General features: G+C 47.5%; 855 protein-coding genes, 4 tRNA genes, 18 pseudogenes, 2 CRISPR repeat arrays, 7 riboswitches and 5 other annotated features (1 of these 891 cut by a window edge). Of the genes and pseudogenes, 617 read left to right on the top strand and 260 right to left on the bottom strand.

Going from position 1 to position 851211, the window contains the following annotated elements; all coding sequences use genetic code 11:
- From NYE37_RS11665 to NYE37_RS11640, 6 genes are all read left to right on the top strand, one after another.
- Positions 1–574 (top strand): hypothetical protein (locus tag NYE37_RS11665; protein WP_340712039.1); only part of this gene is annotated, 574 nt, incomplete at its 5' end.
- A gap of 214 nt (positions 575–788) precedes the next feature.
- Positions 789–1973 carry a hypothetical protein gene (locus tag NYE37_RS11660; protein ID WP_131470848.1) on the top strand — a complete coding sequence of 395 codons (1185 nt, stop codon included), beginning with the start codon at positions 789–791 and terminating at the stop codon, positions 1971–1973.
- 264 nt (positions 1974–2237) lie between these two features.
- A complete protein-coding gene (locus NYE37_RS11655) occupies positions 2238–3653 on the top strand; it encodes a hypothetical protein (protein WP_037994264.1) in 1416 nt (471 codons plus the stop codon).
- Between the two features lie 116 nt (positions 3654–3769).
- Positions 3770–4414 carry a hypothetical protein gene (locus NYE37_RS11650; protein ID WP_340712038.1) on the top strand — a complete coding sequence of 215 codons (645 nt, stop codon included), beginning with the start codon at positions 3770–3772 and terminating at the stop codon, positions 4412–4414.
- A gap of 122 nt (positions 4415–4536) precedes the next feature.
- Positions 4537–5268: a hypothetical protein gene (locus NYE37_RS11645; protein WP_049719725.1), complete on the top strand. Its 732-nt coding sequence runs from the start codon at positions 4537–4539 to the stop codon at positions 5266–5268.
- Between the two features lie 121 nt (positions 5269–5389).
- Entirely contained in the window at positions 5390–6121 is a 732-nt protein-coding gene (locus NYE37_RS11640; RefSeq protein ID WP_062842843.1) for a hypothetical protein, read from the top strand.
- 142 nt (positions 6122–6263) lie between these two features.
- On the opposite strand, the gene NYE37_RS11635 is transcribed toward NYE37_RS11640, so the two are convergent.
- On the bottom strand, positions 6264–6629 hold the full coding sequence (locus NYE37_RS11635) for a hypothetical protein (protein ID WP_037994271.1): 366 nt from the start codon (positions 6627–6629) through the stop codon (positions 6264–6266).
- Between the two features lie 206 nt (positions 6630–6835).
- On the opposite strand from NYE37_RS11635, the gene NYE37_RS11630 reads away from it, so the two are divergent.
- A complete protein-coding gene (locus NYE37_RS11630; RefSeq protein ID WP_131470847.1) occupies positions 6836–7120 on the top strand; it encodes a hypothetical protein in 285 nt (94 codons plus the stop codon).
- Positions 7121–7170: 50 nt separating this feature from the next.
- On the opposite strand, the gene NYE37_RS11625 is transcribed toward NYE37_RS11630, so the two are convergent.
- Positions 7171–8496, bottom strand: a complete 1326-nt coding sequence (locus tag NYE37_RS11625) for a 6-phospho-beta-glucosidase (protein ID WP_181732542.1) — start codon at positions 8494–8496, stop codon at positions 7171–7173.
- A gap of 250 nt (positions 8497–8746) precedes the next feature.
- Between NYE37_RS11625 and NYE37_RS11620 the strand changes: the two genes are divergently transcribed.
- Complete coding sequence (locus tag NYE37_RS11620) at positions 8747–9211, top strand: hypothetical protein (RefSeq protein ID WP_049719727.1); 465 nt, start codon at positions 8747–8749, stop codon at positions 9209–9211.
- A 31-nt stretch (positions 9212–9242) separates the two neighbouring features.
- Here NYE37_RS11620 and NYE37_RS11615 read toward each other — a convergent pair whose 3' ends face one another.
- Positions 9243–9845 (bottom strand): YczE/YyaS/YitT family protein, encoded by a 603-nt coding sequence (locus NYE37_RS11615; RefSeq protein WP_037994277.1) that lies wholly within the window; start codon positions 9843–9845, stop codon positions 9243–9245.
- A 108-nt stretch (positions 9846–9953) separates the two neighbouring features.
- Between NYE37_RS11615 and NYE37_RS11610 the strand changes: the two genes are divergently transcribed.
- Complete coding sequence (locus tag NYE37_RS11610; RefSeq protein WP_049719728.1) at positions 9954–10814, top strand: tyrosine-type recombinase/integrase; 861 nt, start codon at positions 9954–9956, stop codon at positions 10812–10814.
- 30 nt (positions 10815–10844) lie between these two features.
- Here NYE37_RS11610 and NYE37_RS11605 read toward each other — a convergent pair whose 3' ends face one another.
- Complete coding sequence (locus NYE37_RS11605; RefSeq protein WP_037994282.1) at positions 10845–11453, bottom strand: DedA family protein; 609 nt, start codon at positions 11451–11453, stop codon at positions 10845–10847.
- A gap of 331 nt (positions 11454–11784) precedes the next feature.
- Between NYE37_RS11605 and NYE37_RS11600 the strand changes: the two genes are divergently transcribed.
- The 4 genes from NYE37_RS11600 to NYE37_RS11585 all read left to right on the top strand — a co-directional run bounded on the left by NYE37_RS11600 (position 11785) and on the right by NYE37_RS11585 (position 16167).
- Positions 11785–13254, top strand: a complete 1470-nt coding sequence (locus NYE37_RS11600) for a catalase (protein WP_049719730.1) — start codon at positions 11785–11787, stop codon at positions 13252–13254.
- A gap of 153 nt (positions 13255–13407) precedes the next feature.
- Complete coding sequence (locus NYE37_RS11595) at positions 13408–13971, top strand: hypothetical protein (RefSeq protein WP_340712037.1); 564 nt, start codon at positions 13408–13410, stop codon at positions 13969–13971.
- Between the two features lie 486 nt (positions 13972–14457).
- Positions 14458–15204, top strand: coding sequence for a M15 family metallopeptidase (locus tag NYE37_RS11590; RefSeq protein WP_049719733.1), 747 nt, complete (start codon positions 14458–14460; stop codon positions 15202–15204).
- Between the two features lie 162 nt (positions 15205–15366).
- A complete protein-coding gene (locus NYE37_RS11585) occupies positions 15367–16167 on the top strand; it encodes a polysaccharide deacetylase family protein (RefSeq protein ID WP_049719734.1) in 801 nt (266 codons plus the stop codon).
- Between the two features lie 51 nt (positions 16168–16218).
- Here the strand turns inward: NYE37_RS11585 and NYE37_RS11580 are convergent, their stop codons facing one another.
- The 5 genes from NYE37_RS11580 to yunB all read right to left on the bottom strand — a co-directional run bounded on the left by NYE37_RS11580 (position 16219) and on the right by yunB (position 19403).
- The gene (locus NYE37_RS11580; protein WP_121873929.1) at positions 16219–17172 is read right to left on the bottom strand and encodes a class I SAM-dependent methyltransferase; all 954 of its coding nucleotides are present in this window, start codon (positions 17170–17172) and stop codon (positions 16219–16221) included.
- A 105-nt stretch (positions 17173–17277) separates the two neighbouring features.
- The gene (locus NYE37_RS11575; RefSeq protein ID WP_049719736.1) at positions 17278–17568 is read right to left on the bottom strand and encodes a hypothetical protein; all 291 of its coding nucleotides are present in this window, start codon (positions 17566–17568) and stop codon (positions 17278–17280) included.
- Positions 17569–17670: 102 nt separating this feature from the next.
- Positions 17671–17793, bottom strand: a complete 123-nt coding sequence (locus NYE37_RS11570) for a hypothetical protein (RefSeq protein ID WP_255347158.1) — start codon at positions 17791–17793, stop codon at positions 17671–17673.
- Between the two features lie 27 nt (positions 17794–17820).
- Positions 17821–18726 carry a cation diffusion facilitator family transporter gene (locus NYE37_RS11565; RefSeq protein ID WP_340712036.1) on the bottom strand — a complete coding sequence of 302 codons (906 nt, stop codon included), beginning with the start codon at positions 18724–18726 and terminating at the stop codon, positions 17821–17823.
- Between the two features lie 62 nt (positions 18727–18788).
- Positions 18789–19403 (bottom strand): sporulation protein YunB, encoded by a 615-nt coding sequence (gene yunB / locus NYE37_RS11560; protein WP_170151196.1) that lies wholly within the window; start codon positions 19401–19403, stop codon positions 18789–18791.
- A gap of 214 nt (positions 19404–19617) precedes the next feature.
- Here yunB and cls point away from each other — a divergent pair, with 214 nt between their 5' ends.
- From cls to NYE37_RS11545, 3 genes are all read left to right on the top strand, one after another.
- On the top strand, positions 19618–21075 hold the full coding sequence (gene cls, locus NYE37_RS11555) for a cardiolipin synthase (protein ID WP_052186660.1): 1458 nt from the start codon (positions 19618–19620) through the stop codon (positions 21073–21075).
- A gap of 150 nt (positions 21076–21225) precedes the next feature.
- Positions 21226–22050, top strand: coding sequence for an undecaprenyl-diphosphate phosphatase (locus NYE37_RS11550; RefSeq protein WP_037994327.1), 825 nt, complete (start codon positions 21226–21228; stop codon positions 22048–22050).
- A gap of 169 nt (positions 22051–22219) precedes the next feature.
- On the top strand, positions 22220–23575 hold the full coding sequence (locus NYE37_RS11545) for an alanine/glycine:cation symporter family protein (protein ID WP_037994295.1): 1356 nt from the start codon (positions 22220–22222) through the stop codon (positions 23573–23575).
- A 42-nt stretch (positions 23576–23617) separates the two neighbouring features.
- Here NYE37_RS11545 and NYE37_RS11540 read toward each other — a convergent pair whose 3' ends face one another.
- Together NYE37_RS11540 and NYE37_RS11535 are read right to left on the bottom strand one after the other, a co-directional pair.
- Positions 23618–24574: an L-threonine 3-dehydrogenase gene (locus NYE37_RS11540; protein WP_049719740.1), complete on the bottom strand. Its 957-nt coding sequence runs from the start codon at positions 24572–24574 to the stop codon at positions 23618–23620.
- Between the two features lie 33 nt (positions 24575–24607).
- Positions 24608–25798 carry a glycine C-acetyltransferase gene (locus NYE37_RS11535; RefSeq protein ID WP_037994332.1) on the bottom strand — a complete coding sequence of 397 codons (1191 nt, stop codon included), beginning with the start codon at positions 25796–25798 and terminating at the stop codon, positions 24608–24610.
- A 255-nt stretch (positions 25799–26053) separates the two neighbouring features.
- Between NYE37_RS11535 and NYE37_RS11530 the strand changes: the two genes are divergently transcribed.
- The 6 genes from NYE37_RS11530 to NYE37_RS11505 all read left to right on the top strand — a co-directional run bounded on the left by NYE37_RS11530 (position 26054) and on the right by NYE37_RS11505 (position 31536).
- Positions 26054–26542, top strand: coding sequence for an SRPBCC family protein (locus NYE37_RS11530; RefSeq protein WP_037994334.1), 489 nt, complete (start codon positions 26054–26056; stop codon positions 26540–26542).
- 176 nt (positions 26543–26718) lie between these two features.
- Positions 26719–27477 carry a hypothetical protein gene (locus NYE37_RS11525; protein ID WP_049719741.1) on the top strand — a complete coding sequence of 253 codons (759 nt, stop codon included), beginning with the start codon at positions 26719–26721 and terminating at the stop codon, positions 27475–27477.
- Between the two features lie 118 nt (positions 27478–27595).
- The gene (locus NYE37_RS11520; protein WP_049719742.1) at positions 27596–28804 is read left to right on the top strand and encodes a cell wall-binding repeat-containing protein; all 1209 of its coding nucleotides are present in this window, start codon (positions 27596–27598) and stop codon (positions 28802–28804) included.
- 82 nt (positions 28805–28886) lie between these two features.
- Positions 28887–29321 (top strand): BlaI/MecI/CopY family transcriptional regulator, encoded by a 435-nt coding sequence (locus NYE37_RS11515; RefSeq protein ID WP_231564581.1) that lies wholly within the window; start codon positions 28887–28889, stop codon positions 29319–29321.
- On the top strand, positions 29318–30109 hold the full coding sequence (locus NYE37_RS11510; RefSeq protein WP_049719743.1) for a M56 family metallopeptidase: 792 nt from the start codon (positions 29318–29320) through the stop codon (positions 30107–30109). The genes NYE37_RS11515 and NYE37_RS11510 overlap by 4 nt, the downstream gene beginning before the upstream one ends.
- A gap of 98 nt (positions 30110–30207) precedes the next feature.
- Entirely contained in the window at positions 30208–31536 is a 1329-nt protein-coding gene (locus NYE37_RS11505; RefSeq protein WP_309485139.1) for a hemolysin family protein, read from the top strand.
- Between the two features lie 31 nt (positions 31537–31567).
- On the opposite strand, the gene NYE37_RS11500 is transcribed toward NYE37_RS11505, so the two are convergent.
- Complete coding sequence (locus NYE37_RS11500; protein WP_165489709.1) at positions 31568–32398, bottom strand: sporulation protein; 831 nt, start codon at positions 32396–32398, stop codon at positions 31568–31570.
- Positions 32399–32686: 288 nt separating this feature from the next.
- Here NYE37_RS11500 and NYE37_RS11495 point away from each other — a divergent pair, with 288 nt between their 5' ends.
- The 4 genes from NYE37_RS11495 to NYE37_RS11480 all read left to right on the top strand — a co-directional run bounded on the left by NYE37_RS11495 (position 32687) and on the right by NYE37_RS11480 (position 37082).
- Positions 32687–33982 (top strand): homoserine dehydrogenase, encoded by a 1296-nt coding sequence (locus tag NYE37_RS11495; protein WP_037994340.1) that lies wholly within the window; start codon positions 32687–32689, stop codon positions 33980–33982.
- Positions 33983–34121: 139 nt separating this feature from the next.
- Positions 34122–35072, top strand: a complete 951-nt coding sequence (locus tag NYE37_RS11490; RefSeq protein ID WP_037994342.1) for an ABC transporter ATP-binding protein — start codon at positions 34122–34124, stop codon at positions 35070–35072.
- Entirely contained in the window at positions 35044–35817 is a 774-nt protein-coding gene (locus NYE37_RS11485) for an ABC transporter permease (RefSeq protein ID WP_037994344.1), read from the top strand. The genes NYE37_RS11490 and NYE37_RS11485 overlap by 29 nt, the downstream gene beginning before the upstream one ends.
- A gap of 239 nt (positions 35818–36056) precedes the next feature.
- A complete protein-coding gene (locus tag NYE37_RS11480; protein WP_037994347.1) occupies positions 36057–37082 on the top strand; it encodes an NADP-dependent oxidoreductase in 1026 nt (341 codons plus the stop codon).
- Between the two features lie 183 nt (positions 37083–37265).
- Here the strand turns inward: NYE37_RS11480 and NYE37_RS11475 are convergent, their stop codons facing one another.
- Together NYE37_RS11475 and NYE37_RS11470 are read right to left on the bottom strand one after the other, a co-directional pair.
- Positions 37266–37922 (bottom strand): hypothetical protein, encoded by a 657-nt coding sequence (locus NYE37_RS11475; protein ID WP_037994349.1) that lies wholly within the window; start codon positions 37920–37922, stop codon positions 37266–37268.
- Between the two features lie 479 nt (positions 37923–38401).
- Complete coding sequence (locus NYE37_RS11470; RefSeq protein ID WP_340712035.1) at positions 38402–39721, bottom strand: helix-turn-helix domain-containing protein; 1320 nt, start codon at positions 39719–39721, stop codon at positions 38402–38404.
- 267 nt (positions 39722–39988) lie between these two features.
- Between NYE37_RS11470 and NYE37_RS11465 the strand changes: the two genes are divergently transcribed.
- The 3 genes from NYE37_RS11465 (at position 39989) to NYE37_RS11455 (ending at position 42770) form a co-directional block, all read left to right on the top strand.
- Positions 39989–40282: a hypothetical protein gene (locus NYE37_RS11465; protein ID WP_037994354.1), complete on the top strand. Its 294-nt coding sequence runs from the start codon at positions 39989–39991 to the stop codon at positions 40280–40282.
- Between the two features lie 404 nt (positions 40283–40686).
- Entirely contained in the window at positions 40687–41172 is a 486-nt protein-coding gene (locus NYE37_RS11460) for a transglutaminase-like domain-containing protein (protein WP_037994357.1), read from the top strand.
- Positions 41169–42770 (top strand): asparagine synthase-related protein, encoded by a 1602-nt coding sequence (locus NYE37_RS11455; RefSeq protein WP_049719744.1) that lies wholly within the window; start codon positions 41169–41171, stop codon positions 42768–42770. Before NYE37_RS11460 ends, NYE37_RS11455 begins: the two co-directional genes overlap by 4 nt.
- Before the next feature lie 52 nt (positions 42771–42822).
- Here the strand turns inward: NYE37_RS11455 and dnaI are convergent, their stop codons facing one another.
- On the bottom strand, positions 42823–43746 hold the full coding sequence (gene dnaI / locus NYE37_RS11450) for a primosomal protein DnaI (protein WP_037994361.1): 924 nt from the start codon (positions 43744–43746) through the stop codon (positions 42823–42825).
- Positions 43747–43921: 175 nt separating this feature from the next.
- Between dnaI and NYE37_RS11445 the strand changes: the two genes are divergently transcribed.
- Complete coding sequence (locus NYE37_RS11445) at positions 43922–45814, top strand: terpene cyclase/mutase family protein (RefSeq protein ID WP_049719746.1); 1893 nt, start codon at positions 43922–43924, stop codon at positions 45812–45814.
- Between the two features lie 70 nt (positions 45815–45884).
- Here the strand turns inward: NYE37_RS11445 and NYE37_RS11440 are convergent, their stop codons facing one another.
- Positions 45885–46727 (bottom strand): DegV family protein, encoded by an 843-nt coding sequence (locus tag NYE37_RS11440; protein WP_037994364.1) that lies wholly within the window; start codon positions 46725–46727, stop codon positions 45885–45887.
- Positions 46728–46887: 160 nt separating this feature from the next.
- Positions 46888–47235: a DUF1904 family protein gene (locus NYE37_RS11435; RefSeq protein ID WP_037994365.1), complete on the bottom strand. Its 348-nt coding sequence runs from the start codon at positions 47233–47235 to the stop codon at positions 46888–46890.
- A 415-nt stretch (positions 47236–47650) separates the two neighbouring features.
- On the opposite strand from NYE37_RS11435, the gene holB reads away from it, so the two are divergent.
- On the top strand, positions 47651–48679 hold the full coding sequence (gene holB / locus NYE37_RS11430) for a DNA polymerase III subunit delta' (RefSeq protein WP_049719747.1): 1029 nt from the start codon (positions 47651–47653) through the stop codon (positions 48677–48679).
- Positions 48680–48775: 96 nt separating this feature from the next.
- On the opposite strand, the gene NYE37_RS11425 is transcribed toward holB, so the two are convergent.
- Positions 48776–50434, bottom strand: coding sequence for a PucR family transcriptional regulator (locus NYE37_RS11425; RefSeq protein ID WP_037994366.1), 1659 nt, complete (start codon positions 50432–50434; stop codon positions 48776–48778).
- Positions 50435–50569: 135 nt separating this feature from the next.
- Between NYE37_RS11425 and ald (NYE37_RS11420) the strand changes: the two genes are divergently transcribed.
- From ald (NYE37_RS11420) to NYE37_RS11380, 9 genes and pseudogenes are all read left to right on the top strand, one after another.
- On the top strand, positions 50570–51685 hold the full coding sequence (ald, locus tag NYE37_RS11420) for an alanine dehydrogenase (RefSeq protein WP_340712034.1): 1116 nt from the start codon (positions 50570–50572) through the stop codon (positions 51683–51685).
- Between the two features lie 158 nt (positions 51686–51843).
- Positions 51844–53052 carry an MFS transporter gene (locus tag NYE37_RS11415; RefSeq protein ID WP_037994371.1) on the top strand — a complete coding sequence of 403 codons (1209 nt, stop codon included), beginning with the start codon at positions 51844–51846 and terminating at the stop codon, positions 53050–53052.
- Between the two features lie 119 nt (positions 53053–53171).
- Positions 53172–54533, top strand: coding sequence for an aspartate aminotransferase family protein (locus NYE37_RS11410; protein ID WP_037994373.1), 1362 nt, complete (start codon positions 53172–53174; stop codon positions 54531–54533).
- Positions 54534–54545: 12 nt separating this feature from the next.
- Positions 54546–56072 carry a pyridoxal phosphate-dependent decarboxylase family protein gene (locus tag NYE37_RS11405; protein WP_121873934.1) on the top strand — a complete coding sequence of 509 codons (1527 nt, stop codon included), beginning with the start codon at positions 54546–54548 and terminating at the stop codon, positions 56070–56072.
- Entirely contained in the window at positions 56062–57897 is a 1836-nt protein-coding gene (locus NYE37_RS11400) for an IucA/IucC family protein (protein WP_037994375.1), read from the top strand. Before NYE37_RS11405 ends, NYE37_RS11400 begins: the two co-directional genes overlap by 11 nt.
- On the top strand, positions 57875–58462 hold the full coding sequence (locus NYE37_RS11395; protein WP_037994377.1) for a GNAT family N-acetyltransferase: 588 nt from the start codon (positions 57875–57877) through the stop codon (positions 58460–58462). Before NYE37_RS11400 ends, NYE37_RS11395 begins: the two co-directional genes overlap by 23 nt.
- The gene (locus tag NYE37_RS11390; RefSeq protein ID WP_049719749.1) at positions 58449–59819 is read left to right on the top strand and encodes a lysine N(6)-hydroxylase/L-ornithine N(5)-oxygenase family protein; all 1371 of its coding nucleotides are present in this window, start codon (positions 58449–58451) and stop codon (positions 59817–59819) included. Before NYE37_RS11395 ends, NYE37_RS11390 begins: the two co-directional genes overlap by 14 nt.
- A gap of 16 nt (positions 59820–59835) precedes the next feature.
- Positions 59836–61617 (top strand): IucA/IucC family protein, encoded by a 1782-nt coding sequence (locus NYE37_RS11385; protein ID WP_037994378.1) that lies wholly within the window; start codon positions 59836–59838, stop codon positions 61615–61617.
- 194 nt (positions 61618–61811) lie between these two features.
- Positions 61812–62238, top strand: a pseudogene (locus NYE37_RS11380) (GrpB family protein); the annotation flags it as partial.
- A gap of 30 nt (positions 62239–62268) precedes the next feature.
- On the opposite strand, the gene NYE37_RS11375 reads toward NYE37_RS11380, so the two are convergent.
- The 6 genes from NYE37_RS11375 to NYE37_RS11350 form a co-directional block, all read right to left on the bottom strand.
- Positions 62269–62640 carry an AMP-binding enzyme gene (locus NYE37_RS11375; RefSeq protein ID WP_175413206.1) on the bottom strand — a complete coding sequence of 124 codons (372 nt, stop codon included), beginning with the start codon at positions 62638–62640 and terminating at the stop codon, positions 62269–62271.
- A 17-nt stretch (positions 62641–62657) separates the two neighbouring features.
- Positions 62658–63197 carry an AMP-binding protein gene (locus NYE37_RS11370; RefSeq protein ID WP_170151198.1) on the bottom strand — a complete coding sequence of 180 codons (540 nt, stop codon included), beginning with the start codon at positions 63195–63197 and terminating at the stop codon, positions 62658–62660.
- Positions 63131–63706, bottom strand: coding sequence for an AMP-binding protein (locus tag NYE37_RS11365; protein ID WP_340712033.1), 576 nt, complete (start codon positions 63704–63706; stop codon positions 63131–63133). Before NYE37_RS11365 ends, NYE37_RS11370 begins: the two co-directional genes overlap by 67 nt.
- 232 nt (positions 63707–63938) lie before the next feature.
- Positions 63939–64490: a flavodoxin family protein gene (locus NYE37_RS11360; RefSeq protein WP_037994386.1), complete on the bottom strand. Its 552-nt coding sequence runs from the start codon at positions 64488–64490 to the stop codon at positions 63939–63941.
- A gap of 131 nt (positions 64491–64621) precedes the next feature.
- Complete coding sequence (locus tag NYE37_RS11355) at positions 64622–66325, bottom strand: pyruvate oxidase (protein ID WP_037994388.1); 1704 nt, start codon at positions 66323–66325, stop codon at positions 64622–64624.
- Positions 66326–66412: 87 nt separating this feature from the next.
- Complete coding sequence (locus NYE37_RS11350; protein ID WP_037994390.1) at positions 66413–66712, bottom strand: hypothetical protein; 300 nt, start codon at positions 66710–66712, stop codon at positions 66413–66415.
- Positions 66713–66862: 150 nt separating this feature from the next.
- Here NYE37_RS11350 and NYE37_RS11345 point away from each other — a divergent pair, with 150 nt between their 5' ends.
- From NYE37_RS11345 to kynB, 4 genes and pseudogenes are all read left to right on the top strand, one after another.
- Positions 66863–67354 (top strand): hypothetical protein, encoded by a 492-nt coding sequence (locus NYE37_RS11345; protein WP_037994393.1) that lies wholly within the window; start codon positions 66863–66865, stop codon positions 67352–67354.
- Positions 67355–67406: 52 nt separating this feature from the next.
- Positions 67407–68236: pseudogene (kynA, locus tag NYE37_RS11340) on the top strand (tryptophan 2,3-dioxygenase).
- Between the two features lie 5 nt (positions 68237–68241).
- Positions 68242–69525: a kynureninase gene (kynU, locus tag NYE37_RS11335; RefSeq protein ID WP_049719756.1), complete on the top strand. Its 1284-nt coding sequence runs from the start codon at positions 68242–68244 to the stop codon at positions 69523–69525.
- Positions 69525–70157, top strand: coding sequence for an arylformamidase (gene kynB / locus NYE37_RS11330; protein ID WP_037994396.1), 633 nt, complete (start codon positions 69525–69527; stop codon positions 70155–70157). The genes kynU and kynB overlap by 1 nt, the downstream gene beginning before the upstream one ends.
- 37 nt (positions 70158–70194) lie before the next feature.
- On the opposite strand, the gene NYE37_RS11325 is transcribed toward kynB, so the two are convergent.
- The 6 genes from NYE37_RS11325 to mgtE all read right to left on the bottom strand — a co-directional run bounded on the left by NYE37_RS11325 (position 70195) and on the right by mgtE (position 78290).
- Positions 70195–71199 carry a zinc-dependent alcohol dehydrogenase family protein gene (locus NYE37_RS11325; protein ID WP_236533523.1) on the bottom strand — a complete coding sequence of 335 codons (1005 nt, stop codon included), beginning with the start codon at positions 71197–71199 and terminating at the stop codon, positions 70195–70197.
- 60 nt (positions 71200–71259) lie between these two features.
- Entirely contained in the window at positions 71260–72435 is a 1176-nt protein-coding gene (locus tag NYE37_RS11320) for a Ger(x)C family spore germination protein (protein ID WP_049719758.1), read from the bottom strand.
- Between the two features lie 11 nt (positions 72436–72446).
- Positions 72447–73550 (bottom strand): GerAB/ArcD/ProY family transporter, encoded by a 1104-nt coding sequence (locus NYE37_RS11315; RefSeq protein WP_049719759.1) that lies wholly within the window; start codon positions 73548–73550, stop codon positions 72447–72449.
- Positions 73551–73563: 13 nt separating this feature from the next.
- Entirely contained in the window at positions 73564–75117 is a 1554-nt protein-coding gene (locus NYE37_RS11310) for a spore germination protein (RefSeq protein ID WP_340712032.1), read from the bottom strand.
- Between the two features lie 243 nt (positions 75118–75360).
- Entirely contained in the window at positions 75361–76662 is a 1302-nt protein-coding gene (locus NYE37_RS11305; RefSeq protein ID WP_037994406.1) for a M14 family metallopeptidase, read from the bottom strand.
- A gap of 275 nt (positions 76663–76937) precedes the next feature.
- Positions 76938–78290 carry a magnesium transporter gene (gene mgtE, locus NYE37_RS11300; RefSeq protein ID WP_037994408.1) on the bottom strand — a complete coding sequence of 451 codons (1353 nt, stop codon included), beginning with the start codon at positions 78288–78290 and terminating at the stop codon, positions 76938–76940.
- 91 nt (positions 78291–78381) lie between these two features.
- Positions 78382–78548: riboswitch (M-box (ykoK) riboswitch) on the bottom strand.
- A gap of 292 nt (positions 78549–78840) precedes the next feature.
- Between mgtE and NYE37_RS11295 the strand changes: the two genes are divergently transcribed.
- Positions 78841–80244, top strand: coding sequence for a SpoVR family protein (locus NYE37_RS11295; protein ID WP_340712031.1), 1404 nt, complete (start codon positions 78841–78843; stop codon positions 80242–80244).
- A 43-nt stretch (positions 80245–80287) separates the two neighbouring features.
- On the opposite strand, the gene NYE37_RS11290 is transcribed toward NYE37_RS11295, so the two are convergent.
- The gene (locus NYE37_RS11290) at positions 80288–83719 is read right to left on the bottom strand and encodes a WIAG-tail domain (protein ID WP_340712030.1); all 3432 of its coding nucleotides are present in this window, start codon (positions 83717–83719) and stop codon (positions 80288–80290) included.
- Positions 83720–83929: 210 nt separating this feature from the next.
- Between NYE37_RS11290 and NYE37_RS11285 the strand changes: the two genes are divergently transcribed.
- Positions 83930–84604, top strand: a complete 675-nt coding sequence (locus NYE37_RS11285; RefSeq protein ID WP_165489706.1) for a C40 family peptidase — start codon at positions 83930–83932, stop codon at positions 84602–84604.
- Between the two features lie 105 nt (positions 84605–84709).
- Here NYE37_RS11285 and NYE37_RS11280 read toward each other — a convergent pair whose 3' ends face one another.
- Genes NYE37_RS11280 through NYE37_RS11260 form a run of 5 tightly spaced genes read right to left on the bottom strand, consistent with a single transcriptional unit; the run spans position 84710 to position 90446 of the window.
- Positions 84710–85207 carry a GNAT family N-acetyltransferase gene (locus tag NYE37_RS11280; RefSeq protein WP_049719764.1) on the bottom strand — a complete coding sequence of 166 codons (498 nt, stop codon included), beginning with the start codon at positions 85205–85207 and terminating at the stop codon, positions 84710–84712.
- Positions 85204–86526 carry a YheC/YheD family endospore coat-associated protein gene (locus NYE37_RS11275; protein WP_049719765.1) on the bottom strand — a complete coding sequence of 441 codons (1323 nt, stop codon included), beginning with the start codon at positions 86524–86526 and terminating at the stop codon, positions 85204–85206. Before NYE37_RS11275 ends, NYE37_RS11280 begins: the two co-directional genes overlap by 4 nt.
- Positions 86527–86546: 20 nt before the next feature.
- The gene (locus NYE37_RS11270) at positions 86547–87914 is read right to left on the bottom strand and encodes a YheC/YheD family endospore coat-associated protein (RefSeq protein ID WP_049719766.1); all 1368 of its coding nucleotides are present in this window, start codon (positions 87912–87914) and stop codon (positions 86547–86549) included.
- 10 nt (positions 87915–87924) lie between these two features.
- Positions 87925–89025, bottom strand: coding sequence for a YheC/YheD family endospore coat-associated protein (locus NYE37_RS11265; RefSeq protein WP_049719767.1), 1101 nt, complete (start codon positions 89023–89025; stop codon positions 87925–87927).
- Positions 89022–90446: a YheC/YheD family endospore coat-associated protein gene (locus NYE37_RS11260; RefSeq protein WP_340712029.1), complete on the bottom strand. Its 1425-nt coding sequence runs from the start codon at positions 90444–90446 to the stop codon at positions 89022–89024. The genes NYE37_RS11265 and NYE37_RS11260 overlap by 4 nt, the downstream gene beginning before the upstream one ends.
- Positions 90447–90679: 233 nt before the next feature.
- Between NYE37_RS11260 and NYE37_RS11255 the strand changes: the two genes are divergently transcribed.
- The 3 genes from NYE37_RS11255 to NYE37_RS11245 all read left to right on the top strand — a co-directional run bounded on the left by NYE37_RS11255 (position 90680) and on the right by NYE37_RS11245 (position 93279).
- On the top strand, positions 90680–91369 hold the full coding sequence (locus NYE37_RS11255; RefSeq protein ID WP_037998109.1) for a metal-dependent hydrolase: 690 nt from the start codon (positions 90680–90682) through the stop codon (positions 91367–91369).
- Positions 91370–91563: 194 nt separating this feature from the next.
- Positions 91564–91830 (top strand): hypothetical protein, encoded by a 267-nt coding sequence (locus tag NYE37_RS11250; protein ID WP_062842867.1) that lies wholly within the window; start codon positions 91564–91566, stop codon positions 91828–91830.
- Positions 91831–91968: 138 nt separating this feature from the next.
- Positions 91969–93279 carry a DRTGG domain-containing protein gene (locus tag NYE37_RS11245; RefSeq protein WP_037997643.1) on the top strand — a complete coding sequence of 437 codons (1311 nt, stop codon included), beginning with the start codon at positions 91969–91971 and terminating at the stop codon, positions 93277–93279.
- A gap of 74 nt (positions 93280–93353) precedes the next feature.
- Here the strand turns inward: NYE37_RS11245 and NYE37_RS11240 are convergent, their stop codons facing one another.
- The 3 genes from NYE37_RS11240 to NYE37_RS11230 all read right to left on the bottom strand — a co-directional run bounded on the left by NYE37_RS11240 (position 93354) and on the right by NYE37_RS11230 (position 94661).
- A complete protein-coding gene (locus tag NYE37_RS11240) occupies positions 93354–93668 on the bottom strand; it encodes a YtpI family protein (RefSeq protein WP_037997641.1) in 315 nt (104 codons plus the stop codon).
- Positions 93669–93791: 123 nt separating this feature from the next.
- Positions 93792–94328, bottom strand: a complete 537-nt coding sequence (locus NYE37_RS11235) for a hypothetical protein (protein WP_037997638.1) — start codon at positions 94326–94328, stop codon at positions 93792–93794.
- A gap of 3 nt (positions 94329–94331) precedes the next feature.
- Complete coding sequence (locus NYE37_RS11230; RefSeq protein WP_037997636.1) at positions 94332–94661, bottom strand: YtrH family sporulation protein; 330 nt, start codon at positions 94659–94661, stop codon at positions 94332–94334.
- 104 nt (positions 94662–94765) lie between these two features.
- Here NYE37_RS11230 and NYE37_RS11225 point away from each other — a divergent pair, with 104 nt between their 5' ends.
- From NYE37_RS11225 to NYE37_RS11170, 12 genes are all read left to right on the top strand, one after another.
- Positions 94766–98239, top strand: coding sequence for a DNA polymerase III subunit alpha (locus NYE37_RS11225; RefSeq protein WP_198052632.1), 3474 nt, complete (start codon positions 94766–94768; stop codon positions 98237–98239).
- A 4-nt stretch (positions 98240–98243) separates the two neighbouring features.
- Positions 98244–98738 (top strand): phosphatidylglycerophosphatase A family protein, encoded by a 495-nt coding sequence (locus NYE37_RS11220; protein WP_037997633.1) that lies wholly within the window; start codon positions 98244–98246, stop codon positions 98736–98738.
- 181 nt (positions 98739–98919) lie between these two features.
- Positions 98920–99378 carry a hypothetical protein gene (locus NYE37_RS11215; protein ID WP_037997631.1) on the top strand — a complete coding sequence of 153 codons (459 nt, stop codon included), beginning with the start codon at positions 98920–98922 and terminating at the stop codon, positions 99376–99378.
- Positions 99379–99537: 159 nt separating this feature from the next.
- Complete coding sequence (locus NYE37_RS11210) at positions 99538–99927, top strand: hypothetical protein (protein WP_037997629.1); 390 nt, start codon at positions 99538–99540, stop codon at positions 99925–99927.
- Between the two features lie 204 nt (positions 99928–100131).
- Positions 100132–101370 (top strand): NAD(P)-dependent malic enzyme, encoded by a 1239-nt coding sequence (locus NYE37_RS11205; RefSeq protein ID WP_276319275.1) that lies wholly within the window; start codon positions 100132–100134, stop codon positions 101368–101370.
- 28 nt (positions 101371–101398) lie between these two features.
- A complete protein-coding gene (locus NYE37_RS11200) occupies positions 101399–102121 on the top strand; it encodes a FadR/GntR family transcriptional regulator (protein ID WP_052186870.1) in 723 nt (240 codons plus the stop codon).
- Positions 102122–102149: 28 nt separating this feature from the next.
- On the top strand, positions 102150–103007 hold the full coding sequence (accD, locus tag NYE37_RS11195) for an acetyl-CoA carboxylase, carboxyltransferase subunit beta (protein WP_037997623.1): 858 nt from the start codon (positions 102150–102152) through the stop codon (positions 103005–103007).
- Entirely contained in the window at positions 103007–103972 is a 966-nt protein-coding gene (locus tag NYE37_RS11190) for an acetyl-CoA carboxylase carboxyltransferase subunit alpha (RefSeq protein ID WP_037997620.1), read from the top strand. The genes accD and NYE37_RS11190 overlap by 1 nt, the downstream gene beginning before the upstream one ends.
- 93 nt (positions 103973–104065) lie before the next feature.
- A complete protein-coding gene (gene pfkA / locus NYE37_RS11185) occupies positions 104066–105025 on the top strand; it encodes a 6-phosphofructokinase (RefSeq protein WP_049719772.1) in 960 nt (319 codons plus the stop codon).
- 21 nt (positions 105026–105046) lie between these two features.
- A complete protein-coding gene (pyk, locus tag NYE37_RS11180; protein ID WP_340712028.1) occupies positions 105047–106801 on the top strand; it encodes a pyruvate kinase in 1755 nt (584 codons plus the stop codon).
- Between the two features lie 323 nt (positions 106802–107124).
- Positions 107125–107553 carry an acyl-CoA thioesterase gene (locus NYE37_RS11175; RefSeq protein WP_082240772.1) on the top strand — a complete coding sequence of 143 codons (429 nt, stop codon included), beginning with the start codon at positions 107125–107127 and terminating at the stop codon, positions 107551–107553.
- Complete coding sequence (locus tag NYE37_RS11170) at positions 107550–107954, top strand: FxsA family protein (protein ID WP_037997612.1); 405 nt, start codon at positions 107550–107552, stop codon at positions 107952–107954. The genes NYE37_RS11175 and NYE37_RS11170 overlap by 4 nt, the downstream gene beginning before the upstream one ends.
- A gap of 51 nt (positions 107955–108005) precedes the next feature.
- On the opposite strand, the gene ytvI is transcribed toward NYE37_RS11170, so the two are convergent.
- Positions 108006–109154: a sporulation integral membrane protein YtvI gene (ytvI, locus tag NYE37_RS11165; protein WP_037997610.1), complete on the bottom strand. Its 1149-nt coding sequence runs from the start codon at positions 109152–109154 to the stop codon at positions 108006–108008.
- Between the two features lie 436 nt (positions 109155–109590).
- Here ytvI and citZ point away from each other — a divergent pair, with 436 nt between their 5' ends.
- From citZ to thrS, 34 genes and pseudogenes are all read left to right on the top strand, one after another.
- Entirely contained in the window at positions 109591–110703 is a 1113-nt protein-coding gene (gene citZ / locus NYE37_RS11160; protein ID WP_198051009.1) for a citrate synthase, read from the top strand.
- A 239-nt stretch (positions 110704–110942) separates the two neighbouring features.
- Complete coding sequence (gene icd / locus NYE37_RS11155) at positions 110943–112238, top strand: NADP-dependent isocitrate dehydrogenase (protein ID WP_037993454.1); 1296 nt, start codon at positions 110943–110945, stop codon at positions 112236–112238.
- Between the two features lie 19 nt (positions 112239–112257).
- Positions 112258–113199, top strand: a complete 942-nt coding sequence (mdh, locus tag NYE37_RS11150) for a malate dehydrogenase (protein WP_037993452.1) — start codon at positions 112258–112260, stop codon at positions 113197–113199.
- Between the two features lie 221 nt (positions 113200–113420).
- Complete coding sequence (locus tag NYE37_RS11145; protein ID WP_340712027.1) at positions 113421–113894, top strand: MaoC/PaaZ C-terminal domain-containing protein; 474 nt, start codon at positions 113421–113423, stop codon at positions 113892–113894.
- 140 nt (positions 113895–114034) lie between these two features.
- Positions 114035–114748 carry a response regulator transcription factor gene (locus NYE37_RS11140; RefSeq protein WP_037993448.1) on the top strand — a complete coding sequence of 238 codons (714 nt, stop codon included), beginning with the start codon at positions 114035–114037 and terminating at the stop codon, positions 114746–114748.
- Positions 114745–116487 carry a two-component system histidine kinase PnpS gene (gene pnpS / locus NYE37_RS11135; RefSeq protein WP_037993447.1) on the top strand — a complete coding sequence of 581 codons (1743 nt, stop codon included), beginning with the start codon at positions 114745–114747 and terminating at the stop codon, positions 116485–116487. Before NYE37_RS11140 ends, pnpS begins: the two co-directional genes overlap by 4 nt.
- 130 nt (positions 116488–116617) lie before the next feature.
- Positions 116618–117520 carry a phosphate ABC transporter substrate-binding protein PstS family protein gene (locus NYE37_RS11130; RefSeq protein WP_131470842.1) on the top strand — a complete coding sequence of 301 codons (903 nt, stop codon included), beginning with the start codon at positions 116618–116620 and terminating at the stop codon, positions 117518–117520.
- A 75-nt stretch (positions 117521–117595) separates the two neighbouring features.
- On the top strand, positions 117596–118534 hold the full coding sequence (gene pstC, locus NYE37_RS11125; RefSeq protein WP_049719774.1) for a phosphate ABC transporter permease subunit PstC: 939 nt from the start codon (positions 117596–117598) through the stop codon (positions 118532–118534).
- A 1-nt stretch (position 118535) separates the two neighbouring features.
- Positions 118536–119426, top strand: coding sequence for a phosphate ABC transporter permease PstA (gene pstA, locus NYE37_RS11120; protein ID WP_049719775.1), 891 nt, complete (start codon positions 118536–118538; stop codon positions 119424–119426).
- A 13-nt stretch (positions 119427–119439) separates the two neighbouring features.
- Positions 119440–120261 (top strand): phosphate ABC transporter ATP-binding protein PstB, encoded by an 822-nt coding sequence (gene pstB / locus NYE37_RS11115; protein WP_082240562.1) that lies wholly within the window; start codon positions 119440–119442, stop codon positions 120259–120261.
- 36 nt (positions 120262–120297) lie between these two features.
- Positions 120298–121032 (top strand): annotated as a pseudogene (pstB, locus tag NYE37_RS11110) (phosphate ABC transporter ATP-binding protein PstB); the annotation flags it as partial.
- A gap of 350 nt (positions 121033–121382) precedes the next feature.
- Positions 121383–122516, top strand: a complete 1134-nt coding sequence (locus NYE37_RS11105; RefSeq protein WP_131470841.1) for a hypothetical protein — start codon at positions 121383–121385, stop codon at positions 122514–122516.
- On the top strand, positions 122498–122800 hold the full coding sequence (locus NYE37_RS11100) for a hypothetical protein (protein WP_049719778.1): 303 nt from the start codon (positions 122498–122500) through the stop codon (positions 122798–122800). Before NYE37_RS11105 ends, NYE37_RS11100 begins: the two co-directional genes overlap by 19 nt.
- A 10-nt stretch (positions 122801–122810) precedes the next feature.
- Positions 122811–123083, top strand: coding sequence for a hypothetical protein (locus NYE37_RS11095; RefSeq protein ID WP_037993437.1), 273 nt, complete (start codon positions 122811–122813; stop codon positions 123081–123083).
- A gap of 293 nt (positions 123084–123376) precedes the next feature.
- Positions 123377–123586 (top strand): hypothetical protein, encoded by a 210-nt coding sequence (locus NYE37_RS11090; RefSeq protein WP_037993436.1) that lies wholly within the window; start codon positions 123377–123379, stop codon positions 123584–123586.
- Between the two features lie 186 nt (positions 123587–123772).
- Positions 123773–124079: pseudogene (locus tag NYE37_RS11085) on the top strand (phosphate signaling complex PhoU family protein).
- Between the two features lie 204 nt (positions 124080–124283).
- Positions 124284–125216, top strand: a complete 933-nt coding sequence (locus tag NYE37_RS11080; protein WP_049719781.1) for a hypothetical protein — start codon at positions 124284–124286, stop codon at positions 125214–125216.
- Positions 125217–125263: 47 nt separating this feature from the next.
- Positions 125264–125461, top strand: coding sequence for a hypothetical protein (locus NYE37_RS11075; protein WP_062842872.1), 198 nt, complete (start codon positions 125264–125266; stop codon positions 125459–125461).
- A gap of 91 nt (positions 125462–125552) precedes the next feature.
- Entirely contained in the window at positions 125553–126431 is an 879-nt protein-coding gene (locus NYE37_RS11070) for a LacI family DNA-binding transcriptional regulator (RefSeq protein WP_062842873.1), read from the top strand.
- Positions 126432–126677: 246 nt separating this feature from the next.
- Positions 126678–129326, top strand: coding sequence for a DNA polymerase I (polA, locus tag NYE37_RS11065; RefSeq protein ID WP_037993431.1), 2649 nt, complete (start codon positions 126678–126680; stop codon positions 129324–129326).
- A gap of 12 nt (positions 129327–129338) precedes the next feature.
- The gene (gene mutM, locus NYE37_RS11060) at positions 129339–130163 is read left to right on the top strand and encodes a DNA-formamidopyrimidine glycosylase (protein ID WP_037993430.1); all 825 of its coding nucleotides are present in this window, start codon (positions 129339–129341) and stop codon (positions 130161–130163) included.
- A 63-nt stretch (positions 130164–130226) separates the two neighbouring features.
- Positions 130227–130889, top strand: coding sequence for a sporulation membrane protein YtaF (gene ytaF / locus NYE37_RS11055; protein WP_037993427.1), 663 nt, complete (start codon positions 130227–130229; stop codon positions 130887–130889).
- A gap of 23 nt (positions 130890–130912) precedes the next feature.
- Positions 130913–131509 (top strand): dephospho-CoA kinase, encoded by a 597-nt coding sequence (coaE, locus tag NYE37_RS11050; protein ID WP_309485138.1) that lies wholly within the window; start codon positions 130913–130915, stop codon positions 131507–131509.
- Positions 131479–132117, top strand: coding sequence for a lytic transglycosylase domain-containing protein (locus NYE37_RS11045; protein ID WP_049719793.1), 639 nt, complete (start codon positions 131479–131481; stop codon positions 132115–132117). Before coaE ends, NYE37_RS11045 begins: the two co-directional genes overlap by 31 nt.
- A gap of 126 nt (positions 132118–132243) precedes the next feature.
- Positions 132244–133266, top strand: a complete 1023-nt coding sequence (locus tag NYE37_RS11040; protein ID WP_037993424.1) for a glyceraldehyde-3-phosphate dehydrogenase — start codon at positions 132244–132246, stop codon at positions 133264–133266.
- Positions 133267–133484: 218 nt separating this feature from the next.
- The gene (locus NYE37_RS11035) at positions 133485–133967 is read left to right on the top strand and encodes a glutathione peroxidase (RefSeq protein WP_236533526.1); all 483 of its coding nucleotides are present in this window, start codon (positions 133485–133487) and stop codon (positions 133965–133967) included.
- 136 nt (positions 133968–134103) lie between these two features.
- Complete coding sequence (gene nrdR / locus NYE37_RS11030; RefSeq protein WP_037993421.1) at positions 134104–134598, top strand: transcriptional regulator NrdR; 495 nt, start codon at positions 134104–134106, stop codon at positions 134596–134598.
- Positions 134599–134694: 96 nt separating this feature from the next.
- Complete coding sequence (locus NYE37_RS11025; protein ID WP_037993419.1) at positions 134695–136149, top strand: replication initiation and membrane attachment family protein; 1455 nt, start codon at positions 134695–134697, stop codon at positions 136147–136149.
- Positions 136150–136260: 111 nt separating this feature from the next.
- Positions 136261–136336: transfer RNA gene (locus NYE37_RS11020), tRNA-Phe, on the top strand.
- A gap of 7 nt (positions 136337–136343) precedes the next feature.
- Positions 136344–136433: transfer RNA gene (locus tag NYE37_RS11015), tRNA-Leu, on the top strand.
- A gap of 159 nt (positions 136434–136592) precedes the next feature.
- Entirely contained in the window at positions 136593–137705 is a 1113-nt protein-coding gene (mqnC, locus tag NYE37_RS11010) for a cyclic dehypoxanthinyl futalosine synthase (protein WP_037993418.1), read from the top strand.
- Between the two features lie 170 nt (positions 137706–137875).
- A complete protein-coding gene (locus NYE37_RS11005; protein ID WP_049719795.1) occupies positions 137876–138508 on the top strand; it encodes a metal-dependent hydrolase in 633 nt (210 codons plus the stop codon).
- A gap of 138 nt (positions 138509–138646) precedes the next feature.
- Positions 138647–139531 carry a putative sporulation protein YtxC gene (ytxC, locus tag NYE37_RS11000; RefSeq protein WP_049719796.1) on the top strand — a complete coding sequence of 295 codons (885 nt, stop codon included), beginning with the start codon at positions 138647–138649 and terminating at the stop codon, positions 139529–139531.
- A gap of 333 nt (positions 139532–139864) precedes the next feature.
- Positions 139865–141772 (top strand): threonine--tRNA ligase, encoded by a 1908-nt coding sequence (gene thrS / locus NYE37_RS10995; RefSeq protein ID WP_175413204.1) that lies wholly within the window; start codon positions 139865–139867, stop codon positions 141770–141772.
- Between the two features lie 40 nt (positions 141773–141812).
- Here the strand turns inward: thrS and NYE37_RS10990 are convergent, their stop codons facing one another.
- Positions 141813–142361: a DUF420 domain-containing protein gene (locus NYE37_RS10990; protein ID WP_037993416.1), complete on the bottom strand. Its 549-nt coding sequence runs from the start codon at positions 142359–142361 to the stop codon at positions 141813–141815.
- Between the two features lie 208 nt (positions 142362–142569).
- Positions 142570–142699: a sequence feature (ribosomal protein L20 leader region), on the top strand.
- Between the two features lie 16 nt (positions 142700–142715).
- Between NYE37_RS10990 and infC the strand changes: the two genes are divergently transcribed.
- Genes infC through rplT form a run of 3 tightly spaced genes read left to right on the top strand, consistent with a single transcriptional unit; the run spans position 142716 to position 143845 of the window.
- A complete protein-coding gene (gene infC, locus NYE37_RS10985; RefSeq protein WP_181732024.1) occupies positions 142716–143240 on the top strand; it encodes a translation initiation factor IF-3 in 525 nt (174 codons plus the stop codon).
- 15 nt (positions 143241–143255) lie between these two features.
- Entirely contained in the window at positions 143256–143453 is a 198-nt protein-coding gene (rpmI, locus tag NYE37_RS10980) for a 50S ribosomal protein L35 (protein WP_037993415.1), read from the top strand.
- 38 nt (positions 143454–143491) lie between these two features.
- The gene (rplT, locus tag NYE37_RS10975; RefSeq protein ID WP_037993413.1) at positions 143492–143845 is read left to right on the top strand and encodes a 50S ribosomal protein L20; all 354 of its coding nucleotides are present in this window, start codon (positions 143492–143494) and stop codon (positions 143843–143845) included.
- A 42-nt stretch (positions 143846–143887) separates the two neighbouring features.
- On the opposite strand, the gene NYE37_RS10970 is transcribed toward rplT, so the two are convergent.
- Positions 143888–144298, bottom strand: coding sequence for a MarR family winged helix-turn-helix transcriptional regulator (locus NYE37_RS10970; protein ID WP_165489704.1), 411 nt, complete (start codon positions 144296–144298; stop codon positions 143888–143890).
- Positions 144299–144490: 192 nt separating this feature from the next.
- On the opposite strand from NYE37_RS10970, the gene ilvD reads away from it, so the two are divergent.
- The 6 genes from ilvD (at position 144491) to leuB (ending at position 152710) form a co-directional block, all read left to right on the top strand.
- The gene (gene ilvD, locus NYE37_RS10965; protein ID WP_340712024.1) at positions 144491–146161 is read left to right on the top strand and encodes a dihydroxy-acid dehydratase; all 1671 of its coding nucleotides are present in this window, start codon (positions 144491–144493) and stop codon (positions 146159–146161) included.
- 522 nt (positions 146162–146683) lie between these two features.
- Positions 146684–148489 carry a biosynthetic-type acetolactate synthase large subunit gene (gene ilvB / locus NYE37_RS10960; protein ID WP_082240557.1) on the top strand — a complete coding sequence of 602 codons (1806 nt, stop codon included), beginning with the start codon at positions 146684–146686 and terminating at the stop codon, positions 148487–148489.
- Entirely contained in the window at positions 148486–148989 is a 504-nt protein-coding gene (ilvN, locus tag NYE37_RS10955) for an acetolactate synthase small subunit (protein ID WP_037993408.1), read from the top strand. Before ilvB ends, ilvN begins: the two co-directional genes overlap by 4 nt.
- 18 nt (positions 148990–149007) lie before the next feature.
- Positions 149008–150012: a ketol-acid reductoisomerase gene (gene ilvC, locus NYE37_RS10950; RefSeq protein ID WP_062842877.1), complete on the top strand. Its 1005-nt coding sequence runs from the start codon at positions 149008–149010 to the stop codon at positions 150010–150012.
- A gap of 23 nt (positions 150013–150035) precedes the next feature.
- Positions 150036–151586, top strand: coding sequence for a 2-isopropylmalate synthase (locus NYE37_RS10945; RefSeq protein ID WP_037993404.1), 1551 nt, complete (start codon positions 150036–150038; stop codon positions 151584–151586).
- Between the two features lie 14 nt (positions 151587–151600).
- Positions 151601–152710: a 3-isopropylmalate dehydrogenase gene (leuB, locus tag NYE37_RS10940; RefSeq protein ID WP_037993402.1), complete on the top strand. Its 1110-nt coding sequence runs from the start codon at positions 151601–151603 to the stop codon at positions 152708–152710.
- A 55-nt stretch (positions 152711–152765) separates the two neighbouring features.
- On the opposite strand, the gene NYE37_RS10935 is transcribed toward leuB, so the two are convergent.
- The 5 genes from NYE37_RS10935 to thiD form a co-directional block, all read right to left on the bottom strand.
- On the bottom strand, positions 152766–153995 hold the full coding sequence (locus NYE37_RS10935) for a glycoside hydrolase family 10 protein (RefSeq protein ID WP_374057892.1): 1230 nt from the start codon (positions 153993–153995) through the stop codon (positions 152766–152768).
- A gap of 169 nt (positions 153996–154164) precedes the next feature.
- Positions 154165–154845 (bottom strand): hypothetical protein, encoded by a 681-nt coding sequence (locus NYE37_RS10930; RefSeq protein WP_037993398.1) that lies wholly within the window; start codon positions 154843–154845, stop codon positions 154165–154167.
- Positions 154846–154873: 28 nt separating this feature from the next.
- A complete protein-coding gene (locus NYE37_RS10925) occupies positions 154874–155398 on the bottom strand; it encodes a matrixin family metalloprotease (protein WP_037993397.1) in 525 nt (174 codons plus the stop codon).
- A gap of 381 nt (positions 155399–155779) precedes the next feature.
- Entirely contained in the window at positions 155780–156415 is a 636-nt protein-coding gene (gene thiE / locus NYE37_RS10920; protein ID WP_037993394.1) for a thiamine phosphate synthase, read from the bottom strand.
- On the bottom strand, positions 156412–157221 hold the full coding sequence (gene thiD / locus NYE37_RS10915) for a bifunctional hydroxymethylpyrimidine kinase/phosphomethylpyrimidine kinase (protein WP_049719799.1): 810 nt from the start codon (positions 157219–157221) through the stop codon (positions 156412–156414). Before thiD ends, thiE begins: the two co-directional genes overlap by 4 nt.
- 167 nt (positions 157222–157388) lie before the next feature.
- Between thiD and NYE37_RS10910 the strand changes: the two genes are divergently transcribed.
- The 3 genes from NYE37_RS10910 to NYE37_RS10900 all read left to right on the top strand — a co-directional run bounded on the left by NYE37_RS10910 (position 157389) and on the right by NYE37_RS10900 (position 158778).
- Entirely contained in the window at positions 157389–158093 is a 705-nt protein-coding gene (locus tag NYE37_RS10910) for a DsbA family protein (protein WP_082240556.1), read from the top strand.
- 3 nt (positions 158094–158096) lie between these two features.
- Positions 158097–158513: a disulfide oxidoreductase gene (locus tag NYE37_RS10905; protein ID WP_037993390.1), complete on the top strand. Its 417-nt coding sequence runs from the start codon at positions 158097–158099 to the stop codon at positions 158511–158513.
- A 91-nt stretch (positions 158514–158604) separates the two neighbouring features.
- Positions 158605–158778 carry a hypothetical protein gene (locus tag NYE37_RS10900; RefSeq protein ID WP_231564556.1) on the top strand — a complete coding sequence of 58 codons (174 nt, stop codon included), beginning with the start codon at positions 158605–158607 and terminating at the stop codon, positions 158776–158778.
- Positions 158779–158836: 58 nt separating this feature from the next.
- Here the strand turns inward: NYE37_RS10900 and sspI are convergent, their stop codons facing one another.
- Positions 158837–159049 carry a small acid-soluble spore protein SspI gene (gene sspI / locus NYE37_RS10895; protein ID WP_037993387.1) on the bottom strand — a complete coding sequence of 71 codons (213 nt, stop codon included), beginning with the start codon at positions 159047–159049 and terminating at the stop codon, positions 158837–158839.
- 61 nt (positions 159050–159110) lie between these two features.
- On the opposite strand from sspI, the gene NYE37_RS10890 reads away from it, so the two are divergent.
- The 9 genes from NYE37_RS10890 (at position 159111) to NYE37_RS10845 (ending at position 170720) form a co-directional block, all read left to right on the top strand.
- The gene (locus NYE37_RS10890; protein ID WP_049720019.1) at positions 159111–159821 is read left to right on the top strand and encodes a potassium channel family protein; all 711 of its coding nucleotides are present in this window, start codon (positions 159111–159113) and stop codon (positions 159819–159821) included.
- Positions 159818–160654, top strand: coding sequence for a TrmH family RNA methyltransferase (locus tag NYE37_RS10885; protein ID WP_052186612.1), 837 nt, complete (start codon positions 159818–159820; stop codon positions 160652–160654). The genes NYE37_RS10890 and NYE37_RS10885 overlap by 4 nt, the downstream gene beginning before the upstream one ends.
- 25 nt (positions 160655–160679) lie before the next feature.
- Positions 160680–160898: a binding site (T-box leader), on the top strand.
- A 106-nt stretch (positions 160899–161004) separates the two neighbouring features.
- The gene (gene pheS, locus NYE37_RS10880; protein WP_037993383.1) at positions 161005–162006 is read left to right on the top strand and encodes a phenylalanine--tRNA ligase subunit alpha; all 1002 of its coding nucleotides are present in this window, start codon (positions 161005–161007) and stop codon (positions 162004–162006) included.
- A gap of 17 nt (positions 162007–162023) precedes the next feature.
- Positions 162024–164441 carry a phenylalanine--tRNA ligase subunit beta gene (gene pheT, locus NYE37_RS10875; protein WP_340712023.1) on the top strand — a complete coding sequence of 806 codons (2418 nt, stop codon included), beginning with the start codon at positions 162024–162026 and terminating at the stop codon, positions 164439–164441.
- Between the two features lie 2 nt (positions 164442–164443).
- Positions 164444–164737, top strand: coding sequence for a cell division protein ZapA (zapA, locus tag NYE37_RS10870; protein ID WP_181732020.1), 294 nt, complete (start codon positions 164444–164446; stop codon positions 164735–164737).
- A 14-nt stretch (positions 164738–164751) separates the two neighbouring features.
- Entirely contained in the window at positions 164752–165285 is a 534-nt protein-coding gene (locus NYE37_RS10865; RefSeq protein ID WP_037993373.1) for a CvpA family protein, read from the top strand.
- An 82-nt stretch (positions 165286–165367) separates the two neighbouring features.
- The gene (gene polX / locus NYE37_RS10860) at positions 165368–167092 is read left to right on the top strand and encodes a DNA polymerase/3'-5' exonuclease PolX (RefSeq protein WP_340712022.1); all 1725 of its coding nucleotides are present in this window, start codon (positions 165368–165370) and stop codon (positions 167090–167092) included.
- A gap of 161 nt (positions 167093–167253) precedes the next feature.
- Entirely contained in the window at positions 167254–168267 is a 1014-nt protein-coding gene (gene sleB, locus NYE37_RS14035) for a spore cortex-lytic enzyme (protein WP_445330304.1), read from the top strand.
- 98 nt (positions 168268–168365) lie between these two features.
- Positions 168366–170720 (top strand): endonuclease MutS2, encoded by a 2355-nt coding sequence (locus NYE37_RS10845; protein ID WP_340712021.1) that lies wholly within the window; start codon positions 168366–168368, stop codon positions 170718–170720.
- A 135-nt stretch (positions 170721–170855) separates the two neighbouring features.
- Here the strand turns inward: NYE37_RS10845 and NYE37_RS10840 are convergent, their stop codons facing one another.
- Together NYE37_RS10840 and NYE37_RS10835 are read right to left on the bottom strand one after the other, a co-directional pair.
- The gene (locus NYE37_RS10840) at positions 170856–171944 is read right to left on the bottom strand and encodes a S8 family serine peptidase (protein ID WP_231564558.1); all 1089 of its coding nucleotides are present in this window, start codon (positions 171942–171944) and stop codon (positions 170856–170858) included.
- A gap of 282 nt (positions 171945–172226) precedes the next feature.
- Positions 172227–172448 carry a hypothetical protein gene (locus NYE37_RS10835; protein ID WP_037993367.1) on the bottom strand — a complete coding sequence of 74 codons (222 nt, stop codon included), beginning with the start codon at positions 172446–172448 and terminating at the stop codon, positions 172227–172229.
- Positions 172449–172781: 333 nt separating this feature from the next.
- On the opposite strand from NYE37_RS10835, the gene NYE37_RS10830 reads away from it, so the two are divergent.
- Positions 172782–173804, top strand: a complete 1023-nt coding sequence (locus NYE37_RS10830) for an aromatic acid exporter family protein (protein ID WP_340712020.1) — start codon at positions 172782–172784, stop codon at positions 173802–173804.
- On the opposite strand, the gene NYE37_RS10825 is transcribed toward NYE37_RS10830, so the two are convergent.
- From NYE37_RS10825 to NYE37_RS10810, 4 genes are all read right to left on the bottom strand, one after another.
- Positions 173801–173995 carry a hypothetical protein gene (locus tag NYE37_RS10825; RefSeq protein ID WP_037993365.1) on the bottom strand — a complete coding sequence of 65 codons (195 nt, stop codon included), beginning with the start codon at positions 173993–173995 and terminating at the stop codon, positions 173801–173803. The genes NYE37_RS10830 and NYE37_RS10825 overlap by 4 nt on opposite strands.
- Positions 173996–174115: 120 nt before the next feature.
- A complete protein-coding gene (locus tag NYE37_RS10820) occupies positions 174116–175507 on the bottom strand; it encodes an RsmB/NOP family class I SAM-dependent RNA methyltransferase (RefSeq protein WP_082813468.1) in 1392 nt (463 codons plus the stop codon).
- A 146-nt stretch (positions 175508–175653) separates the two neighbouring features.
- Positions 175654–176973, bottom strand: a complete 1320-nt coding sequence (locus NYE37_RS10815) for a helix-turn-helix domain-containing protein (protein ID WP_049719803.1) — start codon at positions 176971–176973, stop codon at positions 175654–175656.
- A gap of 229 nt (positions 176974–177202) precedes the next feature.
- Positions 177203–177391 (bottom strand): hypothetical protein, encoded by a 189-nt coding sequence (locus NYE37_RS10810; protein WP_037993363.1) that lies wholly within the window; start codon positions 177389–177391, stop codon positions 177203–177205.
- Between the two features lie 98 nt (positions 177392–177489).
- On the opposite strand from NYE37_RS10810, the gene NYE37_RS10805 reads away from it, so the two are divergent.
- From NYE37_RS10805 to trxA, 6 genes are all read left to right on the top strand, one after another.
- Positions 177490–178983 carry a spore germination protein gene (locus NYE37_RS10805; RefSeq protein WP_037993360.1) on the top strand — a complete coding sequence of 498 codons (1494 nt, stop codon included), beginning with the start codon at positions 177490–177492 and terminating at the stop codon, positions 178981–178983.
- Positions 178984–179198: 215 nt separating this feature from the next.
- Positions 179199–180902, top strand: coding sequence for an AMP-binding protein (locus NYE37_RS10800; RefSeq protein WP_037993359.1), 1704 nt, complete (start codon positions 179199–179201; stop codon positions 180900–180902).
- Positions 180903–181041: 139 nt separating this feature from the next.
- Positions 181042–181626: a TetR/AcrR family transcriptional regulator gene (locus tag NYE37_RS10795; protein ID WP_037993357.1), complete on the top strand. Its 585-nt coding sequence runs from the start codon at positions 181042–181044 to the stop codon at positions 181624–181626.
- Positions 181627–181656: 30 nt separating this feature from the next.
- Positions 181657–182436, top strand: coding sequence for an electron transfer flavoprotein subunit beta/FixA family protein (locus tag NYE37_RS10790; protein WP_037993355.1), 780 nt, complete (start codon positions 181657–181659; stop codon positions 182434–182436).
- A gap of 19 nt (positions 182437–182455) precedes the next feature.
- On the top strand, positions 182456–183442 hold the full coding sequence (locus NYE37_RS10785) for an electron transfer flavoprotein subunit alpha/FixB family protein (RefSeq protein ID WP_037993353.1): 987 nt from the start codon (positions 182456–182458) through the stop codon (positions 183440–183442).
- 170 nt (positions 183443–183612) lie between these two features.
- The gene (gene trxA, locus NYE37_RS10780) at positions 183613–183936 is read left to right on the top strand and encodes a thioredoxin (RefSeq protein WP_049719804.1); all 324 of its coding nucleotides are present in this window, start codon (positions 183613–183615) and stop codon (positions 183934–183936) included.
- A 63-nt stretch (positions 183937–183999) separates the two neighbouring features.
- Here the strand turns inward: trxA and NYE37_RS10775 are convergent, their stop codons facing one another.
- Positions 184000–184767 (bottom strand): hypothetical protein, encoded by a 768-nt coding sequence (locus NYE37_RS10775; protein ID WP_049719805.1) that lies wholly within the window; start codon positions 184765–184767, stop codon positions 184000–184002.
- 237 nt (positions 184768–185004) lie between these two features.
- On the opposite strand from NYE37_RS10775, the gene uvrC reads away from it, so the two are divergent.
- The 4 genes from uvrC (at position 185005) to NYE37_RS10755 (ending at position 189881) form a co-directional block, all read left to right on the top strand.
- Positions 185005–186771, top strand: a complete 1767-nt coding sequence (uvrC, locus tag NYE37_RS10770) for an excinuclease ABC subunit UvrC (RefSeq protein WP_255359646.1) — start codon at positions 185005–185007, stop codon at positions 186769–186771.
- Positions 186772–186843: 72 nt separating this feature from the next.
- Positions 186844–187341 (top strand): DnaD domain protein, encoded by a 498-nt coding sequence (locus tag NYE37_RS10765; protein WP_037993345.1) that lies wholly within the window; start codon positions 186844–186846, stop codon positions 187339–187341.
- A 204-nt stretch (positions 187342–187545) separates the two neighbouring features.
- The gene (locus tag NYE37_RS10760; protein ID WP_049719807.1) at positions 187546–188307 is read left to right on the top strand and encodes a lysophospholipid acyltransferase family protein; all 762 of its coding nucleotides are present in this window, start codon (positions 187546–187548) and stop codon (positions 188305–188307) included.
- 8 nt (positions 188308–188315) lie between these two features.
- The gene (locus tag NYE37_RS10755) at positions 188316–189881 is read left to right on the top strand and encodes a phytoene desaturase family protein (protein WP_049719808.1); all 1566 of its coding nucleotides are present in this window, start codon (positions 188316–188318) and stop codon (positions 189879–189881) included.
- Here the strand turns inward: NYE37_RS10755 and NYE37_RS10750 are convergent.
- Positions 189878–190051, bottom strand: coding sequence for a twin-arginine translocase TatA/TatE family subunit (locus NYE37_RS10750; protein ID WP_062842883.1), 174 nt, complete (start codon positions 190049–190051; stop codon positions 189878–189880). The two genes, NYE37_RS10755 and NYE37_RS10750, sit on opposite strands and share 4 nt — an antisense overlap.
- 195 nt (positions 190052–190246) lie before the next feature.
- A riboswitch (Lysine riboswitch) is annotated at positions 190247–190431 on the top strand.
- 112 nt (positions 190432–190543) lie between these two features.
- On the opposite strand from NYE37_RS10750, the gene NYE37_RS10745 reads away from it, so the two are divergent.
- From NYE37_RS10745 to sdhB, 8 genes are all read left to right on the top strand, one after another.
- Positions 190544–191803: an aspartate kinase gene (locus NYE37_RS10745; protein WP_037993341.1), complete on the top strand. Its 1260-nt coding sequence runs from the start codon at positions 190544–190546 to the stop codon at positions 191801–191803.
- Positions 191804–192031: 228 nt separating this feature from the next.
- Positions 192032–192964: an ABC transporter permease gene (locus NYE37_RS10740; RefSeq protein WP_165489703.1), complete on the top strand. Its 933-nt coding sequence runs from the start codon at positions 192032–192034 to the stop codon at positions 192962–192964.
- Position 192965: 1 nt separating this feature from the next.
- Positions 192966–193889, top strand: coding sequence for an ABC transporter permease (locus NYE37_RS10735; protein ID WP_340712019.1), 924 nt, complete (start codon positions 192966–192968; stop codon positions 193887–193889).
- A gap of 23 nt (positions 193890–193912) precedes the next feature.
- Positions 193913–194926 carry an ABC transporter ATP-binding protein gene (locus NYE37_RS10730; protein WP_340712018.1) on the top strand — a complete coding sequence of 338 codons (1014 nt, stop codon included), beginning with the start codon at positions 193913–193915 and terminating at the stop codon, positions 194924–194926.
- Between the two features lie 43 nt (positions 194927–194969).
- Positions 194970–195077: riboswitch (SAM riboswitch) on the top strand.
- 93 nt (positions 195078–195170) lie between these two features.
- The gene (gene metX, locus NYE37_RS10725; protein ID WP_181731940.1) at positions 195171–196235 is read left to right on the top strand and encodes a homoserine O-acetyltransferase MetX; all 1065 of its coding nucleotides are present in this window, start codon (positions 195171–195173) and stop codon (positions 196233–196235) included.
- 144 nt (positions 196236–196379) lie between these two features.
- Complete coding sequence (locus NYE37_RS10720; RefSeq protein WP_198050990.1) at positions 196380–197030, top strand: succinate dehydrogenase cytochrome b558 subunit; 651 nt, start codon at positions 196380–196382, stop codon at positions 197028–197030.
- 16 nt (positions 197031–197046) lie between these two features.
- The gene (gene sdhA, locus NYE37_RS10715) at positions 197047–198807 is read left to right on the top strand and encodes a succinate dehydrogenase flavoprotein subunit (RefSeq protein ID WP_340712017.1); all 1761 of its coding nucleotides are present in this window, start codon (positions 197047–197049) and stop codon (positions 198805–198807) included.
- Positions 198804–199556, top strand: coding sequence for a succinate dehydrogenase iron-sulfur subunit (gene sdhB, locus NYE37_RS10710; RefSeq protein ID WP_037993331.1), 753 nt, complete (start codon positions 198804–198806; stop codon positions 199554–199556). Before sdhA ends, sdhB begins: the two co-directional genes overlap by 4 nt.
- Before the next feature lie 47 nt (positions 199557–199603).
- Here the strand turns inward: sdhB and NYE37_RS10705 are convergent, their stop codons facing one another.
- The 6 genes from NYE37_RS10705 to NYE37_RS10680 all read right to left on the bottom strand — a co-directional run bounded on the left by NYE37_RS10705 (position 199604) and on the right by NYE37_RS10680 (position 205592).
- Complete coding sequence (locus tag NYE37_RS10705; RefSeq protein WP_037993329.1) at positions 199604–200515, bottom strand: DUF1002 domain-containing protein; 912 nt, start codon at positions 200513–200515, stop codon at positions 199604–199606.
- 261 nt (positions 200516–200776) lie between these two features.
- Positions 200777–202309 (bottom strand): fumarate hydratase, encoded by a 1533-nt coding sequence (locus tag NYE37_RS10700; protein ID WP_037993457.1) that lies wholly within the window; start codon positions 202307–202309, stop codon positions 200777–200779.
- A gap of 218 nt (positions 202310–202527) precedes the next feature.
- Positions 202528–202779 (bottom strand): hypothetical protein, encoded by a 252-nt coding sequence (locus NYE37_RS10695; RefSeq protein ID WP_037993328.1) that lies wholly within the window; start codon positions 202777–202779, stop codon positions 202528–202530.
- Positions 202780–202825: 46 nt separating this feature from the next.
- Positions 202826–203143: a winged helix-turn-helix transcriptional regulator gene (locus NYE37_RS10690; protein ID WP_037993325.1), complete on the bottom strand. Its 318-nt coding sequence runs from the start codon at positions 203141–203143 to the stop codon at positions 202826–202828.
- An 85-nt stretch (positions 203144–203228) separates the two neighbouring features.
- Entirely contained in the window at positions 203229–203939 is a 711-nt protein-coding gene (locus NYE37_RS10685; RefSeq protein WP_037993323.1) for a hypothetical protein, read from the bottom strand.
- Between the two features lie 72 nt (positions 203940–204011).
- Complete coding sequence (locus NYE37_RS10680; RefSeq protein ID WP_340712016.1) at positions 204012–205592, bottom strand: alkaline phosphatase family protein; 1581 nt, start codon at positions 205590–205592, stop codon at positions 204012–204014.
- 164 nt (positions 205593–205756) lie between these two features.
- Here NYE37_RS10680 and NYE37_RS10675 point away from each other — a divergent pair, with 164 nt between their 5' ends.
- The 15 genes and pseudogenes from NYE37_RS10675 to NYE37_RS10605 all read left to right on the top strand — a co-directional run bounded on the left by NYE37_RS10675 (position 205757) and on the right by NYE37_RS10605 (position 226185).
- Entirely contained in the window at positions 205757–206953 is a 1197-nt protein-coding gene (locus NYE37_RS10675) for a M24 family metallopeptidase (RefSeq protein ID WP_198241335.1), read from the top strand.
- 232 nt (positions 206954–207185) lie between these two features.
- A complete protein-coding gene (locus tag NYE37_RS10670; protein ID WP_340712015.1) occupies positions 207186–207377 on the top strand; it encodes a helix-turn-helix domain-containing protein in 192 nt (63 codons plus the stop codon).
- A gap of 477 nt (positions 207378–207854) precedes the next feature.
- Positions 207855–208352: direct repeats of the CRISPR family, unit length 30 nt; unit sequence GGTCTTGAAGTACCTATAAGGTATTGAAAC.
- A gap of 390 nt (positions 208353–208742) precedes the next feature.
- The gene (gene cas6 / locus NYE37_RS10665) at positions 208743–209486 is read left to right on the top strand and encodes a CRISPR-associated endoribonuclease Cas6 (protein ID WP_340712014.1); all 744 of its coding nucleotides are present in this window, start codon (positions 208743–208745) and stop codon (positions 209484–209486) included.
- A gap of 14 nt (positions 209487–209500) precedes the next feature.
- The gene (locus NYE37_RS10660; RefSeq protein WP_340712013.1) at positions 209501–211279 is read left to right on the top strand and encodes a TIGR02556 family CRISPR-associated protein; all 1779 of its coding nucleotides are present in this window, start codon (positions 209501–209503) and stop codon (positions 211277–211279) included.
- On the top strand, positions 211273–212232 hold the full coding sequence (gene cas7b / locus NYE37_RS10655; RefSeq protein ID WP_340712012.1) for a type I-B CRISPR-associated protein Cas7/Csh2: 960 nt from the start codon (positions 211273–211275) through the stop codon (positions 212230–212232). The genes NYE37_RS10660 and cas7b overlap by 7 nt, the downstream gene beginning before the upstream one ends.
- Before the next feature lie 11 nt (positions 212233–212243).
- The gene (gene cas5b / locus NYE37_RS10650; RefSeq protein ID WP_340712011.1) at positions 212244–212972 is read left to right on the top strand and encodes a type I-B CRISPR-associated protein Cas5b; all 729 of its coding nucleotides are present in this window, start codon (positions 212244–212246) and stop codon (positions 212970–212972) included.
- Positions 212973–212984: 12 nt separating this feature from the next.
- Complete coding sequence (cas3, locus tag NYE37_RS10645; protein ID WP_340712010.1) at positions 212985–215327, top strand: CRISPR-associated helicase Cas3'; 2343 nt, start codon at positions 212985–212987, stop codon at positions 215325–215327.
- On the top strand, positions 215321–215809 hold the full coding sequence (gene cas4, locus NYE37_RS10640) for a CRISPR-associated protein Cas4 (protein WP_340712009.1): 489 nt from the start codon (positions 215321–215323) through the stop codon (positions 215807–215809). Before cas3 ends, cas4 (NYE37_RS10640) begins: the two co-directional genes overlap by 7 nt.
- A gap of 11 nt (positions 215810–215820) precedes the next feature.
- Complete coding sequence (gene cas1b / locus NYE37_RS10635; protein WP_340712008.1) at positions 215821–216813, top strand: type I-B CRISPR-associated endonuclease Cas1b; 993 nt, start codon at positions 215821–215823, stop codon at positions 216811–216813.
- 13 nt (positions 216814–216826) lie between these two features.
- Entirely contained in the window at positions 216827–217090 is a 264-nt protein-coding gene (cas2, locus tag NYE37_RS10630) for a CRISPR-associated endonuclease Cas2 (protein WP_340712007.1), read from the top strand.
- Between the two features lie 145 nt (positions 217091–217235).
- A CRISPR array of direct repeats spans positions 217236–220663; the repeat unit is 30 nt; unit sequence GTTTAGGAACTACCTATAAGGTATTGAAAC.
- Positions 220664–220803: 140 nt separating this feature from the next.
- A pseudogene (locus tag NYE37_RS10625) lies at positions 220804–220935 on the top strand (IS21 family transposase); the annotation flags it as partial.
- Positions 220936–222876: 1941 nt separating this feature from the next.
- Complete coding sequence (locus NYE37_RS10620; RefSeq protein ID WP_340712006.1) at positions 222877–223722, top strand: replication-relaxation family protein; 846 nt, start codon at positions 222877–222879, stop codon at positions 223720–223722.
- A 146-nt stretch (positions 223723–223868) separates the two neighbouring features.
- A complete protein-coding gene (locus tag NYE37_RS10615) occupies positions 223869–224258 on the top strand; it encodes a hypothetical protein (protein WP_340712005.1) in 390 nt (129 codons plus the stop codon).
- An 87-nt stretch (positions 224259–224345) separates the two neighbouring features.
- Complete coding sequence (locus tag NYE37_RS10610; RefSeq protein WP_340712004.1) at positions 224346–224531, top strand: hypothetical protein; 186 nt, start codon at positions 224346–224348, stop codon at positions 224529–224531.
- A 181-nt stretch (positions 224532–224712) separates the two neighbouring features.
- On the top strand, positions 224713–226185 hold the full coding sequence (locus NYE37_RS10605) for a recombinase family protein (RefSeq protein WP_340712003.1): 1473 nt from the start codon (positions 224713–224715) through the stop codon (positions 226183–226185).
- 880 nt (positions 226186–227065) lie between these two features.
- On the opposite strand, the gene NYE37_RS14030 is transcribed toward NYE37_RS10605, so the two are convergent.
- The 3 genes from NYE37_RS14030 to NYE37_RS10595 form a co-directional block, all read right to left on the bottom strand.
- Positions 227066–227230: an IS3 family transposase gene (locus NYE37_RS14030; RefSeq protein WP_445330310.1), complete on the bottom strand. Its 165-nt coding sequence runs from the start codon at positions 227228–227230 to the stop codon at positions 227066–227068.
- Entirely contained in the window at positions 227227–227742 is a 516-nt protein-coding gene (locus NYE37_RS10600) for a DDE-type integrase/transposase/recombinase (protein ID WP_340712002.1), read from the bottom strand. The genes NYE37_RS14030 and NYE37_RS10600 overlap by 4 nt, the downstream gene beginning before the upstream one ends.
- A 169-nt stretch (positions 227743–227911) precedes the next feature.
- The gene (locus NYE37_RS10595) at positions 227912–228199 is read right to left on the bottom strand and encodes a transposase (RefSeq protein WP_340712001.1); all 288 of its coding nucleotides are present in this window, start codon (positions 228197–228199) and stop codon (positions 227912–227914) included.
- A 206-nt stretch (positions 228200–228405) separates the two neighbouring features.
- Between NYE37_RS10595 and NYE37_RS14025 the strand changes: the two genes are divergently transcribed.
- The 6 genes and pseudogenes from NYE37_RS14025 to NYE37_RS10575 all read left to right on the top strand — a co-directional run bounded on the left by NYE37_RS14025 (position 228406) and on the right by NYE37_RS10575 (position 233292).
- Positions 228406–228597 (top strand): Imm10 family immunity protein, encoded by a 192-nt coding sequence (locus tag NYE37_RS14025; protein ID WP_445330303.1) that lies wholly within the window; start codon positions 228406–228408, stop codon positions 228595–228597.
- A gap of 428 nt (positions 228598–229025) precedes the next feature.
- Positions 229026–229610: a hypothetical protein gene (locus NYE37_RS10590; protein WP_340712000.1), complete on the top strand. Its 585-nt coding sequence runs from the start codon at positions 229026–229028 to the stop codon at positions 229608–229610.
- 320 nt (positions 229611–229930) lie between these two features.
- On the top strand, positions 229931–230089 hold the full coding sequence (locus NYE37_RS14020; protein ID WP_445330309.1) for an RNA 2'-phosphotransferase: 159 nt from the start codon (positions 229931–229933) through the stop codon (positions 230087–230089).
- Positions 230090–230331: 242 nt separating this feature from the next.
- Positions 230332–230421: pseudogene (locus NYE37_RS10585) on the top strand (helix-turn-helix domain-containing protein); the annotation flags it as partial.
- 915 nt (positions 230422–231336) lie between these two features.
- Positions 231337–232899 (top strand): deaminase domain-containing protein, encoded by a 1563-nt coding sequence (locus NYE37_RS10580; protein ID WP_340711999.1) that lies wholly within the window; start codon positions 231337–231339, stop codon positions 232897–232899.
- A gap of 30 nt (positions 232900–232929) precedes the next feature.
- Positions 232930–233292, top strand: coding sequence for an Imm3 family immunity protein (locus tag NYE37_RS10575; protein ID WP_198056615.1), 363 nt, complete (start codon positions 232930–232932; stop codon positions 233290–233292).
- A 40-nt stretch (positions 233293–233332) separates the two neighbouring features.
- On the opposite strand, the gene NYE37_RS10570 is transcribed toward NYE37_RS10575, so the two are convergent.
- Together NYE37_RS10570 and NYE37_RS10565 are read right to left on the bottom strand one after the other, a co-directional pair.
- Positions 233333–234166: an IS3 family transposase gene (locus NYE37_RS10570; RefSeq protein WP_340712058.1), complete on the bottom strand. Its 834-nt coding sequence runs from the start codon at positions 234164–234166 to the stop codon at positions 233333–233335.
- Positions 234167–234189: 23 nt separating this feature from the next.
- Positions 234190–234477: a transposase gene (locus NYE37_RS10565; protein ID WP_340711998.1), complete on the bottom strand. Its 288-nt coding sequence runs from the start codon at positions 234475–234477 to the stop codon at positions 234190–234192.
- A gap of 542 nt (positions 234478–235019) precedes the next feature.
- Here NYE37_RS10565 and NYE37_RS10560 point away from each other — a divergent pair.
- The 13 genes and pseudogenes from NYE37_RS10560 to NYE37_RS10500 form a co-directional block, all read left to right on the top strand.
- Positions 235020–235490: a flavin reductase family protein gene (locus NYE37_RS10560; RefSeq protein ID WP_340711997.1), complete on the top strand. Its 471-nt coding sequence runs from the start codon at positions 235020–235022 to the stop codon at positions 235488–235490.
- Between the two features lie 13 nt (positions 235491–235503).
- Complete coding sequence (locus tag NYE37_RS10555; RefSeq protein ID WP_340711996.1) at positions 235504–237309, top strand: XylR N-terminal domain-containing protein; 1806 nt, start codon at positions 235504–235506, stop codon at positions 237307–237309.
- Positions 237310–237483: 174 nt separating this feature from the next.
- The gene (locus NYE37_RS10550) at positions 237484–239037 is read left to right on the top strand and encodes a 4-hydroxyphenylacetate 3-hydroxylase family protein (protein WP_340711995.1); all 1554 of its coding nucleotides are present in this window, start codon (positions 237484–237486) and stop codon (positions 239035–239037) included.
- Between the two features lie 161 nt (positions 239038–239198).
- Complete coding sequence (locus NYE37_RS10545; RefSeq protein ID WP_340711994.1) at positions 239199–240176, top strand: catechol 2,3-dioxygenase; 978 nt, start codon at positions 239199–239201, stop codon at positions 240174–240176.
- Positions 240177–240234: 58 nt separating this feature from the next.
- On the top strand, positions 240235–240756 hold the full coding sequence (locus NYE37_RS10540) for an FAD synthetase family protein (protein WP_340711993.1): 522 nt from the start codon (positions 240235–240237) through the stop codon (positions 240754–240756).
- 11 nt (positions 240757–240767) lie between these two features.
- A complete protein-coding gene (locus NYE37_RS10535; RefSeq protein WP_340711992.1) occupies positions 240768–242228 on the top strand; it encodes an aldehyde dehydrogenase in 1461 nt (486 codons plus the stop codon).
- Positions 242229–242247: 19 nt separating this feature from the next.
- A complete protein-coding gene (locus tag NYE37_RS10530; protein ID WP_340711991.1) occupies positions 242248–243129 on the top strand; it encodes an acetaldehyde dehydrogenase (acetylating) in 882 nt (293 codons plus the stop codon).
- 17 nt (positions 243130–243146) lie between these two features.
- Positions 243147–244178 carry a 4-hydroxy-2-oxovalerate aldolase gene (gene dmpG, locus NYE37_RS10525; protein WP_340711990.1) on the top strand — a complete coding sequence of 344 codons (1032 nt, stop codon included), beginning with the start codon at positions 243147–243149 and terminating at the stop codon, positions 244176–244178.
- A 67-nt stretch (positions 244179–244245) separates the two neighbouring features.
- Positions 244246–245028, top strand: coding sequence for a 2-keto-4-pentenoate hydratase (locus tag NYE37_RS10520; RefSeq protein ID WP_340711989.1), 783 nt, complete (start codon positions 244246–244248; stop codon positions 245026–245028).
- Between the two features lie 26 nt (positions 245029–245054).
- The gene (locus NYE37_RS10515; protein ID WP_340711988.1) at positions 245055–245834 is read left to right on the top strand and encodes a 2-keto-4-pentenoate hydratase; all 780 of its coding nucleotides are present in this window, start codon (positions 245055–245057) and stop codon (positions 245832–245834) included.
- 1 nt (position 245835) lies between these two features.
- The gene (locus NYE37_RS10510) at positions 245836–246045 is read left to right on the top strand and encodes a hypothetical protein (protein WP_340711987.1); all 210 of its coding nucleotides are present in this window, start codon (positions 245836–245838) and stop codon (positions 246043–246045) included.
- 366 nt (positions 246046–246411) lie between these two features.
- The gene (locus NYE37_RS10505) at positions 246412–246600 is read left to right on the top strand and encodes a 4-oxalocrotonate tautomerase (RefSeq protein ID WP_340711986.1); all 189 of its coding nucleotides are present in this window, start codon (positions 246412–246414) and stop codon (positions 246598–246600) included.
- Positions 246601–246809: 209 nt separating this feature from the next.
- A pseudogene (locus NYE37_RS10500) lies at positions 246810–246899 on the top strand (helix-turn-helix domain-containing protein); the annotation flags it as partial.
- A gap of 231 nt (positions 246900–247130) precedes the next feature.
- Here NYE37_RS10500 and NYE37_RS10495 read toward each other — a convergent pair.
- Together NYE37_RS10495 and ahlS are read right to left on the bottom strand one after the other, a co-directional pair.
- A complete protein-coding gene (locus tag NYE37_RS10495; RefSeq protein WP_181731930.1) occupies positions 247131–248255 on the bottom strand; it encodes a zinc-dependent alcohol dehydrogenase family protein in 1125 nt (374 codons plus the stop codon).
- Positions 248256–248297: 42 nt separating this feature from the next.
- Positions 248298–249146, bottom strand: a complete 849-nt coding sequence (gene ahlS, locus NYE37_RS10490; protein ID WP_037993759.1) for an AhlS family quorum-quenching N-acyl homoserine lactonase — start codon at positions 249144–249146, stop codon at positions 248298–248300.
- Between the two features lie 221 nt (positions 249147–249367).
- Here ahlS and NYE37_RS10485 point away from each other — a divergent pair, with 221 nt between their 5' ends.
- A complete protein-coding gene (locus NYE37_RS10485) occupies positions 249368–250792 on the top strand; it encodes a sigma-54 interaction domain-containing protein (RefSeq protein WP_220215015.1) in 1425 nt (474 codons plus the stop codon).
- A 226-nt stretch (positions 250793–251018) separates the two neighbouring features.
- On the opposite strand, the gene nfi is transcribed toward NYE37_RS10485, so the two are convergent.
- Entirely contained in the window at positions 251019–251702 is a 684-nt protein-coding gene (gene nfi, locus NYE37_RS10480; RefSeq protein WP_340711985.1) for a deoxyribonuclease V, read from the bottom strand.
- A 169-nt stretch (positions 251703–251871) separates the two neighbouring features.
- Between nfi and NYE37_RS10475 the strand changes: the two genes are divergently transcribed.
- The 5 genes from NYE37_RS10475 to NYE37_RS10455 all read left to right on the top strand — a co-directional run bounded on the left by NYE37_RS10475 (position 251872) and on the right by NYE37_RS10455 (position 256488).
- Positions 251872–252003, top strand: a complete 132-nt coding sequence (locus NYE37_RS10475) for a hypothetical protein (protein WP_340711984.1) — start codon at positions 251872–251874, stop codon at positions 252001–252003.
- On the top strand, positions 251991–252167 hold the full coding sequence (locus NYE37_RS10470) for a hypothetical protein (protein WP_340711983.1): 177 nt from the start codon (positions 251991–251993) through the stop codon (positions 252165–252167). Before NYE37_RS10475 ends, NYE37_RS10470 begins: the two co-directional genes overlap by 13 nt.
- Positions 252168–252593: 426 nt before the next feature.
- Positions 252594–254027, top strand: a complete 1434-nt coding sequence (gene proS / locus NYE37_RS10465) for a proline--tRNA ligase (RefSeq protein ID WP_340711982.1) — start codon at positions 252594–252596, stop codon at positions 254025–254027.
- A 77-nt stretch (positions 254028–254104) separates the two neighbouring features.
- The gene (locus NYE37_RS10460) at positions 254105–255502 is read left to right on the top strand and encodes a cobyrinate a,c-diamide synthase (RefSeq protein ID WP_340711981.1); all 1398 of its coding nucleotides are present in this window, start codon (positions 254105–254107) and stop codon (positions 255500–255502) included.
- Between the two features lie 227 nt (positions 255503–255729).
- On the top strand, positions 255730–256488 hold the full coding sequence (locus NYE37_RS10455) for a TauD/TfdA dioxygenase family protein (RefSeq protein ID WP_340711980.1): 759 nt from the start codon (positions 255730–255732) through the stop codon (positions 256486–256488).
- A 67-nt stretch (positions 256489–256555) separates the two neighbouring features.
- On the opposite strand, the gene NYE37_RS10450 is transcribed toward NYE37_RS10455, so the two are convergent.
- Positions 256556–257653 carry a GntR family transcriptional regulator gene (locus NYE37_RS10450; RefSeq protein ID WP_340711979.1) on the bottom strand — a complete coding sequence of 366 codons (1098 nt, stop codon included), beginning with the start codon at positions 257651–257653 and terminating at the stop codon, positions 256556–256558.
- 322 nt (positions 257654–257975) lie between these two features.
- Here NYE37_RS10450 and NYE37_RS10445 point away from each other — a divergent pair, with 322 nt between their 5' ends.
- The 20 genes and pseudogenes from NYE37_RS10445 (at position 257976) to NYE37_RS10355 (ending at position 275922) form a co-directional block, all read left to right on the top strand.
- Positions 257976–258671 (top strand): L-ribulose-5-phosphate 4-epimerase, encoded by a 696-nt coding sequence (locus tag NYE37_RS10445; protein ID WP_037993814.1) that lies wholly within the window; start codon positions 257976–257978, stop codon positions 258669–258671.
- Between the two features lie 26 nt (positions 258672–258697).
- Positions 258698–260122 carry an L-arabinose isomerase gene (araA, locus tag NYE37_RS10440; protein WP_037993750.1) on the top strand — a complete coding sequence of 475 codons (1425 nt, stop codon included), beginning with the start codon at positions 258698–258700 and terminating at the stop codon, positions 260120–260122.
- A 192-nt stretch (positions 260123–260314) separates the two neighbouring features.
- Complete coding sequence (locus NYE37_RS10435) at positions 260315–261700, top strand: sugar porter family MFS transporter (protein ID WP_037993748.1); 1386 nt, start codon at positions 260315–260317, stop codon at positions 261698–261700.
- Between the two features lie 5 nt (positions 261701–261705).
- Positions 261706–263307 (top strand): xylulokinase, encoded by a 1602-nt coding sequence (locus NYE37_RS10430; RefSeq protein ID WP_037993813.1) that lies wholly within the window; start codon positions 261706–261708, stop codon positions 263305–263307.
- A 253-nt stretch (positions 263308–263560) separates the two neighbouring features.
- A complete protein-coding gene (locus NYE37_RS10425) occupies positions 263561–265069 on the top strand; it encodes a cobyric acid synthase (RefSeq protein ID WP_340711978.1) in 1509 nt (502 codons plus the stop codon).
- 28 nt (positions 265070–265097) lie between these two features.
- Positions 265098–265619: an Imm6 family immunity protein gene (locus NYE37_RS10420; RefSeq protein WP_340711977.1), complete on the top strand. Its 522-nt coding sequence runs from the start codon at positions 265098–265100 to the stop codon at positions 265617–265619.
- A 71-nt stretch (positions 265620–265690) separates the two neighbouring features.
- Positions 265691–266200, top strand: a complete 510-nt coding sequence (locus tag NYE37_RS10415; protein WP_049719825.1) for an Imm6 family immunity protein — start codon at positions 265691–265693, stop codon at positions 266198–266200.
- A gap of 368 nt (positions 266201–266568) precedes the next feature.
- Positions 266569–268107: a hypothetical protein gene (locus NYE37_RS10410; RefSeq protein WP_340711976.1), complete on the top strand. Its 1539-nt coding sequence runs from the start codon at positions 266569–266571 to the stop codon at positions 268105–268107.
- Between the two features lie 20 nt (positions 268108–268127).
- A complete protein-coding gene (locus NYE37_RS10405; protein ID WP_340711975.1) occupies positions 268128–268643 on the top strand; it encodes an Imm6 family immunity protein in 516 nt (171 codons plus the stop codon).
- 457 nt (positions 268644–269100) lie between these two features.
- Positions 269101–269619, top strand: coding sequence for an Imm6 family immunity protein (locus NYE37_RS10400; protein WP_340711974.1), 519 nt, complete (start codon positions 269101–269103; stop codon positions 269617–269619).
- A gap of 335 nt (positions 269620–269954) precedes the next feature.
- A complete protein-coding gene (locus NYE37_RS10395; RefSeq protein ID WP_049719827.1) occupies positions 269955–270365 on the top strand; it encodes a hypothetical protein in 411 nt (136 codons plus the stop codon).
- 269 nt (positions 270366–270634) lie between these two features.
- A complete protein-coding gene (locus NYE37_RS10390; RefSeq protein ID WP_340711973.1) occupies positions 270635–271180 on the top strand; it encodes an Imm6 family immunity protein in 546 nt (181 codons plus the stop codon).
- Positions 271181–271428: 248 nt separating this feature from the next.
- A pseudogene (locus NYE37_RS14015) lies at positions 271429–271635 on the top strand (Imm6 family immunity protein); the annotation flags it as partial.
- A gap of 59 nt (positions 271636–271694) precedes the next feature.
- Positions 271695–271865 carry an Ish1 domain-containing protein gene (locus tag NYE37_RS10385; RefSeq protein WP_240790230.1) on the top strand — a complete coding sequence of 57 codons (171 nt, stop codon included), beginning with the start codon at positions 271695–271697 and terminating at the stop codon, positions 271863–271865.
- Between the two features lie 702 nt (positions 271866–272567).
- On the top strand, positions 272568–272882 hold the full coding sequence (locus NYE37_RS10380) for a hypothetical protein (protein ID WP_049719831.1): 315 nt from the start codon (positions 272568–272570) through the stop codon (positions 272880–272882).
- Positions 272883–272922: 40 nt separating this feature from the next.
- Entirely contained in the window at positions 272923–273597 is a 675-nt protein-coding gene (locus tag NYE37_RS10375; RefSeq protein ID WP_049719832.1) for an Imm6 family immunity protein, read from the top strand.
- A 174-nt stretch (positions 273598–273771) separates the two neighbouring features.
- On the top strand, positions 273772–274296 hold the full coding sequence (locus NYE37_RS10370; protein WP_037993721.1) for an Imm6 family immunity protein: 525 nt from the start codon (positions 273772–273774) through the stop codon (positions 274294–274296).
- A gap of 107 nt (positions 274297–274403) precedes the next feature.
- Positions 274404–274808 (top strand): hypothetical protein, encoded by a 405-nt coding sequence (locus NYE37_RS10365; protein WP_049719833.1) that lies wholly within the window; start codon positions 274404–274406, stop codon positions 274806–274808.
- Between the two features lie 12 nt (positions 274809–274820).
- On the top strand, positions 274821–275276 hold the full coding sequence (locus NYE37_RS10360; RefSeq protein ID WP_037993717.1) for a hypothetical protein: 456 nt from the start codon (positions 274821–274823) through the stop codon (positions 275274–275276).
- Between the two features lie 133 nt (positions 275277–275409).
- The gene (locus NYE37_RS10355) at positions 275410–275922 is read left to right on the top strand and encodes an Imm6 family immunity protein (protein WP_049719834.1); all 513 of its coding nucleotides are present in this window, start codon (positions 275410–275412) and stop codon (positions 275920–275922) included.
- Between the two features lie 64 nt (positions 275923–275986).
- Here NYE37_RS10355 and NYE37_RS10350 read toward each other — a convergent pair whose 3' ends face one another.
- The 7 genes from NYE37_RS10350 to NYE37_RS10320 all read right to left on the bottom strand — a co-directional run bounded on the left by NYE37_RS10350 (position 275987) and on the right by NYE37_RS10320 (position 285090).
- Complete coding sequence (locus NYE37_RS10350; RefSeq protein WP_445330302.1) at positions 275987–278647, bottom strand: phosphoenolpyruvate synthase; 2661 nt, start codon at positions 278645–278647, stop codon at positions 275987–275989.
- Positions 278648–278802: 155 nt separating this feature from the next.
- Positions 278803–278945, bottom strand: a riboswitch (cyclic di-AMP (ydaO/yuaA leader).
- Between the two features lie 213 nt (positions 278946–279158).
- Positions 279159–280496 (bottom strand): MFS transporter, encoded by a 1338-nt coding sequence (locus NYE37_RS10345; RefSeq protein WP_049719836.1) that lies wholly within the window; start codon positions 280494–280496, stop codon positions 279159–279161.
- Between the two features lie 29 nt (positions 280497–280525).
- On the bottom strand, positions 280526–281674 hold the full coding sequence (gene dgoD / locus NYE37_RS10340; protein WP_198248732.1) for a galactonate dehydratase: 1149 nt from the start codon (positions 281672–281674) through the stop codon (positions 280526–280528).
- Positions 281675–281688: 14 nt separating this feature from the next.
- The gene (locus NYE37_RS10335) at positions 281689–282324 is read right to left on the bottom strand and encodes a bifunctional 4-hydroxy-2-oxoglutarate aldolase/2-dehydro-3-deoxy-phosphogluconate aldolase (RefSeq protein WP_049719838.1); all 636 of its coding nucleotides are present in this window, start codon (positions 282322–282324) and stop codon (positions 281689–281691) included.
- Between the two features lie 21 nt (positions 282325–282345).
- A complete protein-coding gene (locus NYE37_RS10330; RefSeq protein WP_049719839.1) occupies positions 282346–283299 on the bottom strand; it encodes a sugar kinase in 954 nt (317 codons plus the stop codon).
- 14 nt (positions 283300–283313) lie between these two features.
- A complete protein-coding gene (locus NYE37_RS10325; RefSeq protein ID WP_049719840.1) occupies positions 283314–284075 on the bottom strand; it encodes an IclR family transcriptional regulator in 762 nt (253 codons plus the stop codon).
- A gap of 208 nt (positions 284076–284283) precedes the next feature.
- A complete protein-coding gene (locus NYE37_RS10320) occupies positions 284284–285090 on the bottom strand; it encodes an HNH endonuclease (RefSeq protein WP_062842915.1) in 807 nt (268 codons plus the stop codon).
- Positions 285091–285336: 246 nt separating this feature from the next.
- Here NYE37_RS10320 and NYE37_RS10315 point away from each other — a divergent pair, with 246 nt between their 5' ends.
- The gene (locus tag NYE37_RS10315) at positions 285337–285882 is read left to right on the top strand and encodes an RNA 2'-phosphotransferase (protein WP_445330301.1); all 546 of its coding nucleotides are present in this window, start codon (positions 285337–285339) and stop codon (positions 285880–285882) included.
- A gap of 27 nt (positions 285883–285909) precedes the next feature.
- Here the strand turns inward: NYE37_RS10315 and NYE37_RS10310 are convergent, their stop codons facing one another.
- From NYE37_RS10310 to NYE37_RS10300, 3 genes are all read right to left on the bottom strand, one after another.
- Positions 285910–286470 carry a GNAT family N-acetyltransferase gene (locus tag NYE37_RS10310; RefSeq protein WP_170151211.1) on the bottom strand — a complete coding sequence of 187 codons (561 nt, stop codon included), beginning with the start codon at positions 286468–286470 and terminating at the stop codon, positions 285910–285912.
- A 94-nt stretch (positions 286471–286564) separates the two neighbouring features.
- Positions 286565–288085, bottom strand: coding sequence for a hypothetical protein (locus tag NYE37_RS10305; protein WP_340711970.1), 1521 nt, complete (start codon positions 288083–288085; stop codon positions 286565–286567).
- Positions 288086–288099: 14 nt separating this feature from the next.
- Positions 288100–288471 carry a hypothetical protein gene (locus NYE37_RS10300; protein ID WP_037993692.1) on the bottom strand — a complete coding sequence of 124 codons (372 nt, stop codon included), beginning with the start codon at positions 288469–288471 and terminating at the stop codon, positions 288100–288102.
- Between the two features lie 454 nt (positions 288472–288925).
- Here NYE37_RS10300 and NYE37_RS10295 point away from each other — a divergent pair, with 454 nt between their 5' ends.
- From NYE37_RS10295 to cmr6, 3 genes are all read left to right on the top strand, one after another.
- Complete coding sequence (locus NYE37_RS10295) at positions 288926–289072, top strand: hypothetical protein (RefSeq protein ID WP_156097706.1); 147 nt, start codon at positions 288926–288928, stop codon at positions 289070–289072.
- 71 nt (positions 289073–289143) lie between these two features.
- A complete protein-coding gene (locus NYE37_RS10290) occupies positions 289144–289875 on the top strand; it encodes a hypothetical protein (RefSeq protein WP_049719844.1) in 732 nt (243 codons plus the stop codon).
- Between the two features lie 48 nt (positions 289876–289923).
- On the top strand, positions 289924–290970 hold the full coding sequence (gene cmr6, locus NYE37_RS10285; RefSeq protein WP_340712057.1) for a type III-B CRISPR module RAMP protein Cmr6: 1047 nt from the start codon (positions 289924–289926) through the stop codon (positions 290968–290970).
- Between the two features lie 50 nt (positions 290971–291020).
- Here the strand turns inward: cmr6 and def are convergent, their stop codons facing one another.
- Both def and NYE37_RS10275 read right to left on the bottom strand, forming a co-directional pair.
- The gene (gene def, locus NYE37_RS10280; RefSeq protein ID WP_037993687.1) at positions 291021–291596 is read right to left on the bottom strand and encodes a peptide deformylase; all 576 of its coding nucleotides are present in this window, start codon (positions 291594–291596) and stop codon (positions 291021–291023) included.
- A complete protein-coding gene (locus NYE37_RS10275; protein ID WP_037993685.1) occupies positions 291589–291780 on the bottom strand; it encodes a helix-turn-helix transcriptional regulator in 192 nt (63 codons plus the stop codon). Before NYE37_RS10275 ends, def begins: the two co-directional genes overlap by 8 nt.
- A 189-nt stretch (positions 291781–291969) precedes the next feature.
- On the opposite strand from NYE37_RS10275, the gene NYE37_RS10270 reads away from it, so the two are divergent.
- The 21 genes from NYE37_RS10270 to NYE37_RS10170 all read left to right on the top strand — a co-directional run bounded on the left by NYE37_RS10270 (position 291970) and on the right by NYE37_RS10170 (position 311246).
- Positions 291970–292431, top strand: coding sequence for an NADAR family protein (locus NYE37_RS10270; protein ID WP_340712056.1), 462 nt, complete (start codon positions 291970–291972; stop codon positions 292429–292431).
- A 65-nt stretch (positions 292432–292496) separates the two neighbouring features.
- Positions 292497–292931 (top strand): DUF350 domain-containing protein, encoded by a 435-nt coding sequence (locus NYE37_RS10265; RefSeq protein ID WP_049719848.1) that lies wholly within the window; start codon positions 292497–292499, stop codon positions 292929–292931.
- A 223-nt stretch (positions 292932–293154) separates the two neighbouring features.
- On the top strand, positions 293155–293808 hold the full coding sequence (locus tag NYE37_RS10260; protein WP_049719849.1) for a class I SAM-dependent methyltransferase: 654 nt from the start codon (positions 293155–293157) through the stop codon (positions 293806–293808).
- A 210-nt stretch (positions 293809–294018) separates the two neighbouring features.
- A complete protein-coding gene (locus NYE37_RS10255; protein ID WP_340711969.1) occupies positions 294019–294939 on the top strand; it encodes a CoA transferase subunit A in 921 nt (306 codons plus the stop codon).
- Positions 294940–294960: 21 nt separating this feature from the next.
- Positions 294961–295743, top strand: a complete 783-nt coding sequence (locus tag NYE37_RS10250) for a CoA-transferase subunit beta (protein WP_049719851.1) — start codon at positions 294961–294963, stop codon at positions 295741–295743.
- A gap of 169 nt (positions 295744–295912) precedes the next feature.
- Positions 295913–297394 (top strand): nucleic acid/nucleotide deaminase domain-containing protein, encoded by a 1482-nt coding sequence (locus tag NYE37_RS10245; protein WP_138615064.1) that lies wholly within the window; start codon positions 295913–295915, stop codon positions 297392–297394.
- A gap of 60 nt (positions 297395–297454) precedes the next feature.
- On the top strand, positions 297455–297994 hold the full coding sequence (locus NYE37_RS10240) for an SUKH-4 family immunity protein (protein WP_037993671.1): 540 nt from the start codon (positions 297455–297457) through the stop codon (positions 297992–297994).
- A 172-nt stretch (positions 297995–298166) separates the two neighbouring features.
- Complete coding sequence (locus NYE37_RS10235; RefSeq protein WP_138615063.1) at positions 298167–298388, top strand: Imm6 family immunity protein; 222 nt, start codon at positions 298167–298169, stop codon at positions 298386–298388.
- A gap of 184 nt (positions 298389–298572) precedes the next feature.
- Complete coding sequence (locus NYE37_RS10230; protein WP_049719855.1) at positions 298573–299811, top strand: MFS transporter; 1239 nt, start codon at positions 298573–298575, stop codon at positions 299809–299811.
- A 216-nt stretch (positions 299812–300027) separates the two neighbouring features.
- Positions 300028–300531: an Imm6 family immunity protein gene (locus NYE37_RS10225; RefSeq protein ID WP_138615062.1), complete on the top strand. Its 504-nt coding sequence runs from the start codon at positions 300028–300030 to the stop codon at positions 300529–300531.
- A 145-nt stretch (positions 300532–300676) separates the two neighbouring features.
- The gene (locus NYE37_RS10220) at positions 300677–301102 is read left to right on the top strand and encodes a DUF2935 domain-containing protein (protein WP_340711968.1); all 426 of its coding nucleotides are present in this window, start codon (positions 300677–300679) and stop codon (positions 301100–301102) included.
- Positions 301103–301349: 247 nt separating this feature from the next.
- Positions 301350–302093: an SDR family NAD(P)-dependent oxidoreductase gene (locus tag NYE37_RS10215; RefSeq protein WP_138615216.1), complete on the top strand. Its 744-nt coding sequence runs from the start codon at positions 301350–301352 to the stop codon at positions 302091–302093.
- Between the two features lie 28 nt (positions 302094–302121).
- Positions 302122–303300 carry an acyl-CoA dehydrogenase family protein gene (locus tag NYE37_RS10210; RefSeq protein ID WP_340712055.1) on the top strand — a complete coding sequence of 393 codons (1179 nt, stop codon included), beginning with the start codon at positions 302122–302124 and terminating at the stop codon, positions 303298–303300.
- Positions 303301–303321: 21 nt separating this feature from the next.
- Positions 303322–303768: a MaoC family dehydratase N-terminal domain-containing protein gene (locus NYE37_RS10205; protein WP_340711967.1), complete on the top strand. Its 447-nt coding sequence runs from the start codon at positions 303322–303324 to the stop codon at positions 303766–303768.
- Positions 303765–304184, top strand: coding sequence for a MaoC family dehydratase (locus NYE37_RS10200; RefSeq protein ID WP_340711966.1), 420 nt, complete (start codon positions 303765–303767; stop codon positions 304182–304184). The genes NYE37_RS10205 and NYE37_RS10200 overlap by 4 nt, the downstream gene beginning before the upstream one ends.
- Before the next feature lie 26 nt (positions 304185–304210).
- The gene (locus tag NYE37_RS10195) at positions 304211–304963 is read left to right on the top strand and encodes an SDR family NAD(P)-dependent oxidoreductase (RefSeq protein ID WP_138615059.1); all 753 of its coding nucleotides are present in this window, start codon (positions 304211–304213) and stop codon (positions 304961–304963) included.
- The gene (locus tag NYE37_RS10190; RefSeq protein ID WP_121873986.1) at positions 304964–305443 is read left to right on the top strand and encodes a PaaI family thioesterase; all 480 of its coding nucleotides are present in this window, start codon (positions 304964–304966) and stop codon (positions 305441–305443) included.
- A gap of 22 nt (positions 305444–305465) precedes the next feature.
- Complete coding sequence (locus NYE37_RS10185; protein ID WP_121873987.1) at positions 305466–307091, top strand: long-chain-fatty-acid--CoA ligase; 1626 nt, start codon at positions 305466–305468, stop codon at positions 307089–307091.
- Positions 307091–308284, top strand: coding sequence for an acyl-CoA dehydrogenase family protein (locus NYE37_RS10180; RefSeq protein WP_340712054.1), 1194 nt, complete (start codon positions 307091–307093; stop codon positions 308282–308284). Before NYE37_RS10185 ends, NYE37_RS10180 begins: the two co-directional genes overlap by 1 nt.
- An 18-nt stretch (positions 308285–308302) precedes the next feature.
- Positions 308303–309445 carry an acyl-CoA dehydrogenase family protein gene (locus NYE37_RS10175; RefSeq protein WP_138615213.1) on the top strand — a complete coding sequence of 381 codons (1143 nt, stop codon included), beginning with the start codon at positions 308303–308305 and terminating at the stop codon, positions 309443–309445.
- Between the two features lie 115 nt (positions 309446–309560).
- Positions 309561–311246 (top strand): sigma-54 interaction domain-containing protein, encoded by a 1686-nt coding sequence (locus NYE37_RS10170; RefSeq protein ID WP_138615056.1) that lies wholly within the window; start codon positions 309561–309563, stop codon positions 311244–311246.
- 58 nt (positions 311247–311304) lie between these two features.
- On the opposite strand, the gene NYE37_RS10165 is transcribed toward NYE37_RS10170, so the two are convergent.
- Positions 311305–312507, bottom strand: coding sequence for an ornithine--oxo-acid transaminase (locus NYE37_RS10165; RefSeq protein WP_037993658.1), 1203 nt, complete (start codon positions 312505–312507; stop codon positions 311305–311307).
- A gap of 264 nt (positions 312508–312771) precedes the next feature.
- Between NYE37_RS10165 and NYE37_RS10160 the strand changes: the two genes are divergently transcribed.
- Positions 312772–314208 carry a sigma-54 interaction domain-containing protein gene (locus NYE37_RS10160; protein WP_082240578.1) on the top strand — a complete coding sequence of 479 codons (1437 nt, stop codon included), beginning with the start codon at positions 312772–312774 and terminating at the stop codon, positions 314206–314208.
- A gap of 289 nt (positions 314209–314497) precedes the next feature.
- On the opposite strand, the gene NYE37_RS10155 is transcribed toward NYE37_RS10160, so the two are convergent.
- Positions 314498–315232 (bottom strand): arginase family protein, encoded by a 735-nt coding sequence (locus NYE37_RS10155; protein WP_062842924.1) that lies wholly within the window; start codon positions 315230–315232, stop codon positions 314498–314500.
- A gap of 124 nt (positions 315233–315356) precedes the next feature.
- Entirely contained in the window at positions 315357–316202 is an 846-nt protein-coding gene (locus tag NYE37_RS10150; RefSeq protein WP_340711965.1) for a DUF6612 family protein, read from the bottom strand.
- A gap of 224 nt (positions 316203–316426) precedes the next feature.
- Between NYE37_RS10150 and NYE37_RS10145 the strand changes: the two genes are divergently transcribed.
- The 3 genes from NYE37_RS10145 to NYE37_RS10135 all read left to right on the top strand — a co-directional run bounded on the left by NYE37_RS10145 (position 316427) and on the right by NYE37_RS10135 (position 319064).
- Complete coding sequence (locus NYE37_RS10145; protein ID WP_340711964.1) at positions 316427–317017, top strand: class I SAM-dependent methyltransferase; 591 nt, start codon at positions 316427–316429, stop codon at positions 317015–317017.
- 157 nt (positions 317018–317174) lie between these two features.
- A complete protein-coding gene (gene thiM / locus NYE37_RS10140; RefSeq protein WP_082240577.1) occupies positions 317175–317996 on the top strand; it encodes a hydroxyethylthiazole kinase in 822 nt (273 codons plus the stop codon).
- Positions 317997–318059: 63 nt separating this feature from the next.
- Positions 318060–319064: an LLM class flavin-dependent oxidoreductase gene (locus NYE37_RS10135; protein ID WP_198050931.1), complete on the top strand. Its 1005-nt coding sequence runs from the start codon at positions 318060–318062 to the stop codon at positions 319062–319064.
- A 34-nt stretch (positions 319065–319098) separates the two neighbouring features.
- On the opposite strand, the gene NYE37_RS10130 is transcribed toward NYE37_RS10135, so the two are convergent.
- On the bottom strand, positions 319099–319689 hold the full coding sequence (locus NYE37_RS10130) for a superoxide dismutase family protein (protein WP_181731875.1): 591 nt from the start codon (positions 319687–319689) through the stop codon (positions 319099–319101).
- Between the two features lie 141 nt (positions 319690–319830).
- Here NYE37_RS10130 and rraA point away from each other — a divergent pair, with 141 nt between their 5' ends.
- The 11 genes and pseudogenes from rraA (at position 319831) to NYE37_RS10075 (ending at position 330020) form a co-directional block, all read left to right on the top strand.
- Entirely contained in the window at positions 319831–320307 is a 477-nt protein-coding gene (gene rraA / locus NYE37_RS10125) for a ribonuclease E activity regulator RraA (protein WP_037993650.1), read from the top strand.
- A gap of 211 nt (positions 320308–320518) precedes the next feature.
- On the top strand, positions 320519–320881 hold the full coding sequence (locus NYE37_RS10120) for a hypothetical protein (RefSeq protein ID WP_198050929.1): 363 nt from the start codon (positions 320519–320521) through the stop codon (positions 320879–320881).
- 393 nt (positions 320882–321274) lie between these two features.
- Positions 321275–321487, top strand: a complete 213-nt coding sequence (locus NYE37_RS10115; RefSeq protein WP_165489699.1) for a hypothetical protein — start codon at positions 321275–321277, stop codon at positions 321485–321487.
- Positions 321447–322445: a protein-L-isoaspartate O-methyltransferase family protein gene (locus NYE37_RS10110; RefSeq protein WP_340711963.1), complete on the top strand. Its 999-nt coding sequence runs from the start codon at positions 321447–321449 to the stop codon at positions 322443–322445. Before NYE37_RS10115 ends, NYE37_RS10110 begins: the two co-directional genes overlap by 41 nt.
- A gap of 152 nt (positions 322446–322597) precedes the next feature.
- Positions 322598–323011, top strand: coding sequence for a GNAT family N-acetyltransferase (locus NYE37_RS10105; protein WP_037993642.1), 414 nt, complete (start codon positions 322598–322600; stop codon positions 323009–323011).
- Positions 323004–323997, top strand: a pseudogene (locus tag NYE37_RS10100) (RNA-guided endonuclease TnpB family protein). The gene NYE37_RS10105 and the pseudogene NYE37_RS10100 overlap by 8 nt, the downstream one beginning before the upstream one ends.
- A 449-nt stretch (positions 323998–324446) precedes the next feature.
- Positions 324447–326192 (top strand): B12-binding domain-containing radical SAM protein, encoded by a 1746-nt coding sequence (locus NYE37_RS10095; protein ID WP_340711962.1) that lies wholly within the window; start codon positions 324447–324449, stop codon positions 326190–326192.
- A 133-nt stretch (positions 326193–326325) separates the two neighbouring features.
- Positions 326326–327156 carry a YitT family protein gene (locus NYE37_RS10090; protein ID WP_049719868.1) on the top strand — a complete coding sequence of 277 codons (831 nt, stop codon included), beginning with the start codon at positions 326326–326328 and terminating at the stop codon, positions 327154–327156.
- An 80-nt stretch (positions 327157–327236) separates the two neighbouring features.
- Complete coding sequence (fni, locus tag NYE37_RS10085) at positions 327237–328280, top strand: type 2 isopentenyl-diphosphate Delta-isomerase (RefSeq protein WP_049719869.1); 1044 nt, start codon at positions 327237–327239, stop codon at positions 328278–328280.
- A gap of 113 nt (positions 328281–328393) precedes the next feature.
- Entirely contained in the window at positions 328394–328846 is a 453-nt protein-coding gene (locus tag NYE37_RS10080; RefSeq protein ID WP_037993632.1) for a MarR family winged helix-turn-helix transcriptional regulator, read from the top strand.
- A gap of 172 nt (positions 328847–329018) precedes the next feature.
- Positions 329019–330020 carry a hypothetical protein gene (locus tag NYE37_RS10075; RefSeq protein WP_037993631.1) on the top strand — a complete coding sequence of 334 codons (1002 nt, stop codon included), beginning with the start codon at positions 329019–329021 and terminating at the stop codon, positions 330018–330020.
- Positions 330021–330079: 59 nt separating this feature from the next.
- Here NYE37_RS10075 and speE read toward each other — a convergent pair whose 3' ends face one another.
- Entirely contained in the window at positions 330080–330925 is an 846-nt protein-coding gene (gene speE / locus NYE37_RS10070; protein WP_037993630.1) for a polyamine aminopropyltransferase, read from the bottom strand.
- 163 nt (positions 330926–331088) lie between these two features.
- Here speE and NYE37_RS10065 point away from each other — a divergent pair, with 163 nt between their 5' ends.
- From NYE37_RS10065 to NYE37_RS09970, 21 genes and pseudogenes are all read left to right on the top strand, one after another.
- On the top strand, positions 331089–331538 hold the full coding sequence (locus NYE37_RS10065; protein ID WP_037993629.1) for a MarR family winged helix-turn-helix transcriptional regulator: 450 nt from the start codon (positions 331089–331091) through the stop codon (positions 331536–331538).
- A 117-nt stretch (positions 331539–331655) separates the two neighbouring features.
- On the top strand, positions 331656–332477 hold the full coding sequence (gene racE, locus NYE37_RS10060; RefSeq protein WP_037993627.1) for a glutamate racemase: 822 nt from the start codon (positions 331656–331658) through the stop codon (positions 332475–332477).
- A gap of 81 nt (positions 332478–332558) precedes the next feature.
- Positions 332559–333605: a GerMN domain-containing protein gene (locus NYE37_RS10055; protein WP_037993624.1), complete on the top strand. Its 1047-nt coding sequence runs from the start codon at positions 332559–332561 to the stop codon at positions 333603–333605.
- Positions 333606–333716: 111 nt separating this feature from the next.
- The gene (gene rph / locus NYE37_RS10050) at positions 333717–334487 is read left to right on the top strand and encodes a ribonuclease PH (protein ID WP_049719870.1); all 771 of its coding nucleotides are present in this window, start codon (positions 333717–333719) and stop codon (positions 334485–334487) included.
- 75 nt (positions 334488–334562) lie between these two features.
- Entirely contained in the window at positions 334563–335186 is a 624-nt protein-coding gene (locus NYE37_RS10045; protein WP_037993622.1) for an XTP/dITP diphosphatase, read from the top strand.
- 14 nt (positions 335187–335200) lie between these two features.
- Positions 335201–335704 (top strand): metallophosphoesterase family protein, encoded by a 504-nt coding sequence (locus NYE37_RS10040; protein WP_037993619.1) that lies wholly within the window; start codon positions 335201–335203, stop codon positions 335702–335704.
- 112 nt (positions 335705–335816) lie between these two features.
- Positions 335817–335893 (top strand) — tRNA-Arg (locus tag NYE37_RS10035).
- A 648-nt stretch (positions 335894–336541) separates the two neighbouring features.
- Positions 336542–336919 (top strand): hypothetical protein, encoded by a 378-nt coding sequence (locus NYE37_RS10030; RefSeq protein ID WP_037993618.1) that lies wholly within the window; start codon positions 336542–336544, stop codon positions 336917–336919.
- A 436-nt stretch (positions 336920–337355) separates the two neighbouring features.
- Positions 337356–337766: a topology modulation protein gene (locus NYE37_RS10025; RefSeq protein WP_309485135.1), complete on the top strand. Its 411-nt coding sequence runs from the start codon at positions 337356–337358 to the stop codon at positions 337764–337766.
- 148 nt (positions 337767–337914) lie between these two features.
- Positions 337915–338289, top strand: coding sequence for an SMI1/KNR4 family protein (locus NYE37_RS10020; protein WP_037993617.1), 375 nt, complete (start codon positions 337915–337917; stop codon positions 338287–338289).
- Positions 338290–338319: 30 nt separating this feature from the next.
- Complete coding sequence (locus tag NYE37_RS10015) at positions 338320–338844, top strand: Imm6 family immunity protein (RefSeq protein WP_037993615.1); 525 nt, start codon at positions 338320–338322, stop codon at positions 338842–338844.
- 143 nt (positions 338845–338987) lie between these two features.
- On the top strand, positions 338988–339485 hold the full coding sequence (locus NYE37_RS10010; RefSeq protein ID WP_037993612.1) for an SMI1/KNR4 family protein: 498 nt from the start codon (positions 338988–338990) through the stop codon (positions 339483–339485).
- 131 nt (positions 339486–339616) lie between these two features.
- Positions 339617–340135: an Imm6 family immunity protein gene (locus tag NYE37_RS10005; RefSeq protein WP_037993611.1), complete on the top strand. Its 519-nt coding sequence runs from the start codon at positions 339617–339619 to the stop codon at positions 340133–340135.
- 144 nt (positions 340136–340279) lie between these two features.
- Positions 340280–340411: a hypothetical protein gene (locus tag NYE37_RS10000; RefSeq protein WP_255347150.1), complete on the top strand. Its 132-nt coding sequence runs from the start codon at positions 340280–340282 to the stop codon at positions 340409–340411.
- The gene (locus NYE37_RS09995; RefSeq protein WP_062842931.1) at positions 340412–341338 is read left to right on the top strand and encodes an Imm6 family immunity protein; all 927 of its coding nucleotides are present in this window, start codon (positions 340412–340414) and stop codon (positions 341336–341338) included. It begins immediately after the preceding gene.
- Between the two features lie 147 nt (positions 341339–341485).
- Entirely contained in the window at positions 341486–341731 is a 246-nt protein-coding gene (locus NYE37_RS14010; protein ID WP_445330300.1) for an SMI1/KNR4 family protein, read from the top strand.
- A gap of 94 nt (positions 341732–341825) precedes the next feature.
- On the top strand, positions 341826–341984 hold the full coding sequence (locus tag NYE37_RS09990; RefSeq protein ID WP_340711961.1) for a hypothetical protein: 159 nt from the start codon (positions 341826–341828) through the stop codon (positions 341982–341984).
- 146 nt (positions 341985–342130) lie between these two features.
- The gene (locus NYE37_RS09985) at positions 342131–342655 is read left to right on the top strand and encodes an Imm6 family immunity protein (protein WP_340711960.1); all 525 of its coding nucleotides are present in this window, start codon (positions 342131–342133) and stop codon (positions 342653–342655) included.
- Positions 342656–342714: 59 nt separating this feature from the next.
- Positions 342715–343239: pseudogene (locus NYE37_RS09980) on the top strand (Imm6 family immunity protein).
- A gap of 240 nt (positions 343240–343479) precedes the next feature.
- On the top strand, positions 343480–344127 hold the full coding sequence (locus NYE37_RS09975) for a DUF4272 domain-containing protein (RefSeq protein WP_198050579.1): 648 nt from the start codon (positions 343480–343482) through the stop codon (positions 344125–344127).
- A 93-nt stretch (positions 344128–344220) separates the two neighbouring features.
- Complete coding sequence (locus NYE37_RS09970) at positions 344221–344421, top strand: glycine zipper family protein (RefSeq protein WP_198050580.1); 201 nt, start codon at positions 344221–344223, stop codon at positions 344419–344421.
- Between the two features lie 64 nt (positions 344422–344485).
- Here NYE37_RS09970 and NYE37_RS09965 read toward each other — a convergent pair whose 3' ends face one another.
- Positions 344486–345154, bottom strand: coding sequence for an SOS response-associated peptidase (locus tag NYE37_RS09965; RefSeq protein WP_037993594.1), 669 nt, complete (start codon positions 345152–345154; stop codon positions 344486–344488).
- A gap of 195 nt (positions 345155–345349) precedes the next feature.
- Between NYE37_RS09965 and NYE37_RS09960 the strand changes: the two genes are divergently transcribed.
- A complete protein-coding gene (locus NYE37_RS09960) occupies positions 345350–346168 on the top strand; it encodes a class I SAM-dependent methyltransferase (protein WP_340711959.1) in 819 nt (272 codons plus the stop codon).
- Positions 346169–346209: 41 nt separating this feature from the next.
- Here the strand turns inward: NYE37_RS09960 and NYE37_RS09955 are convergent, their stop codons facing one another.
- The gene (locus NYE37_RS09955) at positions 346210–346779 is read right to left on the bottom strand and encodes a dihydrofolate reductase family protein (RefSeq protein WP_037993593.1); all 570 of its coding nucleotides are present in this window, start codon (positions 346777–346779) and stop codon (positions 346210–346212) included.
- A gap of 298 nt (positions 346780–347077) precedes the next feature.
- Here NYE37_RS09955 and NYE37_RS09950 point away from each other — a divergent pair, with 298 nt between their 5' ends.
- Positions 347078–347578 carry a snapalysin family zinc-dependent metalloprotease gene (locus tag NYE37_RS09950; protein ID WP_062842937.1) on the top strand — a complete coding sequence of 167 codons (501 nt, stop codon included), beginning with the start codon at positions 347078–347080 and terminating at the stop codon, positions 347576–347578.
- Position 347579: 1 nt separating this feature from the next.
- On the top strand, positions 347580–348152 hold the full coding sequence (locus tag NYE37_RS09945) for a hypothetical protein (protein ID WP_037993590.1): 573 nt from the start codon (positions 347580–347582) through the stop codon (positions 348150–348152).
- Between the two features lie 72 nt (positions 348153–348224).
- Here the strand turns inward: NYE37_RS09945 and NYE37_RS09940 are convergent, their stop codons facing one another.
- The gene (locus NYE37_RS09940; protein ID WP_037993588.1) at positions 348225–348470 is read right to left on the bottom strand and encodes a hypothetical protein; all 246 of its coding nucleotides are present in this window, start codon (positions 348468–348470) and stop codon (positions 348225–348227) included.
- 193 nt (positions 348471–348663) lie between these two features.
- On the opposite strand from NYE37_RS09940, the gene NYE37_RS09935 reads away from it, so the two are divergent.
- From NYE37_RS09935 to NYE37_RS09925, 3 genes and pseudogenes are all read left to right on the top strand, one after another.
- Positions 348664–349350 (top strand): response regulator transcription factor, encoded by a 687-nt coding sequence (locus NYE37_RS09935; protein ID WP_340711958.1) that lies wholly within the window; start codon positions 348664–348666, stop codon positions 349348–349350.
- Between the two features lie 3 nt (positions 349351–349353).
- Positions 349354–350679 (top strand): sensor histidine kinase, encoded by a 1326-nt coding sequence (locus NYE37_RS09930; RefSeq protein ID WP_340711957.1) that lies wholly within the window; start codon positions 349354–349356, stop codon positions 350677–350679.
- 92 nt (positions 350680–350771) lie between these two features.
- Positions 350772–350973, top strand: a pseudogene (locus NYE37_RS09925) (hemerythrin domain-containing protein); the annotation flags it as partial.
- Positions 350974–351023: 50 nt separating this feature from the next.
- On the opposite strand, the gene NYE37_RS09920 reads toward NYE37_RS09925, so the two are convergent.
- From NYE37_RS09920 to NYE37_RS09890, 7 genes are all read right to left on the bottom strand, one after another.
- A complete protein-coding gene (locus NYE37_RS09920) occupies positions 351024–352457 on the bottom strand; it encodes an MATE family efflux transporter (protein ID WP_138615049.1) in 1434 nt (477 codons plus the stop codon).
- 179 nt (positions 352458–352636) lie between these two features.
- Positions 352637–353479, bottom strand: coding sequence for an ATP-binding cassette domain-containing protein (locus NYE37_RS09915; protein ID WP_082240571.1), 843 nt, complete (start codon positions 353477–353479; stop codon positions 352637–352639).
- A 4-nt stretch (positions 353480–353483) separates the two neighbouring features.
- On the bottom strand, positions 353484–354257 hold the full coding sequence (locus NYE37_RS09910; protein ID WP_340711956.1) for an ABC transporter permease subunit: 774 nt from the start codon (positions 354255–354257) through the stop codon (positions 353484–353486).
- A complete protein-coding gene (gene ssuD, locus NYE37_RS09905; RefSeq protein ID WP_340711955.1) occupies positions 354254–355399 on the bottom strand; it encodes an FMNH2-dependent alkanesulfonate monooxygenase in 1146 nt (381 codons plus the stop codon). The genes NYE37_RS09910 and ssuD overlap by 4 nt, the downstream gene beginning before the upstream one ends.
- Before the next feature lie 18 nt (positions 355400–355417).
- Entirely contained in the window at positions 355418–356362 is a 945-nt protein-coding gene (locus NYE37_RS09900) for a sulfonate ABC transporter substrate-binding protein (protein WP_049719883.1), read from the bottom strand.
- 93 nt (positions 356363–356455) lie between these two features.
- Positions 356456–356653, bottom strand: coding sequence for a YezD family protein (locus tag NYE37_RS09895; RefSeq protein WP_037993776.1), 198 nt, complete (start codon positions 356651–356653; stop codon positions 356456–356458).
- 8 nt (positions 356654–356661) lie between these two features.
- Positions 356662–357087, bottom strand: coding sequence for an RrF2 family transcriptional regulator (locus tag NYE37_RS09890; protein ID WP_049719884.1), 426 nt, complete (start codon positions 357085–357087; stop codon positions 356662–356664).
- A 332-nt stretch (positions 357088–357419) separates the two neighbouring features.
- Here NYE37_RS09890 and NYE37_RS09885 point away from each other — a divergent pair, with 332 nt between their 5' ends.
- The 4 genes from NYE37_RS09885 (at position 357420) to NYE37_RS09870 (ending at position 363709) form a co-directional block, all read left to right on the top strand.
- A complete protein-coding gene (locus NYE37_RS09885) occupies positions 357420–359129 on the top strand; it encodes a sigma-54-dependent Fis family transcriptional regulator (protein WP_062842942.1) in 1710 nt (569 codons plus the stop codon).
- 201 nt (positions 359130–359330) lie between these two features.
- Complete coding sequence (locus NYE37_RS09880) at positions 359331–360935, top strand: long-chain fatty acid--CoA ligase (protein ID WP_340711953.1); 1605 nt, start codon at positions 359331–359333, stop codon at positions 360933–360935.
- Positions 360936–360965: 30 nt separating this feature from the next.
- Positions 360966–362519: a fatty acid--CoA ligase gene (locus NYE37_RS09875; RefSeq protein WP_049719888.1), complete on the top strand. Its 1554-nt coding sequence runs from the start codon at positions 360966–360968 to the stop codon at positions 362517–362519.
- A 35-nt stretch (positions 362520–362554) separates the two neighbouring features.
- A complete protein-coding gene (locus tag NYE37_RS09870; protein ID WP_340711951.1) occupies positions 362555–363709 on the top strand; it encodes a thiolase family protein in 1155 nt (384 codons plus the stop codon).
- Between the two features lie 51 nt (positions 363710–363760).
- Here NYE37_RS09870 and NYE37_RS09865 read toward each other — a convergent pair whose 3' ends face one another.
- Positions 363761–365233, bottom strand: coding sequence for a LuxR C-terminal-related transcriptional regulator (locus tag NYE37_RS09865; RefSeq protein WP_340711950.1), 1473 nt, complete (start codon positions 365231–365233; stop codon positions 363761–363763).
- 186 nt (positions 365234–365419) lie between these two features.
- Here NYE37_RS09865 and NYE37_RS09860 point away from each other — a divergent pair, with 186 nt between their 5' ends.
- The 12 genes from NYE37_RS09860 (at position 365420) to NYE37_RS09805 (ending at position 380380) form a co-directional block, all read left to right on the top strand.
- On the top strand, positions 365420–366316 hold the full coding sequence (locus NYE37_RS09860; RefSeq protein WP_037993567.1) for a R2-like ligand-binding oxidase: 897 nt from the start codon (positions 365420–365422) through the stop codon (positions 366314–366316).
- Between the two features lie 57 nt (positions 366317–366373).
- A complete protein-coding gene (locus NYE37_RS09855) occupies positions 366374–368110 on the top strand; it encodes an ABC1 kinase family protein (RefSeq protein ID WP_049719891.1) in 1737 nt (578 codons plus the stop codon).
- Positions 368111–368135: 25 nt separating this feature from the next.
- Positions 368136–368468, top strand: coding sequence for a hypothetical protein (locus NYE37_RS09850; RefSeq protein ID WP_231564560.1), 333 nt, complete (start codon positions 368136–368138; stop codon positions 368466–368468).
- A 52-nt stretch (positions 368469–368520) separates the two neighbouring features.
- The gene (locus tag NYE37_RS09845) at positions 368521–369453 is read left to right on the top strand and encodes an NAD(P)H-dependent flavin oxidoreductase (RefSeq protein WP_037993563.1); all 933 of its coding nucleotides are present in this window, start codon (positions 368521–368523) and stop codon (positions 369451–369453) included.
- 420 nt (positions 369454–369873) lie between these two features.
- Positions 369874–371172, top strand: coding sequence for a trigger factor (gene tig / locus NYE37_RS09840; RefSeq protein ID WP_037993561.1), 1299 nt, complete (start codon positions 369874–369876; stop codon positions 371170–371172).
- Positions 371173–371251: 79 nt separating this feature from the next.
- Complete coding sequence (clpP, locus tag NYE37_RS09835) at positions 371252–371836, top strand: ATP-dependent Clp endopeptidase proteolytic subunit ClpP (protein WP_037993559.1); 585 nt, start codon at positions 371252–371254, stop codon at positions 371834–371836.
- 17 nt (positions 371837–371853) lie between these two features.
- On the top strand, positions 371854–373119 hold the full coding sequence (gene clpX / locus NYE37_RS09830) for an ATP-dependent protease ATP-binding subunit ClpX (RefSeq protein ID WP_037993558.1): 1266 nt from the start codon (positions 371854–371856) through the stop codon (positions 373117–373119).
- Between the two features lie 172 nt (positions 373120–373291).
- Complete coding sequence (locus NYE37_RS09825) at positions 373292–374410, top strand: lipid II:glycine glycyltransferase FemX (protein ID WP_231564566.1); 1119 nt, start codon at positions 373292–373294, stop codon at positions 374408–374410.
- A 122-nt stretch (positions 374411–374532) separates the two neighbouring features.
- Entirely contained in the window at positions 374533–376194 is a 1662-nt protein-coding gene (gene lonB / locus NYE37_RS09820; protein ID WP_049719893.1) for an ATP-dependent protease LonB, read from the top strand.
- A gap of 142 nt (positions 376195–376336) precedes the next feature.
- A complete protein-coding gene (lon, locus tag NYE37_RS09815; RefSeq protein WP_037993552.1) occupies positions 376337–378685 on the top strand; it encodes an endopeptidase La in 2349 nt (782 codons plus the stop codon).
- Positions 378666–379262 (top strand): ribosome biogenesis GTP-binding protein YihA/YsxC, encoded by a 597-nt coding sequence (gene yihA / locus NYE37_RS09810; protein ID WP_037993550.1) that lies wholly within the window; start codon positions 378666–378668, stop codon positions 379260–379262. The genes lon and yihA overlap by 20 nt, the downstream gene beginning before the upstream one ends.
- Before the next feature lie 20 nt (positions 379263–379282).
- The gene (locus NYE37_RS09805; RefSeq protein WP_037993549.1) at positions 379283–380380 is read left to right on the top strand and encodes a D-alanine--D-alanine ligase; all 1098 of its coding nucleotides are present in this window, start codon (positions 379283–379285) and stop codon (positions 380378–380380) included.
- Positions 380381–380424: 44 nt separating this feature from the next.
- On the opposite strand, the gene map is transcribed toward NYE37_RS09805, so the two are convergent.
- From map to NYE37_RS09780, 5 genes are all read right to left on the bottom strand, one after another.
- Positions 380425–381192: a type I methionyl aminopeptidase gene (gene map, locus NYE37_RS09800; RefSeq protein WP_037993546.1), complete on the bottom strand. Its 768-nt coding sequence runs from the start codon at positions 381190–381192 to the stop codon at positions 380425–380427.
- A gap of 304 nt (positions 381193–381496) precedes the next feature.
- On the bottom strand, positions 381497–381967 hold the full coding sequence (locus NYE37_RS09795) for a hypothetical protein (RefSeq protein ID WP_037993544.1): 471 nt from the start codon (positions 381965–381967) through the stop codon (positions 381497–381499).
- 184 nt (positions 381968–382151) lie between these two features.
- Complete coding sequence (locus NYE37_RS09790; protein WP_049719894.1) at positions 382152–382997, bottom strand: ABC transporter permease; 846 nt, start codon at positions 382995–382997, stop codon at positions 382152–382154.
- On the bottom strand, positions 382994–383767 hold the full coding sequence (locus NYE37_RS09785) for an ABC transporter ATP-binding protein (protein ID WP_037993542.1): 774 nt from the start codon (positions 383765–383767) through the stop codon (positions 382994–382996). Before NYE37_RS09785 ends, NYE37_RS09790 begins: the two co-directional genes overlap by 4 nt.
- Positions 383764–384813: an ABC transporter substrate-binding protein gene (locus NYE37_RS09780; protein WP_198050590.1), complete on the bottom strand. Its 1050-nt coding sequence runs from the start codon at positions 384811–384813 to the stop codon at positions 383764–383766. The genes NYE37_RS09785 and NYE37_RS09780 overlap by 4 nt, the downstream gene beginning before the upstream one ends.
- A gap of 171 nt (positions 384814–384984) precedes the next feature.
- Here NYE37_RS09780 and hemA point away from each other — a divergent pair, with 171 nt between their 5' ends.
- From hemA to NYE37_RS09710, 14 genes are all read left to right on the top strand, one after another.
- A complete protein-coding gene (gene hemA / locus NYE37_RS09775) occupies positions 384985–386331 on the top strand; it encodes a glutamyl-tRNA reductase (protein ID WP_037993539.1) in 1347 nt (448 codons plus the stop codon).
- Positions 386332–386345: 14 nt separating this feature from the next.
- Positions 386346–387167 (top strand): cytochrome C assembly family protein, encoded by an 822-nt coding sequence (locus NYE37_RS09770; RefSeq protein WP_037993537.1) that lies wholly within the window; start codon positions 386346–386348, stop codon positions 387165–387167.
- A 22-nt stretch (positions 387168–387189) separates the two neighbouring features.
- Positions 387190–387921 (top strand): precorrin-2 dehydrogenase/sirohydrochlorin ferrochelatase family protein, encoded by a 732-nt coding sequence (locus NYE37_RS09765; protein ID WP_052186621.1) that lies wholly within the window; start codon positions 387190–387192, stop codon positions 387919–387921.
- On the top strand, positions 387858–388784 hold the full coding sequence (gene hemC / locus NYE37_RS09760) for a hydroxymethylbilane synthase (RefSeq protein ID WP_037993535.1): 927 nt from the start codon (positions 387858–387860) through the stop codon (positions 388782–388784). The genes NYE37_RS09765 and hemC overlap by 64 nt, the downstream gene beginning before the upstream one ends.
- Positions 388781–390298 (top strand): uroporphyrinogen-III C-methyltransferase, encoded by a 1518-nt coding sequence (gene cobA, locus NYE37_RS09755; protein ID WP_049719898.1) that lies wholly within the window; start codon positions 388781–388783, stop codon positions 390296–390298. The genes hemC and cobA overlap by 4 nt, the downstream gene beginning before the upstream one ends.
- Positions 390299–390314: 16 nt before the next feature.
- Positions 390315–391295 carry a porphobilinogen synthase gene (hemB, locus tag NYE37_RS09750; RefSeq protein ID WP_037993532.1) on the top strand — a complete coding sequence of 327 codons (981 nt, stop codon included), beginning with the start codon at positions 390315–390317 and terminating at the stop codon, positions 391293–391295.
- 129 nt (positions 391296–391424) lie between these two features.
- Positions 391425–392717, top strand: a complete 1293-nt coding sequence (gene hemL / locus NYE37_RS09745; protein WP_037993531.1) for a glutamate-1-semialdehyde 2,1-aminomutase — start codon at positions 391425–391427, stop codon at positions 392715–392717.
- Between the two features lie 235 nt (positions 392718–392952).
- On the top strand, positions 392953–394164 hold the full coding sequence (locus NYE37_RS09740) for a LysM peptidoglycan-binding domain-containing protein (RefSeq protein WP_037993528.1): 1212 nt from the start codon (positions 392953–392955) through the stop codon (positions 394162–394164).
- A 115-nt stretch (positions 394165–394279) separates the two neighbouring features.
- A complete protein-coding gene (locus NYE37_RS09735) occupies positions 394280–395299 on the top strand; it encodes a phosphotransferase (RefSeq protein ID WP_170151217.1) in 1020 nt (339 codons plus the stop codon).
- Positions 395300–395535: 236 nt separating this feature from the next.
- Complete coding sequence (locus tag NYE37_RS09730; protein ID WP_156097702.1) at positions 395536–395697, top strand: hypothetical protein; 162 nt, start codon at positions 395536–395538, stop codon at positions 395695–395697.
- A 120-nt stretch (positions 395698–395817) separates the two neighbouring features.
- Positions 395818–396049, top strand: a binding site (T-box leader).
- A gap of 52 nt (positions 396050–396101) precedes the next feature.
- Entirely contained in the window at positions 396102–398741 is a 2640-nt protein-coding gene (locus tag NYE37_RS09725) for a valine--tRNA ligase (RefSeq protein WP_049719900.1), read from the top strand.
- 159 nt (positions 398742–398900) lie between these two features.
- Positions 398901–400205: a bifunctional folylpolyglutamate synthase/dihydrofolate synthase gene (locus NYE37_RS09720; RefSeq protein ID WP_165489752.1), complete on the top strand. Its 1305-nt coding sequence runs from the start codon at positions 398901–398903 to the stop codon at positions 400203–400205.
- A 17-nt stretch (positions 400206–400222) separates the two neighbouring features.
- Positions 400223–401608, top strand: a complete 1386-nt coding sequence (murC, locus tag NYE37_RS09715) for a UDP-N-acetylmuramate--L-alanine ligase (RefSeq protein ID WP_037993770.1) — start codon at positions 400223–400225, stop codon at positions 401606–401608.
- A 99-nt stretch (positions 401609–401707) separates the two neighbouring features.
- Positions 401708–402349: an SCO family protein gene (locus NYE37_RS09710; RefSeq protein ID WP_037993522.1), complete on the top strand. Its 642-nt coding sequence runs from the start codon at positions 401708–401710 to the stop codon at positions 402347–402349.
- A gap of 30 nt (positions 402350–402379) precedes the next feature.
- Here NYE37_RS09710 and NYE37_RS09705 read toward each other — a convergent pair whose 3' ends face one another.
- Together NYE37_RS09705 and NYE37_RS09700 are read right to left on the bottom strand one after the other, a co-directional pair.
- On the bottom strand, positions 402380–403609 hold the full coding sequence (locus tag NYE37_RS09705) for an ABC transporter permease (protein ID WP_037993520.1): 1230 nt from the start codon (positions 403607–403609) through the stop codon (positions 402380–402382).
- Positions 403606–404340: an ABC transporter ATP-binding protein gene (locus NYE37_RS09700; protein ID WP_340711948.1), complete on the bottom strand. Its 735-nt coding sequence runs from the start codon at positions 404338–404340 to the stop codon at positions 403606–403608. The genes NYE37_RS09705 and NYE37_RS09700 overlap by 4 nt, the downstream gene beginning before the upstream one ends.
- Positions 404341–404505: 165 nt before the next feature.
- On the opposite strand from NYE37_RS09700, the gene NYE37_RS09695 reads away from it, so the two are divergent.
- The 17 genes from NYE37_RS09695 to obgE all read left to right on the top strand — a co-directional run bounded on the left by NYE37_RS09695 (position 404506) and on the right by obgE (position 418035).
- Entirely contained in the window at positions 404506–405477 is a 972-nt protein-coding gene (locus NYE37_RS09695; RefSeq protein WP_062842944.1) for a type IV pilus twitching motility protein PilT, read from the top strand.
- Positions 405470–406171: a prepilin peptidase gene (locus tag NYE37_RS09690; protein ID WP_037993517.1), complete on the top strand. Its 702-nt coding sequence runs from the start codon at positions 405470–405472 to the stop codon at positions 406169–406171. The genes NYE37_RS09695 and NYE37_RS09690 overlap by 8 nt, the downstream gene beginning before the upstream one ends.
- 47 nt (positions 406172–406218) lie before the next feature.
- Complete coding sequence (locus NYE37_RS09685; RefSeq protein WP_198241361.1) at positions 406219–407334, top strand: SPOR domain-containing protein; 1116 nt, start codon at positions 406219–406221, stop codon at positions 407332–407334.
- 196 nt (positions 407335–407530) lie between these two features.
- On the top strand, positions 407531–408130 hold the full coding sequence (locus NYE37_RS09680; protein WP_037993512.1) for a Maf family protein: 600 nt from the start codon (positions 407531–407533) through the stop codon (positions 408128–408130).
- Between the two features lie 89 nt (positions 408131–408219).
- Positions 408220–408927, top strand: coding sequence for a RadC family protein (gene radC, locus NYE37_RS09675; protein WP_037993511.1), 708 nt, complete (start codon positions 408220–408222; stop codon positions 408925–408927).
- 43 nt (positions 408928–408970) lie between these two features.
- Positions 408971–410029 (top strand): rod shape-determining protein, encoded by a 1059-nt coding sequence (locus NYE37_RS09670; RefSeq protein WP_037993509.1) that lies wholly within the window; start codon positions 408971–408973, stop codon positions 410027–410029.
- A 15-nt stretch (positions 410030–410044) separates the two neighbouring features.
- On the top strand, positions 410045–410860 hold the full coding sequence (mreC, locus tag NYE37_RS09665; RefSeq protein WP_198241362.1) for a rod shape-determining protein MreC: 816 nt from the start codon (positions 410045–410047) through the stop codon (positions 410858–410860).
- A 30-nt stretch (positions 410861–410890) separates the two neighbouring features.
- Positions 410891–411421, top strand: a complete 531-nt coding sequence (gene mreD / locus NYE37_RS09660) for a rod shape-determining protein MreD (RefSeq protein WP_037993505.1) — start codon at positions 410891–410893, stop codon at positions 411419–411421.
- A 76-nt stretch (positions 411422–411497) separates the two neighbouring features.
- A complete protein-coding gene (locus NYE37_RS09655) occupies positions 411498–412178 on the top strand; it encodes a septum site-determining protein MinC (RefSeq protein WP_037993502.1) in 681 nt (226 codons plus the stop codon).
- A 26-nt stretch (positions 412179–412204) separates the two neighbouring features.
- Complete coding sequence (minD, locus tag NYE37_RS09650) at positions 412205–412999, top strand: septum site-determining protein MinD (RefSeq protein ID WP_037993501.1); 795 nt, start codon at positions 412205–412207, stop codon at positions 412997–412999.
- A gap of 96 nt (positions 413000–413095) precedes the next feature.
- Positions 413096–413854: a M23 family metallopeptidase gene (locus tag NYE37_RS09645; RefSeq protein WP_121874009.1), complete on the top strand. Its 759-nt coding sequence runs from the start codon at positions 413096–413098 to the stop codon at positions 413852–413854.
- Positions 413855–413867: 13 nt separating this feature from the next.
- Complete coding sequence (locus tag NYE37_RS09640) at positions 413868–414713, top strand: M50 family metallopeptidase (protein ID WP_165489750.1); 846 nt, start codon at positions 413868–413870, stop codon at positions 414711–414713.
- Positions 414714–414781: 68 nt separating this feature from the next.
- Positions 414782–414854: a sequence feature (ribosomal protein L21 leader region), on the top strand.
- A 12-nt stretch (positions 414855–414866) separates the two neighbouring features.
- Positions 414867–415181: a 50S ribosomal protein L21 gene (gene rplU / locus NYE37_RS09635; RefSeq protein WP_037993499.1), complete on the top strand. Its 315-nt coding sequence runs from the start codon at positions 414867–414869 to the stop codon at positions 415179–415181.
- Positions 415182–415192: 11 nt separating this feature from the next.
- Positions 415193–415516, top strand: coding sequence for a ribosomal-processing cysteine protease Prp (locus NYE37_RS09630; RefSeq protein ID WP_309485331.1), 324 nt, complete (start codon positions 415193–415195; stop codon positions 415514–415516).
- Between the two features lie 22 nt (positions 415517–415538).
- Complete coding sequence (rpmA, locus tag NYE37_RS09625) at positions 415539–415847, top strand: 50S ribosomal protein L27 (protein ID WP_037993495.1); 309 nt, start codon at positions 415539–415541, stop codon at positions 415845–415847.
- Between the two features lie 156 nt (positions 415848–416003).
- The gene (locus NYE37_RS09620) at positions 416004–416723 is read left to right on the top strand and encodes a Spo0B domain-containing protein (RefSeq protein ID WP_198052580.1); all 720 of its coding nucleotides are present in this window, start codon (positions 416004–416006) and stop codon (positions 416721–416723) included.
- 7 nt (positions 416724–416730) lie between these two features.
- Positions 416731–418035: a GTPase ObgE gene (gene obgE / locus NYE37_RS09615; RefSeq protein WP_037993764.1), complete on the top strand. Its 1305-nt coding sequence runs from the start codon at positions 416731–416733 to the stop codon at positions 418033–418035.
- 28 nt (positions 418036–418063) lie between these two features.
- Here obgE and NYE37_RS09610 read toward each other — a convergent pair whose 3' ends face one another.
- Positions 418064–418444: a hypothetical protein gene (locus NYE37_RS09610; RefSeq protein WP_049719907.1), complete on the bottom strand. Its 381-nt coding sequence runs from the start codon at positions 418442–418444 to the stop codon at positions 418064–418066.
- A 79-nt stretch (positions 418445–418523) separates the two neighbouring features.
- On the bottom strand, positions 418524–418994 hold the full coding sequence (locus NYE37_RS09605) for a low molecular weight protein-tyrosine-phosphatase (protein ID WP_037993998.1): 471 nt from the start codon (positions 418992–418994) through the stop codon (positions 418524–418526).
- Positions 418995–419142: 148 nt separating this feature from the next.
- Here NYE37_RS09605 and NYE37_RS09600 point away from each other — a divergent pair, with 148 nt between their 5' ends.
- From NYE37_RS09600 to ilvE, 5 genes are all read left to right on the top strand, one after another.
- Positions 419143–419586: an ACT domain-containing protein gene (locus tag NYE37_RS09600; RefSeq protein WP_037993997.1), complete on the top strand. Its 444-nt coding sequence runs from the start codon at positions 419143–419145 to the stop codon at positions 419584–419586.
- Between the two features lie 25 nt (positions 419587–419611).
- Positions 419612–420703 carry a threonine synthase gene (gene thrC, locus NYE37_RS09595; RefSeq protein ID WP_037993994.1) on the top strand — a complete coding sequence of 364 codons (1092 nt, stop codon included), beginning with the start codon at positions 419612–419614 and terminating at the stop codon, positions 420701–420703.
- Complete coding sequence (gene thrB, locus NYE37_RS09590) at positions 420684–421613, top strand: homoserine kinase (protein WP_037993992.1); 930 nt, start codon at positions 420684–420686, stop codon at positions 421611–421613. The genes thrC and thrB overlap by 20 nt, the downstream gene beginning before the upstream one ends.
- Before the next feature lie 20 nt (positions 421614–421633).
- Positions 421634–422527, top strand: a complete 894-nt coding sequence (gene pheA, locus NYE37_RS09585) for a prephenate dehydratase (protein ID WP_121874010.1) — start codon at positions 421634–421636, stop codon at positions 422525–422527.
- Between the two features lie 254 nt (positions 422528–422781).
- Entirely contained in the window at positions 422782–423693 is a 912-nt protein-coding gene (ilvE, locus tag NYE37_RS09580) for a branched-chain-amino-acid transaminase (protein WP_255347156.1), read from the top strand.
- Between the two features lie 66 nt (positions 423694–423759).
- Here ilvE and NYE37_RS09575 read toward each other — a convergent pair whose 3' ends face one another.
- The 3 genes from NYE37_RS09575 to NYE37_RS09565 are packed head-to-tail and all read right to left on the bottom strand — an operon-like array spanning position 423760 to position 426468.
- Complete coding sequence (locus NYE37_RS09575) at positions 423760–424743, bottom strand: ABC transporter permease (protein ID WP_037993988.1); 984 nt, start codon at positions 424741–424743, stop codon at positions 423760–423762.
- Positions 424740–425669, bottom strand: coding sequence for an ABC transporter ATP-binding protein (locus tag NYE37_RS09570; RefSeq protein WP_037993986.1), 930 nt, complete (start codon positions 425667–425669; stop codon positions 424740–424742). Before NYE37_RS09570 ends, NYE37_RS09575 begins: the two co-directional genes overlap by 4 nt.
- Positions 425647–426468 (bottom strand): GDSL-type esterase/lipase family protein, encoded by an 822-nt coding sequence (locus NYE37_RS09565; RefSeq protein WP_049719910.1) that lies wholly within the window; start codon positions 426466–426468, stop codon positions 425647–425649. The genes NYE37_RS09570 and NYE37_RS09565 overlap by 23 nt, the downstream gene beginning before the upstream one ends.
- A 125-nt stretch (positions 426469–426593) precedes the next feature.
- Between NYE37_RS09565 and NYE37_RS09560 the strand changes: the two genes are divergently transcribed.
- The 13 genes from NYE37_RS09560 to yajC all read left to right on the top strand — a co-directional run bounded on the left by NYE37_RS09560 (position 426594) and on the right by yajC (position 436339).
- Complete coding sequence (locus tag NYE37_RS09560; protein WP_049719911.1) at positions 426594–427238, top strand: LysM peptidoglycan-binding domain-containing protein; 645 nt, start codon at positions 426594–426596, stop codon at positions 427236–427238.
- Positions 427239–427354: 116 nt separating this feature from the next.
- On the top strand, positions 427355–428203 hold the full coding sequence (locus NYE37_RS09555) for a phosphotransferase (RefSeq protein ID WP_037993980.1): 849 nt from the start codon (positions 427355–427357) through the stop codon (positions 428201–428203).
- A 71-nt stretch (positions 428204–428274) separates the two neighbouring features.
- Entirely contained in the window at positions 428275–429126 is an 852-nt protein-coding gene (locus NYE37_RS09550; protein WP_037993979.1) for a nitrilase-related carbon-nitrogen hydrolase, read from the top strand.
- 2 nt (positions 429127–429128) lie between these two features.
- A complete protein-coding gene (locus tag NYE37_RS09545) occupies positions 429129–429980 on the top strand; it encodes an NAD+ synthase (protein ID WP_231564571.1) in 852 nt (283 codons plus the stop codon).
- 22 nt (positions 429981–430002) lie between these two features.
- Entirely contained in the window at positions 430003–430761 is a 759-nt protein-coding gene (locus tag NYE37_RS09540) for a YebC/PmpR family DNA-binding transcriptional regulator (protein ID WP_037993976.1), read from the top strand.
- 261 nt (positions 430762–431022) lie between these two features.
- On the top strand, positions 431023–431196 hold the full coding sequence (locus NYE37_RS09535) for a hypothetical protein (RefSeq protein WP_156097712.1): 174 nt from the start codon (positions 431023–431025) through the stop codon (positions 431194–431196).
- 147 nt (positions 431197–431343) lie between these two features.
- Positions 431344–431853 carry a crossover junction endodeoxyribonuclease RuvC gene (ruvC, locus tag NYE37_RS09530; protein WP_037993975.1) on the top strand — a complete coding sequence of 170 codons (510 nt, stop codon included), beginning with the start codon at positions 431344–431346 and terminating at the stop codon, positions 431851–431853.
- Positions 431850–432452: a Holliday junction branch migration protein RuvA gene (gene ruvA, locus NYE37_RS09525; RefSeq protein ID WP_037993974.1), complete on the top strand. Its 603-nt coding sequence runs from the start codon at positions 431850–431852 to the stop codon at positions 432450–432452. Before ruvC ends, ruvA begins: the two co-directional genes overlap by 4 nt.
- Positions 432453–432463: 11 nt before the next feature.
- Positions 432464–433462, top strand: coding sequence for a Holliday junction branch migration DNA helicase RuvB (gene ruvB, locus NYE37_RS09520; RefSeq protein WP_037993972.1), 999 nt, complete (start codon positions 432464–432466; stop codon positions 433460–433462).
- Positions 433459–433677, top strand: coding sequence for a DUF2905 domain-containing protein (locus NYE37_RS09515; RefSeq protein WP_037993971.1), 219 nt, complete (start codon positions 433459–433461; stop codon positions 433675–433677). The genes ruvB and NYE37_RS09515 overlap by 4 nt, the downstream gene beginning before the upstream one ends.
- Positions 433678–433728: 51 nt before the next feature.
- Positions 433729–434763 carry a tRNA preQ1(34) S-adenosylmethionine ribosyltransferase-isomerase QueA gene (gene queA / locus NYE37_RS09510; protein WP_037993969.1) on the top strand — a complete coding sequence of 345 codons (1035 nt, stop codon included), beginning with the start codon at positions 433729–433731 and terminating at the stop codon, positions 434761–434763.
- A 104-nt stretch (positions 434764–434867) separates the two neighbouring features.
- Positions 434868–436004, top strand: a complete 1137-nt coding sequence (tgt, locus tag NYE37_RS09505) for a tRNA guanosine(34) transglycosylase Tgt (protein WP_340711947.1) — start codon at positions 434868–434870, stop codon at positions 436002–436004.
- Positions 436005–436018: 14 nt separating this feature from the next.
- Positions 436019–436339, top strand: coding sequence for a preprotein translocase subunit YajC (gene yajC, locus NYE37_RS09500; protein WP_037993966.1), 321 nt, complete (start codon positions 436019–436021; stop codon positions 436337–436339).
- A gap of 54 nt (positions 436340–436393) precedes the next feature.
- Here yajC and NYE37_RS09495 read toward each other — a convergent pair whose 3' ends face one another.
- Complete coding sequence (locus NYE37_RS09495; protein ID WP_340711946.1) at positions 436394–436789, bottom strand: TIGR04086 family membrane protein; 396 nt, start codon at positions 436787–436789, stop codon at positions 436394–436396.
- Between the two features lie 168 nt (positions 436790–436957).
- Between NYE37_RS09495 and NYE37_RS09490 the strand changes: the two genes are divergently transcribed.
- Positions 436958–437569 carry a DUF421 domain-containing protein gene (locus NYE37_RS09490; RefSeq protein WP_084712885.1) on the top strand — a complete coding sequence of 204 codons (612 nt, stop codon included), beginning with the start codon at positions 436958–436960 and terminating at the stop codon, positions 437567–437569.
- Positions 437570–437574: 5 nt separating this feature from the next.
- Here NYE37_RS09490 and spoVB read toward each other — a convergent pair whose 3' ends face one another.
- Positions 437575–439143, bottom strand: coding sequence for a stage V sporulation protein B (spoVB, locus tag NYE37_RS09485; protein WP_232356921.1), 1569 nt, complete (start codon positions 439141–439143; stop codon positions 437575–437577).
- 187 nt (positions 439144–439330) lie between these two features.
- Between spoVB and NYE37_RS09480 the strand changes: the two genes are divergently transcribed.
- The 10 genes from NYE37_RS09480 (at position 439331) to NYE37_RS09435 (ending at position 448966) form a co-directional block, all read left to right on the top strand.
- Positions 439331–439645 carry a post-transcriptional regulator gene (locus NYE37_RS09480; RefSeq protein ID WP_231564570.1) on the top strand — a complete coding sequence of 105 codons (315 nt, stop codon included), beginning with the start codon at positions 439331–439333 and terminating at the stop codon, positions 439643–439645.
- Between the two features lie 107 nt (positions 439646–439752).
- Positions 439753–440982, top strand: coding sequence for a protein translocase subunit SecD (gene secD / locus NYE37_RS09475; protein ID WP_309485127.1), 1230 nt, complete (start codon positions 439753–439755; stop codon positions 440980–440982).
- A complete protein-coding gene (gene secF / locus NYE37_RS09470; RefSeq protein ID WP_340711943.1) occupies positions 440963–441883 on the top strand; it encodes a protein translocase subunit SecF in 921 nt (306 codons plus the stop codon). The genes secD and secF overlap by 20 nt, the downstream gene beginning before the upstream one ends.
- Positions 441884–442000: 117 nt before the next feature.
- Positions 442001–444421 (top strand): single-stranded-DNA-specific exonuclease RecJ, encoded by a 2421-nt coding sequence (gene recJ, locus NYE37_RS09465; RefSeq protein ID WP_049719916.1) that lies wholly within the window; start codon positions 442001–442003, stop codon positions 444419–444421.
- Positions 444360–444875: an adenine phosphoribosyltransferase gene (locus tag NYE37_RS09460; RefSeq protein ID WP_037993958.1), complete on the top strand. Its 516-nt coding sequence runs from the start codon at positions 444360–444362 to the stop codon at positions 444873–444875. Before recJ ends, NYE37_RS09460 begins: the two co-directional genes overlap by 62 nt.
- A gap of 209 nt (positions 444876–445084) precedes the next feature.
- Complete coding sequence (locus NYE37_RS09455) at positions 445085–445213, top strand: hypothetical protein (protein WP_255347154.1); 129 nt, start codon at positions 445085–445087, stop codon at positions 445211–445213.
- 147 nt (positions 445214–445360) lie between these two features.
- Positions 445361–446011, top strand: a complete 651-nt coding sequence (locus NYE37_RS09450) for an FMN-dependent NADH-azoreductase (protein WP_037993956.1) — start codon at positions 445361–445363, stop codon at positions 446009–446011.
- Between the two features lie 90 nt (positions 446012–446101).
- On the top strand, positions 446102–446734 hold the full coding sequence (locus NYE37_RS09445; RefSeq protein ID WP_037993953.1) for an FMN-dependent NADH-azoreductase: 633 nt from the start codon (positions 446102–446104) through the stop codon (positions 446732–446734).
- A 397-nt stretch (positions 446735–447131) separates the two neighbouring features.
- Positions 447132–448304, top strand: a complete 1173-nt coding sequence (locus NYE37_RS09440) for a homogentisate 1,2-dioxygenase (protein WP_049719917.1) — start codon at positions 447132–447134, stop codon at positions 448302–448304.
- Entirely contained in the window at positions 448304–448966 is a 663-nt protein-coding gene (locus NYE37_RS09435; protein WP_049719918.1) for a flavin reductase family protein, read from the top strand. The genes NYE37_RS09440 and NYE37_RS09435 overlap by 1 nt, the downstream gene beginning before the upstream one ends.
- A 37-nt stretch (positions 448967–449003) precedes the next feature.
- Here the strand turns inward: NYE37_RS09435 and typA are convergent, their stop codons facing one another.
- A complete protein-coding gene (typA, locus tag NYE37_RS09430; RefSeq protein WP_037993947.1) occupies positions 449004–450821 on the bottom strand; it encodes a translational GTPase TypA in 1818 nt (605 codons plus the stop codon).
- Positions 450822–450943: 122 nt separating this feature from the next.
- On the opposite strand from typA, the gene NYE37_RS09425 reads away from it, so the two are divergent.
- The gene (locus tag NYE37_RS09425) at positions 450944–452677 is read left to right on the top strand and encodes an ABC transporter ATP-binding protein (protein WP_049720036.1); all 1734 of its coding nucleotides are present in this window, start codon (positions 450944–450946) and stop codon (positions 452675–452677) included.
- The gene (locus tag NYE37_RS09420; protein ID WP_445330308.1) at positions 452671–454446 is read left to right on the top strand and encodes an ABC transporter ATP-binding protein; all 1776 of its coding nucleotides are present in this window, start codon (positions 452671–452673) and stop codon (positions 454444–454446) included. Before NYE37_RS09425 ends, NYE37_RS09420 begins: the two co-directional genes overlap by 7 nt.
- A 1-nt stretch (position 454447) precedes the next feature.
- On the opposite strand, the gene NYE37_RS09415 is transcribed toward NYE37_RS09420, so the two are convergent.
- Positions 454448–454639: an H-type small acid-soluble spore protein gene (locus NYE37_RS09415; RefSeq protein WP_037993944.1), complete on the bottom strand. Its 192-nt coding sequence runs from the start codon at positions 454637–454639 to the stop codon at positions 454448–454450.
- 158 nt (positions 454640–454797) lie between these two features.
- Between NYE37_RS09415 and NYE37_RS09410 the strand changes: the two genes are divergently transcribed.
- From NYE37_RS09410 to NYE37_RS09375, 8 genes are all read left to right on the top strand, one after another.
- Positions 454798–456120: an anti-phage deoxyguanosine triphosphatase gene (locus NYE37_RS09410; RefSeq protein WP_340712053.1), complete on the top strand. Its 1323-nt coding sequence runs from the start codon at positions 454798–454800 to the stop codon at positions 456118–456120.
- 104 nt (positions 456121–456224) lie between these two features.
- Complete coding sequence (locus NYE37_RS09405) at positions 456225–456596, top strand: hypothetical protein (protein WP_037993943.1); 372 nt, start codon at positions 456225–456227, stop codon at positions 456594–456596.
- A gap of 128 nt (positions 456597–456724) precedes the next feature.
- On the top strand, positions 456725–457513 hold the full coding sequence (locus NYE37_RS09400) for an amino acid ABC transporter substrate-binding protein (RefSeq protein ID WP_037993940.1): 789 nt from the start codon (positions 456725–456727) through the stop codon (positions 457511–457513).
- Between the two features lie 413 nt (positions 457514–457926).
- Positions 457927–459465, top strand: a complete 1539-nt coding sequence (gene zwf, locus NYE37_RS09395; RefSeq protein ID WP_049719920.1) for a glucose-6-phosphate dehydrogenase — start codon at positions 457927–457929, stop codon at positions 459463–459465.
- Positions 459466–459481: 16 nt separating this feature from the next.
- Positions 459482–460111 carry a cyclase family protein gene (locus NYE37_RS09390; RefSeq protein ID WP_037993939.1) on the top strand — a complete coding sequence of 210 codons (630 nt, stop codon included), beginning with the start codon at positions 459482–459484 and terminating at the stop codon, positions 460109–460111.
- A gap of 143 nt (positions 460112–460254) precedes the next feature.
- Complete coding sequence (locus NYE37_RS09385; protein ID WP_231564574.1) at positions 460255–460938, top strand: amino acid ABC transporter permease; 684 nt, start codon at positions 460255–460257, stop codon at positions 460936–460938.
- A gap of 15 nt (positions 460939–460953) precedes the next feature.
- The gene (locus NYE37_RS09380; RefSeq protein ID WP_037993933.1) at positions 460954–461697 is read left to right on the top strand and encodes an amino acid ABC transporter ATP-binding protein; all 744 of its coding nucleotides are present in this window, start codon (positions 460954–460956) and stop codon (positions 461695–461697) included.
- A gap of 75 nt (positions 461698–461772) precedes the next feature.
- A complete protein-coding gene (locus NYE37_RS09375) occupies positions 461773–462384 on the top strand; it encodes a class I SAM-dependent methyltransferase (RefSeq protein ID WP_052186641.1) in 612 nt (203 codons plus the stop codon).
- A 61-nt stretch (positions 462385–462445) separates the two neighbouring features.
- Here the strand turns inward: NYE37_RS09375 and NYE37_RS09370 are convergent, their stop codons facing one another.
- Together NYE37_RS09370 and NYE37_RS09365 are read right to left on the bottom strand one after the other, a co-directional pair.
- The gene (locus tag NYE37_RS09370; RefSeq protein ID WP_037993930.1) at positions 462446–463249 is read right to left on the bottom strand and encodes a YqhG family protein; all 804 of its coding nucleotides are present in this window, start codon (positions 463247–463249) and stop codon (positions 462446–462448) included.
- A complete protein-coding gene (locus NYE37_RS09365; RefSeq protein WP_037993928.1) occupies positions 463230–464957 on the bottom strand; it encodes a DEAD/DEAH box helicase in 1728 nt (575 codons plus the stop codon). The genes NYE37_RS09370 and NYE37_RS09365 overlap by 20 nt, the downstream gene beginning before the upstream one ends.
- Before the next feature lie 165 nt (positions 464958–465122).
- Positions 465123–465215, top strand: a riboswitch (glycine riboswitch).
- Between the two features lie 162 nt (positions 465216–465377).
- Between NYE37_RS09365 and gcvT the strand changes: the two genes are divergently transcribed.
- The 10 genes and pseudogenes from gcvT (at position 465378) to NYE37_RS09315 (ending at position 478486) form a co-directional block, all read left to right on the top strand.
- Complete coding sequence (gene gcvT / locus NYE37_RS09360) at positions 465378–466475, top strand: glycine cleavage system aminomethyltransferase GcvT (protein WP_037993926.1); 1098 nt, start codon at positions 465378–465380, stop codon at positions 466473–466475.
- A 22-nt stretch (positions 466476–466497) separates the two neighbouring features.
- Complete coding sequence (gene gcvPA / locus NYE37_RS09355; protein WP_340711941.1) at positions 466498–467847, top strand: aminomethyl-transferring glycine dehydrogenase subunit GcvPA; 1350 nt, start codon at positions 466498–466500, stop codon at positions 467845–467847.
- Entirely contained in the window at positions 467844–469304 is a 1461-nt protein-coding gene (gene gcvPB / locus NYE37_RS09350; protein ID WP_049719923.1) for an aminomethyl-transferring glycine dehydrogenase subunit GcvPB, read from the top strand. Before gcvPA ends, gcvPB begins: the two co-directional genes overlap by 4 nt.
- A 183-nt stretch (positions 469305–469487) precedes the next feature.
- The gene (locus NYE37_RS09345) at positions 469488–469643 is read left to right on the top strand and encodes a hypothetical protein (RefSeq protein ID WP_156097710.1); all 156 of its coding nucleotides are present in this window, start codon (positions 469488–469490) and stop codon (positions 469641–469643) included.
- Between the two features lie 148 nt (positions 469644–469791).
- Positions 469792–471266 (top strand): annotated as a pseudogene (locus NYE37_RS09340) (MFS transporter).
- Between the two features lie 176 nt (positions 471267–471442).
- Positions 471443–472288 carry a glucose PTS transporter transcription antiterminator GlcT gene (gene glcT / locus NYE37_RS09335; RefSeq protein WP_131470941.1) on the top strand — a complete coding sequence of 282 codons (846 nt, stop codon included), beginning with the start codon at positions 471443–471445 and terminating at the stop codon, positions 472286–472288.
- Between the two features lie 169 nt (positions 472289–472457).
- Entirely contained in the window at positions 472458–474404 is a 1947-nt protein-coding gene (gene ptsG / locus NYE37_RS09330; protein ID WP_198241365.1) for a glucose-specific PTS transporter subunit IIBC, read from the top strand.
- Between the two features lie 118 nt (positions 474405–474522).
- On the top strand, positions 474523–475500 hold the full coding sequence (locus NYE37_RS09325; RefSeq protein ID WP_198050602.1) for an NAD-dependent epimerase/dehydratase family protein: 978 nt from the start codon (positions 474523–474525) through the stop codon (positions 475498–475500).
- A gap of 50 nt (positions 475501–475550) precedes the next feature.
- Positions 475551–476366, top strand: a complete 816-nt coding sequence (locus NYE37_RS09320) for a lipoate--protein ligase family protein (RefSeq protein WP_138615030.1) — start codon at positions 475551–475553, stop codon at positions 476364–476366.
- Between the two features lie 311 nt (positions 476367–476677).
- On the top strand, positions 476678–478486 hold the full coding sequence (locus NYE37_RS09315) for a hypothetical protein (RefSeq protein WP_156097709.1): 1809 nt from the start codon (positions 476678–476680) through the stop codon (positions 478484–478486).
- 133 nt (positions 478487–478619) lie between these two features.
- On the opposite strand, the gene dat is transcribed toward NYE37_RS09315, so the two are convergent.
- On the bottom strand, positions 478620–479465 hold the full coding sequence (gene dat / locus NYE37_RS09310; RefSeq protein ID WP_049719927.1) for a D-amino-acid transaminase: 846 nt from the start codon (positions 479463–479465) through the stop codon (positions 478620–478622).
- Between the two features lie 159 nt (positions 479466–479624).
- On the opposite strand from dat, the pseudogene NYE37_RS14005 reads away from it, so the two are divergent.
- The 3 genes and pseudogenes from NYE37_RS14005 to NYE37_RS09300 form a co-directional block, all read left to right on the top strand.
- Positions 479625–481652, top strand: a pseudogene (locus NYE37_RS14005) (vitamin B12-dependent ribonucleotide reductase); the annotation flags it as partial.
- 231 nt (positions 481653–481883) lie between these two features.
- On the top strand, positions 481884–482915 hold the full coding sequence (locus tag NYE37_RS14000; RefSeq protein WP_386090490.1) for a TSCPD domain-containing protein: 1032 nt from the start codon (positions 481884–481886) through the stop codon (positions 482913–482915).
- A gap of 136 nt (positions 482916–483051) precedes the next feature.
- Positions 483052–483783 (top strand): metallophosphoesterase, encoded by a 732-nt coding sequence (locus NYE37_RS09300; RefSeq protein WP_037993900.1) that lies wholly within the window; start codon positions 483052–483054, stop codon positions 483781–483783.
- 50 nt (positions 483784–483833) lie between these two features.
- Here NYE37_RS09300 and hutH read toward each other — a convergent pair whose 3' ends face one another.
- The gene (gene hutH / locus NYE37_RS09295) at positions 483834–485366 is read right to left on the bottom strand and encodes a histidine ammonia-lyase (RefSeq protein ID WP_037993899.1); all 1533 of its coding nucleotides are present in this window, start codon (positions 485364–485366) and stop codon (positions 483834–483836) included.
- A 185-nt stretch (positions 485367–485551) separates the two neighbouring features.
- Here hutH and NYE37_RS09290 point away from each other — a divergent pair, with 185 nt between their 5' ends.
- The 4 genes from NYE37_RS09290 to NYE37_RS09275 all read left to right on the top strand — a co-directional run bounded on the left by NYE37_RS09290 (position 485552) and on the right by NYE37_RS09275 (position 488254).
- Positions 485552–486019 carry a hypothetical protein gene (locus NYE37_RS09290; RefSeq protein WP_049719929.1) on the top strand — a complete coding sequence of 156 codons (468 nt, stop codon included), beginning with the start codon at positions 485552–485554 and terminating at the stop codon, positions 486017–486019.
- 192 nt (positions 486020–486211) lie between these two features.
- Positions 486212–486775, top strand: a complete 564-nt coding sequence (locus NYE37_RS09285) for an NADPH-dependent FMN reductase (protein ID WP_206759950.1) — start codon at positions 486212–486214, stop codon at positions 486773–486775.
- Positions 486776–486786: 11 nt separating this feature from the next.
- Complete coding sequence (gene mntR / locus NYE37_RS09280) at positions 486787–487218, top strand: transcriptional regulator MntR (RefSeq protein WP_037993892.1); 432 nt, start codon at positions 486787–486789, stop codon at positions 487216–487218.
- Between the two features lie 82 nt (positions 487219–487300).
- A complete protein-coding gene (locus NYE37_RS09275; RefSeq protein ID WP_037993891.1) occupies positions 487301–488254 on the top strand; it encodes a patatin-like phospholipase family protein in 954 nt (317 codons plus the stop codon).
- 67 nt (positions 488255–488321) lie between these two features.
- Here NYE37_RS09275 and NYE37_RS09270 read toward each other — a convergent pair whose 3' ends face one another.
- From NYE37_RS09270 to NYE37_RS09260, 3 genes are all read right to left on the bottom strand, one after another.
- Entirely contained in the window at positions 488322–488582 is a 261-nt protein-coding gene (locus tag NYE37_RS09270) for a hypothetical protein (protein WP_037993889.1), read from the bottom strand.
- Between the two features lie 14 nt (positions 488583–488596).
- Positions 488597–489532 carry a DUF1385 domain-containing protein gene (locus NYE37_RS09265; protein WP_049720039.1) on the bottom strand — a complete coding sequence of 312 codons (936 nt, stop codon included), beginning with the start codon at positions 489530–489532 and terminating at the stop codon, positions 488597–488599.
- A gap of 207 nt (positions 489533–489739) precedes the next feature.
- Positions 489740–490912, bottom strand: coding sequence for a C39 family peptidase (locus NYE37_RS09260; protein ID WP_165489749.1), 1173 nt, complete (start codon positions 490910–490912; stop codon positions 489740–489742).
- A gap of 208 nt (positions 490913–491120) precedes the next feature.
- On the opposite strand from NYE37_RS09260, the gene NYE37_RS09255 reads away from it, so the two are divergent.
- The 3 genes from NYE37_RS09255 to NYE37_RS09245 all read left to right on the top strand — a co-directional run bounded on the left by NYE37_RS09255 (position 491121) and on the right by NYE37_RS09245 (position 493992).
- Positions 491121–492188 carry a M24 family metallopeptidase gene (locus NYE37_RS09255; protein WP_037994022.1) on the top strand — a complete coding sequence of 356 codons (1068 nt, stop codon included), beginning with the start codon at positions 491121–491123 and terminating at the stop codon, positions 492186–492188.
- A gap of 20 nt (positions 492189–492208) precedes the next feature.
- Positions 492209–492766 carry an elongation factor P gene (gene efp / locus NYE37_RS09250; RefSeq protein WP_049719931.1) on the top strand — a complete coding sequence of 186 codons (558 nt, stop codon included), beginning with the start codon at positions 492209–492211 and terminating at the stop codon, positions 492764–492766.
- Between the two features lie 83 nt (positions 492767–492849).
- Positions 492850–493992, top strand: a complete 1143-nt coding sequence (locus NYE37_RS09245; protein ID WP_049719932.1) for a conserved virulence factor C family protein — start codon at positions 492850–492852, stop codon at positions 493990–493992.
- 128 nt (positions 493993–494120) lie between these two features.
- Here NYE37_RS09245 and NYE37_RS09240 read toward each other — a convergent pair whose 3' ends face one another.
- The 4 genes from NYE37_RS09240 to NYE37_RS09225 form a co-directional block, all read right to left on the bottom strand.
- Positions 494121–495425, bottom strand: coding sequence for an MDR family MFS transporter (locus NYE37_RS09240; protein WP_049719933.1), 1305 nt, complete (start codon positions 495423–495425; stop codon positions 494121–494123).
- Positions 495426–495726: 301 nt separating this feature from the next.
- A complete protein-coding gene (locus tag NYE37_RS09235) occupies positions 495727–496179 on the bottom strand; it encodes a DUF441 domain-containing protein (protein WP_037993879.1) in 453 nt (150 codons plus the stop codon).
- 66 nt (positions 496180–496245) lie between these two features.
- A complete protein-coding gene (locus tag NYE37_RS09230; protein ID WP_049719934.1) occupies positions 496246–497037 on the bottom strand; it encodes a phosphosulfolactate synthase in 792 nt (263 codons plus the stop codon).
- Between the two features lie 64 nt (positions 497038–497101).
- Positions 497102–498382, bottom strand: a complete 1281-nt coding sequence (locus NYE37_RS09225; RefSeq protein WP_049719935.1) for an MFS transporter — start codon at positions 498380–498382, stop codon at positions 497102–497104.
- Positions 498383–498521: 139 nt separating this feature from the next.
- On the opposite strand from NYE37_RS09225, the gene NYE37_RS09220 reads away from it, so the two are divergent.
- The 24 genes from NYE37_RS09220 (at position 498522) to spoIVB (ending at position 519590) form a co-directional block, all read left to right on the top strand.
- On the top strand, positions 498522–498941 hold the full coding sequence (locus NYE37_RS09220; RefSeq protein ID WP_049719936.1) for a CD1247 N-terminal domain-containing protein: 420 nt from the start codon (positions 498522–498524) through the stop codon (positions 498939–498941).
- A 127-nt stretch (positions 498942–499068) separates the two neighbouring features.
- A complete protein-coding gene (gene spoIIIAA, locus NYE37_RS09215) occupies positions 499069–500049 on the top strand; it encodes a stage III sporulation protein AA (protein ID WP_340711940.1) in 981 nt (326 codons plus the stop codon).
- Complete coding sequence (gene spoIIIAB / locus NYE37_RS09210) at positions 500043–500558, top strand: stage III sporulation protein SpoIIIAB (protein ID WP_340711939.1); 516 nt, start codon at positions 500043–500045, stop codon at positions 500556–500558. The genes spoIIIAA and spoIIIAB overlap by 7 nt, the downstream gene beginning before the upstream one ends.
- A 28-nt stretch (positions 500559–500586) precedes the next feature.
- A complete protein-coding gene (spoIIIAC, locus tag NYE37_RS09205; RefSeq protein WP_037993870.1) occupies positions 500587–500793 on the top strand; it encodes a stage III sporulation protein AC in 207 nt (68 codons plus the stop codon).
- A gap of 15 nt (positions 500794–500808) precedes the next feature.
- Entirely contained in the window at positions 500809–501198 is a 390-nt protein-coding gene (spoIIIAD, locus tag NYE37_RS09200) for a stage III sporulation protein AD (protein ID WP_049719938.1), read from the top strand.
- A gap of 12 nt (positions 501199–501210) precedes the next feature.
- Complete coding sequence (spoIIIAE, locus tag NYE37_RS09195; protein ID WP_049719939.1) at positions 501211–502395, top strand: stage III sporulation protein AE; 1185 nt, start codon at positions 501211–501213, stop codon at positions 502393–502395.
- 21 nt (positions 502396–502416) lie between these two features.
- Positions 502417–503037 carry a stage III sporulation protein AF gene (gene spoIIIAF / locus NYE37_RS09190; protein WP_165489748.1) on the top strand — a complete coding sequence of 207 codons (621 nt, stop codon included), beginning with the start codon at positions 502417–502419 and terminating at the stop codon, positions 503035–503037.
- A gap of 68 nt (positions 503038–503105) precedes the next feature.
- Entirely contained in the window at positions 503106–503726 is a 621-nt protein-coding gene (gene spoIIIAG, locus NYE37_RS09185; RefSeq protein ID WP_049719941.1) for a stage III sporulation protein AG, read from the top strand.
- Between the two features lie 17 nt (positions 503727–503743).
- Positions 503744–504304, top strand: a complete 561-nt coding sequence (locus tag NYE37_RS09180) for a SpoIIIAH-like family protein (protein WP_049719942.1) — start codon at positions 503744–503746, stop codon at positions 504302–504304.
- 188 nt (positions 504305–504492) lie between these two features.
- Complete coding sequence (gene accB / locus NYE37_RS09175) at positions 504493–505017, top strand: acetyl-CoA carboxylase biotin carboxyl carrier protein (protein WP_049719943.1); 525 nt, start codon at positions 504493–504495, stop codon at positions 505015–505017.
- Between the two features lie 22 nt (positions 505018–505039).
- Positions 505040–506401 (top strand): acetyl-CoA carboxylase biotin carboxylase subunit, encoded by a 1362-nt coding sequence (gene accC, locus NYE37_RS09170; RefSeq protein WP_049719944.1) that lies wholly within the window; start codon positions 505040–505042, stop codon positions 506399–506401.
- On the top strand, positions 506398–506805 hold the full coding sequence (locus NYE37_RS09165) for an Asp23/Gls24 family envelope stress response protein (protein WP_037993857.1): 408 nt from the start codon (positions 506398–506400) through the stop codon (positions 506803–506805). Before accC ends, NYE37_RS09165 begins: the two co-directional genes overlap by 4 nt.
- 89 nt (positions 506806–506894) lie before the next feature.
- Positions 506895–507311 (top strand): transcription antitermination factor NusB, encoded by a 417-nt coding sequence (gene nusB, locus NYE37_RS09160; protein WP_037993855.1) that lies wholly within the window; start codon positions 506895–506897, stop codon positions 507309–507311.
- Between the two features lie 159 nt (positions 507312–507470).
- On the top strand, positions 507471–508331 hold the full coding sequence (gene folD, locus NYE37_RS09155) for a bifunctional methylenetetrahydrofolate dehydrogenase/methenyltetrahydrofolate cyclohydrolase FolD (protein ID WP_037993853.1): 861 nt from the start codon (positions 507471–507473) through the stop codon (positions 508329–508331).
- A gap of 95 nt (positions 508332–508426) precedes the next feature.
- Positions 508427–509791, top strand: a complete 1365-nt coding sequence (gene xseA, locus NYE37_RS09150) for an exodeoxyribonuclease VII large subunit (protein ID WP_037993851.1) — start codon at positions 508427–508429, stop codon at positions 509789–509791.
- Complete coding sequence (gene xseB, locus NYE37_RS09145; RefSeq protein WP_037993848.1) at positions 509784–510044, top strand: exodeoxyribonuclease VII small subunit; 261 nt, start codon at positions 509784–509786, stop codon at positions 510042–510044. Before xseA ends, xseB begins: the two co-directional genes overlap by 8 nt.
- Positions 510045–510941, top strand: a complete 897-nt coding sequence (locus tag NYE37_RS09140) for a polyprenyl synthetase family protein (RefSeq protein WP_049719945.1) — start codon at positions 510045–510047, stop codon at positions 510939–510941.
- 560 nt (positions 510942–511501) lie between these two features.
- A complete protein-coding gene (dxs, locus tag NYE37_RS09135; RefSeq protein ID WP_340711938.1) occupies positions 511502–513391 on the top strand; it encodes a 1-deoxy-D-xylulose-5-phosphate synthase in 1890 nt (629 codons plus the stop codon).
- A 9-nt stretch (positions 513392–513400) separates the two neighbouring features.
- The gene (locus NYE37_RS09130; RefSeq protein WP_037993838.1) at positions 513401–514213 is read left to right on the top strand and encodes a TlyA family RNA methyltransferase; all 813 of its coding nucleotides are present in this window, start codon (positions 513401–513403) and stop codon (positions 514211–514213) included.
- A 59-nt stretch (positions 514214–514272) separates the two neighbouring features.
- Entirely contained in the window at positions 514273–514788 is a 516-nt protein-coding gene (locus tag NYE37_RS09125; protein WP_049719946.1) for a hypothetical protein, read from the top strand.
- A 29-nt stretch (positions 514789–514817) separates the two neighbouring features.
- Positions 514818–515720 carry an NAD(+)/NADH kinase gene (locus NYE37_RS09120; protein ID WP_049719947.1) on the top strand — a complete coding sequence of 301 codons (903 nt, stop codon included), beginning with the start codon at positions 514818–514820 and terminating at the stop codon, positions 515718–515720.
- Positions 515698–516147: a transcriptional regulator AhrC/ArgR gene (ahrC, locus tag NYE37_RS09115; protein ID WP_049719948.1), complete on the top strand. Its 450-nt coding sequence runs from the start codon at positions 515698–515700 to the stop codon at positions 516145–516147. The genes NYE37_RS09120 and ahrC overlap by 23 nt, the downstream gene beginning before the upstream one ends.
- 13 nt (positions 516148–516160) lie before the next feature.
- Positions 516161–517867, top strand: coding sequence for a DNA repair protein RecN (gene recN / locus NYE37_RS09110; protein ID WP_049719949.1), 1707 nt, complete (start codon positions 516161–516163; stop codon positions 517865–517867).
- A 181-nt stretch (positions 517868–518048) separates the two neighbouring features.
- Positions 518049–519590: a SpoIVB peptidase gene (gene spoIVB, locus NYE37_RS09105; RefSeq protein ID WP_386089823.1), complete on the top strand. Its 1542-nt coding sequence runs from the start codon at positions 518049–518051 to the stop codon at positions 519588–519590.
- 371 nt (positions 519591–519961) lie between these two features.
- On the opposite strand, the gene NYE37_RS09100 is transcribed toward spoIVB, so the two are convergent.
- The 6 genes from NYE37_RS09100 to NYE37_RS09075 all read right to left on the bottom strand — a co-directional run bounded on the left by NYE37_RS09100 (position 519962) and on the right by NYE37_RS09075 (position 525404).
- Positions 519962–520474, bottom strand: coding sequence for a M57 family metalloprotease (locus NYE37_RS09100; RefSeq protein ID WP_049719950.1), 513 nt, complete (start codon positions 520472–520474; stop codon positions 519962–519964).
- A 175-nt stretch (positions 520475–520649) separates the two neighbouring features.
- Positions 520650–521330, bottom strand: coding sequence for a hypothetical protein (locus NYE37_RS09095; RefSeq protein WP_049719951.1), 681 nt, complete (start codon positions 521328–521330; stop codon positions 520650–520652).
- Between the two features lie 18 nt (positions 521331–521348).
- Positions 521349–522176, bottom strand: a complete 828-nt coding sequence (locus tag NYE37_RS09090; RefSeq protein ID WP_037993828.1) for a hypothetical protein — start codon at positions 522174–522176, stop codon at positions 521349–521351.
- Between the two features lie 19 nt (positions 522177–522195).
- Positions 522196–523272, bottom strand: a complete 1077-nt coding sequence (locus NYE37_RS09085) for a hypothetical protein (protein WP_340711937.1) — start codon at positions 523270–523272, stop codon at positions 522196–522198.
- A 499-nt stretch (positions 523273–523771) separates the two neighbouring features.
- Complete coding sequence (gene gltP, locus NYE37_RS09080; RefSeq protein ID WP_340711936.1) at positions 523772–525043, bottom strand: glutamate/aspartate:proton symporter GltP; 1272 nt, start codon at positions 525041–525043, stop codon at positions 523772–523774.
- A gap of 223 nt (positions 525044–525266) precedes the next feature.
- On the bottom strand, positions 525267–525404 hold the full coding sequence (locus NYE37_RS09075; protein WP_156473318.1) for a hypothetical protein: 138 nt from the start codon (positions 525402–525404) through the stop codon (positions 525267–525269).
- Between the two features lie 190 nt (positions 525405–525594).
- Here NYE37_RS09075 and spo0A point away from each other — a divergent pair, with 190 nt between their 5' ends.
- The gene (spo0A, locus tag NYE37_RS09070) at positions 525595–526395 is read left to right on the top strand and encodes a sporulation transcription factor Spo0A (RefSeq protein WP_037993823.1); all 801 of its coding nucleotides are present in this window, start codon (positions 525595–525597) and stop codon (positions 526393–526395) included.
- A 30-nt stretch (positions 526396–526425) separates the two neighbouring features.
- On the opposite strand, the gene NYE37_RS09065 is transcribed toward spo0A, so the two are convergent.
- Both NYE37_RS09065 and NYE37_RS09060 read right to left on the bottom strand, forming a co-directional pair.
- A complete protein-coding gene (locus NYE37_RS09065) occupies positions 526426–526665 on the bottom strand; it encodes a hypothetical protein (protein ID WP_340711935.1) in 240 nt (79 codons plus the stop codon).
- A 17-nt stretch (positions 526666–526682) separates the two neighbouring features.
- The gene (locus NYE37_RS09060; protein ID WP_231564569.1) at positions 526683–527624 is read right to left on the bottom strand and encodes a superoxide dismutase; all 942 of its coding nucleotides are present in this window, start codon (positions 527622–527624) and stop codon (positions 526683–526685) included.
- 175 nt (positions 527625–527799) lie between these two features.
- Here NYE37_RS09060 and NYE37_RS09055 point away from each other — a divergent pair, with 175 nt between their 5' ends.
- Both NYE37_RS09055 and NYE37_RS09050 read left to right on the top strand, forming a co-directional pair.
- Positions 527800–528366: a TetR/AcrR family transcriptional regulator gene (locus tag NYE37_RS09055; protein WP_340711934.1), complete on the top strand. Its 567-nt coding sequence runs from the start codon at positions 527800–527802 to the stop codon at positions 528364–528366.
- A 131-nt stretch (positions 528367–528497) separates the two neighbouring features.
- Positions 528498–530636: an MMPL family transporter gene (locus NYE37_RS09050; RefSeq protein ID WP_340711933.1), complete on the top strand. Its 2139-nt coding sequence runs from the start codon at positions 528498–528500 to the stop codon at positions 530634–530636.
- Between the two features lie 75 nt (positions 530637–530711).
- Here NYE37_RS09050 and NYE37_RS09045 read toward each other — a convergent pair whose 3' ends face one another.
- Entirely contained in the window at positions 530712–530972 is a 261-nt protein-coding gene (locus NYE37_RS09045) for a DUF2627 domain-containing protein (protein WP_037997453.1), read from the bottom strand.
- Positions 530973–531096: 124 nt separating this feature from the next.
- Here NYE37_RS09045 and NYE37_RS09040 point away from each other — a divergent pair, with 124 nt between their 5' ends.
- The 8 genes from NYE37_RS09040 (at position 531097) to NYE37_RS09005 (ending at position 541320) form a co-directional block, all read left to right on the top strand.
- Entirely contained in the window at positions 531097–533157 is a 2061-nt protein-coding gene (locus NYE37_RS09040) for a sigma-54-dependent Fis family transcriptional regulator (protein WP_340711932.1), read from the top strand.
- Between the two features lie 108 nt (positions 533158–533265).
- Complete coding sequence (gene ptb, locus NYE37_RS09035) at positions 533266–534291, top strand: phosphate butyryltransferase (protein ID WP_255347206.1); 1026 nt, start codon at positions 533266–533268, stop codon at positions 534289–534291.
- Between the two features lie 22 nt (positions 534292–534313).
- Positions 534314–535414: a Leu/Phe/Val dehydrogenase gene (locus NYE37_RS09030; RefSeq protein ID WP_037997456.1), complete on the top strand. Its 1101-nt coding sequence runs from the start codon at positions 534314–534316 to the stop codon at positions 535412–535414.
- Between the two features lie 35 nt (positions 535415–535449).
- Complete coding sequence (gene buk, locus NYE37_RS09025) at positions 535450–536562, top strand: butyrate kinase (RefSeq protein ID WP_049720041.1); 1113 nt, start codon at positions 535450–535452, stop codon at positions 536560–536562.
- Positions 536555–537982, top strand: coding sequence for a dihydrolipoyl dehydrogenase (lpdA, locus tag NYE37_RS09020; RefSeq protein WP_049719958.1), 1428 nt, complete (start codon positions 536555–536557; stop codon positions 537980–537982). The genes buk and lpdA overlap by 8 nt, the downstream gene beginning before the upstream one ends.
- 18 nt (positions 537983–538000) lie before the next feature.
- The gene (locus tag NYE37_RS09015; RefSeq protein WP_037997459.1) at positions 538001–538990 is read left to right on the top strand and encodes a thiamine pyrophosphate-dependent dehydrogenase E1 component subunit alpha; all 990 of its coding nucleotides are present in this window, start codon (positions 538001–538003) and stop codon (positions 538988–538990) included.
- Between the two features lie 20 nt (positions 538991–539010).
- Entirely contained in the window at positions 539011–539997 is a 987-nt protein-coding gene (locus NYE37_RS09010; protein WP_037997460.1) for an alpha-ketoacid dehydrogenase subunit beta, read from the top strand.
- A 24-nt stretch (positions 539998–540021) separates the two neighbouring features.
- Positions 540022–541320, top strand: coding sequence for a dihydrolipoamide acetyltransferase family protein (locus tag NYE37_RS09005; protein WP_049719959.1), 1299 nt, complete (start codon positions 540022–540024; stop codon positions 541318–541320).
- Between the two features lie 97 nt (positions 541321–541417).
- On the opposite strand, the gene NYE37_RS09000 is transcribed toward NYE37_RS09005, so the two are convergent.
- Positions 541418–541594: a hypothetical protein gene (locus NYE37_RS09000; protein WP_156097763.1), complete on the bottom strand. Its 177-nt coding sequence runs from the start codon at positions 541592–541594 to the stop codon at positions 541418–541420.
- 316 nt (positions 541595–541910) lie between these two features.
- Here NYE37_RS09000 and NYE37_RS08995 point away from each other — a divergent pair, with 316 nt between their 5' ends.
- The 5 genes from NYE37_RS08995 to NYE37_RS08975 all read left to right on the top strand — a co-directional run bounded on the left by NYE37_RS08995 (position 541911) and on the right by NYE37_RS08975 (position 547344).
- On the top strand, positions 541911–543551 hold the full coding sequence (locus NYE37_RS08995) for an acyl-CoA mutase large subunit family protein (RefSeq protein WP_037997464.1): 1641 nt from the start codon (positions 541911–541913) through the stop codon (positions 543549–543551).
- A 16-nt stretch (positions 543552–543567) separates the two neighbouring features.
- The gene (locus tag NYE37_RS08990; protein WP_197052016.1) at positions 543568–543984 is read left to right on the top strand and encodes a cobalamin B12-binding domain-containing protein; all 417 of its coding nucleotides are present in this window, start codon (positions 543568–543570) and stop codon (positions 543982–543984) included.
- Entirely contained in the window at positions 543977–544402 is a 426-nt protein-coding gene (mce, locus tag NYE37_RS08985) for a methylmalonyl-CoA epimerase (protein WP_049719960.1), read from the top strand. Before NYE37_RS08990 ends, mce begins: the two co-directional genes overlap by 8 nt.
- A gap of 12 nt (positions 544403–544414) precedes the next feature.
- Positions 544415–545956 (top strand): acyl-CoA carboxylase subunit beta, encoded by a 1542-nt coding sequence (locus tag NYE37_RS08980; protein ID WP_340712052.1) that lies wholly within the window; start codon positions 544415–544417, stop codon positions 545954–545956.
- 248 nt (positions 545957–546204) lie between these two features.
- The gene (locus tag NYE37_RS08975) at positions 546205–547344 is read left to right on the top strand and encodes a M20/M25/M40 family metallo-hydrolase (RefSeq protein WP_049719961.1); all 1140 of its coding nucleotides are present in this window, start codon (positions 546205–546207) and stop codon (positions 547342–547344) included.
- A gap of 108 nt (positions 547345–547452) precedes the next feature.
- On the opposite strand, the gene NYE37_RS08970 is transcribed toward NYE37_RS08975, so the two are convergent.
- From NYE37_RS08970 to NYE37_RS08960, 3 genes are read right to left on the bottom strand one after another with little or no spacing between them, the layout of a single operon-like run.
- Positions 547453–548298 carry an EcsC family protein gene (locus tag NYE37_RS08970; protein ID WP_049719962.1) on the bottom strand — a complete coding sequence of 282 codons (846 nt, stop codon included), beginning with the start codon at positions 548296–548298 and terminating at the stop codon, positions 547453–547455.
- A gap of 32 nt (positions 548299–548330) precedes the next feature.
- Positions 548331–549200: a fructosamine kinase family protein gene (locus NYE37_RS08965; protein WP_198050612.1), complete on the bottom strand. Its 870-nt coding sequence runs from the start codon at positions 549198–549200 to the stop codon at positions 548331–548333.
- A 45-nt stretch (positions 549201–549245) separates the two neighbouring features.
- The gene (locus NYE37_RS08960) at positions 549246–549401 is read right to left on the bottom strand and encodes a Z-ring formation inhibitor MciZ (RefSeq protein WP_131470937.1); all 156 of its coding nucleotides are present in this window, start codon (positions 549399–549401) and stop codon (positions 549246–549248) included.
- 278 nt (positions 549402–549679) lie between these two features.
- Between NYE37_RS08960 and NYE37_RS08955 the strand changes: the two genes are divergently transcribed.
- From NYE37_RS08955 to NYE37_RS08775, 37 genes are all read left to right on the top strand, one after another.
- Positions 549680–549934 carry a DUF2642 domain-containing protein gene (locus tag NYE37_RS08955; protein ID WP_231855173.1) on the top strand — a complete coding sequence of 85 codons (255 nt, stop codon included), beginning with the start codon at positions 549680–549682 and terminating at the stop codon, positions 549932–549934.
- A gap of 55 nt (positions 549935–549989) precedes the next feature.
- On the top strand, positions 549990–550880 hold the full coding sequence (locus tag NYE37_RS08950) for a manganese catalase family protein (protein ID WP_049719965.1): 891 nt from the start codon (positions 549990–549992) through the stop codon (positions 550878–550880).
- A gap of 120 nt (positions 550881–551000) precedes the next feature.
- A complete protein-coding gene (locus NYE37_RS08945; RefSeq protein WP_049719966.1) occupies positions 551001–551552 on the top strand; it encodes an NUDIX hydrolase in 552 nt (183 codons plus the stop codon).
- Complete coding sequence (locus NYE37_RS08940; protein ID WP_340711929.1) at positions 551545–552720, top strand: endonuclease Q family protein; 1176 nt, start codon at positions 551545–551547, stop codon at positions 552718–552720. Before NYE37_RS08945 ends, NYE37_RS08940 begins: the two co-directional genes overlap by 8 nt.
- A gap of 158 nt (positions 552721–552878) precedes the next feature.
- Positions 552879–553334 (top strand): hypothetical protein, encoded by a 456-nt coding sequence (locus NYE37_RS08935; RefSeq protein WP_198050613.1) that lies wholly within the window; start codon positions 552879–552881, stop codon positions 553332–553334.
- A gap of 90 nt (positions 553335–553424) precedes the next feature.
- Positions 553425–554087, top strand: a complete 663-nt coding sequence (gene spoIIM / locus NYE37_RS08930) for a stage II sporulation protein M (RefSeq protein ID WP_198050614.1) — start codon at positions 553425–553427, stop codon at positions 554085–554087.
- A 97-nt stretch (positions 554088–554184) separates the two neighbouring features.
- A complete protein-coding gene (gene fur, locus NYE37_RS08925) occupies positions 554185–554664 on the top strand; it encodes a ferric iron uptake transcriptional regulator (RefSeq protein ID WP_037997491.1) in 480 nt (159 codons plus the stop codon).
- Between the two features lie 92 nt (positions 554665–554756).
- On the top strand, positions 554757–555878 hold the full coding sequence (gene ald, locus NYE37_RS08920; protein WP_049719970.1) for an alanine dehydrogenase: 1122 nt from the start codon (positions 554757–554759) through the stop codon (positions 555876–555878).
- 49 nt (positions 555879–555927) lie between these two features.
- Positions 555928–556209 carry a DUF4227 family protein gene (locus NYE37_RS08915; protein WP_082240766.1) on the top strand — a complete coding sequence of 94 codons (282 nt, stop codon included), beginning with the start codon at positions 555928–555930 and terminating at the stop codon, positions 556207–556209.
- Positions 556210–556275: 66 nt separating this feature from the next.
- Positions 556276–557457: a phosphopentomutase gene (gene deoB / locus NYE37_RS08910; protein WP_049719971.1), complete on the top strand. Its 1182-nt coding sequence runs from the start codon at positions 556276–556278 to the stop codon at positions 557455–557457.
- 23 nt (positions 557458–557480) lie between these two features.
- Positions 557481–558299: a purine-nucleoside phosphorylase gene (locus NYE37_RS08905; RefSeq protein ID WP_370526884.1), complete on the top strand. Its 819-nt coding sequence runs from the start codon at positions 557481–557483 to the stop codon at positions 558297–558299.
- A gap of 156 nt (positions 558300–558455) precedes the next feature.
- Positions 558456–560723 carry an immune inhibitor A domain-containing protein gene (locus NYE37_RS08900; protein ID WP_138615015.1) on the top strand — a complete coding sequence of 756 codons (2268 nt, stop codon included), beginning with the start codon at positions 558456–558458 and terminating at the stop codon, positions 560721–560723.
- 117 nt (positions 560724–560840) lie between these two features.
- Positions 560841–562031, top strand: a complete 1191-nt coding sequence (locus tag NYE37_RS08895; protein WP_049719973.1) for a D-alanyl-D-alanine carboxypeptidase family protein — start codon at positions 560841–560843, stop codon at positions 562029–562031.
- Positions 562032–562153: 122 nt separating this feature from the next.
- Entirely contained in the window at positions 562154–562507 is a 354-nt protein-coding gene (spoIIAA, locus tag NYE37_RS08890; protein WP_037997504.1) for an anti-sigma F factor antagonist, read from the top strand.
- Positions 562504–562959 carry an anti-sigma F factor gene (gene spoIIAB, locus NYE37_RS08885; protein ID WP_037997507.1) on the top strand — a complete coding sequence of 152 codons (456 nt, stop codon included), beginning with the start codon at positions 562504–562506 and terminating at the stop codon, positions 562957–562959. The genes spoIIAA and spoIIAB overlap by 4 nt, the downstream gene beginning before the upstream one ends.
- Before the next feature lie 9 nt (positions 562960–562968).
- On the top strand, positions 562969–563739 hold the full coding sequence (gene sigF / locus NYE37_RS08880) for an RNA polymerase sporulation sigma factor SigF (RefSeq protein WP_037997510.1): 771 nt from the start codon (positions 562969–562971) through the stop codon (positions 563737–563739).
- Between the two features lie 100 nt (positions 563740–563839).
- Positions 563840–564469, top strand: coding sequence for a stage V sporulation protein AA (locus NYE37_RS08875; RefSeq protein WP_037997511.1), 630 nt, complete (start codon positions 563840–563842; stop codon positions 564467–564469).
- Entirely contained in the window at positions 564453–564869 is a 417-nt protein-coding gene (locus NYE37_RS08870) for a stage V sporulation protein AB (protein ID WP_198050618.1), read from the top strand. The genes NYE37_RS08875 and NYE37_RS08870 overlap by 17 nt, the downstream gene beginning before the upstream one ends.
- Positions 564870–564900: 31 nt before the next feature.
- Complete coding sequence (gene spoVAE, locus NYE37_RS08865; protein ID WP_037997515.1) at positions 564901–565254, top strand: stage V sporulation protein AE; 354 nt, start codon at positions 564901–564903, stop codon at positions 565252–565254.
- Between the two features lie 185 nt (positions 565255–565439).
- Positions 565440–566408, top strand: coding sequence for a COX15/CtaA family protein (locus NYE37_RS08860; RefSeq protein ID WP_049719975.1), 969 nt, complete (start codon positions 565440–565442; stop codon positions 566406–566408).
- 117 nt (positions 566409–566525) lie between these two features.
- A riboswitch (FMN riboswitch) is annotated at positions 566526–566659 on the top strand.
- A 169-nt stretch (positions 566660–566828) separates the two neighbouring features.
- Positions 566829–567944, top strand: coding sequence for a bifunctional diaminohydroxyphosphoribosylaminopyrimidine deaminase/5-amino-6-(5-phosphoribosylamino)uracil reductase RibD (gene ribD / locus NYE37_RS08855; RefSeq protein ID WP_037997516.1), 1116 nt, complete (start codon positions 566829–566831; stop codon positions 567942–567944).
- A gap of 15 nt (positions 567945–567959) precedes the next feature.
- Positions 567960–568607, top strand: coding sequence for a riboflavin synthase (ribE, locus tag NYE37_RS08850; protein WP_049719976.1), 648 nt, complete (start codon positions 567960–567962; stop codon positions 568605–568607).
- A gap of 11 nt (positions 568608–568618) precedes the next feature.
- Positions 568619–569815, top strand: coding sequence for a bifunctional 3,4-dihydroxy-2-butanone-4-phosphate synthase/GTP cyclohydrolase II (locus NYE37_RS08845; protein ID WP_037997522.1), 1197 nt, complete (start codon positions 568619–568621; stop codon positions 569813–569815).
- Positions 569816–569833: 18 nt separating this feature from the next.
- Positions 569834–570304: a 6,7-dimethyl-8-ribityllumazine synthase gene (gene ribH, locus NYE37_RS08840; RefSeq protein WP_037997524.1), complete on the top strand. Its 471-nt coding sequence runs from the start codon at positions 569834–569836 to the stop codon at positions 570302–570304.
- Between the two features lie 18 nt (positions 570305–570322).
- Positions 570323–571078 (top strand): segregation and condensation protein A, encoded by a 756-nt coding sequence (locus tag NYE37_RS08835; RefSeq protein ID WP_198050620.1) that lies wholly within the window; start codon positions 570323–570325, stop codon positions 571076–571078.
- Positions 571078–571689 carry an SMC-Scp complex subunit ScpB gene (gene scpB / locus NYE37_RS08830; RefSeq protein WP_037997528.1) on the top strand — a complete coding sequence of 204 codons (612 nt, stop codon included), beginning with the start codon at positions 571078–571080 and terminating at the stop codon, positions 571687–571689. Before NYE37_RS08835 ends, scpB begins: the two co-directional genes overlap by 1 nt.
- Before the next feature lie 115 nt (positions 571690–571804).
- Positions 571805–572260, top strand: coding sequence for a PTS sugar transporter subunit IIA (locus NYE37_RS08825; protein WP_037997530.1), 456 nt, complete (start codon positions 571805–571807; stop codon positions 572258–572260).
- 116 nt (positions 572261–572376) lie between these two features.
- Positions 572377–573027 carry a DUF2953 domain-containing protein gene (locus NYE37_RS08820; protein ID WP_037997533.1) on the top strand — a complete coding sequence of 217 codons (651 nt, stop codon included), beginning with the start codon at positions 572377–572379 and terminating at the stop codon, positions 573025–573027.
- Positions 573028–573474, top strand: a complete 447-nt coding sequence (gene ytfJ / locus NYE37_RS08815) for a GerW family sporulation protein (RefSeq protein WP_037997536.1) — start codon at positions 573028–573030, stop codon at positions 573472–573474. It begins immediately after the preceding gene.
- 105 nt (positions 573475–573579) lie between these two features.
- Complete coding sequence (locus NYE37_RS08810; RefSeq protein ID WP_369792463.1) at positions 573580–574728, top strand: D-alanyl-D-alanine carboxypeptidase family protein; 1149 nt, start codon at positions 573580–573582, stop codon at positions 574726–574728.
- Positions 574729–574735: 7 nt separating this feature from the next.
- On the top strand, positions 574736–575338 hold the full coding sequence (locus NYE37_RS08805; protein ID WP_037997539.1) for a nucleoside recognition domain-containing protein: 603 nt from the start codon (positions 574736–574738) through the stop codon (positions 575336–575338).
- 25 nt (positions 575339–575363) lie between these two features.
- Positions 575364–575903: a spore maturation protein gene (locus tag NYE37_RS08800; protein ID WP_037997541.1), complete on the top strand. Its 540-nt coding sequence runs from the start codon at positions 575364–575366 to the stop codon at positions 575901–575903.
- Between the two features lie 119 nt (positions 575904–576022).
- Positions 576023–576742: a pseudouridine synthase gene (locus tag NYE37_RS08795; RefSeq protein WP_037997544.1), complete on the top strand. Its 720-nt coding sequence runs from the start codon at positions 576023–576025 to the stop codon at positions 576740–576742.
- Between the two features lie 113 nt (positions 576743–576855).
- On the top strand, positions 576856–578430 hold the full coding sequence (locus NYE37_RS08790; protein ID WP_231564643.1) for a cytochrome c biogenesis protein ResB: 1575 nt from the start codon (positions 576856–576858) through the stop codon (positions 578428–578430).
- Positions 578431–578442: 12 nt separating this feature from the next.
- Positions 578443–579645 carry a c-type cytochrome biogenesis protein CcsB gene (gene ccsB, locus NYE37_RS08785; RefSeq protein ID WP_037997546.1) on the top strand — a complete coding sequence of 401 codons (1203 nt, stop codon included), beginning with the start codon at positions 578443–578445 and terminating at the stop codon, positions 579643–579645.
- Positions 579646–579670: 25 nt separating this feature from the next.
- Positions 579671–580387, top strand: a complete 717-nt coding sequence (locus tag NYE37_RS08780; RefSeq protein WP_037997548.1) for a response regulator transcription factor — start codon at positions 579671–579673, stop codon at positions 580385–580387.
- Positions 580384–582198 (top strand): ATP-binding protein, encoded by a 1815-nt coding sequence (locus tag NYE37_RS08775; protein WP_049719978.1) that lies wholly within the window; start codon positions 580384–580386, stop codon positions 582196–582198. Before NYE37_RS08780 ends, NYE37_RS08775 begins: the two co-directional genes overlap by 4 nt.
- A gap of 49 nt (positions 582199–582247) precedes the next feature.
- Here NYE37_RS08775 and NYE37_RS08770 read toward each other — a convergent pair whose 3' ends face one another.
- Genes NYE37_RS08770 through NYE37_RS08760 form a run of 3 tightly spaced genes read right to left on the bottom strand, consistent with a single transcriptional unit; the run spans position 582248 to position 585716 of the window.
- Positions 582248–582943: an SDR family oxidoreductase gene (locus NYE37_RS08770; protein ID WP_340711928.1), complete on the bottom strand. Its 696-nt coding sequence runs from the start codon at positions 582941–582943 to the stop codon at positions 582248–582250.
- A 42-nt stretch (positions 582944–582985) separates the two neighbouring features.
- A complete protein-coding gene (serA, locus tag NYE37_RS08765) occupies positions 582986–584566 on the bottom strand; it encodes a phosphoglycerate dehydrogenase (RefSeq protein ID WP_049719979.1) in 1581 nt (526 codons plus the stop codon).
- Positions 584559–585716 carry a pyridoxal-phosphate-dependent aminotransferase family protein gene (locus NYE37_RS08760; protein WP_340711927.1) on the bottom strand — a complete coding sequence of 386 codons (1158 nt, stop codon included), beginning with the start codon at positions 585714–585716 and terminating at the stop codon, positions 584559–584561. The genes serA and NYE37_RS08760 overlap by 8 nt, the downstream gene beginning before the upstream one ends.
- 69 nt (positions 585717–585785) lie before the next feature.
- Positions 585786–586014: a binding site (T-box leader), on the bottom strand.
- A gap of 99 nt (positions 586015–586113) precedes the next feature.
- Between NYE37_RS08760 and NYE37_RS08755 the strand changes: the two genes are divergently transcribed.
- Entirely contained in the window at positions 586114–588300 is a 2187-nt protein-coding gene (locus NYE37_RS08755; RefSeq protein WP_131470934.1) for an ATP-dependent helicase, read from the top strand.
- Between the two features lie 34 nt (positions 588301–588334).
- Here the strand turns inward: NYE37_RS08755 and NYE37_RS08750 are convergent, their stop codons facing one another.
- From NYE37_RS08750 to NYE37_RS08740, 3 genes are all read right to left on the bottom strand, one after another.
- Positions 588335–589438: a DUF1648 domain-containing protein gene (locus NYE37_RS08750; RefSeq protein WP_037997661.1), complete on the bottom strand. Its 1104-nt coding sequence runs from the start codon at positions 589436–589438 to the stop codon at positions 588335–588337.
- Positions 589435–589833, bottom strand: coding sequence for a GntR family transcriptional regulator (locus NYE37_RS08745; RefSeq protein ID WP_037997663.1), 399 nt, complete (start codon positions 589831–589833; stop codon positions 589435–589437). The genes NYE37_RS08750 and NYE37_RS08745 overlap by 4 nt, the downstream gene beginning before the upstream one ends.
- Before the next feature lie 119 nt (positions 589834–589952).
- Entirely contained in the window at positions 589953–590447 is a 495-nt protein-coding gene (locus NYE37_RS08740; protein ID WP_037997666.1) for an inorganic diphosphatase, read from the bottom strand.
- Positions 590448–590561: 114 nt separating this feature from the next.
- Between NYE37_RS08740 and NYE37_RS08735 the strand changes: the two genes are divergently transcribed.
- On the top strand, positions 590562–590888 hold the full coding sequence (locus NYE37_RS08735) for a rhodanese-like domain-containing protein (protein ID WP_037997669.1): 327 nt from the start codon (positions 590562–590564) through the stop codon (positions 590886–590888).
- Between the two features lie 38 nt (positions 590889–590926).
- Here the strand turns inward: NYE37_RS08735 and NYE37_RS08730 are convergent, their stop codons facing one another.
- Positions 590927–591136, bottom strand: coding sequence for a ferredoxin (locus NYE37_RS08730; RefSeq protein WP_037997672.1), 210 nt, complete (start codon positions 591134–591136; stop codon positions 590927–590929).
- 110 nt (positions 591137–591246) lie between these two features.
- Here NYE37_RS08730 and NYE37_RS08725 point away from each other — a divergent pair, with 110 nt between their 5' ends.
- The gene (locus NYE37_RS08725; RefSeq protein WP_049719982.1) at positions 591247–591831 is read left to right on the top strand and encodes a CPBP family intramembrane glutamic endopeptidase; all 585 of its coding nucleotides are present in this window, start codon (positions 591247–591249) and stop codon (positions 591829–591831) included.
- A 160-nt stretch (positions 591832–591991) separates the two neighbouring features.
- Positions 591992–592582: a genetic competence negative regulator gene (locus NYE37_RS08720; protein WP_037997674.1), complete on the top strand. Its 591-nt coding sequence runs from the start codon at positions 591992–591994 to the stop codon at positions 592580–592582.
- A 36-nt stretch (positions 592583–592618) separates the two neighbouring features.
- Here the strand turns inward: NYE37_RS08720 and NYE37_RS08715 are convergent, their stop codons facing one another.
- Positions 592619–593299 carry a PIG-L deacetylase family protein gene (locus tag NYE37_RS08715; protein WP_049719983.1) on the bottom strand — a complete coding sequence of 227 codons (681 nt, stop codon included), beginning with the start codon at positions 593297–593299 and terminating at the stop codon, positions 592619–592621.
- A 134-nt stretch (positions 593300–593433) separates the two neighbouring features.
- On the opposite strand from NYE37_RS08715, the gene NYE37_RS08710 reads away from it, so the two are divergent.
- On the top strand, positions 593434–594714 hold the full coding sequence (locus NYE37_RS08710; RefSeq protein ID WP_049719984.1) for a Glu/Leu/Phe/Val family dehydrogenase: 1281 nt from the start codon (positions 593434–593436) through the stop codon (positions 594712–594714).
- Positions 594715–594776: 62 nt separating this feature from the next.
- A complete protein-coding gene (locus NYE37_RS08705; RefSeq protein ID WP_329605866.1) occupies positions 594777–595757 on the top strand; it encodes a YpdA family putative bacillithiol disulfide reductase in 981 nt (326 codons plus the stop codon).
- Positions 595758–595828: 71 nt separating this feature from the next.
- Here the strand turns inward: NYE37_RS08705 and NYE37_RS08700 are convergent, their stop codons facing one another.
- Positions 595829–596803, bottom strand: a complete 975-nt coding sequence (locus tag NYE37_RS08700; protein ID WP_049719986.1) for an asparaginase — start codon at positions 596801–596803, stop codon at positions 595829–595831.
- Between the two features lie 503 nt (positions 596804–597306).
- Between NYE37_RS08700 and NYE37_RS08695 the strand changes: the two are divergent.
- From NYE37_RS08695 to NYE37_RS08655, 9 genes and pseudogenes are all read left to right on the top strand, one after another.
- Positions 597307–597669: pseudogene (locus NYE37_RS08695) on the top strand (cell wall hydrolase); the annotation flags it as partial.
- Positions 597670–597684: 15 nt separating this feature from the next.
- Positions 597685–599031: a germination protein YpeB gene (gene ypeB / locus NYE37_RS08690; RefSeq protein ID WP_049719987.1), complete on the top strand. Its 1347-nt coding sequence runs from the start codon at positions 597685–597687 to the stop codon at positions 599029–599031.
- 307 nt (positions 599032–599338) lie between these two features.
- Positions 599339–600007 carry a (d)CMP kinase gene (gene cmk, locus NYE37_RS08685; protein WP_049719988.1) on the top strand — a complete coding sequence of 223 codons (669 nt, stop codon included), beginning with the start codon at positions 599339–599341 and terminating at the stop codon, positions 600005–600007.
- A gap of 3 nt (positions 600008–600010) precedes the next feature.
- Entirely contained in the window at positions 600011–600601 is a 591-nt protein-coding gene (locus tag NYE37_RS08680) for a lysophospholipid acyltransferase family protein (protein ID WP_037995299.1), read from the top strand.
- 108 nt (positions 600602–600709) lie between these two features.
- Positions 600710–601867, top strand: a complete 1158-nt coding sequence (gene rpsA, locus NYE37_RS08675; protein WP_049719989.1) for a 30S ribosomal protein S1 — start codon at positions 600710–600712, stop codon at positions 601865–601867.
- A gap of 98 nt (positions 601868–601965) precedes the next feature.
- Positions 601966–602583 (top strand): hypothetical protein, encoded by a 618-nt coding sequence (locus tag NYE37_RS08670; RefSeq protein WP_131470933.1) that lies wholly within the window; start codon positions 601966–601968, stop codon positions 602581–602583.
- 107 nt (positions 602584–602690) lie between these two features.
- Positions 602691–604004 carry a ribosome biogenesis GTPase Der gene (der, locus tag NYE37_RS08665; RefSeq protein ID WP_037995291.1) on the top strand — a complete coding sequence of 438 codons (1314 nt, stop codon included), beginning with the start codon at positions 602691–602693 and terminating at the stop codon, positions 604002–604004.
- Positions 604005–604033: 29 nt separating this feature from the next.
- Positions 604034–604642 carry a glycerol-3-phosphate 1-O-acyltransferase PlsY gene (plsY, locus tag NYE37_RS08660; RefSeq protein ID WP_037995289.1) on the top strand — a complete coding sequence of 203 codons (609 nt, stop codon included), beginning with the start codon at positions 604034–604036 and terminating at the stop codon, positions 604640–604642.
- Entirely contained in the window at positions 604639–605664 is a 1026-nt protein-coding gene (locus NYE37_RS08655; protein WP_340711925.1) for an NAD(P)H-dependent glycerol-3-phosphate dehydrogenase, read from the top strand. Before plsY ends, NYE37_RS08655 begins: the two co-directional genes overlap by 4 nt.
- A 163-nt stretch (positions 605665–605827) precedes the next feature.
- Here NYE37_RS08655 and NYE37_RS08650 read toward each other — a convergent pair whose 3' ends face one another.
- Positions 605828–606367, bottom strand: coding sequence for a hypothetical protein (locus NYE37_RS08650; protein ID WP_131470932.1), 540 nt, complete (start codon positions 606365–606367; stop codon positions 605828–605830).
- A 77-nt stretch (positions 606368–606444) separates the two neighbouring features.
- Here NYE37_RS08650 and NYE37_RS08645 point away from each other — a divergent pair, with 77 nt between their 5' ends.
- The 36 genes and pseudogenes from NYE37_RS08645 (at position 606445) to NYE37_RS08470 (ending at position 637055) form a co-directional block, all read left to right on the top strand.
- Positions 606445–606669 (top strand): hypothetical protein, encoded by a 225-nt coding sequence (locus tag NYE37_RS08645; RefSeq protein WP_037995285.1) that lies wholly within the window; start codon positions 606445–606447, stop codon positions 606667–606669.
- Between the two features lie 12 nt (positions 606670–606681).
- A complete protein-coding gene (locus NYE37_RS08640; protein ID WP_037995283.1) occupies positions 606682–607413 on the top strand; it encodes a hypothetical protein in 732 nt (243 codons plus the stop codon).
- Positions 607414–607482: 69 nt separating this feature from the next.
- Positions 607483–607626 (top strand): hypothetical protein, encoded by a 144-nt coding sequence (locus NYE37_RS08635; protein ID WP_156097728.1) that lies wholly within the window; start codon positions 607483–607485, stop codon positions 607624–607626.
- A gap of 164 nt (positions 607627–607790) precedes the next feature.
- A complete protein-coding gene (gene spoIVA / locus NYE37_RS08630) occupies positions 607791–609269 on the top strand; it encodes a stage IV sporulation protein A (RefSeq protein WP_198050624.1) in 1479 nt (492 codons plus the stop codon).
- Between the two features lie 170 nt (positions 609270–609439).
- Positions 609440–609715 (top strand): HU family DNA-binding protein, encoded by a 276-nt coding sequence (locus tag NYE37_RS08625; protein WP_037995279.1) that lies wholly within the window; start codon positions 609440–609442, stop codon positions 609713–609715.
- Positions 609716–609859: 144 nt separating this feature from the next.
- Positions 609860–610423: a GTP cyclohydrolase I FolE gene (gene folE / locus NYE37_RS08620; RefSeq protein ID WP_037995277.1), complete on the top strand. Its 564-nt coding sequence runs from the start codon at positions 609860–609862 to the stop codon at positions 610421–610423.
- Between the two features lie 78 nt (positions 610424–610501).
- Positions 610502–610578: transfer RNA gene (locus NYE37_RS08615), tRNA-Pro, on the top strand.
- A 98-nt stretch (positions 610579–610676) separates the two neighbouring features.
- Entirely contained in the window at positions 610677–610898 is a 222-nt protein-coding gene (gene mtrB, locus NYE37_RS08610; protein WP_037995275.1) for a trp RNA-binding attenuation protein MtrB, read from the top strand.
- A 77-nt stretch (positions 610899–610975) separates the two neighbouring features.
- Complete coding sequence (locus tag NYE37_RS08605) at positions 610976–611536, top strand: hypothetical protein (protein WP_037995273.1); 561 nt, start codon at positions 610976–610978, stop codon at positions 611534–611536.
- Positions 611537–611562: 26 nt separating this feature from the next.
- On the top strand, positions 611563–612300 hold the full coding sequence (locus NYE37_RS08600) for a heptaprenyl diphosphate synthase component 1 (protein ID WP_049719994.1): 738 nt from the start codon (positions 611563–611565) through the stop codon (positions 612298–612300).
- Entirely contained in the window at positions 612297–613022 is a 726-nt protein-coding gene (locus NYE37_RS08595) for a demethylmenaquinone methyltransferase (RefSeq protein WP_037995270.1), read from the top strand. Before NYE37_RS08600 ends, NYE37_RS08595 begins: the two co-directional genes overlap by 4 nt.
- Positions 613023–613044: 22 nt before the next feature.
- Entirely contained in the window at positions 613045–613914 is an 870-nt protein-coding gene (locus NYE37_RS08590) for a UbiA-like polyprenyltransferase (protein ID WP_037995267.1), read from the top strand.
- Positions 613915–614010: 96 nt separating this feature from the next.
- Positions 614011–614982, top strand: a complete 972-nt coding sequence (locus tag NYE37_RS08585; protein WP_049720044.1) for a polyprenyl synthetase family protein — start codon at positions 614011–614013, stop codon at positions 614980–614982.
- 91 nt (positions 614983–615073) lie between these two features.
- Positions 615074–615517, top strand: a complete 444-nt coding sequence (gene ndk / locus NYE37_RS08580; RefSeq protein WP_037995265.1) for a nucleoside-diphosphate kinase — start codon at positions 615074–615076, stop codon at positions 615515–615517.
- Between the two features lie 197 nt (positions 615518–615714).
- Positions 615715–616875, top strand: a complete 1161-nt coding sequence (gene aroC, locus NYE37_RS08575) for a chorismate synthase (RefSeq protein ID WP_049719995.1) — start codon at positions 615715–615717, stop codon at positions 616873–616875.
- Positions 616875–617984: a 3-dehydroquinate synthase gene (aroB, locus tag NYE37_RS08570; protein WP_175413184.1), complete on the top strand. Its 1110-nt coding sequence runs from the start codon at positions 616875–616877 to the stop codon at positions 617982–617984. The genes aroC and aroB overlap by 1 nt, the downstream gene beginning before the upstream one ends.
- Positions 617985–618214: 230 nt before the next feature.
- Positions 618215–619729: an anthranilate synthase component I gene (gene trpE / locus NYE37_RS08565; RefSeq protein ID WP_049719996.1), complete on the top strand. Its 1515-nt coding sequence runs from the start codon at positions 618215–618217 to the stop codon at positions 619727–619729.
- A complete protein-coding gene (gene trpD, locus NYE37_RS08560; RefSeq protein WP_198050627.1) occupies positions 619726–620748 on the top strand; it encodes an anthranilate phosphoribosyltransferase in 1023 nt (340 codons plus the stop codon). Before trpE ends, trpD begins: the two co-directional genes overlap by 4 nt.
- Positions 620738–621517, top strand: coding sequence for an indole-3-glycerol phosphate synthase TrpC (trpC, locus tag NYE37_RS08555; protein ID WP_037995254.1), 780 nt, complete (start codon positions 620738–620740; stop codon positions 621515–621517). The genes trpD and trpC overlap by 11 nt, the downstream gene beginning before the upstream one ends.
- Positions 621514–622182: a phosphoribosylanthranilate isomerase gene (locus tag NYE37_RS08550; protein ID WP_198050628.1), complete on the top strand. Its 669-nt coding sequence runs from the start codon at positions 621514–621516 to the stop codon at positions 622180–622182. The genes trpC and NYE37_RS08550 overlap by 4 nt, the downstream gene beginning before the upstream one ends.
- A complete protein-coding gene (gene trpB, locus NYE37_RS08545) occupies positions 622166–623365 on the top strand; it encodes a tryptophan synthase subunit beta (RefSeq protein WP_340711923.1) in 1200 nt (399 codons plus the stop codon). Before NYE37_RS08550 ends, trpB begins: the two co-directional genes overlap by 17 nt.
- On the top strand, positions 623365–624162 hold the full coding sequence (gene trpA / locus NYE37_RS08540) for a tryptophan synthase subunit alpha (protein WP_049720000.1): 798 nt from the start codon (positions 623365–623367) through the stop codon (positions 624160–624162). The genes trpB and trpA overlap by 1 nt, the downstream gene beginning before the upstream one ends.
- A 31-nt stretch (positions 624163–624193) precedes the next feature.
- Positions 624194–625285: a histidinol-phosphate transaminase gene (hisC, locus tag NYE37_RS08535; protein WP_049720001.1), complete on the top strand. Its 1092-nt coding sequence runs from the start codon at positions 624194–624196 to the stop codon at positions 625283–625285.
- A gap of 9 nt (positions 625286–625294) precedes the next feature.
- The gene (locus NYE37_RS08530) at positions 625295–626425 is read left to right on the top strand and encodes a prephenate dehydrogenase (protein WP_069201541.1); all 1131 of its coding nucleotides are present in this window, start codon (positions 625295–625297) and stop codon (positions 626423–626425) included.
- The gene (aroA, locus tag NYE37_RS08525; protein ID WP_049720002.1) at positions 626422–627714 is read left to right on the top strand and encodes a 3-phosphoshikimate 1-carboxyvinyltransferase; all 1293 of its coding nucleotides are present in this window, start codon (positions 626422–626424) and stop codon (positions 627712–627714) included. Before NYE37_RS08530 ends, aroA begins: the two co-directional genes overlap by 4 nt.
- Positions 627715–627882: 168 nt before the next feature.
- On the top strand, positions 627883–628380 hold the full coding sequence (locus NYE37_RS08520) for a hypothetical protein (protein ID WP_340711922.1): 498 nt from the start codon (positions 627883–627885) through the stop codon (positions 628378–628380).
- 81 nt (positions 628381–628461) lie between these two features.
- Entirely contained in the window at positions 628462–629592 is a 1131-nt protein-coding gene (locus NYE37_RS08515; protein WP_049720004.1) for a hypothetical protein, read from the top strand.
- A 113-nt stretch (positions 629593–629705) separates the two neighbouring features.
- Positions 629706–630254, top strand: coding sequence for a YpiB family protein (locus NYE37_RS08510; RefSeq protein WP_049720005.1), 549 nt, complete (start codon positions 629706–629708; stop codon positions 630252–630254).
- Between the two features lie 60 nt (positions 630255–630314).
- Positions 630315–630770, top strand: a complete 456-nt coding sequence (locus tag NYE37_RS08505; RefSeq protein ID WP_049720006.1) for a DUF2487 family protein — start codon at positions 630315–630317, stop codon at positions 630768–630770.
- A 166-nt stretch (positions 630771–630936) separates the two neighbouring features.
- On the top strand, positions 630937–631434 hold the full coding sequence (locus tag NYE37_RS08500; RefSeq protein WP_037995233.1) for a ubiquinol-cytochrome c reductase iron-sulfur subunit: 498 nt from the start codon (positions 630937–630939) through the stop codon (positions 631432–631434).
- Between the two features lie 27 nt (positions 631435–631461).
- Positions 631462–632133 (top strand): menaquinol-cytochrome c reductase cytochrome b subunit, encoded by a 672-nt coding sequence (qcrB, locus tag NYE37_RS08495; protein ID WP_037995230.1) that lies wholly within the window; start codon positions 631462–631464, stop codon positions 632131–632133.
- A gap of 26 nt (positions 632134–632159) precedes the next feature.
- Complete coding sequence (locus tag NYE37_RS08490) at positions 632160–632948, top strand: menaquinol-cytochrome c reductase cytochrome b/c subunit (RefSeq protein ID WP_037995228.1); 789 nt, start codon at positions 632160–632162, stop codon at positions 632946–632948.
- A gap of 57 nt (positions 632949–633005) precedes the next feature.
- Positions 633006–633662 (top strand): DUF1405 domain-containing protein, encoded by a 657-nt coding sequence (locus tag NYE37_RS08485; protein WP_181729117.1) that lies wholly within the window; start codon positions 633006–633008, stop codon positions 633660–633662.
- 85 nt (positions 633663–633747) lie between these two features.
- The gene (locus NYE37_RS08480; RefSeq protein WP_049720007.1) at positions 633748–634536 is read left to right on the top strand and encodes a sporulation protein YpjB; all 789 of its coding nucleotides are present in this window, start codon (positions 633748–633750) and stop codon (positions 634534–634536) included.
- Positions 634537–634806: 270 nt separating this feature from the next.
- Positions 634807–635835: pseudogene (locus NYE37_RS08475) on the top strand (HsdM family class I SAM-dependent methyltransferase); the annotation flags it as partial.
- The gene (locus NYE37_RS08470) at positions 635832–637055 is read left to right on the top strand and encodes a restriction endonuclease subunit S (RefSeq protein ID WP_049720008.1); all 1224 of its coding nucleotides are present in this window, start codon (positions 635832–635834) and stop codon (positions 637053–637055) included. The pseudogene NYE37_RS08475 and the gene NYE37_RS08470, both read left to right, overlap by 4 nt.
- A gap of 576 nt (positions 637056–637631) precedes the next feature.
- On the opposite strand, the gene NYE37_RS08465 is transcribed toward NYE37_RS08470, so the two are convergent.
- Positions 637632–638522, bottom strand: coding sequence for a YitT family protein (locus NYE37_RS08465; protein WP_049720009.1), 891 nt, complete (start codon positions 638520–638522; stop codon positions 637632–637634).
- 150 nt (positions 638523–638672) lie between these two features.
- On the opposite strand from NYE37_RS08465, the gene NYE37_RS08460 reads away from it, so the two are divergent.
- The 20 genes from NYE37_RS08460 to ku all read left to right on the top strand — a co-directional run bounded on the left by NYE37_RS08460 (position 638673) and on the right by ku (position 654787).
- Positions 638673–639005 (top strand): nucleotide pyrophosphohydrolase, encoded by a 333-nt coding sequence (locus NYE37_RS08460; protein WP_037995465.1) that lies wholly within the window; start codon positions 638673–638675, stop codon positions 639003–639005.
- A 32-nt stretch (positions 639006–639037) separates the two neighbouring features.
- The gene (dapB, locus tag NYE37_RS08455) at positions 639038–639838 is read left to right on the top strand and encodes a 4-hydroxy-tetrahydrodipicolinate reductase (RefSeq protein WP_049720010.1); all 801 of its coding nucleotides are present in this window, start codon (positions 639038–639040) and stop codon (positions 639836–639838) included.
- A gap of 18 nt (positions 639839–639856) precedes the next feature.
- Positions 639857–640852: a 1-aminocyclopropane-1-carboxylate deaminase/D-cysteine desulfhydrase gene (locus NYE37_RS08450; protein ID WP_049720011.1), complete on the top strand. Its 996-nt coding sequence runs from the start codon at positions 639857–639859 to the stop codon at positions 640850–640852.
- 61 nt (positions 640853–640913) lie between these two features.
- The gene (gene bshB1, locus NYE37_RS08445; protein ID WP_037995464.1) at positions 640914–641615 is read left to right on the top strand and encodes a bacillithiol biosynthesis deacetylase BshB1; all 702 of its coding nucleotides are present in this window, start codon (positions 640914–640916) and stop codon (positions 641613–641615) included.
- 18 nt (positions 641616–641633) lie between these two features.
- Positions 641634–642758 (top strand): N-acetyl-alpha-D-glucosaminyl L-malate synthase BshA, encoded by a 1125-nt coding sequence (bshA, locus tag NYE37_RS08440; RefSeq protein ID WP_049720012.1) that lies wholly within the window; start codon positions 641634–641636, stop codon positions 642756–642758.
- A 14-nt stretch (positions 642759–642772) separates the two neighbouring features.
- The gene (locus tag NYE37_RS08435) at positions 642773–644008 is read left to right on the top strand and encodes a CCA tRNA nucleotidyltransferase (RefSeq protein WP_049720013.1); all 1236 of its coding nucleotides are present in this window, start codon (positions 642773–642775) and stop codon (positions 644006–644008) included.
- Positions 643986–644963, top strand: a complete 978-nt coding sequence (locus tag NYE37_RS08430; RefSeq protein ID WP_198050631.1) for a biotin--[acetyl-CoA-carboxylase] ligase — start codon at positions 643986–643988, stop codon at positions 644961–644963. The genes NYE37_RS08435 and NYE37_RS08430 overlap by 23 nt, the downstream gene beginning before the upstream one ends.
- A 163-nt stretch (positions 644964–645126) precedes the next feature.
- Positions 645127–645765, top strand: a complete 639-nt coding sequence (locus tag NYE37_RS08425; RefSeq protein ID WP_198050632.1) for a TetR/AcrR family transcriptional regulator — start codon at positions 645127–645129, stop codon at positions 645763–645765.
- A gap of 5 nt (positions 645766–645770) precedes the next feature.
- Positions 645771–646313: a hypothetical protein gene (locus tag NYE37_RS08420; protein WP_049720045.1), complete on the top strand. Its 543-nt coding sequence runs from the start codon at positions 645771–645773 to the stop codon at positions 646311–646313.
- A gap of 12 nt (positions 646314–646325) precedes the next feature.
- On the top strand, positions 646326–646829 hold the full coding sequence (locus NYE37_RS08415) for a hypothetical protein (protein ID WP_198050633.1): 504 nt from the start codon (positions 646326–646328) through the stop codon (positions 646827–646829).
- Between the two features lie 2 nt (positions 646830–646831).
- Positions 646832–647365 carry a hypothetical protein gene (locus tag NYE37_RS08410; RefSeq protein ID WP_037995452.1) on the top strand — a complete coding sequence of 178 codons (534 nt, stop codon included), beginning with the start codon at positions 646832–646834 and terminating at the stop codon, positions 647363–647365.
- A complete protein-coding gene (locus NYE37_RS08405; protein ID WP_049720047.1) occupies positions 647362–648036 on the top strand; it encodes a hypothetical protein in 675 nt (224 codons plus the stop codon). Before NYE37_RS08410 ends, NYE37_RS08405 begins: the two co-directional genes overlap by 4 nt.
- On the top strand, positions 648011–648523 hold the full coding sequence (locus tag NYE37_RS08400; protein ID WP_049720048.1) for a hypothetical protein: 513 nt from the start codon (positions 648011–648013) through the stop codon (positions 648521–648523). The genes NYE37_RS08405 and NYE37_RS08400 overlap by 26 nt, the downstream gene beginning before the upstream one ends.
- Before the next feature lie 19 nt (positions 648524–648542).
- Complete coding sequence (locus tag NYE37_RS08395; RefSeq protein WP_165489747.1) at positions 648543–648710, top strand: hypothetical protein; 168 nt, start codon at positions 648543–648545, stop codon at positions 648708–648710.
- Positions 648711–648871: 161 nt separating this feature from the next.
- Positions 648872–650056 carry a NupC/NupG family nucleoside CNT transporter gene (locus NYE37_RS08390; RefSeq protein WP_049720049.1) on the top strand — a complete coding sequence of 395 codons (1185 nt, stop codon included), beginning with the start codon at positions 648872–648874 and terminating at the stop codon, positions 650054–650056.
- Between the two features lie 290 nt (positions 650057–650346).
- Positions 650347–651210, top strand: coding sequence for a 3-methyl-2-oxobutanoate hydroxymethyltransferase (gene panB / locus NYE37_RS08385; RefSeq protein WP_049720050.1), 864 nt, complete (start codon positions 650347–650349; stop codon positions 651208–651210).
- On the top strand, positions 651207–652058 hold the full coding sequence (gene panC, locus NYE37_RS08380) for a pantoate--beta-alanine ligase (protein WP_049720051.1): 852 nt from the start codon (positions 651207–651209) through the stop codon (positions 652056–652058). The genes panB and panC overlap by 4 nt, the downstream gene beginning before the upstream one ends.
- A 3-nt stretch (positions 652059–652061) precedes the next feature.
- Positions 652062–652445 (top strand): aspartate 1-decarboxylase, encoded by a 384-nt coding sequence (panD, locus tag NYE37_RS08375; RefSeq protein ID WP_049720052.1) that lies wholly within the window; start codon positions 652062–652064, stop codon positions 652443–652445.
- 152 nt (positions 652446–652597) lie between these two features.
- Positions 652598–653980 carry a tetratricopeptide repeat protein gene (locus NYE37_RS08370; RefSeq protein ID WP_340711921.1) on the top strand — a complete coding sequence of 461 codons (1383 nt, stop codon included), beginning with the start codon at positions 652598–652600 and terminating at the stop codon, positions 653978–653980.
- A 3-nt stretch (positions 653981–653983) separates the two neighbouring features.
- Complete coding sequence (ku, locus tag NYE37_RS08365) at positions 653984–654787, top strand: non-homologous end joining protein Ku (protein WP_340711920.1); 804 nt, start codon at positions 653984–653986, stop codon at positions 654785–654787.
- Here ku and NYE37_RS08360 read toward each other — a convergent pair.
- Positions 654784–655137, bottom strand: coding sequence for a hypothetical protein (locus tag NYE37_RS08360; protein WP_340711919.1), 354 nt, complete (start codon positions 655135–655137; stop codon positions 654784–654786). The two genes, ku and NYE37_RS08360, sit on opposite strands and share 4 nt — an antisense overlap.
- 124 nt (positions 655138–655261) lie before the next feature.
- Here NYE37_RS08360 and NYE37_RS08355 point away from each other — a divergent pair, with 124 nt between their 5' ends.
- Positions 655262–655537 (top strand): Mpo1-like protein, encoded by a 276-nt coding sequence (locus tag NYE37_RS08355; RefSeq protein ID WP_037995438.1) that lies wholly within the window; start codon positions 655262–655264, stop codon positions 655535–655537.
- Between the two features lie 71 nt (positions 655538–655608).
- Here the strand turns inward: NYE37_RS08355 and NYE37_RS08350 are convergent, their stop codons facing one another.
- Both NYE37_RS08350 and NYE37_RS08345 read right to left on the bottom strand, forming a co-directional pair.
- A complete protein-coding gene (locus NYE37_RS08350) occupies positions 655609–656853 on the bottom strand; it encodes a YeeE/YedE family protein (protein ID WP_198050635.1) in 1245 nt (414 codons plus the stop codon).
- A 170-nt stretch (positions 656854–657023) separates the two neighbouring features.
- Entirely contained in the window at positions 657024–658034 is a 1011-nt protein-coding gene (locus tag NYE37_RS08345; RefSeq protein WP_340711918.1) for a hypothetical protein, read from the bottom strand.
- A gap of 274 nt (positions 658035–658308) precedes the next feature.
- On the opposite strand from NYE37_RS08345, the gene NYE37_RS08340 reads away from it, so the two are divergent.
- Positions 658309–658731, top strand: a complete 423-nt coding sequence (locus NYE37_RS08340; RefSeq protein ID WP_037995434.1) for a helix-turn-helix transcriptional regulator — start codon at positions 658309–658311, stop codon at positions 658729–658731.
- Positions 658732–659181: 450 nt separating this feature from the next.
- On the opposite strand, the gene NYE37_RS08335 is transcribed toward NYE37_RS08340, so the two are convergent.
- Positions 659182–660546: an amino acid permease gene (locus tag NYE37_RS08335; RefSeq protein WP_037995431.1), complete on the bottom strand. Its 1365-nt coding sequence runs from the start codon at positions 660544–660546 to the stop codon at positions 659182–659184.
- 168 nt (positions 660547–660714) lie between these two features.
- Entirely contained in the window at positions 660715–661437 is a 723-nt protein-coding gene (locus NYE37_RS08330; protein ID WP_049720137.1) for a pseudouridine synthase, read from the bottom strand.
- Positions 661438–661591: 154 nt separating this feature from the next.
- On the opposite strand from NYE37_RS08330, the gene NYE37_RS08325 reads away from it, so the two are divergent.
- The 8 genes from NYE37_RS08325 (at position 661592) to NYE37_RS08290 (ending at position 669780) form a co-directional block, all read left to right on the top strand.
- A complete protein-coding gene (locus tag NYE37_RS08325; protein WP_049720060.1) occupies positions 661592–662224 on the top strand; it encodes a DsbA family oxidoreductase in 633 nt (210 codons plus the stop codon).
- Between the two features lie 141 nt (positions 662225–662365).
- Positions 662366–663316, top strand: a complete 951-nt coding sequence (gene trxB, locus NYE37_RS08320; RefSeq protein ID WP_049720061.1) for a thioredoxin-disulfide reductase — start codon at positions 662366–662368, stop codon at positions 663314–663316.
- 127 nt (positions 663317–663443) lie between these two features.
- On the top strand, positions 663444–663713 hold the full coding sequence (locus NYE37_RS08315) for a hypothetical protein (RefSeq protein ID WP_049720062.1): 270 nt from the start codon (positions 663444–663446) through the stop codon (positions 663711–663713).
- Positions 663713–664195 (top strand): CRISPR-associated protein Cas4, encoded by a 483-nt coding sequence (gene cas4 / locus NYE37_RS08310; RefSeq protein WP_049720063.1) that lies wholly within the window; start codon positions 663713–663715, stop codon positions 664193–664195. Before NYE37_RS08315 ends, cas4 (NYE37_RS08310) begins: the two co-directional genes overlap by 1 nt.
- Positions 664196–664613: 418 nt before the next feature.
- Positions 664614–666779, top strand: a complete 2166-nt coding sequence (locus NYE37_RS08305) for a ribonucleoside-diphosphate reductase subunit alpha (protein WP_445330307.1) — start codon at positions 664614–664616, stop codon at positions 666777–666779.
- 12 nt (positions 666780–666791) lie between these two features.
- Positions 666792–667835 (top strand): ribonucleotide-diphosphate reductase subunit beta, encoded by a 1044-nt coding sequence (locus NYE37_RS08300; RefSeq protein WP_240790227.1) that lies wholly within the window; start codon positions 666792–666794, stop codon positions 667833–667835.
- Between the two features lie 23 nt (positions 667836–667858).
- Positions 667859–668296, top strand: a complete 438-nt coding sequence (locus tag NYE37_RS08295) for an HAD family hydrolase (protein ID WP_049720065.1) — start codon at positions 667859–667861, stop codon at positions 668294–668296.
- A gap of 155 nt (positions 668297–668451) precedes the next feature.
- Positions 668452–669780, top strand: coding sequence for an APC family permease (locus NYE37_RS08290; protein WP_049720066.1), 1329 nt, complete (start codon positions 668452–668454; stop codon positions 669778–669780).
- Positions 669781–669834: 54 nt separating this feature from the next.
- On the opposite strand, the gene NYE37_RS08285 is transcribed toward NYE37_RS08290, so the two are convergent.
- Positions 669835–671019: a CynX/NimT family MFS transporter gene (locus NYE37_RS08285; RefSeq protein ID WP_049720067.1), complete on the bottom strand. Its 1185-nt coding sequence runs from the start codon at positions 671017–671019 to the stop codon at positions 669835–669837.
- A 282-nt stretch (positions 671020–671301) separates the two neighbouring features.
- Between NYE37_RS08285 and nagA the strand changes: the two genes are divergently transcribed.
- Positions 671302–672489, top strand: a complete 1188-nt coding sequence (gene nagA / locus NYE37_RS08280; protein ID WP_340711916.1) for an N-acetylglucosamine-6-phosphate deacetylase — start codon at positions 671302–671304, stop codon at positions 672487–672489.
- A 3-nt stretch (positions 672490–672492) separates the two neighbouring features.
- Positions 672493–673230, top strand: a complete 738-nt coding sequence (nagB, locus tag NYE37_RS08275; RefSeq protein WP_340711915.1) for a glucosamine-6-phosphate deaminase — start codon at positions 672493–672495, stop codon at positions 673228–673230.
- A gap of 55 nt (positions 673231–673285) precedes the next feature.
- On the opposite strand, the gene NYE37_RS08270 is transcribed toward nagB, so the two are convergent.
- The 3 genes from NYE37_RS08270 to NYE37_RS08260 all read right to left on the bottom strand — a co-directional run bounded on the left by NYE37_RS08270 (position 673286) and on the right by NYE37_RS08260 (position 674739).
- A complete protein-coding gene (locus tag NYE37_RS08270; protein ID WP_049720069.1) occupies positions 673286–674227 on the bottom strand; it encodes an ATP-dependent DNA ligase in 942 nt (313 codons plus the stop codon).
- 77 nt (positions 674228–674304) lie between these two features.
- Complete coding sequence (locus NYE37_RS08265) at positions 674305–674511, bottom strand: hypothetical protein (RefSeq protein WP_049720070.1); 207 nt, start codon at positions 674509–674511, stop codon at positions 674305–674307.
- Between the two features lie 30 nt (positions 674512–674541).
- Entirely contained in the window at positions 674542–674739 is a 198-nt protein-coding gene (locus tag NYE37_RS08260) for a hypothetical protein (protein ID WP_049720071.1), read from the bottom strand.
- A gap of 109 nt (positions 674740–674848) precedes the next feature.
- Between NYE37_RS08260 and ligD the strand changes: the two genes are divergently transcribed.
- Positions 674849–675751, top strand: coding sequence for a non-homologous end-joining DNA ligase (gene ligD, locus NYE37_RS08255; RefSeq protein WP_049720072.1), 903 nt, complete (start codon positions 674849–674851; stop codon positions 675749–675751).
- Positions 675752–675819: 68 nt separating this feature from the next.
- Complete coding sequence (locus NYE37_RS08250) at positions 675820–677118, top strand: amidohydrolase (protein ID WP_049720073.1); 1299 nt, start codon at positions 675820–675822, stop codon at positions 677116–677118.
- Between the two features lie 92 nt (positions 677119–677210).
- Here NYE37_RS08250 and NYE37_RS08245 read toward each other — a convergent pair whose 3' ends face one another.
- Positions 677211–677408 (bottom strand): hypothetical protein, encoded by a 198-nt coding sequence (locus NYE37_RS08245; RefSeq protein ID WP_037995397.1) that lies wholly within the window; start codon positions 677406–677408, stop codon positions 677211–677213.
- Between the two features lie 198 nt (positions 677409–677606).
- On the opposite strand from NYE37_RS08245, the gene NYE37_RS08240 reads away from it, so the two are divergent.
- From NYE37_RS08240 to NYE37_RS08215, 6 genes are all read left to right on the top strand, one after another.
- Positions 677607–678245: a hypothetical protein gene (locus tag NYE37_RS08240; protein ID WP_049720074.1), complete on the top strand. Its 639-nt coding sequence runs from the start codon at positions 677607–677609 to the stop codon at positions 678243–678245.
- Between the two features lie 121 nt (positions 678246–678366).
- Entirely contained in the window at positions 678367–678900 is a 534-nt protein-coding gene (locus NYE37_RS08235) for a hypothetical protein (RefSeq protein WP_037995393.1), read from the top strand.
- Positions 678893–680401 carry an AAA family ATPase gene (locus tag NYE37_RS08230; RefSeq protein WP_049720075.1) on the top strand — a complete coding sequence of 503 codons (1509 nt, stop codon included), beginning with the start codon at positions 678893–678895 and terminating at the stop codon, positions 680399–680401. The genes NYE37_RS08235 and NYE37_RS08230 overlap by 8 nt, the downstream gene beginning before the upstream one ends.
- Positions 680402–680422: 21 nt before the next feature.
- Complete coding sequence (locus NYE37_RS08225) at positions 680423–681313, top strand: 3-hydroxyacyl-CoA dehydrogenase family protein (protein WP_276319273.1); 891 nt, start codon at positions 680423–680425, stop codon at positions 681311–681313.
- Positions 681310–682506 (top strand): acetate/propionate family kinase, encoded by a 1197-nt coding sequence (locus tag NYE37_RS08220; RefSeq protein WP_049720077.1) that lies wholly within the window; start codon positions 681310–681312, stop codon positions 682504–682506. Before NYE37_RS08225 ends, NYE37_RS08220 begins: the two co-directional genes overlap by 4 nt.
- Before the next feature lie 71 nt (positions 682507–682577).
- Positions 682578–683771, top strand: coding sequence for a pyridoxal phosphate-dependent aminotransferase (locus tag NYE37_RS08215; RefSeq protein ID WP_340711914.1), 1194 nt, complete (start codon positions 682578–682580; stop codon positions 683769–683771).
- A gap of 89 nt (positions 683772–683860) precedes the next feature.
- Here the strand turns inward: NYE37_RS08215 and lexA are convergent, their stop codons facing one another.
- Positions 683861–684481, bottom strand: a complete 621-nt coding sequence (gene lexA / locus NYE37_RS08210) for a transcriptional repressor LexA (RefSeq protein WP_049720079.1) — start codon at positions 684479–684481, stop codon at positions 683861–683863.
- A 117-nt stretch (positions 684482–684598) separates the two neighbouring features.
- On the bottom strand, positions 684599–685684 hold the full coding sequence (locus NYE37_RS08205) for a tyrosine-type recombinase/integrase (RefSeq protein WP_037995373.1): 1086 nt from the start codon (positions 685682–685684) through the stop codon (positions 684599–684601).
- Positions 685685–685921: 237 nt separating this feature from the next.
- Between NYE37_RS08205 and NYE37_RS08200 the strand changes: the two genes are divergently transcribed.
- The 9 genes from NYE37_RS08200 (at position 685922) to NYE37_RS08160 (ending at position 696031) form a co-directional block, all read left to right on the top strand.
- Positions 685922–687172 (top strand): NCS2 family permease, encoded by a 1251-nt coding sequence (locus tag NYE37_RS08200; RefSeq protein WP_037995366.1) that lies wholly within the window; start codon positions 685922–685924, stop codon positions 687170–687172.
- Positions 687173–687918: 746 nt separating this feature from the next.
- Complete coding sequence (locus NYE37_RS08195; RefSeq protein ID WP_037995359.1) at positions 687919–688548, top strand: TetR/AcrR family transcriptional regulator; 630 nt, start codon at positions 687919–687921, stop codon at positions 688546–688548.
- Between the two features lie 58 nt (positions 688549–688606).
- Positions 688607–689779, top strand: coding sequence for an acyl-CoA dehydrogenase family protein (locus NYE37_RS08190; protein WP_037995357.1), 1173 nt, complete (start codon positions 688607–688609; stop codon positions 689777–689779).
- A 29-nt stretch (positions 689780–689808) separates the two neighbouring features.
- A complete protein-coding gene (locus NYE37_RS08185; protein WP_231564595.1) occupies positions 689809–690162 on the top strand; it encodes an SCP2 sterol-binding domain-containing protein in 354 nt (117 codons plus the stop codon).
- A 66-nt stretch (positions 690163–690228) separates the two neighbouring features.
- A complete protein-coding gene (locus NYE37_RS08180) occupies positions 690229–692085 on the top strand; it encodes an AMP-dependent synthetase/ligase (RefSeq protein ID WP_069201542.1) in 1857 nt (618 codons plus the stop codon).
- A complete protein-coding gene (locus NYE37_RS08175; RefSeq protein WP_049720083.1) occupies positions 692082–692915 on the top strand; it encodes an SDR family NAD(P)-dependent oxidoreductase in 834 nt (277 codons plus the stop codon). The genes NYE37_RS08180 and NYE37_RS08175 overlap by 4 nt, the downstream gene beginning before the upstream one ends.
- Before the next feature lie 20 nt (positions 692916–692935).
- Positions 692936–694090: a thiolase family protein gene (locus NYE37_RS08170; RefSeq protein ID WP_049720084.1), complete on the top strand. Its 1155-nt coding sequence runs from the start codon at positions 692936–692938 to the stop codon at positions 694088–694090.
- A complete protein-coding gene (locus tag NYE37_RS08165) occupies positions 694090–694872 on the top strand; it encodes an enoyl-CoA hydratase/isomerase family protein (protein WP_049720085.1) in 783 nt (260 codons plus the stop codon). Before NYE37_RS08170 ends, NYE37_RS08165 begins: the two co-directional genes overlap by 1 nt.
- A 64-nt stretch (positions 694873–694936) precedes the next feature.
- Positions 694937–696031, top strand: a complete 1095-nt coding sequence (locus NYE37_RS08160; protein ID WP_340711913.1) for an SDR family oxidoreductase — start codon at positions 694937–694939, stop codon at positions 696029–696031.
- A 57-nt stretch (positions 696032–696088) separates the two neighbouring features.
- Here the strand turns inward: NYE37_RS08160 and trhO are convergent, their stop codons facing one another.
- Positions 696089–697006: an oxygen-dependent tRNA uridine(34) hydroxylase TrhO gene (trhO, locus tag NYE37_RS08155; protein ID WP_049720086.1), complete on the bottom strand. Its 918-nt coding sequence runs from the start codon at positions 697004–697006 to the stop codon at positions 696089–696091.
- Between the two features lie 162 nt (positions 697007–697168).
- Here trhO and NYE37_RS08150 point away from each other — a divergent pair, with 162 nt between their 5' ends.
- Positions 697169–697684 carry a D-glycero-alpha-D-manno-heptose-1,7-bisphosphate 7-phosphatase gene (locus tag NYE37_RS08150; protein WP_037995342.1) on the top strand — a complete coding sequence of 172 codons (516 nt, stop codon included), beginning with the start codon at positions 697169–697171 and terminating at the stop codon, positions 697682–697684.
- A gap of 109 nt (positions 697685–697793) precedes the next feature.
- A complete protein-coding gene (locus NYE37_RS08145) occupies positions 697794–698375 on the top strand; it encodes a hypothetical protein (RefSeq protein WP_340711912.1) in 582 nt (193 codons plus the stop codon).
- 38 nt (positions 698376–698413) lie between these two features.
- Here the strand turns inward: NYE37_RS08145 and NYE37_RS08140 are convergent, their stop codons facing one another.
- On the bottom strand, positions 698414–699238 hold the full coding sequence (locus NYE37_RS08140; protein ID WP_037995341.1) for a phosphoenolpyruvate hydrolase family protein: 825 nt from the start codon (positions 699236–699238) through the stop codon (positions 698414–698416).
- A 15-nt stretch (positions 699239–699253) separates the two neighbouring features.
- On the bottom strand, positions 699254–700471 hold the full coding sequence (locus NYE37_RS08135) for a Tm-1-like ATP-binding domain-containing protein (RefSeq protein WP_340711911.1): 1218 nt from the start codon (positions 700469–700471) through the stop codon (positions 699254–699256).
- Positions 700472–700777: 306 nt separating this feature from the next.
- On the opposite strand from NYE37_RS08135, the gene NYE37_RS08130 reads away from it, so the two are divergent.
- The 4 genes from NYE37_RS08130 (at position 700778) to NYE37_RS08115 (ending at position 704975) form a co-directional block, all read left to right on the top strand.
- Entirely contained in the window at positions 700778–701968 is a 1191-nt protein-coding gene (locus tag NYE37_RS08130; protein WP_231564594.1) for an MFS transporter, read from the top strand.
- 153 nt (positions 701969–702121) lie between these two features.
- Positions 702122–702856 (top strand): SDR family NAD(P)-dependent oxidoreductase, encoded by a 735-nt coding sequence (locus NYE37_RS08125; protein WP_340711910.1) that lies wholly within the window; start codon positions 702122–702124, stop codon positions 702854–702856.
- Between the two features lie 155 nt (positions 702857–703011).
- Entirely contained in the window at positions 703012–703944 is a 933-nt protein-coding gene (locus NYE37_RS08120; protein ID WP_049720089.1) for a cation diffusion facilitator family transporter, read from the top strand.
- A gap of 77 nt (positions 703945–704021) precedes the next feature.
- Entirely contained in the window at positions 704022–704975 is a 954-nt protein-coding gene (locus NYE37_RS08115) for an aromatic ring-hydroxylating oxygenase subunit alpha (RefSeq protein WP_049720090.1), read from the top strand.
- A 230-nt stretch (positions 704976–705205) separates the two neighbouring features.
- Here NYE37_RS08115 and NYE37_RS08110 read toward each other — a convergent pair whose 3' ends face one another.
- Positions 705206–705379: a hypothetical protein gene (locus NYE37_RS08110; protein ID WP_165489746.1), complete on the bottom strand. Its 174-nt coding sequence runs from the start codon at positions 705377–705379 to the stop codon at positions 705206–705208.
- A 116-nt stretch (positions 705380–705495) separates the two neighbouring features.
- On the opposite strand from NYE37_RS08110, the gene NYE37_RS08105 reads away from it, so the two are divergent.
- Positions 705496–705822, top strand: a complete 327-nt coding sequence (locus tag NYE37_RS08105; RefSeq protein ID WP_049720091.1) for a hypothetical protein — start codon at positions 705496–705498, stop codon at positions 705820–705822.
- A gap of 98 nt (positions 705823–705920) precedes the next feature.
- Positions 705921–706238: a hypothetical protein gene (locus NYE37_RS08100; protein ID WP_049720092.1), complete on the top strand. Its 318-nt coding sequence runs from the start codon at positions 705921–705923 to the stop codon at positions 706236–706238.
- Positions 706239–706910: 672 nt separating this feature from the next.
- On the opposite strand, the gene NYE37_RS08095 is transcribed toward NYE37_RS08100, so the two are convergent.
- From NYE37_RS08095 to NYE37_RS08080, 4 genes are all read right to left on the bottom strand, one after another.
- Positions 706911–707186: a TSUP family transporter gene (locus NYE37_RS08095; protein WP_049720093.1), complete on the bottom strand. Its 276-nt coding sequence runs from the start codon at positions 707184–707186 to the stop codon at positions 706911–706913.
- Complete coding sequence (locus NYE37_RS08090; RefSeq protein WP_268983084.1) at positions 707176–707604, bottom strand: sulfite exporter TauE/SafE family protein; 429 nt, start codon at positions 707602–707604, stop codon at positions 707176–707178. The genes NYE37_RS08095 and NYE37_RS08090 overlap by 11 nt, the downstream gene beginning before the upstream one ends.
- 83 nt (positions 707605–707687) lie before the next feature.
- The gene (locus NYE37_RS08085) at positions 707688–707873 is read right to left on the bottom strand and encodes a hypothetical protein (RefSeq protein WP_049720095.1); all 186 of its coding nucleotides are present in this window, start codon (positions 707871–707873) and stop codon (positions 707688–707690) included.
- Positions 707870–708829 carry a GAF domain-containing protein gene (locus NYE37_RS08080; protein ID WP_049720096.1) on the bottom strand — a complete coding sequence of 320 codons (960 nt, stop codon included), beginning with the start codon at positions 708827–708829 and terminating at the stop codon, positions 707870–707872. Before NYE37_RS08080 ends, NYE37_RS08085 begins: the two co-directional genes overlap by 4 nt.
- 236 nt (positions 708830–709065) lie before the next feature.
- Between NYE37_RS08080 and NYE37_RS08075 the strand changes: the two genes are divergently transcribed.
- Both NYE37_RS08075 and NYE37_RS08070 read left to right on the top strand, forming a co-directional pair.
- Entirely contained in the window at positions 709066–709896 is an 831-nt protein-coding gene (locus tag NYE37_RS08075; protein WP_049720097.1) for a serine hydrolase, read from the top strand.
- Positions 709897–710004: 108 nt separating this feature from the next.
- On the top strand, positions 710005–710619 hold the full coding sequence (locus tag NYE37_RS08070; protein ID WP_049720098.1) for a PH domain-containing protein: 615 nt from the start codon (positions 710005–710007) through the stop codon (positions 710617–710619).
- Positions 710620–710709: 90 nt separating this feature from the next.
- On the opposite strand, the gene NYE37_RS08065 is transcribed toward NYE37_RS08070, so the two are convergent.
- Positions 710710–711705, bottom strand: a complete 996-nt coding sequence (locus NYE37_RS08065) for an MDR family oxidoreductase (protein WP_049720099.1) — start codon at positions 711703–711705, stop codon at positions 710710–710712.
- Between the two features lie 99 nt (positions 711706–711804).
- On the opposite strand from NYE37_RS08065, the gene NYE37_RS08060 reads away from it, so the two are divergent.
- Complete coding sequence (locus NYE37_RS08060; RefSeq protein ID WP_049720100.1) at positions 711805–712575, top strand: arylamine N-acetyltransferase family protein; 771 nt, start codon at positions 711805–711807, stop codon at positions 712573–712575.
- Here NYE37_RS08060 and NYE37_RS08055 read toward each other — a convergent pair.
- The 3 genes from NYE37_RS08055 to NYE37_RS08045 form a co-directional block, all read right to left on the bottom strand.
- Positions 712547–713473, bottom strand: a complete 927-nt coding sequence (locus NYE37_RS08055) for a S66 peptidase family protein (protein ID WP_340712051.1) — start codon at positions 713471–713473, stop codon at positions 712547–712549. The two genes, NYE37_RS08060 and NYE37_RS08055, sit on opposite strands and share 29 nt — an antisense overlap.
- A gap of 28 nt (positions 713474–713501) precedes the next feature.
- Positions 713502–713708, bottom strand: a complete 207-nt coding sequence (locus NYE37_RS08050) for a hypothetical protein (protein WP_165489744.1) — start codon at positions 713706–713708, stop codon at positions 713502–713504.
- Positions 713709–713852: 144 nt separating this feature from the next.
- Positions 713853–715073, bottom strand: a complete 1221-nt coding sequence (locus NYE37_RS08045) for a cytochrome P450 (RefSeq protein ID WP_037994450.1) — start codon at positions 715071–715073, stop codon at positions 713853–713855.
- A 96-nt stretch (positions 715074–715169) separates the two neighbouring features.
- Between NYE37_RS08045 and NYE37_RS08040 the strand changes: the two genes are divergently transcribed.
- Entirely contained in the window at positions 715170–715679 is a 510-nt protein-coding gene (locus tag NYE37_RS08040) for a PadR family transcriptional regulator (RefSeq protein ID WP_340711909.1), read from the top strand.
- A gap of 27 nt (positions 715680–715706) precedes the next feature.
- On the opposite strand, the gene NYE37_RS08035 is transcribed toward NYE37_RS08040, so the two are convergent.
- Genes NYE37_RS08035 through NYE37_RS08025 form a run of 3 tightly spaced genes read right to left on the bottom strand, consistent with a single transcriptional unit; the run spans position 715707 to position 717913 of the window.
- Complete coding sequence (locus NYE37_RS08035) at positions 715707–716171, bottom strand: pyridoxamine 5'-phosphate oxidase family protein (RefSeq protein WP_037994446.1); 465 nt, start codon at positions 716169–716171, stop codon at positions 715707–715709.
- Between the two features lie 12 nt (positions 716172–716183).
- On the bottom strand, positions 716184–717254 hold the full coding sequence (locus NYE37_RS08030) for a M42 family metallopeptidase (RefSeq protein ID WP_037994444.1): 1071 nt from the start codon (positions 717252–717254) through the stop codon (positions 716184–716186).
- A gap of 2 nt (positions 717255–717256) precedes the next feature.
- Positions 717257–717913: a YneB family resolvase-like protein gene (locus tag NYE37_RS08025; RefSeq protein WP_049720104.1), complete on the bottom strand. Its 657-nt coding sequence runs from the start codon at positions 717911–717913 to the stop codon at positions 717257–717259.
- 81 nt (positions 717914–717994) lie between these two features.
- On the opposite strand from NYE37_RS08025, the gene NYE37_RS08020 reads away from it, so the two are divergent.
- Positions 717995–718177 carry a DUF896 domain-containing protein gene (locus tag NYE37_RS08020; protein WP_037994442.1) on the top strand — a complete coding sequence of 61 codons (183 nt, stop codon included), beginning with the start codon at positions 717995–717997 and terminating at the stop codon, positions 718175–718177.
- A gap of 95 nt (positions 718178–718272) precedes the next feature.
- Positions 718273–719175, top strand: a complete 903-nt coding sequence (locus NYE37_RS08015) for a DMT family transporter (RefSeq protein ID WP_049720105.1) — start codon at positions 718273–718275, stop codon at positions 719173–719175.
- Positions 719176–719279: 104 nt separating this feature from the next.
- On the opposite strand, the gene NYE37_RS08010 is transcribed toward NYE37_RS08015, so the two are convergent.
- The 3 genes from NYE37_RS08010 to NYE37_RS08000 form a co-directional block, all read right to left on the bottom strand.
- Positions 719280–721409 (bottom strand): Piwi domain-containing protein, encoded by a 2130-nt coding sequence (locus NYE37_RS08010; RefSeq protein WP_121874085.1) that lies wholly within the window; start codon positions 721407–721409, stop codon positions 719280–719282.
- A 353-nt stretch (positions 721410–721762) separates the two neighbouring features.
- The gene (locus tag NYE37_RS08005; protein WP_049720107.1) at positions 721763–722029 is read right to left on the bottom strand and encodes a hypothetical protein; all 267 of its coding nucleotides are present in this window, start codon (positions 722027–722029) and stop codon (positions 721763–721765) included.
- A gap of 171 nt (positions 722030–722200) precedes the next feature.
- Positions 722201–723103, bottom strand: a complete 903-nt coding sequence (locus NYE37_RS08000; RefSeq protein ID WP_049720108.1) for a cation diffusion facilitator family transporter — start codon at positions 723101–723103, stop codon at positions 722201–722203.
- Between the two features lie 181 nt (positions 723104–723284).
- Positions 723285–723476, top strand: a riboswitch (Lysine riboswitch).
- A 102-nt stretch (positions 723477–723578) separates the two neighbouring features.
- On the opposite strand from NYE37_RS08000, the gene lysA reads away from it, so the two are divergent.
- The gene (gene lysA / locus NYE37_RS07995; protein ID WP_049720109.1) at positions 723579–724895 is read left to right on the top strand and encodes a diaminopimelate decarboxylase; all 1317 of its coding nucleotides are present in this window, start codon (positions 723579–723581) and stop codon (positions 724893–724895) included.
- Positions 724896–724972: 77 nt separating this feature from the next.
- Here the strand turns inward: lysA and NYE37_RS07990 are convergent, their stop codons facing one another.
- The 3 genes from NYE37_RS07990 to NYE37_RS07980 all read right to left on the bottom strand — a co-directional run bounded on the left by NYE37_RS07990 (position 724973) and on the right by NYE37_RS07980 (position 727204).
- Positions 724973–725737, bottom strand: coding sequence for a MerR family transcriptional regulator (locus NYE37_RS07990; protein ID WP_340711908.1), 765 nt, complete (start codon positions 725735–725737; stop codon positions 724973–724975).
- Between the two features lie 76 nt (positions 725738–725813).
- A complete protein-coding gene (locus tag NYE37_RS07985; protein ID WP_340712050.1) occupies positions 725814–726719 on the bottom strand; it encodes an aminotransferase-like domain-containing protein in 906 nt (301 codons plus the stop codon).
- Entirely contained in the window at positions 726716–727204 is a 489-nt protein-coding gene (locus NYE37_RS07980; RefSeq protein WP_340711907.1) for a GntR family transcriptional regulator, read from the bottom strand. Before NYE37_RS07980 ends, NYE37_RS07985 begins: the two co-directional genes overlap by 4 nt.
- 105 nt (positions 727205–727309) lie before the next feature.
- Here NYE37_RS07980 and NYE37_RS07975 point away from each other — a divergent pair, with 105 nt between their 5' ends.
- The gene (locus tag NYE37_RS07975) at positions 727310–727726 is read left to right on the top strand and encodes a GNAT family N-acetyltransferase (RefSeq protein ID WP_049720111.1); all 417 of its coding nucleotides are present in this window, start codon (positions 727310–727312) and stop codon (positions 727724–727726) included.
- A gap of 34 nt (positions 727727–727760) precedes the next feature.
- Here the strand turns inward: NYE37_RS07975 and NYE37_RS07970 are convergent, their stop codons facing one another.
- The 3 genes from NYE37_RS07970 to NYE37_RS07960 all read right to left on the bottom strand — a co-directional run bounded on the left by NYE37_RS07970 (position 727761) and on the right by NYE37_RS07960 (position 729959).
- Positions 727761–728312 carry a GDYXXLXY domain-containing protein gene (locus NYE37_RS07970; protein WP_062843014.1) on the bottom strand — a complete coding sequence of 184 codons (552 nt, stop codon included), beginning with the start codon at positions 728310–728312 and terminating at the stop codon, positions 727761–727763.
- Positions 728309–729394: a DUF2157 domain-containing protein gene (locus NYE37_RS07965; RefSeq protein WP_340711906.1), complete on the bottom strand. Its 1086-nt coding sequence runs from the start codon at positions 729392–729394 to the stop codon at positions 728309–728311. The genes NYE37_RS07970 and NYE37_RS07965 overlap by 4 nt, the downstream gene beginning before the upstream one ends.
- A 91-nt stretch (positions 729395–729485) precedes the next feature.
- The gene (locus NYE37_RS07960; protein ID WP_181733375.1) at positions 729486–729959 is read right to left on the bottom strand and encodes a thermonuclease family protein; all 474 of its coding nucleotides are present in this window, start codon (positions 729957–729959) and stop codon (positions 729486–729488) included.
- A gap of 143 nt (positions 729960–730102) precedes the next feature.
- On the opposite strand from NYE37_RS07960, the gene NYE37_RS07955 reads away from it, so the two are divergent.
- Positions 730103–730663, top strand: a complete 561-nt coding sequence (locus tag NYE37_RS07955) for a thioredoxin family protein (RefSeq protein WP_037996327.1) — start codon at positions 730103–730105, stop codon at positions 730661–730663.
- 34 nt (positions 730664–730697) lie between these two features.
- Here NYE37_RS07955 and NYE37_RS07950 read toward each other — a convergent pair whose 3' ends face one another.
- Together NYE37_RS07950 and NYE37_RS07945 are read right to left on the bottom strand one after the other, a co-directional pair.
- A complete protein-coding gene (locus NYE37_RS07950; RefSeq protein ID WP_052186772.1) occupies positions 730698–731405 on the bottom strand; it encodes a polymer-forming cytoskeletal protein in 708 nt (235 codons plus the stop codon).
- Positions 731398–732048: a YhbD family protein gene (locus NYE37_RS07945; protein ID WP_037996332.1), complete on the bottom strand. Its 651-nt coding sequence runs from the start codon at positions 732046–732048 to the stop codon at positions 731398–731400. The genes NYE37_RS07950 and NYE37_RS07945 overlap by 8 nt, the downstream gene beginning before the upstream one ends.
- A 425-nt stretch (positions 732049–732473) precedes the next feature.
- On the opposite strand from NYE37_RS07945, the gene asnB reads away from it, so the two are divergent.
- Positions 732474–734297, top strand: coding sequence for an asparagine synthase (glutamine-hydrolyzing) (gene asnB, locus NYE37_RS07940; protein WP_340711905.1), 1824 nt, complete (start codon positions 732474–732476; stop codon positions 734295–734297).
- 67 nt (positions 734298–734364) lie between these two features.
- Here the strand turns inward: asnB and NYE37_RS07935 are convergent, their stop codons facing one another.
- A complete protein-coding gene (locus NYE37_RS07935) occupies positions 734365–734748 on the bottom strand; it encodes a hypothetical protein (protein ID WP_198052526.1) in 384 nt (127 codons plus the stop codon).
- Positions 734749–735482: 734 nt separating this feature from the next.
- Between NYE37_RS07935 and NYE37_RS07930 the strand changes: the two genes are divergently transcribed.
- Positions 735483–735656: an AraC family transcriptional regulator gene (locus NYE37_RS07930; protein WP_340711904.1), complete on the top strand. Its 174-nt coding sequence runs from the start codon at positions 735483–735485 to the stop codon at positions 735654–735656.
- A gap of 126 nt (positions 735657–735782) precedes the next feature.
- Here the strand turns inward: NYE37_RS07930 and NYE37_RS07925 are convergent, their stop codons facing one another.
- Both NYE37_RS07925 and NYE37_RS07920 read right to left on the bottom strand, forming a co-directional pair.
- Positions 735783–736355: an MFS transporter gene (locus NYE37_RS07925; protein WP_340711903.1), complete on the bottom strand. Its 573-nt coding sequence runs from the start codon at positions 736353–736355 to the stop codon at positions 735783–735785.
- A 270-nt stretch (positions 736356–736625) separates the two neighbouring features.
- Positions 736626–737012 (bottom strand): MFS transporter, encoded by a 387-nt coding sequence (locus tag NYE37_RS07920; protein WP_198241392.1) that lies wholly within the window; start codon positions 737010–737012, stop codon positions 736626–736628.
- Positions 737013–737261: 249 nt separating this feature from the next.
- On the opposite strand from NYE37_RS07920, the gene NYE37_RS07915 reads away from it, so the two are divergent.
- Positions 737262–737627, top strand: coding sequence for a helix-turn-helix domain-containing protein (locus tag NYE37_RS07915; RefSeq protein WP_198052522.1), 366 nt, complete (start codon positions 737262–737264; stop codon positions 737625–737627).
- Between the two features lie 357 nt (positions 737628–737984).
- Here NYE37_RS07915 and NYE37_RS07910 read toward each other — a convergent pair whose 3' ends face one another.
- Together NYE37_RS07910 and erm are read right to left on the bottom strand one after the other, a co-directional pair.
- Positions 737985–738608: a LysE family translocator gene (locus NYE37_RS07910; protein WP_198248767.1), complete on the bottom strand. Its 624-nt coding sequence runs from the start codon at positions 738606–738608 to the stop codon at positions 737985–737987.
- An 86-nt stretch (positions 738609–738694) separates the two neighbouring features.
- Entirely contained in the window at positions 738695–739498 is an 804-nt protein-coding gene (erm, locus tag NYE37_RS07905; protein ID WP_049720121.1) for a 23S ribosomal RNA methyltransferase Erm, read from the bottom strand.
- Positions 739499–740008: 510 nt separating this feature from the next.
- Between erm and NYE37_RS07900 the strand changes: the two genes are divergently transcribed.
- Complete coding sequence (locus NYE37_RS07900) at positions 740009–740461, top strand: hypothetical protein (protein WP_340712059.1); 453 nt, start codon at positions 740009–740011, stop codon at positions 740459–740461.
- An 81-nt stretch (positions 740462–740542) separates the two neighbouring features.
- On the opposite strand, the pseudogene NYE37_RS07895 reads toward NYE37_RS07900, so the two are convergent.
- Both NYE37_RS07895 and NYE37_RS07890 read right to left on the bottom strand, forming a co-directional pair.
- A pseudogene (locus tag NYE37_RS07895) lies at positions 740543–740704 on the bottom strand (DUF4083 family protein); the annotation flags it as partial.
- A gap of 219 nt (positions 740705–740923) precedes the next feature.
- Complete coding sequence (locus tag NYE37_RS07890) at positions 740924–741097, bottom strand: hypothetical protein (RefSeq protein ID WP_340711902.1); 174 nt, start codon at positions 741095–741097, stop codon at positions 740924–740926.
- Between the two features lie 61 nt (positions 741098–741158).
- Here NYE37_RS07890 and NYE37_RS07885 point away from each other — a divergent pair, with 61 nt between their 5' ends.
- The 7 genes from NYE37_RS07885 to NYE37_RS07855 all read left to right on the top strand — a co-directional run bounded on the left by NYE37_RS07885 (position 741159) and on the right by NYE37_RS07855 (position 745726).
- Complete coding sequence (locus NYE37_RS07885; protein ID WP_340711901.1) at positions 741159–741740, top strand: ABC transporter ATP-binding protein; 582 nt, start codon at positions 741159–741161, stop codon at positions 741738–741740.
- Between the two features lie 14 nt (positions 741741–741754).
- Positions 741755–742072 carry a hypothetical protein gene (locus tag NYE37_RS07880; protein ID WP_304650729.1) on the top strand — a complete coding sequence of 106 codons (318 nt, stop codon included), beginning with the start codon at positions 741755–741757 and terminating at the stop codon, positions 742070–742072.
- Between the two features lie 2 nt (positions 742073–742074).
- Positions 742075–742629: an ABC transporter permease gene (locus tag NYE37_RS07875; RefSeq protein ID WP_198241393.1), complete on the top strand. Its 555-nt coding sequence runs from the start codon at positions 742075–742077 to the stop codon at positions 742627–742629.
- Between the two features lie 229 nt (positions 742630–742858).
- Positions 742859–743584, top strand: coding sequence for an ABC transporter permease (locus NYE37_RS07870; RefSeq protein ID WP_198241394.1), 726 nt, complete (start codon positions 742859–742861; stop codon positions 743582–743584).
- Between the two features lie 229 nt (positions 743585–743813).
- Complete coding sequence (locus tag NYE37_RS07865; RefSeq protein ID WP_037995954.1) at positions 743814–744197, top strand: GntR family transcriptional regulator; 384 nt, start codon at positions 743814–743816, stop codon at positions 744195–744197.
- Entirely contained in the window at positions 744187–745086 is a 900-nt protein-coding gene (locus NYE37_RS07860) for an ATP-binding cassette domain-containing protein (RefSeq protein ID WP_236533575.1), read from the top strand. Before NYE37_RS07865 ends, NYE37_RS07860 begins: the two co-directional genes overlap by 11 nt.
- Positions 745061–745726, top strand: coding sequence for a hypothetical protein (locus NYE37_RS07855; RefSeq protein ID WP_198241396.1), 666 nt, complete (start codon positions 745061–745063; stop codon positions 745724–745726). Before NYE37_RS07860 ends, NYE37_RS07855 begins: the two co-directional genes overlap by 26 nt.
- Positions 745727–745776: 50 nt before the next feature.
- Here NYE37_RS07855 and NYE37_RS07850 read toward each other — a convergent pair whose 3' ends face one another.
- A complete protein-coding gene (locus NYE37_RS07850; RefSeq protein ID WP_037995961.1) occupies positions 745777–746004 on the bottom strand; it encodes a hypothetical protein in 228 nt (75 codons plus the stop codon).
- Between the two features lie 399 nt (positions 746005–746403).
- On the opposite strand from NYE37_RS07850, the gene NYE37_RS07845 reads away from it, so the two are divergent.
- Both NYE37_RS07845 and NYE37_RS07840 read left to right on the top strand, forming a co-directional pair.
- On the top strand, positions 746404–747900 hold the full coding sequence (locus tag NYE37_RS07845; protein ID WP_198241397.1) for a carboxylesterase/lipase family protein: 1497 nt from the start codon (positions 746404–746406) through the stop codon (positions 747898–747900).
- Positions 747901–748169: 269 nt separating this feature from the next.
- Positions 748170–748490 carry a transcriptional regulator gene (locus NYE37_RS07840; protein ID WP_037995972.1) on the top strand — a complete coding sequence of 107 codons (321 nt, stop codon included), beginning with the start codon at positions 748170–748172 and terminating at the stop codon, positions 748488–748490.
- 499 nt (positions 748491–748989) lie between these two features.
- Here the strand turns inward: NYE37_RS07840 and NYE37_RS07835 are convergent, their stop codons facing one another.
- Both NYE37_RS07835 and NYE37_RS07830 read right to left on the bottom strand, forming a co-directional pair.
- The gene (locus tag NYE37_RS07835) at positions 748990–749859 is read right to left on the bottom strand and encodes a GNAT family N-acetyltransferase (RefSeq protein WP_340711900.1); all 870 of its coding nucleotides are present in this window, start codon (positions 749857–749859) and stop codon (positions 748990–748992) included.
- A gap of 54 nt (positions 749860–749913) precedes the next feature.
- Positions 749914–750291, bottom strand: a complete 378-nt coding sequence (locus NYE37_RS07830; RefSeq protein WP_340711899.1) for a hypothetical protein — start codon at positions 750289–750291, stop codon at positions 749914–749916.
- A 116-nt stretch (positions 750292–750407) separates the two neighbouring features.
- Here NYE37_RS07830 and NYE37_RS07825 point away from each other — a divergent pair, with 116 nt between their 5' ends.
- Positions 750408–751439 carry a DUF2332 domain-containing protein gene (locus NYE37_RS07825; RefSeq protein WP_340712049.1) on the top strand — a complete coding sequence of 344 codons (1032 nt, stop codon included), beginning with the start codon at positions 750408–750410 and terminating at the stop codon, positions 751437–751439.
- 35 nt (positions 751440–751474) lie between these two features.
- Here NYE37_RS07825 and NYE37_RS07820 read toward each other — a convergent pair whose 3' ends face one another.
- The 4 genes from NYE37_RS07820 to NYE37_RS07805 all read right to left on the bottom strand — a co-directional run bounded on the left by NYE37_RS07820 (position 751475) and on the right by NYE37_RS07805 (position 756092).
- On the bottom strand, positions 751475–754090 hold the full coding sequence (locus NYE37_RS07820; protein ID WP_340711898.1) for a phosphoenolpyruvate synthase: 2616 nt from the start codon (positions 754088–754090) through the stop codon (positions 751475–751477).
- 33 nt (positions 754091–754123) lie between these two features.
- Positions 754124–754615 carry an NUDIX hydrolase gene (locus tag NYE37_RS07815; protein ID WP_049720129.1) on the bottom strand — a complete coding sequence of 164 codons (492 nt, stop codon included), beginning with the start codon at positions 754613–754615 and terminating at the stop codon, positions 754124–754126.
- 104 nt (positions 754616–754719) lie between these two features.
- Positions 754720–755337 (bottom strand): NAD(P)H:quinone oxidoreductase, encoded by a 618-nt coding sequence (gene wrbA, locus NYE37_RS07810; protein ID WP_049720130.1) that lies wholly within the window; start codon positions 755335–755337, stop codon positions 754720–754722.
- A gap of 50 nt (positions 755338–755387) precedes the next feature.
- The gene (locus NYE37_RS07805) at positions 755388–756092 is read right to left on the bottom strand and encodes a pirin family protein (RefSeq protein ID WP_049720131.1); all 705 of its coding nucleotides are present in this window, start codon (positions 756090–756092) and stop codon (positions 755388–755390) included.
- Between the two features lie 261 nt (positions 756093–756353).
- Between NYE37_RS07805 and NYE37_RS07800 the strand changes: the two genes are divergently transcribed.
- From NYE37_RS07800 to NYE37_RS07780, 5 genes and pseudogenes are all read left to right on the top strand, one after another.
- Complete coding sequence (locus NYE37_RS07800; RefSeq protein WP_084712902.1) at positions 756354–756803, top strand: SMI1/KNR4 family protein; 450 nt, start codon at positions 756354–756356, stop codon at positions 756801–756803.
- Positions 756804–757232: 429 nt separating this feature from the next.
- Complete coding sequence (locus NYE37_RS07795) at positions 757233–757766, top strand: superoxide dismutase family protein (protein WP_121874100.1); 534 nt, start codon at positions 757233–757235, stop codon at positions 757764–757766.
- A 96-nt stretch (positions 757767–757862) separates the two neighbouring features.
- The gene (locus NYE37_RS07790) at positions 757863–758462 is read left to right on the top strand and encodes a competence protein CoiA family protein (RefSeq protein ID WP_037995988.1); all 600 of its coding nucleotides are present in this window, start codon (positions 757863–757865) and stop codon (positions 758460–758462) included.
- Between the two features lie 360 nt (positions 758463–758822).
- Positions 758823–759545 (top strand): annotated as a pseudogene (locus NYE37_RS07785) (MFS transporter); the annotation flags it as partial.
- Positions 759533–759766: a hypothetical protein gene (locus tag NYE37_RS07780; protein ID WP_037995993.1), complete on the top strand. Its 234-nt coding sequence runs from the start codon at positions 759533–759535 to the stop codon at positions 759764–759766. The pseudogene NYE37_RS07785 and the gene NYE37_RS07780, both read left to right, overlap by 13 nt.
- Positions 759767–760068: 302 nt before the next feature.
- Here the strand turns inward: NYE37_RS07780 and NYE37_RS07775 are convergent, their stop codons facing one another.
- A complete protein-coding gene (locus NYE37_RS07775) occupies positions 760069–760452 on the bottom strand; it encodes a VOC family protein (protein WP_037995994.1) in 384 nt (127 codons plus the stop codon).
- A gap of 379 nt (positions 760453–760831) precedes the next feature.
- Here NYE37_RS07775 and NYE37_RS07770 point away from each other — a divergent pair, with 379 nt between their 5' ends.
- From NYE37_RS07770 to NYE37_RS07755, 4 genes are all read left to right on the top strand, one after another.
- Complete coding sequence (locus NYE37_RS07770; protein WP_231564609.1) at positions 760832–761374, top strand: GNAT family N-acetyltransferase; 543 nt, start codon at positions 760832–760834, stop codon at positions 761372–761374.
- 70 nt (positions 761375–761444) lie between these two features.
- Complete coding sequence (locus NYE37_RS07765; RefSeq protein WP_049720135.1) at positions 761445–761804, top strand: SMI1/KNR4 family protein; 360 nt, start codon at positions 761445–761447, stop codon at positions 761802–761804.
- A 180-nt stretch (positions 761805–761984) separates the two neighbouring features.
- Positions 761985–762287 carry a hypothetical protein gene (locus NYE37_RS07760; RefSeq protein WP_049720136.1) on the top strand — a complete coding sequence of 101 codons (303 nt, stop codon included), beginning with the start codon at positions 761985–761987 and terminating at the stop codon, positions 762285–762287.
- 12 nt (positions 762288–762299) lie between these two features.
- Positions 762300–762644 carry a DUF4064 domain-containing protein gene (locus NYE37_RS07755; RefSeq protein WP_037995997.1) on the top strand — a complete coding sequence of 115 codons (345 nt, stop codon included), beginning with the start codon at positions 762300–762302 and terminating at the stop codon, positions 762642–762644.
- A 1228-nt stretch (positions 762645–763872) separates the two neighbouring features.
- On the opposite strand, the gene NYE37_RS07750 is transcribed toward NYE37_RS07755, so the two are convergent.
- The 3 genes from NYE37_RS07750 to NYE37_RS07740 form a co-directional block, all read right to left on the bottom strand.
- A complete protein-coding gene (locus tag NYE37_RS07750) occupies positions 763873–764397 on the bottom strand; it encodes an Imm6 family immunity protein (RefSeq protein ID WP_037996000.1) in 525 nt (174 codons plus the stop codon).
- Between the two features lie 184 nt (positions 764398–764581).
- Complete coding sequence (locus NYE37_RS07745) at positions 764582–765568, bottom strand: hypothetical protein (RefSeq protein ID WP_049720140.1); 987 nt, start codon at positions 765566–765568, stop codon at positions 764582–764584.
- Positions 765569–766870: 1302 nt separating this feature from the next.
- Entirely contained in the window at positions 766871–767248 is a 378-nt protein-coding gene (locus tag NYE37_RS07740) for an immunity 22 family protein (protein ID WP_340711897.1), read from the bottom strand.
- Between the two features lie 1109 nt (positions 767249–768357).
- Between NYE37_RS07740 and NYE37_RS07735 the strand changes: the two genes are divergently transcribed.
- Positions 768358–768825 carry a VOC family protein gene (locus tag NYE37_RS07735; RefSeq protein ID WP_062843043.1) on the top strand — a complete coding sequence of 156 codons (468 nt, stop codon included), beginning with the start codon at positions 768358–768360 and terminating at the stop codon, positions 768823–768825.
- A 315-nt stretch (positions 768826–769140) separates the two neighbouring features.
- The gene (locus tag NYE37_RS07730; RefSeq protein WP_049720142.1) at positions 769141–769581 is read left to right on the top strand and encodes a hypothetical protein; all 441 of its coding nucleotides are present in this window, start codon (positions 769141–769143) and stop codon (positions 769579–769581) included.
- Positions 769582–770199: 618 nt separating this feature from the next.
- Here NYE37_RS07730 and NYE37_RS07725 read toward each other — a convergent pair.
- Genes NYE37_RS07725 through NYE37_RS07715 form a run of 3 tightly spaced genes read right to left on the bottom strand, consistent with a single transcriptional unit; the run spans position 770200 to position 770883 of the window.
- On the bottom strand, positions 770200–770448 hold the full coding sequence (locus NYE37_RS07725) for a hypothetical protein (RefSeq protein ID WP_037996011.1): 249 nt from the start codon (positions 770446–770448) through the stop codon (positions 770200–770202).
- Positions 770423–770746: a class I SAM-dependent methyltransferase gene (locus NYE37_RS07720; RefSeq protein ID WP_082813494.1), complete on the bottom strand. Its 324-nt coding sequence runs from the start codon at positions 770744–770746 to the stop codon at positions 770423–770425. The genes NYE37_RS07725 and NYE37_RS07720 overlap by 26 nt, the downstream gene beginning before the upstream one ends.
- Positions 770747–770757: 11 nt before the next feature.
- The gene (locus tag NYE37_RS07715) at positions 770758–770883 is read right to left on the bottom strand and encodes a hypothetical protein (protein ID WP_255347193.1); all 126 of its coding nucleotides are present in this window, start codon (positions 770881–770883) and stop codon (positions 770758–770760) included.
- A 170-nt stretch (positions 770884–771053) separates the two neighbouring features.
- On the opposite strand from NYE37_RS07715, the gene NYE37_RS07710 reads away from it, so the two are divergent.
- Positions 771054–771812: a glucose 1-dehydrogenase gene (locus NYE37_RS07710; RefSeq protein ID WP_049720144.1), complete on the top strand. Its 759-nt coding sequence runs from the start codon at positions 771054–771056 to the stop codon at positions 771810–771812.
- A gap of 157 nt (positions 771813–771969) precedes the next feature.
- Here the strand turns inward: NYE37_RS07710 and fabI are convergent, their stop codons facing one another.
- Positions 771970–772746 carry an enoyl-ACP reductase FabI gene (fabI, locus tag NYE37_RS07705; protein WP_037996020.1) on the bottom strand — a complete coding sequence of 259 codons (777 nt, stop codon included), beginning with the start codon at positions 772744–772746 and terminating at the stop codon, positions 771970–771972.
- 251 nt (positions 772747–772997) lie between these two features.
- Here fabI and NYE37_RS07700 point away from each other — a divergent pair, with 251 nt between their 5' ends.
- Positions 772998–773417, top strand: a complete 420-nt coding sequence (locus NYE37_RS07700) for a hypothetical protein (RefSeq protein WP_049720145.1) — start codon at positions 772998–773000, stop codon at positions 773415–773417.
- A gap of 276 nt (positions 773418–773693) precedes the next feature.
- Here the strand turns inward: NYE37_RS07700 and NYE37_RS07695 are convergent, their stop codons facing one another.
- From NYE37_RS07695 to NYE37_RS07675, 5 genes are all read right to left on the bottom strand, one after another.
- On the bottom strand, positions 773694–774095 hold the full coding sequence (locus NYE37_RS07695; protein ID WP_062843046.1) for a rhodanese-like domain-containing protein: 402 nt from the start codon (positions 774093–774095) through the stop codon (positions 773694–773696).
- Between the two features lie 113 nt (positions 774096–774208).
- Positions 774209–774970, bottom strand: a complete 762-nt coding sequence (locus tag NYE37_RS07690; RefSeq protein ID WP_049720147.1) for a glycosyltransferase family 2 protein — start codon at positions 774968–774970, stop codon at positions 774209–774211.
- On the bottom strand, positions 774967–775905 hold the full coding sequence (locus NYE37_RS07685; protein ID WP_131470927.1) for a hypothetical protein: 939 nt from the start codon (positions 775903–775905) through the stop codon (positions 774967–774969). The genes NYE37_RS07690 and NYE37_RS07685 overlap by 4 nt, the downstream gene beginning before the upstream one ends.
- Positions 775906–775969: 64 nt before the next feature.
- Positions 775970–776287, bottom strand: coding sequence for a c-type cytochrome (locus NYE37_RS07680; protein WP_037996028.1), 318 nt, complete (start codon positions 776285–776287; stop codon positions 775970–775972).
- Between the two features lie 11 nt (positions 776288–776298).
- Complete coding sequence (locus tag NYE37_RS07675) at positions 776299–777171, bottom strand: cytochrome c oxidase assembly protein (protein ID WP_049720148.1); 873 nt, start codon at positions 777169–777171, stop codon at positions 776299–776301.
- A 318-nt stretch (positions 777172–777489) separates the two neighbouring features.
- Between NYE37_RS07675 and NYE37_RS07670 the strand changes: the two genes are divergently transcribed.
- The 3 genes from NYE37_RS07670 to NYE37_RS07660 are packed head-to-tail and all read left to right on the top strand — an operon-like array spanning position 777490 to position 779864.
- The gene (locus tag NYE37_RS07670; RefSeq protein ID WP_037996031.1) at positions 777490–777741 is read left to right on the top strand and encodes a FeoA family protein; all 252 of its coding nucleotides are present in this window, start codon (positions 777490–777492) and stop codon (positions 777739–777741) included.
- Positions 777734–778447, top strand: coding sequence for a FeoB small GTPase domain-containing protein (locus tag NYE37_RS07665; RefSeq protein WP_037996032.1), 714 nt, complete (start codon positions 777734–777736; stop codon positions 778445–778447). The genes NYE37_RS07670 and NYE37_RS07665 overlap by 8 nt, the downstream gene beginning before the upstream one ends.
- A gap of 19 nt (positions 778448–778466) precedes the next feature.
- Complete coding sequence (locus NYE37_RS07660) at positions 778467–779864, top strand: nucleoside recognition domain-containing protein (RefSeq protein ID WP_049720149.1); 1398 nt, start codon at positions 778467–778469, stop codon at positions 779862–779864.
- Positions 779865–779904: 40 nt separating this feature from the next.
- Here the strand turns inward: NYE37_RS07660 and NYE37_RS07655 are convergent, their stop codons facing one another.
- On the bottom strand, positions 779905–780516 hold the full coding sequence (locus NYE37_RS07655; protein WP_049720150.1) for a DUF47 domain-containing protein: 612 nt from the start codon (positions 780514–780516) through the stop codon (positions 779905–779907).
- 161 nt (positions 780517–780677) lie between these two features.
- Between NYE37_RS07655 and NYE37_RS07650 the strand changes: the two genes are divergently transcribed.
- The 4 genes from NYE37_RS07650 to NYE37_RS07635 all read left to right on the top strand — a co-directional run bounded on the left by NYE37_RS07650 (position 780678) and on the right by NYE37_RS07635 (position 783545).
- The gene (locus NYE37_RS07650; protein ID WP_049720151.1) at positions 780678–781574 is read left to right on the top strand and encodes a CPBP family intramembrane glutamic endopeptidase; all 897 of its coding nucleotides are present in this window, start codon (positions 780678–780680) and stop codon (positions 781572–781574) included.
- Positions 781514–781825 (top strand): hypothetical protein, encoded by a 312-nt coding sequence (locus NYE37_RS07645; RefSeq protein WP_121874424.1) that lies wholly within the window; start codon positions 781514–781516, stop codon positions 781823–781825. Before NYE37_RS07650 ends, NYE37_RS07645 begins: the two co-directional genes overlap by 61 nt.
- Positions 781826–782289: 464 nt before the next feature.
- A complete protein-coding gene (locus tag NYE37_RS07640) occupies positions 782290–782724 on the top strand; it encodes a transglutaminase domain-containing protein (RefSeq protein ID WP_049720152.1) in 435 nt (144 codons plus the stop codon).
- 329 nt (positions 782725–783053) lie between these two features.
- Positions 783054–783545, top strand: coding sequence for a GNAT family N-acetyltransferase (locus tag NYE37_RS07635; protein WP_037996039.1), 492 nt, complete (start codon positions 783054–783056; stop codon positions 783543–783545).
- A gap of 38 nt (positions 783546–783583) precedes the next feature.
- Here the strand turns inward: NYE37_RS07635 and nfsA are convergent, their stop codons facing one another.
- The gene (nfsA, locus tag NYE37_RS07630; RefSeq protein WP_037996041.1) at positions 783584–784333 is read right to left on the bottom strand and encodes an oxygen-insensitive NADPH nitroreductase; all 750 of its coding nucleotides are present in this window, start codon (positions 784331–784333) and stop codon (positions 783584–783586) included.
- A gap of 288 nt (positions 784334–784621) precedes the next feature.
- On the opposite strand from nfsA, the gene deoD reads away from it, so the two are divergent.
- Together deoD and NYE37_RS07620 are read left to right on the top strand one after the other, a co-directional pair.
- Positions 784622–785329: a purine-nucleoside phosphorylase gene (deoD, locus tag NYE37_RS07625; RefSeq protein WP_037996043.1), complete on the top strand. Its 708-nt coding sequence runs from the start codon at positions 784622–784624 to the stop codon at positions 785327–785329.
- A gap of 473 nt (positions 785330–785802) precedes the next feature.
- Positions 785803–786237, top strand: coding sequence for a helix-turn-helix domain-containing protein (locus NYE37_RS07620; RefSeq protein WP_049720153.1), 435 nt, complete (start codon positions 785803–785805; stop codon positions 786235–786237).
- Between the two features lie 46 nt (positions 786238–786283).
- Here NYE37_RS07620 and NYE37_RS07615 read toward each other — a convergent pair whose 3' ends face one another.
- Both NYE37_RS07615 and betB read right to left on the bottom strand, forming a co-directional pair.
- On the bottom strand, positions 786284–787483 hold the full coding sequence (locus tag NYE37_RS07615) for an iron-containing alcohol dehydrogenase (protein WP_049720154.1): 1200 nt from the start codon (positions 787481–787483) through the stop codon (positions 786284–786286).
- Positions 787484–787504: 21 nt separating this feature from the next.
- Positions 787505–788974 (bottom strand): betaine-aldehyde dehydrogenase, encoded by a 1470-nt coding sequence (gene betB / locus NYE37_RS07610; RefSeq protein ID WP_049720155.1) that lies wholly within the window; start codon positions 788972–788974, stop codon positions 787505–787507.
- A 203-nt stretch (positions 788975–789177) separates the two neighbouring features.
- On the opposite strand from betB, the gene cudC reads away from it, so the two are divergent.
- Both cudC and NYE37_RS07600 read left to right on the top strand, forming a co-directional pair.
- Entirely contained in the window at positions 789178–789717 is a 540-nt protein-coding gene (gene cudC / locus NYE37_RS07605; RefSeq protein ID WP_037996046.1) for a choline uptake/conversion transcriptional regulator CudC, read from the top strand.
- 145 nt (positions 789718–789862) lie between these two features.
- Positions 789863–790747, top strand: a complete 885-nt coding sequence (locus NYE37_RS07600) for an alpha/beta fold hydrolase (protein ID WP_340711896.1) — start codon at positions 789863–789865, stop codon at positions 790745–790747.
- A 48-nt stretch (positions 790748–790795) separates the two neighbouring features.
- On the opposite strand, the gene NYE37_RS07595 is transcribed toward NYE37_RS07600, so the two are convergent.
- Positions 790796–791422, bottom strand: a complete 627-nt coding sequence (locus NYE37_RS07595) for a fumarylacetoacetate hydrolase family protein (RefSeq protein WP_049720157.1) — start codon at positions 791420–791422, stop codon at positions 790796–790798.
- Positions 791423–791588: 166 nt separating this feature from the next.
- On the opposite strand from NYE37_RS07595, the gene NYE37_RS07590 reads away from it, so the two are divergent.
- From NYE37_RS07590 to NYE37_RS07580, 3 genes are read left to right on the top strand one after another with little or no spacing between them, the layout of a single operon-like run.
- Entirely contained in the window at positions 791589–792677 is a 1089-nt protein-coding gene (locus NYE37_RS07590) for a class II aldolase/adducin family protein (RefSeq protein ID WP_037996050.1), read from the top strand.
- A 14-nt stretch (positions 792678–792691) separates the two neighbouring features.
- Positions 792692–793498 (top strand): SDR family NAD(P)-dependent oxidoreductase, encoded by an 807-nt coding sequence (locus NYE37_RS07585; RefSeq protein ID WP_049720158.1) that lies wholly within the window; start codon positions 792692–792694, stop codon positions 793496–793498.
- A gap of 14 nt (positions 793499–793512) precedes the next feature.
- Positions 793513–794388 carry a diacylglycerol/lipid kinase family protein gene (locus tag NYE37_RS07580; protein ID WP_037996051.1) on the top strand — a complete coding sequence of 292 codons (876 nt, stop codon included), beginning with the start codon at positions 793513–793515 and terminating at the stop codon, positions 794386–794388.
- 57 nt (positions 794389–794445) lie between these two features.
- Here NYE37_RS07580 and NYE37_RS07575 read toward each other — a convergent pair whose 3' ends face one another.
- The 4 genes from NYE37_RS07575 to NYE37_RS07560 all read right to left on the bottom strand — a co-directional run bounded on the left by NYE37_RS07575 (position 794446) and on the right by NYE37_RS07560 (position 799412).
- Complete coding sequence (locus tag NYE37_RS07575) at positions 794446–795240, bottom strand: enoyl-CoA hydratase/isomerase family protein (RefSeq protein WP_037996052.1); 795 nt, start codon at positions 795238–795240, stop codon at positions 794446–794448.
- A 130-nt stretch (positions 795241–795370) separates the two neighbouring features.
- Positions 795371–797785 (bottom strand): heavy metal translocating P-type ATPase, encoded by a 2415-nt coding sequence (locus NYE37_RS07570; RefSeq protein WP_340711895.1) that lies wholly within the window; start codon positions 797783–797785, stop codon positions 795371–795373.
- Between the two features lie 27 nt (positions 797786–797812).
- Positions 797813–798013, bottom strand: a complete 201-nt coding sequence (locus NYE37_RS07565; protein WP_062843051.1) for a copper ion binding protein — start codon at positions 798011–798013, stop codon at positions 797813–797815.
- Positions 798014–798233: 220 nt separating this feature from the next.
- Positions 798234–799412: a glycosyl hydrolase family 18 protein gene (locus NYE37_RS07560; RefSeq protein WP_037996055.1), complete on the bottom strand. Its 1179-nt coding sequence runs from the start codon at positions 799410–799412 to the stop codon at positions 798234–798236.
- 330 nt (positions 799413–799742) lie between these two features.
- Between NYE37_RS07560 and NYE37_RS07555 the strand changes: the two genes are divergently transcribed.
- The 3 genes from NYE37_RS07555 (at position 799743) to murF (ending at position 803476) form a co-directional block, all read left to right on the top strand.
- Positions 799743–800072, top strand: a complete 330-nt coding sequence (locus tag NYE37_RS07555) for a hypothetical protein (RefSeq protein WP_037996056.1) — start codon at positions 799743–799745, stop codon at positions 800070–800072.
- A gap of 323 nt (positions 800073–800395) precedes the next feature.
- The gene (locus tag NYE37_RS07550) at positions 800396–801916 is read left to right on the top strand and encodes an MDR family MFS transporter (RefSeq protein ID WP_340711894.1); all 1521 of its coding nucleotides are present in this window, start codon (positions 800396–800398) and stop codon (positions 801914–801916) included.
- A gap of 174 nt (positions 801917–802090) precedes the next feature.
- On the top strand, positions 802091–803476 hold the full coding sequence (murF, locus tag NYE37_RS07545; protein WP_049720161.1) for a UDP-N-acetylmuramoyl-tripeptide--D-alanyl-D-alanine ligase: 1386 nt from the start codon (positions 802091–802093) through the stop codon (positions 803474–803476).
- Positions 803477–803497: 21 nt separating this feature from the next.
- Here the strand turns inward: murF and brnQ are convergent, their stop codons facing one another.
- The 9 genes from brnQ to NYE37_RS07500 all read right to left on the bottom strand — a co-directional run bounded on the left by brnQ (position 803498) and on the right by NYE37_RS07500 (position 813823).
- Positions 803498–804805, bottom strand: a complete 1308-nt coding sequence (gene brnQ, locus NYE37_RS07540) for a branched-chain amino acid transport system II carrier protein (RefSeq protein WP_037996060.1) — start codon at positions 804803–804805, stop codon at positions 803498–803500.
- Positions 804806–805059: 254 nt separating this feature from the next.
- Positions 805060–806223 (bottom strand): iron-containing alcohol dehydrogenase, encoded by a 1164-nt coding sequence (locus tag NYE37_RS07535; protein ID WP_037996061.1) that lies wholly within the window; start codon positions 806221–806223, stop codon positions 805060–805062.
- A gap of 74 nt (positions 806224–806297) precedes the next feature.
- A complete protein-coding gene (locus NYE37_RS07530; RefSeq protein WP_062843053.1) occupies positions 806298–807167 on the bottom strand; it encodes a DUF421 domain-containing protein in 870 nt (289 codons plus the stop codon).
- A 123-nt stretch (positions 807168–807290) separates the two neighbouring features.
- The gene (locus NYE37_RS07525) at positions 807291–808652 is read right to left on the bottom strand and encodes a PTS transporter subunit EIIC (protein WP_049720164.1); all 1362 of its coding nucleotides are present in this window, start codon (positions 808650–808652) and stop codon (positions 807291–807293) included.
- A gap of 19 nt (positions 808653–808671) precedes the next feature.
- Positions 808672–809523 (bottom strand): MurR/RpiR family transcriptional regulator, encoded by an 852-nt coding sequence (locus NYE37_RS07520; protein ID WP_049720165.1) that lies wholly within the window; start codon positions 809521–809523, stop codon positions 808672–808674.
- 15 nt (positions 809524–809538) lie between these two features.
- Positions 809539–810453 (bottom strand): N-acetylmuramic acid 6-phosphate etherase, encoded by a 915-nt coding sequence (gene murQ / locus NYE37_RS07515; protein WP_037996066.1) that lies wholly within the window; start codon positions 810451–810453, stop codon positions 809539–809541.
- 140 nt (positions 810454–810593) lie between these two features.
- Positions 810594–811319 carry a DnaD domain-containing protein gene (locus tag NYE37_RS07510; RefSeq protein WP_037996068.1) on the bottom strand — a complete coding sequence of 242 codons (726 nt, stop codon included), beginning with the start codon at positions 811317–811319 and terminating at the stop codon, positions 810594–810596.
- Positions 811320–811429: 110 nt separating this feature from the next.
- The gene (gene asnS / locus NYE37_RS07505; RefSeq protein ID WP_037996111.1) at positions 811430–812737 is read right to left on the bottom strand and encodes an asparagine--tRNA ligase; all 1308 of its coding nucleotides are present in this window, start codon (positions 812735–812737) and stop codon (positions 811430–811432) included.
- A 135-nt stretch (positions 812738–812872) separates the two neighbouring features.
- A complete protein-coding gene (locus NYE37_RS07500; protein WP_037996070.1) occupies positions 812873–813823 on the bottom strand; it encodes a helix-turn-helix transcriptional regulator in 951 nt (316 codons plus the stop codon).
- A gap of 110 nt (positions 813824–813933) precedes the next feature.
- Between NYE37_RS07500 and NYE37_RS07495 the strand changes: the two genes are divergently transcribed.
- Positions 813934–814437, top strand: coding sequence for a DinB family protein (locus NYE37_RS07495; RefSeq protein WP_340711893.1), 504 nt, complete (start codon positions 813934–813936; stop codon positions 814435–814437).
- 33 nt (positions 814438–814470) lie between these two features.
- On the opposite strand, the pseudogene catA reads toward NYE37_RS07495, so the two are convergent.
- From catA to hemE, 5 genes and pseudogenes are all read right to left on the bottom strand, one after another.
- Positions 814471–815161 (bottom strand): annotated as a pseudogene (gene catA, locus NYE37_RS07490) (type A chloramphenicol O-acetyltransferase); the annotation flags it as partial.
- A 200-nt stretch (positions 815162–815361) separates the two neighbouring features.
- A complete protein-coding gene (gene hemQ / locus NYE37_RS07485; RefSeq protein ID WP_037996078.1) occupies positions 815362–816120 on the bottom strand; it encodes a hydrogen peroxide-dependent heme synthase in 759 nt (252 codons plus the stop codon).
- A 21-nt stretch (positions 816121–816141) separates the two neighbouring features.
- The gene (gene hemY, locus NYE37_RS07480; RefSeq protein ID WP_062843336.1) at positions 816142–817548 is read right to left on the bottom strand and encodes a protoporphyrinogen oxidase; all 1407 of its coding nucleotides are present in this window, start codon (positions 817546–817548) and stop codon (positions 816142–816144) included.
- Positions 817549–817562: 14 nt separating this feature from the next.
- Positions 817563–818498, bottom strand: coding sequence for a ferrochelatase (hemH, locus tag NYE37_RS07475; protein ID WP_037996081.1), 936 nt, complete (start codon positions 818496–818498; stop codon positions 817563–817565).
- A complete protein-coding gene (gene hemE / locus NYE37_RS07470; protein WP_198050700.1) occupies positions 818498–819529 on the bottom strand; it encodes a uroporphyrinogen decarboxylase in 1032 nt (343 codons plus the stop codon). The genes hemH and hemE overlap by 1 nt, the downstream gene beginning before the upstream one ends.
- 339 nt (positions 819530–819868) lie before the next feature.
- Here hemE and NYE37_RS07465 point away from each other — a divergent pair, with 339 nt between their 5' ends.
- The 3 genes from NYE37_RS07465 (at position 819869) to NYE37_RS07455 (ending at position 823614) form a co-directional block, all read left to right on the top strand.
- Positions 819869–820561: a hypothetical protein gene (locus tag NYE37_RS07465; protein WP_232335025.1), complete on the top strand. Its 693-nt coding sequence runs from the start codon at positions 819869–819871 to the stop codon at positions 820559–820561.
- Positions 820562–820564: 3 nt separating this feature from the next.
- The gene (locus tag NYE37_RS07460) at positions 820565–822151 is read left to right on the top strand and encodes a cbb3-type cytochrome c oxidase subunit I (RefSeq protein ID WP_340711892.1); all 1587 of its coding nucleotides are present in this window, start codon (positions 820565–820567) and stop codon (positions 822149–822151) included.
- 173 nt (positions 822152–822324) lie between these two features.
- Positions 822325–823614 carry a hypothetical protein gene (locus NYE37_RS07455; RefSeq protein ID WP_049720171.1) on the top strand — a complete coding sequence of 430 codons (1290 nt, stop codon included), beginning with the start codon at positions 822325–822327 and terminating at the stop codon, positions 823612–823614.
- A 67-nt stretch (positions 823615–823681) separates the two neighbouring features.
- On the opposite strand, the gene NYE37_RS07450 is transcribed toward NYE37_RS07455, so the two are convergent.
- The gene (locus NYE37_RS07450) at positions 823682–823921 is read right to left on the bottom strand and encodes a DUF2249 domain-containing protein (RefSeq protein WP_037996800.1); all 240 of its coding nucleotides are present in this window, start codon (positions 823919–823921) and stop codon (positions 823682–823684) included.
- 178 nt (positions 823922–824099) lie between these two features.
- Between NYE37_RS07450 and NYE37_RS07445 the strand changes: the two genes are divergently transcribed.
- The 4 genes from NYE37_RS07445 (at position 824100) to NYE37_RS07430 (ending at position 827329) form a co-directional block, all read left to right on the top strand.
- Positions 824100–824630, top strand: coding sequence for a DUF2249 domain-containing protein (locus NYE37_RS07445; protein WP_049720172.1), 531 nt, complete (start codon positions 824100–824102; stop codon positions 824628–824630).
- A gap of 5 nt (positions 824631–824635) precedes the next feature.
- The gene (locus NYE37_RS07440) at positions 824636–825904 is read left to right on the top strand and encodes a hypothetical protein (protein WP_049720173.1); all 1269 of its coding nucleotides are present in this window, start codon (positions 824636–824638) and stop codon (positions 825902–825904) included.
- Positions 825895–826194: a metal-sulfur cluster assembly factor gene (locus NYE37_RS07435; RefSeq protein WP_049720174.1), complete on the top strand. Its 300-nt coding sequence runs from the start codon at positions 825895–825897 to the stop codon at positions 826192–826194. Before NYE37_RS07440 ends, NYE37_RS07435 begins: the two co-directional genes overlap by 10 nt.
- A gap of 184 nt (positions 826195–826378) precedes the next feature.
- Positions 826379–827329 (top strand): multicopper oxidase domain-containing protein, encoded by a 951-nt coding sequence (locus NYE37_RS07430; protein WP_049720175.1) that lies wholly within the window; start codon positions 826379–826381, stop codon positions 827327–827329.
- Positions 827330–827377: 48 nt separating this feature from the next.
- Here the strand turns inward: NYE37_RS07430 and NYE37_RS07425 are convergent, their stop codons facing one another.
- Together NYE37_RS07425 and NYE37_RS07420 are read right to left on the bottom strand one after the other, a co-directional pair.
- Positions 827378–828475 (bottom strand): TIGR04053 family radical SAM/SPASM domain-containing protein, encoded by a 1098-nt coding sequence (locus NYE37_RS07425; protein WP_049720176.1) that lies wholly within the window; start codon positions 828473–828475, stop codon positions 827378–827380.
- Between the two features lie 116 nt (positions 828476–828591).
- Complete coding sequence (locus NYE37_RS07420; RefSeq protein ID WP_049720177.1) at positions 828592–829362, bottom strand: class I SAM-dependent methyltransferase; 771 nt, start codon at positions 829360–829362, stop codon at positions 828592–828594.
- A 702-nt stretch (positions 829363–830064) separates the two neighbouring features.
- On the opposite strand from NYE37_RS07420, the gene NYE37_RS07415 reads away from it, so the two are divergent.
- Positions 830065–830502 (top strand): cupin domain-containing protein, encoded by a 438-nt coding sequence (locus NYE37_RS07415; RefSeq protein ID WP_049720202.1) that lies wholly within the window; start codon positions 830065–830067, stop codon positions 830500–830502.
- 58 nt (positions 830503–830560) lie between these two features.
- Here the strand turns inward: NYE37_RS07415 and NYE37_RS07410 are convergent, their stop codons facing one another.
- The 7 genes from NYE37_RS07410 to hmpA all read right to left on the bottom strand — a co-directional run bounded on the left by NYE37_RS07410 (position 830561) and on the right by hmpA (position 837810).
- Positions 830561–831499 (bottom strand): COX15/CtaA family protein, encoded by a 939-nt coding sequence (locus tag NYE37_RS07410; RefSeq protein ID WP_049720178.1) that lies wholly within the window; start codon positions 831497–831499, stop codon positions 830561–830563.
- A gap of 35 nt (positions 831500–831534) precedes the next feature.
- Positions 831535–832455 (bottom strand): heme o synthase, encoded by a 921-nt coding sequence (locus NYE37_RS07405; protein WP_340711891.1) that lies wholly within the window; start codon positions 832453–832455, stop codon positions 831535–831537.
- A 15-nt stretch (positions 832456–832470) separates the two neighbouring features.
- On the bottom strand, positions 832471–832764 hold the full coding sequence (locus NYE37_RS07400) for a cytochrome C oxidase subunit IV family protein (protein WP_037996817.1): 294 nt from the start codon (positions 832762–832764) through the stop codon (positions 832471–832473).
- Positions 832761–833381: a cytochrome (ubi)quinol oxidase subunit III gene (locus tag NYE37_RS07395; protein ID WP_049720179.1), complete on the bottom strand. Its 621-nt coding sequence runs from the start codon at positions 833379–833381 to the stop codon at positions 832761–832763. Before NYE37_RS07395 ends, NYE37_RS07400 begins: the two co-directional genes overlap by 4 nt.
- Positions 833382–835286 (bottom strand): cbb3-type cytochrome c oxidase subunit I, encoded by a 1905-nt coding sequence (locus NYE37_RS07390; protein ID WP_049720204.1) that lies wholly within the window; start codon positions 835284–835286, stop codon positions 833382–833384.
- 62 nt (positions 835287–835348) lie between these two features.
- Positions 835349–836251 (bottom strand): ubiquinol oxidase subunit II, encoded by a 903-nt coding sequence (locus NYE37_RS07385; protein ID WP_037996822.1) that lies wholly within the window; start codon positions 836249–836251, stop codon positions 835349–835351.
- Between the two features lie 332 nt (positions 836252–836583).
- Positions 836584–837810 carry an NO-inducible flavohemoprotein gene (hmpA, locus tag NYE37_RS07380; protein ID WP_340711890.1) on the bottom strand — a complete coding sequence of 409 codons (1227 nt, stop codon included), beginning with the start codon at positions 837808–837810 and terminating at the stop codon, positions 836584–836586.
- Between the two features lie 292 nt (positions 837811–838102).
- On the opposite strand from hmpA, the gene NYE37_RS07375 reads away from it, so the two are divergent.
- Complete coding sequence (locus NYE37_RS07375; RefSeq protein WP_340711889.1) at positions 838103–838786, top strand: Crp/Fnr family transcriptional regulator; 684 nt, start codon at positions 838103–838105, stop codon at positions 838784–838786.
- A gap of 83 nt (positions 838787–838869) precedes the next feature.
- Positions 838870–839190 (top strand): cupin domain-containing protein, encoded by a 321-nt coding sequence (locus NYE37_RS07370; protein ID WP_049720180.1) that lies wholly within the window; start codon positions 838870–838872, stop codon positions 839188–839190.
- 116 nt (positions 839191–839306) lie between these two features.
- Here the strand turns inward: NYE37_RS07370 and NYE37_RS07365 are convergent, their stop codons facing one another.
- The 12 genes from NYE37_RS07365 to hfq all read right to left on the bottom strand — a co-directional run.
- Entirely contained in the window at positions 839307–840173 is an 867-nt protein-coding gene (locus NYE37_RS07365; RefSeq protein WP_037996830.1) for an HAD family hydrolase, read from the bottom strand.
- Positions 840174–840489: 316 nt separating this feature from the next.
- Positions 840490–841821, bottom strand: coding sequence for a 6-phospho-alpha-glucosidase (locus NYE37_RS07360; protein WP_340712048.1), 1332 nt, complete (start codon positions 841819–841821; stop codon positions 840490–840492).
- Positions 841822–841838: 17 nt separating this feature from the next.
- Positions 841839–843440, bottom strand: coding sequence for a PTS transporter subunit EIIC (locus NYE37_RS07355; protein WP_340711888.1), 1602 nt, complete (start codon positions 843438–843440; stop codon positions 841839–841841).
- A 112-nt stretch (positions 843441–843552) separates the two neighbouring features.
- Positions 843553–844317: a MurR/RpiR family transcriptional regulator gene (locus tag NYE37_RS07350; RefSeq protein WP_121874405.1), complete on the bottom strand. Its 765-nt coding sequence runs from the start codon at positions 844315–844317 to the stop codon at positions 843553–843555.
- A 126-nt stretch (positions 844318–844443) separates the two neighbouring features.
- A complete protein-coding gene (locus NYE37_RS07345) occupies positions 844444–844731 on the bottom strand; it encodes a hypothetical protein (protein ID WP_121874404.1) in 288 nt (95 codons plus the stop codon).
- A 101-nt stretch (positions 844732–844832) separates the two neighbouring features.
- Positions 844833–846173 (bottom strand): type I glutamate--ammonia ligase, encoded by a 1341-nt coding sequence (gene glnA, locus NYE37_RS07340; RefSeq protein ID WP_198050703.1) that lies wholly within the window; start codon positions 846171–846173, stop codon positions 844833–844835.
- 27 nt (positions 846174–846200) lie between these two features.
- Complete coding sequence (locus NYE37_RS07335) at positions 846201–846605, bottom strand: MerR family transcriptional regulator (RefSeq protein WP_121874403.1); 405 nt, start codon at positions 846603–846605, stop codon at positions 846201–846203.
- 149 nt (positions 846606–846754) lie between these two features.
- Positions 846755–847237 carry a DUF456 domain-containing protein gene (locus NYE37_RS07330; RefSeq protein WP_037996851.1) on the bottom strand — a complete coding sequence of 161 codons (483 nt, stop codon included), beginning with the start codon at positions 847235–847237 and terminating at the stop codon, positions 846755–846757.
- A 16-nt stretch (positions 847238–847253) separates the two neighbouring features.
- Positions 847254–848534 carry a methionine gamma-lyase family protein gene (locus NYE37_RS07325; protein ID WP_037996853.1) on the bottom strand — a complete coding sequence of 427 codons (1281 nt, stop codon included), beginning with the start codon at positions 848532–848534 and terminating at the stop codon, positions 847254–847256.
- 22 nt (positions 848535–848556) lie between these two features.
- Positions 848557–849825: a GTPase HflX gene (gene hflX, locus NYE37_RS07320; protein WP_231564629.1), complete on the bottom strand. Its 1269-nt coding sequence runs from the start codon at positions 849823–849825 to the stop codon at positions 848557–848559.
- A gap of 11 nt (positions 849826–849836) precedes the next feature.
- Complete coding sequence (gene spoVK, locus NYE37_RS07315; RefSeq protein ID WP_037996854.1) at positions 849837–850829, bottom strand: stage V sporulation protein K; 993 nt, start codon at positions 850827–850829, stop codon at positions 849837–849839.
- A gap of 202 nt (positions 850830–851031) precedes the next feature.
- A protein-coding gene (gene hfq / locus NYE37_RS07310) for an RNA chaperone Hfq (protein ID WP_037996856.1) crosses the window boundary here: on the bottom strand, positions 851032–851211 show its 3' portion. Its footprint extends 63 nt past the window's final position; only the last 180 of its 243 coding nucleotides appear in the window; its start codon lies off the right edge, out of view; the stop codon is at positions 851032–851034.

Here is an 851211-nt window from a genome sequence, read left to right as displayed (position 1 = left end):
ATTTGAAGTGAGTGAAGTGAACAAGGGACATGCTGCCGGACTCATCCGTGTACGGGGATTTGTGAAAGACGGAAAAGATACGGAAGCGACGGTTTTTTGGAAAAAAGAAGAGGAAATGGATGACACCTATCTCACGGAATTATGGACGAAAGAATTGACCCCGAGAATCAAAGATATGTTGAACAAACATATGAGTGTGAGAAGCGTTGACCATGTTTCCTATAATGACGGAACTGCCAAAGACACGAGATATACCGGAAATATTCCTTCCATCTTTGACGTGTTGAAGAATGGAGGGAATGAAAAGTATATCTTGGAGGTGACCGGTGAAATATATGAAAACGGCGGACAGACTCCCGAAAATATCAAGTCATTTCTAAAAGAATTAAGGGATATGAATTTTCATGAGATCGGATTCGAATTCCATGTTTACGATGACCGGTTAAACGCTGATCTTGCCAAAGATGAAAATAAATATTTGTTATATCGCTATAACATTCACATCCCAAACATCCAAAAAGTGAATATCGAAAACCTTGATTTGGATCAATATAAAACTGTGATCCAACATTAAAAAAGATGGGCAGAAAATTTGTTCTGTCCATCTTTTTGCCTTATCGCAAGTCGACAAAGGATAATTTATCAAGTTATTCCTTCATTTTTTAACTCAAATATGGAATTTTTTATTATAATTATTAATATTGGCAAAAGAAAAAGGAAGAAAATCCATCGATTTCAAAGTCTTTAATGAAACGGACTCACAGGTAAAGAGGTGAATGGTTGCCAAGATGAAAAGATTACGTGACGGGAGCCTTTTGTTCTTGTTTCTTTTCGCTTCCATGGTTATTTTTCCGGTTTCAGCCCATGCCGTCGGCGGAGGGTTTGAGGTTCCCGAAATCAATGAGGATTTCCGTGAGATCAAAGAAGGACCGGCTCCCGACAAAGGGACACCGACGGCGGAAACCGGGGAAGGGAAAGGTTTTCCGGATCGTGCGGCGGACGGGATTTCCGGCTTTTTCAACCAATTAAAAAGCGGGGTCCAAAAGGCATGGGATTCCGCCATCATGGCCACCAAAAATGTGGCCCGGCAAGCATGGGACTGGGTGACATCCACTGCCGGGAAAATAACGGGAGGAATGATGCTGGTGGTCACAGCCCTCGCCGGATTGTTCGGCAAGTTCGGCCGGCAGATCCAAAGCACCGTCCAAAGAGCATACAGCAGTCTGAAGCAGAGGATGCAGAACCGGCTGTATCCGAACGGCACATTGAAAGACCGGAAAGTGACTGACCGGGAGTTGGCGATCGCCGCCATGGCATCCAAGGGGGGAACTGTCGGGCAGAAAACCGTGGACAAGCCGGGAAAAGATTGGGAGGCTGTTTCCGGTTTAAGGGAAGAGCTTCCGAACGGCTTGCAAGCCGATGTGTTTGTCAACCCCCGCACCAACGAGATGATGATTGCTTTCCGGGACACGGAGACTTTCCCGGGAAAAACGGGCAAAGGTGCTGCGGGATTTGATCAGGATGCCGTCAATGCGCAAGTGATTGCGGCCCGTAAATATTTGCAAGAAAAGATCTTCAGTGAAGAAAAATACCGCCATTATGACAAGATCCTGACGGGACATGCCTTGGGAGGATATGTCGCTGCGGACTGTGCCGCCAGATACAAGATCCCGGCCGTGACGTTTAATGTTCCAAAGTTGCCAAACGTAAGTGAGAAAACATTGTTGGGGGCATTGGGCGGGTCCAAAGGAGCCGTGGGAATGGCTCCCATGGGCAATTATGCGGTCAAAATCACAGAGGGTTCCCGTGCGGCAAAAGTCGTCAAAGAATCAACCGGTGCATACGACAAACTGATCCGCAACTATCGTTTTCCGGAAACAAGCGGGAATGATTCCGGCGGACGGTTCGGGAAAAAGGGCACACCCCTTTTTGAATTTTTCGGAAAAGTGAAGGGGAATCTTGTTCCAAGATAACTTTTGTCTTATGGGGCGGTTGGAAAGATGCATTTTCAAGGGGAAAACAAGGCGCATGTCACGCCCTTTGTTTTTTTACTTGATAAAATTTCAATATCCCCATTTGAAATTGATGAGATAAATCGGTTAAACAATTTGTGAATAGATTATGAAAAAGAAAGGAGTATTGAAAATAATGTCATATATTATATAATTTCATAGGATTTTCAGAATTCCCCTTCAGCAAGGGGACGCATCATGCAAAAGAGGTGAAAGGTTGCCAAAATGAAAACGATACATCATGGGAAACTCTTCTTATGCTTCATTTTTGTTGCATGTGTACTGGCCACACCAACTGCCTATGCAACCGGTGGCGGGAGTTTCGATGTTCCGCAGATCCATGAGGATTTCAACCAAGGAAAACCGGCTCCGGCTCCCAAGCCGACGGAGGAGCTGAACGTTACCCCGTCCAAGCAGGAGAAAGGCTTCTTCAGCCAAGTGGGAGACTTTGTCTCCGGTTCTTGGAACAAATTAAAAAACGGGGTCTCCAACACTTGGAACAACCTGAAAAACGGCGCGAAAAAGGCTTGGGACACCGCCGCATCCGCCACCAAGAAAGCGGCCCAAAAAGCCTGGGATTGGATGACCTCCACAGCAGGCAAAATTACTGGGGGAATTGTGCTTGGAATCACAGCCCTTACCGGATTGTTGAGTAAATTCGGACAACCCCTCGCCAGAGGAATCCAATCGGCCTATACGAGTTTGAAAAATCTTTTTGCGAGAAAGGGATTGGAAGGACAAAATCTGACCGCCAGTCTGGGGAATGCCGGAATGGCAGGGGGGAACAGCCAATATCCTTATGGAAAGCTGAGTGATATCAATATTTCAGATAAACAGTTGGCTGAGTTATCTGATTTAGTTTATGCTGATGAAACTGTTATAAAAGATGATTTGGATATAGTTTTAGGTGAAGAGTGGGAGATAGATTCAAATTTAAACCTTGATTTAAAAAATGGATTACAAATGTATGTATTCAAAAATATATATTCTAAGGAAATGGTGATTGCTTTTCGAGGAACTGAGCCAGACCGATGGGAAGATATTGTAATTGGTGATGGTCCGATTGCTTTAGGGAATGATATAAATCCACAAGCAATCGAAGCAAGAAAAATGATTTCAAATATAGTTAATAGTGAAGAATATAAAGGATACAAAATGGTATTGACTGGACATTCTCTTGGAGGATATTTGGCATTAGATTCAGCAACTAAATATGGAATTCCAGCAGTAACATTTAATGCTCCTGGAAAAAATTTGTTTCCTAATGTTAATGCCAGCACTATCCTAGGAGGTATTGGGGGAACATTAAGAAGTTATTTTACAAACCTGTTAAATCCCGAAGTTCGTGAAATAGCTGCTAAGGAAATAGCAGGTGCTTATGATGATCTAATTAGAAATTATCGTTATGATGATGACCTTGTTGGTTCATTAGGATATCGTCCGGGTGAAACTTATGAGATAGAATCTGATGGAAGTGTGAAAAGGGTGGACGAGTTAACCGGATTGGATAATCAAATCGGACTTGGATTATCCAGTCACGGGATTTCCAACTTTACCGGATATGACAGAGGTGAAAAAAAACCTGTAGATACACCTATTCCCGATGTATATGATGAAGATGGAAACATTGTAAAAAGGTGAGGTGTAAATTAAAGGTGTTTAGAAAAAGATGGTTTCTTGTAATATTTATGTTTGCTTTGTTGTTAACTGGTTGTCAGACAAATTCGATAGAAACAATACAGGAAGAGGGAAAGCAAATGAGTCAAGAAGAAGAGAAACAGCTCAAAGAAAAGGCAATTAAATATATTAAAGAAAAATATAATAAAGATTTTGAAGTGAGTGAAGTGAGCAAGGGACAAGCTGCCGGACTCATCCGTGTACGGGGAAAAGTGAAAGATGGAAAGGATACGGAAGTGACGGTGATTTGGGAGAAGGACAATGAAATCAAAGATACTTATGTAATAGCGTTATGGAGGCAAGAATTGAGTCCCAAAATAACAGCAATGATAAACAAATATATGGATGTAAGGCGGATTGAAAGTATTTCATACAGCAATGGGAAGAGGCCCCATAAATATAGCGGAGAAGTTCCATCTGTATTTGAAGTGTTGAAAAATGGTGGAGATAAGGACTTTACTTTAGTGATTACTGCACGAATTTATAACGATAATGGGCTGTATGAATCAGGTCTGAAAAACTTTTTGAAAGAAGCCCAATCAATGAATTTTAATAAAGTTATGATGGAAGTATTTGTTGCAGATGATGAATTGAAATCGGCCCCTGAAGACGTTAAGGAAAGCAGCTATACTCTGTATCGCTACAATATTGTTATCGATGACATTCAAAAATTAGATATTGATAATCTTGATCTGGATCAATATAAAACGGTAATCAAAGAATAGAGAAACAGGGATGGGCAAGAAAGATATTGGCCCATCCCTAAATTTATGGCTAAGTCAATGGGACAGCGGAATTTATATAATGATCTTAACAATTGATTGATGATAGGAAGGGAGTAAAAAAGATGAATTTCAAAAGAAGCTGGATTGTTTTCATCCTGTTGTTTGTATACTTGCTGGCAGGATGCACAGGCACGGGAGGAGTGGGAGATATGGATAAAGCTGAAGAAAAAGAGATCAAAGAAAAAGCGATTCGGTATATCAAGGATACGTATAATAAGGAATATGAAGTTTCTGATGTGACGAAAGATTTTTTAAGCGGACAGATATATACAGTTGAAGGAAATATAAAAGATGATAAAAACACTTATGTAGCAATCATTATGGAACAGAATGAAATCAGGGATACTTATGTGGAAACATTATGGACCGAAGAACTCAAACCAAAGATCACGTCATTGGTTCAAAAACATTTTGATGAGAGAAAGATTGAGCACATTGCTTATTCAAATGGCCCGAAAAAAGATAAGTATACCGGAGAGATTCCATCGGTGTTTGAAGTCTTGAAAAATGAAGGGGCTCCGGATTATGAGCTAATCGTAAAATTGAGAGTCTATGAACAAAATGGCCAATATGAAAAAGGAATCAAGAGCTTTTTAGAAGAACTAAAAAAGCTGAACTTTAACCACGTTGGAGTAACAATTTTTGTTGCAGATGATGAATTAAAATCAGCACCGAAGGAAGCCGAAGAAAGTCAATATACCTTATACCGCTATAATATATCATTTGAAGATATCCAAAACATAGACATTGATCATCATGATCTGGATCAATATAAAACAGTAATCAAAGAATAAAGAAACGGGGACGGGCAGAAAGAAATTTGCCCATCCCTAAATTTATGGCTAAGTTAATGGGACAGAGAAATTTATATAATGACCTTAGGAATTGATTGATGATAGGAAGGAAGTGGAAAAGGTGAATATCCAAAGAAGCTGGATGGTTTTCATTCTGTTGTTTGTATTCCTTGTGGCTGGATGCACAGGAACGGGAGGCATGGGAGATATGAATCGAGCAGAAGAGAAAGAGATCAAAGAAAAAGCGATCCAGTATATCAAAGATACATATAATAAAGATTATGAAGTATCCGAGGTCAGGAAAGATCTTTTTACTGGCAAGACTTATACCGTTGAAGGGAATATAAAAGATGGTCAAAACACTTATGTGGCAATCATTATGGAACCGAATGAAATCAGGGATACCTATGTGGCAACATTATGGACGGAAGAATTAAAACCCAAAATCACGTCTTTAGTTGAAAAAAATTTTGATGTAAGAGAAATCGAAAATATTGGTTTTTCAAACGGAACCAAAAAAGATAAGTATACCGGAGAGATTCCATCTGTGTTTGAAGTCTTGAAAAATGGAGGGGATCCAGAATATAAGCTAAATGTGACCTTAAGGGTTTATGAGCAAAATGGTCAATATGAACAAGGAATCAAAAACTTTCTAAAAGAATTAAAAAGGTTAAACTTTAACCAAGTTGGAGTAACAATTTTTGTTGCAGATGATGAATTAAAATCAGCACCAAAGGAAGCTGAAGAAAGTCAATATACCTTATACCGCTATAATATTCATTTTGAAGATATCCAAAACATAGACATTGATCATCATGATCTGAATCAATATAAGACAGTCATTAAAGAATAGAGAAACGGGGATGGGCAGAAAGAAATCGGCCCATCCCTAAATTTATGGCTGAGCCACTTAGACAGTATATATATAATGATCTTAACAATTGCAACATTAAATACGAAAGGGCAGGAAGACCGCACGGCGGCCGGCCTGTCCTTTACTTTTTCGCTGAATCGTCAATTGCTTGAACGGCCAGGTTGAACGCTTGGATTCTTCTTTCCAAAAGCGTTTTTTGCGGACTTCCTTCTTTTGACTTTGCGTAAATCTTTTCAATGGAAGGGAGCAAACCGGTGAGAATTTGGCGGGCTTCGGTCAGCTCTTCCGATGTGAAAGGATGAGGCCTTTGATACCAGGCGTATTCCAGCATGGCCAAGCCGATGTGAAAGGCTTTGAGCCTTTTCCGGATGAGGGAGGTGTTTGCGCCTTTTTGCGTCATCTGATCCAAGGCATTCTCCGATTTGCGGATGGTGGATTGAAAGGATTGGATGGATTCGGTTATCACGCTGGCAGGTACATTCTCCATGTTTTGTCTCCTCTCCCTGTTTTTTCTTCGCACGGTCATGATGATCCTTTTGTTTCAGAGTGTCAAGAGCAATTTTGCATCTGCATGCAAAGCAAATGACAGGGGGAATCAAGAAGAAGTTTAATTTCATGAAATTTGGTTCTTGGTTTAGACCAATTGCAGGGAAATTCATAGAATAATTTAGCTTTGTAAAAAGGAGGGATAGGATGACAGAGTTTGGAATCCACCTTGGCCAAGATCATGGGGTCACTGCGGCACAGGCAAGGAGAATTTTCGTTCTCCGCCGGGGAGAGAGAAGAATTGTGCGCTGCGGAAGAAGAGTGGTGCGCATTCGCCGCTTTTTTTTGCGCCCCGGTGAAGTTTTGGTGGTCATCTGCGGCCGGGGCCGGCACAGACAAACCTTTATTTTTGTCTGCAGAGGGCGGCGCATCCGGAGAACGATTGTCCGGAGAGTTCGCCGAAATACGCTGATTTCGGTGCGTTGTGTTTAATCCGGTTCTCTAATTTTATGGTTGGGACGGGGAATGAATCCCCGCCTTTTTTATTGTTGAAATTGCGGCAGATATTTTTGGTGGGCTTTCAGCATTTCATCCAGGATTTTTTTGGCGGCGGAGTCGGAAGGGACGAGCGGATTGATGGTCATGGCAAGCAGGGCGGTATGGTAGTTGCCGGTTACGGCGGCTTCGGCGGCAACCCGTTCGAAGGATTTAATCTGTTGGACGAGGCCTCTGACGGGGATGGGCAGGTCTCCGATGGCGATGGGTTTGGGGCCGCTTGCGGTGATGACGCAGTTGATTTCGACGGCGGAATCGTGGGGGATGCTGGCGATGGCGCCTTGATTTTTTACATTGACGGTTTGGATGTCTTTGCGGTCATGATAAATGGAGTCGATCAGGTTGCAGGCGGCATCACTGTAGTAAGCGCCGCCGCGTTGTTCCAGTTCGGGCGGTTTGGCGGCGAGCTTTGGGTCTTTGTATTTTTCAAACAGTTCAGCTTCCACTTTTTGCACCACTTCGGCGCGGGTTCCGGTTTTTCGCGCTTGCTCTTGTTCTTCGGCCAGCATTTTTTCCGTTTGGAAGTAGTACCGGTGATACGGACAAGGAAGGATGCCCAACGCTTTGATAAACTCTTTTTCCCAGCCCAAGTCAATAATGTTTTTGGCACGGATGCCGGAGGTGTCTCCTTGGGCGATCCGGTCAATGATTTGTCCGGTGATGTTTTGCCCGTCGAGATAAACGTTGAGCCCGAAGACCATGTGGTTTAATCCGGCAAAGTCGATATGAATCCGCTCCGGCTCGACCTGAAGCATTTGGGCCACGCTCATTTTCATTCCGACGGGAATGTTGCAAAGGCCGGCCACTTTGGTAAGCGGGCTGTATCGGAGGATGGCTTCCGTGACCATGCCGGCCGGATTGGTGAAATTGATCAGCCAGGCATCGGGACAAAGGGTTTCCATCTCTTTGCAGATATCCAGGATGACGGGGATGGTGCGAAGTCCTTTGAAAAGGCCGCCCGGCCCGTTGGTTTCCTGTCCGATCACACCGTATCGAAGAGGGATCTTTTCATCCAATGCCCGGGCGCGAAGGCCTCCGACCCGGAACTGGGTGATGACGAAATCCGCACCTTGAAGCGCTTGCTGCCGGTCTAACGTGAGATGAATGCGGATGGGCAGTCCGGCTTTGTTCACCATGCGTTTGGCCAGATTCCCGACAATGTTTAATTTTTCTTTTCCCTCGGGAATATCGACCAGCCACAATTCCCGGACAGGCAGATGGTCGTATCTTTTGATGAATCCTTCGACCAGTTCCGGCGTATAGCTGGACCCGCCGCCGATGGCGACAATTTTTAATCCATGTTTTCGGGTCATGGAAACGACACCTCCGGATGAATTCGGTTGGATATTTATAAAAACATTCCTATTATTCATTATATAGGATCTGAAGGTCGGGAACCAAAAGAGTGATCCGGATGGCAAAGATATTGGTCAGGCTTTGATGGCGGGCATACCAACTTTCGCTTGGCAAATGGCGCTTATAAAAAGGGATGGATCCGTCCATATTAAAAATTGAAAACATGTGTTGATTCCGGAAATTGTTTTGCCATAAAGGAGGAAACCGATGCGCTTTTGGATTGTGATGTTCAGTTTGATTTGGCTGGTCACGGGATGTTCGGCAAGCGGGGAAAACCAGAGTGCTGATTTCAGCAAAGGGGCCGTTTTTTATTTGGACAAGACGTTTGCCGAAAGGGCCAGGTTTTTCCGAAATGCTTTCCGGACTACCAAGATCCATGTTTGCACCCTCGACCGGGCCAATGCCGAAGCACGGAGGGAAGCCGCTTTTAAAAACCATCCCGTAAAAGATGGTTATGACCGGGTGGAGTGGCCGCTTCATGTCTGCAAGGAGGGCGGAGCCGGTTCGTATGTGGATTATGTTCCCAGTGACAACAACCGGGTGGTGGAAAACTGGATCCAAGAACAATTGAGCCAATATCCGGATGGGACCCGCCTGATATTCCGAATTGGGAAAAACCTGGAGATCAAGGCGTTGGCGCCTCCGGGCAATGATCCATCCCTGGCTTCGTAGGGATGGCCGTTTTTTTGCCGAAGAGGATGGATTATTTTACCCGTTCCAACAACCCATCGATTTTGGGGGCAAAAAACTGCACCAAAGGGCCGCTTAAAAAGGTGAAGATGACAGTTCCGACCGAAATCGGCCCGTGAAGCATCAATGCGAAAACAAGCGCGAAGCCGTCCATGAGGGTTTTGGATACAGCCAGGCTCAGCCTGAACCGCCGGCACAGGACATACATCAGATCATCACATGGTGTCAGCGCAAATTTTCCTTGTACATAGACCGAAATGCCAAAACAGGTGCAAAGCAGTCCGGCCCAAAACGTGAGCATTTGCTCCAAGCGATTGACCGGATAAAAGGAAAGGATGTTCAGCCAAAAATCGATGCAGGTTCCGAGAATGAGCACCGTCAGCAATGAAAAAAGATCCGGCCTGCTCTTTTTTAAACCGGCATTGAGCAAAATGATCAGCATTCCGATGAGAATCACCCATGTCCCGACGGTGAATCCAAACTGATTACTCATTCCCACATATAATCCGTTCCAGGCATCGGTTCCCGCCCGGGAGACGATCATCAGCGTGATTCCCAGTGATTTGATGATCAAACCGGCGGGGTAGCACAGCATGCGCATGATAAGCTTGTACATCAGCGAAACCAACCTTGTCCGTTTTTGATTATTTATATGTTTCAACTTCCAACAATTTGCCAACTGATCCGGATGTTATAATGGGAGACACCAAGGGAGGTGTGATTTGTGGATTTCAGCAGTTTTTCGGATTTTGTGGATGAGTTTGTGAAGTGGTTGGTTGACACAGGAAGAAGGCAGCGGACGATTGATGAATATGTGATGACGGTGTTGATGTTCGCGGCATGGTTTCAGCAAAAATATCCTTCATTGGCCTTGCCTACCCAGGTATTGAGCTCTCATATCATTGCTTTTCAACAGGAATTGTTAACGCAGAGAAAGCTTTCGATCGCCACGGTTCATAAATATATGGCTTCATTAAAATCTTTTTGGGACTTTTTGATCGAAAAAAATCTGGCGGGAACCAATCCATTGCTGGAGATTGATTGGAAAACACCTTCTTCCCCAACCGTTTTGCCTCCCCACTCCTGGTTGAGTAAAGAGGAAGAGAAGCGGTTGCTGAACCGGGTGGAGCTGGAGAAAAATGATTGGAAACGATCAAGGAACCGGTGCCTGTTGTTGTTGATGCTGGACGCGGGTTGCACGGTTTCTGAGCTGATTACGATGGATTGGGAGCAAATATTGTGGGAAGATCACGAAATTTTAGTGAAAAACGAACAGGGAGAACGAAGGATTCCGGTCACGCAACGTCTTTACCGGGCGCTGAATGACTGGCGGAGAGAAGGGGGAAACAAAGGGACGGTGGTTTGCACCCAAAACGGGGAAAAAATGTCCAGGCAGGGGGTTCATTACCTGGTGAAAAAATATTTGAAGGAGGTCGGGTTAAAAGAGTATTCGCCCCATACCTTAAGGCACACCTTTTGCCGCCGGTTAATCGAAGCCGGAGCCGATTTAAAAACCGTTTGCCGTTTGGCCGGACACCAAAGCATGGAGACGACCAAAAGATATTTGGCAACAAACAAAAGGTAGGGAAGTTCCCTTTCCCTACCTTTTGTTTGTTTAATAAGCTTTGCGTTTTTTGACATACCAAGCGATCACCAAAATGAACAAAACGGCAAAAATGACGTAGAAAACGTTGGAGTAAACGCTCATATAATCCAACACCGTGGTCCAAGCTTCACCGAAAGCAGCTCCCAGCATGACCAAAATGGTGTTCCAGATCAGGGTTCCGATGGTGGTGAAAACCAAAAATATAACCATGTTCATGCGGGCCATGCCGGCCGGAACAGAAATCAGGCTGCGCACAATGGGAACCATGCGGCAAAAGAAAACAGTCCATACGCCATAACGTTCAAACCAACGATCTGCCTTATGGATATCTTCTTTCTTAATTTTCAGGATATGTCCCCAACGGTCAATGATCTTTTCCAGTTGGTTCACATTCAACAAAAACCCGATCAGATACAGGATGACGGCTCCGACAACGGCTCCTAATGTAGCTGCAACCACCACGCCGAAAACGGATAGTTCCGATTTGGTGGTCATAAATCCGCCAAAGGTGAGAACCACTTCCGAAGGGATGGGAGGGAAGATGTTTTCCAAAGCAATCATTAAAAAGACGCCAAAATATCCGAATTTTTCCATGAATTCAATAATCCAGTTCTCCATTTGCGTGTTTCAACTCCTCATCTATTTCCATGATTATTCCCACATAAGTATAGCGTGTTCATTGCTATTTTTATAGCTGATTATTAAAAGAAATGAAACAGATTCATGATTTTTTTGTTTCGGAGACCGTAAACGCAGGTCCGTTTGCGAATAATATTATCAGAGAGAAAGAAGAGATGTTCCCCGGATTTATGAAAGCGGTCCTGGACGGGATCGCTTTTTTTTTATGTCAAATCTTTTTCCGGAAAACCCATTGCATTTTTTCTAGATTATAATTATTATTAATAAAGAATGATAATAATAATCACCTTGAAAAGGGGTCGATAGACAGATGGATCAATCCAAAAAACGTTTAACCACGAACCAGGGGGCTCCTGTTGGCGACAACCAAAATTCCCGCACCGCAGGCCGGCGTGGTCCCACCCTGTTGGAAGATTATCATTTGATCGAAAAACTGGCGCACTTTGACCGTGAACGCATTCCGGAAAGGGTGGTTCACCCGAGGGGTGCCGGCGCACACGGTGTGTTTCGTGTGATCAACAGCATGAAAGAATATACGAAAGCGGCTTTCTTGCAAGAAGTGGGGAAAGAGACACCGGTATTTGTCCGTTTCTCAACCGTGATCAATTCCAAAGGTTCGCCGGAAACGGCCCGGGATCCGCGCGGTTTTGCAACGAAGTTTTATACTGAGGAAGGAAACTATGATTTGGTGGGGAACCATTTGCCGGTATTCTTTATTCGCGATGCCATCAAATTTCCGGATATGGTTCATTCGCTGAAACCGGCTCCCGATACCAATATCCAGTCGCCGGACCGGTATTGGGATTTCATGACACTGAGTCCGGAATCCACACATATGATGACATGGCTGTTTTCCGATTACGGCATTCCCGCGAACTACCGGCAAATGGAAGGGTTTAGTGTACATGCGTTTAAATGGGTAAATCATGAAGGTAAAGTCGTATATGTTAAATATTACTGGAAACCCCTCCAGGGTGTCAAAAATTTGACCGCGGAAGAAGCAATGGAAATCCAAGGAAAAGACGCAAACCATGCCACACGCGATCTGTTTGAAAATATTGCAAAAGGAAATTATCCCGAATGGGATCTTTACGTCCAAATCATGCCGCCGGAAGATATGGATAAATTTGATTTTGATCCGCTGGATGCAACCAAAATCTGGCCGGAAGACGAGTATCCGTGGCAATTGGTCGGCCGCATGACTTTGAACCGGAACCCGCAAAACTTCTTTGCCGAAGTCGAGCAAGCGGCATTTTCCCCGAGTGCGCTGGTTCCGGGAATTGAGCCGTCGGAAGACAAATTGTTGCAAGGACGGTTGTTTTCTTATCCGGATACGCAACGTCACCGTTTGGGGGCAAACTACCTGCACCTCCCGATCAACCGGCCGATTGCTCCGGTGAATAACTATCAAACGGACGGACCCATGCAAATGAAGCAAGATGTCCCGACCGTTAACTATGAACCCAACCGCTATGACGACCGTCCGAAAGAAGATCCGGCATACTTGGAAAGCGAAACCCCGCTGGAAGGAAACGCCGGACGGAATAAAATCTATAAAACCCTCGACTTTAAGCAGGCAGGCGAACGTTACCGTTCGTTTACAAAAGAAGAGCAGGACAATTTGATCAAAAACCTGACAAATGATTTGAAAGAAGTGCATGAAGAGACGAAACAACGGGCCATCTACAACTTCTACCGTGCGGATGAAGAATACGGCACTCGTTTGGCGGATGCTTTGGGAGTCAATATCGCTGACGTCCTCGGGAAATTTCAATCATAATCCCGTATGAAGGCAGACTGAAAGGCTGTTGGCTTATTAAAAGTCAACAGCCTTTTTTAATGTTTTATTCCGGGGGTTGCGATAATTCTTGTGAAACAGTTTTATGATAAGATAAATGAATAGAATTATAATTTCCGAAAAGGAGATTTTAATTTGGAAGCCATTGGTCATGCCGGACTGAAAAAAACATACCGGGCAGCCGGATTTAAAAAAATTCCGGTAGTGGCAATGATTCTTTTGCAAGTGGTGACATGGCGGTTTTATGGTTATTACTGGTATTTGGGCAGAAAAAAAGCGATTCAGCAATTAAACACCCAAAAGCGTTTCCCGTTTTGGTATATCTGGATCGCCGCATTGCTTGATTTTGCCATGAGTTTTGTATGGTTGTTTGCGGGATTGGCAGGACTTGAGTTTTCCTACGAATTTTTAGATTTCTATCTTGAATTTGTTGCTTTGGTGATTTTCCCGGTTTTGTTTGTTCTAAACCGGATCATTCCCGTTTATTTACGGGGCATGTTTTTGGAGCATGAGGGGAAAGGCACCGACCTCGCCAATCAAATCGTCACCTATCTGTTGGCCTTTTTTCTGGGGGCTTTCTATCTGCAGTATCTGATCAATCAACAGAAGGCAGGAGATGAAGTTCTGGAAGAAGACACTCTCCCGGGGGAAGAAGAAGGCTGGAAAAAAGTACTGAAAAAATCAATGGTTATAATGTGATGGCAGCCGTGACGCTCCTTGTCAAATTTGTGGTGACATATAACATAATCCTTTTGCTGCCCGATCTCAGTTCGAGGATTACGGTGGTTATCCTTTTTGTGTTTCTTTGGTCACCTTTCGGCATTGCTTCTCTTTTGTGGGCCGTTGTATCGCTGATGTTGAGAAAGATTGGATCTTGATCGGACTCAATGTCCTGGATACCATCGTGTTGTTTGCAAAAGGTTATTTCCATTCATAATACATAGAAAAATGAGGCGGGATACCGATTGCGCCTTGAACCGGGAGAAGGGGGAAGAGTAATTCTTTCTTCTGCTTTCATGTTACAAAATGGTTAAAAACGGCAAAAAAGGCTGATATTTTTTCGAACAACGAAGAGTTCCCCCGCACATACCGTTGGATTAGCGATATAATGATATGAGGAAGTTCAATGGTTTATCCGTTGACACGTTCGCTTGGACGGATATGCACACTGGAGGCAGGACAGATATGAAAAAAATGTTTTTCAAATCCATTTCGATTCCACTGATTGCAGGCACAGTGCTATTGGCCGGCTGTACTCAGACGGATGTGCCGGCTGATGCCAAAAATATAGAACCCAAACAGGAAAAGGTGACACAGGAGAAACCCAAACCGGTACCGCCGCAGGAAAAATGGGATATTGATACGCCGGATTCGATCACGGTGGTGGTGAATAAAAAGAGAGAAATTCCGGCGGATTATGTTCCCCCGGATTTGGTTGAACCGGATGTGACCTTTTCTTTTGCCGGCACCGCTGAAAAGAAATTGATGCGAAAGGAAGCGGCAGAAGCCTTGGCGGAATTGTTCAAGGCGGCTGAAAAAGACGGGGTTGATCTGGTTGCCGTATCCGGTTACCGTTCATATAAGCGGCAACAAGCGACGTATCAGTCTGCTTTGCAACGCAAGGGGATGGCCGATACGTCGAAGTATAATGCCCGGCCGGGACACAGCGAACATCAGACCGGACTGGCGATGGACGTTTCCAGTTCCATCGTTAATTATCAGTTGATTGAATCATTCGGAGAAACCAAAGCCGGACGTTGGCTTGCCGATCATGCGGCGGAGCATGGCTTTATTATCCGGTATCCCAAAGGAAAAGAAGACGTGACCGGTTATGCTTATGAGCCGTGGCATATTCGGTATGTGGGCAAAGAATTGGCCAAAGAGCTGAATGAAAAAGGACTGGTCATGGAAGAATATTTTTCTTTAAAATGACATAAGGATCAACGATCGCAGATGTGGTGTCATTGTAATGCAAAAGGTTCACATGATCATCAAAAATTTCCACGGATCATCGCTTGAATTTAGATTCATAGATGGCATAGATTTAATATAGGATCGCTTACTATATAGAAGAATAGAGTAGGAAGTTCATCGATGAGAAAGTTAATCTTACTGTTGTCGTGTTGTTTTTTGCTCAGCGGTTGTGCAGGCACGCCTTTGTTTGCAGCAAATCCGGAAGAGCAGCCGGATGCATTGAACGAAAAAACGCTTGCCATGCCGGATAAACTTGCGGAGAGGGCTTCTGTCCCTTCTTTTTATTATCACGCGAAACCAGCTGCAACTTATTACCAGAGCGCGACCAAAGAGAAAAAAATTGCACTCACTTTTGATGACGGACCGGATGCTACATATACCAGTCAGGTTCTGGACATTTTAAAGCAACAGCAGGTGCCTGCCACATTTTTCGTGATCGGCAATCAAGTGCCGCGCCATCCAGACGTGGTCAAAAGGATTGTGGATGAAGGACATGTGATTGCCAGTCATACCTGGAGCCATCCGAATTTGGTGAAGGAGAATGATGCGAAAGTACGGCAGGAAATCACCAAAACCTATCAAATCGTGGAAAAACTGACAGGCAAAAAAATGGCGATGCTGCGACCGCCATACGGGGCTGTCAAAGGAAAAGAAAAATTGATCCATCAAATGGGGATTTCCGTCATTCAATGGGATATCGACACATTGGACTGGGAACCGGGACAGACACCGGACCGGATTTTTCAAAATGTGGTCCAACATGCATCACCCGGCAGCATTGTCTTACAGCACAGCGGAGGAGGCAATCGTTCGGCAACGGTTCAAGCCCTCCCCCGGCTGATTCAACAGTTAAAACAAGAAGGCTACCAGTTTGTCACCGTGAATGAACTTTTGGATATTCCTGCGTACCATCAGGATTAAACGGGAAACCAGTGCCTCTTTAAGGTTCATTGTAGGCATTGGTTTCTTTTTTTATTCCATTTGGCGAAAAAAAGATCGAAAGAATCGGATCCGGGGTTGTTCTTCGCTTTTAACGCGGGCCAGAGCCGCCCGGTAAAACCGGTATTCTTCGATATGGGGACTTCGTGGATTCATATAACGCTGCCGGAACGTTTTGGAATCCACATCTTCCACCAATTCCAGCCCATAACGGTACAAGTAATCCGGGAGCTCTTTGGGATCAAAACCAAAGATCCACGGTTCCCCCATTTGCTTGACCCAACGGCGGATCCAGTTAGCTTTTGGCCCGTTCAACCACTGTTCAATCGCTTTTTTATGGACATAGGTGAAAAGCAGAAAGCTGCCGGGGGCCGTCCCGCTGATAAAATCCATGGTTTGGTCCACTGCGCGGCGGGTCAGATATTGGGTGACACCTTCCCAGATAAAAAAAGCGGGCTTGTTTTTGTTGAACCCGTGTTGCCGCAATGTTTCGTTGATCTTTTCAATGTTCAGATCGGTTTTAACAAAAGAGACATTCCCGGGGAACCGGTGAAGAAGGCGATCCAGTTTTGTCCTTTTCAAACGCAAGATTCCTGCTTGATCCACTTCAAACACCCGGGTTTTCCGGCATTCCGGGATGCGGTAAGGGCGGGAATCGTATCCGGAACCGAGGATCACCACTTGTGATATTCCCCGGGACAAAGCATAGATCAAATGGTCGTCAATGAGGCGGGTTCGGGCCACGCCGGAAGCCCTGGCTCCGGGTTCAACGCGATCAATCAGTCCGGGAATCCACCAGCCGGCAACCGGAATGCGGGCCAATGCTGCAATTAATTTCAATGGCCGGCTTAAAAAATGAAATGCAAACGGATCTTCCACCAAACGCCGTTCTTTGGGAAAAGAGTATTCCAACGTGCGGAACAAAGCGGCAAACTCGGCCGTTTTACTGGCACGCTTGAATTGCCGGATATCGATTTTTTCATTCATTTACGTCGCTCCCCAAAACGGATGGATTTGCTGAATGTTATTCTTAAAAAGGCGGATTCATGCTTGAATGGGGAGTAAAAAAACAGACAGGTCATTCACACCTGTCTAATCCCAAAGGGCTTTGATAAACTTTTCAATATTATCCCATGCTACTTTTAGATCCTTCGGAATAGGCTGTACATTGGGATTGTGTACATATGAATTAAGAGTATTTGTAGAAGCTAAGGAATCTTGAGAGGAAACTATTAAATGTACAGGCTTTAAATCGTCTTTTTCTAATATTTCGTTGCTTTTCATAAACTCTGATACTGACTGGATTTTTCGGCTTAGTTTTGCATCCCTACTACAGCTTTTGATATTTTTTTCCTCGATATAATTCTCAATACTCAACTCCAATTTTATACCCCATAAGCCGGGTGCAATCCGGGTTTTGGGGACAGCTTTTCAATCGGGAAAATGGATAGAATAAAAGCCCCGCCACATCGGCCGGGGCTTTTGTTATGAAGTGATGGAAATGGCAAAAATCAAGATGAGAAGTGCAATCAAAAAGGCGGAGGAAACGATGGTAAATAATATTTTTTTCTCTTGTTTTGCGTTTTCTTTGTGTTCTTCGTTTTGCATCATGAATGCTCCTTTCTGTCAAGTTGGTCAGTGAAGAAGGTGTCCGGCTTGATGCTGAAAATCAGTGGTTTCGATTTGAATGGTGGTGTGTTGGATGGCAAATTGTTGTTCGATCACCTCGATGGCGGTTTTTAAGATTTGTTGCGGGTCTGTATCCTTTTCCACCAGCAAGTGGCAAGATAAGGAATCGATGCCCGACGTGATGGTCCAGATGTGAAGATCATGGACATTGATGACACCGGGAATCTGTTTTAATGCTTGTTCCACTTTTTCGCGATCCACCGTGACAGGTGTGCCTTCCATCAAGATATGGACCGAATGGGTGATCACTCCCCATGCATTTTTTAGGATGATGACGGCAACGATGATGCTGAGAAGCGGATCGGCCAGGTAAAAAGAAAACAGACTGATCATGAGGCCGGCGATGATGGCGCCCAGTGAACCCAAGGCGTCACCCAATACATGCAGGTAGGCGCTTTTGACATTCAGGTTTTCTTTCACATCCCCTTTTTTAAAGAGAATCCAGGCGCTCATCACATTGGCGATCAGTCCGATGGTTGCAATGGCCATCATCATGTTCCCTTGGATCTCGGGCGGGGCAAAAAAACGTTGGATGGCTTCCCACACGATGAACCCGGCGATGATGAACAAGGTGACGCCGTTAAAAAGCGCCGCCAAGATTTCAAACCGGTAATAGCCGTATGTTTTGCGGGCTGATGGCGGCCGGGCGGCAAACCATAAGGCCGCCAGGCTCAGGGCGAGTGAGGTGCAATCGCTTAGCATGTGCCCGGAGTCCGATATCAAAGCCAGACTTTTTGTCCATAATCCGCCTGCAAACTCCAAAACCATTATACTTGCAGTGATTGCAAGTGCCATGGTCAGGCTTTGGCGGTTACGGGTGGAAGGGGTATGATGATGGTGATGCGAATGCATAAACAGTCCTCCTGTCATGATGGGTGCAGGCGGAAAAAAGCCGTTTCTTTCATTATAACAGTCTAATCATTTTGGGGGATTGGATTCAGGCCAAAAGGATAAAAATCCGGCACTTCCCCCACGATCACTTGCCGGGCAATGGGCTGGTTGAATTTTAGGGTATAATGTTCATTGGTTAAAGGCAATAACGACTGCATTTCGATGACAGCCTGCAGGTTTACGGTAATCAAGGTGGTATTGATTCCTTTTCCTTCGATACTGGATGTAAAGGTGACATGCGGGGTTCCTTCGACCCAGATATGAACCGGGATATTGGGGCCCATATCGGCAAATATGCTGCTCTGCAAGATTTTCCCAAAAGAAATGTGTTTCAGCCGGTTCTCTTCTTTACTCAATTCTTTCAGAATCCGTTGCGTCACCACCTGATAGGCTTTGGCTTCCATCTGGCTGTTGAACTGGACCCCGGTGATCCGGTTTTGTTTGTCGACTTGCAAGGTGGCCACCGGGTTCACCTTTTGCTGCATTTCTTCAATGCCTTTTAAAAATGCTTTTTGTGCCGTTTTTTTGGCTTCTTCTTCAGCGAGAGCGACCAATACGGGTTTCAATTGGTGGTTCACAAAGGTATAACCAAGGTAACCGGTCAATACAGTGAATCCGAGAAAGACAAGAAAAATCATTGAAGATGGCTTCAAAAACGTATTGGAAGTTCTGAAAGACGAGCGGGCAAACCTCGGTCTTCTTTTGTGTGTTTTAAAGCGTCTTCTCGCAAACAAACGAATGCGTCGGGAAAAACGGGGACCGAATGACATGGCTATTTCTCTCCTTTTCATATGTTTTATATGGCTTGTTTGGAGAGTTTATGAAAAATATGGGAAAAGCGGAGGAAGTGGGATGAATTTCGTGGACATGGGTGTACATTCGCTTTCATTGTTAACCATGGTGAATATTCTGTTGGCGATCGTCATTATATTTTTAGAGAGGCGGAACGTGGCCACAACCTGGGCCTGGATTTTGATCCTGCTGTTTCTGCCTGTTGTCGGCTTTATGCTGTATATTATTTTTGGACAAAATCTGAGCAAACGGAAAATCTTCCAGCTCAATGCCGAGCACACCGAAGAGTTTGTCCGTAAATTATCCGTACAAGCCAAGGAGTTGGAGGAGCGGCGGTTTCAATTCCGGGATCCGGAGATTGAACAATACCAGCCCATTATTTACATGAATCTGGTCAGCGGATACGGGCTGCTCACCCAGGACAACGAAGTGAAAATATTCACAGACGGGAAGGAAAAATTCCATGCTCTTTTAAAGGATATTGATCAGGCCAAAGATCATATTCATCTGCTTTATTTCATCATTAAAAACGACGGGATCGGCAATCAAATTGTGCAAGCTTTGACCCGAAAAGCCAAAGAGGGGGTCAAGGTGCGCGTCCTGTATGATGATATGGGATCGGCCTGGCTGCCGCCCCGCTTTTTTAAACCGCTCATCGAAGCCGGGGGAGAAGTAGCTGCCTTTTTTCCTTCCAAATGGATTCCGTATTTAAACTTCCGGGTGAATTACCGGAATCACCGCAAAGTCGTTGTCATTGACGGGAAAATCGGCTATGTCGGCGGTTTCAACATCGGCGACGAGTATTTGGGATTAAGCCCGAAGTTTGGTTATTGGCGGGACACTCATCTCCGGATCAAGGGAAGTTCCGTGGATGCTTTGCAATCCCGGTTTTTCCTGGATTGGAACAATGCTTCGGAAAAGGAGCTCCGTTATGAAAAACGTTACTTTCCGGAAAAATCATCCCAAGGGACTTCGGCGCTTCAGATTGTGTCCAGCGGTCCGGATTCCGAGTGGGAACAAATCAAAAACGGGATGATAAAAATGATTTATTCCGCCAAGGAACGCATAGATATTCAAACACCTTATTTCGTTCCCGACGACAGCTTGATGCATGCCTTAAAGATTGCTGCGCTGTCCGGAGTGGAAATCCGCCTGATGATCCCGAACCAACCGGATCACATGTTTGTTTACTGGGCGACGTATTCTTATATCGGGGAACTGTTGAAAGTGGGCGTGAAGTGTTTCATCTATGAAAAAGGATTTATCCATGCCAAAACCATCGTGGTCGACGGCAAAATTGCATCGGTGGGGACAGCGAATTTTGATGTGCGCAGTTTTAAATTAAACTTTGAGGTCAATGCCTTTTTATTTGATGTTCAGGTGGCCGGACGTCTGCAAACCATTTTTGAGCAAGATCTCAAAAACTCGCGGGAGTTGACGAAAGAGGTGTATAACCGGCGTTCCAACTGGATTCGATTTAAAGAATCGATTTCCCGGTTGCTCTCTCCGATTTTATAAAAAATAGTTATGAACATTTAAAAAATCTGTTGGACTTTTCATTGTCAAGAAAAAAGGAATTGTGCCATTATAGGAGATAGATTTTCTTTTTCCGAAGTCTTCACAGGAAATACATCACTAAGTCTGAAGGAAAAGGTGAGCGCATTGAACTTGTGGGAAATTTTTGTCGGGATCATCTTGGGGATGGTCGAAGGATTGACCGAATTTGCTCCTGTATCTTCAACAGGGCACATGATCTTGGTTGATGACATTCTTTTTAAAACGAAAGAGATTTTTTCCGAGCCGGTTGCCAATACATTCAAAGTGTGCATCCAGTTGGGTTCGATTTTGGCGGTGGTGATCGTCTTTAAAGACCGGATTCTGGATCTGTTGGGCTTGAAAAGAAAAGGCTCCGAAGAAGGCGAAAAGAAAGACCGCCTGACCTTGGGGCAAATCTTTGTCGGGTTGCTGCCGGCTGCCGTGTTGGGCTTTTTATTTGAGGACTTGATCGATGAACATCTCTTTGGCATGTCCACGGTACTCGTCGGTTTGGTGGCCGGGGCGATCCTGATGATTGTCGCAGACTGGTTCCGTCCGACCAGACCGAGAGTGGAAACGTTGGATCAAATCAGTTACAAAGACGCATTTCTCGTCGGGTTGTTTCAATGTATTGCCTTGTGGCCCGGTTTTTCCCGTTCCGGTTCCACCATCTCCGGCGGGGTTTTGATCGGTTTGAGCCACCGGACTGCTTCCGATTTTACCTTTATTATGGCCGTTCCCATCATGGCCGGGGCGAGCAGTCTGTCTCTGATTAAAAACTGGGAGTATTTTACGGCGGATGCTCTTCCTTTCTTTATCGCCGGTTTCATCAGTGCATTTCTTTTTGCGTTGTTGTCGATTCGCTACTTTTTGAAACTGATTAACAAAGTCAAGTTGGTGCCGTTTGCCGTATACCGGATTGTCTTGGCGGTAATCATTTATTTCTTGGTATTTTGATCCATTTTCTTGAAAGAAAGCTGCTCGATGGCGGGCAGCTTTTTTATTTGGCGGTTTCGGAAATTGTGAACATCTGTTGAAAAAAATGAAGGGGCCGTGATATTATCTTTTTAAATAAAATTATAAAAAAATTCATTCGATATGTGTTAGACAAAAAGGAGAAAACGGTATGGAATCATTTACTCAATGGTTGGATCAAATTTCGAATGTGGTTTGGGGTCCTCCCTTGCTGGTTTTATTGGTGGGGACAGGCATTTATTTATCGATTCGTTTGTCATTTTTGCAATTTTCCCAACTTCCTTACGCTTTGAAAACCGCCTTTTCCTTGAAACAGGATCATGAGTCGCAAGGGGATATTTCCCATTTTCAATCGTTGATGACCGCCCTTTCTGCGACGATTGGGACGGGAAATATTGCGGGGGTTGCCACGGCCGTGGTTGCCGGGGGGCCGGGAGCGGTGTTTTGGATGTGGATTACCGCGATTTTTGGCATGGCGACAAAGTATGCAGAGGCGATTTTGGCCGTGAAGTACCGGGTGGTTGGCGAGCGGAACGAGATGGCCGGCGGACCGATGTATTACATCGAACGGGGTCTGGGATGGAAATGGCTGGCGGTTCTGTTTGCCTTGTTTGGATCGATTGCCGCGTTTGGTATTGGCAGTATGGTGCAATCCAATTCCGTGGCGGAGTCGATGAAGGCCAGTTTTGGTGTGAATCCCTGGATTACCGGCGTTGTATTGACGGTGATCACCGGGATGGTGATTATCGGGGGCATCAAATCGATTGGCCGGGTGACCAGCTTTTTGGTTCCGTTGATGGCGATCTTCTATGTTTTGGGGGGGCTCCTCATCATTGTGCTTCATGTGGATCAACTGCCTTCCACCCTCGCCTTGATTTTTACGGATGCGTTTACGGGACAAGCGGTTGCCGGCGGAGCGATCGGGACGGTGATCCGCTATGGAGTGGCCCGGGGGGTATTCTCGAATGAAGCCGGGATGGGATCGGCTCCGATTGCTGCAGCCGCAGCCAAGACGGACCATCCGGGACGGCAGGCGCTGGTGTCGATGACGGGAACCTTTTTGGACACCATTGTTGTTTGTTCCATCACGGGAATCGGTCTGGTGATGGGCGGCTACTATGTCGGCAGCGATTTGACGGGAGCGGCATTGACGACCGAAACTTTTAACCGTTTGTTGCCGGGCCCGGGCGGATGGATCGTTACGATCGGCTTGATTTTCTTTGCTTATTCCACCGTGTTGGGATGGTCCTATTACGGCGAGAAATGTTTTGAATATTTGTTCGGTTCCCGGTCGGTCACGGGTTACCGGGTGGTCTTCACTTGTTCGGTGTTGTTGGGCTCGGGACTGAATTTGGCGTTGGTGTGGTCCATTGCGGATGTTTTCAACGGATTGATGGCCATTCCCAACTTGATCGGCCTGATCGGTTTGTCCGGCGTCGTGGTGGCGGAGTCCAAAGCGTTCACCCAAATCATCCGGCAAGAAAAAGAGAGATCTGAGAAAGAATGACAAAAGCCGTCTTCCCCGGAATCAGAGGGAAGACGGCTTTTTTTACGACAACACCGCAAATTTTTCTTGCAAACGGGTGAGCATGTCTTGGGTCATCTTTTCCAAGTCATATTCGGCATGAAAGCCCCACTCTTCTTTGGCGGCAGTGGCATCAATGGAGTCGGGCCAACTGTCGGCGATGGATTGCCGGACCGGATCCACCTGATAATCCAGTTGAAATTCCGGAATATGTTTGCGGATCTCCGCCGCAATTTCTTCCGGTTCGAAGCTCATGGCGGTCACATTGAAAGCATTGCGGTGTTTCAATTTGGCTGCGTCCGCTTCCATGAGCGTGATGATGGCATTCAAGGCATCCGGCATATACATCATGTCCATGTAAGTGCCCGGGGCAATATAGGAAGTGTATGCTTTCTTTTTCAGTGCTTCATAGTAAATTTCGACGGCGTAATCTGTGGTTCCGCCTCCGGGGGGAGCCACATATGAGATCAACCCCGGAAAACGCACACTCCGTGTATCCACGCCAAACTTGTGATAGTAATAATCACACAGCAACTCACCGGAAACTTTGTTTACCCCGTACATGGTGGTGGGGCGTTGAATCGTATCTTGCGGCGTATGTTTCTTGGGAGTAGACGGGCCGAAAGCACCGATGGAACTCGGGGTGAAAAATTGGCAACGAAGTTCCCGTGCCACTTCCAGTGCGTTGATCAGTCCACCCATATTGAGATTCCAGGCCATGAGCGGACGGTTTTCCGCGGTGGCAGACAATAATGCCGCCAAATGGATCAGGGTGTCAATTTGGTATTTTTTGGAAATATTGTACATGGCTTTGCCATCGGTCACATCCAGAATCTCAAACGGTCCGGAATGGACGACCGTACTGTCGGTTTCTCGGATATCCGTTGCAATGACATTGTGGTCTCCATAAATTTCCCTTAACTTTATTACCAGTTCCGAACCGATTTGTCCCAAAGCACCGGTAACCAATATTTTCTTCATGCAAAACGCCTCCTGCTGTCACAACTCGTCAAATTAAATGACGCCCATTTCTTTTCCCACTTTTTCATAAATCGCGAGCACGCGATCCAGCATCTCCCGGGTATGGGCCGCCGTCGGCATGTTCCGGACACGCCCGGTTCCTCTTGGAACAGTGGGGAAGACGATGGCTTTGGCATAAACGCCTTCTTCATTCAAGCGCCGGCTGAATTTCTGGGTGAGCACTTCATCGCCAATGATGCAAGGGGTGATCGGGGTTTCACTTTCACCGATATCAAAGCCCAGTTCCTTCAAGCCATTTTTCAGATAGCGCCCGTTGCTCCACAATTTGTCATGCAGTTCCGTACTGCTCATCAAAATCTCGATGGCTTTGATGCATGCAGCCACATCGGCCGGTGGCAGGGCGGTGGAGAACAAGAACGGACGGCTGCGGACTTTTAACCAGTCAATCAACAGCTTTTTGCCCGCGACATAACCACCGACGACGCCGATCGCCTTGGACAAGGTTCCGATTTGGAAATCCACTTGATCGGACAGTCCGAAGTGTTTCACCGTGCCGGCCCCTTTACCCAGGACACCCGAGCCGTGTGCATCGTCGACATAAGTGATCAGGTCAAAACGGTTGGCGATTTCCACAATCTCCGGCAACTTGGCGACATCGCCGTCCATGGAGAAAACGCCGTCTGTGATGACCATGATTTTTTTGTATTGTCCCGATTCTTTGGCTTCTTTTGCCTTGGCATACAAATCATCCATGTCGGAGTGATTGAAGCGGATGATTTTTGCTTTGGAAAGGCGGCAACCGTCAATAATGGATGCATGGTTCAGTTCGTCGGACAAGATGGCATCATTTTTATCCATCACGGCAGAAATTGCGGCCATATTGCAATTAAAGCCGGATTGATAAGCGATTGCCGCTTCTGTATTCTTAAATTCAGCAAGTTTTTCTTCCAACTGTACATGAAGACTCAGGGTTCCGTTGATGGTGCGAACGGCACCGGCACCGACGCCGTATTTTTGAACCGCTTCCAATGCCGCTTCTTTCAGGCGTTCGTCTGTTGCCAAACCCAAATAGTTGTTGGAAGAAAGATTGATCAATTCCCGGCCGTCGATTTCGATCACGGGTCCGTTGGGGCTTTCCAGCGGATCAATCACGTTGTAAAGGCCCCGGCTTTTTAAATCCTCCAAGTTGTCATGTAAAAACTGGTCTAATGTTTTGCTTGCCATGGCAACTCCTCCTTGCGCCATCCGTGTTTTCTTGAGCACAAACACATATGTCCGCATGACGAGGACATATTAAGGTGCGTCGGTCTTTTTATATCAACGTTTCTGATACTAATTTATCATATTTTCACAAAAATGTTTACTCACAGTGGACAAAAACAAACAGAGAGAAGCAGGCAGAAATCAAACATATTTTCTCCATCGACAGTGGAAAAATTCCAGTAAAATAAGAATAGATCAGGAATAAGGGGAAACATCATGAAACCACTGAAACAAAAGAATAAAGACACCATCTGCATTGAACATGTGTCCGTTTTTTATGTTCAGGCACCGCCGGAGTTTTGCTTTTCCAAATTAACGAATGAAAGAATCCGCCGCCGGGCCCATCAGGATGTGTTAGAGGTGGAGATGGAGCCGGAAGTGGGGGGAGTGTTCAGGATCACGTACGAAAAACCGGCCGGAACGGAAACCATCCAAATGAAAATTGCCGAATATGCTCCTCCTTCCTTATTAAAGACAACCGTTTCCACGGAAGAGGAAAACCTGACGCATACTTACCGGCTCAAACGGGTGGAAGCAGGAACCCGGCTCACGGTCATTACACAAAGAACCAGGAAATGGAATTGGTTGAACGGCATTCTTTATACCTTATTCAAAAGAAGAATGGATCAAAAAATGAATCATTATTGGAGTCGGTTGGCAGTGGAGATCGAAAAAGAATTTCAAGAGCGGCATTTATTCTCCTAAAGAATTCGGAAGCGTTTACCGGAGATGCCTTGTGTAAAGGGAAGTTTTCCGGTGAACGCTTTCGTTTGGCAACCCGCTGTGTTCATCGTTTGTTCATATTCGCGGGGGCAAAAGAGGTTTATTCCGTGGGCGAAACGAGAAATACTCAGGTAGAAAACATGGAGGAGGAAATGTAGGTGATCCAAAAACAGAATTTTGCAACGGATAAAGGAGCCATCCGCCATTTGGAGGCGTTGATTGAAAGCGGGAAAATCGGGGAGTATCCCCTGCTTGGGGAAGGGTTGAGCGGAAAAGTATATGATTATGACGGATTTGCAGTCAAAGTGTATAAAGAAAATTACAGCGAGAATGATGATTACAAAACATTGAGCGGTTTAAACGGCCATCCCGCATTTCCGGCATTTCATTACATCGATCAAAGAAAGCGGTGGATGGTGGTCGAGAAAGTGGACGGATTCACACTGGCGGAGGCCGTCCGGTCCGGAGAAAAGCTGGACAGCCGGACTTATGCGCAGATCGAGGAAATTGTGGAGGATTGTTATGACGAAGGAATCATCCCGTCTGATCTCCATCTGAACAATTTGATGTTGGACAAGGACACCAACCGGATCCGGGTGATTGATACAGGGCGTTTCTTTTTTACAGAGGACAAAGAGGCTTACCGGTCCCGCATCGGGGAGGAACTGGAATGTTTGCAATATCACTGCGGATTGTTCGGCAGCCTCTTTTCCTCATCCCGGCACAAGCACCGCCGCCGGCGTAAATATTCCAGCTCTTACCCGCGCCGTTACAAGTATTCGAGTTCTTACCCGCGCCACCACAAGTATTCAAGTTCATATCCGCGCCGTCGCCGTTATTCGTCTCCGTTTTTTTCATCATCGGACCGTTACCGCCATCGCAAATATAAAAAATATTTTTCGTTTTCCAGTTCCTGACCGAAGATGTCCCGAAGGGGGCGTCTTTTTTGTTGAATCATCCCCGTCAAACTACTACAATGATGTAGTATAAAATGTTTCGACTGTAAAAAGGGGAGAGAAAATGAGGAGAAGACGGATGGTATGGATGGCGATCCTGGCCGTGGCGATGCTGATGGCCGGTTGCGGTTCCCGGGGGCAGGAACCGGACCGGCCGGAAGGCGCCGGACAATGGGTGCTGCAAACCAAGAATGTGACGCGGGTGAATGAGGATGATCCGGTCAAGGCTGCGGTTCTGATTTCCCGGATGATTTGGCCGTCCACGGATGCGCAAAACCGGCCGGGAACGGTATTGATTGCAGAAGCCGGCAAAACCAAACTCAATTTGCCGTCGGTCACTCTGGTGCATCATCCGAATAACGGGCCGCTGTTGTATGCCAAAAAAGATCAGATCCCGCAAGAGACGCTGGATGAAATCAAGCGGCTTCAGCCGGCCGGAAGTTCGATGAATCAGGGAACCCAAGTGATCATGATCGGTTCTTTTGCTCCCAAGGCCAAAAAACAAATCACGGATGCAGGGTACAAAGTGGATGTCATTCACGGGGAAGATCCTGCTGAAATGGTCCGGCAGCTGGACGCTTACTATGCAAAAGTAAACGGGGGAGAGTATCCTAAAAACGTGATTGTCGGTTCGGTCGACCGGCTTGACTACACTTTGCCGGCAGCCGGCTGGATCGCCCATATGCCCGAGCCGTTGCTTTATGTCAGCAAAGATGCGGTTCCGGAAGCCACCCGGCAGGCACTTCAACAACGGAAGGGGCAAGCAAAAATATATTTGCTGGGGCCGGAACAAGTGATTTCCCCCAAAGTGGAAAAAGAATTGCAGTCCTATGGGGAAGTGGTCCGGATTGCAGGAGATGTTCCGGAAGAAAATGCGATTGCCTTTGCCAAATTCAAAGATGAAAAAACCGGATTTGGCTGGGGAGTGACCGAACCCGGGCATGGCTTGACCTTTGTCAAGAGCGGTTCATTGGACACCGCCATTGCTTCGGCTTCGTTTGCCCATCTTGGAAAACATGCCCCCATGCTTGTTTTGGAGGGGAACGATTTATCCGCGGCGCTGCAACAATATTTAACATCACTTCAGCCCGGGTATGAGAAGGAGCCGACCGAAGGCCCTTACAATCACGCCTATCTGATCGGTTCCGAAAAATCGGTTCCGTTTGCGGTTCAAGGGAAAATCGACCGTTTGCTGGAGATTGTGCCCAAAAGCGGCGGGTCCGGACATGAGGAGCATATGCCCATGCAGGGAAACAACGGGCATGGCGAACATATGGGACATCATTAACGAACATGGTTGAAAGAACTCCGGTAGCCGGAGTTCTTTTTTCGATGGAATTTTTCCACCGAAAGGTTCGGAGGCTGATACAATGAAGAAAGAAGGAGAGGAAACGACGATGATGACAGAAGAACAACACAAGATGTTAAGCAAATTATTCGGTCCTTTGGAGCTGGAAGTCCTGAAAATCATTTGGCAAAAAGATTGGCAAACCGTGCAAGAGGTGTTGGATCAATTGCCGGCGCACAAGCATTACGCTTATACAACCATTATGACGGTGATGAACCGCCTCCACCAAAAAAGCGTGTTGAGCCGGAAGAAAAAGGGAAAGAGATATCTTTACAAAGCACGTTATCAACCGGAAGATTTGATCCGTCATTTTTCCTCTCATACGATCCAAGGTATCTTGGATGATTTCGGGGATATTGCGATTGCCCAATTTGTCGATGCGGTGGGCAACGCACCGGACGGACTGAGAAAGTTGAAACAGTTGTTAAATGAGTTAGAGGAAGGGGAACGAAAATGAGTTCGTTCCAAAAGCTTTTTGCCTTTACCGTGGGATGGGGTGTTTTCAACTGGTTTGCGGCCGGATGGATGGATCACTGTTGTGACAGGTTTTTTGGGGAGTCCCGGTGGATCCATCATGATCTTGTGCAGGGGATTTTCATCCTCAGTCTGATGATTTTTTCCGTCCGTTCGGCAACGATTCTGATCCGAACAAAACGAAAGATCAACCAACTGTTAAAATGGCAATCCGATGCCTTTTTCCCGTTGGTTCACCAGATGCAAAAGAAGACCTCAATCCCGTTTAAGGTGGTGAAACATCCTCAGCCTTTTGCCTTTGCGTACGGATGGTTCCGCCCGCAAATTTTGGTGAGTGAAGGAATGATGGAAGCGCTTCATGAGGAAGAGCTGAAAGCCGTGTTGGAACATGAGGTTTATCACTGCAAACAAAGGGATCCGTTAAAAATATGGTTTGCCAAAAGTGCATCTGCCGGGTTTTTTTATTTTCCATTAATCAGAACCTGGTCAAAACAATATGATTTAGAAAAGGAACTGGCTGCCGACCGGCATGCCATCGGGCAATGCGGTTTAAAACCGTTGGCTTCCGCTCTTTTGAAGATTTTGGAACAATCTTCCCCCGTGTCTTCCATTCATGGGTCGGCCGGCTTTTCCTCTGCATGGATGGATGTCAGGATCGACGGTTTCATGAAGAAGACACCAGTGATGAAACAGCAGAAGCGGGATTACTACCTGACCTTGTTGGTACTGGTGATCTTGACGATTTGCCCGGTTTATGATTTCATCAAATGATCAACGCCCATGAGAAAAAATGCGTTATAATAAGATTTGATTTCTTTTTACTTCATGATTTTTGCGGTGTTTAATAGGGGGAAAAAGATTTGGACGAAGTGATAAGTATTATATTGAAATTAATCCTGGTGCTTTTTCTCGTATTTTTAAACGGCTTTTTTGTTGCTGCAGAATTTGCCATTGTCAAGGTAAGAGCGACGCAACTTGCCAATATGAAAGGACGCCGTGCTCAGGTAGCCAAAAAAGTTGTAAAGAACTTGGATGCATACTTGTCAGGAACGCAGTTGGGAATCACCTTGGCTTCGCTTGGATTGGGATGGGTTGGTGAGCCAGCCATTGCAAGAATGATTGAACCGGTGCTTGCTTACTTCGGCATGCCCGGCTGGGTCATTCATACCATTTCCGCGGTGATCGGATTTTTGATCATCACATTTTTGCATATTGTTTTGGGGGAAATGGCTCCAAAATCCCTGGCCATCCGCCAGTCGGAGCAAACAACCTTATGGACGGCAACACCGCTCAATTGGTTTTACAATTTGTTTAAGCCTTTCATCTTTATTTTGAACTCTTCAGCCAATTTGGCGTTGAAAATAATCGGTGTCGATGGAAAAGCGGATCAGCAAGCGCATACGGAAGAAGAAATCCGGATGCTGATCGCGCAAAGCCATAAAAGCGGAGTGATTGACAAAACCGAATTGACGTTGTTTGATAACGTTTTTGACTTTACGGAAAGAATCGCCAGGGAAGTTATGGTACCAAGGGTGAAAATGGTTTGCCTTTTTGAAGGAAATTCGTTTGAAGAAAATTTTGAAATCATAAAAGAAAACCATCATACCCGCTTCCCGGTTTGCGGTCAGGATAAAGACGATATCAAAGGGATAGTGCACATCCGTGATATTTATAAATACATTGCGGAAGGGGAAAAGCCGGATATTTCCCAAATCATCCGCCCGGTGGTGGTGGTGCCGGAAACCATGGAGTTAAAGGATATTTTCCATAACTTGCAAAAGAATCGCGTGGAAATGGCGATTGTTGTGGATGAATACGGCGGAACCTCAGGATTGTTGACAACCGAAGATATCATTGAAGAGATCTTTGGAGAAATCCAAGATGAATTTGATAACGAACTGCCGTTGATCCAAAAAGTCGGAGAAGACACATTGATCGATGCCAGCTTGTTGATCGAGGATGTCAATGAACATTTCAACATTTCGATCGAGGATCCGGATAATGACACCATCGGCGGTTGGCTTTTCTCCGAGCTGGATAAAGTGCCGGAGGAAGGGGATCAAGTATCGTTTGACAAGTGGGTGTTTACCGTCAAAGAGATGGATCAGTTGCGTATTTCCCGGATCATTGTCTCTCCGCTGGATTCAAAGGAACCACATCAAGAAGATGCCATGGAGAAAGCTCCATTGGAATCATGATTGCAAAAAAGGCTTGGCGATGGATTCGTCGTCAAGCCTTTTTCTGATTGATCACCCAGTCCGGGTGTTCATAATGCTCCGACCACTCTCCGGCAAAAGCGCCGATGGACCCGGGGAGAGAACAGTATTTTTTATAAAACATTTCTTTGCTTTGTTGACAGTGCTCCGGATAATACACCATTTCCCATAAAGATGCCTGCAAAAAGTTTTTCAGCCGTTCCGGTTGATTGAACCATTCGCGTTTCAACTTGATTTCCCGGCAAGCCGCCAGAGATGGCAGTTGTACCAACATATAAACCGTTTCCTTTCCGATGGCAACAGCCATTTCTAATTCACGGACTTTCTTTTTCAAAAAAGCAGTGGGATTAAATTCAAACGTTTGCATTTTTCCATCATAGCTGCGGGAGCCGTATTTTTCATGGAACCCCAATTGCTCCAAAGCATTTAACAAAGGTTGAAAAGAACGGGGCGGGGTGATAATGACCGGATCGGTTTTTGTGTATTTCTCACCGGTACCCACTTCCAGCCGGGTGACAAATTGATAGGAGACGGTATAACCGGAAACGAGCAGGTTTGCAGGCAGTCGAAAAGAAAAAGGAAACGTGATTTCTTCCGAGGGACGAACAGAGCATGGAGAATGAAACGGGAATGATGCAATGGAATAGGAATGCACTTGTTGTTCCATCCGGATATGAATCATCAGATCGGTCGCGATCTGGTGGATTTCTTGATCAATGATGCCTCCGCGAACCAATAATTTTCCCTTCACTTGATCTCCCAAATGCACTCGATCCTTTTCCAGAATCAAGTCTGTCTGTGCTCCGCCCTTCCCCATTTTGGCCAATAAGGTTTTAAACATCATAAGCGAAAGAACCCCCTTATTGAAATAGACAAGGACTTCGCCGGTTTTTTTCTCTTTATGCCAAAAAAACGCGCTTTCATGATCTTGTATATAGTAATCTTATCAAATTTATAAGAGAAAAAAATGACAATATTAAGAAGAAACCATCATCTCCTGTTTTTTCTTTTTCATATCGGTTGCTAATTTTTTTTGAATTCGTTATACTGTCTCCATACGGAAAACATATGTATTTCTACGGAGGACAAAACCTTCTTTTGTCCATTGTTTACATCAAGCGGGAGGGAGAATATGGTAAGACAAGCCGTCAAAGTGGGTCTATTGGGATTGGGAACTGTCGGACAAGGGGTCGTGCGGATTATTTCGGATCATCAACAGGATCTGTATAAAGAGACCGGGCTGTATGTGGAAATTCATAAAGTCCTTGTGCAAGACCTGCACAAAAAAAGGGAAACCGATGTGAATCCGGATCAAATGACCCTTCATCCGGGGGAAGTGATTGAAAATCCGGAAATTGATGTGGTGATTGAAGTGATGGGGGGCATTGAACCGGCAAAGGAATATATTCTGACGGCTCTGAAAAGGAAAAAACATGTGGTTACTGCGAACAAGGATTTGATGGCTCTTTATGGGGCGGAGATTTTGCGGGTGGCACAGGAAAATCAATGCGATGTTTATTACGAGGCCAGTGTGGCCGGCGGGATTCCCATTTTGCGGGCTTTAATGGACAGCTTTTCCTCCGACCGGATCCACAAGATCATGGGAGTGGTCAACGGGACGACCAATTACATTTTATCCAAGATGAGCCAAAACAAAGCAAGCTTTGAGAACACTCTTTCAGAGGCGCAAAAGCTGGGGTATGCGGAAGCCGATCCTTCTTCCGACGTGAACGGGTGGGATGCGGCATATAAAATGTCCATCTTGTCCACGCTGGGTTTCCACATCGCTGTCCATCCGGATGAAGTGGATGTGCGGGGGATTACAAAAGTTTCCATGGAGGATATCGAGTTGGGCAAAGATCTGGGCTATGAATTAAAACTGCTGGGTTTGGCCAAACGGGACCACGATAAGGTCGAAGTGAGCGTTCAACCGACATTCCTGTCCCAAAAACATCCGCTCGCTTCCATCGACGGGGTGAATAATGCCATTTTGATCGAAGGGGAAGCGGTCGGGGAAACCATGTTTTACGGCCCGGGGGCAGGTTCATTGCCGACGGCGACATCCGTGGTGTCTGATCTTGTGACGATTATCCGGAATATGAAACTGGGCGTCAACGGGCAAAGAATGGTGGCGCCTTATGAAACCAAACGATTAAAAACCGACCAAGAGAAAGGATCAAAATATTTCTTGCGGCTGGTGGTGGCCGATGAGCGGGGAGTGCTGGCCCGGCTGACTCAACTGTTTGCGGAAAACCACATTTCCATGGAGCAAGTGATTCAAAAACCTTATAACGGAGGTTACCGTGCGGAAATTATTTTGGTGACACATGAAGCGGTCAAAGCCGATTTAAACCGGGTACTTGCCTCCATCCATCAACAGGATGGCATTTCTGAGCTGAAAAGCTGTTACCCGGTGTTGGAAAGATAAGCGGCAAAATTTTTTATCCGGCACCGTTCCTTTGAGAGCGGTGTTTTTGTTTGGTTCGTTCATCAAACGTTTCCTTGTCACTCTGTGCGGTTTTGTTACAATTTGAAAGACAAGGCCGTTGGATGAAGGAGAGAAAAACATGGACCGGCAACCGATACTTGAGATCAAAAATATATCCAAATCGATTGCAAAACAAAAGGTGATTGACCAAGTTTCTTTTGATGTTTACCCGGGAGAGGTGTTTGGCTTGCTTGGCCCGAACGGTGCGGGAAAAACAACGTTGATCCGGTTGATTGTCGGTTTGATGAAGTTGGATCAGGGAGATGTGTTCATTGACGGATATTCAGTCCGCACCCAATTTCAAAAGGCGATCCGGCCGGTCGGCGCCATTGTGGAACGTCCCAAGTGGTATCCCTTTTTAACCGGGTATCAAAATTTACGCCTTTTTGCGCGGATGATGCCGGATGTCGAAAAAGAGCGGATCGATGAAGTAATCGCTTTCCTGGATCTTGGCGATTCCGTTCATGATCCGGTGCATACCTTTTCCCCGGGCATGCAACAACGTTTGGGATTGGCACAGGCGATTCTTTCCAAGCCCCGCCTGTTGATATTGGATGAGCCCGTCAACGGTCTCGATCCCATAGGAATCCGCCGGTTGCGCGATTTATTGGGCAAGCTGGCAAGGGAACAAAAAACGGCCGTGCTCATATCCGGACACTTGTTGTCGGAAATGCAGAGGATGTGTGACCGGTTTGCGGTGATGAATGCGGGAAAATGCGTGGCGGTCCGCTCGCTAAAGAGAGAACCGGACAAGGAAGCGGAGGCAGGTTGGGTCCGTTTTGAAGTGGATTCGCTGGAAAACGTGAAAACCGCCTTACAAGAATTGAATTGGGAAAAGGAATTTGTGCCTGTCCCCAAGGGATTTGAAATCATGTTAAAAAAAGGACAAATTCCGGAGTTCACTGCCGAATTAATGAAACAAGGAGTCAAAGTTTACGGAATCGGGGTGGTTCATCAGACCATGGAAGATCAGTATTTGGAAATGATTGAAGGTGAAGCGGATGGTCCACTGGAACCGGCTTGTACATAATGAGTTGATGAAAATTTTTCTGAGGACCCGTACATCGGTTTTCTTTATAATTCTTTTGCTTGCCGGATTTGTCATGGCGTTTGTCTGTTTGTTTTTGCAATCCGTAAGCGGCATCAAGGAAGATGTCTGGGGATTTTTTCTTACGAACACTTTTCTTTTGCCGGTGGTGGAATTGTTTGCTTTGATCATTGCCGCGGATGCCGTCAGCAGTGAATATGCCTGGGGGACGATGACGTATCTTTGGATTCGCCCGGTTTCCCGTTTGAAAATCTTGTTGTCCAAGTATGCCTCGGTTTTACTCTTGTTGCTGGCAGGGGTTTTGTTGCTGGCGGGGACTTCCGCCTTGTACGGATGGGTTTTTTTCGGTTCACCTGTCCGGGGAGATTCGGGGATGCTTTTGGCGCGTGCCCTGGTGATCTACGGATGCAAGTGGGTGGAAATGGTGATGATGGTGACCATGGCTTTTGCGATTTCGGCCTTGACAACCAAAAATTCGCTGTCCATCGGACTTACCCTGTTTCTGTATTTCACCGGGTATTTTTGGGTGGAATTGCTCCGGGGGTTCGATGTCCAATGGGGAAAATATCTTCTCTTTGCGAATGTGGATTTGGCGAATTATATTTTTGGAGGATTCCCGGCATTTGACGGGATGACCTTGGGCTTCTCATTGGTGATGCTTGCGGTTCACTATGTCTTGTTTATTTTCTTGGCTTGGTGGGGATTTGCGAGAAGAGAGGTGATCTGATTCAACAGGTTGCTTCTCTTCTTTCGGCAAATACCATCCGTCTCCCAATGCTTGATACTTGTCGCGGTTTTTCCGGTGCAGCGGGCAAAAGTCACAACGGCCGCCCGGACGCTGTTTGTAGCACTCAAGGCAACGAATCGGCTGCATCGCGGTCATCACATCCCTTCTCATTTTCATTTTATTTGAAAAGCCGTTTGAATGAAACAGGTTGCGGGAATAATATCGTTATTAAATGTCGAATGAAGGGGGAGTTATCCGTGGGGAAAGAGAGAAACCAAAAAATTTTGCTGGCCAGACGTCCTCAAGGAATGCCGGTGCCTGAAGATTTTGCATGGGTGGAAGAGGAGATTCCTCAACCGTCAAGCGGTGAGGTTCTGGTCAAGACGTTATATCTGTCCGTCGATCCTTACATGCGCGGGAGAATGAACGACCAAAAATCGTATGTACCGCCTTACCGGCTGAATGAAGTGATTACCGGCGGAGTGGTCGGTGAGGTGATTGCATCGGAATCCAAACTGTTTGATGAAGGAGAGATTGTCCTCGGCAATTACGGTTGGCAGAAATTTGCCGTGGCCGGGGAAGATGAATTGACCAAGGTGAATCCGGATCTGGCTCCGATTTCCACCGCTCTCGGCGTTTTGGGCATGCCGGGGCTTACCGCTTATTTTGGACTGATGGAAATCGGACAGCCCAAGGAAGGGGAAACGGTGGTGGTCTCCGGTGCCGCTGGAGCCGTCGGCATGACCGTGGGACAAATTGCCAAAATCAAGGGTTGCCGAGTGGTCGGGATTGCCGGTTCCGGGACGAAAGTGGAATTTTTGAAGAACGAATTGGGTTTTGATGCCGCGATTAACTATAAAAAGACGGACTCCATCCGGGAAGAACTGAAAAAAGCTTGTCCCGACGGGGTGGACATCTATTTTGACAACGTGGGTGGGAACATTTCCGATGCAGTCCTTTCATTATTAAATCATCAGGCCCGGATTCCGCTCTGTGGACAAATCTCCCTGTACAATCTGGAAAAACCGGATATCGGACCGAGAATCCAGCCGCAATTGTTGATTAAAAGCGCTTTGATGAAAGGATTTATCGTTTCCGATTACGCCGACAAATTTGATGAAGGGTTAAAGCAGTTGGCAGAATGGGTAAATGCCGGCCGGCTGAAATATAAAGAAAACATTGTGGAAGGATTCGAAAACACCGTCGATGCCTTTTTGGGGCTGTTTCACGGAGAGAACCTGGGAAAACAGATTGTCAAAGTTTAAAAACCGGTTTGCTTATTATGATCAAAGGGACCGTCGCAGCCGACCGGTCCCTTCCGCTGTGTCAAAAGGGAGTGGCCGAAAGCGGCGTCTCCCTCTTTTTTGGAAGGATTTGAAAAATATGATCATCTGCATACAAAAAAGCCTTTTCTCTGCATCGTGGAGAGAAAAGGCAGGCAAAACGGATTATAAGGATGGATTGCTGTTGCTTTTATTCAAAGGCTGTCCTGTGACTTCCTCGCTGAAGCGGCCCCAAGACTGATTAAATTTTTGAATGAGCGTTTCCGTTTCTTTCTCCAATTTCTTTCTTTCCTGATTTAACGATTCAAATTGGTCTTTGGGAGGCGTATTTTTCTTGGCGATGGCGGTGTAGTAATTTTTATTCGCCGTCAAAATCCCGATATTCACTTCGGCCAGTCTGGATTCACGCTGAACCAGCTGTTTAAACAAATTTAAGGTGTCCTTTGCCATCTGACCTTTGTCACCGGACATTTCTTCCGCTTTTTTCATCAATTGGTCCAGTTGCTTCAGGGCTTTTTCTTCTTCTGTTTGATAGTTGCGAAGTTCAGCGATCACTTGGTCCATATCGCTTAAGAGCGCTTTTAACTCATTGGGATCGGCTTTTCCCGTTTCTTGAATGCTGCGTTGAAATTGGTTCATGCTTTTTTCCATGTTTTTATAATACGTTTCCATCTTGTTCCGGGTATGTTCAGTGTCATTGTGTTGCACGACCAACTGTTCGATCGACTCAACCAGTTGGTGTGAAAGCTGGTAATCGGCGAAGACTGAACAACCGGATGCAAGAAGGAGTGTGCAAACAATCAGCAGAGTTTTTTTCAACATGGTACTTCCCTTCCCTATGATCAAGCAATGATTTTATCATACTGAATGCCTGTGGTGAATTCAATTGAAAAGACTATGGCAAATTTCTCAAAAAAAGTGGAAGAGAAGGGATGCAAATTCGAACCGGGTTACGAATAATATAGTGACCGGTACTTTTCCAATCCGGTCTGGGAAAGGGTAGAGAACATTGACAATTCTGTAAAATTAATATAAACTTTCTATAAAGATCAAATAAAAAAAGCAGCCATTCCCCCAAATGGCTGCGCGAATTTTGTGATCATTCAGGCAAAAAGAAAAGTTGGCTTGGTTTGGAATTATACGGCAGGCGGTTCTCCGTCAAAGAGAAAAGTCATTGTGTTAAACTCCCTTCCTTAAGATTAAGATTGGATTGGAAAAGTACGATCAAACAGCGGGCGGTTCTCCGCCGAAAAGGCGTTTCATCCGGATCCCTCCTTTCCAGGAAAAGGAAGGGAAAGGGGTTACAATTTTCCCTCGCCTTTTTCAAGTAATTGGCAGTAAGTTTGAAAAAATCTGTTTTTATATTTTTCATAAGTGACAGGATCTTCCTCTTCGCAACATTTTGCAAGTTTGACGAGGATTTCCGGTTCAAGGATTTTGAGTGCATGTTTTTCGGAGATCGTGAGTGCTTTTTGCAGGCATTTGCGTGCATCGCCGTTTTTGTTTTGGCGCATGTAGCAATCGCCCAGAGCAATGAGAGCATTGCAGTATTTTAAAGCATCGTTTGTTTTTTGTCCTGTTTGTACGGCATTCTGCAAAGCTTTTTGTGCGAAGGGGATTTTTTTTGTTTTTAAGTATAGCATACCTAGTTTCGTATAGGTAGATACCAACATATTTTTTTTTCCGATTTTTTTTTCTAGTTTTAATGCTGTGCGAAATGCAACTTCTGCTTTGTAATAATCCCCCATGTTTTGATAACAATCCCCGAGCGCCGTCCAGAGCTCAAACGCGCGGTCCACATTTTGGTCCACACGGGCCAGATGCAGGCCTTTGGTGGCATATTCGATAGCCTTTTCATGCAGTTCCTGTTTGCTGAGCAAGGTGGCGTGCACTTCATACATACTGCTGCGGATCTCGATGCTCTCGATATTGTCGACTTCTTTCCACATATCTTCCAAGGTGCGGAAAGCATCTTCATTCCGGTTTAATTTTTCAAGGTAAATCACTTTGCTCATTTTTAAATGGTACACGACATATTCGCGTTCACCGGAGGGGTCATAGGATTCCAACCCTTTTTCAATATAATGGAGGGCTTGATCGATATTGTTCAAATAATAACAACAACGGCCCAGTTCATTGTAGGTTGCGGCTTGCACGTTGGTTGATTTCCAATCGGGATACTGTTTCAGTGTGCTCAACGTTTTCAAAAATTGGGCCTGTGCTTTTTTCCAATGTTTTTTCCGGGCAATGCATTTTCCTTTTAAAAAGAGGTATGTGGGAAGCAAGGGGGAGTTTTTGTCAATCTCGGTTTTCCTGAGTTCTTCCAAACCTTTGTCCGGACCCGCCATGTCGATGTCATGCTCGATCGCGAATAATTTGAATTTCAATTGTTCTTCGCGTTCCTTCTCGTCATCATAAGACTTGGATAACTGCTTGATGTCCAGATCCAGCTTGTTGCATATGTGCAGATATATATCCTCATTCACCACTTCGCCTTTTTCGACTTTGCGGATGGTATGGAGTTTGATCATGTTATCCACCAAATCGCTTTGCCTGAGCCCCAAATCCTTCCGCCTTTTCCGAATGACACGCCCCGCATTCTCATGGTCAAGAGGGAGCAACGAACTCACCTCCGCAAATAAAAAAATTTTTGTTTATTTTCGGTTGTTTTTTTGTTGCTTTTCATGCAAATATGCAAAATCTGAGTGAACATTTTTGCTTTATTTTTATTTATTTATCTAGTTTGGCACAAATCTGCAAAATTCCTTCTATTATTAGTAATTTTGTATCGATTTGCAATGTAAGAAATAGATTTATAAACTATAGTCAGGAAGATGCCGATTGGTTTCAGTGGTTGAAACACCGCAAAATTTTGGGAGGAGTTGCTTATGTTGAAGGTGCAGGTTGAAGGCCAAAAGGAAAAGGTCGGACCATTTTTGTCGGAATTGAGACAACGTTCGCAAATCGAATATTTGCGAGATGAAACCAATTTTCAGGAAAAAGAAGAAATCCGTGTGATTTGTTACGTGGAGCACAAACCGGAGCACCGCATCAAAATGGTGAAATTGTCGACGGGTGACGGGTTGGAAATTCAACTTCCGTTGATCGATGTCATCCAGGTGGAGATGGAAGACGGCAAAAAAATCATTACCGGACGCTCCTTTGACATTTTTGGAACGTAATGATTTTATCATATTGATGGAATGTAAAATTTCTCGTGCTTGTGCGATGGCACGTCATTTCATAGAACCATCAAAAACAAGGATGCACGGCGGAAAAAATGAGAGAGAACCTGTTTACACCTCAACAAAGCTGAAGCGTTGCCCTGGAAAGGACTTTCACGTCCTCCCGGAGGCAACGCTTTCATTCTTCCGCCTTTTTTAACATCCATGGCTGCAAGCGTCCGCTGAAAGGAGTTGTTTATTGAAAGATGTAAAAATTTGCATTAAAATGGAATTAACCGGGGGATTTTTCTTGATGGCTGAATCATGCCAAACCGTTGACAGATAGAGTGATAAGTGAGAGGAAAAGTACAGTAGGGGTTCGGGAATACTGTGCTTTTTTTATGGATTGGAGGCTTTCTTGGGTGAATCTGTATTTTGTTCTTTTGTTTGCCAAGGACCGGGCGGCCAAAGTTCCTCCATTACCGTTCAAGCGGTTGCTCCGGGTGATCGTGATTTCGGTTTGGATGCTTTTGATTTACCGGATTTACGGTTTAAACAAAGCCATGGACCGGCTCAAGTCGATCCGATGCAAAGATCCCGTGCGCATTAAAAATCCGTTGGCGGAATTTTTGTTCGCCAGGCGGGTGATGGTCTGGTCGCAATTTGTGGTGTCCCTGTTGAATGCGGGAAAAATTGATTCTTTCCTCCGTTCCCTGTCATTGTGTGCGTCTCTTAAAAAGTTGGGGATTCCGGCGCAAATGGTGTTGGGGGAAAAAAGTGACGACCATGTGATTGAAAATTTGCATGTCTGGGTTGAACTCCGGCAGATTCCCCTGAATGAATCATGGGAGGTTGAATGGCACTTTCGAGAAATTAAGCGTATTCCGGAAAGGTTTGACGTCCATTGAGAAAATTTGATCCGATCCAGGGATTCATTGATTTCGGTTTTTTTCAGAGTTTTTTCCAATTTTACGGTGAGGTCTGGGGTTATCCGCCCCGGTTGGAACCTTTGATGAAGCTGATCCAAAACAACAACTGGCATGAGGCCAAAAAAGAATTCAAAACATTGTTGAAAGAAGGGCCCGGTTTTTTAAAACAAATCGACGGTGCTTTTATTGTCGTTTATTTTGAAAGGAAAGAAAGAACCGGATTGATTTACCGAAGTTTGTTGTGTAAATATTCCCTTTATCTGCGCCGGACCAGGCGGCAGATCTTTTGGTCCACCCGGATTGAACAGGTACTGGGAGAAGACCGTCCCTATTTGTCCAAAGTGAAAAAGGAAGAACTGGTGGGGTCCTGTTTTGCGGAAGTCCAGGAGCCATCCCAGACCTATTTTCGGGATATCAAAAAGCTGCCGGCCGGGCACATGATCCGCGTCCACCGGGAGAATGAAGAGATGACCCTGTTTGACCAATTGCGTCCCCGGCCGGATTATGCCAAGTTAAAATGGGACCAAGCGGCGGATTTGGTGATCGAAATCCTGACCCAAACGATCCAGGACCGGATTGAACCGGCCGACCGGGTGGGGGTTTTGCTGAGCGGAGGCATTGATTCCTCGGCGATTCTCATGATGTTAAAATCCTGCCAGATCCCGGTCGTTGCGTATCATTGGGGATGGCGCGGCGAAAAGTCCAAGGTCCGTTTCAGCGCGGAAAAGGTGACACGATTGGCGAATGTCCCGCTCATTATCCTTGAACCGGGGGATTTGAAGGCGTTAACAAAAGATGCCAACCAATTTTATTTGCCGTATCCCGGCTTGGATTACCTGATGATCAAAGAAGCCCGCAGGCAAAGCCAAAAGGACGGGATCAACCTGCTTGCTTCCGGGTATTTTGGCGACTATATTTTCGGCTATGACGGAACCGGACGCTTTTCCAAGCGGATATGGAACAAAACGTTATCCAGACGGCTGATGGAAAAGCTGGGAATGCTTCGCCCGACGTGGGCCAATCATCCGGAAGACATCCCGATTCCGCTTTTTTTTACCGACAAGGCGGCAAAAGAAGCCAAAAATTATCTAGGCTCGCTGAAAGAAAAAACCAGTGCCCGGCAAGCGATGGGGTATTCATTAAACCGGGACAAGGAGTCCCTTATTCAGTTGCATCAATTGTCCCCGCATCAAATGAACATGTTGTTTCCCTTTGTCAGCAGAAAACTGATGGAAATCGCCATTTCCCTGCCTTCTGAAATGAAAGTGCTGTTTCGCGGGGGGCAATGGATCGAAAAACCGGTGTTGAGACAGGCGTTTTTTGATTGGCTGCCGGGTGAAGTGATTGCCTATGTGCCCCGGCAGTACCGGGTGTTGCCGATGGAGGCCCGTTTTTTGCTGAAGCACCGGGAACAAGTCAAAGAATTGCTGGATGAAGACTCGATCTTGGCGGATTGGGGAATCATCCATTGTGAACGGCTGAAAGAATGCCTGGAACACCAGCGGTTGCTGATGTTGTCGACCAAAGGGCTGATTTGGGCATTCATGACAGAAATATGGCTCCGCTCTTTGTTGTGACCTTCATCAGAAAGCTCCTTCTCACGGGAAAGGGGTTTTTGATGAAGGTTTTTCATTCAGCGGGATAGCGCCGGTTTCGTCCCTGAACCAACACCGGTTGCACAAAAGGACGAATTCGTTCCATCAACCGCTTGGCTTTTAAAATTTCCCATCCGCCTTTTGCCGTATAGCTGAAGTGTTCTTCCAACTCATCCAATGTCATGTTGGATGTATAGATGGTCGGCCGTTGGTCCGTCATCCGTCTTTGTAAAATGACGGAAAGCACTTCGTCCCTCAGCCAGGGGGTCAAGGACTCGGCGCCGATATCGTCCAGGATCAGGACTTGCGTGGTTTTTAACGCCTCGATTTTCCGGCTGATTTGATTATCGGCAATGGATGCTTTCAATTCTTCGACCAAGGCGGGGAAATGAACCATGATCGAAGAGATGTTGTGTTTGGCCAATTCATTGGTGATCGCACCGGCAATGTAGCTTTTGCCCACCCCAAACGCCCCGTATAAATACAGGCCGTAAGAAAGAGGGGATTCTTTGAAACTGATGCAGTAATCCATGGCGGTCAAAATGGCTTTGTTCCGTTCCGGGTGGTCGTAGTCAATCTGCTCAAACGTCGATTGTTGAATTTCTTTGGCGATGTAATGGCTTTGAATCAGCGATTTTTGTTTTTCCGATTTCCATTTGCTGCATTCATGCATGGTCAGGTCCAGATAACCGCCATACTCTTCCAGTTCCGGGTAATGTCCCTTCATCATGTTGGGGCATCGGTCCAGCCCCGGACATTGTTGGCAATTGGAACGTTCCATCACAAATTGCTGAAGGAAGGAGAAAGAACGCTGATAAACTTCTGTCGGAAGTTCAGGATGTTGCTTCCTGAATTCTTCGACCAGCGGAAATTGAAGCAGGAGCTTTAACTGCCGTTCTTTGTCGACCGCTTTTACGTTTTTGCCCACCGGAACCATCACATTGTTGATCCGTTTCATCACGAACCTTCCTCCTGCAATCGATGTTGATCGTAATCTCTATTCTATCAGGAAACGGAATAGATTTTTACTCTAAAATCAGGAAAATATCATGGAAAATTCCATTCTCAAATTTTAGTCATTTGTCATCGCGCCCTGAATATGTTTTAACTAGCAGGAATGAAGGAGCAGTGCGATGCAAAGTCAATGGATTCTTCATGTTCAAGCGATGATTCACCGGTTGAAAAAAGAGTTGATCCAAAAACAGAACCCGGATGGAACGTGGCCGTTTTGCTTTGAAAATGGAATTGGGACCGACGCGTATTATGTCCTGTTGCATCAAGTGTTAAAGCGTCCTGACCCCGGCACCTTGGCGCCGGTTTTGGAACGCATTCTGGACAAACAAACCGGTGATGGAACCTGGAAAGCGTTTCCGGATGAGAAGGAAGGGAATGTTTCCGCCACTTTGGATGCCTCCCTTGCGCTTTTGTATTCCGGGGTGAAAACGCCCGATGATCCTTCGCTCAAAAGAGCGCGCGACTTCCTGCTTTCCCGCGGCATGGAAACGAAAGCGGGCTCCTTGACGCAAGTGGTTCTGGCATTGCTTGGGCACCGGAGTTGGTCGCGCATCACCAAACTGCCGGTTGAGTTTTTTCTGTTGCCGGCCGCAAGCCCTGTCAATTTTTTTGATTTCGTGGGATATGCGCGTGTTCACATCGCTCCCGTCATGTTGGCGTCCGATCAGGATTTTTACATTCATCTCAAAGGTTATCGGGAAGTGGAAGACTGGTTGCCTTCTTCTTTTCGGACGTATATGGAACGCATGCACCCGGATTATTTTTGGACCAAAGAGGATTTGCTTCCCGCGGTGGAAACAACGGCTTATTCCACGTTTTTTAAGAAGAATGTCCATCAGCGGGCCCTTTACTGGGGAGAGAACTTTTTGCTTTCCCGCATTGAAGAAGACGGGACGCTGTACAGTTATATGACCAGTACCTTTTTGATGATTTTTGCTTTGTTGTCTCTCGACTATCCGCCTGATCATCCGTTGATCCAAAAGGCAATGGAAGGATTGGACCGGATGATTTTTCCTCTTCAAGAGGGCGCTCATTTGCAGGAGGCAACTTCGACGGTTTGGGACACTTCCCTGGTGATGACGGCATTGCAAAATGCGGGCCTTTCGCCCGGGCATGGTGTGATACAGAAAGGAAGAAATTATCTTTTGTTAAAACAGCATACATCGTGCGGAGACTGGTGTTTAAAGAATCGTTATGCGATTCCGGGCGGATGGGGATTTTCCGACACCAATACGATCAATCCGGATGTGGATGATACGGTTCAATGTTTGCATGCAATTGCTCCGGCTGTCCGGGAAGGCTGGGCGCAGGATGAATGGAAACGGGGATTGCAATGGTTGTTGAGCATGCAAAACCGGGATGGCGGATGGCCTGCTTTTGAACGAAACACGAACAAGATGTGGCTCAAGTTGTTGCCTGCCCGCAATGAAAAAAGAGTTTGGGGCGACCCGTCCACTGCGGATCTGACCGGACGCGTTTTGCATTTTTTGGGATCGGAGCTTGGCTGGACCATCGACCGCCCCGAAGTCAGGCGGGCATGGAGTTGGCTTTATCATCACCAGAATTCCGACGGTTCTTGGTTTGGCCGATGGGGCGTTTCCTATATTTATGGAACTTGGGCGGCGCTGAAAGGACTGGCTGCGGTGGGAGTGCCCGAAACCCATGTTTCCGTGCAAAAAGGGATTCGGTTTTTACTCTCCAAGCAACGTCCCGACGGGGGATGGGGAGAATCTTGTTACAGTGATGCGGAGGACCGGTTTGTTCCCCTTTCGTTTTCGACTCCGGTGCAAACGGCTTGGGCATTGGATGCTTTGATCGCCTACCATGACCATCCGACACCGGCGATTGAAAAGGGGATGGCTTGTTTGTTGGAAATGATGGAGAAACGTGGGGAAGAATGGTCTTATCCGGCGGGAGCGGGTCTTTCCGGGCAGTTTTATGTGTATTACCACAGCTATCCGTATGTTTGGCCTTTAATGGCGATGACACATTATCTGCAAAAATATAGTTGAGAGGGGACCCGCCCTTTTTTTGTGCAAAAAACATCCACTCCTGAAAACACAGAAAGTGGATGAGGTCATGTCAATCCTGGGGATGGATGACGATGCCCAGCAAACCGGGGCCGGCGTGGACAGCCAGAGTGGGGCTGATCCATCCCAGATAAGTTTCGGAAACATTTCCGGCGTTTTTCACTTGATTCAACAGCGCTTCGGCTTCCTTTTCAGCTTGGGTGTGCAACACGGCAATCCGGGCGCGTGTGGAAGACAGATGCTCGTAAACGGGGGCCATCAGCTTTTTGAGGGCTTGTTTTTTTCCGCGTGCCACCGAGTGCGTGTGCAGTTTTCCTTCCGAATCAAAAGTGATGACGGGTTTGATGGAAAGCATCGATCCGAGAGACTTGGCCACTTTCCCGATTCGCCCGCCTTTTTGCACGTATTGGAGCGTGTCCAGGATAAAATAGGCCTTAATTTTTTCTTTGGTTTCGTGGATCTTCCGGATGATTTCCTCATAATTCTTTGTTTTTTGGATCAGCCGGGCCGTTTCCAGCACCAAAAATCCCAGTATCCAAGAAACCCCTTTGGAATCAATGACATCGATCTTCATGCCGGAAATCTCTTGTGCACACAAACGGAAGGTGTTGTGGGTGCCACTGAGGGAAGCGGAGACTGTCAGAACGATGCAGTGGGTATATCCCTGCTCTTGTAAAGAGTGATAGATCCGGGTGATATCTTCGGGGGAAGGCATGGATGTTTTGGGGACTTCGTGTTCGAGGCGGTTTATGATATCCCGGGAAGTGATATCGATTCCATCGCGGAATTCTCCGCCGGAATAATGGATGCGAAGCGGGACAACGTGAATGTTGAGTTTTTCAACCATTTCACAGGGTAAATCACAGGTGCTGTCTGTGACCAATGCAATTTTCATTCAATAACCTCCTTAAAGTACTTTCAGTATACGGGGTTCGGCTTTCTGTTTGCAAGAAAAATAATATTAGATATAAAAAGAAATTTATATTTTATATGAATATATGGGCAAAAAATCAGCTCACCTGTGATACCAGGTGAGCTGACCGGATCGATGCTCCTCAGTATGAATGCAGGAAGGGGGGAGAAGGAATGTTCTCCAGAGGTTGTCCGTTCTTGTAATAGAGGGAGGGAGAGAGGAGAATGAAAAAAATGTGTGTATTTGAAAAACCTTTTTCTTCCAATAATTGATGGAGTTTGGCAACCAATTGGTCATGCACTTTTTTGTCCCGGGGAAACATCAGGATTTCCAGTGAACGCGGTGACTGGATAATCGGTTCGACCTGAAGCAATTCAATTTTTACTTTTTCTTCAGGGACTTGTGCCATTTTGGCAAAGTCGGTGACAATTTGCGGGGCCAATTGCTTCAGGGTTTCCTTCGGAAAACCTTTAAAACGTAAAAAAGGCATAATTCATTTCCTTTCTATGTTGTTTAATCAGGTCCCATTGTAGTTTTATCATAAATTTGCATGGATTGTTGCGGTTTGTTTTGGGTGGAATTTAGCTGTGCAGGCCGCTAATTAGATTGTACCGATCGTCTTTTCCGCGAATCAAGGTTTCTTTGCTCCGCTGGTTCCGGCTTAAGCAATAATATTTCGGGTTACTAAAATTTATCAATACAAAACAAAAAAGTGCTTGGTTTTTATCGGAAACAAAGAGAATTCTGCCAAATGCCAACGGGTTTTGTCGATCCGGGAACGGGCGGGTTCAATGGATGGTTGTCTCCCGGAGGCCATGTGCGGATCTTTTTAATGATCGCTTGATTTTTGTGCGTGGAAAATGCAAAGATGAATGAAGAGAATGTTCGCGCGGGGAGGCGTTGCCATGTCTTTTGAAAATTCCCTGCAACCTCATCTGGCAGAGGTGCTGAAAAACGCGATCCAACGAAACCGGTTGGCGCATGCATATATTTTTTACGGCCCCAAAAACACGGGGAAAAGAGAAATGGCTTTGGAACTGGCCAAAGCCGCCAATTGTGAACGGAATGAAGCGGATGCCTGCGACCGGTGTCCTTCTTGCATTCAAATTGCGCAAGGCAATCATCCGGAAGTGTTGAAGATCCTTCCGGAGGGAAATGTAATCAAAATTGCGCAGTTGAGACAGTTGCAATCGCGTTTTCGTTACAGCGCCCCGGAAGGCGTGACCCGGTTCGCCATCATCGAGGAAGCCGAAAAAATGAGGGATGAAGCCGCCAACAGCTTGTTGAAATTTTTGGAAGAACCGCAATCCGCCATGGTGGTCATTCTCATCACCAGGCATTTGTCCGATGTGATTCCAACCATCAAATCCCGTTGCCAATTGGTCCGTTTTTCCGAGATTCCGCCATCGGTCAAAAAAGAACAGCTTTTGAAAAAGGGGATTCCGGAGGAACTTGCCGGCGTCTTTGCCCGACTTTCCGGTTCATTGGAAACGGATGGCGAAGCGTATGACGACCGGAAAATCAAACACTATGCGTCCGTGGTGCATCAGGTGAAAGAGTGGGGGGGCCGGATTTTGTCAGGCAGTCCTGATGCATTGCTCACCCTTTCCGAATCGTGGCTGTTGGATGAAGTGAAGGAAGAGAGAGCTTGGTTTTTGTTGGATGTGTTGCTTTTGTATTACCGGGACATTTTGATGAATTCATTGAAAGGGGAGACGGAAATTTTTCGCGATTCCGGGATCGAACGTTTGAGCATGAGGCATTCTCCCGGGAAAATCATGCTGGCGATGGATAATGTCCTGATTGCCCGCCGTCTTTTGGTCAGACCGCAGCTAAACTGGCAAGGCATCTTTGAACAAATGATCGTGGCCGTGTCGGAGGAACGGTTGAGTATGAAAAACGGCTGGGAACTCATTCCGTTGTCCAAAGTTTAACAACGGACAAGCAGTTTCCGATCATCCGGAGAAAAACGGACGCGTTTTTTGGATTCCACAGGGGACCAAAGGACGCGTCCGGTTGTTTTCGGGAAGCTATTTTTTCGTGTTTTCGCCACGGCTTGTCAGTAATTCCGGATAGATCAACTGGCATGCTTTCAACGCGGTCTGCAGCGTCAGCTGATTTTCTGTGGTCAAAAAGCCGTCCCCCAATAATTCTTGAAGTTTCTCTAACCGGTAATAGAGCGATTGGCGTGCGATGTACAGATGGTCGGCGGCTGCTTTTTTGGATCCGTTGTGATCCAGGTAAACTTTGAGCGTGTAGAGCAAATGGCTGTTTCTTTTCTGGTCGTGTTCGATGACCGGTCCCAAATGTTGATGGATAAAGTTTTTTAATTGCTGGTCTTTATCTTTTAAATTCATGATCAGCTGGAAAACGCCCAATTCATCATAAAAGGTGAATTCACTGCTTTGGCGGGCGTTCAGATCCAAAACCTGGCGGGCTTCCTGATAACTTTGGCTGATGGAAGCAAACCCGTTGTAACGTTGTCCCACCCCGGCTTTGAACAGGAAACCGGACTGTTTTTTTAATTGTTTCAACAGCTTTGAAACGCGGGATTTCCAAGAGAAATCAGATTCCAGATCGAATGCGATGATGGCGATCTTTTGGTTGCTCCGGGTGATCAGCGGATAAAAGTGATGTTGCTCAAAAATGGCGCGGATGATGATCGGAAAATCGTATTGCAGATATTCCTCCACTTCCCGCCGTTCTTGTTTGGTTTCGGCGCGGGGAAGCCACTCGATCAGGCAGACAAAGCTTTTTTTATGGTTCAGTCCGTAAAAATCGGCCCCCAAATGATGGTGGATTTGGGATTCGTCGAGCCGGTTGTGAAGCAGATCATCCACCCATACATTTTCAGAGTGCAACCGTCTTTCTTCCATATACCGTTTGCGCAAAAGATCTTGAGCAATCGCCAAGGAGGTCCAATCCAAAATCAAAAATTCGTAACGGGTTGGCTTTTGTTTCAAAATCATGCCGATGTGTGCCCAGGTTTGTCCCATGGCACTTACCGGCTGCAGCAGGATATATTGATTTTGAAACGGCCAATACCGGGCCGACCGGTGTTCTGATGTTTCCATGCCGGGAGCCGTCCGTTTATCTTTTAAAAACTGAATGAGTTCGGTTTCTTTTTCGGGTTCCATTTTTGGAAATACAGAAGGCTGATCTTTAAAAGGCAGATAGAGAATGGGTGAATGGGTTTTGTGATACAGCATTTTTAAAATTTTGTTGGTGCCGTTGGGTTCCAGGCTCAAGCGGTGCAACTCACGGGACAGGGCTTCCAGGTTTTTCAGTATCTGAAAATGTTTGTTGATGAGAACGGAATGCAAATCTTGTGTGATATCCACAAAGCGGATGTCGTTGGGAAACACGATCAACGGAAAGTCATGCCGGTTGGCAATTTGAATCAGGTCATCCGGGATCGTGTGAAAGTAGTATCCCAGTTCCAAGCATAAACAGGAAGCATTGAGCCGGATCAATTTTTCCAGATAACGGGCGGGAGAAGCCGAAGAAGATTGAAAATGGATGCCTGTGGCCAGAATCATTTCTTCGCCGTTGATCAACGTGTCAAACTCGGAAACTTCCAAAATATGAACCCACCGGACCCGCCGGTTCAACCCGTTATGGCCTGCAACCACCTTGGCCTCGGCAAATGTCGGACGTTTCAGGATATCTTGCAAAATGAGTGATGCCAATGTGATTCACCTTCTGTGGATAGAGTGTAAGAAAAGGGCGGACAGATTTATGACATGGTGTCTATTGGAACCGCTTTAATAAATAATTTATACTGGAGGCGTACGAATTACAAACGGAAATTAAAGGTGATATTCATGATTATCGGTGTACCCAAGGAAATAAAAAATAATGAAAACCGGGTGGGTTTGACCCCTGCGGCGGTTGCTTCTTATATCAATCACGGGCATGAAGTGTTGATAGAAACCACGGCCGGTGAAGGAAGCGGATTCACGGATCAGGATTATGTGGATGCCGGCGCCAAAATCGTTGGCTCCGCCAAAGAGGCGTGGGCGGCAGATATGGTTGTGAAGGTAAAAGAACCATTGCCGGAAGAGTACCAATATTTCAGAGAAGGATTAATCTTGTACACTTATTTGCATCTGGCCGCCGCTCCCGAACTGACGGAAGCATTGGTGAAAAACAAAGTCGTGGCCATCGCTTATGAAACCATCCAATTGGAAAACCGTTCCCTGCCTTTGTTAACCCCGATGAGTGAAGTGGCGGGAAGAATGTCCGTTCAAATCGGAGCGCAATATCTTGAAAAAGTAAAAGGCGGAAAAGGAATTCTTTTGGGCGGCGTTCCTGGCGTATTGCCCGGTGAAGTGGTCATTATCGGCGGCGGCGTCGTCGGAACCAACGCAGCCAAAATGGCAGTTGGTATGGGAGCCAATGTGACATTGCTGGACATCAATGCCAACCGTTTGCGGGAATTGGATGATCTGTTCCAAGGCAAAGTGAACACCCTGATGTCCAACCCGTACAACATTGCCGAAGCAGTGAAAAAAGCAGACCTGCTGATCGGAGCGGTTCTCATTCCGGGAGCCCGTGCACCGCGCTTGGTGACCGAAGAAATGGTGAAACAAATGAAACCGGGATCGGTCATTGTGGACGTTGCCGTAGACCAAGGCGGATCAATTGAAACCGTGGACCGGATCACCAACCATGATGAACCGACCTATGTCAAACACGGAGTCCTTCATTATGCCGTGCCCAATATTCCGGGGTCGGTACCGCGTACCGCCACCATGGCTTTGTCCAATGTCACCGTCAATTACGGATTGCAAATTGCGGATAAAGGATATCGCCAAGCGGCCTTGGACAACCCGGCACTGGCCAAAGGATTGAATACGTTGGAAGGAAAAGTCACCTGCCTTCCGGTGGCCCGTGATCTCGGCTACGAGTTTGTTGATGTGATGAATTTGTTGAAATAAAGTGAAAAAGAGTGAAAAAAGCTGTGCAGATCTTCTGCACAGCTTTTTTTGACGGAGGAAAGAGGGATGGCGTGTATTGACCCATACTTTGGGACAAGCTATGATGATAATAATTCTCATTATCAATATCACGATTGCGGTTATTAAGGTGGTAAACCATGAGACATCATTATTTATTATTTTTCACACTGTTTAGTACATATTTTGGCTTGTCGATGGTCAATCCCCTTATTGCTCCCATGTTGAGGGAATTGCGTTTGGATGAGACACAGATCAGCATGGTTTTTGCCATTGCTGCGGTGTCTTTGTTTGTATCCAGCCTGGTGTGGGGGGATTATTGTGAAAAACATGGACGGAGAAAGCTTTTGGTACATGGCGTTTTTCATTTTTCCTTTGCTTATCTGCTGTTTGCGTTTGTCATTCAATTGGGGTTTGCAAACTGGATTTCCTTTTCGCTTTTGTTTGCGTTTCTCTTGTTGATCCGGTTGTATGGCGGTGTGGTTTTTGGTGCGGTTTTAACCGGGGCCCAGGCATTGATGGCTGATCTGACCCATGTAAAAGAAAGAACTTCCGGAATGGCGCTTCTCGGAGCTGCCAATGGGTTGGGGATGATATTGGGCCCGGCATTTGCAAGTATCCTTGTTTTGTGGGACTGGACGGTTCCGGTTTATTTTGCCGCGCTTTTCCCTCTGGTCATGGGATGGATATGGATGAGAAAGGAACCTGACGAGCCTGTCAGAAGAAAAGAATCCCGACCGCATACAGAAAAACTCAGCCCGTTTGACCGCAGCATTTTTCCTTATTTGTTGATGACGGTTTTGGTCCATTTGGTCATTGTCATCTTGCAAGTTACCGCAGGTCTGTATTTCACGGACCAGTTGGGTGTCAATGTGAAAACAGCTGCTCAATGGATCAGTCTTTCCATGTTTGCCATGGGAACGGCGGCATTTTTGGGACAAATGGTGATTGTACGTTTATGGAACCCTTCAAATACCTGGTTGCTTCGACTGGGAGCGCCGGTCATGTTTTTGGGATTTTTCGGTTTTTTGCAAAGTGTGTCGATGTCCGGTATGCTTCTTTCCTTTGCGGGAATCGGATTGGGGGTAAGCCTGATGCTGCCCGGGTGCTTAAGTGCCATTTCATTAAATGCAGGGGAGGAGTCGCAAGGGGCGGCGGCCGGATTGAGCGGGGTCGCCAATGGCATCGGGGCGATGGCCGGTCCCGTTGCCGGATCGTTTTTATATGAAATTCATCCGGTTGTACCTTTCGAATGTTGCCTGTGGGTTTTGTCGGGAATGATTGTGATGGCTTGTCTGATCAAACCGCAAACCAAGGAGCACACGCAACCAGTCTTTCATAAAAGATAAAAAATTTACGGAAATTCGTTTACAGAAAAACAAACTTCATGTTAATATAGTCGATGGATAAATGATAATGATAATCATTATCATTATCAATATTAAGCTGAGCCCAAGGGGGATCACCAATGAGCATCACACATGCACAAACCAATCGGTATTATCTCGCGCATCAGGAACAAACAGAATCCAATGCGCGTTCTTATCCCCGGAGAATCCCGATTGCCATCCGGGAAGCATACGGCATTTATGTCACGGATGTAGAGGGGAAAAAATACGTTGACTGTCTGGCGGGAGCCGGGACGTTGGCATTGGGGCACAATCACCCGGTTGTGACCGAAGCCATTGAGCAGACGCTCAAAGACCGGTTGCCTTTACATACATTGGATCTGACCACTCCGGTAAAAGATGAGTTTGTGGAGGAGCTGTTTGACAGCTTGCCCCGCGAGTTCAGGGAAAGAGCGAAAATTCAGTTTTGCGGTCCGGCCGGTGCCGATGCGGTGGAAGCGGCGCTCAAAATCGTGAAAACTGCCACCGGAAGGCGTAGTGTTCTGGCATTTCAGGGCGGTTACCACGGTATGACCCACGGGGCGCTCAGTCTGATGGGGAATAAAGGGCCGAAAGATCCGATTCCGGGATTGATGCCGGATGTTCACTTTTTGCCTTATCCGTATTCTTATCGTTGCCCGTTTGGACAAGGCGGGGAAAAAGGAGCTTCAATTGGCAGTCAGTTTATCCGGAGGACACTGGAAGATCCGGAAAGCGGCATTCCCGCCCCGGCGGCGATGATCATGGAAATTATCCAAGGCGAAGGCGGTGTGATCCCGGCGCCGGATGAATGGGTGCGCGAAATCCGGTCCATCACCCGGAAGCATCAAATTCCGTTGATTGTGGATGAAATTCAAACCGGTCTCGGACGTACCGGAAAACTGTTTGCTTTCGAACATGCGGGCATCATACCGGATGTGATCACCTTGTCCAAAGCGATTGGCGGTTCGCTGCCGCTCGCGGTGGTGGTGTATGATGAGGCGTTGGACCGATGGGCTCCCGGGGCGCATGCGGGTACGTTCCGCGGAAACCAATTGGCCATGGCTGCCGGACTGGCAACGATCCGCTATATCCGCCAAAATCAAATTGAACAACATGCCCGTGAAATGGGAGAAAAATTGATGAGCAGGTTGAAAAAGGTTCAAAAAGAATCCCATGTGATCGGCGAGGTGCGCGGCCGCGGCCTGATGATCGGTGTTGAGGTGGTGGATCCTCAACAAGAACCGGATCATTTGGGAAGTTATCTAACCGACCCGGCGATGGCCCGGCTCATTCAAAAAGAGTGTTTTGACCGCGGACTCATTTTGGAGTTGGGAGGTCGTCATGGAAGTGTGGTCCGTTTCCTGCCTCCGCTGATCATTACATCGGAGCAGATCGACTGCATTGTTGAAATTTTTGCGGAAGCAGTACAAGCTGCCGAACAATCAAAAGGCCTGGCTTAAGGGGGAAGGCAATTGAAGAGCAACATGATGACAAAGTTGCCGGTAAAAGACTTGTTTTTGGGACATACACCGGAAGCGTGGTCTTCATACCAACTAGCGATATCAGCTGCACAAACGGTATTGTATGAACATTACGCATCGTTGAACCAACCGTTCAGCGGAACCGGGATTGACGAGCTGGTTTCGTTATTCAAGGACATGCCGGTTTGTCCGGAAGAGGGTCGGGATTTGGGTGAAGTGCTGGAGGATGTCGGAAATCACATTTTAAGACACTCCGTCCGGGTGCATGATCCCGCTTGTTCCGCACATCTTCATTGTCCCCCGCTGACACCGGCCCTGGCTGCGGAGCTTTTGATCAGCGCAACCAACCAATCGATGGATTCCTGGGATCAAAGTCCTGCCGCCACTATCCTGGAAGAAAAAATGGTTTCCTGGCTGTGTTCCGTTTTTTACGGAAACAGTCAGGGGAACGGCGTCTTTACCAGCGGAGGGACCCAGTCCAATTTAATGGGACTTCTGTTGGCAAGGGATCACTTCTTGAAACAGAAGCTGAATATAAACGGGATGCATCAAGGATTGCCGCCGGCGGCGGGAAAAATGAAGGTTCTCTGTTCGGACATCGCGCATTTTACGATCAAACAATCGGCCGCCTTGCTCGGATTGGGAGAAAATGCAGTGGTGCCGGTGAAAACGGATGCCAAGTATCAGATGAGTTTAACGGACTTGGATGAAAAGATCAGCCGGTTGAAAAAGGATGGTTATCATTTGTTTGCCATCGTGGCGACGGCCGGAACCACCGATTTTGGAAGCATCGATCCGCTGCAAGGGATTGCGGACAGGGCGGAAGCGGAAAGTGCATGGTTTCATGTCGATGCCGCTTACGGCGGAGCGTTGGCCTTGAGTGAAAAACACCGGCACCGTCTGGACGGAATCGGGCGGGCGGATTCACTGGCCGTTGATTTTCATAAACTGTTTTATCAGCCGATCAGTTGCGGAGCCTTTTTGTTAAAAGACGGGTCCCGTTTTCAACTGATCAAGCGGCATGCAGATTATTTAAATTCAGAAGAAGATGAAAGGTCGGGAATTCCTCATCTGGTTCATAAATCGGTGCAAACCACCCGCCGGTTCGATGCATTAAAACTGTTTGTTTCTTTGCAAGCAGTCGGAAAAAAACGATTTGCCGGGATGATTGACCATACGATAGAGGTGACCAAAAAGGCGGCGGACTGGATTCGGCGGACCGGACACTTGCAACTGGTCAATGATCCGCCCCAAATGAATGCCCTGGTTTTTCGTTATGTCCCCCGTGATCAAACCGTGGATATTCATCGGATCAACCGGGATATTCGCCAAACGTTGTTGCAACGGGGGAAAGCGGTGATGGCTTTGACCAAAGTGGACGGGCTGACTTCGCTGAAACTGACGATCATTAATCCCCGGATCACGCTTCCCGTTTTGACGGAAATACTGGAGGAAGTCAGGAAAACCGGATTGGAACTGGAAGAAGAGAGGAGAGAGAAAGACTCGTATGGAGGCTAAAAAAATTGCGGAACAAGCCAGCATGCTGGCCTTTTTCAACTGTTACCTCAGAGAAACCCGGCAATTCAAACGGTATGCCAAGGATGAGTGGGAAAAACACCGGATTCACAACCAAAAAACGGTCGATTCGCCGGCAAAAGAATTTTTGGTTGTTTCCTTACAGCACCATCAGATGGAGATTATCGCCCCGCTGAAATACTGGTCCTTGACCGGCCGGCATCTCTTTTACTTCCCGTTCTTTTACCGGATCGGAGAAGGCGGGAAACTGAGGGAGCTGGATTATGTGACGCTGGTGACGATGCTGACCAAAGAATTGACCGTTGAACGAAAATTGAATGTCTTTCCGGATGAGCTGGTTCTTCGCGTGATCCAAAGCTGCCATGAAATGGAAACGTTTGTGGCGCAGAGATATCAAGATGCAGAAGAACTGTACCGCACGCACTTTGATTATTTGGATGCCGAACAATCCCTCATTTTCGGACATTTGCTGCATCCGACGCCGAAAAGTCGGCAAGGCATTCCGGAGCAGGAGCAAAAGACTTATTCTCCTGAATTGAAGGGACGTTTTTCCCTGCGTTATTTCCGTGCTCACCGTTCCATTGTCAAAGAAGGGAGCAACTTGCCGGAGTCTGCGACGGATTGGATCAAAAAAGAGCTTTGGAACGACCGAGAAGTGGATCCGTCCTTTAAAGAAAAGTATCTGAAAGAGGATGAATATTCCCTTTTGCCCGTCCATCCGTTGCAAGCCAAACATTTGCTGGAGGATGAACGGGTCCGGTCGTTGATGGACAAGGGGTTATTGGAAGATCTGGGGGTCCTGGGAAAAGCTTATTATCCGACCGCTTCCATCCGCACGGTCTACCATCCGGAATCTTCCTTTATGTTGAAATTTTCTGTCCGGATCAAGATCACCAACTCCGTCCGGCAAAATCTGTATAAGGAGTTGGAGAGGGGAGTGGAAGTGACCCGCCTGTTGGACAGTGAGATCGGGTACCGTATGAAGCAAAAATATCCCGGATTTCATGTGGTCAAAGACCCTGCCTTTATCACGATTGAGATTCCCGGTGCGGATGAGTCGGGGTTTGAAGTGGTTTTGCGTGAAAACCCGTTTCAGGGAGGTGGTAAAGAAGACGTGACATTGCTTGCCGGGCTTTGTCAAGATGCCCTGCCCGGATTTGAACCCCGCCTGGCCGCAGTGATCAAAGAGGTGGCAGAAAGGGAAGGCAGAGATCCCGGACAAGTGAGCATCGACTGGTTCAAGAAATACCTGGCGATTTCGTTTGAACCGCTGATGTGGTTGTATTCGGAGTACGGCATTGCACTGGAGGCCCATCAGCAAAACAGCCTGGTAAAGCTGAAAAACGGATATCCGGACCAATTTTTCTACCGGGATAACCAGGGCTATTACTACTGTGAATCGACTTTTGCCAAACTGCAAGGAATCCTTCCGGGCATTAATGAAAAAAGCCATACCCTGTGTGCCGATGCCGTGGCCGATGAGCGTTTCCGCTACTACTTTTTTATCAATCATTTATTCGGGCTGATCAATGCTTTCGGGGCATGTGGCCTGGCGAACGAAAAGGTGCTGTTGGAGGAGCTTGCCGGAGCGCTTCGAAAATGGTTGCCCAAGAACCGAAAACCTTCCCGTTTGATTGAAAGCCTTCTGGAAGATGAATGGCTTCCGGGGAAAGCCAATCTGCTCACCCGTCTTCATGATATGGACGAGCTGGTGGGGCCGATGGAAAGCCAGTCGGTTTATGTTCAAATTCAAAATCCCTTGCGGCAAGGAGAGAAGGTTTGCGATGAAATACCCAGTCATGTCTGAAACGTTTGCGATCAAGGATCCCGATATCGGCAAAGTGATATCGTTTCGCCGGGTGGAGATGGAAAAAGATTTGGACAGGCTGCATGAGTGGATGCACCAACCGCATGTCATTCCGTTTTGGAATTTAAACATTCCCTTTGATCAATACCGGGAGCATTTGCGCAAATTCCTGGCGGATCCACACCAAACCCTTCATATCGGTTCCCTTGACGGCACCCCCATGAGTTATTGGGAAACCTATTGGGTCCGGGGTGATATTCTCGGAAAATATTATGACTATGATCCCGAAGACCAGGGGATTCATCTTTTGATCGGTCCGCCCTCGTTTTTGGGGAAAGGATATGCTTTACCCCTGTTAAGGGCCATGACGTACCGGTTATTTCAGCATCAACCGACGCAAAAAGTGGTTGCAGAGCCGGATATCCGAAATGAAAAAATGATCCATATCTTTGAAAAATGCGGATTTGAATTTCAACGGGAGATTGATCTGCCGGATAAGCGGGCGGCTTTGATGTTTTGTTGCCGGGACACTTTTCAAAGGAGATGGAACCATGGTGAAGCATGAGTCGAATGAGATGTTTGATTTGATCGGAGTCGGGCTTGGCCCCTTTAATTTGGGGCTGGCGGCATTGCTTGATCCCGTGACGGAAGTCAAAGCGGTGTTTTTTGAGCAGAAACCCCGCTTTGACTGGCATCCGGGTCTGTTAATGGAAGGAACCACATTGCAAGTACCTTTTTTTGCCGACCTGGTGACGATGGCGGATCCGACCAGCCGCTATACGTTCTTGAATTATCTGAAGGAACAGCGAAGACTTTATCATTTCTACTTTTTGGAGCGCTTTCTGATTCCGCGCCGGGAATACAACGAATATTGCCGTTGGGTGTCACAAAGCCTGAAAACCTGCCGGTTCGGGCAAAAAGTGACGAAAATCGATTGGGTGAAAGACCGTGAAACGTACTTCCGCGTGGAAGTCACATCGCCTTTGACCGGACAAACTTCGGTTTATCACGCAAAACACCTGGTCCTCGGCGTCGGCAGTGTTCCGTCTGTTCCTCCATCGTTCCAAGGGTTGCCGGAAGAAGATATTTTTCACTCGGCCCACTTTTTGGAGCGGCTTAACCGGTTAAAAGAAGCGGAATCGATTACCGTGGTCGGATCGGGGCAAAGTGCGGCGGAAGTCTTTTACACCTTGCTTCAGGAACAAAAAAATCACGGCTACCGGCTGGATTGGCTGACCCGTTCCACCGGATTTTTCCCGATGGAATATTCCAAACTGGGGCTGGAACATTTTTCACCGGACTACATTCACTACTTTTATTCCCTGCCGCCAAAGGTGAAAGAAGCGCGGCTGAAAACCCAGGATTTGTGGTACAAGGGCATCAGTGCCGCCACCATCGCCGATATTTATGAACTTCTTTACGAACGGACGGTGGGAAATCAACATGTGCCGGTGCGGATGCTGGCCCAAACGGAAATCCAAAAAATCGAGCCGGTGCCGGGAGAAAAGAAATATCGCCTGACTTGTCACCACCGTGAGCAAAACAAAACCTTCACGCATGAAAGTGAAGTGGTGGTTCTGGCAACGGGTTATCAGCATCAGATCCCATCCTGTGTCAAGAATTTGTCCGGCCTGATCGCCTGGGATGAGAAGCAACGTTATCAGGTGTCATTGGATTACCGGCTCAAAAAGACCCAAGAGGCCGAAAATGAGATTTTTGTGCAGAATGCGGAGCTTCATACCCACGGGGTGGGGGCACCGGATCTGGGTCTCGGGGCATACCGGAACTCCGTGATTATCAATACACTGACCGGAAGGGAGATTTACCCGGTTCAAAAGCGGAATGTTTTTCAGCAATTCGGAGTCCCGGAAGAAATCAACACCACAGAGGATGCACATCAAACGTCCTCTTTACCGGTATAAAAGGGAGGGATGCATCATGAATACACTGAAAAGTTTTCAACCGGAAACATGGGAGACCGTTTCCCGGAATTTGTTAACCAAGATGATTGCCGAGTTTATGTATGAAGACATCATTCATCCGGATATGGAAAAGGCGGACGGGGAGAATCAACGTTGCCGTTTGGAGCTGAAAAGCGGTGTCACGTACACTTTCGAAGTGAAAAAACGGTTGTTTGACAGTTACCGGGTTCATGGCGACACCATTTACCGACAGGAAAACGGGGAGGTGAAACCGGCCGACAATCCGATTCAATTTTTGCTGGACATCCAAAGCACCATCGGCATGAATTCAATGACGGCGGGGCATTTGATTCGGGAATACACCCACACCCTGGTGGCGGATGCATATATCCTTGAAAAAAAGAAAAACCAACAGCTGGATTTGACCGAATTGGATTATGCCGAGCTGGAAGGGGAAATGGAAGGGCATCCGTGGATCACTTACAACAAGGGGAGAATCGGGTTTAGCCATGAAGATTACCTGAACTATGCCCCCGAACAGAAAAATAAGGCTAAACTGTCCTGGATTGCCGTGCATAAAGAAAGAGCCGATTTTCATTCGGTCACCGGTGTTGAATACGAGGAGCTGGTGAAAAAAGAACTGGGAGAACAGCAGGTGGAATCCTTCCGGCAAGTCCTCATCCAAAACGGTTTGGATGACAAAGATTATTACTTCATGCCGGTGCATCCCTGGCAGTGGGATCATTATATTGTGCCGTTTTTTGCGGAAGAACTCGCGCAAAACCGGATCATCCTGCTGGGAACCGGGGAAGATGAATATCTGCCGCAACAATCGATTCGCACCTTTGTCAATACAAGTTCCAAAGAGAAGCATCACGTCAAGTTGCCGATGAGCATTTTAAACACCTTGGTTTACCGTGGATTGCCCGGCGAAAGAACCGTGTTGGCTCCCAAAATCACGGAATACATCTGGAACATATGGAAAAATGATCCGTATTTGCACAAGGAGTGCCGGTTGATCTTACCGGGGGAAGTGGCCAGCATCAACTATGATCATCCCTATTATGCCAAGCTTAAAGGAGCCCCGTATCAATATTTGGAGATGTTGGGTTGCATTTGGCGGGAAAGCATTTACAACTTTATGGAAGAAGGGGAAAAACCGATCACCTTGGCGGCTCTGGTGCATGTGGACGGGGAAGGCAAACCGTTTGTCTCCCGGTTGGTGGAAAAATCGGGACTCAGCTTGGATGAATGGCTGGATCGTTTGTTTGAAGCCATTTTGCCGCCGTTGCTCCATTACTTGTATCGCTATGGGGTGGTTTTCTCCCCGCACGGGCAAAACACCATTTTGGTGTTGAAAGATTCCGTTCCGATCCGCCTGGCCATGAAAGACTTTGTCGATGATGTCAACGTGAGCCGGGAACCGCTGGAGGAATTGAAAGATTTGCCGGAAGATCTGAAACAGGTGTTGCGCAGTGAAGAGCCGGAAGGGCTTTGCCAATTTATTTTCACCGGATTGTTTATCTGCCATATGCGCTATCTGTCGGATCTGTTGGAACAATATCATCAGTATCCGGAAGAAGTCTTCTGGAAAAAAGTACGGGACACCATCCTGGCTTACCAAAAGCGGTTCCCCGAACTCCAAGAACGTTTCCGGTTGTTTGATTTGCTCCGGCCGAAATTCACCAAACTTTGTCTCAACCGCAACCGGATGCTGGATTACGGATATGAAGACGATGTGGACCGTCCGCACGCTTCCGAATATGGAAAAGTGACCAACGCACTGGCTTTGTCATAAAAAGACAAACCCCGGGGTTGCCGCTCCGGGGTTTTTTGCACTCAAAAAAGGTTTCATGCAGATTGATTGTGATCAGTGGTACCATGGAATGCCCGGCAAAAATTGAATATCCATAGCAAAGAAGAGAATTGATGGGATCATGGACATTCTTCCTGTAATCGGTGTCAAGATGCTTGGAAAAGGAGTGAATCATCATGGTTGAGGGAAATGGACAGGATCAAAAAAGCAAGCCCATGAGTGACGAAGAGCTTCAGAAAGTTACCGTGGGGGAGTTGAAACCCACAATGCGACCATCCATCTCGAGGAGTATGATCCGCGCTGGCCGGAGTTGTTTGAACGGGAAGCCAAACGAATCCGCTTGGCACTTGGCGACAAGATGTTGCGTTTGGAGCATGTCGGATCCACCTCCGTGCCGGGACTGTGTGCAAAGCCTGTCATCGACATCCAGCTGGTGGTGAAAGATTCACAGATGAATCGGCTTATGTCCCGGCGTTGGAGGAAGCCGGTTATCTCTTGCGGATCCGGGAGCCGGAGTGGTATGAGCATCGTCTGTTCAAAGGACCGGATACGGATATCAATCCGCATGTCTTCAGTTCGGGCGCGGAGGAAGTTGACCGGATATAGCAGCCGGTCAGGTTTCAACAAAGATAGTTATTCTTCCGAAGCGTTTACAAGTTGCTGATACATCCGGCGCAACTGTGATTTGTCCACTTTTCCGTTGGCATTGCGGGGAAGCGGTTGCCTGCAGAAGAAAACATCCTTGAGTTTGTGGGGACCGAGTTTTTGGTGTACGTATTGGAGAATCTCTGTTTTTGTAAGTGAAGCCCCTTGGACGGGTTTTACAAAAGCGCAGGGAATTTCCGAACATTGTGGATGAAGGACCCCGGTGACGCTGACATCTTCCACGCCGGGGAGTTCCCGGATCACTTGTTCCACTTCAGCGGGGAAAATCCCGCCGATTTCGGGGGAATAAATTACATCTTTATAACGGTCCACGATTTCCAGAAACCCGTCCTCATCCATTCTCCCGGCGTCTCCTGTCAAGAACCATCCTTGATGAAAAGCTTTTTGGTTTCCTCCGGCTTTTTCCAATACCCGGTGAAAAGTTGCGGGCCCCGAATGGCAACCTCCCCGGTTTCACCCGGTGGAAGCTCTTTTTTGGTTTCGGGGTCCAGGATTTTGATTTCCGGGAATAAATGCGTTTTTCCGACGGTATGGATTTTATCAAGACCCATTTTCGGATTCCATATGGAGATGATCCCGTTTAATTCGGTGGCTCCATAAGCTTGAACCTCCTCAAAGTCCGGTGATTCGCCACTTTTGATCACATTTTCGGGCACTCTGGTCCCTTCGGAGAGGAAACGTTTGAGAGAGGAAAAAGCAGAATCGCTTTGACGAATAAGGGATTGTAAAATGCCGAGTGCATGAGGCGGCAACAAGACGGTGTTCACATTCTCTTTGCCGATGGTCTGTAACAAGGATTCAGCAGTGAGTTCCGGCGGGAAAACAAGGGTTACACCCAAAAAGGATTGTAAACAGACCGGTGCAATCGCTGAAATGTGGAAGGAAGGAGTCGCCACCAGATGACGTGAATACCTGTCCAGAACAAGGGAAGTGCAACTGATTCCACTGGCGAAGTGTCCGGATATTTTTGTAACGCCCTCAAAAGGCCTGGACTTACTTTGTTCTGTTCACAAACGATGGTGTGGCGGATTTTTCCGGTTTCGGCTTCCGTTTGAATCAAGGGATAAAATTGATCTCCCATCAGGAGAAAGTCCGTTTCCAGATCATCGATGGCCCACCGGATCATTTCCGGTTTCCAGTAATGGTTCAGGGGAACCGCGACGGCTCCGATCTTGGCCAAGGCCATCAAACTGAGGGCGAACGAAGCATTGGTTCCGGTCAAAAGGGGAACCCGGTCTCCTTTTTTGACCCCTTGCCCGGATAAATAACGGGCAAATTGGTTGGTTCGTTCCTCGTACTCCCGGTAGCGGATGCGAAAACCGGGAGAAACCAGCGCCTCTTGATCCGGATGGAATTGGGCATAAGATCTCAAAGCATTCCCAAGCGTGCTGGCAATCTGGATCAAGATATCACCTCATGAAAAAATGGATGCTAATGATTTTCAATCCAAAGGCCCTTTCAATTTTCTTCCATGCAAAGGAATCCTGTCGCTAATAATATAAAATAATTAGGTTATATTTTATTGAAAATTACTAAAAATCAGCCGCCTGTGGCCGCAAGTTAAAAGGAGAAGAAACATGGCCGTGGAATACACGCAAGCCCCGGGCAGAGGAACCGGGGCTTGCGAATGAAAAATGTTATCCGGCATGGATTCGTTTCAGTTGTTGATTCAGTTGTTTGGCTTCTTCCAATGCTCTTTCATCATGCAGGATTCCGTCGGGTTTGCCTCCGTAACCGATCAGATACCCTTTGAAATCCATCGACATAAACTTGAAGATCAAATCAAACTGTTGTACGAGCGGGAGAGCGAACAACCGGGCATTTTCCCCGCCGGTGATCACAACGTAAGCTTGTTTTCCGCGCATGGCTTCTTTGAAATCATACCGGGAATCGCGTAAGCTTTGGGACCAGCGGTCAATAAAATTTTTCATGTGTCCGCTCATCCCGTACCAATATAAAGGCGTTCCGAAGACAATGGCGTCATGCTCCATGACCTGTTGAATGAGGCGGTCATAATCATCATCCACCGGATCAAAGCCGTCGGGGTCATGGCGCTGATCCAAAATCGGACGGATGGAGTATTCCCGGAGATAAAGATGCGTTGCCGGTATATCTTCCAGTACAAAGTGTGTCAGTTTTTCCGTGTTTCCATTTTTCCGTGAACTTCCGTGAATGGCCATCCATTTCATGGGTTTCTTCCTTCCTCTCCAGCGTAAAAGTAGGTTGTAACTATAAAACTTTCTACTCCTACCTTGTCTGTTCCTTCTTTTTTCAGATTTTTTGTGGCTTTGGATTGAAACCAGGCTTTCAATGCCTGGACTTAAACCAGAGGAGGAACATCGGTTTTTCCCTGAGCGAACAGTTCTTTGACCATGTGCTTGGCGTAGCCGGCAGCTTGGGCAAAGGTGATCTTGGCCGGCATGGGCGCTTCGTCGGCATCGACCACCACGTCGATGATGCAAGGCTTTTTCTGCCTGACCGCTTGCTCAAAGGCCGGGAGCAGTTGATCGGGGGTTTCCACCCGGTAGCCGATCCCCCCGCAGATTTCGGCATAGCGGGCAAAATTCGGGTTGGTCAGATCGGTTCCAAACTCAACATTGCCCATCACTTCCTGTTCAAACTTAATCATGGCGATTTTGTGGTTGTTCAAGACCACCACCACGATGGGAAGCCCATATTTGACAGCGGTGACAAAGTCGTTCATCGTCATGCCGAAGCCCCCGTCCCCGCAGATGGCAAACACTTGTTTATCCGGATGTGCGATTTTGGATGCAATGGCTCCGGGAAGCCCGCAACCCAGAGTGGCCAGCCATGCGGAGGTGAGAAATTGTTGCCGGATCATACGGAAATGCCGTGCCACCCATACCGTCACATTGCCGACATCCACCGATAAAATGGCATCATCATCGGCGACTTGTTGCAAAGCTTTCAGCACCCGTTGCGGTTTGATCGGAACCTCATCGGCTTCTTCGTGTTTCGCAAGATGGTCCCACCAGTCTTTCATCATTTTTTGATGGGTCTCCAAATGGCTGCGGTCTGTTTGATAAGGAACCTGATCAATGAGCCAGCCCAATGTGTAATCGGCGTCGCCGGCCAGTCCGATATCCACGGGCATGCGTTTTCCGATTTGGGTGGGATCCGTGTCGATTTGAATGGTTTTCGCTTCCCGGGGCAGAAAGCCGGTAAACGGGAACGACGTGCCTGCCAGAATCAGGGTGTCCGCGTTTTGCATGGCTTCATAGGCCGGGCGGGTTCCGATCAGTCCCAGACCGCCGAGACAAAGGGGATGTTCATCGGGGATCACGCCTTTGGCCGGCAAACTGAGAATGATGGGAGCGGCCATTTTTTCCGCAAGGCGGATCAGATTTTCTTTCGCATGTTTCGTTCCTTTTCCGGCCAGGATGACGGGCCGTTTCGCTTTTAACAGGATTTCTTTGGCCTGGAGAAGATCGTTTTTATCGGGGCGGATTTCTTGTTTGCAATAAAACGAAGTGGTGGTGCGCACTTCCCGTTCCACTTCAAAGCGGGGAATGTCGTCCGGAATGGTTAAAACGGCAACCCCTTTTTTGGTGTAGGCGGTCCGGATGGCCTGATTAACCACCGCCGGCAGTTGTTCGGCCGACATGATCCGCTGGTTATAAACGGCCACATCGTCAAACAGGCGATCCAGATTGACTTCCTGGAAATAGTCAATTCCGATCAAATCGGATTCAACTTGGCCGGTTATGGCCAAAACGGGAGCGTGATCCAACTTGGCGTCATACAATCCGTTCAACAGATGAATGGCCCCCGGCCCGGCAATGGCGGTACAAACGCCCAATTTTCCGGTTAATTTGGCGTAGGCGGCTGCGGCCAACGCACCGGCTTCTTCATGCCGGACCTGTATAAATTTGATTTTGTCTTTGGCTTTCCGGATTGGCTCGATCAAAGAGTTGATCGAATCCCCGGGCATTCCGTATATATGATCCACTCCCCAATCGATCAGCAGATCAACCAAGTATTCACCGGCTTTTTTTCGGAACATCGAAAAATCCTCCTTCTCGTTCATTCGGTTGTTTTTTATTGTGCGCAAGCGGTGATAAAAACATCCTTTGAAACAGAGAAAGAAGGATCATTGCCACGTGTTCCGGCTTTTTCCCTCGCGACGCGCCTGATCTTCCTGAAAACGGTGAAGATGTTCTTCTTCCACCGCCTTGGCCAAGGCTTGTTCCGTGTGGATGAATGCGCGGGTGGCTTCGCGAAGCTTGCGTTCCCATTTCAATTGTTCCAGCCGGTGATGGCGTTCCACCTCTTTGTTCCCTTGGTGTTTGGCGCGCTGCATTTCATCAAGATGATAAAACATTTGTTTTTCGCATTCTTCGATATCCCGTTTGATTTCATCGATCAATAAGTGGTATCTGCGGACTGACATACGATACTCCTTTTTGGAATGGTTTTCCAATGACTTCTCTTTTGGAAGGAGTGATCCCTGCACGGATTTTCCGGTTCCGGGTTGGTGCTTAAAAGCCAAAGCCCGTTGGTTTATAATAAAATTAAGTACAGAGGGAGAATGAGAGCCATTATGAAAGAAAGTTATTTGTTGCGCAAAATTGTAATATCCCGTACAGAAATCCCGTTTTTGCACGGGCAATTGATTTATGATTATGAAGAGTGTTCCGGACATATCGAGCTGATCGTGGAATCGGTTTCGGATGAGGTGCAAGAAGTCTTGAAATCAGAACCCAAGTTTAAGATTCCCGTTTCTTGCATGACGCAGGAATTTTACCGGATGGAAGGATTGACCCGGTGTTTCCAAGTTTATGAAAACCGGTTTCAATTGCAATTTCCGTTGGATACCAAACTGAACAAAGAGGCGTTCTCCATGACTGAACTGTTGCAGCCGTATGAACTGGTGGAGTTGGAGTATAAGGGGCAAACGTATTGCGGATATTTAGCCAATTGGTCCCGTGACGGAAATATGGTTGCGCTCAAAGACCGGGAAACCATGCAAATCCGGCTTTTCCCGTTATCCGGCGTGAAAATCACCTTATTGGACAGCGGGTTAAAAGGATGAATCATTTCTGTTAATCAAGTCGTCTCTCATCCTGCATGAAAGGGGAGCCGAGATGAATCCGGAAGAAGGCATCCATACCGATTTTCGTGAACAAATGACTTACGGGGATTATCTCCGGTTACATTTGCTGTTGGATTGCCAAAAACTGTTGTCCGGCCATCATGATGAGATGTTGTTTGTGATTATTCATCAGACGAGTGAATTGTGATGAAGTTGATGATTCACGAGTTGGAAGCGGCGATGGAGTCGATCCGGACAGGGGATTTGCCGGCCGCTTTTAAAATGCTGTCCCGGTTTTCCAAAATCCAATCCCAAATCATCCAATCTTGGGATGTGTTGTCCACGTTGACACCGTCCGAATATATGAAGTTTCGCGGTTATTTGGGACATGCTTCCGGTTTTCAATCCTATCAATACCGGATGATTGAATTTTATCTGGGCAAAAAGAGTACACACATTTTAAAAATTTATGAAAACGATCCGGTTTTGCTTGAAAAATTGAAGCAAGCTTATGAAGCCCGCAGCATATATGATGTTTCCATCGAAGCATTGCATAAGGCCGGTTTCTCCATTGACGAAAAAGTATTGAACCGGGATGTCCGAAAGCCTTATCAATATGAGGAAAGTGTGGAACAAGCGTGGCTTCAGGTATATCAAAACGTGGAAAAATACTGGGATTTGTATGAATTGGCAGAGAAGCTGGTCGATTTGGAAGACTGGTTTCAGCAGTGGCGGTTCCGGCACATGAAAACCGTGGAGCGGATCATCGGTTACAAAAAAGGAACCGGCGGCTCGTCCGGGGTTTCTTATTTGAAAAAAGGGTTGGACCAATCCTTTTTTCCGGAGCTTTGGCATGTGCGCACAAAACTACAGGCGAGGTGAATCCGGTGCCGTCCTTCTCCTCTTTTTTTGAAGAAGCATGGGAGCTGGATCAAAACGATCCGCTCGGGAAGTATCGCGGGGAATTTTATTTGCCGGACGGGAAAATCTACTTGGACGGGAATTCATTGGGGTTGCTTTCCAAACGTTCGGAGCTGGCCTTGACGGAAGTTTTGGACAGTTGGAAAAAACTCGGGATTGACGGCTGGGTTCAGGGAAAAAGGCCCTGGTTTTATTTGGCGGAGGATTTGGGGCAAAAGATGGCGCCTTTGGTGGGGGCGCGGCCGGAGGAAGTGGTGGTGACCGGTTCGACGACGGTGAATATCCACCAATTGGTTGCCACTTTTTACCGCCCGCAAGGTTCCCGCCGCAAGATCTTGGCGGATGTACTCAATTTTCCCTCCGATCTTTATGCTTTAAAAAGCCAGTTGATTCTTCACGGATATTCTGCGGAAGAAGACTTGATCTGTGTGCCGTCCGACCCGTCGGGGAGATATTTGGATGAGGATGAAATCATTGCAATGATGAATGAGGAGGTGGCGCTGGCCTGGTTGCCGGCCGTTTTATACAAAAGCGGACAATTGTTGGATATGGAAAAGTTGACCAAAGCGGCTCATGAGCGCGGCATCCTCATCGGCTGGGATGCATGCCATTCCGTCGGGGCGGTTCCCCACCGGTTTGCGGAGTGGGGGGTTGATTTTGCCGCTTGGTGCACGTATAAATATTTGAACAGCGGTCCTGGTGGGGTGGCCGGTCTCTATGTCCACAAAAAACATCACGGAACCAAACCGGGGCTTGCCGGTTGGTTTGGTTCGGACAAAGAGCGCCAATTTGAAATGGCACCGGAGATGATCCCCGGAAGCGACGCCGGGGCTTATCAGATCGGAACGCCGCATTTGCTCAGTATGGCTCCGCTCATTGGATCGCTGTCCATCTTTGCTGAAGCGGGGATGGAAGCCATACGCAAAAAATCGTTAATGTTAACGGACTTTCTTTTCAAAATGGTGGATCAGATTTTTTCTTCTTACGGATTTGAAACCGGAACCCCGCGGAATCCCAAGCAGCGTGGAGGGCATCTTGCTTTGGAACATCCCGATGCCCTTCAAATCAGCAAGGCATTAAAGGCAGAGGGCGTCATCCCTGACTTTCGCCCTCCCAATGTGATACGATTGGCTCCGGTGGCTTTATACAACTCGTTCATCGATGTTTGTGAAGCCATGAAACGATTGAAGCAGATTATGGATGAGAAAAAGTATCAACATTACCCCACTGAATCGAAAGAGGTGACTTGATGACCTGGATTGATATTTCCCAGCCCCTTCACTCCGGAATCCCGGTTTGGCCGGGAGATGCCCCGTTTCAATATGAATTCACTTACACCAAAGAAGAAAGCGGATCGGTCAATGTCGGTCAGGTGCAAATGAGCACCCATACCGGAACCCATATTGATGCCCCTTTTCACTTTGACGAGGCGGGGAGCAAGGTGAACGAATTGGATGTGAATCTTTATATCGGCAAAGCCAGGGTCATTCATTTGCCGGGAAGAGAAAAAATCAAGGCGGAGGACCTGATGGAAAAAGAATGGGGCGGGATAAGCCGCCTTCTGATCCGGACCGATTCGTGGCGGGATCGGAACGTGTTTCCCGAAGAAATTTGTCATCTTGATCCGGATGCGGTCCCGTATCTGAAAAAACAGGGGATCCGCCTGATCGGGCTGGATGTTCCGTCCGTGGATCCGATCGACAGCAAGACGTTGCCGGCACACCATGCTTTATGGGATGCAGGCATCCACATTTTGGAGGGGGCGGTTTTGGACAATGTGGAAGAAGGGATTTATGAATTGATCGCTTTGCCGCTTCCCATTCTCGGAGGGGACGGGAGCCCGGTCAGGGCCGTGATTCGCCCGGTGGCAGAATCCCTTTGAAGCGGTAAAAAGAGGCGGAGCATTTCCGCCTCTTTTTTCAGGAGAAGTTTTCGTTGACCAGAGTGACTTTTCCAACCGCCTGGCCCGATTCGAGCCGTCGATGGGCTTCAGCCGCTTCTGCAAAAGCGTAAGTTTTTTCATCCAACAAGGGCTTGATTTTTCCTTCATCCACCCACCGGCTGATTTGTCTCAAGATTTCACCATGGCGTTGCAGGCCTTTGCCGGTGAGAATCGGGAGGATCATAAAGACGGCATGCAGGGTCAATCCTTTGTTGTGCATGAGGGATAAATCATGCGTGGAACGGGCTGCGATGGTGACGACATTGCCGTGGATTTTGACTGCTTGCAGAGAGCGGTCGATATTGGCTCCGCCGACGGTGTCGATCACCACGTCAAAGCCTTCGCCGCCGGTATATTGTTTGACATAGTCATCCACTTCGCTTTGCCGGTAAAAAATGGGGTGATCGGCTCCCAACCTTTTGGCGATTTCTGCTTTCCGGTCTGTGGAGACGGTGGTATGTACCGTGGCACCGGTGAGTTTGGCCAGTTGCAGGGCGATATGGCCGACGCCCCCGGTTCCGGCATGAACCAACACGTTTTGTCCTTCCTGAATCCGTCCCCGCTCAAAAACGGCTTCCCAGGCGGTAATCGACACCAGGGGAAGGGCGGCGGCTTCTTGGAAGGAGAGTGTGCGGGGTTTTGGTGCCACCAACTCTTCGCGGACGAGCAGGTAATCGGCCAGAGCCCCGCCATGCGTGTTTTTAAAGCCTCCGGCACAGGCAAAAACCTCATCCCCGACTTGAAAAGAGGTGATCCCTTCCCCGGTTTCTTCAATGACACCGGTCACATCGCCGTGTAAAACGGCCGGCAGTTCGGGGGCAACATTCGGCACGGCTCCGCTTCGGATTTTTGTATCAATCGGATTGACACTGGTGGCAGCAACACGGATCAGGACATGTCCGGGCAACACCGCCGGTCGTTGGAGGGTTGCCGGTTCAAACACATCCGGGGAACCAAATTGGCGGATGATTTGTGCATGCATGGTTTTCTCCTCCTTATTTTTTAACAATATAACATATCTTTGGCGTGAGAAGGAGGAGGATCACTCGTCTTTGGCTTTGACACCGTAGTCCAGCAAATTGAGATCGACTTTAATGCGAATCGGAACGTCGGCAAACCATTTGACTTCCCATTCATTCTTGATGCGTTGCCACAATTTGTTGTCATGGATGCGGAGAGCGTCTCCGAAACCGGCCACATCGGCCTGATAAATTTTTTGCATTTTATACAATGCCGAACGCATTTGATGGACGATTTTTTCTTCTGCCTTTTGTTCCAAGCGTTCAAGATACTTCGGATCCGTGGCGTCTTCTTCTTCAATCCAGTCTTCCGTCAAATAACCTCCGGTTTTCACGTGGACATCAAAAGAAATTTTGTCACCATCCACACGGGGTTTGATTTTGCTGGACATGTTAAAAATCCTGACGGCGAAAATGGCTTGATCCTCATCATAAACGTTTAACACGCCACCTCCCTTTTTTCCGGTGATCCAGTTGACCCCGGCGATGTCTTCGGAATTCATGAAACCGATCATTTTCTTGTTTCTCCCGCTGATGACAGCGGCATCTTCCAGTACGATTTTATCATTTTTTTTGGCGATGCAGGGGAGCAAAAAGCTTTGGTTGCTGGCCAAAAATCTCCCTGCTCTTCCATACGTCACCGGTTCCAATATTCGAAGCGAATATTTGGTGTTGTCTGCGATACTGAGAATTTTAAGAGCCGGCAATTCATTGCCTTTGCTTTTTTCCTCGCTCTCCAGAAACTCTCCCGCTTTTCCTTTCGTGCACAGGATGGTGCTGCTTAATCGGATGTACGGGCCACGAAACAGATAGCCAAGCATGTTTCGAAAATTCATGCGCTTGGCCAATTCTTCCCCGATCAAAGTGATCTTCAGGTGTTGTCCAATGAGCGGCCCCCGGTTGAATAAAGCGACTTCCACAGCCATCTTGCCTAAGGTGTTTCCGGTGATCGTTGTATTTTGATAATCGACTTCTCCTTCCCCGCCGGAAGTTTGGTTCGGATCCATGATTTGAAGGGTGGCGTTGATCACCGGTTTTTCCCCTTCAATCCGGACTTCACCGGTCTCTGTGTCACCCAGATCAAGGGCCAGTCCGATATTGGTTGAAGTTTCTTCAATATCCCGGTAGTCCCAACAGCCTGTGAGCATGATCAGGCTTACGAGAATCAAACTGACAAACAGTCGCCTTTTTCCGTTCATGTTGACCTCCGTTAATCATGATGTCTTGAACGCCGGTTGCGGATCCAGGCAATCACCAGTGCGATCGGCACAATGATGAAGACCACGACGAGCTCGATGTGCACCAAAATGGTGCCCAGCTCAAAAAATTCATTGATATCCGCCGGCAGGAATGCGATCAAAAAGATCAAGGGAGACACTCCGTAGATAAAAAAACGGATGTTTTTTCCGGTGATTTGGGAAATCCCCAGACAAAAGATGTATTGCATGCTCACATAGGTGGCGAAGATTTGCAAGATCCAGACGGCCAGCAAAAACACTTCATATCGTTCGAAAAATATGCCTGTTAGTTCGTAGGAGCGGATTAATTCAATGGTCGGAAAAGTGAGGGTGATCGTCTGATCCGGTCCCAATCCGCCCACCACGACAATCACAATGACAACGTAAAAGAGTGCGGGAACCAAAATCCCGGCGGAAATCGCTTTCCATGCTTCTTTTTTTCGTTGCATGAATGCGTTTAACACCAACATGAATTCATAACCTGAAAACGTCAGGGATGAACCGTGAATCCCTTTGATCACCGGTTCCACCCCCATTCCCATGACCGGCAGAATGTTTCGCCATTCAAACACTTTAAAACTGGTGGCCAACACGACAAAGAAAAAGAAGAGGGTGATGGGAAGCAAAACTTCAAACATCCGGGCGACGGCAATGATTCCGCCGGTCATCAGATAAATCCCGACAAACACCATGAGCGATATGGATACAGCCGGCGGAGTGTTGGGAAGCAAATAGAATTGTGTCACCTCGGCCATGCCTCTCAATTCATATCCGGCAGTGATAAAAAGATATGAGAGAAAGATCAAATTGGCCAAATTGCCGATCCATTTGCCAAAAATCTGTGTGCTGTATTGAAAAAAAGTTTGATCCGGATAATACCGGTTCAACCGGATAATCAACCATCCCATCAACAGAAGAATCAGGGTTGCAAGAATGACCGAAATCCAACCGTCCTGCCCTTGTGTGTCTTCCGTCACATTCCGGGGAAGGGTCAAGACGCCCATTCCCAGAATGACCGAGGCGATGAAAATCGATGTTTGAATGGTGGTGATCTCTTTCCGATTGCTGTCTAGCATCACGACACATCCTTCATTGTTTTTGCCGGACCGGGTCTTGGGTTTTTAAGGTGACCGGACGGCGGTTTGTGCGACTCAGCGGCGCCCGGAACAAAATGTCTTTCCAATCTTGGGTTCGTATGGGGGCAATCGGTGCCAAGTAAGGGAATCCGAAGCTTTCCAAGCGGACGAGATGAGTCATTGTTAACAAGAAAAAGATGATGATCCCGTACAAACCGAAAAAGGCGGCAAGTATCATGACCACAAAGCGCAAATACCGGAGTGCGACCCCGGCGTTATATTGGGGGATGGCAAAGGATGAAATCGCTGTGATCGCCACGACGATCAACATGATGGGACTGACAACACCGGCTTGTGCGGCGGATTCCCCGATCACCAATCCGCCGACGATACCCACGGTCTGGCCGACCGATTTGGGGAGACGGAGCCCGGCTTCCCGCAACACTTCAATCGCCACTTCCATAAACAACGCCTCCAAAACCGACGGGAAAGGCACGCCTTCCCGGGTGGCGGCAATGCTCATCGCCAGCCTTGTCGGGATCAGCCCTTGATGGAAGGAGGTAAAGGCGATATAGAAAGCCGGCAGGGAAATCGACAGAAAAGCAGACATGTACCGCAAGTAACGTAGCAGGATCCCCGGAATCCAACGGGTGTAGTAGTCTTCCGGCGATTGCAAAAACATCCAAAACGTGACAGGTACAATCAGGGCAAAGGAGGTCCCGTCCAGAAGAATCGCCACCCGTCCTTCTGTCAGCGCCCCCGCCACCCGGTCGGGCCGTTCGGTGTCTTGCACTTGCGGAAATGGGGAAAAGGTGTTGTCTTCGATCAAATGCTCAATATAACTGGTGTCCAATACTTCATCGATGTCGATCTCTTTTATGCGTTGATCCACCGTTTTGACCAATTCCGGGTCTGCGAGGTCCTGGATGTAGACGACGGATGCTTTGCGCTGTGTCCGCCTTCCGAGAACATAGGACTTATAAGTAAGATTCGGCGTGGCCAAACTTTGCCGGAGCAGCGCCAAATTGACTTCCAGCGAGTTGGTGAAACCGATTTGGGGTCCCCGGACAATTGCTTCGGTTTCGGAGGGGCCCAAACTGGTTGTCAACTTTTTGCTTGTGGCCATTACAATTGCTTGGTCGCATCCGTCCACTAACACCGCCGTGGATCCCCGGATCAAATGCGTGAAAATCTCCGAATAGCTTTGGATTACTTTGAGATTATAGAAACTTAAAACGTGATTCTGGATAAAGTGGATGATTTCATCTGACTGGATGAATCCGGTCTCCCGGGTGGAAAATTCATCCCAGTTGTGCATCAACCGGTCAAGAATTTGTTCGTTGATGGTTTTCTCATCCACCATTTCTTTCATAAACAAACAGGCCGCCTGGATGTTGGTCCCGCCGATTCGAAAGGAACGGATGGTCAAGTCCGGATGTTGTTCTGTCAGTTTGTTGAAATAATTCACATTGGTTTCAAGGTTGTTTTTCAAACGATCCGTATCGGCAGATTGTTTGTTTTCATGCGTGTCTTTTTTCCGTTTCCGGTAGAAATGGCGCTTGATCAATGTCAGTCATCCTTTCATGAACGAATCCATTGAAAGAGGCGGGTCACGGCACAAGGAATCACGAGAATCAATATGGCAAAAATGAATATTTTCTTATCCGGAATATGCTCCACGATAAATTCCCACATGGTATCACCTTCATGGTTAGTGTGTTTCAATGTTTTGTTTTTCATGCGCAAAAAAAAGACGGCCGGACATGGGCCGTCACAGATTTTGTGAGAAAGGATCTTAAATCTTATATTGTTAATCCTTAGCTTGGCAATATTGTGCCTCTTTTCCGATGACCCGATAGGGACAATCGGCTTGTTCCGCCAGATAAAGAGCCGCTTCCCGGTTCCGTTCCGTTTCGCGTTCAATGACTTCATCCGGTGGATAAAAGCCTCCGCCGGAGGTTCCTTTCGGATACATTTCAAACGTGAAGGCGAAGATGTTATGTTCGCCGTATGCCCAGTCGGTCATGTCTCCATCCGTGATGTACAAGTCGCTGGATTGTTGGGGGGTGTAACCGTTGGTTTCAGCCATGGCTTCCCCCATGGTTTTAAATACCTGATAATCATCAGCGCTCATGTCATCCGGGGTGTTTTCGTAGGTGTATCCGTAGGGCCACAAGATCAATTCGCTGTAGGTGTGAAAACTGATGGCCGTTTTGATTTGCTGTTCCCCGTTGATCACCCGGCTGTTGACGAAATCGCGGAGAGCAGCAGTTTCCGGTGCGGAAAAAGGAGCTTGTCCGCGATAGGTTTCACTGGACGGATTGCTGCTGGAACCTCCGCAACAACCCCACTGGTAACCGTAGTTCCGGTTCAAGTCGGTGCCGATGGAGGAAGATCCGCTGTTGGGCTGGCGATTTTTGCGCCAGTATTGGTATTTGCCGGTGGAGATGTCGTACTCTCCCCCGTCGGGGTTCATATTAAAGAGGATGTAGATTTCCCGGGAATCGACAATCTCTTTGATTCTCGGATCGGTGGCATAATTGTCGGTGTACAGGTGGAGCAGATAAAGAGCCATTTCAACGGTTAAATGTTCGCGGGCATGATGCAGGGAGGCGTAGAGAACTTCCGGCTCGTCTTCATCCTCTTGAACGTTGTCGCTGATCTTCACCGCCCACAGGTCACGGTTTTCATATGATTTTCCAATGCTGAATTTGCGGACGATGTCGCCGTGATCGGAAACGGCTTGATCAATCTCTTTAACCATTTCGTCATAGTTGTGGTAGCGGGAGTCGGCATCGGGGAAATCGAGGGTTCCCAACACCGGCTCGGCTTTGGGTTGAAAGCCTTTTTCTTTCAGGCTTTTCAGTTCCGTGTCGGTTGCAAGCACTCTCACATAATCCGCTCCGACCTCTTCGATGGATGCACCGGTCCGGGCAATTTCGGTTCGTTGTTCTTTGCTTTTGACTTCAGGGATGTGGTAGAATCCGGTGGTGGAAAAACGGTTTTCATCCAAGGATTCTGTTGCGCTGTTGACAAAGCCGGTCATCGGAAAGGCCGCCAAAAGCATCAGGGAGACAGTCAGGGAAAACCACCGTTTTTTACGGGAAAGCATGGGAACAAAGGCACTCCTTTCAAAAATATAATGAATTGGATAAAGATTGAAACTATTCAATTGATAAAAGAAGGCAATCTTTATCCATATGAATAATTCTATGTAAAAATATCAAAACCTTCTGAAATTCTTTTTTCTTGCATACTAAAAGGCAGGTGCTTTTGGTTTGGTCCTGGTGTTGTTTCACAGAGGATTAACCAAAGGCACCTGCCTTCATCTCCTGATCAGAACTTTGATCGGTACTCAAAGTTTCATCAACCTCGATTCATCAGATTTTAAAGTTCCAATATCATTTTGGCAATCGTCATGTAAATGATCAATCCGGTTCCATCCACCAAGGTGCTGATCAATGGTCCGGAAACGACCGCCGGGTCTGCTTTCAGCCGGCTCAGGATCAGCGGCAATGCTGCGGAAACCACGGACGACCAGATGACAATAAACATCGCAGCCAACGCGACCACATAAGCCACGTCAAAGGTGACGCCCATGATCCAAGCCCGGATAAAGCCGATCAGTCCCAGCGACATGCCGAGAAACATTCCGGTGAGGAGTTCTTTTTTGATGACACGGAACAAATCTTGAAACTTGACTTCCCCGACACCGAGGGCCCGGATCAGTGTGGTGACAATTTGCGAACCGGTGTTTCCGCCTGTCCCGATTAACAAAGGGATAAAAAAGGATAGGGCAACCACTTGATCCAGCGTGCTCTGGTAACTTTCCAAAACTGTTGCGGTATAAGCACCTCCGACAAACAAAATGAAGAGCCAGACAATCCGTTTCCGGTATAAACTCCAGATGGAGGTTTTGAAGTAAGGTTCGGTCAACGGTTGGCTTCCTCCGATTTTTTGGATGTCTTCGGTTGCTTCTTCCTGAATGACCTCGACCACATCATCGTAGGTGACGATTCCGATCAACCGGTGTTGCCGGTCCACGACGGGTACGGCATAAAAACCGTAACGGGACAAAACCGATGCGACCTCTTCCTGTCCGGTTTCGGCCGGAACGGAAATGATATCGGTTTTGGCGATGTCGGAAAGCGGGGTTTTCGGATCGGCCAAAATGATTTCTTTGAGTGAAGCCACGCCAAAAAGTTTGCCACGTTGGTCGGTGACATAGATGTAGGAGACAATCTCCGCTTCATAACCCACTTTCCGGATGTGCCGGATGGTTTGTTCCCCCGTCCAATAGGCCCGGGCCGATACATAATCCACTGTCATCAAGCCGCCGGCCGTATCCTCCGGATAAGTCATTAGCTGTTTGATCTTTTTCCGGTAATCCGCCGGGAGCAGCCGTTGCAACTTTTCGGCTTGCAGCGGGTGGATGGCGAGCAGGAGGTCCACCACCATGTCACTGGACATTTGCTTGATCAATAACGAGGTGACCGTTTCGTCCATGCGGCTCAGCAACTCATAGGTTCTTTCCGGCTCGAGATATTCCAAAACTTCCGCGGCATGAGCCAAAGATAAATGGGTGATGAGTTCCCGTTGGAGATCCACATCCAAATCTCGGAAAATCTCGGCCAAATCGTATGGTTGCATTTGGCGCAAAAGCTCCAACAAGCGCGTTTCTTTTTTTTCGGAGCAGAACAGGTTTTGCAACTCTTCCTTGACGAAAGCTGCTTGACTCATCTCGTTTCCCCCCTTTTATAAAATAAAAAACTCCCACTGACGATGAGAGCGGGAGACAGAGCAAAACAAGCCCATTGAAGCATGAGCCGGCCTTTATCTCCCTCATCGAGCTTTGGCACTGCACGGCATAGGTTGTAACAACCAGCTACATTAGAAAAGACCTTCGTTCCGATCTTTTCTGCTGACCCATTGGCGTCTCTCGACATTTTTGGGCAGTAGCGTATCTCCGAACAGGAACCTCACCTAACAGAGATAAAACCATGACAATATAAGGTTTTGAACGTTGTCAAGTATAACGCTTGGCAGAAAGGGTTGTCAATTGATCTTGTGTTGAAATTTCTTAAAGGACATATTGTCATTATATTTTATTAAACAAGGGCGGGGAGGGTGCCATCCTGCAACCGGAAAGATTGAATTTTTACGGAAAATTTAGTAAAATATACTTATATATTAATATAAATTTCGTTCTTCCATGAAAGCAGTCGTTCCAGTTCTATGTGGGTCTGAATCAGATATAGAAAGGAATTCCTTTTCGGGAAGGAGATGCGAGATGAGTGTGGACCACAAGGCGTTGGAACGGGCGATTGCCGAAATCACAGAGATAGCCAAGGGTTTCGGGCTTGATTTTTATCCGATGAGATACGAAATTTGTCCGGCAGACATTATATATACTTTTGGTGCCTATGGCATGCCGACGCGGTTTTCGCATTGGAGCTTCGGCAAAGCTTTTCACAAAATGAAACTGCAATACGATTTAAATTTAAGCAAAATTTATGAATTGGTCATTAACTCTAATCCTTGCTATGCTTTTTTGCTCAAGGGAAACAGCTTGACGCAAAACAAAATGATCGTGGCTCATGTCCTGGCGCATTGCGACTTTTTTAAGAACAACGTCCGTTTTTCGGCAACTTCCAGAGACATGGTGGAGACAATGGCCGCCAGCGCGGAGCGGATCCGCCAATATGAAATGAAGTACGGGAAAGAAGTGGTGGAGGAATTTTTGGATCATGCCCTCGCCATTCAAGAGCACATCAATCCGAGCCTGTTGGATTTAAAAGCCAACCGGAAGAAAGCGAATCCGTCAACCCCTTCCAAACCTTCCACTCCTTATGATGACTTGTGGGAATTGGATCAACCGGAAAAACCTCCGAAGCCTTCTCCAAAAAAGAAACAATTCCCTGAACAGCCGGAAAAAGATTTGGTTCTGTTTTTGATGAAACACAGCCGGGTGCTGGAAGATTGGCATCAGGACATTTTGACCATTTTGCGCAATGAGATGTTGTATTTCTGGCCGCAGCTGGAAACCAAAATCATGAATGAAGGTTGGGCCTCCTACTGGCACATCCGCATCATGCGCGAGTTGGATTTGAATGAAGAAGAGGCGATTGAATTTGCCAGTTTGAATGCCTCTGTCTTGCAACCTTCCAAAACATCCATCAATCCGTATTACCTGGGATTGAAGATGTTTGAAGACATTGAACGCCGGTGGGATCATCCAACCGAAAAAGAGCAGAGGGAGTTGGGGATGAAGCCCGGGCAAGGGCGGAAAAAAATCTTTGAAGTCCGTGAGTTGGATTCCGATATTTCCTTTTTGCGGAATTACCTGACCGAAGAGTTGGTGGAAAAACTGGATTTGTATGTATTCCAACGCAAAGGCGACGAGTGGAAAATCACGGACAAAAACTGGGAGTCGGTCCGGGATGAGCTGGTGATGAGCCGGATCAACGGGGGACATCCGTTCATTGTGGTGAAAGACGGGGATTATGCGGAAAACGGAGGGTTGTATTTGCTCCACCGGTATGAAGGCGTTGAGTTGGATACGAAATATCTGGAAAAAACGTTGCCGCATGTTTATGTATTATGGGGCCGCCCGGTCTATTTGGAGACAGTGATTGAAGAGAGAAAAGTGGTTTTTTGTTATAACGGGAAAAAATGCACACGGCGCTATTTGTGAAAAAATGTCCGCTTCAATTCGGGGTTGAAGCGGACATTTTTGTTTATTCACCGGAACGCGGCTCCTCCTGTTGAGCATCTTCTGTTCCGGCTTCCGATCCGGTTTCCGGCTCCTCTTTACCCCGGGTTTTCATTTCCTCTTTATCCGGCGTTTCCGTTTCTTCTTCTTCCAGCTGTTTTTCTTCCCCGGTTGTTTCGGTTTCCGCGATGTCCGTTGCAGAGGAAATGGTTAACGGGAGAAAGGGTTGGACCGGGTCATCCGTTAATGGGTTGTGGTTTTGTTCATCTTCTTCTTCCAGTTTCACCGTTTTTGGATGATGGTCGGAATTGGCGTTTTCCGGTTTTTTCTCTTCGCTTGCGACATTGTCTGTGTCCGGAACCGGGATGGCGGCAGGAATGTCATCCACCGGGGTTTGTCGGGCGAACCAGTGAAGCAATCCTTCGATGGAGGTCGTGGATTCATGATTGCGGTCGATTTGGATGACAAAGTGGTCGGCGTGATTTTCTTTCAGTGTCACCAGGCATTCCGGATGATTGGTGATGGCCACGACGGCATAGGGCGATTTAATCGGAGTGGCCAACGGGATTTGAAACGTCCGTCCGGACATATTTTCTTCCAGTTGGAAGCGGGCAATGCCTGAAACCGTGGCAGGTTGTTCATCCGCAAGGAGCGGACGGAAATTCAATTTCTCCAAGCCGATGCTTTGATCAGCGATTTTTTCGGTGGTCACTGCTTGGTCCGTCAGATGTTCCGCAGAAATGGCGCCGGATTCAATGTGTGTTCCCTGGATTTGTTTTTTGGCGATGTGGCAGGACAAAATCGCATCATCGTTGATATGGCGGGGGAAGATGGACTGGGATGCCAACTTGTCGGAATGAACGGCTTGATCTTGAAGCAGATCGGTTGAAATGGCTCCTTGCTCAATGTGCATTTCCTGGATTTGCCGTTGGGCAATGTGCCAGGAGCGCACGGAATCATCTGCGATATGGCGCGGCAAGATGGAATGCGAAGCCAGTTTGCCGGCATCGACCGCGTCATCTTGAAGATGGGCTTTGGTGATGGCTTCTTCTTGGATGTGCCGGCCGGAGACGGCCGTATCTTTAATATGGTGGCCTTGGATCTGTTCTTTTCTGATATGACGTGACAAAACGGCACCGGCTGAGATGTGCAATGACCCGACAGCTTCCTCGTTCAGATGATGTTCGCAAATCGAGTTTTCATCCAGGTGTCCGCTTTGGATCTGTTGTTCCCCGATGTGGTGAGACAAAACGGATGCGGCGGACAGATGCCGGGACGATATGGAGTCGGATGTCAAATGCCGGGAAGAAACTGTTTCATCACAGAGCAGCTCCCCGGAAATGGATTGTTCCTGAATGTGCCGGGCGCTGATTTGCTTATCCTGAATATGCTCGGCGTTGACGGCTTTATCTTGAATATGACGGGATTTGATCTGGTGATTGGCGATTTTTTCGCTGACGATGGCATGGTCTTTTAAATGGTCCGTGTGAATTTCGCCGTGTTTCAGATGTTTTGCGTTGATTGCCCCGTCCTCAATGTGATTTTCGCCGATGGATTGGTCTTGCAGATGGTGGCTTTGGATCTGCTTTTCCCCGATATGCCGGGATAATACGGCTTCAGCGTCAAGATGTCGGGATTCGACCGATTTTTCTCCAAGGTTGCGGGCATGGATCGCTTCATTTTGGATCAGTTCGTTGGAAATGGACTGGTCTTTGATGTGCTCCGGACCAATTTGTTTTTCCCGGATGTGGCGGGAGGTGACGGATTCGCTGTGGAGATGGCGGGAATCGATTTCGCCTTCTCCGATTTTTTCTGCGGTCACTGCTTGATCTTTCAAATGCCGTGTGTGAATTTGCCCGTTTTTGATGTGATGGTCCTCAATGGACTGATCCGCAATATGTTGGTTTTCGATGACGGAGTGGTCCAGTTTTTCTTTGGTGATGGCTCCGTCGACGATGTGGGTGGACTGGACGGAAAAAGGTGCGATGTGATGGCCGCTGATGGTGGCGGATCCGATGTGTTTTCCCTGAATGCTTTCATTGGCCAGTTTATCCCCGTAGACGGATTCGTCCGCCAGATGTTTGTGTTGGATTTGCCCCCGGTCAATGTGTCTGGACTGGATGATCTGTTCTCCCAGATGTTCCCGCAAAATGGTGTGGTGTCCGATTTTTTCGGACGTGACGCATCCGTTGGCCAGTTTGTTCGAAGTGATGGCAAAGTCGTTGATTTTGTCGGTGGATACCGATTCCGGAGCCAGTTTGGAAGTGGAAATCGAATGGTCGATCAACTTGGAACCGGAAATGGAATGATTGGCCAAATGTTGCTCATTGATGCTTGCTTCCTGGATGTGGCGTTTGTTGATGCTGTTTTCTTGCAGGTGTTCTTCGCTGATGATTTTCCTGTTCAGATGTTTTTCCTGAATGGCGCCTTCGGCAATGGCTTCGGCATGGACACTGTTTGGGGCGATGTGTTGTTCTTTGACGGAATCCGGGGTCAAATGTTCATGGGTGATGATGCCCGGCTGCAAATGATCTTTGTGAATGGATTGATTTCGGATTTGTTGTCCGGTGATGGATTGATGGGTGATTTTTTCCCCCGGGATGGATTGTTCCCCGAAATGGTGGGGGCTGATGGCTTTTTCCTGAATGTGGGAACCTTGAATGGAGCCGGGTTGAATGTGTTGGGATTCGATGGATTGAGATGCGATTTTGTCGCTGGTGACAGCGCCGTTTTGCAATTTGCTTTCGGAGACGGATTCATCGGCCAGTTTTGCTTGGTTCACGACTTCGTTTTCCAAATGAATGGTGCGGATGGAACCGCTTTTTAATTTTTCGCCGCTGATGGACTGATCGGCCAAATGCTCATTTAAAATATGGCCCAGTGACAAATGTTTGCTTTGGATCGAGCGTTCTTTGAGTTTGCTTTCATTGATGCTGCCGTCTGATAATTTGCTGCCGGGAATTTCATTGTCTTTAATGTGTTTGGCTTGAATGGAATCTTTTTTGATGTGGCTTCCTTCAATGGAATCATGATCCAGATGGAAGGAGCGGACTGCATTTTTGGCAATTTTTTGTGAGGTGACGGCTTCATTTTTCAATTTGGATTCGGTTACGGCCGCCTGTTCAAGGTGATCGGTGCCAATGCTGTCCGGTTTGATCTTTTTCCCGCTGATCGACTGGTTGGCGATTTTTTCCTCCGTGACGGCGGCGTCGGCGATGTCATTGGTGTAAATCGGCGAATGGCTTTGCCGGGTCTGGGTGGATGAAGTTTTTAAAGGTTTGGATAAATCGGACATTTCCGCGGTGTTTTCCATGTCTTCCAACAGACCGGTTTTGTTCCGTTTCTTTTTCAATTCTGCTTGCTCCAATTGAATGAGTTCCTCCAAAATTCGTTCATCGGCCATGTAAGGAGAGGGACGTTCCCTTTTTTTGGCTGAATGAGACTTTCTCTTCTTCAAAGGTCGTACTCCTTTCTATCGGGCATTTTCCACTCTCTTTTAGGTATATGCATCAAAATGAAAAATGGAAACATGTCAAATCAAAATCGCACAACGCCAGTATTCATCGGGTTTCCTAAGAATAACCATTTATTACATATTAAAGGAGCGTGGATTTATGTTAGTATGAACCTAGCTTTGGGAGCGGCAAAAATGGAAGAGGAGGATTTGATGCAAAACAGTAAAAAATTTATTAAATTGGGAATTACTGTCGCAGCATCTCTTGTGATTTCTACAGGACTTCCGGCAGGCATCACACATGCCGCCACTTTGGAAACGGCCAACCATTCCTTGATTTCCCAGATTTTCAAACAGTTTGGTTGGGCGTTCAAGGGAAAAACGGCAAATGCACAGCCTGAAAATCCGGAAGCTTCAGAACCGTCCGGACAAACCACGGTTCCTGAAAACCAAACTGGACAAGCACCGTCCGATAACGGGCAAACGGATACAGAACAAACAGCTACGACCAAAGCAGACCAGATTATTGCAACAGGAGAAAAATATTTGGGAACACCTTACCAGTTTGGCGCTAAATCAGGACAAACCAAAACCTTTGATTGTTCTTCTTTCGTCCAACATGTGTTTAAAGAAAATGGCATTGATTTGCCGCGTAACTCCCGTCAACAATCAACGGTTGGACAAACGGTTCCTTTCAGTGAAATCCAAAAGGGGGATTTGTTGTTCTTTGAGCTGAGCAGCAATCCGGGCCGGATCGGCCATGTGGGCATTTATGCCGGGAACAACAAAATCTTGCATACCTGGGGACCGGGTGGTGTCCGGTATGACGATTTGTCCGACCGCTGGTTGAAAGAAGGGTTTGTCAAAGCCCAACGTGTGATTCAGTAAACGTGTGATTCGGTAAATTCGGAAAAAACATCCGTTGAAAATATTCGTTGTCGCTCCAACGAATGAAAATGACTGCTCAGATCTTGTTTCTGAGCAGTCATTTGTTTAATTTTCCGGAACCGGGATTCTGACAGACGGTTCGGATTTCTTCAACACGTCCGCCGGATCGAAATTTCCCCCGCCCAGCCAGAGGGTGTCTTTTCCGGTCGGGCCTTTACATAGCGAAAAAGCCATCAATCCGCATGAAAAACACAGTTTTAAGCTGGGGATGTTGTCGGAAGCGACCCGGGCATATACTTTCCCCAAGGATTGGATCGCTTGCTTCAAAAGTTGTTCCCCCACCCGTTTCCGGCGGTAATCCGGATGGACCGCGATGAAAGATTCTTCAATTCCGTAGTTTCCAAAGACAATGATTCCCGCCACTTTTTTTTCGTCATAAGCGGCGGCGATATAAGTTCCTTCCTTCAATTCTCCAGGCGTCAACCGGTGGAACCACCGCATCGCCTGATGGGTGATTCTCCCGTCTCCGTATCGTCTCAAAAAGCGGAGCAGGGGTTTTCGGATCCGCTCCAACGATTGCGGCGGAAATGCATGAATTTTCATGTCGCCGTCCCCTCCGATGTATGTGAAAATCCGCTCAGGTACAATGAGTATTCAATCAAACGGCGCAAAGACCGTCTCCGGATGTTGGGTTCGTCAAATTTCATCGGCTTGGAATTGGCCTCAAAGATCCAAAGGCTTCCGTCTTTTTCAATGCCGAGATCCATCGACATTTCCCCCAGGAGGGCGTTTTGTTGGTTTTCAATCCACCGGGCGGTCCGGATGCCGACTTGTTCGATCCGTTCTTTGATACGATCTGTTTCGCTGCCAAACACGGATTGAAGTACCGTGTCGATTTTTTCGATGTGCCCTCCCATGGGAACATGGGTGGAAATTGCCCGTTCGCCGGCCACCCGGACCCCCATCCCTGATAACCCCCATCGGCCGGTGCCGTTTTTCTGGAGCAAAATGCGGATGTCAAACGGATGGCCGTGAAAGGTGGCCAACGGGATGCCTTGTTGCAAAATATAGGCGGTTTTTTGTTTCAGCCGGTTGTACAAATCCCAAACTTCTTTCAGGGTCCGCACCCGGTATTTCTTTTTTTCCCTAGTGGTCTGGTAGGAGAGTTCATAGTGCTGCTTTTTTTTGTCAAGGCGCATCATTTTGATGCCGGCTTTTCCTTCGACCGGTTTAAAATAAAGAACCGGATGTTTGGCGGCCATGCTCTCCAATTGTTCCATGTGGTGAAGCCGGACGGTTTCCGGTAACAGCCGGTGTAAGTCGGGAGAAGCGGCAAGCTGTTGGTACAGCGTCCATTTGTCAAAAAAGCCGGGGTTAAACAGGTAAACGCCCGGCATTTGCTGCAGTTGCCGGATGGTTTGCCGGACTTCCGGGGTTTTTTCAATCATCCGGTTGGGGATGCGATTGTACACGACATTCGGGAAGGGCAGCCGGGCCGCTTTCCACCGCGGTTTCACCGAATGAGGATCCAGCAGATATCCGTTGACGGTGGAATGGTTGCCGATGCCTTGGGGCGTAAGGACAAACACGGTGACGCCCATTTCTCTTCCCGTCCGGATCAAGTCGGCGAAATTTTGGTGATTTCCTCCAAACGGCTTTTTATTGTTTGAGGTTAATATGGCGACAAAAGGACCGGCTTGATAATGATTCTTCCGGGACAAATGCCTGAGGCGGGCGGGCGTGTGATGGGATTGGCTGGGCCTGCCGTGGGGGTTGAATCTGATTTTCGCTTTCGTGTGACGGCCGATAATGGCAGAAACCATGCCGGGAAACTGTTTTTTTGGATATCGTCTGAGCGGAACAAATTCCAGGGTGTTTTTGTTTGGTACGATGGACAGCCAGCCGGCTTTGGGTAATTTCATAAGATGGCGCTCCCCCTTTGTTAAATGAAGTTGGTCAGATTTAAACAATAATCGGTTATATATTTTGCAGACATGCGCCCGGCTTCGCGCAAACTCGGATGCAAGAAGATGTGCCTGCCCGGTTTGGCATTCACTTCAAAAAGCCAAACGCGGCCGTTGCGGTCTACCCCGATGTCCAGCCCCAACTCTCCCAGGGTTCCGTCAATCTGTTCTTCCAATGTTTCGGCAATGGTGATGGCGGAGCGGATGATCATTTTTTTCACTTCAGAGGCATGCTGATGGAATGTTTTAAGAAGCAGTTCATCCGTCCGGATGATGGAGCCTCCGGTCCTGACATGTGTTGTGACGCAACCGAAACCGGCTGCCTTGGAGCCGATGGCAACCACTTTCCAGTGCCCTTTGCTGTCTTTGTGCATGTGAACACGGAAATCGACAGGTCGGTGGTTATTCCGGATCAACCGGATCCCCTGCTGAACGAGATATTTTTTGAACCGGGGAGAGTGGATGCTGCCAAAATAATGGCTGATTAACGCTTTTAAAGACCGGAACAGGTGAAGGACGTTTTTGTTCCCTTTGTGGAACCGGCAATAGTAACCTTTTCCCGGGTGGTAAGTGATGCGGAAAATCCCCAGCCCCAAACTGCCGCCACTGGGCTTTAAATAGACCATCCGATGCTCTTTCAGCATTCTTTCCATGATCTCCAGAGTGGGGGGCATGTAAGTTTCGGGCATGAAAGTGGATGTTGCCGGATGGTGGTTCAGCATCTGATGGATGGACCATTTGTTGAAAAAGCCTTGGTTGAAGATTTTGCAAGCGGTGTTTTTTTTGAAGCGGTTTAAACAGGACTGAACCTGGGCCATGGATTCAGCCCGGCGATTGGGAATCCGTTCATAAATGACATCGGGAAACGGTGAGAGCAAGGGATGCCAACGATTTTGGAAGAAGTACCATCCCCGGACGGTTTGATTCTGCCAATTCACCATTTCCGGAGTAAAGACATAGATGAATGGTTTTTCGTCAAAACCCGCTTGAATGAAACTACGAAATAACTGGGTCCGGTTGCCGAAAGGTTGTTCCGGGTGGTGGCGGAAACCGGTGGTGAGGATGCCGATCACGGGTCCGAATTTCAACGTTTTGTCGGTAAACAGGGCCCGGATGGTTCCCGTGTAAGGGAAGAGCAACTGTCTGGCGACCGCCGGGGAAAGGAAAATCTTGTTTCCGGCCAGTGGAGCGATGATCACCCGGGTGATCATCGTTTTGTTTCCAAGTTGAATTTTAATGGATTGCCCGCTTTGGCATCCCCATAAATTCCCTAATGCCTGGCTGATCACAATGGCTTTGGCCGGAGTTTTGGAGTGAATTCGTATTTGGCAAAGGATTGATTTCATACTGACCCTCCTAGCTGTTCAATAAGGCATTCGCATATTGAATGGGAAACTGGATGGCACGCCGCCGCACTTCCAGTTCTCCGGTTTTTAAGAAAACGGACCGCCCGGGTTTTGAGTTGACTTCAATAATCCAGACATCTTTGTTTTCATCGATGCCGATATCGATTCCCAGCTCTACCAGAGGACCGTGACGGCTTTCGATAAAAGGGGGCACGATTTCACTCAGATAGTTGATGGTCGAGGAAATTTTGGCTGCTTCTTGCGGGGTGTAATGCTGCTTTAAAAAAGGTTGGAACGGTAAAGCTTGCCCGCCGCCGTGCAAATTGGAGGTGATGGAATCGGGTTGGCCGGTCCGGATGGCATGCCCCGTTGTTTCCCATCTTTTTTGTCCGTTTTTTTGGACCAGAATCCTGACATCAAACGGGCGTCCATCCGGTGTGTTCAGCGACAAAAGAGGTTGAAGGATGTAACGGGTGTCCCGGATGGTTTGTTCCACCCAATGGCTGAGTTGGACCAGGGTTTCAAATTGAACGGAAAAAGGCCGGTTGAATTTCGTCCGCCCTTTCAGCAAGAAAGAGGAGGGGGGGATTTGTTCGATGGCGACCACTCCTCTTCCGTGACTGCCGCCATTGGGTTTGATCAAAACACGGTTATGTTTCCGGAGGAAAGAGAACAGCTCTTGTGCATGGGTCAACCGCTTGGTTTCCGGGAGATAAGTCCGGATTTCCGGATGCTCTTTCAAGATGAGATAGGTTTGGTATTTCCCGCCCAAAGCTCTTCCAAGCAACCGGATTTGCGGGTCTTGGGTGATTTTTTGAACATGGGGTTTATACTTCATATAATGCCGGGCGTTGACATAATAACAACGGTCATAGATCAAATACGGCAGCGGAACCGTCTGTTGTTTCCAACGCTGATTGTGATAATGCCAAGCCGGAACCGTTCTGGTTTTCCAATGAATCCGGCCCGGATTGAATATAAAGACTTCCAGCCCCTGCTTTTTTCCTTCGAGTGTCAGTTGTTCAAAGAATGTGTGCTCTTTAAACGGAGGGTGTTTTTGGTTGTTTCCGTAGCAAACCATTATGCCAAGCCTGTTTTTTTGATCGGTCATCGCCGTTGCCTCCTCATGATCCCGGAAGTCGTCGAAGGAGAAGGGGCGGGAGGATGTTTTCCTTGCTTGGAAAGGTATAGCACGTAGTCGATCAACCGCAACACGGACGGGCGAAAATGGATGTTTGGATTAATCACGGTGTCATCGGTTTTGGATGGTTTGGAATTGATTTCAATCAGCCAGATTTTTCCGTGCACATCAATGGCCAGATCGATTCCGAGTTCGGCGAAATGACCGTCGGCCAAACGTTCAAACGTTTTGGCGATGTCAAGTGCGGCGGCCCGAAGTTGGTGGATGGACGGTTTGTTTGGATAGGACAATTCCTTCAAAACATCACTTGCTTTGCGGATTGTACCTCCACGGGCCAGATTGGATACAATATGTTGAATGTTGGCAATCCGCGCAACGGAAGAAGTGATTTTCCAAACCCCTTCCTTGGTTTTTTGTGCCAAAATGCGAAAGTCTACCGGCCGGTAGTCAAATTTCATCAGCCTGAGTCCCTGTTGGGCGATGTAAGGCTGGCTTCTGATTTTTTGTTTTAACAATTTCATCAGGCTGGAATGGTTCTTCAAGGTTCGGCGAACCGTTCCCCCTGGAGTGGACAGTTGATAAATCCACCTGTTTTTGGAATGGGTTATCTTGATGATCCCGCTTCCCAGACTGCCGTTGGTCGGTTTGAGATAAACGGTGGAGTATCGTTTAAAGAGGGATAAGGCCCTCGGATCGCGGAATGAATAGGTTTCCGGCAATCGCGAACGGATTGCTTCATCTTGGACCAGGATTTGATAAACCTGTAATTTATCCAAAAACCTCTCATTAAAGATGGGGATCCGGAAAAGGTTTTTTAACAGGGACATTTTTTTCTGCAAAGATTCTTGTTGCTCGATGCGGCGTGAGTTGATGCGGTTGTAAATTACATCCGGGAGCGGGTATTTTGTACATTGCCACCGGTTTTTCTGTTTGATCCAGACGGTCGTTTCATTCCGGTTTAAATCGATGTGTTCCGGCGTGATAACAGCGACCCGGATTCCTCTCATCTGACCGGCAGTGATGCATTCATCCAGAAATTTGGTCATCAGGCCAAAAGGTTGAGCACGCTTTTCCTGTGGATGGGCATTGATCAAAATGCCAAAAACAGGTCCAAATCGCAAGCGGAGAGAATGTGCGTCAAAATGGGCCCGAATCCATGGCTGAGGGTTCATTTTCAATTGCTCGGCAAGCTCAGAGCTGATGCAAATCAGTTTATGGTTCATGCGACTGAAAGCGACTCGTCCTTTTGCGATGGCTGAACCAAATGCGACTGAGAAAACCGGGGTTTTTATCTCCAATTTTTTGGCCAAAGCCTGACTCATCACCAGATCAATGTGGTGAGGAAGCTGATGTTGCGACAAGATTTGAATTTGTACTTGTGCCAGCCCCATGACAATCCCCTTCCGCCTGTAAAATACTAATGTATGGTATGTGGGCGTCAACCGCATGGTGAATAAAACAGGCTTGGCTTCGGCGGAAGGGATGGAAAAAAAGCGGGAAAATCGTTAGGATGAAAAAGAGGGGGGGCTGAAGCCGGACGGGTGGAAGGATGACCTTGTCCACGGTCACGGTTTCCCGGGATGGTCAGACAGGTTGAAAGGATTGCAAAGAAGGAGGATGACGGATGAACATTACATATCACGGACATTCTTGTTTTGAAATTGAAACCCCGAAACACCGCATTGTCATTGACCCGTTTTTAAGCGGCAATCCGCTGGCGAAAGCGAAACCGGAAGAGATCAAGGCAGATTGGATTTTATTGACGCACGGTCATGACGACCACGTCGGGGATACGGTGGACATTGCCAAGCGGAATCAAGCGACCGTGATCGCCCCCCATGAATTGGCCGTCTGGCTCGGTTTCCAAGGGGTGAATGCCCATGGCATGTCCATTGGCGGAGGCTATTCGTTTGATTTTGGCCATGTCAAAATGGTGAATGCGCTGCATGGTTCCGGATTTGTCAAAAATGAAGAACAACAAATCATTTATTTGGGACCACCATCCGGTTTTGTGCTGACCTTGGAAGGTAAAACCATTTACCATGCAGGGGACACTGCGCTTTACTCTGATATGAAACTGATTGGAAGAGGAAAAGAAATCGATTTGGCCCTTCTCCCCATCGGGGACAATTTCACCATGGGGCCGGAAGATGCGCTGACGGCTGCGGAATGGATCGGGGCCAAGCATGTGATTCCGATGCATTACAACACGTTCCCGCCGATCCGGCAAGATGCCGGCGCTTTTGTGGAGAAACTGAATGCCAAAGGTATGAGCGGCAGTGTGCTTGGCGTCGGCGAAACATTCACCCTCTAAGATAACGATTTGTAAATTTACTGTAATTGACTCGTAATCTTTTTCCACTACAATAGACGAAGATGAAAACCCCCTTTGGTAGAGACGGTTTTAAAGCCGTCTCTTTTTTTGTTTGCTCATAAGGCTGATAAGCCGGTGCTATATAAAAAGACAAAAGAATATATTGTTGGTAAATGGTGAGGGGGGGAAGGGAATTGAAAGGTAAACGGATGATTGAACTTGGAATCAGTGTGGCCCTTTTGATCATTGCCGTCCCCAAGCTTCCCTTTGATCTCCATGGAGGGGGAGGAACGTTTTTTTCCCTGATGTGGTTGACGGGGTTATCCCTGAATATCGCGGCCAATATTTTGGAGATGAAACGGTTGTTGAAAAAAGAACGCAAAGAAAAAATGATCCGGCAATATTTCAGAATGTTGGAACTGAAGAAAACCCTAAAACACCGTCAGATCACCGGGTATTGATCTGTTTCTTTCTATTTGGCAAGACTGTTTCTATTGCAAACAGGAAGGAGTTTTCTTGGAAAGCTCCTTTTTATTTTTTCTGTCTCCCGTTTTGTAATATAATAGGTGTAACAGTAACGGCGAAGGAAGGGAAGGCAATTGGCGACAAAGCATGAGCAAATTCTCAAATACATTGAGAGCTTGGAAGTGGGACATAAAATATCTGTACGGCAAATTGCCAAAGAATTGAACGTGAGCGATGGAACCGCTTACAGAGCGATTAAAGACGCAGAGCTCAAGGGGCTTGTCCATGCCATTGAACGGGTGGGAACGGTGCGTATTGAGAAAAAGCAACGTTCCGATATTGAAAAATTGACATATGCCGAAGTGGTCAACATTGTGGACGGAAGTGTTCTTGGCGGCCGGGCCGGTTTGCACAAGACGTTGAACCGCATGGTGATCGGAGCCATGAAATTGGAAGCCATGATGCGTTACGTGGAACCGGGGAACCTTCTCATCGTCGGAAATCGGGATAATGTGCACAGGGTTTCGCTGGAAAGAGGATCCGCCGTGCTGATTACAGGCGGGTTTGATGCAACCGATGAAGTGAAGCAGCTGGCGGACAAGCTGGAGTTGCCGGTGATCTCCAGCAGTTATGACACCTTTACGGTGGCGACGATGATCAACCGGGCGATTTATGACCGGCTGATCAAAAAAGAGATCTTGATGGTGGAAGATGTGATCAAAACATCCAATCGTCCCGTTTATCTGCGGGCGGATGACACCATTTCCCGTTTTCACGAGTTGTTGCGGGAAACCTCGCACAGCCGGTATCCGGTCACCGATGACAAAGACCGCGTGGTCGGGATGGTGACAGCGAAAGACGTGATGGGATTTCCCCCGGATGAGAAAATTGAAAAAGTGATGACCAAAAATCCGATCACGGTGAATTTAAAGACATCCCTCGCTTCCGCCGCCCATGAAATGGTGTGGGAAGGCATTGAATTGTTGCCGGTCGTGGATGATTACCGGAAAATCATCGGGGTGATCAGCCGCGAAGATGTGATCAAATCGTTGCACTATATGCAAAAACAGCCGCAAGTCGGCGAAACGATCCAGGAATTGAGTTTTCGCGGGTTCTCGGAAGAGGGAACCAATGGAGAAACCGTATTCAGCGGTCAAATCACCCCGCAAATGACGGATTCTTTGGGGATGTTAAGCACGGGGGTGTGCACCACGTTGATGACAGAGGCCGCCATTCGTGCCCTTCGCCGGAAACGGCGCGGGGATCTCACCATCCAAAATGTGACGCTTTATTTTTTAAAACCGGTTCAAATCGAAAGCAACGTAAAAATCCAACCCAAAATTTTGGATCTGGGGCGGAAACAGGCGAAAATGGATGTGGAAATGATATTGGATCAACAAGTTGTGGCCAAAGCGCTCATCACAGCGCACGCCATCGACCGTTAAAAAAAGCATGGACTTCATTGCCCATGCCGTCATGGTAAGCTCAAATCTCTTCAGGTTTGAGCCTTTTTGTTTTTTCAGGACTGTGAGGCTTCTTGTTTTTCTTGTCTCAGTTGTTTGAAATAGTGATGGTTTTTGATTCCGTAATATCCGTTTATCAGGCCCAGCACAAAAATGATGGCGATGAACACTCCCTGTATCGTTGTCGTTTGGATAGTGACAAATTGCAACAGGGCGATGGAGACAAACATGACCCCCATATGGATATTCATCCGGGCCCGGTGAAGATGTTTGGATATTCCTTGTTGGCGACGCGATAAAATGCTGTTGAAAAAAGTTCCAAAAATGCTGATGCATATCAATGAAATCAACAGGATGACAAGGGCTTCCACTGATAATACCTCCTGAAACCGCATGCGGCGTTTGGTCATGTCCAAGATGGAACAAGGCGTTTTGCCTTTACGGCTAAAATGCCGGTTTCCTTTACATCATATCGTATATCTTAAAGCATTGCATCAACCGTTCGTGTTTGCCACGTCATTGTTGAGGCTTTTGGCTTCCAGCCAGATTTTCAGCGTTTCATTGTACAACGAGACATATTTTAAGTGAACTTCCACTTTGGTGCGTTGGGTGTCATCAATGGTGACTTGTTCTTTTTCGAGGATCAGTTCAATGATATCCGGATTGTTGCTGATCCATTGCATGGATTTGTCCAGAAAGGGGGATAATTTTTTCTCGATCCGCGTTTTGACGGCGTCCGAGATAAAAGGCTGTTCGGCATCCACCTCCACAACGATTTTTTTGATTCGTTCTTCCTCGTCTTGCCGCCGGTTTCCTTTTTTGGTCAGTTGCTCAATTTCTTTCTCCAATTTCAGGATTTCTTTGTATTTTTGGTTGTTTGCATAATAGATGGTGTTTCTCTCGGAAAGCAAACCGTCCAGTTTTTGTCCGTAGACAATCAGAAAAATACTGCTGCCCGTGACAACGCCCAACAGGAACATTACAAAAGAACGGCGGTTTTTTTTCAGCATTTGCCAAACGCCATTGGACATTTTTTAAAATTCCCCTTGGATCAACCAACGAACCAGGATGGTTCCTGTGTGGGCGCCCAAAAAAGCACTGACGATAAAAATCAATTGTTGGAATGCTAAATTCAATTGTCCTCCCAAAATGGTGATTTCAAAATTTTTGATGGTGTCAAACGTTCCCCCGATGGCGGCAACCATGGCCCAGATTTTCAGCTGTTCGGACAACCGCAACATTTTGTACATCGGGTAATCATCCGCCACAAAAGCACCCAGTCCTCCCAACATGACTCCGCCCAACACAACGCCCAATGCAATCAGAAAATCCAAAATGGCTGTGGTCCAAAATTCCTGTTCCATCGCTTAACCGTCCTCCATTCGGTTTCTTCTATTCACCCTATGAGCGCTTCTTGTAAAATATGAGGACGACCTTCTTTGATATAATGGGAGAAAGATGGGAGGTGATGGCTGTGGAACCGGATGATTTTGTCCACTTGCATCTTCACACGGAATACAGTTTGTTGGACGGGGCGGTCCGGATCAAAGAGGTGGTTGCCAAAGCAAAACAACTGGGGATGAAGGCATTGGCCATCAGTGATCACGGTGTGATGTACGGTGTGATCCCTTTTTACCGGGCCTGTCTGGAAGAAGGAATCAAACCCATCATTGGTTGTGAAATGTACTTGACGGACGATTACACGAAAAAACCGCCCCTCAAGGAGCAAAAAACATACCATTTGCTGCTCCTTGCCGAGTCCAATGAAGGATACCAAAATTTGATCCGCTTATGTACCGAAGCCCATCTGCGGGGATTTCACCATAAACCGCGAATCGACCGGAATTTGCTTCGAAAACACGCGGCCGGTTTGATCGCAACCAGTTCTTGTCTGAAGGGGGAGATTCCGCAGGCGATTTTAAACGGCCAATATGAAAAAGCCCGGCGTTTGATCCGGGAATATTTGGATATTTTTGGGAGAGATTGTTTTTATCTGGAACTGCAGGATCATGCATTGCCGGAACAACAGCAGGTGAACCGGGTGCTGATCAAGTGGGCGGAAGAATTCAAGATTCCACTCATTGCCACCAACGATGTCCATTACGTGGAAAAAAATGATCATGAAATTCATGATTGTTTATTATGTATAGGAACAGGCAGTAAATTGGATGATGAGAATCGGTTTCGTTTCGGTTCGGATCAATTTTATTTAAAGTCGAAAGATGAGATGAAGGAGCGCTTTCGGCATGTGCCGGAAGCCATCCGGAATACAGCCGAAATTGCCGAGCGTTGTCATGTGACGATTCCGCTCGGGCAAAAATGGTTCCCCCGCTTCCCTGTCCCGGACGGGATGAGCGCGAAAGATTTCTTGAAAAAACTATGTTTAAAGGGAGCGGAGGAAAGGTATGAAAAAATCACCGACGAAATTTTCAACCGACTTCACTATGAATTGGAAACCATTGATCAAATGGATTTGAACGATTATTTTCTGGTGGTTTGGGATTTTGTCCGTTTTGCGCATGAAAACGGGATTGCTGTCGGTCCCGGACGCGGTTCGGCTGCCGGAAGCCTTGTGGCCTATCTGCTGAACATCACCCAGATCGATCCTATCCGGTACGGACTGTTGTTTGAACGGTTTTTAAATCCGGAAAGGATCAGCATGCCGGACATCGATATTGACTTTAACTATGAGCGGCGGGATGAAGTGATTCGTTATGTTGTCAAAAAATATGGCGAGGATCACGTTGCGCACATCATCACCTTCGGAACCATGGCCCCCAGGGCGGCGGTCCGGGATCTGGGGCGTGTGATGGATTATCCTTATCCGTCGGTGGACCGGCTGGCAAAAATGATTCCGGCAAGCCCCGGGATGACCATGCAGAAGGCCTATCAATCCGAACCACGGTTAAAACAGCAAACCTTGGATCCGGCGATGGGCAAATTGTTGAAAGCGGCGGAAAAAGTGGAGGGGATGCCGCGGCATGTATCCACTCATGCCGCCGGAGTGGTCATCTCCAGCGAACCCCTGACCCGCTTCGTTCCGTTACAGGAAGGAAGTGAAGGGATTCCGCTGACGCAATATCCGATGGAAGTCTTGGAGAAGATCGGCCTTCTCAAAGTGGATTTTTTGGGGCTTCGCAATTTGACCATTATTGAAAATGCGCTTCGTCTCATCAAAGAAACCCACGGACAGACACCGGATTTTTCGCAAATGGAATATGACGATCCGGCCACCTACCGGATGTTGTCCCGGGGTGAGACCGTCGGTGTTTTCCAGTTGGAGTCTTTCGGGATGCGGCAAGTACTCAAAGAATTAAAGCCGACCCATTTTGAGGACCTGATCGCGGTGCTCGCCTTATACCGTCCGGGTCCCATGGAACAGATTCCGCGGTTTATCCGCGCCAAACACGGGTTGGAAAAGGTGGATTATCTGCATCCGGATCTTGAAGAGATCCTGGAAAGCACGTACGGGATTATTGTCTATCAGGAGCAAATCATGAAAATCGCCGCCAAAATGGCCGGCTTTTCGCTGGGGCAGGCCGATATCTTGCGCCGGGCGGTCAGCAAAAAGGAAAAAAGCTTGTTGCTGGAACAGCGGCAGGCGTTTGTCAAAGGTTGCATCGGACAAGGCTATGATAAATCGACAGCAGAACAAATCTATGATTTGATTGTCCGGTTTGCCGATTACGGGTTTAACCGGAGCCATTCGGCGGCCTATGGCGTGCTGGCTTATCAAACGGCTTATTTGAAAGCCAATTATCCGCTTGAATTCATGACGGCGCTTTTGGCCACCGTGATGGAAAATCATGACAAAATGGCCGAATATATTGAGGAAGCGAAAAGGATGAATTTGCCGGTTCTGCCTCCTGACATTCAAAAGAGCCAACTGACGTTTACGATGGAAGGCCGGGCAATCCGGTTCGGGCTGTTGGCCGTCAAAAATGTCGGCGCTGCAGCCATCCGCAATATCATTGAAGCCCGGGAAGATGGTCCGTTTAAGGATCTGTTGGATTTGTGCCGGCGTGTGGACTTGCGAATCTGCAACCGGCGCGTCTTGGAATCGTTGATCGAATGCGGGGCGATGGATTCGTTTCCGGGGCATCGGGCGCAAAATTTATCCGTTCTCGACGATGTCATGGAACAGGCGTTGTTGGAAAAACAACTGGCCGACAAAGACCAGTTAAGCTTTGCTTTTTCCGGTTCAAACGGGGAGGACATTCAATTTCACCTGTCCCAAAGCCGGGTGACCCCTTACTCACGGGAAGAAAAATTGGAAAAGGAAAAAGAGCTTTTGGGATTGTATTTGTCGGGCCACCCGTTGGACGTTTATCAAGAAGAGATCCGAAAAACCACCACCCATACGATTCAGGAATTAAGGGGCCTGCCGAACAAAAGCCGGGTTTGGATTGCCGGACAAGTCACCAGATTGAAAGTTATTCAAACCAAAAGAGGGGAACCCATGGGCTTTATGACGCTTGCCGACCGGCACGGCGAAGTGGAAACGATCTTGTTTCCCAAAGCTTTCTCCCGATACCGGGATGATGTGCAAGACGGAGCGATGGTTCTGGTCAAAGGAAGTGTCCAAACCGACCCGGATGACCGGGTTCAAGTGGTTGTGGATGCATTGATGGATTTGAAAGCGGTGAAAGCACGCCGATCGGACACTCCGCGGGGGTTGTATCTGCGCATCACTCCGGAGTTGGAACAAGCGGAAAGATTAAACCGGTTAAAAGCAGTCATTCTTCAAAACCGGGGGCGGATTCCCGTTTATCTTTATTATGAGCGGTTGAAAAAAGTGCGTGCGTTGCCGGTTGAACAATACGGGATCGCATTGACGGAGGCATGTGTCAACCAACTGAAACAAATTGTCGGAGAAGAAGGGCTGCGGGTCAAAAGAGAGACGGAAGGCACAAACAGGCGGCAAGCCGCTAAGAGAAGGTGAGATTTTGTTTTATGAACATTCCTTGAAGTTGCTGAAAAAGCGCGGGGTTACCGTCGAAGGAATCGCAGAGATCGTTTATCAGTTGCAATCACCGTACAACAAGGATTTGTCACTTCAAACCTGCGTTGAAAATGTGAAAGCCGTATTGAAAAAAAGGGAAGTGCAACATGCCATTATCACGGGTGTGTCCTTGGATATGCTCGCAGAACAAAAGAAGTTGCCCGAGCCTTTTCAAACCATCATGGAAGTGGATGAACCGCTGTACGGAATTGATGAAATTCTGGCACTCAGTATTACGAATGTCTATGGAACCATCGGTCTGACCAGTTTTGGTTATTTGGATAAAAACAAAGTCGGGATCATGGAGAAATTAAATAACCACGGGAAACAGATTCATGTGTTTTTGGATGATATTGTCGCCGGCGTGGCGGCGGCGGCATCCGCGCGGATTGCTCATCAACATCCCGATACAAATCCATATATGAAAAATCAACCTTGATCTTTTTAAAGAAGTGTTTGCCGGGAGGCGGACACTTCTTTTTGCATGTTTGTTCACAAGTTTTTCTTTTTATTTACTTTCTTTAATGAAAAATTCCCCTGATTGTTTATAATAAAAGTAGACGAAATCATTCACAAATTGTTTTTAGAATATTTTTTTATATTTGACAAGGAGGATGGGGATGAAAAAGGCCATTCGCAGGTTGTGGAAACAGCAAGAGACCCGTGAACTGATGGATCCTGTGTATCATGAGCGATACTGTATCCATTTCGAAAAAGAAAAGATTTTTTTCGTTTCACTTATAAATGAAATAAAAAAAGAAGAAGTTTTCACGAGTGGAAAATTGGTTGCGCAAAAACTGGAGCCTGTGTACGAACGGTTTGAATCCGGGATAGATGATTATTTGGAAAGTGTGTTTGCATCAAAAAAAGTTTGGCGTTTTTTTGATGTGAATTACGGGTTGGATATCAGGGTGAACCGTCAGGCGGAAGAACCCGGATGGGAAGTGTGGATGGGCGAAGATTTGAGTTTTTTGACTTTGCAGCGTCGGGAAGTGAGGGAATATGTTTTGGGATTGATCACCAAGGGGGAATGTTGGTTTCATAGAGAAGCCAAAAAAGAAATGGGTTTGGTGTTGTGACAGGAAGTCCGGAAAAGCTCGGATGCGGGCTTTTCTCCTGCGGAAGATCATAGATTTTGTTTATATAAATGTATAAAAACATAAATATAAAAAATGATCAGCGGGATGAAAAGCTGATTGGATACATAGGAAAAGATGGTTCAGAAAGGTGGAGTGCAGATGAAAAACATCCGGTTTCCGGTCATTCTTTCTCTTTTGGCCGGTTTGATTTTGATGTCGGCTTGTGCCCATCCGGAAGCGACAGACCGTTTATCCGGAAAAACGAAACACTGGGAAGCGGCGGTGGAATACCATCAAAGCGAAAACACCAGCGAAGAAAAACTGATGATCCGGTATATCGGCGGAGAAGCGGCTTTTGTGGGGCCGGTTCACTATCAGTTGAAATCCGGGCAAAAGGTTTTAAGCGAGGAGAAAACGTTTTTGGATGGCAATGGCCAGGCGGTCATGAATTCGGTTTTGAAAGACATTTCCCCGGTGGAGGAGACGGATCGGTTGACGCTGGAAATCCGGTGGGATCAACAAAAGGAGGAGGTTTTGTTGACAAAATAATGGTTTTCGGGGGAAGCATCCGGAACGATGGATAAAAGTCTGAAAATAAAGAAAAATAACCGTGCGCATCCGATGAGACAAGCACAGGCTTTGTGAGGGGTTATACAAAGTAACAACAGCCATTTTCACTTCCCCGGCTGTTCTGGTATAATGTGACTTATTAGTGGTCAGACCACTTATTCGGAGAAAAGGAGCGAATCGGTATTGGCTAATTTGCGCGAAGAAGCATTGCGGTTGCATCGGGAAAAGCGCGGAAAGCTCACGATGCAATCAAAGGTTCCTGTCGAGTCGGCGTATGATCTCAGTTTGGCTTACTCACCGGGTGTTGCCGAACCTTGCCGGGAAATTCACAAGGATCCGGGCGTCATTTATGATTATACGATGAAAGGAAATCTGGTTGCTGTCGTTACTGACGGCACCGCCGTGTTGGGATTGGGGAATATTGGTCCGGGAGCTGCCCTGCCGGTGATGGAAGGAAAAGCGGTCCTGTTCAAATCGTTTGCAGGTGTCGATGCAATTCCGATTTGCCTTGATACGACGGAAATCGATAAAATTGTAGAGACGGTCAAATTTATGTCCCCCACATTTGGCGGGGTCAACCTGGAGGATATCGCCGCTCCCAATTGTTTCATCATTGAAGAGCGGTTGAAAAAAGAACTGGACATCCCGGTCTTTCACGATGATCAGCACGGCACCGCCATTGTCACTTTGGCCGGGTTGATCAACGCTTTGAAAGTGGTTGGCAAAAAGATGGAAGAAATCCGGGTTGTCGCCAATGGTGCCGGAGCCGCGGGTATTGCCATTATTCAAATGTTACTCAATATGGGCGTCCGCGATGTGGTGATGTGTGACAGCAAAGGTGCCATTTACAAAGGGCGTCCCTACGGGATGAATCCCGTGAAGGAAAAAGTGGCTGAAATGACCAACCACCGGATGCTGCGCGGGGAATTGGCCGATGTGATGAAAGGCGCCGATGTGTTTATCGGTGTTTCGGTAGCCGGTGCGGTGACGCCGGAAATGGTTCGATCCATGAACAAAGACCCGATTATTTTTGCCATGGCCAATCCCGTTCCGGAAATCATGCCGGAAGAAGCGAAACAAGCCGGGGCGAAAGTGGTGGGAACGGGACGGTCCGATTTCCCCAATCAGGTGAACAATGTTTTGGCCTTTCCGGGGATTTTCCGGGGAGCCTTGGATGTGAGGGCCAAAGCGATCAACGAGGAAATGAAGATTGCCGCTACGCATGGCATCGCAAGTCTGATTGAGGAACATGAGTTGAGTCCGGATTATGTGATTCCCGCTCCTTTTGATCCGCGTGTGGCCCCGAAAGTGGCCATGGAAGTTGCCAAAGCGGCGATGGAAACCGGTGAGGCGCGAATTCAAGTCGATCCGGAGGAAATTCGCCAAAAAACAATCCAATGGACCAAAGTATATGTACCGTGACAGAAATAAGGCGTGATGGATGAAAACGATGAGTGGATCCAGTAAATTTGAAGCAATTTTTAAAGGAATACACAAACTGATAGAAGAAGACGGGCTCAGGCCGGGTGACCGCCTCCCTTCCGAGAGAGAATTGTCCGAGCGGTTAAATGCCGGACGATCGTCGGTTCGGGAGGTTTTGCGCTCACTCGAACTGTTGGGATTGATCAGTACCCGGAGAGGGGAAGGAACTTTCCTGGAGCCTGTCTATGCCCATCAATTTGTCGATCTGTTGGCAGGATTCATTTTAAAAAACGAAAATGCCAAGAAAGACGTCATGGAAATGCGGATGATCCTGGAGATCGGAGCGGTTCGTCTCATTCAAAAACACCCGGTGACAAAAGAGCAGACGGCTCATTTGGAGTATCTGGTGGAGAAAATGAAAAGGCTGGTTTATGATCATCAAAATCCAAAAAAAGTGATGATGGATTTTCATGCTTATTTGATCAAGTTAACAGACAACTATCTGTTAACCCGTGTTTGGCATCCCGTTGTTTGTTTTGAAAAGGCGATCAGCAAAGAGAAGGACGATGAGGAGAAGATTTACCGGAAGATGATCGCGTGCTACGAGGAAATTGTGGATGCAATCAAGGAGAAACGGGAGTGGTCCGCCATCTCTTGCTTGGAACGGCTCTTTGCCGCCTGGCGATCGATTCGGACCGGAATCAGTCATCATGAATCGACAAGTGGAATGGAATTGGACTTGACAGATTGAAAAGAAGACTTTCAGAGAAGGTGTTAACGTGTTACGAGATTTATTCAGGAAACAGAAAAAGTACGCAACCATTCCTTCAGAACAGGTCAAAAAAGAGATTCCCGAAGGGATTATGCAAAAATGCCCGAAATGCCGGACAATCTTGATTACAAAAGAGCTGGAAAAAAACCTGAAAGTGTGCAAGGCGTGCGGTTATCATTTTCCCATGACCGCATGGGAGCGCATTGAGTCATTGGTGGATAGCGGATGTTTTATCGAATATGACGCGGATTTGCGGTCAGCCGACCCTTTGGAATTTCCGGGTTATCAGGGGAAACTGAAAAAAGATATGGAAAAAAGCAATCTGAATGAAGCGATTATAACCGGTGAAGGTAACATGGGAGGCTATCCGGTTGTGTTGGGTGTGATGGACTCCCGTTTTCGCATGGGGAGCATGGGGTCGGTCGTCGGGGAAAAAATTGCCCGTGCGGCGGAAAAAGCGGTTCTGAAAAAGTACCCGTTTATTCTGTTTTGTGCTTCCGGAGGGGCACGGATGCAGGAAGGGATTTTATCCTTGATGCAAATGGCCAAGACCAGTGCGGCTCTGGAAAAATTGCACCGGAATCGTGTATTGTTTGTTTCTGTCTTGACCCATCCGACCACGGGCGGAGTCTCTGCGAGCTTTGCCTCCCTCGGGGATATCAACATCGCGGAACCGGGGGCTTTGATCGGCTTTGCAGGACGCCGGGTCATCGAGCAAACGGTTCGCCAAAAATTGCCGGATGATTTTCAGACAGCGGAGTTTTTGTTGAAACACGGCCAGTTGGATCAAGTGGTTCCCCGTTCAGATATGCGTGAAACCCTGATACGGATTTTGGATTTTCACGCCGATAGGAGGGAAGCTTGATGAAAAATGCATTGCCATTTGAAAAACCACTGATTGAATTAAGAAAAAGAATTGAGGAACTTGAGAATTTTTCGCAGGAAAAAAATCTCGATCTGTCGGATGAAATCGCAAAGCTGGAAGACAGAGCCGCCCGTTTGGAAAATGAGATATACGGGAATTTGACAACCTGGCAAAAGATCCAGATTGCCCGGCATGCGAACCGTCCGACGACCCTGCATTACATCCGGACCATTTTTACTGATTTTATGGAATTGCATGGGGACCGGCTCTACGGGGATGATCCGGCGATTGTCGGAGGCATTGCCAAGTTGGACGGGCGTCCGGTGACGGTGATCGGACATGAACGGGGCACGGACACGAAAGATAAAATTGCCCGCAATTTCGGCCTTCCCCATCCGGAAGGGTACCGAAAAGCGCTTCGTTTGATGCAACAAGCCGACAAGTTCGGCCGACCGATCATTTGCTTCATTGATACACAAGGGGCCCATCCGGGAATTGAAGCGGAAGAACGGGGACAGAGTGAAGCGATCGCCAGGAATTTGCGGGAAATGGCCGGTTTTTCGGTCCCGATCATCTGTGTCACCACCGGTGAAGGGGGAAGCGGAGGCGCACTCGGCATCGGTGTCGGCAACCGCTTGTTGATGCTGGAGCATGCTTATTATTCGGTGATTTCGCCGGAAGGGGCCGCAGCCATTTTGTGGCGGGATGCGGCAAAAGCCCAGGAAGCAGCCGAAGCTTTGAAGATAACCTCAGCAGATTTGAAAAAATTAGGAGTCATTGACGAAATTATTTCAGAACCAAAAGGTGGAGCTCACCAAGATCCCATGTTACAATCAAAATATATTAAACAAGCAATAAACAAACATCTGTCATCTTTGCTTTTGCTCTCAGGAGACGAACTGATTGAGGATCGGTATCAAAAATTTTCCAAGATCGGAGAATTTACTTCAATGGTCACAAAGTAGAAGCCGTTTTGACGGTTTCTCTTTTTGTCCCGGTTGGACGTTTTTTGTCCCTGGGGGCTGGGATATACTGAATCTGATGAGGTGATTTGAACAATGAAGCGTATAGCTGTACTTACAAGCGGTGGTGATGCTCCGGGCATGAACGCCGCCATTCGTGCCGTTGTGCGCAGCGGACATTATCATGGCCTGGAAGTGTATGGAGTGATCCGCGGTTATTCTGGTTTGATCAACGGGGATATCCGCCCGTTGAGTTTAAGATCGGTCGGGGATATCATTCATCGCGGCGGTACCATTTTATATAGTGCTCGTTGCAAAGAGTTTCAAACAGAGGAAGGCCGGAAAAAAGCGGTCGAGCAATTGAGAAAGCATGAAATCGACGGATTGGTGGTCATTGGCGGAGACGGCAGTTTCCGGGGAGCCCAAAAATTGACGGCATTGGGTTTCCCTGCTGTGGGGGTTCCCGGAACCATTGATAATGACATTCCGGGTACGGATTTCACGATCGGGTTTGACACAGCAGTCAACACCGTCATCGACTGCATTGACAAGATTCGGGATACCGCCACTTCCCATGAGCGCACTTATGTAATCGAAGTGATGGGAAGAAATGCGGGGGACATTGCCCTCTGGTCCGGATTGGCCGACGGGGCCGAATCCATCTTGATTCCGGAATCGCCGTATGATCTGGATGATGTGGTTAACCGGTTGAAACAAGCAGCGGAAAGCGGGAAGAAACACAGCATCATCATTGTTGCCGAGGGAGTGGGCAGCGGCGTCGAATTTGCAGAGAAAATCAAAGAAAAACTCAGCGTTGAGACAAGAGTGACCGTGTTGGGACATGTGCAGCGCGGAGGATCTCCTACTGCTTTCGACCGTGTTTTAGCCAGCCGGATGGGAGCTAAAGCGGTCGATCTTTTGCGTGCAGGAGAAAAGGATAAAATGGTGGCGATTCAAAATAATAAATTGGTCGGAATTGACTTTGATGAGGCTTTTTCCATGAAGCATCAACCCGATATGGAATTATATGACTTGGCAAAGATATTATCGATTTAACATGAGGAGATGAGTAGCAGGATGCTTCGTAAAACAAAGATTGTCTGTACGATTGGTCCGGCGAGTGAAAAGATCCCGGTGCTAAAAAAGCTGATTCAAAGCGGCATGGATGTGGCCCGCTTGAATTTTTCCCACGGCTCTCATGAAGAACATAAACAGCGGATTGAAAATATCCGGCAAGCGGCGAAAGAAGAAGGAAAAAATATTGCGATTTTGCTGGATACCAAAGGCCCGGAAATCCGCACCGGCGATTTGGAAAAGCCGGAGATTGAATTGGTTGCCGGAAACAAGGTCACACTAACAACCGAACCGGTATTGGGGAATGAAAAACGGATTTCCGTCTCCTACCAAGGGTTGCCGCAGGATGTCCAACCGGGCGCCACGATTTTGATTGATGACGGTTTGATCGGATTAACCGTGGAACGGGTTCATGGCTCCGAGATCGAATGCATCATTGACAATGGCGGTGTTTTAAAAAGCCGCAAAGGGGTGAATATCCCGGGGGTCAAAATAAACCTTCCGGGCATCACGGAGAAAGATGCCAAAGATATTCTTTTCGGAATTGAACAGGGAGTCGATTTTATCGCGGCCTCTTTTGTGAGAAAGCCCCAGGATGTTTTGGAAATCCGGGAAATTTTGGAGGAGCACCAAGCCAATATCCCGATCATCTCCAAAATTGAAAACCAGGAAGGAATTGACAACCTGGACAGCATCTTGGATGTCAGTGACGGTTTGATGGTGGCCCGTGGCGATTTGGGAGTGGAGATTCCCGTTGAAGAAGTGCCGATTGTCCAAAAAGAAATGATCAAAAAATGCAACCATCTGGGCAAACCGGTGATCACGGCGACGCAAATGCTGGATTCCATGCAACGCAATCCAAGGCCCACCCGGGCGGAAGCCAGCGACGTGGCCAATGCGATTTTGGACGGAACCGATGCCATCATGTTGTCCGGGGAAACGGCAGCCGGGAAATATCCGGTTGAATCCGTCAGTACCATGGCACGCATTGCCGTTCGCACGGAAACATCGCTTCGGTATCAAGAACGTTTTCAACAAAAAATCAGAGAGATCAGCCACACGATTACCGAGTCCATCAGCCAGGCCGTGGTGCATACCTCTTACAAATTGGAATGTTCGGCGATCGTGACCCCGACCGAAACCGGATATACCGCACGCATGGTGTCCAAATACCGCCCGAAAACACCCGTGATTGCCGTGACGCCCAATGAATCGACCTTGCGAAGATTATTGCTGGTGTGGGGAGTTTATCCCATCAAGGGAATCAATGCGGAAACAACGGATGAAATGTTCACTTATGCCATTTCCACGGCATTGGAAAACCAATACGTGAAACAAGGGGATCTGGTCGTCATTACGGCCGGGGTGCCAGTCGGAAAATCAGGAACCACCAATTTGATGAAAGTGCATGTGATTGGCGGCGTGTTGGCTCAAGGACAGGGAATCGGCAAGCGAGTCGTGACTGGTCCGGTGGTCGTGGCAAGAAATGCGGATGAGTTGAATCGCAAGATGGTCAAAGGCGGCGTCATTGTGACACACAGCACGGATAAAGACATGATGGAAGCATTTGAAAAGGCTTCGGCTGTCATTACCGAAGAAGGCGGTTTGACTTCGCATGCTGCGGTGGTTGGTGTCAGCTTGGGCATTCCGGTGGTTGTGGGAGTGAAAGACGCCGTGAAACTGTTGGCAAACGAAAGTGAAGTGACTGTCGATGGGGAACACGGACAAATTTACTCAGGAAGGGCAAACGTTCTGTAGAAAAAGCGCTGGATCAGCCAGCGCTTTTTCTTTAAGACGGTTATGATTAAAATGAAAATGGAACCAGACCCAAACGCGGAAAGACCCACCAGCGAAGTTTCCTGCGCAACTTTTTCTTCTTTTTGCGGCTCATTGATTTCCCTCCTTGTTTGTATATGAGTTGGATGAAGAGGGTGGTTACTCACATTATGTGAGAGGAAGATTTAAAATATGTGTAAAGAAAGCTCCCGTTTGATTTATGCTAAGGCTATTATAAAAAAAGGTTGACAAATAAAACAATATGTCAAAAGTCACCGGTGCAATTCGAAGGGGGAATCCGTATGATGAAAAAGACGGCCGAAACGAAGCTGCGTGTCCGTTATCAGGAAACGGACCAAATGGGCGTGGTCTATCATGCCAATTATCTGGTTTGGTTTGAGTCGGGGCGTACCGAATTCATGAGGGAACACGGATTTTCATATAAAAAATTGGAAGAGAAAGGCATTTTGCTGCCGGTTGTGGATATTCACTGCAAATATCTGTATTCTGCCAAATATGATGATTTGGTGGTTGTGCGGACAAGTATCAAAGACTGGAACAAGTGGAAAATCATTTTTTCTTATGAAGTGGTAAACCATGAGACCGGCCAATGTCTGGCAAAAGGGGAATCCTCTCATTTATGGGTGGACCGGAACATGAAGCGGGTGAATTTGAAGAAAGCGGTTCCGGAGCTTTATGATTGGTTCATCCGTTTCACGGAGGAAGGAAAATGAGAAATCTGTTTTTGTTTCTTCTCGGTGCGATCATCGTCATCCCGGCATTAGAAATCTGGCTGTTCATTGAAATCGGAGGATGGATCGGGGCCCTGCCGACCATCATGCTCGTTTTTTTGAGCGCAGTGCTGGGAGCCTATTTTGCCAGACGGGAAGGTTGGAATACGTACCGGTTGGCCATGATCCAAATGCAAAACGGGGAATTGCCCGGCGAAGCTTTGCTTGACGGGGCTTGTATTTTGAGCGGAGGCATTTTGCTCATCACGCCCGGATTTTTTACGGATGCGGCCGGTTTTCTTTTGGTCTTTCCTTATACCCGTGCGATTGTCAAGCATTGGATCATCCGATGGTTGAAGAAGAAAATCGAACGCGGGGAAATCATATGGTACCGGAGATATTGAAAAGGAGTCCGATTCGGACTCCTTGTTTGCTTGGGGATGGGGTTTTTTCTGTCAATCCTTTTTCTGCCGGAGAACCGGCGGTTGATGACCGAGGATGTATTTCCAGACATCTTGGAAGACACGAGCCCGGTGAAGAGCCATTAAAATCACCACCGTAACCGGTCCCAGGATCAGCCCGATCATGCCAAACAGCTTTAAGCCGACAAACAACGAGATCAGGGTGAGCAGCGGATCAATGCCGATGCTGCTTGCCACCAATTTGGGTTCAAGGAATTGACGGACGGTGATAATGATTCCGTAAGTGATGGAAAGACCGATCGCCCATTGAAGGTTTCCGGTCAAAAACAAATAAATGATCCAGGGAACCAAAACGGCGCCGACACCCAGATAAGGCAGTAAGTCCACCAGCCCGATGATAAATGCGATGGTAAAGGCATACGGAACTTTTAATATCGTGAGCCCGATCAACATGATCACGGCAGTGATGGTGACCAGTGCAAGTTGTGCACGGACAAATCCGAGTAACGCTTTTTTTAAATCCGTTAAAATGGTACGGATTGTTTTTTGTATGTCAACGGGGATCACCCATAATATTTTTTTTCGTAAGCGCGGCCAGTCCCAACCGATAAACAGTGCGGCGAGCGTGATAAAGACAAGGACCGTGATTAAATAAGGCAGATTGCTGATAAACTGTCCGATGGCCACAAGGATTCCGGTGATGAATTCGCTTCCTTTATCGGCAATCACCCCGATATTTTCCTGGATGCTTTGGGAGATGCGTTGTTCATGTTCGGGATTTTTTTCCAGGTACGTTTGCACTGTATCAATGATCCGGCGAACATCAGTGTTTTCTTTCGTGAATGTCTGAACAAAAGTTTGGCCGACCTTATCGAAAATCACCGGCAGGAAGTCCGCCAGTTTCGTTAATTCAACCACGATTTCGGCTACCAAAAAAATAATCAGCGTCAACAACAAGCTCAGAAGCAATAACAGGATCAATGTCACTCCTGCCCAACGGGGGATTTTGGCCTTTTTGTTCAGCCAGCGGACCATCGGCTCGATAAGCATGGCGATCAACCAGCCGATCACAAAGGGATACACCAGCGGCATGGTGAATGAAACCAATAAATATGTACCCAGCAGTGCGCCGATCACCAGAAGGGACCGGAGAATAATTCCCATCCACTTAGGATAAACCATCTGACGCGGACCTCCCAGTTACAACGTTCTTTGCGGTTTTATTATACCATGGAAAAAGACAGTCCATGGAGAAAATCAAAGCAAAATATTCGTTGAATTTGTTCAATTATAAACAATGGTGAATAACTGATGTGATAATTTGTTCAATTTATGATAAAATGAAAATCGATATAAAAAGCCGGGCACTACCAAAATTACAAAATGTATAAATTTAAATAATAATATTTATTATGATTTAGCTAAATATTATTATTTGATAAACAAGGATAATAGAAAAGTCCAAAATTTGTGTAAATACGAACAAATGATGTTTTATTGAAAAAGATGTTTTATAATTAGTAAAGAGAATGATGGTTCATTCATTAAAAAATTTTAACCGTTTTCAATAAAGGTAGTGTCCCACATGGCATAGATCTTTGAGTAAAGGAGCGATCATATGACGGTTGCAAAAGGTCTTGAAGGTATCGTGGCGTGTTCTTCCGAGATCAGTTCGATTATTGATGGGGTTTTAACATACCGTGGATATAACATTGATGACCTGGCCGATAATGCAACGTTTGAAGAAGTGGCTTTCTTATTGTGGAAAGGCCATCTTCCGACCCGGTCGGAATTGGACGAGTTAAAGGAAAATTTTGAGGATTATGCGGAAATCCCGGATGTCATTTATGAACAATTGAAAGCGTATCCGAAAGATGTACACCCCATGGGAGTGTTGCGCACGGCTGTTTCCACATTGGCCCTGTATGATGAGGAAGCCGATGACAACAGTCTGGAAGCAAATCAAAGAAAAGCGATCAAATTAACGGCAAAAATCCCGACCATCATTACAGCCTTTGCCAGAATCCGCCAAGGATTGGAGCCGGTTGCTCCCAAAAAAGGATTGAGCTTTGCGGCAAACTTCCTGTACATGTTAACGGGCGAAGAGCCTTCCGACGTATCTGTGAAAGCGTTTGATAAAGCGCTTGTGCTCCATGCCGACCATGAGCTGAATGCTTCCACGTTTGCCGCCCGGGTGACCACGGGAACGCTTTCCGATATCTATTCGGCGGTGACGACAGCGGTCGGGACCTTGAAAGGGCCGTTGCATGGCGGAGCCAATGAACGGGTCATGGCCATGTTGGAAGAAATCGGGAGCCCGGATCGCATCGAAACGGTGATCCAAGACAAATTGGACCGGAAAGAAAAAATCATGGGCTTTGGTCATCGTGTCTACAAAAACGGGGATCCGCGCGCCAAACATTTGCGGGAAATGTCCCGTCAATTGTCAGCTCAACACGGGGATACCAAATGGTACGACATGTCCACCTCCATCGAGAAACTGGTGACCGAGAAGAAAGGGCTCAAGCCCAATGTCGATTTCTATTCCGCTTCGGTTTACACTTATTTGGGCATTCCGCGGGATCTTTTCACGCCAATTTTTGCCATGAGCCGTGTAACCGGATGGACCGCTCACATCTTGGAGCAATATCGGGACAACCGTCTCATTCGTCCCCGTGCGGAGTATGTGGGGCCGACCAACCAACGTTATGTTCCGGTTGAAAACAGGTAAAAGGCAATTCTCTTTCATTCAGGCATCATCCCCATCCCGTTGATGCGGTGGCGGGATGGGGCAGAACTCCCCCACCTCGCAAGATCCACTGAATTTTGTTAAAATAAAATGGTGAAGGTGGACGGGTGGCCGGCTTTTCATTGAATCGATGCCTGCCAGCACCTGTTCAGTGAGATGTTCGGGCAGGACGGGCCATTTTCTCCTGTCCCTTTTCGGATTATTGTAAAGGAGTGTGAAAGATGGCATTGTTTAAACAGTTAGAAGCGCCAACAAAAGGTGAACCCATTACAGTACAAAACGGAAAGCTTCAAGTCCCCGACAATCCGATTATTCCTTTCATCGAAGGCGACGGAACCGGTCCCGATATCTGGGCGGCGGCCAAACGGGTTTTGGATGCCGCTGTTGAAAAAGCATATCAAGGGAAAAAAGAAATTGCCTGGTATGAAGTGTATGCCGGCGAAAAAGCTTACAACCAATGGGGAGAATGGTTGCCGGAAGACACCTTGACAGCCATTCGTGAATATCTCGTTGCCATTAAAGGCCCGTTGACCACACCCGTGGGTGGCGGCATCCGTTCATTGAATGTCGCGTTGCGGCAAGAATTGGATTTGTATGTATGCTTGCGTCCGGTTCGTTATTTTGAAGGTGTTCCTTCTCCCGTGAAAAAACCGCAGGATGTGGATATGGTCATCTTCCGGGAAAATTCCGAGGATATTTATGCCGGAATCGAGTGGGAAGCCGGAAGCGAAGAAGTGAAGAAAGTCATCCAATTTTTACAAGAAGAAATGGGCGTGAAAAAAATCCGCTTCCCGGAAACGGCCGGAATCGGGGTCAAACCGGTTTCTTCGGAAGGAACCGAGCGGTTGGTGAAAGCGGCCATCGATTATGCCATTGAACATGGACGGAAAAGTGTCACTTTGGTACATAAAGGAAACATTATGAAGTTTACCGAAGGGGCCTTTAAAAATTGGGGTTATGAAGTAGCTGAGCGCGATTACAAAGATCAGGTGTTCACCTGGGCCGAATATGACCGCATCAAAGAAGAAAAAGGAACGGAAGCTGCCAACGAAGCGCAAGCCAAAGCCGAAGCAGAAGGAAAAATCATCGTAAAAGATGTGATTGCAGATGCCTTCTTGCAACAAATCCTGACACGTCCTGCCGAATATGATGTCATCGCCACCTTAAACCTGAACGGGGATTACATTTCCGACGCATTGGCGGCACAAGTTGGCGGAATCGGAATTGCGCCGGGAGCCAACATCAACTACAAAACCGGTCACGCCATTTTCGAAGCGACACACGGCACGGCTCCCAAATATGCCGGAATGGATAAAGTAAACCCGGGTTCGGTGATCTTGTCCGGCGTCTTGATGCTGGAACATCTGGGATGGCAAGAAGCGGCGGACCTCATTTACCAATCCATGAGCAAAACCATCAGCAACAAAACCGTTACGTATGACTTTGCCCGCTTAATGGATGGAGCAACAGAAGTCAAATGTTCTGAGTTTGCAGACCACCTGATTCAAAACTTGTAATATTTGAGGAGGATGCCAAATGGCCATTCGACGCAGAAAAATTTCTGTCATCGGTGCGGGATTTACCGGCAGTACAACAGCATTAATGCTTGCACAAAAAGAATTGGGTGACGTTGTACTTGTGGATATCCCAAAAGCGGAAAACCCCACGAAAGGAAAAGCGTTGGACATGTTGGAAGCCAGTCCTGTCCAAGGATTTGACGCCAACATCATCGGAACCAGCAACTATGAAGATACCAAAGATTCCGACTTGGTGATCATCACGGCCGGAGTGGCGCGCAAACCGGGAATGAGCCGGGATGACCTGGTCAACATTAACGCCGGAGTCGTCCGTTCCGTGACGGAACAAGTGGTTAAATATTCCCCGGATTGCATCATCATTGTGTTGACGAACCCGGTTGATGCCATGACCTATGAGGTTTACCGTACCTCCGGTTTCCCGAAACACCGTGTGATCGGCCAATCCGGCGTGTTGGATACGGCACGTTTCCGCACTTTTGTTGCCCAGGAATTGAACGTGTCTGTGGAAGACGTCAGCGGATTTGTTTTGGGAGGCCACGGGGATGACATGGTGCCTTTGGTGCGTTACTCCTATGCAGGCGGCATCCCGTTGGAGAAACTGATTCCCCAAGACCGTCTGGATGCCATTGTGGAACGGACACGCAAAGGCGGCGGAGAGATCGTCAACTTGTTGGGGAACGGAAGCGCATATTATGCGCCGGCCGCTTCGCTGGTTCAAATGGCCGAAGCGATTTTGAAAGACAAAAAACGCATTTTGCCGGCGGTTGCTTATCTGGAGGGCGAATACGGATACAACGATTTGTATCTCGGGGTGCCGACCATTTTGGGCGGAAGCGGTTTGGAAAAAGTGATCGTCCTCGATTTGACGGAAGAGGAAAAGAAAGCCCTGGACAAATCGGCGGAATCTGTGAAAAGCGTGATGAAAGTTTTACAGCAATAACAAGCGCCTTTGCCCGGAGTCGGACGATGCTCCGGGCATTTTCTTTACCAAAAAACGGCGGTGGGATGCATGAAAAAACGATGCGGAAGGGAAAACTAGGCATAAACCGGATTGATCAAGCTGCCCGCCGGCATAAAAAGGCCTTTTAAGTCTTTTTGCTTTTCTATGAATTTTCATTCAAGTATGCTAAAATGAAAGCGGATACATAGGGAGGGGTTCGCTTGGACTTTGGAAAATTAGTGACCACAGGAAAAGGTTGGAACGAAATTCAAGTGGGGGACGGGATTCAAGTCAAGAAAAAGGTGATTTTGCGCGATATTTTTGCTTATTTGGGAGCGGCAGACGACTGCAATCCCATTTACCTGAAAGAAAGCTACGCTGCTCAGACAAGATACCGCCAGGTGATCGTTCCGTCCGGACTCATTTTCAGTTGGATTTCAGCATTGATTTCTTCAGAGCTGCCGGGACCCGGAAGCGTTGTGAAAGAGATGCGTTTGTCTTTTCCTGAAACCTTTCATCCGGAAAATGAAATTTCTTTTTCACTGACGGTGAAGGACAAGAATCCCGCGGACCGGAACATTACTTTACAAGTGTTGGTCACCGGCGATGCGCGTACCATTGCGGAAGGAGAAATTGATGTATTGCCGCCGCAACCCTTAAATCCCATGATGGACAATCTGTTGGATAATTTTTGACAAAGGACGAAAGCACCTTCTTAAGGGAAGGTGCTTTTTTTACTTTTTCTTAACTTTGTTATGTTATGATTTGCTTTGTAAATAAAAGATGAAAGAATTTGGAATAATTCATGGCGAGAATAAAAGGGGGGCGAACGGCGATGAGCAAAAAAATCTTGGTGGTGGATGATGAACCGTCCATTGTGAAGTTAGTGCAATTCAACCTGAAGAAAGAAGGGTATCAGGTTGAGGTGGCGTATGACGGGGAAATGGCGTTGGAGATGGCGGATCAATTCCATCCGGACTTGGTGGTGTTGGACTTGATGTTGCCCAAAATGGACGGGTTGGAAGTCTGTCGCAGGCTCAGACAGGAGAAAAGGCATATTCCCATTTTGATGCTGACAGCCAAAACGGATGAACTGGATAAAGTGCTGGGGCTTGAGCTCGGTGCTGACGATTATATGACCAAACCATTCAGCCCGCGGGAGCTTTTGGCGCGTGTCAAAGCCATTTTCCGCCGGATTGAGGTGTTGAGAAGGGAAGCGCAGGAACGCGGGAACCCGTCGGTGATGCGGATCGGGAATTTGCAAATCGACCCGGAAGGGTATGTGGTTTTAAGGGATCACCAGGAGGTCGATTTAACCCCGAAAGAATTTGAGTTGCTCTTATACTTGGCCTGCCACCGCGGAAAAGTGCTGTCAAGGGATCAATTGCTCAATGCGGTCTGGAATTATGATTATGTTGGCGATTCCCGGATTGTGGATGTTCATGTCAGCCATTTGCGCGATAAGATCGAGGCGGATTCGCGCAACCCCGTTTATATCAAAACCGTTCGCGGAATCGGATATAAATTTGAAGGGCCCAAAGAAAGATGAGATCACTGAGAGCGAAAATCACTTGGTCTTTTTTGATTTTGATCGGGTGCTCCGTGCTGGGAACCGGGGTTTTTGTGGCTTTGCTGCTCAGATCTTCCTATTTGGATTCATTAACCGACCGCTTGGAGAAAGAAAGCAAAGTGTTGGCTGAAACCGTGCAGTGGACGGATCAGCAAGCTTTGAAGAAGCAAAAAGAGTTGTATGAGCGGACGTTGGGCGTGCACGTCAATTTCTTTGACGTACATGGCAAGCCGTTTGGCAACGCAACATTGGATTCAAAAACGGGACTGCAACTTCCGGAAGTGAAAAATGCACTGGCAAGCGGGAAAGAAGGGGGTGTGCGAACCGCGATCCGGGATGATTATTTGCATGCTGCCGTTCCCGTTCAAAAAGGAAAAGAAGTGGTCGGAGCGATCCGGCTGTCTTTGGATATCAAAGAAGTGAATCAGTCGTTGCACCAAGTGTGGGTTTCCCTGGTGCTGGGACTTTTGATTGCTTATGCTTTGGCCGCATTTTTCAGTTCCCGCATTGCCGGCGGAGTCACTCGTCCGTTGGAAGAAATCACCCAGGTGGCAGTTGACATTGCCCGCAAGAATTTTCATCGCCGGATCCGGCATGAAAGCGGGGATGAGATGGCGCATTTGGGGCAGGCGATCAACCGGATGTCCCACAGTTTGCAAAAACAGATGGAAATGATCCGGAAAAACGAACGCCGGTTAAACAGCATCATCGAATCGATGGAAAGCGGCCTGATCATGATTGATGCCACCGGAAAAGTGAGTTTGGCCAACCGGGCGTTTGAGCGGATGTTCGGGATACCCGAAAGTGATTTGATCGGCCGTTCTTTTAAGCAATTAACTTATCCTTACGACATTCGCTCCCTGATTACCGAGTGTGCCGAAAAAAACATGCGAATCCGTAAAGAAATCCATTTGTACTATCCGGAAGAAAAAATGCTGGAAGCCAATCTGGCGCCGATGTGGGTGGAAAAAAACGGAGTCGGCGTGGTGGTGGTCTTTCATGATTTGACTGCCATCCGGCGTCTGGAACAATTGCGCAAAGATTTTGTGGCCAATGTGTCCCATGAATTGAAAACGCCGATCACTTCCATCCGGGGATTTGCCGAAACGTTGTTGGATGGAGCGATGTCCGATCAAGAAACATGCCGGGAATTTCTTGACATTATTCATGGAGAGAGTTTGCGGTTGGAACGGCTGATTGGCGATTTGCTGGAATTGACGCAAATCGAATCCAAAAAGATGCCTTTGAAATTGGAACGGGTTCCGGTTGAAACCCTGCTTGAAAATGTGAGCAAGACGGTCAAAGACCGGATCTTCAGCAAAGGGCTTTCCTTTTCCATGGAGATTCCGGAACCTTTTGAGGTGGAAATCGATCAAGACCGGTTCCGGCAAATTTTGTTGAATCTGCTTTCCAATGCCATGAACTACACCCCTCCAGGCGGGTGCATCACGGTCCGGGCCACCGGCGATGACAAAGAATGGACGCTTGTAGTTCGAGATACGGGAATCGGCATACCGGCCGAGGATTTGCCGCGCATTTTTGAACGCTTTTACCGGGTGGACAAAGCCAGATCCCGCGATTCAGGGGGCACCGGTCTGGGATTGGCCATTGTGAAACATTTGGTGGAAGTGCACCAAGGCAAGATTGATGTGGAAAGCCGGGTGGGGCAAGGCACGTCATTCCGGTTGACTTTTCCCCTGCACCTGAAGGATGACTAAATCGTGTGAATCTGAACAGCTGTGAGAGATTAACAGAATCTTTACAGCTGTTTTATTTGTATATAAAAGAAAAAGATTAAAGTTCAAAGTGTTGAACGGAATCATTCCTGACAGTAGGGGGACTTTTACCATGCTGAAAAAAGGTTTTTTGCTTGCCGGGGTTTTGTTTTTCGCCCTCGGAACTTTGACAGGTTGTGGAGGCAACGGCCAAGGCGCAGGCAACGGGAAATTGTCCGGCACGTTGACCGTGGTGGGTTCCACCGCCATGCAACCGCTCGTCGATGAAGTGGGCAATGCTTTTACCGCCACAAATCCCGGCGTGCAAGTCAATGTTCAGGGAGGTGGAAGCGGAGCGGGATTAAGTGCGGTCATGAATGATACGGCCGATATCGGAAATTCCGATGTTTACGCTGAAGAAAAAGAAAAAATCGATCCCAATCAAGTCGTTGACCATAAAGTGTTTGTTGTCGGAATTGCGCCGGTTGTCCATCCGGATACCGGGGTCGGGGATGTGACCCGGCAACAGCTGATTGATATTTTCACAGGCAAAATCAAAAACTGGAAAGAGATTGGCGGAAAAGATCAGCCGATAGTCTTGGTGAACCGCCCGGCCAGCTCCGGGACACGGGCGGCCTTCACCAAATACGGATTAAACGAAAATCAGGAATTCCGCGGTGAAGGCGGCATTGAGGAAGAATCATCCGGAACGGTTCTCAAAATCGTCTCAGAAACGCCCGGAGCCATCGGATATCTTGCCTTCTCTTACGTGGATGATTCGGTGCAGGCATTGAAAGTGGATGGTGTCGAGCCAACCAATGAAAATGTGTACACCAATCAATGGAAAATCTGGGCGTATGAACACATGTACACCCATAAAAACGGCAAAAACAAAGAGTTGGAAGAAGCTTTCATCCAATATATCCAGTCCGATGAAGTGCAAAACGGATTGGTGAAAAAACTGGGGTATATCCCCATCAGCGAAATGAAGGTGGAGCGGGACGTTGAAGGCAAGGTGACCCCGATCCAATCATAATTTCCGGCATCCTGAAGGGACAGGGGTTTGCAAATTCTGTCCCTTTCATTGGACAGGACAGGAAGGAGATGGAAGATGGAACAAGTTGCTTCCGCAAAACGTTCGCTGAAAGAAGAACTGATTCAGCCCGAACGGAAAATGTTGAGAATTGAAAAACAAGGAAAAATCATCACGTTTCTTTGTGCGTGGATTTTAATCGTGACCTTATTTTCGCTCATCTGGTTTATTGCTTCCAAAGGAATTGCCCCGTTTTTCCGAAACAAAATCACCTTGTCTGAATTTTTTTCATTGCAGTGGGGTCCCGCCATTTCACCGGAGCAAGGCGGCCCTTTTTACGGAGTGCTTGCTTTTGTGTCCGGTTCGCTGGCGGTTGCCGCGGGTGCGGTGATCATCAGTGCCCCGCTCGGGATCGGTGCAGCCATCTTTATGACGGAAATTGCGCCGGGTTGGGGGAGGAAAATTTTGCAGCCGGTCACTGAAATGTTGGTGGGAATTCCGTCTGTCGTTTACGGATTCATCGGCCTGACAGTCATTGTTCCATGGATACGCAGCGTGGCCGGCGGTTTCGGATTCGGCTTGTTATCCGGAATGCTGGTTTTGGCCGTGATGATTTTGCCCACCATCATCAGTGTCGGGGCAGATGCCATTCAAGCCGTCCCCAAAACGGTTCGGGAAGGCTCTTATGCACTGGGGGCAACCCGCTGGCAAACCATTTCCCGGCTGGTGGTTCGTTCGGCGATGCCCGGATTGATGACCGGAGTGGTTTTGGGAATGGCCCGGGCGTTCGGGGAAGCCTTGGCGGTCCAAATGGTGATCGGAAATGCCCCCAATTTGCCGGTCAGCTTCACCACCCCTATCAGCACCCTGACCAGTGTGATCACTTTAAACATGGGAAATACCGTCCAAGGAACAACCGAACAGGATGTGCTGTGGTCGATGGCACTGATTTTGCTACTCATGACCCTGATTTTTATTTTTTTGATCCGTTTTATTTCCCGAAGGAGAGAAGATTGACATGAACGCAAAAGTTATCGACCGGATTGCAACCGCGATCTTTTATGCGATCGCCGTTTTGATCGTCGGAATATTGCTCGGACTGATCGGTTTTATTTTGATGCGCGGTTTGAAAGTGGTGGATTGGGCGTTTATCACCGAAGCGCCGGGTTCGGTTTTGACCGGTGGCGGAGGTGTCGGGCCGCAGTTGTTCAATTCCTTTTATCTTCTGGTGTTGACGATGTTGATCACCATCCCGTTGGGGCTGGGTGGCGGCATTTACATGGCGGAGTATGCCAAACCCGGCAAGCTGACCGGCTTCATCCGCTTGAGTATCGAAGTGTTGTCTTCCCTTCCTTCGATTGTGGTCGGTCTGTTCGGCCTGTTGGTGTTTGTCCAATACACCGGATGGGGATATTCGCTTCTGGCGGGGGCACTGGCTTTGTCCGTCTTTAACCTGCCTTTGATGGTGCGGATTGTGGAACAGTCTTTGTCCTCGGTTCCCCGGGAGCAGAAGGAAGCCAGTCTGGCTCTCGGAGTGACGCATTGGCAAACGATTTGCAGAGTGTTGCTTCCGGCTGCATTGCCGGGGATTATCACCGGGACCATTTTGGCCTCGGGCCGTGTGTTTGGGGAAGCCGCCGCCTTGTTGTTTACAGCGGGAATGACTTCGCCTCCGCTGGACTTTACCCATTGGGATGTTACCTCACCGGCTTCACCGTTCAATCCGTTCCGCCCGGCATCGACATTGGCGGTTCACATTTGGAAAGTCAATGCCGAAGGGATCATTCCCGATGCCAAGGAAGTGGCTGCCGGGGCTTCTGCTTTGCTGGTGATCGCTGTTTTGATTTTCAATCTGCTTGCCCGTTGGTTGGGGCGGTGGATTCATGCACGCCTTACATCCAATCGATAAGGGGGAATGCGGGATGTTACAAACGGTCGGGTTGCCTGTGAAGGGAAAGGTAAAACAGGGCCGGCAACTGGAAACGAAAAATCGGGTGGTCCAGTTGGAAACCGTCGGTTTAAACGTTTATTACGGCGAAAATCATGCGGTGAAAGATGTGAATCTCCCTTTCCATCAACATCATGTCACGGCTTTGATCGGCCCCTCCGGGTGTGGGAAGTCCACTTTTTTGCGATGCTTAAACCGGATGAATGACACGATTTCGGGCGCCCGTGTGGAAGGAAAAATTTTGGTGGAGGGCATTGACATCAACGACCCCGGGATTCATGCCAATGCCTTGCGGCGCCGGATCGGAATGGTGTTTCAACGCCCCAACCCGTTTCACAAATCGATTTATGAAAACATTGCTTTTGCTCCCCGGATTTACGGAGCCAAGAAAAAAGAGCTGAACGGACTTGTTGAGGATAGCTTGAAGAAAGTCGGGTTGTGGGAGGAAGTCAAGGATCGTTTGCATCAGTCTGCCTTGACGCTTTCCGGCGGACAGCAACAACGGTTGTGCATTGCCAGAGCCATTGCCGTGAAACCGAAAATCCTCTTGCTGGATGAGCCTACCTCCGCGCTGGACCCGGTATCCACTGCCAAAATCGAGGAGTTGGTCCGGGAATTAAAAGAAGAGTTCACCATTGTCATGGTGACCCACAACATGCAGCAGGCTGCCCGGGTTTCCGATTATACGGCTTATTTTTACATGGGGCGTTTGATTGAATGGAATGAGACCCGGGAGCTGTTTACCCGGCCCGGGAAGAAAGAGACCGGGGATTATTTGACCGGACGATTTGGTTGAAGGAAGGGGAGTCAAATGGCGGACAAAATCTCCATTAAACAATTCAATCTCTTTTATGGGGAGAAGCAAGCGTTGAAAAACATTCAATTCAATATCAGGAAAAACAAAGTCACAGCATTGATCGGTCCCTCCGGGTGCGGGAAGTCCACCTTGCTCCGGAGCATCAACCGGATGAACGACATGATTCCGGGGGTGAAGACTTACGGCCGGATTTTGATTGACGGGAAAAACATTTATGAACCGGAAGTGGACTTGGTGCAACTCCGGAAAAAAGTGGGGATGGTTTTTCAACAACCCAACCCTTTCCCCGTTTCCATTTACGATAATGTGGCGTACGGGCCCCGTGTTCACGGGGTGAAAGAAAAAAAGAAGCTGGATGAGATTGTGGAACGGACATTGACGCAAGCCCATTTATGGGAGGAAGTGAAGAACCGGCTTCACCAGTCGGCCATGGGGTTGTCGGGAGGACAGAAACAGCGTTTGGTGATTGCACGCGTGTTGGCGGTGGAGCCGGAAATCATTCTGATGGATGAACCGGCTTCCGCCCTGGATCCGGTTTCCACCGAACGCTTGGAAGAATTGGTTGTCCAGTTAAAGGAAAATTACACTGTTGTGATGGTCACTCACAATATGCAACAAGCCGCCCGGGTGTCGGATCAAACCGTGTTTTTCTTAAACGGAGAAGTGTTGGAAGAAAATGACACCTGGCAACTGTTTACCCGGCCCCGGGACCGCCGGACGGAAGAATATATTCAAGGCCGGTTTGGTTGAGGAAAGGAGAGGGTCCTTCTTGGCCCGTCCGTTGGATCATTCATTAAAAGAATTCCACTTCAGTAAAGCTTGTGCCCAACCTAACTTTAATTTCTTCTGGGATTATATGGATCTTGAAAAACTCGAACACCTGAAAATTTAATATACACAAAAACTGAAGCATATTGCTTGACCTGCAAAAGAGCAGGTTTATTTTTTTTGTTAAAAATTAGTTAGAAATTCAATTGTCTGTTACCGAATCATTGTCAAAGGTTGGAGATTGGTTCGGGGACAAAATTTCAGGGGCATGGGAATGGACCAAAGAGAAAGCGGCTGCCTTTTGGGATTGGCTCACCAAGATTTGCTCCAAAATGGCAGAAGTCGTGATTGATACGATGTCAACGGCTTGGGAATGGGTGAAAAAATATAAAGAATATATAGCTTTTGCCGGTGTTTTGATTTTGGGGATCGTCTTGTGCATCTTTGCCACACCGTTAGGGAGAGCCGTACTTAGTGGTATGTTGTCATTTGTGATCAGTATGGCCCTGAATGGTTGGGAAATTAACAAAATGACCTTCTTGGAAGTAGCCATTGGCGGCATCTTGGGATTGGTCGGCGGAGGCATCACGGCAGGAGCTTCCCGGGGATTGGCGAGCGGTATCGGACAAAAACTGATCATGGGTGCCAAGAATTCCAAAGTCTTGGGGCCTGTTCTTCGCGGAGGACAAAAACTGGTTTCCAAATTGCCGGCACCTCTTCAGAAAATGTTTGGTAAAGGCGGAGCCATCGGAGCCGTCGAGGGTGCCGGCACCAGTGTGGCAGACGATATTTTGCATGGACGGAAGATCAATTGGAAAAATGCCATTTTGGCAGGAATTTTTGGAGCCGGCTCCGTCGCCGTGGTTCACTTTGCCCAACCAGCGATTAATAAAGCCGTTGCATCACTGGAACCGGTACTGGCCAAAACCCCGATTGTCAAAAATGTTTTCAACAAAGTTGGCGATTGTGTTGCGGTTCGGCAAACGGGGAGATATCACGCTTTAATTGATATTCCATTTTCTAATTGTTTTCATGCTCCAGATGGAGTAACTTCAGGTGGAAATTCTTCATCTGCAAAGCCACTCTCTCTGGAACAAAGACGAGAAAATGTAAAACATATAGCAGAATATACAGATTTAAGTAAAGAAGGGTTAAAAGGAAAAGGATATAAACTAAAAAACGGTGCAATTATTAAAGGACAGAAAATAGTGAAGGTAAATTCAATAGAAAAATATAGAAAAGCGGAAGGAAAACTAAGCTTAGAATATGTTGCTAAATTAAGAAAAGAATTAGGAATCCCGTTTTTAAAAGAGGATAACTTGTTAATAGAAAATGATATATTGAAGAGTGGAAATACCGTCGCAGTACTTGAATCGGATGGAGTACAAATTTGGGGAAGAAGTGGATGGGGAATTGATGTAGGAGGGTATTCAGAATTGAGGAAGGAATGGGCAAAAGAAAAATAGGAAAACTAGGTACCCCCCGGGAGAAATTTGCTACAAATGGACAAACCTATACTCATGCAGAAGGCGATGTATTTTGGCATTTATATAAGTATAGAAAGAGCAAAAAGATACTAGGTGGGAAAGCCACATTAGTGGTAGACCGTCCATTTTGCGGACCATGTGGTGATGGTAGAGGTGTTCAAAATCTAGTTGAAGAAGTGGGACTAGATGAATTGATTGTTAAAACACCTGATGGAAAGGAAATAATTCGTCCAAGACCGGGATATAAAAGACAAAGTTGGTAGGTGGTATATATTGAAAAATTATGAATTAAGTATTCAAAATAAATCAAAAGTAATTTCAAATCCTACTTGGGAAAAAGTTTATGAAGTCTTGGAAAGTCTGGATGGCAAGAAAGTGAGTCAAGCAAGTCTAAAAATAGAAGATGTTGGATTTATGACAGTAGTGGGTGGAGAGTTTATTGAAGAGAAAGGACAAAGAGTATATATTGTTGAGTTCTTTGATGAAAATGGTGATTTTAATACCTTGCTTAACCCAAATGGAGACCCTGATGAATACTTTTTTTAGCTACAGGTCAAATTGCAACAGATATAGCAGATATTCATCTGGTGGGTTTTCAAGAAGTAGTCCATGCGATGAAGTATTTTTACCAAACGAGAGAGCTTTCCAATGATCTGGATTGGGAATGATTTTTAAATGAAAGCATCACTTATTGAATCTTAATTATGGGATTGATAAAAAACTTTAAGCTGGGAATACGCCTGCTTAAGCCATTATGTATATGGAAGAAAGCAGGCGTATGATTTATAAATAGAACAATTCAATGGATTATTAAGAAATTAGTGCTTGGGATGTGATCCATGGCGATGCCAATAGCTGGGCAAAATGGTGTGGTTATGCTTTCTATTGAGATTGTTGATGATGAAATGATAAACGCGTTTACACAAGAAATTAAAAAAGTAGACGGATACCAAGAAGAATGTCGTTTAAAACAATACCTATTGGAAAATTATCCGGCAGGCAGTGATAGGAAAATTAGGAGAGAAGAATTGTTGAACTTGATTGCATAAAGATTATGAAGTGGAACATTTCCGCTATATTTGGTGTATTATCTGAAGGGGATTTTCCCCTTTTAATCGTAGAAGCAATTGAGTAAATGACTTTTTGATGATTTCCAAAGCCGATACACTGAAGTTTCAAAGCCGAAGTTGATTGAATGAAGAATTTTTATTTTAACTCTTTTCTCTCTGGAGTCCATGTTGTTGAAGATGGGGGAGCAGGTGGAAGTTTCGATTCACAAAGCGCTCAAGGCTTTTGAGAAAAGAGAAGTTACGGTTGCGCAAGGAGTGATCCGGGAAGACCACCATGTCGATGAGATGGAAGAAAAAATCGATGATACCGTGGTCAAACTGATTGCAACCCAACAACCTGGCCACCGATCTCAGAAAGATATTCAAGGCGATGAAGATTGCATCCGACTTGGAAAGAATAGCGGACCATGTCACCAATATTGCCGAAAGTGTTGTATATATGGAAACCGGTAAACAAATGGATTTGAATTAACAGGATTTTGTCCGGACCCTTTGGGGGATTTTTTGGAGGCTGAAGGGACCTGGGAAAAGCAAGAAGGACAGGCAGGGGACGGTGATGTTCCCTGTTTTTTCATTTGTGTTTTGCTCCCGTTGTCCCAAAAATGGTTCAAGGGGGATGTTTTGGAACATTTTGCAGTTTATAATGTCTCATGTCAACGATGATTGGAGGTCATGCATGATGCTGTTTTTAGACATCCCCGAGCCGATGGACGGGAAATTGAGGCAGAAGATTTTGAGAAGGCAAAAATGGAAAAGAGCCGTGAAATGGGGGATCGCCGCTTTTGTTGTCGTGCTCTTATTCATCAATTTCAAATTTTTTATTTCCCCCCATACCAAGGATTTTTTCAAATCCCTCGGGCTGGATCCGGAGGCTTTGAACAGTCCGGAGGTATATGGAGGAGCTATTCAGAGTTTGGTGACAGCGCTCACGGTGGTCACAACCTTTTATATTTACAACCGGTCGAAAACGGCTGTCATGAGCCAGAAAGTGTATGATCAAAAGTTTGAGGCATACAGCCGGATTTGGGAGAAGGTGCAGAAGATTGAACAGGAGTTTGAGCGAACGGCCGTCCGGCCGGATTATCATGATGCACTGGCAAATTTGAAAAAGGAAATCGAGCATTTTTACCAGTTTTGCAGAAGCAAATACCTGGTCGTCTCCCCCACGGTGATGGACCTGTTGGGAAATTGGACGGCAAGTTGCTATTTGGAAGTGACAAGCAAAATCAATATGGGCAGGAGACACTATGGAAATGTCCCTTTGGAGCAGATCACGGAGTGGCATGAATACAGGAAAGCTTCCAAAGCAAGGAAAGTCAGCTTGGAACAGCTGGTGATTGCCATGAAAATGGATTTGGGCTTGTTGGTCTTGGAAGAGGAGATCGATGAGTCGTTTGGCAAGGTTTCCGAAGAAATTAAGGGAACGATCGATGAAATCGAGAAATTCTACCGGAAAACCGGACTGATCGATCCTGAGGAAACCAATCTTTTTGAGCTCAAAAACAAAGTGAAAGAGAAGAACCAAAGGCTTCTCAGGCAACGATTGATGGATGTGTTGAATCCCAGAAAGAGGGCGGAAAGAGGGGCCGGTGAGCGGATGAAAGAGTAGCCGCCGGTTTCAAAAGCATAAACTTGGCGAGGAGGAGATGGACGGATATGGATAAGAAAAAACAGATCGGAGTACTGGTGGACGGTTGTGTTTTTGCCAATGACCAAAATCAAAACGTGGATCTGGATGAGTTTGTGGACGCTTTTCTTGAATGGGTGGAGTCAAACGGATGGCATTTTGGAGGGGGCGTGAGGCAGGTGGATGAGGACGGGGAGCCTGCAAGCTGCGGGAAAAGAGAGAGCTGAAAAGCCCTCTCTTTTTTTATGAGCCGTCAAGCCAATGATGCAAAATAGTCTAAAAATACATTGATTTCAAATATAAAAAGCGATGGAAGAGTTGAATTATCATCCGAACATCATGGCTTCGGCACTCATGGGAAAAGGGACGAAAACAGTGGGGTTGTTGGTGCCGGATATATCCAATCCCTTTTTCTCGGAAATCGCCGGAATCATTGAAAACCGGGCGCATGAACGGGGCTACAGTGTGATTTTGTGCAGTACCGGTGAAAATGAAGAAAAAGAAAAGAAGTATGTGGAACTGTTACAAAACAAACTGATCGATGGTTTTATCATCGGTTCCACATTCCAAAATAAAAAAATCCTGGCCGAATTGATCCAAAACCGGTTGCCGGTGGTGTTGCTGACGCAGGATGACCCGTCCATCGATGCACCGAAAGTGATTGTGGATGATTTTAAAGGCGGCTATGAAGCAACCATGCACCATTTGCAAAACGGGCACCGGAAAATTGCCATCATCAGTGAGCAATGGGCCCTTTCCAGCGTGAAACGGACGGAAGGATATTTGCAAGCCCTTAAAACTTACGGCATTGAACCGAAACCGAAGTATATGATCAAAACCAGGGGTTCGATTCCCAACGGGATGAAAGCCTTGGACGACTTCTTCCGCTTGCCGGATCCGCCGACCGCCATTTTTGCCTGCAATGATCAGTTGGCCATCGGCGTGATTTTGGGGGCCAAAGAAAAAGGAATACGAATTCCTGATCAGCTGTCTTTGGTCGGCTTTGATGACACCATTCTGGCAAGGGCCACCTATCCGTGTCTGACCACGGTGGTCCAACCGATCTCCGAACTGGGAAATTCGGCGGTGGATTTGTTGATCGACAAAATCCAAACAGGCCGGTTTCAAAGCCAACGCATTTTGTATAACCCGGAATTGATCATCCGGGAAACAACGGGCAAAATCCCGGCGATGTGAAGCCGCCGGAGCCGGATCAGCACGGGGGCGTTGCCGGGCGGAATAGTTGATTAAAAGGGAAAAAGCCGGACAAACAAACGGAAAGGGGTGTTGCCGACCCTTCTTTTTTGTGGAATCCTTTCCCAAAAGGCGCAGATCCAGATCGTTTGTTCGCATATTGTTACCAATTGACTGGAAGGAGGAATTTTGGACATGTTACAATAGGTTTATGTTTGAAAACGTGATGGGAAAAGGTGTGAAGATAGCGTGGGTAAATTGATTTTGATCGACGGCAACAGCATCGCGTACCGGGCTTACTATGCGTTGCCGCTTTTATCCAATGCCAGCGGGCAATATACCAATGCGGTGTACGGCTTTACCATGATGCTCATGAAAATCCTGGAAGACGAAAAGCCGACCCACATGCTGGTGGCGTTTGATGCCGGGAAAACCACATTCCGGCACAAAGATTTTCAGGAATACAAAGGAACGCGAAAAGAAACGCCGAACGAGCTGAGGGAGCAATTTCCCCTCATTAAAGAGGTTTTGGATGCTTTTCAAATTCCTTACTTCGAGGAAAGCGGCTATGAAGCGGATGACATTATCGGGACGCTTTCCAAAACGTGTGACCGCAAAGACCTGGATATCCGGATTGTCAGCGGGGATAAAGATTTGCTGCAACTGGTGAATGACCGGGTGCATGTGTTGTTGACCCGAAAAGGCATCACGGAAGTGGAGCACTATGACAGAAAGGCGATCGACGGGAAATACGGATTAAAACCGGAACAAATCATCGACCTCAAAGGCTTGATGGGGGATACTTCGGACAATATCCCGGGAATTCCGGGGGTCGGGGAAAAGACAGCTCTCAAATTGCTCCGTCTCTATCCGTCGGTGGAAGAAGTGATCGAACACGCCGATGAGTTGCCGGGGAAAAAATTGCGCGAAAAAGTGAAAGAACATCAAGCGCAGGCGCTGTTGAGCAAGAAGCTGGCGACCATCTTTACCGATGTTCCCTTGTCCCTGGAATTGGATGATCTGGCTTTGAAAGAGCGGGATGAAGAAAAAATCGTTTCGTTATTTAAGAAGCTGTCGTTTAACACGTTGCTTTCCCGCTTGTCCCCGCAAGAAGGACGGAAGGATGACCGGGATTTGAAAAGCATTTCTTATCACCGGATTGAAACTGGTGAAGCGCTCGGCCCGTGGGAGTCCTTTTTTTCCAAAGGGGATAAGGCGCTCGTGGTTGAAATGACCGAACCGCATCCGATCAAAGGGGAATTTCTGGCCATGGCGGTTTCCGACGGTGAAACCCAGCTGGTTTTGCCGGCCGGGTTGGTGAGGGAAAATCAAATGGTTCGCGATTGGCTTTCCGATTCAAAAAAGACGAAATTTGTCTACGATGCCAAAACGATTCAAACCGCCTTTCAACAACATGCCGGACTTCAGGTGGACGGGATGGCTTTTGATGTGCTGTTGGCGGCTTATTTGCTCGATCCGTCTGATTCGCATCCGGCTTTGTCTGATATCGTTGAGCGGCGTGGGGAAGGGTATTTGCCGCCGGATGAAGAGGTGTATGGAAAAGGAGTCAAACGCCGTCAATTGGAAGGGGATGAGCTGGCAGAACACCTATCGCGGAAAGCCCGGTTTGTTCACAGACTCACCCCGTTGTTGAAAGAGCAAGTGCAAGAAGCCAAATTGGATGCGCTTATGTATGAAATGGAACTGCCGCTTTCCTCCATTTTGTCTGACATGGAACAAAGGGGCGTCCGGGTGGACCATGAACGGTTGGATGAGCTGGGCCGGGAATTGAAGGCGTCAATGGACCGGTTGCAGGAAGAAATCCATGACATTGCAGGTGTGCCGTTTAATATCAATTCTCCCAAACAGCTGGGGGAAATCTTGTTTGAAAAATTGGGGCTTCCCGTGATCAAAAAAACGAAAACCGGCTATTCAACCAGTGCGGATGTTTTGGAAAAATTGGCTCCGCAACATGAAATTGTCGAGAAAATTTTACATTATCGCCAGGTTGGAAAATTGTATTCTACTTATATAGAAGGATTAAAAAAAGAGATTGGGCCGGATGGAAAAATCCATACCCAATTTCAACAAACGGTTACGGCCACCGGCCGGTTGAGTTCGACCGAGCCGAACCTGCAAAACATCCCGATCCGGATGGAGGAAGGCAGAAAAATCCGCCAGGTCTTTGTCCCTTCTCAAACAGGATGGTACATGCTGTCTGCGGATTATTCCCAGATTGAACTGAGAGTCCTTGCCCATTTGTCAGAAGACCAAAATTTGCAAAAAGCATTCAAAGAAGATAAAGATGTGCACGCCCAAACAGCCATGGATGTTTTCGGGGTCAGGGAAGATGAAGTGACGGATCAAATGCGGAGACAAGCCAAAGCCGTCAACTTTGGCATTGTGTACGGCATCAGCGGATACGGCCTGGCTCAAGGGCTGGATATTCCGCAAAAAGAGGCCAAGTTGTTTATTGAGCGTTATTTTGAAACGTATCCCGGTATCAAGCAGTATATGGACAGCACGATTGAAAAGGCCAAAAAAGAAGGTTATGTCACCACCATGTTGGGCCGGCGCCGTTATTTGCCCAAAATCAATGCCCGCAACTTCGGGGAAAGAAGTTTTGCCGAACGGACGGCCATGAACACTCCGATTCAGGGAACGGCGGCGGATATCATCAAGCATGCGATGGTGAAAGTGGACCGGTTGATGCGTGAAAAAGGGTTGAAAAGCCGGTTGCTTTTGCAAGTGCATGACGAATTGATCTTTGAAGTTCCCGAAGAAGAATTGACGGTCATGAAAGAGTTGGTTCAGAATACGATGGAACAAGCTGTCCGGTTATCGGTTCCACTGAAAGTGCAAGTGAGTGTCGGGAGCAACTGGTACGAAGCAAAATAGGAGGAGAAACGATTGCCGGAATTACCTGAGGTTGAAACAGTCAGAAAAACTTTGCAAAAATTGGTCATCGGCAAACAGATCGAAGATGTGACGGTCCGTTTGCCCAGAATTATCAAACGTCCGGATGACACAGAGGCCTTTCGGCGCATGTTGGCCGGGACAACCATCATCGGGATCGGCCGGCGGGGAAAGTTTTTGAAAATCGTCTGCGATCCGCTGGTGCTGGTTTCTCATCTGCGCATGGAAGGAAAGTATCGTCTGGCGGAACAAGGGGAGCCTTGCGAGAAGCATACCCATGTCATCTTTCACTTTACGGACGGTACCGAGCTCCGCTACCGGGATGTGCGGCAATTTGGCACCATGCACTTGTTTCCATACGGGGAAGAAGATGAGCAGTTGCCGTTGAAGAAACTGGGGCCGGAGCCGCTTACGGATGAGTTTCAGCTTTCCTGGTTTCAGGCGTTGCTCGCCAAACGGAAAACCAATATCAAAGCGGTTCTTTTAAATCAGGAATATATCGCGGGGCTTGGAAATATTTATGTGGACGAGTCTTTGTTCCGGGCGGCGATTCATCCGACCCGGACGGCTTCGTCATTAAAGGAAGAAGAAGTGGAACGTTTGTACCACAGCATTCAACAAACCCTGAAAGAAGCCATTGAACTGGGAGGGTCTTCCGTCCGTTCTTATTTGAACGGGGAAGGCGAAATGGGAATGTTCCAGTTGAGAATCCAGGTTTATGGCCGGAAACATGAACCTTGTCCCAAATGCGGAAGGCCGATTGAACGGATGGTTGTGGCCGGGCGGGGAACGCATGTGTGTTCCCATTGCCAACGGTGACCTCATGGATGGTTCCTTCATAAGATAGGGTAACAAATGCCTATCTTATGAGGGGGATCAGTGATGTTGCATGGTTGGTTGATCATCGCGTTGGCTTTTGCGGTCAGTTTGGACAGTTTTGGAGTGGGAACAACCTATGGGCTGAGAAAAATTCGTATCCCCCTGGTATCTACCGTCATCATTGCCGGATGCTCAGGCGCCGTGCTATACATGGGGATGTGCATGGGGAAATTTTTTTCTGCTTTGTTTTCCCCCGTATTTACCCAAGCACTCGGAGCCGTTTTATTGATCGTCCTCGGCTTGTGGATCATTTTGCAGGGGGAAAAGAATTTAAAAGAAACGAATGAGGATGAAATCCGTTCGCAGAGTCCATCCTGTTTATCGATAAAAACCTGGACCTTTCAAATCAAACGCCTTGGCTTGGTGGTCAAGGTGTTAAAAACCCCCGTGATGGCAGATATGGATAATTCCGGATCGATTTCTTCCGCCGAAGCGTTTTTGTTGGGAACGGCTTTGTCCCTGGATGCTTTTGGCGCCGGCATCGGGGCGGCGATGATGGGGTTCCCGCCTGTTCCCACAGCCTTTTTGATTGCTTTGATGAGTGCCTTGTTTTTACGGTTGGGGATGTGGATCGGGTTTTCCTGTGCCAAGAACTTAAAAAATCGTTTCTGGGCATATATGCCGGGGGTTATTTTGATTTTGCTCGGAGTGATGCGATTCATGTGAAAAGGCGGTGAAGGACGTTGTTGGTGGGATTGACGGGAAGCATCGCAACCGGAAAAAGCACGGTTTCAGAGATGTTTCGCCGAAAGGGAGCGGAAATCATCGATGCAGACCAAATTGCCCGCGAAGTGGTTGAGCCGGGAACCGAAGGGTTGGAGCGGATTGCCCGGGAATTCGGCCCCGGAATACTGGATGATGAAGGGAAACTGAATCGCGAACGGTTGGGAGCAAGAATTTTTCATAACCCTGCCGAACGGGAAAAGTTGAATCGGTTGTTGCATCCGTTGATCGTGGATTCCATGCGTGACAAAACGGAAAAAATAAAAAAAGAGAAAGATCCGGATTTGTTGATTTGGGATGTCCCGTTGCTGATTGAAGGGAATTTGACGCAATGGGTGGAAGCCGTTATTTTAGTATATACACCGAAAGAAATCCAATTGGAACGATTAATGAAACGAAACGCACTTTCCAGAGAGGAAGCGGAAAAACGGATTCTCGCACAGATGGATATCGAAGAGAAAAAGAAGCATGCCGATTATGTGATTGACAATCGGGGAACTTTGTCAGAGACGGAAAGACAGGTTGATCAGTTATGGAAACAACTAATCTCAAAAAGTGGGTAAAGCCGGCAGTGGATGCACTGCCTCCCAAGCGCACGATCATGATCGCCTTAATCCTGTTGCTGGTGTTTGTCATCGTGGCCATCCCGCTTTTTAACATGATGATCTATCCGTTGAAATATGAAGAATATATTTTTAACAGTGCGATTGAAACCAACGCCGATCCCTTTTTGATCATGGCGATTATCCGGGTGGAAACCAAGTTTCAACCGAAAAGGGAATCGCATGTCGGGGCACAGGGTTTGATGCAAATTATGCCGGATACTGCGGATTTTATCATCAAAAACGGAAACTTTTCACCAGCGTTGAAAGATTACGTGTATGACCCGGCTATCAACATACAATTGGGAAGCTGGTATATTGCTTACTTGACCGAACGGTATAAAGGAAATAAAGTGGCGGTCATGGCCGCTTACAATGCCGGTCATGGCCGTGTCGACAAATGGTTGGAGCAAGGGGTTTGGGACGGCACACGGCAAAATGTCACACAAATTCCGGAGAATTTCGGGGAGACCCGCCATTATGTGACCAGGGTCAGTTATTATTATGAGAAGTACAAACAATTGTACCAAGGGGAATTCGAGGAATACAAAAGAAAACAAGAAAAATGAATACGGTTTGAAACCTGTTCCTGTACGGGAACAGGTTTTTTTGTTTCTGCTGGTTGCAAAATGTGACATACTTATTATAATAAAAGTGAATATTAGCGTGTGACAAATGGGAAGGGGTATACCATTATGGCAGTTCGTATCGCAATTAACGGATTTGGGCGCATTGGAAGAATGGTTTTCCGCAAAGCTATGGAAGTTCCGGGAATCGAAGTGGTTGCCGTGAATGCGAGCTATCCGGCTGAAACCTTGGCGCATTTGATTAAGTATGACACAATTCACGGGTTATATCATAAAGATGTGACGGTATCCGATCACGGTTTTCGTGTCGATGGACATGAAGTCCGTCTGGTTTCCAACCGCAATCCCGAAGAGTTGCCCTGGCGCGAATTGGATATTGACATTGTAGTAGAAGCGACGGGAAAATTCCGGGACCGCGAAGGGGCGCAAAAACATTTGAACGCCGGCGCCAAAAAAGTGGTGATCACCGCTCCCGGAAAAGATGAGGATATCACGGTTGTCATGGGAGTTAATGAAAGCGATTACGATCCGGACCGGCATCACATTATTTCGAATGCATCCTGCACCACCAACGGCTTGGCACCGGTGGCCAAAGTGTTGCATGAATCGTTCGGGATTGTCCACGGGTTGATGACCACGGTTCACGCGTACACCAATGACCAGAAGAACCTGGATAATCCGCATAAAGATTTGCGCAGGGCCCGTGCTTGTGCGCAATCCATCATTCCGACCAAAACCGGGGCGGCCAAAGCATTGGGGTTGGTGATTCCCGAACTGCAAGGGAAGTTGAACGGATTTGCCCTTCGGGTTCCCACGCCGAACGTTTCGGTCATTGATTTGGTGGTGGATACGGAAAAACCGGTGACCAAAGAAGAGGTCAACCAAGCGTTGAAACATGCAGCCCAAACCCGTTTCAAAGGGATTTTGGATGTTTGTGAAGCGCCGCTGGTTTCTTCCGATTTCAACGGAAACGAACATTCATCCATTGTGGATGCCTTGTCGACCATGGTCATGGGCAACCGGCAAGTGAAAATCCTGGCCTGGTATGACAATGAGTGGGGATATTCCTGCCGTGTCGTCGACTTGGCCAAATATGTCGGGGAAAAAATGAACACGAAAGTGACAGTGTGACGGGATGAAAAGCTTGTGGAAAATGATTCTGCAAGCTTTTTCCTTTTATAGGATGTTTTTGCCGGGCGTTCGACGGATTGTTTATTTAATGAAACAAATAGAATGTATGTTCTCTATTTAGGGTTTTTCACTTTTGGGAAAATAAATTTGTAACAGCTTACAAGGTCTGATGAACGCCGCTGAAGCTGTGACATGATCCTTGAAAGGAAGGTTGAACCATGAGTGTTTATGAATATACCGCTGTAACCAATCAAGGGAAGGAACAATCTCTTGGAGAATATGAAGGGAACGTCCTGTTGATCGTCAATACGGCGAGCCGGTGCGGATTTGCCCCGCAATTCAAAGAGTTGCAAGAACTGTATGAAAAATACCACGGCCGCGGCTTCTATGTGCTGGGCTTCCCGTGCAACCAATTTGGAAACCAAGAACCGGGAACGGACGAAGAAATCCGCAATTTTTGCGAAATAAACTACCGCGTCACCTTTCCCTTGTTTCAAAAAGTGGATGTGAAGGGGGAAAATCAACATCCGCTTTTCAAATACCTGACCCAATCGGCACAAGGATTGTTAAACAAAGAGATCAAATGGAACTTCACCAAATTCCTGGTTGACCGGCAAGGAAATGTGGTCAAACGCTTTGCTCCGACCACCTCGCCCAAGAAGATTGCCCCCCGGATCGAAGCCTTGTTGGATCAGAAGTGAGTCCGGACCGGTGACAAATATGGGTTGAATCCTGTCAACAAATATTTAAAATGGAAATATGACATTTGCGCTCAGAATGAGGGTGGTTCGCACAGAGACGCAAAAGCAGACGAAGTCAGGAGGAGATGATGAAACGTTGAGATGCCCGTTTTGCGGAAATCATGGCAGCCGTGTCCTGGACTCCCGCCCGGTTCATGAAGGAAGGGCGATTCGCCGGCGCAGGGAATGCGAAAAGTGCGAACAGCGCTTCACCACTTTTGAAATGATTGAAGAACAACCGCTCATCGTGATCAAAAAAGACGGGAGCCGCGAAGAATTCAGCCGGGAAAAGCTGCTTCGCGGCCTGATTCGTGCCTGCGAAAAAAGGCCGGTTCCGTTGGCCAAGCTGGAAGACCTTGTCGTGGATATTGAAAGAAAGTTGCGTCAAGGCGGAGCGGCAGAAGTTCCGTCCAAAGAAATCGGTGAAATGGTGATGGAGCGGCTGGTTGACATTGATGAAGTTTCGTATGTGCGGTTTGCCTCGGTCTACCGGCAATTTAAAGACATCAACGTTTTTGTCAATGAATTGGAAGAACTGCTGCAACGGTCGCAAATGGCCTTTGATAAAGAAAAAAAACAAGGGTCTGAGTAAGAATTGGTGGTAAATGGGATTTGATGATCCGGCAGGCTCTTATGTTACAATGATATTCCAATGCTAGCGAATGCGAAGTGCAGAGGAGGCCAAACCATGGCTATGTTTTGGAAAGACGCGGGTTGGCGTTGCCGCACCCATCGTCCGATCCATCAAGCAGATCTCATTGGGCTGATTCATCTGTATCAACCCATTGTCGGAGCTTCTGCCATCTCATTATACATGACGCTGGCCTGTCAAGTTCCCCTTCACCGTGCCGGTGTTTCCAAGTTGTATGCTCATTCGTATTTATTGCAATTATGTTCTTTTACGTTTGATCAACTGTTGGAAGCCAGACATTTGCTGGAAGGTGTCGGACTGATCAATACGTATGAGATCGAAGAGGAAGAAGATCATGTTTATTATGAATACGAAATGCTTCCCCCACTGACGCCGGCAAAGTTTTTTCAAAGTGATATTTTAAGTGTCACGCTTTACAACTCATTGGGCAAAGAAAGGTACATTGCATTAAAAGACTGGCTGACCGGGGACACCCGTTTTCAACCTGGCCGGAAGGAAGAAAAAAAGAAAAACATCACCCGCTCGTTTCAGGATGTGTTTGACAGCATTTCGCCGGCAGAACTGGCCAAACAAGCTGAACGGGAAAAAGAAATGACCGTGCCGGTGGCCAAAATCGACGAAAGCCTGCATCAGGGAAAAAGGCCGGATTTTAAGCAGGACATTGATTTTTCCATGCTGGAGTTGCGCTTGGCGCATTTATTGGGAAAAGATGTTTGGACGGAGGATTTAAAACAAGAAATCAGAGAGCTTGGTTTTTTGTATCAGCTGGATGAATGGGCGATTTTAAAAGCGTTGCAGAATCCTTATGTGACCAGTCACGGGCAAATCCGTCTGGACCGCTTGCGTTCTTTTGTCCGAAGTGAATATTGCATGCAGTTTGGCAGCACGCCCGTGGTGGCCAAGAAGGCGGATGCGGAACAGGCAAAAGAGGAGAAAAAGATGCCGACGGATCCGGATAAGCCGCTTTCCGAAGAAGAAAAGCACATTCGGCAGTTGGCGCAAATTTCCCCCATGCAACTTTTGGCATTTTACCAGAAAGGCGGGCGAATCCCGGCCAGCGATGTGGAAATCGTGGAGTCGTTGATTCGCCATTACGGATTGCCGCCGGGGGTTGTCAATGTGCTCTTGGAATATGTCTTGTTGAAATATGATTATAAACTGCCGCGGAATTTGGTGGAAAAAATTGCGGGCCATTGGAAGCGGCTGGGGATTTCCACGGTGGAAGAGGCCGTGGAGCAGGCGAAAAAAGAAGAATGGGAAACGAAAAGGAAAAAGCAGCAGCCGCGTTCTTTCCATCCGAAAAGTCCCCGCAACAAGCCGGAAGCATTGCCCCGGACGTTGCAAATGCAAATGGAACAATCCAAACGGTCAAAATCCGAACAAGAGGCAAAAGATGAATGGGCTGACCAGCAGGAACAGATTCGCGCGAAACTTCGGTTGATGAATGAGCGCTTTGTGGCCGGCAACAAGGAGAAAAAAAACACCCCCTGAATCAACGAATGGTTGCAGGGGGTGTCAGAAGAAAAAAATTTCCTGATTCATCTTGCATGTTTGATGCTTGCATGATATAATATCATTTGTCGCCAACAATTTGTTACATAAGGTTCGGTAGCTCAGTCGGTAGAGCAGAGGACTGAAAATCCTCGTGTCGGCGGTTCGATTCCGTCCCGAACCACCATTTTTTTGCCGGGGTGGCGGAATTGGCAGACGCACAGGACTTAAAATCCTGCGGTGGGTGTACCACCGTGTCGGTTCGAGTCCGACCCTCGGCACCACAACAAAAAAAATCCTCCTGTTTTCAATGGGTGAATTCACATCGCCTGAAAACAGGAGGATTTTTTGTGCAGTATTCCCGCCCCATCCGTTTTGATTTGTGATACGATGGACATGATTGGGTTGGCGGTCGATCTGACTCTTTAGGAGGTTGAATAGATATGTCGAAGATTGATTCCATAATCGAAAGGGCGCTTGCCGGAGAACGCCTGGGGTTTGAAGACGGGCTGGCTCTGTGGGAAAGTGATGAGATAGAAAAAATGGGATGGGCAGCGGACCAGATCATGAAAAAATGGCATCCGGAGCCGATCACAACGTTTGTCATCGGTCGCAATATCAATTATACCAATATCTGTGATACGTATTGCCGGTTTTGTGCGTTTTACCGCCGGCCGGGGTCGGAAGAAGGATATGTCCTGCCGAATGAAGTGATCTTCCAAAAAATCCAGGAAACCGTGGATGTGGGCGGGACGGAAATTCTGATGCAAGGCGGCACCAATCCGGATTTGCCGTTTGAATATTATACGAATCTGTTACGGGAAATTAAAAAACGCTTTCCCGATATCACCATGCATTCTTTTTCGCCCGCTGAAATCCTGAAAATGAAAGAAGTTTCCGGCCTTTCCCTGGAAGAGGTGGTCCGCCGGTTGCATGAAGCGGGGTTGGATTCCCTGCCTGGTGGCGGAGCGGAAATCCTGGATGATGAAATTCGCCGGAAAATCAGCCGGTTGAAAGGTTCTTGGCGGGACTGGATGGATGTCATGCAAACGGCCCATCGCGTGGGGATGCATACCACGGCAACCATGGTGATCGGTTTTGGCGAAACGAATGAACACCGGGTGAATCATTTGCTCCGGATCCGGCAGGCCCAAGACGAGACGAAAGGTTTCCTCGCTTTCATCGTATGGACGTTCCAGCCGGACAACACCAATTTGAAACGGGAAAAATTGCCGCCTGAAGAATATTTGAAAGCGGTGGCGATCGCCCGTTTGATGCTGGATAATATCCCCAATCTCCAATCCTCCTGGGTAACCATGGGACCGGAAATCGGGAAAAAATCACTGCACTTCGGCTGCAATGACTTTGGAAGCACCATGATCGAAGAAAATGTGGTTTCGGCTGCCGGCACCACTCATAAAGTAAACAACCATCTCATTTTGCGCCTGATCCGGGAAGCCGGGAAAATTCCGGCGCAACGGAACACGAAATATGAGATCTTGCGTGTTTTTCAAGAGGGAGAGTATACCGAAAAGGATTTCGTGATGCAAAACTGATTGGGGTTTTGGATGCAATGGCACTCCGGTACCGGGGTGTCATTTTATAATTTAAGAAAATAAATAGATTTTACTTTATATATTTGCTATTTTAAATATGTGATCAAAAAGGTTTTCTTATGGCAAATCCTTCATTTGCCCTCAGATACAGAGAGATAGGAGGAGAGGGTTTGACAGGAAAAACACATTTTGCCATCGGCGTGGCATCGGGTGTCGGACTGGCCGTGGCCTCCGGAAATACGGATGATGTAGGAGAACTTGCTTTAACCATTGTTTTGGCGGGAATTGCTTCTTTGCTCCCGGACATCGATGAAGACGGCAGCCTGATCAACAACTTTTTGTTTCCTTCGCTGAGCAGGACCTACCGGTCATTTGCGCTGGCGGCTTTGGGATTGGTCATGATTCTGTTGTTTTTCATCAAAAGCCTGCCTCTTTGGGTGTTACTGATGGGGGTTTTTGCCGCCGGCGTCGCTTATGCCCCTCACCGGTCGGTTACCCATTCGATTCTTACCTGCGCTTATGTTACTTGGATGTTTTACACGATTCAACCGTGGATGTCCGTACCGGTGTTGGTCGGTTATTTGTCCCATCTTTTTGCAGATACGTTAACCAGTGCGGGTGTTCCTTATTTGTGGCCTTATAAAAAGAAATTTTCAATGAAAGCTTTTGGAATCAAAGTGAAAACGGGCGGGAGCGAAGAAAAATTGATCGGAAGGCTGTCCATTTTGTTGGCTGCGCTGGGGTTTGTTTATTTGATCGGACTGATTCTTTATAACGAAGTAAAAATGGCCGGATGGTTCTGAAGAGAAGGCTTGGTTTTTTGACCAAGTCTTTTTTATTTCTTGTGGGTCCTTTTGTTTTTTTGTATACCGTTATTGGTTGCAACATATATTGGTATGGAAAGTGGTTCTGAGAATATCCGTGGATGGGAGGGGAGACGGTTGAAATATCTGATTTCGTTTGATCAGAGAGATGAGCCATTTCGTTCCTGTTTGCAAGACTTGCGGGAGGGCATCCGCTCCGTCTGCCCGGTTTTTGACATGAAAGAGATGGGGATGGGAGAACGTTTTGTCATCCTCATCCGGTTGAGAAAGTGGATGGATGAGAAACAAAGGGATCGGATTGTATGGCAAGTGGGCAAAATCCTGACCCGTTACATTTGTGACCATCTGGAACCGAAATGGATCAGCAAAATGATTCAATCCAGTCACCATTATTTCACAAAGCAGGAAATCAGGAAGATTCAGCAGCAGGTGTTGGAGCAATTGGAGACCAGCGCATGGGAATGCCAACAGGTGATATACCGCAGCCGGCGGGAAAAATTGGAGAAACAAATCACCGGATTTTTGAAAGAAAATCATCACATTGCTTTGGACGGTTTTGTTTCCTTTCGCTTGAAGGCATACCGGAAAACGCTGATGGCTTGTGTGGAGGAAGCCATTCAAGCTTACCGTTTGAAAAGGCAATACCATGAATTTATTGAATTGTTGCGCATGTTCATCGAGTCCCGGCCCCCGAAAATCGGGCTGGTGCATGTCATCCATGACAACCAACAATTTCATGTGCTGAAATCGGACGGCACCCCGGTTTTGGACAAAGACCTGGAGCCGGTTTTTATGGAAATGGCCGATCAAACGGCATCCCAAAAAGATCACCTGATGAGCATTTTGTTAAGCATGACGCCGGAGCGAATCATCATTCATACCACCTGTCCGGATGAAAATGTGATCAAGACCCTGATGCAAATTTTTGAAGGAAGAGTGATGACTTGTGACGGCTGCAGCCAATGTCAGCCTTCCGCCCGGCCGTTTTTGGAAGATGCTTGACGAACCCGTGACGGAATGAGTATAATACATAACAAATTTTATCCGAAAGCAATGATGAGGACACGGGCATCTCCGACGGTTTCAGAGAGTGGGGGTCAGCGGCTGGAAGCCTCCATAACCCAATCGGAAAATGCTTACCACCTCAGAGCTGCAACAAGGAACGCATCTTGGATGCCAGTAATTGTTGCCGGGACTCGCCGTTATTGAGATGAGAGAACCTTGAACAGCCTGGTCCGGCTGTTTCAGGTTGAAAAAGGGTGGAACCGCGACGACCAGCTCGTCCCTTTATGGGAGGGGCTTTTTTTATTGAAGATGAAAAAAGGAGAGATGGAAATGAGCATCAGTGTCAAATTCCCGGACGGTTCCGTTCGTGAGTATGAATCGTCCGTCACGGTTGGGGAGATTGCCGACTCCATCAGCCGGAGCTTGTCCAAAAAGGCTGTTGCCGGCAAAATCAACGGCCAAGTGGTGGATTTGTCCAGAGAAGTGCCGGACGGTGCCGAAATCCAAGTTCTGACTTTGGAAGATGAGGAAGGCTTGGAAGTTTACCGCCACAGCACCGCTCACTTGATGGCGCAGGCGTTGAAACGATTGTATCCGGATGTGAAACTGGGGATCGGCCCGGTGATTGAAGACGGATTTTATTATGACGTGGATTTGCCGGTTCGTTTGACGCCGGAGGACCTGCCCAAGATCGAAGAAGAGATGAGAAAAATCGTCAAAGAAAATTTGCCGATTGAGCGAAAAGTCGTTTCCCGGGAGGAAGCCATCCGGATTTATGAAGAAACCGGGGATCATCTGAAATTGGAGATCATTCGTGACCTGCCGGAAGATGCAGTGATCACCATGTATCATCAAGGCGAGTTTTTTGATCTGTGCCGCGGTCCCCATTTGCCGTCCACCGGAAAGATTAAAGCGTTTAAATTATTAAGCATTGCCGGAGCTTATTGGCGCGGGGATTCGGACAACCAGATGTTGCAGAGGATTTACGGGACGGCCTGGCCGAAACAATCCCAGTTGGAGGAACATCTGAACTTCCTGGAAGAAGCGAAAAAGCGGGATCACCGGAAACTGGGAAGAGAACTCGGCTTATACATGTTCTCGGAGGAAGCCCCCGGCATGCCGTTTTATTTGCCGAACGGGATGATTTTGCGCAATGAATTGGAACAATACTCGCGTGATTTGCAAATCAAAGCCGGTTACAAAGAAGTCCGCACTCCGCTCATCATGAACCAGCGCTTGTGGGAACAATCGGGACACTGGGACCATTACAAGGAAAACATGTACTTCACCAATGTGGATGAATCCGCTTTTGCCGTCAAACCGATGAACTGTCCCGGACATATGCTGATATTTAAACATGATATCCGCTCATACCGGGATTTGCCGCTTCGCCTGGCTGAATTCGGGCAAGTGCATCGCCACGAGTTGTCGGGAGCCTTAAACGGCATGCTCCGGGTCCGGACTTTCACCCAGGATGATGCACATATCTTTGTGCGGCCGGATCAGATCGAAGAAGAAGTGACCGCCGCGCTTCAACTGGTGGATCAGATTTACAGCACTTTTGGTTTCCCCTATTCCATCGAGCTTTCCACCCGTCCCGAAGATTCAATGGGTTCGGACGAACTGTGGGAAAAAGCCGAATCCGCGCTGCAGAACGTGTTGGATAAGTCCGGCATCAAATACCGGATCAATGAGGGGGACGGTGCGTTTTACGGTCCGAAGATCGATTTCCATATCCGGGATGCTTTGAAGCGGAGCCATCAATGCGCCACCATCCAATTGGATTTCCAAATGCCCGAGAAATTTGATCTCTCCTATGTCGGGGAAGACAATGAGCGGCATCGCCCGGTGGTGATTCACCGAGCCATTTACGGATCAATTGACCGCTTTATCGGGATATTGGTCGAGCACTATGGCGGTGCTTTCCCGTTATGGCTGGCTCCGGTTCAAGCCAAGGTGATTCCGATTTCCCGCGCGTTCAATGACTACGCTGAACAAGTGACGGCCCGGTTACGGGATGCGGGAATTCGCGCGGAACTGGACGGCCGTGATGAAAAAGTGGGTTATAAAATCCGGGAAGCCCAGGTGCAAAAAGTTCCCTACATGCTGGTGATCGGTGAAAAAGAAATGAATGCCGACGCCGTGGCTGTCCGGAAGCGGACCGAAGGAGACCTCGGGGCCAAGCTGCTGGATGAAGTGATAGAACAATTGGTGTCCGAAATCAAAGAGAAAAAATGACAATGAAAAAAGCACCCCGTTTGGTGAAGGGGTGCTTTTTTTAATAATAAGGGGAAATCATCAAATACACCAGCACGCCGGTGATGCTGACATACAGCCAAATCGGCATGGTCCAGCGTGCGATTTTCCGGTGCCTTTCCACCTGCATCTTCAGGCCGCGAACCATCGTGAAAAGGGCCAGAAACACGGTGGGGGCGGCCAGAACGATATGGGTGATCAAGATGAAGTAATATATGATTTTGATCCACCCTTCGCCGCCGTAAGAAGTGGAAGGCGCCAACGAATGATAAACCAGATAAGTGATCAAAAAAAGAGCAGTCGAACCAAAGGCGGCAAAGATAAAACGACGGTGCATGCGTATATTTTTTTTCTTGATGAAATATAATGCGGTAATGAGGAACACCGTCGTAAAGCTGTTGAAAATCGCGTTTAACATGGGCAAAAACGTTAAATCCACATGATCGAACCCTTGGTATTTCGGCATGAAAAAGAGGACGACGATGATGGCATTGATGATGATGGTCAATGCGACGATCCATGCTGTGGTCTTCTTTTCGTCCGCCGGAATTTGCCTGGTTTGGTCAGCCATGGTTTCACCCTTTCATTGCAATGAACTCAACTTCAGTATACATTTTTTTACTGACAAACTCCTGTAAAAAAGGTGACAAAACGGACAAAACTTTTCCCTTTATTTTCCGTTTGACGGATCCCGGAGAAAAGAATATATTCAAAGTGGCCGTTTTGAAATCGTGCGTCACGTTTGACACGGGTTTTATTTCTGTGATAGTATATTTTTGTCATGCAAGAAGAAGCGCCCGCTTCTCACCTGGTCAACGCGGAGTTGGCAGGTTCTGATGCAACTGATTTTCCTGTTGGATATTGGAAGCAAAGTGTGGGCGTTTTCTGCGCTTACACTTTTTTATTTTTCAATTTTTTTCCGGAGGTGGCAGGTATCAGCAAGGAACATCAGCACCAAGTCAATGAGTCGATTCGTGCTCGGGAAGTTCGCCTGATCGGTGTTGACGGTACGCAATTGGGAATCAAACCCATCCGTGAGGCTTTGCAGCTTGCACAAGAAGCCAATCTCGATCTCGTGAATGTTGCCCCGCAGGCAAAACCGCCGGTTTGCCGTATCATGGATTACGGAAAGTACCGTTACGAACAAAGCAAACGCGAAAAAGAAGCACGCAAGAATCAAAAAACGATTCAAATCAAAGAGGTGCGCCTCAGCCCGACGATTGAAGAGAACGACATCAAAACCAAATTAAGCAATGTGAAAAAATTCCTTAAAAAAGGAAACAAAGTGAAGTTGACCATTCGATTCCGCGGCCGGGAAATCACTCACCAGGAATTGGGACGCAGTATTTTGGACCGGATGGCAAAGGAAGTGGAAGACCTTTCGGAAATCGAACGGGCTCCGAAATTGGAAGGCCGTCAGATGATCATGATTTTAGCACCGAAACAGTAGAAGGAGGACAATGTTATGCCAAAAATGAAAACCAAAAAAGCTGCGGCAAAGCGCTTTAAGAAAACCGGAACCGGCAAAGTGAAACGCTCCCATGCGTATACAAGCCACTTGTTTGAGGCAAAAAGCCCGAAGCGCAAACGCAAATTGCGTAAAAGTGCAATCATGCACTCCGGTGATGAAAAACGGATCAGACAGTTGATTTCCTATCTGTAAGAAACGCCTAAAGAAAGAGACTTCAGGAGGGATTTATTGTGGCAAGAGTGAAAGGTGGTACCGTGACGCGTGCACGTCGCAAAAAGGTACTGAAATTGGCTAGAGGTTATTTTGGTTCCAAACATGCGTTGTTCCGTACGGCAAAACAACAAGTCATGAAATCGTTGATGTATGCATACCGTGACCGCCGTCAACGTAAGCGTGACTTCCGTAAATTGTGGATTACACGCATTAATGCGGCCGCACGCATGAACGGCATTTCTTATAACAAATTTATCCATGGCCTGAAAGTGGCAGGCGTGGACATCAACCGAAAAGTTCTTGCGGAATTGGCCGTGACAGACCAAAAAGCGTTTGCTGAATTGGTTAATGTTGCCAAAAACGCAAAATAACGGACTGATCGATGGAGAAACCCCCGGATGCCGGGGGTTTTTTTAAATGACTTTATGCAACAGGGAAAGCAAGGTTTTCAACTCTTCCGTGGACAAGTTTTCAAACTTTTTCCGAAAGTATTCTGATTTTTGGTCGGCAAGTTTTTGAATCATCTCCTTGCCTTGATCCGTCAGGTGAAGTTCGACCACGCGTTTGTCCAATTGCGACCGTTGCCGGTACACCAGATTTTTTTTCTCCAACTGATCCGCCACATGGGTGATGTGGCTGACGGACACATCAAATTCCTGGGCCAGTGCTGTGATGATTTGAGGGCTTTTATGGAGCTTTTTGAGCACGCCGAATTCAGCCCCGTTAATTTGATCTCCCCAAATTTCCGTTAAATCTTTACGGATTTGTCGTAAAATGAGGCGAAACACTTGTTCCAATTCCATTGACATTTCAATTCTGTCCAACATCACTTTCTCCTTCATGGGATTCCCCATTTTGTTTTATGAAGTGAAATATTAGTCATGATTATAAACCATTCTCTTTCAATTTTACAACATAAATTTCTGTTGTTTTTGTTTTTTGGTCCCTTTTTTAGTCGTGACATCCGTCCCGTTTTGTTATAAACTGATATGAAAAATCAAAAAAGGGGGAGAACAATGCGAAGTGACAAAATTAAAAAAGGGATCGACCGGGCGCCGCACCGCGCATTGTTGCGGGCAGCCGGATTGAAAGATGAAGATTTTGACAAGCCTTTTATCGGCATATGCAATTCATTTGTTGAAATCATTCCGGGGCATATGCATTTAAATAGATTTGCCGAAGTGGTGAAAGAAGCCGTCCGGGAGGCGGGCGGAGTTCCTTTTGAATTTAATGCGATCGGTGTGGACGATGGTATTGCCATGGGGCATATCGGCATGCGCTATTCGTTGCCCAGCCGGGAGATCATTGCCGATTCGGTGGAGACGGTGGCGTTGGCCCATTGGTTTGACGGGCTTATTTGTATTCCCAATTGTGACAAAATTACGCCCGGCATGATGATGGGGGCTTTGAGGGTGAATATCCCGACCATTTTCGTCAGCGGCGGACCGATGCGGGCCGGGGTGACACCGCAGGGAGAAAAAGTGGATCTGGTTTCGGTTTTTGAAGGAGTAGGGGCTTATCACGCCGGGAAAATGGACGAACGGGAATTGCAAACGTTGGAACAGTTTGGGTGTCCAAGCTGCGGGTCTTGTTCCGGTATGTTTACGGCCAATTCGATGAACTGTCTGGCGGAAGCACTGGGATTGGCTTTGCCGGGAAACGGAAGCATCCTTGCCGGTACGGAGGAACGAAATGAATTGGCGAGAAAAGCGGCCCGCCAAATTCTCCGTTTAATCGAAGCGGACCTGAAGCCGCGGGATATTGTTACCAAGGAATCGGTGGATAATGCACTGGTGTTGGATATGGCCATGGGAGGTTCCACCAATACGATTCTTCACACCATGGCGATTGCATACGAAGCAGGAATCGATTATCCACTGAAGTCCATCAATGAACTTTCGAAAAAAGTCCCATACTTATGTAAAGTCAGCCCGGCGGGAAATTGGCACATGGAAGATGTGGACCGGGCGGGAGGCATTTCGGCCATTCTCCATGAGTTGAGTAAAATCGGGGGGTTGCTGAATCTGGATCGACCGACGGTGACCTTGAAAACACTGGGTGAAAATATTGCAGAAACGGAAGTGAAAGACCGCGCGGTCATCAAATCGGTTGACAAGCCATACAGTGAAACGGGAGGACTGCAGATTTTATACGGGAACCTCGCCCCCGACGGTGCAGTGATTAAAACCGGGGCGGTGGATCCTTCGATTCGCCGGTTTAAGGGAAAAGCCATTGTGTTTGATTCCCAGGATTCGGCCATTGCCGGAATTGCCATGGGAAAAGTGAAGTCCGGACATGTTGTCGTCATCCGGTATGAAGGCCCCAAAGGCGGCCCGGGAATGCCGGAAATGTTGTCGCCGACTTCCGCCATCATGGGAATGGGGCTCGGAAAAGAGGTGGCGTTGATCACCGACGGCCGTTTTTCCGGGGCGACGAGGGGAATTTGCATCGGTCATATTTCTCCCGAGGCGGCAGAAGGAGGCCCCATTGGATGGGTCGAGCCGGGAGACGAAATTGAAATCGATTTGGATAAGGGAACGCTTCAGCTTTTGGTTTCCGATGAGGAGATGAAAAAAAGGAAAGCGGCATGGAAAGCACCTTCCATCGAAGTGGAGGGACGTTTTTTAAGACGTTACGCCCATATGGTGACTTCCGCCAATACCGGGGCTGTTTTAAAAAAAGTATAGGAATTTTTAACGGTTGAATCACTTTCTGAAAAAAGAGGTGATTCAACTTATTTAAAAAATTTGCAAACGATTACAAATTTGTAATGAATTTTCCCGGAAAAACCGGTTGACACCCTGTGAAGAGGGTGATTATAATAGCATCTAAATAGTCGAAATTGTAATTCTTAAAAAACTTCACCGCTGATGTCTCCTAAATTTCTGCCGTTTTTCAAGCGGCTGTTTTAAAACAACAACAAGCCTGATAATTCAGTATATTGAGACGATGAAGAGGAATGAACATAAGCGAGTGCGTTACAGAGAGTCCGGATTTTGCTGAGACCGGAACCATGAGCTTATGATTCTCTCACCTCGGAGTCGGGTGGCCAAAGATGCAATGTGCTTGCATCGAGTAGTACATTCCCGGTTGTCCCGTTATCGACAGGGTACAGGCCATGGTGTTTTGTCTGTACCCATTGAGACCGGCTTTGCGAAAAGTCGGTAAAATTGGGTGGTACCACGAACCTGATTCGTCCCAATGACGGCATGCACTTGTCGTGTGGGGTGAATCGGGTTTTTTTATTTACATCCGAAAAGGAGGAACAAGCGTTGGCTCCCCAAGTGGAAACCAGAACGACGGAGGCAGTTGAGTCAGAAGCAGAGAAGAGGGAGGAACTGACTGGATCCGAGATTTTGCTTCGCAGTTTGATCCGGGAAGGAGTAGAGGTGATATTCGGTTATCCGGGCGGAGCAGTACTGCCGATCTATGACACGTTATATCACGAAAAAGTTCAACATCTGCTCGCTCGCCACGAGCAAGGAGCCATTCATGCCGCGGACGGATACGCGCGAGCAACCGGAAAGCCCGGGGTGGTCATTGCCACTTCGGGACCGGGAGCAACCAACCTTGTCACAGGCATTGCAACAGCCATGATGGATTCCGTCCCTTTGGTTTGTATCACAGGGAATGTGGCCCAGGATTTGCTGGGGACGGATGCTTTCCAAGAAGCAGACATCACGGGAATCACGATGCCGATCACCAAGCATAACTATTTGGTCCGGGATGTTTCCCAGTTGCCGAGGATTGTGAAAGAGGCGTTCAAAATTGCCACAACGGGGCGTCCCGGACCGGTGTTGATTGACATTCCGAAGGATGTTTCCAATGCGAAAACAACGCTTTCCTATCCGGAAGAAGTCCACATCCCCGGGTTAAAAATTCCGGAAGAGCCTGAGCAAGCCCGGATTGAACAACTTTACGACGCCATTTCCAAAGCCGAAAAACCATTGATTTTGGCAGGAGGAGGCGTGGTCACATCCGGTGCGGCCGACGAGCTGAGGGAGTTAGCCGAGCAATCGGAGATCCCGGTGACCACAACCTTGATGGGAATCGGGGGATTTCCCGGCACCCATCCGTATTGGCTGGGGATGCCGGGGATGCATGGAACGTACACCGCCAATCACGCTTTGTTGGAGTGTGATTTGCTGATCGGCATCGGCGTCCGTTTTGATGACCGGGTCACCATGGGGCGCATCGACACATTTGCAAAACGGGCCAAAATCGTGCATATCGACATCGATCCGGCGGAGATCGGAAAAAATGTGGAGACTTGGATCCCGCTGGTCGGAGATGTCAAAACCGTTTTGCAAAAGGTGAACCGAAACGTGCCGCGGAGCAATTCAAAAGCGTGGATGGAGAAGTTGGATTTTTGGAAGAAAGAATATCCGTTAACTTACCGCGACGACGGCTGTTCATTAAAGCCCCAGTGGGTGATTGAAGAAATCTACCGCTCGACCAAAGGGGAAGCGATCATAACCACGGATGTGGGACAACACCAAATGTGGGTCGCACAGTTTTACCGGTTCCACCATCCCCGCTCGCTGTTAAGTTCCGGCGGTCTTGGCACGATGGGATTCGGTTTTCCGGCAGCCATCGGGGCCCAATTGGGAGTGCCGGACCGCCCGGTGATCGCCGTGACAGGGGACGGGGGATTTCAAATGACCGCCCAAGAACTGGCGCTTCTTCCTCTTTTGAATCTTCCGGTGAAAATCGCCATCATCAACAACCAGTGTTTGGGGATGGTCCGGCAATGGCAGGAAGTGTTTTATGAGCAACGTTATTGTGACGTTGATCTTTCAGGCGGTCCGGATTTTGTCAAACTGGCGGATGCCTACGGAGTCAAGGCCTGGCGGGCTAAAAACAGGGAAGAAGCCGTCTCCGCCTGGAATGAGGCCCTGAATCATCCCGGACCGGCGTTGGTCGATTTCTGGGTCGAACCGGATGAAAATGTTTATCCGATGGTGGCTCCGGGATCGAGTCTGGATGAGATGGTGATGGGAGATGAGTTGAGATGAGAAGAGTTTTATCCGTGTTGGTCAACAATCAACCCAGGGTCTTGGCGCGGGTGGCCAGTATGATCGGGCAGAGGAACTTCAACATTGAAAGCATCAGTGTGGGGGAGACTGAGAATCCGGCCTACTCCCGCATGGTGATCGTCACCAGGGGAAACCCGTCGACCATCGCGCAAATTTCAAAACAATTAAACAAATTGATCGACGTGATCCAGGTGGAACAGTTGGAAAAAGACCAGTCGGTTGAACGGGAGCTTCTCCTGATCAAGGTGGCGGCACCGCCGTCGGTCAGAGCCGAGATCACCGGAGTGATCGAACCCTTTCGGGCAAACATCGTGGATGTCGGTCAAAAATCGCTGGTGATCCAGGTGACGGGTGACCCGCTCAAACTGGAAGCCATGATTGAACTGCTTCGTCCCTACGGGATTCAGGAAGTGGCCCGAACCGGAGTGACGGCGATTTCCAGAGGCAGTGTGTCTGAAAACAAAATGGTTTCACTTTAATTAAGGAGGAATGGAACAATGGCGAAAATGTATTATGAGCAAGATGCGGATTTGTCTTTGTTGCAAGGGAAAACGGTTGCGGTGATTGGATACGGAAGCCAAGGGCATGCCCAGGCACAAAACTTGCGGGACAGCGGAGTGAACGTGGTGATCGGACTCCGGAAGGGGAAATCTTGGGAACAGGCGGCCGCGGACGGATTTGAAGTGCTGGAGGTGGATGAAGCCGTCAAACGTGCCGATGTTGTGCAAGTGCTGATTCCCGACGAGCTTCAGAAAAAGGTGTATGAAGAACAGATTGCCCCTTATTTGCAACCGGGAAATGTATTGATGTTCTCACACGGATTCAATATTCATTTTAAACAAATTGTTCCGCCCGAAAAGGTGGATGTCATCCTGGTTGCCCCCAAATCGCCGGGCCATCTGTTAAGAAGAGTTTTTGAAGAAGGATTTGGTGTTCCGTCCCTGATCGCGGTTTATCAGGATGCAAGCGGAAGAGCCAAAGACATGGCCTTGGCTTACTGTAAAGGCATCGGTTCCACCAAAGCCGGCGTGATTGAAACCACCTTCAAGGAAGAAACCGAAACCGACCTGTTCGGGGAACAAGCCGTTTTGTGCGGCGGGGTCAGCCGCCTGGTCCAAAGCGGGTTCGAAACCCTGGTGGAAGCCGGATACCAACCGGAAATCGCCTATTTCGAATGTTTGCATGAATTGAAATTGATTGTCGATTTGATGTATGAAGGCGGCTTGAGCCAGATGCGCTACTCGGTCAGTGACACGGCTGAGTTCGGCGATTATGTCAGCGGAAAACGGGTGGTTGCAGAACCCAGCCGGGAAGCCATGAAAGAAATTTTAAAAGAAATTCAAGACGGTACCTTTGCCCGCCGGTGGATCCAAGAGAACGAGAATGGACGAAAAGAGTTTGCAGAGTTGAGAAGAGCCGGGAAAGAGCATCCGATTGAGCAAGTGGGGAGTCAGTTGAGAAAGTTGATGGTCTGGACGAAAGCTGAGCCTGTGAAACAATAGAGTTTAAAGGAGAGGAAGCGGGTATGCGTACAGTCATGATTTTTGACACGACATTGCGCGATGGAGAACAGTCACCGGGTGTCAATTTGAGCACCCGGGAGAAAGTGGAGATTGCGATTCAGTTGGAAAAGTTAGGGGTGAATGTGATTGAAGCCGGATTTGCCGCTTCCTCCAAAGGAGATCTGAATGCTGTCAAAGAAGTGGCACAAGTGGTGAAAAATGCGTCTGTCTGCAGTTTGTCCCGGGCGGTGAAAAGGGACATCGACTTTGCAAAGGAAGCGTTACAAGCGGCGGAATCCCCATATCTCCATCTATTTCTGGCAACCTCTCCAATCCATCGGGAATACAAGTTGCAGATGGATAAAGAACAGGTGAAAACCAGGATCCGTGAAGCGATCACCTATGCAAAAAAGTATTTTTCACAGATTGAGTTCTCGGCAGAAGATGCGGGAAGAACCGAAATCGACTTTTTGTGCGAAGTGGTTGACACTGCCATCTCAGCCGGGGCCACGGTGATTAACCTGCCGGACACGGTCGGTTATCTGACGCCGCAAGAATATGCGGATATGTTCCGCGAAGTGATCAACCGGGTGCCGCGGGTGGATCAAGTGCGGTTGAGCGCGCACTGCCATGATGATTTGGGGATGGCGGTGGCCAACAGTCTGGCAGCGATTGAGGCCGGTGTGTCCCAAGTGGAATGCACCATCAACGGGATCGGTGAAAGGGCGGGAAATGCAGCTTTGGAGGAAATCGCCATGGCTGTGAAAACAAGAGAAGATTATTACCGCGTGCAAACGACACTCAATTTAAAAGAAATTCACCGCACCAGCCGGATGGTAAGCAAATTGACCGGCATGCCGGTTCCGGGAAACAAAGCGGTGGTGGGAACCAATGCGTTTGCCCATGAGTCGGGCATTCATCAGGATGGCATGCTGAAACACCGCGAAACTTATGAAATCATGACTCCGGAAAGCGTCGGGTTAAATGAAAGCCGTCTGGTGTTGGGCAAACATTCCGGCCGCCATGCCTTCAAAACGAAGATGGTGGAATTGGGGTTTGAGCTGAAAGAGGAGCAAGTCAATCCGTTGTTTGAACGCTTTAAAGAGTTGGCCGACCGCAAAAAAGAAATCACCGATGATGATTTGATTGCATTGGTGGAAGAAAAACTGGTGCATGCACAGGACTTTTATGTGATGGAATCATTGCAGGTCACCTGCGGCAATCCGTCTCTTCCGACGGCAAGCATTAAGATCAAAAGAGAAAGTGATGGCAAAACCTTCTTTGAAGCGGCCTGCGGGAACGGGTCGGTGGATGCCATCTTTAAAGCCATTGACCGGGTTGCACAGGAGAGAGTGTCTTTGGAGGATTATCGGATCCATTCAGTGACGCAAGGAAAAGATGCGCTGGGTGAAGTGAGTGTTCAGTTGAGACAAGGCGAGCTTTATGTCAGAGGCAGAGGTGTGAGCACAGACGTGCTGGAGGCCAGTGCCCGGGCGTACCTGGATGCGATCAACCGTCTGATTCGTCGCAAAGGAGATTATCCTGCCGAGAAAACAGCAGTGACGACAGTATAAAGGAGTGGACAGAGATGAGCGGAGCAAAGAAAAAAGTGGCTGTATTGCCGGGAGACGGAATCGGTCCGGAGATTGTGGAAGAGGCTGTGAAGGTTTTGTATCAAGTGGAACGGATGTATGGTTGCGCCTTTGAATTTCAATACAGCTTGGTGGGGGGGACGGCCATCGACCGGGTGGGCACTCCCCTCCCCGATGAAACGTTGCAATTATGCAAAGCATCAGATGCGGTTTTGCTCGGGGCGGTCGGGGGACCCCAATGGGACCGGTATCCGGCTGAACTGCGTCCGGAAAAGGCTTTGCTGGCACTGAGAAAAGAACTCGGTTTGTTTTCCAATTTGCGTCCGGTCATGGCGTTTGAAGGATTAAACACAAATTCCTCTTTGCGGTTCGATGTGGTGAAAGACGTGGATCTCATTGTGGTTCGCGAATTGACCGGCGGCATTTATTTTGGAGAGAAGACCCGTTCGCAAACGTTACAGGGCGAAGTGGCCACTGACCTGCTGGTGTATCATGAATACGAAATTGAACGAATTGTACGGCAAGCATTTGAAATTGCCAGAAAGCGGGGGAAAAAAGTGACATCCGTGGATAAAGCCAATGTGTTGGAAAGTTCCCGGTTATGGCGGGAGGTGACCGAAAAAGTGGCGGAAGAATACCCGGATGTCACCTTGGAACACATGCTGGTGGACAATTGCGCCATGCAATTAATTCTGCGCCCGTCTTCTTTTGATGTGCTGGTGACTGAAAACATGTTTGGCGATATTTTAAGTGATGAATCCGCCATTCTTTCCGGTTCCATCGGTTTGTTGCCGTCGGCCAGCCTGGGTGAAGATTCCTTTGGTTTGTATGAACCGGTTCATGGTTCCGCCCCCGACATTGCCGGACAGGGAGTGGCCAATCCGGCGGCGACGATATTGTCTGCTGCATTGATGTTGAAATTTTCATTTGGTTTCCACCAAGCGGCTGAGGCAGTGGAGCAGGCCGTGCGAACGGTTCTTGCTAACGGGTACCTGACGCCGGATTTGGCAAAACCGGATACGATGGCGGTGGATACGGAGGAATTTGGAGATTTGGTCGTGGAAGAACTGAAGCGGTGTTCTCCGGTGTTGTCCCAAGCGAATTAAAGAAGATGAAAGTGAAAAAAGCCGGCATTGCCGGCTTTTTTGAATGGAATTTAAATCATTTCGATGTGCTGTCCAACCAGGGCATGGACGGGATCCCGGCTGGTTCCCGGTACAGATCGTTTGCCAGGCGGTCCTTGATGCCGAGACGATTGGCATTTAAGTCTTTGTAACTGAAAAAAATGCTTCCTTTTGCAAACGCGTTTTGCCGGATCATTTTGATCTGGTTGGGGATTTCTTCCGGGTTGTCCCAGGCTTCGTTATCATTGCCGATCTTGTAGGCGGCATGTCCAATATATAAATGAGTGTTTCTTCCCGCCACTTCACCGGACCACCATGCAAGCAACTTGGCATAGTCGGCGGCCGGATGGCCGATGTTCCAGTAAATTTGCGGGGCGATGTAATCAAGCCATCCTTGCCGGATCCATGTGCGCGAATCGGCATAAACCGTGAAATAGCTTTCGGATCCGTTCGTGTCGGAGCCGGTCGGATCACTTGATTTGTTTTTCCAGATGCCAAACGGAGAGATGCCGAACTTCACACCCGGTTTTTCGCTTTTGATGGCCTGGCTGACGCGCTGGACGAGGGTGTTGACATTATGCCGCCGCCAGTCTCCTTTGTCCGGAAAATTTTGTCCGTAAGTTTGGTAGGTTTCATCATCCGGGAAGTCTTGTCCTTGCACAGGATACGGGTAAAAATAATCATCGAAATGAACGGCATCAATGTCATAATTGCGGACCACTTCCATGATGCTGTCCACAATATGATCTTGGACAGCGGGGATACCCGGATCGAACCAAAGTTTTCCCCCGTAAGAAACCACCCAATTCGGGTTTTTTCGCGCCGGGTGATCCGGAACCAGTTGATCCAGTCGGGTGTCCATGCTCACCCGGTAGGGATTGAACCAGGCATGAAACTCCAGATTTCGTGCATGGGCCTCTTCAATCATAAAGGCCAGCGGGTCATAGCCGGGGGATTTTCCTTGTTCCCCGGTCAGATATTTTGACCACGGATTCCATTGGGAGGGATAAAAAGCGTCCGCTGTCGGACGGATTTGCACCACCACCGCGTTTAACCCCATTTTTTTGGACTCTTCCAGAATCGTGATGAACTCGTTCTTTTGTTCTTCCGCACTCAGATATGGATTGGACGGCCAGTCGATGTTTGTGACACTGGCGATCCAAACCCCCCGGAATTCACTTTGACTGGAAGTGCGGGCTTCAGCCATCGGATACCATGTGAAAGCGATCATCAAAGATGAAAGCAATAACAGAACCAATCGCTTCACAATCCATCTCCTCTCAATTGTTTGATAATGTTTCGCAAATTTATTATATCAAAATATTTCGACGTCTCGTCTTGAAATCTCTGAAAGACAAAATAAAAAAAACAAGCGAGTGTCACGTTCGCTTGTCCAAAATCAATCCAATAAGCCTTTTTGCCCTCAGGGTGCTTATTTATTTCGGGTTTGATTCCAAACGGATCAAATCAAAGAGGGAAGATAAAGGTTTACCTGTGATTTGATCATGATAATCGGACGGAAAACCGTCAATGTTGATATGGAAGATTTGATCTTGCGTTTCCACTCGTTGTTTTTGCAGTTTCATGGAAGGCATGACCAAATGGGCAATATTTTTTTTGTCCAATTTAATGGAATGCGGTGTAAACCGAAACGTGTGGTACCGGGTGTACGTGTCCGGGTGATTCAGAAATAAAATGTATTTTTGGTTATTCTCCGGTTGGGTGTAAAGAGGATGGATGATTTCAATTTTTTGGTCATCATTGGTTTGCAGTTGAAGCTTGTGGGCAATGCCGACTTCGATGTTCTTTTGCTCCAGTTTTCCTTTGAGCACCCGATCGACTTGAAATTTGTACACTTGCACTTCATGATAGGTGTTTTCGGAAGGGAGTGCCGGATTTTTCGGATTCCGTGCCCCGTTTTCCACCCGGTCCATTCCCTTGTACTCGCCGAGGACGATGACGGGGGCTTGATCAATCATGGCCGGCAAATTGTTTGCCATAGCCAAATCGACATGCATGCCCATGTTCACTTCTTCTTTTTTGTCACCGGGCATACAGCCGGCAGCCAAGAGAAGAAAGACGGTTGTAAACAGAAAAGAGATTTTTTTCCACTTCAATGAAAATCCTCCTTTAAGCCAGGAAGTTTCACTCATATAAATTGTTTACCCCGTTGATGTCGTCGGTCTGCGGGGTATATGTATGAAACCGGTCACGTTCCGTATTCATCAGGGATGTCCAATTGGTATGCGCCAAACCGAGAATGTGCCCGATTTCATGGCCCAGGACGCTTTGCCCAAATTGGGAGTCGTTATTGGACTCATAGTATGTATTCATTTTTGCCACCCAGGAATTGATGCAGGAACCCACGCCGGTTTGCCAGTAAGAATAGCCAAAATAACCATCTGTGCTGGAGTAATAAGAATCGACCACTCCGGTTGCGGAGGAATCGCCTTGCACAAAACGGCGTTTGTCCTGTGCTTCATTCCAGCTTTGAATCGCTTTTTTGGAAGCTTCCTGATGTTCATTCGTGATGTGTCCGCCCCAGCGATAGTATACATAATAATAATCACATAATTTGTCACCCGTAAAGCTGTATGCGAAAGTCATGGAAGGAAATATCCACACACATAAAGGGGTGATGAGGAAGAGAATGAGTGCTTTCTTTTTCAACTTGTTTCCCTCCTAATGTGGAATGCCCAGCTGCTGTAATCATCTACTAAGTTATAATACTTTTATATTTTTGTCTAACGCATGTATTTTTTATCAAAAGTATTTCTATTAAAAGAAAACCCAGCCCTGAAGGACTGGCCATGGGAGGATTTGTTATTTTTTACAGTCGCAATCCGGGCATTTGCAATCCGGAGTTCCGCATTTGTCGCATTTCGAGAGGATGAGCGAAGGCATTGGCGCACCTCCTTCACGGAAAGTGGAAGTGAGATTGGAAGAGATTTGAGCGTTCTCTACCCAATTATATAATAATATTATTATATGTGTAAATATAATTTTTAGAAATATAAGAATAATATCTTGTGTTTTTTTAATATTGTTGGTTTATCCGTTTTTCAAGTCTTCCGCGGCCTGTTGGGGTGACCGGCTTTGTGCAATGGCGGAGATGACGGCGACCCCGTCTGCTCCTGCTTCCCGGACCTGCCGCGCATTTTGCCGGTTAATGCCGCCGATTCCCACAATGGGAAAGGTTTTCCCGACGACACGGCGGATGCGGGTAATCGTTTCAGGCCCGACGGGATGTCCGGCATCGGATTTGCTTTTTGTGGCAAACATGGGCCCGACGCCGATATAATCGGCTCCGTTTTGTACAGCTTCCAGTGCTTCGGTTTCGGTTTTGGCGGAAACCCCGAGAATCCGCTCTTTGCCGATCAACTTTCTGACATGGAAAGCAGGCAGGTCTTCCTGGCCGATGTGCACTCCGTCCGCTTCCAGGATGAGGGCCAAATCGACACGGTCATTAACAATAAAAGGAATTTGGTGTTTTTGGCAAATGGCGCGCAGGCGAAATCCCAAATCCACGACTTGGTGCATGTGAAGATCCGGATGTTTTTCCCGGAACTGAAAGCAAGTGATGCCGCCTTGAATAGCCTCCTCCAGAATGCTTTCCGGTGAACGGCCGGAGCAATCCTGGCTGCCCATGATGAAATAAACCGACAGAACGTCGCCAGACCATTTCATTGGTATTCCTCCTTCAGGCGGTGTGCAAAGTGGTTGGTTGGGCCGTTTCCTTTTCCGAGCATCAAAGGATTTCCGACTGCAGCAGTGATAAAATTCTTGGCTTGACGGACGGCTTCATGCAAAGACTCTCCTTTTGCCAAATAAGCGGTGATGGCTGCCGAAAAGGTGCAACCCGTTCCATGGGTGTTATTGGTCTTGAAGCGAGGCGATGAAAAGGAGACAAAGTCTTTTCCGTCATACAACAAATCGATCGCCTCTTCTTCTTTGCCGTGTCCACCCTTGATGATCACTGCTTTGGCGCCTTCATCCACCAATTTCCGGGCTGCTTGTTTCCGGTCTTCCCAGCCGGTGATCCGTTGGCCTGCAAGAATTTCCGCTTCATGCAAATTGGGAGTGACAAGGGTTGCCAGCGGCAATAATTTTTTCTTCATCGCCACCCGGGCGTCTTCGGTGAGCAGTTGGTGTCCGCTGGTGGAAACCATCACGGGGTCGATGACCAAGGGACCGATTTGGTGTTCTTTGACTTTGGCCGCAACCACTTCGATGATTTCCGCATTGGCGAGCATGCCAGTCTTGGCTGCATCCACTCCGAGGTCTGTGACAACGGAGTCGATCTGTTTGGCAACCAGATCGGGATCCACCACACCCACCTTTTGAACCCCGAGGGTGTTTTGGGCTGTGATGGCCGTAATTGAGCTCATCCCAAATACATAAAGCTCTTGAAATGTTTTTAAATCTGCTTGAATTCCGGCGCCCCCGCCGCTGTCGGAGCCGGCGATGGTGAGTGCGCGTGCAATCTGTTTCATGGTGCTTCTCCTTCTGTCCTGATCTTTCCCATCGCATTGTAACACAAGGGAAACAAAAGAATAAAGCTGCAAAACCTGCCGGAAAGAGGGAGGGTTGCCCGTCCAAGAAAACGGAATGAACTTTCTTTCTTTTTATTGTAAAATCGATGAGGGAGGTGACTTGATTTATGGCCAATGCGCATAAAAAAAAGAAAAAGACCCGGATGAGCACCATTACCATGGTGACGGTTTTGGTTGTTTTTATCGGATTGGGTGTTTTTGCCATCATCAATTCTTTCGCGGGGAAGGATAATCCCGGCGAAGAGACGGCCCGTGTGCTTCCGGTTGAATACGACGGCCAGCCGGCGATTGGCGATGACAATGCCCCTGTCAAGTTGATGGAGTTTGGCGATTATAAGTGCCCGGTGTGCAAAGTGTTTCATGACACCGTTTATCCCAAATTGAAAAAAGAATATATCGATACCGGCAAAGTGCAGATGTATTTCACCAATTACCAGTTTATCGGGGAAGATTCGATCACAGCGGGAATGGCCGGAGAAGCCGTCTATCAACAAGATCCCGCAGCTTATTGGAAGTTTTATGACGCCATTTACAACCATCAGAAAGATGAATCCGTGAAATGGGCCACTCCGGACTTTTTGGAACAATTGATTGAACAAAACATTCCCGAAGTGGATGCAAAAAAAGTGCGGGAAGACTTGGATAACAAAACGTATTTAAATGAAGTGACGGCAGACAACAACAAAGCAAAAAAATTAAACATTGAATCGGTGCCGGCGGTTTTCGTCAACGGAAAAAAAGTGGAAAATGCACTGGATTATGAAGCCCTCAAAAAAATGATCGACAGCGAGCTGGCAAACAAGGAGAAGTGAAGGATGCGTCTGGTGAGAACGTACGGGATTTATTTTGCTTGGCTCGTTTCACTCATCGCGACATTGGGAAGCCTCTATTTCAGTGAAATATTGGGATTTATTCCCTGTACGTTGTGTTGGGTGCAACGGATTTTGATGTATCCGCTGGTGATCCTTCTCGGCATTGCCTCCTACCGGAATGACCGGGGCATCATTCCTTATGTGTTGCCGCTTACCGTATTGGGGGCGGGCATTTCGCTTTTCCATTATCTCAAACAAAAAGTTCCGTTTCTCTCCGAAGTTGCTGCTTGTCGGGTTGGCGTTCCCTGTGAGCAAATGTATATCAATTGGTTTGGTTTCGTCACCATTCCATTTTTGGCCTTGGTGGCTTTTCTGCTCATCACCGGGTTCCTGTGGGGGGCACGGAACCATTTTGAGTAAATTAGGCTGTTTTTTTAGGGATTTGTCCATTTCTTTCCTGTCTTTTGATACATAAAGTAGTGAGAGATAGGCAAATGAAAGGAGACAGCCTATGAAACGGAAATTGGCGAGTGGTCCCTACGATCACTATGACGGTTTGGGATCGAAGTGGTTTTTGATCGCGATCCTGGTGATTCTGTTCATCCTCTTTGTTTGCTTTTGGGGATTCTACGGATTCGGCGGTTTTGGCGGATTCGGCGGATATGGCGGCGGTTTCTTCTGGTGAGGAACAATGCAGAAGCCTGCTCTTTTTTTAAAGAACAGGCTTTTTTTATTTTGGGGCATTATTGTTTGGAAAGGGATTCACGCAGGGTTTCAATCATTTCCTGGCGTTCTTCTTCCGTGCTGTTTTTCCAGATGACTTCAAATAAAACCCCCAGACCCGGAAGCAACTTTTCTTCACGTTGTTGAATGGAGTCAACAACCAATTCTTGCAGTTCTTCTTCATTCATGTTATGAATGTTGTGAATCACTGCACCACGGATGTCAAAATTCATGTGTATAATCCTCCTTTTTGAATATAGATTGTGCGGATTATGGAACATTATCCAACAATGGATGAAAAAGTTGCGGCGCCAGCTTTTATGGGAGAAAGAGGTGGACAAACGATTGGAAATCAAAACTTTTGCTGTCATCGGGCTGGGGAGGTTTGGAGGGACGATGGCGCGCACTTTGCACGAGATGGGATACGAAGTTTTGGCCATCGATAAAGATGCTTCCCGTGTCCAAGAGATGTCGCAAATCGTCACCCATGCCGTCGAGGCGGACACCACCGATGAAAATGCACTCAAATCCTTGGGGATTCGCAATTTTGACGTGGTCATCGTGGCCATTGGAAACGATATTCAGTCAAGCATCTTAACGACTTTGCTGCTCAAAGAAATCGGCTGTAAACAGGTGGTGGTCAAAGCCATCAACGAATTGCATTGGAAGGTGTTGGACAAAATCGGGGCCGACCGGGTGGTCTTTCCGGAGAGAGACATGGGCGTTCGGGTGGTGCACAGTTTAATCTCCCCGAATATCCTGGATTATATTGAGTTATCCAATGACTACAGCATCATTGAAATTATCGCCCGGGACTTTTTTTCCGGGAAGACGTTGCAAGAATTGGATATCCGGGCCCGGTTTGGTTGCAACGTGATGGCCATCAAAAAGGGAAACACCTTTAACATTGCGCCTTCGGCCACCGATGCGATTCATGAAGGAGACGTTCTGGTCGTGATCGGACACAACAAAGATTTGCAAAAATTACAGGAGCATGCCAAATGAAAAAGATGGAACGGATTACATCTTCGGAAAACCGACAGTGGAAACAATGGAAAAAGCTGAAAACCAAAAAAGGAAGAAAGCAGCAAGACGCATTACTGATCGAAGGGGAACATTTGCTTGAAGAAGCGTTGCGGGCAAAAATGGCTTTTCAAGCCGTGATTTTTTCCGAAGCTGCGAAGGACAAAACGGCAGATTGGTTGAAAAAGATCCCTGAGAATGTTCCGGTGTTTGAATTGCCTTCGTCTTTGTTTCAACAGCTGGCAGAGACCACGACTCCCCAGGGAATCATGGCGGTGGTCCGTTGCCCCCGTTGGTCGCTGGATGAAGTGTGGAAACAAACCAAAGGCGGGAACACTTTCTTGCTTTTGGATTCCATTCAGGATCCGGGAAACTTGGGCACATTGATCCGGACTGCCAAAGCAACGGGCATGGACGGGATCTTTTTGGGCAAAGGGACCGTGGATCCTTTCAATGGCAAAGTGATCCGGGCTTCGATGGGGGCCATTTTCAAAGTGCCGTTATGGCAGGAAGATTTAAGTGCGGTCATCCCCGTTTTAAAGGATCGGAACGTGACGGTTGTGAACGCTTCTCCGCATGCAACCCGCTCTTATTTTCATTATCCGTTTCCGTCCCGGGTTGCCATCTTGTTGGGAAATGAAGGGCGGGGGGTGGATCGCCGCTTGGAGGAATTTGTGGATGACCATGTGACCATCCCCATGCCCGGCGGAACGGAATCACTGAATGTTTCCGTCACCGGCGCTTTACTCATGTATGAACGAATTCGCGAAGGCTCCTTGCGGGGAAATGGAGAGTTCGATTATAATATAAAATAATTTTTCCGCAGAAAAATCATATCCATAAACGGCTGTGAAGGAGACAAGTAGGCAGTACGACCTTTCAGGGAGGAAATGCCGTGACTGAAAGCATTTCTAAGGAACCGGCTGTTGAAATTCACTCCGGAGCTGACCCCTGAACGATGGAGTAGGGGGGACCGGTTGATGACCGTTATTGCAAAGAAGCGGAGAAGGATGTTTCCTTCTCAAAAAAGGGTGGTACCGCGGATCTCTCGTCCCTTTGGGCGTGAGGTCTTTTTTGTTTATGGAATAATTTTCTATTTTATCTTTTCATTTGATACCATTTGTGGTGCCATTGACGACAGTTTTTACCGAAAGGAGATCGAACAATGCGTGAGCGATTGGAAGTCTTGAAAGAAGAGGCGACTTCGGTCATTCATCAGGCGCAAAGCTTGGATGAATTACGTGAATTGAAAGTGAGGTATCTCGGAAAAAAGGGCGAATTGACCGGAGTGCTCCGGGGCATGAAAGATCTTCCCCCCGAAGAGCGTCCGGTGATTGGAAGCATGGCCAATGAAGTCCGTGGATATCTGGAAGAGTTGATTGCGGGAAAAGAGAAAGAATTGGAAGAAGCGGTTCTTCAGGAACAAATCAACCGGGAAGTGATTGATGTTTCTTTGCCCGGGATCAAACCCGAACCGGGGACGTTGCATCCTTTGCAACTGATCATTGAACAAATGGAAGACATTTTTGTCGGAATGGGCTTTGAAATTGCGGAGGGCCCTGAAGTGGAAACTGATCAATTTAACTTTGAAATGTTGAACTTGCCGAAAGGGCATCCGGCCCGGGACATGCAGGACTCTTTTTACATCACTCCGGAAATTCTGCTTCGGACCCATACATCCGCGGTACAGGTTCGAACCCTTTTGGAAAAAGAAGGACGGGTTCCGGTGCGGATTATTGCTCCTGGAAAGGTGTACCGGCGCGATGACGACGATGCCACGCATTCGCATCAGTTTACGCAAATAGAGGGGCTTGTGGTGGACAGCGGGGTGTCCATGAGCGAATTAAACGGCGTGCTGTTGACCATTATCGAGAAAATGTTTGGCGAGGAAACCGAGATCCGTTTGCGTCCCAGCTACTTCCCGTTCACCGAACCGAGTGTCGAAGTGGACATTTATCATCCTGAAAAAGGGTGGGTTGAAATTTTGGGGGCCGGAATGGTTCATCCCTACGTGCTGGAAAAAGCGGGTTACAATCCGGAACGTTATTCCGGCTTTGCGTTTGGGATCGGTGTGGAACGGATTGCGATGTTGAAATATGACATTGACGACATTCGCCATTTCTACAACAACGATTTGCGTTTTTTGCGGCAATTTAAGAACGTCTGAAGAGGTGAATTGGAAGGATGTTAGTATCTTATGAATGGTTGTCTCAATATGTTGACCTGGAAGGAATTTCGCCGGAAGATATCGCGGAGGAGATGAACCGGACCGGGATTGAGGTGGAAGTCATTTACACCCGGGATCCGGGAGTAAACGGCGTGGTTGTCGGTGAAGTGTTGGCGGTGGAGCCCCATCCGGAAGCAGACCGGTTGAATATTTGCACGGTGAATGTGGGGAAAGGGCAACTGTTGCAAATTGTTTGCGGGGCCAAAAACGTGGCGGCAGGCCAACGGGTTCCGGTTGCTTTGATCGGTGCCAAACTGCCGGGCGGAGTCCATATTAAAAAAGCCAAACTGCGCGGCGTGGAATCGCACGGGATGATTTGCTCGGCCAAAGAACTGGGATTTCCCGACAAAGTGCTGATGAAGGAGCAAACCGAAGGGATTTTTGTATTGGAACCGGATGCTCCGGTCGGGATGGATATTAAAGAATACTTGAGCATGGATGACCAAGTGATTGAATTGCAGTTGACCCCGAACCGTTCCGATTGTTTGGGAATGTGGGGAGTGGCCCATGAAGTGGCGGCGATTTTTGACCGGGAATTGCGCCTGCCGGTCATCTCCGAACAAGTTCCGAGCGAAGCAGGAACCGGGGTGGAAGTTGTCGTAGAATCTGTTGAGGACTGTCCTTTTTATGCCGCGCAAGTGGTGGGCAATCTGGAAGTGGGACCCTCCCCGCAATGGATGCAAAACCGCTTGATTTCCGCCGGGATCCGGCCGATCAATAACATTGTCGACATTACCAACTATGTGATGTTGGAGACGGGACAGCCTTTGCATGCTTTTGATTTTGACAAAATCGCAAACGGCCAAATCCTGGTCCGTCGCGCCAACGATGGGGAAAAGATTGTGACGTTGGACGATGTGGAGCGTGAATGTGACCCCGAAATGTTGTTGGTGACGGACGGACAAGAGCCGCTGGCGGTTGCGGGCGTGATGGGGGGAGCTTCTTCGGAGGTAACGAAAGAAACCAAAACCGTATTGCTGGAGGCTGCGTTCTTCAACCCGCTGACCGTCCGCCAAACTTCCAAAAATCTGGGGCTCCGGTCGGAAGCGAGCACCCGTTTCGAAAAAGGGGTGGATCCGGAACAAATTCTTCCCGCGCTTTACCGGGCGGTACAATTGTTGCGCCAACTTTGCGGAGGGGTCGTTTCTTCGGATGCGTCTGTGCATAAGGCGGGAGATGTTGAAGAAGTCACTATTTCCCTGCGCCATGAACGACTTGTCAATTTGTTGGGCGTGCAAATCAGTCCGGATGAAGTCATGGACATCTTCCGTCGGCTGAGATTGCCGGCTGCATTTGAAAACGATGTTTACCAGGTGCAAATTCCGACGCGGCGGCCCGATCTCATGATGGAAGTGGATTTGGTCGAAGAAGTGGCCCGATTGTACGGCTATGACCGGATTCCCGCGACATTGCCCTGGGGCCAGCAATTGCCGGGCGCCCTGACAAAGGAACAAAAACTGCGCCGCGATGCCCGGCATATGTTGCGGGAACTCGGGTTAAACGAAGTGGTGACTTACAGTTTGACATCGGATGAGGCCGAGCAGGAAATCGCTTCGTTGTATGATCTTCAACCCATCCGTGTGGCCATGCCGATGAGTAAGGAACATGCGGTGCTGAGGACGACATTGTTGCCCCAATTGATCAAAGTGGCGGCATACAACGTCCATCGTGGAAATGAACGGGTTCAACTGTTTGAAGTGGGGAAAGTTTATTTGACGCAAGAAGAAACATTGACCGATTTGCCGGAAGAACGGCTGCAACTGACCGCGCTCATTGCCGGGCCGAAAGCCGCGTCCATCTGGAAAACCCCGCAAGTGGATGCGCAGAATTTTTATGAACTGAAAGGAATTTTGGAAAGCGTATTGGAACGGTTCGGAGTGCGGGATGCCGAGTATCAAGCGGCCGATTTGAACGGATTCCACCCGGGACGGACCGCACTGTGTGTGGTGGAGGATGAAGTGATCGGCGTATTGGGGCAACTGCATCCGAAATTGTCCAAGGAATATGATTTAAGTGAACCGGTTGTGCTCCAGCTGGATCTTGAAAAACTTCTTAAAAAGGATCTGCAAGTGATTTATGAACCGATTCCCCGCTATCCGGCCGTAACCCGTGACCTGGCCGTGACGGTGGATGAAAATGTGCCGGCCGGCCGGATCGAAGCAGGGATCCGGAAAGTGGCCGGAGAATTGCTTGAATCTGTAACCCTGTTTGATGTGTTTACCGGGGAGCAGATTGGGGAAGGTAAAAAAAGTGTGGCGTATTCTTTGGTTTTCCGGACGAATGAACGGACCTTGACCGATGAAGAAGTTCATCAAATCCATGAGCGAATTGTCCATTATCTGACCGAGCAATTTGGCGCACAGCTCAGACAATGAGCATGGATCAACGAGGAAACCTTCACAGTGTGAAGGAGGACGGTGCAGTGAGAAATAAATTAAGTGTGGAAATCTACGGAACCCAATATCAGCTGACGGGAAAAGCCAGTCCCAGCCATATGCGTCAGGTGGCAAGCCACGTCGATGAAAAAATGCGGCAAATCGCCGACAATAACCCGCGTTTGGACGTGGCCCGCCTGGCCGTCTTGTCGGCGGTCAATATTGCGGATGATTATTTAAAACTGAAACAGGAATACGATGAGATCATGCACTTGATTGAAGACGAAGAGCCATGAGGTGAAAAAACAGCATGAATGGTTTTGACATGATTGTCCTTCTTCTTCTTGCCGGTGCATTGATCCAAGGATACCGGCAGGGGTTTGTCATGCAAGTGACTTCGTTGCTCAGTTACATTTTGTCCCTCTGGATTGCTTTTCATTTTACCGATGAGCTCGCGCCGGTGCTGAGCAACTTGTGGAAACTGCCGGATTCCACGCAACAAGGATGGATGACATTGGTGCCGGTGGATAAAATGATCTACTCGGCAATGGCTTTCTTCATCCTGTTGATCGGTGCACGCTGGGTATTGTCCATCTTCGCATCCCTTTTGAATCAGGTGGCCAGCTTTCCCGTTCTTCATTCCATCAATAAAGCGGGAGGGGCCATCCTCGGGCTGGCCAAGGTGATGCTGATCACGTTTATTATGGTCAACGTGCTTGCGGTTCTTCCCTGGAGCACCGGGCAGGAAGCGGTGGAGGGGTCGAAAGTGGCTCATGCGATCACCGGCTGGACGCCGGATTTGACCCGGGAACTGGATCGGTTGTTTCAAGGAAAGGCATTATAATATGTTTAGTATGCAACAGCTGTCGGGGAGGGACGCCTGACAGCTGCTTTTTTTGAAAGAAGGCAGAACGGGAGGGAATGCTTTGAACAATAAACAGATTGCCGGCACCTTGCATGCGTTGGCTGATTACATGGAGATCAAAGGGGAAAATGTTTTTAAGGTAAACGCCTTCCGCCGGGCAGCGCGAACGATTGAAAACAGCCGTTTTCAGATTGCGGAGGCGTTGGATCGTTTGCCTGAACTTCCCGGAATCGGCAAAGGAACGGCGGAAGTGATCCGTGAAATTGTCGCCACCGGCACTTCCCGTTATCTGGAAGAATTAAAAGCCGAATTGCCCCCGGAATTGCCGTTGTTGCTGAAATTGCCCGGATTGGGGCCGAAATCCATCCATACGTTGTATCACAAACTTTCGGTTACCAATTTGGACGAGTTGAAACAAGCGGCAGAGAAAAAACAAATCCAAACCCTTGCGGGATTCGGATCCAAAAAAGAAAAAAAGATCCTGGAAGCCATCGAACAATTTCAAAAGCGGCCCGAGCGTTTTCTGCTGCATGAAGCCATGGCGGTGGCCGCCGTCATCCAACAACGTTTGCAAGCCATTCCCGGGGTGGAGAAGGTGGAATTGGCCGGCAGCATCCGACGGTTTAAGGAAACGATCAAAGACATTGATTTTGTTTTGGCGACGAACCAACCCGCCGAAGTGGCGGAGCGGATTGCACAATTGCCTGAAGTGACACAAGTTGTCGGGCAAGGGGAAACCAAAGTCAGTATTGTCGTGGATACAGAAGGCCTGGTGATGGGAGTCGACGTGCGCCTGGTGTCCCCGGACCAATTTGGCAGTGCCCTCAGTCACTTCACCGGATCGAAAGAATTTAACATCCGCATCCGTCAGCGGGCGAAACAATATGGTTGGAAAGTGAGCGAATACGGCATTTATGATGCCGAAACCGGCCAAACGGCAAAATTTGAAAAGGAATCCGATTTTTTTACCCACCTGCATCTTCCTTTCATTCCGCCGGAGTTGCGCGAAGATCGCGGGGAAATGGAAAGAGCGGATCAGTCCTTGCTCCCTTCGCTCATCCGATTGGAGGATTATCGCGGGGATTTACATGCGCACACCCTGTACAGCGACGGGGCGCATTCCATTAAAGACATGGCACTGGCTGCCAAAGCCAAAGGGTACGAATACATGGCGGTGACGGATCATTCCCGGTCTTTGAAGGTTGCCGGCGGTTTGACAGTGGATGAAGTGTATGAGCAATGGGAGGAAATCGACCGGCTGAACCGGGAGGGATTGGGAATTCAGATTTTAAAAGGGGCGGAAGTCGACATCCTGGCAGACGGAACCCTGGATTATCCGGATGATTTGCTGAAACAGATGGATCTGGTGATTGCATCGGTGCACACACAATTCCGGCAGGATGAAGCGACCATGACCCGCCGCATCATCCAGGCGATGGAAAATCCTTATGTCAATATCATTGCGCATCCGACCGGACGGTTGTTACTGCGGAGGGATGCTTATGACGTGGATGTGGACCGGTTGTTTCAAGCCGCCCGGGAGACCGGCACCATTTTGGAGTTAAACGCCAATCCGCATCGCTTGGATTTAAATGACCGGTTGTTAAAGAAAGCCAAAGAAGAATACGGATTAAAATTTACGATCAACACTGATGCGCACGCCACCGCGGAGTATGATTCCATCATTTACGGAATTGCCACCGCCCGCCGGGGTTGGTTGGAAAAAGAAGATGTCATCAATGCATACCCGTTGGACCGGTTGAAAGCCGTGCTTAACAAGAATTAACGGCCGGACGTGATTCGTCAACCGGATTTTTTCGTTGAAAGCCGGACGGAAAAGATCCGGCTTTTTTTGTTTTGTGGATGTGGATGGAATCTGCATGATTTTGAACGGGACTTGGCATAATAACCAGTAAATATCAACCAGAAAAAGGGTTGTGAGCTTGTATGGTCAATCGTGTAACTTTGAAATGGTTTGCGTCTTGCTTGATCGTCAGTCTCTGTGTGAGTGCATGGTTGGCTCCGGTTTTTGCGGCGGATCAACAAAAGATTTCAGCGTCGTCGGTAACAGCATTTGGTGACACCATTCTCAAAAAAGGTGCCAGAGGCGGCGATGTTTATGAATTGCAGGGACGTTTAAAACTTTTGGGGTTTTACACCGGAGATGTGGATGGAGTATTTGGCCATCGCACTTATTTGGCCGTCCGGTTGTTCCAATATGAATTCGGCTTGAAGATTGACGGAGTGGTCGGTCCGAAGACAAAATTGAAACTTTGGCAATCGACAAAGCATTGGCGACCGGAAATGACCAATAAGAAAGGACCGGTGCTAAAACGCGGGAACCGGGGCGGCGGTGTCTGGGAGTTGCAGGGACGTCTCAAGCATATCGGTTTTTACACCGGAAAATGGGATGGCAATTTTGGAGAAAGAACGTATCGCGCCGTCCGGTTGTTCCAATATGAATTCGGCCTGAAAGTGGATGGCGTGGCGGGACCGAAGACAATGCAAAAACTCAGGAAAGCAACCAAAAATTACGCCCCCGAAACCAAGTGGCAACAGCCGCAAGAGAGCAAGCAGGTTTCCATTCCAAAAAGCAGTTACGGTTTGTCAGAAAATGATATTCATCTGTTGGCGCAAGCCGTTTATGCGGAAGGGCGGGGCGAATCTTACATCGGACAGGTTGCCATTGCCGCGGTGATCTTGAACCGGCTGGAAAGCAGAGAATTTCCGGATACCATTTCCGGGATTATCTTTCAACCTTTGGCATTTGAAGCGGTGGCCGACGGGCAAATCTGGATGCAGCCGGATGAAACGGCCAAAAAAGCAGTCAGGGATGCTTTAAATGGTTGGGATCCGACCGGAGGCGCATTGTATTACTTCAACCCGGAACGGGCAACTTCCAAATGGATTTGGAACCGTCCGCAAATCAAAAAAATCGGGAAACATATTTTCACACGCTGAAAAACCATCGGGCTGATTTCGATCGGCTCGATGGTTTTTCGTTAACAGGAAATGCTATAATAAAGAATGATTTTGAAAAGAAAGAGGAGTTGTCCGGCGTGGAGCAGTGGACGCTGAAATCGTTGGAATATGACCAAGTTAAAGAGATGGTGAAAAGCGAGGCCGCAACGGTCTTGGGAAAAGAGAAAGTCAGCCAATTAACCCCTTCCGGCCAAAGGGATCAGGTGAAACACCGCCTGCAAGCCACACAAGAAGGCATGGACTTGATCCGGCTGAAAGGGGACCTTCCGCTGGGAGGGGTCCGGGATATACGCGCAGCGGTCCGGCGGGCTGAAAAGAGCGGTGTCTTGACCGAATCGGAATGTCTGGACATCGCCGGTACCATTTCGGCCGGACGCAAGGTGAAGTCCTTTTTGCGGCAAGTGGAAGATGAAGAGGCGCCGCTTCCCATTCTGCGTGGTTTGACCGAGCAGGTTGAAAGTTTGGAATGGGTCGAAGAAGAAATCCTGAAAAGCATTGATGAACAGGGAGTTGTCAAAGACCAGGCCAGTCCCGGATTGGGGAAAATCCGGAGCCGCATCGGGGAAGCGAAAAAGCAAATTCAACAAACATTACAAGAAATCTTGCGCAATCCGCATTATACGAAGATGATGCAGGAAGCCATCATCACCCAGCGGTTCGACCGGTATGTCATCCCCGTCAAGCAGGAGTACCGTTCCCGGTTCCCGGGAATTGTCCATGACCAATCCTCATCGGGGGCGACGTTATTTATCGAACCGGAAGCGGTGGTGTCATGGAACAACCGGTTGCGTCAGCTCGAGTTGCAAGAGAAACAGGAAGTTGAAAAAGTATTGAAAAAGCTGACGGAGAAAATTGCCCCCGAAGTGGAGAGCTTAAAAAGAAATCTGGAAATTTTGGCCAGCCTGGATTGTATCATGGCTTGTGCCCGGTTCGGATATCGGGTGAAGGGAATTTGCCCGGAGATTTCCGAATCGTTACTGCACCTGAAAAAAGCCCGCCATCCCTTGATTAAAGGAGAAGATGTGGTTCCCATCGAAGTTTCGATCGGGGATGATTACCATGCCATTATTATTACCGGCCCCAACACCGGAGGAAAAACGGTGACACTGAAAACGGTCGGTTTGTTTGCTTTAATGACACAATCCGGAATTCCCGTTCCCGCTGAAGAAGACAGCATCATGCCGGTGTTTGGCGGGGTGTATGCCGATATCGGGGATGAACAGAGCATTGAACAAAATTTGAGTACCTTTTCCGGACACCTCACCAAGATTATCCGCATTTTAAAACAGGTGGATGAAAAAAGCCTTGTATTGTTCGATGAATTGGGCGCAGGAACCGACCCGACAGAAGGGGCGGCGCTGGCCATTTCCATTTTGGAATATGTGATCCAAAAAGGGTCGTTTGTCATGGCGACCACCCACTACAGTGAATTAAAACTGTTTGCCCATCATCATCCGAAAACCGTCAATGCCAGCATGGAATTTGATGTGGAGACATTGAAACCGACCTACCGCTTGTTGATCGGGGTTCCCGGCCGCAGCAACGCGTTTAACATCTCCCGCCGTTTGGGATTGCCGGAAGAAATCATTGAGCGGGCCAAAGCACATCTGTCCAGTGATGAAAAAAGCTTGGAAGAAATGATTTCTTCTTTGACCACTGAGCAGAAGCTGGCTCGGGAAAAGCACAAGGAAGCGGATGCATTGCAGAAAGAAGCAGAAGCTTTGTATGCGGATATCCGGGAAAAATGGGAACAGTTTGAGGAAGAAAAAGCCGCTCTCAAGGAAAAAGCGCGTCGAGAGGCGCAAAGGATCATTGCCGATGCCGAGCGAGAAGCGGAAGAGGTCTTGAAGCAATTGCGGGCATGGGCCAAAGCCCGGCCGGGGGATTTAAAAGAGCATGAATTGAATGAAGCAAAAGCCAGGCTGAAAAATGCCATGCCGGATTGGGAATTGCCGCAAAAGCCGAGGAAAAACACCGGCAAAGCCGAGAAACTGAACGTGGGGGATGAAGTTCGCGTTTTGTCTGTGAATCAGAACGGAACCATCACCGAGGATATGGGCGACGGATATTATCAAGTGCAAGTCGGCTTTTTGAAGATGAAAATGCATCGAGACCAGCTGGAAAAGCGTTCTTCGCCAAAACCGGCTGACGTGAAAATAAAGCCGACGGTCAACCGGATGTCTGCCAATGTGAAACCCGAGTGCGATTTGCGGGGCAAGCTGGTGGAAGAGGCATTGCTGGAAATCGACAATTATTTGGATAAAGCCCTGTTGGCGGGCTATAAAGAAATTCATCTCATTCACGGCAAGGGGACAGGTGCACTTCGCCAAGGAGTGCAAAAGTTTTTGCGCAGCCACCGGCATGTGAAAAGTTTTCGTTTGGGCAACCATAATGAAGGCGGATCCGGCGTGACGGTGGTCGAATTGAAGTAAAGATTGCATATGGAGGAAACCGATGAAACACTTGCCATGGATCTTGGGAACCATTTCTTTGCTTTTTTTCATAGCAGGGGTTATTTTCTTTATGTTTTATGCATGAAAAGAAGGAGGGAATCCCCTCCTTCTTTATTAATAATTGACGGCTTTGTAAGCATTGATTCTTCCGTGTTGGAAGTAAGTTCCGGTGCCGCTGATTTTATCGGCTGTATTTTCAATGGCAGCCCGGATTTGCGAGTTGCTGCGGCCCTGGCTGGCCAACAAAGCGGCAAGTCCTGCCACATGCGGTGTGGCCATGGAGGTTCCGCTCAAGGATGCATAACTGCTGTTGAGGTAGGTGGAGTAGATGTTGGAACCCGGAGCGGCTACATCCACCCAGCTTCCGTAGTTGGAGAAGTAAGACAGGCTGTCATTGGAATCGGTGGAAGCGACAGCAATGGCTTGAGAGTAATAAGCCGGATAGTTGGGAGTGGAGCTGCTGCTGTTTCCTGCAGCGGCAACGACGACAGCTCCGCTGTTCCAAGCTTGTTGAACGGCGCTTTGCAAGGCCGAGCTTCCGGAAGTGCCACCCAAGCTCAAGCTGATGACATCTGCCCCGTTTTGGGCGGCATAAGCGATTCCGTTGGCAACGGCTGCCATGGTTCCGCTTCCGCTGTTATTCAGCACGCGAACCGGCATGATGGAGGCGTTGGGAGCCATTCCTGCAATTCCCGTTCCGTTATTGGTCACGGCAGCGGCAATTCCTGCGCAGTGGGTTCCATGTCCGTTCCCGTCTTGGGGATTGCTGTCGTTATCGACAAAGTCATACCCTTGGACGATTTTTCCCTGCAAATCCGGATGATTGGTTTGGACTCCGGTGTCCACGATGGCAATCACCGTGCTGCTGCTGCTGCGGGTGACATCCCAAGCTTGGGGAGCTTGGACTTTTTGCGGTCCCCATTGGCGACTGGTAAGGTCATTGGGTGTCCACATGATGTGAACGTAATGGTTGGGTTCAACATATTCCACATTGGGATTGTTTTTGTATTTTTCGATCATTTTTTCAACCGAACCATCAAACTTAACCACTTCAAAACCCAAATATTTGGATTTTTCGATCGACTTGGCCCCGTATTGTGCGTGAATCGATTGGGTGGATTGGGCGGAGATGCCATCTTTAAACTTCACAATCAACTCACCCGGCACATAGTCATCGGTTGAGGCAGGGCTGGCGGCAAACATGGTTCCGGGCACTGCAAGAAGGACAACCAATAACAGTGCCGTGGCAACACTCAGGAAACGTTTCATTTTTTCTCCTCCTGTTTCTTGATGAGATCCCCTTATCTGATTTTTCAGCAAAACAACAAAACAAAAAGGTAAGTGGTGGCAACCCTCCTTTTTATTTTATCCATAAATAATTTTCTACAAAAAAGTAATATATCCTCCTTTAATTTTTAACAATTTGGAATTTAAAAAAAGAGCTGACCATCATCGCATCATCAGCTCCTGAAACGGGTTGTCGGTTCACGGCTCCCTTCCGGGATGGCTGGTTACCGCTTTTTCGTGATCTTCCGCAAACTGTTGTATCTCTTTTTGTAATTGATGTAAATACGCCATGGTATCCCGTTGTCTCACCGGATCTGTTTCCGTTTGGGAAAGCAGATGTAAAGCCCGTTGGTAACTGGATGCCAATAAGTGATAATAAGTTTTTTTGGGTGAAATGTTTTTGATGACGGATGTATTCATTGAAACCTTCTCCTTGCCGTAAAATCCCCGACATTCATATCATACCAGATTTGAAAATGAACCACTGATTTCCTGGGAAATTACAAAATTGAAAAAAGATCGGTTTCCCCGAACCGAAAAAAGTGATTTTCTCCTGCATGTATTTATCCAGACAGTTGAGTTTTCCGGAGAAACATGGTCCGTATCGTTGATGTTTTTGTCACAAAGTGGCGTCTGCCGGCTTCGAACTGTTCAGCGCATTTTTGATTGCCGGTTTTGCTTGCACCTTGGGCACTGCCGTCATATGATGGTATATAGTGATTCAAGATCAGAAAAATAAAAGAGTGAGTGTGCATGATAATCGGATACCGAACCATTAAAACGGCGATCGGCATTGCGTTATCCATTTCCATTGCGCAATGGATGGGACTGCAATATTATACGGCAGCCGGAATCATTACGATGATTTGCATTAAAACGACAAAGAAGCAATCTTATCAAACGGCATGGGAACGTTTTTTCGGCTCTTTGGCGGGATTGGGGATTTCAGCCGTCTTTTTTGAATGGATTGGTTATCATACCTGGACGTTGACCTTATTGTTGCTCGTGTTGATTCCGATGAATGTTTATTTAAATATTAAAGACGGGATTGTATCCAGTGCGGTGGTTATCCTGCATCTTTATTTGTTGAAAGATGTCAATGTGGAGATCATCGTCAATGAAATCATGTTATTGGTGATCGGAATCGGCATGGCGGTTCTGCTCAATGCATACATTCCCAGTGCGGAAAAAGAGCTGAAAGCGTACCGGCACAAAATCGAAGAAAATTTTAAGATTATCTTGCGGGAATTTGCCGCTTATCTCCGTGAACCCGAGCGGTATTGGGACGGGAAACAAATCACGGAGACGGCGCAATGGTTAAAGGAAGCCAAAGAGCTGGCTGTCAGGGATATCGAAAATCAATTCAACGGATCAGCTCTTGATTATTACCAGTATTTTGAAATGAGAGAGCGACAGTTTGAAGTTTTGGAACGGATTGCGCTGACCGTTTCCACTTTAAACAACAGCAGTGAACAGGGGCAAATGATTGCCGGATTTCTGGAGGATGTAGCGGATGCCATTCATTACGGCGATTCCTCACAAGTGTTCCTAGACCGGTTGCAAGAGATCAGGGAAAGTTTTCATAATTCTCCTTTGCCTGCGACAAAAAAAGAATTTGAAACACATGCCGCTTATCTGTATTTTATCAATGAAATGCGCCGCTACTTGATGATTAAGAAGAAATTATGGAAGGAAAAAGGAGAGAAAAAACAAAAAGAAAAAAGGCCTTTTCGCCTGTTCCCGGTGGTCAGGTGGAAGAAAAAGTCACAAGGCTAGCGTCTGCGGGGACGGATATTGATCCGGATGTTGCGGGGTTTGACAGCCGGAGGTGGCGGTTCTTGCTCTTCCTCTTCTTCCGGGTCCTCAAAAAAATGTGACATAAACAACCATTCAGGTTGAATCATTCCCATGGCCACCTGGGTGTAGGGAAGATATTTCGGCCAGGTATCGGACGGCTTTTTTTCCACCGGGCAACCCCTCCCTGGGTTTTGTCTCTTTAAAATGATTCATCTACCGTAACCTATGTGAGACAAAAGGGGATTTATGATTAAAAATAAAAAAAGACGGGGGGTATCTCCCGTCTTTTTTTATTTCAATGTGCGATCCCAGCGTAACCATTTGGGATAATGGTTTTTCAATAAACGGCCGGAAACTTTTCCCCAGCCCAGCGGATATCCGTCCACCGTGACCAGCGTCCAGCCTTTGGCCAGATCGCTCGGCAAGGCTTCTCCCTGCAAATACAGAAGAAGATCGGGATCATCCGCTTGAAAATCACAGGTTTGTTTCACCTGTTCCGGAAGGCTGGAGAGTGCCAAGGCGTGGGAAGGCACAAAATGGCTGCGTTTGGCCTGCCCCAGGTATCTGCCGGGCCTTTCCACCCGCAAACCTTTTAATGAAGGGAGATCCGGGTGTACTTGATAAAGATGATCGCCGTACATGGTGAAAGTCCCTTCTGAAAGATCCGTTTGGTTGTAAGTTTCCTGAATGAAGGATTTCCACACTTTTGCCGCCGGTTGTGGAACGGGCGGGTATTTGCCGGGCCGGGCTTTTCTGCTTTCCTGATCTTCTTTTTTTTCCAAAAGCACGACAAAGTGGCCTTCTCCTTTCAAGTGATGAGGCCAAAGGCGGCATGCTTGATTTAATGCGGGCACCCGGTTGCCTGCCCAATCGGGACGTGCCGGTTGATAGTGGGGAGCCGCTTGGATCGATTTGATCTCAAAACCTGGATGATTTTCTAAAAAGGATGCGATGACTTGCTCATTCTCCGTCGGGTTGAACGTACATGTCGAATAGACCAACCGGCCGCCCGGACGCAACATCGGGGCAGCGGCAGTGAGAATTTCATATTGTAATTCCGCGCATTTCTCAACCGCTTTCAGGCTCCAGCGGGTGGCGGTTTCAGGGTCTTTCCGGAACATGCCTTCTCCAGAACAAGGGGCATCAATCAAAATGCCGTCGAAATATTGGGGGAAACGGGCTGCCAGATGGGCGGGGGTTTCATTCAGAATGACGGCATTGGTAACTCCGCAGCGTTCCAGGTTTTCCACCAAGGCTTTGATCCGTTTGCCGTCAATTTCATTGGCAACCAGGACCCCTTCTCCTTGCATCTGGGAGGCCAGCTGTGTGGTTTTTCCTCCCGGAGCGGCGCACAAATCCAAAATTTTTTCTCCCGGCTTGGCGGAAAGGGCTTCTGCCGGAGCCATCGCGCTGGCATCTTGAATGTAGTATAAACCGGCTGCATGGTAAACGTGTTTCCCCGGACGGTCCCGTTCGTGGTCATAATAAAAAGCCGGCGGGCACCATGGAACCGGTTCCAGCCGGAAAGGAACTTTTTCCGGGAAGGAGAGGTGTCCGGTTTTCAACGTGTTGACACGTAAACTGCGAACCGGAGCTGATTCATAAGTTTTGAGGAATGCCGGATATTCATCGTCCAACAGGGATTTCATCAGTTCCAAGAAGTCTTGCGGAAGAGATTGCACAGTATTTCCTCCTTAAAGTTATGCTCCATCCAAAAAATCAGGCACTATTATACCACAGATGAAAAATCCGGTGATGAAAATAGCATCCCCCGGTAAAGGAAACTCATTCTTCCAAAGGGGGGATGCCGCAGTGAAGGAAATTGCATTTACACTTCCATGACTTCCAGATCCCGTAACCGGAGTTGTTGCAATTCACCCAGCATTTTTATGTATTTTTCTTTTTCTCCTAATTTATTCCAGCATTCGGATAAATTGAGCAAGGCCTTTTCCATGAGCCGGGTAAAGTTGCAGGAACTGGCGATGTGCAAGGCTTCTTCGTAAGGATCGACGGCTTTCGGATATTGTCCGTTTTCAATGTAATAATCGCCCAAAGCCATTAACGATTCACAGTAGCGATGGGAGTCATTATATTTTTTTCCGCGTTCCACAGCCGTTGACAAGCTGAGGTATGCTTCGCGGCTTTTGTTCATCTTGCTGTATAATTTCCCGAGCCGGGTCAGGGTTGACACGAGTAAAACTTTTTTGTCTTTCAGCTTGTTTTCCAAGCGGAGAGCCAGTTGATAACAATTTTCGGCAGTCTGATAGTCATTGGCGTTTTGCAGGATGTTTCCCCAAACAGTCAACAATTCGACCGCCTGTTCGTGTGCGCCGTTTGTACGCGCGATATGTAGTCCTTCCCGGGCGTATTTTAAGGCTTCATCATATTTTTTCTTTTTATTTAACAAAGCAGCTTTTAATTCATACATATATAGTTTGACTTTCAGGCTGTTGATTTGTCCGATTCTTTCCCATAATTCATTCAATATTTGCAAAGCTTCATCAGTCCGGTACAGTTTTTCCAGATATGTGGCTTTGGCAATCATTAAATAATCATAAAGATCGGAAGGGTTTTCTCCCGGTTGAAAGGCGTTCAGCCCTTGTTCGTTATAATCCAGCGCTTTATATAAATGATCCCGGAGGTAATATATTTGCCCCAGTTCATACAGGCAAGCCGATTTGATATGGGAGTCGGAGGCGTGATTTTTCTTTTCGATGGCATGGATGGATTGGAGAAAAAAATGTTCCGCTTTTTTTAGTTTATTTTTCTTCACATAGCACAAGCCTTTTAAATAATAAATCTTGTCTAAATAATATTCTTTTCCTTGGGATTGCAATTTGCGGAGCTGTTCCAAAGCTGCATCGCAATCCAAACGTATACAGGTTTCAATTAAAAAGAGCAAGTTTTCCGTTTTATTGCGCTCGCCGTTTTCCTGATGAATCAGGGAGGGAAGTTGGGAAACGTCAAATCCGAGTTTTTGGCAATAATAAAGCCGGTTCTGCGGTTTGACGGTGGGAACGCCGCGCTCAATGCTGGAGATGGTGGCGAATGAAATTTGATCATCCTCCAAATCCACCAGTCTGAGTCCCCGCTTTTTGCGGACTTTTCGCAAAGCTTCTCCCAAAACTTTTAAATCAAGTTCGTTCAAAAAGATCACCTCTTGCCTCTATCATATTTTGAAATATCATATTTGTCTATATATTTTCTTCGCAGGGGTATAAATTTTTAAGGTTTAATCAATGGCTTTTTTATTCGATGGAGGAGTTCATGCGGTTTTTGCGGGATGGCACTCATTTAAAAATCATGGAACTTTAATGAAATAAACGATGTTGTAACGAATCCGGGCTTCATCCGTGATGTGCCGGAAAGACCGCTTGTCACCCGGACAGATGAAAGCCCCGCAAGATGGAATCCTTGGTTTCCTCGCTCAGGAGGTAATGTTGGACTTCCCCTTCGGAGATCCACTGATAAGCTGAATGAGCTTCGCTTAATCGGATGCGGGACGGATCATCGTGCAGCTCAAACGCTCCGTATCGGTTGATTTTTAGATCCGGGAATCCAGTCATCCGGGTTAAAAAATCTTTGGATTCCGCCGGGGTCTAACTCTTTCGGAGCCGGGCAATAATGGAGACTGGATGCAGACAATCGAAAAGGTGGATTTCGGATGAGTGAGCTCAAAACCCAGTGGTGGGAGCATGCATCGCTTCATAAGGATTTGGAACGAAACACCGAAATGTTGAATGAGATTTTGGGAGTCGGTCAAAGTTTTGATATGATTTGCCGTCCGATGACTTATGGAAAAAAAGCATGCGCCTTCTATTTTGTGGACGGTTTTGTGAAGGATGAAATCATGAATTACATCATGGACCGCCTCGCCGATTTGAGGGCGGAAGATTTGAAGACCGATGCTTTGCAACGGCTGTTGAAGAGGGAAATCGCCTATGTGGAAGCGGAATTGACCGATCAGGTGAAGCAAATCGTCACTTCGGTGTTGTCCGGTGCCACCGCCATGTTGATTGAAGGCGAATCGTCAGCCGTCATCATTGATGCCCGGACTTATCCGGCACGCGGTCCCGAGGAGCCGGATATTGAGAGAGTGGTCAGGGGCGCCAGAGACGGGTTTGTCGAAACGCTGATTTTTAACACGGCTTTGACACGCCGGCATGTGCGGGATCCCGGATTGCGGATGGAACACATGCAAGTCGGGCGACGGTCAAAAACCGATGTCTGCCTTTCGTATGTGGAAGATTTGGCGGATCCCCGCGTGGTGAATGAGTTGCGGGAGGCGATTCAAAAGATTGATACAGACAGTTTGCACATGGCGGAAAAAACATTGGAAGAGCATTTGTTTAAACGTTATTGGAATCCTTATCCGATGGTGCGCTTTACGGAGCGCCCCGATGTGGCGGCGGTTCACCTGATGGAAGGGCATGTGCTGATTTATGTGGATACGTCTCCCAGTGTGATGATCACCCCATCCACATTTTTTCATCATCTGCAGCATGCAGAGGAGTACCGGCAACAACCGGTGGTCGGTGCATTTTTACGCTTGATCCGGTTTCTGGCGATGGGTGTTTCGATTTTTTTGTTGCCGCTTTGGTATTTGCTTTCCACGCGTCCCGAATCCCTTCCTTCTTTTCTTCAATTTCTTGCCGTGCAAAACACCGCGGACATTCCGCTTTTTGTTCAAATTCTCATTGCGGAGACCGGGGTGGAAATTTTGCGGATGGCTTCCATCCACACCCCTTCTCCGCTGGCGACGGCGATGGGATTGATAGCCGGCGTTTTATTGGGAGAGATCGGGATCAAAATCGGATGGTTCATTCCGGAAGTGGTTCTGTATGTTTCATTGGCAGTGATCGGAACGTTTGCGTCCCCCAGTTATGAGATGGGGATGGCAAACAAAATGGTCCGCTTCGGATTGTTGGTCGCAGCGGCACTCTTTGGATGGGCCGGATTTATCATTGCCTGCATCGCCTGGATTGTCTGGCTGGCACGGATTGAAGTATTGGTAACCCCTTATTTATGGCCGTTGATTCCGTTTAACGGAAAGGCCATGCTGGATATTTTGATCCGGACACCCATGCCCAACAAAACGAAAAGACCCAGCGGCATTGCTCCGCAAGATCCGGATCGGCAGGCAAAGCCGGAAACATGACGGGGGTTTTGGCTCAAACACAAAGAAATTTTGCAAGGCAGGGAGACGCCTTGCCTTTTTTATGGCAAAAAAACACACAGATATCGAATATTTCCAAAAAACTAATCTTTAAAAATAACGTGAAATTAGATAAAATAACTTTTAGTTAATTATTTTTTATTATAAAAATATATAAAATTATGAATGACTATTCAGTCGAAAAAGGAGGAGTTCAGATGGCTGAAAAAGAAAAAATATGGCTTCGTCATTATCCTCCGGAAGTTCCAGCAACTTTGGACTATCCTGAAGTTCCGTTAACACAGTTTCTGCTTGATGCCGCAAAAGATTATCCAGAGCGGGATGCCTTTGATTTTATGGGGAAAAGTATGACGTTTCGGGAGTTGTTGGATGAAGTTTATCGGTTTGCCGCCGCTTTGAAAGAATTGGGAGTGCAAAAAGGGGAATGTGTGGGCATCATGCTCCCAAACACGCCTCAGGGAATCATTGCTTATTATGCGGTCTTGATGGTCGGCGGCATTGTGGTTCAAATTAATCCGTTATATATGAAAACAGAACTGAAGCACCAATTGGCTGACTCCGGGGCCACAACGATTGTCTGCCTGGATTTGGTGTGGCCGAGGGTGCAGGAAGTAAAACCGGAAACAAAACTGAAACGGGTGATCGTAACCCGGTTGTGCGATTATCTGCCTGTTCCGAAAAACTGGCTGTTTCAGCTTAAATCCAAACTTGCGGGCGAAAGTGTAAGCGTTAACTATGGCGGGGACACGTATTCTTTTGTTTCTCTTTTGAAAAAGTCGGATCCCGAGCCGATGGAGCCGGTTTTTGAGTCAGTGGATGACATTGCGTTGCTCCAATATACCGGAGGGACGACAGGGTTTGCGAAAGGGGCGATGTTGACCCATCGCAATCTGGTGGCAAACTGTTGCCAGGCCGAAGCGTGGTTGTATAAGACCAAACGAACCGAGCCGCAATCCTTTGTCGGGGCTTTGCCGTTTTTTCATGTGTATGGCATGACCACCGTGATGAACCTGGGAATGAAAATGGCAGCAAAAATCATTTTGATTCCTAAGTTTGACACGGATCTCGTGTTGAAAAAGATTCAAGAACACAAACCCACCTTTTTCCCCGGGGCTCCCACGATGTATGTGGGGCTGATCAATCATCCCAAGATCAGTCAATACGATTTGTCCTCGGTGGATGCTTGCTTGAGCGGTTCGGCACCGCTTCCGCTGGAGGTTCAGGAAAAGTTTGAAGAGTTGTCCGGTGGCTTGTTGGTGGAAGGATACGGAATGACGGAAACTTCCCCGGTAACCCATGCCAATTTGTTGTGGGACCGCAAAAAAAGCGGAACCATCGGTTTGCCTTGGCCGGATACCGATGCGAGAATTGTTGACATTGAAACAGGAGAAGTGCTTCCTCCCGGACATGAGGGGGAATTGCAAGTCAAAGGTCCGCAAGTGATGAAAGGGTATTGGAACCGTCCGGATGAAACGGAGAAAGTGTTGAAAGACGGATGGATGTGTACAGGGGATATTGCCAAAATGGATGAAGACGGTTATTTCTATATTCTTGACCGGAAGAAAGATGTCATCATTGCAGGCGGGTTTAACATTTATCCCCGGGAAGTCGAAGATATCCTGTACGAACATGAAGCGGTCAAAGAAGCAGCGGTCATCGGCGTGAAAGATGATTACCGGGGCGAGACGGTGAAAGCATTCATCGTTTTAAAAGAAGGGTATTCGGTGACCGAAAAGGAATTGGACCGGTTCTGCCGCGAACGGCTGGCCAAATTTAAAGTCCCCCGCTTGTATGAGTTCCGCAAGGAATTGCCCAAAAGCTCCATCGGAAAAGTGTTGCGGCGGGTGTTGATGGATGAAGAAAAAGAACGGTCTTCCCAATTAACCAAGAAAAATGCATAAATTTATCTTGAAAATTTCTATAATAGGATTAATTTGATATAATAAAATCTGTTCAAATCAATTGACAATTGAAAGCGGTTATCCTAAACTAAAAATTGAATGAATAGTCATTCATAAAAGCCGGAGAGGATATGGAAAGATGGCAAAAAGAACCGGGGAAAAATATGAAGCAATCATTGATGCTGCAGTAAGAGTGATTGCCGAATATGGTTATCATAATGCCCAGATATCTAAAATTGCCCGTGAAGCCAAGGTGGCTGACGGTACCATCTATCTTTATTTTGAAAACAAGGATGATGTCTTGGTTTCACTGTTTGATGAAAAAATGGGTTCTTTTATCAGCCAGGCCGAAAAAGAATTGAGCCAAATCACATCCCCTGAAGAGCAACTGTACCATTTGATCAAACTCCATTTCGAAAACTTGGAAAAAGACCGCAAATTGGCACTGGTTACCCAAATCGAACTGAGGCAGTCCAATCCGGAAGTGCGAAAAGGAATCAACAATATTTTAAAAAGGTACTTGGATATCATTGACAATGTCATTTTAAACGGTAAAAAGACAGGTGTGTTTCACGAAGATCTGGATGTGCGGATTGCCCGCAGAATGGTGTTTGGAACCTTGGATGAAACGGTGACATCTTGGATTATGAATGGTTTTAAATACAGCCTGTTGGACCAGATCAACGAGATTCACCGTTTATTCATTCATGGGATGAAGAAATAAAAAACAGCCGACAACAAGGGGGAGTGGAAGATGAACATTCTCGTTTGTCTCAAGCAGACGTTTGACACCGAAGAAAAAATCACGATTGAAAATGGTCAGATCAGTGAGGATGGCGTCGAGTTTGTGATCAACCCTTATGATGAATATGCGGTGGAAGAAGCCGTCCGCCTGAAAGAAGAACACGGCGGGGAAGTGACGGTCATCACCATTGGTCCGGAACGGGCTGAACAAGCACTTCGCACCGCCATGGCCATGGGGGCGGACAAAGGAGTCATTGTCGATACCGAAGATCTGGATGTAGAACTGGATGAACATTCCGTTGCTCAAATCCTGGCTGCGACGATCGAAGAAGAAGACCTGGAATATGACCTTATTTTGTGTGGATACATGGCTGTGGATGACGGGTCTGCCCAAGTGGGGCCCAGACTGGCTGAATTGCTCGGGATTCCCCATATTTCCACCATTACCAAATTGGAAATTGAGGGCGAAAAAGTTTCAGTGGAAAAAGACGTGGAAGGGGATGTTGAATACATCGAATCAACCCTCCCGATTTTGGTGACGGCACAGCAAGGATTGAATGATCCTCGTTATCCTTCGCTTCCCGGAATCATGAAAGCCAAAAAGAAACCGCTTTCCCGTTTGGATTTGGATGATTTGGACCTGGAAGAAGAAGAAATTCAGGCCAAAACCGAAACGACGGAAGTATTCCTGCCGCCCAAAAAACAAGCAGGAAAAATTTTGGAAGGCGAGTTGGAAGATCAGGTAAAAGAATTGGTTCAATTGTTGCACTCTGAAGCAAAGGTGATTTAACAGCGAGGAGGAGCGAATCATGAGCAAACATGTATTGGTTCTTGCAGACGTGCGTGAGGGGAAACTCAGAAATGTGACATTTGAATCGCTGGCAGCGGCAAAACAGGTGGCAGAAGGCGGGACGGTAACCGCCACGGTATTCGGAAGTTTTGCCAAAGATTTGGCCGAACCGCTGGCTCATCATGGCGCCGATAAAGTGATCGTTGTGGAAAACGGCGAATTGGATCAATATACTACAGATGCATATTTCCAAGCCTTTAAAAAAGTGATTGAGCATGTCAACCCGGATGTGATTTTTACCGGCCACACGGCGGTGGGAAAAGATTTGTGCCCGCGGATTGCGGCCCGTTTGGGTTACGGGTTGATCAGCGATTGCACCAATATTGAGGTGGAAGATGGAAACATTGTCTTCACCCGCCCCATCTACGCTGGGAAAGCGTTTGTGAAAAAAGTGGTGAAAGACGGCGTGATCTTTGCAACATTCCGTCCCAACAATATTCCTCAGGAAGAGCCGGATACCAGCCGCACGCCGGATGTTGAGGCGCTCAGCGTGGATCTGGATAAAGATTTATTGCGGACCATTGTTAAAAATGTGGTTAAAAAAGCTTCGGATGGCGTGGATTTGACCGAAGCACGCGTGGTCGTCTCCGGCGGTCGCGGGGTGAAAAGCGAGGAAGGATTCAAACCCTTGTACGAGCTGGCGGATGTATTGGGAGGAGCCGTCGGCGCTTCCCGGGGGGCTTGCGATTCCGGATATTGTGACTATGCGTTGCAAATCGGCCAAACCGGTAAAGTGGTGACCCCCGATTTGTACATTGCCTGCGGAATTTCAGGAGCGATCCAGCACCTGGCAGGGATGTCCAACTCCAAAGTCATCGTTGCAATCAACAAAGACCCGGAAGCTCCGATTTTCCAAGTGGCGGATTACGGCATCGTCGGCGACTTGTTTGAAGTGGTTCCGATGCTGACGGAAGAGTTTAAAAAGTTGTTGGGTGAACAACAATAAGAAAAGATTGGTTTTAAAAAGAAGAGCACACGGGTGGTGCTCTTCTTTTTTGGTTTACTTACAAAATGACTTGGTACTTTTTTTTCTAAAGTGGTATACTACACTGTGAAAGCCAAAGATATTTTTGGTTTGGATCATGATGCGCAAGCAAAATAAGGAGGCAGTAACTTATGGCAATCGTGGAAATTACCGATGAAAATTTTGATAAAGAAGTACAAAGCAAAGAAGCCGGGACCGTTTTGGTTGACTTTTGGGCTCCGTGGTGCGGTCCGTGCCGCATGTTGGCACCCGAATTGGAAAAAGTGGATGAAGAAATGGGCGACCAATTGAAAATTGCCAAAGTGAATGTGGACAACAGCCCTGAAACGGCCGGGAAGTTTGGAGTCATGAGTGTGCCGACTTTGATGGTGTTCAAAGACGGGGAAATGGTTTCCAAAATGGTCGGGGCTCAACCGAAAGAACAATTGGTAGCCTGGTTGAAAGAATATGTTTGATGGATGTTCATCAGGCGATGCCGGTTGGCATCGCCTTTTGTTTTTATGATCTTAAACGGCCTCTCAATCAGCCGGATTGAATTCCGGTTCAATTTTGTCTTTGTATCTTTTGACATAAACGGATAAAGCAAACAGTGACGGGAAGGTGATTGTAAGTTGTGCTACCAAACTTGCAATCCATAAGATAACAGGATGTGAGTCCGAAAATCCAAACACCATGTAAATGGCGATGATGAGCAAAGATCCCGCCAACCAGAAAATAATTGAAAGAGCAAGGTAGGACCCAAATGCAGTCAGAAGAGAAAGAAAAATTTTTGTGAAAGCTTTTTTCAGCATAACAAAGGCATGTTTAATCGATTGCCAGCTCTTTATTCCGTCTTTTAAAACCAGAACCGAAGATTGAACAGACAAATAAGACAACAAAGCAATCAAGCCAATTGAAAGCAATATGGCTGCCAAAACTGCCAACGGAGGAAAAAATAAAAAGAGAAAAACCGCTAAAAAAGTAACCAGCACAGCCGGAATGGACAATAAATAAATACATAAACCGAGTCTTAAAATTTTCCAGTAATTCGGCAACATTTCCTGAAGCAAAACTTGGACGGAAGCTTCACTTTTATAGTGAGCGGAAATGGTCACCGACATAATTCCCCCGCTAAGGGCAGGAGTTAATATGATTAAAATGATGATAAATACAAAGGCCCAGGCTGTTGGTTCTTTGGTTACCGGATCGATATTCACATTGATAAAAAATGTAAAGACCGCTAAGAGCAAGGAGACAATCAGATAAGACAGATAAAGGTTTTTTTGGACTTGGTCTTTTAAAAACATATCAAATCACCTACATAAATTTATGTATTTATTGAGACAGTACAGATCTTTATACTAAAATATGTTGTGTATTTTTTCAAGTTTTATTTCGAATTTTATGAATGATCTGTGCGGAAGATGCGCAATCTTTTTTCGTGAGGAGCGAATGGTAATATGCTAAACTATAAATAGTTAACTTGGCAAACAGAAAAATGTTTATGGATATAAATGAAATTAAATCCAGGAGGGGGGACTTGTTTGGAGATAAAAGACAAACTGTCTCTGTTGCCGGAAAAACCCGGTTGTTACTTGATGTTAAATCAAGACCAGGAAGTGATTTACGTCGGCAAGGCGAAAAATTTGCGAAACCGGGTTCGTTCTTATTTTACGGGGAGCCATGACGGAAAAACCCAACGCTTGGTGATGGATATCGCCGATTTTGAGTACATTGTCACGTCCAATCACGTGGAGGCTTTGATTCTGGAGTTGAATTTGATCAAAAAACACCGCCCGAAATATAACGTGATGTTAAAAGATGACAAATCGTACCCTTACATCCGGCTGACCAAAGAAAAACATCCCCGCCTGGAAGTGACCCGGAACTTAAAAAAGGATGGTTCCAAATACTTCGGACCTTATCCCCATGCCGGAGCGGCTCAACACACCAAAAAGTTATTGGACCGCTTGTTTCCGCTGCGCAAGTGCAAAACAATCCCCAAACGGGTATGCCTGTATTACCATATGGGACAATGTCTGGCTCCTTGTGAAATGGATGTGGATCCGGACGATTACGAGAAAATAACGAAGGAAATCGTCCGCTTTTTAAACGGGGGAGTTACGGAACTGAAAAAAGAATTGCAAAGAAAAATGGAAGAAGCAGCGGAAAACTTGGAGTTCGAACAAGCCAAAGAGTACCGGGACCTGCTCTTGGATATTGACTCAACCATTGAAAAACAAAACATTGTCCTTCCCGCTCAACAGAATTTGGACATCTTCGGCTATGCGGCGGAAAAGGGCTGGATGTGTGTCCAGGTGTTTTTTGTGCGCCAGGGAAAATTGATTGAACGGGAAGTATCGGTGTTTCCGCACTACCACGAGGCAGAAGAAGATTTTGTTTCTTTTGTCGCCCAGTTTTATCACGAAATGCCTACACTCCCGAAAGAAATTCATTTACCCCGAGGAGTGGATCCGGATATTCTCACAAAAATGCTTCCGGAAGTTCACATTCATGTTCCCCGGCGCGGCAACAAAAAGAATCTGGTGAACATGGCCACCGAAAATGCGGAGATTGCCTTGAAAGAACGTTTCCAATTGTTGGAGCGGGACGAGCAAAAAACGTGGAATGCGTTGGAAGGTTTGAGCCGGGCGCTTGGCATCGGGTTGCCCCGCCGGATTGAAGCATTTGACAACTCCAATATCCAAGGGACCGATCCGGTGTCGGCGATGGTATGTTTTATCGATGGAAAACCGGCCAAAAAAGAATACCGCAAATACCGGATCCGGACCGTTTCCGGCCCCAATGACGTGGAAACCATGCGGGAAGTGATCCGGCGCCGTTATACGCGCGTTTTGAAAGAAAACCGTCCGTTGCCGGATTTGGTCTTGGTGGACGGCGGAAAAGCGCAAATCCATGCGGCCGTGGATGTGTTGGAAAACGAATTGGGATTGTTTATCCCGGTCGGCGGCATGGTGAAAGATGACAAACACCAAACAGCCAAACTGATGGCCGGGGATCCGGTGGAGGAAGTGAAGCTGGAGCGGGGAAGCGACACTTTTTTCCTGATCCAGCGCATTCAGGAAGAAGTACACCGCTTTGCCATCACGTTTCACCGGCAGGTTCGCGGCAAAAGCATGTTCCAATCCGAATTGGATAAAATCCAGGGAGTCGGGCCGAAACGAAAGCAACTGCTTTATCAACATTTTGGATCCATTGAAAACATGAAAAAAGCTTCCATTGAAGAGTTTCGGAAGGCGGGTATTGGCGATCAGCTGGCCCGGACCATTCTGAAGGAGTTAAACCAATAAGATCCTCGCCGTCGGGAGGGTGAGGATCTTTTTTACCAATCGATCATTTGATGATGTAAGGGGGACTTCTTGGTGCGTGACATTCATGAGAAAATTGAAGCCATGGATCCTGTTTATTTTCTTCGTCAATATTCAAGGGGACAAGCTGTTTCGAAACAAATGGTGCAGTTGATTTATGAATTAAAAGAAAGGTATTCTTTTTCCAACGGGGTCATCAACGTTTTACTCGAATTTTGCATGTTGGAAAATAACTATAAGATCATCCGTGCCGATGTGCTCAACCTGGCTGAAGACTTATTCCGGAGAAACATTTCCACGGGAAAAGAAGCATTGCATTATTTGAAAAGTTTGCAAAAGCGGAAACACCCGTCTTCATCCCCTGATGTTTCGCGCACCTCCAACCCGGAAAGCCGGGAATACAATATGGAATATGTGGAGACCAATATTGCTTTGCTTGCCAGACAGCTGCATGAGTTGCGGAAGGAAATCAAAGAATCCTTTTTGAACATGGATCAACAATTGGATCAAATTGAATCACATCTGAAACGATTGTCTAATCTGATGAAATAAAAAGGAAAAAGATGAAAAAGGCCTGCAGGGGTCTTTTTTCTTTTTGGGGTGAATCGGTTATAATCCTTGATTGGTCTGGTGCTTGGCAGGAAGTCTTCCCGGCCGAAAAGAACAAGAATTTACGAAGAAAGTATACAGGGCGTCATTTTCGATACAGATCCTTATGTTTGTTTCAGAAGAAAATCGGGGAAAGGAGAAATGCGTATGAGGGAAAAATCCGGGGAACAAAACCTCGTGGCCGATTGGGTTTGGCAGGTTTATTTGACAAGGAAATTAAAAAAACACTTTGCCCGTGTGTATGTCCGATGCAGCGAACAAATCAACGTTTCGATTCCTACATTATATATGGCCAATCATGCAAGCTGGTGGGATCTTTACCTGGCCATGTGGATCAGCCGGAATTACTTGCGGCAAAATGCTTATTTTTTGCTCAATGAACAGGAAACCGACACGTATGGATGGCTGGGGCAGGAAGAGGTGCTCTCTTTTGACGGGGATTCCTATCAACAAATTCAAGAAGCTTTGGAACACGGTGCAGAGATCCTGGATGGAAGATTTGGCTCGCTTTGGGTTTTCGGGCAGGGAGAAGTGAAACATCCGGATTTTCGCCCGCTTCGTTTTTTGCCGGGACTGGGCTCATTGCTTGAAAAGGTGAAACATGTGCAAGTGGTGCCGGTTGCGTTTTATTATTCCATGACCGGACCCTCTCCGGAAGCTTGCATCCAATTGTCTGCACCGATTGTGCCTTCCACTTTTGAACAGGGAAACCGCCGGGCATGGATTGCCGCCTGCAGCAAGGAACTCACCTATCATCTGGATATGGTCAAGGAACAGGTGATTTCCGAAAATCTTGGCGATTTTGAGTGTGTACTGGCAGGAACCATGGCCGGGGACCATCCGTGGCCGCCGGTAGAAGATTGGAAAAAGCAAATTGAACAATGGATACAGAAAATAAAGAAAGGGTGACACACTCCATGAAAAAGGGAATTGTCATTGGAGGCGGGATTGCCGGACTGGTGGCCGCGATCCGGCTGGCGGCATATGGCTATGAAATCACCTTGCTGGAAAAGCAAAAAGAGTTGGGAGGGCGATGTCGTTCTTTTCAGCTGAATTCTTACTTTTTTGATGGGGAATTCGTGCCGGTCATGATGCCGGAAGTGATCGGGGAAGTTTACCGGGAAGCAGGAGAGGAAATGGATCCCGACTTGCGTTTTATTCCGCTTCCGGTCAACAGCCGCCATTTTTTTTATAATAAAACGGTCATTGATTTGTCGGCCGATCCGGATTATATGATGGAACAATTGACAGCTTTTTCCCAGGAAGAGCAAAACCGTTTTTTTGATTATTTGTCCGAAGTGCAGCAGATGTATGAAGTGATTGAAGATTATGTGATACGAAAACCCAACCGCAGTTGGACCGATTTTTTCCGGAACAAAGCGATTTGGCGTGGTTTGAAAGCCCGCCCGTTTGAATCGCTGGATGCTTTTCACCGCCGCTACTTCAAGGACCACCGGCTGATCGCCATGATGAACCGGTATGCACTGTACGTGGGTTCTTCTCCTTATCAGGCGCCTGCAGCGTTGGCGATCTTAAGTTATCTGGAGATGGTGCACGGGTTAAGCTATGTCGAAGGCGGGAACCGGCGTTTGGTGGAAGCGTTGGTCCGGTTGGCCGAAAAGGTGGGGGTGATGATACATACCTCTTGCGAGGTGGAAGAGATCCTGGTCAAAGAAGGACAAGCGTCAGGGGTCAAGGCGGGCGGAGAAAAATGGGAAGCGGATTTTGTCATCAGCAATGTGGACGTGCAAGTAACGAAAAAATACTTCCTGGGAAGGAAAGAAGACAAACCGGAGCGGATGAGCAGTTCCGGGATTTTGTGGTTGCTCGGGGTAAAGCAAAGCTATCCGCAATTGTTGCACCACAACTATTTTTATCCGGATGATGTCGGCCGGCAGTATATCGATATTTTTGAACAACAAAGATGGCCGGAGTCTCCTCTTATCTATGTCGGAAATTCCAGTGTGTCCGAACCGGACCGCGCACCGGAAGGAGCCAGCAATCTCACGGTGATGGTGCCGGTGCCCTCAGGAAGCCGGGAGAATATGGAAACCTACCGGGAACGATTGTTGTTTTTGCTGGATAAAGTATGGGGATTGAAAGATTTGAAAGATCACATCGAAACGGAGCAAATCATGGGGCCGGCTGAGCTGGAGGAATTAACCGGTGCCAAGGGCGGAGCCTTAAACGGCCGGGCTTTTCACGGTTTCCGGTCTTTGATCCGTCCGCCCATGAAAGATAAAAAAGTGCAATGCCTGTATTACACGGGATCCACGACCTATCCGGGCCACGGAGGTGTTTCCGCCTCGGCTTTAAGCGGGCTCCATGTGGCACGGATTCTTCGCGATGATCATGAATACCTCATGGGATTGGAAGAAAAGCGGAAAGCAAAGCAATTAAAGAAAGAAGCCCGTCATGCTTCCAAAATAAAAACTGCTGACAAGGCACCGGTTTCCAGTCAGCAGAAAGGAATGAACGATTAATCCTTTTGAGAGTTTTTTTCTTCTTCTTTTTCCTTGCCGTTTAAGGCATCGCGGAAAGATTTCAATGTTTGTCCGGTGGCCCGTCCCAGCTCGGGCAGCTTTTTGGGCCCGAACAATAACAAGGCAACGACCAGAATAATGATCAGTCCGGGTAATCCGATGTTTGCCATGAAATTTCACCCCTTTATGTTGTTTATTATAATCTTTCAATCCGGTTTGTACCAGTGATGCTTTTTGTCAGTCGTTTCCCGTGAAGATTTTTCTTTGATTTAAAGAAAAAAAGTGTTTGAATGGATTGAATCCGGAACCCGGTTATGGTAAGATCGTAAAAAATCAGGACAATGAATAAATATTGCTCGCTGATCATGTGGACTAGAGGCGCGGCTTTTATGAGTACTTGTCCGGAGTGTCGGGACACGAGGATGGACAAGGAAAGGAAAATGCCGCCGAAGCTTGTGGGAAATCCCGATTGAACACAAGCTGGTGTTGTGCTCGAACAGGGGCAACACTGTCACAGAAGCCACGGCTTTTGTGGAGAGCTAATCCGCAGGGAATATGCGGGCTGGAGCGTTGGAAACCAAGGCGACAGCAAGCTATCTCTGCTGTGGCCTTCTGTTTTTTCTGAGCGAGTTTAGTCCAGCTGAGGAAAGAGGAGAGGAACCATGGGGATCGTTGTGCAAAAGTTTGGCGGTACTTCGGTGGGCGATGTCGCCAGGATTCATAAAGTGGCAGACCGGATCGCTGAAACCGCAAGGCAGGGACATCAGTGTGTCATCGTGGTGTCAGCGATGGGAAAATCCACAGATGAGCTGGTTCATCTGGCCAATGAGATCAGTCCGCATCCGGAACCGAGAGAGATGGATATGCTCTTGGCCACTGGAGAACAAGTCAGCATCGCTTTGTTGACGATGGCGCTCAAAGAACGGGGATTGAAAGCAAGATCCATGACGGGGTGGCAAGCCGGAATCCAAACCGATCATGCGCATGGAAAAGCAAGGGTGACAAAAGTCCGCACCGAAGCCGTGCTTGAATGCCTGAAACAGGGTGAAGTCGTTGTGGTTGCAGGATTTCAGGGGATTTCCCCGGAGAATGAGATCACCACTTTGGGACGCGGAGGTTCCGATACAACGGCGGTTGTTTTGGCGGCAGCCCTGGGGGCGGATTGTTGTGAAATTTACACGGATGTGACCGGGGTCTTTACAGCTGACCCGCGCGTGGTGCCCGCCGCCCGGAAAATGGATGAAATCACTTATGAAGAAATGCTCGAACTGGCACACTTGGGAGCCGGCGTTCTTCATCCGCGTTCGGTGGAAACGGCGCTCCATCATCAAGTCCGGTTGGTGGTCCGTTCCAGCTTTGTGGATGAACCCGGAACATGGGTGAAAGGGGAGAAAACCGTGGAAAACGAATTAAACGTACGGGGCATCGCTCATGATCTCGATGTAGCAAGAATCAAAGTGCTGGGCCTGCCCAACCGCGAAAATATGTTGTCGCAATTATTCGGACTCATCGGTGAAGCGAATATCAATGTAGATATTATTGTGCAAAGTGAACATGACCATAAGGAGATCGATGTGGCTTTCAGTGTGCAAGAATCTGAAAAGGATGCAACGATTGAATTATTAGAATCGGCAAAAGATTCCCTGGGTTATGCCCAGTTGATTTCCGAGTCCGGTCTTGCCAAGGTGTCTGCAGTGGGGATGGGCATGATGACGAAGCCGGGGGTGGCCGCGAAAATGTTTGCCACGCTGAGTGAAGCCGGAATCCGGGTGAAAATGGTTTCGACATCTGAAATCAAAATTTCTTGTGTGGTGGACAGGGAAGTGGCATTAAAAGCCGTGCGCCGGCTTCATACGGCTTTCGGGTTGGATCAAACCGAAGGGAAAGAACCCGTTCTGCAGGGAGTGGCCAAAGAGAGCTGATCTTGATCGGCTCTCTTTTTTCATGAACGGATGACCCGTGCAAAGGGTTACTCTGTTTTTTATAGAATAATATTTAATATGCAGTTTTTTCTTCATCATGAAATAAGAACACAGCGGAAGAGGATAGGTTTGCGCTGTGACCGGAAATTGACTTTGTTTTCCGAAAAATAGCAATTGAAAAAGAGATGAAAATGTTTCAGTTTTATGCAGGTTGGGGGGGGGAGAGGATTGCTGAAATACATCCTTCAGCGCTTCATCCAGATGATCATTACGCTATGGGTGATTGCAACGGTTACCTTTTTTATGATGAAAGCAATTCCCGGAGATCCGTTTTCGGATGAAAAGAAACTGCCGGAGCAGGTATTGGCCAATTTGCGCGCCCATTACCAGTTGGATGACCCCATTCCGGTTCAATATTTGAACTATATGAAGCGATTATTGCAATTGGACTTGGGCCCTTCCATCAAATTTGAAACCCGTTCGGTCAATGACATGATCCAAGAAGGGTTTCCGGTATCCTTCCAATTGGGAATCCAGGCATTGGTTTGCGCAATCATTGCCGGTTTGTTGCTGGGGGTTGTTGCCGCACTCAAACAGAACCGGACGGCAGACTATCTGGCCATGGTGCTTGCCGTGCTCGGCATTTCCATCCCGAGTTTTGTGTTGGGGCCTTTATTGCAAAAGTATCTTGCCGTGGAGTGGGAACTGTTGCCGGTGGCCACCTGGGAAGGGTTTGCCTCGACGATCATGCCGACACTGGCACTGGCGGCTTTGCCGCTTGCCACCATTACGAGGTTGATGCGCTCCAGCATGGTGGAAGTGTTGACGCAAGATTATATACGCACGGCCCGGGCCAAGGGATTGCCACCCGTTTATGTGATTTCCCGCCACACGATCCGAAATGCCATTTTGCCCGTGGTGACCGTGATTGGTCCTCTTGCGGTCGGCATTTTGACGGGAAGTTTTGTGATTGAAAATATCTTTTCCATTCCGGGGATCGGCAAATATTTTGTGGAAAGCATTCATAATCGCGATTATCCGTTGATCATGGGGGTTACGTTGTTTTATTCCGTTTTGCTGGTGGGAATCAATTTTCTTGTGGATTTGGCCTACGGACTGATTGATCCGCGTATCCAACTGGGCAAAAAGGAGGGGAAATGACATGCAACCATCAGTGAATCCCCGGTTTCAACCTGCCCGGCGCCATCCAGCGTCCATCGAAAAAATCCGTCGTCCCACCCAAACTTATTGGCAGGATGTATGGGGGCGGCTCCGTAAAAATTATCTGGCCATCACCGGACTGGCCGCCATCTTGCTGATTGCGCTGATTGCCGTCATCGGTCCGGTCGTTTCCCCTTATGATGTTCACCAACAGAATTTGGAACACGGGCGGAACCTTCCTCCTTCCAAAGAACACTGGTTTGGAACCGATGATTTGGGACGGGATGTGTTTGTGCGGGTGTGTGAAGGAGGAAAAATCTCCCTCACCATCGGCTTGGCCGCGGCACTCATTGATTTGGTGATCGGTGTGATTTACGGAGGAATTGCCGGTTATCGCGGGGGACGCACGGATGAAATCATGATGCGGGTGGTGGATGTTTTATGGGGACTGCCCCATCTGTTGACGGTGATTTTATTGATGGTGGTGATGCCGCCGGGTGTGACAACCATCATTATTGCATTGACGGTGACCGGCTGGCTCAATATGGCGCGTCTGGTGCGGGGGCAGATTTTACAGTTGAAGGAGCAGGAATTTGTGCTTGCCGCCAAAACCCTGGGGGCCAACACGCCGAGACTGCTTTTTAAGCATCTGATCCCCAATGCGCTCGGCCCCATCATCATCATGTTGACCTTAACGGTTCCTTCTGCCATTTTTTCAGAAGCATTTTTGAGTTTCCTCGGTTTGGGGGTCCAATCTCCCGTTGCCAGCTGGGGGACGATGATTGATGACTCGCTGATTACGATTCTGTCCGGAGAATGGTGGCGCCTTTTGTTCCCGGCAGTGTTTCTTTGTTTGACCATGCTGGCTTTTAATGTTTTCGGAGACGGTTTGCGTGATGCCCTTGATCCGAAAATGAGGAAGTAGCAAAGGACAAAGGAGGGTTTGAGTTGGAAACCATCTTGAAAGTCGAGGATCTCCATGTATCTTTCCGGATTCCCGGAGGGGAAGTGCAGGCCGTCAGGGGCGTGAGTTTTTCGTTAAATCAAAAAGAAACGCTGGCCATCGTCGGTGAATCCGGAAGCGGAAAAAGCGTGACGGCCTTATCCATCATGCGGCTGATCCCGTCTCCTCCCGGAAGGATCAAACAGGGAAAAATCTTTTTGGGGCCGAAGGAATTGACGAATTTGCCGGAGGAAGAATGGTATCAGATTCGCGGCTCCCGGATTGCGATGATTTTTCAGGATCCGATGACCTCATTGAATCCGACCATGACCATCGGGTATCAGATCATGGAAGGCATTCGCTGGCATGAGCAGTGCGGTTATCACGAAGCCCGTCAGAAAGCCTTGGAAATTTTGGAGTGGGTGGGGATTTCCCATCCGGAAAGAAGAATGAAGCAATATCCGCACGAATTCAGCGGCGGGATGCGGCAGCGGGTCATGATTGCCATCGCCCTGTCCTGTTCTCCGGAAATATTGATTGCCGATGAACCGACCACGGCGTTGGATGTCACCATTCAGGCGCAAATATTGGATTTGATGAAAAACATCCAGCAACAGACCGGCACCTCCATTTTGTTGATTACCCATGATTTGGGGATTGTTGCGGAAACGGCGGACCGGGTTGCGGTGATGTACGGGGGACAGATCGTGGAGACCGGAACTGTGCGGGAAATATTCCATCAACCGCATCATCCGTATACCTGGGGACTCATTCAATCCATGCCCCGGTTAGACCGGTCCAAAGAACAAGCACTCCGGCCGGTTCCCGGGTCCCCTCCGGATTTGTTCCTTCCTCCCCAGGGATGTCCGTTTGCGGATCGTTGCCTGTATGCGATGAATATCTGTTTTGAAGAAATGCCGGAAGTCACTCCGGTCACCCATACGCACCAAGTGCGCTGTTGGTTGGAAGACCCCCAGGCTCCGGCGGCAGATTTTTCCAAATCGGTTGACAATTTATAGAATTATCTTTATAATTGATTAGAAAAATTATATAAGAAACTGCTTCTTATCCAGAGTGGTGGAGGGACTGGCCCGATGAAACCCGGCAACCTCGCTAGTTATTAGCGGTTGGTGCCAATTCCTGCAGGATTTGAATCCTGAGAGATGAGAAGAGGTTGACGGAACGTGCGACGGATCGTGAAGCCCTCTTCGCTCAAGGAGAGGGCTTCCTGTTTTTATTCAGGAGCTTTTGGGGGAATGAAAAATGACATTACAGTTGGTCGAGATAAAAGATACGGTCTCGATCGGATCTTTTGAATTGGAATGCGGGGAGATTTTGCCGGATGTGACACTGGCTTATGAGAAAGTGGGCCGGGTCGGCACAGACCAGGTGATTTTGGTTTGCCATGCATTGACCGGGGATGCCCATGCAGTGGGTAATGAGTCGGATCCGGGATGGTGGGACGGACTGATTGGCGCAGGCAAATATATTGACTTGAGCCAATACACCGTAATCACGATGAATGTGCTCGGAGGATGTGGAGGAAGCACCGGTCCCGCTTCGACGGACCCGCGCACCGGAAAACCATATGGAAGCCGGTTTCCCAAGGTGACCATTCGCGACATGGTGCGGGCGCAATATGAAGCACTTTTGAAGCTGGGCATCCACCGCTTGAAAGCAGTGATCGGGGGATCGATGGGCGGGATGCTGGCTTTGGAGTTTGCCGTGATGTACCCGGATTTCATGGAAAAGTGCATCCCGATTGCAACCGCCGCCTCGTTGTCGGCCATGTCCATGGCTTATAACACGATCGGGCGCAGAGCGATTGTCAGTGATCCGGATTGGCAGGGAGGGGATTATTATCCGTCAAAAGGCCCGGTTCGGGGATTGTCCATCGCCCGGATGATCGGAATGGTGACATACCGTACGGATCTTTTGTTTGAAGAACGTTTTTCCCGGCAGAATCCGGAAAATGCGCGGGAAATGGTGGACAGTTATTTGCATTATCAAGGCCGCAAGCTGGTCAACCGGTTTGATGCCAATACGTATCTCAGGTTTCTCGATGCCATGGATCATCATGATTTGGGACGCGGACGGGGCGGTGTGGAAGAAGCGGTCAGGAAGATTCATGCCGAAGTTTTGACCATCGGAATTGAGGAAGACATTTATTTTCCCGTCTGGCAACAGCGCGATTTCCACCAAATTTGTCTGAAAAAAGGGGTCAAGTCGGTTTATCATGAGTTTTCTTCTGATTACGGGCATGATGCTTTCCTTGTCGAGTTCAACCGGTTCGGTCCGCAGATTCACCGGTTTTTAAACGGAGGATAAAATTTGACCGTTCCTTGACGGCGGAAACAATATGGGAGTAAAATATATAGCGAGTTGAAACCCTTTTCTATTTTCTTAAAAATTATTGATAGACTTTTCAATTCATTCACTGATCGCGATTATGTCCTAGATTGGAGGCAAATGATGAGCACACAACGCAGCTTTTTCAACCGTCGGATTCACTCGTTGTTGGGCGTAATACCGGTGGGCTTTTTTTTAGTTGAGCATTTATTCACCAACTACTACGCCACACGAGGGGCAGATGCGTTTGTGGAAAAAGTCGAATGGCTTTGGGGTTTACCGTTTTTGCTTGTACTTGAAATTTTCTTTATTTTTCTGCCTCTCTTATATCACGGTATTTACGGATTGTACATTGCGTTCCAGGCGAAAAACAACGTGGGAAATTTCGGTACTTTCCGTAACTGGATGTTCGTTTTGCAACGGGTAACCGGTGTTGTGACATTGGTTTATGTCATCTGGCATGTGTGGGAAACCAGGGTACAGGTTGCTTTGTATGACCTGACGTCGGAACAATTGGCTCAGCTCATGGCAGACACTGTGCAAAATCCGGTTGTTTTCGCTCTGTATATCATCGGGGTCCTTTGTGCCGTTTTCCATTTCAGCAATGGAATGTGGTCATTCCTTGTCAGCTGGGGTGTGACGGTGGGACCGCGTGCCCAGCTTGTTTCCACATGGGTGTGGAGCGCGGTTTTTGTGATTGTTTCTTATTTGGGAATTTCAGCACTATTCGCGTTTGCCAGACCTGAATTTATTCAACAATTGGCACAGCATTAGAAGGGAGCACTTGCCAATGAATGAAAAAATAATCGTTGTGGGCGGTGGTTTGGCTGGTTTGATGGCAACCATCAAAGCGGCTGAAGCCGGTGCCGATGTACAACTCTTTTCGCTTGTTCCTGTGAAACGCTCTCACTCTGTATGTGCACAAGGCGGTATCAACGGTGCTGTCAATACCAAGGGTGAAGGAGATTCCCCGTGGGAACATTTTGACGACACGGTTTACGGCGGAGACTTCTTGGCCAACCAGCCGCCGGTAAAAGCAATGTGTGAAGCAGCCCCGGGAATTATTTATATGATGGATCGCATGGGTGTCCCGTTTAACCGGACCCCGGAAGGATTGATCGATTTCCGCCGGTTCGGGGGGACCAAACATCACCGGACGGCATATGCCGGAGCCACCACCGGACAACAGTTGCTTTATGCGCTGGATGAGCAAGTCCGCCGGTTTGAGGTGGAAGGGAAAGTCACCAAATTCGAGCATTGGGAATTTGTCCGGATTGTTCAAGATGATGAAGGGCGTTGCCGGGGGATTGTCGCCCAAAACCTGAGGAGCAGCGAATTTGTCACTTTCTTGGCCGATGCAGTGATCCTGGCAACCGGTGGCCCGGGAATCATCTTCGGGAAATCGACCAACTCGATGATCAATACCGGAACGGCTGCCAGTGCGGTGTATCAACAAGGGGCTTATTATGCCAACGGTGAATTTATTCAAATTCATCCCACGGCCATTCCGGGAGATGACAAGTTGCGTTTGATGTCGGAATCGGCAAGGGGTGAAGGCGGACGCGTCTGGACCTATAAAGACGGGAAGCCGTGGTATTTCCTGGAAGAATGGTATCCCGCATACGGAAACCTGGTTCCGAGGGATATCGCAACACGCGCCATTTTTAAAGTTTGTGTTGATATGAAATTGGGAATCAACGGCGAAAACATGGTTTACCTGGATCTGTCTCACAAAGATCCGCACGAATTGGATATCAAACTCGGTGGAATCATTGAGATCTACGAAAAATTCGTCGGAGAAGACCCGAGAAAAGTCCCCATGAAAATTTTCCCTGCCGTACACTACTCCATGGGAGGCTTGTGGGTTGATTTTGATCAAATGACCAATATTCCCGGACTGTTTGCCGCCGGAGAGTGTGATTACCAATATCACGGAGCCAACCGCCTGGGGGCGAACTCCTTGCTCTCCAGTATCTATGGTGGAATGGTGGCCGGGCCGAAAGCCATTGAGTATGTGCGCGGACTGAATCACAGCGTTGAAGACATGTCCGTGGATCAGTTCGAATCGCAACGCAAAGCGGAAGAAGAAAAATATGAAAGCATCCTGAAAATGGACAGCGGCAATGAAAATGCCTATCTCTTGCACAAAGAGTTGGGTGAATGGATGACGGATAATGTCACGGTAGTCCGGTACAATGACCGTCTGAAGAAAACCGACGAGAAAATCCAGGAGCTGATGGAACGTTATCAAAACATCAATATGGTGGATACCAGCAAATGGAGCAACCAGGCCGGACCGTTCACCCGCCATTTGTGGAACATGTTGCAATTGGCCCGTGTGATCACGCTGGGTGCTTACAACCGGAATGAGAGCCGCGGTGCCCATTTTAAACCGGAATTCCCCGACCGGAACGACGAAGAATGGTTGAAAACCACCAAAGCGAAATTTACACCGGAAGGCCCTGTGTTTGAATATGAACCGGTTGATGTTTCTTTGATTAAGCCTCGCCCGCGTCGTTATGATGTGGATAAAGGAGGTGCGAAAAAATGAGTGAACAAAAAACAGTGCACCTCATCATAACACGCCAAGACGGACCTGATGATAAACCTTATGAAGAAGAGTTTAAAATTCCTTATCGCAAAAACATGAATATCATTTCCGCATTGATGGAAATCCAACGAAATCCTGTAAACAGCGAAGGAAAAGCCGTTTCTCCGGTTCAATGGGAGTCCAACTGTCTGGAGGAAGTGTGCGGAGCTTGTTCGATGGTAATTAACGGAAAGCCACGCCAAGCTTGTACCGCACTCATTGACAAATTGGAGCAACCCATCCGGGTTCAACCGATGAAAACATTCCCGGTGATTCGGGACTTGATTGTGGACCGCAGCCGGATGTTTAATGCCTTGAAAAAGGTGAAAGCATGGATTCCGATTGACGGAACTCACGATCTCGGCCCGGGACCGCGGATGAGCGAAAATGAACAGCAATGGCGTTATGAATTGTCAAAATGCATGACCTGCGGGGTTTGTCTGGAAGCCTGCCCGAATGTTAACAGCCAATCGGATTTCATGGGACCCTTTGTGGTGGGACAAGTGCAATTATTTAACTCACATCCGACAGGGGCCATGAACAAGGAAGAACGTCTCGAAGCCCTCTTGGACAAAGGCGGCTTGCAAGAGTGCGGAAACTCGCAAAACTGCGTGCAAGCTTGTCCGAAAGGCATCCCGCTGACAACAGCGATTGCCAAATCAAACCGCGATGCGACAAAATATTTGTTTAAAAAGTGGTTGTCCATTTAAACAAAAAAGAACCGCTGGAAAGATTCCAGCGGTTCTTTTTTTAAAAATTATTGCCGTGAAGAGGCAGAGGTGAAGAATTCACCAATTGCTTTAAAGAGATTGCCCAACCATTCAAAAATGGTGTCGATGATTCCTTGCGTGGTTTCCGAGTTTAAAATGTCTTTGATATCTCCACGCAAGCTTTCAAATTGCTGGCTCAATTGATCCCAGTCGATGCCCAATTTATCGAAGTTTTGGGCGTATTGAACCAGATTGTTGATGGTTTGCTGATTCAAGTTGATATCAAAATCATTGGAAACGTTGATAATGATATCCCGGAATTCTTCCGGAGTTTTTGGTTTTTCTTCAGAGACTTGCTTTTTCACTTCGTTGATGAATTGAACAGCTTTGTTCGGATCGCCGATCTCTTGGGAGAGCTCTTGCGTCCGGACAATTTCTTCGTTAGCCACTTGTTTTTTATTTTCATCAATTTTTTCTCCGGTTGCTGCTTCAAAAGCTTTGATAATCCCGGTCAAACCTGCGGTGCCGGAAACTTCAAACGGAGCGGTGACATAAATGTCCGCATCTTTGATTCCGGCTGTAATGGCAGCATTGGCATACATGCTGGGGGTAATGGTGGTGATTTTGTTGGTTTTCACCGAGATACCTTCCCCGGAAGAAGTAAGTACAATTTTTGCCGAGGAGATGGCCCGGCGTCCGATGACATCCGCCCCCAAATATTTTCCAAGGTATTGATGTTCTTCTTCGTTGGTTACATCAATGATGGTGACAGTATCCGCGTTTTCACTGACACCCATTTCTTTCAAAATTTGATCCCGTTGGGTTCCGGTCAAATCTTTCCCCAAGGTGACGACGGTTTCTCCTTTAATGGCATCGGCGGAAGCCGGTTGCGGTACAATCAAGGAGAAAGCCGTCATTGCCACAAGGGCAAGGATGCTCCACAATTTAATATTTTTCATCCGTAATGAAATCCCCCTTTTCATGAAAAGAAACATGTGACAATCCAGATGTTTCCTTCATTTTCCATTGAGGTAAAGTGGCTCAAGCTTATTTTAACTTGTTCCGTGGATTCTGTGAACAGTAAAAAGCAGGCAGGAAATCAAAATTTATCATTTATTTTGCTGAAAAATCAGAAAAATAATGCAGGATTGGGAAGAAGCGTTTGCCGGCAGGACGGACATATTTTCAAACGGCAAACGCTTCCTGTGTCATACATCCGGTTAAAAGACCGGATCTTTCAGTTCAGCCAGTTTTTCCAGAGAAGTTTTATCCACGTCTTCATGCAAACTGTTGCCATGGGCATCCATGGTGACGATGGCGGCAAAGCCTTTCACCTGGAGATGCCACATTGCTTCCGGAACGCCAAATTCCATAAAGTCGACGCCGTCCACGCTGGTGATGCAGTCGGCATAATATTGGGCCGCTCCGCCGATGGCGTTGAGGTAAACCGCCCCGTGTTCTTTTAAGGCTTGCAAGGTTTTCTTGCCCATGCCGCCTTTTCCGATGATGGCGCGAATGCCGAATTTCTTGATGATATCCCCTTGATACGGTTCTTCGCGGATGCTGGTGGTGGGACCGGCGGCTTTGACATGCCAGTTGCCGTCCTGATCTTTGAGCATGACCGGACCGCAGTGGTAAATGACGCTGCCGTTTAAATCGACCGGAGCGTCGTGATCCATCAAGTGTTTGTGGATGGCGTCACGGCCGGTGTAGATCGGACCGTTGATGATGACGATGTCCCCCACTTTCAGCTGACGGACTTGTTCTTCGGTGATCGGGGTGTGAAGTTCCACGGTGCGTGTGTTTTCAGAAGAAACGGCATGGTTTTCTTCTTTCACTTGGAGATCCACTTTTTCATCGGATTGGTACAGCCAGCGGGTGATTTTTCCGGTTTTGGGATCGATGGTGACACCCTGGCGACGGAAAGCCCAACAGTTATATGCGACCGATACATAAAAGCTGGCAGGAATCCGGTGCATGGCGCCGATTTTACAGCCCAATAAAGTCACCTCTCCGCCGAAGCCCATGGTTCCGATGGACAACGTGTTGGCTTTTTCGAGAATATATTCTTCCAATTCAGCCAGTTTTGGATTCGGGTTGGTGTCATCCAAATGACGGAACAATTGTTTTTTGGCCAATTCATAGCCGGTGGTCCGGTCGCCGCCAATCCCGACGCCGATAAAGCCAGCACTGCATCCTTGCCCTTGGGCTTGGTAAACCGAATGCAAAATACACTTGCGGATTCCGTCCAAATCGCGTCCGGCCCGTCCCAAGCCTTCCAATTCACAAGGCAAACTATATTGAATATTCTTGTTTTCGCAGCCGCCGCCTTTTAATATCAGGCGTACTTCCACTTCGTCTTTTTCCCATTGTTCATAGTGAATGACCGGAACGCCTTCTCCCAGGTTGTTTCCGCTGTTTTCCCCGGTGAGGGAGTCCACGGAGTTCGGACGCAAAATCCCTTTTTGCGTGGCTTCGACAATCGCTACCCGGATGGCTTTGCTCATTTCAATCTGATTGGCGCCGACGGGAACTTTGATTTTAAAAGTCGGCATGCCGGTGTCCTGGCAAATCGGGGAAACGTTTTCTTCAGCCATTTGAATGTTGTCGCAAATGGTGGATAAAGCCAAAGCGGAACGCGTCCCCGCATTTTCCAGTTCTCTGGATTTTTTAATGGCTTTGCGCACATCTGCCGGAAGATTGGTGGATGTTTCGGTGATCAGTTGTAATATGGACTCTTTGAACGCTTGCATGTAAACCCCTTCTTCTTTTATGAATTGGTAACGCATGATCTGAATGATGAAAGCGCTGTGAGAACAAAGCGCAGAATCATAAGGCATAAGAACAGAATCTTCTATTCAATATCTATTATAACGATATTTAAAACATTTCTCAGCATGATAAAAAGAGAGGGTTTTTCTCCATAAATAAAGCCGAGGGGAAGTCCCTTCGGCATTCGTAAACAGAAAATTCAGTTTGCCGGATCCAATGCGTTTTGCGCTGATTTGACAAACCGTTCTTCTTTGTCAATCATTCCGCAGACACCGCATTGGACACGGTATTTTTCGCCGCGGTACCGAATTTGAAAAGGATCGTCTTCTGGCACGGTCTCAATGATTTCACCGGTCAGCCGATCCTTTTTGACGGAATGCACCACTTGTTCAATGATATTAAAACGACTCCGGTTTGTGCCGCAAGCCGGACATCGATATGGAAATGACATCGTTGGACACCTCCGGTGCCATTAATGTCCCCTGCTTTTTTAAAAATTATTCGTCACAGTCGATCCATTCGTCCGCCCATTTTTGAATGGCGTCAATGACAGGGGTGAGTGCTTTTCCTTTCTCGGTCAAAGCATACTCGATCCGCACCGGCGTTTCCGCATAAACTCTCCGTTCCACCAATCCTTTGGCCTCAAGTTCTTTCAATCGTTCGGCAAGCATCCGCTCGCTCATCAAAGGAATTTGCTCGCGAATATCCCGAAAGCGGCTTGTTTTTTCAATCAAAACACGAATGATAAGGCCTGTCCATTTTTTGGAAATAATTTCAACAGCCATTTCAAATTTCGGACAAATACAGCGGTCCATAGCTTTTCACCTCTCTTATTATCTTAGCAAATGATCCGGATGTTGGCACCTTTCTCAAGAAAATAGATTGGTCTTGTCGACCAATCTATGTGCCGCCCAAATGATAAACCGATTGAATTCTTTCTTTTTCTTTTTGGAAAGATTCGCGGATTTGCCCAAAGCTCCATCCTTTTTCTTTGAAATAAAGCAAATAATCCAGTAACAGAGGGGACCAGTTGAGGTCAAACACTTGTTGGACAAACGCATGGGCGGCGATTTCCCGCAACCGGCTCAATCGTTTGCGAATGGCGAAAGGGCCTTTCTGCTTGATGGTAACACGGGGCAATTCATCATCGGTCCGCCCGATTTTGGTTTCTTCCAAGTGATGAAACCATTCATGGTATAAATGCAGCAAGAAAAGATCTTCTTCCGTTACCGGGATGTTGAGTTCTTCGAAGAACCGCTGGATTTGATGCATGGATTTGCGGTAAATGCGGATGGTTTTGGTTTTCTTGTTATATTCGGCGCGAATGGCGGGTTTTTCCGGATGCCGGTCCAAAAAGCGCACGGTGATTCCTTGTCTTATGAGCAGATTGATCATATCCTTGAGCGATTGTTTTTGTTCCGCCCATTTGCCGGATGCAAGGATTCCTTTTTGAATGGCCTGGTCAATCAACAAAGGAACTTCGGATGGAGACAGATGGGGAAAATACTCATCTTGCTCCAGTTCCAAAACAAATAAACATTTCGGAGGCAGTGTCGGACACCGCTCATCCAAATTCATCAAGGTTTTGTCCGGATTCGCTACGCGGCTCATATTGGTTTCTCCCCGATATTTTTATTTTACAGTTACTTTTATGCGATACCGGGCTTGACTCATTCCAACCTGTCAGAGATTTGTTTCGTCTGAAGAGATTAATTGAAGAATCCAGTCTTTGATGTCGATCAAGCGCAGCGTTTCGGGCTTGGAGTTTGTGCCGCAAATAATCATCGGCACTTCCGAATCCAGATAATGCAGGGAACCGTGAGATCCGCCTTTATGTGTCGGAGAGCCTTCCCCCGTCAACTCATATCCCGGCGAAGCAGTGACTATGATCACCCGGTCCCAAGTATTCATGACACCGGATAAACGGAATAACACATCAGGAAAAATGCCGTAGCGGATCCGGTTTGATTCATCCGGTTTCAGGTCCAGGACGGACAGGTCTCCCTCCAGCTTCCAGGTTTGGCCGTATTCGTCCGCATACGGGCCTTCTTTTTGAAACCGGCAACGGGCTTCCGGGACATTACCGCTGATGACGTGAATCCAATCTTTTTCTTGCCAGGCAATCAGGTCCAGTTTGGGTTCCTTTTTCAATGCCTGAACCACTTCGTTCATCTTAAGATCAGGGTCTGTTAAATAAATGTAAGCCATCCGTTCATTGACGCATAACACCAGTTGGTCTTCTTTTCGCGGCGTTTTTTGCCGGATGGGCATGATTTTGTAGTCACTGAGAAGTTTTCGCAAATCGATGTAAGCGGCTTGATGATTGGGAAGAATCGGGGTTTGTCCGCTGTCGCCCATGACAATCCAAGTGACTTGCCGGATGGCTTCTTCCCAGGAACCGAAGGCATCCAAAACCTTTTGCAGTTCTTTGTCCGCTTTTTCAATCCCCTTGATTTGCGACGGGCCTTCCCGATGAACCGCATCGTCATTGGTGGGGAAATAGGCAATGGTAAACGCCGGCAAATGGCCTTTTTTAATCAGCGAAGCCAGTTCCTTTCGCGAAAAGGAGTCATTAAACCCGAAACGTCTCCAAAGCGAATCATATTTACCAGACCTTGAGATTTTGGACATGGCACCAAATGAAAAAAGAAACGGGGCTTTGGTCTGAATGCGCTTGGGCAAAAGGGCGGTCCATCGCGCCAACAAAGGAGGAAACAACGTTCTTTGATAATTACCCCGGTAAATCAATCCGTTGATGGATGCGGTGGGCAAGTCCGTTTCTTCATGAATGGTTTTCACCTTTTGGCTGATGTATTTTTGGTTCAGATTCAAGAGGCTGTCTTGCAACACGGTTTTCAAGCCGAAAATAAACGTTTCTTTGAAACCCGTGCCAAAGTTGACGATGCGGTTTTCTTTTTTGTGAAAATAAACCAGGCCGTAAATATGATGTTCATTGGGGGTTGCTCCCGTGAGCAAGGTTGTGTCGATGCTCACGGACATGGTTGGAAAGCTGGTCACCACCTTGGGATGATATTGCCCGTTTTCCACCAAATATTTCATTGCCGGTGCTTTGCCAAAATCCAGCACTTCTTTCAATGGAATGTGCATCAAAGAATCAATGATGATCAAAACCACCGGCTTTTGCGCCGGGGAATATTTCAAGGATTGCATTTCCTGCTGTTGCTTACGACGCTCTTTGGAACCGGAAAGCCCCGATCCGACAGCCAGGATGACAATGAAAAGTGCAATGAGGATTATTCCCATGAGGATCATTCCGTGGTTTCCTTTCTCTTGGTTGTTTGCAAGTAGTTTGGCTCGGACTCGGGGCAATTATGCCCGGGTTTGACGGTGGGGAAAAAAACATTGTACCTTAAAAGAGTGAGGATTTTAACATTTCAGGCGTAAGTCAGAAAGGGGATCGCGCAAAAATGCATACGCTTTCAAAAGTGCCGGAAACGGAAATCAGGGAACGGATTGCCCGTTTTCAATCCATGCTTCAAGAGAAGGAAACAGACGGTGCTTTGATCACCCAGAACATCGATCTTTATTACTTGACCGGGACGATGCAAAACGGGGTCTTGTATGTGCCACAAAAAGGAGAACCCTGTTTTTATGTAAAAAAAAGTGTAACCCGAGCCGAATTTGAGACGGTTCTTCCTGTGCAACCTTTGGGAAGATTACGCGAGTTGGGCGGGAAAATCGAATCGGCCTTCGGGCCGGTCAAACGGTTGGGGCTGGAATGGGATGTACTTCCTTACGGCCTCGCCCAAAGATATATCGGTTTGTTTCCCGGGGCCGAACCGGTGGACATCTCCTTTGATTTAAGGCTCCAAAGAGCGGTCAAGTCCGAATATGAACTCCGGCAAATGCGCCAGGCGGCCTCCCATGTCAAAGAAATCGTGGAATCCCTTCCCCGTTTGATCCGGGAAGGCAAAACCGAATTGGAACTGTCGGCAGAAATTGAATACACCTTGCGGTTAAAAGGAAGCATCGGATTGTTCCGGATGCGGGGATACAACCAGGAACTTTGCCTGGGAATGGTGGCTTCCGGTTCCGCTGCGGCCACGCCCACTTATTTTGACGGACCTGCCGGCGGATTGGGTGCGCAACTGGCCAGTCCGCAAGGGGCGAGTGCCAAACCGATTAAAGCCAATGAACCGATTCTGGTGGACATTGCCACGACAGTGGAAGGTTATCTGATTGACCAAACACGGCTGGCAGTGATCGGGGATTTGGATGATGATTTAAAGCAGGCTTATAAGGTGGCCGTTTCCATCATCAGAGAAGCCGAAGAGATGGGAAAACCCGGCGTTTCCTGGAAGTCATTGTATCTCCGTTCGCTGGAAATGGCAAAGGAAGCCGGTTTGGCGGAGCATTTCATGGGATTCGGGCCCGATCAGGCCAAGTTCCTGGGGCATGGCGTCGGTTTGGAGATGGACGAGCTTCCCGTTTTGGCAAGGGGATTTGACCAGCCGCTGCAAGAAGGAATGGTGATCGCCATTGAACCGAAGTTTACCTTCCCGGGACGCGGGGTCGTCGGCATTGAAAACACATACTTGGTGACTAAAAACGGACTGGAATCGTTGACCACCGCTCCGGAAGACATCATCCGAATCCCGGAATAAAATTTTTTCTTTTCTATCCCGTTTTTCACCCTTCCTTCCGAAGTTTCCGGAACCGTTACAGTGGATGTTGAATATGATGATGGAGAAAAGTGACGCAGCGATTCGAAAATAACAGGATATGCGCCTAAATAGCGGATAAAAACTCACCATTAGCGGAGCCCCGACATAATATAACTTGACTGGTCCCTGACCCTTGTAAATCAAGTGCTCGAGCAAGGAAGGGTGGCATCATTTGAGTAACCGAAGAGGCAACTCCTTGTTGACCAACCGGGAGAGGGAAGTGTTTGAGCTTTTGGTGCAAGACAAGACAACCAAAGAAATCGCCCAACAACTGTTTATCAGCGAAAAAACCGTTCGTAACCATATCAGCAATGTGCTGCGGACCATTTGCGGAAAGGGGGACGGGTTAGACGGAAATGATTAGCGCGAATTTTAAACGATAAATTTATCGTCGATCGGGAGTAGTCAAAAAACCTAGGGATTGACGACACTTTTCTTTGTTTATTGATGAATGAGTAACAAGAATGTGCTAAAATAATGAAAGATTCTAAGCGGATTTTTGGGGATTTATGTAGTATCTATAAGGTATTGAAATTTCTTTTTCGGTCACTAAGCCGAAGACTTCTGCAACATTTATGTAGTATCTATAAGGTATTGAAATTTGGTCGGTTGCATTTGTGTACCGATAATTTTATAGGTGTTTACCTAAAAGGTTTCGAAACTACTTATTTTTGTAATTGACAGTATATATCGAAACAAATTACTGTCGTCGATCGGGAGTGATGCAAAAAACTCCGGAGATCGACGACTTTTTTCTTTTATTTTTCAAGGTTTTTAATTTATTGATGAATGAGTTATAAGAATGTGCTAAAATAATGAAAGGTTTTATGCGGGTTTTTGGGGTCTTGAAGTACCTATAAGGTATTGAAACGCAGTTCGATCATTAGACCAGATCGACAAAACCAAAGGTCTTGAAGTACCTATAAGGTATTGAAACCGCAATGGTGTAACCGTGGAAAGTTTAAGCCAGGTGAGGTCTTGAAGTACCTATAAGGTATTGAAACTTATACTAACGTTATCGTTAACTGTCAAGAGGTTTCGGTCTTGAAGTACCTATAAGGTATTGAAACTTTTCTTCGCGCAATCTTTTCACCTCAGGATAAAGCGGTCTTGAAGTACCTATAAGGTATTGAAACCCTAGACGTGCATCGGATCTGGCATTGGCCGCAGGAGGGTCTTGAAGTACCTATAAGGTATTGAAACTCGCCTGCTGACCCGACAAACCCGCGCATTGACCGAGGTATATGAAGTACCTATAAGGTATTGAAACTTTGATATTGCAATACAACAGAAGACGCCGCCGGATCAGGTATATGAAGTACCTATAAGGTATTGAAACTCAAAATATTTGCATGGGTTTACTTTCGTTCTGTCTCGTCTATGAAGTCACAAAAGATCACCTCAACAAAAAGTATTCGATCGGTTTACTTTCGTTCTGTCTCGTCTATGAAGTACCTATAAGATAACAATGTTTTGTGATTATACATGTTTGTACTAGTTTGGAGCTGAGATAGCTCCTTTTTTAGTTGTCTGTTCAATTTGGCGACAAAAGAGAGCTCTTCTGTAAGGGGCGGAAAATGGTTCTAATCATTCTATTCTAGTGATTCTAGTTATATAGATTTTTTTATGTTTATTTTTAAAAATAGGAAGGAGAAAAAATATAGAAGTAGAATATAGAAAAATGTAAATTATATAAAATACAACCAACCAATAATAAGGATGAAAAGAGATGAGGCTAAAAATCATTATGAATTCGGATGAACCCATACCGCTTCCGAAATATTACCAACATATCCTCCAAGCGGTCATTTATGAGCTGATTGGGGATCCAACTGTGAAGGAGTTCCTTCACAACCAAGGGTTTCTGTGGGAAAAACGGTCATTCAAGCCACTTTCCTTCTCATGGCTGCAAGGACGGTATGAAGTGAACCGGGCACAAATCGTTTTTCACTCTCCAGTTGCTTTATATCTTAGCTCTCCTTGGGAGCGGTTAATCCGGTTGCTCTTGGAAAATTTGTTTAAACGGGATGGTATTCAGTTGGGCAAGACTCAAGTGTCCATCTCAGATGTAGAGATGTTGCCAGATCCTGTCTTTGGGAAACAAACCCTCATTCGGACACTTTCTCCTATCACTATGTATTCCACTTTAACCGCGCCAGACGGAAGAAAAGTGACCCATTATTATGATGCAAGGGATCCGCAATTTTCGGAGTTGTTGCGCCGGAATCTAGTAAAAAAAGCGCTGGCGTTTCACAACTTGAATTTGAGCGATGCTCCTTTTTCAATACGGTCAGTCGGTAGAGCAGAGGAAGGATTGCGGCAACACACTATCCGTTACAAGTCCTTGATTATCAAAGGGTGGATGGGGATTTTTTGCATGGAAGGGGATGCCAGACTGAAGAAAATCGCCTATGACATGGGACTTGGGGGGAAGAATGGCATAGGTATGGGATTTATCGCTGTAAATGATTGAAGGAGGTGAACTTGTTGATTCAAGCAATTGCCAAGTTGGGGAGAAGAAGTATTCAAAAATCAGGAAAAAGTTTGGTTGCGATCCAAACCCAATCCATTCATCCTCAAAAATATCCCCACTTGATAGTTCTCGACGTGAAGGGGGACTTCGTTTATGTCCGTGTTGAAGAAACCTCCTATGAAAAAATGTCTTTATTGTTATATAGAAAAGGACCCGGTGCCAATAGTGCCAACTATTCCCCAGTGGCACTAGTCACCGATTGGGAAAAAACGTTTCAAAACAAGATTTTGCGTTGGTTCGAGTGGGTAGAGAGGCAAAAAGAATATGTGAACCCAGAATGTGTCGCCTTTACGAAGCGAATCCATCAGGTCCTGTTGAACCACCAGAATAAATTGCTGCCGGAAATGATGGGGAAAGAAGTCGATCCCAAAAAGGGGATCGTGTTAGCGGTTGCTGTTGACGGTAAATACCCCGCAGAAATCCCAGAATTGGTGACGATCTTTCAAACCTTAATCGGACTGAAGGAAAACGAGATTACTTCGGAGTCCAAAACTTGTTCCGTATGCGGATGTGTGAAACCGTTGGTGATGGCGGGTTCGTCTGCTTTCAAATTTTACACGATTGACAAGCCTGGATTCATCGCCGGAGGGTTTCAGGAACAAGGTTCTTGGCGAAATTATCCTGTCTGTTCGGAATGCAATTTGCACTTGCAAGAAGGACGGCGTGTCTTGGAACAAGAGATGCGTTTCAGTTTTTGTGGCATTCCTTACTTGTTAATTCCGGAATTTTTGTTCGATAACAATGAAACCCAAGAGGATATCATGGAAATCATTACTGAGCGGAAAAAGCGGTTGGGGCTTGATGATCATTCGAAAGATGATTACCTGATCAGCGAAGACGAAATCCTGTGTTCTCTTCAAGATTCCTCGGATCACGTCATGTTCCATCTGTTGTTCTTGAAACAAGTCCAGTCTGCTGAAAGAATTCTGCTGTTGGTGGACGATGTGGTTCCTTCCCGCCTGCGAACCCTGTACGAAGCAAAGGAAAAGGTGGAAGTCCGTTTTCCGAAAAAGGACGATCCCGATGATTATCTGCGGTTCCATTTCGGGCGGATTCGGCCTTTCTTCTTCAAATCCGATAAAAACAAGCGGGAAGCGGATTTGGATGGCTATTTTCTGCAAATCGTAGAATCCGTGTTTCATGGAAAAACGCTGGATGCGGGCTTTGTCATCGGCTTTGTCATGAAGAAACTTAGAAATTTACTGATCACGGATTCATCGGATTTTTCCAAGATCGTGACCAATGCCATGATGAGTCTTCAATTTTTTTGTGAGCTTGGATTAATCAAGTCAAAAGGAGTTGGAAACGTGGAGAGTCAATTTCACGACTTTTTCGGGAAATACCCCTATTACGACACTCCAGAAAAACAAGGGTTATTTTTGTTGGGAGTGTTGACGCAACAGCTTTTGAACTTGCAACAAGATATTCGCAAAGCCCAGCCGTTCAAAAAACAATTGAAGGGATACAAAATGCTGGAGGGGGATTTTCGCGGCTTGTTCTCGGATGTGTCAGAGAAATTCGATCAATATGAGGGAACATCCGAATACGCTAAATACGCCAAAAGCAGAAAACGGCTTACGGAGGAAATTGGTCATCTACTGGGTTCTGTTCCGGGAGGATGGAAACTTTCCATCGATGAGATGAACTACTGCTTCGTCACTGGAATGAGCATGGTATATCGGGTTGTATCTTTTCTCAAAAGCTTGGAAAACAAGGAGGAAATTTCATGTTGAACCGTTCCGAAATCCTGTTTCTATATGACACAACGTGGTCCAATCCAAATGGAGACCCGGTGGACGAAAACAAACCGCGCATCGATAAGGAAACATCCAAAAACATCGTCACCGACGTTCGTTTAAAGCGGACGATTCGCGATTATTTGTACGAGCACAAACAAATGGAAATTTTTGTGAGAGAAATCAAAAACGACCAAGGAAACATTCAGGATGCCAAACAAAGGGCGGAAGATTTTTTGGTGCAAAACGGGGAAAAGATCTCCAAATCGAAATTGTCGTTACAAGAGATGAAGCAAATTATTTACGAAAACATGGTTCAACAGTGCATTGACGTGCGTTTGTTCGGCGGAACCATTCCAATCGAAAAATCGACAAAAGAAAAAGGAAGTATTACTCTGACTGGACCTGTTCAGTTTCAAATGGGTAGCTCCATGCACAAGGTTAAGCTTCATTATGTCAAAGGGACGGGTGGATTCGCATCCAAAGACAACCAGACGCAAAAAACGTTCCGTGAAGAATATGTCTTGCCCTACTCTTTGATCACTTTTTACGGTGTCGTCAATGAAAAAGCCGCATTTAACACGAAACTTCGGGAAGAAGATATCGAATTGCTTTTGGAAGCCATGTGGAACGGGACAAAGAGCCTGATTTCCCGAAGCAAAATCGGCCAGCAACCGCGACTCCTTCTCAACGTGGTGTACAAGAAAGGTTGTTTTCAAATTGGCGAGTTGAATCGACTGGTCTCCTTTAAAAGTGAGAAATTGGATGAAGAGATTCGGCATGTCTCGGAAGGGATCCTGTATCTCGATTCATTGGTTAGAATGCTAGGCAAATATCACGATCGGATCCAGCGCATCGATTGGATAAAGGACGAAGCGGTTGCCACTTCCCATTCCCTTACGGACGTTTGCTCGGCCTTGGGGATCGAAGTGAGAGAATTGTCATTTTAGGGGAGATAAGGATGAGGACACTCATATTCGATCTCTGGGGGGAGTGGGGACACTTCCGGAAGTATTATTCGACCAGTTCCCCGCTTACTTTCGCCGTAATCACACCCACCGCCGCATTAGGTGTGATCGGGGCGATTCTGGGGTTGGCCAAGGAAGATAATGAATACTTGAAAATCCTCAATCAAGCGGGAACTAAGATCGGCATCGGTGTGAACCGGCCGGTGAAAAAAACGTCGATGGGGATCAACTACATCAACACTAAAGGAAATGTCTGGGTTCCGAAACAGCGAAAGGAAGGGGCGAGGAGCCCAATTTGCGTCGAATATTTGCGGGATCCCCATTATCGATTGTACGTGGCCATGGGAGACGGGGTTTTGTATCAACAGCTTGTGGATCGTGTGCGAAACCATGAAACTCATTATACTCTCTCACTTGGACTCAGCGAGTTGCTTGCCAATTTTCGTTTTGTCGATGAGTGCGATTCACAATTGGTTCATAATCCAGAACAACCTGTGGAACTACATTCCATCGTTCCTTTGTCGATGATTCGCCCAAAGGGAGTTCCTTTCAAACCGGGGAAGAAGTACAAAAAAGAGATGCTTCCTATTTGTATAGACGAGCATCGGGTGGTCCAACGTTATGAAGAATGCTTAATCGAAACGCAAGGAAAGGACATATTTGCCCTCATTCATTCGTATTGGGAAGGAAACGGCCATCGCTTCATTTTTTGCAATGGATAGGAGTAGGGAGACATGACGGAGTTGTATTCACATCCGGACCAAATGTTGTTGGATCACATCCAAGGCGTGATCCGGGTTGCCAAAGCTTTGTGCGAACAACGCAACTTCATCGGCGGAGGGGATCCGCATTTTCCTGATCTTATTGGCATCGCCTCCGCTTTTCACGATTTTGGCAAGGCTACTTCTTATTTTCAAGATTATCTTTTGCGAACAAAAAGAAAAACGGTAATGAGCCGCCACTCCTTGCTTTCTTCCATCGTCGGTTACCAATTGGCGAAAATGATGCTGATGAAGAGGGGAGTGTCCCCTCTTCCCGATTCATTTTTTCTATGGGTAACAATCAAAAGGCATCATGGAGACCTCCTTTCTTTCAAGGACGAATTAAACTCGTTTCGAAGTGAAAAGGAGAACTTGCTTCGGCAAGCCAGAGCGGTAAACTATGACGAGTGGAACAGGATTTGTTCGCACTTGCTTCCGGAGTTACCGGGAGAATTGGATTCCATCTTGCCCTTAACGGAAGAAGTAATAGTTACATGGATCCGGGGATTTGAGAAAGAAATGGCGGAACTCAGAAGGTGGCTAAGAAAACGAGATTTTACCTTGGAGGACTATTTTCGTTTCTGCAATCTGTATTCGGTGCTGCTGGACGCCGACAAAAACCAAGCCGCGCTCAGGGAAAATGTTGTGTTGGACAGAAGGGATTTAGCTGCTGACCTCGTCCTCCGTTTCAAACAAAAAGAAACGTGGTTTCCATCCCCACTTAATGAATGGAGGGATAAGGCATTCAATGAGGTGGATCGCAATATCTGCGAGAAAGAAGGTCGGATCTTTTCTATTCATCTGCCCACGGGAATGGGAAAAACACTAATCTCTTTTCACGCTGCGCTTCAATTGCGGGAGAAGCGTAAAAAAGAAACCGGTTATGCCCCGAGAATCATTTACGTTCTTCCATTTTTGAGTGTCATTGACCAAAATTTCGATGTGCTAGAACGGGTCATTCAGATGGAAGAAGGGAGTGTGGATCATTCTGTATTAATGAAACATCATTCCCTCGTGGAGCCCATCTATGATAATGCCGATCCAGAACATGTTTTTGGTGTGAACGAGTCCAACTTACTGATCGAAGGATGGAATTCCGAGATTGTTTGCACCACGTTCGTTCAACTGTTCCAAACCCTTCTAAGCAATCGGAATCGGGTTCTGCGCCGGTTCCACCGTATGTCTCACTCCATTATCCTAATCGACGAGATTCAAGCCGTTCCCCATAAATACTGGAGACTGGTACGGGAACTCTTGTTGCGATTGTCGGAAGAAAGCGACATTCTGTTATTGACGGCGACAGAACCGAGAATTTTCGAGCCGGGGGATCCCGTTCTTCGCCTTTGTGATCCTCTTCCTTATTTTCAAGCAATGAACCGGGTAAAAATAGTTTCGAAACTCGACTCCTTTCAAACTGTGGAGGAGTTTGTCGCCGGTTTGAAGGTGGACAAGGATCATTCTTATTTGTTTATTTTTAATACTATCGGTTCGTGTAAGAAAGCCCATGAATTATTGAAAGAAAAGTTGGATGAACCAATCGGATTTTTAAGCACCCATCTTCCCCCAAAAGAACGTTTGAAACGGATCCAGGAGATCAAGCGGGGAAAATATCGGATCGTCGTCAGCACACAATTGGTTGAAGCAGGGGTAGATATCAGCTTTGACGTTGTGTATCGGGATCTGGCCCCCCTTGATTCAATTATTCAATCTGCCGGCCGTGGGAACCGGAACGGTATCAAACCGGGAGTCGTTTATGTGGTTTCTTTGTGGGATGAAAGGAGAAGTTATGCTTCTTACATTTACGAACCAGTCAAATTGGATGCAACCAAAGTGTTATTGTCCAGTCGGGAGTGGGATGAGTCTGATTTGTTCTCCATGATGGAAGAATATTTTGCTTTGCTGAAGGGAAGCACCGCGCAAGATGAATCGGAATATTTCCTTAACGCTATGAAAAATTTCTTTTTTAGCGGGGACGACTTGGAGGGAGACAAACGGCCGGTCAGCCAATTTCGCTTGGTGGAAGAAACCTGCGAGAAAATCGATGTATTTGTAGAAATGGACGAAGAAGCGCAAAGGGTTTGGGCGAAATATAGGGAGGTCAAAAAAATACAAGATCCGTTGGCTAAGCGTGAAGCGTTTTTGCGGTTGAAGAAATCGCTGATGGAATACGTCATCTCGATCCCTGCAAATGTCGACAATCGGCCGCCCAAATTGGAGGAAGATGATCTTTTCTATTTTGTTGGTTCACTTCAGTTAAGCGATTACTATAACTCCGAGACGGGATTTATAACAAAAGGAGTGATTCCCGTTTGGTAAACGGAACGCTTATCTGGTATTTCTACATTTGTGAGAGGGAAGTTTGGCTAATGTCCAGGAGGATTGAACCTGATCAGGATAAAGACGCTCTGGTCATCGGCCGTTACTTGCATGAGAACAGCTACAACCGGAAGAAGAAAGAAGTTGACTTGGGGCATATCAAACTGGATGTGTTGCGGAAGGAAGGAAAACGGCTCATCATTGGTGAGGTGAAAAAGAGTTCTCGTTTTCAAAAAAGTGCGGAGATGCAGTTGGCTTTCTATCTGCGCGAGCTGAAGCGACTGGGGATCGAGGCGGAAGGGGAGATCTTGTTTCCGGATGAGAAGAAGAAATGCATTGTTCAATTATCACCAGACATAGAAAAGGAATTGGAAACGGCAATCGATAAGATTGAAACCTTGATCCGTCAAGATATTCCGCCGCAGGCTAAAACCAATCCCTTTTGCAAACGGTGCGCTTACCAGGAATTTTGTTGGGCATAGGGGGAGATCGAGTGAAAAAGCCCATTTACATTACCAGCCATGGAGAACTAAAACGAAAAGACAATACCCTGTTTTTTGAAACGGAGGAGGGAGTCAGGTATATTCCCGTCGAAGACACGAAGGAAATCCATGTGTTGGGCGAGGTTACGATAACCAAAAAGTTTTTGGAATTTTGTGCCCAAAAGGGGATTCTTTTGCACTTCTACAACTTTCACGAATATTACACAGGTTCCTTTTATCCAAAGGAACACCTTAATTCGGGTTATATGATCGTAAAACAAACTGAATACTATCTCGACGGGGAAAAGAGATTGGACTTGTCCAAAAGGTTTGTGTCCGGTTCGCTCCTTAATCTTGAACAGGTTTTGAAATACTATGTGAACCGGGGAAAGCCGGTTGAGCCTATTTTGGAGAGAATCGGGAAGGAACGGGAAAATGTGGATGGAGTAGGGGACATCCCAGCATTGATGGGTATCGAAGGAAGGGCGCGGGAAGCTTATTATTCTGCCTTTGACCTGATCCTGGAAAATAAAGACTTTGTTTTTGAGAAAAGAAGCCGACGTCCTCCTTTGAATAGAATGAATGCCTTGATCAGTTTGGGCAACCAATTGCTGTACAATATCGTTTTGAGTGAAATATATAAAACGCATCTGGACCCAAGGATCGGTTTCTTACATTCTTCCAACTTTCGCCGATTCTCGTTGAACTTAGACGTTGCAGAGATATTCAAGCCAATTATCGTCGATCGCGTGATCTTAAGCCTGATTGGGAAAAAGGAACTTCAAGCAAAAGATTTCAGCAAGGAATTTCAAGGCGTGGTTCTGAAGGACAAAGCCTATTCATTGTTTTTGAGAAAATTCGATGAAAGGCTCCAAGCCACTATCAAACATCGAAAATTACGGAGAAATGTTTCCTATCGGTCATTAATCCGCATGGAACTTTACAAAGTCCAAAAACATTTGATTGGGGAAGAAGAGTACGAGCCTTATAAATCGTTGTGGTAGGAGGAACAATGTCTTGTTCGTCATATTGGTCTATGACGTGAATCAGAAGAGGGTCGCCAAGGTGTTGAAAAAATGTCGTGCCTATCTCCATTGGGTACAAAACTCCGTGTTTGAGGGGGAAATTACTCCAAGCAATCTTTATAAGCTGAAACACGAACTTAACCGATTGATCGATAAGAACGAAGACTCCGTTATAATTTACACATTTAGGACCTTAACCTATTCCAAACGTGAAGTGTTAGGGTTGGAAAAGCGTCCATTGGACAACTTCTTATGACACTTTCGTCGTCGATCGGGAGTGGTGCAAAAAACCCCGTGGATCGACGACATTTTTTCTTTTATTTTTCAATGAATTTGTTTTTTGAGTGAATAAGAGAAAAGAATGTGCTAAAATAAAGGCAGATTTTATGCGGGGTTTTGGGGTTTAGGAACTACCTATAAGGTATTGAAACAAATAAAGAAGAACAAAAAAGAGCCGATCCAATCGGAGTTTAGGAACTACCTATAAGGTATTGAAACTAAAATTGTTTCCTCGTGTTTTTCATGGACCGTTTGTTTAGGAACTACCTATAAGGTATTGAAACAAGATCGGGTTTTTCGGGGGCGGGAATGGTTTCAAATGTTTAGGAACTACCTATAAGGTATTGAAACACGTACTCCATTCGTTTTTTAGCGGCCGTGCGATACGGTTTAGGAACTACCTATAAGGTATTGAAACTCGACCCAGAACTCAGCAAAAGTTCCCCTGGCGCTCCCGGTTTAGGAACTACCTATAAGGTATTGAAACTTGCTATCCTTGCATAGTGATCTGTTACTCCTTCAGTTTAGGAACTACCTATAAGGTATTGAAACTTGACACGCCTCCATCCCTCGGGTTGATCGCCGGAAAGTTTAGGAACTACCTATAAGGTATTGAAACTACATTGCAAAGCAATGTCCGTGCGAGAGCTCGAAAGTTTAGGAACTACCTATAAGGTATTGAAACTGGTGATGTTGCTATTTGCGTAACGTTTTTACTTTGTTTAGGAACTACCTATAAGGTATTGAAACATCCGTTCGACAAGGAATGCGCCCGATACAATCCAAGTTTAGGAACTACCTATAAGGTATTGAAACTAAAACAAACAAAACTCTAAACCGAAGCAACGTCTTAGGGTTTAGGAACTACCTATAAGGTATTGAAACTCTAATGACACAACAACATTCTGTTGTTGTTTAACGTTTAGGAACTACCTATAAGGTATTGAAACATGCTATTAACACAACAGTGAAGAGAGAAAACCGTTTGGTTTAGGAACTACCTATAAGGTATTGAAACTATTTTAACAAAGCACTTGATCACCTCATTCAGAGGTTTAGGAACTACCTATAAGGTATTGAAACTTGATGTACTTTTTCGAAACCAAAGGAAGCCGATGCGTTTAGGAACTACCTATAAGGTATTGAAACTCCTTGTAATACTCCCAGCCAACCCAAGCACATGGGTTTAGGAACTACCTATAAGGTATTGAAACCCTTTATAGCACCGTTGCTGCGTTAGCAATGAAGGGTTTAGGAACTACCTATAAGGTATTGAAACTCGAGTATGACACGGGAAAAGATGATTTCCGCAGAAAGTTTAGGAACTACCTATAAGGTATTGAAACATAGCTCACTTAGATTAGACTGCATATCCATATCAAGTTTAGGAACTACCTATAAGGTATTGAAACCTACGGCCATGCCCACATCTCATCCTTAGGCTGGAGGTTTAGGAACTACCTATAAGGTATTGAAACATCTCTAACTCGTGGATATTCTCCGGTGGGACGTGTTTAGGAACTACCTATAAGGTATTGAAACCACTTGAACTTGAACGAACTGAACCGAAAGTGGTCGGTTTAGGAACTACCTATAAGGTATTGAAACAAACTAATAAAACAAGCACGGAAAGCAGAAGAAAAAAGGTTTAGGAACTACCTATAAGGTATTGAAACACGGCTGAAATCACACTGAAAATTGACTGTTTATGAGTTTAGGAACTACCTATAAGGTATTGAAACCATTATACTGGTCATTCTCGGGATTCCGGTTGATGCTTTGGGTTTAGGAACTACCTATAAGGTATTGAAACATCATTAAGTCGTCATTTGTCGCCGGGCCGTCATAAATCGTTTAGGAACTACCTATAAGGTATTGAAACATAATCTTAGCAGCCCGTCCAAGCATGGGGAAAACGTTTAGGAACTACCTATAAGGTATTGAAACTATATATACACTTCATTTTTTCGGCCCTTTTTCAGGTTTAGGAACTACCTATAAGGTATTGAAACACAGACAAAAGACTCCGAAGTAACCAATATGGAGAAGCAGTTTAGGAACTACCTATAAGGTATTGAAACACAGACAAAAGACTCCGAAGTAACCAATATGGAGAAGGTTTAGGAACTACCTATAAGGTATTGAAACAAAGCGATGTAAACCTTGATAAGAAACAAAAAGCAAGTTTAGGAACTACCTATAAGGTATTGAAACCCATGCCGCCGATCGTTCATGCCTGCAAGCGTGGTCGGTTTAGGAACTACCTATAAGGTATTGAAACATTCTTGCTTCAACATCTCGTTCTGTTCCAAAATCGGGTTTAGGAACTACCTATAAGGTATTGAAACTTAATAATCGGTCTCGCTTCGCGCCCAAAAAAGAAGTTTAGGAACTACCTATAAGGTATTGAAACTACTTTACGCCCGGCTCATCCTCCCTCTCTCTCCAGGTTTAGGAACTACCTATAAGGTATTGAAACCTTGGTGGGAAAACAGAAATAAAAAAGGACAGTCAAGTTTAGGAACTACCTATAAGGTATTGAAACTCCCCGTCTAGGAAGGATTGGTCACCTTTCTTCTGAGTTTAGGAACTACCTATAAGGTATTGAAACTTCGATCTGGCCAAAACCGTTACACTTGTCACAGGTTTAGGAACTACCTATAAGGTATTGAAACCGTCATCCCCTCGTTGTGGCGGTGGAAAGACGCTGTCGTTTAGGAACTACCTATAAGGTATTGAAACTTCCTTGCGCAAATTTACGATTCATATCGCCTATACTCGTTTAGGAACTACCTATAAGGTATTGAAACTGTATGAAAGAGCTTTTTGGGCGCGGGAAGTGGCGGAGTTTAGGAACTACCTATAAGGTATTGAAACACTCCCAGTTCATCCATCTTCCGATATCTTCTATCCATGTTTAGGAACTACCTATAAGGTATTGAAACCTGGCTCTAACAACTTTGCGATAAAGTCAAACATCAGTTTAGGAACTACCTATAAGGTATTGAAACTTTGCCACAGCCAAACTAAGAAAACCTCCTGGTATGATGTTTAGGAACTACCTATAAGGTATTGAAACAAAGGTGCCCAAATGGAGTTAACTACGGCTCTGCGGGTTTAGGAACTACCTATAAGGTATTGAAACTGAAGCACTAGCTAAAGAATACTTTGAAAAAAACAGTTTAGGAACTACCTATAAGGTATTGAAACTTTCGATCTTGCTTCTCAAACTCATCCGATTGGATTGGGTTTAGGAACTACCTATAAGGTATTGAAACAAGCAAGAATTAAACGAGTTGAAAGGCCGGCTGGCCAGAGTTTAGGAACTACCTATAAGGTATTGAAACTCTAAAACCTCCAACCCTTTTCCGTCTTCATCAAAAGCGTTTAGGAACTACCTATAAGGTATTGAAACTCAACAATAACAATATTGTCACCCGTTTTCTTCCTCAAGTTTAGGAACTACCTATAAGGTATTGAAACTTATACGGAGGGTGTTGTTGTAGATAAGGAAGAGCAGGTTTAGGAACTACCTATAAGGTATTGAAACTCCTCCAAACGGAACCAACCCTCACAGCCTGTTACCGCCGGTCTATAATTGACCCAGGATCGCCGAAAAAGAATTGACCCACTCCCCGTCGAATAAATCCCCTTCGAATAATACCGCCAAATTTCTTCGGAGGGGGATCTATGTTAGGGAGTGGGACTGTGATTAAATTACACGAATTGAAGGCGATTGGCAAGAGTATTCGGGCTATTTCGAGAGAAACTGGACATGCCCGCAATACCGTTCGACGGTATCTTCGCACTCAGGGGCTTCCCCTTAAATCTGTCTTATGGCATCATACCAAAAACGGTATCATTTGGCTGGGCGATTTATTGCTTGAGGAAGAAACGAAACAGAAATATAAACCATGGCTCAATAAATTGCGTAAAAAACAAAGTGAAAGCTTCCCTTGTTCCAGAAGAAAGTCGCAATCAGAAGCAAATCGCTATCTGGAAACCGAAGTTCTTTGGTTGTTGTGGACGGATAAGAAAGAGCGTGCGCAACAGTTTCAAAGTCGGTTCCAGGATGCACTAACACGAATCCAAGGGGAAAATCAGCTTGAGCCAGTCGAAGTCGTTCCTGATCTGCGAAAGGTTGAAAAAGGTTATCTCCAATATGATCTCCCTCATCTTTGCTTATATCAAAAGGAGTTGAATCAACTTTTGTATCTGCCTGCAGCCGAAGAATTGGACGAATCTTTTTACTTTGAACGGAAACAAAAAACAAGCATTCCACAAGAAATGTTTTCCGTCGAACCGGGGGCGATTCCATTTGCCCGCTGCTTGAGCACAAACAAGGTGATCTCATTACCCCCACCAAAAAGTAAGCAGGATCTGGATGACCGTGTGAAAGCAACTTTGCTTGTTGGAGAGCAAGGGGGTGGGAAAACGACCGCGCTTGTAAACATGATCCTCGAAACGTTTTATGTTCGGGCCAAGAATCGGGAAGAGTGGAAAAAGCATGCTCGCTCGGTAATCAGCTTTGATGTAGCCGATGGGGCTATTATGGCTGAAACACTGCAGCATATCCCTGATTGGCTGCTTGATCGGGTGATCATATTAAATCATGCGGATACTAGGAATCCGATCCCGGTTAACTTCCACGATATCCTGAAACTGACGAAAAATCCTACACAGATTGCTGAACTTGAGACCCGCATTTTACTGGACTGCCTCAAAGATGATACCAAGACCATTGCGATTGAACGGTACTTTAAAAATGCCCTGAAAGCTAGTTATGTGGCCGGAAAAGGAAATATCCTGGATGCGATGAGGATCCTGATCAATCAGGAATATCGCAACCAGATTACACAAGAGTTAGAGAAAACCAATGGTTACCTGTATGTAGAGCTTTTACAGATGGAACAGGAGTTTGAGGATGATAAAAACATCCTGAAAACCATTGAAAATCGAGTTTCTGCTTATCGTACCGACCCATCCTTAATGGAAGTGATTGCCCAAGAGCCATCCGAAGCGATTGATTTTTGGAAATGGATGAATGGGGATGAGGATGGGCCTTTTCTTGTTCTCATTTATCTGCCAAAGAGCAACGATTCCATTTCCGAAGCGTGCCGCAACTTCTTATTTACCCATTATTTCATTAAGATTTGGCGGATGATGTTGGTTCGTGAAATTCTTGCTCCGTATCAACGACCGGAAACACTCGTGATTGTAGACGAGATTCATCAAGTGTTGGGTCAGCGAGCCGTTCAAGCGGTTTTTGGAGATGTTTTTAAGGAACCGCGTAAATATCGGGTTCGATATGTATTTACTTTCCATGGCTGGTCATCGCTTGAACAGGCGGGGAAGAAAAAAGAGTCCATTATGAAATCGATGAAAGAAGCAGGGTGCAATCTCTTTTTGCTCAAAGGGGGAGATGAGTTTTTCAAATCCTTTTCAGCGATGCTTTATCCGTACACTGTCGATGATTTTAATGAATTGATGAAGATGCGCTATTGTGGAATTTTTCGGGTTGCAGTGAATAAGCAAAGCCATGTCATTCAAGCCAAACTATTGGAGCCGGCGGAGCAGCGCCTGCCAAAAGTCCGGAGTGTCAAGTTGGAGGAAGTTCGCCGGACTCCAAACAAATTGGGGCGCTCCGGCGAGATTGTTCAAAAGAGGATCACCAATGAGCTGAAAGAGATGTATCGAGGCTCGGCCAAAAAAGAGAAAAAAATGAAAAAGCATGTGGAGATCGATTTTTAGGGAGGGGAGAGCGTGGTTATTGACATTTTGCGAAATGAAGACTTGGAAACACAGGAGAAACTGATGCTTCTCCTTTTTTATTTGGGCATGGCCGACCGTTATCAGCTGGCAACATTGTTGGCCAAATCCGTTCACACCATTGATAAGACGATCAAACGGCTAAATAAGAAGAGCAGAGAAGAGAAACATATTATTTCCTTAACCGCTCCTTTTAACAAAGGTCCGCGCATGTATCAGTTGGGACCCGCTGGTTGGAAATGGGTGATGGGATGGATCGAGGAAGATCGCAAATATTATGAGCGTAGTGAGTCACAGAAACGGCATTACCGGGGAATGACGGAGATTTTGATCCGCATCATTGAAACGATCGGGAGAGACCAAGCGTTAAAGTGCGTTAGTTATTACAACACATACGAAGCCACAGTCATGTTTCGTTATCCGTGGGAAGTGGTCCGTTGGCAGGAATGGCAAGACCCAAAAGTCAGGCAAGAAGAGGAAAAAGAATTGCCAAGGCCGGATCTTTGTTTGGAAATCGGTGAAAACTCATTCTGGATTGAGTACGATACCGCCAATGAAAGCCCAAATAAAATCAAGGCAAAATATCGAAGGTATTACCGGGCTTTTAATCAATTGGCAGAAACATCAAGCTCACGAAAACCAATCATTTGGGTGACCACGAGTCAAGGGCGTGTCAAAAGGATGAGGCATTGGTTGCAGATGGTGAAACGGGAGCTGGAGTTCCGAGAGATGAAGAATCCTCCGCCAGAAATGTTCTTTTTTGTTGAAGGGGAGGAAACAAAATATCTTCTCAATCCTCAATGGTTGTGTGCCATCTTATCCCTGTTCGTGTCCCGGTAGGGTTCCCTGGTGATCGGTTGCTTGATGTACCGATCGATGAAAACGAAAACCAAGGATTAAATAAAGGAATTTTGATGTTTTTTCTTGGCGACTAATCTTATCTTTTTTTTCATTTTTTATTGATTTTGTCGAAAGGAGGGGGGAATATGCCTTCATTTGAATTGATGGTAACAAAGACATCAACCATTTCATCTGCGCTTCTCATTGGAACCACTTGTATTTTGATTCTTTATTTGCTGCTGCAAATGAGTGTTTTACTCGAGATCCTTTTGTCTGGAAAAGGAATGGAGACGGTAACGAGTGTGATCTCAAAGCTGGAGTCGGAAAATGGCGAGATCGAGCTAAAGCCATTTTTAGTCAGCACAAAAGGAAGGGGCTATCACAAATGGGTTTGGAGTGTGATCGGAATCGGTTATGGATTGGGAGGATTATTCATGTTGTTACCGGTTCTACTGATTATTTTGGGTTTCTATGTCGTATCCAAGTACTTTGTTTTCAAGATATTAGGGAGACTCCAAGTTGGCAGAAGCAAATGAAGTAGCATTCCTGTTAGCAAAAGGAGTGTTTTTTTTAGGCTCGTACACCAGAACTTCATGCATATTGTAAAGAGAGGGGGGATGAGTGTGAAGAAAATCTCTTTGCGTCTCGGGAAAGAAACCTACGGAAACAAGGACATTCATGCAGCTTTTCATGAAGCATTTGCACCTTATTTTGCGGTTGAAGAAAAAACGAATCAAGTAAATCTGCTGAAAACATGGAAAACTCTCTCTAGCAAAAGTGGATCAATGGAGACCGCTGTGAATCAATAAGGAAGAGCTTGGCACATCGCCAAGCGTGGACAGACAAGCTTTCTGAGAGGAAGTGAAGTTTTTGCGACTAATTCCATATCACGTTTAGAGCGCCTTCATTCTAATAACAGATGAGGCGCTTCTTATTTTTCATCAGAAGTTCCATATACATTACATAAGAGACTTGATCGTGGAGGAGAAAATGGAGAAAAACAAATATGCGGTATATGTACGGGTTTCTACAGACAAAGATGAGCAAATTTCATCGGTAGAGAACCAAATTGATATTTGCCGGAACTGGCTGGAACGGAATGGATTTGAATGGGATGAGAAGTGTATTTTTAAAGACCAAGGGATCAGTGGAACCGTATTTTTGGAACGGCCAGCGATCCAATTAATTTTAGAAAAAGCGAAACGGAAAGAAATTGAAATGGTCGTGTTTAAATCGATCAGCCGCTTGGCGCGGGATCTTAAGGATTCGTTGGAAATCCGGGAAGTGTTGATTGCCCACAATGTACGGATTATCTCGATTGAAGAGGGATACGATTCGCACAAGGCGGGCAAAAACGATATGGCCTTTGAATTGTGGTCATTATTCTCGGCACAATACAGCCGAACCCTTTCCTCCAGTGTATCTGCTGCTTTGGCAGCGAAGGTAAGGCGGGGAGAACATATTGGCAAAATTCCCTATGGCTATGACCGGGTAGACGGGTTTTTGCAAATCAATGAAGAGGAAGCCCAGGTCGTGCGGCAGATCTTCGACTGGTACACAAAGGACGGGTGGGGTTTTAAGCGGATCACCAGTGAATTAAACCGGCGGAATATCAAACCGAGGGAAAGAAAGAAGTGGCAAATCACCTCGGTGCAGCGCTTGATTCAAAACCCTATTTATTGCGGGGACTTTATCTTAAATCAATATATCAAAATCAAGATCGGCGGGCGTAAGAAACAAATCCGTAACCCCCGAGAGAAATGGCTGGTATTTAAAAATCATCATGTGCCGATTGTCTCCCGGGAAACCTGGGAAAAAGCTAATCCAAAAGAAGGGAATAAAGAGAAAGTAAATATTACACCATGGAATGATTTGCGGGGAATCTGTAAGTGCAGTGAATGCGGGTCCAATATGATCGTAGTCCAAACGACCAAAAAGCGTTCGGACGGTTCCAAGCGGACCTACCGCTATCTGAAATGTTCCAATTACCGTCGATCCGGAACGCATGGCTGTGTCAACCATTGGCCGATATTGCACGAAGATGTAAGAGAATTTGTTATCCAACGTCTTAAAGAAAAAGGAAAATCAATTGCTTTCAACTTTGTGAGCGAAGTGGAACAGGAAAGGGAAAACCAGCTCAAAGCAATTCAAAAGCAAGTGCAACAATGGGAAGAGAAAAAGAAAAGCCTGGTGGATCTGTATTTGGACCAACTAATTGGGAAACAAGAATTTGAAGAAAAACGAAACGAGCTGGAGGAGCAAATTCACCAGCTTGAGGAAGAAATATTGGTTTTGGGGCAAAAAGAATACACCCATAAGAAGGTGCAAAACATCCGGCAAGCGTTTGATGTGCTGGAAGAGGAGAATGAGGATCTATTGCAGGTGTTTCGCACGTTGTTGGATGAAGTGGTGATTTATCCAGATGGAAAGATTGACATGGCTTATTCGTTTGAGAAGGTTTGAATGATGATGTTCATTATGAGCTCCCTTTTTTTGACAGTACAAAGCTATAAGACCATGTCTATTCTGGAAATTTGATGATACTACGACGTTACTCCCGGAGAAGTACCGGAAATGCTTCGAACCACCAATAGACGAGGATATTTCTGCTGTTTGCCTATCAGGAGCCCTTACTGATGGATCGATAAAAGATGTTTGGAGACGAAGGTGGATATTTTTAAAAGTAAATAAGCAGGAAAAAGTTCCGACTTTCCTTTTATAAAGGGGGTCGGAATTTAAATTATAAAGGATATTTTGATTTAGAATAATCCTAGTCTCAGTATCCCTATGAATAAACGGTGTATAGAAGAGATAAATTTTGAGTTACAGACTATACAAGTTCTATAATTTCGCTTTAAATCAGGGAAACCTCATCAACAATCAAAAGGACAAGGAAGCCATCCATGATAATTGTAGTTAAATACCAGTACCTAGTACTATTTCGGACAAAATATGTTCCAAAAGTTTTCGAAGAGTACGCATACGTTTGTCAAACAAAAGATTGCAGTCAAAATTCGCACTCAGGCCGTAGTAGAGTTGGTAAGATTGGGCAATTCAAGATACAATCTTTATGTGACCCTGCCGCATTAGTAAAAGAAGGCAGGCTTTTTTGTGTAGAGAAAATGCCAACTAGATTAATGAACCAGTATAACGTTTTATTAGGTTGAATGTTTACAAATAAATGAAGAGGAAACGCAGGGCATCTGATAGATCTTCTACTGGTACAAAGGATGGATGGAGTTTTAAATAGATTACCAGCGAAACCATAAAAAAACTACTTACTACGAATAACTTTATTGTAGAGCAAAGATCTAGCTTAATGAACCCCAAAAGTCCAGACATTTTAAGCCGCATTTGAGGTAAAACGTTGACGGAACTCCTTTGGAGACAGGTACCCCAACGCAGAGTGTGGCCGTTCTGCATTGTAGAACCGGATGTAGCGGTCGATGTCATTTTTGGCTTCCAGGAAGGTGGTGTATTCCTGGAGCCATACGGTTTCCTCTTTCAGAGTCCGGAACCAGCGCTCGATGTACGCATCGGCATCGGGGTTGTTGTAGCCTGTACGCTCTTCTTGATTCCGGCGTCTTGTAAAGCTTTGACATAACGGCGGCTGGTCATTTGGCATCCATTGTCACTGCGGATCGTCAGGCCACGGCCTTTGACCCCATGAGGAAAACGGTTTTCCAACGCCTGGTTGACAGCAGAAAGAAGCTCATCGGTTCTGCAGAACCGTGAGAAGGAATAGCCTACGATTTCTTTATCATAAGCATCGATTACGGCAAACAGGTAGCCCCATCCGTCACGCCCACACCATATCTTCGTCATGTCGACTTGAAAATGATGATTAGAGCCGGTGACCGGGATCCGGCCCGATTGCTTTTTTCTATTCGCCGTTCCTCCTTTGGAACGGGTTAACAACCCCTGGTCTTTCATGATGCGGTACACGCGCTTGTGGTTGACACGAAGCTGATGCGTTGTACCCGGATTCGGCGATACCCGTTGGTCGGAAACTCTCCGCAAAGCTCCTGGATCTTCTGACGAAGCGCCGCTTCGTCAGAGCGCTCACGCTTTTTGGGCTCATACTCCTTGAGCAGAGCATACCCATAAGTGCGATTGATGTGAAGGGCAGCTGTGATTTGTGGGACCTAATACCCATAGCCGTGCAGGATCCGTACAAAATCCCTGGTCTTTACCTTCGGCCCCAATTCGTCTTTTTTCGGAGAATCTCAATCTGGATCTCCTTTTCACCAATGAGTGCTTTGGCCTTTTCCAGTTCCTTTTCCAACTCTTGCTCACGATTGGAGATCTCGGTTTTCAAGGCGCTTAGTCCACCTTGAATAAAGGCCTCCCGCCACTTGTAATACTTAGTTTGCACAATTCCGTATTCTCTGCATATTGCGGAGATATTAGCCCCTGATGCCATCCCAGCCAATACAATTTCCATTTTTTGCTCAGCAGTCCATTTTCGCCGTCCCATAAAAAAATGACCCCTTTCTTGCTTCCTTTCATTATACTCTATCTTTCGTCTAGAAGCGCATGGGGTCATTATACATTTTCAAGCAAGCTTTTTATACATGCAAATTGAAGAAGAAATTATGATGTTTGGTCTTTCAGATGATGAGATCGACTCAAAAGAATATATTTTATTAACTAAATCGTTGGTGTCCAATTATAAAGTTAGGATTGGACAAGGTGTATATCGAGTATTGTGATCAAATAAATTCAGCTTATGAAGGCATTGAAGAAATTTTAATAACTAATAACACTATAAATATAAGGGTTAATACCGACACGGCATCTAAACTTGTCACTGAGGAAAATATAGAAGTGTTAATTCCACAGAGTATGATCCCAAAAATGTATTTGATTTTTTAGTTAAACTATTTTCGACAGAAGATAGAGTTGTTATTAAGAAAAAATAACTAACTAGTTCAAGTAAAAAGGCAATTGGAGCAAAAATCCGATTGCCTTTTTATTATGTTATACTGCTCAATAGCGAGCACCGTGAAATCTGTCGTCAAAAAACGTACAACACCGCCAAAACCGTGGTGCACTAAGCGGTACACACGGTGACGACGGCGGCGCGGGAAGCCGTGAAACATATCGTGTCCGGCGTGAGACACGTCTACCACAAGGCTAAAGCGCTGGGCAGGAGAGCGGCGTACCATTTCGTCAAGTCGAAATACCACTTTAAAGGTAGGTAAGATTATAAAGAATTTAATAAGGTGAATACGAAAACAAGAAGAAAACAATTTCCAAAGCTTGTTTCCGCTTTGGACCTTGATAGGAGTAAGTGAAGATCAATGGGTGCTCTTTTTGAATTTGTTATATATAGCCTTAAACCTATTTTGTTTGATTTTCTATTAAATAGAGTGAAAAATAGATGTGAGGTTGAAGTTTTAGAAATTGAGATATCCCAAGACTGGGATAGTATAAATACTAAAACAACTAATCAATATAATAAATCTTTATTCGAAAGGTGTTTGATTGAAGGGAAAAGGATGACAGTAAGGTGTAAAATCAATAATAAATTTAATAGTGGATATAGCTTTTCCCAAGTAAGTAAATTTGTCTTTGAAACGTCTCTTTGGGTTGATACAGAAATATTCCCGTCTTTAGATGCTGATTTCATTACGAATTTGACTAAAAATGTTTATGATGAATTGACAAGAGAAATTATCTTCAGTTTTAAAGACAAAGATTTATTAATTGTTGCCGTGGGATCGGAGATTAATGTAGAATTTATTGATAATATTAAGAAAATGATAGATGTCAGTTATAATGTAAATAGATGGATTGTTCCTAGCGAGTTAGATTTGTCGATGGATTTTAAGTACGTTGTTTCATTTATAGATGGTTATAAAATATACTCTAACGAAAAACAGTAATAAAGGCTTAAGGATCAAGTGTAGTACGCCCCTATTGGTCCAACAGAATTGGGTTTGATGATTTGTTTATAAATTAATGCCCACCTCGCACAAAATTGCAAGGCACGCCAAAGCGGCGTACGCGAACATCAAGAAGACGGTTAAACATGCAGTGAAGGAAGCGATGGAACATCGTTAAAACAGCCACTACAGTAGCCGTCTTCGTCGTAGTGAGCGTTTTGACGGATGGAGTCGGCTTTGGTTGCACCTGTTGGAAGGAGCGGAAGGCGCCGCGGTTGCGGGCGAAGTTGGAGAAGTTGAAGAAACGGTTACTTATTTTCGTGTCCGTGGAAACGAATGAAAAGCAGCGATTTTCCTTCAGCGAAGATGGCCAAAAAATTTGGGCGAATCAAGGACATCCTTTACCCATTGACTTGAATTTGGAGCCCATGGAGCCGACGGATCGACTGTATCACATGACGGCCAGTCGCTTTCTTTAAAGGGAGTCGGCATCATGTGCATCTGTCTGGAGATCCCGTTACTGCCCGCCAAGTTGAAAAAAGATATGGGTCCCCAATCATACTGCAGGTTCTGGCTAGAGAAATGCATCGGGATGGGTATAAATGGGGTCTGGTTAACAGAGTTTGTTCCAGCACGATATTTGAGAGAAAAGTGGGAACCCATTAAATAAGGATGAAACATCGTTCACAATGAAATTTCGTCCCAAAGTTTGCAAAAGGTACGCATCAGTAACGTCATGCAAAAGTTAAACGTGAAAGGACGATCCCAAGCTGTAGTGGAGTTGGTAAGATTGGGCGAATTAAAGATATAGTCTGCATGTGACCCTGCCGCATTTGCAAAGAAGGCAGGGGTTTTTATTATATTGATCATTTGGAAAAAGGGGAATGGGAGCCCCTTTTCTCCGTTTCCTAATTTTGCACTACAATGGGTATTCTCTTAAGAAAAGCATTGTTCCAACGGTAATAGAGGGTTTAGATGATGTTGTGCTGACGGCATAATTCAGCGATTGAAATGTTCCTTTAACCTGGCTAAGACGATATCTATTTTTTCCTCCGGGGTCCATCTGCGACACTTCATACCGATTTCCTCTTTGATTCTATTAATTTGGAGAACCTTACACAGTAAACGGTCGTGTTTTAAAATGGAGTACTATAGTTTTTGAATATGAAATATTACCTATTTGGACAAAAATAAAACAAATGATATGATAAATAAATTGGATATTTGCATATAATTTTAAAGTAAATCAATTTAGTAGATTGGAGAGGGGTTTTAAGATTTCACTGATTTTGATTAGTCCGATGAAGTGGATGCCGTAGCAAAAGAGTCAGGCTAAACGTGAACAAACGAGAACAAGCCAATAAATCACACATAGTCTTGGTCAAAGAATCCATAGCTTGAAGGTTACTGGGGTGGGATGAAGAAGCAACGTTTTTTCCAAGACTTCAAGGAAGTCCAAGAAAAATATGGATAACTTCGTGCAGCTTTTGGATCACATTTTGCAAGCATGGACCCAAATGGTTATGAAATTTCGCCAAACGGACCAAGTTTAACCAAGAGTTCTTGTCAAAGAAACCTGACTTTCCGATTGAATCTTCCTCCTTATTGGACTTAGTTGACCTAAGGTTGAGTCTGTCTTTTTTGCTCTGATCTTGAATCATTTTTAAGTAGAGAGGGGTGAACCCGTTACGGAGAGACGATTTCCTAATTTTCCGTAACGGTACATATGAGCAAGTATTTTTATCGCTTCATGATCATCGTTCTCTTCGCTTTTCTTGGCATAAGTATTTTGGGAAGTGGTCAAGTTTTTGCGAGTGGGAGCAGCTTTAACGTCCCCCATGTAAATGATCACTTTGAAAAGGTTCAACAAGGTCCGGCGCCGACGAAGGAAGCGCCAGTCACCCCAACTCCACAAAAAGAAAAAGAGCATGGAGATGGGAATTGGCTTTCGAAAGCATGGAATTGGACGAAGGAAACCGTCTCCAGTGCCTGGAATAAAACAAAGGAAGTTTGTTCCGAAGCATGGGACTGGATTTGTAATGTCTGTGATCAGATTACGAAAGTCGTTGTAGATGGGTTGTCTTCTGCATGGGACTGGATTAAGGAGAATATCGTCACCATTGGAGTAACGATTGGGCTTATCGTGTTGGTCATTGTCGCTGTGGTTTTGATAGTTGCGGGTGGCGAGTTCGTGCTTGGTGCGGTCGTAATCTCGGGAGCTTCCCTGGCTGAAGGGATTCTGACTGGTATTGTCATCAGTGGCCTGTTTTCTTGGCTTACAGGAAATGACTTTCTTGGACCAGAAATGCTCTCAGATATGCTATTTGGAGGCCTGTCTGGAGGCATTGGAGGGGTGGTCGGCTCCTATGCAACCTCAAGCATTGCCGGTTCGGGCTTTGTTTCTTGGCTGGGTTCGAAGATTTCCTGGTTAGGTGAAGCCTTTCCTAAAATCTTTGGCGGGGCAGTAGGGAGCGGAACGGGTCAAACTTTTTTTGATTGGTTTAAGACCGGGAAGGTGAATTTCAGGAATACGGTTGTTGCGACAATCTTTGGTGGACTCTTTGCATTTACGAGTTGGTCCATATCAGAGCATTCGGGTTCGATCCTTTCCAAAATAACGGATATTCCGATCCCGACACTTGAGGTTCGAGTTTTGGAAGCATCGGGATCAGGATATAAAATACCATCCATAAGTTTTGGTAAAATAACTGTTGGAGATACTGAATTCGGTACGTGGTTGCAGAAGTTTGCTTCTAATGGTGACGATATAACTGGAACGAATAAAGACAGTGTTACGGGAAAAGTTTTTAAAACTAGACCACTTGATTCAAAGGTTGATGCAGATATCATTAACAGAGTTAAGGAATTAAGAGCAGCTTTACCAAGTAAATATAAAAAATCAGGTAACTTTGCTATAGCGGAAGTTCATGTTAGTGGAATTAGTAAGACTGAGTTTTATGCACATAGTAGTATTGACGAACTGACAGGAACATTATCAGAAAGAGTCCCTGATATTTCCTTAAAGCCCAAAAATCCAATTTTTAAAGCTTATCCAGCACCCAACAAGAATGGAGATATATTTCTTAGGGATTCAGATACAGAATATAAAATCCTTAATGATATTGCAGCTAGACTAGGTGATAATACAAAAGCTACTGGGGAGATTAAGTTATTCACAGAATTAGACACCTGTGCGAGTTGTAGTAGAGTAATAGCAGAGTTTGCTAAAAAATATCCAAACATTAAATTAGATATTGTCCATAATAATGGTAATAGGATAATAAAATAATCTTTATTCTTAATACTGGAGGGTTATTTGTTGAAGGATTGGGAATATCATGAGTTGCTTGAGGCTGTGAAAGAAACTTACGAAGATTTCTTGAGAAAAAATATAGGTTATAGGTATGCTGTTGCAAGAACCTTTTATGAGTTTGAAACAGTTTGTAATGAGGGGAAAACAGAGAGTTTGCTAGTTCATATTGCATTAGGTGAGATCGTATTAACCCACGAAAAGGTATTTGTTGGTAATATTGAAGCGATTAAAAAAGAGCTAACGAGCGTTAATCTGAGTCAACTAGAAAATGAATTAACCTCTGAAGAAATTGAAGATCTTTCAAAAAGAATTACTAATGTTCTAAAGGGGCTTGAATTTGTTCATATAGACTATAATCCAAGAACTTAATTAGATTTTTATGAAAAAAGAACCCCAAAAGTCCAGACATTTAAGCCGCATTTGAAGATAAAAGTTGACGAAATTCTTTTGGAGACAGATATCCTAATGCAGAATGCGGTCGCTCCGCATTGTAGAATCGGATGTAGCGGTCGATATCTTTTTTGGCTTCCAGGAAAGAGGAGTATTCCTGAAGCCAAACCGTTTCCTCTTTCAGCGTCCGGAACCAACGCTCAATGTAAGCATCGGTGTCAGGGTTGTTGTAACCCGTTCGCTCCTGCTTAATTCCGGCATCTTGAAGAGCTTTGACGTATCGTCTGCTGGTCATTTGGCAACCATTGTCACTACGAATTGTCAGGCCACGGCCTTTGACTCCTTGAGGGAAACGTTTTTCCAGTGCTTGATTGACAGCAGAAAGAAGCTCATCGGTTCGGCAGAACCGTGAGAAGGAATAGCCCACGATTTCTTTGTCATAGGCATCAATCACAGCAAACAAGTAGCCCCAGCCATCACGTCCACACCAAATCTTCGTCATATCCACTTGAAAATGCTGATTAGAGCCGGTGACCGGGATCCGGCCCGATTGCTTTTTTCTTTTCGCCGTTCCTCCTTTGGAACGGGTTAGCAAACCTAACTCTTTCATAATTCGGTAAACACGCTTGTGGTTAACACGAAGCTGATAGCGCTTGTACAGCCACACTCGGATTCGGCGGTACCCATTGGTCGGAAATTCTCCGCAAAGCTCTTGGATCTTCTGACGAAGCCCTGCTTCGTCAGAGCGTTCGTGCTTCTTGGGCTCATACTCCTTGAGCAGAGCATATCCGTAGGTGCGATTGATGCGAAGGGCAACCGTGATTTGCGGGACCGAATACCCCTCGCTATGCAGGATCCGTACCAGATCCCAGGTTTTTACCTTCGGCCCCAGTTCGTCTTTTTTCGGAGAATCTCAATCTGGATTTCCTTTTCGCCAATGAGTGCTTTTGCCTTTTCCAATTCCTTTTCCAACTCTTGTTCACGATGAGTGATTCCTGTTTTTAATGCACTCAGACCTCCTTGGATGAAGGCCTCCCGCCATTTGTAGTACTGAGTTTGTACAATTCCATATTCTCTGCAAACAGCGGAGATATTGGCACCTGGTGCCATCCCTGCCAAAACAATCTCCATTTTTTGCTCAGCAGTCCATTTTCGCCGTCCCATAAAAAAGACCCCTTTCTTGCTTCCTATTATACTCTCTCTTTTGTCTGGAAGCGTATGGGGTCATTATAAATGTCATGACTACGCTTATTCGTTTAGGAAGGCTTGAATGATGATGATCATTATTATTTGGATTGATGCCAGTTCGTGAGGAAATGTGGCTATAGGTAGTTTTGACGTTGTCCAAAATGTAAAACTAGTCCACTGATCATAGAGCGAAAGCCATTCAATGGCATTAGATAGATATTGAGGGGTTGCCGTGTGCAGCCCTTTTTATGTTTTTGGTGTCATAGCCGATTTTATTCGGTCTCGTCTTATCACTCCTTTAGTTTGATGGCGATATTGTCCTGCTCCAAGAAGACTGTTGGTCTCCATTATTCCTGATACCAAAGAGTCTGTTTCATATACCGGTGTTTAATAATCAATTAAACCAAAAATATGTGACTACTAAACAAAAATATTAGACAAACCATATTATACTATACTTTTTTGCAGTTAATATACCTACGGAAATTTGCTACCATAAAAATTGGAGGAGATATTTAATGAATACACGAGACTTTCGGAATTGTCTGGGTTCTTTTGCAACGGGTGTAACGGTGGTCACCTGTAAAACAAAGAATGGAATTCATGGATTTACAGCAAATTCTTTCACTTCTGTTTCACTGGACCCACCACTGATCTTGGTATCGGTAGACCGGAAAATAAAAGCTTGCGGCTATATGAAGGACAATTCGTTTGCGGTGAATATTTTACACAGTCATCAAGAAGCGGTGGCCCTCCATTTTGCTGGACGGCCTCAAGAGAAACTTGATCTTCAATGGGAAGAAGGGGAGTTTGCACCTTACCTTGCCAATTGCCTTGCAACCATCGAATGTGTACCGTGGAGAACCTACGACGGAGGTGACCATGTCCTATATTTGGGGGAAGTGAAGAACTATAGGTATAAAGAAGGCAATGCCTTAGGGTTCTACACGGGTCAATTCTTCACTGTACTAGGATCTAATCCCCAATAGATGGGGTGAAACCGTGAAAGCACATCAACTGTTATTCCAAAACTTGATCGACATTAATCCTCGTGTAGGGATCATCAAGTTACATTCTCGAAGGATGGCCCTCATATCAACAGCAGCAATGGGGATCTTACGTAGGGACTTAGTAAGCACCCTCGGTATGGAACGGGCCAAAGGATTTTTAATGAGATACGGTTGGGCCTGCGGCTATCATGACGGGGAAGCGATTCAGAAGATGTTCGATTGGGATTCAAAGGAAGAATTAATTCTTTCAGGGCCATCTTTACACACATTGGAGGGGATCGTTACAGTTGAACCTGATGAATTGCAATTTGACAGCGAAAAATTGTACTTCACAGGTTATTGGTCTAATTCCTATGAAGTTGAGGAGCATATTCGTCATTTTGGTACTAGCGATACTCCAGTGTGTTGGACCCTTGTAGGTTATGCAAGTGGTTTTCTGACGAAGGTGTTTGGGAAGGAAGTGCTGGTAAAAGAGCAGCAATGTGTAGGAAAAAAAGATAACCGTTGCTTTTATGTTGCTAAGACGATCGATCAGTGGGAGGAAGAGGAGCGGGAGGACCTACGGTATTACCAAGCGGAGAACTTGTTCTCCGAGTTGGATCGAGTGTATAAAGAGATCCAAAAGTTGAATCAAAATATTCTTTATGCCGAAGAGATCCACAAAAAATTAACCAATTTTATGCTGGAAGGAAGAAGTTTATCATATATCTTGAGTTTCCTCGCCGATGTCCTTAACCGGAGTGTCGTGATTGAAAAAGGTAACTTAGGAGAAATTTTAGAGGCTTGCTTCAAAGCTGATACCCACGAAAATGATTATAAAATGTGGAAATTGTCAAAATCACTGCACCAAAATGTGAAGTTAGATACCTTTGAACTAAAAGCCAATGGGATTCTGTTGGGCAAAATGCTCGTAATCGGAAGCGAATATCTGAGCAAACAACAACAGATGATTATCGAGCGAGCGATTAATGTATGTATTATTCAGATGTTTCATCAACGAGCCATTGCGCAATCAATCTGGAAGATGAAAGAGGACTTTTTAGAGGATATACTGGACGGAAAATACGACGAAGATCTCTTAAGAAGAAGAGCCAATGACCTTGATATTCGCATTGACGGGCATTCTAGGGTATTGGCTATTAAGCTGTCGCTAAAAGAGGAATTGGAGAATGTTTTGAGCTTTATTGTTTTAAAACACCCCCATATTAATGCTTTTTTAAAAAGAGATTCCATTATCCTCATCTTGCAAGGCGAATCAGAAAAAGCCGGGCCCAATGTATATGAGTTCCTGGTTAGTTTAAAGGTATTAATCGAGGAAAAATTCAAAATCCTTAAAGTATATATTAGCTCCGGGAGAGTGGTTCAATCTTTAGCTGAACTAGGGAAGAGTTATGAGGATGCTCTTCGGATTACAAGGTTTTTGCAACTGGCTTATCCTTCTTACAACGCAGTAGCCACTTTTGAGCAGCTTGAACCTATTATGCTTTTTCTGAAGTGTGCTGACCCAGAAGAACTGATTTCTTTCTGCAAAAAAACCATCGGCAAATTGATTGAATATGATCAGACGAATCAAAACAACTTGCTTCTTACTTTGAAAACGTACTTAGACCTTAACGGCAATCTTCATAAAACATCACAAAAACTTCACCTCTCCATCGCAGGCTTGCGCTATCGGATTAAAAGAATAGAGGAGCTATGCGGGGTTAATTTAAAAGATGGTGCCATTTCGTTTAACTTCCAAATGGCTATACAGATATACTTTGCCCTCAAACTGATCAATCAAAAGCCTTTTTTGTAAGCGCTCTTTTGTAAACGGTAACAATTAAAGTGATTTTTTGCCGAACACCAATTAGGTATGCACCGGATCGAATTCTAGACTACTTATACTGAATTACTTTAAGGGGGGTGATAGCCAAACGTTAAAATGCACTTTGATTATTTTGACAGAATAACCATTTAAAGGAGGGTTAATATGGGGACAAAACAAGACACCCGAAAGCCTCTAACAGGGGAGGAGTATTTGGAGAGTATTAAGGACGGTCGAGAAATCTGGCTACATGGTGAACGGGTGAAGAATCCAGTAGAACATCCCGCGTTTCGCAACTCGGCTCGTTCTATTGCCCGCCTGTACGATGCTTTACATGAACCCCAATACAAGGATGTTCTGACGACAGAAACAGATACTGGTTCTGGAACCTATACCCACAAATTTTTCCGTGCAAGCCGGAGTGTAGATGAACTGGTTGGCGCCCGGGATGCAATTGCCACTTGGTCTCGTCTTACCTATGGTCAAATGGGCCGTTCCCCTGACTATAAAGCATCGTTCTTAGCTACTTTGGGTGGCAATCCAGAGTATTACGCTCCTTTTGAAGAAAATGCCCGCAGGTGGTACAAGGAAGCACAGGAGAAAGTGTGGTTTTTTAATCACGCTATAATTAACCCACCGGTGGATCGGAATAAACCCATCCATGAGGTAGGGGACGTGTTTGTTCGAGTGGAGAAAGAGACGGACCAAGGAATTGTAGTTAGTGGAGCGAAGATGGTAGCAACAGGGTCGGCGAACTGCCATTATAACTTTGTGGCTCACTACGGTCCACTTCCGATTCAAAAAGAGGATTTTGCTTTGGTTTTTATCGCTCCAATGAATACACCAGGTGTAAAGCTCATTTGTCGGCCTTCTTACGAAATGAATGCTGCCGTGATGGGCAGCCCATTTGATTACCCGTTGAGCAGCCGTTTTGATGAGAACGACACAGTGCTTATTTTTGATAAGGCCCTAATTCCATGGGAAAACGTGCTGATTTATCGCAACATCGAGAAAGCCAATGGTTTCTTCCCAGTCAGTGGCTTTCTGCATCGATTTACTTTCCATGGCGTCACGCGTCTCGCTGTTAAGCTGGACTTTATTGTGGGATTGATGTTGAAGGCAATCAAATTGGCTGGCACTGACCAGTTCCGGGGTGTACAGGCCAACGTTGGTGAAATCATCGCCTGGCGTCATCTGTTTTGGTCTATCAGTGATGCGATGGCGAGAAATCCCATGAAGGGAGCAAACTGTACTGTCCTTCCCAACTTGAACTATGGTTTGGCCTACCGTGTCTTTATGACCTATGGTTGGCCAAAAGTAAAAGAGATCATCGAGAACGTGGTCGCCGGCGGCCTCATCGTGCAACCATCCAGTGTAGAAGATTTCAAAAATGAAGAATTACGTCCATACCTAGATAAGTTATACCGTGGTTCCAACGGATATGACGCAGAAAGCAAGATGAAGGTAATCAAACTCTTGTGGGATGCCATTGGGTCTGAATATGGCGGCCGGCATGAGCTATACGAACGGAATTACTCGGGTAATCATGAAAATATTCGTTTAGAAAACTTGTTCAGTGCAAAAGAATCCGGGGAAGCAGAAGAGTATGAAAAGTTTGCTGAACAATGCCTGAACGACTACGATTTGAACGGATGGACCAATTCCACGTGGATCAATCCTGACGATGTCAGTCGTGTAATTAAAAAAGTAGCGCTGTGAATCACCTTGAAATGACACCGATTAGAAAGGTCTGGGATTCACAACGCCTATAAAAAAGTAACCCTATACAATCAATTATACGTGATTCCTCTTTTTTTCTCTAGTGTTGCAAGAGTTCTTGCCTATTCCAAAATCATTTGGAAGTAAAAGGAGGAAGTAAAGTGGAAAAAGAGCCAATTTTCGATGTGGCGCAGCTCGCTCATGTAGAAATTTACACGCCGAAACCTGATAAAACGCTGTGGTTTTTTAAAGAGCTCCTCGGAATGGAGGAATCGGGAAGGGAAGGACAATCGGTATACCTAAGAGCCTATGAAGATTTCTACCACCATACCTTGAAAGTGACGGAAGGGAAGGAGCCAGGACTGGGACATGTCGCCTGGCGTACCACTTCACAGCAGGCACTTGAGCGACGTGTCAAAGCCATTGAAGTAAAGGGGCTCGGACAGGGGTGGTCTGACGGTGAAATGGGTCAAGGTGCGGCGTACCGCTTTGTTACCCCGGACGGACATCCGATGGAGCTTCTGTGGGAAGTAGAATACTACAAAGCTTCGGAAGAAAAGAAAACTCCACTCCTTAACCGTCCTCAAAAAAGGCCCAGCCGCGGAATTCCGGTTCGGCGTCTGGATCATGTCAATTTGATGGCAAATGATGTGACATCAAATAAAGAGTTCATGATGGAACAACTTGGGTTTAAATTACGTGAGCATATTATCCTTAAAGACGGAACCGAAGCAGGTAGTTGGTTGAGCGTTAGTCCCTTGGTTCACGAAATTGCCTTTATGAAAGACCAGTTGGGAGGTAAGGGGCGTTTCCACCATGTGTGCTATTGGTATGGCTATCCGCAGCACTTGGCTGATATCGCTGATCTGTTTGCCGAAAATGGTATTGAGATCGAAGCAGGACCTGGAAAGCATGGGATTAGCCAAGCCTATTTCATGTATGTCTTTGAGCCCGGAGGAAACCGGGTGGAGCTGTTCGGTGACGCCGGGTACCTGATCTTCGACCCCGACTGGAAACCGGTTACCTGGCGAGAGGAAAACCTGGATAAGGGAATCATCTGGTTCGGCTCTCCTTTACCGGCGGAGTACTTCATCTACGGAACACCGGACATTCGAAAACAGTCGGAAGTGGCGAAATAAGAAAGGAGGGGGGCTTTTTGCTCCCCTCTCTTCATCGATGAAAAAAGGAGGGGTATTGATGCGGATTCATATGGTGGATACTCTGGCTTTGCCAGCGTCGGTGGTGGCCATTGGAGCCTTTGACGGCGTGCATCGGGGACACCAGAAGGTGATCGGTGAGGTGGTGAAAAAGAGCAAGTCCCTGGGAGTGCCCAGTGTGGTCTACACCTTCGACCCGCCACCCCGCTCCTATTTTGAAGGGGCCAGCATCCTCACCCCAATTCATGAAAAGCTTCGCCGCCTGTGTGAACTCCAAGTAGATCACGTCGTAGTGGCCAACTTTGACGCCGCCTATCTCGAGCGGAGCGCCAAAGATTTTATTCGGGAACTTTCCAACCTCCATCCCGTTGAAGTGATGGTAGGGAAAGATTTTCGCTTCGGACGAGGGAGGGAAGGAGGACTTGAGGATCTGGCGGAGCATTTTCCCGTCTGGGTGATTGATGCAGTCTGCTGTTCCTGTGGGGAGGTGATCTCCTCCACCCGCATCCGCCAGCTGATCGCTCAGGGGGAAATGGTTGAGGCTTTATCTTTACTAAATTAGGAGGGAATAACATGCAGATGTCTATAGAAAAGAGGATGATGGATTGCCTGCACTTTATCGATGGTCAGTATATGGAATCTTCAAATGGAAAAACCTTTGTCAACATCAACCCGGCTACCGAGGAAGTGTTAGGCACCGTCGCCGAAGGCGGAAAAGAAGAGATTGACCGGGCGGTGGCAGCAGCAAAGAAAGCGTCCAAGGGTCCTTGGAAAAAGATGACCACCCAGGAGCGGATCACCGTTTTACGGCGGATCGGGGACATCATCTTGGAACGGAAAGAGGAACTGGCCCGCTTGGAGTCTCTAGATACCGGGAAACCCTATTCTCTGTCCAGCACCCTAGATATTCCGCGGGCGGCGTACAATTTTCACTTCTTCGCCGACTATCTGCGTTCTGTTGGAACGGAAGCCTACCAAATGGACGCTGTAGCCCTTAACTATGCCATCCGACGCCCTGTTGGTGTGGTGGGACTCATTAACCCCTGGAACCTTCCCTTGCTCTTGTTGACCTGGAAGCTGGCTCCTTGTCTGGCCGCCGGGAATACAGCGGTAATTAAGCCGGCAGAGTGGACCCCGATGACGGCCACAGTGTTGGGAGAGATCTGCCAAGAGGCAGGCGTTCCTGATGGGGTAGTCAACATCGTCCACGGTTTCGGTCCCGACTCCGCAGGGTCAGCTCTGACGGAGCACCCTGATGTGAACGCCATCTCTTTTACCGGAGAGACGACCACGGGGAAGGTAATCATGGCCGCCGCCTCCAAAACCTTGAAGCGCCTCTCCTATGAATTGGGCGGAAAAAACCCCAATATCATCTTTGCTGATGCGGATTTAGACGAAGTGATCGAGACAACTCTGAAGTCCAGCTTTTCCAACCAGGGAGAAGTCTGCCTAGCGGGATCCAGGATCTATGTGCAAAAGCCGATCTATGAGGAGTTTTTAGACAAATTTGTCGCTAGAACTAAAGAGTTAGTCGTGGGGGATCCCTTTGATCCCAAGACCAATGTAGGGGCTTTGATCAGTAAGGAGCATTATGAGCGGGTGAAGGGCTATTTGGAAGTAGCTAAAGAGGAAGGGGAGATTCTCGTTGGCGGCGGTCGCCCCGCAGGGTTGGATCGAGGGTATTACCTGGAGCCCACCATTATCACAGGGGTAAATGACCAATGCCGGGTGGTTCGGGAGGAGATCTTTGGACCGGTGGTCTCTGTACTCCCTTTTGAGAAGGAAGAAGAAGTGATCGCCCTGGCTAATGACACACACTATGGGTTGAGCGCCACGCTTTGGACCAATGACCTGCGCAGGGCGCACCGGGTGGCCGGGAGCATCGAAGCGGGGATTGTCTGGGTAAACACTTGGTTTCTGCGGGATTTGAGAACCCCTTTCGGCGGCATGAAGCAGAGCGGGATCGGCCGGGAAGGGGGCATGCACAGCTTCGAGTTCTTCTCGGAACTGACCAATATCTGCATTAAACTTTGATGGAGAGGAGTTTGGTTTGATGAGCAAAATGAAGGCTGCCATCCTAGGCTCCGGCAACATCGGAACCGATTTAATGTATAAACTGCTGCGCAGCGAATGGATCGAGCCTGCTTGGATGATCGGGATAGACCCCTCCTCTGACGGATTGAAACGGGCCAGGGAGAACGGCATGACCACCTTTGATCAGGGGCTGAAGGCGGCTCTGGAGGAGATTTCCCCGGATATCGTCTTTGATGCTACTAGCGCCAAGGCTCATATCCGCCACGCCAAGTTGTTGAAGGAAAAGGGGATTCAAGCGGTGGATTTAACGCCCGCTGCCCGGGGTCCCTTGGTGATTGCCGCGGTTAACCTGGATGAGCATATGGATGCTCCCAACGTCAACATGGTCACCTGCGGCGGCCAGGCCACCGTGCCTATGGTGTACGCGGTGAGTAGGGTGGTAGGGGTTTCTTATGCGGAGATTATAGCGACGATTTCAAGCCGAAGTGCTGGCCCTGGAACACGGCAAAATATTGACGAGTTTACGGTGACGACGGCGCGGGCCTTGGAAGCTATCGGGGGAGCCAAAAAGGGGAAGGCGATTATCATTCTTAATCCAGCGGAACCTCCTATTCTGATGCGGGACACGATTTATTGTCGCATCGATAAAGCCGATGAGGAAACCTGTGAAAAGATTGACCGATCCATCCGTGAAATGGTGAAACACGTGCAGACCTATGTGCCGGGTTACCGCCTCAACCGGGATCCTATCTTCCGAGATGATGTGGTCAGCATCTCTATCGAAGTGGAGGGATTGGGGGATTATCTCCCGGTGTATGCTGGCAATTTGGACATCATGACGGCGGCGGCGGTGAAGGTCGGGGAAGAAATTATCAAAAACCGGATATCGGCGGGGAAATAAAGGGAGGGAGCATTTATATGGTGGAAGAGAGGAAAATCAGCATCACCGATGTTACCTTGCGGGATGGGATGCATGCGGTACGGCACCAGTTCAGCGTCAAGGATGTCAAAGAGATTGCCTCTGCTTTGGACCGAATGGGCGTCAGCCACATTGAGGCCACCCACGGCGACGGGCTGGGAGGCAGCTCCCTCCAATATGGCCTTAGCAAGGAGACAGAGGAGGATTTCCTGAAGGCAGCCTGTGGCGTGATTCAAAACGCTAAGCCTACTGCCCTGCTCCTCCCGGGGATCGGCACCGTGGATCATATGAAGCGGGCGGCGGAATATGGCATCAAAGCTGTGCGCGTGGCGACCCATTGCACTGAAGCGGACATCTCCGAGCAGCACATCGGGGAAGCACGCAAAATGGGGTTGGAGACGGTGGGCTTTTTAATGATGTCCCATATGGTCTCCCCCGCCACTCTGGTGGAGGAAGCGAAGAAGATGGCTTCCTACGGAGCTCAGACGGTCTACATTGTCGACTCGGCAGGGGCCATGTTGATGGAGGAGGTCCGGGAGCGTATCTCCGCCTTGGTAAACGCCTTGGATGACGATGTAGAAGTAGGCTTCCACGCCCATAACAACTTGGGGATTTCCATCGCCAACTCTCTGGCCGCTGTGGAGGAAGGGGCCACCCGTATTGACTGCAGCTTGGCTGGCCTCGGAGCCGGCGCTGGAAACACGCCCTTGGAGGTGTTTGCGGCGGTAACGGAAAAACAGGGCATCGCCACGGGCCTAGACCTCTATCTGGCGATGGATGCCGCGGATGATATCGTACGTCCCAAGATGCACCGGCCAATTCAGATCGACCGCTTAAGCCTGACCATAGGTTATGCCGGGGTGTACTCCAGCTTCCTGCTCCATGCCTTCAGAGCTGCAGAACAGTTCAAGGTGGATCCCCGAGATGTCTTGGTGGAGCTGGGGAAAAGAAAGGTGGTCGGTGGTCAGGAGGATATGATCGTCGACGTGGCGGTGGAGCTGGAACAGAAACAGGCAGCGATGCAAAGGTAAAACGGTGAAGGGAATGGTCCATGGAAGTGCCCATTCCCTCATCTTCATGTGATAGGAGGGGAAACTCTTGTCGGAAGGGAAAGACTTGAAGGCATTGGCTGATATTTTGTGGGAGGCGGAGGAAAAGGGCCGCGGAGGAATTCCGCTTACCCAATTTCAGCCAGATCTGACACCAGAAGAGGCCTATCGTGTGCAATTGATCAATATTCAACGGAAGCTGGAACAAGGACAAAAAGTCGTCGGGAAAAAGATCGGCCTCACCTCTTTAGCCATGCAGCAGCTTTTAGGAGTGGATCAGCCGGACTACGGCCATCTCCTCGATGGCATGGTGGTGGAAAATGGTCAGAAGATCCCCCGGGAGCGGGTGATGCAGCCAAAGGTGGAGGCAGAGATCGCTTTTGTGTTAAAGAAGGATCTCGTGGGTCCGAAGGTTACCCTGATGGATGTGATGCTAGCCACGGACTATATCGTGCCGGCCTTGGAGATCGTAGATAGCCGGATAAAGGACTGGAAGATAAAACTGGCCGACACCATCGCCGACAATGCCTCTTCGGGGCTGTATACACTAGGGGGGAGTCCAATTTCCGTGGATCGGGTGAACCTGACGCAGATCGGCATGGTCCTCTATAAGAATGGCCGGATCGTCAATACCGGGGTTGGCGCCGCGGCGTTAGGTAACCCGGCCGCCTGCGTCGCCTGGTTGGCCAACAAGTTATTCGAGTTTGATATAACCTTAAAGGCCGGAGAAGTAATCCTTTCCGGAGCCCTGTCCGCCGCGGTGGATGCGAAACCGGGAGACCATTTCTGCGCTCGGTTTGCCCATATCGGCGAAGTAAGCCTCGAGTTTTAAACATCATCTGTGTGGAGGAGCTGAAAATGGGGATCGATATTAAGGGAATAGCTCAATTTTTGCACCTGGCGGAAACGGAGAAGCGGGCGGTGGAGCGGATCACCGCAAAATACCCGGAGCTGACTGTTGAAGAAGCTTACCGAATCCAGGATGAGCTGGCTGCTATCAAACGAGCACAGGGCCATCAAGTGATCGCTCGTAAGATGGGTCTTACCAGCCAAGCGAAGATGAAGCAGATGAATGTGGAGGAACCCATCTACGGCCTTTTGTTTGACTATATGGTGATTGATGACGGTGGCGTATTGGTCTATGATGAGCTGATCCATCCACGGGTGGAAGCGGAGATCGCCTTTGTCCTAGGTGAAGACCTGGAGGGACCGGCGGTAACCGGAGCCCAGGTTCTCAAAGCCACCAAATACGTGTTGCCGGCTATTGAGTTTGTCGACAGTCGCTATGAAAACTTCAAGTTTACTCTGGCCGATGTTGTCGCAGACAACACATCTTCCTCCCGCTTTGTTCTGGGGAGTAAATTGACCTCTCCCAGGGGCCTCGATTTGGATCTTATCGGAGTCTCCCTGCGCATAAATGGGGAGATCAAAGGTTTGGGCGCCGGAGCTGCTGTGTTGGGTCATCCGGCCAACTCCGTTGCCATGTTAGTCAATATGCTTGCTCGCAAAGGAGAGAAGCTCCGAGCCGGTGAAGTGGTGTTGACCGGGGGAATTACCGAAGCAATTGAAGTGGAACCCGGGGATGTGGTGACGGCCAAGCTGGATCAGCTGGGCGATGTGAGTGTTGTGGTGAGATGAAATGATGCAATACCGGGAGTTGGCCGAAGCGCTGTGGTCCACCGAAAAGAACAGCAGGGAAATCCGGAGAATAACCTTGGATCACCCCTCTTTGAGCATAGAGGACGCCTATGGGATCCTTGATCAACTGATTTTGTTGAAACAAGGGCCCGGCATCATGGTGAATGGGTGTTGGAAGCAACTGATTGCGTCTTGCCCGCTTTGGAAGTAGTGGACAGTAGGTATATCAATTATACATTCAGCGGTTTAGACATTATGCAGATAATAACTCTGCTGCCCGAGTGATCCTGGAGGAGCACGGCGGAGAAGATCTGATGGCAGTCAGGTGTATCTTTTTGAAATAGGAAATTTATGGAAGCGAGTAAGGGAGCTGACGTCCTCGGTCACCCCGGCAATGCCGTGGCCTGGTTGGCCGATTTTTTGGTCAGGAGGAGAAAATATAATGATGCAAGGTCAGATCATCATTTTCCGGCGGGATGACAAAAGCTGTGGATTTTGAACGTGGAGATGAAATATGCGCTCGGTTGGGCTCACTTGGTGAAGGTAAAATTTTCAGTGATTTAAGGAGGGATTTGTAATGCCACTTGCGCAAATTCATATCCTGGAAGGACGGACTCCGGAGCAAAAGAAAAAGATGATTACAGAAGTGACAACTGCCTTGGTCAACAGCCTAGATGTCCGACCAGAAAATGTGCGGGTCATTATATATGAACTACCGAAGAGTCATTGGAGCGTTGGCGGGGTGACAATGGAGGAACGTGAGTGATCCCTTCTTATTTCATCGCTTATGTCGCCCCCTTCCTTGGCTATTGGGATGGGTATACGTTTTTCCAACCGGCCAATGGGGATTGGTAACGGAGTTTGTTCCGGTCCAATATTTGAGAGAAAAGTGGGAACCCAATAAATAAGGATCTATAACCGATTGTCTGAGACACCGTTCATAAAAAAATCTTGTCCCAAAGTTTGCAAAAGGTACGCATCAGTAATGTGATGCAGAAATTAAATGTAAAAGGGCGTTCCCAAGCTGTCGTCGAGTTGGTCCGGTTGGGCGAATTGAAAATTTAATGGGATGATCCCTGCCTTTATGCATGTGGCAGGGGTTTTTATTATATAAATCATTATGGAAAAAGGGAAAACGAGCTTCTTCCACTGTTTCCCAACGTCAGACTTTTGCCGGAACGCATCTTTGGTAATTTCATGAAATCCCGAGAGACTGATACTTAATGTCTAAGTATAAAGAGTGAGTACCGACCTGGTACTGAATTCAATTATCATCTCTTCTTCAACCTTGCATACTCACATCGTGACAACCAGACGCGAAACGTTACCGCGATCCAAGCGGTCAAATCCTTCATTAATGTCTTCGAGACGCAAGCGGTCAGTCAGCAACCGATTGACCGGTAAGCGCCCTTTTTTATAAAGCTCGATAAAACGAGGAATGTCGCGTGCCGGAACGCAACTTCCAACGTAAGACCCCTTAATGGTTCGTTCTTCAGCTGCGAGCAAGACTTGCGGGAAAGAGAGATGGTGTTTCGGATGGGGGAGTCCTGCCGTGACGGTTGTGCCACCGCGACGCGTGATGTTGATTGCAGTCTGCATAGCGAGAACTGCACCAGCGGTTTCAAATGCAAATTCCACACCGCCGTCGGTTGCCGCACGTATTTGTTCGGCCACTTCCGGATCACGTGCGTCAAATGCTGCGGTAGCCCCCAGTTCCAGTGCCGTCTTGAGCTTTGCGGGATTTATATCCACAGCTATAATGGTTCTTGCTCCTGCTACAAGGGCTCCCAGTATGGCGCACAGGCCGACTCCACCCAAGCCAACAACAGCTACACTGCTACCCGCTGGGACGCGGGCAGAATTCACCACAGCTCCAACTCCGGTCATCACTGCACACCCGAAGAGTGCGACTTCATCAAATGGTATTTCGGGATCGACCTTAATCAAGGAGTTCCTCGATACGACCGCATACTCCGCAAACCCCGATATGCCCAGATGGTGATGAATGTCCGTTCCGTCTTTGTGTAACCTTCTCTCCCCGGACAGGAGAGTTCCCACACTGTTAGCATTGGCGCCCGGTTCACAGAGTGCTGGCCGACCTTCTTGGCAGGGAAGGCAGTGTCCGCAACTGGGTACAAAGGCGCAGACAACATGATCGCCGGGCCGGATGTCGTTTACACCAGGTCCGACTTCAACGACCTCCCCTGCCGCCTCGTGACCAAGGACCATCGGGATGGGACGGGGCCGGCTGCCGTTAATGACAGAAAGGTCGGAGTGGCACAAACCAGTGGCACGAATGCGAATAAGTACTTCGCCCATTTGGGGCGGGTCAAGGTCGAGAGTTTCTATTCGAAGTGGCCGGCTGTCCTTGTAAGGAGCCGGCAGGTTCATTTCATACAAAACGGCGGCGCGTATTTTCATCTGACAATGCCTCCTTTATACGAAAACATGGCGATTGGGATCTTATTCGTAATATCCTTCCGTGGACTTTCGGAACGACTTAAATTGCTCTGAATCATGACCAAACCAGATTTCCGACTGGGTTTCTTGCGCAATCCGGCGGATGCGCTCCACCGTTTTTACATATCCAAGTGAATCGTAGATAATCCCCGGTGGTTTTACGGGAGGCCCAAAGTTTTCAGAGCTGTAAATCGCATCGGAAGCCAAGATGATGTTGCCCTTTTCCGGGAGTTTAACGTGCAGTCCAAGCATCCCCCATGCGTGTCCGCTGCCAAAGTTGAGGATTCGTACTCCTTCAGCCAGCGGGACGTTATCTTCGTCGCGCTTAATGGTGCGCCACTGCAAGTTGTTCTTGATCCAAGCGTCAATGTCGGCCCAAACGTACGCTCCTTCAGAGCGGTTACGAGCGTAAACTTGCAGGGTCCCGTTGAATTCGTCTTCATGGACGATCACAGTTGCATTGGTAAACATTTCGAGGCAGCCAGCGTGATCGAGATGGAGATGAGAAGCAATTACGAATTTAATGTCTTCCGGACGCACTTTTAGCTGTTCCAAGCGATTGTGCAGATAACACTCCTCGCTAGCGATCCAGGGGAACATCGACTGGGTGGATTCTGACCAGCGACCTTGAGGCCCCATGGAATCAGGGTTACATGAGGTGTCAAAAAGAATTTTTCCTTCCGGGTGATCAATCAAGACAGAATAAATTGGGAATTCGATCATTTCCGCAGGTGCGTTGGGATTGTCAACAGTAGCAGGATTGTGCATGGCGATCATCCAGTTTTTGTCCATTCTCATCCGTCCGTTGTCCAAGACGTACAGCTTCGGGCGTGCTTTCACAATGTTGGCCATGCTCATACCTCCTTTATCACAAATATGATTTTCGTATATATTTCAAAAGCAAGAATTGGGCCAACATAAAAAACACACAACATATATCATGAAATGGTACAAAGCGAACAGTGATTGGTGAATTTTTTCACTGATTATAGATTGATTTTTTTGATTATTTAGATTATCGTTGTTATAATAAAGTGGTGACGAAATTCACCGTTCAATGATAAATTTCACCATTGAAGAAATTGATTATTTTTTCGCATGGGGTGGTTATTATACCGAAAGCAAAGTGCTTTGACCCGGAACAGTTGGAACAAATTGCAGAAATTATCGAGTGGATTCCGGATGGCGTATATGTTACCAATGGTTCCGGAGTTACACTCCTTGTGAATTCCGCATATGAGAAGCTGTCGGACACCCGGCGGGAAGAGCTTATTGGCCGTCACATGAATGATTTGATTAAAGAAGGCTACATCAATCATTCGGTTTCCCTTCTCGTGATCGAACATAAGCGTTCTATGTCGCTGATGCAAAACTTGAGGAATGGTAAGGAGGTAATTGTTACCGGGAATCCCGTTTTCGATGAAGCTGGAGAAATCCAACTGGTTGTCACGAGTGTTCGTGATATTACGCGTTTGAACCGGCTGACGGAAGAGTTGGAGAAAGTGGTCGGACTTTCCGAACTGAACCGACATCAGTATCACCTGATGACGGATGGAGACAACACTTTTGTTTCCGAAAGCAAATGTATGAAAGAGATTATCGGAAAAGTGAAACAGGTGGCTCCGTATCCAACTAACGTACTGTTGCTTGGCCCATCCGGCGTTGGCAAAGAAGTGATCGCGAACCTCATCCATCATTTGAGTGATCGCAGGAATAAACCATTTATCAAAGTGAATTGTGCTGCGATACCGGAGGCACTGCTTAAGTCGGAGCTGTTTGGATATGAACCCGGTGCTTTTACAGGAGCTCGCAAAGGGGGAAAAAAAGGATTATTTGAATTGGCGGATGGTGGAACGATCTTGCTTGATGAAATTGGTGAAATGCCGCTTGCTTTGCAGACGAAGCTGTTACGGGTGCTGCAAGATCCCTTGGTTTATCGGATCGGTGGTATAAAAGCCCGACCTGTGAACGTCCGTGTGATTTCCTCAACCAACCGGGATTTGCGTAGTCTGGTAAAAGAACGACGCTTTCGTCAGGATTTGTTTTATCGTCTGCAGGTTGTTGAGATTCATATCCCCCCTTTGTCGGAGAGGCCTGAAGATGTTCCTGCTCTTATTGATTTTTATTTTATGCATTACTCAAAAAAATTCCGCGTTCAAAAACGTCTCAGTCTCGACGCCAAGGAACAGTTGTGCCGTTATCATTGGCCGGGGAATGTAAGGGAAATTAAAAATCTGATGGAGAATCTGATTGTCTCCGTTCCATCCCTTGTCATCGAGCTTCATCACCTTCCTGCTCATATTCAAAATGCACAAGTGAATCATCCACTCACATTAAAGAAGAGAGTGGAGAGGTATGAACAGCAGTTGGTTTTAGCGACGATAAAGTCGCAACCGTCCCTTCGTCAAGCCGCAAAGGTTCTCGGGATTGACCATTCAACATTAATCAAAAAACTACAAAGATGGAACCGAAATGGTTCGGTCCAAAATATAAACTGATAAAATACGGTTGAAGAACGGAAACGGGGAACTATTGTCAGGAGAATCAGGAGGAAATCTGATTTGAATCACACACTCATAGTGGAAACAGGTTAACAAATTACAACCATGTGTTGTTTCTTACAGAGTATGTCGTCGAGTTGGTCCGGTTGGGCGAATTAAAAATTTAATGGAATGATCCCTGCCTGCATGCACGTGGCAGGGGTTTGTTTTTGTTTGAATAATTTCAGAAGGAAAGGCGGTCTTTTAAGGCCCTGCGGACGGTTTGGTCAGCTTTCCGTGTTGTTTCCGGCAGGCGGTAATGCGGAGAAAGCTTTAAAATCCAGTCGCAGGCTGTCGATAAGGAGATTCGGTGACCAATGGAAACATAGATCGGTTTTACATTGTCCTGAGTCCGCAATACGTTGCCAATCACCTCACCGTGATCGGTCAGGGGAGCATGGCTGCCCCGTCGGGTTCCCGGCTGTCCGGCTTCACCCGTCAATCTTGTTTTGGCACAGCCGATGGTGGGGACATCAAATAAAACGCCTAAGTGGCTTGCGATCCCAAATCGTCTCGGATGGGCAATCCCTTGCCCGTCACAAACAATTAAATCCGGTGCGATGGTTAATTTTTTTAATGCTTTGGCAAGGGGAGGGATTTCCCTGAATGAAAATAAACCCGGAATATAAGGGAAGCGGGCAATGTCTTCGGCAATCGCTGTTTCCACGACATCCAGGGATCCGGCATCCATCACCACGGCAGCGGCAACCAGCTTCCCGGATTTTTCATCATATGCGACATCCACACCGGCAACATACCGGACGGCATCCAGTTGGTCTTTATTTATCACCTTGGAGGCCAAATGCTTTTGAATTCGTAATGCTTCGGATTCGTCTAAATCCCAGGAATGGATCATGCGGGGTTCCAATCTTTTCACCCTTTGTGTTTGTGGTATAGACCATAAATTTTAATAGTTTTGTGACAAAAAGTACAGACCGGCGATCCATATGAAGAAACGAAAGAACCTGCCATGTGCGTGTAATCCGGTACATATGTGATATATATCGTGGTTGAATGGTCGAGGAGAAAATAAGCAAGTGAACAGTTGGCAAAATGGCCACGGAAGTACCAGTTTGGCCGGTTCCATTTATACCTTGACCGTCAGCTGGTATGTGGTGAAGGAAACCGGTGCCGGGCAGATCTTGGGGGGGCGGACATGGGGTTCATGACCATGTTCTCGATCGGTTTGACGCCGGTATCCCACGGGGTGTTCACCATTTTTTTGAATCAGGGCTTGCCCGTTTCCTTGATGCTGATCATTTGCGGAAGTTGCATTGTGCTCTTTCAAGGGCTGATTATCGCTGTCATAAAAGGGATTCGTGCAGTGGATTAATGGGTCTTTAACGTTTTATGCCCGCAAGAACTGGGGCCGGCGCGAACCCATTCCCTGTAATGAGAAAACGATATCGAATGAGGAAGATACAATGCCGATTTCAGAAATGATCAAAAACTTTACTGGATCAGTTTGCTTGGCGGTTCCCTGTTCGCAAGAAAGAGAGTTTGGCAAAGGATGAAGCCGGTTTGGAAGCTGAAAGAAGCGTTGAGAAAGCAGAAGTTCAATCTTGAGCAGATAAAGAAAGACCCTTGCTGCACAGGAAGTGGCAGGGGTCTTTCTTGCAGGATGCGTGGAATTTTTAATTCTCAGGAATGAAAGAATGGAAATAAAACAAACGCGTTGAAGAAAGAAATGAAATATAGTAACATGAATCCACTCGGGCAGAAAATTATGAATTGAAGTACCGGAAGGGGATGATGTCGGATGAGTTCCAAGAAGACTGTGTCGCAGAGCGAAGATTTTTCGGGATGGTACATAGAGACGATCAAAAAAGCGGATTTAATGGATTATTCGCCGGTCCGGGGGTGCATTGTTTTTAAACCGGCCGGATATGCGCTTTGGGAAGCGATTCAAAAAGAACTGGATGCCCGGCTGAAAGAAACGGGCCATGAAAATGCCTACTTCCCCTTGTTTATCCCGCAAAGTTTTTTCGAGAAAGAAAAGGAGCATGTGGAAGGGTTTAATCCGGAATTGCCTTGGGTGACGGAAGCCGGGGGTGATCCGCTGGAGGAAAAGTTGGCGATCCGCCCGACCTCGGAAACCATGATCGGACACATGTTTTCCAAATGGGTGAAATCGTACCGGGACTTGCCTTTGCTCATGAATCAGTGGTGCAACGTGGTCCGTTGGGAAAAACGTACGTTGCCGTTTTTGAGGACGAGCGAGTTTTTGTGGCAGGAAGGGCATACCGCTCATGCCACCGAACAGGAAGCCAAAGAAGAAACGTTTAAAATTTTGGATTTGTACGCGGAGTTTATTGAAAGCGGTTTGGCGATTCCCGTTGTCCGCGGAGAGAAAACACCTTCGGAAAAGTTTGCCGGGGCGGTTCACACCTATTCCGTGGAAGCTATGATGAAAGACGGAAAGGCGCTCCAGGCCGGAACTTCCCATTATATGGGGCAACGCTTTGCGAAAAGTTTCGATATCCAATTTACGGATGCAAACAACCAATTGGCGTATGCATACACCACTTCCTGGGGAGTGAGCACCCGCTTGATCGGGGCATTGATCATGGTTCACGGCGATGATCAAGGGTTGGTGCTGCCGCCGCGCATTGCCCCGACACAGGTCATCATCATCCCGATCGGTGCACAAGGCGAACGGGAGCGTGTGCTGTCTTATGCCGCACCAATCCTGGACCAATTGAAAGCGAAGGGAATCCGGGCGAAACTGGACGACCGGGATAATTACAGTCCCGGATGGAAATTTAACGAATATGAAGCGAAAGGCATCCCGCTTCGCATGGAAATCGGGCCCCGGGATGTCAATCAGGATCAGGTTGTGCTCGCCCGCCGGGACACATTGGAAAAAATCACGGTTCCGACCGCGGAAGTTTTGGAGACGGTCGATCGTCTGTTCAATGAGATTCAGGAGAACTTGTATCAACAAGCGAAAGCCAATTTTGACCGGAACACCCACATGGCGGAAACCCTTGAAGCATTGACGGATATTATCCAAGCCAAGCGCGGTTTTGTCTTGTCCGGCTGGTGCGGCGATGACCGTTGTGAAGCCAAAGTGAAAGAAGAAAGCGGTGCCGTCAGCCGCAACATTCCTTTTGATCCCCCGGAAACCATGAAAACATGTGTCGCATGCGGAGAGAAAGCCAAATACACCGTCTGGTTTGCCAAGTCTTATTAATGAACGGAATGCACCCTGCTGCAAATAAAGTGGCAGGGGATTTCTTATGAAATGGGAAGGAACGGGGGAGATGTGCCATGAACGAAAAAAGACCGAGGCTCGTCATTGCCGGAACGGGGAGCGGAGTGGGCAAAACGACGGTGACCCTTGGTTTGATGGCGGCGTTTCAAAAGCGGGGGCTCAAGGTGCAGGGATTTAAGGCCGGGCCGGATTATATTGATCCGGGTTACCATACGGCGATCACCGGGCGCCCTTCCCGCAATCTGGATACTTGGATGGTGCCGGCGGAGGACATGGTGGAGATTTTTCTCAATGGCAGCCGGGATGCCGATCTTTCCATCGTAGAAGGGGTCATGGGACTGTATGACGGCAAAGATCCTTTGAACGACAAGGGGAGCACGGCGGAGATAGCCATTTTGTTGCAAAGCCCGGTGATCCTGGTGGTGGATGTTTACAGTTTGGCGCGCAGTGCGGCGGCGGTGGTGAAGGGTTATCAGGGGTTGAATCCGTCTGTGCCCGTGGCCGGAGTGATTGCCAACCGGGCCGGAGGGGAAGGACATTTTCAGCTTGTCAAATCTGCAATTGAAAAAGAGTGCGGCATTCCGGTTTTCGGTTGGCTTCCCCCGGATCCGTCCGTTGACATCCCGGAACGCCATTTGGGTTTAATCCCTGCCCTTGAACGGGGGGAAATGGTTCCCCTGTTTGACCGGTTGGCAGAGCTCATGGAAAAAGGAGTGGATTTGGACGGTTTAAAGAAGGTTGCCGGGAATGCCCCTTTGCTTGCCGGGCCCGGGCGTCGGCTTTTTTCGCAAAAACGGATGGAACCACATCCCGTCACCATCGCGGTGGCAAAAGATGCGGCTTTTCATTTTTATTACCCGGAAAATCTGGAGTTGCTGAAGCAGTACGGAGCCCGGCTGCAGTTTTTCAGCCCGCTCAAAGGCGAACCGGTGCCGGAAGAAGCCGATGGATTGATCGTGGGTGGCGGGTTCCCGGAAGAGTTTGTGCGGGAATTATCCGCAAATGAGGAAGTGAAACGTTCTTTCCGGGAAAACATCACTAGAGGCATGCCGACATATGCCGAGTGTGGCGGATACATGTACTTGACCGAGGCGATCGTGGATCGGGAAGGGAAGAAACATCCGATGACGGGCGTGATCCCGGCCGTGGTCCGGATGAATGACCGATTGACGGCGCTGGGGTACCGGGAAGTGGAAGCCGTGACAGACAACCTGTTGCTCAAGCAAGGGGAGAAAGCGCGTGGACATGAATTTCACTATTCCACGCTGGCGATGCAGAAAGAGCAGGATGCTTGGGCTTATAAAATCCGCGGGCATGCCGGCAACAAGCGGGAAGGATATGCACGGGGAAATCTTTTGGCCGGGTATACCCATCTCCATTTTGCTTCCAACCCTTCTGTGGCCAAACGTTTCATTGTGGCTTGCCGAAACTACCGGGACAGCAAGAAGGGGTAAGCGCATCATGGTGTGTTGCTTGCCCCGTCTTCTTTTCCAGGGTGAACCCTGAAGAACCATCACTGATTGACATCATAAGTAATTTTTGGTATCATTATTTCCGAGTAAACAGATGTGAAATATATAATTATCCGACCAGATCACTGGAGGTTCCTGTATCCCGGCTTTTACGGCCGGATTGGGACCTCCTTTTTTGTTTGGAAATCCCGTTGAAAGGAGCAGGTGCCATGTCTGGATTCATTTCCGGAGATTCCCGTCCGCTCAAGTTTGAAAACCGGGAAGATCATGTCGGTCCGCGCCATTTACGCCGTTTGCCGGAAGGAACAAAGGAGCGCCCTTATACCCTGTTCAAAGTGAAGCCGCTCACGCCGGTAATCGGTGCTGAAATTGCCGGGGTCAACTTGAGCGGGCCTGTCACACCGGAGCTGCAAGCCGAATTGAACCGGGCGCTGCTTGAGTGGAAGGTGCTTTTCTTCCGAAATCAAAACGTCACCAGTGAACAACTGAAAGTTTTTGCACGGTTATGGGGAGAACTGGAGGTTCACCCTTTTTTGCCGCAAGGCGAGTCCAAGGAATTTGTCCGGTTTGCCAGGGATCAAAAGCAAGCCGGATACGAAAATATCTGGCATACCGATGTGACTTTCCGGCCCCGTCCGGCAAAAGCTTGCCTGTTGAAAATGATCAAGGTTCCGCCGGTTGGGGGCGATACACTGTGGGCAGACATGGGAGCCGCCTATGACAATTTACCCGACAAGATCAAGGAGAGCATCGACGGGCTGACCGCCATTCACGACTTTACCCCGGCTTTCAGCGATTTCATGACAAAAGAAGAATTGGAGAAAAAACAAGCCGAACTGTTGGCGACCGGCCGTATTAAAAGAGGGAACATCCCCTCTTTTTTATTTGTCCATGTCACGGTTGGAGAGGATCCATTTAGCTGTATGGATTGTTGCCAAATCTGGCAAGGTGTGTGCACTGAAACATAACAGACCCGCTTAATTTACCGGACTCAGTGAAGTTTCGAGCGGGGTTGTTTTATGTTTATGGAAATTATCAGGGGTTCTCTTTATTCAATTCTTTCACTGTTTCACCTTCGATTAATCTGGGTTGATAATAGGTTTGGTAAGGTAAATCCTTTTTACCCTGTAATTTCTTAATAATCCAATTGGCAGCATCATAACCCATTTGTTCTTGCGGGTGTGTCAATGTCGTCAGCTTAATAAAAGAGGTTTTGGCGAGAAAAGAATTGTCCTGACCAATAATTGACAATTTGTCCGGAACCGGGATGTCAAGTTGTCTGCATACATTTACCAATTCAAATGCGACCTCGTCATTGTAGCAGACAATGGCCGTCAATTCATTCAGATGTTTGTTCAGGAAATCTTTTAAGTTCATGCCCAAAGCCGGCTTTGTCTCTGTATTGAATGATAAGACCAACTCCGGCTGAAAAGGGAGTCGGGCTTCCTCGAGCGCTTTGATATACCCTTTCATTCTGTGCTTACCCTGTAAATCATCCATTTTTGCAATGAGTCCGATTTGCGTGTGTCCTTTGGAAATCAATTCATTGGTTGCAAGATAACTGGACTGTACATCATCCAGACAAAGAAAAGGGACATCCAATTCATTGTAATAAGCATTGATCATAATAAACGGAACGTTTTGTTTCTTTAATGACAAGTAGTATGAAATATTGGGATTGTACAAGTTGCTTTTGGTGGGTTCGACGATCAATCCGTCGATGCCGGAAGACAACATCATTTCCAAAGCCTTTTTTTCTTGTTCGATCTCATTATTGGTGCTGGCCAACAGCAATGAATAGTTATCCTCATTCAGTCTTCTTTCAATGCCCCGAATGATGGAAGGAAAAATATAATCCGAAATATAGGTTGTGATCACCCCGATGGTTTTTTGGTTTGAGTGGGCCCCCGACTTTATTTGGAACTGATTGCTGACATAGGTTCCGGACCCCTTGTTGCTTCTTAAAAAGCCTTCCTTTGACAGTTCCAAAATGGCTTTTCGCACGGTGTGCCGGCTGACTTTGTATATTTCCTGCAAGGCTGACTCCGTGGGGATTTGTTCTCCAACACTGTATTCCCCGGAAAGAATTTTACTTTTGATGTCATCGATGATTGCTTGATACTTTGGTTTCATATTACCACTGCTCCTGACAGTTGTTTGTTCTTTGCTTCCGTTTTAAAAATTTGTATGGACATATCTTAACATGATGTGAAATGAATCGAAAGCGGTTAAACAATTGGTGCGAACAAATTTCCAATAATCGTAATCGGCGTCATTCATTTCGTTTGTTAATACATAAATATAAATGAGATTTTCATTTATTTTGTAGAAGATGTATGCACATATTTTGTTTAAGATTGACATATGTACGTATAAAAAATATACTTACCTTAAAAGCGCTCCCCGGTGGTTGTTTTTAACCATTGATTTTAAGTCGGAAACCGGAGGGATGAAATTGTTGGAACAGCTGAAAGAAGAAGTGTTTCAAGCCAATTTGCAATTGGTTGAACACGGGCTGGTGAAATATACCTGGGGGAATGCAAGTGCGATTGATCGTGAAAGCGGTTTATTTGTGATTAAACCCAGTGGTGTTGATTATGCAACGATGAAGCCCGGTGACATGGTGGTGGTTGATTTGGAAGGCAATGTGGTTGAAGGTAAGCTGAAGCCTTCATCGGACACACCCACTCACGCGGTGCTCTATAAGCATTATGAGGAAATTGGCGGGATTGTGCATACGCATTCGACATGGGCAACCATCTGGGCTCAGGCAGGTTTGGATGTTCCCGCGATGGGAACCACGCATGCAGATACATTCCACGGTTCCATTCCATGCGCCCGTTATCTGACGCCAAAAGAAATTGAACGCGGATATGAAACAGAAACGGGAAACGTGATTATTGAAACATTCGAAGAACGGGGATTGGATATCTTGGCCGTTCCCGGGATTTTGTTAAAAGGACATGGTCCGTTTACATGGGGGAAAGATGTAAGATCGGCGGTCATGCATAGTGTCGTGCTTGAAGAAATTTCAAAAATGAATTTCTTTACACAAGAATTAAATCACTTTGCAAAAGAATTGCCGAAACATATTTTAGATAAGCACTATTATAGAAAACACGGAAAAAATGCCTATTACGGACAAAATTAAAAGAAAATAAAGAAAAGAGGGGTACGATGTCAACGCCGAAAAGACGGGAATTTTGGTTTGTCGTGGGTTCGCAACATCTCTATGGGGAAGAAACGTTGGCCAGGGTGAAAGCGCATGCACAAACCATAACGGATGAATTAAATGAAAGCGGTTTATTGCCGTACCCGATTGTGTTGCAAGACTTGGCCGTGAGTGCCGACAAAATCACGAACATCATGAAAGAAGTCAATTATCGGGACGAAGTTTGCGGAGTCATCACATGGATGCATACGTTTTCGCCCGCAAAAATGTGGATTCGCGGGACAAAATTATTGCAAAAACCATTGCTTCATTTAGCAACACAATTCAATGAAAGCATTCCTTGGGAAACGATTGACATGGATTTTATGAACCTGAATCAGGCGGCGCATGGCGACCGTGAATATGGTTTCATTAATGCCCGCTTGAAAAAACAAAATAAAGTGGTTGTCGGATACTGGAAACGCGAGGAAGTACAGAAGCAAATTGCGGAATGGATGGATGTGGCAGTTGCTTATAACGAAAGCTTCCAGATTAAAGTAGCCCGTTTTGGCGACAACATGCGCAATGTTGCGGTAACCGAAGGGGATAAAATCGAAGCGCAGATTCAATTTGGATGGACTGTTGATTACTATGGCATCGGCGATCTTGTTCAAGAGGTGAATGCCGTCAAAGATGAGGAAGTTGATGCCTTATTTGAAGAGTATGCAAACCTTTATGAATTTGATTACGGGACGTACAGTAAGGAAGATTGGGAGAAAAGCGTGAAAGTTCAGGCGCGTTATGAAATCGCCATCAAGCGCTTTTTGGATGAGCGGGGTTACAATGCTTTCACAACAAATTTCGAAGATTTGCACGGCATGAAACAACTCCCGGGGCTTGCCGTGCAGCGTTTGACAGCCCAAGGATACGGCTTTGCCGCCGAAGGGGATTGGAAGACGGCGGCACTCAACCGGTTGCTCAAAATCATGAGCCGCAACGGTTCAACCGGTTTCATGGAAGATTACACGTATGAATTGGCGAGTGGTCAAGAGTATGTGCTTCAATCCCATATGCTGGAAGTGGATCCCGCGCTGGCAAAGAACAAACCGAAAATTGTTGTATCTCCCTTGGGGATAGGCAATCGTGAGGATCCGGCCCGATTGGTGTTTGACGGAAAGGCGGGGGATGGCGTTGTTGTTTCAATGGCGGACTTCGGTACGCATTTCAAATTGTTGATCAATGAAGTTTCCGCATTTGAGCCGACCGTTCCTGCGCCAAAACTTCCGGTGGCCCGTGTGCTTTGGCGCGTCAAGCCGAATTTTCATGACGGGGTTCAGGCCTGGATTGAGAACGGAGGCGGTCATCATACCGTGGTTTCATTGGATTTGTCAACGGATCAGATCGTCACTTACGCAAAACTTGTCGGTGCAGAATACGTGGTGATCAAGTAATCACAGCTTCCGGGGAATCGGATTCCCCGGAAGGGATCCTTCTTGGAAAAGGGGATCTTGGTCACTTTCCCGTTCATGGTTTCAGGGAAAACAAGGCCAAACACATTTTTGAAAACGTTTTATTTGTTTGTCCGATATTGTTACATGAAAGAAGGGCAAGTCAGTAAGCTGTCAACACGAGGAGGGACAGGAATGGCGAATGATAAGAAAATTCCCAGTGGATTTATCTATTTTTTCGGGGCTTTTGGCGGTATCCTCTTTGGCTATGATATCGGTGTGATGACGGGGGCATTGCCTTTTTTGGAACATGATTGGAATCTGCAGAACAATGCCGGTGCAATTGGTTGGATCACTTCTTCTCTGATGTTTGGGGCGATTTTCGGAGGGGCTTTGGCCGGACAACTTTCAGACCGTTTGGGACGACGAAAAATGATTTTAATTGCTTCCCTGATTTTTGTTGTTGGTTCTGTTTTGTCAGGGATTGCCCCGCACAATGGAATCTATTTTTTGGCCGGTGTCCGGATTTTATTGGGACTGGCTGTCGGAGCCGCTTCAGCGCTGGTCCCGGCTTATATGTCGGAAATGGCACCGGCAAAATTGCGCGGCCGTTTGTCAGGAATTAACCAAACCATGATCGTTTCCGGAATGTTGCTATCATATATTGTTGATTATTTATTGAAAGATTTATCCGTAACCATGGCTTGGCGTATGATGTTGGGAATGGCCGCCCTGCCCGCTTTGATTCTGTTTATCGGTGTTTTGCGGCTGCCGGAGTCTCCCCGTTTTCTGATAAAAAACAACAAACTGAATGAAGCCCGCAAAGTATTGGGCTATATTCGTCAGGACCCGGAACAAATCGAATCCGAAATAAAACAAATTCAAGAAACCGTGATCGAGGAAAAAAAGGCAAATCAAAAAGCATCATGGAGTACGCTTTTTCAGAGCAAATATCGCTATTTGGTCATTGCCGGTGTCGGGATTGCCGCTTTTCAACAATTTCAGGGAGCGAACGCCATTTTCTATTACATTCCCTTGATTGTGGAAAAAGCAACAGGGCATGCGGCAAAATCCGCATTGATGTGGCCGATAATTCAAGGGATCATTCTGGTGTTGGGTTCCCTTGTGTTCCTGTTGATTGCGGATAGATTTAACCGCCGGGCTTTATTGACCATAGGCGGAACCATCATGGGATTGTCTTTTATTTTCCCGGCTGTGATGAATGTGTTGATTCCAGATGCAAACCCGATGATGATCGTTGTTTTTTTGAGTATTTATGTCGCTTTTTATTCATTTACTTGGGCTCCGTTGACCTGGGTAATCGTAGGGGAAATTTTCCCGCTGTTAATCCGTGGGCGGGCGTCCGGATTGGCTTCGTCTTTTAACTGGATCGGTTCTTTTTTGGTGGGACTGTTGTTCCCGATTATGACGGCTTCAATGTCTCAAGAAGCAGTATTTGCAATCTTCGGTATTATTTGTTTACTCGGTGTTTTGTTTATCCGCACACGCGTTCCGGAAACACGTGGCCATACTTTGGAAGAAATTGAGAAATTTGAGAAGGGTACGAATAGATTGGGGTGAATGAAGTGGATTTGGTTAAAGTTTCAGAGGCCGTTAAACAGGGGGATGTCACGTTAGGCATTGAATTGGGATCGACGCGTATCAAAGCTGTATTGGTAACAGATGATTTTCATACAATTGCGACGGGAAGTTATGTCTGGGAGAATAAATTTGAAAATGGAATATGGACGTATGCATTGGATGAAGTATGGGAAGGGATTCAAAGCAGTTATGCGCAACTTGCCAAAGAAGTCCGAAGCAAGTACCAGGTCCCTCTCACCAAGATCGGCGCCATCGGTGTCAGTGCCATGATGCACGGATATTTGGCTTTTTCGAAAAACGGAGATTTGTTAACCCCGTTTCGAACCTGGCGTAATAACATCACAGAACGAGCCGCCAGCCAATTAACCGACTTGTTTCAATTTAATATTCCGGAACGATGGAGCATTGCCCATCTGTATCAAGCCATCTTAAACCAAGAGCCCCATGTAAAAGACATTCATTTTATTACCACCTTGGCTGGTTATGTTCACTGGAGGCTGTCCGGAAAAAAGGTGTTGGGAATCGGAGATGCTTCAGGGGTTTTCCCCATCGACGAAGTGACCGGAACTTATTCTGCCGGCCTTTTAAAACGGTTTGAGAGTCTGGAAAATGTGGCGTCTTATCCATGGAAGATAAAAGAGATTTTGCCGGAAGTTTTAAAAGCAGGTGAGTGCGCAGGGAGATTGACCAAGGAAGGGGCCCGGTTGCTGGATGCCGGCGGCAAGCTTCAAGAAGGCAGCTTGATGGTTCCTCCGGAGGGGGATGCCGGAACCGGGATGGTCAGCACCAACAGTGTTCGTAAACGGACAGGAAATATATCAGTCGGAACCTCTGCTTTTTCCATGATTGTATTGAATAAACCATTGAAAAAAGTTTACAGAGATGTCGACATCGTCATGACACCCGATGGCACCCCTGTGGCGATGGTCCATACGAACAATTGCTCATCGGATATTGATGCTTGGGCCAATCTGTTTAAAGAGTTTGCAGAATGCTTGGGTGTGGATATAAATACGGATAAATTATATGAAACATTGTTTCAGGCTGCAGCCAAGGCGGATTGCGATGCAGGGGGATTGGTCAATTACAGTTATTTGTCCGGGGAGAATATTACCAGAATGCCTGCCGGACGCCCGCTTTTTGTCAGGAATCCCGACAGCACGTTTACCTTGCCAAATTTTGTTCTGGCTCAGTTGTATGCAGCCTTGGCCCCGTTAAAAATCGGGATGGATATCCTGAAAAAGGAAGAGCAAATCGAAACAGAATTCTTTATTGCCCAAGGAGGTCTGTTTAAAACGCCGGGCATTGCCCAGCAAGTTCTGGCCAACGCCTTAAATACACCTATTGCGGTAATGAGTACAGCGGGGGAAGGCGGAGCTTGGGGGATGGCTTTGCTGGCGATTTACGCCAAACGAAAAGATCAGTATCAAAATTTGGAGGACTTTTTGGACCGGGAAGTTTTTGCGAACCTTGAAAGCACCATCTTATCTCCGGAGCCTGAAGGAGTTTCCGGATATGAAGCCTTTATCGAACGATATCAAAAGGGCTTGCCCGTTGAATCCATGGCAATCAAATGCCTTCCATAGCAATAACAATGAAAAGCATTTCTTCAACAGGGTTGAGGAAATGCTTTTTTTCTGCAGCCGGTTTTCTCGGCCGATTACGGATTTTCGGATCAATATGCCGGCTTGCGTTGGGGGACTTTTTTTCTTTGCACATTCAGTGCCGTCACAGTTTTCATTGGCGGGAGCGAAGAGAGCATCGTTTTATAAAAGGGAAAAAGAATGAAAATGTGCAATAATGAAACGAAACATGATCGCAAAAGAGAGGTGTAACAAGATGAAGGCCATCATGCTGCAAGGAACGGCTTCCGATGTCGGAAAAAGTGTGATATGCACGGCTTTTTGCCGTTATTTTTTTGAAGAAGGTTTTCGGGTGGCTCCGTTTAAGTCGCAAAACATGGCTTTAAATTCGTATGTGACACGGGATGGAGGGGAAATCGGCCGGGCACAGGGCATTCAGGCGGAGGCGGCGGGAATTGAACCCACGGTCGATATGAACCCGGTACTTCTGAAGCCCACAGGAGAAATGGTGTCGGAAGTGATTTTGCACGGGCGCCGTTTTGCCGAACTCCGTGCCGGTTCGTTCCATCATGAACTGGATTCGATTCTGGCTTCCGTTCAACAGTCGTTGAACCGGTTATCCCGGGATTATGACGTTCTGGTGATGGAAGGAGCAGGGAGTCCGGCGGAGATTAATTTGAAAGAGCGGGATATCGCGAACATGTGGACGGCCCGGATGGCGGATGCGCCGGTTTTGCTGATCGCCGACATTGACCGCGGGGGCATGTTCGCTTCGGTTGTGGGCACCTTGGAATTGCTGGAGCCGGACGAGCGGCGGCGGGTGAAAGGCATCATCATCAATAAATTCCGTGGAGACAAATCATTATTGGAACCGGGAATCCGATGGCTGGAACAGCGAACCGGGATCCCGGTTTTGGGTGTCCTTCCTTATGTGGAGGTTGGCATCGATCCGGAAGATTCCCTGTCGCTCACCGAACTGGCGTTAAAAGGAAACCAAAAAGAAACGGCCGATCTGGATGTGGCCGTGATCCGTTTTCCCCGTATTGCCAACTTCACGGATTTTTCCCCGCTCATGGATCATCCGGATTTGTCTGTCCGGTTTGTAAAAGCGGCCCGGGAACTGGGAAGACCAGATGTCATCATTCTGCCCGGGACGGAAAATCCGAAAGAAGATTTTGCCTGGCTGAAAAAGACCGGACTGGAAGAAAAAATCCGGGTGTTAAAAATACAAGGAAGTTCGGTTATCGGGATCGGCGGAGGCTTTCCCATGTTGGGGACGAAATGGGTTTATCCTGATTGTGAGTCCGAACGCGAAGAGGCCGGTTTGGGGCTTCTTCCCATGGAAATACAATGGAATTTCAACACACCAACCAGCCGGAGCCAAGCAAAACCTTTGGCCGCTTGGGGAGGACCGGACCCGGTGGAAGGATATGAGATTCATTCCGCCCGCCCCCGGAAATCCGCGGGAGTTTCTCCACTGTTTGAGCTGTCCGACGGCCGGTTCGACGGCGCGGTTTCCGAAGACGGAGAAGTGTGGGGAACCGGACTTCACGGCGTTTTTGACAATCCTTCCTTTACCGTGCATTGGATCTGCCATCTCCACTTGAAAAAAGGGTTGCCAAAACGGAAACAAACGATGAAACGAAGAAGGGAAGAAAGGGAAAAGATTTACTCTTTGCTGGCGCAATGGATCCGTGAACACATGGACATGGAACAAGTGAAAAAGATCATGGGACTTTGCAGGGACAAAGACGACAGGGAGTGACGGGATTTTAATAAATCGGAGGATTAAGATGGAGAAATGGTATAAGAAAGTAAATATGGATGCGAAAGCGGCTTATTATTTGGCCTTATCTGAGAAGGTCCTCGATAAATTAGCCGGATATGACTGGTTTTCCACTGTGAGAAAATCCATGGATATGTGTTGGGAGTGGACAGAGAATAAAAAGGGTGATTCCTATCTCATGTACTTGGAATTGGCTGATGAAGATAAGGGATTTTATATTATTGGACTGGAATATGACGATTTCGAAGAAGGCTCGCAGGAAGAATTTATCTATTGGTGCCTTTTTTTGGCTGTTTCTTATACCGTAAAGCAAGCACTCCTCTTTGAAAAAAGAGAACATGAAGCCCCTCAGGAAATACAACCCATTGATGATGAATATATGGAGAAAGCGTTTATGCAAAATATCCGAAAAGTAAACGGCTGCCAAGAAGAATGGTTCAAACGCTTAAAAGAGTACCTGCTGAAAAATCACCCGGCCGGAAGTGACAAAGAGAACCAAAGAGAAGAATTGTTGAGGTTGATTGTATAAATGAAAAGAATTCCGCTCTCTTAACCGGAGCGGAATTTGTTTTTATAATCCTGGTTGAGGAGGGGCTCATGATGATTTGGTATGAAAACATAACTGACGATGCCAAAGTGGCTTATGTATTGTCTTTGACAGAAGAGATTGCGGAACAAACAAAAGATTATGAATGGTACAGACTTATTCGGAGATTATTGAAGATGTGTTGGGAATGGGTGGAGGAGAAAAAACATAGTGCCGATGATATCTATTATGAATTTGACGATGAAGATGATGCGATGGTTTACATAGAGTGTTACCCGGAAGTTAAATCCAATCCACAATTAAAATATCTTTGTTTCTGTATATTTGACGGTTTTTGTTATGCCATTTGGAAAGCGTATCAATACGAAGGGGAGAAATCAGTGCCACAGTATTTTGAAAGCGAAAGTGATTTGTCGATTCAGGAGTTTACAGAAAAGATAACAAAAATAGACGGCTGCCAAGAAGAATGGGCCGAACGTTTAAAAGAGTACCTGCTGAAAAATCACCCGGCGGGCAGTGACAAGAAGATCCAAAGAGAAGAGTTGTTGAAGTTGATTGCATAAATGAAAAGAATCCCGCTCCTTCTTCAACAGAGTGGGATTTATTTTTTTCCATGGTTTTTAATTGACGGATCTTTGCTATACAGAAGTGACCTTTAAACCGTGCAACAGCAATTTAGTCCAATGATTGAACCTTCCTGCAATAAGCAGGTTTATTTCGGCTTATTTTTTATCGCAATTGTCATCAACAAATTCATGCACTATTTATAAAAATTTATATATAAATATAATTGCCAAGGAGAATAATACTTTTTAAAATTATTAATTGTTTCCTGTACAATGTATTTAGAGAAATAAGAAAGGAGGAAACGGGGTTACGGATTTTCGTACCCGTCGAAGATATGGGAAAATATTTTGTACGGTTTCTCCTTTTGTTGCTGATCGTCTCGGTGGGAACAGCCTTCTGGGTTCATGACCTTGTACATGCTGACGGGGGAATTAATATTCCTGAAATTAACGAAGATTTCGATCAATTCGAACAAAAAGACCCGGTTCAGAAGGAACAACCGGTCTCATCCCCTCCGGTTGAAAAAAAGAAAGGAATTGTGGATAAGTTTACCGAATCATTGTCAAAGGTTGGAGATTGGTTCAAGGGCAAAATTTCAGGAGCATGGGAATGGACCAAAGAGAAAGCGGCTGCCTTTTGGGATTGGTTCACCAAGATTTGCTCCAAAATGGCAGAAGTTGTGATTGATACGCTGTCATCGGCTTGGGAATGGGTGAAAAAATATAAAGAATATATTGCTTTTGCCGTCGTTTTAGTGGTTGGTGTTGTATTATGTCTTTTTCCGCTCACGTCTGGATTGGGTGCGGCCATTCTGTGGGGAATGGGTATATCCTTCTTAGTCAGTGCCGTTTTAAATGGCGGGATTAATAAGAACACTTTCTTGGAGGCGGCCATTGGCGGCATTTTGGGATTGGTTGGAGGAGGTATCACGGCAGGAGCTTCCCGGGCATTGACGAGCGGCATCGGGCAAAAGCTGGTCATGGGTGCTAAGAATTCCAAAGTATTGGGGTCTGTTCTGCAAGGAGGACAGAAACTGGTCTCCAAATTGCCGGCACCTCTGCAAAAAGTGTTTGGCAAAGGCGGATTCCTCGGATCGGTTGAGGGTGCCGGAACCAGTGTGACAGACGATATCCTGCATGGGCGGAAGATCAATTGGAAAAATGCCATTTTGGCAGGAGTTTTTGGAGCCGGCTCCGTCGCCGTGGTTCACTTTGCCCAACCAGCGATCAATAAAGCTGTTCAGCAATTGGAACCGGTTCTGGCCAAAACCCCGATTGTCAAAAATATTTTCAACAAAGTTGACGATTGTTTTGCTGTACAGCCAACCAGAGGGTACCATGCTTTGTTCTTGGCGACAAATATTAAATGTGATTATTCAGGCATAACAGACATTCTGAAAGAAGACTTGAAAAATTTGAGAGGAAAAGTAGGTCATAATAAACATACCCTTGCTGTTGCCAGAACAGATGTTAAAGGATTGGAAGATCGATTGTTTAAAGGTGCTTCGCCTGGTGCCATAAAAAAAGCATCAAAAGAAGCCGGGTTAGTTCCTTTGGATGAAAAATATCCAAACAGATCAATTAAGTCACCGTTTGATAGTCCGCAAATGTCTAGACATGCTGAAGAATATGTCATGGCTGAATTTGAAGCTGCAGTAAAAGAGGCTAAATTAAATCCAAAAGAAGTATCTGGAAAGCTATATATCCATCAATCAAACCCTAGAGGAGCATGTCCGGCATGTATTGCGGGAATTACAAACCCTGATGCAAAGAGCGGTATATTCTTGGAATTTAGCAAGATGTATCCTAAGCTTGAAATAGTAGTTACATCGGAAATAGTAGAAGGAAAAAAAGCTGTTGGAAGACAATTCTTTAGATTGAAAAATGGTAAATATATTGAATGAAAATCAGGAGGTTTCCTGGGATGGAATGGATTGAGAATGTGAGTTCAGAAGCAAAAGTGGCTTTTCTGCTGACATTAACAGAGAAAATCATGCATAAAATAGAAAATTATAAATGGTATGGCTTGACCAGAAGAACCATGGATATGTGTTGGGAATGGCTGGAAGAGAAAAAGCATAGTGGAGATGAACTTTATTTGAAAATAGACAATGATGTGGATGGATTAGCACATATCAAAGGGGTGGCGTTTGTCGATGATCAACCGGACCCTCAAGAAAAGGCGCTGTGGTTTTGTGTAACACAGGCGGCGTTTTATGTTACATGGCAGGCTTATGAATATGAAGAGGAAGAATATGTTCCACAGGCGATAGAAATGACAGATGATGAAGTAATTGATTGGTTCATGGAAAAAATAGTGAAAGTAGACGGCTATCAGGAAGAATGGGCGGAACGCTTAAGAGAGTACCTGCTTAAAAACCACCCGGCAGGCAGTGACAAGAAGATCAAAAGAGAAGAATTGTTGAACTTGATTGCATAATTCCGTGGAGGTAAAAAGACCCGCTCCAGAAAAAAGAAAAGGGAGCGGGTTATTAGTTTTGTTAAAGATAACAGTTGGGCTTTGTTTCTAATGAATTATATTTCCAAAAGTGTTAAGGGAATTTTACTTACAAATTGGATATGGCTTTTTGTGTATTAACTAGGTTAGTTTTATGAAATCGGATCATGGATCCTCATTCCATCGCAGATTTGATCTTGGGAGAAGATATCTGGGAAGATTATGATTTGGTGGATGAAATTGCGGAGCAACCATACCGGTTCCCCTTATTGAATTAGGCGATGACTTGATTTGAGCCAAGAGAGAAAAGAAGAAATTCATCTGTTTGACTATGCTTGGATAATTATTGAGGATTCCACTAAAGATTTTGTGCGTAAGAAGTTGAGGAAATTATAAATTATCTATCAAGACATAAAATCACAAAAGGAGTTTTTTCAGGATGGAATGGCTTGAAAATGTCAGTTCAGACGCAAAAGTGGCTTATCTCTTGACCTTGACAGAGAAAATGATGCATCAAACCGAAAAATACCATTGGTATGGTTTGGCAAGAAGAGCCATGGATATGTGTTGGGAATGGCTGGAAGAGAAAAAGCATCATGCAGATGAGCTTTATTTGAGATTGGATAATGAAGATGGTGATGGGTTAATTCATATCGAAGGGGTAGATTTTGTAGATGATCAACCTGATCCTCAAGAAGAAGCAATGTGGTTTTGTGTAACGACGGCTTTGGCTTATGTTACATCTCAGGCTTATGAATACGAAGGGGAAGAATATGTTCCACAGACTGTAGAATTGGTTGATGAGGAAGGGATAGATTGGTTCATGGAAAAAATAGTGAAAGTAGACGGCTATCAGGAAGAATGGGCGGAACGCTTAAGAGAGTACCTGCTTAAAAACCACCCGGCAGGCAGTGGAAAGAAGATCAAGAAAGAAGAATTGTTGAAATTGATTTCATAATTCTGTTTTGGTGATCATAAAAAGACCCGCACCGTTAAAATGGAGCGGGTTTTCGTTTTTGAATTGATCAGCGGTATTGGAAGTGGATGGGAAACGAATTTGGCGGCGAAATGGTTGGGGAGATGATAATCCAAAAAAATATCAAGAAAGGGATTAGGAATGAATGGATTCAAGGCTGCCTAAACAAAAAGGAACCAACTGGGCTGCTAAATATCATGCAAAAGAAATGTACGTCAAATGATGGTCGAAGTTGGTTTGGAAGAACTGGAAGTTATCATCCCGAGCGGGTCTGAAATCTTAAAAGTAGATAAAGAAAAATTAAGAAAGTCTTGGTGATGAAAATGAACAATATTCAACTCCATATTTATAACGAAACAGGCTCAACATTAATGGAAAATCCATCTTGGGATCAAGTAAAAAAAGTGATGAAACAAGTTGATGGAATAAACATTGATTTAATTGGATTAAAGGTGGTTGGCAAAGGGGAGTTAACTTTAATGGGAGGAAATGAGATAAAAGGCCGACGCCTTTATGCTGTTCAATACAGTCCGGAGAACAATTCCATTCATTTGGTAGTGGAAAATATGAGGGTGAAAAATATAGATGAGTATGAATATATTAGCTGCCAACAAACAGGCATTGATTTTCCACAGCGTTTGCTTGTTCCTTTAAACACGGCTATTATTGCATTTGAAGAATTTTATAATTCCGGAAATCTAACGGATAAATTGAAGTGGGTTGACTAGTAAATATTGCGACGAAATAAAGAACTTTATATTTTGAAAGAATTTAAAAACTTATTCCGTTGCAGATTTTATCTTGGGAGAAGATATCTGGGAAGAATGATCAACCGGAATTTTTATAAGCAGAGTTTGGCACATTCCCCGAAAGAGAATCACAAGGAAGTTCATCGAGAAAGCATGATATCTGCCATGAATCAACGGTTTGAGGAATGATACTCCATATCACCTTTTAAATAGCTTGAATGACATACTCTGTTTATAATGCAAATGCAATGGAGGGATATTTAATGAAATGGATAGAATGGGTGAATAATGTCAGGTCAGATGCAAAGGCAGCTTATGCTTTGGCTTTGGTGGAAAAACATATGAGTGAGATTGAAAACTATGATTGGTTTAAGATGGTCAGAGAGGCGGTTGATAAGTGTTGGAAGTGGGTGGAAGAAAAACAGTACAGTGGCGATGATCTTTATGAAACAGCAGATAATGAGGAGGAAGATGGATTGATTTATATTGAAGGAATGTCTTTTGCAGCTGATAATGCATACGGTCCTCAAGCAGAACTGATTTGGTCGTGTGCGGTTGATGCTGTGTTATATACTGCCCGCCAGGCGTATGAAATGAAAGGGGAAGCATTTCCACAACCCGTTGGAATTAATGATGATGAATTTATGGATGAAGAGTTTAACCAGAAAATAAAAAAGGTAAATGGGTATAAAGAAGAATGGTCCGAACGCTTAAAAGAGTACCTGTTGGAAAATCACCCGACCGGAAGTGACAAGAAGATCAAAAGAGATGAATTGTTGAAGTTGATTTCATAAATCCATGGACGTTGTTTCGATGATAAAACGGCCCGCACCGGTAAAAAAGAGCGGGTTTTCGTTTTGGCTTGATCACCTTGAAGGGGAATCCTGTCATAAGTTATATATCCAATAAGGAAATAATCAGAGTGATGTGAGACTTTTCTTCGAGAATTTAAAAAGTTGGAAAGGCGGGATTTGCCATCGCATGGTAAAAACATCTCAGTGAGGATGCAAAAGCGGCTTATGTATTGTGCTTATCAGAAAAGATGTTGGTTTTGACAAGAAATTACTCATGGCATCGCCTGATTCGGAACGTGATGGATATGTGCTGGGAATGGGTTGAACATCGTAAATACAGTGCGGTGGAGATTTATGACGTGTTTGCTGATGAAGATGATGCACTGGTTTTCATTGAGCACTATCCGGGAGTGGTTGATAATCCTGCACTAAAATCTCTGTTTTTCTGCATATTTGACGGCATTTGTTATGTGATATGGAAAGCTTATCAAACAGAGCAAGATTATTTTCCCCCATGCTGGAAAGCGAAAGTGATCAATCCATCGAGCTCTTTATGGAAAAAATCAGAGAAGTGGATGGCTGCCAGGAAGAATGGTCCGAACGTTTAAAGGAATATTTGCTTAAAAACCACCCAGTCGGAAGCGGCAAGAAGATTAAAAGAGAAGAGTTGTTGAAACTGATCTGAAAAAAATTTGATATTTCTAATTTGGAAGAATCTGTATCGATTGTGCTGCCTGGGTTGTTCCACCTTGCTCTTAAATTCCTTCTTTGGGCAAACACAATGTTCATCATGAGGTCCGGTTGATTTTCCAAATCCTTCTGCTCCTACTTATCTCGATTTGATTAGCACTTGTCGAAGACCAGAAAGTCTTTCATAAACATCCCTATTTACTTCCGCTTTTCCGCCTCTTCTTTTAATTGAATAGTCGCAGGCGGATTTCTTTTTGGCGTTGAGTTTACTCAATCTTCAGTTCAATCATGAAACCAATTCTTTGTTCGCTTTATTCATTTATCTCCACGCTTTGAAAAAGGTTTTTATATTGCTTTGCCAAGGGGATCGTCAAAGTATTCAAAAAATGGCACTTCCGCAACTTCATGATGGTTCGTATACTCAACCCTTCAACCAGTGGTTCATCAGAGACGGCTTGATGATCCAGCCATTCATTAAAAGGCTTTTGAAGCCGATCCGTCACCTTGTCTAAAAGAGATATCATCGCTTTAATTTCATGATTATGCCATCCTTCTCTTTAAAACTCTGATTAATTTTCTCTCATTGAATTCAAGCATTTGTTTACCTCCTGATTTTTTAAACTATAATTAATTATACTTATATTTTGGATGATTTTTTATTTTATTATCTTGAAAGTTAGCTTAGGAGGGAGAACTTTTGCTGAGTTTTGATGAAAATCAACTTAAATCTGTTTTGATTGAAGAAGAAGGAATTGAGGAATCGAAAACATCCTTTATCATAGAAAACCTGAAAAAATTGGACGATCTGCTTCAGGAAACGATGGATCAGTGGATGAAGGATCGGAGCATATCTAATTTTAATGTTGAAGGTGTTGATTTAAAGTTCATCATGGAAAAAGGGAAAGTAAATTTTCATAACGCGTTGACCATCATGAACACTTTTTTGTATGATCCGAATTTGGCGGAAACTTATAGAAAAAATCCATACACTTTTTCAGGTCCTATGCGATGAAAAAAGGTTGGCTCATCTCTTTCTTTGATTTTCTTAGCGCATGCCCATCGGAAAATTTGGAAGGGAAGGGTGGTTATTCTTTTCGGATCACTCTCCGAACAACTTCTCTTCCCACGATTCCGCCAGCTTTCATCGTCCCTCCGATGATCGCTTGACCGGTATCATGTTTGGAATTCTAAAAGTTGGAAAGGCGGGACTTGCCATCGCTTGGTATGAACATCTCAGTGAGGATGCAAAAGCAGCTTATGTATTGTGCTTATCGGAAAAGATATTGGTTTTGACAAGAAGTTACCCGTGGCATCAATTGATTCGGAACATGATGGATATGTGTTGGGAATGGGTTGAAGGGAAAAAGTATGGTGCAGATGATCTGTATTATCAGTTTGATGACGAAGAAGACGGACTCATTTTTATTGAAGGAGAGAAGGAAGTGGCGGAAAGCCCGCAATTCATGCTCATTCTCCATACGATTCTGGAAGCAATTTGTTACATAATGTGGCAAGCTTATAAGTATGAAAAGAAAGATTATCTTCCGCAAATCCTTGACTTGGTGAGTGATGAATCGATTGAAATGGATTTTATGGCAAAAATAAAGCGAATTCATGGTTATCAAGAAGAATGGTCTGAACGCTTAAAAGAATACTTGCTAAAAAATTACCCTGCCAGAAGTGATAAGCAAATCAAAAGAGAAGAATTGTTGAAGTTAATTTCATAAAGACGATGGAGGATTAAGCATTCAAGATAAATTCAAAGTTTTTTCCAATCCAACTTGGGAAACCGTTTATGAATTTTTGGAAATCATGGATGGATTTGACCGAATCCTTTAAAATCAGATTGGCTTTCTGGAGAATGTGGATTTTGAAAATTATCAATGTGACGGGGGATCTTGATGGGGAAATGGTATCAGAAAGTAAACATGGATGCAAAAGCCGCTTATTATTTAACGTTGTCAGAAAAAATATCGGAACCATTGGATTTTGGTGATGATTGGGATGCGGTTATCAGAAAATCCATCAATCTTTGTTGGGAATGGGTTGAGGCGAAGATGCATGATTCTTATGCCATGTATGATGGACTGACGGATGAAGACGAGGGTTTTTATGTTCTTTCAACTTTGGACGGTGTCTTCCAAGATGATTTGCAAGCGGAATCGGCGTATTGGTGTTTGTTCTTTGCCGTATCTTATACCTTAAAGCAAGCATTAATATTTGAAAACAAGGAACATCATGGTCCGCAAGAACTCGAATCCGTCAATGACGATTCCACCTATATTCAGTTTATGGAAGAAATCAAAAAAACAGAAGGCTACCAAGAAGAGTGGTCCCGGCGTTTAAAAGAGCACTTGCTTAAAAATTACCCAGCCGGAAGTGACGAGCAAATCAAAAGAGAAGAATTGTTGGCTTTGATTGTATAAATGTATGATTGAATAGAAGTATAAGTGAGGCTTGTTCTTTTTCACCGAAGCAGGCCTTTGGCTTGGTTAAAAATGCAAGCGGATTTGTAAATGGGGGAAAATAATAGATGAACTGTCTGTACACCCGATTAAAAAGACTGCTGGAAATCACTGAATCTGAAGAATATGACATTGATTTGAGAAAATATCCACTGTTGGAGAAAAAATGTGAGGCATTGATTGGCGAAATCAGGGGGTATTTGGAAACATCGGCATCCAAGGATGAAATCGAAGACATTATTAAATCATATCCAGCAATTGTGTATTTATTGCGAGTTGATTTGGCATTTGACTTATTTCACCAAGCATTCATGCTAGGATCTCTGGACAAAGATGTAATCATCGCATTTGCCCGTTTCATTTATGCGTATGGCCCGGATTGGGATGAAGAATCGAAGCGAATTGAGGAATTTGTAGCTGAAAATAAACTTGAAGAGGCCGTAAAAATCGCCTTATCGGTAAAGTATGATTGAACAGGTGATCGAATGAGTAAATGGGAACTAACTATTTTCAAGCCAGGTGGCGGGAAAGAAAAGATTAAAAATCCGGATTGGAAACAAATCAAAAGTTACTTGGATCAAGTGGATGGGGACCAAGTGGGTTGTGATTACTTTGATACTTTATATTTAACCAACCCGGATTTTGGCGACATGACCGTCACCGGGGGAAATGAAATCGATGGTCGCCGACTGTACGCAGTATCATTTTTCCCGATAGAATTTGATTATCGCATACAATATTGTTTGGCAAATCCTGAGGTTCAAACACGAGATGAAGAATTTGAAATGATCACAACCCAAGGAGTGGGAGCGGATTATAACAAGGAATGGTTGGTGGAATATGATCCGATGATTCAAGCTTTTAAACATTTCTTTGAAACAGGAAAACTTGACGATGCACTAATTTGGGAAGATTTAGCACACAGAGTCCTTAAAAAATGAAAAAATCGTTCCGATGTGTTTAAAAGTCATGTCAACGATCCATCAAGGGTGAAGTGGCATGAAAAGGTAAATGAAGAGGCCGAAGCTGCATATTTGCAGATTCATACTCCCGGGAAAGGGTGAAAGAGGTGCCATGAGTTGGTACACCCAAATCAATGAAGAGGCTCGGGTGGCTTATTTATTGAGTTTAACAGAGAAAATCTTGGATCAAGTAACCAAAGGTCCCGCTGATGCCCGAAAAGCCGTTGATATGTGCTGGGCATGGGTCGAAGAGAAGAAATATGATGGCGGTGATCTTTACCTTGTATTTGACAATGAAGAAGATGGCGGAGTCTCCATGTTTTATGAAGATGCAGTGGATGAGGAAAATTCTCAGCAGGCAGGTATGTGGTTATGCATCAATTATGCATTGGAGTACACCATCTGGCAGGCGTATAAATTTGAGTATGGTGATGATTGTTTTGTCCCACAACCCATTGAAATCGTTGATGATGAAATAATTGATGAATTTACAAAAGAAATAGCAAAAACAGAAGGCTACCAAGAAGAGTGGGCCAAGTGTTTAAAGGAATACCTGCTGAAACATTATCCGGCAGGAAGTGAAAAGAAGATTAAAAGAGAACAATTGTTGGACTTGATTGCATAATTGTTGTAAAGAAGCCCGCACCGGTGAAGAAGGAGCGGGCTTTGGCTTGGTTGAAACCTTATTTTTATTCCTTTATATCCTCCAGAATTTCGACATAGCCGTTGGTTCCGTCAACACGGATGTATTGGCCATCTTTTAAGATATGGGTTGCGTTTTCCACGCTGACGACCGCGGGGATGCCGTATTCCCGGGCAACGACGGATCCGTGGGTCATTAATCCCCCGACTTCGGTGATGAGCGCTTTGGCGGAATGGAACAAGGGGGTCCAACCAGGATCGGTGTAGGGAGCGACCAGGATCTCTCCTTTGTTTAATGTTCCTTCTTCCAACCGGCGGATGACTTTGACATACCCTTCCACCACCCCGGCTGATGCCGGAATGCCCACCAGAGCGCCCGGCGGGGCATCTTTGTTTTCCATCCCTCCATGGAAGGTTTCCCCTTCGCTGGTGATGATCCGGGGAGGCGTGAAATTCCGGTATACTTTTTCCTCTTCTTTGCGCCTGTCGATACGTCTGATAGCTTCGTCCCCGGCCAACCGGTTTTCCAACAGTTGGATCAGTTCGTCAAGTGTGAGGTAAAAGACATCCTCTTTTTGTTTCAGGATACCTTTTTCACTCAGTTTTTGCGCTTCTTCCAAAATCGCTTCCCGGTACAGCTCAAAATAGCGGATCATAATATATTTGGGCAATTCACGGATGCCCACCGTGTTCCGGAAGATGGCGATCCACCGGGAAAGTTTCCTGGCTTTCCGGGCTCCGCCGCGTGTTGCTTTGATTTTTTCCAGCAAAGACCGGATGGCTTCCTGTGCTTCTTTTTCCCCTTGTTTAAATTTTTCGCGGTGCTCCCCGGGGGCATTGTTTTTCATATGGCTGAGAATGGATGGAATGAGCATGGCGGGCGCTTCTTTGTAGCGGACCCGGGTGATGTCGATCTCACCGGGTGCCCGCATCCCGAACTTTTTCATGAACCGGTCCAGTTCGGCTTGGAAAGCTTTACCGCCTTCCACTTGGTTTAGCCCTTCATAAAAGTTGTGGTCTTCTGCTTGCTCCAGATAGCGGACCACGTCGGGATAACGTCTGGCTGCATCCGCCAAATCCCCGATCATCAGCCCCATTTCGCTGGTGATATTGCCGGGGGGAGACTTTTCGATGGCGTGATCCCAAGCCTCTTCGCCCAGCCATTTTTTGATTTTGCTTTTGATTACCGCAAGAGCGATCATTCCGGTGTAGGTATAGGCCAACGGATCGGGAATGGTTTGGAACAAGGTATGATCCCGGATCAACCGGATGCGTACGGCCCCGGTGTATTTGGACAATTCTTTTTTGAAGCGGGCCAGATCTTGTTCAAAAGTGGAGTAGGCCCGCTTCACAATCCGGTTTGCATCTTCAAAATACCAGGTCCGGATGATTCTGGGGATGGCGTTTCTGTAGATCCCCATAATCGCTTTGGTCGGACGCAAAGCGTGCTTTAAGATTCCCCGTTTGGGCGCGAGCCGCTTGAAATCTTTGCTTTGGATCACTTTTTTCAGCACCAGGATGTTGTCATCGGCAAGGGTGCTTTGCAGAATCTTCCGCTGCACGGGCTTTAAGAACAGATAACCGGAACAATCCCAGAAAAGGCGCCCTCCGGCTTCCATAAGCGTCGTTTCGTTATCCAAGGGAATGAGTGACTGAAAAACCGAGATCCCGAGCGGTTTCATGTAATCGGTCATCATTTGCGAATGGCCGATGGACAGATAAACCCGGTAGTTTTCATTTTTTCCGGCGGCAGGGACGGGATAAAGGGAAGTGACCGGCCGGCTCTGAAGCAGGTAAAGGTTATCGCCTTCCAAACACCATTCTATATCTTGTTCCGAGCCGAAATGTTTTTCCACTTTTTTCCCCAACGCTGCCAAGGCAAGAATTTTTTCATCCGGGAGCACCTGTTTTTGGCGAAGTTCCGGAGAAAGTTCCCGGACTTCGGTACCGCCTTCCGGGAGAGGAAAAACCCCTTTTTCTTTCTTGGCAATTTGTTTTTGGATGATTTCATTGTCCCGCACTTTGTACAAATCGGCGGTTACAATCCCGGAAACCAGTGCTTCCCCCAACCCGAAACCGGCATCGATGGAGACCGTGCGCCGGTGTCCCGTGACCGGGTCAGCGGTGAACAGGATGCCTGAAACGTCCGGAAAGACCATCCGTTGGACGACAATGGCCAAGGAAACGGAGTGATGATCAAAACCGTTTTTGAGGCGGTAGACAATGGCCCGGTCGGTAAAAAGGGAGGCCCAGCATTTTTTGACGGCCTTTAAAAGCGGTTCTTCCCCCTTGATGTTTAAGTAGGATTCCTGCTGGCCGGCAAAAGAGGCATGGGGCAAGTCTTCCGCCGTTGCGCTGGAGCGGACGGCATAGGCATGCTCCGTTCCCGATTCCTCCCAAGCCTTGATAATTTCAGATTTTATCGCAGCGGGAAATTCCAGGGACTCAAAAAATTCCCGCACTTTTTGTCCGATTGAACGAATGGTGTCCAACTGATCGGGTTGCAGCTCATTCAAGTGATCCAACCAATCTTTGAGTTCATCCCGTTCGTCAATGATCCGGCGGTAAGCGCCGGTGGTGATGCAAAACCCGGGGGGTACCGGAAATCCGGCGTTGGCCAATTCTCCCAGATTGGCCCCTTTTCCCCCGGCCATCGGCAAGCTGTGGCGATCCATTTCCTCAAAACGCAAAACATAATTCAAAGCCATTCACTTCCTTTTATTAAGATGATTATGGGATCTTGGAATCACGTAAGGAAATATATTGATAACCACCTTGCCTTATACAATAAGCCGCAAGAAGGAAGACTTCCTGCGGCTTTTTTTGCACCACAAAAGAAACCGTGGCTTCAACACGATGTCACTCCTCCTCTCAGAACGCTTGCGAGGTTAGCTGACGGATTCGGGTGTTGAGAGTCACCCTACCCGGACAAAACAGCTTGCCCGGGATTCACCCCGGAATAGGTGGTTCCCCCGCTCCCATCATGGGATTCAGCGATTTTTATGAAGAGATTTATTGAAGATTGAGATCATCTTACTCCCCGGTATAAGGGTTGTAAAACAGAATCACAGGCGGTTGGTTTTCATTTCCGGCGGTTTGATCCTTCTCATGCTGTTTTTGTTTTGTTTTCTCATTATCGTGAAGGATTTCGGGAGAAAATGTGTGTACTAGAAAATGAAAGAAAAAGAGGCTGATTAGACAGCCTCTTTAAGAAAGAACTTATAAAGATGAAGCAGAAGAGCTTGCTGGATTCTCCTCATGGACAGCAATCCGTTCCACTTTTCCAACCAGAAAAATATAAGATAATGCACCGATTAAAGCCATGGTACCAATAAAGATCAGCGCTGGAGCGAAATTGCCATCTTTGATTAAGAATCCAATGACCAGAGGGACCACAATGGAAGAAAGGTTACCAATAAAGTTGAAAACACCACCGGTTAACCCAATCAGGTTTTTGGGGGCAAGGGAAGAGACGAGCACCCAGGTGATGGATGCGAGTCCATTTCCAAAGAAAGCGATGGTCATAAAGAAAATGATGAGAGCAGCACTGTTTACAAAGTTGGCTCCTATAATGGAAATGGAAAGGAACAGCCCGACAATGATTGGTGTCTTGCGAGCAACCCCCATGGAAATGCCTCGTTTCACCAAATAATCAGACAAGAATCCAGAAATCAATACACCTACAAAAGCTGCTAAAAAGGGAATAGAAGCTAAAAAACCAGATTGAATAAAGCCCAGTCCCCGATATTCGACGAGGTATGTGGGAAACCAAGTCAAGAAGAACCATAAGGTGGAAGTGACTGCAAATTGTCCAAGATAAATCCCCCAAAGCTTGCGATGGGTAAAGACTTCTTTTAAATCACTCCATTGAAATTTCTTTTTATCTTTGTTGGTTAGGTAATCTTTTGTATCGATTAATCCGCCTCCTTCTTTGATATAGTCCAGTTCGTCCTGGTTAACTTTTCGACTATCGGAAGGATTGCGGTAAATCAAATACCAAATGGCAGACCAAATGATCCCGATCAGACCGGTTACAATCAATAATCCTCGCCAACCTAAGAAGTGTTGGATCGTCACAAGCAATGGAGTTAAAAATGCCAAACCAACAAATTGACCCGAGGTGTACATTCCAATGGCCGAAGCTCTTTCACGATCCGGAAACCAACTGGTCACAATTTTGTTATTGGTCGGAAAGGATGGGGCTTCAAATGCCCCAATTGCAAAACGAAGCCCAAATAAAGAAGCAAACCCTCTGGTAAAGCCTTGAAAAAGGGTCGCTAACGACCAAGTAAACAAAGAAAGACTATAGATGATTCGGGGACCAAGTCGGTCTACCAACCATCCACCTGGAATTTGGAGAGCGGCATACGCCCAACCAAAGGCAGAAAAGATGAGTCCCAATTGGACCGAATTCAATTGCAAATCTTGACTGATCGCCGTGGCGGCCACGGAGATATTGCTTCGATCCATATAGTTGATGACAACGTTTACAAAAATGAGTGCCAAAATGGCGTAACGTACCCGTGTCGGTTTGTTTCGATTTTTCCGTTGATTCATGTCTGGTCTTGCTCCTTTCTCCTTTCGTTTTACCATTCGGCAATGCTACCATCTCGATGTCGCCAGACGGGATTGCGCCAGTTGTGTTCGATCTTTGCCATTTTTCTGACGTGTTCTTCATCAATCTCGATACCAAGTCCGGGATCGTTTGGAATCTGAACATATCCGTCTTTATATGCAAAAACCTGTTTGTCAACAAGGTAATCAAGCAAATCACTACCTTGGTTATAATGAATGCCTAAGCTTTGTTCTTGGATAAAGGCGTTATAGCAGGTCGCATCTACATGCAAGCAAGCTGCCAAAGCAATGGGGCCCAATGGACAGTGGGGGGCAGCGGCTACATCAAATGCTTCAGCCATGGAAATAATTTTTTTGCATTCGGTGATTCCCCCGGCATGAGAAAGGTCTGGTTGGATAATGTCTACATAACCATCAATTAAAAGATTTTTAAAATGCCAGCGCGAGAACATTCGCTCACCCGTAGCAATCGGGATATGGGTAGACTGTGCAATTTCTTTTAATGCTTCATTATTTTCTGGCAATACGGGTTCTTCGATAAACATGGGACGATACGGTTCGAGCTCTTTGGCTAAAATTTTGGCCATCGGCTTATGGACGCGACCATGAAAATCAATGCCAATACCGACGGATGGGCCAACAGCTTCTCGAACTGCAGCGATCCTTTCGACGGCTTGGTCAATCTTTTCATAAGAATCAATGATTTGCAGTTCCTCAGTACCATTCATTTTGACAGCGGTAAAACCGGATTCGACCGCTTTTTTGGCTGCATCTGCTACATTGGATGGACGATCGCCACCAATCCAAGAATAAATACGGATAGAATCCCGGCAAGCGCCACCTAGCAATTGATAAACGGGAATGCCAAAATATTTCCCTTTCAGATCCCACAGGGCTTGATCAATGCCAGCAATGGCACTCATTAATATTGGTCCCCCTCGGTAAAAACTAGAGCGGTACATAAGGTTCCAATGGTCTTCAATCCGAAGAGGGTCTTGTCCAATTAAATACTCCATTAGTTCTTTAACGGCAGTTTTGACGGTTTCTGCCCGGCCTTCAATCACTGGTTCTCCCCAACCGATGAGTCCCTCATCGGTTTCTACTTTTAAAAACAGCCAGCGGGGTGGAACTTGAAACAATTTATAACCTGTTATTTTCATTAAACTTCGCTCCTTTATCTATGAATATGGTTTACAGCTGAGACAAATTGTTTTGCCTTGGACGTGATCGCTTTTAGTGATTCCTCATTAATTTCCTGTCTGGGATTGACGAGCGAACTCCCGATGCCACAACCGACGGCGCCTGCTTCGATAAATTGAGCGATGTTATCTAGATCAATTCCGCCTGTAGGAAGGAGAGGAATCTGAGGAAGGGGACCACGCAGGTCCTTGATATATCGAGGTCCCAACGTAGCTGGGAAAACCTTGATAATATCTCCACCATATTCATAAGCCCGAAGGATTTCCGTTGGTGTCAAAGCACCAGGAATGCTAATTATCCCATATCGTTTGGTCATTTTAATGGTTTCCTCATCAGTTGTGGGAGATAAAATGAATTTGGCACCAGCCAGGATCGCAGCACGAGCGGTTTCTGCATCCAAGACCGTACCCGCTCCAATCACAACTTGGTCACCAAAGGTGTCTGTAGCCGCTTCCAAAACAGATAACACTTTGGGGGAGTTCATCGTGATTTCGACGACATGAATCCCGCCATCCCTTAGCGCATGGATGATTTGAATGACATCGGAGGGATGAGCCCCGCGGATGATCGCGACAATTTTGTTCTCAACAATGCGAGCGTAAGTGTTCACTCCATCAGCTCCTTCCTTTATTTAGCGTTCAATATCTTCTTGGTCCACGGATTTTAAAAACGCTTCCAATGTTTCGCGATCTGGAAGCCCTTCGATATCTCCAGGAACAGTAGTCACCATGGCTCCAATGGCGCAACCTCTTTCAACCGACTGGGAAATAGAGAGTCCATCCAACAAGCCTGAGAGCACACCCGCTGCGAAACCATCTCCGGCCCCAACGGGATCGATCACTTTTTTCACTGGAAAACTGTGAATAAATCCCGATTGATTGTGAAGGGAATAGTAGGCGCCTTTTTCTCCACATTTTATGATCACGATTTCATTTCCGAGTTGATGGAAAACATCGGCCATTTCTTTGATATCTGTGGTTTCCGTTAGAAATATTCCTTCCTGATAACCGGGGAGGACCAGATCTGCCATTTCTGCCATCGATAAAAGCGTTTTTCTTGCTTCCTTCTTACTCCAAAGCTTAAGACGCAAATTAGGATCAAAAACAATTTTCACGCCATGTTTTTTTGCCACGTCCATGCTATAGAATATCGCTTTCCGACAGGATTCACTTAATGCAGGGGTGATCCCGGTAAGATAGAGGAAACGTGCGCTGGCGATGTAGTCTTCGTCAATTTGCTCATGATGGATGCGGCTAGCTGCTGAATGCTTCCGGTAATAGGTGATACGAACATCTTTTTCATTTCGAATTTCTTTAAAAAAGATGCCCGTCAAAGCTTGATCATCCACAGTGACACGACTTGTATCGACACCTTCTCCGCGAATTGAATGGAGTAGAAAGGCGCCAAATTCATCTTTTCCAACCCGACTGATCCAACCCGTCTTGTGCCCTAGCTTGGCTAACCCGATCAATGTATTGGTTTCAGCTCCAGCCATTTTTAATGAAAAATTTCGGGCGTATCTCATAGGCCCTCGTTGATCGGGAGTAAACAGTGCCATTGTTTCTCCAATACTGACAACATCCATTCAAAAGCCTCCAATTATTTGTGAAGTGCATGGGAATATCCAATGTTTTTTGAAATGATCAATGCAGTTTGTGAAAGTTTCTCTATGATTTGTTCTTTACGGTGAAGCATTCGCTCTCTCGGCCCTGCAACACTGATAGCTGCTTGTATCTTGTGGTCAACGCCAAAGATAGGAGCAGCCAGGCAGAACAAGCCTTCTTCATTCTCCTCATCATCCACGGCGTATCCTTGTTCTGCAAAGGTTTCGAGTTGTGTTTCCAATGTTTCCCTGTCTGTGATCGTCTTGGGTGTGATCGGAGTCAGTTTGATTTCGTCCAACAATGCTTTTCGATCTGGTTCTGGCAAAAATGCTAAGAAAGTTTTGCCTAAACCCGTGCAATATAAAGGTTTCCGATAACCTGGTTGCGCGGTGGTACGAATCGAACGATCACTGTCAATTTTGGCAACATAGACCAGTTCTTTCCCAGAGAGGACGGCCATAAAAACCGTTTCTTCCACTTCTTCCATCAATTTTTTAAGATACGGCCTTCCCTGTGATGAGATATCCAACGAATCCATAGCAACGGTTCCAATTTGGATCAGCTTGGGGCCTAATTGATAACGTTTGAGCGAATCTTGAGTGAGGTACCCTGCCTGAAGAAGAGTACGAACCAAATTGGAAGTGCTACTTTGTGGGATGGTGAGTTTCTCACTAATCTCTTTAATGGTCAGGCCTTCAGTGTTATTTGCCAGTAGCTCAAAAATGAGTAACACTCGTTCTGCAGATTTAACAGACATTTTCCACCTCGCTAAATCACATATGTGATTTAATATTCCATATATGATATTTATAATCTGATCTTATCATAAGGCATCAAAATAAAAAACCCTGTTTATTCAAAAAACAGGGTGTGACAAGATCAAGGTTGTTTATATGGTTGTTCTTTGGAATATTTTTTCTTTGTGGCCTTAGATCAAGAGGGATATTTGCTGTTTTTTCTTATAACTAACAGTTGATGTTTAACCTTTTTTCTTTTTGATGGATCTTTTGGATTAACTTCTCGTTATAATCTTTGCCATCGATCCCATTATGTACGCGTCGATGGCAGTTTGGACAAATGGCTGCGACATGTTCGGGATGGTCATATCCACCATCGGATAAGCGTCTTAAATGATGAACCTCAAGAAAGGGCTCATTCTTTTTATTGATAAAAGGAGCCGGTTGGCCGCATGCTTCGCATTTCCCTTTCGATCTGGCGAGTGCGTATTTTTTGACCGCGAGTGTTCTTTTTCGGTAAATCACTTTCCCCTCAGAGATGGTGCTACTTTGTGTTTTTATTTGCTGATCAAGTGCTATCTTTTTTAAGGTATGAAGGTCGTTGGTTTTGAAATCTTCGGATTCTATCGGGGTTTCATCCCATTGATTGACGAGATCCGAAATTGCGAGGTGAAAAACAATAATCTCACGTTGGCCATCGTTTTCAAAATGATGTCCGATGTAAGTTAACTGATTGACAAACGCGACGACTCCTTTTCGAACATACTGGAATAAATAAAGGTCTTTGCCGTTTTCATTATGTTCTCGAATGGCTTTATTACCTTTCGTAAATTGCATCGGACCTTTTTGTCCTTCGCCTGTATAATAAAAAACACCGTCTTCCCAATAATCTTTATAGCCGTAGTTTTGTCCAGACTCTCCTGTGAAAAGCATGATAAATGGGTAATTTTTTGGAGTAGAAATGCCTCCATAACGTTGTCCACCATAGAGTTCGTGAAGTTTTCTGCGCTGGTATTCTTTTCCGATGATAAACATAGATGAGGAAACCTCCTAATATTATCTAAAAATATATATTCGGACGAATAAATATTTTTTATTAATTATAAATTAAATTATACAATTCGATTTATTAGAACGAATGATTGCCCAAAAATAAAACCCCCGTCTGTACAAGACGGAGGCTTTCCAATATATCTGTCGGGTTCTTTTTTAGGATTGTCCCAGCTCGTAAAATTGTTTATATTCAACTTGTCATTTTTCGTTCAAAGGAGCTTGATGGTTTTGTTAAAATCAGATGTCCGTCTGAGTAAGTTTCTGAGCAAAGTTTTACGTCATAAGCCGGAGATGATCGGTCTTGAGTTGGATCAAAATGGATGGGTGGATGTGGAGCAGCTTTTGACGGCATGCCGCAACCATGGGGTTCCGATGGATCGGACGGTGTTGGAGCGGATTGTGGCGACGAATGAGAAGCAGCGTTTTGCTTTGAGTGAAGATGGACAAAAGATCCGCGCGAATCAAGGGCATTCCATCGCGGTCAATTTAAATCTCAAGCCGGTGCAACCGCCGGATCGGTTGTATCATGGAACGGCGGAACGTTTTCTTCATTCCATCCGTCAAAAGGGACTGGTGAAAGGAAAACGGCATCATGTGCATTTATCCGGGGATCCGGATGTGGCCCGTAAGGTGGGAAGCAGACACGGAAAACCTGTCATTTTGGTTGTTCTGGCAAAGGAGATGCATAAGGAAGGATATGTCTTTTTTCGTTCTGCCAATGGGGTTTGGTTGACAGATCATGTTCCGGTCCGCTATTTAAAGGAAAGGAAATAAACGATTTGCGGTCATTGTTTTCAGCATTTAGTTATTCAATGATTTCTCCTGCCACGTTTCCTGCGTGATGGCATAGATGTGATGGTCTTCCCAGACACCGTTGATTTGTAAATAGTATTTGGAGAGACCGACATAAAGAAAGCCCACTTTTTCGACCACCCGGATGGAAGCGGTGTTTCGAGGCATGATCGCGGCTTCAACGCGATGTAAACCGGCTTGGTTGAAAGCGAAGTCCAAAGCCAAAGTGACGGCTTCTGTTGTATATCCTTTTCTTTGCATCGAATGATCCATCAAATAACCGATGGTGGCATTTTGAAAAGCTGCGCGAACAATATGGCTCAGATTGACTTGGCCGATCAATTGATCCGTGGAGGCCAGGAAAATACCGAAACTGTATCCCGAGTCGTTTTCCCACTTCCGAAGGTTTTTTTCGATTTTTTCTTTTTGCCCTTCCAACGTGTAATAAGCGTCGGGCCGGATGGGTTCAAACGGCTGGAAATATTTCAGATTGCGGGTTCTCAATTCATACAACGCTTCGGCATCGGAAAGTTCTAACTTTCTGATATAAATTCGATTGGTTGAAAGCATAATTTTTGCTCCTTTATGAAAAAATAATGAATTGACAAATTGTTTCTTTATTTTAGTGCAAAACCTCCGTCTGAACAAGACGGAGGTCTGTTATTTAACGCAGATGGTTTGCAAACTGCTTTTTCGTCGAGATTTCCATTTCTCCATCCTTTTTATCTGCATCTTCTTCCTCTTCATCTCTAAAGTCATCATCCACACGCATTTTTGCACGAATGGTTGCAAGATCCGAGGCAATATTCAGGTGGCTTCGGTTCAGGTTGAAAATGACTTGTTCCATTTTTTCTTTGGGAATTTGCTTTTGCAATTCAGATTCAATGGTTTGGATCAACCGGTTCATGACGGTGTTGAAAAAGGAGCGGATGGTTTGATCACTGTGGGTTCGGTGATCGTACCATTTGGTGAAACCATAAGCCCCCGCCAAATCTTCCATGGTTTTTTGCTTGAAGCTGCGCCCTTTATAAGCAATATATTGGAGCAGTTGGTAAGCTAAGGACAATTCGTCTTTTTTGCTTAATGTGGTGTTAAATAATCGGGTTTTGTGGAACGCGGCTGTTTCAATTAACTCTTCGATGTCAAAGGAACGACTGGAAGTGCAGTGCTTTTGGATGATTTTTTGAATGGACGCAGAGGATTGGATGACGTTGAACAGTTCTTTTGCATCGTTTTGCCAGTGTTTTTTGGAGGTGGAAAGCAATTTGGAGGCAGTTTCGACGAATTGTTCATAAGTTTTTTCCACTGCTTCATTCGGAGAGGTTCTGGCTTTTGGATAGATAGTGCAGGATTGACATTCGGACTGAATGGGGCATTGCGCACAGCGAAAGGGCAAAGGTTTTGAGTTTTTGTGCAGGCCGCCTTCCACTTGATGAACAATCTCATTGACTCCACTTAATAAAGTGTTCATTTTTTTCGTCAGCTTTTTTTCTTTTTTCCAAAGAATTGTTTTGGTTTCGTTTTGATATTTAATTTGGCCGATGATGTGATCTGTGAAAAAATGTGAATGGAAGATTTTCATTTGGGCGGCCAATTCAATGAGATCACTTTTTTTGCTGTACCGGAGATAGCCGGGGATTTTATCATTGGAACGATCCAAGTGGATATAAAATTTGTTTCCTTCATAAGTCACCTCCAGTTTGGTACCAAGGGGAGGTTTTGATGAAAAATCATAGAGAACCAATGAAGGGTTGATTTTTAATTCTTTCAAAAGCAGCCGGTATGGATCCAATTGTTTCTCCAGGATGCGGACCGTCCACTGTTTCCAGTTCTTATGGAGCCACCAGAGCACCCCGATTACTAATCCGGTCAGAAAGATATATAACACATACGATTTGAGGACCAACATAGCCAGGAGTAAGGAACCTAGGAAAATGATTGGCTCATTTGGTCTTTTCTTTTTGGTGTGACGTTTACGCTTTTTCGTCTTTGCTCTTTTCTTGGCGTAAAAGAGGTCCTTTTTTAGCTTTTGATAATGCTCATAACGCTTTTTTCGTTTTTCATATCGCCTTCGTTGAGCAGATATATCAATATTCCATTGATATTCATTATCCGTCTTTCGTTTGAACCAGTATTCCGGACAATACAAATAATCCTTTAATTCTTTGGTATTGATTTTCCCCATGTTCATCACTCTTTCTATGTATTTGTGATCGTTTGAATTACATCACTGGCGGTGCTGATGGCTGCAAGCAAAGTGGAACCCAATTGAAGCTCTGGATGGATGTTTTCAATTTTTTCCCGGAAGCGTGTCAGTTTGCTCTTGGAGACTTCATCGTTTTTCATTTCTTCCAAGAGGTCCTCCGTCGTGGCACTCAGTTTTACCAATTCTTTGTCAGGGTTGGGCACGTTTACCAATGCTTCGTGCAACTTTTGAAGAGCGATCCATAATTTTTCCATGAGGTCTTCTTGGGATGATTGGGAATAAGAGGCGTGAATGGTTGCCTGATCACTGGCAATATTGACTTGGCTTTTGGAGCTGTTAAAAGTGGCGTTGCCTTGGATTTTCATTGGACTTCCCCCTTCTTTTTGATTCCCGTAAGCCATAAAACGATTATATTATGAAAATATAATATATACAAAAATTTTCATCAAAATTCGATTGCTATGATTCTTGATCCAAAAGGATTTAACCATTTTTTCTCCGTATTCTTCAAATTCTTGCGGGGAATGACATCGATCCGGTATCTTTTTGGTTTATTAATTTTTATGTGAGGATTTGAAACAGTGACAAATCGGATGTTGTGAAATATTTATGTGGTTGCAAAGTGGCAACAAGCTTATAAACGATGAAATCCGGCTTTTTTCGCTAAAGAGAAGGAATTTAATTTTATCAAATTCATTTTGATTTTGACTGATTTGTAAAGAAAAGAGGGTTTTTTACAAAAAGCGTTGGATAATTTTTAAATGTTTATGTTTTATTATATTAAAACAAAATTTTTGTCGATGTGAGAGGAGGAGAAAGATGCGAAAACACTTTCTGCTTTTACTGACAGTCCTGATGCTTTCCGGAGTTTTCCTGATTCCGGCAGAAGGACAAGCTCAAGAATCTCAGGATGTGGAAGCGTTAAGAAAAGAAGTGGAAAGCCTTCGCTCTAAGTCGAAAAGCTGAAAACCAAAAATGATGAGTACAACTTTTTAAAAGAGCAGATCAAGGAATTTAAAAAATCAGCAGATAAGGACATGGACGATTACCGTGCGTTTGTAGAAAGAGAATGGGATAAGGTTTTTATGTTTTTATCTCTTATGGGAGGAGTTTTAAGCTTTGCTATTGGTACTGAAATTTATACATTTCCCAAAAATTTACGTCAGAAAATGGAACAAGCTTTTGCAGAATTAAAGGAAACTGCTATTAAAAAATTTGAGAAGCAACGATTAGAAATAGAAACAGAACTCAATAAGAAATGGAATCAATTTGTGCAAGAAAATAAATTAAACCAAAGAGTGGATGATTTAGAGCGGTTAATACAAAACGAACGGCGATATAAAGAAGTGAAGGTGATGGTGCTCGGCTCAGAGGAAGACTTGAAAAATATGAAAAAATATCTGGATCCTGCGATGACTAAACGTGGGGTAAGGAAACCTGAATATATTTCATTAGGGGAAAATCCAGAACAAATTCCTAAAGGGGAAATTAAAAATAGATTGAGAGATATTGATATACTTGTTTTCTATTACAACAATGAAAATCAAAGTGATGATTTAAGAATCAGAGAAGTAACTCAATTACTTACTAAAGAGAAATCGGATATTCCGATTATTGTTTATACTGATGATCCGAAAAAAAAGATTTCAAATGATGATATAAAATCACTTAACAAATATGGATGGTTTACCCCTTCCAACTCCTCAGTGACCTTATTAGGCCATATCTTTACATATATCCATGCACTCCCTGAAAAAAAGGAGGGCTGAGCACATGAAGCATCCCAGGATTACAGCCAGGTTTCGTGTGATGACTCCATTAAAGGAGAGCTTCGGTATTGGTACCGGGCTGCCAATCCGCATTATAAGAAAAAGGTGAAACCACTCGGGATCACTCAAGAAGAGTATCTGTTTGGCGGTGCCAATGGAAAAGCCGGACAATCGGCTTTTTTGATGCGGTTTATAGAAAAAACCAAGGGAAAAGGAAACTCAGATTTTTATAAGGATAAAAGTTTTGAAATCGAATTTCTTTTACGACCTCATTTAAAACAAGGTAAAAAACCGGATCCAGATTGGCGGGGACTTCTGGCCAGCATTTGGCTGCTCGGCCATTTTGGAGGTGTGGGAGCAAAAGTCCGTCGCGGATACGGGACGATTGCTTTGGAAAAATGTGAAGCGAAAAATTGTGAAAAGCTTCAATCCATGATCGATAATGATTTCCCGATTTTACATAACGCCAAATCACTTGAAGATTGGGAAGAGAATTTAACAAGATGCTGGAATAATTTCGTGGTGAACCATGATCCGAACGATGAACAAAGCCATACCATCCTGGATCATCATTCTTCACTATTTGTATCAGTTGTCAATGACAAATGTGCCGATAAAGTATGGGAGACCGCACTGGGGGTTCCCTATTTTCCGGGTTCTTCGGTCAAAGGTGTTGTCCGGACTTGGGCGGAGTTTTATGAGGAGAATGATCCAAAAGATATTCAACAGATCTTTGGGAGTGACCGGACTGGTTCGGAACAAAACGAAAATAACCGCCAAGCAGGAAGTGTCATCTTTTTTGATGCCATTCCGGCAACTCCAATCCAGTTGGTGGAAGATGTGATGACCCCACACTTTTCAAAATACTACACGGATCCGGGAAATATTTCTCCGAGAGAATGGGAGAACCCCATTCCCATTCCTTTTTTGGCCGTGGACGAAAATCAGCCATTTCTCTTTGCGGTTGCTCCCCGTGAGGAAAAAAACATAAAAGACGTGGACAAAGTGGTTCATTGGTTGAAAGAAGCGATGAGTTGGACCGGGGCCGGGGCCAAGACGGCTGTGGGTTACGGTCGTTTTGAAGAAATCCGATAAAAAATTGCCGGTTGAAGTGTTTCAACCGGCAATTTCTTTTTGAACAGATGTTAAAAAAGGCTCCGGCAGTCGTCCGGCACTTGAAAAGGGTTTTCTTTATTGATTCGATCATAAAACATGATTCCGTTCAGGTGATCGATCTCATGTTGAATGACAATGGAAGCATAACCTTTCAATTTCAAGGTGACTTCTTTGCCTTCTAAATTAAATGCTTTGACCTTGACCCATTCGTAACGGGGGACAAAGCCCTTTACATCCCGGTCGACGGAGAGGCAGCCTTCCCCTTGCGGCAAATACACCATCATAATGGAATGGCTGATGATCTTTGGATTGACGAGGGCATATTCGTGTTCCGTCCCTTCCTCATCCGCGAAGTAAGCCGTAAACATGCGTTTGTTCAAGCCGATTTGATTGGCGGACAAGCCGACACCTGCCCGCAGTTGATACTTTTTGGACAACACGGGGTCTTGGCTGTTTTTCAAGAAGTTCATCATACAGATCAATGTTTCTTGATCCTCTTTGGACAAAGGCACGTTCACTTCCCGCGTGCGTTTGCGAAGGATCGGATGGCCTTCTCTTACAATGTCTTTCATGGTAATGGTATAACCTGCGTGAAATTTACTCATAGATAAATAACTCATCCACCTTTACCTTTAAAACTTTGGATAATTTGAATGCCAATTCCAGCGTGGGGTCGTATTTATCATTTTCGATGCAATTGATTGTTTGTCTCGCCACTCCGCAAGCCTTGGCAAGTTGCTCTTGAGTGAGCCCCAGCTTTTTGCGGATTTCTTTGATTTTGTTTTTCAACCGTATCACCCGTGTCAAAAGAATTGGACATTTACAGTTTAACAATTCATCACAGGATGTCAATTACTTTGGACATTTTCGGTTTTATATTTCTGGCAAATCATATGATCAGAGATCATAAAGCTAATCCTTATTCGTATCTGCATGATATAATTTGAGTGGTCTATTTTTTGCTCAAGGGCAGGTGGCATCATGACGATTTATTTTTACCGGGTAAATGAACCATATGGCTGTTTTTCCAATTTTTCTCCGCACGGCTTCAGGTTGGATGGGAAATGGTGGCCGACAAGTGAGCATTATTTTCAGGCGCAAAAATTTGCCGGGACGCCATATGAAGAAAAAGTCCGGTTGGCCAAAAGTCCGATGGAAGCGGCCAATACCGGACGGGATCGAAGGTTGCCTTTGCGGGATGATTGGGAAGAAGTAAAAGATGACATCATGCGGAAAGCCGTTCTCAAAAAGTTTCAAACCCACAAGAAGATCCGGGAAATCTTGTTGTCCACCGGAGATGAACGGATTGTTGAAAAGACACCGGTGGATCGTTATTGGGGATGTGGCCCCGACGGAAAAGGAAAAAACCGGTTGGGGGAAATTTTGATGGAAGTCCGGGGAATCCTGCGCGGGGAAAAGGAAAGCGGAAACGAATCTTAAACAGGCAGGCCCGGGAACGAAAAATTTGTATAATGGAAAGAAGCCTGAAGAGAGGAGGAACAACAGTGGCTCAATGGGGATATTTTTTGAATTTTATTTATTATCTCGGCGTTTCCATTCCGCTTGTGCTTTTGGGTTATTTGTTGTTTTTGTGGTCAACGCCTTATCGTGAAATCGGGTTGATCCGCGCCGGAGCGGATACGGAGGATGACACCAAAGTGCGGGCGGCTAAAGCGGCGGCCCATGATTTGGGCGGAAAAGTGTTGGGGTTGGTCATTGTGGTGGCTTCTGCCATTTTTAATTCCGTGAACTTGGTGGATCTGATCATCTGGGGAGTCGTGGGGATTTTGTTTCATTTGGCGATCTTTTTCCTGTTCCACTGGTTTGCGCCGTTTAGTGTGTTGAAGGAAATCCCCAAAGGCAATGTGGCCGTGGCGATTTTCTCATCCAGACTCCATATTGCAGCCGGAATTTTGATGGCCGCACTGATCAGTTATTAAACCGGAGGATCTCCTGATACATAGCAGAGCCGTTTTGTCGCAAAGATGAAATGGCTCTTTTTTTGGGCAGATAGCGGGAGTCCGGAAAGACACGGGGACCGGCAAATATGCATAGGAATATCATCAAAGAAAGGGATTGTATCCAAAGGTATATTCTGTTAATATCAAATAAAAACACACTATTTTGATGAGATTTATTGGCGTTTGCCCGGGAGGCATGGATATGACAGAAGCATTATTTAATGATTTGTTTGATGAATGGGCCGACCATTATGATGAAACCGTTTTCGGCGGCCATGAGGAATATAAAGAGGTGTTTGAAGGATATTCCGACATTTTGAAAGCGGTAGTGGATGCTCTTCAACTTCCGGAACAAAGTCTGGTGTTGGAGTTTGGTGTCGGCACCGGAAATTTGTCCCGTTTGCTCTTAAATTCCGGTTACCGGGTGATCGGTATCGAGCCATCGGAAGCGATGCGGAAAAAGGCAAAAGAAAAAGTGCCGGATTTAAAGCTGTATGAAGGACACTTTTTGGATGTCCCGGAGGAAATCCCCTCGGTTGACGCGATTGTGAGCACTTATGCCTTTCATCATCTGCCGGATGAAATGAAAGACCGGGCACTCCGCGAGTTGGCCGGCCGGTTGAATCCGGGAGGCAAAATCGTGTTTGCCGATACTGTTTTCCGGGATGAAGAAGCGAAGCGAAACATGCAACAAGAAGCGGAAGAACGCGGTTTCCACGAGCTGGCATCGGATTTGAAACGGGAGTTTTATCCGGTGGTGAGCCGTTTGGAAAACGCTTTCCAACAGGCTGGGTTGACCGTGGCCTTCAAACAGCTGAACCGTTTTGTATGGCTGATGACGGCGCAAAAAGCCTGAAGAGAAAACCGGTTTTTCAGACGGTTGCAAGCGATCGGGAGAGAAATCCTGATCGCTTTTTTGTGTTCTGGTCTTACGGACAATCTGATGATATGCTTAAAGTTGGGCGGGATCCGTTGGATGCGCGGATTCAGCCGTTGATGTGGTGAAGCAAACGGCAAGAGTTTACGTTTGAAACGGATGACTCAGGTGACGGGTGGTGAAAGATGAATGCGTCAGACCAAACGCATGAGTTTGGAACAAGCCATGGCAGACTTGGTGAAAGATGGCGAATCGGTTATGATGGGCGCCTGTCTGGAGGCGATGATTCCGTTTGCGGCCGCTTATGAGTTGATTCGTCAGAAAAAAGAAAATTTAACGTTAATTGCGCCCATCTCCGATATTTTGTTTGATGTGATGATTGGCGCCGGTGTGGTGGACCGCCTGATTGCCGCGTGGTCCGGCAATGTGAGTGCGGGCCTTGGTTACAATTACCGCCGGGCGATGGAAAAAGGGATTCCCCGCCCCCTCAAAGTGGAGGATCACAGCAATTTTACCATCGGTTTGGCCCTGTTGGCCGGAGCAATGGGAGTTCCGTTTTTGCCGACCCGGTCGTTGCTGGGATCGGATCTTCTCAAAACCAATCCGAAGCTTCAGGTCGGCACTTCTCCGCTCGGGGAGGAAAAACTGGTGTATGTACCCGCCCTGACGCCGGATGTCGCCATTTTGGGCGTACAGCGCGCGGATGAATTTGGGAATGCGCACCTCTGGGGAAATCTCGGCGTGGCGCAAGAAGCCGCCCTGGCGAGCAAAAAAGTGATTTTGCTGGCGGAAGAAATCGTGCCGGGCGACGTGATTACCAGCGACCCCAACCGATTGCTGGTTCCCGGCTTCAAAGTGTCGGCCGTGGTGCATTGTCCGGGATTTTGCCATCCCTCCCCCATGCCGGGATATTATCAACGGGATCATTCCTTCTTTCACGATTACCATCAAGAGAGCAGGGATGAAGAAGGTTTTCGGAAGTGGCTGAACCAATGGGTCTTGTCGGTTTCTTCCCATGAGGAATACCTCCGGTTGCTCGGAAGCCGTTGGGAGAGGCTGAAGATAACGAAAAAAGCGTTGGCGGCAGAAGTGAACTATGCTTACGAATAATGCCGGAGAGGGAGTGGGGAAATGGATTATACCACCGAAGAACTGATGGTGATTGCCGCAGCGAGGGAAATCCGGGACAAAGATGTCGTCTTTGTCGGGATGAGGCTCCCGATGCTGGCTTTTGCCGTGGCCAAAAAACTGCATGCTCCCGACGCCATCGGATTTTTCGAATGCGGTATCGTCCGGGACGAGCCTTCCGATGAACTGTTATACACGATGGGGGATCCTCCCAATGTGACAGGAGCCCAGTGGTGTACCTCCACCAATCACTTGATGTTTCTCATGCAACAAGGATGTGTCGATGTCGGGTTCATCGGCGGGGCGCAAATCGACCGTTACGGAAATATCAATACCTCCTATCTCGGAGGGACCACAACTCCCAAGGTGAAACTGCCCGGAAGCGGGGGAGCGGCGGATATCGCCTCGCTTTCCAACCGGTTGTTGGCCATCATGAACCATGAAAAGCGGAGACTCACCGACCGTGTGGACTACATCACTTCCCCCGGGTTCGGCAATGGGAGCGGATGGCGGGAATCCGTGGGATTGCCCTGGGGAGGATTATCCGCTTTAATCACCAATTTGGGGGTCTTAAAGCCGGATCCTGAAACCAAAGAATTGATGCTTGCAACCATTCATCCCGGCGTCGCTTTTGAACAAGTGCAAGAAAACACCGACTGGCCGTTAAAGCGGTTTGACTCGCTTACCGAAACCCCGCCACCTTCCGGAAAAGAACTGAAAACCCTCCGCTCGATCGATCCGGAAGGTTTTTGGACAGGACGCCGGGGTATTCGGACAGGTGGTTGATAAACAGTTTGTGGATTAAAGCACCTGCTTGTTGCAGGTGCTTTTGTATGGGGGATAATGAAATAATCTTGTAATAAGGACAGAAATTTCATAAAATTAATAATCATCCATTTCTTCGGTTGAAAGGAAAAGGAGGAATGGGGTTACGGGTTTTCGTAACCAAAGGACAATGGCGAAGAGACTGATTCAATATCTTTTAATTAGTTTGATGGCATTGTCAGGTATTGGTTTTTGGCATCAAGGTGTGGTGCTGGCAGACGGCATTCAAGTTCCCACTGTCAATGACGAGTTTGACCAATTTGAACAGAAAGAACCGATTCAACAGGAACAGCCTGTTTCGTCCCCTCCGGTCGATGAACAGAAAGGAATTGTGGATCAGATTACCGAACCATTGTCAGAGATCGTGGACTGGTTGGGGGACAAAATTTCCGGATCATGGGAATGGCTCAAAGCGAAAGCCGCTGCCTTTTGGGATTGGTTAACTGAGATTTGTTCCAAAATGGCGGAAGTTGTTGTGGATGCGCTGTCAACAGTTTGGGAATGGGTGAAAAAATATAAAGAATATATTGCTTGTGCTGTTGTTTTGGTCATTGGCATTGTCTTATGTTTTTTTCCGCTCACGTCCGGATTGGGAGCTTCCATTCTGTGGGGAATGGGGATTTCCTTTCTGGTTAGTGCCGGTCTGAATGGCGGAATTAATAAGGACACTTTCATGGAGGCGGCCATCGGTGGAGTGCTTGGGGTTTTGGGATTTGGCATTGCCGGAGGTCTTGCCAAAGGACTGGCATCCGGCATTGGTCAAAAGTTGATCATGGGTTTGAAAAATACCCCGGGCTTGGGTGCTGTTCTCCGGGGAGGACAACAACTGCTTCCTAAGTTGCCTGGTCCGTTTCAAAAAATGTTTTCCAGAACCGGGCTTATCGGAGCCGTCGAGGGTGCCGGAACCAGTGTGGCAGATGATATCCTTCATAACCGGAATATCAATGTGCTTAATGCCATTATGGCCGGCGTTTTTGGAGCTGGTGCCGTTGCAGTGGTTCATTTTGCCACTCCGGCGGTCTATAAAGCTTTCACTTCACTGGAACCGATTCTGGGCAAAACCCCGATTGTCAAAAACATCATCATGAAAGTGGACGGGTGTGTGGGAAACCGTACATCGGCAGGTTATCTTGCCTCTATTGAAATCCCCGGTTCATGTTTAAAAGTATTGGATTCCAAAACCATTCCGGATGAGATGCGGAGTCCTCATGTCAATCTCACTGGAAAAATACAGTACGGAGAATCCGATTTAAGTCAAATTGTCCAAGCTTACCGGAAAAAGAACAATCTAAGCTCAGGAAGAAACGTAGCCGTCTTTGAATATATCCAAAATGGCGAATACAAAATCATCATAAAAGAAAGTGGTTATGGACATTCTGAGAGAAAAATCGCCAGAGAATTGGAACAAGAAGGAATACATCCTGAGCAGGTAACCCGAATCTATTCGGAACTGGAGCCTTGCGTGATCCCGGGTGGAATGTGCCAACCGTTTATCGATAAAAATTTTCCAAATGCCAAAGTTACTTATAGTTTTGAATACGGAAACACCAGAGAGTCAAGGAGGAAAGGAGTCAATGAACTTAAAAAATCAGTCAAAGAAATAATGAAATAACAGACTGGGACATCCAGATGTTCAAAAGTGTTGGAATGCATAAACAGGGAGGCTGGATCCATGGCTGAGTTGACTAAAGAATTAAAAGCGTTTTGGAAAGACCAACTGGTTCCGTTTCATCATGAACAGCTGCCCCAATCCGGTTTGTCCGATTCAACTCTGACGTTCTTATCATCGGTCGGGTTGCCGCTGGATTCTGAGAAGGTGAAAGGAAGCCCTTTTTATCTTCATTTTTATGATCAGCCCAAAATGAAAAGGGATCATGAGGGTGAGGACTATTTGATGATCGCTGAGAATGAAGGAAATGAAATCGGGATCCATTGCCAGACGGATTGTTTGTATTATTTGGATTCCTTCTTTGCCAAAGGAAAAAGGTGGATGAACGCGGACCTTTCCACATTTCTGATGTTTCTCAAAATTTATCTGCGTCACCAGCCGCAACTGATCGATTCGATGGAGACGGGGGATGAAGAAAGAATTCGGGGGATCGTCGGGGAGATCAAACGACAATTTCATCAATTCGATCCAAAAGCTTTGGGAGAGGAAGAAACCTATTGGGCGGTGATTCTTGAGCAAGTGGAAGATGGTTTGATTTGCTGATATGCATATCATCGGAAAGCCGGGAGCTGAGAAATTCAGCTCTCGATTTTTTATTGAGCGTGAAAATCGGAGAGGGGATGATTTGCGGACTTATCTGATTTAAAATATAAATATAAATTTTTTGTTTTTAAAGGCGGAGGCCGGTTGGATGACACAGGGAGGGCAACAGAAAGTGAAGTGGTATAAAAAAGTAAACACCGATGCAAAAGCGGCTTATTTATTGGCTTTGTCCGAAAAGATCGTGTACAAAATATCCGGCCGTGAATGGTTTCAAGAAGCAAGGGAAGCGATGGACAGGTGTTGGGAGTTGGAAAGTGATGAAATGATTGATCAGTTTACGGACAAAGTGAATAAAATTAACGGATACCAAGAGCAATGGGCGGAACGTTTGTAACAATATCTTTTGCAAAATTATCCGTCCGGAAGTAACAATAAGATCCGGCAGGAAACATGCGGAGCAGGGAAGAGCTGGAGGCGGAAAACGGGACTTTCGGGATGTACCGGACTTTCTTTCTTGCGGTGGGTCCGATGTGAATCTTTTATTTTTGTCTCATCAAAAAACAAGGGGGCGAACCAAAATGAACACCCGTTTGCCTTTGCAACGGGAAACGATGGGATCTCAACAACCGGCTTATTATCGGTGGTTGATTTTGACGATTGCAACTTGGTCTCAAGCTTCTGCAACGTTGGTCACTTACGGAGTCGGGCCGCTGGCCGCGATTTGGCAGGAACAATGGGGATGGACCACTTTCCAGGCGGGGTTGTTGGTTTCTGCCGTCCAAATCGGCCCTTTATTGTCGATGCTCTTTATTGGTCATGCATTGGATCAATACGGGGAACGCTGGCTGATCAGTTTGGGTTCGGTTTTGTTGGGGCTTTCGTTTTTCTTTGTATCGTTTACGGAGAATTACTTCTTGTTGTTGGGATTGCTCGGGATTGTCGGGATTTGGTATGGAACGGCCCAACCCGGGGGAAGCAAGGTGATTTTGCGCTGGTTCTCAGAAAGGGAAAGAGGCTTGGCCATGGGCATCCGGCAGGCTGGCATTCCCATCGGAGGGGCCATCGGCGGAATGTTGCTTCCGTTCTTGTCTTTTCATTTCGGATGGAAAACGGCGGTATATACCCAGGCGTCCCTTGCCATCTTCGGTGGCTTGTTGTTCTTGGTTTTATACCGTGATCCGCCTCTTCCGCGCCAAAGCCAAAACAACCGCAATGCACAATTCAAAGAAAAGATCCAAGAGATTGCCGAAAATAAAAAAATGTTTCCGGTTTTATGCACCGGGATCATCATGGTTTCCCTTCAAATGGTTTTGGTGGGCCATTTGATGATCTTCTTCAGCAATGAGACCAATGTGGAACTGGTTCACGCGGGACAGCTGTTATCCACGGCTTTGCTGAGCGGAATGGCAGGGAGGATTGTGCTGGCTTACATCAGTGACAAGTGGTGGGGCGGAAACAGGAAATATCCGCTTCATCTTTCCATCTGGGCATCCGTGTTGGGCGTCTCTGTTTTGATTTTCCTTCCCGCGTCTCTGCCTGTGTGGGTTCTCTTTCTCTTGTCGGCATGGCTGGGCTTTTTTGGCATCGGATGGTTCAGTTCCTTTCTTTTGGCAGTGGCCGAGAACGCCCCGCCTCAGGCAGACGGATTGATGGTCAGCTATGCGCTCACACTCAACCAAGTGGCCATCATCCTGGCTCCGGCTGTTTTCGGGTTTATCGTGGATATGCAATCTTATTCCGTGGCTTGGTTGCTCATGGATTTGTTGCTGATCGGTAATGGATTGTTACTTTTAAAGAAAAGGACATTTGAAGGATAATTTGGTGCATGCCACTCAGATCAAAGCGGCTTTTTTATGACCATAAGTGGAGAGGGATCGTTTGCAACAATATCTGCTTCACAACCATCCGGCGGGAAGCAGGAAGAATCAAAAGGGAAGCACTGAGTGAAGTTGATGAATTGATTTTTGATATATTGATTCCTGCCCGCAGGTTTTTGCATAAATCAGAAATGAAAAGATAAACAGGTGATACCCATGAAATGGATTTCAAACGTTCATGATGACGCCGGGCCGGCTTATTTATTGGCTTTAACAGAAAAACTGATCAACCGGTTGAAAGGAACAAAGGGTTATCCGCAGTTGAAAAAGACGATTGGCATGTGTTGGGAATGGGTGGAGAAGAAAAAACACAGTGCGGATGATATTTATTTCGAGTTTGACAATGAAAATGACACGGGGGTGTCGATCTATCTTGAGCTGACCGATGATCCGCAAGAAGAGCAGATTTGGGTGTGTGCAATGTACGCCATTTGTTATACCATATGGCGGGCATATGATCACGCAAATGAAAAATACATTCCCCAACCCATTGAAATGGTTGATCATGACACGATTGATGAATTTATGAAGCAGATCAGACAAATCGACGGATACCAAGCGAAATGGACTGAGCGTTTGCAACAATATCTGCTTCACAACCATCCGGCGGGAAGTAACAAGAAAATCAAGAGAAATGAACTATTGAAGCACATCGATTAATACGAAACCGGGACAGTCTTTCCGGATAACGGGAAGGCTTTATTGATTTGAACGGGTCCGGGTTTGTGAGTGGTTTCAAAGCATATCTTTCTTTTTTCGGCATATATATTTACTTGCGACGGGGAGGAAAAAAGGAGGAGGTTTTGTGCAATTTTATTACGGGGAAAAAATGCCGCTTCGCATTCTGGATGAAGCCGAATTTTGGAAGCAGCAGGAGGCGGAACACACCGTTGTGATCAAGGAACTGGTCAAAAATTTGGAATCCCGGTATGTGGAGGCATTGAATGAGTGGGAAAAAGCTTTGACGGACACCCATCAGCTCGTTGTTCGCTGGATTGAGACGAAGATCCGGTTGCCCTGCAAAAAAAATCCGGAGTTGGAATACCGGGTGAAGCATTTGGTCCGGTTTTGCCTCCACCAAAGTGAGCAGTTTATCAAATTGTGCAGGATGATTCGCGACCAAAGCGCGGCTTTTCAAGGGAACAGGACGGCGCAAGTGGTGATGAATCATATTATTCGTGAATCCGAATATTTTATCGGGATCGCGCAAACAATCCTCTATCGATGTTGAATGGCTGAAGACTCCTGTCCCGGTGGGGGAACAGGGGTTTTTTTGTCGCGGAAAATAAGTCATTTTTGCTCATGCATAAATGACTGAACCAATGCAAAAACGACTTACGACATGAACCGGGTGGATCCACATGATTCCCAAACTCCCTGTCAACAAGCGGTTTCATGCCGGCGGATTGTACATTTATATTTGGCATAAAATTTGCAATTTAAAAAATAACGAGACATGGGACAAGGAGGGGGTTTTTTTGCGCTTTGCCGGAAAAGTGGCGGTTGTCACCGGTGCAGGAAGCGGGATAGGCGAAGCGATTGCCAAACGGTTGGCACAGGAAGAAGCATACGTGGTTCTGGTCGGCCGGACATTGAGCAAGTTGGAAAGGGTTGCCGGCGAAATCGGGGAGTCGCATGCGACCACGTACTCGGCTGATGTGACAAGTGAACAGGAAGTGAAGCGGCTTTCGGATTTTATTGAAGAAAAGTTTGGCCAGATCGATATACTCGTCAATAACGCCGGCAGTTCAAAACTGAATTTGTTGGAAAATATTTCGGTTGAAGAATGGGAAGAAGTGCAGGCAGCCAACCTGCGCAGTGTGTTTCTGGTCACCAAAGAATTGTCCAAACGGATGAAGGGCGGACAAAACCGGGCCATTGTCAATATTGCCTCCATTTCGGGAATGAAACCGGGGACGCTGTTTGCCCATTACTCCGCGGCCAAAGCCGGAGTGATCAATCTGACCCGTGCGTTTGCTTATGAGCTTTCCTCATACGGCATTCGTGTCAACTCGGTCAGCCCCGGATTTATTGAAACCCCGCTGATCGAAGACAGTTTGAATAACCCTGGTTTTGTCAAAACCATTGAGCGCCACACTGTTTTGAAACGGGTTGGGAAACCGGAGGAAGTGGCGGGGACCGTCGCCTTTTTGGTTTCCGATGATGCTTCGTACATCACCGGGGCGGACATTGTGGTCGACGGCGGCTGGCTGATTAAATAAGCGGTTGATTTGAAGGAGGCGGAACATGATCGATTTTGAGCTGACCCCGGAGCAGAAGGAAATCCGACGGCTGGCACATGATTTTGCCGAAAAAGAAATCCGTCCTCATGCGGCTTACCATGATGAGACCGAGGAGTTTCCCTGGGAGATTGTCAAAAAGGCACACAAGCTGGGATTGACGACCTTTTCGTATCCCGAGGAATACGGCGGCGGAGGCATCGATGATCCGGTGACCAGCCTGCTGGTTTCCGAAGAACTGGCTTGGGGATGCGCCGGCATCGCGGTGGCCATCAACGGGTCGCATCTGCCCGCTGCCGCCATCATGGCCATGGGAACCACCGAACAGAAGAAAAAATGGATCCCGATGCTGTGTGATCCCGATCGTTGCTTGATCGGCGCCATGGGGCTGACGGAACCCGGAGCCGGTTCGGATGTTTCTTCCATTCAAACCACGGCCCGGCGGGAAGGCGATGTGTATGTATTAAACGGGACCAAACAGTTTATCACCAACGGGGGCATCGCGGACATCCACGTGGTGTTTGCCACTTTGGACCGGAGCAAAGGCTGGAAGGGCATCGCGGCGTTTCTCATTGATGACAAAAACACGCCGGGTTTTTCCATGGGACGCAAAGAAAAGAAGATGGGGGTCCGGGCGTCGCATACTTCCCAGATCATCCTGGAAGATGTGCGGGTTCCGGTTGAAAACCGGCTGGGCGGGGAACCGGGGGATCCGGAATATGTCCCGGGGTATGTCGGGGCTTTGAAAATGTTGGAGCACACCCGGCCGGGAGTGGCTGCCTCCGCCATCGGCATTGCCCGGGCGGCCTATGAATATGCCCTGCAGTACGCCAAGGAGCGAATCCAATTTAAAAAACCGATTATTGAGCATCAAGCCGTTGCCTTTAAACTGGCTGACATGGCGACCCGGATTGATGCCGCCCGGCTTTTGACCTGGAGGGCCGGTTGGATGCGGCATCGAAAGATTCCTTTTCACCGGGGCGAAGGCAGTATGGCGAAGTTGTTTGCCGGGGATGTCGCCGTGCAAACCACGATGGATGCCATTCAAATCCTCGGCGGCTATGGATACATCAAGGAGTATCCGGTGGAAAAATGGGCCCGGGACGCCAAGATCTATCAAATTTGGGAAGGAACGGCCGAAATCCAAAGACTCGTGATCTCCCGGGCCATTGCCAAACACGGGAAATGACGGTAAGGGAGGAAACGAAAAGTGGATGTGAATGCATTCCGGAAATGGGTGGGCAAAGAATCCTCCCCGGTCAAAAATGAAGTGGAAAAAGGCGCCATCCGCAAATTTGCCGAAGCAATCGGGGATCCCAACCCGCTGTATCATGATGAGGCGTATGCCCAAACCACACGCCACGGCCGGATCGTCGCACCGCCGACGTTTTGCCGGACGTTTGATTATGGCATGATTCCGGGGTTTTCTCTCAAGACGGACGGTCTCATTCACGGGGAACAACAGTTTGAATACTTCCGTCCTGTTTATGCAGGGGATGTGATTTACTGCTCGACGAAATTGGCGGATGTTTATGAAAAGCAAGGGAAATTGGGGAAGATGATCTTTTTGCTGTATGAGCAAAAAGGCGTGGATGAAGCGGGAGAGACGGTCTTTATTGCCCGGTCCAATGTGATTTACCGGGGACAGGAGGGATGAAGTTGCGGACATTTCAACCGGGGGATCCGATCGGCCCGTTCAAAAAAACGCCGGTCACCCGTACCCAGTTGGTGATGTATGCGGGAGCGTCGGGAGATTTCAACCCCATTCATTATGATGACGATTATGCCCGAAAATCCGGATTGGGCGGAGTGATTGCCCACGGCATGCTGACCATGGCCTTTGTCGGGCAAATGCTGACCAACCTGATCGGGACGGACGGGGATTTGAGAACATTCGGGGTCCGGTTTACGGGAATGGTTCGTCCGGGCGATGAGATCACCTGTGAAGGACGGGTGAAAGAAACGAGATGGGAAGAAGGAAAACAAGTGGTTTTATGCGACATTTGGGCATCGACGCAAAATGGGGACCGGGTTGTCACCGGCAAGGCGGAATTTTCCGTCCCGGCAGCGTGATTTTTTCAATAAGGAGTGGATGAAATATGAGATTGAAAGACCGTGTGGGGATTGTCACCGGATCGGGAAGAGGAATTGGTGCTGCAACGGCGATATGCCTGGCGGAAGAAGGAGCCAAGATCACCGTGACGGATGTGAATGCCGAAACCTGTGAAGAAACGGCGCAAAAAATTCGCGAAGCCGGAGGAGAAGCCATTGCGGTCCCTTGCGACATCACGAAACGGCAAGAAGTGGAAGACATGGTGCAAAAAACCGTGGACACGTTTGGCCGGTTGGACATCCTGGTGAATAATGCCGGGGTGATCCGCGATAATCTGGTCCATAAAATGACCGACGAAGATTGGGATATCGTCATGGATGTGCATCTGAAAGGAACCTTTTATGCATCCAGGGCGGCCCAACGGTTCATGGTGCCAAACCGCTACGGGAAAATTGTCAATTTCAGTTCCACTTCGGCGCTCGGCAACCGGGGACAATTGAATTACTCGACGGCTAAAGCGGGGATTCAAGGGTTCACCAAAACGCTGGCCATTGAACTTGGCAAATTTAACATCAATGTCAATGCCGTGGCCCCCGGTTTTATCGAAACGGACATGACCCGGCAAACGGCGGAAAGGATCGGGGTTCCCTTTGAAGATTTTAAAAAAGCGGCAGCACAAACCATTCCGCTGGGGAGAACAGGCAAACCCATTGACGTGGCCAATGCGGTCTTGTTCCTGGTGTCGGATGAAGCCAGTTTCATCACAGGGCAAGTGCTTTATGTCCGGGGCGGGGTTTGATTGAAGCCGTCCATTTGGGAAGAGGTGCAAAAAAACGGCACCGAGATGGAAAAGTTGCTGCTTGAGCGGGTGGAACAGGCGATTGTAAACGTCCGGGAAAATGTCTCAACGCATCTTCATGAAATGATTGGTTTCAAAGGGAAGTGGACATCCGAAAAAACGTTTCAATTTGAAACCGAAGTGACTCCGTTTTTGTGGAACTTGAACCAAGCCGTCCATGGCGGCGTGATTGCCTACATTGCGGATACGACGATGGGATCGTTGGTCTACTCCCGACTGCCGCCGTGTAAAATGTCGGTGACTTCTGAAATGAAAATCAATTACATCCGTGCTGTGCACAAAGGGAGATTGAAGACACAGGCAGAGTTGTTGCATCTGGGCAAGCGGACGGCGGTGGCAGAGTGCAGGCTTTATGACGGGGATGATCAGCTGGTTGCCGTCGCCAGCGCCTCTTTTGCCATCCTGGATCAGAAAATCTGATGCGAAAAAGGGGGAAACTTTGGTGGACAAGGTAACCGTGGTGGGCGGGGTGAGTCATGCCAAAGGACAACCGTTTGCATACGAAACGCTGTCTCTGCCGCAAATGTTTGACCGCACAGTGGAACGACACCCGGACCGGACCGCCGTTTATTTTTATGACCGGGAGATTTCCTACAAAACGTTGCAAGACATGTCCAAGCGGGTTTCCGGCGCATTGCGGGCCTGCGGGGTGAAAAAAGGGGACCGGATCGGGATCATGTTGCCAAACTGTCCGCCTTATGTGGTTTCTTTTTTTGGTGTCTTGCGGCGGGGAGCGGTCGTGGTTCAGATCAACCCGATGTATACCCGGCGGGAGTTGGAAGCCATTTTAACCGATTCCGGAGCGGACGTGTTGATCGTTTTCGGGGAGTTGTATCCGCGTGTCCAAAAAATAAAATCTTTTTCCCGGTTGAGAAAAGTGATCATCGTGGAGACGGATTCGTTCCGGTTGGAAAATCCGCTTTCGCATGAGGTTTCTTGGAAAGCGTTTCTCCATGAGGCGGCACCGGTTCCCGATGAACCTGTGGATCCTAAGTGCGACGTGGCGGTGTTTCAATATACCGGAGGAACCACGGGACGTTCGAAAGGCGCCATGCTGACCCATCAAAATCTGGTGGTGAATGTCCAGCAAATTCATGCGCATGCCAGCGAAAACCCCCTGACGGAGCAGGACAAAATTTTGACCGTGATCCCGCTCTTTCATGTGTATGGCATGACTTGCGCCATGAATTTCGGCTTTTTTCTCGGCAGTTCCCTGATTTTGCTGCCCCGGTTCGAATCGCTGGAAGTGCTGAAAACCATTCAAAAGCACCGCCCCGCTTATTTTCCCGGGGTGCCCACGATGTATGTCGCTTTAAACGCATATCCGGGAGCGGAAAAATACGGTGTGGATGCCATCCGGATCATCAACAGCGGATCGGCATCCCTGCCGGTTGAATTGATTCAGTCGTTTGAGAAAAAGACCGGTGCCGTGATGTATGAAGGTTACGGTTTGTCGGAAGCCTCCCCCACCACGCACAGCAACCCTCGCTCCGGGCAGAGAAAGCCGGGAAGTGTGGGCATTCCCCTTCCGGGAACGGAAGCCAAAATTGTGGATCTGGAAACCGGAACCCGGACGGTAAAGATCGGGGAAACCGGGGAACTTGTGATCCGCGGGCCGCAAGTGATGAAAGGGTATTGGAACATGCCGGATGAAACCAAACAAACCCTTCGAAACGGCTGGCTATATACCGGGGATATCGCCCGCATGGACGAAGACGGCTATTTTTACATCGTGGACCGGAAAAAAGATTTGATCATTGCCGGCGGATACAACATTTATCCGCGGGAAGTGGAAGAAGTGCTGTACACCCATCCGGCTGTTCTGGAAGCAGCGGTGGTCGGGGTGCCGGATCCGTACCGCGGCGAAACGGTCAAAGCGTATTTGGTGTTCAAACCGGGGGCCAAAGCAACGAGTCAAGAGTTGGAAGCGTTTTGCCGCGGGCATCTGGCACCGTTTAAAGTGCCGAAACAGTTTGAAATCCGTTCCTCCCTTCCCAAAAATGCCGTCGGGAAAATATTACGCCGGGTGTTGAGGGATGAAGCGAAAAAAGGAGGGGACAACCCGTGATGAACTTTGCTTTGTCCGGGGAACAAAAGGCGGTTGCCGATTTGGTCCGGCGCTTTGTGGACCGGGAAATCCGGCCGTATATCCAAAAATGGGATGCCGAAGGGCATTTTGAGCCAAAGATTTTGCAACGGCTGGCTGAATTGCAACTCATGGGGGTATGCATCCCGGAAAAGTACGGCGGTGCCGGAATGGATTACAATACGCTGGCCATCGTGTGTGAAGAGTTGGAACGGGGAGACATTGCTTTTCGCACTGCGGTTTCGGTTCACACCGGCTTAAACAGCCTGACGTTGTTGCAGTGGGGCAATGAGGAGCAGAAAGAAAAGTATTTGACGCCCCAAGCCCGTGGCGGGAAGATTGGCGCTTTCGGGCTCACCGAGCCGGATGCCGGATCCGATGTGGCGGCAATTTCCACGACCGCCGTGAGAGACGGGGATGTTTACCGGTTGAACGGGCAAAAGACATGGATTTCCTTATGCGATGTGGCGGATCATTTTCTGATTTTTGCCAAAACGGATCCTTCAAAAAAACACAAGGGCATCAGTTGTTTTATCGTGGAACGCACTTTTGAGGGCGTCACGGCCCGGGCCATTCAGGGAAAATTGGGAATTCGCGCCGGCAATACCGGAGAAGTGTTTCTGGATGATGTCCGGGTTCCGGCGGAAAATCGTGTGGGGGAAGAGGGAGAAGGATTTAAGATTGCCATGTCGGCCCTGGACAACGGACGCTTCACGGTGGCCGCCGGAGCCTGCGGTTTGATCCGGGCGTGTCTGGAAGCCAGTGTCAAGTACTGCCATGAACGCAAAACCTTTGGCAAGGAAATCGGCCGCCATCAATTGGTCCAGCAAATGATCGCCAAAATGTCCCGGAACCTGGACATTTCCCGCTTGCTGGTCTACCGGGCCGGATGGTTGAAAAACGAAGGAAAACGGAACACAAGGGAAACTTCGATGGCCAAGTGGTTTGCCTGTGACGCCGCTTTTGAGGCGGCCAATGATGCGGTCCAAATTCACGGGGCATACGGTTATTCCAATGAATATCCGGTGGAACGTTATCTCCGCAATGCCAAAGCGCCGGTGATTTATGAAGGAACCCGTGAAATCCATACCATCATGCAAGGGGAATATGCGCTTGGTTACCGGGTGGACCGGCCGTTAAACCGGAATTTGCCGGCTTGGCCTTTTGAAGACTGAGGAGGAGAGATGGTTCCCATGATCACCTTTCCGGATGAATTGCGACAGATTGCCAAAACAGTAAAGGATTTTGTGGAGAATGAAGTGGAGCCGTATGCCAACCGGATTGAGGAAGAGGATCAGGTTCCCGGCCATTTGCTGGAAAAAGCCAAACAGTTGGGGCTTTTCGGTCTGGGGATTCCCGAGGAATACGGCGGATTGGGGCTCGGGGTGACAGGCAAATGCCTGGTGTTGGAAAATCTGGGGCGCACCCATAACGGATTTGTTTCCATCATCGGTGCCCACACCGGCATTGGCAGTACCGGCATTGTCCGGTTGGGCAGCCGGCATTTGAAAGAAAAATATTTGCCGGATCTGGCCGCCGGGAACAAGTTGGCCGCCTTTGCCTTGACCGAACCGGAAGCCGGATCGGATGCCGCGTCCATCAAAACCCGGGCGGAGAAAAAAGGAGACCGGTGGATCTTAAACGGGATGAAACATTTTATCACTAACGGGCCCGATGCCGATCTTTTCACAGTGATTGCTGTGACCGATCCCGGCAAAGGGGTGAAGGGAGGTTTTACTGCTTTCGCGGTGGAAAAAAGCTTCCCCGGCTTGAAAGTCGGAGCGGTCGACAAAAAAATGGGGCTTCGGGGTTCACACACGGCACAAATCTTCTTTGAAGATTGTGAGGTGCCGGAGGAAAATGTGATTGGCGAAGTGGGAAACGGTTATGTATCCGCCTTGAAAATTTTGACGGAAGGGCGGTGCACCCTGGCGGCACGGGCTTACGGCTCCTGCCAAAAATTGATTGAGTTGGCCACGGAGTATATGAAACAAAGGGTGCAATTCGGCAGGCCCATCGCCGAAAACCAGGGGTTGCAATGGATGCTGGCAGAGATGGCCACGGAAACCGAAGTGGGGCGGGCATTCAACTACCACGTTGCAAAGAAATTGGAAAACGGGGAAAAAGCGATCAAGGAAGCAGCCATGACCAAGTATTATGCCACTGAGACCTATAACCGGGTGGCGGATCGTGCCCTGCAAATTTTCGGCGGCGCCGGTTACATGAAGGAAACCGCTGTGGAACGGTATTACAGGGATGCGAGAATCACCAAAATTTATGAAGGGACCAATGAAATCCAAAAGAATATTATTGCGTCCCAACTGCTTGGGAAGTAGATTCGTTTGGGCTTACCGGCCGGATGTTCGGCACGGTAAGCCTTTTTTATGGAGGAATATTCAAATTTAACAAATAATTATTAATAGATGACCTTTTTTTGGAAGGGGCGTCAAGATGGAAAAAGTCGGGGAGATTCAAGAAATGAAGAAGTTGGAAACGGGAATCGCCGTTTTTGACCGTGAGGGAAAAGCTTTGTATACGGACAAAAAGATTTTGCGGTGGTTGGAGGGGACCGGACAAACCGGTTTAAAACAATTGGTTTTTGAGAAAAAAACGTCTTTGCCTGCCAGCTGGATCATCAAGCACCAAGAGCGGTATTTGCAAATGAATCTGTATTCCTGCCAGGGGATGGTCATCTTGGTTGTGGTTAATCTGACCGCACTCAAAGAGATGGAAGAGCAATTGGAGGAAGCTAAAGCCGTGCGGGATGAATTGGATGCCACGATTCAAAATTCCTATGATGCCATTTATATTGTGGATGCCAACGGCATTACCCGCAAAACCAATGATGCGATCGAACGGTTGACCGGCATCCCGAAGGAGTATTATATCGGCAAGGATATGCGCTATCTGGAGAAACGGGGGATTGTGAAAAAATCGGTTTCCTTTGAGGTGATGAAAAAGAAAAAGCCGGTCACCATGGTTCAGGAAACGGCCACGGGAAAAGTGTTGTTGATGACCGGAAGCCCGGTGTTTAATGAGGAAGGTGAAGTGATCCGGGTGGTGACCAATCTCCGCGATATCTCCGAATTAAACCGGCTGAAAGAAGAGTTGTCGCAGCTTCGCAAATTCCACGCCGGCGATGAACCGGTGGTTGTTGAAAGCCCCGAGATGAAGCAAGTGATGGAGCTGGCCGGACGCGTCGCCGAAACCGACACGACGGTGTTATTGCTCGGAGAATCCGGCGTGGGGAAAGAAGTGATTGCCCGCATGATTCACAAAAACAGCAAACGCTATGAAAAAGGTGCGTTTATTAAAGTCAATTGCGGGGCCATCCCGGAAGAACTTTTGGAATCAGAGCTTTTCGGTTATGAATCCGGAGCGTTTACGGGAGCGAAAAAAGAAGGGAAAGCCGGTTTGTTTGAACTGGCCCATGAGGGAACTCTTTTTTTGGACGAGATCGGGGAAATGCCGGTTCGGTTGCAGGTCAAACTGCTCCGGGTTTTGCAAGATCAGGAATACCGCCGGCTGGGCGGGGTGAAAACGATCAAAGTGAATACAAGGATCATTGCCGCCACCAATCGTGACTTGAGAAAAATGGTGGCGGAGGGGAAATTCCGGGAAGATTTGTATTACCGTTTGTGCGTGGTGCCGATTGAGATTCCTCCGCTCAGGAAACGGCCGCAGGATATTGTGCCGATGATCCGTTTTTACATGGAGAAATATAACCGCAAATACCAAACCCATAAGCAAATGGCCTGGGAAACCATGCAGGTGTTGCAAAACTATCATTGGCCGGGAAATATCCGGGAATTGGCCAATCTGATTGAACGATTGCTGGTGACAACGCCATCGGATGTGATCCTTCCGGAACATTTGCCTTTTTTATCCGGTGGCAAGCGGACGGCCCAAAATGAGTTCGCGGAAGCTGTCGAATACTTGGATGCCGAAAAACTCGGCGGATTGAAAAAGGTCATGAAACAGATGGAACGGCAGATCATTTCTTCTGCCTTTCAGAAATACAACAGTTCTTATGAAGTGGCAAAAGCACTGAAAATCAGCCAGTCCACCGCGATCCGCAAAGCGTACCAATACGGGATCCGAAGCAAAAACAAAAACATCAGGAAGAAACGTTTATAATGAAAAAACTGCATGGAAGAAAACCGGTTCCATGCAGTTTTTGTGTTGGAAAAAATGATCAGCGGGCAAATACCGATTTGATTTTTTCGATCGCCCAGTCCAGCTCCTCTTTTTTGATCACCAGCGGTGGGGCGAAGCGAATCACATTTTCATGGGTTTCTTTGCAGAGCAATCCTTCTTCTTTTAATTTTTCACAATAAGGACGGGCCGCTTCATGCAGTTCAACACCGATGAAAAGGCCTCTGCCCCGGACTTCTTTGATCGCCGGATGGTCAATTTCTTTTAATTTGGATTGGAAATAGTCGCCGAGTTCCAATGAACGATCGGCCAATTTTTCCTCTGTAATCACATCAAGGGAAGCGATCGATACGGCGCAGGCAAGAGGGTTTCCGCCAAATGTGGAACCATGGGAACCCGGTTCAAAGACCCCCAGAATCTCCTCGTTGGCAACCACGCAAGAAATGGGCATCACGCCGCCGCCCAAGGCTTTCCCGAGGATGTAAACATCCGGAACCACGCCTTCCCAATCGCAGGCGAACATTTTGCCGGTCCGCCCGAGCCCGGTTTGGATCTCATCGGCCATAAATAAAACACGATGCGCTTTACAGACTTCATACGCTTCCTTTAAAAATCCGTCCGGCGGGATGTTGATGCCGGCTTCTCCTTGGATCGGTTCAAACAGGAAGGCCGCCGTGTTTTCATGGATCGCTTCTTTTAACGCATCGATGTCGCCGTAGGGGATAAGCCGGATTCCGGGCAACATCGGGCCGAAACCGCGCTGATAATCGGCTTCGGAAGACAACGAAACGGCGAGCATGGTCCGTCCGTGGAAGTTTCCGGTGCAGGCAATCACTTCCGCTTTGTCCGGTTCCACGCCTTTTTTCTCATAAGCCCATCTCCGGGCGGCTTTAAAGGCGGTTTCCACTGCTTCGGCTCCGGTGTTCATGGGCAGGGCCATGTCTTTTCCCGTCAGCTTGCAGATTTTTTCCAGCCACGGTCCCAGTTGGTCATTGTGAAACGCACGGGAAGTCAGGGTGACCCGGTCTGCCTGTTCTTTCAAAGCTTGAATGATTTTCGGGTGCCGGTGTCCTTGGTTGACGGCGGAGTAAGCACTGAGCATATCCAAATATTTATTTCCATCCGGATCTTTCACCCAAACGCCTTCCGCTTCGGAGACAACGACCGGAAGCGGATGATAGTTGCGTGCTCCATAGCGGTTGGTTTGGTCAATGATTTGACCGGACCGGTTTGTCGTGGTCATGATGATCCCTCCAGTTTTCAACTTGATTTTTCATGGGTGAGGAAAGTTTGATGGGATAAAACTGTTCGGTAAGAGTACAGAGCAAATTTCATGCCAGTCAGTTCGTTGCCCGGATGGCGCGGTTTTATGTAAGAACGGGTGCAAATAAATTTTGCGTATGACAAGTATTGACCCAAAAATGTGCCAAGATATTTTGCATCGGCGAAAATCCGTTTATAATCAAAGTATATACTCCATGACCGACGGATGCGGGAGGCAAGGAAGATGAACAGTTCGCAAGGAAAGAAGGGTCTGTCTCCCAGGCAGATGGATGCAATTTTTAAGCAATTGATCGATGATGTGGAGATCGGCATTCATATGATCGACCGCAGCGGAAAGACCATCATTTACAATCAAAAAATGGCGGAAATCGAATCGATGAAGCGTGAAGATGTTCTCCATAAAAATGTTTTGGAGGTGTTTTCCTTTTCCCGTGATCAAGGAAGCACCTTGTTGGAAGCGGTCCGGACGGGAAAAGAAACCCGGCGGGTGAAACAGACGTATTACAACAATAAAGGAAAAGAGATCACCACCATCAATGATACGTATCCGATCCGGGTTGACGGTGAAATCATCGCGGCGGTGGAAATGGCCAAAGACATCACCAAACTGGAACATGTCATGAAAGACAATGCGTGGCGGAACAAAAACACCACTTACACGTTTGACCAAATTATCGGGCAAAGCGAAGCTATCCGTTTTGTCATCAAAGAAGCCCAAAGGGCGACCCGCACTTCTTCTTCGGTGCTGTTGGCGGGGGAAACCGGAACCGGAAAGGAACTGTTTGCGCAAAGCATCCACAATGGCAGTCCCCGCATGAAAGGGCCGTTCATTGCGCAAAATTGCGCGGCGATCCCGCACAGCCTGGCGGAAAGCATTCTGTTTGGCACCAAAAAAGGAGCGTTTACCGGAGCGGTGGATCAGCCGGGCTTGTTTGAACAGGCCGATGGCGGAACCCTGCTGCTGGATGAGATCCATGCGTTGAATCCTTTGGTGCAAGCAAAATTGCTCCGGGCCATACAGGAAAAAACCATCCGCAGGGTCGGGGATACCCGGGATAAAAAGGTGGATGTGCGCATTCTTGCCACCATCAATGAAGATCCGGTCGATGCGGTGCACCGCAACCGGTTGCGAAAAGACCTGTATTATCGCCTCAGTGTGGTGACGCTGTACATTCCGCCCTTGCGTGAACGCAAAGAAGACCTGGAACCGTTGGCACATCATTTTATCGACAAATACAATAAATGGTTCCATTTAAATGTCCGGGCGGTCAGCCCGGAAGCCTGGAAGATTTTTGTTCAGCATGACTGGCCGGGAAATGTGCGGGAATTGGAACATGTGATTGAAGGAGCGATGAACCGGATTGTGGATGAAGCGGTGATGGATGTTTGCCATCTTCCGTTGCGGTTGAGAAAAAAATACGAGCATGACTCCGGCGCGGCCGGATCGGTTCCGACACAATCCACCGGTTGGATTCCGGAATGGTTCCGCGGCCAAACCTTGCAGGAAAAAATGGAAGAGGCGGAAAAAAGGCTGATTCAAGAAGCCTTGAAAGAAAATGACGGGAATATCACCCGGACTGCAAAATCTCTTGGCATCTCCCGGCAGAGTTTGCAGTATCGGATGAAAAAGTACCATCTGGCAACCGGAGAGACGCGTTAAACAAAACCATTCCAAACCTTGCAGGCAGACGGGCCATTGCCTGATCGTTGCAAGGTTTTTCAAGTACAAAAAAATTGTGATTGACACGTGTGAAGAAGGAACCGCCAAAGTGATGGAATAAATGGAATTCCACTTGTCCCCATGACCACAAGAAACAACCACTGATCACGCCTTCCGATTGGCCGTTGCCGAAACCGTTGGCCAAAATGCAGAAAGCAGCTTGAGCGGGGATGATGAGGAATCAATAAAAAAAGCGCCCGGCCATCAATGGTCCGGGCGCTTTTCAGCTTTAAGAGGACAAGATTTGCTGAAGGATGGATAAATTGGCTGTTTCATTTCGTTTCAGTTCGTTGCGGTGAGACCAAACTTCAGCCGGGGAAACGGGAAGTTCACCACAGACATCCACACCGAGTACTTTTTTCCGGCGGATGAGGCGGCCAAGAGCCTCGAGCAAATCCGACAACCGCATGTTTCCCTGGTCCCAGTTCGTAATTGCGTCGGCACGGTCCAGGACATCTTTGTCAATACTGATATAGATATCCTCGGTTGGAATGGCCGATACGAGTTGATCCCATTGCCGGTTCAGCCACAAAACGATTTTGTTTTTCAACCGGGACGGAAACGCTTTGGACTTTGAACAGGTCCCTACCAAAAAAACCTTTTGGAGAAAAGGCAAATTTCCGAGCGCTTCCGCGACCCAGGAACCACAAGAAAGCAACTTGCTTCCTGTAAGCGGCTGGCTGTCGGTATGGTTGTCAAAAAGGACAAGAGTAAACGGTTGACGGAATTTTTGTAAAAACAAATAGGTGACATAGTGATGATTCCCGTTCCCGATAAAGGTGATGCCCCGGCCGGTTTTTTCAGGAATCCGTTCCGTTAACTTTTGCCATGCTTGTCCGGAACAATAGAGGTTGGTTCCGGGGATATCTTGAAGTTCAATCCATTCATTGGCGACACGGGAAAGTTGAGGTTGTTCCTGATACGTATTGTCAAAATTTAAAAGCGTGACTTCTCTCAGTTCCATCAATATCATTTCCTTTCTGAATAAAAAAGAAATGAAGTACAGAACCAAGTGAAAGTTGTATACCCTTCCGGACGGGGATCCAAACATCAATGACGAAAAAACCAACCGCAAAGCGGTTGGTTTTTTAAATTTGTCTGGCGCTGTTTTTTATATCAGCGGGCACTTCGATTTTACCGTTGTACTCACCTTTTAAATTCATTTCCATTTGTTGTTCCAGTTTCAAGGTATCTTGGTCATTGGTAACCAGGATATGCATTTCTTGCAGGGTCTTGGTTTGTTTGAAGTTGTTTTTGTCGATATAAATCTTTTGATTCAATTTCTCAAACTTCATATTTTGCAATTTGGACGGGTCGAAGCCCGAGCTTTGCAGGCCTCGGATGACTTGATCTTTCATCATGCTCTCAAAGGTTTGACCGTCTTGTTTCAAGGCCGTAAAATCAATGGACAGAACGTATTGGTTGCCTTCTTCATTTAAGGAAACGCCGGCGGGAAGAGCATTTCCACCCAATTTTTCAAACAGTTGCTCCACCTGTTTGATGCCTGACATCGGATCCTGGGAGGCATCCATGGCGGAGGTGTCCACGGTGGTTTTCACCCAACCCATTTGCGGGATTTTGTTGTAAAGGGAGTTGTCGGCAAGGAACATCTCAATTTCTTCCGACGCACCGCTGGATTCGGTTTTTCCTTTTAAGTGTAAGGCCACCGGATTCATGGTGACATCAATGGTGGAAGTGTTGCGGGTTTTGATGGCTTGCGACACATCGCCGGAGGCTACCGTAATGGTTTGATTCGTTTTGACATCGTATGTATGCCCGCCTTTTTCCATGGTTTGCATGGATTTATCAATCACTTGGGTGGGAGTGAGTTTGGGTTGATCTGCGGCCGTTTCGTTTTCTTTGCCGCCGCAACCCGTCAAGAGAAGGGCCCCCGAAAGGGTCATGACTGAAAATAATTTCCACAAACTTCGCATAACACTTTGACTCCTTTGCTTCCGTAATCTGTGTAATATTTTAGCATAAATTAAATTTTTTAGATATAATAATTATGTCTGAAACGTAAAATTTAAAAAATATTTGCAATAAAATGAAATATTTCGTGATGGAAAAAGAAGCAAAAATTGACGCATTTTTTATTTTACCCGGATAAGGCGAAAATTGCAAACAATTGTTCGTTTGCGAAGAAAGGGGAATGAAGATGCCGGATCATGACGTGATTTATCAAGAACAAGCTTCCATGTATGACCGGTTGATTTCCAAACAAAAAAGCGTGATCCCTTTTCTTGAAAAAATCCATTCAGGAAAAGGAGCCGATATTGTGGACATAGAGGCCGGGACCGGAAGGCTGACCGTGCCGCTGGCAAAAGTTGCCCGCAGTATCGTGGCCTTGGATGAATCAGCCGGGATGCTGGCTGTGACGGCAGAAAAGCTGAAAGCGGAGGGCCTAGATCATTGGCAGGTGCAGGTGGCCGATCATCGCCGCCTTCCGATGGAAGATGACCAAGCCGATTTGGTGGTGGCCGGATGGAGCATCTGTTATCTGGCCAGTTCCAATCATCCGACATGGAGAAAAAATTTAAGCCAAATCATCGGGGAGATCCGGCGTGTCTTGAAACCGGGGGGGGGACCGTCGTCATTTTTGAAACGATGGGAACCGCCACGGAAGAACCGGATCCTCCGGATTTTTTACGCCGGTATTACCGGGCTCTGGAAGAAGAATACGGTTTTTCCCATTCGGTCAACCGCACTGATTACACATTCCGGGATCTGGACGAAGCGGAAGAATTGACACGCTTTTTCTTTGGCGGTGAAGTGGCGGACAAAGTGAGAAAAAACGGCTGGGTGCAAGTGCCCGAATGGGCGGGCGTATGGTGGCGGTCATGGTGAGCCGGTGATACGGAATCAAGGGTTTCGTGATAAAATAAACATAGTCTGTTCATGAAGGGATGAGTTGCATGGAAATGATCGACGCAGATCTGTTAAACAGGATCCGCAGCCAAAAACCCTTGATTCACAATATCACCAACGTGGTGGTGACGGCATTTACAGCTAACGGGTTGCTTGCATTGGGAGCGTCCCCTGTCATGGCTTATGCCAAGGAAGAGGTGGCTGACATGGCCAAGCTCTCGCAAGCGCTCGTTTTAAATATCGGCACGCTTCAAACCGACGTGGTGGAAGCCATGATCATTGCCGGCAAATCAGCCAACCGGCACGGGGTTCCGGTCATCTTTGACCCCGTTGGCGTGGGCAGCACCCCCTACCGGCTGGAAATGGCGCAAAAAATTTTGTCGGAAGTAAACGTTTCGGTGATCCGGGGAAACGCCGGGGAGATTTCCGGATTGACCGGTCAGACCGGATTGACCAAAGGCGTGGATGCGCAGGAGGAAGAAACCGCCGGTTTGGTGGAAAATGCAGCCGCATGTGCAAAATCCTTCAAAGCGGTGGTGGCAATGACCGGCAAGGAAGATCTCATCACGGACGGATCCACTCATTATTTGGTGCAAAACGGCCATCCTTTATTGATGAAAGTAACCGGCACGGGTTGCCTGCTTTCTTCTGTATTGGGAGCCTTTACCGCAGTGGGGGCAAACCATTTACAGGCCGTCGTCACCGGTGTCGCCGCCTATGGGGTGGCAGGCGAATTGGCGGCTGAAGAAACAGGAGAAAAGGGCCCCGGATCTTTCCAAACGGCCTTTTTGGATCAACTGCATTGGGTTACTGACAAAGATTTGCAATCAATGGCCCGGGTGCAAAAGGTCAATCCGTAGCAGAACACACCCTGCAACAGTCTCCGTCCGGAGATGAACCACCAATGGAAAGGATGTCCGTTTATGTTATTAAGTGTTTTGGACCAATCCCCGATCCCTGAGGGGAAAAATGCCGTGGAAGCTTTGGCGGATACGACCCGGTTTGCCCAAGAAACCGAAAAAATGGGTTATCATCGCTTTTGGGTGTCCGAACACCACTTTACCCAAAGCTTGGCCGGATCGAGCCCGGAAGTTTTGATCAGCCATTTGGCGGCCAAAACTTCCCGCATGCGGATCGGTTCCGGAGGCGTGATGCTTCCGCACTACAGCCCGTATAAAGTGGCAGAAAATTTCAAGGTGTTGGAGGCACTTTATCCCAACCGGATTGACTTGGGGGTGGGAAGAGCACCGGGTGGCATGCCGCTGGCGACCCGCGCCCTGCAGGAAGGCAAGGAAACGTTGGGACATGACACATATCCGGAGCAATTGAAAGACCTGATCATTTATCTGTATGATTTGGCGGAGGAAAATGAAAAGTTCCCCGGCCTGTTGGCCACCCCGCAAATCGAAACGGCTCCGGAACTGTGGTTGTTGGGCTCCAGCGGGGGCAGTGCGTCGCTGGCTGCCGAATACGGGGCAGGTTATTCGTTTGCCCAGTTTATCAACGGAGCCGGCGGGGAAGAAGTGACCCGCTATTACCGCGAGCATTTCCGACCTTCCCGGATCAACCAAAAACCGCGGACAATGGTCTCCATTTTTGCGGTGTGCGGCGAAACGGAGGAAGAAGCGGAAAAACTGGCTAGCTCGCTCGATTTGTCCTTGCTCTTGATTGAGAAAGGAGAAGCCCGGGGCGGAATTCCTTCTGTGGAAACGGCATTAAATTATCCCTATGACGCGTTTGACCGGTTCCGCATCAAAGAAAACCGCAAACGGGTGGTTGTTGGCGATCCCGCTCATGTCAAGGAAAAAATTCTCCGGCTGAGCGAAGCGTATCAAGCCGATGAGGTGATGCTGGTTTCCATCATGCATGACTTTGAAGCCAAGCTGAAATCTTACCGGTTGATCGCCGAAGCGTTTGGCATGATCTGAAAAACAGAAGGCAGGGCACTCACCGCCCTGCCTGTTATTTTGTTTCTTCGATGACACCGCAAGCGATCCGGTCCCCGGCATTTCCGGCAGGATCCGACTTCAGGTCATCGGCTTTTTCATGAATCACCAGGGCGGTTCCCCCGCTTTTCAGCAGCGAATGGGATGCTTCCGGATTCAGCGTCACGCCGTCCACAGTCAAGGTGACATCCACTTTTCCGTCCGGATTCACGGTGATGTTGTCCAAATCCCCGGCATGGGCTCCTTCCGGGTTTTCTTTTCCGTGTTTTTTGCCTTTCGGATTAAAATGTCCGCCGGCCGATTCGAAATCCGGCGCTTCGCATTGGCCGGTTTCATGGATATGGAAGCCATGTTCGCCGGGAGCCAGGTGATTTGCCGTGAGATGAATTCGCACGCCATGTTCATCCTCTGTGATTCTCGCTTGTCCCACGGAATGGCCCTCACCATTGGTCAGATTGGCCACCGCTTTAAGCAGAGGGGTTCCTTCCGGCGTTTTTTCTTTCGTTGCATGGGGATCCCCGGGAGCCGTGGCATCTTCGCTCGGGGAGCATCCCAAGCTTCCCGCCGTCAGCAACACGAGCATGGAAAAAAGAGACAAGAAGCGCATGGTGGCATTCCTCCTGAAAGCTGAATTTCCCTCATTATTTAAACAATTTATATATTTGTCAAGGATTTCCGGGAAAGAAAGGGAAGGGGACTCGTTTGGATCGGATATTTTTATATAATAGAACTGAAAGGAGGATAAGTGGTGAAAACAGCGGATTTATGCGATCATTATTCGTCACTGGGTGTGTGCGAAAACATTTTTTTGAATTTTGGAAAGAAAAAGCGGTTTAACGGCCCGATTCATACGGTGAAAGTGTTTGAAGACAATGTGCTGGTCAAAGAAGCTTTACAAACTGTTCCCTCCGGCGCCGTGTTGGTCGTCGACGGCGGAGGTTCCAACCGCTGTGCATTGATGGGGGACCGGCTGGCAACGATCGCCGTGGAACGGAATCTGGCCGGCGTCATCATCAACGGTTGCATTCGCGATTCAGCCGAAATCAATGAAATGGATCTCGGCGTGCGGGCCCTAGGCACCTGCCCCGTCAAAAGCAAGAAAGAAGGAAAAGGCAAGCGGGACATCACCGTCTCCTTCGCCGGCGTTCACTGGAAACCAGGCTGGTATGCTTACGCCGATGAAGATGGCATTGTGCTCTCGGACAAGCCCTTGACCTTGGACTGAAAAATGGTCGTCGACCCCCGGCGGAAAAGAAATCCCGGGGGTCAAATGATACGGAATATTCCTTCAATATTCTCAAGGTGATTGAAAAAACTTAATATGTCTTCCTTGTCATTTCAGAAGGATTGACCGCAAAAAACAAAGGATCCGGTTGCCTTGGGGCTTCCTTTCAGTTTTTGATTGCGGAAAAATGGTCTCAGAGGAGGGAGAAATCATGCAAGGGAAACGATCCGATCGTCTTTGGCTGGGAATTTGCGCTGTCATCATTATCTTTTCAGGTGTTTTGAAAGCAATGAACAACGGGATGGATGCTCTTTTGCCCTTGTCATTGGGGGTGTCTGTTGTTCTTTATGTATTTTCTAATCTGGATATCAGAAAGAATGATGAAAGAACTCAGTTGATCAAAGGCAAGAGTGGATTTTTGGCTTATGCAATCGGTCTGATCAGTGTCGGGGTTGTGTATGCTTCTTCAAGAGCGAATCTTATTGATACCGAATCCGGTGTTTTGATTGCATTGTCCATTTTTATGATTTCTTATCCCTTGTGTTTGTTTGTGTACAGCCGCTTGAATGAATGAGTGGCAAAGATACCTCTGGTTCAATTCTGAAATCCATCGGCTTTTCTTTTCCTGTGTTCTTTAAATTCAAACAGTTTGACGAAAATGTAGACCAGCAAAGCGGAGATCGTTGAGTAATAAAAAGGAAGAAAATTCGGGCTGTCCTCCATTTGCAAATTTACTTTAAACATCCATTGGTCAGCAATAAAACCGAAGAAGAGATATGACAGCAATGCGATTCCATGTTTCCACGGGTTCTGAACTGAATGCAAAAGCCGGTCGGTTACATAAGAGACTGCCAGTCCGTAAGTAAAGATTCCGCAACCGCCATATATAAAAGAGAAAACGAACATTGTTTCAACCGTCGAACTGTCTAAAGCAGGATCATCGATGATACCGAGAAACATATAATATATGGCAAATAACAAAGTGGCAAAAAATAATGCCAACAACCTTTTTCCGAAACTGATCATGGGAATCTCCTTTGTATTTTATACAAAAATTATATTAAAAATATATAATATTAACAATATAAATGAAAAGGCTCTTCCTGATCTTGGACGTGAAAAGGAGGAAGAAGAAGATTATGCCGACGATCCCGGAAGTGTTTCAGCGCGTAAATCGTGAAAAGTTTATACGCAAGGAGGACGGGAGCCTGATCCCGCAGATTTCATCTGATGGCGCGATCCGTGGCAGTCTTGAATTATTGGATGTCCAAAAAGGACAGCGGGTGCTGGAGATCGGTACGGGTTCCGCGTACAGCACGGCATTGATCGCCTTACTTGCCGGGCCCGACGGCAAGGTTGTCTCTTTGGATATTGAGCCGAAACTCACCCGACGTGCACGCCGGATGTTTGAAGACCAAAATTTGCATCAGGTGCAATTTGAAACCCGGGACGGGCGCAACGGTTGGGAAGCGGGTTCCCCATATGACCGGATTGTGGCTTGGACAACCCCGGATCTTCTTCCTGAAGCGTGGAAACATCAATTGAAAGAAGGCGGTTGGGTGGTAACGCCATTTAAAGTGCTTCCAATTGCGGACACCAATGTTGTGGTTCGACTGATCAAAAGAAACGGGAAACTGAAAGGGGAAAATGTCATTCCGGGTTCGTACATTGCCATGACGGAAAGAACACCGGAAGAGTTTTTCGGACCTTGGATTCATGCCCATTGGTCGGGAGAAGGAGAGAATCCGTGGTGGGTCAGTTCCTCTTGGATGGAAAGACCGGTTGATTCTGACTGGGTCTGTCACTTCCTCTATCTCAATCCAACAACTCCTCCTTTTCCGGAAGTTGGCGACGAGCTTCGGGCATTCTTGCTGGCAGTAAATCCCGATGGTCTGACAACGGCAGAGCGATCGGATGGAAGCTATATCGGATACAGCAGTCCGGAAGGATTTGCATTGCTTTCCCTCCGGGATTCTCAATGGATCACAACGGACGAAAGGCATGCACATGTTCTAATCCGTTGGAGGGAATCGTGGATCCGGAAAAAACGTCCATCCTACAGCCGGATCAAAGCCCGGGTGGTTGGAAAACGAGTCCGGGTTGAACTGAAAAAGGAACCGGAGCCAAAGGAAATTTAGGCTATTCAATTTTGCCGTTCTTGTGCTTCTGAACGTGTAAACCAAACATTAAAATACTGTTTTTTCCATGGAGTCATAAAGCCTTATGAACTAACAAAAATAATTGATGTCATAACTATATTCGGAATTTAGTAAAGAGAGGGAATTTAACAATGTTAATTACATTAAAAGATGATTTGCCAAACAGTAAGCAATTTTTTGACCTGTACCAAACGACGGGATGGAAACATCCATTTACTAAAGAGCGTTTATTTCAGGCAATATCAAACAGCTGGTATTCTGTTTCAGCTTACAAAGAAGACGAGCTGGTCGGATTTGGAAGAGTGATATCTGATGGAGTTTATCAAGCCCTGATCTGCGACTTGATTGTAAGTTCAAAATATCAAGGAAAAGGGATCGGAACCCGTATTCTATGCAGGCTTTTAGATCAGTGTAAAGAAAATGACATCCTTTTGGTGATGCTATTTAGTGCCAAAGGAAAGTTCAGCTATTATGAAAGATTTGGTTTTGTTCAACACAGTCCTGACGCACCAGGAATGATATGGGATAAAACAAAATATGTCTGATACGTCTCCGTATAAACACCAAACCAAGAATATCGGGCTACTTGTTCACCCAGAGGTGAGCAAAGCAACCAGTAAGATTTTCAAAGAGTTTTCTCATGGGAAATTTCCGTCTGCTGTAGTGAACCAGACGATTCGGGAAGTCAAGTCAAAAAAGAAAAAGCAAAACGCGAAATCATTCAAAAAGCTATGGTGTTGCTTCAACAATCAGAACCTCAAGATGGAAAAGGTTGGAGACTTCTATACGGTTTCCTTTCCAACTTTGGAAAAGCGGATCGGTGTACCCGTTGTAGCCCGTCCTTATCAGCAAGCATGGTTAGAGAGAATCCTAAACGGAACCGTCAAACAGGGTGCCAGCGAGCTATACAGGAAAAAAGGAATGGTATATCGCCATTCCAATCACTTTTGAAGTAGAACAACGGAAACTAAAGTCATGGGAGTTGATCTGGGACTGAGATACATAGCTGTCGCCAGTGTTGGAACAAAATCATTATTCTTCAAAGGAAATCAAGTTGCTTTTGTTCGTAGACTTTTTGCGGCTAGACGAAGAAAGCTAGGTAAACTGAAAAAACTTTCCGCCATCAAAAAATCAAAAGATAAAGAGTCTCGTTGGATGAAAGATCAGAACCATAAAATCAGCCGTCAAATCGTAGATTTCGCATTGACCAACGGTGTTGGTATCATTCGAATGGAAGATTTGACGGAGATTTGAAATCGGGCAAAGTCTAAAAAAGAAGCTGGTAGAAACCTTCATTCATGGGCTTTCTATCAGCTACAGAAAATGATTAAGTACAAAGCAGAAATGGTAGGGTATCTGCTTTGAATTAGTTAAACCGGACTACACCAGTCAAACTTGTAAATGTGGTCATCGTGAAAAAGCGAATCGAATTGGCATCCAGTTCAGATGCAAAAAGTGTGGTTATACCTGCCATGCTGATCTGAATGGAGCAATTAATATAGCTAAAGCCCATTCTGGGTTAGTAGCCTAGCGTACTGGTAACAGGTACGCCGCCCATGTGGGTACACTCTAACCACATGGGACGGGGTGATGACACACCCCTGAACTTGGGCGTTGTCCAAAACGGAAACGGACTACGGACGCTAACGACCCAAGAATCCCACGGCTTCAGCCGTGTGGAGTGTCAATATGGGAGAATCATTTGTTGGACTTGGACGAAAACGGTATATTGATATAGAAAAACCCCCTGGATGGGCCGGTTGTTTGGGGAAAGGGCATTGATTTGAGAAAATGGAAGATTTGCAGAATCGGGGTTTGGTCATACAATCCGCTTCCGGACATCAAGCCGGTTGGCGGTTTTTTTGTTTGGCGGGAAAGGAACGCGGCGGGAGGGCTTTTTGTCTGTTTCTGTGGTATTCTGTTTAGGATAGAGAAGATGAAATGGAAAACAGAATATGAATTCAGAAGAGGTTGATGAAGATGAAAGTGGTATTGGCGACGTTAAATGCAAAGTACATTCATACATCTTTGGCGTTGCGGTATTTAAAAGCGTACAGCGGCCGGGAATTTGATGTGGAGATCGCGGAGTATACGATCAAGGATCCGGCGATGAATGTGGTTTCGGATCTGTTTCAACGCCGGCCGGATGTGATCGGTTTTTCATGTTACATATGGAATATTGAAGAGACCATCCCGATTTTGGATATGATAAAAAAGATCATGCCTCAGACAAAGATTGTGCTGGGCGGTCCGGAAGTGTCGTATGACACCCGTGAATGGATGGACCGGTTGCCGCAAGTGGATTTTATTGTGATGGGGGAAGGGGAAGCGACGTTTCATCACTTGCTGAAGGAGATCAGCGCAGAAGAGCGGTATGATCAGGTGTTGGGCGTGGCTTACCGCCAAGGGGAAGAAGTGATTCTCAATCCGCCGCGGCCCAAGTTGGACTTGAATGAGATCCCGACTCCGCACCGGTTTCCGGAAGATCTGCCCGATTTGTCCAAACGGGTGATTTATTTCGAGACGAGCCGGGGATGTCCGTTTAATTGCCAGTTTTGCTTGTCCAGCATTGAAGTGGGGGTCCGGTATTTTGATATCGAACGGACGAAGGCGGACCTCATGTACTTGATTGAAAACGGGGCAAAGCTGATCAAATTTGTGGACCGGACGTTTAATATCAAGCGGGATTATGCGCTGGAGATTTTCCGGTTTCTCATTGACCATCACCAAGGGTGTGTGTTCCAGTTCGAGATCACGGCAGATATCATGCGGCCGGAAGTGTTGCAATTTTTGACGGAAAATGCGCCTCCGGGGATTTTCCGCTTTGAAATCGGGGTTCAATCGACGAACGACCCGACCAACTTGGCGGTGAAACGGAGACAAAACTTCTCCAAACTGTCGCGCACGGTGAACATGATCAAAGAAAGCGGCAAGATTGCCCAGCACCTGGATTTGATCGCCGGATTGCCCCATGAAGATTATGACACGTTTAAAAAGACATTTAATGATGTATTTGCCCTGCGGCCGGAAGAATTGCAACTGGGCTTTTTGAAAATGTTGAGGGGAACGGGACTTCGCATCCAGGCTGATCAGTATGAGTATGTTTACATGGAGCGGGCACCTTATGAGATCTTGGGCAACAAGGACCTTTCCTTTGCCGACATTGTCCGCATCAAGCGCGTGGAGGATGTGTTGGAAAAGTATTGGAATGCGCATCGCATGGACCACACCTTGAACTATTTGATTGAGCACGAGTTTCCTTCTGCCTTTGACTTTTTCCAGGAGTTTGGCGACTACTGGGAGGAGCAGGGATGGCAACGAATCGGGCATCAGTTGGAAGATCTCTTTTTGCGTCTGGTTTCCTTTCTGAAAAGCAGGGGCACTTCACAGCCGGATGTGATTTTGGGGTTGATGAAGTATGACTATTATCTCAATCATCGTCACCGTCCGCGCAAAGTATGGTGGGACTGGACACTGAGCAAGGAGGAACAAGCCGCTTATTTGAAAATGGCGTTGAAATCGCCGGAGAAAGTCTCGGGAGATTTCGGGGAGCAACCGGTGAGCGAAAGGCAGTTGTTCAAGCATGCGGTGATCGAGTCGGTGCCGTTTGATTTGGAAAGATACCGTAAGACCGGCGAAATCCTCTTGAAAAAACAATTGATGATCGCTTATTATGAACCGGGAAAACCGGTGAAGATTTATACCATGGATCCGGACAATGACTAAGCCCTTTCTCCTCTTTGGAGAAAAGGGTTTGTTTTTATCAGGAAAATTGAAGAATAGGATATCTTCCGGAGAAAGATGATGTTATACTAGATGGCTGTGAATATCAGAAAACAGAAAGTGAAAGTGATGCGAAATGGTTTTGCGAATGGTGATTATTGTCCTTTCTTCCATCTTGATTGCCTTTGCATGGAATGTGTTTTTGTTGCCGCATAAGATTTTAAGCAGCGGCGTTTCCGGGATCGCCATGATTATCAGTTTGTTGACGCCGATCAACACCGGGGTCATCAACTTTGCGTTGAATCTTCCTTTGCTTCTGCTCGGATACATGAAGCTGGGGAAAAAGTTCATCATCAATACGATTCTTTCGGTTGTCGTCACCTCGGTGGCCTTGTGGTTGATTCCCGTTGAACCAATTTCCAGCGACCCGATCATGTCCTCGCTGTTCGGGGGCGTGCTCGCCGGCATCGGTACCGGATTTATCTTTCGTTCATCCGGTTCCACCGGGGGATTGGATATCATTGTCTTTTTGCTGACCCGAAAAAAAGAGATTTCTTTGGGGACGCTCACCTTTACCATGAATGCGGTGATCGTGTTTGTTTCAGGGTTTCTGTTTGACTGGGACACGGCTCTTTACACCATGTTGTCCATTTTTGCCACCGGTAAAGTGATTGACATGATTCATACCAAACATTTGAAAGTCACCTTGATGATTATCACTAGCAAAGGTGAGGAAATCCGGAAAAGCCTGATTTCCAGATTGGTGCGGGGAATCACGATTGTCGACGGGGAGGGAGCCTACACCCGGGAAAAACGGAAAGTCTTGTTCATGATTATTTCCCGCTACCAACTGGCGGAAGTGAAAAGGGTGATTATGGAAAACGATCCCAAAGCGTTTGTCAATATCATGGAAACCGTGGAAGTGATGGGATATTTCCACCGGGATTTCAATGAAGAAAATGGTTAAAAAACGTTGAACTTTGCATGAAGCCAGTAAGACTTGCGTTAAACTATAGTTGGAATTGCCTGTGAGGAAAGGATTGCGTTATGAAGTCGAAGTCTCGGGTGCAGAAACGAAAGAACGAACATATCGAAATCGTGCTGAATGAAAATGTGACCAGCCGGCAAGTGACCACCGGATTGGAACATTACCGCTTTGTTCATCAGGCGTTGCCGGAGCTGGATTTTCGTGAAATTGATCTTTCCTGTACCTTTTTGGGGAAACCTTTGAAGGCCCCGCTTTTCATCAGTTCGATGACCGGCGGGACCGAAGAAACGGGGGAGATTAACCGCATGTTGGCCATTGCGGCCCAGGAGTGCGGGTGGGCGATGGCGCTGGGATCAATGCGTGTGATTCTGGATCGGCCGGCGGTGGAACACACCTTTCAAGTCCGGCGCCATGCCCCGGATATTCCGGTGATTGCCAATATCGGAGCCGTGCAATTGAATCACGGGGTCGGGGAAGAAGAATGTTACCGTTTTGTGGAGACAGCGGAAGCCGATGCGCTGGTTTTGCACTTGAATTCGATGCAAGAAGTGTTTCAGCCGGAGGGGGACGTCAATTTCAAAGGCATCCTCCGGAAAATTGAAAAGCTGTGCCGGCGCGTTTCATTTCCCATCGGTGTCAAGGAAGTGGGTTGGGGAATCAACGGCGAATTGGTCAAAACCCTGTTTGATTGCGGTGTACAGTTTGTGGATGTGGCCGGAGCGGGAGGCACTTCGTGGAGTCAGGTGGAAAAACACCGGACCACCCCCTTGTTGAAAAATGCGGCGCAAGCTTTTGAAAATTGGGGAATTCCGACGGCGGAATGTGTGATCGAAGCGCGGAGTGCGGCTCCTTCCGGAACGATCCTTGCCAGCGGCGGATTGAAAAACGGGGTGGATGCCGCGAAGGCGATCGCGTTGGGAGCAGATCTGGCCGGATTTGGACGTTCGCTTTTGCCCTATGCGGCCGATAACCGGCAGGATATGTTGATCGACCGGCTCCGGCAGGTGATGATGGAAATGAAAATCGCCATGTTTGGAGCAGGCATCGGTTCCGTTAAGGAACTTTCCCGGACCGACCGGCTGTTATTTCATGCATGGCAGTGATCGCGGTGTAATCGCTTCCGTTCAGGTTGACAACGGGCCGGTGGTTAATATTTAATAAAATTAAATATTAACTTTCCTAACCAATGGGAATGAGATGGAAAGCGGGGAGACGGATGACATTTGATCACGAGAACATTATTACCAACATTCAAATGAAACAATATGCCATTACCCGGAGAATCGGACAGCATATCACCACGGCGTTATCCGAAATCGGTTTGACCCGGGCGCAGTTTCATATATTGAATTATATCGGATCGAGCGACCGATGCCGGGCGACCGACATTGCAAACATGATGGAGGTCAAGCCCAGTGCGGTGACGTTGATGATAGACCGTTTGGAAGCCCACCAGTGGGTAAGGCGCTCCCAGGATGCTTTTGACCGTCGTGTGGTTGTCATTGAACTGACGGAAGAAGGAAAAAATATATTGTCCAAAGCGAAAAAAATCAGTGAAGAAGTGGTGAAACATTATTTGTCCAATTTGTCCCAAGACGATTTGATCCGCTTGTTGGAAATTTATGAAAAACTGGAGAGAATTGTAAACGACGAAAAACGGGCGGAATAAATTTTTTCGGAAAATGTTGAAGGGTCTATCACTGCAAAAAGACGCCAAAATGCCAGTAAAAAAAGAGAAAAATCCCCCTTAAAAAAGATCAGAAATGGAGGGCGGATTTGTCAAATGGCGAAAGTTGTGTATTCAATACAATTCAAGGATATTGATAAAAAGGATGATCTTTATGCAGCTACCCGGCTGGTTGCAAAGCTGGAAATGGGATCAGCGTTGGCAGGAAACGGGATTTGAGTTTTTGGATGAAGCTGCTTTTTTGGATGAGCTGGCACAGTTCATGGATCGGGAAGCTGATTTGATCGTTTTTGCCGAAGCAAAGGATCTGAGTATTCCCCGCGGTATTGTGCTTGCCTATCAACCTTTGGTGGAACATCAAATTTTTGCAATCTTTCAAGGATGTGTTTCACATCCGTTGGCCATTCCGGCCGATTTGGATGAAGTCCGTCGCTTTTCAGATTATTATTTGTCGCCGGGTTGGCAAATGGAGCAAATGCGCTTGCCTCATCACACGATCCCGCGAGTTTGGAGAGGAACCAGCCAGCGGCAGTTGACACCGCTGACGGAGGAGCGTTTGAAATGGTCTTCTTTTTACATAGGCGTCGGCCATTACGAACATGAAATGGTTGACTTGGAAAACAGCGCGGCGTTCAATCCTTTTTTGCGCACCGACCGGATGGTGACGGCCACTGCGGACGGAGGGCAGTGGTCGCAATGGTACACGAATTACTCCGGTTCCATTTTCTCCTTGTACCGCATCCCGATGGAGGATCAATGGGGCATTTTTTATCTGTTTGTCCACTACAGGCCGTGCCCATACCTGGAAGGGAAGAGGCAAATTTTAAACGAACTGGTGTCGGAGGAGAAACCTGCCGGCAAATTGCCGGTGGATGTTCCCTTTGATGTAGTTCTGGCCCTGAATCATTTCCCTTTTTATCAGCTCTTTACCATTGAAGAGTTAAAAGAAGAGGCATTAAACGGCAATTATGAATGGTTTATTCATTTGCTCGGATACTTGGATTGCCCCTTGGTCAAACGGGAAATCGGGGATCTGGAGCAAGTGTTTGCCGATTTTGCCGATTGCCGCCACGAAAAAATCCGGCGCGAAGTGACGGCACTTGCGCACCTTCACGGTTGGCGCAATTTATTGAATCAATTGCAGGAAAACGATTAAGCAAAATCCCTCCTTTAAACAGGAGGGATTTTTTTATCTCTGAAGAAGTGCATTTTACTTTAATCGTGTTTTAAAAAGGCCGGCACGTCAAAACAGGTTGTCAGAATTGAATGATTGACGTATTTGGTGTCTTTTTCGAAGCGGTTCACAAACACTTGATCATATTTTTTGGAGCCCAGGGTGAAGCTCCAGAAGCCGCCCGGATAGGTGGGAACCGTTGCCGTGTATACTTTGACCGCCGGATACAGATCCCGGATGTGGCGGATGGTTTGGTTCATGACGGAGCGGTGAAACAGCGGGGACTGGCTTTGGCACACCATCAATCCGTCTTCTTTTAAAGCCCGGTGAATGTTTTCATAAAAGCTCTTTTCAAAAAGCGCTTTGGCGGGGCCCACGGGGTCGGAGGAGTCCACGATGATCACATCGTAGTGATCCTGGATGTTTTCCACATGTTTGATCCCGTCATTAAAAATAAAGTTCACCCGGCGATCGGAAAGGTTTCCGGAAACCGCCGGCAGGTATTTTTTGCAGGCATCCACCACCAGCTCGTCAATTTCCACCATGTCAATTTCTTTGACATTTTCATATTTGCATACTTCCCTGGCGGCTCCGCAGTCCCCGCCCCCGATGATCAACACGCGCTCGGGATTCGGGTGGATGGAAAGCGGAATGTGGGTGATCATTTCATTATAAATGTGGCCGTCCAGGGAAGTGGTTTGCACCACGCCGTCCAAAACGAGCATGCGCCCGAAATCATATGAATCCAAAATCATGACATGTTGAAAAGGGGATTTCTCCGAAAATACAACTTCTTTAATCCGGTAACTTACCTTCATGTTTTCCCGTTCATCTTCGATCAGCCATAAATCCCCGTTTTTTTCTTGCAGAAATGGTGTTTGGTTCAACCGTCCAACCTCCTTGAAACATATGTTACCGAGACACCATTTTATCAGATGTGTCATTGTTTTGCAGTTTTTTGTTTACTGGATTTGGTTTGTCAAGGAGTATAATTTTATATATACTTTTTTGATAAGGGTATGATGAAAGTTTGGAATAAAGGAGAGACTTATGGAAAAGAAAAAACCGGTCTCTTACGAGCGATTTGCAGAAATAGAATTTTTATTGCGGGAAATCAGTGTGATTGTCAAAAGAAAAGGAAGGGAAATCCTGGACCGGTTTCCGGTGACCCCTCCCCAGTTTTCCGCTTTGTTGTTGCTTCAGGAAAACGGGGATTTAACCATCGGGGAATTGAGCCAAAAAATGTTTTTGGCTTGCAGTACGATGACCGATTTGATTGACCGGATGGAGAAAAACAAAGTGGTGGAACGGATAAGGGATGAACGTGATCGGCGCGTGGTGCGGATCCGTTTATTGGATAAAGGGAGCAAAATCATTGAAGAAGTATTGGCAGCCCGTCGGCAGTACTTGTCTGACATTCTCTCGCATTTGTCATCCGAAGAGACAGAGCAAATTCAGAAACATTTATCCGTTTTGTATCATGAAATGAAAAAAGATTGAGGTTTTCCTCCATTCATGCACCGAATGGAGGTTTTTGTTGCCCGTGTTCCAATTCTTGGAAAAAACAATATGATAACATATCCGGTTGAGACAGAGGGATAGGAGTTGGATTTTTGTATGATGCAGCAAACCAGAGACCGGGCCATCGGCATCCTTGACTCCGGAGTCGGCGGGTTGACCGTTGCCCGTGAAGTGATGCGGCAGTTGCCCCGGGAAACCATTTATTATGTGGGGGATACCAAACGCTGTCCATATGGCCCCCGAAGCAAAGAAGAAGTCCGGAGATTTACCATGGGCATTGTCCGGTTTTTGATGAGTCATCCGATCAAAGCGATTTTGATCGCGTGCAACACCGCAACCGCCGCAGCGCTGGATTTGGTGAGAGAACAGGTGGACATTCCGGTTCTGGGAGTGATTGATCCCGGGGCGCGGGCGGCCATTAAAGCGACGAAAAACCAAACGATTGGCGTGATCGGCACGCAGGGAACGATTCAAAGCGGGGCTTATGAACAGGCTCTGCGCAAAATCCATCCCGACTTGACCATTCACAGTCTGGCTTGTCCGGCCTTTGTGCCGTTGGTGGAAAGCGGGTATCGCCATACCGCTTTGGCCGATGACATTGTTGCCGACACGTTGTCCCCGCTCAGAAATACTTCGATGGATACCCTGATTCTCGGATGCACGCATTATCCCCTTTTGGCGGATTCCATCCGAAAAGCAGTGAGCGAATCGGTTTCCATCATCAGTTCGGCGGAAGAGACCGCGGTGGAGTTAAGCACAATTTTGCAGCATCAACAATTGCTGTCGGATCAGCATTCCCCCGAACACCGTTTCTTTACGACGGGGTCGACGGAAAGCTTTTCGAAGATCGCCGAAGACTGGTTCGGTTTTCCGGTCAAGGTGGAACAAGTGGAGCTTTATTTCCCTTCAGTGGGATAAAATTTTGTCCCGGAAAGTGCTAAATTCCCCCCATGCCCGTATACATGTAATAAATGACTTGTCCTTGGGGGGAGATTGTTCATGGATCAAAGATTCATACGCTCAGCCGTCTTTCTATTATTCATTCCTTTGCTGGTGACCGGATGCATGTTCGGACCGGGAAAAGAATCCACCAAGCCCATAGACCCGCCCCCGGCCAATGCCAATTTGGACAACGCGACGCCGGTGGGGGCCGGCCAGGAAAAGAAAGATGACAAACAGGAAAAGACGACCGGAGTCGAACTTTATTTCAAAACGAATAACGGCCACGTCGCGCCTTATACCTTGAATCTTCCGGCTTCCACAGGGATTGCCAAAGAAGTGTTAAAGTTCATGGTGAAGGAAGGGCCGGGAGTATCCATGTTGCCGGAAGGGTTGACTCCGATTTTGCCCAAAGGTACGCAGGTGAAGGCGTTAAATATTTCAGACGGGGTTGCAACCATTGACTTTTCAAAGGAATTTTTGAACTACAAAGAGGATGAAGAAGAAGATTTGTTAAGTGCCGTGACTTGGACGTTGACGGGTTTTTCCACCATTGATGAGGTGAATATCTGGGTCGATGGGAAACCGCTTGCGGTCATGCCGAAGAAAAAGACACCGGCTCAAGGTTTGACCCGCAAAGACGGGATCAATCTGGAGGTGGCCGAAGGAACGGACCTGACACGGAGCATGCCGGTCATCCTGTATTTCATGGGGCAATTGCCCAATAACGAGATTTACTATGTACCGGTGACCCGGATGGTCAGTCCATCAGACCAAATCGGCGAAACGGTGATGAATGAGCTGATCAAAGGGCCGCAATATGATTCCGGTTTGAGTGCGGCGCTGGACAACACCCTGGCGGTGAATAAAGTTCAGGTCAAAGGCAAGGTGGTTTCGGCGGACCTGGGAGAGCAACTGTTACAGTACGGAAAAAACACCGCTTCCAAAGACGCCATCCAAACGATCGTGTTGTCCTTGACGGAAAACACCGATGCGGATAAAGTGCAATTGACCGTGAACGGAAAACAAAGCGTTGCCGTGGAAGGGGAAGGAACCGTCAGCCAGCCCGTGGCCCGGCCGGTCTTTGTCAATCCAAATAAATCCTGATGCAGGTGCAAAAGGAATGAGTCAAATTTCATTCCTTTTTTCTTTTCTCATTCGGAATTTGGGATAAGGGTATGCTATACTAAAGGAACTTGGCACAGGAGGGAAGCATCATTGAGAACCGATGGACGCGCAAATCATGAACTAAGAAAAGTGGAAATGCAGCGAGGCTTTATCAAGACGGCGGAAGGTTCCGTTTACATAACTGTGGGGGATACCCGGGTCATTTGCACGGCGACGGTGGAAGAAAGAGTCCCCCCTTTTTTGAGAAATTCCGGTAAAGGGTGGATTACCGCGGAGTATTCGATGTTGCCGAGAGCAACCCATCAACGGACCGTTCGCGAATCCAGCCGGGGGAAAGTCAGCGGCCGGACGATGGAAATCCAGCGCCTGATTGGAAGGGCGCTCCGTTCCGTTGTGGATTTATCCGCCATCGGTGAAAGAACCCTGTGGATCGACTGCGACGTGATCCAGGCGGATGGCGGAACCCGTACCGCGGCGATTACCGGAGCGTTTGTTGCCATGGTGGATGCACTGGCTCCCATGGTGAAAAACGGTGTTTTAAAAGAGATGCCGGTCAAAGACTTTTTGGCTGCGACCAGTGTGGGGATCGTCGGGGAAGAAGTGCTCTTGGATCTTTGTTATGAAGAAGACTCCTCCGCCATTGTGGATATGAATATAGTCATGACGGGTCTCGGCAAATATGTGGAAATCCAGGGAACCGGCGAAGAATCTCCTTTTTCGGGCGACCAGCTTTTCCAACTCTTAGAGCTGGCCAAAAAAGGAACGTCTGAATTGATTCGCATGCAAAAAGAAATCTTGGGCAGCGACGCCGAACTGGTGGGGGAAACCGCTTCGGCGGAAAGTTCTTCGGCAACCAAATAATCAAAACGGGCCCATGAGCTTTTTTATTGTTCATGGGCTTTCCCATGAACCACTGAGAGGGAAAGGAAGAGAAAAATGAAAAGAAACTGGCCTTTTCCGTATATCATCATTGCGACGGGAAACCGAAACAAACTGGAACAATTCCGGGAACTGTTTTTGGAGCATTTGAACCTGGATGTCAAAGGGTTGAAAGACTTTCAAGATTTGCCCGGCATTGTGGAGGATCAGGATACTTTTGAAGGCAATGCCGTCAAAAAAGCGGAAACAATTTCCCGGCATTTGAATGCCCCGGTGGTTTCAGATGATTCCGGGCTGGTGGTTCCGGCGCTAAACGGGGAGCCTGGCGTTTATTCGGCCCGCTATGCGGGAGAAAATGCCACAGATGAAGAGAACAACCGGAAATTGCTGAAGCAAATGGAATCCATCCCGCAAGAGAAACGCCAGGCTTACTACGTTTGCGTCATGGCGCTGGCCGTGCCCGGTGAACCGACCAAAACCGTGGAAGGAACGTGCCACGGGGAGATCACCCGGGAGCCGAGAGGCGATCAAGGTTTCGGCTATGATCCGCTTTTTTATGTGCCTTCGCTTCACAAAACAATGGCGGAGCTGAGCAATCAAGAAAAATTCGCCATCAGTCACCGCGGGAAAGCCACTCGTCTGTTGATCGAAGAGATGAAGAACATGTATCATTTTTCATAAGGGGAGGAATGATGATGAAAGTGTTGATCATCAGCGATTCACACGGCCGGGCGAAACGGTTGAATGAAATCGTGGACCGGGTGAAAGCCGATCATGTGATCCATTGCGGAGATTTTTGCACCGGCCGATCGGAACTTCCCTCTGTGCCGTTGACTGTGGTGAGAGGCAATTGCGATTGGGAAGAAGTTTCCGAGGAAGAGGTCTTTGAAGCGGATTCCCTTCGCTTTTTTGTCACGCACGGCCACCGGTACCGGGTGAAAGAATCTTTGCTTCCCGTCAAATACCGGGCGCAGGAGGCGGGAGCGCAAATTGCTTGTTTCGGCCACTCCCACTTCCCGGTGTGTGAAGAAGAAGACGGCGTCTTGCTGATCAATCCCGGAAGCATCACGCAACCCCGGGGCTTTACTGTGCCGACCTATGCTGTTTTGGAGAAAAAAGACGGGAAGATCAAAGTGGTATTCTACCAAACCGATGGAACTCCGATTACCGAGCGGGGATTTGAAGGGGAATTGTCGTAACGATAATTCCTTTTCCTTTTGCCTGTTTTTTTCGCTGAAATAAAAAAAGTGGTTGACGGAAAGAATAATCTGTTGTAAAATATTTTGTGTCGTCACAGCGAATTAGAAAAATGTCCCAGTAGCTCAGCTGGATAGAGCAGCGGCCTTCTAAGCCGTCGGTCGGGAGTTCGAATCTCTCCTGGGACGCCAAAATGATCAAGGGAATACGTTTGCCCCTTCCCTATATGGACGGGGCAAACGTTTTTTTGTGTCTGTGAAGGGGAACCTGCCAACACGAAGCACAGACTTCTCCACTGTGATGAAAAACGGGCCCGGCTGACATTTCCAGGTTTTTAATATCCGGTATTGAATGGGTTATAATAAAAATATAAAGAAAATTATTAATTTTATTCACAATGCCGATCCGAGACCCGCCACAAACGGAAGGAGGCTTGAAAGATGGCGCCCCTTTGCCTTCGCTGTGGTGAACAAACATTGGGAAAGTCCCGGGACGGCTACGTGTATTGCAGCAACTGCGGATACGAAGAATACGACGGATGCGGGGAAGACGACGGTTGAACGGTTGGCGCCCGTCACGGGCGTTTTTTTATGCAGGAATCATAGCGGCTATAACGAATAAAATACCCGCACAATTGTAAGCGGGGGAGCGATGAACTTGCGTGCGGTGGATGCGTTCTTATAAGGGTACAAACCGGCCTTCTTGGAAATTCCCCTTGAAAGATGGAAAACGGGACACATGGAGTATTTGCTGGACAATTACCCGTATGTCGGGGATAAAGATTATGATTTGACCTTTTTACTTGTTCTTTCAAAACGAGCTGATTATTCCACGCAGAAGTGAAACGCAGCGGAACGCTATCCGCGAAAGAAGCCGACCGGATTTTGGGGACGATTTTGGGCTTCCCGCCGAAAGCCGTGGATTTTTACGTACGGATGATGGAAGAAGAGAGAAAAGGAAACATTGAAGAATATCGGCGGATGAGAGGACGGAAAATCGGGTTGATTTATTGCGGATGCAGCTTTGTCACCGATATAGAAGACTTCGAAATCAATGCACTCTGGTTGCTGGACAAATATCCGTATGAAGAAGCGAAAGAAGATGGAATGTACATACGGTTGGATGGAGAGAGAATACGGGTGCCAACCGAAAGCTGCCGCCAATTGGCGGAGTTTCACGAATCCATACGGAAAAAACGCGGTGCGGTGCTGGTATAACTGCCTTTTCAGGCTGTTATTTTTTTGTGTGCATGCAAAGCAAAGCCTGGCTGTTGTCAGCCGGATTCAGATGGTCTGTGCGTAAAACAGCGTTGTTTGCCGAATCATCTTTACAAAATGTGCGTTTTGTAACCTTTTATGCACATAAAAAACGAAAAGAAGCGCCGAAAAGAGCGAATCATTTTTGTTAGAGAGGTTTTTCGACGATCAAAGCGGAGGGAAGTGGCGCTGTCGTGTATCTTGCAAAGTGTGGTCTTGAACCGGAATGGCCGGTTCTGTGGCCGGAAACGGGAAAAGGGGGTGGCATGTGGTGAACCGCATTATGGTGATCGGGGTTTCATCCGGAGTTGGGAAATCGACGTTTGCGCGGAAATTAGGGCAAATCTTAAAGATCCGTGTTTATCATTTGGATGCTTTCTATTGAAAACCGGGCTGGGTGGAGTCTTCCCCGGAGGAGTTCGTCGCAGCTCAGCAAGAAATTGTGAACCAATGCCAATGGATTGTGGAAGGGAATTACAGTCGTACGTTTGAGATCCGGGCAGAACATGCGGATACAATAATCTATTTGGAACTGCCCCGATATCTGTGCCTGTTGCGTGTGATCAGGCGCTTTTTGGTGAACATGGGGAAAGCGCGGCGTATGGGAGAAGGGTGTCCGGAAAGATGGAATAAGGATTTCATAAAGTATGTATTTACCACTTATGATTCCCGCCGGAGAAAAATGATGGAGCGATTAGAAGCTTTTCAAAAATCCGGTGCTGGCAAAACGGTTGTCATCTTAAAGAGCAAACAAGCAATGCATCGTTTTCTGGAAAATATCAAAAGGCAGGAAGAGAGAAATAAGTAAGAAAAAATTGCACGGGAAATCCGAACTGAAAAAAGGGACAAAGAAAGGTCAAACAGTTATTTTAACAAAACAGTGTAAACAGCTTGCTATTCAGATTTCTGCAGAACCTCTGATCCAAATTTGAAAGCTTAGAGATGCACATTATGAAATGCAGAAAAGCAAGGTGCCTGCTGATAAGCAATCAATTGATCAGATAGAAAAAAATTTTGGGATTCAACTCCCTTCCGATTTCCGACAAATTGCAATTATTTCTCATGGAACCCAACCAAGTCCTGATACGATTGACTTTGGAGATCTAAAAAATCATCTTCTTCAAACCAAACAGAAAAACGAACCTCACGAATCGTTTTATTCAAAATTTCTCACTCTGTTAAAGTGGGATGTCAGTAAACGTCGTTTAAAAATATCTCTTGATGATTGTATCATCAGCAATGAAAGAAAGACAAAAGAGGACTATGAGATATTTCTTTACAACAAAAGATGGATTATCCTGGGGATGGTATATATATTCATAATCCTTTGAATATCATCCGGATTGGATCGAGGGGTCGTTATGAAATGGTATGATCATGTTAGTGAAGATGCAAAGGCGGCTTTTTATTTATCTTTAACAGAAAAAGTATTGGATAAAATCAGTCATTATGAATGGTTTCCTCATGTAAAAGAAACCATGAACATGTGTTGGGATTGGATTGAGGAAAAAGGATGGAGTGGACATGATCTTTATGAAAGGCTTGATGATGAAGAATCAGAAACAGGGTTATTTTCAATTCACATAAATGAAGTCGATGCTGGTTTAGATGACGATGAAGATGAACTTGCGTTTTTCTGTGTAATCGATGCAGTGGCCTACACGGTTTGGCAAGCCTGTAAGTATGAAGAGAAAGGCTATGTTCCGCAAGCAATTGAAGTTGTAAATGATGAATTTACAGACGGCGAATTTATGAGAAAAATTTGCCAGATTCATGATTACCAAGAAAAATGGGCTGAGCGGTTAAAACAATACCTGATAAAAAACCACCCGGCAGGCAGTGACAAGAAGATCCAAAGAGAAGAATTGTTGAGCTTGATTGCGTAAAAATCGGTTTCATGGATTTCTTTGAAAGCCCGCCCGGTCAAAAGGTGCGGGTTTTGTTTTTGTTAAAGGTGAAAGAAAAGTAACGTGTTTCCATAGGTTATCATTGAATGATTCGATTTCATTTTTTGGAGGTGATCAGAGCAATGAGCGACTTTTCTTTTTTGAAAAAATATGTCCTTCCATCCGTAAACGTTCAAGCACCACCAGAGTATAAACATGTATTTTATCCTCTGGATATATGTGAAGTGGAAGAAGCGGAACATAGACTCAATCGAACGTTTCCAAAAGAGTTAAGGGAATTTTATTTGCAAATTGGATATGGCTTTATGTGTATTCATCAGAAGACTTTTGATAACCGTATCATGGATTCCGATTCCCTTGCAGATTTGATCTTGGGTGAAGACATTTGGGAAGATTATGATCTGATGGAAGAGATCGGAGAACCGCATTTATTCCCGTTTTTTTTCTTGGGTAATGATGACTTGATTTTTTTCGATTTGAGTCAAGAGACAAGAGAAGGAATTCATCCGGCTGACTATGGAAGGGTGATCATTGCGGAATCCCTTGAAGATTTTTTACGTAAGTTAGATGCTAAAGAAAATTATTATATCAATGTTGTTGATGATAAATCGGGTTTTTGAAAGATTTTCCCCCATTATAAAAAATATAGTGGCACCTGATTGAACGATAGAATATCAAATGCTGAAAAGTTGATTCCGATTTTGCGGCCGATATTATGGAACAATGTAACGAACTTGGGAGGCAATAGAGTGTGGAGTGGTACAAAAAGGTAAATATGGATGCGAGAGCGGCTTATTTTTTAGCTTTATCTGAGAAAGTTTTAGATAAATTAACTAAATTTGATTGGTTTCCGGCAATAAGAAAGTCCATGGATTTGTGTTGGAAATGGATCGAGGAAAAAAAGTTAAGTGGACTCGACATGTATTTGGAGATAGACGATGAAGACGAGGGATTGTTTGTTGTCACGACTTTAACAGATCCGTTTTCAGGAAATTCTCAAGCAGAGTCAGCTTTTTGGTGTGTTCTGGATGCCGTATCATACACCATAAAACAAGCATATATCCTTGCTGGTGAGCAAAATGAAGTTCCGCAACCTATTGAACCGGTCAATGATGAAAATACGCCAAATGAATTTATGGAAGAAATAAAAAAAGTAAACAGCTACCAAGAAGAGTGGGCTGAGCGTTTAAAGGAATACCTGCTGAAACATTATCCGTCAGGCAGTGACAAGAAGATCCAAAGAGAAGAGTTGTTGAACTTGATTACATAAAAAGTTGTTTGGAAGTCCGTTTCCGTTGAAACAGGAGCGGGCTTTGGTTTTGTAAAAGATGGCAGCAGGGGTAACATGTTTCAATGGGTTATCTAATGATGCGGTGAAATCATTGATCTCATATCTTGAAAGGTGATCAGAGCAATGAGCGACTTTTCTTTTTTGAAAAAATATGTCCTTCCATCCGAAAAGGTTCAAGCACCACCAGAGTATAAACATAAATTTTATCCTCTTGATATAAGTGAAGTGGAAGAAGCGGAAAAAAGACTCAATTGAATGTTCCCAAAAGAGTTAAGGGAATTTTATTTGCAGATTGGTTACGGCTTTATGTGGACAATCAAAGATCGGATGTCCATCAATCGGATTATGGATCCGGGTTCCGTGGCGGATCTGCTTTTGGGTATAAATGTCTATGAAGATTATTATCTGTCAGATGAATTCGCAGAGGAATCACACTTATTTCCTTTTTTTGAGGTTGGCGATGATATCATGATTTCCTTGGATTTGAGTCTGGAAACAGATAACAGAAATCACTCCGTAGATTATACAGGTCTGAAGGTTGCAAATTCATTGGAAGAGTTTTTAAGAAAGTTAGATGCCGAACAAGATTATTATGTACGATTTACTTATAAGAGGTTGAGGATTAATTCTATTCCGTTATTTATGGAGCGCGGGATTTTTGAGGAATTACTTGGAGGAAGATTTATGCAATGGTATATGAATATTAATAGTGAGGCTGGAGTGGCATATTTACTCTGTTTAACTGAAAAAATCATTAATCAGGTAGCTGAAGGGAAAAAAGATGTAAGAAAGGCAATCAGCATGTGCTGGGGATGGGTGGAAGAAAAAAAGCATCATGCCGATGATATTTATGAAGTTTTTGTAAATGATGAAGCTCAGGGAGTCGCCATGTATTATGAGTTTGCAGAAGATCCTCAGCAAGAGGTGATTTGGTTATGTTTTAATTATGCGATGGAATATACGATTTGGCAGGCTTATGAATATGAAAATGCGATAGCTGTTCCACAACCAATTGAAACCGTTGATGATGAAATAATTGATGAATTTACAAAAGAGATAGCAAAAGTAGATGGATATCAAGAAGAATGGGCTGAGCGTTTAAAGGAATACCTGCTGAAACATTATCCGCCAGACAGTGACAAGAAGATTAAAAGAGAAGAGTTGTTGAACATAATTTCATAAAAAGTTGTTTGGATGTCCGTTTCCGGTGAGACAGGAGCGGGCTTTGGTTTTGTTAAAGATGACAGCAGGGGTACCATGTTTTTATGGGTTATATAATGATGCGGTGAAATCATGATTGATCTCATATTTTGAAAGGTGATCAGAACAATGTGTGATTTCTCTTTTTTGAAAAAATATGTCCTTCCATCCGAAAAGGTTCAAGCACCACCAGAGTATAAACATAAATTTTATCCTCTTGATAGAAGTGAAGTTGAAGAAGCAGAAAAAAAACTGAATCGAACATTTCCAAAAGAGTTACGGGAATTTTACTCGCAGATTGGATATGGCTTTATGTGCTTTCATCAGAAGACTTTTGATAACCTGATTATGGGTCCCCATTCATCGCAGATTTGATCTTGGGTGAAGATATTTGGGAAGATTACTTTTTGGTTGAGGAAATTGCAGAGGATCCACATTTGTTCCCGTTTTTTTCTTGGGTAATGATGACTTGATTTTTTTTGATTTGAGTCAAGAGACTAGAGAAGGAATCCATCCGATTGACTGTGCAGGGGTGATCATTGCGGAATCCCTTGAAGACTTTTTACGAAAGCTGGATGCCAAAGAAAATTATTATATCAATGTTGTTAAAGATGAATGCGGCTTTTAAAAGATTTTTCCCCACTATAAATAATATGGCGAGGTCTTTATTGAAGGGGAAACTTGACGATACATTGAGATGGGAAGGGAACGGAAGAATATGAAATACTCAGGATTCGGAAAAAATTTACATAAAGAAAATGGGAAATGGTTCAGATGAAGGAGCAACCCGGTATGTTCACCAAAGTAACTCAATTGCGTTCTGATGCTCAAGTCGCTTATTTACTGACCTTATCAGAAACAATTATCCAAAAGCTGTCTGGTTCTGACGGGTATGAAAAAGCTTCGGAAGCTTTAAAAGCATGTTGGGATTGGGTGGAGACCAAAAGGGTTTCAGGAGATTGTCTCTATGAATTTTTGGATAACATTGATGAAACCGGGCTTTTTATCTTGATGCAGTTAGAAAAAGATGCTGTAAAGCAGAGGGTTTGGATTTGTGTGGTCAGTGCGATTTCATATACGACTTGGAAAGTTTATCAGGAGCGCGGTGAAAAATATCTTCCGGCACCTATAGAAGAAGTTGACGAAGATTTCATTTTGTATTTTATTGAGCAATTTCATTCCATCGGAGCCCGGTATAAAGAGATCTCAGAGAAACTCCTTCAGTTTTTAATGGTGAATCACAAGGTGGTTCATCGAGAAAGCATGATATCTGTCATAAAAAACAAAAAGCTCAATTGACCGCAGAAAAGTTGATGGCAAATCCGGTTTGCTGATCTGCATTTGAGGAGGCAACAGGGATGAAGTGGTATAAGAAAGTAAAAATGGATGCGAAAGCGGCTTATTATTTAGCACTGTCAGAAAAAATATTGAATAACTTAACTCCTTATAATGATTGGTATCAGATTGTGAAAGAGACGATGGATCTGTGTTGGATGTGGGTCGAGGAAAAAAAGGTGAGTGGATGTGATCTTTATATGGAAGTGGATGATGAAGATGAAGGGTTATTTGTTATCGGGATAATATAAACAGATCCATTTCAGGGAGATTTACAGGCAGAGTCAGCTTTTTGGTGTGTTTTTGATGCAGTATGTTACACGATATGGTCAGGGTTTAAATTTGATAAGATGGAAAATGAACTTCCTCAACCGATTGAAAGTATAAATGATGAGATGATTGATCACCGGTTTATGGAAGAAATAAGAAAAGTAAACGGCTACCAAGAAGAATGGGCTGAGCGATTAAAAAAATACCTGCTTAAAAATTATCCGCCAGGCAGTGACAAGAAGATCCAAAGAGAAGAATTATTGAATTTGATTGCGTAAAAAGGATTCAATGAGATATTTGCTGTATTATTTTTTGTCTTGTTTAAAGAAACCCGCTTTGGTTGACAGGAGCGGGCTGTTTTCTTGGGTTTCTATCGATTGATGTATTTCCGCCATGGTGAGGATGATGTATTAATTGATATGTCTTTGTTATTCAAGGATAATGAAATCAATAGAAAATAAAATGTTTTTGGTTAAAATGGCACAGGTGAATTTTTAGAACATAAGAGGTGTTGGCCGATGGCGGAGATGCAGAAACAAGTCGTGATGGATCCCGGCGGGGAGCGTGTGGTGATGATCTTCGGTTTTCCGGTTGAGCCGAAGAGAAGGGAAGTGAGCGTGCGTCCGGCGGAGGATGTGGCCTGGCGGGCTTTGGCGCTCCATTTGTTGCAGGGGGTGATTTTTCATCCTGCGCCGGAAGAGGTGGTGAAATGGGCACACGAAGAGGGGTTGTGGGAACATTTGAGCCAGCAGGAGAAAGAGATTTTCCGGATTCCGGTTTCAGGTCTCTCCCCGGAAGAAATCCGGTGGAAGCAACAAGCCCTGCAATCGCATCTTTTGACGTGGCGTATCGAAGGTTTGCTTGCGATGTTATGGAGCCTCGATTTGGTTGAATCCCTGGAACCGCCGGTCGACCGGTGTGACGGCACCGTGATGCAGGATGTGTTGCCGATGCCGGGAGATTCCCTGGAAGCCTTTATCAGGAAAGCCCGTTTGCGCCCGGTGGAAGAGATTGTACAAATGCTGGAGCGGCATTTGCAAATTTACCACCAACAGGCCGAAGCTTATGAAAAAGGAGAAACGCTTCCATTTGACCTGTTGGTCGCTTATGAACGCATCCATGCGTGGAATTGGGTTTGCGGATGGGTGGATGAATGGGATGATTAAGGGTATGGATGCTTATATGGTTCAAGTTCTTATTTTTCGGGTATATACATAGCGGTATGATGGTTTGGTATATTTTCCATTGGAGGTAACAACATGACCAAAGATCAAAAGGACCAAGAGAACAAAATGGGAAAGTCAATGGGTTTCGGCATGGCGATTGGCGTTGCCATCGGCGTCGGCATTGGGTTGGCCATGGATAACCTGGGGCTTTGGATGGCGATCGGGGTTGCCATTGGCGCCGGCTTGGGCGGAGCCGGTTATGCATTCAGCAACGACAAAGAAGAGAAAGAATAATGTTTGCTTGCAAAGCGAACGAAAACCAGGGAAACCATCCCTGGTTTTTTATGTTTGCTGGGGCTTATCCCTGAACAGCCGGTTCGATGAGGGACGGATCATCGTTTTTGGGGGAGTTGACCCGTTGTGACACGGGATAGGATTCCATTTGTTCTTCCGGATAAGGTTCAAGCAGTGACTGCAAAACAACGGGGTTGTTCATTTCCGGATCCAGCCAGGTTTCGTAGTCGTCTTCCCTCAGGATGACTGGCATCCGGTTGTGCACCTCTTTGACGAGGGCATTGGGCCGGGTGGTGATAATGGTGCAGGTATACAAAAAGTCTGTTCCTTGTTTCCATTGGTCCCACAGCCCGGCAAAAGCAAACGGTTCCCCGCCCTTGATTTGAAACCGGTAAGGCTGTTTGGTTTTTCCGCTTCTTTTCCATTCATAAAAGCCGTCCGCCGGGATCAAGCAGCGTTGTTTGCGGAAAGGATGCTTGTAAGCAGGCCTTTCGTCCAAGGTTTCCGCGCGGGCATTGATCATTTTGTAGCCGATTTTGGGATCCTTGGCCCAAAAGGGAACCAGCCCCCATCGCATGGGTTGTCCGACACGGCGGTTTCCCTGTCGGGTCACTGTGAGGACGGGTTGGCTGGGAGCAATGTTGTATCGCGGGTTCCACTCATCGGGAAACGTGAACCCGAATTTTTCTTGTAAAAGGTTGAAATCCATGGCCAGCGAAAAGCGTCCGCACATAAGATCACACCATCCCAAGCGGGAGTTTTTCTTTTTCCCCATCATAGAGAAAGCGGGTCTTCGGGTCAACCCGGACGGAGGAATCCCGGGAAGACAAGTGTGATGGATTTAACGGAAGGGCACAATCCATTTAATTAAGATAAAGGCAAAGGACACCTCCTGATCAAGGTTCAGGAAATAAAACGAGGTGAAAAAATGCCGGCACCAACAGCAAAATTGCCCGGGCATCTGTTTCTGGCAAGTCTGGGGAAAACGGTTCTCCGGCCCGGGGGAAGAAAAGGAACGCAGAAAATCATTGATCATCTGCAACCGAATGAACATTCCTGTCTTTTGGAAGTCGCGGGAAACATGGGGACCACGGCGGTGCATCTGGCCAAAACATACGGTTGCCGCATTGTGTGCGTGGACCTGCATCAAGACAGTTTGAAAAAGGCGGAAAAGAATATCAAACAGGCGGGGGTGGAGCATTTAATCACCCTGCAAAGGGCCGATGCCAGAGATTTGCCGTTTGCGGATGAAACGTTTGATGGTGTGATCAATGAGGCCATGCTGACAATGCTGCCTGATCAGGATAAAATCAAAGCTTTGAATGAGTATTACCGGGTTTTGAAAAAAGGCGGCAAACTGGGAACCCACGATTTGTTGATCAAACGGCAGCCGACCGAAGAAATGTTGAAAATGGTGAAACATATCATGGATGTTCCCTTGCCGGACAACCCGGTTGTGGTCAAGCTGTTGCATCATGCATTGAATTTGATCGTCAGACCATTGGACCGGAAAAAATGGGAGGGCATCTATGCCCAAACCCCCTTTTCCAAGGTGGAATTCAAAGAAGGGGAGATGACCCTGTTAACCCTGGATGGTCTCCTGTATGACGAGGGGTGGGACCGAACCATTGAGATTTTGCAAAATGCGGCGAAGTCCGGGGAGGCCAAAGAAAGGCTCTCTTTTATGATTAAATTGTTTAACCAAACCGAAACGTTCGGGCATATCACCATTCACGCGGAAAAATGACAAAACCCAATCCAAACCATACGCTTTTAAGCGTATGGTTTTTATTTGTCTTTTGGATGATAGATCAGTTGCACCACACCGGAAGAAAACGTCCGGGTTTGCACCAGTTTTAAATTCAGCCGCTTTTTCAAATCGGTAAATAACGGTTTTCCTTCTCCCAAAACAACAGGGTGAACGGACAACCGGAATTCATCCACCAGCCCCAAATCGATGAACGAGGCGATGAGATCGGCGCCGCCATACAGCCAAATGTCTTTGCCGGGCTGGTTTTTGATTTTCATGACTTCTTTATAAAGAGGGCCATGGATGAACGTTGCTTGCGGGCCGGTTTTCGTCCGTGTCCGGGAGAAGACAACTTTCTTTTTGCGTTGAATCTGTTGCCAAATTTCTTTTTCCATCTCCGGTGCTTCGGCGTGCGGGCGGTATTGTTCCCATATTTCATAACTTTTTCTGCCAAACAGAATCGTGTCGATTTGATTCAGGAAGGAAATGAAGTCCATATCCGGTTCCATGATGCACCAATCAATTTCTCCATTTTTCCCTTCAATAAAACCATCCAACGTCACGGCCAAATCCAAAAGGATTCTTCTAGGGTTGGTGTGATCGGACATCCTTGTTCTCCCTTTCTGCCAAGATTTGATTGGAATACATGTATGATACATGAAGAGCCGTCGGAGTCAAGACGATGTTTATTGGTGGACGGACTGTTTAAAGGAAAATGGGGAGCGTTTGCGGAAGATCATGAAATGGAGCTATAGGAAGAAAAATGAACCATGAGCCGGAAACAGCCGGATTTTGAACAGGAAAAGGAACACATCATTGAAGGTGGATATATTTTTATTTATATTTAGAATATTTTTATGATAAAATCACATTAGATCATCGATGGACAAGCAGGAGGTTCATGGATTGAAAAAAATCACCTTTCTTTTGCTTCTGGCTTTGGCGGTGTTTTTCGGCTTGTTTCCGAGCGGATATGCAGCTCATTACATTGACTCGGATTCGGTGAAAAATGGAGCGATTCGATATAAAAATTCTTCCCGGTATCTGAAGGCGGTCGACCATGCGGATTATGCCTGGAACCAGCTGACGACGATATCCATTTATCCGGCAAGTTCACCGGATTTGATCTTTTACGATGCCAATTACTCCACGGCAAGCTGGGACGGGCTGTACACGCCGAAATCCGGAGCGGATACCATTCATTTGAATATCTATTACATGGACAAGTATACGACACCCGTTCAAGCCCGCGTGGCCGCCCATGAAATGGGGCATGCTCTGGGTTTGGGGGATCATGAAGAATACAGCTACCGGAAAATCTTAATGTATAAATGTTCCACCTGTAACCCCTATAACACACCGACTCACCATGACCGGCAAGATTATTATGCCAAATGGAGGGACTAAGATGAAAAAGCGCTATGTCTTCGTGGCGGCGTCACTGCTGTTTCTTTTCACCGGTGTGATCGTCGCGTATCAACATTTTTCCAAACAGGAGCCCGAAGTGATCAATGCGGCCGCTTCTTATGTGACGGATATCGATGACCCGCGAAAGCTTTCCGGGTTTACCAGCGATATTTTCATCGGCAAGGTGGTTGAAAAATCCGGGAGCAACCCAACGGGCGCCATTCCTGAAACCCGGTTTGACGTGCAAGTGATCGAAACCCTCAAAGGAAAAGCGGTGGGCCAAGTAACGGTGAACCAACAAGCCGGATATGATGAGAACGGGGATTTCTTTACTATTGACGGGGACCGGATGTTGATCCCCGGGAAAATCTACCTGTTTGCCACAGTTTACGATTCGGTTCACGATTGGTACACCCTTGTTCCCAATGCCGGGGATGTTCCCTTGACCGTCAAGGAAGAGGTTTCAGCCTCCGGTGACGGGGATATTGTCTTTGATGAATCATCACAAAAAGCCATTGAAGAGATGAAACGGGGCATTGAAAATGAAATTCCGTTTGAACCGGGGAACCGGTAGCATGGTTTCTCTGATGAGAAAAGGAGTCAGGGCAAGTTTCCTGACTCCTTTTTTGTTCTGCCGGCCGGTCGGTTATTTCCTCAGCAGTTCTTTCATTTTCAGGTATTCTTCTTCGCTGATTTCATGATTGATCAAGCGGAGTTTTAAAATTTCTTCGGCTTCCAGATGGATGCCGGTGGAATGAGAGCGGCAACCGGAACGGCGGTTCATGAACCGGAAGATCAAAATCGCCGCGATCAGCAGGCAGAAGAATGCAATGGGAAAAATGAAAAAAGGAAAAAAGGGAGCATGGGTTGCCGGGTGTACGGTTAAAAACATAAGATCACCTCTCTGATTGAAATGGTCAGATAAACTACCTTGCACGGGTATAAGATACATTTTTTTCATCACAAATAAATTTGTGAAAAAGTCACAGACCGGTCACGAATCCATCAGGAATTGCTTGTCTTTTCAAACGGGCAGAGTGGCTGTGTTAAGATGAAGTTGATTTTTGGATGCATGGAGGTTCGCCATGGACAGGAAAGAGACCATATTGGTAGTGGATGACGATAAAGAAATCGTGGAATTGATGCAGGATTTTCTGGAAGATGAGGGTTATCGGGTGGAAAAGGCTTTCGATGCGGGACAAGCGCTTAAACTGTTGAATCAGGTGCCGGTGGATTGCATCCTTTTGGATGTGATGATGCCCGGGCAGGACGGCTTTGAACTGTGCCGCGAAATCCGGAGAAACAATGATGTTCCCATTTTGTTTTTAAGCGCCCGCAACGGAGACATGGATAAAATCAGGGGGCTCGGGATTGGCGGGGACGATTACATTGTCAAGTCAGCCACGCCGGTGGAAGTGGTGGCCCGGGTCAAAGTGGTTCTTCGCCGTTACCGGAAACAAGCTTCCCCGCAAAAAGCGGTTCTCCGGTATGGCCCGCTCCGCTTGGATGTCCGGGCGCATGAGGTTTTCGTAAATGGCAAACCCGTTTCCCTGACGCCGAAAGAGTTTGACATTCTCCTCTTGTTTGCCGAACATCCCCGCCAAGTGTTCACCTACGATCAATTGCTTGAGAAATTTTGGGACGGGGTGGGGGACAAACATACGGTGGTTGTGCATATCAGCCGAATCCGTGAAAAAATCGAAGAAGATCCCAATCATCCCAAATGGATTGTCAATGTTTGGGGAGTCGGGTACCGTTTTGAAGGGGCATAAGCCATGAAAACATTGCGAATCCGCCAGTTTCTTTTTGCCGGTTTGTTGGCCATGGTGCTGTTGCCGAGATTGTTTTACATCCTCACGGGCTATGTGCTTGAGCCGGTCGTGACACATCAAACCGAGTCCAAAAGGGCTTTGGCTGACCAAATGATGCGGGACATCACGCAGCATGCGGATGAGTGGAAAGATCCCGGGTGGCAACAAGCCTTCCAAAAACAGTATGCATCTTCCGGGATTCCCGTTTTCATCACCGATCCGTCCGGCCAAAAAATCTTTCAAACGGGCCGTCCGCATCCCAACCCATGGAACAGCCGGCAAATGACCGTGATCGAAAACGGAGAAGTCCGGGGAGTGGTTCATCTGTATTTGAACAACCACCAGCAGGTATTTGCGGTTTTATCCGCTGTTTTTGGGGTCATTGCCACGATTTTTCTCATTGGATGGCTGATGGGGAAATATGTGCTGAAGCCCCTTTCGGGCATGAGTGCAGCTGCCAAACAAATTGCAAAAGGGAATTTGGATTTCCGGCTGCCTGCCTCCCGGTTGACGGAAGTGGCCGAGGTCCGGACGGCATTTGAGAAGATGGGGGACAGCCTCCGGGAGTCGCTGAACCGACAGGCAAAATTGGAAGAGGAACGCCGCTTTTTTATCTCCTCCATCGCCCATGACCTGCGCACGCCGCTGTTTGTTTTGCGGGGCAGTTTATGGAGGATGGAGCAAGGGTTGGTCCGGTCCCCGGAGAAAATGGAAAGGTATATCCATGTGTGCAGGCAAAAAGCCGAACAGCTGGAGCGGTTGATATCCGATCTGTTTGCTTATGCAAAGACGGAATTTCAGGAACCGTCGTCCGCGGTTCGGAGCGAGACGTTTGATTTTGGAGATTGGATGGAAGAAATCGTGGATCAATTCCGGCTGGTCGCACAAACCAAAAACATTGAGATTTGCGTGCAGCGGCAAACGGAAAAATGTTTGGTGCGGGGGGACAAACACTTACTGGAACGGGCCGTGCTCAATCTGATGGACAATGCGTTTTATTACACGCCTTCCGGGGGCGAAATCTGCGTGCAATGGCGCAAGGAAGGAAATCAAGTCGTTTTTGCGGTTGCCGATACCGGACCGGGGATTCCGGAGCAGGATTTGCCCCATGTCTTTGAGCCCTTCTACCGGGCGGAAAAATCAAGAAATCCCAAAACCGGGGGAACCGGCTTGGGACTGACGATTGCAAAACGGATCCTTCATGCCCACCAAGGGGATCTGTTTGCCGGAAATCAGCCTGGAAAAGGGGCTGTCTTTACCGGGCGGCTTCCGCTTCACGGATGTTCTTGAAAACAGCTTATGGTTTATCCGATGGAAACCATTCTTTCAATGACCCGTTTGGCCTTTTCGGAAATGTCCTTCGGCACGGTGATCACATGTTTGTTTTGGAATCGGAGTACAGTGAGGCCGGGGAGCTCCTCAAGAAAATGAGAGGTTACCAATGGGTACACACTGCCGGAAGGGGCGTGCCGGACATATGCACTGACCTTTCACATGCTTGAGAGGTTGGAAGCGGATTTGTTCGAGCACATTCATTTGGAAAACAACATTTTGTTCCCGCGTTTTAAAAGCGAAATGAAATAAAAACAAAGAGCCCGTGAATCTTGAATTCACGGGCTCTTCTTTGGCAGAAGTCATCCGTTGGCCGGTTCCGGCTGTTCGAAGAATTGTTGATGTCTTTTCCCTTTCCAATACTTCCGGTAGTAGATGTATTGTCCGAGGAGTGTGGCGAAATAGGAAACGGGATAAGCCATCCAGACCCCGTATAAGCCAAACAGCCGGGAGAAGACAAACGCACATGGAATTTCCACCAAAATGATGGTTGCGATAATGATGGTGGTGGGCCAGAAAACGGTGCCGCTGGAGCGCATCAATCCGGATAAAATCACCGCATGGCCGAGCACGGTGAACGCCCACAAGGTGAAGAACAGAGATTTTTGCGTGATGTCAATGGTGGACGGGTCCGTCAAGAACATGGACAGGATCGGGCGGCTGAACACATAGATGAGAATGGTCAAAAAGCCGCCGACCACATAGTTCAACCATACGGTGGTTTTGATTAATTCCGTCAGTTTTTCTTGAAGATTGGCCCCGATGAGTTGGGCGCCGAAGATTCCCACGGCGATCGACAAGCTCATGGACGGAATGTGCACATAGTTGATGACTTGGTTAATGACTCCGTAGGCAGCCGTGGCTTTTGCCCCGAAATGGTTGACAAACGTGACAATGGCCAATTCCGAAACGGAGATGACAACCATTTGGATACTGGTCGGCAACCCGATTTTTACCATCAATCGCAAAATTTGCGGGTTCAATTTCAGCATTTTCAATGTATCTCTGTCCAAGGCAAGCGGGTGTCGCACTTTGAACAAATAAAGGATCAACAGGATAAACGTCACCAGGCTGGCGATGATTTGAGCCAGCGCCGCTCCTTCCAACCCCATCTGCGGAACGCCCCATCCGAACAAAAACAGGGGGGTGAGCAAAATGGTCAGGGATGTGCTGACGATCAAAAAATAAAAGGGCGTTTTCGAATCGCCGGTTCCCCGCAACAAGGTGGTGTAAATCACATAAGGAAACAAAAAGGGCAATCCGAGAAAAAGAACATGCATGAATTTGGAAGAATCGTTTTTAATCTCCTCCGAGATTCCCATGAGGGAGAGCAATTGGTCCGAAAATAACCAACCAATGATTAAAGATATGACTCCCAAAATAAAACTAAAAGTGAGTGAAGTGCCGACAGTTTCTTTCATTTTCTCCGTGTTCCCGCTTCCGAAAGCTTGCCCGATGAGCACGGAGCTGGCACTTCCCAGGCCAATCACAAAGGAGATCAAAAAGAAGGTCAGCGGAAATACCGTACTGGCGGCTGCCAGAGCATTTTCGCCCAACTGTTTTCCGATCAGAACGGAGCTGACCGTTCCGCCTAAAGATTGCAATGCATTGCTAAAAATTAACGGGATCAAAAACGGGATCATCGTCTTCCAAATCGGTAAAGAAAAATCTATGGAATGCTCTTTTTTGGTTTCAGGGATTTTCTTGGCGGATATGGCTTGTTCTTGTTGAGACATGTTGATCCTCCTTTCTTTCAGGTCATTTTATGAAGGGATTCTCAAAAAACCCTTTAGCATCATAACATATTGTTAAAAGAAAATCTTTATGAAAATGATAATCTAATTTTATTTTTATTGTTAATAAAAGTAAATGATTGGCAAATAAAATATGCCAGACGCTGTGTCTGGCATATTTATTATAAGCGCGAAGGCTCGGGAAGCTTGTTTGCGGGATTCACAGGGGAGTGGGAAGATGCGGATGATTCGTTCCGGCAGGGTTGGGCAGTGTCCATGACTTCCTTCAGGATACGGCCCGTCAGGGAAGAGAAACGCGCATCGTCCCTTTGGCGGGGTCTGGGAAGAGTCACCGGAATGTCCGTTGCGACTTTGCCGTCTTTCAGCAAGATGACCCGGTCTGCCAGAGTCACCGCTTCTTCGACGTCGTGCGTCACCAACAGAGCAGTAAATTTTTGTTCTTGCCACAGTTCTTCAATCAATTTTTGCATTTCGATCCGGGTGAAAGCATCCAAAGCGCCCAAGGGTTCATCCAACAACAAAAGGCGGGGGCGGCTGACCAGGGCACGGGCCAGCGCCACCCGTTGCCGTTGTCCCCCGGAGAGAATACGGGGCCATTCATCTTTATACTGATCGAGTCCCACTTTTTCCAACATCAATTCGGTTTTTTCTTTTCGATGGCGCTTGTCCCGGATGCCGAGGGCAACATTTTGGAAAACTTTTTTCCAAGGCAACAGGCGGGATTCCTGAAACATCATGCGGGCCGCTGAATTGATTCCGGTCAGGAATTCTCCGTCTTGAATGATTTTTCCCCCGCTGGTTTTTTCGATTCCGGCAATCAATCGGAGCAATGTGCTTTTTCCGGTGCCGGAGCGGCCAACCACGGCGATGAATTCTCCCGGGGTGATTTGAAGGTTGATGTGATCCAGAATCAAACGGCCGTCGTATTGTTTTTGCAAGTCTTTCAAGTTGAGCCGGGTTCCGAAAGGTTGACGGTTCAGGTGAAACACCTCCTGCGATTGCATATGGTTATTGGGTTTCCCGCCACTTCAGGCAACGGTTCTCCAACATTTTCGCCAAAAGGTCTGCCGCTTTTCCGAGCAGAGCATAGAGCAGAATGCTTAACACCACGACATCCATTTGCATAAATTCCCGGGCATTCATGGCCATGTAGCCGATGCCGGAATCAAAGGAGATGGTTTCGGCCACGATCAGGGTCAGCCACATGATTCCCAGGGCATAGCGGAGCCCGATGAGGATGGAAGGCAACGCATTGGGCAAAAGAATGTGCCAGAAAAAATACCCGGGGGTGAGTTGATAGATTTTGCCCACTTCAATCAATCCGGGATCAATGTGGCGGATGCCGTGAAACGTGTTTAAATAGACGGGGAAGAAGACCCCGAGGGCAACCAGAAATAATTTGGATTCTTCCCCGATGCCAAACCACATGATGGCAAGCGGAATCAAAGCGAGATGAGGAATGTTGCGCAACATTTGCACCGTGGAATCCAGAAGCTTTTCAGCCACCCGGGAGATTCCGTTTAAAAATCCCAGCAGCAGCCCGATTCCGCCGCCGATACCCAATCCCAAAAGAGCGCGGACCGTGCTGTCGGCAATGTGCTGCAGCAATTCCCCGGACCGGGTTAAGCGGACAGCCGCTTCAATCACCGTGAGGGGTGCCGGCAAGGTCCGGTCGGAAATCCAGCCGATGCTGCTGAATAGTTGCCAGAGCACAATCAGCAGGGCCGGAACCAGCCAAGACAGGAGAAAATGAAATTTGCGTGCATAATGCCGGATGTTCATTTCACCCCTTCTTTCCTTTGCGGAAGATGATGATTGGCCACAATTTCCCCGAACGGGCTCACGGCGTGCGGCCGGGAGTAAAGAGAACCGGCCGGAAGGGACAGTTCCGGGAACAGCCATTCCGCAACCCGGTAGGCCTCTTCCAGATGGGGGTAGCCGGACAAAATAAAGGTTTCGATTCCCAAATCGGCGTATTCCCGGATCCTCTTGGCAACCGTTTGCGGGTCCCCGACCAGCGCTGTGCCGGCGCCGCCCCGGACCAGTCCGATTCCGGCCCACAAATTGGGGCTGATTTCCAAATTGGATTTTTTGCCATGATGAAGCCGGGTCATGCGTTGTTGGCCGACGGAATCATAGCGGGAAAAAATACGTTGGGCATTGCGGATGGTCTTTTCATCCAAATGGCGGATCATTTCTTCGGCCGCTTTCCACGCCTCTTTTTCGGTTTCGCGGATGATGACATGCAAGCGAATGCCAAACGTTACGGTTCTTCCTTGTTGAGCGGCAAGCTTGCGGACTTGCTCAATTTTGGAAGCAACTTGGGACGGGGGTTCTCCCCATGTGAGATAAACATCCGCGTGTTTTGCGGCCACTTGCATTCCCGCGGCAGAGGAGCCGCCGAAATACAAAGGCGGATGCGGATTTTGAACCGGGGGAAACAGCAGGCTTCCGCCTTTGATATGGAGATGGCGCCCGTGAAAATCCACTTTTTCCCCTTGCATGATCCGGCGAAAGACCGTTAAAAATTCGTCGGTCAATTCATAGCGGGTGTCATGGTCGAGATGAATGCCGTCCCCGGCCAGTTCCACCGGATCCCCCCCGGTGACGACATTTAAGAGCAACCGTCCGTTGGACAAACGGTCAAAAGTGGCGGCCATGCGCGCAGAAGCTGAAGGGGAAATGATGCCCGGACGAACCGCGACCAAAAATTTCATCCGTTTGGTGACAGACAGCAGAGAGGACGCCACAATCCATGCATCCTCACAGGATCGTCCGGTGGGGACGAGCGCCCCGCTGAATCCGAGATGATCCACGGCTTGAGCCACTTGGAGCAAATAAGGATACTCGGTGGCGCGCCCTCCGATCGATGTTCCCAAATAACGTCCGTCTCCATGGGTCGGGAGAAACCAAAAAAGTTTCATCAATCTCATCCTTCCATTTTATTTAGGTGACCAAATCACATCGCGGACTTGGACGGATTGGGGGATCAGGCCGGTTTCATGGAAAGCCCGGGCAATTTGTTGCTGGTCCTGAACAATGTCCGGGCTGACGGGTTCAATCCCGTATTTCGCCCGCCGGATGGCGATATCGACCGGCTTCAAGTCCATCCCGATTTGTTCGGCGAGCAATTTGGCGGTTTGATCGGGGTTTTGGTTAAACCATTCGGCTGATTTTTGCAATTCATCCAAAAGGATTTGGATCTTGTCCGGATTCTCTTGTGCAAAGTCTTTGGACGAGAAATAGTAGGAGCGGTTGGATGTGTATCCCTTTGCGTCCGTGAGGATCCGGACATTCAAATCCGTCTGGGCATCGGCAAAATAAGGATCCCAAATGACCCATGCATCCACGCTTTTTCTGATAAAAGCCGCTTTGGCATCCGCTGGCGGCAAATAGACCGGCTGGATATCCGAATACGAAAGCCCGGCTTTTTCCAATACTTTAAGCAACAGATAGTGAACATTGGATCCCTTGTTCAAAGCGATTTTCTTCCCTTTCAATTGCCCGATGTCATGAATGGGTGAGTCATGATGGACGACAATCGCTTCAGCCTCGGGCCGCGGCTTACCGGCTCCGATATACACCAGTGGGGTGCCCGCCGCTTGGGCAAAGATGGGAGGGGTGTTTCCCGTCTCCCCGATGTCAATGCTTCCGGCATGAAGGGCTTCCAGAAGTTGGGGTCCGGCCGGGAATTGGACCCACTTTACCCGGACCCCTTGGGATTCGAAGCGTTTTTCCAAGGATCCGCGGGCTTTCAAGATGCTTAAAACCCCGAATTTTTGATAACCGATTCGGATTTCGTTTTTGTTTGCTTCACCGGGACGGCAACCGGCGGTCAGAAAGAGTAATGTGATGAGTAGAGCAACAGGAATCAATCGCAGACGCATGAAACGTTTCACCTCTTGCTTAAAAAATGAAAAAAAGCCCCGACATCCCTGAGTCCAAACAGGGTGTGGGGCCTCCAGTTTTCTGGTCGGCTGTTAAACGCTTTTTTGGTTGTGATTTGCCCGGTCCGGGGAGGGACGGGATTTTTTCAACGAGAAACGGTGTTTTTCCGTGCGGTCGATCTGCACAATGTTGGAATCATGGACTGTGATGACGACGGTCCCGTATTCGAGCCCTTCCAATGATTTTTGAATGCGCAGCATTTGTTCATCCGAAACAGCAGACGGTCTCATCTTGGTTTTCACGCCCCTTTGACATTCGGAATTTGACCTTCCAGCAAGTCTTTTAAAGTGGTCTGTTCCAAACACCGGGCAACGGTGTCCCGGATGAAGGCCCATAAAGGTTTCAACAAACAACCTTCCTCCAGTGGACAGGGATCATAAGCGGTCACGCTGACACATCCCATGGGGGCCAACGGCCCTTCCAGCTGCCGGATCACTTCTCCAATGATGATTTGCTCGGGCGGTTTATGCAAAAAATAACCGCCCCGGACTCCCCGCTTGCTCTGGACATAACCAAGGTTTTTCAGCTGAAGCAGGATCTGTTCCAGATAATTGAGAGGCACCCGGGTTTTTTCGGAAATTTCGGCACCGGGGATGACCGTGGAATGCTGTGCGAGAAGAATGAGGGTGCGCAAGGCGTATTCGCCACGGGTTGAAACTTTCATTGTTCAATCCCCTTTGCAGCTGAAAACAAGCCAAAGAATTCTTGACAATCTTGAGTGAATTTGTCGACTATTCGGCAAAGGCATGGAAATGGGTGAAACAATCCGTTTTTGAAAGAATTGTTCGTCTTATTATATTCTTTTGAAATTAATGTATTACAAATCTTGATCCGGGTCAATTGTTATTTTCATAATTTCTCATCGATTTACTATGATTTTATTTTCTGTGATCCGGACAAAATTCATTTTATGAAGCAGATCAGCCGATTTCACAGCCTGGAGCGGTTTTTTGTTAAAATGAAATTAGTATTTTCTGAATTTACCGGGAGGAGAGTATGATTCGACTGCAGGAAATCTTAAAGAAGGTGGATGTTTTTCTTTATCCGGAGGATAGCGTATTGGATGCTGCCGAAAAATTGCTCTGTTCCCCATCAGAGGCCATCCCCGTGGTGGATCCCCGCGGAACCTTCCTGGGCGCCGTCACCCGGGACCATTTGCTTCAAATGGTTTTGCGAAAGCTGCCGCTTCATGCCCCGATCCAAGATCATTTTCCGCAGGATGACTCGTTTGCTGTTTACAATCCCGCTTGGGAAGAAATCTTGGAAAAAATGGTTCACAGTCAGGTGGAAACGGTTTTTGTGTTGAACCGGGAAGGACAAGTCACCGGTTCGCTTTCCCGGTCGGACCTTCTCAGGAGGGCGTTTTCCTGGTGCCGGATGATGGAGAGGATCCTGGAACAAGGAAGTGACGGCTGGTTTTTGGTGAATGAAGAGGAGAAAATGGTTTTTGCCAACCAAAGCCTGCTCGAACTCATGGCTTGTTCCGGGGAAGAATGGCTGGGAAAACCGATCGGCCAAATGCTTCCCGGATTGAAGCTGACAAACACGATGAAAACGGGAAAGGAGGAGGTGTCCGGATGGTTGGAAGCCAACGGCATCCGGTATCTGGTTCACTGTTACCCGGTTTTTGAAAGCGGGAAGGTGGCGGGGGTGGCCGGGAAAGTGATATACCGGCATTGGAATCAAATCAAAAAGCGGTTGGAACAGCTGGACGAGGGGCAAAACGCGGAAACCGGAAGAAAGTGGCAGGCCAATCCGTCCCTTTTTACTTGGAAACAGGTGATTGGAAGCGATCCGGAAGTGAAGCGGTTAAAGCGGTGTGCCCGAAAAGCGGCCGCCGGGGATTCAACCATCCTGATCCGCGGGGAAAGCGGAACCGGGAAAGAGCTGGTGGCCCATGCCATTCATGGTGACAGTCCGCGCAGAAACGGACCGTTTGTCACCGTCAACTGTGCAGCCGTTCCCGAACATTTAATGGAAGCGGAATTTTTCGGATACGATGAGGGGGCATTTACCGGAGCCGGAAAGAAAGGAAAGCCCGGAAAATTGGAATTGGCGGATGGCGGAACGTTGTTTTTGGATGAAATTGGCGACATGTCCTTGAAACTGCAAGCCAAACTGCTTCGGGTGCTGGAGGAAAAATCATTTTACCGGGTCGGCGGCACCAGACGGATTGAAACCGATGTACGGATCATCGCCGCGACCAATCAAAGCCTGGAAGAGATGATCCGAAAGGGAACGTTCCGGGAGGATCTTTTTTACCGGTTGAACGTCATTGCACTACACATCCCGCCGCTAAGGAAACGGAAGCAGGATATTTTGCCGTTGTGCCGGCACTTTGTCAAAGAACTGAATCAAAAGCTGATGACCGCCATCACCGGAATCGATCCCGAAGCAGAACAAATTTTGTTGAATTATCATTGGCCCGGCAATGTCCGTGAATTAAAAAACACTTTGGAACGGGCGATGATTTTTGCCGGGCACGGTTGCATCCGGTGGCAGGATCTCCCCTCTCCCCTGCGGGACCTGAAAAAAACCGCATGCCAAAAGGAGGATGGTTTGCTGAAACAAGCAGAAAAAAATGCAATTTGCCAGGCGCTTTTGGAGACGGGAGGCAATAAAGTGAAAGCGGCCCGTTTGTTGGGAATCAGCCGCTCCGTCTTATACGAAAAATTAAAAAAATACCAACTGCCGAATGCGTTTTGAACGAACGGTCCCGGGGGAACCATCCTGCTGTCCGGAAACCGGACACCGACCTTTGACAAGTGTCCGGTTTTTCGGAATCATCCCGTTTCGGGAGAAAGGGAGTAAAGGATTTTCCGGCCCTTTTTTCCGCACACCGTTGGCATTGGATTTGCTTATTGTTTGGATGATGGATTACAAGGAATCTGGGGGGGATTTTAAGGAATGCGTGCCACCATGATGATTTTTCCGCTGACGCTTTCGCATTTATTGGAAAGGGCTAACGATTTGTATGGTTCTGTTGAAATCGTCTCCCGAATGCCGGACCGATCATTGCATCGATATACTTACGCGGATTTTTACCGGCGTGCCCGGATGTTGGCAGGAGCATTGGAAAAAGCCGGCTTGAAAAAAGGGGATCGTGTGGCCACTTTGATGTGGAATCATTATGTTCATTTGGAAGCGTACCTTGGCGTTCCGGTTGCCGGCGGGGTTTTGCACACGCTGAATTTGCGCCTTCATCCCACGGAAGTTGCTTATATCATCCGGCATGCGGGGGACCGGTTTCTGATCGTCGATGATATCCTCTTGCCCCTTCTGGAAAAATTTCGGGATCAAATTGACGTGGAAAAAATCATTGTTGTCCCGCTCACCGGCCAACCGGTTCCTTCTTTCGGTGAAGATTACGAACAGTTCCTCGGGAGCGCCGGCGACACCTTTTCTTATGCCGGGCTGGACGAAAATGACGCCGCGGTGATGTGCTATACTTCCGGAACGACCGGAAAGCCGAAAGGCGTGGTTTATTCCCACCGGGCTTTGGTGCTGCATTCCTTTATGTTGGGGCTCAAAGACGGGTTGGGGATTTCAAGTGAGGATGCCGGGATGCCCATTGTTCCCATGTTTCATGTCAATGCCTGGGGGCTTCCTTTTGTTTCGGTGATGTTGGGCGCCAAGCAAGTTTTTCCCGGTCCGTTCCTGGATGCCGAAAACCTTCTGGACTTGATGGAAAAAGAAAGAGTGACTTTTGCGGCCGGGGTTCCCACCATTTGGTTTGATGTGTTGAACAAGCTGGACGAAAAGCCGGACCGGTGGGATCTGGATCCGGATCTCAAGCTTTTGATCGGAGGGGCTGCCCCGCCTGAATCGTTGATCCGGGGATTGGAACGGCATCGCCTGCAGGCGGTGCACGGATGGGGAATGACCGAGACCACGCCGGTGGCAACTGTATCCCATTTGAAGCCCCATTTAAAAGAAAGGACTGCCGAGGAGCAATTGGCATACAAATTGAAACAGGGAACTCCTGTTCCGTTTGTCGAGATCCGGGTGATGGACGGGGACCGGGAAGTTCCTTGGGATGGGAAAACGATGGGAGAGCTCCAAATCCGGGGGCCTTGGGTGACGGCCGGTTATTATAACCGTCCGGATGCCAAAGAGGTGTTGACAGACGATGGCTGGTTTCAAACCGGGGATGTTGCAACGATTGATCCCGAAGGTTACATGAAGATTACCGACCGGACGAAAGATCTGATTAAATCCGGGGGAGAGTGGATCAGTTCGGTGGATTTGGAAAATGAACTGATGGCCCATCCTTCGGTCAAGGAAGCCGCGGTGATTGCCATGCCGCATCCCAAATGGCAGGAGCGCCCGCTGGCGGTCGTCGTGCTGAAAGAAGGAAAAAAAGCCGGCAAAGAGGAATTGCGTGCGTTTTTGGCTTCGAAGTTCAGCAAATGGTGGCTGCCGGATGAGTTTGTTTTCACGGACTCTATTCCGCGCACCTCGGCAGGGAAATTTTCCAAAATGGAATTGCGGAAGAAATATATCAAAGGTTGATTCACTTTTTTAAAGGGGTCCGCTTCGTTCATGTACCCAACCATCGGGAAGATCCTGGAGCAAACGGTTCAAAAGTATCCGGAAAAGGAAGCGCTGTTTGATGTGGAGAAGAACCGGCGCTGGACTTACCGGATGTGGGACCGGGAAGTGAACCGGCTGGCCCGGGCTTTCTTGGCAGCCGGGGTGAAAAAGGGGGACCGGGTTTCCACATACCTATACAACTCCGTGGAGTTGGCCACTGCTTTTTTTGCCTGCGCCAAAATCGGCGCGGTCTTCAACCCGGTCAATTTCCGTTTGACGGCCGAAGAAGTGGCTTATATTTTGCATGATGCCGAACCCAAAATCGTTTTATTTGAAAAAGAGCTGGAAAGTCATATCGCAAAGATTCACGGGAGATTCCCCCGGATCTCGTTTTGGATGACGGACGGGGACCCTCCTTGTTATGCGGAAAGCTACCAAAAACGGATCCGGATGGCTCCGGATACCCGGCCGGAAGCGGAGGTGTCGGAAGAGGACCTTTGCGGCATCATGTACACCAGCGGGACCACCGGCCGGCCCAAAGGCGTGATGCACCGGCACCGCGACATGATTGAGCAAAGTCTGATCATTTTGGCGATGATGCGTTTGACCCCGAAAGACCGGGGGCTGGTGACCGCTCCCATGTTTCACTGTGCCGAACTGCATTGTGCGTTTTTGCCGAGAGTGCATATCGGAGCCGGCCAGGTGATCATGCGCCAATTTGATCCGAAACGGGTTTTAAAACTGGTGCAGGAGGAGAAGGTCACCGTTTTCTTTGCCGCTCCCACCATGTGGAACATGTTGTTGCAGGAAGATTTGTCCCGGTACCGTTTGTCGTCGTTGCGGCTGGGATTCTATGGCGGGGCTCCCATGGCTCCGGCATTGATTCTACGTTGCCGGGAGAAGCTCGGCATCGGTTTGGTTCAAGCCTACGGAATGACGGAAATGGGGCCGGCGGTCACCTTCTTGTTGGAAGTGGAACAGATCACCAAAGCCGGTTCCGCCGGAAAGCCTTGTTTAAACCATGAAGTCCGGGTGGTGCGTGTGAAGGAAGGAGTGCCGTCGGATCCGGAGGACGTGCTCAAACCCGGTGAGACCGGGGAGATTCTCGTCCGGGGATCTTGCATGATGAAAGGATATTACCGGAAAGAAGAGGAGACCGGCAAAGCGCTGCATCAAGGGTGGTATCATACAGGGGATCTGGGTTATCTGGACGAAGACGGATATTTGTGGGTGGCCGACCGTTTGGATGATATGATTATCAGTGGCGGGGAAAATATTTATCCGCGGGAAGTGGAGGACGTGCTGTATGAGCATCCCGGGGTGTTGGATGTGGCGGTGTTGGGGGAACCGGATGAAACTTGGGGGGAGCGGGTGGTGGCGTATGTCGTTAAAAAAGATCCGGGGGTGACGGCGGATGAACTGGAACGGTTTTGCCGGCAAAGCGAAAAACTGGCCCGTTACAAACGGCCGAGAGAATACCGGTTTGTCAAGCAGCTTCCCCGCAACGCCAGCGGGAAAATTCAGAAGTTTCTTTTGCGAAACCAACACAAAAACCAAGCCTGATGAAACGTGAAAAAAGAACAAAGGAGAGATAGACCATGCGGGAGGCAGTTATCATCGAAGCAGTTCGTACGCCGATTGGGCGGCGGAACGGCACTTTAAGCGGAATCCGCCCGGACGATTTGGCGGCCATGGTGTTGAAAGAGGTGGTCCGGCGGGCCGGAATCCCTCCGGAACTGGTGGAAGATGTGTTGATGGGGTGTGTGACGCAAACCGGCGAACAAGCAAGAGATATCGGGAGATTGGCCGCATTGATCGCCGGATTTCCGGTGGAAGTGCCCGGGGTCACCATCGACCGGCAATGCGGTTCCAGCCAGCAAGCCGTCCATTTTGCGGCCCAGGCGATTTTGAGCGGGGATATGGATGTGGTCGTGGCGGCTGGCGTGGAAAGCATGTCCCGCGTGCCGATGTCTTCCAATTTTCAAGGCGCCGTCTTCAGTGAAAAGCTTACTTCCCGGTATGAGATGATCCATCAGGGCATTTCGGCGGAGCGCATTGCCGACAAATGGGGGTTTTCGCGGGAGCAGCTGGACGAATTTTCCCTCCGCAGCCATGAAAAAGCGGTACAAGCACGCAAAGAAGGGCGTTTCAAGCAAGAGATCATGCCGGTTGCCGTCCGGTTGCCCGACGGAAGCGAACAGGTGATTGATCAGGACGAAGGGCCGCGGGAAGACACTTCCATGGAAAAACTGGCCGCTTTGTCTCCTTCCTTTGTGGAGAACGGAAAAATTCATGCCGGCAACTCCAGCCAAATCAGTGACGGCGCGGCGGCTATTTTGTTGATGTCCCGCGAAAAAGCGGAAAAGCTGGGGTTAAAGCCCCGCTTTCGCATCTTGTCCCGTGTGGTGACCGGGTCCGATCCGACCCTGATGCTGACCGGACCCATTCCTGCAACGGAAAAGGTGCTGAAAAAAGCGGGATTGCAATTGGAAGAGATCGATCTTTTTGAAGTGAATGAAGCCTTTGCGCCGGTGCCGCTTGCTTGGCTTTGTGAAACGGGCGCTGATCCGGAAAAGCTGAATCCCAACGGCGGGGCGATTGCACTTGGACATCCGCTTGGAGCTTCGGGAGCCCGGTTGATGACGACCCTGGTGCATGAATTGGAACGAAGCGGCGGCCGGTACGGACTGCAAACCATGTGCGAGGGATACGGCATGGCCAATGCAACCATTATTGAAAGGCTGGATGAATAAAAGGGTGAATATGAGAAAAGGACGGTTGAACCCGCAGCTCAACCGTCCTTTTTATTTGATCAACCGTTGGCGCAGGGCTTTGGCAACCGCTTCGGCCCGGTTTTTGGCGTGCAACTTTTTAAAGACCGACCGGATATATTCGTTTACGGTGTGTTCGCTGATTTTCAGTCTGGCGGCGATCTGTTTGGTGCTTAATCCGTTGGCGCTGAACCGGAGAATTTGTTTTTCCCGGTGGGTGAGCGGGGAGGAGAGTTGAAGGGGAGACGCGTTGGCATAAAGTTTGGTGCGTAAATTCCGGGACACGCGGGTCAACAGGGAGCGGATGATTTCGATGGTGGTTTGTGAAACGTCAAATGGTTGTCCGTTCTGGTCCAACAAAAGCACGCCGGTGACATGATGGTGTTCTTCATATAAAGGAGCGACCAAAAGGGAAGTCAAACGGAAATGCCGGATGTGATGTTTTGGCAGCAGATGGTGTACCTGCCGGAAATACACGGGGCGTTTGACATCGAACAATTTGGAAATCCCGGGCACATTTTGTTCGGACTCATGAATCCGTTGGATTTCTTCCAATGGCACATTATACGAGCAGATGCCTTCCACCTTTTTTAATAAGGGATAGTACCAAAAAAAGGCGCTGCGTTGAAAGCCGGTCAGGCGGCAGATTTGTTTCATGCTGGTGAGCAAGGTTTCCTTGACGCCGCTGGTGGAAAGCAACGTGTCATCAAATTCCAGAATCGCTTCATATTGCCGGAGGGTGTCATATAACGGGCCGCTGGTATATTGTCGGGAAAACCGCAGGGCGTGCCGGATCCAACCCGCAATTTCCCGGGCATAAGACCGGGACAAAGCATTTTTGCTGCCCGAAATGGCCAGTGAGAGATGTTGGTTGACGGGTTCGGTGAATCCCCGGGCTTTTCCTTGGAGGATGCGGCGGACAAATAAAGTTTGTCTGTCCGTGGGGTATGCCGCAACCCAACGGTTGTTCCGCGGGTGGTGAACGGCCAGGTCCAGGACTTTTCCTTCGGAAGTGAGCACCGCTATTTTGTTCCACCGGACATCCGGCCGGATTTTTAATCCTTGCAGCAGTTCAACCAATGGGGAATAAGACCGGATGCGGGGAGAATCGAAAGCGCGGAGTGTCAAAAACGGCCATTGCATCAGGGCTTGGTTGATGTTCATGCACAGTGTGTGGATCTTGTGAAAGGCCTGTTGGACAAACGAAGAATCTTGCGATTCCATGACGAATTCCATGAGGATTTGTTCCAGGGATCCGACGGCAAAAAACCAATGTTTCGGATCAGCGACCGGCGTTTCATCCATCATCCATTGTTGCAACCGGCTCATCAAAGCGCTTTCGTCGGAAAGTGCGAGATCCAGGTGATCAAGCAGGAAAGAGAAAAGACGGGACAGAGCGGCTTTTTCTTCATCCGGGCCATTCCACTTGGATAATTTCAAATGCCAACGTGCCAAACCTTCCGGATATCTGCCGGAGATCAGATCGAGCAGTTGCTCTTTTTTCATGGCCAACCCCCTAAAAACCTTGGTTTTAGGGGTATTATAACCCAGAATATCAGGGATTGTCTAAATATTTCAAATAAAATAACATTTAATTGAAATGGTTGGATGCGATAAGGAGGGGCGCGAAGGCGTTTTGCTGTTGTTGTAAGCGGTGACATCTTGTTTGACTCATTGAGGGGGGGATCGATCATGCGGGAACTGAAAACAACCGGTGAAAAGGGATTGGATCATTCGCTTTTGCCCATGCGGTTATACCACAAAGCGAAGAAGCTGGGGGTGTGGGATCCGAAAGACATTGATTTTACCCAAGATAAGGAAACATGGCAAACTTTCACGGATGAAGAAAAAGAAGCGAGTCTGCGCTTGGGGGCGATGTTTCAGGCGGGGGAAGAAGCAGTAACCCGGGATTTGCTTCCGCTCATCCGGGTGATTTCCATGGAAGGACGTTTGGAAGAGGAATTGTATTTGACGACATTTCTGTTTGAAGAAGCGAAGCATACCGAGGTATTCCGGAGGTTTTTGGATGAAGTGGTCGGCGGGGCCGGGGATTTGACGATTTATCATCAGAGCCACTTTAAGAAAATTTTTTACGAGTACCTGCCGCAGGCGATGGAACGTTTGATTGATGATCCGTCACCGGAAGCGCAGGCGGAAGCTTCGGTTACTTATAACATGGTGGTGGAAGGAATCCTGGCCGAATCCGGTTATCATGCATTTTATACCGCTCTCCAGGGACAACTGGCCATGCCCGGGATGTTTGAAGCCGTTACGAATTTGAAACGAGACGAAGCCCGGCATATCAGTTACGGGAGCTATCTTTTGCAGCGGCTCATTTCAGAGCATGATCACATATGGGATGTGGTTGTCAAACGGATGGAGTTGCTGCTTCCGCATGCAATTGGTGTGGTGGATGAAATCTTCGGCACGATGGATCCGTTTCCGTTTGATCTCAAAAAAGATGACATTGTTGCTTTTGCAATGAAACAGTTTCAAACACGCATGGAAGTGCTCCGGCGGGCACGCGGAAAAACGCCGGATGAAATTTATTCCATCAGCGAAAAAGATGTCGGCTTGACGGATGAATAATTTTGCATTGGATCAGGCGGACCCGGTGTCCGCCTGTCTTAATCTTTGGAAGGGGGGATGGGTGTGTCCGTCGTGTCGGCGAAAGAGGTTTCGGATTTGGAGTTGGATCAGGCGAGGCGGGAAATTCTTGAAATGCGTTTGAAAATCACGAGAAGTCAACGGTATCGCACCATTGCCGGAATCTTTGCCAAGCACGGGTTGCTTCACTTGTTGGAAGACCGCGGGTTGTTCCGGCTGTTTTTTAAAAAGCGGACCCGGGAAGAAGAAGAAAAACTGCGCCGGTTCGGACGCCGGCTGCGGATGGTTTTTGAGGAACTGGGTCCCACTTTTATCAAACTGGGACAAGTTCTTGTTTCCCGGCAGGAAATCATTCCCGAGCCGGTGACGACGGAACTTTCGGAGTTGTTAAACGAAGTTCCTCCCATGCCTTTCCGCTATATGGCCGCGGTGATGGAAGACGGGCTTCCGGAAGGATTAAAGGAGTTTGAGTGGATTGACCCGGAACCGGTCGGATCCGCTTCATTGGCCCAAGTGTACCGTGCACAATTAAAGGATGGACGGGTTTGTGCCGTCAAAGTGGTCCGCCCCATCGTGGACAAACTGTTTGAAATCGATATTTCCATCATCCAAAAATTTGCCGGCCGGTTGCAAAAAAGGCTCCCTCCCCCATACGCAGCTTCAGTGGATTTAAACGGGTTGGTCCGTGATTATTACAGCAGTTCGACCAACGAACTGGACATGCTGGCCGAAGCCCGGACCATGAAAGAGCACCGGGAGATGATGAAGGATTTTGAGACCATTTCCGTCCCCGAAGTGTACAAGGTTTCAAAAAATGTCCTGGTGATGGAGTATGTGGACGGTTGGAATCTCAAAGAATTTCCGGTGGATTTTCTCACGTTTGAAGAACGGTTTATGCGGATGGTCGATTTGGCCCATTATTATGTCAAAACGTTTTCCGAAGGATATTATCATGGTGATCCGCACGGTTCCAACATCATGATCGATAAGCACACGAAAAAGGCGTATGTGATTGACTGGGGAATGGTTGGGCGGGTGGATTCCCTCCATACCGAAGCCATTTTCCGCATGTTGCTTCACACCCGCTTGAATCAGGCGGAAGATGCGGCGGAAGCCGTTTTGGATATTATCCAACCGACGCCTTACACCGATCCGATCCGCTTAAAAGATCAGTTGCGTTCCCATTTTGTGCACTATGTGAACAGTGATCAGGCGGGCAAATACAATTGGGGGAATCTCTTGATCCAGGCGATTGTGATCGGGGTGAAAAACCATTGCCGCATTCCCAATGCCATGGCTTTGTGGGCAAAAGGATTCACGGCCGCAGAAGGGACGGCACGGTGGTTGTGCCCGGAAATCAGTTACCACACGGTTGTGGAATCGGCCGATGTGCAAATCTTGAAAAGCTGGTTGTCGCGGAGGTTTAACTACCGGGCCAATGCCAGTTGGATCAGTGAAGTGGCGAAGCTGACCGGCACTTTGCCGCGCAGGCTGAACAAAATCCTGGAGCGGCTTGCGTGGAATGACTGGAAAGTGGTGGTGGAAAACCGGACCGATGATCATTTGGTCCGGCAAATGAACAAGATGGTCAACCGGATGGCGTTGGCTTGGCTGGCAAGCGGCTTATTCGTGGGATCGGCAGTTTTTCTTGCTTTTGGAAATGAATGGATGCAGTCAGTCCAGTCGATCAAATGGTTGATGCAAGGAATGCTGTGGGGGGCATCGGCGCTGAGTGTTTACCTGTTATGGAGAGTGTTCCGTTCCAAAAGAGCTTGACGGGATGACGGGAAGGGGGATGGCGTTGAAAGAGCGCAAAATGACCATGGAAGAGCGAATCGAAGCTTTCTTCCGGCAATCCGGCGGCCCAAACAACAGCAAAATCGAAAAGCTCTTGGATGAACATTTGCGAAACGGAAAAGACCACGGAATGCCGGGAAGGAAAGAAACGTTTGAGGATGCGGTCATCTGGACGGTTATGCATGATCCCAGCCTGTTGCTCTTGTTTGAGCGGATTCAAAAGTGGAGGACGGGGCGTTCAGAAAAGCAACAACAGCTTTTACAGTTGGAAGAAAAGATCAAAAACTTGGAAACGGAAATTAAAAAATTGACAGAAAAAATAAAACCTTACGTTTAGGCTGAAAATATTTTCAGATTCGGGTAAGATGTAGAAGAGGAGGCGATGAAACATGCCAAACTTGGAACAATTAACTTTGCCTGTGGTTGCAGCGCCGATGTTTCTGGTATCCGGCCCGGAATTGGTGATCGAGTGTTGCAAAGCCGGAATCGTCGGTTCATTTCCTTTGTTAAATGCAAGGACGTCCGAAGATTTGGATGTTTGGATGAAAAAAATTACGGAATCCATCGAAGAATTGGAAAAAAACCAAACCGTGGCCCCTTGGGCGGTCAACCTGGTGGTGCACCGGACCAACCGGAGATATGAGGAAGATTTGAAAGCGATCCAAAAATACAAGCCGCCCATTGTGATCACGTCCCTCGGCAATCCGGCGCCCGTGGTGGATGTTGTGCACGAATACGGCGGATTGGTGTTTTCGGATGTGAGCACTTTGCCTCATGCCAAAAAAGCCGCGTCTGCCGGTGTTGACGGATTGATTCTGGTTTGTTCCGGCGCAGGGGGGCATGGCGGGACGATCAACCCGTTTGCGTTCATTGGTGAAGTGCGCAAATTTTGGAACGGAAAGACGATTCTGGCCGGAAGTATTTCCAACGGCCGCGATATCCTGGCAGCCAAAGTAATGGGAGCGGATCTCGCTTACATGGGGACGCGTTTCATTCCGACGGTTGAAAGTTTGGCCAGTGAAGATTACAAAAACATGCTGATTGAGTCAGACTTGGATGATATCATCTACACCGACGCATTCAGCGGTGTCAATGCCAACTATTTGAAACCGAGCATCGAAAGAGCCGGTTTGGATCCGGAGCACTTGGAGAAAAAGGGAACCGTCGATTTCTCCAAAATGAATGAAACCGGTCCCAAAGCATGGAAAGACATTTGGTCGGCCGGCCACGGAGTGGGTCAGATCCGGAAAGTCCAAACCGTTCAGGAAGTGGTGGCGGAGCTGAAGCGGGAATACGAGGAAGCGGTTGGAAAAATCTCTTAAAAAGAAAGGGAATGTGGCTCTTTTCACAAGAGCCACCTGATGTATTTTATGTCCGGGCCGACCCGGATAACCGCGGGGGTTGTCGTTCATTCGATGCCATCCGGGCTGTCCGGCATTTTTTGTCCCGGGATCACGGATAAAAAGAGGAAATGGAAAAGATGAAACGAATATTTATAGTTAATTGTTGATCTTCTTTACAAGATGAGATCACATGGTTTAACATAGTGGCTGTTGGTATGGGATACATAATGATGAATAGTAAGTTCCCCGGGTTCATAGGGGCTTTTTTCCTGTTCATGGATGTTTATTGAAAAGTTGCTTTACTGTGTTATAATGAAGTGGTTATTGCGGGGAGCGATACTAGTGAATCGGACTGATCATACCATATGATAGATTTGTGATGCAGGAGGTAACTGTGTAATGAAGGCAAGCTGGGAAAAAACAGAAAAAAACAAAGGTATCCTTACGGTCGAAACAGATGAGCAATCGGTTCAAGACGCACTGGATCAAGCGTTTAAAAAAGTGGTCAAACAAGTGAATGTCCCCGGATTCCGCAAAGGGAAAGTGCCGCGTGCCATTTTCGAAAAGCGGTTTGGTGTCGAAGTGTTGTATCAGGACGCCCTCGATATCCTGCTGCCCAAAGCTTATGAAGAAGCTGTGGAAGAAACGGGAATCGTGCCGGTGGACCGTCCGGAAATCGACATTGAGCAACTGGAAAAAGGCAAATCGTTGATCTTCAAGGCGACGGTGACCGTAAAGCCGGAAGTGGAACTCGGCGAGTATAAAGGGTTGGAAGTGGAAGTGGACGAAGAAAAATTCGCCGTGAAACCCGAAGATGTGGAAAAAGAACTCGAACGCATGCAAAAACAACAAGGTCAATTGGAACCGGTGGAAGAAGGAGCCGTGGAAAAAGGCGACCGTGTGATCATTGACTTTGAAGGATTTGTCGACGGAGAACCTTTTGAAGGCGGTAAAGCGGAACAATACACGCTGGAAGTCGGTTCCGGAACGTTTATCCCCGGTTTTGAAGACCAGCTGATCGGCATGAAAGCCGGAGAAGAAAAAGAAATTCAAGTCACCTTCCCGGAAGAATACCATGTTGAAGATTTGAAAGGAAAACCGGCTACATTCAAAGTGAAACTTCATGAAATCAAACGCATGAACCTGCCGGAGCTGGATGACGAATTTGCTCAAGATGTCAGCGAGTTTGACACGCTGGAAGAATTGAAAGCCGACATCGAGAAAAACATGAAAGAAAAAGCGGAAAAAGACAAAGAAAACTTCATCCGCAATGAGCTGGTGGAAAAAGCGGCGCAAAATGCAACGGTGGAAATTCCGGAAGTGATGATTGAAAACGAAACGGAAAACATGTTGCGCCAATTTGAACAACGCTTGATGTATCAAGGCTTGAACTTGGAAACCTATGCGCAATTCACCGGCCAGGATCAAGAAGCGTTAAAAGACCAGTTCAAAGAAGATGCGGAAAAACGCGTTCGCGCTGATCTCGTTTTGGAAGCCATTGCCAAAGAAGAGCAAATTGAAGTCAAAGATGAAGAAGTAGAAGAAGAAATCAAACAAATGGCTGAGGAAATGGGCCGCGAAGCGGATGAAGTTCGCCGCATTCTGGAAAATCAAGGTGCCCTTGATTCCGTGAAGGATCAACTTCGCATGAAGAAAACGATCGATCTACTTGTATCGAACAGTAAAAATAAGGCATAATGATGATAGGAGATGAAGTGAGGCACGTGAAAACGTGCCTTGTTTTTCAAATTTTTCACTCCGAAATGAGGTGTTTTTAATGCCTTTGGTGCCAATGGTGGTAGAACAGACCAATCGGGGAGAGCGCTCCTACGATATCTATTCCAGACTGTTGAAAGACCGCATTATCTTTTTGGGAGGCCCCATCGATGATAATGTGGCCAATTTGGTTGTTGCCCAATTGCTGTTTTTGAGTGCGGAAGACCCGGAAAAAGACATTTATTTGTACATAAATTCACCAGGTGGTTCCGTAACCGCCGGAATGGCGATTTACGACACCATGAATCATGTTCAGCCGCAAGTCTCCACCATTTGCGTCGGCCTTGCCGCCAGCATGGGAGCCTTTTTGCTGGCCGCCGGTGCGAAAGGGAAACGCTTGGCGCTGCCAAACAGCGAAGTGATGATTCACCAACCGTTGGGAGGCGCCCGGGGACAAGCGACAGACATAAAAATTCATGCAGACTGGATCCTGAAGACCAAAGAGAGAATCAACCGGATCTTGTCTGAAAGAACGGGGCAACCGATTGACAAGATCGCCCGGGACACGGACCGCGATTATTTCATGAGTGCCGAAGAGGCCAAGGAATACGGCATCGTGGATCAGGTGATGGCCACCAATCGTTGAAAGGGGTGAGAGAGAAGATGTTCAAGTTCAATGAAGAAAAAGGACAATTGAAATGTTCTTTCTGTGGAAAATCCCAGGATCAGGTGCGCAAGCTGGTCGCCGGACCTGGTGTATATATCTGTGACGAATGCATTGAATTGTGCAATGAAATCGTGGAAGAAGAATTGGGCAATGAAGAAGAAATTGATTTGCAAAACTTGCCCAAACCACAGGAGATCTGCTCCATTCTGGAGGAATACGTCATTGGTCAGGAAGAAGCGAAGAAAGCATTGTCCGTTGCGGTTTACAACCACTACAAACGGATCAATTCTTCGCAGAAATCCGATGATGTTGAACTGCAAAAAAGCAACATCATGATGGTGGGGCCGACGGGGAGCGGGAAAACCCTCCTTGCCCAAACATTGGCCCGCATCCTGAATGTCCCGTTTGCGATTGCGGACGCGACGTCGCTGACGGAAGCGGGTTATGTCGGGGAAGACGTGGAAAACATCCTGCTCAAATTGATCCAAGCGGCGGATTACGATATTGAAAAAGCGGAACGCGGAATCATCTACATTGATGAAATCGACAAAGTTGCCCGCAAATCTGAAAATCCGTCGATCACCCGTGACGTGTCCGGTGAGGGTGTCCAACAGGCGTTGCTGAAGATTTTGGAAGGAACCGTTGCCAGTGTGCCACCGCAAGGAGGGCGCAAACACCCGCATCAGGAGTTCATCCAAATTGACACCAGCAACATCTTGTTTATATGCGGGGGCGCTTTTGACGGATTGGAAACGATCATTAAACGGCGGATCGGCAAGAAAGTGATCGGTTTTGGAATGGATCAGCAAAACGTCAACATGAAACCGGGCGAATATCTGAAGCTGGTGTTGCCTGAAGACCTCTTGAAGTTTGGTCTCATTCCGGAATTTGTGGGAAGGCTTCCGGTCATTTCTACATTGGAACCGCTCGATGAGCAAGCGCTAGTGCGCATCTTGCTCGAGCCCAAAAATGCACTGGTGAAACAGTACAAAAAACTGTTGGAAATGGACAATGTCGAATTGTCCTTTGAACAAGACGCGCTGGAGGCCATTGCCAAAGAGGCCATCAAGCGCAAAACGGGTGCCCGGGGACTCAGGGCGATCATCGAGTCCATCATGTTGGATGTCATGTTTGAATTGCCTTCGCGCGATGATATCGTCAAATGTGTCATCACCAAGGACACGGTGGTGCAAGGAGGAAGCCCGAAACTCTATACCCGTGAAGGGCGCGTCATTACGACAAAAAAAGAAGAATCTGCTTGAGGAACAATGGGATTTGGGCATCTGCTGAAGAAATAGCAGATGCTTTTTTCTATGGTTCATGATATGTTAAAATGTAGTAGTTTCTGATCGAATTAGAAGCAGTTCTACGTTGCGGGTAGAGCTGCTTTTTCGATTAACAAAGGGGTGAGGAAATTTGTTACAAATCGTTTCAGTGGAGCGAGAAAAATTTCTGGATTTCGTTGAGACACAACCTTACAGAAATTTCTTACAGTACCCGTCTTGGGCGGACTTGAAATCCGAATGGAAATGGATACATGAATTTTTGGGATGGGTGACAAAAGACGGCAAATTGGTGGGCGGAGCTGTTGTATTATACAGGAAGGTACCCGGATTAAATAAATATTTGGCATACATACCCCGAGGACCGATGATCGATTGGTTTTCAAGTTATTCCCTGACCGACTGGTTCCATCCTTTGTTTCACCATTTGAAAAACCGTAATGTATTCTCCGTGAAAATGGATCCGCCGCTTGTCAGCAAAAAGTGGTCTGCGAACCGGATTTCCCAAGCTGTTCAGGAATTTAAATCCCATGGATTGAAAAATAAACGTTTGACCGACATTTTGCCGGATCAGGTCTTTAATGCGGTGGAGTATGTAAAACAGGAACTGGTGGAGATGGGATGGAGACAAAACGGCGGAGAAGACAGTTTCGACACCGTGCAACCACAGTTTGTCTTTCGCCTGAACATGAAAGGAAAATCGTTGGAACAGATTTTTTCGGGTTTCCATCCGGACTGGCAACAAAGGATCCGGGAAGCGGAAAACAGCGGAGTGCATGTCAACTTGGGAACTGAAAACGATTTGCCGGAGTTTCACAAGTTGCTCTCGTTGACGGCCAAAAGGGAACAATCCAATGTCCGCGATGTTTCTTATTTTGAAAAAATGTTTGAAACATTGATATTGGAAAATCCTTACCGGATCCGGCTTTATTTGGCACGAAAAGACAATCAGTTGTTAAGCGCCTCGCTGGCTGTGAGAGTGGACGGGCATACATGGGATTTGTACAATGCACGGCGCAGTGATTCGTACGAGGATCCGTCCGCGTACTTGTTGCGTTGGAAGATGATTCAGGATGCTTACCGGCATGGCGACACCATTTTTGATTTCCGGGGAATTTCCACGGTTTTGGATGAAAACAACCGGTTATTTGAGTTGCTGCAATTTAAAATGGGCTTTGGCGGAGAAGCCTGTCAATTTATGGGAGAGTGGGATTACCCGGTCATCCCGATGCTGCACTGGGCTTTTGACATGTACATGAAAAGTCGTTGATGCAAAGGTTTTGGTGCTTTTTGGCTATTGCAAAAGCATGAGTATCCCTTTCCTCCTGCGGTCATAATACAGAAAAAGCAGACGATGTCTGTCCAAATTGCAGGGAGGAAAGGAAGGGGCCTATGAGCTGGACTTCTTTACTTATGTTTTTACAAGTGTTTTTCTCCATCATTATCGGGATTTATTTCTGGAGTTTGTTAAAAAGCCAACAATCCAGCCGCAGTGCGGTGAATAAAGAATCACGCAAAGAATTGGAAAGGCTCCGGTCGATGCGCGAGGTCTCTTTGACCGAACCCCTGGCGGAAAAAACCAGGCCGGCCAAACTGGAGGACATTGTCGGACAAGAAGAGGGCATTCGTTCGTTAAAGGCGGCGTTGTGCGGGCCGAATCCACAGCATGTCCTGATTTACGGGCCGCCCGGAGTCGGGAAAACCGCGGCTGCGCGCTTGATTTTAGAGGAGGCGAAAAAGAACCGTTTCTCTCCCTTTAATGAAAAATCCAAGTTCATTGAAATCGATGCGACCACGGCCCGCTTTGATGAACGGGGCATTGCCGATCCTTTGATCGGCTCCGTGCATGATCCGATTTATCAGGGAGCCGGAGCCATGGGAGTCGCCGGGGTTCCCCAACCCAAACCGGGAGCGGTGACCAAGGCGCATGGCGGGGTGTTGTTTATCGATGAAATCGGGGAATTGCATCCCGTGCAAATGAACAAACTGTTAAAAGTGTTGGAAGACCGCAAGGTGTTTTTGGAAAGTGCCTACTACAATGAAGAAGACACCAATACCCCCCGGCATATTCATGACATTTTCCAAAACGGTTTGCCGGCTGATTTTCGCCTCATTGGTGCAACCACACGACCTCCTGAAGAAATTCCTCCGGCCATCCGGTCACGCTGCATGGAGATTTTTTTTCGACCGCTGTTGGCGCATGAAATCGAGAAAATTGCCACCGACGCCTTGAAGAGGATTCATTTTGATTACAGCCCGGATGCCGTTCAGGTGATCATGCGTTATGCGATGAACGGGCGCGATGCGGTGAATATTGTCCAAACCGCAGTGGGCGTGGCATTGAGTGAACAGCGCAACCGGGTGGAAGCCCGTGACGTGGAATGGGTTGTAAACAGCAGCCAGTTAAATCCGCGGCCGGAATTGAAAATGCCGGAAAAAGCACAAGTGGGGCTCGTCACCGGATTGGCCGTTCTCGGACCGCACATGGGGGCGACTTTGGAAATTGAAGTGTCGGCAGCCCGCGCAGCAAAAGATCAAGGAACCGTCCGGATTACAGGAGTGGTTGAAGAAGAGGAAATGGCCAACCGGCAGCGGACACTGCGGCGGAAAAGCATGGCCCGGGGTTCGGTGGAAAATGTGATGACGGTTCTGCGAAAAATGAGGTTGCAACCGGATGATTACCATTTGCACATCAATTTTCCCGGTGGTGTGCCGGTGGATGGCCCTTCAGCGGGAATCGCCATGGCAACGGCAATTTATTCCGCCATTCAAGGCATTCCGATGGACCCCAAAATGGCCATGACCGGAGAATTAAGCATTCACGGATATGTGAAGCCCGTGGGAGGCATCATTGCCAAAGTGGAAGCCGCCAAGCAGGCAGGAGCCGAGAGAGTGTTGATTCCCAAAGAAAACATGCAGTCGATTTTTATGCAGTTGGAAGGGATTGAAGTCATTCCTGTTGAACGCATTGAGACGGTTTTTGAACTTGCTTTTGGCCGGGAAAAATCCGTGGAGATGCCGGTTCTCTTTTCACCCACTTCTGCTCCGGTATAATAAGGAATGCAGAATGTTTTTGTCCGGCTGCGGGCGGCTTCCGGCGGTTGCCCTCGTGTCGTAGACAAAAGAGAATGAATAAGATAAAATCGTACAAAGCTGGCATCCTGTTCCTTGTGTTGACAGCAACGGAGGTGCATGTATGGCTGTAAAAGAAGGGGAACAACATGTATTGCCTCTTTTGCCATTGAGAGGTTTGGTTGTATTTCCCACCATGGTTTTACATTTGGATGTAGGAAGAGAAAAGTCGGTTCAAGCATTGGAAAAGGCAATGGTGGACGACCAAAATTTGATTTTGCTTGCAACGCAAAAGGAGCTTCAAATAGAGGAACCCACCGAAGACGATATCTACCGGACCGGTACGATTGCAAAGGTTCGTCAAATGTTGAAGCTGCCAAACGGCACCATCCGGGTGCTTGTGGAAGGTTTGAAAAGGGCAAGCATCATTGAATACATGGATGATGAAGATTGTTACATCGTCCGGTATGAAGAATTGGCAGAAGAAGAAGAAGACGGCCTGGATACGGAGGCTCTGATGCGCGCTGTGTTGGAGCATTTTGAACAATACCTGCGCTTGTCCAAAAAGCTTTCGCCGGAAACGTATTCGGTCGTGGCGGATATTGATGAACCGGGACGGCTGGCGGATATCATCGCATCGCATCTTCCGCTGAAGATTGCAGATAAGCAAACGATTGTGGAAACGTTGAACGTTCAAGCACGTCTCGAGAAATTGTTGTCACTCATCCATAATGAAAAAGAAGTTCTGGAGTTGGAGAAAAAGATCAACTCCCGGGTCAAAAAACAGATGGAAAAAACGCAGAAAGAATATTATCTGCGTGAGCAAATGAAAGCCATTCAAAAGGAACTGGGAGAAAAAGAAGGGCGCATGGGCGAAGTGGAAGAATTGAGGCAAAAACTGTCCGAGCTAAAAGCGCCTGAAGAGATCAAAGAAAAGATTGACAAGGAAATTGACCGTTTGGAAAAAATCCCGACCAGTTCCGCTGAAGGCGGTGTGGTTCGCAATTATATTGATTGGTTATTGGATTTGCCGTGGCTTCATGAAACCGAAGACGATCTCAGCCTGGAGAAAGCAGAAAAAGTGCTGGACGAGGACCATTACGGATTGGAAAAAGTAAAGGAACGGGTGCTTGAGTACCTGGCTGTGCAGCAAATTGTCAAGAAAATGAAAGGCCCCATTCTTTGTCTGGCCGGCCCGCCGGGAGTCGGAAAAACTTCCTTGGCACGTTCCATTGCCCGTGCGCTGGGACGGAATTTTGTCCGTGTCTCATTGGGAGGCGTGCGGGATGAGGCGGAGATTCGCGGACATCGCCGCACTTATGTCGGTGCCATGCCGGGCAGGATCATTCAGGGAATGAAACAAGCACAAAGCACCAATCCGGTCTTTTTGCTGGATGAGATTGACAAGATGTCCATGGATTTCAGAGGTGATCCGGCTTCCGCGCTCTTGGAAGTCTTGGATCCGAACCAAAACCAGGCATTCAGCGATCACTACATCGAGATTCCGTATGATTTGTCCAAAGTGATGTTTATCACCACGGCCAATGTGATCCACAATATTCCCCGTCCGTTGCTTGACCGGATGGAGGTCTTATACATTTCGGGCTATACAGAAATTGAAAAAGAGCATATCGCCAAAGACCATCTGTTCCCCAAACAGTTAAAAGAACACGGATTGACCAAAGAAAACATGCAAATCCAGTCGGGGGCATTGTTGAAATTGATCCGCAACTACACGCGGGAAGCCGGCGTCCGGAATCTGGAAAGAACGATCGGAACCTTGTGTCGGAAAGCGGCCAAACAAATTGTCTCCGGCAAGAAAAAGAAAGTGGTCATTACATCCAATAATTTGGAAAAATATTTGGGACCGGAGCGTTTCCGTTACGGACGGGCGGAAGAAAAGGATCAGGTCGGGATTGCGACCGGCCTGGCTTGGACGGAAGCGGGCGGGGACACGTTGTCCGTGGAAGTCTCCTTGTTGCCCGGAAACGGAAAGCTCACATTGACGGGGAAATTGGGAGACGTGATGAAAGAATCGGCCCAAGCCGCATTCAGTTACATCCGTTCCCGCGCCAAGGAATTGAACATTGATCCGTCTTTCCATGAGAAACATGACATTCATATCCACGTTCCGGAAGGAGCCATTCCCAAAGACGGCCCTTCAGCCGGAATTACCATGGCCACCGCTTTGGTTTCCGCATTGACCGGAATTCCGGTTTCCCGTTTTGTGGCGATGACCGGGGAAATCACCTTGCGCGGACGGGTGCTGCCCATTGGCGGATTGAAGGAAAAGTCGTTAAGTGCCCACCGGGCGGGCATCAAACATGTGTTGATCCCCAAGGACAATGAAAAAGATCTCCAAGACATTCCCAAAAGCGTGCGGAAAGAATTGGAGTTTACCGCGGTGGAGCACATGGATGAAGTGTTGCGGTTGGCGTTAGTGAGGGATCCTTATGCTGGTGAAGAAAGCTGAGTTTGTGATCAGTGCGGTGAAACCGGATCAATACCCCGATGACGCCCTGCCGGAGATTGCTCTGGCCGGGCGTTCCAATGTGGGTAAATCATCGCTCATCAATTGTCTGATCAGAAGAAAAAATCTGGCGCGTACCAGTTCGAAACCTGGGAAAACCCAAACCATCAATTTTTACCGGATCAATGACCTTTTTTATTTTGCGGATGTTCCCGGATACGGATTTGCGCGCGTTCCGAAAGCGATGAAAAAACAGTGGGGAAAAATGATGGAAACTTATTTGCTGAAACGGGAACCGCTCAAGGCGGTGATCCAAGTGGTTGATTTGCGACACCCACCCTCGAAAGATGATCAGAATATGTACGAGTTTTTAACGTATTATTCCATCCCGACATGGGTCGTGGCCACCAAGGCAGATAAAGTTCCGAAGGGAAAATGGCAAAAGCATGCCAAGATCATCAGGGAAACTTTGAATATGGAAAAAGAAGATCCGTTCCTTCTCTTTTCCGCGCAAACTGCATATGGTAAAGAGCGGTTGTGGAACTTGATTGAGGAACAAGTGAACGCAAATCAGGATTAGACGGAAGAAAGGGTGGGAGAATGGAGAAAAAAGTTCGTGTTGCGGTTTTGTTCGGAGGAAGATCCGGGGAGCATGAAGTCTCTTTAAATTCGGCCGCATCCGTGATCCAGGCGATTGACCGGGACAAATACGAAGTGATTCCCGTTTGGATTTCGCATGAAGGACAATGGCATTTCGGGGAAAAAGCGATTCCCGCCATTGCCGGCACGCTTGAAAAAGAAGTTTGCGAGCAATTGCAAAACCATCTGCCGGCGCTTGTGTCCAAAGGAAGCGGAACCTTGCCTGCGTTTGCCCCGCATGAAGTGGATGTGGTGTTTCCTGTTTTGCACGGCACATACGGTGAAGACGGGACCATTCAGGGCATGTTGGAAGTGGCACAGATTCCTTATGTCGGAGCTGGGGTGTTGGCATCGGCTGTCGGCATGGATAAAGTGTTGGCGAAGAAAGTGTTTGAACAAGAGGGTCTTCCGCAAGGCAAATATGTTTATTTCTTGAAGTCAGAGCTTGAGAAAGACATCGAGAGCGTGATCGAAAAAGTGGAACAAGCGCTTGGCTATCCCTGCTTTGTCAAACCGGCCAATCTGGGTTCCAGTGTGGGGATTTCCAAGGCAAAAGACCGTGAAGCATTGACGGAGGCTTTGCAGTTGGCTGCCCAATATGACCGGAAGGTGATTGTGGAAGAGTTTATTCCCGCGCATGAGGTGGAAGTGGCCGTGTTGGGAAATGATGAACCGCAAGCTTCCATGCCGGGGGAAATCGTATCTTCCAATGAATTTTATGATTATAAAGCCAAGTATATTGACGGGAAATCCGTGATGCGGATTCCGGCCGAACTTCCGGAAGAGACAACCGGCAAGGTCCGGCAACTGGCGATTCAGGCATACAAAGCCATTGATTGCAGCGGCCTGGCGCGGGTGGACTTTTTCATCCGCAAAGACAACGGCCGAGTGTTGATCAATGAGATTAACACCATGCCGGGCTTTACGCCTTACAGCATGTATCCGAAATTGTGGGAGCATTCGGGGGTTTCTTATCCGGAATTAATTTCCAAACTGATTGAGTTGGCACTTCAGCGTTATGAGGAAAAATCCAATTTGAAAACTGTTTTTGACCTTTAAGCAAAAAAGGGCTGTCGCGATCCGCACAGCCCTTTTTCTTTCGCTTAAAAATCAAAGGTTTCATCCGGTTGCCGGGTCAGGATGAGCGGCCCGTCTTTGGTGATTGCCACGGTGTGTTCGTATTGCGCCGACAAACTTCCGTCCACTGTTTTGGCCGTCCATCCGTCCTCCATGATTTTGACCAAATGGTTACCCAAGTTCAGCATGGGTTCAATCGTGATCACCATTCCTTCTTTTAATTCGGCCCCCTGGCCGGGCGGGCCGAAATGGGGAACTTCGGGGAGTTCATGAATGCGCCGGCCGATCCCGTGTCCGATAAACGAACGGACCACCGACATTCCGTTTTCCTCGGCATAAGACTGGATGGCATGGGAAATGTCCCCGATCCGGTTGCCGGGTTTGGCTTGTTCAATGCCTTTATATAATGCGGCTTTGGTGACGGTTAATAAGTTTCGGGCCGCTTCGGAAATCTCCCCCACTGCATAAGACCAAGCCGAGTCGGCCAACCAGCCGTCCAGGTTGACGACCATATCAATGCAAACAATGTCTCCTTCTTTCAGCGGTGTTTTCCGGGGAAAACCGTGGCACACCTCATCGTTGACCGAAGCACAGGTGGCATAAGGATAGCCCATGTATCCTTTTTGTTCCGGGGTGGCCCCGTGTTGCTTCAAAAACTGTTCCACCCATTCGTCAATCTCAAGTGTTGTCACTCCCGGCTGAATCCGTTTCTTCAAGTGCTGATGACATTGGGCAAGAAGTTTTCCCGCTTCATGCATTTTACGGATTTCCCGGGGGCTTTTTAATGAAATCATCCCGCGATCTCTCCCTTGTTTTCTTCATCGGAATGTGTACCGTTTTTCACCATTAAGTTATTCACAAACCATTGAGGGATTGCAATTCCCATAAGAAAGGGGCGGTTTCACAGACCGGTTTCAGCAAGAAAACCACCGGCATCCCCGGTTGTCCCATCCTCATGCACCGGGGCCGGTGGATTTGGCCGGCGATGATTCATCATGCCCTTCCCATTTCCGGTAAACGGTCCGCCGGGAATCTCCGGTTGACCTGATGAAGACCGGGTTTCCGGAACGTTTGTCCAACGTCGCTTGCATGACCGGATTATTTTTTGGAGATAAAAACCAGTCCCAAGATCACGATCAAGACGGGCCAATAAGCATGAAAGACCGAAGTGATCGGGGAAACCAAAGGAAGTTCGGTGATGCCCGGGTATGCAAAAATTCCCGTCAATATCAAAATCACCCCGACCAAAGCCGTGATTTTGCTTTTATTAATGGTAAATTGCAACAAAACGACCAATCCGAAAAGAGCAACCAATATGCTCCAATGTTTGGGCCAGCCGTTGACGTATTTCAATCCCCAGGCCGTGACACTGATGGTGGCGGCGAAACCGGCCCATAAGGTCAACGTGCTGATTTTCTTCAAGATTCCGACATAAAGCAAAAGGACACTGAACAAGAATATGAGAAACGGCCAAGTGATCAAGGAAGCAAGAGAAGTGAGATCGGTTTGGACAAGCAGAAGGATGATTCCGACCAGTGTGATGATAAAACCGATAATCTTTGTTTGCATAACCCCTTCTCCCTTTGTCAATAAGTAGAATTTTCCTTTTACATCTTATCACAATTTCAGCAGGAGCAAGGTACAGATTTATCGATCCGGCCGGTTTTATCCTGCCGGCCGTGAAGAAAAAATGAAGAAAGGGTTGGGAAGCAGAAAACGGCTGAATAAAAGCGGGACAAAACATACGCTTTGGTTAGCCGTTTTGCTGCTGTCCTTTAGAAACGAGCCGTTTTTCAATGATCGCGATCAACTGATACATGATGGTGGCGATGACCGCCACGATCATCAGGCTTAACATCACAAGATGCAGATTAAACACTTGGAAACCGTAAATCATCAAGTAACCGAGTCCCTGTTTGGAGACCAAAAACTCGCCGACGATGACCCCCACCCATGACAACCCGACATTGACCTTCAAGGCGGCAATCATATCGGGAATGGCGGCGGGAAAGATGATCTTCCAAAAGATTTGGCTGCGGCTGGCCCCAAACGAACGGGCCAAAATGAGATAACTGGAATCCACACTTTGAAAACTGGTGTAAATGACGATGGTCGTAATGATCACGGTGATGGCGATTCCCATGGCCAGAATGGAGATGAAGCCGGAACCAAACGAAACAATGAACAGGGGGCCGAGCGACACTTTCGGCATGCTGTTTAAAACGACCAGATAGGGGTCCAGAACACGGGATAAAAACGGCGAAGCCCATATAATGGTGGCCAGGATGACCCCGGATAGGGTGCCGATCAAAAAGCCGGCGATGGTTTCCATCGATGTGATTGCGATATGGGCATATAATTCCCCGGAACGGGCCAATTCGGCCGCTTGCTTCATCATGAGCGAAGGACTGCTGAATAAAAAGGAGTCAATCCAACCGGCCCGGGCCCCCCATTCCCATGCAAAGACAAAACCGACCAGGATCAGGAAGCGCAAGAACCAAACCCCGATTTGCCGGAGCCGCAACCGGCGCAGGAAATCGGCATGTGAGGGGCTCTTGGCCCCCTTGGTCAACCACTTTTTCCATGAAAAGAAGCTCATGGTTGTTCCACCTCCTGCCACAACTGTTCAAACAGCCGGCGAAAAACAGGATGGCTGCGGGATTTGAGCGCAGACAAAGCGCGGATTTCTTCCGGAACGACCATCGTTTTTTGAATGGTTCCGGGACGTCCGCCCATCACCAATATCCGGTCGCCCACCGCCAGGGCTTCTTCCAGGTCATGGGTCACAAGGACAGCAGTTTTCTTGTGTCGTTTCATGACATCCATCAACAAGTCTTCCAAAGCGATTTTGTTTTGAATATCCAGAGCCGAAAAGGGTTCATCCAACAGCAGGATTTCCGGATTGACGGCTAATGTGCGGACCAGCGCCACCCGTTGCCGCATGCCGCCGGACAATTGGGACGGATATTGATGGGATGTATGTTCCAGACCCATTTGTTTGAGCAGATGAAGGGCGTACTCAATGCGCTCGGGCGTGTTTTGTTTCCGGAATTCCAAGCCCAAAATCATGTTTTTGAGGACGGTGCGCCATTCCAGCAATCCGTCCTTTTGCAGCATGTAACCGGTGTATTTGGCTGCATGGGTTTTCCCTTCTTTGCCGAACAACCGAATTTGCCCCGACGTCTGTTTGTAAATGCCGGCCAGAAGCGAGAGGATAGTGCTTTTTCCGCACCCGCTGGGACCGACTAAAACCAGGGTTTCTCCTTGTTCGACGGTGAAATTGATGTCCCGGATGGCGGTGACTTCTTCTTCTTTGCTGAAGAAGGTATGCGTCACGTTCTGAAACTGGATGGCCGGTGTGGGTTTCATGGTGTCCCCCCTTTGAGTTCATCCACAATTTTTTGGCTGATGTGAGGATCGATCAGTTGTTCATAAGGGACGTTTTTGGGCAATTCGCCGGCTTGGGACATAATCCGGAGGAAATGCCCGTATTCATCCGGATCGATGACGGGATTGTCTGCATAAGAATCCTGATCTTTATAGCGTTTGATTACACGAATCAAGATGGAGCGGTCGGTATCGGGAAAATAACTTTGGATGGCGGAGGCAATTTCTTCGGGGGAGTGGTTCTTCACCCAGATTTGTCCTTTGTACACGGCCCGGACAAATTTTTGGGCAATATCCGGATTTTCGCGGAGCCACTTCTCTTTCGCCAAGTAACAGGTGTAGGGGAGACGGCCGCTTTCTTTTCCAAACGATGCGACGATGTATCCTTTGCCTTCGGCTTCGATTTTGGAAGCAACGGGTTCAAACAGTTGGGCAAAATCGCCGGTTCCGGCCAAAAACGCATTTCCTAAATTTTGATAATCGACATTTTGGATGATTCGCACATCTTGATGGGGGATCAATTGATTTTTCCGTTGTACATATTCACTGACCATTTCCGGCATGCCGCCCCGCCGTTGCCCCAACAACGATTGGCCTTTTAACATTTGCCAATCAAATTGCGGGACGGGTTTGCGGGATACCAAAAACGATCCGTCGGTTTGGGTGAGTTGTGCAAAGGCTTTGACCGTATCGGAACGGGAACGGGCGGTGACATAGATGCCGGCTTCCACGCCGACCAGAACGATATCGGATTCCCCGGCCAGGAGGGTGGTCATGGTTTTGTCCCCGCCGTTTCCGTTGACCAGTTCAACCGACAATCCTTCTTGTTCGAAAAAGCCTTGGCTTAAGGCCACATACTGCGGTGCGTAAAAGATGGAATGCGTCACCTCGACCAGCCGGATGTTGGATTTATCGTCAGAGGAAGATGTGCATGCCGTTGACAAAAAGACCAGAGAAAGAACGAGCAGGATACTAGGAAGCCGCTTGACAGACCTTTTCAAGTCGATCACCTCATTTAAATTAGGCATGGATCTATATTTCCATTATATAATAAGATTGCCAATATTTGTTCAATGGGATTCCGGTGGCTTCAAAATGTGTTCACACCCGTTTTTCCGGGGATTACAACAGTATGTTATAATGAAGTTTGATTCATCGCAGATTTGTGCCCAGTGTTGGGATTCGAGGTGAAGAGCAACATGCATATACTGACCATTGGACTGAATCACGAGACAGCTCCGGTTGAATTGAGGGAAAGGCTTGCCTTTTCGGAAGACCGCTTGGATTATGCTTTAAGAACGTTGCGGGATATGAAAAGCATTATGGAATGCGTGATCTTGAGCACTTGTAACCGTATGGAGCTTTATGTGGTTTGTGACCAGCTCCATACCGGTGAATATTACGCCAAAACTTTTATTGAGAACTGGTTTCGTATCCCCAAAGAAGAGTTTTGCGATTACCTTTATGTGAAAAAGAACGAAGATGCCGTCCGGCATTTGTTTCATGTCGTTTGCGGCATGAATTCCTTGGTGCTGGGCGAAACCCAAATCCTGGGACAGGTGAAACAAGCCTTTTTCACAGCGATGGAAAGCAAAACAACCGGAACGTTATTCAATACATTGTTTAAACAGGCCGTCACGTTTGGAAAACGCGTTCATTCAGAAACCGAGATCGGACAAAATGCCGTATCCGTCAGTTATGTTGCTGTGGAATTGGGCAAGAAAATGTTTGACTCCTTTGAGGATAAAACGATTCTTTTGGTCGGTGCGGGGGAAATGAGTGAATTGACGGCGAAACATTTTTATTCCAACGGGGCAAAGCGTGTACAAGTTGTCAACCGGACCTTTTCGAAAGCGGAGGAGCTGGCCGGAAAGTTTCACGGGGAAGCAAGGCCATGGGAAGATTTGATTGCTTGCCTGAAAGAAGCGGATATCGTGGTCAGTTCCACCGGAGCCAAGGAGCCGGTCTTGACCCGTTCCATGGTGGAACCGGTTTTAAAAAGCCGCCGGTCCCCGCTTTTCTTGATCGATATCGCCGTGCCCCGGGACATCGAACCGTCCATTGCCGGGCTGGAGTCCGTGTTTTTATATGACATTGATGATTTACGTGAAATTGCTGAATCCAACATGTCCCTCAGGCAGAAAGAAGCCGAAAAAATCAAGGGCTGGATTGAGGAAGAGGTTCGGGAATTTAACACATGGCTGGACACTTTGGGTGTGGTTCCCCTGATCTCGGCGCTCAGGGAAAAAGCGCTGTCCATTCAGGAAGATGCCGTGAACAAAATCGAACGGAAGTTGCCGGAGATGACCGAGCGGGAAAAACGGGTCATTCGCAAACATACCAAGAGCATTGTGAACCAAATGATGCGTGATCCGATTGTCCGCCTGAAGGAACTGGCCACCACGCCACAAAAAGAAGCAGCACAGGAAATGTTTGTTTATTTGTTTGCTTTGGAAGAGCTTTTAAAACAGGAAGATGAGGAAGAACCGGCCAAAGTGGAAGTGAAAAATCCAGCGCTTGGTCAAGAGGCTTGGGCCCGCATTTAAAGGAGGAAACCTTGATGTTTGCGGAGCGTTGGATTTATGACTTCATCATTTATTTATATGCGTTCAGCATCTTGTTTTCTTTTGCTGATCTGTTGCACCGAAACAGGCGCTCCGAGAAGATATCGTATTTGTTCTTGGGGATTGTATGGTTGATCCAAACGGCAGTTTTCATCCTGGTGGTTCTTAACTGGTGGCCCAAACAACTGCCGTTTTGGATTGATGCTTTTTTTATTTACTCATGGATTTTGGTCAGTTTTACACTGGTCATGCATCTGGTCTATCGCATGCCGGTTTATTATTTCCTGGCCAATCTGATGGGGTTTGTCGTTTTGGTGTTGAATCTGTTTTTTGTTCGTCATCCATCCGCAGCTTTTGAATATTTGTTGTTGACGGAGCTGGTTTTCATTCATGTGACCATCGCAATGATGTCCTATGCCGCATTTTCGCTGGCCTGTATCAGCGGAGGGCTTTATCTGGTCAGCAATCATTTGCTGAAAGAGAAAAAGTGGAATCGTTTGTTGCGCATCTTGCCCAGCTTGGACCGGTTGGAGTCCTTTTCCGTTTGGTCGGTTGTCGCCGGTGCCGTTTTCTTGCTAATTTCCGTGTTATTAGGTATCATTTATGGTTACCAAACGGTTGGCAACCGGCTTTGGTTGGATCCGAAATTATGGGGAACGTTTTGGGTAATGATTTTGTACGGCTGGATCATCTGGCAATGGACGCGCACCCGGTTGACCGGCCGGCGCCTGGCTTGGTGGAGTTCGCTTTCTTTTTTATCCATCTTGCTGAATTATTTCATTACCCGGACAGGTGTTTCCTTTCATCAATGGTTCTGAGAGCGGAAGGAGCACGACAAAGATGAGACAACCCTATGCCATGATGATTGATCTGAGAGGAAAGCCCTGTTTGGTGGTGGGAGGAGGAAAAGTGGCCGGGCGCAAAGTGAAGACGTTGATCGATGCCGGGGCTCATGTCAAAGTGGTGAGTCCGGCAATCACGCCCATGATCAAATATTGGGCGCTTTCCAGAAAAGTGGAATGGTTCGCCCGGCCTTACCAACAAGAGGATGGTGCAGGCCAATTTTTGGTGGTTGCCGCCACCGATGATCCGGGTGTCAACCGGACTGTTTATTGTCATGCAAAGATGCGCGATCAATGGATTAACGTTGTTGATCAGCCCGGGCTTTGCAATTTTACGATCCCTGCGGTATTGACACGGGGGAAACTGCAAATCGCCATTTCCACGCAAGGGGCAAGCCCGTCCGTGGCCAAGAAAATCCGCCGCGAACTGGAAGATGCCTATGGCGAGGAATATGAGCTTTATTTGGACCTGGTGCAAGAGATGCGGCAGAAAATTCAAGTCCAAGTCACGGAGAAACGGATCCGGTACCAGCTGTACAAAGAATTGGCATCGGACCGGTGGATTGAAGCTTGCCGCCGAAATCCGGACGGGGTTCACCGTGAAATGGCGGAATGGTTGGAAAACATGATTTTAAGCGGAGCGAAGGAGAAAGGAGGGTCTGTGGCATGCGGACGCTTGTGGCAGGAACAAGACGAAGTGAGTTGGCACTTACCCAAACCCATTGGGTGATGGAACACTTGAAGGAATTGGAACCGGGATTGGATATCCGGGTGAAAAAAATTGTAACTAAAGGCGATCGCATTTTAAATGTCACCTTGTCCAAAGTGGGCGGCAAAGGATTGTTTGTAAAAGAAATTGAACAAGCTTTGTTGGATGGGAAAATTGATTTTGCCGTACACAGCATGAAAGACATGCCTTCTGAAATGCCTCCGGGATTGGTGATCGGGGCGGTTCCGGTAAGGGAAACACCGACGGATGCCCTGTTATCCATCGACGGAAGAACATTGGATGAACTCCCGTCCGGAGCGGTGGTGGGAACCAGCAGTTTGAGGCGCCAGGCGCAAATTCTGGCTTATCGTCCGGATTTGAAAGTGGAACCGGTGCGGGGCAATTTGCAAACGCGAATCCGCAAGATGCAAGAAGGCCAGTTTGATGCCATTATTTTGGCGACTTCCGGATTGAAAAGGATGGACTGGGAAAACAAAATTTGCCAGGAGTTAACCGCGGATGTCATGCTGCCGGCGGTCGGGCAAGGGGCTTTGGCTGTCCAGTGCCGTGCGGATGATGAAGAGCTTTTGTCTGTTTTACAGCGGTTGAATCATGAGGAAACGAACAAAGCCGTTTCTGCCGAACGGTCTTTTTTGCATGCTTTTCAAGGCGGATGCCATTTGCCGATTGCGGCTCATGCTGTATTGGATCAAGATGAAATTCATTTGACCGGTCTGGTTGCCGATCCCGGGGGACAAGACGTGATCAAAAAAAGCATCCGTGGGAAAGATCCCGAAAAGCTCGGAAAAGATTTGGCGGCATCTTTAAAAGAAGAAGGGGCCGGTCGTCTGTTGGAAACCGTGCGGGAGGGGCTTAAGATATGACCGGTATGGTTTATCTGGTTGGAGCGGGTCCCTGGGATCCGGGCCTGATCACCGTCAAGGGATTAAAGGCGCTGAAAAAAGCGGATGTGATCATTTATGACCGGTTGGCCAACCCCCAGCTTTTGAATCATGCAAAAGAGAATGTCGAACGGATTTATGTGGGAAAATCATCCGACCATCATACACACACCCAGGAAGAGATCAATGATCTGCTGGTTGAAAAGGCCAAACAAGGATTGACGGTGGTCCGGCTGAAAGGCGGGGATCCTTTTGTTTTCGGACGCGGCGGGGAAGAGGCCGAACGTTGCGTGGAAGAAGGCATTCCTTTTGAAGTGATCCCCGGCATCACCTCTGCCATTGCCGTTCCGGCTTATGCAGGGATTCCGGTCACCCATCGGGATATGAATGCATCGTTTTCGGTAGTCACCGGGTATGAACGGAAAGAAAAAAATGAACCCTCCGTTTCTTTTGCTTCCCTGGCCAAAGCAACCGAAACCCAGGTTTTTTTGATGGGGGTCAAAAATCTTCCCTATATCGTTGAACGGTTGAGAAAATACGGAAGATCCGGCGATACGCCGGTGGCTTTGATCCGTTGGGGAACCAAAATGGAACAGGAAACTTTGACCGGCACGCTGGAGGATATTGTTGAAAAGGCGGAAGAACGAAAATTCCGCCCGCCGGCGGTGATTGTGGTCGGGGAAGTGGTCCGCCTGCGTGAAAAGCTGGCATGGTTTGAACAAAAACCATTGTTTGGCAAACGGGTTTTAGTTACCCGGGCGCGTGAGCAAAGCCAAAGCTTGTCGGAGAAGATTCATGAATTGGGAGGAGAATCGCTGGAGTTTCCGGTGATCAAAATCACCCGCCCGAAACGCCAGGACTTTCTTGATCAATCCCTCCGCCGCCTTCATGAGTATGATTGGATTATCTTTACCAGTGTCAACGGGGTGAAATTTTTCTTTTCGCGACTGCGCGAGTTAAAGATCGATATCCGTCAAATGGGCAAAGCGAAGATCGCCGCCATCGGCCCGAAAACGGCAGAAGCCTTGTGGGAAAAAGGGTTGCTCGTTGACGTGATTCCCGAAGAATACCAGGCGGAAGGGTTGATTGAAAGTCTTCGCCACCAAGTCAAAGCGGGAGAAAAAATCTTATTGCCCCGTGCCAACATCGCCCGCAAAATTTTAGCGGTCAAGCTGGCTGAGATGGGTTGTGAAGTGACCGATGCCGATGCATATGACACGGAGACAGAAACTGGAAATGTGAGTGAAATCGTTGAGGGGTTACGGGAAGGAACGATTCATGTGATTACTTTCACAAGTCCTTCCACGGTCCGGAACTTTGTCCGGTCCCTGCAAACGGTGGAAAAAGATGTGCCTTCATTACTAAAAGGGGTGCACATTGTCTGCATCGGCCCGATTACGGCTCAAACGGCCGGGGAATTGGGATTGAAAGTGGACGGCATTGCCAAAGAGTACACCATTGAAGGATTGGTGGAAGTATTGAAGCAGTTGCCATAAGGTTGTTAGAAGGAGGATGAAATCAGTGGCTTCATTTATTCGTCATCGCCGTTTGCGCATGAATGAAAACATCCGGTCTCTGGTGAGAGAAACACATTTAAAAATCGATGATTTGATTTATCCGTTTTTTGTTATCGAAGGAACGGGGATCAAACAGGAAGTCCCCTCCATGCCGGGCGTTTATCAATATTCTTTGGACCGTCTTCACGAGGAAATGGATGAAGTGGTGAAACTTGGAATCCGTTCGGTTTTGGTTTTTGGCATTCCGGCACATAAGGATGAATGCGGATCTCAAGCTGATGATGAGCACGGGATTGTCCAGGAAGCGATCCGGTATCTGAAAAAAGAATACCCGTCCCTGTATGTGATTGCAGATACCTGCTTGTGTGAATATACTTCCCACGGCCATTGCGGAGTGGTGGAAAACGGGCAGGTGCTAAACGATCCGTCCCTGGAACGGTTGGTTTCCACGGCCGTTTCGCAAGCCGAGGCGGGAGCGGATATGATTGCTCCTTCCAATATGATGGACGGGTTTGTTTATGCCATTCGTGAAGGGCTGGACAAAGCCGGATTTGAAAACGTGCCAATCATGTCCTATGCCGTCAAGTATGCTTCCGGTTACTACGGACCGTTCCGTGATGCGGCACAATCGGCTCCGGGATTCGGGGACCGGCGTTCTTACCAGATGGATCCGGCCAATATTCGGGAAGCTATGCGTGAAGCCGCATCCGACGTGGCAGAAGGCGCCGATCTGCTCATTGTAAAACCGGGATTGGCTTATTTGGATGTGCTGCAACGGGTTCGTGAACGTTTTGATCTGCCGGTGGTGGCTTATAATGTAAGCGGGGAGTATTCCATGGTCAAAGCGGCGGCCATCAACGGTTGGATCAATGAAAAAGAAGTGGTGATGGAAAGCATGCTGGCATTTAAACGTGCCGGTGCGGATTTGATCATTACTTATCATGCCAAAGATTTGGCCCGTTGGCTGAAAGAATGATTTTTCGCATGCCGGGTTTCAACCAGCCGGTCCATCCGGCTGGTTGATTTGCCGGATGCGGGTTTTGCGTTACAATACAGACAGCGCGTTTACATATCGCTCAAGAACATGAAAAAAGGTGGGTCCGTTATGCGTCTTTCTTTTGAACGATCCGTTGCCGACTACCAGGAAGCGGTGAAAGTGATCCCAGGCGGTGTCAACAGCCCGGTTCGCGCTTTTAAATCGGTGGATATGAACCCGATTTTTATTGAACAAGGGCAAGGTTCCGTGGTGACGGATGTCGACGGGAACCGGTACATCGACTATATTTGTTCCTGGGGGCCGCTCATCTTGGGACATGCCCATCCCGATGTTGTCAGGAAAGTGAAAGAAACGGCAGAAAAAGGAACCAGTTTCGGGGCGCCGACGGAACTGGAAACGAAAATGGCCAAGATGGTTACCGAGCGGATGCCTTCCGTGGATATCGTGCGCATGGTCAATTCCGGAACCGAAGCCACGATGAGCGCCATCCGCTTGGCACGCGCTTATACCAAAAGGACGAAAATCTTGAAGTTTGAAGGAAGTTATCACGGGCACTCGGACAGTTTGTTGATTAAAGCAGGTTCCGGGGTGGCCACGCTCGGGCTTCCGGACAGCCCCGGTGTTCCGATGGATTTGGCCCAATCGACGTTAACCGTTCCGTATAATGATTTGGACAGTGTCCGGCTGGCTTTTGAAAAATTCGGCGAAGAGATTGCCGCGGTGATTGTCGAACCGGTTGCGGGCAATATGGGCGTGGTTCCGCCTCAGCCCGGCTTTTTGGAAGGAATCCGGGAAATCACCGAACAATATGGAACCGTCCTGATTTTTGACGAAGTGATGACCGGCTTCCGCGTGGATTATTACTCCGCCCAAGGACGTTACAACGTCATGCCCGATCTGACCACCATGGGGAAAGTGATCGGCGGCGGTTTGCCGGTGGGGGCTTTCGGCGGCAAACGCGAGATCATGGAGATGATTGCTCCGGTCGGCCCGGTTTACCAAGCCGGCACTTTGTCCGGAAACCCGTTGGCCATGGCAGCCGGTACGGCCACCTTGGAAGCCATGACCCCGCAAGCTTATGAGGAGCTGGAGAAGAAAGGGGCCATGTTGGAAGAAGGAATGAAACAAAATGCTGAAGAAGCCGGCGTGCCGCATCATATCAACCGGGTCGGTTCCATGGTTTGTCTCTTCTTTACCGATGAAAAAGTGACCAGCTATGAACAGGCCAAATCGTCCGATACCGGTTTGTTTGCTTCGTACTACAAAAACATGCTGGAAGAAGGGATTTTGTTGGCGCCTTCCCAATTCGAGGGCATGTTTGTCTCGATGGCCCACAGCGAATCGGACATTGAGCGCACCATCGAAGCAAACCGGCGTGCACTGAAAAAACTGTCCAAATGAATATGATCCCAAGGCTGCCGGCCTCATTCCGGCAGCCTTTGTTTTTGAAAAAACATTGAACCGTGAAGAGACGGCAGTTGCAGAAGAATTGACGTCTCTTTTTTTGTTTTTTCAACCTCCTGTCCAAAAGAACCGGTTATAACCGGAAAGGAATTGCATATAGTTTACTAATATCCCAAACGACGGGCACTGTGATGTCGTTTGGTGAAGAAAATCCTCAAAAGGAGGGAATCAAATGGAAGATCAATTCACTCAGCTTCGCTTCGACATTTCGGAGAAGGTGCGTTTACATCCGCAACAACCGGGAATCGATACCCTCCTGGAACTGGACTTATATCCGGACGTAGAGATAAAAGACGAGGGTCAACATTTAAAAATCCAAGGTTATTTGCGTTTAAACGGCGTTTATGTAGGGGAAGAACAAACCGCTGAAGAGGAAAGCGGGGCCTTACATAACAGGAGAGTGGAGGAAGAAACCAATGAACTGGCTTATGTGATTCCGGTGGAAATCACGCTTCCTGCCGACAGGGCAGAGCAGTCCCGGATTTCCGCGGAAGTGGAGACATTTGATTATGAAGTCCTGTCTCCATTTGAATTGAAGATTGAAGCGATTTTAATGATTGACGGTTTGCTTCCCGAAAGCAGCCATGAGGAAGAAGAGCAAAGCGGGGAAAATGTGCAAAAATATCCGGTTTTCTCCGGATCGACGGCTCAACCTTTAACCATTGCCGGGGAAGACGGGAACAAGGAGGCGGCAGAGAAAGAGGAGGATCCTTCGGAGGCTGTTGCACAGCGGCAAGCACAGGAAGAGGAACCGGCCCGTGAAACCGGCGAAAGAAAGGCTGAGGATGTAAGAGAAGAAAAAGCCAAGGAGGAAGTAAAGGAGACGAAAGAAGTTTCGGAACCGGCTTTGCACGAGCTGGCACAACCGGAAAAAGAACCGGAAGAGAAAGAAAGCAAAGAGGTTGTACAGGAAATTAAACTGTCACCCAAAGATTTCTGGTATGAAAGACAAAAATCCAAGCAAATGGAATTGAAACCGGAGGAAGATTTGATCCCCGCTGAAACAGCGGAAGAGGAACACCCTGTCCAAGAGAAGGTGGAGGTGCCGAAACAGGAAGATGACACACCGGAATCGGTTCTTGCCGAAGAGGAAGGCACTACGGAAGATTCTGCTGACGGGGAAGAAAGGGATGAATCTGGTGAAGCCCGGAGCAAGGCCGAGTGGATCCGCTGGTTGGTTCATGGAAAGGAAGAACATTTTGTTCCGATCAAAATGGTGATCGTGCAAGAAGATGAGACCATTGACCAGGTGGCTGGCAAGTACGAGGTGTCTGCCGACGAGATTGTGAATAAAAACCGGTTGACAACGGACCGGCTGGAGCCCGGGCAAATCTTGCAAGTCCCCGTAAAACCGACCGAATCGCACGAAAAAAGGGAAGCTTAGTGCCGGAAAAAACAAGAAAACCCGAAAAGCCCGGGAAATTCATTTTCTTGTGCCGATGAAGAATTTCCAAACCGGTTTTCGGTATTCGTTTGGAGTGGGGAGAGGAGGATGTGGATTGGATTTCACCCGTAATGATGAATGGAAAATGGCTTGTGACCAGTATGGTTGGCAACCGGTCCGGGTGGAAGGAGACGGGCGGGTCTTCAAAGTGACGTTGCCGGACCGGGAATTGGGGCTGAAAAGATCGGGGGCCTCATATGAAAAATTGATGCTGCTTCACCGGATTTTGGAAAAAATGAACCATCAGGGGTTTGTGCACACGTTGCCTTGGGAGTTGACCCCGGAAGGTGAGCCCGTCGTACGCACCCGTACAAGCTGTTGGTATGCGGTTCCGTGGAAAGAAAAAGGGGCGGACGAAGTATCCGCACAGGATGTGGTCATGGGATTGGCGCATTTGCATCGCTTTTCGGAGCCGGTCTTGAAAGATTATCCGGAATTGGCGGGAAAAACGGACGAACGGTTGATCGACGAGTGGGAGGAGAAACGGCGGGATTTGAAAAGTTACCAGGAACAAATCCGCGCAAGGGAATTTCCGTCCCCCTTTGATCAGTCGGCAGAGCAAATCTTCAAACAGCTGGACCAATCGCTCTCGTTTGCGATCCGGGGCATGAAGCGCTATCTGGAATCGGAAGATGGTGCTCCCCCGCGTTACGCCCTTTGCCACATCCGCATTCATCCAAGCAACATTGTCGCGGATCAAGAAAACTTTTATTTTATTGATTTTGACCATGCCGGGGTGGATTCGCCGGTGCGTGACCTGGCACTGGCGGTGGAACGCCTCAGTGATCCGTCCGATCCGAAAAATTCGCCTTCGGCACTGATTCAGGCCTATGAAGAGATTTGCCCCCTCCGGCCCAAGGAAAAAAAGCTGCTCGGATTATATTTGTCCTATCCGGAACGGCTTCTAAAGACTCTCCGGATTTATTATCATGATCCCAAGCTTTTAAATGATGAGCCCGAAGCAGTTTCACGCTTGGAAAAAGAGATGGCCCGGTATGAAAAAAACAAGGTTTTGGTTCGCCGGTTGTGGACGAACAGAAAAAAAGGAAAGGCAAATAAAGAAATACGCAGATAAACGAAGAATAAATCCGGGATCTCCCGGTTTTTTGTTTTTTGTCACTATTCAAGCGCTCTTTTGATGATAAACTTATTATCAGTCATTTGCATCTCATGGAAGACCGATTTAAGATACAATCGTTTAAAAGCGAAGGAATTTGTTTCGGATGCTGGACAGATACGTACAAAATGTGGAGAATAGGAATATGTTACAATGAAAAGACTTCGGATGCTGACAGGAAGGGGTTTATTCACTTGAGAGCAGTTAAAATGATCGTGAAAAAAACTTACAAAGGTGTGTTGTTCTTAACTTTTCTCAGTATCCTGTTGTTGTGCACAGTGTTGCTTTTGGCTTTTTTGGCTGATCCCCAGGCGATGTATGAATTTATTAAACAAACGTTTGGCGTCCGTTCATAAAAGGGAATCATGGATTTGTCTTTTTGAAACGGCGGTATCGCCGTTTTTTATTCAAATGGGGTATAGTTTGACGCAAAGTTGGAAAACGTGTAATATAATAGTCAATATCTGATGTGAATGGGAAATGCGAAGACGGAGAAGAGTAGACGGATTAAAGCAGTCAGAGAGAGAAACCCTTGGCTGAAAGGTTTCTTCTGCATTTAACCGTTGAACGTCGCTCTTGAGCAGGTTGTCTGAAAGGTTGACGAAACCGTGTAAGATAACCCGGTTCCAGCCGTTATCTGGTCAGAGTGCACTAATTTTTTAATTAGTGAATAAAGGTGGTACCGCGAAAAGACCTTTCGTCCTTTGTTGGCGAAGGTTTTTTTTATTTTCGGAAGAAAGGCGAGCAGGAGGTTGATAAAATGTCGACGATGCCAAAAACGTATGACCCGAAACAGGCAGAATCCAAATGGTATGATTATTGGATGAAAGGCGGGTATTTTCAAGCGGGAGAAGACCCGGATAAAGAACCGTTCACCATTGTGATTCCGCCGCCGAACGTAACGGGGAATTTGCACATCGGCCATGCCTTGAACAACACCTTACAAGATATTTTGATCCGTTTTAAACGGATGCAGGGATATGATGCATTGTGGTTGCCGGGGATGGATCACGCGGGAATTGCCACTCAATCCCGTGTGGAAGCGAAACTCCGGGAAGAAGGAGTCAGCCGCCATGAGCTGGGACGGGAAAAGTTTTTGGACGTTGTATGGCGGTGGAAGGATGAGTATTCCAAAAACATCGCCAATCAATGGCGGAAAATGGGGTTGTCGCTGGACTACAGCCGGGAGCGCTTTACGCTGGATGAAGGGCTTTCGGAAGCGGTCAAAGAAGTGTTTGTCAAGTTGTACGAAAAAGGCCTGATTTACCGCGGGGAATACATTATCAACTGGGATCCGGTTGCCAAGACGGCCCTGTCGGACATTGAAGTGATTCACAAAGAGGTGCAAGGCGCCTTGTATCACATCCGGTATCCGCTGGCAGACGGTTCCGGATCGGTGCAAGTGGCCACCACCCGGCCGGAAACGATGCTCGGGGACACGGCATTGGCGGTTCACCCGGATGACGAGCGCTACCAACATTTGATCGGCAAGGAAGTGGTTCTGCCGCTTACCGGACGCAAAATTCCGGTGATTGCCGATGAATATGTGGATCAGGAATTTGGGACCGGGGTTGTCAAAATCACGCCGGCCCATGACCCAAATGACTTTGAAGTGGGCAATCGCCACGAACTGCCACGGATTTTGGTGATGGATGAATCCGGGAAAATGAACGAAAATGCCGGCAAGTACCAAGGCATGGACCGGTTTGACTGCCGCAAACAAGTCGTCAAAGATCTGGAGAACGAAGGGTACCTGATCCGGGTGGAAGAACATGTGCATTCGGTCGGGCACAGCGAACGTTCGGGCGCGGTGGTGGAACCGTATCTTTCCACCCAATGGTTTGTGGCCATGAAGCCGCTCGCAGAGCGGGCGATTCAGGCCCAGAAAAAAGGAGAAGGCGTCCGTTTTGTTCCGGAACGTTTTGAAAAGATCTATTTCAACTGGATCGAAAATGTGCGGGATTGGTGCATTTCGCGGCAACTGTGGTGGGGACACCGGATTCCGGCATGGTACTGCGGCCAATGTGATGAGATGACGGTGGCCCGTGAGGAACCGAAGACTTGCCCGCATTGCGGAAGCGATCAGTTAAAGCAGGATGAAGACGTCCTGGATACTTGGTTCAGTTCCGGACTCTGGCCGTTTTCCACATTGGGGTGGCCGGAAGAAACCGCGGACTTAAAACGGTACTATCCGACGGATGTTTTATTGACGGGATATGATATCATTTACTTCTGGGTTGCCCGCATGATCTTTTTGGCACTGGAATTCACCGATGACATTCCGTTTAAAAATGTCCTGTTCACCGGCTTGGTCCGGGATGCGGAAGGCCGGAAAATGTCCAAGTCGCTCGGAAACGGGATCGATCCGATGGAAGTGATCGACCAATACGGTGCCGATGCCATGCGGTACATGTTGTCGACCGGTTGCACCCCGGGAAATGATCAGCGTTTCCGCTTTGAACGCGTGGAAGCGGCAAGAAACTTTGCGAACAAAATCTGGAATGCTTCCCGTTTCGCCCTGATGCACTTGGAGGGAGTCGAAAAAGAAGATCTTTCCTTGGCAGGACCCTTTTCAACGGCCGACCAGTGGATCCTGCATCGCCTGAACGAAACGGTCCGGGATGTGACCAGGCTCTTGAACCGCTTTGATTTCGGAGAAGCGGGACGGGTGCTGTACAACTTCATTTGGGATGAGTTTTGCGATTGGTATATCGAGTTTGCCAAACTTCCTCTTTACGGTGAAGATGAAGAAGCGAAAAAAGTCACCCGGTCCGTGTTGGTTCATGTCCTGGACCAATCCCTCAAATTGTTGCATCCCATGATGCCGTTCATCACGGAAGAAATTTGGCAGCATTTGCCGGTGAAAGGCGAAAGCATCATGATCGCCCCGTGGCCGGTGGAAGATGAACAGTTCGAATCCGCGCAAGCGGTTCGGCAGATGCGGGTGTTGATTGAAATCATCCGGTCGGTGCGCAATATCCGGGCGGAAATGGACGTTCCGGCCAAACGGCAAATCGAGCTTTTGATCCGTCCGGACGGTGACATGGAAGAAACCATCCGGAAGCACGAATCGGCGATTAAAAAATTGTGCGGTGTCGACCGGTTAACGATTGATTCCGGTCTCAAACGGCCGCAAAAATCCATGACGGATGTGGTGACCGGCGCCGAGATATTCTTGCCGCTTGCCGGAATGGTGGATGTGGAACAAACCATTGCCCGTCTGAAAGCCGAATTGAAAAAATTAAATGCCGAAGTGGAAAGAGTGGAGAAAAAACTGGCAAACCCCGGCTTTGTTTCCAAAGCACCCGCTGAAGTGGTCGGGAAAGAACGGAAAAAAGGTGAAGAGTATAAAGAAAAACGAGAGAAAGTGCTCGCCCGTTTGAAGGAAATGGAAGGATGACAAAGGGGAGGGTTCTCCCCTCCCCGTTTCATATTGACGGATGGCCGGATAACAGGCAAAATGGACAAAGTGAATGTATTCTTATTAATTAAAATAGTTTTGGAAAGAAGCTGAGGGAGAATGACTCAATTCGAAACAGCTCAAGAAGTATTTGCTTGGATGGAACAAACATGTGCCAAAACCATTCAACCGGGACTGGAACGCATGGAATGGATGCTGGAGCGGTTGGATCATCCTGAACGTAGGTTGAAATTTATTCATATTGCAGGTACCAACGGGAAAGGTTCAACTGCTGCCATGATTGCATCGGTACTAAAAGAAGCCGGTTTTTCGGTGGGGATGTATGTTTCTCCTTATGTCCTTTCTTGGCATGAACGAATTCAATTCGACGGACAACCGATGGATGAATCTTCTTTTGTTCGCTGGGTCAATGAATTAAAGCCGCTGATCGAAAAAATGGCGGAAGAAGGGCCGGGGGCCCCGTCTCATTTTGAATTTTGGACTTTGTTATCATTATGTTATTTTGCAAAAGAAGCCTGCCCTTGGTTTGTGGTGTGGGAAACCGGGATGGGAGGACGATTTGACTCCACCAATGTGGTGTACCCGTTGGTATCCGTGATCACCGAAATCGGTTATGACCACAAAAAGTGGCTGGGCGAAACGTTGGAAGAGATCGCAACGGAAAAAGCGGGGATTATCAAACCCGGAGTGCCTGTGATATGCGGCAGCGAAAAAGAAGAAGCACTGTCCGTCATCAAACGTGTTGCCAAAGACAAACATTCCCGATTATATATGTATAATGAAGATTTTTCTGTCATCGCACATCATCAGGATCTGGATGAACAAATATTCACGTTTCAAAATGTGTATCGCGAGCTGGAAAATCTTTCGCTCCCGCTGGCCGGGGATCATCAGTTGCAAAATGCGGCAACGGCATTGATGACGTTGGAAATTTTGCGCCAAAATTATGCAACGGTCATCGAGCCGGAGCATTACATCAACGGATTGAAAAAAACAGCGTGGCCGGGCCGGTTGGAAAAAGCGGGTGACCAGCCGCACATCCGACTGGACGGCGCTCACAATACAGAGGGGATCAAGGCGCTGGTTCAAACCATAAAAAAATATGGATCCCGTTATCGCCGAATCGGTTTTATGATTGCCATGATGAAAGACAAACCGGTCAGGGAAATGTTGGAGCACCTTGCGCAAACAGCTGACTTTGTTGTGACAACCTCGCTTGAGGAGCATGCTCGTTCCCTTGAGGCGGAGGAACTGGCTCGCATGTTGAAAGAAATCAATCCGGATTTAAATGTGGTGCCCGTCCAAGGAGAACAAGATGCACTTCACGTATTCCTGAACCAATTGGATGATGATGATTTAGGCATTGTGGCCGGATCGCTGTATTTGGTTTCTGCAGTGCGGCCGTTATTGATGAACCATGGGGGAAGACAGGGACTTACATGAAGGTTGGTGATTTCACGATGAATAGTCAAAAAAGGGTTCACTTTGTAGGAATTGGCGGATATGGCATGAGTGCCATTGCACGGGTTCTTTTGGACTTGGGTTATCAGGTGTCCGGTTCGGATGTGGCCGAAAACGCATTGGTGAAAAACCTGATGGAGCGCGGAGCCGAGGTTTCGATCGGGCACTCGGCTGAGCATGTTCACGGGGCGGACATCGTTGTCTATTCTTCAAGCATTTCTCCGGACAATGTGGAACGGGTGGCGGCCAAAGAACAAGGGATTGAAGTGCTTCACCGTTCTCAAATGTTGGCTCGCCTTTTAAATGACAAAAAAGGGATCGCTGTTGCAGGGGCTCATGGAAAAACAACCACTTCCTCCATGGTTGCCCAGACGCTGGAATTGTGCGGAGTGGATCCGACCTATATCATCGGTGGAGAGATTGTTGCCTTGAAAGGAAATGCCAAAGCCGGCCGGAGCGATTATGTCGTCGCCGAAGCGGACGAAAGCGACGGGTCTTTCCTGGAGTATTATCCGCATCTGGCTGTCGTGACCAATATTGAAGCGGATCATCTTGAAAATTATGGCGGCGATTTTGAAAACTTGAAAAAGGCGTACCGTTCCTTCCTCAATCAGGTAAGGCCGGACGGTGCGGCAGTGCTGTTTTGGGACGATGGATATGTCCGGGAAATGGCGGATGATGTAAATGGCCGTATCATCACGTATGCCATTGAACGCGATGCGGATTACCGGGCGGTGAACATCCGCGAAAATTTGCGTCAGATTCAGTTTACCGTTGTGCGCGGGGAGGAAGTTTTGGGGGATGTGCTGTTAAACATCCCGGGACGCCACAATGTGGCCAATGCTTTGGCGGCCGTCATTGTCTGCTTGGAAGCCGGGGTGCCGTTTGAGCAAATTGTGAAAGCGTTGTTCCGTTTTCAGGGAGCCAAACGCCGCTTCCAAGTGATTGGCGAAGAACAAGACATCTTGATTGTGGATGATTATGCCCATCATCCGACCGAAATCCAAGCCACATTAAAAGGGGCAAAGGCGCTCGACCGCCGGATGGTTGTGGTCTTCCAGCCGCAGCGGTATTCACGCACGCATTTATTGATGAATGAATTCAGCCAGGCTTTTTACGATGCAGATGAAGTGATCATCAATACAATTTATGCACCGCCCGGCGAGCAACCGATTCCCGGCGTCACCGCCGAGCGTTTGGCCGAACTGATCAAGCAAAACAGCAATGCCAATACACGGTTTTTGGCCACCAAAGAAGAAGTGGTTGAATATCTGGTTCAACATCTGAAGCCCAACGATTTGGTGATGACCATGGGAGCCGGCGATATTTGGCGGGTGGCTCACATGCTGAAAGATGAATTGCAAAAAGAACGGGTGAATGAGTAACAATTCATAGCGGAGTCGGAAAAGAGCCGGTATTTCATCGGCTCTTTTTCTGCAGGAAGGATTTATGCTATGCTTTGCATGAGGAAGGAGGAGAGACCGATGAAGTCAGGAAAATGGCTTACGTTGATTTTGATCGGCATGTTGGCCGTTTTGGCCGGATGCAGTGCCGGCGATCGTCCGGCAGAAGAAACCCAAACCGGACAAAGTGCCGCATCCGATAATGATGTGTCCGATCTGAATTGGAGGGTCCCTTCATTTACATATACCAATCAAAACAACGAAACCGTCGGGTTGGATGATTTGAAGGGAAAAGTATGGCTGGCCGACCTTATCTTCACGCGTTGTCCCAATGTTTGTCCGCCGATGACAGCAAACATGTCCAAAGTTCAAGAAGCTCTGAAACAAGCCGGGGTGGAAGCGGAAATCGTATCTTTCACGGTGGACCCGGAACATGATCAACCGGAACAGTTGCGGGAGTTTGCCGAAAAGCACCATGCCGATTTGAATTCATGGCACTTTTTGACCGGTTATTCCCTGGAGGAGATCCAAAAGCTGACCCGGGAGGCTTTTAAGGGTTCCATCTCTCAGCAGGAAGGGCCGTCCCCCGATGTTCCGCTTTTGATCAATCACCCGACACAATTTTATCTGATTGACCAAAACGGGAAAGTCGTGAAATTTTATGACGGATTGAAGCCGGACGCTGACCGGATCATTCAGGATATTAAAAACTTGCAAAAATAAAAGGCTTGAGATGATTCTCAAGCCTTTTTTTTAACGGGAGTTGATGAGACGTTCCCCTTGGCGGGGCAAATAAAGAAAACTGAGCGCCGAGCTGAACAAGGCACCGGCGATGATCCACAACAAGCATTCCAGGGTTGACAATGCATCAACCCCCCAAGCGAATAACGCAATCCATAAGGTTTGGATTCCCAGGTTTACCCATCCGATGAACGTCAACCCTTTTGCCCATTGAGCGGCTGAGAGGGGATATAACCGGCGAATGCCCGGGTATTGTTTCGGATCTGCCAATTGCGGCAATTGCTTGATGAACATCCAGACACAGGCGACATAGACGCCCGCGCTCACCCATCGGTTTGGAAAGATCCCGATCAAGATCATGGCCCAGATGAGCAGGCGGATCTGAATGGAAAACAGCTCGCTTTTCCGAAAAAAGGTGCGCCAATACAAATAAGAAGATGCTTTTTGCCAAGACCAACTGGGAAGGAGCCGGATCAGCCATGTCCGTTTCTTGACAGGGGTTTTGAGCCGCGGCATGTCCATAAACAGGCCGGCCAGCGAATGATAACGGGCTAACGTTTTTGTTTCCGTTTTCTGCATCAACCGCCAGGGATAGGGATAGGCGGGAGCCTTTCGGTAAATGGCAAAGGCTAAAAGCACAAGGCCGATGAGCATGCCTGACGCGAGGATTCCCTGCTGATGCAAAAAAGCATAAGCGGCCCCGCCGTTGAAAAGAAAGCGGATTCCGGTCACCAGACGCACTTGATGCACGGGAAGCAAAACGGTTAACCGCATTTGCCACCATTCGGCGAAGATGTTTGCCACTTGGATGACGGCAAAAAAGATAAAGGAGGCAAAAAAGAACCCATGGCTTTTCCAAACCGCGAGATAAACCGGATAAACCAGCAGGGTGAAAATGGCCAGGTGAATCAGATGGATGGCTGTGCTGTAGATCAATCCGGCCCGAAAATATGGCTTCATCCGGGTTTCCAGAGGCAGAAGAAAAACGGAATCCGCCGGTTGAATCCATGTGCGGATCCGGCTGGATGTCAAGAGCAAGGCATAAGGAAGGGTTAACAAAAGTTCGATCGGAAAATCGGGGGGCAGCCAGATCAGGAATTGTTCGTAAGCAAAATACACAGCAATGAATAAGATTCCCAGAAAAAGGGGCGTCCCCCCGCCGCTGGCCACCATCCGGATGCGTTGCATGGCAGCCAACCAGGAATTTTTCATTCGGTCATAAAAAAGTTTACCGGTATTCATGATCGCTTCCCTTCTATCGCCAACATAAACAATTCATCCAATGCCTTGTTTCGGGTTCCTGCCTGCCGGTTCATCTCGGACAAGGTTCCGGAGAAGCGCACTTCGCCTTCATGAAGCAATACAAAGCGCTCACAATGTTTTTCGGCCGTTTCCAAAATGTGTGTGGACATTAAAATGCCCATCCCCTCTTTTTTTTCTTCTTCCAACAATTGGAGCAAAGAACGGATGGCCAGCGGATCCAACCCGACAAAGGGTTCGTCAATGATCAAAAAACGGGGGCGGACCAAGAAAGCGCACAAGATCATGATTTTTTGCTGCATTCCTTTGGAAAAATTGTCCGGAAACCAGTTTTTCACTTTGTTCATCCGAAAACGTTCCAGCAAGGCCCCTGCGCGCTGTTTAAACTCTTCCCGAGACAATTGATAAGCACCGGCTGTCAGTTCCAGGTGCTCCCATAAAGTGAGTTCTTCATAAAATTGCGGGGTTTCCGGGATATAAGCGAGTTGGGACCGGAACGATTTCGGATTTTCTGACAACGTGTGCCCGTTGATGGTGACGGTGCCGGAAAAAGGGGTGACAAGGCCCAGGATATTTTTGATGGTGGTGCTCTTTCCGGCGCCGTTCAATCCGATGAGGCCCACCATTTCACCGGGTTTCACCGAAAAATTGACATTTTTGATGACCGGATGTTGACGGGCATATCCACCGTAAAGTTGTTTGACTGAAAGCATAAAATACTCCTTTATGCATTGAAAAATGGATATGGTTTACCATTAGTTTGCGTGAAAAAAGAAAGGATTGCAAGCAGGGAAATGATCCGCGGATGGAAAGGAAATTTCAAAATAAAGTAGAATTGGTAAAAATTGTTGATGTTTTTTGCGGGAGGAGGGAAGCGGATGCTTTTGGAGGAAGCCGTTCATCTTGCCTTGAAAGAAGGCGCGACCGATTTGCATTACATTGAGGGGGAGCATCCTTGTGTGCGGGTGAACGGGAAGGTCTTTGTTTTGTGTGCCGGCCGGGGAAAAAGAGAAGAAATTGAAAAGTGCATGGCATCCGGGGCCGATCCGGCGAGGGAGTCGGATTTCACATGGTATTCAGGTCATCACCGGGCGAGGGTCCATTGTTATCAAAAACAAGAACGGCTGGCGCTGGCCATCCGCTTTTTGCCGGATCGCATTCCGACTCCGAAAGAGCTTCATCTTCCCCCGGTGCTGTATCAAAAAGTGATGTTTCAAACCGGTTTGCTGTTGGTCACGGGCCCGACCGGAAGCGGAAAAACGACAACGCTGGCTTCCTTGATCCAGGAATTGAATCGTACGGAAGCCTTACATATCCTGACTTTGGAAGATCCGATCGAGTATCTCCATGCGTCAAAAAAGTCGCTGGTCATCCAACGGGAAATCGGGAAAGACACCGAAAGTTATGTAAGCGGCATGTTGTCCGCTTTGCGGCAAGGTCCGGATGTGATCATGGTCGGGGAGTTAAGAGACACTGAAAGCATCATGGCCGCCCTTCACCTTGCCGAAACGGGGAAACGGGTCATGGCCACTTTCCATGCCGGGAATGTGGAAAAAGCGATTTACCGGGTCATTGACAGTTTTCCCGCGGATCGGCAAAGATGGGTGCGGTCACAACTGGCTGCTTCGCTGTCGGCAGTGGTGGCACAAAAGATGGCCGGACCAAACGGCAGGCAGAAGCGGCCAGTGTTTGAAGTTTTGTTGAACCATCGTTCTGTTGCCCATCTGATTCGAAATGGCGAGATCCACCAGCTCCCTTCCGTGATGCAGGCTCATCAGGCTTCAGGCATGCAGACCATGGAAATGGAATTGAGAAAATTGCAAGAGGAAGGAATCAGTTGCATTGAATGAATTTGGATGGATGACGGCGGTCTTGAGCGGCATTGTTGCTTATTGGATTCCCGGGCTGGCTTATTGGATCGGATCGGGAAAAGTCGGGGAGCCAGTGCGTTATTCATTCCGTTTGAAACCATTGTACCGGGTTTTCTTCGCCATCTTTTCCGCCGGCTTGTCATGGGTGGTTCAATGGAAGCTGGGGACCGGTTGGGAAAGTTGGATGGCGACGGTGCTGGTTTGGTTGTTATTGGTGATAGCATTGACCGACATCTGGTTTTTTCTGATTCCCGATGTGGTCACTTACAGCGGGTTTTTCCTTTTTATGTCGTGGCGTTTCTTTATGGATGGAACCCATGTGCCCGTTTATTTGGCCGGAGGATTTTTCATCACGTCGGGGTTGTCTCTGGTAAGCTGGATCAGCCGCGGGCTGGGTTGGGGCGATGTCAAGCTGGTCGCCATGGCATCCTGGGTGATTGAATGGCCGCAACTTTTGTTGTCCATCTGGTTAGCTACACTGAGTTCCATGCTTCATGTGACCGGACGTCTCCAAACCCGGGGGAGGGCGGCCATCCGTGAACCGCTTCCTTTCGGTCCTCATTTGGCCGTCGGAATGATCCTTTCTTTATTGTGCGGGGATATGCTCCGGGATTGGTACGGGGAACAGTTTTTGCAATTTTCCTGCCCTGTTTTGGTTCTATCGTTCCTATGAATTCATAAACTATATTAACAGGATGATAGAGAGGGGGCAGTCAATCCATGGAAAAACTGAGAAAATCTCAAGTGCAAGTGCATAAAACCGGATTAAAGGTAAGGCTCCAAACCAGACCGGTAGCTGCAAAGCCGAAGCATGACTGTTCCGTCACAGCGGAAACCAAACCGCTGAACAAGCCGAAAACAAAAACGCAAAAGCCGTTTTTGGAACCATGGCTGAAAATGAAAAATTTGACGGCAGGAAGCGTGTGGCCGTGGGAAAAGGCAAAGAATGAAAAACGGGTGATTCAGTGGGCTTCCCCGAACAATCCGTTTCATCATAAAAGAACCGGGAAAAAAAGGCGGTTCAGCCCTGCCTGGCAAATGATATGTTCGGCCGGGGCCGCGCTGGTGATCGGCACCGTCATGGGACTTTCCGTGTTGAATTTGTTTTTTAACGAAAATGCCACGTTTTCCAACCGAACCATTGATTCTCATCTCAATCCGCCGGCGGATGCGGGGAGGAAAGAAACGCCGGTACCGGAACCAACCGGCCGTTCCCAGTCTCTTCCCCCGCTTCAGACCGTGATGTTGCAGGCGGGAAGTTATGAAGAAAAAGCTGGAGCGGAAAAAGCGATGAATCAATTCCGGGTGCAAGGGTTGGCCGCCGTGATGTCGGAACAAGCTCCGTACCGGATTTATCTGGGGATGGCGCCTGACCGGGATTTGGCGTTAAAATTGTCGGCGATTTATCAGGAACAGGATGTCTCCGTCTATTTGAAGGAAGTCCAATTACAAGGAGAAGCGGCATTGGATCCGGAAGTGAACCAAGTACTTCTGGATACATTGAAACAAGGAAACAACCTGGTGCAACAACTAAGCAGCCTGTCAGCCGATGCCATCCGGGGGAAGGCACAGCAGGAAACACCGCTGAAGGTGCCGGGGGGGTTATCTGAACAATTCCAAAACTTCGTCGTCCGGATGCAATCGGTGAAAGGAAAACTCCCGGGTGACGCCAAGGAATCGGCAGACAAGATGATCCGAGCGTTGGATCAGGCCGTGCAAAGCGGGTTGGCTGCACAAAAAAATCCCGGACAGGCGCTTCTGTGGCAGATGCAAGAGGGGTTGATCCGGTATACGGTTGGTTACGAGAAATTGATTCAATCCTTAAAAGAACAATGAAATTTTTTGGTCGAATGGCTCCAAGGGCATTTGGAATCTTGTTGTAGAGCTTGCCATCTGATAAACTAAAAAATGATATATGAATTGACGGCACCCCGCGAAAGCGGGTGCTTTTTTCCTTGATAAGACAATCTGTAAATTTTTGGAAATTGATTATAACGTTGGCTGGTTTTTGTTTTCAGGCAGGTGTTCATGGATGGATATGAAACGCGAAATCGTTTTGGCTTCCGGATCTCCTCGCAGAAGAGAATTGCTTGCTCGTTTTGGAGTTCCGTTTCGTGTTCAAACAAGCCACATTGATGAGAACAAGGATTTACCCGGTTTGCCGGAAAGAGTTGTGGAAGAACTGGCAAGGCGCAAAGGGAAGGCGGTTGCCGCCGGATGCCGGGATGCATTGGTTATCGGAGCAGATACAGTGGTTGTGTTTAACGGAAACATTTTGGGAAAGCCGAAAGATGAACAGGATGCCGCTTCCATGTTGAGGATGTTGTCAGGAAAAGAGCATCAGGTTTATTCCGGTCTTTCTGTGATCACCGTTGATCAGGGAGAAATCACGAGAGAGGTTGTATCGCACCGGATGACGCGTGTTTGGATGCGACCGCTTTCCGATGAGAAAATCAAATGGTATGTGAACACGAAAGAGCCTTTAGATAAAGCTGGAGCTTACGGAATCCAAGGGTTGGGAGCTTGTTTGGTGGACCGGATTGAAGGATGCTTTTTTAATGTGGTCGGCATGTCTTTGTCCCTCTTGGATGAAATGCTGACCGAAACCGGTTATACCCTTGCACAGGATTAACGTCGGAGATTCATCTCTGCTGCCCTTTGACAACTTGGTTCAATCCTCCGGGAGGAAGGAGTGGAGCGGCCGGCAGAGGAGGATGGAAGATGAAGGAACCGAAAAATTCTTTGCCGATGTTAAAAGATGTTCCGGAGGAAGAAAGACCCCGTGAGCGGATGTTGCGCTTCGGGCCGGAGAAGTTGTCCAATGCGGAGTTGTTGGCTCTTTTGCTTCGGACGGGAAGCACGGGAGAATCGGTCATGGTGCTGGCGCAACGTGTGTTGAGCAAAACGGGGGGTCTGAAAGCCCTCACACAAATCTCACTCCAAGAATTGATGCAAATTCATGGCATCGGCCTTGCCAAAGCCGTGCAAATCATGGCAGGGGTTGAACTCGGGCAACGGATTTCAAGGTTGCTGCCTGAGGAACGGTATGCCATACATTCCCCGCAAGATGCTGCCCGCTACGTCATGGAAGAGCTTCGTTTTCTGAAACAGGAACATTTCGTTTGCCTTTTTTTAAACACCAAGTATCAAGTCATCGGAAAACAGTGCATTTTTAAAGGGAGTTTAAATGCCTCTGTTGTACATCCCCGGGAAATCTTCCATGAAGCGATCCGTTTCAGTGCTGCGGCAATCGTTTGTGTACATAATCATCCCAGCGGGGACCCGACCCCCAGCCCGGAAGATCTCGAAGTGACGGAGAGGTTGGTGGAAGCAGGGAAATTAATGGGGATTGAAATTCTGGATCACCTGATTATCGGGGATCAATTGTATATGAGCATGCGTGAGCACGGCATGATTCCGGAGGAATGACCGGCGATGAATCAGATCAGGTATCATGGGGAGGAGGAATTTTATGTTTGGCGGTTTTGTCAAAGATTTGGGAATTGATTTGGGGACGGCCAACACCTTGGTATATGTCAAAGGGGAAGGAATCGTGGTCCGGGAGCCGTCCGTGGTGGCCATGGAATCGGGAACCGGAGAAATCAAAGCGGTGGGAAATGCAGCCAAACTCATGATCGGGCGCACCCCCGGTAACATTGTTGCGATCCGCCCGATGAAAGATGGTGTGATTGCGGATTACACCACCACGGCAACCATGATGGAGTATTTTATCAAAAAAGCGATGGATCAAAAGATGATCATTCCCCGTAAGCCGAATGTGATGGTCTGCATTCCGTCAGGGGTGACCCCCGTTGAAAAGCGGGCGGTGGAACAAGCATCGACGCGGGCCGGAGCCAAAGAGGCTTACACGATTGAAGAACCCTTTGCGGCGGCCATCGGGGCCGGTCTGCCCGTATGGGAGCCGACCGGGAGCATGGTGGTGGATATCGGCGGCGGCACCACCGAAGTGGCGGTCATTTCCCTCGGGGGAATCGTGACGTGCCAGTCGTTGCGGGTGGCCGGCGACAAAATGGATGAAGCGATCATCCAATATATCCGCCGGAAGCATAACTTATTGATTGGCGAGCGGACGGCGGAGATGCTGAAATTGGAGATTGGCTCGGCGATTCCGACCGATGATGATTCCGGCAAGGAAGAACGGGAAATCAAAGGAAGGGATTTGCTCACCGGTCTTCCCAGAAAAATTTCCATCACTTCGAGAGAAATTGCGGAAGCCTTGTCCGAAACGGTCAGAGAGATTATCAATGCCGTGAAATTGACTTTGGAAGAAACCCCGCCGGAGCTTGCGGCCGATATTTTGGAACGCGGGATTACGTTAACCGGGGGAGGGGCTTTGCTTCGCAATATCGATGAATGTTTGCATCAGGAGACCCACATGCCCGTGATGATCGCGGAAAACCCGCTGGATTGCGTGGCGATTGGGACGGGTGCTTCTTTGGAGCATCTTGATAAATTGAATCCGAAAAATCAATCCGGTTATCTGGAGTCGTTTCGGAAACGTTTTTATTAAAGGGTTGTGAAATGGATGAGGCGCAGTACCAATCGGTTTCTAATTGTGATGGCCCTTGTTGTTGCGATCTTTCTGACCGTCAATGTGACACGGGGGGAAAGGGGAACGCTTACGGCACCGGAAAGCTGGTTTATCAACGGCTTCGGATGGATCCAATCCTTGATTCATCTCCCTGTCCAACCCCTTCTTGCGGCGGGAAATGAAGAAGAAAGCCCCGAAACCGCCATGATGAAATTGAAAGTTCAAGCGCAAAACCTGGAAAAGGAAAATGAGGAGCTGAAAAAGCTTCTCGGCTACAAAAAAGAGCATCCGATGGATACCATTACGGCCCGGGTGGCTTACCGCAATCCGGACCGTTGGAATAACCGGCTGGTGATTAACCGGGGCTCGGAAGACGGTGTCGAGCCCAAAATGCCGGTCATCACTTCCGAGGGATTGATCGGACGGGTGGAAAATGTGACAAAGTACATGTCCGAAATTCAGCTGTTGACGGATTCCGAAGGAGGCCCCGGGGTTGCAGCGGTGATTCAGACCGGTTCGGAGGAAGTGTTGGGAATTGTCGAGGGGTATGATCCCCGGAAAAAATGTTTGATTTTAAATAAAGTCTCCGTCACTGCCCGGCCGAAGAAAGGACAAATGGTGGTGACTTCCCGGTTATCGGATGTTTATCCGGGGGGGATTTTGATCGGTACCGTCGACGATGTGAAAATGAGTGAAGGAAAAGTTGAACAGGTGGTTTACGTCAAACCGTCCGCATCGTTTGAGAATCTGGATTTTGTCATGGTGGTGAAAGATCCGGAGAAATTACAATTAAATCAGCTTCAGAAATAAAAACATACCGGGAACAGGAGGGGAAAATCGATGAAAAAATACTTCGTCGCTTTTCTCTCCTTCCTATTTATATTGGAAGGATCCAAATTGCAGTTATTGCTCCCTCAATCTTGGGGGAGCACTTTTGTCATGATTCCGGCATTGGTGGTAAGTGGTTTGATTTCTATTTCTTTCTATTTGCCGCGCCGTTATGTATTATTGATCAGTTTTATCTTCGGATTGTTCCATGATATTGTTTACGGGCCGGCCATCGGGATCAAAGCGTTCACGTTCCCTCTTGTCGCATACGGCACTTATCTGTTATCCGGCGCTTTCTCGTTGTATCAATGGATCGCAGGGATCACCTTCTTTTTGGGGCAATCCGCATATTTCATCATCCTCTATGGATGGTATTGGTTGTTTGGTTTTGCAAAGATGGATTTTTCTTATGCCTTTTGGCTCCATATCGTTCCGTCCATCCTGTTGAATTTGTTGCTGGCCTATCTCATTCATCAGCCGATCCGCTGGATCTATCAGAAAAAACGAAATCGCTCCATTATCTTTGACACGATTTTGCGTTAAGCCTTTAAAGCGCGACACGGATGGAAGGAAAATAAAGGGAGAAAGCGAAATCAATAGTGAGGCGGGTGACGTCAAGATGGGTAAAGTGTTAAAACCGGGCGTAACGATCAAAGGCACCAAAGACGGCCTTCTCTTCTATCTCGATGATTCGCGTCCCTTTTCAGCTGTATTGGAAGAGTTAAAACATAAGCTGGAAAACACGCAAGCCGCAAATATTTGGGATGGTCCTGACATGAAAGTCATCATCAAACTGGGGGAGCGGCAGATTACCCGGACGGAAGAAAAGTCGATACGCGCATTGTTCTCCAAGCGAAAGAACTTGATTATTCACGAATTCCAGTCGGAAGGAAAGCATTATCTGCAAAGGGAAGAAGATGAGATTGAAGTCAAATCGGGGACGGTGCGTTCCGGTCAAGTGTTGGTACATAGCGGAAATCTCCTTTTTCTGGGGGATGTGAATCCGGGCGGAACGATTCAATGCACGGGAAGCATTTATGTATTGGGGGCGTTGAGGGGGCTGGCCCATGCCGGATGTGAGGGAGATGAAAATGCCATCATCGTCGCATCGGTTTTGCGTCCCACACAGCTTCGCATTGCAGATGTGATTTCCCGCCCGCCGGATCGTTGGGACGAGGCCGAAGTGGGAATGCGTTTTGCTTATTTGTCGGATCATCAAATTGCTGTGGAGAAAATTCATCTTCTGGGGCAGTTGCGTCCGGAATTCGAGTGGAAAACAAACAGACGGCGTTTTTTATAGATGACAGATGGTTTGGAGGGTGAGCATTGGGAGAGAGTGTTCTTGTAACCTCGGGCAAAGGGGGCGTGGGGAAATCGACGACTTCGGTCAATATTGGAACCGCCCTTGCTTTGTCCGGGAAAAAAGTGTGTTTGGTCGATGCAGATATTGGTCTTCGAAATCTGGATGTATTGATGGGATTGGAGAACCGGATCATTTATGACCTGATTGACGTGTTGGAGAAGAAATGCCGGATTGAACAGGCTTTGATCAAGGATAAGCGTTGTGATGAGCTTTATTTGATGCCGGCCGCCCAAACGCGGGATAAAACCGCCGTTTCCAGAAAACAAATGCGTTGGTTGATTGCCGAATTAAAAGAGCAATTTGATTATGTGTTCATTGACTGCCCGGCGGGCATTGATGTCGGTTTTAAAAACGCCGTATCCGGTGCGGATGCGGCAATTGTCGTCACCACACCCGAAAATGCGGCCATCCGGGATGCGGACCGGGTGATCGGTTTATTGGAAAAAGAGGAAGTGGCGGCACCGAAATTGGTGGTAAACCGGTTGCGCAAGCAAATGGCCAGAGACGGAAGCATGATGGATGTTGATGAAGTCGTGGCGGTCCTGGCCGTGGATCTTCTGGGGGTGGTTCCCGATGATGAGCAGGTGATCCGGGCCGGGCACACGGGCGAACCGATCGTTTATGACCATCGGAATCCAGCCGGAAAAGCATACCGGAATATCGCGCGCCGGATTCAGGGGGAAATGGTTCCCCTCATGGTTTTGGAAAAAGAAGCCGGCGTGTTCACCAAAATGAAAAAATGGTTGGGATTTGCTTGATGCGACAAACGAAGCAGGCCGGGACGGTCTGCTTTTTTCATATTCCGGATGGGTTGGACATATATTGATGAAAAATGGACAAACGGGTGATAACCTATGGCCAGTGAACATGAGTGGGTTCGGCAAATTCGAAAAAGACGGGAGCAACAATGGCGTCAGATGAATAAGATCAGAGAACGGAATCTTGCCGGAAACCGCTTGGAATCCGGTTCGGTCCCGTGGTATCAGGCATCCGTGAAACAGCCGGAGGAAAACAAAGCCAAACGCAAACCGCTCCAATCATTTTTGAATCAGTGGATCATTGTGATGATTTTGTTTTTGGCAACCGCCGCGGTTTATTCGTTGCCGTCTGCCCGGACCGCTCCTGTAAAACATTGGATATCCCGGTCGCTCACAGAGGAATTTCAATTCGCAACCGTGTTGGACTGGTATCAAAAATATGCCGCCGGATCCCCGGCGTTGTTGCCTGCCTTTTCGGGGAACCATCAAGAAAAAAAAGAGGAGCAGTGGACTGCCCCGGTGGCGGGGAAAATAGCCTTGCCGTTTGATGAGAAACGAAAAGGAGTGGTTCTCGTCACCCCGGAGTCGGCCAAAGTGGTGGCTGCGGGAGAGGGAAGGGTTCAATTTACAGGGTATAAAGAAGGACTTGGCAACACCATCATTATTCAGCATGCCAACGGGACCGAAACATGGTACGGCTGGTTGGAAGATATGAAAGTAAAAGAAAAAGACTGGGTTCAAAAAGGAAAAGAGATTGGTACGGTCAAAAAGATGGAGAATCAATCCTTTTTCTATTTTGCCATCCGGAAAAATAAAGCATTCATCAATCCGGTGAGCGTGATTCCGTTTGATTAAGCGGATGGTTCCGGTGCCCGTTCGAATTCATCCTTTGTTTTGGCTCATTGTCTGTTCAGCGGTATGGACAGGCTATTTTATTGAGATCATCACTTTGTTTGTGCTGGTGTTGATTCATGAATTGGGCCATGCCGCCGCTGCCGGTGCATTCGGCTGGAGGGTGGATTCCATTGAGCTGTTGCCGTTTGGCGGTGTGGTGAAAACCGATGAATGGGGAACGGTGCCGTCCCGGGAAGAGATGACCGTCGCTTTGGCCGGACCGTTTCAACATATCCTGATGATCCTCATCAGTTTGTTTTTCTTCCGGCAAGGATGGTGGACAAAGGAGTGGACAGAATATTTTATCCAAGGGAATCTCATGATCGCCGGGTTTAACCTGTTGCCTGTCTATCCTTTGGACGGGGGGCGTGTTTTTCTTTCGGCGCTCAGTTATTTTTTCCCGTACCGGTTTTGCCTTCACTTTACACTGTGGACGGGAATGGCCGGGTCGCTGGCATTGTGCGTGCTGGCCCTTTTTTGGTCACCCGGGGGGATTTTGGTTCACTTGCTGATCCTCGGCATCTTTTTGTTTTATTCCAATTTGCGGATGTTCAGGCAGAAAAATATCCATTTTGTCCGTTTTCTTCTCTTTCGGCGTCATCATCCCGATCTGTCCCGCCCGGTCAAAAAGTTGCGCATGAAACCCGACACCCGTTTGAATGAGGTGATTTTAAAGCTCTGTAAAGAAAAATACCATGTTTTGGAGATTGTGGATCAAAACGGGGAACTGGTAAGTATTTTGCCCGAAGAATGGCTGCTCGATGCTTACATGTCTTGTCCGTACGGCAAAACAACCATCAAGGAATGGTTTGCGTCATGAAATTGGGTGGAGTTGGAAGCGAAAACACTTTGACAATTTCCATTGGAATGTGCTAAGATAAGCGTTGTTGTTATCACCGCTCACAACAGGATTCCAAAAGGCTTGATGCCTTTCCTGCTGGTGGCGAGTCTCTATTTAAGAGGAGGATTGGAAATGTACGCTGTAATCGAAACAGGTGGCAAACAATATCGCGTGGAGAAAGACAGTGTTCTCTACATTGAAAAACTGGATGCACAAGAAGGGGAAACCGTCACCTTTGATAAAGTTTTGCTGGTGAATGACGGTGAACAAGTCAAAGTGGGAACCCCTCTGGTGGAAGGTGCAAAAGTAACCGGTAAAGTATTGAAACATGGAAAAGGAAAAAAAATCACCGTGTTTAAATATAAACCGAAAAAGAATTACAAACGGAAAAAAGGGCATCGTCAGCCGTTTACCAAAGTGGTCATCAGCGGCATTGAAGCCCAATGATCCAGGTTCGGGTGAAGCGTGATGGCCAAAACCGTGTGAAACGGGTGTTGATTACCGGGCATGCCGATTATGGCGAGTATGGAAAAGATATTGTGTGTGCCGCTGTTTCCGGCATTTCCATCGGCATGGTGAATGCCATTGAACAAATGTTTGGTGTCCAGGTTCATCGTGATGATGATGGAGACGGGAAAATTGATTGTTTTTTGCCGGATCAGGTGAAAGATCCTGATACTCGTGAAAAAATCGGCTTGTTGCTGGAAGCGATGGTCGTCTCACTCGAAAACGTGGCGGAAGCCTATTCTTCTTATGTTAGAATAAGTGATTGGAAATCATAATGAACAGAAAGAGGTGGACATGATGCTGAAACTTAACCTGCAATGCTTTGCTTCGAAAAAAGGTGTGGGTTCCACAAAAAACGGTCGGGACAGCATTTCCAAACGTCTGGGTGTAAAACGCGGAGACGGCCAATTCGTATTGGCTGGAAATATTTTGGTTCGTCAACGCGGAACCAAAATTTACCCGGGTTTGAATGTCGGCCGTGGCGGAGACGACACCTTGTTTGCGAAAGCTGACGGAATCGTACGTTTCGAGCGTATGGGACGCAACAAAAAACGCGTCAGCATCATTCCGGTTGCAGAAAAAGAAGCAGCCGCTGCACGTGCGTAAGATTGAATTTCAAATAGCATTCCAATGAAAGGTAAGCATTGTTCGTCGTCGGGCAAGTGCTTACCTTTTATTTATGGGTTTTTCTTTCAGGGGCAATCTTGTACAATAAATGGCAAAGCAAAATTTCGGATATACATAAGATGGGAGAGGTTTATTTTGAAGCGGGGGTTTATGCTCAGTAAGCCGTTTGTTCCGTTGATGTTGGTGATGACCGGGTGGCTTGTGCATCCGTTTGGAAAATCGGGGGATGTTTTCTTTTTCCTCGCTTCATGGTGTGCTCTTTTGGGAGGGATCTTTTATTGGCAACGCCAAAATGAAATCCGGGAAGCCGGCCGGATCAAGAAAATGTTGTCCGATTTGCGGCATGAATGGATGAATCATATTCAGGTTTTGATGGGATATTTGATGATGAAAAAAGAAGAGGCCATGAAAGATTACTTCAACCGGCTGGTGAAACAAGCCCAAAACGAGCGCATCATCTCGAATCTGTCTTATGCTCCGCTGGCGGTTGCTTTGCTTGACATTCGCCATCGTCTGAAAGAGTGGGAGCTGTCTTTGGATGTTTCGGATCAGTTCCGGTTTGAATCGGTGGAAGAAGAAAAGAAATTTTTAAAAATTTGGCAGCAGTTGATGACGATGATCGAAAACAGGCATCAACAAACGGATGCGTATACCGGGGTCTCTTTTTCTTTGGAAAAAGAGGAAAACCAGGTGCGGGTCGGGGTCCGGTCAAACGAGGCTTCCCTTTGTTCCGGAAAATGGTTGCCGTTATTGGAAGAACGTCTGAAAACGGTGGAACCATCGATCGCGATCCAAAACCTGGAGAATGCATTCGTGTTGACATATCAACTGAAGCCGAATGGACTGGGAAGGTGACGAAGCAATGTTTGTGGATAAGGTCAAGGTTTATGTAAAAGGCGGGGATGGTGGAAACGGCATGGTGGCATTCCGCCGGGAAAAGTATGTACCCAAAGGCGGGCCGGCAGGCGGAGACGGAGGCCGTGGCGGAGATGTCGTTTTTATCGTGGATGAAGGCTTGCGGACGTTGATGGACTTTCGGTACCAAAAGCATTTTAAGGCCAAACGGGGAGAAAACGGGCGTTCCAAATCACAACACGGTGCCAATGCAGAAGATTTGGTGGTGAAAGTTCCTCCGGGAACGGTGGTTCGTGATGCTGATACCGGTGAATTGATTGCGGATCTGACGGAAAGCGGCCAGAAAGCAGTCGTTGCCCGTGGAGGCCGTGGCGGCCGCGGAAACATCCGGTTTGCCACCCCCGTCAATCCGGCGCCGCAAATTGCAGAAAACGGGGAACCGGGTGAAGAACGTTGGATTGAGCTTGAATTGAAATTATTGGCGGATGTCGGCCTTGTCGGGTATCCGAGCGTTGGAAAATCAACTTTGTTATCTGTTGTTTCTGCAGCCAAACCCAAAGTGGCCGCCTACCACTTCACGACGTTGGTTCCCAACCTGGGAGTGGTTCATGTCGAAAGCGGACGCAGCTTTGTGATGGCGGACCTTCCCGGATTGATTGAAGGCGCACATCAGGGAGTCGGCTTGGGGCATCAATTTTTGCGCCATGTTGAACGGACCCGGGTGATCGTCCATGTCATTGACATGGCAGGCTCCGAAGGACGGGATCCTTATCAGGATTATTTGCAGATCAATGAAGAGTTGAAGCAATATCGCCAGGAATTGGAGAAGCGCCCGCAAATTGTGGCGGCTAACAAAATGGATTTGCCGGATGCCGAAGAAAACCTTGCATTGTTTAAAGAGCAAGTGGGAGAAGAAGTGCCGGTTTATCCGATTTCCGCAGCGACCGGCGAAGGGGTCAAAGAGTTGATTTATGCGGTTGTTCAGCTGTTGGAGAAAGTGGAAAAAGAGATGCCGGCTTACGGGAAATCGATGGAACTGCCTGCACAGAGGAAGGTCTACCGGAACAAAGAAGAGGATGAACCGGCATTTACCATTCGCAAAGAAAATGAAGTTTACGTGGTGGAAGGGGAGCGGATCCAAGCGTTGGTTCAGCGGACGAACTTTTCCTATCATGACAGCATCATGCGCTTTGCAAAAATCATCCGGAATATGGGAGTGGAAGAAGCGCTCCGCAAACGCGGGGCAAAAGATGGAGATACGGTACGGATCGGGGACATGGAATTTGAATTGAATGATGCCGTGGATTATTAAAAAAGCAACCGGTGATCCGGTTGCTTTTTTATTGGCGGATGATCCCGGTGGCATGGGAAGGACGGGCGTTTTCGTCCGAGGTCTGATCCAGTTTGAACATGAATTTACCTTCATCATGCGCAATCTTTTGTATTTTCTTTGTGCCCGGCGGGACCTCTCCCTCGGCGATGGTCGGACATTCCAAATGGTCACAGTAGGTAAATACATAGAAATAGATCGGAGAAGGGCCGTCATTTTGTATTTCCATGGTCATGGTTCCTTTTTCAAGGTGAAACCAATCGGTCCAGGATGAGGGCTGGGACTGGTTCGGGGTTAATGTCAAAGAATGTTCAACCGGAAATGAAAAGCCTACTGAAAAACAAACGAGTAAGAGGATGGAGAAAATTTTTGTTTTCCAGAGTTGTTGCATTTCATCACCACCTTGCTCTATTTAGTATAAGCAGGATTGGATGGAATATGAAAGGGAAACCGGACAGTTTCCCGAAAATTTAGTGAAGGTTATGTTCCTTTTTGATGAAATTAAGTAAATTTTTACATCCTTCGCTGACTAAATCATAGGTTTCTTGAAAATTGCCGGTGTACCACGGATCGGGCACTTCGGTGTAAGAAGTCCCGGGAATAAAGTCGACAAACCGGTAAATTTTGTGATCCGGGTCCGGAGCCAAACGCTTCAAATCGCGCACGTTATGGTTATCCATGCCGATGATATAGGTGAAAGCGGAAAAGTCGTCCCGCTTTACTTGACGAGCTGAGATGCCTTCAAAGGAGATCCCGGCTTCGGTTAATTTTTTTTGCGTTCCACGGTGAGGGGGTTCTCCGGTATGCCAGTCCCCGGTGCCGGCTGAGTCTGTCTGGATTTCCTGATCCAGCCCTTCTTCTTTGACCAGATGGCGGAACACGGCCTCGGCCATGGGGGAACGGCAAATGTTGCCCAGGCAGACAAACAGTACTGAAATCATTGACAAATCGCTCCTTTTGGTTGCAAATGATCGCAGATTTTATCATAACACGAAAAAATATATGAAAAAAGCTTGCTTGAAAACGTTCTCAAAGATTAAAATGTCCGTATATAGAAAACATTTGTTTTTTAATGGGGGACAGTTGGGTATGTCAGAAGATATATTCGCATTGGTTCGTGTGGATATGCTTCCTGAAGCCATCCAGAAAACATTGGAAGTGAAAAAATTGCTTGAAACCAAAGAAGTGACCAAGGTGCAGGAAGCAGTGGAAAAAGTGGGCTTGAGCCGCAGTTCGTTCTACAAATATAAAAACGGTGTTTTTCCGTTTAACGCGATGGTGAAAGAAAAGATTGTCACCATTGCCTTGACGCTGGAACACCGGGCAGGGGTTTTGTCCCAAGTGCTCCAATATATGGCCGGTATGAACACCAGTGTCCTGACCATCAACCAGACCATTCCCTTGCAAGGGGAAGCCACGGTGTCGATGTCCGTGGATACCACGCAGATGGAAGCCGATATCCAAACCGTTTTGCACGGGCTTTCCCGTTTGGATGGTGTGCGGCGGGCCGCCGTTGTCGGATCCGGCGAGTAAAAAGTGAGTGAGGAGAGGAGCAAAGATGAGAACAGGAATTTTGGAAAAGTACAGAGAGGATCTGCCGATCAACCCGGAGACGCCAAAGTTGACTTTGTACGAAGGAGAGACCCCGCTTTATTATGCTGAAACATTATCCAAGGAATGGGGAGTCCGGTTGTATTTGAAATTTGAAGGCGCAAACCCGACCGGTTCCTTCAAAGACCGTGGCATGGTTTTGGCCATTGCCAAAGCAAAAGAAGAGGGAAGCAGGGCTGTGATTTGTGCATCGACGGGAAACACGGCCGCATCGGCAGCAGCCTATGCCGCCAAAATGGGCATTCAATGTTTTGTAGTGGTGCCGGACGGGCATGTGGCCATGGGCAAGCTATCGCAGGCGGTCATGTACGGGGCCACGGTTTTGTCCGTGAAAGGAAATTTTGACCAAGCGCTGAAAGTGGTGCGTGACATCACGGAAACCCACCCCGTCACCTTGGTTAATTCGGTCAATCCGTACCGGATCGAAGGACAAAAAACCGCGGCATTTGAAATTGCGGAACAGTTGGGGAAAGCCCCGGATGTGTTGGCGATTCCGGTCGGAAATGCCGGCAATATCACGGCGTATTGGAAAGGATTCAAAGAGTATCACCAAAAAGGAATCATCCAAAACCTCCCGCAAATGTGGGGATTTGAAGCAGAAGGGGCAGCCGCCATTGTCCGAGGGGAACCGGTTGCCGAGCCGGAAACGGTGGCGACCGCAATCCGGATCGGAAATCCGGCCAGCTGGAAACAGGCGGTTCAAGCTGCGGATGAATCCAAAGGGTTGATTTCGGCCGTTACAGACCGTGAAATGTTGTTTGCCTATCAAGAGATCGCCAAAAAAGAAGGAGTGTTTTGTGAACCGGCATCTGCCGCTTCCGTGGCCGGCGTGATGAAAATGCTCCGTTCGGGAAAAGGGAAACAAAAAACAGTGGTGTGCGTGTTGACGGGAAACGGCCTCAAGGATCCGCACACCGCCTTGGACACGGTTCAAGTAAAGCCGCGAGTCATCGCTTGTGAAAAGGAAGCGATTTTGGATTGTCTGTTTGAAAAAAACAAAAATCAGGGAGTTTTCCGTCATGAGTTTCTCTCCGTTTAGGGTGAAAGTTCCGGGCAGCTCGGCCAATCTGGGTCCGGGATTTGATTCGATCGGGATGGCTCTGAATTGTTATCTGACGCTTTATTTTGAACCGTCACCCTGTTGGGAGATCACAGTCGGGGGAAAGCATGCCGGTCAAGTTTCCCGGGATGAGGATAACCTGATTGTCCGTGTCATCCGGGATGTCTCCCGGGAACAGGGCGTCTTTCTTCCGACTTTTAAGTTGCATATTGAAAATGACATTCCGGTGGCCAGAGGTTTGGGAAGCAGTGCAGCGGCGATTGTGGCCGGCCTCATGGCGGCCGATCATCTGCTAGGCATGAACTGGAGCCGCAAAGAATTGTTGAGAAGGGCCACGCTGTTGGAAGGGCATCCGGATAATGTCGGGGCTTCCCTTTTCGGAGGGGTGGTGATTGCCTCCTGGGATGGCCGGCGGGTGGAGGCGGTGGCATGCGAACCACCGGATATGCCCGTGATGACGATCATTCCGGAACAATCCCTGTTGACCCAAACGGCCCGCCGGGCGCTGCCGGATCAATATCCCCGGGATGATGCGGTGTTGGCAAGCAGCCGGGCCAATTTGCTGGTGGCGGCTCTGTTTTTGAAGCAGTGGGACTTGCTGAAAACGGCCATGCAGGATGCTTTTCATCAGCCCTACCGTGAAACGTTGATTCCCGGTTTGAAAGAAAGTTTAGACCAAGCAACTTCCCACGGTGCTTATGGGATTGCTTTAAGCGGGGCGGGACCGACCATGGTGGCTTTCGTGAATGACTGGATGGAGCTGGAACGGTTTTTCCGCCGGTTGTTTTATGATCTGAATGTGCCAGTCCGGATGGAAAAGATGTTTCCGGCTGGTCAAGGGGCGGCAGTGGAGTTGACAGCCAAAGAAAAACATAGTAAATTCATTTGAAAAATATAAGGAGTTTGTGCATGGATAAACGTGTTGCCTATCTTGGACCTGTCGGAACGTTTAGTTATATGGCTGCAAAAGCTTTGTTCGCGCATGAAAAAGACATTCAATTCATGCCTTATGCTTCGATTCCCGATTGCCTGAAGGCCGCTCAAGAAAAAGAAGCCCGGTGGGCTGTCGTTCCGATTGAAAATACCATTGAAGGATCGGTGAATTCCACACTGGATTGGCTGATTCACCATGTGGATCTGCCGGTTTGCGCTGAATTGGTTTATCCGATCACCCAGTGTATCATGGGGCATCCGTCTGTCATCAACCGGGATCCGCATGAGATCAAGCGCATCTATTCCCATCCGCAGGGAATCGCCCAATGCGAGTTGACCCTCAGAAAACGGTATCCTTGTGCCGGGTACAAGATGATGGAAAGCACGGCGCAAGCGGCGGAAATGGTTGCGGGGCATCCCGGGGAACCGTGGCTTGCCGTCGGTCCGGAAGCTGCCGCCCGAGAGTACGGGTTGCAAATCATACAGGAACATGCAGAAGATCATCCGAACAATTTTACCCGCTTTTTTGTTGTCAGCCGTGAAGAATCCTCTTCGTTCCCGGATTCCGACACCCGCAAAACCAGCTTGCAGGTCATCTTGCCTTCCGACTATCCGGGGGCGCTGTATCAAGTGTTGGCGGCTTTTTCCTGGCGCAAAGTGAATTTGACGCATATTGAGTCCAGGCCGACCAAAACGGGGCTGGGAAATTACTTCTTCTGGATCGATGCCGAGTTGCCGGTTGAACATGTCTTGATGCAGGGAGCCATCAAAGAGATTGAAGCGTTGGGATGCCAGGTTCGTGTTCTGGGGTCGTTCCCTTGTTTTTTCAAGGGAGTCGGAAAAACATTAGCGATCCACAAGAGAAGTTGAGAAATTGTTTGACATCTGTAAACCGGCAAGGTATAATGATTAAAAATTTATCGATAATGAATTTTCAGTTTAATCAGAAGGGTGCCTAGGGTTCCGTTCTTCGGTTGAAGAAGTCTGGACCGAGCGGCACCAACACCAACCGGTGTACACCGTGGGGATAAAAGCCTCCAGCGGCAGGTTCTGATTCTCAAGGATTGGAATTTGCCTCTGAGGGGCTTTTTATCATAACATCCATTCCATAAGGAGTGTTTATTTTGACGGGGACTGAACGATGGATTTTCATGAATGGGGAATACAAACGAAAAGAAGAAGCATTCATTTCCGTTTTTGATCACGGTTTTTTGTATGGTGATGGTGTTTTTGAGGGGATCCGCGCTTATGACGGAAAAGTTTTTAAGTTGAAAGAACATATTGACCGTTTATATGATTCAGCCAAATCCATTTTGTTGACGATTCCATATTCGAAGGAAGAAATGAGCCGCTTGGTTTGTGACACCGTGCGCCGGAACCAGCTCCGGGATGCTTATATCCGTTTGGTGGTGTCACGGGGAGTGGGGGATTTGGGGCTGGATCCGAATAAATGCTCCCAATCGAGCGTCATCATTATCGCCGATCAGGTCCGGTTATTTCCCAATGAATATTATGAACAGGGAATTTCCATCATCACTGTTCCCACGAGGCGAAACATTCCCGATGCCCTGGATCCCAAGATCAAATCGCTCAATTACCTCAATAACATTCTGGTGAAAATTGAGGCCAATTTGGCCGGGGTTTCCGAAGCTTTGATGTTGAATTCTGAAGGGTATGTCGCGGAAGGATCCGGAGACAACATTTTCATCGTCAAAAACAACGTTTTATATACACCGCCCAGTTATATCGGGGCGCTTGAAGGGATCACCCGTGCCACCATTATGGATTTGGCCCGGCAAAAAGGGTATGAGGTCAAAGAACAGCCGTTTACAAGACATGATGTGTATGTGGCGGATGAAGTGTTCCTGACCGGAACGGCTGCCGAAGTCATCGGGGTTGTGGAAGTGGACGGACGAACCATTGGGGAAGGGGTTCCCGGAAAGGTGACGAAAGAACTAAAAGAAGCGTTTGCGCAATATGCCCGCCAGGAAGGGGTTCCCGTCTACGAAAACAAAAAATTCGGAGTCGTGGGATAATATCCCCTGCTCAATCAATGCCGGACATAAGCAAAGCCATGCTCTTTTGAGCATGGCTTTGCTTTTTCAAGACAAAATGTCTTTTTGCACAAAGGTGATCCATGAGATGAACAAAGCGGCCAAAGCCCAGATGCTTAAAATGAACAGGGAAAAGGGGAAACTCATGTCTTCCATCATCATCGGTTTTCCGGCCAAATAATCCGTCAGGCTTAAATGCGTGAATGCGAAGTATTTGAGGATATTCCACGACGGAGCCATTTGCATCAGCAGGTTGCCGGAGATGATGCCGGCCAACAAAATGCCGATGCCGGCCGCTGTACTTCTTACCAAAACGGAGACCATAAAAGATAGGGTGCCAACCACGATGCTGGAAAACCAAACGAGCCCGAAAGCCATAAAAATGTATTTCCATTGCGGAATGAGACGGACATGTTCGGTCAGCAGCTGATCCCCCTGGATTTGAAAACCGGTTAAAACCGGCAGGGACCATCCCCGGTAGCCAAAGGCGATGCCGGAGATGACGTATCCGATGACCGCCGTCAGCAATAACAAAAGCGAAATCCCTAGTAACAGAGCAATATATTTGCTGAGTAAAATTTTCCACCGCGGAACCGGCCGGGTTAAAAGCAGTTTGATGGTTCCCCGCACATATTCCCCGGAAACGATGTCAGAAGCCAATACGACCACCAATAACGGCAGGAACAGGGAAGAGGACTGTTCGATGAATTTTCTGAGGAATGTGGGGGCACCCGGAGCTGCCGGATTGATGTTGTGTTCCAAATAATATTGTTGCTGTTCAATATTGATTTTGGCCCATGTTTTCCACTCTTCCGGAATTCTGCTGGATGCCAGGCGGTTTTGCTGATCCACGATTTGTTGTTGTAATAACAAGCGCCAGTCGTCGGTTCCCGATTGTTTGATCTGTTCCGCTGTATTTCGGTATTGCGCGTAAGTGAAAAGAGGGATTAAAATAAGCAAAATCAGCAAAATCACCAAAATCCGTTTGTTTTTTATCATTTTCACGACTTCATTGTAAATCAAACGGTTCAAGAGGCATCCCCCTTTGTCAGGTTCATGTAAAGATCCTCCAATGTTTGTTTTCGGGGCGTGATTTCCCACACTTGAATCTGGTGGTTTAATAAATATTGGTTGGTTTCGCTGATTTTCCCGGCAGGCATTTCCACCGACAAACGGGGACCGGGTTTTTTCTCGATGTTTGTAACATAGGGAAGTTGTTTCAAACAATGCATCCCTAGGTCACAAGGGGTCACTTTCCACTCCACCCGTTCAAGGTCGCCGGCGGGGGGATGGACCGGACCGGTGTAAATGAATTGTCCGTTTTGGATAATGGCCACCCGGTCACAGAGGGCTTGGATTTCATGCAAAATGTGGCTGGAAAGAAATACGCCGATTCCTTCTTCATGGGCGAGCCGCCGGATGAAAGACCGCAAGTCGTGAATGCCGGACGGGTCGAGCCCGTTGGTCGGCTCATCCAGAATTAACAGCTTTGGCCGGTTTAACAAAGCCTGGGCAATCCCCAGCCGTTGTTTCATTCCCAGCGAGTAGGTTTTGACCGGATCGTGAATCCGTCCGGAAAGCCGCACTTGTTCGATCACTTCATCAATCCGTTTTTTTGGAAGGCCGGCCATGCGCGCGAAAAATTCCAGATTCTCATACCCGGTTAAAGATGGGTACAATTCGGGATTTTCCACGATACACCCGACATGGGAAATGGCTTTGGTAAACGATTTTTTCAGGTCGTGGCCGGCAATGTGGATGCTTCCTTCACTCGGGCGGACGAGTCCGACCAGCATACGGATGGTTGTGGTTTTTCCGGCGCCGTTCGGGCCTAAAAAACCGAATATTTCTCCCGCACGGACTTCAAAGGAAAGATTTTGGACAATGTGCCGGCCGCGGATGATTTTGCCCAATCCTTGGACCGACAGCACCGTCTCATGAGTCAGCTTGTTCTGCATGGGATTTTCCCACCTCCGGGGATTCAAGGGTCATCACTTGCCACAACCGATCGGCAATTTGTCTGTATCCTTGTTGGTTTGGATGGAAATGATCGCTGTAAAGATACGTTTCAGGATGTTTCCAGAACAAATCATACACCGGAATGACAGTGACTTGCGGAAAAGATTGGGCGGTGGCCGTCAGGGTATCATTCCAATCTGCCACGATTTTGGATGTCAGTTCATTCCCTTTTAAATCGGCAAACGGATTGTAGAGGCTGAGAAGATAAACGGAACCGTCCGGATTCAACTGCTGAATGTCTGACAAGATGGACACGAGATTTTTCCGGAAACGGTTTTCCCTTTCCGAAATGGCTTGGGGGTCGGTTTTTTCCAAGTCTTCGCTTCCGTGGAACAAATCATTGCCGCCGATGGTGATCACCAGCGCATCCGCTTCTTTGACAAATTCCCGGATGTGTGCTCTTTTTAATTGATCCCGCAAATGTTGGGAAGTTTGTCCCCGGACGCTTAAATTGATGGATTGGGAACGGGGAAAATGGTGTTGCCACTTTTTTTGGATGATCCCGAAGTAACCTTGTCCGCTGTGGTCGCCGACTCCGCGGGTCAAGGAATCGCCGAGGCCTAGCAAAAGCTTTTTGCCCGGTTCCAGAGAAAGGGAGGCCGTTTCCGGCAGGGGTTGTTTTTTTTCAGGCGGTTTTACCATCTCGCGGATGGCCCATCCAAAACCGGCCAGCATGAGACACAGGGACCCCCAGGTGAGGATATAGATGGACTTCAACCAAATGGACATGGATTTCATTCCGGGCTCCTCCTTATTGGTGATTGCAAAAGACTTTTTATGAAACGCCTTATTTCTTTAAGCAAGAAAGTGTTTGTTCATGCATAGGATGATATTGATTCAGCCTTTATGAAGGGGGTTGTCCAATGAAAATCCATATTGCCCGTGAAGGGGAGACATTGTGGGATATTGCTCAAAAGTATAATATACCGCTGGAACGGTTACAAGAATGGAATTCGGATTTGGCGGATACGGAGAAATTGCAAAGAGGTGAGAAAATTCGGATTCCCACCGGCAAGATTCCCCTGGCCGTTTCCAGACAGGACACCCGGGAAACCGCCGGACCGTCGGAAGTGAAGGAATTACCCAAGGGGGAGCAGAAAGAACCGCATATCCAAGAGGAAGAAGATCCGCCTTTCCAAAAGGAGTCCGCCGAAAGTAGCGGTGTTGTGACAGAAGAATTACCCAAGCCGCCGTCTGTCGGTGAATTTTCGGAGTGGTCGCCGACGGTGTTGGACGATTCTTCCTCGTTTGTGACGGATTCGTCGTATTATGATGCTGAACCGAATCTTTCCTATTTGGATGCGCCGGCCCCTTATCCTGCTTATTGGCAAGGTTTTGCCCCGATGCTCCCGGTTCCGGTGTTTCAAGATCCCTTTATGATAAGCAGCGCATGGCCTTTGCAACCTTTTTATCCGCCGCCTGTCCCGATGAACCATCCCGATGCCTATGGCAACCATATCGCCATGGAATACCGGGAATGGAAAGAAAGTTCTTCAAGTGTTGGATAAAGAATGAGGGAGAGCCGATGATTCAACCCCATCCACTTCATATACAAAAGTTATTACATACACCAGTGCGGCGCATCAGTCCTTATCGTAATAATTGGTGTATTGAGACCGATTTTATGTGGTGGATTGCAAAGCCTTTTGACGGCTTGAAAGCCAGTTGGCTGATACAAGTGGATCGTGAACTGAGAGAGCGCGGCTTTCAGTCGATGCTTCCGATGATAACCGATGGTGAAAGTTGGATTCTTACCCCGTTTATTCAGGGAAAAACATGCAATTATAACAATGTCAGTGAAGTCATCCGGATGATTCATACTTTGGCGTTTTTCCATCAGGCGGGCCGATATCTGAAAACGCCGCCGCCGTCAGGGGCGGCGTTTCTTTTCACTCACCGGTTGCAAAGGCGGTTGCAAAAATTTTATCAAATCCTCACACGAATGGATCAAATCGAAGACAAACGGTTGCGGGATCTTTTAACCGAAGCCGGAACGGATTTTTATTTGGACGGCATCAAAGCTTGGGAGCGGCTGGAGCAAATCCCCTTTCAGGAATGGGTGGAACATGAGCGGATGCAACACATGCTGGCCCACCGCGATTTGGCCAGCCATAATTGGATGATGGACCAAGCGGGAAGATTGTGGTTGATCGACTTTGAAACGGCGGATTATGATGCGCAAGTGGGGGATCTCTGGCAAATGACGATGCGAATCCTGGCTGCAAACCAATTTCCGGATCAAGGATTGGCGACGGTTCTTCAGGCTTACCAGTCTGTTCGCCCTTTAAAGGCCATGGAAAAAGAGATTCTGGCCTGTTTATTTTTGTTTCCAAATGAATTTTTTCGGGAAATGATCGGGTTGGTGGAAAGAAAAAGAGGATATGAAATCAAGGCTTCTTATCCATACCTCAAACAAATCGCAGTCAATAGAAAGAAATGGAAAAAACAAATTGCCGAATTCTTGTATTGGTAGTCCGATCGCGCTTATGTTATGATGTAGAGTGATTTTATCGAAGCCTTGTTCTTGCTTGAGGAGGCAAAAGAATGAGAGTAGGACTTGCACAAATCAGACCACGCTTGGGGCGAGTGGATTTAAATCTGGAATTGCATGAGGAAATGATCCATCGGGCCCGGGAGGAACAGGTGGATCTTCTTATTTTTCCGGAACTCAGTCTGACAGGATACCAGTTGTTGGATCTGACATACGAAATGGCCAGAGATCCTTTTAGTCCTGAAATACAAGGGCTGATCCAATCCGCCGGTGATATGGATCTGGTGTTTGGTTTCGTGGAGCACAGCCCTGAACATATTTTGTATAACTCTGCAATTTATGCGACGGCCGGAAATTTGCATTATTTGTATCGAAAAGTGTATTTGCCTACATACGGAATGTTTGATGAAGCTCGTTATTTTGGAAAAGGCGAATGGATTCGCAGCTTCCCGACCCGGTTTGGACAATTCGGCTTGTTGATTTGTGAAGATGTTTGGCACAGCTCTGCCCCTTATCTGCTGGCTCAGGACGGGGCGCAGGTAATGATTGTGTTGTCCAATGCTCCGGTGCGGGATGTCAGCAGCCCGGTACCGGGTTCCCAAAAATCATGGGATTTGATGCTGAGAAACAACGCTGTTTGCCACGGAAGTTACATGATTTATTGCAATCGCGTGGGAACCGAGGACGGAGTCACTTTCTTCGGCGGTTCTCAAGTGGTGGATCCGTTTGGGGAAGTGGAAGCGCAAGCGGAACTGTTTACAGAGGATCTCATGATTGTTGACTTGGATCTGGACAAGATCCGGAAAGCCCGTTTTCAACTTCCCGTGTTGCGGGATGAAAATTTGGACTTGACCATTCGTGAATTAAATCGCATCAGGCAAAAGCGGACTGGAGGGGGAAGCTGATCATGCAAATGATTGATGAGATGTTGGAAAAAGCGCCTTTTTTGCGCTTGGATGAAGAAGTGGCGACCCGTCTCTTGACAACCGCTTTGCGTGAAGAAGTGAACAAGGCTGGATTCGATAAAGTCATTGTCGGCTTGTCGGGGGGAATCGACTCTGCTTTGTCCTTGTATTTGTGTGTCAAAGCTTTCGGAGCGGAAAACGTGATCGCCGTGCGGATGCCGTATAAGACAAGCAGTCCGGCGAGTTTGGAAGATGCGCAACTGGCTATTGACGATACCGGTGTGGAAAGCTTGACCATTGATATCACCCCGCAGATTGATGCGTATTTTGAACGCGTTCCGGATGCGACGCCTTTGCGGCGCGGCAATAAGATGGCCCGGGAACGCATGTCCATTTTATATGACTTATCCGCTCAATACGAAGCACTGGTGATCGGCACAAGCAACCGGACGGAATTGTTGTTGGGTTACGGCACCCAATACGGAGATTCGGCCTCGGCCGTCAACCCGCTCGGGGACTTGTACAAAACCCAAGTCCGCCAGCTGGCGGCTTACCTGGGCGTGCCGGAGCCGATCATCGTCAAGCCGCCGAGTGCTGATTTATGGGAAGACCAAACCGACGAAGACGAACTCGGGTTTAACTATTTGGACGTTGACCGGCTCTTGTATTACATGATTGACCGGCAATATACCCTGGAGCAATTGCAAGCCCTCCAGTTTGATGATGCATTTATTCGTCAGGTGAGTAAACGGATCATCCGCAATCAGTATAAACGGACGATGCCGGTGATTATCAAATTGAGCGAACGGACGGTCGGCATCGATTTCCGTTATTTACGGGATTGGGGATCGTAATTTGCAAGGGGAGTGATGGAGGATGGCAGGGCATTCCAAATGGAAAAATATTCAACATCGCAAAGGGCGTCAAGATGCGCTGAAAGGGAAAATTTTTGCCAAACTGGCACGTGAGATTTATGTGGCGGCCCGAAGCGGGGATAAAGATCCCGAGAACAATCACCAATTGCGGATTGCAATCGCCAAAGCCAAAGCCAAAAACATGCCCAATGAAAACATCGAACGTGCGATTAAAAAAGCCGCAGGCGGCGGAACAGGCAAAAATTATGAAGCGATTACTTATGAAGGTTACGGTCCGGGCGGAACGGCCATCATGGTGGAAGCTTTGACGGACAACCGGAACCGGACCGCTGCCGATTTACGCCACATCTTTTCCAAAAACGGCGGAAACCTGGGTGAGTCCGGGTGTGTTTCGTGGATGTTTGAACGGAAAGGATTGCTGGTGATTGACCGGGATCAAACCGATCTGGATGAAGAAGAACTGATGCTGACCGTTTTGGAATGCGGTGCCGAGGATATCGAATCCACCGGGAAAAGCTATGAGGTGACCACTGCACCGGAAGAGTTTGAAACGGTCAAAGAAGCGTTGGAGAAAGAAGGGTTTTCTTTTTCCACGGCGGAAGTCACCTTTGTCCCGTCCAACAAAACAGAAATCCACGGAGACATCATCAAAAACGTGATTTCGCTCATTGATGCGTTGGAAGATCATGATGATGTGCAAAATGTTTATGCCAATTTTGAAGTGGACGATGAGGAATTGGCTGAATACATCCAGGATTGAAGCCGTGTATATGCACACGGCCGTTTAGGAGGAGACCATCTGCCAATCGATGGTCTCTTTTTTGTGCGGGAGGGCGGCCGCGCACGTTTTTGCCGGAGGCTAGGAAGTAGACGGTTTCCCGCCTGTGGAGGTGTGAGGCCGTTGGTTTGGGGGCTGATAAAACGTTGGTCGTTGGAGAAAATAAAAAGAAACAAAGTTCATGTCTTGTCATCTGTTCCATAAAATATACTGTAAGCCAATTTTGGAACAGGGGTTTTCTGGATGGGAAGGATCTATTGGAACTTTGTGCTAGACAAGGCGATTCAAGAAGCTTTGGAGATACAAAGCGGTCAAGGAACCTGGGAAGAGTGGGAAAGCAGATGGCCGAAAGAGGTGAGAGAACAGGCCAAAAGGGAATTAAAAATTTTTGACATGTTGGGATGGAAGAAACGCTGACCGCTTCGGGAAGCGTTTTTTTATTGGGCTTTTTGCCGGAGGGAATCGGCGGTGGAAATCCTTGGCCAATTTGTACGGAGACTTGTGATATAATTAGTCATGGTTTAAGAATAAATGTTCGCTTTGTTCTGGGGAGGAACCACTGAGATGCGTATTATGGGCATAGATCCGGGGATCGCCATCGTGGGATACGGCATCCTTGACAAGCAGGGGAGCACCCGGCTGGTGGATGTCGATTACGGCAGTATCCAAACGCCGGCCGGGATGCCGGTTCCCGCGCGTTTGAAGGAAATTTATGATGCTTGTACATTGCTTTTTTCCAAATACCGGCCCGACGTCGTGGCCATTGAAAAATTGTATTTCAACCGGAATGTGACGACGGCATTTACCGTCGGACAAGCAAGGGGCGTGATGATGCTGGCTGCGGAAGAGGCCGGGATCCCGATCACGGAGTATACCCCTTTGCAAGTGAAAATGGCTGTGGTGGGTTACGGAAAAGCAGACAAGAAGCAAGTGCAGGAAATGGTGAAATTGTTGCTTCATTTGCCGTCCGTGCCAAAACCGGACGATGTGGCGGATGCGCTAGCGATTGCCATTTGTGAAGCGCATTCTTCCGGAACGGTGCAAAAATACAAAAAGTGGGGATTGAAGCGATGATCGATTTTGTGAAAGGGATAGTTCATTATCTGGAAGAGGATTATTTGGCGGTGGAAACAGGCGGAATCGGTTACCAGGTTTATGTGACGAAACCGTATGCCTATGAGCAGGAGGCGGAAGTGTTTTTGTACACCCATTTTGTGGTGCGGGAAGATGCCCAACTGTTATACGGATTTGACACCAAACAAGAACGGGATTTGTTCCGCCTGCTGTTGGAAGTCTCCGGCATCGGCCCGAAAGCGGCGATGGGCATGCTTTCCGGAATGAAGCCGGATCAGTTGGTGCGGGCGATCCAAATGGAGGATGTCAAACAATTGACCCGGTTGCCGGGAGTGGGGAAAAAAACGGCTCAACGCCTGGTGTTGGATTTAAAAGACAAGTTGAAAAAGATTCATCTTCCGGATCTTGCGGTTGCATCCCCGATGCCCCGGTCCGTGCCGGCTGCAAAAGAAAGGGATGTGATTGAAGCATTAAAGGTCCTTGGCTATAATGAAGAAGAAGCAAAATGGGCTGTACAGGAAGTGTTGAAAGGATCGGAAGAAGAGTTGGACACCGAAACATGGATTAAACAGGCATTGAAGATCATGATGAACAGGTAGGAGGGTCGGACATGGAAGAGAGGATCATCTCTGCCAAGGCGAACCATGACGATGAGATGGTCGAATACAGTCTGCGCCCTCGGTATTTTCACGAATATATAGGGCAAAAGCAGGTAAAAGAGAATCTGAAAGTATACATAGAAGCGGCCAAGATGCGCGGCGAGTCATTGGATCATGTGCTGCTGTACGGTCCGCCGGGACTCGGGAAAACCACGCTTTCCCAAATCATTGCCAATGAAATGGGCGTAAACATCCGGGTCACCTCCGGCCCGGCCATTGAACGTCCGGGGGACTTGGCGGCGATTTTAACCAATCTGGAACCCAATGACTTGTTGTTTATCGATGAGATTCATCGTCTGAATCGCTCGGTGGAAGAAGTTTTATATCCGGCGATGGAGGATTTTGCTTTGGACATTATGATCGGAAAAGGCCCCAGCGCCCGTTCGGTAAGGCTGGATCTTCCCCCGTTCACCTTGGTCGGGGCCACCACCCGGGCCGGTTCCCTGTCTTCGCCGTTGCGGGACCGGTTTGGGGTGATGAGCCGTCTGGAATTTTATTCGGTGGAAGAGTTGGCCTTAATTGTGGAGCGGGCGGCCGATTTGTTAAATGTCCGGGTGGTTGGAAACGGAGCCAGAGAGATTGCTTCCCGGGCGCGGGGAACGCCGCGGATAGCCAACCGGCTGTTAAAAAGGGTCCGGGATTTTGTCCAGGTTGAAGGTGACGGATTGATTACGGAAGAAGCCGCCCGGGATGCATTGGATCGCATTCAAGTGGACAAAATGGGGTTAGACCATGTGGACCACCGGCTCTTAATGACCATCATCGAAAAGTTCCGGGGCGGTCCCGTCGGCTTGGACACGCTGGCGGCCACGATCGGGGAAGAAGCGCACACGATTGAAGACGTATATGAACCGTATTTGATGCAAATCGGTTATTTGGAGCGCACCCCGAGGGGCCGGATGGTTACCAAACGATGTTACGAGCATTTTAACATGGAGTGGCCGAAATGAATCCTTTTGCAAAGACGTTGATTGTCATGGGCTTGGTTCTTGTGGTGATCGGGCTTCTCTGGCAAGTGGGAGGGAAGTATTTGCAGTTGGGCAAACTTCCCGGTGACATTGTGATCGAAAAAGGAAATACGCGGTTTTATTTCCCGATTGTCACTTGCATTGTAATCAGCATTGTCTTATCGTTATTAAGCTATTTGTTTCGCCTGTTTCGATAGGAACGGGCTTTTTTCTTTGAGCTTGGATGGAAGAAGGAAGGGAACGACGAAATGGATGTATCCTTGTACGATTATCATTTGCCGAAAGAATTGATCGCACAAACTCCGGCCGAAAGGAGGGATGCCTCCCGGCTAATGGTGGTGGACCGGAAAACATCACAAATCCGCCACGCGAAGTTTACAAATATCCTCGATTATCTCAATCCCGGGGATGTGCTTGTCTTAAATGACAGCCGTGTCCGCCCGGCCCGGTTAATCGGTGTGAAAGAAGAAACCGGTGCGAAGATTGAGCTGCTCTTGTTAAATCCGCTCGGAAATGACCGGTGGGAAGCATTGGTCCGCCCGGCAAAAAGGGTCAAACAGGGAACCGTGATACAATTCGGGGAAGGCCGGTTGAAAGCTGTCGCCCAAGAGCAGACGGAAGTGGCGGGCGGAAGGGTGTTTGCGTTGCAGTACGAAGAGGAGGATCTCGAAAAGTTGTTTGAACAACTGGGGCAAATGCCTCTTCCCCCGTATATCCATGAACAGCTGGACGACCCGGAACGGTACCAGACCGTTTTTTCCAGAGTGGTCGGATCGGCAGCGGCCCCGACGGCAGGACTCCATTTCACGGAGGAGTTATTGGCCCAAATCCGTGAAAAAGGAGTCAAAGTGGTTTTCATCACGTTGCATGTGGGGCTTGGAACTTTTCGTCCTGTGACGTCCAAGCGGATTGAGGACCATCAGATGCATGCGGAATACTATGAGATAAGCGGGGAGACCGCAAGAGAAATCAATGCCGCCAAACAGAGGGGAAATAAAGTGGTTGCTGTGGGAACCACCTGTGTGCGCACTTTGGAGACCGTGTACCGGAAATTAAACGGGGAAATCAAAAAAGATCAGGGCTGGACGGATATCTTCATTTATCCCGGGTTTCAGTTCGGTGTGGTGGACGGTCTTTTGACGAATTTCCATCTACCGCAGTCCACCTTGCTGATGCTGGTGAGCGCTTTTGCCTCCCGTGAATTGATTTTGTCGGCTTATGAAGAAGCAGTGAACCAACGATACCGGTTTTTCAGTTTCGGGGACGCGATGCTGATTCTTTAAAAAGAGTTTACGAAAAGCTTGTTCTTGTTCATGGTGTTCTCTATAATGTTTAGAAGGAGTATGACATTTTTGTCAGAATGGTTAGTTCAATAGGAGGAAACACCTTGGCTGTAAAATATGAACTCATTAAAACGTGCAAACAGTCCGGCGCCCGGTTGGGTCGCTTACATACACCACACGGAACCATCGATACTCCTATTTTTATGCCGGTGGGAACGCAAGCAACCGTGAAGACAATGAGCCCGGAAGAACTCAAAGAAATGAATGCGCAAATTATTTTAAGCAATACCTACCATCTGTTTTTGCGTCCGGGACATGATATTGTCCGGGAAGCAGGGGGATTGCACGCATTCATGAACTGGGATCGTCCGATATTGACGGACAGTGGCGGGTTTCAGGTGTTCAGTCTGAGCAAGTTGCGCGACATCACGGAAGAAGGAGTGACGTTCCGTTCCCATATCAGCGGGGAAAAGCTGTTTATCGGTCCGGAGAAGGCAATGGAGATCCAAAACGCATTGGGAGCAGACATTATCATGGCGTTTGACGAATGTCCGCCATACCCCGCTGACCGTGAGTATGTCAAAGCTTCAACCGAACGTACATACCGGTGGTTGAAACGATGTATGAAAGCGCATCAGCGTCCGGCCGAGCAAGCCCTGTTTGGCATCGTCCAAGGCGGGATGTATCAGAATTTGCGGGAGGAAAGTGCCCGTCAGCTCGTTGATTTGGACTTGCCCGGTTATGCCGTGGGCGGGCTCAGTGTGGGTGAATCCAAGGAGCTGATGTATGAAGTGCTTGACTATACCACTCCTTTGTTGCCCGGGCACAAACCGCGCTATCTGATGGGGGTCGGATCACCCGATGCGCTCATTGAAGGATCCATCCGGGGGATCGACATGTTTGACTGTGTATTGCCGACAAGAATTGCCCGCAACGGGACGGCAATGACCAGCCAAGGGCGTGTTGTGGTGCGCAATGCCAAATATGCTCGAGACTTCACCGCACTGGATCCGGAATGTGATTGCTATACTTGCCGAAACTATACCAAAGCATATCTGCGGCATTTGATCAAAGCGGATGAAACCTTCGGCTTGCGTCTGATCACATACCACAATCTTTATTTTCTGCTTGAATTGATGAAACACGTTCGCCAAGCGATCCTGGAAGACCGGCTGCTTGATTTCCGTGATGCATTTATGATGAAGTATTACGGAAGTTTGCATCCGGAAAAACCTTTTTGAAGGAGGACCAATTTATGGGACAATGGGGTACGTTGATACCGCTTATTCTGATGTTTGTCGTGTTTTATTTTCTGTTGATCCGCCCACAGCAAAAACGGCAAAAAGAACGGATGACTATGTTGAATGCTTTGAAAAAAGGTGACAAAGTGATCACCATCGGCGGGATTCACGGAACGATTGTGGATTTGACGGAAGACCGGGTGACGTTAAAAGTCAGTGACAATACCCGTTTGGTTTTTGAACGCTCTTCGGTGAATTCGGTGGTAACCGATGAGGATACAACCTCAGAGAAAGAAGAGAAGAAAAAAGAAGAAGCCAAAGAGGAATCCAAATAAGGCCAAAAAGCTTCTGATCTTGTGATCAGAAGCTTTTTTGGTTTTACCGGGCATTTAATCTTTTTTGGTTTGTACCCCCATAACTCCTCCCAGTGCGCCTCCACCGAAGGAAAACAAGGAAAGCCAAATCGGATGAATGGACGTCAGGCTGTCAAAAGCCAAAAAGGCGATGAGCAAGATGATCAGGGCATAGATGATTCCTTGAATCCCGCCGGCCATCCAACCGCGATGCTCCGATTTGCGGGCGGTGACAAAGCCTCCGCTTAACAAGGCGGCGAAATTCAACACATAGGCAATCATCGGGAGGCGGTGGGAGGACAAGGTGGAGTATTGCAAAAACAAGGTTACCATCAGCGAGCCCAAAAGGACAATTCCCCAGATGACGCATTGCCCGATGAGCCAGGGAGACCGGACGCCTTTTTTGGCGGAGTCGAAAAAAGCTTCTTTCATTGCTTTTCCTCTCCTTTCTTTATTAATACATCCTTATGCCTGGTATTTTTTGAGCATTCATAAAGAGGGGGCATTTGGTCAAACTATGTTTTGAAAAGGAGGTGACCAAGGTTGATATGGACCATCATTTTACGCACGGTATTTATCTATTTTTTCCTGCTTGTGATTATGAGATTGATGGGAAAAAGGGAGATCGGCAAACTGTCGGTGTTTGATCTGATTGTTTCGTTCATGATTGCCGATCTTTCCGCAATGGCGATCGATTCGGAAAAGCCCCTGTATATCGGCATTATCTCCATATTGACCTTGGCGATCTTTCAAGTGTTCATTTCCTATCTTTCTTTAAAAAGCAAAAAAATCAGAGAATGGGCGGACGGAAAGCCGGTGGTCATTGTGGAAAAGGGAAAAATCCTGGATGATCAGATGGCCAAAGCCCGCTACAACATGGATGATCTGATGGTTCAACTGAGAGAGAAAAACATTGCCGATATTTCCGATGTGGAATTTGCGATCTTGGAAACCACCGGGAAGTTAAGTGTTTTTCCAAAAGAAAAAAAGACTTCCGAAGAAAGCGTACATAAGTCCTTGCGTCCGTTTCAAATGCCGGTTCCACTCATTATTGACGGGAAGGTCCAGGATGACGGGTTGAGACAAATCGGAAAAACCCGTTTCTGGCTGAAAAATGAGATTCAAAAACAAGGGTACCGGGATTTCAAAGAAATCTTTTATGCTTCTATAAACAACAATGGAAAACTGTTCATCGACCGGAAAGATTCTTAAACTCCTTACTTAGGCAGGATCCGGGCAACCCACTTTCCGATCAAAGGAATACGCAAGACATCGTTTTTTTGGATGAGTGAAAAAAGAATCAAGCAGATTCCATAGGACAACAGGGTGACTCCGGCTTGGATGACGGTTTGGATCAGCATCGAATCCGAACCGCTGAAATTGCTGAAACGAAAAACCACAGCGGCGATGAAAATGGTTAAGGCCAGCTTTCCCCATTCCTTTATTTTCAGGTGAAATGGAACCAGCTTGACGATATCGATGAAATGCAACGTCGTAACGATCAAAATGCCGCAGTTGATGGCAAGCGCCACTCCGTCGATGCCAAGTTCCGGCCGGGATGCGAGCATGAGAATGAGAATGGTTTTGAAAACGGCCCCGATGATGGAGTTGCGCATGGGTGCTTGTGCTTTGTCCAATCCCTGCAAGACCGAAGCGAACGGACCTTGCAAAGCATGAATCATGGTGAAAGGGGCCATGATCCGGATCAAGCGGGCGACATCCGGCTGGCGATACAACAGAATGGAAAGCGGTTCAGCCAAGAGATACAAAATCAGGGCACAAGGCGCGGTGACAATAAAAGATAACCGGATCGCTTGTTGCAAACGGTGCTCGATCAGCCGGTCATTCTTTTTTGCGGCCGCTTCACTGACAGCCGGAACCAATGACACGGACAAGGCGTAAGTGATGAACGCGGGAAAGAAGGTCAACGGGACGGCCATTCCTTCCAGTTGCCCGTATAAAGCGGTCGCTGTTGTTGTGGCAAATCCGGCCATGGCCAAACTTTGCGCTACGACGATCGGTTCGATGGCGTAAGAGAAAGAACCGATCATGCGGCTGGCTGTCACCGGAGCAGCTAAACGAAAAAGATCGCGGAAAGTTTGCCGGAAAGGTTTCCAACCCGGTTTCAAAAAGGTTTTGTCCAACTTTGGGCGGGTCGGATCTTTTTTGAAGGAACGGATCAAAAACATCATGCCGGCGAATTCACCGACCACCATTCCGAGCATGGCTCCGGCCGCGGCATATTCCACGCCGAATTTCAATAAATAACCGGCGATGAGAAGGACGGTGAAGATGCGGACGAATTGTTCGACAATGGTTGAAATGGCATAAGGGCTCATATTTTGCCGCCCTTGAAAATAACCGCGGAATATGGATGAAATGGCAATGATCGGAATAATCGGGGCGATTCCGAGCAAGGTGTAAATGGCCCGTTCATCCGTGAGGAGCATCCGTGCAATCCATGGGGCTGCTATGAGAACGCCTCCGGTGACGATGGTGCTGGTTATGATGACGATAAATATCGAAATAATGAGAATGGAACGAATCCTTCCTTCTTGCTGTTTTGCTTCCGCTTCGGAGACGAGTTTGGAGATGGCCACCGGCAGTCCGGCGGTGGTGATCACGATGGTGAAGGACAAGATCGGAAACGCCATTTGAAACAGGCCCATTCCCTCATCGCCGATGATTCTGGACAGGGCAATCCGATAGATAAAACCGAGAATTTTGGTGATAAACCCGGCGCTGACCAAAACAAAAGTGCCGTATAAAAATCCTTTGCGCACCATCACGCCCCTCCTTCGCTGATTCCTATTTAAACGTATGAGTTGCTGGGACAACTCATGACAAAAATGTTTAACAGCAAAATTTTTCAACAGGGCTTGCATGAATGCCCACAGAGTTGTTAACTAAAATAAGTAGGATTTTTGGGAAACCTTTCAGAATAATACCTTTAAAACGGGATGTGAATGAGAAGTGAGAAAGAAACAAGGTCCTTTGAAACCGGTGGGAAGTTATCAGAAGGATTCTGTCGAACTGATGCCTGAGCATGAGCTGATGCAATGCATTGAAGAGTTGTGCAACAGCAAAGCCAGGGAATTTCGGATGTATGGTTATGAAAATGTGACGGGTGAGCAGGTTTGGGCTTGTGTCTCTGAAAATTACCGCAGGGGATGGCCCCGGCTGAACCGGCTGGTGAATGACATCATTTCTTTGAAAGCAAACCGCTTTATGAACTGGTTGATGTTATCGGTATACAAGGATGATGATGACAAGAATGAAAAGAAATAAACGACAGCCGCGATCCCGCTGTCGTCTTTTTTTGCAAAATTGACATGGCTTTTGGATGCAGGGATAATTAAAATTACGGTGTTTTATACATAAAAGGAGGACAAGGAATGAGGGTGCGAAAAGTCAATATCGTCGTATTTATCCTCCTGGTGGTTGCAATTTTCGGCTTGGCGGCCACAACTACCGGTTATATATGGAAACATGTCACATTGGGCTTGGATTTGCAAGGCGGATTTGAAGTGTTATATGAGGCGGAGCCCGGACAAAAAGTGAATACGGAGATTTTGAAAGACACCGCCGCGGCCTTAAACAGCCGGATCAATGTCCTGGGCGTGTCGGAACCGGATATCACCATTGAACCGCCCAATCGCATCCGGGTGCAACTGGCCGGAGTCAAAGACCAAAACAAAGCACGGGAATTGCTGGGGAAACAGGCGAAGCTCACCTTCCGCGATGCTTCGGGGAAAGTGTTGCTGGAGGGAAGCGATTTGAAGGAAAAAGGGGCAAAAGTCGATTATGACCAGATGGGACAGCCGGTTGTCACGTTGCAACTGAAAAATGCGGATAAATTCGCCAAGATCACCCGTGAACATCTGGGACAACCGATTGCCATTTATTTGGACGAGCAGCAGCTCAGCGCACCGGTGGTTCAGCAAGTGATCACCGGGGGAACGGCACAAATCACCGGCCAAAAGGATACGGAGGAAGCACAACAACTGGCCGATCTGTTGAATGCCGGTGCCATTCCGTTGAAAATGAAGGAAATTCAAAGCCATTCCGTGGATGCCAGCCTTGGGGAAGACTCCTTGAGGGACAGTCTCATCGCCGGGGCTTATGCCGTGGTTGCGATCTTTATTTTCATGATCGGTTTTTACCGGTTGCCGGGATTTGTGGCGGTTACGACCCTGGTGGCTTATTCGTATTTGCTGCTGTTGACTTTCATGGTGATGGGCGTGACCTTAACCCTGCCGGGGATTGCCGCGTTTATTCTGGGGATCGGAATGGCGGTGGATGCCAATATCATTATGAATGAGCGGATTCGTGAGGAAATGCGTGTCGGCAAAAGCATGAAAGCATCCGTCCGTGCCGGTTCCAAACGTTCTTTCTTGACCATTTTCGATGCGAACATTACCACCATCATTGCCGGAGCGGTGTTGTTTATCTTCGGAAGTGCCGGTGTCAAAGGGTTCTCGGTGACACTGATTGCCGGTATTCTCGTCAGCTTTGTGACGGCGGTGGCGCTTTCCCGGATCATGATGAATTTGCTGGTCCGGTCCAACTTGCTGAAAAGCCCGGTTTGGTTCAGGGTGAGAGAGGATGAGATCAGTGATCTATAAGTTTGATATTGTGAAGCATCGAAAAAAGATTTTTATCCTGACGCTGTTGATCGTGGCGGTTTCCATCATTTCGCTGTTCGTTCGGGGGCTCAACCTGGGAGTCGATTTTGTCAGCGGAACCCGGCTGGACATTCATGTGAAGCCAAATGTGGATCTGGAAAAAGCACGGACCGTTTTGACCGGACTCGGGTATCACGATCCGGATGTCCGCACGGGTGGATCGGAAAATGAGTTTGTTTTTTTCCGGGTCAGCCATAGCATGGAGCGAAACCAGATCAATCAGATTGAAGCGGCTTTTGAAAAGGCCTTTCAAACCGACGTGAATATTCAGGCCCAGACCGTGAGCCCGGTGGTCGGGCGGGAAACGGCCATGAACGCCATCAAAGCGGTTCTCATCGCCTCCATTTTCATCATGATTTATGTGGCGATTCGCTTTGAATTCCGGTTTGCTGTTTCCGCCGTGTTGGCATTGCTGTATGATGTCATGTTTGTGGTCGGAACCTTTTCCCTCTTTCAGATCGAGGTGGATTTGGTTTTCATCGCCGCGGTGCTGACCATTGTGGGATATTCGATCAACGATACGATTGTGATATTTGACCGGATCCGCGAAAACATGAAACAGGAAAATCCCGCCAAATGGGATGACTTGGCGGCGATTGTGAATAACAGCATCATGCAAACGCTGGTCCGTTCCATCAACACCGTGTTAACGGTGGTGTTTGCCGCTCTTCTTTTGTGGTTGTTGGGCGGAGAAAGCATCCGGAATTTCTCGCTGGCCCTTCTCTTGGGATTGATTTCGGGTGCCTATTCTTCCATCTTTGTGGCCAGCCCGCTCTGGGTCACTTGGAAATGGAAATCGATGCAAAAAAAGCATCCTTCCAAAAAAGCCGTGACGGAATAAAAATGCACCGGAGAAGCCATGTCCTTTCCATGGCTTCTTTTTTGGGGCTTTTTTTCTGTCTTCTGACCGTTTTTCTTTGTGCTATAATGGTTAGCGCGAAGAGAGAGGTGTTCGGTCATGTTGCATGCAAGAGCAAGGTGGGATGTGGAGCCGGTGGATGAGGATTTAAGCGAAGCGATGTCTAAAGAACTGGACATTCATCCCATCATTTCAAAAATGCTGATTCGCCGGGGGGTCAAAGAGATCCCGGAGGCCCGCCGTTTTTTAAATCCTTCCCTTGCCGACCTGAATGATCCTTTCCTGCTGGATGGAATGGAAACCGCTGTCCAAAGAATTCGCCAGGCCCTCAGGGACAAAGAGCCGATACTGGTTTACGGGGATTATGATGTGGACGGCGTCAGCAGCACCTGTTTGATGCTGAAAACGCTCCGGCGGTTGGGGGCAACCGTGGATTACTATATTCCCCATCGTTTCCGGGAAGGATACGGGATCAATCAAGAGGCCTTAAAACAAGCCAAGGAGCGCGGTTTCCGTCTCGTTCTTTCAGTGGATACGGGGATTGCCGCGGTCAAGGAGGCGGCTTATGCCAAAGAGTTGGGATTGGATCTCATTATTACTGATCACCATGAACCCCAGGAAACGCTGCCGGATGCATTGGCGGTGATCAATCCGAAGAAGCCGGGATGCCCCTATCCTTTTAAAATGCTTGCCGGGGTCGGTGTCGCTTTCAAACTGGCCACAGCTTTGTTGCAAGAGGTGCCGGAAGAGTGGCTGGACATCGCTGCATTGGGAACCATTGCCGATCTGGTTCCGCTGGTTGAGGAAAATCGCATTTTGGCCTGTTACGGATTGAAGAGAATGAGCCAGACGGTTCATATTGGATTGAAGGCTTTGATTCAGGCTTGCGATATTGATCATGACGTGTCGGCTAGTCATGTGGGATACCTGCTCGGTCCCCGGATCAATGCATGCGGACGGTTGGACACAGCGGACACGGCGGTCCGTTTGCTGATGACGGAGGACCCGGAAGAAGCGGAATCCCTTGCGGGAGAACTGGATGCGCTCAATCGAAAACGGCAACAATTGGTGGATGAGATGACCCTGGAAGCAGTGGAAGAGATTGAGAAGAATCCGGACAAGCACAAGTATGTGATTGTCGTCGCCCGCCCGGGATGGAATGTGGGCGTGGTCGGCATTGTCGCGTCCCGGTTGGTCGAAAAATATTACCGGCCGGTTGTGGTGTTGGGAATCGACGAAGAAAAACAAACGGCCAAGGGATCGGCGAGAAGCATTCAAGGATTTCATTTGTTTCAAGCTTTGTCCGAGTGTAAAGAATGGTTGCCCGAATTTGGCGGACACGAAATGGCTGCGGGAATGACGCTGGAGGCCCGCAACATTTCCAAACTGCATGAGCGGCTTTCGTTGTTGGCGAAAGAACGGATCCGCCCGGAAGATTACGTGCCGCTCAAATGGGCGGAAGGAGAATTGGATGCCGAGCAAATCGGGGCAGACCTCATTGAACAGCTGGAGATCCTGGCTCCGTTTGGAGTGGGAAATCCACAGCCGCTGTTTATTGTAAAAGAAATGCCTGTCGCGCGGATTCAGCGCATGGGAAGGGAACAAGAACATGTCAAATTGTATTTGAACCGGAAGAACGGGATCTTAAGCGCGGTCGGTTTTCGCATGGGGGATCAGGCTGACGGGCTCACTCCCCACGGCCGGATCCGTTTGCTCGGTGAGCTGGAGATGAATGAATGGAACGGCCACAGAGCTCCCCAAATCATTATCCGGGATATGGAGGTCCGCCATCTGCAAGTGTTTGATTTCAGAAGCAACCGGAAAGAATGGTCGCAGCTTGCCGGATTGAACCCGGAAGAAATATGTTTTATCTGTTCCAACGGCTCAACGCTGTTTAAACAATTGTCCCAATCGACGAATCGAATCGTGGTGACATGGGAAGAGCTGATGGATAAAAAGCAACAGGAAAGCATGAAGCAAGCCAAACATCTGGTCTTGGCGGAATCGCCCCCGACATTGGAGGTGTTTCGTAACCGCTTGAAAGACGGACGGGAAGCGGAACGGATTTATGTCATGTTCGGGGATAAAGAGTTTGATCATTTGTTGCCGAAAACCCCTTCCCGTGAAGATTTTTCAAAGTTGTACCGGGTGATTGCAGGGAAAGGGAAGATCTCCCTGCGCAAATATATGTCTTCGCTGATGCGGGTGACAGGATTGCAAAAGCGTGTCATTTCTTTTATGATTCAAGTGTTTGAAGAATTAGGGTTTGTCAGCTTGGATCAGGAAGATTTGATCGTCCATGAAAACCCGGCCAAGAGGTCGCTGATGGAATCCAAAACATATCAACACCAAAGAGAACGGGAACGGGTTTTGGAGACACTGGTTTATTCAAGCTATAAAGATTTGTGCCGTTATTTGTTTGAAACGATTTCTTTTACACACATGGGAGGATATACAGATGGATTTCAAAGAAAAGATTCGAGTGATTCCAGACTTTCCGCAACCGGGGGTGCGGTTTAAAGATATCACCACGCTGTTAAAAGATGGAAAAGCTTACAAAGAAGCCATTGATCAGATTGCCCGCCAACTGGAAGGAAAAGAAATTGATCTCATTGTCGGGCCGGAGGCGAGGGGGTTTGTCATCGGTGCTCCTTTGGCATATGCCTTGGGAGTGGGATTTGTACCGGTGCGCAAGTCTGGAAAGTTGCCGTATGAAACGGTGGAAACCACATACAGCTTGGAATACGGAAAAGATGCGTTGGCAATGCACAAAGATGCCATTGTTCCAGGGCAAAAAGTATTGGTTGCCGATGATTTGCTGGCAACGGGCGGAACCATTTCCGCCACATTGGAATTGATTCAGCAATTGGGCGGAGATCCGGTGGGAGCGGCCTTTTTTGTGGAACTGGGTTATCTTGGCGGAAGAGATAAATTGAAAGGATTGGATATCATTTCATTGGTTCGCTATGACTAAAGCCGGTGGATCCCCCCCCGGTTAGACCCGGCCGTTTTTGCATGGCCATTTCACGCACATAGCAGATTTTGTCTGCATGTGCGTTTTTTTGTGCTTGTTTTGCAAGATTTAATAAAAAAACAGAATAATGTATTATAACAAACTGTTGCACAACAGAAACTGTTGTAATATAATATGTTCAAACACAACATTCGGATGGAGGGGTTTTCGTGGAGTCCCAACACGCTCCTGAACAACAAGAAGTCCGTTGCGAACAGTGCGGGGCCGTTTTGAAGCAGGAAGAGGAAGCCAGTCCGGAAGAACAGGTTCATTACTACTTGTTAAAATATTACGAATAAAACCAAAAAGCATTCACTTTTGATAAAAAAACCGGCGTTTTGCCGGCTTTTTTTATTTTTGTTGATGGTTTTATTCTAAAAGAATGGTATATTTGATGAGTACAGAAATGTTCCGTGCATTTTTTTAAGATTTGGGGGTTGTCATCCATGGCTACTCTGCTTTATATTACATCAAACCCGAAACAAGAATCGGAATCAGTGAGCTTGCAAATAGGCAGGGCGTTTTTGAATGCCTATGAGCTTTCCAATCCTTTTGATGAAATCATTAAATTGGATGTTTACCGGGATGAGATCCCGCTTTTGGATGTGGAAGTGTTTGATGCGTGGGCCAAAATGAAAGAGAGTGTTCCGCTTTCTTTGTCAGAAAGAAAAAAGCTGGCCAGAATCAATGAATTGGCCGACCAGTTTGTCATGGCCGACAAATATGTGTTTGTCACCCCGATGTGGAATTTCGGGGTGCCTCCCATGTTGAAAGCTTATATTGACCTCATTTGCATGGCCGGCAAAACCTTTCGTTATACCGAAGAAGGATCTGTCGGCTTGTTGGTGGGAAAAAAAGCGGTACATATCCAGGCGCGAGGGGGGATTTATTCACACGGGGCGATGAAAGCGATGGAATATGGAGACAGTTATTTGCGCATGGTGCTCGGTTTTATGGGGATTTATGATGTGAAATCGATCATTGCGGAAGGTACGGCCGATCCGTCTCAATACCAGGAGATTATCAATCAGGCCAAGCAATTGGCAAAGCGAACGGCAGTGGAATTCGCCAAACCAGTGGGCGAAGGCATGACCTGAGGAAGGAAATTTTTTTAAGTTGACTTGATTAATTATATATATTAAGCTTCTTACTAAAGGTTAGTTTATACAGAAGCAGGAGGAACAGCAGTGGCTAAAATTTTATACATCACAGCAAATCCGAAACCGGAAAACGAAGCCTTCAGCTTGCGCTTGGGAAAAGCGTTCTTGGAAAAAGTAAAAGAAATCAGTCCGGAAGATGAAATCATTGAATTGGATTTATACAAGGCTGACATTCCGTTTCTGGATGAGGATGTCTTTAGCGGATGGGGAAAATTGGCTCAAAATCAAAGCCTGACCCCCGAAGAAGAACAAAAAGTCAACCGGCTCAACGAATTGGTTGACCAATTTGTGGATGCGGACAAGTATGTGTTTGTCACCCCGATGTGGAACTTGTCCTTCCCACCGCGCTTGAAACTATATATTGATGCCATTTGCATGGCCGGAAAAACATTCAAATACACGGAAAACGGCTCGGTTGGTCTCCTTGAAGGGAGAAAAGCCGTTCATTTGCATGCACGCGGCGGCGTTTATTCCGAAGGTCCCGCCCGGGAATTGGAGTTTGCGGATCGCTACCTCCGTGCGATTTTGGGCTTTATCGGAATCACCGATGTTCAGTCTGTTGTTGCTGAAGGGATGGCAGCCAATCCGCAAGAAGCTGAGTCCATTTTTGCAAAAGCTGTGGAACAAGTGCCACAAGCAGCTGCTCGGTTTGTTGAGTGAGCCATTTGATTTTTGCGCCTTAAAAAGGCGCATTTTTTTTATGGAATGGTTGTTTCGCTTGTGGCAGGAACTTCGATCTGATCGGCGGTAAAAGGTTTTGTCGGATTTGAAAGAAAAATCATGCAACAGGCGATAAAAAACAAAAATCCCAACGACAAACCGGAAATAATCAGATCTTTATTCACATTTGAAAACCTGCCTTTAAAATGGTTTCTGTTTTATTTAGACTGATTTTACCCTGGCCGGGTTGCAACAAATATGAAAAAATTGTTGCGGTCCGTGTGTCCGCCGGAGGAGAATGAATTATCAGAATCATTGATTTAGACAAAAAACTAAATATTTTGTTAAAATAGAAATTGGATCTGACTATTATGCGAATGAATGGGGAGGCGAGGCCATGCCCTTTTATCATCATTTGGGACAATTGCCCCCAAAGCGGCATATTCAATTCCGCCAGCCTGACGGCAGTCTTTACCGGGAACAGGTGATGGGGACCAAAGGATTTTCCGGGATCCAATCCATTTTGTATCATATTCATCCTCCGACACAGGTGAGTGAAGCCAAGTGGATCCGCCCGTGGTCGATTCCGGTGGAGGAAGAAGGTGCCCAACGGCACCGGCATTTTATCACTTTTCAAACCAAAGCGGGAAAAGACCCCGTGGAAGGGCGCGTGTATTGGCTGGTCAATGAGGATGTGGCGATTGCCACGGTTCGGCCAGTGGAAGAGATGAATTATTTTTTTCGCAACAGTGACGGCGATGAAATCCTTTTTGTGCATGAAGGTGAAGGGGTGCTGGAGACGGTTTTCGGCGACCTTCCGTATTCCCCGGGGGATTACCTGGTCATTCCGGTCGGCACCACCTGGCGACTCAACATGAAAGATCAAAACCAGCGTTTTTTGGTGATCGAATCCACCGGGGAAATCACGACCCCCCGCCGCTATCGGAATGAGTTTGGCCAATTGTTGGAACACAGTCCGTTTTGCGAAAGGGACATACGGGTGCCGGAGACGTTGAACCCCCGGGATGAAAAAGGGGAATTTGAAGTCCGGGTCAAGGTGCGCGGCGGGCTTCATGCCTATATTTATGATTTTCACCCGTTTGACGTGATCGGATGGGACGGCTATTTGTATCCATGGGCCTTCAGTATTCATGATTTTGAGCCGATCACCGGCTCCATCCATCAGCCGCCGCCGGTCCATCAAACGTTTGCCGGCACCAACTTTGTGGTTTGTTCCTTTGTCCCGCGCATGTATGATTATCATCCGCTGGCGATCCCGGCTCCTTATTATCACAGCAATGTCCACAGCGATGAGGTGCTGTATTATGTGAAAGGAAATTTCATGAGCCGGCGCGGCATCCATGAAGGTTCCCTGACGTTGCATCCTTGCGGTTTGCCTCACGGTCCGCATCCCAATAAAGCCGAGGAAAGCATCGGAAAAGATAGAACGGAAGAGTTGGCGGTGATGATTGACACATTCCGGCCGCTGAAAGTAACCAAGGCAGCCTTGGACATGGAAGACCGGCAATATATGTACAGTTGGCTGCCGGAATCAAAAGGGGGAGAATGATGCAGCTGGATCCTGGGCGGTTGAGTCAAAAGGAAAATTATAAATGGTTGATCGGAACGGTGTTGCCCCGTCCCATCGCCTTTGTGACGTCCATCAGTGCCTCCGGGGTTGTGAATGCGGCCCCGTTCAGTTTTTTTAATGTGGTGGCCACCGAACCTCCGATGGTGGGGTTTGCTTGTATGCGCAAGCCGGACGGGGAAATGAAAGACACGGCGAAAAATATCATCGGTCAACGGGAGTTTGTTGTTCACACCGTAAGCGAGGAAAATGTGGCTTTGGTGAATGAAACCGCAGTAGACTTTCCGCCGGATCAAAGTGAAGCGGAAAAAGTCGGGCTTCATTTGCTCCCGGCGACCGTGGTTCGCGTTCCCCGGATTCAAGAGGCAAAAATTCACATGGAATGCAGATTGCACTGCCATTTGCCGATCGGGGGAAACGGGCGGCATCCCAATGCGGATTTTCTGATCGGGGAAGTGGTTTGGGTGCATCTGGATGAAGGGCTGTATGATCAAGGGAAAGTGGACACCGGTGCACTGAAACCGGTGGGGCGGATGGCAGGAAGGACATACGTGAAAGGGGGAGACATGTTTTCCATGCCCCGGCTTTCCTATGATCAGTGGCTGTTAAAACACAAAAAAGCCGGGGCGAATAACCCCGGCTGACTGCGAACGGATTGGGCCGGACAGTTATGGTCCGGATTCATTTCTTGTGTTTGCGGGCCCGGTCCCGTTCGTTTTTCTTCAATAATTTTTTGCGCAAGCGGAATGTTTTGGGAGTGATCTCCAAAAGTTCATCCTCTTTCATGATTTCAAGTGCATCATCGATGGAGAGTTGGCGCGGCGTGTCCAGACGGAGCGCTTCTTCCGCGGTGGCGCGCCGGATGCTGGTCAAATGTTTTTTCTTGCATACATTGACTTCCAGATCTGTTTCGCGGATATGTTGCCCCACAACCATTCCTTCATAAACTTCCGTGCCGGGAGTGATGTAAAGCTGTCCGCGTTCCTGGGCGGCATGAAGGGCATAGGTGGTGGCTGTTCCCGATTCCCAGGCGATCAGGGAGCCGTGATCATATGCCTCGATGTCTCCGGCATAAGGTTCATAACCATGAAACATCGTATTGATCATCGCTTCCCCGTGCGTCGCCGTTAAAAGTTGCAACCGGAAGCCGAGCAGTCCCCGTGACGGGACTTTGTATGTGAAACGGATGTTTCTGCTGTCCAACACCACCATATCCTGCAATTGTCCTTTTCGTTTACCGAGCAATTCCACGACGGCTCCTTGTTGCTCCGAGCTGGTTTCAATTTCTACGATCTCATAAGGTTCCAGCTTGATTCCGTTCTCTTCTTTCAGGATCACTTCCGGCTTGCTCACTTGGAATTCATAACCTTCCCGGCGCATGTTTTCGATCAAAATGCTTAAATGAAGTTCACCTCTGCCGGATACCAGGAAGTGATCCGCCGAATCCGTCTCTTCAACACGTAATGCCACATCTCTTTCCGTTTCACGCATCAGGCGCTCACGAATTTTTCGCGATGTGAGAAATTCACCGTCTTGTCCGGCGAAGGGACTGGTGTTGATCCCGATCATCATGCGCAAAGTGGGTTCCTCCACTTTGATGGGGGAAAGCGGTTCCGGATGATCCGGATCGGTGAGCGTGTCCCCGATTCCGACTTCACCAAGGCCGGTGATGGCAATGATGTCTCCGGCACTGGCCCGTTGGACTTCCATGCGGTTTAATCCTTGGTGTGTGAAAACTTGTCCTGCTTTCACGGTGCGTTTTTCGCCGTTTTGCGGAAGCAAGGCAAGGGTTTGGTTCTTTTGTATGGTTCCCCGGTTTAAGCGGCCGATGACAATCTGCCCTTTGTAATCGTCATAATCCAGCAAAGTGGCTTGTATCTGTGCAGGCCCGTCCGGATCGGCCACAGGAGCCGGAAGTTGCTCGATGATGGTGTCCAGAAGCGGCTCCATGGTCGGTTTCAGTTCCTCCGGAGAAAAACCGGAGGAACCGGTCAGGCCGCTCGCGTACACAATGGGGAAATCACATTGTTCTTCCGAGGCCCCCAAGTCGATAAACAGGTCAAATGTCTGGTTGATCACTTCTTCCGGTCGGGCGCTTGGACGATCGATTTTATTGACGACCACAATGGCTTTGTGTCCGCGTTCCAGCGCTTTTTTTAACACAAACTTGGTTTGCGGCATGGGTCCTTCAGTGGCATCCACAAGCAGCAGAACGCCGTCGACCATATTCATCACCCGTTCCACTTCTCCACCGAAGTCGGCGTGGCCGGGGGTGTCGACAATATTGATTTTGATGTCTTTATAATGAATGGCTGTATTTTTAGACAAGATGGTGATTCCGCGTTCCCGTTCCAAGTCGTTGGAGTCCATGACCCGTTCTTCGACTTGTTCGTTTTCCCGGAAGATATGGCTTTGTCTTAACATGGCATCCACAAGCGTTGTTTTTCCATGATCCACATGAGCAATGATCGCGATGTTTCGAATGTTTTCCGGTTTCATTCTGTTGTGGGGTCACACGGACCCCAACCCCCTTTTCCTTTAACTTGAAAAATATTTACAAACGAAATCGTATCACAGGATATGATTTCGCGCCAGCAGGATGATGGAGGGTGTGGAGAGGATTGGATCGGTATCAATACTTGAAATGGTTTTTTCTAAGGGAAAAAAAGAGCTATTTGCTGGGAATTGTCGCACTGCTTTTGATTGCGTTGATACAATTATTCCCGCCATATGCCGTGAAGGAAGTCGTGGACTTGATGGCAAGCCGCACACTGACTGTCCGGGATTTGTGGTTTTGGACGGGATTGTGCCTTCTGGCCGCGCTCATCCGGTATGTGCTCGGATATGTATGGCGGATCGCGTTGTATGGCGCGGCAAACCGGCTGGGGAAATGGCTCCGGAATCAAATTTTTGTCCATTACACCCGGATGTCGCCGTCGTTTTTTCACCGGTGGCGAACAGGGGATTTGATGGCCCATGCCACCAATGATATTCAAGCCATTGTCGCAACCGCCGGGGATGGGGTTTTAACACTGGTTGATTCATTGATCACCGGCGGACTGGTGGTCTTGACGATGTTTTTCTTTATTGATGAGTCGTTGACGGTAGTGGCGTTATTGCCGATGCCGGTGATTGCCTGGACGACACGGAAATACGGGAAAATGATGAACCGCCGGTTCCGGGACGCGCAGGAGGCCTTTTCAAGGATGAATGGCAAGGCGCAGGAAAACATTTCCGGTGTGCGGATGGTCAAAGCGTTTGGCATGGAGGAAGCGGAGAAAGAAGCGTTCAGCCGGATTACCGGTGAAGTGGCAGACAAAAACATCGCTGTGGCGAGAGTGCATGCTTTGTTTGATCCGACCATCATGTTGTCCACAGGTTTTTCTTTTTTGTTCAGTATAGCTTACGGGTCTTATCTGGTTGCCGGAGAAAGCCTCACGATCGGCCAGCTCACTCAATTCACCATCTATCTGGGGCAATTGGTCTGGCCGATGCTGGCTTTTGGCTTTCTCATCAATATGGTGGAGCGGGGAAGAGCTTCTTATGACCGTGTGATAAAGCTTTTGGAGGAAGAATCGGATGTAAAAGACGGACCGGAGCCCGAGCGGGAGATTCCGGACGGAGACATCATCATCCGGGTAAACCGGTTCCATTATCCCAGACAAAAAACGCCGGCTTTAAAAGATATTCATCTTTCCATCGGCTGCGGGCAAACGATCGGAATCACAGGGAAGACCGGGAGCGGGAAAACCACCCTCATCCGGTTGTTGTTGCGGGAATTTGATGTGACCGATGGGGAAATCTTGTTTGGTTCCTTCCCGGTCGAGCGGGTGTCGCCGGCATCGCTGAGGAAAAAAATGGGTTATGTTCCGCAAGAACATATTTTGTTTACCGGAACCGTTTATGAAAATATTGCTTTTGCCAAACCGGACGCGAAGCCGGAGGAAGTGGAAAAGGCGGCCAAAATCGCGTCCATTCATCAGGATGTTTTGAATTTTCCCGATGGTTATGAAACGATCGTCGGCGAACGGGGCGTTGCTTTGTCAGGGGGGCAAAAACAGCGGATTTCCCTGGCCCGGGCACTGATCACCGACCCGGATGTCTTGATTTTGGATGACGCTTTGTCAGCCGTGGATGCACGGACGGAATACAACATCTTGAAACAGCTTGCCGAAAACCGGAAGAACAAAACCACGTTGATCATTGCCCATCGGATCAGTGCGATCGAATCCGCCGATTGGATTATCGTGTTGGATCAGGGGCAAATCATCGAACGGGGAGATCACACGTCTTTGATGAGAAAAAACGGTTGGTACCGGCATATGTACGAGCGGCAACAACTGGAATTGTGGTGAATGTGGGGAGGAATGAATGGATTGTGGTGTTCCAACGCCTTTTGCGATATTTGAAACCTTATCAAAAGCGGTTTTGGCTGGCATTTGCGGCCTTGTTGGCCGGGTCGGGCGCCGAAGTGACCGTGCCGCTTCTGGTCAGCCATTATCTTAACGAATACCTGGTTCCCGGGCGGTTTGACCTTGCCGTCTTAAGTGTTTACGGATTGGGAATCCTTGTCTTGCAAAGTGTTGCGGCAGGACTCAACTACTACCAGATGCTTTCTTTTCATACTGTGGCACAATGGGTGGTAAGATCGTTGCGTGAGGATGTGTTTTTGCATGTCCAGCGATTGGGGCTCCGGTTTTTTGATCAGGTGCCGGGAGGGTCTCTGGTTTCCCGGATCACCAATGACACGGAGGCCGTGAAAGATTTTTATGTGCATGTTTTGTCTTCTTTTTTGCAAAACACGGTGTTTATTCTTTTTGTTTTTGCCGGGATGTTCTGGCTCGATGTCACCTTGGCTTCATGGTTGATGATCGTGCTTCCCGTTGTTTTTTGGCTGATGAAAAAATATCGTGATTTCAGTTTGCCGGCTTACCGCGATTTAAGACATCAGCTGAGCCGGATGAATGCCAAATTGAATGATTCCATCACGGGGATGAACATCATCCAGGCTTTTTTGCAAGAGCGGCGTTTTATCAAGGAATTTTCCCGGGTCAATGATTTGCATTACCGGTCCGGAATGAGAAACATCCGGTTCTTCGCTTTGATGTTGCGGCCTGCGACACAGTTTTTGTCCATCGCCGCAACGGTTGCCGTGTTGTTGTATTTCGGCTTTGTCTCCCGGGACGGAGCGGTTCAATTGGGGATCTTATATGGATTCCTTAATTTGATTGAAAGAATCTTCGAACCGGTCAATGAAATCATGATGCGTTTGTCCCCTTTGCAGCAATCGCTCACGGCGGCGGAAAGAGTTTTTGAATTGATGGATCAGAAAGAATTTGCCCCGGGAAAAGAGGGGGATCACTCACCCGAAATCAAAAAAGGGCACATCCGGTTTGAAAATGTTTCCTTCTCTTACGATGGAAAGACGGATGTGCTGAAAAATATCACTTTTGAAGTCAAACCCGGGCAAACCGTCGCGTTGGTGGGGCATACAGGAAGCGGAAAAAGTTCGATCATTCATTTGCTGATGCGTTTTTATCCGGTGAAACGCGGAGAGATTTTTATTGACGGGGTGCCGCTTCGCTTTTATGACAACGGGGAATTGCGCCAAAAGATCGGTTTGGTGATGCAGGAGCCGTTTTTGTTTGCGGGGGATGTGACCGGCAACATCCGCCTGCATCATCCGATGAATGAAGAGCAAGTGAAAAAAGCTGCCCGGTTTGTCCAAGCGGATGCCTTTATTGAAAAATTGCCACGGGCCTGGGAAGAGCCGGTTGTCGAGCGGGGAGCCACTCTGTCCGGCGGACAGCGGCAGTTGATTTCTTTTGCCCGTACCATGGCGATCGAACCGAAAATCCTGTTGCTGGATGAAGCCACCGCCCATGTGGATACTGAGACGGAAGAAGCGATTCAAACGGCGCTGAAAAATATGCGCCGGGACCGGACGACACTGGTCATTGCGCACCGGTTGTCGACCGTCCAGGACGCGGATTTGATTTTGGTTTTACATCAGGGGGAAATTGTGGAGCGGGGAACACATCAGGAATTAATGGAAAGGAAGGGGTTATACCGGAAAATGTACCGCTTGCAGAAGGGAGGCTCCTCTTTCTTACGGCCCCGGTAGATCAGTGCACTTCTTTTTTCTCTTCCAGATCCCAAACCGGGATCTTTTTTACATCATCGGGATTGGTTTCGGAATGAACCTGTGCTTTTTCAGCGCTTTCGTCCACCATGTCAATCCAGACCGGTTCTCCTTGGTACAAGACCGTGATTTTCTCCGGTGATTGCAAAATCTGTTTTGCGCGTTCGATTTCCATGTCCATCGCTCCTTTTTTAAGGTTCTGCTTTTATCATGTTTGGAAAAATGGAAAACTATACAAAAAGAAAATTGATGACGCGCGAAGGGATTTGGCAAAAAACCAAGAAATGTTAAAAGCGTTTGTAAAGAAAGAACGGATGGATAAGGGTGGAGCGTATGTTGATTGTTCGTCCGAAAGAAAACCAATTGTATCTGCCTGAAGACATGGAGCGGCGGAAAGCTTCCAGCCCAAGAAATTTCAAAGATGTACGGGATGATTTTGAGAAAGATTACGGACGGATTGTGCACAGTGCGGCGTTTCGCCGTCTTCAGTCCAAAACCCAGGTGTTTTGGCAAAGTGCAGGGGATTTTCACCGGACCCGTTTGACGCATTCCATGGAAGTCGCCCAAATCGCCCGGGGCATAGGCATTTATCTGAACAAGCACTCCCCTTTTTTTTCGGAAAATCAGGCGCTGGATATTTCATTGTTGGAAGCGGCGGCATTGGCCCATGATTTGGGACATCCCCCCTTCGGCCATCGCGGGGAAGAAGTGTTGCATGAATGTATGTCGGACTATGGCGGGTTTGAAGGCAATGCGCAGACATTCCGGATTTTAACGAGGCTGGAAGGGGAATCGCATGCCGGCGGATTAAATTTGACACGCGCGTTGCTGTTGTCCGTGATGAAATACCCGATCTTTCTGGATACCGCCATGAAGCAAAAACGGGATCGGGATGAGCCGTCTCTTCCACCGAAAGCCAGCATGTTTCGCTGTGATCAGGAAGCGTTTGAATGGGTTGTGTCGTCCCTGAGCGAAGAAGAAAAGGCTTATCTGATGAAGACCGGAGATGCCAACCGCCGCCTGACCGTTCATCAAACGCTGGAGTGCTCGATCATCGACTTGGCGGATGATATAGCTTACGGCACGCACGATGCAGAAGATGCCGTTCATCTGGGATTTATCCGGTTGGCACAGTTGAAAGAGCTGTTGATGCCTTTTGGTGAAAACCCTGTTTATCAAGAGTTGCAAAAAGCATGTATGATTCTGGACCGGACGGATCCGGAAGATCCCCAGTTGAAATACCGGTTAAAAAAAGTGTTTTCCGGATTGATTTCCACGCTGATCACCCACGTCAAAGTGAAAAAGAACGATCTGAATGTCCGGTCGCCGCGATTGAAATATTCGGTGATGTTGCCGGATGATTTGCGGGATTTGTTGGACCGGTTAAAAGAATTGGTATCCGAGAAGGTGATTTTCTCCCAACGGGTTCAAACCATTGCATGGAAGGGGCAACAAATCATCCGTTCTTTGTTTCAGGCATTATTGTCGGAAGAGCGGTTGTTGACCGAACATGACCGGATGCTGTTAAACCAGGCTTCCACGGAAGCAGAGCGGGCTCGCGTAATCTGTGATTATATTGCCGGAATGACAGATTCGTTTGCGATGCGGATGTATGGCCGGTTGTACGGGTTGAGTCGCAATTTTTTTGATTTTTGATCATCCGTCATTGCAGGATGGTGAAAATTGGTGATATAGTAGACGTGATTTTGTCTGGCTGTCCAGGCTCTTCAACGGTTTCTGCAAGAAACAGGGGTGGTGACATGATCTTTAACGTGAAACCGTGCTCCCGTGAATGCAATCCATCCAATGAATTGGGAGAAATTTTGATCGGCATTGATGAGAGTGTCCGCCAGTTGAATGAAGTTTCGGAGTTGTACCGGAAAACGGCACAAATACGCAAGGTTCAACGGAAAGTGGAATGGATGTTGGACCAAGTTCAAAAAAGAGAATGGGAAGGCATTCATCCCCAATTGGAAGAGTTGGTGTATTACTTGGAACTATGTTGTTTCAGCTGGCTGAACATGACGGGTGAATCCTTCCAAACTTACTTGGAAGAAGTGAATCAGCGGTACCGCAAGTTGCTGTGGAGACTGATGACGTTTCACCGGCAACAGAAGAAAAACGATGATTGACAGGAAAATTTTATGTTGTTTCGTTGTATAATCACTCCTTGACAAGGGGATCGATAGTAAGTAGCATAAAATTGCTTTATCCGTTAAAATAGATCGAAAAACTTGTGTTTTGATAGGAGAGACGCTCTGTGAAGTGGTTCAGACATGGTTTGGTTTACTTGCTTGGATTGATGGTTCTTGTGCAACTGACCGGGTGCAGTGTGCAAACCGACAGGGACATGCTGAGTCAGATTAAAGAGAGGGGATCCATCCGGATAGGAACGGAAGGGACTTATAAGCCTTTTAGTTTTCATGATCCTAAAACCAATCAGTTAACCGGTTTTGATGTGGAAGTGGCACAGGAAGTGGCCAAAAGGCTCGGTGTGAAAGCGGAATTTGTGGAAATTCCGTGGGACGGGCTGTTGACCAGTCTGCAAACCGGAAAAATCGATATGGTGGCCAACCAAGTGGGGATTAAACCCGAGCGGCAGGAGAAATTTGATTTCAGCAAACCGTATACCGTTTCATATGCACAGCTGGTGGTGCATCAGGATAATCAAACCATCCGCACGATTGAAGATATCAAAGGAAAAAAAGCCGGGCAAACCCCGACAAGCAACTATGGAAAGATGGCGGAAGAGCATGGCGCTCAAATCGTGGCTTATGAAGATATGATGGGGGCGATGCAGGATGTGGCCGCCAAGCGCATCGATCTCTCCCTCAATGATAAACTGGCGATTGCGGAAATGTTGAAAACGAATGATCTGCCATTGAAAGTCATTGACATCCAAAGTGACCGGGCCGAATCGGCATTCCCGGTGCAAAAAGGCAATGAAGAATTGGTAAAGGCCATCAACAAATCTTTGGATGAAATGGAAAAAGACGGAACGCTGGCGAAAATATCCGAAAAATGGTTTGGCACCGATGTGACCAAATAATGAGAAGAAAGCCCTTTCCTGATAAAGGAAAGGGCTTTTTGTGAAGCGAAACGCCGTCCCGGCAGAAAAAGGGAAACAGGATTATTAAAAAGAGTCAAATGAAGAAAAATTTAAATGAAAAAAGAAAAAACACGCGCATCATGGATCGTACAGGACGGTTGCATTCAGGGGGGCATGCAAGGGAGGTGAAGGATGACGGGGTGAAAACAGGAAAGAAGGATTCTTTTATATATTTTTTCTGTAATCAAAAAAACAAGGAGAAAGAATGTTGAGAATTATATGCTTTTCGTTCTTTGAATCCATTGGTTGATGACATTTGTTAGAATTTAAGATACGTGTTTCAGAATGACTTGATCACATGAAACACATATTAAGGATGAATGTTGGTTTCTGGTTGAAAGGAAGGGAGTAGAATGACTTCAAATAGATCTGTCGGTTCTTTTTCTTTGGTGATTTTCGGAGCGACGGGTGATTTGGCGAAACGGAAATTGTTTCCGGCATTATTCAGCTTATATAAAAGAGAGCAATTGCCGGAGGACTTTCAGGTGATCGGAATCGGCCGTTCGATCCGAAACGTCGGGGATTTTCACCAAGCGGTAAAAGATTCGGTTCATTCGTTTGGAAGAATCAAAGCCGAAAATGAAGAGGAATGGTCCCGTTTTATAAGGCACTTCCAATTTGTCACTTCCAGTGTCGACGATCCGGCTGGCTATCAACAAATGAAGGCATTGATTGATGAAAAGGAAAAAGCTTGGCAAGGGGCCGGAAATGGAAATCGCTTGTTCTATCTGGCGATTGCACCGGATTTATACGGTACGGTTTCCTCTCATTTGAAGGAATCCGGATTGACCCGGACCAACGGATGGAAACGAATCATCATCGAAAAGCCGATCGGGCACGATTATGAATCGGCAAAACAGTTGAATGAGCAGATCAAAAAAGCCTTTACCGAAGAGGAAATTTACCGGATTGACCATTACTTGGGCAAGGAAATGGTGCAAAACATCGAAGTGTTGCGGTTTGCCAATTCTTTGTTTGAACCGATCTGGAATCATCAATACATTGAATCCGTACAAATCACGGCCAGTGAAACGGTGGGCGTTGAGCAGCGGGCCGGTTATTACGATCAAGCCGGTGCGTTGAGGGACATGGTGCAAAATCATATGCTGCAGATGCTGATGATGGTCTGCATGGAACCGCCCAGCCGGTTGAAAACGGAAGCGATTCATGATGAGAAAATCAAAGTGTTGCGCTCGCTCAGACGTTACGATCAAGAGGAAGTGGGAAAATATTTTGTGCGGGCTCAATACCAAGAAGGGGCCATGGGGGAAAAACCGGTGCCCGCGTACCGGGATGAAAAAGACATCGATCCCCGTTCCATGACGGAAACATTTGTCGCTGCCAAACTTTTTGTGGATAATTTACGTTGGGCCGGTGTTCCTTTTTATATCCGGACCGGCAAGCGCATGACGGAAAAAGTGACGCAAATTGTGATTCAATTTAAGGAAATGCCCCGGATTTATTTCAACAGGCAAAATAATTTGCGTCCCAATCTGCTTGTCATCAGCATCCATCCCGAAGAAAGCGTCAAATTGGTGCTAAACGCCAAAAAAGCCGGATCCGACCATCAAATTGTGCCCGTTGCATTGGATTTTTGCCATAACTGTGAACAGCGTACGCCGGAAGCATACGAATCATTGATCTATGATGCGATTGTCGGGGATCAGACCTTCTTTACGCATTGGGAAGAAGTGGCGCTGTCATGGAAGTTTATTGATCCGGTGCAACAAGCCTGGACACAGGAACAAGATTCCCTCCATTTTTACAAAAGTGGGACCTGGGGCCCGCAAGCAGCGCATGATTTGTTGGCGGAAGAAGGACACCATTGGTGGCCGCCCATCCTTCAAAACGATCCTCAGGTGGTCACGGCCGATGAATTGAAAACTACATAACAAGGGAGAGTGTGCCATGAAAATTTATGATGTTTCCATGCCGATTGTACCGGACATGCCTGTTTACAAAAACAAAGAAACGAAGAAGCCGTTGATCCAAGTCGTGCAGGATTTTGACACGGCCGCAGCCAGAGAATCAAAAATCACGATGGATGTGCATTGTGGCACCCATGTCGATTCGCCGCTTCACATGCTTCCGGATGGAGGAACGATGGAAACCGTTCCCCTGGAACATTTGGTCGGTAAAGCAAGGGTGTTGGATTTTTCCGATGTGGAAGGAGCCATCGGCAAAGAGGATCTCGAAGCCAAAGACATCCAGCCCGGCGAGTTTTTGTTGCTGAAAACCAAAAACTCCGGGAAAGACGAATTTGATTTTGAATTTGTTTATTTAAAAGAAGATGGAGCCAAGTTTCTGGCAGAGAAGAAAGTAAGAGGCGTGGGGATTGATGCGCTCGGGATCGAACGTTCGCAACCGGGGCATCCCACTCACAAATCTTTGTTTCAAGCCGGTGTGATCATCATGGAAGGATTGCGGTTGAAAGAAGTACCGGAAGGAACTTATTTTATGGTGGCTCTACCGATTAAATTGATGGAAACGGAAGCCGCTCCGGCGCGGGTGATCCTGATGGAAGGGATTCAGGCATAATGAAAGGGAAAGAGGCGACTTCGTGTCGCCTTTTTTGCTTTGACATGGAGTCAGGGGCTGATTATGATAGAAACATCCACCTTTAAATAAAAGTAAATTGATAGACTTATAATATATTTGCGATGGAGTGTAAAAAAATGGATGTGTTAACGCAAATTCGCTGGGAACAATTATTTGACCTTGAATTGGCGGTCGAAAGCGCGCCTTACATTTTGGAAGGGTTGGCAGCCACGATCTGGATGAGCCTGGTGTCCATGGCAATCGGGCTTTTGCTCGGCTTAATCACCGCCGTCGGCCGCATGTCCAAAAACTTTTTGTTTCAGTGGATCGCCCGCGCCTACATCTCCATTATCCGCGGGACGCCTTTGTTGGTGCAATTATTTATTTTGTACTTCGGTCTGCCGGTGATCGGCATCAAGTTAACGGCCACGCTGGCAGGGATCATTGGTTTGTCCCTCAATGTCGGGGGATACTCCGCGGAAACGATCCGGGGATCTATCCTTTCCATTCCCAAAGGCCAGTGGGAAGCCGCATCCTCCCTCAACATGACTTATTGGCAAACGATGCGTCGGGTGATTATTCCGCAGGCGGCCCGTGTGGCTCTCCCGTCTTTGGCGAACACTTTTTTAAGTTTGGTGAAGGATACTTCTTTGTTGGCGATGATCACGGTGAATGAAATGTTTTATCATGCCAAAATTGTCGGAGCCCGTGCTTTTGATTACATGACGGTGTACATTTTGGTCGCATTTTTCTATTGGGTGATTTGTACATTGCTGAACATTGTCCAGGAAAAACTGGAAAAACGATATGGACGTTATGCGGCATAGAAAGGGGGAGCAACTGTGATCGGGATCAGAGATCTTTATAAATCGTTTGGCGATGTGGAAGTGTTGAAAGGGATTCATTTGGAAGTCCGCCAGGGGGAAGTGGTCTGCATCATCGGACCGAGCGGATCGGGAAAATCGACCCTGTTGCGTTGCTTGAACCTGCTTGAAACCCCGGACCGGGGGCAACTGACCATTTCCGATGTCACGCTGTCGTTTGGAGACCGGCAAATTGCGCCGGCGGAAGTCCGGAAGTTGCGCGAAAAAACCGGGATGGTGTTTCAGGGATTTCATTTGTTTCCGCATCGCACGGTGCTGGAAAATGTGATGGAAGGGCCGGTGGTGGTCAAAAAGGAATCAAAACAAAAAGCAAGGGAAAAAGCTAAACAATTGCTTGAAAAAGTGGGGTTGTCCGACAAAAAGCATGTTTTTCCGAGCCAGCTTTCCGGGGGACAGCAACAGCGCGTGGCCATTGCCCGGGCGTTGGCGCTGGAACCGGAGGTGCTGCTCTTTGATGAACCGACTTCGGCGCTGGATCCGGAGCTGGTCGGGGAAGTGCTGAAAACGATGAAAGAGCTGGCCCGGGAGCAACAAACGATGCTGATTGTCACCCATGAGATGTCCTTTGCCCGTGACGTGGCGGACCAAATCATCTTTATGGATCACGGACAGGTGATCGAATCGGGATCGCCGGATGAAATTTTTGTCAATCCCCGGGAGGAACGCACCCGTCAATTTCTGTCCAAATTGCTGAATCCGTGACGTGGTTTCTTTTTTAAAAGAAAAGGGAATATAATAATTTCATCATTTCATTACTCACCAAAATGGGGGATGGAGATGGACTGGAATCAAGCTTATGAAACCGGCGACTTTAAAAATTGGGATTTTGGAACAGCTTCATCGGAACTGGTTGCGTTATTTGCCGTCAAAGGTTTGCCGCCTGAAGGAAAGCGTGCGGTGGACATCGGTTGCGGCGGCGGATGGGAATCGATTTTTCTGGCGAAATGCGGATTTGATGTCACCGGGATCGACTTTTCGTCCAATGCCATTCAATTGGCGAAAAAACGGGCGGAAGACGCAAAGGTTCAAGTCGATTTCAAACAAGGAAATGCTTTGGCGCTTCCCGTTGAGGATGAATCGATTGATTTTGCCAATGACCGGGGTTGCCTGCATGTGATTCCGGAAGAAGACCGTTCCCGGTATGTAAAAGAGATTCTGCGCATTTTAAAACCGGGCGGACAACTGTTATTGCGGGGTTGCCGCGAATTGACCGATGAGCTGAAAGCAGCAGCCGGCGAAAGGAAAATTGCCATCAAACCGTTGGCAAAGGAAACGATTGAGTCGCTGTTTTCACCCGATCATTTCACCCTCGGCCCCATTCTTCCCTTGCGCCTGATGGGAGAGACCAACGGGATTCCGGGGAATATCGTGTTGATCACAAAACGTTAAAGTTACATAAGGACAAACGGAAACAGGGGGTGTGCCGGGGTTCAAGCCACACCCTGTTTTTTCATGATTCCATGTAAAACAGTCCGGCATTGATCACTTCCGCTTCGATGCGGGGATGAAATTGCCAAACCAATTCTTGTTCCCGGTTTTTCTTTTCCTTCCGGATTTCATCGTCTTGTTTCTCCTCCCCCGGATAAAAGGCATTTAATTGCTCCAGTTCCATGTTCAATCGTTCTTTCGCTTCCTTTGCCCATGTCTGGTCTTCTTCTTTCAGCTGCTCTTCCAGATAATATTCCAATTCGCCGACGGCTTCGGTCAAAGACATTCCGTGCGCGGGGAGATAGCGGTGGGGAGGCAGGCGGTTTACCCATTTTCGTTTTTTCAGACAGTCATAAAATGACTCGGCAATTTCCCCGTTCAACAGGTTGATACCAAGCGAACTCAAGCGATTCTTTTTCTGGTCACAAACATAGGAAAGCTGATAATTCACCAACAGCCAGGGAGTGTACGGCTTGGATGGCGAATGGCTAGGTTGCCAACCGGGATCCTCGTACAAACGGACAAATTTTCCGTGTTTTTGCGCGGATTGGAGCATTTTTTGGAAACGGGGGGACCCATAATGCAAAATTTCCCCCCGGATGTCAGGAGGATGGTTCTCCGGATCGAAAATAAAGCAAAGTTGGACCGGTTTGGGCGGAATGTTCATTTTTTCAACGTACATCCAATAGAAGGGGCGGTTGAGCAAATCTTTATCGGCTTCGATCGATAATTGCGTGATCAGATAAGAAGGGCCCGATTCAATGACCGGGCATTGATAAAGCTTCAGGTATTTCTCTGTCCACTCTCTAACTTGGGCTGGATCCATAAAGCAACACATCCTCTTTGTCTTTCTGATCTTTCAGGACCGCTTTTTTCGTTTCGAAAAAGGCATCTCCCCATTTGCTCAGTTGCTTGCGGACTTCCTCGTCATCTTTTGCTTCCAGCCAAACCCGCATGATGTTTTGTTCCACGTCTTTTTCCCAATCCATTTTTTCCAAAATGACTTCCAGCTCGCCGATGACGGACCGGAACAGATCGATTTTTTCATGCAGCAACCAAATGATATGCTCCTCGATGGTGTTTAAGGTGGCAAAATTATAGATATGCACATCGCTTTTTTGCCCCAACCGGTGAATCCGGCCGATTCGTTGTTCCACCCGCATGGGGTTCCAGGGCATGTCATAGTTGATCATATGGCGGCAAAATTGGAGATTGATGCCTTCGCCGCCTGCCTCCGTCGCGACAAGGACCTGGGCCCTTTTTTGGAACAGCTCCATCATCCAGTCTTTTTTATTCCGGTTAAATCCGCCGCGAAAGGGAACGGCCTGAATCCCGGCATTGAGTAATTCACGCATCAGCATTTCCTGGGTTGCGCGGTATTCCGTAAACAACACCACTTTTTCCGGGGACAGGCGGCGGATTAATTCAACGGCGGCTTTGGCTTTGGAAGAGTATTTTATGCTTCTTAAAAGCGTGATCAGATTGGAAATCTCCGGTGAAATTTCGGATTGACCTTTTGCCTCTTTTTGCAGTAGTTTAAATAAAGTATGAAACACTGCATCCCGGCTGCTGCAAATTTCTTTTTGCAAAACCAGAAGGGAAAGCGTGTTTTGCATATCGGATGATTTGTGGTATCTTTGGCGTACGAAGTTTGTCATGCCGTCATACAGAGCCCGCTCGGCAGCGGAAAGTTCGATGGAAATGGTCTGAACATGCCGTTTGGTCAACGGCAATTGTTGATCGGACCGGCGGTTTCGGATCAACACGCGTTGAATTTCCTCTTTCAGTTGGGCCTCATTTTTGGCTTTTCGTTTTCCTGCGACATAATCACTTTTGAAATCGGATTGTTTTCCCAGGTGTCCCGGTTTTAAAAGGGTCACCAGGTTATATAATTCTTGTATCTCATTTTGAATGGGCGTTGCCGTCAGCAACAGACAATATTTCTTTTGCAACTGGTTAATAAATTGCCAGTTTTTTGTGCGCCGGTTTTTCAGTTTGTGGGCTTCATCGATAATGACAAGATCATAATGTTTCTTCAATACATGTTCGCGGTGGGGATCCCGTTTGGCGGTGTCGATGGAAGCGACTAAAAAGTCATATTTGTCCCACATCCAGACTTTTTTTTGGGCCATGACCGGGATGTCAAATTTTTGATTTAATTCCCGGGTCCATTGCAATACTAAAGAAGAAGGCACCAAAACCAAAGCCCGTTTGACCAGTCCGCGAATCAGATATTCTTTGAAAATCAAACCGGCCTCAATGGTTTTTCCGAGTCCCACTTCATCCGCCAAAATGGCGCGGCCGCGCATTTCGTTGATGACGCGCCTTGCGACTTCAATTTGGTGCGGAAGCGGTTCAAACCCTTGAATTTGTTTCAGACATTGGATAGATTCAAAAGAGGGGATGATCTTTTTTTCGGTCGCTTCCACCGCCAATTGGAAGCGTTCCCATGTGGACCAGTTTTGGTCCGTTTCCGCTTGGGTCAGAAAGGATTGAAGCCACGTTCGGTCAAAACGAATCGGGGGTGAATGCATCCGTCGATCCACCTTTCTGATAGTCATTGATCCTGTTATAGTATGGTTCAAACGAAAAAAATGGATGCATAGAAAAATAAAAAACGAACTTTTTTTATAATCATATCGAAAATAATCGTGGATTATGGCAAAATGAGGGGTAGATAACCAAATATTGTTCGGCGGTTGAAGGCGGGAGGAGAGACCACATCCGTGGCGCCGAAGGAGCAAGCCTTGGAAGAAGGCGAATCTCTCAGGCAAAAGGAGGCCCGCTGGACGCACCTCTGGAGAGTGCTGGTCTTTTGGATCACAGCCACCAAAGGGGCAACTTTGCGTTCATTTCGCAAAGCAACTCTCAGGTCGTAAGGACAGAGTGTTTTTCCCGTGACAGGGGGCATTCTGTCTTTTTTTCATGACCCATGATGTAAGGAGGAACCAGACATGAGTGAGCTGAAAAAAACTCCGTTGTATGAAGTTTACAAGGATGATGCCAAGATGGTTGCTTTTGGCGGTTGGGAAATGCCTGTCCAGTTTTCCGGCATCAAACAGGAGCACGAAACGGTTCGCACCAAAGCCGGATTGTTTGATGTTTCCCATATGGGAGAAATCATGGTCAGCGGGCCGGATGCTTTGGATCTGCTGCAAAAGCTGACCACCAATGATGTTTCCAAGCTGAAAACGGGAGCCGCACAATATACCATCATGTGCAATGAGGATGGCGGAACCATTGACGATCTGTTGATTTACCGGACAGGAGAACAAACATTCATGCTGGTGGTGAATGCTTCAAATATTGATAAAGATTACGAATGGATCAAACAACATGCATCCGGACAAGTGGTTGTGGAAAACATTTCCTGGAACGTGGCGCTTCTCGCTTTGCAGGGCCCGCTGGCGGAACAGGTGCTGCAACGCTTGACGGAAACGGACTTATCAACGATTTCATTTTTTAAATTCCAACAGGAAACCGAGATTGCCGGAGTCAAAGGATGTCTGGTTTCACGAACCGGTTACACCGGGGAAGACGGTTTTGAGATCTATTTTGCCGCTGAGGATGCTCCCGGGTTGTGGAAGGCGATTCTGGAGGAAGGAAAGCCGGAAGGAGTTTTGCCTTGCGGTTTGGGAGCACGGGATACCCTGCGCTTTGAGGCCAAGCTCCCGTTATACGGGCAAGAACTGTCCGAAACGATTACCCCGGTCGAAGCGGGATTGGGCTTTGCCGTCAAACCGGATAAAGGGGAGTTCATCGGGCGGGAAGTCCTGGCTTTGCAAAAGAAGGAAGGCGCTCCCCGCAAACTGGTCGGACTGGAAATGACGGAGCGGGGAATCCCGCGCACCGGCTACCCTGTCTATCGGGGAGAAGAAAAAATCGGGGAAGTCACCACGGGAACACAGTCTCCCACGTTAAAAAAGAATATCGGGCTGGCATTGATCCGTTCGGAATATGCCAAAACCGGTGAAGAGGTTGAAGTGGAAATCCGCAAGAAAAAACTGAAAGCGAAAATCGTCAAAACCCCTTTTTATAAGCGCGAGAAGTAAAAGAGAAAGGCGGAGGTCGGATATGACAAAGTTTCGTTATTTGCCGATGACGGATCAGGATCGGAAAGAAATGTTGAAAACCATTGGAGTCGGATCGGTTGAGGAATTGTTTGCAGAGATTCCCGAAGAGGTGCGCTTTCAAGGTGAATTAAACCTTCCCGAAGCGATGAGTGAGCCGGTTTTGGTGAGGCATATGGCCCGTATGGCGGGAAAAAATGCTTCGCTGGACCAATATGTTTCTTTTTTGGGAGCCGGCGTGTATGAACACCATATTCCCAGTGTGGTGAATCATGTCATCTCGCGGTCTGAATTTTATACCGCTTATACTCCTTACCAGCCGGAAATCAGCCAAGGGGAACTGCAAGCCATTTTTGAATTCCAAACCATGATTTGTGAACTGACCGGCATGGAAGTGGCCAACTCATCCATGTATGACGGATTTACCGCCTTGTCGGAAGCAGCCAGTGTGGCAGCGGGGGCATCCCGTCAGAAAAAAATGATCGTTTCCGAAACCATCCATCCGGAGGCCGTCCAGATTCTTCAAACCAATGCCAAAGGATTCGGATGGGAGATCGTCATGGTGCCGGCCAAAGACGGGGTCACCGACATCGAAGCCCTGCGGCAGCTGGCGGATGAAAAAACGGCGGCCGTCCTTGTCCAATCCCCGAATTTCTTTGGGAATATTGAAGACTTAAAGGGGATTGAAGAAATTGCCCATGCGCATAAAGGTTTGTTGATTGTCAGCACCAATCCGTTGTCTCTCGGCATTTTGAAACCGCCCGGCCATTATAAAGCGGACATTGTTGTCGGGGATGCACAGCCTTTGGGAATCCCGGCTTCCTTCGGAGGTCCCCACTGCGGGTTTTTTGCGACGACGAAAAAGTTGATGCGCAAGATTCCCGGACGGATTGTGGGACAAACCGTGGATGAGGACGGAGTGCGCGGATTTGTTCTCACCTTGCAGGCCAGGGAACAACACATCCGCCGCGACAAAGCGACATCCAATATTTGTTCCAATCAGGCGCTGATGGCCCTGGCGGCGAGTGTTTACATGTCGGCATTGGGGAAAAAAGGCATGCAGGAAGTGGCCTGGTTAAACACCAAAAAGGCTCATTACGCGCAAAAACGCCTGTCGCGAGTTCCGGGGGTTCGCCCGGTTTATCAGCAACCTTTCTTCAATGAATTTGTGATTGAACTCAGCCGCCCGGCCGGAGAAGTCAATCAAGCCCTCCTTCGCCACGGAATGATCGGTGGATATGATCTTGGCAAGTTAAACCCGGCTTGGGAGAAACAGATGCTGATGGCAGTGACCGAAGTGCGGACCAAAGAAGAAATCGACCAGTTGGCAGAAAGATTGGAGGAAATCTTATGAAGAGCAAAGAGAAAGCCTTGATTTTTGAAATGAGCCGCCCGGGGCGTGTGGCATACAGTTTGCCGGAGTCCGATGTGCCCGACGTGGATGATCTGCCAGCAGAGTTGCTTCGGGAAGAACCGGCGGAACTCCCGGAAGTGTCCGAACTGGATTTGATGCGTCACTATACGGAATTGTCCAGACGCAACCATGGTGTGGACAACGGCTTTTATCCCCTGGGATCTTGCACCATGAAATATAATCCGAAAGTGCATGAGGACGTGGCCCGTTATCCCGGATTTGCCAAAATTCATCCTTATCAGCCGGAAGAAACGGTTCAAGGCGCTTTGCAACTCTTGTATGAATTGCAAAACGACTTGGCCGAGATTACCGGAATGGATGCTGTGACGTTGCAATCGGCCGCCGGAGCGCAAGGGGAATGGACCGGCTTGATGATGATTCGCGCTTACCATGAATCGCGGGGGGAAAACGGGAGAAACAAAGTGATTGTTCCGGATTCGGCACACGGAACCAACCCGGCCAGTGCTTCCGTTGCCGGATTTCAAACCATCACCATCCCTTCCAACGAAAAAGGCCTGGTGGATGTGGAAGAATTGAAAAAAGTTTTGGGGGAAGATACGGCAGCCCTGATGTTGACCAATCCCAACACCTTGGGCTTGTTTGAAGAACAGATTCAGGAGATTGCCGATTTGGTCCATGAAGCGGGCGGGTTGCTGTATTATGACGGAGCCAATGCCAATGCGATTTTGGGGATTGCCCGTCCCGGGGACATGGGATTTGACGTGGTGCACTTAAACTTGCACAAAACGTTTACAACCCCGCATGGCGGTGGCGGCCCGGGAGCCGGACCAGTCGGGGTGCGCAAGGAATTGACGCCGTTTTTGCCCACCCCGGTCGTTAAAAAGGATGACGAGGGAACTTATTATCTCGATGAAAATATTCCCGGCTCCATCGGCCGCATCAAAGGGTTTTACGGAAACTTCGGGATTTTGGTCCGTGCGTATGCCTATATCCGGACGATGGGGCCCGCCGGTTTGCGCCGGGTGTCGGAAGATGCCGTATTAAATGCCAATTATCTGATGCGCCGGCTCGAGCCTTATTTCGACCTGCCATATCCGCAACATTGTAAACATGAATTTGTCCTGTCCGGCAAAAAACAGAAGAAATTGGGGGTACGGACCCTGGATATGGCCAAACGATTGCTCGACTTCGGCATGCATCCGCCGACGATTTATTTCCCGCTGATCGTGGATGAGTGCCTGATGATCGAACCGACCGAAACGGAAAGCAAAGAAACATTGGATGCCTTTGTGGAGGTCATGATTCAGATTGCCAAAGAAGCAGAAGAAAATCCGGAGATCGTGCAAGAAGCCCCGCACCATACCGTATTGAAAAGATTGGATGAAGTGCAGGCGGCAAGAAAGCCGGTCGTACGTTGGACGAAACCGGATCAATGAACAAAATGAAAAAGCACAAACGGGGGAGTGCCCTTCGTTTGTGCTTCTTTTTTAATTTAAAAAAACAAAGATTAATAATAATTAAATTAATACCGAAATCCTGATTTTCCAGAGTCTCCGCAATTTCACGTTTATTTGTTGTAAAAAGAGGTATATAAATGGTTGGGAAGGTGAACGGGATGAATGTACCAGCACAAAGAAAATCAACAGGGTTTGGATGCAGGGACACTGGATCGATGGTTGGATCGCAAGGCGGAAAGTCGTTTCAGGCGCAAGTGGCAATCCGTTTCCCGGGGGATCTTTGGCGGTGGCGATTTGCTGAAGAGTCAAATTGGATAAACCAATCAGGTTTTGAGGACGGAAGAGCCCTTTCCAATCGGAAAGGACTGTTTTTTTTGACCGGGGTTTGCCGGTTAATTCTTTTGAAATGCGGATACATTAAGATTAACTGACTGCCAAAAGGAGGAATTGCCGGTTGGAAGAAAAAATGGAGCAAAGAAACCGATTGAGAAAAAAGTTAAAGATGAAGCTGAAAAAAGACGACATTACCGTGGTGGATGCCAAGGAATCCAAGCGTGCGGTCATGGCCACTTCCGCCGGGAATGCGATGGAATGGTTTGACTTCGGGATTTATTCCTACCTGGCAGCCACCATCGGACAAGTATTCTTTCCGGAGGCAAGCGGGGTCATGCAATTGGTCTATTCGTTTGCCACATTTGCCATCGCTTTTCTCGTGCGGCCCGTCGGCGGGATCTTTTTCGGGATACTGGGAGACCGGTTCGGAAGAAAAAATATTTTGTCGGCCACTTAGATTATCATGGCTGTTTCGACATTGAGCATCGGTTTGATTCCTGGCTATGCATCCATCGGATCCACCGCAACGATTTTGTTGCTGTTGGCGCGTTTGGCCCAAGGTTTTTCCACCGGCGGAGAATATGCCAGTGCCATGACGTATATCGCCGAGTCCACGCCGGATAAAAAAAGAGGGTTTATGTCCAGCGGTTTGGAAGTGGGAACCCTCGTCGGATATATTGCCGGGGCCGGATTGGTCACGGCGCTGACTTATCTTTTGGGGGAAGAGACCATGTTGGCGTGGGGATGGAGAATTCCGTTTTTTGTTGCCGCGCCGATCGGACTGATTGGATTTTATCTTCGGAACAAGTTGGATGAAGCGCCGGTTTACGAGGCGATGGAAAGTGACAAACCGGAGGAAGAAAATGATGAACATGCATCTGTCAAAGAGATTCTCCGGCTTCATTGGCGCCCGATTCTCATTGGGTTGTTTGTGGTGTTCTCCTATAATGTCATCAATTATACGGTTTTATCCTACATGCCGTCGCATTTGACCGCCGTGCTTGGATACGGGGAAGCCGAAGGGCTGCTGTTGATTGTGGTTGTGATGCTGATCATGATTCCGATTGTATTGTTGATGGGATATGCCAGTGACCGGATCGGAGCCAAAAAAATCGTACAAGGCGGTCTGGTCGGGTTGATTCTCTTGTCCGTTCCGGCATTTTTGTTAGAAGCGGCAATGCCATCCTTGTATTTGCAGGATTGATGCTGTTGGCGGTCTTTTCTTACACATTTCAGGGAACCATGCCGTCGGTCTTGCCTTCTTTGTTTTTTACCAATGTACGCAACGGGGCATTGGCCATCACTTATAACATTTCGACCTCCTTGTTCGGAGGGACGACACCGCTTGTTGTTTCCTGGCTCATCAGTCAGACCAATAACCGGATGGTTCCGGCGTATTACCTTATTTTCGCCTCGGTGGTGGGAATTCTGGTGGTCACTTGGTTTGTGAAGGAAACATCCGGAAAAGCGCTCCGGGGATCGTTGCCGGTTGTGGAAGAACATCATGAAATCAAGGAAATTCTGGAAAATCCTGAAGAAGCATTATGGTGGCAGGAAGAAGCCCGTCAAATCCATGAAAAGAAAGAAGAACTGACCGAACAACCATAACGTTTTCCTTGAATTCATCTTGTTCATTTTCCCGTTTGGAAAAAGTTCCTTTCAGGGTGGTTTCCTTGAAAGGAACTTTTTTTATTATCGAGTATGGTTACACTGTTATTGAAAAGAAAATCATGTTCACGTATACTCAAAGCACATAGGCAACGAGTAAAGTGAGGATGGAAAGAGTGAGCGGATTGTTTCGTATAAAAAAAATATTGAATAACAATGTGGTCATTGCCGTTCACCCGGTCTTTGGAGAAACAGTTTTAATCGGGAAAGGCTTGGGATTCCATAAAAGAGCCGGCGCCGTGATCGATGAAAAAACAGTGGAGAAATGTTTTGTCTTATATGATCCGAAGGAACAAGAACAATACAAGCAATTGCTGAACCAAGTGGATGATCGGTTGGTGGAAGTGATGAATGAAGTGGTTCAGCATATTCAGGACCGGTTTCAATCCCCTTTGAATGAGCATATTCATGTCGCTTTAATGGACCACATTGCTTTTGCGATCAAGAGAACCGAGCAGGGGCTTTCTTTTCACAACCCTTTTCTGATCGAAACGCGAACGTTATATCAAAAAGAATATCAGGTTGCCGAAGAGATTGTCCGGTGGATCAACCGGCGGCTGGATGTGCATCTGCCGGAAGAAGAAATCGGTTTCATTGCCCTTCACATTCACAGCGCTTTGACGAGGCGGCATTTGGCGGAACTTCAGAAATATTCCAAATTAATCTTAAAATTGATTCGATTTGTCGAAAATACGCTGGGTCAAAAACTGGACAAGCAAAGTTTATCCTATATGCGCTTGGTCACACACTTGCGTTATGCCATTGAACGGACGGAAAAAGGGGAAAGCATTTCCGAACCCGAAGGGATGAATGAAATGTTGCGAACTCAGTATCCTTTGTGTTACACTATGGCTTGGAAACTAGCCAAAGTGATGGAAAAGGAACTGAATAAACCGGTCTATCCTGCAGAGATCAGTTATTTGACCTTGCATCTGCAACAACTTTGGTCTGATAAAAAGTAAATCTTCCTGTTTTTGTTCTTTTACCACGTGTTACTGATTCGATCAGGCATGAGTGGAAAAAGCCGAGAGGGCGGTTTGCACCTTGTGCAAGCGCTTTCCGTCTGCTTTTTTTGCTCATGCCTTTTTGCGTGGAAAGGGCAAAATAGGAGAATCAGAGGAGGTAATTTGCATGTTTAAAAATTTGTTTGGCGTCCTGCAACGAATCGGAAAAGCATTGATGCTGCCCGTTGCGATTTTGCCGGCTGCCGGATTGCTTTTGGCATTTGGGAATAAGCTGGACATCAGCATTTTGGAAAGTGCAGGAGACATCATTTTTCAAAACCTTGCATTGATTTTTGCCATCGGTGTGGCGATCGGTTTGTCCGGCGGGGAAGGGACAGCCGGGTTGGCTGCCGTCGTCGGGTATTTGGTGATGAACACCACTCTGGGGGAAATGGCAAAGTTAAATCAAGTGGAAACTGTCAGTGTGCTGGGGATCCCCACTTTGCAGATGGGTGTGTTCGGAGGAATTATCATCGGGGCGGTTGCCGCCTATTTGTATAACCGTTTTCACGATATCGAACTGCCTTCGTTCCTCGGCTTTTTCGGAGGAAAACGTTTTGTTCCGATTGTAACGGCTGTTTCGGCGTTTTTGCTTGGACTGATCTTCTTCTTTGTATGGCCGCCGATTCAGGAGCAAATTGACAACCTGTCCAGAATCGTGACAACCCAAAATACGGCGGTTGCGGCTTTCATCTTCGGTTTGATCGAGCGTTCTCTCATTCCGTTTGGACTGCACCATATTTTCTATTCGCCGTTCTGGTTTGAGTTTGGACAATTTGTCACCGATTCCGGCGAAGTGATCAAAGGGGATTTGAACCGTTTCATGGCCGGAGACCCGACGGCCGGAACGTTCATGTCCGGGAAATTCCCGTTCATGATTTTCGGTTTGCCGGCAGCTGCGTTGGCAATTTACCACACGGCCCGCAAAGAAAAGAAAAAATTGGTCGGCGGGATCATGTTATCGGCCGGTTTGACTTCATTTTTGACCGGGATTACCGAACCGATTGAGTTTTCGTTCTTGTTTGTGGCTCCGGTTCTTTATGCCATCCACTGTGTGTTTGCAGGTTTGTCCTTCATGATGATGGATATTTTGGGTGTCAAAGCCGGAATGACCTTCTCCGGCGGTGTGATCGATTTGATCATGTTCTGGGAACAGGATACCAAACCGTGGTTAATCATTCCGGTCGGGCTGGTCTTTGCGGTGATCTATTACTTTGGATTCCGCTTTGCCATCCAGTTCTGGAATCTGAAAACACTGGGCCGGGAAGATGATACGGAAAGTGCGGATGCAACGGATGCGGCACCGACCGGGGAACTTGCAGCCAATGTCTTGGAAGCGTTGGGCGGAAAAGAAAACATCGCTAACCTGGATGCATGCATCACCCGACTCCGGATTTCGGTCCATGATGCCGGTCAGGTGGACAAAGATCGCCTCAAAAAACTGGGAGCTTCCGGTGTTTTGGAGATGGGAAACCACTTCCAGATCATCTTCGGGCCGAAGTCGGATAACATCAAAGAACAAATGAAGCGCATCATGATGGGGAAAAAACCGCAAGAAGCGAAGAAAGACAAAGAAACAGACACCAAGAAAGAAGAAACGGCACCGGTTCAGAACGACCAAGAGGAGACGTTGGTTTCTCCCATGACCGGGAAACTTCTGCCGATAGAAAAAGTTCCGGATGAAGTGTTCTCGCAAAAAATGATGGGAGACGGATTTGCCGTCGATCCGGCTGAAGGAGTGGTTGTTTCCCCCGTTGACGGTGAAATTATCAATCTTTTCCCGACCAAGCACGCCATCGGCATCCGGACTCCGAACGGCCGTGAAGTGCTGATTCATATCGGAATTGACACCGTGAAGTTGGAAGGAAAAGGGTTTGAAAGCTTTGTTCAGGAAGGCGATTCCGTCAAAGCAGGTCAAAAATTGCTGGAGTTTGATCTCGATTTTGTGAAGGAAAATGCGCCATCGCTTATTTCTCCAATCGTATTTACCAACCTGGAAGAAGGAAAAACCGTTCACATCGAAAAAGAAAATGTAAACCGGGGGGACAAAGAGATCATCTCCTTCAAGGGTTAAGGAAAGGCAAAGCGCTGCATGCACAGGCATGCGGCGCTTTGTTTATTGTCGCTTGTTTTTTGCACGGGACGAATATGAAATAATGGATCTTGGAATATCTTGAATGGGAGGGGTTTGGATGAAAGTGTTGGTCACGGGCGGCACCGGTTTTGTGGGGAGGAATCTAGTGCATTATTTATGTGAACAAGGTTATGATGTAACCGTCCTGCATCGGGAAACATCCCGTTTGCGAGATCTCCCGGAAAAGATTTCGCTTCGCACCGGGGACTTGACCCGTCCGGATACGATTGCCGGTTGTTGTGAAGGGATGGATTGGGTTTTTCATGTTGCGGGGGAAGTGGCGTGGGGAAAAGCCGGGAAAAAGCACATGTTCAAGATTAATGTCAACGGGACACAACATATTGTGGAAGAAGCACTGAAAAGCGGTGTGAAAAAGTTTATCCACACCAGTTCGGCGGCTGCGGTGGGGCTGCCTTTCAATGAAATTGCCGATGAATCCTACCTGTTTAACGGGGACCGCCTGAAGGTCGGGTATTCCATGGCGAAAAGAGCAGGCGAAGAGGTCGTGCTTCAGTATGTCAAAAAAGGGCTCTGTGCGACAATTGTCAATCCCACGGTTATCCTTGGCAGAAGGAATTATGCTTCGAATTTTGTCCGTTCCGTGTTGCAAGGGCGTTTGTTTGTCGCACCGGAAGGCGGCATGAATGTTTGTGATGTGGATGATGTGGCAAAAGGCCATCTTTTGGCAGCATTGCATGGCAAAAAGGGAGAGAGGTATCTTTTGGGAGGAACCAATCTTCCCCTGCGGGAGCTTTTTCAGAGGATCGCCGGCCTCGCAGGAAGCAACCGGACGATTTATACGGTTCCGGCCCCGTTGGTGAAGGGAATTTCGTGGCTGGGTGAAGGTTTTTCCTGGCTGATTGGAAAGGAGCCGCCTTTTGCTTGGGATTTGGCCAAACTGACCGGGAGAAACATTTATTATTCCTCCCAAAAAGCGGTTCAAGAGCTGGGCTATCGCATGACACCGCTGGATGAAATGCTGCAAAAGGTGTTGGAATGGGAGAAGCGGCACCGGTCGCATGCAGATTTCGCATAAGTGTTGTATCATGAAAAGTAAACGGATTTGATGACAAAGGTGTGATGGAAATGACAACATGGCGATTTTTACCTTATCAAGCGTATTCCGCCGCGGAAAATATGGCGATTGATCAAGCGGTCATGGAGCTTGTCTCCGAGAAGAAGGTTCCACCGACTTTGCGTTTTTACGGTTGGCGGGTTCCGACCTTGTCGATCGGCTACTTCCAAAAAGCCAAAAAAGAAGTCAACCTGTCTTACATAAAGGAAAAAAATCTGGGCTTTGTCCGGCGGATGACCGGGGGACGGGCAGTTCTCCATGACAAGGAGTTGACCTACAGCGTGATCGTGCCGGAAGAGGATCCGATCATGCCCAAAACCGTCAGCGAGTCCTACCGGGTCATCAGCCAGGGGCTGTTGGAAGGATTTAAAGCGCTGGGATTGGATGCTTATCTGTCCGATCCGCAAAAGACCAAAAAAGAACACATGTCGGCAGCTTGTTTTGATTCCCCCTCGGATTATGAATTGGTGATCGACGGAAAAAAAGTGGCGGGAAGTGCACAAACCCGGCAACACGGAGTGGTTCTTCAGCATGGTTCGATTTTGATGGACTTCGATGAAGATCTGTTGTTTACCTTGTTGGTATTTCCTTCCGAACGGGTCCGGCAAAGGCTGAAAGAGCAATTTTTGCAAAAAGCGGTGGCCATCAACCGGATTTTGTCTTATCCGGTTTCTTTGGATGAAGTCATCCAGGCTTTTTACGAAGGATTCCAAAAAGGAATCGGCGTCGAATTGCAACCGGGAGAATTGACACCGGAAGAAAAAGAACGGGTCCAAGCCCGTATCCGGGAACGCTATGATTCCGATGATTGGAACCTCCGCAGATAAGAGAGGATGTACGTTTTCGGCTTTCCAACAGAAACGGTTGGAAAGCTTTTTTGTGCGAATATGAAATTTTCATGAAATTTATGTTGCTATTTCTTCTTATTTCGATATATGAATTGATTTATTTTTTTGGACAGAGTATCATCATAATCGTAAGTTTTTTTCTGAATTTTCCTTTGAGATTAATTGGGACAGGCGATATCATCCTGCTTGATTTTTCGAGTTCTTATGATAGCATATAGATTGCTGATTATAATTGCTCTAATTCATTTTTTGATCATAATAAAACTTATATAAGTTAGGGGAAAATGCTGTTGAAACAGGGAAGTCGATTAAATCGTCGTTATTACGAGAGATTTCAAGTAGAAGACGTGATTAATTTCTTTTCCGGACAACTTCTACAAGCAAAATCCCCAGATGGTGCTCAGGTATTCCTGCAATCCATCAAAATCACCCGTCGACCTTTACCGTCCGGTTATCGCGAATCCTTTCGCCGTTTGCAGCATCCTAACTTGGCACCAATTCTGGATGTCATGGAAGAAAAGGACCAAATCATTTTGGTTCATCCGCCGTTTTCTGGGGATCCTTTGCCCTTGATCGTGAATAAAGAGCGGGCGATGGAGCCGGAAGTTGCCGTTCGTGTGGTGAACCGGTGCTTTAAAACGTTGCTTGATTTGTCCCGTTTGCCACTTCCGTTAAGCGCAACGCTGGATCCGAAAAACATTTTGCTCAACGGGCAAAAACCGCTGTTATTGTTCTACTACATGAAAGATCCGGAAAAGCCAAGATATGATGAGAAATGGCGTGAATTGTTATTCTATTTGTTGACCGGCCAGTCACCGATTGGGGGACATAAGTCCGCTGAAAAGATATTAAACGAAAAGAAAATTCCGCAGAAAATTGCGAAATTAGCTTTGTTTGCCTTGAACCGGCAACGTAATTTTGAAGAAGTTGCCGAAAGCATCGAGAATTATCTTCAGCATCATGCGGATGAGGCCGGATTGTCCCGCGCAAGAAAAGAAAAGAATAACCGGAAGAAAGTTTATGCTACCGTGACGGTGGCTGCGGCGGCTTTGGTTCTGGTATCCTTGGCGGTGGCCCAATGGCAGCCGAAGGAAAGCTATTCATCCGACAATCCTTTGGCCGGTTTGTTTGCGACAAGCGGGGAGAAAGCAAATCAGGCAAAAGGGGAAAATCAGGTGATCCAGTTCACGAAAGAAAAGGATCAGTATACCATGTCCGAAAGCATCCAGGGCAACTCCGTTTTAAAAGGGGATTTCATCCTGAAAGAAACCAACACGTTCCTGGGGTATCTGGAAGCGGAAGACAAGTCTTCCATTTACGGTCTGTATATTGATGAAAAAGGGGAAATCGGTCTGTTCCATCAGGTTGGCGGAGATAAAGTCACGACGATTGCAAATTCCGGCAATCAATATCGTATTTCACCCAACAAGAAATATCATTTCGAGATCTATTATCTCTCCGGAAATCCTGTACATATCTCGCTTCAGGAAGAAGGGAAAAAAGAGAAATGGATCGCGGTCGGAATCACTCCGATGCGTGGGGAAATGAAGCTCAAATTCCGTGGCGATGAAGGGGCCCGGCTGAATGCGCCGAAAGTGGATGGCATCAGCGATAAATCATCCGCATTGCGTAACTGGTTGAACCATCAGCCTTGGATCATTGATTTCGGTCAGGCCATTTTGTCGGTGGATGAGCAAAACCGCAATTACCTGGATGTGTTCCCGAAATCCCAGGTCCGGTTGGATGCGGGTGCAGCTTCCGGCTTTTTGATCCAGCCTCCGCCAAATGATTCGTTTGCCATGGATATTCAGTCTGTGGGGGATGAGCGGTTCCGGTTGGTGTGGTCGGATAAAAAAGATCAGGTGGAGCTTTTTGATGTTAACGGGAATATGAAAAAAGTGGCCGAACAGCGGTTGGACAATTATGATGGCAAAACTCCCCTTGAGGTGGCCGTCACAACGACGCTGAATATTTTGAACATCCAGTTGACTCATGGTTCGAATGTCACCGAGCTCAACCATACGGCGGAAAATCCTGTATTGATCAAAGATGTCACGCTCCGGAATACCGGGTTTAAAATCATTGAGGCGAAAAAATAAAAATGATCCAGAAACAGCCAAGGAAGACCCATAAAATCCGGTCTTCCTTGGCTGTTTCTGGAGAAAGTGTGATTTTTCATCTTTTTTGTCATTTGCGGAGCCTCATGAGAAACCGGGCAGGGAAAGCGGGCATTCAAGCTTCGGTTTTTGACGGGATCAGCCGCTTAAAAGCTTCTTGCAATTGTCGGGTAAGCGGACCGGGGCGCCCGTCGCCGATGGTTTTTCCGTCCACTTCCACCACCGGGCAGATTTCCATGGTGGTACTGGTGATAAAGATTTCATCGGCATCAAAAAGGGATTCTTTGCCAAATTTCTTTTCGCTGACAGGAATTTGCAATTGATCCGCTAATTGTAAAGTGATCTTTCGGGTGATTCCGTGTAAAATGAAATGGTCGGCCGGATGTGTGAGGAGCATGCCGTCTTTTACCATAAAGAGATTGGTGGAGCTTCCTTCCGTGACGATGCCGTCCCGGATAAAGATGGCTTCCTTGCAGTGCTTGTCATAAGCTTCTTGCTTGGCCAATACGGCTCCGAGCAGGTTTAAGCTTTTGACGTCACACCAAAGCCAGCGGATGTCTTCCGCCGTGATGGCACGGATTCCTTCCGTTTGTTCTTTGACGGGGCGTTCGGCCGGTTGGGTGTATGCGATGAGAAGAGGGGCGCTGTTTTTCGGGAAAGCGTGGTTTCTCGGAGCGGTTCCCCGGCTTACTTGTAAATAAAGATTTCCTTGTGTAAAATCGTTTTGTTTGATTAATTGATTTAACCGATCCTCCAGCTCATCCAGGGAATAAGGGAGATTTAATCTTATTTTTTTGGCACTTTTTTCCAGTCTTTCTAAATGTTCGTTCAAATAAAAAGGTTTTCCATCATACACCCGGATCACTTCATAAATTCCATCGCCGAATTGATAGGCACGGTCCTCAATGTCAATACGGACATCTTCGCGTTTTTTGAATTGATCATTGTACAAGATCATCATGAGGTTTCATCCTTTCGCGTGTTATATGTATAGTTTGCAAGACAGAAAAAAAAAGAACAAGATATTTCACTATTTTTTTATTTGATGTCTTTTGATTTTCAATATATAGTAGTATTATACTGTTTTTGATACTACATATAGTAGAAAGAAGAGAGGGAAACAATGAAGATCACAAGGTACTTCACCAAAAAAGGCCAAAACCCATATGACACGATTGAATATACAAAACGGGACAGCCGCATCACCAATCCGGACGGAACGGTTGTTTATGAGATGAAGGGTGCCGAAGTTCCGAAGGATTGGTCGCAGGTTGCCACCGATATTTTGGTTTCCAAATACTTCCGCAAAGCGGGAGTTCCCCAAACGGATGAAGAGGGAAATGAAATCCTCGATGAAAATGGAAACAAAGTTCTCGGACCGGAAAGAAGCGTCAAACAAGTTGTGCACCGTTTGGCCGGATGCTGGCGGAAATGGGGGGAAGATCACGGATACTTCGATACGAAGGAAGATGCCCAGGCCTTTTATGATGAATTGGTGTACATGCTGTTGCACCAAATGGCCGCGCCAAACTCCCCCCAATGGTTTAACACGGGTTTAAGTTATGCTTATGGCATTACCGGAAAACCGCAAGGCCATTATTATGTGGATCCCAAAACGGAAGAATTGAAGAAATCGAAAAGTGCATATGAACGTCCACAACCGCATGCCTGCTTTATTCTTTCGGTGGAAGACGATCTGGTCAATGAAAATGGAATCATGGATTTGTGGGTGCGGGAAGCACGGTTGTTTAAATATGGAAGCGGTACGGGGAGCAACTTCTCCAATATCCGCGGGAAAGGGGAAACCTTGTCAGGCGGAGGCACTTCATCCGGACTGCTTTCTTTCCTTAAAATCGGGGACCGCGCAGCCGGGGCGATCAAATCGGGAGGCACTACCCGGCGGGCGGCGAAAATGGTGTGCCTGGATATTGATCACCCGGATATTGAAGAGTTTATCAATTGGAAATTGGTCGAGGAGAAAAAAGCCAGAGCATTGATTCAAGCCGGATATGATTCCTCATTCAACGGAGAAGCTTATGAAACCATTTCCGGGCAAAATTCCAACAACTCGGTCCGGGTTCCCCATTCGTTCTTCATGAAACTGAAAAACAATGAAGACTGGGAGCTGACGTACCGGACGACCGGTGAAGTGTGCAAAAAAATCCCGGCCCGTTCCTTGTGGGAACAAATCGGAAAAGCCGCTTGGGAATGTGCGGATCCGGGAATCCAATATGACACCACCATCAATGAGTGGCATACCACTCCCGCCGGAATGGACGGAAAACTCGGGGCAAGGCACAACCGGATTAATGCTTCCAATCCTTGTTCCGAATACATGTTTTTGGATAATACCGCTTGTAACCTGGCTTCATTGAACCTGGTGAAATTTTTTGATGCCGAAACCGGCAAGTTCGATATTCCCGCTTTCCGTCATGCTTGCCGTTTGTGGACCATTGTTCTGGAAATCTCTGTGTTGATGGCACAATATCCGTCCAAAGAAATCGCCAAGCTTTCTTATTTGTATCGCACCTTGGGGCTTGGATATGCCAACATCGGAACGTTGCTGATGATTTCCGGCATTCCCTATGATTCCAAAGAAGCCTTGGCGATTACGGGAGCAATCACTGCCATCATGACCGGGGTGGCTTATTCCACATCGGCGGAAATGGCCAAAGAGTTGGGGACATTCAAAGCATTCCCGCAAAACCGGGAGCATATGCTCAGGGTGATTCGCAACCATCGCCGTGCGGCATACAATGCACCGGAAGAGGAATATGAAAACCTGGAAGTCAAGCCGATGGGCATTGATGAAAAAGTTTGCCCGGAATATCTGTTGAAAGCGGCCCGGGTTGCTTGGGACGAAGCCCTTGCCATGGGAGAAAAATACGGTTATCGCAATGCGCAAACAACCCTCTTGGCTCCGACCGGAACCATCGGTCTGTTGATGGATTGCGACACAACGGGAATTGAACCGGATTTTGCGTTGGTGAAATTTAAAAAGCTGGCCGGCGGCGGATACTTTAAAATTGCCAACCATTCCATCCGCCCGGCCTTGAAAAAGCTGGGTTACAGCAAAGAACAAATCGACGACATTCTCACTTATGTAACGGGCACGTTATCGCTTGACAATGCGCCTCACATCAACCGTGAAACTTTGAAACAAAAAGGGTTTACCGATGAAGATCTGAACCGGGTGGAAGAAATCCTGCCGACGGTGTTTGAGCTTTCATTTGCTTTCAACCGTTATACATTGACGGATGATTGCTTAAAACGTTTGGGCTTTTCACCCGAGCAGTATGAAAAACCGGATTTTGACGTTTTAAGGTCGTTGGGCTTCACCAAGAAACAGATCGATGAAGCCAATGATGTGATTTGCGGCATGATGACGATTGAAGGAGCGCCACATCTGCGTGAAGAGCATTACCCGGTTTTTGACACGGCCAACCCATGCGGAAAACATGGCACCCGCTTTATCCACTACATGGGACATCTGCGGATGATGGCCGCGGCACAGCCTTTCTTGAGCGGAGCCATTTCAAAAACCATTAACATGCCGAACAGTGCCACCGTTGAGGACATCCTCCATGCTTATGAAGAAGGATGGAAACTGGGCTTGAAGGCCGTGGCCTTGTACCGGGACGGATCCAAAAGCTCCCAGCCGCTCAATACCAAAGGGGACGATCAAAACGATGAGGAAGCCGCGGAAGAAGAGGCGCTGTCTGCCGGCCATGAGTCAAGACAAGCGGTTTCCCAAGACCGTGTGTCCGGTGTCCGTCGCCAGTTGCCGCGGAAACGGGACGGATTCACTCAAGAGGCAAGAATCAACGGGCAGAAGATCTATGTGCGCACCGGGGAATATGAAGACGGCTCGCTGGGAGAAATCTTTATTGATATGCACAAAGCGGGAAGCACGATGCGGGGCATGCTGGATGCATTTGCCGTTGCCGTTTCTCTCGGCTTGCAATACGGGGTGCCGCTTGAAAAATATGTCAATTCGTTGACGTTTACCCGGTTTGAACCGGCCGGAATGGTGGACCATCCCAATATCAAAATGGCCACTTCGGTGATTGATTACGTCTTCCGTTTATTGGGCATGGAATATCTGGGAAAAACGGATTTTGTTCAAGTCCCGCCGAAGAAAGAAGAATTGCGCTGTTACCTGAACAAGGAGAAGAAAGAAACGGCCGCTGATGCAGCGGAAGCGGAAGCGAAGGAAGTGAAGGAAGCGAAGGCAGATGAGGAACGGAAAGAATCATCCCAACTGTCGGCCGCGTCCGTGGAAAACAGCAATCTCGATGCCATCCGTGCCAGCAGTGGAGCCCCCTTGTGCATTGAATGTGGCGGAATGACCAAACGGAACGGATCCTGTTATGTTTGCCTGGATTGCGGTGCCACCACCGGTTGCTCCTGATCACCAAAAAAACACCTCCCGATGCGGGAGGTGTTTTTCTTCCGTTTGTTGTGAAAAATTGCTCAAGTGACCGGGTTTTTGTATTATACAATCATAACCGACAAACCGTTACAAGAAGAAAAAGGTGTGAAGATGATTGGCCATTTACGCATTAAGTGATTTGCATTTATCTTTTAACAGGGAAGTCAGTTTGTATGACATTGATCCGGAAAAAGACATCGATAAACCGATGGATGTGTTTGGATGGGATCGGCACTATCATCAAATTCGCGATCATTGGTTAAATACTGTCAATCCGGAAGATACCGTTTTGATTCCCGGGGATATCAGCTGGGCGATGAAACTGGAAGTGGCCCGTTACGATTTTGGCTGGATCCATCAGCTTCCCGGCAAAAAAGTGCTGTCGCCGGGAAATCATTGTTATTACGCCCAGAGCAAAAAGAAAGTCCGCCAGATGCTCCCGGAAGGCATGGAGTGGATTGATGCCGATTATACGCTGGTGGAAGGAAAAGTGGTTGCCGGCACGAGAGGCTGGACGCTGCCGGGAGATAAGTTTTACAACGAAGAAGAAGACCGGAAAATTTATGAGCGCCAAGTGGGAAGGCTGGAGATCGCTTTGGGCATGGCGGAGCGTGAACATCCGGATAAAGAAAAAATCGTGATGCTTCATTATCCTCCGGTCACGCCGATGGCCAGCGAATCGGGATTTATGGATCTCATGAAGAAATATGGCGTGAAACTGTGCGTTTATGGTCATTTGCACGGCAGGGCGCAAGAAGACGCGATGGAAGGAAATGTCGACGGAATCGAATTGCGCTTGGTTTCATGCGATGCCGTCGGGTTTTGCCCGGTGAAGATTTGGGATTGATGACGCAAAAGCAACGGAACAGGAAAGTCCGTTGCTTTTTTATTTGCAGATCAAACTTCCAGCCTGATCCGGCTTTGGATCAAATCGGTCAGTTGTCCGCTTTGGATGAGGCGGTCGGCCCATTCAATTTCCCGGTAACCTTCCCGGTCTTTTTCCAAGGGAGGGATCGATTGGCGCAGCAGATCGTAAGCCAGCTGAGTGCTTCTGCCCGGTTTTTTCGACTGAAATTCCAAGGCTTGGGCGGCACACAGATATTCGATGGCCAGCACTTTGCGGGTGTTTTCGATCACATGCCGGCATTTTCGGGCACTGATCGATCCCATGCTGACGTGGTCCTCCTGATTGCCGGAGGAGGGGATGGAATCGACGGAGGCCGGATGCGCCAAGGTTTTGTTTTCCGAAACCAGGGAAGCGGCGACATATTGAAAAATCATGTAACCGGAGTTTAAGCCCCCGTTCGGGACCAAAAACGCAGGGAGACCGCTGAGTTGCGGATTGACGAGCCTTTCCGTGCGGCGTTCGGAGATGTTGGCGATCTCGGCCATTGCCATGGTTAAGAAATCCAAAGCCAAAGCAAGGGGCTGCCCGTGAAAATTCCCTCCGGAGACGACTTCTTCTTCATCAGCGAAAAGAAGCGGATTGTCGGTTGCGGCATTCATTTCCCGGAGCACAATCTTTTCGACATAATGGAAGGCGTCTTTGGAAGCGCCGTGCACTTGCGGGATGCAACGAAGACTGTAGGCATCCTGAACCCGTTTTTTCCCGGGCTTGCTGATGCATTCGCTGTCTTGAAGCAGTTTGCGCAAGTTATCCGCGGTGACCATTTGGCCGGATTGCCCGCGCACTTGTTGCAAGCGGGGATGAAAGGCATGCGGGATGCCTTCCAATGCTTCCAAAGTCATGCAAGAAATAATGTCTGCAGCCAGCAAAAGTTTTTTGGCTTCCATTACGGCCAAGGCTCCGAGGCTGCACATCATTTGCGTTCCATTGATGAAGGCCAGCCCCTCCTTGGCTTCCAGTTTGAGCGGCGACAGGCCGATTTCTTTCAATACATCCGACGCGGGCCTTCGTTTTCCCTGATACATGACTTCCCCCTTTCCCAAAAGCGGAAGGCACATGTGGGCGAGAGGGACCAGATCTCCGCTGGCACCGAGCGACCCTTGCGAAGGGATGACCGGATACACTTCCCGGTTCAACAACGTCACCAGAGCTTGCACCGTGGAAGGGCGGATTCCGGAATAACCTTTGGCCAAAGCGTTGATCCGAAGTAGCATCATTCCGCGAACCACCGGCTCCGAAAGCGGTTCACCCGTCCCGCAGGCATGGCTTTGGATTAAATGGTGTTGAAGCCGGGAAGCCTGGCCGGGATCGATGAAACGGCTGCATAACCGGCCAAATCCGGTGGTGATCCCGTAAACCGCTTCTCTTTTTTGAATCAACCGCTTGACAAAATCCCGGGAAGCTTGCATCCGTTTGATGGCTTCATTGTCCAATGTAACCGGGGTTTTTTTAAAAACAACAGCTGAAAATTGAGAAAAATTCAATCCATCCCCTTTAATTTTTACTGTTTGGCTCGCTGTCATTTTATCGCTTTCTCCTTTCATTGTATTATAGTGATCAAGAGAAAGGAGGGTTGGGGAGAATCCCAACCCTCCTTTCATTTGAAGTATTTTTATTATATTTCTATAAAGAAAAGAATGAGCCTGCACCATCTTGGAGAAAGGAGAATACAATGAATTGATCTGAAACAGAAAAGAGGCTGGCAAAGATGGCATGTTCCGGACGGAATATTTTAATCAACGGAGGCTTTCAAAAAGGAAGTGCTCCATGGACGGGAAAACGGATACGCCGGATGAAAAACCCTCTTCGCGCCGGGGATTATTCCATGTGGATGGGGGCAACGAGGGCAGGGGGCGATTCCATCTTGAAACAGACCATTCGCGGTCCTTTCGAAAGAGGTTGTGCTTATTATCTGTACTTTCGCCTGCTGAACGTGACCCCTCCGCAAAGCAAAGCAGAGTTGTATGCCGCGGTTGCTTATTTAGACGAAAAGCGGCAGATAATCCGATCCACTCCGCTTCTCATTCGTCCTCCTTACTTGGGAAACAAATGGTATTCGTATTTTACCATTGTCCCGTCTCCTCCTTTAAACGCCCGGTATGTTTCGGTGGTGTTCTTGCTCAGAAAAGGCTTGTTGTTTGTGGATTATATCCGTTTGGCTTCGCATGACATTTGACGGAAAGGTTCCATGACAGGTATAATGTTTTCGCTTTTCAGAAAAAGCTACTCTTTAAGAGATAGCTTTTTGTTTTTGTAGAAAAGATCGGATGAATTAGGTATACTGAAACGTGCTAAAATGAAACAATACAGGTCTTTTTCAAGGGACATCAATGGCAAGAGGATACATAGAAATGACGGGGGTGCTGATATGGTGAAAATCTTGGCTGTTCCCGGCAGCTTGACGGAAGATTCGACCACCCACAAAGCAGTGGCGATTGTGGCTGAAGCTGCAAGGCAAACCGGAGCCGAAGTGGAAATCTTTGATTTGCGAAAGTATCCGCTTCCCATTTATGATGCCCGCTCCGATGAATCGACGTATCCGGAAAATGTTCACCGGTTTAAACAAAAGATGTTGGAAGCTGAAGGATATATCCTGGCTTCCCCTGAATATCACGGTTCGGTCTCGGGTGTGTTGAAAAATGCACTGGATTTTATCGGAGCGAGAGAATTGGAAGGAAAATTTGTTGCACTGTTGGGAACTTCGGGAGGAGCCTTGGGAGCCACCAATACCTTAAACACCTTAAACATCATCTGCCGGACATTGCATGCCTGGCCGTTGCCATCCATGCCGTCTGTTCCTCAGGCTTACCAGGCATTTCATCCGGATGGCTCGTTGAAAGACGAAAAGCTGGAAAGGCGTCTGAAGAGTTTGGGTGTTGAGCTGGTCAAAACGATCGAGCGGCATTGTGCGTGTATGAATAAGGATAGATAGGGGGCCTCTTCATGCCTACACCAAGCATGGAAGATTATTTGGAAAACATTTATAAGTTGATTGAACAAAAAGGTTATGCACGGGTTTCGGATATCGCCGAGGCTTTAGAGGTTCACCCTTCTTCTGTAACTAAGATGGTGCAAAAACTGGACCAAAATAAATATTTGGTTTATGAGAAATATCGTGGTTTGATTCTCACGCCGAAAGGGAAAAAGATTGGAAAGCGCTTAATGGACCGGCATGATCTCTTGGAACAATTCTTGCGATTGATCGGAGTCAGTGAAGATAAAATTTATCAGGATGTCGAGGGCATTGAACATCACTTGAGCTGGGACTCGATCACATGCATCGAAAACCTTGTGGAGTACCTGGAAAAGAATCCGGAATTGGTCAAGTTTCTCCATTCGTTGAAAAAAGAAGAGCAAGTGGATTCAAAACCCTAAAAACCTTGGACATGTTTCCAGGGTTTTTTTCTACTGAGAGACATATTTATGGGAAAAGGAGAATTTTTTCAGGAGGGATCGTATGTGGGCTGATGCTGTGTTTGAAGGCGGCGGTGTCAAAGGAATCGGGCTGGTGGGGGCTTTGTCTGTCGCTGAAAGCAACGGTTATCGCTGGAAAAAAGTTGCCGGTTCTTCGGCTGGTTCGATCATCGCCACGTTGATTGCTTCCGGCTACACCGCCCAAGAAATGGCTGAAATCATGATGGAAAAAGATTTCAGTGATTTTTTGACCCCGAAATGGCCGGAATATTTGCCGTATGTGGGATCCGCCATCCGGTTGTGGTTTAAAAAAGGATTGTTTTCCGGGAATGAATTAGAGAAATGGATTGCCCGGCTCCTCGAGCAAAAAGGGGTATATACGTTTAAAGACTTATCCCGGGAAACGGAGCTTCACATCATTGCTTCAGACATCACGCGGGGACAACTGTTGGTCTTGCCACGGGATTTGGAGGATTATGGCTATCAGGCGGAATATTTTTCGGTGGCCAGAGTGGTTCGCATGAGTTGCAGCATTCCGTTCTTTTTTGATCCGGTGAAATTAACGTACAAACCGACAGGGGAGACTTGCTACATCGTCGACGGAGGCGTGTTGAGCAACTTTCCGGTCTGGCTGTTTGACAAGGAGAATCCCCGTTGGCCCACTTTCGGTTTCCGGTTGTTTTCGGAAAAAGATCATGAGTTTAACAAGATTTCCGGTCCGTTTTCCATGTTGCTTTCCCTGTTTTTTACCATGTTGGAGGCCCATGACAACCGTTATATTGAGGAATTGGAGCAAGTGCGTTCAATCCAGGTTCCTTCCTTGGATGTCAAATTGACTGATTTTTCATTATCGAAAGAAAAAAAGAGGGAATTGTTCTTGTCTGGGGTCAAAGCGGCCGAACTCTTTTTCAACCATTGGACATTCGACGAATATTTGAAAGCAAGGGGCAAGCGAAACAGTCTCCGGAAAAAACGCACGGATCAAGCGGGAAGCTGACAAAAACAAGTCTGAATATTTTAAAATCCACCCCGGAGTCAAGGCCCCCGGCGGATGAGGGCCTGACTTATTTTTTATTTCCGTTGATGACTTGAAACCGGTGTTTTTTACGCTTTTTTTTCGGCGGCTTTTTAGAGGCGCGGGGGCGGGAAGGGCTGACGAGGCGGATGAACCAGCGGGGAGGCGCCTTGTAAAAATACCAGACCAACCCGATGACAAGCACCGGGATGATAAAAGATGTGGGAGAATGGACAAGTCTAGAGATCAAACCGATGGCGGCAAGCCCCAAAATCAGATAATACCATGGAAATTGCGTTCGCCTTGGCACTTTGTAGCCTCCTTTTAATGTATTGGAGAGTTCACCGGGGGTTTCAACGGGGAAGCGGGTGTTTTCTGTTTTTCCAAAAGCGCATCCATTTCCCGCATGCGTTCAAAGGCTTTGATGGCCACTTCCACCTGATCATCGGTCGGTTCTTTGGTCGTCAGTTTTTGCAGCCATAGTCCCGGATAGCCCAAATATTTGAGAACCGGCAAATGGCGCAGAGAATTGGTGAATCTTAACCATTCATAAGATAATCCGATCACCACCGGAATCAAAAGAATCCGGATTCCGATTCTTTCCCATACATTGTCATAACTGAAAAATGAATAGACAATGACTCCGATGATAATGGTGAAAACCAAAAAGCTGCTTCCGCACCGGTAATGAAGCGTGGAATATTTTTGCACGTTTTCCACGGTTAAATTCTCTCCATGTTCAAAGGCGCTGATCACTTTGTGTTCCGCCCCGTGATATTGAAAAACGCGTTTGACAAGCGGAGTTTGGGAAACGGCCCAGAGATAGCCCAACAGCAAAAAGGTTTTGATGGCACCTTCGATCAAGTTTTGCACGATGAGATTTTGGGTGAAACGGTCAAACAGGATGCTTGCCAGATAAGCGGGCAAAGCGGTGAAGATGACCTTCCCGATCAGAAAAGACAAAATCCCGATGAGGGTGATGCTCACGATCATTTCCCATTTGGATCCGGATTTCGGCTCTTCTTCTGTTTCTTCCAGTTCTTCGGGATCCAGATGATCCAGATCATACTTTTCGGAGGCATATTGCATATGTTTGGCCCCCAGTGCGCTGGATTCAATCAGCGAAACCAGCCCGCGGATGAATGGAAGATGTTTCAGCGGCTTCAGCCAAGCGATTTCATTTTTTTCTATTTCAAAGCACTCAATTTCTCCGTTTTTCCGCCGGATTGCCGTGACTTGTGCATAACGGCCGCCGAACATGACGCCTTCGATGACGGCTTGTCCGCCATAAGCGATTTTGTTTTCGGACACGAAAGGTTGCACCACCTTGTTTTTATGGAATGTTCACAGAAACAGAACGAATGCCGGACGAAGAGGCGGACACGCCACCGGACGGTCCGCTTCTTGCCGTTTGGAGTCCATTCTAACTTGAATTGGGCAAATGAGTAAATAGACAGAGAATGAATCTTACCAACGGTCCCCCTGCGGAATGTCCCAACCTTTGGGGTAAATGAGGTAGACGGTGCCGTTGGAGTGGTTGAGAAAAGCTTTTTCAAATGCTTCGCGCGGATAGGTGATGCGGACTTCCCCGTCGCTGGGGCCGGCCGGGTCATTGGTCAGGACATCCCCTTTTTCGTCAAAACCGCGAATCACCAGCAGATGCCCGTTGGAAGAGGGGATCGGGCTCCCGGGCAGTTCCCCTTTGCCATAAGCAATGCTGGCGATGACGGGGACACGGTGTGCGATCCATTGTTCCGCATCCGCCAGGCTTTTCAGCCGCACCACTTTGGCTTCCAGCCCTGCAGAAGCGGCATAGGCCGTGTTAAAAGCCCAGTTTCCCCCTCCGTCATAAACATAATCCCACACTTTTGTGACAACCTGTGGTACGGGTTGATCCCAACCGGGTTGATTCATCACTTTTGCCCAATAAGCCATCACCATGGAAACAGAGGTGGGGGAACACCAGACTTCTCCGCCGTCCGGATAAACCATTTGGGAACGCATGGGAACATCCAATGCGCTGGTCAAGCCGGTTCCGGGCACTTGGCCGGGCTCATCTTTGCCGGAGGCAACCGAGAGGCCCAAGGAAGTCAGGACGGGGCTTCGGCCGGGCTCGGTCGTAAAGAGGGTGACCCGGGCTTGAACGGCTGAAGCCGTCTGATTTAAAACCAGCGTGTCAACAGAAACCCGTCCGAATTCATCTGATTGGCCGCTGACCGAATGGCGCCGGAAAGGAAGGTCGTTTTCATGCCAAACCCCCATGCTGTACCACGAACTCCAGCGGTTTCCGCTTTGGACGCGAAGCTCCACTTCGATCCAAGTGTTTAAAGGGGTGTTGGCTTCCCATGAGGCGATCGATTCAAGAAAATTCTCATTAATCACAGGAGAAGTCCATGTACCGTAATAGTAAGTGCCGGAATGGTATTTTCCGGATGTGTCCGTTCCTTGTTTGAGATGAGCGGGATGTAAACGAAGCGCAACACCGTCGTAAAAAGTGCCGTCAAAGTTTCCATGGTGAAGTCCGGATGCAAGGGAAATGAACCGTTTGTGGCTGACGGAGGCGCTTGCGGCAAAGACAGCGGAAGGTATAAAGGACAAGACAAGTAAAACAATAAAAAGGGTGGAAAAAAAACGGAGCAAAATGAGGATCCCTCCCAGAATTTTTTGATTAAACAATTCGATTTTTAAAGGGGTTTTCCTCTTCTCCGGGAAGAAACGTAGACAAAAAAACGGGATCATGGGAAAATATAATATTGCGAAGAAATGACTTCTCCTCTGTGGTACAATACGAATATCTACATAACACCAATTGCGGGGCGTTTATCCGTTAAAAAGGGGGAACAGGATGATACGGCGAATTCAACGTTTGCGCGAAGAGATGGCGGCAAAAGGCCTGGAAGCCATTCTGATCAGCCATCCAATCAACCGGCGCTATATGACAGGTTTCACGGGAACGGCGGGAGTTGCTTTGCTGACGGAGAAAGAAGCTATGTTCATTACCGACTTCCGGTATGTGGCCCAAGTCAAAGAACAATGTCCGGATTATACATTGGTCCGGCACGAAGGAAACATTTTCGATGAGGTGGCGGCTTGCTGCAAAAAACTGGGGATTCAACAGCTGGCTTTTGAACAGGATCATTTGACCTATGCCCAAGTGTCCAAGCTGAAGGCACGGTTGAATTCCATCCGCCTGGAGCCGGTCAGCGGACTGATCGAAAAGCTTCGTCTGGTCAAAGAACCCGAGGAGCTTTTGCTGATCAAAGAAGCGGCCAAAATTGCGGATCGTGCTTTTGAACAGATCTTGCAACAGATCCGCCCCGGTATGACGGAAAAGGAAGTGGCTCTGCGTTTGGAAGTGATCATGAGGGAACACGGGGCAACTTCTTCCTCCTTTGACACCATTGTCGCATCCGGTTGGCGCTCGGCTCTCCCCCACGGGGTTGCCAGTGACAAAGTGATTGAAAAAGGGGATCTTGTCACATTGGATTTCGGAGCTTATTATCAAGGATATGCGTCCGATATCACCCGCACCGTCATGATGGGCAAACCCACCGAGAAACAAAAAGAAATTTATCAAATTGTCCTGGAAGCGAACAAAAAGGCGATTGCCGGGGTTCAACCCGGCAAAACCGGGAAAGAAGTGGATGCCATCGCCCGCAATTACATTAATGAGCATGGTTATGGAGATTATTTCGGACACAGCACCGGCCATGGCTTGGGAATGGAAGTCCATGAGGAGCCGCTCGTTTCCACGAGGGGAGAAGAAGCACTGGTTCCGGGAATGGTGATCACCATTGAACCGGGTATTTACATTCCTGATTTGGGTGGCGTTCGGATTGAAGACGATCTGATTGTTACCGAATCCGGATATGAAAACATCACAAACGTTTCCAAAGAAATCATCATGATTCATTAAAGTTTGGGAGGAAAAGAAGGATGATCAGTGTCAACGATTTTCGTACAGGATTAACCATTGAACTGGACAACGATGTTTGGCAAGTGATGGAATTTCAACATGTGAAGCCGGGTAAAGGCGCGGCGTTTGTCCGTTCCAAATTGCGCAATTTGCGAAATGGAAACATCCAGGAACGCACCTTCCGGGCTGGTGAGAAAGTTCCCCGCGCGATGGTGGAAACACGTGAAATGCAGTACTTGTATGAAAGCGGCGGCGAATATACCTTTATGGATAACGAAACCTATGAGCAAATCACCTTGCCGAAGGAACGGCTGGAGTATGAACTCAACTTTTTGCAAGAAAACATGAACATCCAAATCATGGTTTACAAAGGGGAAACCATCGGAATCCAATTGCCCAACACCGTGGAGTTGGAAGTGGTGGAAACCGAACCAGGAATCAAGGGAGACACGGCCACCGGCGGAAGCAAACCGGCAAAATTGTCCACCGGGTTTACCGTGCAGGTTCCCTTGTTCATCAATGAGGGAGACCGTCTCATCATTGATACGCGCAGTGGTGAGTATGTATCCCGTGCCTGAGGGGAAGATGAGACCTCTGTAGCTTTGCTATGGGGGTTTTATCCGTTTTTTAAAGGATTATTTGAAGCAAAGGATGGGATAACATGAGGATCGTATCCATTGAACCGACCCCCAGTCCCAACGTGATGAAGTTAAATATGGATGAGGCGCTTCCGGACGGAGTCAGTTACAATTTTTCCAAGAAGAAAGCGGATGAAGCGCCGGACCACATCCGGGAGCTGCTGGCGATTGACGGAGTGACAAGCGTTTTTCAGGTATCGGACTTTTTGTCTTTGGAACGGCATCCCAAAGCGGATTGGCCGGCGGTTTTGGCCGAAGCGCGCAAAATCCTCGGGGAGGCCGAAGGCAAAAGTGAAGGACAGAGTGAACAAACGGTGGAGGAAGAATCGTCTTCTTTCGGGGAAATCACGGTTTTAATTCAAAAGTTGAAAGAGATCCCCATGCAAGTGAAACTGTTGAAAGACGGGGAAGAGTATCGTTTTGGATTGCCGGATCGCTTTAAAGAAGCAGTGATGAAAGTCCAGGGAACGACCTCCAATTTGATTTTTGAACGGCAATGGGTTGAACAAAAGCCGCGATACGGGGAGATTGAAGAAGTCGGAAACCAAATCGTGGAAGAAATTTCTGCCGCCTATGACAAAGAGCGGCTGGAAAATCTGGTGAAACGGGCGTTTTCCGGGGAGACGGAGACAAAAGATAAAGGAATCAGCCGGGAAGAAGTGGAAAAAGCATTCACTTCTCCAAAGTGGGAAAAACGGTATGCCGCTTTGGAACAATTTGAACCGGAACTCGGGGATCTTGATTTGCTGGAAAAAGCGCTGAAAGACGAAAAGCCGGCAATTCGCCGCCTGGCCGTGGTGTATCTCGGGTTTTTGGAAGATGAGCGGGTGCTTCCGTATCTGGAAGAAGCCCTGAAGGACCGATCGGCCATTGTCCGCCGCACAGCCGGCGATACGATGTCGGATCTGGGGAATCCCAAAGCCATTCCGGCGATGTGTGAAGCGTTGAAAGATCCGAACAAACTGGTGCGCTGGCGTGCCGCCCGGTTTTTGTTTGAGGTCGGCGATGAAAGCGCGATTCCTGCTTTGGAAGAAGCTGTGAATGACGCCGAATTCGAAGTGCGGTTACAAGCCCAAATGGCTTTGGAACGCATTAAGCGGGGAGAAGAAGCCAGCGGAACGGTTTGGCAGCAAATGATGAAGCGGATGGAAGAAGAAAAAAAATAAAACACGGCGCGGATTTTTTTCCTGAAGAAGGCAGAAAGCGGATGGATGCTCAGAGTATGAACATCTCATCCGCTTTTTTTATCTTCATGGCGTTTCTAATCTCCGCCCGGACACCGGTTCTTTCCGGACTACACCGCTTTTTGGGATCCCCGTTTTTTTAGATGGCCGGACGGAAGCGGACGATGCCGTAAGTTCCGGAACATAAGATGATACATAAATGCCCCGGTAAAAGCAATCAAACCCAAAATGGCAAAGGTCCACGGATATCCCACCCATGCCGACAGGGGAATGGCGGCGGGAGCAATGGTTTTTCCGATGGAAAACCGGAGACTGGCCGCGGCAAAATATTGTCCGCGCATGGACTCCGGAGCCAGTTTCGAAATAAAGCTGTCCTGCAATCCGACCACCAGGATTTCAGCGATGGTGAAAATAAAAATGGCCAAAAAGGCGAGCCACCACAGATGTGTCATGCCAAGTAAAATCATGGAAAGGCCGTACAGCAGAGACGAGGTGACAAAAACGTTCTTTTCGTGAAAAGAGCGGATCATTTTGGTGATCCAAACCGTAAAAAGAACCACCATCAAACCGTTTTCCGTAATCAGCCAACTGAAAAATCCAGCGCCTCCCGTTTCGACTTTGAAAGAACCCCATTGAAGCAGGGTTTGAACCGGAATGGATTCTGTGACATAAACGGCAATGATCAAATCCAGTTGCATGAAGGTTTGGGAAACCAGGATGCCTGCCAGGATAAAAAGCATGAAGTTAAAGTCGGAAAAAATAATCCGGTAGTCCCGCAAATTTTGTTTGGCAAATGCAATCCATCTCCCGTTTCCGGACGCAGGGGCGTTTCCTTCCCGGAGCCGGGCCGTTTCCCGGACATATTTTTGGATCAAAACAGATAAAAACAGAGTGGCCAGGCCCGATGCCAGCAACAATTCAAACCGGTGTTGAAAAAAGAAAAATCCGCCCAAGACCGGTCCGACGACCACGGCCAGATTGGACGCGGTGTAAAAGGTGGCAAAAACTTGGTTCCGGTCCTCTTCGGCCACCACATCCGCAATCATGGCGTGACTTGCCGGCCAATAAATGGATTGAAACGCCCCTAAAACGGTAAAGCAGACAAATGACCAACCCGGTGAGGAAAACCAGGGCGAATTGGCCAGTGCAAAGGAGAAAAAGGTGACGGCTTCCCCGACGGAGGCGATAACCATCATTTTTTTCCGTCCGTAGCGATCGGCACAATAACCTCCGGCCAGATTGGCCAGGACACTGACCAATTGCGACAGAATCAACGAGATCCCGGCGGTTTTTTTCCCGTAAGCGTCGGCGAAGAATATGGACATAAACGGGATATACATCCAAAAAAGGATGTGAATCAGCCCTTCTCCGAAGAGCCGGACTTTTAAATTTTGGTCCCAATCTCGAATTCGCACAGCACTCCCCCTTATAAAAAGAAAAAGAAGCCACAGGCAAGAAAATCCTTACCCATGGCTTCTTTTGGAGATAAAAGTCCCAGCAAAAGAAGAATTTATCCGTCATCGGGGCGGAAAGGATTTAATTTGCCTACAGGGGCCTTGCCTTGATGGATCTGTTTGATCACCGGTTTTTTCAGGGGAAACACGTCCGCAATTTGCAGATTTTTCATAATCCTTTCCGCCTCCTTGATTTTTTTGAAAATGATGTACTTTTATTTTAGTGAAAGATCAAACCGGTTGCAATCTTTTTTTACCGGATTCAAAAAAGCCATTTCAAAAGCCGGAGCAAAAAAGCCGTGATTCCTGCGGCCATCAAAGGGCCGACCGGAATGCCGCGCATAAACAAAATGCCGAAGATGGAGCCGATCACAAGCCCCACGATGAGTTGCGGATCCACTTTTAAAAGGTCCAATCCTTTTCCGTTCATATATGTAGCCAAGGCCCCGCCAATGAGTGCCAAAATCCCGGGAAGCGTGATAAAAACGGATAGAACATCTTTGCTTTGGATTCGTCCGGAAGCAAAAGGGACCAAAACGGAAATGGTTAAAAATAACAATCCGAATTCCAGCCCTCTTCGTTCCAAAGCAGGGAAGTACCGCTCCAAATGAATCAATTTAAGAATGAGCAACAAACTGGATGCCGTTGCGATCAACGGCGATCGTCCGATGACGCCAATGATGATAAGGGTCACTAAAAGAAGATCGGGATTCATTCGGTTAACCCCTGTCCTGTCAAGTTTGTACTAAAAATATGTGGGACAGGGTTGATTTATGAATGTTTAAGTGCGGGGGTCGCCCGGCCGGAAGGTATCGGCCCGAAGGCCTCTGCGCAAGCATTCCAGTGACAGGATGTCATGGGGTGAAATGTTTCCCAGATTGGCATTCGGGCCGAGGAGATGAAGAAGTTGGATTTGCTGATGGGTTTGGGGAGCTTCCCATAAAATGGTGTCGGGATCGGTTTGGTTCCGGATGTATTCCAGAATGGACCGCCGGATTTGCCCGTTTTCATCATAGATCCCGACATTTTTTCCTGATTCTCTTCCTTCCACGATCACAAAGGCGGCTCCCGCCTCCCGGTCCCGTTCATAGATGTTTGAAAACGCTTTCAAATCAAGGGGGACGCCTGATGCTTTTTTTCCGATTTCAGTGATGACGCGAAAACCCATTTCTTGCCCCAGTTGGATCAGGCGCGAGCGCTCGGCCGGGGAAAATTCCATCAATCCGTCGGAAACTTCAATCCATTCAAACCCTAATCCGGCGAGGGTCTCCAAGTACGGTTGGAGCTTATTTTGGGCATGGGCAATTTCCAAAAATGTGCCGCCCGGGTAAATGGATACATTGGATTGCCGGGCGAGTTCTATTTTTTTGCGTAAGATACCGGGCGGAGTGATTCCGGCGGTGCCAAAGCCCAACTTGAGAAAATCAATATATTCGCCGGCGAGCTGGAGCAAATCGCAAAAAGCGCTCAACCCCAACCCCTTGTCAATCACCATGGTCAAACCGTTCTGACGGGGTTTTGGCGGGCGCTTTCGGGATGAAACGAGTGCATCCGGCCATAATGACTGATTCATGGATTTCGCCTCCTGAAATGAATTACATCTTATTTTTATGCGCGGCGAATCCGCATGTAACACTTCAGACAGGCGAAAGCTTCTTTTTCCGCAGCAACAACCGGGTTCTTCCGTCTTTTCCCCGCAACCGCTGAGGACGGTCGATAAATTTCCGGGTCAGGAAAATCATGACAAACAATATGGCTGCCAGCCCGAGAAACAAAAGATACGGATGGGATGACAAAGCGCCGAAAACCGGCGGGCCGAGGGCCACTCCGAAAAAGCGGACGCTGTTGTATAACGAAGTGATGATACCGCGCTCCTGCATGCCGACGGCGGAGGTGATCAACGTATTTAAACAGGGGAGGATCAATCCGCTTCCGATGCCGATGGCAAAAGAGCAGAGGATCAGCCAATAGACATTGGGCCACCAGGGAATGGCCGCAGTGGCGATGGTGGTGATGATCAAACCGATCACAATCAAATGATTCATCTGGTGCGTTTTTTCTTTGACATGAGTTCCCGTGAAGTATGCGGTTAAACACAAGGCGAGCAACGGGATGGCCAAAATAAACCCTTTGACCACGCCACCGATGCGGAAGGATTCCTCAAGGAAATCAGAGAGGTAAAACAAAACCCCGAACATGGTGAACATGATCAAAGACCCGGACAAAAAGGTAATGACAAGCCAGGAACCCCTGCGTTGAAAGACTTGGCGGATATGTTGTTTGTATTCCCGCAAAGGTTGGGGCTTTTCTTTTTTGGACGGTTCTTCGATCACTTTCCACAAGGCGATGGCCACCGGCACACACAAGAGAGGAAAAATAAAAAACATGGCATACCAGGTAATCAGTGCAATGAGTGAACCGAGAATGGGACTGATCACTTTCCCGAATGCGTTGGAGGCTTCCAAAATGCCAAGCGATTTACTCCGGGCTTGCCCTTGGTACAAATCCCCCAACAAGACCATGGCAATCGGAGCGGTTCCGGCGGCACCAATTCCCTGGATGATCCTTGAAATCAAAACCATGGTGTAAGATCCGCCTTGAACGATGGACGAAAAGCCGGCCAACAACCCCCCAAAGCCATATAAAAGCAAACTGTAAAAAACAATTTGTTTGCGGCCGATCCGGTCCGCCAGAATCCCGGCAACGGGAATGACGATGGCTGCAGGGATGGAAAACAAAGTAATGAGCAGGCTGACTTGGAATGAATTTACATTCAGTGCTTTTTCGGCTGTCGGCAATACCGGAATCAGCATCGAGTTTCCGATCACCATAATAAACGGAATGGTGCTTAATGTGAGTAAAACCGCAGAATCAGCCGCGGCATTTTTTTCTTTTGACGCCATTTGATGATGAGGCATTCGGTTCACCTCTTTTGTTTTTTATTGGTTTAGAATGTCCCGTTTTCCGAAAAAACTTGTTTCCATTTATTGATTTGTTTGTGTCTCCGGTGAAAAAGACACACTAAGGAAAAATCATCAGGGACGATGAGGTGATTGTATGTATGTCAACTTAAAACGGGATTTGTCTTATATTGAGGGACTTTTGGAAGGTGATGAAAATCACCGGGATCACGTGGAATCCAAAGCGTTGCACCGTCTGTTGGACATTGTGGATCAGTTGGTCGAGTCCGTTGAGCAATTGGACCGGCGACAGTCGGAATTGGAAGAATATGTGGAAGCCGTGGATGAAGATTTGAATGATCTGGAATTATTGGTTTATGACGATGAAGATGACGAAGAGTTTGATGAACCGGTGTATGTGGTTTGCCCCGAATGCGGGGAAGAAGTCGTGGTGGAAGCGGAAGATTTGGAAGACGACTCCATTGAACTTCTTTGTCCCAAGTGTAATACGGTGCTGGAATTACAAGACATACACGATGAAGAAGCCAAAGAAATCATGGATGGCGGGACGGACTGAAAAAGGGCGCCCCGCTCTTTTTTTGCTTTTACGGTCGCGGTGATTTTGTCCGCATTGCTTGTCATATTCAAAACAAGTCCACATATGAATGGGAATAAGAAAAAAGGTTTGGGACAGGAGGTGCTCCATGTCTTTTCAGCCGGTTCTTCAAGTTCTTCCGCTTTCCCTCCGTGAGGTGATCCGGGCGCTTCCTTCTCCGGTATTGGAGTGTTTGGAAGAAGTCAGAGTCCGCCAGGAGAGGCCGCTGGAAATCGTCACCAATGAAGAGTCGTGGTTTGTCAGCAGGTCTTCGCGCCTTTCCAAACAGCCGCACGATGCCATGATTCCGAACAAGGAAGATTGTCTGAATCTCTTAAATCTGATCAGCAACCATTCTTTGTACACCATGGATGAAGAGTTAAGGCAGGGATATGTGACAGTGAAAGGCGGGCATCGGATCGGACTGGTCGGAAAGGTGATTGTGGAGGGAGGGAAAGTCAAATATCTCCGCGACATCACCGGTTTTAATGTCCGGATCGCCCGGCAGGTTCCCGGCGTGGCAGATCCGTTGCTCCCTTATATGTTTCATCACAAAAAAGCGGAAAACGTTTTGATTGTGTCTCCTCCCCAATGCGGGAAGACCACGCTGATCCGTGACCTTGCCCGCCGGGCCAGCGAAGGAAGCGCATTGTTTCCGGCATTCAAAGTCGGCATTGTGGATGAACGGTCGGAGATTGCCGGATGTGTGGCGGGGGTTCCCCAGCATGATGTCGGTCCCCGGACGGATGTGTTGGACGGGTGCCCGAAAGCGGAAGGCATGATGATGATGATTCGCTCGATGTCACCGGATCTCCTGGTGGTGGATGAGATCGGGCGGAAAGAAGACAGTGATGCCATCCATGAAGCGATTTATGCGGGGGTTCACATTTTTGCCACGGTTCACGGGCAATCCATCAAGGAGATCGCCGCGCGTCCGGTGTTGAAGGAACTTTTGCAGGAAAAGGTTTTCACCCGAATTATCTTGTTGAGCAGGAGAAAAGGCCCCGGAACGGTGGAAGGTGTTTTTAATCAATTTTTTGAGCGGCTGGATGCAAGGCAACGGGCGGGAAGGCCGGGAACGTTATGTTGAAAGTTTTGGGAGCGGTTTTGATCCTCATGGCGACGTCCAAGATCGGATTTGACTCAGCCCGGCAACTCCGGAAGCGGCCGCGGCAAATACAAGAACTCCGTTCCGGTTTGGCGATTTTAAAAACCGAGATCAACTATGGGACAAGGCCGCTTGCCGAGGCATTCGAACGCATTGCCGAAGCAAGCGGCGAATTGAAACCGGTCTTCCTCGAAGCGAGCCGGAAATTAAATACTTCGGATGGCAAATCCACTTATGAATGTTTGAAATCGGCCATTGAGGAAAAGTGGAAAAAAACAGTGATGGGGGAAGAGGAAAAAGGCATCGTCCTCAAACTGTGCCAGGTGTTGGGCAGTTCCAACCGGTGGGATCAGTTGCATCACTTGGATTTGGCGCAAAAAAATTTGCAAATGGAAGAAAATAAAGCCCGGGAAGAACAAGAAACCTATGAAAAAATGGTGAAAACACTCGGAGTATTATCCGGAGCCCTTCTGGTGATTTTGATGTTTTAAACTTGGATGAAGGGGTGGTGCTGGCTTTATGCCTTACCATTTGGATTCGGTATTCCAGATTGCGGGGATCGGAATCATCGTGGCCATGATTCACACGGTGTTAAAACAAATGGGCAAGGAAGATTTCGCTCATTGGGTGACCTTGTTTGGTTTTGTCGTCGTTTTGTTTATGGTTGCAATGTTGCTTCAGGATTTGTTTCAAACCATTAAAAATGTCTTTTTGTTTCGTACTTGATGGGAGGCGATCCGCTTGGAAATCATCCAGGTGGCGGGCCTTGGCCTCATCACCACATTCCTTGTCCTGGCCGTAAAAGAACAAAGCCCCGTTTTTGCATTCTCATTGGCGCTGTTTGTCGGCGTGGTTATTTTTATCTTCCTGGCAACCAAAATCGGGGAAGTGATCGGCATCTTGAAGGATCTGGCGCATCTGGCCAAGGTGAATGACCTGTTTTTGGAAACCATCTTGAAAATCATCGGAATTGCTTACATTGCCGAGTTTGGGGCGCAAGTGACAAGGGATGCCGGACAAGATTCCATTGCTTCCAAGATTGAACTGGCAGGAAAAGTTTTGATCATGGTCATGGCCATCCCGATCATTACCGTGATGATTGAGACCATTATCCAAATTCTGCCCGCGTAAGGATGAAGGGGAATGAAGAAAAAGATTTTGCTTGGATGGATTTTGATTTTGATCACAGGCTTTCCTCTCTTGGCTGCGGCTGAAAGCGAGGGGGATTCCCGGATGGTCCATGAGATGATCCGTTCCCGCCTCGATCAGTTGCAAACCGAACAAGTCGAGGATTTTTGGAAACAAATTGCGCAAGATTATGAAAAATATTTGGACGGGCAGAGTTCAAAGGATATTTTTGATTTGATTCTCTCGGGGGAAAACGGTCTCAGCCTCAAGAACGTTTTAAGCGGTTTGATCCGGTATTTTTTCGATGAAGTCCTGTACAACGGGAAATTGTTGGGCAGCATCATCATCCTTACGGTTTTCAGCATGATTTTGCAAACGCTCCAGACGGCGTTTGAACAAAATCAGGTCAGTAAAGTGGCCTATGCCATCGTGTTTATGGTGGTGATCATTTTGGCGGTGAACAGTTTTTATGTCGCCGTCGATTCGGCCAAGCTGGCGATCGGGCGAATGACCGATTTCATGCTGTCGCTGGTTCCGTTGATGATGACGCTGATGGTGACGATGGGCAACGTGGTGTCCGTATCCCTTTTTCATCCCTTGATTGTTTTTATGATCCACATCATCGGAACGTTGATCTATACCGTGGTTTTTCCGCTGTTGTTTTTTTCGGCGGTGCTCAGCATCGTCAGCAGCATCACGGAGAAGTACAAAGTCAATCACTTGGCGGGATTGTTGCGCAAAACCGGTATCACTTTATTGGGAGGGCTGTTGGCCGTCTTTTTGGGGGTGATTTCCATTCAGGGAGCCACCAGTGCGGTGACCGACGGGATTACGCTTCGAACCGCCAAATACATCACGGGGAATTTTGTGCCGGTGGTGGGAAGAACCATTTCCGAAGCGGCAGACACCGTCATGAGTGCTTCTTTGCTGGTGAAAAACACCGTGGGGCTTTCCGGAGTGCTGATCCTCCTGTTTATTTGCGCTTTCCCGGCGTTGAAGATACTATCGCTTGCTTTTATCTATAATTTTTCGGCTGCCGTCATGCAACCTTTGGGAAGCAGTCCCATCATCGAAAGTTTAAACACGATCGGCAAAACACTGATCTATATCTTTGCGTCTTTGGCAACCGTCGGGCTCATGTTTTTTCTCTCCGTAACCATATTGGTAGCGGCCGGTAACATCTCCGCCATGATCAGGTAGGTGAAACAGATGGTCTCCTGGATGAGTGATTGGTTGAAGCAAATTGTCCTCTTGGTTTTGATCGCCACCTTTATTGATTTATTATTGCCGAATAATCGTCTGGACAGATATGTGAAATTGGTGATGGGGCTGCTCATCATTTTGGCGATGTTGTCACCCGTTTTCCAATTGCTCTCGGAAGACCATGATTTAAGATCCTTTGCCTTTCTCAGTTCAAGCCCGGCACTGTCCAAGGAAGTTTCGATGGAAGAAATAAAAAAACAAGGGGAGGCCCTCAAGCAGGAACAACAACAATGGATCCGGCAAGAAGCCGAATCAAGGGCCGGGGAACAGCTGAAAGACGAATTGCAACAGCGCTTCCAAGCCAAAGTGGAAAAAGCGGAAGTGAAATTAAAAATGGACGGAAACGAGCAGGCGATTGAAGGCATCGTGGTGGTCATGCGGCCCCTGGCTTCCCCGGCGACGCAATCGGACCGGTCCGTTGAACCCGTTGAAATCAATGTGGGAAAATCCGGCGATGGTACGCAAGAGAAAGATCAGGAAGCAAACCGGAAAAAACTGCAATGGGATGTGATACATTACCTTGAAAACCATTGGAATGTACCCAGGGAAAACATTCATGTGGAAGTGCAGGGGGAGTAGATGTTTGCCTGTTACGGTCATGGCCACCGGCTTTACATAACCATCAAAGACGGAGGTGAAAAGCAAACATGTTCAAAAAGCTTTTCCAAAACACGGCAGGGGACGGGGAGAAGTCGAAGCGCTTGGGATGGATTTTGATTTTGGGGGCTTCGGGGGTGGCGATCATGATTCTTTCATCCTTCATCCAAGTGAGAGAAGCTTCGTTGCCGCCGGATAAAAAGGATTCTCCCCAAGCGGAAGCCGATGCCAAACCGGCGGCCGTGACCTCTTCCTCAGATGATGCCCTCAGCATGATGGAATACGAGCAGAGGTACGAAAAAGAACTGGAGGAAGTGTTGAGCAAAATCGTGGGGGTGGAAGATGTTTCCGTCATCGTCAACTTGAATTCGACGGTGGAAGAGGTTTTGCAAGTGGATAAAAGGGAATCGCGCCAAGTGACGACGGAAACGGATAAAAACGGCGGGAAACGTTCCGTCACCCAAGACACCGAAGATCAAAAAACCGCTTACTACCGCGGTGAAAACGGGGAGAAGCCCGTGGTCATCAAGAAGTTAAAACCGCAAGTGCGGGGGGTGTTGGTCGTTGCGCGCGGAGTGGAAAACCTGAAGGTGAAAGCGATTGTGATTGAAGCGGTCCAACGGACGTTGGATGTTCCGGTGCATCGAATTTCTGTATTACCGAAAGGATAAAAAAGGAGGAAGTCTGAATGTCGGTGAACAAACAAACGGTATGGCTGGTGACGATGTTGTCCGTCATGGTCGTTTTGTCTGCCTATTATATCGTGACGGGTCCGGTTGAACCGGCTGATCAGGTGGCACAAACCGCCAAGGAAAAACAAGGGGATATCAAAGTGGATATCAAGCCGGTCGATGAACCGTCTTCTTCCGGCCAAAAATCGGCGGAAGTTCTGGAGAACCAGTCCAATGATTTTTTTGTCGGTTATCAGTTGCAACGGAGCACGTTGCGCCAAAAAATGGTCGAAGAATACATGCAAGTGCTGACCAATCCGGAAGCACCCGAGAAGGAAGTGGAAGAGGCCAATCAGAAAATCCAGCAATTGATGAAAATTGACAATCAGGAGACCGTGTTGGAAGAACTGATCCGGAAAGAAGGTTATCAGGATGCCGTGGTCATTACCAATCTTCCGCACGTCGATGTGATTGTCCAAAGCGAAAAGCTGGACAAAAAACAAGTGGTGAAATTAATCAGTCTGGTCCGCCAGCATCTGCAAGTCGATCCGCATCATGTGACCGTCGCATACCGCTGAAAAAAAGAAATGATCAAAAAACCGGTTTCAACAAGGAAACTGGTTTATTTTTTTACATACGGACATTTGGTAAAACCGGGTCGGTTGTTTTACTATGTAAAGAGGTGGTCAAACCACTGAAAATGCGTTATGCTATTAGCGTTATCATGGATTTTGCTTTGGGCAGAAATTAAGGGAGGAAATTAAAGATGAATTTTAAACCGTATGAGATTCGCGAACTGATCCGATTAATTGATGAATCTCAAATCGATGAGTTTGAACTCGAGTTTGAAGGAAACAAAATTTATATGAAAAAGTCCGGCACAAACAGCGGAGCTTCTGCAACGCTCACGACATCCGAACCGGCTGCTCAAGCGTCACCTGTACAAGCTGTCCCGACCCCCAAAGCAGTGGTTCCGGAACCCGTCGCGGCGCCAAAGGAACAGGAGGCTCAGGAACCGGCACCGCAAGCGGCGGAGGAAGATGATCCGACTTTACATAAAATTGTTTCGCCCATGGTTGGCACCTTTTACCGCGCTCCGGCTCCGGATGCCGATCCTTATGTAAAAGAAGGAGACACCATTCAAAAAGATACAGTGGTTTGCATCGTGGAAGCGATGAAATTGATGAATGAAATTGAAGCGGAAGTAAACGGTACCATTGTGAAAGTATTGGTGGAAAACGGACAACTGGTGGAATACGGCCAACCCTTGTTCTTGGTGAAAACCACATAACGGCCGCGGAAGGAGGATGACGATGTTTAAAAAGCTCTTAATCGCTAACCGCGGTGAAATTGCTGTGCGAATTATTCGTGCCTGCAAGGAGCTCGGAATTTCCACGGTGGCCGTTTATTCCGAGGCAGACCGGGAAGCATTGCATGTGACGCTGGCGGACGAAGCTTATTGCATCGGTCCGGCTCCAAGCAAAGACAGCTATTTGAATATGACCAACCTGATGAGCACGGCAACACTGGTCGGAGTGGATGCCATTCACCCGGGATACGGTTTTTTGTCTGAGAATGCCGATTTTGCCGAGTTATGCGCTGCTTGCAATATTACGTTTGTGGGCCCTTCGCCGGAAGCGATTCAAAAAATGGGGGATAAGACGACGGCCCGTGATACCATGAAAGAGGCCGGGGTGCCGGTCGTGCCGGGGACCGAGGGAGTGATTGAGGATGTGGATGAGGCCGTGCAGACCGCCAAAGAAATCGGTTTCCCGGTGATTGTGAAAGCAACCGCCGGCGGGGGCGGAAAAGGAATGCGTGTGGTCCATCACGAAGAAGAGCTGAAACGGGCGATTGCACTTGCGCAGAAGGAAGCCGAAGCCAATTTCGGCAATCCGGGTGTTTATTTGGAAAAATACCTGGTGGAACCCCGTCACATTGAGATCCAGGTATTGGCGGACCAGCACGGAAATGTGATTCACCTCGGAGAACGGGATTGTTCGATCCAGCGGCGGTATCAAAAACTGGTGGAAGAAGCACCTTCTCCCGCATTGTCTCCGGAATTGCGGGAAAAGATGGGGGAAGCGGCAGTGAAAGCAGCCCGGTCCGTCCAATATTCGGGAGCCGGCACAGTGGAGTTTCTCCTGGATAAAGAAGGAAACTTCTATTTCATGGAAATGAATACACGTATCCAGGTGGAGCATCCGGTTACCGAGCTGATTACAGGTGTGGATTTGGTGAAAGAGCAAATCCGGATTGCCGCCGGCGAGAAACTTTCGCTTCGTCAGGAAGATGTCCGGATCAACGGTTGGTCGATTGAATGCCGGATCAATGCCGAGCGTCCGGAAAAAGATTTCATGCCTTCACCGGGAACCATCCAATTCTACCTGCAGCCGGGAGGAAACGGAGTGCGGGTGGACAGCGCTTGTTATCAAGGCTTTAAGATTCAGCCGTTCTATGATTCCATGGTGGCAAAGTTGATTGTATGGGGAAAAGATCGCAATGAAGCGATTGAGCGGATGAAACGGGCATTAAATGAATTTGCGATCGACGGAATCCATACAACCATTCCGTTCCACCTGAAACTGATGCAACATCCGAAATTTGCCGAAGGGGATTTTGACATTCTTTTCTTGGAGAAGAATCCATTAAATAAGGAGAGTATGGATCAATGAACGAAATCTACGAGTATGATCAAAATGCGATTGGCAAGATTGAGATTGCGCCGGAAGTGATCCAAATTATTTCGGGGATTGCAGCGGCTTCCGTCGAGGGCGTCATCGGATTGAGCGGGGGAACCGCCGCGAATATCAATCAGTTGTTGGGCCGCAAAAATTTGAAAAAAGGAATTCATGTGGATTTGGGAGAACAATTGGCAGTTGACTTGTCCATTGTGGTACAATATGGTTTCAGTATTCCTGAACTGGGCCGTAAAGTGCAGGAGGAAGTAAAACAAGCCATCGAAAACATGACCGGGCTTCAAGTGGATCAAGTTTCCGTGAAAATCAGCGGCATCAAGATGCCGGCAAACGATTCCGGGGATGAAAATAATGAGCCAAACCCGCCACGTGTGAAATAAGAATGGCTTGTGCAGTTTTTTGGTTAAAATAAAGTGGGAAGATCGAAGACCGGGCTGAATGGCTCGGGCTTCTTTTTGGGGGATTGTTGATGAGCAGGAGAGAGATCAGGGAAAAAGTGATTCAAACATTGTATGAGTGTGAATTTCGCCCGGATGAGCGGGAGGAAATCGTGTCTGTGCGCAGTACCGAACTCGCGGGGGAAGAGCGCTCGCATTTTTTGCATTTAACGGAAGGGGTTTTGCAAAATGCTTCCAGTCTGGATGAAGTGTTTCGCCCCTTGTTGAAAAAAGGCTGGTCATTGGAACGGATTCCCACCGTGGATAAAATGATCTTGCGCTTGGCCATATTTGAATTGTCATATGAAAAAGATGTGCCCAAGGCCGTGGTGATCAATGAAGCGGTCGAACTGGCCAAATCTTTTTCCGGCGAAGAATCCGGCCGGTTTATCAACGGGGTTTTGGGAAGAGTGGCAAAAGAAGAAGCCGGGCAAATAACCGAACAATAAATTTGAATAAAGAGGAGAGGGGATGGGGCCTTCCCTCTTTTTTATATATGAAAACGCTTGTATTTTAAGTGTTTGCGGAAGGTCTTTACATCAAAGTATTTAGCATATAAACTGAACATTAATTAATTATTAACCTTTAATGTTAAGGGAGTGAGCGCGTTGTCTTATCAATTGATTGATGGAAAACAAATCGCCAAAGAAATTCGTGCGGAGTTGAAAAAGGAAGTCGGCCAATTAACCGAAGAGGGGTTGAAACCGGGATTGGCCGTCATTCTGGTGGGAAACAATCCGGCATCCGAAACTTATGTGCGGAGTAAAATCCGGGCATCGGAAGAAATCGGCCTCCACTCCCGGTTGATCCGGATGGAGGAAACCGTTCAAGAAGAAGAGTTGTTGAATCAAGTGAAAGAATTGAATGAGGATCCGGCCATTCATGGAATTTTGGTGCAACTGCCCCTACCTGCTCACATCGACCCGGATAAAGTGATTGCAACCATTTCCCCGTCCAAAGATGTGGACGGCTTTTCCCCCGTCAATATGGGAAAGATGATGATCGGACAAAACGGTTTGTTGCCGTGCACCCCTTACGGAATCATGCAATTGTTTAAACGGACGGGAATTTCTCTCGAAGGGAAACATGCGGTTGTGGTTGGAAGAAGCAATATTGTCGGCAAGCCGATGGCCATGTTGTTGCAACAGGCCAATGCCACTGTGACATTGTGCCATTCGAAAACGGTGGATCTGGCTCATCACACCCGCCAGGCGGACGTTCTTGTCGCCGCTGTGGGAAGAGGCGAAATGATCACCAAAGAGTTTGTCAAACCCGGAGCCGTGGTGATTGATGTGGGGATGAACCGGAATGAAGCCGGCAAATTGGTGGGAGACGTGAACTTTGAAGAAGTGGCGCCGGTTTGTTCGGCGATTACTCCGGTGCCGGGCGGCGTCGGCCCGATGACGGTGGCAATGCTGATGAAAAACACCGTCATGGCGGCGAAAAAGCTGTGGCAACGTGCAAATTAAATGAAAAAGAAAGAGGCTTCCTCTGTTGGAGGAGAGCCTCTTTCTTTTATAATGGAAAAGATAAGTGATTTAAAAAGGCAAAGTGAGGGGAAGTTATGTTCCGTGAACCGGAACGCGATGTCTGGTCAGTCACTGACCTGGTGGAATACCTTTATACGTCGCTGAATCTGGATGAAAATTTGAAAAAGATCTGGCTGGAAGGAGAAATTACAAATTTCTCCCAAAACCGGAAAAGCCGCCATATGTATTTCACCATCAAGGATGATCAAGCCGCCATCGATGCGGTCATGTTTGCGGGAAACAACCGCCGTTTGCGCTTTGTGCCCAAAAACGGGGACCGGGTGTTGATCCGCGGGTATGTTTCTTTATACATGAAAAACGGTCATCTGCAGATTTATGTGCAGGATATGCGGCTCAGCGGAACCGGGGATTTGTACATCGCTTTTGAGCGTCTGAAAGAAAAACTTTCGGCGGAAGGACTGTTTGACAAAGAAAAAAAGCCCCTGCCCAAGTTTCCGGGAAAAGTGGGGGTAATTACCTCTGCCAGCGGAGCCGCTGTTCGTGATATTATTGTAACGATTCGCCGGCGCTATCCGATTGCATCCATTCTTTTATATCCGGTTTCGGTTCAAGGGGATGAAGCGGCACGGGAAATCGCCAAAGCCATTGATCACATGAACGAAATGGATGAAGTGGATGTATTGATTGTCGGAAGAGGAGGCGGCTCGTTGGAGGAATTGTGGGCATTCAATGAAGAAGTGGTTGCCCGGAGCATTTATCGTTCCAAATTGCCGGTGGTATCGGCGGTCGGGCACGAAACCGATGTGACCATCAGCGATTTGGTGGCCGATTTACGGGCTCCCACTCCGACGGCAGCTGCGGAGTTTGTGGTCCCCGAGCTGTTGGAGCTGAAAAATCAAACCACTCAGTTAACCCGGCGTTTGATTCAGTCTGAGCAGTCGGTCTTGGATCGGATGAAAGAACGGGTCAAAAACCAAGTCAACCGGGCTGTCTTTCTGGATCCGAAAGCACGCCTCTATCAATACACCCAACGGCTTGATCATTTACAGACGCGGCTGGAAAATGCCATGCAAACATCGCTTGAAAACAAAAAACGGGATTTTTCAGAAGCGAAGTTTCAATTAAAGGCTTGCCATCCGTCGCAAAAATTGTCTAAACTGAGTGAGCAGTTGGCGTTATTGATCAAAGACAGCCGGGCCCTGATGCGTCAGCGGTTGAAAACCGAAAAACAACGCTACCATCATCAACTGGCCCAATTGGATGCACTGAGTCCGTTAAAGGTGATGCAACGCGGATATTCTCTCGTTTACCGACTTCATAAGAATGAACTGATTAAATCCGTCCGGCAAGCGGAGCCCGGGGATTTGATTCAAGTCCGTCTCGCTGACGGGCGGTTGAGATGTCAAGTGTACAGAGCGGAGGAGGAGAACAATGACTGAATCAAAAGATCTGTCCGCATTCGAGTCCCTGCCGTTTGAAGATGCATTGAAACGGCTGGAACAAGTGGTGCAACAGCTGGAAAAAGGCGACACTCCTCTGGAGCAGGCGATTCAGTTGTTTGATGAAGGGATGAAGTTGGCCCATGTCTGCGGAAAAAAGCTGGAATGGGCGGAACATCAGGTCGAGATGCTGGTTAAGGAGAATGGAGAGTGGCTGAAAAAACCGTTTGAAATAGAGGAGGATTTGGAGTAAGTGCAATCCATTACATCATATATCAAGGAACAAGCGGATCGGGTCCACCGGGCTTTGGACCAATATTTGGACCAGATGGACAGCCTGCCCGATGTGTTGCGGCAATCCATGCGGTATTCGCTTTTGGCCGGGGGGAAACGGTTGCGTCCGGTGTTGACGCTGGCCACCGTGGAGTCGCTTGGAAAAGATCCCGAAAAAGCCATGCCATTTGCATGTGCCATTGAAATGATTCATACGTATTCCCTGATTCATGATGACTTGCCGAGCATGGATGACGACGATTACAGACGGGGTAAACTGACCAACCACAAAGTGTTTGGGGAGGCTCAGGCCATTTTGGCCGGGGATGCCCTGTTGACGGAAGCATTCGGTTTAATGGCCGCCGCGGCCAAAAAGGAAGGATTGCCTGCGGAAGTGGCCCTGACGATGATTGAAGAAGGGGCCCGCAGTGCAGGGGCGCGCGGAATGGTCGGAGGCCAGTCGGATGACCTGTTGAGCGAAAACCGGAAGATCAGCTTGGAAGAACTGGAAAGCATTCACAAAAGAAAAACCGGGGATTTGATCGCCTTTTCGGTGCGCATGGGAGCGCATTTTTGCCAGGCTGAATCCTCCGTGCTTGATGCTTTGACGCGTTTTGCTTATCAAATCGGTCTTGCGTATCAAATCCAGGACGATATTTTGGATGTGACCGGCACCACCGAAGTGATTGGAAAACCGGCCGGAAGCGACATCAAATCCAATAAAGCAACTTATCCGTCATTGCTCGGTCTTGAAGAATCCAAAAGAAGACTGAAATTGCTCACGGAGGATGCCAAAAACACGTTGATGGCCCATCCGGGGATTGAACCGTCCCGGTTGTTGGAAATCGCCGATTATTTATTGTCCCGTGATCATTAACGCCAATGTATGATAAAGAGAGAGCCTTGTGCTATAATAAAATATGTTTTCAGCAAGTGGGTCTCTTGAAAAGGGAAAGGGATGCACATCGGGAACCGTCAGATGACAAGCAGGCTGTATTTTGCCGGAAAAGCCTGCTTGATGCGGTACTCGTCCCCAGGGGTACCACTTGCGAGAACCGGGAAAAATACATATCCATCGTTGGAGAAACGATGAACGGCACCGGTCCTTGCGGCCGGCATTTTTCTGAATGGATTCGGGCAAAGGAAAGATGACGGATGTTCAGGATGTCACTGCATTTTTAAAGGGATCAGGACTCATCTGTATCGGATCATATTCATGATGGCAACGATGGCGGAGGAAATCCCGTGAAAGCGGGGATAGGCTGCTGTGAAAAGCGGACTTGACCTTGTGGTGTCGTAATCGCTTCCAACCTCTCTCTTTTTTCGCAGTGATTTTTCGGACCAAAGCCACTTGTCAATTTCCTTTGCTCATCTTATTATTTTTCAAGTAAGTCATGTAAACCAAAATGAAAAGAAAGCGAAAGCGAGGCGTTTTTCGTGCACCTCGAGCAGATTAATTCGCCAGATGAATTAAAAAAATTACCTGTGGAAGAACTTCCGAAATTGGCGGAGGAAATCAGCCGGTTTCTCATTGAAAGTTTGTCGAAGACCGGAGGACATTTGGCCTCCAATTTGGGTGTGGTGGAACTGACGATTGCCCTTCATTATTTGTTTGACAGTCCCAGAGACAAAATTTTGTGGGATGTCGGCCATCAGGCTTATGTGCATAAAATTTTGACGGGCCGCCGGGAAATGTTTTCCACTTTGCGACAGTACAAAGGGTTGTGCGGTTTTCCGAAGATGAGAGAATCGGAGCATGACTGTTGGGAAACCGGACACAGCAGCACATCCTTGTCTGGGGCGATGGGGATGGTTGCGGCCCGGGATTTGAAAGGGGAAGACTACAAAGTCATCCCGGTGATCGGGGATGGCGCCCTGACTGGCGGCATGGCTTTGGAAGCACTCAACCATATCGGGGAATCCCAAAGCGATATGATCGTCATTTTAAATGACAATGAAATGTCCATCAGCCCGAATGTCGGTGCCATTCACAATCATTTGGCCCGTCTTCGCACAAACAAAAGCTATAACAAGATGAAAGACGAAATCCAGCATCTTTTGAAGAAGATTCCGACCGTCGGCGTGCCTTTCGCCAAAACATTGGAAAGAATAAAAGACAGTTTGAAATATTTGGTGGTATCCGGAGTCTTTTTTGAACATCTGGGCTTTACTTATATCGGGCCGGTAGACGGCCATCAATTGGATGAATTGATGGAAAGCCTGCGTTTGGCCGGCAAGACCAAAGGGCCGGTGTTGGTCCATGTCATCACGAGAAAAGGATACGGGTATAAGCCCGCTGAAGATGATTCCGTTGTGTACCACGGAGTCGGAACGTACAAAATTGAATCCGGTGCTTTTCAAAAGAAAGCAGGAGGTCCTCCGAATTACCCCTCGGTTTTTGGAAAAACCCTGGTGAAGCTGGCTGAAAAAGACGAGCGCATTGTCGCGATCACCCCGGCGATGCTGACCGGTTCCAAATTGGAAGCTTTTCAGAAAAAGTTTCCGCAGCGTTGTTTTGATGTGGGAATCGCGGAACAACATGCCGTCACTTTTGCCGCAGGCCTTGCAACCCAAGGGATGAAACCGGTGCTCGCCATTTATTCCACCTTTTTGCAAAGAGGTTATGATCAACTGGTTCACGACGTTTGCCGGCAGAACCTGAATGTGGTTTTTGCAGTGGATCGGGCCGGATTTGTCGGTGAAGATGGGGAAACCCATCAGGGGATTTATGACATCGGATATATGCGCAGTCAGCCGAACATCGTGATCATGATGCCAAAAGATGAAAATGAATTGCAGCACATGATCCATACGGCCGTCCAATACAACGACGGGCCTGTCGCCGTCCGGTACTCCAAAAGCGCCGGGGTCGGGGTTCCCATGGATGATGAATTGAAGTTGTTGCCCATCGGGAAAGCGGAAGAGGTGAGACCCGGAAAAGATGTGGCCATTTTGGCACTGGGTCCGATGGTTCAAACCTCTTTGGAAGCGGCTGAACAGTTGAAAGAAAAGGGCATTGATGCGCGTGTGATCAACGCCCGGTTTGCCAAGCCGCTGGATACCGGGCTTTTGGATCAGCTGGCTGACGAAAACATCCCGTTGATCACGGTGGAAGAAGCCGCGGTGATTGGCGGTTTCGGCAGTGCCGTGCTGGAATATTACCAGCAAAAAGAAATCGAAATGCCCAAGGTGAAAATTTTGGGGGTTCCGGATATCTACGTGGAACACGGAAGCATCGATGACCAACGGAGAGAAGTCGGATTAACTCCGGAAGGCATTGCCGATACTGTTAACAGATTTTTATCACAAAAAATCCAAAAAGCTTGAGGGTTGAACGTGGAAAAAAAGGAACGCATTGATACTTTACTGGTTCAAAAAGGCCTGTTTGCAAGCCGTGAACAGGCCAAACGATCCATCATGGCCGGACTGGTTTATGTAAATCAGGAACGGATCGAGAAAGCAGGAACCAAAGTCCCGGTGGATGTGTCCATCGAGGTGAAAGGGCAACTTCACCCTTATGTCAGCCGCGGCGGATTAAAGCTGGAAGAAGCGGTGAAAACATTTGGCATTGATTTGAAAAACCGCGTCCTTTTGGATATCGGGGCTTCCACCGGGGGATTTACCGATTGTGCGCTGCAAAACGGTGCAAAACAGGTGTATGCCATTGATGTCGGCTATGGACAACTTGCTTGGAAATTGCGGCAAGACCCGCGGGTGATCGTGATGGAGCGGACGAACTTCCGGTATGTCAAACCGGAACATTTGACAGGGGATATCCCTGACTTTGCCGTGATTGATGTTTCATTTATTTCCTTAAAGCATATCTTTCCCAATTTAAAAGACCTGCTCAGCCGCGGCGGGGAAGTGGTGGCATTGATCAAACCCCAATTTGAAGCTGGCAAAGAAGAAGTCGGCAAAAAAGGGATTGTCAAAGATCCCAAAGTGCACCGGAAAGTTTTGATGAATACCGTGAAGCTGGCCGAATCCCTGAATTACCGGGTGGAAGGAATCACGCCATCCCCGATTCAGGGAGGAGAAGGAAATATTGAATTTCTGGGATATCTCACTTTCCCGAAAACCCGGGAAAGCAACATCGATTGGGAAACCAAGATAAAAGAAGTGGTGGATGAAGCGCACGAGCGGTTTTGATGAATTGAAAAAAGGGTTCACCCGCATGACTTCGAATTAGTAGGTAAAGGAGGGGGGGAATGGTGACCCGACCGGGCGATACCCTTGTACTTTTTCTGCTAATCGGAGTCATCTTTTATTTAATTTGGAAAAAGTTATTGGACTTATACCCGAAAAAGGAAGAACCGGATGAAGAGATTGAGGGTGAAGTTCCGGACTTGTTGCGGCAACAAGGATATGAAGTGGTGGGGGAAAAAGAGAGGATTCCGTTTGACATCGATTACGGTGGACGCCAGTATGCCAGCCGGTTGTTCATCGATTATGTCGCCCGCCGCGATGATGCGTGGTATGTTGTGATTGTCGCAAGACCGCGCAAACCCATCCGGGAATCCGGAGCCGGATTGAGGGACTTTTTCCTGCCGTATTATTTGTTGTACCGTCCGGATGCCATTTTGTATGTGGACCGCGATCAGGGAACGATCAAGAAGATCGAATTTGACATACCGGATGTCTCCTTTCAAAAGCAAAAACATGTTTTGTTTTATTTGGCACCGGTGATATTGATCTTGTTCGCCGCTCTGTTTATATTATTATGATTGCAACGTGGTTATTGGGGTGGAAATGGTTGAAAACAATCGGGATTAAAGTAAATCGATCCAAACCGAAAGCTTTTGCGGTTGCAGAGAAAATGAAACGGGAATTGGAAAAAAGAGGGGTTGATGTCTGTTTTGAACCAGATATTGCAGCTGACTTGGGATATCCCGACTTGGGGCTTCCTTTGGAGGAATTCGCCAACCGTGTCGAACTGGTCTTTGTCCTGGGCGGCGACGGAACCTTGTTGGGGGTGGCCAGACAGTTAGCGCGGTATCAAATCCCGATTCTCGGTTTTAATTTGGGAAATCTGGGCTTTTTGTCCGAAGCGGAAACCGGCGGTCTGTCCGAAGCGATTGAACGGGTGCTTTCCGGGGATTATGTGATCGAATGCCGCCTGATGCTTGAAGCGGAAGTCATCCGCAACGGCCGTGTGATTGAAACCGGGGTTGCGCTCAATGATGTGGGGATCGCCAAAGGCTCTTTCGGCCGGATGATCACTTGCACAGCGTATATGGACGGGAATTTTCTCGGAACCTATACAGGTGATGGGGTCATTATCTCCACGCCGACCGGTTCGACTGCCTATTCCTTGTCCTGCGGAGGGCCGATTGTCTATCCGGGAATCCGGGCATTGCTTTTGACGCCGATTTGTTCACATACATTGACTTCCAGACCCATGGTTCTTCCGTCTGAATCGGTCATCGATATCCATGTTTCGGCCGTTCACCGGGAGATGGGCATCACCATCGATGGTCAGATCGGCTATTGTTTGAAGGAAGGAGATATTGTCCGGGTAAAGCGTTATAAGCACTCCGCTTTACTGATCAAATGGCAGGATCGTTCATTTTTTGAGGTGGTACGCCAAAAACTGCAAGGCGAGAGTGTGGATGTTAGCAGGGTAGGTGGAGAACATGAAGGCACAGCGCCATATTAAAATCCGTGAAATCATTTCAAGCAAAGAGATTGAAACACAAGACGATTTGGTCGCGGAATTGAAAAAAGCGGGTTTCAATGTGACACAGGCAACCGTCTCCAGGGACATTAAAGAATTGCATCTGGTGAAAGTTCCGACAGCCAGCGGGGCATATAAATATTCACTTCCCACCGGGGAAAAACGTTTTGATCCGTTAAGAAAATTAAAGCGGACACTTCAGGAATCTTTCGTGAGCATCGATTACAGCGAAAACCTGGTTTTGCTCAAAACCTTGCCCGGTAATGCCCAAGCCGTGGCCGCTTTGTTGGATCATTTGGATTGGGAAGAGTTGATGGGTACGATTGCAGGGGATGACACCATATTGATCATTTCCCGGACCAAAGAGCAGGCACCTCAATTAATGCAGCGCTTCTTGGATTTGCTGTAAGGAGGCGGTCGGGATGCTGAAGGAACTCGTTATTCGCCACTTTGCCATCATTGAAGAGGTGCATATCGCATTTGACCATGGGTTTCATGTGTTAACAGGCGAAACGGGCGCCGGGAAATCCATCTTGATTGATGCTCTGGGCTTGGTTGCCGGCGGCAGGGCATCTGCGGATTTTGTCCGCCATGGAGAAGGAAAAGCCGAAATCGAAGCGGTGTTTGAACTGGATCAAGAGCATGCTGCACGGGCTCCGCTGGTGGAGTGGGGATTTGATGAGGAAGAGTTGGATCAAATCATCATCCGCAGAGAGATCACTGCGCAAGGGAAAAGCACCTGCCGGATCAATGGAAGAGTGGTCACGCTGTCCTTGCTCAAACAAGTCGGACCCCGTTTGATTGACATCTCCGGACAGCACGAGCACCAATCATTGCTGAAAACGGAGGAACATTTGGAGTGGCTGGACCATTTCGGCGGCGAGGAAATTCTTTCATTGCGCCGGCAATATGAAGAGATATATGTTTCTTACGATAAAGTAAAGCGCCAATTGGAACAATTTCGAAAAAATCAGAGGGATTTGGACCGGCGTTTGGATTTGCTCCGTTTTCAGGCCGATGAAATTGAAGCAGCTCAGTTGACCCCCGGGGAAGAAGAAGCTTTGGAATCGGAACACAAACGTTTGGCTTCCGCCGAGAAACTGATGGTCCACAGTGCGAAGGCATATGAATACTTAAACGGTGAACAGGGAGGCATCAGCCTCGTGCAGGAGGCGATATCCCATTTAAGCCAGATTTCCGAAGTGGACGAGTTTTTGGAAAATGTGGCGGAACTGGCCCGGTCGGCCTGTTACCAACTGGAAGAAGCGGCAATTGAAATTGCCCGCTATCAGGACAGTTTTGAGTTCGATCCCAAACGCCTTTACGAGGTGGAAGAAAGAATCCATTTGATTCACCAATTAAAACGCAAATATGGGGACAGCATTGAAGAGATTTTGGCTTATAAAGAACAAGTGGACCAAGAACTGCATGAGCTCGAAAATCATGAGGAAATTGAAGCGGAACTCAGCGCAAAATGCCGCCAATATGCGGAGCAATTGAAAGAATTGGCGCAAAAGCTCACATCGAAACGGAAAAAAGCCGCATCTGCATTGGAAACCAGAGTGGAGCAGGAATTGAAGGATTTAAATATGGGGTCGACCGTTTTTCACGTCGCCTTTTTTCCGGAGCCTTACCGCCATGACGTTTTTTATGCTCACGGGCAGGATCAAATTGAGTTTCAAATTGCCCCCAACCCTGGCGAACCGTTAAAGCCGCTTGCCAAAATTGCATCCGGGGGAGAATTGTCCCGGTTGATGCTGGCGCTCAAATGTATTTTTACCGAAGTGAACCGGAATGATACATTGGTCTTTGACGAGATTGACACGGGAGTGAGCGGCCGCGCAGCGCAAGCCATTGCGGAAAAAATTGCGTTTTTGTCGAACAGGCATCAAGTCCTGTGCGTGACTCATTTGCCCCAAGTGGCTTGTATGGCGGACTGCCATATGTACATTGCAAAAGAAGTATTGCAATCCAAGACAAGGACAAAAGTGGAGAAGCTGGACATGGAAGGTCGCACGGTTGAATTGGCGCGCATGCTAGGCGGCGTGGAAGTGACCAGTACGACCCGGAATCACGCCCGGGAAATGATCCGGCTGGCTGAAGAACAAAAGAAACAATATGTGAGGTGAGTGCCTTTAACCCAGGTGTTAAAGGCTTTTTTGTTTTTTAATTGGCATTTGGTTTTTCAGGGAACATGTTCATGAGCAGGAATGTTTTGAAGGACATAAAAGGCCGGTGAAGCGGTTACCTTAAGATTAGTAAGCTGCACCTTTCAAAATTGGCGAAAGGGAAGGCGGGAAGCTCAGGAGAGTGGTAAGATTGCAAAGCAAAGGGAAACGAAAATGGTTGGGATTTCTCCTGGTGCTTCTCCTGATGTTGGGAAGTACTACAAGTGTCTTTCAGCAATGGATCCAATTTCCACATGAGATCCGCCTTTTTCAGGGTGAATCAAAACAGCTTCCTTTATCCATGCCTGCCACCGCTACTGCCAGTGTATCCGATCCCCGTATTCTCCATGTGAACGGATTCCGTCAAGCTGAGGTTCCGGTGGATCTCAAAAAGCCTGTCACTTTATTTACCAACACAGCCGGAAAGACTTGGCTGACCCTGAACTTATTTGGTGCATTCCCGATTAAAAAAGTCCAAGTGAATGTTTATCCCAGGTTAAAGGTGATCCCCGGCGGACAATCCATTGGAGTGAAGGTTTATTCCAAAGGAGTGATTGTCGTCGGCCACCATCGTATCCAGACCAGCGATGAAAAGGTGGATTCACCGGCTGAAAAAGCTGACATCCGGATCGGCGATTATATTGTGGCCATGAACGGAAAGCCGGTCAACCGGGTGCAGGATGTGGCCAAAGAAGTCAAAAAATCGGAGGATAAACCGATCCGGGTCACACTGATACGGGAAGGAAAACAAAAAAACACCACCATTCAGGCACAAAAAGATGCCAGGGAAAACCGTTACCGCTTGGGGATTTATATCCGCGACTCCGCGGCCGGGGTGGGAACGCTGACCTTTTATGATCCTGAAAAACATGTGTACGGGGCATTGGGACATGTCGTGACAGACGTGGATACCGGACTGCCGATTCGTGTGGGGGAAGGAAAGATTGTCCAATCCAATGTGACCTCGATTCAAAAAGGGGAATCTGGTGAACCGGGTGAAAAAAGAGCCATTTTCTTCAGGGAAAATCAAGTGTTGGGGAACATCCGCCAGAATACACCGTTCGGGATTTTCGGGCAGATGAATGAGGCCCCGGCTAACGGAAAATACCAAAAACCGATTCCGGTTGCTCTCGCTGATGAAGTGAAAGAGGGCCCTGCCAAAATCCTGACGGTGGTTGAGGGGCAAAAAGTGGAGGAATACAACATTGAAATCGTGCATGCCATCAAACAAAAATTTCCGGCGACCAAAGGATTGATCATCAAAGTGACGGATCCCCGGTTATTGAAAAAAACCGGCGGCATTGTCCAGGGAATGAGTGGAAGCCCGATCATTCAAAACGGAAAATTAATTGGGGCAGTAACTCACGTGTTTGTCAATGATCCAACTTCGGGATATGGAACTTTTATCGAATGGATGTTGCAAGATGCAGGGGTGATTCAATCAACAGCGGCTACACATCGTAGCCGCTTTTTTCTCTTCAGGATCGATCCAGTTGTTTTAAAAGTTGATCTTTCGTCTGAATTTGTTGAAGGGCCGCATCCACGTGCTCAGCAGCAGAAACCCGGTTTCCATCCAAAGCAAATTTCCCTTGATAAGCGCCCACGATCACGTAGCTGGGATCATTTGTCACCGGACCTTCGTATTTTTTCAATAACAAAACATACGAGTCATCCGCATCCATGACTTCATTTCCTTCCACGGTAAAATTCATATTTTTCTGTACACCACCGGTTTCCAAAATGGATATGACTTTTTGCGGAGCGTTCCCTTCATAGACCTGATCAATTTGAAACGAAGTCAGGGTAAACGGAACCCGGTCATAGAAAAAACTTTTTTGCCCGGAAAGAGCCTTGCCCTCCACGATTAAATCAGCTTCTTGCTGCATTTCTTTCACACTGGAATACATTTTGTTCAAGGACACACCCACTTCCACCTCTTTCGGTTGGAAGAAAGAAACATAGATCCCGGCCGCCGTCAACAAAGCAAGACTTGTGATCCCGATGGAATAAAGAAGGTGTTTGGACTTCCTCAGCATAAATAAACCTCCTTAAAAATTAATAAATGGCATTCACTCCGCTGATGTCATCCTGGGTCGGGGAATAAACCGTTCTCCCGTCATTGCTGTACATGACTGCTCCACCGGGTCCCAGCCGGTCTTCATGGGCAAGACCGATCGCATGCCCCAGTTCGTGCGTGATGACTCCTTTTCGAACCTGAGAGGAATAACTGTCGGTATAATAACGGTTGATGGAAATATCCATTTGGTAAACCGTGCTGCCTGAAGCGGAAGTAACGGTGCAAAGGCCGCTCCAGGAAACATTTCCATAATTGCCGGCCTCCGTGCGAATCCCGGCACTGGACCCTCCGTAACTGAGATTTACATCCGTCCGGCTGCTCCATTCCGCAGCGCCGTTTTCGCACTGTGTCGTATAGTCGCCTCCCATATCGCATTCATACGTAATATTGCTGCTTGACCATCTGTAACCCCACAAATTGTAAGCAAAGGCCGGAGTCCATGCCAGCAGGGTGACCACAAACAAACTGAGGACTACCAATTTTTTGGCCAAGAAAAACCCTCCTTATAAAAATATTCTGACTATATAATTGGCTACAAAGGAGGGAAAACCTGCTTTTTTATATAAAAAAATTCTAATTCAAAATACTTTTATACAAACAAAGAGCAAACCAACAAGAAAAAAAAGGCAAGAATCCATTTTCGGAATCTTGCCTTTGAATTTGGCTTCAAATTGCTGAGTCGGGTTGTTCTTTCCAATCTTGGTATAACAAGCCGGTGGCAAAAGTGACAAGCGGAACAAACAACATATTGACCAGCATGACCACGGATGCCACCACGAGGTAGCGGTCGGTGAATAAGAATGTGATCGATTGGACGATCCACTCGACAGCCAGCTCCACGATCAAGAAGCCAAAAATAATACCACACAGTTTCCAGAAATTGCTTTTGCCAAATTGAAAGGCTTGTTTGAAGCCTTCCCACCATTTTTTTTCGTCCAGTACCACGGCAAAAGGGAAGGCATTAAACAGAACCATCAAAACCAGTCCCGGGATAAGGAGAAGGAAAGTTCCGGTGACCACTCCCAAAGTATAGAGAATGGACATCACAAAAACGACAAAACCATATTGCCAAAAGCTCCCGTATGCACTCGAAAACTCAATGTATTCCCGTTTCCGGTAACTGTCCAAGAGCTTGATAAAGGGAATTTGGACCAGTGATCCGGCAATCAACATATTGATGCCGTAGAACAAATCAGCGATATGAATCTGAGGTAACCAATAATAGAAATAAAAATAGTTGTTGATGAGTATACACAGAAACTGGATTGGAACGATCACGATCAAACCCAGCAATAAGATCTTGCCAAATTCTTCGCGATACAGTTGTAACGAATCCCGAATGAGCATTTTGTCCTCCTTCAACATTTAGTCTCTGGGGTTGCGAATACTTTCTATTTGTTTTTTTTGTTTTTCTTTATTCGCCTTATCTCTATACACATCGTTTTTGAAATCTTCGTATTCAGCCATGGTTGCCTTGTCGGCATTCAGCCATTTATGCAGTTTATTCAGCCGCATATAGGAAACCTGTTTTGAGAGATCCAAAAAAGAAATGGATGCTTTTAGTTGCTTCATGAATTTTGTCCGTTCTTCTTCCGTTTCGATCTGTACTTCAAATTGTATTTTTTGAATGTCCATCATTCGCTCGAAATTTTTTCTGACCTTTTCATAGATATCTTTAGTAACCAGATAATCTGTTGTGAGTTCGGTAAATTGTTTTTTTGCGTTTTCCACCACTTGTTTAAGTTCCTCTTGTGTTTCAAACATCGTTTGTGGAATAGAACAAAAGATTTCATAACCTTTTTTGAAGGATGGATCATTAGATGCGTTGACAGTATCTGCAAAAGAATCCAGCAGGGATTGCAACTTTTTCCATATACCCATGGGTCTTTCCGACCATTTTGATCCATAAGTAAAAACATGTTTCAATCCTGATTCGACATCAGTTATATAATGATAAACTTCAACACAATCTTTATGAAGAGGCAAAGTGCCGTCTTCCTTGACAATCAAAATACCGTTCACTTTTTTTTCAGAGTAGCCATAAGTAATATTGTAAAATGTACTGCCGTTTACAACGGCTCGTTGGGGATAAATGTTATATACTTCTCCGTCTCGCAAATAATTCTCTGCCATATTTTTGATATGTTCTGGCGGTTCTGGAAGGGGGTTACCTCTAAGTTCATCCAAATTCATTGTTTTAGCCCTCCTTTGTTTAACCGAAAAGTTTGTTCCAAGCCGATTTTACACCATTTTTCACGGCGTTAACCCCTTTTTTCGCCAAATCAACGGCTCCTTGTGCCATCTTTTTGATGCCTTCCCGATGGGTCCAAATGGCACTTCCAGCCCATAATACCGTACCGGCAGCGGCTAAACCGATTCCCCAAGGAGTGGGTCCCATCAAGGCTCCTGCCGAAATCAGACCTTCACCGAAACTTCCCACAGCTTTGATGGCTGCATCCCGGGCTTCTGCACCTTTGCCGGCTTTCCAATTTTTGTAGGTGTCAATCAGATTATTTCCTGTATCGATAGCGGCAACACTAATGCCAACCCAGCCGAGACCTTTGGACAATTTGGAAACGGAACTGAGTTTTCCGATTTGACTTTGAATCTCGGCTCTTTGAAGTAATGAACCCATTTCTTGGAGGTTTTCCAGGTTGCGGATTTCTTTTAGAACTTTATATTTATCCCAAACTTCTTTGCCCTTTTCTGCCCCATCCCAAGTATCAATAAAGATTTTCCCGGCGGACCCATCTTTAAAAACCAAGTTTCCCATGGCTGACCGCGGGATTTTCACTATGTTGCCGTAAACGGCTCCTTTGGGGGAGATTTCATCAATCGGATTGTAAAGATAAGGTTCAATGGAAGCGGCTTGTTCTTTGAAAAAGTCATTGATCACAAATTTCATGACTGTCCAGGGATCCGGACCGTCGTTTTTCTTTTCGTTTTTGGATTGCGGTTGTTGTTTTTGCTCCGGTGTTTCCACTTTGGTGTTTTCATCGTTGATCTTTTTTTGCTCTTCCGGTTTCGGCCCTTCCTTCGGCTTGTAAAAATGGTCATCGACCGAAGGAACGTTGATGCCGCCTCCTTCAGCGTGGGAAATCGCCGGTGACAATGGAATGACCATTCCGATCATCATGCAGATGATTGCCATCAGCAGGCGGTGGGTCATGTTTTTTCGCATGTGACGCATACACATGGTTACGGAAAACAAAAGCAGAAGGTTGGGTTTTAAACCGTTTCCTTCGCTGGCGCAAGTATGTATGTAATTTGTTTTCCGTAACAGATTCACCTTCCTTTCTTTGGATGTGATTTCATGGTTGTCATAACAGACAGAATGAACCCAAGGGTTCATTCTGTTTAAGCAATATTTTGATTTATTTGCAAACCGGTGTACGGTTTACAACCTATGTAAATAATCATAAATCATAGCCAATTATACTTGTTTTTGTAATATTCGATTTAACACAATCTTGTCTATATTGTTAATTCTTTTTTAAAGACGCTTGAAATGGATGATTTAAGGGAAAAATACAAATTTCTTTCAACATATTTTTTTATATTAGCATATTTTGTCTTGGAAGGGTAGGGATGAGCGAAGAAATCTGGAAGGAAATCTATAAAAAAGGAGTAAATCAGATAAAGTCATTCATAATTTCATTCCATGGAGTTTAAATTGCATCTTTTACGGTCAGATGCTGTCGGATGGAGATTGCAAGGGGGAGGGGAAGGTGTTATGTTATGAGTCGTTTCAATCAATGAAAAAAGACTGCTGTTGGAACACAGCAGTCTTAAGCGGTATTTTTGATTTCTTCCAAATAGTCTTTGGCTTTTTGCTCGTTAAATTGTTTTTCCCATTTGGACATGACAACCGATGCCAAAGAATTGCCCATGACGTTGACAACCGTACGCATCATGTCCATAATGCGGTCGACGCCGGCAATGAATGCCAATCCTTCTGCCGGGATGCCGACAACATGCAAGGTGGCTAACAGGACCACGAAGGAAACTCCCGGAACTCCGGCAATTCCTTTGGAGGTTACCATGAGTGTGAGCAAAAGGGTGACCTGTTGGGTGACGGTTAAATCGATGCCATACATCTGGGCGATGAAAATGGCCGCAATGGCTTGGTACAGCGTGGAACCATCCAGATTAAACGAATAACCGGTTGGAATGACAAACGAAGTGATCGCTTTAGGGCAGCCAAACCGCTCCATTTTCTCCATCAATTTTGGCAAAACGGCTTCCGAGCTGGAAGTGGAGTAAGCCAAAATCAATTCGTCTTTTAAGATTTTGACCAAATGAAAAATGTTGATCCCGACGATTTTTGCGGTAAGCCCCAAGACTACGACAATAAAAAAGATCATGGCCGCATAAACCAAGATCACGAGTTTGCTCAATGGAATCAAGGATTCGATCCCAAATTTGGAAACCGTGACTCCGATCAGGGCAAAGACGCCAAAGGGAGCAAATTTCATGACGGTATTGGTGACATAAAACATGGCATCGGCGGTTCCTTGGAAAAACCTGAGCACGGGTTTTCCTTTTTCACCGATCGCGGCGATCCCGAGGCCAAACATGACGGAGAAGAAGATGATGGCCAACATGTCGCCTTCCACAATGTCCGCAAACAAGTTTTCCGGGACGATTTGGACGACGGTGTCAATGAGCCCGTGTTCTTCCGTTTCTTTCGTGGTTTCTTGGTATTGGCTGATATCGGTTTGCTCGATGGATTGCATGTCAACGCCCTTACCCGGTTGAAACACGTTGGCGGCGAGCAATCCAACCAGCAGTGCGATGGTAGTGATGATTTCGAAATAAAGAATGGTTTTTCCGCCGAGTTTCCCCAGTTTTTTGATGTCACCGACACCGGCTACGCCGACAATAATGCTGGAAATGACAATGGGGATGACAATCATTTTGATGAGGCGCAAGAAAATGTCACCGACGGGTTGCAGGTATTTTTCGATATTCGGATTACCGAAGAAAACGGCTCCGACAATGATTCCCAAGATAAGCCCGATAAATATTTGCCATGCCAGACTGATTTTAACCTTTTTCATTCAATCACCTCGCAAAAATTGACATGATTATAAATGTTTATGACTTTTTATTAATTGATCTAGTAAATAAACGACAAATAATATGTTAAAAGAAATTTAAAGATGAATCAATCTTTATAACAATAATTGTATTTATTTGAATATAATTGTTTTTCAATCTATAAGTTTGGAGATAAAAAAACCGGGAAGATATATCCCAGTTTTTTAACGTTGAATAATGAAGTTAAGTTGACGGGCGGTCCGGCCCTTCCAGCTTCTTGTTTCCAAAGCCGGCGGCAAATTCGGTTTCGGTTTTGTTTTGCTGTTTGGTTTTCTCGTTTTTTTTCTTTTGTTCCAAGCTGGAATTGGACGGTTTTTTCAAAGCGGTTCACTCCTTTCTAATTTTAATATGCAACTTTTTCGTGGTTTTACACCGAATTCGTTTTATGAAACTGTATATTTTTTTATTTTCTTAAAAATTATGCCCTCATCAAAAGGCGGAATGCAGGAAGTTTTGATTCTTTGTCGAATGGAAAAAATAAACTGTTTTGGACGATTGGGAGGGTCTTCCATTGAATAAAATCCGAGTGATCCTAGCGGATGATAATCGGGAATTTGCCGATTTGCTTAAAGAACATTTGAACGGGCAGGGAGATATTGAAGTGATCGGTGTGGCCCACCACGGGGGCGAGGTCATTGAAATGTTAAAACAGGAAATTCCCGATGTTTTGATCCTGGATATTATCATGCCTCATCTGGACGGGCTTGGCGTATTGGAACAGCTCCAGCAAATGGATCTGGAGTTTGATCCGAAAGTGATCATGCTCACGGCATTCGGCCAGGAAAACATCACGCACCGGGCCGTGGAACTGGGAGCTTCCTATTACATATTAAAGCCGTTTGATCTGGATGTGTTGACCCACCGGATCCGGCAGATGAAAGGCATTGCTTCCAAGCCGGCATTGGTGAAATCCGGCTCTTCCGTCCCGTCGGGAAAAGCGGCCTCCGGACAAAAAGCCAATAATTTGGATGCCAATATCACCAACGTGATTCATGAGATCGGTGTCCCGGCCCATATCAAGGGGTATCTGTATCTGCGTGAAGCCATTTCCATGGTTTACAATGAGGTGGAGTTACTCGGAGCGATCACCAAGTCGCTGTATCCCCGGATTGCCAAAAAATACAACACGACTCCGAGCCGTGTGGAACGGGCGATCCGCCATGCGATCGAAGTGGCTTGGAGCCGTGGGAATATGGATTCCATCCGGGAGCTGTTCGGTTATACAATTAACGTAACCAAAGCAAAACCGACAAACAGTGAATTTATCGCGATGGTTGCCGATAAATTACGCATTGAACATAAAGTCGGGTAAGCCGCCACTTGATCGTGGCGGCTTTTTTCATCAGCGGATTCGTACTTTTTCGGAACGGTCAATCCATAACCGGTGTTCTTTTCTCGCTTCGGTGATTTTTCGATAAAGGGATTCGGCTTCGGCATATCTGCGGGCTTTTAAAGCTTGGCGAAATCTTTTTTCCAGCGGTGCCACCACTTGTTGATGAAAAAGGTTTGCACGGGAAGTGTATTTGGGTTTTGCAGGACGTTGTTCCTGCCGGTTTGTCGAAAGTCTTCTTTTTTTGCCCATAGGTCATTGCCTCCTTTTTAAGCAGGGGACCAGGTCACTTTCCTGGCGGTTGAAAAACGTTTTTTCACTTCAGGCCAGTAAACCACATTCCACCAGTTGTCGATGTATGCTTTGCGATTGTTTTTGTATTTCAGATAATAGGCGTGTTCCCAAACATCTAGGGGCAGTAAAGGAATCACATCTTGTTGGGAAAGGTTTTGGTGTTTTTCCGCTTGCAAAATCTCCAGTCGATGTGCCCTGGGGCTCCAGACCAAAATGGCCCAACCGCTTCCTTCCACCTGTTCTGCGGCGCGGGAGAAGTGTTCCTGAAACCGTACGAAACTGCCAAAATCCATATCGATTTGGTTTCTGAGAGAGCCGGACGGTTCCCCACCGCCTTCCGGATTCATAATTTCCCAAAAGATGGTGTGCAAATAGTGACCGGCTCCGTGGAAGGCCGCTTCCCGTTCCCAATGCTTCAACAAAGTAAAATCCCCTTCCTGACGGGCGGTTTGAATCATTTTTTCAGCCCGGTTCAGTCCGTCCACATAGCTTTGATGATGTTTGTCGTGATGCAGTTGCATGGTTTCCGCATCAATATACGGTTCCAGCGCATCATAGGGATAGGGGAGCGGAGGCAGTTGATGTTTTCCAACGGGAACGCGGGGCTCTTGCAATGGTTTGGGGGATTCCGGCGATTTCGGAGTTTTTTCTGCAAAAGAAGTTGCGATGGGCGAGGCAAGGTTTTGGAATCGTGCGATGAGTTGCTGAAAAGTTTGGTAAAGGGTGTAAGGATCTTTAAAAGGCATTTGTCTTTCCAAATGGCAGATCTGTTTCCACAATTTTTGTCCGGCTTTTTTCTGGTGAGGATCGGTAATGGATTGCAGTTGTTGTTCCAGCCAGGTGCGGTAATATTGAATCATAAAGGCAAAAGACTGCTTCTGCAGATGGTTGAACCCATTCAGGTTTGGATGTATCATTCGCTCCATTCTCCTCCGCAAAGTTGTTTTTTCCACAATATGTGTAGTCGCCCAAAACCGTGAATGAAATTTGGGATAAAAAAGAGAATTTTAGTGTCGAAACATGTTAAAATAAATGGTTACAGTGTTGAGTGTTGGAATGTGGTGAGAGTTTGAAGTGAATGGAGGCGACAAGGTGGCTCGGGAACGCAAGTTTTCAACCGATGAATTGTTTCGTGAAACCAAACAAATTCTTCAATGTAAAGGTTATGACGCCTTTACCCTCAGCCGGTTGGCAGAATGTTTGAATGTATCACGCGGGACCATTTACAAATATTATGAGAATAAAGATGAATTAATTATGGCTTATATGATTGATGAAATGAATCGGTTTCTTGTGAAACTGAATGAAATGGAAAGCAGGCAAGGTTTTTTCGCCCAGTTTGAATTTCTGTTGCACCTTTTATTTGAAAACGAAAATATTGATCAACTTATGGAGATCGGACAGCAAATTTCAGCAAGTACGAACAAGGTCAAAGAGAAAAAAGAAGAATTAAGCCGACTCCATTTAATGATTTATGGCCGCTTGCAACAATTAATCCAATTGGGGCGCAAAGAACAGGTGTTGAAAGAGGAAATTCCGGATGAACTGATCTTGGGATTTATTTTTAACTCTGTGGCCATTCCACGCGGTGAAGTCCCATGGGATCAATGGGTCAAGAGCATCGAGGAAATCATCTTTTATGGAATGGTTAAACGTTGAGAAGAATTCGTATATGTTTTTTGATTGACACAAGTGTCACCATTGTTTATGATCTTAAGTGACACTTGTGTCAATTTGCATTCAAAGTGACAGTATTGTTACTTTCATGGAAAGGGGAAAACGGATAAGCGATGCACAAGGTTCTGCAAGCAGTGACGGATCGTGTGACAACAAAGAAGGGAGTTTGGATCACGTTGGCCGTATGGCTGATTGCCGTGGTTCTGCTCGCCCTTTTTGCTCCGGGGGCAAAAGATTATGAGGTGAGCCAAGTGGACTCTCTCCCGGGGGAAGCCCAATCGGTCATTGCCCAAAAGAAACTGGATCAGTACTTTCGTCAGGACGGAACACCCGCCATTTTTGTTTTTCAGTCAAAACAAGGGGAATTGAAAGCCGAAGCGCTTTTGGAGTTGTTGAAGAAAATTGAGGGAGCGGATCCGAAGGGACTGGAAGCCGCCGTTCCCCTGCAAAACCTGCCTCCCCAGGCAATGATGGGATTTTTCTCGGATGACAAGACAACCGCAGTCCTTCCTTACATGTTTGATGAATCGCTGGAAACAAAAGAGATCAAAGAGGTAAGGGATCAAATTTTAGAGGTAGCCGGGAATCATCCGGATATTCAGCTTTATGTGACCGGACCGGCCGGAATCGCCGCGGACACACTGGATCTTTTCTCCAGAGCAGATCTGGTGCTTCTTTTCTCGACAATCGGGTTAATCCTTGTACTTTTAATTGTGATTTATCGTTCTCCATTGTTGGCCCTGATTCCGCTGATTGCCGCGGCATTTGTTTATGAGGCTGTGATGCAGATTCTGGGATTGATGGGGAAAGCCGGGCTGGTATACAGTAATCAGACGGTTTCGATTATGTCGATTCTCTTGTTTGCAACCATCACGGATTATTCTTTGTTCGTCTTTTCCCGTTTCCGGGAAGAGCTGAAGGTGCATGAGGACAAATTTGCCGCCATGAAAGCGGCCATGAGAGGCACGGGGATGCCGGTCTTCTTCTCGGGTGGAACGGTTTTGGCCGCCATGCTTGTTTTGTTCTTTGCCCAGTTTGGGGATTACCGGAACTTTGCCCCGACTTTTTCCACGGCGATGGCGGTGGTCATGCTGGCATCCGTGACCTTGATTCCTGCTTTGTTTGCGGCTTTCGGAAGAAAGGCATTTTGGCCCAAAGTGCCTCGGGTCGGGGAAGCGAATATCAAAAACAACGCCATTTGGAGCCGGATTGGACATACGGTCGTCAAGAAACCGGGGGTTTTTGTGGCGGCCATCGGGATTTTTCTCCTTTTGTCGGCAAGCTATTTGGCGAACTTGAACTATGAGTTTGACACGATGAAATCGTTCCCGGAAGATATGCCTTCGCGCCAAGGGTATGAAGTGCTGGAGCAAAAGTTTGCCAAAGGGGATTTGGCACCGGCCACCGTTCTGTTGGAAGCCGAGGAGAAGGTTACCAAAACGCAGATGGATTCCTTGCAACAGACGTTGGAAAAACAGCCGCTCGTCAGCCAAGTGCGTCCCAACGGAACGGACGAATCCGGAAAAGTGGTCCGTTTTCAGCTGACTTTTGACGAAAATCCCTATGCGGTGAAAACCATTGATGCCATGGAACAAATGGTCAACCATTCGGGGCAGATTTTAAATGAGAGCGGATTGAAAGGCAACTTGTACTTTGCAGGGGAAACCGCCCACAAAGTGGATGACCGCATCATCAATAACCAGGACACTTGGCTCATTGTCCTGTTGGAAACCATTTTGATTTTCTTGCTCCTGATTGTTTTGACCCGATCCTTTAAGATGCCGGTATACATGATGGGAACCATTTTGATATCGTTTTTGGCCGCGTTGGGGCTGGGAATGCTGTTGACCAAGTGGTTCTTCGGCATTGATTCCATCAGCAACCGGGTTCCGCTGTATTCGTTTGTGTTTCTGGTGGCACTGGGCATAGACTATAACATCATGCTGATGTCCAGGTTCCAGGAAGAGCGGAAAAATCACACCGTCAAACAAGCGATCGAAAATGCCGTGGCCAGCACGGGAGGGGTTATATCCTCCGCCGGAGTCATTTTGGCCGCCACCTTTGCGGTATTGATGACCCAGCCGATACAGCTTTTGTTTGTCTTTGGTTTCATTGTGGCTGTGGGCATTTTGTTGGACACTTTTTTAATCCGGGGCATGTTGTTGCCGGGCATGGTGGCATTGTTTGAAAAAGACAAAGCGGAGAAAGAGAAGGATCCTGCTTCCGCCGCCGGGCTTTTGGATAAAGCCTGAAGACGCGGCGGGGAGAAATAAAAAAAGAGGATGGGGGAAGAAACCCTTCATCCTCTTTTTTGTTCGCTCAAAAAGTTAAGAGGAAATTTTGCTTTTTTGACTTTTGAGCCGGTTTCTTTTTTTGTCATGGTGAAAAATGAAACCACCCAGAAAGGCGATGCTGGCCAGAAATAAGATGAGGGAACCGGTAAACGGCAACCAGGCAAAGGATTGGCCGGACAGAAAGTCGTGGAACATGTCGCGCATCCATTTCCAACTGTATGCGGCCGATGCTCCCGGAATGCACATGATAATGATGGCCAAGATACGTTGATACACAGGTTTTGATGGTTTCATCGATCCGGTCCGTCCTTTCTGTATCTTCTTTAAACATAGTAGCGCAGGTTAGCGGATATTACCACCCGCTTTTCACAGAAACAATATGATAAGATGAATGGCGAAGGAGGAAGGAGGAATTCCGATGAAAACGTTTCTTATTGTGGGAGGCGGTCAGGGCGGGATTGCCATCTTGCAAACCTTGTTGTCCATTGATTTTGTCAAAGTGATCGGAGTGGTTGATTTAAATCCTGACGCTCCTGCGATTTCAGAAGCTGAGAAACATGGGATTCCCACAGGAAGGCAATTCGAACCTTTCCTGGATCCGGCGCCTGATGTGGTATTGGAAGTGACGGGAGATCCGAAAGTTTATGACCGGCTGGGGGAAATGAAACATGAAGATACCCTGTTGATCTCAGGCGCGGTGGTTGATCTGTTGATCCGGCTGGTGGAAGAAAAAAAGAAGTGGTTCATGGCTTACAAGCGCCGGCAACAAGAGTTGGAAACAATTTTGGATTCCACCCATGACGGAATGATCGCAGTGAATAAAGAAGCCCGGATCACGTTGTTTAACCGGGCGGCAGAGAGGATGATCGGAACCTCGGTCGGGAAAGTGCTGGGGAAAAAAATTGAGGATGTGATCCCAAAATCCCGTCTGGAGTGGGTCTTGCACAACGGAAAAGCGGAACTGAATCAAAAGTTTAAACTTCCAAGCGGAATGGAGATATTGACCAACCGTGTTCCGGTGAAGGGGCAAGACGGAAAGGTTATCGGAGCCGTTTCAGTATTCCGGGACATCAGCGAGCTGAAGAACATGTCCCAACAAATCATCGATTTGGAAAGCATGAAAAGCTTGCTGCAGGCCATCATCGATTCATCGGAAGATGCCATTTCCGTCGTGGACACCAACGGAATGGGGATCCTGATCAATCCGGCCTACACCCGTTTAACGGGACTGAAACCGGAGGACATTATCGGGAAGCCGGCGGATACGGATATCTCCGAAGGGGAAAGCATGCATATGAAGGTGCTCCGGACCAAAAAACCGGTTCGCGGCGTCCAATTAAAAGTGGGTCCCCATCGGAAAGAGGTGTTGGTCAATGTTGCGCCGATCATGATGGAAGGGGAATTGAAAGGTAGTGTGGGAATTATACACGATGTTTCCGAGATCAAGCGGCTGAACCGGGATCTCGAACGGGCGCGCCGGATTATCCGAAACCTGGAGGCCAAATATACATTTGATGACATTATCGGAAGTTCCGAAACGATGAGATACAGCATTGAACAGGCAAAGCAAGCGGCGGAAACCCGGGCGACCGTCTTGTTGAGAGGGGAATCGGGAACCGGGAAGGAATTGTTTGCTCATGCCATTCACAATGCCAGTGACCGCAAATACAACCAGTTTGTCCGGGTGAATTGTGCCGCTTTGTCCGAATCCTTGTTGGAAAGCGAGTTGTTCGGCTACGAAGAAGGAGCGTTCACCGGGGCAAGGCGCGGCGGAAAAAAAGGCCTTTTTGAAGAAGCCAACGGCGGAACCATTTTTCTGGATGAGATCGGCGAGCTGAAGCCGAGCACCCAGGCAAAACTGCTCAGAGTGCTGCAGGAAAAAGAGGTTTTGCGGGTGGGAGGCACCAAATCGATTCCGATCGATGTCCGGGTGATTGCGGCAACCAATGTGTATTTGGAAAAAGCCATTCAGGAGAAACGCTTCCGGGAAGACTTGTATTACCGCCTGAACGTATTGCCGATTCACATTCCCCCGCTTCGCATGCGGAAAGAAGACCTGGTGGATTTGGCCCGGCATTTGATTAAAAAGTTTAACCAGGAATATGGCCGGAATGTGGAAGAGATTGACTTGGAAGCGATCCAAACCTTGCATCAATATTCCTGGCCGGGAAACGTACGAGAATTGGAAAACGTTTTGGGGCGGGCCATGATCAATATGGAGTTTAACGAAAGGGTCATGAGGAAAAAACATTTGCCGCCCTTGGATTTATCCCGGGCAAAAGAGGGACAAGATTTGGAAGGCCGGTTGGAAAGTGGTACAGATATTCAACCTTTGAAAGATGTTATACAACAATTTGAAAAAAATTATTTAAAAAAAGTGTATGAAAAAACCAACAAGAACAAAACGGAGACAGCCAAAGCGCTGGGGATCTCCGTTCGAAGCCTTTATTACAAGCTGGAAAAATACGATCTGATTTGATTTTGCAAAAAATTGCATGAAAAAAATTTCCTTTCTCTGCACAGTTTTGCAAACGAAAAAAATCTAAAATAACAAAAGCTGCTAATAAAATCGCGGGATTTTCATTTTTTGATCCGGTTGGCATGCCATTTGCATATCAGTATGTCGGCCGGCGAAATCGTAAAAACTATCGTTGATGAAATGAAAGGAACGACTCAAACAATCAGCCGGAATGAAGAGGTGTTAAGTATGTTAAGATCCTTTGAAGAAATACTAAAAAAAGCAGAATCTTTGCCTTCGGTCAAGGTTGCTGTCGCAGCAGCCGATGATCAGGATGTGTTGGAGGCTGTTCGTGATGCCATGCAACATGGAATTGCCGATTTCCTGTTGTTTGGGGACGAAGCCAAGATCCGGGAGATCAGCCGAGAAATCGGTCTTGATATCAAAGACGGGCAAATCATTCATGCGGATTCCCCCGCACAAGCTTCAAAAATGGCAGTATCCGCCGTTCGTGACCAACAAGCCGATGTGGTGATGAAAGGGATGGTTCAAACGGCTGACTTTTTGCGGGCCGTCTTAAATAAAGAAAAAGGCTTGAGGACCGGCGCCGTATTGAGCCATGTGGCCACGTTTGAAGTTCCGGGATATGATCACTTGATTCATGTCACCGACCCGGCATTGAATGTGGCTCCGGATCTGAAAGAAAAAACCCAAATTGCCCAAAATGTGATCCGGTACTGTCACACACTCGGAAATACCGAACCGAAAGTTGCGGTCCTGGGTGCAGTGGAAGTGGTGAATCCCAATATGGATGCGACGCTTCATGCTGCCGCGCTCGCACAAATGAACCGCCGGGGCCAAATTAAAGGTGCTTTGGTTGACGGGCCGTTTGCTTTGGACAATGCAGTGTCCGTGAGAGCAGCGGAACATAAAGGAATTGACAGTCCGGTTGCAGGACGTGCGGATGTTTTGTTGGTGCCGGACATTGAGGCAGGAAACATGCTTTACAAGTCCATGGTGTATTTTGCCAACAGTAAAATCGGTGCCGTTGTTTTGGGAGCTGCCGCCCCGGTGGTATTGACTTCCCGTGCGGACTCGCCGGAATCCAAATTGTATTCGATTGCGCTTGCCGTGTTGCAGGCAGCTGCCCAATGATCTGATTGAGGAGGAATGAAAGATGAAAATCTTCGATTACATGGAAAAATATGATTATGAACAACTCGTCATGTGCCAAGATAAAGAGTCCGGTCTCAAAGCCATCATTTGTATCCATGATACCACCCTGGGGCCGGCTCTGGGTGGTATGCGCATGTGGACTTATGCTTCGGAAGAGGAAGCCATTGAGGATGCGCTGCGCCTGGGAAGAGGGATGACTTACAAAAATGCGGCTGCCGGCTTAAATCTCGGCGGCGGAAAAACGGTGATCATCGGCGATCCGAGAAAAGACAAAAACGAAGCCATGTTCCGTGCCTTGGGACGCTTTATTCAAGGTTTGAACGGACGGTACATCACGGCGGAAGATGTGGGAACCACCGTGGAAGACATGGATATCATTCATGAGGAAACCCGTTACGTGACAGGCGTGTCGCCCGCTTTCGGTTCCAGCGGCAACCCTTCACCGGTGACCGCTTACGGCGTATACCGTGGAATGAAAGCGGCTGCAAAAGAAGCTTTCGGCGATGACTCACTCGAAGGCAAAGTGGTGGCTGTTCAAGGAGTGGGACATGTTGCTTACGAATTATGTAAGCACTTGCATAATGAAGGGGCCAAATTGATTGTGACCGACATCAACAAAGAAAATGCAGACCGTGCCGTGCAAGAATTTGGTGCCGAATTTGTTCATCCGGACAAAATCTATGATGTGGAATGCGACATTTTTGCTCCTTGTGCGCTCGGGGCGATCATTAATGACGAAACCATTGAACGCTTGAAATGCAAAGTGGTGGCCGGTTCGGCAAACAATCAGCTGAAAGAAGAGCGCCATGGAAAAATGCTTGAAGAAAAAGGAATCGTCTATGCGCCGGATTATGTCATCAATGCCGGAGGCGTGATCAATGTCGCCGACGAATTGTTGGGTTACAACCGTGAGCGTGCGATGAAAAAAGTGGAAGGCATTTACGACAATATCCTGAAAGTGTTTGAGATTGCAAAACGGGATGGCATTCCGAGTTATCTCGCAGCAGACCGCATGGCGGAAGAACGGATTGAAATGATGCGCAAAACAAGAAGCACATTTTTGCAAGATCAACGCAACCTGATCAATTTTAACAACAAATAAGGGATGGAAAATTGCAGGCAGATTAGAATGGAGTGTTGAAGGTGGAGCCGATTCGGGTTCTGGCAATTAACCCTGGATCAACTTCGACGAAAATCGGTGTGTTTGCGGACGAAAAACCGATTTTGGAAGAAACATTGCGCCATGATCCAAATGAAATAGCAAAGTTTAAAGACATGTTTGACCAATATCCGTTTCGCAAACAAGTGATTCTGGACACCTTGGATCGCGAAGGGATCAACTTGAACAAACTGGACGCCGTGGTCGCACGCGGAGGGTTGTTGAGACCGATTCCGGGCGGAACTTACAAAGTGAATGAAGAAATGATTGCTGATCTGCGTTCAGCGGAATATGGCACGCATGCTTCCAACCTGGGTGCCATCATTGCCCAAGAAATTGCGGATCAATTGAATATTCCGGCATTCATCGTGGACCCGGTGGTGGTGGATGAATTGCAACCGGTTGCACGGATTTCCGGGATTCCTGAAATTAAGCGGAGAAGCATTTTCCATGCTTTGAACCAAAAAGCAGTGGCCCGGCGCGTTGCCCAAAAATTGGGGATGACCTATGAAAAAAGCCGTTTCATAGTTGTGCATATGGGAGGCGGCATCACCGTGGGCGCGCATCTGGAAGGCCGGGTGATTGATGTCAACAACGGATTGAACGGAGAAGGACCGTTTTCGCCCGAACGTGCGGGGACGGTGCCGGTTGGCGATTTGATTTCACTCTGTTTTTCCGGCAAATACTTTGCCAGTGAAATTATGCGCATGGTTGTCGGGAAAGGCGGACTCATGGGTTATCTGGGAACGACGGATGCCCGCGAAGTAGAAAAGATGATTGAAAACGGGGATGAAAAGGCAGCTTTGATTTATGAAGCGATGGCTTATCAAGTGTCCAAAGAAATCGGAGCTTATTCCACGGTGTTAAACGGACAAGTGGATGCCATCATTTTGACGGGCGGTCTGGCCTACGGGAAATCTTTCACCAAAATGATCCAAGATCGTGTGGATTGGATTGCCCCTGTGCATGTGGTCCCTGGAGAAAATGAATTGCAAGCATTGGTCGAAGGAACGTTGCGTGTGGTTCGCGGCGAAGAAGAGGCCAAGCATTATCCACCGATAGAAAAAGGAGTCGAGGTAGTCCATGGCTGAGAACTATGATCTCGTCGTATTGGGGGCCGGGCCCGGCGGTTATGTCGCCGCCGCCCGTGCCGCCCAACTGGGAATGAAAGTGGCTGTTGTCGAAAAGGAACGCTTGGGAGGCGTCTGCTTAAATAAAGGATGCATCCCGACCAAAACTTTGTTGAGAAGCGCTGAGCTTTACCAAAATATGAAAAACAGCGAAGAATTTGGAATTTTCGTCGGGGATGTCAATCTGGAATTTGACCGGGTGCAAAAAAGAAAACAAAAAGTGGTCGATACCTTGCATAAAGGAGTCGAGGGACTTCTCAAGAAAAATAAAGTGGATGTTTATTACGGAACCGGCCGCATTTTGGGCCCGTCCATTTTCTCGCCGATGCCCGGAACCATTTCCGTTGAGCACGCGGACAGCAGTGAAGAACCGACGATGCTGGTTCCCAAAAACGTGTTGATTGCAACGGGTTCCAGGCCCAGAACATTGCCGGGGCTTGAAGTCGACGGTCAATTTGTCATGAACTCGGATCATGCCTTGCAAATGGAAGAGCTTCCGAAATCCATGATTATCATCGGAGGCGGCGTTATCGGTGTTGAGTGGGCTTCCATGCTCAGCGACTTTGGTGTGGATGTCACCATTGTGGAGTATATGGACCGGATTTTGCCTTTGGAAGATGAGGATGTCAGTAAGGAGATGGCCCGTCTTTTGAAGAAGAGAAAAGTAAAAATCCTGACCGGTGCCAAAGTGCTGCCGGAAACTGTCACTGCTCAGGGTGGAAAAGTGACCATGCAGGTGGAAAAAGGCGGGGAAGTGACAACACTGGAGGCCGACCGCACCCTTGTATCCGTCGGGCGTGAAGCCAACATCGATGACATTGGCTTGCAAAACACCTCGATCAAAGTGGAAAAAGGTGTGATTCAAGTCAATGAATTCATGCAGACGGAAGAAAGCCACATTTACGCCATCGGTGATGTCATCGGCGGATATCAATTGGCTCATGTGGCTTCGCATGAAGGAATTTTGGCAGTGGAACACATGGCCGGCAAAGAAGTTTATCCGATTGATCCGCTCACCATTCCGCGATGCACATACAGCCGTCCGGAAGTGGGAAGCATCGGTTTGACAGAGGCGCAGGCCAAAGAGAAAGGCTATGAAGTCAAAGTCGGCAAGTTTCCGTTCCGGGCCGTCGGAAAATCATTGGTATTCGGAGAAATGGACGGATTCATAAAAATCATTTCTGACAAGAAAACCGATGACTTGCTGGGTGTGCATATCATCGGTCCCCATGCAACCGATATGATTTCGGAAGCCGGGTTGGCGAAAGTATTGGATGCAACGGCTTGGGAAATTGCCCATACCATTCACCCGCATCCGACATTATCCGAGGTTTATGCCGAAGCAGCGATGGCTGTCGACGGAAAACCGATCCATGGTTAACGAAAGGGGCGTTTTTTGATGAGCGAATTGAACCATCGGGAATTGGGATTAAGCGATGACCAAGTGTTGGATATGTACCGTTACATGCTTTTGGCGCGCAAAGTGGATGAGCGCATGTGGCTTTTGAATCGGGCCGGTAAAATTCCCTTCGTGATCTCTTGTCAAGGTCAGGAAGCCATCCAGGTGGGGGCTACGTTTGCATTGGATCGCGAAAAAGACTGGCTCTGCCCTTATTACCGTGATTTGGGCATGATGCTGGTATTTGGGCAAACCGCCAGAGACCAAATGCTGTCTGCCTTTGCCAAAGCAGAAGATCCAAACAGCGGCGGACGCCAGATGCCCGGACACTATGGAGATCACCGTTTCCGCATTTTAACCGGTTCCAGCCCTGTGACGACCCAGGTGCTTCATGCGGTGGGAATCGCTTATGCCGGTAAACTGGAAAACAAAGATCATGTGGTACTCACCACTTGCGGGGAAGGTTCCAGCAACCAGGGGGATTGGCATGAGGCATGCAACTTTGCGGGGGTTCATAAACTGCCTGTGATCTTTATGGTGGAAAACAATAAATATGCCATTTCCGTGCCGCTCTCCAAGCAAGTGGCCGGGGGCGAAGTATGGAAACGGGCAGAGGGATACGGATTCCCCGGCATCAAAGTCGACGGAAACAATCCACTTGAAGTTTACAAAGCGGTCAAAGAAGCAGCCGAACGTGGCCGGAAGGGAGAAGGTCCGACCTTGATCGAAGCCGTTTCCTACCGTTTGGTTCCGCACTCCAGTGATGATGATGACCGTACTTACCGGGCACGGGAAGAAGTGGAAGAAGCAAAGAAAAAAGACTCATTGGTCGTCTTTAAAAATTACTTGATGGATCAAGGTGTGTTGACCGAGGAGAAAGAAAAAGAAATTCAGGATCAAATCGCCAAAGAAGTCAATGATGCCACGGATTATGCGGAAAAAGCACCTTATCCGGAACCTGAAACCATTCATGATCATGTATATGCCTAATCGAGCAGGAGGGAATGAATATGCCGGTCATTTCATATATTGATGCGGTGACACAAGCACTGAAGGAAGAAATGGAACGTGATTCACGTGTTTTCGTGCTTGGAGAAGATGTGGGGGTGCGCGGCGGTGTTTTCCGGGCAACCGACGGCCTGTATGAACAGTTTGGGCCGGACCGGGTGCTGGATACACCCCTGACGGAATCTGCGATTGTCGGAGTCGGTATTGGTGCAGCGGCTTACGGGATGCGTCCGGTGGCTGAAATCCAATTTGCTGATTTCATCATGCCGGCGTATAACCAAATTGTCAGTGAAGCGGCACGGATTCGTTATCGCTCCAACGGCACCTGGCATGTGCCCATGGTGATTCGTGCACCGTACGGCGGAGGCGTTCACGGAGCGTTGTACCATTCACAAAGCGTGGAAAAGCTGTTCACCGGTGTTCCCGGATTGAAAATTGTGATGCCATCCACTCCTTATGATGTCAAAGGATTATTAAAATCGGCGATCCGCGATGACGACCCGGTGTTGTTCTTTGAGCACAAACGTTGTTATCGGTTGATTAAAGGAGAAGTTCCGGAAGAGGATTATACCGTTCCGATCGGAAAGGCGGAAGTGAAGCGGGAAGGATCCGACGTCACCGTGATTACCTACGGTCTGATGGTTCACTACGCTTTGCAGGCTGCTGAAAAATTGGAAAAAGAAGAAGGAATCAGCACCCATGTGCTGGATTTGCGCACATTGGTACCGCTGGATAAAGAAGCGGTTCTCGATGCAGTGAAAAAGACGGGAAAAGTGATCGTGATTCATGAGGATAATAAAACAGGAGGATTTGCCGGGGAAGTTTCTGCGGTCATTGCCGAAGAAGCCTTGTTTGAATTGGATGCCCCCATCAAACGTCTTTGCGGTCCGGATGTACCTGCCATGCCGTACAGCCCGCCGCTTGAAAAAGAGTTTATGTTGAATCCGGAAAAAATCGCAAATGCCATTCGCGAATTAGCAGAATTCTAACCAGATGAGGAGGTTCTTCCCAAAATGGCGACCGATATTTTAATGCCTCAGCTCGGGGAAAGTGTAACCGAAGGCACCATTGCAAAATGGCTGAAAAAACCAGGAGATCCTGTAGCCAAATATGAACCGATTTGTGAAGTGTCCACAGACAAAGTGAATGCCGAAGTTCCGTCAACTTATGAAGGAAAAATGGCGGAAATCATTGCTGAAGAAGGCGAAACCGTTGAAGTCGGGCAACTCATTTGCCGCATCGAAGTGGCAGGAGAAGAAGGCGGAACAGAAGAACCGGCAAAAGAAGAAGCTTCCGCTCCCGCCCGGGAAGAAGCAAAAGCACCGGAACAAAAACCGGCCGCACAAAAAGATGATTCCAACAAACACCGTTATTCTCCGGCCGTCATGCGCCTGGCTCAGGAAAATAACATCGATTTGACGCAATTGACCGGAACCGGAAAAGGGGGACGGATCACCCGGAAAGATGTACTCAAAGCGATTGAAGAAGGTACCGGTCGGGCCGCTGCTCCGGCTCAACCGTCTCACACGGCGGCTGCGGAAAAAGCGGCCGAACCCAAAGCCGCGGCAGACAAACCCGCTGCCAAACCGGGATCCGGTTCCGGCATTGTACTGGAAAATGGCGACACCGAGATTCCTGTGTCCAGCGTGCGCCGTACCATTGCCAACCGCATGGTGCAAAGCAAGCATGAAGCTCCCCATGCCTGGACCATGATGGAAGTGGATGTAACGGGACTTGTGGAATTGCGCAACCGTATCAAACATGACTTCCAAAAACGCGAAGGGGTCAAGTTGACCTTTATGCCTTTCTTCATCAAGGCGGTTGTGGATGCGCTCAAAGAGTATCCGATCCTCAATTCGGTTTGGGCGGACGACAAAATCATCTTGAAGAAACGCATCAATATTTCGATGGCCACGGCCACCGATGATGCCTTGTATGTACCGGTGATCCATGATGCGGATGAAAAAAGCATTTTGGGACTGGCTAAAGCCGTGCAGAACTTGGCCGAAAAAACACGGAATGGAAAATTGGAACTGGCCGACATGCAGGGCGGAACGTTTACGGTGAACAATACCGGTTCTTTCGGTTCGATCCAATCGCAACCCATCATCAATGCGCCGCAGGCAGCCATCCTGTCCTTTGAAGCAATCGTGAAGCGACCGGTGATCTATAACAACATGATTGCCGTCCGGGACATGATGAACATTTGCTTGTCCCTCGACCATCGGATTCTCGACGGCCTGGTGGCAGGACGTTTCTTGAATCGCGTCAAAGAACGCTTGGAATCCTATGGCCCCGACACGCAAATTTGACGTTGACCAAAAAAGGCACCCATTTTCGGGTGCCTTTTTTTGATGGAACAAAAAAACAAGGTTCTCACCAGGGCCGATGAAAACCTTGTTACCGCTTTTATTGGAGTCCGATAAAGAAATCATACAAAGCAAGCAATGTCACTCCGACGACTCCCAATGTAAAGATGCCACCGATCACAAAACCGGGTTTGTTCCCGGTTTTTTTGTTGTACCATGCTCCGCGTACGGCAAGAATACTGATGATGACCAAAAGCGGTACCATAAAGTAATCCATCGTCATTCCACCTACTTTCTCAAACTCCAGTCGTTTTCAGTATAAACCTGTGAATGATTCATTAACCGTTATTATATGGAAATCAGAATAAAACATACCGGTGCAAGTGGAAGTTGCAACCAGCGTAACAATGAAGTAAACCATGGCTTGAACCCAGGCCGATTGTAAAATAATTTACCTCAGGTTACATTGTAACCAACATTGTCACCAATGTCCATGTTCTTTCCGATCGTAAAAAATCATTCAAAGATGATAAATATTTGTTATATTAAGAAGTGAAAGCGTTTTATCATATCTTGAGAGGAGACTGTCAATAATGAATAAATCATCCGAGCAAGAAAAATTGAAAATTTGGGAAGAAAAAACCAATCGGCTCCTCCAAAAAACGCCGGAAAGAAAAGAGACGTTTCATACATCTTCGGAGATTGAAGTGAAACGCCTCTATACAGAAGCGGATGTACCGGAAAACCCGGGATTGCCGGGAGAGTATCCTTATACACGCGGGATTTATCCCTCCATGTATCGCAGCCGGCTTTGGACTATGCGGCAATATGCCGGTTTCGGATCAGCCGGGGAAACCAACAAACGGTTTCGTTATCTGTTGGAACAGGGACAAACCGGACTCAGTGTCGCTTTCGACCTTCCCACCCAGATTGGCTATGATTCGGATGATGCCATGTCGCAGGGGGAAGTGGGGAAAGTCGGGGTGGCCATTGACTCTCTGAAAGACATGGAAAGGTTGTTTGCAGGCATCCCGTTGGATCAGGTCAGCACTTCCATGACCATCAATGCACCGGCCAGTGTGTTGCTGGCGATGTATATTGCCGTTGCGGAAAAACAAGGAGTGCCTTCCGAAAAACTGAGAGGAACCATTCAAAATGATATTTTGAAAGAATATATTGCCCGTGGAACTTATATCTTCCCACCGAAGCCGTCCATGCGCTTGATTACGGATGTGTTCCGGTATTGTGCGGAACATGTTCCCAAATGGAACACCATCAGCATCAGCGGATACCACATACGGGAGGCCGGTTCCACCGCGGTTCAGGAGATCGCATTCACTTTGTCCGACGGCATCGCTTATGTGGAAGCCGCACTGGAAGCGGGTTTGGAAGTGGATCGGTTTGCACCCCGTTTGTCCTTTTTTTTCAATGCGCATAACCACTTTTTTGAGGAAATCGCCAAATTCCGTGCAGCCCGGCGCATTTGGGCCAAAATCATGAAAGAGCGTTTCAACGCGTCGAACGAGCGCTCGTTACAATTGCGTTTCCATACGCAAACAGGGGGATCCACGCTGACGGCCCAACAACCGGACAACAACATCGTGCGGGTGACTTTGCAAGCTTTGGCGGCGGTTTTGGGCGGAACTCAAAGTTTACACACCAACTCCCGGGATGAAGCATTGGCCCTGCCCACGGAAGAGTCGGCAAGAATTGCCTTGCGGACGCAGCAGATCATTGCGCATGAAAGCGGTGTTGCCGATACGGTTGATCCGCTCGGAGGATCGTATTATATCGAAGCGTTAACTGACCAAATCGAAAAAGAAGCCTGGCGCTATATTGAAAAAATTGACGAAATGGGCGGGGCGGTCCGCGCCGTGGAGGAAGGGTACATGCAGCAAGAAATCCATCGGGCTGCGCTGGCCATCCAAAGAGAAATCGAATCCGGCAAACAAGTGGTGGTTGGTGTGAACCGTTACCGTTTGGAACAAGAGACCGAACCGCAATTGTTGCGGGTGGATCCGGCCATTGCCAAACAACAAGTGGAACAATTAAGGGAATTGAAAGCCAACCGGAACGCAACGGAAGTGGAGGAAAAGTTAAAGCGCTTGAAAAAAGCGGCGCAAGGGACGGAAAACCTGATGCCTCATATTCTGAATGCCGTCAAAGCTTATTGTACGATCGGCGAGATTTGTCAAGTGTTACGGGAAGTTTTTGGTGAATATCGAGCGGGATAAAAAGGGGGAAATCGAAATGAAACGGACGATCCGTGTGTTGATCGCAAAACCCGGGTTAGACGGCCATGACCGGGGGGCGCTTATTATTGCACAAGCGTTGAGAGACGAAGGGATGGAAGTGATTTATACCGGTTTGCGCCAAACGCCGGAGCAGATTGTTGCCCAAGCGATTCAAGAAGATGTGGATGTGGTCGGCTTGTCTTGTTTGTCGGGGGCTCATAATGAATTGTTTCCCGAAGTGGTGCGCCTGTTAAAAGAACAAGGCGCTGAAGATATTCCGGTGATTGCAGGCGGGGTGATCCCGCAAAAAGATGTGGAGTTTTTGAAACAGCAAGGCATTGCCGAAGTGTTTACGCCGGGAACCCCGACGAAACAGACGGCTGATTATATACGGAATTTGGTTGCCGGAAAGGAGCGTCAGCAGCATGAATGAGGGAAAACCCAAAAAAATCAGCCACATCGGAATTGCCGTTCGCAGTCTTAAGGAAGCCGTTCCTTTGTACCGGGATGTTTTCGGGTTGGAATACGAAGGGGAAGAAGTGGTGGACAGCGAGCAGGTTCGCGTGGCTTTTTTTAAGATCGGAGAAAGTAGGATTGAATTATTGGAACCATTGTCTGAGAACAGTGCGATTTGCAAATATTTGCAAAAGAAAGGGGAAGGGATTCATCACATCGCCCTGGAGGTCAGTGATTTAAAGCAGCGGCTGTCGGAATTAAAAGAGAAAGGGATCCGGTTGATTTATGAACAGCCGAAACCCGGAGCCCATCAAATGAATATCTCTTTTTTGCATCCGAAAGTAACCGGCGGTGTATTATACGAGCTTTGTGAACCTCGTGAAAGAGAGGAGTAAATCACCATGAATATGTACCAAAAGATTGACCAGCTTTATGAAAAGCGCCGCAAAGCTGAAATGGGCGGCGGGGAAAAAAGGATCCGGGCCCAACATGACAAGGGGAAATTAACGGCTCGCGAACGGATTGATTTGCTGCTGGATGATGACAGTTTTGTCGAGTTGAACACGTTTGTGGAACATCGGGCGGTGCATTTCGGCATGGATCAAAAAGAAGCTCCGGGGGAGGGGGTGGTGACCGGTTACGGAAAAATCCACGGCCGGGACGTTTATGTCTTTGCCCAGGATTTCACCGTGTTTGGCGGGGCATTGGGCGAAATGCATGCACTTAAAATTGCCCGCTTGATGGATTTGGCCGCCAAAAACGGGGCTCCGGTCATCGGCTTGAATGACTCGGGAGGGGCACGGATTCAAGAAGGCGTGGTTTCGCTGGATGGATACGGCCATATTTTTTATCGCAATTCCATTTACTCCGGAGTGATTCCCCAGATTTCGGTCATTATGGGTCCTTGCGCCGGAGGGGCCGTGTACTCGCCGGCCATCACTGATTTTGTCTTTATGGTGGAAAAAACCAGCCAAATGTTTATCACCGGACCAAAAGTGATTGAAGCCGTCACCAGAGAAAAAATCAGTTCGGAAGCACTGGGCGGGGCAAAAGTGCATGCCGGTGTGAGCGGAAATGCCCATTTTACCGCGCCGAGCGAGCCGGAGGTTTTGGAGCAGGTCCGGCGCCTCATGCAGTTTCTCCCGCAAAGCTACCGGGAAAAACCGCCCGTGGTTCCGTACCGGGATGAGGATGACTGGATTGAAGAACTGGCGGAAATCGTCCCGGTGGAAGAGACCAAAGTGTATGATGTCCGGAAAGTGATTGAATACATCGTCGATGACGGGGATTTTATGGAAGTCCATGAATCGTTCGCGCGCAACCTGGTGGTCGGTTTCGGCCGGATTGCCGGCCGGACGGTGGGAATTGCCGCAAATCAGCCCAAAGTGATGGCAGGCAGTCTGGATATCGATTCATCGGATAAGTTAAGCCGGTTTATCCGTTTTTGCGACAGCTTCAACATCCCCATCATCACCTTTGAGGATGTGACCGGCTTTTTCCCGGGGGTCAACCAGGAGCATCGCGGGATTATCCGGCATGGAGCCAAAATTTTATACGCTTATTCCGAAGCGACCGTCCCCAAAATCACGGTCATTTTGCGCAAAGCTTTCGGAGGGGCTTATGTTGCCTTAAACAGCAAGGCGATCGGCGCGGATCTGGTATTTGCTTGGCCGAGTGCGGAAATTGCCGTCATGGGTGCGGAAGGAGCGGCCAACATTATTTTTTCCCGAACGATCCAAGAGAGCGAAAATCCGGAACAAACCCGGAAGGAAAAAATCCGGGAATACAAAGAAAAGTTTTCCAATCCTTATATCGCGGCCAGCCACGGCATGGTGGATGATGTCATCGATCCGCGGGAAACCAGACAGAAATTAAAACAAGCTTTAAAGATGCTGGAAAACAAAAAAGAAAGCCGCCCGGCCAAAAAGCACGGGAATATTCCGCTGTAAGGGAAAAGGATGCGAAAAGTGGGAATCCAAAAGGGTTTCCACTTTTTCCTTGGGGCAATATTTTTGATCCGGATGAAAAAAATGGATAAAGGGGATGATAGGGGAATAAGGAGGTGAAAAAAATAAGAAAGTGGTATGATAAAATATGGTATGAAAAATGGAGCTTGTACCAATTTTTGTTATCCAATTCTAAATAATGGTGTTACAATAAGAAAAATTTTTTGCATCGAATGGAGGAAGGATTACCATTGGTTAACCAACAACGGCTGATTGATGAATTCATCGAACTTGTCACAACGGATAGCGAAACAGGGGATGAACGGGTCATTTGTGATTTATTGAAGGAGAAGTTGACAAACCTCGGTTTTGATGTGAAAGAGGATCGTTCCAGTGAAAAAACCGGACACGGTGCCGGAAATATCGTGGCGACGTTAGGCGGAACGTTGGAAGATGTACCGAAAATCTACTTTACCTGTCACATGGATACCGTCGCACCCGGAAAAGGCATCCGGCCCGTCATAAAAGATGGTTATATCCAATCGGATGGAACGACGATTTTGGGAAGCGATGACAAAGCGGGACTGGCAGCGTTGATGGAAGGAATCCGCTTGATGAAGGAACAAAAAATCCCGCACGGAAAAATTCAATTTATCATCACCGCCGGCGAAGAATCGGGATTAATCGGTTCGCGCCATTTAGACTTGAGTCTGGTGGATGCCGATTTCGGTTTTGCCTTGGATTCCAACGGGCCGGTGGGCGAAATTATCACTTCCGCCCCGTCCCAAGTGAAAATCATAGCGACGATTTACGGGAAAGCGGCTCACGCCGGGGTGAATCCGGAAGACGGAATCAGCGCCATCCAGGTGGCCAGCCGGGCTATTTCCAAAATGCGCCTGGGCCGGATCGACAGTGAAACCACCACCAATATCGGTTCATTTCACGGCGGGACGGCCAGCAATGTGGTTCCGGAAAAAGTGGAGATCATTGCTGAAGCCCGCAGCCGTAATGAAATCAAATTAAAAGCACAAGTAAAGCATATGGTTCAGGCATTTAAAGAAGCGGCAGACGAGCTCGGGGCCCGTGCCGAAGTCGAAACGAACGTGCTTTATCCCTCATTTAAATTCACCGAGAAAGATTTGGTCGTGCAAAAAGCCATGGCGGCGGTGGAACGGGTCGGCCGCAAACCGAAATTGGATGTGAGCGGCGGAGGAAGTGATGCCAATGTCATCGCCGGATACAACATTCCGACAGTAAATCTGGGAATCGGTTATGAAAACATCCATACAACCAGTGAACGGATGCCGGTTCAGGAATTGATCAAAGCAGCCGAATTGGTTGTGGCATTGGTAGAAGAGTGTGCCAAAGTTCCGGTGCCGCAAAGTCTGTAGTCATAAGAACCCCGGCCGGGGGTTCTTTCTTTTTTGAGACACATACATCAGTTTGCGGTTTTTCTTCGGAAACTATGCATTCATTTCCGGTGACCCGGCCGTGAAAAATCAGGATGGCATGTCGGCCCGGAAGTTTGGATCCAGTTTTTTTAATTTATCCATGATCCGCCGTTTGCGGTATAACATCATGCCGGCTTCCGCCACTTCTTCGACCGTGGAGCGGTTGATGAAGGCTCCGAAGAGAATGCCGATGACCGGCACGATTTGAAAGAGTTTTTTCCAGCCGAAATGATCACGGTACGTTGCAATCACTTCCCGCCATCCCTGAAATTCGGAGATGGCTTCCCGTTGGTTTTTTTCGGAACCGGTTTCTGCCAGCTGCTTGAGAATGGATTGTTTGCCGACATAGTCGGCGGAAGCAAATTGCAAACATTTGACAATGAAGATTCGCTCTGATTTTTCTTTGGGCTGATATCCATAGATAATGGCCATTTCTTGCAAGGCGTGAAGCGAAATGCCGAGCAAGGCGGGGATGTCTATGGCCAAGGTGAAAATTCCGCCGAATCCGGTGGTGGCCCCTTGCATGGTGGCGAGTTGCTTGTGTTTTTGCATGGCTGTTTCGGCAACTTCGTTTAACAGGGATAACGGAAGTTGCCCGATTTCTTCCGGCGAAAGGGATGGACCGGGAATCCCCGCTTTCCTGGCGATGACCGAAATGGTTTGGCGTTCCTGAATCAAATACTCACCGCCGGTTTGGATATAGCTTCCCAATTCATCAAAAAACTTCCCCAGCACGTTATGGACGGCCTGAGGCGTGATTTTATCCAAAAGCGCAAAAGGGAGCCGTCCGATTTTTTCCCAAAACCACAAATCTTTTTGATCTTTTTCCCATTGGCTGATCCTTTCCCATTCGCTTAACAAAAATTCCTTGCTGTCCTGTGAAAAACGTTTCATTTAGACAGATCCCCTCTTTTCACAACAGGAAGTCACCCGACGTACCGGTTTAAAATGCGGTCCACCGAACGGCCGTAGGATTCACCAAAGACATTCAAGTGAACCAATAAATAATACAATTGATAGAGTGGTTTCCGCTCCGGATAGGATGGAGAAACCGGGTAAACTTCTTGATAGGAATCATAAAAAGGCGCAGGAAATCCCCCGAACAATTCCGTAAACGCGATTTCCAGCTCATGATGGGCAAAGAAGACGGCCGGATCAATCAAACACGGAGAGCCACCCGGGCCGGTGATCCAATTGCCTCCCCATAAATCACCATGGATCAATGAAGGTTGTACTTGCCCGGGAATCCAACGTTCCAGTTGATTTATCAGCGCTTCCAGTTTTTTTCTTCGCTTTCCGGTGATCGTTTGGCGGTCAATCCCCAATTCATATTGAACTTTTAAGCGTTGATCCCGATAAAAGGAGCGCCAGTCGGTCATCCAGGCATTTCGTTGCGGAAGGGTTCCGATCAGATTGTCCTCATGAAATCCGAAGGCTTGTCCGCGAACCTGATGAAGGCGGGCCAATCCTCTGCCAAGTTGTGGAATGGTCGTTTTGGTTTCCGTTCCTTCAATCCATTCCAACAGAAGCAGGGCGGTTTGGGTTTCTTTTTCATAAAAGGTTCCGTAAACGTCAGGAACGGATAAGGTGTTTGTCTGTTTAATCGCGTTTAATCCGTTGACTTCTTTTTGGAAAAAGGTTTCCGGAACCGGACGGTTGATTTTGGCAAAATAAGATCGCTTGGTTGTGTTGATCCGGAAGGTTTGATTGATGCTTCCGCCGGAGACCGGGTGAATTTCGGGGGGATCCTTTTCATCCAAAAGTTGGCGGAGTGCTGTTTGAAGGATGGTTTTCATGTCCGGATCCTCCTGTGCAAAAAGTATCCGGATTTATTTTAACAATTATTTCATTTTGACTAAATAGGGATGTTGGGGATGGCATTTTTCAAGATATTGCTTGACCGTTAAAGGATGGACAGCCATTTTCTTTAAATAAGAACGGATTTGCCCGGCGGTTCCCGTCAGGCGAATGCCGTGCGGACCGGTTTTGAATTCCATATTGCACGCCTCCGGTAACAAAGTGTTTAATTCTTTTTTACGTCAGTGCAAGTGAACTTATACATCCGCCGACGTTACCGGAGATTTGCAAACACATTGACGGAAAAAACATGTAATTTGATAGGACAATTTATATTGCGAATCCGGGTGCATATATACATTTATGGAGGTTCTTTTTCTGTTATAAGCCAAGTTTGCTGAATGGGTTTCAAAGGAACGGTTGCTTCTTCGTGTTGTTATCAAGAGGAAATTTCCTCAGATCATAAGGAGGGATTTCAATGCACCCTTGGTCACCCTGTGGGAGCATGTATGATGCCACCTTCCAATCCAGTCTGTATCCGCTCATGGGCCGGAAGGTTTCCGTGCAAACGATCCGCGGGAGTGTAACGGGAAGGCTCACACACGTTCAGAGTGATCATGTCGTGGTTCAATCCGGCGGGGCTCCTTTTTTTATTCGCATGCAACAAATCCTTTGGGTCGTGCCGGTTACAAAAAGCAAGAGACAACGGATGACTTCTCCGCTTCCTTGTTGATGGCATGACCTGAATTTGATCCGGTTTTTGATGCATAACCAAGGGAGGGGAAAGGATGTTTAAACGTTATAATCGTCTGGCTATTGAATTACCCGTCCCCGAACACGGGGATGCCAATGCGGCGGCGGCTGTTCAGGAATTGCTCGGCGGACGTTTCGGAGAAATGTCCACCTTAAACAACTATATGTTCCAATCCTTCAATTTTCGTGCCAAAAAAAAATTGAAACCCTTTTACGATCTGGTTGCCAGCATCACGGCAGAGGAATTCGGTCATGTGGAACTTGTCAGTGCAGCCATCAATTTATTGTCCACCGGCATCACCCGTCCGGGGGATCCGGACACCACACCATTAAGAAACGGGTTGGATGCCCGAAATACCTATTACTTTATCGCAACGGCCCAGACCGCGCTTCCTGCCGATTCGATGGGCAATCCATGGAACGGAACTTATGTGTTTAACAGCGGCAATTTAATTGAAGATTTCCTGCACAACTTTTTCCTGGAGATCGGTGCCCGCACCCATAAAATGAGGGTTTATGAAATGACTGACGCGCCGGTGGCCCGGGAAATGATCGGTTATCTTTTGGTGCGGGGAGGCGTGCATATCGTTGCCTATGCCAAGGCGCTGGAAATCCTGACCGGTGTTGATGTCACCCGCATGCTTCCCATTCCGAGTCTTGACAACTCCAAATTTGATTATGCCAGAAAATACATCGAACAAGGACTGGATAACATTCTTTACACTTGGAGTGAACATGACTACCGCGACATCGACAGAATCTGGAGAGGGAAAAACCCGGAAACGGGTGCACCGCTCCGTGTGGTGGTCGGAGCTCCCAAAGGAGCCCCCATGCCCGATTTGGAGAAAAAACCGGAAGAGTTTGCCCCGGGCATTGACAAGGATCATTATGAGTGGGTGTTAAAAAAATTGAAATTTTATATGTAAACGGCTCACAGCCACAGTCCGGCACAGGGTTGGGCTGTTTTCTTTTTTTGATACGTTTTCTGGTACACGCGGTTCACTGCGTTATAATGGAGGGGATATCGCAAACAGGAGTGACGAGCAATGAAAAAAAATCTGGAAGAGAAAACGATTGCCACCCAAAAAATATTCACCGGAAAAGTGATTGATTTACAAGTGGATGATGTCCTGCTTCCCAACGGAAACGTCTCCAAACGTGAAATTGTGACACACCCGGGGGCCGTGGCGGTCATGGCGCTCAATGAAGAAGACAAGCTCGTGCTTGTACGGCAATTCCGCAAAGCGTTGGAAAAAACGATTTTGGAAATTCCGGCGGGAAAACTGGAAAAAGGCGAAGATCCGAGGGACAGTGCCCGGCGGGAGTTGGAAGAAGAAACCGGTTATCAGCCCGGCCGTTTGGAAGAAGTGGTCTCGTTTTACACCTCCCCCGGTTTTGCCGATGAGAAAATCCATTTGTACTGGGCGACCGGTCTGGAAAAAGGAACCCGCAATCCGGATGAAGACGAATTTGTGGAGCTGGTCGAGCTGACCATGGAAGAATGTTTCAAACGGATTGAAACCGGAGAAATCTGTGACGCCAAAACGATTTTTGCCGTTTATTTTTGGAAAAACCGGGTGGAAGCCGGCGATGAGTGAACTGAAGACCCTTTATGCCGATTTTCATATTCATATCGGGAGAACCAGTCGCAATCATCCGGTAAAGATTACCGCGGCCAGAAACATGACCTTTGAAAACATCGTCAAAGAGGCACACCATCGCAAGGGGCTCGGCATGATCGGCGTGATTGACAGCCAGTCTCCGCCGGTGCAGGAGGATATTCTCGACGGGCTTCGATCCGGATGGTTCCGGGAGCATCCGGACGGGGGAATCGTTTACAAAGAGACGACCTGTTTGCTCGGAGCCGAAATTGAGATCCGGGAACCGGACACGGGCCCGGCTCATGTGCTGGTGTTTGTAAAAACTTTGGAGAAGGTGCAGCAATTGACTGCTTGGCTGAAAAAGTCGATGAAAAATGTACAGTTGAGTACCCAAAGGCTTTATCAGCCGGTTTCAAAGTTGCAGGAAAAAGTGGAAGAGCTGGACGGGTTGTTGATTCCCGCCCACATTTTTACGCCGTTTAAAAGTGTTTATGGCAGTGCCGTCGACTCCATGGGGCAGCTTTTTGATTTGAAGAAAGTGGCTGCGGTCGAATTGGGGCTGAGCTCCGACTCGGAATTGGCGGACCGGATTTCGGAGTTGAATGCATTTCCGTTTTTAACGAATTCGGATGCGCACTCCCTGCCGAAAATCGGACGGGAGTACAACAAGCTTTTGGTGAAAGAAGCCAGTTTTGAAGAATTCCGCAAGGCGTTGAACGGGGCGGACGGCCGAAAAATCCTTAAAAACTACGGGTTGAATCCGCGATTGGGTAAATATTACCGGACCCGGTGTTTAAAATGCGGTGAGCTCTGGCCTCATGAAGAAACGCCGGTTTGTTTGCATTGCGGAAGCAAAAAGAGAGTCAAAGGTGTTTTGGACCGGATTTTGGAAATCAGTGACCAATCTTGCCGCCATCCGTCATTTCGTCCTCCGTACCAATATCAAGTTCCATTGGAATTTATCCCGAAACTGGGGAAAAGTACTATGGAAAAACTGCTGGACGCATTTGGCACTGAAATGAACATTCTTCATGAAGTTCCGGTCGAAGCGCTTGAAAGCGTGGCGGGAAGCCACATCGCCCGTCACATTCTCATGGCCCGGGAACAAAAACTGGCTTTCGAAGAAGGCGGGGGAGGCATATACGGACGGGTGAAACCAAGCTGACCACATGAATTGTGGCCGGCTTTTTTTATACCCGCCTTTTCTTAAAAGATGATCCATTCCGGGAACAAGAAAGAAGAACGTAGTATAATGGATTTAACATCTGTACCGGTTAAGTTTGAGCGATGAAAGGTGAAGAAGGGATTGGGAAAACACCAGAGGTGAAATTTGGAGTGATGGGAATGGCTTATTTGGATTGGTCTCAGAAGTTGCTGAAAGTGAGCGGGTCATGGGTTCTTGTATGTGTGATTCTTTTAATCTTGTTCAAAGGATTGATTTTCCTTCTCCGCAACAAAAAATTATCGGTTTTCATCGCTTGCTTCAAAGGGATTTGGGCTGTCTTTTTTATCCTTTACTATGGTTTGATCTGTATATTTATTTATCGATTTCTGATTTATCCGTCTTTTGGCGGGGATCCGGTTTGGGAGATTGGAATGACGCTGATCATTTTTGGCCTGGCGGTTTTGTTCTGGATCGGCCCCGTACGGGGAATCCTGGGATTCAAAGCTACCCGGACCCATCCCGAGGCGGCTGGCGGTTCCAAAGACGGCTGGGTGATTGAAAGCTGGTGGGGGGACGAGGTGTTGCCGGAGCGGAACCGGGATCCGGGCGAATGAACCGGAAGCAGGCAAATCTATAGAATCTTTTCGTATATTTTGGCTTTGTCCGTCATAGTTTCATAGTGATGGACAAAGGAGGCGGAAAGTATGAAAAGAAGACCGGGTCCCTTTGAGCATACACTGAGGTCCCATTTTCAGAGTCAAAAGTCGTTATATATTTTCGTCACGACCCTGTTTATGATGGGAGTGATTTTTGGCGCCGTTTTGGTCAACTCCTTGGATCCGTCTCAAAAAGAAGGGTTGCTTCATTATCTGGGGTATTTTTTTCAGGGGTTAAAAGACGAGACCATTGCCGAGCCGGGGGTTGCTTTCCAACATTCATTGGGAGGCCATTTGAAAACGATCGGTTTGATGTGGATTTTGGGCTTGTCGGTCATCGGGATTCCTGTTTTGTTGGTTCTCTTGTTCTTAAAAGGCCTGGTCATCGGGTTTACGGTGGGGTTTCTTTTTTCAAAATTGTCCTGGCAGGGGCTGTGGTTTGCGATTGTTTCCATTGTGCCGCAAAATTTGCTGATCATCCCGTCGATGATTATCATCACCATGGCCGGCATCCGTTTTTCCATCACCCTGATTAAGAATCGTTTGATTCATCATCGTGGAGCCATTTATCCGCATTTTGTCTCCTTTTCGCTGTTGGTGACGGGCATGGCGGTGGTTATGCTGGTTTCTTCCGCCTTTGAAGCTTATGTTTCCCCGGTGATGATGAAAGAGGTTGTGCCAACCGACATCACTGTGAGTCAAAATCCATAATTTATAACAATTATTATTTGATAATATTTCTCGATTGGATTGACTCCTCTGCTTTGGTCAAATATAATGGTGTAAGACAGACAGGGGGGTGTCGTTATTGGAAGATCGGGTGAATCAAATTAAACAACAATTATCCGCCCATAACTATAAATTGACCCCCCAACGGGAAGCGACGGTCCGTGTGCTTTTGGAAAATGAGGAAGATCATTTGAGCGCGGAGGATGTCTACCTGTTGGTGAAGGAAAAAGCTCCGGAAATCGGGTTGGCAACCGTGTATCGGACGCTGGAGCTTTTAAGCGAATTGCAGATTATCCATAAGTTGAATTTCGGAGATGGTGTAACACGGTATGAATTTCGGGCTGAAGGGGCGGAACATCACCACCATCACCTCATCTGTCTCCATTGTGGTACAGTCGATGAAATTACGGAGGATTTGCTAGGCCCGATTGAGGAACAGGTGGAGAAAGATTTTGATTTTCAGATTGTGGATCATCGGTTGACATTCCATGGAATTTGCCATCGTTGTAAAGGAAAAGTATCCAATTTAAAAAAACTGGTAGGATCCAAAGTGACGTGAGATCTCTTCAGATCTCACGTTTTTTATGTTTAAAATCCGATATATATTCCATCCTATAAATGGAAGCTCAAACCAAAGGAGGGTGTTGAATATTGAAAGTCGGAATTCCCAAGGAGATCAAAAACAATGAGAATCGTGTCGCCATCACACCCGCTGGTGTCGACCTTTTGGTGCAAGCCGGGCACGAAGTCATGGTGGAGTCCGGTGCCGGCGAGGGAAGCGGATTCAAGGATGAAGAATTTTTGGAGCATGGCGCCCATATTCTTCCTTCCGCGGCCGATGTGTGGGGCAAAGCGGATATGATTTTAAAAGTAAAAGAGCCGTTGAAAGAGGAGTTCCAATATTTTCGCGAGGATTTGATCTTATTTACTTATTTGCATCTTGCGCCGGAGCCGGAATTGACAAAGGCGCTGATGGATCAAAAAGTTTCCGCCGTTGCCTATGAAACGGTGCAATTGGATAACGGGTCCCTGCCGCTTTTAACCCCGATGAGTGAAGTGGCCGGCCGGATGTCCGTGCAAATCGGAGCACGCTTTTTGGAAAAACCGCAAAGCGGTGCAGGCGTGTTATTGGGCGGAGTGCCCGGTGTGGCCCCTGGCAATGTGGTGATTATCGGAGGCGGAACGGTCGGAACCCAAGCCGCCAAAATGGCCTTGGGCATGGGGGCCAATGTGACGATCCTCGATATCAATGCGGAGCGGCTCAGACAGCTGGATGATTTGTTTGCCGGACAACGGATTCAAACGTTGATGTCGAACCGGTTCCATATTGCCGAAGCCGTCAAACAGGCGGATTTATTAATCGGGGCGGTTCTGATTCCGGGACGGCGGGCACCCAAGCTGGTCACGGAAGAGATGGTCCAAACGATGAAAGAAGGATCCGTGATTGTCGACGTGGCGGTGGACCAGGGGGGATCCATCGAAACGGTCGACCGGATTACCACACACAGTAATCCCGTCTATGAGAAATACGGGGTGGTGCACTATGCCGTTCCCAATATCCCCGGTGCGGTTCCCCGGACTTCCACCATGGCTTTAACCAATGTCACCATGCCGTATGCCAAAGAGATTGCCGATAAAGGTTTGGAGCAGGCCGTAAAAGAGAATAAGGCGCTAGCCAAAGGAGTCAACGTGATCCACGGGCACGTGACCTACAAAGCCGTGGCGGAAAGCCTCGATTTGCCTTATACGCCGCTTGATGAGGTGATGGGATAAAGGGATGTTTCACTCCCGGATGATGTCATAAAAGATTGTCTTTCACATAATGTTTATAAAAATGTTTGAAAAGGGACGATCTTTTATGGTAATTTCTTTGCGTAAGGTGAAACAGTGGGTGAAATTTTTGTTATTATTTACCTTATTTACGCTTTTGCTGTATCAGCTTTTCATGATCCTGGCTCCTTATTTCCAACCGGACTTTCTGTATGAAGAGCCTTCCGGCGGAGCGGTGAAAGTGATTGCACAAAATATAGATACTCATGAATCCTCATCCACGCTGAAAGAAATGAAAGAACGGTTGCTTTTGTTTTACTGGATGGGGGAATGAAAAAGAACGCCCACCGTTCTTTTTTTTTCTCATGGATTATAATGGGAATCGGAAGGAGATGAAGAGATGAATCGTTTTAAACGTGTCGCCTTGATTGTATTAGACAGTGTCGGAATCGGGGCTTTGCCGGATGCCGGTGAATTTAATGATGAAGGTGCGCATACGCTGGGGCATATTGCCGAATATGGAGACGGGCTCAAAATGCCGAATATGCAAAGCCTCGGGTTGGGAAATATCGAAGCCTTGAAAGGGATTGAGCCGGTCGCGGAACCCGAGGCCTGGTACGGAAAAATGAAGGAGATCTCCAGAGGAAAAGATACAACCACCGGACACTGGGAGTTTATGGGGATTTATACGGACAAGCCCTTTAAAACCTATCCGGACGGATTTCCCACGGAATTGATTCAAGCGTTTGAGGAAAGAACCGGACGCAAAGTGATCGGGAACAAACCGGCTTCCGGAACGGAAATCATCAAAGAATTGGGCGAAGAGCACATGAAAACCGGTGCATTGATTGTCTATACTTCCGCCGATAGCGTGTTTCAGATTGCCGCCCATGAGGAAGTGGTGCCACTGGAGGAATTGTACCGGATTTGTGAAATCGCCCGTGAATTGACCCTGGATGAAAAATATTCCGTCATTCGCGTGATTGCCCGGCCGTTTGTGGGACAACCCGGAAATTTCACCCGTACGGCCAACCGCAGGGATTATTCGGTCAAACCGCCGGAAAAAACCGTGTTGAATCATTTGAAAGAAGCGGGCAAAGATGTGATCTCCATTGGGAAGATTTCCGATATTTATGCCGGTGAAGGAATTACATATTCCCTGAAGACCAAATCCAATATGGATGGCGTGGATCAGTTCCTCAATATCATGAAAGAGGATTTTCACGGACTGGCGTTTGTGAATTTGGTGGACTTTGATGCCAAATACGGCCATCGCCGGGATCCGGAAGGATATCAACAAGCGTTGGAAGAGTTTGATGCGCGGGTGCCGGAGATTTTGGCATCTCTCCAAGAAGATGATTTATTGATCATCACCGCCGACCACGGAAACGATCCAACCCATCATGGAACCGATCACACCCGGGAATACACGCCGCTTTGGGTGTATGGGAAACGTTTGGTCAAGCCCGGACAATCGTTGGGTGTGCGGGAATGTTTTGCAGACGTGGGAGCCACTATTGCAGAAAACTTTGATGTGACCATGCCGAAAATCGGAAAAAGCTTTCTGAAAGAATTGAAATAAAAGGAGTGGTTGAAACCGTGAGTGTGACGAAAGAACAAATCAAAGAAGCCGCAGAGTCGATTCGCGGACAAATGAAGGATAAACCGCAAGTCGGATTGATTTTGGGGTCCGGACTGGGCGTGTTGGCCGAAGAAATTCAGGAGCCGGTCACCAGCCGTTATCAAGATATCCCGCATTTCCCGGTTTCCACGGTGGAAGGGCATGCAGGAAAGCTGATTTCCGGGAAATTGGAGAATAAAAATGTGATGGTCATGGCCGGACGATTCCATTTGTATGAAGGACATGACCCGTCATCGGTGGTGTTCCCCATCCGTATGATGAAAGAACTGGGAGTGGAAACGATTTTGGTCACCAACGCGGCCGGAGGAGTCAACCAGTCTTATGAACCGGGGGACTTGATGGTGATTCGCGACCACATTAATCTGATGTTCCGGAATCCTTTGGTCGGTCCGAATGATCCGGAACTCGGGGACCGTTTCCCGGATATGTCGGTTGCTTATGATGAAGAATTGCGCAAGTTGGCCCATCAGGTTGCGAAGGAACAGGGTTTCTCCCTGCAGGAAGGCGTCTATGCCGGTGTGTTGGGCCCGTCTTATGAAACGCCGGCCGAAATCCGCATGATCCGGACGCTGGGCGGAGATGCGGTCGGCATGTCGACGGTGCCGGAAGTGATTGCGGCCCGGCATGCGGGAATCCGGGTATTGGGGATTTCTTGCATTTCAAACATGGCGGCGGGCATTTTGCCGCAACCGCTTTCGCATGAAGAAGTGATCGAAACCGGTAACCGTGTCAAAGGGAAATTTATCAAACTGGTGAAAGGGATTTTGCAACAGTTGGATTAATCGGAAGGGAAGAAGATGGAACCATGATTTTTCATGGTTCCATCTTCTTTTTTATGGTGTTTTTTGGGATAAACAGAGTACATCCATGTTGAAAAAAAATTAACATAATTTATAATAATAGATGTGTTTTTATGTTTTAATCAAAGGGGGAAACCGATGAAGAAAACGAAAAAGGTGTTTGCCCTTCTTTCTTCTTCACTTTTGCTCGGATCCATTGTTATGTCGCCGGTGGCGGGATGGACGGAAAAAGTGGAAGCAAAAGAAGCGGAAACACGGGTTGATTGGTCATTGGTGAATGAAAATGCATTGATTCAGCATTTGAAAGAGAAGGGGAAACTGGATCAAGATGCAAGCCCTGAGGAAATCAACCAAGCCGTGAAAGAATACGTGATGGACGGAAGTGTTCCTTTCAGCCAAACCGAAGGGATCGACACTTCTTCCAAATTTGGTGAAGAAGCATACAAAGGGAAGAAAAAGATCCAACAAAAAGTATTCGACAAAATCAGCAAAATCGATGAAAATACCGTTCAAGCACTGAAAGAGAACAAAAAATCTTTTAATGACCGCGCGGTTGTGGCCTTGATTGAATTTCCTGATTTTCCGCACAATTCCATCAAAAAGAAAGAAAACCAGTTTTGGGTGAAAGATTTTAATCCGGAACATTACGAACAGCTGTTGTTCAACCGCGATGGATTTACCATGGATAACGGGGAGAAAATCCCGTCCTTGCGCCAATTTTATCTCGAACAATCCGTCGGGTACTGGAATGTGGTTGGCGAAGTGACCCCTTGGGTTCAAGCAAAGCATGAAGCGAAATATTATGGAGGACACCAGGACCAAGGGGATTATGAATTAAAAGATGCCCGTCCCCGTGAGTTGGTGATGGAAACGTTGGCGGCCGTCGGCCAACAAATTGCCGGAAAAGAGGAATTGTATGACCAACGGGATCCGTATGATCTTGACAATGACGGCGATGTCATGGAACCGGACGGCTTGTTGGACAACCTGTTCATTGTCCACTCCGGTGAAGGCGAAGAAGCGGGGGGCGGCGATTTGGGCGAAGACGCGATTTGGTCCCACCGTTCAGTGATCGGTCCGGAGCCGGTTCCGATTCCGGGAACCAATTTAAAGGCTTTTGATTATATCATTCAGCCGGAAGATGGTGCGGCCGGTGTCTTTGCCCATGAATACGGCCATAATCTCGGATTGCCGGATGAATATGACACCGGATACACCGGAGCCGGTTCCCCGATCGAGGCTTGGTCTTTGATGTCTTACGGCAGTTGGACGGGGAAAATCCCGGGGACCGAACCGACCGGATTCAGCCCGTGGGCAAAACTGTATTTCCAAGAAACTTACGGCGGAACCTGGCCGATCGCCACTGTCATAGATTACGACCGACTGCACCAAAAAAGAGCGGCGGTGTTAAAAGAAGCGGTGGCGCAATCCAGCAAAGGAAAAATCCTGAAAATCAACCTGCCGGACCAGCTGGTGGATCCGCCGACCCAGCCAAGAGGAAAGAAATCGTATTTCTCTGACAAAGGAAATATGCTGAACACAAAGCTGACATCGGCGGAAATTGATTTGACCCATGCTTCGGAAGCGAAATTGCAATTTGAATCGTGGCGTCAGATTGAGGCAGGTTATGATTTCTTGTATGTCAATGTTTATGCCGACGGGAAAAAGGAAACCATCCGGCAATACGATGATGACACCAACGGCAAATGGGTTGAAGAAGAGTTGGATTTGACTCCGTACACCGGCAAAAAAATCAAAATCGAATTTAATTACGTCACGGATATCGGATTGATGATGGAAGGGTTCTATGTGGACAATATCGCTGTCACCGCAGATGGAAAAATGGTCTTTTCCGATGATGCCGAAGGCGATCCAAAATTCACACTGGATGGTTTCAAAGTATTTGACGGGTCCAAAATTCCCTTTGAACAATATTACTTGGTGGAATGGCGAACCCATCACGGAATGGATCTGGCCCTGAAGCATCTTCGCCGCGGACAAACCATGTTGAGTTATGATCCCGGAATGGTGGTCTGGTTTTATGATGCCCGTTGGGGAGAAGACAACATGACGGGGCTCCATCCGGGAGAAGGTTTCCTCGGCGTGGTTGATGCCCATCAACGCGGGCATTACTGGAACGACGGAACCGTGGCGGACACCCGGTATCAAATCAATGATGCGGCTTTCGGATTCAAAAAGACTTCCCCTATCGATATCGAGTTCAACGGTTCCTACATGAAGTATGATCCGTTGCCGGGAATTCCGGCGTTTTATGACGGACACGATTACACCAGCCCGTTTAATCCGGACGGAGGAAAGATCCTGCCCCATTACGGAATCGGAATCGCTTTGAAAAAAGTGAAAAACGGTGAAAAAGAAGTGATTGTGGAAGTATCCAAAAAATAAAAAGCAATGACTGAAAAAAGACTTTGCTGCTTTTAGCGGTAAAGTCTTTTCTTTTTTGGCATAATTATCCGGCTCGTGGTTCAAACTATAGATACTGCTATTGGGGAGGGAATTGGAATGCTGAAAAAGCTCAGCTGTTTAATCCTGTCGCTCGGCTTGATGGCCGTTTCGTTGATCCCGTCACAACCGGTTTCGGCCGAAGAGGCGGAAACCGATTTGGCGCCGGAAGCCGTTTCCGCCATTCTGCTGGATGCCGGGACGGGAAAAGTGTTGTACGAAAAAAACAGCCATCAACCGTTGCCTCCTGCAAGCATTACCAAAGTGATGACCATGTTACTGGTCATGGAGGCAATCGATCAGGGGAAAATATCCTGGTCGGATCCGGTGCGTGTCAGTGAACATGCCGCTTCCATGGGCGGGAGCCAGATTTTCCTCGAACCGGGGGAACAAATGACCGTCCATGACTTGTTTAAGGCGATGGCCATTTCATCAGCCAATGATGCGGCAGTGGCACTGGCGGAATATTTGGGAGGCACGGAAGAGCGTTTTGTGAAAATGATGAATGACAAAGCCAAGGAATTGGGACTGAAAAATACACATTTTGAAAATTGCAACGGATTGCCGGCATCAGGCCATTACTCTTCCGCTTATGATATTGCCGTGATGTCCAGGGAACTTCTTTCTTATCCCAAAGTGACCAACTATACGGGACTTTACGAAGATTACCTGAGGAAAAATTCGAAAAAACCGTTCTGGCTGGTCAATACCAACAAATTGGTCCGGTTTTATCCGGGAATGGACGGGTTGAAAACCGGATACACTTCCGAGGCGAAATATTGCTTGACGGCCACGGCCAAAAGGAACAATCTCCGGTTTATCGCCGTGGTGATGGGCGAACCAGATGTCAAGAAGCGGAATCAGGAAGTTTCCTCGATGATGGATCATGCATTTAACCATTACACAAGCCAACGGATTTACAACAAAGGGGATTTGATCGCGGAAAAACGGATTGATAAAGGAAATCCGGACAAAATCCGCATTGAAGCCAAACAGCCGATCGACATGTTGATAAAAAAAGGCGAATCCATCCGTGATTATCAAAAGAAATGGGTTTGGGAGGATTTAAAGGCTCCCGTCAAAAAAGGAGACCGTCTTGGAAAACTGCAGATCGTTAAGGACGGACAAGTTGTTGCCGAGTGGAATTTGATCAGCAGCATGGAGATCCAAAAAGCAAACCTCTGGACCTCTGTGAAGCGAAGTTTGAAAGAAATGCTTTTTTTGCCGGATGATGTGAATACACAGATGTAGAAGGAAAGAGGATTCTGGACAATCTTGTCAGGAATCCTCATTTTTTGGTTATTTTTTGCAGACGGAAGGAAAGGGCCGAAAAATCATAGAAGATATGGGAAAAAAAGAAAGGGGCGGGAGAGATGAGCTTATCCCTGCAAATGGATTCCGACCGTCAGGTTTTGATCGTCCGGCTGGCCGGAGAACTTGACCATCATCATGCCGAAAAAGTGCGTGCTTCGATTGAAGCCGAATTGGAAAAAGGGGAGTTTCGCCACCTGGTGTTGAATCTGGCCCGTTTGGAATTTATGGACAGTTCCGGATTGGGTGTGATTTTGGGGCGTTATAAAAAAGTTTCCCAGTTGGGAGGAAAAATGATTCTCTGTTCCATTCAGCCGCCTGTATACCGCTTGATGGAAATGTCGGGGTTATTTAAAATTTTGCCTACATACGAAAATGAAAAGCATGCAATTTCAGCTTGCGGGGTGGCGTCATGAGCGAAACAGGGAAAAATTTCATGGAATTGAAATTCAGCAGTCGTTCGGAAAATGAAGCGTTTGCCAGAGTGACGGTCGCTTCTTTTATCTCTCAATTGGATCCGACGGTGGAGGAATTGACCGAGATCAAGACGGTTGTTTCCGAAGCGGTGACCAATGCGGTGATTCATGGATATGAAGAAAAAGAGGATGGGGTCATCTATATCCGGACGGATATCGAGGGGCAAAAAATCAGCATCACCATTTCCGATCAGGGCATCGGCATTGAAGATATCAACGAAGCCAGACAACCGCTTTACACGTCCAAACCGGAATTGGAACGGTCGGGCATGGGATTTACCATCATGGAAAATTTCATGGATGAAGTGATGATTCATTCCAAACCGGGGAAAGGCACAACCGTTCACATGGTGAAATACTTGAAAAGCCGTCAGCAGACGATGGCTCATTGAGGGATGCCTATGGAACCGGATGTATACAACAACAGGCACAGCCATTTGTCGGATGAAGAAGTGAAAAAACTGATTCAGGCCAGTCAAAACGGGGACATGGAGTCCCGGAACCGTTTGATTCGTCATAATATTCGGTTGGTTTGGTCGGTGGTGCAACGGTTTTTGAACCGCGGATATGAGGCGGAGGATTTATTCCAGATCGGATGTATCGGTTTGTTGAAAGCAGTGGATAAATTTGACTTGAACTATGACGTGAAATTTTCCACTTATGCCGTTCCGATGATTATTGGCGAAATACAGCGGTTTTTGCGTGATGATGGAATGGTGAAAGTGAGCCGGTCGTTAAAGGAGATGGCCAACCGCATCCGCAAAACGAAAGACCATTTGTCCAAAAAATACGGGCGTTTGCCGACCATTCAGGAAATTGCCAATGAGATGGGAGTGGACCCCGAGGAGATTGTTTTTGCCCAAGAAGCCAACCGGGCTCCTGCTTCGATCCATGAAACCGTCTACGAAAATGACGGCGACCCGATTACCTTGATGGACCAGATTGCAGACGAGCCGGTGACCACCTGGTTTGACAAGCTGGCCATCAAAGAAGCGATTCATCGTTTGAGCGATCGGGAAAAGTTAATCGTTTATCTTCGTTATTACAAAGACCAGACACAGTCCGAAGTGGCAAGCCGGCTGGGCATTTCCCAAGTTCAGGTCTCGCGGTTGGAAAAAAAAATTATTGCCAAAATGCGACAGGAGCTGGATATCCAGAAAGAAAACCGGTAATTTCAGGCTTCAAGCACCTTGACGGTGCTTTTTTATATTTTACCAGTTCTGCACATACTAACGGATGATCGAAGTGTTTTTTTAAAGGAGTTGCCCGCAGATGAAAGACATGTTAACCATCCGTCTCAAAAAGAAAGTCGTCATAAAACCTGGGCAACCATTGTATCTGAAAGATATTTCCCGGTTGGATTCTGCGCGAGAGGAAATTGCATGCAAAGTCAAAGATTTAATCATTTATGACCCGCAGGTACAGCATGGGAGTTTTTATGTGATTGATGTGATGGATGTCATGGACATCATCCACAAACATTTTCCGGCATTGGATGTTCGTCATGCGGGGCCGCCGCAAACATTGGTTGAGATCTCCGGCAATTTGCGGCCGCCTTCGATCATCCTTGTCCTGATGGTGATGATTCTTTTATTTATCGGTTCCGGACTGGCCATCATGAATTTTCACATGGATGTCAGCATGCCCCAGGTTCATGAACGAATTTATTATCTGATTACCGGGGAACATAAATCATCCCCCTTGATCATGCAAATTCCTTATTCGTTGGGCATCGGGATCGGCATTTTTGTCTTTTTTAACCGCTTGATTAAAAAACGGTTGAAAGAAGAACCAAGTCCGTTGGAGCTGGAGATGTTCCTGTATCAGGAAAATATTGAACAATACATGATCGATCATGAAAAGCGGAAAGAGGATTCCGGTTGCCATGAATCTGTTCCATGACTTGCTTCTCATCATCATCGGTCTGGCGGGAGGGACGGTGGTCGGTGGCGGTTTTGTCGCTTTTATAACCGTGCTTGACATTGTTCCGAGACTGGCACAAGTGACAAGGACACCACAAATGATCGCCCTCTATGAGTACAGCATCGGACTTGGCGTTTTGTTTTTTACCTGGTTGGACTTTCGTTCGTTTTCGCTTTCGATGCCAGGTGTTTTCACTTTGATCGTCGGCCTGTTCATGGGGGTGTTTGTCGGCCTTTTGGCGGCGGCACTGACAGAGGTGGTAAACGTCATCCCGATTATGGCAAAGCGTTTGAACATGGAAGGTTATTTGGTTTATTTTCTGCTGGCAATGGCACTCGGCAAAGTGGCCGGTTCCATTGCGGAATGGATGTTTTTTTGATACTGATCAAGAAAGAAAGGGTGTATGAGAAATGGGTTCTTATTGGGCTGCTTTTTTGGTGGGGGGGTTGATTTGCGTGATTGGACAGTTGTTGATTGACTTAACCAATTTGACACCGGCACACGTCCTCAGCCTATTGGTGGTTGCCGGTGCGGTGTTGGACGGATTCGGATTGTACGATCCGTTGATCCAGTTTGCCGGAGCCGGCGCAACGGTTCCGATTACAAGCTTTGGAAATTCATTGGTGCACGGGGCATTGTCGGAAGCACATCGCAACGGATTCATCGGGGTGTTGTCAGGGATCTTTCAAATCACAAGTTCCGGTATATCCGCGGCCATTATCTTCGGCTTTCTGACAGCGGCGATTTTCAAGCCCAAAGGTTGATAAAAACAGTTGATAAAAACATATAAAAATACATTTTAAGCATAAATGAGTGGGGGTTTCCACTCTTTTTTTTACGGAGTTGTGATAAGTTTTTGCCGTTTTTGTCCCTATGCGGCTTTTCGCCAAAATTTGTGGTATGATCAGTTGTGAACATTTTTTCCTCGTCGGAGGGAGGGAATCAAAAGATGAAGCAACTGCGCGCATTGCAGATATTCGGAATCATCACTTCGATTGGCGCTTACTTCATGTTGGCGATTGGAGCCATTGTAAGCGCTACGGAATCAGGGAAAGGATGCGGCAACACCTGGCCGTTTTGTCATGGAAAACTGATCCCTGAAAGTTTGCCGATGGAAACCGTGATTGAATACAGCCACCGGATTGTCTCGGGAGTGGACGGTTTGTTGATCCTGATTCTGACGGTCTGGTCCTGGATGGCGTTTAAAGAGAATAAACGTGTGAAGGTTTTGGGTTTTTTAAGTTTGTTTTTTGTCGTGTTTCAAGGAATTCTCGGAGCATTGACGGTTGTTTTTGAAGGCACGTTTGCCAAAAACTTCTCGCTGGCCTTGCATTTCGGCTTTTCCCTTATTTCATTTGCCAGTGTGATTTTGCTGACGGTTTATCTGTTTCAATTGTCCAAACCCGGGAAGAAGAACGGGCTCATGGATATGAGGAACACCCTGCTGGCCAAATGGCTTTGGGGCTTGGCTGCCTACACTTATATCGTGGTGTATACCGGAGCTTTGGTACGCCATTCCGAGGCGACGATGGGATGCGGCTATTCCTTCCCGTTATGCGGCCCGACCGTTTTCCCAGGCTTTTCTTCCCTGGCTGAGATTCATTTGCTTCACCGTTACTTTGCATTTTTGCTCTTTTTCCTTGTCCTCGGCACGTTGATTTTTATTTTGAAAAAACATCGTGACCGGAAAGATTTGGTGCACGGGGGTTGGCTTGCGTTTCTTTTGATCACACTCCAGGCATTAAGCGGTGCGATTATTGTCTGGACGGGCGGAAAATTAATGGCCGAGTTGTTGCATACCACCATTATTTCGGCGTTCTTTGCCGTCCTTTCGTATATGTGCATGCAAATCGGCTTACCCTGGAGCAAAAAAACGCATTTGCCCGATGTTTCGACGGGAGTCGGGCAGACAAGCTGAAAAAAATGAAGGTGGATTTTCACCTTCATTTTTTTGTTTAAAAAGAAGAGATATCGACAATCTGCTGAAGATAAGCTATACTCATTGGTAAGGTGTGAAAATTGGATATGGATTTTTCACATCCTTCGGGGCAGGGTGAAATTCCCGACCGGCGGTGATGGCACGTTTGCCTCAGTCCGTGACCCGCGTTGGCGGTGGATTCGGTGCAACTCCGAAACCGACAGTGAAAGTCTGGATGGGAGAAGGATGAACAGATGTGTACCTTTAACCTGTGAATTTTTTCACATTTGTTAAAGGCTTATTTCTGTATGCAAAATTATTACTTTCAGGATACACAGCTGTTTCTTCCGTGACTGCCTCGAATTCATAAAGATTCGAGGTTTTTTATTTGCTTCGACAAAAAAGAATAAGGAGAGAAGGATGCTGACGACACACGAAACCTGGATGCGTTTGGCATTGCAACTGGCCGAAGCGGCGGAGGGTCAAACTTCCCCGAATCCGATGGTTGGGGCCGTCGTGGTCAAGGACGGGCAAATTGTCGGAGCCGGAGCCCATTTAAAGGCCGGCACACCGCACGCGGAAGTCCATGCATTAAACATGGCCGGGGATGATGCCAGAGGCAGCACGCTTTATGTGACTTTGGAGCCGTGCAATCATTACGGGCGCACGCCGCCTTGCACCGGGCGCATCATCGAAGCCGGGGTCCGGCGTGTGGTCGTGGGGTGTGTGGATCCGGATGAAAAAGTGTCCGGTGAGGGGATCAAGCGGCTGCGCGAATCCGGAATCGAAGTGGTGGAAGGGATCTTGCGCGAAGAATGTTTGCGGCTGAATGAAGCATACTTTCACCACCGGAAAACCAAAAAACCGTTTGTCACGCTCAAGATGGCGACCACCCTGGATGGAAAGATTGCAGCATACAACGGGGACAGCCGGTGGGTCACAGGCCATGAGTCGCGGGCACATGTGCATCAAATCCGCAAAAAAAGTGATGCGATTCTTGTGGGCGTGGGGACGGTTTTGGCAGACGACCCGCAATTGACCGCACGGATCGACGGAGAGCCGGTCCGGCAACCGGTGCGGATCGTTTTGGACAGCCGGCTTCGCACCCCGCTGGATGCGCAAATCGTGAACACTCAAGCTGCTCCGACCTGGATTTTTACAACGCCCCGCTGTGACCGGAGCAAAGTGGACCGGTTGATCGAAAAAGGGGTCAAAGTGATCGTGACCCAAAGCGAAGACCGGGTCGATATCGATGAAGTGTTGTCTTACTTGGGACAGCAGGGGATTTTATCGTTGATCGTGGAAGGAGGCAGCCAGGTCAATGCATCCTTTTTAAGGTGCGGCCACGTGCAAAAGGTGATGGCTTATCTTGCCCCCAAATTATTGGGTGGCAAAGACAGCAAAAGCGCCATTGCGGGAGAGAATCCCGAACGGATGAAGGAGGCTGTTTCTTTAAAACACACGGAGATCCGGCGCTTCGGGGAAGATTTCTTGCTTACGGGATATATTTCTTATGAAAAGCCGGCACAAGGTTAGAAGGGGGGCGTCAATGTGTTTACAGGAATCATTGAAGAAGTGGGACGGATCAAGCAGTTGCGTAAAAATCCGCTGACCATGGAATTGACCATTCAGTGCCGGAAGGTTTTGGAGGGCACCCAACTGGGAGACAGCATCGCCGTCAACGGGGTTTGTTTGACGGTTACACAGCTGGGCAGTGACTATTTTATGGCCGATGCCATGCCTGAAACCATGAAACGGACCAATCTGGGCAAGTTGAATGTGTCGGATCTGGTCAATCTGGAGCGGGCGGTTGCCGCCGGACAACGAATGGGCGGCCACTTTGTTCAGGGGCATGTGGACGGAGTCGGTACGATCCTGTCGAAGACCCCTTATGAAAATGCCGTTGTGTACCGGATTGAAACCAGCCCGCAATTGACCCGATACATGATTGAAAAGGGATCCGTGGCCGTCAATGGCATCAGTTTGACGATTGTGGAGGTCAGTGATCATGACTTTACGGTGTCCTTGATCCCGCATACCTACAAGCATACCCAATTGCGTGATGCAAAGCAGGGAGATATGGTGAATATCGAAGTGGATATGATTGGAAAATATCTGCATAAGTGGTTTGAAAATAAAACCGGTTCCGGTTCGCCGATTACCCGGGAGATGCTGAAAGAACACGGATTTATCGGATAAGGGGGGATACCATGTCTTTTGATACGATTGAAGAAGCGCTGTCCGCCTTGAAAAAGGGAGAAATCATTATTGTGGTGGATGACGAAGATCGCGAAAATGAAGGGGATCTGGTGGTGCTCGCCGAGAAAGCGACGCCGGAGGCCATTAATTTTATGATCACCCACGGGCGGGGACTGGTATGTGTGCCGATGACGGAAGAACGTGCCCGGGAATTGGATTTGTCCCTGATGGTCAATCACAATACAGACCGGCACGGAACGGCCTTTACCGTATCGGTGGACGCGATGGAAACCTCGACCGGGATTTCGGCTTTTGAAAGGTCGCTTACGGTGATGCAATTGATCGATCCCAAGCGGGGAGCCCAAGACTTCCGGCGCCCGGGACACATTTTCCCGCTGATTGCCCGTGAAGGCGGTGTGTTGCGCCGTGCAGGCCACACCGAGGCAGCTGTGGATTTGGCGAGGTTGTGCGGGGCATATCCGGCCGGAGTGATTTGTGAAGTGATCAAAGAAGACGGAACCATGGCCCGTGTGCCCGATTTGAAAGAAATGAGCCGGAAATTTGGATTGAAAATGATTACCATTCAAGATCTCATCCAATACCGGCGGCAAAAAGAAACATTGATCGAGCGCATCGTGTCGGTTCGGATGCCGACCGAATACGGCGAGTTTCAAATGATCGGTTACACCAATGAAATTGACGAAAAAGAACACGTCGCTTTTGTCAAAGGAGACATTGACCCGGATCAACCCGTCCTGGTCCGTGTTCATTCCGAATGCTTGACGGGGGATGTTTTCGGATCCAAACGATGCGACTGCGGACCCCAGTTGCATGCAGCGATGCGGAAAATCGAAGAAGCCGGACAAGGCGTGCTTCTCTACATGCGGCAAGAAGGGCGCGGAATCGGCTTGATCAATAAATTAAAAGCATACAAACTGCAGGAAGAAGGCTTGGATACGGTGGAAGCCAACCTGCGTCTCGGATTCCGCGATGATTTGCGTGAATACGGGATTGGCGCGCAAATCTTGCGCGATTTGGGCGTGGGGAAAATGCGCCTGATGACCAATAACCCGCGGAAAATCACCGGTTTGAAAGGTTACGGTCTGGAAGTGACAGAGGTGGTTCCTCTGGAAATCCCCGCAAACAAAAATAATCGTCGTTATATGGAAACGAAAAAGGAAAAATTGGGTCACATGTTGCATTTGTAAAAAGAGGAGGAAACAAGGATGCCAAATGTATATGAAGGAACGCTTGTGGCAACAGGAATGCGGTTTGCGATTGTCGCCGGACGGTTTAACGAATTTATCACCGGCAAATTGGTGAATGGAGCCGTTGACGGTTTGAAACGCCATGGAGCCGAAGACGATGCCATTGATATCGTTTGGGTGCCGGGAGCTTTTGAAATTCCGCTGATTGCCGATCAATTGGCTCAATCGAAAAAATACGATGCGGTGATCGCGTTGGGATGTGTGATCCGCGGCGCCACCACCCATTACGATTATGTATGCAATGAAGTTTCCAAAGGAGTGGCGGCGGCGAGCGTGCGTCATCAACTGCCGGTGATTTTTGGAGTGATCACCACCGAAAACATTGAGCAAGCCATTGAAAGAGCCGGCACCAAAGCTGGAAACAAAGGATGGGAAAGTGCACTGGCAGCCATCGAAATGGCTGATTTGATGAAACAGTTAAATCGTTGATGGGGTAACGATTATCATATGGAAGAAGTAAAAATTAAGCTGGATATGTTTGAGGGGCCTCTTGATTTGTTGTTGCATTTAATCGAAACCTCGGAAGTGGATATTTATGAGGTTCCGATTGCGCAAATTACCGAACAATATATGCAAGTGTTAAATGAAGCCGAAGAGAGTAAGCTGGATGTGGCCAGTGAGTTTTTGGTCATGGCGGCAACTCTTTTGGCCATCAAGAGCAAAATGCTCCTGCCCAAGCAAGAGGTTTTTGAAGAAGATTTTATGATGGAAGAGGATGAATGGTTTGAAGATCCCCGGACGGAACTGGTCGAACGGTTGCTGGAATATAAGAAATACAAGCGTTTGGGGGAAGTGTTGCGCCAGAGGGAAGAAGAAAGAAGCAAAATTTATTCCCGTCCGGCGATGGATCTGACGGCCTACACACCAGAAGTAAACCCGGTTGAAGGGCTTTCTCCGGACGATTTGTTGCAGGCATTTGTCGAGGCGCTGAAAGACCGGGAAACCCATGAGCCGGAAGCCAAGTTGACCAGGGAAGAGATTTCGGTCAGTGACCGGATGAATGAAATTGATGCGCTTTTGACAGAAAAAGGGCAGTTGCTTTTTTCCAAACTGATCGATTGGAAAACCGCCACCAAAGAACGGGTGATCACGACCTTTTTGGCGCTTCTGGAATTGATGAAATTAAAAAGGATCGTTTGTTATCAGGAACATATATTTGGGGAAATCCGGGTGGAACGACTGCAGGCGGAGGTGCAGCCTTGATGAGCCGGGATATGAAAGCAGTGATGGAAGGTCTTTTGTTTGCAGCCGGAGAAGAAGGAATGAGCATTAAAGAACTGGCGGATGTGACCGGCTTGGAAAAACACGAAGTGGAACAATGTTTGCATGATCTCAGGGTCGACTATAAGGAACAGCAAAGAGGCATTCAAATCGTCAAAGTGGCCCAAGTTTACCAAATGACCACATTGCCCGAACATGCGTCCTACTTTGAAAAGATGGCCCAAGCCCCGAACCGTTCTCGGCTGTCCCGTGCGGCATTGGAAACCCTTGCCATTATCGCATACCGACAACCGATTACGCGTGTCGAGATTGAAGAGATCCGGGGGGTCAAAAGCGAACGGGTGTTGCAAGTCCTTTCGCGAAAGGGATTGATTCGGGAAGCCGGCAGGGCGGAAGGAGCGGGACGCCCGATTTTATACGGAACCAGCAAAGATTTTCTGGATTATTTCGGACTCAACGATATCGAAGAACTTCCCCCGCCGGAATCCATCTTTGATTGGCAGGAATGGGAACAAGAGCGCCAGGATTTGTTTAAGCGTTTGGGTGTGGAACAAATGGAAGAGGCGGAGACGGATGAAGGATCTCCCGTTTAAAGGAGGCCGGCCGGCCTCCTTTTTTAAAAACAAAAAAGAAAAATTGCCGTTTTTGTAAACGCTTTTAAGATGAAAAAAACGTGAATGGCTGGATCGGAGAGGAGGCAGGCTGAATTTGTTACATGAATTGATCACGAGGGATACCATTGTTTTAAAAGAGGAAGTCCGCAATTGGAAAGAGGCGATTCAATATGCATCCGAACCCCTGTTAAAAAAAGGATGGATTGAGCCGGAATATGTAAAAGCCATGATCCATATTATCGAAACGCTGGGCCCCTATGTGGTTTTGACACCCCATGTGGCCATTGCCCATGCGCGACCGGATGCGGGAGTGAACCGGTTATCCATGAGTCTTTTGCGGTTAAAGAAGAGTGTTTCTTTTGGAAGAGGACAAGAGGTGCATCTGATTATTATTTTAGCAGCCATCGACCAAAAGTTTCACTTACATGCATTGTCGGATTTATCTCAATTATTGTCTGAAGAGAAAAATATTGAACGGATGATACATACCGAAAAAATTGAAGAAATTGAAGAACTGATTCATCAATATTCAAGAAAACAGTGCAATTAGCAACTTAGTGGTCGGAATTTTTTCAAAAAGGCCGGACGGTTTAAAAATTTGTTGGATAATATTGTATATTCACCCGTCATCTTGCCCAAACTACCCAGTGATGGCAGGTGGTGGGGTTGATTTTTTTTCTGATCATTCTTGTGTTGTTGCTGGTCTTCTTCATCGGAACTTGGTTTTCCAACATTCAAATTGAATTGTTGTTTAAACGGGAAGCGCAAAATGATTTTGGCAAAATCAAAGTGAAGATGTTTGGCGGATTGCTCAGATTTCAATACAATTTGCCGCAAATCCTATGGGGTGGTTTGGATGAAGGGGTGGCCCTCAAGCAGAACGTGACCGGTAAGATTGGCAAGAAAGAAACCAAAACGAAAAAGAAATCGATTCACATTGATAAACGGAAAGTCAAGAAATTTCATTTTGAATATCGCCAGATTCTTTACCGGTACCATGATTTTCAACGAATCATGCGGTGGTTCTTTGGAAAGATCACCTGTGAAAAATTCGTTTGGAACACCAAGATCGGAACGGGGGATGCAGCAGAGGCGGGATTTTTAACCGGATTGGCATGGAGCTTTAAGTGGATGCTTCTCAGTTGGCTGGGAAATCAAATCCGGTGGAATGCCAAACCGGAGTTAAAGGTGGATCCAAGATTCAATGAAGCGATATTGGAAACCTACTTTCACAGTATAATCCGGTTCCGGATCGGGCATGCTATCCTTGCTGTGAAACGTTTATCAGATCATATGCGGAAAGGGAGGATCCAATAAATGTCTGAGCACCCTATTCAAAACTTGATGGAAACTGCCATGGAAAATATTCGTGAAATGATTGATGTCAATACCATTATCGGTGATCCGGTGGAGACGCAGGATGGCCAAGTCATCATTCCGGTTTCCAAGGTCGGGTTTGGATTTGCAGCGGGAGGAAGTGAATTCAGAGGACATTCGGATGATAAAGAGGGGGAAGATCAGGAAAAGCGGGGGAATTCCAGACATTCCACTGAAAAAAGCCAAGAAAAGCTTCCGTTTGGTGGAGGAAGCGGCGGAGGCGTCTCTGTCACTCCGGTTGCATTTCTTGTTGTCAGTGAAAAAGGAATTCGTGTGTTAAACATGGATAAACAAACCCATTTATATGACCGCCTGATTGACACGGTCCCTGAATTTGTGGAGCAGTTGAAAAACATGGTTAAAAAAAGTGATAAAAGTGAAAAGTAAACCGGATACAAAACGGCACAGCCCGGGGCAGTGTCGTTTTTTTACATAATCTTGTCCGGAGTGCATATATTTGTACAAACCCGAACGGGAGTGGGGTGAGATCATTTGATTCTGGGGCGGATCTGTTCGGTTGGGCTTGTCACAGCCATCTTGATGATGATCTTTGTCTGGCCGGAAGGAGCAAGAGCCGAAGTGACAGGGGATTTGGCTCCCGGGGCAAAAGCCGCCATTTTGTATGATGCTTCTTCAGGCCGTGTTTTATTTGAGAAGAATGCAGAGGAACCCATGTTGATTGCCAGTTTGACCAAAATCATGACGGCAATCATTGCGATTGAAAACGGGAATTTGGATGAAACAGTGACCATCAGCCCCAATGCGGAAGGAGTGGAAGGCTCTTCCATCTATCTGAAAGCCGGTGAAAGAATACCGCTTCGCACCCTGTTGTACGGACTGATGTTGCGTTCCGGAAATGACGCGGCAACGGCGATCGCCGAACACATCGGCGGATCGGTGGAAGGGTTTGTTTATTTGATGAATGAAAAAGCCGCCTATCTGGGTCTGGAAAACACGCATTTTGCCAATCCGCACGGTCTGGATCAAGAGGGGCATTATTCATCGGCCAAAGATTTGTCCGTATTGACGGCATACGCACTCAAAAATCAGGTTTTTCAGGAAATTGTCAAAACAGAGGTCAAGACGGTGTCCTGGCCTGGCGAAAAATGGAAAAGAAAATTTTACAATAAGAATAAGATGTTGCGCTTTTATAAATGGGCGGACGGCGTTAAAACGGGGTTCACCAAAAAGGCGAGAAGAACGCTGGTTTCTTCTGCGACCAAAGACGGCCACCAGTTAATCACCGTCACTTTGAATGACGGGGATGATTGGAAAGATTCCATGAACATGCTGGAGTACGGGTTTCAGCATTATGATTTGGTCTCCTTATTGAAAAAAGGACAGGTTCTGTCCGGTCAGGCATATGAAACGGATGATCACAAAAAGTTCCGGGTTGTCGCCGGTGCTTCCTTTGATTATCCGCTGACGGAAGAAGAAAAAAAACAGGTTACGGTAAAGCCGGTCATCAGTTATCCTCTCCGGCTGGTGACAAGCGACCGCATGCAAGTGGGAAGCGCCCGGATTTACGTGAACCGGCAATTGATCGGATCGGTTCCTTTGGAAGTCGAAATGGAGCCCGAACCATCCATGATGAAAAAGTGGTTCCAATCCTTCGGGCTGATGCTTTGGAAAAAAGGGTGAAGCAAAAATGATCCATTATATTTGGATTTTTATGATTTTAAGCGGGGTGGTGGCAGCGGCACTGCAGGGGAAGTTGGAGTTGGTGACAAAAGCGGCCTTAAATGGTGCGGAAGAAGGGGTTTCCGTTTGTCTGGGACTGATCAGTATCATGGTGTTTTGGTTGGGGATGATGCGGATTGCCCAAGATGCCGGCTTGTTGGAAAAGCTGGCGAAGATTTTGCGTCCCGTTGCCCGGTTTTTGTTTCCATCCGTGCCTCATGATCATCCGGCGATGGGCTACATTTTATCGAACATGAGCGCCAACCTGTTTGGATTGGGAAATGCCGCGACCCCCATGGGACTCAAGGCAATGGAAGAGTTGCAAAAATTGAACCCCGACCGGAAGACGGCCACTCCTGCGATGTGCACTTTGCTTGCTCTGAACACCTCGGGACTGACATTGCTTCCGACAACAATTATCGGGATCCGGTTGAAACACGGTTCGGTGAACCCGACGGAGATTATCGGCCCGACATTGCTTGCCACCTTGCTTGCCACTTCTTTTGCCATCCTGTTGGATCGTTATTACCGAAAGCGCACGTTTGACGAGAACGGGCGGCTGAAGAAGTAATCAAACAGGGAAGAGGGTAAATCAGATGTTTGAAATCATCAGTTTTGTTTCCAATCTGATGTTGCCGGCCATTGTGGTGTTTGTTCCGCTGTATGCCGTGTTTCGCAAGGTTCCCGTTTATGACAGTTTTGTCGAGGGGGCCAAGGAAGGATTCCCGACAGCGATTTCGATTATTCCACACCTGGTCGGTATGATGGTGGCTGTTTCCATCTTCCGGGATACCGGCGCTTTGCAGTTTTATTTGCAATTTTTGAAGCCGGTGCTCGGTTGGCTGAAGATTCCGGAAGAAGTGGTTCCGATTGGGATTTTGCGGCCGATTTCCGGAACCGGTTCCCTGGCCTTTGTGGAAAGCGTTCTTCGCACCTACGGGCCGGACTCCTTTCTGGGAAAACTGGCATCCACCATTCAGGGAAGTACCGATACCACTTTATATGTGCTGACGGTTTACTTTGGCGCCGTGGGGATCCGCAATTCGCTCTATGCGCTGAAAGTCGGTTTGTGGGCGGACTTGGCGGGATTTTTGGCTGCCTGGATCATTTGTACATTGATTTTTTTACCCGGTTAAGCAGAGAAAGGCTTTTTCTGCGATACCGGGTTTTATAATGTCTGAAAACAACAGGGCTGTCCGGTTTGACTTGTACGAAACTTTGTAAACAGTTAAGATGACTAAGAGGTGAGCATGGCATGGAGCGTTTACAAAAAGTGTTGGCACAGGCGGGAGTCGCTTCCCGAAGACGTTCGGAAGCATTGATCTGTTCCGGGAGAGTGAAAGTCAACGGACAACGGGTCACCGAGCTGGGAACCAAGGTGAATCCCCGCCAAGACCGGATCGAGGTGGATGACCGGCCGGTCGTGTTGGAGAGAAAAAGGACATTTTTGTTTTATAAACCGGAGCAAGTGATTACCAGTATGCATGACCCGCAGGGACGGAAAGTGGTGGCTGATTATTTCCGCCATATCCCTGAGCGTGTTTTCCCGGTCGGGAGGCTGGATTACGATACCGAAGGTCTGCTGATCATGACAAATGATGGAGAACTGACCCATCGTTTGCTTCATCCGCGTTACAAGGTAAATAAAGTATACATTGCCACTGTGGAGGGAAAACCCGGCCCGAAAGCGTTAAAACAGCTGGAAAAGGGTGTGAAACTGAAGGATGGATGGACCGCCCCGGCCAAAGTCCGCTTTCTTTCCCATTCCAGCCGGGACAATACCTCCCGGTTGGAACTGACGATTCATGAAGGGAGAAAAAGACAGGTCCGGCGCATGTTGAAGGCGGTCGGGCACCAGGTGATTCATCTGATCCGGGTCCGATTTGGATTTTTGACGCTGGAAGGATTAAGCAAGGGGGAATTCAGGGAATTGACGGATGAAGAAATTCAACGGTTAAAAAAAGAGATTTTGTGAACAACTTTCAAATCATCGTCACATGTTCCTAATCGAAAACCAAACTTAAATGTATAATTAGTTAATGAAATCATGGAGTTTTTCGTGATTGGATCACAGGGGGGGAGTCATGCGTGATAGATAACAGCAAATGTGAGTGCGGACACAATAACCCTGTTGGCACCATATTGTGTGAGTACTGCGGAAAACCGCTGGACAAGACCATCAAAGAAAAGGAAAATATTGCTGAGGAGATGCGCTATGAAGGAAAAGCAAGACGTTCCCAAATGGCACAACCCTCCCCGTTTGACCGGGTCTGGCAGTTCTTCTCCTCAGTGAAAGTTGCCATTATTTTGATTGTCGTTACTTTGATCGCCGCCGGAATCGGCACCATTTTTCCTCAAGAAATATATGTCCCCTCTTCCGATCCAAAGAGTTACTATGAGGAGCACTATGGAATCTGGGGAAAACTTTATTATGCACTTGGTTTTTCGGATATGTACAACTCCTGGTGGTTTTTTCTGCTTTTGTCAATGATCGGGGTTTCGCTTGTTGTCTGCAGTTTGGACCGGGTTGTTCCTCTGTATAAAGCGCTTAAAAACCAAACCGTGACCAAAAGCCCGGAATTTATCCGCCGGCAACGGATTTCGCATGTGGAGCATGTGACCGACGAATACCCGGAGCAAAAGATTGATGAGATCGCGCAAGCATTGAGCAAGAAACGTTATCACATACGGCGCGAAAACGGGGCGCTTCTTGCAGAAAAAGGACGGATCAGCAGATGGGGTCCTTACATCAATCATATCGGGTTGATTATTTTTTTATTCGGGGTTTTGCTGCGGTATGTGCCCGGATGGTATCTGAATGAAACGTTGTGGGTCCGGGAAGGGGAAACCAAAAAAGTTCCGGAGACACCGTATTATGTGAAAAATGAGCGCTTCACCATGGAGTTTTATGATCAACAAAGCAAGGATGAAGGACCGGTTGTCAAGAAATACCAAACCAATGCCGTGTTGTATGAAAAGGACAAGCAGACGGGGCAGTTAAAGCCGGTCAAAAAGCATGCGATCATTGTGAATGAACCGCTGAAATACAAAGGCTTGTTGTTATATCAATCCAGCTTTGAGACCGGATTGCTCCAAAAAATTTCTTTTAAAGTCACGGAGAAAAATACGAAAAAAGAGTTGGGAACCTTTACCGTTGATTTGAATAACCTCCGGAAGGACCAGGTTTATCCGGTCGGAAATTTGGAAGTCCGGGCACTGGAATATTATCCGGACTTTGCCATGGAAAACAATCGACCGGTGACCAAATCGCAGGAACCGAACCGCCCGGCTTTTGTCTTTGAAGTCCGGGAAAAAGGAGCGAAAACGGGAGAGAAATCCTGGGTTATCTCCGGTCAGGACTTGGGCGATTTGTTGAAAGACAATCACTATAACATTGATCTGGCCAATATCCACACGGTGAATTCCTCCGGGCTCATGGTACGCGTCGATAAAAGTTTGCCGGTGATTTTTTTGGGAGGATTCATTTGCATGATCGGGCTGGTGATGGGATTTTACTGGCACCATCGCCGGGTCTGGGTCCGTGTGACCGACGGTTCCTTATACGTTGGCGGGCACACCAACAAAAACTGGTACAGTTTTTACCGCGAACTGTCTGCGCTGGATGTATTGAAAGATTATGACTTGAAGCCGGCGAAAAAATAGGGGGAAAAGACGATGGAACAATTGATGGAGAATCTCCTTTTTGGAACATTCTTTTTATATTTGATTTCTTCTGTCGCGTTTGTGATGGGAATCTCCAAAGACAAAAATGAAAAAAGTGAACAAAGAAAAAGACGCTGGGGAAATATTGCCGTCGGAATTGCGATCGTGGGAGCCGTTTTTCAAACTTTGTTCATTATCACAAGAATGATGATCGGTGGCCACTTCCCGACAAGCAACATGTTTGAATTTACGGCTTTTCTATGTTATGCCATTGTCATTGCGTTTGTAATTGTTTACTTTATTTATAAAAATATTGTTTTAGGGGCTTTTGTCATGCCTCTGGCTGTGGTTTTGCTGGCTTATGCTTCTGTTTTCCCGCGGGATGTCCAGCCGCTGATCCCGGCCTTGCAAAGCTACTGGTTGCCGATTCACGTGTCGACGGCGGCGCTGGGGCAAGGGGCCTTTGGGATTGGTTTTATTGCCGGATTAATTTATCTGGTTAAAAACGTCGGGAATCAGAAAGCAGGGAAAAATGCTTTTTGGCTGGAAACCACCCTGTTGATTGTTTTGATGTTTCTTGGATTTAGTATTGTTCAATTTGCATTTGGCCTCGTTGATTATGAAGCGAAATTTTCGCATACTGTTGATGGGGAGGCAAATGTTCAAGAGTACTCTCTTCCTCCCATCGTGAGTCCGACTGACAGCCAAATCATTCAAATGGATTCCTTCCCGGGCCTGAATGAACCGCTGTTTGAAAGTCCCGGCTGGATGAAGGGAGAAAAAGCGGCAAGCAAATTGAATTCCGTCATTTGGTCTGTGATTACCGGACTGATTTTATACGGGCTTTTGCGGTTGATCTTGAGAAAGCCGCTTCGAACAGCGCTTCATCCGCTGGTGAAAGACTTGGACAGCGAATTGGTTGATGAAATTTCTTACCGCGCGATTGCAATCGGTTTCCCGATTTTTACATTGGGCGCGCTGATTTTTGCAATGATTTGGGCTCATCAAGCGTGGGGCCGTTTCTGGGGATGGGACCCGAAAGAAGTGTGGGCGCTCATTACCTGGCTCTTTTACAGCGCTTATCTGCATTTGCGGCTGTCCCGCGGTTGGCACGGGTTGAAGTCGGCATGGCTGGCGGTTGGCGGTTTTGTGATTATCATGATTAATTTGATCGCAGTTAATCTAGTGATCACCGGTTTGCATTCATATGCGTAAATCAAAGCAGCAGGGGTGAAGTAACTTGGACAAACAGTATCAGATTCTGGTGGTGGATGATGAAGACCGCATTCGTCGGTTGCTTCGCATGTATCTGGAAAGAGAAGGCTATTTAATCGAAGAAGCGGAAGATGGCGAAAAAGCTTTGCAAATGGCGCTGGATAAAAACTATGACCTGATTTTGCTGGATTTGATGTTACCGGGGATGGACGGATTGGATGTTTGTGCCGAATTGCGAAAGAAAAAAGCAACGCCCGTGATTATGCTGACGGCCCGGGGAGAAGAAGCCAACCGTGTGGAAGGGTTTGAATCCGGAACCGATGATTACGTGGTCAAGCCGTTCAGCCCCCGGGAATTGGTACACCGGGTGAAAGCGGTGTTGCGCCGGGCCTCGGCGACTGCCTTCTTGACCACCAATATTGAAACGCATAATGTGATTGTGTTTCCTGAACTGACAATTGATCATGATGCCCATGAAGTCAAAGCGGGCGGCAAAAAGATCCAATTGACACCGAAAGAATATGAGCTGCTTTATTATTTGGCCAAATCTCCCGATAAGGTTTTTACCCGGGAACAGTTGTTGAGGGATGTATGGCATTATGAATTTTTTGGGGATTTGCGCACGGTTGACACACACGTAAAACGATTGCGTGAAAAACTGAACCGCGCTTCCACCAAAGCGGCGAAGATGATCACCACGGTGTGGGGAGTCGGTTACAAACTAGAGGTGCCGAAAGAGTGATTTGGAGAAGTGTAGTCGGCAAGCTGTGGATCACCATCATCATTCTTGTTTCCTTGGTGTTGGTGCTGTTAAATCTCTTTTTGAATGAACAAGTGGAGAAAACTTATGTTCGTGACCAGAAGAAAAGTTTGGAGCAACTTGCTGGAGAGATTCAGAAAAAGTTTAATCAACCCGGATATGATCATATCCAGTATCTGAATAATGTCCTGCAAGTCTCTGAACTTTTCCATACATATATCGTCACGTTGGATGCCAGCGGATCGGTGAGCAACTACGGGGTTTCTCCCCATGTGCCGAACGTTCCCTGGCAGGAAGTTTTATCGCAAGATGATTTAAACCGGGTGTTAAAAGGCGAAACGCTTTTTATTCAGGGAAAAGTCCGGGTAAAGTCCGATCCGGGAAATTTTCCGTTCTTTAAAAATGACGTCTTGCTTGTTGCCGTTCCGCATATTGTCAACGACAAAACGGTGGGTGCGATCGTGCTTTATCAAACCCAGGAACAGTTGAGCGAGACGGACATCAAACGGTGGATTTTTTACTCTTCGCTGATCGGCATTGTGTTGACGACCATTTTTGCCTTTTTCTTGTCAACCCGGATTTCCCTTCCGTTGGTGCAGATGAAAAAAGCGGTGGAAAAAATGGCGCGCGGAGAGTTTTCCACCCGGGTTCCGGTCCGCTATCATGAACGGGACGAAATTGCCGAGTTGTCGATGACGTTTAACCGGATGGCCTCCCAACTGGAAGACTCGATTCATCAGCTGTCACAAGAAAAAGAACAATTGGCAAGCATTTTAAAAAGTATGTCGGATGGCGTTTTGACCATCAGTAAATATGGAAAAATCATTTTGACCAACCCCATTGCCGACCGTTTTCTCGCGCAGTGGAAAGATGACACACCCAAAGATGCTTTGCCCAAGCCGTTGCAAGATCTTTTCAGACAAGTGACCGACGACCATAAAGAATATACCGGGGATATCACCGCCCGGGGACGGACATGGGTGGTGGTCATGTCCCCGCTTTACACCGATACCGGGGACCAGGTGCGCGGGGTGGTGGCAGTGTTGAGGGATGTCACGGAAGAGAGAAGATTGGACAAACTCAGAAAAGATTTTGTTGCCAATGTTTCTCATGAGCTGAGAACCCCGTTGCAAATGTTGCAAGGTTACAGTGAAGCTTTGATGGATGACATTGCCGACACACCGGAAGAGCGCCGGGAATTGGCGAAAGTGATCAATGAAGAGTCTCAACGGATGAGCCGTCTGGTCCGTGAATTGCTCGACCTTGCCCGTATTGAATCCGGGCATATTCAAATCGCTCCCACGGAAGTTCCTCTGGATGAGTTTATCCAGCGCGTGATCCGCAAATTCCAGGGAATGGCGAAGGAGAGCAATGTTCAGTTGGCTGCCGTTTTCAAAGAAGAATCGCAACCGGTTGTCTATTGGGATGAAGATAAAATTGAGCAGGTTTTGACCAATCTGATCGACAATGCGATCCGCCATACTCCGAGTGGAGGAAACGTCTATGTACACGTCGGTGTCGAAGACGGAAAAGTGAACATCGATGTGGAAGATACCGGTTCGGGAATTCCGGAAGAAGATTTGCCCTTTGTGTTTGAGCGCTTCTACAAAGCGGACAAAGCCCGGACCCGGGGCCAATCCGGAGGAACCGGAATCGGTTTGTCGATTGTCAAACACCTGGTGGATGCGCATGGAGGCAATGTTTCTGTCAAAAGCGAGACCGGAAAGGGAACGGTGTTTATGATTGAATTGCCGCTTCGGATCGAAGAGAATAATGAATTTTTTATAGGCTGAAGAAAAAGCACGGATCTTAAGGATCCGTGCTTTTTTTATGGGAAGGAAGTTACTTTTGGAACGCTTTGGGAACCAAGGGGCGCATCAAAATCTGATTGTAAATCACCCCTTTGGGTGCTGAAACAATGGTCCATACCGCTTCGGCCACTTGTTCCGCTTCCATGGCGTATTCTTTGTAGTTGTTAAAGTTGGTTTTGATCGACCCCGGGCAAAGAGCCGATACTTTGACTTGATGAGGTTTTAATTCGAGCGTCAGTGCATCGGTCAATGCCATCAATCCGAATTTGGATGCGCAATATCCGGCTCCGGAAGCAAATGCCTCGGTTCCGGCGATGCTGGAAATATTGACAATGTGCCCTTCGGTCTTTTTCAAATGGGGAATGGCATATTTACAATGAAGAAAAGCGCCCTTCAAATTGACATTCATCATTTCGTCCCATTCTTCTTCACTTAATTCTTCCACGGGCGAAAAATATCCGAGACCGGCGTTGTTGATCAGGATATCCAGCCGGCCGTACTTTTCGATAGTATCATCCATGACTTTTTTGACTTGGCGGGAATCTGTGACATCGCAAGCGACGGGATCGATGGTGCCTTGGAACTCCCCGGCCAATTCATTCAGTTTTTCGGTGCTGCGGGCCGTGGCAATAACTTTGATGTTTTCTTTGGTCAGGCGTCGGGCGATGGCAGCGCCCAATCCTTTGCTTGCACCTGTCACAATGGCGATTTTTTGCTCCGCTTCCATACCGTTTTCCTCCAATCCTGACACATTGATTCTGAATCTCTATTATAAATCAATTTCATGCAAAGATTGAATGTTATCGATTTGCAGAATCAAATCAATCAGGTTTTTGGTCAGCGGTTTGTCAATTCGAAGAATCATGATGGCTTGGCCGCCGATTCCCAGCCGCCCCACTTGCATGGTTGCAATGTTGACATCTTCGCTTCCAAGCAACGTTCCAACCCGTCCGATGACCCCGGGCAAATCCTGGTGCTGAATAAACAGGAGATGCCCTTTGGGGGTGACATCCACCGGATAATCGTCCACCTTGGTAATGCGGGGCCCAAAGCCGTTTAACAGGGTTCCCGCCACACTGCGGATTTCTTTGGAGGTATGCACTTCAACCCGGATATATTGCGTGAAACCATGGCTTGCCATCGTTTTTTGTTCCACGATTTGAACGCCGCGTTTTTTTGCGAGATGGGGGGCATTGACATCATTTACATTGGATAAGTAATGGGAAAGCACTCCTTTTAATACCGTGCGGGTCAGTGGGGAAACATCCAGTTCAGCCACTTCCCCCCCATAGGTGATGGTGATTTGCGACAGGGCGCCGTTGCTGATCTGGGAGACGAATTTTCCCAGCTTTTCGGCCAATTCTTGATACGGAAGCAGTTTTTGTCTCAGTTCGGCGGGGACGGATGGCAGGTTGACGGCGTTTTTAAAGGGTTCCCCACGCAGGATGTGAAGCACTTCTTCCGCAACGTCCAGTGCCACATTTTCTTGGGCTTCGACGGTGGAGGCTCCCAGATGCGGAGTCGCGATCACCTGAGGCAGGGAAAGAAGCGGATGATCCTCGGGCGGTTCCGACTCAAACACATCCAGTGCGGCTCCGGCCACTTTTCCGTCCAAAATGGCCTGGTACAGGGCTTCCTCATCGATGATCCCGCCCCGGGCACAGTTTAAGATCCGGACACCATCTTTCATTTTGGAAAACATGTCATGATTGATCAAGTGTTTGGTTTCTTTGGTCAACGGCGTGTGTACCGTGATGAAATCGCCTTTTTCGATCGCTTCTTCCAACCTGGCTTTGGTGACGCCCAATTTTTCAGCCCGGTCTTTGGACAGGTAAGGATCGTATGCGATCACGTTCATCCGGAATGCTTTGGCGCGTTTGGCAAGTTCCGATCCGATCCGTCCGAGTCCGATGATGCTGAGGGTTTTTCCGTTCAATTCCGTTCCCACATACTTTTTGCGCAACCATTTGCCTTGCAGCAGGGAATGGTACGCTTGCGGAATATTGCGGGCCAATGACAACAACATGGCAAACGTATGTTCAGCGGTGGATATCGTATTGCCATCCGGAGCGTTGACCACTATGATTCCTTTTTGTGTGGCGGCATGGACATCGATGTTGTCCACACCGACCCCGGCACGTGCGATCACTTTCAAACGCCGGGCTTTATCGATGACTTCGGCGGTTACTTTGGTTTGGCTGCGAACCAAAAGGGCATCGGCATCTTCGATGGCTGTAAGCAGTTCTTCTCGAGATAATTTTGATTTTTGGATTACTTGAATATCCGGGGATTGTTGTAATTTTTCAATCCCTTGGTCGCTGATCGGATCGGTGATCAATACTTTAAACATTCATCATCACCTCTTGTGCTGCTTTGGTGGCCATTCCCGGTTCAACGGGTTGTCCCATTTGCGAAAGAGTGACTTCAACGGCAGCAAGAACCGTCAGGATATCCCACTCGTCACAGTAACCCATGTGCCCGATTCGGAAGATTTTCCCCTTCAGGTGTTGTTGTCCGCCGGCAACATAAAAACCGTGGCTTTGCAATTTTTTTCGGAACGCTTCCACATCCCACTTCTCTTGCGACGCATCGATGGAGGTGACAGTCGGGGAAGCGTGGCGATCATCGGCCATCAAGGTTAGGCCGGAAGCCCGGATGCCGGCGCGGGTAATGTTTTTGAGACGTTCATGCCGGGAGCATACATTTTCAAATCCTTCTTCTTCCAAAAGGGACAAAGACTCTTTCAAACCGTATAATAGGGAGACGGCTGCGGTGAAAGGAGTGGTGTCCTCCTGTTCCAGTTTCCGGCGATACGCTTCCAGATCCAAGTAAAAACGGGGTTGCCGGTTGCCGGCAATCACTTGCCATGCGCGCTCGCTCACGGCAAGAAAAGCAAGCCCCGGAGGCAGCATCAGTGCTTTTTGGGAACCGGTCACCATGATGTCGACTCCCCAATCATCCATTTGGCAGGGAACCGCCCCGACACAGCTGACGCCGTCAACGATCACCAAGGCATCGGAATGTTGCCGGACGGTTCGGGCCTGTTCCGGAACGGGATTCAAAACGCCGGTGGATGTTTCGCAATAAGTCAGAAAGACGCTTTTGGCGCCGGGATGTTTCTTTAAGAAGTCAGCCAGTTGCTCCGGTTCGCATGCTTTTCCCCAGGGAATATCCAAGCGATGCAAATCGATCTCGTATTTTTCGACGATTTTGGCAAAGCGGTCGCCGAATGCACCGGTGACCACGACAATGGCTTCATCCCCGGGGGATAAGGTGTTGACGACAGCCGCTTCCAAAGCCGAAGTTCCGCTGCCTGCCACAATGAGTGGTTGCTGTCCGGTCCCGAAGATGGGTTTCAGCCGCTCGGAACATTCATGAATCAATTGGGAAGCCAGGCGGCTCCGGTGCCCGATCACCGGCTGTGTCATGGCGCGCTGGACTTGAGGCGGAACGGGTGTCGGACCGGGAATGCGAAGATGATATTTGTCTTTCAATGGCATGAAGATCTCCTCCTATCCAAGGTGAAAGTCAATAAAAAAAACCTTACATCCCCACACCTGTGGCAACAGGTGAGGGACGTAAGGTCCGTGGTGCCACCCTCGTTCGCAATTGGTTCGCACCAATTGCCTCATCAAGTCCGAAAAGGACTCATGATGTAACGGATCATCCGGATCTGCCTACTCATTCTTTCAGCAGACCGCTCAGGAGTGCTCCACATCGGGCAAACTGCCGATTCGCAGCAAACATCGGCTCTCTGAGAGTTTGCCGGCTGATGCTTGGCTCCTTCATCGCTTTAATCATCTGAATTTTGATAAATAATGTAACATGGCGGGGAAGTACTGTCAACCCGTAAAGAAGAAAAATGTTGAGGCATAGAAAAAAAGGTTTGTGTTAACATTGAATTATTCAGTTGTGTCGATGGCGATCCGGAGGAAAGGAGGAGAAGCGGTGGGGATCAGCGGAACGAAATACATTTTGTCCGGATTGAATGACAAACAACAAGAGGCCGTAACGGTACCCTGCCAGCCGACCGTGGTGTTTGCCGGGCCGGGGAGCGGAAAAACGACGGTGCTGACAAGAAGAATCTTATATTTGATGGAACAGGGAACACCGCCCGGACAGATCATGGTGGTGACGTTCACCCGGGCAGCGGCACGAGAGATGAAAAGCCGTTTACAGGAAGTGAATCCCGTGGAAACGGACAAACTGTGGATCGGAACGTTTCATTCTTTGTTTCTTTTGATGTTAAAGGATAGCGGCATGAGAATTCCTCCCTTGTTGAAAGACGGCAGGCAAAAAGAAGCCATCCGCAACATCTTGTCCCAACTGAACCAGCCCACCGATGATGACACGATCGGCACTTATCTTCAGCAAATCGGATTATGTAAAGCGCATGCCATTCTTCCGGCCAGAATGAAAGTCCAAAAGCAAAAAAACATCTTGTTTCGGGAAATTTATTCTTTATACGAAGCATGGAAACGGGAGCAGGATTATTGGGATTATGATGATATTTTGCTGGCGATGTACCATCAGGTGAAAAAACCGGAGTTTCTTGCGCGGTGGCAAGAACGGTTGATACATATATTGGTGGATGAGTTTCAGGATATCAACCGGATTCAATACGATATTCTGGTCCGGTTGGCTTCCAGGCACCGCCTGTTGTATGCCGTCGGGGACGATGATCAATCCATTTATGGATTCCGGGGAAGCGATCCGGAAATCATGCTGCAATTAAAAAAAGATTTTCCCGATTTGAAGCGATTGATCTTGACCACCAACTACCGGTCCGCCGATCCGATCATTCAAGCCAGTGAACGTTTGATCCAAAAAAACCGCTTCAGACAGGCCAAAGTCCGGCATGGACTGGGGAAGGACGGAGCGGACGTGGAATGGATGGAGCCGGAAGACGAGAATGAAGAAGCTGAACGGATTCTTTTCCGGATCCAGGACGGCACCGACACGGCGGTATTGTTTCGAACCGCCACTCAGGCACGCGCTTTGGTCGATGCGTTGGTACGAAAGGGCATCTCTTTTTATATGTCAGGGGAATTTTCTTTTTACCGCCGGTGGCAGATCCAAGATCTGTTTTCTTATTTTCGTCTTGTCAATGATCCGGATGATCTGGATGCCTTGATCCGCATCATCAACAAACCCAAACGTTACTTGTTTCAAGAAGAATGGATCGATGCATGCTGGTTCCTGTCCAAAAAAAGCGGGCGGTCGCTGGTGGATACATTACCGGCGTTGCCGGGACTGGAACCGTATCAGGTCCGCCATTTGGACAAGCTGGGAAAAGATCTGCGCGAAATTCAGGCATGCTCACCGGTTGAAGCGATCCGGCATTTGCGGTTTCAAACGGGATATGACCGGTATTTGGAAGCATTTGCGAAGGAAACGGGGGCGGATCTCGAGCAGTTGATCGAACCGTTGGATGAACTGATGGTCGCCGCGGAAAGTTTTTCTGATCTCACGGAGATGCTCGCGCATGCGGAAAAAGTGGAAGAAGCGTTGAAACGTAGCAATCCCGACACGGCCAAAATCAAGTTGATGACGCTTCACCGATCCAAAGGGCTGGAGTTTGACCGGGTTTTCATTATCGGTTTACAGGCGCAAACCCTTCCGCATCACCGGAGCCTTCAGGTGGCGGAGGAACGGAAAAGTGCCGCTTGGGAAGAAGAACGGCGCTTGTTGTATGTGGGAATGACCCGTGCGCGAAAAGAACTGATTTTGTCTTCGACCAAAACCAGGCAGGGGAAAAGAACCGCTCCTTCCCCGTTTTTAAAAGACATCGGAATCACCGGGGAAAACCGGAGGGCACAAGGGGGAACGGAAAAGAAGCCGGAATCCGCTTCCCCTGTAAAACTGTCCGATCTGAAAAAACAACCGCAAATGCGATTTATCCATGAAGAAATCACCATCGGCATGCAGATTCACCATACCCGGTTCGGAACCGGGGTCATTGAAGATGTTGTTCCCATTGAAGGGGTGGCTCCCGGCAGAAAAATTCTGGTGCGGTTTCAAGGCGAGCGGCAATCCTTGCACTATGAATTATCCCGGCAGTTGGGATTGATCCGGCAGGCATGAAAAAGGTCAGGGACACAGGTTCCCTGACCTTTTGTCAATTTCCAAAAAAATAGGTAATGGCAAACGCAAGACCGATGACAAGAAGGATGAAGATCCAGGAAAGCGGATGAGCCCAATTATTGGTCCAGCCGATCCCGAAGCGTTTTTCCACAAAAATTGCCGGATCGTTTTTATTAAAGTAAAACTGTCCGAGCTTCCAGTATTGGTCATCATCCCGGTTGATCATGTCCCCGTTTTTGCCGGAAACCGCTTTGACCCGGCTTCCTCCTTGTCCCGTTGTAAAGGATATGAGAAGTGCGGCGATCAAAATTCCGATGGTAATGACAAGTGAAACGGCAGTCACCGGTCCCGCGGAAACCGGGTGAATCCATGAAAAGGATGACAGAGAGAACATCGAAACCACAGCGGTTCCGGAAAGGATGGTGAAAAGGGACCATCTGCGCCGGAAAATCACATTTTGCCGGATGGATTTTCCCGGGTTTTCCGCGCTGATTTGTTGTTTGGCTTTGCCGATCATGATGTTGATCCATAAAAACAACAGGGTTAAATAGACTTGCATCACCGGTGGAAAGAGAACCGTCCGGTAAGATTTTTCCGCATAGCGGGTTACCTTTCCGTTAAAGTCATATTGCATGGGGATCTTTTCCGGGATCCGTTCATAAAAATGGATTAAAAAGATCAAAGTGGCCAGCGTCAGGGAAAAGGGAATCAAAAACCATAAATGGGAGTAAGTCAGCTTTTCTTGGCGAAAGCTGGTATCCACGACCACCATCTGTTTTTTCTCTTTTCCCCAATCGGCCTGTTGTTTCAATGCTTTCATTTTTCGGTGAAAGATTAAGTAAGCCAGAAAGTGGGCAGCCAGATAAAAAAGAAGAAGAAAAACAAACCAAAGGCCGAGCGATTCCTCGTCGTTTAATACCATGGATCCCGGAACAAACATGGCAAGGACGGCCAATCCGATACCGGCCATGATCCAGGCGTATTGCTTGCGCATCTTTTTAAGTTCCGGAAGATGATAAGCTTTTTCCGGGATGGAGACGCCAAAACTTTCTGTCCGTCTGGTCCAATAGGGAATGAAACAAAGGGAAATCAATACGGGAATCATGATGAGGCACATCAGTAACACACTTGTACTCACGGGTTGTCACCTTCCCTGTCGGTGAATTTTTGAAACAAGCGTCTGCAAAGCTGTTGAAATTCCTTTTCCCCGATTCCGCGGCACACGGATTCGGCGATCAGGGGAGAAAGGGCTTGTTCCAGTTTTGTCCGGTATGCTTCATCCGCTTCCGGAACCCCTTCCGGATGAACGACCACGCCCTTTTGTCTGTGAATCAAGATGAAGCCTTCCTGTTTTAACTGTTGGTAAGCTTTATTGACCGTGTGCAGGTTGATTCCGATGTCAGCAGCCAGGGCTCTTACCGAAGGAAGGCGGTCGCCCGGTTTTAATTCTTTTTTGGCGATCCCGGCGATGATTTGATGCTTTAACTGCAAATAAATCGGTTCATCTGATTCAAAGTCCAAAAAAATTTGCACCTTTCCACCACCTTCCGTTTATTCTATATGTTATATATATAATATAACAAACAAATTGAACGGGCAACAGGAGGCACAAAAAAAGCACCTGATCCTTTCAGGTGCTTTTTCAATAAGCGTTATTTATTTTCTTGATACCGTTTTTGACATTCTTCATAAAGTTGAGCCGCAAAGTCGGCATCTTTCCAACCTTCGATCTTGGTCTCTTTGTTTTCGAGGTCTTTGTAAACCTGGAAGAAGTGTTCGATCTCTTTCAACACATGGGGAGCCACGTCTTCCAAGGAGTTGACTTTGTCAAAACGGGGATCGTCAACCGGAACGGCCAATAATTTTTCATCCGGTCCTTTGTCATCCGACATCAGCAACACGCCAATCACCCGGCTGGAAATCACGCAACCCGGGAAGGTCGGGAACGAAGTCAGGACCAAAATATCCAACGGATCCCCGTCTTCCGCCAGGGTGTTTTCAAGATAACCGTATTCGGTCGGATAATGCATGGGAGAGTAAAGAACCCGGTCCAGTCGGAATACGCCAAGTTCTTTATCGTATTCGTATTTGTTTTGGCTTCCGGTCGGAATTTCAATGAATGCATCAACTACGAGTGGATTGGACATCTTTGTTCCTCCTTTGGTATGTATAACCTAACCATCATTGTAGACGTTTTTTTACAGATTCGCAATAAAGAAGGCACCCCGGGTATGCTACAATCATAAAAAAGGGGAGTAAATATGATAAGTGAAATTTCTGCAAAAGAGTTTGCGAAAAAGGTTCAAAGCCAAAAGCCACAGAAGGATGAAATGGTGATCATTGATGTGCGCGAACCTGAAGAATGGCATGATTATCATTTGGAAGACTCGAAGTTAATGCCGTTGGGGACATTGCATCAGCAAATTCATGCACTGAATAAGCAGCAAAAAATTTATGTGATATGCGCCCATGGCGTCCGCAGCTTCTATGCCGCGCAATATTTGCTCCAACAAGGGTTTTCCGATGTGGTGAATGTTGAAGGGGGAATTCAACGCGTCCGGTTGTATTTGGAGGAATTTGAAAAATGAAAAAGCTACCCGGAAAAAAACCGGGTAGCTTGTGGGCATTATTCCTCGACTTTGATGGAGTCCGTGGGGCAGCCTTCTTGAGCGTCGCGGACATCTTCCCAAAGTTCTTCAGGAACATCAGCGGTTCCGGTGTTGTCATCAAGAATCACATAAGCAATGCCGTCTTCGTCATAGTCATACACGTCGGGAGCCGTTGCTCCGCAAGCACCACAAGCAATACAAGTATCTTTATCTACCCAAGTGCGCATAAGTACAAATCTCCTCCCGTGAATAAATACCAATGAGCTAAGTCCACTACCAACCCTCATTTTAGAACGAATTGGTTGGAATTGCAAGAAGCGGATTGAGAGGGATGACCATGAGGGAACACGCTTCCAAGGATTCATCACCTGCGGCGAAGCAAGTGCTGTTCGCCTTTTATATTACCCAGTTACTGTTATTTGCAATCAGTGCCGTCGCTTTATGGTGGCAAGAGAAATCACTGGAGCATTTATTCTCCTTTCATGATATACATATGTGGTTGTGGGGAATCGGTGCAGGAGGATTGATTCTGTCCATCGACGCCGTGCTCATGGCCTGCGTCCCCAAAAGCTGGCTGGACGACGGGGGCTTGAATCAACTGCTGTTTGAAAATCGCTCCGTGGTGCATGTTCTTGTGATTGCGGTGGTCGCGGCGGTCTCGGAAGAGATGTTTTTCCGGGGAGTTCTCCAGGAATGGCTGGGGATCTGGATGACCAGTGTTGTGTTTGTGCTCTTGCATACGCGGTATTTGAAAAAATGGTTGCTGGTGGCCGCTGTTTTTGCAATCAGTGCGGGGCTCGGTTGGTTAACGGAATGTTTCGGCAACATCACTCCCGCCGTGATTGCGCACGGGCTGATCGACTTTGTTTCGGGATTGTTCATCCGTTACAGGGCAAAAGGAGGAAGGAAGCTCAAAACTTGACAGCCACTTCAAGATGTTTTAATTATTTTATATGCTGATCTAGGCAAGAGAGTTGTTGATTGTGTATGATGAATATAGAAAAAGGAGACTTTGCCCCGTCACATGATCTTTTTTTTCACATAAGGTATAGGGGAAGGTCTCCAGCGAGGGAGGGTAGGCCATGCGTGTCGAACGGCTTGGGGGAGATAAAATCCGCTTTTTCCTCACTTTGGATGATTTGGCTGATCGCGGGATCGAAAAAGAGGATATTTGGCGGGATATCCCCAAAGTGCACGAGTTATTTAATGACATGATGGAACATGCCTATCAGGAGTTAGGATTTGAAGTGACCGGACCCGTGGCTGTGGAAGTGTTTGCATTGCCTGCACAGGGGATGGTGGTTGTCGTCACCCGTGGTCAGGCTCCGGGCGATATGGCGGAGGAAATCAGCCAAGATCCGGAAATCTATGAACTGGAAGTGACGATGGAGGAAACAAAGGACCTGGTTTTCTGTTTCCATGACTTTGAAAATTTGGTGCAGGCCGCCCATCGCGTGAAACATCTTACCCAAGGAGGACAGGTTTACGCTTTTCAAAATCGTTACTATCTCCTTTTCGGGCAAGAGATGCAATCGGATGATTTGGGAACCTTGGTGGCCATCTTGTCCGAATTCGGGGAAATGTCCACGTGTACCATTCCTTATTTGCAGGAATACGGGAAAGTGGTTTGTGAAGATCATGCGGTTCAACAAATATCCCATTATTTTGGATGACATAGATGCGCACCCGTTTTCAGGCGGGTGCGCTTTTCATGATGTTTTATCCACAACCAATTGGAAATGCTCAAATTTTCGCAGCTGGCCGGTTTTGCCTGAAAGGACCCCCGGAAAGACGCGTTCGACGGACAGATGCTGGGTTTTATGCGCGGCCAGTGCTTTGGCGATTTGTTGATGGTAAGGGCTTACATCCACTTTTTCGGTTACATGCTCGTCCGGTACAAAGGAAACGGGAGAGGAATAAAAATGGCCAATTGATTCTGGTATGACAATATAGTAAAGTTTGGTTGGGAAAGAAATATTTTGCACAGCTGTAAGTGTTGCTTTTTGGATGATTTTATGATCCGGATGTCCGGAAATTCCGGACGGTGGGAAGGTGATAATCCGATCGGGGCGAATCTCATTCATCACGGAACACAGTTCATCGACGATGGTCGAAAAAGGCTGCCCGGCCAAACGTCCGTCACCGTAATTTTTAAGGATCAACCGGTCCATTCCCAAAATGGACAGCGCATTTTTCAGTTCCTGTGTCCGGACATCCCCCAGCTCTTCCTGCGTGCACAGGGGAGGGTTGCCGGTTTTGCCGGCTTCGCCACGGGTGGCGCAAAAAAGAATCTGTTCGTATCCCAATTGATGAAAGTGACAAATGGTTCCCCCGCAACTGAAGGTTTCATCATCGGGATGGGCAAATACGTACAATATTTTTTGACACATGATGATTTTCCTTTCTTTGTTTAACGTAGTGGTGTAGGGCGCTTGTTTTTTGAGTTTAGTTCTTCTGAGGAATATTGTATACTTAGATATGTTTAAAGGGAATGAAAAGTAGTATTTTTTCTGAGGTGGTCAGGATGGCACAACAATCAGTTGCAGAAAGTCATCAAGAAGATAAAGAAAACATGGATGTTCTTGTTTCCACGCAAACCGTGATCAAAGAAGCTTTAGAAAAATTAGGTTATTCAGAAGCGGTTTATGAATTGTTGAAAGAGCCGTTAAGGGTTTTGACGGTTAGGATTCCCGTGAGGATGGACGACGGGTCCGTCAAGGTTTTCACTGCATACCGGGCACAACATAATGATTCGGTCGGACCTACCAAAGGCGGCGTCCGTTTCCATCCGAATGTCACTGAAACAGAAGTGAAAGCGTTGTCAATTTGGATGAGTTTAAAAGCAGGGATTGTCGACCTTCCTTATGGCGGCGGTAAAGGCGGCGTGGTTTGCGATCCGCGCAATATGTCATTTCGGGAATTGGAACGTTTGTCCCGCGGCTACGTGAGGGCGATCAGTCAGATTGTGGGTCCCACCAAAGACATTCCGGCTCCGGATGTTTACACCAACTCGCAAATCATGGCATGGATGATGGATGAATATAGCCGGATTCGTGAATTTGATTCTCCCGGATTTATTACCGGAAAGCCGTTGGTGCTCGGTGGTTCACGCGGACGGGAAACAGCGACGGCCAAAGGCGTGACTTTGATGATCCGCGAAGCGGCGAAAAAGCGGAACATTGATCTCAAAAATGCACGGGTTGTGATTCAGGGATTTGGAAATGCGGGCAGTTATTTGGCCAAATTCATGCATGATTCCGGTGCCACGGTGATCGGGATTTCCGATGCTTATGGAGCCCTTTATGATCCGGACGGATTGGATATTGAATATCTCCTGGATCGCCGCGATTCATTTGGCACCGTGACCAATCTGTTCAAAGACACGATAACCAACCAGGAATTGCTGGAGCTGGATTGTGACATCCTGGTGCCTGCCGCGGTCGGAAATCAAATCACCGCCAAAAATGCACACCGGATCAAGGCGGATATCGTGGTGGAAGCCGCCAACGGTCCGACGACCTTGGAAGCGACCAAAATCCTGAATGATCGCGGAGTTTTGTTGGTGCCGGATGTGCTTGCCAGTGCCGGCGGTGTGACGGTTTCTTATTTTGAATGGGTGCAAAACAACCAGGGCTATTATTGGACGGAAGAAGAAGTCGAGGAAAAATTGGAAAAAATCATGGTGAAAGCGTTTGAGAATGTATATCGCACGGCTCAAACACGAAATGTGGATATGCGTTTGGCCGCTTATATGGTCGGCGTGAGAAATATGGCGGAAGCATCGCGTTTTCGTGGCTGGGTATAGTATAATAAAAGACTTGGAGAACACCCTTTGCGGGGTGTTCTTCTTTTGCATGTATTTTGGAGGTGGTTCACTTGGCAGATGTTATTATTGTCGGAGCCGGACCCTGCGGAATTTCTGCCGGCATTGAACTGAAGAAGGAAGGATTTGATCCGCTTATCATCGAAAAGGGGTGTCTGGTGAATTCCATTTATCATTATCCGTTATCCATGACTTTTTTCAGTTCCGCTGACAATCTGGAAATCGGGGGAATTCCTTTTACCACTATAAATGAAAAACCGACCCGCGCCGAGGCGTTGGCTTATTACCGGACCGTGGCCAGATATTTTCAGTTAAATATCCGTACTTATGAAGAAGTTTTGGACATTGAAAAGAACGGGGATGCATTTGTGGTCCGAACCCGAAAAAGAGAGGAACAACATCGTTACGAGGCGAAAGCGGTGGTGCTGGCAACAGGCTATTATGATAATCCCCAGCGGATGGGAATACCGGGTGAAGAGTTGCCGCATGTCCATCATTATTTTCATGATGCCCATCCCTATGCCGACCAAAAAGCGGTTGTCATCGGAGGCCGCAATTCAGCCATTGATGTGGCCTTGGAGCTTTACTATACCGGAGCCAAGGTGACCATGGTTTACCGCAAAAGAGCTTTTCACGGCAGTGTGAAAGCCTGGGTGCGCCCGGTGATTGAAACTGCGATTGAAAAGAAACGCATAGAGATGTTTTGGGAATCGGAAGTGGAAGAAATTTTGCCAAATTCCGTGGTGATTCGAAAAAACGGGGAGAAAATGGCCATTCCGGCTGATGTGGTGTTTGCGATGACCGGATACCGGCCCGATCTCACATTTTTGAAAAGATTGGGAGGGGAAGTGAATCCGAAAACCGGTGTTCCCGTTTTATCCGAAGCGATGGAATCAACGGTGCCCGGATTTTATCTGGCCGGGGTGGTCACAACCGGTCATGATTCCACCAAAATCTTTATTGAAAACGGAAGACACCACGGACGGTTTATTGCCGAGGATTTGAAGAAGAAATTCAAAGCGTAATGAAGGCATGTGTGGTGGTTTCAGGAGGGAGGCCCCTCCGCTTTCCTTTTGAAACCACGATGTGGCCTTTTTTACATTTGAAAGTAAGGCTCCAGTTCTTTGAGATCGGTTGTTTGTTGAAGGGCCAGCATCAGTTTGATCCGTGCTTTGGGCCCGTTGATCCCGTTGCAGAACAAAAGCCCCATCTCTTTTAATTGTTTTCCGCCCCCTTCGTATTCATAAGTGTCGAGCACCACTCCGTTAAAGCACCGGGAAACCAGCACGACCGGCATGTTGCGGGAAAGTGCTTTTCGGATTCCGGGTAACATCATGGGAGGAAGGTTGCCTTGTCCCAATGCTTCGATGACCAGCCCGTCCATTTCCTGGTGAATCGACCACTCGATCAAGGAGCTGTCCATTCCGGAGACCGCCTTGATGAGAGCGACTTGATGCGCCGGGGGTTTTAACGGCAGTTGTTTTTCACTGATCGCTTGCCGTTGGAACAAAATTTCTTTTTTTGTGATCATGCCAAGAGGGCCCAATCCCGGGGATTGAAAAGTTGCAACATTGCTTGTGTGCGTTTTGGTCACCGTTTTGGGGGAATGAATTTCATCATTAAACACCACAAGGGTTCCCATGCCTTTGGCTGTTTCGTCAGAGGCGACGCGAACGGCGTTGACCAAATTGTACGGGCCGTCGGCACCCAGTTCGTTTTGGCTTCGCATGGCACCCGTGATGACAACCGGCTTATCTTGGGGAAGGACCAAACTCAAGAAGTATGCGGTTTCTTCCAGGGTATCCGTTCCGTGGGTGATGACGACCCCCGCCACGTTATTTTGATCCAGGAAGTGTTTGGCCCGCCCGGCGATTTGAGCCATGATGGCCGGCGTGATATGGGGGCTGGGCAGGTTCAGGAAATGGTCCATTTCCACTTTTGCATATTTGTTCAATAACGGCAGTGTGTCCTGTAATGCTGTCGGATCTTCCGGTTTGACGCCTTCGGTCTCATCGGATTGAGACATGGCGATGGTTCCTCCGGTTGTGATCACAACCACTTTTTGATCCAAGCGGTTCACATCCTTTCCATCCGTCCGTGTTTGCGGCTTACACCAAATCTATCGTATGGAATCCAGTATTCCCTGTCAATAATAGGATTATCAAGTGGTTTGGATGGTGAAAGAATGAAGGAAAACGAAAGATACATGGTCAGAATCCAATGCAATCAATGTGGCGAACGGTTTATTTTAAAAGGCAGGATGAAAAAGGGGCAAGTGCAGACAGGCTTTAAGAAATGCTTGTGCGATAATGATTCGGATTTTGAAATTGATTATACCTCATTGGATGACAAATAAAGAACCGGTTGAAAAAAGAGAGCTCGAATGGCTCTCTTTTCTTATTGCATAAATCACCGGCTGGCCGTTCAAACTACTGGAAGAAATGAAAAACGGAGGAAGAAACGGTGAAAAGGTTTGTGTCGATCAGCGTTTGGTTTTGTCTGATCCTGATGATGGTTTGTACGGTTTCTGCAGACCGGGGACAGGTTCATGCGGCAAATGCCGGAAAATCGAGTGGAGGATTCAGTGAAAATGAAATCCGGCTGTTGAGCCAGGCGGTTTACGGTGAAGCGCGTGGCGAGCCCTATATTGGACAGGTCGCCATCGCCGCGGTTATTTTAAACCGCTTGGAAAGTGAAAGTTTTCCCGATACCGTCTCCGGGATCATTTTTCAACCGGGGGCTTTTACCGCCGTGGCGGATGGACAGATTTGGATGGAACCGGATGAAACAGCCCGCAAAGCGGTGATGGATGCCATAAACGGATGGGATCCGGCGGAAGGGGCGGTTTATTATTTCAATCCGGAAACAGCCACCTCCAAATGGATCTGGTCCCGTCCGCAAAAAAAGAAAATCGGAAAACATATTTTCTGTGATTAAAGGGGATGTGATCTCATGTACAAAAGAGTGGCGGCCATTTTGTTTCCGATTACCTTGGTGGCCCTGGTGGGGACAGCAGCCTGGGGATACCAGGAATATCAAGACAAAAATGCCGTTTTGATTAAAGCGGAAAACTCCTATCAACGGGCTTTCCATGATTTGAACGAGAATTTGGACCGTCTGCACGGGGAATTGGGAAAGTCGCTGGCAATGAAATCCCCCAAGCAGTTGGCAACCTCAATGACCAATGTGTGGAGACTGGCCTATGCGGCACAAAACGATATCGGACAATTGCCGCTCACGTTGGTTCCTTTTGACCAGGCTGAAAAATATTTGGCAAAAGTAGGGCGTTTTGCCTACCAAGTCGGAATTCGCGATTTTAACAAGGAGCCTTTGAGTGAAAAAGAATGGAACACACTGCAAGAACTTTATAATCAATCCAAAAATATCACCCATGAGTTGCAAAATGTGCAACATAAGGTATTGGACAACAACTTGCGCTGGATGGATGTCGAACTGGCGATCGCCACTGAAGACAAGAAAATGGACAGCACCATTATTGACGGCTTTAAGTTGGTGAATCAGAAAGTGAAAGAGTTCCCGGAAGTGGATTGGGGACCCGCTGTGAATAATATGGAAGTACGGGAAAGAGAGCGTGCCAATCAAATTTCCGGCAAGAAGATCACACCGCAAGAAGCAAGGGAAATTGTCGCAAAAGCCTTTGGCAAAAAAACAACCAAAGGCATGGAAGTGGCGAAAAACAAAAACGGAGATTTTGAGACATACAGTGTCCGTTACAAGGGAGCCGGTAACACCGATGTTTACACGGAAATGACCACCAAAGGAGGCCATCTGGTATGGATGGTGTTTGACCGGCCGGTGAAAAAGAAACAAATTTCTTCTGAGCAAGCGCTGAGAAAAGCGGAACAGTTTTTGGAACGGATCGGTTATCCGGACATGGAACCGGTTGCCTACGATGAAACGGCCAACATTTTGTCATATACGTTTGTCCGCCGGCTGAACGGAGTGATGATTTATCCGCAAACCCTCGCCGTCAAAGTGGCGTTGGATAACGGGGAAATCATGGGGCTGCAGGCTGATGAATATGTGTTTAATCAATTCAAAGTGGTCGATACCAAACCGGAATTGACGGTGGAAGAGGCCAGGAAAAAACTGAGTCCGTATTTGAAAGTGCAGAAGAACGGGCTTGCGGTGATTTATAACCAAAACGGGCAGCCGGTATTGTGCCATGAGTTTTTGGGTACCATCAAAGACAATCAGTATCGCGTCTTCTTAAATGCCAAAACCGGCGAGGAAGAGTACGTGGAGCGGATTGAAAAAGCAGACGCCGATCAGATTTAATTTTTTGTTTAAACTTTTAAATGGGCCGATATAATAAGATCGGCTCATTTAATTGTTTTCATTGCAACTATGACTAAATTATGTTATTCTTTTAACAGGTTTCCTTTATCGTGATGCGCGATGTCATTCGCTCGAATTTCATGTTTTTACTTAAAAAGGAAATACATAGTTGATATGATCAGGTAGCAGTTGCGTTTTAGTTTGTCGAGAGGAATTTACTTGAATCGAATAAAGTATTTCCAATCGAGCAGGCTACGCCTGCTCTTATCATTTTCATCCCGACTTTCAGGGAGGATTAACAGAATCAATGAGTAGGATTTCAGTGGCAATTGACGGTCCGGCAGGTGCCGGAAAAAGCACAGTGGCGCGCCAAGTGGCAAAGCGCCTTGGAATAACTTATGTGGATACAGGAGCCATGTATCGGGCAATTGCATGGAAAGCGCTTCAGAACCAGATTGATCCGGAAGATGAGGAAGCGATGACTCAGCTTGCGGAATCGGTTCAAATCGATCTGCATCCGGATGGAATCTGTGTCGACGGACAGCCCTTAAAAGATGAACTTCGCACTTCCGAAGTGTCGCAACTTGCGTCAAACATTGCAAAAATGCCCGGGGTTCGCCGCATCCTGGTAAACATCCAACAACGGATCGCCGAAGGCCGGAGTGTTGTGATGGACGGACGGGATATCGGATCGCATGTGTTGCCGCATGCCGATGTAAAAGTGTTTTTGACGGCGTCCATTGAAGAAAGGGCCATGCGTCGATACCGGGAGATGAAAGCAAAAGGGATCGAAGTGGATTTCGAACAAATGAAAGCGGAACTGGCGAAACGCGATGAAAACGACCGCATGAGGGAAATCGCCCCGTTAAAAAAGGCAGAGGATGCGGTGTTGGTGGATACGACGGATTGCCCGGTTTCGGAAGTTGTCGAAAAGATCCTTCAACTTTGTCGTAACAAATTAAACGATGAGGAGTAAGATATGTTATACCGTGTTTCACGTGCCATTGTTCGATTTTTGATGGCTTTGCTCTATCCCTTCAAGTCTGAGGGGGAAGGGCATATTCCCAAAGAGGGTCCTGTGGTCTTATGTTCCAATCATATCAGTAATTTGGATCCGCCTTTAGTGGGGATCACCACGACGCGTCAGGTTTATTTTATGGCCAAGGAGGAGTTGTTTCGCATTCCGGTTCTGAGTGGTTTGATCCACCGTTTCGGGGCTTTTCCCGTCAAGCGCGGAGCCGGGGATTTGAAATCGTTGAAAACAGCCATTCAACTCCTTAAAGACGGAAAAGTCGTGGGGATTTTTCCGGAGGGGACCCGCTCCAAATCAGGGGAGCTGTTGGATTTTCATGTGGGTGCCGCATTGGTTGCCCTGAAGGGGAAAGCACCTATTGTGCCGGTCAACATCACCGGACCTTACCGGTTGTTTCGTCCGGTCAAGATCACCTATGGTCCCCCCATTGACATCACGCCGTATTTACAGGAAAAAGCAAACATGAAAACGGCGAAACAATTGACGGAACGGGTGATGGAAGAAATCCGTTCGATGCAAAATGAAAACAGGGAATGAAGATCATCGAAAAGGTGAGGAAACTCAGAGGCTCACCTTTTCAAATCTGATCTTTCTTTTATAAAAAATAGTTTTGATTGCGTCTGGCAATGATGAGGAGGGCTCGTGATGGCAGAAGAGATGAAATCTGGGTTGGCTGAAGTTCAAAATTTAGAAGTGGGCGACGTTGTAACAGGCAAAGTCGTGAAAGTGGAAGACAATCAAGCATTGGTTGATACAGGTTATAAATTCGAATCCATTTTACCCATTTCCGAATTGTCTAGTTTGCATGTGGATAAAGTTTCCGATGTCTTGTCGGAAGGAGACGAAGTCACGGTCAAAGTGCTTCGCATTAAAGAAGACGAAGGAAAATTGATTGTCTCCAAAAAGGAAGTCGATGCCGAAAAAGCGTGGGCAGAGTTGCAACAAAAATTTGAAACAGGCGAAACGCTGACGGCAAAAGTTCATGACATTGTCAAAGGCGGCTTGGTTGTGGATGTGGGCGTTCGCGGTTTTATCCCGGCTTCGCATGTTGAACAACACTTTGTCGAAGACTTCTCCGATTACAAAGGTCGTGAACTGACATTAAAAGTGGTGGAATTGGATCCTGAGAAAAACAAGCTGATTTTATCACACAAGGCCGTATTGGAAGAAGAACAAGAGCGTCGCAAAAAAGAACGCTTGAGCCAGCTGGAAGAAGGACAAGTGCTGGAAGGAACCGTACAACGTTTAACCGACTTCGGGGCATTTGTGGATATTGGCGGTGTGGACGGTCTGGTTCATGTATCCGAAATCGCCTGGCACCGCGTGGAGCATCCGGCCGATGTGTTGAAGGAAGGCGACAAGGTGCAGGTGAAAGTCCTGAAAGTCAACCAGGAAGAAGAAAGAATCAGCCTCAGCATCAAAGAAACCCTGGAAAGCCCTTGGGAAAAGGTGGCCAAAGAAATCAGCGCCGGGGACATTGTGAAAGGAAAAGTGAAACGCCTCGTCTCGTTTGGTGCGTTTGTTGAAGTTTACCCGGGAGTGGAAGGATTGGTTCATGTTTCCCAAATCTCCCACCGTCATGTGGAAACACCGGCGGAGGTTTTGGAAGAAGGACAAGAAGTGGAAGTTAAAGTGCTCGATATCCTTCCGGATCAAAAACGGATCAGCTTAAGCATGAAAGAAGTGGAACCGAAAGAACCGAAAAAAGAAGTAAAAGAAAAAGAAGAGAACAAATTGCAACAATCCTCCGGTTTGAATGTGACCTTGGGTGATGTTTATCCGGAATTGCGCAACTTAAAATAAAAACACAGGATGTTTAAACCAGCCAAAAGTTGGCTGGTTTTTGTATGCTTAAGAAAAGTTTTTTATACAAAAAATATATAAAAAGATTTAGAAAGAAGGTGAACAGGATTGCGGCCTTCCTTTGTTCGTGGAGCTTGTTGATTTTATATGGCACCGGATGGTTGTCACATTGGATGGAAGCGTTTGAATCGACCCGCACCAACATCCAATGGGTGTTGTGGACCTTGTCTTTGTTCAGTTTATGTCAACCTTGGATGGTTCATGAGTATTTGTATATCCATCCCGCATGGATTGCTTTTCTTCTTATATTTATTTATTTCGTCAGCAAATTTTCACCGGATATCCTCATGACTTTACTCAGCAGTTCCTTTTGTGCAGGCACCTTGTTCCTTTTAGGGCATGAATGGCTCCATGCCCATGCCGACTGGACTTATCCACCTTTTCGAATCATGTTGTTTTTGGGAGTAATCCTGTTTTCGCTTTTGATTTCTCCCCGTCTCCCGGAGCGGATCTGGTTTGCGGGCATGAGTTTGATGACCTTGTATATTTGGATTCTTTATTTTCATCAGGATGGATTCGCCCCGGTCGTTTTGGGGTCTGATGTTTTTATGGATGTGTTATGGCTGTCTTTGACCGGCATTTTGGTCGCTCATATTTTGGAAAAGCATTTTCGTTCACGAATATCCAAAAAACGCCTGTCTCTGCCAAAGCTTTGAAAGAACATCAAAACCGGATGAGAAGAGCTTGCCTTAAAAAATATTTATCGATAAGATTAGGTATGTCTTAATATAATGATTGGAAAATGGAAAAGCGAGGATTTTGTATGAGTTTACCTGTTGTTGCGATCGTTGGAAGGCCCAATGTGGGCAAATCGACCATTTTCAACCGCTTGGCGGGAGAGCGGATTGCGATTGTGGAAGATCAGCCGGGAATCACCCGTGACCGGATTTACTCCCGCACGGAATGGAATGGTCGCGAGTTTCATTTGATTGATACAGGCGGAATAGAATTTGATGAAAAAGACGGGATCCTTAAACATATTCGAAATCAGGCCGAACTGGCGATTGAAGAAGCCGATGTGATTATTTTCGTCACGGACGGCCGGCAAGGAATCACCGCAACGGATGAAGAAGTTTCCCGTTGGTTGCACCGGTCCAAAAAGCCGGTTGTTTTGATGGTGAATAAAATTGATGATGTCAAACATATTGAAGGCGTGTACGAGTTTTACCGGTTGGGATTTGAACATGTGATCCCGGTCTCTTCGATTCATGGCACGGGTACCGGGGACATGCTGGATACCGTTGTTTCTCTTTTTCCGGACAAAGAAGAAGAAGAGTATGACGAGGACACGATCCGGGTAGCGCTCATCGGCCGGCCCAATGTAGGGAAATCATCCCTCGTCAATGCGATTTTGGGGGAAGAGCGGGTGATAGTGAGCCCGGAAGCCGGAACCACCCGCGATGCGGTGGACACGCCTTTTGAGTATGACGGGCAGTCGTATGTGCTGATTGATACCGCGGGGATCCGCAAACGCGGAAAAGTTTATGAGTCCGTGGAGAAATACAGTGTCATCCGGGCGATGCGGGCGATTGAGCGTTCCGATGTCTGTCTGATTGTCATTGATGGCGAACGGGGGATAGCGGAACAGGATAAAAAAATCGCCGGGTTTGCACATGAAGCGGGAAGAGCGGCCATTTTCATCGTCAACAAGTGGGATGCGGTTGAGAAAGACGAAAAAACAATGCATAAATTTGAGCAAAAAATTCGTGATTCATTCCAGTTTATGCACTATGCCCCCATCTTATTTGTTTCTGCCAAAACAGGCAAACGGATTCAAAAGATTTTGCCAACCGTGGGCGAAGTGGCGGAACAGCATGCGATGCGCATCCCCACATCCGTATTAAACCAAGTGATTCAAGATGCGATGGCGACGACACCGCCTCCTTCCGACAGGGGACGCCGCTTCCGGGTTCACTACATTACGCAGGTCGCCGTGAAACCGCCGACAATTGTGTTTTTCGTCAACGATCCGGAGATCGCTCATTTCAGTTATCTCCGATATTTGGAAAATCAATTGCGACAGGCATTTCCTTTCCATGGCACGCCTCTTAAAATAAAATTAAGAAAGAAAAGTTGATAATCACAAGCAGGGAGAGAGAGGAGAATATGTTGTTCAGTTGGGGGATATCTTTATTGATCTCCTATTTACTGGGGTCGATCAGTTTCAGTTATTTGTTTACACGCTGGTTAAAAGGCGTGGATATTCGGGAATATGGAAGCGGGAATGCCGGGGCGACAAACACGTTGCGTGTTCTTGGCGCAGGACCTGCGGCGGCCGTCTTTGTCCTTGATGCCGTCAAGGGAGTGGCGGCGGTGGGACTGGGTCACTGGTTGTCTCACGGAGACCCGGTATGGATGGTTGTTTGCGGGATTGCGGCCATTGTCGGCCATAACTGGCCAGTGTTTCTTCGTTTTCGGGGAGGAAAAGGGATCGCCACCATGGTCGGGGTGACAGCCACCTGTTTTTTTGGCGCCACCCTCGTTTCCGGGATTTTGGCGATTTTGTTTATTGTTATTACCCGTTATGTTTCATTGGGGTCTCTGGTTTTGGCCCTCTTTATCCCGGTTATGATGTGGATCCTGGATTATTCCGGGGGCTTGATCGGGCTGATGCTCATTATCACGGTGATGTCCGTTTGGCGCCACCGGGAGAACATTCGTAATTTGATTCGCGGAAAAGAACGGAAGATCTCATTCAGAGGAGAGAAGGCATGAAACAACGAATAGCAGTGCTGGGTGCAGGGAGTTGGGGAAGCGCTCTGGCATCGGTTCTTGTGGAAAATGGCCATGATGTGAAGATATGGGCCCGCAGGGATGAGCAGGCAAATGAAATCAACCAATCTCACACCAATGAGAAATATTTGCCGGGGGTGAAACTTCCGGAATCGCTTTTTGCCTCCCCTTCGCTGGCTGAGTGCCTGAAGGGGCGGGACATCGTCGTTTTTGTGGTGCCTTCGCACACGATGAGGGAAGTGGCCGGAAAAGTGAAGCCGTATCTGCCTCCGGATGCACTCGTTGTGCATGCGACAAAAGGTTTCGAATTGGATTCGTGGAAGCGAATGTCGGAGGTTTTGCTGGAAGAACTGGGCGAGTCGTTCCGGGATCGGCTGGTCGTATTATCCGGTCCCAGCCATGCGGAAGAAGTGATTCGAAAGTGTCCGACGACCGTTGTTGTTGCATCCTCCGGATTACCGGCTGCGGAAAAGGTCCAAACCTTGTTTATGAACCATTATTTTCGTGTCTACACCAATCCGGACGTGGTGGGTGTCGAAGTGGGCGGGGCGCTGAAAAACGTGATCGCTCTCGCTTCCGGCTTGGCTGAGGGGCTTCAATTCGGGGATAATGCCAAAGCCGCACTGATGACCCGCGGATTGGCCGAAATTGCCCGCCTAGGTTCCGCGATGGGAGCCGAGCCCATTACCTTTGCCGGCCTCGCCGGAGTCGGGGACTTGTTTGTGACTTGCACCAGCAAGCACAGCCGGAATTTCCGGGCAGGCAATATGCTGAGCCAAGGCAAAAAGTTGGATGAGGTTCTTAAGGAAATGGGAATGGTTGTCGAAGGGGTGAAAACCACCCGTGCCGCCCATGCTTTAAAGAAGCGATACAATGTGGAAATGCCCATCAATGAACAACTGTATTTGGTGCTTTTTGAGAACAAAGAACCTAGACAAGCCGTAAAAGAATTGATGGAGCGTGGACGGACAAAAGAACTGGAAGAAATCGTCCAAGGTTGGTAAAATGATATTTGGGCTTTTTCCCTGTTGCAAGCTTTTCGGTGATTTCATACTCTGTAATAGCTTCAACCAATATCCACAAAACTTGAGCACTGATACAAGGACAGGGAATCAGATTGGTCAGGAGAAGCAGGGTACAAGAAACAGGGGTAATGCCTGATAAGCATTACCCCTGTTTTCGTTTGATTTGGGAATAAGAAGAAGTGGAAGCTGTTTTGGGACGGAACAGTTGTGCAATCATTCTTTGAATCCACGGAGATTGTAACAGTTCAAGAATTTGGCCGATGCTGATGGATGAAAAGAGGGATGGGGGATCCGCTTTTTTTTCGTCCGGCCAATCAATGACCGGGATGTCTTCTTCCCTTGGCAAAGAAGGGGTGTGTTCCCGATCCGGCGGGGGAAGCATGGGAAAAGCGCGTTGTGACGGAAACGCTTGCTGGGCGGATTTCAACTGATTGGACAATTCGAAAATTTTGTATGCCGAATCCATGATGTTTTCAAGCTTTTGGATGGACTTGCTCAAGTCTTGGATGGTTGAACGCAAGGTCATAAATCCGCTCAGAACTTTTGCGATATGTTCGGATGTCATGGGGGGCAGCGGTTCCGGCTTCGCTTTGCCGGGCGGCTGAACCGGTTTTGCCGGGGAAGTCACTTTTTTTCTTCTCTTTTTGCGAGAAGCATTTGGTCGATTTCGTTGGTTACTCATGTTGGCTTCCTCCATTTCAGGCTAATGTCCATTTATCTTATGCACAGGGCAGGCGAATGTATTGAGGCAGATGTCCTGTGATCCCCTGGGCCGGTGCGGATTTCACCCATCCCGGTGAAAACGAAAAAGGAAGTGTGGAAAGATTGGACTTAATGATTGTCTTGTTTTTATTGGTGCTGATCAATATCTTGGTGGCCATCGGACGGCAACAAAAAAGGGCCTGGGTGAGTATGATTTTTTCAACCGTTTCCTTCTTGCTCCTGTTGGTGGTTGTGCTCTTTGTGATTCGAATGTTTACGTGAGGAGGGATGGTTTTGCGGTTCAAAAAGTGGTTACCCGGGATGTTCAGCCTTGTTCTGCTTCTTGCGGCCGGTTGTATGTATCCGGAGGAGGAACGGATGCAGCTCGACCGGCTTCCGGAACAAGTGGCGCAAGTGCAGGGGGCGGTCGATGCCTATTACCGGGAAAACCGGGTTTTGCCATTTAAGTATACAGAAGAGGACGAAAAATTAACGACCAAGTACAAGGTGAACTTTGAAGAGCTGAAAGGGATTTTGGGGAATATCCCGCCATCGGCATTTGAAAAGGGCGGATATTTTTTGTTTGTTCTGGTCGATGTGGAAAAGGATCCCAAAGTCCGCTTATTTGACCTTCGCGTCAATGATGCGGTCATGAAAGTCCAAGCTGAAGTGAACAGCTATGTGAAACAACATCATTCTTTACCGGTCAAAGAGAAAATCAACGGGCCATTTTACACCGTCGATTTCCAAAAACTGCGTATGGACCCCGTGGAGGTGCCCAGCCCTTATTCCGGGGAAAACCTGCCTTTGGTGGTCAACGGGCAAGGAAAAGTTTATCTCGATTACCGGACAGAAGTGATGAAAAAATGGCAAAATGCGAAAGAGAAACCGGATGAAGAGACGGATTTGCGCCTGTGGTTATCCGAAGATGCACTTTTTGTCCCCGCATTTTCCCCGAAGATCCAAATGAAGGGGAACGAACCTTGGTTGTTGCCGGTGGATGAGGAAAGCCACAGCAAAAAATGAATAACTGTTTTTTCTTTGAATAAGGATGAAAACAAGCGGAAGAACTTTGGGCCCGAGGAGTGAAGTCCCATGGAACTGCTTTTGCTTCACCTTTTGGCGATCCCGTCGGTTTTCTTGTTGGGAAGGTTGTCGGGGTCTGTGAAAATATCCGCATTCCGGACGAAAGTAACCTCTTCCCGTCACAAAGACCGCTTGTCATCCCGTTCATCTTAGAGCTTCTTGCAAAAAGAGAGCTCTATTTTTTTACCCAAAGAATCATATTGGAGCGAAGCATTCATATATTAGTAGTGTCCAAGGAAGGTTCCGGAGGGAGGGGTTGCCTTCGCACCGGCGACAAGACCAGCATGTGATGTTTAAGTTCTGGAGGAGGGAATTTCGTGGAAAAAGTAGATATCCTGAAAGATATTGCAGAGAGAACAGGAGGAGATATTTACCTGGGTGTGGTCGGTGCGGTGCGCACCGGTAAATCAACATTTATCAAGCGGTTCATGGAACAGGTTGTCATCCCAAACATTGAAGATGAAGCTGAAAGAGTGAGAGCGACGGATGAGTTGCCGCACAGCGGTGCAGGACGTACCATCACAACCATCGAGCCGAAATTTGTGCCCAATCAGGCGATTCAGATCCATGTGGACGAAGGATTGGATGTCAATATTCGTTTGGTGGATTGTGTGGGCTATGCCATAGAGGGCGCCAAAGGTTATGAGGATGAAAACGGGCCGAGGATGATCAGCACCCCGTGGTTTGAAGAGCCGATTCCGTTTCAGGAAGCGGCGGAAGTGGGCACCCGGAAAGTGATTCAGGAGCATTCAACGGTTGGCATTGTAATCACCAGTGATGGCAGTATCACCGATTTGGCCCGGGAGTCTTATGAAGAAGTGGAAGAGCGTGTCATCGAAGAACTGAAGGAAGTGGGGAAACCGTTTATCCTGATCTTGAATTCAACCCAGCCGTACAGTGAACAAACCCAGGCTTTAAGGGACGAACTTGCAGAAAAATATGACATCCCCGTTCTGGCTGTCAGTGTGGCCACGATGAGTGAAGAAGATATTTTGGGCATTATGAAGGAAGTGCTTTATGAATTCCCGGTGCGTGAAGTCAATGTCAATCTCCCGAGCTGGGTCATGGTTCTTGAAGAAGATCATTGGTTGCGGCAAAGTTTTGAAGAGTCCGTGCGCGAAACGGTCAAAGACATTAAAAGGCTCCGGGATGTGGACCGGGTGGTGGGACAGTTTTATCAATATGATTTCATTGACAAAGCATCTCTGTCCGGAATGGATATGGGGCAAGGCGTTGCCGAAATTGATCTGTATGCCCCGGATGATCTGTATGACCAGGTGTTGCAGGAAGTGGTCGGCGTTGAAATTCGCGGTCGGGATCACCTGTTGGAATTGATGCAGGAGTTCAGCATTGCCAAGCGGGAATATGACAAAGTGGCAGATGCATTAAAAATGGTGCGTACGACCGGCTATGGCGTGGCAGCCCCTGCAATCGAGGAAATGACATTGGATGAACCCGAATTGATCAAACAGGGAAGCCGCTTTGGAGTCCGTTTGAAAGCAACCGCACCTTCGATCCATATGATCCGGGTGAACGTGACTTCCGAATTTGCGCCCATCATCGGTTCGGAAAAACAGAGTGAAGAGCTGGTCAATTACCTGATGCGCGATTTTGAGAAAGACCCGTTGCAAATCTGGAATTCCGACATCTTTGGCCGTTCCCTGAATTCTATCGTCCGGGAAGGCATTCAGGCCAAACTGTCCATGATGCCGGAAAATGCCCGCTATAAATTGCAGGAGACACTCGAGCGGATCATTAATGAGGGTTCCGGGGGATTAATTGCCATTATATTATAAATAATATGGAAAGCGCGTTTTCAGCGCTTTTTTTATTGTTATCCGGGAAAATCGCAAAGATTCTCTTGAACTTACGATTTGTCTATATTAGTATAGGATTGTCCCACGCAAATCCACTCATTTGCCGGTTGTATGGCAAGAGTGTTGGATTCGTAAACGGAGGTGCGAATATGAACAAAACCGATCTGATCAATAAAGTAGCAGAGGCTACTGAAATGACGAAAAAAGATGCTTCGAAATCGGTTGAAGCTGTATTGGAAGCCATTGCCGGAGCATTGCGTGAAGGAGAAAAAGTGCAACTGATTGGATTCGGAAACTTTGAAGTGAAAGATAAGCCTGAGCGCAAAGGGCGTAATCCGCGCACCGGTGAAGAAATGATCATTCCGGCTCGCAAAAGTGTTTCTTTCAAAGCAGGTAAACAATTGCGCGAAGAAGTCAATAAGTAATGATTGCTGGGACTACATAACCTGCCAAAAAGACCTCGTTTCTTCGAGGTCTTTTTGTTTTTTTATAATATGATATAATGTTCCTTGTTTCTATTGGTATAATACTTATTGTACAGGAATTTGTTTTTGGATGGAGGAACATAAATGGTAGACCATCGCAAGATTGAAGAAGCGGTACGCATGATTTTAGAAGCTGTCGGCGAAGATCCAAACCGTGAAGGTTTATTAGATACCCCAAAACGTGTGGCACGGATGTATGAAGAGATTTTTTCGGGATTAAACAAAGATCCGAAGGATCAATTTTCCGTGGTTTTTAGTGAAGATCACGAGGAACTCGTCTTGGTGAAAGACATTCCTTTTTTCTCCACTTGTGAGCATCATTTGGTTCCGTTTTTCGGGAAAGCCCATATTGGTTATATCCCGCGCGGAGGAAGAGTGACCGGGCTCAGCAAGTTGGCCCGCGCAGTTGAAACGGTAGCCAGAAGACCCCAATTGCAAGAACGGATTACTTCGACGGTGGCCGATTCCATTGTGGAGTCGTTGGATCCGTATGGTGTGATTGTCGTCATCGAAGCAGAACATATGTGCATGACCATGCGGGGGGTTAAAAAACCGGGTTCCAAAACCGTCACCTCGGCCGTCAGGGGAGTGTTTGCAGAAGATTCGGCTGCCCGTGCCGAAGCCATGAGTTTGATTGGTTTAAAATAATGAAAAAAACCTCTTGACACTGTATAAAACCCGTTATATAATCTTAGTTGTCACTGAGAGACAATATGAATTATATGACGGGCTATGGCGCAGTTTGGTAGCGCGCTTGCATGGGGCGCAAGAGGTCGTCAGTTCAAATCTGGCTAGCCCGACCAACAACGAGACTCTTCCTCATGGGAGAGTCTCTTTTATTGTCATGGCAAGGATGAAACCGTGGTAAAATAAAGTTGATTTTCTCAAGGAGGGATTTGCATTGAAGGAAACTTCAGGTGATTATGTGATTATCAAAGCCAAAGAGAACGGGGTGAATGTAATCGGATTGACCCGGGGAAGAGACACCCGTTTTCATCATTCAGAAAAGTTGGACCGGGGCGAAGTGATGATTGCACAATTCACGGAGAACACCTCCGCCATTAAAGTTCGCGGAAAGGCAACGGTCATGACCAGTTTCGGAACAATCGAGACGGATGAGTAGAGGTCTTGTTGCCCAAGGCATGTTTCCCCCTTGTTGTTTATAAAATAAAATCAGGGAGATCAAAGGGGGAAACAAGGGTGAGAAGTTTTCTGGTCCGATGGTTTGCTGCGGTTTTGTTGTCCACGGTTTTAGCGCTGATGATTTCCTGGATGTGCAGCCGGACGTTGTTTCCCGACAACCCGCCGACAAAACCGGTTTTTAAAGAGGAAAAAGTTCATCGGTTGACCAACGAAAATTTAGTGGACTATTTGGTGAGCCGGCAGATCAAGTTGACGATTCAACGGGCCGACCTTCGTCAGCAAAACGTTTATTTGGAGCTCACTGCTTTCAGACAGACCAAACCGGAAATGGAGCATGAGATGGTGCGGTTGATTTGTCCGATGCTGGAGCAAGTCGAAAATATCAACCGGGTGGAAGTTCTTGTGCATTTCAGACCCGGTGAAAGTTACTTTGTGGAAGCCGGAAAAGAAGATTTGCCGGCGTTGCAGAAAGCACCGATGAAAGCGTTGTCGGATCAGGAGATTTTGGAGGGTGTGTTTGAAATGACCCGGTTTTCTTCCCGTTCCCGTGATGAGGGGAAAACCTTGGAAGAATGCCTATCCACCAAAAAAGTATGGTATACTATTCGCAGTGTTTGAACTACCTCAATGGGGGAACTTTGTTTATGGCATTCATACATAATGAATCATTAAATCAGTTGATTACACAAATTCAAAATGATGCAAATCACAAATATGTACGCAAAATAATCGGGGAAGCGGAAGTCCCAGTTTTTTTTGTCCAAGTTTTACAGTGGTTGCTCGGCGATCTGGCTGTGGACAAAAAAAGGGCGGACTTGTACATTCTGGCAACCACATTGGTGAAAATGGGAACGGATATGCATGAACGCGTGGCGGTCGCTTCCCCGGATTCCGAAAACGAGCAAAAACAGCAGCTGACGGTTTTAGCCGGGGATCATTACAGCAGCTTGTTTTATTGGCATCTGGCCGGCTGGCATGAAACCGAAGGGATCCGTTGTCTGGCCGGTGTGACTTGCCGGGTGAATGAATGGAAAATGTCTTTGCATTCTCTGCTTCATGACAAAAAGGATCCGGACGTGGAAAAAGTCTGGTTTTACTTTGAAAAAATTGCAACAGCATGGGTTACGGCGCTCGCCGACTTTTTTCATGTTGAAGAAAACTTGAAGGTTCAGATTGCAAAAGCGTTGGTCGTACTTTATGAAACGACGCAAACCGCTGATTCCCGGCTGCATCAACATGAGGTGTGGACGAATGAACTGCGGCAAAGAGTGGAGTTTCTTCAGGAGGCAGGCCGCCAAGCCGGGGATCCTTTCTTGACATTCTTAATCCATCAACTGCCGGAGACAGATACGGCTGTATCGAAAGCGAGTGATGAATCTTGACACGGGAAGGCGAAGCGAAATCCCGGTTTGTCCATCAGGTGTTTGAAAATATCGCCAAAGATTATGACCGGATGAATACGTTGCTGAGTTTTCGCATGCATAAAGTCTGGCGCAAGTTTGCCATGAAAAAAATGAAAGTGAAACCGGGCGAAACAGCCATTGACGTCTGTTGCGGGACATGTGACTGGACAATTTCCCTGGCCCGCGCATCCGGGACCGGGGAAATTGTCGGACTGGATTTCAGTGAAAAAATGTTGGATGTCGGCAAAAAGAAAGTGGAAAAGGAAGCTTTGTCCGGCCAAATCCGGCTGGTGCACGGGGATGCGATGAATCTGCCTTTTCCGGACAATACGTTTGATCATGCCACCATCGGTTTTGCACTGAGGAATGTTCCGGATCTTGTCCAAGTGTTAAAAGAGATGAAACGGGTTGTCAAGCCGGGAGGACAAGTTGTTTCCCTGGAACTGTCCAAGCCGACGTGGCCTCCATTCCGGGCGGTTTATTATTTTTATTTTCAACGGATTTTGCCGCTGTTGGGAAAATGGTTTGCCGGCCGTTATGAGCAATACCGCTGGCTGCCGGAATCACTCGTTCCTTTTCCCGATTACAAAGAGTTGGCGAAGTTGATGAAAGAAGAGGCGGGGCTTGAAGAGATCCGGGTTTACCCGCTGACCGGCGGCATTACCGCTCTTCATATCGGAAAAAAACCAATCAATGGATAAGAAACAGAAGGAAGATGGTTGGATGAATGCATGGAACAAATTAAAAATCGTGTTGGAAATGATCAAGTTTGAACACAGCATATTTGCGTTGCCTTTTGCCTATCTCGGGGCAATCTTGGGAAGTTTGGAAGTAAGAGGGGAGTTTCCTTCTTGGGCCGAAATGGGATGGGTGACGTTGGCGATGGTCGGTGCGCGGAGTGCGGCGATGTCCCTGAACCGATTGATCGACCGGCATATCGATGCCAAAAATCCCCGCACGAAAAACCGGGCAATTCCGGCCGGTTTGGTTTCAACCACCTTTGTATGGGGATTTGTCATTGTTTCGTTTGCGCTGCTCTTTCTCTCGGCTTATCAGTTGAATATGCTGGCCGTGTATTTATTGCCGGTGGCCGTGTTTTTTCTGTGGTTTTATTCGTATACCAAACGTTTCACATGGACATGCCATTTCTTTTTGGGAATCGCCACCGCCTTGGGCCCGTTGGGGGGATGGGTGGCCACCACCGCTCAAATCGATTGGGTCTCCCTGATTTTGTTTGCGACAGTGGCGCTGTGGATTGGCGGATTTGATGTGATTTACGCCTGCCAGGATGTCGAGTTTGACCGGAAAGAAAAAATTCACTCCATCCCGGCGCGCTTTGGAGTCAGAAAAGCATTGGTGATCTCTTCACTGATGCACGTTGGGACGGCAGTCGGATTGATTGCGCTGTTGCTGCTGACCAACCTGGGCATCTGGTTCGGGATCGGAACAGCCATTGCATTGGGGGTTCTGATTTACGAACACGCCATTGTTTCTGCAGACGATTTATCCCGTTTAAACACTGCGTTTTTTACCATGAACGGGGTTCTGAGTGTGGTTGTGTTCGCCTTTATGCTTCTGGATGTATGGCTGTAAAGGCGAATGGCCGGTTCGTTAAGGAAAGCCGGATTGAGGATTTTGAAATTGGCATGCCAACCGGTTGCCGGGGTGGCATGTGTTAGGGTGAAGATGATGAATTTGCAAGAAATTTACCATGTGATCAAAAAGGATCTGGATTGGATTGAAGAAGAATTACAAAACGCTATCAAGACCGGACAGCCGGTGCTCAATGAATCATCCGCACATTTGCTCAAAGCCGGCGGCAAGCGGATGCGCCCTGTGTTTGTGCTGTTGTCCGGTCGGTTTGGTCATTATGAGCGTGAAGAATTAAAAAGGGTAGCCGTGGCGCTGGAGTTGATACACATGGCTACCCTGGTTCATGATGATGTGATTGACGATGCGGATACACGACGGGGGCAAGCGACCATCAAAAAGGAATGGGACAATAAAGTGGCCATGTATACCGGGGACTTTATTTTGGCCCGGGCCTTGATGGAGTTGTCCGGTTTGAAGGACAAGACGGTTCATCCCATTCTGGCCAAAGCGATGACCTTGGTTTGCTTGGGGGAAATGGACCAGATCGAGGATCTGTATTCGGAAAGATTGTCGTTGCGCCGTTATTTACGCCGGATTAAACGGAAAACTGCTTTGCTCATGTCGGTCAGTTGTCAATTGGGGGCACTCGTGAGCCAGGCTTCCCCCCGCTATGTTCAGTGGTTGAAAGCATACGGGTATTACGTGGGAATGGCTTTTCAGCTGAAGGATGATGTATTGGATTTCATCGGGGATGAAAAGACATTGGGCAAACCGGCGGGTAATGATTTGCGGCAGGGGAACGTGACCTTGCCGGTGATTTATGCGTTATGCCAAGGCGATGAAGATGTGCGCAACTCTATTCGTTCTTATTTGCGCACGCAAGGGGAAACGGTCGCCCTCTCACAGGTGTTGGATCAGGTCAGAGAAAGCGGGGGAATCGAATATACCTTGGATTTGTCCAAGCGCTATATGAATAAAGCGATGCACTGTTTAAAGCAATTACCGGTCTCCACGGAACGGGAATCCCTCCGGCTGATTGCAGAATTCATTGTTGAACGTTCTTATTGACGGGATGGTTGCGTTTACAATTTAAACTTGTTAAAATTTTTCATGACGCTTTTTTCTTTTTGTTCATACATAAAGGTGGAGGATGAACCAAATGGAAAAAACATTTATCATGGTAAAGCCGGATGGTGTGCAACGCGGATTGATCGGAGAAATCGTATCCCGTTTTGAGAGGAAAGGTTACCAACTGGTGGGTGCCAAGTTGATGACCGTATCCCGCGAGCTTGCAGAGCAACATTACATCGAGCATAAAGAGAAGCCCTTCTTTGGCGAGTTGGTGGACTTCATTACTTCCGGACCGGTCTTTGCGATGGTTTGGCAAGGAAACGGCATTATTGCGGCAGCTCGCCAAATGATGGGGAAAACCAATCCTTCCGAAGCGTTGCCGGGAACGATCCGGGGCGATTACGGCGTCAATGTGGCGATGAATATCGTTCACGGTTCCGATTCGCCGGAAAGCGCCGAGCGTGAAATTGCATTGTGGTTTGATGAGGAAGATTTCAATCATTATGAGAAAACCATCAATCGTTGGATCTGAAAACCGGTTTGAAAAGGCATAGCGAAAAAGCTATGCCTTGATTTTTTTTACTGGAGCCGGTGGATTGGAAAATGCCGGGACCATATTTCAAACCGGGTTTGAAAAAGGGTTTCATTTGGAATTGGCTCTCCCCAGTTCGGTCGATCTGTGTTATGATTACTATCAAATTTTTTCATTGAGATGAGAGGGAGATGAGCATGAGGTATCTGACAGCAGGAGAGTCACACGGTCCACAATTAACAGTGATCATTGAAGGATTGCCCAGCCAACTTTCCTTGGATAAAGAGAAAATCGACCGCGAATTGGCCCGTCGTCAAAAGGGATATGGTCGCGGTCGTCGCATGCAGATTGAAAAGGATCAGGTGAAAATTTTGTCCGGTGTCCGGTTCGGGAAGACAACGGGAGCTCCTGTCACCCTTGTGATTGAAAACCGGGATTTTACCCATTGGAAAAAAGTGATGAGTGTGGATCCGATTCCGGAAGAAGCGGAGAAACGGAAAATTTCCCGACCGCGACCGGGTCATGCCGATTTAAATGGAGCCATCAAGTATCAACACCGGGATATGCGTGATGTTCTGGAACGTTCCAGCGCCAGGGAAACCGCAGCCCGTGTCGCTGCAGGAGCGGTGGCCCGTTTGATTCTCGAAGAATGCGGAATCCGCATTGCCGGTCATGTGATTCGCATTGGCGATGTCGTTGCGGAACCGGTGGATTTGTCCTTTGAGGAGATGGTGGAGCGTGCCGAATTGTCGCCGGTGCGTTGTCTGGATCAAAACGCTGAAGAAAAAATGATGGTCCTTATCGATCAAGCGAAAAAAGAGGGAGATTCCCTGGGAGGCGTCGTGGAGACCATTGTGCAGGGGGTTCCGGTCGGACTGGGAAGCCATGTTCATTGGGACCGCAAACTGGATGCCAAGATTGCGCGTGCTGTGGTCAGCATCAATGCCTTTAAAGGAGTCGAGTTTGGAATCGGTTTTGAGGCCGCCAAGCGGAAGGGATCCGAAGTCCATGACGAAATCTTGTGGTCAAAGGAACGCGGCTTTTACCGCCGGACCAACCGGCTGGGAGGATTGGAAGGTGGAATGACCACTGGCGAGCCCATCATTGTAAGAGGCGTCATGAAGCCCATTCCCACCTTGTATAAACCGCTTCAAAGTGTCGATATTGAGACAAAAGAACCATTTCAGGCAAGTATCGAACGTTCTGACAGCTGTGCGGTTCCGGCGGCCAGCGTGGTGATGGAAAATGTGGTGGCATGGGAAGTGGCGCAAGCACTCATGGACAAATTTTCAGGAGACACCATGGATGAGGTGAAACAGCAACTGAAGCAGTATCGGGAAAGAGTGTTGAGTTTCTGATGAAAACATTAACGGTACATGGGAAGGAACGGTCTTACCCGATTTATATCGGAAACGGTTTGTTGGAAAAAGTGCCTTCGTTCTTAAAGCAACATCACATTGAAACAGATTGCAAGCTGATGATTGTCACGGACACCCATGTGGCTCCGCTTTATGCCGGCAAATTGCGCGAAGCGTTGGAGCAAGCCGGATTTCAGGCGGGGATATCTGTCGTCGAAGCAGGGGAGAAAAGCAAGAGCTTGCAAATGCTGGAACATTTGACGGGGGAATGTTTGAAGTTTGGTCTAAATCGCCGCAGTGTGATTCTGGCCTTGGGAGGAGGTGTGGTAGGCGATCTGGCCGGTTTTTTGGCGGCCAGTTACATGCGGGGGATTCCGTTCATTCAAATTCCCACCACTTTATTGGCCCATGACAGCAGTGTCGGCGGCAAAGTGGCCGTGAACCATCCCATGGGAAAAAATTATATCGGCGCCTTTCATCAGCCGTTGATGGTTGTCTTTGATGTGGCCTGTTTAAAGACACTGCCGGTGAGAGAATGGCGCTCCGGGATGGCAGAAGTGATCAAACACGGGCTGATCCGGGATGCTTCCTTCGTCGAATGGTTGGATGAACATCGCAAGTCGCTTGATGCACGGGACCATGATGCCATGATGGAATCCGTTTACCGGGGTTGTCAGGTCAAGGTGGATGTGGTGTCACAAGATGAGAGGGAAACCGGACTTCGCGCCATTTTGAATTATGGCCACACCATTGGCCATGCCTTGGAGGCGGTGTCCGAATATCAGGTTTACACCCATGGAGAGGCGATTTCCATTGGAATGAACGGTGCCGCACAGTTAAGTGAACGGTTGTTGGGGACGGGCCGGGAGGTGGTCCGGGAAACCGGACGGATTCTGAAATCATTCGGACTGCCCGTTGTTTGTACCGACTCATGGCCGGTTGAGTCCCTGATCGGGATCATGAAGCGGGACAAAAAAGCTCAACAAGGACAATATGTGTTTGTACTGGCCCGGGATATCGGCAAAGTGGAGATTGTACGGGATGTGCCGGAGGAAGAGATCAAACGGGTCTTGCATCAATTGTTGCCGGACCGGGAAATGAAATCCTGATTTCGGGTTGACAATTTTTTGCCTCTTCGATAAAGTAATAATCATAGAATGAGTAGCATAGTTATTCAGATGAGCTGAGTTGAGCAGAGAATGGAGATAGCGGAGCAGAGTGGAGGCTGAATGATACATGAAAAAGCAGCCAAAGCAACGCTTGCTTTGGTTTTTTATATTTTCCCCTGCATTCCCCGCTGTTCCCTTCTCTCAAAACCCATTTTTGAGGAGGGATTTTTTTGATTTACCCCACAAGAGAAACTGCGTTGTCACTGAGCAAAAAATATCAATTGATTCCGCTTTGCAAAAGAGTGCTGGCTGATACCGAAACCCCCATCCGTTTGTATGCGCGGGTGAAGGATCAACCTTATTCCTTTTTGTTGGAAAGTGTCGAAGAGAGTGAGCACCGATCCCGGTATTCCTTTATCGGATATGACCCGTTTTTGACGGTAAAAGGAAAAGGGACCGAAATCACGACGACAAAGCGGAATGGCGAAAGCCAAAAAACAGTGACTCCTTCCCCGTTTGCTTTTTTACAATCCATGCTTGAACAGTATCAAACCCCGGTTTATAAAGATTTTCCCTCATTTCTGGGAGGGGCGGTCGGCTATACCGGTTACGATGCCATCCGGTTTAAGGAGCCGGACCGGAAGGTGACCAAAGGGACTTCTGACCAAAACGACCTTCATTACATGTTTGTGGACCGATTGCTGGTTTTTGACCATCTGAAAGAAGAAGTCATTTTTGTTTCCCACCTGAAGGTTTCCCCCGGGATGTCCAATCAGGAAATAAAAGAGGCCTATGATCAGGAGGCGGACCGGCTGGAGAAATGGTCATCGGAGTTTTTGAAGAAACCGGGCCCCGTTCCTTCATTATCTTTTGAAGAGAGGGAAGTTTCCGAACAGGATGTCAAAGCGGACGTCAGCAAAGACGAATTTATGCAAATGGTGAAGCAAACCAAGGAATACATTCAAAACGGCGAAGTTTTGCAAGTGGTTCTTGCCCGTTCGCTGACGGTTGATCCGGCACCTCCGTCTTTCGAAGTTTACCGGGCGTTAAGGGTTTTGAATCCTTCCCCTTACATGTATTATTTGAACTTTGGGGACGAAAAGGTTGTCGGGACTTCGCCGGAAGTGTTGGTGCGTGTCACCGGTTCCACCGCTGAAACTTGTCCCATTGCCGGAACCAGACCGCGCGGAAAAGACGAACTGGAAGACCAGGCATTGATGGAGGATTTGTTGCAAGACCAAAAAGAACGCGACGAACATGTGATGCTGGTAGATCTGGGACGGGAAGACATCGGGCGCGTTGCCAAAGTGGGGACGGTGAAAGTGCCGGATTATATGAAGATCGAAAAGTATTCCCACGTCATGCATCTGGTTTCCCGGATCCAAGGGGAACTGAAAGAAGGAAAGAAACCCATGGATGCTTTGCTCGCTTGTTTCCCGGCGGGGACCTTGTCCGGAGCGCCCAGGGTGCGGGCAATGGAAATCATCGCCGACCTGGAGGCGTCTCCCCGGGGCATTTACGGGGGAGCGCTCGGTTATTTCAGTTTCAGTGGGGATATGGACAAATGCATTACCATCCGGACCATTGTGTTCCGTGACGGAAAAGCACAGGTTCAATCCGGTGCGGGCATTGTCGCCGGTTCGGATCCGGAAAGGGAATATTTCGAGACCTGGCATAAAGCAAAGGGGATGCTCAAAGCATTGGCGATGGTCCGGCCGGAAAAGGCAGGGAGTTCGGTAGGATGAAGCCGTTTCTGAAAAAAGTGGTGGAAGGAGAACCTCTCAGCCGCAGTGAAGCAAAACAAGCGATGGAAGAGATGATCAACGGAAACGTGCCACAGACACAAATCGCAAGTTTTTTGACAGCGATGCGGATGAAAGGGGAAACGGTGGAAGAACTGATCGGTTTTGTCGAAGGCATCCATTCGCAAGCCATTCCCGTCCGGAACCCGTTTGAAGAAGCGGTGGATACTTGCGGAACCGGCGGGGACGGACAAAATACATTTAACATTTCAACAGCGGCATCCATCGTTGCATCTGCGGCGGGGGTGCCCGTCATCAAACACGGAAACCGCGCGGTATCCGGCAAAAGCGGGAGTGCCGATGCCTTGGAGGCCTTAAAGATGAATATCCGTTTGAATGCCGATGAAGCAGTAAAAATGCTTGAAAAGACAGGACTTTGCTTTTTATTCGCCCCTTTGTTCCATCCGGCGGTCAAAAAGGTGATGTCCATCCGGAAAGAGCTTGGGTTTCGCACCTGTTTCAATTTGATGGGGCCCCTGTTGAATCCGGCGCGGGTGAAAGTGCAATTGTTGGGCGTTTATGATGCCGGCTTAACCGGGAAGGTGGCGCATGTATTGAATCACTTGGGCGTCAAAAGAGCGCTGGTGGTGTCGGGGCTGGACGGCTTGGATGAGATGACGGTGACGGATGCGACCCGCATCAGTGAATTGGAGAACGGAGAGATGAAAACTTACGAGGTCACTCCGGAGTCCCTCGGAGTGAACCGTTGGCATGCAGCCAGTCTTCGGGGCGGAACCGCAGAAGAAAATGCCCGGATCATGAAAGAAGTTTTTGCGGGCAAGGAGGGGGCTCCTGCCGATATCGTCAGCATCAATGCCGGGGCGGTCCTCTATCTTGCGGGGAAAGCCGGATCATTGAAAGAAGGGACGGAGCAGGCGAAACGGATCATTCAATCGGGACGTGCCCGGGAGCAGCTGAGCAAAGTGGTTCATGCTTCGAAGGAGGTAACCTATGTTTCTTGAAAAAATCGCAAACACCAAAGCAAAAGAAATCAGAGCCCTTCACGATCAAATTTCCCCGCATGACTGCAAGCGTGCCAAACGCCTTCCGAACGGGTTGTCTTTAAAAGAGAAGCTTGCGGGGACGGAGGCCGCCGTTATTGCCGAAGTGAAATCCGCCTCTCCGTCCAAAGGGGTGATCTCGGAAAAGGTGGATCCGGTGAAGGTGGCCAAGGGATATGAGCTTGGCGGAGCGGCGGCCGTGTCGGTGTTGACGGATACCGTTTATTTTCACGGTAAACCGGAATATTTGACACAAGTGAAACAAAATGTCGGCTTGCCCGTGCTTCGCAAAGATTTCATCATCGATGAATTGCAAGTGTATGAAAGCAAACTGTTGGGAGCCGACATCATTTTACTCATTGCCGCTTTATTGGATGAAAAGCGCTTAAAACGGTTCACCCGGACGGCCCATGAGCTGGGGATGGAAGTTTTGGTTGAAATCCATGAAGAAGACGAAATTCCTCTGGCGCTTTCGTGCGATCCGGATGTGATCGGAATCAATAACCGGAATTTGCATACTTTTCAAACCGATATCTCCCATACTGAGAAGCTGAGACCGCTCATTCCCCCGGGACGCCCTGTGATCGGTGAGAGCGGCGTTCTCTCTTTGGAAGATGCAAAGCGGATTCACAAAGCCGGAGTGCAAGGATTGCTGGTCGGGGAATACCTGATGCGCCAGGAAAATCCGGAATGGGCCGTTCGTGATTTGCGAGAGGGTTTAAGCCGATGAAAAAGCCGTTTATTAAGTTTTGCGGTTTTCAAAGCGTTCGGGATGTGCAAAAGGTCAGCCGGTTGCCGGTGGATGCCGTGGGATTTATTTTGGTTCCCGGCCGGAGAAGGTCCGTGACCCGCAGCCGATTGCCGGAATTGATCCGGCATCTGTCTGCAGGGCAGGCGGCCATCGGGGTTTTACAAAATCCTTCTTGGGATGAAGTGAAAAGTTGGTTGGAAACCGCGTCCCTGTCCGGCATTCAATTGCATGGAGAAGAACCTGCAGGGTTGCTCCGGAAAATCAAATCGGCCCGGCCCGGCCTTCATCTTACCAAAGTGATTCATATGCAAGATGCTTGGCCGGAACCGGCGAGGCTAAAAGCGTATCAGCCGTGGGCCGATGCAATTTTGCTCGACACCGCCGCCGGAAACATCAAAGGCGGAACCGGAAAACCGTTTGATTGGCGTTTGGTCCCGGCCTGGAAAGAGGCGTGCAACAAGTTGAATCTGCCCTGTTGGGTTGCCGGTGGATTGGACGAAAACAATGTGGTGGAGTTGATCACCCGCTATCGTCCCGACGGAATTGACGTGTCCGGCGGAATAGAAATCAATCAACGCAAAGACGGCGTAAAAATGCGTCTTTTTTTGGAAAGGGTGAAAAGAGCTTATGCCGCTACTTCATAAAAAAGCCGCGTCTTGGAGATTCGGGGAATTCGGGGGACGTTACGTTCCCGAAACCATCATGAATGCCCTGATTGAACTGGAAGCCGGATTTGAAGAGGCAATGAAGGATCCTTCCTTTAAAGAAGAGTTAAACCATTGGTTGGAACATTATTCAGGACGCCCGACCGCATTGACTTATGCAAAAAGACTCACCGAATATGCCGGTGGGGCCAAAATTTATTTAAAAAGGGAGGATTTGAACCATACCGGTGCCCACAAGATCAACAACGCCTTGGGGCAGGCGCTTTTGGCCAAGCGGATGGGAAAAACCAAATTGATTGCCGAAACCGGAGCCGGTCAGCACGGAGTGGCCACGGCAACGGTTGCCGCACTTTTGGGCTTGGAATGCGAAGTGTTTATGGGAGAAGAAGATATCCAGCGGCAACAGTTGAATGTTTTTCGGATGGAACTTTTGGGGGCGAAAGTGCAACCGGTTTGTTCCGGTACCCGCACATTAAAGGATGCCACCAATGAAGCGCTCCGGCGTTGGGTGGCGGAGGTGGACCATGCCTTCTATCTGATCGGTTCGGCCGTGGGTCCCCATCCTTATCCGCTGATTGTCAAAACGTTCCAGCGGGTGATCGGCGATGAGACCCGGATCCAAATATTAAACCGGGAAGGACGACTTCCGACGGATGTCGTGGCTTGTGTCGGGGGAGGAAGCAATGCGATCGGCATGTTTTCCGGGTTTCTGGATGAGGAAGAGGTGCGTCTTCACGGGGTGGAAGCCGCGGGAAAAGGATTGTCCACCGGATTGCATGCCGCTTCGCTCAACAAAGGGGAAACCGGCGTTTTGCACGGCATGTACAGTTATTTCCTGCAGGATGAAAACGGCCAGGTGTTGCCGGCCCATTCCATTTCAGCCGGACTGGATTACCCCGGGGTCGGGCCCGAGCATGCGTACCTGCACAAGACCGGCTGGGTGCGCTATACGTCGGTGACCGACCAAGAAGCATTGGAAGCGGTGAAAATCCTTTGCCGGACGGAGGGGATTTTGCCTGCGTTGGAGTCGGCGCATGCCGTTTGGGAAGGGATCCGGTTGGCCAAACAACGGGATTTTCGGGATTTGATTGTGATTTGTTTATCAGGCCGCGGGGATAAGGATGTGGAAACGATCCGCCGGGCGTTAAGAGGTGAATCGTGATGAACCGTTTGCAACAAACCTTTGTTCAAAAAGAGAACCATTTCATTCCTTTCATCATGTGCGGCGATCCGGATATGGAAGTGTCGGAAAGCCTTATCCGGTTGCTGGAAGAGGAAGGGGCATCGGCCATTGAGTTGGGGGTTCCTTTTTCGGATCCGATGGCCGACGGTCCGGCCATTCAGGCCGCGGGGGAGCGTGCTTTGAAAAACCAGGTGACTTTGGACAAAGTGCTTCAATTGGGAAAAAAGATGCGAAAAAACGGCAGTGAAGTGCCTCTGATTTTGTTTACGTATGCCAATCCCGTGTACCGGTTTGGCATGGAAAAACTGGTGGATGAAGCAGCCGCTCACGGATTTGACGGGTTGATCGTCCCGGATTTGCCTTTTGAAGAAAGCGAAGAATTACGCCATTTGGGGAAAAAACGCGGTTTGTGCGTGATTCCCCTGGTGGCGCCGACATCCCAAGACCGGGTGAAAGAAATCGTTTCAGAAGCCCAAGGGTTTGTTTACTGCGTCTCTTCACTGGGAACGACCGGGATGCGGGATCAATTCGCCGGACACACCAGTCAGTTTCTGGATACGGTCCGGAAGTTCAGCCCGGTTCCCACGGCAGTGGGTTTTGGCATTTCCAACCGGGAACACGTCCGGCACTTTTTAAACCATGCCGATGCTGTTGTGGTCGGTAGTGCGTTGGTCAAGATAATCGAGGAACAATCGGACTTGTTGAAGGATCCGGGGAAAAGGGAAGACGGGTTGAAGAACATCAGGGTGTTTGTCAGACAGTTAAAATCGGAGTAAGATAGAAATAAAAAATTGAAAGGGAATGGGCATGAAACCAAAAGCAACCGTTCAAGGACTACCAGTCTATCAACCTGGCAAAACACTTGCAGAGGTAAAAGAGGAGTACGGGATCCACGATGTGGTCAAGTTGGCTTCGAATGAAAATCCTTTCGGCTGTTCCCCGAAGGTTTGGGAAGCTTTGGGAGAGATGAAAGGGGAGTTCCATCTCTATCCGGAAGGGAATGCTCCGAAACTGCGTGAAAAATTGGCGGAGTACTTGGAAACCGACCCGCTGCGTATCATCTTCGGAAACGGATCGGATGAATTGATTCAGATGATCGGCCGCACTTATCTGGAGCCGGGGACGGAATCGGTGATGGCTGATCTCACTTTCCCGCGATATGAAACCGCGGTGCGGATTGAAGGAGCCCGGCCGGTGAAGGTGCCTTTAAAAGACGGCGTGCATGACTTGGAAGCCATGTTGGAGGCGGTGACGGACCGGACCAGGGTGATCTGGATCTGCAATCCGAACAATCCGACCGGAACGATTGTGACCCGGCAAGAGCTGACATGGTTTTTGGACCGGCTGCCGGAACACGTCTTGGTGGTGTTGGACGAAGCGTATTATGAATATGTCACGGATCCGGATTACCCCGATTCCTTGTCTTTGCTGGATTATAATCCGCAACTCATTGTTTTGCGCACTTTCTCCAAAATCTTTGGTTTGGCCGCTTTCCGTGCCGGATACGGGATTGCCCATCCGGATGTGGTTCGCGAGTTAAACCGGGTCCGTGAACCTTTCAACCTGAACCGGCTTGCGCAAACTGCGGCACTGGCGGCGTTGGAGGATGAAACATTTATTTTTTATTGCCGGAACCAAAATCGGTTGGGAATCAAACAGATTACGGAAAAATTGGATGAATGGAACCTTCATTATTATCCGGCGCATGGAAACTTTATCTTGATGGATACCACCATGCCGGCCGGTGAGGCGTTTCAGGGATTGCTTCGTCAAGGGGTGATTGTCCGGTCCGGAGAGGCGCTGGGCTTCCCGACTTACATCCGTGTCACGGTTGGAAACAAAGAACAAAATGACCGGTTTTTAAAAGCGTTGGAGCAACTTTTGGAAATGAAAGGATAGAATCTCCCGATGCCTGAAAAAATTGCGATTCTGGGAATTGGATTAATCGGCGGATCATTGGCACTGGGATTGAAAGAACGGACCGATGCCGTGGTGGTCGGATATGACCGTTCGGAAAAAGACTTGCGGTATGCAATGGCGATTGGCGCCGTGGATGATTGGACCACTTCCCTCCCGCAGGCGGTCAGCAATGCCGACATGGTTGTCATCGCCTTGCCTGTGGGCCAAATCAAGCAAATGATTGAGACATTGGCCGAACTTCCCCTGAAGCCGTCATGCATTGTGACGGATGTGGGGAGCACCAAATCGGAGATCATGGAAGCAAGCCGCAAATTAAAAGAAAAAGGAATCGTGTTTATTGGCGGACACCCCATGGCCGGATCGCATCAGTCAGGCATTCAGGCGGCCCGGTCTTTGTTGTTTGAGAATGCTTACTATGTTTTGACACCGGATCCGGAGGCCTCCCTTTGGGAGGTGCAAAAGATCAGCCAGTTGTTGCACAAGGCGACCCGGGCCGAGCTGGTGATCATGAATGCAGCGCATCATGACCGGATTGTGGGGGCGATCAGCCATTTGCCCCATATCATCGCGGCCGGATTGGTGAATGTGGTCGGCAATTATAATGAAGAAAATGAATGGTTTCATCGCTTGGCGGCAGGCGGGTTTCGGGATTTGACCCGCATTGGTGCCAGTCACCCGGTCATGTGGCGGGATATTTTGCTTTCCAACAGGAACGCGCTGTTAAAGTTGATGGATGATTGGATTGAAAAAATGGAAGAAGTCCGCTCCGCCATTTCTGACGGGGAACAAGAGCAAATTGAAGTGTTTTTCAGCCGTTCCCGCCGGTTAAGGCAACAATTGCCGGATAAAAAGCGCCGGGGGATTCTGGAACCGCGGTATGAATTGCATGTGGATGTGCCGGACCAGCCGGGGGTGATCGGAAAGATTGCCACCCTGTTGGGAGACGAAAACATCAATATCAGCAATTTGGAAGTGATGGAAAACCGGGAAGAGATTCCCGGCGTCTTAAAAATTGCCTTTAAAAAAGAAAAAGATTATCTGGCCGCCATCTCTGTCTTGCGCAGGGAAGGCTTGGAAGTATTCAGTGAGGACGAAAGCTGGGAGGAAAGCAAAGGATGATGGAAATATCGCAGTCGAAACCGTTTCAATTGACTTGCAAAGTACCCGGTGACAAATCGATTTCCCACCGCTCCATCATGCTGGGGGCATTGGCTGAAGGGGTGACCGAAGTCGAGGGCTTTCTGCCCGGAAAGGATTGTTTGGGGACCATGCAATGCTTTGAGCAGATGGGAGTGGAAATTGAACGATTGTCCCCCACATCCGTGCGGATTCACGGACGGGGGATTCACGGATTAAAAGAGCCGGTGGCCCCGCTGGATGTGGGAAACTCCGGCACGACCATCCGGTTGATGCTGGGAATATTGGCCGGAGCGCCGTTTTTTTCAACGGTGATCGGTGATGAATCCATCGGCCGCCGTCCCATGGACAGGGTGGTTCAACCGTTACGAAAAATGGGAGCACGCATTGAAGGGCGGGAAAACGGGCGTTACACCCCTCTCGCCATAAAAGGAGGCCGTTTGCAGGGGATCACCTATCACAGTCCGGTGGCCAGCGCCCAAGTGAAGTCTTGTCTCTTGCTAGCCGGTTTAAGCGCAGAAGGGGTCACCACGGTGGCGGAGCCCTCTCTATCCCGTGACCATACCGAACGCATGCTGCCGGCGTTTGGAGCCGCATTGACGGCGAAAGATCATGTGGTTTCCATAGAAGGTGGACAATCGTTGCAAGGAACCAAAGTCCGGGTGCCGGGGGATATTTCCTCTGCTGCGTTCCTGCTGGCCGCTGCCCTGATGGTGCCGGGCAGTCAGGTGACGGTGGAAGACGTCGGGTTAAACCCGACAAGGACCGGAATCCTGGATGCTTTTAAACAAATGGGAGCCGGAGTGGAAGTGGAAGAAACCGGAAGCTGGTGTAATGAACCCGTCGGCAGAGTGACGGTTCGCACGGGAGAGCTTCATGGAGTGACCATTGGCGGAGAGATGATTCCGCGCCTCATTGATGAAATTCCGGTTTTGGCCGTTGTTGCCACTCAAGCCAAAGGAACCACGGTCATCAAAGATGCCAAAGAATTAAAAGTGAAGGAATCAAACCGGATTGCCACCACAGTCAACGAACTGAAGAAGTTGGGGGCAAACATCGAAGAAACCGAAGACGGCATGGTGATCGAAGGACCCGTGACCCTGCGCGGCGGCATCACCACCAGCCACGGGGATCATCGAATCGGCATGTCGATGGCGGTTGCCGGATTGGGTTCAAAAGAAACCGTCAAGGTATTGGATGTGGAATCCATCGATGTATCTTTCCCCGGATTTTTCCGTTACATCCAAAAAATGCAAGTGAGTCAAATCTGAAAATTAAAAAATGTTGTTGACCTTGTCCACTTCTGACCTTATAATGGGAACTACAGTATGGTTTCTCTCCACTCCTATCCAATATGTACGTCCTGTGCAACCCGCCCGATCAGATCGGGCGGTTCTTTTTTTTTTCTTGTAAACATAAAAGTGGGATGAGGTGGTTTCATGCGGACAAGAGTCGGTCGTTTTAGCCTTGAATTTTTAATCGTGATCGGACTGGTCATGGCATTGAAAATCTGGTTTTTTCCTTTGTTGATTTCATTTTGGTTTCCAGCCCGGTTGGTGGCGGATCATTTGATGGAGTGGACCGTGCTGATTATTGGTGTCATGATGATGTTTATTTATTTGGGGTTGGGCTCTTCCGGAAAGCAAACCCATGGGTTGTCGCTGTGGCAGGCAACGGCGGTGTTTTCGTGGCTTCATCTTTTGTTTTTTATTCAAACGGTGTCCGTGATTGATCAATTTTATTTATATTGGAAAGATTTGATCGGGGATTTATTGGCCTTGTTTTTTCCAAAACAAACCATTCATGATTGGCATTTGGTCATCATCTATTTTATTCTTTTTCTGGCAGGCCGAGGGATTCAGGTGAAAGAGGAAAAAACGGAAGAACACCGCGACAACCGGAAATCATCCATCCCGTTAAATGAGAAGAATCTCTGAAAACCATGACGGCAAAGAGTCTATCTTTCTCCCGATTCGTCCAAAATAAAAATAACGAGTCTTCGAGGAGGAAGATGGACGGTGAACATGGCAGAATGGTTAACCTATGCGGACATTGAACAGCTGAAACGAATGAACCGGTACTACGGGTGTGAAAATCAAAATTCCAGTTCCAAATATGACCTGATCCGGTCGTTGTTGCAGCACATGAACAAAAAAAACCAGCTGGAGGAGCAAATTGCTTCCCTCGACAAATATGAATTCCGTTTTCTGCAATTGATCATGTTGGATCCGAGCCTTCAATACTCCATGGAAGAACTTCTGGCCAAAGGGAGGGCAGCCTTGGACGGAGAGAAAGGCGAGCCGCGCCGATTCATTGTGGAGTCGTTGAAAAGAGGGTGGATTTTTCCCGGCTATTCCCATCGTACGCAATCGCTGTATCATGTTCCTTCCGATTTGCGGAAAAAAGTGAGTGAGATTTTGCTCAAACCTTTCCGGTTGAAAGGAAGTTACCGGGAGGATCCACCGGCGGTTTATCGTGATGAACAAAACCAATTGCTTCACGACTTGGATCATTTCCTCCTGTTCTTAAAAAAGGAAATTGTCCGGTTGACCTTGGACGGGGCGATCTATAAAAATCAACAAAAGCAAATGTTTCAAACGTTTTATGTCCCGGAAGAGCCGGTTTCCAAAAAAGGCCCCCGGTTTGGATTCGGCCGTTGTTATCATCTGTATCCGGACCGTTTCTCACTATTGTATGATTATGCCTATTACAAAGGATATTTTATAGAGGATAAAGATGGATATTTGTGTTTAACGGAGAAAGGTTCGGGGAAATTAAATAATCAAGAGAAGCAACAGATTGACCACGGAAAAGAAATGGTCCGGTTTTGGATACGTCTTTACCGGCGGGTGGTTCCACAGTTGCCGATGGTCATTCGTTTGATCGCATTGTTGGCTTATCCGGGATGGATCCGGACGGTTACGGTTTATCAGGCAACGGAATCTTGGCTCAACCCTTTTTATTACGAAACAAAAGAAAGCGTTTTCCAAAAAGTGTTGAAAATGATGGTGCATCTCGGCGTGTTGAAGATCGGCAGGGAAGGAGAGGAGCAATATATTTCCCTTACACCATCCGGAGTCAAGTGGTTATACGGGATTTCGGCCTTCAGGGAGCGTGCGATCGAGGAAGGGTTCCTCCAAAGGACATGAGGCAGGAATCAATGTCCATGGCGCCGAAAACATGTTGTATCCGGAAACGGTTTGTTTCCGGATTGCAGCCGGAATAGAATGAATTTTCCAAACGGCGCAAGAGTGGGGGAAATATGAAAAGCAACGTGTCTGTGGCAGAGAAAAAATCGTTCATTCATTGGTTCCTGGAAAATTACGATTTGCAGAAAAAAGAAGCGGCATGGTTACTCGGTTATTTGCATTCCAATGACCGGTTGCTTGAAAAAGTCCGTTTTGTGGATCATGTCCGCAACCTGCCCAAATCCATGATTATCTCATCCTGTTGCAGTAAAATGGTCCCGTTTCGTTTTACGAAAAACAAACGGGTGTATACGGATGTGGAGACGGCTTTTGACGATATCCGGGCGTATCCCCATGAAGAGCTATATATCGGTTTGTATTTTAAAAAGCGTTTCTCGTGTTCCAAATTTACCGCGGTATTGGAGGTTTATTCCATGGAGAAACATGACTTGGTGCAAGACCATTTGCTGAGTCTGTTTGCGGAGATGCTTCTGGATCAGGCGGTAAAGGATTTTGAAAAAAAACGTTTGTACGAACAAATTGATGATGCTTTGGCCAAGCGAGATGTTGAAACATTTTTACAACTTAGCAAACAATGGAAGGAAATACTGGAGTCCAAATGATATATTCGTTATAATGCTCAGCAGAAGCTGGGCATTTTTTTTTGGAAAGAAGGTTACAAAATGCGACTGGATCAAATCAATCAGGACGGTTGGAAAGAGGTGGCGGCCTTTGTGGACACCTTGTGCCTGCCGGTTGCCTCTGTCCGGATCAAGGAAAAAGAATTGGATATTAAAAACGGGAAAATGGTCCAATATTTTGCCGAAGAACTGGAAAAAACTTTAACAGGGCGGTTGTTGCTCTTGCCGTCCGTTTCATATACGGGACAAAACCCGGAGGTTTTTAAATCGTATTTTCATGAAATAATAAAAGATATCAGGCAATCTGGTTTTAACTATTTTGTCATCGTTTACGACGGGAGATTGAAAGCGTTGGTGGAGGAGAGTTACGGGGAAAATGAGCAAAACTTGTTGTTCCATGCCATGGAACTTTCACCGGAAGCCACCCAATCAGAAATGGAGGAAGAAACCCGGAAACTTTATGAAAAAGTGTTGGAACTCTGGCAACATCAATCTTAATGTTCAAGATTTTTGGGAACATTGTCCTTGAAAGTCTGAACCCTTCCTTGACTTTTATGGAAAGCTTTCGCTATCATGTATATGTCCTAGTAAAAGATGAAAGTGTCCTAGCATAGATTCCGGTCCGAGTGGACGGTAAGCCGGATAGAAGGAGGTCGGACAAAACGTGAGTAAGAAAGTTTCCCGCCGGCAATTTTTAACGTACACATTAGGTGGGACCGGTGCTTTCCTTGCTTCGGGAGTCCTTTTCCCGATGGTTCGGTTTGTTGCTGATCCGTTACTCAGAAAAGGAGAAGGCGGCGAATTCCACGACGTTGGTTTGAGCGTGGATGAAATTACCGATACACCAAAGGAAGTACGTTTTACGGTTCACCGTAAAGACGGCTGGTACAACCCGCCTAAAGGGGAACAGATGACTGCTTGGGTGCTGAAGTTAAACGGTGAATTTGTGGCTTTGTCCCCTGTTTGCAAGCATTTGGGATGTACCGTAAACTGGAACAGCAACCCGCAGTTTAAAAACCAGTTCTTCTGTCCCTGCCACTTTGGCCGGTACACGAAGGATGGGACCAACGTCCCGGGTACCCCCCCATCAGCACCTCTTGATCGCTATGAAACGAAAGTGCAAGATGGAAAGTTATTGATTGGACCGCTAATCAAGAAGTAAATGGTTGCTGAAACGGAGGTGTAGCAAGTGCTGCGCGCCATTTATGATTGGGTGGATGAGCGGTTGGACATTACGCCGTTGTGGCGCGATGTTGCGGACCATGAGGTGCCGGAACACGTGAACCCGGCTCACCACTTTTCTGCTTTTATTTATTGCTTTGGTGGATTGACTTTTTTTGTCGTCGTTATTCAAATCCTATCCGGCATGTTTTTGGCAATGAGTTATGTTCCGGATATTGAAAACGCTCACCGGAGCGTGGATTATCTGCAAAATGAGGTTGCAATGGGTGTCATTGTGCGGGGCATGCATCACTGGGGTGCCAGCGTGGCGATCGTCATGCTTTTTTTACATACCCTGCGCGTGTTTTTCACAGGATCTTACAAACATCCGCGTGAATTTAACTGGATTATCGGAATGTTGATCTTTTTTGTCATGTTGGGCCTTGGATTTACAGGTTATTTGTTGCCGTGGGACAACAAAGCGTATTTTGCCACCAAAGTAGGGGTTGAAATCGCGGCTTCTGTGCCGGTGATCGGGCCTTACATCGCAACATTCCTGCAAGGGGGAGACATCGTAGGTGCTCAGACTCTTGCACGTTTTTATGCTCTGCATGTGTTCTTCCTCCCGGCTGCATTGCTTGCGCTGTTGGGTGCACACTTTATCCTGATTCGTCGTCAGGGCATATCCGGACCTCTATAAGGTCTGCGCGTGAGGAGGGATCCACTTTGGCACATAATCAAGAAGGAAACGACAAACAAGTCCACTATGTGGGAGACTCACGCGTTCGTGCTGACCGTCCGAAGTTATATCCGAAGGACTACGCTGAGTTTCCAGGAAAAACGGAAGCTTTTTTTCCGGACTTCCTTTTAAAAGAGTGGATGGTTGCAGTTGTCTTTTTGGTGGGTTTCATGACCTTGGTCATGTCGGAAGAACCCCCGCTCGGTGAGCTTGCCGACCCGACCAACACCAGCTTTTTGCCTGTTCCTGACTGGTACTTCTTGTTTTTGTACCAATTGCTGAAGTACAAATGGGCAGCTGGGAAATTTGTGGTTGTGGGTACCGTGATCTTGCCGGGGATCGCTTTTACGGCATTGATGCTTGCCCCGTGGCTGGATCGCAGCAAGGATCGCCGCCCTTTGAAACGTCCGGTGGCCACAGGGATTATGGTGACGACCTTGATTGCGATTTCGGCATTAACATGGGCAGCGGAATACGAGCATGAACAGCAATTGGAGTCTGCACCCGGCGAAGCACCGGAAAATACGGAAGTCGTGGCAAAAGACTCTCAAGGGTATCAAATTTATTCTGAAAATGCTTGTATCAAATGCCATGGCGAGAACCTGGAAGGGAAAAACGGACCGAGCTTGCTGGGCGTTGGAAACAAATTATCAGCTGATCAAATCACCAAAATTGTTGAAGAAGGCCGGGGGGCAATGCCTGCCGGAATGTTCCAAGGAAGCCCTGCAGAGGAAAAAGTACTGGTTGAATGGTTGACAAAACAGACGCAAAAATAAGATGAAAAAACCTGGTTGCCAAAGCAACCAGGTTTTTGTTTCAAAGGAGGAATATCAATGAGCATTGCTGTCCTCAAACAGAAGTGGTTGTGGATCATGGAACAACGGTTTTTTTTGCAGGTTTTGTTTGTGATCAATTTGCTGGGATCCATTTACGGATTTTATTGGTACAAAAATCAACTCCTTTGGACAGAGCCGAAATACCTGAATATTTTTGTTCCCGACAGTCCCACTGCCAGTACTTTTTTCTGCCTGGTCCTGCTCTCTTATCTTTGCCATCGCAGAAGCCCGCTTTTGGAGGCATTCGCTTCCATCACTTTGGTGAAATACGGCATATGGGCCGTGGTGATGATCATTTTGGGAGGAATGTTGGATTCGCGTCCTTTTATGGAGGCGTTGACCTGGCAACATTGGATGTTGATCGGCTCTCATCTGGGAATGGCTTTGCAGGCTGTTTTGTATGCTCCTTTTTATACATATGGGGTCCGGGAAATTTTGATTGTCGGTGGGTGGACTTTGCTCAATGATGCTCTGGACTACGGACTCGATATCCATCCGTGGCTGGCGCCCCCGTTGGAGCCTTATGACCATTTGGTCGGTTATTTTACGATGCTGTTAAGCTTGACGACATTGCTTTTCTTTGCAACCTTGTCCATGTTGAACAGTTCTCACCGAAAATGGAATTATGATCTTTGGTTTTCAGCCGGGAAATGATACCGGCTTTTTTTGTTTGGTGGACATAACCGGATGAGATGGCAAATAAACTTGTACTATCGGTGGTGAACGGGAGGGAGTGGTTTTGAGATGGATCATCTGGACTTTGTTGATGGTGTTATGGATCGTCCCGATTGAAAGAGTACAAGCCAATGAAGGCTTTTTTGATGAAAGCCAATCCTGGTCCGGGTTGGCCAATGAAGTGATGAAAAGCATTGAGGAGAAAGATTATTTATCAGCAAGGGAAAAACTGACCGCCTTGTCTCAAAAGTTCTCCAAATCCAATTGGGTGGACAAACAATTAACGGTGCCCGCGATTCATATGTTATCGGGGGTGATCATGGATGTGGAGCGGAATCTGAACCAAATCCGGCCCAATCATGCCGAAATTCACCGTTCCGCGCTTCGCATGCAAATGGCTTTTGATGCTGTGTCTCATCCCCATCAGCCGATGTGGCATCAGTATTACGGCGAGTTCAAGCGGGATATCGGGCAGATCAAGAATGAAATCAAAGCGAAAAATGAAAAAGGTTACAAGCAACAAATTGATCAGTTTTATGAGCATTACCAATTGATCCGTCCGGCGGTCATGATCAGTAAAAGCGAAACAACAGTACAAAAACTGGACTCATTGATGACATGGATCCGGAAGACCAATGATTGGGCCGAACGCCAGCGGGGAATCCGGCAATGGGAAAGGCTTTTGGACCCGTTATTTTTCGGTTCCGAAAAAGATGTCTTGTCCATGGTGTCCCCTTGGGATGAAAAAGAAGTGTTATTAAAAATCGGAGGATGGATCTCCGGGTTGATTGCCGGTGTCCTGGCTTATGTCAGTTGGCGGAGATATCCGCGCACTCAAAAGGTGACGGACTAAAACGTGTTTAAAATCAATGTGCTTTCAATTACAGATATTTTATCAATGAGATCAAAGAAGAAGCTTAAGATTGTCTTAAGCTTCTTGGCTTTTTGATACATAAAAAGTTTCCGGTCGATATTTCTGTCTTGGATTGCCATACTGACAGTTATGACTTTCGGTTTGATGGGAAAACAGGGTATGGAAAAGTGTTTTTTTAGGAGATGGCAAAAAGTTATGATACCGAGGAGAGAATAGAGTTAGCGAAAGTGATCGTCAAGTAGGTAAGGAGAGAAAAACGCCAGCGAGAAAAAATCGGGAGCAGGTCAGTACTTTACCCCTCGCCCGCTGGTCAATGTAATGGTCAAACTGATCGATCCCCAGCCGATGGAGCGTTGCAATGACCCTGCAGCAGGAACTTTTGGCTTTATGATCGCTGCTGCCCAACATGTGGAGAAAATTAAAGACACGTTTGAAATGACTCAGCAGGAAGCGGAATTTTTCATCAACGAGCAGTTCAGCGGTTGTGAACTGGTGTTGGATACCCACCGGCTGGCTTTGATGAACGCCATGTTGCACGGCCTGAAAAGCAATATTTTACTGGGGGACTCCCTTTCCAACTTGGGAAAAGAAATGATGAACATGGATGTGATCCTGTCCAATCCGCCGTTCGGAACCAAAAAAGGGGGGGAACGCCCCACCCGGGATGACATGACCTACCCTACGAAAAACAAACAGCTCAACTTTTTGCAACATATTTACCGGGCCTTAAAACCCAATGGCAAAGCCCGTGCAGCTGTCGTCTTACCCGATAATGTTCTCTTCCAGGACGGTGATGGCCGCAAAGTGCGGGCCGATTTGATGGACAAATGCAACCTGCACACCATTTTGCGTCTGCCTACGGGGATTTTCTATGCTCAGGGTGTTAAAACCAACGTTCTCTTTTTTACCCGGGGTGTGACTGATCACGGGAACACGAAAGAAGTCTGGTTCTACGACTTGCGCACCAACATGCCCAGCTTCGGCAAACGCAACCCGCTCACCGAAGAGCATTTTGCAGATTTTATTGAAGCATACACCGCCGAAGACCGCCATCAAGTGGACGACCCACGCTGGTCCTGCTATACCCGTGAAGAAATCGCCGCCAAAGGAGATACGCTGGACTTAGGCTTAATCGCAGACAAATCTCTTTCCGACTATGAGAATCTGCCCGATCCCATTGAATCTGCCGAAGAAGCCATCGCCAAGCTGGAACAGGCCATCGCGCTTTTAAATGAAGTCGTTCACGAATTGAAAGTGACCGAGGGGGGATGCAAGTGAGTAAGAAGCAGGGGAAAAAGGGAAAGACGTTAGAGGAGTTGCTGGAGGAAGCGTTGGTGCCAGAGGAGGAGCAGCCTTACCCGGTGCCGGATAATTGGGTGTGGGTGAGATTGAAATCCTTAAACGACAATAAACTAAGTCAAAAAAGTATTGAACCAAGTAAATACGCTGATGAGATTTTTAAATCAAAGGATGTTATCGAATATCCTATTCCCCTCCCACCCCTTCCGGAACAAAAAAGAATTGTCCAACGTGTTGAATCCCTGTTGGACAAAATCAATGAAGCCAAGCAGTTAATTGAAGAAGCGAAAGAAACCTTTGCCAATCGGCGGGCTGCTATCCTTGCAAAAGCCTTTCGCGGAGAATTGACCAAGAAATGGCGTGAAGAAAATCCGGATGTCGAACCAGCAGATATACTGTTAGAACGGATTCGCGAAGAAAGAGAAAAATTGGGAACAAATAAAAAAGGCAAGAAGAGAGATAAGGAACTCCCGCTAATTGATCCACCGTATGAATTGCCAGAGAATTGGGTGTGGGTGAGGTTGGATAAAGTTGTTAGTTTTATTGGGGGAGGTACACCATCAAAGAATGAACAAAGGTTTTGGAATGGAAATATTCCTTGGGCAACTGTTAAAGATATAAAAAATATTTATCTAAGTAAAACATTTGATTCTATAACAAAAGATGGATTAGATAATAGCACATCTTCAGTTGCTAATCCAGGTGAAGTATTACTCGTCACGAGAATGTCCCCAGGAAAGAGTACCATTACGCAGATACAAACAGCTATAAATCAAGATTTGAAGATAGTAAGGCCAAAAATAGAGATTTTGCCTTTCTTCTTATGGATGTATTTTACTTTAAACATGTCATTAATTGAGTCTTTGTCAACAGGTTCAACTGTAAAAGGGATACAAGTTGCTAAATTAAATAAATTACCATTTCCTTTACCACCTCTCCCAGAACAAAAAGAAATTGTCCGACGAGTCGAATCCCTGTTGGACAAAAAACATGAAGCCAAGCAGTTGATTGGTTTAGAAGAGAAATTAAATCAGTTAAAACAATCAATTCTTCTTAAAGCCTTTCGTGGCGAACTTGGCACAAATAACCCTGGAGAGGAAAGTGCTATTGAGCTCCTGAAAGAAACGCTGCTGAAACAAATTAAACCAACTACCAAAAATCAAGAAAAAAATGTCCAACAAGAACTTGAATTTAACTGATCATATAATTCTTTCCGTAAAGCTGGGAACTTCCCAGCTTTTTTATCAATAAAGGCAAGTGACGAAGTAGAGGTAGAAGCGGATTGCTCCCACCTGCTAACCTCGAGAGGGGTATGGATTGGAAAAGGAAAGATGGGGTATTATTAATATTCAAGGTCAATTAAAAGATTAACAATAATAAAATAAAATCCAGTTTCCAAAGAGTTATTTTGGACTACTGGGGTTGTAAGAGAATTAAATTATTAATAATTTTAGAAATTTCAAAGGTAATCGAAATCGATTGAGTAAATCAAAGAGCTGCCTTCCAACCGGGCAGCTCTTTTGATTTAGGGAATGGAATCATGGTTTTGGGCGCTTCTTATTTTTATTCGTAGAAAGCAATCAGTTTTTGTCAAAAACAAATGTCAAGATCATGGGATTTAGTGACGCGGGCAAAGAAAATGATCAAACCCGTTAATTATAATGTAAACAAGTTTGCAACACAAACAAACCATTCCAAACACCGACAAACAGGAGTGCATGGGAAAGGAAAAACAAAAAAGAACCGGAAAACCCCTGTTTCAAGGGCTTTCCGGTTCAGGGCCGATGGTGATTGCTGTAAGCGATGGTTTTTTCATAACTGAATCCTTCGCCCAGGACATCTCTGGCATCGCCGACAACGACAAAAGCTTGCGGATCGATTTGATGGACGATTTGTTTCAGTTTGGGCAGCTCGTTGCGGCCAACCACCACATACAAAACCTCGCGCGTTTTCCCGGTATATCCGCCGCGTCCGGTCAAAATGGTGACGCCGCGATCCATCTTTTTGACAATGGTGCCGGCCAATTCCTGAGGGCGGTTGGACACGATGGTGACGGCTTTGGATGCGTTTAAACCTTCAATGACAAAGTCGATGACCCGTGCGCTGATAAAAACGGAAACCAACGTGTACATGGCCATGTCCAGCCCGATAATAAAGACAGATGAGAGAATGACGCCGAAATCAAACATCAACATGGTGCGGCCGATGCTCCAGCCGTAAAATTTGTTTACAAGCCGGGCGATAATATCCACGCCGCCGGTCGTGCCGCCGGTCCGGAAAATGAGCCCCAGGCCGATTCCCACCAACACTCCGGTATACAAAGTGCACAATAAGGTGTCTTCCGGCGGGGGACCGAACCATGTGACAATGTTTTTGGTGATTTCCAAGAAAAAGGAGGAAGAGGCGATCCCAAGGATCGTATAAATAAAGGATTGTTTTCCAAATACTTTGTATCCGACAAAGAGAAGAGGTATATTTAAAAGCAGGATCACCAGACCGGGCGAAAAGCCGAACAAATAAAACAGAAGCAGGCTGATCCCGGTAAATCCTCCTTCAGCCAAATTGCTGGGGATGGCAAAATAGTTGACCCCCATGGCAAAAATCAGTGAACCGGTCAAAAGGATCACGATCTTGGAAATATGTAAAAGAATTTTGTTTTTTTTCATTTGGATTCTCCTTGTCAAAGGATCATTTCCGATATATTATACATGCCCTGATTTCCAGGTTCAATGCTTGAAAAAGATCGGTATAATGAAGGAGATTGAGTTTGTACAGTATTTTACGTTAACATGAGTATGGAGCAGGAGGGTGAAGCAATGGCAGGCAAAACGATCAATGACCTCCAAAAAGAGGTTGATCAATATATCGGTCAGTTTAAGGAAGGATATTTTCATCCGTTATCCATGCTGGCCCGCCTCACGGAAGAAGTGGGGGAGCTGGCGCGGGAAGTGAATCACCGCTACGGCGAAAAACCCAAAAAGCCGGAGGAGGAAGAAAATTCGATTGAAAATGAGTTGGGGGATCTTTTGTTTATCATTACTTGTTTTGCCAACTCGTTGGACATCGATTTGGAAGAGGCTTACCAAAAAGTGATGGACAAATACCAAACGCGGGATGCCGACCGTTGGACGCGGATTGAAGACAAATAAAAACATCAAGGGAGAAGAGGAGACGAAACACCATGAAGATTCGAGTCATCGTAGCCGGAGCAAGCGGAAGAATGGGACGGGAAGTTGTGAAGATGTTAACAAAAACCGAAGACTTGGAACTGGTCGGAGCCACATCCCGAACCCACGCGGGAAAGGATGTCGGAGAAGTGATTGGAATCGGGCCGTTGGGGGTCTCCTTTGTTTCCTCCACACTCGAAGCCATCAGTAAAACCCGGGCGGATGTATTGGTGGACTTTACGACACCGGAAGTGGTGAAAGAAAATATGGAACTCGCCATGGAGGCGGGCGTTCGTCCGGTGGTGGGAACCAGCGGGTTGTCTGAATCGGATATAAAATCCCTCCGGGAAATGAGTGAACAAACCGGGGTGGGTGCGATCATTGCTCCCAATTTTGCCATTGGTGCTGTATTGATGATGGTTTTTGCGCAAAAAGCGGCGAAATATTTACCCCATGTGGAAATTGTGGAATCCCATCATGACCGGAAACTGGACGCCCCCTCGGGAACGGCGGTCAAAACAGCCGAGATGATTCAGAGAAGCCGGGTTGAATTAAAACAAGGACATCCGGAAGAAAAAGAGTTGCTCGAAGGGGCCCGGGGCGCTTATGTCGGCGGTTTCCGGATTCACAGTGTCCGGTTGCCCGGATTGGTCGCTCACCAGGAAGTGATGTTTGGCGGCGATGGGCAATTGCTGACGGTAAGGCATGACTCTTTCGACCGGGAATCGTTCATGCCGGGCGTGAAATTGGCGATTGAAAAAGTGATGACGTTGGACAAGCTGGTCTACGGTTTGGAAAATATCTTGGAGTTGTGATCAAAGGAGAATGGAACCGTGCCTCATCCGATGAATCATTTTGTAATCCTGGATGGTTTTACTCCGCTTGAACCGTTGCCTCGTCTCGCAGAGCACTTGGGGTTGAAAAGTTTATGGATCAAACGGGATGATTTGACGGGACTGATGTTTGGGGGAAATAAACTCAGGAAATTGGAATATTTGATCGGGGATGCTTTGGCCAAGGGGTGTGATCTGGTGATCACCGGAGGCAGCCCCCAATCCAATCATGCCCGGCTGACGGCTGCGGTTGCCAATAAGGCCGGCATGGAGACATGGTTATGTTTTGCCGGTCGCCATATGGGGATGCGGCAAGGAAACTTGCTGCTGAATCATATTATGGGAGCGACCATGTTCACAACAGGGGTTTATGGATCAAAAAATTTGTATCAGGCGATGAAAGAGAAAGCGGCCGAAGCGGAAAAAGAAGGGAAAAAACCTTACACCATTCCGGTCGGCGGATCGACTCCGGTCGGAGATTACGGCTACCTTCGCGCTTGGAGAGAGCTGGAGGAACAGCGGGAAAAGAAACAGCTTCCTCCTTTTGATGAAATTTATGTGGCAGCCGGTTCCGGCGGGACGATTGCCGGATTGCTGGCCGGGATTCATTTATATCCGCAAAAAACGAAATTGATGGGAATCAGCGTTTGGGAATCGAAAGAGACTTTATATCAAGAGATTCGGAATTTCACTTCCCAATTGTTGTCATGGGTGGGTCATGACCAGTCGGTTTCCATGGATGCTTTGAAATTGTTTGATCAATACATCGGGAAAAAATACGGGGTCCCGTCCAAAGACGGCAATGAAGCCATTCGTCTGCTTGCGCGTTTGGAAGGCATCATGGCCGATCCGGTTTATACGGGAAAAGCCCTGTCGGGATTGATTGACCGGTCCCGGAAGGGGCTGTTAAAGGATAAACACGTGTTATTTTGGCACACCGGCGGAACTCCGGCTGTCTTTACCCACGCTTCTTCCCTTTCACAGGATGAAGCGTGATTTCAAGCACCAAACCAAGCAGGGAACTTATAAAAAATGAGACAGGAAAAGAGGGTGTGAAGTGAATACTACAACCGTTGATATTTTAGCATTTGGCGCTCATCCTGATGATATTGAAATCGGGGCGGGCGCCTTGGTGGCAAAACATACAAAAAACGGCTATTCTGTTGCTTTTTGTCATTTGACGGATGCCGAGCTTTCTTCCAACGGGACGGTGGAGCTTCGCAAACAAGAAGCGAAGAAAGCCGAGGCGATCCTGGGAGTGGAAAAAAGCATTTATCTGGGCTTCCCGGACCGGGGGCTGACCGGCAGCAAGGAACAATTGTCAAAAATGACGCAGGTGATCCGCAAGCTCCGTCCCCGTGTGGTGCTCGCCCCCTATTGGAAAGACCGGCATCCGGATCACGTTCAGTGCAGCAAAATGGTCACAGAAGCGGTGTTTGACGCAGCCATCCGGAAGAAAGAAACGCCTGGCGGCGAGGGAGCCCATCGTGTGGAGCAAGTTTATTATTATTTTATTAATCACATGGGTGAAGCGGATGTGGTTGTGGACGTTTCGGATGTTTACGAGTTAAAAAAGCAAGCCTTGCTTGCCTACCGCAGCCAGTTTTCCCCCGGGGAAGGACAGGTTCAAACCCCGCTGAACCAGCCCGCATATTTGGCTATGATTCAAGGCCGGGATCAGTTATGGGGGCAACAAATCGGTGCACGCTATGGGGAAGGATTGGTGAGTCCTCATCCGGTAAAAAAAGATTTTCTTTAAAGATGAAGGAGGATTTGGATGCGAATCGGGATTACTTGTTATCCGTCACACGGGGGATCTGGCGTGGTAGCCACCGAACTGGGCAAACTATTGGCCGAAAAAGGGCATGATATTCACTTTATTACATATGACATGCCTTTCCGGTTGGGAAACTTTCACCAAAATATCCGGTATCACGGGGTTGAGGCCAACCGGTATGCGGTTTTTAAGTATCCGCCCTATGATTTGTCGCTCGCCAGCCGGATGGCACAAGTGGCGAAAACATATGATTTGGACTTGCTTCATGTTCATTATGCCGTCCCGCATGCCATAGCCGCCGTGTTGGCCAAACAAATGGTGGGGGAAAATTTGAAGGTCGTCACCACCCTGCACGGAACCGACATCACCGTGTTGGGGGAAGATCCATCGCTGAGGGACATTATTTGTTTCGGAATCCGGCAGAGTGATGCGGTGACGGCGGTATCGGAGGATCTTGCCAAACAAACGAAATCCCTTTTTTGTCAGGATTACGAAAAGAGGATTGACTGCATTTACAACTTTGTTGATACAAGGGTGTATTATCCGCGGGATGTTTCCGACCTTCGGAAAAAGTATGTGGATCCGGATGAAAAGCTGTTGCTTCACATCTCCAATTTTCGTCCCGTCAAAAGGCCGATGGATGTGATTGAGATCTTCCGCAAGGTGAGTGAATCCGTGCCGGCCCGGTTGTTGATGGTGGGCGAAGGACCCGAACTTCCACGGGTGATTGATCAGGTGAAACAATGGGGGATGGAAGACAGGGTCATCTTTTTGGGAAAACAGGATGAAGTGTCCCGGCTGATATCCCTGGCCGATTTGGTGCTTCTTCCCTCTGCCAAGGAAAGTTTTGGTCTGGTGATTCTGGAGGCCATGGCTTGCGGGGTTCCGGCCGTTGCATCTGATGCGGGAGGAATCCCGGAGGTTGTTGAACACGGGAAAACCGGTTTTTTGTCCCCGGTAGGCGCGGTGGATGAAATGGCTGGTTATGCCGTTCAATTGTTGCAGGATCCCGAGATGCATGATTCGTTTGCAAAAGCGGGCCTGCAAAGAGCAAGAACGGTGTTCAGCGGGATGAAGATCGTTGAACAATATGAAGAAATTTATCGTCGGGTGATTAACGGGTGAGTTGGTGATCTTCCATGGACCATCGAAAAATGGCGGCGCTTCATGTGATGGAGAAACTGGAACAAGCGGGTTATCAAGCTTATTTGGTTGGCGGATGCGTCAGGGACGAATGCTTGGGAAAGATTCCCCAAGATTATGATGTGACGACTGATGCCCGGCCTGAACAAGTGATGGAGATCTTTGAAAAAGTGATCCCGACCGGAATCCGGCATGGAACGGTGATGGTGGTGGAACAGAAAGTCCCGGTTGAGGTGACAACGTTCCGAACCGATGGAAAATATTCTAATCACCGGCAACCGGAAAAAGTGGAGTTTGTGCAATCGTTGAAGGAGGATTTGAAACGCCGGGACTTTACGATGAATGCCATGGCCAAGGACCGAAACGGCCGCATCATCGACTACTTTGGCGGGCGGAAAGATCTGGATGAAGGAATCATACGCACGGTGGGCGATCCGTCGGAACGTTTTCAGGAAGATGCACTCCGGATGCTGAGGGCGATTCGCTTTGCCAACCAATTCCGGTTTGTTTTGGATCCGGCGACAGAAGAAGGCATCTGCCGGCACCGGGACAAGGGAAGCTATTTGTCGGTCGAAAGGGTGACTTCGGAACTCAACAAAATGTTTGATGCCGATACCGTGTCTCAAGGATTCCGTCTTCTGTTTCTAACACGCCTGATCCATTTCCTCCCTCCTTTTCGCCGGTGGGATCTCCCGGATGAGGCGGTGAAGGCAACGCCACGGATTGATCAGATGAAAAGCCGGACGGTGAGATGGGCGTATCTGCTCCATTTATGCGGCACCCGCCGGGATCAGTTGGCAGAACGGCTCCGCCAGTTAAAGCTTTCCAAAAAGGAGAATAAAGAAATATCGGCTTGTTTTTCGCTGGCTTCCCAGTGGAAAGATCCGGTTGATTCCATGAGCCGGGAAGACTGGTGCCGTCTCTTGCTGGCAGAAGGGCCGGAGATTGTGGCCAACGCGGCAAATCTGGCCAAACTGACCGGCCCCGACACACAGCGGATTCCTTCTGATTCACAGCTTGTACAGTGGTGGAACGGCCTGAAGATTCATCAAGCCCGGGAGTTGAAGGTAAGCGGCCGGGATTTCGTCCGGCACTGCGGATGGGAAAAAGGCCCGTGGATTGGTAAAGTCCTGCAGGTTCTTTTGGAACAAGTGGCACTTGGAAAACTTCCCAATGAGAAAGAAATTTTGCTGAAGGAAGGGTGTAAAATTGGAGCGCTCCATCAGAAATGAAATTGTTCGCTTATTCGTCGAGAATCCGGACGAATCCTTGTCAGGTGAAGAACTGAGCCGCCGGATCGGATGCAGTCGCGCAGCCGTTTGGAAACAGATTGAAGAGCTGAGGAAACAAGGCTATGAAATTGAGGCCAAACCCCGACAAGGCTACCGGTTAAGGTACCGCCCCGACCGGGTTGCTCCCGAAGAGATTTATCCCCATTTGCAGACGGAGCGGTTGGGGTGTGAAATCCGATATGTCGAATCCACGCCTTCCACGCAAAACATTGCTCATCAATGGGCAAAAGACGGGGCTCCCGAAGGGGCCGTCGTAATCGCGGAGGAACAGGTGAACGGGCGTGGAAGGATGGGAAAAGCCTGGCATTCTCCACCAAGGTCGGGGATCTGGATGAGCCTGATTTTGCGACCTCCCATTTCGCTGGCGGAGGCGTCCCAATTAACCCTGCTGGCGTCGGTGGGGGTTCAGGAAGCCATCTCAAAAGAAACGAATTTGCCGACAAAAATAAAATGGCCCAATGATATCTTGGTGCAAGGAAAAAAAGTGTGCGGGATTTTGACGGAAATCCGTGGGGAACAGGACCGGATACACTATGTCATCATGGGGATTGGAATGAATGTCAACACGGAAGCCAAAGATTTTCCGGAAGAGCTGGTGAATGTCGGAACGTCGCTTGCCATGGAGACCGGTCGCAAAATCCACCGCGCCTCTTTGGTGGCGGCATTGTTAAAAGAACTGGAACAAACGTATTTCCTTTATTTGCAAAAAGGTTTTTCCCCCATTCGCAAAAAATGGGAAGAAAAAGCGGGGATGCTGGGGCAAGTGATCACGGCCCGTTCCACGCAAAGCACCATCACCGGTTTGGCGGAACACTTGAATGAACAAGGGGCATTGTTGATCCGGACTTCTTCCGGTGTTGTTCCGGTTTATTCCGCGGAGATCGAATGGCAATAAAAATGGAATGTCGGACAGACGAGGTTTTTTCTCGTTCTTGTCCGATTTTTATTTTTTGACATAAAATATCCATAATGTTTGTCTATTATATTTATTAATAATATACTTTATATTATAATATATCTAAATAGTACGACAACGTACTGTTTGGAGGGGGGAGCGTTTGGCGGAAATCAAAGGGCAGGAATTATCGCCGATCGACCATTTTTTTCAAACGGAAGTGTGTCTCAAAGAGCAGCAGGCGCGGATTTTGTCGGCAGCTGCGAAAGCGCTTTCGAAACGGGGTTATGTTGCCACGACGGTGAGTGACATTGTCGCATTGGCTCATGCATCCAAATCCACCTTTTACAAGCATTATCCCAATAAAAAAGCGGTGTTGAGCCATCTTTTCGATCTGGTTTCAGGCGCAGTGGTCCGGCGCGTGGAAAAGAAATTGCGTGATTATCCCCCGACAACGGCAAAACGGACTTATCAGGCGATCAGGGAATATATCGGGATGTGTCTGACATATCAGGAGCTGGCCAAGCTGCTTTTGATCGATACCATCGGATTTGTCCCGGAGTTGCAGGAAAAACGTGAAGAGATGATGCGATTTTTTGCTGGTATTTTCCAAAGGGAATTAATGATGCTTAAAACAGAAAATGAGAAATGGATTATCTCCAATGCCATGGTGGGGGCGATTCATCAAGTGGTGATCCAATCTCTGTTGTCAGATAAACAGCCGGACGTGGATCACATCGCAACCATTTTGGAAAAAATGCTGAGCAAGATTTTGCGGGAAGAATCGGGAAAGGGGGTGTAAAAGGGTTGCAGAAAAAGCGGGTGGTTTCCGGCTTGATTGCAGCTGTGATCCTTGCCGGGGGAGGTTGGGCCGCCGCCACCAAAGTCCCGTGGTCCGAGATATCGTTTGAAGACTTTGATTTAAGTGGAACCCTTGCCAAAATCCATGAAAGAACAGAGCAACTCGGCAATGTAAATCAAGGGATCATTCAGGGGATCCGAAAGCTGGAAGAGCAATCGGGAAAAACAAAAGAAGTGAATCAAAAGTTGGCCCGGGTGGGAGAGTTGGCCGGCGCCCAGGTGGAACAGCTGAATCAAATCCGGGTGGTTACCGGCCAGCAAGTCCCGTTGAGCCAAAACTTGCACAGTCTCAGCCAGCGGTTGGCCAAGCAGATGGACACCATTTCCAAAAGCGGGGGAAAACAGGCAACGCAAGCGGGCCAATTGAAGAAAATCACGGAACAAACCGAGGCCAATCTGAATGAAGTCTTGCAGCAAAATGAGTTATTGGAGAAAAAGTTGGGACAAGCTGCCGAGATGGCCGAACAAGTGAAAAACTCTCTGCCTTAAAGGAGGGAGAAAATGCTGAGGATTATTCAAGTGCTCGGGATCTTGTGCCTGACGGCTTTGTTGATCAACGGTGTCACCATGACCCAACAGATGAAAAAGATCCAGAGCAGCTTGGACAAAAATTTGAAAGCGGTTCAACAATTGAATCAGGTGCAGGGAAACATCATTCAAAAGAATGAGGAATTAACCCGGATGACTCAAACGCTGGATCAATTGGACGGTGATTTGAACGGAACCATCCAACAAACGGGAAAAACGTTAGATTCTTTGTCTGAAGTGGTCCATTACATCAGTGGAAGTTTGGATTTGAACCGTCAAACTTACCAATCTTCCATCAACACCGGCAAAGAGATCGAAAAAGTGAATCAAACGCTGGCAGAGATGGAACCGCATTTGAAAAAGTTGGATCAATTATTGGGCCAATTATCCAAAGCGACGCAAAAAGATCAGGAGCATATGAAGCGGTTGAATGAGTCGACGGAATCCTTAAACGGGAAAATTCCGGGAGTGAAATGAGCATGAGTAAATCATCATTGGGTTTATCCGCATTAACTTGTGTTTTGCTGATTGTGCTTGCCGGAAACACTTGGCTGCAATTGGGGCTTCAGGACCGCATTGCCAGCGATTCCAAAAAACTGAAAGAAACGCTGGATCAATCGGCGGCAAAGTCTGAGCAAATGAATAAACAATTGGAAACGATTGCTGTCATCAAGCAAAAAACAAATCAGTTGCAACATAAAATCACGAAAATTCAAAACAACACAGGGGAATTGGAGGGGGAGTTGATCCAATTAGATCAAGTGGTGGCGTCGATTGCGGATCATGTTGAATGGATCGGAAAAGAGACCAATGCCACCACGGCCGGCTTAAACGGGATCAAGACATCTCTTGCCAACAGTGCCGGGTATTTGCAGTCCATGGCAGAAAGCAATCAGAAAATCCGCCAGTCACTTGCCAATATGGTATCGACACAAAAAGAAATCAACAAAAATTTGGAAGAAATGAATGACAAGACGGATTTCATCCCTCCGCTCAGGGGGAAAGAACAATGAAAAAATCATGGAACCGGCACCATGTGAAGACAGGATTGATCGGACTTTTGTTGGTTCTTTTGAGCATGCCGTTTTTAAGCGGGTTCAGCGACCATGTATTGCTTACTTCGTTATCCAAGTATAACATTTTTCAAATCACCAAAGATCTGGTGGGATTGACAGACCGCATGATTGATGAGACCGAAGCTTTGGAGGATCAGGTCAAACAAGCGGGGCAGTCTTTGGGGGTGTTGGATCGGCAATTGACATTGGCGGATCAACAAATCCGGATCAACCAAGGCATCCGTTCGGAGCTTGAATCGCAATTGCAGGGAAATATATCCGCCCGCGACAAGATGGAGGAAATCTTGATCCGGCAAAAGGAAACCTCCGCCTTGACGGGGCAAGTTTCCGCAAGAACAAACGAAATATCCGGACAGATGGAGCAAGTGATCGGGGATTTGGGCAATGTTGCAGCCGTCACCGGAGACATCGGGAAAAACAGTCAGCAACTTCACCCGCTGATGGATGATTTGATGGTGGAATTAAACAAATCGTATGACAATTTGCGTTTCATCCGGCGGATTGTTGAATGGCTGGATGATCTCAAAAGAAAGATCGGCCTGAGTGGTTCCGGATCCGGTCAGACGACAGGGGGGGAGTCACATGAGGATACCATGGCTGATCGCTAATGCGGTATTGTTGATCTTATTTGGAGCCGGTACCTATCAACAAATTGTAAACCAAAAAAATACGAACCTGGTGATGGAAGAAGTTTACCAAAATATTTCCCGCTCCAGAGCGTTGACAGAACAGACAAACCGGCATTTGGCCCCGCTTTCACAAACGGCCGCCGTGATGCAAGAGATGAATCAACAATTGTCGGATACGAAAAAGCGCCTGAATCATATGAATGAGAAAATCGGGCGGGTGAATGCCAGTGAACAAAAGATTATCACCGGCTTGGATGAATTGAACGAATATACCAAAAATGTATATGAAGGATTAGGGGAAATTTCCTCTCAAAACAAAGAAATCAAGCAGTTGAGCCAAACCATTTCCGAACAGTCAAACCGTGAGAATCGAAGTTTATTGGACTTATCCAAACTTACTCGTCAATCGATTCAAGAATTAAATCAATTAAATAAAAAACTGGCATGGCTTGGTTTATTGCCTTGATCACGAAGGAGTTTCCGGCATGTTTTTCAGTATGCTATATTTGGTGGATATTTTTGGAACCGTGGGTTGTGCAGCGATGGCAATCTATGCTGTCATCCGGCAGCGTCCGATGATTCAGTGGTTGTGGAGGCTGATTTTCATCAACCTGATTTATCTTGCAATAACTGGAATCAGTTTGTTGTTTTAACCACAAAGGACCCGGATTCCTATTAAAATCCGGGTTTTTTTATGGTTATATAAGAAACATTCATTTCAAATATTATTGAAAGGGTTTACTTGTTTAGTTAAATTTGCTTTAATGATAATGTTATTTTTGGCTTCATAAAACCGAAAGGAATGAAGAACGCGATGATGGACTATATAGGCATCATAGGTATCTTTATCGTGATGGGAGTGGCATGGTTGTTTTCAGAAAACAAAAAAGCAATCAACTACAAAGCCATCGGTATTATGTTGGTTCTTCAGGTGATTGTGACCTGGGGGATGTTGAGCACTCAGATCGGGGCCATCATCATTAACGGCGTTTCTGCCGGGATTTTAAAGCTGGTCGATTTTGCCCATGCCGGGATCGACTTTGTGGTGGGCGGATTAAAGCCGGAAGGTGTGGATACAGTCTTTGTCATTGATGTGTTGTTGCCCATTGTTTTCTTCTCGGCATTTATGGCCGTTCTGACTTGGATCGGGATTTTGCCCTGGGTGATCCGGGTTGTGGGGGCTGTGGTTTCCAAAATCACCGGGCTTCCGAAATTGGAAAGTTTTAATGCTGTCAGCTCCATCTTTTTTGGACAAAGTGAAGCGTTGCTGGCGATCCGCACCCATCTGGACGGGTTGAAACGCGAGCGGCTGTATATGCTTTGTGCCTCTGCGATGGGATCGGTCAGTTCGACGATTATCGGAGCGTACATGACCATCTTGCCTCCGACCTATGTGCTGGTGGCATTGCCGCTCAATATGTTCAGTGCCCTGATTATCGCCTGCATCTTGTTGCCGGTGCATGTGGAAAGCGAAAAAGATGTGATTAAAATTTCCAACGACCGGCGCCGCGGGTTGTTTGAAGTGATCGGGGAAGGGGCATCCGATGGTGTGAAACTGGTGGCCATCATTTCCGGGATGTTGATCGCATTTATCGCGCTGATGGAAGGAATCAACTTTGTGACCACCAACTTGACCGGATTGACCTTGCCAAACATTTTGGGGTATATCCTGATGCCGTTTGCCGTGATTTCCGGTGTTCCGGTGTCTGAAGCGGTGACGGCCGGCGGCGTGATGGGAACCAAAATCATTTTGAATGAATTCGTCGCCATGCTCCAGTTCCAGGATATGATTCCGAAATTAAGCGAAAAGACGGTTGCCGTGGTGTCCACTTATTTGGTGAGTTTTGCCAACTTCAGTTCCATTGGCATCATTGCCGGAACCTTTAAAGCGATCTCTGAAAAACAAATGCCGGTGGTGGCCGGTTTCGGCTTGAAATTATTGTTCGGCGCATCCTTGGCCAGCTTCCTGACGGCGGCAATGACCGGATTGTTTATTTAAAACGGAAAACCTTGCCCAGCGGATTTTTTCGCTGGGTTTTTTCATGAAAATATTGCATTCCGGAGGAAGATCCGATACGTTAAAAGAGATAGGCAACATCTGTGAAAGAGTTGCACTGTCGTTTTCCTGTTTTTTCAAAAGGTGAATATTGGAGTTTATGAATCTGCTTCGAGCCATTGGGACGGGGACAGAAAGGTAACGGATACCTGCGCCTTTTTTCGTCTCGGATGGGTGACGATAAAAGGCGTTTTTTTCTCTCGCCCAAGGGCCCAAATTTGGGAGGGAGTTTGATGACGGGAAAAAAAGTGACCAAGCGAACGTTGCTCGGCATGAAGCAAAAGCAAGAGCCGATCGCCATGATTACAGCCTATGATTATCCTTCTGCGCGCCTGGCGGAGGAAGCGGGAGCCGATATTTTGCTGGTGGGCGATTCTTTGGGAATGGTGGTTTTGGGCTATGATTCGACCATCCCCGTGACGCTGGATGACATGTTGCATCATACCAAAGCGGTGACCCGGGGAGCCAAAAAAGCAATGGTCATTGCCGATCTGCCGTTTGCAACCGCCCATCTGCCGGAAGGGGAAGTGTTGAAAAGCGCAGCCCGCCTGATGCAGGAAGGACTGGCTTACGGGGTGAAAATGGAAGGCGGCATCGAAATTGTTGACAAGGTCAATAATTTAACTATGGCAGGGATTCCCGTGATGGGGCATCTCGGTTTGACCCCCCAATCCGTGAATCAATTGGGCGGGTATGTGATCCAGGGAAAAGATTTGCCTGCGGCGAGACGTTTGCTTGATGCGGCGCAACGGTTGGAAGAAGCCGGAGCATTTGCAATCGTGTTGGAATGTGTTACGGAAGAATTGGCGGAACTGGTGACCAAAAAGGTGGGGATTCCGGTGATCGGGATCGGTGCAGGACGCCATTGCGACGGCCAGGTTTTGGTGTATCATGATTTGTTGGCCATGGCCGGCGACTTCCGGCCATCCTTCGTCAAGGTTTATCAAGATGCCGGGGAAGTCATCCGGAAAGGGATTGCAGCTTATGTGCAAGAGGTGAAAGAGAGAAGCTTCCCGGCGGAGAACCATGTCACTCACTTAAAAGATGAACTGATTCATGAGTTATATGGATCCAGTGGAGGAGAAACGAACCAATGAAAATCATCCAAACGGTCGCTGAAATGCGAAAGGAATTAAAAAAGCAAACCGGATCGATCGGCTTTGTGCCGACCATGGGCTTTTTGCATCAAGGCCATCTCAGTCTGGCGGAACGGGCAAGGAAGGAAAACGATGTGGTGGTCCTGTCCATTTTTGTCAACCCTTTGCAGTTTGGCCCCAATGAAGACTATGACCGGTATCCGCGGGATCTCGACCGGGATGCCGAACTGGCTGAAAAAGCCGGAGTGGACTTCATTTTTCATCCGGATGTCAAGGAAATGTACCCGGAGACACCGCTGACGCAAGTGAATGTGAAACAAATGACGGAACGGTTATGCGGAAAGAGCCGGCCCGGTCATTTTGCAGGCGTGGCCACAGTGGTCAGCAAGCTGTTTCATATCATTCAGCCGGACCGTGCTTATTTCGGTTTGAAAGATGCCCAGCAAGTGGCCGTGATCGAACAAATGGTCCGGGATCTCCATTTTCCGGTTACGATTGTCCCTTGTCCGATCGTCCGTGAAGAAGACGGCCTGGCCATGAGTTCGCGAAACGTTTATCTCTCTCTGGAGGAAAGAGAACAAGCGCTGGTGATTTCCCAATCCTTACAGCAAGCCAAAGAGCGGGTGGAAAAAGGCGAACTGGTGGAAGCCCGCGATGCCATCCGGTTTATTACGGAACAAATTGAAACCCGGCCGCTGGCACGCATCGAATATGTGGAAGCGGTGAGTTATCCGAAATTGGAACCGGTGGAACGGTTGGACCGCCCGCCGGTCTTGGTGGCGGTGGCCGTTCACTTTGGAAAGACGCGTTTGATCGATAATTTTTTGTATGAAGGAAAGGGGGAGTGAAACATGTTCCGGTTCATGATGAAAGGGAAAATTCATCGCGCCACGGTGACGGAAGCCAATTTGAATTATGTGGGCAGCATCACGATTGATGAAGAAATCTTGGAGAAAGTGGACATTTTGCCCAATGAAAGAGTCCAAGTGGTCAACAACAATAACGGAGCCCGTCTGGAGACGTATGTGATTCCGGGAGAAAGAGGCAGCGGAGTGATTTGTTTAAACGGAGCGGCTGCCCGCAAAGTGCAACCCGGAGATCAAGTGATCATCATGTCTTATGTGATGTTGGAAGAAGAAGAGGCACGGAAACATCAGCCGAAAATCGCCATCATGGATGAAAACAACCGGATTGTGGAATTGATCGGGGAAGAGGTTCACGGTGTCATTTTGTAAACCGGGCCGCATCCCGTTTTAAACACTTCAATATCAACGGTCTGAAACTCCCGCACCAAAGAGGCGGGAGTTTTTTTGTGAAAAAAGGTATGGAAAAGGAGGCGCGGAGTTAGGCTAACTACATAAACGATGTTGTGGATGGAGGAGAAAAAATGGTTCATCAACAATGGCTGAAATGGGCGGAGTCCGCGATCAAAGAGATTGAAAAAAATTACTCCCAAAGCCCGGCATCCAAGCGGCCGGTATGGCGCCGGCGCTTTATGGAAATCAAGCGTTCTTGCGATGAGATGTTGGAAGCCTGGGCAAAAGTGGAAGAGCAATTGGCGGAACTGACGAAGAGATATCCCGGTTTATCGTCATTGGGCGAGGAGTTTGAAGAAGAGTTCTGGTTAAACGAATCGGCAGTGCGGCAGTTTCGCCAGGGACAGGGATATTACGGACTCACGATGTTTCAAGAGGCGGGAAATATTTTCAAAAAGGTCATCGATGATGAACCGGATTTTTTATTGGGCCGGATTTATTACGGACTGACGCTTTTCCATGAAGGAAAGTTTACCGAAGCGAGCCGTCAATTCCAATTGGTATCCAACACGGCAAGGCATGAGGCGTTTGCCGGTTTTGCCCGCCACATGCTGGGGTGTATTGCGGTGAAGGAAGGGGATGACCACGCGGCAATCCGTCAGTTTAAAAAAGCGGTGGAGCTCATGTCGGACCACAGCGACGCTTGGTTCAACATGGGGGTTTGCCACTATCGTTTGAAGGAATACCATGAGGCCATTCCTTGTTTTTATCAGGCTTTGTCGACCAATCCGGATGATTGGGAGTCCATGTATTATCTTTCGCATTGCTACCGTGAGATCAAGGAATGGGGAAGTGTTTCTTTCTGGCGGTTGGCAACTTATGAAAAAACCAAACATCCGCATGTGTTGGAATCGATTGCTCATGATTATGAAGAAATGGGGTTGCCGCACAAAGCTTTGGAATGGTATCGGCGTTTGGCCGCGAAACATCCGAAGCATCCGGGAGCCTATCATGGAATGGCATGGAATCTTTTTTTAACCGGAAAATCAGATGAGGCTTTCAGTTGGATCAAAAAAGGGTTGACCTTGTTTCCGAAACACTCGGGATTGTTGTTGGCTTATGTTTGGATGTGTATGGATGTCCATGATCATCACCGGGCGGAAAAAGCGTTGAATGCCTTGCCGGATGAGGTGGCGGAAGAACCCGTGTGGACGGCGGTGCGTTCCAGGCTTTCCATTCATACCGGAAATGTGAATGAAGCCGCCGATTTAGCCGAGAAGCTGTTAAAACAAGAGAATTCATCGATTCGGGCGATGGGGCATTATCACAAAGGACGGGCTTTGATGGAAAAAAGAGATCTCCAGGAAGCGATTCAACATTTCCGCCAGGCTCAAAAGTTGGTTTCATCTTGGAAGGATCCGTTGTTTTTTGAAGGGATTTGCCATTTGATTGAAGGTCATCCGGATGCCACCCGTGATTGCTGGAGTCAATTATCCTTAAAAAATGAGGTGTGAATCATGCATACCATGTGGAAAGGATCGATCAGTTTCGGTCTTGTCAATATTCCGGTGAAAATGTATGCAGCCACCGAGAGCAAAGACATTCGTTTCCGTTACCTTCACAAAGAATGCCGGACACCGATCAAAACCGTACGGACTTGTCCGCATTGCCAGCGGGAGGTTCCTTGGGATGAAGTGGTGAAAGGCTATGAATATGCCGATGGAAAGTTTGTGGTGCTCGAAAAAGAGGAGTTGGATGCCATTGCGCCGGATCCGGACAAGGCCATTGAGATTTTGGATTTTGTCGAGTTAAAAGAAATTGATCCAATTTATTTTAACAAAACCTATTACTTGGGGGCACAGGATGAAAACAACAAGGCTTATGCCTTGCTTCGGCAAGCCTTGGAAGAAACCGGGAAAATCGGGGTGGCCAAGGTGACGATCCGTTCCAAACAATCCTTGGCCGTAATTCGGATTTACCGGTCCTGCCTCGTGATGGAGACCATTTTCTATCCGGATGAAGTCCGGAACATCGAGGAAGTCCCGTATGTGCCCGACAATGCGAAAGTGACGGAAAAAGAATTAAAAATGGCGACCCAATTGATTGAACAATTGACCACCAAGTTTGATCCCGAAAAATACAAAGACGAATTCCGGACAGCTGTCCAATCCGCCATCGACAAGAAAATAAACGATGAAGAAATCGTCGAATCCCCGCATCGCCGGCCGGAAAAAGTGGTTGATTTGATGGAAGCGCTGCAAGCCAGTATCGATGCCACGAAAGGAAAAAAAAAGGGCCGCAAGAAGAAAGCTTCTTCCTAACGGGCATGCCAATAGCGCAGATAAGTTTCATGTTGTGTGGGGTTTTTGTAGAGAAAACGATGGTTGGCATCATAATGATACTCATATTGGCGGTAATGTTCCACAATCCAGTAACTGTTTGCACCGGTGGGAGCCGAAAGGGCAGGCTCGGCCTCAACCTTTTTGGATCCCACTTTTTCCATCACATATTCAACCCGGGTCAAGTTTCCGGTTTCGGGTTCGGCAGAGGAAGAGACGGCTTTATCAATCGGGACGAGAGTTTTTCCCAGCCACAAACCGCCGATCATCATGGCGGCGATGCCGATCATGGCAAGAAGGGGTTGAAAAAGTGAGGAACGGATCCACTTCATATAAATCCCTCTTTCTTGTTTTTAAGATGTATATGACTTTTTCTCAAACGATAGAATCACTGATTGATTGCAGGATGTTTTGTTATAATAAGAGTAATCAGGAAAAAAAGGAAGGCAGGTACTGATGAAAGTTTCTGAAATGTTGGAAAAATACCGCCGAGATCATCAACATCCGGTCAATCGGGGAACCCATATGATCGGCATTCCAATGATCATTATTTCGCTGCCCCTGTTTTTCTTTCATTGGAAATGGGCACTGGGGTTGTTTGTGGCGGGATGGATGTTTCAGTTCATTGGTCATGCGTTTGAGGGAAAAAAACCGACTTTTTTCTCCAATCCGCTTTATTTAATCATCGGTCCGTATTATTTTTTGCGCAAGCTGTTGCGCAAAACCAAATAATCGCCGCGCCGGAAAAACGGGCGGCCGGAAGAAAAAACGGCTCCCGCAAAAAGTGGGGAGCCGTTTTTTTATCAACAAAATTGATCGGTGGGTTTCGGGTTTTTTAATGTAAAAAGCGGGCGCAATTTGACGCCGACATAACTTCCCAATAATGCAAAGACAGCCCAAACCCAGCCGTGCAGGCTGAAGGAGGCAATCCCGCTGAAATAAGCGCCAATGTTGCAACCAAATGCCAGACGGGCGCCATATCCCATGATGATTCCGCCGATCAGAGAAGCGGCCGCCACTTTGGGGGTGATTTTTTGCAGTTTAAAGGTTCCGCTGATGGCGGCTGAAAACAAAGCGCCGAAGATGATGCCAAAATCCATGATGGAGGTGGTGTGCGCCAGGACGGATTCTTTCAAAGCTTGTTCGTTTGCCCCGGACCAATAACTCCATGAAGCCACATCGATTCCGGTTGCTTGCAAAATTTTCGATCCCCAGAGCACAAAGGCGGAAGTGATTCCCCACGGTTTTCCGCTGAAGAAAAGAGTCAGGCTGTTTAAGACAGCCAACAGAACCGCCGCCGTCCATAGCGGCCAGGAACCCCGGATGATCCGTTTCCATCCCCGGGTGGTGGGAACCGGTTTCCGAAAGGGAGCGTTTCTCTTTTTCGAAATCCAGGAGACCGCAAGATAGATCAGCGCACAAACCGCCAGCTGGACCACCAACGCCGGTCCGTATCCCCAACCGGTGGAGGTGGCTAAAGAAAACGCCCCGAAGCTGGGAAGCCCTTGCCAGAAATCCCAATTCCATGCGGCCAAAACCGATCCGATGATAAATCCGGTCAGGGTCAGCAACAAGGAGGATCGTCCTCCGGCAACATGGAATAAGGTTCCGGACGCGCAAGCCCCTCCCAACTGCATCCCGATTCCGAACAAAAAGGCGCCGACAATCATGGCTGTGCCGACGGGAGACAAGTTGGGTTGCGGAGCGGCACCGGTCCAAGTGACTCCTGTTGCAAAGATGATGGCAAAAAGGATGCTGGCAACCGACAGCATCACCATATGGGCCTGGATTCCTTGCCCTTGCCCGACGGTGAGGAGTTGCCGGAATGCCGAAGTAAATCCAAATCGTGCATGATACAAGGTCATTCCCAACAAAAAGCCGATTCCATACAAAAGGCTTTGGTGGGAGCCTTGTTGCCATAAAATGACCGATCCCAAAAGAAGAAACAACAATCCGGATGCCCATGCCAGTCCGGTTTGGACCGAAGGCAAGGGAGAGGGATTGACCGGACGGGTTGTTGATTTCAATGAAGTCGAGATCATGGCCATCCCCAATCACTTCCTTTCCGATTAATATAGTTGGTTTTTGGGATAAAAAAATCATTCCTAGAAGTACAATATATTACCATGAAAAATCATAATTGGAAACCGGAATAATCGGTTTAAAGGCCCCAAATTTTTACGGGGCAAGAATGCCCGTTTCAACGGGCGATCACGGATTATATTTTGCGAGAATTATTGTGAACCTGTGAAACCATCAACAGTTGCGGGGAATCCCATTCTCCAAATCTGCCATCGGTACAGACAACATCTAACTCCGGCCATGGATAGTTTCCATGTTTTTGGATGTATGATTCCACATTGTTCACAGCGGTTTCTAACATGGTTTCCGCGTATTTTTCATGCTTTTTGGTATAGTATACATTGACCCTGACGTGCCGGACTTGATCCGAAATCACTTGAAAGCCGGGATCCATATGGATGGAAAAATCACGGACATGTTTGGCTTGATAACGGTGTGTCGCCAAGTTCCCTTGCACCTTTGCCGATCCAATTTCGATCCCGGTGGCGGCAATCACTTGATGTTTGTCGGTCGTCAGAGTAATATCATAGTTTCCGGGAAGATTATAAAAACTTTCTCCATATGAAGAATACGGGTCCACATTCCATTTCTCATGATCGTAAACAGCCAGCACCGGCAACCAATTTTCCAGTGAAGTTGTGGTGTGATGCCACCCAAAACGGCCTTGGTCATGAGGAATGTTGACCTCAAAGTCCATGGAAACCGTTGCGCTTTGTTTGGATGGAAGTTGAAAACCAGTGAGATGGAGGGCGGTGTGGTTTTTGACTTGAAATCCGGCTTTTCTTCCATTGACTTGGACTTGGTTGATGGTTGTTTTTCCGCCTTTTTGCTGATAAGTTTTGGCATTTCCCCGGAGATGAAAGTACACCTCTTGCATTTCCTGCTGCAGATGGTTGGTAAAAGTGACGGACAGCTTGCCTTGAATGCGGTGATTTTGGCTGTCATAGAAAAGGTTGGCCCGGTAATGGGGGGATGAAGGTCCCAGAACTTGTGCGGTCTCCGTTTTTTCATTGAAATGTTGGAGCTGTTGGACCGAGGTGCCGGCCGGTTGGCTGGCCTTTGCAACTTGTGGATAGGCATAAGCCCAGGCAGGTGAAAAAGCCATGCTGATGGTCAGTGCCAAGGCATTCATCGATCTCCGGTTCATGGAAAGCGTCCTCCTTCATAAAACAATACAAAGAAATATATTCTATATTAAAATGATATATCCCTTTTTTACAGCAATTTGTCGAAATCTTAAATGAAACAGTCGTCTTCTGTATTGGTGGGCTGTTTGGTGCAGGATTTTCCCAAGAGAATCACGGTTTGTTTTTTGATTATTTTCTCAAGAAATATTAAACTTAAAAATATGAATATATTGGTCAAATTCAAAGGTTGAAGGATCGGAAAGAGTGGATTTGACAAGAAGAGGAGGATGATGAATGAAACTGATTCCCCGCATTGACAGTGTGTTGATGAGAAGAAGGGAAGAAGGTTGGAAGATCTGCGGAAAAAAACCGAGTCAGACCGCTTTGGCCCGGGCGTTGGGGGTTCGCAAGCAACAGGTTTCTTTGTGGGCCCGGGGCGGGGCGATGCCTAGGCCGGAAACGATTTTTCATATGGCCCGGTTGCTCGGGGTTCGTCCGGATGAATTATATGAATTTATCCCGCCGACGGAGGAGGAGCAATTACAGCTCGTCCGGGAATATGACAAAAAAGAAATGAGAGATATTTTGCGGCGCCGGGAAAATAAAATCAAGGAATTGCGCGCCAAAGGTTACAACGATGAAATGATTCAAGAGCATATCCGGATGTTGGGTCTGGGGAAATATGACTCCCTTCCGGAAAAAAGAGTCAGCCAGTGAATTGTGATCCGCCTGAAGGATAAAACGTGTGCCGGAAAGCGGGGAACGATGGATTCTGTTTGCGGGCGAATAACAAAATTTACAGAATAATCGGGAATCCACCGGCGTTTTGATGGAAAGCACGGAGAAAGGATTCCCGATCGTCGCAGTCCTGTCAAAACGAAAAAAAAAGCTCCTCGATGGATTCCAAGAACATGTAAAGACTGCCTGTCGCCAGAAGGCCCAAAATCCAGGGGATCACCGGAAGGTTTACAAGCACTGCCCGAATGGACATGAGGGAAAAAAACATTGCAGACAAAAAAAGAAGGGTGTAAAGGAGGGAGGCGATCAACATAAAAGGGACTCCTTTATCGTTTGTTCTTTATTATTATACCAAAAATAGATGTATAATTTAGAAAAATATGTTAATTAGGGACAAAAAACTGCCTGAACAGGCAGCCTCATTCATAATTATTTTTCTGTACTTTTTTTCACAAATTGATAGCTGATGAGCAAGATCAAGAGCCAAACAGGCCCCACAATCAAAGCAATCCGGGTTTCAGGGTTTAAGGACAGTAAGAAAGCCACAAGGACCAGGAAGAGAATGGCGATCCAGTTGGTGACGGGATAACCCGGCATTTTGAAATGGACTTTTGCATGGTCTGCTTTTTTACGGAATTTTAAGTGAGCATAAAGAATCATACCCCAGGTCCAAAGCGCACCGAAAGTGGCCACGCTGGTGATATATAAAAAGGCTTTCTCCGGAATGACATAGTTTAACAGTACCCCGATCAGCAGGATCGCTGCAGACAACGTGATACCACGTGCCGGAACCTTTCTTGAATTCAATTGTCCCAAGGCGCGTGGGGCATGTCTGTCTTTTGCCAGTGTGTAAAGCATGCGTCCGGTGCTGAAGATTCCGCTGTTACAAGAAGACAGAGCGGCCGTGAGGACAACAAAGTTAATGATGCCGGCGGCAGCGGGAATCCCGACTTTTGTGAAAATCAGCACAAAAGGACTGTTTTCACCACTCATTTGGTTCCAAGGATACAGGGATAAGATGATGGCCAAGGCTCCGATATAGAATATCAAAATCCGCCAGATCACACTGTTGATGGCTTTTGGAAGGGTTTTCTCCGGATTTTTTGCTTCCCCGGCGGTCACTCCGACCAGTTCCACTCCCAAGAAAGAGAACATCACCATTTGCAGGGCCAACAGGACACCTGCGATGCCAAAGGGCATAAACCCGTCATTGGCCCACAGGTTTGAAAAGCCGACGGCTTCCCCTCCATTGCCCCAACCGGTCGTGATCATAATGAAACCGATGATGATCAGGGCAACAATGGTGGCCACCTTGATCAAAGCAAACCAAAATTCGATTTCCCCAAACAGTTTCACCGTAATCAAGTTGACAATATAAACAGCCAAAAGAGCCCCGAGTGCAGGAATCCATTGCGGCACTTCCGGAAACCAGTAACGGAAATAAACACCCACCGCGGTAATTTCGGCCATTCCTGTTACCACCCACATAAACCAGTAATTCCAACCGGTGACAAATCCGGCCCAGGGTCCCACAAATTCCGTCGCGTAGGTGCTGAAGGATCCGGCAACAGGTTTAAAAAGGGCCAATTCCCCCAAAGCTCTCATTACCAAAAAGATCATGAGCCCGCCAAGTGCATAAGAGAGGATGATTGCAGGTCCGGCTGTTTGAATCGCTTGGGCTGAACCGAGGAAAAGCCCGACGCCGATGGCCCCGCCGATCGCGATCAATTGAATATGCCGGTCACCAAGCCCCCTTTCTAATTCATTAACCGAATTGTTTTTTTTGCTATCCATTAAGTTGCCTCCTTGAAATAAAGGATTGTATTAGTATAATGAATGTTTGATATAGAACATTGTAAATGAATTTGTTAGCGTTTTCAACTGAATCGATGACCTTGGGGTTCTGGCGGAGGGGCGGGTGATCCATTGGATCACCGGAATTCAAGTGTTTTTGACCGATTATTATTTGATTAATTTGTTCAATTCTTCCGTTGTTAATTCACGGTATTCTCCGGGAGCCAGATCCGGATCCAGTTCCAATGAACCCATGCGGATTCGTTTTAAACTCAGCACCTTTTTCCCAAGGGCCCGGAACATTCTTTTGATCTGGTGAAATTTTCCTTCATAGATGGTGATTTCGACGGTGGATCGGGGTCCGGCATGCAGGATGTGAAGATCCCCCGGCATGGTTGTGTAACCGTCTTCCAATGTAATTCCCGTTTGAAATGCGTGGATATCGTTTTCTGTCACTTCTCCTCCGATGTCAGCAACATATACTTTCGGAATGTGTTTTTTGGGAGACAAAAGCTGGTGTGCCAGTTTTCCGTCGCTTGTCAACAACAGTAAACCTTCGGTGTCTTTATCCAGCCGTCCGACCGGAAACGGCGAGAATACGCGGTGTTCCGGTTCCAACAGATCCGTCACCACTTCCTGAAAGGCATCTTCGGTGGCGGACAGGACTCCTTGCGGTTTGTTCATCATTAAATAGATGTGTTCCCGGTACAAAATCGGTTGGTGATCGACTTCAATTTGATCTTCAAAGGGGAACACATGCATGCCTGGGTCGGTTGCGGGTTCATCATTGACTCTGACCCGGCCGGCTTTTACCAGTTTTTTGATTTCTTTGCGGGTTCCGATCCCCACATGGGACAGGACTTTATCCAAGCGTTGGCTTTTCTTTTTCATCTGATTCACGCTCTCTTTCTCTTGATTCACAAAAAACATAATAGCACAAGGGCGGGTTTCCATGCAGTCTGATGCTTACTTTGGTATCGTATCTAATATTTTTTTCTTATGATATACTGGAGTTTGCAGTTGTGTGATTTTAAAGGAGAGACAAATGGATATTGAGGTTTATCATGATTTGACCTGTCCTTGGTGCCGGATTGGCCATAAAAATCTCAAAGATGCCATGCAGGAATGGACGGAACAATCCGGCGAACCGTTTGAAATTAAATACCGTTCGTATATGTTATATCCGGAGATCCCGCCCCGTGGCGTTTTGTTTATGGATATGATGGTGCGCAAAATGGGAAACATGTCAAGGGCTTATCAGGCATTGGAACAGATTTCAAGAGCCGGGGCCCCCGTCGGTTTGAAATTCAAGTTTGACCGGATTGAATGGCTTCCCAACACCATGGCGCCTCATATGCTCCTGAAGTGGACCGATCCCGGGAAGAAAACGCAGATGGCTGAAAAATTGTATCAGGCTTATTTTGAACAAGGGCATAATATTGGTGATATGGACGTGTTGACCGGGATCGCCGAAGCCGTGGGATATGATCCGAATGAGGCGAGGGAGGCGCTTTTGGACGAGAGTATCCGGCACGAAGTCGAAAAAGATTTGGAACAGGCCGGGAATTCAGGGATTCAAAGCATTCCTTTTTTTATTATCCAGGGCCGGTTGGCCATGGCCGGGGCGCATCCCAAAGATAATTTTTTGCGGGCATTCCAGGAAGTGAAAGCATCCTGAACAAGGAGAGTTTTCAAAGAGGAGGCCGGAAATCCGTTTGGCTTCATGGCGAAATTTCAGTTACAATGATGAAGGGATGCTGTAATCATAGAAGGTTACATATGTGACATAGATCATCATTGTGAACAGGGGGTAAACAACATGCAAAAAGTGATTGTATTGGGAACCGGTCCGGCAGGGTTGACCGCAGCCATTTATCTGGCTCGCGCCAACATGGAACCGTTGGTGATTGAAGGGCCTGAACCGGGCGGACAACTGACGACCACGACGGAAGTGGAAAATTTTCCGGGCTTTCCGGACGGAATCATGGGCCCGGAATTGATGGATAATATGCGAAAGCAGGCCGAACGTTTTGGAGCCACCTTCAAACGCGGCTGGGTGAAAAAGGTCGACTTGTCCAAGCGTCCTTTTCAATTGTTTCTTGGAGAAGATGAAGTGATTGAAACGTCTGCGCTCATTATCTCTACGGGGGCAACGGCCAAATTGTTGGGAATTCCCGGCGAAAAAGAAAGCATCGGGATGGGCGTGAGCACTTGTGCGACATGCGACGGCTTCTTCTTCCGCGGCAAAAAATTGCTGGTTGTAGGCGGCGGCGATTCCGCGATGGAAGAGGCCACTTTCCTGACCCGTTTTGCATCGGAAGTCACCATTGTTCACCGGCGCAATGAATTGCGGGCATCCAAAATCATGCAGGACCGGGCACGGCAAAACGAGAAGATCAAGTGGGCCATGAACCGGACACCGGTGGAAGTGATCCGTGGGGAACAAGGAGTCAAAGGATTAAAGGTGAAAAATAACGAAACAGGGGAAGAAGAAATTCTGGAAGCAGACGGTATTTTCGTTGCCATCGGGCACCAACCCAACACCGGCTTCCTTCAAGGGCAAATTGATTTGGATGAGTTGGGTTACGTCCAAGTGAAGCCTGGAACGACGCAAACCAATGTCCCCGGTGTTTTTGCCTGCGGGGATGTGCAAGACCGCGTTTACCGTCAGGCGATCACGGCGGCCGGAAGCGGTTGTATGGCAGCACTCGATTGTGAACGCTTTTTGGAAGGGAATGCCGCACAAGACTGGAGCCGGTCGCTGAAATAAAAATGAAGTGGATTCATCACCCTTTCCTTGAAACATTCGACGGGGAAGGGGTGTTTTTTATTTAAAAGATACAGAAAATTTGGTAAAATATAACAAAAAGAATGGCATAAAGAAGGGGATATCCGGATTGAAAAAGAGGTGGATCACTGCAAAGGAAATCAATCAGTTTTGTTATTGTCCCGAGCAATGGAGGCTGGCCAAATTGCACCGGCAAGGGTTGGTCGAAGCCGATGAACAAAAGTTGAAAACCCAAAAACGGCTTTTTCAAAAAGGGAAGCGTTACCACCGGAAGAAAGCCGTTTCGGTGTGGGTGAAAACGAAAGGGACGGATTGGGCAGTGGCGGTGTTGCTTGTCGTGATCCTGTTGTTTGTGATTTGGACGGTGATGAATGCTTGATGGCCATGTTCCTCTCTGTTTTGCTGGTTTTCCTGTTGATTTTTTTACGGTTTTTCTTAAAATCCAAAAGAAGTTTGGTGTATTCAGACGCAACCGGTGCGGGGAAAGTTCTGGTCAACAAAAAATGGGGCATCCGGGGCAAGCCTGACGAGATCTGGAAAATGAAGGACGGAACTTATTTCGTGGTGGAATACAAATCAGGAATGTTAAAAAGGACACACCCCTATGACGGCGACCGGTTGCAATTGGCTGCTTATTTTTTGCTTGTGGAGGAAACCTATCAAGCGAAAAAAATCCGGGGGGAAATCCGCTATCAAAACCGGGTGTGCAAGGTGGAGTGGACTCCGCAATTAAAGGAACAATTATTGACAGTCATTCAACAGATGCGGGAAGTGGAGCAGACAAATGAAACCCGGGTGAACATTTATATGCCAAAATGCCGGCAATGTGAATTCTACAAAGTTTCCTGCACCAAAGTGTAGAAAACGGGGGATGGGAAAAGAAGCGGACCCTTTTTTGTCCTTGGAAAATCGAAAACAAGTTTGCAACACAGACAAAACGCTCAAAAAAGAAAAAACAAAACAAATGATGAATGCCATGAATAAATGTTAAATTCATGTATTTGCAGGGATTTCAATAAAAAAACATGCCGAAAAACAAGAAATCAATCCGGACAGGGCTTTGTCAACCCCCGGGGGACCGAGCTTCTTCGAGAAAAAGGAATATCCCGGGTTGAATTTTGCTTCTCGAACGGACAGATGTCATATTAGCTTTTTTTTTGCTGTTTGGCACTATATATTGTGTTGGTTATACTTAGATAGCAACTATATATAGTATGAATGGCAGGTGTTCGTTGTGTTGAAGACGACTCTGGATCAAATCAACCCGTTTCTAAATTTGATGGATGAAGCGTGCCGGCGCTTTCCGCATTTGAATCGAGAAGAATGGCTGAGGGAAGCGGAAGCGCAATTGCACGAAAATATGACGGACAAAGAAGTGTTGCAAACCATTATTCGAACCACGGTGGAAAAAACAACGGCGGAAGAGCCGGATTGGCAATTTGTCGCCGCGCATTTGTTGGCCCATGAGTTGTACATGGAGGCGGCAGAGAACCGCAGTTACCCGTCTGCCAGGAAGTATGGCGGATTTTATCCGCTGATACATACCTTGACGGAGAAAAAATTATACGGCGCTTATTTGTTGGAATCATACGAAAAGAATGAAATCGATGAATTGGAATCGTACATGAAACCAGAGCGGGATTTGTTGTTTAATTACATTGGATTAAAAGTGTTGTTAGACCGTTATCTTGTGAAGGATTATGACGGACGGATCATGGAATTGCCGCAAGAGCGTTTTATGGTCATCGCCATGCATCTGGCGCAAAAAGAAGAAGACCGTGTGGGGTGGGCGAAACGGTTTTATGATGTTTTGTCCAAATTGGAAATCACGGTTGCCACCCCGACGTTGAGCAATGCGGGAAAACCCCTCCATCAGTTGTCTTCTTGTTTTATCGATACGGTGGGGGACTCGTTGTGGTCGATCTACCACACCAATTCGGCGACGGCCCAAGTTTCCAAACACGGAGGCGGGGTCGGCATCTATCTGGGGAAAGTCCGGGCCAAAGGTTCCAAGATCCGCGGGCATCATGGCGCTTCCGGCGGGGTGATTCCCTGGATCCGGAATTACAATAACACGGCGGTGGCCGTTGACCAGTTGGGAGTCCGCCGTGGGGCCTTCGCTATTTATTTGGATGTCTGGCATGCCGATATTTTTGATTTTCTCAATCTCAAAACCAATAACGGCGATGACCGGTTGAAAGCCCATGATATTTTCCCGGGCGTTTGCATTCCGGATTTGTTTATGAAACGGGTGGAGGAACGTGGCGACTGGCATTTGTTCGATCCCCACGAGATCCGGGAAGTGATGGGATATTCCATCGAAGATTACTGGGGAAGCGAGTTTGAAAAACGTTACCTGGAATGTGAAGCCCGTCCGGACTTGAAAAAGCAAAAGGTTCCGGCCATTGAGATCATGAAACGGATCATGGTCAGCGCTTTTGAAACAGGAACGCCTTTCGTGTTTTTCCGGGATGCGGTCAACCGGGCCAATCCCAATAAACATCAAGGGATGATCTATTCTTCCAATCTGTGTACCGAAATCTGCCAAAACATGTCCCCGACGGAATGGATCAGCGAGGAGTTGGAAGACGGTGTGATCGTCACCAAAACCAAGCCGGGCGATTTTGTCGTGTGCAACTTGTCATCGCTGAATCTGGGACGGATTCAATCCCTTGAAGACATCAAGCGGATCATCCCGGTTCAAATGCGCATGTTGGATAATGTGGTGGATTTGAATATCTATCCGGTCAAACAAGCGGAACGGACCAATAAAAAATACCGGGCCGTCGGCTTGGGGACGAGCGGATACCATCAATATCTGGCTCAGCATCAAATTGTATGGGAGTCGGAAGAACATCTGGAAGAAGCGGACCGTCTCTTTGAAGAGATTGCTTATCAAGCGATCAAAGCGTCCATGGAAATCGCCAAAGAAAAGGGAAGCTATCCTTGCTTTGAAGGAAGCGAATGGCAAACCGGAGAGTATTTCCGGCGGCGCGGTTACACCAGTCCACGCTGGCAACAATTGCGCAAGGACGTGCAAAAACACGGGTTGAGAAATGCGTGGTTGTTCGCCGTGGCACCGACCGGATCGACCTCCTTGATTGCCGGATCGACGGCGGGCATTGATCCGGTTTATGCCAAATATTTTGTGGAGGAAAAACGGGGGGCGGTCATTCCGCTTACGGCTCCCAATTTGTCGCCCCAAACGGCTTGGTACTATAAAGAAGCCCATCGGATTGACCAGCATTGGAGCATCCGGGCTGCGGGGAAAAGACAGCGGCATATTGACCAATCTCAGTCATTTAATCTGTATATCACCCCCGACACATCGGCAAAAGAATTTTTGTCGCTGTATATGGATGCCTGGAAGCATGGGCTGAAAACCATCTACTATGTCCGGAACCAATCCATTGAAGTGGAAGAATGCGTCAGTTGTTCATCCTGAAGAGAAGGGGAAATGAAGAAAATGGAAAAATTGCAACGAAAAAAAATATTTAATGAACACGGGCAACGGGGAACCCAACGCATGATTAACGGAAACACCACCAACCTGAGAGAGTGGAACCGGATTAAATACGATTGGGCACACAAATTGTACCGGACCATGCTGAACAACTTTTGGATTCCCGAGGAAATTCCGTTGGCGGGAGACGCCAAAATGTTCGCGGAATTGAGTCCGGAAGAACGGCGTGCTTTTGACAAAACCATTTCCTTTCTCAACTTTTTGGACTCGATTCAAGGGGAGAACCTGCCGAACATCAATGAGTATGTGACGGCGCCGGAAGTTTGCTCCTTGTTAAATATCCAGGCGTTTCAGGAAGAGATTCACGCCCAGTCATACAGCTATATTTTGGACAGTGTTTGTTCGCCGGAAACACGGGAAAACATTTATGATGAATGGCGCAATGATCCGCGGCTTTTGGAACGGAACCGGTTTATTGCCGATTTATATCAGCAGTTTGTGGATAACCGGAATGACAAAAACTTTGTCCGGACGTGCATGGCGAACTTTTTGCTGGAATCTCTCTACTTCTACAGCGGATTCTCCTTCTTCTATGCCTTGGCGCGAAACGGGAAAATGACCGCCACGGCAACGATTATCAAATACATTCAGCGTGATGAACTGACCCATGTGGTGTTGTTCCAAAACATGATCAAAGAGTTGCGTAAGGAAAACCCGGATCTGTTTACGCCGGAATTGATTGAAGAATTGCGGGAAATGACCCGGACTGCCGTGCAACATGAAATCCGCTGGGGACAATATATCACCAACAATCACATTCAGGGATTGAACAATGACCTCATTGACCGGTACATCAAATTTTTGGCCAATGAACGGTTGGGACGGCTGGGACTGGAAATTTTGTATCCGGAAATCACGTCCCATCCCATGAAATGGGTGGAAAGCTTCTCCAATCTCAATGCCACCAAAACCGACTTTTTTGAGCAGAAAGTGACCAACTATGCAAAAGCCGGAAACCTGGATTTCAGTGACCTTTAATATGGATAGGAAGGATTCTGACCATGAATGAGGCCTGGAGAAAAGTCAAAGCATTTCATCAAGCTTACTCGGTTCCGGTGAGCGACCAACCCGGGAAACTGTCCGAAGAACGGGTCGCCAAGCGCAAAAAATGGATGGAGGAAGAATTGGACGAGTTTGCCAAAGCTTCGACCATTGAAGATCAAGCGGATGCCATGATCGATACCATTTACCTGGCGTTGGGCACGCTGGTGGAAATGGGAGTGAAGCCGGAAGCGGTTTTTCAAATCGTCCATGAAGCCAATATGAGCAAGTTGTGGCCGGATGGAAAACCCCGTTACCGGGAAACGGACGGAAAAGTGATCAAGCCGCCGGGGTGGAAAGATCCCCAGCCGCGGATCCGGGAAGTAATCCGGAAGCAAAAAATGGAAACTGCCAACGGTCCAGCCAATGAACCCACGGGTGTCCTTCACGAAGATTAAATGCCGGAACCGGGCGCCGCGCCGTCTCTTCACAAGAGACGGCTTCTTTTTTATGGATATATTCTAAATTGAGTTACTTTATTATTTTTATACATATTCCCATCTTGATAATGTATAATCCTCTAAAAGACATTTGTCTTTATAAGGAGGACACCATGAACGCAGAACACAACAGCAATCATTTAAAAAGGGACATTGGATTTATTACGGCATTATCCATTGTAATCGGAACAGTCATCGGTTCCGGGGTTTTTATGAAACCCGGCGAAGTGTTGGCCTCTTCAGGAAATGCAAAGATGGCTTTGTTCGCCTGGCTTTTGGGGGGATTGATCACATTGGCCAGCGGACTGACCGTTGCTGAAGTGGGAGCGCAAATTCCCAAAACGGGCGGGTTATATATTTATTTGGAAGAAACGTATGGAAAGTTTTGGGGATATTTATGCGGATGGGTGCAGACCGTGGTGTACGGTCCGGCGGTCATTGCCGCATTGGGTTTGTATCTGGGTTCATTGATTGTTCATCTGTTTGGCCTGGACGAGTCATGGTTGAAAGGAATCGGGATCGGGTTTGTGGTATTGCTGATGTTGGTGAACATCACCGGAACGAAGTATGGAGGATGGGTGCAAAACATCTCCACGGCGGCCAAACTGATTCCGATTGTGCTCATTATCATCTTCGGTTTATGGAAGGGAGAACAGTCGATCTTCACCCCGGGGGCTTTCGAGCCGGAAGAATTCAGCTTTGGCGCGGCCGTGCTGGCAACCTTGTTTGCGTATGACGGATGGATTTTGGTCGGATCCGTTGCCGGGGAAATGAAAAACCCGACCAGATTGTTGCCGAAGGTGATTTTTATCGGTTTGGCGGGGGTCACCGTGGTTTATTTGCTTGTCAATATGGCCCTTTTGTATGTGTTGCCTGCAGAAGATATTGTGAAGTTGGGTGAAAACGCGGCAAGTACGGCGGCAACAACGTTGTTTGGCGATTTTGGCGGGATTTTGATCACCATTGGAATCATTATTTCGATTTTTGGTTGCCTGAACGGAAAAATGATGGCTTTTCCGCGGATCCCGTATGCGATGGCCAAAAACGGCCAATTGCCGTTTTCCAAAGGGTTGGGCAAGGTGCATCCGAAATTTCACACGCCTTATGTTTCCATTATTTCACAAGCGGCGATCGCCACGGTTTTCATGCTGATCAGCGATCCGAACCGTTTGTCGGATATCTCGGTATTTTCCATTTATCTCTTTTATATTTTTGCCTTTTTTGCCGTGTTTACTTTGCGCAGAAGAAACAGCGGGAAAGAGCGGCCTTACAGTGTTCCGCTTTACCCGTTGGTGCCTCTGGTTGCCATTGTCGGTTCGATTTACATCATTGTCAGCATGCTCCAGCATGATCCGGTCGGCGGATTGGGTGCAATCTTCATTATGGTCATTGGACTGCCGGTTTATTATTTCTTAAAACGGAGAGCGACGGATCAGGTTTGATTCATGAAAAAAGAAGGTTCACATCCTGCAGGATGCGAACCTTCTTTTTTCGTATCATGCGACATGACCCCGGCGGCCGGCCCCCAGTCCGGAAAGAATCAAACAGACAGTTGTTGCCAGCAGGAGCACAAGGGACGGAACCCATGAGCGGGTTGCATCAAAGAGATAACCCAGCAGGATCGGACCAAAGGCGGCAAGGAGATACCCGACGGATTGCGACATGCCGGAAAGATTGGCGGCTTCTTTGGCATCAGCCGTCCTCAGTGTGATCAGCGTGAGGGCCAGGCTGACGCTGGCACCTTGGGCCATCCCGATCAGGGCAATACTGATATACAGAAGAACCGGTTCGCTGGTGAACAAACCGATGATTCCCGAAAGGTGAATCAGTCCGATGGCGAAGGCGATTCCTTTTTGCTGGGAAAGCCGGTTGGCCAGAACCGGGGTGGCAAAAGTGGCCGGAAGGCTGATGAGTTGCATGACCGATACCATCCAACCTGCGGTTTCTTCACTGAATCCCCGGCTTTGCATGATGGCGGGAAGCCAGGTGATCGTGCAGTAAAACAGAAAGGATTGCAGTCCCATGAAAATGGTCACATACCAGGCAAGCGACGAACGCCACATCAAGGTGCCGCCTGTCCGGACCGGTTCCGCTTTGGCCGGCCGGATTTGATCTCTGCTTCGGACTTGGGGAATCCAGATACACAAAGCAGCAACGGCCATCCATGCCCAAAAAGAAAGAGAGGATTTCCATCCCCCGTTCAACGCATCCGCCAGCGGAATGCTCACAGCTGATCCGATGGCGGCAAAGGTGTTCATTGAAGTGGTGTAAATGCTGGTCATCCAGCCGGCTTGATCCGGAAATTTTTCTTTTACGATCCCGGGAAGCAGCACGTTTCCGATGGCAATTCCGACTCCGATCCAAACCGTGCCGAAAAAGACGGTGAACACCGTTCCGGCCGAACGGATAAGAATGCCGCATACCAGTGTGAAAAGCCCGATGAAGATGGTTCGCTCATTTCCCCACTTGCGGGATAAAAGCGGGGCCACAAGAGACAGCAGGGCAAAAGCAATCAACGGCAAAGTGGTGAGAAATCCGGCCGTTCCATTGGAGATGTTCAGATCGGCGCGAATCGAATGAATCACGGGCCCGACGGAAGTGATCGAAGGGCGTAAATTAAATGCAACAAAAACAATCCCTGCAATTAAAATGGCTTTTTTCACCGATGATGGCTGATTCATGCTGTGGACTCCTTTTTCGTTGACATTGACAAGGTGAAGATAAAAGAAAAGATGGCATGAGAGACCGCCATCTTCTTTACAAGTCGACTGGAAATATGAAAAGATAAAAGGGTTTATTGATTGGAAGATATTTTAGCAAAGATAATGCAAACTGGCAATGAAAAAGCGGCGTGCTTTATTCGGGCCGGGTATCTGATATGAACGGACATTGCCATCCGATGGACGGATGGGATAGACAGCGTTAAACTTTAGAATGACAAGCAGAACAAAGGAGTTATTCATATGAACGAAGTTACGTGGACCTTGATCAATGCAAAGATTTATGCTGAAAACGGTTTGATACCAAACGGTTTTATCTCTGTGACAAAGGATAAAATATCGGCGATCGGCACCATGGACGATGATGTTCCTCCTTCCGGCGGGTCCGTGCTGGATGTCCAAGGAAGAACCGTGGTTCCGGGAATGATTGATGTCCATATTCACGGTGCCGCCGGGGCTGATGTGATGGATGCCACGCCGGAAGCATTGGATCAAATGGCGGTTGCTTTGGCCCGGGAAGGGACAACCGCATTTTTGGCGACAACGATTACTCAGTCACCGGAGAACATTGAAAAGGCGCTGAAAAATGCCGCGGAATATATAAAGCATCATCAAACCCCGGGCAAAGCAGAATGCGTGGGGGTTCATCTGGAAGGGCCGTTTGTCAATGCCAAGCGCAAAGGCGCGCAACCGTTGGAATTTATCTTGGAACCCGATGTAAAGCAGTTTAAAAAATGGCAGGAGGCTGCCCGCGGAACCATTAAATTGGTCACATTGGCCCCGGAAGAACCGGGCGGGTATGAACTGGCTGCCTATTTGAAGGAGACGGGGGTCATTGCTTCCATCGGCCATTCCGATGCCACCTATGATCAAGTGATGGAAGGAATCGAAGCCGGTATCTCCCACGTCACCCATCTTTTTAACGGCATGCGCGGATTTCATCACCGGGAGCCCGGTGTCGCCGGAGCGGCAATGTTGCGTAAAGAATTGAATGTGGAAATGATTGTGGACGGGATCCATATCGATCCGCGCAGCGTGCGGCTGGCTTACCAGCAAATCACGAGTGACCGGATTTTGCTGATCACTGATGCCATGCGTGCCAAATGCATGAAGAGGGGCAATTATGATCTGGGAGGACAAAAGGTCTTTGTCTCGGACCGGGATGCCCGCTTGGAAGACGGTACGTTGGCCGGAAGCATTTTAAAAATGAAGGATGCTGCAAAAAATATGATCGAATATACCGGGTGCACCATGGAAGAAGTGATCCAAATGACTGCTTCCAACGCGGCCAAAGAATTAAAGATGGATGATAGCAAAGGGAGTATCCGGGTCGGCAAAGATGCGGACCTGGTGGTGTTAAATCCCGACTTGGAAATTTACCTCACGATCTGCCGCGGCGAGTTTGCGTATCAACAGACACAGGAGGAATGAATGATGGAACTGGTCCGTGTACAAAACTATGAAGAAATGTGTGATCTGGCGGCTGAACGAATCATCCGGATTGTAAAGGAAACGGAGTCTCCCGTGCTGGGACTTGCGACCGGCGCGACCCCCACCGGTGTTTATGAAAAACTGGTTTCGGACCACCGGCAAAACGGTACTTCCTACCGGCATGTCACCACCTTCAATTTGGATGAGTATGTCGGGTTGGGACCTGAGGATGCAACCAGTTATTTCTTCTACATGATGGAACATCTCTTTCGCCATATCGATATTCCTGTCGGCCAAACCCATATTCCGGATGGCTTGGCAAAAAATCCGGAAGAGGAATGTGTGCGTTATGAGCGGGAGATCGAAGAACACGGAGGCATCGATTTGCAAATTTTGGGGATCGGCAGAAACGGGCATATCGGATTTAATGAACCCGGAACCCCTTTTTCCTCCAAGACCCACGTGGTGAAGTTGACGGAATCGACCCGGGAAGCCAACCGTCCTTTTTTTGATGCGAAGGATCAGGTTCCCACCCATGCGATCACAATGGGGCTTTCGACCATTATGAAAAGCAAAAAGATTGTCTTGCTTGCCAACGGGAAGATGAAAGCCCCGGTCTTGCACCGGCTGTTTACCATGGACGAGCCGTCCCCGGAATTGCCGGCTTCCATTTTGAAACAACATCCGAATGTCACCATCATTGCCGATGAAGAGGCTTTGTCCCTGGACGACCGTGGATGAGCTGCCCGGCATGCGGACCCGGCGTTAGCGGGTTTTCTGCTTGCGCCGGGGTTTTTTATTGGTCGAAGCGGCATTGGCGGGGAGGATGGGTCACGAAAGCCTGAATGCTCGGCTGTCTCAATGTGTGTCCGTGGCTCCATTCCAAGTATTCAACTTTCACCGTGATGGCCGGCTTCAGCCAAAGTGTGTTTTTCATCCGGGAAGGCGGATTGACAAAAGGCATGTTCTCCTGCACAACAGGTTGAATCATGCGGGTCAGCGTTTTCCAATCTTCGTGAGTCAATTTGCCGGTTCCTGCGTGTCCGATATACCAAAGCCGGTCCTTTTCATCATATAATCCGAGCAGAAGGGAACGGGCCACGGAATCGCGTACAACGACGCCCCCCACCACCGCAATCAAATCTTGCATATTTTTTTTCTTCTGCCAGCGGTGATCTTTCCCGCCGATGGCATAGGTGCTGTTTTGGTCTTTGAAAACGATTCCTTCCAAGCCGTGTTCTTTCACGGCTTCAAACAGCGCTTTTCCATCTTCATAAGAGGGGACGAGCTGAACAGGACCGGAAGATTCGCAGATTTCATGAAGCAACGCGGTTCTTTCCGAAAGTGGCCGGTGGATGATCCATTGGCCGTCCAAGTATAACAGGTCGAAAACCATATATGTAACCGGAACTTGTTTTTGCACGGTCAAAACCCGGTCGATATTACGAAGGCCGTCTCTTTTCATCACTTCATAAAAAGAAGGTTTCCCGTCTTTTAATGCGATGACTTCCCCGTCCAATATTGCCGATTTGGCTCTTAAGGATTGATCCAAATGCTGAAGCTCGGGATAATGAAACGTCCGTTCATTTTTTTTGCGGTTAAAAAGTTTGATTTCGTTTCTGTTCCGGTATGCCAGGATGCGGACGCCGTCCCATTTCACTTGCGCGATCCATTGTTTTCCTTGCGGGAAGTCATCCGTTGTTACCGGTTCAAACGGGATGATTGGCTTCAAATCCATGCGAAAGCCTCCTTTTTTTATATTTTTTGCAGGTTTTAAAAAAGGACACCTCCCAATAAAAGGGAAGTGTCCTTCCGTCAATAGCCGCGCCTTCTGTCCCGGCGCCGGTCCCGGGGAAAGAAAGGTGGCCGGAAAACCGGGGGAAACAAAACCGGCGGATAGAACGGATAGAACGGGGGATAATAAGGTGGCCAGAAGGGTGAAAAAGGCGGGTAAAAACCCCGTTGTTTGGTTTCAATTTCATTTTCTTCGGTATCCATCCATTCCTTATCATGATGATACATACGAAATCTCCTCCTTAACGGGTGATGAAGTTAAAACGGGCCGAACCGTCCAAAAGGGCGGAAGAAAGGAAAAAATCCAAAATAAAAAAAGGGACGCGGGTAAATGAAGGAAGCTCCGAAAAACGGCCCCGGGAAAAATTGAGATGCATGGATGGGTTCCTGCTCCAACCCGGATGCCACAAATTCTGCAGAATCATCATGAAGCGGCTGATTGGCAGATTCCAACACGTTTCATTCCTCCTGTTTGCTCGGGTTTCAGGGTTTGTTATAAACTATGCGTTTATCACGTCCCGGGTCATTGTCCAATGAAAAATAGGCATTTGAACGGGGAGGTCACATGGCTGAAAAAGAGCGATACGTCCAAGTTGACGGACGGGAATTAAAGATCACCAATCCGGATAAAATCTGGTTTCCCGAAGCAGGGATCAAAAAGTGGGATTTTATTTTGTATTGCGCCCGTCTGGCATCCTATCTCCTGCCTTATTGCAAGGATCGTTTGCTGACAACGATCCGTTTTCCGGACGGGGTGAATCATGATTCGTTTTATCAGAAAAACGCGCCTTTTTACCGCCCGGATTGGGTAGAGACCAGCAAGGCAGGGGATATTGAATATATTTTGCTCAATAATGTCCCGACATTGATTTGGCTGGCAAACCTGGCTTGTCTGGAATACCATGTTTCTTTTCACCGGGTGGATCGCCCGGTTCCCACCGAGTTGGTGTTTGACCTGGATCCCAGTGCTCCCGGATTTGAAAAAGTGGCGGAAGTGGCGTGGTTGATCAAGGAAGTGCTGGAGAAAATGGGGTTATCCGGAGTGGTGAAAACCTCCGGCGCAACGGGACTTCAAATTTATGTCCCGATCGAACCGGTTTACTCTTATGAAGAAACAAGGAAAATCGGGGAATTGATCGCACATTATTTGACCGAACTTCATCCCCGGTTGGTCACGGTGGAACGCCAGGTCAAAAAGCGGGGAGACAAAGTTTATATTGATTATCTGCAGCATTGGCACAACAAAACGTTAATTGCGCCCTATTCGCCGCGGGCCGTGTCGGAAGCAACGGTTTCGACGCCGCTGGAGTGGGAGGAACTCCAAACACTTCGTTCGCCCAAGGAATGGACGCTGCTCAACATTTTTGACCGTTTGAAAGAAAAAGGGGATTTGTTTGAACCGGTTTTATCCGGTGAAAGACAACGATTGGATGCGATTCTTCAGTTTATTGAAAAACGCAAACTGTAAAAAGGAAATCGGTCGTGTTATCTTAATATTGATGTGCATTTTTACTTGAATGGTGAGGAGGAAAATGATTGAAACGGATATTCATTAACGGCACGATCATCACCCTGGTGGAAGGAAAAGAAGTGATTGAACAAGGAGCAATGGGTGTGGATGGCACCGATATTACATATATAGGTCCGGTTCCGGGAGAAGACGAACTGGCTTCCTATGATGAAGTCATCGATTGCCGGGGACGCGCGATCATGCCCGGGCTTGTCAATACACACGGACATGCGGCCATGACGTTGCTCAGAGGGTATGCCGATGATCTTCCGTTACAAACGTGGCTGGAAGAAAAAATGTGGCCGCTGGAAGCCAGGTTTACAGCAAAACAAGTTTCGGCCGGAACGGCCTTGGCGGTCGCGGAAATGATTAAATCCGGGACCACATGTTTTGTGGATATGTATGACCATATGGATGAAGTGGCCAAAATCACGATGGAATCCGGGATGCGCGCCCGGCTGTGCCGCGGTTCCATCGGACTTTGCAGTGAAGAAGAACAAAAACAGAAACTGAATGAAGCCGTGCAATTCGCCAAGGATTGGAACGGACAAGCAGACGGGAGAATCACCACCATGCTGGCGCCGCATGCCCCTTACACCTGTTCACCGGATTACATCCGCCAATTTGTGGAAAAAGCGGCTGAACTTTCGTTGCCGCTGCATACCCATATGTCGGAAACCGCGAAAGAAGTGGAACAAAATGTGAGGGATTACGGTGTCCGGCCGGTGGAACATTTGCGCCGTTTGGGCTTTTTTGATCAGCCGGCGTTGGTGGCGCATGCCGTGCATGTGACGGATGAGGAGATTGATATTCTGGCTTCTTATGATGTCAAAGTCGCTCACAACCCGGAAAGCAATTTGAAGTTGGGAAGCGGTATTGCTCCCATTCCGAAAATGCTTGAAAAAGGCATCCGTCCCGGATTGGCCACGGACGGGGCGGCCAGTAACAACAATTTGGATTTGTTTGAAGAGATGCATATCGCGGCAATGATCCATAAAGGCGCTCATGAAAATTCGGTGCTGGTTCCTGCGATGACGGCGTTGAAAATGGCTACCTTGTATGGGGCGGAATGCGCCTTTTTGGAAAAAGAAACCGGATCCTTGGAAGTTGGAAAGAAAGCGGATTTTGTGGTGTTGGATTTGTCAGGGCCCCATATGCAGCCTTTGCATGATGTGGTATCGCATATTGTGTATTCGGCGAACCGGAATGATGTTTTGGATGTCTACATTGACGGAAAACCGGTCATGCGGAACCGGGAATTGCTGACCTTGGATGAAGAAAAAATCAAATTTGAAGCCAATCGGGCCATTCAGGAGATCTTATAAGAAAAAGCCGCCAATAATTGGCATCATTGGCAGCGAAAAGAGATTTGGCGAAGGGGAATAGGCAGGAGTTTCTAAGTCATACTAAGAACAAATCAAATTTCCATATCAATATCCAAATGGAAGCGCAAGGGAATGTCTGTATTTCTTTCTTGCCATTCCCGTTTTTGAGCAGCAGGGGAAGCCCATGTCTCCGCGGGTAAAAAGGTGGACAGCTGTTTCCATTCCTCTTCGGTCAACCGGTTTTGTAACTCTTTGTAAACCCAATCGGGATAAAGGGAAGGGGTTGTCATTGCCTTCACCTCCCTTGTTGGTGTTAGTATCACCGGAGATAACCCGTTTATGATTAGCACATTTTGCCCGTCCGCAAAATTCCCGGCGGACGGCTTTTGTCATGAAATGGTTTGAGGATCCAACGGTTCTTGAACCATTTTTTCTTTTCGGGATAAAAAACAAGGAAATGACGTAAGTATGTTGAAAGGAGGGGTCGCATGAAACCGGTCTGTTGCATTATGTTGTTTTCCCTGTTGTGGTTTTGTTCCGGTTGCGGGACGGAAGCGAACAAGCCTTCTCCGGCGGAAATCAAGCGTGCGGAGCAAAGCCTGCTTCAGCAAGAACTTCAGCACCTGATCCACCGTGCGGAGCAAAAAAACAATTACGCGTTTCGTTTGCAAATACAAAATCCGAAACAAAAAGAAGAGTACAAAGGAAAGCAAAACGGAGAAAATTGTGTGATTTTGGATGCGCAGGGCAACAAAGTCATGGAAAGAAAAAAGGATAAGGTTTGGGCATTCCATTCAGGAAAAAAGGAAGAAATGACACAGGAACAAGCCGGATTGGTTTCGCTGAAAGATCATTTGCGGTTTATCGGACAGGTTTATGGAGAGATTGAAAAGAATCCGGATGCAAAATGGATGAAAGTATCCGTCGATTCGGCGAAGTTAACCCGTAATTTCAAACAGCGCGTCAATGCCGAGTCCGAACAAGTGTTATTTCCGGTTTATGAAGAGATGGAAATTTATTATGAGTTGATTTACACCGAACCTCAAATGGATTTGAAACAAATGGTATTGCATGTGCATGACAAGAATCAAGCCAAACAAACTTTGATTTATGAGATTGAAGAATAAAGACAGCATTTCTTAGGAATGCTGTCTATTTTATTGGAATGGATTGTCAATACGATAGTATATAAAAAATGTTATACTTTTTATGTATTTGTGTATGTCGCTTTAGAAAGGAGCGTGGCGTGTGAAAAATAAAAAAATCATTTTCATCAGTTGCCTGGTCACGCTTGTTTTATTGTTTGGCGGTTTTTGGGGATACCGAGAGCTGCTGGTGAAAAGACCGGTTGTTTCCATGATTGAAAAACAACCGGGGATGACGATAAGGAAAATCGATGTTTATCCATCTGATATAGAAATTGAACTGGAAATGACCCGTCCCGATCAAAAGGTCTTCACGAGAGAGGTTCCGGATTTAATCCACCGGATTCAGGAAAAAAACAAACACCGTTCTCTTCATGTGAAATGGAAAGACCGTCCCAATGAGAAGTTGCTGGTTGCTTGGGATCAAATGATCTTTGGGATCCGGGAAGGCTTGGAAACGCAAAAATTTACCGAAATTCCTGAAACCATCGGGAAATGGGCGGACCAGTACCATTTGGGTTATGGCGTCAAAATGAATGAAGATGCTGTTTATATTTTGCTTTATGACGGAGATCATTATTTAACCCGTGTGATGCATGTCAATTCTGCGCAGAAAGGAGGCGACAGTGTTGATTAAGCCGGTTTTGGCGGGAGCCGGTGCGGCTCTCGTTATTTTTCTTCTATATCTGGGCGTGGATCCGCTGCCGGTTTTGGTTTTGGCGGCGATCGGAGGAATGGTTTATTTTCAGCGTTCCCGCATGGCGCAAAGGACAGGAAAGATTTTTGAAAAGAAAAAAACAACATCAGTGATTCCCACTGTTGATTTTGACGAGATCGGCGGTCAAAACCGGGTCAAAAATGAGTTGAAGGAAGCCCTTCAATTCTTGATCGACCGGAAAAAGATCGCTCAATTTGGAATTCGTCCGATCAAGGGGATTTTGCTCACCGGCCCTCCCGGAACAGGGAAAACGCTGATGGCCAAAGCGGCTGCCCACTACACGGACTCGGTTTTCGTCAGCGCTTCCGGCAGTGAATTTGTGGAAATGTATGTCGGAGTCGGGGCGAAACGCGTTCGCTCGTTGTTTGAAAACGCCCGTTTAAAAGCCAAGAAAAACAAAAAGTCATCCGCCATTATCTTTATTGACGAAATTGATGTCATCGGCGGGAAACGGGATGGCGGCCAACAGCGTGAATATGACCAAACGCTCAATCAGCTACTTACGGAAATGGACGGGATCCGGTCCGATCAGGATGTGCAGCTCTTGATTGTGGCAGCCACCAACCGGAAAGATATCCTGGATCCGGCACTCCTTCGTCCGGGACGGTTTGACCGTCATATCCAAGTCGATTTGCCGGATAAAAACGCAAGGTTAAAAATTCTTCAATTGCACACCAGAAACAAAACGTTGCACCCGGATGTGTCATTGGAAAAAATCGCATCCGAAACTTTCGGGTTTTCCGGTGCACAATTGGAAAGCCTGACAAATGAAGCAGCGATTTACGCTTTGCGCGACAAGCAAACCGAAATCGGACAAGCACATTTTGCCTCCGCCATTGACAAAGTGCTGATGGGGGAGCAGACCGACCGGGAAGCCGGCGAAGAGGAAAAAGAACGGGTGGCGGTTCATGAAATGGGTCACGCGATTGTCTCGGAACGGTTAAGACCCGGTTCCGTTTCGGAAATCACTTTGACTCCCCGCGGGCAAGCCCTGGGTTATGTGCGTCAAAAACCGGAACAGGACCGGCTTTTGTATACCCGGGAGGATTTGGAAGAAAGCATCCGTGTCTGTTTGGCCGGAGCGGCTGCGGAGGAACATGTTTACGGCCAAAAGAGCACCGGGGCCAAGAACGATTATGAGCAAGCTTACCGTTATGCCCGGCAATTGATTGAAGCCGGCTTGTCGGATCTCGGGATCATTCACCCCGAGTGGACGGACAAGCAGGCAATGTACACGGAAGCCAAGAAAATATTGGATCAACTGTATCAGGAAACTTTGAACGACATTGTGCAATTTTCTTTCATGTTTCAGGATGCATTGCGCATTTTATTAGAAGAAGAAGTGTTATCTGGTGACGATTTTCGGAAAATGTTAAAGAAATATGCTGCAAGAACTGTTAAAATAGATCAAGTTAGGTAAAAGATGAAAGGAGTACTTATTGTGGCAAGCATACAAAACATCGCAGTCATCGGTGGCGGAACCATGGGACGCGGCATTGCCGAATTGATTGCGTCCAAAGGTTTTGACACCACCATTATTGAACAAAACGATGAATTGGCCAAAGAAGCGTATGACTCTATTGAGATGAGCCTGGACAAGAAATTGTCGAAATGGGGCATTACGCTTGCTGAAAAGAAAATGACCCTTTCCCGTTTACATGTCACCAGTGACATGAATGTGTTAAAAGAAGCGGACTTTGTGATTGAATCGGTTTACGAAGACATGAAGACGAAAATTCAAGTCTTTGAACAATGTGATAAACTGTGCCGTCCTGAAGTCGTATTAGCCAGTAACACATCGACCCTCAGTTTGACGGAGATTGCGGCTGCGACCAATCGCCCTCAGAATGTGATTGGTCTTCATTTTGTGCATCCGGTTCCCCGGACACCGCTTGTAGAGATGGTGCGCGGCTTGAAAACCTCGCAACAAACCGTGGAAACCGTGATGGAGTTGCTGCCGAAACTGGAAATCAAAGGGGTTGAAGTATACGAATCTCCTGGTTTTGTCACCACCCGTCTGATTGTTCTTTTGATCAACGAGGCGATTTATACCTTGATGGAAGGGGTTGCCAGCGAGAAGGACATTGACCGGGCCATGAAAATCGGATATCACTTCGACAAGGGTCCGTTGGAAATGGCGGATCACTTCGGTTTGGATTCGATTTTGGCGGCATTGGAGCGCCTTTACCGTGAATTTGGCGATATTAAATATCGTCCCGCTCCGCTGTTGAAAAAAATGGTTCGTGCCGGGCATTTGGGAGTGAAAACCGGGGAAGGATTTTTCCGGTATGATGAAGACGGTGAACGTATCGACAAGGAGGAGCAGCAATGAAGATTTTAGTCATCAACTGTGGCAGTTCATCCATTAAATACCAGCTGTTTGACATGCAGGACGAGTCCGTCTTGGCCACCGGATTGGTTGAAAAAATCGGGACGGAAAGTTCGATTATCAAACATCAGGTGCCGGAGAAAGAAGAACTGGTGATTGCCAGCGAGATTCTGGATCACCGGGTCGGTATGAAAAAAGTGCTTGATTTGTTGATGGATCCGGAAGATGGCGTGATCAAAAGCGCTGAAGAAGTGGCGGCCGTCGGGCACCGCGTTGTTCACGGGGGAGAAAACTTCTCCAGCTCGGTGGTGATCGACAACGATGTGCGCCGGGCCATCCGGGAAACCATCGATTTGGCTCCTTTGCATAATCCGCCGAACCTGCTCGGCATTGACGCGGCCCAAGCCCAACTTCCGCATGCCGTCCATGTTGCCGTTTTTGACACGGCCTTTCATCAAACCATGCCCGATTATGCCTACATGTACCCGCTTCCTTATGTCTTGTATCGGAAACATAAAATTCGCCGTTATGGTTTCCACGGGACTTCGCACAAATATGTTTCGGAACAGGCTGCCAAATTCCTCGGACGTCCGCTGGATGAACTGAAAATTGTCTCTTGTCATATCGGGAACGGAGCCAGCATTACCGCTGTTCAAAACGGAAAATCGGTGGATACAAGCATGGGGATGACTCCACTGGAAGGTTTGATGATGGGAACACGCAGCGGGGATATCGATCCGGCAATCGTTCCTTTTGTCATTACAAAAGAAGATCTGACCCTTGCCGAAGTCAATTCCATGATGAACAAGCACAGCGGATTGCTGGGGATTTCCGGAATTTCCGGAGATATGCGCGAAGTGACCGAAGCCATGGAAAACGGGAATGATTATGCGCGTCTGGCCATTGATATGTATGTCTATAAAATCAAAAAGACCATCGGGGCTTATATTGCGGCCATGAACGGCGTGGATGCCATTCTCTTTACCGCCGGGGTCGGCGAAAATGCAGCATTGATCCGGGAAAGAGTGTGCGAAGGGCTTACCTTCCTTGGCGTGGAACTGGATCCGGCATTAAATGCTGAACGCAGCAAAAAAGAGCGCCGGATCAGTACGCAGCGGTCCAAAGTGGATGTTCTTGTCATTCCGACCAATGAAGAACTGATGATTGCCAGAGAAACACAAGCACTGGTTCAATAAGGCATGTTCATGATAAGATGGATAATAGTGAGATAGATTGTTAGACTGCTGAACATGGGAGGGGCCCGATCTTGAAGCTTTCAAAACGTGTGCAACAGTTGGCGCCGTCGCCGACACTTGCGATTACTGCCAAAGCAAAGGCCTTGAAACAACAAGGGCATGATGTGATTGGCCTGGGAGCCGGTGAACCGGATTTCAACACACCGGAACACATCATTGAAGCTGCCAAATCTGCAATGGACAACGGTTATACCAAATATACGGCAACAGGCGGGATCCCTGAGCTGAAAGAAGCCATTGCAAACAAGTTGAAAAAGGATAACGGGTTGACTTACAAACCCGGCCAAATTATTGTGACCGTCGGGGCGAAGCACGCGCTTTACAATCTGTTCCAAGCCTTATTGGATGAAGGGGACGAAGTCATTGTCCCGGCCCCCTACTGGGTCAGTTATATCGAACAGGTGAAACTGTCCCAAGGAAAGCCGGTGGTGATCGAAGGAACAGAAGAGCAAGAGTTTAAGATCACACCTCAACAATTGCAAGAAGCCATTACTCCGCGGACGAAAGCGATGATTTTAAACAGCCCGTCCAACCCGACCGGCATGGTTTATACGGAGGATGAGTTGCGTGCAATTGGAAAAGTCTGCATTGACCGGGATATCCTCATCATTTCGGATGAAATTTATGAACATCTGATCTATGATCCGGACAAAAAACATGTCAGCATGGCCGGTCTGGGGCCGGATTATTATGATCATACGGTCATCATCAACGGGGTTTCCAAATCTTATTCCATGACCGGATGGCGGATCGGATTTGCTGCGGGTCCGGAGCCGCTGATCAAAGCCATGAACGGAATTTCCGACCACAGCACATCCAATCCCACTTCCATTGCGCAATATGCCGCTTTGGAAGCTTTGTCGGGTACACAGGAACCCATTCAAGAAATGAAAAAAGCTTTCAAAGAACGCCGAGATTACGTGGTGGACCGCTTGAACAAAATTCCGGGCTTTGTTTGCCTGAAGCCGGCGGGCGCGTTTTATGCGTTTGTCAATATCCGTAAAGCGCTCGAAAACTCCGGCGGCCGTTACAAAACCCCGGATGAGTGGGCGGCGGATTTGTTGGAAACCGAACGGGTTGCCGTTGTTCCGGGTTCCGGTTTCGGTTCCAAAGATCATATCCGTATTTCTTATGCCACCTCATTGGAACAATTGGAAAAGGCTTTGGACCGGATCGAACGGTTCGTTTCCCAATCTCAGGCATGAAAAAAGGCTGTTGACCACGGTCAACAGCCTTTTTGCCATCCATCAGAATATTTTTTTGACAGATAAAATCCTTGTAAGCATCGCATGAATTACAAAACTTCACGAATCAAGCTGATCACTTTGCCGAGGATTTTCACACTGGGCAATAAAATCGGCGAAAGGGTGTCATTTTCAGGTTGCAAACGAATATGATCCTTTTCCTTAAAAAACCGTTTGACCGTTGCTTCCCCTTCAGGAGTCATGGCCACGACGATGTCGCCGTTTTCGGCGGTTGGTTGCTGACGCACGACCACATAATCCCCGTCCAAAATTCCGGCATTGATCATGCTGTCCCCGCGCACGGACAGGAGAAAAACGGGATCATCTTGTCCGGCGAGCCGTCTTGGAAGCGGATAATAATCTTCGATATTTTCAATGGCTGTAATCGGCTCGCCCGCCGTCACTTTACCGACCAGCGGGACCATGACGGTTTCCACGCCTTTGGTATAGATTTCAGGGCGGTGTAAAAGCTCGATGGCACGGGGTTTGGTCGGGTCACGCCGGATATATCCCTTTTTTTCAAGACGAGCCAGGTGTCCATGCACGGTGGAACTGGAGGCAAGACCCACGGCTTCGCCGATTTCCCGGACGGAAGGCGGGTATCCTTTTTCGGCCACTTCTTTTTGGATATAGTCTAAAATGGCTTTTTGCCTGGGTGAGAGTTTGTCCACGTTTTCATCCCCCTTTGATCACATTCACCCGCTCCACATCGACATATCTTCTATTAGTATACATGAACAATGGAAAAAGAACAAACATTTGCAGAATGTTTGTTCTTAAAACACAGTTTATAACATTTGATCCAGCCGGTCGAGCGCTTCATCCTTTTCCGTATTGATGACATGGGTATAGATCTGGGTGGTTTGAATATTGGAATGCCCCAGAATTTCTTGCACCACCCGCAGGTTTTCCCCGTTGGACAAAAGAAGGGTGGCCAGGGTATGGCGCAGTTTATGAGGGGAAATGGAGGCTGCCTTCGGAGGCAGGTTGGCTTCGCGCACGTATTTGCTGATAATATCCGAGATTCCTTTCCGGCTGATGCGCTGATAGTTCTTATTGAGAAACAAGGCTTGCTGATGTTCCCGATCTGCTTTGTTTTCGGGGCGGACGGACAAATAATTTCTCAACGCTTGTTTGGCCGTCTCATTCAATTTGAGCATCCGTTCTTTTCCGCCTTTGCCCAAGATGATCACCCGCATGACTTCGCCGTCGGACTGGATGCTGTTCAGATTTAATTGAATCAGCTCGGACACCCGCATCCCGGTGTTTAAAAAAAGGAGAAGAATGGCCAGATCGCGTCTTTCCATCCATTCCGGGCTTTTGGTGTTTTTCTTTTGATGGTACGTTTTGACGGCGTGAAGAAGGCGCAGGGCCTCTTCTTTGGTCAGAAAGACAGGAACTTTTTGGCGCGAACGGCTTCTCAATGAAGCATCTTCGTATTCTGCCATTGGATTTTGGCTCAGCACATGGGTTTTGACCAGAAAACGAAAGAGAGAGCGCAACGAAGCGCGCTTTCTTTGTTTGCCACTTTGGGAGTTTTCCCGGTAGTGTGTCCGGGTGATCCACTCCTCCTTGATTTTCCCGGTTTTCGGGTCTTTTTTCTTTCTTAAAATATGTACGGTTCGTTCATAGCCGTTTTCAATCTGCCGGAAAAAACGTTTGATGATCATCGAATCCACTTGATCGATCGTTTTGTTGATGGAATCAAGATAATCAAAAAAGAGTGCAAAATCATAGGCATAATTTGCAATGGTTTGTTTTGAACGTTCGGCGCTGATCATCTCGAGAAAAAATTCTTGCACTTCTGCAGGAAACTGAGAGATGATCCGATTGATATTTTCTGGCAGTTTACGTGATTTAAAAACCGGTTTCAAGCCGAATCCACCTCCTGCTCCTGAAAGTCAGTGTCATTATTCTAACATAAAGAATGGAAGGTTATTTGACTTCAGCCGACAAGATCATCTATAATATCTATCCGGGTGTGGGAAACACCCGTTTTTTAATGACCATAATCCAATTTTATATGATAAACGACATCAATCTTTTTGTGTCACGCAACTTGTTGCGTGACGGGTGGGTGAGGGATCATCTCAAAGGAATAGAAAGGCAAGATGGATCGTTCAACATTGAAAGTTGAGATCATTGCAGGAGTGACTTCCTTTTTCACGACAGCCTATATTCTGATTGTTAATCCACTGATTTTGAAAGATGCCGGCATTCCGTTGGGAGCAGGATTGATGGCCACCATTTGCGCTTCCGTCTTTGGTTGTTTGATCATGGGATGGTATGCCAAAGCTCCGATTATCCTGGTACCCGGGATGGGAGTCAATGCATTTTTCAGTTACACCATTGTGCAATCTTTCGGGCTTTCGTGGAAGCAAGGGTTGGCTGTGGTGATTCTCTCCGGGCTTTGCTTTTTCATCGCCAGTGTGACATCCTGGGGCGATAAGCTTGTCACCGGGGTTCCGGATTCGTTGAAGCACGGAATCACAGCAGGGATTGGTTTCTTGCTGACTTTTATCGGCTTGCAGAAAGGGATGATCATCCAACCGAGTGAAATCAACGTTGTTCAACTGGGTGATTTTTCCCATCCGGTAACCCTCGCGACGATTTTGGGCCTTGTTGTTACGCTGTTTTTGTTTGTCCGGGGGACCAGAGGGGGCATGTTGATCGGGCTGATCATCACCAGCTTGCTGACGATGATCCTGACCGGTGATTTTCGTCCCCAGGCAGCCGATGTGAAGTTGCAAGATTATTTCCATCTGTTTGCTGCAGCAGAGTTCAACCTTTGGCAGATTCCGTTTTGGCTGTCTGTTTTCTCGATGACCATGATTGTGGTTTTTGAAAACATGGGCTTATTAAGCGGTATGCTGCCGGATGCCGAAAAATTTCCGCGGGCTTATCAGGTTGTGGCGGTATCCACACTCACATCCGGCATCTTCGGAACAAGCCCGACGGTGGCATCGGCTGAAAGCTCAGCCGGAATTGCTGAAGGGGGAAGAACAGGCATTCCGGCTCTGGTTGCAGCCGGATTGTTTGCCCTTTCGGTTTTTATGCTGCCGGTGATCGGCATGATTCCGGAAAATGCAGTTACTCCTGTATTGATGGTGATTGGTGCGCTGATGATGAAAAGCGTGCAAGAGATTCCCTTCCATGATTTTTCAGAAGGATTTCCCGCTTTTTTAATCATCGCTGGAATTCCGCTTACGGGAAGTATTGCGGATGGATTGGCGTTGGGATTCATCGCGTATCCGTTGCTCAAAGCCGCAAGCGGAAAATGGAAACAGGTTTCGCGCTTGATTTATATGACAGCGGGATTGTTTTTAATCTATTTTGTTGCTTCCGCATGGATGATGCATTAAAAAAAGAGGCCGGATCCGGCCTCTTTTTTTGTGGGGACGACATATTTACATGGGTGAGGAGATTCATTGTGGCATGTCATTGACTGTGGGAGAGGAAACAAAGAATGAGCCGGGACAACCGGACGGGACACCTGTGTGCCATTTCAGTTTCAGGTTGCTCTGCCAATGTTAAGCGGTCCGGGTGGGGCGGATCCAAACGGCTGTTGTCCAGGATGCCATTTATTTTTGCCGGCGGGTGATTCATGACGAGGGCAGGGGTGGAAAACATGAGAAAAAATGTAAACAAAAAGCCGAGGGAGAATACGAGAATGACTGATATTTTTTTTGCAATCATATCTTTTTCTCCTTTTCATCCCGATAATGGATCATTCGTAAGGAGGATTTAATTTTTGTCTATTCCCACTATTCAAAATTAAACCCCTGGATTTCAGCGGAACGAATTGAACAAAATCAACATTTAATCCATTAATGAAGGTATTTTATCCAAGAAGCTTTAGTTTGCGCATAAACACCAACATAAACAAGTTTGCAACACAAACAAACCTTCAAAAAATAAAAACACACAAAGGATAAATTTACGACGTTCTCCCGGGCAACCAAAAAACATCAATCAAACCGAGCAACATCGCAATCGAAAAACAATAAAAATATATTATTCAAAAAATAATAAATTAATTGATAAATGATTTAATTTTGTAGTATAATACTAATACGTACTGGTACTCATTGAAGAATGGATGATGGATATGCTTCATGTAACCAAAATGCCAACAGAAGCAAAAGACAAGTTATTGTATGTCGCTCTTCAACTGTTTACCACCAAAGGATTTAAAGAGACCTCGATCCTTGAAGTGGTGGAACAGGCAAGGGTGTCCAAAACGACTTTTTACCGTTTTTTCCGCAGCAAAGAAGAATTGCTTGTCTGCTTGTTTGAACTGTTGGCCAACGAAGTTTTGAAGGAAGTGGAGGAAGCGGTTCTCCGGGAAGAGCAAATTGCGTACAAGGGGTATGCCGGCATACGCCGTTACATCGAGATTTGTGTGAATCGTTCAACCGTTGCGAAATTATTGTTGGTGGAGTCTGTCGGGGTGAGTAAAGCGGTGGAACGGATGCGCCGGACAGCTCACCTGAGATTTGCCGATTTGATTGACCGGATTGTGCAGGAGATTCTTCCGCCGGCCAAACAAAACCAGGATGCCCGGATCATTTCGCAAGCCATGGTTGGAGCGATCAATGAAGTCGTGATGCATAATCTTTTCCGGTCTGATGAAAAAATCGACACGGACCACCTGGCACGGTTGTTAAACCGGATCATGGTCAGTTCGTATGTCAACTTTTCGTTTGGGAAATCAGCTGGAAACATGGTTCGTCAATAGGCCTGTCTTTGGACGGGAAGTACCAGTACGTATCGGTATCAAACGGAGGGATGCCATTATGTCAGGAACCAATAAGGAAGCGAATTCGGGACTTTGTTTCCAACTTTCTGAAGAACAACTGGATCTCAAAAAGTGGGCGCATGGATTTGCAGAAAAGGAGATCCGCCCGATCGCGGCCGAGTATGATGAAAAAGAAGAGTTCCCCATGCAAGTTTTGGAAAAAGCTGCGAAAGCCGGCTTAACCAGCTATGCGGCTCCGGTGGAATATGGAGGGGGCGGCCTGACCAGCGTGATGGCTGCTTGCCTGATTGCCGAGGAGTTGTATTGGGGGTGCGCGGGAATTGCCACATCCCTGATGGTGGCAGGGTTGGCCGGATTACCTCTTTATTATATGGGAACGGAAGAACAAAAAAAGAAATGGATCCCGTTCTTGTGTGATCCGGAAACCCCGCGGATGGGAGCCATGGCACTGACTGAGCCAGGCGCTGGTTCCGATGTCAAAGCGATTAAAACCCGCGCCGAAAAAGACGGCAACGAATGGGTGATCAACGGACGGAAATGTTTCATTACCAATGGAGGCATTGCCGATCTGTACGTTGTTTTTGCACGGACCATTCCGGATGCGGGTTATCACGGGGTGTCGGCCTTCATTGTCCCCAAAGGAACGCCGGGGCTTTCCGGAGGGAAAAAAGAGCGAAAAATGGGAATTCGGGCTTCTCATACCGGAGATGTGATTTTTGAGGATGTCCGCGTCCCAGAGGAAAACCTGCTGGGAGAAGAGCACATGGCATTCTTCGGGGCCATGCAGATGTTGGAAAAATCAAGACCGGTTGTGGCTGCCGGCGCTGTCGGTGTTGCCCAGGCTGCATATGAATATGCATTGGAGTATGCAAAAAACCGGGTGCAATTCGGGCGTCCCATCATCAAAAACCAGGCGATTTCCTTTATGCTTGCACAAATGAAAACCAAAATCGAAGCGGCCCGCCTGCTGACTTATCGCGCGGCCGATCTGGCAGACCGGGGGGAACCCTGTACGACCGAAGCCAGTATGGCCAAAGCATTCGCAGCCGAAACAGCCATGGAAGTCACGACCAATGCGGTGCAAATTTTGGGCGGATACGGTTATATGCGGGATTATCCGGTTGAAAAGTGGATGAGGGATGCGAAAATCCTGTCCATTTATGAAGGAACCACACAAATTCAATATAAAGTGATCACCAACAGTTTCTAAACATTATCAATATGAAGGGAGAAATGATGATGAAAGACTTGAGCATTCATGAAATTTTCGAAAAAATCGAGCAGGCGTTAAATGAGGATTCCAAGCCGATTGAAGGAATGAATGCCGTTTATCAATATGATCTCACAGGCGAAGAAGAAGTCACCTATCAGCTGCAATTGTCCAATGGTCAAGCCAAAGTGGAGAAAGGTTCACCTGCTGAAGCGGATTGTGTGTTGCAAATGAAAATCGATGATTTTAAAGAATTGCTTTTGGGAAATCTGAGCGGAACCGCAGCGTTCATGTCCGGGAAATTGAAAATCAAAGGAAATATCGGTGCTGCGATGAAGATGGAAAACTTGCTCCGTCAATATGACGTAAGCAAATATGTATGATTTCAGTTCCCGGTCCGGACCGGGAACTGCCTCAGGCGTCATATCACTGCTTCTGGAGGGCTGCCAATGAAAAACCAAAATCTGGTGGAAATGGTATGGCGCTCCGTTGAAAAATATCCGGACAATATCGCACTGAAGTGGAAAGAAAACAACACTTACCAAACACTCACTTATCAGAATTTTTGGAACCGTATTCAATGGGTGGCCGCAGGATTGTATCGTTTCGGGGTCCGGAAGGATACCAAAGTCGGCATCCTTTCCAACAATCAATACAAATGGCCCATTGCGGATCTGGCTGTCGGCAGTTTGGGGGCTGTCAGCGTGCCGGTCTACCCGTCCCTTCCTGCGGACCATGTCAACACCATTTTAAAACAAGCAGACTGCGAAGTGGTTTTTGTAGAGGATGAAGAACAACTCCAAAAAGTCATCCATGGCCAAAACGATGTCCATACCATTATTTATATGGGATTCAGAGAATATTCAGGAAATAACGGGAATATCGTCACCTTTTCTTCCTTGGAGCGCCAAGGAAAGGAACACCCGCTGGATCAATGGTCAGAGATTTGGAAAGCAATCGGGCGCGATCAACTGATGACCATCATCCATACATCCGGAACGACGGGTGTTCCCAAGGGTGCTATGTTAACACACGGAAATTTTTTATCCAATATTGAGGGAATTCAAATTTGGTGCATGGAAGCCCGGCACGATGACATTTTCTTGTCCTATCTGCCGCTGGCGCATGTTTTTGAACGAATGGCCGGACAGTTTATGCCGTTATCGGTCGGGGCCACGATTGCTTATGCAGAAAGCCTGGAGACGATCCCGCAAAATCTGTTGGAGGTTCGTCCCACGGTGATGACCAGTGTGCCAAGGCTTTTTGAAAAAATTTATGCCCGCGTCCAAGAAGAGATCCAATCGGGGACACCGATCCGCCGTGCGGTTTTTGAATGGGCTCTTAAGATCGGGGAAAAACGGTATGAACTGTACACCAGCAAGCCGGCTGATTATTTGATGATGCATGATTTGCCGCCGGATCTGAAATGGAAATGGAAAATTGCCGACAAGCTCGTTTTTCAGAAGATCAAATCGCAACTGGGCGGGCGGCTGCGCGGTTTGATTTCGGGCGGGGCTGCTTTGAATCCCGACATCGCCCGGTTCTTTTGGGCGATTGATGTGCCGGTGTTGGAGGGATACGGACTGACCGAAACCTCACCGGTGATCAGTGTCAATCCGTTTTCCCGTGCCCGGATCGGAACTGTGGGGCTGCCGCTGCCCAACTTGGAAGTCAGTATCGCCGAGGACGGCGAAATTTGGGTTCGCGGTCCCAATGTGATGCAAGGGTATTACCGAAATGAGGAAGCAACCGCCAATCAGTTCCACAACGGATGGTTGAAGACAGGGGATCTGGGTGAAATCAACGAGGAAGGTTATTTGAAAATCACGGACCGGAAAAAACGGCTTTTGATATTGTCCACCGGAAAAAATGTGAGTCCCCAACCGGTGGAAAATGCGATTTGCGCCAGTTTGTACATCAACCAGTGCTGTTTAATCGGCCAAGACCGAAAATACACCACCGTGTTGATCGAACCTGATTTTGAACAGCTGGTCCCTTGGGCAAAGAAGAAGAATTTGCCTGCCGATTCCCGTGAGAAGCTGGTCGAATGCGAAGAAGTGAAAACGCTTCTTCAAAACGAGATCAAGCAGGCGGTCAAGAATTTCCCCCGTTATGAACGGCCCAAAAAAGCTTGGATATCCGGACGGGAGTGGACAGAGGAAACCGGAGAGATCACGCCTTCATTGAAAGTACGGACACATGAGATCGAAAAAATTTATAAAAATGAAATTGCCCAAATGTACGGGGATGTTTCTCATCCGCGCATGATTATTTTAGAATCCGCAAAGCAAGGAGGTACATCATGAATCTTCCACTCAAAGGAAAAGTGGCGGTTGTCACCGGGGCTTCCCGCGGTTTGGGGAGAATGGACGCTTTGAAGTTGGCAGAAGCCGGAGCCGATGTGGTGGTGACGGATATTTTGATCGAAGAAGACGAGAAATTGGAGGAAAAGTCCGAACAGTACGGGCCGATGTCCCAAATCATGGCTCAATCCAAAACCATTTACACCAAATCTACGGCCAAACAAATTGAAGAAATGGGACGGCGCTCGGCGGCATACCGGATGGATGTCACAGATCGGGAAGAAGTCCAAAAGGTAATGGCTGAAATCAAAGACAGGTTCGGTCGGATTGACATCTTGGTCAACAATGCCGGAACCTTGGATCATACAGCGCGTTTGGAACATCAGAATGATGATTTTTGGGACCGGGATTTGAAGGTGAATTTGACCGGAGCTTACAACTGTTCCAAAGCGGTTTGGCCCTATATGAAAGAACAGAAATGGGGACGCATCATCAATATGGCTTCTGTGGCCGGAACCTTGGGAGGATACGGACAAGCCAGTTATTCAACCACCAAAGCGGGAATCCTGGGCTTGACCAAAACCTTGGCTTTGGAAGGGGCCCGGTACAATATTACGTCCAATGCCATTGTGCCGGGAATTATCAATACGGAGGCTTTTCAATACACCAACCCGAAAATGCGGGAGCGCATGATTGAACGGACGGCTTTTAAAAGACCGGGGGAACCGGAGGATATTGCATATGCCATCGTGTTCTTGGCATCAGATCAGGCCAAATACATTACCGGGGTCGGACTTCCGGTTGCAGGCGGAATCGATCTGTTTACTTTTTGATGAAGAAAGGAGAGAAAAGCATGAGTGACCGCGATGCAGTGATCATTGATGCCATCCGGACACCGATCGGGCGGAAAAAAGGAACACTCTCGACGGTCCGGCCTGATGACATGGCAGCTTTCGTCCTGCAAAAGCTGGTGGAGAAAAACCAACTGGATCCGGCAGAAGTGGAAGACATTAAAATGGGATGCGTCACGCAAATCGGCGAGCAAGGATACAATATCGGCAGAATGGCCGGCTTGATCGCAGGGTTTCCGGTGGAAGTGTGCGGAGTGAGTGTCAACCGGATGTGTGCTTCCTCTTTGGAAACCGTTGCCCAAGGGGCTCATGCCATCATGGCGGGGATGGCGGATTGTGTGATCGCGGCCGGGGTTGAAAGCATGAACCGGGTCCCCATGGGCAGTGACGGCGGCAGTTTCAGCGACCGGCTGTTGTCCAAATACAACATTATTCCGCAAGGGCTCTCAGCGGAAATGATTGCCGAAAAATGGGGAATCTCCCGTGAGGAGATGGACGAATTTTCATTGCACAGCCATGAAAAGGCACTGGTTGCACAACAGGAAGGACGTTTTGACAACGAGCTGGTGCCGGTGGAAATCAAAGGAGATAAAGGGGAATGGGTAAAACTGGACAAGGATGAGACGCCCCGGGCCAATACCAGTTTGGAAGCACTGGCTCAATTGTCTCCCTCCTTCCGTCCCGACGGCAATGTGACACCGGGAAATTCCAGCCAGATCAGTGATGGTTCGGCCGCTGTTTTGCTCACCTCCCGCCGGAAAGCCAAAGACTTGGGGCTCGTTCCGAAAGCCCGGGTGGTTGCCACACAATTGGCTGGTGTGGAGCCGGATATCATGCTGACGGGGATCATTCCCGCCACCCGAAAAGTGTTGGACCGTGTCGGTTTAAGTTTGGACGACATCGGCGTGTTTGAGGTCAATGAAGCGTTTGCTTCGGTGGTTCTTGCCTGGAAGCAGGAGATCAAACCGGACATGGAAAAAGTCAACCCCAACGGAGGCGCGATTGCATTGGGGCATCCGCTCGGAGCCAGTGGGGCCCGGATTATCGCGACATTGGTCAATGAGCTGGAACGCCGGAAGGAACGTTACGGGTTGGCCACGATGTGCATCGGATTCGGAATGGCGCTTGCAGTCATTATTGAACGGGAGGAAGGCTGATGGAGTGGAAGCATTTTTTGGTGGAGATTCGCGATCAGGTTGCACGGATCACCATCAACCGCCCGCCAGTAAATACGCTGAGCCGGGATGCCCTGATTGAATTGGGTTCCATTTTGGATCAATTGGAAAAGGATCCGTCCGTCCGGAGTTTGATCCTCACCGGTGCGGGAGAAAAAACTTTTTCCGCCGGTGCGGATGTTTCCGAGTTTGGCGGGATGGGGGATCGGGAACAGGCTGAAGGTTTCTTAAAACAAATCCATGATTTATTCGACCGGATTGAAAACTTCCCCAAACCGGTGATTGCTTCCATCAACGGGAAAGCGTTGGGTGGCGGAAACGAATTGCAAATGGCTTGCCACTTGGCGATTGCCGCCGACCATGCCGAATTCGGATTGCCGGAAGTCCGGTTGGGGATTATGCCGGGTTACGGTGGAACACAACGGTTACCACGTCTGATCGGGCAAAGGCGCGCTTTGGAAATCATGCTGGAAGGGAAAAGAATTTCCGCACAGGAAGCATTGGAAATCGGACTGGTCAATAAAGTTGTGCCTGCGGAACGGTTGGCCGAAGAAGCGTTTGAATGGGCCAAACAATTGGCCGAAGGACCGCCCGTTGCCATGAAAGGAATCATCCAATCGGTCATCAACGGGAGCCGGAAGGAACTGCCGGAAGGGTTGAAAGTCGAACGCGAAAACATGCTGGCCGTGATGCGCACGGAAGATGCCATCGAAGGGGTTGCCGCTTTCTTTTCCAAACGCAAACCGTCTTTTAAAGGAAAATAATATCGGCACATAAGCCTCCCAAACCGGGAGGCTGTGCCTGCATTTCATTTAAAGGGGGGATCTTATGCCTTCACATACTTACTTTTTTACCGGTTTCCCCGGATTTATTGCCACCCGGCTGGTTGAAAAGTTGTTTGACCAGGATCCGTCTTCCCGTTTCCTGCTGTTGGTTCACCCCAGCCAACAGGAGAAGGCGGAAAAGGTGATTTCGCAATTAACGCAAAAGAAAGCAGGGTCCAGAGGATGTTTCATCCCGATCCCCGGCGACATTACCAAGGAAAATTTGGACATCCCGCAGCTACGCATGGAACGCCTCCGGGAGGAGATCGATTATGTTTTTCATTTGGCCGCGATTTATGACTTGGCGGTTTCCAAGGAGACCGCCTATAAGGTCAATGTGACCGGCACCCGAAATGTAAACGATTTCGTCTTAAGTTTATCCGGATTGAAGCGGTACGTCTATTTCAGTACCGCTTATGTATCGGGCAAGCGGACCGGCCGGATTTTGGAGACTGAATTGGATGAAGGACAGTCTTTTAAAAACCATTATGAAGCGAGCAAGTTTGAAGCGGAGGTTATCACCCAGAAGATCATGAAGCAAGTGCCTTTGACAATCATCCGGCCGGGAATTGTCATGGGAGATTCCAAAACGGGGGAAACGGTCAAGTTTGACGGACCTTACTTTGTGATGCGTTATTTGGACAAATTTTCCCGTTTCCCCATTCCTTATCCGGGCCGGGGGAAAGCCTTGTTAAATCTCGTGCCGGTGGATTATATCGTGGACGCAACGTGTTATTTGGCCACGCATCCGGTGGGGGAAGGAAAAGTGTATCATTTGACCGACCCCAACCCTTATCCGGCCCGGGAAGCGTTCGGTATCATTTGCGAGACACTGGTTGGAAAGAAAGCGTCCTTTACGCTGCCCTCTTTCATTGTATACGGTTTGCTTTCAATCCCCGCGTTTCGAAGGTGGTTGATGGTGGAAAAAGAGACCATCGAATACTTTCGCCTGAAGGCGGAATACGATTGCTCACAAGCGTTGGAAGATTTAAAAGATTCAGGGGTCAAGTGCGCGGATTTTAAAGATTACATTCAGGTTTGTGTCAAATTCTATGAAAATCACCGGCATGATCCGGACAAAATGATTGAAGTGCGGTAAGAAACAATAAAGCTTGTCGGCCGGATGACTTGGCGACAAGCTTTATTGTTGCGCTGATTAAGAAGCGGATGCCTCTTTGGATGCTTTTTGAAGATCCCGCTCTTTGCATTCCATGGTGCAATAGCCTTCATATTTTTCTTCGCATTCCGGACAACAAATGTGCTGTTTATGGCAAGGATCATATTTGCAATTGATGTAGCGGTCTTCCGGTTTTCCGCAATGGGAACATTTCCCGACGATCTTGTCTTCGACTTGATTGATGCGGACCGAGATCCGTTCATCAAACACATAACATTTTCCGTCAAAGAGTTGCCCTTTTACTTCCGGATCTTGGCTGTAGGTGATGATACCCCCGTCCAGCTGGTAAACTTCTTTAAACCCTTCTTCCAGCATCAGGGCCGTCAGTTTTTCACAACGGATGCCCCCGGTGCAATAAGTGATGATCGGTTTGTCTTTGTATTGGCTCATGTTTTTGCGAATCCATTCAGGGAACTCCCGGGTGGTTTTGACATCCGGGCGGATGGCTCCGCGAAAATGGCCGATGTCATACTCATAGTCGTTTCTTCCGTCTAATACGATCACGTCATCCCGTTGGAGCATTTCGTAAAATTCTTTGGGCGACAAACGTTTTCCCGTTTTTTTGTGGGGATCCACGTTCTTTTTCAAACGCCAGGTGACCAATTCTTTTTTCGGGCGTACAATCATTTTTTTGAATGCATGTTTGTGATGTTTGTCGACCTTAAAGGGCATATCATGGAACAACGGGTGCTGATGCATGTAATCCATATATTTTTGGGTTTGTTCAACTGTTCCCGACACGGTTCCGTTAATTCCTTCTTTGGAAACCCAAATCCGTCCCCGCAAGCCGAGTTCATTGCAAAATGCACGGTGTTCATCCGCAAAGGATTCCGGATCTTCCAAAGGTGTGTATTTATAGTAAAGGAGTACACGATAGTTTTGATCATTGGTTTCCATGTCTGATCACTTCCCCTTTTCAACAGTTTTCCCGAAAAAAGTCCTGCCTTTTAGTATACAACAGACATGAAAAAACGCAAAGTACGGCTTAAGGCCGAAGCCGATCGCACAAAGGCCTTTTTTCAATTATGATAATCAAAAAGACCAAAAGGTGGGAAGAAGTTGAAAGAACAAAACAAAGCCGTTTTTCTCGACCGGGACGGGGTTATCAACGAAGTGAAAACGGACCGGGTGGATCATGTCAACCGGCCGCAGGATTTCTATTTGCTTGAAAAAGTTCCGGAAGCGATTGCCAAATTAAGGGGACTCGGGTACAAAATTTTTGTGGTTACCAATCAAGGCGGTGTGGGGCTGGGTTATATCCAGGAAAAAACCTTGAAAAAAATCCATGAAAAAATGCAGGAAGATTTAATCGCCGGACATCCCGAAGCCATCATTGACGACATCTTGTATTGTCCCCATAAACCTTTTGAAGGTTGCTCTTGCCGCAAGCCCCAAGCCGGCATGATTCTGGAGCTGGCAAAGAAACATCAAGTGGATTTGTCCCGGTCATGGATGGTGGGGGACCGGCAAGTCGATCTGGAAGCGGGCAAAAGAGCGGGATGCCGGTCCATCCTGGTTTCGAGCGAATATACTCTGTGGGATTTTGCCTGTTCATTGGATCCAAAGGAGGAGTGATTTTCCTCCTTTTTTCTTTCCAAGCAAAAAAATCTCTGAATATAGCCCGAAGGAATCATGCGAAAAAGGAGGACTATAAATATAATAAACTCGGGATGGGGGTGCAAGATTGGCTACATTGGCAGTCGGATATCTGATCTGGATCGGGTTTACGGCTTATGTCATGATCATCGCCAACATACATAATCGTTGTCTGACCAAAATGACGGGCATGATGGTTTCCATGGGTGTGGCCATGATGAGCAGCCTGTTATTGGGAACCTTGCTCGGTGTTTTTCTGGAAACCATGATGGTTTCCACGGAAATTGCCATGGTGTTTGGGATGGTTGCCGGTTATTTTACCGGTAAACCGATACATCTTTTGGCTTCCCTGGACGGGTTTTTGGCAGGGATCATGGGAGGAATGATGGGGGCGATGCTGGGGGTGATGATAGTTCCCGAAAATTCGGCATGGACCCTGGCCGTGGTGATTGCCTCTTTTGTCATTGCCATGGCGTTGATCATTCAATTGATTGCACAGGAAATGAACAAAGCAGATAAAAAGAAGGAAGCCATGAGAGAAAAGAAAATCGCCGGTTGGGGGGTTTTGTTTTCGATCGCACTCATTATCGCATCGTTTCCTCTCAATGCGGTGTGGGTGGATGCTTTTCCGGCTTCCACAACAAATATCATCCAACCACACCACCATTAAAAAACGCCTGGATTCATTTTTCCAGGCGTTTTTTTGCTTTATAAATTCTTGAAGTTTTCCACTTGGGTTTGAATGGCCACTTCTGTGGGGAGGCGTTCAATGCTGGATGCGCCAAAGAACCCGTCCACGCCGTTGGTCATGGATAAAATCTCTTTCACGTCCTGCGGTTCGGCAATGGGGCCGCCATGACAAAGGATGATGATGTCGGGATTCACTTTTTTGGCGGCATCATGAATGGCCTGAATCCGTTCGGCGGATTTCTCCAAGGTCAGCGCCGTTTCCGCTCCAATCGAACCTTTGGTGGTAAGCCCCATATGCGCCACCAGGACATCGGCACCAGCTTCCGCCATGGCCACGGCTTCTTCTGTATTAAATACGTACGGACAGGTCAGCATATCCAGTTGGTGTGCTTCACGAATCATTTCGACTTCCAAATCAAAGCCCATTCCGGTTTCTTCGAGGTTTTGGCGGAAATTCCCGTCAAAAAGCCCGACGGTGGGGAAGTTTTGGACCCCGTCAAATCCCATTTCTTTCAGTTGCTTCAGGAAAACGGGCATTCTGCGGAAGGGATCGGTGCCGCAAACGCCGGCCAAAACAGGAGTGTTTTGGACAATCGGCAACACTTCTGAAGCCATTTCCACCACAATGGCATTGGCGTCTCCATAGGGGAGCAAACCGGCCAAAGACCCGCGTCCGGCCATGCGATAACGGCCGGAATTATAAATAATGATGATGTCGGCTCCGCCTCGTTCGGCAAATTTTGCAGAAATTCCGGTTCCGGCCCCGCAACCGATAATCGGCTTTCCTTGCTGAAGAGTGTTTCTTAAACGTTTGAGTGATTCTTCTCTGCTGATAAATGGCATGATGTCAAACTCCCTTCATTCGCTTTCTTTTTGAATCAGTTCCATCAATTTTTTCGTCACGGCATCAGCAAATTCCGGATCATTAATATTGCAATCCAATTCGTAGACCGGGATGTCCGGATTGGTGTATTGCTTGATGGCATCAAACAGTGCTTGGTCGGCTTCCGGCCACCAAAATTCTTTCCCGGGAGCGTCCAGTTCGGAAACGCCTTTTAAGGGAAGAAAGACGGCGACTTCTCCTTTGGACCGGTTGATTTTTTCCGCCAGGATCCGGCCCAGATTTTCATTTTCTTCAGGGGTGGTTCTCATTAATGTGATGTTATCGTTCCAATAATAAAAAAGTCGGTCTTTGAATTTTTCCGGCACGGTGGCAGGTCCCCAAAAGTTCACCATGTCCAGGCACCCTGGTGCCACGACTTGAGGCAATGCCCACTTGGCGGCAGCATCCATCCGGGTGGGGCCTGCCGACAGCACACCTCCCACCAGTTCATCGGCCAATTCTGTCGTGGTAATGTCCAACACCCCGGTTATGTATCCCTGACCAATCAAATATTCCATGGTTTTCCCGCCGGTGCCGGTGGCGTGAAACACCAATACTTCATAGTCTTTCTGTTCCAGCAAATGTTTGCATTGATTCACCAGCGTGGTGGTGTTTCCAAACATGGAGGCGGTGATCAAAGGTTTGGTATCGATGGGCGGCACCTCGGCTTCCAGCATGCCGATAATGGCACCGACGGCATTGGAATAAATTTTGGCGCTGATCCGGTTGACTCCGGCCACATCCAAAACCGACGGAATCATGACAATATCGCTGATCCCCACATAAGGCTTTGTATCGCCGGAGGCCACCGTGCTCACCATCACCTTCGGGACTCCCACCGGAAGGGCTTGCAAGCCGGATGTACCGATCATGGTCCCGTTGGATCCTCCCATCGAAAAACCAGCATCAATTTTTCCTTCCAGAAAAAGCTCCTTCATAATGACGGCGATTCCCCGTGTCATGACAGACATGGCATGGGATTTATCAGCTTTTTTCCGAAGCTCTTCCAAAGAGCTCCCGCCGGCTTCCGCCACTTTTTCGGCAGAAATATCCGGATCAAAAAACGGCTCTCCCAAAACACCTGTGTTAATGACAAATGCATGGTGCCCGTGTTTTTCGATTTCCTGCTTGATAAATGCATAATCATGCCCTTTGGTATCCAGTGCACCAATGACAGCAATGGTTTTGCCCATTTCGATCCTCCTTGCATGTTGAGTTAGGATGCTTTTAGAGAAAAACCCTTATAAATAACATTTAGTTATAAATGTTATATTCCCTTCATTATATCAATTATTTTTCTTGTGATTTTTTAGAAAAACTTTTTTAAGGCTAAATTTTCGGCTTCAAACAGCGGAGGGATATGAGGAGAAAAGCTTGGAACCATGCTTTGTTTGATTTAAAGTGTGAAGATTATTGTATAATAATATTTAACGTATCGAATTTTTAAGTGATGCCGAAAACCGGCATCATCCTTTTTTTAGAGAAAAGGAGGACCTTTGGTGGATACCGCACAACAATCCATGTCGGCAAAAAGACCAATGTCCAAGGGGAAAGTATGGACATTCAGCACGACGCATATGATGAATGATTTGGTGACAACCGGCATTGTCCCGGCGTTATTGCCGCTGTATCAGCAAGCTTTTGGTTTGACTTACACGCAATCGGGGCTCATTATTCTTGCTTCTTATATCACTTCATCTGTCATGCAGCCATTGTTTGGCGCATGGACGGATCGCAAACCGATGGTCTGGATGTTGCCGCTCGGTGTGTTTATCTCCGTGATGGGATTGGCACTGACCGGTTGGGCGCCCAGTTATGGCTGGGTTTTGTTTCTGATCGCCTTGTCCGGTCTCGGCTCCGGGATTTTCCACCCGGAAGCCTCCCGGGGAACCCACTTTGCTTCAGGAAATACCAAAGGGCTGGCGCAGGCGATTTTTCAGGTGGGCGGTAACGGCGGCCAAGCTTTGGGACCGTTGATGATTCCGTTGTTTTTGGTTTATACGGGAAAAGAAGGGCTCATCTGGTTCAGCGTGCTGGCAGTGATCGCGCTCTTCCTGCTGATGCGTTTATTGCCTTGGTATAAAGAACAGGTGAGCAGGTCGCAGGCAGCCAAAAAACAATCCAAAGGAAAAAACCACTGGACGGGGGTTTTTTGGCTGGTCATTGTGATCACATTGCGGTCTTGGTGCCAAGTTGGGGTTTCCGCTTTTTTGCCTTTTTTCTTTTTGCATCAAATGAACATGTCTTACAGCCAAGCAGAGGTGTTAAACTTCGTATTTCTGGGTGCCGGCGCGTTGGGAACGTTTATCGGCGGGGCGTTATCTGATTATTTGGGTATCAAACGCTGGTTGGTCGGTTCCTTGCTCGCTTCGGTTCCCTTTGCCGTATGGTTGCCTTATGCCCAAGGGGTTTCGATGTGGCTAGTGATTTTTTTGTTTGGTTTTTTTGTTTTATCTTCTTTTGCCGTGACAGTGGTCTATATGCAGAAATTGCTGCCCCGCAATATCGCCATGGCTTCCGGGCTGGCCATCGGTTTTGGCGTCGGAGCCGGGGGAATCGGAGCCACGCTCATGGGATATCTGATCGACTTATTCGGGGTGCCCACCATTTTATCATTTATTTCCGCATTGCCCATTTTGGCGGCTCTTTGTGCGTTCATGGTTCCGGATGAAAGAAAACTGATTGCATAAACAGTTTCAGAATCCTCCCGGTTTAAAGTGCACGGGAGGTTTTTTTGAACCATCGGCCTGGCTTGGCAAACAATGTTTGTTTCGTTGATGAAAGATTGGCGTGAATGATTTATGCTGACAGTAATACGAATCAAAGAAGCAGGAGGGAAAAGAATGAAACCACTCAACAACAAGGTGGCCGTGATCACCGGAAGCAGCCGGGGCATCGGTGCCGCCACGGCCGTGTTATTCGCCAAGGCCGGAGCCGATGTTGTCATTAATTATCATCATTCTGAAAAAGAGGCTTTGCAGGTACTTGAAAAAGTGAAAGCCGCCGGGAAAAAAGGCATTGTGGTGAAAGCGGATGTCCGGAAGGAAGAAGATGTGAAAAAGTTGGTGGACCGGACCGTTCAGGCATTCGGAAAAGTGGATATCCTCATCAACAATGCCAACATTGCCTTTGCGTTCAAGCCGTTTATGGAGATGAGCTGGGAGGAGTTTTCCGTCAAGTTGAACGACGAAATGCGTTCGGCTTTCCATCTTTGCCAGGCTGTGGTTCCGCATATGGAAAAACAGGGAAGAGGAAAAATCGTCTTGATTTCCAGCGGGTTATCCCGAACACCCGCGGAAGGGTTTATCGCTCACGGCACAGCCAAAGCGGCCATCGTGTCCTTTGCAAAATACCTGGCACTGGAATTGGGTCCCAAAAATATCCGGACCAATGTGATTGCCCCCGGTTTGGTGCTGACCGATGCGACAAAAGACCAACCGAAAGAAATGCATGAATCCATCCGGAATGTCACGCCTTTGCGACGCCTGGCTCAACCGGAGGATGTGGCCGGGGCTGTTTTGAGTTTGGTGGCTGATTGGAATCCGTTTATGAATGGCGCTTATCTCCCGGTCAACTGAGGAAATGACATGGATTGATGACAAGCATTTCAGAGTTTGAAAAAAGCCGGTAAATTACCGGCTTTTTTTGCAATTGGAGGTTGATCAAAGCGGAAAAGAAGCATATCATTAGAATGATTACTTTTTAATAATTATTATAATTTAGGAGGATAAAAATGAAAGTTTATGATTACCATCATCTCAACCATGTGAAAGAACAGCACACCTCCCGAAAAACCTTGTGGATCACCCTGGCATTAACCGTCTTTTTCACAGTGGTTGAGGTGGCAGGCGGCTTGTTATCCAATTCGCTGGCTTTGTTGTCTGATTCTGCCCATATGATTTCCGATGTTTTTGCATTGGGCCTGAGTTTGACGGCTAGTTACATGGCCACTCGAAATCCGGACGGAAAATACACATTTGGTTTTCTCCGGTTTGAAATCATTGCGTCCTTTTTAAACGGGTTGGCCCTGGTTGTGATTGCAATCGGAATTTTTATCGAAGGCATCCGCCGGCTCATTGAACCCCGGGAGATCGATAAGCCTTTGATGTTGACCATTGCGGTCATCGGTTTGATTGTCAATATTGTGTTGACGGTGATTTTAAGCCGCAGTTCCAAGGAAGAAGAAAATCTGAACATCAAAAGTGCTCTCTGGCATTTTATCGGAGATTTGCTGAGCTCCGTGGGGATCATTGTTTCCTTCATCCTGATCTCCGTGACCGGGCTTTTGATTTTTGATCCGCTGATCAGCATGGTGATTGGAGGAATCATTTTTTACGGCGGTTCCAAAATCCTTTACGAATCTTATTTCATTCTGATGGAAGCCGTGCCGGAAAAGTTTGATCTGGAATCCGTCCGGCAAGATATCGGCGAGGTAGAAGGCGTTCAGGATGTACATGAGCTTCATTTATGGGCGGTTTCCACAGACCATTATTCGCTGACAGCTCATGTGTTTATTGATGATGCTGCAGAACCTTTTCTTGTGATCAAGGCCATCAATGAGACGCTCTGCCAAAAACACGGAATCGTCCATTCCACCGTCCAGATTGAACATCCTGCCGTTCATGATCACGGGGAGTACGGAAAACGTTTCTTGGCCGTCAATTGAGGAAAACTTCAAGGTCTAAATGCCGGGAATCCACATATAAAAAGTCTTGACAACAATCATCCCAAGGAGGTTATTCCATGTCGGACGACTCGATGTTTCCTGCCCGGTGGTATGCAGTCGCATGGTCGTCGGAGCTGAAAAAGAAGCCCCTCAAAAAAAGGATCGCCGGCCGGGATATCGTGTTATTCCGGGGAGAAGACAATGCCCCACATGCCATTCATGCCTATTGCCCCCATCGGGGAGCCGACCTTTCGTTGGGATCTTGTGCAGACGGAGGAATCCGGTGCCCTTTTCATGGTTGGTTGTTTCAAGGAGACGGAAGATGTACGGATATTCCATCCCAGCCCGGAGCAAGGATTCCTGAATTCGCCCATGCCACGGCATACAGGGTGATGGAGAAAGCCGGGCTGATCTGGGTTTATCCGTCCAATCATCCCCATGATGAGCTGACATTGTTTCCAGAACTGGAGGATCCCGACCTCCGGCTTGTTCCTTTTCAATCCACATGGAAAGCCCATTTTACACGGGTGGTGGAAAGCGTCTTGGATGTGGCTCATCTTCCGGTTGTTCACCGCCGGACGATCGGAAGAAAATCTTCACTGGATGTAAAAATTCAATTTCAAGCGGATGGGGATTGGATTCGGATCGAGAACAACCATACCGAATTGGAGTACCGGTTTCCGCAACAATGGATATTACGCCCGCGATCCCGCGGAAAACACCGGTTGATTAATTTTGTGACGTTTACGCCGGTCGATTCTCATTCCACGGATATCCGGGGATATATCGGCCGAAATTTTGCCAAATCATTTTTGATCGATAAAATCTTGTCCCAATTCAGTCTCAAGGTGCTGAAAGAGGATCAGGAAATCGTGGAAAGTCAACATCCGCGGCCCATTCCGGAATCTCTCCGTTTGGAAGCGCATGTTGCGGCAGACGGACCCCAAGTCCGGTTCCGAAACCGGTGGTATTCCTTTTTGACCGGCAAGGAGCCAAAACTATTTTCCGCTGCAGATCATTTTGAATATTGAGACAGTTGGTCGCAAGAGGGGAGAAGAGAGGGGAAAACCGGTGTTAAATCGACCGCGAAAATCGAACGTATATTCGTGAAAAATCCAAAATTGCCTCAGAGCGAATCTGATGCGTTTTTAAGAGGCGTTTGGTTCTTTTGGACATATGGGTCATGAATAAAAAAAGAGGGGCCTTACAAACAAAATTTGAAGGCCTTTATTTTTTTTGCTAATTCCCATTTCTTTCTTTTTTATCCTTTGTTATCCAATCGGTCGGTCAACTCTTCAATATCGGAAATCAACGTATGCAGAGTAAAAGACTCTGTTTGGTTAATGGATTCAATCCGGTCTGCGGCCCGGCGCATGATTTTAGCTGCCTGCTTGAGATCTTGCACGGAAAGTTGCATTTGATACTCTTTATCCATTCTTTCACCTCGCCAAAAAATCGGTACCTTTGCATCTGTTGAAAAACAGCAGAGAAATGTAACATGAAATAGACATGTTCCCATGTTATCAAAAAAACGCCGGGAGGAAAATGACCATGGGTATTGGCCCGAATCTTGTCATATCTGTATGTTTTGCGCTTTTAACACTGGTTTATTTTTTGCTTCAACGGCATTACGGGGCGGATGTTCGCCTGTGGATGCTTATTTATTTTCCCGTACTCATATTTGCCATGACCTTCAGCTTTAATCATTGGCAACAACCGTTAAAAAAATTCGCTGACTGGTTGAAAGAGCAGGTGCAAGCAGGTTTTTGGAAATGTATCATGATCATTGCGGGTATGGTTCTTTTCTGGGTGATTGCCATCATCTTGTTGATCGCGGTTCCGCTAGCTATTTTTGAGCCGGAAGTTGCAAATCAATGATCTCCATATCCCAATGGTTGTTAAAAATCATGGATTCCAGGTATCATGAAATAAACATGTTTCCCATGTCACCAAAAAATCGCAGGAGGGGGATGCGAATGAAAGTCGGTAAAAATTTATTATACTCTGCATTATACGCTTTAATTATGCTTGGTCTCATATTGATGAGAAAAAATTTTGATGGTGAAGAGTTTCCTCAATGGATGGTCGTTTATTTACCTGTTTTATTTTTTTTCGCAACCTTTTGCATCCTTCATTGGAAGAAACCCTTGAGAAGAACCTTGGACCGTATGAATGAATGGGCATATGACATGAGCTTTCGGAAAATCATCGTCATGATCTTAAGTATCTTGGTTTTTTCAGTGGTTGTCGTCGGCGTCTTTTTTGTATTGCCCATCATTATCTTTGAATCCTGAATCCAACTGATCCATTGATACATATGATATACAGGATTTTACAAAAACAATTTTTTCGGAAAGATGGATAGCAGATAGCGGGTAAATATCAAAACGCTTGAGAAACCGGATTAAGGTACTCAGGCGTTTTTTGTGTTTATTGTATATATCTAAAAGTAAATCATTTTCACGAATCCAATCTGATTATCAGAACGGATTTCTGATTGGAAATAAATGTGAAACAGACAACCAAAACTCGTAGTAATAAATGGTTTTTCTGGAAATAAACAGTTGATTCCTCCCTCGAAAACCCGTTATATACAGTTACAAAATTTATATTTTGTAACGTTACAGGTTGATGGGGAGAAAGATCAGGCTTCGACATCTCAAAAAATGGAATTTTCCCACTTGTTGTCATCTCATTAAGAAAAGTTAACTATAGTTTTGAGAAATAAAAAATATTTATTTGTATATCGAAGCATTCGTGTCGGAAATCGAATAAAAAACCAGACGATTATTTCTTTTATTTTTGAAAATGATTTAATCCTGATTTCTGATGTTTCTGTATTGACAGAACCTTATTTATGGATGAGGCCGTTCCGGTTGTGAAATAAAAGCCCCCCCTCCCCGCCGCGCAAAGAATGAATTTGATTTCCCCTGACGGTTCGGACGTTCATGATGAGAACCGCCGGGTTATCCGATATATATCGCGAGATAATCATACCAGATTTTCAAAAATGTGATGGCGATGACAAGAGTCAAGCCGACCCGCAATGTGCGAGGGTTTGCTTTTTTGCTGACCATCGCTCCTGCCGGCGAAGCGATCAGTCCGGAAACTGCCAGAATGACAGAAGGAATCAGCAAGATCTGATCGGAAACCAATTTGGCCGCCACGGATCCGGATGAAGATACAAAGGCGATCGCAAGCGACGTGGCGATGGCGGTGCGGGTGGGTGTTTTAAAAGACAAACAGCAAGACCGGCACCAGAATAAACGAACCGGACGAACCAATGACACCGGAAAAAATCCCGATGACCAACGCAACCCCCATCACTGCTGCAGGATGAGAAGCGATTGGACGAGCCGCGGTTTCTTTTGGTTCTTTCTCGGAGCGAAACATCATCCATACCGCCATGGTGGCCAGGATGGCGTAGATCAAATGAATCCATGTTTCACTCAGCCACTTGGAACCATATCCGCCAAGAAAACTTCCGGCCAATATGGCCGTTCCCATATAAACGGTTAGCGATTTATTGAGGGCTCCCTCTTTTCCGTAAACAACAAGCCCCGCCATGGACGTAAAAAACACTTGAACCGCAACCATCCCTGCTGCGTCATGCGCGGAAAATGCAGGAAATCCAAATAATGGCGGAAGATACAACAACATCGGATATTGAATGATGGCTTCGTCAACAGCGTTGAAAGTCTCTTTCCTCTTGCCGGCAAAAAAACAAAAAGAACATGAAAGAATCATGTTCTTTTCGAAGGGTTTGACTTGAACAGTTTGACAAACTTCCGCTTCACTTTTAACCGCTCGTGGTCAAACAGTCCGTTTTTCATTTTCTCCATCAATTCTTCCCTGCTTAATAATCCTTCGCGGTACATTCGGTTCAGTTTTTTTCTTTCTTCATACGATGGTTTGCGTCCTTGCGTCATGGATGATTCCCACCTCGGTGTTTAAGATCGTTGTAGACCAGTGGAAAGAGCAAACTGGCAAACAATGCAGCCCGTTCAATTTCGATATCTTCATAAGCATCAACCGGCGCTCCGGTAATGGTCAGAACCCCTATCCGGGTGGGTTCCATCATTCCGGCTTTGATCGGCACACATAATATGGTGCGATATACCTTGCGTGAATTCTTTTTTTGGTCATATTCATAATCCGGGGATTCGACATCAGGCACATAATAAATTTCTTTTGTTCTCCATGCACGACCCGCTGCACTGCCATGGATCGGGGGTTCATATATTTTTACGCGGTGAGAGTGTCCGCTGGAATGGGCGAAATGCACAAGAACATCATTTTTTTCAGGATGTTTGACGTGAATGATGACCCGGGGTTGCTTTTTTCGGAAATTTTTCAGCGTGTTCACCAGATAGTCCAGCAAATTCATGAAGATTTCATCGCGGTTTTGCCGGAAGCGGTTTTGATCGGCGATGGCCGCGGCCACTTCTTCAATGGTATACATAATTTGAGACATGGTGTAGGTTTCATCGTTGTATTTGCTGTCCAATTCTTCATATAAACTTTTTAAAATCTCAATTTCATCTTCCGCTTTGGCCAATTGGGTATTCTGTTGATCAATCTGCTGGTCTTTTTCTTTTAACAAATCCATTAATTCTTGCCGGTCCTGTTCCAGAAGCAGCACTTTCTTTTCCAGCTCTTCTTTCTCGTTTCGGCAAGTGTCCAGTTGGATCATGGCCATTTGGCTGTTTTGGTCCCCTTCTTCCAAACTGCGGCCCAACCAATCATTTTTTCCTGTGGCATAACGATAAATATGGATCACCAAGGTGGCTGTCAGACCGACAGCAATAATAATCACTAAAAAGTCAAAAAACCATCCTGAATTTTTATTTAACATCTCCAGTAACTCGATAAGATCTTCCGTCATTGTTCCGCTCCCTGTTTTATAAAAATCAGTCTTTTGCAATGTCTGGATGGATTGTTTGAGTTTTTAGATCCTGAATGATATGAAGTTTCTGTTATTGATTCCATTATACAACAAAACGACAAACAGATATTAATATTTTAAAACAAGAAAAAAAGTTATATTTTTATGAATAAATAGAAATGACCCCGGAATTGCATTAGAATATTCATGACGTCAAATGATCAGGGGGATGGTTCATGAACGGACAATCGCCGTTCCAAAAGTTGAGCGGTTCTTTGGATGCCTGGAAGAAAAAATCTTCGGGGATTTGGGGGATCTGGATGGAAGATCTGAACACCGGAGAAAAATGGATTTGGAATGAAAAGCAACCTTTTGTGGCAGCCAGCATGATCAAAGTACCGGTGATGGTGGCGGTTTACCGGGCCCATGCGCTAGGAAAACTTTGCTTGAGCGATCGGATTGAATTAAGACGGGAAGACAGAGTCGGCGGTTCGGGGGTTTTGCAGCATCTTTCATATGGAACGAAATTTACCATTCAAGACTTGGTCACCTTGATGATCATCCAAAGCGATAATACAGCAACCAACCTTTTGATTGACCGGTTGGGGAAAGAATTTGTCCAAGAAACACTCCTTGCACTGGAAATGACCGATACGGTTTTCATCAACCGCCTCCATATTGTCCCGGCCGGCTCGAATAAAACCAATCAAATCACTGCCAAAGACATGGCCCGTTGTTTCCGGCTGCTGGCAACCGGTCAAGCCGTTTCCCGTGATGCCAGCCGAAAGATGGTCGAAATATTAAAAAAACAACAATGGCGGAATTGCCTGCCCGGACGGCTTCCTCCCTCCGATTCCGAAATCATCGGCAGTCTGCCACGATGGGAAATGGCGCACAAAACCGGGTGGGTCAACCAAACGCTTCACGACGGGGGAATTTTATACATCGCTTCCCATTCCTTGATCTTGGTGGTATTAAGCAGCGGGCTGGATCATCATCAAGCGCAACGGGAAATCAACCATATCGGCAAATGGGTTTACGATGCCTATACCCAGGCCTCCCGATGAAAAACGGGCCGGCTGATCTTTTTTAACCGTTTTATTCCAATTATGGTACCATACGAATGGGACGAAATATCCAACCGTCAACAAATCACACGGGAAAGGTTGATTCAAATGTTTGTAAAAGTCGCCTCGGATGTGCTCGGATTGAGTGAGATCGGGTCCGTGATCAAACCGGAAGATTATGACAAAGTTGAATCGGACGATTTTGTGATGCACGAAGATAATGAGAGAATCTATTTTTTGATCAAATCCAAAACCGATGAGTATTGTTTCACGAATAAAGCGTTAATTCATCTGGACGGAACCAGCGCAACAAGCAAAAAACGTTCTCTTTACCGCTTTGATTACAGCACGCACAAGATTTCGGAAGTGACGCTTGAAACCGCCGGAACCGTCGATTTGGACATCGAACTCAAATTCAAGATCGGATCCAGGATTTTCTCCATTGATGTCCATAAAAAATATTTGAACGAGTTGAAGGACTTATACAAAGCGTTACTGAAAATCGCTGAAATCTCCCATGATAATGAAATCATCCTGGAATACGCCAACCAGAGCCTCAATTTGGCTTCATCCACTTTAAGCCATCTCCGGAGCACTGAACACAATCCGGTCGAGCAATTCAAGGAGTTAAATCAGGCGGCATTCTCTTGGCTCGTCGAAGCGAGAAAACAGTATCATGTCAAAGATTACGGGTTTGTGTTTGAACGTTATATCAACCGCTGATGAACATGCATTTTTAAAAAAGTCCTCTTTATCGATCCAAAGAGGACTTTTTTGTGACCACACCGCAAAAATCATCATTGAAATAAACGCTTACAATGACTGAACATCGATCACGATCCGCCCTTTGACGTCGCCGCTTAAAATCTTTTCGCTTAAAGCCGGAACATCGCGAAGGCCGTGAACTTCGGTGAGTTGGTCCAAAAGTTCTGCCGGCAAAAGTTCCGACAGACGGTTCCACGCTTGGGTTCTTTCATCCGCCGGGCAGGTGTTGGAGTCGATGCCGACCAATTTGATTCCGCGCAAAATAAATGGATATACCGTGGTGTGAAGCGAATGGCTTCCGGCCAAGCCACAAGCGGCCACGGTTCCGTAATAGCTCATCTCACTCAACACATGAGCCAACGTGTCACCGCCCACCACGTCCACTGCGCCTCCCCACCGTTGGGATTCCAGCGGACGGGACGCTTTGGAAAGTTCTTTCCTGTCAATGATTTTGCTTGCACCCAGGGATTTTAAAAAGTCATGGTTGTCCGGACTTCCGGTCGATGCGGCAACCGTATATCCCAGACGGGACAAAATGGCTACGGCCAAGCTTCCGACCCCTCCGGATGCCCCGGTAACCAAAATCGGTTTTTCCCGGTTGATTCCATGCCGCTCTAAAGCCGACACGGCCAGCATGGCCGTAAGCCCTGCGGTCCCCAGACTCATAGCATGTTTCAATTGAAGGCCGGACGGGAGCGGAACCAGCCATTCGGGTTTCGCGGTTGCGTATTCGGCATATCCTCCCCAGTGTGTTTCTCCGGTTCCCCATCCGGTTAAAATCACCTTGTCGCCGGGTTGAAATGCGCTGTTTTTGGATTTGACCACCGTGCCGCCCAAATCGATACCGGGAACCATGGGGAATTTGCGGACGATTTTCCCGCGATTTAAAACGGCCATTCCGTCTTTGTAATTCAAGCTGGAATACTGAACGCGAATCAGAACATCTTCTTCCGGCAAGTCCTTGATCTTCAGTGTTTGAAAAGAATGGGAATATTGATCTTGCTTCCGGTCCACAACCAATGCGATAAATTCACGATCTTGCACAGCAACAACCTCCTTCAAGCAAATACTTCTCTATTTCCAACATAATTCCTTTCCGATACAATAAGAAGTGCGCGAAGAAAAGGAAAAGGAGACATCAGAATGATTCCTCAATACCTTGCGCGAATCGGTGTTCAACCTCCGGTTCCGGTCCATCTTCCCGGCCTCACCAGGTTAATGCAAAAACACCAACAACACATCCACTTTGAAAACCTGGATATTCTCTCCGGCCGGTCCATTCAGTTGGATCCAATCTCCCTCTTTCAAAAAATCATAATTAATCACCGCGGAGGCGTTTGCTTTGAGTTAAACGGCCTGTTTCATTTGCTCTTAAACGAATTGGGGTTTGACGTGCAAATGGTTGCAGGAACGGTATACGAACCGTCCAGCGGTGATTGGGGATTGGAAGGAACCCACCTGGCCAATCTTGTTTATCTGAATGATGAAAAATATCTGGTTGATGTGGGTTTTGGCGGAAACGCCCCGCGTCGGCCGGTTCCATTATCCGGAGAAGTTGTGCAAGATATTGCCGGACAATACCGGATCCGTTCCAACCCGGATCGATACGTCCTGGAGAAAAAAGAGCCCGGGGCTGAAAGTTGGCAGGTCTTATACCGGTTTACAGGGGAAGCGAAAACATTTCAGGATTTTCATGAAGCTTGCCGTTTAATCGAAACTTCCCCCCGCTCTCCTTTTAATCGCTCCATTTATATCTCCAAAATGACGCCGGACGGCAGAGTCTCTTTGATCGGCCGAAAGCTGGTTCAAGTGACCCCGTCCGGAAAAGAAAAAAGAGAAGTGAGCGAAAACGAACTGCCCGCTTTGATCCGGGAAATATTCCAAATCAGGTGGGAATCACCGGAGGCTCAGTGATTTGAACCCTTCCCCGCTCGGAATCCATTCTCACTTTTCCGCCAATGGGCAATGTGAAATTGGGTCGGCAATGTCCGGCGGAAAGGCCGTAAAAGCAAGGGATGCCGAGCGGGGCGAAAAAGGTTTCAATCATTTCCCGAAACGGGAGGGAAGGTTTGTCGCGGCCGGGTTCGGCGAGCCGGAAATCAGAGAGAATCACTCCCCGCACATGTTCAAACTTGCCGGCCAGCCGCAATTGATTCAGCATGCCGTCGATGGCATACACTTCTTCATTCACATCTTCCAGAAGCAAAATTTTGTCCCGGGTGTCCACCTCATAAGGGGTTCCCACGGCCGAACGCAACAAACTCAGATTGCCGCCGGTCAGTTCTCCTTCCGCCACGCCGGGAACAATGGAAAAGAAGTGTTCATTCGGGGTGTAACTCTTCACATCCCGGCCGGATAAGACGGAAAACAATACGCCCCAACTTTCTTCATCGTACCGTTCGCCGGACAATTCCGCACCCATCGGGCCGTGAAAAGTGACAAGGCCGCAGATTTGCCGGATGGCAATGTGAAGCGCCGTGATATCGCTGTATCCCACAAAAATTTTCGGATGGTGGCGAATCACTTCATAATCGATCCGGTCGATGATGCGCAAACTTCCATATCCGCCTCTCAAACAAAAAACGGCTTTCACCTCCGGATCGAGAAACATCGCTTCCAAATCATCTTTCCGGTATGAATCTTTCCCGGCCAAATATCCATACGCCTTGCCGGCCGATTTTCCGGTTTTCACCGGATAACCAAAGCCGGAAAGCATGCGGATGCAATCTTCCAACTCTTTTTCGCGAACCGGACCAGCCGGTGCAATCAGGCCGATGGTATCCCCGGGCCGCAAAGCTTCAGGTTTTATCACCAAACCCAAATTCCCCCACCTCTTGTCGTCAGAATAAAAAAGGGAACACAAAGGCAACCCAAACCACAACGGCTGCGACATAAATCGAAAGAAGCAGCCAAACGATTTTTCTGCGGCGTTTGACATAACCTTGGTTTTGTTCCGGACTCTGGTTGACCCCTAATCGGATCGTGATGATCAACGAGAACAAAATGCAAAGTCCGACAAAAATCCAGAGCCAACTGTTTTGGAACAATGACATAACCCCTTTTCCAAAGTATTATCTATCCCCCCTATCATATCATGGCTTTTGTGCTTTGCAATCTCAGGTAAAAAGAAAACACCTTGAGACGGACTCAAGGTGTTTTCTGTCAGGAGATGAGTTCGATGATCAATGTTGTCATGCTTTTACCAAGCGGATCGGCAAGTTTTTCAACGACTGTCCCACACCGGAAGCAATCAAATGATCGGTTAATTTAAAGTTTTCCACCGGATGGATGTCGGCAAAGCTTTGGACAAAGGTGGTCAGTGCAATTCTGGCTTCCATGCGGGCCAGCGGAGCCCCCAGGCAGAAATGCGGTCCGGATCCGAACGTGAGGTGTTGCTTGTTATTGGGACGATGGATGTCAAAGGTTTCCGCATTGGCGAATTGGGCTTCATCCCGGTTTGCCGATCCGGCCCATGCAATGATCATTTGCCCTTTCTTCATCAAAGGGCCGAAGACATTGGTGTCTTTTACGATCCGGCGGTCATTGGAGGCCGGAAAGCGGAAACGAAGCACTTCTTCAATCAGATTGGGGACAAGGGAGATATCCTCGCGCAACTCTTGATAAACCCCCGGTTGATCGAACAACATGCAATAAAATATATTAGCAATGAGCATGGTTGTGGTTTCATTACCGGCACCGAGCAACCCTCTGCTGGAATCAACAACTTCTTCATCACTTAACCGTTCGCCGTGAAGTTCGGCCCGGGTCAGGTCGGAAATGATGTCATCAGCAGGGTTTTTGCGTTTTTCTTGCACAATGGGATATAAGTATTCGCGGAATTCTTTCAAAGCTTGTTGTTTTTTCTCGGCAATATCGTCATAGTGTTCTTTTTCATAGGGACGGAACAAGATATCGGACCAATGCTTGATCAAACGCCAGTCTTTGTTGGGAACCCCCAGCAGATCGGCAATGACAGTGACGGGTAACGGAACGGCCAGTTTCTCCACGATATCCACCGTTTCGTGTTTTTCCATTTCGGCAATCAAGTCATTGACAATGGCTTGGATCCGCGGTTCCCATGAATCCAGGCTGCGGGGGGTGAAAGCTTTGGCCAACAGCGCACGTCTTTTGCGATGTTCCGGCGGGTCACAAAAGTTGATATTGGCCCGGTTGTCCGTTCTGGGAGTGGGGATCAAACTTCTGGTTTTTACGTTGGAGAAAAGTTCATGATCGGACAGGACCCGTTTGGCATGATCATACAAAAACACATTCCATACGTCTTGTTCTTCATCGTAATATACCGGATGGTTTTCTCTCATTTCTTTGTACCATGCATAAGGCTCCCATTGCTCTTCTTTGGTTTTGAGTTTGGAAATTTCAGGAACGATGATGGTGTTGTTGGTATCACTCAACGAAAATCCCTCCCTATGTTAGGATAACATATGATAAATTAACTTAGAATATGACGCCGGAGCGATTCGCAAAAATTTCAAATCAAGGTGATGTCCATGTATGCAGAAATATTGATTTTGGGGGAACTGATGTCAGGTCCCAAACATGGTTATGAAATCAAACGCAACATCCAAAACGCACTCGGCGATGAATTTGAAATCAACAACAACTTGTTGTATCCCGCGTTGCGCCGTTTTGTGGAAATGGGCGCCATTTCCAAAGAAGTGATTCAGTCAGAAGGAAAACCAAACCGCCACGTCTATTGTTTGACCGAAACCGGGGAGGAAATCTTTCTGGAAATGATCTGTGACTTCCCGGGTAAACTGGCGGCAAGACAAATCGAATTTTTAGTCAGGGTGGTATTATTTGACCGGTTGGAACCGGAAATACAACAAGAAATTATGCAAAACAGACAGGAAGTGTTACAAAAAAAACTGGAATACTACCGGAAGGTTGAACAAGATCATGTGCAAAACCCTTATGTATTGAAAGTGATCGATTTCCAAAAAGCCCAGGCGGAGCTCGAATTGGACTGGATTCAAAGCCTGTCGCAAGAGATTGATTAATAAAAAAAGACCCTGAAAGTGGGTCTTCTATTTCTTCAACCCGGATACCGTTTCGGTCCACCGCCGGACAACGGATTCCGGATCATATAAATCAAAGCGGATGCCTGAAGTAATCTCAGCGTATTTGGCTGTATCCTCTTTAACGGAAACCACCTTGGCCGCAAACCGCTCCCGGTTGTGTTTGTCATCCTTCAAGGCGGGCAGCGGTTTGATCGCCAGCCGGACATAGTGCACTTTTCCTTTGTGGACGGCGACCAAGGTTGCTTGTTGGGTTCGTTTTAAATTGGCGACGGTATGGGTCTTTGGCCAGAGGGCAATTCTCAATTCCTCATGGTTTAAAGCAACCACTTCCCCCACACTGACCATAGCAGCATGCGGCCAGCCGTCTTCGCTGACCGAAAGCAGCATCATGGCCTCCCGTGTTTTGTCTTCCAAGTCGTTTCCATCCAAAAAGCAAAACAGTTCTTCGGAAATGGCGGTTTGACTCATCATCCCTTCCCTTTCTCAGGCAAGCAAAGATTGGTATGTGGAACGGTTAAGGTTTTTGATCAGTTTGACGGCAAATTCTTTGGCTGCCGCGATGTCCTCTTTATCGACAATGGTTATGTTGGAATGAATGTAGCGTCCGCAAATCCCGATGGCGGCCGACGGCACTCCGATTCCGGTTTGATGGACGCGTCCGGCATCCGTCCCTCCTTGCGAGACAAAGAATTGATATGGAATGTCATTGGATTCCGCGGTGTCCAGCAAGAAGTCCCGCATGGCCGGCAGCGGAATCATCGAGCGGTCATAAATCCGGATCACGACCCCTTTTCCGATTTCGCCAAACCCGTCTTTCACTCCGGGAGTGTCACCGGCGGGACCGACATCCACGGCAAAAAAGACATCAGGATCAATCATTTTGGCAGCCGTTGCCGCTCCCCGGGTGCCGACTTCCTCTTGCACCGTGGCGCCGGCATACAAGGTGTTGGGGTGCTTCTCGTTTTGCAATTCTTGCAACAATTCCACCGCCAATCCGCAGCCCAAACGATTGTCCCAAGCTTTGCTCAACAGGCGTTTTCCGCCTTCCATTTCCACAAAGTCACAATGCGGCACCGCAAAGTCCCCGACTCTGACTCCCCAGCTCTTTGCCTCTTCATCGCTGTCGGCTCCGATATCGATAAACATCTGGGAGATTTCCATCGGTTTGCGGCGTTGTTCCAAACTGAGCAGATGCGGCGGGGTGGAACCGATGACACCGGGGATTCGTTTGCCGGTGCGGGTCACAATTTCCACACGTTGCGAAAGCATGACTTGTGACCACCATCCGCCCAGAGTTTGAAATTTGAGAAATCCGTTGGAAGTGATTTTGGTGATCATAAACCCGACTTCATCCATATGGCCGGCGACCAACACTTTCGGGTCCGGAGCGTTTCCTTTTTTGACTCCGAAAATGCCTCCCAACCGATCGGTCAGGACTTCATCCGCCAACGGGGTTATGTAAGAACGCATCCACTGGCGCACTTCATGTTCAAAGCCGGAAGTGCCGGGGATTTGTGTCAACTCTTTGTAAATATCCAAATTGACTTCAGCCATGGTTACTCCTCCATCTTTTCTTGTTGATTTTTCCATTCTTGATATCGCCGGTGAACGGTTGCGCGGGAAACCGGATAGCCAAAACCTTTCAACGTTGCGGCGATTTCTTCGAATGTCAGATTTTTTTCTTTCAATGCCACGATTTGTTCCACCGGAAGTTCTTTCCGTTCTCTTCCTCCCATTCCCTGGTTCTTAAGATTTTTCGCCGGATTGTATCCTTTCTCCCGGATGGCGCGTCTCATTCCCCAACTGATCTTCTGGTTCATCATTTTCCGTTGCAATTCTTCGACTTTGGCGATGATGGCAAGCACGGTGGATTCCCCGGCTTCCAATTCCAACTCGCCCTGATGCTGTTTGGAATAGATGCGGCAACCGGAACGGTCCAGCTGATGGATAATCGCCAATTTTGCTTCTCCCCGTCCCAAGCGGGTGTCATCCTGGATCAAAATGGCGTTTGCTTTCTCCTTTTTAATCGTCTCAAACATTTGATACAACCCCGGCCGGTTTAAATCGAACCCGCTGTGTTGCTCCTTAATCACCTGACACACATCCATTTTTAATATTTTTGCCCATTCGGTCAAAACTTCCACTTGCCTTTCAAGGCTGGTTTCCTGTTCTTCTTTTTGTGTGCTGACTCTCGCATAAATGATCGCTTTCATAGCTAATCTCTCTTCTCATCCTCTCACATTCTTGCCAGACTTCGTTGAATTCGGTACAGTGAACAAGAAGGAGTGATTGGAGTGATCAATGAACAACTCATACAGCGAATCAATGAACTGGCCCGCAAAAAAAGAACGCAGGGTTTGACAGAGGAAGAAAAAAAGGAACAAGCCAAGCTGTATCAAATTTACCTGAAAGCGATCCGGGGACAAGTGAAACAGCAGTTGTCCCGGGTGCGCTTTGTGGATGAACCCAAACATTGATGAATGGTTTCGATTTCCATTATATTGTACATTCTTTCTTCCCACAATGAGACCGCAGTCAAACCGGCAGAGTTTTTTGGCAGGAGGAAAGCAAGATGAAAAAATGGTGGCTCGGTCCCCTTTGCTTAAGTGCCGCTGCTTCCATCTGGGGCGGAATGTATGTAATAAGCAAAGTGGTTTTAAATACCATTCCTCCTTGGGTTTTGTTGGAGATGCGTTTTGTCATCGGTTTGTGCGTGTTGGGGGCTTGGGCTTTTTTGGCCCGCGAATGGAAAATTGACCTCCGCGATGTGAAACAGATGGCCTTGATCGGATTGATCGGTTATACCGGTTCCATCGGATTGCAATTTGTCGGCACGCATTTGTCCGGGGCTTCCCTCGGCTCACTGATTACTTCCGCTTCCCCGGCACTCATATCCGTTTTCGCTTGGAAACTGTTGCGTGAAAGACCCGGTTTTCGCAAAGGATCGGCGCTGATCATCGCAACCGTCGGGGTGATCCTTGTCATCGGTTATCCAGCAGAAACCGGCTCTTCCACCTTCACCGGCAATCTGATCTTGTTTGGCGCCGCGGTCACTTGGGCACTTTATACCGTATTGAGCCGGGTGCAAACGCTCAAATATTCTTCACTCACCGCGACATTTTGGGCCAACCTTTTTGGCGTGTTGTTTACCTTTCCCGTCAGTTGGTGGGAATGGCACGCCAAAGGAGTGACATGGCCGACGGATTGGGGGATATGGCTGGGCATCTTATATTTGGGAATCATTTCGACTGCTCTTGCTTTTTATTTATGGAACAAGGGATTTGAATATATCGACGCCTCCGTCGGGTCCCTGTTTTTCTTTTGCCAGCCTGTAGTCGGTACCCTGCTCGGAGCCTGGCTGTTAAATGAGAAACTCACATGGAACTTCTATCCGGGGGCATTTTTGATCATCGCCGGCGTCGCGCTTTCATCCATGGACAAAACAAAAAAAGAAGCAACCAAAACGGTTGCGTGAAGATAGGATTAATTGAAATTCCAACTTGATTAGTAGTGGTTATTTTATGTAAGAAAAAAGCCCTCTCAGTAATAGAGAGGGCTTTTAAAAAAATTATATCCATTTTACACAAATCCAATCCCTTTTTTTTGAGAAGATAAATAACCCCTGCTGAAGAAAGTGGAACTTTTATCAGCATAGTTCGTTGTCACTGGTAAACGTACTTTGCGATCGGTATGAATGTTCATGAATGACAAATGATAGATATCTTCTACAATTTGTTCCAGTGTCATCTCTCCTATTTTCTTTACTATTTTTATAGGTTTCGACATCCCAACCTTTTCATATGGATTCGTCGAGCAAAGATAAGCCTTTTGGGCATTGTCATCAAGATAGGCAATCCCAGGAACATTGACGTATTTCTTTTTTATATCATCAAAATATGCCATTCTCCGACCACATTCTTTAATCACCGAAATGTAATCAAAAGCAATTGATTGGCCATTCGTGAGATCTCGATTGGATAATATATCTTTGATCCAGTCAATTTCCTCCACATATCCCCTGCCATCCCGATGAAAAACAATATGTTGAGGCATTTTTCCAACTTTCTTTTGATAATAATATAGAACATGAATTACCATAGTTTGAATGGTTTCCTTACTGACTTTTTCTCCCGCTTCTGCAGAAGAAATAGGTTGAGAGAAGATTTGGCTGCCATCTTTGCCGAACACCTGAACAATTCCCGTGGTATGTCGGCCATTTTCATGGCTTACATCATAACCAACATAACAATCTGCATGTAATGGCTGATGTAATACCCAAGGTTGCAATCCTGCTTTTGTATAAATTCCTAAGAGAATCTGTGGGATCGTATATTCATTTTTCAATGAATCAATAAGAATGACTTGGGTATGAGCTCCACGAGTTCCTCCTAATTCTTTTTTTATGGTAGAATAAACCTCTTCTCCTTCTTGTTTTGTTTCATCAAGAAGAACTACAGATATGATATCAGTGTCTAAATTGATATCTTTCAAATGAAGCCTAAGAGCGTAAGGATTAGAAGTGGGGAGAATTTGATTACCTGTACATTGTAATTTAATTCCCCATTGTCTTGATCTATTTTCCATTTTGGTTATGAACGCTTCGGACATCTTTTTCTGCCACTCTCTTTCAAATGGCTGATCGAGCAAAAGTTGATAATAAATAGGCGAAGAAACTGAATCATATATTTTATGCCTTAGAAAAGCTCCTTTTAAGTCCCGATGGTTACACGTGGCACCATTTCCAATACGAAGCAGTGGATCTGGCACAAGACGACGACGATACCCTAACTTGGCGATATTCAAATTGTTTTTTTCAAAACCAATTGGAAAATATCGATTTTCAAAGGCATCAATAATCCTTTTCATTATTTCTATGGAGTAATTTATTTTGTCATTAGGATTTAGTTTAATAGAGGAATGTTCTTTTGCGGGGACGTCTTTCATCAAGCATTCTTTTTTTAATAATTGAGGCGGATAAGGATACACTTTGCCTGATTTAGATCGAACAAGGATAGCTGGCATATTTGGCTTCTTAACTAAATGGCAATATATACTTGGTTTAGTTTTATAATGTTGAATGATACTCTTATTACCCAATTCCGGTAGAGGATCACTGATAGTCTTGTCAGAAATACCCTCAAACTCATAATGTGCACTATTCAAAAAATCAAATACCTTGTCACCCTTGTTAAGTTTCTTTTCCTTTAAAGCTTTTATAATGGTATGAGTAGACTGAATGGAGTGTTTTAGTTCAAAGCCAATGAAGATGTCACCTTTCTCCTTTACAGTAATATCAATATATATTCCACGATGAATTTTACATTTGGAGAGAGATTTTATCGGTTCCTTTTCAATAATACTTTGCTCCGTTGACATAAAATGATTACGGTTTGAATCCCTTAATCCATCGAAAATCAATCTTTCCAATAATTTTCTTTCTTGTAAGCTTTCTTCCGATTGGTCCAGTTTAATGGAGCGATATTCATATTTCTCATAACCTTTTGGTACAATAGTTAGTTTTTCGAATGAACCAATTAACGAACGATAAAAAGATATTGTTTTGCGGTTCTTTTGTCTTAAATCACGAGTATATTTCCCATACTCATAATCAATTTTTTCCAAGTCTTTAACCGGCATACGGTAGATATGAATCTTAATTTCACTGGCATGAATCCCAGCTTTATACTCTGTTAATATATAATTATCCAATATGCTCCCTCCTGCACTCAGTAAATAACTAATATTTTTAATAATAATTTTATTTTTATATAATTATATTTCTTTATTTTTTTCTAAAACCCTTCTTTGGTCAATATAAGCCCACTGAATTGCTTATTAGTCAAATTGTATAGCGGTTTTTTCTCATTCATTTATTAATTTTATAAACTTAATATTAATCATAAGTTGGAGCAAAAAAAATTACTTTCGATAGTCTTGAAAACTGCTGTGAAGAAGAGATTATGTGATTTATAGTTGTAAAAAGCATTAAAAAAGAAGCACTTACAAACCGAAGTGCTTCTTTTTTTGATGAATTTTATGTTCCGGGGAGCGACACTGAATTGTTAATAAAGTTCACCATCATCCCCTTGAACATTGGCTTCCAATGCTTCAGCCAGTTGCTTCATTTTGCGCAATACCTGGTACTGCAATTTGCCGTCGGCCGGGCTTTTCACCGAGATCCGCCCGTCGCGATATGTAAAATAAGTCATATCCCCGTTTTCGGGGTTGGTCCATAAAGAAAGTCCTTCGTTTTCAAGCTTGATCACTTCGCCGGTGACTGTTTTCAATTCGACGGCATTGACCAGTTTCATTTCCTCGTCTTTTTCCACAACTTGTTGCCATTCCCCGATTCCGATCGGCTTTTTTTGACTGTCCAGCCAATAATCGCTCCTTGTCAGATGGAAATCGTAATGAATCGTCCGGATCCCTCCTCCCGTGTCACTCCCATTATTATGTATATCGAATCTTTATTCTCCTTTCTAGTGTCCTCTTTGAAAAATTTACGGTTCCGGCGGTTGCCAGGGATTGACGTGCACAAAGACTTCTTGGATTTCCCGGAATTCATTCATCAATGTTTCTTTGACCCGCGAAGCAATATCATGCCCCTCTTTGACGGTCAAATCCGCAGGCACCCCGACTCGGACATCGATCAAACGGTAATGGCCGTGTTCCCGGCCCCGCAATTGATCAATCCGCTTGACACCATCCACTTTCAGGATCAATTCACGGTAAATCTTCAACTCTTCTTCCGGGATGTTTCGCTCCATTAAAATATCGACGGCTTCTTTCCCCATATGGATGGCAACGCGCAAAATCAGGAAAGAAACGACGATGCCAGCCAACGGATCGCCGTATTCCGCAAAAGGAACCGACTGGTGCTGTCCCCATAATGCCAGACCAATCCCGACCACGGCGGCAAGGGAAGCGTAAACATCCGACAAATGGTCATATGCGGTTGCGATTAATCCCTTGCTGTTGACTCTTTTTCCGATTTTGATGGTATAGACATAAAGAATTTGTTTCCAAATCAGCGAAATCAAGGCGGCAAGCAAGGAAAGGACATGCGCTTCGACAAACGGTTCAAACAAGGCAGTGACAGATTCATAAATCATAAACAAAGAAATCAAAAGCAACACAATCGCGACCATGCCGGAAGCAATCACTTCCGCTTTTCCGTGGCCGTAAGGATGTTCCCGGTCCGCCGGCATCTTGGAAATCCGCATGGAACCCAAGGTGGCGCCGGATGCCGCAATATCGGCCAAATTGTGAAAGCCGTCGGCAATCAGGGAAGGGCTCTGAAACAAAAAACCGACAATCAGTTTCAAAATGGTCAAGACAATATTGCTGATCAACCCGATCCACGCTGCCGCCATCGGGGTTTGCAAAATCGGTTTGAGCTTCATCCGATCAATCACCTTTTTTGGTTTCTTATCTTATCATTATGCCTAGAAAATCCTTTTTTCATTTTGAGTTTGTAAAGATCTGAACAATTCCTTGCAATTCATGTGTCCTTTCCTTTATACTGGAACGTAATTAAAATCTCACCAATAAAAATCATATTGAAAAAAACCTCATCATAACTAGTGATGAGGTAGAGGTTGCGGCTTTTATGAGTACTTCCCATGAGGCACAGAGATGCCAATGACTGCGAAGGAAAGGAAAAGCTGCCGAAGTCTGTTTGTTTCTCTGGGCAAGCAGGCTGGGCCCGTCTCCGAACAGGAACGGGACTGTCACACGGTTCACTTCTCTTGAATCGTGTGGTGCGCTATCTTTAGGAGAAATGGTTATGGTGTGGTGAAATATCGACCCGTCTTCACGGATGGGGATTCTGCCCTTGCCTGTCTCTCCTAACACCAGTTGATTAGGAGGTTTTTTTATATGTTTTTGCATCACTTGAGGGTAAACGATTCCGGCCATTTGGAAATCGGCGGATGCGACACGGTCGAACTGGCGGAACAATTCGGCACACCGCTGTTTGTGTATGATGAAATGCAAATCCGCCAAAATGCAAGGCGTTTTTTGCTGGCTTTTCAAAAAAGCGGTTGTCCCCACCAAGTGGCCTATGCCAGTAAAGCGTTCAGTTGTCTGGCCATGGCGGAATTGGCAAATGAAGAAAACCTTTCGCTGGATGTCGTCTCCGGCGGTGAACTTTATACGGCCCTTCAGGCCGGCTTCCCTGCAGAGCGCATTCATTTTCACGGGAACAACAAATCGGAAGCCGAGCTCCGGATGGCTCTGGAAGCTGACATCGGCTGTTTTGTCGTTGATAACTTTTTTGAACTGGAGATGCTTCATGACTTGGCCAAAGCGTGCCGCAAAAACGTGAAAATTTTGCTCCGGTTGACCCCCGGCATTGAAGTCCATACACATGAATACATCACCACCGGCCAGGAAAATTCCAAATTCGGCTTCAGTGTCAAGCACGGGCAATCTTTGATGGCGGTCAAACGGGCATTGGCCAAACCCTTTTATGAATTGTTGGGGGTACATGTCCACATTGGATCGCAAATTTTCGAAACGGAAGGATTTATTCAATCGATTCAAATGATTCGGAAGCATCTGGATGAGATTCGCGCCGAAACCGGCTATGAAGCAAAAGTTTTAAATGTCGGCGGCGGGTTTGGGATTCAATATACCGATGAAGACCGGCCGCTTCCGATTGAACATTATGTACAAGCCATCACGGAAGAAGTGAAAAAAGCATGGAATGAACGGGGATTGAGCATCCCGGAAATATGGGTGGAACCCGGGCGCAGCATTGTGGGAAACGCCGGCATCACCATTTACCGGATCGGCGCCATCAAAGAAATCCCGGGAATCTGCAAATATGTTTCCATTGACGGCGGCATGACGGACAACATCCGCCCGGCTCTTTACCAAGCCAAATATCACGCTGTTTTGGCCAACAAAGCGGATGCCCCTTTGGAAGAGACAGTGACCATCGCCGGAAAATGTTGTGAATCAGGCGATCTTTTAATTCAAGATCTTTGTTTGCCGAAAGTCAGCAGCAATGATCTGTTGGCCATCTTTTCCACCGGCGCTTACGGATATTCAATGGCAAGCAACTATAACCGCCTTCCCAGGCCGGCCGTCGTCTTTGTCAAAAACGGAACGCCCCGTATCGTGATTGAACGCGAAACCTATGATGATTTAATCCGGAAAGATTTGAGAAAAAAAGTTTATGCCACTTCATAAATTCCTTAAAAAAACATCCCGATGATCCGGCCGGAATCCGTTGGTCATCGGGATGTGTCATGACGGGTTAGCATCCTTTATCCTTTGTGCATGCCGGTATAGATGAAAACGGCGTCTCTCAAGAACTCGGTCATCCCCGGCTCCTTCTCATAGTAAGCTTTGAAACGTTCATCATCCACATACATTTGCGCAAGGTTGGCGTGAGCTTCCTTGCTGTAATCACTCCAAGAGAACATCAGCCATTTTTTATGCAGATCCGCCGCTTTTTGGGCCAGATCCCCGGCAGGGTCTCCCTGCTGATAAGCCCGGGTCAACGTTTCAAAGAGCTCATTATTCAAACGTTGCATTTTTGCGTATTCTTCTTTGGTCATCCCAAGCAGTTTTTCATTGGAGCGGTTGACCGCCTCGGCTCCATATTTCTCGCGGATCTCTTCCCCATACTTCTCTTCATTTTCTTCAACCATCCGTTTTTTGAAAGCTTCAAATTTCTCTTGATCCGTCATGGTTCCTCTCCCCTCCATCGCATCAATGGTTTTTTCCACGTTGGCAATCAAACGGTCCAGATGTTCCCGTTTTTGCATCAGCTGACGGCGGTGTTCGCGAAGCGCTTTGAGCCCGTCGTAGTCCGGGGACGTGATGATCTCTTTTATCACATCCAGCTTCATCCCGAGCTCCTTGTAAAACAGAATTTGTTGCAAACGGTCCACTTCTGCCGGTCCGTAAATCCGGTACCCGGATGAATTGATCCGTGCAGGTTTCAAGATTCCGATCTCATCATAGTAACGAAGGGTCCGTGTGCTGACGCCGGCCAACCGGGCCAATTTCTGCACGGTGTATTCCATGATTTCACCTCCTGCATCTTCACTGTACACCTTGACGTATGCGTCAATGTCAAATCATTTTTTTGTGTTTTTTCTGTCATATCCAATGAATTACCGTTTTGGGCGGAAAGGCGCTTGATTTGGATTTCAACTGTTTTTTGTACACTTCTCCCATCATGCGAATGCCTTTTTCAATTTGAGTTTTGTCGGTTTGTATGATGCTTAACCGGAACCCGTTCACTTTCGGGAAGGTTTTCAGGAAACAATGGTCAATGGATGAGACAAGGATATGGTGTTGCCTCAAGCAGGCAATCCATTCTTTGGCCGGCAGTTGCTTTGGGAGATCCAATTGCCCGAAAATGCCGCCTGTTTCCGCGGCTGCGTTCATCTCCGGGGGGAGATGCAGATCACACACTTCTTTGAGAATTTTCATCCGTTTTTGGTAAAGATCTCGCATCGACGCGGTGTGACGGAAATACATGCCGCATTTTAAATAGATTTCCAAAGCAGCTTGGGACAGTGTGGCCGAACTGATGTCACAGGAAGATTTAAACAGGCGGAAGCTTTCTGTCAGAATGGACGGAAGAAGGATCGCCCCCATCCTCAGCCCTGGCAACATGACTTTGGAAAAGCTTTTCAGATAAATGGTATGACCGGACAAATCATAACTGAAAACGGGATCGTTCTTGGGATCCGTTTCCAAGTCCAGCAAATAATCATCCTCCACAATGTAGACATCATATTTTGCAGCCAGTTTAGCGATCTGCTTTTTCACTTCCTGGTCATAACTTGTGCCAAGCGGGTTGTGAAAACGTGGCATGGTATAGAAAAACTTAATTTGATTGTTACGGAAATGGCGTTCCAACTCATCAAGATCAATCCCTTTTTTGGTTCGCCGGATGCCAATGGCTGTTAAACCGAGTGCATCAATAATCCGAATCATCCCATGATAGGTTGGCTGTTCCACCAAAATCACATTTTTTCCGTTGGGGAAAGGCATCATGGCCAACAAATTAGGGCTTGCTGGGATCCGGAGACAATCGAAACCTGTTCCGGACGGGTGAAAATCTGATAATCCGCCAGATGTTTGACCAATTCTTTGCGCAAAGACAAAAACCCCTGTGGATCGGAATAGGTGAAGAGTTCATCCTGATACAGTTTAATGGCACGGTTCAGGCAATGTTGAAAATCTTTGTATGGCATGATTTCCGGATCCGGATTGGCTGACGAAAAATCGACGAATTCCGCAGCTTCATCCTCGTCGGGCACTCCGGGGCGGCGGATGGAATAGTAACCGCTTTTGGGAACAGAATAAATCAAATGTTCTTTTTCAAGCTCTTGGTAAGCGCGGATCACCGTGTTTTTGTTGCAGGCAAACCTGGCGGACAGCGAGCGGATAGAAGGCAATTTTTCGCCAGGTTGCAGCGCTCCGGACTGAAGTTCTTTCTTTATCGCATTTTTAATCATTTCATATTTCCTTTCCGCCATGGTTTCTTCCCTCCATCTTGTGTACCGGTACAGATAAGAAAATTAAGCATTTTTCAACTCATTTTCATCCATTATACTGAAGAGGAACTTTCGGGAGGGATACAGATGGAATGGAGACACGAAACATTACCCTATTGGATCAGTGACCAGAAGGATTTGTTGGATGTGGATGCTGTCTACGGTTTATTACAAACCACTTATTGGGCCAAACACCGGACCAGAGATATCATTGAGAAAAGTTTGGAAAATTCATTGTGTTTCGGCGTCTACGGAGAAGAAGGGCAAGTGGGTTTCATGCGGGTGGTAACGGATTATGCCACCTTTTCGTGGGTTTGTGACGTTATCATCCATCCGGATCATCGCCGGCAAGGATTGGCCAAATGGATGCTGAAATTCCTCCTATCACATGAGGCTGTGCGGGATACCTCCATGATACTGGCAACCCGGGATGCGCACAGTCTTTATGAACCATTTGGATTTAAACGGGAAGAACTGATGAGAAGGAAAAAATCCATCGGTTAAACCAAAAACACGAGCGGGAAATCGCTCGTGTTTTTCATGATTTGCCGGGGTCTTCTTCAATACCGACGATCACCCCGTAACCGTTTTTCACTTTGACTTCAACCAGCACTCCGCCATTTTGGGCCAAGGCTTCCCACTTTTTTCCGGACCCTTCCTCGACATAATAGCGGTCCAACTGATAATCCACCCGGTATTTCTCTTCATCCCGAAAGGGGAAAACGGATTTTTGAAGTGTTCCTTTCAGATACAAGCCACCAGGCGGCTTCTTTTCAGAAACCCGGTCCACGATGTAGTGATTCCCCTTGGGTTTTAAGGAGACGTAAACCGGGATGCCCGGGTCAGGCAGATGGCGGGCAGCCTTCTGTGCGAGTTGCGGATCAAAGCGGGAACGCTCCACTTCCTCAATCTCCAATTTCAACCGGACATAGTCCCCGTAAAACAAATCTTTCGGATCCACCGGGATGGTTTTGAGCGTCATCCGTTCGCCGCTCATGAAAGCAAGCAATGGTTGCACGGTCATGGAAACCAGGGAAACGACCGGGATGAGAAGAACGATCCAAAACCATCGGTTGGGGATGTTTGTCATTTCCCTTCCCCCCTCTTCCGGCTTTTTTCAATCCAATAACCGCTGAGAATGAGCAAAATGCCGCCGATCAGGAAATAAAGTGACTTGGGAAGAAATTCAATGGATAAATCCAGATAGAACCGAAAAATGAGCGCGCAGGAAATCACCTCTGCCGAAAGCTTTTTCCTTTTGAGCAAATAAATCAAAAAGGCAAGATAAACCACCGCGACTGCATATCCCAAAAGCGGGGCATGAAACACTTCCCCCCATATTTCCCAAAAGTCCGGATAAGTAAGTACAATGGCAGCAACCCCGTGTATAACCGCACCTTGCCGTTCCAACACCTTCGCATAAGGCCGGATGGAGAGAAACGTCATACCGACTCCCAACAACAGCAGGACGAGCGTAATCACCCCCCCGTGCCATTCCCACCAGACGAAAGTCGCCCAGAGCGAGAAGATCAAAAGTGCATTGGCAAAGAAAAACACCTGACGGCTTTTGTTCAACCATCGCTCATTGCACCCGTAAAAAAGCGGAATAAAAACCCAAACCCAGTAAGGATACGGCACGGATGCATCCCAAGCTTGCGAAGCATATATTCCGATAAATAAAATGGACAAGATCATCACCAAACGGTCTTTCAAATAAAGTGCCAACGGTACAATCCCGAGGGCCCAAACCAAAAAGGCCTGTTGAAAAGGCGATGAACTGTGAAACATCTGACCCACGAGAAAAATCCCTGCTCCGTATATCGCCGCGCCGATATAATAAAAACTTTTGGAAGTTTTGGGATACGATTCTTCCAGTTTCCAGCCGGTGAAATAAGCACCCGTCAATCCAAACAAAATCAGCACAAACTTTACTGTCCGGGGAATTGCCTCCCAATTCCCGGCGATAAAACTGAGAATGCCCACGCCGATCAAAACGGATCCCAAAACCAACAAGATGCGGTTAAAACCTGCATTCCCTTTCCCTTTCACCTCATATGAAGATAAGATCTGTTGAACTTGCGAGGAATCGATGATTCCGGCTTCTTCAAAACGGGAAAGTTCCATCTGAAGCCACTGATGCTTTGATGAAGAAATGATTTTCTTTTCAAGCAACTTCCCATCCCCCTTCATGCTTTGACTATATCATGATGCAGTACGCACGAAAATGAAAAACAGGGACACTCTTTCCGAGGATCCCTGTCCATCAAGATTGAATGCTTTTCACCTGGCTTAATATCGTGCCGTTGTTTTGCTCATATTCCCAAATCCCGCGCCCGGCTTTTTGCGCCATGATTTCCAAACGCCGAAACTCTTTCAGATATTTCCGTTCCGACTTTAATTTTCGCGCCCGGTTCGGAATTACGCAACGGGCCAATCCTCTTTTCAGCAAGAGCGGTTGCAAATGCATGTCATCCACATAAACATGAGCAAGGATCCGGCCGTAATGATCCCGCTTAAAGGCGCCTTGCTCAATGGTGACACTCCGGCCGCGATGGATGAGACTGACAATGTACTTCCTGGCCTCAAGTGCTTTGAAATGTTCCAACAAATTGGCGGAATTGAGCTCAGGGGCATCAATATACAGAAGCCGGACCCGTTCCAGTTTTTGATTCCTCTTGATTTTCAAAGTGTCTCCGTCAATCACCCGCACAACCTCAATCGGAATTCTCTTGTTCACCGGTGGCAAAGAGCCCATCCTCTCTGCGAATCTCTCATCGCTTTAACGTTATTATAGCATAAATCCTTGTTTATTTTAGAATTTTTTGACGAAAACCCGTTCCCTCTTTTCACCTTTCTCAAGGAGAGGAGGTGGATTCGGATATGGCGAAAACGGAATCGAATATGTTTCCGCTCGGAAAAGAAGCCCCGGATTTTGCGTTGCCGGATGCGGTATCCGGAAAAACGGTGGCCTTACAAGATGTGAAATCATCCATTGCCACGGTCATCATGTTTATCTGTAACCATTGCCCTTATGTAAAACATGTGCAGGATCAGTTGGTTCAACTGGCCAATGATTACATCCCGAAAGGAATTTCCTTTGTCGCCATCAACTCCAATGATGTGGAGCAATATCCGGATGATTCGCCGGAGAAAATGAAAGAAGTGGCAGAAAATCTTCAGTACCCGTTCCCGTATTTATTCGATGAAACCCAGGAGACAGCCAAGGCTTACCAAGCTGCTTGCACGCCGGATTTCTATATTTTTGACGGCGATCTGAAGTGTGTATACCGGGGACAATTGGATGATTCCCGCCCGGGGAATGACATTCCGGTGACTGGCGAATCGATCCGTGCCGCATTGGATCAAATCATCAACGGTGAGCCGGTGACGTTCACACAGAAACCCAGTCTGGGTTGCAATATTAAATGGAAGCAAGCATGAAACCGCCCCTGCAAGCAAGTCCGGGGCGGTATCCTCAGACTTGCTTGCTTTCTTTAACCTCCGCCCGATCATGTTGATCAAACGAATTTTGGTATTCCACCACGTCCACTTTGCATCCGGGGCCGATCTTCACATTTTTTCCCCTGACAATGCCGGCGTGGGTGTATTCCAATTCGATATCATCCCCTTCAATCACTTCGGCTTGCAACGTTTTGTCGGCAAAAAAGGATTTCAGCCATTTGTTTAAAGCAAAGCTGTTCTTTTTGACGACGATCTTCTCTCCGCCAATTTCCTTTGCTTTGGCATTGCCGAGCAACTCCACTTGAATGTTTCCGGCATTTAACAGCCCTTTGATGGTAAAAACCCCTTTGATCACCACGGACTCTGCTTCCAAGTCTTCGTCAACCTTTAAGGTTCCGCGGATGTCTGCCTGGTCGGCGATGAAATTTCCTTTCACTTGTGTGGTCCCGTTGAGCGTGAAGTTTTGGGTGTGCACATCCCCCTCTGTCGTCAATTGGCCATTCACTTTTGTTTCATCCGCCTTCAGTTTCCCTTCAATCGCCGACGAACCACTGACTTTCACCGTTTGTGTTTGCACGTTTCCTTCCACGACACTGTCCCCGTTTGTGATAAACAACCGGCAGTCCAGGTCGCCATTTACTTTTCCCAGTCCGTTGATACGAACCTTTTCGAATGTACCGCCCGAAAAATTTCCGTACCCGTTGATCAGTAAATCACTCATTTGCATCTCCCCATCCGACATGTTGAATTTTCCCTTTTAACTTTTCCAATTCCTCTGCAAGCGAAATACGCAGGAGTACTTTCACACGATCATCAAAACAAATTTCTTTGATTTCATTCACCAAAATATAAGAGGTGACCCCCAGTTTGCGGACGACGAATAACTCTGCATTTTTCTTTTCAAACCGGTGGTAATTGTTTTTCAAAAACTGATACAGCGATTTTCCTTCGTCCAGGGTGATTTCGCCCGTTTCAAGCAACTGATCCAGAACAAAGAGATAAAAGAGTTGTTCCAAGGTGAACACATTGGCTTGATCATGGGTGGACAGGTGCAGTTCAAGCACAACATCCGAAACAATCTTTTTCTCTTGAATTTGCTCTTTCGTAAGAGAGATTTCCGTAAACCGGGGGGAAAACATTTGCGCAATCTCATCCAAAGACAAATCGTCTTTTAAGCTGACGATTTTATTAACCCGTTGCAGTATTTTATCGCGGGGGAAAAACGTTTCTTGCCCGGTGTAGGTGGATTTGCGGATAAACCATTCTTCCGGAATCAAGTTTTTTCGTTTCCAACGGTATAATTGTCCGTATGAAATGCCTGTTTCTTTCAACAGGTCTTTTTTTGAAATTAAGTCTTGATCCATTCCCCGACACCTCCTCGTTATCATTGTAACATAACATTGTTACGTAAAAAAGAGGCGGATGCCCTTTCCTGTTTTCATCCCAAGAAATTAAAAAACCCCTTTCCTCTGCATTGCACAATACCGGCGGTTTGGTTGGTTTCCTTGCCGTTTACGATTTGTTGCGGACGGCTTGCATCCGGTTCTTTGGGAGCCAAACCGGTTTTTTTGCCAATTACCCCCCCTATATTTCCATATGTTTTGCGTTATGTAAAAATTTTACTTACTTTCGTGATAAATTACATAAAACACGTTCAAAAAGCGGTTTTTTTAATATTACACATAGAATATTATATAGATTTGTAAAAAAATATTTTTATTTTCTTCTTCTTGTTTTATAATTAAATATATCTAATTTTGTTGATTCTTTTATGGGAGATGATTCATTCATGAGTGGAATTGCAGGTTGGATTGATTGGGAAAGAGATTTGTCGGGAGAACAAAATGTTTTAAGCAAAATGACCAACGCGATTCAACATCGCGGTCCCGATGATGAAGGTTATTGGTCTTCGGAACGTGCAGCGATTGGTCACCGCCGTCTCTTTGTCATCGATCCTGCCGGTGGAAAACAGCCGATGGTTTATCGCTCAGGGGATCATTCCATCGTACTCTCCTATGACGGGTTTATCTATAACTTTAAAGATTTGAAAGCAGAACTTGAAAATCTCGGACATCGTTTTGGAACGGAATCGGATGCAGAAGTCTTGCTGCACAGCTATTTGGAATGGGGAGAAGATTTCATCCAGCGCATCAACGGGGTGTTTGCCTTTGCCATTTGGGATGAACGGCGCCAGGCATTAATTTTGGCCCGGGATCGCATCGGAGTCAAACCCCTCTTTTACAAAGTACATAATTCCGGAGTTTTATTTGGTTCCGAATTGAAAGCCATCCTGGCCCATCCGGAAGTCAAACCGGAAGTGGATGTCGAAGGCTTCAGCGAACTTTTCGGAATGGGACCCATCCGCACCCCCGGTTTTGGTGTGTTCCGCGGAATTCATGAAGTCAAACAGGGTCATTACATTGTTTTCACAAAAGAAAAAGCCGATCATCATCAATATTGGAAATTGGAAAGCACACCGCATGAAGACGATGTGGATACCACTGTTGAAAAAATCCGGGAAATCCTGAAAGACACTGTGAAACGCCAATTGATCGCCGATGCCCCGGTCGTCTCCATGTTGTCGGGCGGATTGGATTCCAGCGGTCTCACTTCCATGGCTGCCCGGTATATGGCGGAAGAAGGAAAACAACTCGGCACCTATTCCCTTGACTTTGCCGGAAGCGACAAACATTTCAAAGCCGACTTGTTGCATGTCAGCCGGGACGAGCCGTTCGTAAAAATCGTTGCGGAATATGCAAATACCGATCACCATACTGTCATCATTAACCATGATCAGTTGACGGAACACGTGTTCCTGCCCGTGGAGGCACACGACTTGCCGGCACTGGGTGAAATGGAAGCGTCGTTACATCTGCTGTTCAGTGAAATGAAGAAAAATGCAGCGGCCACGCTCTCCGGAGAATCCGCAGATGAAGTTTTCAGTGGATATCCCTGGTTCCATCAGGATGAATTTTTGTTCTCCGGAACGTTCCCGTGGAGCGCACAAATTCGCTACTTCAAAGATGTCTTGAATGAAGAGGCGATAAAAACACTCCAGCCGGAAGAGCACAGAAACCGCAGATACCAGGAAGCGGTCAGTGAGGTGCCGAAATTGGACGGGGAAACGGGAATCGAAGAAAAACAACGGGAAATGTCCTACCTTTTCATCACCCGCTTCCTGCCGTTTATGTTGGAACGGAAAGACCGCATCAGCATGCATAACAGTTTTGAAGCGCGTGTTCCGTTCAGCGATTACCGGTTGGTTCAATACTTATTCAATATTCCTTATTCGATGAAAACCGTCGACAAAGTCGAAAAAAGCCTGTTGCGCCGTGCGTTCAAAGGTTATCTGCCGGAAGAAGTGCGCACCCGTAAGAAAAGTGCTTATCCGTCCACCACGGATCCGATTTACTATCAAGACATCCGCAAGATGTTGAATGAATTGATCGAAGATCCGCAAGCGCCTGTTGCAGTGCTTTTGGACAAACAAAAAATCCGTCACATTTCCGACAATCTCTTTGATAAAGCTCCGTTTGAAGTCGGAAAAATGATGGAATATATCCTTCAAGTCAACAAATGGATGAAAGACTACAATATCTCCTTGAAACTGTAGTCCATGAAAAGGCTGAGTGTCCGCAAGGCACTCAGCCTTTTGGTTTTCTGCTTCAAACTCCAATATCTCAAGCCTGGTAAGGACTTCGATTCTCTTCCTCCGCCTTGCGGATTCGTTGGATCAGGGAAGTCAAGGGAACATGGAAATAGTTTTTGCTGGTATAATCCAACTGGGCGACAAAGCCTGCCGCCGACCGGGAGTGGATCAGCGGATGAATCCGAACTGTCCACCCCGGGAGGTCGGAAACCCGCCGGATCCGTTTTTCCTTCTTCTTGTCATTCACTTCAAAAAAAGCCACTCCACCCGGTTGATCCAGAAAATGATCTTGATAGACACAATGTCCCTTTTTGTGATCGGCAATGTACTGGTTAAACAATTGGTTGGCTTCCTTCTGTTTCATCCCTTCCGGCGCTCCGGCCACCACCATGAAACAACGCCGCTTGTATGACACAAGCGTCTCCTCCTTTCACTTCCCAACCGGCATGATCCAGCCGGTTCCCCGTCTTCGTCTCCCCTTTGTCTTCATTATCCGAAAAAACGCCGGAACCATCCCGGCGTCCGTTGCGCTTCAAACCGCAATAATTGCCGGGAACGTCTTTCATGAAACAGGTCATGATATGATATAAGTGACATTTTTTCCTCCATCCCTGACAGGAGGCATGAAATGACACTGAGATTGAAACTGAAAAACTGTAAGTTTACCATGTTCAACCTTAAAGCAGGGCAAGCGGATGAATTCCACGGACATGAAGATGTGTACCAGTTGAGCATTCCGCTTGCAGGAAAAAGCATCATGCAACATGAGCAAACCCGCCGGCATATGGAGTCTCCGGACAGCCGCATGCTTTTGTCACCGGGCCAGCAGCACAGGCATTTGGCCGAAGACAAGGGAGCACGAATTTTACTCATAACAGTAAAACGTGATTTTCTCCGTAGAGTCGTTGCAGACCGCTTGCAAGGCTTTGAAAACGAGGTCTTTTTTGATCCGTGGGGCCAGAACCATTCCTCCGGGATTTTGATTCAACAGGTGGAACAATCCTTCTTGAGAAGTCTTCAACATCCGCTCGACGGAATGGAATTGGAGGAGTTTGAATGGAAGCTGGTATCCTTTATGTTATCCGTTCATCAAGGCACACACTCCGATAAGTGGTTCCCGTCATCCCCTCCACCCTTGAGCATCCTTCCTTGCGTAAGGGCATTGAGTATCTCCATGCCCATCTTTCCTCTCCCGTCACCTTGGACGATTTGTGCAAAGTCACGGGAATCAGCAAATATCATCTCATTCGCTTGTTCCAAAAATATGTCGGAACCACACCGGGCCAATATCTCCGGAATCAAGGATTACAATTGGCTGAGTAGCTGCTTCGTCATTCCCGAAAAAACATCCTCTCCATCGCTTTGGAGTCCGGGTTCAACAGCCTTTCTTAATTTGAACGGGCGTTTGGAAAAAAGTTCGGTATCAGCCCGTCCGGGTATCGCAAAAGGTTATCTCCTTAAGGTTGGTCTTTCTCTCGTTTTGGTCACACCCGAGGCGAGTCCCGTGACTGCCAAAAACAGAATCATCACGGACGAGACAAGCAACAAACCAAAGGAGGTTTGCAAAGAACCGATTTCCGCCACCCGGCCAATCAGCACCGGCCCCACGATAAAGGATAAATACCCGGCCCCTGTCACGATGGAAACGGAACGGGCTTCCCGTCCGGGGGTGGCATGGGAAGCAAGCGAAAACGAAACGGGGGCAACCGGTGAAAGGGCAATCCCGACCCCCAGTAATCCGCAAGCGGTCAAAACCGGACTGGACGTGGATATGACCACAGCAATCCCGACAGAAGCGATGAACCCGCTGAAGATCAAAATACGGCTTTCCCCCGCTTTCTCAATCAAGGCGGAACTGCTCAACCGACCAATCATTGCCGAAAAATGCAAAGATGCGATGCCGATTCCTCCCAACAGCGGTCCGGACTGAAGGAATCCCCGCAAGTACAGGGACAGAAAACCTTCCAACGATCCGTCGATAAAAAAACAGAGTGCGACCATGGTGCCGGCAAACAAAATCACGGACAGTCGTTTTCTGGGTCCGGGTATTTGTTTCTTTCCTGCGACATCCCCGCCATCTTCCCCGCTCCCACCGAACCTGAACCTTCAGAGACAACACAGCCAACAGCACCAAAGCCGATCCGGTCAAAAGATAAATCTTCGTATAAGTTACTCCCCGGGCCAGCAACAAACCGGAAGCCCATGCCCCGACAGCCGCCCCTCCACTGAATACGGCATGCAGATGTGTCATCATGTGCGATGAATAATTGCGTTCATAATCCCCGCCCAAGTTCATAATCCCCGCCCAAGTTCATAATCCCCGCCCAATGTGTTGGCGATCAAGTCATACCAGCTGATAAAAATCCCTCCGGCAATGAATGCCGCCAATAAAGCCGGATCCCTTTCGACAAACGCAAGAGAAATGAAAAATATTCCTGTCCCGCCGATCCCGAGCAACGCCACCGGCTTCCTGCCTGTTTTGTCCGCGATCCGCCCTCCCAACCACAAACTGAGAAGCACGGCTCCGGACTGAAGCGTCAAAGCCATTCCCAGTTGACCCGGAGAAAGTTGAAAATCAGAAACCAAATCGTCCAACAACATCGCCCATACACCGGTTTGGAACCCCAGGAACAGAAACATCCAAAACAAAAGCAGACGAAGTCTTCCCCTTCTTTTCAACGAACCGGTTCCTCCCGTTTTTGGGATATGGACCAAGCACATCCAATCACCCGTGCGCCTGTCCGTTCCTTCGTATACTTGGACAGGAGTCCGGTTGGATTCCTTCTTTGTTAAGGCGGATCACAGAATTGGTTTCAGAGCTAATGGGCGGACAAGTAAAAGAGATTGAAAAAAGAGTTTATGGTTAGCGAAAAAATCATTTTTATTCGAATTATTTTGTAAAATGCTTTGTGAAGGGAGCCTTCAAGCATGGGAGATAACCAATTAGGGAAACTATTGGAGCAACTCAGAGGCGATCGGAGTTTACGTGAAATCTCGCAAAAAACCGGACTTTCTCACACTTACATCCGGGATATCGAATTGGGAAGAAGAAGAGTTACCAACACACCCATTAAACCATCCGCCTATACCTTGAAGAAGTTTTCAGAGGTTTATAACTATTCCTTTGTGGAATTAATGAGATTGGCCGGGCTTGAAGATGAGTTGCGGGATAAACTCGCCAAAGAGCATGATTTGTACAAAATTTTAACTTCAAAGAGTGAAACGATTTTGTATAAAAACATGAAGCTTTCAAAAACAATCTTTCTTGGATTTCATCGACTATATAATGAATAAAAGATTCAGCGACCCTTCCGGCAGATGAAAACAGTTGATATTCCTGATGTTCAAACTTATAACAGAAGTACTTTTTTGAGCGCCTTGATATGTCTAAAACCCCCAGAGTTGCTCGCAAAAGCTGAAACTCGCATGAAACGGTGGAAAAGCCTCTTCGTATTTAAGTTGAAACATCAAATATCTGAAATTTCCTTTTGAAAAAGCAGGTGCTCGAAAAGCGGCGTTGAACCTCAACCGTGTCAAGGGTTCCCGACAATGCAGTCAGAGTATCTACACCCCATTCAGAGGATTAAAACAAAAACCCTCTCCGGTATTGGAGAGGGTTTTTCATCATTGCCCCGGCAGATCGGGAATTGATCATTTTTCCATAAACACCAGGCGAAGACCTAAAATTGTATAAATGGCAGCTTCGATCCAATGAACGCTCCGGGAACGGATGAAGGGTTGCAAAAATTTTTCCCCCAACGCACCGGCTCCCACCGAGACCAGGCTGAAGATAGTTAATGCCTGAAAGATAAACAACATTCCGAGCCCGATGAATTGAAGAGTGACGGATCCTGCGTGAGGGGAAACAAATTGCGGCAAAAAAGCCAAAAAGAATATGGATACTTTGGGATTGAGCAAGTTCATCCAGATCCCCCGCTTATACAAGGCAAAAGCGTTTTGTTTGGAGAGGTTTTGCTTCACGGGTCCGGTGCCGGAGCTTTTCAACGCTTGCCATGCCAAAAAAAGCAGATAAGCCGCGCCGAAATACTTGAGAATTTGAAATGCCAGCGCCGAATGATAAATGACAGCGGAAATTCCAACGGCCACGGCGGCCGTATGCCCCAACAAACCGGTGCACAAGCCGAGCGCTGTCATGATTCCCCCTTTTTTTCCTTGCACCATGCTTTGCGTTGCCACAAAAAGAATATCCGGTCCCGGCATGAGAGTGAGTGCAACAGAAGCCAGCAGAAAATAGAGAACATTGGTCATGTCCATGAGCAGGCGTACTTCCTTTCCATGAAAAATCGCTTTTCATTATATTAAAAAATCCCCCTGTTTTTCAGGAGGATTTTTTAGTTGGGCTATTTCAGCCAGCGGTACGGCGGGACATGCCGGACCATGGTATGGAAAGCCACGGCCCACTCTGTGTCGCTTAACCGTCCGACCGGCGTATTCCGGCTCTTCTTCAACGTTTTCACAAGATGCGTGATTTGCGGTGCCGTGAAAATCCCTCTGAAAACCTCACCGACCGGCAACTCCGGATGCTTCAGGGCATATGACGCCAGTTTAAAAAACAAAGTGCGAAACCGGACGGGAATCAAGGGAGGGGCTTTTCTCTTGATAAACAAAACGGCCGAATCCACCTTGGGAGGCGGTGCAAAATGATACCGGGCGATGGTCCTTCCCATCGTTAAATCAAAATACATCCGCCAAGCCAGAATGCGCGGGTTCGTGGAAGGCTGGCTTGTGAAGCGTTTGGCCGCCCCTTTTTCCATCACCAGCAAACCGTTTTGAAACGGATTTTCAGGCCGGTCCATCAATCTTTTCAATATCGGGGTGGTGATGGAATATGGGATATTGGATACCACCGAATACGGTTTATCGGGCAAGTTCACTTCCAAAAAATCCTTTTCAATCACCCTGACATTCCTGTGTGGTTTCATTTCTTCCCGCAAAATCTTTGCAAAAGAAAGATCGTTTTCAATGGCGATGACCTTTTTGGCTTTTTGCGCCAGATGAACGGTCAAAGCTCCTTTGCCTGCACCGATTTCCACCACCTGATCCTCCGGGCCGACTCCGGACATCTCCACAATGCCCGCTGCCAGCCGTTTTCTTTTCATTAAATGTTGTCCCGGAAAATTTTTTCTTAACTTCTTTTTACTCATATTATCTCACCTTCCGCATTCTGCCCGGTGCAAAGCAAATGCGGAGATGAGCCTTTTTTTCAGGCGCACGAAGACACACCAAGCCTGTGGTTCCGGCTTGGCGGGATGTCGGCAATGAAAGCAAAAAAAGGGAGGGGATTCCCCTCCCTTTTTTATCTATTCATATGCACAGGTTTTACCTGAAAAAGGGCAGACTGATCCCGATTCACTCTGCACAAGGCAGGGCTTTGAACTTTTTAAAATCAGTTGTTCAAAGCTTGGAATCGAAGTCTGCATGATTGCATTTCAGGTAAATCCTCCTTCGTTCTTGATGGAATAACACGGTAAAGTCTAACATGGATGTTTGTTTTCATCAACCTTAAAAAGTTCATTTCCCCCTTCCTTCCGCCTGAAACTTTTCGGTTGATCCTGTCCATTGGTGCGAAAGGTGAGATGGATTCGCGAAATGGATATTATAAAATTAAGTTGGGGACATTTGTTCCTCAAATGAACCATAAAGGAAGTGAAAAAGTGAAACGGATTTCTTTAATCGGAAAGGGTTTGTTCTGCTTTTTGCTGGGCTTGGCCATTGCCGGAACAACCGGTTTTTCTTCCCTTCCGTCAGCAGCGGAAGATCAGCCGGCAACCTCGGAACAGTGCCCGAAAGCGGAGGATTTGATCCAACCGGATGAAAACGCGGAAAAAGAAATCCGCGATGTCCTTCCGCAATTGATTCAAGAAACCTATGGCGACGATTCCCGTTACCAAAATTATGAGGTCAAACGAATCCTTACCCTCAAGGCTCCCGAATCTTCCCCCTACTCCGGCATCGCCGAACAACAATGCGGAAAAGAAGTTGCCGGAAAATCCCTGCTGGTGGAACTGTTCTTCCCGGAGTTCCTCCCCAGCGCCAGCTTGTCGCAAGGACAAGTTTTCATGGCCAAAACGAATGAGGGATGGAAAGTCTGGTATCGCTATCATTAATACTGAAACCGCCCTTAGACAAACCGTCCAAGGGCGGTTTTCTTCCGGTTGCTCCTTTGGTTCATCATTCTTTTTCTCCAAATGACAGAGGATCTGATCCAATTTCTGATTGATCTGGCGAGTCATTACCACCATTTGTTTCAAGCTGCTCACGATGGTGTAAACAAACTTTGCAAACGATACGAAAAATAAAATAACCAAACCAATGAGCACCAAATTGTAAATCAAATTAAAGATGTTCATATCCAGTAATCCCCTCTGAAAAATCAACGACATGAATAAATTCTGTTTGAAATTCTTCATTTCCTCTCATGCACATATAAATATAAATATATTATGAATATTTTTAATATCGTGTTTGTTAATTATCCAAAAAGGGTAATCCTTCTCTGCTGATTGTAAAGTGGTGTCATTTTATGAAAGCATCGCAGAAAACGCAAAAGCCCTATGTTCCATATTTATTCAAAACTTAGCAGATAACCTTGTATCATTTTGGGATTTTGGTGTACCGGCGGTTAAACTCATGACTGGATTGGCAAACGGAGGTAATCCTCTGACCATTGCATAAACGGCCAAGCCAGGAATAAGTTGTTGGATAATTGAATACCCTGGTAAATCTGAATGTTCAAAATCCAAAGCCGTTCTATCCAAAGTTCCTTATCTCGTTTTGACAATCTGTTAGCTTAAGGAGGATCCCATGAAAGACATGGTGTTACAAACTGAAAATCTATCCAAATCTTATCGCGGCCGGACAGTTGTAAACCGGCTAAATATACAAATTGAAAAAGGACAAATTTACTGTTTTTTGGGCCCGAATGGCGCCGGGAAAACAACAACCATTCGCATGATTTTGGGACTTACCCGCCCGACGGAGGGAACGGTCCGGATTTTCGGGAAAGAAATTCACAAACATCGCATTTCCATACTGAGCCGGGTAGGCTGTTTGGTGGAAACCCCCAGCTACTATGGACATTTAAATGGTTACGAAAATTTGGATATCGCCCGCCGGATGCTTAAAGTTCCTCCGTCACGGATTGACGAAGTGCTGAAAATGGTTCATTTGGAAGATGCAAAACATAAAAAAGCCAAAGATTATTCGCTCGGTATGAAACAACGGCTGGGAATCGCCATGGCTCTTCTGAATCAACCGGACTTTCTCATTCTGGATGAACCGACAAACGGTCTGGATCCATCCGGAATACAAGAAATCCGGGAATTGATCAAACAACTTCCGCAGATGTTTAATGTGACCGTATTCGTGTCCAGCCATTTTTGTTGAGTGAAGTGGAACAAATGGCTTCCCATGTTGGTATTATTCATCAAGGCCGGCTTTTGTTTCAGGGATCACTTGCGGACTTGAAAAAACAAAACCAAAAACAGATTAAAATGAAGACAGACCGGTTGGACGAAGCGGGAAAATTGCTGAAGCAACATCACTATTCCATTTCGCGGGATCATGATTTTATTTATATCGACTCCCTGCCGCCGGAAAAAATTAATTCATTACAAAGATTACTTATCGACCATCACTTTATCATTTATCACTTCCAAGAAGAAGAAAACTCGCTGGAACAAATGTTTTTTCAGATTTTGGAGAATGGAGATCATTGATCATGAATTCATCTGTTATCAACGAATGGATTAAAATCCGCCGTAGCCGGGTCATTTGGCTTTTCATTTTTGTTCCTGTTGTGACCTGTTTTCTCCTCACACTTGCCCTTGGGTACTATTTGCAAAAAGGCCACTCTCCAGAACAGGGTTGGGGATTGATCTTGTCACTTACCAGCCGATACTTATGGCAAATCATCGCTTTCACTGTTCCTGTCTTCATTGCCTACATCGTCAACATGGAACAGTTTTCGAATATGTGGAAGTTTCTTTTTGCCATGCCTTTGGCGAAATGGAAAATCTATGTTGCCAAATTCTTCTGGGGATTCGCCACCACCTTGGTTATGGGTCTTTTGTTTGTTTTTGGCATATACATCATGGCTGAATTGCACGATGTTGAACACCTTGTCACCATCGACCAATTGTTTTCTTATGTGTATGCCCCTTTTCTTCTGGCCATCCCCTTTGTGGCTTTTCAATTATGCGTATCTGGCCAGCAAGAACCAATCTGTGCCAATTTCATTTGGAATCGCCTCAATTATTCTTGCCCCTGTTTTTAAAGGATGGGGTTGGTGGACACCGTGGGGATTTTGGTCTACGTTCCTCCCCTCTCCGCCTTTGTCGGTTCAGGCTTTGTCCCCTGGGGAAACGAGTGCATTGCTTAACTGGGAAATCCTCTTGTTATCTGTTTTGTTTGGCGCCATCTGGCTGTTGATCGGAATTACTGTGTTTTACCGAAAAGAATTTGATTAATCGACTGAAAGGGAGATATGATTGGGGAATTTATTAATGGTTGAATGGATGAAAATACGGAAAACAAATATTTGGCGGTTGATTCTGGTTCTTCCATTGGTTCCGATTGCCTATGGGATCTTCATTTATGCCCGGTTTGTCTCCGAAAATTATCAAGCGACCAATAATTGGCTGATGGCTTGGGGAATGGCGAACTACTTTTATCCAACCATCTTTTTTCCAATCCTTTCCGTATTATTGGCAGCCAATCTGTGTAAGGTGGAGCATGAAGGACATAATTGGATTAGAGCTTTAACTTGTCCTGTTTCTTGGAAACAACTGTATTTATCCAAGTATCTGTGGCTTGTCCTCTTATTGGGATTGGCTCAGGTAATTGCCTTGTCGGAGTTTGCCGTTATCGGGGAATTCGCCCGGTTGAATCATCCGTTTCCATGGACCTTGCTGATTCAATGCCTGGTTCTCGGATGGATAGGGATTTTGCCGTTGGCCGCATTTCATTTGGCAGTATGCGCATATTGGAGCAACTATGTACAATCAGTCATTCTCAATATTTTACTCATCCTTCCGGTTTTTTTGATCATCGGTTCAAAAAAATACACTTGGTTGGGTTATGTTTACCCTTGGGCTCTCCCGGCGGTCGGAACGAACCAAATATTGCTCCGTTCTTTTCACATTCAAGTATTGATCATTGTTCTCATGTGGCTGATTCTGTTTTTGATTGGCGGAATCTCACTCTTTATCAAACAAAAATCCAATCATTAAAAACCGGTTTAAAACCCATGGGCCATTTCTTTGGTTTATGGGTTTATTTCTTGGTTTTTGGAACGTTTTCTTGTACCGGTCCCCCCCTTTTCCATCAGGCTTTTTTCGATCCTCATCCAAAATCAGCCACAAAACCTGTTGACCGGATTCTTAATTGCTGTTACACTTATACACACAAGTATATAACTGTTTAACGAGGTTAGTATGGAAGTAAAGGTGGTGATACGAATTGAGCCGGAAGCTGGACAGCCGCAAACCGATCTTCCTGCAAATCCGGGAAAAAATCGAGGACATGATTGTCAACGAACAGCTGAAGGAAGACGAACAAGCTCCTTCCACCACGCAACTGGTCAACTTTTATAAGATCAATCACGCCACGGTCTCCAAAGGCGTCAATCAACTGGTTGAGGAAGGAATTCTTTATAAAAAAAGGGGCATCGGCATGTTTGTGGCCAAGGGGGCCAGAGAAAAACTGATCCAAAAACGAAAAAAGGCTTTTGTGGATGAATTTGTCGTCCCTTTGGTGCAAGAAGCCCACAAACTGGGGATTACGGAAAGTGAAGTGTTTGCACTGATCAAAAAAGAAAGGGAAGGGATGAAGAATGAATTATAAAGTGGAATTTGACAATGTATCGTTGAGATACAAAGACTTTGAGGCGCTCAAAAATGTTTCCTTCCGATTGGAAAGCGGAAAGATTTATGGTTTGCTCGGCCGGAACGGAGCCGGAAAAACCTCCCTCCTTTCTCTCTTGTCGTCTTTTCGTCTTCCGACGGAAGGATCGATCCGGATTGGTGGGGAACCGCCGTTTGAAAACCCGAATATCATGCCTCATGTTGCGTTGGTTTACGAAAAAGATTACAAGGAAGAGCGGAAAAAAGTTTCCACCTTCATTCAGAATGCAGCCAAGTTCCGCCCGTTCTTTGATATGGATTATGCACTCCGGCTGGTTGAGAAATTCCAACTTCCTTTAAACAAAGAAGTCAGGAAACTTTCAAGAGGGATGAAATCGGCGATGAATGTGACCATCGGACTGGCCAGCCGGGCGCCCGTCACCATTTTCGACGAGGCTTATCTGGGCATGGATGCTCCGACCCGGGAATTGTTTTATAAAGAATTGTTGAAAGACCAAGCCAAACATCCCCGGATCATGATTTTATCCACCCACTTGGTGTCTGAAATGGATTATTTGTTTGAAGAAGTGCTGATTCTCGATCGGGGCAAACTGTTGCTGCACGAAGACTATGAAACCTTGATTTCCAAGGGGCTCACTGTCACGGGGGATGCCAAGACGGTTGATGAATTTACCAAAGGCCGGAAGATTTTGAATGAAGAGCAGCTCGGAAATACAAAATCGGTGATTGTGTTCGGGGATTTCCATGAAGTTCTCCGGTTGGAAGCCGAAAAACAAGGATTGGAAACCGGGACCTGCTCCCTGCAAGATCTGTTTATTCATTTAACAGGCAAGGAGGATGCATATGAAACCAACAGCCGTATTTCCTAAAGTGGCCAAAGACATGTACTTGGAACAAATGAAATGGACGGTTTGGTATCTGGTTTTTGCGTTGGTTATCCACATCGTACATCTTTATTCCAGTTATTTTACAATCGGTGATGATACCGCGGTGAAAGGGATTTTGGTGCATCTTTTTCCATCGGCAAAGGTTTATATGATCATAATCGCAATTATTTCCGTCAACGGATTCCTGTCTTATTATGTCGGACAGGGAGTCACCCGGAGAGATTTTTGGGCCGGTTCGATGATTGCCGCGCTCGGGCTGACGGTTACGATCGCTTTCTTCGCCGTGATTCTCACTTATTTGGAATACGGGATTTTGGAGATGTTCCAGCTGTCCCATTTGCTGTCTGACGAGTTTTTGAACGGAAACGGGTGGCTGGTGATTCAATATCTGCTTAATATCTTTTTCTATTACTTGGCAGGCTACCTGATCGCAGTCGGTTTTTACCGGTTCCACTGGATCGCCGGAATCGGATTTATTGCCTTTTTCCTTCTTTCTGTTTCAGCACTGGAATGGAGCGAAAAATATTCGCTTGGGCTGAATGTATTGAGTTCTGTGGCGGTCATTGTCCTCTTTCTCACCTTATTGCGCCAGTTAACAAAGAACATCGCCGTGAAGTTGTAAATGAATCCGGGAGACTCAGGTCCGCATGTTGCCTGAGTCTCTTTGCCTTTTCATGACGTCTGGGATTCATCCCTTCTTTGCTTTGCCAAGCGTTTTTTTTGAATCCAAACCAGCAATTTAAGGATCAGGAACAACAGAAAGATGGCTCCTGATACGAGAATAATGGCTCCTAAGATGATGGACACAACCTTCCAAAAACCAAAAAAGTTCGCGGCCCGCACAATGATGAGCACGATGGCAAAAGGAATGAGAAAGCCGATGACATCCTTCCCTTTCACTAATCCCTCTTCCTCCTTTTTTTGTTGGAATATCGTTCAGGTTAACGGGCTTGTCTCTCAGTGTCAATAAGGTGTGAATAACAACATCCCAAACAAAATTCAGCACGAAAAATAAAGAGGAACAGATTTCAAACGGACAACTGGTTCAACATCTTATACGTGTCGCCATACGGATGATAAAACACATTCATGCTGGATCTTTCCTGTGTGTTTTAAATCTTCAACCGCCGGTTCACAGACAGAATGGTCCGGCTGGATCTTGTGATCGCTGCATGGATATCTGGGATCCGGTGCAACAGGTCGCATCAAGGGAACCTCAAAACACTTGAATTTGACAACCTCTCCTTAATCATTTACGATTTAAATGAAAATTAAAATAAATTAAAAAGAGTGATTCAAATGAATACTTTGGTGGAAACCCGTTTGGGAAAAGTGCAAGGCGGGACAGACGGAGAGGTTTGTTTTTGGAAAGGGGTTCCTTATGCGAAACCCCCGGTGGGAAAACGCCGCTTTCAAAAGCCGGAACCACTGGAGAAATGGGATGGTGTTTGGGATGCCACCCGATTCCGTTCCATGGTGATGCAGCCGTCCGGCACCACCTTCAGCACCGTGCTTGGGGAAGCGGATCACCCGGTGAGTGAAGACGGGCTTTATCTGAATATCTGGTCGCCTGCGGCCGACGGAAAAAAGCGGCCCGTTCTCTTCTGGATCCATGGCGGCGCCTATCAGTTCGGGTCCGGCTCTTCCCCCTGGTATGACGGGGCGGAGTTTGCCAAAAACGGAGATGTGGTGGTTGTCACGATCAATTACCGGTTGAACGTGTTTGGATTTTTGCACTTGGGGGATTGGTTCGGTGACGAATTTGCAGCATCGGGCAACTTGGGAATTTTGGATCAAGTGGCTGCGCTGCGTTGGGTGAAAGAAAACATTTCCGCTTTTGGCGGCGACCCGGAACAAATCACCATCTTTGGCGAATCGGCCGGAGCCGGAAGTGTCGGGGTTCTGCTTTCCCTCCCGGAAACCAAAGGGCTGTTTCAACGGGCAATCTTGCAAAGCGGTTCGGGTGCCATTTTGCTCCGTTCCCCTCAGACCGCTTTGGACATCGCCGATCGCATTCTTACGAAAGCCGGCATTCGCAAAGGAGATCGCGACCGGTTGTTATCCATCCCGGCCGGTGAACTTCTTGAAGCCGCACAATCCGCGCATCCGGGAATGATTTTTGGTCCTGTTGTGGACGGAACCGTTTTGAAAACCCATCCGATTAAAGCGTTGGATAACGGAGCAGCCGGCGACATCCCGATCATCATCGGGGTTACCAAAGATGAATACAATTTATTTACACTGACCGATCCTTCTTGGACAACAGCAGGAAAAGAAGAACTGATGGACCGGATCGAACAGGAAATCGGGCCGGTTCCGGAAAAAGTCTTTCCATATTACTTATCTTCCGGCGATCCATCGCAACCGGAATGGCAAAAGCTGTTGCGTGCCATGACCTACCACATCTTTACCCGGGGCATGTTAAAAACGGCTGACGCCCAAATCAGGCAAGGCGGGAAGGTTTGGGTTTACCGTTTTGATTACGAAACCCCGCTCTTTGACGGCCGGTTAAAAGCATGTCACGCACTGGAAATCCCCTTTGTTTTTCACAACCTGCATCAGCCGGGAGCCGATGTTTTTACTGGCACACATCCGAAGCGGGAGCAAATTTCCCGGCAAATGCATGAAGCATGGATTGCTTTTGCGCGGACAGGGGATCCGAACGGTAACCATCTCCCCGATACGTGGTTGCCCTTTGCAGAAAAAGACCGGCCGGTCATGGTGTTTGACATCGAAACCAGAATGGAAAAACATTTGTTTGACCGCGAGCAGGAACTGTGGGAATCAAAGGCTTGAGTCCATGACTCAAGCCTTTTTCAGACTTCACGCATGTGTTCGGATTGCCTTATTCAAATTACGGTCCGGCCAATTTGGAATTAATCATCAGAGAAGAATTTCACGACTTGATCACCTTGATGATCTCCAAAAATCAATTACATGAATATTGCTCTTGAAATACAGAGGCGCCGGTGGCTTTATCATCACAGGCGTCTTTCTTTTCAAATATTGGTTTGTAGTTTATAATGCAAACTAGTTAATCATACATATGGAGTGTGGTTCCATTGATGCCCTTTAAGGAAATGGCAAAACTGAATAAATTAATCCATGAACCGGCCCGCCTTGCCATTATGAGTGCGCTGGACGCCTGTACGATGGCTGAATTTTTGTTTTTGCAAGAATTGACCGGCTTGACAAAAGGAAACCTTTCTTCTCATTTATCCAAATTGGAAAAGGCCGAATATATCCAAATTCAAAAACAATTCGTACGCAAAAAAATCCCGCACACCACCATACGAATCACACATGAAGGCCGGGCTGCGCTTCGTAATTATTGGGAACAACTGGATCGCATCCGCGAGGTGACTAAAAAATGGAACAAAAGTTAAGAAACGGATTCCTCCGGCCGCTTCCCCTCTGTTTTTCAGAGGGTTTTTTCTTCCTTAAAATCCCAACATAAAGAGAGCGATTCTAAGGCCTCTTACAGCCTTTTGACCCTCTTTTCGACCCGTTTATCTCCAAATGAAATAAACCGCCCTTAAATCGAAAATCAGAAGGCCGTTTTTTTCTGAAACGAAATTTTTGATTCCATTTATTGGAATGTATTTTTCTCCATCCGGCTGCTTATCTCCCGAATATTTTGTTTGTTCTGATTAACAAGAATATTTATGGCGCGAAACAGCCGCAGGTTTCCTTCTCCTCCCTCTTGATCCACTCTATTTATGCCTTCTACAGGGTTACAAAACAATTCTTTTGTAACTATATAAAGATAAAATGCCGAAACCCCTTGATTTACAAGGGGTTTGGCGATCGGATATTTCCCACACATTTTTCCGTCTGTCTGAGAGTCAAATGGTCGTCTCACCAAGTTAACTTGTTAATGAGATATCAATCTGCTGCTATTTTCTTCACCATATGGACGTTATTCAAAAACATGTGAAATCCTTCCTCCTCCAGCAAGCCCGTCACCATTTTCTTCTTTGCGGGGCAGTATAAAAACTGGTATCGGGATGCTTCCGCGGAAGCCATCACATGTCGCAACAACTGACGGGCCAGTTCTTCCGCTTCAGGATGCTCCGGGGCTGTCTCCAATTGCAACAAAGTCAAATCTTGCACTCGTCCTAGGTCATCGGTTGTCCGCCTCACCAACGCATATCCGGCTTCCTTTCCGGAAGAATCGGAAATGATCCATGCTTCATCTCCTTGAAACCAATGGGTTTGCCACGGAGCCGGATCGGGATAAAAAGAAAAAGCGGCAACGGTTGCCGGATGGGCGCTGCGGATGTTGTATCCGGGAGCCGCTGGTTGTTTCCGGCTGAAGTTTTCTGTCTGGTAAATGAACAAGGAATCATCGATGTCATACCCGTATTGCTGATATAACCGGATGGCCGGCTTGTTTTCGGCGATCGCTTCCAGTGTTGCCAGTTGCACATGTTCCCGTTGATACATCTCCACCAATGCTTCCATCAGCCGGCTCCCAACTCCTTTTCGTCTCCATCCGGGAAGAACGGCGGTCCCTCCGTTCCAAGCGACTTTTTTTCCTTTGATCTCCCCGATAGCCGTGAACACAAAACCGACCGGCCGGCCATCGGCCCAAGCCACCAGGGAATGGGCCGGCGAAATTTTTTCCCGGACCATCCTGTTCATTAACCGGTCAAAAGTGAAATTCATGTTCACAAAGTAATCCGCAAAGGCTTCGTTCCACAATTGCAACGTTTGTTCCCACGTGCACCTGCTCAATGGATGAATCGTAACCATGGCGCTTCCTTTCTTTTTGTTTGATATCATATCGGTGTAAAACGTTTGCGGGGATTAAAACGCGGATTCCTGAAGGACTTCCTCTTCTTCGGAAATGCCTTGTTTTTTAAATTGCAACCGGCACCAAAAAGCCGACTTGGCATAATCCCAAAGATACCGGCTGAATTCCCCGTTTGGATGTAAATAGTTCCACACCTCAGGGAAATATTTCTTTATATCAGATAAAATCTCCTTTTCCTTCTGACTCATCACATGCAAGTTATGCCGGTATTTCAAACCCAGGGTTGTCAGGCAGTCCGTCACCTCCACCGGGACTTTCCGCCAGATTTGTTTCCACTCTTCATAAGGTTCCATAAAATAATGAACATTCAGATCTCCGTCGTTGTAGATATCATAGAGCAAATGCCCCGGAATCGTCTCTCGGTTTTTCATTCTGTCCCCTGCCTTTTCCATGGAATAAATCGGAACCCCTTTATAGTATTAGGAAACACTTGGCAGATTCCCTTTATTTTCAAGATGATTTTTTGCGAAAGAAGGTGCGCACGGAAATGAAAAGAGAAGCGTTATCTGTTTTGTTTCGGAATTTTGCCTTGATAGAATGTCACCTCTCCAGTCCGCTCTATCAACAGTTGTCATTAAAAATCGCCCAAGACGATGAACTTCTCGCTTTGGCATCCCATGCCCGGCGTGGACAACCCGTTCCCAATCTCCTGTTCGGGGCGGTCCATTATCTGTTGTTAAAAGGGAAAGACCATCCCCTGAAAAATTACTATCCGGATCTGGTGAAATCCCCGCGGGAAGCAGACGAGGCCTTTCCTGCCTTTCGCGACTTTTGCCTTATGTTCAAGGACGAAATTATCCCCGTTCTCCGGGAAAAAAGGGTGCAAACCAATGAAACCGGGCGTTGTGCTTATCTTTATCCCGCCTTTTGCTTGATTTACAACCGGGTGAAAAAGCCCCTTTCCCTGATTGAAATCGGAACCAGTGCTGGATTGCAACTGTTATGGGATCATTACCGTTATTCATATGGAGGAAGTCAAACTTACGGGCATCCGTCTTCTCCCCTCCGGATTGAATCGGAAATCCGGGGAACCCGGCAACCCTTCTTGCTCCCGGACAGTCCCCCTGTCGCTTTCCGGGCGGGCGTCGACTTAAATATCATGGATTTAACGGATCAAGAAGATTTTTTATGGATGCGATCCCTCATCTGGCCGGAACACCAAAAACGGGTCAGACTTTTTGAAAAAGCCGCACAGCAATTAAAAAAACACCCCCTCCGACTGATTGAAGGCGACGGGGTTGAAATGCTTCCCAGGTTAGCCCGTCAGGTACCGGAAGATACAGCCCTCTGCATCTTTCACACCCATGTCGCCAACCAAATGCCGGATCAAACGAAGCAAAAGCTGAGGGATCAGATCGGGGAGTTGTGGAGAACCCAAACCATTTTTCATTTATACAACAATATGGAGGACCGGGATGTTCTTCATTTGGAGACATATAGTAATGGGAGAAAAAAACATGAGGTTTTGGCCAAAACGGAGGGACATGGCCGTTGGTTCGCATGGAAATCCCCGGAATGAAAAAAACGGGGTCCGGTTTGGACCCCGTTTTCCCTTCAGGATGCGTCATCCAAAATTTCCACGATCCCTTGGTTTCCGTCCACACGGATTTTTTGTCCGTCTTGAATCCGTTTTGTCGCCTGATCAACACCCACCACTGCCGGAATGCCGTATTCCCGGGCCACCACCGAGCCGTGGGTCATCAGGCCGCCCACTTCGGTCACAACGGCCTTGGCCGACTGAAATAACGGCGTCCAACCGGGATCGGTGTGCGGGGCGACAAGAATTTCCCCTTCATGCAGCCGGGCCTCTTCCGGTTTGAACACTACCCGGGCAATCCCTTCCGCCACTCCGGCGGATGCCGGAACGCCCGCCAAAGCGCCTTCCGGAAGGTTTTCCGTTGCGCGGGATCCGGTGATGCATTCCCCTTCACTGGTCATCACTTGCGGGGGCATTAACGTTTGATGCCGTTCATAAGCTTCCTTCCGCTCATTGATCAGCTTTTTCACATCTTGCCGGAAGGTTCCTTGCAAAAGCAAGATCAATTCATCCATCGTAAGGAAAAACACGTCGTCTTTTTTCTCGAAAACCCCTTTTGCCACCAGCTGTTCCGCTTCTGAAAGAATCGCTTTTTTACACTCATCCAACAGGCGTGTGAGGAAATATTTCGGGTGCTCCCGAAGACCGCCGGCGTTGCGGCAGACAGTGATCAGCCGCTTCAGCCATTTTCTCTTCAGCCTGTTGGAGCCTGCCTGTTTTAAGATCCGCCCGATGGCTTCATTCGCTTCCTTTTCTCCTTGTGCAAATTTTTGCCGGTGTTCCCCGGGCTTGACACTGCGCATGTGTCCCAGGATGGCCGGAACCAACTGTGTCGGCGCTTCCCGCCAGCGCGGCTTGGTGAGATCGATTTCTCCAGGGCAGCGATGGCCGTATTTTTCCATGAACTTAAGAAATGCTTCTTTAAATTTCGCTCCCCCTTCCACCCGATCCAATCCGTCATAAAACGTTTTGTCCTCTGCTTGCTCCAGATAATTTTGCAATGCCGGAAACTCCCGGACGATGTCTGCCAAATCACCGATTTCCAATCCCATTTGGCTGGTGACATTTCCGGACAGCGATTTGTTGATTTCATACAGATCCCGGGTGTCCCCGATGGACTGTTTCAAGAGCAGATAGGAAAGCGGATAACAGATAACGTATGAAAACAAGTTTTTAAGCACATCTTTTCCCAAATGGTTCAATTCATATCGGATGGTTTCCAGCCGGTTGTCTCCGCTTGCCCGCTGAAAGCTTTGGTTGATTTCACTCCATTTTTGTTCAATGAAACGTTCTGCTTTGCGGCGGGCCAGTTCGGGATCGCGCACCCAAAGGTTTTTCCAAATCTCTTTCACCACCGTCAGGATAAAGCGGCGGTTGGACCGGAGCAATCCCCGTTTGGCCGGGACATCAAGAAATTCCGGGCGCTGGATCACCTCGCGGATGGCATTGCTCAACGTTTGATCAAAAACATTTTCCATCGCTTTGGGAAAGAGCTTTCTTCCCGGCTTTGTGCGCAAAAGTTCCGTGGGATTCACAAAAAGGCGGTTGCCGGCTTCCACCAGGAAGTTTTTCGGGAAAATGGAGCGCAAAACAGAAATTCCCATCGGTTTCATGGCATCGGTCATCATTTGCACGTGTCCGAATGAAAACATGACTTGCAACGGCTTTTGGGGAAGATCCGGCAACGGATACAACGATGTGATTGGACGGCTTTGCACGACATAGATCTTCCCTTTTTCCACGCAAAATTCAATGTCTTGCGGAGTCCCGAAATGCTTTTCAATCTTTTTGCCGATTTCCGACAGTTGAAGGATTTGGTGATCCGTCAAAGCCGGCCGAGCCTGTTGTTCGGGCGTGAGGGTTTTCTTCACGGTTCCGCCTTCCGGCAAGGAGTAGATGGCGATTTCTTTGTTTCGGATGTTTTTTTCCAGAATCCGCCCTTCTCTTACTTTATACAGGTCGGCCGACACCATGCCGGAGACAAGCGCTTCCCCCAGACCAAAGCTCGCATCGATGGAAACGACGTTCCGGTTCCCGCTTAACGGATCAGCCGTAAACAGGATTCCGGAAACTTCCGGATCCACCATCCGTTGCACCACCACCGATAAATAAACCTGACGGTGATCAAATCCGTTTTTGATCCGGTAAGAAATGGTGCGGTCCGTAAACAAAGAGGCCCAGCATTTTCGGATATGCCCGAGCAACGCTTCCTCTCCCTTGATGTTCAAATATGTATCCTGTTGACCGGCAAACGAAGCGGTCGGCAAATCTTCCGCGGTCGCGCTGGAACGGACGGCATATGGATATTGTTTTCCGGTGGATTCCCAAGCTTTGGTGACCGCATTTTTTATTTCACCCGGAATCTCAAGCCGGGTGAGATGGTCGCGAATGCGCCGGCCCATCTCCCGCAGGCCGTCCAAATCATCCGGGTTCAGGCAGTTCAGTTCATCCAAAAGCGAATCCATCTCCCGGCCGGACTGAATAAAGTCCAGATACGCGCGGGTGGTGATGCAAAATCCCTCCGGCACCGGAAAACCGGCTTTACAGAGTTCCCCCAGATTGGCTCCTTTTCCCCCGACTTGTTGAATGCGGGAAACATCCACTTCATCAAAAAACAAAACATAGTCGTTCATCGGCGGGATCCCCTTTCCTACTTATGGATTCGGTTATTCAATGGCAATGGGTTCGGCAGGATACTCCCCTTTTAAAAGCAGAATCAATCTTTGCCCCAACTGCTTGGGGAAAATCAGTTCCTGGGTGTTCATGATTTCATCCACACTCCACCAATGGTGGGCTTGGTAAGTCTCTTTCTCCACCTCTGTAAAATGATCCGTCGAAATCTGTTTTCCCTGCACCCGTGCCACATAATAATATTCAATAAAACGGGTTTCCTTTTGATGGACAAACAGATGAATATCCCGGATCCATACCAACGGCCCCCAATTCACACCGTCCGCCAATCCGGTTTCTTCCCACAGCTCCCGTTTGGCCGCTTCCAGATAAGACTCATTTTCTTCCACCCCGCCTCCTGGTGGAAACCAGACCGGCTCTCCGGCCGGATTTTCTTTGCTGGTGACGGAAGGGTCTTTCATCTTAAACAGCAGAATCCGGTCTTGTTCGTTGAGTAACACAATACGGGCGGTTTCCCTTGTTTTCACTGTAAAGACTCTCCTTGCTTCCTCAAGATGTTCCATCCCTTCCATTATAATATGAAAAAGCACCGGTGATCGAAATCCGGTGCTTTTTCTGATAAGCCATAAAATCAGCTTTGGCTTTGCCCTTTTTTGATCCAGCCCGCCACGGTGAGAACGCGCCGGGTTTGATGTTGAACCGCTTTTTCCGCATCATCTTTCCAGTTGCCGTTATTGTCAATGGTCACGGAAGTGCCATACGGGTTGCCGCCGGATGCCGGGATGGAAGGATCGGTATATCCCGGTGCGACGACAATCGCTCCCCAATGGTACATCGTTGTGTACAGGGACAAAACCGTCTCTTCTTGCCCCCCGTTTGGGTTATTGGCCGAAGTCATCGCACTGACCACTTTGTTGACCGTTTTTCCTTGGGCCCAGATGCCTCCCGTCGTATCCAGGAATTGTTTCATTTGGGACGAAACAATGCCAAAGCGGGTGGGGGTACAGAAAATAATCGCATCCGCCCAAACAATGTCATCCGGCGTTGCAACCGGAACATCTTTGGTGGCTTCATAATGGGCTTTCCACGCCGGATTGGATGCAATGGCTTCTTCCGGTGCCAATTCCTGTACCCTCAACAGACGGACCTCGGCTCCTTCTTTTTTCGCTGTTTCCGCAGCGATTTGAGCCATCTTGTAGTTGGTGCCGGTCGAGCTGTAATAAATGATCGCCAATTTCACATTTTCCATGCTCATGCCTCCTGTTGGTCATGGTTGATCCTCACCGGAAATTCACCCGGTTAAGGAAGATCAATCAACACCACAAAACAACCTTTATCGGTCTCCGCCGTTAACGAAGATACATCTGTTATTCTTGCCGAGTCCCGGCGCTTTAACACATGATCCCCGTTGAGAAGGACATCGCCTTCGATCACAAAGAAAAAGATCCGGCGGTTTTCTTTCTGCTCAAACGTAAGGGATTTGCCGGCTTCCAGTTTGGAAAGATAAATCGTCATATCCTGATGAATCGATGCCGTCTGATCCGATGCAGGATGCTTGGATACCACCGGCAACAAACGGTTTTTCATGTTTTCCGGGTCAAAAGATATCTGTTCATAGGAAGGTTGAAGCCCGCTGGTTTCCGGCAAAAACCACATCTGCAGGAAATTCACTTCTTCCGTTTCTGACGGATTCATCTCGGAATGAATAATTCCCGTACCGGCACTCATGCGTTGCACTTCACCAAAAGATAATGTTTCCATGTGGCCGGCACTGTCCTCATGCCTTAATTGCCCTTTCAACACAATGGAGACAATCTCCATTTCCTTGTGGGGATGCATGCCAAATCCCGTCCCCGGTTGGACGGTGTCATCATTGAGCACACGCATAGGCCCAAAGTGCATATTCCCGGGGTCAAAATATTCAGCAAATGAAAAGCTGAAATAACTTTTCAACCAACCGTGATCAGACACAAAACGGTTTTCGGCAGGATAAATTTGAATCATGGTTCACAGCCTTTCCGATTCTTCTATTCTTTCTTTGCTATGGTTGATGAAAATGATTATTTCCCCTCTCCTTTCATACATTTGTGTAATTAACTTACTTTTAATAAGTATAATAGGTTACCAACGGACTTTTGTCAATCCGTTACCCGGAATCCAACACCCCATCCAATCGGAAGTTATGCGTGGCATCGTAAAAGGAATCATCATACAAGCGAAGTATTGTATTCAGGAAAAACAGAAAGGAGTAAAAAAGATGATTAAATGGGAAGCTGTAAAGCAACCGAAGATATTCAACATATTGAGGATTTTGTTGGTAAAAAGTTGCCTGGAGATTATGTAGAATTGGCGAAGGTTTATCACGGAAGTGTTCCAGGAGTATGCATTGATGTTGATGGGGAACCTTACCCATTTGATCAATTGTTATCTGTTTCAAAAGAAGACGGAGAAGAAGAGGATTTTTGCCATGTAATCGGAGCCTATAGACATATGTACTTGGACGAAAACTCAGATCCGACTCTTCCTGAAGGATTTGTCCCTTTCGCATTGGATGGACAGAATAAATGGTATTGTTTTGATTATCGGGAATCCACTGAATCCCCCGCAATTGTGCTTATTAACTGGGAAGCTCATTATGAAGATGATCCGGACTACGTTGTAACCTTTATAAAAGAATCGTTTAATGAATTATTGGAAAGTCTGTATGAACTTTAATATCTTTTCTACAGCGCTATCGTAAATGTAGTACAATTTCCGGTGCTTTTTTATCGTAACTCGCATACTTTTACCCATAGAAAAAAGCCTCTCCATGACTGGAGAAGGCTTTTTTATTGTCCCGGCATAATGGAACAGATTGGCTAGGAATGGATCAAATGGCTTCATTCCTGTCACCACTTTCCCCGGCCGTCGCTGTTCATATCAAGATATTTGATATGTCGATTTTCTTCGGGAACATCCAAAAGAAGACCGTCACTCCTTCATATTGTCCAAAGCGATCGTCTTGGAACTATCCAAGACAACAAATGACGCCCGGAAACCGGTAAAGTATCAACCTGCAAAAATGGGCGGCAAAATGGGTCGATATCCAGAAATCCCTTCATAGAATAAAAAGAAACTTCTTTTTTCATCCGGAGGTGGCATGACATGTACCTTGCTCATTACCCTGTTGGCGGTTATTTGGCCAATCAACCCAATTATCAAGCTTATGCTTGGATCCAAGGAGGTCCGCTTGCACCGGAACTCAGAGGTTATGTGACGTTTACAGAAGTGCCGGGCGGCACCGAAGTGTTTATTGAAGTGAGCGGACTGCCTCCCTATCAACCGGGAGGAAACGGCCGGCAACCCGTTGGTCCGTTTGGATTCCATCTCCATGAAAACGGCAGCTGTGCCGTTGGAAATCCTGGCGATCCGTTTCAAGCGGCCGGTAATCATTGGAATCCGGACAACCAACCTCATGGCAATCATCCCGGCGATTTCCCCGTTCTTTTTTCAAATAACGGGTATGCACGGATGAGCTTTTTCACCAACCGCTTCCGTCCATCCCAAGTGATCGGAAAATCGGTCATGATCCATCAAAACCCGGATGACTTCCGCTCCCAACCTTCGGGAAATGCCGGAAAACGCCTGGCTTGCGGAGTCATCCAGGGAGTTTATGGTTCAACGTCTGTATTCCGATAAAAACAGCTCTGAAAACAATAGTTTTATTTGGATAAAATATTTATAATATTGTTAGGAGATAAAAATTTTAATTCGAATGGAACGGGGGTTGTCTGCTTGGCTTCCGGAATCCCAGCGAAGTTTCGTCAGTTATACGGGTTGGTCCCATGTGGACTTTCGCCCGACGGCAAAACACTCATTGCCCCCCGGGATGCCGACTCTTTTCAAAAATACCGGTGTCCGGAGTGTAGAGAACCGCTGAAATTAAGGAAAAGCAACCGCAGAAAAACACATTTCTCCCATCATCACATGAAAGACAGCGAATGTTTGCTGTACCATTCACAGGTCACCTTGGCGAAATGGGCTCTCCGCCATGTTTTTCAGCAATGGTTGGCACAAAAAAACACCACTCCCATTCAAATCAGTTTCTTCTTCCAACCTCCGCATCCCATTCCCTTAAACCCGGTTTATCAGATCAAATGGGATCAACGCTTCCGTGACCGCACCTCCCATCTTTCCCTGCATGACGAAGACGGAAAAGCCCTTCTTTATATCGGAATCATTGATGAAGCACAAAGTCCCCGTCTCCCATCTTCCCGTTGGCTTGAGGTTTCAGCAGAGAATGTGTTGTCCGATCCATATTTGTTGGAATCGTTAAACTCGTCCATGGCGCCACCACCTTTTTTAAAATACGAACAATTGAAACTCGATTTTTAAATCTTCCAGGTACCGGTTCCCCGGTTATCGCTAACGAGGAGCCGGTGCTTTAAATCACAACATCTTCAAGCAGATAAACCTGCGCACAACAGGAGGATCACCGATGGATCACCGATGAAAAAAAGACTCATATCCAGAAACCGCAATTACCGTTTTCTGTGGTTGGGACAAACAGGAAGCGTCTTGGGGGATTGGTTTAATCAGGTCGCGCTGGCACAAACCGTTCTTTTTTTTGTCTGATTCCGCCTTGTCGGTCGGTATTCTTTTGATGTGCCGCGCCCTGCCTTCTGCCCTTTTGGGGGTGTTCACCGGTCCCGTGATTGATCATTTTTCCAAGAAAAAAATCATGTTTCCAAGAAAAAAATCATGATTCTCTCGGATTTGGCGCGTGGCCTGATAGTATCCTCTTTTATGTTTGCCTTTCTTTTCAAGCAAGTTTGGATCTTGTATGCCGGTTCTTTTTTGATCGGATGCCTGAGTGCTTTTTTTAACCCTTCCCGCCAAGCAGCCATTCCTTCGGTGGTGGCCAGAAAAGACTTGGCGGAAGCCAATTCATTTTCCTCCGCAACGGACAGCATGATCGGGATTCTGGGAGCGGTTTTGGGCGGAATTGTATCCACAGCTTTCAACCCTTTGGTTTGTTTTGTCATCAATGCAATCTCTTATTTCTGGTCCGCTTTTTGCATTTTTCAGATGAAATGGTCCGAATCCGTCTCTCCTTCACACTCTGATTCGTATTTCAAATCACTCAAAAAAGGGGTTCATGAAGCCTCCCGCAATCAAGTCGCCAGGGCCATCATCCTCATCGGCATCAGTTGGGGTTTTGCCGGCGGAGGATATTACATATTGATCCCTTTGCTCGGTAACAATGTTTATCAAATGCAGGGGTTGGGGATCGGCATCCTGTATGCCGTTGACGGATTGGGCGTTTTGACCGGGGCGTATCTTGTCAAGAAATTCGTGAATCATCAATATCGCCGGGGGATTGTGTGGTACGGGGCTTCGTATCTCTTCCAAGCCGTTTTTTTCGCTTTTCTGCACATACCAATACGCTGCTCACGGGAATCTTCATGCTTTACTTGATGCGGCTGTTTTCCGGCATCATCATCCCGCTTGATACATACATGCTGCAAATGAATACAACCGAAGCCGTTCGCGGCCGTGTCTTCTCTCTGCATATGGCAACCTATGGCGGAGTGATGCAATTATCCTATATTGTATCCGGATGGGCTTACGAGCAACTGGGAATTTCCGTTACCGGGCTTGTTATCGGGATCATCTCTTTCTTATGCGGCATTCATTGACTTGTGCAATACCGGCTCGGCAAGTTTGTTTTGCACTCCAATGTCATATAAAAAGGACTTGGGCATTCCAAGTCCTTTTTATACAAACCTTTTGACAAGGCTGTTTGTATGTGATAGTTTTTTGTTTTTTATGTTTATTGTTGATGAGTGTTTGTGTTACAAACTGGTTTGGGTATATAATGGTGTTTTATCATTGACATTTCTGGAATCCATGTGGTTCTTACTGCCCTTTGGTAAATGTGATAAATCTGTTTGGATCGAATACCTCTTAGAAAGCAATACAAATAACCAAAAAGCCCCCTTCAACTTTGGACAATCTGGATCAGGTTCCCGCATGTATCATCAAATACTGCCAGGGAGATTCCATCGATGTTGGTCGGCTCCATGGTAAATTTCACACCTTTCTCTTTTAAACGCTCATACTCCTGATGAACATCTGCGACCCCAAACTGAACGGCCGGGAGCCCGTCAGCATATAATTTCTCTTGGTATTCCTTGCCGGCCGGATGATGGGCAGGTTCCAGCAACAATTTTGTGCCATCCGGATTCTCCGGGGAGACCAGTGTCAACCATCGGTATTCACCGGCTTGGATATCCTCCTTTTTTATAAACCCCAGTTTTTCGGTATAAAACCGAAGTGCTTTGTCCTGGTCTTTCACCAACAAGCTCATCACAACAATTTTCATCGGGGTTTCCTCCCTTTTCCTTGTTTAAGATGATTTATTCCTTTGTTTAACTTGATGCGAACAAAATATACTTCTCTAAGTGTGCTTTATGTCCTTTGTATTTTATTGATTTAGTTTGTTTTACAAACTTGTTTTTATTAAATAATGGTTTTTATCTTGAATCCATTGCCCCCAGTGCCGGCTGTAATTAATCATCTCCCCCTTCTTCCAACCTGCAGGCAAAAATTTATCAAATAAACCATTGAAGGCATTCAGCGTCATTTATAAGATAAAACCAGTATCATAGTATTCGAATAATTCCAAGAACCCCGCTTCAATCCAACTGAATCCACTTGATGTCTTAACCCACCTACTTCTCCATGAAAGGACAATCAATATGATGAATCATTTATCCATTGCCAAACTGGCAAAAGAAGATACCCAAGCAGCGTTTGACGTGTTTGAAGCCTCAATCATTGACGCTTTTGAAAAAGAAGGCCTTGGAGATTTAACCAATGATATGGCCTTTGAGATTGATTCCAAAAAGAAACTGCTCACCTCTTCACTGGAGAATGCCAACCCGGGTATTTCCTTTCTGGTTGCCAAAATGAACGGCCGCCTGATCGGAACGATTTCTTTCGGGCCTTGCGGAAGTGAAATCAAAAAATTGACCCGTGGCAAGCTGGAGTCCATCGGGGAACTTGGCAGTCTTTATGTATTGCCCGGCTTTCAAGGAAAAGGCGTGGCGTCCGCTTTGATTCATTCCATGATGCAACGGCTTCATCAATTCGGAATTGAACAATTTTGTTTGGACAGCGGTTACATGCATGCACAAAAAAAGTGGTTAAGGAAATTTGGCAAGCCTTATCACATCGCCAAAGATTACTGGGGAAAAGATCGCCATCATATGATTTGGCTGTGTCGGGTCATTGATTACGTGTAAGCCTTGAATAAATAAAGAAAGATGACATTCTTGGAATTTTGGACATTTAAAAAATGAGGTAAAAACAAATATGATTGAATTTCGGATATTAGAGGAAACTGAGAAACCTGCTGATGATGAATTGGCTGAAGTAGAAGAACATTGTGGAATAAAATTGCCACCAGACTTTGTAAGATTCTACAGCCAATATGATTTGCCGGAAAATCTTGAAGGAGAAATATACATAAAGGCAAAAGGTTACCCATATCCCCTTCAACTGGATGGGTTTTATTTGCCAGACCAAATGATTGAAGAATATGACGTCAGATTGGATGAGGATGAATCAATTCAAAGCAAAGGCAAACTCATTCCGTTCGCTTTTGATTCATCAATCAGTATTGTTTCTTTTACCCAGCCAATAACGAAAATGACCCTATTATTGTTTGGGTAGACTCAAATCATGCAGCACAGGATCTTTTCCGTGAAAATAAATTTAATCCGGAAGCTGTTGTAGTGGTAAGGAATACATTTAAACAATTTCTCGAAGACCTGTATATAGATAATACGTAACAAACAGTTCATCAATCCCTTAGGTTACTTGTGCTGTCTACCCATTCCAAACTCAAAGAAGGTGCCGAAAAACGGTGTTAACCCTCAAGCGTGTCAGGGGTTTCGGTCACATGCCCGGCCTCATCAAGAAGGGAAAATCGTTGTCGGCGATAAGCAATTAAACGCCAACATGTTTATGGGTGATTCGGTTGACGGCAAGATTGCTGGCGGTGTCAAACAAAATGGCGTTCTAACTTTCTTGATCAATAATAATGACCATCTGGACCCCAAGTCAGCCAAAGAAATCAAAATGGATTTAGGCGAAGTGATGTCATCCGATTTTATGAACACCAACAAGGTTGAGTTTGAAATCAAAGTGCAATAAGGAGGATAGACAATGAGCCGGACAACAGAATTTGTCCTGGGGCTTATCGGTGGGATTTTCGGTTTTGGCGGTGCACTGTTTGCTATCTTTTTTGGAGCTGTGGATGAGGCTGTTTCAGGCGGTACATCGGAGGTAACCGGGTTAGGTTGGGGAGCTTTCCTTTTTTCCATCTTGGCAATCGTAGGAGCAATTGTAGTAAAGATCAATCCAAAGATCGGCGGCACTTTGATGCTGATTTCAGGGATCGGCGGAATAATTAGCATCTCGATATTCTATGTATTAGCAACCATGTTCCTTGTAATTGCAGGATTAATGGGAATCTTCCGCAAGGATAAACAAAAAGAAATGTCAGCATGAACCTAGAGGATTACAAAAACAGCCCTCTCCATTTCCCGGAGAGGGCTTTAATATTAGAACTGAAGGTTTACAAGAATTTTATTTTTTTGTAGACTGAAATTAGTTGATATTTTTGATGTTCATACAAGGATTTATCGAGCGCCTTGATATGTCAAAAATCCCCGGGGTTGCTCGTAAAAGCTGAAACCCGTATGAAATAAAGGAAAAAGCCACCTTCGTTTTGACTTGATACATAAAATGCTCTTTAAAAAACGAAGGTGCTCGAAAAACGATATTGAACCTCAAGCGTGTCAAGGGTTTCAGACGCATGCTGTCAAAATGGTTACACCTCTTCTAGAGGATTGAAACAAAAAGCCCTCTCCGGATATGGAGAGGGCTTTTAATTATTGTCCTGGCATGTGGAGATAATGGAACGGATTGGCCAGATTTAATAAGTAACAAAAAATCTTACGTTACTTTTCAAAAGAGGAAAGTCCAGATAACCACCGAATCCTCTTGAAATTCAAATGTCGAGTGGTTATGAAAAATACCCGGGAACTTTAATATTGGATCAGCATGTATTTTTGCATGCATAAAAAAGACCGTCCATATCGGACGGTCTTTTTTTATTCCAAACTGGATTCAATGAACCGGCTTTGTCTCTCGTCTAATTTTTTCATACGATAACCTCCTTTTTCTTTAGTCAATCTCCCAGCACGCCACTTTCACAGTGAACGAAAATGCCATTGTGTCAACTTCGTACAGGTGGCCGCCTTCTTTGCTGGCGAAACTCTGACTGATATTTTTTGAATTGAAGATTCTCACAGCAGAAAAGTTGAATGAATGAAGAATTTTTATTTTAACTCTTTTCTCTCTGTGATTGATTTCTTATAAAACTCTTGATAAATAAACAAAAACGTTTTGTTTTTTTAAGCTGGAATTATTTATATTTTTCTTTTTATAGTTATTTATTTATAATGTTGTCTGTGTAACTGTGGTTTGAACTGTGAAATGAACTGTGCTTTAACAAAATAAAGAATCCCACAGCCAAAAATGGTCATGGGAAAGGGTTTGATGATTTCAGAGTATCGGCTTTGGAAGTCGTGAAAGACTTCAGTGTATCGGCTTTGGAAATCATCAAAAAGTCTTTTACTCAATTGCTTCTGAACAATTGGGACGATTAAAAGGGGAAAATCCCCTTCATATATTACGCCAAATATAGCGGAAATGTTTCCACTTAATCATTTTTTTATGCAATCAATCTCAACAATTCTTCTCTCTTAATTTTCCTATCACTGCCTGCCGGATAGTTTTCCAACAGGTATTGCTTTAAGTACTCGGACCATTCTTCTCGGTATCCTTCTACTTTTCTTATTTCTTCCATGAAACGCTGTTCATTGAATTCATCATCTAAACTTTCAAGCTCTTGTGGAAGTTCATTTTCCTTGTTGTTCAAGATATGACCCAGCCATATGACATAACTTACAGCACCAAAGATACACCAATAAGCAGATTCCGCCTGTGAATTTCCTTGAAAAGGATCGATTTCAGCCAAACCAACCATAAAGAACCCTTCATCTTCATCGTTAACTTTCATATAAATATCATCTTCATCCACCTTCTTATCCTCGACCCATTCCCAACACAAATCAAGGGTACTTCTCGCAATTGAATACCAATTCTCATAAGGAGTAAGTTTATCTATTATTTTGTCTGATAACGCTAAAAAATATGCTGCTTTCGCATCTATGTTTACCTTTTCATACCATCTCATACTCTATTTCCTCCTATCTTCCGGATAATCATATTGTTTACCATCTTTTACTATAAAAAAATGACTCTTAGTTACTTTTTGCCCCTCTTTAACTTCAGATGATACAATGATCTCAAGATTTGGATACCACTTACTAAGTTGGTATAAAACCCCTTGTCTTTTAGAGCTTTTTCCAAACCCTGCTTTACATGCTCCACATACCTTTTGGATTAGATTGATGTAAATATAGTTTACCTTTTACATCGAGGAGGTTTGGATATAAATCATCAACAGCGTCAGCAAACTTATTAACAATCATTTCTTCAGCATGATTGGTGTATTGTTTAAGGAAAGGATTGTTTTCATCATATGGTGCTTTTATTTTTCTATTCGGATCCAAAGGCTCTAATCCAGCTGCTGGTGGTGCTGCTTCTATAACTCGTGTAGAAGCACCTTCAAACACTTTATTTTCCAAACCTTCAATATCCGTTCTGGCGACAGCAATCGTATTTAAATCAGTACCTACTGTTTCTCTCCATTTTTTCAAATCACTTTTTAGTAGGTCTGTTATGCCTGTATCAACACATCCGGGTTTAACCACCAGGAAGAAGGCATGATATCCTCCGGTTTGCCGAGCAGCAATGCAATCGTCAACTTTGGTGAAAAGATTTTTGACAATCGGGGTTTTGGCCAAAACCGGTTCCATTGATGCGACGGCTTTATTGACCGCTGGCTGGGCAAAATGAACCACTACGACAGAACCGGCTCCGAAAAAACCTGCCAAAACGGCATTTTTCCAATTGATCTTCCGCCCATGCAGGATATCGTCCGCCACACTGGTTCCAGCACCCTCGGCTGCTCCGATGAATCCGCCTTTGGTAAACATTTTTTGAATGGGAGCAGGCATCTTGGAAACCAGTTTCTGTCCTCCGCGAAGAACAGGACCCAAGAATTTGGAATTTTTGGCACCCATGATCAGTTTTTGCCCGATGCCACTCGCCAATCCCCGGGAAGCTCCTGCAGTGATGTCTCCTCCGATCAATCCCAAGAGGCCGCCAATGGCTGCTTCCAAGAAGGTCATTTTGTTAATTTCCCAACCATTCAGGGCCATACTGATCACAAATGACAAAGCCATACCACTGAGTACGGCAATCCCTAACGGTGTGGCAAAGATGCACAAGACAATGCCCAAAATCAGGACACCGGCAAACGCTATGTATTCCTTAAATTTGACGATCCAGTCCCAAACTGCAGACAGTGTATCAATTACGACTTCTGCTATTTTGGAGCAAATTTCAGTAAACCAATCCCAAAAGGCAGACGCTTTTTACCTTGGTCCATTCCCATGCTCCGGAAATTTTGTCCCCGAACCAATCTCCTGCCTTTGACAATGATTCGGTAACAGAATCGAAAAATCCTTTCTCTTCCTTAACTGGTGGAGGCTGAACGGGTTGTTCCTTCTGAACCGGAGTCTTTTGCTCAAATTGATTAAAATCATCATTGATTTCAGGAACATCAAAACCCCCGTCAGCATGAACAAGGGCATGAACCCAGGAACCTGTTCCCACCGTGATGATCATAAACAAAAGGAGAAACCAAACAAGGTTCCGTCAGAATGATGGAACGGATTGGCTAGATTTAATAAGTAACAAAAAATCTTACGTTACTTTTCAAAAGAGGAAAGTCCAGATAACCACCGAAACCTCTTGAAATTCAAATGTCGAGTGGTTATGAAAAATACCCGGGAACTTTAATATTGGATCAGCATGTATTTTTGCATGCATAAAAAAAGACCGTCCATATCGGACGGTCTTTTTTTATTCCAAACTGGATTCAATGAACCGGCTTTGTCTCTCGTCTAATTTTTTCATACGATAACCTCCTTTTTCTTTAGTCAATCTCCTGGCACGCCACTTTCACAGTGAACGAAAATGCCATTGTGTCACGTTCGTGCAGGTGGCGGCCACCTCTTCGCTGGCGAAACTTTGACTTATATATTTTTTGACTTGAAGATTCTCACAGCAAAAAAGTTGAATGAATGAAGAATTTTTATTTTAACCCTTTTCTCTTCGTGATTGATTTCTTATAAAAAGACTTGTTAAATAAACCTTGATTCAAGACTAAAAAACATTTTGTTTTTTAGTCTTAATTATTTATATTTTTCTTTTTATAGTTATTTATAATGTTGTCTGTGTAACTGTGGTTTGAACTGTGAAATGAACTGTGCTTTAACAAAATAAAGAATCCCACAGCCAAAAATGACCATGGGAAAGGGTTTGATGATTTCAGAATATCAGCTTTGGAAGTCATGAAAGACTTCATTGTATCGGCTTTGGAAATCATCTAAAAGTCTTTTTTCTCAATTGCTTCTGTGCAATCGGGACGATTAAAGGGAGAAATCCTCCTCATATATTACGCCAAATATAGCGGAAACGAACCCATAAGTATCCTAAAATAATGAGATCTAAGCATGAAGCCAGATCTCATTATTTGATTACGATTTATATTGTACTGCACCCAAAAATTGAAACTGATTCGCCCTCTTTATCGTACCGGTATACTGAAAATTATAAAGTAAAATCACAGAGTTTACTTTATGATCTAAATAAACACCACAAAGATCTATAAACTTCCAAACTATTTCCTCATCATAAGAAAATCCCTCAAGGAGATTACGTAAGTCATCCAATGGTTCTTTATAAAATTCAACCTCTCTAAAATCCTCATCGTAGTAATCTATGCCAAAGTCCTTTTCGAACTGAGAAGGTATGGCATCTCCGTCTTCTGTATACTCTTTTAAAACATACTGATCCAGTTCCTCAGATGAACTCATGTTGCCAATAAACAATGACACAAATCCTTCTTTCTGCATACTTGCTCTCCTCCTAAAGATTATGGCCTAAGACCTTCTGGTAAAGCTTCAGCTCCACCTTCAAGCCGGTAATTTGCCCAATTTTGAAGACGTCTCTTAAATGTATCGAAATCCGGAGAGGTATCAATGATTTCTATTAATTCATTATGAGCCGTCGTAGATCCTCTTTTACCATGTTGTCCTCTTGGATTAACAAATCTTACCTCGCTTATAGGAGACCGCAATTCTTTAATTTGTTCTGCAGTAACACCCCACCGCTTAAATGTAGGAGTTCGGGAAACTAGTAACCATTCACGCCCGGTCTCCAAGAAACGACGCGTATGCGATGGGATATCATTTCTTCGGGAACAACTAAAGCACGTAACGCATTATAAAACTCTTCCATCCGGGCTTCCGCAAACTGATCAACTGTCAAACGGTTTATACCCCTCAAACTCCGGGTCGTGCTTGATCTCCCAGAAGTATCCGCCATTGACATGTGTTCCATTAAAAAAACCTGCCATCAGCAGGGTTTTGTTAGTTTTTGTCAAGGGTTTTCAGCGATGATAATATCTAAAGGTTCATTGAATCCAGTTTGGATTAGATTCATCTTCAAAAATTCCGGGTACTTTTGAACCGCATTGGCTCTTGAATTTCAAGAGATTTCGACGGATAACCGGACTTTCTTCTTTTGACCAAAGAAAATTTTGCTACTTTGGAAGGTCCAAGAGACTTTATCCCAGGTCCGGGCCCTTTTCAAAGCAGATGAAAAATTCAAACCTCGGTCGCAATGCCCACCTCCTTTTCAAAGCAAAATTCTTTATTTCATCTTGTATTGTGATATGTTTTAAAATTTGCTTGGGATCCCTACTGATAAACGTTTTTTGTCCCGGCGCTTGGACAATCGAACCAATCCTGAATTCCCCGGGAAGTGTTTGAATCGTGGGATGGAAGACAGCGTTGCTCTCTTTTATTTTTATATTTAATAAATAAATATGTTTATAAAATATATTTAAGGGGGTATTAGAATATCATAAGACTGGGTGAGTAAATATGTTATCGATTGAGTAACCTCATTTTTCTGATTTTTATTACCTTCGGCTATTCCGGATATTGAGGGAGGGGACAAAATGATTCAAGGATTATATGAAGCCCATTTGCCTGTCAGTGATTTAGATCGTTCAATTGAGTTTTATAAAAACTTAGGTCTTGAATTGGCTCACCGTAGTGAAAATTTAGCTTTTTTTTGGATTCAAAAAAGCAAGAGTTGGTTAGGGTTATGGCAATGTGAACAAGTTCATACGCCTTATCATGTTTCTTTACGTCATATTGCCTTTTATGTAGAGGACATTAAAAAAGCAAAAGAATGGTTACAATCGATTGGGGTTGAAGTGAGTCCTTTCTTTGAATTTTCACCCGATAGACAACCTCTTGTATTGTCAAACGTTCCTCACGCACATGCAGCTGTCTATTTTAAAGATCCTGATGGAAATCTTTTAGAACTAATTTCTCCGCTTCAAATCGATACCGCAGATGAATTCCCCAATATGGAACTGGAAAAATGGCTGAAAATAAACAAAGGGGAAAGTTCGAGATAAGTCCCAAAAAGGTTTTTGTCCTGGCGCTTGGACGTTCCACCTTTATCCGTTGCAGCCAAGTACCGATCAATTATATTAGGACCATATCGAAGCTGATCATCGCTTCGATACACCAAGATAGTCAGCAAGAGATATTTCTGCGGACTGGCTTTCCTTCTTCTTTTAACTCCAGTTCGATCCATTCTGGTCTTGGTTTGACTCTAGGCATTCTTATCGCTTCTTATTGGCATTTCGGATATACTCTCATTATATCATTGTATAAAATGTAATTATCATTTTCAGATTTTATTTAAATTCTGTTGAGGAGTGAATTTGATGGCTTCTTATCTGGTTATAGAAGGGGAACAAGTCAATCAAAACACAATACACAATCAATGCTTTATTGTAGAAGCGAATAGCTCACAAGAGGCAAAACAATTTTTTATTCGAAAAGTCGGCATCCATGATCGGTTATTTTTGGAGAATGTCTATAATCGGTCAATAAATATGGGTTTAGTCGAGCATTTTGGGTATGACCTTCTTAGTTGGCAAGGCGTTCCGAAGCCTCGTTATGAAAAAGATAAAATGGATGAATTGTTTAAAAATAGAGTACGGGAGCTTTTTGAAGATCATCATGAATGGGCTGAAACCTATATTGAATATATGTTATATGAAAAGGATATTGAATTTCCCGAGGAAATGTTGGCTTATTTGTATTATGAGTTAGAATATAGAAAAATCATTGTAATCCCGATTAATGAAATAAAGCGTTTTTAATTATTCAAAAAGAACCCAATAAAGCTTTATTGGGTTCTTTTGGTGTGTTTTTTTATTTCATAAAGTGAATTGAACTTCTATTTTGCCTTTCTTTTTTTAACTCTCTTCTTCATCTGGTAACCTGCCTGAATTGTTTTTCCATTTGCTCAACTTCTTCCATTACAGGACCTGCAATCGCCATAACTTTCGTATTTACATTCATTCTTTCCATATCTTTCTTTCCATATCTTTTTCCTTCTGGCAGAGCGGGTCGTAGATCATGAATTCTGTGTTACTTATTCTTTAGGCATTTTTAAAGGACTTGGATACTTTCCCAAGTCCTTTTTTACATGGCGGGCGTTTCATTGTCAGGTGAACAGTCAATTTTCCCGGCAAGATGTTCATTGCTTTTCATATATCATGGGATTGTCCGACTTGATCGGTTGCGTGAGCATTTAACTTGCAGATTGCAGAAAGAAAAGCGTTTTGGTTTATTTGTGTTACAAACTTGTTTGGAATTAATCCGATGGTTTCTTCATGATTTTCTGTCTGAGGCCAAAACGATTCGGTAACCGTTCGTCTGTGATGCCTTCTCTGCAATCCATGCGGAACTTCGTCCTTCCTTCTCCAATGCTTTTCTCACACTTTCACCCTGACCCACAAGGCGCGATTTAAAGCTAAATGCAAACAGGCACCGGTAAATCCGGACTCACGCAGCCAACGAAGATGCTCTTCCAATCCTGCCGGGTGATCATGTTTGTGTTGGAATTTATCAAGAAATTCCTCCCCCGTTGTTCCGCCGGGATAATCCGTTTTCCGTTCAAGCCAGTCCCACATGTCCGCGCAGTCGGGATGCAAAGCCTCATCCGGCAATTGGATGCGGTCCATGATCAGGAACAGCCCCCCCTGGCTCAAGATGTTGATGGACGAAGCGGTACACTGCCTTTTGTTTGTCATGCGGCAGTTGGTGAAGCATCTGAACGCTTATGACTGCTTGCACCATTGGAACGGCAAGTGTATCGGTGTCGCCCATATCATGCTGAATCAATTGGCAACGCGCCGGATCCAACCGTGGTCGGGCCAAGTCCAGCATCGCTTTGGAAGCATCGATTCCGATAACCGTGATATCCGGCCTCCGGGCCAACAATTTCTCCTCGATCAGTCCCGATCCGATCCCCAGATCCAGAAGGGTTGCGTTTAAGAAAGTTTTTGCTCAAGCAGAAAGATGAGCAGATCCATCTGTTCCTTCCGGGTCGGGTTTTCTGCCAAAGCGGTTTGATCCCAGTAAAGCGCAAACTCCGGATTATGCCAATCGTCTTTCACCAAATCCGTCCCCTCTCTTTCCTGTGAATGAGTATGAGGCAGTTTTGCTCTTTTTCCTGGATCCAAAAAGGGTACTTTTTTCATTCAGGTTTTTTCATACATGATAAGATACAATCAGTATAACGATTTTTATAATTGCTAATCATTTGTTTTTTCAAGGGGATGAACAGATGAAACCATTTGCCGGAAAAGTGGCCATGGTGACCGGCGGGGGGTCGGGAATCGGAAGAGCCACCTCCCTGGCTTTTGCCAAAAAAGGCGCAAAAGTCGTGGTCGTCGGGCGGACGAAAGAGAACATTGAGGAAACACAAGAAATGATCAGGGGTTTGGGCGGAGAATCCCTTGCGGTTCAAGCCGACGTTTCGCAAGACAAGCAAGTCCGGAAAATGATCCAAACAACCATGGAGCGCTTCGGGCGCTTGGACTTCGCATGCAATGCGGCGGGTACCGGCGGGAAATTGGCACCTCTGGCCGACACCACGGAAAAAGATTTTGACCGCACCATGGCAATCAATCTGAAGGGAATCTGGCTTTGCATGAAACATCAGATCCGCCAGATGCGAAAACAAGGATCCGGAACCATTGTAAACATCTCTTCCATCAACGGATTGGATGGCCATCCGAACGCAGCCGTTTATTCGGCAAGCAAAAGCGGAGTGATCAGTTTAACCAAATCTGCCGCCTTGGAATATGCCCAATCCAACATCCGGATCAACGCCATCTGCCCGGGAGCGGTTCGCACCCCGATGCTGGAACAAGTCTTCAAGCAAACAGGATTCACCCCAAGCCAATATGAATCCAAAATCCCCCTCCACCGGATCGGTGACCCGGATGACATCGCCCGATCCGTAACTTGGTTGTGCTCCGACGAAGCCGGCTATGTAACGGGACACATCCTGATCGTCGACGGAGGAGTCTCTGCCGGTTAATCTTTTTTCCAAAAAACAAACCGGCTTTCCTGTGCCGATGGACAGCCGGTTTGTAGGTTTTCTTCTTATAAAAGAAGATTTGGGTATTTTTATGTTGTTTGCATCGCAAACTGGTTTTAATTGATATGACACGGTTAACTTTTAACCGCAAATCCGTCTATACCCCGATGATATGATAACCCGCATCGACATGGAGCACTTCCCCGGTAATCCCTCTGGACAAGGGGCTTAAGAAAAATAATGTGGCATCCCCGACTTCGCTTTGATCCACGTTTCTTCTCAGCGGCGCTTTTTCGGCAATGATCCCCATCAGGTCGTTGAAACCGGAAACGCCTTTTGCGGAAAGGGTCCGAATCGGCCCCGAGGATACGGCATTCACCCGGATGTTATATTTCCCCAGATCCTCTGCCAAGTACCTTACGCTGGCTTCCAATGCCGCTTTGGCAACGCCCATCACGTTATAGTTTTTCACGACCCGCTCGGCCCCGAGATAGGACTGCGTCACAATGCTCCCACCGTCACTCATGAGTTTTTTTGCTTCCCGGGCCACTGCAACCAGTGAATATGCGCTCATCTCTTGCGCCATCAGGTACCCGTCACGGGAAGTTTCCACATACTCCCCGCACAACTCATCCTTGTCGGCAAATGCAATCGAGTGAACCAAGCCGTGGATTGTCCCGACTTTTTGTTCGATTTCGGAAAAGGCGTTTTCAATACTGGCATCGTCGGAAACATCACACGGAACAATGAGCAAAGGATCGATTCCAGCCTCTGACAACAGAGAAGTCAGCTTTTGATAAGAACGTTCTTTCCGGTATGTAAAGATCAAATTAGCCCCCGCGGCTTGCAGGGATTTGGTAACCCCCCACGCCAAACTCCTTTGGTTCGCCACCCCCATGATGACAACATTTTTGCCATTCATTAAATGATTCATGATCATATCCTCCTTAGAAAATCTTTACATCTTTGTATAGTATAATCGATTTCGCTTCCGGTTCAATGACATGGTCCGGAAAATCCAACCGCGTTGAAGTAAACAGACGCTCTTTTAATATGGCGGCTGATGCAACCTTTTTTGACATTTTTTCAGAAATTTGAAAATTATGCTATACAATCCATCCGATAAAGATTATAATTATAAGTGTGTTTTGAATTTTCAGTATAATTTAACGGGGGGCGTTTGGATTGAAACGACTGTTTGCGATTGCCATGGTGGCGGTGATGGGATTTTTGGGAGTGCCGGCAGTATCGCATGCGGCAGACGTTGGAGCGCAAGCGTGTGAAATTTACAATGGCTGGCTTTCGGACCCTGATTGCACGACAAACCGGTCAACCGTCCGCACCATCAGTAATGCGGAATTAAGAGTGGGCTACTACAACGGACAACAATACGGTTGGGGAAGGCTCACGACTTCCAGCCCCGGCTATACCCTTTTCTTTGATGTCAGCTTTGATGGCGGACAAACCATTGGCACGTATGATTATATCACTTCCGGAACATCCACCATTACCACTTGGGCATATCCGGCATCCAGCGACCCGAACCGCCGCTTCCGCGTATGTATCCTCAGTGATACATCATATCAATGCAGCTCCTGGTGGTAAACGATTCTTTAGAATATCAACCTCTGGTTTTCACAACCAGAGGTTTTTCAATTTAACCAGTGTTTTTAAAACCTCACAAACGACCGGTAAATGTTTCAATAAAAATTTTGTTTCAACAGATAGTTTGTGTTACAAACAAGTTTTAAATAACTGCAATGCATCCCTCCGCAATCCACATCAATTCACCACGCCAATATCAAAGTCTGCCTGGCTGAAATCACGGAATATCGGACTGTGTCTTCCTCCATCATACACCCCTCCCGCAGACTCGCCCCTTTATTCATCTGTTTTTTCCTCAGCTTTTTGGACCGGACCGTTCCAATTTATGAGCCCGCCCCGGAGCAGGTACACATTCCGGCACCCGAGCTTCCGTAATTCACGCACGGCAATCGCACTGCGGGAACCGCAGCGGCAGTAGATATACACTCCCCCGCCGTTTTCTTGTTGATCTGCCTCTTTTTTGAGACGTTCCAGCTGGCGCAACGGAACATGGACTGCTCCGGGGATGTGTCCGGACTCATATTCCCGTTTTTCGCGGACATCAATGATTAATATGTTATGGTTGTTTTCCATGACCTTCTTCAAATCATCCGGACTGATGGACGGAACCTTCGGACTCAGGAAAAGATAAAGAATTCCGCCCAATAACACGATCACGACCATGAAAACACCAATCATCCCCCGATCCCCCTTTCGACACAGCCTGTCCAGCAGCCATTTTCCGGCTGATTGCAAACCCCGAAATATATATAACCCGATAAAAAAAATACAAACCAGCCAAGGTTTGTATTTTACGGATGAAGCGTTGATTGGCCTCCATTGTGATCTTGTAAATAAAACCACTTGTACTCATAATATTTCTGGTTTTGTTTGCGGATTTTGATCTGATCCCGCACTTCTTCTTTGCTCAACGGTTTTTTTGCCAGCTGATGAACATACGTATCGGCGGCGATGATCAAAGAATACCCCGCTCTCCGCACCCGCCGGCAATAATCCGCCTCCGCGTGGATACCATCTCCAAACCGTTCATCCAGCCATCCGATTTCATCAACCAGCCTCCGCGGGAACAACACACAAAATCCCGACAACACCTCGGTCTCTTTCCACCTCGTGGGATTGCTGTGGTTAAATTGGTTGGAAAACCGGTGAATTTTGGAGATGGTTTTAAAGGGAATGCTTAATTTTTGCTTGGCATTTCCGCGATTGGTAACTGGCCCCGCCATCCCCGTCCACTCCCTCGCTTTGAAAACGGCAAGCAGCTGTGCCAACCAACGGTGTGAAGGAACGGCATAAGGGCTCAGCCAGACAATGTACTCTCCCCTCGCCCTTTCCATTCCCAAGTTGAGTGAAGCGGCCCGCCCCAAATCCGGTTGATGTTGAATGACCGTAAACGGAGGGCGTTGCAGGAATTTTTCCGGGATCTTCCCCGGGGCATGATCCACGATGATCACTTCATATTCCGCATGGGTATACGCCAAAATCCCTTCCAGACAAACCCGCATGCGTTTCCAATCGTTTTGGTGGGGAATGATCAAACTGACTTCGGGTTTCATCTTTTCTTCAGCACCTTTTCAACCATAAGCGGTCCGTTTTGCTGAAAGCGCATCAGCATATCCCGCTGATGCAACAACCGCAGCAAATACCTGCGCAACTCCGGAAACATTCCTTTTTGACTCAATAAGAAGCCGGTCAATGCATGATTCACCCACTCCCCATGATCCCCCCGGTCATCCGTGATCACCGCTTTTTGATTCGCCAAACACCGGACATGAAGCGGGGCCATCGACTGGGCAACCGGGCTCAATGTCACCACGATATCTGCCGCCAGCCAAAGATGTTTCCGGTCTGCTTCTTCCGGAGGAACCACCCGGATCCGCTGATCAAAATCCTCCCGGTGCGGCCCGGCCCAAATCACTTCAAGATCATCCGACTGCTTGAGCACTTTCAAAACCGTCAGCGCCAATCCTTTGCGATAACGCGGGGCAACCAACCGGTCATCGATCCACAAGCATACTTTGTTTTTCATCTTCAAGTCTTTTGGGGCCTCTTCCCCGTCCCCGGAGCCTTTCAGCGGTTCAACCGGCTGTGGATGAATCAGCTCCACGTCCACCTCCCGTTGCCGGAAGAAATAATAAAAACAAAGCGACGGAACCCGGACATGGAAAGAACGGAGAAACGTTCCCTCTTCCGCTTGGGGCAAATGATCATAATACAAGACGATGTTTTGAGGATTCCGGCCTTCCTCCAGCAACCGCTTTAACACCGCCGCCGGGGGATTCACCAATTCCACCTTCGTCCACTCCGGCTCCCGGCTGATCAAGGACCATGCTTCCCGACTGTCGGCTGCCGGGATCCCTTGTCCGGCCGGAAACTGCGCCATGTATGCGGAAGGAATCGAAGAGGGAAACCGGATCAACAAGGAATTCTTTTTTTCTTCCATTGCGATCGACCTTTGCTCTTTCTTGTCATTCCGTACCATTATATTCATCCGGCTTCCATCTGCGCATAAAAAAACATCAACCCCTGACAGGTTGATGAAAGACACGTTGTCCCTATTGCTCCGACAGCCACTTGGCCAGCTGTTTTTGGTCTTCTTCATTGATAAAGCCTTGCGAAGGCATGCTTCCTTTTCCCTTTTGAATAATGGTCAAGATTTCAGCTTCAGAATATTTTTTTCCCGCTTCTTTGAGTGCCGGGCCGTACCCTCCTTGCAATTGTTCACCGTGACAATTGGCGCAGTGCTGCATATACACTTTTTCCGGCCCTTCCGTCACTTGTCCGCTTTGATTGGGCCCAATTCCGTTTGATCCGCAGGCAGCCAGCAAGATGGCACTTCCCGCGATCAAACCTGCAATTCGGATCTTCTTCATGTTTCACACCTTCACACTTGATTTTCGGAGAATCTGAGTTGCCGCTCCTTTTCAATTTGCATCAAATCTTCCTGGTCTTTTTTCCGTTCGCTTTTAAACCAGCCGGCCAAAACGGTGCCGATGGCCGCCATAAAGGAAATCTCCTGGATGATTTTCATGATGACCCCGCCCAATTGCTGGTCGATCAGCGGAGCAAACAGCGGCAGCATTTGGGAGGTCTCTTGAAATCTTTCAAATAAAACCGTATCCGTGAAAATAATCAGTGCACAAGCCGGAGTGATCAAGACCGTCCCCCCGAGAATCAACGCAATTTTGATTAAATGCCTGTCTCTTAAGGTATCCATTTCCGGCACCGGCGATACAATCGACCACCACATGAAAAGGGACGCAACCATCAGGAGCGTGTGCGAGATCACGTGCAACGCCTCGCTGTTCATGATCGTATCAAAAACCGCCGGCACATGGTACAACGACAACAAACCGTTAAAAAGGAACACCGTCAACAACGGACGGGACAAAAACGAAAACACCGCTTTCAACGGCTTGATGCGAAAAACAGCACGATATAAATAAACCGGAATCCCGATCAACAAAAGAGGTGAAACCACAAAAAACATCAAAGCCATTTGCAGCATATGCATGGTAAATAACTCATGCGTCAAAAGGGCCAGCGGGCTTCCCACGGCAAAATAATAAACAATCAAGCCGGTCAGAAACACCGCTTTCTTCGATCCTTTCACCTCAGTTGCATCTTTAAACCGATGCCGCAAGGGACCAGTGATCAACAAATAAACCACCGCAATCAGGATGAAAAGCAGATTCAATTGATAGTTCCAATTGCTGGGATACGAAAAGATTTGGAATAAAATTTGTGACGCAGACACGGAATCCCTCCATTCTGAACAAGAGCCTGTTTCCGTATTTTATCTTACCATGAAATCCCTTATGGATAATCTTCACAAAAGTGAAAGGGATGTGACACACATTGTCATCATACCACATAAAATGGTATCACTCGAATCGCACCAAACGCAAACCTCCTGACAAACGGCGTGAAAGACGATACATATCTTGCAAAACCATATTGATTTTATATCTACAGTTATATATACTTTATATAGTATAATTGATTTTCTTTAAATTAAATGTTGCCCTAAACCAACAAATTTGTCTCAATAGAAAAAAAGAGCAGGTGTGAAAAAATGAATCATCATACTCTTTTTGATACAAAGCCGGGGGATCGTTTCCGCATCCGGGAAATCCGTGTGGAAGGCGTCCTCCGGCGCAGACTGCTGGATCTCGGCTTCATTCCGGGGGCGTTGGTCGAAGTGTTGTATCAAAGTCCTTTGGGCGATCCGGTCGCCTATCGGGTGAGCCAATCCACCATCGCACTCCGAAAAGAAGAGAGCCAAAAAATATGGGGTGAAAAATTGGGAGATGAAACCAATGAGTGAATACCGGATTGCACTGGCCGGAAATCCAAACACGGGAAAAAGCACTCTTTTTAATGCCCTGACCGGACTCAACCAGCATACCGGAAATTGGCCGGGAAAAACCGTGTCACTTGCCGAAGGAACCTTTCACCATAAAGGAAACGACTATCGCTTGATCGATTTGCCCGGAACATATTCCCTGTTCTCAAACTCCGCCGATGAAGAAGTGGCCCGCGATTATATCATTTTCGAACAACCCGATGTGACCATGGTCGTCGTCGATGCCACTTCATTAGAGCGGAACATGAATTTGGCCTTGCAAGTTTTGGAGATGACCGAACGGGTCATTTTGTGCATTAACCTGATCGACGAGGCTTCCAAGCAAGGCATTGTCATCGATGACCAAAAAATCGCGTCCAAACTGGGCATTCCGGTGGTCAAAATGTCCGCCCGCAACGGTGAAGGCATCACCCGGTTGCTTGACACCTTGCACAAGATGGTAAGCGGACAAATCATCACCCGACCTTACCGGATTGAGTACAGCGAGAATATTGAAAGACATATCCAACGCATCGAACCGAAAATCAAAGAAATATTCGGCGACTCCCTCCCCGCCCGCTGGCTCGCTTTGCGCTTGTTGGAGGGCGATGAGTCTTTGCTTCGGGTGTTAAAACAAAAATTTGCCCGAAAACAGCCACCTGCCCGCGCCACCCGTGCTCACGGCTAAACAAAAGGAGGAAAGGATCATGGCAAATTCATCCGCATTTCCTCTGGGCGAATTGGATCATTTGATGGAACAGAGCAAATCCTTACGAAGCGAAAATATCCGCGACGAGATTGTCAGCCGGATTTATCAAAACTCACATCAACTGTGCGAGGAAAGCGTTCGCTACACCCGGCAACACCGGATCCCCCCCTCCCACGCCAGACTGGATCGGATTTTGACTTCCCGGACTTGGGGATTTCCGATCATGCTGGCCATCTTGGGCTTGATTATTTATATGACCATCTGGGGAGCGAATCTTCCCTCCCAAGCCCTGGCCCGTCTGTTCGGCGCGGGGGAACCGGTTCTTTCCCAAGTCCTTCAGGCTTTGGGCTCCCCCGTTTGGCTTCATGATCTTTTGGTGTTCGGGCTTTATCGGGGAACCACTTGGGTGGTGAGCGTCATGTTGCCGCCGATGGCCATCTTCTTTCCTGTGTTTGCACTGTTGGAGAACTTCGGATTTCTGCCCAGAGTGGCTTTCAATATGGACCGGGTCTTCCAAAAATCCGGCGGCCACGGCAAGCAAGCCCTCACCATGGCCATGGGATTTGGATGCAATGCAGCGGCCATCGTTTCCACCCGGATCATTGAATCCCCGAGGGAACGTTTGCTGGCCATTTTGACCAACAATTTTGTTCCCTGCAATGGCCGGTGGCCCCTTCTGATCCTTTTGGCATCACTATTCATGGCAGCCGGTTTCAGCTCCGGCATCGGCACCATGGTCACCGCCGCCGTGGTGATGGGACTGGTTTTGTTCGGCATTGTCGTCACGCTCTTTGTGTCATGGACCTTGTCCAAAACCGCACTTCGCGGGGTTCCCACACATTACACGTTGGAACTCCCGCCGTTCAGGCGGCCGAAATTTTGGAACACCATTTACCGGGCCACCATGGATAAATCCTTGTTTGTGTTAAAACGGGCCGTCATCATCGCCGCACCGGCCAGCTTGATCACCTGGATCCTGGCCAATATCGATATGGGTTCGGCCAGCATTCTGGAACATGCCGCCCGCTTGTTGGACCCGTTTGCACATGCGCTGGGACTGGATGGTTTCATTTTGCTCGCCTTTATCCTCGGATTGCCGGCAAATGAAGTGGTTCTTCCCATCCTGCTCATGGGTTATTTAGCAACCGGCTCCATGGTGGAAGTTGATCAGTTGGCCGATCTGAAACAAATCCTGCTCGACCACGGATGGACATGGCTGACGGCACTCAATATGATGCTTTTTTCCCTGCTTCATTATCCGTGCGGGACCACTTTGTTCACCATTTATAAAGAAACCAAAAGCGTCAAATGGTCTCTCCTGGCCGCACTGATTCCCACCGCCATCGCGGTTGCCGTCACCTTCACCATCACCCAAATTGTCCGCCTGTTTATATAAAAAACACCGGCCGTAAAGCCGGTGTTTTTTTATCCGTTCCTTATTCGTATTTAATGATCATGCTTTCAAAAACATCCGCAATGTCTTCGGCGTCATCGGTTGTTTTTTCCAGCCGCTCATAGATATCCTTCATTTTGATCAGCAAGACCACATCTTTCGGATCAAAAAACAATTCGCTCAGACTGTCCCGCAACAATTGATCCGCTTCACTTTCCAAGGAATTGACTTCAATGGTCGCCTTATGAAGCGCTTCGAACCGGCGGTCGTTTAATGAGGTGAATGCTTCCTGCAAAATTTTGGCCGTTTGCACCAAAATATCCGCAAACCGGATCAGCTGCGGTGTTGTCTTCTCGATATACAACGAACGTTCGGCACAAGCCTCAATGCCATCCAAAATATCATCCAGTTTGGCCACCAATTGGAAAATATCTTCCCGGTCCATCGGCGGGAAGTATTCTTTGTTCAATTGGGAAATCAAAAGCTGGACAAATTCATCCCCTTTGGACTCGAGGCGTTTGATTCTCTCTCCATATTGCTCCCGTTGTTCAAGGTTTTCCACATTTTCGCGAAACAGCTCAGCCGCCTCCACGATCAAGGATGTAATATCCATCAACGTTTTGGAATACAAACTCGTCTTTTGTTTTTTAAACACTGATAGTCCCCCAGTTGTCAGAAAAAATCTTCTCTTCTATCCCCTACTAGTATACACTTTTTTTGACCGATTAGACAGAAAAAGGATCACCGATGGTTTTTGTTGTCGTTTTCATATATGATAGATTATATTGAAAATTTTACTTTTCGAAAGGACCGATTATGAACTTCCAAACGTTTACCCTGTTAAAACTGGCCGCAACCGGCGAAAGAAAAATTCATCCGGTTTTGGCCCCGGTCATCGCCTTTTCTTTCCTTTTTTTCGGTGGGCTCGGGATCTTCTTTCTCATTTTGTTTCCGCCCCCTGTTTCCCCGCTGATGCAAAGTGTTTGGTTTCATTTGGAACTGATCGTTTCCTTCAGCGGAACCGCACTGTTCACTTTCGCCTGGGTCCGGTTGGTGGAGAAACGGCCGGTCTCCAGCATCGGCTTTACGAAAGAGAGGGCTTTTAAAAAGTACATAACCGGGTGGATGTGGGGTTTTTTGCTCATTTCCGCCCCTGTGTTCCTCCTTTGGATCACCGGCTCTCTGACCTTTGAGATCACGAAAATCCATCTCCCCGCGCTTCTCATTTTACTGCTTTCCATGATCACCTTCATCATCCAGGGCGCAACGGAAGAAATCGTGGTCCGCGGTTGGTTGTTCCCTGTCATGGCCATGCGCGCACCATTCTGGATTGCGGTGGGCACCTCCTTTCTGTTCTTTGCCGCCATGCATTTGTTAAATGACGGGATCAACGTGATTTCTTTCTTGAACATCAGTCTGTTCGGCTTGTTTGCCGTCGGTCACGTTTTAAACGAAGGAAGCCTGTGGGGAATTTGCGCCATTCACTCTGTTTGGAACTGGGCACAAGGCTCGGTTTTCGGATTGGCTGTGAGCGGACAAAGCCTGTCCTTCCCGCTTCTTCACGCGACGACACACGGCCCCGAATGGTTCCACGGCGGCCCTTTCGGGATTGAAGGAAGCATTCTCACCTCAGTGATCCTGGGAGCTGCTTCATGGGTGGTGTGGCGGAAAGTTTTTATCCGGCTGAGACAGCAGAACATATCAAACCTTTGATTTTAAAGAAGCTGCCCGTTCGTCTGGCAGCTTCTTTAAACATCAATCGCCCTCCGCATGAAACTTTGCCGGACACAACCGGTGGTTTGCTGCAAATCTTGATTTTTGATACACTTAAAGTGCTTGATATAACTGGTGTTTACGCAAGGGGTTTGATTGTATCCATTGTGGAATTGAAACCCACGTCCCCTTTTAGGAACGGGAACGAACGAATCTGTTTAATTGCATCCATTGTGGAACCTCTTAACTAAAAAAGAGCCGCAAACGGCTCCTTTTTTAATGTCCATTTGCTTTACTCATTGTTGCACCTTAAGAGAAACTGACCCATCTCAGAGACTAAAGATCGGACGGTATGTTAAATTCAAAACCACGTTCAGGATTCTTTGCTACGGTTGCCAAAAATTCCCCGGTGCTTTCCAGACTGGCGGTCAAATCTCTTCCCCCTCTCATCTCCCTGATCAATTCATGACAATGCCCCTGCACAGAAAATCAACAAACGGAAAACGGACAATCCTCGCATTTCCGGATCAAGCGATGATTTAGATCACTTCGTTCCAATTTATCCCTATCAGGTTAACGAGAATATTTTTATTCAAGGAACTTTTTAGAATGAATATCGAAAAAGTATGATTAAATCAAATGGATCTTATTTGTGAGGGTGAGGAAATGAATAGCTAAACAACGTTTGGATTTTTGTCTGCAACCGGCAGGAGAAATGTCCCAAGCGTTTCAGTCTTTGGGTGTTCAAACGTTCCAAAAAGCCGCCTGTTATTTGCAGGCGTTGCCTTACGGGCGAAATGCCAACCGGGCAGATGCGCGATCGGTCTTGCGCGAGGGGAAAGGGACCTGTAGTATGAAGCACGCGCTGTTGGCCATCTTGGCGGAGGAAAACAACATGCCCGTCCGGTTGATGATCGGCATTTATTTGATGAATGAGGACAACACCCCCGGTGTCGGCAAGGTGTTGGAACGTTACGGCCTTAAGGAGCTCCCGGAAGCAAATTGTTATTTGCGGTTTGAGGGACAGTATTTGGATTTCACGCGTCTGACCGGTCAAACAAATGGGACCCCCCTATCATTTTTGGTTGAAAAAGAGATTACACCCGAAGGAATCGGGGAGGAAAAAACCGGTTTCATCAAGATTATTTGAAACACTGGGTGACATCCCCGAGTGTACCCATTAAGGACTGGAGAAAAGTGTGGGAAATACGGGAAGCATGCATTGCTGCATTGACACAATCGGAATAAACCTCCACCTGATAATCAGCCTTAACCCACCTGAAAAATTTCAAACCGTTATTAACTCAATTCCGGCTGGTTTTCCTGCAACAGCTCCCCTGCCGGCCACAAAGGATCATCGTCCAACCAGTCACCAACTCAAAATGGAAATAGGTTTCACCACAGACTCGAATTAACCGGGTAAGACGATCATATGATGGTTGGGAGACAAGGATCTGTGCTTAAGAGGGGGGGAGGCGCTTGCAGATACGCGAAATTTGCCCGGAGGATCATGAGGCTTACCTTCGGCTGTTGAACCAATTGAATGAGGAAAGTCCGTACCTTTTGTTTCCTTGCGGCGATGCGGACCCGGGCAAGATCAGCGACGGCAACCGGCACGTTTTCGTAGCGGAAACGGACGGAAAGTTGACGGGCCATGTTGCCATCCGGCGTGGAGATGATCCGCACAACCGGCATACCGCGCGTCCGGAGACAGGGGTTTTGAAAAAGTACCAAAACCAACGGGTGGGCACCCGGTTGCTGGAAAAAGCCATTCAGTGGGCCCGGGAACAAGATATTAAGCGGTTGGAAATCTCCATCCTGCGTCCCAATCTGAAAGCCGTCTACTTTTATAAAAAAATGGGGTTCCAAATCGAAGGGATGCGAAAAAAATCCTTGTTTATCCAGGACCGGTATGCGGATGAATATTACATGGCCCGGTTGTTGTTCAGCGATGAAACCAAAATGACTTGAGCACCCTCCATGCACTCAAGCCATTTTGGTCTTCACCGTTATTGTTTGTTAAAGCCTTTTTTCTCCACGAATTCTTTCATGTACATTCTTCGCGGGTGGGAGAGCATTTGCGCCATTTGTCCCGTCCAGGTGTCCTCCCGTTTTCCGCCGGTGCGCTCGATATAGTAGGATTGGACCGTTTCGTTGTATTCTTTCAGTTGTTCTTTCAAGCGCTGTTCATCCTGCTCATATTCTTCTTCATGATAAACGTGTTCCAAGGGCAAACGGGGTTTTTTCGATGATTCGTGCAAAGGATAACCAATCGTCATGCCAAAAAGCGGCAAAACCCGCCGGGGGGTGTTGAGCAGCTTCGTCACCTCTTCCAGGTTGTTGCGAAGCCCTCCGATGTAACAAATGCCCAAGCCCATCGACTCCGCGGCGATGGCTGCGTTTTGGGCCGCCAGTGCCGCATCGACCACGGCCACCATGAATTTCTCGGTGCTTTCCAGACTGGTGGTCAAATCGGCCTCTTCCATCTCCGCGATTAAATCATGCCGGTGCAAATCCGCGCAGAAAATCAGCAAATGGCCGTTTTTCTCCACATAAGGTTGGTTTCCCGCCAACTCCGCCAGCTTTTTCTTTTTGGCCGGATCTTTAACGCCAATGATCGTGTATGCTTGGATATAACTGGACGTCGAAGCAGATTGGGCCGCTTCCACAATGGTCCGGATTTGTTCTTCCGTCAAAGGACGGTCTTCATATCGACGAATGGAGCGATGGTTCATTATCGTTTTGATCACTTCGTTCATCTGTACCCCTCCAAAAACTGCATCGCTAAAAAAAGGTTCATTCCCATATTATCATTTTATATCAACCGGCCGGATGCCATCCTTTGATTGAAAAAAGATTTCGTCTGGGGCACGGATCGCTTTTGTGGTTTTATTTTGTTTGCAAAGCAAACTTGTTTATATATTAAATCTGTATGCAATTCACAAGTCCTTTTTCTTTCAAATGCCTCTTTCTCCTGTTATAGTTATATTTAGATCGAGAATAAAGGAGGTGAACACCGGTCCGGAATTGACGGAAACGGTGTCAACATGAGTGTTCACATTGGAGCCAAACAAGGAGAGATTGCCGAAAAAATCCTTTTGCCCGGCGATCCCCTTCGTGCCAAATATATTGCGGAAACGTTCCTGGAAGATGTCACCTGTTACAACGAGGTTCGCGGCATGCTCGGCTTTACCGGTACATACAAAGGAACCCGCGTCTCGGTACAAGGAACCGGCATGGGGGTGCCTTCCATTTCCATTTATGTCAATGAGCTGATCCGGGAATACGGCGTCAAGCAATTGATCCGCGTCGGAACCTGCGGCGGAATCCAAAAAGACATCCGGGTCCGTGATGTGATTATCGCCATGACATCCTGCACGGATTCCAACATGAACCGGCAAACTTTCCCTGGTTTTGATTTCGCCCCGTGCGCCGATTTTGAATTGCTCAAAAAAGCGTATGACACCGGGGTGGAAAGAGGGTTATCCGTTCGCGTCGGAAATATTTTGACGTCCGATGTCTTCTACCGGGACAACATGGATATGGTGAAAAAACTGGGAGAACACGGCGTTCTGGCCGTCGAGATGGAAACCACCGCCCTTTACACCCTGGCTGCCAAACACCAGGCGCAAGCCCTCTCGATTTTAACAGTCAGCGACCACATCTTCACCGGAGAGGAAACCACCGCCGAAGAACGGCAAACCACTTTTAACGACATGATCATCATGGCGTTGGAAACCGTGAGCAAAGAATAATATTTTCTGAAAAAACCGGACGCATTTGTCCGGTTTTTTCGTGGAAATCATTGACAAACACATGAGACGGACTCCAAGGGGTCATACAGCGCTCATCCCCCTTTTTCGACTCATTGGATGGATGTGAAAATAAACCACCCTTAAAACCAAAATAAGAAGGCCGTTTTTTCAGGTGATGTTTTGTTGTACCGAGTTTACAAAAGACCCCCTCCCATGCCCTGCGTAAATGAAAAAACGCCAAAACCATAGATAAATCAAGGGTTTTCGCGTTTTTTGCTTCTGATTTATACCGTTACAAAACCAAACTTTTGTAACCTTGGGTGTCCGGCAAGGGATTTACCGCCCTTTAAGCCCCTTTTTTTCATTCTGCACTTCAGGATCATGCCCTTTCCCTCTCCCACTCCCCAATCTGATCCCTTCTTCACGGTTTCAGCGGCCATCAGTTTTTATTTTCAAGCCCGGTTTCCCTTATAATGAAAGTGGAATATTCCCTGTTCAGAAAGGAAACGAATTCAACCATGCACAGCGAATTGGGGATTTTACTGAAAAAACTCCGCGGCAAAAGAACATTGCGTGATGTTTCGGAAAAAACCGGACTTTCCCACACCTACATCCGGGATTTGGAACTTGGCATCCGCCGCGCCACAGGCAAACCGATCAAACCTTCGGCCCATGTCTTGAAAAAATTGGCCGATGCATACCAATACCCCTTTGAAGATTTGATGCGGGCCAGCGGGTATGAAGACTTGTTACAGAAAAACACAAACGGGGACAGCAACCCATGCGACATCTGGCAAATCTTGTCCTCCGAAAACGAAACAGCTCTGTGGAAAGGGAGGGTGTTGGACGAACAGCAAAAAAAGGAGATTATCTCCGTCGTGGAATATGTCCTCTCCAGATCGATTTAAAAATAACAAACACCCCTGGTAACGAATCACCAGGGGTGTATTTGATTTATAAAACGGATTTTTCCAACCCGAACGCGCGACGGTAAATCCAGCGGTAAGCATCCAGATCCAAATCACGCGGGTTGCCGAAGGTTTGCGGGTCTTCCAGTGCCGCTTCGGCATAGCGGTCGATTTGTCCGGGATCTGCCCCTTGTTCTTGAAGAGACGGAATGTTTAAATCACGGACAAGACGATTCACTTCTTTCACCGCGGCCTTTGCCGCCTCCCCGGTGCTCATGCCCCGGATATCAACCCCCATCGCTTGGGCGATCCGGGCAAATTTCTGCGGAGCTCCCATCCAGTTATATTCCATCACGGCCGGAAGGATGGCCGAAACACATTGTCCATGCATGACCGGCACCATGCCTCCCAATGTTTGGGCCATCGCGTGGGCCGCTCCCGCTGAATCACTTCCATACGAAAGGCCCGCCAACATCGCCGCTTGGGCCATGTGATAACGCGCCTCGATGTCGTGACCGTTGGCATATGCCCGGCGAATGTATTTGGCCACATACTCAATGGCCATCAATGCCACTGCGTCCGTCAACGGTTGCGATTGATTCATGGTGTAACACTCGATGGCATGGGATAAGGCATCAATCCCGGTGGCCGCCGTAATCGTTTTGGGCATCGTCAGGTGCAGTTCCGGATCAATCACCGCAAGATGGGCAGGGATCAAAGGTCCTCCCACATTAAATTTAATTTGCCGTTCGGGGTCTTTGATCACGGCCCATTGCGTGACCTCACTTCCGGTGCCGGCCGTGGTCGGGATGGTCACCAGCGGCGGGATCCGTTTTTCCAGTGGCTTGCCCCGTTCCGAAGCTTCAAACCGGATCACCGGTTCTCCGTGAACGGCTTCCACTCCGATCGCTTTGGCGGTATCCATGGAACTTCCGCCGCCCACCGCAACCAATCCGTCACATTTTTGCTCCTGAAACGTTTTCGCTCCCAATGCGATTAAACAGGTGTCCGGTTCACCCGCGATTTCATGAAACACATGAACATCAATGCCGGCTTGTTTGAACCGTTCGGCAACTGGTTGGATCAGTCCATTCCGGTAAAGACCTTGGTCGGTGACGATCATCGCTTTCCGGATGCCCAACGCCTTCGCTTCCTCTCCCACGTGCTTTAAGACGCCGATGCCCGAAATCACTTTGGTGGGCATGACAAACTCTTTCTTCTCCAACATTTGTTCCGTTCGCAGCATGGTGCTTCCCTCCTGTCTTTTTTATCCGAACCAACGCATGGGGGCAGGTTGCAAATTTTTGTAAATATGCTTTTGTTCCGTATATTCTTCCAATCCCGTTTTCCCCAGTTCCCTTCCGATTCCCGACTGTTTATATCCACCCCAGGGCGCTTGCGGGAAGTACGGATGAAAATCATTGATCCAAACCGTTCCCATCCTTAATGCCCGGCTCACTCTTTCCGCCCGGTTCATATCGCCGGTCCACACCGCCCCGGCCAACCCGTAACGGGTGTCATTGGCCAAAGCCACCGCCTCTTCTTCCGTACGGAAAGTTTCCACCGTCAAAACCGGGCCGAAGACTTCATCCTGTACAATGCGCATGGAACTTGTGCAATGGTCAAACACCGTCGGTTCCACAAAAAAGCCGCCGGCCAGTTCCTTTGATGCAGGCCGTTTTCCGCCTGTTAACAAAACGGCTCCTTCCTTTTGCCCGATCCCGATATATTTCTCCACTTTGGCCCGGTGTTCGGCTGAAATGAGCGGTCCCATTTGTGTTTTTGGATCCAACCCGTTGCCCAACCGGATTTGCTTGGCTCTTTTCACCAGTTCCCCGACAAAGGCATCATGCCACGTTTCTTCGATCAGCAGCCGGGCCCCGGCCGAGCACACCTGTCCGGCATGGAAAAAGACCGCGTTCAGCGCATAATCCACCGCCGCCTCAAAGTCGCTGTCGGCAAAAACGATGTTCGGGTTTTTTCCTCCCAATTCCAAAGTGATTTTCTTCATATTGCTTGCGGCAGCTTGCATGATGGCTCTGCCGGTTTCGATTCCGCCGGTAAACGAAATCAGGTCCACGTCCGGCGATTCGGACAGTTCGGCCCCCACGGTTTCCCCCGGTCCGGTCACGATGTTTACCACACCTTCAGGAATGCCCGCCTTTTCGATCAATTCCGCCAACTTCAACGTGGTCAGCGGAGTCAGTTCACTCGGTTTCAACACCATCGTGCAACCGGCAGCCAAAGCCGGAGCCAGCTTCCAAGCCGCCTGCAGCAACGGATAATTCCAAGGGGTGATCATTCCGCAAACGCCGACCGGTTCACGAACCACTTTGCTTTCGGCATGCTTGGCCGGAGGAAACAGCATTTCTCCCCCGTCCTTATCCGCCAGCCCCGCGTAATACCGGAACACGTTGGCGATATCGTCCATATCTGCCTCACTTTCCGTCAGTGTCTTTCCGGTATTCAACGTTTCCAACCGGGCCAGTTCCGGTTTGTTCCTTTGTATCTCCTCCGCCAGCCGGAACAACTTCTCTCCCCGTTCAGCAGCCGGCGTATCCGGCCAGCTTCCTTTATCAAACGCCTGACGGGCGGCTTGGATGGCTCTTTTCGCATCTTCGCGCCCGCCTTCCGGCACTTCTCCGATCACTTCCTGGTTAAACGGATTGAAAATGGACCGCACTCCCCCCGTGACGGCTTCGGTCCACTTTCCGCCGATGAACATGCGCTTGAACATTTCCCCTCCCCCTTTAACCATCAATTTCCTTTTGTACATTTTTTTCTGTACAAACTGTATATAAATTACGTTAACATGAATTTTTTTCTTCCGCAACCATCCCTTTTGTTTGACAAAATCATTCCTTATGTTTAAGATGTGGGCACCTGCTTCGGATAATTGGATTAAACAAAAGGACACGCAAGCGATTGGAGGAATGTGCGATGGATCAATTGGAAGAGGCAAGAAGCGATTACATCGAATCATTGGCTGAAACGATGCGGATGTACGGACTCAGTCCCTCCATGGGCCGGCTGTTCGGCATCATGTTTTTCCATCAGGAACCGATGACACTGGATGAAATGCGCCAGCGCACCGGCATGAGCAAAACAAGCATGAGTACGGGGGTACGGGAATTATCCCGTTTAAAACTGGTGCAAAAAAAATGGATCAAAGGCGTCCGGAAAGATTTGTACCAGGCCGAACAAGACCAGTTCCGGTCTTTTATCGAGTTTTTCGTCCACCTGTGGGAAACAGAAATTGAGCTGAATGAGAAAGCGCTTCGTGCCAGTGAAGAAAAGCTGACAAAACTGCTTCATGATTCCGGGGTCAAAGATGAAGAGAAAAAACAAGCGGAACAAGACCTTGAAAAACTGTCCAATGCCAAACGGTATTATGCCTGGCTCCGCCAGTTGGCAAACACCTTTAAAAGCGGAGAAATCTTCGACTTTGTCCCCGTTCCCGGTGAATCGCCCCGAAAATGAAATGGTTCCAATCTTCCAAGGAACCATGCCGCAAAAAATGATTGAATAATCTGATTTTTTATCTCTCTCCCCTTCCCTGATTTGTTTCAGTGAGATAAAATTTAATATAGATAAGTATTAACAATCCACAGAAGGGGGAGAGACGATGTCTGCCTTCCGATTTATTTTCAGAATATTCATTATTTCATCGTTAGCGTTGGCTCCTTGTCTCTTTGGGATCTCATCCGCCCATGCCCAAACGGATGAAGACATCCTGCGCGAAGCCGCTTTGTCACCTCCCGGCGCCAATCTTCCCGATTGCAAGCCGAGCGAGGAACATCCTTATCCGGTCATCTTGGTGCCGGGCACTTTTGAAAGCATGGCATTTAACTGGAGCAAACTGTCACCCCTTTTGGCGAAGAAAGGTTATTGCGTGTATGCTTTAAACTACGGCATCACCCATCTCGGCTTCAGTACCGGACCGATTGAAAAATCTGCGATAGAATTGAAAGCGTTTGTCGATCAGGTGTTGAAGCAAACCGGCGCGGAGAAAGTTTCCATTGTCGGGCACAGCCAGGGAGGCATGATGCCGCGCTACTACATCAAATACCTTGGCGGTGCGGAAAAAGTCGAAGACCTGATTGGACTGGCTCCATCCAACCACGGGACCATCGGGGTTCTCGGCATTGAACCCATTATGATTCTTCCGGGACTTTTGGGGTGCACGGCATGCGATCAACAAAAAGCCGGCTCTGACTTCCTGAATGATTTAAACGCCGGCGATGAAACCCCGGGAGATGTTTCGTACACCGTGATCAGCACCAAATACGATGAAATTGTCGTTCCCTACACCTCCGCCTTTTTGGATGGCCCCGAAGAACAGGTGTCCAATATTACGATTCAGGATCAAGTGCCGGCTGATCTGGCGGCTCACCTCGGCATCGCCTTTGATTCCCATGCGTATGAATTCGTTTATGATGCCTTGGAGCATGACGGCCCCGCCAACTTTGCACGGGCTGAACAAAAGTGGCTGCAAAAAAACGGAAACTGACTTGTTTTCACGTTGAAAAAACCGCCTTGGAGCAAGGCGGTTTCCTTTTTATTTCAACCGGATTTGGCATTCTCCCCATGGTTCGTTTTCCCAATCCAGCCTGAAATGATCGTTATTCTCCACCTTCCCCACACCAGCCGGCGTACCGGTAAAAATAATGTCTCCTTCGCCCAGCCCAAAGTGTGCCGCGCAGTAATCCACCAATTGTTGCGGGGAAAAAACCATGTCATCAATGGTTCCCTTTTGCACTCTTTCTTGATTTTTAAACAACGAAAACGATTTCGATGCGCATGCTGCAAGCCCCGGGAACGGTTTCAAATCCGTCAACACCGCTGCATTAGGAAACCCTTTCGCTGGAAGCCAGGGATGCCCTTTTTTCTTTAACCCACTCTGTACATCCCGCAAGGTAAAATCGATGCCGAGCCCCATGTGGCTCACCACTTCATCCACGGGTGTCCCTGACGCAACCGGGCGGGAAATCCTTAAAACCCACTCCGCTTCATAATGCACTTCCCCTTTGGTTCCCGGAAGCGAAAGAACCCTTCCGTCCGCTTTGGCCAGTGAATGGGTCGGCTTTAAAAAAACCAACGGGGCCTCCGGCACTTCATTGCCCAACTCTTTCGCGTGCAACCGGTAGTTTCTGCCGATGCAATAAATATTTCGGATGGTATGCATAAACAATCCTCCCCAGTAAGGAATCCTCGAAATTTAACATACCATTTTTTCCGGTCCTGCGGTTCAACTTTCTGAATCAATCCCCGGAAAGACCCGGCGCCAAGATGTATATTTTTCCAAATCCTTCGGGAAACTAGGTCTTGTATCAAAGGAGGGTTTTAGCACAATGATTCACTTCGCATTGTTTGGAGATTATGAAAGAACACCGGATTTAAAACGCTTTGCCGAAGGCATCCAACAAGAGATGGAAAAACACGGTTTTCAACGGGTGCCGACCGATTTTCCGCAACTTCAACTGGTGTTGAATTTCGTGGATCCAAACCGTCCGAAACCTTTTCGCCGCAAAGGAAACGGAACGTTTGTCGTGTCCATCACCGAGGTTGATGAGCCCGTGTCCAATATCCTGAAAACCGGTTATCCGATCTTGATCCGTTCACTGGGAAACCTGATGATTTTCATTGATCGTTCCCGTCCCGTGTCGTCCACGCATTTCATCACCCTGGAACAGGGATGTTATGCCGTCTCCCGTCCCGAAGAGGATGACCAATATTTCCAAGAAGTTTTCGAACGCTTGCGTCCTTTGGCCACTTCCCGTCTGGTCATCAACAATATTTTTCACCCCGATCTTCCCGAAGACCTGTGGGAAGGGGATGAAACCAGCGAAAGCATCTCCCGTGCGGGCAAAAAACTGGATGAAATGAATCTGCTTCCCGCGCCGTTTCCGATCCAGGAATTATTGCCTCCCAGAGAATTCCGCCATATCAAGCGTTTATACGGCATCGGCGGGCTCAGTTACGGCAACTTGAGTGCCCGGCGGGACAAAAATGAATTCTGGATGAGCGCCAGCGGCGTCAACAAAGGAAACCTGAGCCGGATCGGAAAGGATATTTTGCTGGTGAAAGGGTATGATGAAGACCAGTCGGCCATGGAATTGAGCGTTCCTTCCAATATCAAGCCCAACCGCGTTTCGGTCGATGCCATCGAGCATTGGATGATTTATAACGAGCACCCTGAAGTCGGAGCCATTGTGCATATTCACGCCTGGATGGAAGGAGTCCCTTCCACGGAAATCAATTATCCATGCGGAACCGTACAGCTGGCCGAAGCGGTTGCCGGCTTGATCCGGGAAGCAGAAGATCCTTCCCGGGCCGTGATCGGGTTGAAAAACCACGGCTTGACCATTACCGGAAGAGACATTGACGATATTTTTGAACGGATTGAAGGCAAAATCATTCCGCAGGTTCCGATGAGTTAAAAGGAGGAAATGGAATGAAAAACCCCGTTGTTCTGGTGACCGGCGCAACCAGCGGAATCGGAGAAGCCATTGCCCGAAAGTTGCCGGACCAGGGATATGTCCCGATTCTGCTCGGAAGGAGATCCTCCCGTCTAAAAGAAATCCATCGCGAACTCAACCGGGGATCTTATTATTCCTGTGACATCACTAAAGAAGCGGAAGTCAAACAGGTCGTGGAGGAAATCATCCAAACTTACGGCCGCATTGACGTGTTGATCAATAACGCCGGCTATGGGTGTTTTGGCGGATTTTTGGATGTTTCGCCGGATGACTACCGGGGGATGATGGAAACCAATTATTTGGGCGCCGTCCGCATGGTTCGTCACGTCTTGCCGCACATGCTGCGCGCCGGCCACGGACGAATCATCAACATCGCTTCTCTGGCCGGATTGACCGGCATTCCAAACCTCGCCGGATATTGTGCAAGCAAATTTGCCTTGATCGGCTTTTCCGAAGCTCTGAAATTGGAGTACGCACCGGTGATTCAGGTGGGGGTTCTTTGCCCTGGACCGGTCATGACGCCTTTTTTCAGGGGAGAAGATCCCCGCCGCCATTTTCCTCCCCTGATCGCCGGCCAAATGTTGGAGGCTGAGGAAGTCGCCCGTTGTGCCTTAAAAATAATGAAGCGCCCCAAAACCGTGGTGATTCCCGGAAAGTTAAAATGGGCGCTTCAATTGCGCAAATGGTTTCCCTCCCTTTATTTTTGGGCCACCCGGCGGATTTACCGGCAACTGGACCAAAACCCGCACAAAAGACCATCTCATTCCATATCTGAATTTTAAGGGGGAGTGCCACCATGTATTTTTTCGTGGTCAACCAACTGGCCGGCAATGGACGGGGGAAAACAGTATGGTCTTATATCCATCGCAGATTAAATGAACTGGGGGTGGAGTACCAGGCAGTCTTCACACAAGAAGCGGGAGATGCCACCCGGATTGTCAATGACATCAAACAACATCACCCGGTCAAAGCCGTTGTCGCCGTCGGTGGGGACGGCACCGTAAATGAAGTGGGAAGCGGGCTCATCGGGACCCATATCCCCATGGGTTATATCCCGGCAGGAACCGGAAATGATTTTGCCTTGGGGCATCAGATCCCCCTGGATCCGGAATTTGCATTAAAACGAATTTTGCGGCACCAAACCTACCAAGTGGACACCGCCAAAATGAACAACCGTTGCCTGATCAGCTTCGGCGGCGCGGGATTTGATGCCAAAGTGGCCAATGCGGTTCGCCTGAAAAGATGGGAAAAGCAGTGGTTCGGGCGCTTGACTTACGGCCTGGAGGCTTTGAAAGTCTTCCGTTCGTACACCCCGCAGCCCGTCACCCTGACCGTGGATGGTGTGCGCTATGATTACGAACATGTCTGGCTGATTGCGGTATCAAACATCCCGAACTTTGCCGGCGGAATCAAAATATGCCCCCAAGCGGAAAAAAATGATGGCCTGCTGGATCTCTGTTGCATTCAAAACCTCAGCTCCTTTGAGTTTCTCCGCCTGTTCCCGACGGCTTATTCCGGCAAACACACCCGGCACAAATCCGTGATTTTTCACCGCGGCAAAGAATTCACCATCACGCCGCAAGGCTCTTGTCTGGCCCATGTGGATGGCGAAATTCTGGATGAAACCCCCATCACGGTCAAAGTGGTGCCAAAGTCTTTAACCGTTCTTTAGATGGTAAACACAAAAAGCCGATTTATCAACAAAACCGGCTTTTGTTTGAAAAAGATGCTATTCTCCGCGATAATTCGGTTTTCTTTTTTCGGCGAAAGCTTGTATGCCTTCCAGGAAGTCTTTGGTTTTCCCGGCTTGTTCCTGAACCACAGCTTCATATTCCAGCGCTTCTTCGATCGTCGTTTCCATCCCGCGGTAAATCGCTTTTTTCGTTAATCCGATGGCCACCGTGGGGCCTTGCGCCAACTGCTTGGCCAGTGCCATCGCCTCATCCAGCAATTTGTCTTCCTCCGCCAATTGGTTGGCCAACCCGATCCGGACGGCTTCTTCCGCTTCCACATCCCGTCCGGTCATCGCGATCTCCAATGCCCTTCCCAGCCCGACCAACCGGGGCAAAAAGTAGCTGGAACCGCTGTCGGGTGCCAATCCAATCCTGACAAATGCTTCGACAAAACAGGTACGGGGAGTGATCACACGCAGGTCGCAAGCCAGCGCCAAACTGCAACCGGCCCCGGCCGCCACGCCATTTACCGCGGCAATAACGGGTTTTTTCAGATCCATGATGGCTTGAATCAAAGGATTATAACGGGAACGCACACTCTCGCCCAGTGAAATTTCATCCCCCTTGGTGACAATGGCCGACTGGTCATTCAAATCTTGTCCCGAGCAAAACGCTTTTCCTTCCCCGGTCAAAACCACGGCCCGTACTTTCGGATCTTCGTTTACCTTTTGCAAAGTTGCTGTCAATTCTTCGGCCAATTGTCGGTTGATGGCATTATACACTTGGGGACGGTTCAGCCGGATCAGGCCGACGCCGTCTTGTATGGTCAGGACAACGGTTTTTTCTTCCATTTAAACCCCTCCAAACAGCTGCATTATTATTTTTTGTTAATAGAATCTATTTCAATCATAATATAAAAAATGAAAATTCACCAAATTAATTCATAAAAAAACAGCCCATCTTTCCGATGGACTGGACAACTTATGACAAAGATTTGACCCGTTGCAACCGGAGGGCATTCAACACCACGGAGACCGAACTGAAAGCCATCGCCGCCCCTGCAAGCCAGGGAGCCAGAAATCCGGCCGCGGCGACGGGAATTCCCAAGCTGTTGTACGCCAAAGCCCAGAACAGATTTTGTTTGATATTGGCCATGGTTTTCCGGCTCATCCAAAGCGCATCGGCCACCTGCTCAAGATTCCCGCGCATCAAGGTGACATCTGCGGTTTCCATCGCGACATCGGTTCCGTTTCCCATTGCAATGCCCAGATCGGCCGCCGCGAGAGCCGGCGCATCATTGATTCCGTCCCCGACCATCACCACTTTTTCCCCTTGTCTCTGCCACTGATAAACCACTTCGGCCTTTCCTTCCGGCAACACTTCGGCCGAAACATCCTCAATGCCGACCTGTTTGGCGATGGCACGGGCCGTCCGTTCATTATCTCCCGTGATCATCCCCACTTTTAGCCCCATTTGTTTCAACTTTTGGATCGCTGTGCGGGAAGTTTCTTTCACCGTGTCGGCAACGGCCAAAATCCCGGCGCATTTTTGGTCTATTGCGATGATCACGGCTGTTTTCCCTTGTTTTTCGAGCCGGACCAATTCCTCCTCAATTGAATCCGTTTGAATTCCGTTTTGTGCCATCAACCGGCGGGTTCCCAGCAAAACTTCCTGTCCGTCCAGCACGGCTTTGACCCCGTGGCCGGGTAATGCTTCAAAGGAGTCGGGATCTTGCAATGTCACTCCTTCTTTCGCAATCCCGTTCACAATGGCCTGCGCCAACGGGTGCTCGGAATTTTTTTCCGCCGAACCGGCCCGGCGCAAAACGTTTTCCCTGTCTTCCGGATGAAAGATGATGATATCGGTCAATTCGGGTTTCCCGTGGGTGATCGTTCCGGTTTTATCAAACAAAACCATCGTGATTTGCTGCGCCTTTTCCAAATGTTCGCCGCCTTTAAACAAAATGCCCCATTCCGCAGCCCGGCCGGAACCGGCCATAATCGAAACGGGCGTGGCCAGCCCCAAGGCACAAGGACAGGCTATCACCAACACGGCCATCGCTTTCTCCAAGGCGCCCTGAAATTGCCCCGGCTCCAGACCGAAAAACCAAAGCATAAACGTAAGCACGCTGATTCCCAAAACAACGGGAACAAAAACCCCCGAAATCCGGTCTGCAATCCGTTGGATCGGCGCCTTGGAGCCTTGCGCTTCCTGAACCACCCGGATAATTTGTGCCAGCGCCGTCTCTTCCCCGACTTTGGTTGCCCGGAAAAGAAGCCGGCCTTGCCCGTTGATGGTGGCGCCGATCACCGGGTCACCCGCCTGTTTTTCCACCGGGATGCTTTCACCGGTCAACATGGATTCATCGACGGATGACCGGCCCTTGACCACCTCTCCGTCCACCGGGATCTGCTCGCCCGGCTTCACAAGAATCAAATCCCCCGGCCGGACTTCTTCCACCGGGACAGATACCTCCTTGCCGTCTTTTAGGACCAATGCTTTTTTGGCTTTCAACTGCATCAATTTGGAAATGGCATCCGAGGCTTTTCCTTTTGCCCGGGATTCCAGCAATTTGCCAAGCAAAATGAGTGTGATTAAAACGGCACTGGTTTCAAAGTACAATCCCTGCTCATGAACGCGGGAAGCCGGTTGGGTCAACATCACATACAAACTGTAAAAATAGGCCGCCGAGGTGCCGAGTGCCACCAGCACATCCATATTGGCGCTGCGATTGCGCAGTGCCTTCCATGCCCCCCGGTAAAACGGAGCCCCGATCACAAGTTGCACCGGTGTGGCCAAAGCCCATTGAACCCAAGGTTTCATGAGAACAGACGGAACCGGGATCCAATGAAAAAAAGAGAAATGGGCGGCCATGGTCCACAGAAACGGAAGGGAAAATGCCAAAGCCGCAAAAAACCGGACTCTTTTTTTCTCCCATTCTTCCTCTTTCCGTTTCCCTGACTCCGCACTTTTCGGCTTTGCCCCGTACCCCAGCCGCTCCACCCGTTGCACCACGTCGGATACGGCCAAGGTCCCCGGGTAATAAGCGACCCGCGCCGATTCAGTTGCCAGGTTGACGGAAGCATTGGCAACTTCCGGGATCCGGTTCAACACTTTTTCAATCCGGCTGGCACAAGCCGCACAGGTCATCCCGGTAATCTCCATATCCACTTCTTCTTTGGGAACGCGGTAGCCGAGATCTTGGATGATCTTCTCCATCTCCGGCAACCGGACTTGCTTCGGGTCATAAACGATATGGGCTTCGTCCATGCCCAAGTGTACATGGACCGATTCAACACCATTTAACTTTGAAAGACGTTTTTCGATCCGGTTGGCACAAGCCGCACAAGACATCCCTTCCACCGGCAACCGAATCGAGCTGAGTTCACTGGACAACGAAAACGCCTCCTGCTGTGATGCAATTTATGAAAGGACATCATATCCCTGATCTTCAATGGTTTGTTTGATTTTGTCCAAATCGGCCGTCTGTTCATCAAAATCCACATCGACCATTCCTTTGGACAAATCAACTTTGGCTGCAACCCCGATTTGTTTTAATGCTTCCTCGATCGATTTGACGCAATGCTCACAGGACATTCCGGCAACGCGAATTTGTTCCTTCATTTTATCTTTTCCTCCTGCTGTAACGAAGTTTTTTTACATCTTCTTACATCTTTATTATAGGATACCCCCCCACCGTATGCAACCGGTAGCTCCATTTTCCTTCCATTTTGTCAGATCTGATTCTTGTCAAGGAACCATCCCTTTGACAAATTTTCAAACTCCCGGGAAGCAACAAGCAGCCCGGATTTCCCATCCAGGCTGCTTTCACGGAGCGTTCACATCAGTATTTGTTGATCTTGAAATTTTGGCGCAGAAGCTTCCAGTTCTCCGGGAAATCTTCACCCAACACCCAATAGCTGACACCCCGGAGACCGTATTCTTTAATCAGATTATACTTCGCCTGCATGCTTTGTTCATTTTCATACCAAATCACATGCTTTTTCCCTTGTTCATCCCGGTAGTAAAAGTAAGGAGCTTCATCCCGGTTGTTATACTCCACCTTCAACCCTCGTTTTTTGGCAAATGTTTCGGCTTCATGCGGAGCAATCCGTTTCGCCGGGGGGCCTCCTTTTTTATAGGGGAGCGTCCAGTCATAACCGTAGAGCGGTGCTCCCATCACAATTTTTTCCGGGGGAATTTTTTGGACAGCATAATCCACCACTTTCCGAACCTGGGGAAGTGGAGCCACAGCCATCGGAGGTCCTCCGGTCCATCCCCACTCATACGTCATTAAGATCACAAAGTCGGCAATCTTCCCGTGAAACGCATAATCATGCGCCCCATGCCAAGCTCCGGCCTGTTCGTCACTGCTTTTGGGAGCCAAGGCAGTCGATACCACATATCCGTGTTTTTTCATCCGGGGTATAAAGGTTTCCAAAAAACCGTGGTACAGCTCACGATCTTTTTCGTAAATGTGTTCAAAATCGATGTTGATCGCCTTGTACCCTTTTTCCTTCATCACCTGTTCGACTTGATTCATCAACCGGTTGAGGGATTGCCGGTTTGTAAAAATTTGATGAGCCAAATCGGGTTGGAAATTTCCGTCAGCAAAATTGGTCAGCACCAGCATCGGAACGGCCTTGTTTTGAATGGCCCGAAGCGGTTTTTCATCCTTCAGGGGGATTAAACTCCCATCCGGTCGAACCTGGTAGCTGAAAAAGGCTACGTAGGTTAAATCGCGGACCGCTTCCAATGCATCCTCCACCGCCTGATCCGGGGAAGTGGCTTCCAAAAAGCCAATACTTTCGATGCGTTTGGTTTTTCCTTTCAGATTCAGCTCATTTTCTCCTCTTTCATCCGGCAAGACCCTTCCCCGGCTTGAAATGGGCTCATTCCCGGGCTGACCGTTTTGGTCCACCACTTGCCGGGGAGTGGCATCATGCTCCGGACTTCCTTGGTTTTTGGCACATCCCGTCAACGCAATCAGTGCAGAAAACATCACAATAAAAATTTTTTTCATTTGAATCACCCTGTCTATAATATCCCTCCGTTTTCTTTTCTCATGCATTCTTTCGCCTTCATAAAAACATTCTCCGACATGATGTCATTGTCATCATGAATGAACATCCGATGCCACCGGCGCCGGCCGATGAAGAGATTTTTTTGAAAGCGGACCCTGCCAAAAATATTAAAGAAAAAACATCTCAAAAATAAATTTAAAAACACCAAATATCTCGCCGGGTAAAGAACCCGGTTTTTTTAAAAAATTTGGTTAAAATCGGTTGTATAATAGTGACGAAAGCGATAGAATTTTGAATGAAGATTTCTGATTCAAGAAGGGAGATGGACCGTGAATTCACAATGGAAAGCAAAAATCCAATCCATTGCGGATAAAGAAGAAAAGATTTTGCAAAAATTATTAAATTATGCTCCTCAACCCCATCTGACTGAAGTGATGGACAACTGCTCTCTTTGTTACAAAAAAACACACCGTTTACATATACGCATCGTTGAAGATCCCGAGGGGCTTTTTGAAGACGGGGTCAAAGTCTGCAAAAAATGCGCGGAAAAGTGCGGGTTATCGGAATTGCTCAACGAAAAATCCGCATCCTACCACGGTCTGACTGAAGCGATTTTGCGAATCCGCGGAGAAATCAGCTTAAAAAATTTATCAGATTAGCAGGATTTTAAATATACATCGCAAATAAAGTAATAGAAAAAGATCAAGTGAGGTGAAAATATGCGGTCCCACAAACTTTGTTGCGGCGAGCCCCCGGCTGTGTAAATACATAATTTAGAATTGTCATAATTATTATAAAAAGGTTACCATCTGTTAAAAATAGTTGGTAACCTTTTTATTTTTAATAAAACCAATCTGTCCGACGCAAAACCTTTGTTTTTGACAGAAATTTTCATCATTATTTCGTATGTTAAATATTACTTATATTAAATAACCGGTTGGGATTATAATGTTGTTGTGATCCACAACAAAGGAGGAACATCATGGACCCAAAAAAAAGCAACTTTCAACTTGTCGTCGCATCTTTATTGCTGGCGATCTTCATGTCGGCCATGGACAATACCATTGTTGCGACAGCCATGGGGACGATCGTCGGGGAATTGGGGGGATTGGACCAATTCGTTTGGGTCACCTCCGCCTACATGGTCACATATATGGCCGGAATGCCCATCTTCGGAAAACTGTCGGACATGTACGGGCGAAAACGTTTCTTTACCTTCGGTCTTACCATCTTCTTGATCGGTTCGGCACTTTGCGGAACCGCACAAAGCATTGTCCAGTTAAGCATTTACCGGGCCATCCAGGGAATCGGCGGCGGAGCCTTGATGCCCATTGCCTTTACCATTGTTTTTGACATCTTTCCACCGGAACAAAGAGGGAAAATGACCGGATTGCTCGGGGCGGTTTTTGGTTCATCCAGTGTCGCCGGTCCCCTGCTCGGTGCTTATATTACCGATTACATCAGCTGGCATTGGATTTTTTATGTCAATTTACCCATCGGGATCATTTCCCTTGTTCTGATTCTCACGGCTTACAAAGAGTCGAATAAGCATGAAAAACAAGCAATCGACTGGTGGGGAGCCGTCACCCTGGTGACTGCCGTCGTCAGCCTCATGTTTGCCCTCGAACTGGGAGGCAAAGAGTATGCTTGGAATTCACTTCCCATCATCAGTTTATTTGTCATCTTTGCGGTCTTTTTTCTTGCGTTCTTGTACGTTGAAACCAAAGCAAAAGAACCGATTATTTCCTTCTGGATGTTTAAGCGCCGGTTATTTGCCGCCAGCCAAATCACCGTTTTCTTATATGGCGCCACTTTTGTCGTGTTGACCGTATATATCCCGATCTTTGTGCAAGCGGTGTACGGCGGGTCCGCCACCAATGCGGGACTGATCCTGACTCCGATGATGCTCGGGTCGGTCGTCGGAAGCGCGATCGGCGGCATCTTCCAAACCAAGACCAGTTATCGTAATCTGATGATCCTCTCGATCATTGCTTATGCCGCCGGAATGACCTTGCTCAGTACCATGACGCCCGAAACGGCACGTTGGCTGGTCACCATCTACATGGTCATCGCCGGATTTGGGGTCGGATTTTCTTTTTCGTTGTTGCCCATTGCATCAGTGCACAACATGGATGCCAAACACCGCGGTTCGGCAAATTCAACCAATTCATTCTTCCGCTCTCTTGGCATGACCATCGGGATCACCTTATTCGGCTCCCTGCAAAACCGCTTTTTTACCGATCAATTGGATTTTGGCGGGATGCAGGGAGGACACGGGCCATCCTTTGACCTCAACGACCCGCAAGGGCTCTTTGAGCCTGGTGCCCGCGCCGCGATTCCCGATTTCATTCTGGATAAAATCGTGGACGCCATGTCTTCATCGATCACCCATATCTTTGCCCTGGCTTTGATCCCCATCGTGCTGGCAGCCATAGCCATTCTGTTCATGGGCGACACCCGGGTGAAGATGAGCAAAAAGCCTGTCGTCTCCACCAATGAATAACTTATCTTCAAAAAGCAGTGCCATGAAAAGGCGCTGCTTTTTTTGTCCTCAAAATATGCGGCAAAAATGACCGGTTTCTTTTTATGGGCTTTCATCCAAGCCGGTTTATTGCCTCCTGAATAGGATAATCACACATGGATCCATGAGATCGTCTCGCCATGGGAGGATATATACATGAAAGCAATCCAATTAAACAAACTGGCCCAAATCATGGGCGGAAGATTGACTGCAGGTTCCCCGTCAAAAATCGTCCAGTCCCTCAATTTTGGAAATCCAAAACAATTGAAACCGCACCAAGTGTACTTTTACACCCGCAAAATCCGGTGGCACGAAAAGCAACTGCCGGCCATTCAACGGATCCGCCCGCTCGCCGTCGTGCTCCCCGCTCACCTTTTTGCCCGGGGAATCCCGCCGGGCACTTCGATCATCCGGGTGAAAGATGCTTATCAGGCTTTTTTTAAAGCCGGTCTTTGGAACTGGAAACAATGCCCGGCCAGAGTGATCGGCATCACGGGAAGTGCGGGCAAAACGACCACGACCGAAATGGTGGCTTCCATTTTGAAATATCGTGCACCGATGGTGAAAACCCACCGCAACCTGAACACTTTTTCTTTTTTGCCAACATATCTGACCCGGTTAACCGGCAAAGAAAAATTGCTCCTCTTGGAAATGGGAATGAAATCGCTCAATAACATCCGCAAACAATGCCAAATCGTCCGGCCCGAGATCGGTGCCGTCACCAATGTCGGAGAAGCGCATGCGGGCAGCTTGGGCGGACTTCATCTCATCGTAAAAGCCAAACAGGAAATGGTGGATGGTGTCCGCAAAAACGGAACCTTGATCTTAAATGCGGACGACCCGCGGTCAAGAAAACTGAAAACCAACCGATTCCAGGGAAAAATCCTTACCTTCGGCATCCGCAATCCGGCCCACATCCGGGGGAAAAACATCCGTTACACCCGAAACGGGATGGTCTTTGACGCCGTGCTTCAGGGACGCCAGTTCCCCGTCCGGATCCCTGTCTTCGGCACACACAATGTTTATAACGCCCTGACCGCCATCGGGGTTGCCTGGGCTTATGGAGCCACGATTCCGGAAATTCAAAAAGGGCTCGCCACCTTTAAAGCGCCGAAAATGCGCTTGGAATTCATTCGCACAAAATCCGGGCGCATCCTGATCAATGATGCTTGGAACGCCAATCCCACAGCACTGAAAGCCGGATTGGACGTCCTGAAAAATGTCAGCGGATCCCGCCCCAAGATTGCCGTATTAGGCGACATGCTGGAGCTCGGGGAATATTCGCATCAAGCTCACATGCAATCAGGGAAATATGCGGCGCGCTTGGGGTTGACGCAACTCATCACCTTGGGCAAACGCGGGGCAATCATTGCCCAATCTGCCATCGCCAATGGAATGAGCCGCAAAAGGGTACTGATTTGTAAAGATTTCCGGCAAGCATTGCACCACTTGGCAAAAACCCCGAAAAATGCAGTCATCTATTTTAAAGCCTCCCGTTCCCTCCATTTCGAAAAGCTCGTCAAGCAATTAAAAAGGCTGTAACGGCAAAAAGCCGCCCTTTCCTTACGTAAGGGCAGCTTTTTTTTCGGATGCTTTTCCAATGACATATCCCAGCAAGCTTCCGATCACAGCCGGCACCAGCCAGCCGATTCCCTGGTCATAAAGCGGAAAAACCACAAGCCATGAAAAATCGAATCCGAATGTACCGGTAAGCGTATCCAAAACACTGATAATTAAGGCGCCTGCAATTCCTCCGGCATACACCGCACGATAACCATGAAAGAATGAGTGCAGGAAAGACAATAAGATCAAGACGATCACCGCCGGATAAATCATGCTGAGAACCGGCACGGAAATCGCAATCAACTGGGTTAATCCGACATTGGCAACAAAGGCACTGAATACGGTTACAACCAACAACCATTTTTTATAGGAAAGTTTTGGGAAAACCCGGTTTAAAAATTGCGCACAGGATGTCGAAAGCCCGGCCGAAGTCGTCAAACAAGCGAGCAAAACAACGACCCCCAGGAGGACGGAACCGTATGGGCCAAAAAGTTCAAAAGCAATCGCCGTTAAAATTTCACCACCGTTATCCATCATCCCCAACTGCTGGCTGGTGGCTCCCATATAAGCCAGTGAAAAATACACAAAAGCCAGACAAGTAACCGCTATCAAACCGGCTTTCAATGTCGTGGCGGCCACCTTCTTCCGGTCAGTGATTCCGTCATCGCGAATGGCTGCCACCACCATTCCCCCAAACACCAATGCACTCAGCGCATCCAAGGTTAAGTAGCCGTCAAGAAACCCCTGGAAAAAAGGAAATTGCGCATAAACATCCGTCGGGGTTCCCAAATCTCCAACCGGGTGAAACAAGCTTTGGAGAAAGAGCACGACAATCAATGTCAACAAGACCGGGGTCAGGATCTTTCCGACACGATCAATGACTTTGGAAGGGTTCAAACTGATCAACAATGTAATCAGAAAATAAATAATTGTAAAAACAGGCAAAGCCCATACCGCTTCCCGGATGGCATCCGGCAGGAAAGACAAGCCCATTTCAAAAGAAACCGTTCCGGTCCGGGGAATTCCAAAGAAAGGACCAATGGACAAATATACAACCAAACTTAAAATCAGGCCAAAAACCGGATGGACGCGGCTTCCGATCGCTTGCAGACCGCCGTCAGACAAACCGACTGCGATCACGGCCAACAATGGAAGGCCGATTCCTGTGACCGCAAAACCAAGCATCGCCGTGAAGAACTGGTCTCCAGCCCCTTGTCCCAACAACGGCGGAAAAATTAAATTTCCGGCGCCAAAAAATAATGAAAACAACATCAAACCGATTGTGAGTAATTTGGTGTTCTTAAGCATTGAAGATGTCTCCTTTTTGTTCTGTTGCAACCATTGCCGTATTTTGAAATGCACAGGCAAACTTTTTTTCTTCTGTGCATTTTCAGTATATTTATTATTTATAGATTATAATTTAACAGTACAATGCATTATAAAAACTTTTATTCCCAGCTGTCAACAAACCATTTTTTAGCAAAACTTAAAATCACACTCCCTGTGCTAAAGCGCTTACAAAACATGCTTTGACAAAGGCCGGTTTTGTCCGGCCTTTGCCCTTATAATGACATTTTATAAATCTCATAAACATCTTCTTTGGTTAATTTTTTCATCCGCCCCAACGAACCGTGAGCCACCGCTTTTTCTGCCATCAGTTCCAGTTTGGAATCATCGATTCCGTAATCAGCCAGACGGCTGGGGGCTCCGATGGAACTCCAGAATTCCCGCAGCCGGTCAATTCCTTCTTCAGCGATTTCACGGTCCGATTTTCCTTCGGGATCCACACCGAACACACGAATCGCCAATTGCTTCATTTTGGCTTCGGTCACATCCAGATTATACCGGATCCAGTTGGGGAATAAAATTGCCAAACCTCCGCCATGCGGGATATCATAAACGGCGGAAACAGCATGCTCGATTCCATGCGTTCCCCAATCGCCTCGCATCCCCTGGTTTACGACTCCGTTTAATGCCATCATTCCACAAAACATGATCGTCTCTCTGGCTTCATAATTTTCCAGGTCCTCAAGCAGCTTGGGTGCCGTCTCGATAACCGTTGACAGCAATCCTTCCACCATTCGTTCGTTGTAAGGAACGTTGGGGGCAGGACTGAAATAATGTTCCAGCGCATGGGACATCATGTCCACAATTCCGTAAACGGTTTGATCTTTGGGAACCGTAAAGGTATGAACCGGATCGAGAACCGAAAACTTCGGAAAGACCAACGGATGTCCCCAGCCGAGCTTTTCCTGGGTTTCCCAATTGGTGATCACCGAACCGCTGTTCATTTCCGAACCGGTCGCCGACAAGGTCAAAACCGTTCCAAACGGCAGGGCATCTTTGGGAACGGCTTTTTTGGTGATGATGTCCCACACATCCCCGTCAAATTTGGCTCCAGCAGAAATGGCTTTGGTGGCGTCAATCACACTGCCGCCACCGGCCGCCAATAAAAAGTCCACCTTTTCTTTCTTGCACAATTCCACGCCTTTATGTACCGTGGACAGGCGCGGATTGGGTTCTACCCCGGACAATTCCAGGACTTCTGCCCCGATCTCTTGCAAATATTTCATGATCTGATCATAGATCCCGTTTCTTTTAATGCTTCCGCCCCCGTAAACCAACAATACTTTTTTGCCGTAACGGGGGATTTGTTCTTTGATCGCTGACAAAGTGCCTTTGCCAAAGAACACTTGGGTTGGGTTATAAAATGTAAATTGTTCCAATGGTTTGCACCTCTTTTTTTATAAATGGGCCTGTAAAAATAATAATAGAAATCCAACAGAAAATGCAATGATTCTCATGATGGCGATAAGAAACGGGACTGGATGTCTTTGGTGATCTCCTTGAGATTGCGGGCGGTGTTCAGGTACATTTGTTTCTCATCCGGATCCCCGGCCAATTGTCCCGACTTTTTTAACTCGGCTTCACATTTTTCCAATGCCTGTATGAGGTTTGCCCGCCAGTGGGGCCGGGGACGGGAAGAAGACCGGTCTTGATAAAGGTCGGTCCACAATTTTCCGGACGAATCCACCTGGGCCAAAAACACATCTTCCAATTTCAACCCTTGTTTTTCCAGTTCTTTCAATAACCATTTTTCGTTTTTCCCGATGCTCGACAACACTTCTTTTTCAATCCGGCCGTCGATAACGACCATTTCGGGTTTCCGTTCATGATCCACAGGAAGATGAAGCATGTTGGCCGTAAGCGGTTGATGCTCTTTTTTCAGCATCACATTGACCGATCCGTCCGGCTCAATGATGGCAAACTCCACTTCCGACAAGTTGAAAATATTTTTCGCCCGCAATTTGCTCATCAATTCAATCGCCGTCATCCGCTCTTTCTTTAAATTTTCCTCCAACACCTTTCCCTGTTTGATCAACACCGTTTCCGTCCCGACAATCCACTTTCTTATTTTTTGGCTTTTGATCCCCAAATATTCGATGCCGAGTGCCATGATCAACCACACCAACAGGGAAAGCGCCCCCAAATACCATGAGTTCGGTTCCGATTCCAACGGAATATATGCCGCGATGCTTCCCAAGGTGATACCCGTGATGTATTCAAACAGGGAAAGTTGGGAAACTTGTCTTTTTCCGATCAATCTCGTAAGCACCAAAAGGACCACAACCGTAAAAAAAGTTTTGACCACAACCAAATACCAGCTCATTTGAAATCTTCCTCCGCAAATTCTTGATTGTCCTGTTTAGTATCCGAAAGGAAGATGCAATCTATACAGCAACCGATGGCAAGAAAAAATACAGCCCGCTTCGGAGCTGTATTTTTGACGGGATCATTCAAATCCGCCGGCCATTTCATCGCGGAAACCAAACCAATAGGTGAACAAAAACCCTGCCGCATAAGATAATACCAATCCGGTTATATACAAAAGGATTTGGCCGGGCAGCACCAAAAAGGTGAGCGGCAGGCCGGAAACCCCGATGGCAATGGTGGCCACTTTAAACACGGCTTGAAAAGCTCCGCCCACGCCTGCTCCCAGACATGCTGTCAAAAAGGGCCTTCCCAAAGGCAAGGTCACCCCGAAAATAAGCGGTTCCCCGATGCCGAGCAAGCCGGCCGGAAGAGCCCCGCCAATTGCCCTTTTCAACCTTTTCTTCTTTGTTTTCACATAGATGGCAAAGGCCGCCCCGACTTGCCCCGCGCCTCCCATGGCCAGAATGGGGAGCAACGGGTCGTTGCCGATGGATTGGATCAGTTCCAGATGAACCGGTGTCAAGCCTTGGTGTAAACCGGTAACCACCAACGGGAGGAAGGTGGCTCCCAACACAAATCCGGCAATCACTCCGCCGGTATCCAAGATGGCCAGCAAGCCTTTGGTAATTCCGTCGGAAATCATACCGCCAATCGGCATAAAGACCACATAGGTGATGATTCCGGTAATCAGCAAGGCCAGTGTCGGTGTAACAATGATATCCAGCGCTTGCGGGACGAGGCGGCGGATCCGTTGTTCCAAAAAAGCGATAAAAATGGCCGCAAACATGACACCGATCAGACCGCCGCGCCCCGGCACCAATTCTTCTCCGAACAAACTGATGTTTGCAATTTCGGGGTTGATCACCAAAATGCCGGCTAACGCGCCCAAAGCCGGGGAACCTCCGAACTCTTTGGCGGCATTTAACCCGACCAAAATCCCCAGGAATGAAAACAGGCCGGATCCCATCACGGTCAAGACGGTTGCGATCATGGAAGTTTCCGCAATCCAACCGGCCTGCACCACACTTTTCGTAACCCCCGTAATGAGCCCTGAAGCCACCAGAGCCGGAATCAAGGGGATGAAAATGTTGGCGATTCTTCTTAAAAACAGCTTAAACGGCGTTTTGTTTTTCTCCTTGATTTCTTCCCTTTTTTGCTTCGCTTGTTCGTTTAAATCCCATTCGCCCGTGTTTTTCATTAATATTTTGAATTCCTCGTATACCTTGGCCACTTTGCCGGGCCCCAATATAATTTGCAGCGTTTCTTCCTCCACCACACCGATGACGCCTTCGATTTCCTTCAATGCCTCTTTATTGACAAGGCTTTCATTTTTGGGTTTGACGCGAAGCCGCGTCATGCAGTGGGTGTAAGAAGCGATATTGGAGGCTCCCCCCAAATGCTGCAAAATCTCTTGCGCAAGCACGCTGTTGTCTTTTCCCATCCCAATTCTCCTTCCTGGGTTAAATTTCCTTCAGCCGCCGGGTGGCTTTCCGGGTTTTATCCAACAAACGAACCGTTTGATCATACTCTTTTCCGGCCATCGCCAAAAACAAAATATCAATCACATGAAGTTGCGCAATCCGGGAGGAAGTCGCCCCGCTGCGAAAAACGGCTTCACCGGAAGGAGCGATATGCAAGCGGATTTCTGAAAGATCGGCCACAGTGGACGAACCATATTTGGTCAAGCTGATGGTTTTGACTCCATACTCTTTGGCCAAGCGCAAAATCCTCACAACTTCCGGGGTCTCCCCCGAATATGAAATGGCAAACACCACATCCTCGGGCCGGGCATTGGCAATTTGGGTGGCAACCAGATGCAAGTCGGAGAAAGCAGTCACCCCTTTGTTGATTCGAAGCCACTTTTGCCTGGCATCCAAAGCGATGATGTGGGAAGCCCCCACTCCGAAAAAGTGGACTTGGTTTGCCTTTAATAAAGCATCCACCGCTCTTTCCAACTCTTTCAAGTCAAGAACCTCGGCCGTGTCGCGCAAACTTTGCACACTGTTACTGGTCATCTTTTGCAAAATCAACCCGGCCGGCTCTTCGGGCCTGATATCCCGGTAGCCGCTCTCTTCGGGCTTGGCCAGATCGCCGGCGATTCGCATTTTTAAATCTTGAAATCCGTTTAATTGCAGGGACTTGCATAAACGGACCACCGTCGCTCCGCTTGTGCCCGTCCGTTTCCCCAATCCGGCCGCTGTCTCGTGAACCGCTTCCTGTGGATGAGCCAAAATATATTCGGCGATTTTCCGCTCGGCAACCGTCAATTGATCCAACATCAAACGCAAACGATGAAGTCCTCCTGCAGACACCCTCCTCCCCTCCTGTTAACGGGACCGAATCCCGAGCGCAATCGCTTTGCGGACATGCCCTCTGGACTTTTCAAGCAATCTTTTGGCTTCTTCGTAGCCGGTTTCAGACAAATCCATCACAATGGCCGTTTTCACTTCATTTTGGGCACGCCGGAGCAAGTCTTCCGCTTCCCGGTCAGACAAGCCGGTAATGGTGCGGATGATGTTGACGGCCCGTTTCTGCAATTTGTAATTGCTGATTTTGACATCCACCATCAGATTTTCGTACACTTTTCCCATGCGTATCATCGCAGTGGTGGAAATCATGTTTAAAATCATTTTGTGGGCCGTTCCTGCTTTCATCCGGGTCGAACCCGTCAACACCTCGGGACCCACAATGACTTCAATGGCATGACCAGCTACCTGGCTGATACGTGCACCGGAATTGCTGGAAAGGGCCACCGTGTGGGCTCCGATGCTTCGCGCATACCGGAGCGCTCCAATCACATACGGGGTTCTTCCGCTGGCGGCGATGCCGATGACTGTGTCCTTTTCCGTCAAGCCAATCGCCTTTAAATCTTCTTCCCCCAGTTTTTCGTTATCTTCCGCCCCTTCAACGGCTTTCACAAAGGCTTTTTCGCCCCCCGCCATCAAACCGACAACCTGTTCCGGAGACGTGCTGAAGGTGGGCGGGCACTCAACGGCATCGAGAACCCCCAACCGTCCGCTGGTTCCGGCTCCCATGTAAATCAGACGCCCTCCGCGGGAAAAAGAATTGCAAACATACTCCACCGCCACCTGAATGTCCGGAATCACCTCCTTGACGGCTTGAGCAACTTTTTGATCTTCAGCATTGATCAGTCTTAAAATCTCTATCGTATCCATTTTGTCAATCTGTTTGCTTCGTTCATTTCGGGACTCGGTCGTCAGACGACTCAGCTCTTCTTCCATGTTATACCCTCCAAATCAAGACTTCCTTGAATGCGCTTTCATTATATCTGATGTGAAATATTATTTCAATATAAATTAATTACATATAAAATTCCATTTCGCCATCCGGGCAAAAAAAGAACGGAAGAAGGTTTCTTCCGCTACTCTTGATTCACCCAGTTGTAAAAAGAAAAACCATTTTCGCTCAGAACCGGTTTTTCCTTCACATTGGTCTGGTATAAGCTTCCTTTTTGCCTGAATTTGCGAGAATACTCGGCCGCCTCATCCGCCGTGCGCACATTGTTTTTATGCCATTCCAGCAAAATCCGGTCAATATAACGAAAATTCACTTTCCCGCAAAAAACGGCTTCCCGGAGAGCGGCTTCGATGATCTCCTTTGAATAGCCGTCCTCATCAATCCATTGGGACAACATCTGGCATTCCATCGGAGACAGGGCCCGTCCGAATTCCAGTTCAAACACGCGGAATATTTGCTGATATGTTTCACCGTCCGATTCCGGTTTCTTCTGTTTATGATCCAGATACGATGAGACCAATTGTTGAAAAAGCGGGGTCAACTCGTAACTTTCACTCCGGATCCCGTGTTCGTGACCTTCTTCAATCCTTATAAATCCGCCATGTAACAGGCGCTGAATCAAGTCCACGATTTGATGTTGGCTGAGGCTCATGCGCTCTTCCAATTCTGCCACGGTCGGGAACGTCTTGTTTTCTTTTTCTTGAAAAATATAAAGATGAATCAGCAACATGGCTTCGGTTTCCGTCAATCCGAGCCGTTTATACTCCGTAAACAAAAGAACGGGCAAAGACACGAATCCTTGTTTCAGGAGATGAACCATTGCCGCTTGCACCGTTTCCTTCCGGTCCATGCTCTTTCACACCTCTCTTATCCTCCACTATACCATGATCCACTTTGGTGAAACAGACTTGAAAAATGGATAAAAGCACCGGTCAGAAAAAACCGATGCTTTATCCTTTTCTATGGATATAACCGATTGAGCATCCGCGGGAACGGGATGGTTTCCCGGACATGATCCAATCCGCAAATCCAGGCCACCGTTCTTTCCAATCCCAAGCCGAATCCGGAATGGGGGACGCTACCGTATTTTCTCAAATCCATATACCACTGATAAGCTTCTTTCGGCAAATTATGTTCTTCGTAGCGTTGGCGCATCAGTTCCGGATCATCAATCCGCTGGCTTCCGCCAATGATTTCCCCATAGCCTTCGGGAGCAATCAAATCCGCACACAAAACCACTTCCGGCCGGTTCGGATCGGGCTTCATATAGAAAGCCTTGATCTCTGTCGGATAATGTGTGATAAAGACCGGTTTCTCAAAGCTTTCGGCGATTTTGGTTTCATGGGGCGCCCCGAAGTCTTCCCCCCATTCAAAATCGGAAAATCCTTCTTTGTGAAGAAGTTCCACGGCTTCATCATAAGTGATGCGCGGGAACGGAGCCGTTACTTTTTCCAGGCGGCTGATATCCCGGCCCAATGTTTTTAATTCCGCTTCGCAGTTGTCCAACACATGCCGGACAACATGGGCAACCATATTCTCTTGGATTTTCAGGCTTTCTTCATGTTCCACAAAGGCCATTTCCGGCTCGATCATCCAAAATTCAATCAGATGGCGTCTGGTTTTGGATTTTTCCGCACGGAACGTCGGGCCGAATGAATAAACTTTTCGCAACGTCATCGCGGCGGCTTCCATGTACAACTGGCCGCTTTGCGTCAAGTAGGCGTCTTCATCGAAATACTTGGTGTGAAACAGGTTGGTGGTTCCTTCGCAGGAAGACGGCGTCAAAACCGGTGGATCCACCAATGTAAAGCCTTCATCATTCAAGTATTGTTGCAAGGCTTTGATGATTTCGGCCCGAATGGTCAAAATGGCACGTTGCCGGGGGGAACGGATCCATAAATGGCGATGGTCCAACAAAAAATCCACCCCGTGTTCCTTTTTCGCAATCGGATATTCTTCCGCCACCTGAATCACTTCGAGGTTGGTCACATCCAACTCAAAACCGCCGGGTGCCCGTTCATCTTCCCGTACGGTTCCCCATATGTACAATGAGCTTTCTTGTGTCAATTGTTTGGCAGCGTCCCACACTTCCGGAGCCACTTGACTTTTGACCAGAACCCCCTGAATGAATCCGGTTCCGTCCCGAAGCTGCAAAAATTGGATTTTTCCGCTCGAACGTTTATTGTAAAGCCATCCGCCCAATTTGACTTCTTTTCCCACATGGCCGGCTATTTCTTTAATTGTCGTCAACACCTGTGTACCCTCCATCCGATAAGAATCACATTGAATTTTATTATACATCCGCTTATTTTAAGGAGTCAATGTGAGAGCAAGCACCCCTTCTTTCCACACAACGTGCCCTTCGCTGCATCCGTCCTCTCAGGCGTCAACGCCCGCAAGAACCTAAAGCGGGCGGTATTGTTCAAGGGCTTTTGCCAATCTTTCTTTCAGAAGCTTTTTTAAGGCAAGCGGCTTCTTGACCAAAGCATGCTCGCCGTATTTAAGAAAATAGTCTGCGAAAAAAGGGAGATCGTCTTTGGCTATTCTTCCGGTGATCAAACCTGAGCCATCTTCCCGTTTTTCCAACGACAGATCCGGCCACTGAACCGGTTGAAATTTTTCTGTTCCGTCTTGGGTGAGCTCCACAACCATTTCCATCATTTCCCGCTTCCGGTTCATCAGCGAAAAACGATTTTTCAAACGGACACCCGATAAATCGACCGGCTTTGTGTTTTCGTCATGTTCCACCGATTGATTCCGGTCACACCGGAAAACCCGGTAATCTTTTCTCAAAAAGCAATAAGCCGGGCAATACCATTTTCCGTCTCTTGCATAAACCCCGATCGGTTGAATTTTCCGACAGCTGTTTTTTTCACCCGTTTGATACCGGATGTTTAACACTTCCTGTTGAACCGCGGCTTTCAGCAGTGGTTTCAAAAAAGGGATCTCTTCTTGTTGATGGACAGTGACAAAGTCCATCCGGTCTTTCAGATTGTCAATGGTGTCCCGCAGGTCTCCGGAGAGATTTAAATAAAACTTCTTGATGACGGATTCATACTCCACATCAAAAGGAAGTGAGAGATAATGCCTCAATGCGTGAATGGCAAAAAAGACGGCCATCACTTCTTCCCCGGTAAAAGCAATGGGAGGAAGCACTCTCTCCTTTAAGACCCGATACCCTCCGTTCGGCCCGGTCTCGGAGTACAACGGCACCCCCATCGCACTCAACTCTTGCAAATCCCGCAAAATGGTCCGTTTGGAAACCCCGAATTCCTGTGCCAGTTCCCGGACGGTAAATCTTTTTTTCCGGTTCACCATCATGATCATTTCATTCAATCTTCTCGCCTTGGACATGAAAACCTCCAAATTCTGTGGAACGGTGACAAGGGTTGTCACCATCATAATATATCATGGTTGGCAGATAAATAATAACAGCAGTCAATCAACAATGGAGGAATGATTGGATGTACGTAACCGTTTCAGACTTCATCAAAGAATGGAACAGAGAAGCCGTCTTGACACAAAACGTGTTGGATGGGCTGACTGATGCCTCCTTAAAACAACAAGTTTATCCCGGAGGTCGCACACTGGGGAGAATCGCGTGGCATTTAACCACCTGCATCCCGGAATATTTGGCTGAATTCGGCTTGAAAATCGATCCGGTGGAAAATGCCGATCAAGTTCCGGCATCAGCCAAAAAAATCGCCGAAACCTTTAAAAACGTAAGCGCCAATGCCGCCAGAGCCATTTTGCAGCAGTGGAATGACGAGACATTAAAAGAAGTGCAAACCGCTTTCGGAAGAGAAGAGACCAATGCCCAAATTTTAATGGGACTCATCAAACACACAATCCATCATCGCGGCCAATTGACGGTTCTGATCCGGCAAGCCGGATTAAAACCTTTTGGCGTCTATGGTCCGCCCAAAGAAGATTGGATCCGTTTGGGCGTGGAAAATCCCCCTCTGTAAAACTCTTCTGTGTGCCCGGAATTCAGGACGAAAAAAACCGGCTGTGAAAAGTACAGCCGGCCTTTTTTGGAAAAGATCAAAGCCATTCCTCCGGATGATCCGCCCATTCCTGAACGGCGTTCATAAACATCCCCGCATGATATCCATCACATACCGCATGATGAACTTGCAATGCCACCGGCAAGCGGATGGAACGGCCGTGACGAATCCATTTTCCCGCCGTGACAATCGGCAGAAGATAATCCCGCTGATTATGGATATTCAAGTTAAACCCTGTAAAGGAAGTCCATGGAATCATCGAAACAGAAAAAGCGTTTTCCGGGATCGGTGTTTTGGGAAACAATTTTCCCGAACCGCCATATCGCTCCACATCAGTCAGGTATAAACGGTAAAATGCTTTGAAATCTCCTTCTGCCATTGTCCAAATGCCCGAAAACATTTCCGACTCCCGGTCGAAAATCGTGTACAGCGGATGTAATTGATCCCAACAGCCAAATTCCCGCTTATGGTTGTAACCCATTCGGAAAGCAGGATGTGAATTGACCACGCGGGTCACCACGTAAAGAAACACAGGGTAAAATTTAAATCCCTTTTGTTTGATCCTTGCATACAAAGCAGTGATATCTATTTCCGTGGTCATGCTGAATGTCGTTTGTTGGTTCAAAAAATGATGAAATGTTTCTTTTCTTTCCCATTCATTCCAATTCACTTTATGAAAGTTCATTGAATCCGCCTCCTGAATTTTTATCGGGTGTAAATTCAGGAGGCGGACTTGTCTGCTTTCTTCATCCGTACCACCTTTTAGAGAAATTCTTTTTTATTCTATCATAACCACCCATTGCGGCCGAAGTCATTTCATCATCAAAAAAAGGATGACGGACCTCTTTGTCCATCATCCTTATAACAAGATCAAGCGGGTCGGGTTTATCCGTTTAAACCTTCCAACAGCAAAGCGTTCAAATCTTCCTGTGTCAAGTAATTTCCCACGTAAAACGGGCCAAATTCACCGAAACGTGCGCTCGCTTCGTCAAAACGCATTTCGTAGACAAGCTTTTTGAATTGCAACGGGTCTTCGCCGAATAAGGTGACACCCCATTCCCAATCATCGAAACCGACCGAACCGGTAATGATTTGCCGCACTTTCCCGGCATAAGAACGGCCGATCATGCCGTGGCTTTTCATCATTTCTCTCCGGTCTTCCATGGAGAGCATGTACCAGTTGTCTTCCCCGTCTCTTTTTTTGTTCATCGGATAGAAGCAGACATAACCGGATTTGGGCATCATCGGTTTTAAGCGTCTTTGCACCGACGGATCCGTTTCCGGATCGACATGGGGCGGAATGGTGTAAGCGCCGAGTTCCACAACGGAAATATAAGAATAAGGGGTGGTGGTGACTCCCGCAAAACGCGTTTTGTTAAATTGATTTTTGACTTCGGTCAATTCTTCCAACGTGGGACGGAAATGAACAAACAACAAATCCGCTTTGGTACCGGAAATGGCAAATAAGGCAAAGCTTCCTTGTTTATTTTCTTCAACGGATTCATATTGCTTCAGGATTTCCTTCAGCTCGCGCACCGCTTCTTCTCTTTCGCCGGCACTGAGTGATCTCCATTGATTCCAGTCGATTGAGCGAAAATCATGAAAAGCATACCAGCCTTCATACGTTTCCACTGCTTGCGCCATCTTTTTTCACTCCTCATCTGATCAAGCTGATAAATATTCTATCACATCTCGGACGGCTTTTTTTCCGTGGCTGATGCAATCGGGAATCCCGGATGCACCATAACTGGATCCTGCCATGAAAATGCCCGGATAATGGATGGACATCTGTTCCTTTAATTGCTTCAACCAATCCGGAAAACCGACGACAAATTGCGGCATGGCCTTCTTCCAACGTGTCACATGAGTGAACTCGGGCTCTCCGTGAAAGGCGGTGATCCGTTTCAGATCGGAGAGAACCACCTCAACAATTTCCTCATCCGACTTGTACACGATCTCTTCATCGCCGGCACGCCCCACATAACAACGAAGCAACGCTTTGCCCGGCGGGGTGGTGTGCGGCCACTTTTTGTGCGTCCACGTGCAGGCGGTGATGGTGTAAGGCTCGACACGCGGAATCAAAAAGCCGGTTCCTTCTTTGGTTTTGGGGGCTTCTTCCTCCGAAAAAGCCAGCAGCACCGTCGCCACTGAAGTGGGCCGGTCATTCAGCGGCTTCAAAAAATCAGCTTGCCCCAACATTTCCCGGTTCACTTCATGCGGCAATGCCAAAATCACCGCATCCGCTTCCAAGGGCTCTCCTTGCTCCAAATACAACCGGTACTTTTGCTCCTGTTTTTCCACCCGCTTCAATTGTTCTCCTTTGATCACCCGGACTTCCTGCAATTGTGCTTCCAATTCTTCGACCATGGATTGAAGCCCGTTTTTCAACGTGAGAAACGCGCCTTTGGGTTTGTCGGATTTGGCTTTCGGCGGACGCATCGATTTCATTCCCAGGATCATGCTGCGGTATTTTTTCTCCATCTCAGCATATTGCGGGAAGGTGGACATCAAGCTCATCTGGTCAATGTCGCCTGCATAAATCCCCGATAGCAGAGGTTCGATGATCCGGTCCACCACTTCGCTTCCCAGGCGGTGGCGGAAAAACGACCCCACGGACCGGTCAGCTCCTTCCGCCACATTGGAACGGGGAAGAACCAGGTCGGCCGCGGCACGGACTTTGCCGGCCGGGGACACCAAAGGAGTGAGGGCAAACGGCATGATCCGGGTCGGGACTCCCATCACTGCCCCTTCCGGAATCGGCAACAACTCATCCTTGTGCAAGATATATGCTTGTCCGGTTTGATTCCGGACCAATTGATCTTCGAGCCCCAAATCTTTGACCAATTCGAACGCGCTTTTCTTTCGCTCCAAAAAGGAGTCGGGCCCCTGCTCCATGACAAAGCCGTCCCGGACCAACGTTTTCACTTTTCCGCCCAGACGGCCGGAAGCTTCCAACAAAGTGATTTGCCACTTTTGCCCCTTCTCTTTTAATGTTTTTTGTAAATAATAAGCCGCGGACAAACCGGTCATCCCTGCTCCGGCTATGACGACATGTGGTGTTTGCACGTTCATGACAAATCTCCTCCTCAAGTGGTCAGGCGCTTCTCCACCACATCGGCAAGGCAACGGATAAATTCCGGATCGACATTGGGCATCGGCGGACGGTAATAGTTGGCGTTTAACTCATCCGTCAATTGTTTGCACTCAATATCGTTGTCATAAAGCACTTCCAAATGATCCGCCACAAAGCCGACCGGGCAATAGACAAACGAACGATATCCTTTTTGTTCGTACAATTCCCGGGTCAAATCCAGCACATCCGGTCCCAGCCAAGGCTCCGGCGTCCGGCCCGCGCTTTGCCAGCCCACCGCATAGTGTGGAATTTTCGCTTCTTCGGCAATCAGCTTGGCGGTTTCCGCCAATTGTTCCGGATAGGGATCCCCCGTTTTAAGAATCTTCTCCGGCAGGCTGTGCGCCGTGAAAATCACCACCGTTTGGTCACGCTCTTCTTCCGGGATGGACGACAAAGTTTCTTGAACCCGTTTTGCCCATAAACGGATAAATCCCGGATGGTCATGCCAACTGTCCACCGTTTTGATCTTCGGGCCGCCCAGTTTTTCGGCTTCCTGGTTTGCGCGGTCGTTGTAAGTTTGAATGCTGAGGGTGGAATAGTGTGGCGCCAACACAATGCTGACCGCTTCCTCAATCTGATCCTCTTTCATTTTCCGGACCGCCTCTTCAATGAACGGGTACGTGTGTTTTAATCCCAAGTACGCTTGAAAAGTCCGGTCCGTAGACCTGGAATTTAACTCCTCTTCCAAAGCTTTCATTTGTTCTTCCGTAATGCGTGCCAGCGGGGACACCCCGCCAATCATTTCATAACGTTGTTTCAGGTCTTCCAGCAGTTCGGCCGGCGGCTTCCTGCCGTGGCGGATGTGGGTGTAATAAGGTTCTATTTCCTCAGGACTTCTCGGAGTTCCGTACGCCATGACGAGCAAACCGGTTTTTTTAGCGATGGTCATCACCTTCTTGTATATTGATGGACAAATTCAGTCAATTTTTGAAGCGTTTCCACGCGAACATCCGGAAACACACCGTGGCCCAAATTGAAAATATAGCCCGGCTGTTTCATTCCCTGGTCTAAAATTTCTTTGATCCTTTCTTCGATCAATTCCCAAGGGCCCATGAGAATCGACGGGTCAAGATTTCCTTGCAAAGCTTTTTCGACCCCTTGTTCCCTCGCAAAACGGATCGGCGTCCGCCAATCCAGACCGATCACATCCACCGGCAGTTGATTCCATGCCTCCAAGAGATGACCGGCTCCGACTCCGAAATAGATGACGGGAACATCAGTTTCTTCCTTTAATTTGCGGAAGATCCGCTCCATGACCGGAGCCACATAGGTTTGGTAGTCCTGTTGGTTCAAGGCACCGACCCAGGAGTCAAACACTTGTACGGCATGGGCACCTGCTTCAATTTGTCCTTTCAGGTAATTCACGGTCATGTCGCCGAGTTTCGCCATCAACTGATCCCAAGCAGAAGGTGCCGAATACATCAATGCTTTCGTTTTGTGATAATTTTTGGAAGGTCCGCCTTCCACCATGTAACTGGCAAGCGTAAACGGCGCACCGGCAAAACCGATCAAAGGAACGGAAAGCTGCTCATTTAAAATCTGAACCGCTTCTAAAATGTAAGGCACATGCGTCTTTGGATCCAGCTCTCCCAAACGGCCGATCTCCTCTTCCCCCCGGACCGGGTTGGAAATCACGGGACCGGTTCCCGGTTGAATGGCAACTTCCACCCCGATATGTTTCAGCGGCGTCATAATATCCGCGAACAAAATGGCGGCATCCACGCCCAGCTGTTCGACCGGAAGCGAGGTTACTTTCGCACAAACCTCGGGATTTTCGCTCATCTCAAAAAAAGAATATTTCCGGCGGATTTCCCGGTACTCCGGCTGATACCTTCCTGCTTGGCGCATATACCAGACAGGAACATAAGGGGTGTCCTCTTTCCGACAAGCTCTCAAAAAGACATCATTCATTTGACCCATATTTATCTACCTCTTTATGGTTCAATACTGCAAACCTCTTTACTAAGTTTTTACCCAAACCAACTCTTTCACATAAGTAAAACGGCAATAACAGATTATATATTCCCTGAACATCCATCCCAATATTTTCCTGATGAAAACATAGCGAAAGAGTGTTTGCCTCTGCACATTGTTAATGATATCACAATATATTTTTTTGCCAAGCGTTTCCCGATTTTCTTCATAAAATGTCCAGATTCTGTCTTCCCTTCCGTTCTTTTTCTTCTTTTGTTTTTGAATAAAAATGCTTGGTTTCCAAAAAATAGTACCAGCTTAAAAACGGATCAGGAGGATTTTGACATGCGATATTCCCGGCTTTGGACCGGTCTTGGACTGGTGATTCTGATTTCATTCGCCATTTTGGGATATTACGGGGGAAGAATTTATCAAACCATGCCCCCGGTTCCCAAAAAGGTCGTGACCACAACCGGCAAGGTTTTATTCACCGAAAAAGATATCAAAGAAGGGCAAAACGTTTGGCAATCCATCGGCGGCCAGGAATTGGGAACCATCTGGGGACACGGCGCTTATGTGGCCCCGGATTGGAATGCGGATTGGCTGCACCGGGAAGCCGTGTGGATGTTAAACCGATATGCCGCGGATCAATTCAAAAAACCGTATCAGCAACTGGACGATGAGAAAAAAGCCATGCTTCAAGCCCGATTGAAAAAAGAAATCAGAACCAACACCTATCAACCGGAAACCGGCAATCTCGTCATTTCCCCTTTGCGCGCCGAGGCGGTTTCCCACATCAGCCGGCACTATTCATCATTGTTTGGCAGCGATCCGAAACTGGATGATTTGCGCGAAAAATATGCCATTCCCGAAGGGACCGTCAAAAATCCCGGGCGGATGAAATCCTTAAACGCCTTTTTATTCTGGTCAACCTGGGCATGTGCGACGAACCGTCCGGGAAGTGACATTACTTACACCAATAACTGGCCGCATGAACCCCTCATCGGCAATCATCCCACCGGGGAAATGGTACTCTGATCGGTGATCAGCTTCGTCCTGTTGCTGGCCGGCGTAGGCGCTCTGGCTTGGTATTATGCCACGCAACAACACGATGAAATTGGATCGGAAGATCATTTTCCCGAGAAAGATCCTTTGCTTGCCTTGTCTCCCACTCCATCCATGAAAGCAACGCTGAAATATTTCTGGGTGGTCGGTATATTATGGGTGATTCAAGTGGCGTTGGGAGCCGTCACCGCGCATTACCAGATTGAAGGAAGCGGTTTTTACGGGATTCCCATTGCCGAATGGATTCCCTATTCCATCACCCGCACATGGCATACCCAACTGGCCATCTTCTGGATTGCCACGGCTTGGATCGCCACCGGCTTGTTTGTGGCCCCGGCGGTCTCCGGCCGTGAACCGAAACACCAACGTCTGTTAGTCAACATTTTATTTGTCTGCTTAGTGATCATTGTCATCGGCTCAATGGCCGGACAGTGGTATGCTGTTCAAGAACGGTTCGGGCTGAAGTCCAACTTCTGGTTCGGTCATCAGGGATATGAGTATACCGATCTGGGAAGGTTTTGGCAGTTATTTTTGACCATCGGACTTTTCCTTTGGTTGTTTTTGATGTTGCGGGCAATTTGGCCGGCACTGAAAAAGAAACAAAACGACAGACATTTGCTCATTTTGTTCATGATTGCATCCACCGCCATTCCCTTGTTTTACATCCCCGCCCTGATGTGGGGTCAACACACGCATTTGGCCATCGCCGAATACTGGCGCTGGTGGGTGGTCCATCTGTGGGTGGAAGGATTTTTTGAAGTGTTTGCGACCGTTGTCATCGCCTTCCTGTTCACTCGCATGGGACTTTTGAGAACAGCCACCGCAACCGCTTCCGTTTTATTTTCTACCATTGTTTTCTTGTTCGGCGGGATTATCGGCACATTCCACCACCTGTATTTCAGCGGAACGCCGATCGGGGTTTTGGCGTTGGGTGCAACCTTCAGTGCCCTTGAGGTCGTTCCGCTCGTGCTGATCGGGTTTGAAGCGTATCAAAATTTAACCCTCACCCGGGTCCGCCCCTGGGTGCAAGCCTATCGATGGCCCATATACTACTTCATTGCCGTTGCTTTCTGGAACCTGACCGGTGCCGGATTGTTCGGGTTTTTTATCAATCCCCCGATCGCCCTTTATTACATGCAAGGTTTGAACACCACCTCCGTACACGGGCATACCGCTTTGTTCGGTGTGTACGGCATGCTCGTGATCGGATTGATGCTCTTCTGTTTGCGCGGTTTGACCCAACCATCGATTTGGAAGACCAAAGCGTTGTCGTTCTCGTTTTGGACCATCAACATTGGACTGGCGCTCATGGTTCTTTTAAGCCTGCTCCCCATCGGCCTGATGCAAACATGGGCCAGCGTCGAACACGGAACCTGGTACGCCCGTTCCGCCCAATTCATGTCGCAGGGGATCATTCACACCTTTGTCTGGCTCCGGACCATCGGAGACACCCTCTTTGCCATCGGTGCACTTGTCCTCGGCTGGTTTGTCCTGGGGCTGAAAACCGGATGGTCCCTGACGGGAAAACGCCTTCCTTATGCTGAGAAAACAAAAGATGTATAACCACCCCGTCTCCCTGCTGTTTCTACATGCAGCAGGGATTTTTCTGTGTCATGTTGTTTTATTTTAAAATCATCCGTTGAATCTTTTATATAATTCTATTTATAATTAATAAACAAAGGTAATATTATGCAATTTTTGTTTATTTTTATAACTAAATGAAAGGGGGAGCGGACTTGACTTTCTATCAAATTTTGTCAGAACCGGTCCGATACATCCCGTTTGATCTCGGCGCCCGGCTTTCCCCGGAATTATTCGAAGAAATCAGCGCTTATCTGTCCAAAAATTTTCAAGTATCCCCGTTGACGAAAAGGGAAAAAGTGATTTTGTATGAAAAATGTATCTGCACCAAAATCACCGATCAATTATTTTTATATATTTTTCAAACCGGAATCGGGCTGTTTAAATACTATTCCAAACCGCAAATTTACATCGGAAACATGACCTTTGCCGCGAGGTATCTGGAAAAAAGGAAAAAATCCCACCAAAAAATTCTCAATTGGACCCATGACATTTCTCCCGTCATCTATGTCATTACCAAAGAGTTGAGGGAGTTGGTAAGAAAACACAAGAAAGAGCTTCGACCCAGCGCTTCCTCGGGTTGGGAATACAACGGACTTTCTTACGTCATGACCATGGTTTTTTTCAGCCCGCTTCAAGGCAATGTGGACACCTCCCGCTTTGACCGTCTGCCCCGCTTTTTGCAAAAAGGGATTCCCGCCATTTTAAAACCGGATTTAATCGGTTATGATGATTCCAATGAACTTTCAAAAATGAATGCAAAAAAAGAGAAAGTGTTGGAATACCTGGAAAACATCCACTCGACACCCGTGGACTACGATGACCGGAAGCAGCTCATGATTTTTATGAGTTGGGCCGCCGTCATCATCTTTGGAGAATTTGATGATTCAGACAAAGAGATTTATGAATTGATTGAATTGAATTTGCAACATTACTGGTTCTACTTGTATTGCCTGGATCAATGGCTGCCTATTGAAAAAGATGAATTCAAACAACTGAATTTGTCCATCGATCAATGCATCAATTTAAAAGTGGAAATCGATGATATCCCTCTGATCATCCAATATACGGACGAATCCCGTTTGCCCGAGCGGTTTAAACCCATGGTCGACGGATTAAGCGAGACAAGCCGTATCCATCAATTGTTGGAAGCGTTGAGCGAAAAACTCGATTCATGGATTGAACTTCTCTCCAATGAAGAAATGCGCCGGGCTGAACAGCGCAAAGAGGAAGCGCAAAAGAAATTTGCCAAAAATGCCGCTCTGGCCTTGTATACCATTGCCTTCATCGAAATCACGCCCGACTTGTATGATTTTTTTAATTACTTGGTGGAAATCAGCGGATTTAACCTCGTACCGGTTCAACTGCTGTTGACGGCACTGATCCTCGTTCTTTATGCGACCGGAGCCGTGATTATTTTTAAAAGCGGGGTGACATCCGCTTGAAAGGGGATCACGCTTCAAGCAGTGATCCCCTTTGGCACATCATCAAGAAGGATGGAAATATGAAATGTCAACCTTTTTTGCTGATCGCCACACGCCAGACCTCCGGGCCTTCCTCCAAATACTCCCACCCGAAAGTCTCCGGCCTTTCCATTTGAAACTGATAATAGAGTGGTTTCGGATCGTGGTCGTTGTATAACAACATCGCTTGTCCGGGCTGTAACCCGTCAAAGGTTTCAAAAATAATCCGGTGCTTGTCCTTCGGTTCATATTCTCTTGCATCGACGGTTGCCGCAAAGGAATGTTCCAATGCTTTACCCTCCTTTTATTGATCGGATTCCGCATTTATTTTAGTCCGCTTCTTCCGGAATTTCTGTGATATTTCCCACTTTTCCCCGGAAAAACAAAACCCGGATTTTGATGTGATTTTGGTCACAACCTCCCGGACCGTCCTTCTATATAGTGGGAACCAAAGGAGGGATTCACTGATGAAACAACCGAATCAACCCGTCGTGGAATTGGATGTCCGTGAGGACTTAAGGAAAAAAACTGAGCCTTTTCAAAAAATCATGGGCGCTGTGGCCTCATTGAAAGAGGAAGAACAGTTGCTTTTGCATACAACCTTCAAACCCGTTCCATTAATCCGGATGTTAAAAATGAAAGGTTTTCGGTGTGATGCCACCAAGCTGGCCCCGGATCACTGGACTTGTCTTTTTTATAAGAAAAACGGGAAAACGATCGAGGAAAAGGCGGAACCGCGGCCCCAAACCGGGGAAAACATTGAACCTCAGGTTTACCGCTTGGACAACCGGGGACTTCAACCTCCGGAACCGATGGTCCGGACCCTGAATCAATTGGAAAAAGCCGCACCCGGTGATCAAGTGATCATTCACAACGACCGGGTTCCCGTGTATCTGTTGGAAGAGTTGGACCGGCTCGGCTTCACCTGTGAAGTGGAACAAAAAGAGGATGGTTCCGCAGAGGTTACCATTTTCAAGCCCCGGACGGACAGGAAGTGAAAGGGATGAAGATCCATGCCGATTCGTCATCACTGAAAATCCCGCTGTGCTTTATCATTACGGGGATCTTGGAAATGACCGCGTTTTTCATCACAGCGGTTTTGTTCCAGTCTGACATTCATGTGACGGCACCCCGCTCCCCGTACGGATGGGGATTGACGCATCTCTTCGTCCTGGGGTGGGCATCCATGATTGCCATGGGAGCGGTGTACCAACTGGTTCCGGTGGTTCTCAACCAATCACTCTTCAGCCAAAGAATGGGGGGACTCCATTATGTATTTTATCTGGTCGGCCATACCGGCTTGATCTTCGGCTTTTTCTTTTTTAACCCCCGCTGGATTGCCGTTTTTTGCACGCTCCTGTTTCTGGCCATATTGCTTTTTGTTCTCAACATCGGCATCACGCTGCTTCGGGCCGGGCAATGGAATCCGGTCACCCTTCATGCGGGAAGTGCGCTGGTTTGCCTGATCTTGACCGCTTCAAGCGGCATGTTCATGGGTTTTGATTTTACCCTTGGGAAGTTGGGCGTAAGCCATGACCAGCTTCTTTACACCCATATCTGGCTCGGAGTTGCCGGGTGGTTCGGCAATCTGATTATCGGTTTCAGTTATAAACTGTTGCCGATGTTTTCCATCTCTCACAACCATCCGGTCCAATGGCAAAATCGGACATTCATTCTCTTCAATCTGGCCGTGGCCGGCGGGGCTTTAAGCAACCTGACGGGGATTGGACCGTGGAGCCGGTTTTCCATCATGCTCTTGGCCGTGGCTTTTTGCCTTTACGTTTACGCATTGCACCAGATCCGCCAAGCCGGGATCAAGAAAAATCCGGGAGCCGGCATTCATTTCACCTTGAGAGTCAATTTATTGACGGCGCTCTGTCTTCTTGGGTTTGCCGTTGGTTCCTTTTTCGTTTCCCAACCGTCCTTTTTCATCCTGACCGTCTGGATCGGTTTATGGGGATGGGTCTACCTGACGATCATCGGTTATTTGTCAAAAATCGTGCCTTTTTTATGGTGGACCTTTCAATACGGCAACCAGGTCGGAAAGAACAAAGTCCCGCTTCTTTCTGAAATGATTCAGGAGAAGAAATTGAAACGGGCACTTTATGTTGTGGGCTTTGCCTTTTTGGGAACGGTGCCCGGGATTGTCACATCATCCACCTTTCTTTTTCAAGCCGGATTCCTTCTGTTTTCGCTTTCCAGCCTGTATGCCATCTCCACCATCGGCAACGTCTTCACTTTCAGGTCAAAGGAGGAAAAAGCATGTGTTTAACCCGTGAAACCGTCATCGAAAGACTGAAAGAAGTTTATGATCCCGAGTTGGGCGTCAATGTGGTGGATCTCGGGCTGATTTACCGAATGGACATCAAAAACGGCCATATTTTCATCGAGATGACCCTGACCACCCCCGGATGCCCGCTTCATGACACCATCGTCAACGGGGTAAAAGCCGCATTAAGTTCATTGCCGTCCGTGGAAAGCGTGGAAGTGGACGTGGTTTGGGATCCCCCGTGGACACCGGAGAAAATTTCCCCGGAAGGAAGAGAATGGCTTGGCTTTTGACCCGCCCTTCATCAACACATCACTGCAGCGTTTGTCTTCCGGCAAACGCCGCCCGCCCCTCCCGGGGCACCAAAAGAAACATCCCGCCAAAAATCCGGGAATCCCGGCAGTCTCAACGACTTATTTGTGAAATGATGCACATTTGCAGGATTTGACACGACCAAAGAATACGTGGTGATCATCAATGAAAGCTATAAACTTTCTCTCTGTTCTTGTGATTTCATCGCTTGTCCTGTCCGGTTGTTCCATTGTGCCAAAAGAAGAACCGGAAACACCCCCGGAGAAAACCGAACCTGCCGTGCAACGGGAGAACGCATCGCCGATCCCGCCGAAAATCACCCGGGACGGGAAAACAGTCCGTATTGAAATGACCGCACAAGTGACGGACGTCGAGATCTCCAAAGGCGTGAATTACAACGCCTGGACTTTTAACGGCACGGTTCCCGGCCCGGTGATCCGGGTCAAAGAAGGGGACACACTTTTCTTCACCTTAAAAAACAAAGATCCGAACCTGCCGCATTCGATGGACTTTCATGCCGTCCATGCCGCCCCCGACAAAAAATTTGCAAACGTGATGCCCCGTCAGCAAAACACCTTCGCCTATTCCGCCGATACCCCCGGCGTCTTCATGTACCACTGCGGAACCGACCCGGTCCTGCAACACGTTGCCAACGGAATGTTCGGCATGATCATCGTTGAACCCAAAAACGGCTATCCGACCGATGCAACGATCGACCGCGAATATGTCATCGTCCAAAGCGAATGGTATAAAGAAAATGACCTTGGTGCCATGACCAACGGAATGCCGGAATACAATGTGTTCAACGGCAACGATTATGCTTTGAAAGAACAACCGCTCCATGCAAAAGCCGGCGAACGGATCCGGTTGTATGTGCTCAACGCCGGGCCGAATGAAGTTTCTTCCTTCCATGTGATCGGCACCACCCTGGATACTGTCTATTTGGACGGAAATCCCCGCAACCGGCTACATGGTCTGCAAACCGTGCAACTTTCGCCGAGCGCGGGCGCCGTGATCGAACTAACCGTCACGAAAGAAGGAAACTATCCTTTCATCAGCCATCAGCTCCGGCAAGCTTCCAAAGGCGCCAAAGGAATCATCCGGGTAACCCGGTAAAAAAGAAAGGGACTTCCGACCTTGGAAGTCCCTTTTTCTTTGGTTTTTTCATGTTTCCGGCCGAAACGCTGCCGGAATGTAACTGCAGGAGGGATCGCTCTCCAGATAATCCCCGGTCAACGCATAAGCCCGTGACCTGGACCCTCCGCAAATCTCCTTGAATTCACAAACCCCGCATTTACCTTTCAGCTTCGATTTATCCCGCAAGTTTTGCATGACGGGCGACTCGCGGTAAATTTTCCACAACGGTTCCCACCGGACATTTCCGCAAACCACCGGCAAAAAACCGCTGGGATACACTTCGCCGATATGACTGATAAACACAAATCCGTCTCCGTCATTCACGGCTTTCGGCGCTCTTCCCAAAACATCTTTTCGTTTGCCTGCTTGTGAAACGCCCGTTTCCTGCTGTCGCCGGGACTCCTGTAAAAAGACACGGCGATGGTGCGGCGCTTCCGTCACTTTGATATCACAAGGCATCGTTTTTTTGAGCTCGTACAGCCATTTCATCACCGATTCATGCTCCTCGGGGGAAATCATGTCTTTTTTTAATCCCCTCCCGGTGGGGACCAGGAAGAAGACACTCCATAACACCGCTTCCATCTCTTTGACTGTGTCCGCAATCTCCGGCAAATCTTCCAGATTGTATTTGGAAACAGTGGTATTGATTTGAAGCGGAATCCCCAATTCTTTCAGATATTGAATTCCTCTCATGGTCAAATCATAAGATCCTTTGGTTCCCCGGAAAAAATCATGGATCTCGGCACATGAACCATCCAGGCTGAAGGCCCAGCGGGACAATTTGGCTTCTTTGGCTTTTTCCACCGCCCGGCGGGTCACCCTGGGGGTGGCGCTGGGGGTGATGGAAACGGGTAAGTTCTTTTCTTCAATGGCATATATGGCCAATTCAAACAAATCCGGGCGCATAAATGGATCGCCGCCCGTAAAGACCAACAAAGGCGAATCCATCATCGCAATCTCATCAATTAAATGTTTTCCCTCTTCAAACGAGAGCTCTCTCGGATCCCGGCGGTACTGGGCCTCCGCGCGGCAATGCAAACATTTCAACGCACAAGCCCGGGTGACTTCCCATATCACAATAAACGGATTCACGTTGTAATCCCTTGGTTTTGCCCATGCCTTCATCCCATCACATCCCTTCCAGCTTCATCTTAGCCAAAAAAACGATTTCTCTTTGTGAATAAGATCACAAAACAAAAAAGAGCTTCCCCACAGGAAAGCTCTTCTTCCCATGCAAACCATCATGGTTCCTCCTTCGGTGTGCAAACCAAACAAAAAACGCGATGTGGTATCTTAAGCGTCTCCTCATAATTCTTTTCCAGGAACTCTTTGAACTCATGGTCAAACCTGGCGATTGCATCCGGCGGGAGACTGGCCCCCACCCCTGCGCTTGCCCGGATCCGCCCCCGCCACGCCTCTTGGCTGTATGGAATCATAAGATCAAACGTGAAAGACTCGATACCGGAAAATCCGCCGATCGCCACTTGCGTGAACCACGCCGGATAAACCCCCGTTCCCCCGGCCCCTTGCCAATCCGGATTATACGACAAGATGAGCTTTTCCGTTTTTTCCACAATATTTCCTTTCAGCGGCAGCCAATCCAGGTGGATGATCGCCAGTTTTCCGTGCGAGCGCAAAACACGGCGCACTTCTTTTAACACTTGATCCGCTTGAAACCAGTGCCAGCACTGCCCGGCGGTCACCACATCAAATTCGGAATCCGAAAAGGGCAACGCCTCTGCCCGGGCGATCACATATCGGGAATGGACCCCTTCTTGTTCATCCAGCTCCCGGGCTTCTTTGATCAGCTCTTTGGAAATGTCTATTCCGGTTACCCGGGCCCCTTGCTTGGCAAATTTCCGGGCGAGATACCCGGTTCCGGTCCCGAGATCCAGCACGGATTGTCCCTTGAGACCCACTCCGTACTTTTTAAGACGGTCATATAATTCATCCGGATAACCCGCCCGGTACTTTCGGTAATCGCCGGCAGTCAGGCCAAAATCCACTTTCATCTTTCCGCCTCCCAAACCTGTGATTAAATCGGACTATTGCCGAACCGCATTTTTTCTATTCCGTATTTTTTGTAAATAATGAATACAACCCTGTTCCGTGAACAATCGCAAATTCTGCCACTTTCAGTTTAGCAAAAGAAAAACAAACAAGTCAGTAAACCATGCACCATAAACATCCCGAAAGTCCCTCCCAAAAAAATGAACAAAATGGTTTTCTTCCCAAACAGAAAATATTTTGACAAAAAAATCCGATCCTTTTACGAATAACTCTTTGGGAACTGGTTTCATTGCTGATCCAATCTGTAAAAGAAACGGAGGGATAAAGATAGAAATCCTATATTTAATTTTGATCTACGCCGTACTGTCATCGATCTTCCTATTCGGGGCTATCACTTTTGGAAAAAAGTTGAATTGGGAACCCAAATCGGCCTATATTTTGGCTAGTATCCTGGATAGTGTTTTGCTTATCATTTTAATCATTTTGTATTTAATTTGAAACATTTTGACAAAAAAGACCTCACATCACGAGGTCTTTTTCTTTTGTGTTCACTCTTTGATTTCAAAAACACGGAACATCTGCCCACGGATCCCCATATGTATAATGTGAAATCACCTTTGAAAAAAGCATGAATACCTTTGAAAGGGATGAGCAATGTGTATCACTACATGTATCCTCCTTATCCGTATCCTTATTATGCTCAAATGCCTGATCCATCCAACCCCAACAGGGTCCGGTTCGAAGATCAGGGAAAAAAACCTTTTGTCATCAATATCGAACAAGCGGCTGAACAAAACCAAACGTTTCGCACGGCCATCTGGACGGGAGATCATTTGCAGGTGACTTTGATGAGCATTAACCCCGGGGAAGATATCGGCCTGGAAGTCCACCGCAATGTAGACCAGTTCTTGCGCATTGAAGAAGGCCAGGGCTGGGTGCAAATGGGACCGCAAAGAGACCGGTTAAATTTCCAAAGAGCCGTATTTGAAGATGATGCCATCATGGTTCCGGCCGGCACATGGCACAACATTATCAATACGGGATATCAGCCTTTGAAACTCTACAGCATTTACGCCCCGCCGGAGCATCCGTTCGGCACGGTTCACCGGACCAAGCGGGATGCGATGGAAAGAGAAAGATAATTTTCCCCAAATAAAAAACAGGCCACCATGATAAGGTGGCCTTACTCTTGTCAATCTTTCATAGTCTGTTTCTTCTCTGTGGCACGGTTTTAAAAGCCAGCCAACTCAACAGGCAAATGATCAGGCTGGGAAAGGTAACATGAAGCAGGAAGGCCGCCAGGCTCAGTCCGGTGTAAATCAACAAACCGCCACTTAAAAACTGCAAGACGATCAGGATTAACATGGCCCGGCAGATGCCCCACAAATCCTTTCTTTCCTGACGCATCCGGTAAGCCAACACGCTCAGCCGGAGGATCATCAAAAGAAGGACAAAACCTGAAAGGCGGTGAACCCAGTCAATCACCAGCGCATGCCGGGCGATTTCATAAGGTTCCGTCGGCACCGGCCATCCTTGAAAGAAAGAACCGGAACCGGTAAATGAGACATACGCCCCGAAGTACACCACGAAGAAGAAATATATCACCGCGAACCAGGCCCATTGTCCCAGCTTTTTCATCCCGGCCGGATCCGCTTCCTTTTGGTGGCGTGACGGGTCCACCTCGTTTCGGTACAACCATCCCGTCCACAAAAACAATCCCACCACCGAAGTGAGAGCCATCCCCATATGAAAAGCCAACACCCACGGCGGGTTGTCAAAAAGAACCGTCAACGCGCCCAATACCGACTCCCCGATAAATCCCGAAAAACAAATGCCGATAATGATTCGCATCGCTTTCCGGTCCCGGTATCGTGTCCAGGAGAGGACGGTCAACACGATTAAGAGGATCATGTCAACCAGGACACTCACCCGGTGGGTGTATTCAATGGCAACATGCTTATCCCATTCGCTTGGAATCCATTCCCCGTTACAGAGGGGCCATTCTTCGCCACAACCAAAAGTGGACCCTGTCTTGGTGTCGACAAAACCGATGAGATTGACCAAAAACAACCCGATCAGCGTGATGAGCGCCAACGGATAAAGTTTTTTCCGATGGCGGAAAATGGTTGCCGTTTGCATCCTCTCCCTCCCTTCTTAGAAAAAAAGGAGAAATTTTATATCAATACATCCATGGCCATGGCAGCAAACAAAACCGTCAAATAAGCCAATGAAGCCCGAAAAGCCCGTCTCGCCCACAGGATCTCGTCATCCGGTTCACGCCACATCAAGATCTGAGCCGCCAAAAAAGCCAACCCGGCAAAGACGGCCGTGACCAGATAAAAACCACCAACCGCTCCGGTCATCGCCAATCCCAAAGAAACAGGCAAAAGAAGCACCGTATAAACCAAACATTGCCGTTTTGTGACACGAAAACCCCGGACTGCCGGCATCATGGGAACGTGCGCCAAGCGATACTCCTCATTTCTCACCATGGCCAGCGGCCAGAAATGAGGCGGCGTCCAAACGAAGATTATGGCAAACAACCACACGGCTGTCCAACCGATTTCCCCCGTCACCGCAGCGCATCCCACCATCGGGGGAAGAGCGCCGGCTCCGCCCCCGATGACAATGTTGAGCGGTGTTCTCCGTTTCAACCACACCGTGTAGATCACGGTGTAATACAAGTAGCCGGCCAGCGCCAAGAGTGCGGAAAGCCCGTTGACGAAAACGGCCAACCAAATCAGGGACAACAATCCCAGACCCAATCCGAACCAAAGCGCGGATTGCGGACGGATCCGCCCGGTGGGAAGCGGACGTTGAATGGTGCGTTCCATCAGTTGATCCATGTCACGGTCGTACCACATGTTAAAAGCGGATGCCCCCGCGGCACACAACGCCAAACCGACCGACATATGAACCAAGGTCCAAACCTCCGGCCATCCCCCCTCGGCAACGATGGCGGAACAAAGCGCCGAAAAAACCATCAGGAGTACAATCCGCGGTTTGGTCAAGGCCACATACGCCTTGACCTTATTGATCACCGCAGGAAGCAACCGGGTGTCTGATGAAACCGCATGAACCGATGGAGCCGGCATTTTCCTCACCCCTTATTAAAAGTAACTGAAGGTCATCACCCAAATGGATCCGGCTATCACGGCAAACGTAAACACAAATCCCAGCGAAATGGCGATGGTATGATAAGCCGGCCCTTTTTTTTCATTGATGTGCATAAAGAAAACCAACTGAATCAAAATTTGCAAGGCGGCCAACACCAGCAAGACCGTCAAGGTCCCAACCATGGAAAGCGGGGAACGGACGGCAACCCCGATGGCCAAAAACGTGAGCACGATCGATCCGATAAATCCGATCACATGAGACCAGGGGAAACTGCTTGTTTTTTTCATTCAATCACCCCCACCAGATAAACCAGCGTGAAGATCAGGATCCACACCACATCCAAGAAGTGCCAGTAGAGTCCCGCGTTTGTGAATTTCCTTGCCGTGGCCGGATTGATGGATTGGCGCTTCAGCTGAACCATCACAGAGGCAAGCCAACCCATGCCCAGACATACGTGAAGTCCGTGGGTTCCAAGCAGTGTATAAAATCCGGACAAAAACGCGCTCCGCTGCATGGTGGCCCCTTCGGCAGCGTATTTGACAAACTCACTGGCCTCAATCCCGACAAACGCCAATCCCAAGGCGATCGTGGCGGCGATCCACCCGATCATGGCATTCAACCGGTGGTTTTTCATCGCGTGCATCGCCAAACCACAGGTGAAACTGCTGGTCAAAAGCAGGATGGTTTCCAGCGTGAACAGCGGAATTTCAAACAGTTCGGCCGCGGACGGGCCCCCGTCGGTATGCGTACGCAAGACAAAATAAGTGGCGATGATGCTGGCAAATAGCACCAAATCCGACGCAAGGAACACCCAAAAGCCCAGAACATAACGGTCTTGATCCTCGTGATGTTCATGGTCATGCGCTTGGTGATCCAAAACAGCTTGTTGTTCCGTCGCTCCCATTTACGACACCCCCTTGGCAGTCGCTTTTTTGATTTCATCGACGGGAATGAAATAACCCTCATCCTTTTCCAACGAGCGCCACAACATACATGCAATGATCCCGATCAACCCGATGACCGCAATGGTGAATTGACTGAACACCAATCCGAATCCGCCGATAAAGAAGGCGATCGACATGAGGAACGGAATGGGCGTATTTTTCGGCATGTGGATCGGTTTGAGTTTTGAACCGGTTTTCAAACTGTCCCGGTTGCCCCGTTTTTTCTCCCACCAGGCGTCAAAACTGCCCACTTCCGGGATTTGGGCAAAGTTGTAATGCGGTGCAGGGGAAGGAATCGACCATTCGAGGGTGCGGCCGTCCCACGGATCTCCGGTTGTGTCCAACTCTTTATGGAACAAGCTGTAGACAATTTGAGCACCGATGAACAAGAAACCGGCTCCCATCATAAAGGCACCGATGGTGGAGACAAAGTTGAGATCTCCCCAACCCGATTCAGCCGGGTAAGTGTACACGCGCCGGGTCATGCCCATGAATCCCAAAGCGTATTGCGGCATGAAGCAGACATAAAAGCCGATGTTAAAGAACCAGAACCCCCATTTTCCAAGCTTCTCGTTTAATTTGAAGCCAAACACTTTCGGCCACCAGTAATACATTCCGGCCAACAGTCCGAAGACGGCTCCTCCGATCAAGACTTGATGGAAGTGGGCAATGAGGAAATAACTGTTGTGGAACTGATAATCCGCCGGTGCCATCGCCAGCATGATTCCGGTTGCCCCGCCCACGACAAAGCAAGGAATGAAAGCAAGTGCCCACATCATCGGCAGGGTCAGCCGGATGCGTCCTCTGAACATCGTAAACAGCCAGTTAAACACCTTCACACCCGTCGGAATTCCGACCGCCATGGAAGCGACGGCAAAGAAACTGTTGACTCCGGGGCCGGCCCCCATCACAAAGTAATGGTGTGCCCAGACGAAGTAACTGATCACGCTGATAAGCATCAGCGACATCACCATCGATTTGTAACCAAAAATGCGTTTCTTGCTGAAGGTGCTGATCACTTCCGACAAAATTCCGTAAACCGGCAGGATGGCAATGTATACTTCCGGGTGACCCCAAATCCAGAACAGGTTGATATACATCATCGGGTTCCCGCCGCCATCCATCGTAAAGAAATGGGTATCAAAAATCCGGTCCAACCCGAGAAGCGCCAAAGCCACGGTCAAGGCCGGGAAAGCGAAAATAATGATGATGCAAGACCCGAGAACCGACCAGGGAAACAGTGGCATTTTCATCAAGGTCATGCCGGGTGCCCGCATTTTCAGGATCGTGACGATAAAGTTGACACCGGTTGCAATGCTTCCGATTCCTGAGATCTGGAGCGACATCAGGTAGTAGTTGATTCCGGGGCCCGGACTGAAATCCACTTCGGATAACGGCGGATAAGCCACCCATCCGGCGTCCGGCGCACCGCCCAGAATAAAGGAAAGATTAAACAGCATCGCACCGAAGAAAAACAACCAGAAACTGAGTGCGTTCAAGAAAGGAAATGCGACATCGCGTGCCCCGATTTGAAGGGGAACCGCAATGTTCATCATGGCAAAGATCATCGGCATGGCCACAAACAAGATCATGATCGTTCCGTGTGTGGAAAAAATTTCGTTATAATGTTGCGGATCGAGAAAGTGCATATTGGGCGCCGCCAGCTGAATCCGCATCAACAGCGCATCCACGCCACCGCGGAACAACATGATCAGGGCGCAGATCAGATACATCACCCCGATTTTTTTATGGTCCACCGTGGTCAGCCATTCGCGCCACAACCAGCCCCACTTTTTAAAATATGTCAGCACAAAGATGATCCCGAGCAGAACAACCAAGGAAGCAACCGCTGACATTTGAATCATGGGGTGGGCGTTTTTCAGGTAATCAACGATTTGCTGAATCACTGTTGGATCCCACCTTTCCGTTATTCATGAACAGGTTCATGGCGAACGTCCATATCATGTTTGTCCCAATAGATTCCTCCGTTTTTATCCACGATTTGTTTGTAAAGTTTGGGCGGATAAGACGAGTACGACTGCTCTTTTGCCAAACCCGGCTGTTTCAATTGATCATATTTTTCTCCTGTGAAAGCAGGTGCGGATTTCTTCACGCTTTCTGCCCATGCATCGAATTCCGCCTGCGGTTTGGCAATCACTTCAAAATTCATGTGGGCAAAGCCTTTTCCGGTAAAGTTGGCTCCTTTTCCTTCATACACACCGGGTTTGTCGGCTTGCAACCAAAGCGGCATCTCCATTCCCGGCATGGTGTACAATTGCCCGCCCAATTCCGGAACCCAGAAGGAGTTCATGGGGGCATCTGAAGTGAGCACAAATTGAACCGGAACCCCTGCCGGAACGGGTGCATGGTTCACCGTGGCAATGTTTTGTTCCGGATACAAGAAAAGCCATTTCCAGTCCAATGAAACCACTTCAATGGTGATCGGCTTGTTCGGTGAAGGTTTTTTCGTCAATCCATATGTGTCCCGAACCGTTGCCACACTCAAGATGGCGACAATCACCACCGGAATGGTCCACCAGATGATCTCCATGATTTTGCTGTCATCCCACTCCGGACGGTAGGAAGCTTTATTCCCCGGTTTGTCCCGATACCGGTAAACCACATAGAAGAAGAACAGCATCACCGGGATCACAATCAAAGACAGCATGAGAACGGACAACTTGATCAGATCATACAGAGTCATGGCGACCGGTCCGGACGGATTAAACATGACATAACGGTCATCGCATCCTGTCAGCAATAAAATGAGAACAAATCCCGGTACCGGCAAAAGCTTTCTCAGTCTGTTGGATGCCCGCAATTTCTTCAACAATTCTCCCTCCCATAACACTTGGAATGTCACTGGCTGATGAGTCCAATTCTCCAGATTTTGTGACAAACATCACAAATGAAGGGTTCATAAAAATGATTCATGTCCTTGTGTCTCTGGTATGAATTCCTCCTGCCTGTATTTCATTTTTTTGTTACACCTTCACTTTAAACGGGGCGTTGCGCCGCTTTTGTGATTCACATCACATAACGGATGTCGTTCACAAAATGGCGACAAAATGTTTGACACTTTGTCAATTTCTTTTCTTTGCCACGGCTTATAAGCTCTGCAAACAAAAAAACCACCCGTATCGGGTGGTTTTCATTTTCCCGTCATGAACCGGCATCCATGGTGTCAAGCGGGCGAAAAGCTTCATAATGAATGCGGCTTTCATCCACATTCATCTCTCGGAGCGCCGAATAAACAACTTCCATAAACGGAACCGGGCCGCACAAATAAAAATCGGCACCGGTATGGTCCACCACGGACTCCAGCCACTTTTTGTCAATCCATCCCTCTTTGTCAAAGGATTTTTCCGCTCGGTCCTCTTCGGTCGGCGATTCATAAATCACATAAGATTTCAGCCGATCACAAGTTGCCGCCAAACGGGCCACATGCTCTTTCATTGCATGGTGTTTGCCGTTTATGGCCGCATGAATGCAGGTTACATCCCGGTCCGGCTGTTTTTCCACCAAGGTGTTCAACATGCTCATGAGGGGAGTGAACCCGACACCTCCGCTGATCAACACGACCGGGTTCGTGGATTCGGTATCCAAAACAAAATCACCAGCCGGCGAACTGAATTCAAGCACATCCCCTTCCTGCACCTGTTCATGCAACCAGGTGGAAACCACGCCGGGAGGATTTCCATCCCGGACATCTTCCCGTTTCACGCTGATCCGGTAGGTGTCCTTTCCGGGAGCATCGGACAAACTGTAATGGCGGTGATGCATGTATTTTTCACCCGGAATCTTTGCCCGGATGGTCAGATACTGTCCGGGACGGAATGAAGCAAGGGGCTTATTGTCTTTGGGTTTTAAATAGAAGGAGGTGATCACCTCGCTCTCCTTCACTTTTTTCACCACCACAAATTCCCGGAAACCTTCCCAATTGCCTTCTTCCGATTCCGTTTGTTCATACAACTTTTGTTCGATTCCGATGAATTGATTGGCGATGTAATCATAGGCCTTCACCCAAGCCTGGATAATCTCATCCGTCGCTCCGTCCCCCAACACATCTTTGACAGCCTCAATCAGCGTTTCGCCCACCACAGTATATTGTTCCGGTTTGACCCCGAGCGCCCGGTGTTTATGGGCGATTTTCATGATGAGTGGTTGGATGTCCTCCAAACGGTCGATATGCTCCCCGCTCACATAGACGGAATGCGCCAAGGAACGTTGCTGCAAACCGCGTTTTTGGTTACTGTGGTTAAAAATATGGAGCAACTCCGGATGACGGGTGAACAATAATTCATAAAACCGTTTTCCGATCGCTACACTGTTTTCTTTCAGTACCGGAGCCGTTGTTTTAATGATTTCCATCGTTTTTGCATCCAGCATTTATAAAAAGCCTCCTCCAGCAAAAATCCCCTTTTATTTTAGGCAACCATTCATGCTTCCTTGTCGTGTGTTTTTCTTCATCCCGACAACATAAAATATAACAAATTATATAAAATGATTTATTAAACATTATAAACATTGTCATATGAACAAAATGTGATCTGGATCACAAAAATGCAGGTGTTCACAGAACGTTGACAGAACCGAAAACGCTTTGTTGTTGACGAACGGGGAACGCATCCCTTTGAATGAAATTAAACACCATTTATTTTCATTTCTGGAGGCGGTAACTATGAACCGCAAGGTTGAAATCTTGAAACGGGCGCCTCTCTTCCGGGACCTGAACATCGAAGAGCTGGAGAAAATCGCACAAATCACCTCCTTGAAGGAATACCCCAAACATTCCACCATTTTTATGGAAGCGCAACCAAGAACAACGGTTTACTTCATCGAGTCGGGAGTCATTAAAGTCACCAAAGTGGACAATCAAGGAAACGAACAAGTGATTTCGATCCTCCAAAAAGGAGATATGTTTCCTCACGTGGGTTTTTTTGACGACTCCCCCTACCCCGGAACAGCACAAACCATCCAAAACAGCAAACTCCTGGCGATCCCTATCCATGACTTTGACCGCCTGCTGGATGCCAATCCCCAAATCGCCAAATCCGTCATGAAAATCATGGCCGTTAAAATTTTGCAACTGCAAAGGCGCCTTCAGGAAGTCATTTCCGGCGATGTTTATCACAAAGTGGTCATGACTTTGCTGAGGCTCGTCGATGAATACGGCGTCTCCAAAGACAAAAGCATCTTCATTTCCCTGCCTTTAACCCACCAGGATTTTGCCAATATGCTGGGATTGTCGCGGGAATCCGTCAACCGGGTGTTAAACCAGTTAAAAAAGGAGAACTTGATTGATGTGAGCCGGAAAGGAATCAAAATTCTGGACTTGAAAACCCTGCAAGACAAACTCTCGTGATCTTTTTTGTGAGATATATCACATCACATGCCCCGAATCTATGCCATACTCAAATTAAGTTTTGAAAGAAGGAGGCTCCGCCTGTGTCTTTGGTTGAAATCAAAAAAGAAGGACCGATTGATAAAGGAGTCACTCGCAACAAAGTACTCGACTTTGATCAAGGAATGGCGATCAATCTGCAAATCAAAGCCGGGGAAACCGTCCCCCGCCATCATGCCAATACCGATGTGATTGTTTATGTGGCAAGCGGGGAAGTCCTCTTTGGTGTGGAAGAGAATCGGCACCATATGAAAGAAGGATCGTTGCTGCATTTGAAACCCTTTGAAAAGCATGACATTGAAGCGCTTCAGGATGCGAGCCTGCTGGTGTTTAAAATCGGCTCCAACCCCCGTTGCAGTTTATGATCATAAAAAACGGACGGCCCTTAAGCCGCCCTTTTTTATTGTCCGGAAACCGCATTAAAAACAGCTCCACATACAAAAAGTTGCCGGCAGCTTTTCCTGCCGGCAACCCTCTGCGCTTACGAACCGAAAAATTCTTTTCGCAGAAAATGGTATAATCCATTCTCGTCATACGGAAGTTCCGTCACTTCATCCGCATTCTCTTTGATTTCATCCGCTGCGTTTTGCATGGCCACCGCACGGGATGCCAATGCAAACATCGAGAGGTCATTTTCGCTGTCGCCAACGGCCATCAAATGGGCAGGCGCAAGTTGATATTCTTTTAACACCAAGTTCAACCCGTATGCCTTCGAAACCTGGTCAGCCATGATTTCACAATTATGCTTGGAAGAAGACAAAAGGGTAAACGGCGTGCGATTTTTCATCTGCTCCAATTCATTTCGCCATTTCCGGATATTCTCCGGTTCCATGCTGAAAAAATAAATTTTGACGATATCTTCATCCACCAAATGATCCAGCCAAACCATTTTTTCTTTTAAAGCGGCTTTCCGGGAGAGCCATTCATTTGCAAACAATGTGTCAGGCTTTTCCCGGAACACTTCCTCCATCATCCGCTCTTTCTCTTTTGCCAGAGCAAAACGGACGCCTTCTGCCGTGTGAACTTCATAATAGATGTTCTTTTGTCCGGCTTGAAAAACGGCTTCTCTCACGACGGACGGATCCAAAGTGCGGCGGGAAATGATCCGGTCCCCGATATAAGTCACCGCCCCGTTGGCTGTCACCACCCCGTCGATTTCCAGATGTTCCGGAAGAACCCGCCGGACTTCGGGAAAGGTCCGTCCGGTCGCGACAAAAATCCGGATCCCCTTTTGCTTGAGTTGTCTGAACAGATCAACCAATTCCGGCTCCACCTGACTGTTTACATTTAACATCGTCCCGTCCATGTCCAGTGCAATCGCTTTGATCTCTGCCCGGTTTCTTTCCATGGCCCTCCCCTTTCTCATTCCTGTTTGTACATACATGCTATCATACACATCCCCGGCGGTTTCCTCAACTCCGCCTCTTCATCCCCGGCACCTTCCCCCGCTTGTCATCAATCATTCTGCTTGAATTTAGTTTGTGTTGCAAACTTATTTGCGATGTCAAGAAAGTTGAAACGCATTTTGAGAACGGACGTTGCCGCTTCGGTTGCTTCCGTCCGTTCTCTCTTTGAAAATCGCCATCCCTTTCGCATCAGCGTTTGTTTCAAAACAAAAAACATCCAAGCCTGAAAAGGCTTGGATCCAAAATCCGGGCCAAACGTCATTTTAATTCCGGCCAGTATCCCCGGTTGGCCTCAATCAGGTCATCCAGCACTTTTTTCGCCACTTTGGCACTGGGGACGGTTTTGGACAGGGTCAAAGCCTGCCACAATTTTTGGTAACTGCCTTCGATGTAGGCTTGCACCACCATTTTTTCCACGGTAACTTGTTGAAGCATCAAAGCTCTTTGGAATTCGGGAATTTTTCCCTGGCTGAGCGGTTCCGGGCCGTCGGAGCCGACAATGCACGGGACCTCAACCATGGCATCATCATCAAAGTTGGCAATGGCACCGTTATTTTCGACAATCATAATCATCCGCTCATGGGTGTTAAATGCAATGGCCCGGGCCAGATCGACGATGAAGGTTGCATGGCTGCCGATGGCAAATTCACTTCCTGCCGCCGTCCCTTTTTCAATGATTTCTCTGGCGGTGGAAAAGACTTTCTTCTCCCTCCCGTCCATCACTTCATTGGCCCGCGTGTATTTGGGGTTGGAACTTTCAACCACTTCATCGGGATAGAAATAATATTTTAAATACGTGTTGGGCAAAAACCGCGGGTCGACCGCCAACAAATCTTTCGCTTTTTTATGCGTTTCCTGCCAGCTGGGATCCATGTGCTGGGTATCGACTTCGATCTGGGTCAAATACCCGTTTTCTTTCACATATTCGCGGATTTGCGGCAGGTATTCATTGCCTTCCTTGTCTTTGACGCTGGTCCACCAACCGAAGTGATTCAACCCGAAATAACGAACATCCAACTCTTTCGGCGTTTTGCCGATAATCTGGGACATTCTCCGGAGGGTTCCCACCGGCAGGTCGCAAATGTTCAGCACTTTGGCATTCGGGCGGAGAATCCGGCAGGCTTCGGCCACGATGGCGGCCGGATTGGAGTAGTTTAACATCCACGCATCCGGGGAGTATTTTTCCATCCAATCGATTAATTCAATCATCGGTCCGATGCTACGCATGCCATAAGCAATGCCTCCGGGACCGCACGTTTCCTGGCCGACCACCCCGTGTTTGAGCGGAATTTTTTCATCCAGCTCGCGCATTTCATATTTCCCGACCCGGATGTGGGCAAAACAGAAATCGATGTCCGTGAATGCTTCTTCCGGATCGGTGGTGTAAGTGTACTCGATCTCCGGCGCACGTTCGTTCAACACGATTTTCAAGGCTTCCCCGATCATGTGTTGCCGCTTTTCATCGTTATCGTATAATTTCAATTTCCGGATCGGAAACGTTTCCAAATGATCCAACAGCATCATGACGATTCCCGGTGTATAAGTGCTTCCTCCGCCTGCAATCACAATGGAAAACTTTTTCATCACCATCTCTTCCTTTCTGTGAGTCATTCTTGACCGGCGCGTCCCAAATACCGGTCCACGGCTTTCCGGATGTTTGTCACCTGCAATCCGTAAACCACCTGCACGTTTTGGTCGCGAATAATCACTCCGCTGGCACCGGTTTCATTTTTCAAAACCGTTTCATCCACCTTTTCCGGATGAACCAATGTCAGCCGGAGACGTGTGTAACAATTGGTCACCGCTTGGATGTTTTCCGCCCCGCCGAGCGCGCGGACAATGACACCGGCCACATCGGATGTTTCCTTTGAAGCTTGTCCTACGGTTTGGGTTTGTTTCTTTTTCTCCTGGTAATCTTTTTTGGAATAGAGCCGGACTTCTTGTCCTTTTTCTTCCCGGCCGATCGTTTGAAAATTGAATTTGACGATCAGGAAACGGAAAACCACGTAATAAATGACAAAGAACATCAGTCCAACCAACACATACATTGGCCAACTGGTTTTCTGGATACCCAGCGGCAGGTTGTACAGCAAAAAGTCAATCATCCCGTTGGGCCCGATGGCGCGCACATCCAGCAGGTTGAGAACCACCATGCTGAGCCCGCTGAATACGGCATGCACCGCAAACAACAACGGCGCGACAAACATAAAGGAAAATTCAATCGGTTCGGTCACCCCGGCAATGAAGGAAGTAAACGCCGCCGGAAGCAACACCGCTTTGGCCTTGGCTTTGTTTTCAGGTTTGGCCGTGTGGTACATCGCCAGGCACGCCCCGATCAACCCAAACATCTTGGAAATCCCGCGCGCATCCCAGATCACGCTCTCCGAAAGCCGGGTAACCCCCGGATGAGCAATCTCCGCATAATAGATGTTCCGGGCTCCTTCATAAATTTGTCCGCCGACTTCGGCCACTCCCCCCAGTGAAGTGTACAAAAACGGGGTATATACCAGGTGATGCAATCCGGTCGGGATGAGCAAGCGTTCCAATGCCCCGTACAAAAAGATCCCAAAACTCCCGCTCCGTTGAATCAGCGTCCCCAAGCTGTTGATCCCGCTTTGGAAAAAAGGCCAGATGTACATCAAGACCCCGGCCAGCAACACCACCGCCGGAATCAGGAGGATAAAGACGAAACGGGATCCGCCGTAAATTTGAAAAGCGCTTTTGAATTCCGTATCGATCCACCGGTTATGAATAAAAGCGGTTACAATTCCGAGAATGATTCCCAAAAAAACGCCCATATCCAGAATTTGCACGCCCAAAACCAGGGTTTGCCCCGTTCCTTGCAGCGATTCCGCCTCCACCAACAATCCGCTCAATTCCATAAACTTATTCATCGCGTGAACAAAGACCAAATAACCCAGCAAGGCGGTGAATCCTGCGACCGGCTTTTCTTTCCGGGCCAGGCCGACCGTGATTCCCACACAGAAAATAAGCCCCAGATTGCCCAGAATGGAAACCAGGGATCCGGCCAATATGGAGCCAAATCCGGTTGTCACCGGGTTATTCATCAAAGGAACGGTTTCCAAGAGTTTGGGATTGGTCAACAAATTTCCAAGTGCGATCAATATCCCCGCAATCGGCAGAATCAGGACGGGAATAAACATCGCTTTGGAAAACCGTTGCATGGCTTCCATCAGCTTTGCCTTCATGGTGACACCTCCAGTTCAGTGGTTCGGACTTGTCTCCAGTTTATAGAGAAAGCGCTTTCTTGTATATGTTTTGACAAACGAAAAAAACGTGTTTCACAAGTTGAAACACGTTTCATCCGCCTTTGGGTGACATCCGGTCGAAATACTCTTTGAAAATCAGTTCAAACAGCATCAGCAACCGGGGAAAAAAGATGTTTGGCAACATATTCCGGTCATCCAGCTCATAATTATCCACGATTTTAAAATTGAGATCCGAAAGTTCGGCTGCCCGGTTCTCCGTTTCTTTGGTGAACGACACGGTAAAGATTTGATGTTCTCTGGCCGCCTTCAGTTTATCAATCACCAGCTGGGTTTCGCCGGATTTGGAAATCGCCACCAACGCCCCGATGTCTTCCAAATTGTTTTCAAACACCCCGACGGAGTCCGTCCCGCTAGCAATAATCGTCTTCTTTCCCAACACCAACAGCTTTTTATACAAATATTCCGCCGCGATCGCAGAAAATCCGGTGGCATAAATAAAAATCAATTTTTTCCGCAAATGAAGCACCCGATCGATAAACCGTTCAATATCGTCCATGGTGTTGAACTGAAAAAAATCTTGCGGACGGATTTCCGGAAAGTCTTTCATTCTCCCGCCCGGCCGGACTTCCATCTTTTTCACTTGCGGCAGAAGCTGGTAATACATATCGACAAACCCGGTATAACCCAACTTTTTGGCCAAACGGATGACTGTGGCGGGCGAAGTGTAATTGGCTTTGGCCACCTTGCGGACGCCCATTTGCAAGACGGTGTCGATATGTTCAATGATGTATTGCAAAATTTGTTTATCCAATTCCGTCAGATTTTTTCCATGAAACATTTTGCGAAGATCGATCAAGGGCTTTCAGCTCGCTTCATTCCAATTTTTTTCATTATAGCACAATCTTATGCCCCGCCGCTTGGCAAGGAGCCGACAAAAAAAGCACCTGCCCGCGGGTGGAACAGGTGCCGGAAAACGAAAAAATCACCACCAAGGGGAACATTGGGTTTCCAACTGATAATCCTCATCGTAAACACAAACTCTGAACGCCCTGTCCAAACTGTTGGAAGCCGGATAGGCCCATGTGAAATTTCCGGCACCGCTGGCTGTGCGAAGCGCGCCGTTTCCAACGGTATACACCGTGGACCGGTTGGCAGTGCAATTGGCATCTTCCAGCCAAGCCCCTTGAAACGTACAAGCCAGGGCTCCCGCCTGATTTCCAGATGCTTTTGCCGTCACCGGTGCCCCTGCCAGACACAACGTAAAAGCCATTCACCGTTTCGCTCCCTTCATTTCCGGATACATCCCCGATATACTATTCCGAAAATGAAGAAAAAAATGTTATGCCCCCGGGTTCCACCGGGGGCTTTCGGTCAATAATAATGCATATATTGTTCGCGTTCCCAAGGATGGACATTGGTCCGGAACATATCCCATTCAATTTCCTTGGCTTCCAAAAAGTGCGAAAGCGCGTGTTCACCCAATGCTTCCACCATGACCGGATTGTTTTGCAATTCAATCAAGGCTTCTTTCAAGCTGGACGGCAGATCTTCGATGCCGGCTTCACGCCGTTCTTGTTCATCCATGACATAAATGTTCCGGTCCGTTTGTTCCGGAAGCGGGAGCTGATTTTTGATTCCGTCCAATCCGGCTTTTAACATCACCGCCAAAGCCAGGTAAGGATTGGCCGCAGGGTCGGGGGAACGAACCTCAATACGTGTGCTCAACCCGCGGGAAGAAGGAATCCGCACCAAGGGACTGCGGTTTTTCGGCGACCATGCGACGTAACAAGGCGCTTCATAACCCGGAACCAGCCGTTTGTAAGAGTTGACAATCGGGTTGGTGATCGCTGTAAATGCACGGGCATGCTTTAAAATCCCCGCCAGGAAATGCCGGGCGGTTTCACTCAGGCCCAATTCATCGGAAGGATCATAAAAAACATTCTCCTTGCCGCGGAACAGCGACATATGGCAGTGCATACCGGAACCGCTGACACCATAAAGCGGCTTGGGCATAAAGGTCGCATGCAATCCATAGCGGCGTGCCACGTTTTTGACCACCAGCTTAAATGATTGGATATGATCGGCCGTTGTCACCGCATCCGCATATTTGAAGTCGATTTCATGCTGCCCGGGTGCCACTTCATGGTGGGAAGCTTCAACCTCAAAGCCCATTTTGTCCAGCGTCAACACGATATCGCGACGGCAGTTTTCCCCGAGATCCACCGGAGCCAAATCAAAGTATCCGCCTTTGTCATTTAAATTGAGTGTGGGCTCTCCGTTTTCATCGGTTTTGAACAGGAAAAATTCCGGTTCGGTTCCCACGTTGAAAGAGGTGAATCCCATTTCTTCGGCTTCTTTGAGAACACGTTTTAAGATACCGCGGGGATCCCCTTCAAAAGGCGTTCCGTCGGGATTGTAGATATCACACATAATCCCGGCCACTTTGCTGCCGTTCACGTCATTTCCCCACGGGTAAATCACGAATGAATCCAAATCCGGATAAAGCAGCATATCCGACTCCTCGATTCGCACAAACCCTTCAATGGAGGAACCGTCAAACATCATTTTGTTGTCCAATGCTTTTTCCAATTGGCTCCGTGGAATTTCCACATTTTTAATGGTTCCCTGCAAGTCGGTAAAAATCAGACGGATGTAAGCGACATTTTCCTTCTCCACAATTCGCATAATGTCTTCTTTGGTATGCTTCGCCACAGTTCGTTCTCCCTTCTGAAAAATTGTTCAGTGTCGGAAAAAACGGCTCAACTCCCCGTAATTAAGCGGAAGCCGCCCGGGACGCCCGGGTTGGATGATCTGTCTTTTCAAGAGGCGTCTCAATTCTTTTTCCGACAGCTCTTTTCTTGCCTTACGCTCTTCTTTCTCCGCTTCCTGAACCCGTTCAGACTGACTGAAGAGTTCCCGGATTCCCGCGATGTTGACCCCTTTTTCCAGATAGGACTTGATTTTCAGCAACCGATCAACATCATTGAAAGAAAACAATCGTTGGTTCCCTTTGGTTCTCTGGGGACGGATCAAGCCTTGTTGTTCGTAATAACGGATTTGTCTCGGACTCAGCTCCGTCAGTTTCGTCACGATCCCCATCGAAAAAAGCGGCATGTTCCGTCTTTTTTCATCACGAAAATCCATGGGAAACGCTCCCTTCATTTTCGGGATTGTTACCTCATAATCCTATTTTATTCATGTCAGCTTTTTTAGTCAATACATGTCAGGTTTTCTGACATCATTTCAGGCGGGTATAAAAAAATCGTTCTCCCCGGAGGAAGAACGATTTTTCATCAAAACAACACCAACACCAAAAACCAGATAATCAATCCGGTCATGACAATCAATTTCATCAAAATCCCGCCCAAAAAACCGACCAAGGTCCCATAGGCGATATAAAGTGCTTTGGAAAAAGATTTTTTAAGCAGCAATTCGAGTACAAACACACACAAAAAAGGTCCGACAATCACGCCGACCGGCCCCATGATAAACGGGAAAAGAACGACCCCCACAATCGCGGCGGTGACGGAAGCCGCGTTGCCGCCGTATTTTTTCACCGCCACACTGCTGGAAAAATAATCAACCAGAATCAGCAAGATGGCAAGGATCAACGTGGTAATCCAAAACCCGAACCCCAACGGTTCGGAATCGATCAAAAAGTGATAAACCGCAAACCCTGCAATCATCAGCGGGGCATCCGGCAAAGCGGGAGCAACCAGGCCGACATAAGCAAGAATAAAGAGCAAAATAATAATTGCCCACCAAAGCATGTCCATATAACAAGCTCTCCCTTCACACCTGCAATTTCCCATGCATCTGTCCGGTTTCCAACATGAAATCCATGGCTTTTGCCATACCGATCTTCACATGCGAATAGGTGAGGCCTCCCTGCATGTAAGCAATGTACGGTGCACGGAGGGGCCCGTCCGCCGACAACTCGATGCTGGCGCCTTGCACAAACGTTCCGGCCGCCATGACCACTTCGTCCTCATAGCCCGGCATCAGAGAAGGCACGGGCAAAATATGCGCATCAACTGGCGATGCCGATTGAATTCCCTGGCAAAAAGCCACCAGCAACTCCGGCGTTCCCAGATACACTTGCTGAATGATATCCGTGCGCGGCTCTTCCCATCCCGGTGTGGTTTGAAAACCGGCTTCCTCCAGAAATGCCGCGGCAAAAACAGCTCCTTTCAATGCTTCGGCAACCACGTGTGGAGCCAAAAACAATCCTTGATAATAATCGTGCATATAGCCGTGGGTTGCTCCCCCTTCGATCCCGATGCCGGGAGCCACCAGCCGGGATCCGGCTCTTTCCACCCATTTTTCCGCTCCGGCGATGTATCCCCCGGACTTCGCAATCCCTCCGCCCGGATTTTTGATTAAAGACCCGGCAACAAGATCCGCTCCGACTGCAGTCGGTTCTTTGGACTCGACAAACTCCCCGTAACAATTGTCCACAAAAACAACCGCCTGCGGACAGATTTCCCGGATTTTCCGGATCATCGTTTCAATCTCCCGGATGGAAAAAGACGGACGGTCGGCATAGCCCCGGGACCGCTGGATGGCAACCATCCTGGTTTTCGGGCCGACCGCTTGACGAAAGGCGGCCCAATCAATCCGGTTTCCTTCCGCAAGCGGGATCTCCCGGTATTCAATGCCGTAATCCCTGAGTGAACCGGAACCGTCTTTGCATGAACCGATCACCTGATGCAACGTGTCATAAGGACGGCCCGTCAAATAGATCAGCTCATCCCCCGGACGCAACACCCCGTACAAACAAGCGGCAATGGCATGGGTGCCGGAAATGATGTTTGGACGGACCAAAGCTTTTTCTGCGCCGAAAACCCGTGCAAATACCGCTTCGAACGTTTCTCTGCCCAGATCATCATACCCGTAACCGGTTGAAGAATGAAGGTGAATTTCACTTACTTTCATTTCCCGGAAGGCTTCCAGCACCTTCCACTGCATGAAATCGGCATTTTGACCGATCTTTTTAAGCACCGGTTCAATCTTTTTCTCTGCAGTTTGGACTTTTTCTTCAATCCATGCTCCATGTTTCAAAGTTTCAAACACAGTCATCATTCCTGTTACTCGTTTATTGGATTTGAATCCGGCTTTTCAACTCCCCGGGCAACTGTTCAAAATCAGCGGGAGAAAGACGAAACTTTATGACCATCATCAAATCGTCCGTATTTGATTCTATCATTTCCGCTTTATGATGCAACAGAGAAATCCAGTCACCCCTCATGACCGGGATTTCCACCTGACCGATGATCATCTCTTGTTGCAATGCCTGCTCCACACGTGCTTTCAACCGGTCCAGATCTTGTTCGTTGAACGCAGAGATCATAAGGTGATCCGGATCCCATCCTTCGGGCAGTTCCCGCTCCAGCCGGTCCGCTTTGTTCCAGACCATTAAAACCGGAATGTCCGCCGCATTCAGATCAGCCAACACCTGCTCCACGGCCTCCACCTGCTCTTCTGCTTCCGGGTGGGAAGCATCCACCACATGCAACAACAAGTCCGCTTCTTTCACCTGTTCCAACGTCGAGCGGAAAGCGGCGATCAAATGGTGCGGCAGTTGCCGGATAAACCCGACGGTATCGGTAAGGATCACTTCCTTGCCAGAGGGAAGCACAAGCTGGCGGGATGTCGGATCCAATGTGGCAAACAACCGGTTTTCGGACAGCACGCCCGCACCCGTCAGTTGATTTAACAATGTCGATTTTCCGGCATTGGTGTATCCCACCAACGCCACCTGCGGGATGCCGTTCTTTTTCCGGCGTTCCTGATGCAACCGGCGGTGTTTTTTAATTTCCTCAAGCTGTTTGGTCAGAACACTGATTTGGCGGCGGATGTGACGGCGATCCGTTTCCAGTTTCTTTTCACCGGGACCGCGGGTTCCAATGCCGCCGCCCAGACGGGACATTTCTTTCCCTTTTCCGGCCAGGCGGGGCAGCAAATATTTCAACTGCGCCAGTTCCACTTGGATTTTTCCTTCTTTGGTCCGGGCCCGCTGCGCAAAAATATCCAAAATTAATTGCGTGCGGTCAATCACTTTGCAAGGCATCAACCCCTCCAGGTTTCGAAGCTGCGCAGGGGAAAGCTCCTGGTCAAAGATAACCAGGTCCGCTTCGTTTTCTTCCACCATGCGGGCGATTTCTTCTGCTTTTCCCCGCCCGATATACCAAGCCGGGTCAATCCGGTCCCTGAATTGAAGCACCTGGCTGACGGGAACCGCTTGCGCCGTTTCCGCCAGACTCTTTAACTCTTCCAAGGTGGAGCGCAAGGACCATTCCTGTTTTTTCGTGCCGCACCCCACCAAAATCGCTTTCTCTTTTCCTTCCAACTCCTGAATACGCACTCAACCCTTTCTTATACCAAATACTGATAAGGCATTTTTTCATTATACCATGAACCGTTTTTCATATCGTCAAACCGCAAATCCTCACTTCTTAACGTCATTAATTCCTCTCTGGTCACATGCGATTTTTTCATCAGGCGCACCGCTTGATTCCGGATCGATTTTTCAATTAAATTGCGGACGTACCGGGCATTTCCAAAACCGGCCTTGGCAACGTGGAGTTGTTTTTGCAAGTGGTTTCGCAATTTATCTTTGGCCGGCCGGGATAAGAAATACTCCCGCTCTTGAAGCATCTGCCCGGCTATCTTCATCAATTCATCCAATTTGAAATCCGGAAAATGAAGATGAATCGGAAAGCGGGAAGGAAGGCCGGGATTCAAACGCAAAAATGCGTCCATTTCATTGGGATACCCCGCCAAAATTAATATGAAGTCATTTTTATAGTCTTCCATTGATTTGACCATCGTATCAACGGCTTCTTTGCCGAAATCTTTTTCCCCGCCCCGCGCGAGCGAATAAGCTTCGTCAATAAACAAAACACCGCCCAACGCCCTTCGCACATGTTCTCTTGTTTTTTGCGCCGTATGGCCGATATACTCGCCCACCAGATCCGCCCGTTCCACTTCGATCAAATGCCCTTTGGACAGCACGCCCATTTCCTTTAATAACCGGCCTAAAATCCGTGCAACCGTGGTTTTCCCCGTCCCCGGACTCCCGGAAAAAATCATGTGCAACACTTGTTGTTCGGCGCTTAAACCGGCCGCTCTCCTCTGTTTCCCGATTTCCAGCCATGCATAAATCTCTTTGATGAACTCCTTGATCTTATCCATCCCCACCAGCCGGTCCAATTGTTCAAAACACTCCTGCAAAGGCCCCGGTTCACCGCCCGGACAAGCCGGTTTCAACGGCTCCACCCGCGACGAAAGCGCGGGTTTTCTTTCCGGATGGTCAAAAACAACATGAATCTGATGCTTGGCGTTTACTGTCATCACCCTTCTGCTCATCGTTTCACCTCTTCGTCCTTATTCGCTGATCCCAGTATACGCATCCGCCCATTTTTTGGTGAAAAATCGCGTTGAATACGGCATTTCAGGGTTTGATGGTGACAAGAGCCGTCCGGCCCCTTTACGGACTCTGTCAAACCTGCGGCAATAAAAAAAGCTGCCGGCCGGTTTGGTCAGCAGCAAAACAAGTCAAACGAACAACTCAGCTTTCTCTTTCTTCACTGGCGGGCATCAAAGAAACGGGACGTGCAGGGGTGAACGTGGAGATCGCATGCTTATATACCATTTGTTGCTTGCCGTCACTGTCAATCACAATGGTGAAATTGTCAAAGCCGCGGATCACGCCGCGCAATTGAAACCCGTTCACCAAATAAATGGTCAC

It is taken from the genome of Thermoactinomyces sp. FSL K6-2592 (assembly GCF_038006465.1).
Taxonomy (GTDB): Bacteria; Bacillota; Bacilli; order Thermoactinomycetales; family Thermoactinomycetaceae; genus Thermoactinomyces; species Thermoactinomyces vulgaris.
Note: the sequence above shows the minus strand (reverse complement) of the source record. Positions and strands in the feature narration are given on the sequence as shown.

What these genes read in the sequence shown, in the direction of transcription:
- NYE37_RS11660 (WP_131470848.1), top strand. Translation starts at nt 789, where the DNA reads ATGAAAAGATTACGTGACGGGAGCCTTTTGTTCTTGTTTCTTTTCGCT.
- NYE37_RS11655 (WP_037994264.1), top strand. Translation starts at nt 2,238, where the DNA reads ATGAAAACGATACATCATGGGAAACTCTTCTTATGCTTCATTTTTGTT.
- NYE37_RS11650 (WP_340712038.1), top strand. Translation starts at nt 3,770, where the DNA reads ATGAGTCAAGAAGAAGAGAAACAGCTCAAAGAAAAGGCAATTAAATAT.
- NYE37_RS11645 (WP_049719725.1), top strand. Translation starts at nt 4,537, where the DNA reads ATGAATTTCAAAAGAAGCTGGATTGTTTTCATCCTGTTGTTTGTATAC.
- NYE37_RS11635 (WP_037994271.1), bottom strand. Translation starts at nt 6,629, where the DNA reads ATGGAGAATGTACCTGCCAGCGTGATAACCGAATCCATCCAATCCTTT.
- NYE37_RS11630 (WP_131470847.1), top strand. Translation starts at nt 6,836, where the DNA reads ATGACAGAGTTTGGAATCCACCTTGGCCAAGATCATGGGGTCACTGCG.
- NYE37_RS11625 (WP_181732542.1), bottom strand. Translation starts at nt 8,496, where the DNA reads ATGACCCGAAAACATGGATTAAAAATTGTCGCCATCGGCGGCGGGTCC.
- NYE37_RS11620 (WP_049719727.1), top strand. Translation starts at nt 8,747, where the DNA reads ATGCGCTTTTGGATTGTGATGTTCAGTTTGATTTGGCTGGTCACGGGA.
- NYE37_RS11615 (WP_037994277.1), bottom strand. Translation starts at nt 9,845, where the DNA reads ATGTACAAGCTTATCATGCGCATGCTGTGCTACCCCGCCGGTTTGATC.
- NYE37_RS11605 (WP_037994282.1), bottom strand. Translation starts at nt 11,453, where the DNA reads ATGGAGAACTGGATTATTGAATTCATGGAAAAATTCGGATATTTTGGC.
- NYE37_RS11600 (WP_049719730.1), top strand. Translation starts at nt 11,785, where the DNA reads ATGGATCAATCCAAAAAACGTTTAACCACGAACCAGGGGGCTCCTGTT.
- NYE37_RS11590 (WP_049719733.1), top strand. Translation starts at nt 14,458, where the DNA reads ATGAAAAAAATGTTTTTCAAATCCATTTCGATTCCACTGATTGCAGGC.
- NYE37_RS11585 (WP_049719734.1), top strand. Translation starts at nt 15,367, where the DNA reads ATGAGAAAGTTAATCTTACTGTTGTCGTGTTGTTTTTTGCTCAGCGGT.
- NYE37_RS11580 (WP_121873929.1), bottom strand. Translation starts at nt 17,172, where the DNA reads ATGAATGAAAAAATCGATATCCGGCAATTCAAGCGTGCCAGTAAAACG.
- NYE37_RS11570 (WP_255347158.1), bottom strand. Translation starts at nt 17,793, where the DNA reads ATGCAAAACGAAGAACACAAAGAAAACGCAAAACAAGAGAAAAAAATA.
- NYE37_RS11565 (WP_340712036.1), bottom strand. Translation starts at nt 18,726, where the DNA reads ATGCATTCGCATCACCATCATCATACCCCTTCCACCCGTAACCGCCAA.
- yunB (WP_170151196.1), bottom strand. Translation starts at nt 19,403, where the DNA reads ATGATTTTTCTTGTCTTTCTCGGATTCACTGTATTGACCGGTTACCTT.
- cls (WP_052186660.1), top strand. Translation starts at nt 19,618, where the DNA reads ATGAATTTCGTGGACATGGGTGTACATTCGCTTTCATTGTTAACCATG.
- NYE37_RS11545 (WP_037994295.1), top strand. Translation starts at nt 22,220, where the DNA reads ATGGAATCATTTACTCAATGGTTGGATCAAATTTCGAATGTGGTTTGG.
- NYE37_RS11540 (WP_049719740.1), bottom strand. Translation starts at nt 24,574, where the DNA reads ATGAAGAAAATATTGGTTACCGGTGCTTTGGGACAAATCGGTTCGGAA.
- NYE37_RS11535 (WP_037994332.1), bottom strand. Translation starts at nt 25,798, where the DNA reads ATGGCAAGCAAAACATTAGACCAGTTTTTACATGACAACTTGGAGGAT.
- NYE37_RS11530 (WP_037994334.1), top strand. Translation starts at nt 26,054, where the DNA reads ATGAAACCACTGAAACAAAAGAATAAAGACACCATCTGCATTGAACAT.
- NYE37_RS11520 (WP_049719742.1), top strand. Translation starts at nt 27,596, where the DNA reads ATGGTATGGATGGCGATCCTGGCCGTGGCGATGCTGATGGCCGGTTGC.
- NYE37_RS11515 (WP_231564581.1), top strand. Translation starts at nt 28,887, where the DNA reads ATGAAGAAAGAAGGAGAGGAAACGACGATGATGACAGAAGAACAACAC.
- NYE37_RS11510 (WP_049719743.1), top strand. Translation starts at nt 29,318, where the DNA reads ATGAGTTCGTTCCAAAAGCTTTTTGCCTTTACCGTGGGATGGGGTGTT.
- NYE37_RS11500 (WP_165489709.1), bottom strand. Translation starts at nt 32,398, where the DNA reads ATGATGTTTAAAACCTTATTGGCCAAAATGGGGAAGGGCGGAGCACAG.
- NYE37_RS11495 (WP_037994340.1), top strand. Translation starts at nt 32,687, where the DNA reads ATGGTAAGACAAGCCGTCAAAGTGGGTCTATTGGGATTGGGAACTGTC.
- NYE37_RS11490 (WP_037994342.1), top strand. Translation starts at nt 34,122, where the DNA reads ATGGACCGGCAACCGATACTTGAGATCAAAAATATATCCAAATCGATT.
- NYE37_RS11485 (WP_037994344.1), top strand. Translation starts at nt 35,044, where the DNA reads ATGGTCCACTGGAACCGGCTTGTACATAATGAGTTGATGAAAATTTTT.
- NYE37_RS11480 (WP_037994347.1), top strand. Translation starts at nt 36,057, where the DNA reads ATGAAGGGGGAGTTATCCGTGGGGAAAGAGAGAAACCAAAAAATTTTG.
- NYE37_RS11475 (WP_037994349.1), bottom strand. Translation starts at nt 37,922, where the DNA reads ATGTTGAAAAAAACTCTGCTGATTGTTTGCACACTCCTTCTTGCATCC.
- NYE37_RS11465 (WP_037994354.1), top strand. Translation starts at nt 39,989, where the DNA reads ATGTTGAAGGTGCAGGTTGAAGGCCAAAAGGAAAAGGTCGGACCATTT.
- dnaI (WP_037994361.1), bottom strand. Translation starts at nt 43,746, where the DNA reads ATGAAACGGATCAACAATGTGATGGTTCCGGTGGGCAAAAACGTAAAA.
- NYE37_RS11445 (WP_049719746.1), top strand. Translation starts at nt 43,922, where the DNA reads ATGCAAAGTCAATGGATTCTTCATGTTCAAGCGATGATTCACCGGTTG.
- NYE37_RS11440 (WP_037994364.1), bottom strand. Translation starts at nt 46,727, where the DNA reads ATGAAAATTGCATTGGTCACAGACAGCACCTGTGATTTACCCTGTGAA.
- NYE37_RS11435 (WP_037994365.1), bottom strand. Translation starts at nt 47,235, where the DNA reads ATGCCTTTTTTACGTTTTAAAGGTTTTCCGAAGGAAACCCTGAAGCAA.
- holB (WP_049719747.1), top strand. Translation starts at nt 47,651, where the DNA reads ATGTCTTTTGAAAATTCCCTGCAACCTCATCTGGCAGAGGTGCTGAAA.
- ald (WP_340712034.1), top strand. Translation starts at nt 50,570, where the DNA reads ATGATTATCGGTGTACCCAAGGAAATAAAAAATAATGAAAACCGGGTG.
- NYE37_RS11415 (WP_037994371.1), top strand. Translation starts at nt 51,844, where the DNA reads ATGAGACATCATTATTTATTATTTTTCACACTGTTTAGTACATATTTT.
- NYE37_RS11410 (WP_037994373.1), top strand. Translation starts at nt 53,172, where the DNA reads ATGAGCATCACACATGCACAAACCAATCGGTATTATCTCGCGCATCAG.
- NYE37_RS11400 (WP_037994375.1), top strand. Translation starts at nt 56,062, where the DNA reads ATGGAGGCTAAAAAAATTGCGGAACAAGCCAGCATGCTGGCCTTTTTC.
- NYE37_RS11395 (WP_037994377.1), top strand. Translation starts at nt 57,875, where the DNA reads ATGAAATACCCAGTCATGTCTGAAACGTTTGCGATCAAGGATCCCGAT.
- NYE37_RS11390 (WP_049719749.1), top strand. Translation starts at nt 58,449, where the DNA reads ATGGTGAAGCATGAGTCGAATGAGATGTTTGATTTGATCGGAGTCGGG.
- NYE37_RS11385 (WP_037994378.1), top strand. Translation starts at nt 59,836, where the DNA reads ATGAATACACTGAAAAGTTTTCAACCGGAAACATGGGAGACCGTTTCC.
- NYE37_RS11375 (WP_175413206.1), bottom strand. Translation starts at nt 62,640, where the DNA reads ATGGATGAGGACGGGTTTCTGGAAATCGTGGACCGTTATAAAGATGTA.
- NYE37_RS11360 (WP_037994386.1), bottom strand. Translation starts at nt 64,490, where the DNA reads ATGAAATGGATGGCCATTCACGGAAGTTCACGGAAAAATGGAAACACG.
- NYE37_RS11355 (WP_037994388.1), bottom strand. Translation starts at nt 66,325, where the DNA reads ATGTTCCGAAAAAAAGCCGGTGAATACTTGGTTGATCTGCTGATCGAT.
- NYE37_RS11350 (WP_037994390.1), bottom strand. Translation starts at nt 66,712, where the DNA reads ATGTCAGTCCGCAGATACCACTTATTGATCGATGAAATCAAACGGGAT.
- NYE37_RS11345 (WP_037994393.1), top strand. Translation starts at nt 66,863, where the DNA reads ATGAAAGAAAGTTATTTGTTGCGCAAAATTGTAATATCCCGTACAGAA.
- kynB (WP_037994396.1), top strand. Translation starts at nt 69,525, where the DNA reads ATGACCTGGATTGATATTTCCCAGCCCCTTCACTCCGGAATCCCGGTT.
- NYE37_RS11325 (WP_236533523.1), bottom strand. Translation starts at nt 71,199, where the DNA reads ATGCATGCACAAATCATCCGCCAATTTGGTTCCCCGGATGTGTTTGAA.
- NYE37_RS11320 (WP_049719758.1), bottom strand. Translation starts at nt 72,435, where the DNA reads ATGAACGGAAAAAGGCGACTGTTTGTCAGTTTGATTCTCGTAAGCCTG.
- NYE37_RS11315 (WP_049719759.1), bottom strand. Translation starts at nt 73,550, where the DNA reads ATGCTAGACAGCAATCGGAAAGAGATCACCACCATTCAAACATCGATT.
- NYE37_RS11305 (WP_037994406.1), bottom strand. Translation starts at nt 76,662, where the DNA reads ATGCTTTCCCGTAAAAAACGGTGGTTTTCCCTGACTGTCTCCCTGATG.
- mgtE (WP_037994408.1), bottom strand. Translation starts at nt 78,290, where the DNA reads ATGAGTCAAGCAGCTTTCGTCAAGGAAGAGTTGCAAAACCTGTTCTGC.
- NYE37_RS11295 (WP_340712031.1), top strand. Translation starts at nt 78,841, where the DNA reads ATGAGTGTGGACCACAAGGCGTTGGAACGGGCGATTGCCGAAATCACA.
- NYE37_RS11285 (WP_165489706.1), top strand. Translation starts at nt 83,930, where the DNA reads ATGCAAAACAGTAAAAAATTTATTAAATTGGGAATTACTGTCGCAGCA.
- NYE37_RS11280 (WP_049719764.1), bottom strand. Translation starts at nt 85,207, where the DNA reads ATGAAAATTCATGCATTTCCGCCGCAATCGTTGGAGCGGATCCGAAAA.
- NYE37_RS11275 (WP_049719765.1), bottom strand. Translation starts at nt 86,526, where the DNA reads ATGAAATTACCCAAAGCCGGCTGGCTGTCCATCGTACCAAACAAAAAC.
- NYE37_RS11270 (WP_049719766.1), bottom strand. Translation starts at nt 87,914, where the DNA reads ATGAAATCAATCCTTTGCCAAATACGAATTCACTCCAAAACTCCGGCC.
- NYE37_RS11265 (WP_049719767.1), bottom strand. Translation starts at nt 89,025, where the DNA reads ATGACCGATCAAAAAAACAGGCTTGGCATAATGGTTTGCTACGGAAAC.
- NYE37_RS11260 (WP_340712029.1), bottom strand. Translation starts at nt 90,446, where the DNA reads ATGGGGCTGGCACAAGTACAAATTCAAATCTTGTCGCAACATCAGCTT.
- NYE37_RS11255 (WP_037998109.1), top strand. Translation starts at nt 90,680, where the DNA reads ATGAACATTACATATCACGGACATTCTTGTTTTGAAATTGAAACCCCG.
- NYE37_RS11235 (WP_037997638.1), bottom strand. Translation starts at nt 94,328, where the DNA reads ATGTCCAATGGCGTTTGGCAAATGCTGAAAAAAAACCGCCGTTCTTTT.
- NYE37_RS11230 (WP_037997636.1), bottom strand. Translation starts at nt 94,661, where the DNA reads ATGGAACAGGAATTTTGGACCACAGCCATTTTGGATTTTCTGATTGCA.
- NYE37_RS11225 (WP_198052632.1), top strand. Translation starts at nt 94,766, where the DNA reads ATGGCTGTGGAACCGGATGATTTTGTCCACTTGCATCTTCACACGGAA.
- NYE37_RS11215 (WP_037997631.1), top strand. Translation starts at nt 98,920, where the DNA reads ATGAAAAAGGCCATTCGCAGGTTGTGGAAACAGCAAGAGACCCGTGAA.
- NYE37_RS11210 (WP_037997629.1), top strand. Translation starts at nt 99,538, where the DNA reads ATGAAAAACATCCGGTTTCCGGTCATTCTTTCTCTTTTGGCCGGTTTG.
- NYE37_RS11200 (WP_052186870.1), top strand. Translation starts at nt 101,399, where the DNA reads ATGAGTGGATCCAGTAAATTTGAAGCAATTTTTAAAGGAATACACAAA.
- NYE37_RS11190 (WP_037997620.1), top strand. Translation starts at nt 103,007, where the DNA reads ATGAAAAATGCATTGCCATTTGAAAAACCACTGATTGAATTAAGAAAA.
- pfkA (WP_049719772.1), top strand. Translation starts at nt 104,066, where the DNA reads ATGAAGCGTATAGCTGTACTTACAAGCGGTGGTGATGCTCCGGGCATG.
- pyk (WP_340712028.1), top strand. Translation starts at nt 105,047, where the DNA reads ATGCTTCGTAAAACAAAGATTGTCTGTACGATTGGTCCGGCGAGTGAA.
- NYE37_RS11175 (WP_082240772.1), top strand. Translation starts at nt 107,125, where the DNA reads ATGAAAAAGACGGCCGAAACGAAGCTGCGTGTCCGTTATCAGGAAACG.
- NYE37_RS11170 (WP_037997612.1), top strand. Translation starts at nt 107,550, where the DNA reads ATGAGAAATCTGTTTTTGTTTCTTCTCGGTGCGATCATCGTCATCCCG.
- ytvI (WP_037997610.1), bottom strand. Translation starts at nt 109,154, where the DNA reads ATGGTTTATCCTAAGTGGATGGGAATTATTCTCCGGTCCCTTCTGGTG.
- citZ (WP_198051009.1), top strand. Translation starts at nt 109,591, where the DNA reads ATGACGGTTGCAAAAGGTCTTGAAGGTATCGTGGCGTGTTCTTCCGAG.
- icd (WP_037993454.1), top strand. Translation starts at nt 110,943, where the DNA reads ATGGCATTGTTTAAACAGTTAGAAGCGCCAACAAAAGGTGAACCCATT.
- mdh (WP_037993452.1), top strand. Translation starts at nt 112,258, where the DNA reads ATGGCCATTCGACGCAGAAAAATTTCTGTCATCGGTGCGGGATTTACC.
- NYE37_RS11140 (WP_037993448.1), top strand. Translation starts at nt 114,035, where the DNA reads ATGAGCAAAAAAATCTTGGTGGTGGATGATGAACCGTCCATTGTGAAG.
- pnpS (WP_037993447.1), top strand. Translation starts at nt 114,745, where the DNA reads ATGAGATCACTGAGAGCGAAAATCACTTGGTCTTTTTTGATTTTGATC.
- NYE37_RS11130 (WP_131470842.1), top strand. Translation starts at nt 116,618, where the DNA reads ATGCTGAAAAAAGGTTTTTTGCTTGCCGGGGTTTTGTTTTTCGCCCTC.
- pstC (WP_049719774.1), top strand. Translation starts at nt 117,596, where the DNA reads ATGGAACAAGTTGCTTCCGCAAAACGTTCGCTGAAAGAAGAACTGATT.
- pstA (WP_049719775.1), top strand. Translation starts at nt 118,536, where the DNA reads ATGAACGCAAAAGTTATCGACCGGATTGCAACCGCGATCTTTTATGCG.
- pstB (WP_082240562.1), top strand. Translation starts at nt 119,440, where the DNA reads ATGTTACAAACGGTCGGGTTGCCTGTGAAGGGAAAGGTAAAACAGGGC.
- NYE37_RS11105 (WP_131470841.1), top strand. Translation starts at nt 121,383, where the DNA reads ATGGCAGAAGTCGTGATTGATACGATGTCAACGGCTTGGGAATGGGTG.
- NYE37_RS11100 (WP_049719778.1), top strand. Translation starts at nt 122,498, where the DNA reads ATGGGCAAAAGAAAAATAGGAAAACTAGGTACCCCCCGGGAGAAATTT.
- NYE37_RS11090 (WP_037993436.1), top strand. Translation starts at nt 123,377, where the DNA reads ATGGCGATGCCAATAGCTGGGCAAAATGGTGTGGTTATGCTTTCTATT.
- NYE37_RS11080 (WP_049719781.1), top strand. Translation starts at nt 124,284, where the DNA reads ATGATGCTGTTTTTAGACATCCCCGAGCCGATGGACGGGAAATTGAGG.
- NYE37_RS11075 (WP_062842872.1), top strand. Translation starts at nt 125,264, where the DNA reads ATGGATAAGAAAAAACAGATCGGAGTACTGGTGGACGGTTGTGTTTTT.
- ytaF (WP_037993427.1), top strand. Translation starts at nt 130,227, where the DNA reads ATGTTGCATGGTTGGTTGATCATCGCGTTGGCTTTTGCGGTCAGTTTG.
- NYE37_RS11045 (WP_049719793.1), top strand. Translation starts at nt 131,479, where the DNA reads ATGGAAACAACTAATCTCAAAAAGTGGGTAAAGCCGGCAGTGGATGCA.
- NYE37_RS11040 (WP_037993424.1), top strand. Translation starts at nt 132,244, where the DNA reads ATGGCAGTTCGTATCGCAATTAACGGATTTGGGCGCATTGGAAGAATG.
- NYE37_RS11035 (WP_236533526.1), top strand. Translation starts at nt 133,485, where the DNA reads ATGAGTGTTTATGAATATACCGCTGTAACCAATCAAGGGAAGGAACAA.
- NYE37_RS11025 (WP_037993419.1), top strand. Translation starts at nt 134,695, where the DNA reads ATGGCTATGTTTTGGAAAGACGCGGGTTGGCGTTGCCGCACCCATCGT.
- mqnC (WP_037993418.1), top strand. Translation starts at nt 136,593, where the DNA reads ATGTCGAAGATTGATTCCATAATCGAAAGGGCGCTTGCCGGAGAACGC.
- thrS (WP_175413204.1), top strand. Translation starts at nt 139,865, where the DNA reads ATGAGCATCAGTGTCAAATTCCCGGACGGTTCCGTTCGTGAGTATGAA.
- NYE37_RS10990 (WP_037993416.1), bottom strand. Translation starts at nt 142,361, where the DNA reads ATGGCTGACCAAACCAGGCAAATTCCGGCGGACGAAAAGAAGACCACA.
- rpmI (WP_037993415.1), top strand. Translation starts at nt 143,256, where the DNA reads ATGCCAAAAATGAAAACCAAAAAAGCTGCGGCAAAGCGCTTTAAGAAA.
- ilvD (WP_340712024.1), top strand. Translation starts at nt 144,491, where the DNA reads ATGCGAAGTGACAAAATTAAAAAAGGGATCGACCGGGCGCCGCACCGC.
- ilvB (WP_082240557.1), top strand. Translation starts at nt 146,684, where the DNA reads ATGCACTTGTCGTGTGGGGTGAATCGGGTTTTTTTATTTACATCCGAA.
- ilvN (WP_037993408.1), top strand. Translation starts at nt 148,486, where the DNA reads ATGAGAAGAGTTTTATCCGTGTTGGTCAACAATCAACCCAGGGTCTTG.
- ilvC (WP_062842877.1), top strand. Translation starts at nt 149,008, where the DNA reads ATGGCGAAAATGTATTATGAGCAAGATGCGGATTTGTCTTTGTTGCAA.
- NYE37_RS10945 (WP_037993404.1), top strand. Translation starts at nt 150,036, where the DNA reads ATGCGTACAGTCATGATTTTTGACACGACATTGCGCGATGGAGAACAG.
- leuB (WP_037993402.1), top strand. Translation starts at nt 151,601, where the DNA reads ATGAGCGGAGCAAAGAAAAAAGTGGCTGTATTGCCGGGAGACGGAATC.
- thiE (WP_037993394.1), bottom strand. Translation starts at nt 156,415, where the DNA reads ATGAAATGGTCTGGCGACGTTCTGTCGGTTTATTTCATCATGGGCAGC.
- thiD (WP_049719799.1), bottom strand. Translation starts at nt 157,221, where the DNA reads ATGAAACAGATTGCACGCGCACTCACCATCGCCGGCTCCGACAGCGGC.
- NYE37_RS10910 (WP_082240556.1), top strand. Translation starts at nt 157,389, where the DNA reads ATGGCCAATGCGCATAAAAAAAAGAAAAAGACCCGGATGAGCACCATT.
- NYE37_RS10905 (WP_037993390.1), top strand. Translation starts at nt 158,097, where the DNA reads ATGCGTCTGGTGAGAACGTACGGGATTTATTTTGCTTGGCTCGTTTCA.
- NYE37_RS10900 (WP_231564556.1), top strand. Translation starts at nt 158,605, where the DNA reads ATGAAACGGAAATTGGCGAGTGGTCCCTACGATCACTATGACGGTTTG.
- sspI (WP_037993387.1), bottom strand. Translation starts at nt 159,049, where the DNA reads ATGAATTTTGACATCCGTGGTGCAGTGATTCACAACATTCATAACATG.
- NYE37_RS10890 (WP_049720019.1), top strand. Translation starts at nt 159,111, where the DNA reads ATGAAAAAGTTGCGGCGCCAGCTTTTATGGGAGAAAGAGGTGGACAAA.
- NYE37_RS10885 (WP_052186612.1), top strand. Translation starts at nt 159,818, where the DNA reads ATGAAAAAGATGGAACGGATTACATCTTCGGAAAACCGACAGTGGAAA.
- pheS (WP_037993383.1), top strand. Translation starts at nt 161,005, where the DNA reads ATGCGTGAGCGATTGGAAGTCTTGAAAGAAGAGGCGACTTCGGTCATT.
- pheT (WP_340712023.1), top strand. Translation starts at nt 162,024, where the DNA reads ATGTTAGTATCTTATGAATGGTTGTCTCAATATGTTGACCTGGAAGGA.
- zapA (WP_181732020.1), top strand. Translation starts at nt 164,444, where the DNA reads ATGGATCAACGAGGAAACCTTCACAGTGTGAAGGAGGACGGTGCAGTG.
- NYE37_RS10865 (WP_037993373.1), top strand. Translation starts at nt 164,752, where the DNA reads ATGAATGGTTTTGACATGATTGTCCTTCTTCTTCTTGCCGGTGCATTG.
- sleB (WP_445330304.1), top strand. Translation starts at nt 167,254, where the DNA reads ATGGTCAATCGTGTAACTTTGAAATGGTTTGCGTCTTGCTTGATCGTC.
- NYE37_RS10840 (WP_231564558.1), bottom strand. Translation starts at nt 171,944, where the DNA reads ATGTTTGCCGCCAGCCCTGCCTCAACCGATGACTATGTGCCGGGTGAG.
- NYE37_RS10835 (WP_037993367.1), bottom strand. Translation starts at nt 172,448, where the DNA reads ATGAATACATCCGTCATCAAAAACATTTCACCCAAAAAAACTTATTAT.
- NYE37_RS10830 (WP_340712020.1), top strand. Translation starts at nt 172,782, where the DNA reads ATGATAATCGGATACCGAACCATTAAAACGGCGATCGGCATTGCGTTA.
- NYE37_RS10810 (WP_037993363.1), bottom strand. Translation starts at nt 177,391, where the DNA reads ATGACTGGATTCCCGGATCTAAAAATCAACCGATACGGAGCGTTTGAG.
- NYE37_RS10805 (WP_037993360.1), top strand. Translation starts at nt 177,490, where the DNA reads ATGAGTGAGCTCAAAACCCAGTGGTGGGAGCATGCATCGCTTCATAAG.
- NYE37_RS10800 (WP_037993359.1), top strand. Translation starts at nt 179,199, where the DNA reads ATGGCTGAAAAAGAAAAAATATGGCTTCGTCATTATCCTCCGGAAGTT.
- NYE37_RS10795 (WP_037993357.1), top strand. Translation starts at nt 181,042, where the DNA reads ATGGCAAAAAGAACCGGGGAAAAATATGAAGCAATCATTGATGCTGCA.
- NYE37_RS10790 (WP_037993355.1), top strand. Translation starts at nt 181,657, where the DNA reads ATGAACATTCTCGTTTGTCTCAAGCAGACGTTTGACACCGAAGAAAAA.
- NYE37_RS10785 (WP_037993353.1), top strand. Translation starts at nt 182,456, where the DNA reads ATGAGCAAACATGTATTGGTTCTTGCAGACGTGCGTGAGGGGAAACTC.
- trxA (WP_049719804.1), top strand. Translation starts at nt 183,613, where the DNA reads ATGGCAATCGTGGAAATTACCGATGAAAATTTTGATAAAGAAGTACAA.
- NYE37_RS10775 (WP_049719805.1), bottom strand. Translation starts at nt 184,767, where the DNA reads ATGTTTTTAAAAGACCAAGTCCAAAAAAACCTTTATCTGTCTTATCTG.
- NYE37_RS10760 (WP_049719807.1), top strand. Translation starts at nt 187,546, where the DNA reads ATGAGGGAAAAATCCGGGGAACAAAACCTCGTGGCCGATTGGGTTTGG.
- NYE37_RS10755 (WP_049719808.1), top strand. Translation starts at nt 188,316, where the DNA reads ATGAAAAAGGGAATTGTCATTGGAGGCGGGATTGCCGGACTGGTGGCC.
- NYE37_RS10750 (WP_062842883.1), bottom strand. Translation starts at nt 190,051, where the DNA reads ATGGCAAACATCGGATTACCCGGACTGATCATTATTCTGGTCGTTGCC.
- NYE37_RS10745 (WP_037993341.1), top strand. Translation starts at nt 190,544, where the DNA reads ATGGGGATCGTTGTGCAAAAGTTTGGCGGTACTTCGGTGGGCGATGTC.
- NYE37_RS10735 (WP_340712019.1), top strand. Translation starts at nt 192,966, where the DNA reads ATGCAACCATCAGTGAATCCCCGGTTTCAACCTGCCCGGCGCCATCCA.
- metX (WP_181731940.1), top strand. Translation starts at nt 195,171, where the DNA reads ATGACATTACAGTTGGTCGAGATAAAAGATACGGTCTCGATCGGATCT.
- NYE37_RS10720 (WP_198050990.1), top strand. Translation starts at nt 196,380, where the DNA reads ATGAGCACACAACGCAGCTTTTTCAACCGTCGGATTCACTCGTTGTTG.
- sdhA (WP_340712017.1), top strand. Translation starts at nt 197,047, where the DNA reads ATGAATGAAAAAATAATCGTTGTGGGCGGTGGTTTGGCTGGTTTGATG.
- sdhB (WP_037993331.1), top strand. Translation starts at nt 198,804, where the DNA reads ATGAGTGAACAAAAAACAGTGCACCTCATCATAACACGCCAAGACGGA.
- NYE37_RS10705 (WP_037993329.1), bottom strand. Translation starts at nt 200,515, where the DNA reads ATGAAAAATATTAAATTGTGGAGCATCCTTGCCCTTGTGGCAATGACG.
- NYE37_RS10700 (WP_037993457.1), bottom strand. Translation starts at nt 202,309, where the DNA reads ATGCAAGCGTTCAAAGAGTCCATATTACAACTGATCACCGAAACATCC.
- NYE37_RS10695 (WP_037993328.1), bottom strand. Translation starts at nt 202,779, where the DNA reads ATGTCATTTCCATATCGATGTCCGGCTTGCGGCACAAACCGGAGTCGT.
- NYE37_RS10690 (WP_037993325.1), bottom strand. Translation starts at nt 203,143, where the DNA reads ATGGACCGCTGTATTTGTCCGAAATTTGAAATGGCTGTTGAAATTATT.
- NYE37_RS10685 (WP_037993323.1), bottom strand. Translation starts at nt 203,939, where the DNA reads ATGAGCCGCGTAGCGAATCCGGACAAAACCTTGATGAATTTGGATGAG.
- NYE37_RS10680 (WP_340712016.1), bottom strand. Translation starts at nt 205,592, where the DNA reads ATGGGAATAATCCTCATTGCACTTTTCATTGTCATCCTGGCTGTCGGA.
- NYE37_RS10675 (WP_198241335.1), top strand. Translation starts at nt 205,757, where the DNA reads ATGCATACGCTTTCAAAAGTGCCGGAAACGGAAATCAGGGAACGGATT.
- cas6 (WP_340712014.1), top strand. Translation starts at nt 208,743, where the DNA reads ATGAGGCTAAAAATCATTATGAATTCGGATGAACCCATACCGCTTCCG.
- cas7b (WP_340712012.1), top strand. Translation starts at nt 211,273, where the DNA reads ATGTTGAACCGTTCCGAAATCCTGTTTCTATATGACACAACGTGGTCC.
- cas5b (WP_340712011.1), top strand. Translation starts at nt 212,244, where the DNA reads ATGAGGACACTCATATTCGATCTCTGGGGGGAGTGGGGACACTTCCGG.
- cas3 (WP_340712010.1), top strand. Translation starts at nt 212,985, where the DNA reads ATGACGGAGTTGTATTCACATCCGGACCAAATGTTGTTGGATCACATC.
- NYE37_RS10615 (WP_340712005.1), top strand. Translation starts at nt 223,869, where the DNA reads ATGCCTTCATTTGAATTGATGGTAACAAAGACATCAACCATTTCATCT.
- NYE37_RS10605 (WP_340712003.1), top strand. Translation starts at nt 224,713, where the DNA reads ATGGAGAAAAACAAATATGCGGTATATGTACGGGTTTCTACAGACAAA.
- NYE37_RS10595 (WP_340712001.1), bottom strand. Translation starts at nt 228,199, where the DNA reads ATGGGACGGCGAAAATGGACTGCTGAGCAAAAAATGGAAATTGTATTG.
- NYE37_RS10590 (WP_340712000.1), top strand. Translation starts at nt 229,026, where the DNA reads ATGGGTGCTCTTTTTGAATTTGTTATATATAGCCTTAAACCTATTTTG.
- NYE37_RS10580 (WP_340711999.1), top strand. Translation starts at nt 231,337, where the DNA reads ATGAGCAAGTATTTTTATCGCTTCATGATCATCGTTCTCTTCGCTTTT.
- NYE37_RS10565 (WP_340711998.1), bottom strand. Translation starts at nt 234,477, where the DNA reads ATGGGACGGCGAAAATGGACTGCTGAGCAAAAAATGGAGATTGTTTTG.
- NYE37_RS10560 (WP_340711997.1), top strand. Translation starts at nt 235,020, where the DNA reads ATGAATACACGAGACTTTCGGAATTGTCTGGGTTCTTTTGCAACGGGT.
- NYE37_RS10550 (WP_340711995.1), top strand. Translation starts at nt 237,484, where the DNA reads ATGGGGACAAAACAAGACACCCGAAAGCCTCTAACAGGGGAGGAGTAT.
- NYE37_RS10540 (WP_340711993.1), top strand. Translation starts at nt 240,235, where the DNA reads ATGCGGATTCATATGGTGGATACTCTGGCTTTGCCAGCGTCGGTGGTG.
- NYE37_RS10535 (WP_340711992.1), top strand. Translation starts at nt 240,768, where the DNA reads ATGCAGATGTCTATAGAAAAGAGGATGATGGATTGCCTGCACTTTATC.
- NYE37_RS10530 (WP_340711991.1), top strand. Translation starts at nt 242,248, where the DNA reads ATGAGCAAAATGAAGGCTGCCATCCTAGGCTCCGGCAACATCGGAACC.
- dmpG (WP_340711990.1), top strand. Translation starts at nt 243,147, where the DNA reads ATGGTGGAAGAGAGGAAAATCAGCATCACCGATGTTACCTTGCGGGAT.
- NYE37_RS10515 (WP_340711988.1), top strand. Translation starts at nt 245,055, where the DNA reads ATGGGGATCGATATTAAGGGAATAGCTCAATTTTTGCACCTGGCGGAA.
- NYE37_RS10510 (WP_340711987.1), top strand. Translation starts at nt 245,836, where the DNA reads ATGATGCAATACCGGGAGTTGGCCGAAGCGCTGTGGTCCACCGAAAAG.
- NYE37_RS10505 (WP_340711986.1), top strand. Translation starts at nt 246,412, where the DNA reads ATGCCACTTGCGCAAATTCATATCCTGGAAGGACGGACTCCGGAGCAA.
- NYE37_RS10495 (WP_181731930.1), bottom strand. Translation starts at nt 248,255, where the DNA reads ATGAAAATACGCGCCGCCGTTTTGTATGAAATGAACCTGCCGGCTCCT.
- ahlS (WP_037993759.1), bottom strand. Translation starts at nt 249,146, where the DNA reads ATGGCCAACATTGTGAAAGCACGCCCGAAGCTGTACGTCTTGGACAAC.
- NYE37_RS10470 (WP_340711983.1), top strand. Translation starts at nt 251,991, where the DNA reads ATGGGGTTCATGACCATGTTCTCGATCGGTTTGACGCCGGTATCCCAC.
- proS (WP_340711982.1), top strand. Translation starts at nt 252,594, where the DNA reads ATGAGTTCCAAGAAGACTGTGTCGCAGAGCGAAGATTTTTCGGGATGG.
- NYE37_RS10460 (WP_340711981.1), top strand. Translation starts at nt 254,105, where the DNA reads ATGAACGAAAAAAGACCGAGGCTCGTCATTGCCGGAACGGGGAGCGGA.
- NYE37_RS10455 (WP_340711980.1), top strand. Translation starts at nt 255,730, where the DNA reads ATGTCTGGATTCATTTCCGGAGATTCCCGTCCGCTCAAGTTTGAAAAC.
- NYE37_RS10450 (WP_340711979.1), bottom strand. Translation starts at nt 257,653, where the DNA reads ATGAAACCAAAGTATCAAGCAATCATCGATGACATCAAAAGTAAAATT.
- araA (WP_037993750.1), top strand. Translation starts at nt 258,698, where the DNA reads ATGTCAACGCCGAAAAGACGGGAATTTTGGTTTGTCGTGGGTTCGCAA.
- NYE37_RS10435 (WP_037993748.1), top strand. Translation starts at nt 260,315, where the DNA reads ATGGCGAATGATAAGAAAATTCCCAGTGGATTTATCTATTTTTTCGGG.
- NYE37_RS10425 (WP_340711978.1), top strand. Translation starts at nt 263,561, where the DNA reads ATGAAGGCCATCATGCTGCAAGGAACGGCTTCCGATGTCGGAAAAAGT.
- NYE37_RS10420 (WP_340711977.1), top strand. Translation starts at nt 265,098, where the DNA reads ATGGAGAAATGGTATAAGAAAGTAAATATGGATGCGAAAGCGGCTTAT.
- NYE37_RS10415 (WP_049719825.1), top strand. Translation starts at nt 265,691, where the DNA reads ATGATTTGGTATGAAAACATAACTGACGATGCCAAAGTGGCTTATGTA.
- NYE37_RS10405 (WP_340711975.1), top strand. Translation starts at nt 268,128, where the DNA reads ATGGAATGGATTGAGAATGTGAGTTCAGAAGCAAAAGTGGCTTTTCTG.
- NYE37_RS10400 (WP_340711974.1), top strand. Translation starts at nt 269,101, where the DNA reads ATGGAATGGCTTGAAAATGTCAGTTCAGACGCAAAAGTGGCTTATCTC.
- NYE37_RS10395 (WP_049719827.1), top strand. Translation starts at nt 269,955, where the DNA reads ATGAAAATGAACAATATTCAACTCCATATTTATAACGAAACAGGCTCA.
- NYE37_RS10390 (WP_340711973.1), top strand. Translation starts at nt 270,635, where the DNA reads ATGGAGGGATATTTAATGAAATGGATAGAATGGGTGAATAATGTCAGG.
- NYE37_RS10385 (WP_240790230.1), top strand. Translation starts at nt 271,695, where the DNA reads ATGCTGGAAAGCGAAAGTGATCAATCCATCGAGCTCTTTATGGAAAAA.
- NYE37_RS10375 (WP_049719832.1), top strand. Translation starts at nt 272,923, where the DNA reads ATGCCCATCGGAAAATTTGGAAGGGAAGGGTGGTTATTCTTTTCGGAT.
- NYE37_RS10370 (WP_037993721.1), top strand. Translation starts at nt 273,772, where the DNA reads ATGGGGAAATGGTATCAGAAAGTAAACATGGATGCAAAAGCCGCTTAT.
- NYE37_RS10365 (WP_049719833.1), top strand. Translation starts at nt 274,404, where the DNA reads ATGAACTGTCTGTACACCCGATTAAAAAGACTGCTGGAAATCACTGAA.
- NYE37_RS10360 (WP_037993717.1), top strand. Translation starts at nt 274,821, where the DNA reads ATGAGTAAATGGGAACTAACTATTTTCAAGCCAGGTGGCGGGAAAGAA.
- NYE37_RS10355 (WP_049719834.1), top strand. Translation starts at nt 275,410, where the DNA reads ATGAGTTGGTACACCCAAATCAATGAAGAGGCTCGGGTGGCTTATTTA.
- NYE37_RS10350 (WP_445330302.1), bottom strand. Translation starts at nt 278,647, where the DNA reads ATGGCTTTGAATTATGTTTTGCGTTTTGAGGAAATGGATCGCCACAGC.
- NYE37_RS10345 (WP_049719836.1), bottom strand. Translation starts at nt 280,496, where the DNA reads ATGAATCAACGGAAAAATCGAAACAAACCGACACGGGTACGTTACGCC.
- dgoD (WP_198248732.1), bottom strand. Translation starts at nt 281,674, where the DNA reads ATGAAAATAACAGGTTATAAATTGTTTCAAGTTCCACCCCGCTGGCTG.
- NYE37_RS10330 (WP_049719839.1), bottom strand. Translation starts at nt 283,299, where the DNA reads ATGGATGTTGTCAGTATTGGAGAAACAATGGCACTGTTTACTCCCGAT.
- NYE37_RS10325 (WP_049719840.1), bottom strand. Translation starts at nt 284,075, where the DNA reads ATGTCTGTTAAATCTGCAGAACGAGTGTTACTCATTTTTGAGCTACTG.
- NYE37_RS10320 (WP_062842915.1), bottom strand. Translation starts at nt 285,090, where the DNA reads ATGTTTATCATCGGAAAAGAATACCAGCGCAGAAAACTTCACGAACTC.
- NYE37_RS10310 (WP_170151211.1), bottom strand. Translation starts at nt 286,470, where the DNA reads ATGCTTTCAACCAATCGAATTTATATCAGAAAGTTAGAACTTTCCGAT.
- NYE37_RS10305 (WP_340711970.1), bottom strand. Translation starts at nt 288,085, where the DNA reads ATGGGGAAAATCAATACCAAAGAATTAAAGGATTATTTGTATTGTCCG.
- NYE37_RS10300 (WP_037993692.1), bottom strand. Translation starts at nt 288,471, where the DNA reads ATGAAAATCCAAGGCAACGCCACTTTTAACAGCTCCAAAAGCCAAGTC.
- NYE37_RS10295 (WP_156097706.1), top strand. Translation starts at nt 288,926, where the DNA reads ATGCGAAAACACTTTCTGCTTTTACTGACAGTCCTGATGCTTTCCGGA.
- NYE37_RS10290 (WP_049719844.1), top strand. Translation starts at nt 289,144, where the DNA reads ATGGACGATTACCGTGCGTTTGTAGAAAGAGAATGGGATAAGGTTTTT.
- def (WP_037993687.1), bottom strand. Translation starts at nt 291,596, where the DNA reads ATGAGTAAATTTCACGCAGGTTATACCATTACCATGAAAGACATTGTA.
- NYE37_RS10260 (WP_049719849.1), top strand. Translation starts at nt 293,155, where the DNA reads ATGACAGAAGCATTATTTAATGATTTGTTTGATGAATGGGCCGACCAT.
- NYE37_RS10255 (WP_340711969.1), top strand. Translation starts at nt 294,019, where the DNA reads ATGCGTCAGACCAAACGCATGAGTTTGGAACAAGCCATGGCAGACTTG.
- NYE37_RS10250 (WP_049719851.1), top strand. Translation starts at nt 294,961, where the DNA reads ATGGATTATACCACCGAAGAACTGATGGTGATTGCCGCAGCGAGGGAA.
- NYE37_RS10245 (WP_138615064.1), top strand. Translation starts at nt 295,913, where the DNA reads ATGGCGAAGAGACTGATTCAATATCTTTTAATTAGTTTGATGGCATTG.
- NYE37_RS10240 (WP_037993671.1), top strand. Translation starts at nt 297,455, where the DNA reads ATGGCTGAGTTGACTAAAGAATTAAAAGCGTTTTGGAAAGACCAACTG.
- NYE37_RS10230 (WP_049719855.1), top strand. Translation starts at nt 298,573, where the DNA reads ATGAACACCCGTTTGCCTTTGCAACGGGAAACGATGGGATCTCAACAA.
- NYE37_RS10225 (WP_138615062.1), top strand. Translation starts at nt 300,028, where the DNA reads ATGAAATGGATTTCAAACGTTCATGATGACGCCGGGCCGGCTTATTTA.
- NYE37_RS10200 (WP_340711966.1), top strand. Translation starts at nt 303,765, where the DNA reads ATGAAGTTGCGGACATTTCAACCGGGGGATCCGATCGGCCCGTTCAAA.
- NYE37_RS10195 (WP_138615059.1), top strand. Translation starts at nt 304,211, where the DNA reads ATGAGATTGAAAGACCGTGTGGGGATTGTCACCGGATCGGGAAGAGGA.
- NYE37_RS10180 (WP_340712054.1), top strand. Translation starts at nt 307,091, where the DNA reads ATGAACTTTGCTTTGTCCGGGGAACAAAAGGCGGTTGCCGATTTGGTC.
- NYE37_RS10175 (WP_138615213.1), top strand. Translation starts at nt 308,303, where the DNA reads ATGATCACCTTTCCGGATGAATTGCGACAGATTGCCAAAACAGTAAAG.
- NYE37_RS10170 (WP_138615056.1), top strand. Translation starts at nt 309,561, where the DNA reads ATGGAAAAAGTCGGGGAGATTCAAGAAATGAAGAAGTTGGAAACGGGA.
- NYE37_RS10165 (WP_037993658.1), bottom strand. Translation starts at nt 312,507, where the DNA reads ATGACCACGACAAACCGGTCCGGTCAAATCATTGACCAAACCAACCGC.
- NYE37_RS10160 (WP_082240578.1), top strand. Translation starts at nt 312,772, where the DNA reads ATGAACAGTTCGCAAGGAAAGAAGGGTCTGTCTCCCAGGCAGATGGAT.
- NYE37_RS10155 (WP_062842924.1), bottom strand. Translation starts at nt 315,232, where the DNA reads ATGGAACTGAGAGAAGTCACGCTTTTAAATTTTGACAATACGTATCAG.
- NYE37_RS10150 (WP_340711965.1), bottom strand. Translation starts at nt 316,202, where the DNA reads ATGCGAAGTTTGTGGAAATTATTTTCAGTCATGACCCTTTCGGGGGCC.
- NYE37_RS10145 (WP_340711964.1), top strand. Translation starts at nt 316,427, where the DNA reads ATGCCGGATCATGACGTGATTTATCAAGAACAAGCTTCCATGTATGAC.
- thiM (WP_082240577.1), top strand. Translation starts at nt 317,175, where the DNA reads ATGAGTTGCATGGAAATGATCGACGCAGATCTGTTAAACAGGATCCGC.
- NYE37_RS10135 (WP_198050931.1), top strand. Translation starts at nt 318,060, where the DNA reads ATGTTATTAAGTGTTTTGGACCAATCCCCGATCCCTGAGGGGAAAAAT.
- NYE37_RS10130 (WP_181731875.1), bottom strand. Translation starts at nt 319,689, where the DNA reads ATGCGCTTCTTGTCTCTTTTTTCCATGCTCGTGTTGCTGACGGCGGGA.
- NYE37_RS10120 (WP_198050929.1), top strand. Translation starts at nt 320,519, where the DNA reads ATGCAAGGGAAACGATCCGATCGTCTTTGGCTGGGAATTTGCGCTGTC.
- NYE37_RS10115 (WP_165489699.1), top strand. Translation starts at nt 321,275, where the DNA reads ATGGCAAATAACAAAGTGGCAAAAAATAATGCCAACAACCTTTTTCCG.
- NYE37_RS10110 (WP_340711963.1), top strand. Translation starts at nt 321,447, where the DNA reads ATGCCGACGATCCCGGAAGTGTTTCAGCGCGTAAATCGTGAAAAGTTT.
- NYE37_RS10105 (WP_037993642.1), top strand. Translation starts at nt 322,598, where the DNA reads ATGTTAATTACATTAAAAGATGATTTGCCAAACAGTAAGCAATTTTTT.
- NYE37_RS10095 (WP_340711962.1), top strand. Translation starts at nt 324,447, where the DNA reads ATGAAAGTGGTATTGGCGACGTTAAATGCAAAGTACATTCATACATCT.
- NYE37_RS10090 (WP_049719868.1), top strand. Translation starts at nt 326,326, where the DNA reads ATGGTTTTGCGAATGGTGATTATTGTCCTTTCTTCCATCTTGATTGCC.
- fni (WP_049719869.1), top strand. Translation starts at nt 327,237, where the DNA reads ATGAAGTCGAAGTCTCGGGTGCAGAAACGAAAGAACGAACATATCGAA.
- NYE37_RS10080 (WP_037993632.1), top strand. Translation starts at nt 328,394, where the DNA reads ATGACATTTGATCACGAGAACATTATTACCAACATTCAAATGAAACAA.
- NYE37_RS10075 (WP_037993631.1), top strand. Translation starts at nt 329,019, where the DNA reads ATGCAGCTACCCGGCTGGTTGCAAAGCTGGAAATGGGATCAGCGTTGG.
- NYE37_RS10065 (WP_037993629.1), top strand. Translation starts at nt 331,089, where the DNA reads ATGGAAAAGAAAAAACCGGTCTCTTACGAGCGATTTGCAGAAATAGAA.
- racE (WP_037993627.1), top strand. Translation starts at nt 331,656, where the DNA reads ATGATGCAGCAAACCAGAGACCGGGCCATCGGCATCCTTGACTCCGGA.
- NYE37_RS10055 (WP_037993624.1), top strand. Translation starts at nt 332,559, where the DNA reads ATGGATCAAAGATTCATACGCTCAGCCGTCTTTCTATTATTCATTCCT.
- NYE37_RS10045 (WP_037993622.1), top strand. Translation starts at nt 334,563, where the DNA reads ATGAAAAGAAACTGGCCTTTTCCGTATATCATCATTGCGACGGGAAAC.
- NYE37_RS10040 (WP_037993619.1), top strand. Translation starts at nt 335,201, where the DNA reads ATGAAAGTGTTGATCATCAGCGATTCACACGGCCGGGCGAAACGGTTG.
- NYE37_RS10020 (WP_037993617.1), top strand. Translation starts at nt 337,915, where the DNA reads ATGCAGAAAAGCAAGGTGCCTGCTGATAAGCAATCAATTGATCAGATA.
- NYE37_RS10015 (WP_037993615.1), top strand. Translation starts at nt 338,320, where the DNA reads ATGAAATGGTATGATCATGTTAGTGAAGATGCAAAGGCGGCTTTTTAT.
- NYE37_RS10010 (WP_037993612.1), top strand. Translation starts at nt 338,988, where the DNA reads ATGAGCGACTTTTCTTTTTTGAAAAAATATGTCCTTCCATCCGTAAAC.
- NYE37_RS10000 (WP_255347150.1), top strand. Translation starts at nt 340,280, where the DNA reads ATGAGCGACTTTTCTTTTTTGAAAAAATATGTCCTTCCATCCGAAAAG.
- NYE37_RS09995 (WP_062842931.1), top strand. Translation starts at nt 340,412, where the DNA reads ATGTTCCCAAAAGAGTTAAGGGAATTTTATTTGCAGATTGGTTACGGC.
- NYE37_RS14010 (WP_445330300.1), top strand. Translation starts at nt 341,486, where the DNA reads ATGTGTGATTTCTCTTTTTTGAAAAAATATGTCCTTCCATCCGAAAAG.
- NYE37_RS09985 (WP_340711960.1), top strand. Translation starts at nt 342,131, where the DNA reads ATGAAGGAGCAACCCGGTATGTTCACCAAAGTAACTCAATTGCGTTCT.
- NYE37_RS09975 (WP_198050579.1), top strand. Translation starts at nt 343,480, where the DNA reads ATGGCGGAGATGCAGAAACAAGTCGTGATGGATCCCGGCGGGGAGCGT.
- NYE37_RS09970 (WP_198050580.1), top strand. Translation starts at nt 344,221, where the DNA reads ATGACCAAAGATCAAAAGGACCAAGAGAACAAAATGGGAAAGTCAATG.
- NYE37_RS09965 (WP_037993594.1), bottom strand. Translation starts at nt 345,154, where the DNA reads ATGTGCGGACGCTTTTCGCTGGCCATGGATTTCAACCTTTTACAAGAA.
- NYE37_RS09960 (WP_340711959.1), top strand. Translation starts at nt 345,350, where the DNA reads ATGCCGGCACCAACAGCAAAATTGCCCGGGCATCTGTTTCTGGCAAGT.
- NYE37_RS09955 (WP_037993593.1), bottom strand. Translation starts at nt 346,779, where the DNA reads ATGTCCGATCACACCAACCCTAGAAGAATCCTTTTGGATTTGGCCGTG.
- NYE37_RS09945 (WP_037993590.1), top strand. Translation starts at nt 347,580, where the DNA reads ATGAAAAAGCGCTATGTCTTCGTGGCGGCGTCACTGCTGTTTCTTTTC.
- NYE37_RS09940 (WP_037993588.1), bottom strand. Translation starts at nt 348,470, where the DNA reads ATGTTTTTAACCGTACACCCGGCAACCCATGCTCCCTTTTTTCCTTTT.
- NYE37_RS09935 (WP_340711958.1), top strand. Translation starts at nt 348,664, where the DNA reads ATGGACAGGAAAGAGACCATATTGGTAGTGGATGACGATAAAGAAATC.
- NYE37_RS09930 (WP_340711957.1), top strand. Translation starts at nt 349,354, where the DNA reads ATGAAAACATTGCGAATCCGCCAGTTTCTTTTTGCCGGTTTGTTGGCC.
- NYE37_RS09920 (WP_138615049.1), bottom strand. Translation starts at nt 352,457, where the DNA reads ATGTCTCAACAAGAACAAGCCATATCCGCCAAGAAAATCCCTGAAACC.
- NYE37_RS09915 (WP_082240571.1), bottom strand. Translation starts at nt 353,479, where the DNA reads ATGCAATCGCAGGAGGTGTTTCACCTGAACCGTCAACCTTTCGGAACC.
- NYE37_RS09910 (WP_340711956.1), bottom strand. Translation starts at nt 354,257, where the DNA reads ATGAACATCCGGCATTATGCACGCAAATTTCATTTTCTCCTGTCTTGG.
- ssuD (WP_340711955.1), bottom strand. Translation starts at nt 355,399, where the DNA reads ATGAAACTTTTTTGGTTTCTCCCGACCCATGGAGACGGACGTTATTTG.
- NYE37_RS09900 (WP_049719883.1), bottom strand. Translation starts at nt 356,362, where the DNA reads ATGCGTCTGCGATTGATTCCTGTTGCTCTACTCATCACATTACTCTTT.
- NYE37_RS09895 (WP_037993776.1), bottom strand. Translation starts at nt 356,653, where the DNA reads ATGAGACCGTCTGCTGTTTCGGATGAACAAATGCTGCGCATTCAAAAA.
- NYE37_RS09890 (WP_049719884.1), bottom strand. Translation starts at nt 357,087, where the DNA reads ATGAAAGTTTCAACCCGTGGCGAATACGCCTTGCGCACCCTCATTCTT.
- NYE37_RS09885 (WP_062842942.1), top strand. Translation starts at nt 357,420, where the DNA reads ATGATTCGACTGCAGGAAATCTTAAAGAAGGTGGATGTTTTTCTTTAT.
- NYE37_RS09880 (WP_340711953.1), top strand. Translation starts at nt 359,331, where the DNA reads ATGCGTGCCACCATGATGATTTTTCCGCTGACGCTTTCGCATTTATTG.
- NYE37_RS09875 (WP_049719888.1), top strand. Translation starts at nt 360,966, where the DNA reads ATGTACCCAACCATCGGGAAGATCCTGGAGCAAACGGTTCAAAAGTAT.
- NYE37_RS09870 (WP_340711951.1), top strand. Translation starts at nt 362,555, where the DNA reads ATGCGGGAGGCAGTTATCATCGAAGCAGTTCGTACGCCGATTGGGCGG.
- NYE37_RS09865 (WP_340711950.1), bottom strand. Translation starts at nt 365,233, where the DNA reads ATGAAAAAAGAGCAACTGCTCGATCTGATCTCCGGCAGATATCCGGAA.
- NYE37_RS09860 (WP_037993567.1), top strand. Translation starts at nt 365,420, where the DNA reads ATGCGGGAACTGAAAACAACCGGTGAAAAGGGATTGGATCATTCGCTT.
- NYE37_RS09855 (WP_049719891.1), top strand. Translation starts at nt 366,374, where the DNA reads ATGGGTGTGTCCGTCGTGTCGGCGAAAGAGGTTTCGGATTTGGAGTTG.
- NYE37_RS09845 (WP_037993563.1), top strand. Translation starts at nt 368,521, where the DNA reads ATGCCAAACTTGGAACAATTAACTTTGCCTGTGGTTGCAGCGCCGATG.
- tig (WP_037993561.1), top strand. Translation starts at nt 369,874, where the DNA reads ATGAAGGCAAGCTGGGAAAAAACAGAAAAAAACAAAGGTATCCTTACG.
- clpP (WP_037993559.1), top strand. Translation starts at nt 371,252, where the DNA reads ATGCCTTTGGTGCCAATGGTGGTAGAACAGACCAATCGGGGAGAGCGC.
- clpX (WP_037993558.1), top strand. Translation starts at nt 371,854, where the DNA reads ATGTTCAAGTTCAATGAAGAAAAAGGACAATTGAAATGTTCTTTCTGT.
- lonB (WP_049719893.1), top strand. Translation starts at nt 374,533, where the DNA reads ATGAGCTGGACTTCTTTACTTATGTTTTTACAAGTGTTTTTCTCCATC.
- lon (WP_037993552.1), top strand. Translation starts at nt 376,337, where the DNA reads ATGGCTGTAAAAGAAGGGGAACAACATGTATTGCCTCTTTTGCCATTG.
- yihA (WP_037993550.1), top strand. Translation starts at nt 378,666, where the DNA reads ATGCTGGTGAAGAAAGCTGAGTTTGTGATCAGTGCGGTGAAACCGGAT.
- NYE37_RS09805 (WP_037993549.1), top strand. Translation starts at nt 379,283, where the DNA reads ATGGAGAAAAAAGTTCGTGTTGCGGTTTTGTTCGGAGGAAGATCCGGG.
- map (WP_037993546.1), bottom strand. Translation starts at nt 381,192, where the DNA reads ATGATTTCATTAAAAAGCCCCCGGGAAATCCGTAAAATGCATGAAGCG.
- NYE37_RS09795 (WP_037993544.1), bottom strand. Translation starts at nt 381,967, where the DNA reads ATGCAAACAAAGATTATCGGTTTTATCATCACACTGGTCGGAATCATC.
- NYE37_RS09790 (WP_049719894.1), bottom strand. Translation starts at nt 382,997, where the DNA reads ATGAGCTTCTTTTCATGGAAAAAGTGGTTGACCAAGGGGGCCAAGAGC.
- NYE37_RS09785 (WP_037993542.1), bottom strand. Translation starts at nt 383,767, where the DNA reads ATGAAACCCACACCGGCCATCCAGTTTCAGAACGTGACGCATACCTTC.
- NYE37_RS09780 (WP_198050590.1), bottom strand. Translation starts at nt 384,813, where the DNA reads ATGCCTAATTTAAATGAGGTGATCGACTTGAAAAGGTCTGTCAAGCGG.
- hemA (WP_037993539.1), top strand. Translation starts at nt 384,985, where the DNA reads ATGCATATACTGACCATTGGACTGAATCACGAGACAGCTCCGGTTGAA.
- NYE37_RS09770 (WP_037993537.1), top strand. Translation starts at nt 386,346, where the DNA reads ATGTTTGCGGAGCGTTGGATTTATGACTTCATCATTTATTTATATGCG.
- NYE37_RS09765 (WP_052186621.1), top strand. Translation starts at nt 387,190, where the DNA reads ATGAGACAACCCTATGCCATGATGATTGATCTGAGAGGAAAGCCCTGT.
- hemC (WP_037993535.1), top strand. Translation starts at nt 387,858, where the DNA reads ATGCGGACGCTTGTGGCAGGAACAAGACGAAGTGAGTTGGCACTTACC.
- cobA (WP_049719898.1), top strand. Translation starts at nt 388,781, where the DNA reads ATGACCGGTATGGTTTATCTGGTTGGAGCGGGTCCCTGGGATCCGGGC.
- hemB (WP_037993532.1), top strand. Translation starts at nt 390,315, where the DNA reads ATGAAATCAGTGGCTTCATTTATTCGTCATCGCCGTTTGCGCATGAAT.
- hemL (WP_037993531.1), top strand. Translation starts at nt 391,425, where the DNA reads ATGCGTCTTTCTTTTGAACGATCCGTTGCCGACTACCAGGAAGCGGTG.
- NYE37_RS09740 (WP_037993528.1), top strand. Translation starts at nt 392,953, where the DNA reads ATGGAAGATCAATTCACTCAGCTTCGCTTCGACATTTCGGAGAAGGTG.
- NYE37_RS09725 (WP_049719900.1), top strand. Translation starts at nt 396,102, where the DNA reads ATGTCGACGATGCCAAAAACGTATGACCCGAAACAGGCAGAATCCAAA.
- NYE37_RS09720 (WP_165489752.1), top strand. Translation starts at nt 398,901, where the DNA reads ATGGAACAAACATGTGCCAAAACCATTCAACCGGGACTGGAACGCATG.
- murC (WP_037993770.1), top strand. Translation starts at nt 400,223, where the DNA reads ATGAATAGTCAAAAAAGGGTTCACTTTGTAGGAATTGGCGGATATGGC.
- NYE37_RS09710 (WP_037993522.1), top strand. Translation starts at nt 401,708, where the DNA reads ATGAAGTCAGGAAAATGGCTTACGTTGATTTTGATCGGCATGTTGGCC.
- NYE37_RS09705 (WP_037993520.1), bottom strand. Translation starts at nt 403,609, where the DNA reads ATGAATACCGGTAAACTTTTTTATGACCGAATGAAAAATTCCTGGTTG.
- NYE37_RS09700 (WP_340711948.1), bottom strand. Translation starts at nt 404,340, where the DNA reads ATGCTTTCAGTCAAACAACTTTACGGTGGATATGCCCGTCAACATCCG.
- NYE37_RS09695 (WP_062842944.1), top strand. Translation starts at nt 404,506, where the DNA reads ATGCTTTTGGAGGAAGCCGTTCATCTTGCCTTGAAAGAAGGCGCGACC.
- NYE37_RS09685 (WP_198241361.1), top strand. Translation starts at nt 406,219, where the DNA reads ATGGAAAAACTGAGAAAATCTCAAGTGCAAGTGCATAAAACCGGATTA.
- NYE37_RS09680 (WP_037993512.1), top strand. Translation starts at nt 407,531, where the DNA reads ATGGATATGAAACGCGAAATCGTTTTGGCTTCCGGATCTCCTCGCAGA.
- radC (WP_037993511.1), top strand. Translation starts at nt 408,220, where the DNA reads ATGAAGGAACCGAAAAATTCTTTGCCGATGTTAAAAGATGTTCCGGAG.
- NYE37_RS09670 (WP_037993509.1), top strand. Translation starts at nt 408,971, where the DNA reads ATGTTTGGCGGTTTTGTCAAAGATTTGGGAATTGATTTGGGGACGGCC.
- mreC (WP_198241362.1), top strand. Translation starts at nt 410,045, where the DNA reads ATGAGGCGCAGTACCAATCGGTTTCTAATTGTGATGGCCCTTGTTGTT.
- mreD (WP_037993505.1), top strand. Translation starts at nt 410,891, where the DNA reads ATGAAAAAATACTTCGTCGCTTTTCTCTCCTTCCTATTTATATTGGAA.
- NYE37_RS09655 (WP_037993502.1), top strand. Translation starts at nt 411,498, where the DNA reads ATGGGTAAAGTGTTAAAACCGGGCGTAACGATCAAAGGCACCAAAGAC.
- NYE37_RS09645 (WP_121874009.1), top strand. Translation starts at nt 413,096, where the DNA reads ATGGCCAGTGAACATGAGTGGGTTCGGCAAATTCGAAAAAGACGGGAG.
- rplU (WP_037993499.1), top strand. Translation starts at nt 414,867, where the DNA reads ATGTACGCTGTAATCGAAACAGGTGGCAAACAATATCGCGTGGAGAAA.
- rpmA (WP_037993495.1), top strand. Translation starts at nt 415,539, where the DNA reads ATGCTGAAACTTAACCTGCAATGCTTTGCTTCGAAAAAAGGTGTGGGT.
- obgE (WP_037993764.1), top strand. Translation starts at nt 416,731, where the DNA reads ATGTTTGTGGATAAGGTCAAGGTTTATGTAAAAGGCGGGGATGGTGGA.
- NYE37_RS09610 (WP_049719907.1), bottom strand. Translation starts at nt 418,444, where the DNA reads ATGCAACAACTCTGGAAAACAAAAATTTTCTCCATCCTCTTACTCGTT.
- NYE37_RS09605 (WP_037993998.1), bottom strand. Translation starts at nt 418,994, where the DNA reads ATGATTTCAGTACTGTTTGTCTGCCTGGGCAACATTTGCCGTTCCCCC.
- NYE37_RS09600 (WP_037993997.1), top strand. Translation starts at nt 419,143, where the DNA reads ATGTCAGAAGATATATTCGCATTGGTTCGTGTGGATATGCTTCCTGAA.
- thrC (WP_037993994.1), top strand. Translation starts at nt 419,612, where the DNA reads ATGAGAACAGGAATTTTGGAAAAGTACAGAGAGGATCTGCCGATCAAC.
- thrB (WP_037993992.1), top strand. Translation starts at nt 420,684, where the DNA reads ATGAGTTTCTCTCCGTTTAGGGTGAAAGTTCCGGGCAGCTCGGCCAAT.
- pheA (WP_121874010.1), top strand. Translation starts at nt 421,634, where the DNA reads ATGGATAAACGTGTTGCCTATCTTGGACCTGTCGGAACGTTTAGTTAT.
- NYE37_RS09570 (WP_037993986.1), bottom strand. Translation starts at nt 425,669, where the DNA reads ATGCAGAACAAGCTGACTCATGAGACGGTGCTGTCGGTCCAAGGATTG.
- NYE37_RS09565 (WP_049719910.1), bottom strand. Translation starts at nt 426,468, where the DNA reads ATGAAATCCATGTCCATTTGGTTGAAGTCCATCTATATCCTCACCTGG.
- NYE37_RS09560 (WP_049719911.1), top strand. Translation starts at nt 426,594, where the DNA reads ATGAAAATCCATATTGCCCGTGAAGGGGAGACATTGTGGGATATTGCT.
- NYE37_RS09555 (WP_037993980.1), top strand. Translation starts at nt 427,355, where the DNA reads ATGTGGTGGATTGCAAAGCCTTTTGACGGCTTGAAAGCCAGTTGGCTG.
- NYE37_RS09550 (WP_037993979.1), top strand. Translation starts at nt 428,275, where the DNA reads ATGAGAGTAGGACTTGCACAAATCAGACCACGCTTGGGGCGAGTGGAT.
- NYE37_RS09545 (WP_231564571.1), top strand. Translation starts at nt 429,129, where the DNA reads ATGCAAATGATTGATGAGATGTTGGAAAAAGCGCCTTTTTTGCGCTTG.
- NYE37_RS09540 (WP_037993976.1), top strand. Translation starts at nt 430,003, where the DNA reads ATGGCAGGGCATTCCAAATGGAAAAATATTCAACATCGCAAAGGGCGT.
- NYE37_RS09535 (WP_156097712.1), top strand. Translation starts at nt 431,023, where the DNA reads ATGGGAAGGATCTATTGGAACTTTGTGCTAGACAAGGCGATTCAAGAA.
- ruvC (WP_037993975.1), top strand. Translation starts at nt 431,344, where the DNA reads ATGCGTATTATGGGCATAGATCCGGGGATCGCCATCGTGGGATACGGC.
- ruvA (WP_037993974.1), top strand. Translation starts at nt 431,850, where the DNA reads ATGATCGATTTTGTGAAAGGGATAGTTCATTATCTGGAAGAGGATTAT.
- ruvB (WP_037993972.1), top strand. Translation starts at nt 432,464, where the DNA reads ATGGAAGAGAGGATCATCTCTGCCAAGGCGAACCATGACGATGAGATG.
- NYE37_RS09515 (WP_037993971.1), top strand. Translation starts at nt 433,459, where the DNA reads ATGAATCCTTTTGCAAAGACGTTGATTGTCATGGGCTTGGTTCTTGTG.
- queA (WP_037993969.1), top strand. Translation starts at nt 433,729, where the DNA reads ATGGATGTATCCTTGTACGATTATCATTTGCCGAAAGAATTGATCGCA.
- yajC (WP_037993966.1), top strand. Translation starts at nt 436,019, where the DNA reads ATGGGACAATGGGGTACGTTGATACCGCTTATTCTGATGTTTGTCGTG.
- NYE37_RS09495 (WP_340711946.1), bottom strand. Translation starts at nt 436,789, where the DNA reads ATGAAAGAAGCTTTTTTCGACTCCGCCAAAAAAGGCGTCCGGTCTCCC.
- NYE37_RS09490 (WP_084712885.1), top strand. Translation starts at nt 436,958, where the DNA reads ATGAGATTGATGGGAAAAAGGGAGATCGGCAAACTGTCGGTGTTTGAT.
- spoVB (WP_232356921.1), bottom strand. Translation starts at nt 439,143, where the DNA reads ATGGTGCGCAAAGGATTTTTATACGGCACTTTTGTTTTGGTCAGCGCC.
- secD (WP_309485127.1), top strand. Translation starts at nt 439,753, where the DNA reads ATGAGGGTGCGAAAAGTCAATATCGTCGTATTTATCCTCCTGGTGGTT.
- secF (WP_340711943.1), top strand. Translation starts at nt 440,963, where the DNA reads ATGAGATCAGTGATCTATAAGTTTGATATTGTGAAGCATCGAAAAAAG.
- recJ (WP_049719916.1), top strand. Translation starts at nt 442,001, where the DNA reads ATGTTGCATGCAAGAGCAAGGTGGGATGTGGAGCCGGTGGATGAGGAT.
- NYE37_RS09460 (WP_037993958.1), top strand. Translation starts at nt 444,360, where the DNA reads ATGGATTTCAAAGAAAAGATTCGAGTGATTCCAGACTTTCCGCAACCG.
- NYE37_RS09450 (WP_037993956.1), top strand. Translation starts at nt 445,361, where the DNA reads ATGGCTACTCTGCTTTATATTACATCAAACCCGAAACAAGAATCGGAA.
- NYE37_RS09440 (WP_049719917.1), top strand. Translation starts at nt 447,132, where the DNA reads ATGCCCTTTTATCATCATTTGGGACAATTGCCCCCAAAGCGGCATATT.
- NYE37_RS09435 (WP_049719918.1), top strand. Translation starts at nt 448,304, where the DNA reads ATGCAGCTGGATCCTGGGCGGTTGAGTCAAAAGGAAAATTATAAATGG.
- typA (WP_037993947.1), bottom strand. Translation starts at nt 450,821, where the DNA reads ATGAAACCGGAAAACATTCGAAACATCGCGATCATTGCTCATGTGGAT.
- NYE37_RS09415 (WP_037993944.1), bottom strand. Translation starts at nt 454,639, where the DNA reads ATGGAAATCGAACGCGCAAAACAGATTTTGCAATCACCGGAGAAAATC.
- NYE37_RS09410 (WP_340712053.1), top strand. Translation starts at nt 454,798, where the DNA reads ATGTTGATTGTTCGTCCGAAAGAAAACCAATTGTATCTGCCTGAAGAC.
- NYE37_RS09405 (WP_037993943.1), top strand. Translation starts at nt 456,225, where the DNA reads ATGATCTTTAACGTGAAACCGTGCTCCCGTGAATGCAATCCATCCAAT.
- zwf (WP_049719920.1), top strand. Translation starts at nt 457,927, where the DNA reads ATGACTTCAAATAGATCTGTCGGTTCTTTTTCTTTGGTGATTTTCGGA.
- NYE37_RS09390 (WP_037993939.1), top strand. Translation starts at nt 459,482, where the DNA reads ATGAAAATTTATGATGTTTCCATGCCGATTGTACCGGACATGCCTGTT.
- NYE37_RS09375 (WP_052186641.1), top strand. Translation starts at nt 461,773, where the DNA reads ATGGACTGGAATCAAGCTTATGAAACCGGCGACTTTAAAAATTGGGAT.
- NYE37_RS09370 (WP_037993930.1), bottom strand. Translation starts at nt 463,249, where the DNA reads ATGGATCCAGCCCAAGTTAGAGAGTGGACAGAGAAATACCTGAAGCTT.
- NYE37_RS09365 (WP_037993928.1), bottom strand. Translation starts at nt 464,957, where the DNA reads ATGCATTCACCCCCGATTCGTTTTGACCGAACGTGGCTTCAATCCTTT.
- gcvT (WP_037993926.1), top strand. Translation starts at nt 465,378, where the DNA reads ATGAGTGAGCTGAAAAAAACTCCGTTGTATGAAGTTTACAAGGATGAT.
- gcvPA (WP_340711941.1), top strand. Translation starts at nt 466,498, where the DNA reads ATGACAAAGTTTCGTTATTTGCCGATGACGGATCAGGATCGGAAAGAA.
- gcvPB (WP_049719923.1), top strand. Translation starts at nt 467,844, where the DNA reads ATGAAGAGCAAAGAGAAAGCCTTGATTTTTGAAATGAGCCGCCCGGGG.
- NYE37_RS09345 (WP_156097710.1), top strand. Translation starts at nt 469,488, where the DNA reads ATGTACCAGCACAAAGAAAATCAACAGGGTTTGGATGCAGGGACACTG.
- ptsG (WP_198241365.1), top strand. Translation starts at nt 472,458, where the DNA reads ATGTTTAAAAATTTGTTTGGCGTCCTGCAACGAATCGGAAAAGCATTG.
- NYE37_RS09325 (WP_198050602.1), top strand. Translation starts at nt 474,523, where the DNA reads ATGAAAGTGTTGGTCACGGGCGGCACCGGTTTTGTGGGGAGGAATCTA.
- NYE37_RS09320 (WP_138615030.1), top strand. Translation starts at nt 475,551, where the DNA reads ATGACAACATGGCGATTTTTACCTTATCAAGCGTATTCCGCCGCGGAA.
- dat (WP_049719927.1), bottom strand. Translation starts at nt 479,465, where the DNA reads ATGATGATCTTGTACAATGATCAATTCAAAAAACGCGAAGATGTCCGT.
- NYE37_RS14000 (WP_386090490.1), top strand. Translation starts at nt 481,884, where the DNA reads ATGATGACGATTGAAGGAGCGCCACATCTGCGTGAAGAGCATTACCCG.
- hutH (WP_037993899.1), bottom strand. Translation starts at nt 485,366, where the DNA reads ATGACAGCGAGCCAAACAGTAAAAATTAAAGGGGATGGATTGAATTTT.
- NYE37_RS09290 (WP_049719929.1), top strand. Translation starts at nt 485,552, where the DNA reads ATGGCATGTTCCGGACGGAATATTTTAATCAACGGAGGCTTTCAAAAA.
- NYE37_RS09285 (WP_206759950.1), top strand. Translation starts at nt 486,212, where the DNA reads ATGGTGAAAATCTTGGCTGTTCCCGGCAGCTTGACGGAAGATTCGACC.
- mntR (WP_037993892.1), top strand. Translation starts at nt 486,787, where the DNA reads ATGCCTACACCAAGCATGGAAGATTATTTGGAAAACATTTATAAGTTG.
- NYE37_RS09275 (WP_037993891.1), top strand. Translation starts at nt 487,301, where the DNA reads ATGTGGGCTGATGCTGTGTTTGAAGGCGGCGGTGTCAAAGGAATCGGG.
- NYE37_RS09265 (WP_049720039.1), bottom strand. Translation starts at nt 489,532, where the DNA reads ATGTTCGGCGGCCGTTATGCACAAGTCACGGCAATCCGGCGGAAAAAC.
- efp (WP_049719931.1), top strand. Translation starts at nt 492,209, where the DNA reads ATGATCAGTGTCAACGATTTTCGTACAGGATTAACCATTGAACTGGAC.
- NYE37_RS09245 (WP_049719932.1), top strand. Translation starts at nt 492,850, where the DNA reads ATGAGGATCGTATCCATTGAACCGACCCCCAGTCCCAACGTGATGAAG.
- NYE37_RS09235 (WP_037993879.1), bottom strand. Translation starts at nt 496,179, where the DNA reads ATGAATCCCGATCTTCTTTTAGTGACCCTTATCATCATTGGCGTCATC.
- NYE37_RS09230 (WP_049719934.1), bottom strand. Translation starts at nt 497,037, where the DNA reads ATGAATCAGTCATTATGGCCGGATGCACTCGTTTCATCCCGAAAGCGC.
- NYE37_RS09225 (WP_049719935.1), bottom strand. Translation starts at nt 498,382, where the DNA reads ATGCCTCATCATCAAATGGCGTCAAAAGAAAAAAATGCCGCGGCTGAT.
- NYE37_RS09220 (WP_049719936.1), top strand. Translation starts at nt 498,522, where the DNA reads ATGTATGTCAACTTAAAACGGGATTTGTCTTATATTGAGGGACTTTTG.
- spoIIIAA (WP_340711940.1), top strand. Translation starts at nt 499,069, where the DNA reads ATGTCTTTTCAGCCGGTTCTTCAAGTTCTTCCGCTTTCCCTCCGTGAG.
- spoIIIAB (WP_340711939.1), top strand. Translation starts at nt 500,043, where the DNA reads ATGTTGAAAGTTTTGGGAGCGGTTTTGATCCTCATGGCGACGTCCAAG.
- spoIIIAC (WP_037993870.1), top strand. Translation starts at nt 500,587, where the DNA reads ATGCCTTACCATTTGGATTCGGTATTCCAGATTGCGGGGATCGGAATC.
- spoIIIAE (WP_049719939.1), top strand. Translation starts at nt 501,211, where the DNA reads ATGAAGAAAAAGATTTTGCTTGGATGGATTTTGATTTTGATCACAGGC.
- spoIIIAF (WP_165489748.1), top strand. Translation starts at nt 502,417, where the DNA reads ATGAGTGATTGGTTGAAGCAAATTGTCCTCTTGGTTTTGATCGCCACC.
- spoIIIAG (WP_049719941.1), top strand. Translation starts at nt 503,106, where the DNA reads ATGTTCAAAAAGCTTTTCCAAAACACGGCAGGGGACGGGGAGAAGTCG.
- NYE37_RS09180 (WP_049719942.1), top strand. Translation starts at nt 503,744, where the DNA reads ATGTCGGTGAACAAACAAACGGTATGGCTGGTGACGATGTTGTCCGTC.
- accB (WP_049719943.1), top strand. Translation starts at nt 504,493, where the DNA reads ATGAATTTTAAACCGTATGAGATTCGCGAACTGATCCGATTAATTGAT.
- accC (WP_049719944.1), top strand. Translation starts at nt 505,040, where the DNA reads ATGTTTAAAAAGCTCTTAATCGCTAACCGCGGTGAAATTGCTGTGCGA.
- NYE37_RS09165 (WP_037993857.1), top strand. Translation starts at nt 506,398, where the DNA reads ATGAACGAAATCTACGAGTATGATCAAAATGCGATTGGCAAGATTGAG.
- nusB (WP_037993855.1), top strand. Translation starts at nt 506,895, where the DNA reads ATGAGCAGGAGAGAGATCAGGGAAAAAGTGATTCAAACATTGTATGAG.
- xseA (WP_037993851.1), top strand. Translation starts at nt 508,427, where the DNA reads ATGTTCCGTGAACCGGAACGCGATGTCTGGTCAGTCACTGACCTGGTG.
- xseB (WP_037993848.1), top strand. Translation starts at nt 509,784, where the DNA reads ATGACTGAATCAAAAGATCTGTCCGCATTCGAGTCCCTGCCGTTTGAA.
- NYE37_RS09125 (WP_049719946.1), top strand. Translation starts at nt 514,273, where the DNA reads ATGGTGACCCGACCGGGCGATACCCTTGTACTTTTTCTGCTAATCGGA.
- ahrC (WP_049719948.1), top strand. Translation starts at nt 515,698, where the DNA reads ATGAAGGCACAGCGCCATATTAAAATCCGTGAAATCATTTCAAGCAAA.
- recN (WP_049719949.1), top strand. Translation starts at nt 516,161, where the DNA reads ATGCTGAAGGAACTCGTTATTCGCCACTTTGCCATCATTGAAGAGGTG.
- NYE37_RS09095 (WP_049719951.1), bottom strand. Translation starts at nt 521,330, where the DNA reads ATGCTCATTCGGGATTCGTTACAACTGTATCGCGAAGAATTTGGCAAG.
- NYE37_RS09090 (WP_037993828.1), bottom strand. Translation starts at nt 522,176, where the DNA reads ATGAATTTGGATGAACTTAGAGGTAACCCCCTTCCAGAACCGCCAGAA.
- gltP (WP_340711936.1), bottom strand. Translation starts at nt 525,043, where the DNA reads ATGAAAAAGGTTAAAATCAGTCTGGCATGGCAAATATTTATCGGGCTT.
- NYE37_RS09065 (WP_340711935.1), bottom strand. Translation starts at nt 526,665, where the DNA reads ATGGGCAAAAAAAGAAGACTTTCGACAAACCGGCAGGAACAACGTCCT.
- NYE37_RS09060 (WP_231564569.1), bottom strand. Translation starts at nt 527,624, where the DNA reads ATGATACATCCAAACCTGAATGGGTTCAACCATCTGCAGAAGCAGTCT.
- NYE37_RS09050 (WP_340711933.1), top strand. Translation starts at nt 528,498, where the DNA reads ATGCACAAGGTTCTGCAAGCAGTGACGGATCGTGTGACAACAAAGAAG.
- NYE37_RS09045 (WP_037997453.1), bottom strand. Translation starts at nt 530,972, where the DNA reads ATGAAACCATCAAAACCTGTGTATCAACGTATCTTGGCCATCATTATC.
- NYE37_RS09040 (WP_340711932.1), top strand. Translation starts at nt 531,097, where the DNA reads ATGAAAACGTTTCTTATTGTGGGAGGCGGTCAGGGCGGGATTGCCATC.
- NYE37_RS09030 (WP_037997456.1), top strand. Translation starts at nt 534,314, where the DNA reads ATGAAAATCTTCGATTACATGGAAAAATATGATTATGAACAACTCGTC.
- lpdA (WP_049719958.1), top strand. Translation starts at nt 536,555, where the DNA reads ATGGCTGAGAACTATGATCTCGTCGTATTGGGGGCCGGGCCCGGCGGT.
- NYE37_RS09015 (WP_037997459.1), top strand. Translation starts at nt 538,001, where the DNA reads ATGAGCGAATTGAACCATCGGGAATTGGGATTAAGCGATGACCAAGTG.
- NYE37_RS09010 (WP_037997460.1), top strand. Translation starts at nt 539,011, where the DNA reads ATGCCGGTCATTTCATATATTGATGCGGTGACACAAGCACTGAAGGAA.
- NYE37_RS09005 (WP_049719959.1), top strand. Translation starts at nt 540,022, where the DNA reads ATGGCGACCGATATTTTAATGCCTCAGCTCGGGGAAAGTGTAACCGAA.
- NYE37_RS09000 (WP_156097763.1), bottom strand. Translation starts at nt 541,594, where the DNA reads ATGGATTACTTTATGGTACCGCTTTTGGTCATCATCAGTATTCTTGCC.
- NYE37_RS08995 (WP_037997464.1), top strand. Translation starts at nt 541,911, where the DNA reads ATGAATAAATCATCCGAGCAAGAAAAATTGAAAATTTGGGAAGAAAAA.
- NYE37_RS08990 (WP_197052016.1), top strand. Translation starts at nt 543,568, where the DNA reads ATGAAACGGACGATCCGTGTGTTGATCGCAAAACCCGGGTTAGACGGC.
- mce (WP_049719960.1), top strand. Translation starts at nt 543,977, where the DNA reads ATGAATGAGGGAAAACCCAAAAAAATCAGCCACATCGGAATTGCCGTT.
- NYE37_RS08980 (WP_340712052.1), top strand. Translation starts at nt 544,415, where the DNA reads ATGTACCAAAAGATTGACCAGCTTTATGAAAAGCGCCGCAAAGCTGAA.
- NYE37_RS08970 (WP_049719962.1), bottom strand. Translation starts at nt 548,298, where the DNA reads ATGAAACGTTTTTCACAGGACAGCAAGGAATTTTTGTTAAGCGAATGG.
- NYE37_RS08965 (WP_198050612.1), bottom strand. Translation starts at nt 549,200, where the DNA reads ATGAAAACCATCCTTCAAACAGCACTCCGCCAACTTTTGGATGAAAAG.
- NYE37_RS08960 (WP_131470937.1), bottom strand. Translation starts at nt 549,401, where the DNA reads ATGGAATTCAAAACCGGTCCGCACGGCATTCGCCTGACGGGAACCGCC.
- NYE37_RS08955 (WP_231855173.1), top strand. Translation starts at nt 549,680, where the DNA reads ATGCACCCTTGGTCACCCTGTGGGAGCATGTATGATGCCACCTTCCAA.
- NYE37_RS08950 (WP_049719965.1), top strand. Translation starts at nt 549,990, where the DNA reads ATGTTTAAACGTTATAATCGTCTGGCTATTGAATTACCCGTCCCCGAA.
- NYE37_RS08945 (WP_049719966.1), top strand. Translation starts at nt 551,001, where the DNA reads ATGAAAAAAAATCTGGAAGAGAAAACGATTGCCACCCAAAAAATATTC.
- NYE37_RS08940 (WP_340711929.1), top strand. Translation starts at nt 551,545, where the DNA reads ATGAGTGAACTGAAGACCCTTTATGCCGATTTTCATATTCATATCGGG.
- spoIIM (WP_198050614.1), top strand. Translation starts at nt 553,425, where the DNA reads ATGAAAAGAAGACCGGGTCCCTTTGAGCATACACTGAGGTCCCATTTT.
- NYE37_RS08915 (WP_082240766.1), top strand. Translation starts at nt 555,928, where the DNA reads ATGTTTATAAAAATGTTTGAAAAGGGACGATCTTTTATGGTAATTTCT.
- deoB (WP_049719971.1), top strand. Translation starts at nt 556,276, where the DNA reads ATGAATCGTTTTAAACGTGTCGCCTTGATTGTATTAGACAGTGTCGGA.
- NYE37_RS08900 (WP_138615015.1), top strand. Translation starts at nt 558,456, where the DNA reads ATGAAGAAAACGAAAAAGGTGTTTGCCCTTCTTTCTTCTTCACTTTTG.
- NYE37_RS08895 (WP_049719973.1), top strand. Translation starts at nt 560,841, where the DNA reads ATGCTGAAAAAGCTCAGCTGTTTAATCCTGTCGCTCGGCTTGATGGCC.
- spoIIAA (WP_037997504.1), top strand. Translation starts at nt 562,154, where the DNA reads ATGAGCTTATCCCTGCAAATGGATTCCGACCGTCAGGTTTTGATCGTC.
- spoIIAB (WP_037997507.1), top strand. Translation starts at nt 562,504, where the DNA reads ATGAGCGAAACAGGGAAAAATTTCATGGAATTGAAATTCAGCAGTCGT.
- sigF (WP_037997510.1), top strand. Translation starts at nt 562,969, where the DNA reads ATGGAACCGGATGTATACAACAACAGGCACAGCCATTTGTCGGATGAA.
- NYE37_RS08875 (WP_037997511.1), top strand. Translation starts at nt 563,840, where the DNA reads ATGAAAGACATGTTAACCATCCGTCTCAAAAAGAAAGTCGTCATAAAA.
- NYE37_RS08870 (WP_198050618.1), top strand. Translation starts at nt 564,453, where the DNA reads ATGAATCTGTTCCATGACTTGCTTCTCATCATCATCGGTCTGGCGGGA.
- spoVAE (WP_037997515.1), top strand. Translation starts at nt 564,901, where the DNA reads ATGGGTTCTTATTGGGCTGCTTTTTTGGTGGGGGGGTTGATTTGCGTG.
- NYE37_RS08860 (WP_049719975.1), top strand. Translation starts at nt 565,440, where the DNA reads ATGAAGCAACTGCGCGCATTGCAGATATTCGGAATCATCACTTCGATT.
- ribD (WP_037997516.1), top strand. Translation starts at nt 566,829, where the DNA reads ATGCTGACGACACACGAAACCTGGATGCGTTTGGCATTGCAACTGGCC.
- NYE37_RS08845 (WP_037997522.1), top strand. Translation starts at nt 568,619, where the DNA reads ATGTCTTTTGATACGATTGAAGAAGCGCTGTCCGCCTTGAAAAAGGGA.
- ribH (WP_037997524.1), top strand. Translation starts at nt 569,834, where the DNA reads ATGCCAAATGTATATGAAGGAACGCTTGTGGCAACAGGAATGCGGTTT.
- NYE37_RS08835 (WP_198050620.1), top strand. Translation starts at nt 570,323, where the DNA reads ATGGAAGAAGTAAAAATTAAGCTGGATATGTTTGAGGGGCCTCTTGAT.
- scpB (WP_037997528.1), top strand. Translation starts at nt 571,078, where the DNA reads ATGAGCCGGGATATGAAAGCAGTGATGGAAGGTCTTTTGTTTGCAGCC.
- ytfJ (WP_037997536.1), top strand. Translation starts at nt 573,028, where the DNA reads ATGTCTGAGCACCCTATTCAAAACTTGATGGAAACTGCCATGGAAAAT.
- NYE37_RS08805 (WP_037997539.1), top strand. Translation starts at nt 574,736, where the DNA reads ATGATCCATTATATTTGGATTTTTATGATTTTAAGCGGGGTGGTGGCA.
- NYE37_RS08800 (WP_037997541.1), top strand. Translation starts at nt 575,364, where the DNA reads ATGTTTGAAATCATCAGTTTTGTTTCCAATCTGATGTTGCCGGCCATT.
- NYE37_RS08795 (WP_037997544.1), top strand. Translation starts at nt 576,023, where the DNA reads ATGGAGCGTTTACAAAAAGTGTTGGCACAGGCGGGAGTCGCTTCCCGA.
- ccsB (WP_037997546.1), top strand. Translation starts at nt 578,443, where the DNA reads ATGGAACAATTGATGGAGAATCTCCTTTTTGGAACATTCTTTTTATAT.
- NYE37_RS08770 (WP_340711928.1), bottom strand. Translation starts at nt 582,943, where the DNA reads ATGGAAGCGGAGCAAAAAATCGCCATTGTGACAGGTGCAAGCAAAGGA.
- serA (WP_049719979.1), bottom strand. Translation starts at nt 584,566, where the DNA reads ATGTTTAAAGTATTGATCACCGATCCGATCAGCGACCAAGGGATTGAA.
- NYE37_RS08760 (WP_340711927.1), bottom strand. Translation starts at nt 585,716, where the DNA reads ATGCCATTGAAAGACAAATATCATCTTCGCATTCCCGGTCCGACACCC.
- NYE37_RS08740 (WP_037997666.1), bottom strand. Translation starts at nt 590,447, where the DNA reads ATGTCCAATCCACTCGTAGTTGATGCATTCATTGAAATTCCGACCGGA.
- NYE37_RS08735 (WP_037997669.1), top strand. Translation starts at nt 590,562, where the DNA reads ATGATAAGTGAAATTTCTGCAAAAGAGTTTGCGAAAAAGGTTCAAAGC.
- NYE37_RS08730 (WP_037997672.1), bottom strand. Translation starts at nt 591,136, where the DNA reads ATGCGCACTTGGGTAGATAAAGATACTTGTATTGCTTGTGGTGCTTGC.
- NYE37_RS08725 (WP_049719982.1), top strand. Translation starts at nt 591,247, where the DNA reads ATGAGGGAACACGCTTCCAAGGATTCATCACCTGCGGCGAAGCAAGTG.
- NYE37_RS08720 (WP_037997674.1), top strand. Translation starts at nt 591,992, where the DNA reads ATGCGTGTCGAACGGCTTGGGGGAGATAAAATCCGCTTTTTCCTCACT.
- NYE37_RS08715 (WP_049719983.1), bottom strand. Translation starts at nt 593,299, where the DNA reads ATGTGTCAAAAAATATTGTACGTATTTGCCCATCCCGATGATGAAACC.
- NYE37_RS08710 (WP_049719984.1), top strand. Translation starts at nt 593,434, where the DNA reads ATGGCACAACAATCAGTTGCAGAAAGTCATCAAGAAGATAAAGAAAAC.
- ypeB (WP_049719987.1), top strand. Translation starts at nt 597,685, where the DNA reads ATGTACAAAAGAGTGGCGGCCATTTTGTTTCCGATTACCTTGGTGGCC.
- cmk (WP_049719988.1), top strand. Translation starts at nt 599,339, where the DNA reads ATGAGTAGGATTTCAGTGGCAATTGACGGTCCGGCAGGTGCCGGAAAA.
- NYE37_RS08680 (WP_037995299.1), top strand. Translation starts at nt 600,011, where the DNA reads ATGTTATACCGTGTTTCACGTGCCATTGTTCGATTTTTGATGGCTTTG.
- rpsA (WP_049719989.1), top strand. Translation starts at nt 600,710, where the DNA reads ATGGCAGAAGAGATGAAATCTGGGTTGGCTGAAGTTCAAAATTTAGAA.
- der (WP_037995291.1), top strand. Translation starts at nt 602,691, where the DNA reads ATGAGTTTACCTGTTGTTGCGATCGTTGGAAGGCCCAATGTGGGCAAA.
- plsY (WP_037995289.1), top strand. Translation starts at nt 604,034, where the DNA reads ATGTTGTTCAGTTGGGGGATATCTTTATTGATCTCCTATTTACTGGGG.
- NYE37_RS08655 (WP_340711925.1), top strand. Translation starts at nt 604,639, where the DNA reads ATGAAACAACGAATAGCAGTGCTGGGTGCAGGGAGTTGGGGAAGCGCT.
- NYE37_RS08650 (WP_131470932.1), bottom strand. Translation starts at nt 606,367, where the DNA reads ATGAGTAACCAACGAAATCGACCAAATGCTTCTCGCAAAAAGAGAAGA.
- NYE37_RS08635 (WP_156097728.1), top strand. Translation starts at nt 607,483, where the DNA reads ATGGAACTGCTTTTGCTTCACCTTTTGGCGATCCCGTCGGTTTTCTTG.
- NYE37_RS08625 (WP_037995279.1), top strand. Translation starts at nt 609,440, where the DNA reads ATGAACAAAACCGATCTGATCAATAAAGTAGCAGAGGCTACTGAAATG.
- folE (WP_037995277.1), top strand. Translation starts at nt 609,860, where the DNA reads ATGGTAGACCATCGCAAGATTGAAGAAGCGGTACGCATGATTTTAGAA.
- NYE37_RS08600 (WP_049719994.1), top strand. Translation starts at nt 611,563, where the DNA reads ATGGCATTCATACATAATGAATCATTAAATCAGTTGATTACACAAATT.
- NYE37_RS08590 (WP_037995267.1), top strand. Translation starts at nt 613,045, where the DNA reads ATGAATGCATGGAACAAATTAAAAATCGTGTTGGAAATGATCAAGTTT.
- NYE37_RS08585 (WP_049720044.1), top strand. Translation starts at nt 614,011, where the DNA reads ATGAATTTGCAAGAAATTTACCATGTGATCAAAAAGGATCTGGATTGG.
- ndk (WP_037995265.1), top strand. Translation starts at nt 615,074, where the DNA reads ATGGAAAAAACATTTATCATGGTAAAGCCGGATGGTGTGCAACGCGGA.
- aroC (WP_049719995.1), top strand. Translation starts at nt 615,715, where the DNA reads ATGAGGTATCTGACAGCAGGAGAGTCACACGGTCCACAATTAACAGTG.
- aroB (WP_175413184.1), top strand. Translation starts at nt 616,875, where the DNA reads ATGAAAACATTAACGGTACATGGGAAGGAACGGTCTTACCCGATTTAT.
- trpD (WP_198050627.1), top strand. Translation starts at nt 619,726, where the DNA reads ATGAAGCCGTTTCTGAAAAAAGTGGTGGAAGGAGAACCTCTCAGCCGC.
- trpC (WP_037995254.1), top strand. Translation starts at nt 620,738, where the DNA reads ATGTTTCTTGAAAAAATCGCAAACACCAAAGCAAAAGAAATCAGAGCC.
- NYE37_RS08550 (WP_198050628.1), top strand. Translation starts at nt 621,514, where the DNA reads ATGAAAAAGCCGTTTATTAAGTTTTGCGGTTTTCAAAGCGTTCGGGAT.
- trpB (WP_340711923.1), top strand. Translation starts at nt 622,166, where the DNA reads ATGCCGCTACTTCATAAAAAAGCCGCGTCTTGGAGATTCGGGGAATTC.
- trpA (WP_049720000.1), top strand. Translation starts at nt 623,365, where the DNA reads ATGAACCGTTTGCAACAAACCTTTGTTCAAAAAGAGAACCATTTCATT.
- hisC (WP_049720001.1), top strand. Translation starts at nt 624,194, where the DNA reads ATGAAACCAAAAGCAACCGTTCAAGGACTACCAGTCTATCAACCTGGC.
- NYE37_RS08530 (WP_069201541.1), top strand. Translation starts at nt 625,295, where the DNA reads ATGCCTGAAAAAATTGCGATTCTGGGAATTGGATTAATCGGCGGATCA.
- aroA (WP_049720002.1), top strand. Translation starts at nt 626,422, where the DNA reads ATGATGGAAATATCGCAGTCGAAACCGTTTCAATTGACTTGCAAAGTA.
- NYE37_RS08520 (WP_340711922.1), top strand. Translation starts at nt 627,883, where the DNA reads ATGCGGACAAGAGTCGGTCGTTTTAGCCTTGAATTTTTAATCGTGATC.
- NYE37_RS08510 (WP_049720005.1), top strand. Translation starts at nt 629,706, where the DNA reads ATGAAAAGCAACGTGTCTGTGGCAGAGAAAAAATCGTTCATTCATTGG.
- NYE37_RS08505 (WP_049720006.1), top strand. Translation starts at nt 630,315, where the DNA reads ATGCGACTGGATCAAATCAATCAGGACGGTTGGAAAGAGGTGGCGGCC.
- NYE37_RS08485 (WP_181729117.1), top strand. Translation starts at nt 633,006, where the DNA reads ATGAGCATTGCTGTCCTCAAACAGAAGTGGTTGTGGATCATGGAACAA.
- NYE37_RS08465 (WP_049720009.1), bottom strand. Translation starts at nt 638,522, where the DNA reads ATGAAAAAAAACAAAATTCTTTTACATATTTCCAAGATCGTGATCCTT.
- NYE37_RS08460 (WP_037995465.1), top strand. Translation starts at nt 638,673, where the DNA reads ATGGCAGGCAAAACGATCAATGACCTCCAAAAAGAGGTTGATCAATAT.
- dapB (WP_049720010.1), top strand. Translation starts at nt 639,038, where the DNA reads ATGAAGATTCGAGTCATCGTAGCCGGAGCAAGCGGAAGAATGGGACGG.
- bshA (WP_049720012.1), top strand. Translation starts at nt 641,634, where the DNA reads ATGCGAATCGGGATTACTTGTTATCCGTCACACGGGGGATCTGGCGTG.
- NYE37_RS08435 (WP_049720013.1), top strand. Translation starts at nt 642,773, where the DNA reads ATGGACCATCGAAAAATGGCGGCGCTTCATGTGATGGAGAAACTGGAA.
- NYE37_RS08415 (WP_198050633.1), top strand. Translation starts at nt 646,326, where the DNA reads ATGCTGAGGATTATTCAAGTGCTCGGGATCTTGTGCCTGACGGCTTTG.
- NYE37_RS08410 (WP_037995452.1), top strand. Translation starts at nt 646,832, where the DNA reads ATGAGTAAATCATCATTGGGTTTATCCGCATTAACTTGTGTTTTGCTG.
- NYE37_RS08405 (WP_049720047.1), top strand. Translation starts at nt 647,362, where the DNA reads ATGAAAAAATCATGGAACCGGCACCATGTGAAGACAGGATTGATCGGA.
- NYE37_RS08400 (WP_049720048.1), top strand. Translation starts at nt 648,011, where the DNA reads ATGAGGATACCATGGCTGATCGCTAATGCGGTATTGTTGATCTTATTT.
- NYE37_RS08395 (WP_165489747.1), top strand. Translation starts at nt 648,543, where the DNA reads ATGTTTTTCAGTATGCTATATTTGGTGGATATTTTTGGAACCGTGGGT.
- NYE37_RS08390 (WP_049720049.1), top strand. Translation starts at nt 648,872, where the DNA reads ATGATGGACTATATAGGCATCATAGGTATCTTTATCGTGATGGGAGTG.
- panB (WP_049720050.1), top strand. Translation starts at nt 650,347, where the DNA reads ATGACGGGAAAAAAAGTGACCAAGCGAACGTTGCTCGGCATGAAGCAA.
- panC (WP_049720051.1), top strand. Translation starts at nt 651,207, where the DNA reads ATGAAAATCATCCAAACGGTCGCTGAAATGCGAAAGGAATTAAAAAAG.
- panD (WP_049720052.1), top strand. Translation starts at nt 652,062, where the DNA reads ATGTTCCGGTTCATGATGAAAGGGAAAATTCATCGCGCCACGGTGACG.
- NYE37_RS08370 (WP_340711921.1), top strand. Translation starts at nt 652,598, where the DNA reads ATGGTTCATCAACAATGGCTGAAATGGGCGGAGTCCGCGATCAAAGAG.
- ku (WP_340711920.1), top strand. Translation starts at nt 653,984, where the DNA reads ATGCATACCATGTGGAAAGGATCGATCAGTTTCGGTCTTGTCAATATT.
- NYE37_RS08360 (WP_340711919.1), bottom strand. Translation starts at nt 655,137, where the DNA reads ATGAAGTGGATCCGTTCCTCACTTTTTCAACCCCTTCTTGCCATGATC.
- NYE37_RS08355 (WP_037995438.1), top strand. Translation starts at nt 655,262, where the DNA reads ATGAAAGTTTCTGAAATGTTGGAAAAATACCGCCGAGATCATCAACAT.
- NYE37_RS08350 (WP_198050635.1), bottom strand. Translation starts at nt 656,853, where the DNA reads ATGGCCATGATCTCGACTTCATTGAAATCAACAACCCGTCCGGTCAAT.
- NYE37_RS08345 (WP_340711918.1), bottom strand. Translation starts at nt 658,034, where the DNA reads ATGAACCGGAGATCGATGAATGCCTTGGCACTGACCATCAGCATGGCT.
- NYE37_RS08340 (WP_037995434.1), top strand. Translation starts at nt 658,309, where the DNA reads ATGAAACTGATTCCCCGCATTGACAGTGTGTTGATGAGAAGAAGGGAA.
- NYE37_RS08335 (WP_037995431.1), bottom strand. Translation starts at nt 660,546, where the DNA reads ATGGATAGCAAAAAAAACAATTCGGTTAATGAATTAGAAAGGGGGCTT.
- NYE37_RS08330 (WP_049720137.1), bottom strand. Translation starts at nt 661,437, where the DNA reads ATGAAAAAGAAAAGCCAACGCTTGGATAAAGTCCTGTCCCATGTGGGG.
- NYE37_RS08325 (WP_049720060.1), top strand. Translation starts at nt 661,592, where the DNA reads ATGGATATTGAGGTTTATCATGATTTGACCTGTCCTTGGTGCCGGATT.
- trxB (WP_049720061.1), top strand. Translation starts at nt 662,366, where the DNA reads ATGCAAAAAGTGATTGTATTGGGAACCGGTCCGGCAGGGTTGACCGCA.
- cas4 (WP_049720063.1), top strand. Translation starts at nt 663,713, where the DNA reads ATGGCCATGTTCCTCTCTGTTTTGCTGGTTTTCCTGTTGATTTTTTTA.
- NYE37_RS08305 (WP_445330307.1), top strand. Translation starts at nt 664,614, where the DNA reads ATGGATGAAGCGTGCCGGCGCTTTCCGCATTTGAATCGAGAAGAATGG.
- NYE37_RS08300 (WP_240790227.1), top strand. Translation starts at nt 666,792, where the DNA reads ATGAAGAAAATGGAAAAATTGCAACGAAAAAAAATATTTAATGAACAC.
- NYE37_RS08295 (WP_049720065.1), top strand. Translation starts at nt 667,859, where the DNA reads ATGAATGAGGCCTGGAGAAAAGTCAAAGCATTTCATCAAGCTTACTCG.
- NYE37_RS08290 (WP_049720066.1), top strand. Translation starts at nt 668,452, where the DNA reads ATGAACGCAGAACACAACAGCAATCATTTAAAAAGGGACATTGGATTT.
- NYE37_RS08285 (WP_049720067.1), bottom strand. Translation starts at nt 671,019, where the DNA reads ATGAATCAGCCATCATCGGTGAAAAAAGCCATTTTAATTGCAGGGATT.
- nagA (WP_340711916.1), top strand. Translation starts at nt 671,302, where the DNA reads ATGAACGAAGTTACGTGGACCTTGATCAATGCAAAGATTTATGCTGAA.
- nagB (WP_340711915.1), top strand. Translation starts at nt 672,493, where the DNA reads ATGGAACTGGTCCGTGTACAAAACTATGAAGAAATGTGTGATCTGGCG.
- NYE37_RS08270 (WP_049720069.1), bottom strand. Translation starts at nt 674,227, where the DNA reads ATGGATTTGAAGCCAATCATCCCGTTTGAACCGGTAACAACGGATGAC.
- NYE37_RS08265 (WP_049720070.1), bottom strand. Translation starts at nt 674,511, where the DNA reads ATGTATCATCATGATAAGGAATGGATGGATACCGAAGAAAATGAAATT.
- ligD (WP_049720072.1), top strand. Translation starts at nt 674,849, where the DNA reads ATGGCTGAAAAAGAGCGATACGTCCAAGTTGACGGACGGGAATTAAAG.
- NYE37_RS08245 (WP_037995397.1), bottom strand. Translation starts at nt 677,408, where the DNA reads ATGACAACCCCTTCCCTTTATCCCGATTGGGTTTACAAAGAGTTACAA.
- NYE37_RS08240 (WP_049720074.1), top strand. Translation starts at nt 677,607, where the DNA reads ATGAAACCGGTCTGTTGCATTATGTTGTTTTCCCTGTTGTGGTTTTGT.
- NYE37_RS08220 (WP_049720077.1), top strand. Translation starts at nt 681,310, where the DNA reads ATGAAGATTTTAGTCATCAACTGTGGCAGTTCATCCATTAAATACCAG.
- NYE37_RS08200 (WP_037995366.1), top strand. Translation starts at nt 685,922, where the DNA reads ATGGATCGTTCAACATTGAAAGTTGAGATCATTGCAGGAGTGACTTCC.
- NYE37_RS08195 (WP_037995359.1), top strand. Translation starts at nt 687,919, where the DNA reads ATGCTTCATGTAACCAAAATGCCAACAGAAGCAAAAGACAAGTTATTG.
- NYE37_RS08190 (WP_037995357.1), top strand. Translation starts at nt 688,607, where the DNA reads ATGTCAGGAACCAATAAGGAAGCGAATTCGGGACTTTGTTTCCAACTT.
- NYE37_RS08185 (WP_231564595.1), top strand. Translation starts at nt 689,809, where the DNA reads ATGAAAGACTTGAGCATTCATGAAATTTTCGAAAAAATCGAGCAGGCG.
- NYE37_RS08180 (WP_069201542.1), top strand. Translation starts at nt 690,229, where the DNA reads ATGAAAAACCAAAATCTGGTGGAAATGGTATGGCGCTCCGTTGAAAAA.
- NYE37_RS08175 (WP_049720083.1), top strand. Translation starts at nt 692,082, where the DNA reads ATGAATCTTCCACTCAAAGGAAAAGTGGCGGTTGTCACCGGGGCTTCC.
- NYE37_RS08170 (WP_049720084.1), top strand. Translation starts at nt 692,936, where the DNA reads ATGAGTGACCGCGATGCAGTGATCATTGATGCCATCCGGACACCGATC.
- NYE37_RS08165 (WP_049720085.1), top strand. Translation starts at nt 694,090, where the DNA reads ATGGAGTGGAAGCATTTTTTGGTGGAGATTCGCGATCAGGTTGCACGG.
- NYE37_RS08160 (WP_340711913.1), top strand. Translation starts at nt 694,937, where the DNA reads ATGCCTTCACATACTTACTTTTTTACCGGTTTCCCCGGATTTATTGCC.
- trhO (WP_049720086.1), bottom strand. Translation starts at nt 697,006, where the DNA reads ATGGAAACCAATGATCAAAACTATCGTGTACTCCTTTACTATAAATAC.
- NYE37_RS08140 (WP_037995341.1), bottom strand. Translation starts at nt 699,238, where the DNA reads ATGCCATTTATCAGCAGAGAAGAATCACTCAAACGTTTAAGAAACACT.
- NYE37_RS08135 (WP_340711911.1), bottom strand. Translation starts at nt 700,471, where the DNA reads ATGGGCAAAACCATTGCTGTCATTGGTGCACTGGATACCAAAGGGCAT.
- NYE37_RS08125 (WP_340711910.1), top strand. Translation starts at nt 702,122, where the DNA reads ATGAAACCACTCAACAACAAGGTGGCCGTGATCACCGGAAGCAGCCGG.
- NYE37_RS08120 (WP_049720089.1), top strand. Translation starts at nt 703,012, where the DNA reads ATGAAAGTTTATGATTACCATCATCTCAACCATGTGAAAGAACAGCAC.
- NYE37_RS08115 (WP_049720090.1), top strand. Translation starts at nt 704,022, where the DNA reads ATGTCGGACGACTCGATGTTTCCTGCCCGGTGGTATGCAGTCGCATGG.
- NYE37_RS08110 (WP_165489746.1), bottom strand. Translation starts at nt 705,379, where the DNA reads ATGGATAAAGAGTATCAAATGCAACTTTCCGTGCAAGATCTCAAGCAG.
- NYE37_RS08105 (WP_049720091.1), top strand. Translation starts at nt 705,496, where the DNA reads ATGGGTATTGGCCCGAATCTTGTCATATCTGTATGTTTTGCGCTTTTA.
- NYE37_RS08100 (WP_049720092.1), top strand. Translation starts at nt 705,921, where the DNA reads ATGAAAGTCGGTAAAAATTTATTATACTCTGCATTATACGCTTTAATT.
- NYE37_RS08090 (WP_268983084.1), bottom strand. Translation starts at nt 707,604, where the DNA reads ATGTTGTTGTATCTTCCGCCATTATTTGGATTTCCTGCATTTTCCGCG.
- NYE37_RS08085 (WP_049720095.1), bottom strand. Translation starts at nt 707,873, where the DNA reads ATGACGCAAGGACGCAAACCATCGTATGAAGAAAGAAAAAAACTGAAC.
- NYE37_RS08080 (WP_049720096.1), bottom strand. Translation starts at nt 708,829, where the DNA reads ATGACGGAAGATCTTATCGAGTTACTGGAGATGTTAAATAAAAATTCA.
- NYE37_RS08075 (WP_049720097.1), top strand. Translation starts at nt 709,066, where the DNA reads ATGAACGGACAATCGCCGTTCCAAAAGTTGAGCGGTTCTTTGGATGCC.
- NYE37_RS08070 (WP_049720098.1), top strand. Translation starts at nt 710,005, where the DNA reads ATGTTTGTAAAAGTCGCCTCGGATGTGCTCGGATTGAGTGAGATCGGG.
- NYE37_RS08060 (WP_049720100.1), top strand. Translation starts at nt 711,805, where the DNA reads ATGATTCCTCAATACCTTGCGCGAATCGGTGTTCAACCTCCGGTTCCG.
- NYE37_RS08040 (WP_340711909.1), top strand. Translation starts at nt 715,170, where the DNA reads ATGTATGCAGAAATATTGATTTTGGGGGAACTGATGTCAGGTCCCAAA.
- NYE37_RS08035 (WP_037994446.1), bottom strand. Translation starts at nt 716,171, where the DNA reads ATGATGAGTCAAACCGCCATTTCCGAAGAACTGTTTTGCTTTTTGGAT.
- NYE37_RS08030 (WP_037994444.1), bottom strand. Translation starts at nt 717,254, where the DNA reads ATGGCTGAAGTCAATTTGGATATTTACAAAGAGTTGACACAAATCCCC.
- NYE37_RS08025 (WP_049720104.1), bottom strand. Translation starts at nt 717,913, where the DNA reads ATGAAAGCGATCATTTATGCGAGAGTCAGCACACAAAAAGAAGAACAG.
- NYE37_RS08015 (WP_049720105.1), top strand. Translation starts at nt 718,273, where the DNA reads ATGAAAAAATGGTGGCTCGGTCCCCTTTGCTTAAGTGCCGCTGCTTCC.
- NYE37_RS08000 (WP_049720108.1), bottom strand. Translation starts at nt 723,103, where the DNA reads ATGAAGCTCAAACCGATTTTGCAAACCCCGATGGCGGCAGCGTGGATC.
- lysA (WP_049720109.1), top strand. Translation starts at nt 723,579, where the DNA reads ATGTTTTTGCATCACTTGAGGGTAAACGATTCCGGCCATTTGGAAATC.
- NYE37_RS07990 (WP_340711908.1), bottom strand. Translation starts at nt 725,737, where the DNA reads ATGGAATACACCGTGCAGAAATTGGCCCGGTTGGCCGGCGTCAGCACA.
- NYE37_RS07985 (WP_340712050.1), bottom strand. Translation starts at nt 726,719, where the DNA reads ATGATGCCTTTCCCCAACGGAAAAAATGTGATTTTGGTGGAACAGCCA.
- NYE37_RS07980 (WP_340711907.1), bottom strand. Translation starts at nt 727,204, where the DNA reads ATGGCGGAAAGGAAATATGAAATGATTAAAAATGCGATAAAGAAAGAA.
- NYE37_RS07975 (WP_049720111.1), top strand. Translation starts at nt 727,310, where the DNA reads ATGGAATGGAGACACGAAACATTACCCTATTGGATCAGTGACCAGAAG.
- NYE37_RS07970 (WP_062843014.1), bottom strand. Translation starts at nt 728,312, where the DNA reads ATGACAAACATCCCCAACCGATGGTTTTGGATCGTTCTTCTCATCCCG.
- NYE37_RS07955 (WP_037996327.1), top strand. Translation starts at nt 730,103, where the DNA reads ATGGCGAAAACGGAATCGAATATGTTTCCGCTCGGAAAAGAAGCCCCG.
- NYE37_RS07950 (WP_052186772.1), bottom strand. Translation starts at nt 731,405, where the DNA reads ATGAGTGATTTACTGATCAACGGGTACGGAAATTTTTCGGGCGGTACA.
- NYE37_RS07945 (WP_037996332.1), bottom strand. Translation starts at nt 732,048, where the DNA reads ATGGATCAAGACTTAATTTCAAAAAAAGACCTGTTGAAAGAAACAGGC.
- asnB (WP_340711905.1), top strand. Translation starts at nt 732,474, where the DNA reads ATGAGTGGAATTGCAGGTTGGATTGATTGGGAAAGAGATTTGTCGGGA.
- NYE37_RS07915 (WP_198052522.1), top strand. Translation starts at nt 737,262, where the DNA reads ATGGGAGATAACCAATTAGGGAAACTATTGGAGCAACTCAGAGGCGAT.
- NYE37_RS07910 (WP_198248767.1), bottom strand. Translation starts at nt 738,608, where the DNA reads ATGGACATGACCAATGTTCTCTATTTTCTGCTGGCTTCTGTTGCACTC.
- erm (WP_049720121.1), bottom strand. Translation starts at nt 739,498, where the DNA reads ATGAGTAAAAAGAAGTTAAGAAAAAATTTTCCGGGACAACATTTAATG.
- NYE37_RS07885 (WP_340711901.1), top strand. Translation starts at nt 741,159, where the DNA reads ATGAAAGACATGGTGTTACAAACTGAAAATCTATCCAAATCTTATCGC.
- NYE37_RS07880 (WP_304650729.1), top strand. Translation starts at nt 741,755, where the DNA reads ATGGCTTCCCATGTTGGTATTATTCATCAAGGCCGGCTTTTGTTTCAG.
- NYE37_RS07875 (WP_198241393.1), top strand. Translation starts at nt 742,075, where the DNA reads ATGAATTCATCTGTTATCAACGAATGGATTAAAATCCGCCGTAGCCGG.
- NYE37_RS07870 (WP_198241394.1), top strand. Translation starts at nt 742,859, where the DNA reads ATGGTTGAATGGATGAAAATACGGAAAACAAATATTTGGCGGTTGATT.
- NYE37_RS07860 (WP_236533575.1), top strand. Translation starts at nt 744,187, where the DNA reads ATGAATTATAAAGTGGAATTTGACAATGTATCGTTGAGATACAAAGAC.
- NYE37_RS07855 (WP_198241396.1), top strand. Translation starts at nt 745,061, where the DNA reads ATGAAACCAACAGCCGTATTTCCTAAAGTGGCCAAAGACATGTACTTG.
- NYE37_RS07845 (WP_198241397.1), top strand. Translation starts at nt 746,404, where the DNA reads ATGAATACTTTGGTGGAAACCCGTTTGGGAAAAGTGCAAGGCGGGACA.
- NYE37_RS07840 (WP_037995972.1), top strand. Translation starts at nt 748,170, where the DNA reads ATGCCCTTTAAGGAAATGGCAAAACTGAATAAATTAATCCATGAACCG.
- NYE37_RS07835 (WP_340711900.1), bottom strand. Translation starts at nt 749,859, where the DNA reads ATGGTTACGATTCATCCATTGAGCAGGTGCACGTGGGAACAAACGTTG.
- NYE37_RS07830 (WP_340711899.1), bottom strand. Translation starts at nt 750,291, where the DNA reads ATGAAAAACCGAGAGACGATTCCGGGGCATTTGCTCTATGATATCTAC.
- NYE37_RS07825 (WP_340712049.1), top strand. Translation starts at nt 750,408, where the DNA reads ATGAAAAGAGAAGCGTTATCTGTTTTGTTTCGGAATTTTGCCTTGATA.
- NYE37_RS07820 (WP_340711898.1), bottom strand. Translation starts at nt 754,090, where the DNA reads ATGAACGACTATGTTTTGTTTTTTGATGAAGTGGATGTTTCCCGCATT.
- wrbA (WP_049720130.1), bottom strand. Translation starts at nt 755,337, where the DNA reads ATGGAAAATGTGAAATTGGCGATCATTTATTACAGCTCGACCGGCACC.
- NYE37_RS07805 (WP_049720131.1), bottom strand. Translation starts at nt 756,092, where the DNA reads ATGATTCAAATTTATCCTGCCGAAAACCGTTTTGTGTCTGATCACGGT.
- NYE37_RS07800 (WP_084712902.1), top strand. Translation starts at nt 756,354, where the DNA reads ATGGGAAGCTGTAAAGCAACCGAAGATATTCAACATATTGAGGATTTT.
- NYE37_RS07795 (WP_121874100.1), top strand. Translation starts at nt 757,233, where the DNA reads ATGTACCTTGCTCATTACCCTGTTGGCGGTTATTTGGCCAATCAACCC.
- NYE37_RS07780 (WP_037995993.1), top strand. Translation starts at nt 759,533, where the DNA reads ATGCTTTACTTGATGCGGCTGTTTTCCGGCATCATCATCCCGCTTGAT.
- NYE37_RS07775 (WP_037995994.1), bottom strand. Translation starts at nt 760,452, where the DNA reads ATGAAAATTGTTGTGATGAGCTTGTTGGTGAAAGACCAGGACAAAGCA.
- NYE37_RS07770 (WP_231564609.1), top strand. Translation starts at nt 760,832, where the DNA reads ATGAATCATTTATCCATTGCCAAACTGGCAAAAGAAGATACCCAAGCA.
- NYE37_RS07765 (WP_049720135.1), top strand. Translation starts at nt 761,445, where the DNA reads ATGATTGAATTTCGGATATTAGAGGAAACTGAGAAACCTGCTGATGAT.
- NYE37_RS07755 (WP_037995997.1), top strand. Translation starts at nt 762,300, where the DNA reads ATGAGCCGGACAACAGAATTTGTCCTGGGGCTTATCGGTGGGATTTTC.
- NYE37_RS07750 (WP_037996000.1), bottom strand. Translation starts at nt 764,397, where the DNA reads ATGAGATGGTATGAAAAGGTAAACATAGATGCGAAAGCAGCATATTTT.
- NYE37_RS07740 (WP_340711897.1), bottom strand. Translation starts at nt 767,248, where the DNA reads ATGCAGAAAGAAGGATTTGTGTCATTGTTTATTGGCAACATGAGTTCA.
- NYE37_RS07735 (WP_062843043.1), top strand. Translation starts at nt 768,358, where the DNA reads ATGATTCAAGGATTATATGAAGCCCATTTGCCTGTCAGTGATTTAGAT.
- NYE37_RS07730 (WP_049720142.1), top strand. Translation starts at nt 769,141, where the DNA reads ATGGCTTCTTATCTGGTTATAGAAGGGGAACAAGTCAATCAAAACACA.
- NYE37_RS07725 (WP_037996011.1), bottom strand. Translation starts at nt 770,448, where the DNA reads ATGGACCGCATCCAATTGCCGGATGAGGCTTTGCATCCCGACTGCGCG.
- NYE37_RS07710 (WP_049720144.1), top strand. Translation starts at nt 771,054, where the DNA reads ATGAAACCATTTGCCGGAAAAGTGGCCATGGTGACCGGCGGGGGGTCG.
- fabI (WP_037996020.1), bottom strand. Translation starts at nt 772,746, where the DNA reads ATGAATCATTTAATGAATGGCAAAAATGTTGTCATCATGGGGGTGGCG.
- NYE37_RS07695 (WP_062843046.1), bottom strand. Translation starts at nt 774,095, where the DNA reads ATGATTGGTGTTTTCATGGTCGTGATCGTGTTATTGGGCGGAATTCTT.
- NYE37_RS07690 (WP_049720147.1), bottom strand. Translation starts at nt 774,970, where the DNA reads ATGAAACCCGAAGTCAGTTTGATCATTCCCCACCAAAACGATTGGAAA.
- NYE37_RS07685 (WP_131470927.1), bottom strand. Translation starts at nt 775,905, where the DNA reads ATGAATATAATGGTACGGAATGACAAGAAAGAGCAAAGGTCGATCGCA.
- NYE37_RS07680 (WP_037996028.1), bottom strand. Translation starts at nt 776,287, where the DNA reads ATGAAGAAGATCCGAATTGCAGGTTTGATCGCGGGAAGTGCCATCTTG.
- NYE37_RS07670 (WP_037996031.1), top strand. Translation starts at nt 777,490, where the DNA reads ATGAATCATCATACTCTTTTTGATACAAAGCCGGGGGATCGTTTCCGC.
- NYE37_RS07665 (WP_037996032.1), top strand. Translation starts at nt 777,734, where the DNA reads ATGAGTGAATACCGGATTGCACTGGCCGGAAATCCAAACACGGGAAAA.
- NYE37_RS07660 (WP_049720149.1), top strand. Translation starts at nt 778,467, where the DNA reads ATGGCAAATTCATCCGCATTTCCTCTGGGCGAATTGGATCATTTGATG.
- NYE37_RS07650 (WP_049720151.1), top strand. Translation starts at nt 780,678, where the DNA reads ATGAACTTCCAAACGTTTACCCTGTTAAAACTGGCCGCAACCGGCGAA.
- NYE37_RS07645 (WP_121874424.1), top strand. Translation starts at nt 781,514, where the DNA reads ATGGGTGGTGTGGCGGAAAGTTTTTATCCGGCTGAGACAGCAGAACAT.
- NYE37_RS07640 (WP_049720152.1), top strand. Translation starts at nt 782,290, where the DNA reads ATGTCCCAAGCGTTTCAGTCTTTGGGTGTTCAAACGTTCCAAAAAGCC.
- nfsA (WP_037996041.1), bottom strand. Translation starts at nt 784,333, where the DNA reads ATGAACGAAGTGATCAAAACGATAATGAACCATCGCTCCATTCGTCGA.
- deoD (WP_037996043.1), top strand. Translation starts at nt 784,622, where the DNA reads ATGAGTGTTCACATTGGAGCCAAACAAGGAGAGATTGCCGAAAAAATC.
- NYE37_RS07620 (WP_049720153.1), top strand. Translation starts at nt 785,803, where the DNA reads ATGAAAGTGGAATATTCCCTGTTCAGAAAGGAAACGAATTCAACCATG.
- NYE37_RS07615 (WP_049720154.1), bottom strand. Translation starts at nt 787,483, where the DNA reads ATGCTGCGAACGGAACAAATGTTGGAGAAGAAAGAGTTTGTCATGCCC.
- betB (WP_049720155.1), bottom strand. Translation starts at nt 788,974, where the DNA reads ATGTTCAAGCGCATGTTCATCGGCGGAAAGTGGACCGAAGCCGTCACG.
- cudC (WP_037996046.1), top strand. Translation starts at nt 789,178, where the DNA reads ATGGATCAATTGGAAGAGGCAAGAAGCGATTACATCGAATCATTGGCT.
- NYE37_RS07600 (WP_340711896.1), top strand. Translation starts at nt 789,863, where the DNA reads ATGTCTGCCTTCCGATTTATTTTCAGAATATTCATTATTTCATCGTTA.
- NYE37_RS07595 (WP_049720157.1), bottom strand. Translation starts at nt 791,422, where the DNA reads ATGCATACCATCCGAAATATTTATTGCATCGGCAGAAACTACCGGTTG.
- NYE37_RS07590 (WP_037996050.1), top strand. Translation starts at nt 791,589, where the DNA reads ATGATTCACTTCGCATTGTTTGGAGATTATGAAAGAACACCGGATTTA.
- NYE37_RS07585 (WP_049720158.1), top strand. Translation starts at nt 792,692, where the DNA reads ATGAAAAACCCCGTTGTTCTGGTGACCGGCGCAACCAGCGGAATCGGA.
- NYE37_RS07580 (WP_037996051.1), top strand. Translation starts at nt 793,513, where the DNA reads ATGTATTTTTTCGTGGTCAACCAACTGGCCGGCAATGGACGGGGGAAA.
- NYE37_RS07575 (WP_037996052.1), bottom strand. Translation starts at nt 795,240, where the DNA reads ATGGAAGAAAAAACCGTTGTCCTGACCATACAAGACGGCGTCGGCCTG.
- NYE37_RS07565 (WP_062843051.1), bottom strand. Translation starts at nt 798,013, where the DNA reads ATGAAGGAACAAATTCGCGTTGCCGGAATGTCCTGTGAGCATTGCGTC.
- NYE37_RS07560 (WP_037996055.1), bottom strand. Translation starts at nt 799,412, where the DNA reads ATGAAAAAAATTTTTATTGTGATGTTTTCTGCACTGATTGCGTTGACG.
- NYE37_RS07550 (WP_340711894.1), top strand. Translation starts at nt 800,396, where the DNA reads ATGGACCCAAAAAAAAGCAACTTTCAACTTGTCGTCGCATCTTTATTG.
- murF (WP_049720161.1), top strand. Translation starts at nt 802,091, where the DNA reads ATGAAAGCAATCCAATTAAACAAACTGGCCCAAATCATGGGCGGAAGA.
- brnQ (WP_037996060.1), bottom strand. Translation starts at nt 804,805, where the DNA reads ATGCTTAAGAACACCAAATTACTCACAATCGGTTTGATGTTGTTTTCA.
- NYE37_RS07530 (WP_062843053.1), bottom strand. Translation starts at nt 807,167, where the DNA reads ATGAGCTGGTATTTGGTTGTGGTCAAAACTTTTTTTACGGTTGTGGTC.
- NYE37_RS07525 (WP_049720164.1), bottom strand. Translation starts at nt 808,652, where the DNA reads ATGGGAAAAGACAACAGCGTGCTTGCGCAAGAGATTTTGCAGCATTTG.
- murQ (WP_037996066.1), bottom strand. Translation starts at nt 810,453, where the DNA reads ATGGAAGAAGAGCTGAGTCGTCTGACGACCGAGTCCCGAAATGAACGA.
- NYE37_RS07510 (WP_037996068.1), bottom strand. Translation starts at nt 811,319, where the DNA reads ATGGACCGGAAGGAAACGGTGCAAGCGGCAATGGTTCATCTCCTGAAA.
- asnS (WP_037996111.1), bottom strand. Translation starts at nt 812,737, where the DNA reads ATGGAGGGTACACAGGTGTTGACGACAATTAAAGAAATAGCCGGCCAT.
- NYE37_RS07500 (WP_037996070.1), bottom strand. Translation starts at nt 813,823, where the DNA reads ATGTCCAAGGCGAGAAGATTGAATGAAATGATCATGATGGTGAACCGG.
- NYE37_RS07495 (WP_340711893.1), top strand. Translation starts at nt 813,934, where the DNA reads ATGTACGTAACCGTTTCAGACTTCATCAAAGAATGGAACAGAGAAGCC.
- hemQ (WP_037996078.1), bottom strand. Translation starts at nt 816,120, where the DNA reads ATGGCGCAAGCAGTGGAAACGTATGAAGGCTGGTATGCTTTTCATGAT.
- hemY (WP_062843336.1), bottom strand. Translation starts at nt 817,548, where the DNA reads ATGAACGTGCAAACACCACATGTCGTCATAGCCGGAGCAGGGATGACC.
- hemH (WP_037996081.1), bottom strand. Translation starts at nt 818,498, where the DNA reads ATGACCATCGCTAAAAAAACCGGTTTGCTCGTCATGGCGTACGGAACT.
- hemE (WP_198050700.1), bottom strand. Translation starts at nt 819,529, where the DNA reads ATGGGTCAAATGAATGATGTCTTTTTGAGAGCTTGTCGGAAAGAGGAC.
- NYE37_RS07465 (WP_232335025.1), top strand. Translation starts at nt 819,869, where the DNA reads ATGCGATATTCCCGGCTTTGGACCGGTCTTGGACTGGTGATTCTGATT.
- NYE37_RS07445 (WP_049720172.1), top strand. Translation starts at nt 824,100, where the DNA reads ATGAAACAACCGAATCAACCCGTCGTGGAATTGGATGTCCGTGAGGAC.
- NYE37_RS07440 (WP_049720173.1), top strand. Translation starts at nt 824,636, where the DNA reads ATGAAGATCCATGCCGATTCGTCATCACTGAAAATCCCGCTGTGCTTT.
- NYE37_RS07435 (WP_049720174.1), top strand. Translation starts at nt 825,895, where the DNA reads ATGTGTTTAACCCGTGAAACCGTCATCGAAAGACTGAAAGAAGTTTAT.
- NYE37_RS07430 (WP_049720175.1), top strand. Translation starts at nt 826,379, where the DNA reads ATGAAAGCTATAAACTTTCTCTCTGTTCTTGTGATTTCATCGCTTGTC.
- NYE37_RS07425 (WP_049720176.1), bottom strand. Translation starts at nt 828,475, where the DNA reads ATGAAGGCATGGGCAAAACCAAGGGATTACAACGTGAATCCGTTTATT.
- NYE37_RS07420 (WP_049720177.1), bottom strand. Translation starts at nt 829,362, where the DNA reads ATGAAAGTGGATTTTGGCCTGACTGCCGGCGATTACCGAAAGTACCGG.
- NYE37_RS07415 (WP_049720202.1), top strand. Translation starts at nt 830,065, where the DNA reads ATGCCTGATCCATCCAACCCCAACAGGGTCCGGTTCGAAGATCAGGGA.
- NYE37_RS07410 (WP_049720178.1), bottom strand. Translation starts at nt 831,499, where the DNA reads ATGCAAACGGCAACCATTTTCCGCCATCGGAAAAAACTTTATCCGTTG.
- NYE37_RS07405 (WP_340711891.1), bottom strand. Translation starts at nt 832,455, where the DNA reads ATGCCGGCTCCATCGGTTCATGCGGTTTCATCAGACACCCGGTTGCTT.
- NYE37_RS07400 (WP_037996817.1), bottom strand. Translation starts at nt 832,764, where the DNA reads ATGAAAAAAACAAGCAGTTTCCCCTGGTCTCATGTGATCGGATTTATC.
- NYE37_RS07395 (WP_049720179.1), bottom strand. Translation starts at nt 833,381, where the DNA reads ATGGGAGCGACGGAACAACAAGCTGTTTTGGATCACCAAGCGCATGAC.
- NYE37_RS07390 (WP_049720204.1), bottom strand. Translation starts at nt 835,286, where the DNA reads ATGATTCAAATGTCAGCGGTTGCTTCCTTGGTTGTTCTGCTCGGGATC.
- hmpA (WP_340711890.1), bottom strand. Translation starts at nt 837,810, where the DNA reads ATGCTGGATGCAAAAACGATGGAAATCATTAAAACAACGGCTCCGGTA.
- NYE37_RS07375 (WP_340711889.1), top strand. Translation starts at nt 838,103, where the DNA reads ATGAACCGCAAGGTTGAAATCTTGAAACGGGCGCCTCTCTTCCGGGAC.
- NYE37_RS07365 (WP_037996830.1), bottom strand. Translation starts at nt 840,173, where the DNA reads ATGGAAAGAAACCGGGCAGAGATCAAAGCGATTGCACTGGACATGGAC.
- NYE37_RS07360 (WP_340712048.1), bottom strand. Translation starts at nt 841,821, where the DNA reads ATGGTGATGAAAAAGTTTTCCATTGTGATTGCAGGCGGAGGAAGCACT.
- NYE37_RS07355 (WP_340711888.1), bottom strand. Translation starts at nt 843,440, where the DNA reads ATGAAGGCAAAGCTGATGGAAGCCATGCAACGGTTTTCCAAAGCGATG.
- NYE37_RS07345 (WP_121874404.1), bottom strand. Translation starts at nt 844,731, where the DNA reads ATGGCTTTTACGTTGTGTCTGGCAGGGGCACCGGTGACGGCAAAAGCA.
- NYE37_RS07335 (WP_121874403.1), bottom strand. Translation starts at nt 846,605, where the DNA reads ATGGATTTTCGTGATGAAAAAAGACGGAACATGCCGCTTTTTTCGATG.
- NYE37_RS07330 (WP_037996851.1), bottom strand. Translation starts at nt 847,237, where the DNA reads ATGGACATGCTTTGGTGGGCAATTATTATTTTGCTCTTTATTCTTGCT.
- spoVK (WP_037996854.1), bottom strand. Translation starts at nt 850,829, where the DNA reads ATGAGCAGAAGGGTGATGACAGTAAACGCCAAGCATCAGATTCATGTT.